Source organism: Stenotrophomonas sp. 28608_Sma (assembly GCF_056486185.1).
Genome location: NZ_CM151308.1, coordinates 1265342 through 2171049, shown reverse-complemented (window position 1 = coordinate 2171049; position 905708 = coordinate 1265342). Strand labels below are relative to the sequence as shown.

Here is a 905708-nt window from a genome sequence, read left to right as displayed (position 1 = left end):
AGCTCGATGATGTCGACATGGCTGCCGGCCTGCAGGATGCGCTCGTACACCGAATCGATACCGTCCGGCGGCCCCTCGATGTACTGCAGGAATCGCCCGCCGTCATGCAGCAGCACACCGGTCACGCCCGCCATCTTGTTGAAGCGGGCGGCGTCGTCGACCAGCGCCTGCAATCGTTCAGCGGAAAGATCCGGCAACGCCTGGCTGACATAGGCGATGGCACGCAGTGGCATGATGCTTCCTTGACAAGATGTACACCCACGGTAGCAGTTGCGGACGAGTCCGTCTCAGTGCCCGTGGATGTTTCCTGAAGAATTCAGTTTGCCGCTGCAGGCAGCCCTTCTGCGCGTCTCGGCAGCAGGGCTTCGAACACCACCTGCCCGGCCTCGTTGCGCGCTGCGATGCGCCCTCCGTGCGCGCGCACGAACTGATCGACGATATACAGGCCCAGCCCCAGGCCCTTGCTCTGGTGGAAGCTGGCCTTGAACGGTTCGAACAGCCGCGGCAGCAGCGCGTCGTCGATCCGGCCGGCATTGCTGACCCGCAGCAGCACGCTGCGCGGGTCGCGCCCGTCCACCTCCACCCTCGCCTCGCTGCCATGGGTGAGCGCGTTGCCGACCAGATTGGCGGCAACCTGGCCGAGACGGTCCAGATCGCCCTGCAGCCGCGTATCGCCGTGCATGTCCAGATGGATCCGGTCCGCGCCATGCGCGCTGCCGGCTTCGGCCACCACCGCGCGGGTCACGTCGGCCAGATCGCAGGCACTGGCCTGCAGGCGCAGGCCACCGCTGCGGATCCGCGAGAAGTCCAGCAGCTGTTCGACCATGCGTGCCATGCGCAGGGTGCTGGCCTCCAGGTACTGCAGGGTCTGCTGCGCACCCGCATTGTCCTGCGGGATCTCCATCGCCAGCTTGTCACTGCACAGCAGGATCGCCGACAGCGGCGTGCGCAGGTCGTGGGTCAGCACCGCCGCCATTGTTTCGTTGAGCTTGAGCGCGCGTTCCAGCGCCTCGTTGCGCGCCTTCAGCAGCTGCCGCTGCTGGTACAGCTCGATGAAGACGTTGACCTTGCTCAGGATCACCTGCGGCGCTACCGGCTTGTGCAGGAAATCGACCGCACCGCTCTCGTAGCCCTTGAACACGCGCAGGGGATCATCCGGGGAGGCGGTCAGGAAGATGATCGGCACGTCGCGGCTGCGATGCGAACCGCGCATCAGTTCGGCCAGGGTGAAGCCATCGATCTCCGGCATGTGCACGTCCAGCAGGGCCAGTGCCACCTCGTGCTCGAGCAGCAGCTCCAGCGCCTGCGCGCCGGAGCCGGCCAGCAGCAGATTCACGCCCTCGCGCTGCAGCAGCGCCTGCATGGCCACCAGGTTCTGCGGTACGTCATCGACGATCAGCAGGTTGACCGGGGACTGCGACTGCGCAGGGTCCGGTGGCAGCAGGTTCATGCAAACAACTCCTTCAGGCGACGACACATCAGTTCAAGGGGCAGCACGGCATCGGCGCCGGCGTACTGCAGGGCGGAGGCCGGCATCATCGACGCTTCGGCTTCCTCGGGGCATTGCAGCCAGGCACGGCCACCGGCACGGCGCACGGCGGCAACGCCCTCGCTTCCATCACTGCTGGCACCGGTCAGCAGCAGGGCCAATACCTGCGCTCCGAACACCGCAGCAGCGGAGTCGAACAGCGGATCGATGGCCGGACGGGAGAACAGCACCGGCGCATCCACCGACAACGCCACCGCCCCCTCGTCCTCCACCAGCAGGTGGTAATCCGGCGGCGCGAACGTCACCGTGCCCGGCCGCAGCGGTTGCTTGTCTTCGGCTTCGCGCAGCGGCAGCGCGCAGTACGGCGCCAGCACCTCGGCGATGCGGCTGGTGCGGTCACGCGGCAGGTGCAGCACGGCCAGTACCGGCACCTGCAGCGTCGCCGGCAGCGCACCGAGTACCGCCTGCAGGGCCGCAACGCCACCGGCAGACGCGCCGATCACCAGCACAGCAGGACGCGCCGGCAGCGCCATCAGGCCACCTTCCGGTACAGGCGGTGCTCGCGCGAACAGACCTCGAAGGCGTCATGGTGGCATCCGAACTGCAGCGATTCCTTGCTGCCAAGACCGAGGAAGCCCCGGTGCACCAGCGCTTCGCGGAACAGACCGACAGCGCGGTCCTGCAGGTCGCGGTTGAAATAGATCAGCACGTTGCGGCACGACACCAGGTGCACTTCGGAGAACACGGTGTCGGTGGCCAGGCTGTGGTCGGCGAACACCACGTTGCGACGCAGCTGACGGTCGAACACCGCGCCGTCGTAGGCCGTGGCGTAGTAGTCGGACAACGACGCCGTGCCACCGGCCGCCAGGTAGTTGCGGCTGAACTGGGCCATCCGGTCGATGCCATAGGCGCCCGCCTCGGCGGTGGCCAACGCGGCCGGATTGATGTCGGTGGCATAGACGATGCTGCGCTCGAGCAGGCCTTCCTCATGCAGGAGGATCGCCAGCGACCACACTTCCTCACCGGTGCTGCAACCGGCCACCCACAGCTTCACCGAGGGATAGGTGCGCAGTACCGGCACCACCTGCTCGCGCAGTTCACGGAAGTACGAGGGATCACGGAACATCTCCGAGACCTGCACGGTGAAGAACTGCATGGCCTGGGCGAACAGCTCCGGCTCGTGCAGCAGCCGGTACTGCAGGTCGACCAGCCGTTCGCACTCATAGCGCTGCATCGCCTGGCGCATGCGCCGGCGCAGCGACGACACCGCATAGCTGCGGAAATCGTAGTGGTAGCGCTGGTACAGCGCCTCCAGCAGGACCTTCAGCTCCAGGTCGAACAACGCCTGTTCGTTCATTGCCGCGAGCACCAGACCCGGCACAGCGAGACCAGCTTGTCGACGTCGATGGGCTTGGCGATGTAGTCGTTGGCACCGGCCTGCAGGCACCGCTCGCGGTCATCGGGCATGGCCTTGGCGGTCAGCGCGATGATCGGCAGGTCCTGCAGGTGACGTTGCGCGCGGATCTCGCGCATCGCGGCCAGGCCGTCCTTCTCCGGCATCATGATGTCCATCAGCACCAGGTCGACCTCGCGCTCAGCCAGGCGATCCACCGCTTCCTGGCCGTTACGCGCGATCTCCAGCGTCACGCCCAGCGGCTCAAGCACGCTGGACAGCGCGAAGATGTTGCGCACGTCATCCTCGGCCAGCAAAACAGTACGGCCATCGAGCACGGTGTCGCGACGGCGGGCCTCGCGCAGCAGGCGCTGCTGGTCGGTGGGCAGGCTGGCTTCCACGCTGTGCAGGAACAGGGTGACTTCATCCAGCAGGCGTTCGGGCGAACGCGCGCCCTTGATGATGATGCTCTTCGAATAGCGGCGCAGGCGCTGCTCTTCCTCGCGGCCGAGCGCGCGACCGGTATAGACGATCACCGGCGGGAAGCCGACATCATCGTTGCCGGCCATGTGCTCGAGCAGGTCGTAGCCGCTGCCGTCGGGCAGCGACAGGTCCATCACCATGCAGTCGAAGGTGACCGTGCTGAGCTGCTCCAGCGCGCCGGCCAGCGTTCCCACTGCAACGATCTGGAGCTGATCACGGCCCAGCAACAGTTCCAGGTTGTGGCGCAGCTCGCTGTCGTCCTCGACGATCAGCAGGCGCCGCACGTCGCGCTGGCTGGTCTGTTCCAGCTGTTCGATGGCCGTTACCAGCCGCTCGCGCGTGGTCGGCTTGATCGCGAAACCAATCGCACCCAGCTCGCGCGCCACCTGGCTGCGGTCCATCGCCGAAACCACGTGCACCGGGATATGCCGGGTATCGGGGTTGCGCTTCAGGCGCTCCAGCACGCTCAGGCCGGACACGTCCGGCAGGCCGATATCGAGCAGGATGCCGTTGGGGCGCAGTTCGCTGGCCAGGGTCAGCGCCTCTTCGGCGGTCCCGGCCACCACGCAGTCGAAGTCCAGTTCATGCGCCAGGGCCACCAGCGCTTCGGCGAAGGTGGCGTCGTCCTCGACGGCCAGGATCAAGCGGCCGGCGCGTTGGCGACGGCTGCGGTCATCGGCCACGCTGGCGGTGGCGGGCGCCACGGATGCAACGGTCGGTGCGACAGCGGTGCGCGCAGCGATCGGCGGCGCAGGCTGCGGCGCAGGCGCTATTGAGGCGGCGGCAGGCACTTCGCCCGGTTCCGAAACCGGCGCGCCCTGCAGCGGCAGTTCCAGGATGAAGCAGCTGCCGCGACCCGGTTCACTGTCGACCTGGATGCTGCCACCCATGCGCTCGGCCAGATCGCGCGAGATCGACAGGCCCAGGCCGGTGCCACCGTAGCGGCGGCGGGTGCTGCCATCGGCCTGGCGGAAGGCTTCGAAGATGACCTGCAGCTGCTCGCGGGCAATGCCGATACCGCTGTCGCAGACCTCGAAACGGATGCGTCCTTGACCGCCCGCACGCACGTGCAGGCTGACCTTGCCATGCTCGGTGAACTTCACCGCATTGGCCAGCAGGTTCTTCAGGATCTGCTGCAGGCGCTGGCTGTCGACCACCAGCTGGCTCGGCGCCAGCGCATCGGCCTCGATCTGTAGGGCCAGGCCCTTCTGCCGCGCCATCGGCTCGAAGGTCTCGCGCAGGCGCTGCAGCACGCTGTCGGTCACCACCACTTCATCGGCCAGCTCGACGTGGCCGGCCTCGATGCGCGACAGGTCCAGGATGTCGTTGATCAGCGCCAGCAGATCGTTGTTGGACGACAGGATCGCACGCGCATACTTCACCTGTTCCTCGGTGAGCGTGCCGTCCTTGTTGTCGGCCAGCAGCTTGGCCAGGATCAGCGAGCTGTTCAGCGGCGTGCGCAGCTCGTGCGACATGTTGGCCAGGAACTCGGACTTGTAGCGCGATGTCGCGGCCAGTTCGTTGCTGTTGCGCACCAGCTGGCTCTGCGCGACCAGCAGTGCCTGCTTCTGCGCCTCCAGCTCGTGGGTCCGCTCTTCCAGCTGGACGTTGCTCTGTTCCAGCTCGGCCTGCTGTTCTTCCAGATGGCTCTGCGACTGCAGCAGGCTGCGGCTCTGTTCTTCCAGTTCCTCATTGGCCACGCGCAGCTCTTCCTGCTGGGCCTGCAGCTCCTCACCCTGGCGCTGCGATTCCTCCAGCAGTACCACCAGTTGTGCGCGCAGCAGCGATGCACGCAGCGCCATGCCGATGGTCTCGGCACAGCGCTCCAGCAGCTCGACATCGAGTCGATCCTGTTCGCCGGCGCGGGTGCGTCCCAGTTCAATGATGCCCACCACCGCACCATCGCTGCTGATCGGCGCCAGGATGCGCTCGCGCACCGGCAACCGCCCCAGGCTGGTCTGCAGCTCAAGCACCGCATCATCCCCCCCATGCAGGTGGCGGATGCGTTCGTCCCGTGCCACCTGCCCGGCCACGCCCTCCTGCAATGCCAGCGACGCCGGCATGCCGGACGGCAACGCCAGACCGCCGGTCAGCTGCAGTCTTCCCCCTTCCAGACGGTAGACGGCGGCGACGTCGGCCTGCAGCTGAGCCCCCAGGCTGGTTGCCGCCGCCTCGGCGATCTGCTCCGGACCCAGATCACCGCGCAGGCTCATCGCCACCGCGTTCTCGGCCTCCTGCAGCCACAGCGCGCGCATCGCGTCGCGCCGCGCCTGGATGGCGCGGGAGACGATCAGCGCGATCATCAGGAACGCACACCCGCCAATGCTGCGGTTGACGAACGAGAACGCCGAGTTGGAGCTGGCCGGGGCAACCTTGTAGCCGATGATCAACAGGATGCAGGCGACGACGGCCACGATGAACGGCGCGCGTGCACTGCGCTGGAACAGCGTGACGCCGACAGCGAGGAAGTACGCCAGCCAGACGGCGTAGCCCAGCGGAACCACCAGTTCCAACGCGATGGTCGCTGCCAGCAGTACGGCGGAGGTCATCCAGATCCAGCGGTCACGCGTAGTCGCACCAGGACGCATGCAGGTCGGTTCCAGAACACAAAGGGTGGGTGATGGTACTCCGTGTCGTATTCAGCCGCACAGGACAAATGGCACGTGTCCCGCCTCCACGCCTCCTTCACACTTGAATGCCTAGCTTCACGTCCCTCACAGGGGTAACACTTATTTTTACGTGGACGCTGCCGCCTCTACGACGTCCGTACTGACGGACCCTTCCCGCCAACTGCGACTGCTGATCGACAGCGTGCGCGACCATGCGCTGTACCTGCTTGATCCTGATGGCATCGTCTGCAGCTGGAACCCGGGTGCGGAGCGCATCAAGGGCTACTCAGCCGATGAAGTGGTGGGTACCCACTTTGGTCGCTTCTACCTGGCCGCCGACCGCGAGGCAGGGGAACCGCAGCGCCTGCTCCGCCTCGCAGCGCAGCACGGTCACGTCGCCAGTGAAGGCTGGCGGGTGCGCCGCGATGGCTCGTCTTTCCGTGCCAGCGTGGTCATCGAGCCGGTCGTCGAAGCAGGCGAGCTGCTCGGCTTCGTCAAGATCACCCGCGACATCACCGAGCAGTGGCAGGCACAGCGGCTGCTGCGTGATGCCCAGCGTGCGCTGCGCAATACCCAACAGTTCGAGACCGTCGGCCGCCTCAGCCGCGGGCTGTCGCACGAGTTCAACAATCTGTTGACCACCATCGGCAACGCCCTGGACCTGCTGTCCCTGCGCGTGAACGGTGACGATGCACGCGCCGCCGAGCTGCTTGATGCGGCGCAGACTGCGACCGATCGTGGTGCGCTGCTGACCCGCCAGCTGCTGGCCTTCAGCACCGGCCAGACCCTGATCCGCGAACCACTGGATATCAATGCGCTGATACGGCAGTGGCTGCCGGACCTGCAACGCGCCTGCCCGCCCACGGTGGTGCTGGATGCCCAGCTGGCGCCCGGCCTGCCTGCGATCAACACCGATGCGCTGCAGCTGCAGACGGCGCTGGCCAATCTGGTCGCCAATGCCGCGGATGCTACCCTTGAAGGCGGCCGCATCCTGATCGGCACTGCGCTGGAACATCGCCTCGATCCGGATGCGGACTCCACGCTGCAACGTGGCTATGTCACCCTCAGCGTCTGCGATGAGGGCCACGGGATGGCGGCCGACATCGCCGAACGGGCGACCGAGCCGTTCTTCACCACCAAGGACATCGGCAAAGGCAGCGGCCTGGGCCTGAGCCAGGTGTTCGGATTCACTACCCAGAGCGGCGGCTTCGTCGACGTGTCCACCACGCCCGGTGTCGGCACCACGGTCAGCCTGCTGCTCCCCGCAATGGAGGACCCTGCCGATGACCGATGACCCGATCCGCGTATTGATGGTGGAAGACCAGACCGATCTGCGTGAAATGATCGGCCTGGCCCTGCGCGACCTCGGCATCGACGTGGCCACGACCGCCGATGCGCATGAGGCCGCCGCCCTGCTGAAGGGCGAAGCGCGTTTCGACGTGGTGTTCAGCGACGTCAGCATGCCCAACGGCATGTCCGGCATCGAACTGAGCGAGCATGTGGCGCGCGAACAGCCGCAGGCGCGGATGATCCTGTCGTCCGGTTATGCGCGCTCGCAGCTGCCGCCGCTGCCGGAGCAGGTTGAGTTCCTGCCCAAGCCCTATCGGCTGCGCCAGCTGGTGCAGCTGTTGAAGCAGGCGTAAGGCACGGTGCCCCGGCAGCAGGGCCCTGCGGTCAACCCTTCATCGCCCCCCGCTGGAACGAAGCCAGCAGCGTAGAGGCTGCCGCTGCCGGCGCCAGCCGACCGCGCGCCAGTGACCAGGTGATGCCGTAGAAGCAGGTCCAGTAGAAGTCCGCGAGCCACACTGCGGTGAAACCGACGTTGAACTCTCCGGCCGCCTGACCTCTCAGGAAAAAGGCCTCGAAGCGCTCACCGATCGGCGCCCAGCGCTCCGGCAGCAGATGCAGGTCACCCTGGCGCTGCTGTTCTTCCATCATCCGCGCGAACAGCAGCGTTACCAGTTCCCAGTCCGCCAGCAGCGTGGCGGTGACCTGCTCCAGCACGTGGTGTGCATCACCGCCCTCATCGAACCAGACCGCCGCCGCTTCCACGCGCTCGAAGCCGGCCGCGAACAGTGCCTCGTCGATCGCCTCCCGGGTGGGCGCAAACCGGTACAGGGTCGCGCGGCTGATACCGGCCCCGCGCGCGAGTTCGCTGAGGGTGCAGCGTGGATGGCTGACTAGGGTGGCCGCCAGCGCATGGGGCAGGTCGCGGCGGGTGCGTGCTGCGGCAGGTCGCATGAAAGCGCTGAGGTATGGGTTCGCCCTCACGCTAGCATGAATCACTAATTAATAAACTGAATCAAAGATGATTCATTCGGATCACCGATGCGCTAAAACAGGGATGCGTCCGGTGCACCCGGGTCGGTGCACGGCAGGGAACGCGTCACAGGCATCGAAGGAGACAACGCCATGCTGCATCCACTACGCGATATCGCTGTGTTGTTCGACGCCAGCGACACCGGGGACCGCGTTCTCAACATCGCCGCCCATCTGGCGCAGGCACAGCAGGCCCATCTGGTCGCGGTCTCCACCGCCCAGCATCCCACCGACATCGCCAACGGTTTCGCACGCGGTGCCGGCATTGCCGCCGCACTCGACCACGAGGCGCGCGCGGATGCCGCCTGCACCGCGCAGCTGATGCAGAACCTGCGTGCCGTGTCCGAGCCGCTGCAGATCAGCACCGAACTGCGCATCGTCTCGGACTATCTGGGCGGCGCCGACCTGGCCCTGCAGTCGCTGTACTGCGACCTGATCATCGCCGGCTATCCGCGTACTCCCGGCGCCCCTTCTGGCTGGCACCCGCTGGGAACGCTGCGCCAGACCGGCGTGCCGATGCTGCTGGTGCCACCGCATTGGCATGGCGACCAGGTCGGCCATCGCATCGTGGTGGCCTGGAATGCCAGCAAGCAGGCACGCCGTGCGGTAGCCGATGCGTTGCCGCTGCTCGCACGTGCGAAAGCGGTGCACCTGCTGATGGTCGACACGCCCAAGGCCGAGGCCACACCTGGCGCCGAGATGGCCCAGCACCTGGCGCGGCACGGCGTCGAAGTAGAGATCCAGGCGATCAGTTCAAGCCAGGGCGGCGTTGCCGCGACCATCCGCCAGCACGTGCTCGATGCCGACGCCGACCTGCTGGTGCTGGGCCCCTACAGCCGCAGCCGGGTGGTCGAGCGTGTGCTCGGCGGGGTCACCGAGGATCTGCTGGCCGAAGTACCGGCGCCCTTGTTCGTGTCGCACTAGTACCGCCCTGCCCTGCCCGGCGATAGCCGGTCAGCGACTGCCCCGTGTGCCGCCGGAAGTAGCGGCACAGGTAGGATGCATCCTCGAAGCACAGTCGCTCGGCGATACGACCGATCGGCAATTCGCTGTAGGTCAGCAGCGCCTTGATTTCCAGCACCACCTGGCGATCAATCAACGCCTTTGGCGTTTCGTCGAAGCACTCGCGGGTCAGCTGCGAGAGATAGAACGGGGTGATGCACAGCGCGTCGGCATAGGACTGCACGTCGCGCTGGCGCGTGCTGCGCTCACCGACCAGTTCCCAGAAATTCCAGGCCAAGCGCTCGCGTCGGCTGACCTGCGCCACGGCCACACTGCGCGCCGGCAACAGCGTTGCGAATTTGAGGAAGAACGTCTGCAGCAGGTTGCGCAGCATCACGTGACGATAGCGGCCGCCATTGTGCTGCGCATCCATCAACTGCTGCAGCCAGCCCTGCAGCAGCGGCACGTCCAGCGGCGACGGCACGCAGTGGGGCTGATCGTGCAGGAACTTGAACAGTGCATTGGGAAGCACATAGGCCACCTCCGATGCCAGCGCCTTGGGCATCAGGCAGACCACCGCCAGAAAGCCGCGTGAGCGCTGCCGCAGCAGCGCCAGCGTGTCCTCTGCCAGCACCAGCACATCGTGCCGCTGCACCGCTACCTCGCGGAAGTTCAGTGCAAAGCGCGCGCGCCCCGATACGCATACCAGCACCGCCAGATAAGCGTGGCCGAACGACAACGGGACGCCCTGCCCTTCGGCCAGCGTACTGACCTCCAGGCGCATGGATTCGTCCTGGTCCAGGAGCTGGGGTACGCGATCCATGGGCCGATCCGGCTGTATTCCGGGCCCCAGCATACCCGGGCTCGGCCACCCGTTGTGAAAAGTACCGAAACCATCAAGGTCCCGCTCTGGGCCGATCGCGCCTGGCGACCTAGCCTGTGCACTCTCTTTGTTCCCGTGGAATTGACATGCAGCTGCACACCGAACGCTTGATCCTTCGCCCCTGGCGCGACACCGACGCTGCCGATCTGTACGAGTACGCCCGCGACCCGCGCGTGGGCCCCATCGCCGGCTGGCCGGTGCACACCAGCGTTGAGGAAAGTACCGAAATCATCCGCACCGTCTTCAACCGGCCAGAGGTCTACGCGCTGCAGAGCCGCGAGGACGGCCACGCGATCGGCTGTGTCGGCATCCTGATCGGCACCGACAGCAACTTCGAGATCAGCGATCGAGAGGGTGAGATCGCCTACTGGATCGGCGTTCCGTACTGGGGCCGCGGACTGGTGCCCGAAGCGGTGCGCGAAGTGATGCGGCACGCCTTCATGCAGCTGGAACTGGACGCACTGTGGTGCGGCTACTTCGCTGACAACCTGCAATCGCTCAGCGCACAGAGCAAATGCGGTTTCCAGCATCACCATACCGAAGTGAACAGGTTCAACAGCTTCCTCGGCGACTACCGCACAGAGCACATCAGCCGCATCACCCGCGAGCAGTGGTTTGCCCTGCAGGCCACCTTGCCAGCATGAGCGGAGTTCAGGCCGACGTGCGCTGCATGAACAGAAGTTCCGGCGTCGAGGACGCATCAACCTGCTGGAAGCCGAGGTCGCGATACAGGGTCACGGCGGCGGTATTGTCACGATAGACGCGCAACGTGAGGCGCTGCACACCGGCTTCGCGCATGGCCTGTGCACTCAAGGCCTGCATGAGCAGCCGGCCAAGGCCGCGCCCGCGTGCCAGCGGGGAAACAATGATGCGGCCCAGGTGCGCGGTACCGGCGTCGGTCATCCAGTACTGGCCAAAGCCCAGGCACTGGCCCTGCTCGTCAAGCAGCGCCCAGCCCCGCCGCAGCCCGAGTTCGAGCACCTGCGCGAACCGTTCCTGCGGCAAGGGAAACGGCACGCCGGGGCCCGCCCAGCGCTGGGTGGCCTCGGCGGAATCAAGCCAATCGGCAATGGTGGCGTAGTGGGAAGGCTGGACGGCGCAAAGGCTTGGTTTCATGACCCGCATGGTGCGTCATTCGTGGCGGTTAGACACGCTGCATGGCGACACTTGAGTTTTGTCATAGGACAATAAACAATTCCAGGTGTCCAGCCCATTCCCCCTTCGGGAGATCCCATGTTCAAAGGCCTCAGCGCGTTTCCACTGACCCCGCTCTCTGAAGCCGGCATCGACTTTCGTGCGTTTGCCGGACTGGTCGAGCGCCTGGCGGATTCCGATGTTGATTCGATGGGCGTGCTTGGCTCCACTGGCAGCTACGCCTATCTGGAGAAGCACGAGCGCAAGCGCGTGCTGCGCGAAGCACTCGCGCACGCCGGGGGTGTTCCGGTGATCGCCGGCATCGGTGCATTGCGTACCCGCGATGTGCTGGAACTGGCCCTGGACGCCGAGGATGCAGGTGCTGCAGGCCTGCTGCTCGCCCCCGTGTCTTACCAGCCCCTGAAGGACCATGAGGTGCAAGTACTGTTCGAAACAGTATGCGCAGCGGTCCGCACGCCTATCTGCGTCTACGACAATCCGGGCACCACCCACTTTCGCTTCACCGATGCACTGCATGGCCGGATCGCCGCGCTGCCCAACATCGCTTCGATCAAGATTCCGCGCCTTGCTGATGATCCCGTCGAGGCTGACGCGCGCGTTGCTGCACTGCGTGCGTGCGTTCCCGCACATGTGACGTTGGGCGTCAGTGGTGACGCCTCGGCAGTGCGAGGGCTGCTGGCGGGGTGTGACGGCTGGTATTCGGTGACCGCCGGGCTTTTCCCCGAGGTAGCGCTGCAGATCATGCGGGCCGTGGGGAGTGGCGATGAAGAGGGTGCTATTGCCCTGTCTGCGCGGCTGGCGCCGCTGTGGTCCCTATATGAGCGGTTCGGCGGGATTCGCGTGATGGCCTGCGCGGCGGCACTGCTGGGACTGTGCGGCGAGGACTGCCTGCCGTTGCCGTTGCAGGGGCTGCGGGACGGTGAGCGCGAGGAGGTGGAGGCGGTGCTGGGTGGGCTGGGGTTGTTGTAGGACCCCGGCAACCGGCTGCGGCGGATGGTGACCCCGGCCCGATTCGAACGGGCGACCTTCCCCTTAGGAGGGGGACGCTCTATCCAGCTGAGCTACGGGGCCATTGGCAGCGGGAAAGGATACCTCGTCTGGCTGAATGGACCAAGCGCGGGGCGTTCTGCAGGGCCCTCGGAGTAGATATGCTGGCCCGCCGCGACCCGTTGTGAACTGGATGTCCGACGTCTGGCGAACCCTCTCCGCCCTCGGCGACAGCCGCTGGCTGCTGCCGACGGCCCTGGTGCTCCTGATCACCCTGCCCCGTGCAGACGCACGCCTGAAATGGCGATGGCTGCTGGCCATCGCCGTCACCGCCGGCGTTACGCTTGCCTCAAAGCTGGCCTTCATGGGCTGGGGGATTGGCATCAAGAGCGTGCACTTCACCGGTTTCTCCGGGCATGCCGCGATGTCCAGTGTCGTCTATCCAGTCGTTGGTGTACTGCTTGCCGGGCCCGGCAAGCGCGCAGGGGCGATCGGCCTGGTAATCGGCGTGCTGTTGGCCACCGCTATTGCCTGGTCACGAATCCCGCTGCATGCGCACAGCCTCTCGGAAGTCATTGCCGGGCTGGCACTTGGACTGAGCTGCAGCACATGGGCACTGCACGCCGCATCACCCGTCGGCCGTGCCCGTGCGATCGCTGTTGTCGCTGCCGTACTCGCGGGAATGGTCCTGCCCCTCGCCTTGCCGGACGTCCATACGCACCGACTCGTCATTGCACTAGCAAAGCTCATCTCCGGCAGGGCTGAGATCTTCCAACACTTCTGAGAATCGCCAGAGCCACTCCACATTTCCTTCACGTTCCTTGACAGGGCAAATGAATAGCAGCCAACATAGCGGTGGAAAAATTTCCCTCACGGAGTAGGAGACCCCGTAGATGAAGAAGATGATTGCCGCTCTGGCCCTGCTGGGCCTGTCCTCGCCGGTGTTCGCTCAGGAAGCTCCTGTCGCCGCCGAAACCAGCGCTGAAGTTGCTGGCGCTGAAGCTGCTGGCGCTGCCGCCACCGGCACCCTGACCACCGTCGCTACCGTGGGTCTGGGCGTTGCCGCTGCCGGCGTGCTGTACAGCGTTGCTGCGGACAGCAGCAAGGACGACGCGGGCAACAACGGCGGTACCGGCACCACCAACCCGCCGACCGGCACCACCGGTACGACCGGCACCACCGGCACTACCGGCACCAACTGATCGGTCCGCCGAAGCAGTAACCCCGCCCTCGCCGGGCGACGTTCGGCGAGGGCTTTTTCATGCCCGATCGGGCCAGGAACAGATTTCGATGGACTGCAAGCGTTTCGTAGCCACAATGACGGTGGCACTCACCCTGACCGGCTGCATGTGGGCGCCAGGCCAGCATCTTCGCTCGAGCACCTTCGCTCGCGATGATCAGCCCATTGGCAACGACCAGATCGAACTGATTCCGATCACGCCCAAGTTGATCGCCATGGAGCGCGCCACCCGCGATGTCGCGGCGCTGCCCGCCGCCCTGACCCAGTATCAGCCGGGCCCCTACCGCATCGGTGCGGGCGACATTCTCTACATCACCGTCTGGGATCACCCCGAACTGACCGTGCCGGCCGGCCCGCAGCAGCAGCTGAACGCCGCAGGCCGCCTTGTGCAGTCCGACGGAACGCTCTTCTATCCCTATATCGGCAAGATCACCGCCACGGGCAAGACGCCCGGCGAACTGCGCGAAGAGATCTCCACCAAGCTGGCCCGCTACATCGAAGCGCCGCAGGTGGACGTCTCCATGCTGACCTATGCCAGCCAGCGCGTCTGGGTTACCGGCGCCTCGCGTCAGGCCGCCACTGTTCCGCTGACAGTAACGCCACTGACGATGGGCGACGCCATCAGCCAGGCGGGCCTTGATCCGGCACAGGCCGACCTGTCCGGCATTCGCCTGACACGTGATGGCACCACCTACACCATCGACCTCGACCGACTGGGTCGCAGCGGCGGCGGCGACACCAATGTGTTCCTCAAGTCCGGCGATCACATCTACGTGCCCTATCTCGACCACAAGGAAGTATTCGTGGTCGGCGAAGTCAATCAGCCGGGTGCAATGAACTTCAAGACCGGCGAGATTTCCCTGAGCCAGGCACTTGGCCGTGCGCGCGGCCTGTTGCAGACCACCTCCAACGGCAACGCTGTCTACGTGATCCGCGGTTCGAATGACCTGCAGAGCACTCCGTCGCAGGTGTTCCACCTGGAAGCCAAGTCACCGACCGCATTTGCCGTGGCCAGCCAGTTCGACCTGCAGCCCGGCGATGTCGTGTTTGTCGGTGCCGCTGGCGTGACCCGCTGGAGCCGGTTCGTGAACCAGCTGCTGCCGTTCACCTCCATCATCAGCAACGCCGCCAGCGCGCGCAGCGACCTGGACAAGTAAGGTGGCCCGCACCATGAGCAGGATCGCTCAGGCTGCCACCCGACACGCGAATCGCCAGCGCCCCGTGGCGCTGGCCTTGCTTGTACTCATCGCCGCAACCAGTTGCGGCGTTGTGGGCAAGACCAGCGTCAAGTCGGTGCAGATGGCGCTGCAGGGCAAGCCCAACGTGGAACCCACGGCCACCGAGGTGGCCGCCAATCGATTCCCGCAGATCAAGGTCACCGGTCCAGCGGGGGGCGCCGTTCTGGTGCTTGGCAACATCGACTCCGGTCGACAGGCGTGGTACAGCTCCGAGCGAAGCATCGTCTTCCTCAGGGATGGCATCGTCGTCGGAACCCATGGCAGCAGCCCGGAACTTGAGGACATGACGCTCGAAGGGAGTTCCCCCTTCCACGCGCTGCACCGGATAGCGGATGGCACGACCGTGCAGCGCCGTTACGACGTCATGCCTGATTACCGGTATGGAATGAGCGTCACCGGCACCCTGACCACCCTGGGCAAGGAGAAGGTCCATATCCTGGAGAGCGAGCGCGAGCTGTTGCACGTGCGGGAGCGGCTTCAGGGCGGCGGCTGGAAGCGCGACAACCACTACTGGGTCGATCCTGCCAACGGGTTCATCTGGAAGAGCATCCAGGCCATCGCACCCGACACCAGCCTTGAAGTTGTCCAGCTCAAGCCCTACTCGCAGGACCTGCAGAACCGATGACACTGCGACCGATCATCCTTGGGCCGGCTCTGGCTCTGGCTCTGGCCTGCCATGCGCACGCCTCATCGCCGATCAACGTCGAAGCGGCCGGTCATGTTCGCAATCCCGGCATGCACACGCTTCCCGCCGAGGCCCGCCTCGGCGCAGCCGCACTTGCTGCAGCGCCGGAAGAGGAAGCCTATATGCTGGGCGCCGCCCTTCTTCGGCAACGTGCACTGACGCCACAGACCCGCCTCAAAGCGGGCCTGCTCTTCGATCTTGAAACACTCGCCTCCCAGCAGGATGCTCCGGAGCTTGCCGACGCGGCCGCACAGCTGGCGCGCGAGCTCGGCGACCTGCCAGTGACCGGGCGCGAACCGCAGCTCCTTGATCCGCGCCGCCTGGAAGCCAGTGCAGCGGAAAATCGACCCGCGCTGGCCGGCGACCGCGTCGTCTATCCCGGCCGACCCGAAACCGTGCAGGTTGTTGGCGCGGTCGTACAGCCGTGCAAGCTGCAGCATCAAGCCACACTTGACGCACGAAGCTACCGCAACGCGTGTGCCTTGCTGCCAGCAGCGAGCCGGGATGATCTCTACGTCATCCAGCCCGACGGCAAAGTGCAGCAACTCGGCGTGGCGCTGTGGAACCGGAGCGCTCCAGTGCGCTTGGCGCCAGGCGCCGTGATCTACGTACCATTGAGCGCTGCGAAGATCCGCACTATTGCCCCCGATGTCAACGAGGATGCCGTGCGCTTCCTTGCCACCCAGGTGCTGGATGCACCCGGAGTTTCATACTGATGCGCGATCGCTCCACCCCACTGGCACGCGCCAGTGTTGCCCTTCTCAGCCTGAGCGTCAGCGCTGTATTGCACGCACAAACAGCCCCTACGCCCACCGCCAGCGATTGGGGCGGCGTCGGCCTGTTGCAGACCCCCACCGCACGTATGGCCGACGACGGCGAAGTGAGCTTCACCGCAAGCCATACCTCGCCCTACAGTCGCTACAACGTGGTGATGCAGCCCCTGCCATGGGTTGAAGGTGCGTTCCGCTATGTTTCGGTCGCAAACCGACGCTACGGTCCGGAATGGCTGAGCGGCAAGCAGAACTACAAGGACAAGTCGATCGACCTCAAGGTCCGGCTGTGGCAGGAAAGCCGATGGGCCCCCGAGGTGTCCGCAGGCTTCCGCGATATCGGTGGTACCGGCCTGTTCTCCAGCGAGTACCTGGTTGCAAGCAAGCGGTTCGGGCCAGTTGATGCGAGCCTCGGCCTCGCCACCGGCTACATCGGTAATCGAGGCGATTTCTCGAACCCGCTTCGGGTGATCAGCGATCGCTTTGAAGAGCGCCCGCGCGCGCAGGGCACTGGCAACTTCAACAGCAAGGGCATGTTCCGCGGTCCCGTCGGCATCTTCGGCGGCATCGCCTACCAGACACCCTGGGAACCCCTGCAGCTGAAGCTTGAGTACGACGGCAACGACTACAAGCGCGAACCACAGAACAACAATCAAACGCAGAAGAGCCCAATCAATCTGGGCGCAAGCTATGCCGTGAATCCCAACGTGCAACTGCATCTTGGCTGGGAACGCGGCGACACAGCCATGTTCGGCATTACCCTGCGCGGCAACGTGGCACGAGCGAAATCCACGCCCAAGCTGCTGGATCCGCCTCCGGTTGCCCGAGCAACCGCGGCACCCTCGGCTCAGTCAATGGATGACATCGACTGGCCCGCCCTGAGCCGGACCCTGGAAGAGAACGCTGGCCTCCGTGTCACGGGCATCAGCCGGCGTGGATCGGAAGTCATCGTCAGTGGCGAACAGCGTCGATTCTACTACCCGGCGCAGGGAGTTGGCCGGGCGGCACGCATCCTGGATTCAGAACTGCCATCCGATACCAGTTGGTTCACGATCGAGAACACCCGCCTGGGCGTACCCATCGTGGAAAGCAGCATTGAGCGCAGCACTTTCAACAGCTACCTCGACAATCGCACCCCGCTGAGCGAGTTGGCAGGCCACATCGAGCAGGCAGCGCCTGCGCAGCAGCGTCGCGAGAGCCTCTATGTGGCCCCACTTCGACGCTATGACGGCGCGTTCAATATTGGATACCAGCAGCAGCTGGGTGGACCGGATGGCTTCTTCCTGTTCCAGGTCGCAGGCACCTACTCGGCCAACTTCCACTTCACGCGGAATACCTGGCTGAGTGGAACGGCCAGCTACAACGCGTACAACAACTACGACCGCTTCCGCTACGACGCGCCAAGCAACCTGCCCCGGGTCCGCACCAACATCCGTAAGTACCTGACCACGGAAGACCTGACCCTGACCAACCTGCAGTTCACCAGCAATCATCAGCTGGGCAAGGATCTGTATGGCTCGGCCTACGCCGGCCTGTTCGAGGCCATGTACGGCGGCGTGGGTGGCGAGATCCTCTACCGCCCCTTCAACGAGCGCTGGGCTGTGGGTGCCGAGCTGAACTGGGTGAAGCAGCGCGATTTCGATCAGCGCTTCAGCTTCCGTGACTACAGCACCACTACCGGCCACGCCAGCTTCTACTACCAGTGGGGCGATGAGCACAAGATCACCAGCATGATCAGCGCTGGCCGCTACCTGGCGAAGGACTGGGGCGCTACGATCTCCGTCGCGCGCGCCTTCGACAACGGCGTGAACATGGGCGCGTACGCCACCAAGACCGACGTTTCGTCCAAGGACTTTGGCGAAGGCAGCTTCGATAAAGGCATCTTCATTTCGATTCCCTTCGACTTCCTGCTGCCTCTCTCGACGCGCGCGCGCGCAACGTTTGCATGGAATCCGCTGTACAGGGACGGCGGCGCACGCCTGAGCCGAAGCTATGCGCTTTACCAGCTGACTTCAGAGCGGGATCCGGACTTCTTCTTCGACAATCTCGACAGAATTGACGACTGACGGTTAGCTGTGTAAACCCACTACGTTGTTCAGCGGCACTCTGGAGATAGGTGGCTGGCCGCCGATCGCCATATGGGGACGATGCCAGTTGTAGTGGTGCAGCCATTGGTTCAGAACGGAATTGCGCTGGTCCGAGGATGCGTACTCGCAGGCGTAGGCCCACTCGCGCAGGCTGGTCTGGATGAAGCGCTCGGCTTTGCCATTGGTCCGCGGCGTGTAGGGCTTGGTTCTGATGTGCTTGATTCCAAGGGATTTGAGCAGCTTGGCAAAGGCGGTGGAGCGATAGCAGGCACCGTTGTCGGTCAGGATCCGCTTGAAGGTGATTCCCAGGCTGGCGAAGTACTCCAGAGCGCCCAGCAACGCCTGGCAGGCGGTTTCGCCCTGTTCGTTGGGGTGGACGCTGCTGAAGGCCACTCGGGAGTGATCGTCGATGGCCACGTGGACGTAGCCCCAGCCACCGCCCGCGGCGTTTCCCCGGCGTTTGGCATCGGTTCTGTGCCCTGGCCGCTGGAAGTTGCCCAGCTTCTTGATGTCCAGGTGCAGCAGCCCTCCTGGCTGATCATATTCGTATCGGATGACCTCCTTGGGCGAATCAAGCTGACACAGCCGATTGAGGCCGTGGGCGCGCATCAGCCTTGAAATCGTACTGTGGCCGACCCCCAGTGCCTTGGAGATGGTCAGGTAGGTCTGCCGCTTACGGCGGCGTTCCTTGATCTGCTCGACCACCAGCTCCGGCGTGGCGTGCGGCGTCTGGTGAGGCTTTGAGCTGCGGTTCTCCAAGCCCGATGGCCCCAACTCCCGGAATCGGCCGAGCCATTTGTAAGCCGTACGCACGCTGACGCCACACGCCTGAGCTGCTTCTTCCGGGCGCAGGCCCTCGTGAAGGATGCGGTGAACAAGAAGTGCTCGACTATGGACGGTCAAACGGGCATTTTTATGGTGGTTCATCCGGGCTCTTTGGGGTCTGGAAAGGTGTGGTAACCGCCATTTTCCAAAGATGTCCCGGATGAACAACCTACAGAGAGATCACAGTTAGCCCTCACTCGAGCATCAGATTTCGATGGAACGCTAATATTAAACAGCCGTCGGCCATGTCCCCGCATTGTAGAAGCTTCAATACTCAAATAGTCAAGAAACCTTCTCAGTATTCTTGTACTCCCCTTTGCTAGCGCACCATCGCATTGACAAGCTTGCGCATCAAAACACATGAAGAGGGAGCCACTTTCGCTTTCACGCGGACCGTCCTGCGCTGCCTGCCCTGGCTCCATTCACTAATCTTCATGACCAGAACATCCATTCGATACATTGACGCGATATCCCGCACCTGACCATGCAGGTATGGCCCCCGTCGCGGAGCACGCACGTTTCAAACCCATGCGTCCGCTCTAGAGCACTTTTCACACAGGCCTCACTTACAGTGGCACATCTGCAGCGGCACGTAAGACGTAAAAATGACGCCCGCCGGTATGGACTTTCTTCTAACGCGCCACTCCCCCCCCCGCGTGGTCCAACGCAAAATCAAGCGCTGGTAACCTATTGACGTTCACACTGGAGCTGGTGTGCGGGGCTCGATCAATTAGCAATGATTGCTAGTGAACGATTCGGGCTCAAACGCCGACAATTCTTCGATGGAGCCTAAGAACAATCCCTTCCCGGAAAAAGTAGTTCATCAACGTAAGTGAGACAAGTTCGACAAGCAAAACTCCAATCGCACCTCCAAGCCCCCCAAAAAAATGAACGAGCGGATAATAGACAAGCAAAGAGAAACAAAGGACAGCCAAGGTTTTTACTAGAAGATATCGGTAACCAGACAATCTGACTACGTACCTACTTGAAATAGTCCCTAGAGCGGAAAACATAACGGACAGACACAAAACAACCCCCGGGGCGTATGCACCCGAAAAATCAGGCCCAAAGAGAAGAGAGATTGCAAATTCTCCAAATAAATAAAATAGCAATGTTACACAGATACAAATTATCGCAATGTAGCGACCGAGCCTAGCGGCCATATTGAGCGCGCGATTTTCATCTCGCTCGGCGAAAATTTGCGGGAAGAAAGAGTTTATTAGTGCGACATTCACAAACGCCCATGAAGTTGCTATGGTAAGTGCAGCCGAGTAGACGCCCATTACGCGATCCCCCTCGACCGCGAAAACTACGAACTGACCTATCTTTGTGTACAGAGCAACAGCAACTGCCGAGATCATAACAGCACCGCCAGCACCAAGAAGATGGCGCGAATATCGACGAACATGAAACGATGAAATCTTCGCCCCGGCCTCGCCCCTAAAAATCCAGTACCGAATTAAGAACGGGACAAATGCAGTCACAACGATTGGAAAAGCCAAAAAAACCGGATCGATCTTGAACGCACCAATGATGTAACGAGATCCAAGCCCGCACACCAAACCGATCAAGTTGGCTATCGCATTCACGCGCGACCAGAGTCTTGCGTTGTTGTAAATAGAATAAACGTCCCAAGCTGCGAAGAACCCAGCAACACAAGTTGCCACAAAGAAAACTGACTCAACGCGTCCCTGCCCGTCGAGAAAGAACGCAAGTACAGGAACAGAGATCGCCAGATACACCCCAAGGCGCAATCCCGTTGTGGCAGAGAGAAGGCGCGCACCAGATACAGCGTTCCTCGAAACACGTTTGAAAAGCACACTATCACTTCCAAGCTGAGCTGCAACCAGCACCACTTGGAACACTGCCGCTGCCATAGTTAACTGCCCCACCAGCGACGGTCCGATGTACCTAGCAACATACGCAGTGACCAACAGCACTCCAAACCCCGCAACGACCTTCTCAAGAATCGTCCAAGCAGCGTTCTGAAGTGAAGGATGCGCCTTCACCCTCATAAAAATTGCCAAAAGTTCATCCAGCTTTTGCATCTATGAAACCTGCACTCAGTAAAGGCGCGTACTGATCCGAAGTAGAACGCGAATAAACACCCGTCACCGACAGATCAATCGAACTACCCAAGTCCGCAACCGAAGACCTGAGCCATACGCTCGCCTATCAGCAGGCAATCACTTCTCGCCCCATTCCTGAGGGCAACACTCCTTCCAATCAAGCATCGCAGTTTCTAATGTGTACTTGAAGGTGTATCCTTTCGAAACAAGATAAGCTGGAAGAACATTATTGGATCTCACCAGCTTTCTGATACGGACGGGACTAAAAGGATGCGAAACACCCAACGGCCTCGCCAGCACATCCAGCACGAAAGCGACACCGAGCAAAAGAAAGTAGGGGAAATTCGGCGAGCGAGATCTGCATTCAGCAACGCTCGAAACAGCCTCCACATAGTCCTCAATAGACGGCCCAGGATTCATAGAAGCATTAAACAGGGTTACACCGCCCCCAGACTCCACTCGCAGCCGATAAACCCACCAAAGCGCATTGCATAGCTCTTTTACATAGATACCTGCCTTACGGGTTTCACGATTTGCCATGTAGGCGAAATAACCACCCTTAACAGCTTTTATCAACCTTGTAACATTGCCACCCTCACCCGGCCCAAAAACCACACCAGGTCGCACGATGACCAAGTGGCGCGCATTAGGGCTTGCAGCGTGCCAAGCAAGATGTATCTTCTCGGCAACTAGCTTGGACGCACCGTAAGGCGTAACAGGCACAGGAAGAGTCGTCTCGTCCTTGACCTCCTCCCCAATTCCATAAGGAGATATCGATGAAGTAAACAGTATCGAAGAGCAACCAATACGGGAAGCCCAATGGGTTACGTTCTCTGCGCCAACCACATTCGTTTCAAAATATTCAGCATCCTCATGACCAGGCTCACGATGAACCGCTGCAAAGTTCGCTATCAATGCAACCCGCTCGCGAGGAACCCATTCGATCACGCTCCGAACGTCGCCGCGAACACATTCCACCGCATCGCCATATTCATCCAGCAGCTTGGCGCGATAGGGGAATGGCTTGTCACTATAAGAGTTCAGATCGTAAAGATAGACCTTAGCGCAATGCCCACTCCTTAAGACAAACTCAGCAAAAAAACAGCCGATAAATCCGGAACCACCAAATATCACAATACAATCTTTCACAAAACCCCCTAGATCCAACCCGCGAGCGCACTTGCGAACAAAATCAACCTGTCACTGGATCGCCTTCGCCCCCTAACAAGCAGCATGTGAGACAATCGAACTCGACGAGATATTCCTGGCCTACTGAACCATACAGATTGAAAGTCCACGGGTAGCGCGGCGATCGGGAATGCCGCATTTAGACATCCGACGATGGAGTCGACCTGATTGCAATACCACCCGCTTCTCAGCAAGCCAAGTCGTTTAAGAATGCCCGAAAAACCTCGCCGGGCCCCCGTATCATTATTTCCGTGCTGCCGATACCGTACGCCAACCATATCGTCGAAGATCCACCCCCTCACCCACGCGCGCGCGAGAGAGTAGACAAGCCAATCATGATAATGAACGGATTTTAGCTGCATCCTATTTTCTTTCAAGAAATCACGGACCCTGAGCGCGAAATCCTGCCTCAAGGTAAAAGTGCAGCCTTGACCCGCGCCTTCGAAGATATAGTCCAAATCCGTTACTACTCGATTCTGAAGTAGCAACTGCTCCCGCCCGTCGGGCCAGAATGCGAGCACAGGCGCCGAGTAGCCATCGACCCCTGCCTTATCCATTTCCGTGATCGCACGCGCCAGCTTATGCTCCAACCAGATGTCATCCTGATCGCAGAACGCCACAAAATCAAAACCACTAAGATCAGAGTTCTCGAGCAGTCTAAGGAAATTTTGCCCTGCTCCACCTGACCTACCCTGGGATTTCAGTATCGATATTCGAGGATCGCACGCCATCTCTTTGACGATATGCATCGTATTGTCTTGAGAACAATCGTCACCGACGAGCACTGCAACTTCCACATCCTTCTGTGCCAGGACGCTCTCAATCTGCTCCCGGATCCACGCTTCGCCATTGTAGGAAGCAAGAAGCACCAGAACTCTACTCACAACAACTCCAGCCTCGGTTCAACTGCCTTCAGACTTGATTCAAGCATCGCTAAGGAACGCTCAGCTGAATAGTATCGAACCCTTTCATCACCAAGCTCTACCTTGCCTCGCACTAGGTCTGCACGACTCAGGCTCTCAATAGCTAGAATCCAGCTATCTGTGTTTCCAAGTTCGACATAGATTGCTGCATCGCCCAATACCTCGCGATGGACAGGGATATCAGACGCGATTACTGGACGTCCACAGGCCAAAACCTCTAGGGGAGGGATCCCGAAGCCTTCCCATCTGGAAGGATAGATCAGAGCCGAACAACGTCTATACAGCGACAGGAGCTCATCAGGATCCACGTAGTCGAGAAATTCAACACAAGCGGTTAGGTCGAGCGAAGCAATTAATGACTCCAACTCTTCTCGATACGGTCCTGAGCACGAAGTTACGATCAATCGATACCTAAAGGACCAAGCACTGTGGTTCAGTAGAACCTCGCTTACATTCTTATGACTGAATCGCGCACCAACCATAAGTAAGAACGGCTCAGGTGGAGTTCCCAATGGCGAAAAACGCGCTGGATCTATACTGTTCGGAACAACGTAGATCTTGCCCTCTGGAAATCCATAGGCCTGAACTATGTCTGCCTTCGACGTTTCAGACACTGTAAATACGGCGCGGCACTGCCTCAAAAGCCTAGGAACAAACCATTTGAAATAAGCGTACTGAAGAAAATGTTGCCGCGGGAATCGCAACGAGATTAGATCGTGGATGGTTATAATCTGGTTTGAATGCCCAGGCACTCCATGATGTGTAGGCGAATACACAAGAAATTCATCATCAAAACGGAGACGTCGAAGCCAGATGTTCCTCTTAATTGCCGCCAACTTCCCCCCGCCAATTCCGATTGAAATTGGCGAACTGATTCGCTCTTCAGCAGAAACCAATGGCCGGCTCGATATCACAACAGATCGAATTTTCTCGACGATTCGAGAACAAGCAACTGAATACACCCCAAGTCCCGTCGGCCTTACGCCGACCATCGACAGATTTATCAAAAGCTTCATGCTGCCCCCTCTCCCTTTTGAGATAGCTCAAACCTAGCAGCATCGACTTCGCGCCTAACTGCGGCGCGTTTCACAACGAACCCAATAACGACCGAAAATACCAGCAGGTAGGCAGCAAATGGCATTGAAAGGTAGTTAAACCTAGGATACTCAAGAATTGATATTAGAATAAGCGGCGCCAAAGCCAAGCAAACTAAACTTGAGAATCGCCTTTTCCAGATGTAAGACATAATCAAGAACTTCAATATTATTACAAAATACCCCAGGATACCAAAATCACTTACATCCTGAGCCAACCCGCCCGGATTATTCAATCCCGAATTAATCATGGAAGACGAAGATTCAAGCTGCTCAAGGAGACTTTTGTAATCCAAAGCGCGAGCCCCCTCCCAACCTAGTAGCGCCCCTACGGGAGCAAGTGCAAAGACCCCCGGATACTCGAAATCACCAGATGCGACCTGATAATACTTATTCATGGTGTCGGAGTAATAGGCCCACACGCTATCCAGAATCCCCGTTGCTGTGGAGTCGAAGCGTCCACCAGCCTGGCTCTGCTGATCTAGCCTTGCACTGAGGAGCATCGAGAAAAGGATCACGACCAGCGCCCCACCAATCGCCCCTTTTCTAATCGGAATTCCTTTTACGCCGCAGAGCGGCAAAACGATCCAAGCGACGCAAACCACCTCTACGATCGCCACGCGCTCGCTCATAAGAAATGCTCGTCCGACATGCATTATTGCCAGAAGACCGAGGAGCCTCAGAATAACCTTTCGATTCCGCAGAACTGCAGCCAGAAGTGGCAACGCTACAATGTCCATTCGGATAATCGTACCAACCCCTTCGAAAACAGCCGCCTGGCGCGCAACAAGATAACCGCCAGCCAGAAACCCGGTAAGCGCCACCGCAATCTGAATAAGCTGCGCAGCAAGTGAGAAAATCATAACCCCCCATAAAAGGAGCCTCACCCATGATGACGCATAATAACCTTGTACGCTTGCATTCTTGCGCCACGGCCTAGCCGCTGCGCCTCCCAAGAGAACTATCCCAACGGGCAAGAGTCCATATATCGCGTGCTCCTTCACCGAGAACTTCAGAGCTATATGGAAGAGGTCTGACGACTCAAACAGAAAATAAGGTACATATATTAGAAGGCAGCAGATGTAGAACGGCAGCATGTTCCAGAGCAATAACTGATTGCCGCTCCGAGAAATCCTCACATCAAATCCCCCCACTGGATGTTGCAAGATCGATGAGCTGAGATGCCTTCTTGGACCATGCTTGAGTTGCAGATGCCGCGCGCCCGATCTCTGGCGAATAGCGCCCTTTCTTCAGATTACAAATTGCCAGCCCAACCTGGCTCGCAAAATCGTCAGAATCTTCAGCAAGGAGAACGAAAGGCAAATTTCTGGCAGCCAGTTCAGGCGTGAAACTGGAGATAACCTGCAGTCCCGCCGCGCCGTACTCAAATATCTTCATGGGACTTCTACCAGCGTTCGAAGGATGAGAGGAGAGCGGCAGCAAGGCAATGTCGCACCGTTGCAGGAGAGCAGGCAGATGACGATAACTAACCGGCCCCTTGAAAATTATATTTGGCAAATCATTAGCCAGCTCCATGATTCCACTATGCCATGGCCCAAAGATCAGGAATGAAACGTCTGGCTCAGATTTGGCGGCTTTTACAACAGATTCAATTGAGAACCGTTCATCCAAGGCACCTACATAAACGGCTAGCAGCCCCGCTGGAAGTTCAATTTCCACAGGTAGTTCTGCTGGTGCAGAGAACAACGAATACTCTACGCCATTCTGCATTAGATGAATCGCTGGCGCCCCAACCGCCTCCATGTGTTTGGCGATCGGCCGTGACATGGCCACAACCTTATACCCCTGCCGAGCTATTTCACCCTCAAGCTGACCGATAGACGGATCCTCTCTCATCTCGGCATAAAGATCCGTAGGTCTATACACCCGATAGCGAGAACCGCAGCTTTCGGCTAGATCAAAAAGCCGCGGCTCGTCCAGAAAAACAATATCGAATTCATTCAGACGGCGCTTTCCCAGGACATGCCGCAGATAGATAAAAGGTGAATACAACTTTCGGCGCAGCCATCCACTTCTCCTAGCAATTGCCCAAGGAAGAATTGAGAACGGAACCACATCGCGAACACCGTCTATCACCTCCCCGCCAATGGCGCACCGGCGCATCTTCTCTCGATTGAACTTTGATCGAAGGAATCCAATATGCGCAATTGTTATTGGCGAACTCACATGAACTACATCGTGTCCTTGGCGCGCCATCTCTCTAGCGAGATGGTGAGAACCCACTACGAATGCCCCACCCATCGCGGTATGACTGATAAACAGAATTTTCATCAAACCATTCCTCGGCCCAGGCGAGCGTCACAGATTTATACAATTTCCGATCATTCTAGTTTCGATAACGCAAAATCTAATTTTCTGCCGCACGCTTATCCGGCAACATCCCTGGTGCGCCTCACTTAACTGACTTGTACTCGTAGTAGCCATAGCTGTAGTACCCTGCCGTTCGACGCTGGACCGCGTTAAATATTGCTCCCTTGATGCGAACGTTATTCTGCTCAAAACGACGTTTCGCCAATGCTAGCTCTTTGGCCTGATTCAATCCAAAGCGGGCGACCATAAGACACGTTCCGGCATGATGCGCAATTATCGCCGCATCAGTAACGGCCAAGATGGGCGGCGTATCAACGATGATGAGATCGTACTGTGGCGCGAGTGTTTCGAGCACCTTGGTAAAGTTTGAATGCATCAGCAACTCGGATGGATTCGGTGGAACATCTCCTCGCGCTATGAAGCTCAGATTATTCAACTCCGGCAGGGTGCGCACAACCGCCGAGCTATCAACCTTTCCGACCAGCAGATCTGACAGCCCTGGAACCTGCGGCACGCCCAGCGCTTTATGCAGCGTGCCCTTCCGCATGTCGGCATCAATGATCAGAACTCGTTGACCAGCCTGCGCAATAACCGCCGCTAAATTCGACGAAACGAAAGTCTTACCTGCATTCGGGCTCGCGCCGGAAATCAGCACGATGTTGTTCTTAGCTTCCAAACGCGCGAAGTGCAAGCTAGTGCGCAGACTTCTCACGGCCTCGATCGCCAGATCTGCGGGATCCTTTAGGGCCAAAAGATGCAGCTTCCCATCGGCCCGGAATTTTCCACGCACCGAATCACTCTGTTGCTGTGGGCTAACTGGTATTGAATCGCCCAGGGTTTTCTAGACAGTCGTCAGCCGTTTAGTGCGTACTGCTTCTCGAACTCTACCGGGGACAGCCCGTCGTTGGAACTGTGCCGCCGTTTTGGGTTGTAGAACATCTCGATGTACTGGAAGACGTCGGCCCGTGCCTCGTCGTGATTGCTGTAGATCCTCCGCTTAATACGCTCCCGCTTCAGTAGCTGGAAGAAGCTCTCCATCGCTGCGTTGTCATGGCAGTTTCCTCGTCGACTCATGCTGCACACGATGTCGTGCTCGCGCAGGAAGCTCTGCCAGTCTTCGCTGGTGAACTGGGTTCCCTGGTCGGAGTGAAGCAGAAGCCCGGGGCTTGGCTTGCGCCGCCACACTGCAGCCAATAGCGCCTGCAAAACCAGGTCCGTATGTTGAGTTGGTCGGGTTGCCCATCCAACGACCTGACGCGAAAACAGATCAAGCACTACCGCCAAGTACAGGAAGCCGTCGTACGTGCGGATGTAGGTGATGTCCGTGACCCACGCGCGATTTGGCTCACTGACTTTGAAGCCGCGAGCCAGAACGTTCTTGGCGACTGATCCAACAGGGCCGCTCAATGGGCGTGGTCGCCGACCGTAGCCGACCATTGCCCGCAGCCCCTCGCTCTTCATCAAGCGTGCCACGCGATGACGACTACACGTCTCGCCAAGCTCGCGCAGATCTGTGGTCACTTTGCGGTGGCCATACACAGAGCCGCTTTCCAGCCAGCTGTGCTTGATTAGGCCGAGCAACCGCTGATCGTCCTTGTCGCGAGCGCTTGCCGGCTCTTTTAGCCAGGCGTAGTAGCCACTGCGATGGACGCCAAGCATCCGACACATCGCCGCGAGGCCGAACTCATCTGCGTGTTGCTTCATGAAGGCGTACTTTGCTCTTACCCCTTTGCAAAGTACGCGGCGGCTTTTTTTAGGATGTCTCGCTCTTCAGTGACCCTGCGTAGCTCAGCCTTGAGGCGGCGCACTTCCGCGTTCTGGTCCTGCTCGACACGCCGGCCAACATCGCCTTTGCCTTGTTGCCGCTTCCAGCCGTAAAGACTATGGATCGACACGCCCAGTCGCTCGGCAACCTCCGCTACCGGACGGCCGTACTCAACGATCTGTCGGACCGCCTCGATCTTGAACTCATCGGTGTACCGCTTCGTGCTCATAACCACCTCCGCCTAAGCCATAGTTTATGGCTGCGAGGTGTCTACGGAACCCTGGGCGATTCATATCGATGCATATACAGGCAACCCAAGCTCTTCAATCTGAGAGGGATCCTCCACCCCTCTATTGAGTATCTGCTTTAGTAGCACGAGCCCTACAGAAAGAAGAACGCCAAACGCAGTACCAATTAGAATTACAAGCCCTCTACGCGGCTTAACTGGCGAAGTGGTGTCCACAGCCGCCACGTCCACGACTCGTACGTTACCCACGGTACCAGCACGAGCAACGTCCAATTGCTGGGCCTGGTTCAGCATTCCTGTATACATTTCATTGCCCACCTGCAGATCACGAGTGAGGCGCAAAAGCTCTTGCTGCGCCTCGGGCAACTGCTTCACTTGGCCCTGGAAGCTGCTCTTCCTTCCCTCCAACTCACCGATCTGGCGCATGAGCGCCTGATAGGCGGGATGATCACGGGTGAATTTACGATCCATTTCAGCTTGCTGAAGGCGCAACTGCTGAATACTTGTTTCAACCGCCACTTCCTGATCCAGAAGGCCCTTGGTCTGAAGGGTTAGATCAACTGAATTGGCACGGGTTTGATAGTCACTGAGAGCTTTCTGCGCGACATCGACTTGATTTCTTATATTAGGCAGTTGTTCCTTCACAAAACTAAGCTGTGCCGAAGCCTCCGCGGAACTGCGTTCTACGTTCTGGCGTACATATGCCTGAGCAACCTCATGCAGAACTCTCTCAGCAAGCTCCGGATCCGAGCTTTCATATGCAAGAGTAAGAATCCCAGAATCCTTACCCGTTTCGCGAACGGAGATCTCCTTCTGCAACTCATTGGTAACCGTCAAATGACGCTGGCGAGTCACCATAAAGCGCATATTTGGATGAGCGCGAATTCCAGCAATTTGAATTGTCACTCCCCCACCATTTGCCACTTTGCCAACCATTCCCGTCAGCAGAAGTTTTCCATCGTCAAACAGCTCGTAAGTCCCATTCTCCCCGACAATCAAGGTAAGTGGCTCAGCGATCAATCTGTGGGGAACGTCCAATTGAAAAACGTCCAACTTTTCTCCACCCCACCCGTAGCGACTCATGCCGAGGCGCACATCGCTAAGCTCATTCGGAGAGTTCTGTTCCGATTTACGGGCGAGGAATCCACCCAGCACCGGGAAGCGATTAGGTTCGACCTCAACATCAAGCGCCAAAGCCTTTACCGCACCGCCAACAACAGCACGTGAAGTAATGAGCGCAATCTCAGTCGTTGCTTCGGCTGATCCAGCCCCCATGCCTAGAGACTGACTAATATCGGAGAGACCCGGGAGCGTCGGCATCTTCGGCTCCACCTGCACGATCGCATCAGCGCGATAGATCGGCGTCGCCAACAGGGCATAGGCGGCTGCAGCAACGAAGAACGCCCCCGTAATACCGGCAATCCACCATTTGTGGTCAATCAGTGTGCCTAGCAACTGCCGCAGGTCGATTTCATCAGCATCATCCTGCGCCGGACTACGGGTATCAGTGGTCATCAGTAAGAACTCTTCAATTGGATGTAGGTGCAGTCAGAGATGAGAAGTCAGCGCTACAGGTGCCGCGCCCAGCTCTCCACACCCTCGGCCATCAACTTGTAAACATGCTCGAACGCCGGGCGCTGTTGGCGGTACGGATCGGGAATCTCCCGATCCTGCTGCCACTTGCCCAGCAGGAAGGTTTTTCCGGATGCCTGCGGCGCGATCTCGGCGATGCGACGCACGTGCTTGCGCTCCATGGTCAGCACCAGATCGGCGGCTCCCAGGATGGCGTCATCGATCTGGCGCGCGCGATGGGCCAGGCCATCCATGCCCTGCTCGACCAGCAGCTCCTGCGCTGTGGCATCAATGCCATGCCCAACCAGCGCACCGAGACCAGCGGAGGATACCTGGATGCCCCTGCCCTCGACCGCCTGGCGCAGCATCACTTCTGCGGACGGACTGCGGCATATGTTGCCGACACATACAAAAAGAACGTTCTTGAACACTGACCTGGATCCTGTGGCATTCCTTGCGGCGCACGCGACCAGGACATCCGGGGCCGGCGGCAGCCGCACAGCATACCTTACAAGTGCATTACAGGCGATGAAATCGCCAGCAGATTCATGGGATTACGTCGCAGTTCCAAAAATCGGCCACATCAGTACGCCGATTTTTGCCCCAGCACCTTCAACGCCGTCAGCACGATGATCCGCACATCCAGCGTCGGGCTCCAGCGTCGGATGTAGTCGATGTCGTACTGCACACGCTTCTTCATCGAGCGAAGCTCTGGCGTCTCGCCACGCAACCCATGCACCTGCGCCCAGCCCGTAATGCCCGGCTTGACGTAGTGACGGTGCATGTAGCGTTCGATCACCCGCTCATAGTGGTCGTTGTGCTGGATCGCATGCGGTCGCGGCCCCACCACTGACATGTTCCCGCCCAGTACATTGAAGAACTGCGGCAATTCATCCAGGCTGCTGCGGCGCAGGAAGGCGCCAAACCGGGTGACGCGCGGATCACCCCGCGTTGCCTGGGTGATCTGCCCCTCCCCCTCCGCGTGCACACGCATGGAGCGGAACTTGAGCATCCAGAACTCTTTACCGCCAAGGCCATGACGTTTCTGCCGGAAAAGCACCGGCCCCGGTGAGCTCAGCTTCACGCCGATGGCCAGCACGGCAAACAGCGGCGCCAGAAGGATCACCGCAATGCCCGCCACAACGATGTCCTCAACCCGCTTGAACAGGCGGAAGCGATGATCCACCAGACCCTGGCGCACGCCGATCATCGGCACGTCACCCACCTGGTGTACGCCGGGATTCAACGCACCCAGCCCCGTGGTATCCGGAATCAGGCGCACCGGCACCGGAAATCGCTCGATCTGCTTGAGCATGTCCTTGATCGCGGCCGCGTGCCCCATCGGCATCGACACCCAGACCTGATCGAATTCGCCGCGGTGCTGATCCATGTACTGCGGGACGTCTTCCAGTCGCCCCAGCCGGCACGGCGCGTCCCCACCGCGACGGGTGGCGATATCGCCCGCACTGGCGAAATAGCCGATGACGTCTTTGCCAAGCTCTGGTTTCCCACGCAGCAGACGGTGCAGCCTCAAGGCAGGCGCCCGCAGCCCGACCAGCAGGATCCGCTCATGATCCATCCCGCGTGAACGCAAGCGATGCAACTGCACTCTCAGCAATACGCGCAGTGCAGCCATGGAGCCCAGGCCAAAGGCATACCAGCCGATCAGCCAGGTAGAGGGGACCGCATCGGCAAGTCCGACCAGGACGACGTAGAGCGAGAACAACGCGAAGGTGGCAGACCACGCCAGCAGCAACAACCAGAGATCAGCGAGAAGTCCGCGCATCCGCCAGTTGCGATAAACCGGCGCCACCGAGAAGCAGATGACTGCGCTGAGGATCAATGCACCAAACACGATGCGCTGGGAGGAATCCGGGGCCCCTGCTCCAGACATCAGGATGTGGGAGAGCACTGCCATACCCGGCAGCAGCAACAGATCGCCCAGGCGCAACCCCAACTCAAGGGCCGCCCGGGCTTCGACGCGGCGGCGGCCTGCCCGGGCCCGCGCTGCGGGGAGGTCTTCTACTGATCCATGTAGCAAAGCACTTCTCCATTCACGACTCGACCGAACACTGAATTGTTCGTCTTCACGCGCATGGACTCCCCAGCCAGCACGTGATTGTCAAAGGTTTGTCAATCAGGCGTGACTGAATTGTGAATGATGTCTGGGCCAAAAGATAGGAATTTCGACAGGGCAGACACCTGACCGTACGACCTTGCCGAGGCGCAAGTCATTGCAACTATTACGAATTTCGAATGTGTCAATCTGCATCAAACTGGGTCATTTCACGTCAAGCCTGAACCTTCCCAACGGGCTCAACGTCGGCTCTTTGACGCCCCATTCCACCCCGCACCGCACCAAAGCCCAGCAACCTCCCTCTGCTACCATCGGCGGTTCTGTTCATCGCGTCCCCCACCTGCTCGCGATGGCGCCAAACAACGTAACGAAACACAGGAGTCTGCATGTCTTCCGAGCTGCTCAAGTCCCTTGGCCTGGACGCGATCAACGCTGGCACGTACCTGGGCAACGGGGAGTGGTCGAGCGCGACCAGCGGTGAGCTGATCACCCCGGTCAACCCGACCACCGGCGAGCCGATCGCGCAGGTCCGCGCGACCACCGAGGCCGAGTACGAGACCGTCGTCGCCCGCGCCCAGGAAGCTTTCAAGGTCTGGCGCACCACGCCGGCTCCGCGCCGCGGTGAAGCCGTGCGCCTTTGCGGCGAAGCACTGCGCAAGCACAAGGACGCCCTGGGCTCGCTGGTTGCGCTGGAAATGGGCAAGAGCAAGCCCGAAGGCGACGGCGAAGTGCAGGAGATGATCGACATCGCCGATTTCGCCGTGGGCCAGAGCCGCATGCTGTACGGCTACACCATGCATTCCGAGCGCCCCGGCCACCGCATGTATGAGCAGTACCACCCGCTGGGCCTGGTCGGCATCATCTCGGCCTTCAACTTCCCGGTCGCGGTGTGGAGCTGGAACTCGTTCCTGGCCGCCATCTGCGGCGACGTGTGCATCTGGAAGCCGTCCAACAAGACGCCGCTGACCGCCATCGCCTCGCTGAAGATCTGCAACGACGCCCTGCGCGAAGCCGGCTTCCCGGACATCTTCTTCCTGATCAACGATGCCGGCACCGCGCTGTCGGAGAAGATGGTCGATGACCGCCGCGTGCCGCTGATCAGCTTCACCGGCTCGACCCAGGTTGGCCGCACCGTCAATGAGAAGGTCGCGCGCCGCCTGGGCCGCTGCCTGCTGGAGCTGGGTGGCAACAACGCCATCATCCTGGACGAAACCGCCGACCTGAAGCTGGCCGTGCCGGGCATCGTGTTCGGCGCCGTCGGTACCGCCGGCCAGCGCTGCACCACCACCCGCCGCCTGATCGTGCACCGCTCGATCTATGCCGACGTGCTGGCCACGCTGGTCAAGGCCTATAAGCAGGTCGAAGGCAAGATCGGCGACCCGACCGACGCCGCCAACCTGATGGGCCCGCTGAACAGCGATGGCGCCGTGCAGCAGTTCCTCGATGCCATCGCCCAGGCCAAGGCGGCCGGCGGCACCATCGAAACCGGCGGCACCCGCATCGACCGCGCTGGCAACTTCGTGCTGCCGGCGATCGTCTCGGGCCTGAAGAACAGCGACGCCGTGGTCCAGCATGAGACCTTCGCGCCGATCCTGTACGTGATGCCGTACGACACCATCGACGAAGCCATCGACATGCAGAACGGCGTGCCGCAGGGCCTGTCGTCCTCGATCTTCACCCAGAACCTGAAGACCGCCGAGAAGTTCCTGTCGGCGGCCGGCAGCGACTGCGGCATCGCCAACATCAACATCGGCACGTCCGGTGCGGAGATCGGCGGTGCCTTCGGTGGCGAGAAGGACACCGGCGGTGGCCGCGAGTCCGGCTCGGATGCATGGAAGGTCTACATGCGCCGCCAGACCAACACCATCAACTACTCGGATTCGCTGCCGCTGGCGCAGGGCATCAAGTTCGACCTGTAACGCTTTCTGTAGTGCCGGGCCATGCTCGGCAGGACGGGCCATGAACACCGCAGGTAATGCAGCCGAGCATGGCTCGGCTCTTCAGGCTGGCAAGCCGGTGATTGATTTCACCGGCCGCCGCGTACTCATCGCCGGCGGCAGCAAGGGCATTGGCCGTGAAATGGCACTGGCGTTTGCCGGCGCTGGTGCGCAGGTCTCGGTCTGCGCGCGCGGCCAGGCCGGTCTGGATGCCCTGCGTGCCGATGCACGGGTGCAGGGCTACGAACTGCACACGTTCTCCGCCGATCTGGCCGCCCCCGGCCAGATCCAGGCCTGGCTGCAGGCCGCCGCCGATGCACTCGGTGGCATCGATGTGCTGGTCAACAACGCCACTGGCTACGGCATGGCCGACGACGAGGACGGCTGGGCCGCCAGCCTGCAGATCGACCTGATGGCGGCCGTGCGTGCATCGCGCCTGGCCCTGCCTTGGCTGCGCGCATCCAGCGACGCCTGCATTCTCAATCTATCTTCGATTGCCGCACAGCAGCCGCGTCCCGGTGGTGCGCCCTACGCCGCCGCCAAGGCCGCGCTGTCGCACTACACCACCTCGCAGGCCCTCGCGCTGGCCAAGGACCGGATCCGCGTCAACGCGATCGCACCGGGCTCGATCGAGTTCGATGACGGCCTCTGGGACCGCCGCCGCACCGAAGATCCCGCCCTGTACCACGGTACGCTGGCGAAGATTCCGTTCGGTCGCTTCGGCCACCCGCGTGAGATCGCCGATGCCGCCCTGTTCCTATGCTCGCCGCTGGCGCGCTGGATCACCGGCCATGTGCTCAACGTGGATGGTGGCCAGGTGTTGATGGGCTGACACCGGCACTCCGGTAGTTGCCAACCTTGGTTGGTATGCCTTTCGTCGACCAAGGTCGACGCCTACCACGGCTGGCATGCCCTTCGTCTGCCAAGGTCGACGCCTGCCATCGCATCCGCCGGGCATGGGATTGCCCGGGCAGAGGCACTATCATGTGCACACTGCCAAGGAGGACCCCGATGAGCGTGGCACCCCGACAGACAAGCGCCCTGGCCGTGGTCAGCCTGGTCATGGGCATCGCCAGCTGGACCGTCCTGCCCTTCGTGGCCAGCATCGTGGCCATCATCACCGGCCACATGGCCCGCGCCGAGATCCGCCGCCGCCCGCATGAACTGGAAGGCGATGGCCTGGCCGTCACCGGTCTGGTACTGGGCTGGGTGATGGTCGGCGCCGTGATCGCCGCCATCTTGGTCTTCATCCTGTTCTTCGGCGGCCTGGCCTGGCTCGCTGCGATGTCGAACTGACTGCCATGACCGCCTCCGACAGCACTGAACGCTTCAGCAGCCGCGTCGCCGATTACGTCCGCTACCGGCCCGATTACCCACCCGCGCTGCTGGAATGGCTGCACGGCCCGATGGGCGTCAGCCGCGAGGCGCTCGTCGCCGACATCGGCGCCGGTACCGGTATTTCCAGCCGCCAGTTCCTGGCCAGCGGCCATCCGCTGGTGGCGGTTGAGCCCAATGCCGCCATGCGGGGCGCGGCCGAGGAATGGCTGGCACCGCAGTACCCGCAGTTCCGCGCGGTCGATGGCCGCGCCGAGGCCACCGGCCTGGAAGACACCAGCATCGATCTGGTCAGTGTCGCGCAGGCTTTCCACTGGTTCGACACCGTGGCGGTGCGCGCCGAGTGGCAGCGCATCCTGCGCCCGGGTGGCCAGGCACTGATCTACTGGAATTCGCGCCTGCTCGATGCCAGTCCGTTCCTGGTCGGCTACGAACAGCTGCTGCTGGATTACGGCACCGACTACTCCGCCGTGGCCGAGCGCTACCAGGACGATGCCACCATGCAGGCCTGGTTCGGCCCCGGCCTGCGCGGCATGGTGGAGCTGCCGAACGTGCAGCACCTGGACTTCGATGCCCTGCGCGGGCGCCTGCTGTCCTCCTCCTATGCCCCGCAAGCCGGTCATCCGCGTCACGCGCCGATGATCGACGCTCTGCAGGACCTGTTCGCCGCCCACGCGGTCGACGGCCAGGTCGCTTTTGAATATCGAACCCGAGCCTTCCTCGGCACGCTGGACTGAACCGACGCATGTATTCGCTTGCCCGCCCCTTCCTGTTCTCGCTCGACGCCGAGCGCGCCCACGGCCTTGGCCTGTCCGCATTGGACCTGGCCTACCGCACCGGCACCACGCCGCTGCTGGCCGCACGCATCGCGCCGATGCCCAGCACGGTGTTCGGGTTGACCTTCCCCAATCCGGTCGGCCTGGCCGCCGGCCTGGACAAGAATGGCGAGCACATCGATGCGCTGTTCGCGCTGGGTTTCGGCTTCGTCGAAATCGGCACCATCACCCCGCGCCCGCAGGCCGGTAACCCGCAGCCGCGCCTGTTCCGCCTGCCTGCACACAACGCGATCATCAACCGCATGGGCTTCAACAATGCGGGCGTGGACGCGCTGGTGCGCAACGTCGAGCGCGCGCGCAACCGCCGCGGCCTGCTCGGCATCAACATCGGCAAGAACAAGGACACCCCGAACGAACAGGCCGTGGACGATTACATTGCCTGCCTGGACAAGGTGTACCCGCTGGCCGACTACATCACCGTCAACATCTCCTCGCCCAACACCGCCGGCCTGCGTGAACTGCAGGAAGAAACCGCGCTGCGCCAGCTGGTCAGCCAGTTGCGCGACCGCCAGGAAGATCTCGCGGCCCGCCACGGTCGCCGCGTGCCGATGCTGGTCAAGGTGGCGCCCGACCTCAGCGAGCGCGACATCGATGCCGCTGCCCGCGTGCTGGGCGAACTGCAGGTGGACGGCGTGATCGCCACCAACACCACCATCGACCACAGCAAGGTGGCCGGCGACCCGCTGGCCAACGAGGCCGGCGGCCTGTCCGGCGCGCCGGTGCTGGAGCAGTCCACGCTGGTACTGCGCCGCCTGCGTTCGCGGCTGCCCGAGTCGGTGCCGTTGATCGGGGTCGGCGGCATCCTGTCCGGTGCCGACGCCGTGGCCAAGATGGCTGCTGGTGCGGCCCTGGTGCAGTGCTACAGCGGCCTGATCTTCCGTGGCCCGGCCCTCGTCTCCGAATGCGTGGAGGCGATCCGTCGCCGCCGCGAAGCGCCGAGCCGCGGCGCGGTGGCCCCACTGTGAGCGCGCCCATGGATACCGTCGACGGCAACGCCCCGCTGCGCTGGACGCTCACCCGCAATGCGCCGCTGCAGGCCCTGAACACCTTCCATGTGCAGGCCAGCGCCGCTCAGCTGCTGGAACTGCACGATCCCACGCTGCTGCCGGAAGTGCTGGCATTGCCCGAAGTGGCCATCGGCCCGCTGCTGGTGCTGGGTGCCGGCAGCAATGTGCTGATCGCCGAGGACCTGCCGGGCACCGTGCTGGTGTTCGGCAACCGTGACATCAGCTTCCTCGAGCATCGCGCCGACCATGCCGTGATCCGCGCCGGTGCCGGTGTGCCGTGGCACGGCCTGGTGATGTGGTCGCTGCAGGAAGGCCTGTCCGGCCTGGAAAACCTCGCCCTGATTCCCGGCACCGCCGGTGCCGCGCCGATCCAGAACATCGGCGCCTACGGTGCGCAGGTCGGCGAGTTCATCCAGGCCGTCGAAGCCTGGGACTGCCAGGAACAGGCCTGGGTGCGGCTGGACAACGAACAGTGTGGCTTCGCCTACCGCGACAGCGTGTTCAAGCAGCAGATGGACCGCTACCTGATCACCGCCATCGAACTGAAGCTGCCACTGCTGCATGACCTGCGCATGGACTACGCCGGCATCCGCGAGGAACTGCAGGCGCAGGGTGTGGAATTGCCCAGTGCGGTGGACGTGGCCAATGCGGTGATCGCGATCCGCCGCCGCAAGCTGCCCGACCCGGATGTACTGGGCAACGCCGGCAGCTTCTTCAAGAACCCGGTGCTGCCGCTGGAACAGGTCGACGTGCTGCTGCAGCACTTCCCCGAGCTGCCGGTGTTCCCGTCCGACCAGGACGGCAAGCGCAAGGTCTCGGCGGCATGGATGATCGAGTCCTGCGGCTGGAAGGGCTTCCGCGAAGGCGATGCTGGCGTCGCGCCGAGCCACGCACTGGTGCTGGTCAACCACGGCAACGCCACCGGCGCTGAACTGCTGGCGCTGGCGCGACGCATCTCTGCTTCCGTGCTGGAGAAGTTCGGCGTGCCAATCGAACCGGAGCCCCGCCTGCTCGGCGCACAGTGGTGAACACCCCCGCCCTCTCCCCCAGCGCCACCCCGATGCGGGCGGCGCTGCTGATGCTCGGCAGCACGATGGCCTTCGGCCTGATGGCCGTGGCGATCCGCTATGCCACGCGCTACGTGCCCACCCAGGAAGTGGCGTTCTTCCGCAACGCCTTCGGCCTGCTGGCACTGCTGCCGATGCTGCTGCGGCCAGGCCACGCGCCACTGAAGACCCAACAGCTGCCGCGCTACTTCGTGCGCAGTGCGATCGGCCTGGGTTCGATGCTGTGCGCCTTCTGGGCACTGGGCCACCTGCCACTGGCGCAGGCGGTTTCGCTCTCGTACTCCACGCCGCTGTTCGTCACCATCGCCGCCGTGCTGTGGCTGGGCGAGACCGTGCGCGTGCGTCGCTGGGCGGCGGTGGTTGTCGGCTTCATCGGCGTGCTGGTGATCGTGCGCCCCGGTACCGCGGGCTTCACCGCTGGCAGCCTGGTGGCGGTGGGTGCGGCCGTGCTCAGTTCGCTGGTGGCGATCCAGATCAAGCAGCTGACCCGCATCGACAGCGCCGACACCGTGGTGCTCTACACCTACGTGTTCTGGGTGCCATTGTCGTTGGTGCCGGCCGTGTTCGTGTGGGTCTGGCCCACCGGCACCGCATGGCTGTGGCTGCTGGCCACCGGCGTGCTCGGCACCATCGGCCAACTGCTGTGGACACGTGCGCTGCGCCTGGGCGAAGTCTCGGCGCTGACGCCGATCAGCTTCCTGCAGTTGCCGCTGGTGACGCTGTTCGGCTGGCTGCTGTTCAACGAAAGCGTGGATCGCTGGACCATCATCGGTGCCGGCATCATCCTCGCCGCCAACGCCTACATCGCCCATCGCGAGGCCGTGCTGTCGCGCCGCGCCGCAAGCGCAGCGGCGTCGGCGGCAGCCAAGCCCGCCGAGTAGATCCGCGCCATGCGCGGATGATTCCTGTCCGCCCGATCAACGATGGCGGCACAAAGAGCTGCCGAGCGTAACTGTAGAGTCGAGCCATGCTCGACTCATCGCGCGAAGCGCGACGGTTCACCCATGGCAGGTGACGTGCATTTACAACGCCCGATACACCCGCTCCGCCGCATCGAACACATTGCCCGGTGCGAACTGCTCGCCCAGGTAATGCAGCGACTGCCGGCGCAGTTGCGGCGAGCGCTCCTCACCATCGCTGCCCAGCAGCACCTGCTGGAACTCGATCAGGTCCTGCAGGATGCGCCAGTGCCGGTACCAGGCGATCCAGCGCGGGTCGCCGCGGTCGCTGCCGTAGCCGTCCTCGAAGCCCAGCGGATTCTCGCGCCCCCAGCGCCCGCCAACCGCCGCACCGATGAACATCAGGTCGCGCTCGCGCGGTGCCAGCGACAGGCCATCCCAATCGATCAGGTGCAGCCCGCCGTCATTGCCCATCAGCAGGTTGCCGGCATGCAGATCGGTGTGGCACAGATGCAGGTCTACCGGCACGTCCTGCAAGGCCGCGAGCAGTTCCCGTGCCTGCGCATGCAGCGCCGCGATGCGAGCATGCTGCTGGTCCCATACCGAAACGAATGCGCGGCCCAGCCCGTCCTTCGCGGCCGCCAGGCCCTCGCCGGCCAACCACTGCCCGACGGTCTCCAGCGCCGCGGTTTCCAGCCGGACGATCGGCAGCGCCTGCTGCAGTTCCGCCGGCAGCTGCGCGCCGTGCAGGCGCCGCAGTACCTCACCCAGCCGTTTCCACTGGGTGCGGCTCAACGCTGCCTCGAACCCGGACTGGCCTTCCACGTAAGGGAACAGGGTGAACTGCAATCCCCAGCGCTGTACCGACGCACCACCGGTCAGTGCCGGCCACGGCGCGACGATCTCATCGATACCCAACGTGCCGCGCATCCAGTGCAGGCTGTCCCACACCGATGGGTCGACCTGGTAGGTGCGGCATTTCAACCACCACTGCCCGTGCCGCGCATCGACGCGATACACGCTGGCATTGGCGTCGGCGCCCACCGGGCGTGGCACCACGGCGGTGGGGGTGATGCCATAGGATTGTTGCAGGACTTCGCCGAGATGCTGCGCCGAAGCGAATGACATGGATGCAAGCGGAAAGTGTTACCTGCCGCCACTATCGCAGATGCGCTCGCCACGACACAGACATGTCCGTCACAACATCACCTCGGCACGACCAAAGAACTAGCCTGCAATACGGCGCATCACCGCCTCCAGCGGACCGCGCGCGAACTGCCATGACCACAGCGACGCCGCAGCGGTCGCCAGCATCAGGAACAGCAGCGCCCACAGCAGCACCGACGCAAGCGAGGCACTGCCATCAAGCAGGCCCAGGCTTTCCAGCGTGCCCATGCCCAGCAGGATGTGACCCACATACAGGGTCAGGGTCATGCGCCCGGCCGCGGTGAACGGCTCCAGCCAGTCGCCCGGTCGCACGCGCGTCAGCCACAGGCAGGCGGCGATGACACTGCAGGCCGCGCCCGCACCGGTAAGCACGTAGGCGGGTCCTGGCGGCATCGGCTGCGTACCCAGCCACGCCTGCCACGGCGTTCCCTGCGCAATATGCTGCACGCCTTGGCCGGCGCCGATCAGCAACAGCCCCAGCACCAGCAATGCATGCTGCACCCGCGGCTGCGACAACGGAAGGCGCGCCAGCAGCATGCCCAGCAGGAAGAAGCACAGCCACGGCATCAACGGGTGGAAGCCATTGAACAGCAGGTTGCGGGCCGCGCCCGGCCATTGCCACAGACCGGCGTATTCCAGCGTCTGCCAGTTCCATCCCTGGCTGTAATCCCAATGCAGCAACGCCCAGAACGAACAGGCCGCCAGGCCCACGATGCTGGCCAGCAACACCCGCGGCGAGGCACGCAGCCACAGCACTGCCAACGCGAAATACACCGCGTAGTAGTGCAGGATATCGGCCGGGAACAGGGTCAGGTTGAGCAGGCCCAGCACCATCAGGAACAGCGCGCGCCTCCAGGTCTGCACGCTGGCCGGCCACCACCCTTGCCGCTGCGTGGCCAGCACCAGGCCCAAGCCAGCCAGCGTAACGAACGTCGCCGAAGCCTTGCCTTCCAGCAGATGGAAGAACCCTGCCAGCCAACCCTCAGCCTCTGCGGGCACGGCCATCGCCAGACGGAAATTCACCAGCACCATGCCGGCCAGTGCCAGGTAACGGGCCAGGTCCAGACCGTGCAACCGCCGGTCAGCAGCATTCATGCGCGTGCCCCGAGCAGCAGCGCGAGCAGGCCAAGATCCAGCGATGCTTCATCGGTGCCCTCGGCTTCGCCCAGCCCCCGACGCAGCGCATCGCTTTCGATGGCATCCAGCAGCACCTGCGCCTGCAGTGCCGGCGCCAGTACGGGACGCCGACGTTCGCGCTGTGCCATCTGCTGCAGGGCTTCGGCCAGCGTCGCCTGCAATTGCCTGCGATTGGCCGCGAAGGCCTCGGCGACGGCCGGATTGCGTGCACTCTCGGCCAGCACCTCCACTGCAAGTGTTGCCCACTCCGGCTGCCGGCACAGCGCATGGAAGTCCTGCAGGAAGGCCATCACCTGTGTGCGCTCGCCATCGGACGCGGCCAGTCGCTGCAGCAACGGTGCCAGTTCTTCGCTCTCGGCCACCGCCACCGCAAGGATGATCGCCTCCTTGCCCGGGAAGTGGTTGTAGAGATTGCCCAGGCTGACGCCGGCCGCCTGCGCGATGTCACGCATGCTGGTCTGGTGGAATCCCTTCACGAGGAAGCACTGCAGGGCGGCCTGCAGGATCTGCGCGATGCGTTGCTCGTTGCGGTCGGCTCGGTTCATGGCGCAAATAGTGAACGAACGTTCGTCCAATTAGAAGCTGACGATCCGGCCAACGCCGGGCTCCGTTCAGCCAGCCTTGACCTCAACTGCGGTTGAGGCCCGATGCTGCGCGGCCTGTCCCACGCTCAACCCGGAGTTCCTGCATGCCACGGATGATCATCACCCTGCTCGACAGCCGCGTGCTGTGGTTCCTCGCGCGGCTGTTGCTGGCCGTGGTGTTCCTGTCCTCGGGCCTGGCCAAGCTGCTGGCGTGGGACAACAGCGTGGCCGAAATGCAGGCCGCCGGATTGCAACCACCTGTGCTGTTCAACATCGCCAGCGCCGTGGTGCTGCTGGGCGGCGCACTGTGCCTGCTGCTCGATCGCCTGCTCTGGCTGGGCAGCGGCGCGCTGGCGGTGTTCATGCTGCTGACCATCGTCATCGTGCATACCTTCTGGAACAAGCACGGCGCCGAACAGCAGCTGGCCCTGTTCTTCGCGCTGGAACACCTGAGCGTGGTCGGTGGCCTGATCTGCGCGGCCATCGCCAGCCATGCGCGGGCTCAGAAGAACTCGTCGAGCAACCGGTAGAACGCCAGCCGGCGCTCGTCGGCCACCGCGCCGTAGCGTTGGAACAACGGCGCGACCCAACGCGTGTCGCCGAAGTTGTGGACCAGGCTGCGCGCGGCCAGCGCCAGGTCCTGGTAGCGGTCGGCCACACCCAGCCGGCCACAGTCGATGAAACCACTGAAGCGGCCCTCGACCGCCATCAGGTTCGGCAGACAGGCGTCTCCGTGGCTGACTACCAGGTCTTCATGGTCGGGCTGGGTGCTGCACAGTTCGGCGAAGACCTGCTGCGGACTCTGGCCCAGGCGTTCGTCATCGAAATCATCGGCGTCCACCAGGCCCGCTTCAATGCGGGCCTGCGCGACCTGTACGCGCGAGGCCAGTCGCTGGTCGAACGGACAGGCTGCCACCGGCAACGCATGCAGCCCGCGTAGCGCGTCGGCCAGCAGTTCCACCAGCTGCTGCGGCGCGAGCTCCGGCGACGAGGCCAGGTCGCGGCCAGGCAGCGCGCTCATCAGCAACCAGCGCCGGCCCGCCTCTTCGGCAGTGGCAATCACCGTTGGCGCCGGTTGCCCCTGTGCCTGCAGCCAACGCAGGCGCGCGATCTCATCGCCCAGCTCACTGAAGGCGTCGATCACTTCCGACTTCAGGAAGGCATCGGCCTGGCCCGGCCGATGCACGCGGGCAACATCCGCACGCGACACACCGATCGATTGCCGCTCGATGCGTGCATCGGCCAATGCCTCCTGCCACGCCCACGGCAGCGGCATGTCATCAGTGATGGATTTGGGTGCTTCCATGCCGAGGTGTTCCTGTTGCCGGTGACCCCACGGATTCTCGCTCATCCTGCATGGACCGCAGCCAACAACAACGCGGAAAGGTACATGCCCAGGCCGAACACACTGTGCGCCACCAGGCTGCGCAGGCGCGCCTTGCCCGGCGCCGGGGTCTTTGAAGCGGCAATGCCCGCGCCCATGCCCGGCTGCAGGATGAGGAACGGTGCGGCGACGCTGAGGATGCCGAAGGCCAGCGCCGGCCACAGTGTCGGCGCCTGCACCCAACCGTTCCCCACCACGGCCAGCAGCAACGCGGCGAAGACCACCCCGATCACGTAATGCGCGGTCCAACCCAGCGCGCGCTCGCCACTGACCGCTGCCGAGCGGCCGATGCCATCGTGGCGGAAGCGCCCGCGCGGCAGATGCCCCAGCCAGCGGCCCACCATCGCGAAATCCAGCGAGGGAATGCCGAGCAGCCGCCGCTGCACCAGCGCCCACAGGTCCATCACTGCGGTCGCTCCCACGCCGACTACCACCGCATCCATCACGAATGTCGCCAGGCCAGCCATATCGCACACCTTCAATTATTTGCTTGAATGATAGAGCGATGCTAGCGTGCGCCGCATGAACGCTGCAACAGAGCCACCGCTCTCACCGCTGGAAGCCTTGGCCGAAATCGCCCGCACGCTCGGCCATGCCCATCGCCTGGCCCTGCTGGAGCACATCGCCCAAGGCGAGCGCGCAGTGGAGCGCCTGGCCGAACTGACCGGGCTGTCGGTGGCCAATACCTCCCAGCATCTGCAGCAGCTGCGCCGTGCCGGCCTGGTTCAGACCCGACGCGATGGCAAGCGCATCCTCTACCGCAGTGGTGAGGGTCCGCTGGGCAACCTGCTGGCCGCGCTGCGCGACTATGCCGACCACCAGCGCAGCGAGATGCACGGCGTGATCCACGACAGCCTGCAGCGCCGCGATGCTCTGGAAGGCCTGACTGTCGAGCAGTTGCTGGAACAACGCAGCAGCGTGGTGCTGCTGGATGTGCGGCCGCGTGAGGAATTCGATCTGGGACACCTGCCCGGCGCGCTGAACATTCCCGTTACGGAACTGCGTGCACGGATGGACGAACTGCCGCGTGCCGTCCACATTGTCGCGTACTGCCGCGGTCCCTACTGCGTGCTGTCCAACGATGCGGTGGAGATGCTGCGCGAGGCCGGACTGACCGCGCAGCGGCTCGCCGCCGGTTACCCCGAATGGAAGGCCGCCGGCCTGCAGGTGGACCTGCCCCGGCACTGAGCGAGACACCGGTCATGGATGATGTGTTTGCCCCGTTGATCGATGCGACCTGGCGCAGCGTGTTCTCCGGGCAGCGCATGCTGCAGGATGATCCGCTGCTCATGCTGCAGGATGATCCGCTGCTCATGCTGCAGGATGATCCGCTGCTGCAGTTGGCGTGCAGCGATGATTTCGATGAGGGCGAGGACGGCATGCTGCTGCAGCCGGTCGTGGGCCCCGCGCGCGCACTGCTGCGCCCGGCCCTGGCCGCTCGCCTGCAACTGCACGCGCAGCCGCACTGGACGCTCCCGCAGCTGCAACTGCGCCTGCAGCAGCTCGGCCAGCGCACGCATGGCGCGGATCGCGTCTTCTACTTCCCCGCCGCAGAACTTGCGGCCCTGGCCGAGCGCCCTGCACCGCCACATATCCGCCGTCTTGGCCCGGCCGACGCAGCCGCGTTCGACGGGTTCCAGGCCAGCGCGAGCGAGGAGGATCTGGATGCCGCCTGGGTCGAGCTGGACCACTGGCAGGTGTTCGGCGCCTTCGATGGCGAGCGGCTGGTTGCCGCGGGAAGCATGTACCCGTGGAGCCTGGATCCGGCCCTGGCCGACATGGGCGTGCTGACCCTGCCCGAGGCCCGCGGTCGCGGGCACGCGCGCCAGCTGGTACACGTCATGGCCGTGTCCGCACGGGCGGCCGGGCTGCAGCCGCAGTACCGTTGCCAGCTCGACAACACCGCCTCGATCATTACCGCCGAACGCAGCGGCCTGCGTGCGTTCGCCGATTGGGACACCGTTCTGGCGGTCGACTGAGGCCGCCGCAGTACAACAAGGAAGCAACATGAAATTGATGGTCATCGGCGCCAGCAGGGGCCTCGGTCGGGCGTTCGTGGAAGGCCTGTGCAGTGCAGGCGACACCGTCATCGGCGTTTCACGCAACCGACCGCGCGATATTGAATGCCCCGAGGGCGTCACCCTTCAGTGGATCGAAGCCGATCTGTCCCAGCCGACCGTGGCTGCCGACCACATCGCAGCACAGGCACCTGCCGATCTGGATGTGCTGATCCACAACCTGGGCATCTGGGAACAGACCGCCTTCAGCGACGAGTACGCCTTCCTCGACGAAACCGATGCCGCGCTCACCCAACTGGTCGACGTCAACATCACCGCCACCCTGGTGCTGCTGCAGCGCCTGCTGCCTCGGGTGCTGGGCGCGCCACGCCCGCAGCTGGTGCTGACCGGCTCGACCTCGGCACTGCCACGCAGCGGCCGCCCGGAAGTGGCCTTCGGCGCATCCAAGTTCGCGCTCAACGGCATCGCCGATGCACTGCGCGAGGGCTTCCGCGATCGCCGCCTGGCGGTGACCAGCCTGCAGCTGGGCTACCTCAACACCGACGATGCACTGTCGGTGCCGGTGGCAGAGGCCGCAGCGCGCGGCGACGGCGAGCTGGTGCCGGTGCACGACGTCGTTGCGGTGGTGCGCGCGTTGCTGCAGCTGTCACCGTCCGGCTTCGTGCGCGAACTGGTGCTGCCGGCCATCGCCGACCCGCGCTACTGACCGACTCTGCGCAGGCCAGGCTCGACCTCTTCGCGCAACAGGTACCCGAGCACGATGGCGGTCAGCACGGTCGCCATCGCCAGGACAAACAGCTGGCCACGGACGGACTCCATGTATGCCTGGGCCAGCGCCGTTCTCGAAACGCCGGGCAATGCCTCCACCGCTCCGCCAAGGTCGCCCATGGACAGCCTGTGCACGGAGGCACGGGCCACGACGCCGGCTTCCAGCGCTACGCTCCCGCCAATCCGGGCAGAAAGCATGATGCCGACAAGCGCGAGGGCAATGGAATCGCCTGCCAGTCGCATTGCGTTGAAGATGCCCGCGGCCATGCCTGCCTGCTCTTTGCCAACCACGCTGACCGCCAGGCCATCCATGATCCCCCAAGGTAGACCGATGCCGATCCCGATGACCAGCATCGGCATCCAGCGCACCGAAGGTAGCTGGAACACTTGGGCCAGCCATGCCAGCCCAAGCGCGCCGATCAACAGGCCCGCACAGCACAGCGTCCGCGCCGGAATCCAGCGCAGCAGGTAACCGGCAACCAGGGGAACAACCAGCAAGGGTGCAGACAGTGCTGCCATCGCCAGTCCAGCCTCGGTGGGCCGCAGTCCTTCAACACCGATGAACCCCGCCGGCAGCACCACCAGAAGGACGACGTACGAGAACGCAGGCGCAGCGGCGAGAATCTGCACGCCGACAAAGCGCCGGTTGCGGAACAGCCCGAGATCCAGCAGCGGTGTTCGATGGGAGCGCTCGACGGCAATGAACGCGGCCAGCAACACCATCGAGAGCGCCAGCAGTACCAGCGTCTGCGGATGCAACAGGCCGCGTTCCGGCAGCACGATCATGGCGTAGGTGAGTGACCCCAGCGCCAGCATGAAGGTGACGGCGCCCAGCCAATCCAGGCGTGGCGAACCGGTGCTCTTCGATTCGACGGATGACAGGGCGACCAACGGTACGGTCAGGGCGGCCAGCAACGCAGGCAGGAAGAACACCCATTCCCAGCCCAGCGCATCGATCAATCCGCCTGCCAGCAGCGGACCGCCTGCGGCTCCTGCACCAAAGGTGGTGCCGATCAGGCTGAACACCCTGGCCCGCGCCTGGCCGTCGAACACCTGCGCCAGCGACGCCATCGCACCGGCAAACGCAGCCGACGCCGCCATCCCCTGAAGCAGTCGCAGTGCATTGATCCACGCCACATCGGGCATCAAGGGGATCAGGCCGGTGACGAGCGCAGACGACGCGCCGCCCAGAAGCCAGATCCGGCGCCTGCCATGCAGATCGGCCAGCCCACCGGCCACCAGCGTGGTGCAGCCGTAGGTCAACAGATAAGCGTTGATGATCCAGGACAACGCCGCAGGCGAACCGCCCAGCGCGTCCCGGATGGCGGGAATGCCCACGGCGGGGCTGGCAATGCTCAAGGGAATGGTGAGCGCCGTCAGGCAGCCCGCCAGCACCACTCCAAAGCGTGATGATCCGGCCGTCTCAGCAGAGGCAACAGACATGTCGATGAAGCTCCAGCGTGGCCAGGCGCCACCGCATTGATGCTATCGACGACGCTATCGCCTAAGAATCCATCGTTGTGTCCGTGCTTTAATGACATGAACGTCATCAATGGCCATGTCATGGACAGCTTTGCCGGTCTCAGCCTCTTCGTTCTGGTCGCCGAGGCACGCAGCTTCGCGGCCGCAGCACGACAGCGTGGCATCACCCCTTCGGCGGCAAGCAAGACCATTGCCCGGCTGGAAGAGCGTCTGGGCGCCCGCCTGCTGAATCGCAATACCCGCAGCGTCAGCCTGACTGCCGAAGGCGAGCAGTTCCTTGAACGCTGCCGTCGCATCATGACCGAGGTCGCCGCAGCGGAGCGCGAGCTGACCGACGCCCAGGCCGCGCCCAGCGGTCGCCTGAAGGTCAGTCTTCCACTCGCCAGCGGACTGATGCTGCCGGTGCTATCGGCCTTTGCGCACCGCTTTCCCGCCATCGAACTCGACCTGCACTTCAGCGACCGTCTTGTCGATGTCATCGAGGAGGGCTTCGACGCCGTTGTCCGCACGGGCAACCCCGCCGACTCCAGGCTGCACGGCCGCAACCTCGGCAGTGCCCGCCTGCTCTGTGTGGGCGCCCCTGCGTACTTCGCCAAGCGCGGCACGCCACAGCACCCGGAGGATCTGAGCGGCCACGCGTGCCTTCTCCATCGCTTTCCCGGCACCGGCCTGATCGAACGTTGGCCGCTGCCCACGCATGAGGGAGGCACTGAGCCACGGCTGACTACCGCAATGACCGCCAATCATCTTGAGACGATCCTGCACATGGCCATTGATGGCCATGGCATTGCGTGCCTGCCCGACTTCGCCACGCGTGATGCGCTGGACCGCGGTGAACTCGTCAGCGTCCTGGACCCATGGAGCACCGAGCGCAGCACCTTCTGGGCCCTCTGGCCAAGCCATCGCCATCAGCAGCCGCGTGTACGCGCGTTTGTCGATTTCATGGCCGACCACCTCCTGCCCGAACCCAGCCAGTGCAATTGAACCTGCGCCCTGCTGCGACTACGCTGCTCGTCACTGGCCGTCGGTCACAGGCGGGAACCTGCTATGGATGCGCTTTCACGGGTCTCGGCCCAGGTCCTGGACAGCGCCCTGCCCAGCCTGCCGCTGTACCTGCTGCAGGCCACGGCGGTGATCGGCATGATCGGCGTGCTGCTGATCGCCACCCGCCGCGCCGGGCACGCCATTGAAGGCCGTCGCCTGTATGTCGGCGTGGCGCTGGGCCTGATCTACCTGTTCAATTCCTGGTTCGTGGCCCGTTACACCCAGGGTGTGGTCAAGCTGCACCTCGGCTTCGACATCCTGCTGGTCAGTGGCCTGCTGGGCGGTTGGCGCGGCGGCCTTACCTGCCTGGCCGCCAGCCTGCTGGCGCGCTACCAGTTTGCCGGCACCCAGTATTTCCTGCCGGCCGGCCTCGAGGCCACGCTGCAGATGCTGGCCGGCGTCTGGCTGCGCAGGCGCCTGCACCCGCGCATGCTCAATGAGCTCTCGCTGCGCGTGATCCTGCAGGCCTGGGGCGTGCGTATCGCCGTCACTGCGTTGGGCCTGGCACTGGGCGTCGCAATCATCGGCGCCAATCAGCTGCCCGTGGAGGAGTTGGCAATCCAGCGGCTGCTGGCACTGCCACTATCGCTGCTGATGCTCGGCGCGGTGTTCGCGCTGGTCTACAACGATGCGCAGATCGATGCACAGCGTCAGCGCGAACAGGCCTGGCTGCGCATCGATCCGATCAGTGGCCTGCCCAACATGCGTGCACTTGGCGAACGCCTGCAACATTACTGGCGCGACAACGACGGCATCGGCAAGGCCTGCCTGATCGTGGCCGAGATGGGCAACCTGCGCGATCTGCGCCTGCGCTATGGTCCGCTGCAGGACAACGGCCTGTGGCAGCGCGACAGCACCGACGAGGTGCATCGGCTGCTGCCCTCGCTGCCAGCCGGGCAGCTGGAGATCTACCAGTTCGGCGATGCCGCGCTGGCGATCCTGGTGCGCGACCTGACCTTGTTCGAACTGCGCACGCAGCCGCAGATCACCGAGCTGGCCAGCAACCTGGCCGATCGGGTCGGCCGCGATTGGCCCGGCTTCCGGCCGCTGTTCCGCTGTGCGGTGGTCGAACTGAAGCCCCCCGCCGATGCCGACGAAGGACATCTTCCGTTCCGCGCGATCACCGTGGCGCTGAGTGCGATCGAATCCGGCGTCGTGTTCTTCGACGACCCGATCCAGCGCGACAGCGGGATCGACGCCCTGATCGAAGTCGCCCTCGAACGCTGGCTGCAGCAGGGAGATGCCCCCCTGTGCTACCAGCCCAAGCATCGTCTGCAGGATCGCCAGCTGGTCGGCGCCGAAGCACTGCTGCGCATGCGCGACGGCGAGGGCCGGCTGATCGCGCCGATGCGGGTGATCTCGCTGCTGCGCCGGCAGGGGCGGTTGGCTGAACTGGAATGGGCCACGCTGCAGTCGGCCATCCACTTCCTGCAGCAGTGCCGACGCGATGGCTCGCAGTTGAAGATCGCCGTGAACGTTTCGGCCGAGTCACTGCGCCTGCCCGACTTCGGCCTGCGCCTGCAGGAATTGCTGGCACTGCACGATGTGCCCGGCGTGATGCTGCGCCTGGAGATCGTCGAATGGACCGAGATCGTCGAACGCGACGTGGTCGATGCCAACATCGCACAGCTGCTGGCGGCGGAGGTCACGCTGTCACTGGATGATTTCGGTGCCGGCTATTCAACCCTGATCCTGCTCTCACAGCTGGCCATCGCCGAGGTCAAGATCGAGCAGGCGTTGATTGCCACCCTGTCCGACGCCAAGTCGCAGTCGATCGTTCGCTTCATCGTCGAAGTCGCGCATCGCTGCGGTGCGATCGTGGTGGCCGAGGGTACCGAAACCCTCGCGCAGGAACAGCAACTGCGCGCACTGGGCGTGGATGTCGGCCAGGGTTATCTGTACTCGGCCGCGTTGCCGGCCGACGAGTTCCGCCGCTTCGCCGCCAGCTAGACCGCGTAGTAACCCAGGAACATCGCCACCGCCGATTCGGCCACGCGTGCGCGCTCCTGTTCGTTCAACGGCGCCTGCCCCATCGTCACCTGTGGCCAGAATGCAAAGCTCTTCACCAGCCCGTGCAGCTGGTGGCCGGCGAACTCCGGATCGACCTGGCGCAGCCGGCCATCGGCGATTGCCGCGCGGATCCATGCGCTCTCGCCACTTTCCTTCTCGCCCATGCGGCAGACGATGGCCTGCGCACGTTCCGGCGAATGGATGATCTCGGCCATCGCCACCCGCGCCAGGTCGATGAAGTTGGCATCACTGAGCAGCTCCAGCTTCTGCCCCAGCAGCTGCATCAGCTGCGCCTGCAGCGGCTGATCGGCGCGGTACGGCAGTGCGTCGCTGGCCACGCTGCGCTCCCACAGCTCCTCCAGGATCATCGAGAACAACGCTTCCTTGCTCGGGAAGTGGTTGTAGACGGTGCGCTTGGAGACCCCCGCCACCTCGGCGATGCGGTCCATGCTGGTCGCCTCGTAGCCCGATGCACGGAACTCCTCCACCGCCGCACGCACGATGGCTTCGCGTTTGCGGTCGGTCAGGCGTTGCGGGGCACGAGACATGGCGGAAACCGGATAGCTGAACGGACGCCACCATTTTACACCCGGCAGTGTACTTTTGAAAAACACGAAACTACACTGTGCAGTGTACCCAGCGGACGTCACCCATGAAGCGCCTGCTCCTTGTCCTTTTGCTTGGAATCCTCGCCGTGACCGCCTACACCTTCTGCAAGTCCTGGTCCCTCCCCGACTTCCCCGATTCGCCGCAGTACCGCGACGGCAAGTTCCGCAATGCCCTGCCGCGTCCGGCGATGGGCCTGCGCGATGGCGCGGAGATCTGGTGGACGTTTCTGTTCAACAAGCCCAAGGGCACGGTGCCCGCCCACCCCATTCCGGTGCTGCCGCTGGACCGTGCAACCCTGGACGCCGCGCCTGATCGCAGCCTGTTCCGGCTCGGGCATTCCACGATCCTGCTGAAGCTGCGTGGCCAATACTGGCTGACCGATCCGGTGTTCTCCGAGCGCGCTTCGCCGGTACAGTGGCTGGGCCCGGCGCGCTTCCACGCACCGCCGATCAGCATCGACCAGCTGCCGCCGATCGCCGGCGTGATCCTCTCGCACAACCACTACGACCACCTCGACCATGCCGCGGTGATGCAGCTGGCCGGCAAGACCGCGCGCTTCATCGCCCCGCTTGGCGTGGGCGACCAGTTGATTGCGTGGGGCGTGGACGCCAGCAAGGTGGAACAGCTGGACTGGTGGCAATCGACCGAGGCCGGTGGCCTGCGCCTGACCGCCACCCCGGGCCAGCATTTCTCCGGCCGCGGTCTGGGCGACAGCGATCGCAGCCTGTGGGCGTCATGGGTGATCCAGGACGGCGACTTCCGCATCTTCTTCAGCGGCGACACCGGCTACTTCGACGGCTTCAAGTCCATCGGTGAGAAGTACGGCCCGTTCGACCTGACCATGATCGAAACCGGTGCCTACGACCCGCGCTGGGCCTTCGTGCACATGCAGCCCGAGCAGACCCTGCAGGCGCACCTGGACCTGCGCGGCAAGTGGCTGCTGCCGATCCACAACGGCACCTTCGATCTGGCGCTGCACGCATGGCAACAGCCGTTCGAACGCATCACCGCACTGGCCGCCGCAAAGAACGTGCCGGTGGCCACGCCGATGATGGGCGAAGCACTGGACATGCAGGCGCCGCAGGCGGGTACGCGCTGGTGGGAGACGGTGGAGCTGTAATGGGGGATGCCGCTTGACCTGCCGGAAGCCATGTAGAGCCGAGCCATGCTCGGCTGCTTCTGAGAAGTGCGCCGTGGACGTCAAACAAGCTCAGCTTTGGAGTCACCGCAATTGGAGACGCCGCCAGCATTGCTGACATCGACATGCACGGTTATCAATTCGGCTTCCGGTACCGCATTCTGGACCTGCACGCATGCGGCACGCGCGACATCGTCTGCGGCTGTGCCTTCTCGCTGGAATCGCAACGCCAACACGCCCGGCGAACCACTGCCCAGCAGCGCATCGTCGCACCCCACCTCTGCAAGACCTCGCTCAAATGCACTGAGATCTTTTCCGGTATCAGGCACTCGGTACATCAGCGTGAAACTGAACTCCGTCATCAATCCATTTCAGATCGGTGGTCGTTGCCAATCAGCATAGGGGCAAGCCTGCAGCCGTCCAGAGCCACATCCGTCAGCGCTCCCGCGATGGCAGCGCCAGCGCCCGGCGGCGCTGCAGTGCGTCATGTAACCGATTACATCCCTTGCTAGCGTAGCGCTCGCCCGATTCCGGTCGAACCTGCGAGGCTGTCCGTAATGACGTTGCGCGCCGAACGCTCCAAGGTCTCCCGCCCACCTGCCCCATGGCGACCCGCCGCCACTCTGATGCTCGCCGTCCTGGCATCCTCCGCGCAGGCACAGACATTGCCACCACGCAGCCAATGGCAGGCCAGCGCCTCCTCGCAGCAGGTACCGGCGATGGCGATCAGCCACCTGATCGACGGCGACCCCAGGACCGTCACCGGCGGTGCCTTCAGTCCGGGCCACTGGTTCCAGATCGACCTCGGCGCGCCAGCAATGCTGGCCGGCGCACGCCTCACCTGGGACGTCTCCAACCCGGAAGGCTATTCGCTGCAGACCTCGCTGGACGGCATGCAGTGGCAGACCGCGTACACCATGGCCGATTCGCTGGGCGACGTGGAAACGCTGTACTTCGCGCCACGCCAGGCGCGCTACCTGCGGTTGGCCAGCCCACAGCGCACCTCCGATTGGGGCGTGTCGATCTTCGAGATGGAGCCGCTGGACAGCACGCTCGGCGCACGCATCAGCGGTGTCGATGCAGCGCAGGCGGCAGCGCTCTGGCAAGGCGGTGGCACCGTCGCGGTTCCAGCCGGAAAAGGTGGATCCCATACGCTCGAGATCATGCTGCCTCGCACCCAGTCCACGGCCGGTCTCGCGGTCGACTGGGCCGATGGCGGGCGCGGCGCCGCCCGCTTGCAGGCGCAGGACGCACAGGGCCGATGGCAGGACCTCGCACACGATGCACAGGCGGCCAGCCATCGGCAGAGTTGGCTGGCCGCTGACACGGCACAACCTCTACATGCATTCCGCCTGAGCGTGGACGGCGCTGCCCCGCAGATCGCGCGCCTGCGCCTGCTCGGCCCGAAAGCGGTGATGACGCCGATGAAGCGTTACCAGATTGCCGCCAGCGGTGCGCAACGTGCGTTGTTCCCCGCCTCGCTGCAGATGCAGCAGACCTACTGGACCGCCGTGGGTGTGCACGCGGGTCGGCAGAAATCCATCTTCGACGAATACGGCAACCTGGAAGCGTTCAAGGGTGCGCCGCTGGTGCAGCCGATCTGGCGCAATGCCGATGGCAGCGCAGCCGGTGCCGCCGGGCAGAAGGTGCAGCACGCACTGCGCGACGGCTGGAAGCCGATGCCCTCCGCCACCTGGTCACCGCAACCCGGACTGGAACTGCGCAGTGAGGTGTTCGCCATCGAGCGCGATGGCCAACCGGTGACCTTTCTCCGCCATCGCCTGCGCAACTCCGGCACCACGGCGATCGACGGCACGCTGACCCTGGCGGTACGACCGATGCAGATGAACCCGCCGTGGCAGAACGGCGGGCTGTCGCCGATCCGCGAGGTGCGCATCGACGGACAGGCGGTGCGCATCAATGGCCGCACGCTGCTGCAGTCGCTCACGCCGGTGGCTGCGTCCGGCGTGGCGCCGTTCGGAAAGGACGGCACAACGGAGATCACCGCGGACATCGCTGCCGGCGAACTGCCTTCCTCGCAGCAGGCACGTGACGAGCAAGGACTGGCCGCAGCCGCATTGAGCTACCGGATCCGCCTCGCGCCCGGTGCCAGCGATGCGGTGGTCGTGGCGTTCCCACTCGGTACCGCCGCTGCCGATGCCAATGGCGTGCTGCCCGAGGCGCCTGCGCTTGACTTGGCCACGCTGCCCCGTGATGCCGATGCAGCGTTCGAGACGCTGGCCACGCAGGCGTCCGCAGATTGGCAGGCGCGGCTGGGCCAGGTCGGCCTGCGCCTGCCCGATCCCTCGCTGGTCGACATGCTGCGCGCGCAGGCTGCCTACATGCTGATCAACCAGACCGGCCCGGCCATGCAACCGGGGCCACGCAACTACAACCGTTCCTTCATCCGCGACGGCATGGCCACCTCGGCGGTGCTGCTGCGCATGGGCGAAGCCAAGGTCGCGCGCGACTACCTGGCGTGGTACAGCCAGCACGGCGTGCACGGCAGCGGACTGGTCTCGCCGATCCTCAACGACGATGGCAGCGTCAACACCGGCTTTGGTTCGGACATCGAGTACGACAGCCAGGGCCAGTATGTGGCACTGGTCGCCGATGTCGCCCGCCTCGATGGCGGTGCGGAGTCGGTGCGCGCGTACCTGCCGAAAGTGAAGGCGGCGCTGCGCTTCCTGCAGCAGCTGCGCGAGCGCACGCTGGTAGCGGGTTACATGGCTGACCAGCCAGCGCCGGAGCGCTTCGCGGGCATTCTTGCGCCGTCGATCAGCCACGAGGGCTACCCTTCGCCCACCCACAGCTATTGGGATGACTACTGGGGACTGAAGGGCTGGCACGACGGCGCGTGGCTGGCAGAGGCACTTGGCGACCATGAAACCGCCCGTTGGGCGCGCGAACAGTACAAGCTGCTGTACGACGCACTGCATGCCTCGATCCGGGCGACGATGGCGTGGAAGGGCATCGACTTCATTCCGTCCTCGGCGGATCTGGGCGATGGTGATCCCACCGGCGTTTCGATTGCATTGGACCCCACCGGTGCGCAGAGCGTGCTGCCGGCAGATGCATTGCGGACCACCTTCGCCCGCTATCTGGAGGACGTTCGCAATCGCAGCCAGCCCGGGGCGCTGTATGCCTACACCCCGTACGAGATCCGCAACGTGCTGAGCTATGTGCACCTGGGCCAGCCGCAGGCGGCCGACGAGCTGCTACAGGGACTGCTGCATGATCGGCGCCCGCTTGAGTGGCAGGTGCTGGCCGAAGTGGTGCATTCGCGGTTGCGCTTCCCGCGCTACCTCGGCGACATGCCGCATACCTGGATCGGTGCCGAATACGGCCGCACGCTGTTCGGCATGTTGATGCGCGAGGACGATGACGCGTTGTCATTGCTGCCGGGCACGCCGCCGTCTTGGGTGGCCGGGGATGGGTTGGCGGTGGAACGCCTGCCGATCGCGTATGGCACGCTGCAGATGCAGGCGCGGCAGCGCGACGGGCTGCTGACGGTCACGCTGGGCAAGGGCTTGCGCAGCGGGACGGCGGTGAAGGTCTGGTGGCCGGCGCGCACGATGCCGAAGACGGTGCGTGTGGATGGACGCGAGGCTACCGCGTTCGATGCGGAAAGCGTGCGCGTGGCGAAGCCGTTCAAGACGCTGGAGGCGCGTTGGTAGAGTCGAGCTTGCTCGACTGCATTTCGCCGATCACCATGCGCCAGTCGAGCAAGCTCGACTCTACAGGGGCGCGCCGGCCATGCCCGGCGTCAGAGCGTCGGCAATCCCGGCGGGTTGGTCTGCGACTGCGGCACGGCCTCCTCGGCCACATTCCACCGCTTCAGCGCCTGCGCATAGGTGCCACTGCCGATCTGGGTGTTCAGCGCCTGCGTCACCGCATCAGCCAGGCCGCTGCCCTTGCGCGTGGTCACCGAGATCGCCGCGGCGTTCGGCCAGCCCCCCGGGAACAGGCCCACACGCCGCACCTTGCCATCGCGCGCCGAATAGGCGCCGGTGGCGTTGGGCTCGAACGAGACATCGGCGCGCCCGGTGATCACTGCCAGCCGCCCAACCACGGCGTCATCGAAGTACTGGTACTCCACCGGCTTCAAGCCAGCGGCGATGTTCTGCTGGTCCCACTGCCGCAGGATCTGGTCCTGGTTGGTGCTGGCACCGACCACCACCTTCAGCCCGGCAACGTCGGCCGGCTTTTCGATCTTCTGGATCGGCCCATCAGTGCGCGTGTAAATTCCCAGCAGATCGTAACGGTAGCTGGAGAAATCGAACTTCTTCTTGCGCTCTTCCGTCACCGTCACGTTCGACAGCACCGCATCGTACTTGCCTGATTCCAGACCCAGCGGCCAGTCGGCCCACGCCACCGGCACGATCACCAGCTTCAGGCCCAGCCCATCGGCAATCAGCCGCGCGATGTCCGGCTCGATGCCGACCACGTCCTTGCTGTCGGTACCATAGTCGGCCAGCGGCAGCTGCCCCGGATGGGTGGCCACGGTGAACGTACCAGGCGTGACAAAGCGATAGTCGGCCGGAATCAACGCCTGCGCCTTCGGATCGAGCGTGCCCTTCAGGATGGCGGTGTTCGCACCCGCCAGGCTGGTTGCGGCCACGGTGCCGGCATCCGGTGCCTGACGCACGCGCGAATAGACGATGCCGGCGATGCCGATGACCAGCACGCCCACGATCAACAGGGTGCTGCGTGAGGGGCGACGCGGTGCTGCAGGGCTCATGGTCTTCCTTCCGGGGTTACAGGGTCTTGGCCAGGAAATCGGCGGTGCGTTGCTGGCGTGGGCGCTCGAACAGCGCCTCGGGCGTGCCCTGCTCGATCACCCGCCCCTGGTCCATCATCACCACGTGGTCGGCCACGCGGCGGGCGAAGCTCAGTTCGTGGGTGACAATCACCAGCGTGGTGCCGGAGCTTGCCAGCTCCTCGATCACGCTAAGCACTTCGGCTACCAGCTCCGGGTCCAGTGCCGAGGTCGGTTCATCGAACAGCAGCACCTTCGGTTGCAGCGCCAGTGCGCGGGCAATCGCGATGCGCTGCTGCTGGCCGCCGGACAGCTGGCGCGGGAAGGCATCGGCCTTGTCGGCCAGGCCGACCCGTTCCAGCAGCGTGCGCGCCTGCTGCTCGGCCTGCGCACGCGGCACGCCGCGCACCGCGATCGGCGCCTCGATGATGTTCTCCAGCGCGGTCAGGTGCGGGAACAGGTTGAAGCCCTGGAACACCATGCCCACTTCCGCACGACGGCGGCGGATCTCACGTTCGGGCAGCTCGTACAGGGTGTCGCCATCGCGGCGGTAGCCGATCAGCTGGCCGCCGACGGTTACGTAACCGCTGTCGGCACGTTCCAGGTGGTTGATCAGCCGCAGCAACGTGGACTTGCCAGCGCCGGACGGGCCGATCAGCACGGTCACGCTGCCAGCGCGCAGCTCCAGGTTCACGTCTTCCAGCACCGGCTGGTCGCCGAACACCTTGCCTACGCCATGCAGCGACACCGATGCCCCCTCGCCCGCTTCAACCTGCGCGGCGATGCACGGGCGATTGACCACGCGCGGTGCAGCCTCACCTGTGGCGCGCCTCGGTGACGAGACACGCGATACCGAACGCTCGCGCTGCAGTTGGCCGCGCGCAAAGCGCTGCTCCACGCGCCGCTGCAGCAGCGACAGCACGGTCAGGATCACCAGGTACCAGACCGTGGCCACCATCAGCAGCGGCACCACTTCCAGGTTGCGCCGGTAGATCACCTGCACGGTGTAGAACAGCTCCGGCAGCGCCAGCACGTAGACCACCGAGGTGCTCTTGGCCAGGCCGATCACATCGTTGAACGCGGCCGGCAGGATCGAACGCATCGCCTGCGGCAGGATGATGCGGCGCACCTGGCGACCACGCGGCAGGCCAAGCGCGGCCGCAGCCTCGTACTGGCCGTGATCGACCGACAGAATGCCGCCACGGATCACCTCGGCCGAGAACGCGGCCTGGTTCAAGGTCAGGCCCAGCACTGCGGCGGTGAACACACCGATCAGCTGCGTGGTCGGGTACGAGAACAGGCTGATGCCGGTGAACGGCACGCCCAGCTCGATGGTGCTGTACAGGTAGCCCAGGTTGTTCAACAACAACAACAGCACCAGCAGCGGGATCGAACGGAACAGCCACACATAGCCCCACGACACCGCCGACAGCAGCGGCGAACCGGACACGCGGGCCAACGCCAGCAGGGTGCCCAGCGCGAAACCGAGGCCGGTACCGAGTGCGGTCAGCAGCAGCGTACGGCCCAGGCCTTCCAGCACCGGGCGTGCGAAGAACCACTCGGCGAAGGTGCCCCAGCCCCAGCGCGGATTGCCCAACACCGATTGCAGCCCGATCAGGATCAGCGCCAACGCGAGGAGGGTTCCGACCACCTGCAGCGGATGCCGGGCCGGCACGATCTTCAACGCCGGGGTGGGCGCCGGGCGTGTGGCAATGCCATCCAGCGCAGTCGAAGGCGTGCTCATGCGTGGGCTCCGTGCAGCTCGGTCTGTGATGGCACGGCGGCTGGCGCCGATACGCCCAGGTGCTTCTCGAACGGCAAGTGGGCGATGGATTCCGGATCGGCCTCCAGATCGAACAGCGCGGTGTAGCCGTGGCTGAGGTACAGGCCGACGGCTTCAGGCTGGCGGAAGCCGGTGGTCAGGAACACCCGTCGGTAACCCTGGCGCGCCGCCTGGTCCTCCAGTTCCTGCAGTACACGCCGCGCGATGCCCTGGCGGCGCAGGCCCGGCAGCGTCCAGATGCGCTTGAACTCGGCGGTGTCCGGATCGCGGTGCGGCATGAAGGCACCGCCGGAGATCGCCACACCATCGCGCAGCAGCAACACGAACGCGCCAACCGGGGCAGCAAAGGCCTGCGCCGGGTAGCGCTGCAGCTCCTCGCGGGCGCTGCCACCGATGCGGCGGCGCACGTCGGCATAGCGGCTGTCGTACTCCTGTTCCAGTCCATCGAACAGTGGACGGGCCAGTGGATCGTCCACCGAGGTGTAGAGGAAGCGTTCGTTGCTGCTCATGCCACGTCCTTCACCAGATAGTCTTCAGCCAGCCGCGCCCACAGGCTGGCAGCGGGCGCGATGGCGGCGTCGTTGAACACATAGCGCGGGCTGTGCAGCGGTGCGCTGTCGCCGTTGCCGACGAACACGAAACTGCCCGGCCGCGCCTGCAGCAGGAAGGCGAAATCCTCGCTGGCCGTGCGTGGCGCGAACTCCGGTACCAGCTGCTCGCTGCCGAAGCCCTGTACGGCCACCTCACGGATGTAGGCGGTCTGCTCAGGGTGGTTGATCACGCTCGGGAAGCCACGCGGGAACTCGATCTCCGCGCGCGCGCCGAACGCGGCGGCGGTCTGCTCGGCGATCTCGGTGACCCGGCGCCGCAACGTGTCGCGCACTTCCGGCAGGTAGGCGCGCACGGTCAGCTTCAGCTCGACCACGTCTGGAATCACATTGGCGGCCTGCCCGCCGTGAATCGAACCGACGGTGACCACGCCCATCTGCCGTGGATCCACATTGCGCGAGACAACGCTCTGCAGCGCGGTAACGATGTGCGCTGCTGCAAGGATCGGGTCGACGCTGCCCTGCGGCTCGGCGCCGTGACCGCCCTTGCCGATCACCTTCAGCCGCGCCCAGTCCACCGACGCCATCGCCGGACCGTCGACGAAGCCGAAGTGCCCCACCGGCACGCCCGGCCAGTTGTGCAGCCCATAGATCGCATCCACCGGGAAGCGTTCGAACAGGCCGTCGGCAATCATCTTCGAGGCCCCCGAACCGGTTTCCTCGGCCGGCTGGAACACCAGCTGCAGGGTGCCGTCGATGCGGCCGTGATGGGCCAGGTAGTGCGCCGCGGACAGCAGGATGGCGGTATGCCCATCGTGGCCGCAGGCATGCATCAGCCCCTCGTTCTGGCTGGCGTAGGCCAGGCCGGAATCCTCATGGATCGGCAGTGCATCGATGTCGGCACGCAGGCCGAGGCGTCGGCTGCCCTGCCCGCGCTGCAGCGTGCCGACCACGCCGGTGCCACCGAGACCGGTGGTGACCTCATAGCCCCATTGCTGCAGCAGCTCAGCCACGCGTGCGCTGGTGCGGTGCTCCTCGAAAGCCAGCTCCGGGTGCCGATGCAGGTCATGGCGGATCGCGATGGCCGCCTCGCCGCGTGCCGCGATTTCAGGCAGCACGCCAGTCGTTGGGGAATTCCGCCGGGCATGGCCCGGTGCTGCTGCCGATTCTCCGCTCATCGCCCTACCCCACCTTCCGCGCCGGTTCGGCATCGGTCGCATGGCGGCTGGCCTTGTACGGCAGGCCCAGATGCGCGCGCAGGGTCTGTCCTTCCAGCTCGCGCTGGTGGTAGCCGCGCGCTTGCAGGATTGGCAGCACCTGGGTCACGAAATCGTCCAGGCCTTCGCGCTGTGCGGCGAATCCAAGAATGAAACCGTCGCTGGCACCGGCATCGAACCAGCGGATCAGCTCATCGGCCACGTGCTCCGGCGTGCCGATGAAGTTCGGTCGTGGGCTCACGGCTTCCAGTGCCACCTGGCGCAGGCTCAGGCCCTTCTCACGCGCATCCTGCTTGATGCGGTCGGTGGTGGAACGGAACGAATTGCTGCCGATGTCACCCAGCTCCGGGAACGGCGCGTCTGGATCGTACTGGCTGAAATCGTGATGGTCGAAGAAGCGCCCCAGGTACGCCAGCGCATCCTCCAGCGTGGCCAGTGCGGCGATCGCCTGGTACTTGGCTTCAGCCTCCTCCGCGGTGCGGCCGACGATGGGGCCGATGCCCGGGAAGATCTTCACGTCATTGCCGCTGCGGCCGTGGGCGATCGCCGAGTTCTTCACCTTCTGGGTGAACGCGCGGGTCTCCTCCAGCGATGGCGAATGGGTGAACACCGCATCGGCGTACTTGCCGGCCAGCGCGATGCCATCGTCGGACGAACCTGCCTGGAAGATCACCGGCTGGCCCTGGGGCGAGCGCTGGATGTTGAGCGGCCCCTCCACCTGGAAGAAGCGTCCCTTGTGGTCGAGCCGACGGAACTTATCCGGTGCGAAGAACGTGCCGCTGTCGCGCTCACGCACGAAGGCATCGTCGTCCCAGGAATCCCACAGCCCTTGCACTATGTCCAGGTACTCGTCGGCGATCTGGTAGCGCAGCGCGTGCTCCGGATGCGGCCGGCCGTAGTTGCGGCCCGAGCCCTCCAGTGGCGAGGTCACTACGTTCCAACCGGCACGCCCGCCGCTGAGCAGGTCCAGCGAAGCGAACTGCCGGGCCACGGTGAACGGGTCGCTGTAGGAGGTCGACAGCGTGCCCGCCAGGCCGATCTTCTTCGTCGCCGTGGCCAGCGCCGACAGCAGCGAGATCGGCTCGAAGCGGTTGAGGAAATGCGGAATCGACTTCTCGTTGATGTATAGGCCGTCGGCTACGAAGCCGAAGGCGATGCCGTTGTCCTCGGCGGTGCGCGCGATGTCGATGTAGAACTGCAGGTTGACGCTGGCATCGGCCGGATTGGAGGGATGCTTCCAGGCATGCATGTGGCTGCCAGGGCCCTGCAGCATGATGCCGAACGGAATGTGGCGCGGGGTCGTGCTCATGGGAATCGCTCCTGAAGGTCAGGCCACCGCCGCGCGCGGCGCGGGCGACAGCAGTTCAAGGGATGTCAGGCGTGCGTCGAGGTCGGCCACCGGCGCATCGAGGATGAACTCGCCCACACCGAAGCGCCGGTGCAGTGCGTCCAGTTCGTCACGCACGTGCTGCGCATCACCGGACAACACGCTGGGGCGCGTTTCCTCGATGCGGAAGTCGGCTACGCCCACCTGGCGCGCATACTCGGCAGCTGCTTCGGGGCTGGGCAGGTTCACCGTCTGCCCGGGACCAAGATGCAGCTTGTAGACCCGCAACGCGCCGACGTGCCGGGCAGCGGCCTCGGCAGTTGGTGCGGCAAACGCCACCGTGGCCAGCAGCGGTGGCTGCGAGGAGACGCTGTGATAGGCGTCGAACGCAGCTTCGATGTGCTTCGGGTCACCATCGAAATGCGCGGCATAGACAAAGCGCCAGCCCAGCTCGGCCGCCTGCTGCGCGCTCTGGGGGCTGGCACCGAGCAGGAAGCGCTCCGGCGCCTGCTGCGGCACCGGTCGGGCCAGCGCCTCGGTGTCTGCCCCCGACAGATAGCCTTCCAGGTCGCGCAGCTGCTGGTCGAAGTCGGCGAACGCCGGACGCCCGGCCGCCAGCGCCGCGGTCGAGGCCGGCAGGCCACCGGGGGCCTTGCCCACACCCAGATCCACACGCCCGGGCGCCAGCGCCGACAGCAGGTTGAAGTTCTCCGCCACCTTGTACGGCGCGTAGTGGCGCAGCATCACCCCACCACTGCCGATGCGGATGCGCCGGGTCTGCGCCAGCACCCACGCAGCCAGCACTTCCGGTGCAGGGCTGGCCAGCGTCGGCGCAGCGTGGTGCTCGGCAAACCAGTAGCGGTGGTAGCCCAGCTGCTCGGCGCGCTGCGCCAGCTGCAGGCTGTTGCGCAGCGCCTGCTCCGGCGAGGCACCTTCGGCCACCGGGCTCTTGTCCAGCACGCTGATCTGATAGCTCATGGTCACGTCCTCGCTCAGGGGTGGGCCACGGGAATGCCGAGCAAGCCGTTCAACGCGGCCAGGATCGGCTCGGCGCCGGAGACGTACTGGCGATCCTGGTGCGCGCCACTGGCGAGCTCGCTGTGCACGCCCTGCGGCAGCACCAGCTTCGGCAGCGACTGGTCCTGCTCGCCGATCTCGGCAATCACCTCGCGGCGCGGCCGCGCGAAACCGATGCGGCGCACGTCCAGCTGCGCGTCAAGGCCATCGATGCTCGACAGCGCGCCCTCCAGCAACAGGCTGTGCCGGCAGAAAAAGCGCTGGCCGGGAATCTGGCCGTCCTCGAACTCACGGTCGAGCAGGAACAGGATGGGTTTGCTTGCTGCGTCGAAAGTCACAGGGGTCGTCCTCATCGGGGCCGGCAATGCGATGCCGCTTCGATATCGATGCTAGAGATGCCAGCAGCCGCAGCAGCGACGGCTGGCGACAATCGGCGGTCAGATCCGGCCACGCAGATGCGGCGTAGCCATAAGCAAAGCGCCGCCGGTTATGGCGTCAGGCAATACGTCGCAGCGGCGCCGCTACCGTCAGCGCCTGCGCCTGCGTGGCCAAGTGCCCGGCCGCACGCTCGGTCGCCAGTTCGATGCGCGCCTGCAGGGCCGCGCTGCTGATGTGCTCGCCTTCGAAGTCGGCGGACGTGGCATACACCCCGATCGGCAGCGTGTGCGCCTGCAGGAAACTGAACAACGGCCGCAGCTGGTGGTCGATCACCAGCGCATGTCGCTCGCTGCCGCCGGTGGCTGCCAGCAGTACCGGCGTATCCACCAGCGCCTCCAGCTCGATGAAGTCGACCAGGTGCTTGAACAACCCGGGATACGAGCCGCGATACACCGGCGCGGCCACCACCAGCAGCTCCGCCGCCTCGATGGTCTGCAGTGCCTGTTCCACCGCCGGCTCCACCTCACCGCGCGACAGCGACTGACCCAGCGCGCGCGCGATCGTCGCCAGCTCCACCAGTTCAACGCTGGCGTGCACCCGCTGCTGCAGCGAGTCCAGCAGATGCCGTACCAGCAACAACGTGCGCGACGTCGCCGAGCTGGTCGGTGACCCCACCAATGCAACCACCCTCAATGCAGAAGACATGAACTGCTCCCGTGTAGAGCCGAGCCATGCTCGGCTGCCCTTCGCTTTTGTAGAGTCGAGCCATGCTCGACTGCTTCCCACCTCAGAACCGGTAACTGACCCGGCCAAACCAATACGCCCCCACATTGCTCAGCACATCGCCGCTGTCCCACGTGGTCTCGATACTCGCCACATCGGTGGCACTGCGCGCATACTCCGGCACCTTGCGGGTGCGCTTGTCGAACACGTTGTTGATGCCCAGCGCCGCACTCCAGCCCGCACCCAGCTCCACGCCACCGGACAGGTTGGTCACCAGCACCGGCGGCTGCCTGTACTCCACGCCGTTGTTCAGGCGCTTGATCGGGCCGTAGTAGGTGAAGTCCAGATTCGAGCGCCAGCGCCCGTTCTGCCAGCCCAGCCCCGCCACCTGCGTGTAGCTGGGCGTGCGGAAGCGCAGCGCATACTCGCTGGATCTGGTCAGCAGGTTGATGTTCGGCAGGCCCTGCAGCGCCGCCGGAATGCCACTGACTTTCTGGATGGTGGTGCGGCCGACGTTGGCCGCGTAACTCCAGCGCAGCTTGCCCCACTCGGTTTCCTGGTTCGCCTCCAGGGTCAACTCCACACCGTGTGTACGGGTATTGCCCACGTTGGTGAAGTAGCTGGCGTAGAACGCATCACCCGGCAGGATGCTGATGCCGGCCGAACCCAGCAGCGCATCGATGGTGTTCTTCTGCGCCGCACTCAGCACCGTGCCGCTGTTGTCGGTGACGCGCGCCGGATCCTGCGCGTTGTAGCCGATCTGGCTGGACTGGCCGAGCTGGCCGCGGATGTCGATCTGATAGGCATCCACCGCCAGATGGAACGCCGGGCTCGGGTCCCAGGTCACGCCCAGGCTGTAGTTGGTGGCCTTTTCCGGCTTCAGCGGTGTGGCACCCAACGCAATCGCCGCGGGCGAAGACACCTGCGCCACCAGCGTGGTCCCGCACGGGCAACTGCCGGTGGCCTGGTAGAACTGCGCACCCAGACTGGGCGCGTGGAAGCCATTGCTGACCGTGGCACGCACACCCAGCGCGTCGGTGAAGTCGAAGCGCGTGGTCAGGCGGCCGGTAGAGACACTGCCGAAATCGGAATGGTCTTCCCAGCGCGCGGCCGCATCCAGGTACCAGCGTGAGGTGATATTGGTGGCCGCACCCACGTACACCGCCTTGCTGTTGCGGGTCGCCTTCACCGCGTCGGCAGTTGAATAGCCGACGAAGGCTGCAGCGCCGAAGCCGGTATACGACTCCCACTGCCCTGCTCCACGCTCGTACTGTTCGCGCTGATACTCGGCGCCCGCGCTCACCTCCAGCGGCGAAGCAAATGCCGCCACCTCGAAGCCGCGGCGCAGGTCCAGGTTGGCGATGCCCTGCTGGTAGTCCAGCTTGCCGTCATAGAAGTCGGTGGGTGAACCGGGATACGGCAGCGAGTAGTTCACCGAGTTACGCGTATAGGTGCGCACGGTGCTGCGGTTGCCGGTCAGGCTGGCGTCGTAGTCCCAACCCGCGATCTGGCCTTTTACCCCGGCCGTACCGGTGTACTGCTTTTCCTTGGTTTCCAGCACCGGCAGGAAGCCATCGGGAAACACGCTCAGAATGCCGGGAGCCCTGTAAGTGGTGAAGATGGTCGCCGGCAGACGGAAATTCTGGATCGCCTGTGCGGTGCGATCGCTGGCCGTGGCATTGGCGTAGAACTGCGCGCTCTCGCCCAGGCCATGGCCCACGTTCACCGCGAAGGCCTTCAGCGCATACGACGGCGAGCTGAGGATGGTGTTGGCCTCGGCATCGCGGTTGGCCTCGGCCGGGTTCGGCGCAGCACCCGCTGGCAAACGATTGTTCGGCCGCAGCGCCACCAGATTGCCGCTGCCATCCACGGCGGGGTAGCTCAGGTAGCCGTCGATGTAGCGACGGGTACGGATCGCATGATGCTGGCGGGTGGTCTCGCCGGACAGGTTGATGAAGCCATCCTGGCCCCAAGGCAGGCCGACGTTGGCGCGCACGCTGGTTCGCGAACCATCACCATCGGTGCTCTGCCCGCTCTCCACCGACACATCACCACCGTGCGCCTGCGACTTCAGGATCACGTTGACCACGCCGGTGATCGCGTCCGAGCCGTAGATGGCGGAGGCACCATCACGCAGCACTTCCACATGGTCGATGGCCGAGACCGGAATCAGCGCCAGGTCTGCCCACGCATGGCCGGGGAAGCCGCCCCCATTGGCACCGCTCACATAGGCACTGGCATTGCGGCGCTTGCCGTTGACCAGCACCAGCGTGTAGCCCGGCGACAGATTGCGCAGCTGGTAGCCGCGGATCAGGCTTTCCTGGTCGCTCTGGTAGCCGCCGATCTGGCTCAGCGACGGCAGGCTGCGCTGCAGCGCTTCCAGCAGGTTGCCCTGGCCGGTGGCGGCAAGGTCTTCGGCGGAAATCACATCGATGGGCGTGGAGCTGTTCTTCACCGTGCGCGTGCTGGTGCGTGAACCGGTCACCACCACCGCATCCAGCGTGGATGCAGCAACGTTGGCCGTCGCCGCGGTGGTGGCAGGATCCGCATCGGCTTCCGCGGCATGGCTGGGCGTAGCAGCGAGGGCGGCAGCGATCAGGACAGCGAGAGTACTCAGGGCTGGGGCGTAGGCGGCAGGCATGGGGGCTCGTGGGGGTGGGCCGAAAACACGCTTCCATTCAAGGGCCTGTTCACCCGCGACGACAGGCGGGATCGCGTCACCCAACCGTCATATCCGGCCACCCACATGACCGCTGGTAATGACGTTAGGCGGCCTGAACACACGGGGTCGGATCCCTTTCCAAAGGAAAGGGCTCTGACCCCAGGCACGCAGCCCTCCACGGGGTCAGAGCCCTTCCTGCGGAAGGGATCCGACCCCGGCCTCCATATGCCCGCCCGGCATCACCTCATGCCCTCGCACCACTCTGCGCCACGCACCACCACCCGTAGCATCAGGCCATGCACAGCCCTTCCGCCGATCCCGCCGCACCACTCGTCGCCATCGTCGCTTGCCACGGCCAGGGGCTGTTCGAGTTCGGCTGTGCGGTCGGCCTGTTCGCACCGATACGGCCTGAACTGGGCGTGGCCTGGTACCGCACCCAGCTGTGCGCGGGCGAACCCGGAGCGCTGCGCATGCTCGGCAGCACCCAGGTGCAGCTGCCCTACGATCTCAGCAGCGTCGATGACGCCGACATCATCGTCATCCCCGGTTGGCGCGAGCCCAGCGAACGTCCGCCGCAGGCCCTGCTCGATGCACTGATCCGCGCCCATGCACGCGGCACACGCATCGCGTCGATCTGCTCCGGCGCGTTCGTGCTGGCCTGGGCCGGGCTGCTCGACGGCCGCCAGGCCACCACTCACTGGCGCCTCACCGAAGCGCTGGCACGCGACTTCCCACGCATCGACGTGCGCGAGGATGTGCTGTACGTGGACACCGGCAGCATCATCACCTCGGCCGGCTCGGCCACGGGCATGGACATGATGCTGCACATGGTGCGCAAGGATTACGGCGCGCGCGTGGCTAATCTGGTGGCCGAGCGATTGGTGTTGGCACCTTGGCGTGATGCCGGGCGCAGCCAGCGCGTCAGCCGGGCCATCCCCAACGGCGAGCCCACGCGGTTGGCGAAGCTGATGGAGTGGATGCGCCGCAACCTGCGCGAGCCACACTCACTTGGCAGCCTCGCCGAGCAGGCCGCACTCAGCCAGCGCACCCTGCAACGGCAGTTCCTGGAAGCCACCGGCCTGTCGCCCATCGATTGGCTGATCCGCGAGCGTGTGGCCTTCGCGCGTGAGCTGCTGGAAACCACCGACCGGCCACTGCAGTGGATTGCCGAGCAGGCCGGCTTTGGTTCGCAGGAGTCGTTCCGTCGGCACTTCCGTGGCCAGGTCGATGCCAGCCCCACCGAGTACCGCAGCCAGCATCGCAACGGCATCGGTGCCGACCGCCTGGTTGGCTGCTGAGCGCCCTCGTTCCCAACTTTCCACGCCATCACCACCACTGCACTATAGGGGCATGCCCCGCACTGCCGACGGACCGGTGATGACCGACAGCCCCTACAGGACCTACCGCGTCGGAATCGGCGTATCGCTGCTGTTGGCGGCACTGATCGCCACGCTCTCGTTGATTGCCGTGGCCAGCCCCAACCTGGGTTGGGGCGTCGTGGCGCTGGCCACCATCGCGATCTGGGTCGGCGTCCCGTTGCTGCTGGTCCTGCTGCTGGTGTGGCTGCGCTACATGGTGCGGCAGCGCGGGCGCATGCCCGGCCGTGTACACGCGTTGATGTTCGCGCCGACCACCGCGGCCCTGCTCATCGTCCCCGTGTTGCTCTCCCTGCAACGCAGTTGGGACAGCGTTGCCGGTGGCTCGCGTGCGCCCATCGCGGAGATGCATATCAACCTCAGCGGGCACCCCCTGTGGCTGGATAACTCACCGTACGCGTCCACCGGCTCCGGCGCTGGTCCGGATCTACCCATGCAGGGCGAAACGCCCCAGCGCTTCCTGGCCTTCCACCGCTACCCCAACCCGCAGTCCGATGCAGACAGGGCCTTCCCGTATGAACAAGCGCGCCTGAAGCCCTCCGTCGACCACTACCGCTACGCCACACCGTCTGGAGATCGCGCCGTCACCGATGTGCCGCTGGTCCGTCGGACCTACCCTGACCTTGCGCCATTCAACGCGGCCTGGCGACGCGCGGGTACACCCGAGCTCGTGCATATCTACTACCACTACAGCGATCACGTAGAGGTCGCGCCCGCGCTCGCACGCCTCAGTGGCTTCTCCACCGATGATCTGGAGCGCAGCCGCTTCGAAGGCCTGACGCTGTTCAAGATCCACAACTACGGCAGTGCGCCCATCCTGCGGATGGAAATCAATGGCCTCACACTGGACATCGGCGACGGGGCCATCGCGAACATCCCGGAAGCGCCCCGGGATTGCACGGCCTACGGCTACCCGGTCAGCCCCGCGCTGTTGCCGCTCAACCTGCCCCTGCAGGTACGCTGGCAGACTGCAGACGCGCCGACGCGGTGGCACAGCGCGCGCGTGCAGGTGCCCGCGTTCCGGCAGCCGCAGCCACTGCAGGGACAATCCACATTGCAGCGCGTCCTGCTTTACATGCTGCCCGATGACGCGCTGGCCGCCGAACGCTACGCCGAAGTGTTTGACGGCGATTCGCGGCGCGGCATCAAGGCCACTGGCCTGCCAGCCAGCGCTGCCACCTACGCGGTGTGTGGCAGCGCCAGGGCAACCTATGGCGAAGGAGCGGGAACCGTGCTGGCCGACTGATCCGCGGCGTTGCCGGCGCGCTCCCCTCCACACTGACGCGCGCTCAGTCCTCCTGTACCAGCTTGAACTCGCGCAGCAGACCACCGATCTGGGTCTTGTCCAGCCTGTTCATCAGCAGGTTACGCAGGAACGCCGGGCCGGGAATATCCAGTTCCTTGCCATCGCGCAGCCGACCGGTCGCCGCCAGCAGCGAGCGCACGTCATAGGTGGAATTGAACACCTCGGGCACACCGCGTTCGATCCCCAGCAGGGTGTACACCGCTTCCATCGGTGTGCGCACCGAATACTCAGTGGTGAAGATGCAGTCGCGCTGCTTCGATTCGGCAAACTGTCCGATGAAGGCGAAGTTCACCGCACCCTCCGGCACCACGTCCGGGCGATCACCGGCCTGGCGCGGCATGAAGAACGCGGTGATGTACGGCATCATCACCGGCACCGTCTTCGCGCCGGTCGCGGCCAATTCGTCGATCTCCTCCACCGGCACGCCCAGGTGGTACAGCCACTCGCGGGTGATCTCTTCGCCGGTGCAGTCCTGCATCGGCTTCTTCACGTAGTCTCCAGGCGTATCCACGAACAGCGAATACACCCAGACCACGATCTGATCCTTGGGCTGGTTCTTGAAATGCGGCTGGCGGTTCACCGTCCAGCTCATCAACCAGCGCGAGTCACGCACACTGACGATGCCGCCGGTCACCACCTTGCCACTGAACGGGTCGCGCTTGGCGATCTTCTGGATGTAGGCCGGAATGCGTGCATCCAGCGTGGTCACCGTCGCCGACTCCCACTTGGTCTGCGGAATGTGCGCGCCGAATACATCCGGGCGGCCAAAGGCCTCATCCTTCGCGGCAATGCGGCGCCACAGGTCCCAGGCGGGCGCCGGCCCCTCGTTCAAACGCGCAGCCGTCTGATGATCGCCGTTGTCCGAATTCTCGGTCAACGAACCGATCGTCATGAACACAAGGTCATCCGCGCTCAGATCCACGCCACCCGCCACGCCCTCGCGCGTCCAGTGGATACGGGTGGCCTGCTTGCGGCCGGCCGCCAGATCGAAGGCAACGTCGGTCACCTCGGTGCCGTACTGGAACACCACGCCCTGGTCCTGCAGCCACTTCACCAGCGGCAGCACCAGCGATTCGTACTGGTTGTACTTGGTGAACTTCAGCGCCGAGAAATCCGGCAGGCCGCCGATATGGTGGATGAAGCGATGCAGGTACAGCTTCATCTCCAGCGCCGAATGCCATTCCTCGAAGGCGAACATGGTGCGCCAGTACAGCCAGAAATTGCTGTCCAGGAAGTCGCGGCCCAGAACCTCGTCGATGCGCTTGTTCTCCATCTCCTGCCGGGTGGCCAGGAACAGCGCGATGATGTCCTTCTGCGCCTGCTCGCTCAGCGTGAACAGGCCGTCGGTGTGCGCATCTTCGCCGCGATTGATCGTGGCACGCTGCAGCGAATAGTTCGGATCATCCTTGTTCAACCAGTAGAACTCGTCCAACACACTGGCATCCTCGATCTCCAGCGACGGAATCGAGCGGAACAGATCCCACAGGCACTCGAAGTGGTCTTCCATCTCGCGGCCGCCGCGGATCACGAAGCCCTTCTCCGGCACCTTCAGGCCATCCAGCGCGCCGCCGGGAATCTGCTGCTGCTCGAGAATGGTGATGCGCTCACCGGCCATGCGGCCGTCGCGCACCAGGAACGCGGCGCCGGCCAGCGAGGCCAGGCCCGAACCGACGAACCAAGCCCGCTTGCCATCGACACCGGCGGGCTTGCGCGGGCGCGCGAAGGCTTCGTAGTTGCCACTGCTGTAGTACATGCGTTGCTCCTTCCTGGAGGGGGTCATCAGGAACCCGCAGTGGAATGACACAGCCATTCCATGCAGGTCATGCCCCTACTCTAGCGCCGAACCGATGTACCGTTTCCTGCACACAGGCTGCGACCGAGTGACGCAGCCACGTCAGAGCTGTCGCCCCAGCAGCATGCCCGGCCAGCCATCCACAATGAACGGCGCGATGCGCGTGTAGCCGCAGGTCTCATAGAAGCGCACCAGATCACCGTTGCCACCGCCGTAGCAGTCCACACGCAGATGGTCGAGCCCGGCAGCGCGCGCCTGCTCATCGGCAAAGGCCATCAGGCGCCGGCCGATGCCACGCACGCGCGCATCACGCGATGCCACCAGTACCCGTACATACAGTTCCGGGCCGGTGGGCGCAGGCACATAGGGCATCGACTCGCCCAGCGCCAGGAACGCGCGCACGTCACCCTGCTCGTTCTGCGCCACCCATGCACCCGGCAGCGCGCACGCATCGGTCACCTGGGTGATCCGGCGCAGCATCGTGGACCACGGTTCGCTGCCCCACTGCTGCAGGTTGCCGATCGACACGAACCATTCGATGACTTCGTCGAAGAGCATCAGCACCGCAGGGGCATCGTCTACGTTGGCGCGGCGGATGTTCAAGATTTCCTTTCCAGCTTCAGTCATGCCTGCACTCCTTGACGTCCCGTAGATCCAGTAGTGCCAGGCCATGCCTGGCAGGTGCCCAGTGTATTGATCCAGCCCCCCGTCCACCGGATTTGACATGCAGGCATTTACCTGCCTATAGTCCACCCAAGGACGGCGCCTGTCCGCCCAAGTGAGGAACCTGCAATGGTCGATATCGCACACAGGGTCGGCATCAAGGCCCATGCAAGCCAAGTGTACGAGGCCTTGGCAACCCCCGAAGGCGTCGCCGCCTGGTGGGCTGAAGACACCCACGGCGACCGCGAAACCGGAGGCTCGGTCAACGTGCGCTTCACCGCCAATGGCCAGGAAATCGGTGCCATGGAAATGAAACTTGAGCAGCTTGTTCCAGGCGAGCTCGTGCTCTGGCAGTTCGTCGCCGGCCCTGCCGAATGGATCGGCACCCACGCGCGCTTCGTGCTGAAACAGGAAAGCGACTACTGCATCGTGCTGTTCACCCATGAAGGCTGGAAAGAGCGCGTCGAGTTCACCTCCCACTGCAGCACCAAGTGGGCGGTGTTCCTGCTCAGCCTCAAGGCGCTGGTGGAATCCGGCAAGGGCCAGCCCAACCCACACGACATCAGGATCGACAACTGGAACTGAAGACGCCCCGCATGAATGCAGACAAGGTGTTCAAGGCACTGGCCGACCCCACGCGCAGGACGCTGCTGGATCTGCTCTGCGAAGACAACGGGCAGACGCTCGGCCAGCTGTGCGAGCACCTGGACATGGCCCGGCAATCGGTCACCCAGCACCTGGGCCTGCTGGAAGACGCCAACCTGATCAGCACCGTGCGCCGTGGCCGCGAGAAGCTGCACTTCATCAACCCGGTGCCGCTGCACGAGGTGTACGAACGCTGGGTACGCAAGTTCGAGCAACAGCGCCTGAGCCTGCTGCATGACCTGAAACGAGAACTGGAAGGAGAATGACGATGTCCGCAGAGTCCACCCGCTTCATCCACGTGATCTACATCGCCTCCACGCCGCAGAAGGTGTTCGAGGCCATCACCCGCCCCGAGATCGCCAGCCGCTACTGGGGCCACGAAAACGTCTCGGACTGGAAACCCGGCTCGCGCTGGCAGCATGTGCGCGCCAACGAAACGCGCTCGGTCGAGCTGGTCGGCGAAGTGGTGGAAAGCACCCCACCCTCGCGGCTGGTCATCACCTGGGCCGCCGCCTCGCAGGCAGAGAACCCGGATGCCTACAGCCGCGTCACCTTCGACATCGTGCCCTACCAGGACATGGTGCGGCTGACGGTTACCCACGACGAGCTTGAACCCGGCAGTGGCATGGATACCGGCATCCGCCAGGGCTGGCCGATCGTGCTGTCGAGCCTGAAGTCGTTGTTGGAGACGGGCAAGGGGTTGGATGTGTTTGCGAAGCCGACAGGTTGAGCCTGCAGCGCTACGCTGCCACCGCCGCCCCCGTCTCCGCCCATTTCGGCATTCCTTCCCGCAGAGAACCATGTCTACCGGCATCTGCGGCGCTGCGACCGACGCAGTACAGGGCGTGGCGGAGAGCAGCTTCCAGACCAGATCGCTGCTGCTTATGCGTTTGCATCTGCTCAGCTGTTGGCCAAGCACACTCAACAGGGTCGCGGAGATGGCTTTGTCGTTGCCAGAGTTCAACCTCGCTGCGAGCAAGCCATCTAGCCTACACCCTGTGGCGCTTGATAAAACTCCCCACCCTTCAGGTAGGGCACGAAAAAATATTTGTAAACGGCCGAACTGTTGTATTCGTCCGGCTCAAAGCCAAACAGACGTGCAGATGACATATGCGGCTGCACCAGCGCCTCATCCTTGGCATACATCGAAGTGGCAAACAGAGACTTCCTCACCACATCCCTGGTCTTCACCGAGCTAATCAGAGCCGAAGGGGGCTTTACTTGCTGATGGGCCTTGAAGGAATGAAAGAACATCAAATCCTCACGCAAGGTTATTTGATAAATTGCAGCCACGCCGACGGATTCAATTATATCAACATCAATGGTATCGGTATTTTTTCTAGTGGGGATTTTTTTTCTCATTCTCAACCGCACCCAGGATTCCTCTGGAGTGCTCACCTCGCCGCCATTGACGGAAACCCCGTAACTACTCCTCATGGTGACACTCTGGCACTGGATTTCCCCGTCCCCAGAAGATGCTTCGCCGCGGAGATCAGAGAAGTCGAGGTCCCCAGAGCCAATTGTTGCGTCTACTGAAATGGGCAAAGTGCTGTCACCAAAGCAGAGTTCACTCAGCACACCGTACCAGGGCTGGCTATAGGGCAGCAGCATCGAATCATTGATGACGATTATGTAATGCGCGCCGTCTGGCACATGCCCGGCAGCCTTGTGACGCTCAAACTGGTCCAGCTTGCCCCTGATAGCCGATGTGACCGACAGCAATCGCTCACGGAAAACCGCATCACGATCTTCCGGCTCCAACCTTCTCTGCTCAATGAGATTTCTGACGTCGGATTGTGGCGTTGGAGTGACCACCTCGAAACAGAACGTCTCCCCATTGCTCATTGCAATAAAGTCAGGCCCGGCATCATCGCTCCTGATCTCATCGAAACCCATTCCGAGAAGCTGATAGTAGAACAGCATTTCGGCCATCCTCTGGGAATATATGCCGACATCATCGTGCATGACTTGCGCATTGAACTGAGTATCCTTCAACTCCGAAAATCTCAAGAAGATAGATTCCAGGCCTTGAAGTATGCAGTCAATGACCAACTCCATACGCTGACCACATTCCGGCGACTTCTGGAAGAAGTAGTCAAACCTCTTGGTCAGGATCTTCCGCCATTTGGCGCGAAGATGAGCCATGCACCTATCGTTGTCCCTGTTCTTTCTTGCAGACCCACGGTTGCCAGGAATTTTCACTTCATTGCTTGACATGACGATCGGGCTCGCGAATCCAGATTGTTGATATGGCATACAGGATTGGAAAAAAGCTACTGCTCTGTAGCATGCGAACACTGACCTCATGCCTGCAAGCACGGGGCAAGCGCACCGGCACGTCACCTGGGCACGTCAGAGTTTGGTGGACACTCACTCAGGAAACACGCAGTTGCCGCAGTTGAAATCTCAGCCCGCTAGCGCGCCGTCCAGCCCCCATCCACCGGCAGCGCCGTGCCAGTGATCTGCGCCGCAGCGTCCGAAGCCAGGAACACCACCATCTCCCCCAGCTGCTCGGGCGTCACGAACTGCAACGAAGGCTGCTTCTCGGTCAGCAGCGCGCGGGCGGCGGTCTCCTGATCTGTGCCCTCGCGCTCGGCCAACGCGGTGATCTGCTGCTCGACCAGCGCCGTTCGCACCCAGCCCGGGCAGATGGCATTGGCGGTGATGCCGGTGCCCGCATTCTCCAGCGCGGTCACCTTGGTGAACCCGACCACGCCATGCTTGGCCGCCACATAGGCCGACTTGTTCACCGAACCCACCAGCCCATGCACCGAGGCGATGTTGATGATGCGGCCGGCACCCTGCTGCTTCATGTGCGGCAAGGCCGCCGCCGTGGCATGGAATACGGCCGAGAGATTCAGCGCGAGGATCGCATCCCACTTCTCGACGGGGAATTCCTCGATCGACGCGGTGTGCTGGATGCCCGCGTTGTTCACCAGGATGTCGATGCGTCCCATCGTCGCAACGGCGCGATCGATCATGCCGCGCACTGCCTCGCCACGGGAAAGATCGGCCCCATCGTGCACCACCCGTACGCCGAACTCGGTTTCCAGTTCGGTACGGATGCGTTCGATCTCCGCCGCATCGCCAAAGCCGTTCAGCACGATATCGGCACCTTGCCGCGCCAACGCGGTGGCGATGCCAAGACCGATACCGCCGGTGGAGCCGGTGACCACCGCAACCTTTCCAGAGAACATGGGCGAGCTTCCATCGGGCGTAGGTGGTCAGTGTAGCTTCACCGGCGCCCCCTTTAAGCGACGCTACCTTGGTCAATCAACGGTTAGAACGCGTTCGGTACCCGCCGAGGGAAGTATCCAGCGTTCATTCAAAACGGACGGTACACCTCAGAGGGGGCGCAGCCGTGGCTTGCTGGCGATACTGTCCGACTCCCACAAGGGCAATGCATCCATGCTTTGCCCGGCGGATCGAACACGTCCGAAAATAGCTTCTGCGGCCGTTCTACTCCCCCCACCTCCAACCGGGCGGAGCGCCTTTCATCCAGCAGATAAGGACAAGGACCAACACTACGGCCCACGTGTAGAGCTGAAACGCGATGGGCTCGCGAAATGGAGAGAACAGAAACGGACCTGCCAGCAGCAGGCCGAATGCGACTGCGTACACAAGCCAGCCCTGCCACGCGCACGGCATCCCCCAACCCCATCCGTACTTTTTCCTGGTAAACCAGTACTTCCTGCTGATCATTGCAATCTTCCTCGATGGCCGCCGGTCTCACGTACCTGATCCAAGCATGCTTTGAGCTGTTCGTGAAGACGTCGGTCCAGAATCAAGTCAGTATCCCCTCTGGCTGTGACGAGAACAGAGCTACGGTCCCTGCGCAGCACGAAGACGTTGCGACCGCTGTGCATGCGGAACTTGCCAAGCTCAACGCCACCGGTGCTCGTTCCAAGTTGCCGGTGAGGCAGCGTGATCCTTGAAGCATCTATGCCGAGAGGAAGCGCGTAGGCGTGAATCAGGGGTACATCCAGCGTCGATCGGCACATCATCAGGAACTACTCCGCAGAGATTGACCGCATGCCACAAACGTAAATCGTCTCGACAATTGTCTCAAATGCGTCTTCGTCACAGGTGACAAGGCCCACGCTTCGCATCGCGCGCAGAAACGAGCGGACCTCGTTCCATGTTACGGGCTTTGCGTGTTCATCGCAGATCATACTTGCACTGCCCCGCATGAGAATGCTTCGGCATCAGATACCGCGCAACAAACGCCCATTTCTCATCGATCACATCGGTCGAACAGGGGCTGCGCGCTGTGATGCCATTGCAGTGACACTGTTCATACCGAACTTGAAACACGCTCTAGAAGAGGACGCTCGCTCGATCAACGGTCGCGAGCGGATTAGCCTTCCGCACCGCCTCCAGGAACAGCAGGAAGTCGCGGTTGAACAGCGTCAGGTTGTTGGTAAACGTCACGCACTTTCTGCCCGATGCTTTGCTGAAGCACACCTGCCAGACATAGCGCCCGTAGATCTTGTCGGACGTTCGTGTGACTGAGGTGATCTGCGAAAGCGGAACCGCCGTGGGCACCGGCCCACGCCGCAGGTAAAAGGACGCCGCATCAAAGAAATAGTGCTCGCGATCCTCTTTGCCATCCACCATCACCAAGGTCATGGATGTTCCGGAGATCCGGCGAGGAGGATCCAAACGCAGCCCCGATTTCACGGACGAGCGAGCAGTTGCCGACATTCGCCGAAGGGTAAACCAGAGGATCACCAACGGAAGCGCCGCAAGGACAATGAAACCTACGGTCTTCAAAGCAGTTTCCAGCGTGCTGGGCACACAGATCTCCAGGATGAACTTTCAGGGGATAGATCCACACCATGCGTGGATGACTCTCCCTCAACGCCTTTTCACTTCCAATGATCCGGCCCCAGGAACGGCAGGCTCAACACAAACACCGGAACCGCCACAGGAATCAACGCCGCGCCCAGCACCTTGCCGGCCGCCGCCCCAACACCCGGCTTGTCCTCCCGCTCCGGCAGGATCCGCTGCGCCCGCGCACTGATCGGCTGCGCCAGCTTCCCCTTCTCCGCCAACGCAGCAGCGTCCGGCAACTTCACCCGCTCGCCATCGCCCTCGAACAGCGCGCTGTAATAGCTGCCGCCCTTCTTTGAAAGATTGCAGGCCCGATCAAACGCCAGCGCATAACGGCTCCGATCCTGCGGCAGGTAGTAGCGCGCCCGCTCATCCACATACTTCGCCTCACGCGGGAGCACCTCAATCCGCTCCAGCTTGAACTGCGCGGCCTGTTCCGGCGTCACCTGCTCCGGCCGCAGCAGCAGCGCATAGCTGCCGTGCACCTTGGCCTTGTCGGCCGGGTCGCGCCAGTCCTCATGGAAGTACATCTGCGCGCAGGCCACCGCCTCGCGCAGCGGGCTGTCCATCAGCGCGCGGTACTCGCGGAACGGTGCAGCATTGAAGCGCATCGGTTCTTCAAAGCGCGGCAGCAGGTACAGCTGGCCGTCGTCGGCCACGAATGCGCCGGTGATTTCGCGGCTTGAGGCGTGCTCCTCCGGGCCACTGGCACAGCCGGACAGCAAGCCAAGGCACAGGGCGGGGAGAATGAAAAAAGACGTTCGCATGTCGTGTTGTAGGGCTTCCGTGGAAAACCGGCCCCCGCCCGGAAGGACGAGGCCAGTCCGCCATGGTGCCACGGCACCGCACGCGATGCAGGCCCCGCCCTACTTCAACCGCTCCACCAACCGCTGCCCCACCTCCAACGCCGAAGCCGGGTTCTGCCCGGTAATCAGCTCACGGTCCACCACCACATGCCCCGTCCACGGCGTGGCATTGCTGCTGAACTTCGCACCCGCCCGCTGTAACGCGGTCTGCGGGTAGAACTTCATCTCGCCACCACCCAACTGCGGTTTAGCCAGCGCCTCTTCCTGGTTGCTGATCACCGTCATCTGGTAGCCGCTGTAAATCCACTTCGGCGTAGCCGGCATCGCACCCACCTCCAGCTTCGCCACGAAACCATCCGCATCCGGCAGCGTGGACAGCAGCGCGATCGGCCCGTGGCAGACCAGCGCGGTGGTCTTGTTGCGTTGGTGGAAGTCGGCCAGCAGCCGGCCCAGCGCCGGGCTCTTTAGCAGGTCCTGCATCGGCGCGTGGCCACCCGGAATGTAGACCGCATCGAAACGCGCGTAGCCCTGCTGCTCGACGCGCGCCAGGCTGACCACCGGCGAGGCCGTCGGCGAGGTCAGCGCCAGCTTCTCCAGCAGTTCCTTGTGCAGCGTCAGCTGCGCGGCATCGTTGCCGAAGTACGCCGCCGTCACCGAGGATACGTCCACCGTCGGCGCCCGCCCCTGCGGCGTGGCGAAGGTCACCTCGTGGCCCGCGTCCAGCAGCAGCTTGACCGGCTGCATCAGCTCGTTGAGATAGAAGCCGGTGGACAGCACCTTGCCGTCCTTCAGGTCCAGGTGGTTTTCGTCAGACAGCACCACCAGCACGTTGGCGGCATGCACGCCGGTGGCGGCCAGGGTCAGGGCCAGCGCTGCGGCCAGCCGGGTCATCAGGTTCATGGGGAGCTCCTATCGGGGAATGACGCCACTTTATTCATCGCCCCAGCGGCGATAAATTGGCCTCATCGCAAAACATCTGTTCCCCGGAGAGCCAAATGAGCCGCAAGTTCGACTACCTGGGCGATGTGGAGGTGTTCCTGGCGGTGGTCGAGCACTGCTCGTTCACGGCCGGCGCGGCGGCGCTGTCCACCACGCCCTCGGTGCTGAGCCGCGCGGTCACCCGCCTGGAAGCGCGGCTGGGCCGGCAGCTGCTGCAGCGGACCACCCGCCGCGTGGGCCTGACCGACGCCGGGCGGCTCTACCTGGAACAGGTGCGCACCGCCTTCGGGCTGCTGGACGACGCCGAGCGCGACGTACTGGCCCAGGACGGTGCGCTGGCCGGCCGCGTGCGCCTGAGCGTGCCCACCACCTATGGCCACTACCGGCTGCCGCCCGTGCTGGCGCGCTTTGCGCAGCAGTACCCGCAGGTGCAGGTGGAACTGAACATCACCAACCGCAACGTGGACCTGGTGGCCGAAGGCTTCGACCTGGCCATCCGCCTGGGCCAGCTGCCGGACAGCGGGCTGGTGGGGCGAAAGCTGGAAGACGCGCCACTGCTGCTGGTGGCTTCGCCGGAGTACCTGCAGCGCCGCGGTACGCCGCAGACGCTGGACGATCTGCAGCAGCACCTGTGCCTGCCCTTCGTGATGCCGCGTACTGGGCGGTTGGCGCCATGGATCTTCCGCGACGGCGGGCGCGACGTGGACTGGCTGCCGCGTTCGTCCATCGAGACCTCCGACGATGTGCTGGGCCTGGTGTCGCTGGCCGAACAGGGCATCGGCATCTGCCAGAGCTATGCGTTCATCGTGCGCGAGCGGTTGCAGCGGGGGGAGCTGGTGGAGGTATTGCCGCAGCTGCGTGGGCGGTCGCGGCCGTTCTCGGTGATCTATGCGCCGCATCGGCGGCAGTCGGCTGCGGCGCGGGCGATGATTGAGTTGCTGGTGGGTAATGCGGGTGAGGATGGCGTTGGTTGAAGGTGGGAGGCTCGTTGGCGGTGTCGTGTTTGAACCGCTTTTCGCGGTGTGTGGCTGATCACGCGCCGTTGCTTGGCAAGGCTCACTAAGAACTGTTGCAAAGAAGGCCGTCGCGCTATTCGCTTGTGGCGTGGGCGATTGCGCCACTTGGATTCGCTATCGACAGAGCAGCTGCGCGAATGCGTCTACTGACGTCGCGGCCTGCACGAATGGTGCGTGCAACAATAGTTCTTCGCTCTCGGATTCAACGATTCCTTCGCGAATTTCTATTGGTATTCGAAGCGGCTGCGTAAACACCATGGCGCGCCACCGACAACGGGTGGCAGCGGGCGTCCAAACCCGAGACAGATAGTTGTTTACGCTTGCCCGTCGGCACCGTCCTTAACCGGTGCCGGCGGGCAATCCGTCGGCCTTTATGGCGGGCGGTGCGTGGGGGTCTTCGGACCCGCCGGTTATTGACAACTGTCTGTCCCGGTTTGGAACCCGCACCGTCCGCCACCTCTTCGCGGTGGCGCTGTTAAGCACAGCCACGGAAGCCGACGCCATGAACGAATCCGACACCTTCTCCTCGTACACCGTTGTTGAGCCCATCAACGACGACACTCCCCTGCCCGACCTGAACTCCCTGCTCGGCATCCTCAAGCGCATGCGCGGCTGCGAGGGGGCTGATGGGCACCCGTGGCCGGAAACCGATGTGTCGCCCGGCCGCCGCGTCAGTCTGGCCAGGAGCGAGCGCGCGATGGTGGGGGCGCTAACGGTGCTGGAGTTGTTGCACGCGGCGGACCGCTGCCGAGTAGCAGCGGACCCGGAGCGGCATCTGGATGAGGGGGTGGTGGATGGGCTGTTTCTGGCTTGCCGCGGGTTGGTTGAGTGGGCGTGCCACGAGGTGAGACCGGAGTGATCTGCCTCCTGGAGCATACTCGCGGCAGGCTTCGTCTGACCTCGCATATAACAACGTCCGCTTCCGGCCAGAAACGGACATCGAACGCCTGATATATGCCGCCGCGTGAGGCGAATTCGGCTTGAGCGAATATGTTAGGACTCTGTACGCTGGATCGCTCTCAGCTTAGTCATTTGGTTATCGCCATAGGGCGTTAGCGTCCAATATGTAGCCGTGTCTTTCACGCTACGATTCTTGCTACTCTTAGTAATCAGTCCTAGGGCCCGAAGTTGTATCTTTACGGTCTGAAAATCGTCCCCGCGCACAGTGAAATCAAAGAATCGGTGGCCTTTGAAACCCCTCTTTGAGGAGAGGTCCTCGTGTTCCTTCGTTCTCACAAGGCTGTTAAGAGCTATCCGCAAGCCAGCCTCATCAGACTCGTCGATCATGAGCGGTGCAAGCGCGGAGAAAATTTCGTCCCAGGCGAGCACTGAGACTCCTCTATAAGTCTCTCCATCGCTCCTGTAGCCAGTTGGAGACGCTATGAACGTATAGGCGAGAGAGGCCTGATCAGCGCCCTGCGCCAACGTGCTGGCGCCTTCCGGTGCTTCGGTTGCTACTGCCGAGAGCTTCCGCTCCAGTTCGTCCACTGTCCTGCGAAGGGACAAGATTTCAGTAGTAGCACTCTCCGAGGGAACCTGATCACCTCGCACCCAACCAATACTAGGATGTGTCTTGATCAGTTTAACGAGACTGCGACTGACTTGGCTTCCCAAGTCAGCGGGAGAGTCCCAGAAACGGCACATGCGCTTCTGAACAAACTCTCGGAACTCTCCAAGCTTCTCTCGCCCACTCTCCGACTGCTCCGATTTGCTCGTTGCGATCTGAGATGGGTCTTTGTGGACAAATCCAAGAATTGGCTTTCCCTTTTCCAGCGCGTATCGATACTCCATCTCTGTGTAGCTATGGCCATTAGGGCCAATACTTCCATAGCGCCCCCCTAGAATTACCATGTAATAGTCGCAGTCATCAATTACTTTTTTGATGAGCGTCCATTGATCTTCGTTGGCAGCTGGAAACAGTTCCATGCCAGATGGGATGCAATCAAGTTCAAGCAGTGCCTGCATCACTTCCTGCCGCTCTTGCTGTAGGTCGGCGAAAGTCGAGCTGACAAAAACTTGGTATCTTTTTTCCATATAACACTCCCTCCAGAGGCATAATGCCCGAACCAAGTCGATCAGCAAATCGGTTTCGGCTCGAATGAACTAGGCGGCATCCGCGCGAATAGCTGAAGGTGATAACCGCCATGTAGTTAATTGTAAGCGCAACCTGAGGATACATAACCAAGGTTGGCCAAAGTCCGATGCATTGAGCGAAGTGGCTAACACTCCGCCTAGCCGCGATAAATCAACCTAATCCCTGCCCCAGTGCCCGCTTCCGGGCAATGCCAGATATCACCCCATGGTCGCTCGAAATGACGTCTAACGCCGAGTTAAGCCGAGCCGCGAAGCGGCTTCGGCTTGAACGAATTGTTCGGCCCTACTGCGCCAGCCATTGAGCGAACGTCATCTGCGACCACCCCCCGAGAGGCTGAAGTGGTTGAAGAGGCTTAAGCGGCTGAAGCGGGCGGAGGGGACGCAAAGGCCTAAGGGGTTTGAGTGGATTGAGTGGCTTCAGCGGCTTGAGGGAGCCACTAGGCGCGGTATTCTGAAGCCAAGCTACAGGCCTCCCATTTGTGTCCAAGAAAGAACCGTTATGGAACGGCCCAAGCCACGTGTTGCGGGCCGCTGAAAACACATGGCCATTGGCCACGAAGGCGATCCACTCCTGATTAAGGTCGAAGAAGTGATGCCCGTCGAACCAAGCTACGAGATTGGTTCCAGAATCAAAAATAGGTGTCATTGAATCCTTCCTGTAGTGCCAAACCAACTAATAGACGGAACCTCGAATCCGGCTATACGGCTTATCCACAAAGCACCGTATGACGGGCTTTCCCTCTTGATACGGCCCGATCTTAGGACGGCTGGCTCCGGCGAACAAGCCAATGTATTACCGGACCCAGCAGAGGGACCATCGCAAAGTCGCTCCGGCGGAGGTTCTGATGTCGGCCATGGGTCGCATGACGCCCTGCCACGGGGAGCGGACATCAATGACCTGCCTCCTACCGGGCAGTGTCTTCATCAGCGCGGATTCGCCTCCGGGGCCACCTTCCTGGGTTACGGCCGAACTGAAAGCTGCAGATCGTCCCGCTAGGACCAAATGCCTTGCGGACGTGCAAGGGAGCGCCTCCATCCATCGACCGGTGCGCAGCCGATTCTTTGCGTTTGCGAGATCTTCTGGGCAGGACGTGTGGAAGCCCCGGGTCTCAGCTCTTTGGAAATCATCCGCGTCAAGGTAAGATCCTGAGTGGCGCACTCAGAGCGCTCGCGAGTACCGATATAACCATCAACGACTTTATCGAAAGTGAGTATGAGGGCGAACGCTTGAATTGAGCGGGGGCGAGCCGTCCGCCTCGAACGAGATGTGAACCCCCCACTCTACACAACACGATTCATATCCACGGAATAGCCAGCCGTACGGAGCTCTTTAGCAAGAGCAACGCGCCAAGCACCGTGGTGGTCCAGCGGCACGTAAACAACGCCGCTTATGTCGTTGGGAATCTCAACATCGCCTTTCACGAGAGCAGACACGTTGTGGCGGCCAAGCTTGCCGATCAGATACCCGTGCTCAAATACTACGTTTTGCCGTGCGCGCGACCGCTGATGCTCGTTTGCAAAGCCACCGATATCACAGGGGGTGTAAAGAACAACAGCGAAACCTACGTTCGTATGTGCTTCAATCTTTTCAATGATTGTCTGCCCGGAATTAGCTTGCTCGTGAAGAATTATGGCCTCAAAGCCGAGCCTCTCAACGAAACGGGCAACATCTGTTTTTGCCAAGTCATCACGGCCATGAACAATGAATACTTTGGATGGGTCGCGGATAGCGGAAGGCTTGGGTAGATCTTCAGGCGAAATAGTAGTTTTCGCCTCATCGAAGACTTGGGCGGTGATGTCCTTCGCATGTGTTTCATACGAAATAACACTGCTTGGCGAAACAAACATGATTATGCCAGCAGGCATATTGTCGTTTTCGTACTGCGAGAGCACTCGAGAGCTCTTCTCCGTCTGCTTTATGGCGATACGGCGGACCTCGCTGTGCTGAAGAAAATACCCGTCGAATTGAAATCCTTGCTTGCGAAGGTAGGGATAGACGACGCGCTCCAAGACATCCCTTAGATCCGCCTTGTCAAGTTCAAAATACTCTCTATTTACGCCCTGCTTGCCAACCTTCTCATTTGTTTCAACGATGACGTGATAGAACATAGTAATCCCAAGGGGGCTGGCCCATGAATTAAACCGGCGCTACGAAGCGGCGACCGGCTTGGATGAACTGTTAGGTCGCTACCTACCACTCGTAGTAGTGAACGCCATCTTTGATAGAGGCAGGCTGCTTAATGTAGCCATCGCCCTCGAGGCGAATAGTGCCATTGCCGGATTGTGCGCCAGCGAAGACACCACGAACTACGACCAGCCCATCGTTAACAAGCGTTCCCGCGAGCTTTCCGGAAGGCTCGATGGTCAAAGACGCGCCACGTTCCAGACTGGTGGTGCCTTGAATGGCGCCAAAGACAGTGACTGTAGCATGCGGAGCAACCGCAACGGTTCCCTGCTGCTGCCCATTGATACGTACTGTGCCTCCGGCCTGAATATCGAGTGTCCCCTGTAATGTCCCATCCAGACACAGGGTGCCGCCTGAAGTTACTCGGACAGTGCCGCGTTGCGTGCCGAGGATCGTATGCTCGGAAGTGATAACGATAATTTGAGAATGATCGTTCATGGTATGGCGTGCTTTCCCTTTGACTTACCTCGATCTTAGGGAGGCAGGGTCCGGCTAACAAGTGAGCGCAGAACCGGACCAAGCGGTAGCGGACACTACAAAAAAACAAGGGCGCCTCTCGGCGCCCTCGTTCTTTCAACTCATTCCCACTCTATTGTAAACAAGACATTTTTATCTTTTATATTCAATGGCTTATTTTCCTGCTAATTGGTAATACCATGAAAAATACCATGCTCAGAAAAGGCTTAACAATATTTTGAAAAATTGCCTACTGAGCGCTGCCGCACAGCTCCATAGGCCGCTTTCCTGGCTTTGCTTCCAGATGTATGCTCTTCTGCTCCTGCAGCTAATGGATCACCGCAAACAGGTTACTCGCCTGGGGATTCCCTTTCGACCCGAGCATCCGTATGAGACTCATGCTCGATTATTATTATTATAGAAGCCCCCATGAATAAATCGCTCATCATTTTCGGCATCGTCAACATAACCTCGGACAGTTTCTCCGATGGAGGCCGGTATCTGGCGCCAGACGCAGCCATTGCGCAGGCGCGTAAGCTGATGGCCGAGGGGGCAGATGTGATCGACCTCGGTCCGGCATCCAGCAATCCCGACGCCGCGCCTGTTTCGTCCGACACAGAAATCGCGCGTATCGCGCCGGTGCTGGACGCGCTCAAGGCAGATGGCATTCCCGTCTCGCTCGACAGTTATCAACCCGCGACGCAAGCCTATGCCTTGTCGCGTGGTGTGGCCTATCTCAATGATATTCGCGGTTTTCCAGACGCTGCGTTCTATCCGCAATTGGCGAAATCATCTGCCAAACTCGTCGTTATGCATTCGGTGCAAGACGGGCAGGCAGATCGGCGCGAGGCACCCGCTGGCGACATCATGGATCACATTGCGGCGTTCTTTGACGCGCGCATCGCGGCGCTGACGGGTGCCGGTATCAAACGCAACCGCCTTGTCCTTGATCCCGGCATGGGGTTTTTTCTGGGGGCTGCTCCCGAAACCTCGCTCTCGGTGCTGGCGCGGTTCGATGAATTGCGGCTGCGCTTCGATTTGCCGGTGCTTCTGTCTGTTTCGCGCAAATCCTTTCTGCGCGCGCTCACAGGCCGTGGTCCGGGGGATGTCGGGGCCGCGACACTCGCTGCAGAGCTTGCCGCCGCCGCAGGTGGAGCTGACTTCATCCGCACACACGAGCCGCGCCCCTTGCGCGACGGGCTGGCGGTATTGGCGGCGCTGAAAGAAACCGCAAGAATTCGTTAACTGCACATTCGGGATATTTCTCTATATTCGCGGTTCAGCAGGCATGTCCCCTTTGAGGGCGACCCGACGACAGGATAATCGACCTTATGGTGCGCAAATATTTCGGCACAGACGGTATTCGTGGCAAAGCCAACGAAGGCGCGATGACGGCGGAAACCGCCTTGCGCGTCGGCATGGCGGCTGGCCGTGTCTTTCGTCGCGGTGACCACCGCCATCGTGTCGTGATCGGCAAGGATACGCGCCTGTCGGGCTATATGCTTGAACCCGCGCTCACAGCCGGTTTCACCTCGATGGGCATGGACGTATTCCTTTTTGGCCCGCTGCCGACAACGTATAGGAAGAATAAACGCCCTTTTCACCCAAGTCCAACAGCTTTGGACCGCAGTTGACTCTTTCGACACCCCTGCGATGCAACCCAATCCGGCTGACGGGGAGCCAGCAACGCTGAAAATTTACCCTCCTCTTTCCCACTAGCGGCTCCTTTTCCGACAACCAGCACGGCGGATCCCTGCCGCGGCGCTGTGAACGCAGCATTTTGATTGGTATCGTTGGCCTTCAGGCTCGTCAGTCAAACAGACCCAGGAGCAGCTCAGCCGGTGGCGCCCGGCTTTCGGGTAACGCCCTGGTCCCGCTGGTTTCGGCTTTGTGCTTCAGGTGATCAAGGATCTGCTTGATCACTATAGGGTCTTCAATGCAGGCGATGACTTTCATGGCGCCGCCGCAGCCGCTGCAGGTCTCGATGTCGATATTGAAAACACGCTTGAGCCGTTGCGCCCATGTCATCGACGCTCGCCGTTGTGCTGGTGTTGCCGGTTCATCAGCCACCCTGACCTTGTTGCCCCTGCCCCGTTTTGCCGGCGTGACCAACGCCCGGTGCCGACTGTTGGGTGCGAACACCCCGTGGAAGCGGGTTAGGTTGACTCTGGGCTTCGGTACCAGGGCGGCCAGCCTTGCAATGAAATCCAATGGTTCGAAAATGACGTGCGTGGTGCCGTCCCGGTACGGCGTCTTGAGCTGGTAGCGCACGTTGCCGCCTCGTGTTAACGACAGCCGCTTCTCGGATACCGCCGGGCGGCTGATGTACCGGCACAGCCGTTCGAGCTTCTTGCGTTCATCGGCCCTGGCCGCCACGCCGGCGTGCAGGCTGGACCCGGCTACCTTGCCAATCCCGTCACCGAACGGATCACCACTGGTCGGCAGAGTTTGCAAAGTGAACACCTTTCGCCCCGCCTGTGAACCGACAGCGATACGGTAAGTGATCGAGTGCCCCAGCAGGGGTGTCATCGGGTCGTCATCCACCGCATCCGAGGCCAGATAGCTGTTTTCGACATCCCGTTCCAGCAGGCCTTGCCGTTCCAGATAGCGACCCACCCGGTGGGCGATGGTGTGCGTCAGCTGGGTGAGCTCTGGGCTGGTCGGCGCCTTGACCCAGCGGAAACGCGCTGAGCCGTGGGATTGCTCGACATACACACCGTCGAGAAACAGCATGTGGAAGTGAACATTCAGATTGAGCGCCGATCCAAAACGCTGGATCAGGGTGACCGCGCCCGTCTTGGCCACTTGGTGGGTATGGCCCGCTTTCTTGACCAGGTGCGTGGCAATGACGCGGTAAACGATGCCCAGCACCCACCCCATGATCTCGGGCCGGCTGGCAAACAGGAAACGCAGCTGAAACGGGAAGCTCAACACCCACTGACGCATGGGTTGTTCAGGCAGTACTTCATCAACCAGCAAGGCGGCACTTTCGGCCATCCGCCGCGCCCCACAGCTCGGGCAGAAACCGCGACGCTTACAGCTGAAAGCGACCAGGTGCTCGGCGTGGCAAGACTCGCAGCGAACCCGTAGAAAGCCATGCTCCAGCCGCCCGCATTGGAGAAATTCTTCAAATTCCCGTTGCACATAGCCCGGCAATTCCTTTCCCTGCTCTGCCATAAGCGCAGCGAATGCCGGGTAATACTCGTCAACGATCTGATAGAGAAGGGTTTGCTCGGGTCGGTGGCTCTGGTAACGACCAGTATCCCGATCCCGGCTGGCCGTCCTGGCCGCCACATGAGGCATGTTCCGCGTCCTTGCAATACTGTGTTTACATACAGTCTATCGCTTAGCGGAAAGTTCTTTTACCCTCAGCCGAAATGCCTGCCGTTGCTAGACATTGCCAGCCAGTGCCCGTCACTCCGCGGTCTTCACTGCGTGATCGAGTTGATCGACACCCGCCGTGACACGCTCCATGAAGTGCCTGCCTGCGTCTGTTAGCCGAACGCCCCGCGCATGGCGCTCAAATAGCAGGACACCAAGGTTATCCTCCAGCGCTTTCACACGCGCGCTGACGCTCGACTGGCTGATACCAAGTGCCTTGGCCGCATGCCGAAAATTCAGATGCTCGGCGACGGCGATGAACTGAACAAGGGAAATGAGCGGTATCCTGCCAGACAGGATACCGACATTCACGAGGTTTCGATGGTTAGTGCGCCGCATCGGAGCGGGCCTGCTACCAGTCGTCGGTTAGACGACTGGCGACTTCTCGGTGGCAGCCCCACGGAGCCGAAGGAGCACCAGCCCCAACGAAACCAGTACCGCCATCGCCGTGGCGTAACAGATCACGGGCCACGCTGTGTCACCGTTTAAAAGTGCCACCGCCAATGTCCCGACAATGCTGACTATCAGGCTTTGAACGCAGAAGTAGAACGCGACCGCTGATCCCGCGATGTCGTCGAACTCTGCCAAAGCGCCGTTCGCGGTAACGGACACCGTGAAGACAATACCGACCGCGACAACCCACATCGGTAGGATGAAGGTGAGGAATGACGGCGAGCCGTAAAGTTCGCCGATCCCCAACAGGACCGCTCCGCAAACAAGCAACGCCATCCCACGCGCCACGCATCCTGCGATGCCCCATCTGGCGACAAAGGACTTCGCGAAACGGGTTGTCACGATCATTACAAGCGCGACAGTGGCGAAGGCAAAGCTGAATCCGATCTCGGAATATTCCGCTTGGCCTATGAGCACACGGGGAGCCGTCGAGAAGAAGACGAAGAAGGTGCCCATACCGGCGCTAAAGCCGACAGTGTAAACCCAAAAAGCCGGACTCGCGAAGATCGGCAAGACAGATCGGCGCGTCTTGACTTGATCCAGAGGGCGGGTTTCGTGCCACCTGAAACCCGCATTTAGGAGTGCGAGCATCGCCAGTATAGCCAAAGTAATGAATATCGCCTGCCATCCCAAGAACTCGCCGATCAATGCTCCGGCGATAGGGCCGAGCGCAGGCACGAACGCCAGCATCGAACTGAAAAGGCCGTAGATGACGACACCCTCAGGACGGTTGGCATAAACGTCGCGAACCGTCGCGAACGTCGCCACCAGCATGGCCGACGCGCCCACTGCTTGAAGTAGACGGAAAGCGACAAAGGCCGGTGCAGTTGAAGACCAAGCTGCTCCCAGAGACGCAATGACGAAAGCCGTTGCGCCCGCAAGTAGAATTGGCCGTCGCCCGATTCTGTCTGAGAGCGGACCAAAAATCACCTGGCCCACGCCGAGCATCACCATATAGAGGCTCAACGTGAGTTGGATCATAGCGGGCGTCGTGTTCAGGATGCCGGGCATCGCTGGAACGACAGGGAGATAAATATCCATCGCCAGTGAAGCGAGGATGTCGAAAGGAGCCATCAGCAGCAGTGCTGCCGGCAGCGTATAGGCCCACGCGGGGCGTGTGGTGGTCATGACGAATCAACCCTCGATTAAGGAATACCGGGCGACGTCTGCTCGTCAGCAATCAGATGAGACTAGCCTTACAGAGCGCCGCAACAACAATACTGGTTGTTGCGGCTTACTTGTCTGCTGACTTGGAATTTCCCATCTGATTACTCCACGCTTACGAATATGAATTGCTACATTTTATCCGATTATCTTTTGCTTCGCAATGCGGCATGGGCGCACTCAGCGTTCCAGCCCCCTCTGCCGCCCTAACTGCCACGACACCGACCCGCCCTGCACGATGCCCATAACCTCGCGGCCGAGTTGGCGGTCGATGATCGGCCGCCACGGGACAAGGGTGAACTCATGGGATTTCTCGACCACGGCGAACTTGCCGCTCGATAGATGCACGGTTCCGGTAAACTTGCCGCTGACGCTCTCGCCGTCCGTGGCGGCGCGGAACGGCAGGCCCTTACTCAAAGCCATATCCGATCCGACGCCGGCTACCTCGCGCTCCCGCAGGATGGCGAGAAGGTTGCGCCGGTAGAAGACGCGGCTGTCCCGGCTGCGGGTGGCGTCGCCCTGTTCGATATGGTGCTCGCGGCGCTGGTCCATGGCTTCGCGGACTTGTTGCCCGAAGCCGGTTGGCGCAAGGTCGGCCGTCTCGCCGTGGATCAGCCGCCGGTCCAGCCAGGTCGCGCCGTCCGATCCGATCTGTTTGTTCAGATCGACCGGGGAAAGGACGCGAACGCTGGCCTGACTGTCTCGGCCGGCGTCATGGGCGGCGGCACGGCTGACCAGATCATCGGGGATGCGCCATTGGTCGGCGTCGATCCGCTCGACGATACCGGCCCGGCGTAGCGCCTCCAGCCGGCGCACATGGGCATCGACATAGCCCTCATAGTCGCCGCCTGGAACGCGGCACGTATAGGAAGAATAAACGCCCTTTTCACCCAAGTCCAACAGCTTTGGACCGCAGTTGACTCTTTCGACACCCCTGCGATGCAACCCAATCCGGCTGACGGGGAGCCAGCAACGCTGAAAATTTACCCTCCTCTTTCCCACTAGCGGCTCCTTTTCCGACAACCAGCACGGCGGATCCCTGCCGCGGCGCTGTGAACGCAGCATTTTGATTGGTATCGTTGGCCTTCAGGCTCGTCAGTCAAACAGACCCAGGAGCAGCTCAGCCGGTGGCGCCCGGCTTTCGGGTAACGCCCTGGTCCCGCTGGTTTCGGCTTTGTGCTTCAGGTGATCAAGGATCTGCTTGATCACTATAGGGTCTTCAATGCAGGCGATGACTTTCATGGCGCCGCCGCAGCCGCTGCAGGTCTCGATGTCGATATTGAAAACACGCTTGAGCCGTTGCGCCCATGTCATCGACGCTCGCCGTTGTGCTGGTGTTGCCGGTTCATCAGCCACCCTGACCTTGTTGCCCCTGCCCCGTTTTGCCGGCGTGACCAACGCCCGGTGCCGACTGTTGGGTGCGAACACCCCGTGGAAGCGGGTTAGGTTGACTCTGGGCTTCGGTACCAGGGCGGCCAGCCTTGCAATGAAATCCAATGGTTCGAAAATGACGTGCGTGGTGCCGTCCCGGTACGGCGTCTTGAGCTGGTAGCGCACGTTGCCGCCTCGTGTTAACGACAGCCGCTTCTCGGATACCGCCGGACGGCTGATGTACCGGCACAGCCGTTCGAGCTTCTTGCGTTCATCGGCCCTGGCCGCCACGCCGGCGTGCAGGCTGGACCCGGCTACCTTGCCAATCCCGTCACCGGGGTCGTTTGCGGGAGGGGGCGGAATCCTACGCTAAGGCTTTGGCCAGCGATATTCTCCGGTGAGATTGATGTGTTCCCATCCGAGCGGCGAAACATGGGCCAAGAGATCGGGCGATAGCAGCTTTCCATCGCGTTTCTGGTTTGCAACGACCTCGCCGAGCTTCATGGTGTTCCAGAAGATGATGATGGCGGCGAGCAGATTCATGCCGGCGATGCGGTAATGCTGGCCTTCGGCGGAACGGTCGCGGATTTCACCGCGGCGGTGGAAGCTGATTGCCCGCTTCAGCGCATGATGAGCTTCGCCTTTGTTGAGCCCGATCTGGGCACGCCGTTGGAGTTCGGCATCCAGAATCCAGTCGATCATGAACAGGGTGCGCTCGACGCGACCGACTTCCCGCAGGGCTGTCGCGAGCTCGTTCTGCCGCGGATAGGAGGCGAGTTTCCGCAGAATCTGGCTTGGCGCGACGGTCCCGGCAGCAATGGTGGCGGCGATGCGCAGGATGTCGGGCCAATTGCGCTCGATCATGGCTTGGTTGACCTTTCCGCCGATCAACGCTCGCAGGTGCGCCGGGGCGGCCGACGGATTGAACGCGTAGAGCCGTTTGGATGGCAGGTCGCGGATGCGCGGAGCGAACCGGTAGCCGAGAATGGCACATGCGGCAAAGACGTGATCGGTGAAGCCGCCCGTGTCGGTGAACTGCTCGCGGATATGGCGTCCAGCATCGTTCATCAGCAGGCCATCGAGGATGTAAGGCGCTTCGCTTGCCGTTGCAGGAATCACCTGGGTTGCGAACGGCGCATATTGGTCGGAGACGTGGCTATAGGCTTTCAGGCCCGGGGTATTGCCATATTTCGCGTTGACCAGGTTCATGGCCTCACCTTGCTCTGTAGCGACGAAGAACTGTCCGTCGCTCGAAGCCGACGTGCCCATGCCCCAGAACCGGGCCATGGGTAACGCTGCCTGTGCCTCGACCACCATGGCCAGCGCCCGGTCATAGGCTTCGCCCTCGACATGCCACCGTCCAATGCGGATCAATTCCCAGAAGGTGTGGGTGTTTGTCGCATCCGCCATTTTGCGCAAGCCGAGGTTGATCCCTTCCGCCAAGATAACGTTCATTAGCCCGATCCGGTCAGCGCAGGGTGCTCCTGTGCGCAGATGGGTGAACGCTTCGGTGAAGCCGGTCGCCGCATCCACCTCCAGCAGGAGATCGGTGATGCGCGTGGGCGGGATCTGCTTGTAGAGATCGAGCACCAGATCTTCGGCGCCTGTCGGCGCGGCGGCTTCGAGTTTCTCGATATGCAGAACGCCGTTTTCAATCGACCCGCCCGGGATCGTGCCTGCGCGAGCGGCACGGCCAAGCTCGCGCAACCGCATGTCGAGGCGAGCTTGCCGGTCTGCCAGCCATTCCTCCGGCCGCAATGGCACAGCGAGACGACCGCCTTCCGCGATGGATTGTGCCGGAACGAGTGCGTGTTTCAGATCGCCATAGCGCCGGGACCTAGTAAGCCAGACATCTCCGGAGCGGAACGCATCGCGCAGATGGAACAGCACCGCGATCTCCCATAGGCGAGCGTCGCCAGCCCTCTGGGCCCGAAGGTGGCGATGCCATTTCGAGCTGGGCCGCAAGAAGCTGGTCATCGCGGCATCGTTCAAACCGGTACGAAGGGCCGTCACCGCTTCCAGAAGCGGCAGTGCAACGGGCGCAGCTCGCAGATCGAGCAGGCGCAACATGCGTGGAGCGTATCGGCGGAAGCGGTGATAACCGTCGAGCACATGATTGAGCGGATCGTCGGCCATGGTGGCGGTCAGCCTGGTTGCCATTGCAACAAGGGTTTTTAAGCCGTCCCACCCTGACCCACTCGCGATGACATCGCCCAGCGGCTGGCCATCATCCTGTGCATCGACCAGGGCGCCCCCGATCTCGGCGAAGGATTTCAGGGTGTCACGCACCACCCCCGCTTCGTCTGCGACCTTTGCATGGCAAATACGCTCCGAAGCACGGTAGAGACGGCCGACGATCCGGTCGTGGGTTTCGACCACTGCGTCGGCCAACATCGCCTGCCATTCCGAGACGCAAACAGCCAAGATCGCAAGCCGCCTGTCCTCCGGGAGATCGCGCATGCCGTCGGCATAATACCGTTCACCCTGCCTGCGCAGACGAGTCACCCGATGGGCAGGAACGCCGGCAAGCAGATCCTCGGGGAGATCGATGCGTTGCAGATATTCGAGCCGGTCGAGCAGCCGGTTGGCCGACGAAGAGTTCGAGCCAGGCTCGAACTGGCGCAGCCACACAAAACGGGTCACCCGATCATCAGCCGTCTCCTCGAGCAATGCCAGCAACTGTTCTCGGATCGACATAGGCAGCCGACTGGCGATCCTCGTCTCGATGCGTCGCTCGGCATCGACGAGAGCCGCGGCACAAAGCCGCTCGATCGTGGATGTCGCGGGAAGGACAGTGCGGGTGCGTCGGCACTCGGCTACGAAGCGACGGGCGATATCCTCGTTCGACACCGCCATCTCGGCTTCTCGGAACAACCATTCCTTCAGCTCGCTCGCACCACGTCCGGAGAAGGTGCGGAAGCCGTAGAGCCCCCGTAACTCGGCAAGATGCTCGTGCCGTGTTTCCTCGCGGGCAGCATAGTCTACGAGATCGTCGGCACCCAGGCCAAGCTGCGCTCCGATAAATTCGATGACCTCTGCAGGGATCAGTTCGCCTGGAGCCAGCACCCGGCCGGGATAGCGCAGGACACACAATTGCAGGGCGAAGCCGAACCTGTTGTGAGCGCGCCGACGCAGCCTGATATGCCCAAGGTCTTCATCACTCAGCGTATAGTGCTTGAGCAAATCCGTCTGTGAAGTCGGCAAGCGCAACAGCGCGTCTTTCTGCCGATCGGTTAGAGTGACGCGACGCGGCATACATGTTCCTTTTTCAAAATCTGATAGCGTTCAAGACGCTTTGTTTATGAAGCTGGTTGAGATACATTTCCAGAGGTCAATGCAATCGTGGCCGAAGCGCCGCCTCAAACCAACGTTTGTGATACATGCTGATCGGATATGCCCGCGTCTCCAAAGCCGATGGCTCGCAGTCTCTCGACCTGCAGCACGACGCCTTGCGCGCCGCAGGTGTCGAACGGGACAATATCTATGATGATCTTGCTTCCGGCGGTCGTGATGATCGCCCTGGCTTGACTGCCTGCCTCAAGTCATTGCGTGACGGCGATGTGCTGGTGGTCTGGAAGCTCGATCGCCTCGGACGATCGCTTGCCCATCTGGTCAACACGGTGAAGGAGCTGTCAGACCGCAAGATCGGCCTGCGGGTTCTGACTGGAAAGGGCGCTCAGATCGACACCACGACTGCGTCCGGTCGCATGGTGTTCGGAATCTTCGCCACCTTGGCCGAGTTCGAGCGGGATCTGATCCGAGAGCGCACCATGGCGGGTCTCGCCTCCGCGAGAGCGCGCGGTCGCAAGGGCGGACGAAAATTCGCGCTCACCAAAGCTCAGGTGCGTCTCGCGCAAGCCGCCATGGCCCAGCGCGATACTTCAGTTTCCGATCTCTGCAAGGAACTCGGCATCGAGCGCGTCACTCTCTACCGATATGTCGGTCCCAAAGGCGAGCTCAGAGACCATGGAAAGCATGTTCTCGGACTTACGTAGCAACTCGTTTCTTTTCGCAGGTTGAGCCACCTCCGCGCTTCATCAGAAAACTGAAGGAACCTCCATTGAATCGAACTAATATTTTTTTTGGTGAATCGCATTCTGACTGGTTGCCTGTCAGAGGCGGAGAATCTGGTGATTTTGTTTTTCGACGTGGTGACGGGCATGCCTTCGCGAAAATCGCACCTGCTTCCCGCCGCGGTGAGCTCGCTGGAGAGCGTGACCGCCTCATTTGGCTCAAAGGTCGAGGTGTGGCTTGCCCCGAGGTGATCAACTGGCAGGAGGAACAGGAGGGTGCATGCTTGGTGATAACGGCAATTCCGGGAGTACCGGCGGCTGATCTGTCTGGAGCGGATTTGCTCAAAGCGTGGCCGTCAATGGGGCAGCAACTTGGCGCTGTTCACAGCCTATCGGTTGATCAATGTCCGTTTGAGCGCAGGCTGTCGCGAATGTTCGGACGCGCCGTTGATGTGGTGTCCCGCAATGCCGTCAATCCCGACTTCTTACCGGACGAGGACAAGAGTACGCCGCAGCTCGATCTTTTGGCTCGTGTCGAACGAGAGCTACCGGTGCGGCTCGACCAAGAGCGCACCGATATGGTTGTTTGCCATGGTGATCCCTGCATGCCGAACTTCATGGTGGACCCTAAAACTCTTCAATGCACGGGTCTGATCGACCTTGGGCGGCTCGGAACAGCAGATCGCTATGCCGATTTGGCACTCATGATTGCTAACGCCGAAGAGAACTGGGCAGCGCCAGATGAAGCAGAGCGCGCCTTCGCTGTCCTATTCAATGTATTGGGGATCGAAGCCCCCGACCGCGAACGCCTTGCCTTCTATCTGCGATTGGACCCTCTGACTTGGGGTTGATGTTCATGCCGCCTGTTTTTCCTGCTCATTGGCACGTTTCGCAACCTGTTCTCATTGCGGACACCTTTTCCAGCCTCGTTTGGAAAGTTTCATTGCCAGACGGGACTCCTGCAATCGTCAAGGGATTGAAACCTATAGAAGACATTGCTGATGAACTGCGCGGGGCCGACTATCTGGTATGGCGCAATGGGAGGGGAGCAGTCCGGTTGCTCGGTCGTGAGAACAATCTGATGTTGCTCGAATATGCCGGGGAGCGAATGCTCTCTCACATCGTTGCCGAGCACGGCGACTACCAGGCGACCGAAATTGCAGCGGAACTAATGGCGAAGCTGTATGCCGCATCTGAGGAACCCCTGCCTTCTGCCCTTCTCCCGATCCGGGATCGCTTTGCAGCTTTGTTTCAGCGGGCGCGCGATGATCAAAACGCAGGTTGTCAAACTGACTACGTCCACGCGGCGATTATAGCCGATCAAATGATGAGCAATGCCTCGGAACTGCGTGGGCTACATGGCGATCTGCATCATGAAAACATCATGTTCTCCAGTCGCGGCTGGCTGGTGATAGATCCCGTCGGTCTGGTCGGTGAAGTGGGCTTTGGCGCCGCCAATATGTTCTACGATCCGGCTGACAGAGACGACCTTTGTCTCGATCCTAGACGCATTGCACAGATGGCGGACGCATTCTCTCGTGCGCTGGACGTCGATCCGCGTCGCCTGCTCGACCAGGCGTACGCTTATGGGTGCCTTTCCGCAGCTTGGAACGCGGATGGAGAAGAGGAGCAACGCGATCTAGCTATCGCGGCCGCGATCAAGCAGGTGCGACAGACGTCATACTAGATATCAAGCGACTTCTCCTATCCCCTGGGAACACATCAATCTTACCGGAGAATATCGTTGGCCAAAGCCTTAGCGTAGGATTTCGCCCTCTCCCGCAAACGACCCCTCACCGAACGGATCACCACTGGTCGGCAGAGTTTGCAAAGTGAACACCTTTCGCCCCGCCTGTGAACCGACAGCGATACGGTAAGTGATCGAGTGCCCCAGCAGGGGTGTCATCGGGTCGTCATCCACCGCATCCGAGGCCAGATAGCTGTTTTCGACATCCCGTTCCAGCAGGCCTTGCCGTTCCAGATAGCGACCCACCCGGTGGGCGATGGTGTGCGTCAGCTGGGTGAGCTCTGGGCTGGTCGGCGCCTTGACCCAGCGGAAACGCGCTGAGCCGTGGGATTGCTCGACATACACACCGTCGAGAAACAGCATGTGGAAGTGAACATTCAGATTGAGCGCCGATCCAAAACGCTGGATCAGGGTGACCGCGCCCGTCTTGGCCACTTGGTGGGTATGGCCCGCTTTCTTGACCAGGTGCGTGGCAATGACGCGGTAAACGATGCCCAGCACCCACCCCATGATCTCGGGCCGGCTGGCAAACAGGAAACGCAGCTGAAACGGGAAGCTCAACACCCACTGACGCATGGGTTGTTCAGGCAGTACTTCATCAACCAGCAAGGCGGCACTTTCGGCCATCCGCCGCGCCCCACAGCTCGGGCAGAAACCGCGACGCTTACAGCTGAAAGCGACCAGGTGCTCGGCGTGGCAAGACTCGCAGCGAACCCGTAGAAAGCCATGCTCCAGCCGCCCGCATTGGAGAAATTCTTCAAATTCCCGTTGCACATAGCCCGGCAATTCCTTTCCCTGCTCTGCCATAAGCGCAGCGAATGCCGGGTAATACTCGTCAACGATCTGATAGAGAAGGGTTTGCTCGGGTCGGTGGCTCTGGTAACGACCAGTATCCCGATCCCGGCTGGCCGTCCTGGCCGCCACATGAGGCATGTTCCGCGTCCTTGCAATACTGTGTTTACATACAGTCTATCGCTTAGCGGAAAGTTCTTTTACCCTCAGCCGAAATGCCTGCCGTTGCTAGACATTGCCAGCCAGTGCCCGTCACTCCCACTCGATTGTTAATGACAGAAAAACAACCGGTACTTTCATGCACTTATGATTTCTGCCGCATTAAATGCCATGAATAATGCCATGTTCGTCATTCTGCCTTGAATGCGCTGCGCTGCCGGCGTTCGACCTCTCCCTTCGATAGCTCGCTGGGCCAGGTCGCCAGCTCCGCATCGGTAAGGCCGGCCAGTACTTCGGGCAAGCGCATGGTAGCGAAGTGGCTTGGCGGTTCAAACTGGTATCCGGCAGCGATCAGCTCAGCCTCTACTTCCACAGTGATGAAAAACGGCTCGGTCCGGTTTTCGTGGTGCAGCTTTGTCATGCTCTTTTTCTCCTGGCGTTCATCCTGGCTAGCAGCCAGTGCGTTGGCTTCGCGACGGCGTCCTCAACTAAGGTCTTCTCAGAACGGCAAAAATCGTACGCTAAGGGCTGAAGATGCCCTTCAGCAACAGTGCAAGGCTGCGATCAACGGGCAGGAAACATTGCCCTGGTGCGCGTTGCACTCGCTCACCAGCTTCGACAGCACCTCTTCCATCCGCGTGAGGTCCGCCATGCGTGCGCGCACATCGGCCAGCCGGTGGGCAGCCAGTTCGGCCGCCTCGCTGCAATGGGTGCCATCCTCCAGTTTCAGGAGCTGGCCGACCTCATCCAGGCTGAAACCCAGGCGCTGGGCGGACTTCACGAACTTCACCCGCGCCACGTCCGCCAGACCATAGCGGCGGATGCTCCCGTAGGGCCGCTCCGGCTGGGGCAGTAGGCCCTTGAGCTGATAGAAGCGGATCGTCTCCACGTTCACCCCGGCGGCCTTGGCGAAGGCCCCGATGGTCAGATTCTCTTGAGCGTTCTCCATGGTGCTTGACTCCGTAGTTGACTACGGAAGTAACGTTACAGCATCAAGCGAAGTCCCGGAAGGAGAACCTTATGTCGGAACCCAAGAACGGCCGCGGCGCACTGGCGACCGGCGGCATCGCGGCCGTCCTCGCCTCGGCCTGTTGCCTCGGCCCCCTCGTCCTGGTCGCGCTCGGCTTCTCGGGCGCGTGGATCGGCAACCTGACCGTGCTGGAGCCGTACCGGCCGATCTTCATCGGCGCGGCACTCGTCGCGCTGTTCTTCGCCTGGCGCAGCATCTTCCGACCGGCCCATGCCTGCAAGCCGGGCGACGTCTGCGCCGTGCCCCAAGTGCGGACGGCCTACAAGGTGATTTTCTGGGTCGTGGCCGCCCTGGTTCTGGTTGCCCTCGCTTTCCCCTACATCCTGCCGCTGTTCTATTGAAAGGAGAATTGCCATGAAGAAACTCGCCACCCTGATCGCCCTGGCCGCCGCCCTGAGCACGCCCGCCTGGGCCGCCACCAAGACCGTTACCCTGTCGGTGCCCGGCATGACCTGCGCCGCGTGCCCGATCACAGTAAAGAAGGCACTCACCAAGGTGGACGGCGTGCAAAAGGCCGAGGTCAGTTACGAGAAGCGGGAAGCCGTCGTCACCTTCGACGACGCGAAGACCAATGCCGACGCCTTGACCAAGGCCACCGCAAACGCGGGCTACCCCTCCAGCGTCAAGCAGTGAGGGCACTGTCATGGCCGAAGCGATCACCCTTCACATCGAAGGCATGACCTGCACGTCGTGCGCCGAGCACGTCCAGCAGGCCCTGAAAAACGTGCCCGGCGTGCGCTCGGCCTCGGTGTCCTATGCGCAGCGGCAGGCCGAAATCGAGGCGGACGCGGGCGTGAACTTGCCCCCTCTGGTAGCCGCAGTGGCCGCGCTCGGCTACCGCGCACGGCTCGCCGACACGCCGAACAAGCCTACCGGCCTGTTGGATAAGGCGCTGGGCTGGCTCGGTGGCGACACGAAGCATGAAGGCGGCGAGCCGGCGCTGCACGTGGCCGTGATCGGCAGCGGCGGCGCGGCGATGGCGGCGGCCTTGAAGGCCGTCGAGCAAGGCGCGAAAGTCACGCTGATCGAGCGCGGTACTATCGGCGGCACCTGCGTCAACATCGGCTGCGTACCGTCCAAGATCATGATCCGTGCCGCCCACATTGCGCATCTGCGCCGTGAAAGTCCGTTCGACGATGGCATCGCGGCTACTGTGCCGGCGATTAACCGCAGCAAACTACTGGCCCAGCAGCAGGCGCGCGTCGATGAGCTGCGCCACGCCAAGTATGAAGGCATCCTGGATGGCAACCCGGCCATCACCGTTCTGCATGGTGAAGCGCGTTTCAAGGATGACCAAAGCCTTACCGTCCGTTTGAACGATGGCGGCGAGCGCGTCGTGGTGTTCGATCGCTGCCTGGTCGCCACTGGTGCCAGTCCGGCCATTCCGCCCATCACTGGTTTGAAAGGCACGCCGTACTGGACATCTACCGAGGCCCTAGTGAGTGACACCATTCCCGAACGCCTAGCCGTGATCGGATCGTCGGTGGTGGCGCTGGAACTGGCGCAAGCCTTCGCCCGGCTGGGCAGCCAGGTCACGATCCTGGCGCGCAGCACACTGTTCTTCCGCGAAGACCCGGCCATCGGTGAGGCCGTCACAGCCGCCTTTCGTGCCGAAGGAATCAAGGTTCTGGAACACACGCAAGCCAGCCAGGTCGCCTATGCGGACGGCGAATTCGTGCTGACCACAGGGCACGGCGAAGTGCGCGCCGACAAGTTGCTGGTCGCTACCGGCCGCACGCCGAACACGCGCAGCTTGGCGCTGGAAGCGGCGGGTGTCGCCGTCAATGCGCAGGGAGCCATCGTCATTGACAAGGGCATGCGCACCAGTACGCCACACATTTATGCCGCAGGAGACTGCACTGACCAGCCGCAATTCGTCTATGTGGCAGCGGCCGCCGGCACCCGTGCGGCCATCAACATGACCGGCGGAGACGCTACGCTCAATCTGACCGCGATGCCGGCGGTGGTGTTCACCGATCCGCAGGTCGCCACTGTGGGCTACAGCGAGGCGGAAGCGCACCACGACGGGATCGAGACCGACAGCCGCCTGCTAACACTGGATAACGTGCCGCGTGCGCTCGCCAACTTCGACACACGCGGCTTTATCAAGCTGGTAATCGAGGAAGGTAGCGGACGACTCATTGGGGTACAGGCAGTGGCCCCGGAAGCGGGCGAGCTGATCCAGACGGCGGTGCTCGCGATCCGTAACCGCATGACCGTACAGGAACTGGCTGACCAGTTGTTCCCCTACCTGACGATGGTCGAGGGGCTGAAGCTCGCGGCGCAGACCTTCACCAAGGATGTCAAACAATTGTCCTGCTGCGCAGGATGAAAGGAGATGGAACCATGAAGCTCGCCCCATATATTTTAGAACGTCTCACTTCGGTCAATCGTACCAATGGTACTGCGGATCTCTTGGTCCCGCTACTGCGGGAACTCGCCAAGGGGCGTCCGGTTTCACGAACGACACTTGCCGGGATTCTCGACTGGCCCGCTGAGCGAGTGGCCGCCGTACTCGAACAGGCCACCAGTACCGAATATGACAAAGATGGGAACATCATCGGCTACGGCCTCACCTTGCGCGAGACTTCGTATGTCTTTGAAATTGACGACCGCCGTCTGTATGCCTGGTGCGCGCTGGACACCTTGATATTTCCGGCGCTGATCGGCCGTACAGCTCGCGTCTCATCGCATTGCGCTGCAACCGGAGCACCCGTTTCACTCACGGTTTCACCCAGCGAGATACAGGCTGTCGAACCTGCCGGCATGGCGGTGTCCTTGGTATTGCCGCAGGAAGCAGCCGACGTTCGTCAGTCCTTCTGTTGCCATGTACATTTCTTTGCATCTGTCCCGACGGCGGAAGACTGGGCCTCCAAGCATCAAGGATTGGAAGGATTGGCGATCGTCAGTGTCCACGAGGCTTTCGGCTTGGGCCAGGAGTTTAATCGACATCTGTTGCAGACCATGTCATCTAGGACACCGTGATCGGATATCGACCCAATGTTCTACGGCACCGGCATCGGATTCGCAGCGCGCGGATTGAACTCGGCGAAACGGTATATGCATTGCCGTGAACCGACCAAAAGGAGGTGTTCGATGAACGCCTACACGGTGTCCCGGCTGGCCCTTGATGCCGGGGTGAGCGTGCATATCGTGCGCGACTACCTGCTGCGCGGATTGCTGCGGCCAGTCGCCTGCACCACGGGTGGCTACGGCCTGTTCGATGACGCCGCCTTGCAGCGACTGTGCTTCGTGCGGGCCGCCTTCGAGGCGGGGGTCGGCCTGGACGTGCTGACCCGGCTGTGCCGGGCGCTCGATGCGCCGGATGCGGGTGAAGCGGCGGTGTGGCTCACCGAGCTGCGCCAACTCGTCGAACGGCGACAGCGGGCGCTTGCGGGCCTGGAGGTGCAGTTGAGCGCGCTGCGTGCCGAGGTCGCCCGGCAGGAAGGGGCGTTGCCATGAACGGCCCCGAGCGCAAGCCCATTACCGGCTACCTGTGGGGCGGACTGGCTGTGCTGACCTGCCCCTGCCACCTGCCCATCCTCGCCGTCGTGCTGGCCGGTACGACCGCCGGCGCGTTCCTCGGCGAGCATTGGGTCATCGCGGCGCTCGGTTTGACCGGCTTGTTCCTGCTGTCCCTGTCGCGGGCGCTGCGGGCGTTCAGGGAAAGATCATGAGCACTGCCAGATTGACGGATGATTTCCTTGAGATTGCTCAGAAAGCCACTGCTAGCAAACAATACAGCAATCCCCGCACAAAGGAGTCATCATGGGCAGGAAGGAACCCGACGAAGCGATTGCAGATAGCCGCACCGGCCTGCGCGTAGACCTGACAATAGGGGATAAGAATGACCGAACCGAAGAGCCTTGAAAACTGGCTGTATGAGAAGGCAGGCCCCGCCTATGACGCCTTGAAGGCCGACCCGGCCCGCGCCGCCACGCCTGACCAGGTGCGTTACACCCTGGCCGAGCTGCTGGCCGAGGCCGAAGCCGCCGGCGGATATCCACTGCCGCCGGAACAACGCGAATGGGTAGATGCGCCGGCCGTTGGTCGCGAGTGGCCGGCCTGTGATGCCTTGGAAGCTGACCAGGTGCGCGCACGCCTACATGACGACGCGATGGTCGAAACGTTCCGCAAAGACCCGGCCTATGCCGTGGAACTGCTGAACAGCATCCTTGAGGATGGCGACAAGGGCGAGCTACTGATTGCACTTCGCCAGATGACGAAGGCTGCTGGCCGTGAAATGCTGACACCGTTTGACCCGGCCAAATGGCTGACCAGCACCGAGACCGTGGCCGCGTTCCTGGCCGAAGCCGAGGCCACCGGCGACCAGGCCTATGTCGAGCACGCCCGCGCAGTTGCAGCGCGGGCCAAAGTCATGCACGGCATCGAGTAGGGAGCTGGCCAGCATCGCCATTCCTGACGGTGCTGCAGCACCATGTGCGCGACTTGGTGCGCGGGGATCTCATCGCCGGAAATGACGATGCGAGATCCACGCCAAGGGGAAAAGCCAGAGCGGCCGTCATGGTCCGATCTGGCGATGCTCGAGCACGCCGGCGCACATCGCCGGCTATGACGATGCAGGCCCGGAAACGACAAGGGCGGCCACTGGCCGCCCTTGCTGTTCCTGGTGCGCGTGCCTACGCGGCACGGAGTGACTGCCGCACCGCCTCCAGGGCCTCGCGGAAGTCAGCAGGCGTCGCCCGGCCCGTCTCGGCCTGGTAGAAGACGACCATGAAGGCATTGGCGACGGCCTCGGCGAGCGGCCCTAGCTGCCGCGCTGCGTCCTGGTCGAGCCAGTCGAGCGCGGCGAGCTGCACGGCTGCATGATGAACGGCCTGCGTTGCATTGGTAGGATTCAGGGTTGCCATGATTCACCTCTCTAACAGGTGGGTTGTGGAAGTGTCGGCCGGCCCCACGCCGGCCGGCGCGCTTATCGGCTGCCGGTGCCGTAGAAGCCGGCGGCCTCGGCCAGCGGCGTGCTTCTCGCGCTGCTGCCGTAGCTGCTGGCGTTGCCGCCCGACCTGGCCGCCGGCTTGGTGGCCTCAATGACGGGCGAGGCGGGTCGATCAACAAAGGCCGCAACTTCTGCCGCGGGGTCTGCATCAGTCGATTGATCGTCGACCGGCTCAACCTCAACCGCCTGTGCCTGGCGCTGCTCGGTAGCGGCAAGGTCCAGGCAATCGAAAAATCCTCTCGGCGTCATCGTCATACCTCCTTGTCGCGGTTGGCGAACGTGGCCACTTCATCATCAGGATCAGCAGCAGCCGAATCGGCCCCTGCCAGGCTGTTGCCGCCGAAGCTGGGCACATCCTCGGCCGCCTGGTCTGTCTGGCTGCTCGCCCGGATCGCGGCGGCGATCTTTCCGCCAGTGGTGTCGGCGATGCGTTCGGCAGCGGCGTCGCGGATGCTGGCCGCCTTGGCCTTCGCAACGTCGCCAATGCCATGCGCCAGGTTCGCAGCCGTCGCCGCGAGAAGGCTGCCCGCACCTTGGCCGGCCTTCGAGCTGCCGGCGTCGCTGCTGGCCTTCGAGCTGGAACCGCTGCCCGAGCTGTCGGCGTGGCTGGTCTGCTGTGCCACCTTGCTCTGGCCGCTGCTGCCCGAACTGCTGGAGCTTCCCGAGTTATAGAAGCCGGCCGCCTGGCCGAGCGGCGTACTTGTGCCGGCACTGGAACCGCCGCCACCAAAGCCCGCCGCCTGCGCGAACGATCCAGCATCGGAATCACCGCCAGCACCACCACCAAACATGGGCATTCCGCCCGATTCGCCACCGGCGCTGGCCCCTGCTTTCTCGAACGCTGCTTTAATCGCCGACATGCCGCCGGCGGCCGAGGCTGCACCGCCCATCACGGCCGCGCCAGCCACGCTTGCCGCTCCGGCGGCCATGCTCGCCGCGCCCATAGCCGCACCGATGGCGGCACCTGCACCGAAGTTGCCGATGCCACCAGCGCCACCGATACCCGAGCCGGTGATGATGCCGGCGACAAGCGGGGGCACGCGATTGACCAGCATGAGCAACGCCACGCAGAAAACGAGCATCACGCCCAGCTCTTCAAAGTTCAGGGTGCCGGTGTTCATCCTGGCGTAGAAGCTGGAAAGCAGGTCGTTCCCGATGCCGACCAGGAGCACCATCGTCATGATCTGCACGGCCACGCCCAGCACGGTCTTGTAGTAGTTGATCGCCATGTCTGACGTCCAACGCGAGCCGCCGAAGCCAAGGAAGAAGATACCGGCGTACATCAGCAGCCAGCCTGACACGAGAAGCAGCAACATATTCACGGCGACAACGGCCAGCAGGATCAGGATGCCGACGCTCAAGGCCACACCGATGAAGCTATCCACGGGCGACCAGATCGACGAGTTCCTGAATGCCTGCTTCAAGATCATGAAGCCAATATCCACGATGCCCGAGGGTGTCACCGACGCCACCCCAGACGCCTGCTCACCAAGCCGGGCCAGTGACTGGATGATCGAGTTGGCGAAGGTCGGGCCATAGCGCAACAGCCAGAGGAAGAAGCCGAAGAACAGGATGAACCTGATGAACTCGGCGAAGAACTCGCCAATGTCGGCCTTGCGCAGCGCCATGAAGCCGAACGTGAAAACCAGCGAGATCGTGCCCAGCGTCCAGAACAGGAACATCGCGGCATTCATCACCACCGTCTGCCAGGACGTGGCCCGCGTGGCGAACTCCGTCACCACCTGGTCAAGCATCCCTTGGTTGGTGAGCTGGGCCGACGCGGCGGTGGAGTAAAGCGCGAGGGCGACGCCGATCAGCGCCGCCTTGTGCAGTGCTTTCATGGCTTCGCCTCCTTCTGGTCTTTCGGGTCGGCCAGTTCGAGCCAGTTCATGGGCTTCTCGGTCGGCGCGATGCCGCCGGCGGCCGGCGACCGGCGCGAGCACAGCCCGGCGAATTTCTCGCGCGTGGCCCTATCCTCGATCTTCGTGATCGCCTCAATCTGGCAATTGGTGTCATTGACCTCGGGCATGGGCGGGATGGCTGGCTTGTTGTCGCAACCAGCCACCAGCACCACCACGAGGCCGGCAAGCAGCATCGTATTCTTCATGGTGCAGGGCCTCCGTCAGCGGGTCAGTTCGAGCCAGTTTCTTGGGTTGGCCGTGCGCTCGATCCTGGATTCCCTGGAAGTCGCGCCGGCGGCCTGCTGTTGCGCCTCTACGTCGGCCTGCGCCTGCATCCTGGCGGTCGCGGCGTTCTGCTGTGCGATCAGCAGGCCACGGATTTGCAGGAGCTGGTTTGCCTGGTTGGCGGCGAGCTGGTTGGCGTAGCCGATGGCCTGCATCTGCCCGGTCGCGCCCTGCGCGGCGGACTGGAGCCGTTCGAGCTGGCGAGCATCGGCGGAAAGGTTGCGCTGCTGTTGCTCCAGGCCCTTGAAAAGCGCGTCGTTCGCCTTCTTCTGACTCTCGCTCGCCAGGCTGCGGTTTTGCTCCATCGCGGCGCGCTCGGCATCCGAGCACCCGGCGGCCGAGAAGCACGGCGAACCACGGTAGTAGGCCACATCCTGGAACTTGCCCAGGTACGCATCGACGCTGCCGAGCTGATTCCGGTAGTAGTTCAGCGTGTCGGTGGCGGCCATCAATCCGTTGATGGTGGACTGCGCCTGATCCCAGATATACGCGGCCGGGGCCATTGTGTTTTGCAGCATGTTTTCGTACTGCTGCAACTGGGTCTGGTACTGCTCGATCTGCTTGAGCGTCTGCGCCACCGACTCGATGGCCGTCATGACGTTTTGCACCAGGTTGCCGCCGTCGATGACGGGGATGCCTGCCTGCGCCGGGGTGATGATGATGCTGCCGGCCAGAGCGGCGGCGAGCGCGGTTTTAGCCGCTAAAAAACGGACGTGCTTCATGGTCGCAATCTCCATTCGATGAAAGAAAGGCAATGCCTTGACCAAGCTCGCGCTTGCCCACGGCAAGGTTTCATCGAAGAGCTACGCCACTAGCTAATCGGTATCGCCCTTGGCACTGAGGCCCGGGCTTCGGTGATTCTGTTCTCGGCCCTTACGGGGTGTCCCTGGCCTTATGCGTTCTCCCAAGAGTTGATAACGCCCAGGCTGGCGGCCTGGAAGGGGCTTGTGTCGCGTGCAGCACACGGTAATTTAGCTGCTAAAACTCTCAAGGTTCGGCCCTCGGCTGCACCACCGACTTCATGAGCCGGCTCATTTCGTCCTGGGTGGCCTCGATCCGACCCAGCAGGGCAAGGATCGTGGCATCGCCGAACCGGGCTGTGCGCGGATCGTCGGTCAGCCATAGCTTGAGCAATCCGCCCAGCCGGCCAAGGTCGCCATTCACTCGCACCAACTCGCGCACATAGTGATAGTCCATGACACCCCTGACCTGGTAGCCCTGGCCTACGTCGCGCAGGTAGCGCGCCATGCTGATTCCCGCCATCTTGGCGTTCGCCTCAATCAGTTCGCGTTCTTCTGGAAGGCAGTACACCTTGATCGGTGGGCTGCCCTTCCTGGTGATTCGATTCTCGTCGCCCATTTGTCCTCCAACCGGCGGTAGCCGGCAGCCTCGCAGAGCAGGATGCCCGTTGAGCGCCCCGCGCGAATAAGGGACAGTGAAGAAGGACAACCGGCTTGCCGGTGGGCCTACTTCACACATCCTGCCCGCCTTACGGCGTTGTTTTTGTCTCGTATGACTCATCGAATTTCGCGCTGTAACCGCACCATTGCTTCGCAACAGCGCGCCAGCAGCGAGAAAACCAACGGAAATTGCCAACGTCCGTGTGCTTGCAGCGATCCAAGAGGCCGGTAACAGCGTTTCAGCCATGCGCTTGCAGCGATTGAGCATGGGACTTTGCTCACTTCGTGCCCTGACCCGTGGAGCCAGGCGGCGCATTGGTGATGTGCTGGCGAACGTATTTCAGGAACGTCTCATAGCGGAAAGGGATTCGCCCAATCTCGCGCATGTGCTCCCAGATGATCTTGAGCGCGTAGCCGGCCTCCATCGCTTCCTTCACGTCCGCGCGCGCCGCCATGAAAGCGGCCAGGTAGTCCCTGCGCTTTATCTGCGAGGTCTGCTGCTGATGAGCGAGCCGTGCGGCCAGCTCGTCTGGATAGCTGCTTTCTGTCGTCGCCATGTCCGTAAACCTCCGTTATCAACTGAACTACTCCGAAGGTTACGGAGTGCCCGCCTACACAACATTCCAATAATTGGCCGAAACGATTGACATGGAGCCGATGACACTGGCACGCGCATCGAAATAGGGATGGCAGCCCATTCGGCACGGAAGGTTGAACGCCAAGAGGGAGGCCGAGAGAATCCCCCGCCGCTCGGCCCCTCAAGTGTCAAAGAGTGGATCACATCGTCAGAGGCGGCGATGCGAGCTCGAGCGCCGGCGGCCGCCATCGTCGGAACTGACGATGGGGCCCTCGGTGCATCGTCGGATGTGGCGATGGTCGACCGTGGCCCGGACATGGCCAGCCTCGCCGGAAATGGCGATGCTGCAGCTCGACGTGTGCGCGAAAGAAGGGCCGGCCTCATGACGTGACCGGGAATGGATTTGAACTGTTGTATGTTGTAGCGCGCTACAACATACAACATACAACATACAACACCTGCCTATTGACACTTGAGGGGCGCAGCGTTTTAGCCGCTAAAAGAACCGCCCGGAGCTGCCCCCCCTTCTGGCGTACAACTCAACGGCCGAAGGCCGACCATCGGCAAGCGGCAAGGGCTTGGCGTCGCCCTAAAGGGCGGCGGCAAGCACCGCGCCTAGTGGATGATCTTGGAAGATCATGGATGGAATTTGCGAACTAGCCGCAAGCCCGCGCCGTTGCTGTGTTTTCCGGTTTGAGACGGGGAACGTTGCTACGGGTGAAGGGGAACATTGCTACGGAGTTTGGGGAACGTTACTACGGGCTTCGGCCTGCCAATTTCCCACTTCCCTGCCGCATACTCGCTGACCTTCCAGCCCACGGTGGCAAGCTCGGCCAGAGCCTTGCGGGCCTTCTGGCGGCGCTTCTTCATGGCCTCGGCGTTCGCCTCGTCCGGCCAGACGTAGCCAGAAAGGGTATCGAGTTCCACGCGCCCGGCTTTGCCGGGATCGATCCAGCCGCATAGCCGTTGGTGAATCAGGCGGGCCGGGTCGGTTTGTAGCGCCCGCACCTCGGCCATCTCGATGCGGGTATACGGGCGCCTCCCAAGAATCGCCTCCGCAATCTGGGGATTCAGCGCGACGAACAACCGCCCGTCCTCCTCATTGAAGGCGTAGCTCATCAGGTGAAAAGACCTTTGCCTGCTTCCCTTGCTGACTACCACCGTCACGTTTGCCATGCGCAGCAAGCTCGCCTTGATCGCCCTGATATTGTCGCCGCCATCGGTCAAGCCGATTTCGCCTAGCAGGCTGGTCATACTCTCTCTCACGACCAGCGCATCCTGCCCTACCGCGTCGAACTTCGGCTCAAGGAATAGACGGAGTTGCTTCGGCAAGTCCGCTGTTGGCTCTGGCGTCAGGATGATGCCCTTCGGTCCTCCAAGAGCCACAAGACCTTGCAGCAGCCGCATGTCATCAGCACCAAGAGGCTCGAAGCCGACGAACCGCGCTTGTTCATTTTCGGCGTAGTGATACGTCACATCGAGCTTGAGCCTCTTCCGTTCGCCGCGCTTGAGACTGCGGAACAAGCCGGGGACCAAGCAGTGCATTGGATCGTGCCTGGCATGGGTGAGGTCAAAAGCCATCGCCTCGCCTCCGACCATCACGTCTTTCCTCATTCCTGCTGGCCTCATACAGCTCCACCGGCACCAGCACGCCGCCGGCGTGCCGCATGTACCAGCGATCAAGCGGCGTGGCGTCGTAGTTCTGCTTGCTGACGCCGAAACGCACGAAGTAGCCGCGCCGCTCATCGCCGATGGGCTGCCGGTCATGGGCGCGGTCGCTGAGGCGCTTCGCCTCGTCCTCGGTCATGCGGGCGACGTAACCGCACCACCTGGCGTTGTCGATCAGCGCGGACGCGCCACGCGCGGCCTGCTGCTGGTCGGTCTGCCCTTCGCGGGCGCTGCCCTTGCTGACGTGGTGCAGGTAGAGCACGGATGCACCCGTGGTGGCAGCAACGTGCTCCAGTACGGCCACGAGGTGGGCCATGTTGCCGTTGCTGTTCTCATCGAGAGTGTGAATGCGGCTCAGGGTGTCCAGCACGATCAGCCGCGCCCCGGCACCGTCCTCAATAACGCGGCGCAAGTGGGCCTTTTTCATGATGTCCAGGCGCTTGCCCATGATCGGCTCAAGCGCGAGGTTCTCCGCGATGGCTTGACGAGCCGCGTGCCCGAGGTGCTGGCCGATGGCATGAATGCGCCGCACAAGCGCGGGCGGTGGGTCTTCCCCGGCCAGATAGACCACGCGCCCGGTGTGCGCGGGAGCAAGTCCCACGAGGTCGCCGCCGGCCACGCTGCATGCGATGCTCATGGCCGCTTCCAGCGCCCAGAAGCTCTTGCCAGTGGCCCCTGGGGCGACGAGCGCGCCGACGGTTCCCGCGAGGAAGCCCGGCCATATGAAGTCCAGCACCGGCGGTTCATGCTCGAACGCCGCCAGTACATCAATCGCCATGACTCAGTTCCCCGTTCCGTACAGGGACTCGTCGCTCAATGCCTCGGCGATCTGCGAGGTTCGGAAGTAGACCCGCCGGCCGATCTTCAACCGAGCCTTGTTGATCCGCTGCGTCCACTCGTTCGTCGCGCGCAGGCTGATCCGCAATCCATCAGGCGATCGATCCAGGACAGAGGCGAGCTGCGCCATGCTCAGCAGCGGGCCAAAGCGTTGCAGCAGCGTGTCTTCTATCGTCATTGCGTAAACCTCCGTTATCAACTGAATTGCAACGAAGGTTAGGCGCTATTGGGGGTTGCCTACATCTTATTAGTTGTCCAAAATGGTTGACATGAAGAACGATCCAACCATTGTCATCTGGGAAGGCTGCGATCCCACTGTCTCGGAAGCCATCGAGCAGTTTGAGGATCGCTGGCGGCCGTATTCCGCCTCCTCGCGGCGCTACCCCATCGTTGGGCTGATACAGGAACTCATTGACCCCGCCGTGGCTGCGTACACGGCGACGCTGCCACAACGCTACTTGGGCCATATCCCCGGAGCAGGGACAGGGGTGGGCCTCAGCGGGATCATTCGACTGGTTGGACTTGATGCGATGGTTCGCATGCAGCGGCAGTTGCTGCGCCAGTTCATCAAAACGGAGGATAGGCAGACGCCAAGAGATCGGCGGTTTGTTGCGACACTCGAATCGTTGATTGGGCTTGTATGGGACTGCGCCTGCAAACGGCCGGTGAAGTCGAAGGTGCGCGACACCCGACTGAATGGCGAACGCCTCCAGGGGTTCTGCCGGTTCTGCGGATCACTCGCCGAGCTGACCTCATTCGCCGGCGGGAGCGATGATCCGAAGGCGGACGATCCAGAGGAAAAGCTTCGACTAAGCAGCCTGTATTGCCTGGATCACCGGCCTAAATTGCCGAGCGGCGCATGGAACCCTGTCTACAGACAAGCAAGGCGATCCCTCGCGCAATTCGACCTCGAACTGGCGAGACTCAACCAGCAATGCGCGAAGCCGGCCACTGCCCAAGTGAAATCGGGCGATCAACTGGTTGACAGCTACTTCTTCCACTATGTCGCGGGCCAAACCTTACAGCCGGCGGACAAGGCAGAGCTGCGCAATCAAGCACGGCTGATGGTGGACTCGAAGCTATCGGATCGCAAAAAGCAGATGCTGATGCTCCAGTGGTCTGGACTCAATCAGTCGGAGATTGCGCGAAAGCTCGGCATCGAGCGCCAAGCGGTATCGAAGGCGCTGGCGGCGATCCCCGCAATGTTCCGCTTGAGTACAAAGCCGCGCTCACGGCGTCAACCTAATTGACCAACTAATAGGACGAAACAATCCGCATTGCCAGGCACCATCAGGCACATGTTCGCAAGTGACTGAAAGAGGCCAGGGGATGCAGGCAACGACAAGCAAGACGCTCATCAATCGGAAGAAGCTACTGGCGATGATCCCGCTGTCTGAGCGCACGATCTTCAACATGGAGCAGCGCGGGGAGTTTCCGCGCCGGATCGCACTCACCAGCCGAAACGTCGCCTGGGACTTGGCCGAGGTCGAGGAATGGATAGAGGCGCGGAAGTCGTCGGGCACTCAGGCCATGCGCCCTGGCTTCACTCCGTCTGCCGTGGCCGGCGGCTCTGCTGCCCCTTTTAGCGGCTAAAACGCTGCGCCCCTCAAGTGTCAATGAAACCCGAGGCCATGCCTCGATGCTCAGGCGGCGCTGCCTAACCTGCCTTCGTCTGGTTTACACCTTCGGCCGTCTCAGCGTCCATTCGTCGATCATGTCCGCCCAGTCCTGCAACATCGCCGTGCGCTGCTCGCGGTACTCGGCCTTGTTGTAGACGGCCCTGACGCCTCTCTGCTCGTGTGCCAGGCACTTCTCGATCCAGTCCGTGTTGTAGCCGGCTTCATGCAACAACGTGCTGGCCGTGCGCCGCAAGTCATGTGGCCCGAACTTGGCGAGCGACCGCCCCTCCTTCTGCGCCAGCCGATACGTCAGCGTCAGCACCTGGTTGAGCGTGGCGCTGCTCATGGGTAAATCCGAGTCATACCGCGACGGAAGCACGTAGTCCGATCCCCCTGCGAAGGTTTTCAGGGCAATGAAGATGTCCAGCGCCTGCCGGGACAGGAACACCAGGTGCGGATTGCGCCGCTTCATCCGCTCCTTCGGGATCGTCCAAAGCGCGTCGCTGAAATTGATCTCGCTCCATGTCGCGTTAGTCAGCTCGCTCTTGCGCACCATCGTCAACAGCAGCAGCTTGGCCGCCGCCCGAATGGATGGCGCTGTGCCGATGCGCTCCATGTACTGGTACATCAGGCCGATCTCGTCGGGCGTCAGCGCACGGTCGCGCGGCTCGAACTTGGCAATGGTCGTCGGGCGCACCAGCTCGGCCGGGTTCTCGACCTTCTGGCCGCGCTCGATGGCCCAGCGAAAGACCTGGAGCACCACCTCGCGGACATGCACGGCTGTCGCCGGCGCGCCGCGCTCGACGATGGCATCGGTCAGCGCGCGCAAGTCTTCGTGGGTGATCTCCACCAGCTTCTGATTGCCGAACTTCGGCTTCAGCTCGCGCTCGTAGACCGAGCGGCGCATGTCGCGGGTGGAGTCGGCCATCTGGTAGCCGCGCAGCCACTTTTCCGCCCAGGCCCCGAACGTCTCCGCGTCCTTGACGCGGGCCTTGTCCCGCGCCTTTTCCTTGGCCGGTGACTTCCCGGCCGCGACCATCTTCTTGGCCTCGCCCAACCGCTCGCGGGCTTCCGCCAAGGTGATGCCGCCGACACCGTAGCGGCCGAAGGTGATGGTCTCCTGCCTACCGTGGATCGAGTAGTTGTAGCGGAACGAGATCGCTCCGGCGGCCGTGACGGCTACATAGAGGCCGTCACGGTCATTCACCTTGTAGAGCTTGTCCTTCGGCTTGAGGTTGCGCAGCTTGGTATCGGTCAACATGGTTCTCGCCCTGATTCAGCTCAAATACCATGATCAGAAAACCGGCCCATCCTGGCGTAAAACAACAATTAAATCATCGTCTTACACAAATTCGATACCATGAACATCCGCAAGGTGGTTGCATGGTATTGGCGACTTCTCATGGCATAGAAGCATTCAATGCCATCCATCATGCCATGAAAAAACGGTGCTTGGCGATGCCAAATGTTGCCAGGCGGTGCTGAACGAAATCACAAAAAAGCCCGCAGTGACGCGGGCTTAGGTGTGTTTTAGTGCTACTAGATGCCAGCCAGTGCCAGACGCCGGATCACTCCCACTCAATAGTCGCCGGCGGCTTCCCCGAGATGTCATAGACAACCCGCGACACCCCCCGCAACTCATTGATGATCCGGTTGCTCACCGTCCCCAGGAACTCATACGGCAGATGCGCCCAGTGCGCCGTCATGAAGTCAATCGTCTCCACGGCCCGCAGTGCAATCACCCACTCATAAGCGCGCGCATCGCCTACCACGCCCACCGACTTCACCGGCAGGAACACGGCAAACGCCTGGCTGGTCTTGTCGTACAGGTCCGCCTTGCGCAGCTCATCAATGAAGATGGCATCAGCCTTCGCCAGCAGCTCGGCGTATTCGCGCTTCACTTCGCCCAGGATACGCACGCCCAGGCCCGGGCCCGGGAACGGATGGCGGTAGACCATGGTGCGCGGCAGGCCCAGTTCAACACCCAGGCGGCGCACTTCGTCCTTGAACAGCTCGCGCAGCGGCTCCACCAGGCCCAGCTTCATGTGCTCCGGCAGGCCGCCCACGTTGTGGTGGCTCTTGATCACATGCGCCTTGCCGGTCTTGCTGCCGGCCGACTCGATCACGTCCGGATAGATGGTGCCCTGCGCCAACCACTTGGCGTTCTTCAGCTTGTTCGACTCTTCATCGAAGATCTCAACGAACAGGTTGCCGATGATCTTGCGCTTGGCTTCCGGGTCGCTCACGCCTTCCAGCGCGGCGAAGTAACGGTCGGCGGCGTTCACGCGCACCACCTTTACGCCCATGTGCTCGGCGAACATCGCCATCACCTGGTCGCCTTCCTGCCAACGCAGCAGGCCGGTATCCACGAACACGCAGGTCAGCTTTTCGCCGATGGCCTTGTGCAGCAGCGCGGCCACCACGGACGAATCAACGCCGCCGGACAGGCCCAGGATCACTTCGTCATCGCCCACCTGTTCGCGCACGCGGGCGATCTGGTCGTCGATGATGTTGGCGGCGGTCCACAGGGTCTGGCAGCCGCACACGTCCACCACGAAGCGGCGCAGCAGCGCCTGGCCCTGCAGGGTGTGGGTCACTTCCGGATGGAACTGCACGCCGTACCAGCGCTTTTCTTCGTTGGCCATGGCGGCCACCGGAATGCGGTCGGTGGTGGCGGTGATGGTGAAGCCCGGCGGTGCAACGGAGACGTGGTCGCCGTGGCTCATCCAGACATTCAGCTTCGGCTCGCCGCCGTGGTCGCTCAGGCCCTTGAACAGCGCATCCGGGTTGATCACGTTCACTTCGGCGTGGCCGAATTCGCGCTGGTCAGCGGCTTCGGTGGCACCGCCCAGCTGCGCAGCCAGGGTCTGCATGCCGTAGCAGATGCCGAAGATCGGCAGGCCACTGTCGAACACTTCCTGCGGCGCGGCCGGGGCACCCGGCAGCGTGGTCGATTCCGGGCCACCGGACAGGATGATGCCCTTGGCGCCGAACGCGGCGATCTCGGCCGGGTTGTGGTCCCACGCCCAGATTTCGCAGTAGACGCCCAGCTCGCGGATGCGGCGGGCGATCAGCTGCGTGTACTGCGCGCCGAAATCGAGGATGAGGATCTTGTCGTTATGGATGTTGGTCATGGTGCCGTTCCAGTGGTGTTTTTCGCAGCGCCCGGCGCTTCAAGGCTCTGCGTCAGCGTGGCGATGAACGCCTCGCGTTGTTGAATATGTGAGGTGTCTTCCTCGTCCCAGCGCAGCATCAGCAGGCCATGCGGTGCGTTGGGGTTGGAGCGGTCGGCGCGCGGCAGCTCGGCGATTTCCTGCACGTCGGTGCCGGGCACGATGCGCCGTTGCAGCGCCGCCATCGAAGCGCCCGAATCCGCAGCGCCCCAGGACGCCCAGCGTACGCTCATCCGTGCGGGCTCCAGCGCGCCCAGTACTGGCGTCAGCACCGGATCATCCGGCCCGTGCAGCAGCTCGGTAATGCACTGCAGCGTGACCTGCAGCGGGCGCTCGCCGGTGCCCTTCAGCAGCCAGCGCTGCTCGCCAGCGGCCTGCACCTGCCAGCCCTTCGGCAGCGAGAACGCGTTCTGGCACGCCTGCACGTCCTGCAATTGCGAAACCGCCGCGCCCGGAGACCCGGAGCGCGGCGGCGGTTCGGACAACGAACAGCCTGCCATCAGCAGGCTGCCCGTAATCGCAAGAGCAGTTCGCAAGCGCATCAGGCGCGGTAGTTCGGCGGCTCTTTGGTGATGGTCACGTCGTGGACGTGGCTCTCACGCTGGCCGGCGCCGCTGATCTTCACGAACTTGGGCTTGCTGCGCATGTCTTCGATGGTGGCGCAGCCCACGTAGCCCATGGTGGCGCGCAGGCCGCCCATCAGCTGGTGGATGATGCCGCCCACCGGGCCGCGGTACGGCACGCGGCCTTCAATGCCTTCCGGCACCAGCTTGTCGGCGGTGGCGGCGTCCTGGAAGTAGCGGTCCTTCGACCCCTTCTCCATGGCAGCCAGCGAACCCATGCCGCGGTAGCTCTTGTACGAACGGCCCTGGTACAGCTCGGTCTCGCCCGGCGATTCTTCGGTACCGGCCAGCAGGCCACCGACCATGATGGTCGAGGCACCAGCGGCCAGCGCCTTGCCGATGTCGCCCGAGTAGCGGATGCCACCGTCGGCGATCAGCGGAATGCGGTCCTGCAGCGCTTCGGCCACCAGGTCAATGGCGGTGACCTGCGGCACGCCAACGCCGGCGACGACGCGGGTGGTGCAGATCGAACCCGGGCCGATGCCGACCTTGACTGCGTCCGCGCCGCTGTCCAGCAGCGCCAGTGCGGCTTCGCCGGTGCAGATGTTGCCACCGATGACCTGCACGTTCGGGAAGTTCTTCTTGACCCAGCTGACGCGGTCCAGCACACCCTGCGAGTGACCGTGCGCGGTATCGACCACGATCACGTCCACGCCGGCGGCGACCAGCGCTTCCACGCGGCGGTCGGTATCGCCACCCACGCCGACGGCAGCGCCGACCAGCAGGCGGGTCGACAGATCCTTGGCAGCGTTCGGGAAGTCGGTGTTCTTCTGGATATCCTTGACGGTGATCAGGCCACGCAGTTCGAACGAATCATTGACCACCAGCACCTTTTCGATGCGGTTGCGGTGCAGCAGCTGCAGCACTTCGTCGGACGCAGCGCCTTCCTTGACCGTGATCAGGCGATCCTTCTTGGTCATGATGTGGCGGACCGGATCGTCCAGCTCGGTCTCGAAGCGCATGTCGCGATGGGTCACGATGCCGGCCAGCAGGCCGTCGCTGCCCACCACCGGCACGCCGGAGATGTTGTGCGCCTGGGTCAGGGCCAGCACGTCGCGGATGGTGGTTTCCGGGCCGACGGTGATCGGGTCGCGGATGACACCGGCCTCGAACTTCTTGACCTTGGCCACTTCCGCGGCCTGCTGTTCCAGGCTGAGATTCTTGTGGATGATGCCCATGCCGCCGAGCTGGGCCATGGCGATGGCCAGGCGGGCTTCGGTGACGGTATCCATGGCTGCGGACAGGATCGGAAGCTTGAGCTTCAGGTCGCGAGTCAACCGCGTTTCGAGGTTGACGTCCTTGGGCAGGATGGTCGAGTGGGCGGGGACGAGCGAGACGTCGTCGTAAGTGAGTGCTTCAGCCTGGATGCGCAGCATCGGCATACCCGAGATGTGGGGAAGCGCGACATTTTACCCTGTTTTCGCGCCGTGTGGCAGGGGGTAGATGCGACGCAGTGTCGCGCGGGCGGTGATTGGTTCAGGGGGCCATCCGGGTGGGCGCATACCGCCTTTGGTAGGTGCCAACCTTGGTTGGCACGGCCCATCCGGCACCTGGACCCCAGATGGGCCGATGGCCCCGATGGATGTGTGCCAACCAAGGTTGGCACCTACCAGGAGCGGGTCACCGGCGTGCCCCAGCATTGTGCCGACCAACGGTCGGCACCCACCGAAGGCAGATCTCCCCAACAGCAGGTCAGCTCAGCGCTTCCGCGGCTTCCAGGGTGTTCTGCATCAGCGTGGCCACGGTCATCGGGCCCACGCCACCCGGCACCGGGGTGATCCAGCTCGCCCGCTGGGCAGCGGCCTCAAACCCGACATCACCCACCAGCCGGCCGTCATCCAACCGGTTGATACCGACATCGATCACCACCGCGCCCGGCTTCACCCACTCGCCCGGCACGATGCCGGGGCGGCCCACCGCCACCACCAGGATGTCGGCGTTGCGCACGGCCTGTTCCAGCACGTCCTTGGGGGTGAACTTGTGGCAGCTGGTCACGGTGCAGCCGGCAATCAGCAGCTCCAGGCCCATCGGGCGGCCAACGTGGTTGCTCACGCCCACGATGGTGGCGTTGCGGCCGCGCACCGGCTGGTCGGTGTGCCCCAGCAGCGTGGTGATGCCGCGCGGGGTGCACGGGCGCAGGCCGAACTCGCGCAGGGCCAAGTGGCCGACGTTTTCCGGGTGGAAGCCGTCCACGTCCTTGCGCGGGTCGATGCGCTGGATCAGGCGGCGCGCGTCGGGGATGCCCGGCAGGGGCAGCTGGATCAGGATGCCGTTGATCTTCGGATCGGCGTTGAGCTGGTCGATCAGGTCGAGCAGTTCGGCCTCGGTGGTACCGGCCGGCAGATCGTAGTCATGCGCTTCGATGCCGACCTTCTCGGCGGCACGGCGCTTGTTGCGCACGTAGACGGTCGAGGCCGGGTCGCCACCGACCAGCACCACGGCCAGGCCCGGGCGGCTGCCACCGGCGGCCACGCGGGCGTCGACGCGCACCTTCAGGCTGTCGAGCAGGTCCTCGGCGATGCGGCGGCCATCAAGGATGCGGGCAGGAAGCTGGGGGGCGGAATCGGTCATCGGGAGCAGGCGTGGGGCGGCGGGGACGCTATTGTCCCCGATTCAGGCCCCCTCGCCCACCGCGGAATGGATCCCGATGGGGTCGGATGCCTTTGCCGCAGGCAAAGGGCTCTGACCCCGGGGTTACGCAAATTGCCAACCTCCGGTAGTGCCGGCCGCTGGCCGGCAACCTCATGACGTCTGAACGTTTCCGCATCTGCCGGCCAGCGGCCGGCACTACCGACGGATGGTGCGCTGAGGTTGCCGGCCAGCGGCCGGCACTACCGGGGCTACTCTTCCTCTTCCGGCACATCCTGCGGATTCAGCGTCTTGCTCTCCCGCTTCGGCGCGGTGAACGGCGTCGGCGTCGGTACGCCCTGCGGGCTGTTGCCGTAGATCATCCGCGCGCCGGCATTCAAGCCACCGCCGGCAATCTCCAGCTCGAAGCGCTCGGCGTCGCGGCGGCGGATCTGCTCGGCAATCTCCACCGCATCGTCTTCGTCCGCACCCAGTTCCACCAGCGCGGCCTGGCCGAACAGGACTGCCGATTCAAACGTCTCGCGGATCTGGAAATCGACACCGGCATGTATCAACCGCAGCGAATGCTCGCGGTCGAACGAACGCACCATCAGCTTGGCCTGCGGGAACTCATGCGCCACCAGTTCCACGATGCGGTCGGCGGCATCGGCCTTGTCCACGCACACTGCAATCGCACGCGCAGTCGCTGCACCGGAGGCATGCAATACATCCAGACGCGTGCCGTCGCCGTAGTAGATCTTGAAACCGAAGCGCGCCGCGCTCTGGATCATCTCCACATCGTTGTCGATGATGGTCACGTCCACGTCGCGCGCCAGCAGCGACTGGCTGGCAACCTGGCCGAAGCGGCCGAAGCCGATCAGCAGCACGCTGCCGGACAGGCCATCGGCCTCGTCCACGCCGTCCATGTTCACCGTCGGCTTCGGTGCGATGCGCTTGTAGACCAGTACCACCAGCGGGGTCAGCGCCATCGACAGCACCACCACGGCGGTGAAGTTGGCATTGATCTCCAGGTCGATCACGCCGGCCGATGCGGCGGCGGAGAACAGCACGAAGGCGAACTCGCCGCCCTGCGCCATCAGCACGCCACGGTCCAGCGCCTGCGCGTGGTCGCTGCCCATGATGCGCGCCACCACGTAGATGCACAGTGCCTTGGCCGCCATCAGCGCCAACACCAGGCCGAGGATCAGCTGCCAGTGCGCGGCCACCACGCTCAGGTCCAGCGCCATGCCGACGCTGAGGAAGAACAGGCCGAGCAGGATGCCGCGGAACGGCTCGATGTCCGCTTCAATCTGGTGCCGGAAGGTCGACTCGCTCAGCAGCACACCGGCGAGGAACGCGCCCATCGCCATCGACAGGCCGGACAGCTGCATCAGCAGCGCCGCGCCCAGCACCACCAGCAGCGCGGCGGCGGTCATCACCTCGCGCGCCTTCGATTCGGCCAGCACGCGGAACAGCGGATTGAGCAGGAAGCGGCCAACCAGCACCAGGCCGACGATGGCACCAACACCAATCGCCACCGACAGCCAGCGCGAGCCTTCGCCATCAGCACTGCCCGCGCTCGGGCCCATCCAGGCCACCAGCGCCAGCAGCGGCACAATCAGCAGGTCTTCGAACAGCAGGATGGAGACGATCTTCTGCCCCGACGGCAGCGCGATGTCACCACGCTCGGCCAGCAGCTGCATCACCACCGCGGTGGAGGTCAGCACGAAGCCGGTGGCACCGATGAAGGCCACCTGCCATGGCAGGCCGAACAGCTTGGCGATACTGGTCAGCACCACCGCACAGGTGACGATCTGCAGCGTACCCAGCCCGAAGATCTCCTTGCGCAGGCTCCACAGGTGCGAGGGCCGCATCTCCAGGCCGATCACGAACAGGAACATCACCACGCCGAGCTCGGCGGTATGCAGGATGGCCTGCGGGTCGGAGAACCAGCCCAGCCCGAACGGTCCGATCGCCAGGCCGGCAGCGAAGTAGCCCAGCACCGAGCCCAGGCCGGCCCGGCGGAACAACGGCACCATCACCACCGCCGCGCCCAACAGGGCCACGACCTTGACCAGCTCGCTGGTCGCTGCTTCTACCGCCATGCGGTGTTTTCCCCAAGATCCAGAATCGGGTTCAACAATAGAGCAATGCCGATGACGGCAATAGCACGCATGTTGCGCCGGATTGTCTTGGAGGTGGAACGATGAAGGGAGCGCCCCCATCATCATCCCGAAACCATGCATGCGCGCCGATGGGTGCCAACCATGCATGCGCATCGGCGGGCGCCAACCATGCACCCGCTTCGGTAGGTGCCAACCTTGGTTGGCACGAAAACGCCGACCAAGGTCGGCATCTACCAACGCATTCCCCGGCCAGCCTCACCCACCCCGGCAAAACGCCGCGTAATCGATATACCCCGGGAACGACACGCCCGGCGCGCACACCGGGCAATGCGGGTCCGGCCGGATGCCGGATTCCGAAACCATGCATGCGTGCCGATGGGTGCCAACCATGCATGCGCATCGGCGGGCGCCAACCATACACCCGCTTCGGTAGGTGCCAACCTTGGTTGGCACAAGAGCGCCGACCAAGGTCGGCATCTACCAATCCACTCCCCGGCCAGCCTCACCCGCCCCGGCAAAACGCGGCGTAATCGATATACCCCGGGAACGGCACGCCTGGCGCGCACACCGGGCAATGCGGGTCCGGCCGGATGCCGGTCTCGCGGAAGCGCATGCCCAGCGCATCGAAGCGCAGCAGGCGCCCCACCAGCGGCTCGCCGATGCCCAGCAGCAGCTTCAGCACCTCGGTGGCCTGCAGCACACCGGCCAGGCCAGGCAGCACCCCCAGCACGCCGGCCTCGGAACAGTTCGGCGCGAACTCCGGCGGCGGCGGCTCCGGAAACAGACAGCGGTAGCACGGCGCCACGCCACGCTGGCGGCCGGCGTCAAACACGCTTACCTGGCCGTCAAAGCGCTCGATCGCGGCGTACACCAGCGGCTTGGCGTGCTTGATGCAGGCGTCGTTGAGCAGGTAGCGCAGCGGGAAGTTGTCAGACCCATCCAGCACCACATCCACGCCCTCCAGCAGCGCATCCACGTTCTCGGAGGTGACCCGCTCCGGCACCGCCTCGACCTCGATCGACGGGTTCAGCGCCAGCAGCCGCTCGCGCGCGGAATCGACCTTGAGCTGGCCGACGCTGGCCTCGGTATGCACGATCTGCCGGTGCAGGTTGCTGCGCTCCACGCGGTCATGGTCGGCGAAGCGCAGGTGCCCTACCCCGGCCGCAGCCAGATAGAAGCCGGCCGGGGCGCCCAGCCCACCTGCGCCCAGCACCAGCACGCGCGACTGCTGCAGCGTGCGCTGGCCGGCCTCACCCACCTGGGGCAGCAGCAGGTGGCGCGAATAGCGGTCGTAGAAATCGCGGTCGGCGGCGCTGGCCAGCGGCTGCACCAGCGGCAGCGACTGCTCACGCCAGGCCACGGTACCCCCCGTCACGGAAGCGACGTGGGTGTAGCCGGCCTGCAGCAGGAACTGCGCGGCATCGGCCGAGCGCTTGCCGCTCTGGCAGATCAGCAGGATCTCCTGGTCGTGCCGTGGCAGGTGTGCGGCCGGGTCGGCCTGCAGCTCGCCCTTGGCCACGCCGCGCGCGCCCTCGGCCATCCCGCCGGCCCGCTCGTGCGCCTCGCGCACATCGATCAGCACCGCGCCATGGGTCAGGCGCTCGCGTGCCTGCGCGGGGGAAAGCTCTTGGATGCTCATGGCCGCATTATCGCGCAGACACCCTCGACGCGCCTTGCCCCGAACATGGCACCATGCGGGCGTTGCTCCCTCCATCCCGGAACCGCTGCATGCGCTCTGCCACCGAATTCTGGCGTGACCCGCGCATGCCCTTCGTCGAAAGCCGACGGGCGTGCGACAGCCGCGCCTGCCATCGCCCGCACAGCCATGACACCTTCTCGATCGGCGCCGTGGACGCCGGCAGCAGCCTGTTCACCGGCGCCGCGAAAGGGCCGCGTCTGCTGCAGCCCGGCAATCTGGTCGGCGTACCCGCAGGCCGCGTGCATGCCTGCAACCCCCTGCCCGGCCAGGTCTGGAGCTACCAGATGTTGCACCTGGATGCGCGCTGGATGGCCGAAGTCCGCGCCGAGTATGACGGCCTGCCCGGACCCGACTGGCAGCAGGAACCCATCCGGATTTCCAACCATCACCTGCGCTACCAGCAGTACTGCCAGCTCAACGAGACGCTGTTCTCCGACGATCCGGTCAGCGTCAAGGAAGCGGCCCTGATCGCGTTCGTCGGCGATCTTGATGAACACGATGGTGTAGCCGTCGCCGGCCCGCCTGAAGACGCCGCACTACAGCAGCGGCTGCAACCGGTGATGGACGTTCTGCGCCAGCGGCTCGAACACACCCCGGCCCTGCAGGAGCTCGCATCGCTGGCAGGCATGAGCCGCTACCAGCTGATCCGCGCCTTCCGACGTGCCACGGGCCTGACCCCACACGCCTGGCAGATCGACCAACGCATCCAGGAGGCGCGTCGGCGGCTATGCGAAGGCGAAGCGCTGGCCGTGGTCGCGCATGCACTGGGCTTTGCCGACCAGAGTCATTTCCAGCGGGTCTTCAAGGCCCACGCCGGTGCGACCCCGGGCCAGTACCGGCGTTGAGCCCGCAATAACGTTCAATACCACCGCGCGGCACATCCCCAGACTGGCGCCCCAGCCAGCCGCCGCCGGACCCGATGGAACAGTTCCTGATCATCGCCACCGTTCATTTTCTCGCCCTGCTATCACCCGGTCTCGATTTCTTCCTCGTTGCACGCACCGCGATCACCTCTGGCTGGCGCACCGCCAGTGGCGCCTGCGCAGGCATCGCCGTTGGCAACGGCGTCTTCATCGTGGCGGCTTTCACTGGAATGGCCATGCTGCGCGCGGGCAGCGCAGGGTTCATTGCGGTGCAGTTGGCGGGCTGCGGGTTCCTGCTGTACCTCGGCACGCTGTTCCTGCGCCATGCGGGTTCGACGACGCTGCAGGCAACTGACGCTGCCGCCGGATCGCGAGCGGACGGTGCCCACGGATGGTGGAAGGCGGCAGGGCTGGGCGCCCTGTCTGCGCTGCTGAACCCGAAGAATGCGCTGTTCTACGCAACGTTGGCGGCAATGCTCAACGGCCCGCAGGCCAGCGCCGCAACAAAGTTCTTCTATGGCGCGTGGATGTTCGGCATCGTCCTGCTATGGGATCTGCTGGTAGCCGCGCTGGTCGGCCACCCGTGGGTGCTGGGCCGATTCGCACGCGCCCTGCCCTGGCTGGAGCGCGCCGCAGGGCTCCTGATGATTGCGCTGGCGCTATGGATCGTCGTGTCGCTGTGGGTGGGCTGATGCCGGCGATTCGCGCCTGTCGCAATAGCGTTCAATACCGCGCGTCCGCACCAGCCCACACTCGGCACTTTCTGTAGGTCGGTGGCAGGTTTACGTGCAGCAGTTCTTCATCGTCGCGGTGCTGTACGGCTTCGCCATGCTCCTGCCTGCTTCCAATCACGCGAAGATCCTGCGCACCGCAATGGGCGCGGGCGGGCACGCCGCCATGGCCGCGTCGTTCGGTATCGCCACCGGTACGGGCGTCATCTGCGCCACGGCTTTCGTTGCAGCGGCCATGGTGGGAAACCGCGGCCTGTGGACGCTGGCGATGCAGTGCACGGGCTGCCTCCTGCTGCTGCGCCTGGCGGGCATGTGCCTGCGCGATGCCGGGCTGACCACCCTCTCTCCGCTTTCCCTGCAGATGCCCTGGGGCCTGAGGGCCCGCTCCCGTTGGCCGCACGCCGAGGCTGGATGCCTGTTGGCGCTCGCCAGCACCAGCAACTGGATGCTGCAGTTCGCGTTGGCTGCCCTGCTTACCGGCCTCGTTGCCGACACTGGCACCAAGGCCGCTTACGTGGCCGGCCTGAGCGGCGTCGCGCTGTCGCTCGGCCTGCTGATGGCGTGGCTCGGCAGCCATCCGCGCAGGGCACAGGGGTGTTGCCGATTGCTTCCATGGCTGGAGCATGCCGCGGGCCTGCTGATCGGGGCGGTGTCGGTGGCGTACCTGGCAGGTGCACTGGGTACGACCCTGGTCTGGGCAAGCATCACGGGGCAGGTGCAGCTGCCGGAATCGATCCCCGCTACAAGCCAGGTGCAACCGGCTTCAACATCGCGGCGCGGCCGAGGCATCCCATGCGCGTTGCCGCATTGCCGCGCACGTCGCAGCAGTCCGCCATGATCGAGACATCGAGAACCAAACCCATGCCTGGCTGGCACGCCCAGCGCGCCCGCAACAGCAGCGTTCGGGTTTCATACTATTAGGCCGATGTTCGCACGGACAATCGCCACAACGCTTCGGAACCGACCACGAGATGAGCATGCACAGTAGTTACCCTGATGATCCGTCCGGCTCGATCGTCGAAAGGACCGACATAGCACCGCTTGGAGCCGGGCCTTTGGAGGGAACAACCTTCACGGTGAAGGACAATATCGATCTGGCGGGTCATAAGACCTCCTATGGCAGCCCCGCTTGGCGGGCCAGGCATCCTGCGCCGAAGCTCAATGCGCTTTGCGTCGATCAGGTATTGGCTGCGGGCGCGCGCTGCGTGGGTAAGGTCGTCGCGGACGAATTCACGTATAGCCTCGACGGCGAAAGCCAATTCTTCGGCACGCCGGTGAATGCCAGGGCTCCAGATCGCATTCCCGGCGGCTCTTCAAGTGGATCGGCAGCGTCGGTCGCCAATGGCGTGGCCGATTTCTCCATCGGCACCGATTCGGGCGGCTCAATCCGTGTTCCTGCGAGCCTGTGCGGTATTTGGGGCATGCGCCCATCCCTGCATCGGATTTCCGAAGCCGGCGTGCTGCCCTTCATGCCGAGCGTCAGCACGGTGGGCGTCGTTGCCGCATCATTGAACCTGCTTGATGCAGCGACACGGGTTTTGCTGCGCAGCAGCTCAAGCCAGCCGGCGCCGCTGCGACGTATCCTGGTCCTCGCCGATGCGCTGGACATTGCTGACGAAGCAGTGAGAAACCAGGCGGAGGCCGCCTTGCAGGCGATCGCCACCCGCACAGGCATCGAGCCGGAGACAGTCCGCTTCTCGCAGATCGTCGGCGCGGACGTTCCGCTAGTCGATTGCAATGTGAAGGCGCTTCGGAATCTGCAGACGGCCGAATTCCAGAGCACGGTTGGCAGCTGGATCGAAACACACAAGCCCGAGCTTGGCTTTGCCTTCTCCATGGCGTATGGAAATGTGCAATCGTTCGACCGGCTTACCGCACTCGACAGCATCACCCGCTGCGAATGGTTCTTCGAGAGGATCAATGCTTTCCTCATGCCCGAAACCGTCATCTGCTTCCCCACGACGCCTGTCATTGCCCCTCTCAAGGGATCGCTGACGACGCTGGAAGCCGTGCTGGACTTCTACGATAGGACAATGGCGATCACCGCCTTTTCCGGTGTCGCGCGGCTGCCCGAGATTTCCATGCCGTTGCTGACTGTCGACAATTGCCCGGTTGGACTCTCCGTTGCCGCTGGTCATTATCAGGATGAATTCGTGCTGGCCTCAGCCAGGCAGATGACAGAAGGAATTGCATAAGTCGAATCCAGTCCTGGCCCTAAAGAAGCGTCCATGCCCAAATCCCGTCGCTGAAAGGTCCCCTCGTCGAGTTCCACATCGAGGTAGGTCCCCCAGCGACCGCCCAGCGCACATCAATCAGCACAGCGCCTCAGGCCAGGCGCTCACGCGCCTGCGCGGGGGAATCTCTTCGATGCTCATGGCCGCATTGTCGGGCACGGGGCGCCGGACCGCGTCGACCGGTATCTGCGAACACGGGGGTTGTCGGCCAGCGGCCGGCACTACCACAAACGAAAAAGGCGGCCCTGCGGCCGCCTTTCTCTGCATCACTTGCCCTTGACGTGCTTCATCAAGCGCCGCTTGGCCTTGACCTGCCGCTCGGTGAGGACGTTCTTCTTGCCCTCATACGGGTTGGTACCCTCGCGGAAGATGAAGCTCACCGGGGTGCCGATCAGCTTGAAGCGCTTGCGGAAGAAGTTCTCCAGGTAGCGCTTGTACGATTCCTGCAGTTCCTTCAGGCGCGTGCCGTGCACGATGAAGGTCGGCGGGTTTGCCCCGGCCGGGTGCACGTAACGCAGCTTGGAGACGTGGCCGCGGATGGTCGGCGGCGGGTTGGTCTCGTACGCCACTTCCAGCGCCTTGTTCACTTCGCTGGTGGTGAAGGTCTTGTTCGCCGATTCGTGCGCGCGGTGCACCGCACGGAACAGCTCACGCAGGCCCGAGCCATGCTTGGCCGAGATGCGCACGGACTCGGCCCACGGCACGAAGCCCAGCTTCAGCGACAGCATGGTTTCCGCCTGCTCGCGCTGGTACTCGGTCAGGCCATCCCACTTGTTGATGGCGATCACCAGCGCGCGGCCGGCATCGAGCACGGCACCGAGCACGGTGGCGTCCTGGTCGGTCACGCCTTCGGTGGCGTCGAGCATCAGCACGGCCACCTGGCACTGCTCGATCGACTGCATGGTCTTGACCACCGAGAACTTCTCGACGACCTCGTCCACACGCGAACGACGGCGCAGGCCGGCGGTGTCGATCAGGCGGTACTCGCGGCCATCACGCTCCAGGTCCACTGCGATCGAGTCGCGGGTGGTGCCCGGCACGTCGGAGGCGATCATGCGCTCCTCGCCGAGGATGCGGTTGACCAGGGTGGACTTGCCCACGTTCGGGCGGCCGACGAAGGCGATGCGGATGCGGTTCGGATCGTTGTCCAGCTCTTCGCCGCTGCCTTCTTCCGGCAGGCGCTGGACCACTTCGTCCAGCAGGTCGTCCAGACCCTGGCGGTGCGCGGCCGACACGGTCAGCATCTCGCCGAAGCCGTAACGGGCGAACTCCGAACGCACGGTGTCCTCGTCGGTGCCGTCGATCTTGTTGATCAGCAGCAGCGTCGGGCGCGACAGCTTGCGCAGCCAGGCCAGGATCTCGTCGTCCATCGCCGAGGTACCCTCACGGGCATCGACCACGAACAGGATCAGGTCGGCTTCCGCCGCAGCGGCACGGGCCTGGCGGGTGGTAGCCCCTGCCAGACCCTCTTCCTCTTCCGCGATACCGCCGGTGTCGACGACGAGGAAATGATTGTCCTCGTCCAGACGGCAGACACCGTAGTTGCGGTCGCGGGTGACGCCGGGCTGGTCATGGACCAGCGCGTCACGGGTGCGCGTAAGCGCATTGAAAATAGTCGACTTGCCGACATTCGGCCGTCCAACCAGGGCGACCAAAGGCAGCATCGCGATTACTCCAATTTTTAATTTGCCAACCGGAAGGCGGTCAGCTTGCCATCAACGTTCTGCACCAGCAGCACCCCGTCTACGACGATTGGCTGGGCCAGCAGGGCGTCACCGCCGCTCTTTGCCCGTGCCGCCATCGCACCATCGGAGGTCTGCAGCCAGTGCACGTATCCCTTGTAGTCGCCGACCACGACGTAGTCGCCGTGCAGTGCCGGGCCGGTCAGCGAGCGACGGGCCAGTGCGGTCTGCGACCACATCGCCGCACCGCTGGCCTTGTCCAGGCCGAACACGCCGCCCTTGTTGTCGGTGACGAACACATTGCCAGACGAGACCGCCACGCCACCGGCACCGCCATGGTCGCGCGCCCACAGCGGGCGACCGGTCGGGCCTTCGATGGCCATCGTCTGGTTCTTGAAGCTGCTCACGAACAGGGTGTTGCCATCCAGCACCGGCGCACCGTCGACATCGGCCATGCGCTCCAGCTCGGTACGGCCTTCACCGTTGCCCACATTCTGTTCCCACAGGGTGCGGCCATCCTGCTGGGCCAGGGCGGCAACCGCGCCCTCGTCCTTGCCGATGAACAGCACGCCCGGGCCGGTCACCACCGGCGCGTTGCCACGCACGGTCAGCGCCGGCAGCTCGCTCGGGTTGAACCACTTCTGGGTGCCGTTGCCGGCATCGAATGCGGTGATGCGGCCGTCATTGCTGCGCACGTAGACCGCGCCCTGGGCGATGGCCGGCGCGGCGATGACTTCACCCGGAACACGGGCGCGCCACTTCTCGCTGCCGTCGTTGATGTCCAGGGCGATGACCTGGCCATCGAGCGTGCCGATCACGACCAGGTTCTCACCGACCCCCGGGCCGCCGGACAGGCGCAGCTTGGCCTTCTTCTTTTCTTTCTTCGGCTCCCAGGTCCAGACCTTCTTGCCGGTCTGCAGGTCGATGGCGTGCACGCCACCGGTGAGTGCCGCAGCGAACACGTGGCCGTTGGCCACGGCCGGGCCCTGGCGCACGCCGATGCGGCGCTCGCCCTTGCCGAGGTTGACCGACCAGGCCTTGTTGACCTTCACGGTCGGCTCGAACTTGACCAGCTCAGCCGGTTCCTGTGCCTTCTTCGCGGCCGCGTCCTTGCCGGCGAACCAGCCCTTCACGGTGCTGCAGCCGGTCAGGGCCATGCCCATCAAGAGCACGGTGGCGACGCGGGTGATCATGACCTTCTGACTCATCAAACCGACTCCGCAGGGGCGGCAACGGTGCCGCCGGCGTCCATAACCTTGGTTTCCAGCAGGCGCCGCTGCGGCGCTGCCACGTCCAGCGACTTCAGCGCTTTCTCGTACTGTGCACGGGCGTCGTCACGCTTGCCCTGCGCCATCAGCGCGTCGCCATGGATTTCCAGGCTGCTGCTGTCGGTGGCGCTGCCCAGCAGCTTGATCGCCTCGTCACTCTTGCCGGTGGCCACCAGCAGGCGGGCCACACGCTGGTCGACCACGCGCTGCAGGTCACCTTCGACCTTCACGCCGCGCAGGGTGGCCAGGGCTTCTTCGTTCTTGCCGGCGTCGACCTGGGCCTTGGCCAGCTGCAGCGCCGCGAGGTCGCCGTAGATGCTGGACGGGCCGGCTTCGAGCGCCTTGACCGCCTTGGAGGCGTCGTCGAGCTTGTTCTGCTGCAGGCCAACGAGCGCCTTCTGGTACTCGACATTGGCCGAGGCCAGCTTGCCGCCCTGATCCTTCTGGTACCACTGCCAGCCGGCAATGGCACCGATGGCGATGACTACGCCACCGAGGATGCTGGCGCCATTCTTCCGCAGCCAGCTGCGGACGCGTTCACTTTGTTCGTGCTCGTCGAGCAGATCGTCGATCGCCATGCGTACTCTCGCCCCGCCCATCGGGAGGGACCATTGGGATTAATCGAAGGTGGTGAAACCGCGCCTCAGTGCGAAACCGGGACTACGGAGCCTTCAGAGGATACCTGAAAGCGTGCCACGTTGGCTCGCTGGTAGGGGGTCAGATCGACGATAGCGCCGTTCTGCTGAACCTGGACCGCCGAGGCGTTGCCCAGGGTCACCCGGGTCACCTGGCCCGGCGTGAAGCTGCGGCTCTCGCCGGATTTGATCAGCGCCTTCTCGACGGTAGCGCCGTCCGGGCCGCCGATATCGACCCAGCTGTCGCCGCTGAACTGCATGTCCAGCGTGTTGGCGGCAGCCGCCGGTGCCGGGGCTGAACGCGGCACCGGGGCCAGCGAGGCTACGTACGGGGTGGCGGCCGGCTTGCTGGCCGGGGCGCTCGCCACGTCAGCCACGGCGGCCGGCTCGACGCCCGCGGCAGACGGGGTCACCGGCACAGCGGCCGGGATCGCGTCCAGCGAAGCGGTGTTCGGCGACGGCGTCGCACTGCCATCAAAATGACCACGGGTGGCGAACCACACCGGCACCGCCAGCACCGCGGTGATACCGACATACAGCACGCGACGGCCGAGATTCTCGGCAATGCGGCGCGCACGCGGGGTATGGGTATGGCTGACCAGGGTGGGCGGAACCACCGGGCCGACCTGGGCCTGCTCCAGCAGCTGGCTCACATCCACGTCCAGCAGGCGCGCGTAGCTGCGCAGCTGGCCGCGCACGAACACCGGCGCCCCCAGCTTCTGCCATTGCTCCTCTTCCAGCGACTTGACCACCTGGACCGGCATGCGCAGGCGCGAGCCGACATCTTCGAGGGTCAGTCCGGCCGCCTCGCGGGCCTGGCGCAGGCGGCTGCCGCAGCCGGCCGCAGTCTCGAGAGCGCTCACAGTCTGGTCATCAATCACAATGCATCAACCCTGGAGTTAGGAGCCCGCTTCCTGCGGAAATTCCTGTCGAATGCGCTGAAGATAGCGGTCAGATGCCGCCCGATCTCCCAGCCGCGCTTCGATTTGAGACGCAAGTTGTAACACGGAACGCGTTGCGGGTGCAGCCGCAATCCTACGTTCGGCGAAGGCCCGGGCCTCCATGAAGCGGCCCTGGCGGAAGCTGAGCTGGGCCATCGCCTCCAGCGCGACCGGGTTTCCCGGCAGCGTTGCCAGCGCCGCACGCAGGTCGCGCTCGGCACGTTCGAACTGGCCGGCATCCAGCGCACAGCCCCCGGCATTGGCCTGGGACTCGGCCGGCGTGGCGTAGCCCGGCGCCTGCAGCGCACGATCGAACCAGACCAGCGACTCGGCCGGCCGGCCCTGCTGGCACAGCCACGCGCCGTAATTATTGAGAATGTCCCCGCGCTGCGGTGCCTGCTCGGCAGCCCTGCGGAAGCTCTCGCCAGCCTGCTGGGTCCGGCCACGGCGCTCGTCGATGCCGGCCAGCAGCACCAGCGCATCGGGCGACTCGGGGGCCAGCTTCAGCGCCTCGCGCGCCTTGCGCTCGGCCGCATCGAGGTTGCCCACCTGCATGTCGCGGGCGGCCAGGGCCAGCAGGTCCTGCAGGCGCACCTGGCGCCGCACGCTGTCCGGATCACGGACCGAGTAGACCGGCGCCTCGCTGGGGCCCAGCCGGGCCTTGGGATGGGATTTGCAGCCGCCGACCGCAACGGCCAGCATGCCTGCGAACAGAACCAGCCAGAGGCGGTCAGGCCGCGGCATCGCTCCCCTTCCCCGCCTGCAGCGTCTTGTTGAACTCCGCCTGGCGGCGGGTGCGGTCCATCACCTGGCCCTTGAGCTGGCCACAGGCGGCGTCGATGTCGTCGCCACGGGTGCGGCGGACCATGGTCAGCACGTTGCTGTCGAGCAGGATCTTCTGGAAGGCACGGATGTGCGCTTCTTCCGAACGCTCGTAGCGGGTACCCGGGAACGGGTTGAAGGGAATCAGGTTGACCTTGCCCGAATCCTTGGCCTGCACCGCGTTGTCGAACTGCCGCATCAGGCGGGCCAGCTCGCGGGCATGCTCGGGCTTGTCGTTGATGCCCTTCATCAGGGTGTATTCGAAGGTGACCGATTCACGGCGCTTGTTGGCGCGCAGGTAACGTGCGCACGAGGCCATCAGCTCGGCGATCGGGTACTTCTTGTTGAGCGGCACCAGGGTCTCGCGCAGCGCATCGTTCGGCGCATGCAGCGACACCGCCAGCGACACGTCGCTTTCGGCAGACAGGCGGTCGATCTGCGGCACCAGGCCGGAGGTCGACAGGGTCACGCGCTTGTTGGCCAGGCCGTAGCCCAGGTCGTCGCGCATCACGCTCATGGCGCGCACGACGTTGTCGAAATTCATCAGCGGCTCGCCCATGCCCATCATCACCACGTTGGTGAGGCGGCGCATCTGGTGCGGCACGTTGCCCAGGTGGCGTGCGGCAACCCACACCTGGCCGATGATCTCGGCGGTGGTCAGGTTGCGGTTGAAGCCCTGGGTGGCGGTGGAGCAGAACGTGCAGTTCAGGCCGCAACCGACCTGCGAGGACACGCACAGCGTGCCGCGGGTCTTGTCCGGGATGTACACGGTCTCGATGGCGTTCTTGCCATCCACGCCCATCGCCAGCAGCCACTTGTGGGTGCCGTCGGCAGAGGGCTTGTCGAACACGATGTTGGGAACCAGCACCTCGGCATGGGCCTGCAGCTTGGCGCGCAGGACCTTGCCGAGGTCGGTCATTTCATCGAAGTCGGTGACGTAGCGATGGTGGATCCACTTCATCACCTGATGGGCACGGAACTTCTTCTCGCCGAGAACCTCGACGAAAAACTTCTCCAGGCCCGCGCGATCGAGGTCGAGCAGGTTCTGCTTGCCAGCCGTGGGTGCCGACTTCGGCAGCGGCTGGATGGCGGGGGACTGTACGACCTCGTTCACGGCATTACTCTCAGCGCGAAACGACTTCGGTGGCGGCGAAGAAGTAGGCGATTTCAATCGCGGCATTCTCGACCGAGTCCGAGCCGTGGGCGGCGTTGGCATCGATGGATTCGGCGAAGTCGGCGCGGATGGTGCCCGCAGCGGCTTCCTTCGGGTTGGTGGCGCCCAGCAGGTCGCGGTGGGCCAGGACGGCGTTCTCGCCTTCCAGGGCCTGGATCATCACCGGGCCGGAGATCATGAACTCGACCAGCGCGTTGAAGAACGGACGCTCGCGGTGCACGGCGTAGAAGCCTTCGGCTTCACGGCGCGACAGCTGCTTGTACTTGGCGGCCACGACCTTCAGGCCGGCCTTCTCGAAGCGGGCGTAGATTTCGCCGATGACGTTCTTGGCAACGGCGTCCGGCTTGATGATCGAAAGGGTGCGCTCCAGCGCCATGGGATGTCTCCAATGGAATCGGGCCGCTGATGGCCCGAAGGGTAACATGAAAAAAACCCGCGTCGGGACGCGGGCTTAGCCTGATAAACGTAGGCGAATTGTAAAAGATAAAGCGGCAGGGTGGTAGTGCCGGCCGCTGGCCGGCAGGCTGGCGCCCCACGGGCTGCCTGCGGTTGCCGGCCAGCGGCCGGCACTACCCTTTGCGCCCATTCACCCACCTGAGTGAAATCTGACCGGTCCGGGCATTTTTGCTGCACTGCAAAATGTCATACGCTACCGTCTGGTCCTAGTATCAAACAATCGTTTGATTAAGGTCCGCCCACCGATGGCCAAACCCGCCCACTTCTCGACCAAGGACCGGATCCTCGGCGCGGCCGAGGAGCTGTTCGCACAGCACGGCTTCGCCGGCACTTCGCTGCGCCAGGTGACCAGCCAGGCCGACGTCAACATCGCTGCGGTCAACTACCACTTCGGCTCCAAGGAAAACCTGGTCAACGAGGTGTTCCGCCGCCGCATGGACGAGATGACCGGCGCGCGCCTGGCGCAGCTCGAGCGCGCCCGCAGCGAACACCCCGGGCAGCTGCGCCCGGTGCTGGCCGCCTTCGTCGAGCCGGCACTGGCGCTGGCCCAGGACCGCCAGAACGGCGGCGCCTTCGTGCGCGTGATCGCCCGCGCCTACGCAGAGAAGAACGACAACCTGCGCAAGTTCCTGTCCGACCACTACGGTCACGTGCTGCGTGCGTTCGGCAAGGCGATTGCCGAATGCGCGCCTGACCTGAGCAAGGAAGAGCTGTACTGGCGCCTGGACTTCCTGGCCGGCTCGCTCACCTATGCCATGGCCGACTTCGGGCTGATCAAGCGTCCCGCCGGTGTCACCGAAGCGGCGCATCGTGCCCATGCCGCCCGCGAACTGATCCATTTCGCCGAAGCCGGGTTCCGCGCCGCCGCACGCGCCAGCGCCCTGCCCGCTTCCCTTTGATTCCACCCAGTAACTGCTGACCAACAAAGGCCCTACACCATGTCCAATTCCCTGCTAGTCCGCCGCGCCGCCGTGCTGGGTGCCGGCGTCATGGGTGCCCAGATCGCCGCCCACCTCACCAACGCTGGCGTCGACACCGTGCTGTTCGACCTGCCCGCCAAGGAAGGCCCGGCCGACGGCATCGTGCTGAAGGCGATCGCCAACCTGGGCAAGCTGAGCCCGGCGCCGCTGGCCAGCAAGTCGCTGGCCGAAGCCATCACCCCGGCCAACTACGAGTCCGGCCTGGAGCAGCTGAAGGACTGCGACCTGATCATCGAGGCCATCGCCGAGCGCATGGACTGGAAGCAGGACCTGTACAAGAAGATCGCGCCGTTCGTGGCCGACCACGCGGTGCTGGCCTCCAACACCTCGGGCCTGGGCATCAACAAGCTGGCCGACGTGCTGCCCGAGCAGCTGCGCCACCGCTTCTGCGGCGTGCATTTCTTCAACCCGCCGCGCTACATGCACCTGGCCGAGCTGATCCCGGCCACCACCACCGACGCCGCCGTGCTGGAAGGCCTGGAAGAATTCCTGGTCACCACCTTGGGCAAGGGCGTGGTGTACGCCAAGGACACCCCGAACTTCATCGGCAACCGCATCGGCGTGTTCTCGATCCTGTCCACCATCCACCACACCCAGCAGTTCGGCCTGGGCTTCGATGAAGTGGACGGCCTGACCGGCCCGCTGGTCGGCCGCCCGAAGTCGGCCACCTACCGCACCTCCGACGTGGTCGGCCTGGACACCATGGCCCACGTCATCAAGACCATGGGCGATACCCTGCCCAACGACCCGTGGCATGAATTCTTCAAGTCGCCGAAGTGGCTGGACGCGCTGATCGCCAAGGGCGCGCTGGGCCAGAAGACCGGCGCCGGCATCTTCCGCAAGGTCGGCAAGGACATCGTCGTCCTCGACCTGGAAAAGCAGGACTACCGCGCTGCTGATCGCACCGCCGCACCGGAAGTGGTCGAGATCCTGAAGATCAAGAACCCGGCGGAGAAGTTCGCCAAGCTGCGCGAGAGCCAGCACCCGCAGGCGCAGTTCCTGTGGGCGACCTTCCGCGACCTGTTCCACTACAGCGCCTACCACCTGGCCGACATCGCCGAGACCGCCCGCGACGTCGACCTCGCCATCCGCTGGGGCTACGGCTGGTCGCTGGGCCCGTTCGAAACCTGGCAGGCCGCCGGCTGGAAGCAGGTGGCACAGTGGATTGCTGATGACATCGTCGCCGGCAAGAGCATGAGCAACGCCCCGCTGCCGGATTGGGTGTTCGATGGCCGCGACGGCGTGCACGCCGCCGAGGGCAGCTACAGCCCGTCGCGCAACGCCAAGCTGCCGCGCTCGTCGCTGCCGGTGTATCAGCGCCAGCGCTTCCCCGATCCGCTGCTGGGCGAGAAGTTCGCGCCGGGCGAGACCGTGTTCGAGAACGACGGCCTGCGCATGTGGCACGACGGTGATGGCATCGCCGTGGTCAGCTTCAAGACCAAGATGAACACCGTGTCCGACCAGGTGCTCGACGGCCTGCAGGAATGCGTGTCACTTGCCGAAAAGAGCTTCCAGGGCCTGGTGATCTGGCAGCAGAAGGAACCCTTCTCCGCCGGCGCGGACCTGGCCGGTGCGCTCGGCCTGCTGCAGGCCGGCAAGGTCGACCAGTTCGAAGAGATGGTCGCCAACTTCCAGCGCACCAGCCAGCGCATCAAGTACTCGCTGGTGCCGGTGGTGGCTGCCGTGCGTGGCCTGGCGCTGGGTGGTGGCTGCGAGTTCCAGATGCACAGCGCCAAGACCGTGGCCTTCCTGGAAAGCTACATCGGCCTGGTCGAGGCCGGCGTCGGCCTGCTGCCGGCCGGTGGTGGCCTGAAGGAACTGGCCGTGCGCGCCTCGCAGGCCGCCGGCCCGGGCGGTGACGTGTTCGCCGAACTGAAGAAGACCTTCGAAACCGTGGCGATGGCCAAGGTCTCCAACTCGGCGGTCAACGCCAAGGAACTGGGCCTGCTGCGCAGCACCGACAAGGTGGTGTTCAACAGCTACGAGGCCCTGCACATCGCCAAGGCCGAAGCGCGCGCCCTGGCCGAAGCGGGCTACCGTCCGCCGCTGCCGGCACGCCGCATCCAGGTGGCCGGCGACGTGGGTATCGCCACCTTCAAGATGATGCTGGTCAACATGCTGGAAGGCCGTTTCATCAGCCCGTACGACTACGAGATCGCCGAGCGCATCGCCACCGTGCTGTGCGGTGGCAAGGTCGACCGCGGCACCCTGGTGGACGAAGAGTGGCTGCTGACCCTGGAGCGCAAGCACTTCGTCGAACTGGCCCAGCAGGAAAAGACCCAGGCCCGCATCGCGCACATGCTGAAGACCGGCAAGCCGCTGCGTAACTGATTGATGGCGGGTGCCGGCCCCTGGCCGGCATCCCTCTGCCTCTGGTAGGTGCCCACCTTGGTGGGCACACCGGCAAAACCTATTCGAGAGATCACTGCAATGACCAAGCAAATCCAGGACGCCTACATCGTCGCCGCCACCCGTACCCCGGTTGGCAAGGCGCCCAAGGGCATGTTCCGCAACACCCGCCCCGACGACATGCTTGCGCACGTGCTGCGCAGCGTCGTCGCCCAGGCCCCGGGCGTGGACGTCAACCGCATCGATGACGCGATCATCGGCTGCGCCATGCCGGAAGCCGAGCAGGGCATGAACGTGGCGCGCATCGGCGTGCTGCTGGCCGGCCTGCCCAACACCATCGCCGCGCAGACCGTGAACCGCTTCTGCTCCTCCGGCCTGCAGGCCGTGGCGCAGGCCGCCGACGCGATCCGCCTGGGCAACGCCGACCTGATGCTGGCCGGTGGCACCGAATCGATGTCGATGGTGCCGATGATGGGCAACAAGATCGCCATGGCGCCGAGCGTGTTCGACAACGACCACGTGGCCATCGCCTACGGCATGGGCATCACCGCCGAAAAGGTGGCTGAAGAGTGGAAGGTCTCGCGCGAAGACCAGGACGCCTTCGCCCTGGCCTCGCACCAGAAGGCCATGGCCGCGATCCAGAACGGCGAGTTCAAGGACGAGATCAGCCCGTACGAGATCGTCTCGCACCTGCCGGACCTGGCCGATGGCCAGCGCATCATCACCCGCAACAAGATCGCCGACACCGACGAAGGCCCGCGCCCGGATTCCTCGGCTGAAGGCCTGGCCAAGCTGCGCCCGGTGTTCCGCAACGGCCAGTTCGGCGGCACCGTCACTGCTGGCAACTCGTCGCAGATGAGCGACGGCGCCGGTGCCGTGCTGCTGGCCTCGGAACAGGCGATCAAGGATTACGGCCTGACCCCGCTGGCTCGTTTCGTCAGCTTCTCGGTAGCCGGCGTGCGCCCGGAAGTGATGGGCATCGGCCCGATCGCCGCGATCCCGAAGGCACTGAAGCAGGCCGGCCTGACCCAGGACCAGCTGGACTGGATTGAACTGAACGAAGCGTTCGCCGCGCAGTCGCTGGCGGTGATCCGCGATTGCGGCCTGGACCCGAACAAGGTCAACCCGCTGGGTGGCGCGATTGCCCTGGGCCACCCGCTGGGTGCGACCGGCGCGATCCGCACCGCAACCCTGCTGCACGGCCTGCGCCGTCGCCAGCAGAAGTACGGCATGGTGACGATGTGCATCGGCACCGGCATGGGCGCAGCGGGTATTTTCGAGGCGCTGTAAGGTTCAAAGCGTTGCCGGTCGGGATGTCGGCGTACTGCAGGGCCCGGGTGGGTGAGACTGCCCGGGACACGCCGTGAACCCGTCCCTGGGGGCTCGATGGCGCCATCCATGGCGCCAACGGTCCCGGTCAGCCTCACCCACCCGTGCCAGCCAGCATTCCACGCGGCGGAGGGGTGAGCAGAAGCAAAGTCTGGGGTCAGAGCCCTTTGCGCAGCAAAGGGCTCTGACCCCAACAAGCAAAAAAGGCAGCCACCGGCTGCCTTTTTGCTTTTGCTTTTGCTTTTGCCCTTGATTCCGCCCTTCCCGTCCGCGCCACACGGAAACTGTCGAGAGGGGGCGGATGGCCCTCTCCAAAACCGTTGGCGCCATGGATGGCGCCATCGAGCACCAAGGAAGGGCTTTGGCGTGTTTTGGAGAGGGCCATCCGCCCCCTCCCCCACGTATCAATCAAGGCGCAGCACGGAGCGCTTGATAAACCTTACTCCGCCAACATCGCCGTCAGTTTCTCCCGCGCCGGCCCTGCCAGCTTCGGGTTGTCCAGCGCGAAGCGGATCGTCGCCTCCACCAGCCCCAGGTGCGTGCCGCAGTCGAAGCGGGTGCCCTCGAAGCGGTAGGCATCGACCTCTTCGGTCTTCAGCAGCTGCGCGATCGCATCGGTCAGCTGGATCTCGCCACCGGCACCACTGCCGGTCTGTTCCAGCAACTCGAAAATCTTCGGGCTCAGCACATAACGGCCAACCACCGCCAGATCGCTCGGCGCGTCCTCCGGCTTGGGCTTCTCCACGATCTGCGAAATGCGCCCCTTGCGGCCGTCGAACGCGTCAGTGGCAACGATGCCGTAGCTGGCAGTCTTGTCGTGCGGCACGTCTTCAACGGCAATCACGCTGGCACCACTGGCCTCGTTGAGGTCTGCCATCTGCTTCAGTGCGCCGTCGCCGCGGTTCCAGATGAGGTCGTCCGGCAGCAGCACCGCGAACGGCTCGTCACCGATCACGGCCTTGGCGCACAGCACCGCATGGCCCAGGCCCAGTGCTTCGGCCTGGGTCACGAAGATCGCGCGCACGCCATTGGGCAGCACATGGCGGATCATCTCCAGCTGCTCCTGCTTGCCGGCTCGCTCGAGCTTCTGCTCCAGTTCGTAGGCCTTGTCGAAGTAGTCGGCCACGGCATGCTTGTAGCGGTTGGTGATGAACACCAGCGTGTCGCAACCGGCTTCAATCGCTTCATCCACGGCGTACTGGATCAGCGGACGATCAATGATCGGCAACATTTCCTTCGGAACCGTCTTGGTTGCCGGCAAAAAGCGCGTCCCGAGCCCTGCCACTGGAAAAACTGCCTTGCGAATTCGCTTGCTCATTGGTGCCTGTTGGCCTCACGTGCTGGAAAGGGCACGACTTTAGCGGATGAAATGTAAGCATCCTGTTCGATGGGAGAGAACTCCGGCATCGTCGCGAACAGGATCTCCTGGATGCTGGTCGTGTCATAACCAGCCACGGCATCGCGCAGGCGCGGGACATTGCCCAGCACCAGGTCACGCGAGAACGTACGTACACCGGCCTCGAGAATCTTCGGGTGCGCGGTGGAACGGTAGTCCTCGTCCGAATAGAACAGCGTCTCGTGCAGCTTCTCGCCCGGACGCAGCCCGGTGTAGATGATCGGAATGTCCTTGTACGGCTGCTTGCCGGCCAGGCGGATCATCTGCTCGGCCAGCACGCGGATCGGCACCGGCTCGCCCATGTCGAGCGTATAGATCGCACCATGCGATGCCGAAGCGGCCGCCTGCAGGATCAGCTGGCAGGCCTCCGGGATGGTCATGAAGTAGCGACTGACTTCCGGGTCGGTGACGGTCACCGGACCGCCACGCAGGATCTGTTCGCGGAACAGCGGCACGACGCTGCCGGCCGAGGCCAGCACGTTGCCGAAGCGCACCGTAACGAAACGGGTATGCGTGGACTTCTGGTCCAGGCTCTGGCAGATCATCTCCGCATAGCGCTTGCTGGCGCCCAGTGCATTGACCGGGTCGACCGCCTTGTCGGTGGAGATGAACACGAAATGCTCAACGCGCGCTTCCAGGCAGGCGCGGGCCACGTTCTCGGTGGCCAGTATGTTGTTGCGCACCGCTTCGCGCAGCTGCCGCTCCAGCACCGGCACGTGCTTGTAGGCAGCCGCATGGAAGGCGGTGTCGACCGGATGCAGCGACAGGGCGTGGCGGATCACCGCCGGGTCACCGCAGTCGCCCAGCACCGCTTCGATCTCGACATCGGGGAAGCTGCGCCGCAGCTCGCCTTCGATGGTCAGCAGCAGCAGTTCGCTGATCTCGAGCAGGATGATGCGGCCGGCACCATGCCGTGCGCACTGGCGGCAAAGCTCGGAGCCGATCGAACCGCCGGCACCAGTGACCATCACCGTACGCCCGCCCAGCCAGCCACGGATCAGGTTCCAGTCCGGCATGATCGGCTTGCGGCCCAGCAGATCCTCGATCGCCACTTCCTTCAGCTGCCCCGGCAGCGACTGGCCCTGCAGGATGTCGCTGAGCTTGGGCACGGTGCGGAACGGCACGCCGGTGCTCTCGCAGATGGCGACGATCCGCTGCATGCCCGCCGCGTCCAGCGACGGGATGGCGATCACCAGCAGCTTGGCTGCCGTCTCCCGGACCACTGTCGGCGCATCGTCCAGGGTGCCGAGGATCGGCAGGCCCTGCAGCTTGGCGCCGCGCAGGTGCGGCGCATCGTCCAGCAGGCCGACCGGCTCGAAATTACCGGAACGGCGCAGGTCACGGACCAGGGTCTCGGCGGCCTGGCCGGCACCCAGGATCAGCACGCGGCGCGCGGACGAGTCCGACTGCAGTGCCTGATAGTCCTTCCAGGCCCGGTACAGCAGGCGCGGCGCGCCCAGCAGCGCCGACAGCGCGAACGGATAGATCACCAGCACCGACATGGGCACGCCGTCGAAGCGCTTCCACATCAGCACCAGCACGATGGCGACCATGCCGATGAAGCTGGCCTTGAAGATGTTCAGCAGGTCGCTGACGCTGGCGAACCGCCACAGGCCCCGATAGAGGCCCACGCGCCAGAACACCATGCCCTGCAGCAGCAGCACCAGCGTGGTGTCAACGTTCCAGAGAGGGAGCTCGGGGGCGTTGGCCAGGATCGAATACCGCCCCGCGTGGAGCAGCTGCCAGCATGCCCAGACCATGAACAGGTCGTGGCAGACGATGGCCGAACGCGGCATCAGGCCGAGGATTCTGTCCCGCCAGGGTGAAGCCATAAGTCAGGTATTTCCTTTTGGGTGGCGCAATCCATTGCGCAGGAGGAGCCAGAGGACGCTCAGCGCAATGAACCACGCGAACGCCACGGCAGCCTCCCACCTCGGCTGCAAATTGGAGCAGACATTAAGCACTGTAATACTGAACAGGCCCAAAGCAAAGTACATCCCTGTTACCTGGGCGTGACTGGCTCCTGCCTGCACCGCGCGCTGGTAGACATGCTGGGTATGGGGTTCCATCCAGCGTTGTCCGGAAATGATGCGCGCCAGCAGTGTGAAGCCTGCGTCCACAAGGAACGGCGATGCCGACACCAGCAGCAGGATCCAGTGGATGTCGGTCTTGACGCTGGCCAGTGCCAGCACTGCCGCCACCGCGTAGCCCAGCGCGCCACTCCCGACATCGCCCATGAAGATCCGGGCCCGCGGGAAGTTGAACGGCAGGAAGCCCAGGCAGGCCAGGCCCAACGCGACCGCCACCAGCGAGTACGGCCAGGGCAGCAGCGGCGCCAGCCCCAGCGCGACCACGATGGCTTGGCTGGCCGCGATGCCGTTGATCCCATCCATGAAATTCCAGATGTTGATCAGCGAGGCGGTGAACAGCAGGACCAGCACGGCCAGCAGCCAGCTGCCACCGTGGACCTTGACCAGCGCGGCCAGCAGCGCGGCGGCGATGAAGTGCACCATCAGGCGGCGCATGGCCGGCAGCGGCCGGTGGTCGTCCCACCAGCCGATACCCGCCACCAGCGCCAGGCCAAGGCTGGCGACCAGCAGGCTCGGACGCGCTTCGGGCCAGGCCCACATGGCAACACCGGCGGTCACCAGCAGGCTGATGACAATGGCGATGCCGCCGCCGCGGGGGGTCGCCACGCTATGGCTGCGCCGCTCGCCCGGCTGGTCAAACAGTTGTCGGCGCAGCGCATAGCCCCGCGCCGCCCAGGTCAGTGCCGCACTCAGCAGGGCCAGGCCCAGCAGCGCGCCCATCACGAGCCACGGCATGGATCAGAGCACCGCGTAGTTCAGCAGCGGCTTGACCGTACCCCACTCCTTGCAGCTCGGGCACTGCCAGTGGTGGGTGCGCGCACCGAAACCACAACGGGTGCAGCGATAGGCCGGATTGCGCACCAGCAACTGGTCGGTGATGTGCTTGAGGTCGTGCAGGGTCGCCGTGGAATCGGCGCCTTCAGCCAGGGTCAGGTCGATCAGCGCGGACTCGCCACGCACCGACGGGCGATCCTTGAGCTGGCGGCCCAGGTAGGCACGGGCTGGCGCCACGCCCTCCTGCTCTTCCATCAGGCGGGTCAGCGCCAGCACCGGGGCGATGCCGCGGTAGTGCTCGGTCATCTCCGACAGGAACGCGCGTGCGCCTGCCAGATCGCCGACCTTGCGGTAGTTCTGCATCAACGCCGGCAACAGCTCCGGCAGGTACTCCGGATCATTGCGCGCAGCGCGCTCGAAGGCGCGTACGGCCGCTTCCGGATTGCCGGCATCGGTTTCCAGGCGTCCTTCAATGATGCCGGCACGTACCGACATCGCATCGGCCTGGTAGGCCCGGGCAATCGCTGCCCTCGCCTCTTCCAGCTTGCCAGCACCGCGGAAGCGTTCGGCCAGTTCGCACTCGAACTGCCCGATCAGCTTGCCCATCGGCTCGCCGGTGACGTCCTCGAAACGGGTCGCGTTGTCGATCGCCTTTTCCCAGTCGCGCTCGGCCTGGTAGATACCGATCAGGTGCTTGAGTGCCTGCGGCGCACGCTGGTCCAGCTGGGCCAGTTCGGTGAACACGGTCTCGGCGCGGTCCAGCAGGCCGGACTTCATGTAGTCCTCGCCCAGCGCCAGCAGCGCCTGCACGCGTTGCGCATCGCTGAGGTCGTGGCGGTTGACCAGGCCCTGGTGCAGGCGGATGGCGCGGTCGACTTCGCCGCGGCGGCGGAACAGGTGGCCCAGCGCGACCTGGGTCTCGAAGGTTTCCTTGTCCAGCTCGGCGATGTGCAGGAACAGCTCGATGGCCTTGTCCGGCTGCTCGTTGAGCAGGTAATTCAGGCCGCGGAAGTAGGTGCTGGACAGGCGGCTGACCTGGCTGTCACCGTGGCGTTGACCACCACGCCGTCCGATCACCCACCCGGCCAGTGCGGCCAGCGGAACGAACAGGAAGAACCAGAACCACTCGGTGACGAAATCCATCTTCGATCAGCGTCCATCAAAAGATTGGGGGGAAGCAACCGGTGCCGGCGTGGCGACAGCGGACTTGTTGGCGCGGCGCAACTGGCTGTAGAGCGGAATGACCACGCTCACCAGCACCAGGCCGGCACCGACGATGACACCCACCAGCAGCGCGGCGATCAGGGCCACGCCCACCGAGGTATGCAGTTGGGTAAACAGCAGGTTGATCGACATCGCGGTCATGTTGACCGCACCGATGATCAATCCAAGGATCAGAACCGCCAGCAGGACCAGCAGACGAAAAACCTTCATGCGACAGCTCCAGTGGCAGGAGTCCGTAGCTTATCCGACTCGCGGCTGGATTCGCACGCGGTGGCGCGACGGGAGGCTCAGGCCGGATCGGCGTCCAGCGGCAGCACACTGCTGACCCGCTCACGCAGTTCCTTGCCCGGCTTGAAATGAGGGACGTGCTTGCCCGGCAGGGCAACCGATTCGCCGGTCTTCGGGTTGCGACCCAGGCGCGGCGGACGATAGTGCAGCGAGAAGCTGCCAAAACCACGGATTTCGATGCGATCCCCGGCGGACAGCGATCCGCCCATCATTTCCAGCAACGACTTCACCGCCAGATCGACATCATCGGCCTTCAGGTGCGCCTGGCGGCGCGCAAGGATTTCGATCAGTTCGGATTTGGTCATTACCGGCTCACATCAGGGGTATCTCAGCCTGAAACGGCCCGGGCAATGCCCGGGCCGTCCAGGAAACAACGAACAGCGTAAGGCCGATTACTCGGACTTGTTGCCGTTCAGCTGTGCACGCAGCAGCGCGCCCAGCTGGGTGGTGCCGCTGGAAGCCGAAGAGGACTGGTATTCCTCCAGCACTTCGCGCATTTCAGCGTCGTCCTTGGCCTTGATCGACAGCTGCAGGGTACGGCCCTTGCGGTCCATGCCCACGAACTTGGCTTCGACCTTGTCGCCGACCTTCAGGTGCTGGGTGGCGTCGTCAACGCGCTCGTTGGCGATGTCGCGCGCCGAGACGTAACCTTCGATGCCGTCAGCCAGCTCGATGATCGCGCCCTTGGCGTCGACTTCCTTCACCACGCCTTCGACCTTGGAGCCCTTCGGATTGGCAGCCATGTACTGGCCGAACGGATCCTGCTCCAGCTGCTTCACGCCCAGGGAGATGCGCTCGCGCTCCGGATCGACAGCCAGGACGACGGCGTCCAGGGTATCGCCCTTCTTGAAGTTGCGAACGACGTCTTCGCCGGTGGTGTTCCAGCTGATGTCGGACAGGTGGACCAGGCCGTCGATGCCGCCGTCCAGGCCGATGAAGATGCCGAAGTCGGTGATCGACTTGATCTGGCCCGACACCTTGTCACCCTTCTTGTGGGTGGCAGCGAAGGTTTCCCACGGATTGGCGGCAACCTGCTTCATGCCCAGCGAGATACGGCGACGCTCTTCATCGACGTCCAGCACCATCACTTCGACTTCATCACCAACCTGGACAACCTTGGACGGGTTGACGTTCTTGTTGGTCCAATCCATCTCGGAGACGTGCACCAGGCCTTCGACGCCCGGCTCGATCTCAACGAACGCACCGTAATCGGTGACGTTGGAGACCTTGCCGAAGACGCGGCTGTTGGCCGGGTAACGACGGCCGATGTTGTCCCACGGATCCTCGCCCAGCTGCTTCAGGCCCAGCGAAACGCGGTTGCGCTCGCGGTCGAACTTCAGCACGCGGACGTCCAGCTCGTCGCCGACGTTCACGACTTCCGACGGGTGACGCACGCGCTTCCACGCCATGTCGGTGATGTGCAGCAGGCCGTCGATACCGCCCAGGTCCACGAACGCGCCGTAATCGGTCAGGTTCTTGACGACACCCTTCAGGATCGCGCCTTCCTGCAGCTTGTCCATCAGCTGCTCGCGCTCTTCCGAGTGCTCGCTTTCGACGACAGCGCGGCGCGAGACCACGACGTTGTTACGCTTGCGGTCCAGCTTGATGAGCTTGAACTCGAGTTCCTTGCCTTCCAGGTAGGCCGGATCGCGCACCGGGCGCACATCGACCAGGGAACCCGGCAGGAAGGCGCGGACATCCTTGATGTCCACGGTGAAACCACCCTTGACCTTGCCGCTGATGCGACCGGTGATGGTTTCGTTCTTTTCCAACGCTTCTTCCAGCTCGTCCCACACCATCGCGCGCTTGGCTTTCTCGCGCGACAGGACGGTTTCGCCGAAGCCGTTCTCGATCGAGTCGAGGGCGACCTTGACGATGTCGCCTTCGGCGACGTCGATTTCGCCAGCGTCGTTACGGAACTGTTCGATCGGCACGATGCCTTCGGACTTCAGGCCAGCGTTGATCACCACGACGTCGCCGCGGACTTCAACAACGGTACCGCTGACGATGGCGCCCGGCTTCAGCTTGGCCAGATTGGCCTGGCTGGCTTCAAACAGTTCGGCAAATGATTCGGTCATTAGATTTACTCTGTTGGACACATGGGTCGGTGGCGTCCCCTTCAGGGGAATGGCGACCGCCCGCCTGTTGGTCGACCCCGGAAACGCAGGTCGTGTGTAGTAGGAAAACCGCCACGCATCATTGCGCGACGGAGCTGGTACAGCACTGCTATGCGCGACCACCACCGATGCTGCTGGCAGCGCTCCCGCGCGAACGGATCAGGCAGCCGGAACCGGAAGCAGATCCATCACTCTGGCAACGACATCTGCGATGCCGATGCCTGTGGTGTCGATGAGGACAGCATCGTCTGCCGGCTTCAGGGGCGCCACGGTACGCTGAGCATCACGGGCGTCGCGGGCCATGATCTCGCGCAGGAGGTCATCAAAGTTAACAGAAACCCCCTTGTCTTTCAACTGCTTATGCCGGCGCTCGGCGCGCTCCTCGGCACTGGCGGTCAGGAAGACCTTGTAGGAGGCGTCCGGGAAGATCACCGTGCCCATGTCGCGGCCATCGGCGACCAGGCCGGGCAGCTCCCTGAATGCGCGCTGGCGCTCCTTCAGGGCAGCGCGGACCTCGGGAATGGCGGCAATGGCCGAGGCCAGCGCACCGGTGGTCTCCAGGCGCAGTTCGTCGGTGGCATCGGTGCCATTGACCATGACCCGCATCGACTCGCCCTGTTCAACAAACTGAACATGGGTGTCGAAGGTGCAGCGCACCAGCGCCGAGGCGTCAGAGGTGTCGATGTCTGCCCAGCTCGCGGCCACGCCCACTGCCCGGTACAGCGCGCCCGAATCCAGGTAATGCCAGCCCATCCGGCGCGCGATGATGCGGCTGATGGTACCCTTGCCAGCCCCTGAAGGGCCGTCGATGGTCAGGACGGGAGCGAGTGGATTCATGAGGTTCCCAGAGCGTGTGAAGGGGTCATTCTAGCCCCTGTCAGACGCCCCCAATGGGATCTTTTGTGCAACCACTTGAAACCACGAGGAAAAGCCCGGTAGAATGGCGGGCTTGAACGAGCGTCAACTGCCGATTGTCTTTCGCATATCGCGGCCACGCTCCACCCGAACAACTACTGTTTACGCCGAGGTATGCCATGAAAGTCCTGTCCTCCCTGAAGTCGGCGAAGGCCCGTCACCGTGACTGCAAGGTCGTGCGTCGTCGTGGCAAGATCTTCGTCATCTGCAAGTCGAACCCGCGTTTCAAGGCGCGTCAGCGCTAAGCCCAACAGCCTTCGCGGCTGCGGCTGGCCCTACGCGGGGCCGACCCGATGCAAAAAGCCGCCTTCGGGCGGTTTTTTGTTTATGCGGCTTTTTCCTGCCGTTTTTGCTGTAATCGCCTTTCTTGACCACTGGGGAGTAGATCGAGATGAAGCGTTACCTGTCCGCCCTGGCCGTGATGGCCACCCTGGCCGCCGCCACGCCGGCGCTGGCCGATACCCTGCTTGTCGACCGTGCCCGCGAGAAGCCGGCCGGTGCCCTGCCCGTGCGCGGCCAGAGCATGCAGCAGGTACAGGCGCAGTTCGGCGCGCCGAGCGAGCAGCTGCAGCCGCGTGGCGGGCAGAAGCGGCAATGGCCGACCATCAACCGCTGGGTGTACCCGCAGTTCACCGTCTACTTCGAGAAGCAGAAGGTGATCGACGTGGTGGCCAACCAGGCGGACCCGAACGAAATCGGCCCGAAACCGCCGATCCGTTGATCCCTTTACCCGCCCTGGGCGGGCCTGTGTAGCGAGACCATGAACCAGACCCTTCGTTTTCCTGCCGAGTGGGAAGCCCAGAGCGGCGTCCTGATTGCCTGGCCCACCGCCGACACCGACTGGGCCGACCGCCTGGGCCAGGTGGAAGAGACCTACATCGCGCTGGTCGCGGCCATCACCCGCTTCCAGCCGGTGCTGATCTGCGTGGCAGACGACGATGTGGAGACCTATGCCGAGATGCGGCTGCGCTCCAACCGCATCGACATGGACAAGGTCCACTTCACCACGGCGGCCTACGACGATACCTGGTTGCGCGACTCCGGCCCGATCACCCTGCGCCGTGCCGACGGCGGCTTCCAGCTGCTGGATTTCCGCTTCACCGGCTGGGGCGGCAAGTTCGACGCCACCCTGGATGACCAGCTGGTGGGCGTGCTCGACCAGGCCGGCGTGTTCAACGACGCACCGGTGCGCAGCATTCCGTTCGCGCTGGAAGGCGGCGGCATCGAGACCGACGGCGAAGGCACCCTGCTGACCACCTGGAAGTGCCTGCACGAGCGCCACCCGGACCGCGACCGCGCCAGCCTGAGCGCCGACCTGGCCGACTGGCTGCAGCAGGACCGCGTGCTGTGGCTGGACCACGGCTACCTGGAAGGCGACGACACCGACGCGCACATCGACACCCTCGCCCGCTTCGCCTCGGCTGACAGCATCGTCTACCAGGCCTGCGACGACGAGAGCGACTCGCACTACGCCGAACTGCAGGCGATGGGCAATGAGCTGGCCGCGCTGCGTACCAAGGATGGCCAGCCGTACCGCCTGTTCCCGCTGCCGTGGGCACAGCCGGTGATCGACGAAGGCCGCCGCCTGGCGGCGTCGTACGCCAACTACCTGATCGTCAATGGCGCGGTGCTGATGCCGGCCTACGGCGACCCGGCCGACGACCTGGCCCGCGATGTGCTGGCGCAGGCGCACCCGGGCCGCGAGATCGTACAGGTGCCCTGCCGCTCGCTGATCTGGCAGAACGGCAGCCTGCACTGCATCACCATGCAGCTGCCGGCCGGGTTGTTGAAGGCCTGAGGATGGGTAGTGCCGGCCACTGGCCGGCAACCATGCAATGCCTGATGGATTGACGGGGTTGCCGGCCAGCGGCCGGCACTACCAGCACCCATTCAGCGCGCGACACGCCGTCGCCGCCCATCCGCGCTAACATGCAGGTTTTCCCCCGCAGGAACGCCCCGCATGAACTCGCGCAGCCCCCTTACCGTCGCCCTGATCCAGGAGCGCAACCACGGTGATGCCGCCGCCAACCTGGCGGTGATCGAAGCACGCGTGGCCGAGGCGGCTGCGCAGGGTGCCAAGCTGGTGCTGCTGCAGGAACTCCATAACGGTCCGTACTTCTGCCAGCACGAATCGGTGGACGAGTTCGACCTGGCCGAGCCGATCCCGGGCCCGAGCACCGAGCGCCTGGGCGCGCTGGCGAAGAAGCATGGCGTGGTGCTGGTCGGCTCGCTGTTCGAGCGCCGTGCTGCCGGCCTGTACCACAACACCGCCGTGGTGTTCGAGAAGGACGGTACGCTGCTCGGCAAGTACCGCAAGATGCATATCCCGGACGACCCGGGCTTCTACGAGAAGTTCTACTTCACCCCGGGCGACATCGGTTTCAAGCCGATCGATACCTCGGTGGGCCGCCTCGGCGTGCTGGTGTGCTGGGACCAGTGGTACCCGGAAGCGGCACGCCTGATGGCGCTGGCCGGCGCCGAGCTGCTGCTGTACCCGACCGCGATCGGCTGGGACCCGGACGACGTGCAGGACGAGAAGGCCCGCCAGCGCGACGCCTGGGTGCTGAGTCACCGCGGCCACGCTGTGGCCAACGGCCTGCCGGTGCTGAGCTGCAACCGCGTCGGCCACGAGGCATCGCCACTGGGCGCGTCGGGCATCCAGTTCTGGGGCAACAGCCACGTGCTCGGCCCGCAGGGCGAATTCCTGGCCGAAGCCGGCACTGACGCCACCGTGCTGCTGTGCGATGTCGACCTGCAGCGCAGCGAGCACGTGCGCCGTATCTGGCCGTTCCTGCGCGATCGCCGCATCGACGCGTACGGTGACCTGCTCAAGCGCTACATCGACTGAGCCGGAGCCCGCGCATGGCCGTCCTCATCCGTGATGCCGGCCCGGCCGACATCGCCGCGATCACCGCGATCTACGCGGTGGAAGTGACCGACTTCGTCAACACCTACGAGTACGACATCCCCGACGCGACCGAGATGCTGCGCCGTATGCGCGACATCATCGATCGCGGCTTCCCCTACCTGGTCGCCGAGATCGACGGCCAGGTGGCCGGCTATGCCTACGCCAACACCTACCGCACCCGCGTTGCCTACCAGTGGACCGTGGAGAACTCGGTCTACGTCGATGCCGCGTTCCAGGGCCAGGGCGTGGGCACCGGCCTGCTCCAGGCCTTGATCGATGCCTGCGTGGCGCGTGGTTACCGGCAGATGGTGGCCGTGATCGGCGAACCGACCAACGCCGCGTCGATCAAGCTGCACGAACGCTTCGGCTTCGAGCTGGTGGGCGTGTTCCGTGGCCTTGGCCGCAAGCACGGCCGCTGGCTGGATACCGTGCAGATGCAGCGCGCGCTCGGCGATGGCGCCGACACCGCACCTTCCAATGAATGAACCCATGACCGAAACCCTTCCCGAAACCGCCGACGACCTGTTCGCCGGCCAGCCGGTGCGCGTCGTTGAACGCGACGGCGTGCGTTATACCCTGCTGGGCACTGCCCACGTCTCCCGCGCCAGCGTCGAGGCGGTGGAAAAAGCCATCGACAGCGGCCGCTTCGATGCCGTTGCCGTTGAACTGGACCCACAGCGCCTGCAGGCGCTGAGCGATCCGGACACACTGGCCAAGCTCGATCTGGTCGAAGTGATCCGCAAGGGCCGCGTGGCCCTGTTCGCCGCCAACCTGGCCCTGTCCGCGTACCAGCGCCGCCTGGCCGAACAGCTCGACATCGAGCCGGGCGCCGAACTGAAGCGCGCGGTGGAACTGGCGCGTGAGCGCAACCTGCCGGTACACCTGATCGACCGTGAAGTCGGCCTGACCTTCCGCCGTGCCTCGCAACGGCTGGGCTTCTTCGGCAAGCTGAAGCTGGTCGCCGGGCTTGGCGCAGGTCTGTTCTCATCCGAGGAAGTGGGCGAGAACGAGATCGAGAAGCTCAAGCAGGGCGACATGCTGGAGTCGAGCTTCGGCGAGTTCGCCAGCGAGAGCCCGGCGCTGTACGAGACCATCATCGGCGAGCGCGACCGCTACATGGCCACGCGCCTGCGCGAAGAACACGATCCGCAGCAGCGTGAGGTGCTGGCAGTGGTCGGTGCCGGTCACCTTGCCGGGCTGGCCCGCTACCTGGAAACCGACACCGAAGCACCGGCACCGCTGCGCGCCGGGCTGGAAGCGGTGCCGAAGAAGCGCAACATTCCGTGGTTCACGCTGGGCATCCTGGCGATCGTGGCGACCGGCATCGGCGTGGGCTTCTACCGCGGTGGTCTGGGCGTGGGCACCGAACTGCTGGCGACCTGGGCGATGTATACCGGCGGCCTGGCGGGCCTGGGCTGCCTGCTGGCAGGCGGTCACCCGCTGAGCATCCTCACCGCGATCGCGGTGGCCCCGTTCAAGCCGTTCCGCCTGAGCATCCCGACCGGCGCATTCTCGGCCCTGGTGGAAGCGCGCCTGCGCAAGCCGGCGTATGAGGACTTCCTGAAGCTGCGCGACGATGCGCAGAGCCTGAAGGGCTGGTATCGCAACCGCGTCACCCGCGTGGTGCTGACCTTCATGCTGACCAACATCGGCAGCATGCTGGGCCTGTGGCTGACCACGTTCAAGGTGTGGGGCAAGGTGGCGGGTTGATTGTTCCGTGTAGCGTCGAGCCAAGCTCGACTGCGCTCTGGTAGGTGCCAACCTTGGTTGGCACGCCATGCCCGGCAAAAAAAGGGGGAGGCCGCCCCACTACGACCGGCCTCCCCCACACCACAACACGTTGATGTGCATTACAGCCGGGCAGCGCCCGGCTCTACCATTTCCACTCCACGCGCGCGGCGGATCAGTCGCGTGACCGCACTGCGCAGGTCATCCAGCACTGCATAGATCGTCGGCAGGAACAGCAGGCTGACCACGGTCGAGAACGCCAGGCCGCCGGCAATCGCGCGCGCCATCGGCGCGTACTCCGGGCCGTTGCCGAACATCTGCGTACTGGTCAGCGAGATCGGCACCATCGCCAGGATCGCCGTGCCCATGGTCATCATGATTGGCCGCAATCGCTCGCGTGAGCCCTCCACCAGCGCCTGGGTGCGTCCCATGCCGCCGCGCCGCAGGTTGTTGATGTGCTCGATCATCACGATGCCGTTGTTCACCACCACACCCATCAGCACCAGGATGCCGATGAAGGACATGATCCCGAACGAGGTGCCGGTGATCCAGAACAGCCAGAACACGCCGAAGATCGAGAACAGCACGCCACTCATGATCGCCGCCGGGAACAGCAGCGACTCGAACACCGCCGCCATCACCACGTAGATCATCACCAGCGCGATCAGCAGGTTGAACACCATCTGCTGCATCGCTTCGTCGTCGTTGCCGTAATCGCCGCCATCGAAGGTGAAGCCATAGCCGGCCGGGAAGTTCATCGGCTTGAGCACCGACTCCATCGCCTTGCGGCCATCCGGCGCGGTGACCTTCTCGGCCAGGTTGGCCTTGATGGTCAGCGTGGTCTGGCGGTTGGTGCGTCCGATCTGGGTGGCTGACGAACCAACGTCGACGGTGACCAGGCTCAGCAGTGGCACGCTGCGGCCATCGCCGGTGCGCACGCTGAAACCGGCCAGGTCTTCCGGGCTGCTCTGCTCGGCACCGGCGAAGCGCACCCATACCGGCACTTCGTTGTCGCCGCGGCGGAACTCGCGCATCGGTGCACCGCGCAGGGCCAGGCCGACGAAGCTGGCTACCTGCTCGGCATTGAAGCCGAACGCCGCCGCACGCTCGCGGTCGACGCGCACCTTCAGTTCACCACCCTTTTCGCCGTTGTCGATGCGCACATCGCGCAGCTCGGCACGCTGGGCCAGCAGCGGCACCACTTCCTGGCCGATCTCCTGCAGCATCGAACTGGAGTCGCCGACCAGCTGCACCTGCACGCCCTGGTTGCCGCCACCGCCGCCATCACCGCCCTGGTTGCCAACGAAGTAGTCGGTGCGGGCCGACTTCGGCAGGCCTTTGCGCAGTTCTTCCTGCAGCGCCTTGATGTCCTTGGCGTACTTCTCGTCCAGGGTGACCACGGTGGAGCTGCCTTCCTGCTCGCTGTACCAGGAATACACCTGCTTGACGTGCAGGCGCTCGCGGTTGGCATCGATCCAGTTCTCCACACGCGCCACTTCCTCGGACATCTGCCGGTAGGTGTAGGCGCCCTTCCACATGTAGCCGATGAAGATGTCCTTGCCGCCGTCGCCACCGAACATGTCGACCTTGGTCAGCTTCATCGGCACCAGGCTGACCAGCACCACCAGCACGATGCCGAGCAGGCTCCAGCCGCGATGGCGCAGCGACCAGTCCAGCAGTGTCGCGTAGCGCCGCTGCAGGCGCGCGATCACGCCGGTCTGCGAGTGCACCAGCTTCGGCGTGGCCATGCGCGCGGACAGCATCGGGATCAGGCTGACCGCGACCAGCCACGAGGCCAGCAGCGAGACCGAGATGGTGATCGCGATCTGCGCCATGAAGATGCTGATGTTGTTGGTCTCGCCGAACAGGTTCGGCACGAACACGATGCAGTGGCACAGCGTACCGGCACTGAGCGCGATGGCCACGTTGCGGGTGCCGATGATCGAGGCCAGGCGCGGCTGCCCCGGCATGCGCTCGCGCTCCTGGTAGATGCTCTCCACCACCACCACGGCGTTGTCGACCAGCATGCCCACCGCCAGCAGCAGGCCCATCATGGTCAGGATGTTCAGCGTCACCCCGACGAAGTACATGAAGCCCAGGGTGATGGTGAAGCAGATCGGAATGGCCAGGGTCACCATCAGCGTGGACGGCCAATGGCGCAGGAAGAAGAACAGCACGGTCACCGACAGGATCAGGCCGACGCCGCCGGCCTCGGCCAGTTCCAGCAGCGAGGAGGTCACCGCCTTGCCCTGGTTGTCGATCACCTTGATCTGCACGTCGCGCATCGACGCTTCGGCACGGATCGATTCAACCTCGGCCAGTGCCGCGCGCGACACCTCCACCAGATTGGCACTGCGCTCCTTGAAGATATCCAGGCCAACCGCCGGGTTGCCGTCCAGGCGGCGGCCATAGTTCATCCGCGCCGGCTTCAGGCGCACATCGGCGATATCGCCCAGGCGCAGGCCCTTGGCGTTGATCACCAGATCGCGCATTTCCTGCAGGTCGGTGATCTCACCCACCGGCTGCACGCGCACGCGCTGGCCGTTGTCGTCGATCTGCCCGGCCGAGATCGAGAAATTCAGCGTACGCAGGCGCTCGCTCAGTTCATTGATGCTCAGGCCGTGCGCGTTGAGGCGGTTCGGATCGATGGCGATCTCCAGCTCGTTCGGCGGCGCACCGGTGATGTCGACACGGGCCACGCCGGGGATGCGCTCGATGCGCCGCTTGAACTCGCGGTCGAGCATGTCGTACGCGGTGGTCAGGTCGGTGGTGCTGGCCAGGCGCACCTTCAGCACCGGCTGGTCGCTGCTGGACCACTTGAACACGTTGTAGCGCTGCAGGTCGTCGGGCAGGTCGCTGCGGATCGCGTCGATGCGCTCGCGTGCATCGGAGGCGGCGATGGCGATGTCGCGGTCCCAGTCGCTGAACTCGATGAAGATCAGCGCCGCTTCGGAGGTGGCCGACGAGCGCATGCGCTTGATGCCGGTCATCGTCGCCAGCGACTCCTCGACCGGACGGATGATGGTCCGTTCCACTTCCTCCGGGGTGGAGCCGGTGTACGGAATCTGCACGAACAGGAACGGCGCGGAGATGTCCGGCAGCGCTTCCAACGGCAACCGGAACGAAGCGATCAGGCCGATCACCACCAGCGACACGAAACACATGATGGTGGTGACCGGGCGGCGGATGGAGAACTCGGCCACACTCATGCCGGTTCCTCCGTACCCGCCGCACTGCCCACTGCACCCGGCTCGATCTCACCGGCATGCTTGCGGCCACGTTCGCGGTAATACGCATCGCCACGACGGTCCATCAGGTCGTACACCACCGGGATCACCAGCAGGGTCAGCAGGGTCGACACCAGCAGGCCGCCGATCACGGTGATCGCCATTGGCGCGCGCACTTCAGCGCCCTCGCCCATCGCCACCGCCAACGGCAGGAAGCCGAACAGCGTGCACAGCGTGGTCATGATGATCGGCCGCAGGCGCGAGCGCGCACCTTCCACCAGCGCCTCGTGCTTGGCCACGCCAGCCTCGCGCAGCTGGTTGACCTTGTCGATCAGGATGATCGCGTTCTTGGTGACCAGGCCGACCAGCAGGATCAGGCCGATGAACACCACCACCGAGATGGGCTTGCCGGTCAGCATCAGCGCCAGGATCGCACCGACCAGCGCCAGCGGGATGGTGAACAGGATCACGAACGGGTGCAGCAGCGATTCGAACTGCGAGGCCATCACCAGGTAGACCAGGAAGATCGCCAGGCCGAAGGCGAAGATCAACGACTTCGCCGCCTGCGCCAGCTCCTCACCCTGGCCACCGATGTGCAGGCCGACACCCGCACCCAGCGGCTGCTCGGCGACCATCTGCTGCACTTCGCGCATGGCCGCGCCGAGGTCGATGTCGCGCAGGTTGGCCGACACCACCGCCACCCGGGTCTGGTCGGCACGGTGGATCTCACTGGGGCCGGTGGTGGCAACCACCTCGGCCACCGCGTCCAGCGTGACCGGACGGGTGCTGCCCGGGTTGACGATCAGCCGGCGGATGCTCTCCACGCTGGCGCGGTCGCCTTCCTGTGCACGCACCAGCACGTCGATCTTGCGGTCACGGAAGCTGTAGCGGGTGGCGACATCGCCGCGCACCTTCTTCACCACCACGTCGGCGATCTGGCGGGTGGTCAGGCCCAGCGCACCGGCACGCTCCTGGTCGAAGCGGATCTGGATCTCCGGAAAGCCCTCTTCCACCGTCGACTTCACATCGGCGTAGTGCGCGTTGCCGCGCAGCATCGCCGCCAGGCGCTGGCCGGCCACTTCCAGCGTGGCCATGTCCTGCCCGCGCAACTCGATTTCCAGCGGCGTGGAGAAGCTGAACAACGCCGGCCGCGCGAAGTCGACCTGTGCCCCCGGATGCTGGCCCATGGTGTCACGCAGGCGCTCGGTGATCTCGGCCTCGGTGCGTGCATTGCCACCGCCTTCCATCACCACGGTCAGCTTGCCGATGTTCTCGCCGCTCTCGGTGGGGCTGGCATCCAGGCGGGTGCCGCTGCCGCTGACACCGTACAGCGACGCCACGCCCTCGCCCTTGCCGTGTGCCAGCTGCAGCTCGCGTACCAGTGCATCAGTCTGCTTCAGCGGCGTGCCGGCCGGCAGCTTCACCGTCATTTCGAAACGATCCTGCGCCAGCTGCGGGATCAGATCGGCACCGAGCATCGGCACCAGCGCCATGGTCGCCACGAAGATGATCGAGGCAACACCCAGCACCTTGCCCGGGTGCGCCAGTGCGCTCGGCAGCAGGCGCAGGTAGCCACGCTCGGCGCCGGCGTAGGGCTTCATCGCCAGATCGCTGGCCTTGCGCATCACCGGGCCGACCACCGCCACCACGCCACGCCACGCCCGCACGACCAGCCAGGCCAGCGCGTAGAAGCTCCAGCGCGCGGTCGCCACGGCGCCACGACGGCCCAGCGCAACCGGCTTCTGCCAGCGGTTCTGCGGTTGCCACGGTTCGTTCGGCGCTTCTTCCGGGAACGCCAGCGGCGGCCGTCCCTTCAGCGAGCTCAGCATCGGGATCAGGGTCATCGACACCAGCAGCGAGATCGCGATGGCGATCGCCACGGTCAACGCTTGGTCGCGGAACAGCTGTCCGGCGATGCCATCGACGAACACCAGCGGCAGGAACACCGCGATGGTGGTCAGGGTGGAGGCGACCACCGCCATGCTCACTTCGCGGGTACCGGCGATCGCCGCCTGCAGGATGCCCAGGCCACGCTCGCGCGCCTTGGCGATGCTCTCCAGCACCACGATCGAGTCATCCACCACCAGACCGGTAGCCAATGCCAGACCGCCCAGCGACATCACGTTCAAGCTCAGGCCGAGCTGGCCCATGAAGAAGAACGTGGCGATGATCGAGACCGGCAGCGACAGGCTGATCACGAACGTGCTCCAGCCATCACGCAGGAACAGGAAGATGATCAGGATCGCCAGCAGGCCACCGATCACCGCATCCTTCTTGACGTCGGCGATGGCGTGCTCGATGAAGCGCGACTGGTCCTCGATGGTGGTCATCTCGACGTCGGACGGGAACGTGCCCTTGATCTGCTCCAGGCGCTTGCGCAGCGCTTCGGCGGTGGACACGGTGTTGGCGTCACCCTCTTTGTAGATCGCCAGTTCGACCGATTCCTTGCCGCCCAGGCGGATCACCGCTTCGCGCTCCTTGTAGCCCTGGCGCACGGTGGCCACGTCCTTCAGGCGCACCGGCACACCGTTGGCGACCACGCTGGAACCACCGCCGGACGATGCGCTCTGCGCCGCCGATGCCGCCGCGATGGCTGCCGCCGAACCGGTCGACGCGGCGATGTTGAACATCTGCTGCAACGCCGAGTCGGCCGCGCTGCCGTTCGACGCCTGGGTGGTGACCAGCAGGTTGCGGATCTCCTCCAGATCGGCGAACTGGTTGACGGTACGCACCAGGAAGCGCTGCGAACCCTCCTCCAGGCGGCCGCCGGAGATGTTGATGTTCTCGTCCTTCAGGCGCTTGATGACGGTGTCGATCGGCAGGTTCAGCTGGGCCAGCTTCTGCTGGTCGATGTCGACCTGGATCTCGTCCTCGAGGCCGCCACCGACCTTGACCGCCGCCACGCCGCTGACCGGCTCCAGCTTCTTCTTCAGGTCTTCATCGGCATAGCGGCGCAGACCGGTCAGCTCACGGACCGCATCGGCATCGCTGGTCGGCGCCACCTTGTTCGACAGCACCAGGCGCATGATCGGTTCGGTGGACGGATTGAAGCGCAGCAGCACCGAGGCCTTGGCCTCCAGTGGCAGGTTCAGCGCTTCCATCTTGTCGCGCACCTCCAGGCTGGCCTGGTCCATGTTGGTGCCCCAGGCGAACTCCAGCACTACATCGCTCTGGCCGGTGCGCGAGACCGACTTCAGCTTGCGCAGGTTCTTGACCACGCCGACCGCTTCTTCAACCGGCTGGGTGATCAGGGTTTCGATTTCGGTCGGCGCCGAACCGATGTACTCGGTGCGCACGGTCAGCGTCGGGTAGCTCAGGTCGGGCAGCAGGTTGACCTTGAGGTTGCCCAGCGCGATCAGGCCGAACAGCAGCAGCGTGACCGTGCACATGGCGATGGTCACGCGGCGGCGGGTGGCGAATTCCACCAGGCCGCCGCGCATGCTGGCGGCGGCGCCGTCGCTCGCCGGCGAGGCACCGTGGTCGTGGCCCGGGGCGGTCATTGCGTGCTCCCGGCCTTGTCTGCCGGCTTGGCGGCCGCTGCGACCGTCTTCGGCTTTGCCTTCGGATCAGCGATCACCTGCACTGCGGTGCCGTCGCGCAGGGCGACCTTGCCGGCGGTGACCACCTGATCACCGGCCGCCAGGCCATCACGGATCTCCACCCACGGGCCCTCGGCGTAACCCAGCTTGACCGGAACGCGTGCGACCTTGCCTTCGCGCACCCGGAACACCGCCGGCTCACCATCGTCGAGCAGCGCCAGGCGCGGCACCACCAGCGCATCGGCACGCTGGTCATAATCGATGCGGATGCGACCGAACATGCCGGGCTGCAACGCGTGCGCGGCGCCATCGAAGGCACTGACCACGCGAAACGTACCGCTGCCCGAATCCACCACCGGTGCGATGCGATCGACCGTGCCGGTGAAGCTCTGCCCCGGCAGCGCATCGGCAGCCAGCGTCACCGGCTGGCCGGCGCGCAGGGTGGCCAGCTCGCGCTCGGGCACGTTGAGGGTGGCTTCCAGCCGCGAGTTGTCGACGATGCGGAAAATCGGCGTGTTGATCTGCACGAAGTTGCCGGTCTTGATCGAGCGCGAGGCGATCACGCCGGAGATCGGCGCCACCACCGTGGTGTAGGACAGCTCCAGCGTGGCCAGGCGATACTGCGCGCGGACGTTTTCCAGGTCGTAGCGCAGCTGGTCGACGTCGGCGGCGCTGACCATCTGCTGGCCCACCAGTTTCTGCGCGCGCTGGTAGTTGTTTTCCAGCTTGCGCATCTGCGCTTCGCTCTGCGCCACAGCCAGCCGAGCACGGTCCGGGTCCAGACGTACCAGTGGCTGGCCGGCAGTGACCCGCTGGCCTTCTTCGACCAGCACCGCCAGCGCCACGCCGGAGGTCTTGGCGACCACCTGCGATTCGGCACGCGGCTCCAGCGCGGCGGTACCGGTGTAGCTGGCGGCGACCGCGCGATGGCTGGCCACGGCCACTTCGACCGGGACCGCGTCGACCTTCTTCTCCTCCTTGGTCTCGGCGGCCTTGGCTTCGGAATTGGGCCCTGCGGCGCAACCGCCCAGCAGCAGGGAGGTGGAGATCAGCAGTGCGGCAGCGCAGATTCCGCTGCGACGGCCGGACAGGAAGGTTGGGTGCGACATCGTCAGATCCCTGGAGGATGCGTGGACAGGTGTGGTAGCAAAGTAATGCACCACTTCACGGCAACACCATATCCCAAAGGTCATGGTGTCTTCGTGCCACTGGTCGGCCCGCCCCCCATTTCAGCTAGATGAAACCTGGGGCTATACTCGGGGCGTTCCGTACCCCACGCCGGAACGACCAGACCCGAATCCCCGGAAACGACACCATGCGCCCGCAGCCGCTCGCCGCTTGTCTCGCTCTGGCCGTCCTCCTGCCCCTTGGGGCCGCCGCACAGCCCGCTCCTGCTCCTGCCACACCTGCCCCGGCCACGGCTCCCGCCGCTGCCCCGGCGCCTGCCGCCCCCGCCGGCAACTTCGACAATGGCCGTGTCCTGGCCTACACCTGCCAGGGGTGCCATGGCATCACCGGCTACAAGAACGCCTACCCCAGTTACCGGGTGCCGAAGATCGGCGGCCAGACCCAGCAGTACCTGGCCCAGGCCCTGACCGAGTACCGCCAGGGCAAGCGCAGGCATCCGACGATGCAGGCGCAGTCGATGAGTTTCAGCGAACAGGAGATCGCCGATCTCTCTGTTTACCTGTCCACCGTCAAGTAAGGCCCGCCCATGTCGAAAGCCGCGCATCCGATGCGTCACGCCATCGCCCTGTCCGTTGCCCTGCTGCTGGCCGCCTGTTCACAGTCGCAGGTGGAAAACAGCGAGAAATCCGCCGCCGACCCGGGCCATGCCAGCGGCGAACACGGCTCTTCATCCTCCGCCGGCCTGCCGCCGGGCCGCGAGGCCGCCGGTGAAGCCCGCGCCAAGGTGAAGAGCAAGGCCACCAACCAGAGCTGCATCGACTGCCACGGCGCCGACGGCAACGCGCCGATCGATGCGACCTACCCGAAGCTGGGTGGGCAGTACGGTGACTACCTGGCGCATGCGCTGCAGGCCTACCGTGCCGGTGACCGCCAGCATGCGCTGATGACGCCGCAGGCGAAGGACCTGAGTGATCAGGACATCGCCGATCTGGCGGCGTATTTCGGCAGCCGGCCGAGCCAGCTGCGGGATCTGCACGGGGTCAAATGACCACGCTGCGCGGATCATGACTGCTGCAATCTGAGGCGTTCATGGGCGTTACTTTTCTTTGCGCGCAAAGAAAAGTAACCAAAAGAAACGCTCCGCCGTCCGCGAGCCGATGCTGCGCACCGGTACCCTGCGCTCCTCGGCCCACCGAGGGACGGCGCGGGAGCTCGCTGCGCTCAGACACCCGCGCCTCTTCGCCCTCGCCGGACCTGCGGTGCTCGGCTCGCTTCAAGGCGGAATCAGATCAAAAGCCACAGCCGACCGCCGGGCGAGACGGCCGTGGCAGGCGCTCAGCCTTCCAGCTCTTCCCAGCGCGCGTACGCGGCATCCAGCTCGGCCTGCACCTTGGCCAGCTGCTGGGTGTGCGCGGTTACTTCGGCACTGCTGCGGGTGTAGAACGACGGGTCGTTCATCGCCGAGGTCAGCCCTTCGACGTCGCCTTCCAGCTTCTCGATGGTCTTCGGCAGCTGCTCCAGTTCGCGCGCTTCCTTGTAGGCCAGCTTGCGCTTGGGCGCAACCGGAGCAGCGGCCGTGGCGGCCGGTGCAGCGACCGCCGGCTTGGCTGCCGGGGCCGCAGCAGGCGTCGCCACGCTGGCCGCATAGCGCTGCCAGTCGCTGTAGCCGCCGACGTACTCACCGATCACGCCGTCGCCTTCCATCACCAGCGTGGAGGTCACCACGTTGTCGATGAAGTCACGGTCGTGGCTGACCAGCAGCAGGGTGCCGGTGTACTCGCCCAGCAGCTCTTCCAGCAGCTCCAGGGTTTCCACGTCCAGGTCGTTGGTCGGTTCGTCCATCACCAGCAGGTTGGACGGCTGTGCGAACAGCTTGGCCAGCAACAGGCGGTTGCGCTCGCCGCCGGACAGGCGGGTGATCGGCGCACGCGCACGTTCCGGGGTAAACATGAAGTCCTGCAGATAGGCATGCACATGCTTGCGCTTACCGTTGAACTCGAGGAAATCGCGGCCTTCGGCCACGTTCTCGATCGCGCTCCAGTCTTCGCGCAGCACCGCGCGGTACTGGTCGAAATACGCGATCTGAAGGTTGGTGCCGGCGTTGACTTCGCCCTTGGCCGGTTGCAGTTCGCCCAGCAGCAGCTTCAGCAGCGTGGTCTTGCCGCTGCCGTTGGGACCGATCAGACCGATGCGGTCGCCGCGCATGATGGTGGTGGTGAAATCGCGGACCATGGTGCGCTCGCCGAAGGCGAACGAAATGTCCTTGACGTCGATGACCTTCTTGCCGGAACTGACGCCCTGGGCAGCTTCCATCTTGACGTTGCCGCTGAGGTCGCGGCGCTGCGAACGCTCCACGCGCATCGCCTTCAGGCGGCGCACGCGGCCTTCATCGCGGGTGCGACGGGCCTTGATGCCCTGCCGGATCCAGACTTCTTCCTGCGCCAGCAGCTTGTCGAAGCGGGCGTTCTCCTGCGCCTGCGCGTTGAGGCGTTCCTCGCGGCGGCGCTCGTAGTTGGCCCAGTCGCCCGGCCAGCTGGTGACCTGGCCGCGGTCGATCTCGACGATGCGGGTGGCCAGCGCACGCAGGAAGCGGCGGTCGTGGGTGACGAACACCACGCTGCCGCTCCAGCCCTTCAGGAACGCTTCGAGCCAGTCGATGGCCTCGATGTCCAGGTGGTTGGTCGGTTCGTCCAGCAGCAGCACGTCGGGGCTGGACACCAGCGCGCGGGCCAGCAGCACGCGGCGCTTCATGCCACCGGACAAGCGGCCGAACTCGGCCTCGCCGTCCAGGTCGAGCTTGGTCAGGGTTTCGCTGACGCGCTGGTCCAGGCCCCAGCCGTTGGCGGCGTCGATCTTGGCCTGCACGTTGCCGAGGGCTTCGCCATCGAACACTTCGGCATGGCTGAGGTGGTGGAATTCGGCCAGCCACTGGCCCAGTTCGCCGAGGCCGTCGGCCACAACATCGAACACCGAACCGGCGGCGCCGTGCGGCACTTCCTGCTCCAGGCGGGTGACACGCACGCCTTGCTGCACGCGGACTTCGCCGTCATCGGGCTTGTGGTCGCCGGACAGCAGCTTGAGCAGGGTGGATTTGCCGGCGCCGTTGCGGCCGATCAGGGCGATGCGTTCGCCCGGCTCGATCGACAGTTCGGCCTTTTCCAGCAACAACGGGCCGCCGACGCTGAAGTCGACGTTCTGTAGGGTAATCAGAGGCATCCGCCTATTGTACGGGTTGGGGGCGTCGGCCGGGCTGCACCCGGCACCCGCGGTAGTGCCGACCGCTGGCCGGCAACCTCAACGGCAACTTCAAAAGCGGATTTCCTGCGGGATGGCGGAGTGGATCCCGCGATCTGTCGGAACGGCATTCTGCTCTGGTGGGTGTCGACCTTGGTCGACACGGTAGATCCACGCCATGCGTGGATGAGCGCTGCAAGACCTGTCGATCTGTCGGGGTCGGATCCCGTTGCTGCGCAACGGGCTCTGACCCCTTCGTGGAATTCGCGCAGTGTAAGACCGATCCCTGCTACTGCACCTCCCCCAGCAACGCCTGCAGCCCCGGCAGCCACTGCTTGCCGGGATGCCGTACCAGCCACAGGGTGCGCTGCAGGGCGGGCAACGGGGTCTCAAGCACGCGCAGGCGGCCGAGGGCCAGTGGTTCTTCCAGCGCATGACGAGAAAGACAGGCCAGACCCAGTCCGGCGATGGCGGCCTGCTTGATCGCTTCGGTATTGCCCAGCTGCAGGGTCTGCGCGAAACCGCGCAGGTGCGGCAGCAAGGCCTGCTCCACCGCTTCGCGGGTACCCGAGCCCGGTTCGCGCAGCAGCCAGCGTGCGCGGCGCAGTTCGTCCAGCGACCAGCGCGCGGGGGCATCGGTGGCGGCGACGATCACCAGCGGGTCCTGCTGCCAGGCGGTGACCTGCAGGCCGCGCTCGTGGCACGGGCCTTCGATCAGGCCGGCGTCCACGTCCAGCCGCCGCACGGCGGCGACCACGCCGGCACTGTTGTCGATGCGCAGGTCGACTTCGGCCTGCGGCGCCTGCCGCAGCAGTTCGGCAATGCGCGGCGGTAGCAGGTAATTGCCGATGGTGGTGCTGGCGGCCAGCACCAGCCGCAGTGGCGCGCCCTGCGACGGGTCACCGCCGGCGGCGAGCTGGCGCTCGAGGTCGGCGGCGTTGACCAGCAGCGTGCGCGCGGGTTCCAACAGGGCGCGGCCGTGGCCGTTCAGCGCCAGGCGGCGGCCGATGCGGTCGAACAGGGGCGTGCCGAAGTGCGCTTCCAGCTCCTGCAGGGCGGCGCTGCTGGCCGACTGCGAAAGCGCAATGGCCTGGCCGGCAGCAGTGGTGCTGCCATGGTCGGCGATGGCGACGAAGACCTGCAGCTGGCGCAAGGTCAGGCGCATGCTATTTACCCATTTGATAGGTAGGTTTAACTAATATTATTCGTTTTACAGGTCAGAGACTCAGGCGCACGCTTGCCACGTCACCCCAGCCCTGCCCCTGTCATGAACGCCCCCGCTCTCTCCTCCTGGTCCCTGCCCGCCCTGCGCCAACGCTGGCAGCCGCGCCTGCCTGGCCTTCTGCTGGTGGGCCTGATCGCGGCGGCGTCGCTGTATCTGGCCGAGCTGCCCTGGCTGCAGGCGCACGGCCTGAGTGCGCTGACCGTGGCCATCGTCGCCGGCATCGTGGTCGGCAACACCCTCTACCCGCGGCTGGCGCCGAGCAGCGCAGCCGGTGTGGGCTTCTCCAAGCACTGGCTGCTGCGCGCCGGCATCGTGCTCTACGGCCTGCGCCTGACCTTCCAGGACATCGGCCATGTCGGCGTCACCGGCGTGCTGATGGACGTGCTGGTGGTCGCCAGCACCTTCGGACTGGCCTGCTGGCTGGGCAGGCGCGTGTTCAAGATGGAACGCGAGGCGGCGATGCTGATCGGTGCCGGCAGCGCGATCTGCGGCGCGGCGGCGGTGATGGCCGCCGAACCAGTGGTGCGCGGACGTGCTGCGCAGGTCACGGTAGCGGTGTCGACAGTGGTGGTGTTCGGCACGCTGGCGATGTTCCTGTATCCCGCCCTGTATGCGCTGGTGCAGTCGCACGGCTGGCTGGCGATGGACGCGCAGCAGTACGGCCTGTTCACCGGTGCGACGGTGCATGAAGTGGCACAGGTGGTGGCGGCCGGCCGCGCGGTCAACGAAGCGGCGGCCGATACCGCAGTGATCACCAAGATGGTGCGGGTGATGCTGCTGGCACCGTTCCTGGTGGCGCTGTCGCTGTGGCTGGCGCGTGGCGGCAAGGCCAGCGCCGATGGCAGCAAGGCGCGCATCGTGGTGCCGTGGTTCGCTTTTGGTTTCGTGGCGGTGGCCGGGTTCAACTCGCTGCATCTGCTGCCGGCCGGCCTTCAGGCGGGGCTGGTGCAGCTGGATACCGTGCTGCTGGCGATGGCGATGGCCGCGCTGGGCCTGACCACCCACGTTTCGGCGCTGCGCCAGGCCGGACTGAAGCCGCTGCTGCTGGCGCTGATCCTGTTCGCCTGGCTGCTGTTCGGTGGCCTGGCGATCCACCAGGGCGTGCTGGCGGTGCTTGGCTGAGCAGGAGCGTGCCGACCAAGGTCGGCACCCACATGGATGAAGGCCCCAGGACGGGGCCGGCCGCGCGGACGGGTACAATGCGCCATGACTGACTTCTCGACCCTGCCGCTGAGCCCGGCCCTGCAGCCCGGCCTGGACGCCCTCGGCTACACCACCCTCACCCCCGTGCAGGCGCAGAGCCTGCCGGCCATCCTGGATGGCCGCGATGTGATCGCACAGGCGCCGACCGGCAGCGGCAAGACCGCCGCCTTCGGCCTGGGCCTGCTGCAGGCCATCGACCCCAGCCTGATCCGTGTGCAGGCGCTGGTGCTGTGCCCGACCCGCGAACTGGCCGACCAGGTCGGCAAGCAGATCCGCAAGCTGGCCACCGGCATTCCCAACCTGAAGCTGCTGCTGCTGGTTGGCGGCGTGCCGCTGGGCCCGCAGCTGGCGTCGCTGGAAGGCCATGACCCGCACGTGGTGGTCGGTACGCCCGGCCGTGTGCAGGAGCTTGCACGCAAGCGCGCGCTGAACCTGGGCGCGGTGCGCACGCTGGTGCTGGACGAAGCCGACCGCATGCTCGACATGGGCTTCGAGGAGCCGATCCGCGAGATCGCCGGCCGCACCCACAAGGATCGCCAGAGCCTGCTGTTCTCCGCCACCTTCCCGGACAGCATCCGCGCAATGGCGCGTGACCTGCTGCGCGAGGCAGTGGAAGTGACCGTGGAAGGCGCCGACCAGGCACCGGCCATCCGCCACATGTTCTGCGAGGTGGAACCGGCACACCGGCAGAAGGCGCTGGCCGGCCTGCTGCTGAAGTACACGCCGGAATCAGCGGTGGTGTTCTGCAACACCCGCAAGGACGTGGACGAAGTGGCCAACTCGCTGCAGCAGTTCGGCTTCTCCGCGCTGGCCCTGCATGGCGACATGGAACAGCGCGACCGCGAGGAAGTGCTGTTGCTGCTGGCCAACCGCAGCTGCAACGTACTGGTGGCCAGCGATGTGGCCGCACGCGGCCTGGACGTGGAAGAGCTGGCGGCGGTGATCAACTACGAGCTGCCGACCGACGTGGAGAGCTATCAGCACCGCGTGGGCCGTACTGGCCGTGCCGGTGCCAGCGGCCTGGCGATCAGCCTGGTGGCCGGCCGCGAGAAGACCCGTGCCGAAGCCATCGAAGCGCAGATGGGTCAGGCGCTGGACTGGCAGAAGACGCCGTTGGCGACTTCGCGCCCGGCCGAGCTGCCGCAGGCCGCGATGCGCACGCTGCGGATCGACGGCGGCAAGACCGACAAGCTGCGCCCGGGCGATATCCTCGGTGCACTGACCGGCGACGCCGGCCTGTCGAGCAAGTTCATCGGCAAGATCGCGATCTTCCCGACCCGCTCCTACGTGGCGATCGCCCGTGAGCAGGCCAACAAGGCCGTGGCCAAGCTGGAAGCCGGCAAGATCAAGGGCCGTCGTTTCCGCGTGCGGATGATGTAACCGGGTGACCTGTAGAGTCGAGCCATGCTCGACTCTGTGGGAACAGCGAACGGCAACAGCGCTGCCAACCAAGGTTGGCAACTACCGGCTCCCGGCCATTCGCTCTGGTAGATGCCAACCTTGGTTGGCACCTACCCTCTAATCAGAACACCAGTTCGGTGTGCAGCGGCAGATCCGCTTCCCAGCGTGCGCGGCCGCCAAGGCCGTCGAGTTCGACCAATACGCCGGCACCGACCACGTCAACGCCCAGGCGGCGCACCAGCGACAGCGCAGCGACCAGCGTGCCGCCGGTGGCCAGCACGTCATCGATGATCGCCACGCGCGCCCCGGCCGGCAGCGCGTCGGCGTGCACTTCGATGCAGTCACTGCGGTATTCCAGCGTGTATTCCTCGCGCAGCACCTGGCCCGGCAGCTTGCCCGGCTTGCGCACCGGCACGAAGCCGACGCCCAGTTCCAGCGCCATCGCGGCACCGAGGATGAAGCCACGCGATTCGATGCCTACCACCGCGTCCAGCTTCTGGTCACGCCAGCGGTCGGCCATCGCGGTGATGGCACCGCGGAAGTCCTCGCCGTGGGCGAGCAGCGGCATGATGTCCTTGAAGAGGATGCCGGGCTTGGGGAAGTCGGCGATGTCGCGCAGGCGGGAGGCCCACTGCGGAGCGACGATGGCGTCGGTCATGTCACATTGGCTATCTGATGGCGGCATAGGGTACCTGTTCCGGGCGTCGCCTGCCTGTTGAGGGGTATCGGCCGGGCTGCGCCCGGCGCCTGCAGAGGCCAGATCAAACGCCAGAGCAAAAGCGGATTCCGTGGTTTGGCGGGGCGGTGTCGGAGTGCGGGGGCCGCCGCAAGTACGTCCCTGTAAGCTTGGCAGCCGCATCCATGCGGCTGACACCCCCGCACTCCGACGCCGCCCCACCTTCGACAGTTTCCTTCGATCTGTCGTAGATCCACGCCATGCGTGGATGGATCTCTATCGAAATCGAATATTTCGAGAATTGAACGAAGAGCATCCACGCATGGCGTGGATCTACCGTGTCGACCAAGGTCGACACCTACCAACAGCCGCCGGAATCTGTCAGAGGTGGGGCGGTGTCGGAGTGCGGGGTGTCAGCCGCATGGATGCGGCTGCCAAACCTACAGGGACGTACTTGCGGCGTCCCCGCACTCCGACACCCCCCCGCCAAACCACGGAAGCCAGCTCTTGCCTTGGCTTTTGATCTGGCCTCTGCAGGTGCAGGGCGCAGCCCTGCCGAAACCCACCCTCAGGAGCTGCAGGACAGCATCGAGCAGCCGGCGCGATTGTCGGCCCAGGCCGGGCGCTTGCCGGCGAAATGCTCCAGCCCGGCACGCTCGGTGTACGGATCACGCAGTACGTCCTGCAACGCATGAACACCGCCGAGGTCGCCCTGTTCGGCGCGGTCGATGGCTTCCTGCGCCAACCAGTTGCGCAGCACGTACAGCGGATTGGCCGCGGCCATCTTCGCCGTGCGCTCAGTGGCCGACAGCGGATCGGCCTGCAACCGTGCCGCGTAGTCCTGCAGCCACTGCTGCAACGGCGCCTGCACCGCCTGCTGGCGCGCCTCGTCGTAGTACACCGCGTCCAGCAGCGCCGCATCCGGTGCCGCCGGATCGAGGCGCATCAGCGCGCGCCAGGCCAGGGTCATGTCCATGGCACCGTCCTGCATCAGCTGCTGCCAGCGCTGGTAGAGCCCCAGGTCGTCATCGTCGGCGGCGGCCAGGCCCAGCTTGGCTGCGGCATCGCGTCGGGTGCAGGCCACGAAGGTGGACTGGTAGGCCGCCAGACCGGCCTGCAGCGGCGCCACATCGGCAAACAACGGCGACAGCGCCTGCGCCAACCGGCTCAGGTTCCAGTACGCCACCTGCGGCTGGGTACCGAAACGATAACGGCGGCCCTGCGCGTCGGTGGTGTTCGGCGTCCAGTCCGGGTCGAAGTCCTCGACCCAGCCGTAAGGACCGTAATCGAGCGTGAGGCCGAGCACGGACAGGTTGTCGGTGTTCATCACGCCATGCACGAAACCGACGCGCATCCAGTGCGCGATCATCTCGGCAGTGCGCACCGCGATCTGCGCGAACCAGTCGCCGTACAGCGCCTCACCCTGCCCTTCGAGCTCCGGAAAGTCGCGGGCGATGCACGCGTCGACCAGCTGCCGCAACAATGCAGTTTCGCCGCGTGACGCTGGCAGTTCGAATGAACCAAAGCGCAGGAACGAGGGCGATACCCGGCACACGATGGCGCCGGGCTCGGCACGCGGATGGCCGTCGTAGAACATGTCGCGTACCACGTCTTCGCCGGTGCCGACCAGCGACAGCGCGCGCGTGGTCGGTACGCCCAGGTGATGCATCGCTTCGCTGCACAGGAATTCACGGATGGATGAGCGCAGCACTGCGCGGCCATCAGCACCCCGCGAATACGGCGTGGGACCGGCACCCTTCAGCTGCAGTTCCCAATGACGGCCATCCGGTGCGACCAGTTCGCCCAGCGAGATCGCGCGGCCGTCGCCGAGCTGGCCCGCCCAGTGGCCGAACTGATGGCCACCGTAATTGGCCGCCCATGGCTGCATGCCGGCGTACAGTGCATTGCCGCCGAACACCTGCGCGAAGCCTTCGCTCTCGACCTCAGCGGCATCGAAGCCAAGCATTTCGGCCACGTCCGGCGCCCAGGCCAGCAGCGTGGGCGCCGTAACCGGGGTCGGCATCACCGGCGACCAGGCCGCGCCCAGCACTTCGCGCCGGCGCGGGCCGGATTCGGGGTCGCCCGGCAGTGTGTGCAGCAGGCGGTTGTCGAAACGGGGGCTGTCGGTATCCATGGTGCTGAAGATGGGGGCGACGGCCGCCCTCCTCAATTGCCGCTGAGCGCCTGCAGGCGGCCGCCGTGGGCCTCGGCACGCCGGTAGGCCGGGCGCTCACCGATACGCTTGAGGAAGCCACGCAGTGCCGGCTTGTCGTCGAGGCCACCACCGCGTGCTGCAGCGGCCTGGATCGGGAAGCTCATCTGGATGTCGGCCGCACTGAAGCGCTCGCCGGCAAACCACGGGCTTTCGGACAGGCGGCGCTCCATCCAGTCCAGGTGCAGGCGCCGCTGTGGGCCGATGAAGCCATGCTCGGCCTTTTCGGCGATGCTGCGCGCGATCGGGCGGGCGAAGAAGGGCATCGGCGCATTACGGATGCGGCCCATCACCAGGGTCAGCAGCAGCGGCGGCATCGCCGAGCCTTCGGCGTAGTGCAGCCAGTAGCGGTAGGCGATGCGTTCAGCCCCGTCGGCCGGCATCGGTGACGGCGACAGCTGGCGCTGGGTGTCGTAGCGGTCGGCAAGGTAGTCGAGGATCGCGCCGGACTCGGCCAGTACCAGTTCGCCATCCTGCAGTACCGGCGACTTGCCCAGTGGATGCACGTTGCGCAGTTCCGGCGGCGCCAGCAGCGTCTTCGTATCGCGCGGATAACGGCGCAGTTCGTAGTCCAGCCCCAGCTCCTCCAGCATCCACAGCACGCGCAGGGAACGGGAGTTTTCCAGGTGATGGACGATGCGCATGGACGGTTCCGCGATGGGAGGATGCATCTGATCTTAGCCCGCCCAGCTGCATGTCTTTTGTAGAGTCGAGCTTGCTCGACTGCTTTCCAGAGACAGTCGAGCAAGCTCGACTCTACAAAACAGCGGGCAATAAAAAACGCCGGAAGCTTTCGCTTCCGGCGTTCTGGCTACCAAACGGTAGCAGACGGATTAGACCGCCTGCACCTGGTCAGCCTGCATACCCTTCTGACCCTGGACGGCGATGAAGGTAACCTTCTGGCCTTCCTGCAGGGTCTTGAAGCCGGTGCCCTGGATGGCACGGAAGTGCACAAACAGGTCCGGGCCGCTTTCCGGGGTGATGAAGCCGAAGCCCTTGGCGTCGTTGAACCACTTGACGGTGCCGGTCTGACGATCAGACATTTGACTAACTCCTGAAACACATGTTGAAAAAATCGCAGCCACCGGGTATCGGGGCCGAGACTGAGTTGCAGGCGTTGGTAAAGCGGATCGATGAGCGGATCGTGAGATCAACTGCACCAGGCCACGATTCACGGTGACCCTAGCAAACACAGTGGGACGAACGATACGCGTGTTTTCTGCAAAAAGCGATAGCCCGGACGTTCATGGGCAGACCCCGCCCGCTAGACGTGACAAGGGCTGGCAGCCGATCGAGGCTAACTCCGAGTCCCCATTCAGGATTTTCCTACCCTACACTGGGTAAATGACTGAAGCTGAAACCCAAGCTGAACCCGCTCTCCCACGCATCTGGGTAGACGCGGACGCCTGCCCCACCGTCATTCGCGACATCCTGTTCCGGGCCGCTGAACGCGTTGGGATCGAGCTGACCCTGGTCGCCAACCAGTGGATCCGGACCCCGCCCTCACGCTGGCTGCGCTCGATCCAGGTCCCCCAGGGCCTGGACGTGGCCGACAGCGCCATCGTCGAACGGGTCGCCGCCGGTGACCTGGTGGTCACCCAGGACATCCCGCTGGCCGCGCTGGTGCTGGAGAAGAAGGCGGTGGCGCTGAATCCACGCGGCCAGCTGTACACGCCGAACAACATGGCCGAGCGGCTGTCGATGCGCAATTTCATGGAAGAGCTGCGCGGCGCCGGGGTGCAGACCGGGGGCCCACCGCCGCTGGGCCCGCGCGACCGGCAGCTGTTCGCCGCCGAACTGGACCGCTGGCTGGCGCGGCGCCCGGTTCGCTGAACGGCCCTACCCGCCCAGGCCGGGCAGGCACAGGCGGCGCTGGCTGCTGAACCGCCTGGGCTCGCCGCTCAATGGATCGTCGAAGGCCAGCCCCTGCGCCAGCAGCTGCAGGGGCGCCTCGACCGTTTCATCCGGGCGCGGCATCAGCTGTGGATACAGGTCATCGCCCTCGATGGGGGCGCCCAGCATCGCCATATGCACGCGCAGCTGGTGCTTGCGGCCGGTTTCCGGCCGCAACCGGTAGCGCCAGACCGGCCCCTCGGCCTCGATCAGCTCGATCCGGCTGCGGGCATTGGGCTCGCCCGGCACTTCGGCCATGCGGAAGAACGGCTCCCCCGGCACCAGACGACTGTCCCGCTGCAGCGGAAACTCCAGCCCCGGCAGCGCCGGTGCCAGCGCCTCGTAGGTCTTCCCGATGCGCCGCTCGCGGAACAGCCGCTGGTAGGCATCACGCGTGCCTGCCTGGGTGGAAAACAGCACCAGGCCGGCGGTCAGCCGGTCCAAGCGGTGCAGCGGCACCAGCTCGGTGTTGCCGGTGCGGGCGACCAGGCGCGACAGCAGGGTTTCCCGTACATACCCACCGGCCGGCGTCACCGGCAGGAAGTGCGGCTTGTCGGCCACCAGCAGGTGCGCATCCAGATGCAGGATGGTCTCGGCGAAGGGAATCACCGGCTCGTCGGCCACCTCGCGGAAGTACTGGATTTCCAGCCCCACCTGCCAAGGCATGTCCGGCGCCAGTGCCCTGCCCTGCGCATCCTGCACGCGGCCTCGGGCGAAGCGGTCCTGCCATTGCGCACGGTCGATGCGCGGGAAACGCGCGCACAGGCCATCGAGCAGGCTGGACCAGTGGCCGGGTGGCAGCTGCAGGCGGCTGGGCAAGGTCATGGCGTCCACTCCGGCCACGGGAAAGAGCGCAAGAGTGCCACCGTTGACGCTGCGCAGACAGTCCGGCAACGGACACCCCTGGAGCAAACCTCTATCATTGTCGTCTTTAGTCCACGGACCCCCCATGGCCCTCACCGCCACCATCCGCAAGGCCGAACTGCAGATCAGCGACATGGATCGCGGCTACTACGCGACCCACAACCTGACCCTGGCCCAGCACCCGTCCGAGACCGACGATCGCCTGATGGTGCGCCTGCTCGCCTTCGCGCTGAACGCCGGCGACCGCCTGGAATTCGGCCGCGGCCTGAGCACCGATGACGAGCCGGATCTGTGGGAACACGACTACACCGGCGACATCCTGCAGTGGATCGACCTGGGCCATCCGGACGAATCGCGCATCCGCAAGGCCAGCAATCGCAGCCGCCAGGTGCAGGTGATCAACTACGGCGGCAACGCCTCGGAGATCTGGTGGGGCAAGCAGAGCAAGGGCCTGGCACGCTTCGACAATCTCTCGGTGGTTGATCTGGACGGTGAATTCGTCGAGCGCTGGGGCCAGCAGATCCAGCGCGCCATGCGCTGGAGCGTGCTGATCCAGGACGGTGAAGTGCAGCTGCTCAACGACCAGATCCAGCTCGACGTGATCCCGAACTGGCGCAAGCGCGCCAAGGCATGAGCACGATCCGTTGCGACGTAGTGGTCATCGGCGCCGGTGCGGCCGGGCTGATGACCGCGATCACGGCTGGCCAGCGCGGCCGCCAGGTGCAGGTGATCGACCATGCCAACAAGGTTGGCAAGAAGATCCTGATGTCCGGCGGTGGCCGCTGCAACTTCACCAACACCGGCACCACCCCGGCCAACTTCCTGTCGGCCAACCCGCACTTCTGCAAGTCGGCACTGGCGCGCTACACGCCCTGGCACTTCATCGAGCTGGTCAGCAAGCACGGCATCGCGTATCACGAAAAAGAGCTGGGCCAGTTGTTCTGCGATGTCTCGTCCAAGCAGATCGTGAAGATGCTGGTGGACGAATGCCAGGCGGCAGGCGTGCAGGTGCGTACCGAGTGCAGCGTGCAGCGCATCGAGCATGGCAGCGATGGATTCCGCGTGCACACCACGCAGGGCCTGTTCCATTGCGCCTCGCTGGTGGTGGCCACCGGCGGCCTCTCCATTCCCAGCATGGGCGCCAGCGGCTTCGGCTATGAAGTGGCCCGACAGTTCGGCCACCAGGTGCTGCCGACCCGCGCCGGGCTGGTGCCGCTGACGCTCAGCGGCAAGCACCAGGAACGGCTGGCCGATCTCAGCGGCGTCGCTCTGCCCATCGAGGCGCGCTGCAACGGAAAGAGCTTCCAGAATTTCATGCTGCTGACCCATCGCGGCGTGAGTGGCCCGGCGATCCTGCAGATCTCCTCGTTCTGGCAACCCGGCGACGCGCTGGAGCTGGACCTGCTGCCCGGCCAGGATGCCGGCGAGTGGTTGCGCCAGATGAAGCGCGAGCGGCCTGCCGCCGAGCTGCGCACGGTGCTGGGCGAGGTACTGCCGAAGCGGCTGGCACAGCGGTTGTGCGAACACTGGCTGCCCGACCGGCCCGTGCGCCAGCTGGACGAGCCGGTGCTGCGCCAGGCCGCGCAGCTGCTGGGCGCGTTCCCGCTGGTGGCCAGTGGCACCGAGGGCTACCGCACCGCCGAGGTCACCCTGGGCGGCGTGGATACCGCCGAGGTCTCGTCCTCGACCATGGAATCCAAGCGCGTGCCCGGCCTGCATTTCGTCGGCGAGGTGCTGGATGTGACCGGCTGGCTGGGCGGCTACAACTTCCAGTGGGCCTGGGCCAGCGGCCACGCAGCCGGTGGCGTGGTGTGAACCACATCGCCGTTCAATGCGTGCAAGGGGTGCGCGCATGGACGGTTCGCCGCGCATCGTGTATCTAGATTTGCAGATTGGGGAGCAGTGCATGCAGAACGCGAACGACATCACCATCCGCCTGCTGATCGTCGATGACAGCGGCGAGAATGCCGAAGCCATCGTCAGCACCCTGCGCAACAGCGGCATCGCGGTACGCCCGTGGCGTCCGCAGGATGCAGCCGAGCTGGCCCAGGTGCTGGCCAGCCAGGCCATCGACCTGGTGCTGGCTTCGCCCTCCCAGGGCATCCCGCTGCCACTGGTGGCCCAGCATATTGCTGCCAGCGGCAAGGATATTCCGCTGGTGCTGCTGGCCGAGCGCATCGACGAAGACGAACTGGTGCAGGCCAGCAGCCACGGCATCCGCGCCCTCGCCCTGCGCCAACGTCCGGAGCATCTGCTCGCCGTGGTCCGCGACCAGTGGGTGGATCTGCAGGCGCGTCGCGGCCTGCGCCGCATCGAAGCACAGATGCGCGAAACCGAGCGCCGCTGCGATGCGTTGATCGCCTCCTCGCGCGACCCCATCGCCTACGTGCATGAAGGCATGCACATCCGCGCCAACGATGCCTATCTGGAGATGTTCGGTTACGAGCATTTCGACGACATCGAAGGCATCTCGCTGCTGGACATGGTCGCCGCCCAGCACGTGGAGGGCTTCAAGCAGCTGCTGAAGGGGCTGAGCCGTGGCGAGGCGCCGCCGCCGCAGTACCAGCTCGACGCGCGCCACGAGGATGGCAGCGCGTTCCCGGCGACGATGGAGTTTGCCGCTGCCACCTACGAAGGCGAATCCTGCCTGCAGGTGGTGCTCCGCCGCCGCATGGAATTCGACCCCGAGCTGGCACGTGAGGTCGAGGACCTGCGCCAGCGCGACCAGGTCACCGGCCTGCTCAATCGCCCGACCTTCATGCTGCAGCTGGAAAGCGCGGTGGCCCAGGCCGGGCGCAGCGAAGGCCAGTTCGGCCTGCTGCTGATCGAGCCGGACCACTACGCGCGCCTGCTGCCGGACATTGGCCTGGCCTCGGCCGACACCCTGATCGGCGCGCTCGCCGCGCTGCTGGCCGAAGTCGTTGGCGAAGACGCGCAGCTGGCCCGCTTCGGCGAACACAATTTCGCCGTGCTGCAGGCCGGGCCGTACGCGCAGACCGTGGCACTGGCCGAGCGCATCCGCGAAGCCTACGCCGCGCACGTCTTCAGCATCGGCGCACGCTCGGCCACGGTAACGGTCAGCATCGGTGGCGTGCAGGTGGGCGAGAAGATCGCCAGTATCGGCCAGGTGCTGGCACGCGCCAGCGAATGCACGCAGGCCGCCGCAGAACTGGGCAACACCTGCCGCATCTTCGACCCGGCCGCCGCCGACCGCGTGGAGGAAGAACGCGTGCTGCGCTGGGTCGCCCGTATCCGTGAAGCGCTGGCCGGTGACGGCTTCCAGCTGCACTACCAGCCGGTGCTGAACCTGCAGGGCGAGTCGCTGGAGCTGTATGAGGCCTACCTGCGCCTGGAGCACAACGGCGAACTGCTGAGCCCGACCGCGTTCCTCGGTATCGCGGAGGAGCACGGCCTGCTGGCCGACATCAACCGCTGGGTGGTGTCACGGGCCATCGCGGTGCTGGGCCAGCGTGCACGCGAAGGCCATGCCACGCAGATGCTGGTGAAAGTGACGCCGGAATCGTTCGACGACCCGCAGATGATCGCTACCCTGCGCCGCGAGCTGCAGGCTCAGGGTGTACCCGGCGAACGACTGTGGCTGCATGCGCCGGAAGCGAAGGTGTTCACTCACCTGCGCAGTGCACAGCAGTTCCTTGCCGAAGTAGCACCGCTGGGCTGCCGCATCGGCCTGGAGCAGTTCGGTTCGGGGCTGGATTCGTTCCAGCTGCTGGCCCACTTCCAGCCGCAGTTCCTCAAGCTGGACCGCGGCTTCACCAGTGACCTTGCGGCCACCCGCGAGAACATCGACCGTATCAGCCAGATCACCGCGCGCGCACAGGAAGCCGGCATCCGCACCATCGCCGAATTCGTCAGCGATGCCAATTCGATGACGTTGCTGTTCAGTGCCGGCGTGGACTACGTGCAGGGCGACTTCGTTGGCCCGGCGTTGCCGGAGATGGGTTTCGAGTTCGGATGACCGATGGTAGTGCCGGCCGCTGGCCGGCACCACCCAAAGAGAAGGCCGGCTTTCGCCGGCCTCTTCGTTGATCAGGTCATGTCGACCAGGTTTTCGATCTTCACGTCCGGATTGACGTCGGCCTCGTAGTCGACACCCTCCACGCCAAAACCGAACAGGCGCAGGAAATCGGCCTTGTAGCCGGCCAGATCGCTGATCTCGTACAGGTTCTCGTTGGTCACCTGCGGCCACAGCGCGACCACCTTGCCCTGCACGTCCGCGGCCATTTCCTTGTAATCGGCACGCAGGCGGCCTTCGTCATCGACCAGCGCGACGGTGTGGCCATCGCCATCGACCAGGTCGTGGCGCAGACGATCGACCGCCACGCCATCGGCCTTGCCGCCGTAGAGGATGTCGTACAGCACGTCGAGCTGTTCGATGCAGCCTTCGTGCGTGCCCTTTTCCTTCATCACCTTGAACAGCAGCGACAGGTACAGCGGCATGGTCGGAATGGCCGAGCTGGCCTGGGTGACCACGGCCTTCAGCACCGACACGCGCGCGTCGCCACCGATCCTGGCCAGCTTCTCGCGCAGGCCCAGCACCTTGGTGTCCAGGTCCTTCTTGGCCGCACCGATCGAGCCATTCCAGTAGATCGCCTGGGTGATCTCTTCGCCCACGTAGGTGAAGGCGGTGGTGGTGCAGCCATTGGCCAGCACGCCGGCGTCAGCCAGCGCATCGATCCACATCTGCCAGTCCTCGCCGCCCATCACCGCGACGGTGCCAGCGATTTCTTCCGGGGTGGCCGGCTGCAGATGGGTCTCGGTCAGCACTTCCTTGTCGGTATCCAGGCCACGCAGGGTGATCGGCTCGCCGATCGGCTTCAGCGTGGAGCTGATGATCTCTCCGGTTTTCGGGTGCTTGCGGCGCGGCGCGGCAAGGCTGTAGACGACCTGGTCGACCTGGCCGAGATCGGCCTTGATCATCTCGATGGTCCTGGCCTTCACTTCATCGGAGAAGGCATCGCCGTTGATGCTCTTGGCGTACAGGCCAGCTTCGTCGGCGTACTTGTGGAACGCGGCCGAGTTGTACCAGCCCGCGGTGCCCGGCTTGGTTTCACTACCCGGGCGTTCGAAGAAGATGCCCAGGGTGGCGGCGCCACTGCCGAAGGCGGCAGTGATGCGCGCAGCCAGGCCGTAGCCGGTGGAGGCGCCGATCACCAGCACGCGCTTGGGACCATTCTGGATCGGCGGACGTGCGCGGATGTAGTCGATCTGCTGCTTGACCGCGGCTTCGCAGCCGGTCGGGTGGGTGGTGACGCAGATGAAGCCGCGGACGCGCGGTTTGATGACCATGGATACCTCGGGTTGGCAGATGCGGCGCGCGGGGCGCTCAGCAGGAATACGGGCGCGCGCCTGCGCGCGCGAACCGCAGGATCGTAGTGCGCGGGGGAAGATTGCACAACCGACGGCGGCGTAGGGTGGGGTTTGTTCTGCAGGGTTGCACCCTGCACCCGCAGAGGCCGGAGCAACGACCGGAGCCGGAGCAACTTCAAAAGCTGGGTTCCTGTGGGTTGGCGGGGGCGGGTCCGGTTGCGGGGGACGCCGTAAATCCGTCCATGGAGGCTTGGCCGCGGCATCCATGCCGCGGACACCCCCGCAACCGGACCCACCCCGCCTTCGACAGATTTCCGCGATCGGTCGGAACGGCATCCTGCTCTGGTAGGTGTCGACCTTGGTCGACATGGATGAACTCATTCAATATCTGACAGATGTGTCGACCAAGGTCGACACCTACCAACAGCCGCGCGATCCAACAGCCGCAGGAATCTGTCAGAGGTGGGGCCATGTGGGTTGGCAGGACCGTTGGCGCCATGGATGGCGCCATCGAGCCCCCATGGATGGGTTTACGGCGTGTCCTGCCAATCCACATGGCCCCACCATTCCACGGAATGCCCGCTGTTGCTATTGCTGTTGCCGGCCAGCGGCCGGCACTACCGCGGGTGCAGGGCTGCAAGCCCTGCCACAAAAAACCCCGCTTGCGCGGGGTTCTCTGCGTGCTGCGTGCAGCGGGTGCTTACGGGCGACGGGCCAGGGCCTCGATGTCCTTCGCCTTCGGCAGCAGGTCCTGCTTGCTGACGCGCAGGAAACCGATCGTCAGCATCGGCACCGCCACCAGGATCGAGGACAGCACTACGATCACCGCACCGATCATGTGCGTCTCGGCCAGGCCTTCCATCGAGCTGCCGCCGTACATGTACAGGGCCAGCGCCGACAGGAAGAACATCACCGCGGTGATCACCGTACGCGACAGCGTCTGGTTGATCGAACGGTTCAGCACTTCCATCGAGTCCACGCGCAGGCTGCGGAAGTTCTCGCGGACGCGGTCGAAGACCACGATCAGATCGTTGATCGCAAAGCCCATCACCGACAGCAGGCCGGCCAGCACGGTCAGGTCGAACTCACGGCCCAGCAGGGACACGTAAGCGACCGTCACGATCAGATCGAACATCGCCACGATGCTGGCGGTGACCGCGAACTTCCATTCGAAGCGCACCGCGATGTAGATCAGGAAGCCGGCCAGCATGAAGATCGTGGCGTACAGGCCATTCATCGCCAGGTCCTTGCCGATCTGCGGGCCCACGAACTCGTTGCGGAGCACGGTGGCCTGGTTGTCGGCGGTGGACAGGGCCTTCACCACGGCGGCGGCGGTGGCCTTGTCCTCGTGCGCGGCGTCACCGGTACCGGCAGCGTGCTCACCGTGCGGGGCCAGGCGGATCAGCAGATCGGTGTTGCCACCGACGCTCTGCACCTGGGCACCGTCGAAGCCACTTTCCTCGAGCTTGGTACGGACCTGCTCGACGTCCACCGCCTTGTCGAAGCGGGCTTCGATCAGGGTGCCGCCGGTGAAGTCCAGGGCGTAGTTGAAGCCCTTGAAGCCGATGATGGCAACCGAGGCCAGGAACACGATGACCGTGACGACCATCGCGACATGGCGCCAGCGCATGAAGTCGATCTTGGTGTCGTTCGGGAGGATGTGCAGCGGAAACAGTTTCATGTGCGTGTCGTCCCGTCAGATGGCCACGTTCTGGAGCTTCTTGCGGCGGCCGTAGATCAGCGTCGCCAGCGCACGCGACACGGTGATCGCGGTGAACATGGAGGCGAAAATACCGATGATCATGGTCAGCGCGAAGCCCTTCAGCGGACCGGTACCGAATGCGAACAGCGCCACACCGACGATCAGGCCGGTCAGGTTGGCGTCGAGGATGGTGCCGGAAGCACGCTCGTAACCGGTCACGATCGCGGTCTTGCCCGGCACGCCGGCACGCAGCTCTTCACGGATACGCTCGTTGATCAGCACGTTGGCGTCCACCGACAGGCCGACCGACAACGCCAGGCCGGCGAAGCCCGGCAGGGTCATGGTCGCGCCGAACAGCGACATCACCGCCACCACGATCAGCAGGTTGAACAGCATCGCGATCGAGGTGATCACGCCGAACATGCGGTAGTAGACGCTGAAGAACACCAGGGTGAACAGGAATGCGAACACCACCGCGCGCATACCGTTCTTGACGTTCTCGGCACCCAGGCTCGGGCCCACCACACGCTCTTCGACGAAGTCCATCGGCGCGGCCAGCGAGCCGGACTTCAGCAGCTTGGCCAGGTCCTCGGCTTCCTTCTTCTGCAGGCCGGTGGTCTGGAAGTTCTTGCCGAACACGCCGTTGATGTTGGCCACCGAGATCACTTCCTCGTTGACCTTGAAGCCACGCACTTCCTGGCCGTCGACGACGGTCACGGTCGGCACGCGCTCGGTGTAGACCACCGCCATCGGCTTGTTCACGTTGGCGCTGGTGAAGTCGAACATGCGCTGGCCGCCGACATTGTTCAGCGTCACGCTGACCGCCGGAGAGCCGCTGTTCGAATCGGTCACCGCCTGCGCGCCGACCATCTGGTCACCAGTGACGATCACGCGCTTGTTCAGCAGGACCGGACCACCGCCATCACGACGCTGGTAGACCTTCGCTTCCGGCGGAATGCGACCGGAGTTGATGGCGTCCTGTGCATTACCGTCCACCACGGCCCGGTATTCCAGGGTAGCGGTGGCACCGATCATGCGCTTGGCTTCGGCGGTGTCCTGCACGCCCGGCAGCTGCACCACCACGCGGTCAGCACCCTGGCGCTGGATGATCGGCTCAGCCACGCCGAGCTGGTTCACGCGGTTGCGCAGGGTGTTGATGTTCTGCTCGATGGCGCCGTTGGCGATCTGGGTGATCTCGGTTTCCGGCACGGTCACCGTGATGCGATTGCCACTGACGTCGTAGCCGAGGGTCGGCTGCGCCTTCACCAGGGCAGTGCGGGCACGCTGCGCGGCGTCGTCACCGGCGGACGGGCTCAGGTTCGCCACGATGCTGTTGTCAGCGCGGCGTTCCACCGACTGGTACGGGATGCGGGCGTCGCGCAGCGTGCTGCGCACGTCTTCTGTGTAGGCGTCCAGGCGCTTGTCGAGGGCGGCCTTCTGGTCGACCTGAAGCACGAAGTGCACGCCACCCTGAAGGTCCAGGCCCAGCACCATCGGGCGACCGCCGAGGTTGGCCAGCCAGTCCGGCACGGTCGAGGCCAGGTTCAGGGCCACGGTGTACTTTTCGCCGACCGTGTCACGCAGGGCGTCGCTGGCAGCGGACTGCGCCTTCAGGTCCGGCAGGCGGACGATCAGGCTTTCCCCTTCCTTCTCGGCACCGACGGTGGCGACACCGGCCTTCTTCAGGTCGGCCAGCACACGGTCACGCAGCGCATCGTCGATCTGGCCGCCACGGTTGGCGGTGATCTGGAGGGCCGGGTCCTTCTGGTAGATGTTGGGCAGCGCGTACAGCGCGCTGAGCGCCAGTACGATCAGGATGACGACGTACTTCCAGCGTGGAAATTCGAGCATTGCTTGGGTCCCGCGCGGCGCCATCCCCGGCGCCGCGGTTGTGCATCGGAAAGGGAGTGGCTTACTGGGCCGACTTCAGGGTACCGGCCGGCAGCACGTTGCCGACAGCGCCCTTCTGCACGCGGATGCGCACGTTGTCCGCCACTTCAATGGTGATGAAGTTGTCGCCGATGTCGGTGACGATGCCGGCGATGCCGCCGTTGGTCAGCACTTCGTCGCCACGCTTGATCTTCTCCAACATGGCCTTGTGCTCCTTCTGCCGCTTCATCTGCGGGCGGATCATCAGGAAGTACATGATGGCGATCAGGATGACCGGGAACAGCAGCGTGGTCAGGCCCATGCCCTGCGGTTGGCCGCCGGCGGCCTGGGCGTGGGCGGCGGGAATCAGGAAGGCAAGCAGGTTCATCGTTGGTCCTTTGGTTGGGCGGCGCTCCGGCCCTTTCACGGGCACGGGGTGTCGACCGCGGATCTGGGTCAGCCTTGAAGTATGCCACGGCCCCGGGCGTTCGTCCTTGGGCCGTTTGGCAGGGGGTGTTCGGGTTACAGGGGCGGTGCTACCGCCCCGCGTGCCGCGTAGAAAGACTCACGGAAGGCCAGGAAGGTTCCCGCCTCGATGGCCGCACGGATGTCGGCCATGAGCTTTTCGTAATAGAACAAGTTGTGCAGGGTGCCCAGCATCGGCGCCAGCATCTCGTTGCAGCGGTCCAGGTGGCGCAGGTAGGAACGGGTATAGCCGCCGGTGCAGGCCACGCAGCCGCAGCCCGGCTCGATCGGGTCCATGTCGCGCGCGTACTGGGAATTGCGGATGCGGACGGTGCCGAACGAGGTGAAATAGTGGCCGTTGCGGGCGTTGCGGGTCGGCATCACGCAGTCGAACATGTCCACGCCACGTGCGACACCCTCGACCAGGTCCTCCGGCCGGCCCACGCCCATCAGGTAGCGCGGGCGGTCGCCCGGCAGTTCTGGGTCCAGGTGGTCGAGCATGGCGTTGCGCTCGTCTTCGGGCTCGCCCACGGCCAGGCCGCCGATGGCATAGCCGTCGAAACCGATCGCCTGCAGGGCATCGGCCGAGCGGCTGCGCAGGTCGGTGTGCACGCCGCCCTGGACGATGCCGAACAGGGCCGCGTCGTTGCCCAGCTCGTCATGCGCGTTGCGGCTGCGCTGGGCCCAGCGCAGGCTCAGCTCCATCGAGCGGCGCGCCACATCCTCGGTAGCCGGGTACGGGGTGCACTCGTCGAAGATCATCACCACGTCCGAATCGAGCACTTTCTGGATCTTCATGCTCTCTTCCGGGCCCAGGAACACACGGGCACCGTCGGTGGGCGAGGCAAAGGTCACGCCCTGCTCGGTGATCTTGCGGCGGTGGGCCAGCGAGAACACCTGGAAGCCGCCGGAGTCGGTCAGGATCGGGCCATCCCAGCGGCAGAAGCCGTGCAGGCCGCCGTGGTCGGCGATGATGTCCAGGCCCGGGCGCAGGTACAGGTGGAACGTGTTGCCGAGGATGATCTCGGCGCCCAGCGCACGCACCTGGTCCGGCAGGATGCCCTTGACCGAGCCATAGGTCCCCACCGGCATGAAGGCCGGCGTTTCCACCGTGCCACGCGGGAAGGTCAGGCGGCCACGGCGGGCACGGCCGTCGCGGGTCTTGAGCTGGAACTGCAATCGGGACATGGAGCGGTCATTCGGGCAAATAGTCGCCCATTGTCTCCCAAAACCGGGTCGACCGCCCATTCAGGCCTGAACGGAACCAATGACCTGAGCGACGCGGCTGCTGGACTGTCGCATCTGGCCTTGGCCCTGACTGGTCGCCCCTCCAAGATGGGCGGACTACGTATTTCGCCAGGAAATCAGGCCCAAGATGAATAGAAGTGACCGCGAGGTACTAGAAGCAATTCTTGGGGGAAAAATCGAGCAACGAGCCGATCGAATCGCCCCGGGCATAAATCCTGTAGCCGGAGTGGAGTTCATCTATTACGAGGATTTCCATACCAGCAGCGCTTCAAGTCAGTTCCGCAAATTGCTGGCCTCTGCTGGCGAGTTCACCGCGAGCAGCGGTGGCATCGTATCGGACAGCTGCCGGATAACCCTACCCAACGGCCAGCGCTTCCTCGCCCTTTCCTTCCACGGCGATCTGGATGGATGGCGGAAGGCTGTGGAAGCCGGGGCACGCAACCTCGGCCTTAGCCTGGCCCGCATTGAAGATGACCACCTGATCATCTCCGACGGCCAGTCCGTTCCGCTCAGCGAATGCAAGGTGGATTTGGGCTGAGCAGCCCGGCGGAACCCACTTGCGGAAGGAATGATCCACGCATGGCGTGGATTTACTACAGCGCCGAAGACAGTAGAGCCACGCCATGCGTGGCTTCCCTGGCCTTCAGTCATCTGCAAGTGCGCACCAACGGTGCGCACCCACCACAAGCAGGCAGAGGTCAGCGCCCTACCCCGCCTGCGGGAACAGCAGCATCGCGTCGCCGTAGCTGAAGAACCGGTAGCGCTGCTCGATCGCGTGCTGGTAGGCCTCGAACACGCGCTGCTTGCCGGCAAACGCGGAAATCATCATCAGCAACGTGCTTTCCGGCAGGTGAAAATTGGTCACCATCGCGTCGACGCTGCGGATGCGGTAGCCCGGGGTGATGAAGATCTGGGTCTCGCCGGCAAACGGCAGCAGCTCACCGTCACGCATCGCGCTTTCCAGCGCGCGCACCACGGTGGTGCCGACGCCGATCACGCGGCCGCCGGCGGCACGCGTGCGCCGTACCTGCTGCACCAGCTCGGCACCGACATTCAGCCACTCGCGGTGCATCACGTGGTCCTTCAGGTCATCGGCACGCACCGGCTGGAAGGTGCCCGCCCCCACGTGCAGGGTGACGTGGCCAAAGTCCACGCCCTTGTCCTTCAATGCGGCCAGCAGCGGTTCGTCGAAATGCAGGCCGGCGGTCGGCGCGGCCACCGCGCCCACTTCACGCGCGAACACGGTCTGGTAGCGCTCGCGGTCATCCACACCCGGCTCGCGCTGGATATAGGGCGGCAGCGGCAGGCGGCCGGCATGCAGCAGCCACTGTTCCAGCGATTCCGGCACATGGAACTGCAACACGTAGAACTCGCCATCGCGGCCCAGCACCTCGGCTTCGCCACCGGCATCCAGCGCGATGCGGCTGCCGGCCTTGGGCGACTTGCTGGCGCCCACCTGCGCGCGGGCCTGCTGGCCACCCAGCAGGCGCTCGATCAGAATCTCCACGCGGCCGCCACTGGCCTTCTGCCCGAACAGGCGCGCCGGGATCACCCGGGTGTCGTTGAACACCAGCAGGTCGCCCGGCTGCAGCAGCGACGGCAGGTCGCGCACCTGCAGGTCGGTGAAGGCATCGGGCGCCGGAGGCACCAGCAGCAGGCGGCTTGCGGAACGTTCGGCCAGGGGCGCCTGCGCGATCAGTTCAGCCGGCAGGTCGTAGTTGAAATCGGACTTCTTCAAGGCAGTGGGCGGCAACAGGTCGACAATGGCGCGCATTGTACGTCCAGCGTCTGCGAGCCGGCGTGCTTCGCGGCGAACGTCGCGCAAAATGCTGCTATGCAGCAGGTTTCTGCGGGGTTATCGCGCAAAAAAACAAGTGCTAGCATCGAGTCGGAAGTCCGCTGCACGAGCCTGCCCCAAGCGCGCGTGATGACGCGCGTTTTGCTTTTGAAGACCCGTGCGACCCATTGTTTCAGGAGATCTGCAATGAGCTTCATCGAACGCCTCGCCCCCCTGCGCAACCAGCCCGGCACCCGCCTCACCTCCGGCCTGGACGACGCCACCCTGACCGCCCTGTCCGTCAACCACCCGCAGCTGATCGCCGCGGTGGACGCCGCCGCCGAGGAATTCGCGCGCGTGCAGGCCGACCTGGGGCCGCTGCTGGCGCAGGACGAACAGGCGCAGATCGACGCGATGCAGGACGGTTTCGTCAATTTCTATGCCGATGACGCGGTGACCCCGTATGTGGCACTGGCTGCGCGCGGCCCGTGGGTGGTCACCCTGAAAGGCGCCGTGCTGTACGACGCCGGCGGCTACGGCATGCTCGGCTTCGGGCACACCCCGGACGCCGTGCTGGAGGCGATGGCCCGCCCGCAGGTGATGGCCAACATCATGACCCCCAGCCTGTCGCAGCAGCGCTTCATCACCGCCCTGCGCGCCGAGATCGGCCACCGCCGTGGCGGCTGCCCGTTCGCCCGTTTCATGTGCCTGAATTCCGGTTCCGAGGCGGTCGGCCTGGCCGCGCGCATCGCCGACGTCAACGCCAAGCTGCAGACCGACCCGGGCGCACGCCACGCCGGTGCTGCGATCAAGCGCGTGGTGGTCAAGGGCAGCTTCCATGGCCGCACCGACCGCCCTGCCCTCTATTCGGATTCCAGCCGCAAGAGCTACATGCAGCACCTGGCCAGCTACCGTGGCGAGGATTCGGTGATCACCGTGGCGCCTTACGACGAAGCCGGCCTGCGCAAGGTGTTCGAGGATGCCACGCGCAACCAGTGGTTCATCGAGGCAGTGTTCCTGGAGCCGGTGATGGGCGAAGGCGACCCGGGCCGCTCGGTGCCGCCGTCGTTCTATGCCGTTGCCCGCGAACTGACCCGTGCCCATGGCAGCCTGCTGCTGCTCGACTCGATCCAGGCCGGCCTGCGTGCGCATGGCGTGCTCTCGGTGGTCGATTACCCGGGCTTCGAAGGCCTGGACCCGCCGGACATGGAGACCTACTCCAAGGCACTCAACGCCGCGCAGTACCCGCTCTCGGTGCTGGCGGTGACCGAGCATGCCGCGCAGCTGTACCGCAAGGGCATCTATGGCAACACGATGACCAGCAACCCGCGTGCGCTGGACGTGGCCTGTGCCACCCTGGCCCAGCTGACCCCGCAGGTGCGCGCCAACATCGCCGAGCGTGGTGCCGAGGCCGTGCGCAAGCTTGAACAGCTGAAGAACGAGCTGGGCGGACTGATCACCAAGGTGCAGGGCACCGGCCTGCTGTTCTCCTGCGAACTGGCGCCGCAGTTCAAGTGCTACGGCGCCAACTCCACCGAGGAATGGCTGCGCCAGCACGGCATCAACGTGATTCACGGTGGCGAGAACTCGCTGCGCTTCACTCCGCACTTCGGCATGGACAGCGAAGAGCTGGACCTGCTGGTGGGGATGGTCGGCCGCGCGCTGCGTGAAGGCCCGCGCCGCGAGCAGGCAGCGGCGGCGTAAGTCTCGTTCTTTGTAGAGTCGAGCTTGCTCGACTCAGCCGTAGCCGCGATCTGAACGAAGAGCAGCCGAGCATGGCTCGGCTCTACAGGGGCCCACCGCGGTCTGAACGAAGGGCAGCCGAGCGTGGCTCGGCTCTACAGACGGCAACCGCGAAGGTCCATACTCCATAGACACCCCGTCCCTGACCGCCCTGCGGTCGGAGACGGGGCGTTTTCGTTTCCGGCCAAGAGACAGGAAGATCCATGAAATCGATCTGTGTGTACTGTGGTTCCAACGCTGGCAGCAAGCCGGCCTATACCGAACGCGCCCTGGCCCTGGGCGACCGCATCGCCCGCGACGGGATGCGCCTGGTGTACGGCGGCGGCAATGTCGGCCTGATGGGAACCGTGGCCAATGCCGTGCTCGCCGCCGGCGGCGAAGTGACCGGCGTGATCCCGCGCCAGCTGGCCGACTGGGAAGTGGCCCACCGCGGCCTGACCGAACTGGAAATTGTCGGTTCGATGCATGAGCGCAAGTCGCGCATGTTCGACCTCGCCGATGGCTTCGTCACGCTGCCGGGCGGCTTCGGCACCATGGAAGAGATCTTCGAGATGCTGACCTGGCGCCAGCTTGGCATCGGCAACAAGCCGTGCGCCTTCCTCGACGTGGAAGGTTTCTACGCCCCGCTGATCGGCATGATCGACCGCATGGTGGAAGAGCGCTTCCTGCACCCGGACCAGCGCCAGGACCTGTGGTACGGCTCGGATATCGAAGCGATGCTGGAGTGGATGAAGAACTACAAGCCAGCGCAGGCCTCGAAGTGGATCGACGAAAAGCGTCGCGCCGCCCTGCGCTGATGCTTTCCTGCGCGGCGGCTCAGACCGCCGCGCAGCTCCACGGTGCGGGCCGCCCCAGCAGATAGCCCTGGCCGTAGTCGCAACCCAGTTCGCGCAGGGTCTGCCGCTGCGCCTCGGTTTCGATGCCCTCACCGATGGTCTCGATGCCCAGCGTACGCGCCAACGACAGCACGCCCTCGACCAGCGCCCGCGTGCTCTGCACTTCCGGCCCATGCAGGCCGGCGATGAAGCTCTGGTCGATCTTCAGCGTACTGATCGGGAAACGGTGCAGGTAGGACAGCGCCGAGAAGCCGGTACCGAAATCGTCCAGCTGCACCTGGATGCCACGCTCGCGCAGGCCCTGCAGGATGCGCAGGGTGTGCGGACCATCATCCAGCAGCGCCACCTCGGTGATTTCCAGGCGCAGTCGCTGCGGATCCGCACCGTACTCGTCCAGCAGGCCGAACAGGCGGTCGCTGAACTCCGCGGAGCGGAAATGGCGCGGTGACACGTTCACCGATACATAGCTGTGCCCGCCTTCGACCAGGCCGGCGATGACCTGCTCGTAGATCAGCCAGTCAACCTGTTCGATCAGGCCGCTCTCCTCGCCCAGCTCCAGGAACGCGCCTGGCAACAGCAGCCCACGGCGCTCGTGCTGCCAACGCAGCAGCGCTTCGTGGCCCACCACCTCGCCATCGGACAGGCGCACGATCGGCTGGTAGAACGGGACGAAATCGCGGTTGTTGATCGCACGCCGCAGGTCGGCTTCCAGATCGAGGCTGCGCATGGCCTGCTCGCGCATGTCTTCGTCGAAGATCGCACAGCGGTCATGGCCCTGCGCCTTGGCCCGGTACATTGCCGCGTCGGCATCACGCAGCAGCTCTTCGCCGGTGCGGTAGCGGGGGTTCCACAGCGCGATGCCCAGGCTGCCGGACGGAAACAGCTCGCGCCCGGCGATCCACATCGACTCCTGCAGCGCCAGCAGCAGGCGCTGGCCAAAGTCCAAGGCCTGGGCCAGGCCCTGCGGGCATTGCAGCAGCACCGCGAATTCGTCACCGCCCAGCCGGGCCACCACGTCCTCGGCGCCAGCCATCGATACGATGCGCTTGGCCACTTCCACCAGCATGCGGTCACCGGCAGCGTGGCCGATACTGTCGTTGACCAGCTTGAAGCGGTCCAGGTCGAGGAACAGCACGGCGAACACCGGGCCGCCCTCTCGCTTGGCCAGCGCCAGCGCATCCTGCAGGCGGTCCAGCAGGTGCAGGCGGTTGGGCAGGCCGGTCAGCGCATCGTGCATGGCCTGGTGGGTCAGGCGTTGCTCGGCCCGCAGGCGTTCACCAATCTGCCCGAGCAACTTCTCGTTGACCTCGGCCAGCTCGCGGGTACGTTCTTCCACGCGCTTTTCCAGCTCGGCATGCGCCGAGCGCAGCCGTTGCTGGTCGCGCTGACGGGCCAGGCCGGTACCGATGTTCTGTGCGACGAAGGTCAGCAGGCGCTGGTCATGCACACTGAAAATGCTGTTCTCGCTGTAGCTCTGCACCACGATCGCGCCGACCACTTCGTCGTCGCGCAGCAGCGGTACGCCCAGCCAGCAGTGCGAACGCGCACCGGATTCACGCACTTCGCCACTGGCCAGCAGCGCATCGATCTGCGCGCGTGACGCCAACAATGGCCGCCGGTTGCGCACGACGTACTCGGTCAGGCCCCGGCTGAACGGTCGCGGCGCGCGGCTGGCATTGTGCTCGTCCACCGAATAGACGAAGTCCAGGCCGTTGCCGGCCGGGTTGACCAAAGCGATGTAGAAATTGCGTGCGTCGAGCAGGCGCCCGACCACCCCGTGCACCTGTCCGTAGAACTGCGCCAGGCTGTCGGCCGACATCGCCATCTCGGCGATGTTGTACAGGGCGGTCTGCAGCTGTTCGGCGCGTCGACGCTCGGCCACCTCGTCCTGCAGGCTGTGATTGGCGCGCTGCAGTTCCTGGGTGCGCCGCGCCACCTGCTGCTCCAGCCGCACCTGCGCCTGGCGCCGGTCCATCGCGGTCTGCACGTGCTGCGCAACGAAGCCCAGCAATGCGCGCTCGGCCTCGCCATAGCGGGCCGCCTGCTCATAGCTCTGAACCACGATGGCACCGCATACGCGGCCATCGCGCAGCATCGGCACGCCCAGCCAATCCAGACTTTCGGGCCCGCGTTGCGGGTCGTGCTCCTGCTCCATCACCTGCGCCAGCAGTTCGCGCGAGGGACCACTGAGCGGCTTGCCATGACGCAGCAACGCCACGGTCAGGCTGCGCGGCATCTCGCTGGCGTCATGGCTCTGCGTGGGATCGGCAACGAAATCATCGACCTGATCGGCGAAGTACAGGAAACGGATCTGGTCGCGCACATCGTCGTATTCCACGATGTAGCAGTTCTCGGCATACATCAGCGTGCCCAGCACACCATGCACGTGGCGCAGCATCTCGGGCATTTCCAGGTCGGCACCGGCCAGATCTGCAATCTGGAACAAGGCCTGCTGCAACCGCTCGGCCTCTTCCAGCGCCTTGATCTGGCCGGCCTGGCGGCCGCGCTGCAGCGCCAGCTCCATCGCCTGCCGGGCAACCCCCCACCATGCCGGCGAAGGCACCGCGCCTTCCACCGACAACAGCAGGCGCGCCCCATCATGTTCCCAGCCGTGCTGGCCGTCGCCCATGCCTGGCGCTGCCGCATCACCTCCGGCAGTCGCCCTCGGCCAGGCCCCCTGGCCACGGCCAAGCTGCGGGTCATCCCAGCCGACACGGACCACAGCCGTTTCCGGCAGAAGCGCATGCAACGCGCGCACCAGCGCCGTGCTCAGCACGGCCTCGTGTGGTGGCTCTTTCGCCGGTTCAGCATGCGTGGACAAATGACAATCTCTTGGCGCCGTCAGTGCGTCGCCTCCCCTGAGCCGCCGAGCATAGCGCGCCACCCGGGGGGCAATGGAAGCCCGTAAACCCCGAATCGTGCGCCCGTACGTTTTTCCTGCTGACCGTAGCCCCTTCCGAGCCATGACCCCCGCCCTGCCCGCCCTCGCCACCGGCTATGCGCCATCGCCTGCAGGCCTTACCCTGTACGCCGTGGAAGCCAGCGCACTGCCAACCGATGAAGCCTTGATGCTGGCCTGGGCCGGTGGCGACCTGCGCGCGTTTGAAAGCCTGTATGCGCGCCATCGCAAGCGCCTGTTCGGCTTCCTGCTGCGGCAACTGCGCGACAACGCGCTGGCCGAGGAGATCTTCCAGGACGTCTGGCAGCGGGTGATCAGCGCCCGTGCGGGGTGGCAACCGGACGCGGCGTTCAGCACCTGGCTGTTCCGCATCGCCCACAACCGCCTGAACGACCATTGGCGCGCCGCCCGCCACCGGCCGGCTGCCCCGGCCGATGCCGACCTGCGCCTGGCCGCGATCGAGGATGGACAGACCCCGGAAGGCGAGCTTTCCGAATTCGAACAACGTCGCCGCATCCAGCTGGCGATGGAACAACTGCCGCCGGAGCAGCGCGAAGTGCTGCAACTGCGGCTGGATCAGGAACTGAGCCTGGAGGAGATCGGCCAGATCACCGGCGTAGGCCGGGAAACCGTGAAATCGCGGCTGCGCTATGCGATGGACAAGCTGCGTGCGGGATTGAACGCATGAACCGAGACGAACCGCTGACGCCGGAAGAACGCGAGCTGGCCCGGCTGCTCGGCCGTCGCGCCGAACAGGCACCGCCCGCCGCACTGGACGCCGCCATCCTGGCCGCGGCCCGCGCTGCCGTGGACGCTCCGGCTGCCGATGCGGTCGCCTCTCCCGAAGCACCACGTACGCAGCGCACACGCCCGCGTTGGCCGGCGGTGTTCGGCATCGCCGCCTCGATGGTGTTCGCCATCGGCATCGCCTGGCAGCTGCGTCCGGAACCGCCACCGATTCCGGCGGGTGAGGCCGCTGTTGCGGCGGCACCGGCTGCGGCAGAAGACGTCGCGGCTGCCGATAAGGCCGCTGAGCGCAGTGCAGCCGACGGCGCGGTGGCGACTGCGGAACCGGCCGCTGCGCCCGCAGCACCCGAGGCAGCCCCGGTTGCCGCTGCCCCGGCACCGGCCATCGCGCGCGCAAGCAAGCCTGCGCCCGCCGAGACCGCTGAAGCGCCGGCCCAGGCTGCACGATCGATGGCTGCGGATGCGGCCGCCGATACCTCCTTTGCGGCCCTGCCGCCCGCTCCGGCCGCAGCGCCGGCAGCAGCCCCCCCTGCGCCTCCGGCTCCCACCGCCTACTCGGCACCCGCGCCGCTGATGGCGCCGGTTGTCGCCAGTGGTTCGCTGAAGGCGCGCTCGGCAGGCACGCCAGAGTCCAACAGCGTGCAGGCCGAACAGGCCCCGGCGTTGGACCGGGTAGAAATCACTTCGATGAAGCGCGAGGCTCCCAGCCGTTCCGCACCTGGCATCATGCGCCGTGGCAGCGATGCGGGCCTGAGCGCGGATGCCGTGCAGGCCGAGGTGGACGCTGACGCACGACTGCCGCGCCGGCAGTGGCTGCAGAAGATCCGTACACGACGCGACGACGGCCAGCGCGATCTGGCCCGTGCCAGCCTGGAGCGCTACATGCAGCAGTACCCGGAAGCACGCCTGCCGCGCGACCTGCGCCCGCTGCTGGACGACTGAAGCGGACGGGAATACCCGGCAACCCCGTAGAATGGCGGGAATGCTCGATACTCTCGCCCAGCCGGTCAGCCACACGCTGGAAGTCAAACACAGCCGTTTCATCGCCCATGCCGCGCCGATCGATGGCGCCGCAGCGGCCATGGCGTTCCTGCAGCAGGTTGCGGTGGCCGATGCCACCCACAACTGCTGGGCCTACCGGCATGGGCAGGACTATCGCTCCAGCGACGATGGCGAGCCGGCCGGCACGGCGGGACGTCCGATCCTGGCGGCGATCGACGGCCAGGGTTTCGACCGGGTGATGGTGGTAGTGACGCGCTGGTTCGGCGGTATCAAGCTCGGTGCCGGTGGCCTTGTGCGCGCCTACGGCGGCGCCGCCGCCGAGTGCCTGCGCACCGCCCCGCGCCTGCCGCTGGTGGCGATGGCCCGGCTGCAGCTGCTGGCCGGCTTCGAGGACCTGGGTACCCTGCATGCCACCCTGCCCGCCTTCGGTGCCGAAAAGCGCGATGAACAGTTCGATGCCAATGGCGTGTGCCTGCGGATCGAATTGCCTGCCGATCAGGTCGACGCATTGAAAATCCGCCTGCGCGACGCCACCCGTGACCGTATCCGCATAGAAGACGACGACCAGGATGACTGACAAGGACGACGCCCCCGCTTCGACCCCGCCGCTGCGGCGCCTCGGCAGCCTGCGCACGCTGTGGCCGTTCGTGCGCCGCCACAGCGGCCTGTTCACCGCCTGGCTGCTGGCCCTGGCGGTGTCTTCTGCAGCCACGCTGAGCCTGCCTCCGGCGGTGAAGCAGATGATCGATCACGGTTTCAGCAGCGGCGGCCAGATCAACCGTGCCTTCGCCCTGCTGATGCTGGTGGCGGTCGTCATGGCGTTGGGCACGGCCGCGCGCTTCTACTTCGTATCGTTGCTGGGTGAAAAGGTCGTGGCTGACCTGCGCAGCCAGCTGTATGCCCACCTGATCCAGCTGGGCGCCGGCTTCCACGACCGCAGCCGCAGCGGAGAGCTGGTCTCGCGCCTGACCGCGGACACCGAACTGCTGCGCAGCGTGGTCGGCTCGACCATGTCCGTGGCGCTGCGCAGCACGGTCACCGTCATCGGCAGCCTGGCAATGCTGTTCGTCACCAGCCCACGGCTGGCCGCATGGTCGCTGCTCGGCATTCCGCTGGCGGTGCTGCCGATCATCATCGGCGCGCGCAAGCTGCGCACGGTCGCACGCAACAGCCAGGACCGCATCGCCGATGCCAACAGCCTGGCCAGTGAAACCCTGGGTGCGGTACGCACGGTGCAGGCACATGCACGCGAGCCGTACGAGCGCGGGCGCTTCGACAAGGCACTCGGTGATGCCATCGGCGCCGCCCGTCGCCGCATCGGCGCACAGTCGCTGGTCACCGCCAGCGCCATCCTGCTGGTGTTCGGCGCCATCGTCGGTGTGTTGTGGCTGGGCGCGCACGACGTCATCGACGGCCGCCTCAGCGCCGGTACGCTGGGCCAGTTCGTGCTGTATGCATTGATCGGTGGCGGCTCGGTGGGCGCGCTGGCCGAAGTGTGGAACGAACTGCAGCGCGCGGCCGGCGGCATGGGCCGCATCGGCGAACTGCTGCAGGAAGACATCGAGATCCGCGCGCCGGCACAGCCGCACGCGCTGCCGCAGCCGCTGCGTGGCGAGATCCGGTTCGACGACGTGGTGTTCCACTACCCGCAGCGACCGGACCAGGCCGCACTGGACCACTTCAACCTGCACGTGCACCCCGGCGAGACCGTGGCGCTGGTGGGTCCGTCGGGGGCGGGCAAGAGCACGGTGCTTTCGATGCTGCTGCGCTTCCATGATCCTGCCAGCGGCCGCATCGACGTGGACGGCATCGACGTGCGCCAGGCCGACCCGGCCGAGCTGCGTGCGCAGCTGGCGCTGGTGCCGCAGCAGCCGACGCTGTTCGCTGCCAGTGCGCGCGACAACATCCGCTATGGCCGCCTGCAGGCCAGCGACGCCGAAGTCGAGGCTGCCGCGCGTGCCGCCGAGGCCGATGGCTTCCTGCGCGCGTTGCCGCAGGGCTATGACAGTGAGCTGGGCGAGCGCGGTGCCCGCCTGTCCGGTGGCCAGCAGCAGCGTGTGGCGATTGCCCGTGCGCTGCTGAAGGATGCGCCGATCCTGCTGCTGGACGAAGCGACCAGCGCGCTGGACGCGCAGAGCGAGCACAGCGTGCAGCAAGCGCTGGAGCGGCTGATGGCGGGCCGCACCACACTGGTCATTGCCCACCGCCTGGCCACCGTGCTCAAGGCCGACCGCATCGTGGTGATGGACCAGGGCCGCATCGTCGCCGAGGGCACGCACGCACAGCTGCTGGCAGAAGGTGGACTGTACGCTGAACTTGCGCGCCTGCAGTTCATCGATTGATGACGTCCGGCTAACATCGGCGCGGCCAAGCTGGCCGCGCAACAACCGCATCCGCTGAAGGAGGTGCACGATGTCGTTCCGTCAGTTCCCCGCTGTCGACAGCAACGGCGAAAGCCACATCATCATCGAGTTCAAGCCCGAGGCGAATGGCAGCGGGCATCACTCCGAAGCCACGCCACGCTACGAACTGGATGACGGGCGGCCGCTGGTGCGCGATGGCCGCGAGTTCACCACCAGTGGCGGCGAGCTGCGGCTGACGATCTGAGGTTCGCCGGGCATGGCCCCGGCGCTACCGGATTTCGTATCGCCCCGCTCTGGCGGGTGTCGACCTTGATCGACCCGCTTTCTTGACTCTGGTAGGTGTCGACCTTGGTCGACACGCTTTTGCCAAGGGCAATCGAGCGTGGCTCGACGCTACAAAAGGCGTGATCATTTTTTGGCCAGGCATCTTGACAGCCTTTGCTGCCAAGGCCTGAGCAAGGTTATCCACACGTTTGCTCAGGAACCATCCACACCGCCTGTGGATGAATTCAGCCCAGTACCCGCCCGATGCCGCTGGCGTCCACCTCAGCGGCCGCCCGGGTGATCGCCGCCGGATCACTGCCTGCGATGAACCCGATTCGGAAATGCACTTCGCCGCCGGGCGTGCGTGAGGAATGGATCGATGCCAGGCTGATGCGGTGCTGCTCGAACACGTTCAGCAGCTCACGCAATGAGCCCGGTCGGTCTTCCGGCAAATGCACCGACAGCGCGTTGCGCTCGGTCAGGTCCGCCAACAGGTAACCCACGCGTTCGAAGGTGTAGTTGCCGTCAGCCAGTGCCTGCTCGCCGAAGGCACTGCGGTTGGCCGAAAGCAGCTGCTCGCGGAATTCACCACGCGCACGGTCGTCGCCCTGCCCGACCTGCGCCTGCAGGGCCTGCAGCTGGCCGACCAGCCGTTCCAGCATCGGCGCCACGTACGGGTTACCGAACTGGATGTCTTCGTAGATCGCCGGGTTGAGCGACAGGATGCGCGAGATGATCGCCGTGTCCAGCTCGAACGATGCCGAACGGTACGGCATCATCGCGGCCAGATCGCCCAGCTGCGGCTGGTACTGGCGCAGCACGCCGGCCTGGGCCAAGTGGGTGGCATGCACCATCGCCTGCACCAGCGCCATCATCTGGTCGTGGTGCTGCGGCGTGGCCCGCACGCACTCGGCCTGCAGCGCAGCGCACAGCGTATCGACCCATGGCTGCCAGTGCTGCAGCCGCGCTTCGCAGACCACCATCACCCGGCCCTTCAGGGTCGGCGCCTTGGGTGGCGCGGTCATCGGGTGCAGGCCGACCACTTCGGCTTGAGAGGCCAGCATCGCCTGCACCGGCGCTTCCTTCACCGAGGTCACGTCCAGCCATAGCCGGTCCTGCTCACGGCCGGCCGACTGCCGCACGTACTCGGCAATCAGAGCCGGCGTATGCCGGATCGGTGCCGAGAACACCAGCACGTCGGCCTGCGCCAGCAGCTGTTCCGGCGTATGCGAGTCCGGATCGGCCGGATCGTGGCCGATCACCTGCAGCTGCATGTGCTGCTGGAAGAAGCGGCTCAGCCAGCGCCCATAGGCGCCGGCACTGCCGACGATGCCGACCGTGCGCGGCGTGCGTTCGAGCAGACCGCTCATGCCACGCGTTCGGCACGGAAGCGCGTGCCTTCGGCCAGTGCGGCAGGCGCCGCCGCGATCACGTCGAACTCTTCGAAGCCATTGTCCAGAGTCGCCTCCAGCGCCGCGTGGGTACCGGCAATCGCACGCGAAATCGCCTGCTGCATCGATTCACCTCGCAACAGGAACGACACCACCAGCGACATCAGCACGTCACCGGTGCCGGCCACGTCCACCGGCAGCAGCGGCGAAGTCCAGCGCCAGGTTTCCTCGCGACCGACCGCCAGGGTCACCAGCTCACCCGGGTTACCGCCCACGCTGTGCGCGATCACCCAGTGCGGGCCACGGTCAAGCAGCGTACGCGCGGCGGCGATGGCATCAGCCTCGGCCAGTGCCGGCATACCGGTCAGACGATTCAGTTCGAAGGCGTTCGGGGTCACCAGCCAGGCATGCGGCAGCAATCGCTCGGCGAAGATCGCTTCCAGGCCCGGTTCCACGTAGGGGCCGGTGTGGGTGTCACCAATCACCGGATCCAGGCAGTAACGCAGCTGCGGACAGGCCGGCAGGATGTTGTCCAGCCAGTCGGCGAAGGCGGCACCGTTGGCGGTGCTGCCGAAGTAGCCGGAAACCAGCATTTTCGCCCGCTGCGGCAGGCCGCGCTCGTGGGTGCCCAGCAGCAGGTCGGCGAACCAGTCGGCGGGCAGCACCCGACCGCGCGTGGTGTCGTAGAACGGCGCATTGCTCAGCAACACGGTCGGAATTTCCGCGACGCGCACACCGAGCGCACGCATCGGCGGTACGGCGGCGCTGTTGCCGGCGTGGCCGTAGACAAGTTGCGACTGGACCGAGATGACATCGATCGGCGACGGACCATCCGGCCGCTGGCGGCGGCCGTGGACCAGGTGGTTATCAAGGGATTCGCTCATGCCCGCATTCTACGCCCAAGGGAGTTTTCGGCAGGGCTTGCAGCCCTGCACCTGCTCAATGCAACGGCAACCGCAACGGCCGAAGCCAAAGCGGCATTCCGTGGGGTGGCGGGGCGGTGTCGGAGTGTGGGGATGCCGCAAGTACGTCCTTGTAGGCTTGGCAGCGGCATCCATGCCGCTGACACCCCGCACTCCGACACCGCCCCACCTTCGACAGGTTCACGCGGCTGTTGCTAACTGCGGCTGTTGTTCCGCGCGGCTGTTGGTAGGTGTCGACCTTGGTCGACACATCTGTCAGAGATCGAACGAATTCATCCGTGTCGACCAAGGTCGACACCTACCAGGGCCGGACGCTGTTCCGACAGATCGCGGAAAACTGTCGAAGGCGGGGTGGGTCCGGTTGAGGGGGCGTGAGCCGCATGGGCCCGAGGCATGCCTCGGGCGGGTTGGGCAGGACGCCCAACCCCGGTCTTGCCGTGTGCGCAGGACTGCGCACACGAGCAAGCGGCGACCGAGCTTACATGGGTGAGGGCGCTTTGCTTGCGAAGCATTGCTTCGCAAGCGCCCGAACGCACAGCCGCCAGCGGCTGGGCCGGGCCCCGGAGGGGGACTTGCAGCGTCCCCCTCAACCGGACCCACCCCGCCAACCACGGATAGCCCGCTTCTGCTGTTGATGTTGACGTTGCCTTGGCTTCAGCAGGTGCAGGGCTGCAAGCCCTGCAAACCCCACCCCCTCAGTGAGCAGCAGGCCGCGACGGTGGCAGCCACGCCGCCACGATACCCAACAGCGGCAGGAACGCGGTCAACTGGTAGACGTACTCGATGCTGGTCTTGTCCGCCAGCAGGCCGAGCACGGCAGCACCCAGCCCGCCCATGCCGAAGGCGAAGCCGAAGAACAGGCCGGACACCATGCCGATGCGGTGCGGCATCATCTCCTGCGCGTACACCACGATCGCCGAGAACGCCGACGACAGCACGAAGCCGATCAGCACCGCCAGCACGGTCGTCCACAGCAGATCGGCATGTGGCAGCATCAGTGCGAACGGCGCCACGCCCAGGATCGAGGTCCAGATGATCGGCTTGCGGCCGATGCGGTCACCCAGCGGGCCACCAAGGAAGCCGCCGGCGGCGGACGCCACCAGGAACGCGAACAGATGCAGCTGGGCCTGCGCCACCGGAATGCCGAAGTGATGGATCAGGTAGAAGGTGAAGTAGCTGCCGATGCTGGCCATGTAGAAGTACTTGCTGAAGATCAGCACCAGCAGGATCGCCAGCACCTTGGCCACGGTGCGAGACGGATGCCGCGGCGCCATCGCAGCCGTGCTGACCGGTCGAGGCGTACCCAGATGCAACGCGTACCAGCGGCCGACATAGGTCAGCAATGCGATGCCGATCAGGGCAGCACCGGCAAACCACGATGCGGCGTGCTGGCCATACGGCACGATCACTGCGGCGGCGATCAACGGGCCAAGCGCTGTTCCGAAATTGCCACCCACCTGGAACACCGACTGCGCGAAGCCGTGACGGCCGCCCGAGGCCAGTCGCGCGATGCGCGAGGCTTCCGGATGGAAGATGGCCGAGCCAATGCCGACCATCGCCGCAGCCATCAGCACCACCGCGTAGTTCGGTGCGAAGCCGAGCAGCAGCATGCCGCACAGGGTCGAGGCCATGCCGATCGGCAGCGAGTACGGTGCAGGGCGACGGTCGGTGGCCATGCCGATCAACGGCTGGAAGATCGAGGCGGTAAGCTGGTAGGTCAGCGTGATCAGACCGATCTGGGTGAAGCTGAGATTGAAGCCGCCCTTGATCACCGGATAGATGGCCAGGATCAGCGACTGCATCATGTCGTTGACGACATGCGAGGTGGAAATGGCTGCCAGCACGCCGGGGGCCACCGGGCGTGAGGTCGTTGCGGGAGAAGCCAGGGTCGACATGGACACAGTCAGGTTGGGGGCGAGCCACGCATGCTACGGTGGCCTCCCCCTCCCTTCTGCCGCGTTCGGGTCATGGCATATCGCAAAAAGGACACTCCCTGCCCGGTCCGCGAGACTGCACCGTGGAACGAGGTTCCGGTACACCGCCCGGTGACCTGCCGCGCCCGCCACTACAAACCCGGCACCCACATCGCGCCCCACCGGCATCGCCGTCACCAGCTGGTGTTCGCCATGTCCGGACTGATGGTGGTGCGTGCGGACGGCGGCCGCTGGGTGGTGCCCTCGACCCGCGCGATCTGGGTGCCGGCCGGCATGGCCCATGCGGTGGACTGCATCGCTGAGGTGCATATGCGCAGCCTGTACGTGGAACCGGATTTCGCGCCGCAGCTGCCGGACGAGGCGTTCGCGGTACAGGTAGCGCCGCTGCTGCGCGAGCTGCTGCTCGCCGCCAGCCTGATCGAGACCGCGCATGTGGATGACAGCCGCGACGGCCGCGTGGTGCGCCTGCTGCTGGACGAGCTGCACCGCATGGACGTGCTGCCGCTACACCTGCCCTCGCCCTCCGACCCGCGCCTGCAGCGGATCTGCCAGCACATCCAGAAACATCCCGGCGACGACGCCACCCTGCAGGACTGGGCGCAGGCGCTGCAGGTGGACGTGAAAACCATCCAGCGTCATTTCGCCAGTGAACTGGGCATGACCTTCGGGCAGTGGCGGCAGCAGGCGCGGCTGCTGGCCGCCCTGGAGCGACTGGCGGTCGGCGACAAGGTCATCGATGTCGCGCTGGCGATGGGTTACGACAGCCCCAGCGCGTTCACCAGCATGTTCAAGCGGCAGCTGGGGCAGACGCCGGCGGCCTTCTTCCGATGATCCTTTGAACGGCATCCACGCATGGCGTGGATCTACTACACCACAAACGACAACGCCGGGCATGGCCCGGCGCTACCGTTCTACGCTTCCATGGAAAAACTCAGGACGTCATCCGGTCCCAGAAGCCCTTCACGCCATCCATGAAGGTGGCCGACTTCGGCGAATGCTTGCGCGCTTCCTCGCCGACGAAGGTGGCTTCGAACTGTTCCAGCAGCTTGCGCTGCTCAGGGGTGAGGTTAACCGGAGTCTCCACCACCACGCGGCAGTACAGGTCGCCCTCGCTGCGGCTGCGCACCGAACGCACGCCCTTGCCGCGCAGGCGGAACAGCTTGCCGGTCTGGGTCTCGGCCGGAATGCGGATCTCCGCTTCGCCGCCCAGGGTGGCCACGCGCACGGTGTCACCCAGTGCCGCCTGCGAGATGCGGATCGGCACTTCGCAGTGCAGATCGTCGCCATCGCGCTGGAAGATCGCATGCTCGCGCACGCGCACTTCCACGTACAGGTCGCCCGGCGGCGTACCGGCCGGACCGGCCTCGCCTTCGCCCTGCAGGCGGATGCGGTCGCCGGTATCGACGCCCGCCGGCACCTTCACCGACAGCACCTTGTCTTCCTCGACACGGCCATTGCCGTGGCAGGTCTTGCAGGGCTTGGCGATAATCTGGCCGCGGCCGCCGCAGTTGTGGCAGGCCTGCTGCATGGCGAAGATGCCGCGCTGGATGCGCACCTGGCCGCGGCCATGACACACATTGCAGGTCTCGACCTTGCCGTCTTCGGAGCCGCTGCCATCGCAGTCGCCGCACTCGGCCAGGGTCGGGATCTCGATGCGGCGCTCGACGCCGCGCACGGCCTCTTCCAGGTCCAGCTCCATCACGTAGCCGATGTCGGCGCCACGACGGGCCTGGCGCGGACCACCGCCGCCACCGCCAAAGATGTTGCCGAAGATATCGCCGAAGATATCGTTCATGTCCGGGCCGCCCGGACCGCCACCGCCCATGCCGTGCTCGAACGCGGCGTGGCCATGGCTGTCGTACATGCGGCGCTTGTTGCCGTCGGACAGCACTTCGTAGGCTTCCTTGCACTCCTTGAAGGAGGCTTCGGCCGCCGCATCACCCGGGTTGCGGTCCGGGTGGAACTTCATCGCGCAGCGACGGTACGCCTTCTTCAGCTCGTCGTCGGTGGCGGTGCGGGCAACGCCCAGCACTTCGTAATAATCGCGCTTGCTCATATCGTGAATCGGGTTCCGGAAAGTCGGGATTCGTCAAAGCGGAAGAGCGGAACCAGGTCCGCTCTTGCGTCGGGCGCCCCGACACGCCGGTGGGCGGTCAGGACCCTGATGCGACAACGGGACGCTGATGGCCAGCGTCCCGTGTCGGTCCGGATCAGGACTTCTTGTCGTCCTTGACTTCGGTGAACTCGGCGTCGACCACGTCGTCCTGCGCCTTGCCGGCATTGCCGGCGTCGGCACCCGGGGCACCGCCCTGGTCGGCCGAAGCAGCGGCGAACAGCGACTGGCCAGCTTCTTCCAGTGCCTTCGACTTGGCTTCGATCTGTGCCTTGTCGTCGCCCTTCATCGCGGTTTCCAGGTCAGCCAGCGCCGCCTCGACCTTGCCGATGACATCGCCGCCGACCTTGCTGCCGTGCTCGGTGATGGCGCTGCGGGTGCCGTGGATCAGGGCGTCGGCCTGGTTGCGGGCCTGCACCAGTTCCTGGAACTTCTTGTCTTCTTCGCGGTTGGCTTCCGCGTCGGCGACCATGCGCGCGATCTCTTCCTCGGACAGGCCCGAACCGGCCTTGATCTCGACCTTCTGTTCCTTGTTGGTCTTCTTGTCCTTGGCCGACACGTGCAGGATGCCGTTGGCGTCGATGTCGAAGGACACTTCCACCTGCGGCAGGCCACGCGGGGCCGGCTCGATGCCGGACAGGTCGAACTTGGCCAGCGACTTGTTGAAGCGGGCCTGTTCGCGCTCACCCTGCAGCACGTGCACGGTCACGGCCGACTGGTTGTCCTCGGCGGTGGAGAACACCTGCGAGGCCTTGGTCGGGATGGTGGTGTTCTTCTCGATGATCTTGGTGAACACGCCGCCCATGGTCTCGATGCCCAGCGACAGCGGGGTCACGTCCAGCAGCAGCACGTCCTTGACGTCGCCGCCGAGCACGCCGCCTTGGATCGCCGCACCCAGTGCCACGGCTTCGTCCGGGTTGACGTCCTTGCGCGGTTCCTTGCCGAAGAACTCGGTCACCGCCTGCTGCACCTTCGGCATGCGGGTCTGACCACCGACCAGGATCACTTCGCTGATGTCGCTCGAACGCAGGCCGGCATCGTTCAGGGCGACGCGGCACGGCTCGATCGACTTCTTGATCAGGTCGTCCACCAGGGCTTCCAGCTTGGCGCGGGTCAGCTTGATGTTCAGGTGCTTCGGACCCGACGCGTCAGCGGTGACGTACGGCAGGTTCACTTCGGTCTGCTGGGCGCTGGACAGCTCGATCTTGGCGCGCTCGGCAGCATCCTTCAGGCGCTGCAGGGCCAGCGGATCCTTGCGCAGGTCGATGCCCTGGTCCTTGTTGAACTCTTCAACCAGGTACTCGATGACGCGGTTGTCGAAGTCTTCGCCACCCAGGAAGGTGTCGCCGTTGGTGGCCAGCACTTCGAACTGCTTTTCACCGTCGACGTTGGCGATCTCGATCACCGAGACGTCGAAGGTGCCGCCGCCCAAGTCGTACACCACGATCTTGCGATCCTTGTTGTCGCCCTTGTCCAGGCCATACGCCAGCGCGGCCGCCGTCGGCTCGTTGATGATGCGCTTGACGTCCAGCCCGGCGATGCGGCCGGCGTCCTTGGTTGCCTGGCGCTGGCTGTCGTTGAAGTAGGCCGGCACGGTGATGACCGCTTCGGTGACCTTCTCACCGAGGAAGTCCTCGGCGGTCTTCTTCATCTTTTCCAGCACCTTGGCCGAGATTTCCTGCGGAGCCATCTTCTTGCCGTCGCTGGTGGCCACCCAGGCGTCGCCATTGTCATGGGCCAGGATGCTGTACGGGACGTGCGCGATGTCCTTCTGCACTTCGGCGTCGGTGAACTTGCGGCCGATCAGGCGCTTCACCGCGTAGAAGGTGTTCTTCGGGTTGGTCACGGCCTGGCGCTTGGCCGAGGCACCGACCAGGACTTCGCCGTCCTTGGTGTAGGCGACGATCGACGGGGTGGTGCGATCGCCTTCCGAATTCTCGATGACGCGGGCCTTGCCGCCGTCCATGATCGCCACGCACGAGTTGGTGGTGCCGAGGTCGATACCAATGATCTTGCCCATGGGGGAGACTCCTGAGGATGCTTGTTGGTGTCAGTCCGGCCGTTCGACCGGTGGATGAATACGATGTGGGGGAGGCTCGTGGAACATTCAAGCCGTCTCCCGAACGCTGTGTTCAGCGCCTGGAAAACCTTGCCAGGCATGGCCTGGCACAACCGGGACCGGGCAAAGCCCGGCCCGGCCGATCAATCGGCGGCCACCACCACCAGCGCCGGCCGCAGCAGGCGCTCGTTGAGCAGGTAGCCCTTCTGGAACACGGTCACCACGCTGCCCGGGGCGGCGCCCGGCGTCGGCACCTGGCTGATAGCCTGGTGGTGTTCCGGGTTGAACGGCTGGCCGATCGGGTCCAGCAGGACCAGTCCGTTGTCGGCGGCCACCTTCAGCAGCTGCTTGTAGGTCAGCTCCAGGCCTTCGCGCAGCGGGTGCGGGTCGTCGCCGGCGGCCTTCAGGCCGGCATCCAGGCTGTCGAACACGGGGAGCAGATCGCCCAGCAGCTTCTCGTTGGCGAACTTGCGGGCCTGTTCGATGTCACGGGCAACGCGCTTGCGCTGGTTCTCCAGGTCGGCGCGCTCACGCAGGGCATCGGCCTTGACCTGTTCGATTTCGGCGCGCAGGCGCTCCACTTCGTCGTTGACGCCGGCGGCGGCGGCCGCATCGGCGGCAGTCTGCTGGGATTCGATATCTGGATGTTCGTGGTTCATGTCTGGGTCCCTGGCGGTCAATCTCCGCCTCCACCCACCCTAGTGTGGGCGGGATGCTGCGTTTCAAGCGTCGGATGTTCCGGGAGTGCGTCCGGCCGGTGAAAAGGCCGCGCCGAGCACATCGGCAGTGGCCTGGACCAGCGGAATCATGCGGTCGTAGGCCATCCGCTTGGGGCCGATCACGCCCAGCACGCCCAGTACCTGGCCATTGGCGGTGTACGGGGCGGTGACCAGCGAGACCCCCTGCAACGGCATCATCCCGGTCTCCTCGCCAATGAAGATGCGCACCCCCGGGGCCTGGATGGTCCGCTCCAGCAGCTGCAGGATCTCGCGTTTGCTGGAGAACAGCTCGAACAGTTCGCGCAGGCGCTCCAGGTCCGACAGGTCCTGCACCCCCATCAGCCGGGTCTGGCCGGCCACCAGCATGTCGTCGGCGGCCGGCTGCAGGGCCTGCTCGGCCAGTTCGATGCTGTGCGCCAGCAGCTGCTCCAGCTCGGAACGGGCATCGCGCAGCTCCAGCAGCAGGCGGGTGCGGATCTCGGCCATCGGCAGGCCGGCGAAATGGGCATTGAGGTAGTTGGCGACCTGCTCCAGCTGGCCCGGCGCGAACTCCTGGCGGGTCTCGATGACGCGGTTCTGCACCTCGTTGTCGGCAAACACCAGGATCGCCAGCACCCGGCGCCCGTCCAGCGCCACGAAATCGATCTGGCGGAAGGCGAACTGCTCGCGCCGCGGCGCACTGACCACGCCGACGAAGTGGCTCATCGCCGACAGCAGCTCCGAGGCGCTGCCGAGCAGGGCCTGGGTGCTGCCGCCGCTGGCCAGTTCCTGGCGCAACCGGGCCAGCTCGCCCTCGCCCGGCGGCTGCATCTGCAGCAGGCTGTCGACGAACACCCGATAGCCATGCGCGGTCGGGATGCGCCCGGCCGAGGTGTGTGGCGAGGCCAGCAGCCCCAGGTCTTCCAGGTCGCCAAGGATGTTGCGGATGGTGGCCGGGCTGACCTCCAGGCCAGCCACGCGCGCCAGCGTCTGCGAGCCGACCGGCTCACCGTCCTGGATGTAACGCGCGATCAGCGTGCGCAGCAGATGGCGCGCACGCGGGGCAAGCTGGTCGGGAGAACCGTGCATGGAATCAACCTGTGAGACACGGACACTAGATAATGGCGGCGCATCACCTTGGCAAGTCATTGGACCTCCCTCGCCCGCGTGCTAGCGTTGCGCGGCTGCTGATACCCCCTTACCCATGCTCAGACATCTTTCGATCAAGGATTTTGCCGTCGTCCGCGCCACCGAACTGGAGTTCGGGCCAGGCATGACCGTGGTTTCAGGCGAGACCGGCGCCGGCAAGTCGCTGATGGTCGACGCGCTGGGCTTCCTGTCCGGCCTGCGCGCCGACAGTGGCGTGGTCCGCCATGGCGCCGCGCGCGCCGAGCTTTCCGCCGAATTCGCGCTGGACCAGCTGCAGGCCGCGCGCCAGTGGCTGGCCGACAACGAGCTGGACGACGAGGAACAGTGCCAGCTGCGCCGCGTGATCCGCGCCGATGGCGGTTCGCGGGCGTGGATCAATGGCCGCCCGGTGACCCTGGCCCAGCTGGGCGACCTGGCCTCGCTGCTGGTGGAGATCCACGGCCAGCACGAACAGCAGGCCCTGCTGACGCGCCCGTCGCAGCTGGCCCTGCTGGATGCCTATGCCGGCAACGAGAACGAGCGCCGCCAGGTGCGCCGCGCCGCCGCGGCCTGGCAGGCTCTGGTCGATGAATCGCTGGCGCTGTCGCAACAGGGCGACGTCAGTGACCGGATCGGCTTCCTGGAGCACCAGCTGCGCGAACTGGACCGCGAAGATCTGGAACCGGAGTCGATCGTCGCACTCGGTGCCAGCCACCGCCGCCAGGCCCACGCCAGCGCCCTGCTGAGCGCCTGCCAGGCGGCCAGCAACCAGCTCAATGGCGACGACGGCAGTTCCGCGCTGGACCTGCTGCAGCAGGTGCGCCACGAGCTGTCGCGCCTGATCGAACACGACCCGCGCCTGGGCGAGGTGGACGGCCTGATCGAGAACGCCTCGATCCAGCTGCACGAAGCCCTGTCGCTGCTGGACCGCGTGCATGACGACCTCGACGCCGACCCGGAGCAGTTCGAGGAGAACGAGCGTCGTCTCGGCCGCCTGCACGACCTGGCCCGCAAGCACCGCGTGCCGATGGACGAGCTGGGCGCGCAGCGCGAGCGCATGCATGCCGAAGTGGAACAGCTGCGCGGCGCCGACGAACGCCTGCAGCGCCTGGCCGGCGAAATCGACAAGGCCGCTGCGGCCTGGCGCGTACAGGCCGAGGTGCTGACCGCCAGCCGTCGCAGCGCCGCTGCCGAACTGTCGGCCACCACCACCGGCATCATCGCCGAGCTCGGCATGGGCGGCGGCCAGTTCCTGATCGAGCTGGAGCCACAGGACGCCGGCAAGCCCGATCCGCAGGGTGCCGAACGCGTGGAATTCCTGGTCGCGGCCAACGCCGGCCAGCCGCCGCGCGCCCTGCGCAAGGTCGCCTCGGGCGGTGAACTGTCACGTATCTCGCTGGCCATTGAAGTGGCTGCGCTGGACCTGGATGCGGTGCCGACCATGGTGTTCGACGAGGTCGACTCCGGCATCGGCGGTGCAGTGGCTGACATTGTCGGCCAGAAGCTGCGCGCGCTCGGCGAGAAGCGCCAGGTGCTGTGCGTGACCCACCTGCCGCAGGTCGCCTCCAAGGGCCACGCGCATTACCGGGTCAGCAAGGCGCCGGTGGAAGGCATGACCCAGAGCGCGGTGGAAAAGCTGGACAGCAAGGCGCGCGAGGAAGAGCTGGCGCGCATGCTCGGCGGCGTGGAAGTGAGCAAGGAAGCGCGCGCCGCCGCCCGCAAGCTGCTGCAGGTCTGAGGCCTGTTCGCGGTTATCCACGCATGGCGTGGATCTACAACGCGCGAGGTAGTGCCGGCCGCTGGCCGGCAACCCAACACAGGTGAACGAAGATCATGAGGTTGCCGGCCAGCGGTCGGCACTACCCCCGTGGCCGCGCCAGATCCACCGTTTCCACCAGGAAATCGAGGAAGGCGCGCACCCGCAGCGGCAGGTAGCCACCCTGCCCCAGGAACACCGCATGGACCTCTTCCAGGTCACCGGGATTGGCCTCTTCCAGCACCGGCAGCAGGCGTCCGGCGGCGATGTCCTCCTGCACCTGGTAGGTCGCCAGCCGCGCCAGGCCCAACCCGCCCAGCACCAGCTGCCGCAGCGCGTTGCCATTGCTGGCGCGGGCATTGCCACTGGGCAGCACCATCCGCTCGCGTCCGTCCTGCAGCAGCGGCCAGCCCTGCATCGCACGCGCATGGCCGATGTCCAGACGGTTGTGCGACATCAACTCCTCAGCGTTGCGCGGCAGTCCATGCCGCTGCGCGTAGGCTGGCGCGGCCACGATCATCATCCGCGTCGCACCCAGCCGTCGCGCCACCAGGCTGGAACTCTTCAGCGGGCCGGCCCGCACCGCCACGTCGGTGCGCTGCTCAAGCAGGTCGATCACCTCGTCGTTCAAGGTCAGATCCACCCCCACCTGCGGATTGCGCTCCAGGAATGCCGGCAGCAGCGGCAACAGGAAATGCTGGCCGAACGGCACGTTGGAATTGACCCGCAGGCGTCCGCGCGGCTCGGCATGGGCGCTGGCGCAGCGCTCGGCCTCCTCCAGGTCGGCCAGCACGCGCAGGCCGCGCTCGTAGAACGCGCAGCCTTCCGGGGTCAGCTGCAGCTGGCGGGTGGAGCGCTGCAGCAGGCGCGTACCCAGCCGTTGCTCCAGCCGGGCCACCAGCTTGCTGACTGCCGACGGCGTCATGTCCAGGGTGCGGGCGGCGGCAGAGAAGCCACCGGTCTCGATCACCCGCACGAACACTTCCAGTTCGCCGGATCGGTTGATGTCGGGTCGCGCCATGGCGATGAATCCAGTTCACAGATGATTATCCATGCGCAGTCTAGTTCACAGATCGACGGAGAATCACCATGGCCCTCCCTCCTCCCGGGATTGCCCGATGAACCGCCTCAGCCAGCTCACCGCGACCGCCTTGATCACCCTCTCCAGCGCAGCCAGTGCCGCCCCGGCCCCGCACTGGGTCGCCAGCTGGCAGGCCAGTCCGCAACCGGTCTGGGGCGCCGATTTCCTGTTCCCGACCCTGGTTCCGGCCACGCTGCAGGACCAGACCTTCCGCCAGACCGCGCGCATCAGCCTGGGCGGGCCCCGGCTGCGGGTGCGGCTGAGCAATGCCTACGGCACCCAGCCGCTGCGGATCGGGGCGGCCAGCGTGGCTGCACACGCGGGTGTCACCCCGCAGCCGCTCAGTTTCGACGGCCAGCCCGGCGTATCGATCGAGCCCGGTCAGGAACGGCTGAGCGATCCACTAGCGGTGGCCACGGATGACCGCCAGGCGTTGCAGGTCAATGTCTTTGTGCCGGGGCCGACGCCACTGCAGACCTTCCACTGGGACGGGCGCCAGACCAGTTGGATTGCGCCCGGCGACCAGAGCCTGGCCCAGGCTCTGAGCGGGGCCAGCAGCACCACTGCCCGCCTGTTCCTGGCTGGCATCGAGGTCGAGGCGGCGGCCAGCGCACGCAGCGTGGTGGTGATCGGCGATTCGATCACCGACGGTGCCACCGCCAGCCTCGATCAGGACCAGCGCTGGACCGACCATCTGGCGGCGCGTCTGGCACCGCGGGGCGTTGCCGTGGTCAACGCCGGTATTTCCGGGGGGCGGCTGCTGCGCGATGGCATGGGCGAATCCGCCTTGGCCCGCTTCCGGCGTGACGTGCTGGATCAACCAGGCGTGGTCAGCGTAGTCGTGCTGATCGGCATCAATGACATCAGCTGGCCCGGCACCGCCTTCGCCCGGAACCAGGCCCGGCCCACGCTGGCCGAACTGCAGGCGGGGTATCGCACCCTGGCCGAGCAGGCCCATCGGCGGGGTCTACGCATCCTCGGCGCCACCCTGACACCGTTCGCCGGCGCCCTGCCCGGCACGCCGCTGGACGACTACTACCAGCCGGAGAAGGAAGCACTGCGCCAACAGCTCAATGCCTGGCTGCGCAGCGACAGCCCGTTCGATGCGGTGATCGACCTGGATGCGGCGCTGCGCGACCCGGCCGATCCGTCACGGATGGCCGCCGCCTACGACTCCGGCGACCACCTGCATCCGGGCGATGCGGGTAACCGGGCCATGGCCGAGGCGGTGGATCTGGAGGTGTTGATGGGGCCCCTCACACATGGCGTGGATCTGCCGTAAGCAACGAAAAACCCCGGGCAGGCCCGGGGTTTCGTCGCATCCAGCTGGCCCGAACGGCTTACTTGCGCTTCTTGCGCACGTAGAGCACCAGCGAGTGCTCTTCCAGCTCATAGCCGTGGTCTGCGGCGATCTTGCGCTGCAGCTCCTCGATCTCGTGGCTTTCGAACTCGATGATCTTGCCGCTGTCCACGTCGACCATATGGTCGTGGTGGCCGCCACGGTCCAGCTCGTAGACGGCCTGGCCGCCTTCGAAATTGTGCTTGAGCACGAGGCCGGCGGCCTCGAACTGGGTCAGCACCCGGTAGACCGTCGCCAGGCCGATCTCGTCGCCATGCTCGAGCAGCTGGCGGTAGATGTCTTCGGCGGTCATGTGGTGCTGGGCATTGCGCTGTTCAAGCAGCGCCAGGATCCGCATCCGTGGATGGGTCACCTTCAGGCCGACTTTTCGCAGGTCGTGGGTTTCCATAGGTCTCCGTTCATTGGCGATTTAGCGCCAGCTGCCTCGGATTGGGTCGCGGTGGCACGCCGGGAGTGTATCATCGGTTTGATTTCCCCAACCGCCAGTCCCGATGCGCAATCTCCTGTTGGTCGCCGCCGTCGCCCTGTCCACCACCGGGTGCGGCATCATCTACAAGCAACCCATCTATCAGGGCAACCTGATCCGGGAAGATGCCGTGGCCAAGCTGCAGGTCGGGCAGAGCAAGCAGCAGGTCACTGCGCTGCTGGGCACCCCGTCCATTCCGGACCCGTTCCACGCCCAGCGCTGGGACTACACCTCCAGCCAGCGCGTGAACCGCCTGGGCCGTACCGAGGTGAAGAACTTCACCGTGTTCTTCGACAATGACAACGTGACCCGCTGGGAAGGCGATTACTTCCCGGGTAACGACAAGGCCCTGGCCCAGCAGACCGTGCGCCAGTTCGGCCGCAATCTGCCGAAGGACAAGAAGAAGAAGGGTCGCTGACGCCCCCTGCCCGTCCTCGCGGACGGGCGACAGGAATCAACCGCCGAGCGCGCGACGCCGGCGGTTGTCCTTGGGGTCGGCCTGCAACGGGCGTAGCAGCTCGATGCGGTCGCCATCCAGCAGCACCTGCTGCGGGCGCGCCAGCAGCCCATGCACGGCCGCCGCCGGGCAGTCGGCACTGCCGTCCAGCGCAGCAGCGGCAATGGCCTCGGCCACCGTCGCGCCCTCGTCCAGCTGCAACCGGCGCGAAAGCACCCGCTGCGGCCAGGCCAGCACCACCTCGACCCCGATCATCGCTCAGGCCTCGTCGGCAACGCGGATGAAGTCGTTGACCATGCGGTCGGCCAGGCTCTGGAAGCCCAATGCCAGCGCCGGACCGAGCAGGCGCGAACTGGGCTCGAAGTCCAGGGTCAGGGTGACCTTGCAGGCATCTTCGGCCAGCGCATGGAACTCCCAGCGGCCGTGCAGCTGCTTGAACGGGCCATCGCGCAGCTGCATATCGATGCTGTGCGGGCGCTGCAGGGTGTTTTCAGTCTGGAACCAGGTGCTGAACGAGCCCAGGCCCAGGTCCAGGCGCGCTACCAGCCGGTCCTCGCCCTGCTCCAGGATCTGGGCAGCCGAACACCAGCGGAAACGGCGCGGATAGGCCTGGACATCATTGACCAGGTCGAACATGCGCGCGGCCGAATGTTCGACCAGGGCGCTGCGGCGGATAGTAGGCATGAATACAGGACGTTTCGGCAATCGACCGGGCGGGCCCGAATCGGAGACAATACGGAAATGAGCAAGAACAGCGGCAAGGATAAAGCAAAGAGCGCGACGGCCAACAAAACCATCGCGTTGAACAAGCGTGCCCGCCACGAGTACCACATCGAAGACCGCTTCGAAGCCGGCCTGGCCCTGCAGGGCTGGGAGGTGAAATCGATCCGTGCTGGCCGCGGCAACATCGTCGACGCCTACGCCTACGTGAAGGATGGTGAGATCTTCCTGATCGGCGCGCAGATCACTCCGTTGATCCAGGCCTCGACCCATGTCGTGGCCAACGACCGGCGCGATCGCAAGCTGCTGCTGCACCGGAGCGAGATCGACAAGCTGGTGGGCAAGGTCGAGCGCGATGGCTACACGATCGTGCCGACGGCGATGTACTGGAGCAAGAACAAGATCAAGCTGGAAGTGGCGCTGGCCAAGGGCAAGCAGACCCACGACAAGCGCGATGCCGCCAAGGACCGCGACTGGGCGATCGAGAAGCAGCGCGTGATGCGTCGCGGCAACCGCGACGCGTAAGGCCGTTGCACATGATCATGTAGAGCCGAGCCATGCTCGGCTGCCTTGGCTTTCTGTAGAGCCGAGCCATGCTCGGCTTCGGTAAGAAAAGCAGTCGAGCATGGCCCGACTCTACAAAAGGCGGGTCACCCCGCCAGCATGCCCTGCCTGCGCATCCGGGGCGACAGCGCCGCGTGCATCACCGCCAGGTGCATCACTACCGCCAGCTCCGGTGCGTAACGGTCATCGCCCAAGCGCCACTGTTGGGCCAGGTTCGCGGCATCAGCCGGCAGCAACGCCAGCAACTGGGCGTCGTCCAGTGCATCGGCCGCGCCCTGCAGCTGGCGCGCCATCTGTCGCGACTGCCACACATGCACGCCGATGCTGAGACTGGCCAGCGACATCAGCACCACAGCCAGCCCGTGCTCGAACCACTGCGACAGCACTTCCGGCCCCCACAACAGGGCGGCCAGCACTGCCAGGCCCGGCAGGCGCCACCCCAGCCAATGGATGCGGCCGCGCTGCGACCAGTGCACCACCACCGCGCTGGCGACCAGTGCCGCCGCAGCCGTGGCCGGCAACTCCGTCACCCAGGTGGCCGCCAGCAGCACCGCCAGCACCGCCCAGACCCAGCCCGGCGGCAACGCACGCCGCTGGTAGTCGGCACCGACCGGCCCGATCAGCTGCCGCAGGCTGCGTTGTTGGCTTGCATCGGTCACCCATGGTCTCCGTGTCTGTCCTGGCTCGGATGGTCATCGCCAGTGTGTCGCAAATTCGTGCCCACGAAGTTAGCAATCCGCTATGACAGACGCTCTACAACAAGTTGCGGATTGACAGGACGCGCGGCTCGCCCGCAGCGCTCACCCCACCGACAGATACTTGCTGAGGAACACCCTGCATGTGCCGGCCGGATCGCATGGCACCCGGCCGAACACGATCCATCCATGCTTCACATAGAAGTCGGGCGCCTGGAAGCTGAGGGTGTACAGCACGCCGGAACGGCAACCGCGACGCCGCGCTTCATCCTCTGCGGCCTTCAGCACACGCGACCCCAGCCCGTTGCCGCGATGGGCCGCTGGCAGATGAAACAGATCCACGAACCACAGGCCCAGTGAGGTTCGCCCGGTAAGGCCCCCTACCACCTTGCCGCTGGCCGGATCGGTAACCAGTACCGCCAGCGCGCGTCGATCGGCATACCCTGCAGCCTCCAGATTGAATTGGTCCAAGCCAGTGCCAATCACCTCCAGCGCTTCGTCGCTGGGTTCATCTGTTACTGCAACGTCTAGCGTCATGGCGTCCTTCCACTGGCTCAACTTCAGGAATCTGGATGCTATCAAGCCTGATCGCACCTACGCCGGCCCGCTTCAGCGTTTGGCGCTATTGCGGCCCGTCTTGAGCACAGACCGATGCCACTGCCTTCAACAACAGATCGGCCTGCAGCCCTGATGCAGGACCTGTTGCCGGAAACGCTGCCGCGAGGGCCTTCGCCGCCTGATCTGCGTGTGGCTGGATGTACCAGGACGATTCAGCCAACAGCATGCCACCGCGCACCTCTTGCCCGATCCGATACTGTCCCCAGTTGCCGGGGCTGACGGAAATGGCCATGAGCCCCCGTGGAGTGATGCCCGGAAATTCGAGCTCGGCGTCCCAAGGGATCGCAACGTGCCAAACAGCTGGGAACCGGACGCTCACCCGCGTGACTGTTCAGGAAGATTGCCGTAAGATCCGTCTCGTTGGGCAGGGTCAGTGTCAGCTTTTATGACGGCATTGGCCCCAAAGCCTTGCAATGCTTGAAGAAACCGGGGGTGCATTGGTTTCGACGGGGGTTGTGAAGTCGCCTGGCGCATGCCGAGGGGGTAGCTTTCCTCGTAAATCCAGCTGCAAAACTCTAGTTGCCAACGACGACAACTACGCTCCGGTCGCTCTCGCAGCCTAAAAACTGCGGTGCGTGACCTTCTGCCGACTTAGGCGGAGCCTCGAAACTGCTTGTGTCCATGCTCGCAGCGTAGAGTCATTATCATGGAATCGCGCTGGGCGGCTGCCTGTCAGTCCGGCACTAGAACACAACAGGCTGGTTCCCGGGTGCGCTTTGCACACCGTGCTGCTCGGGGATGAGATTCAACGGTGAGCTAAGCATGTAGTGCTGGGGATGGAGTGCCTTCGGACGGCGGTTCAATTCCGCCCACCTCCACCAACTGCTTGCAAAATCTATCACTAAGTGGCTGATTTTGCAAGGGTTTTGGCATCGGAGTGATACACGAACTGAGCCTGTCTGCAGGTATCAAAGTAGGTATCACTCCGTGCCAAAGCCATTTTTCCTACGCAGACCGAGCGGGCTATACGTCCGTTTTTTTGTGCCTACGGATCTGCAGCCCCTTATTGGCTCCCGCTATCTGGTGCGACGCCTGCCCCCTGCTTCAATCGATCTGATGCGGCTTACAGCCGCAAGCGCCGCTGTGGCACTCTCTCAGGCATTCGACCGCATCAGACGTAGCCCAATGACCGAGAAGGATCGGGACGCCCTGCTGAGGGCCTTGGCCGGAACCATTGACCGCTGGACCGGCAACATCGAGCTGCCCAACGGCACCAAACTAACTGACCTCCAAGTCAATGGTCAGGATGATGCCCAAGCACTGCTCCACGCCATCAATGGCTTGTCCTCCACCCAATTTGCAACTCGCGACGCCACACTGCCCTCGATCATCGAGCCGGTCCCAAACGACAGTCTCGCTACGCGAATTGACTTGTATCTGCAGGATTTGAGGAATGCGAAGACCTCAAGCGGCAACCTGCTGGACAGCGAAAATACGCTGACAATCTTCAAAGAAATTGCTGGCCCAGACGTTCCAATGTCGCAGGTGAGCCAGACGCATGTGCGTGCGTTTCTTGGCGGGCTTCACGACTGGCCCAGCAACGCAAGGAAAAAAGCAGCCTACAAGGACCTGTCAGCGCTTCAAATCATCGCCACGGTCAAGCGACAGCGCGCCAAAGGCGAGACGATTGCGGGACTGTCGGACAGAACACTGGGAAAGCACCGCGACCGACTGGCCAGCTTTCTCAATGCTCAAGTCACTAGCGGTCAGATCGCCCGCTCCCCTTTGGATGGGATCAAGCGCCAGAATGCCTCCAGATCTGTGGCCGTGCTGCCCAGGCGCCCCTTCCGAATTGAAGAGATCGATCAGATCTTTGATCTGAAGAATTTTCTGGCATGGACCCAAGAGCGTCCAGACCGCTACTGGGGAACGCTGCTTGGCGCAGGAACCGGCGCACGCGTAAACGAAATCGCCCAGCTCTATGTCCAAGACGTGGCAGAGGTCAGCGGCATATGGGGCTTACACATCCGCGCTATACGCAAAGATCAGAAGCTAAAAAACGCAAACTCCCAACGCTTCATCCCGCTCCACCCAGAACTGTTGAGAGCTGGCTTTCTGACCTACATCCAGGATGTCACCGCCGCAGGACATGATCGAGTGTTCCCTCAACTGCCATGGCATCAGAAGGCCGGTTACGGCGACGCCCTGGGCGACCAGTTCCGCGCCTACCTGACCAAACTGGATATGGCACAGCCAGGCTTCGGCTTTCACTCATTCAGACACACTGCTAGCACACGACTAGTGTATGCCGGTATACCAAATCCAATCGTCGCAGCCATCACCGGTCACCTTGCCCAGTTGCCAGGCGAACTCGGCACCTACGTCCAAGTTCCTACTCTTCATGCCCGAGCCGATGCTATCGCCCTTCTACCCGTTCCTGGCAACCTCCCCACTTACATGCATGGAGATGCTCTGAGTTCGCTTCAAAAGGCGCATATCACAGCAAGAAGGCGTAACGCTAATAGCGCAGCCCAAATGCGAAGGCGAGCCTTGGACCGAGCCCAGCGTTAGCAGATTCGTCTGCCTACCCTCTTCTCAACGGCCAATAGTGAAATTCATGAAACGTGGATCCTACAAATCACCTGCAAAACAGCCCGCGCCGATAGACCCATTGTTACTCGCTGCTGAGCTTCATCGCCGATCCTTCGAAAATCTCGCCCAAGCCACCAGTCTCGACGAAGAAGCATTGACGGCATGTTTCCTAGGTGGACTTACAACATCGTTCTCTATCGTCGCAGCGCTATGCCACATTGACCCCAACGCGAGCCCCCCCTTGTCCTGGACGCAATACAGAAAAAAAGCGGGCAATGAAACGCTATTGAACGAATCTGACGTTGGAGCTGACTTCGCCATGGTGTGTTGGAGACCCGGCGGAAAAATGCGCATTGCTCTGTTTCAAGCAAAGAATGGTCAATGCAAGGGCGACGAAGAGGACGCAAGCCGCGAAGAATGGAAGCTAGACGTTCACCGACGCCCGAAAATGCCTGAACCAGGCACCCCCTGGCGAGAAGCGCAAATGGTTCGACTCGTCAGAACTTCAGTCCTCTTCCAAGAAGTCCGCACTAGCAGCCCGAGTATTGATCTACCCCAAAGTATCCAAAGAGCCAAAGCCAAGGCAGGCAATGCGACTAGCGAGGAACTAACCTCCCAATGCAAAAACGTAAAATGGATAAAATACATCGGATACTTTAATGGAAAGGCCGTATGCATACCCATTTCCAACATAACCGACGCGCTCCCTAGAGAACTCGAAGATGAATCATTTACGCATAACTGGATCAAGCTTACCGACAAATCCTCCCCCACCGACTTTGCAAAAACGCTCATCCAGGGACTCGGCACAGATGACTCTTGGCTCGAACTGAATGAAGAGGCTGGAATTGCCCTGTTACCCAGCCTTGTTGACCTCATGCCAATATATGTTGGCCGCTCCGGGGGAGGAAAGGAGCTGGAGATAAAGAACGCGGCAGCTCTGTCCCTCACAATCAATCAAGAATTCCAGAAATCACTGAAGAATGAATTCGATAGATTGAGACAAGTATCGCCGAAACCTGCACCGACGCAGGGCTAACGTTCCTGCGGCGCCAGATCCAGCTGATCCCAGCCTTAAGCCCAGCCACCACTCATACCGCTCGAAATTATCGACCGCCTCACTGCCGCACCAGACAACTTCCGAAGGAAAGCGTCCTCCACAATCATAAAATGCGCATGAACCGATCCCAAGCGCGAGACGCCGGGTGACATCAATCGGTAACCATGTCAGCCGTAGCATCGAGATGTGACAAGGCAGCTGAGCATTTACTAACACATCTCTATGCACTGAAGGACTTAACTCATGACAGCATCGATAGCCCAAGGCGCCACCGAGGGTGGAGTGACAGATCATACCTTCATCAGCAACATGGACAAATCAAAGGATCCGAACTACAACAACCCTGGAAACATCAAGGCTGGCGCCTTTGCCACTCGACATGGAGCGAACGGCGAAAAGAATGGATTTGCTACGTTCCCCACATATGTAGATGGCCGAAAGGCACTGTATGCGCTTCTTGACCACAACTATGGCGCATACACGTTCAACAACATGTTCTCTGAAAAATATAATCCAAATGATGAACGACATCCGCATCAGGCAGAGACTGAGCGCGACGAAATCAAAGATTGGATTACGAAGAACGGCGGGAAGCTCGACTGGGACAAGCCGCTAAGCAAGCTCACGGACATGGAGTTCTACTACGTCACCCAGGGAATAATTCACCATGAGGGATCATCAATTCTAATGACTGACGAAGGCGGACTAGACGATCCGAATCGAGGCGGCCCGGATAGCGGAACTCCCGATCATGGTGGCTTCGGATTCCCCGGATTCATTCAGGGATGGGGCCCGCCTGGCTCTGTGATCATTGGCCCCATCCAACACCCGTAGCATTTCAAAATAGTTCTCAGCGCCAATGCCCGGACTGAATAGTCAGTCCGGGCAATATTGTATCGGAGCCAAAATGAAGATCGCAGTAAAAAGTGCTATCAAGAACTTTCTTGCCCTATCCCCCCTATTGTTTTCGGGAGTGGCGCACGCCACCCCAAAAGATAGTGCAGTCAGCGTCGTAGAGTATGATAAGTCAATCGAACTGAGGGGAAAAATAAAGGCGGGCCATGCAAATTATCTGTCCTCACCCAATCAATCAGAACCGGAGCAATATCTGTATATCCATCTTGACAGGGGAATCTCAGCATTTCCATCCGAGGACAAAGACGACGAAAACTCAATCGCCAGACATCAATACGACATCACTCTCAAGGCAAAAACGAACGAGCTAATTCCCAAATTACAAAGAAGCATTGAACGCCATGCGACCCTTACCGGAAAGCTATCAGCCGGCCTACCCCATAGCAGCGGCGCCACTGATCTAGTTTTTATCGTTGATTCAATAAAATGAACTCACCATTCAAAAGCGCCGCCCTGTAGCGCGATTGAAGCGAGAGGAATGCAACACTTAGGAAACCCAAGCCTTCAACCTTACGAACCACTCATCTCGCTCGGCTTCATTGGCCGCTGTGCTCCTAAGCCAGCGGTCCGAGTGGCGCACGAAAGGAACCAGCCAGAGCGGGTGAACAACGTCCCGCACCTGGACTTCCAGGCGATGGGTGACCACTCCTTTGTAGTTGTATTCCCCAGTGCGGATGGCGAGCACTTCAGACCGCCGCAGGTAGCGCTCGCCCTTCACGGGGTCCCGAACCCAGATAGTGTCCCTGCCCACGTCCAAGGCAATGTGATCATGGGATACCGTGGGCTCGAACTCTTCAGGCTTATGCTTCTTCAGTTTTGGAGTTCGGCGACGGAACAGCCACGGCAAGCCCCACAGCAGCGCAAGCGGCCAGAAGACCAGCTGCCCGAACAGCATCAGGCCGAAGACTACCCCATCAGCCGTCGTGCCCTCTTCGAACACCACACCGCACAGCCACCAAAGTGCAAGACCGGTGATGATCCAGCGGACTGCCTTGAACAAGGTCCACATACGAGCTTCCTAGCGATGGTTGGAGAGGACCGGGGTCAGCGACGGCCTACAACAGTCCAGTTGCCGCCAACTTTGTCGATGACGAAAGTGCCGACAAGCTGCTGTTGCTCAGTGCGAGTGCCCAGCCGATACCGCGCAGTTCCGGTGACACTGCACGCATAGCCGGGGCTGTCCCCACGCACGCACTCTCCTACCTTCAAGTGCTCAAACGTCATCGTCGTTCCCATCGCCTCCTTGAAATACACGGCCAAGGCTTTCTCAACATCGCCGCTCCCAGGACCACCCGAGCAAGCAACCAGCAGCGCAGTAGCGGAAAGCGTCCAAAGCTTCTTCATGTGTGTTCCTTCAGTCGATGAGTAGGCAGTGATTGCCCGGATTCGTTGCAGTGCCAGGTAGGACTTCGCTATCAATCAGTGACCCGGCCTTGTTGATGACGATCACGATCTGACTAGGCCGCGCAGAGGAGTCCTCCTCTCGCTCCCCTAGATAGACCAGAGCGACGGCATCCTTGAAGTCATAGACCTTGCCGAAGCCAATGACGCTATGCGCTTCGGGAGGCAGCAGAACCGGCTTTCCATCGAGCTTGATAGCGCGTTTGTAGTCCCGGCCTTCGACGGAGTCGATGCGGCCGATCCTGGTTCGGATGGGGCCAGTAGGCATTGCAGAGCCATGACCCGTGGCCCAAATGAAAGCGGATACCTTCGGCCGCCCTCCCCCATCCACCCTGAACTGGCCAGTCTGCAGTTGGCACGACAGGCTGGGCATAGCGTCAGCAGAAGCAGTGAACGCCAGAAGACCCACCAATGCCCAGCACCTCATATCCATAACCACCTCCTCGCCCAACGAATATTTGCGTTCAATGCAAATGACCAGCTAAGCTTAGGCGGGCACACTTCGGGTAGTCAATGCCCTTCTTGCTGCCCCGAATGCCCGCGCCGTTACCAACAACCACTGCTCTTGGCCAACGCCTCCGCGCCGCACGCGCAGCCAAGGGCTGGACTCAGGCCCAGCTAGGGGAACTATTGATGGGAGTGGATGACCCAAACACCACTGCGCCCCGCATCAGCAGGTATGAGAGGGGCCTTCATAAGCCTGATCTAGAGACCATTGAGAAGCTCGCGGAGCTTCTGGATCTCCCAGCCGCTTACTTCCTTGCTGCCTCTGACGTGGTTGCGGAGGCAATCTTGGTGCTGACACAGCTTGATGCCCGAAAACAGAAAGAAGCACTGGCGCTTCTAAAAAGCCTCGCCCCCGCTAGCAAGTGACGCGCACCGAACGGCCTAGCGACTTCCTACGCTATGCCTAGGTGCCAGCAAGGAAGACCCTAATGGCAAGCCTCGCCTACGACCTCCTGATGGCATTGATTCCCGGCACGGCCGCTGGATACTACTCGGGCTTGCTGATGGCCAAGCTCTCAAAGTTCAATGCGCTGAAATACGAGGCACTTCGAGCTATTCGATCAATCAACTACATGGGCGATGCCAGTAACACACAGATCATCAGTTCAGATAAGAGTGAAGAACTTCACCTGATAGCATCCGAGCTCTTCCTTCTCAAGCACAAGCGCGCCGGAGTTTCCTTGATGGAAGTTAACAATGAGCTTCTAAATTCAATAGCAGCATGCAAGCACTCTGCCTATCCCGTCGATACCTTCATTAAGCAGATCAGTGACTGGCAAGCTCGAATTCGCGGCCTGAAGGTAGGGCAACGCTTCTTCCTTCCTTGGGGTCAGATCTGATGTCTCTTTAGCCGAGCATTGAAAAATTCGTCGGCGCCCGAAAATTCTTGGCCCGCTCCGTTTTTCTGCTGAAGAACTGCAAGTGCTCTTTTACGGAAAAGGCCACCTCCGCCATCTGATTCAGAATACATCTTCCTGCTGACTCAGGGCACTATGGGCCCGCTGTTTTGCCTCGGTCTTTGCTTCTAACCGCCGACCGACCGAGGCAAAGTCTCCCCCAGCCCGCAATAAGCGAGTCTGGGGACCTTTGCCGGGTCGGTCTACTCCTGCCTGGGCAGAGGACCATCGTCGGCGCTGTGATCACTGTCAATACACAGCTGCGGCAGGTTCACGCCTGACATGGCGCCGGGGCTGGGGTCCTGCCACCAGCATTCACTGGCGTCTCTCCCATGGGCTTTGCCCCGTGATCAGGCTGTCGCCTGACGCTCTCCAATCTTGCCCTTCGCATACATGGCCGACCCGAGACGGGGCACACAATCCAAGACCAGCTAGGGAACCCATGCCTTGGAACCTCCGCGACGCAGAAGCCATGCTGCCGGATGTGGACGTATTCCTCCACGGTTTAAGGCCGCTATCCGTAGGTGTTGGATAGCCCCGGATTGTCACCGGGCGCGAACTAATCGGACCTCCGTGCGATAGCCATTGGTTCCAGCTGGGTTGCGAGGGGTTGCGCTCTTCCCGATGTCGGCTATGTTGTTGCTTGGGGCCGATGCCTGGGTGTGTAGAGCTGCTTTCTACCTACTCGCAGCCGTTGCTGTTAACAACGCGCTGCCGCTAAAAAACAGCATGAGGCCAACGCCAATTCTGTCAATGCCCCCGAAGAGTATTCGGGGGCATTGTTTTTCTAGCTTCAGACGCGAGGCCCGCGAGATCTTCTTTGGTCCCTTTGCTGCAACAGGCTATCGTTCAATTGCTCCGTAATCGTGCGCGTTGAGGTTGCTCCAGGGCGCTGCGATTTGTGCAACTGTGCTGTATCGGCAGTGATTGGACAGCGCTTCAGCATTGATGCTGCGAGCTTATCCAAAGCTTCTACACTCGCAGCTGCCTGCGCCGCATACTTCACCTGTGCTTCCGGACCTGTAGCTAGACGCGCAGCATCGCGCCGCATCCTGCGCCGCTCAATGCGCTCTTCACCACTCCGACGCCGCTGCGCCCAATCGCGCCTACTACCGCTCCAGAGCGACGGCTTGGGATTTTTCCTTTCCCATGTCTCCAATTTCATTTTGGCTTCCGTGAGTGAAATGTCTGCCTTAACTTCGGCCTGTAGCCTGCGCTCCCACCGAGTGGTGTCACGAGCCACCTGTTTCAATGAACTGTGAAGCTCGCGCATATCGTTTCGGTATGACGCCCTCTGGGGGTAGGCGCCCGCCCTGCTCGACATGTCAAAGAGCTTGGCGACCGTCGAAAGACTTTGCCGAACGGTGGCATCTATACCCTCCAGCCACAGCCGCCTCGCTTCCATCTCCAGCTGCTCTATTTCGGCTTCGTAACGAGCCATGGCCTCGTCTGCTTGCTTGTTTGCAATCTTGCTACGAAGGCGGCTAGCCGCCTTCATCAAGGCTGGCTTGAGACTTGACGGAAAGCGCGAGACGCCTGACCCCACTCGCCTAGCTCGCTGCGCTACTGATACTGGCCTTGTCCGCGCTCGTGGGGGCGCCACCGCGAACCGCCCGAGGTGTGGTTGCCGCACTTCTCTTCCAGCCGCTGCAACCCTCTCACGTTGAGCTGCTTCTTGCGTATGGGAGCGTGGCGTCGCCATCACCCTTCCCTCCTGTTCCAAGCGTTCCAGGTAGTCACCCAGTTCAACGCGATTGGCATTCTTAATCTGGTTGTTTATCGTGCCACGCTCGCTATCCTCCCCCCTCCTACGCATTGCGGTTGCTGCCTTACCCTCATGCTGGGTGGCTTCGCGAGCCAGCACGGCTGCGAACCCAATATGGCCATCGGCTTCGGCGGCATGCGCTTGCTTAGCCAGACTGCGATGATCGACACGTTCAGCGACCTGTGCTCGTTCCAGATGCGAATTGATACGGTCAGCCACCGCTTCACGAAGAATGCGGATAGCCTCCGGACCTGCGCCGCCACGCGCATCAAATTCAGCACATGCACGTGGACCCAGGCCATCAGGACCGATCTGACGCGGTGTCATCAGGAGATGCACATGGTGATTTCGCTCATCTCCCTTCTTATCGGGCTCATGGACTGCAACAAGCACCGCAACCTGATAGCGGTCAACCAACATCTGACCCAAGTCGCATGCGAGCGCACGACGCTGCGCTTCGTTCAGTTCTGCAGGCAGAGCAACTTCAAGCTCTCGCGCCGTCCTGGCGTTTAGCCGGGTCTCGGCCATTTCCGAGCGATTGAAACAGGCGACCGGATCTCGCGCCCATTCGGGGGCATTTTGCGGGGCCAACATATCAACTGAGGCAACGCCACTGCGCCTTGTGTAGTCGTGTTTGATACCGGTCAATTCGTCATTAATCACAATGCCCGCACGATACGCCGCAGCGGCAGTAGAGGAATGACCCTTACCGCGCGAAAAGGCTTTGACGGTGGCGTGATAAATGGCCATTTCTATTTTTGTCCTTGCTCCTATTCTTGTTTTTGGCGACGCCCCCCGAGGGGGCTAGCATCGGGGGCGGCCTGCGAAGCGGGCCGGGGTCTGGGGCGGAGCCCCGGCGCACGGTTTCCCGCAGGGAAACCATAAGTGCGCTCTTGCTTTGATCCTTGCCGCCACTATTCGTGACGGCTTCGGGCAAGAGACCGGGGCTCGCTTCGCTCGCGTTTCCCGCTGGGGCTGGCTCGCTCTCGCTCGCCTGTGCCCCTCTATTTCAGGATGACAGGGAATTGCAGTATGACAAGTCGATGACTTGCCAATAGCCGATTTTCTGCTTGCATGAGGTGTAGGACATTAGGAGAACTCAACAATGGCAACACGCTCTATACAAGAACAAATCACCGCCGCCACTGAGCGTCTCGCAAAATTGAAAGCACGGGAGATGCTGGCCGAGCAAAGATCAAAAGCAAAGACAAGAGCGAGCGAACGCAAAGCAGACGCGCACCGCAAGATTCTCCTGGGCGGCGCGGTCATCGCCGCTGGGGCTGATTCATTGGATGAGGCTGAGCTTGTTGGCCTACTACTTGGGTATCGAGAGCACATCTCAAAGCCGGCCTTCGTTCAACAACGAAATGAGATGCGCACGCGCGGGCGAATGCATCTAGCCGAGCGAGAAGCATCCCGCGCAAAGAAGCGCTAACCATGAAGCCATCAAGTCGCCCACATTCGCAACGTGGCATCTCATTGATCGAGGTGATGCTGGCAATAGGCGCTATGACACTACTTTCCGGTGCGGCTTTCGCTATCTATCAGTCATCGGCAAACAACGCAGATGTTCGCGCGGAACAAGCGAATATTCACACCATTGCTCGAAATGCAGACATGACTTATGGAGCGCTCGGCTCCTATGCGGGACTGACAACCGCTCAGGCTATTGCCGACCGCGTTCCACCCGTTTCAATGAACTCTGGCGTTGGCCTAACGAGCCGATGGGCGCAACCCGTTATTCTTGAGCCTGCCACTATTGATGGCCGCCCCAACGCAGGGTTGAAGATTGTTTACCATGCGGTTCCAACGCGTGCGTGCCTAAAGCTAGCTGCTGCAGCGAGTGGAGGCATGTATGACCTCGAAATAGACGACACATCGGTCTTCAATCGCGGCAATAATCATCGTCCGACCATATTGGACATCCAGGCCGCGACTCAACGATGCAGGAATGCAGCGCGGCTCGCGTTCACATACTACGGCGGCGCTACTGGCCTGTCAGCGCAAGTTCTCACGCCCGTTGCACTGCCACCGCCCCCTCCAACATCAGCTCCGCCACCACCGGCGCCGGTGGTGGCGCCACCGCCCGTAGCTGTTACTCCACCTGCTCCATCTCCTGGCTGCGCAGCGGCTCCCACGGCTCCAGCCACAGGAACGACACCTGCGGGTCAAACTTGTTCGTTTATTTGGAATTCGGTAGCTGCTCCTGCTTGCTGGTCTCCGCTGGCGTTATGCGTGCCAATCGCCGCTCAATCTCCAATTCCAACCGCACCACCGGCGCCACCCGCCGTCACTCCTCCTATTGTGCCTCCCGTCATCACACCCGTCTGCTCAGCGCCATTACCGTTGAGCGAAAGCGCGGCGCAAACGGGCTTTTGTCCCTCAGGCACTATCACCATCAGTGGCGCCACTTCTTTTCCGCAGACCCGCACCCGCACTACGACGTATTCATGCCCCGACCCGTTCGCAAGCCCAATCGCGCTGACGGGACCATGGTCAGCCTGGTTACCGGCAGCAGCGAGTATCTGTGCTCCCGCTTGCACGCCTGCGCCGCCAATCAGCGTTGCAATCACGCGCGCCGCGCCAGCAGAGAGCCAGAATGTGGGTTGCCCGGCTGGGCAGGCAGGTCAGCACTGGCAACAACGCAACCGCGTTGAAAACGGCACGCGCACCACGTCCTGGTCCTGCCCAGCCGCGACCGGGTCCCCGGTATCGAGCACCTCAGAGAGCTGGAGCGGCACCTACACGGCATCCAGTGGCTGGGTTACCACCTCCAACACCTGCACGCCCCCGGCACCTCCGGCAAGAACCTATCCGACCTACACCGGAAAATCGTGGATTTCCTGGGGCGACGGTGGGCTTTACGGATGGGGCGTGTTCTGCTCGGTGTCGCAGTTCCTCGCTGACCAATTTCACTGCACGCAGAGCGTTAATACCAACGATGACGCCACGTTTTCGGGCGGCCTCGCGAGGCCTCAAGAACAGGCATTGACCCCAGAGCGCCGGACCTGCGTCGCCGCACTTAAACAGAAGCTGACTCCAATGCCTGGATTTGGCTCCCCAAGCACCGGACCAGTCAATTGGCCAACAGAGTGCGCCTGTGATGTGGTCGGAGCTGGCTCGGCGTTCTACTGGCAGACCGTGGGCGCATCGGACTGGTCAGCCTTCGAGTTCCAATGCCAGTAAACGGCCATTGGTTCACTCCGTGGAGAGGGAGACCGGGCCAAGCCGCGCCAAGCCAAAAAAGCAAAGCCCCCGCGTTAGCGAGGGCTTTGGGTATCGGCGGGCAAAGCAATTTCTCTAATTTCTCTAAGCTGCCCATAGGGCAGTGAACTGCCGACGTTCCAAATCTAAGGCAGCTCAAGGCGTTGTCAAGCCATGGACCTGCATCACTCCGTGGAGACCGGGCCAAGGCGCTCGGTCGTTCCGTTGACCAGATGCAGCAACCGCCCGCCAGCAATCAGCCAACCGTCTCCGTTAGCGCGGTCGGCTCTGCTAAACCCTACTGCTCCGTCGTTGCGCAGGGTCGGGGCCCCGGCATTGCCGTCTTTGTAGAAATGGCTCCACGCCCTGGCGGCCGGTGTCATCGTCAGCACCTTCTGCCAAGGATGGCTGTGGATGGTTTCGCCGGTGAAAGCAGAACCTTCCATCACCTCGCTGGTCCGTATGGCACAGCCGTGTGGCACGCCATCTGTGTAGAGGCGCAGGGAAAAACGCTGGTCGTCGCTGGCAATCGCGCCACAGGCCTCGTTCCCGCTCTGGCGGGTGTAGTCATGAAGCACTCGCCCGGTGCGTCGGAGGAAGTCCGGTAATGTCTCGCCGGGTTCGCTGACATGGTCGCCCAGATGCTGGCGCTCCCAACCCTGTTTGGTTCCGGCTGGCGGAATTGAACCGGCCTGCGCCAGTGCCTCACCACACGCTCCAAGCCAAATGGTCAACACCACCATCACCGATGCAATACGCACAACTGCTCCTAAGCAGTTGTGCTTTGCACCTCGGCCCCATGCCGGGTATCATCAGAGGCATCAAAATTTGCACCTTCTGGAAGCCAAATATCGTTTGCTTTCAATAGGTTGCAAATGGGCGCAAATGGCTCCGCCCACCTCCACCAACGAACGGTTCGTCAAGGACCGGAGAAGCCCGGAAATTCCACCAGCGTGGGTTTCCGGGCTTTTTTATTGGCTGCTCTACGCCGCTGCGAAGTTCGACGCCCCGGCGCAATCGCGGTCCGATGCCGTCAAGCAATGTCGGCAACCGCCATCTTCTCTCGCTTTCGACATCACTAAACCACTTCAGAAATTTCCCCCCCTCTCCTTGGGGGGGATGTGTCCGCGAAGCCGTTCGTCCTTGGTCGCCATCAAAAGGAGACCACGGGACACCTGCACCCTTCACATCCAAGCCGAGCCCGAAGGGCACGGCCTGCTCGACACATCTTCCACAAAGGAACTGTATCCATGCGTACGTCGCTTCGGGTTTCCCTTGCCAGCGCCATCACCCTGGTCCTGGCCAGCGCCCCCGCCTTCGCCCAACCCACCGAACGGGTATGGACGCGAGGCATGGCCAGCAACGAGCAGTACAGCAGTTTCATCGTCAAGTACCGGGACGGCAGCAGCAAGCGCGTCTCCGCCACCACCGCGCAGGATGCGCTGAAGAAGCGCCTCGGCGTCCAGCAGCGCAGCAAGCGTTCGATCGGCAACGCACCGCCAGCAGCTGCGTCCGTAACCCATCAACGCCGCATGGGCGGCGGGGCCGACGTGGTCACCACGGACAAGCCACTGGACCTCCCGGAAGCGCAGATCCTGATGCAGCGCATCGCCGACGATCCGGACGTCGAGTATGTGCAGCCGAACTACATGATGAGCGCATTCGCCACACCGAACGACCCACGCTACGGCGAGCAGTGGCACTACAGCAATCCGACCAGTGGCGCGCGCCTGCCCGGCGCGTGGGATCGCTCCACTGGCCAGGGCGTGGTGGTGGCTGTGGTCGATTCGGGCTACCTCAACAACAACGACCTGCAGGCCAACCTGCTGCCGGGCTACGACATGATCTCGTCGACCCGTCCGTTCAGTGATTGGCAGTGCATCATCGGCGGAATGAATCCCGGCTGTGGCGGATCCGACGATGGCGATGGACGCGACGCCGATGCCTTCGATGCCTCGGGCATCGCACACGGCACCCACGTCGCCGGAACGGTCGCTGCGGTGACCAACAACCAGATCGGCGTGGCCGGCGTGGCCTACAACGCGAAGGTCGTGCCGGTACGCGTACTCGGCAACCAGGGCAATGGCGGTTCCGCCGACATCATCGATGGCATGCTCTGGAGTGCCGGTATCAACGTGCCCAACGTCCCGGCCAATGCGAACCCGGCCGAAGTCATCAATCTCAGCCTGGGCGGCCGCCGCGCCTGCTCGCCGGCCGAGCAGGATGCAATCGACGACATCACCGCGCAGGGCACGATCGTGGTGGTCGCCGCCGGCAACAGCAATCTGGATGTGTCCGAGTTTGCTCCGGCGAACTGCAAGGGCGTGATCGCGGTGGCTGCCAACGATCAGGGCGGGCGACGCGCGTTCTACTCCAACTATGGCGCAGGCATCCATATCACCGCACCCGGTGGTGAAACCTGGTCCTGCCGCGCGTCCGTCGGCGAGTTCCTGCCGCTGGCCACGCCGCCTAGCCAGGCCAACTGCGCCCCGACCCGTCAGCATCCGGCGCAGGGCATCCTGTCCACGGTGGGTAACAACGCCTTCGACTTCATGTCCGGCACTTCGATGGCGGCGCCTCACGTCGCTGGCATCGTCGCGCTGATGCAAGCGGTGGCGCCGGTGCCCAAGACCACCGACCAGGTCAAGGACATCCTGCGTCGCACTGCGCACCCGATCGCCGCAGCGAACTGCCCGGGTGGCTGCGGGCCAGGCATCATTGACGCGGCCGAAGCCGTGAAGGCAGCCAGCAACTGATGGCATGGCGCAGCGGCCCGGCAAGGTCGCTGCGCCCTCCTCCGTTCCTCAGTTCACGTCTGCCGGAAAGCGGCATCGCTTCACCAGCAGCATGCCCAGCATCGGCGCCAACGCGAAGGTGGCAAACAGCCACCGGGCCGCACGCGCGGTTCCCTCGGCCCCGCCCGGCTCGATCAGTCCCGCTGCATTGGCGACCATCCCGGCAAGCGCTGCCCCGGCCGCGGTGGCGAACAGCTGGATGGTGGTGATCGACGCACCGGCGCGCTCCTGTTCCTCCGGCGGTGCAGAGGTCAGAACACGTGTCAGCAGGTGAGGCCAAGCCAGACCCACGCCGATCCCGATGACGGCCAGCGCCACGCAGATCGGCACCATCTGCAACCACGTACCGCTGCCCGCAGCCGGCACCCGCAGCGCCAGCCCGATCATGCCCACCCACCCCAGCGCCGGGCCGATCATCAACGCCCGGTCAACGGCGCGCCCGCTGAAGCCGGAGCCGACCAACGACCCGAGCGTCCAACCGGCCGCCATCAGCGCCGCGAGGTAGCCCGCAGCAAGCGGTGATTGCTGATGCAGCACCTGCAGGAACAGTGGCACGAAGACCTCGCCGCTGGTGATCATCACCACCAGCAGCGACATCAGCCCATACAACGCGGCCAGCCGCGAGCGGAGCCGGAGAGCGCCGGAAGGAAGCAGCGTCTGCTTCGCGCGGGACTCGATCCTCACCAGCACCACTGCGAGGAACACGGCCATCACGATGCCAATGAAATTGTTGACTGCGCTCGAGGATGTACTGCCAAGGGAGACGCTGATGACGGCCAGGGTCAGCAGCAGGATCTGCAGCCACGGGACCGAGGACCTGGCCGCAGCTGACGACGATGCCTCCCTCTGCGGAAGGACGTTCGACGCCAGCAGCGCGAACAACACGGCAACCGCGGTGACCGACCAGAATGCGGCCCGCCATACGCCCCATTCGGCGAAGACGCCGCCCACCGCAGGCCCGATCAACGTCGCCACGCCCCACATCCCCGAAACCAGGGCCATCGCGCGGGGCCAGAGCGGTTCTTCGAACGCGAGCCGGATCATGGCGTAGGCCAGTGCGAACAGGAAGCCGCCGCCGACACCCTGCACCAGCCGCCCCACCAGCATCATCGGCATCGAGGTCGCGAGCGCGCAGATCACGGCACCGGCTGCGAAGATGAGCGTCGCCAGTGCATAGCTTCCACGAGGCCCGGCACGTTCAAGCAGCTTGATCGACAATGCCGACCCCAGGATGGACGCGACCACGAAGAGCGTGGTGTTCCATGCGTAGAGATCCAGGCCACCGATGTCCTCCACCACGGTTGGCAACATGGTGGTGGCGATGTAGACGTTCACCGCATGCAGTGCGACCCCGCCCGCCAGGGCAAGTGAGCGCACTGCATTGCGGCCGGACAGGAGATCGCCCCAGCGGGTGCCGGGGACGGCGATGTGTTGCTGTTCCATTTTCGTTCAAACCTATGATTCATGACCTGCAGCCCAGGGTTCACATGCAGGAAAAAGGGAACTGCCTTATAAAACCTCATGTATTGATGAGGTCAAGGAACCCCGGCCATGAAGATCGATGTCAGCGTTCCGCTTTCCGTGGGCGAAGTCGCGCGTCGCAGCGGGGTCAGCATTGCCACCGTCCACTTCTATGAAGCCAAGGGACTGATCCATGGCTGGCGCAACAACGGCAACCAGCGCCGCTACCGCCGCGACGTGCTGCGGCGCATTGCCGTGATCAAGGTCGCACAGCGGGCGGGCGTTCCTTTGGCCACGATCAAGATCGCGCTGGATGATCTTCCAGCCGAACGGGCGCCCAGTTCGAAGGACTGGGCAAGGCTGTCCAGCAACTGGCGCGACATGCTGAACGAGCGCATCCGCAGCCTGGTCCAGCTGCGCGACCAGCTCGACGGCTGCATCGGCTGTGGTTGCCTGTCACTGAAGGACTGTCCGTTGCGAAACCCTGGCGACCAGTTGTCACAACGCGGCGACGGCGCCGTCTTGCTTGAATCGGACGACGGCGACCGGGGCGTGCCATGATCCGTTGCTGCACGCGGCACTGACTGGAACATCGCACAATGAGGCGGCATCCTCCGTCCGCGTTGCTGCCCACTACCTACAGAAGGACCTGCGATGAGAACCGTGATCATCACCTCTGCCCTGCTCCTGGCTGCTTGTGCCGCGGCCCCGGCTGCGCACGCGGCTGCACCCGCCATCGCGCCGCCCGGCACCGCAACACTCGAAGCCCTGCTGGCCTGCAAGGCAGGCTCGACCTTCAGCGAAGCCGAGGCCATCGATGCCCTGCAGGCAGCCGGCCTGGCCAGAAAGCCGGGCGGCACGTTCGAGCCGGAAACCACGCCGGTCGCCCTGTTCGGCGGTACCGTCACCCATGCCGACGTGAATGTCGCCGAGGGCGAGAAGAGCATCTTCGTCTACTTGAACGGTGTCGACCCCAAGCGCCTGGCCAAGACCTGGTCGGTGACCACGGTCAACGAATACGCCAACACCGAAGCACCGTCCTACGTGAAGCGCATCGACAAGCACCACACCCTGCACGTGATTGCCGGTGATGATTACGAAGGCTATTCCGCTGCCGTGAAGTGCCAGATCACACCGTGACGGCCTGACCCGCGCTAGAGCCAGCGCCGTACGCGCTGGCGGAAGGCTGCGTATGCCTCCGGAAAGCGGGCCGACAGTGCCCGCTCTTCCGGCATGATCTGCCATCGGCTGATGTACAGCACGAACAGCGGCACGGCCAGTAGTGCGGTCAGATTCTGCAGGTACAGCATGGCACCTGCCAGGACAGTGGCCTGGCCCAGGTACATCGGGTTGCGCGTGTAGCGGTACACGCCGTGCGTGACCAGCACGCTCGACGTCGCTGGCCGCAGGGGGTTGACCGTGGTGCCCACGCGCCGGAAGGCCAGCTTCGGCAGCAGGTTCAATAACACGCCGAAGGCCATCACCAGACCCGCAAGCAACTCCGGCACGGGTAGCTGCAGCGCCCCGCCCGGCTGCCATCGGCTGCCCATGTAGCCGATGGCGGCGCACAACAGCATCACAAGAGGCGGAGGAACACGGGTCTCAAGCCATCGCATCGCAGCCCCGCATTCATCCTGTTCACCCCAGTGTCACACGGGAATGCCTGAATCGCCCGGTTGGCGGCATTTCCGCGCTCCAAACCGACCGCCCGGTATCTTCCGCTTTGACATGCCGACCGCTAGAGTGGCGCCACCGCGCAGGAGGATCGTATGGCAACCACGGGCTTGGGCTTCATCGGCCGCACGACCCTCATCATCACCGTGCTGCTCACCCTGGGCGGCTGCGCGACGTTGCGCCAGTTCGGGCCGTCGGTGCAGGTGGCCTCGGTCACCCCCGGCCAGTACATCGCCCTGAAACGCGGCGACATCCTGACCACCGGCAAGCTCAGTTCGGCCACCATGGAGACGCTGCGCGTCGCCGGCCTCGACGAAGGCGTCTGCGCCAAGCCAGGGCTGCCCTGCATCGAGGCCATGGAAGGCAGCATCGTGGTGCGCGAGGAGGACAAGCGCTCAAGCCTGGCCGAGCTGTGGCTGCAGTATGCGATGACCTTGCCCGCGCCCAAGCGCGAGTACTCCACGTCAGGCCGTGCCAAGAGCGCGATCACCGAACTGGATGCGGACTTCCAGCCGCGCCTGGACGCGTGGATGCAGGTCGCGCGGCAGGCCTACGCCTACCTGTTCTTCACCGAGCGCACGGCCAACCAGCGCGGTTTCGAAGACCGCCAGACCCAGGTGCGCGACTACTACAACCTGGCCGTGCAGGAAGCCTCGGTACAGTTGTACAACGCTTATGCCACCGGGCGCGTGCATGGTGAAGCCAGCCACTTCCAGCTGGGCCGCTGGACGTTCGTGCTGGCGCCGTCGGGCCAAGCAGCACCGCTGGATACGCGTACGCCCACCGAACTGGTACCGGCAGCCTCGCTGTCGTTCACCGGCACGCTGCGCAGCGTGCATCGCCGCGATGGCTTCGGTGCCGAACTGGTGGCGGTGATGAACGATCCGGCTGGCAGCACGGCCACCCCGCCTTCGGCAGCGACGCCCGCCGCGCAGGCAAGCACCTCGGCCGCGCAGAGCTGGAGCGAGATGCCGTCGCCATCGATGACGGTGCTGCTGCGCTTCTCCGGAAAGAACCTGTGGGAAGTACTGCACGACGACGAGCCGGAACTGGAGATCCACGATCCCTACCAGGTCACGGAAGTCACCCTGCATGGGCAGCAGGTGCCATTGGCCGCGAACTTCACCGCAGGCTACGCACTGTGGCTGGCGCGCTCCAATTTCAGCCACCAATCGCTGCGTTCGCTGTTCGGTGGCAAGGGCGGCATCGACACGCCGCATCTGTACATGATGCAGCCCTACGACCCGAACCGCCGCGTGCTGCTGATGATCCATGGCCTGGCCAGCAGCCCGGAAGCCTGGGTCAACGTCGCCAACGAGCTGATGCGCGACGACGAGATCCGCCAGGACTTCCAGATCTGGCAGTTCTACTACCCGACCAACATGCCCATCGCGATGAGCCACGATGCGATGCGCCATACGCTGGATGAGGTGTTCAAGCACTTCGACCCCACCGGCAAGGCGCAGGCCTCGCATGACATGGTGCTGGTCGGGCACAGCATGGGTGGGGTGATCTCACGGCTGATGGTGTCGTCTTCCGGCGACCACCTGGTAGAGACCCTGCTGGCGACCGCACAGATGACGCCTGCGCAGCAGGAGCTGCTGCGCACCAAGGGCGCGCCGGTACTGACCTTCCTGCCGGAACCGGAAGTCTCGCGCGTGGTGTTCATTGCCACGCCGCACCGCGGTACCGATGTGGCGAGCACCCGCCTCGGCCGCTGGATCGGCCGCCTGGTACGGCTGCCACTGACCGTCCTGGAGGACGTGGCCACCATCGCCAACGACGGCAAGATCGATCGCAACGACGGCAAGCACGGCTACCAGATGAACAGCATCCAGAACCTGGACAAGGACGATCCCTTCGTGCGCGCCGTGGCCGACCTGCCGATGGCACCGAAAGTGCGTTACCACTCGATCATCGCGCGCGCCAAGGCCGACGGCCCGCTGGAAAAGACCGACGACGGGCTGGTGCCCTACTGGAGCTCGCACCTTCCGCACGCGGATTCGGAGAAGGTGATCGTGTCCGGGCACAGCGTGCAGGAAGCCACGCCGGCCATCGTCGAACTGCGGCGGATCCTGCATGAAGACATGCAACAGCACGGTGCCGTGGTGAAATAGCAGGGGGCGAATGAGGGGAAAACCCTCATCGCCTGTACGCATCCGCCCTTCTATGCTGGCTCCACTACCCCACTGGAGGTCCGCATGAACACGCAAGAGCCCAGCCGCCACCCCAGCCCCGATCCGGCCGAGCGCGACGCCTTCTTCCCGTCGCCGTACTCGCTGTCACAGTTCACATCGGCGAAGAGCGACCTGTCCGCCGCCGACTATCCCGACGCGCGCCGCGATGGCCGCTGGAAGGTGCTGATGATCGCTGCGGACGAACGCTATCTGCCCACCGCCAACGGCCACCTGTTCTCCACCGGCAACCATCCGGTGGAAACCCTGCTGCCGATGTACCATCTGGACAAGGCCGGCTTCGACATCGATGTGGCCACGCTGTCCGGCAACGCCGCCAAGTTCGAGTGGTGGGCGTTCCCGCATGAGGACAAGGAGATCGGCGGACTGTACGACCGCTACGAAGCCCGCTTCCGCCAGCCACTGCCGTTGGAAGAGGTGGTGGCAGGCCTCGATGCCGCGTCGGACTATGCAGCCGTGTTCATTCCCGGTGGCCACGGCGCCCTCATCGGACTGCCGCAGAGTCGCGCGGTAAAGGCGGCCCTGCACTGGGCGATGGCCGAGCAACGTCACATCATCACCCTCTGCCACGGCCCGGCCGCATTGCTGGCCGCAGGCGTTGACGAGGCCGACGGTGGTTCGCTGTTCCGCGGCTACCGCATCTGTGCCTTCCCCGATGCGATGGACCGGCAGACGCCGGAGATCGGCTACATGCCCGGGCAGCTGCCGTGGTTCTTCGGTGAGCGCCTGGCGCAGCAGGGCGTGCAGATCGTCAACGACGGCATCGATGGCAGCGTGCTGCAGGACCGCCTGTTGCTGACCGGCGACAGCCCGCTGGCCGGCAATGCGCTGGGCAAGCTGGCCGCGCGCACGCTGCTCGACGCATTGGCCGGGCGCTGACTGGCGTGAGCGATCTGGTGCAGGCGTTGCTGGAACTGGAACGCGCCCGCTCACTGAGTGCGGTGGGCGCGGTACTACGCGGCATCTCTGCACCGCTGGGCTACGACCGCGTGCTGGTGTTCGCCACCGGCACGGGGTTGGAACGCGGTACCCAGCGCGTGTACTGGATCGAGGGCGACTGGTTCGGCGACGGCAGCACTACCGACCTCGCGCGCTACCTGCACGCCTGTCCGGTCAATCGCCACGTTCTGGACAGTGACGCGCCGTTCTTCTGGAGCAAGCGCCAGGGCGTTCGCGGCGAACGCTATCAGGTGGTAAAGCAGCCACGTGGTGAAGGCCTGCACGGTCTGCAGGTGCCGGTGTTCGGCACCACAGGGCTGGAAGGCGCGATCAGTTTTGCCGGGACAGCGATCGATGCATCGGCCAGCGCGCGACTGCTGCTGGATGCTGCTGCAGCTGCAGCATTCCGTGCCGCACGCCGGCTTTCCGAGACGCCCACCGAGCTTTCCGGAAGTGCGTTGAGCACGCGCGAACGCGAGGTGCTGCGCTGGGTCGCCGCCGGCCGTCGCCAAGCGGAAATCGCGGCCACGCTGGGACTTTCCGCCCGTACGGTGGAGAATCATCTGCGACGCGCGCGCCAGCGCCTGGGCGTGGCAACCACCGCGCAGGCGGTGCGTGCTGCCAGTCGGCGCGGCGAGATCGAGGACTGATCCGGGCAAGACACTTCCGGCGCTCTGGTTCGCGTGTTACACACGCCATGCGCATGTGCGCGATTGCAGAAAGCAAGGACGATGCTTATGAAACTGCAACTGGCCGCGATGGCCGCGTTGGTGATGGCAACGGCAACCCTGGCTCCGGTGGCGGACGCCAATGCCGGGGGACCGAAAGAAAATGTTTCGTGCGTGCCGGTGAAAGTGGACCACAACCGGGTCCACCAGCACTGCACGGAAACCTACACCGATGAATTCGGCAACGTGTACGAAGCCGAGTACTGGATCGACGAGTACGGCAACCCTTACCTGCGCGACTGAGCCGGCAGGGGACTGCGCCGGGCCGCCCGCCGGGCCGGCGCGCATGCAGCAGCTGCCACTCGGGCGCATGCTCTACCCGGGGGTAGTTGCACGACACCGCGCAGATGCGCGATTGCAGACACAAGGATGATGCCCATGAAACTGCACCTGGCCTCGATGGCCGCACTGGCCGTGGCCTTCGCTGGAATGATGTCGAGCGGCAACGCCAACGCCGGGGTAACCAGCCCACCCGGCAGCGTGACGCGCTGCGAACCGTTTGAAGTGGAGCGCTACCGCATCCACCAGCATTGCATCGTGACCATGCCCGATGCGGACGGCGAGATTTTCCTCACCGAGTACTGGATCGACGAATACGGCAACCCGTATCTGATGTAATCCTCATCGACAAGGAGTGTGGGAATGAGACTGCATAAAGGCGTATCGGCGTGTTCGCTTGCCACCGTGCTGGCCGTGCTGATGCTGGCCCCCGTCGCCACCACAACGGCTGCCGAGGTCATCGAGGTCCAGGAAGAGTGTGTGCCCTTCCGCATCGCTGGCAACGTGTTCCACCAGCGCTGCACGTCGTACGTGGTCTACGACGACGGCACCCGCGAAGTCACCAGTCATTACAACCGTGACGAGAACGGGATGATCTACGACCCCTGATCGCGCCCGCGCGATCCGCCGGGCGGGACCTTCACCGCCCGCCCGGCATCTTCCATCCGCCCATCCCGGCATATCGCCGACCCCACCGTCCATGGCATGCTTCATGAAACCGTTTTCATGGAATGGAGGGATTCCACGATGTTGTCGCGTTTCCGTCGCCCTGCGCTGTATGCGCTGCTGGCGCTTGCTCTGCCTGCCGTCGCCTGGGCTGCTGCGCCGGCGCCACTGAAAGTGATGTCGTTCAATGTCCGAACCCCGGCCGATACCGAACCGGGCAAGCGCTGGCCGGACCGTCGCGATGCCATGGTCAAGGTCATCCTCGATGCACACCCGACCGTGATCGGCACGCAGGAGCTGGTGAAGGAACAGGCCGACTTCCTGTCCGGGCATCTGCCCGGCTACCGCTGGTTCGGTGAAGGCCGCCGCGGTGGCAGCGGCGATGAACACATGGGCGTGTTCTACGACAGCAAGGTGCTGGCCATCGAGGAATCCGGCAACTTCTGGTTATCCGATACGCCCGAAGTACCCGGCAGCATCAGCTGGGGCAACCTGTACCCGCGCATGGTCACCTGGGCCCTGTTCCGGCGCCTGGACGATGGCCGCCGTTTCTACTTCATGAATACCCACCTGCCCTATCGCGACGAGGACGAACCGCGCAGGGTGAAGGGTGCCGAGCTGATCGGCAAGCGCCTGCAAGCCCTGCCTGCCGACCTACCGGTGGTCCTGACCGGTGACTTCAACAGCGAGCCCGGCGGTGACACCTACAAGGCATTCACCCGCCTGCTGCAGGACACACGCACGCAGGTGAATGCACCGCAGGGACCACGCCTGACCTTCCACGACTTCACCGGCAAGGCCACCGTGCAGCTGGACTGGGTGCTGGTGCGCGGCTTCCATGCCCGCAGTTTCCTCACCGATGACCGCCGCATCGACGGCGTGCTGCCGTCGGATCACTTCCCGCTGGTGGTCGAGCTGGACTGGCCGAAGCACTGAATCTCCGCGGCCGCCGTGGCTACCGCGGCTGCCGCGACAACAGCCGGTACAACGCCAGGTGCTGGTTGCGCGCCTGGCAGATGCGGGCGCCGACAGCAAGGAACACGGCAACGCCGATCAGGCCCAGCCCCAGCATCGGATCAGGCAGTCGCAGGAAACCGATCGCAGCGGCCATCGTCGCCAGCACCAGCAGCACAACGACCGCCACCGAAAGGCCCGCGCCGGGTGGCCCCGGGTCGCCAAACAGCATGCGCTGGGTATCCCGCCTGTCATCGCTCATCGTCTTTACTCCCTGGAATCTGCCCCCACTAGTTACACGGCGGACACGGCTTCCGGCAGAGTCAGAAACGTCACGACTGTGACAACGTCCACAGCACACACCGCGCTACCCTGCCCCCGTTCCCGAACTGTGGAGAAAGGCATGGCACACCAGAGCCGCCTGGCCGGTTTCATCATCGATTGCGAGGGCATTCCCGCCGACGAAGGTGCCCGCTTCTGGTCCGCCGCGCTCGGCCTGCAGGCGCAGCCCGCCTATGCCGAAGACGGCGCCGAGTACGCCGACCTGCAGGGCGCGCCCGCAGGCCTGAACGTGGAGGTGCAACGCGTCAATCACCCTTCACGGGTGCACCTGGACATCGAGAGTGACGACATCGACGCCGAGGCCGACCGCCTGGAGAAGCTCGGCGCGCGGCGGATAGGCTTCGTCAAGCGGTGGTGGGTGATGGAAGCACCGACCGGCCATCGCTTCTGCATCGTGCGCATGCGCGAGCGCGAGGTACCGGCCAATCGCTGGCCCTGAAAGAAGAAAGGGACGGAAGCCACTGCTTCCGTCCCCTGCGGTTACTGCACCTGCGCCACACTCGGCGGCTGCGGTGATTGACCCCAACCACCCAGCGCCTTGTACACGCCCACCACGCTGACGTTGACCTCGGACTCGGCCGCGGCCAACGCATCATCGGCTGCCAGCTGCGTACGCTGCGCATCCAGCAGGGTCAGAAAGTCCTCCGAGCCCTCGCGATAGCGGATCTGCGCCAGCGACTCGGCACGGCGTGCCGCCTGCGCCTGCTCGACCACGATCGCCAGCCGCGCCTGCTGCTTGGAATAGCGGGTCAGCGCGTTCTCGGTGTCTTCCAGTGCCAGCAGCACCGTCTGCTCATACTGTGCTGCCACGCCTTCGGCCTCGGCCTTGCTGGCACGCAGGCGTGCACGCACGGTGCCAAAATCGAAGGCCGCCCAGCTCAGCGACGGCGTCAGCGACCAGGCCTTGTTGTTGCCATTGACCAGGCCACTGGCATCGCCACCGAGGAAGCCGACGAAACCGGACAGCGACAGCCGCGGGAACAGATCCGCCGTGGCCACGCCCACCCGCGCGGTAGCGGCAGCAAGACGACGCTCGGCCACGCGCACGTCGGCGCGTTGGCGCAGCAGCTCGCGGGTATCGCCCAGCGGCAGCGCCTTGGCGAATGCCGGCACTTCGTGCGGCGCAAGCATGGCGGTCAGCGTTTCCGGACGCTGGCCCAGCAGAACGGCCAGACGGTTGCGCGACTGCGTTTCGGCCACTTCCAGCAGCGGAATGTCGGCCTCGATCGCCTTCAGCCGCGCACGACTGCTCTGCACGTCCAGCTCGCTGCCGGCGCCCAGCTCCCAGCGTGCCTCGGTCAGCTTCTGCGTCTCGCGCAGATTTACCAGGGTGTGCTGGGCCACGGCGATGCGCTTCTGTGTGCCGCGCAGCTCGAAGTAGTTGCGTGCCACTTCGGCGGCGATCAGTACCTGTGCGTCGGCCAGGTTGGCCTGCTCGGCGTCGAGGTCGGCACGCGCGGCTTCTGCAGCACGGCGCTTGCGGCCGAACAGATCCAGCTCCCAGCCCGCATCGAAGCCGAGCTGGTAGCTTTCACTGAACACCCGCTGCCCACCCAGCTGCGGATCGGGTTGCTTGCGGCGATCGTAGCTACCGCCCGCGGTAACGTGGGGCGCCTGGTCGAAGCGGCTTTCGACGAACACCGCGCGGGCCTGGCTGACGCGGGCCACGGCCACGCGCAGGTCCAGGTTGTCCGACAGTGCGCCGTGCACCAGCTCTTCCAGCACCGGATCATCGAACTGCGCCCACCAGCTGGCCACCGGCGAGGTGGTGCTGAACACCGGCTGCTGCGCACCCTGCAGCACCACCGGATCCTGCACCGGCGCCTTGTAGTTCGGGCCGACGCTGACACAGCCCGCCAGCACCAGGCTGGAGACGGCCATCGCCAACGTGCGGATCACCATGGCAGCACCTCGCCCAGGTAAGTGAAGCTGCCGTTCGGGCCTTCATGGCCGATCAGTGCCATCTGCACGCTGGAACGCGCGCCTTCGCTGATCTCAATCTCGCCGTGGCCGCCGTTCATATCGGTTTTCACGTAACCCGGATGCACGGTATTGACCTTGATCTGGGTGCTGCGCAGTTCATGCGCCAGCGCCAGCGTCCAGCTGTTCACCGCTGCCTTGGAGGCGTTGTACGCGGGGATCTTGAAATCGTAGATGCCCGAGGTCGGATCAGCGTGCAGGGTCTGCGAGCCGAGCATGCTCGAAACGTTGACGATGCGCCCGGACTTGGCCTGCCTGACCAGTGGCAGGAAGGCCTGGGTCACCGCAACCAGTGCGTACACGTTGGTGTCGAAAGTGCGCTTCCAGGTATCCAGCGACTGTTCGGACGGGGCTTGCGCCGGGTTCTCGATCATGATGCCGGCGTTGTTGACCAGGATGTCCAGGCGCCCATGGCGCTGGCGTACCTGCTCGACCGCTTCGGCGATGCTGGCGGCATCGGTCACGTCCAGCTGGATGGCTTCCACCGGCAGGCCCTCGGCCTGCAGCTTCAGCGCCTGCTCTACGGCGGTCTCGCGCTTGCGGCCGGCCAGCAACGTATGCACGCCGGCCTGGGCCAGCTGGCGCACGGTCTCGGCGCCGATGCCGCGGGTGGCGCCGGTGACCAGCGCGATCTTGTTCTGATGAGAGTTCATGGATTCTTGCCTCGTGAGGGGGAAGCCGCCGCCGGCCAGTGACCGGCGGCGACGGGGTTCCATGTCAGTGGTGGATGGTCGGCTCGCCGTGCTGCACCAGCTGGCCACCACCGTTGCGGGTGACGAACTTGCGCAGGGCCACGTAGAACACCGGGGTGAGGAACAGGCCGAACAGGGTCACGCCCAGCATGCCGGCGAACACGGTGATACCGGTCACCGAGCGCACCTCGGCACCTGCACCGTGCGACAGCACCAGCGGTACGGTGCCGGCGATGAACGCGATGGAGGTCATCACGATCGGGCGCAGGCGCAGGCGGCAGGCTTCCAGCGCAGCTTCAACGATACCCTTGCCGCCCATCTCCAGCTCTCTGGCAAATTCGACGATCAGGATCGCGTTCTTGCACGCCAGGCCCATCAGCACCACCAGGCCGACCTGCACGAACACGTTGTTGTCACCACCGGTCAGCCATACGCCGAACAGCGCGGACAGCAGGGTCATCGGCACGATCAGGATCACCGCCAGCGGCAGCGACCAGCTCTCGTACAGCGCGGCCAGCACCAGGAAGGCCAGCATGATCGCCACCGGGAACACGATGAAGGCGGCCTTGCCCTGGGTTGCCTGCTGGTAGCTCAGGTCGGTCCATTCGGTGGTCATGCCCACCGGCAGCACCTTGCCGGCGATCTCGGTCAGCTTGTTCATCGCCTCGGCCGAAGACAGCAGGCGCGGGTCGGCTTCACCGGCCAGATCCGCCGCCGGATAGCCATTGAAGCGCAGCACCGGGTCCGGGCCGAAGGTCTGCTTGATGGTGACCATCGAACCGATCGGCACCATCTCGCCGCGGTCATTGCGGGTACGCAGCTTGCCGATGTCCTCGACCGTTTCGCGGTACGGACCGTCCGCCTGCGCGATGACCTGCCAGGTACGGCCGAACTGGTTGAAGTCGTTGACGTAAGCCGAGCCGAGGTAGGTCTGCAGCGTGTCGAACAGTTCGGTGAGCTGCACGCCCTGTGCCTTGGCCTTGACGCGGTCGACCTCGGCATCCAGCTGCGGCACATTGGCCTGGTAGCTGGAAATCGGGAAGGCCATGCCCGGCGTCTGCGCAACGGTGCCCTGCATTGCCTGTACAGCATTCTGCAGCGCGCCGTAACCCAGGTTGCCACGGTCCTCGATGAACATCTGGTAGCCGTTGCCGTTGCCCAGGCCGAGGATCGGCGGCGGCATCATCGAGAAGGCGAAGCCTTCCTGCAGACCGGCGATCTTCTGGTTGATCTCGGCGTTGATCTGCGCGGCGGTACGGCCATGGCGCTCGGCGAACGGCTTGAGCGGAATGAACGCCACACCGGTGTTCGGCGTGTTGGTGAACTGCAGCGCGTTCAAACCCGGGAACGAGATGGTGTGGGCCACGCCATCGGTTTCCTGGGCGATCTTGGCGACCTTGCGCAGCATTTCATCGGTACGCGCGATCGACGAACCTTCCGGCAGCTTCACACCGGCAATCAGGTACAGCTTGTCCTGGGTCGGGATGAAGCCCGGCGGCACCAGCTTGAAGATCACACCGGTACCGACCAGCAGGATCGCGTAGACCACGAACACCGCACCACGACGGCCGAGGATGCGGGCCACGCCACGCTCGTACTTCTCCGAACTGGACTTGAAGAAGCGGTTGAACGGACGGAACACCCAGCCGAACAGGCGGTCGATCAAGCGGCTCGGGCCGTCCTTCGGCGCACCATGGGCCTTCAGCAGGCGCGCAGCCAGGGCCGGCGACAGGGTCAGCGAGTTGATCGCCGAGATCACCGTGGAGATGGCGATGGTGACCGCGAACTGCTTGTAGAACTGGCCAGTGACACCCGACAGGAAGGCCATCGGCACGAACACGGCACACAGCACCAGCGCGATCGCGATGATCGGGCCGGACACCTCACGCATGGCCTGGTGGGCCGCGGCGGTGGGCGACAGGCCTTCCTCGATGTTGCGCTCGACGTTCTCCACCACCACGATCGCGTCATCGACCACGATGCCGATCGCCAGCACCAGGCCGAACAGGCTCAGCGTGTTGATCGAGAAGCCCAGCAGGTACAGCGCGGCGAAAGTACCGACCACCGACACCGGCACCGCGATCAGCGGAATGATCGACGCACGCCAGGTCTGCAGGAACAGGATCACCACCAGCACCACCAGCGCGATGGCTTCCAGCAGCGTGGAGACCACGGCCTTGATCGAGTCGCGCACGAAGATGGTGGTGTCATACACGGCTTCGTACTTCACGTCGGCCGGCATGGTCTTCTGCATCTCGTCCATCGTCGAGATGACCTGGTCACGGATCTCCAGTGCATTGGCACCCGGCGACTGGAAGATACCGATACCCACCGCGTTCTTGCCGTCCAGCTGCGAACGCAGGGTGTAGTCACCGGCACCCAGTTCCAGGCGGGCCACATCGGCCAGGCGCACGATCTCGCCATCAACACCGCTCTTGAGCACGATGTCGCCGAATTCCTTTTCAGTCTTCAAGCGGCCCTGGGCATTGATCAGGGTCAGGAACTGGCTGTTCGGCAGCGGTTCGGCGCCGAGCTGGCCGGCCGAGACCTGCACGTTCTGCTCACGCATGGCGCGCACTACGTCACTGGCGGTCAGGCCGCGCGAGGCGACCTTGTCCGGGTCCAGCCAGGCGCGCATGGCGTAGTCACCACCACCGAAGATCTGCGCGTCACCCACGCCCGGAATACGCGCCAGCGCATCCTTGACGTGCAGACGGGCGTAGTTGCGCAGGTACAGGGTGTCGTACTTGCCGTTCGGCGAGGTCAGGTGCACCACCATCAGGAAGGTCGGTGACTGCTTCTGCGTGGTCACGCCCTGCCGGCGCACGTCCTCGGGCAGGCGCGCCTGCGCCTGCGCCACGCGGTTCTGCACCTTCACCGCCGCCGCATCCGGGTCGGTGCCCGGGCGGAAGGTGACGGTCATCTGCAGCACACCGTCCGAGCCGGCGACCGACTTCAGGTACATCATGCCTTCGACGCCGTTGATCGCCTCTTCAAGCGGCGTGGCGACAGTCTCGGCAATGACCTTGGGGTTGGCGCCCGGATACACCGTGCGCACGACCACCGACGGCGGCACCACTTCCGGGTACTCGCTGATCGGCAGGATTGGAATCGTGATCAGGCCTGCGGCGAAGATCACGATCGACAGCACCGCCGCGAAGATCGGCCTGTCGATGAAGAAACGGGAAAAGTCCATGGAGGAATTCCTGGGAAAGGCGTTCGGCGGGCAACAGCCTCCCCGCCCCTCGCCGAGATGACGAAGGCAGGGAAGGCTGCTGCTGGCGCCGGCAGCTAAGCGGGGACGCGGATCAGGAGACGGCGGATCAGTGGTTCAGCGCGGCGGTGGCATCGCGGCCCGGTGCCGGCGGCGCAGCCTGCGGCTGCATCGCCACGGCCTTGGCCTGCACCGGCATGCCCGGCATGAAGACCTTCTGCACGCCGTCGATGATCACCTTGTCGCCGGCGGCCAGGCCGTGCTCGACAATACGCAGGCCATCAGCGGTGCGACCGAGCTGGATGTCGCGGCGCTGGGCCTTGCCATCCTTGTCGACCACGTAGACATACTTGCGGTCCTGGTCGGTCAGAACGGCCTTCTCGTCGATCAGCAGGGCCTGGAACTGGCCGCTGCCGAGCAGCTGCACGCGGGCGAACAGGCCCGGCGTGAACTGGCGATCGGCGTTGTCCAGCAGCGCGCGGACGCGGATGGTACCGGTGCTGCGGGCGACCTGGTTGTCGAGGAAGTCGACCTTGCCCGAATGCGGGTAACCCTCTTCGCCGGACAGACCGACCTTCACCGGCAGATCGCTGTCACGCTCGCTCGGGCGTTCACCCTTGCGCGCCATCTGCGCATAGCGAAGGAAAGTGCTTTCATCGGCATCGAAGTAGACGAACACGGTGTCCAGCGAGACCAGCGTGGTCAGCACGCTGGCGCTGTCGCCGGCGGTGACCAGGTTGCCGGCGGTGACCATCGCGCGGCCGGCACGGCCGTCGATCGGCGCACGCACCTTGGTGAACTCCAGGTTGAGGCGGGCCGCATCCAGCGCAGCCTGGGCCGCCTGTACGGCGGCACCGGACTGGTCAGCCGCAGCGCGACGCTGCTCGGCCGTCTCGGTGGAAATGGCCTGCTGCTCGGACAAACGCTTGGCACGCTCGGATTCACTGCGGGCCAGCGTGGCCTGGGTGCGGGCGCGGGCCAGTTCGGCAGCGGCGCGATCGTACTCGGCCTGGTAACTGCGCGCGTCGATGGTGAAGAGCACTTCGCCCTTCTTCACTTCCTGGCCTTCGACGTAGTTGACCTTGTCGATGTAGCCGGACACGCGCGGGCGCAGTTCAACGCTCTGTACCGCTTCGACGCGGCCGCTGAACTCGTCCCACTGGCTGACCTGCTTGACCAGCACCGGTGCAGCACTGACCTGCGGCGGCGGCGGTGCACCGGCTTCTTCGGCGTGGCCGCCGCTGCAGGCCGCCAGCACGGCTGCGGCGAGGATCGACACGCCGACCATCGCGATGCGATGGCCGAAACGATGTGGGGTGGAATTGGGGGAAGTCATGGCATGCATCCGTACGGAGGGGTGGTACAGCTAGATGAGAACGTGTTGCAAAAACAGGCGGCGTATCCTGCGACCTCAACCATGGTCGAGGTCAAGCGACGCCTGCGGTATCGCGCCACAGGGGAGGAACGTCCAGGTGCAGCAGGCCGCGCGGCAGTTCGGCATCACTGCTGTCGCAGCGGACGATGGCGCGGTTGTCGCGGCAGCCGTCGAGCAGGGAGACCACGCGACGGCCGACCAGCAGTGAGCTGGGCCACTCGATGCAGGCATTGGCCGCGTTGGCCGGCGTACACACCGGGCTGCAGACTTCCAGCATCTGCGCGCGCACGCCCAATGCCTGGGCTTCCTGGTGCACCACCTGCGCGTACATGCGCAGCGCCGCAGTGGTGATCGAGGTTTCGCCGTAGCCCGCCCATGGCTTGGCATTGGCCGGGCTGCCGATCATCACGTAGCGGCGCGCATGCACGTTGTCCTGCAGCAGCGGCAGCAGATGACGCACTGCGTGCACGTGCGGCATCAGATCGGCCTGCATCGCGCCCAGCAGTTCATCGCCGTTGCGGTCAGTCACCCGGCCGCGACGGTAAGGGCCGCCCATTGCGGCGATCACTGCCGCCAGCGGACGCGGGCGATGCGCGATGCGCGATGCGTTCGGCCAGTGCGCGCGCCGAGCCGTCATCGCTGAGCGAACCCAGCAGCGTCTCCAGGCCCGGCTCATCGGCGAACTGCTCATGCAGTGCCGCCAGCCGGCCCGGGTCGCGACCGACCACCAGCACCGGGCTGCCGGCTTCCAGCAGTGCGCCAACCACGCCTTGGCCGACGGCACCGGTGCCGCCGAGGACCAGGACTTCGGGCGTCAGCATCCCATTCACGGGACATTTCCTCCCAAATCCGGGATAGTCCCGATTCGATGCAGCCGGTCGCCCTTGCGCGGGGCCAGGCGGATGGCACCGCCACGCTGCTGACGCATCGGCGCGGTAAACTCACGGAAGTCCTTGTGTACCAAGGAACTCGGGCGGACTTCAACGGTCATTGCCAGGTCCAGGGTGCTCTGGCCGGCGTTCCGGAGACGGGCAAGAATGTTGCGCAGGCTCATGGCGGACGGGCTCCAAATAACGAATGGCGCCACGATAGACCTCAAACCTTTACTTGATTAGTCCTGATTAAGGGGAATAATCATCCCGCTCCCGGTCCAATCGTTCTGTCACGATTGTCCCATCCCCGACGTCCAGGATCCCAGACCATGTCCCACGATCTCAACGAGACGCTGATCTTCGTCAAAGTGGTCGAGCAAGGCAGTTTCATTGCCGCTGCCAAATCGCTCGGCCTGCCCAAGACCACGGTCAGCCGCAAAGTGCAGGAGCTGGAAACGCGCCTGGGTGCGCGCCTGCTGCACCGGACCACCCGCCGCCTCGGCCTGACCGAAGCGGGTTCGATCTACCACGAACATTGCCAGCGCATCGCGCGCGAGCTGGAAGAAGCCGAGAGCGCGGTGAGCCAGCTGCAGTCCGGTCCGCGCGGCTGGCTGCGCTTCACCGTGCCCTACTCGATCGGCATCACCTGGATTGCGCCGCTGCTGGGCCAGTTCCATGCGCAGTATCCAGAGATCCGTCTGGACATGCATATGGGCAACGAGAAGCTGGACCTGATTGCAGGTGAGGCGGACCTGGCCCTGCGCGTGGGTGCCCTGCCCGATTCCAACCTGGTGGCACGCAAGCTGGGCAGCCTGCGCACGCAGGTGTTCGCCAGCCCGGCCTACATCGAACGCTATGGTGAGCCACTGCATCCGGAAGAGCTGCAGTTCCATCGCATCCTGGCGATGCGCAAGCCGTACCACACCGGCAACTCGCCGCGCTTCACCTGGCAGCTGGGCGAGAACGGCGGCGAGCTGCGTGACTTCCCGGTCACCCCGCTGATGACCGCCAACGACATGTCTGCGTTGAATGGTGCATTGGTGTGCGGCGAAGGCCTGCTGCTGACCGGCGACGTGATGGCCAAGCCGTTCGTCGAGTCGGGCATGGTACGCCGCGTGCTGGCCGGCTGGACTGGCCCGGAAGTGGACTTCAACGCCGTGTTCGCCGGTGGCCGCCTGGTCTCGCCGAAGGTGCGTGCATTCGTCGACTTCCTGGTCGAGAAGCTCAACTTCGACGCCAATTACATGCTGGCGCAGTGCCCGGGCGCGAAGCTGGCGCAGCAGCAGAAGGAAAAGGAAGACGCGGCGCTGGAAAGCAGCGGCAAGCGGATCCTGGAGAAGGTGGCCGCTTCGGCCGCATGACCGGAAGCATCCACGCATGGCGTGGATCTACCGGCATTCCGTAGAGTCGAGCTTGCTCGACTGCTCTTGCGCTTCAGTCGAGCAAGCTCGACTCTACGGGCGCTATCGGTGTGCCGAGCAACGCTCGGCACCCACAAAAATGCCGCCTGCAAGGGCGGCATTTTCGTTCCGGCTACGTGGCTTTCGGTAGATGCCGACCTTGGTCGGCGCCGTTCGGAAAAGCCGCGACCGGGAGCGCTATCGGTGTGCCGAGCAACGCTCGGCACCTACAGAAAATGCCGCCTGCAAGGGCGGCATTTTCGTTCCGGCGGCGTAGCTTTCGGTAGATGCCGACCTTGGTCGGCGCCGTTCGGAAAAGCCGCAACCGGGAGCGCTATCGGTGTGCCGAGCAACGCTCGGCACCTACAGAAAATGCCGCCTGCAAGGGCGGCATTTTCGTTCCGGCTACGTGGCTTTCGGTAGATGCCGACCTTGGTCGGCGCCGTTCGGAAAAGCCGCAACCGGGAGCGCTATCGGTGTGCCGAGCAACGCTCGGCACCTACAGAAAATGCCGCCTGCAAGGGCGGCATTTTCGTTCCGGCTACGTGGCTTTCGGTAGATGCCGACCTTGGTCGGCGCCGTTCGGAAAAGCCGCAACCGGGAGCGCTATCGGTGTGCCGAGCAACGCTCGGCACCTACAGAAAATGCCGCCTGCAAGGGCGGCATTTTCGTTCCGGCTGCGCCGGAACCGTAACGCTACGCGTTACTGCTTCAGGGGAATCACGCGGATTTCGACGCGGCGGTTCTTGGCGCGGCCGGCATCGGTGCTGTTGTCGGCAATCGGGTACGACTTGCCGGCGCCCAGGGTTTCGATGCGCACGCTCTGCACGCCCTGCCCGATCAGGTACTGCGCGACCGAGTCGGCACGTTCCTTCGACAGGCGGTTGTTGACCGCGTCACTGCCGATGCTGTCGGTGTGGCCGACCACTTCGATCATGGTCTGGTTGTAGTCACGCAGGGTGCCTGCCACGCCATTGAGCGAGCCGTAGAACTGCGGCTTCAGGGTCGACTTGCCGAAGTCGAAGGTGATGCCGTCCGGCAGGTTCAGCATGATGTTGTCGCCCTGGCGCTGCACATCAATGCCGGTGTTGGCAGTGCGCTCGCGCAGTGCGCGTTCCTGGCGATCCTGGTACTGGCCTACTGCGGCGCCGCTGAGCGCGCCGATACCGGCGCCGATCAGCGCATGCTGACGACGCTCCGTGGCGCTGTCACCGGTCAGCAGGCCGGCGGCTACGCCGATGGCGGTGCCGATCAGCGCGTTGCGGCCGGTGCGGTTCTGCTGCTCGGTCGGGTTGCCGTACTGGTCACTCTGTACGTAGGAGCCGCCGGTGGCGCAGGCCGACAGGACGGCCGCACTCATCAGGGCCAGTGCGACGTTGCGGGTGGTATTGCGGATCATGAGGTTCTCCTTGGTTTCCGGTCGGCCGGCGGCCTGCGGGCGCAAAGAGAATAAACAGCCCGATGCGATGCCGGAATGATGATCGGGCACGTCGACAGGGCCGCGTTCAGCTAACTGACCAGATCGATCAGCCCGCACTTTACCCCGCTCCCGACTGCCGGTAGGCAGCCAGCGCGGCATCGCGGCCAACCGCCAGATCCACCAGCGGCGTGCGCGGATAGTCCGGGGCATGTGCCGCCAGCAGCAACGGATGCTGCCACGGCGCGAAGCGCGCTTTCACCGGCAGCGCCCCCAGTTCGGGCACCCAGCGGCTGATGTAGCGGGCCTGGGGGTCGAACTTCTCGGCCTGGGTCACGGGGTTGAACACGCGGAAGTAAGGCGCGGCATCGGCACCGGTCCCGGCCACCCACTGCCAGCCCATCGTGTTGTTGGCCAGGTCGGCATCGACCAGGGTGTCCCAGAACCAGCGCGCGCCATGCAGCCAGTGCGCGCGCAGGTGCTTGCACAGATAGCTGGCCACGATCATCCGCACCCGGTTGTGCATGTAACCGGTGTGCCACAGCTCGCGCAGGCCTGCATCGACGATCGGCACGCCGGTGTTGCCTCGCTGCCAGTCGTGCAGCTGCGCGGCACTCGGTGTGGCCCACGGGAAACGGTCAAAGCGCGGGTTGAGGTTGTCGGTCGGCGTCTTCGGGAAGTGATGCAACAGGTGGTAGGCGAAGTCACGCCAGCCGAGCTGGCGCAGATAGCCGTCGATGTCGGCGTCGGTACCGGCACTGCGCAGGCCTTCCAGCGCATGGGCAATCCGCCAGGGTGCGATTTCGCCGAAATGCAGGTGCGGCGACATCCGCGAGGTGCCCACGCGATCTGGCAGGTCACGCTGCTCGCGGTAGCCGCGCAGCGCACCGTCCTCGAACACGGACAGCGCTTCCAGCGCACCGGCTTCACCCGGCTGCCAGTGCTCCCAGAAGCCGGTATCCCAGTCCAGCGTCGGTGCCAACTGGAGATCATCCAATGCCAGGCTGTCGACCGCGTGCGTCGCCAATGCTTCCGGTGCGGCCTGCAGCGCGGGCAGGCGCCAGTGGCTGAGTACGTTGCGCCAGTACGGCGTGAATACCTTGTAGGGTTGGCCCTGCTGGGTGGCGATATCCCACGGCTCGAACAGCAGGCTGCCATTGCAGCTCTGTGCGTCGATGCCTTGCTCGCGCAACGTGCGCTTGATGGTGGCGTCGCGTGGCTGGGTGGCCGGTTCGTACTTGCGGTTCCAGTACACCGCCCCGGCGCCGGTCTGCTCGATCAGCAACTGCAGGGCCGGCAGGCTGTCACCACTGCGCAGCACCAGCGACGAACCGCGCACGCGCAGGTCGGCGTCCAACGCGGCCAGTGAACGGTGGCGCCACGCATCGGAGGCGGCACCCGGCACCCACTCACCCTCTTCGTGGGGCGCATGGATGTAGATCGGCACCACGTCGTGACCGGCATCCAGCGCGGCCTGCAGGGCCGGATTGTCCTGCAGCCGCAGATCACGGCGGAACCATACCAACGCTACCGACACAGTCACCGCCTTCGTTGTTGAAGGCGGACATGATAGCCAGCGGCGGTGAAGGCGCTGCACGCAGACGCCGTCTGCTAGGCTGCTGGGCCGCTCCTCGTTGGACCCCGCCATGGATGATCTGTACGCCTCATTCGCCCGCTTCGGGCTGCTGCGGGCCCAGCACGAAGGTGACTGGCAGGGACCGTTCCCGTTACCACCGGTGCTGGCGCGCTTCTACGCGCAGGTGGGACCGCTGGGTCATGAGATCAATGCGAAGGTGGGCAACTCCGGCATCACCATTCCGGGCCTCGATGTCTGGATACCGCCGCTGCGACGCGTGTGGAGTCACCAGGCCGGCTATCGCTGGCATGGCATCAGCGGCGATCCGATCGACAACTGGCCATCGAACTGGCTGGTGATTGCCGATCGCGGCGCCGATCCGTTCATCCTCGACCTGGATGACGGCCGTGTGCTGTTCAGTCACCACGGTGCGGGCCTGCTGGATGCCGGCGAGATCACTACCGATGTGCCGACCTTGATGGCGGCTCTGGCTGCTGCAGGCACGGTGTACCTCGATGCAGGCGACGACCTCTACAACGATGATGACGATGGCGGTATCCGTCCTGAACACCAGGAGGCAGCCGTACAGGCGGTGGCCCGGGTACTGGGCGACCGCCTGCAGGCCGAGTCGTTCATCGAGACGTTGCTGGACTGAATCCACGCATGGCGTGGATCTACTTTTCGAAGCGCTTCATCGCTTCGCTGATCAGTACCCGCGCCTCGGCGGCGTTGCCCCAACCGTTGAGCTGCACCGGGTTGCGTCCCGCCGGCAGGTCCTTGTAGACCCGGAAGAACGCCTCGATGCGCTGACGCTCGACCTCCGGCAGATCCTTCAGGTCGCGGATGCTGGCGTAGGTCGGGTCGACCTTGTCGGTGGGCACGCCGATGATCTTCTCGTCGTGCTCGCCGCCATCGATCATCTTCAGGTAACCGATCGGCCGGAAGCGCACGATCACGCCCGGATGCAGCGGTTCACGGGTCAGCACCAGCGCGTCCAGCGGATCGTTGTCGCCGGCCAGAGTGCGCGGCATCGAGCCGTAGTTGGCCGGATAGGCGACCGGCATCGACTGGAAGCGGTCCACATGGACCAGGCCGTCTTCCTTGATCTCGTACTTGGTGAAGCTGCCGGCCGGAATCTCCACCGCCAGATTCACCTCCTGTGGGGCCTGCTTCGGCTGGGCCACCAGGAACGGATGCAGTACGGTATCGGCAGCGGTCACCGCACTGGCCAGCAACAGCAGGGCGGCACCGATGGCGGCGAGCGGAAGGATGCGCCGGGGCGTGGTCATATGCGTCTTCTCACTCCCAGCAGCGGTCGGCACGACCCTTGGCGGTCTGCGCGCGCGGGCAGTCGCGTGGCGTGATGCGACCTTCGGTCAGCTCCGTGCGCTGCTTGCCACCCTTGGCATCACGGCGCAGTTCGAAGGCATCGTAGAGACGGCCGGTCACCGTGCGTGCTTCATAGCGCAGGTGCTGCGGATCAATGTTCAACACCTGGAACAACTGGGTATCCTCGGCCACCGGATCCATCGTCCTGCGTGCTTCGTCGGAAAGGCGGTACTGCTTCGGCCCGGCCACGGTCACCACGTACTGCGGCGTGGCGGCCTGCCCTTCACCGCGACGGCCATAGGTGTGATCGTGGCCCTGCAGCACCAGGTCGACGTTGTGGCGGCGTACCACCGGCAGCAGCACGTCACGCAGCGCGGCGTTCTCGCGCCCTTCGCGCGGCGAGTAGAACGGCTGGTGCAGCAGCACAATGGTCCACGGCTGCCGGTTGCCGGCCAGCACCTTGTCCAGCCACTGCGCCTGTGCCTTGGCGGTGCCGAGGTCGAGTGCCGAGGTGCCATCGACCACCGCCACGCGTACACCCTGCGCATCGAACCAGTAGCTGGTCTGCTGCGCGGCGGTGGCGCCGTTGCCCGGCAGCGCGAAGGTGACCGGCCAATGCTTGCCCAGCACGCGCCGCTCCTGCGGGGTGTCCTCGAATTCCTCGAAATACTCGTGGTTGCCGATCGCCGGGGCCACCAGCGTTTCCTGCGCCAGCCAGCCGGTGGCAGCAAACCACTCGCCCCATTCGCTGTCATCCATGTTGTCGCCGCCGCTGACCAGGTCACCGGCGAACAGGCTCATGCGTGCCTGCGGCGCGGCCTTCTGCGCGGCACGCACTACCCGGCTGACATGGCTGACGTTCTTGTTCTGGGTATCACCGAAGTACAGCAGGGTCAGCGGCTGGTCGGCCGCAGCCAGCGTGCGCAGCTGGTTCCAGGCGCTCCAACTGCCGTTGCCCTGCACACGGTAGACGTACTGGGTATCCGGCTGCAGGCCGCTGATGTCCGCGCGATGATGATGCGACAGCCCATTCTCGGTCTGCAGCGCGCGGGTCATTGCGCGCACCTGGCGGATGCCCTCGATGGCCGGCGAATCCCCGGCGAGGGCAATCTCGAGCAGCGGTGCCTGCACGCTGCCGTCAGTACGCCAGGCCACGGCGAAACCGTGGCTGGGATCCACCGCCGGCGAGGCGACGATGCGATCCGGCACCGGCGTCGCTGCGTAGTGGCGGCTGCCTGCTGGCACCTGGGTGTTGGGTTCGGCCGCTGCGAACGACAGCGACGGCAATGCCAACAGCAGCCCCAACGCCAGCGTGCGCATCACGCAATGCCCACTCATGCGCCACACTCCAGCGGCAATGCCAACTGCTTGGCGATGCTCTCCCAGTCGAACGCCACCACGCCCTGGTCGTCATGCACTGCATACAGTGCACCGTGCGGGAAGCGCGCACTGGATTGCTGCATCATCCAGATGCCGTCGGTGTTGGCCACGGTATTGCCCTGGAACGCGCCGACAGGCTTCAGCGTGTGCCGGTCGAACAGATGGAACACGCTGCGCTGCTTGCCCTGTTCGGTGGTGATCCACCAGCCGTCCTTGCCGCAGGTACGCAAGGTCACACCTTCGGCCTGCGCCTTGAACACGTCGCGGCCGAACGTGGTGCCGGTGAAGCGTCCGGCCAGGGTGTAGACCTTGAACTCGCTGGCGTAGCTCTCATCCTCTTCGGCGATCAGCAGGCGATCATTCTCCGGGTCGCCCCAGATCGACTCGACCACGCGCAGCGCACCGGCTTCGCTGGTGTCACCGATGCTGGCCACCAGCTTCGCCTCGACCTTCGCACCGTCGCGGGTCACGTGGTACTGGCGCACGCGCTTGTCCAGCTCGGCCAGCGGCGGCAGGATGTCACGCCCCTGCGCATCCTCGCCGTTGTCCCAGGAGTCGGTAACGTAGACGCTGTAGCCATCGGCACGGCGGTCGACCCACAGCCCATACGGCTTGCGCAGGTCGTCCGCAGCGAACGTCGCCAGCGGCGCGAAGTCCGGCAGGCTCAGCACCTGCACACGGTGATTGTCGCGCTCCACGATCCACAGCAGATCGTCGGTCACCGCGATGCCGTTTGGGCGGTCGAACTGCCCCGGTGCGGAGCCGCTGCTGCCAACGTCACGCAGGTGCTGGCCGGTGCTGCCATCGTAGACCACCAGCTTGTCGGTGGCCTTGGCGGTGGCGATCAGCCACAGCGCGCCGTCCGGCGCGCGCCAGGCCGCCGGCGAGTCGATGTTGTCGGCCGGGGTCATCGGTGACAGGAAGGCTTCGGCGATGGTGGTCACCGTGCGCGCGCCCCCGGCTTTCGCTGCCGTGGGGGCCGCGGCCGGATCGTTGCCGGTCGCCGGCGTGCAGCCGGCGGCCAGGGTCGCCGCGAGCGCGACCGCCAGGACGGTGATGCCACGCCCCATCACAGTGCCACCTTCAGGCCCAGCGCATAGGTGCGGCCGTACTCTTCCATCTGCAGGGTGCGCGAACGCGTGCCCTGGTACAGCTCAAGCGGCTTGTCCAGCAGGTTCTGTGCTTCGAAATACATGCTCACCCGCGGGGTGAACTTGTAGTCCAGCGAGAAATCGAGCTGGGTGTTCGGCGCAACGTAGATGTCGAACGCCCGGCCCTTGCCGATGCTGTCCAGGTACTCGCTGCGGTATACCGCCGCCAGGCGTGTACTCACACCGTACTTTTCATAGCCGATGTGTGCGCTGTAGACATGCTTGGAGGCGCGCGGCAGTGTGAAATCCTCGCCTGCACGGTCCTTGATGCCGGCATCGAACTTGGTATCCAGCCAGGTGCCACTGGCACCGACCAGCAGGCCATCCAGGCCGTCCGGCAGGAAGGCCAGCTGCTGCTGCCAGTTGAATTCCGCGCCACGCACGGTGGCCTTGCGGCCATTGATCGGCTGGGTCACGTCAAAGCCGCCATAAGCGGGATCATTGGTCCGCACCGTTTGCACGATGTAGCCATCGATCGACTTGTGGAACAGGCCAAGTGAAACGATACCGGTGCTGCCGATGTACTTCTCCACCGACAGGTCGATGTTCTTCGACTCGTACGGATCCAGTTCCGGATTACCCAGGCGCACTTCCTCGTCGCCGCGGCTGTAGCCCACGCGCGGCGAGATGTCACCGAAGGACGGGCGCGATACGGTCTTGTTGGCCGAGGCGCGCAGCACCCAGTCATCGGCCGCGTCGTAGCGCAGGTGCAGGCCCGGCAGCACGTTCGTGTAGCTGCTGTTGGCCACCCTCGGGGTGACGGTGAAGCTGCGGCCGTTGGCGGCCACGTCCACCTGATTGCCGACCGCCTTGAACTGGGTGTTTTCCACGCGCACACCGCCGATGATGCGCAGCGCGCCCACGTCCCAGGTGCCCATCGCATAGCTGGCGAAGATGTCTTCGCTGGCCACGTAGTCCTCTTCCAGCGATGTCATCGCGTTGCCACCGGCATCCTGGGGACGGGCGCTGTACTGGCCGCCATTGGCCGCCCAGAAGGCACGCATCGCGGCCGAATCCATGCCGTCACCGAGGTTGCCGTGGCGGTGTTCCGGCGAGGAGGTTGTCCAGCTCGACAGCGCCACCTTCGGGCCGACACGCAGTTCGCGCTCGTCGACGTTCACGTCGCGGTCGCGCCAGCGGCCCAGCAGGCCGAACTTGATGCTGCTGCTGTCGCCGTCGAAGCGCACGTTGACCTGCGCACTGTGCTCCTTGTCGTTCACCTGCTTGGGCGAGAGCACGAAGCGGTCGAACGCGTAGTTGCTGTTGTCCAGCCACTGCGGGTTGTCGAAACTGTAGCTGGGCAGGCGGCTGCTTTGGTCCAGGGTGCCGTTGAAGGCCTTGCCGTTGAGCTTGAAGCGCGCCTCCATCTCGTCGTTCACGCGCTCTTCGGTACGGGTGTAGCCGATCCGGTAATCGACCACGGCGTTGGTCAGCTTGTTCTCGCCACCGAGACTGGCCGCGAAGGTGTTCTCCTTCTTGGTGCGGTAGCGCATGCGCTTGTCGATGGAATCTTTCGGCATTCCATCCAGGCGGTACTGGTCGGTGCCGGTCTTGACCATCTTCGCGTCGTCGAAGTTGAAGATCACGCGCTGGCGGGTCTCCGCATCGTCGAACTGGCTGTACAGCATGCGCAGGTAGTACTTGCTGTCTTCATTCGGGCGCCAGTCGAGGTTGAGGTTGGCACCGATGCGCTTGCGCTCGATCTCGTACTTGCGGTGCTGCAGGTTGATCGCGGTGACATCGCCGGGGACGGCATCGTCCTCGCCGTCATACTCCACTTCGGTGTTGTCCGACTCGAACCTGCGCTTCTGGTAGTTCACGCCCAGCGCCACACCGAAGGTGTCGTTGAACACTTCGCTGTAGTTGAAGGCGGCCTTGGGGCTGGTCTCGCCGGACAACTGCTGGTGGCTGCCTTCGATCTTGCCACGCAGGCTGCGACCGTCGCGGTCGAAGGCCGAGGCCGATTCCACCAGCACGGCGCCGCCGATGGCATCACCGGGCATGTCCGGGGTCGGCGACTTGACCACGCGCAGGCGCTCGGTGGAGTCGGACGGGATCACGTCCAGCGGGGCGGCGCGGCTGGAATCCTCCGGCGTACCGATGGCGATGCCATCCACGCTGACGCTGTTGAGGTTGGCGTCCAGACCGCGGATGACCACGAAGCGCCCCTCGCCCTGGTCGCGGGTCACGCTGATGCCCGGCAGGCGCTGCAGCGACTCGGCCACGTTCTTGTCCGGGTACTGACCCAGGGCATCGGAGGACACCGCATCCTCGATGGCGTCGCTGCTGCGCTTGAGGTCGACCGCGCGGATCTGCGATTCGAGCTGGGCGCGCACTTCGATGCGGTCCAGGTCGACCGCGTCGGACGCCACGGCGCCGGTGGCGGCTACCGCCTGCTGCCCGGCGGCCTGCAGGGGTGCTGCGGCCCCCATTGCCAGGGTCAGCGTGATGGCAACGGCCAACGGAGTCTTGATATGCACTGGGAATCCCCATTCCTGTTAAGAATGGGTCTGCACGGTATGTCCGCAAGGTTGCATGGCCGTGACATGCGCCTGCACATTTCGAGTAACGCCGCTCCGGGCCAGGTTTGGGTTCGGCCCGCCGATCCGGCAAAATGGCGCCCTCTCTCCTTTTCCCCTTCCCGACCATGAAGATCGTCGAAGTGCGCCACCCGCTGGTGCAGCACAAGATCGGCCTGATGCGCAACGCTGCGCTCAGCACCAAGGATTTCCGCGAACTGGCCAACGAGCTGGGTACGCTGCTGGCCTACGAGGCCACCGCCGACCTGGACACCGAGCCGCACACCCTGCCCGGCTGGGCCGGCCCGGTCACCGTGCAGCGCATTGCGGGCGCCAAGATCACCGTGGTGCCGATCCTGCGCGCCGGCCTGGGCATGCTCAGCGGCGTGCTGTCGCTGATCCCGGCGGCCCGTGTCAGCGTGGTCGGCCTGCAGCGCGATGAGGAAACCCTGCAGCCGGTGCCCTACTTCGAGCGCCTGACCGGGCGCCTGGAAGAGCGCGACGCGCTGATCCTGGACCCTATGCTGGCCACCGGCGGCACCCTGATCGCCACCATCGACATGCTCAAGCGTGCCGGCGCCCGCCGCATCAAGGGCATCTTCCTGGTCGCCGCGCCGGAAGGCATCGAGGCGGTCAAGGCCGTGCACCCGGACGTGGAGATCTACACCGCGGCCATCGATGCCCAGCTCAACGACAAGGGCTACATCCTGCCGGGCCTGGGCGATGCCGGTGACCGCATCTTCGGTACCCGCGTCGGCTGATCCGAAGAACCGGGGTCAGAGCCCTTTCGCCGCGAAAGGGGTCTGACCCCAACAGCGCAGGCCATCGCGGCCGCGTTGCGATTCTTCACGTGCTCTTGGCGCCGGGAAGCGAATGCTCCGCGCACCCGCCACCCTTGGAGCTCCCGATGAAAGCCTCTTTCCTGCTGGCCGCCGTCCTGCTGGTCGGCCTGCCCCTGGCTGCCAATGCCACCACTCCGCAGCAGCAGCGCATGGCCGAATGTTCGGCCAAGAACAAGGGGCTGAAGGGCGATGCCTACAAGACTGCACAGAGCTCCTGCCTCAGCGGCCACGCCGCCGACGCCAAGCCGGTCAATACGCAGCAGGAACGCATGCGCAAGTGCAACGCTGACGCGGGCGCCAAAAAGCTGGCCGGTGATGCGCGCAAGACCTTCATGAGCAGCTGCCTGAAGGCGTCGTAATGGTCGTGTCCGGATAAAACGCCATCCACGCATGGCGTGGATATACCGTCATCAGTAAATGGCCGGGCATTGCCCGGCCTTTTCATCAACCGAGGGCGCGTGCCTTCAGCTCACCCTGCTCGTGCAGGGTCACGAAACGCCCCTTGTCATCCCTGCCAAGCTGCGCCAATGCCACCTGCGGGTCGTGGGTGAAGAACAGCCGCACGTTGCGCGCCAGCTTGTCTTCCAGGAACTGCCGCTTCTCGTCGATCAGCAGCTCGGCATTGCGGTCATAGCCCATGGTGATCGGCACGTGTACCCATGAGCGGCCCGGGATCAGGTCGGCACAGAACACCACGCCACCATGCGCACTTTCGCCTGCATGCGCGTGACCGACGATCTCGGCCAGCATCAGCCCCGGTGTATGCCCGTCGCTGTAACTGAAGCGCACGCTGCGGCCGAGCGCCTTCGAGTACTCCCCGTCCACCACTTCCAGCCGGCCACTGGCCTGCAGCAGGCCCGGCAGTTCCGGAATGAAGCTGGCGCGATCGCGCGGGTGTGGCTGCACGGCGCGCTGCCAATGCTGTGCGCCGACCACGTAGGTTGCGTTGGGGAACAGCAACTCGGGCTCACGCCCTTCGCTCCAGGCCGCCAGCAGTCCGCCGGCATGATCGAAGTGCAGGTGGCTGAGCACCACCACGTCGATATCCTCATGCTCGAAACCCGCCTCGCGCAACGAATCGATCAGCACGTGCTGGCTTTCCTGCACGCCGTAGCGCTCGCGCATGCGCGGATCGAAGAACGCGCCGATACCGGTTTCAAACAGCACCGTCTTGCCTTCCAGCGGGCTGGCAAGCAGCGCACGGCAGGCCAGCTCGATGCGATTGAGCTCGTCCGGTGCCGCCCATTTTTCCCACAACGCGCGCGGCGCGTTGCCGAACATCGCGCCGCCATCAAGGCGCTGCGAGTTTCCACGAATAGACCAGAGTTTCATGTGTCGATTATCGGCGCCGGCTCGTTAAATAATCGCTAGAAGGGAAACAGAAAACCCCGCCGGCAAAGGCGGGGTTTCGATAATCAGCCGGATTGCCGGCCAGCAGCCGGCACCACCGGATCAGTGTGCCGGCACCACCTGGGCACTGCCCACCGGGTTGCGCGGGTCACTGCCACCGAACAGCTTGTTGGCCCTGCGGTCCCATTCCACGGTCTGCAGGTTGCCCCACACGTGGCTGGAACCGCGGCCACCCACGGCGACATTGCCCGGCAGGTCGATCTTGTGGCCCATCGCCTGCAGCTGCTTCACCGTCGCCGCGTCGAACGCATCGTCCTCGGCTTCGATCAGGTCCGGCAGCCACTGGTGGTGGTAGCGCGGCAGTGCGGCAACCTGCTGCGCATCCAGGCCGTCGTCGTAGCCGAGGATGCCCAGCAGCACCATGGTGATGATGCGGCTGCCACCCGGGGTGCCCAGCACCACCACCTTGTCGGCGTTCTCCATGAAGGTCGGCGTCATCGAGCTGAGCATGCGCTTGCCCGGCTTCGGCGCATTGGCTTCATAGCCCATCACGCCGAACGCATTGGGCGTGCCCGGCTTCAGCGCGAAGTCGTCCATCTCGTTGTTCAGCAGCACGCCGGTGCCCTTGGGAATCAGCCCCGAGCCGTACAGCAGGTTGACGGTCTGGGTGGCGCCGACGCGGTTGCCGTCGCGGTCGATGATCGAGAAGTGCGTGGTCTCGTCGTCTTCCAGCGGCGTCGGGTTGCCCGACAGCAGGTCGCTGGGCGTGGCCTTCTCCGGATGGATGGTCGCCCGCAGGCCCTGTGCATAGTCCTTGCTGGTCAGCACCTTCTGCGGGATCTGCACGAAGTCCGGATCGCCGAGGAAGAAGGTGCGGTCGCGGTAGGCGCGACGCATCGACTCCACCACCAGGTGGGTGCGGTGCGCCGGGTCCATCTTCTTGATATCCCAGCCTTCCAGGATCTGCAGCATGCTGGCCAGCGCGATGCCACCGGACGACGGCGGCGGCGCGGTGGTGATCTTCCAGCCGTTGTAGTTGAACACGATCGGCTCGCGCTGCTTCACGCGGTAACCGGCCAGCTCTTCAGCGGTCCACTTGCCGCCGGCCTGCTTCACGCCGGCCAGCAACAGCGTTCCGGTCTGGCCCTTGTAGAAGCCATCGAAGCCACCTGCGGCCAGGCGCTCCAGCGTCTGTGCCAGCTCCGGCTGCTTGAACAGGTCACCGCTGGCGATCGGCTTGCCGTTGCGCAGGTAGACCTCGCGCGTTCCGGGATAGCGCTCCATCACTTCACGGCGCGAGGCATAGCCCTTGGCCATGCGGTCGTACACCGGGAAGCCTTCGCGCGCGATGCGAATGGCCGGCTGCAGCGAGGTCGCCAATGGCAGCTTGCCGTGCTTGGCCGACAGCTCGACCAGCGCTGCGGGCAGACCAGGAATACCGGCCGACCAGGCACCGTTGACCGAACGATCACGGTCGAGGTTGCCCTGCTTGTCGAGGAAGGCCTGCGGCGTTGCCGCGGCCGGCGCGGTCTCGCGCGCATCCAGCATCACATCCTTGCCGGTGGCCGCATCGTGCAGCAGGAAGAAGCCACCACCGCCCAGGCCGGAACTGATCGGCTCGACCACCGCCAGCGTGGACGATACCGCCACCGCGGCATCGAAGGCGTTGCCGCCCTGCGCCAGGATGTCGATGCCCGCCTGGGTGGCCAGCGCATGGCCGCTGGCAATGGCCGCGCCATCGGGGCGCTCGGCACGGGCCGGGCTGTCGGCCCAGGCAATCGGGCTCAGCAGCAGGCCGAGCAGCAACAGGGGGCGGACGATCAGCGTCTTCATTCGGATGGGGGCTCCGCGTAGAGTTCGGGGTGATCGTGCTGCAGCTGGCGCAGCTTGGCCAGCAGCTGGTCTTCCGTTTCCACGATCTCCGGGTCCGGGTCGATGCACTCGACCGGGCAGACGACCACGCACTGTGGCTCGTCGAAATGACCCACGCATTCGGTGCAGCGCGCAGGGTCGATCACGTAGATGGTTTCACCCATCGCAATGGCCTGGTTCGGGCAGGCCGGCTCGCATACGTCGCAGTTGACGCAGAGCTCGTTGATTTTCAGCGACACGGCGATACTCCTCGCCCGCGCCCTGGGACAAAGGACCGGCCAGCGCGGGCGCGCGGGCCGGTCAGGTCATCAGCGGCGCCCTTGCAGGACGCCGCCCGGGCCATGCCGGAGCATGGCCGCCATGGCTCGGTCTTACTTGGCTTCGACGAAAATGTACTCGGCACCGGTCGGCTGGATCGCAGCCTGTACGCGGGCGTTGTCGGCCGACTGGCCGATGAAGACGACGCGCACGCCCTTCATCGAATCCGGCGACACGTCCTTGAACACGGCCTGGATCATGTCAGCCATCTTGCCCGAGGCCGACGAACCGAAGGCCAGCATGTTGCCCGGCTGCACGCCACGGGCCACGGCCTGGGTCGCGCTCTCGGTCTGGCGCTCGTACTTGGCCTGGAAGTCCGGGTCCGATTCCGGCGAGAGGTAGTACAGGAACGGGCTGTTGGTGATGTTGCCCATGTTCTGGATCGCCACTTCCTGCAGGTACTTCTTCCAGCCTGCATCGTCGTCCTTGGACGGAGCGACCAGGGCCTGCTTGGCCTCGTCGACCGGAGCGGCCTCTTCCTTCTTGCAGGCGGTGAAGGCCAGGGCCAACGAAGCGATCAGCATCGCGCGCATGGTGGTGTTCATGGGTTTCCTCCCGGAATGGTGCGTGGTGTTGTACGTAATGGGGTGCGGGTACAGCGGGGCTTACGACTGTGCCGCCTTCGCTTCGCGGACCTTGCGCAGGGCTTCGAGCACCGCGGCCGGCACGAAGCCGGACACGTCGCCGCCCAGGCGCGCGATCTCGCGGACCAGCGAGGACGAAATGAAGCTGTGCTGCTCGGCCGGGGTCAGGAACAGGGTCTCGACCTCGGGGATCAGGTGCCGGTTCATGCTGGCCATCTGGAACTCGTACTCGAAGTCGGACACCGCGCGCAGGCCGCGCAGCAGCACCCCGCCCTGGACCGAACGTACGAAATGCGCCAGCAGGGTATCGAAGCCGATGACCTCGACGTTGCTGTGGTGGGCCAGCGCGCCACGCGCCAGCTGCACGCGCTGCTCCAGCGGCAGCGCCGGGCCCTTGGACGGGCTCTGCGCCACGCCGACCACGACCTTTTCGAACAGCGGCGCGGCACGGCTCACCAGGTCGATGTGACCGTTGGTGATCGGATCGAACGTGCCGGGGTAGACGGCAATGCGGCGGTTGGCCACGGTCATGGGCGGATGCAGATGTTCAGATGAGGTCAAAGTGTAGCAGTGGCGCGGCGGTACAGGGCAAAGCGCACCTCGCGGGTGCCACCCTCGCGGTGCAGCAGCCAGTCCGGTGGCAGCACCGGCACGTGGCCGGCCGGCGATTCCAGGTACAGCCAGGCATCGGCGGCCAAGTGCCGCGGCAGCTGGGCCAGCACGTCCTGCCACAGGCCGTCGGCGAACGGCGGGTCGATGAAGACCAGATCGGCCTGCTGCGCCGGCGCGCCCTGCAGCCAGCGCAGGGCATCGGCCTGCACGACGCTGATCTGGTCGCTGGCCTGCAGCTTGGTCACGGCAGCGGTCAGATTGCGTCCCAGCTGCGCGTCGCGTTCGACCAGGGTGGCGTGGGCGGCACCGCGCGAGACCGCCTCCAGGCCCAGTGCGCCACTGCCGGCGAACAGGTCCAGCACGCGGGCCCCACCGAGCCTGGGCATCAGCCAGTTGAACAGGGTTTCGCGCACACGGTCGCTGCTGGGGCGGAGCCCCGGCAGGATCGGCACCGGCAGGCGGGTATTGCGCCAGCGCCCGCCGATGATGCGGACCTGGCCTTCATTGCCGCCACGGCCGCTCATCGGCGCCCCCGGCGGGAGGTATTCGAGAATTTCAGCATGAGCGGGATTGTAGTTCGGCCGGGCTTTGCCCGGCACCCGTCGAAGCCACGGCAACGGCCGGAGCAACGGCAAAAGCCGGCTATCCGTGGGCCGGCGGGGTGGGTCCGGTTGAGGGGGGCGCTGCAAGTACATCCATGTAAGCTCGGTCGCCGCATCCATGCGGCTCACGCCCCCTCAACCGGACCCACCCCGCCTTCGACAGTCTCCTGCGATCTGTCGAAAGGGCTTTCTGCTCTGGTGGGTGCCGACCGTTGGTCGGCACTGGGTTGGATATCGATGTCTTATGGAAAAATCGTGTCGACCAAGGTCGACACCTACCAACAGCCGCCGTTGCCAGTAGATCCACGCCATGCGTGGATGAATTCATTCGATATCTGACAGATGTGCCGACCAACGGTCGGCCCCCACCAACAGCCGCGTGAACCTGTCAGAGGCGGGGCACTGTGGGTTCGCGGGGTGTGAGCCGCATGGATGCGGCGACCAAGGCTACATGGACGTACTTGCGCCGCCCCCGCGAACCCACAGTGCCCCGCCATCCCACGGGATGCCGCTCTGGCCCTGGCTTTGGCAGTTGCAGTTGCACTGAGCGGGTGCCGGGCGCAGCCCGGCCGACCAACCCCTTGATTTCGGGACAATCAGCCATACCCCTTGGCGAGGCCGCACGCGCTGGCGCGGCATTGCACACGGAGCCTTATCGATGACCGAGACCACCCAGACCGAAACCCTTGGCTTCCAGACCGAAGTCAAGCAGCTGCTGCAACTGATGATCCACTCGCTGTACTCCAACAAGGAGATCTTCCTCCGCGAGCTGGTCTCCAACGCCGCCGACGCCGCCGACAAGCTGCGTTTCGAGGCCCTGACCCAGCCGGCCCTGCTGGAAGGCGACAGCGAGCTGCGCGTGCGCGTCAGCTTCGACCCCACCGCCCACACCATCACCATCGAAGACAACGGTATCGGCATGAGCCGCGCCGAAGCCATCGCCCACCTCGGCACGATCGCAAAGTCCGGCACCGGCGATTTCCTGCGCCAACTGTCCGGCGACCAGAAGAAGGATTCGCAGCTGATCGGCCAGTTCGGCGTCGGCTTCTACAGCGCCTTCATCGTCGCCGACGAAGTGGAAGTGACCTCGCGCCGCGCTGGCCTGGCTGCAGGGGAAGGCGTGCGCTGGACCTCGCGCGGCGAAGGCGATTTCGAAGTCGCCACGGTCGACAAGGCCGAGCGCGGCACCCGCATCGTGCTGCACCTGAAGGAAGGCGAGCACGACTTCGCCGATGGCTGGCGCCTGCGCAGCATCCTCAAGAAGTACTCGGACCACATCGGCCTGCCGATCCAGATGCCGAAGGAAGCCGAAGAGGGCGCCGCCGGTGAGTGGGAAACCGTCAACCGCGCCAGCGCGCTGTGGACCCGCCCGCGCACTGAGATCAGCGACGCCGAGTACACCGAGTTCTACAAGCACGTGGCACACGACCACAGCGATCCGCTGGCGTGGAGCCACAACAAGGTCGAGGGCAAGCTGGAGTACACCTCGCTGCTGTATGTGCCCGGCCGCGCACCGTTCGACCTGTATCACCGCGATGCACCCAAGGGCCTGAAGCTGTACGTGCAGCGCGTGTTCGTGATGGACCAGGCCGAGCAGTTCCTGCCGCTGTACCTGCGCTTCATCAAGGGTGTGGTCGACTCCAACGACCTGTCGCTGAACGTCTCGCGCGAGATCCTGCAGTCCGGCCCGGTCATCGATTCGATGAAGGCGGCGCTGACCAAGCGCTCGCTGGACATGCTGGAAAAGCTGGCCGCTGACAAGCCGGAGCAGTACACCACGTTCTGGAAGGAATTCGGCCAGGTGCTGAAGGAAGGCCCGGCCGAGGACTACAACAACCGCGAGAAGGTCGCTGGCCTGCTGCGCTTTGCCTCCACCCGTGGCGACGGCGATGCGCAGAGCGTGTCGCTGGCCGACTACCTCGGCCGCATGACCGAAGGCCAGGACAAGATCTATTACCTGACCGGCGAGAGCTACAGCCAGGTGCGCAACAGCCCGCACCTGGAAGTGTTCCGCAAGAAGGGCGTGGAAGTGCTGCTGCTGACCGACCGCATCGACGAGTGGCTGATGGGCTACCTGACCGATTTCGACGGCAAGGGCTTCGTCGACATCGCCCGTGGTGACCTCGACCTGGGCGCGCTGGAAACCGAAGCGGACAAGCAGGAACAGGAAGCGGCGGCCAAGGACAAGCAGGGCCTGGTCGAGCGCCTGAAGACGGTGCTGGGTGATGACGTGGCCGAAGTGCGCGTCTCGCACCGCCTGACCGATTCGCCGGCGGTGCTGGCCATCGGCGAACAGGACCTGGGTCTGCAGATGCGCCAGATCCTGGAGGCCAGCGGCCAGAAGGTACCGGACAGCAAGCCGGTGCTGGAGATCAACCCGGGCCACCCACTGATCGCCAAGCTCGATGCCGAAGCCGATGGCGCGCGCTTTGACGACCTCGGCCGGGTGCTGTTCGACCAGGCTGCGCTGGCCGCTGGTGACAGCCTGAAGGATCCGGGTGCCTATGTGGCGCGCCTGAACAAGCTGCTGCTGGAGCTGTCGGTCTGATCGAGGCGGTGGTCGCTGGGCATGGCCCGGCGCTACCGGGTGCTGGTGGATGCCAACCTTGGTTGGCATTCCTGCTCTGGTAGAGGCCAACCTTGGTTGGCACTGCTGCCCTGGTAGAGGCCAACCTTGGTTGGCGCCCCAAAAGCGTGCCAACCAAGGTTGGCACCTACCAGGGCGGGTCGAGCGTGCCAACCAAGGTTGGCACCTACCAGGGCGGGTCGAGCGTGCCGACCAAGGTTGGCACCTACCAGGCTGGGTCGAAGCGTGCCGATCAAGGTTGGCACCCACCAGGGGCGGCGGTTGGCACCTGCCAAAACGGTGTTGCTCAGGCGTCCCGATCCAGCAGTGAGCCCAGCATCTGGTCCTGGCGACGGATCACCGTGGCATTGGCGGCAAAGGCCACGACCTCGGCTTTCGCGGCCAGCAGATCACCCAGCGGCGCGCCGGCATCGGCGCCGATGGACGCCACCGAAGCCTGCACCCCACCCTGCTCGGTGGTAATGCGCTGCAACTGCAGGTGCTGGGCATCCGGGGTCGCCAGGTTGACCACGTTGTGCGCGGCCACCTGGACGCCCTGCTGGGCCGCCTGCATCCCACTGAGAGCAATTCCCATCACGTTGTTCATGGCGGTCTCCGGGCCGCCGTGCGCAGCCCTCCGGACCGGTTAACGGCCGGCAGGCCGCGATGTTGAGTCCACATCGGCCCGACAGGCCCGAGTGGTAGCATATCCCCCTGATTTCAGCGCCTTTTGCCAATGCTCAGTTTTTTCCGCCGCAAGAAGCCCCAGGATGCCCCCGCAGCGGAGGCACCCAAGACCCAGCACTACTCGGCTGAAGAGCTGGCGGCGGCATTCCCGTCGGCCGCGCCGGTCGAGGACAAGGAGCCGGCGCCGGTAGCAGTACCGGCCGAGCCTGTACCGGTCGAGCCGCCCCCAGCAACCGCCGTTCCGGTCGCTGTCGAGCCCACCCCGGTTATTCCGGCCCCAGCCGCACCGGTTCCGGCAGCTCCTGCGCCGACGGCTCAGATCGACGTCGCCCCTATCGCGACCCCGGCCATCGAACCGGCCCCCGCACCGCTGCCTGAGCCCACCCCGGCACCGGCACCGGTCACCGACGACCTGCCTGCGGCCGCCTCGATCGACGCCGTTCCGGCGCCGGCTGGCAAGCCCGGCTGGCGCGAACGCCTGCGCAACAGCGTCATCGCGCGCAGCTTCGGCGGCCTGTTCTCGCGCAACCCCAAGCTCGACGACGACCTGCTGGACGAGCTGGAAACCGCGCTGATCACCGCCGACGTCGGCGTGGGCGCCACCACCGATCTGGTCGAGGGCCTGCGCAAGCGCATGAAATCGCGCGAATTCGCCGACGCCAATGCGCTGCTGGCCGCGCTGCGCGCCGAGCTGATCGCAATCCTGCAGCCGGTGGCCAAGCCGCTGTTGATCGACCGCAACGCCAAGCCCTTCGTGGTGCTCACCGTCGGCGTCAACGGCGTCGGCAAGACCACCACCATCGGCAAGCTGGCCAAGCGCTTCAAGGACGATGGCCACAGCCTGATGCTGGCCGCCGGTGACACCTTCCGCGCCGCTGCCGTGGCCCAGCTGCAGGCCTGGGGCGAGCGCAACGGCGTGGCCGTGGTCGCGCAGGGTCAGAACGCTGATGCCGCTTCGGTGGCATTCGACGCGCTCCAGGCCGGCAAGGCCCGTGGCACTTCGGTGCTGATCGCCGACACCGCCGGCCGCCTGCATACCCAGTCCGGCCTGATGAACGAGCTGGGCAAGATCCGTCGCGTGCTCGGCAAGATCGACCCCACCGCCCCGCACGAAGTGCTGATGGTGATCGACGGCACCACTGGCCAGAACGCGCTGTCGCAGCTGCGCCAGTTCAATGCCGCAGTGAACGTGACCGGGCTGGTGGTAACCAAGCTGGACGGCACCGCCAAGGGCGGCGTGGTGTTCGCGCTGGCCCGCGAGTTCGGCATTCCGATCCGTTTCGCCGGCATCGGCGAGCGCCCGGAAGACCTGCGCGTGTTCGACCCGGAAGCCTTCGTCGACGCCCTGCTGCCCGAAGCGCTGGGCGTCTGATACACCGTGCAGCCACGCATGGCGTGGCTCTACTGCAATCCAGTAGAGCCACCCCACGGGTGGCTGCCTCTCTGGAACACCGATGCCCCGCCAGCCGCACGCCAGCGCCGGAACCACGCAGACTGACGACTTCGTCGCCCACCTGCTGCATTGGTTCGACGACCACGGCCGCCACGACCTGCCCTGGCAGCACCCACGCAGTCCCTACCGGGTCTGGCTGTCGGAAATCATGCTGCAGCAGACCCAGGTGAGTACGGTCATCCCGTATTTCCAGCGGTTCCTGCAGCACTTCCCGACCCTGCCCGACCTTGCCGCAGCCAGCAACGACGCGGTGATGGCGCAGTGGGCCGGGCTCGGCTACTACGCCCGCGCACGCAACCTGCATGCTGCTGCGAAGCGCTGCGTGGAACTGCACGACGGCGACCTGCCGCGTGATTTCGATGCATTGCATGCCCTGCCCGGCATCGGCCGCAGCACCGCCGGTGCGATCCTCAGCCAGGCCTGGAACGACCCGTTCGCGATCCTCGATGGCAACGTCAAGCGGGTGCTCAGCCGTTACCACGGCATCGATGGCTTCCCCGGGCTGCCGGCCATCGAGAAGCAGCTGTGGGCGATCGCCGAGGCGCATGTGGCGCAGGTGCCGGCCGGGCGCATGGCCGACTACACGCAGGCGCAGATGGACCTGGGCGCGACGGTGTGCAGCCGTGCCAAACCGGCCTGCGTGATCTGCCCGTTGCAGGATGACTGCGTGGCACGGCGCGAAGGCCGCACCGCTGAACTACCCACGCCCAAGCCCAGCAAGACCCTGCCCGAGCGCGAGGCCGTTGCGCTGCTGCTGCGCGACGCCCAGCAGCGTGTGCTGCTGCAGAAGCGGCCGGACACCGGCATCTGGGCGCAGTTGTGGACGCTGCCGCAGGCCGATGCCGGCAGCGTGCTGCAGGACTGGTTCGACGTGCACGTCGACGGCTCGCTGGAAGAGGCCGAAGAGCTGCCAGTGCTGCAGCACACCTTCAGCCACTACAAGCTGCATCTGCAGGTATTGTCGCGGCAGGTACACGGACTGCGCGTGGAAGAACCCACGCTGCGCTGGGTCGCCAGCGACGAACTGCACGCGCTGGGCCTGCCGGCACCGATCCGCAAACTGCTCGACGGCGCAACGATCAAGACGCCGAAACGAAATTCCAAGAAACCCCGCAACCACGAGTGAATGCCATGTCCCGAACCGTCTTCTGCCAGTACGAACAACGCGATGCCGAGGGCCTGGACTTCGTGCCCTACCCCGGCGAACTGGGTCAGCGCATCTTCAACAACATCGGCAAGCAGGCCTGGGCTGCGTGGCTGGCGCACCAGACCATGCTGATCAACGAGAACCGCCTGTCGCCGCGCACGCCGGAGCATCGCGCGTTCCTTGAAGGCGAACTGGTCAAGTTCCTGTTCGAGAAGGACGCGGAAAAGCCGGCCGGCTTCACCCCGGAAGCCTGACACACAGGTAGTGCCGGCCGCTGGCCGGCAACCTGGCATCTGCGCGATGCCGGCCAGCGGCCGGCACTACCACGCTATTTCGTGCTTTCCTCGCGCTCCTGCACCTGCGCCTGGCGCAGCTCCTGCTCGGAGGCGCGCAGCGCCTTCACGTCCAGCTTGCGGATGCTGTCGATGAAGCACGGCATGCGCGGCCCGCCGGTCGGGTCGCGCACCAGCACCTTGTCGAAGCGCGCCGAAACACGGTTCATCTGGCTGGTCAGGCCGATGGCGGTGGCATACGGCAGGTCCTGGCAGGGACCCCTCAATTCCAGCAGATAGGCCTCGCTGGGACGCGTCCACACCGCCAGCGCGCTGTCACCCAGTTCGGTCCAGCCGTTGAGGCTGCCGAAGAACTGCATGTCGTTCTGCGGCGCGCCGGCATGGGCACGGTACAGGTCAAGTTTCTCGGCAGAGCTGAGCCGGCCGGTGGTCGCGCAGGCGGCCAACGCCAAGCAGAGTCCGGCCATCAGGATCGGGGTCTTCATCGCGATCTCCTCGGGGAACTGTCGCCATCATGCGCCTGCGCAGACAACGCCGGCGCGAAAGCCAGTACCCCATTCAGCAGCCGGTCGGCGGTCGACCCAAGCAGGCCCAAGGCTCCGATTCCGGTAGTCGCCAACCTTGGTTGGCGCTTGCCCTGCAAGAGCAGCCGACCAAGATCGGCTTCCACCAAAGCGGGCCCGGCGCCTCAGACGTCGGCGTGGGCCAACGCGTGCAGGCGCCCCTCGCGCAGCTCCAGCACCCGGTCCAGGCGCCGTGCCAGGCTGCGGTCGTGGGTCACCAGCACCAGGCTGGTATGCCGCGCACGATTCAGTTCCAGCATCAGCTCGAACACCGTCGCCGCGGTGCGGTCATCGAGGTTGCCGGTCGGCTCGTCCCCGAGCACGCAGGCCGGATGATTGACCAGCGCACGCGCCACTGCGGCACGCTGACGTTCGCCACCGGACAGTTCGCCGGGCTTGTGGTCCAGGCGATGGCCAAGGCCGACCGCTTCCAGCAGCGTGGTGGCCCGGCTGCTCGCCTCGGCCACTGCAGTACCGGCCAGCAGTACCGGCATCATCACGTTTTCCAGCGCGGTGAACTCAGGCAGCAGGTGGTGGAACTGGTAGACGAAGCCCAGCGCCTGGTTGCGCAGCAGGCCGCGCGCGGTATCGGACAGCGCTGACATGCGCTGGCCGGTCACATAGACCTCGCCGGCGGTCGGAATGTCCAGGCCACCCAGCAGGTGCAGCAGCGTACTCTTGCCGGCACCGGAAGCACCGATGATCGCCACCGTTTCGCCGGCGGTCACGGTCAGGTCCAGGCCATCGAACACCGGGGTCTGCATGCGCCCTTCGGCGTAGGTCTTGCCCAGTGCTTCGGCGCGGATCACTTCATCGCCGCGGTTGAAGACCTTATTCATAACGCAGGGCCTCCGCCGGCTGGGTGCGTGCTGCCCGCCAGGCGGGATACAGGGTGGCCAGGAAGCTCATCAGCAGCGCGACCACGGTGATCGCCACCACGTCGCCGGTCTGCATGTCGGTCGGCAGGCCGGTGATGTAGTACACATCCTCCGGCATCAGCTTGACGTTGAACACACTCTCGATGGCACCCAGGATGCGCTCCAGGTTGAGTGTGAGGGTGATGCCACCGATCAGGCCGGCCAGCGTGCCGAAGATGCCGATCAGCGAACCCTGCACCATGAATACCTGCATCACCCCGCCCGGCGTCAGGCCGAGCGTGCGCAGGATGGCGATGTCGGCCTGCTTGTCAGTGACCAGCATCACCTGCGAGGACACCAGGTTGAACGCGCCCATGGCGATGATCAGCGACAGCAGGATGCCCATCACCACCTTCTCCATGCGCAGCGAGTGGTAGAGGTTGGCGTTCTGCTGGGTCCAGTCACTCACGCGGTACGCACCACCGAGGTTCTGCGCGAGGTCCACGCCCACTTCCAGCGAGCGGTCCATGTCGTGCAGCTTCAGCCGCACGCCGGTGGCGCCATCGGAACGCAGCACGCGCTCCAGGTCCTTCATGTTGGCGAAGCCGACGCCGCGGTCGACCTCGTTGTAGCCGGCCTCGAAGATGCCGCTGACGGTGAAGCGTTTCATCCGTGGCACCGCACCGGCAGGCGTGCCCTGCACTTCGGCGAAGGTCACCAGCACCTGGTCGCCGACATCAACGCCCAGCCAGATCGCCAGTTCCTTGCCCAGAAGCAGGTTGAAGCTGCCCGGCGTGAGGCTGCCATAGCTGCCCTTGGTGACCTTCTTGTCGATCACCGATACCTTCGGCTCCAGCGCCGGATCGATGCCCTGGATGATCGCGCCCTGCACGCGCGGGCCGCTGATCATCGACTGGATCTCGATGTACGGCGCAGCACCGGCCACGCGTGGGTCCTTGCTGGCCACGTCGACTACGCGCATCCAGTCCGGCATCGGCTCGCCGTCGCGGCTGATGGTGGTGTGCGCGGTCATCTGCAGCAGGCGGCTGCGGATCTCCTTCTGGAAACCGCTCATCACGGCCAAGGTGGTGATCAGCACCGTGACGCCGAGCGCGATGCCCAGGATCGATGCCATCGAGATGAAGGAGATGAAGCCGTTGCGGCGCTTGGCGCGCAGGTAGCGCAGGCCAATGGCCACGGGAATGGGTTTGAACATGCAGGCACGCCGGTCAGTTCAGCTTATGGTGCCATCGACCGGGGCCTACGGGAAACGCCACGTGCGGCCACGGCCAGTCGCAGTTCACGTCGCTGCCCGGAATCGAGCACATCCGGCCAGAACAGCAGGCGCCGGCGGCGCCGATCCTCACGCCAGAGCAACAACAGCCATGGGCCACGCACGACCAGCTGGGGTGCATCGGCGTCCTGCCCGGCCACCTGCAGCGGCTCAGGTGGTAGCGGCAGAAGCACCTGCACGCGCGGCCTGCGCTGTCGCCAGGCCAGTTCGGCCAACCCGATGACCCAGGCCAGCACCACCGCGGGCATCAGCAACCGTGAAGGCAGATCCGATGCGCGCAGCAGCCAGGGCGCAGCCAGCAGCACCGCCAACTGGGCGGCGGCCTGCAGCCGCGAGGGGCGCCACTCAAGGCTTGAGGGCGAGGATCTTCTGCATGAGGGGGATCGCGTGCGCATGCGGGCAGGCCTCGTAGCCCATGAACCAGCGCCACAACTTATCGTCCTCGCAGTCGAGCAGGAACAGGAAAACCTCGCGCTCTTCGGTCGGCGCAGTGCTCCATTCGTGGTCCAGGTAGCGACCGAACAGCTGGTCCAGCTCACGCATGCCGCGGCGGCAACGCCAGCGCAGCTTCTTCAGCAGAACGTCTTCTTCCATCATGTTTCTCCAGATACAGCAAAGCCACGCATGGCGTGGCTCTACTGGGGTGGCACAGCCACGCGTGGCGTGGCTCTACCGGGTACAGCCAGGCCTGATCAGGCGCGGCGTTCCATCATCAGCTTCTTGATCTCGGCGATCGCCAGCGCCGGGTTCAGGCCCTTCGGGCAGGTCCGGGCGCAGTTCATGATGGTGTGGCAGCGGTACAGCTTGAACGGATCTTCCAGATCGTCCAGGCGTGCACCGGTGTCCTCATCGCGCGAGTCGATGATCCAGCGGTAGGCCTGCAGCAGGATCGCCGGGCCCAGGTAACGCTCGCCGTTCCACCAGTAGCTCGGGCAGCTGGTCGAGCAGCAGGCGCACAGGATGCACTCGTACAGGCCGTCCAGCTTCTTGCGGTCTTCCGGCGACTGCAGGCGCTCACGATCCGGCGGTGCCGGAGTCTGGGTGCGGATCCACGGCTTGATCGAGGCGTACTGCGCGTAGAAGTGGGTCAGGTCCGGAACCAGATCCTTGACCACGTTCATGTGCGGCAGCGGGTAGATCGGCACTTCCTTCTTGCCGCAGTCCGAGATGGCTCGAGTGCAGGCCAGGGTGTTGGTGCCGTCGATGTTCATCGCGCACGAACCACAGATACCTTCGCGGCAGGAGCGGCGGAAGGTCAGGGTCGGGTCGATCTCGTTCTTGATCTTGATCAGGGCGTCCAGGACCATCGGGCCACAGGCGTCCAGATCGACTTCATAGGTATCGGTGCGCGGGTTGCTGTCGTCGTCCGGACTCCAGCGGTAGATCTTGAAGGTGCGCACGTTCTTGCCGCCGTTCTTGACGGGGAAGTGCTTGCCCTTCGTGATCTTGGAATTCTTGGGGAGTGAAAACTCGGCCATGGCTGCTCTCGTTGGCTCAGGCGGCCCGCGCCCGTGGGCGCGGATTGCATGGTAGGCGGGGTCGGATCAGTACACGCGCGGCTTCGGCGGCACTACGGACACGTCGTCGGTCAACGTGTACATGTGCACCGGACGGTAGTCGAAGCTGCACTTGCCCTTCTCGTCGACGCTGACCAGGGTGTGCTTCTGCCAGTTGACGTCGTCGCGGTCCGGATAGTCCTCGTGCGCATGCGCGCCGCGGCTTTCCTTGCGCTGTTCGGCCGAGTTGATCGTCGCCACCGCGTTGAGCAGCAGGTTGTTCAGCTCGTAGGTCTCGATCAGGTCCGAGTTCCAGACCAGCGAACGGTCGGAGACCTTCACGTCCTGGAACGAGTCGAAGATCTTGTCCATCTTCTCGCAGCCTTCCTTCAGCGTCTGGCTGGTGCGGAAGACCGCCGCGTCGGCCTGCATGGTGCGCTGCATGCGATCGCGGATGACCGAGGTCGGGGTATCGCCGTTGGCGTGGCGCAGCTTGTCCAGCAGGCCCAGCGCCTTGTCGCAGGCATCGGCCGCCAGCGGCTTGTGCGACGCGCCCGGCTTGATGGTCTCGGCGCAGCGGTTGGCCACTGCACGACCGAACACCACCAGGTCCAGCAGCGAGTTCGAGCCCAGGCGGTTGGCGCCGTGCACGGACACGCAGGCGGCTTCACCGATGGCGTACAGGCCCGGCACCACCGCATCCGGGTTGTCGCCGACCTTGCGCACGACTTCGCCGTGGTAGTTGGTCGGGATGCCACCCATGTTGTAGTGCACGGTCGGGATGACCGGGATCGGCTGCTTGTGCACGTCGACGCCGGCGAAGATGCGGGCGCTCTCGGCGATGCCCGGCAGCTTCTCGTCGATCACGCCCGGGCCGAGGTGGGTCAGGTCGAGCAGGATGTGGTCCTTGTGCTCGCCGACGCCGCGGCCTTCGCGGATCTCGATGGTCATCGAACGGCTGACCACGTCGCGCGAGGCCAGGTCCTTGTAGTGCGGTGCGTAGCGCTCCATGAAGCGCTCGCCGCTGCTGTTGCGCAGGATGCCGCCTTCACCGCGGACACCCTCGGTGATCAGGCAGCCGGCGCCGTAGATGCCGGTCGGGTGGAACTGCACGAACTCCATGTCCTGCATGGCGATGCCGGCACGCATGGCCAGGCCGCCACCGTCACCGGTGCAGGTGTGCGCCGAGGTGGCGCTGAAGTAGGCACGGCCGTAACCGCCGGTGGCCAGCACCACGCCCTGGGCGCGGAACAGGTGCAGGGTGCCGTCGGACATGTCCAGAGCCAGCACGCCGCGGCAGGCGCCTTCGTCGTCGAAGATCAGGTCGAGCGCGAAGTACTCGATCATGAAGCGCGCATCGTGCTTCAGCGACTGCTGGTACAGGGTGTGCAGCATCGCGTGGCCGGTACGGTCGGCCGCCGCGCAGGTACGCTGCGCCGCCGGGCCTTCGCCGTACTTGGTGGTCATGCCACCGAACGGACGCTGGTAGATCTTGCCTTCGGCGGTGCGCGAGAACGGCACGCCGTAGTGTTCGAGCTCGATGATGGCCGGGATGGCCTCACGGCACATGTATTCGATGGCGTCCTGGTCGCCCAGCCAGTCCGAACCCTTGATGGTGTCGAAGAAGTGGTAGCGCCAGTCGTCCTCGCCCATGTTGGCGAGTGCGGCCGAGATACCGCCCTGGGCGGCAACGGTGTGCGAACGGGTCGGGAAGACCTTGGTCAGGCACACGGTCTGCAGGCCCTTGGCGGCCAGGCCGAACGTGGCGCGCAGGCCGGCGCCGCCGGCGCCCACCACGACCATGTCGTACTTGTGTTCGGTGATCTTGTAAGCGGACATCTAATCTGGATTCCTGTGTTGGTGCCTGGGCTCAGGCAACGCCGAGGGCGATGCGGCCCACCGCAAACACACTGACGATCATGCCGAGCACGGCGACGAACTTCACCGCGGTCTGCAGCACCAGAGCCAGCAGCGATTCGTGGATGTAGTCTTCCAGCACGACCTGCATGCCGAGCTGCGCGTGCCAGAACATGGCGATCAGCAGGCCGATCAGCGGCACCGCATTCCACGGCTTGGCCACGGCAGCGGCGGCAGTCGCGTAATCCGAGCCCAGCAGGCCCAGCACGAAGACCAGGAACCAGATGCCCAGCACCACCAGGGCGGCGGCGGTCAGGCGCTGGTGCACGAAGTGCTCGGTGCCGGTCTTGGCCGAACCGAGGCCGCGCACGTTCTTCAACGGGGTACGGAACTTGCTCACGCGGCACCTCCGAACATCACATAGGCCCACACCAGCAGGGTGATCACCAGGCTGCCGATGACCGACAGCCAGCTGCTGCGGATGAAGGCGGGGATGCTGAAGCCGATGGCGAAGTCCTGCACCACGTGGCGGATGCCATTGCACAGGTGATAGGCGAACGACCATGTCCACGCGAACAGGAACACGCGGCCATACCAGGCCCCGGCGTGGCCGGTGAAGCAGTTCCAGGACTCGGGCCCCATCATCAGGGCCAGCAGGCCGGCGGCGATGATGAGGGCACCAACAGACAGAAAGACGCCAGTGGCTCGATGCAGGATCGAGGTGGCCATCTGAATCTGCCAGCGATACACCTGAAGGTGCGGGGAAAGTGGGCGTTGTCTGGTCGCCATTCGCTGGGCTCGTTGTCTCGGCTGGGCGGCACGTGGCCGCGTTGGCTCAATGCTGATCAGAAATCGATGCAGCGTCCGTTTTTCTCCCAATCGCCATACCGCACCGGATCGAGTCCGCCGCGGCCGCCGAATTCCTCTGCTTTTTCCTGTTCCACGGGCACGGGTGCCGCGGGGACCAGCGGGGCTTCAGATTCGTCGTCGGGAGTGGGGGTTGTTTGGCCTATCATGTTCGGTCTCGCAACGCACAAATTTTAGACCTCGTTCACGTGCCTGACAACCTGCCCCCTGCTTTCGTCGGATATCCGCGCCTGCCCGGCCACCAGCTGCTGAGCCTGCAGGGCCCGGATGCGGCCGTCTTCGCCCACGCCCAGTTCAGCAGCGATGTCACCGCCCTGCCCCTGCAGCACTGGCAGTGGAGCGCCTGGCTGAGCGCCAAGGGCCGCACCCTGGCGGTGTTCCAGCTGCTTCGGCTGGCCGACGATCACGTGATGCTGGTGCTGGCCGACAGCGATGCCGATGCGATTGCGTCGCAACTGCAGCGCTTCGTTTTCCGCCGCAAGGTGAAGGCGCAGGTGCGCAGCGATCTGGCCGTGGCCGGCGCGTTCACTGCGCCCGAAGCCGCCAGCGGCGCTGCGATTGCGCAGACCGCAGGTGACGGCTGGGAGCTGGACCTGGGCAGCGACGCCCTGCCGCGGACCCTGCGCATTGGCAGCGCCGATGCCTTCGCCGCCGGCAGTGAAGCCGATGAGGCCGCTTTCGCACTGGCCTGGCGCCAGGCAGACCTGCGCTACGGCCTGCCCCGGCTGCAAGAAAGCCAGCGCGAAGTGTGGACCCCGCAGCAGCTGGGCCTGGACCGCCTGAACGGTTACAGCGTGAAGAAGGGCTGCTATCCCGGCCAGGAAATCGTCGCCCGCACCCACTTCCTCGGCAAGGCCAAGCGTGCGGTGCAGCTGCTGCATACCGCGGCACCGGCGCAGGCCGGCGATGGCGTGCAGCAGGATGGCGCAGCGCTGGGCACGATTGCCTGCGTGGCCGGCGACCTGGCACTGGCGGTGCTGCCGCTGGAAGCCAGCGACGCTGATCTGCAGGTGGGTGATGCGATCGCGCAGCGCATGCCGTTGCTGGATGGATTGGCGCGCTGAACCCGGTGGATGCAAGGAATGGTAGTGCCGGCCGCTGGCCGGCAACCATGCCTGGTTGAGGTTGCCGGCCAGCGGCCGGCCCTACCCGTTACAGCCGCTCGCCGGATTCCGGGTTGAAGAAATGCAGGCCCTGCGGGTGGATCGCCACGCGGATCTGCTCGCCCACCGCCGGCAGCGCCTGCGGCGCCACGCGCATGGTCAGCGCGTGCTGGCCACTGCTCAGGTTGACGAAGATCTCGTTGCCGACCGGTTCGATGCCTTCAATGCGTGCGGCAAATGCATGCGCATCATCGGCACTGGCCGGCTGCAGGTGTTCCGGGCGCACGCCCACCGCGATCGGCTTCTGCAGCCACGCCGGGTCGATCGTGGCCTGGCCCAGCGGTGCCCGCCATTCGCCGTCGACCACGGTCACGCCACCGGCATCGCCCTGCAGCGTGCCACGCAGCACGTTCATCGCCGGGCTGCCGAGGAAACCGGCCACGAACAGATTGGCCGGGCGGTCGTACAGCGCCATCGGCGTATCGATCTGCTGGATGATGCCGTCCTTCAGCACCACGATGCGCTGGCCCAGGGTCATTGCTTCGACCTGGTCGTGCGTCACGTAGATCATGGTGGTGCCCAGCTTGCGATGCAGCTGCGCGATCTCGGTACGCACGCTGTGGCGCAGCTTGGCGTCGAGGTTGGACAGCGGCTCGTCCAGCAGGAACACCGCCGGCTCGCGCACCAGTGCACGGCCCAGCGCAACACGCTGGCGCTGGCCACCGGACATCGCCTTGGGCAGCTTGTCCATCATCTCGGTCAGGCCCAGGGTCTGCGCTGCTTCGGCGATGCGCTTGTCGATGGTCGCCTTGTCATGCCCGCGCAGCTTCAGGCCGAAGGCCAGGTTCTCGGCCACGGTCATGTGCGGGTACAGCGCGTAGCTCTGGAACACCATGGCGATGTCGCGGTCCTTCGGCGCCACGTCGTTGACCACGCGGTCACCGATGGTCAGCGTGCCGCCGCTGATCTCCTCCAGGCCAGCCACCATCCGCAGCAGGGTCGACTTGCCACAGCCGGACGGACCGACCAGCACCATCAGCTCGCCATCGGCGACCTCGAAGCTGGCGTCCTTCACCGCGACCTGGCCGTTGTCATAGACCTTGCGCACACCCTGCAACTGCACTTTTGCCATATCACCTATCCGGTCCGCCCGAAGCCGGGCTGTCTTTTGGGACTGCCTCGGCCCTCCCGATGGCAGTGATGATTGCGCGCCTGCCGCATGACGGCGAGCACTGCAATCGAATACAGTTGCCCATTCTGCCATGTAAACGTTTTCACGTGGCACTATCCGATGATCGGTGCGCACCGATCTGCGTCGGCGGTTGAACGAAGGTTCCGCCGAGGCAGTGGTTTCGAATGGAACGGTCTTCCGCTATCCCGGAGATCGCACCTGACGAACCTCGGACAGGCAGTTGCGCGGATGTCCCCCGAACCCAGCCATGAAGCGATTGACAACGATGTCACCCGGATCTGAAACTCGAGCGATGCACGACACCCTCTTCCTGTTCGGTGCCACAGGTGATCTGGCCCAGCGCTACCTGTTCCCTTCGCTGCTTCGCCTGCTTGGCGACGGCCTGCTGCCGGAGGACTTCCGCATCCGTGCGCTGGCCCTGTCCGGGCATGACACCGAAGCCTTCCATGACATCCTGCGGCCGCGCCTGCAGCAGGCAATGCCGATGGCCACGCAGGACGACATCAGCGCCCTGCTGCGCCGCATCGACTATCGTTCGGTGGACCTGCGCGACGTCGACTCGGTTGCCGCCGCGGTCTCCGACCTGGTGCACCGCAAGTGCGTCAGCTACCTGGCCATTCCGCCGGGCCTGTACATCTCCACCTGCGAAGGCCTGGCCAAGGGTGGCGCCCTCGCCGCACCGGCACGCCTGATGCTGGAGAAGCCGATCGGCAGCGACAGCGAGAGCGCCGAGGAAATCATCAGCACCATCGGCCAGTGGATCGACGAGGACCGCGTGTTCCGCCTCGACCACTACCTGGGCAAGGCCGCAGTGCAGAACCTGATCGCTCTGCGCTTCGGCAACACGCTGCTGGAAGCGGTGTGGAACCGCAACTACATCGAATCGGTGCACATCCTTGTGGCCGAGAGCGAAGGCGTGGATGGCCGCGACGCCTACTACGCCCGCTCCGGCGCGCTGCGCGACATGGTGCAGAGCCACATCCTGCAGCTGCTGTGCATGGTGGCGATGGAGCCGCCGGCCTCGCTGGAGGCCGACCGCATCCGCGACGAGAAGGTCAAGGTGCTGCGCGCCCTGCGCCCGCTCGATGCCAGGCACGCCGCGCGTGACAGCATCCGTGGCCGTTACACTGCCGGTACCATCAACGGCCAGCCGGCCCAGGCCTACCAGCCGCCGGAAGGCAGCGACGTGGAGACCTTCGCCGGGGTCACCGCGCATATCGACAACTGGCGCTGGAGCGGCGTGCCGTTCCACCTGGTCACCGGCAAGCGCCTGCCCGAACGCACCACCCGCGTGGTGGTCACGCTGAAGCCGGTCACCCACTGGCTGTTCGAGCGCCCGCAGCGCGCGCAGGCCGCACCGAACCGCCTGGTGTTCCAGCTGCAGCCGCAGGAAAACATCGAACTGGGCCTGATGAGCAGCCTGGCCGGCCCGGAATGGGGCGCGCTGGAACTGCATCCGCTGGAACTGGAACTGTCGGTGCCGACTGGCCTGCACCGCCGCATCGCCTACGAACGCCTGTTCCTGGATGCCTTCAACGGCAACCACACGCTGTTCGTGCGCGATGACGAAGTGCGCGCCGCCTGGGCGTGGATCGACAGCGTCGCCGACGCCTGGAAGGATGCCAAGCTGCCGCTGGAACCCTACCCCGCGGGCCAGTGGGGCCCGGCCAACGCGGGCGAGTTCCTGCCGCAGGGCGTGGACGCGCCGGACAGCGGAGCGTCGGCATGAGTGCCAGCTCGCAGCCGGTGCTGGTCGCCGACATCGGCGGTACCAACGCCCGCTTCGCCCTGGCCGACACCTCGCAGGACGCACCGCTGCAGAAGGACAGCATCCGCGAGTACGCGGTGGCGGAGTTCCCGTCGCTGGGTGATGCCGCGCGCCACCATCTGGAACAGATCGGCGCCACGGCCAGCCGCGGCGTGTTCGCGGTGGCCGGTCGCGTCGACGGTGACGAAGCGCGCATCACCAACCACCCGTGGGTGATCTCGCGCAGCCGCACCGCCGCCATGCTCGGCTTCAACGAACTGCACCTGATCAACGACTTCGCCGCACAGGCGATGGCGATTTCGCTGCTGCAGCCCGATGACGTGGTCCAGGTCGGCGGTGCCGCCTGGGTGCCGGGCAAACCCGGCCAGCCGCGCAACTACGCGGTGATCGGGCCGGGTACGGGCCTGGGTGTCGGTGGCCTGATCCTGCGCCACGGCCGCTGCTACCCGCTGGAAACCGAAGGCGGCCATGTCAGCTTCCCGCCGGGAACCCCGGAGGAGATCCGCATCCTGGAGATCCTGTCCGAACAGTTCGGCCGCGTCTCCAACGAGCGCCTGATCTGCGGCCCTGGCCTGGTCAACATCCATCGCGCGGTATGCGAGATGGCCGGCATCGATCCGGGCCAACTGCAGCCGGTGGACGTGACCGCCCGCGCCCTGCACGGTGACCCGCAGGCGATGCGCACCGTCGATGTGTTCTGCGCCGTGTTCGGCGCCATCGCAGGCGACCTGGTGCTGACCCAGGGCGCGTGGGACGGCGTGTTCCTGACCGGCGGGCTGACCCCGAAGATGCTCGATTCGCTGCAGCACTCCGGGTTCCGCCAGCGCTTCGAACACAAGGGCCGCTTCTCCTCGATCATGGCGCGGGTGCCCTCGCTGGCCGTGATGCACCCCCACGCCGGACTGCTGGGCGCCGCCGCCTATGCCGCCGACGCCGAACGTGACGCACCTGGAGTTGCCGCATGAGCCCCACCACCTTCCACGACGACCGCATCGAGTTCATCCAGCACGGCGATGCCGATGGCTGGATCGAGGCGGTGGCCGCCGAGATGGCGCAGACCCTCAACCACGACATCAACGAAGTGGGCCGCGCCCGCATCCTGTTGTCCGGCGGCACCACGCCGGCACCGGTGTACCAGGCGCTGGCCGAACTGGACGTGCACTGGGACCGCGTGGAAGTGAGCCTGGCCGATGAGCGCTGGCTGTCGCCGCAGGATCGCGACAGCAATGCCTGGCTGGTGCGCGAGAATCTGCTCAAGCGCGCCGAGGGTGCGCATTTCGATCCGCTGGTGCGCATCGGCAAGCCGCTTCCGGAATGCGTGTACACCGCCAACCTGCAGGCGCAGCACAGCCAACCGCCGAGCCTGGTGGCGCTGGGCATGGGCAACGACGGCCACACCGCCTCGCTGTTCCCCGGCTCGAAGGACCTGGCCCGCGCACTGGAAAGCACCCTGCCCTATGCGGCGCTGGATGCCACCGGCTGCCCGGGCGCGAACCAGTGGCCGCTGCGCATCACGCTGACCCCGCATGGCCTGCGCCAGTGCCGCCAGCGCCTGCTGCTGCTGCGCGGCAAGCAGAAGCTGCAGGTACTGCGCCAGGCGCTGGACAGCAATGACGCCCAGCAGTACCCCATCCTCAATGCGATCAACCTGGACGGCGCGCGCCTGCGCGTCCACTGGGCTGATTGATGTTGGCGGCGGCGCCGTGCCGCCGCTTGCCTCTCGCCACCACGAACGCCGGTAGCCAATGAGCCTCCATCCGCAACTGCAAGCCATCACTGAGCGTGTCATCCGCCGCAGCGCCGCCTCGCGCGCCGCCTACCTGGCCGCGATCGACGCCTCCCTGCGTGAAGGCCCGTTCCGCAGCCGCCTGAGCTGCGGCAACCTCGCCCACGGGTTCGCCGCCTGCGGCGGCACCGACAAGAGCCGCCTGCGCGGCGGCGTGACGCCGAACCTCGGCATCATCACCGCCTACAACGACATGCTGTCGGCGCACCAGCCGTTCGAGACCTATCCCGAGCAGATCCGCGAGATCGCCCGCGAGCTGGGCGCCACCGCACAGGTGGCCGGCGGCGTGCCGGCGATGTGCGACGGCGTCACCCAGGGCCGTGGCGGCATGGAACTGTCGTTGTTCTCGCGCGATGTGATCGCGCAGGCCACCGCGATCGGGCTCAGCCACGACATGTTCGACACCACTGTCTACCTCGGTGTGTGCGACAAGATCGTGCCGGGCCTGCTGATCGGTGCGCTGGCCTTCGGCCATCTGCCGGCGGTGTTCGTGCCGGCCGGCCCGATGACCCCGGGCATCCCGAACAAGCAGAAGGCCGAAGTGCGCGAGCGCTATGCCGCTGGCGAAGCCACCCGCGAAGAACTGCTGGAAGCGGAGTCCGCGTCGTACCACGGCGCCGGCACCTGCACCTTCTACGGCACCGCCAACTCCAACCAGGTGCTGCTGGAAGCGATGGGCGTGCAGCTGCCGGGCGCATCGTTCGTCAATCCAGGCACGCCGTTGCGCGACGCCCTCACCCGTGAAGCCACCGAGCGCGCGCTCGACATCACGGCACTCGGCGACGACTTCCGCCCGTTGGGCCGGATCATCGACGAGCGCGCGATCATCAACGCGGTCATCGCACTGATGGCCACCGGCGGTTCGACCAACCACACCATCCACTGGATCGCGGTGGCGCGTGCCGCCGGCATCGTGCTGACCTGGGACGACTTCGACGAGCTGTCACGGCTGATTCCGCTGCTGGCCCGCGTCTACCCGAACGGCGAAGCCGATGTAAACCGCTTCGCCGCAGCAGGCGGCCCGGCCTTCGTGTTCGGCGAACTGATCAAGGCCGGCCTGATGCACGGCGACCTGGTCAGCGTGGCGCGTGGCGGCATGACCGACTATGCGCGCGAGCCGCAGCTGCGCGACGGCCAGCTGGTCTACCTGCCGGGTCTGGAACGCAGCGCCGATGAAGAGGTGGTGCGTGGCGTCGACAATCCGTTCGAACACCAGGGTGGCCTGCGCCTGCTGCGCGGCAACCTCGGCAAGTCGCTGATCAAACTGTCGGCGGTGAAGCCGCAATACCGCACGATCGAAGCACCGGCGGTGGTGGTCGATGCGCCGCAGGTGTTGAACAAGCTGCATGCCGGCGGCCTGTTGCCCGAGCATTTCGTGGCGGTGGTGCGTTACCAGGGCCCGCGTGCGAACGGCATGCCGGAACTGCATTCGCTGGCGCCGCTGCTGGGCCTGCTGCAGAACCAGGGCCGGCGCGTGGCGCTGGTCACCGACGGCCGCCTGTCCGGTGCCTCGGGCAAGATTCCGGCGGCGATCCATGTGACGCCGGAAGCGGCGCGGGGTGGTCCGCTGGCCAAGGTTCGCGAGGGCGACATGATCCGCCTCGATGGCGAGGCCGGCACGCTGGAAGTGCTGGTGGACGCAGCCGAATGGGCTGCACGTCCGCTGGCGCCGAACACCGCGCCTGCCGCGCATGATCTGGGCCGCAACCTGTTCGCGATCAACCGTCGTGTGGTGGGTCCGGCCGACCAGGGTGCGATTTCGATTTCGTGCGGGCCGGCGGCGGCTGATGGTGGGCCGTGGGAGTACGACGCGGAGTATGAGTTGGGGCACGATGCCGCGGCGGCGGCGCCGCATGAGGCGAAAGACGCCTGAAGCGAAAAGCCGCGGCAGGCTTCCCGGCTTGGGCAGTAGAGCGCCCTGGCCGGGACACGCCGTAAACCCATCCATGGGGGCTCGATCGCGGCATCCATGCCGCTCACGGTCCCGGCCAGGGCGCTCTACTGCCCTTGGACAATTCCCGGCGCGTCATTTGCGCTGCGGCCACTGAATCAAGAAGAGCAAAGGCAAGGGCAAAAGCATGGGTATCGAACAACATCAGGTGAAGGCGGCGGAGCTGTTGCGTGCGGCGGGCATCCTGCCGGTGGTGACGATTCATACGCTGGACCAGGCGCGTGCGGTCAGCGCGGCGCTGCTGGAAGGTGGCTTGCCGGCCATCGAGCTGACCCTGCGTACGCCAGTGGCAATGGAAGCGCTGGCGATGCTCAAGCGTGAGCTGCCGGACGTGGTGGTGGGTGCGGGCACGGTGCTGACCGTGGAGCAGATGCAGCAGTCCATCGATGCGGGTGCGGATTTCCTGGTGACCCCGGGTACGCCGCCGGCGCTGGCTGATGCACTGGCCGCTGCGCCGCTGCCGGTGGTGCCGGGTGCGGCAACGCCGACCGAGCTGCTGTCGCTGTATGCGCGCGGCTTCCGCGTGTGCAAGCTGTTCCCGGCCACCGCCGTGGGCGGGCTGGCGATGATCAAGGGCCTGGCCGGCCCGGTTGCCGACCTCAAGCTGTGCCCGACCGGCGGCATCACCGAAAACACCGCCGCCGAGTACCTCGAGCAGAAGAACGTGGTCTGCATCGGTGGTTCGTGGATGGTGCCGGGCAACTGGATCGCCAACGGCGAATGGGACAAGGTGCGCGCCAGTGCCACCGACGCCGCCAAGATCATCCAGCGCGTGCGCGGCCACTGAGCCCGACAAAGGGGTAGAGCCGAGCCCACGCTCGGCTCCGGCATCATCAAGGGTCAGAGCCCTTTCCCACCGGGAAAGGGATCCGACCCCGGGCGACGAGCGCGCACAGCGCGCGACCCGCTCCTGCTCTTCCTTCTTCATTCCGCGGTGGACGCGCACGGAACCTGTCCGTGGCCCTGCGGAGGGATTGCGCAGGGGCGTAAGCGCCATGGATGGCGCGCCCGAGCCTCCAGGGATGGATTCACGGCGTCCCCTGCGCAATCCCTCCGCAGGGCCAACCCCACGAATCCTGCCGCACACCGCGAGGGGCTCAGCCGTTGGCCGAAACCCTTACAGCGGCCGTGCCGGATCCACCAGCCCGTACTGGCTGGCCATCCGCGCCAACGCGATGTTGTCGTGGATCCCCATCTTCTCGAACAACCGCGCCTTGTGCGTGTTCACCGTCTTCGCACTCAGGCTCAGCCGCCACGCGATGTCTTCCTGGCGCAGGCCCTGGGTCAGCAGCAACGCCACCTCCAGCTCGCGCGGGGACAGGCTGTCGAACGGCGAACCGTTGCCTTCCACCGTCGACAGCGCCAGGTTCTGCGCGATGCTGGTGCCCAGGTAGCGACGGCCGCCGGCCACGTCACGCACCGCGCGCAACAGCTCCTGCGCATCGCAGCCCTTGCCGATGTAACCGGCGGCGCCAGCCTCGAGCAGCCGCTTCGGCAGCGGGCCATCTTCCAGCACCGACACGATCACCACGCGGGTATTGCGGTGGCTGCGCACGATGCGCTCGGTCACTTCCATGCCGCTCACACCCGGCAGGTGCAGGTCACACAGCACCACATCGGGCAGCAGCTGGCGGACTTCACGCAGCGCGTCTTCGCCGGTCTCGGCTTCGCCCACCACCTCGATGTCGGTTTCCCCCGACAGAATCATCTTCATCCCGGTGCGGACCAGCGCGTGGTCATCCACCAGGTAGACTCGAATCGTCATTCACGTACCTCTTCGAATGCGGCCATTGCAGGTCAAGCTAGGCAGGGTGCCGATACCCCTGCAAGCGCGTTCGGAATGCGACCCCGGCAATCCGCCTTGCGCATCACACTACCGCGCGTTGTGCTTGCCCCCTGTCTTGCAGAACCTGCTGCAACGAAACAACTGATCTATCACGTAGACGTCCCTCAAGGGCCATCCACGTCAATCCCCCTGTGATGATGCTTCGCTGGCCTTCGCTGGCGGCGAGCCGTGACGTCGCCATGGGTGCCGGCGACTGAACATGACCAGATAGCACCCTACCACCCAAACCAGCGCGGCACACCATCCGGCCAGGATATCGGAGGGGTAATGCCCCCCCAGGTAGACCCGGGACACGCTGACCAGCAGGCTGAATGCCGGTGCCAGCAGCAGCACCGGCCAGCGCCAGCGGGTGTTCCAGGCCAGCAGTACCAGGGTCACTGCCAGGGTCATCGAGCCCATCGCATGGCCGCTGGGGAAGCTGAACGTCGATTCCGGCGCGATCGATTCCCACAGGCTGGGGCGCTGGCGCTGGAAGAAGTGCTTGCTGCCCATGTTCAGCAGCGCCGAGCCGACGAAGCTGACCGCCACGAAGGTCGCCTCGCGCCAACGCCGGTAGCCCAGCAGCACGCCGATGATCAGCACGTCGGCCGGGATCAGGAACCATTCGTAGCCCAGTCTGGAAATGAGCACGAAGAAGCGGTCCAGCAGCGGCGAATGCAGGCCATGCATCTGCCACAGCAGCGGCGCATCGAAATGGAACGATTCAAACTCGTGCACCTCGTCAGCCAGGGCGACGAAGCCGGCCAGCGGCAGCAGCACGCCACCGAACAGCAGGACCAGGCGCCAGGCATTGCGCGCCATCCAGTGGCGGAAGCCGGAGGCGGACTCCGGTGCAGCGAGGATCGCAGGCTTATCCGGCGCTTCGGACATACTTGTGTTCGACGTAGTCGTCGATCAGGGCGACGAATTCCTGGGCGATGTTGTCGCCACGCAGGGTCACCTTCTTTTCGCCATCGACGAACACCGGCGCTGCAGGCGTTTCACCCGTGCCGGGCAGCGAGATGCCGATATTGGCATGGCGCGACTCACCCGGTCCGTTGACGATGCAGCCCATCACCGCCAGGGTCATGTTCTCCGCACCCGGGTGGTGGATCTTCCACAGCGGCATCTTCTCGCGCACGTGGTTCTGTACCACCTTGGCCAGCTCCTGGAAGAACTCGGAGGTGGTGCGGCCGCAGCCCGGGCAGGCCGTGACCAGCGGCGTGAAGGCGCGCTGGCCGGTGGTCTGCAGCAGCTCCTGGGCGACGATCACTTCCTGCGTACGCGACTGGCCCGGTTCCGGGGTCAGCGAGATGCGGATGGTGTCACCGATGCCCTCCTGCAGCAGCACGCTCAGCGCCGCGGACGAGGCGACGATGCCCTTGCTGCCAATTCCGGCCTCGGTCAGGCCCAGGTGCAGGGCGAAATCCGAGCGCTGGGCCAGGTCGCGGTACACCGCGATCAGCTCCTGCACGCCACTGACCTTGGCCGACAGCACGATGCGGTCGCGCGGCAGGCCGAGCTCCACCGCCTGCTCTGCCGAATCCAGCGCCGAGCGGATCAGCGCCTCGCGCAGCACGCGGCCGGCGTCCCAGGGCTGCTCACGCAGGTTGTTCTCGTCCATCAGCTTTGCCGCCAGGGCCTGGTCCAGCGAGCCCCAGTTGGCACCGATGCGCACCGGCTTGTTGTAGCGGATCGCGAACTCGATCAGCTGGGCGAACTGCAGGTCCTTCTTCTTGCCGAAGCCGACATTGCCCGGGTTGATGCGGTACTTGGCCAGCGCTTCGGCACAGGCCGGTTCGGCGGTCAGCAGCTGATGGCCGTTGTAATGGAAGTCACCGATCAGCGGCACGTCGATGCCCATCATCGCCAGCTTGTCGACAATGCGCGGGATCGCCGCAGCGGCTTCCACGGTGTTGACGGTCAGCCGCACCATTTCCGATCCCGCACGCCACAACTCGGCCACCTGCTTCACGCTGGAGGCCACGTCGGAGGTATCGGTGTTGGTCATCGACTGCACCACGACCGGCTTGCCTCCGCCTACGGTGACCCCGCCGATCTGGACGGCATGGGTCTGGCGGCGGGGCCAGGCAGTGGCATCGGAAGGGGGCGTCGGGCGGGTAACGGCGTCGTGCATGGGCGCATTCTACCGCCCGCCTCCGCATTCCGGGTGACTCGCATTCAGCCGGCGGCACGGCTGCGGCCGATTGTCGCAGGCACGGTCACGCGTGAACGCATACGATGAGCGTGAATGACCGGTCCCGACGCCCCGTTTCTCCGAACCCTGTGCAGCCTGCGCTGGCTTGCCGTAGGTGGCCAGGCCGCCACCATCCTGGTTGCCACCTGGGTGCTGGGCCTGCCGTTGCCGCAACTGCCATTGTGGGCGGGCGTGGCCGTGCTGACCCTGTTCAACATCTACACCCAGCTGCGCCCGGAGGCGGCCGACACCGCGCCACTGACCGCGTTCGGCCACATTCTGGTGGACGTGATCATCCTGACCTGGATGGTGGGCTGGAGTGGCGGCATGGCCAATCCGTTCAGTTCGCTGTTCCTGATCCTGATCGCGCTCGCCGCGTTCGCCCTGCCCCTGCGCTGGGCACTGGCGGTGGCGCTGGCCTGCCTGCTCGGCTACGCCGCCAGCGGCATCTTCGGCCAGTCGCTGCCGGATGGCTATTTCCGCGCCCAGGACCTCAACCGCTGGGGCGTGGTCGCCAATTTCCTGATTTCCGCAGCGGTCGTGCTGACCTTTTCCACCCGCCTGGCACTGGCGCTGCGCCAGCGCGAACTGGAACTGTCGGCCCTGCGCGAACGCTTCGCCCGCAACGAGGGCATCGTCGCCCTGGCCACCCATGCCGCCTCGGTGGCGCATGAACTGAACACGCCGCTGGCGACCATGACCCTGCTCGCCGATGACGTCGCCGAGCGCAGCGAAGAGCCCGAAGTACGCGAAGACATGGAAACCCTGCGCGAGCTGCTGGTGCAGTGCCGCGAGCGCGTGCTGGCGCTGGCCGCACCGGCCTCGGCCGATGCACCGGGTCGCAGCCACTCCAGCGCCCAGCAGGTACTGGAACAGTGGCGCCTGGTGCGGCCGACCATCGACCTGCACCGCAATGACGATGCGCCGCTGCGGCTGCCACTCGACCCGGGCGTGGGCCATCTGCTGATGGTCCTGCTCAACAATGCCGCCGATGCCGGCGAGCAGGCCGGCCGGCCGCGCGTGGACCTGGACCTGCGCATCGAAGGCGACGACCTGATCGGCGAAGTCCGCGACTACGGCCACGGCTTCGACGCCCGTGCCGCGGTGCTGCCGGGCAAGCTGTTCGGCAGCAGCAAAAGCGAGGGCATGGGCGTCGGCCTGGCCCTGTCCCATGCCACCATCGAACGCCTCGACGGCGAGATGTGGATGCGCCCGGCCCAGGGGGCCGGCAGCCGCGTCGGCTTCCGCCTGCCGCTGACCCCACGTGAGGACACCCCATGAGCCTTCATCACTCCACCCTGGGCCTGCTGGTCGACGACGACGAGCTGTACCTGCGTACCCTGCAGCGCAGCCTGGCCCGCAAGGGGCTTGAAACGCAGACCGCACAGGATGCCGCCAGTGCGCTGGCGCTGGCCCGCCAGCATCCGCCGGCGTTCGCGCTGATCGACCTGAAGCTGGGCAGCGATTCCGGCCTGGCACTGATCCAGCCGCTGCGTGCCCTGCGCGCGGACATGCGCATCCTGCTGGTGACCGGCTACGCCAGCATCGCCACCGCCGTGGAGGCGATCAAGCTTGGTGCCGACGACTACCTGCCGAAGCCGGCCACGGTGCCGATGATCCTGCGCGCGCTCGGCGAGGAAGACGACGGCCCGGCCGACGATGGTGAAATGGAAGTGCCTGATGCGATGACGCCGATCAGCCGCCTGCAGTGGGAACACATCCAGCAGGCAATGCACGAGACCGGCGGCAACGTGTCTGCAGCCGCCCGCCTGCTCGGCATGCACCGGCGTTCGCTGCAGCGCAAGCTGGCCAAGCGGCCAAGCCCGGAGCGCGATCCCAGCCGTTGATCGCCGGACCCGTCCGGCTCAGACCTCGGCCAGCACCGCTCGGTCCTGCGCGGCGCTGGAGCGCGACGCCGACGCATCGACCCGCGCCGCTACCGTCTCCTGCAGCAGCGGCGACGGCAGCGTGCAGGCCGGATGCATGCGCAGGAAGCCATAGATCGTCCCTGCCAGACCGATCATCAGGCCCGGAGTAAAGGCCGCGCGGGTCAACCCGCCGACCATGCCCTGGTGCTCCTCGATCGAAGAAACGATCTCGATGGCGGCCTCGTCCTGCGGATAGGGACATCCCTCCGGATCCAGCGCAGCCGCCAGCACCAGCAACTCCCGGGTGGACACATCGCCATGGCACAGGGTGTGGCTGAACCCCCATTTGCCGCGCGCGTCGGCCACAGCCCGCCGCATGTCACGCAACTGCGCGGGATCGCCGGTGCGGGCGTACAGATCCGCCGCCGCCAGACCGATGCCAACACTGCCATGGCACCAGGTCGGGAAATTCTTCTGCCCGTCCTCCAGGTGGATATCGCGCCAGCGTCCGGTATGCGTCTCGAACAGCGCCGCCTGGAACGCAAATGCTCCTTCGGCCAGCTGCCGCCAGGCGGCCCGCTCAGGCACGCTGCCGGCATCCGAACGCGCCAGCCGTGCCAGCGCCCAGCCCATGCCCATCGCGCCGTGGCCAAAGCCACCGATCGGCTCGCGGAACTGTGGCGTCGGCCAGCGTGCGCCGTCGGCATCGACGATCGCTGCTTCCTGCATGCGGCGCCCGGCTGCAGCCGCCAACTCCAGCCAGCGCGATCTGCCGGTGGCCTCGGCCAGCGCCAGCAACGGCAGGATCATGCCGGACACGCCATCAATCAGTTCGAATTTCACCGGCCCCTGGAAACCACGACGTTCCACTCCTTCCGCACAGCGCTCGGCCAGCGCGAGCAGTGCGGGGCGCTGCAGCAGATCATGCAATGCCAGCAGGGTCCAGATCTGCGAGCCCGAGCCGACGAAACCACCATCGATCCCGGCGGGATGGCGCTCGCACATGGTCTGGAACACCGCAATGGCGCCTTCGATGGCCGGATCCAACCCAGCCACCGGATCGGCACGTCCCTGCTCCACTTCCCGGCGGTAGGCCGCCAGTGCGAACGCAATGCCTCCCAGCCCGAAATACAGGTCGGGCTGCACCGGCTGGACGGTCCATCCTGTGCGGGTCACCTCGGGCGTGATCCAGGTCATCGAACCGTCTTCACCGTGCACGGCAAGCCGCAGAAGATTCTCCACCGCGTGTGCCGCAAGCGTTCGTCGGCGCAGGTCCAGATCGTCCGCGCGAGGCTGCTGCGCGGCGTAGCTATAGCCGGACCGAGCCTCGGCGCGGGCCAGCGCGTGCTGGTTCAGGTCGGTGGCCACCAACGTGCTGCGGATGGTCACGTCTTCGAGGTCGATGCGCATCGCACGCCAGTTGTCGGCGATGGAGCGGATGCGGGTCGCGTCCAGCTGTGAAGTGAAGATCGGAATGTCACCGTGGCGCAGGTCGTCCACTTCTCCACGTACGGTTTCCAGGTCCGATGGCGCAGCCGGTGACACCGCTGCATTGCGCACCAGCAGATCGATCGCGCGTTCAACCGCCTGGGCCTCCTTGTGCAGCGATGCCGGATGCCAGAGCATCCGCCCGAGCTCGGCGTAGGCCATGGTCGGCCGCCGCACATCGCGCACCTGGCAGCCCTCGAAAGCCGCCAGGAGCGGCATCAGTTCACCCTTCGCATCGAGCGCGCGCAGGCGCCCACTGGCGTCGATGAAGCCCTCGCTGATGTGATCCCAGTACAACGACACATCAGGCTGCGCGCTGGGATGATTCTGCGCAACGGAGACCTCGGCCTCAACCATGCCCAAGCGGGCCGGTTCCGTCCCATCCTCGACAATCACCGGCACCTGTACCCGCGGCTGCTCGCCCGGCAGTGCGCCGGCTGCGGACAGATCCACGCCTTCCATGCCCAGGCCGGCAGTACGGAACGGCACGATTCCGGTACGCAGCACTGAATTACGCATCAGCTTGACGGCGGTGTCGTACGCATCGCCAAGCCCTGATGGCTCGATGTCGATTACCCGGGAGAACACGCTTTCGGCGTCGACCACGACAGGCACCGGCCCGACCGCGATCAGATTCTCCAGATGGATGTCGGTGCCACCGACCAGGCGCAGGATTGCCAACCAATGGCCAAGACCGCGGTAGTAGGCACGCAGTTCAAGGTCATCGGCACAGTAGCGGTGCGCGGCGAAGGCGGCCCAGCCGTGGCTGCCACGATCAATCACCTTCGGCACGCATACGCGGTCAGGGCCGTCACCGAAGACCGTGGACAACAGGCCATCAAGCGTCGCATCGATGCGCAATGAGCGTGGCTTGTACATCACCGTGCCGCCATCGAACTGCAGCCGTGCCACAGTCCGGCCGCCACCATGCAGGTCACCGCGTCCCAATGCAACGGCATGCAGCGTGCCCGCCGGCGCACCCAGCAACTCTGCCAGCGCCGCACGATCGCTGCCGATGCGAACAGCGAGCTCCACCACAGCCGCACATTGTCCTTCGAGCATGCGCGTCAGGCGCGGCAGCAGCACCGGATAGCGTCGCTGCAGATGCGTGCGGAAGCCCTCGCTGGTGGCCAGGGCAACGAATTCGTCCAGCACCCCAGCGCTGTCAAGCGGGCCGATGTCACCGCTGCGCGCAGCGGCGTGCAGTTCCAGCAGCAGCACGCGGTTGAGCTTGAGCTGGGCATGCTCACGCAGTGCCGCATCGCCCCGTGCATGCAGCAGATCGCGCTCGCCAGGCTGCAGAGCAATGGCGGGATCATGCAGGCCGGCAACCAGCGCAGCGCGCGCCTGGGCAAGGAAATGTTCGGTGATGCACGCAAACGCGGCCGCAGCCGGAGAAGCGGTCATTACGCCCCCTGCGAGATATCGAGAGTCTGTTCCAGTCGCCGGCACGCAGCTGCATGCCTCTGCGTGCCGGCTCGGGTTACATCAGCAACACAGGCAGTGGTTGATCACCGATACCGTGGTGGTGCACTCGTTGGTGCCCCCGGTGATCATGGTGTCCGAAGCTCCGGTGAGGGCCGCTTCGGTGGCTGCCGCACCGTAGATGAACAGCGAACCCGCAGGGTTGGCACACCCATCCACATCGTCCGAGCCATTGAGCCAGCCGGACACAACATCGTCGTTCAGATCCATTCGCAATCTCCTGTCATTCACAACATGAGGCGTTGAGGACATGGATCGATTCCACGTCCCTTCGGATACGGCCAGTCCCTGGCATCAACATCATGCTGCGAGCGATACTGGATGACAGGTACAGCCGCCCGTGCACACTGCATCCGCGTGTGAAGTGCGTCAAGCTGCGCTGCGGCAGGGCGCACGAATACGCTGCACGTGCGGTACGGAAGTGACGTGGAATGAGTGGCCGCACCGCCATTCCTGCGCGACCGGATCGAAGGCAACCGCAGAGGCATCGGATGGCCGGCGGGCGCCGGCACATCCGCAGCCCGGGTCAGCCCTTCAGCTGCGCCAGGATCTCGCGGGTCATCGGATCGGCAATCGCCACATCCTCACCCTGCAGCGCCGGCAACAGGCCACTGGCCAACTGCTTGCCAAGCTCGACACCGAACTGGTCGAAGGCATTGATGTTCCAGATCACCGACTGCACGTACACGGCGTGTTCGTACATGGCGATCAGCGCACCCAGCGCCTGCGGGGTCAGCGCGTCGAGCAGGATCAGCGTGCTCGGGCGGCCGCCCGGGTAATCACGGTGCGGGTCGTCGCTGCTCTGGCCATTGGCCAGTGCTTCGGTCTGCGCCAGCAGATTGGCCAGCAGGGCCTGATGATTGATCGTGTAGGGATCATCGTTGTGCACGCAGCCGATGAAATCTGCCGGAACGATGCTGGTGCCCTGATGCAGTGCCTGGAAGAAGCTGTGCTGCACATCGGTGCCCGCGCCGCCCCACCACACCGGCACGGTGTCGGTGGTGACCGGCTGGCCGTCACGCTGCACGCGCTTGCCCAGGCTTTCCATCACCAGCTGCTGCAGGTAGGCCGGCAGCAGCGCCAGGCGCTGGTCGTAAGTCATCACCGCGTGCGTGGCATGGCCCAGCAGGTTGCGGTTCCAGATGTCGGTCAGGCCGTGCAGCACCGGCAGGTTGCGCTCCAGCGGTGCATCCAGCGCGTGCGCATCCATCTGCGCGGCGCCGTCCAGCAGCTGCTCGAAGCGCTCGAAGCCGATCGCAAGCGCGATCGGGAAACCAACGGCCGACCACAGCGAATAACGGCCACCGACCCAGTCCCACATCGGCAGTACGCGATCGGCAGCGATCGCGAAGGCCTTGGCGGCACGTTCCGGATTGGCACTGACCGCGTACAGGCGCTCGCTGCCACCCAGCCAGTCGTGCAGGATCTGGCCGTTGAGCAGGGTTTCCTGCGTACCGAAGGTCTTGGAGATGAGGATGCCGGCGGTCTTCGCCGGATCCAGCGTGGCCAGCGTGCGCTGCATGGCGGCGCCGTCCACGTTCGATACGAAATGCACGCGCAGGCGCGCGCCGGTGACCGGGCGCAACGCATCGGCGACCAGGCGCGGACCGAGATCGGAACCACCGATGCCGACGCTGACCACGTCAGTGACGCCGCTGTCTTCCAGCGCACGCACCAGCACGCCCATGCGCTGGCGGATGTCGCGCGCGGTGGCATAGGCCTCGGCCGCCACCGGCGCATCGACCACGTCGCCGCGCAGCGCGGTATGCAGCGCGGCGCGACCTTCGGTCAGGTTGACCTGCTCGCCACGGAACAAGCGGGTGATGGCACCACCGACATCACGGTCGGCGGCCAACGTGAGCAGGGCCTGCAACGCCGCGGCATCGTATTTCTGCCGCGCGAAATTGACATACAACGGACCGACCCGCAGCGCCAAGTCCTGCACGCGGCCGGGTTCGGCGGCGAGCAGGCTGGGAATGCTTGCGCCCTTCAGGCGCTGGGCGTGGGAATGCAGCGAGTCGAATCCGTTGTTCGTTGTCATGCGGCCTGGGTCGGGATCGTGTCGTTGGTGTGGGAGATCTGGTTCTTGCCATCAACGTACACCAGCTTCGGCTTGAAGCTGTCAGCTTCCTGCTCGGTCATGCTGGCGAACGCGGCGATGATGATGATGTCACCGACCTGCACGTGGCGCGCAGCACCACCGTTGAGCGAGACAACGCCGCTGCCGGCTTCGGCGCGGATGGCGTAGGTCGAGAAGCGCGCACCGTTGGTCACGTCCCAGATGTGCACCTGCTCGAACTCGCGGATGCCGGTGGCAGCCAGCAGGTTGTCATCGATGGCGATCGAGCCTTCGTAGTTCAGCTCGGAATGGGTGACGGTGGCGCGGTGGATCTTGGTCTTGAGCAGGGACAGGTGCATGGGGGCGCTGCAACGGCAAAGGAAAGAGCGGATTCTAGCACCCGCTTGGCCATCGTCAGGGGGCCGCAGCAGGACGCTGAAGGCTGTTCAGGCCCCCTCCCCCGGCGGCGGCGGCGCGGCATGCCCGGAACTGCCCTCCAGAGACAGCCGGAACACCGTATGGAAGGCCAGCCCGGCGACCAGGCCGAAGCCACCTGCGGCCAGCACCTGCAAGGCATAGCTGATCACGTCGAAGGTGTCGACATAGCGCAGGCGCTGCAGCAGCGGACCATTGTCCGCGCCCGGCCAGGTGCAGGTGGCCATGGCCAGCGCGCCCAACCCGAAGCCGACCAGCACGAATCCAGTCCGGCGCAGCCGCTGTTGAGACTGCAGGATCAGCGCCATCGGCAGCAACACCGCGATCGCATTGCACACGGCCAACACGAACATCAGCCCACCGCCGGTGAGCGCAGGCATCGGCGTGCGCCGGAATTCAAGCGCGAACAACAGGCCGCCAAACAACTGGGCCGGCAGCATGCCGGCGGCCAGCACCGCCAGGATCGAGGCCTGGGCAAGACGGCCGGTATCGGTGCTGGGGGTCTTCATTTCCGGTCTCCCGTCCGTGGGAAGTCGAGAGGCGCCCGTTGCGGGCGCCCCGGAGCCGCATGCGGCTCAGAACTCCAGGTTGTCGATCAGGCGCGTGCTGCCCAGGCGTGCGGCGATCAGCGCCACGCGGCCACCGCCGTCGAAGGTCGGCTCGGCCAGTTCCGGCGTGCGCAACACGGCGTAGTCGACCTGGAAACCATCCGCCTGCAGCGCGGCCGTTGCGTCGGCCTCGATCTGCGCGCGCGACTGGCCAGCCACGTAACCCTCGCGCATGCCCAGCAGGGTGCGGTGGATGCTGGTCGCGACCGGGCGCTGTTCGGCGCTCAGGTACTGGTTGCGCGAGCTCTTGGCCAGGCCATCGTCGTCACGCACGATGTCCGCGCCGACGATCTGGATCGGGAACGACAGTTCGGCCACCATCTGCTTGATGACGGCCAGCTGCTGGTAGTCCTTGCGGCCAAACACGGCCACATCCGGCTGCACCTGCAGGAACAGGCGCGCCACCACCGTGCACACGCCATCGAAGTGCCCCGGACGGCTGGCGCCTTCCAGCACTTCACTCACGCCCGGCGCGTGCATGCGCGTGGTCTTGTCCACCCCCAGCGGGTACATCACCTCGACGCTGGGCAGCCACACCGCATCGCAGCCGGCCTGCTCCAGCCCGGCCACGTCGGCCTCGGGCGTGCGCGGGTAGCGGCTGAAATCCTCGTTCGGCCCGAACTGGGTCGGGTTGACGAAGATGCTCGCCACCACCTTGTCGGCGTACTGGCGGGCCAGGGTCACCAGCGAATGGTGGCCCCCATGCAGGTTGCCCATGGTCGGCACCAGCGCCACGCGCAGGCCCTCGCGCTTCCATTGGGCGATCTGCCCGCGCAGTGCGCCGAGCTCGTTGAAGGTCTGGATCATTGGGCGTAGGCGTGCTGTTCGTCGGGGAAGCTGCCGTCGCGCACCGCGTCGGCATAGGCGCGGGTGGCACCGGCCACCGAACCGCCTTCGGCAAGGAAATCCTTGACGAACTTGGGACGGCGATGACCACTGTCCAGGCCGAGGAAATCATGCAGCACCAGCACCTGGCCATCGCACTGCGGGCCTGCGCCAATGCCGATGGTCGGCACATCCACCGCAGCGGTCACTTCGGCGGCGACCGGAGTCGGCACGCATTCGAGCACCATGATGCTGGCACCGGCAGCGGCCACAGCCTTGGCATCTTCCACCAGCTGGCGCGCGGCATCGCCACGACCCTGGATCTTGAAGCCGCCCAGTCGCAGCACCGACTGCGGGGTCAGGCCCAGATGCGCGCAGACCGGAATCTCGCGCTCCACCAGGTAGCGGATGATGTCGACCTTGAAGCCGGCACCTTCGATCTTGACCATCTCGGCGCCGGCCTGCAGCAGCTGCAACGAGGCATCCAGCGCGCGCTCCGGGGTGGCATCGGCGCCGAACGGCAGGTCGGCCACCAGCAACGCACGCTGCAGCACGCGGGCCACGGCGCGGGTGTGGTAGACCATGTCGGCCACGGTCACCGGCAAGGTCGAATCATGGCCCTGCACGACCATGCCCAGCGAATCGCCGATCAGGATCAGGTCGACGCCGTTGGCATCGAAAGTGCGGGCGAAGCCGGCGTCGTAGGCGGTCAACATGACCAGCTTCTGGCCATTGCGCTTGGCCTCGGCCAGGGCGGGAACGGTCCAGGGCTTGCTGTCTGCGTGGGTGCTCATGTGCTGATAACCGGGGGAGATAACCCGGGCATTATCACCCTATCGGCGCAATCCCGCAGGCATCCACCCGCATCACTGCATCCCGCACGCGGCCATGGCCGGGAATGGCCAGATCCGGCGCGATTTCGGCCAGCGGCACCAACACGAAGGCACGCTCGTGCAGGTAAGGATGCGGCACCTGCAGACCAGGCTGGTCGAGCACCTGCGCGCCATACAGCAGCAGGTCCAGGTCCAGCGCGCGCGGGCCCCAGTGCACCGCCGGATCGCGTACGCGACCAAAACGCTGCTCCAGCGCCAGCATCGCCTGCAGCAGCGTATCGGCGGGCAGCGTGGTCTCGACCGCAGCCACCGCGTTGACGAACGGCGGCTGGTCTTCATTGCCCCAGGCCGGCGTGGCGTACAGCCTTGAGGCTCGGCGCAGGCGGGTATCGGGCAGGCCGTCGAGCGCGGCAATCGCCGCGCCGACGGTGACGGCCGCGTCGCCAAGGTTGGCGCCGAGGCCGATCCAGGCAAGGGTCATCGTTTACTCGCCAGCCGCACCGGCCGGGGCACCCGGACGACGGCGGCGACGGCGGCGCTTGCGCGGTGCCCCGCTCTCGTCATCCCCCTCTTCGCTGTGCATCACGTCCAGCGACGACTCCAGCTCACGACCGGACTGCGCCTGCGCCTCACGCCAGAACTCGACATCGGCGGCGTGCTCGGCCGAGGCCACCTGGCGCAGGCTGAGGAAGTCGAACGCAGCGCGGAAGCGCGGATGGGTCAGGGTACGGAACACGCGCTTGCGCTGGCGCGAGCTGAAGCGCGACTGCAGCAGCCAGATTTCCTGCATCGGCAGCGAGAAGCGGCGCGGCAGCGCGATGGTGCTCAGCTGCTGCACCGTGACGCGATCGGCGGCACGGCGCTGCGCCTCTTCCGGTGCCACGCCCTGCTTGAGCAGGGTTGCCTGGGCCCGGCAGAACGCCGGCCACAGCAGCAGCGCAAACAGGAACGCGGGCGAGACTGGTTCATCGTTGGCCACGCGGGCATCGGTGTTGGCCAGGCCCTCCACCAGCATGCGGCGCAGCGCGCCGGTGCGGTTGGACTTCAGCGCCTTGGCGCTTTCAGGGAACAGCACGTCCAGCAGGCCGTAGCGCTCAAGGCCTTCGAAGCTGGCCACGCCGTGCCCGGACAGGAACAGCTTGAGCACTTCCTCGAACAGGCGCGCCGGTGCGGCTTCGTTGAGCAGGCCCGCCAGGTGCGGGATCGGCGCGGCGGTGCCCTCTTCGATCTGGAAGCCGAGTTTGGCCGCCAGGCGCACCGCACGCAGCATGCGCACCGGATCTTCGCGATAACGCTGCTCGGGGTCGCCGATCAGCTTCATCAGGCGCGCCTGGACGTCTTCGAAGCCGCCGGTGTAATCGCGCACCGAGAAGTCCTCGATGGCGTAGTACAGGGCGTTGCAGGTGAAGTCGCGGCGGATGGCGTCGTCTTCGATGGTGCCGTACACGTTGTCGCGCACGAGCATGCCGTTTTCCATCTCGCGGTCGCCGCTGCCGTCATCGCTGTTGGCACGGAAGGTGGCGACTTCGATGATCTCGCGGCCGAACACGACGTGGGCGAGGCGGAACCGGCGACCGATCAGGCGGCAGTTGCGGAACAGCTGCTTGACCTGTTCGGGCGTGGCGTCGGTGGCCACGTCGAAATCCTTGGGTTGGCCATTGACCAGCAGATCGCGCACCGCGCCGCCGACAAGGTAGGCGCCGAAGCCGGCATCGCGCAGGCGATAAAGCACGCGCAGGGCGTTCGGGCTGATGTCCTTGCGGGAGATCGTGTGCTGGTCGCGCGGGATGACGCGCAGGCTGAACGGTGATGTAGCAGAGGAAATGATGTTGGCGCTTCCGGTTGAAGTTTCGGGATTGCCCAATGGCATCGAGGTGCATATACTAGCGCTCCTGCCTCGGCAGCGACACAGTTACGCTCCCTTCGTCTAGTGGTTAGGACGTGGCCCTCTCAAGGCTAAAACAGGGGTTCGAGTCCCCTAGGGAGCGCCAGTCGCCGCAGCAGGAACCGAAAAAGCCCGCCTTTGTGCGGGCTTTTCTGTTTTCCGGGGATTGCATTGGCATCGGTCGGCCTGGTCGCAGTAGCGCCTTCCTGTTCCTGCGTGGGAGGGGGCGGCCCCCCCCCTCCAGACGATTTCCCGCGACGGCGGCACGAACAGCCTCGCTCCTCCGCAGCCAATTCAATCCCGACGCGCAGACCTGCGTCCGCCACCCGCAATGTGTCGAGAGGCTGCAGGCCAGCCGATCCAGGACCGTTGGCGCCATGGGTTGGGCGCATGCGCCCGACGGGTTGGGCAAGGAGCCCAACCCTGGTCTTGCCGAGTGCGCAGGACAGCGCACGCGAGCAAGGCGCCATCGAGCCCCCATGGATGGGTTTACGGCGTGTCCTGGATCGGCTGGCCTGCAGCCTCCCCACGGAGAAAGGAGGCGCTGAAACACAGGCCGGCCGTCAGCCTTCCATCTGCTCCAGCTCCTTGCCCTTGGTCTCGCGCACGTAACGGACCACGAAGAAGATCGAGAGGATCGCAACGACAGCGTAGATGCCGTAGGCCCCGGCCAGGCCGATGCCGGCCAGCAGCATCGGGAAGGTCACGGTGATCGCGAAATTCGACGTCCACTGCGCCGCACCGGCAACGGCCAACGCCGGGCCGCGGATCTGGTTGGGGAACATCTCGCCCAGCATCACCCACATCACCGGACCCCAGGACATGTTGAAGAACACCACGTAGACATTGGCGGCGACCAGCGCCAGCCGGCCCATGCCATCGGACAGCTGCAGGCGTCCATCGACCAGGCTGCCGCTGGCAAACGCCACCACCATCAGCACCAGCGCCACCGACATGCCAACCGAGCCGATCCACAGCAGCGGCTTGCGCCCGATGCGGTCGATCAGCAGCACCGTCAGCAGGCAGGCGCCGATGCTCAGCGCGCCGGACAGCACATTGATCAGCAGCGCGTCGCTTTCCGAGAAGCCCACCGCCTGCCACAGCACCGCGCCGTAATAGAACACCACGTTGATGCCGACCAGCTGCTGGAACATGGCCAGGCCAATGCCTACCCAGAGGATCGGGCGCAGCTTGCCGGTGACCGTGTCGCGCAGGTCGCTGAAGCGCGGCTTGTGCTGATCCTGGGCCAGGCTGGCTTCGATCTCGGCCTGCTTGGTCGCCGCTGCCGCCTCGCCGTACAGCCGCGACAGTACCGCCCTCGCCTGCTGCTGACGCCCCTTCAGGACCAGGAAGCGCGGGCTTTCCGGAATCACCAGCAACAACAGTAGGAACAGCCCGGACGGCAGCGCCTGCATCCAGAACATCCAGCGCCAGGCCTCATGCCCCAGCCACAATGGCTCGGTGGAGGCCCCTGCCGCGCGGGCCAGCAGGTAATTGCTGAGGAAGGCGGCAAACAGGCCGCAGATGATCGCCATCTGCTGCACCGTGGCCAGGCGACCGCGATAGCGTGCCGAAGCCACTTCGGCGATGTAGGCCGGCGACATCACACTGGCAGCGCCCACCGCGAAGCCGCCGAGCACCCGTGCGGCGATGAACAGCCAGGAGGCGTGAGCGGCACCGGCGCCCAGCGCCGAGACCAGGAACATCAGTGCCGAGGCAATCAGCACGCCACGACGGCCCAGGCGATCCCCAAGCCAGCCGGCCAGGAAGGCACCGATCGCGCAGCCCAGCAGCATCGAGGCGACTTCGAAACCGAGCGCCGCCTCGCTGGAGTTGAAGGCCTGGCGCAGGCCGTCGACCGTGCCATTGATGACACCACTGTCGAAGCCGAACAGGAATCCACCCAGCGTGGCCACGCAGCTGATCAGGACGATGAATGCAGTGTTCTCACCGCCATGGGAGGCGATGTTGGGCTGGGCTGGGGACATGAACGATCCTGCTGGGAAGGGGTCCGGCCATCCAACGCAGCCGGCTGACCCGCAGCGTCGCACAGGCCTCACCCTGCCGCCAACGACCACCACGGCCGCGCCTGCCAGACGCCCGATTTCCGCCCCGCGCCGACACCGGGGGCCAACCTGTTCTAGAATTGGCGGGTTCAGGAATCGATCCACCCCCAGCCCATGCCCTTTGTCGTCACCGAAAACTGCATCAAGTGCAAACACACCGATTGCGTGGAAGTATGCCCCGTGGATTGCTTCCACGAAGGCCCGAACTTCCTGGTGATCGACCCGGATGAGTGCATCGACTGCACCCTCTGCGAACCGGAATGCCCGGTCAACGCGATCTTCCCGGAGGACGATGTTCCTGCCGGCCAGGAGAGCTTCGTCGCCCTCAACGCCGAGCTGGCGAAGGAGTGGCCGGTACTGACCGTGCGCAAGGACCCGCCCGCCGACGCCGGCGAATGGGACGGCAAGCCGGACAAGCTGAAGCTGCTGGAGCGCTGAGAAGCGCCTCTTGCCGCAACGAAAAGGGCGCCTATGGCGCCCTTTTTCGTTGCTCGGCAGATACCAACCGCGCGATCCGGTCGGTGCCAACCGCAAGATCCGGTAGCTGCCAACAGCAGGATCCGGTAGGTGCCAACCTTGGTTGGCACCGAAGCGCCGACCAAGGTCGCCCTCTACCCGGGCACGTGCGGACCTGGGCCCGCATCCACCCGACCGGCCCTTACTGGGCCAGCTTTGCCTTGAGCGCGGCGATCAGCTTCACCGGCGCTTCTGCAGTGGCCGGCAGGCCACGCGGGTCGACCGCGGAGATGTAGGCGCCGGCATCGACGGCGACCACGCGGACCAGGAAGTTGCTGCCTTCGTAGGCCACGTCATACGAGCCCAGCAGCTGCGCGCGGCTGGCGATGGTCACGCCTTCCACGCCTTCCAGCGCGGTGCCGACCTTGGCGAAAGCCTCGTCCTTGCCGCCGGCGATGGTGAAACCGGTGTTGCCCACGGCCGGGGCCGCAGCCACCGGGGCCGCCGGCTTGGTCGCCGAGGCAAGGGTCGGCACCTTGTTGTCACTGGTGGCGTTGGGCAGGTTCAGGTCCGGCGGCACTTCCAGCGGACGCATTTCCGGGGCCAGGGCGTAGTCGCCCTTGACGCCACGCTTGAAGCAGCCGGTGGTGCCGGCGGCAACGGCCACCGCAAGCAGGGCGTAGGACAGCACGCGGACGGTGGATACGGATTGACGCATGTGAATCTCCTGGGTCAGACCAAGACGGAAGGTCAGTGGCTGGAAAGGGCTTCGAGGGCGGCGACGTCGCCGGCAAGGTGATCGGCCGCCGGATGGTGCGCCACCGACAGCGGCAGCAGCGGCAGGCGCAGGTCGTGACCGATGCCGATACGGCGCAGCAACGCCTTGACCGGAATCGGGTTCGGCTCAACGCCGCAGAAATCATGGAACGGCTGCAGGCGCGCATCCCAGGACCCGGTGGCTTCGTGGTCGTGGGCGGCAGCCAGCTCGCACATCCGGCGGTAGGCTCCGGGCAGCACGTTGGAGCCGACCGAGATCAGGCCATCGATACCGGCCTGGATCGAGCGCGCGGCCGTACCGTCGTCGCCACTGAACACGGCAAACTGCGGGCTGCGCAGGGCGAGCAGCGCCTGCACCCGGCCGGTGTCACCCACCGCCTCCTTGATGCCGACGATGTTGGGATGGCTGGCCAGTTCGGCCACGGTCTCCGGCTGCATGTCGCACCCGGTACGGCCGGGCACGTTGTACAGCACGACCGGCAGCCCGCCCTGGTCGGCAACCGCGCGGTAGTGGGCGATCAGGCCAGCCTGGGTCGGCCGCACGTACGGCGGGGTGACCACCAGCGCGTGGCTGGCGCCAAGCGCGGCGGCACGGCGGGTCTGTTCGATGGTCTTGGCGGTGCCCGACAGGCCGGTACCGGCCATGACCGGGATGCGGCCGCCGATGCGCTCGACCGCGCTAGCCAGCAGCAGGTCGTACTCGGCATCGGTGAGGGTCGCTGCTTCACCGGTCGAGCCGGCTACGACAACGCCATGGACGCCACCTTCCAGTTGCAGGTGCAGCAGGCGCTGCCAACCGTCGGGATCGAGGGCGCCGTCGGCCCGGAACGGGGTCGCCAGCGCGGTGATGAGGCCGGAAAGGGACAAGGACGTGCTGCTCTTGGCTGGAAAGGGAAAACGCCCGCCACGAAAGGCCGGGGGCGACCTGAATGTTACTTGCGGCGCGAAAGCACGGGCAAGTATGCTGGACACCGGTGGATCCCCGCCTCTGGCGGGCATTCAGACTAACGCATGCATTACCCGGAATCGCCTTGACCGACACCACCCCGCGCCCCGCGCCGAGCGAAAACCACCTCCTGATCAACGCCTACACGACGCATCCGGAGTCCCCCCTGCTGTCCGTCACCCGCCGCATTGCCGACAGCGGCTGCAATCTGGTGGACGCACGCCTGGCCACGGTCGGCCGCGATGTCTCGGTCACCGCCCTGGCCACCGGCTCCTGGGACTCGGTGGCCAAGCTGGAAGCGATGCTGACCCGGCTGGAGCGCGAAGAGGGCCTGAAACTGGTCTGGTACCGCACCGCCGCCAAACAGGCGCAGTCCAACCTGCTGCCGTACATCGTCGAAGTGATCGCCGCCGACAAGCCGGGCATCCTGTTCCAGCTGGCCGATTTCTTCGACCGCCAGGGCATCACCATCGAGAACCTGCAGAGCACGCGCTACCGCGCCATGCAGACCGGTGCGGAGATGTTCAGCGCGCAGGTCACCATTGGCGTGCCGGCCAACATGCACATCGCCGCGCTGCGCGACGATTTCCTTGAATTCTGCGACCACCTGAACCTGGACGCGATCATGGACCCGATGAAATTCTGATTCTTCGCGCGCCTCTCACGGGCGCGTGGCGTTTCATGCAATTGTCGTAGAAAGAACCCAGGCTCGACAGAAGGACCTCATGAACAACGGCGATACCCTGGACAGCACCAACCTCTCCCTGCCGCTGGCGCTGTCCGGTGGCGAACAGGCCACTCTCGGCGACTACGCCGGCCACTGGCTGGTGCTGTACTTCTATCCCAAGGACAGCACCCCCGGCTGCACCACCGAAGGCATCGACTTCAACGCACTGCTGCCGAAATTCAAGAAGGCAGGCGCGGTGGTACTCGGTGTCTCGCGCGACTCGGTGAAGTCGCACGACAACTTCTGTGCCAGGCAGGGCTTCAACTTCCCGTTGGTCAGCGATGGCGACGAAGCGCTGTGCAGCGCCTTCGACGTGATCAAGATGAAGAACATGTACGGCAAGCAGGTACGTGGCATCGAACGCAGCACCTTCCTGATTTCCCCCGACAGCCGCATCGTGCAGTCCTGGCGCAAGGTCAAGGTTGCCGGCCATGCCGATGCCGTTCTCGCCGAACTGAAGGCCTCCCAGTCCAAGTGAGTCCCACTGCCTACTGTGTCTGCCATCACCCTGCCCCGCAGCAGGCCGTGGTGGTTTTTCCCTGTCCGTAACCAGGAATCGACGATGACCCGAGGCAAGCGCATCTACGTGCTGGATACCAACGTGCTGATGCACGATCCCACCGCGCTGTTCAAATTCGAGGAGCACGACGTCTACCTGCCCATGCAGGTGATCGAGGAGCTGGACAACGGCAAGAAGGGCACCTCCGAAGCGAGCCGCAACGCCCGCCAGGTGAGCCGCTTCCTCAACGAGCTGGTGCAGGAATCCGGCCTGGACAACCTGGCCGACGGCATTCCACTGCAGCGTCCCAATGGCCTGCAGCTGCGCGGCAAGCAGAGCGCCGGCAAGCTGCGCTTCCAGACCAGCCATTTCGACGCCGGCAAGAGCTTCGGCAAGGTCATCCCGGACAACGCCATCCTCGGCGCGATCCTGGCACTGAAGGAAGAAACCCCGGACCTGCCGGTGGTGTTCGTCTCCAAGGACATCAACCTGCGGATCAAGGCCGCGATCGCCGGCATCGTGTCCGAGGACTACGAGAACGACCGCGCGCTGGACGATTTCAGCCTGCTCTACACCGGCGCCACCGAGCTGCCGGAAGATTTCTGGAAGCGCCACGGCGATGACCTGCGCAGCTGGAGCGACAAGGGCCGCACGCATTACGAAATCCTGGCGCAGGATGGCGAGGAGTGGTACCCGAACCAGTACGTCTATCTGCCTGGCGAAGATGAAGTCGAGCTGCGCGTCAGCCGCGTGGTCGGCGACGGCAAGGTGGTGCTGTCACTGGTCGATGATTTCCGCCACGGCAGCCACGCCGTGTGGGGCATCAGCGCACGCAACCGCGAGCAGAACTTCGCGCTCAACGCACTGATGGATCCGGAGATCGACTTCGTGACGCTGCTGGGCACCGCCGGCACCGGCAAGACCCTGCTGGCGCTGGCCGCCGGCCTGGCGCAGACGATGGACCAGCAGCGCTACCGCGAGATCATCATGACCCGCGCCACGGTCAGCGTCGGCGAGGACATCGGCTTCCTGCCCGGCACCGAGGAAGAGAAGATGACGCCGTGGATGGGCGCACTGACCGACAACCTGGAGGTGCTCACGCACAACCAGGAAGGCGGCACGTGGGGGCGGCAGGCGACCAATGACCTGCTCGCCAGCCGCATCAAGATCCGCTCGATGAACTTCATGCGCGGCCGCACCTTCCTGTCGCGCTACCTGATCCTGGACGAGGCGCAGAACCTCACCCCCAAGCAGATGAAGACGCTGATCACCCGTGCCGGCCCCGGTACCAAGATCGTCTGCCTGGGCAACGTCGAGCAGATCGACACCCCGTACCTGACCGAAACCACCTCGGGCCTGACCTACGCGGTGGATCGCTTCAAGAACTGGCCGCATAGTGCGCACATCACCCTGCGCCGAGGCGAACGCTCGCGCCTGGCCGATTACGCTTCGGAGGTGTTGTGAACCGCTGCACCCGCCTGCTGCTGCCCACGGCTGCGATCGCCCTCGCAGCCGCCCTGGGGGCCTGCACCACCACGCGCGGCCCGGCCAGCGTGCCGACCGCCGAGCGTACCGGCCAATCCTGGGTGGTCACCCGCCCGATCATCGCCGCGCAGGTGCTCGACACCTGCTCGCGCGCCAGTCCCGGCCGCGAGGCCGGGCGGGTCAGCGGCTACTGGGCACCCAGCCGGCAGCAGATCGACCAACTGGAAGCGCAGCTGTCGTCGCTGGAATCACAGGTACCGAAGGTGCTGGACTTCGACCGCCAATACGTCGGCATCGAAAGCACCGGCAAGCGGCTGATCTACATCAACGCCTTCCATCTGCCCGACGACAGCGGCATCAACCCGGCACGGGAAGCGATCCGCGTCTGTGACGGCGGCACGCAGTTCTGGGGCGCGGTATTCGACCCGGCCAGCAACACCTTCAGCGAGCTGCAGTTCAACGGCGGCTTCGGCGGGCCCTGAGGGGCCCCGCCGATGGGAATACGCCTGCCCACCTGGGTCTGGATCGGCGCGGTCGCGCTCTCGTGCGTGGCCGGGATGGTCAACGTGGTCGGCTTCCTCGGTTTCGAGCACCAGGCGGTCAGCCACATGACCGGCAGCACCAGCCAGCTCGGCATGGCGCTGGCCCAGGGCGACTGGCGCGCAGTCAGCCATCTATGGGGACTGTTGATCGCGTTCTCGCTGGGCGCGATGCTCAGCGGCCTGCTGATCCAGGACAGCGCATTGCAGCTGGGCCGCCGCTACGGCGTCGCGCTGGCGCTGGAATCGGCACTGCTGCTGGTGGCCATTCCGCTGTTCGAACAGCATCAGATCTGGGGCGCACTGGCCGCCGCCATGGCCTGCGGCCTGCAGAACGCGATGGCCACCACCTTCAGTGGCGCGGTGGTGCGCACCACCCACCTCAGCGGCATGTTCACCGACCTCGGCATCGGCCTGGGCCACCTGCTGCGTGGACTGCCGCTGCAGGTTCGACGGCTGACCCTCAGCGGCCTGATCATCAGCGGCTTCCTCGGCGGCGGCATCCTCGGCGCCTGGTTGTTCATGCGCTGGCAATACGACGCCCTGCTCGCCCCCGCCCTGCTGACCGGCCTGACCGGGCTGGGGTATGTGGTGTACCAGCAGTGGGCGCGCTGGCGGCATTGAATCAAGGACATCCACGCATGGCGTGGATCTACCTTCCCCTGCGGGACCACGGCACAATCAACTGATGAGCCCGACCACTCCCGTTTCCGCCCTCACCATCGCCGGCTCCGACTCCGGCGGTGGCGCCGGTGTCCCTGCCGATCTCAAGGCCTTCGCCGCGCACCGCGTGCATGGCCTGGCCGTGTTCGCCGCGCTGACTGCACAGAACACCCGTGGCGTCACCGCCGTGCATGTGCCACCGATCGCATTCCTGCAGGCGCAGATCGAAGCCTGCTTCGATGACTTCGACATCCATGCCGTGAAACTCGGCATGCTGGCCAACGCCGAGGTGATCCATGCGGTCGCCGACGCACTGGAAAAGCATCGCCCGCCGCACGTGGTGCTGGACCCGGTGATGGTCGCCACCAGCGGCGCGCGCCTGCTGGAGGAAAGTGCGCTCAAGGCCATGCGCGAACGCCTGCTGCCGTTGGCGACGCTGGTTACACCCAATACCCCGGAAGCAGAACTCCTGATCGGCCGGAAGATCGGCAACGGCGATGACGCCGAACAGGCTGCCTCTGCCCTGCTCGATCTCGGTGCCGGTGCGGTGCTGCTGAAAGGCGGCCACCTGCAGGAAGGCAACCGCGTGATCGATCGCTACTTCGACGGCGTCAGCAGCGAAGAATTCATCCACGCCCGCCTGCCGCTGGACGCACATGGCACAGGCTGCACGCTCGCCTCGGCCATCGCCGCGCAGCTGTGCAACGGCCTGAGCCTGGCCAATGCCTGCGAAGCCGGCATCGACTACGTTGCGCGCGGCCTGCAGCAGGGCTACGCGCCTGGCCGCAGCGAGGTGCTGGTACTCGATCACTTCGGCGCGGCACCGCACGCATGAGTCTCGCACCGGACGTCGTTGCCGTGCAGTGCACTGATGGCCATCGCTACGAAGTGATCGCCTGCGTGCCCGCACAGCCCATCGCGCGCCTGCTGTGGCTGCCAGCGCTGGGCGTGGCCGCGCGTCACTACCTGCCACTGGCATTGGCGCTGGCGGCGAAGGGCGTGGCGGTCTACCTGCATGAGTGGCGCGGCAACGGCAGCAGCTCACTGCGCCCCTCGCGCACGCAGGACTGGGGCTATCGCGAAGTACTCGAACAGGATCTGCCGGCCAGCCAGGCCGTCCTGGCCGCAGCCGATGACGCCACCGACGCCCTGCCCTGGATCATCGGTGGACACAGTCTGGGCGGGCAGCTGGCCTGCGTGCATGCCGGCCGCAACCCGCAGCACTTCAACCGGCTGTGGCTGGCGGCCAGCGGCTCACCGTTCTGGCGTGGCTTCCCACCACCGCGCGGCTGGCTGCTGCCGCTGGTCTATCGTTTCCTGCCGTGGATCGCGCAACGCCAGGGCGTGCTGCATGGGCGGCGCCTCGGCTTTGGTGGCACCGAAGCGCGCGGGCTGATTGCCGACTGGGCACGCGTTGGCCTGAACAACCACTACGCCGCGGCCGGCATGAACGAAGACCTCGATGCGCAAATGGCGCGCGTGCATGGCAGCGCACAGGCCGTATTGATGGAGCACGACTGGTTGGCACCGACCGGATCGATGCAGACGCTGCTGGCGAAGCTGCCGAATGTGGACGCGCAGCTGCGCGTGCTGTCCGCGCAGGAATTGGGCACGCGCGCCGATCATTTCGCGTGGCTGAAGGCGCCGGAGGCCGTAGCTGACAGCTTTTTCATTCAGTTGGATGAAAATTTTCACAAAACTGTTGACGGTACGCGCCGACATCCGCATAATTCCGCTCCTGTCGCAGGGCGCCCGTAGCTCAGTTGGATAGAGTACCTGGCTACGAACCAGGCGGTCGGGAGTTCGAATCTCTCCGGGCGCACCACTCGACAGGTTTTCAGCATCCGCCGCTGGAAATGCAGTAAAATTTAGCAGTAAGTTGATTGTGTACCGCGCGCCCGTAGCTCAGTTGGATAGAGTACCTGGCTACGAACCAGGCGGTCGGGAGTTCGAATCTCTCCGGGCGCACCATACACAGTCAGCACAACAAGTTTATGTAATTGGCGCCCGTAGCTCAGTTGGATAGAGTACCTGGCTACGAACCAGGCGGTCGGGAGTTCGAATCTCTCCGGGCGCACCATTACACCGAAACAGCAGGCCCCGGCCTGCTGTTTTTTTATGTGTGTTTTTCGGCAGGGCTGCGCCCTGCACCCTGGTAGTACCGGCCGCTGGCCGGCAACCTCAACAGCAAAAGCAAAAGCAAAAGCTGGCATTCCGTGGGTTGGCGGGGCGGTGTCGGAGTGCGGGGACGCCGCAAGTACGTCCCTGTAGGCTTGGCAGCCGCATCCATGCGGCTGACACCCCGCACTCCGACACCGCCCCACCTTCGACAGGTTCACGCGGCTGTTGGTAGGTGTCGACCTTGGTCGACACATCTGTCAGATATCGAATGAATTCATCCACGCATGGCGTGGATCTACCGTGTCGACCAAGGTCGACACCTACCAGAGCAGTACGCCGTTCCGACAGATCGCGGAAAACTGTCGAAGGCGGGGTGGGTCCGGTTGCGGGGGCGTGAGCCGCATGGGCCCGAGGCATGCCTCGGGCGGGTTGGGCAGGAGGCCCAACCCGGGTCTTGCCGTGTACGCAGGACAGCGCACACGAGCAAGCGGCGACCGAGCTTACATGGGTGAGGGCGCTTTGCTTGCGAAGCATTGCTTCGCAAGCGCCCTAACGCACAGCCGCCAGCGGCTGGGCCGGGCCCCGGAGGGGGACTTGCAGCGCCCCCCCCCCCCGCAACCGGACCCACCCCGCCTCCCCACAGGAAACCAGCTTCTGCTGTTGCTGTTGCTGTTGCTGTTGCTCCAGCTCGCAGCGGGTGCAGGGCGCAGCCCTGCCAAACCCCTACCCTTTGGCCATTGACTGCCACCACTGCGACAGCAGCTCCGGCCTGCGCAGGCGCTCTCGCCACCAGCGCAGTGCGGCGCCATCCTCGCCGGTGCGCCAGGCCAGCCAGAAGGTCTCTTCCGGCTTGTGCTCCTCCACCTCGCGGATCACCAGCTGGCCACGCGCCACCGCCGCACGCGCGCAGGGCTCGGGCAGGAAACCGAAGCCCACGCCTTCGCACTGCAGCTTCAGCTTGCTGGCCATGTCCGGCACCGTCAGCATCTCCTGCCCCATCAACAGACCGACCGTGCGCGGCAGCAGCCGCCGCGCCGAATCGGAGACCGCGATCGCGCAGTGCTCGACCAGCTGTTCGCGTCCGAGCACGCCCGGCACTGCGGCCAACGGATGATCGGGGGCGACCGCGAACACGAACTCCACCGTACCCAGCGGCTCGACCACGTAACCGCCGCCGCTGGGACCCTCGCCCGGCGCACCAACCAGCAGGTCGGCACGGCGGTCCAGCAAGGCCTCCCAGGTACCGGACAGGGCCTCGCCGATCAATCGCAGCCGGGTCGGTGCCTCGGCCTCACGAAATGCGGCGATGTCCGGGCCGAGCAGCCAGGTCGGGAACACCGAATCCACCGCCAGCGTCAGTTCGGTCTCCCAGCCCGACGCCACCCGGCGCACCCGCAGTTCCAGCTCGCGGGCGGCGCGCAGCAGGTGCCGGCCTTCGTCCAGCAGCGCGCGGCCAGCCTCAGTCGGCTCGGCGCGCGGGCCGACCCGGTCGAACAGCTGTACGCCCAGGTCCTCCTCCAGCTTGGCCACGGTGTAGGAGATGGTCGAAGGCACTTTGTGCAGAGCCTTGCCGGCGCCGGCGAACGAGCCGCGGCGGTCGATGGCATCCAGGATCTGCAGGGCATCGAGGCTGAGCTTGAGCATTCGAATTTTTCGATGATGGCTGTCAAAACTATCCGTTTTTCAAACCCAGGGCGCAAGCGGATACTTCTCTCCAACGGGGAAACACAGCGGCTACCAGCCCACCCCGCCCCATCGAAACCATCGAACAAGGAGATTCCATCATGCTGCAGATCCGCAAGAGCGCTACCCGTGGCCTGGCCGAGCATGGCTGGCTGTCCTCGCGCCACACCTTCTCCTTCGCCAACTACTACGACCCGCGCTACGTCAGCTTCGGCCCGCTGCGGGTGATCAACGAAGACAAGGTGATCGGCGGGCAGGGCTTCGGCACCCACAGCCACAGCAACATGGAGATCGTTTCCTATGTGCTGGGCGGCGCGCTGGAGCACAGGGACTCGATGGGCACCGGTTCGGTGCTGCGTTACGGCGACGTGCAGCGCATGAGTGCCGGCAGCGGTGTCAGCCACAGCGAGTTCAATCACTCCGCCGACGAGACCGTGCACTTCCTGCAGATCTGGATCTTCCCGGACGCGGAGAACATAACTCCGTCGTACGAAGAGACCCACTTCGCACCGGAAACCAAGCGCGGCCAGCTGCGCCTGATCGCTTCGCCGGACGGTGCCGATGGTTCGCTGCGCATCCACCAGGATGCCCGCATCTTCGCCACCATCCTCGATGGCGGCCAGAAGCTGCACCACGCCCTCGGCAACGGCCGTGGCGCCTATGTGCAGGTGGCCCGAGGCCAGCTGCAGGTCAATGGCATCACCCTGGAAGCCGGTGATGCACTGCAGGTCAGCGACGAAGCGCAGCTGACCCTGGAGAACGGCAACGACGCCGAAGTGCTGGTGTTCGACCTGCCGCTGTAACGACAACGCCCGCGATGCCGAAAAGCATCGCGGGCGTATGTGTAGAGCCGCGTCAGAACCTGTAATTCAAGCTCAACCGCACGTTGCGCGGCTCACCCCAGGTATAGGTGCTGTACCAGCTGAAGATCGTGTAGTAACGCTTGTCCAGCAGGTTGTTGACGTTGAGCGTGGCCGACAGGCGATCGTTGAATTCATAGCGCGCCATCGCATCCAGCAGCCAATAGGGCTGGGTGCGATGCACCACCTTGGCCTGCGTGGCCGGGTTGGTGATCTCGCCGAAAGTGGAATCCTGCCAGCGCGCGCCACCGCCCAGCGTCAGCCCCTTCCAGTCGCCGCGCAGGCGGTAGCTGGTGTGCAGGCTGAACTGGTTTTCCGGCTCAAGTGTGGTCACCTTGGCACCGGCCTGGCGGGCGATCTTGTGCGAGAACCCACCCTGCACCTGCCAGCCTTCCGCCAGCTGGCCCGACATCTCAAGCTCGTAGCCCCTGGTACGCACGCCCATCAGGGCGCGATACGCATCCTGCCCGTCCGGCGTCTTGCCGCCGGTGGGCTGGGCAAAGTTGTTCTGGTCGAGCTGGAACAGCGCCGCACTGGCGTTGAAGCGCCCATCGAGGAACTCGGTCTTCAGGCCCATCTCGTAGCTGCGGCCTTCCAGCGGATCCAGTGCCTTGCCCTGCTCGTCGCGTTCGCTATGCGGTTTGAAGATGGTGCTGTAGCTGGCGTACACCGAATAGTGCTCACCAAGGTCGTAGACCACGCCGGCATACGGTACGAACACGCCGGTTTCGCGCGTCTGCGGCGAACGGTAGCTGGCCAGGCGGCTGCCGACGATCACCTTCAACGGATCGGCCACGTCGAAACGACCGACCACGTACAGGCCGTTCTCACGCGTCACTTCGTTGTTGCTGTAGCTGCGCTGCCACTCCGGCTCGGGAATGTCGCCATTCCAGGTTCTGTAGTCCGGCACGGTATCCGGGAACCCCGCCTGCGGGCCGTAGCCGGTATTGGTCCAGCGCTTGCGCGAGGCGCTGCCACCGACGACCAGCTCATGCTCGCGGCCGAACAGGCCGAAATGACCGCTCAGGTAGAAGTCGGCCGCATTGCTGACGGTCTTGCCAACGTACTTGCCGAGCCACAGGCTGACGCCCTCGCCGGTCAACGGATCGGGATTGCCGGCGGCGGCACCGGCCAGTGCCGCGTCATAGCCGTTGACCTGGTGGTTGAGCTGCAGCTTGGCCACCCAGTCGTTGGCGAAGGTATGCTCGAGCGTGGCGAAGCCGGTGCGCACATACTGGCGCCAGCCACTCCAGCGGGTGCCGTTGTTGAACGAACGCGGCATGTCATTGAAGTTGCCGGCACTGTCCAGAAGAGGGATGCCACCCCAGGTCGAGCCCTTCGGGTCGCTGTCCATCGTATCCCCACCCACGGTCAGCAGGGTGCGCTCGCCCAGATCGGCTTCCAGCACCGCGTAGCCCACCTTGCTGGTGCGCTGGTAGAAGTCGAGATTGGAATGCTTGTCCTGCCAGGCGCCCACCGCGCGACCGCGCACACGTCCATCGGCGGTCAACGGACCGCCAACATCGATCTCGGCACGATAGTCATCCCAGCGGCCCACACCCAGCGTGGCACTGCCGGCGAACTCCTTGCCCGGCTTCTTGCGCACCAGGTTGATGGTCGCGCCCGGATCGCCCATGCCGGTGAGCAGGCCGGTCGCGCCCTTGAGCACTTCGATGCGGTCATAGATCGCGGTATCACTGAGCGTGTTGCCCGCCGAATAGGCCGAGTCACGCGACATCGGGATGCCGTCGTACTGGAAGTTCTGCACGGCAAATCCACGTGCGTAGTACTCGGTGCGCTCGCTGTCGTAGGTGACGATGCTGATGCCCGGGGTCACCCGCATCACGTCATCGATGCCGTTCAGGCCAAAGTCGTCCATCTGAGCGCGGGTAATGACGCTGATGGTCTGCGGGGTCTGCCGCGGGGTCAGCACCAGGCGGGTGGCGGTGGCGATGGTGCCCGGCGTGTACGCGCCGCTGCCCTCGGTGATGGTGCCGAGCAGGTTGGCGGTGACCTGCACGGTCTGCAGGGTCTGCGACGCCGGGGCCTCGGCGGCCTTGTCTGGCCCGGCGGCGGACTGCGCGGCTGCGATGCCGCTGCTGGCCAGTGCGGTGATCAGCAGGCCCTGGACAAGCGCCTGCGGCAGCGGCAGGCGACGTGGAAACGGGAGCGGAAAACGGACAGGCACAGACGACACGACGGGACCTCCACGATCGGGTGGGATCCTCTGGCGGCGGCTGGAGGCGGGATGGGGATGAGGCCGGATGGCCGCAGGCGCAGGAGTGTACTCCCCTGCGCCCCGGCTGTCGTGCGGTGTGCTGTGGTGCGGCGCGCTGCCGCAGGCTCAGCCGCCGATGGCGGCGCAGGCCTCCAGGATCAGTGCGGTCACGTCCTTCGGCTGCGAGGCCAGCGAGGCATGGCTGGCATCCAGCTCCAGCAGTCGCTTGGACTGCATGCGCGTGGCCATTGCCCTCAGGTTCTCCGGCGCGATCATCCGATCATGGCGGGACAGCTGGTACCAGCTCGGCTTGTGCTTCCACGCCGGGTCGCTCACCGCATCACCGAAAGTGCTGGCCAGCGGCGCCTTCTGGGTCACCGCCTTCACCCGGCCCTCGTCTTCGCTCAGATCCTGGCAGAAGCTCTCATGGAACTTGTCCGCACGCAGCCACAGGTAGCCATCGCTGTCCGGCGCAAGGTTCGGCGCCGCCTCCGGCAGGTGCTGCTGGGTGATGCCACCGGGGCTCTCGCCGGCATCAGGCGCGAAAGCGGCGATGTAGACCAGGCCCTTCACGTTGTCCTCGTTGCCGGCCTGGCTGATCACCGCGCCGCCATAGGAGTGGCCGACCAGCAGCACCGGCCCGTCGATCTGCCGGATCATTTTCCGGGTGCGGCCGGCATCGTCGGCCAGCGAGGTGAGTGGCAGTTCCACCGCCTGCACGCGGTCATGGCCGTTGCGATGCAGCTCCAGGATCACTTTGGCCCAGTGTGCGGCCCCGCCCCAGAAACCATGGACGAGGAGGATGGTCGGTGTCGTGCTCATGTACGGATCTCCGGCAGCGGCCGGCGGAATGCCGACCGTGTCGCCACTGTCCGCGCAGGGCGTTAATCAGCGGTGACGCATTCGGGTCACTGCAATCGTATGCGTCGCTGGATGTCATGCATGGCACTTGCCGATCCCGCTTGAAAACGTTTTCATGGATGATCCTTGGAGCTTCGTATCGCGCATGACGCCTTCATCCCCACGTGCCCAGCAGCACGCCACCCGCGCTGCCTTCTTCATTCCCGGATTCGCCACCGCCGCATGGGCGCCGATGGTGCCCTACGCCAAGGCCAAGGCCGGGCTGTCCGACGCCAGCCTCGGCGCGGTGCTGCTATGCCTCGGGCTCGGCTCACTGCTGGCGATGCCACTGGCAGGTGCGCTGACCGGGCGGCTGGGATGCCGCCGGGTGATGGTGATCACCTGCGCGATGATGCTGTGCGCCCTGCCCTTGCTGGTGCTGGCGCCCTCTCCGGTAGCGCTGGGCGCGGCCCTGTTCGTGTTCGGCGCCGGCGTCGGTGCGCTGGATTGTGCGATGAACATGCAGGCGGTCGCGGTCGAGCGCGACGCCGGGCGCGCGATGATGTCCGGATTCCATGCCTTCTACAGCATCGGCGGCTTCGTCGGCGCCGGCTGCATGACCGGCATGCTGATCCTGGGTACGCCGCTGTGGCTGGCCGCGTTGGTTTCCGTGGCCGCTCTGCTGCTGGTGGCAGTGCTGTCGGCACCGCACTGGCGCCCACAACGGATCCTGCATGAAGGCCCCCTGCTGGCATTGCCGCATGGCGTGGTGCTGTTCATCGGCGTGCTGGCCTTCGTGGTGTTCCTCGCCGAGGGCTCGATGCTGGACTGGAGCGCGGTGTTCCTCGCCGAAGTGCGGCAGGTGCCACGTGACCAGGCCGGTGCCGGCTTTGCACTGTTCACCCTGGCGATGACCGCGATGCGCCTGTTCGGCGACGGCATCGTCGAGCGCCTCGGCCGGACCCGCACCCTGGTCTTCGGCGGCATCACCGCTGCTGCGGGTTTCACCCTGGCCACGCTGGTGCCATCGTTTCCGGTGGCGCTGGCCGGCTACGTACTGGTTGGGCTGGGCTGCGCCAACATCGTGCCGGCGCTGTTCTCGATGGCCGGCCAACAGCGGGTGATGCCGGAGAGCATCGCCATCACTGCGGTCACCACGCTGGGCTACGCCGGCATCCTCGCCGGTCCGGCAGCGATCGGCGCACTCGCACACGCTACCAGCCTCGGCTTCGCCTTCCTCTGCGTGGCCGCGCTGCTGCTGGGCGTCGCGGCGTCTGCGCGCTCGCTGGCAAGACGGGTGGCCTGACAGAAAAAGGGGGACGGAGGGGATTAAGTCGTTTCCGGCCCAGCTGTGCGGGAAACGACTTAATCCCCTCCGTCCCCTTTTCTCAGCTGCGTGTCAGCCACTCGGCCTGGGCCGGCAGCTGGGGCGCCGGGCAGGCACTCTGCGGATGGTGCTGGTCGCGCGCCATCCAGTCATCGACCACGCCCGCCAGCAGGTCCAGTCGCAGCGGCAGGGTGATGTGGTCCTCGCCGCGCATCTCGATGTAGTGCGCGCGCGGATTGGCCTGCGCCAGTTCGCGGCCCTGGCTGACCGGAATGTGCTGGTCGCCCTGGCCGTGCAGCAGCAGTACGCAGGCGCGGGTATCGGCCAGCGCGCGCGCTACATCCACGCGGTCCAGATCGACGTCGATGCGGCGGCTGGCGGCGGCGATCACCTGGTTGATGTCCTGGCCGCCGTAGCGCCAGCGCGCGTACGACGCCACCGCCTGCGCCTTCAGTCCTTCCGGCTGCAGTCCCATCAGGTGCGGAATCATCGTGCGGATCGCCACACCGGCATTGGCGAACGATTCCATCGCCACCACGCCTTCCACCTGGTCACCGAGCTTGTCGGCGGTGAATACCGCTGTGGCGGCGCCATAGGACACGCCGAACAGGTACAGCGGGCCGGTTACTTCACCACGTGCGCGCAGCTCACCGATTACATCGACCACATCGTCGGATTCATAGGTGCCGTATCCGGACGGACCTGCACCGGACTGTCCATGGTTGCGCAGGTCGAGCGTGATCACGCGGTAGCCGGATTCGGCCAGCTGCAACGACCACGGCAGCATCGAATCACCGTTCATCATCCAGCCGTGCAGCAGCACCACGGTGCCGCGCGGTGCCTGCGCACGGAACGGCTGCGGCACCGCCAGGCTCAGGCCGGTATCCAGCGGCAGGCCGTTCTCGTGGCGCTGCGGCAGGTAGTGATAATGCGCGCCGTAGTCGCCGGGATCGAACACACGCCAGAAGATCGGCACGCCATCGCGGCCCGGCGCGAAGCCATGGCGGTTGGGCAGTTCGGCGATGGCCGCGGCAATACGCGGGCGATCGAGCAGGGTCGATACGCCACCTGGCGCGATCAGCCTGTCGGCGAGCGAGGTGGACGAGGCATTGATCGAAGAGGAGCATGCAGCCAGCCACAGGCCGGCGCACGCCAGCAACAGCAGCAGCAGGCGCTTCATATCACGTCATTGGGGTGAATCAGACAGGCTGGGACGTTAACGCCCCGATAGACCGGTCATCTATCGCGCGCGGATGACGGCTTGATGACAACGCAGGAACGATTCAGCTTGGTGTACAAGCTGCATCCGTTCAGTCATTGATCCGGATCAATGAACGCGCGCGCGGGATTGCCCACAGTGCCGCCATGCGCACCTCGCTCAAGCTCGCCATTGCCCTGGCCGCCACGGTGGCCGCCGCCTACGGCATCGCCCGCACCACGCCCTACTGGTTCGCACCGCGACAGACGGCGCAGGTCGACATCCACGATCCGACGCTGATCGCGCAGGGACAGTACCTGTCGCGCGCCGCCGACTGCGCCGCCTGCCACACTGCGCCGGGCGGCAAGCCGTTCGCCGGTGGCCTCGGTATGCAGACGCCGATGGGCACGATCTACTCGACCAACATCACGCCCGATCCGGACACCGGCATTGGCGCCTACGACTACGCCGACTTCGAGCGCGCGGTCCGTCGCGGCATCCGTCACGATGGGCAGCCGTTGTATCCGGCAATGCCGTATGCCTCATACGTGATCGCCAGCGATGCCGAGATCAAGGCGCTGTACGCCTACTTCATGGGCTCGGTGCAGCCGGTGAAGCAGGGCAACGCCGACAGCACGATCCCTTGGCCGGCCAACATGCGCTGGCCACTGGCCTGGTGGCAGCTGCTGTTCGCACGCCCGCGTACGTTCAACCCGGATCCGTCGCTGGATGCCAGCCAGCAGCGCGGCGCCGAACTGGTGGAAGGCCTGGCCCACTGCGGTGCCTGCCACACGCCACGTGGCCTGGCGTTCCAGGAAAAGGCGATGGCCGATGATGGCAGCCGCCAGTTCCTGTCCGGCTCGGTGCTGGAAGGCTGGTATGCGAAGAACCTGCGCAATGAATCAACCGGTCTGGCCAGCTGGAACGAGGGCGAGATCGTCGACTTCCTGCGCACCGGACGCACCGATCGCTCCGCGGCCTTCGGCGGCATGGCCGACGTGGTCGAGCACAGCACGCAGTACCTGTCCGACGCCGACCTGCTGGCGATGGCCCGCTACCTGAAACAGCTGCCGGCACGCGAGGGCCGCAGTGCACAGTGGTCACCGGGTACCGACACCACCACCGCCGCACTGCGCAGCGGCGACTACCGTGTTGCCGGTTCGCTGGCCTATGCCGAGCACTGCCAGGCCTGCCACCGTGCCGACGGGCGCGGCATGCCCCGCGTCTACCCGGCCCTGGCAGGCAACTCGATCGTGTTCGCCGATGACCCCAGCTCGCTGGTACAGGTGACCCTGATCGGCGGCCGCACGCCGCATACCCCGCACGACCGCATGGCCTTCACCATGCCCGGTTTCGAGCAGCTGCCGAATGCACAGCTGGCACAGATCCTGACCTTCATCCGCAGCAGCTGGGGCAACCAGGCCAGCGCGGTGAGCGAGGTCGACGTGGCGCGCATGCGCCGGGTGGTGCGTGACAAGCCGGTGCACTACGTTCCGCAGGAGGCCGCACGATGAAACGTTCGCGCAAACGCTCCCGCCTGCTGGTCGGCAGCGTGGTCACCCTCGTGCTGCTGGCCGGCGCCGGCACCCTCGCCTATCGCCATCTGTACCCGGACCTGGATGCTGCCGTAGCCAGCACGATCGATATCCTCGATGCGCAGGGCAAGGTGGTCGGCCACTACCACGCACCCAGCGCCGAAGAGATCGCCGGGCTCGGCAATGCCGAATCGGTGATGCTTGGCCGCCGCCTCCTCAACGAGACCGCACGGCTGCTGCCGGACAACGTCGGCAACGATCTGAACTGCAATTCGTGCCACATGGCCGAGGGCAAGCGACCGTTCGGCAACCACTACTTCAATACGGGCGGCGGCGCCTATCCGCGTTACATGCCGCGCCCGGGCAAGGTGATCGGGCTGACCGAGCGCATCAATGGCTGCCTGCAGCGCTCAATGAACGGCAAGCCGCTGCCGAAAGACTCACCGCAGATGCGCGCCATGCTCGATTACATGGCGTGGCTGAGCAGTCCAGTGCCAGACGGTGCAAAGGTGGCCGCCCCCAGCGAGGGCCCCATCGACAGCACGCTGACCCCGGACCCGATCCGTGGCCAGGCGCTGTACGCCGTGCAGTGTGCCGCCTGCCATGGCGACAACGGCGAAGGCCGGCGCGACGCCAGCGGTGATATCGCCTTCCCGCCGCTGTGGGGCGACCACAGCTTCAACATCGGCGCCGGCATGGCGCGCCTGTACAAGGCGGCCGGTTTCGTCAAGCACAACATGCCGCCGGCGGTGACCCGCGAGCCGCCACTGGGGCAGCAGGTGATGCCCGACCAGGATGCGGTGGACATCGCCAGCTACTTCATCAACCAACCGCGGCCGGACTTCGCCAACAAGGCCAAGGACTGGCCGCGCGACCCGAAACCCAAGGACGCGCGGTACTGAGGAGGGCGTGGTTCAGCGCTTGACCAGCTCGACCCGGCGATTGCGCGCCTTGCCTTCCTCGCTGCCATTGTCGGCCACCGGCTTGTCGGCGCCGAAGCCGGCCGCCTGCAGGCGGTCGGCGTTGACCCCCTTGGCGGTCAGCGCCGCCACCACCGACCGCGCCCGATCCTCGGACAAGCTGCGGTTGTGCGCGGCCGCACCGCTGTTGTCGGTGTGACCTTCGATCGACAGTTTCAGCGACGGATCGGCACGCAGCAGGTCCAGCACCTGCGCCAGCTGTGGTTCGGACGTCGGCAGGATCTGCGCCTTGTCGGTGGCGAAGTTGACCTGGATCGCCACGCGGCCGTCGCTGTCCAGCTTCTTCTTCAACGCATCGGCCGGCAGCAGCGCCGCGGTCTGGGTGAAACCCTTGCGCTCGACCACGACCCAGCCTGCGCTGAGGTATTCGAGGCGAGCATGCACCCACACCTGGCGGCCATCAGCCAGATCGACGCGATAGACAACGGTGTCGTAGTTGTCCCAGCTGTAGCTGGCCGCGTTGCCGTAGGACGACTGCACCTGCTTCGACACGCCCTCGGCCGCCTCGTGCGGGATGCGCCCCTCGAACACCTTGGTGCCGTTGACCTGGGCCATCATCGCCTCAAGGTTGCGACGGACTTCATGCATCGAGTATTCGCGCTCGCCCTTGTCGAAATCGGCAGCGAAGGTGCGGCCCTCGACCGGTTCGAAGTGATCTCCGGTCCAGAACGGGAAGGCATCGAAATCACGCTGCTCGGGCGTGTTGCGCTCGCGATAGCCGGCCGGCAGGGACAGGTGCGGGAAACGGTCCGACCACTGCGCGGTGGCCTTGAACGGCACGTCATCCACGACCACCAGACCGGCGCCGTTGCTGTCCACTGCCAGCTGCACCCACACGGTGCGGTTGACCTGGCGCAGCACGTAGACGGTGGTGGGTGCGTCCTGTTCACCGTTCACCGCATCGATGAAGCCACCCCCGATCTCGCCTTCCAGTTGCGGGCCGTAGTAGATGTCGCGCAGCAGCTTGCCTTCAAAGACCTTGCGGCCGCCGGCGGCGGTGATCACGCCGTCGAAGTTGCGCTGCACTTCCAGCGCGGAGAACGCCTTGTCGGGGGCCGCCTCACTGTCGGTCACGATGCGTGCCGACCAGCTCGGACCTTCCGCCCAATGCACACCCTCGCCCATCCGGAACGGGAAGCGCGCCCAGGCGCGCGGGTGCGGGGCGTTCTGCGGCGCGTAGCCCTGCGGCAGGCTGAAGAACGGCAGCTCACCCAGCGTGGTGTCGCTCAGCGGCACGCTGCCGGTGTCGAAAGGCACCAGCGGCACCGGCTTGCCATCGCGGTCGGTGAGTGCGGTGCCGTCGGCGGCGGCCGTTGAACCTGCTGGGGCGGCGGCCGGTGCTGCGGCCTCGTCCGCCGTGGCTGGCGCAGGCGGTGCCACCTCTCCATCCGAGGGCGTCCGGTTGCACCCTGCCAGCAGCACCAGGGCTGCACCTCCCAGCCAGATCTTCGATCGCTTCTGCATCGCCACCACCTCAGGTCCATTGAAGCGCCGAGCATACCCGAAGGCCGTGACCGCCCCCACAGTGCCATCGTTCCTGCGCTGCCACGTCATCCCGATGTCATTGGCGCTGCCGACACTCCGGGGTTTTCCTCCCTCTGAAGGTCCGGTTTCGATGCGAACGATTGCGCGTTTTCCCCGTGTCTCGCTGCTGGCCCTGCTGATCGCCCCCGCCCTGGACGCCCTCGCAGAAGCACCGCAGGGCGATACGGGCGAAGCGCGCAGCAGCGATGCGCGTACCCTCGACCAGGTACAGGTGATTGGTCAGGCCACCAGTTACGCGAAGACTTCGGTGCGCGCGGAAACACTGAACCGGCAGACCGTGATGAGCAGCGTCAACGACACGCTCAACGAAGTGCCCGGCGTGGTGGTCAGCGAGGCCGATGCCACCGGTTCGTCGGTGTGGGGCACGCAGATCAGCATGCGCGGCTTCGTGACCAACCGTGACACCCAGCAGATCGGCACCACCATCGACGGCCTGCCCAATGGCGGCTCGGGCTACGGCGGCGGTTCGCTGGCCAACCGCTACATCGATACCCTGGACCTGGAAACAGTGGAAGTCAGCCAGGGCACTGCCGACATCTCCTCGCGCTCGAACGAGGCGCTGGGTGGCACGCTCAACTTCCTCACCAGCGACCCACTGCAGGACAGCCGCCTGCGCTTCGTGGTCGGTGCCGGTGACAACGAAGCGCGCAAGTACTACGTGCGCTACGACACCGGCCTGCTCGGCGGCCATACCCGCGCCTGGGTCAGCGCTTCTTCCGCACGTGTGCACGACTGGATCGATGGCAGCGGCAAGACCAGCAATGACCACATCGCCGGCAAGTTCATCACCGAGCTGGATCGCTGGACGCTGACCGGCTACCTGTCCTACAACGATGCCGACGAGCCGGAGTACACCAGCGTCTCGCCGAAGGGCTTCGCCACCAATCCGGACCGCGACAACCTGGTCGGCACCCTCACCGGCATTCCGTACCTGGACCAGAACTACCGTTCCGGCTCGCGTGCGCTGCGCGAGAACACCTTCGGCTACCTGCGCGCGACCTTCGACGGCGGCAACGGCTTCAAGGCCTCGGTGGCGGCTTACGGGCACCGCATGGAAGGTCGTGGCGACTGGCTGCCCCCCTACCTGGCGCAGGTCAGCGATGATGGTGCCGGTCGCCCGGAGTCGGAGTACATCGGTGGAAAGACCGTGTACGGCGGCAGTAACCGCGGCCAGATTTTCTTCGTCAATCCCGATGGCAGCGCCGCGCAGCGCCTGGCCAGCTGCACCCCGCGCCTGGGCTTCACCGCCGAGTACGATCCGAACTGCTACGCGGGCAACGTGCTGGGCGCGCAGTCCTACCGCCACACCCACTACGACAACGACCGCATGGGCGTGACCGCCGACGTCGAATGGCGGCAGACCTTCGGTGCGATCGACAACACCATCCGTGGCGGCCTGTGGGTGGAGAAGCTGGACCGTTCGGCACGCCGTGACTGGCACCGCCTGCTCAACGTCGGCCAGGACATCGCCTTCGACCATCAGCCGTACTGGGTGCAGTTCGAGGACAAGTACAAGGTTGACGAGCAGATGTACTACGTCGAGGACGTGGCCCGCTTCGGGCCGTTCAGTGCCCGCCTGGGCGTGAAGCAGTTCTTCGTCGACCAGTCGCGCCGCCGCGTGATCGGTGCCAGCGAGCACGTCAAATCCGATTCCAGGTCCGATCCGCTGCTGTCCACCGGCTTCACCTGGGCACCCGGTGTGGAAGGCATGGAGCTGTTCGCTGGCTTCTCGCAGAACTTCGCCGCCATTCCCTCCGGCGTGCTCGGCGAGACCGACCCGCAGCGCTTCCGCAACGTCGAGCCGGAGACCGCCGACAACATCGAAGTCGGCATGCGCATCAGCCGCTGGCCGCTGACCGCGTCGGTCACCCTGTACAACATCAAGTTCGACAATCGCATCGTCTACCTGCCGGCTGGCTTTGTCAGCGGCATCGACTACCTGGGCGAGACCGACGGTGTCTACGAGAACTTCGGTGGCGTGGAAAGCAACGGCCTGGAGGCGGCGTTCGGCTACGGCTGGGACAATGGCTGGCGCCTCAACGCCGCCTATACCTACAACCGCTCCAAGTACCTGGGCAGTGGCGATGCCGCACGTGATACCCAGCTGGGCATCGTCGACGGCGCCAAGGTGATCGGCCAGCCCGAGCAGACCCTGGTGCTGTCGGCCGACTGGCAGGGCGAAAACTGGAACTTCGGCCTGTCCGGTCGCTACCTGGGCACCCGCTACCTCGACGCCGCCAACGTCAACAAGCTGCCCTCGGCCACCGTGTTCAACGCCAATATCGGCTTCGACCTGCAGGGCCTGTCGCCGCGCCTGAAGGGCATGGGTGCCAACCTGGTGGTGAGCAACCTCACCGACAAGCGGTATCTTGCAGGGGTGGACGGCCGCGACAACGCCTTCATCGGCGCCCCGCGCACTGTCGGCATCTCCTTCCGTGTGGACCTGTGAGTGAGCCCGTGACTGATATCGGCCGACGCCGGTTGTTGCAGGCCGGCGTTGCCGCCGGCCTTTCCCCGCTGCTGCCCAGCATCGCCCGGGCCGCAGCGATCGCCCCCGCCGCGCAGACGCGTAGCCTCGAAGACCTGCAGCACATCGTGGTGTTCATGCAGGAGAACCGCTCGTTCGACCACTACTTCGGCACGTTGCCAGGCGTACGTGGCTTCGGCGACCGCTTCGTGGCCCCGGCCGCTGCGCTGCAGGCCGGCGGCCGCACGCGCAGCCTGTGGCTGCAACCCGATGCCAGCGGCACGCGCGCGATCGCACCGTTCCCGCTGGATACCGCTGCGCACTTCGGCTACATGCGGGTGGAGGGCACACCGCACACCTGGCCGGATGCACAACAGGCCTGGGACCATGGACGCATGGGGCAATGGCCGAAGGCCAAGCAGAACCATTCGATGGGCTATTTCCAGCGCAGCGACCTGCCCTTCCAGTTCGCGCTGGCCGATGCCTTCACCATCTGCGACGCCTACCACTGCGCGATGCAGGCCGGAACCAACCCGAACCGGGTGTTCCTGTGGACCGGCCACAACGATGCGGCCGCGCGCGCCGGTGGCCCGGTGATCGCCAACTCGCACGACAACTTCCCGGAACATGGCGGGCATCCGGCGTCGTACCGATGGATCAGCTATGTCGAACGCCTGCAGAAGGCGGGCGTCTCCTGGCAGATCTACCAGGACATGGCCGACAACTTCACCGACAACCCGCTGGCCGGCTTCGAGGCGTTCCGCCAGGCCTACCGCGCTGCGCCGGGGCATGACCCGCAGCTGCGAGCACGCGGGGTCAGCACGCGTGGCTTGGCGCAGCTGCGCCAGGACGTGGTCGATGAACGCCTGCCGCAGGTCAGCTTCATCATCGCCGACGCGGCCGGCAGCGAGCATCCCGGCCCCTCCAGCCCGGCCCAGGGCGCGGCCTATACCGCACGCGTGCTGGATGCACTGACCGCCGATCCGGAGGTGTGGAGCCGCACCGCCCTGCTGCTGATGTTCGACGAGAACGACGGCTTCTTCGACCACATGCCGCCACCGGCACCGCCTTCACCGATAAACGGTGGCTGGGCGGGTACGTCTTCGGTCAGTACCGAAGGCGAGTACCACCGCCATCCGGCACCGGGCGACGAGAAGTACGACGCCGCCGAGCTGCGCGGCCGCCCCTATGGGCTGGGTCCGCGCGTGCCGCTGTACGTGATTTCGCCATGGAGTCGCGGTGGCTGGGTCGATTCGCAGGTGTACGACCACACCTCGGTCATACGGCTGATCGAACGCCGCTTCGGCGTGGCCGCACCGGATATCTCACCCTGGCGCCGTGCGGTCTGCGGAGACCTGAGCAACGCCTTCGACTTCGCCCAGCGCGATACCCGTCCGTTCATACGCGGCCTGCCCGACGTGAGCGCGGCAGCCGCACGTGCCGCCGCCCTGCCAGGACGCACCGTGCCAGCGTTGCCGGAGGGGCTGGAACCGGCGCAACAGGAACGTGGCGTACGTCCGGCGCGTGCCCTGCCCTATCGGCCGCAGGCATCGATTGCCGCGATCGACACATCGGGCGTGGAACTGGTGTTGTCCTGCGAAGGTGCGGCAGCGGTCCTGCATGTCTACGATCGGATGCGGCTGGGTGCGGTGCCACGCCGCTATACACTGGTACCGGGCACGCCACTGCGCGAACGCTGGGCGCTGGATGCACAGGGGCGGTACGACCTGTGGCTGCTTGGCCCGAACGGCTTCCACCGTCACTTCCAGGGTGCTGCCAAAGGGCCCATCGTGCAGGCGTCGGTCGAGCGCGCCGACGGCCAGCTGCGGCTGCACCTGCGCAATCTCAGCGATACCGCACAGCAGCTGCGCGTGCATGCCGGTGCCTATGCCGGGCACATGCCCGAGCAGACGCTGGCACTGCCCGCGCATGCAGAGACTTCGTTGGCGTGGGATGCAACGCCTACCGCCGGCTGGTATGACCTGCAGGTCAGCGCCGGTGAGAGTGTGCTGCGCCTGGCGGGCCGTGCCGAGGATGGGCGTCCTGGCACCAGTGACCCGGCGATGGGCAGCGAACCATTGCGGTTCGAGCACGATTGAGCCGCTCCGCCCTTGTAGAGTCGAGCCATGCTCGACTGCTTTTTCCGGTCAATGATCGAAGAACGATCGAAAAGCAGTCGAGCATGGCTCGACTCTACAGTGGTGCTGGCTGATCAGGCCTCCTGCAACCCCGGCCGGCCGTGTTCCACCGCGTAGCGCTTCCAGCTCTGCACCGTTCCATTCGGCTGCATCACGGTATCCAGCGTCTTCATGTCGCCGATCCAGGCATCACGGGTGACATCGCACAGCACATAGCCACGCTTGTCGGTGGTCGCCCTCAGATAAGGGCTGTGCGCGAGCTGATTCCTGGCGTACGCATCCACGCCCTGGCCGTCGGCCCCCGAAGTGATCGAAGTGGCAAGGAACTCACTGGAGACCACGCCTGAATCACGATGGTCCTGCACCAGGTCGCTGGCGTAATGCCGGTGCGCGTCGCCACACGCCGTCACCACGTTGCCGAAGCCGACCTTCTGGATGTGGTCGAGCAGGCGCCGGCGGCTGTCCAGATAGCCCGACCATTGGTCGTCGGACGACTGCACCACGCCGTCCTTCTCGCGCATGTAGTTGCCCAGTGCCACCTGGTGGGCGATGGTGTGCCAGCGCGGCGCGGCATCGGCCAGGCCGTCGAACAGCCAGCGCTCCTGCGTCGCACCCACAATGCTGCGCTCCGGCGATTCCACCTCCCCGCGCACCGCCATGTTTACCTGCTTGCTGCGGTACTGGCGTGTGTCGAGCAGGTGCAGGTCCATCAGCGTGCCATAGCGTGCGCGCCGGTACATCTGCATGTGGCCATCGCGCGGGAATGCCGAACGGCGCAGCGGCATGTTCTCGTAGTAGGCCTGGAACGCCTGTGCGCGGCGCAGCAGGAACACTTCGCTGGGCGTATCGTCCTGGTCTTCGGCGCCGGCCCAGTTGTTGTCCACTTCATGGTCATCGAAGGTGACGAACCACGGCGCCGACGCATGCGCGGCCTGCAGGTCGGCATCGCTCTTGTACTGGGCGTAGCGGCGACGGTAGTCGTCCAGCGTGTAGGTCTGCGGCCCGACATGATTGCGCAGGTTGGTGAACGGCTGGCCGTTCATTTTCCGCAGGCCCGGCTGGCTTTCGCCTTCGTAGATGTAATCACCGTAGTGGAAAACGAAATCCAGCGGTTCCTCGGCAATGCGCCGCCACGCGGTGTAGTGGCCTTCCTCGTAGTGCTGGCAACCGGCCACCGCAAAACGCACGCGATCCACTGCGGCCGTGGCTGCGGGCAGCGTGCGGGTGCAACCGACCGCACTGGCGTGGCCGCCTACGGTGAAGCGGTACCAGTAAGGCCGTGCGGGCGCCAACCCACCCAGCTCCACGTGCACGGCGTGGCCGAGTTCGGGATGCGCCATCGCCGAACCCTGGCGTACCACCTTGCGCATGCCCTCGTCCGCGGCCAGCTGCCATTCGACCACCATCGGCCGGGTCGGCATGCCACCGCCGAACACCAGCGGCTCGGTCGCCAGCCGTGTCCACAGCACCATGCCATCGGCCGAAGGATCACCCGAGGCCACGCCCAGGGTGAACGGCGTGCTGGCGAACCGCGGCGACGCCAGCAGGTTGCGCGGGTTCAGCGCGGCGGCATCGGTCTGTGCGGACAGCGCGTGCGCCGTGCCCATCCAGGCGCCGGCAGCGGACAGGCCGGCCAGGGCCAGGAATCGCCTGCGATTGATCGTATCCACGGCTGCGCCCTCAGTTGTAGATGATGTGGAAATAGAAGAAGCGGCCGTAGTCGTCGATCTCGGTACGGAAGCGCCCGTTCGGACCAGTGCTGTAGGTCGGCTGCGTGTTGAACAGGTTCTTGGCCTCGTACTTCAGCGTCACGTGCTTGCTGACCTTGTGGCTGAAGCCCATGTTGAAGGTCATGTACGGGTCGTAGTACGAATCCAGCCACTGGGTATCGCCGAAGTCGACCAGCATCCGGCTGCGGTAGGTACCGGACAGGCGCAGCTGTGCGCTCTTCCACGGCATGCGCCAGATCACCGACCCATTGAGCGACCAGTCCGGCTGGTACAGCAGGCGGTCCAGGCGGCGTTCGGTGCCATCACTGATGCGGTAGTTGGTCTGGCCTTCCAGCCGCGTTGCGTTGAAGTACATGTCGAAGCGCTGGCGGCCCCACTGCAGGTTGCGGTTGGCCACCGCGAACTCGACACCGCGCAGCCTGGACTCATCGGTGTTCATCGGCTGGGTGACCCGGTAGCGCGTGTCACCCACGTTCTCGAAGGTGGTCAGGGTGTAGATGTCGTCCTTGATCACCTTGTCGAACAGTGCCACCGAGACCAGGCCGTTGTTGCCGTTGAAGTACAGGTCCCACCCCAGGTCGATGTTGGTGGAACGGCGCGGCTGCAGGTTGGCGTTGCCCTGCTTGATGGTGCAGAAGCCCCTGCCCTCCTCGTCATCACCACAGCTGGTGCTGGTGGCCTGGGCGATGTTGCTGGGTGTCGGCCGGCCCAGCGTTCGGCTGGCGGAGAAGCGCAGGCGCTGGTCCTCGCTCAGCTTGAACGTCGCATTCAATGACGGCAGCAGGTTGTTGTAGCCACCGCTCGTATTGCGGAAGGCAGAGGTATACGTAGTGCCGCCATCATCGCTGAATGGGCTGTAGGCATCGAAGCGGGTGTGGTCGTAGCGCAGGCCGCCGATCAGCAGCAGTCGGTCCCAGGCGTAGTGTGCGGACACGTAGGCATTGGTGATGTCCTCCACGTACTTGTAGTCGCTGGTGAAGTTGGCATTTGGATACGCCGCATTGTTGTTGCCCAGTTTAGGCAGCAGTTCCTCGTTCCACTTGCGGTTGTCGATCAGCGGGAAGCCCGGCACGCTGCCCAGCAGCGTCGAACCCGGATACAGGTAATCGTTGAGCGTGGCACTGCTCTTGAAGTAGTCGAAGTCGATGTCCTGCCAGATCTTCAGATGGCGATACTCGGCGCCGGCGGCCAGGCCGAAGCCACGCGCATCGGCGTCGATGTTGTAGCTGAAGTCGGCACGCAGGTTGTCGATGCTCTCCTTGGCGTCGCGCGGCGAGACATAGGCCTGTGCCGGGTTGAGTTTGAACGCCGAGCTGGTCAGCAGGCTGGAATCGGAAACCGCCACTGCGTTCGGGAAGCCGTGGCTGTCGTTCTCGTAGTCGACGAACAGATTGCTTGGGTAGGCGCGCACACCCCAGTAGACCTGATTGTTGTGGAAGGTCTCTTCGGTGTGGCCACCGCGCAGGGTCAGCCGCGAGCGATCACCGATATCCCAGTTGAAGCTGGCGATGGCGCCACGGTTGCTGCGGTCCCAGCGGTCGTGGCGGTTCTTGATGTAGATGCTGTTGATCTGGGTGGTGCCACTGTCTTCGGTCTGGTTGCGGATCGGAAACTTGGCGTTGCCGTACAGATCGGTCTTGTTCATCGTCGAGTTCTCGTAGAACCGGTACGAGTACAGCAGCAACGATGCGTAGAAAGGATCGTCCGATGGCTTCCATTCCAGCTTGGCCGAGCCACCGAAGTTGGTGATGAAGTTGGTGTAGGTGCCGGTGCTGAAGTTGCCCGGCGCACGCAGCCCGTTCCAGCCCTTGGCCTCGTCCGGCCCGGTGGTGCCGTCGGTGAGGTACTTGCCGGCGTCGTTGTAGTAGTAGTTCGACTCCACCCAGCGCTTGACGCTGTTGCGCGAACGCTGCTCATAGCGCGCTACCGCAACAAGGCCGAATTCCTGGTCGGCACCGAACTGGTTGGAGAACACCATCTTGGCGCTCTTGCCGAAATGCCCCAGGGTCTCGTGGTTGCCACCGGCACTGCGCTCGACATTGGTCTCGGCCGTGGAGTAGATACCAGCCACATCGGCGAACACGTACTTGCCGGACCGGTCGAAGGCACTGCGGCTGATGATGTCGATCACGCCGCCGATCGCATCCGGCGCCTGCTCTGCGCTGAAGCTCTTGTAGATGTCGGTGCGGGTGCCGATGTCGCTGGGAATCAGCTGCAGGTTGTTCATGCGCTCACCCGAGCCACTGCCACCCACGCTGGCAATCGCGATGCCGTCGATGGTGGTGTAGTTGAGGTTGGCCTGCACGCCACGCACCGTCACGTAACGGGGCTCACCGGCATCCTCCACGGCACTCAGGCCCGGCGCGGCCATCAGGCTCTCGGCCAGTGTCTCGTCGCCGTAGCTGTCCATCTCGTCGTAGACCACCGAATCCTTGATCACCGGCGAGGTCTTCTTCTGGTCGATCACCTCATGCGCAGCAATCACCTTCACCGTGCCCAGGGTCGGCGCCACCACCGCTTCGGCCTCGCGCGGCTTCGGCGCGGCCGGCTTCGGTTCGTTGTGTGCCGGCGCAGGATCAATGGCGATGACGTTGCCATCCACCACGGTGTAGCCCAGGCCGGTCCCTGCCAGCAGCGCGTCCAGCGCCTGCTTGACGGTGGCACCGCGCAGCACCGCCCCGGCCATGTGCGCTTCACCACTGCCCGAATACAGGAACTGCACGCCGGAACTGCGCGACAACTGCTCCAGCGCGCGCGCCAGCGGCTGCGCCGCGATCGGCGCCGAAACGCGGGCCTCGAGGCCATCGGCAGTGGCCGCAGCCGCCAGCGGCACGCTGCAGGGAGACAGGGCGAGGATGATCGACAGGTAGAGCGTGTTGCGCATCACGGGTCCTTGGAAGAGAGAAGGCAGCAGGTGCCGCTGCGTGACTCGGCAGCGGCTTCTCCCAAGTAAGAGCCCGCATCCACCGAAGTGGAGAACGCGGATTTGATGAATTTTTTCTGACAACGCACGGCCATGTCGACCTCAGCGACTGCCAACCCGCACGGTGTCGCCTTCTCGCCGCACCACGAAGCGCGGATCGCGCTCGAGGAAGGCCTGCAGCGCACCGATGCGATGCGCGTCCAGGCTGCCGGACAACCGCGCCGACGCCGCACCTTCATCCAGCACCCGCACCTGCACCTGGTTGTGGCGGTTGAAGGCGGCGGCCACCTCATCCAGCCGCTCGTCCAGGAAAGAGACCTTGCGCTGCTGCCAGTCCAGCAGCATCGACAACGGCACATCCAACGACTCGACCGCATGGCTGCGCGCGTCGACCTGCACCACCTGGCCTTTACCCAGTTGTGCAAGACGCCGCGCATCCGCACCGTGGCTCCACACTTCCACCTCGCCGGAAACCACACCGATGCGGGTGCCCTGCAGCCGTCGCGACACGTCGAACACCGTGCCGATATCGCGGATCTGCAATCCGTTCACCTGCACCTCGAACGGCCGTCGGTCCTGGGCGATGTCGAACGTGGCCTCGCCCTGCAGCAGCTCCACCCTGCGGCTGAACCCGCCCATGCGCACCCGCAGGCGGCTGTCCGCGTTGAGCCGCACCTGGGTCTGGTCGGGCAGCACCAGGTCGCGAATTTCTCCATGTCCGGCGCTGTAAAGCTGCTCGGTAGGCATCAGCTGCGGAACCAGGCCCACGCCGAGCAGGCCGATACAGGCCGCGGCAGCCGCCACCCACCAACGCGTGCGACGGCTGTGCGGCGCACTGCGCAGCGGGGCCTGTGCGTGTCCGAACAGCGGCACGACCTTGGCAGCGGCCTGCTGTGGCGGCACCGAGGCCTCTTCAGCCAATGCCGATTGCAGCGCCTCACCAACCTGCCGGTGCAGTGCGAGCGCGTGCATATAGGCGCGCACATGCTCCGGCGAGCGCTTCATCCAGTCCAGCAACGCAACCCGCTCGCCTTCGCCCAGCACGCCCTCGCGATTGCGCTGGAACCAGTCCATGGCCTCGCTGGCGATCACGTTGTCGGCCGCACCCGATGGATTCCGTTTCATGTGAGCTCCCTGGCGCCCAGCGCCTTCCTGCAGGCGTCCAGCCCCTTGCCGATATGCTTGCGCACCATGTGCACCGACACCTGCAGCTGCTGGCTGATTGCCGGGCAATCCAGCCCGTCGCGGTAATGCAGCTCCATCACCCGCCGCGTGGTCGCCGGCAGCCGTGCGATGGTGGTGCGGATATCGTTCCAGCGCTGCGCACGCTCGAATTCGCCTTCGATGTCTTCTTCGCTCTTCAGCACTTCGGCCAGGAGGTCGACGTCCTCCAGCGGCGGCAACGACGAACGCGCGCGCGCGTGCTCGCGCGCCAGGTTGGCCGCCACGGTGAACAGATAGGCTTCCGGGTTCTCGACCGCGTCGGCATGCTCACCGGTGCTGCGCAGCAGCCGCAGATAAACCTCCTGCGCCAGATCTTCGGCATCTTCGCTGGCAGAACCCCGGCGCAGGAAGAAGCCGCGCAGCAGCCGCCGCCGCAGCGCATAGCTCTTCTCCCAGATCCTCACGCTGTTCACGGCCGGCCAACCGCCCCAAGGCTGGAAAGCCCCGCAGGGTGACGGCCATCGATGACAGTGGCGTTTCAACTGCCGGCAGGCAGCCGCTAGAATGCCGCCTCTGCAGTTTCCGGCAGCCGGCACAAGGAGTGCCCCGCAATGAACGCCCGCACCGCCATCAACACCCTCAGCAGCCTGCTGTTCCTGCTGCTGGTCGCCCACACCACCGCCTACCAGCAGCAGATGTGGCCGCCCAGCCGTGTCGTCCACGTGCATCCGGTGGTCGTCGCCCTCGCCTACGCGCTGGGCCTGCTCACCCTGCTGCTGTGGATCGGAGGACGCCGCTTGCCGGAACGCTGCCAGCAGCTCTCAGGCTGGCTGCCGATCGTGGCCTGGTGCCTGCTGGGGGTTGGTGTGGCGGTCATCCCGATGTTCTTCCCGGGCCTGTCACCGGCCTGATCAGCGGCCGCACCCGGCGCGCCCGCCCATGATACGGCGCCACGTGCCAACCCTTGCTTGCCAGAGACCCAAGCCCTGCCCGCCTATCGAAGCCGGGGGGCCGGGCCTACGCTTGTCTTCTCGGCGGCCGCCACGGTCGCCCTTCGCGTCACGGCCCCGCCGTTGCGACCCCGCTCCAGTGCTGTGCGCCCTGCCGGTGTTGTCGCCCAGGCAGAAGTCCGACCGGCGCCCTCTGGAGACAGTCATGAACCAAGCGCTCATTCCCTTCGATACCGATCCGCTGGAAACCCGCGAGTGGCGTGAATCACTGGAAGCGGTGATGCAGACCGGTGGCCGGCCGCGCGCGCACTACCTGATCGACCAGCTCAGCGAGCTGGATGCACAGCAGCACGGCGACCTGCATACCCGTGCCTGGACCGCCTACGTCAACACCATCCCGCCCGAGCGCCAGCCGGCCTACCCGGGTGACCTGGCCATCGAGCGCCGCCTGAACGCGATGATCCGCTGGAACGCGATGGTGATGGTGCTGCGTGCCGGCAAGCATTCCAACGTCGGTGGCCACATCGCCACCTACCAGTCGGCGGCAGTACTGTACGACGTGGGCTTCGATCATTTCTTCCGTGGCCGTACCGACACCTTCGACGGCGACATGATCTACATCCAGGGCCACTCCGCGCCGGGCATCTATGGCCGCGCGTACGTGGAAGGCCGCATCGATCCGGCGCGCATGGACAACTTCCGCCGCGAAGCCGGTCGCGAAGGCCTGTCCTCGTATCCACACCCGCGATTGATGCCGGAGTTCTGGCAGTTCCCCACCGTGTCGATGGGGCTGGGCCCGCTGACCGCCGCCTACCAGGCGCGCTACATGCGTTACCTGGAATACCGCGGCCTGAAAGAACACCAGGGCCGCAAAGTCTGGGCCTTCCTCGGCGACGGCGAGATGGACCAGCCCGAATCGCTGGCGGCGATCTCGCTGGCCGGCCGCGAGCGGCTGGACAACATCGTGTTCGTGGTGAACTGCAACCTGCAGCGCCTGGACGGTCCGGTGCGTGGCAACGCCAAGGTCATCCAGGAACTGGAAGGCACCTTCCGCGCCGCTGGCTGGAACGTGATCAAACTGATCTGGGGCAGCGGCTGGGACGACCTGCTGGCCCGCGACCACAGCGGCCTGCTGCGCCAGCGCATGATGGAATGCGTGGACGGCGACTACCAGACCTTCAAGTCGCAGAACGGTGCCTACGTGCGCGAGCACTTCTTCGGTCGTTACCCCGAACTGCTGGAGCTGGTCGCGCACATGAGCGACGACGACATCTGGGCGCTGGCGCGTGGTGGCCATGATCCGCAGAAGGTGTACGCCGCCTACCAGCAGGCAGTGAACACCAGCGGCCGGCCCACCGTGATCCTGGCCAAGACGGTCAAGGGTTTCGGCATGGGTGAAGCCGGTGAAGGCCAGAACATCAACCACCAGCTGAAGAAGATGAGCGCCGACGCGGTGCGCGCCTTCCGTGACCGCTTCAACCTGCCGGTCAGCGACGACCAGCTGGAGGACATGCCGTACCTGCGCCCGGAACCGGGCAGCGCCGAGGCGGCCTACTTCGCCGAGCGCCGCCGCATCCAGGGCGGGCAACTACCCGCGCGCCTGGCCAAGGTCGATCCGCTGCCGCTGCCGCCGCTGTCGATCTTCAACACCCAGTTGCAGGGCAGCGGCGATCGCGGACAGTCCACCACCATGGGCTTCGTGCGCATTCTCACCAGCCTGCTGAAGGACCCGGAACTGGGCAAGCTGGTGATTCCGATCGTGCCCGATGAATCGCGCACCTTCGGCATGGAAGGCCTGTTCCGCCAGATCGGCATCCACTCCTACCTGGGCCAGCTGTATACCCCGCAGGATGCCGGCCAGCTGAGCTACTACAAGGAAGCCAAGGACGGCCAGATCCTGCAGGAAGGCATCAACGAATCCGGCGCGATCTGCTCGTGGATTGCCGCCGGCACCGCCTACAGCAACCACGGCCTGGCGACGATCCCGTTCTACATCTTCTACTCGATGTTCGGCCTGCAGCGCGTCGGTGACCTGGCCTGGGCCGCCGCCGATGCGCGCACCCGTGGATTCCTGCTGGGTGCCACCTCCGGCCGCACCACGCTGATGGGCGAAGGCCTGCAGCATGACGACGGCCACAGCCACGTGCTGTCGTCGGTCATCCCGAGCTGCGTATCCTACGACCCGACCTACAACTACGAGCTGGCGGTGATCATCCACGACGGCCTGCGCCGCATGTACGTCGAGCAGGAAGACATCTACTACTACATCACCGTACTCAACGAGAACTATCCGCAGCCGGCGCTGCCCGAGGGCGCCGAGGCCGGCATCCTGAAGGGCCTGTACCTGCTGCACCCGGCGGACGCCGACAGCGACTCGCAGCCACGCGTGCAGCTGATGGGCAGCGGCTCGATCCTGCGCGAAGTGGAAGCCCCGGCAGAACTGCTGCAGCAGGACTTCGGCATCGCCAGCGATGTGTGGAGCGCGACCAGCCTGACCGAACTGCGCCGCGATGGCCTGGCCGCCGAGCGCTGGAACCTGCTGCATCCGGCCGAGGAGCCCCGCGTGCCCTACCTGCAGCAGTGCCTGCAGGGCCATGAAGGCCCGGTGGTGGTGGCCACCGACTACATGAAGATCGTCGGCGACCAGATCCGTCCCTTCATCAACGACCGCCGCTTCACCGCGCTCGGTACCGATGGCTTCGGGCGCTCCGACACGCGTGAGTCGCTGCGCACGTTCTTCGAAGTGGATCGCCACTTCATCGTGCTGGCCGCCCTGAAGTCGCTGGCCGACGAAGGCCGCATCGAGCGCGCGCGGATGCAGGACGCCATCGACAAGTACGGCATCGACACCGGCAAGCGCGACCCTGCTGCGGTGTAAGGCTGCTGCATTCACCACGCCCGTTCTACGGGCGTGGTGCCGGCGGCAACGCTAGGGCATTCGCTTGAACAGATTGGTCTGCAGGATCGGCGTACCGTCGTGGCCGTAGAACGCCTTGGTCTCGGTCATCGTCGAGCGGTCGGCCGCGACGGTATAGATACGGGTGGAGGCCGGCGTGCCGTGGTCCACCAGCTGCATCACCAGGGTGTTCGGCGCTGGCAGTTTCAGGTTGGCCTTGTCTGCGCCATAGGTGCCGGACAAGGGCCCCGGCGTGCCGTCCAGCGCCAGCGTGCCGTCGGACTTCATGGTCTTGCCGTCGTGCAGGACGATGTCCACGTGTGAACTCCAACGCCCCGCACCGGCGTCCTTGAACTCAAGCACCACGTGCTTCGGGCGCTGCGCTTCGGGTAGCGCGGACGTGGCGATATCCAGCGACCAGCGCCCCAACAGCGGCGAAGGAGATGCCTCCATTGCCAGCGCCGGAACGGCGGGGAGTGAAAGCGCAGACAACAACACAGCGGACAACAGCTTCATACGTTGCTCCATTCAGCGAAGAAGGCTCTGCGTGAGGCGTTGTGGGGCGCAGCACGGTCAATGCTGCTCGCCGACGGCGTGTCCTGCAAGCCACTCGCTGAATGGCCGACCTCGCACCATGTCAGACCGCTGTCACACAGGGGTAGTAGAACGATCCCGGTTCTCCGGCCTCCTCCCCCAAAAACAGCGTTGAACGCGCAGCCATCGCTGCGGCAGCTCTATGCCGCCGGCCACTTCGCCCGCACTCTGGTCTGGTCGTTCGTGGACCTGGCACTCGGCTACTACCTGCACGCGCGGCTGGGGCTGTCGGCTGCCCACACCGGCCAACTGCTGGCGATCTCCCTGGCCTACAGCAGCGTGCTCGACCTGCTGCTGGCCGCCGTGTTCACCCGCCTGCACGACCAGCGTCGCCTCGCCTTGCGCCTGCAGTTGATCGGCGGGCTCGGCACCGCCGCCAGCGCCTGCCTGCTGTTCAGCCCCAGCACCGCGACCGAGCCCGCCTTCCTGCCGCTGCTGGCCGCCTCGCTCTTGTTCCGTACCTGCTACGCGGTTTACGACGTGGCCCAGAATGCATTGACTTCGCTGTTGCCCCGCGACGAGAACGAGGCCATGCGCTACGTTTCCGCTCGCGCGGTAGTGGTACCGATCTCCAAGCTGTGCATCGCTGCAGCACTGTTCGGCGTGGTCGGTGCACCTGAATCTGCAGGCAGTGGCAGCGCGCTGCTGATCTGCATGATCATCGGCATCCTGATCGCGGCCGCCGCGCTTCCCCTGGCCTGCATCGCCACGCCCGCACAGCCCGCCACAACCAGCAGGCCCGTTGCCGGCGCCCTGCCGCTGCCGGCACTGCTGCCGGTTCTGCTGGCCGCAGCGGTAGAGACGGCGCTGGTGGGCCTGGCCGGGCGTCTGTTTCCCTTTGCCGACCAGGGCGCAGCGCTGACCTTCGCCATGGTCGCGGGCATGGTGGTCGCGCCTTGGCTCCATCTGCGCCTGCGCCCCCCGCTGTGCAGCGAGACAGGCCTGATCGCGCTGATGTCGGTGCTGGTCATCGCTGCCGTCTGCGTTTACCAGGCCAAGCCCTCCCTGCCTGTCGCGATGGCGTGTGCCGCTGTCCATGGGGCGGCGGTAGCCAGTGTCGGCCTGGTGCTGTGGCGGCGCACCGCGCTGATCGCCCGTCGCCATGCCGCCCGCAGCGGGCGCGAGGATGACCTTAGCTGTTTTGCGCTGCTCACTGGAACCATGAAACTGTCCATTGCCGCCTCCTCATTGCTGCTGGGCCAGCTGCTGCCCGGCATACAGGCCGGTGATCCGGGCACCTCTGCCGTACTGGTCTCGCTGGTTGCCGTCGGCAGTCTGCTGTCGCTGGCCGCATTGGCCTGGCCGGTCGCGCTGCCGCATACCGAGGGCCTGCACCCATGAACCTGGCTCCTACATCGCGGCTGCGCCGCAAACCGCTGATCGCGCTGGATGCCGACCACAAGCGCATCATCTGGCTGTTGCGCACGATGGGCGCTGTTCCCCGCATCACCATTGCCCACCAGCTGGGCATGCACAACGGTGCATTGACCCGCCTGGCGCGTGAACTGTTGATGCTGGAGGTGATCGAGGAACAGGGACAACTGTCCGATGGCCAACGGGGGCGTCCATCGGTGCCACTGGCACTGTCCGGGCGGGGTGGCTATGCCGCCGGTGCCACGGTGCACCCCGGTTGGCTGGAGATCGCGCTGGTCGATTTTGCCGGCCAGGTCATCGCCCGCGATGCAACCGCATTCGACAGCGCAGATCCCTACGACTTCGTGCACGCGGTGGACCAGCGCCTGCGCAGCCTCACCAGCCGCACCGGGCTCATGCGCGCGCGCTTCCTGGGCCTCGGCGTGGCGGTTCCCGGGCCCGTGGTCGAAACCGGTCCGGCACGCCGGCACGCGGTGGACTGGCTGCATGGCTGGCGCGATATCGACAACGACCAGTTCTTCGAAGACTACTTCGGCTTCCCGGTCTGGGTGGAGAACGATGCAACCCTGGCGGCGCTGGCGGAATACTACGACAGCGGACTGATCCGCGACTGCGCGTCGGCGCTGTTGCTGTATGTCGGCCACGGCGTGGGCGGTGGCGTGATCCATCGACGTGATGTGATGCGCGGTGAGTTCGGCAATGCCGGGGATATCGGTCGCCTGTTCCGGATGGACGCACCGCGTCCTTCGGGCATCGACCTGCTGGCCACGCTGCGCGACGCCGGCGCCGGCATTCCTTCACTGTTCGAACTTGAGTCCTGCCTGGAAACCCATGCCGGCATCATCAATGCCTGGGCAGAACGTGCGGGCAACCAGCTGGGCGTGGCGGCCAATACCGGTGTGGCATGGCTCGATCCTGGCGCCGTGATCCTGTCCGGCTCACTGCCAAGGCAGGTACTGGAAGTGTTGGGGCAACACCTGCAGCAACCGGCACGCTGGAGCAGTGCGCTGGACAGTCTGCGCCTGCCACAGGTGCATGTGTCACGGTTGGGAGGATCCGCGGTATCAGTGGGCGCGGCCCTGCTGCCGATCCATCAGCTGGGCGCCGACGCCATCGCTTAATTGTTTATTTCCGCCGAAGTAAACAATTCCGTCATCACCCGGACCTACCGTGCAGCGGTCCCCCTTTCCTGCATGGCCGCCCTCCGATGAACATCAGCCCTCTGGTCCTGGGCATCTCCCTGGCCCTGATCACCCTGCACGGCAGTGCGTCTGCGCAGGACGCCCCTGTCCAGAACAAGGACAGTGCCGACGCTGCAACGCTGGATGCGGTGGTGGTCACCGGTGCGGCACGCACCCAGCGTCGCTTCGATGCGTCCTTCGCGGCCAATTCACTCAGCCGCGAAGACGTGCATAGACTCGCACCGAAAAGCTACGCCGACCTGCTCGGCTCGGTTCCCGGCATCCATGTCGAGGCCACCGGCGGCGAGGTGCAGAACATCACCCGGCTGCGCGGCATTCCAACCGATCGTGGCTTCATCGCCTTCCAGCAGGATGGCCTGCCGCTCTACCAGGAGCTGGATGGCCACTTCTTCAATTCCGGCGACGGCATGAACCGGTTCGATGTGATGAACCAGCGGGTAGAGATCGTACGTGGTGGCCCGGCGCCGATCTATGCCAGCAGCGGCGGCGCCATCGTCAACAACATCCTGGCCGAGGGCTCGGAAGAGACCCACGGCAAGGCGCAGCTGACCATCGGCGATACCGGCCTGTACCGCGGCGAGATGTACCAGTCCGGCGCGCTGGGCAAGGACACCTTCTACGCCGTCGGTGGCTTCCTGCGCCAGCACGACGGCTACCGCGACAACGGCTTCCCGAACGACAAGGGCGGCCAGATCCGCGGCAACATCAAGCACTACTTCGACGACACCAGCTGGTTCAAGGTCAGCGGTACCTTCGTTGACGACCACAATACGTTCTATCTGCCGATCCCGGTCGCCGACCCTCGCAATCCCAGCGTGTCGCTGGATCCGTACATCGACTACTTCGACGGCACCCTGAACTCGCCGTCACTGCGCAGCGTCAACCTGAAATACCTCGATGGCGGCGGTGTCCTGCAGGGCATGAACCGCGACCTGGCCGATGGCCGTCACATGCGCTTCGGCAACATCGGCTTCCAGTACGAGAACACCGCCAGCGATTGGACGATCTCGCTGAAAACCGGCTACACCAAGGGCCGCAATACCTTCGACGCGCTGTACTCGACCACCAATCCGGTCGACGCACGCAGCTTCGCCAACGGCTATCTGGGCGCGGCCCGTACCGCCTTCGGTGCCGGCGTCACGCGGATGGGCTACGCGCTGGCCGGCAGCAACGGCGCCACTGCCTACGATCCCTACGCCGACTCCGGCCTGGTGATCTCGGCCCAGTACCGTGCTGCTGATTCTGACTTCTACTCCGGTCAGGCCGATTTCAGTGCGACGCGGCTGTTTGAAACGGCCTGGGGCAACCACGATCTGAACATCGGCGCGTACACCGCCTTCTTCGGCACCACGTCCTTCAGCCTGTACCAGGACATGCTGATGGAGATGCGCGGCAAGCCACGCCTGCTTGATCTGGTGGCCTACGGTAACGATGGCGCCCCACTGGGCTATGTCACCGACAAGGGCACGCTGCGTTACACCACCACCCTCAATCGCGGCAAGGTCGATGCCCGCATGTTCGCGGTGTATGCCAATGACACCTGGGCACTGACGGACCGCTTGAAGCTTGATGCCGGCATCCGCCATGAGCGCTACCGCTACGAGGGCTATGCCGAGCAGACCGCCCAGGTCGACCTCGGCGACCGCAACACACTGGCCGACAACACCACGCGCCGGTTCACCGGCGTCGTCCAGAACCATCGCCTGAACCCGACCGCCACCAACTGGACGGTCGGTGCCAACTACGATTTCACTGCCACCGTAGGCGCCTATGCCCGCGTGTCGCACATGGAGATCGTTCCCAATTCGTCGGTGGCGCGCTCGATCGACCCCACCATCGTGCAGACCCAGCTGGACCAGTACGAGCTGGGCTTGAAGGCGGCTTTTGGCCGGTCCTACCTGTACCTGACCGCGTTCTATACGAAGTTCGATCCACTCAACGCGTCCTTCGTTGCCTTCAATCCGACGACCGGCCGCAATGACCAGTCGGTGCCGTTCATCGGTACCGCCGTCTCCAAGGGCATCGAACTGGATGGCCTGTTCCGACCGCTGGACTGGTTCAGCATCGCCGGTTCGATCACGGTCAGCGATCCGCAGTACGACAGCCTGCAGAACGATTCCGGTGCCGATCCGGCGGCGGTCAATGGCAAGCAGATCGTTCGCGAACCCAAGCTCTACGGCAACCTGCGACCGACTTTCAGTTTCCAGCACGGCCAGGCCCAGTTCGAGACCTGGCTGCGCTATGACGTAGTCGGCAAGTCCTACGTCGATCTGTTCAACCAGACCGCGTTGCCTGCCTACCAGACCCTGGGCCTGGGCGTTTCATGGAAGCGCGGCAACTGGGGCGCACAGCTGGTGGGCGACAACCTGACCAATAAAAGGGGGCTCACCGAGGGCAACACCCGTACCGATGCACTGGCTGGCCAGGGTTCGGCCGAGGCAATCTATGGACGGCCGCTGTTCGGCCGCAACGTCCGCCTGATGGTCAGCAGGAGCTGGTGATGCACCGACGATTGAGCTTGTCCCTCGCCCTGCTTGCCACGGCAGCGCTGCCGCTTGCGGCGGCAGCCGACGACCGCGACAGCACGGTACTGGCCGGGCGCTTGTTTCCAACCCTGGTGCAGCTGAAGCACGACGCACTGCCCGCCCCTGCACGCGCCCTCATGGTCGAACGCACCCAGCGCATGACTGGCTGCCGGACGGCGGCCTGCACACTCGAGGCAGCGCGCTGGACGCCGGCGCAGGCCGATCTGCTGGCCACCACGGTTCCGGCGCGCGCCGATGCCATCGAAAGAGAGCTGGCGGGACTCAACAACATTCTCTCCGTCTATGGCCAGGGCCAGCCGCCCCGCTACGACGCCATCGACGGCCCGGTCGGCGCGGCGGGCAGCACGCGACTGGCCGGCGATGTTGCCATTGCCATGCAGATGAGCGAAGTGGACGCCGGCGCGGCCTACACCGCATTCGATCGCAGCATCGCGGTGGCGGTGGGTCTGCTCGATGCCAATGATCGCCTCGACGCGATCCGCTTCGAGCCCATCAACGCGGGAATGAACGCCGCGCCATTCGCGCGCGCGCGGCAGCTCGATTGGACCGCACATCCATACACAGCGATCATCGTGCTGGGCCAGGGCCCAGACGAACTGACCACCCCGCTCAGTGCCGGCAGCAAGCTGCGCCTGAAGGCGGCTGCGCAGCGCTACGACGCAGGTGATGCGCCCTTCATCATCGTTTCCGGCGGCGCCGTGCATCCACGCGGCACCCGCAGCGTCGAAGCCGTGCAGATGCGCGAAGCGCTGATCGCGCGCTTCGGCATTCCCGCAGAGGCGATCATCATCGAGCCGTATGCCCGCCACACCACCACCAACCTGCGCAACGCAGCGCGATTGCTGGCGGCCCTGCCGGCACCGCCACGACAACCGGCATTGGTGGTCAGCAGCCCATCGCATATCGATTCGGTCGCCAGCAGCGGCTTCAGCGAGCGCAACCGCCGTGAGCTGGGCTACGTTCCAGGCAAGGTTGGTTCACGCATTTCGCCGTACGCGATCACCTTCGTGCCAGCGCCCGAATCGCTGCGCATCGATCCGATGGATCCATTGGATCCCTGAAGGGCGCGACATCATCCTCAGTAGCCGACCTTCAGCGTGAACATCACGTTTCGCGGTGCGCCGTACCAGCCCTGGTTGTAGAAGCCGATCTGCGAGTAGTAGTGGCGGTCGAACAGGTTGTTGATGTTGACCGCCGCAGAGACGTGGGAACTGAACTGGTAGCGCGCCATCAGGTTCACCAGTGCGTAGCTGGGCTGCTGCACCGGCACGCGACGATTTCCGGGCGCGGTGGCGGTCTGGTACATGCGGTTCTGCCAGTCAACGCCACCGCCGATCGTCAGCCGGTCCCAGGCACCCGGCAGGCGCCAGGTGGTGAACAGCTTGAACAGGCTGCGCGGCTTGGCGGTATTGATCGCCCGGCCCTGCGCGTCCTGCGCGATGAAGGTGGTGAAGCTGGTGCCCAGGCTCCAGCCCGGCAGCGGCTCGCCGGCCAGTTCCAGTTCCAGGCCGTCCACGGTTGCGCCCTTCACCGCGCGATAGGCCGCCTGCGTGCTGCCTTCGACCAGCCCGCCGGTGGCCTCCGCCAGGTTGTCCTGCTGGGTGCGGAACAACGCCGCTGACGCGTTCAAACGTTCCTGCAGCCAGCTGCCCTTGAGGCCCAGCTCATAGCTGCGGCCGCTGACCGGGTCGAGGATCTGTCCGGATTCATTGCGGTTGTTCTGCGGCTTGAAGATGCCGGTGTAGCTGGCGTACACGCTGCTGTAGCCGTTGAGGTCCCAGACCACGCCTGCATACGGTACGAACTCGTTGCGGTAGCGGTACTTGCGCTTGGCACCGAAGTAGACCTGGTCGGTTTCCCAGTTGCTCAGGCGGCCACCAACGATTACGTGCAGTGGATCGGCCAGAGACAAGCGCGCCACCGCATAGGCACCGCTCTGCTGGTTGTCCAGGTCATCGGCCTGGGTCTTGCTGCTGGCCCACATCGGCTCAGGCGTGCCCGGCCCATGCCAATCCAGATAGCTGGCCAACGGCGGCAGCGGCGCCAGTGCGCGGTACTGCCCCAGCGCTATTTCATCGCGTGAGCGCGACCAGCCGATGGACGCAGTGTGCTGGCGGCCGAACAGCTGGAACGGTCCGGACAGGCTGGCACTAATCGCTTCGCGGCGCACCGGACCGTCGTAGCGGGTGAAGCTGTTGCCATTGGGCATGGCACCAGTGACCGGGTCGGGATAGCCACCGCGATAGAGATGCTTCATCTCCATGTCGGTATGCGATCGGCTGTAGGACACGCGCGCCTGCCAGTCGTTGCTGAAACGATGGTTGAAGTCGAAGAAGCCATTGCGGGTGTCGGTGGTCATCCGTGCCCACGGCGCGGTGGCTGATACCGAGCGGTCGAAACGGGTGCGCGTGCCATCGGCGTTGAACAGCGCGAAGCCGCTGCCGAAGCCACGGTTGTCGTTGCCCTGGTAGGAGATGCCGGCGATCAACCCGGTGTCCTCGCCCAAGTCCATGCTGACCACGCCGTAGAGCGTCTTCACCGTACTGTCCAGGCCAGCGGTGTAGCTGTCGCCCTCTGCCTGCGCGGCCACCAGGCGACCACGCACACGCCCTTCCCGGCTCAGCGGGCTGGACACATCCACCCAGGCGCGCCGTGCGTCCCAGCTGCCGAGGCTGATGCCACCACTGGCAGCGAACTCGCGCAGCGGGCGCTTGCGCACGTAGTTCACTGCCGCCGAGGGATTGCCGGCGCCGGTCATCAGGCCGTTGGCTCCGCGCACGATCTCGATGCGGTCGTACACCACCATGTCCAGATTGTTCTCGCCGAAGTTCCATGGCGACAGCACCGGCATCACCACGCCATCGAACTGGTAGTTGTCGATGTCGAAGCCGCGTGCGGAGAACGAGTAGCGGTTGGCGTCGCTGCGCGTGACCGAGATGCCAGGTGCGGTCGCCAAGGCATCGGCGGTGCTGAGCAGGCCACGGTCCTCGATCTGCTGGCGGGTGACCACGCTGACGGATTGTGGGGTCTGCCGCGAGGTCAGCGACAGTCCGGTCGCCGTGCCCATCGAGTCGGTGGTGTAGGAACGCGACGTTTCGGTGCTGCCATCGAGGTCGGCCGTGACCTGCACGGTTGGAAGCTGGGAAGGCGTTACGGACGGAGTGCGTTCGGCGGCGTGGGCAGCGTTGAACAGCGCCAGGGTCGTGCCGATGGCGCTAGCCAGGGCACACGGGCGGAAACAGGCAGGCATGGGAGATCCAGCGGGAAGGAAAGGCTGGATGAGAATTATTGTCATTTGAGCGTGAGCGCACGTATGCGCGGACGCAGCAGGCGTATGCGCACTGCCGACGGTGGTCCGGACTCAGCGGAGCTCGCTGGGCGCGATGCCGTAGCGCGCGCGGAATGCGGTCGCGAAATTGGTGGCGTGCCGGTAGCCGACGAAATGTGCGGCCTGCTGCACGCTGCAGCCCTGCCGCAGCTGCTCGCAGGCCAACTGCAGGCGCCGCTCGCGCAGCCAGGCGAACACCGAACACCGGTGCACCTGCTGGAACTTCAGCCGCAGGCTGCTCGGGCTCATGCAGGCCAGGCGCGCCAGATCCTCCAGGCTGTGGTCAGCCGCAGGTGATGCCTGCAGGCAGTCGATCACCCGTTGCAGCATGCGGCGATCACGTGCTGAAACACGCTGGTCCGGCGATGCCTCCTGGGCAGGCGCACCCAACGCCATCGCCAGCATCTGCAGACCCACACCCTCGCACAGCAGCGCATGCATTGCGCCCTGCCAGGTCCCCGACAGCAACTGTTCGGCGGCATGTTCAAGATGCGCGGGTACCTGCCAGCTGTGCAGCCGCCGGCGACCATGGCGATGCGCCTGCAACAGCAGTTCGCTGATCACCGGATCATCCATCTCGGCCGGTGCATCCAGCGAGACATTCAGACTGCGCATCCGTTGACCGGCCGGATGAATCGCAGTCATCGGCGTGGCATCGGCCAACACCATCGCGCCGGCGCCGCGGTTCATGCCGATCACAGCCTGCCCTTCCAGGCGTGCTCCGGCACGACCTTCCAGCATCACGATCGCAGCGAACGGCGGGGGTGCCTCCGAAGTCGCCTCGAACGGCTGATGCGCGACCACGTCCGACAGCGCCAGGCTGATGCCAGGGCGCAAGCAGCGCTGTTCCACCCTGCCCTCGACCACGCACAGCGCCCCCGAATCCGCGGCGGACGCAAGTGCAGGCAGCCGATAGCGGAAGCCGCTGCTGCGGCCCAGGCGGTCCAGGTCGGCGAGGGTGAGGCTGTGCATGGTGCGCCCGTGAAGAATCACCCGCCATTCTCATATGAGAACCGTTCTCATATCCAGCCCTGGTGGCAAGGCCCAATCCGCCCTTGTCGATACAAAGAGTTACATTATAACATTTCACATCAACTTCACGGATCGTGTCATGCGCCGCCATCTCCTTGCTGCAGCCATTCTGTTCGCCGTCCACACCGCCCAGGCCGCGGACGAACCCACCCTCCCCACCCTCCAGGTCCAGGCCTCCCAGCCCTCGCGCATCGACAGCCGGGTCACCGTCGACAATCCGCAGGCGCAGAACCGCACCCTCGGCGGCCTGCTCGAACACGTCTCCGGTGTGCAGAGCAGCGCCTTCGGGCCAAACGCGGGCGCACCGGTCATCCGCAGCCTCAGCGGCAACCGTGTGCAGATCCTGCAGGACGGCCAATCGATTCTGGGCATGAACGCGATCAGCGGTGACATCAACATCCCGTTCGATCCGCTGTTCGTACGCAGCGTCACCGTCAACAAGTCCTCCGACACCGTGCGCTATGGGGGCAATGCGATCGGCGGCAGCGTGGAGATCGACTCGGGCCTGATCTCGCGCAGCATGGAAGACAAGGATCAGTCGATGGAACTGGTCCTGCGCAAGGGCTTCAACGCGGCCGACGCGCAGGGCTTCCGCATGAACTTCAACAACCAGCGCAACATCTCCACCAATCTGCAGGTGTCGCGGCAACGCATCTCGCACTACGACATCCCCGGCAACAGCAAGGCCAGCGTCTGCAACACCGGGTTGTTCCCGGCCGGCGGGGGCGTCAATTCGGCACTGGCCGACGCCTGCCAGAAAGAGGCGCGCGTCCAGCAGATCTACAACAAGGCCTCGCAGCCGTACATCGACCAGTTCATGACCGAGAACCCGGACTGGGCCGATGGTGATTTCTCCTTCTACACCAACAATCCGACGTCGGTCTGGCAGCGCCGCACCTACATCAATCCGGTCAACCCGGCCTACGTGCCCGGCACGCCGTCGTATGTGCAGAAGCAGATCAACAACGATGTGACGCCCGACTACCATCACCGGCTGGGCAACAGCTATGTGCGCAACAGTCAGGTGGCCTTCGGCTCGACCCTGTTCTTCGACCGTGGCTACGTGGGTGTCAGCATTGATGCCAAGGACAGCGAGTACGGCGTTCCAGGCTTCTCGATGCAGAACCTGTCGTTCGGTTCCAACTATGCCGATGGCCTGCCGGTGGGCGTGGTGATCAAGCAACAGCGCTACGCGCTGGAAGCCCTGCTGCGTGATCCACTACCGTGGTTCGAGCGCGCGGAACTCCGCGTTTCCAAGCTGGACAACACCTCAGGCGAGCGGCTGGGCGCCACCAAGGCCAACGACTACGATTTCGAGAGCACCCAGGCCGAGCTGCTGCTCAGCCATCAACGCATCGGCCCGCTCAGTGGCCTGCTCGGTTTCAGCCATCAGTCGCGTGATGTCACCGGCAGTGGTTCTCAGCGCTACCTGCCGGACGTGGACACCCGCAGCAATGCGGTGTTTCTGAAGGAAACGCTCGACTTCGGCTGGGCCAGTTTCGACGCTGGCGTGCGCCACGAGCGCGTTGACCATGACCTGCAACCAAGCCGCTTCAAGACCGCGCGCAATGCCGCCAACACCAAACTGCAGGACCGCGACTACCGGCTCAACAGCTACAGCCTGGGATCGTATGTCGAGCTCGGTCCGTTGTTCGCGGCCAAGGTGCGCTACTCGTCCTCGCAGCGCGCACCGGAGATCAACGAGCTGTATGCGAGCAATGCTCACTATTCGGTGATGACCCAGGAAGAAGGCAACCAGAACCTCGAACCGGAGCGCGCGAAAAACCTGGAACTGACCGGCCTGTTCCACCTCGGTGGTTTCGAGCTGTCCGCCACCGCGTACCGGATGAAGTACGAGAATTATCTCTACCTCGGCTACTCCGGCCTGCAGACCGCCAACCGCCTGCCACTGAAGTACTGGAAGCAGACCGACACCACGGTGAAGGGCTTCGAGATCGATGCTTCGCAGGCATTGGACCTGGGCCGCTTCGGCACGTTGAATGTGTCCGCCTTCGCCGACCTGGTGAAGAACAAGGCCGACCGCCCCGATTCGCTGCGTGCCCACAATGACGGCGAGTACCTGCCGAACATGCCGACCAACCGCTACGGTGCCAACCTGCAATGGCAGCGCGAGGGCTGGAAGGCGCAGCTGTCCAGCACCTACTACGACACGCAGAAGTACCTCGGCCGCAACGTCAGCGAGGAGGTGCCGCTGGATGCGTTCAACCTGGTCGACCTGCAGGTCAGCCGCGAACTGCCGGTACGCAACAGCTACATCGCCGGCGTGGAGGTGTTCGTCAACGGCAGCAACCTGCTCAATGAAGAAGCACGGCCGCACAACTCGCCGCTGAAATACATCGCGCCGTTGCCCGGGCGTGGTTTCCAGGTGGGTGTGACGGTGAAGCTCTGACAACCGGATGCATCGGTACACGCCTGCAGGCAGACGGCCTGCAGGCGTCGTCCATCGCCCCCCCTGCGTGGTTGCACCACGCTCCCCGGTTGATTCACCATCGGCAGAGAAGGAGAGCGTGATGAACTGGAAGCATGCGGTTTCACTGGCGCTGTTGTTGTCCGTTTCATCAGGCGCAAGTGCTGCGTCTGCGATCACCTACGACAAGGATGGCCGCTACGGCTATTCGATGAACCAATCTTCCCTCACCACTGCGATGCAGCAGTCGCTGCACTACTGCGCAGCGCGATCGCGCAATTGCGGTCAGTCCGCCAGCACCAGCAGCGAAGGCTATTCGGCCATAGCGACCGGCACGATTGCGTTGGGCTTTGCACTGGGTGAGAAGACCGCGGACGCCGCGCAGCGGAAGGCCGAAAGAATGTGCAGGGAACGTGCCAACGACTGCACGCTTGCCTTGCTGTGGCGGGAAACCCCACCTCGCTATCTCGAACCGCCACAGCTGCCCGGTGCGCCCGCTCCGGCACCAGCGGCGACGCCCGCGCCCATGCCAACGCCTGCCATCCGCACCGATCAGCCAGGATAGTCAGCTCCACGCCGGCTGTACTTTCGAGTGTCGGATAAAGAAAAACGCCTGCAGATCGAGGATCTGCAGGCGCTTCTTTGTATCTGGCGGAGTGAGAGGCCGATTCGGCTCTCTCAATAACTCTCAGGGTGTCCGGAAACCGAGGCGTATCAATGCCTGAGACTCCACACCCATACCATCGAGTCTCACGGAATCCGGACCCCAAGCATGGGGCAAACTGTGGGGCACTACTGATGGCAAGACCTACCAACCGACTGAGCGCGCGCGCCGCGCAGACCACTACCAAGGCAGGCTATCACGCAGACGGCGGGGGCCTGTATCTGCTCGTCGGCCCAACGGGAGCGAAGTCATGGGTGCTGCGCTACCAGCGCGGTGGCAGGCGCCGGGAAATGGGGTTGGGGCCAGCCTTGTTGGTCAGCCTGCAGGAGGCCCGAGCATCGGCCCTGCAGCATCGTCGACAGCTGTTGGCCGGCGAAGATCCGATCGAAGCCAGGCGGGCCAGCCGATCGGCCGGTACCACCTTCGGGGAGGCTGCCGACGCTTACATCGCCTCCCACCGCGCCGGCTGGAAGAACGACGCACAGGCCGATCAGTGGGAGCAGTCTCTGCGGACCTACGGCCCTGCGCGTGACACCCCGGTCGGGAGCGTCGACACCCACATGGTGATGGCGTGCCTGCGGCCTATCTGGACCGAAAAGACGGTGACGGCCACCCGCGTGCGTGGGCGCATTGAGCGCGTGCTGGACTGGGCCAAGGTACACGGGCACCGGGATGGCGAGAACCCTGCCCGATGGCGTGGCCACCTGGAGAACCTGCTACCCAAGCCCGGCAAGGTGAACAAGCCCAAGCACCACGACGCCATGCCGTATCGGGACGTACCCGCCTTCATGGCCACGCTGGCCGAGCGGGATGCCCGCACGCGCCGTGCGCTCCGCTTCGTCATCCTGACAGCGGCACGCACTGCGGAGGTGACTGGCGCCGAGTGGTCGGAATTCGATCTGGACCACAAGTTGTGGACCATTCCGGCGGGCCGCATGAAGGGTGGTCGGGACCACATCGTGCCGCTGACCGAAGCGGCGGTGGCGATCCTGAAGCCGCTGTCCCGGAAGGAGCCGCCATTCGCCCTGTCCGAGAACGCGATGCTCTACCTGGTGCAGAAGCCAGCGCCGAAGGGGCTGGGCCTGCCTTTCACCGTGCATGGGTTCCGGTCGAGCTTCCGCGATTGGGCGGCAGAGACGACCGGCCACGCCAATGAGGTGGTGGAAATGGCGCTGGCACATGCCATCAGGAACAAGGCGGAGGCGGCCTACCGCCGTGGGCAGCTTCTGGACAAGCGCCGCCCGCTGATGGAGGAATGGGCCGCGTACCTCGGCCTCAGTTCAGACCCCACGCCGTAGCTGCTGCAGCCCTGCCCTCACCCACGCCTTGCGGGCGTCCTTCGGTCGGGGCTTCGTCTCCGCCGGCGGCTTGGCCGGCTCCAACGCTTCCTTGACTCGCGCTGTGGCGAGCGCGGTCGCTTCGGCCAGGCGCCGGGCCTGATCCTGCTGCTCTCGGGTCGGCGGCAGGCCAGGCAGTGGCGGGGGCGGCTGGATCGGGGTGCTGTCGGTCAGCCGGGCAACTGCCTGGCGCAGGGGCAGGTCGGGGTACAGCCTGGCCGCGCACCAGCGCTCGGCGTAGCGCTTCGCCTGCCGGACATTGGCGGCGCGCACTTCCTTCACCTGCCACATCTTCTGGCCTTCCATCCACAGGCGCACGCCAGGACCGCCATCGGCGGTAACGCTGGCAGTCTCGCGGCCGTTGTACCAAAGCGCCCAGCGCTCTCCGGTCTGGACCCAGCCAGAGGGGATCGGGGCGGCGCGGAAGCCTTGGTAGCCGTGCGAGGGAAGCATGGCCGGAAGGATACGGCCGGCCGTCGCAGATCCTGCGAACGCGGCGGCGACCTGGCTGAATCGTTCGGGATGGGTGCCGGCGCGGCGCTGCTCAGGCGCCATGCCGGGCTGAGCGGCCTGTGGCCCCGGGTCCGGGTCCGGGTCCGGGTCCGGGTCCGGGTCCGGGTCCGGGTCCGGCAAGAACAGCATGCCCTCACAGCCCTGCCCGTGCTGCCGGGAATCACCTTCAGTTGCTCGGCGTTATCCCTACCCAGCCAGATTGTGCTCGTGGAACGGGGCAGTGCTACGTATCCACCGCACACGAGATCCGGCCGGCGCGCTGCTTAGGGCCCGCCGCATTGGACGCTCAAGCACGCCGCCGACACGACACTGCAAATCGTTACCCGGATTACGGTGTGCCGAAACCGTTCTCGGAGTTTTTCATCACCATGTACTTCAAGATCAGCGATACGGTCCAGCCAGAAACCATCTTGAAGTCCCACTCCGGGCCTTTCGTACCAAAGCTAATTTTCTCGCCGCCCAGTCCATGGAGCTGGATGTACGATTGGCGCACGTCGTAGGAAGCAGGATCAACGGCGGCTCGCGCCGCATCGTACTTCTCGACCAAATTGTCGATGTCAGCCTGCTTCAGGGCCCAGCCGGCCTTGTGAGCGAACTTGTTCCTAATTTGGTTGATCGCTGTGGCTGCGAAGCACAGCTCTTTCGGAAAACCTAGCGCGGCCGCCATCGCGACTTTCTGTGAGAAATTCTGAGGGAGAGAGCTTGCGACATCCCACATGCCGTCGGCAACATTCGCCACGAGGAATAGTTCAAGTTGTTGCTCAACTTGGAGCTGTGCCCTCAGAACCGCTCCGAGAACGTCTTCCGTCTCTAAGGCGGCCACCAAATGCTCCAGCCCCAGAGACTCCACCTCTATTCGCTTTGCCATCCATGTCTCCGAAAGATGTGCCGACAAGGCACGCAGGCGCAGCGTGACATGGCAATCCCCTGCTATGTCAAGTTCGCGGGGATCGCTGCAGCAATCGCCATCTTGCTCGTCGGTCACCATCAGGCAACCGTGCGACGCTGGGTGCGCATACCCCTACACGCGCCGGGCACGGGCGGCAGAGCTACCCTCCGGCCATGTGCGGCCGATTCGTCCAGCTCCCCGTTGTCGACTTCGGCCAGACGGGGCTGGCTGACCTTGCCCCCGGCCTGGCCGAGATCCACCCCAGCTACAACCTGGCGCCGACGCAGCGAGCGTCGGTGATCCTGGACCGGGGCGAAGGCCGGCAGGTCACGCGCCTGGCCTGGGGCCTGCTGCCTTTCTGGGCCAAGGCCAAGGGCCTGCAGGGATCGACCATCAACGCCCGGATCGAGACGGTGGCCACCAAGCCCGCCTTCCGAACCGCGTTCAAGAAGCGCCGCTGCGTGATACCGATGGCCGGCTACTACGAGTGGTCGATCAGCCCCGAGGACGGGAAGAAAGACCCGTGGTTCATCCACGCCACCGGGCCGCTGCTCGCCGCCGGCCTGTGGGAGGACACCAGCCCGCTGCTGCCCGACGGAAACCTGGGCACCTTCACCATCATCACCGGCGACAGCAGCGGCGTCTCGGCCGACATCCACGACCGCATGCCAGTCTGGCTCCAGGTTGACCAGATCGATGACTGGATGGCGGCCAGCCCCGACGACGCCATGGCGATGCTGCTGGCAAGCTCGCCTCCATCCATGGAGGCGTACAGGGTCAGCCGCGCAGTCAACACGCCACGAAACAATCGCGAAGACCTGCTCCAGCAGATTGCGTGATGCCTACAACAGGGTGGCCTGGCTGTCGTCCCAGCTTTTGATGATCAACTCCCCGAACTTCCGCCCTCTGCCCTGCCCGCCGCCGATGGTGTAGTCAAGCTGCAGCGGCACCAGGTCGAACCCAGCGAACACCTCCCGGATCTGCGGGTGGTCATTGATCGAGACCACGAAGCGCCCGACCGAGTTGCGCATCAGATCGGCCATCGCCTCGTACTCAGCGAATGGGAACTCGACGCCATAACCCTCCGTCTCCCAGTATGGCGGGTCGAGGTAGAACAGCGTCCCCGGTCGATCGTAGCGCCGCACGCACTCCTGCCATGGGAGGCACTCGATCACCGTATTCGACAACCGAAGATGCACCGCGCTCAGCTCCTCCTCGATGCGCAGGAGGTTCAGTCGCGGGCCTCCGGCAGTGACCACACCGAACGATTGGCCCTGCACCCTTCCCCCAAAGGCGAGTTTCTGGAGGTAGTAGAAGCGCGCAGCACGCTGGATGTCGGTCAAGGTCTCAGGCCGCTCCATCTGCGCCCACTCGAACATTTGCCGCGATACCAGGGACCAGCGGAACATGCGCACGAACTCGTCCAGGTGATGGCGCACGCAGCGGTACAGGGACACCAGCTCGCCGTTGATGTCGTTGAGCACTTCCATCTGGGCCGGGTATGGCCGCATCAGCAGCGACGCGGCGCCGCCGGCAAATACCTCGACGTAGCAGTCGTGGGTTGGGAAGTGCGGATAGAGGTGCTTCAGCAGGCGGCGCTTGCCGCCCGGCCAGGAAATGATGGGCTTGGGCATGGGTTCTCAGTATTTGCGATAGGAGGAGCCGACAATCCCGCCGCTCTCGCGAGGGCGGCAGGGCCACGGCCAATGCCAGGTGCTGAGATCACCTGTGTTGCGGCGCTGCCTGGATGCTTGCCGGCATCTGGGCAGCGCCCTGTTTCGTCAGACGGTCAATTCATAGAGCGGCAGGTTCGGAGCAGCCTCAACCAACCTGCCGCCACGCACCCAGACGTTGTACGGAACCGTCAGCTGCAGCTGCCCAAAGGCGCGCATCTGCACCCCGTCGTAGGTGGTCAAACTGCTGGTGCCATCAGAGTTGTGCGCGGTGACGGTAGCGATCAGCCTCGGGCTGCCACCTACCAGGTCTCCGAATTGATCCCACAGGTCAGTCCGCATCGGTGTAGTGCCTCTCCAGGGTTGCCGTCTGCTCAATCACCACCGCCCGGTCGTCGGCAGACACCTCGATCCGCAGCGACTCGCACTGGCCGTGCCACGTGCCATCAGCACCGACCACCTCCACCAGGTCCAGCGGCAGCAGCAGCCCAACCTCCCCAGCCTTTAGTGGCTTCGCGAACAATGGCACCGTCAGGTCGACGGCAGCCTGCTCTCCGCGATCGCACAGGATGTTCCTCCCCCGCTCCGCGCCGGCTGCCGGCACGGTGATCAAGGGGCTGCTGACCTGCTGGGCGTAAAGGCGCCCCTCCTCTCCCGACTTGCGCACCTTGCACGTGACTCCCTTCCCTGCCAGCTCCCCCGTCACCACCACCGCGTCGTACAACGGCGCGCTGCGCATCTGCAGGCTTTCAGTCAGCACAATGTCCTCCTGCAGTACGTGGTCCGGCTGCGTGGTGCGCCAATCCCACGGACTGACCGGATAGGCAGCCCGCACGCGCATGGAGGGCGCGGCGGGGTCCGACTGGACCACACCCCCACTCGCTTCGGCGAGCGCGCTGATGGCGTCCAGCGGCGTGCTGGCGTCGTAGAACCAAGCGCCTGCCGGCACGCTCCAGTCGACGGTGTCGTATGTGCTGGCGAAGCCGGTATCGGCCAGCTCCTCAGCCACCAGCTGCGCCATGCTGCGATCTTCCGTGGTGGCCTTGACCCGAGCCGGCGCGTACGGCGCTGCCAGGAGAGCGGTACGGGAACGGCCGCTCAAGCGAACGCCGCCGCCGTTGAATTCCCTTTGCTTCTGAAAGCTCTCGATGATCCCCGTCCAGACGTAGCCATTGAGATTGACCTCGAACTGCCTGGGCCCTGCGGCGGTGGGCTTCAGCAGCGCGAGTTGCTGCGGATCTGCCAGCTCGATATCGAACGTCCACCCCCACGTGCCGCGACTGGCACCAAGCGAGATCCGGGTCACCTCGATGGGGACGCGATCAGGGAGGCGGACAAGAGATACGGTGTTGATCACGACATAGGTCCTGCGTTGAGGGCGCACCACGTAGCAAGCGGAGACGCCGAGATTCAGGGGTACAAGGCCCAAAACGCCCACTACGGGGCAGCCGAGGTTCAGACCGACATGGTCTCCTCGCGGGAAAGGATTCTCCGGCTCAGGATCTAGACCATGCTTCGGGCGCACTCCCCAAGGAATTCCCCTGGCAGGCCCCCAAGGCAAGCGACTCGAACGGTAACCAAGCGCGGGATGCCGCCAGATGGGAGAAATCGCAGCGATTGCAGCCGGCGAGCTTCGATGCCACGCGAAGCGACTGGCCGCGGCAGCGCGAGCAAGGGTCCTCCAGGCAGTACTTGCACCCACTGAGGCCGCGCTGGTTGCCTGTCGCCATGCAAAGTACAACTGCCGCTTAGTCAGTCCTAAAGCTCCCCAGCCTTCAGCGCACGTGGCAGCTGCCGCCACCATAGATCCGCGCCAACGCATCTGGCTATGAGCATGCTGGCGCGGAGCGATATCCCACGCCAGCACCTTTGACTGCTGCAACGGCACGGCCTCGCGCCAAGACACGCCAACGCCCGATGTAAGCCGCCCCGCTTCCCCCCAGCCAATACTCACCAAACGCCCAAGTCGTCGTGCAGGTTCCCAACAGATTGAAGTCGACGAGACAATCCCACGGACAACGGGCTCGGGCTGCTCACCGCCACCGTCCGTAACACCAAGGTTGAGACCGACCCACTGCCCGCCCAGCCCCTCAAGAATGCCAAGGCTGAGGCCCACAAAACTACCATCCGTTTTGGTCACGGCTTACTCCATGGTCGCTGGCGTGACCCAGTCCTGGACAGCCGCATTGACGCCACCTCGATCATCTAGACCGACCACCAAGAACGTCATATCCAAGCTGAGCCGTTCAACGCGCCAAGTTCCGTCTGGCCGAGATCGAGTCAAAGCCACGACATCGAAAGAGCGACGATCGAGAACCATAATCCTGCCAACTGACGGCTGATTTAGAATACGCAATCGACCATCAGGCGCCCCTGGATCATTAGTAATCGGCGCCTTTCCCGCCAAATAGCCGCGCCCTGCCCACCTGCTTGCAATTGATACCTTGGCGCGATTGAGCGACTGACCATTCACTGCCACCAGTCACCCCCTTCGAGGAAGATTACCTGCCCCTCTTGCGTTGCGCTTGCCGAGGTCGAAATTCGACCAGTGAAATTGACTGCCAGCAGCGAAACAGCGTCACCCAAGCCATGCCCAGCCGGCTGCCTAACCAATTCAGGAAGAGGACGATTATGCAGGGGCGCAATGATACCAGGAAGCTGGCCTCGCGGTCTGATACCAGATTCAAAAATCTGGACATTACTGAACAATAGCCCTTGACTGACCGGATCAGGATACACCGAAGATAAATTTCCCGCCCCGCCCCAAGCTTGGTTTGATCCATCACGAAAGCCACCCACCAAGTAGGCCGTAACCGCCCGACTCGGACTTTCTACGGTGGATGGCAAATACAGTGAGGGACGACTTGCATCCACGTTTCCATATGAGTTCGAAGTCGTAAAAATGCGCTGATCAAATTCAGTGCTTTCCGAGAATGATGGGAGCTGATGCGTGCCAATGCACCAGTTATTCACATCCCCCGGCTTATAGGAAATAAAATCCCCAAAGAAATAGGGATGATAGTAGTTTCCAGACGGCCACGGATTGATAAAAATATAGACAATCCTGTCATCAGCTATGATCAACCACCTGCGCGCACCACCGTTTAGCTGAGACGATTTTGCCAAAACAAGCCCACTCTGCCCCACCGCCAAAACTGGAGCGGGATTCAAACCAACATCAAATGCCGTCATCGAACCAAACCCCCTAGCGAAGCAGTAGCCAGGAGTGCCAGCAGATGCTGAGTCGTCGATCTGAAGATAGAATCCTGTTCCACTAACCGGGTTATTACGGTATCCCCGCTTGTTGGTAGAAGTGAATTCTCTGGTCCAACCAGCCCCTTCTTTGCGATCGACTCCGGTGCCATAGCCGTCGACGAGGACAGCATCGAGCAAGGCGACCAGGCTTCCAGCTTGACCAGAAAGCTGAGGCGATCCCGAATCGGTACTCATGTAGATGTTCGCCATGTTACTTCTCCCCAGGCACGTTGCCGACGACCTGCAGTCGGGTCGAGTCCGTTTCCCCTTGCGGGATGCCGGGCAGCGTGGTTCGAATCAGCCAGACTGGGGCCAATCCGCCTACGGTATTGAAGCGCACGGCATTATTGGTAGACCAGCCGCCCCCCCACCCTTCTTTGCGCATCAGGAAGTACGGCTGATTGGTTCGCGGGTTCACCGGCGCAAGATCGGACGTGGTACTACCCGAAGCGATCACACCGACCGTCTCACCGATCAGCTCGAACTGCGTCGCGGATGTGAACCGCACAGCCCAACGCTCAGTGATTGCGTCCGCATTGGTCACCACCAGCGGATAGTCGGTGTCGTTGTAGGTGCCAGGGGCCACGCTGCCGGAGGGCGCATCGGCCCATACGTTTGACCAGGCGGCCTGATCAAACAGGTTAACCACCCGCGCCTGCAGATCCAGCGAGCCATTGGCCTCGCCCAGACGCAGGGCGGTACTGATCATCGCCTCGCCCACTGGATAGTCATGGGTCAGGCCGGTGTTGATCTCAATCTCGCCCGTGATCTGCGGCTGCACCACCAGCCGACGATCCTCAACGCGCTCGCTGATCGTGATGGGCAGCGTGTAGGCAGCCAGGTTCAGCGGATCACTGAACTTCAGCGTGCCCACGTCCAGATCAGCCATAAACCATGCCGCATCCACCGGTGCGCCCAGCGAGTCGCGAACCTCGATGGCCGCCACCCGCCCACGACCGAACGAAACGGTCTGGTTTGCCTGGGGCGAAGCCACCACATGCTTGGCGGTGTGGTGAACCAGCACCGTCTGCCCGGGCTTGAAGGCCGGGGCGCGCCCGTCGCTCGGGAGCCGCACCGACGACAGACCGATGACGACCTCCGACAGTGGGATCGAGCGATAGACGACTGCCCCCATGTAGATCGAGCCGGCCAGTACGAGCGCCGGGCGCCAGATCCGGTCGCCCTCCACCAGGTCTGGATCGAACCAGGGCTGGCCCTCATTGCCAGCCACCGGCACCAACTGGCCGAACTGCACCTTTGCTACGCCACTCTCCCAGTCCACGGTGCCCCGGATTTGCGCACCGGTGATCACGCCATTGATGTCAGCCGACGCAGTGAGCATCTCGCCGTCGAGGCGGCTGGCTCGCAGCGTGAACATGCCCGGTCGCAGCGGCGACCCGGGCGCACGGAAGAAGCTGTTGGCAACGCCAGGGTCACCGATGCGCGTCAGCAGAGACTGGATCTGCACGCCGTTGGCGCCGCCGGCCAGCCATTGGGTCAAGTTCACCACGCCAGCGGTGTAGTCGATGGTGCCGGCGTACACACCCGCCCCGGTCAGTGAGTCGACGGTGTGATACAGCCCGCCACTGCGGTCCACGTAGGTCCGTCCACGGAAGCTGAACCTGACGCTGCCTGGCACGATGCTGTCGCTGATGGTCGGTGTCAGCTGCAGGGACACCGGCGGCAGTGGCAACGACTCCTCGGCCGATTCCGTGCCAGCACCGGCCAGCGTCCAGCCAACCGAAACGAGCGTGCCTGCGGAGAACTGTGCCAGCACGTCCACGCGGCCATAGCCCACCACCTTCAACCGCCCCGAGCGCAGTTCGTACTGCGGGTACGACACCTGACGAACCATGAACTTTCCAGCCTGCAGGCTCACCGCGCCGGTGCTGTAATTGATGGCCCCCAGCGCGGTGGTGGCGGCAGTGTCGCCCACCGAGACAGCCACTAGGTTGCCGTTGCCGTCGTCCTTGGCAATGACGCGCATGGGCTGCGGCGCGGAGGACAGATCGTAGGCATCGCGCATCACTGTAATGACCCAGTCCAACATCACCGAGCCCGGCTTGACCGGCCCCCGCGGCAGCGTGAAAGACACCAGGCCGTTTCCATCCGGCACCGGCTGTGGCGCGGCATGAAGCGGCTCACCCCACTCGTAATTGACTGCCACCTGGCTACTGGCGTCGGGCAGCGTCTCCAGCTGCAACAGGCACTCTCCCGTTGCATAGACGATTGAGCCGCGAAGCTGACCAGCGATGAGCAGGCCACCGAGGCCATTGTCCACTACGTTCACATCCGCGCCACCCACCCGCACCGTCAGGCGCACGGTGCCGGGCGCGGCACCGGCATGGCCCAGCATGAACCGCAATGCAGGTGGCTTGATGTTGGTGTCGCCGGCACGGGCCTCGGCAATGATCGATGTACCCCAGGCGCTGATGATGCTGCTGTCCAGGTCGGGCAGTGCACCGGTGGTCAGCACCAGAGAGCCGGTCATGTAGTTGATGGTGCCGCTGCCCTGTCCTGGCTTGCCAACGAGCTGGCCACGACCGTTGTCGGTCAGGCGATACCAGCGCCCGAGCGCGCGGTAGTCCACCACGACAGTGCCCGGCGCCGGCAGCGGCTCCAACTGGGCCAGCCAGACCATACCCTGGTTGTTCTGCGTCACCGCGATCTCATCGGTGAAGCCTTGCATGGGGATGGTGCCGGCCGGTGTCGCGGTGATGCTGACGCTGGTGCCGCCCACACCGGTGGAATGAACCAGCGACACAGCGCCGGTCTGATAATCCACGATACCCGACCAGGGCGTGACCGCTGCAGACGCCAGGCCGCCGGTGCCGTCATCCGAAAGCTCGATGCTGCCTACCAGCACCTTCACGCTGCCGACAGCCATGCCCGTGCCCAGGAAGCGAGTGACGGAAACACCAGCCACGAATGAGCTGGTGAAGCTGAGGGCCAGGCTGTTGGCTGGCCCCGAGGGGACGTGGCTCAGCGTCCCCATGCCAGCAAGAACGTCGCTCACGGCGGTCTCAGCGGTGGACGTTGGCACGATCGGCACATAGGGCGAGTCGATCTGCACGGACAGGTCACCGGGTTTCCCGGCAGCCGTGAGCCGCTTCACGCTGTGGTAGCTGGTGGCATCGACAACGTTGGTCTCATACACACGGGTACCCGGCTTCGTAGCCGAGTAGCGGATGACCTCCTGCCCGTAGAAGTTGAGCAGTAGCGCGTTGACCAGCTCGATCACCAGCACATCGCGCTCGAAAGCGCCTTGGTCGTCGGTGAACGTGCGCGTGGTCCGAGAAAGCACGTTCTTCACCCGCACGTACTGCTCGCCGGGATCGCGCCCCGAGGCAGCCAGTGTCAGCAGGCTCAGGTTGTCGTTGATGTCCGGGCTCGGCGCATCCTTGGTGGTATAGACCTGGATGGTCATCTGCCCGATGAAGTGGTCGCCCAGCAGGATGAATCGCGATTCTGTGCCGCGGGTGATGTAGCTCTCCACCCGGTTCTTGGCGTCCAGGCGCACATCGCTGTAGGAGCCGGTGGCGAACATGGTCACGGTCACACGCGGGTCGGATGGCGGGTCGATCAGCACCGCGATCGCATCCTTCAGAACATCCGGGCCAGGGGTGTCCACATGCACGAACATCTTGCGGAGCGTGGAGCGTCCCGTGGTCCGCTCTTCATCACCGATGTCGGGGAACAGGTTGTTCATAGCGCCATCGACAATCTCGGCCTGGACCATACGGCCGCCGCCATCAGGGTTGTCGGTGAGGCGCTGCGACTGGCGCATCTTGATATCGGTTGCGAGGATCGTCATTGGTCAGACCGTCATAAGGCGAAGGGTGATGGAGAAGAGGTCCGCATCAAGCGCGGGGACAGCAAAGCGGGTGGGATCGACTTCGATGGCCGGCCCATCAGTACGGCGCCACCGCACCTGGAACGACCGCTCGCCGCTGTTGTGGGCAGGCATGATCAGATCCAGCGGCGCCAGGCGGGCCTCGCTCTCACTGGCCTGCAGCGCCCGCAGCACGGGGAGGCTGACGACACCGACGTAGGCAGTACCGTCCCGGGTTGTCTGAAGCGTGATTGGCCGCCCGGCCTGTCGCGCAGACTCTTGGACGATCAAGGCACCCGTCAGGCTTGTGCGCGCCTGCTGCCCAACCTTCCAGGCTGTGAACTCGTCGGTCCATTGAAGGTCGGCCGGCAGTTCGATTCCGGCAAGAACAATGCGGGTCATCAGCCACGCCCCCGCACAGAAACGGCCCTGCTTTGCTGAACCTGGCGCAGGACCAAGGGAGCGACGAGGCCCGCGAGGCGCTGCGCTTGCTGCACCTCGGCTGCGGTGGCACCGGCCACCACCTCCTTCGAAGGCAGCTTCCAGTCAATGACGATGACCTGTTCATTGCTGCCGTTGCTGCCAATACGGGCGGCGTCCGCCCTCGCCTGAGCCTCTGCCTCAGCTTCAGCCTGCTTGCGACGCTCGGCGAGCGCGGCGGCGGCTTCCTGATCTCGCTGCTGCCGCTGCCGCATGACCTGGGCCTCCAGTTGCGCCACCTCTGCGATTTCACCCTTGCCCACGTAGTCGAACTGCCCTGCCAGCCGTTCCTTCGCTGCTTTGGAGAGTTCGTCCTCAGCTTCGGCGGTCGCCTGGAGCTCTGCCTTGTACTCAGCCAGCTGCTTACGCTGGTCAGTAACCCGGTTCAGCGCGTTGGCAAATTGGACAAGCGGGTTGGGCCCGCTGAGCTTGCGCATTGCCTGCAATGCCGATTCGGAGACCTCGCCAATGCTGAACGCCATTCCTTGCGCAGCGGCCCCGGCCTGCCCCATCTGCTTGCCCATTCGTTCGGAGCTACTCCCTACCCGGTCAACCTGGTCCGCCGCACCTCCCGCGCTCTCGCGCACCTCCTCCAGCCGCTCGCGGCTGCGGCTGGCGCCGTCCTGCAGCTGCCGCATTGCCACGTCGCTCACGTCGCCCAGCCGCTGCATGCTGCGCTCGGTGTCGTAGATCGATTCCTGAACCGCGAGCTGGCTGTCGACGTTGTCCCGGCGCCACTGGTCACTGTCTGCAGCTGCAGCACGGGTTGCGTCGGCATATGCACGGAAGGCGCGACGAACGTCTTCCACAGAGGCCTTGCCGCGCGCCGCGCCGTCACGGATCGCTTCGAAGGCGCTCTTGGCGGCGTCGCGCGTTGCATTGAGCGACGCCTGGGACTGGATGCCAAGCCGGGCAAACTCGTCAGCCAGCGGGTCAATGGCAACCTGAATCTCGCGAATGCGAGCGTTCAGCGCGGCGGCCGACCGTGCGGCCGCATCGAAGCCGACCTTACCCTGCCGCCCTGCCGATTCCAGCAGCGCGCCCAGTGTGCGTGCTTCGTCCAGCGTCGCGACCTTGCCAAGCGCTGCCTTGAAGGCCGTCTCGATTTGGACGCCGGTGGCGATCGCGCTCTCAGCCACCGCACCGAAAGCGGCGATCGCATCCTTACCACCAGCGCTGAAGCTGACGCCCATGCGCGATGCGGAAACACCAAGCCGCTCCATTGCAGTAACAAGCGTGGTCTGCAGCACGGCGGCCGCATTGGTGGCGCCCTGCGGCATTGCCTCAAACGCCGACTGGGCCGATGCCTGGAAGCGGAGCAGCTCCTCCCCGGAGAGCTTCTTCAGCGTCTCCAGCAACCCATCGCGCACATTGCGCTCTGCGGCAGCGCCTTGGGAGGCGATGTAGCCCAACGCCGCTCCGACCGCCTCCAGGCTCGCCGTGTCTGCAAAGTTGAGCCCTTCGAACACCTTGCCGATCGATTCCTTCGCGAGCTTGGCGTTCCCGTCGATCCCCGCCAACTGCTGCACCACAAGCTGTGCTGCCGGGCCGATGCCGTTCGTGAGCGCGTCCGCAGCAGTCTGGACGCCACTCCGGAGCGCCGCAAAGCCCGTCGACACCTCCAGCAACTTCTGTGTGACCTGACCCAGCTGCTGCAGCTGCTCAGCCGTCGCGACGCCGGCCTTCTGCTGCATCAGCAGGAAGCCTTCCTGCGCCGTGAGGTACTGCTCCAGACCGGACAGGCGCTTCTCGTAAGCCTGCCGCTCCGCCTCGCCCAGCTTGGCGACTTCCTCGGCTGACTTGATAACCACATCACGGTATGCGACGAAGGACACTGCCTGTTCACGCAGTTGCAGCGCCGAATCGCGGACCTGGCTGATGTAAGCGCGCTGCGCTTCACCGGCACGCTTCAGCGCCGGGTCGTGCTGCTTCCAAATATCCTGCGCCACGGTCTTGAGGACATCCAGACCGCCCATCGCCGCCTCGAGCCCCAGGACGGCGACAGTAATGGGGACTGCCTTCGGCAAACCGCGCAGCAACGCACCGAACCGACCAATTCCCCGGCTGCCGCTTGCGACCGCTGCATTGTTGGCAATCTGCGCGTTCGTGGTTGCGATCAGCGCGGCGCGCCATGCGTTCAGCTGGATCAGGGCCCCCACGATCTTGAACTGCGCGTATGCGGCAGCCATCAGGCCGATCACGCGAGCGTGGTCCACAACCCACTGCGTCGTGCCCTTCACCGCCTCGGCCATGGTGATGATTGCCTGGGCGGTCTGCTTGGCCCAGCGCGACAGGCTGCCATCGGCGGCCAATCGATCCAGCGTGGTCAGCAGGGTGGTGAGCTGTTCCTTGAAGTAGGTCAGCACCCCCTGATCTGCGACCTCCTGCTTCCAATCCTTGAAGCGATCGGTGGCCGTCTTCCACAGGCCGGCGATGGTGCCCACCTTGGCCGCTGCAGCCGCACCACCATACGACTCGGCCAGCAGGTCGAGAATAATCGCCTGAGCCTTAGCCACCTGGCCGGTCGCTTCCAGACTCTTGATCAGCGACTTCTGGCTGTCATCCAGCGTGAAGCCTTGCTTACTCAGGCTCTCCATTGCCTTCGACGGCGTCTGCAGAGCCTTGCCTACGACCTCGGCAGACTGCTCCAGCGACATGCCCAGCCGCTGGGCCTGGTCGATGGTGATCTGCATCGCTGCCGGGAACTGCTCGCCCACGATGTTGGTGTAGGACAGCAAACGTACCTGGGCGGCGCTGATCTGCCCATCGTCAAACAGCCCACTCTGCAGCTGCTGGCGCATGGCGGCCAGGCTCTGCGCGGTGAACTCACTGGTGCGCCCCGTGGCGTGCAAGGCCGCTTCCAGCTGAGCCAGTTCCTGCTCAGCGTCGCTGCCCTCCTTCACGATGGCCTTGATGCCATCAACCACTCGGTTCAGGCCGACGAACGCGATCGCACCAGCGGCGACCGCCTTGAGCTTGCCGAACCAGCTGACCGTGCTCTCCGTGGCGTTTGCCAGGTCGCCGCTGCCGGCGGCGGCATCAGCGGCGCGCTCCCTGTACTCAGCCAACGACTTCGCGGCCGCCTTGCTGGTGTTAGCCTGCTTGCGGAAGGCAGCCTCGCCCTCCTCAATCTGCTGCTTGCGCCGCCGCCCCGCCTCGGCCTCTGCTGCAGCAGCCCGGGCCTGCTCAGTGAGCGCTGCCGCGCTGCGGGCCGCCTCGATACGCAGGCGCTGCTGGTGATCGGCCAGGTTCGCGGTGTTGACGCCGAGCGAAGAGAGCTCGTCGTCGGCTTTGCCTACGGCGTCCCATTGCTCGTTGAGCGCCTTTTTCAGGCGCTCGCCTTCCTTACGTAGATCGCGCTGGGCAGCCAGCACCTCGCGGGAGGGCTTCTCCATCTCCGCGATGCCGAGGCTGAGCGCCAGCGCGGCCTTCTGATTGTCATCAAACTGCTTTTCCAGCTCCGCGAGATCGGCCAGCATGCCGTCGAAGGCATCCGCTTTCGCCGCCGCCTCGTTCAGCCCAGTGAGCGAGTCGAGCAACTTCGTCGCCTTGCCAGCGGTCTCGACCGAGACATCCCCCAGATCGCCAAACGCCGCACGCAGTTCATCCACGCCCTCGCGGCCCTGCGTTTCGATGACGACCCGAATTGCTTCTTCCAGCCGATCAGCCATTGGAGCTTCCGTTGACGCGCCATTGGCGGCGCAGTTCAGTCAGGTAGGTGGTGTGGAAGCGTTCGATCAGCCGGCGACGCGCCTCAAGGGCGCGGCTGTTGCCATCAGCACCCGAGAGCATCTCGAACGGGCTGGGCCCTCGGAGAATGCGAACGGGGCCACGGCCGTGGCGCTTTTGCTGCGCCCGATCCCAGCTGCGCACCCGGATGGCCCTGCGGCCCTTGATCGTCGCAATGAAGGCACCGTCATAGGTCTTCGACTCGCCCACGCCAATGCCGGCCGTGGCACCTCGGGATTTGCGACCGGCCCAGCGACCACCGAACTCGATCAGCGAGATCTGCCGCGTGCTGGCCCAGATCGAAAGGAAGTCGTCCCTGCCACGCTTGCCGGTGCTGTAGCCACGCTCGCCCGTTTCCACGCGATACTTCCCGCGCAGCGCAGAGGCGCGGATGTTGTAAGAGGCGCGGACCTCCTGCGCAGTAGCCGGCCCAGCCCGGCGCTGCAGACCAACGAACGCCCGCTGCACCGACAGGTCGTACCGATTCAGCACCGCGCCGGCCAGGTCGGTCAGGCCATGGAAGCCTTGTGCCCGCCGGCCGCTGACGTAGTACTTGAGCAGGTTGTTATTGCGATTGGAGGCCACGAAGCCCTTCCTGATTCATACCGGGAGAGCGCCGCTCGGGCGCCCTCCCCTTACCGAGGTCACCAGACCGCCTAGCCCGCCGACTGCTCTGCGAGCTTGAACGTGTACAAGTCGCTCTCGCCAGCCTGGAAGATCATCGGTCCGGTGAGCGCCACCTGGACCGGCTCGTCGCTGAACCAGTCAACGTCGCCGTCCACAGTAAGATCGACATTGGGGATGGTGAGCAGGCCTTCATCGCCGCTGATGCGGTCCTGTACATCACCCAAGATCAGGAAGGACTTGCTCGGCGTGGTGCCGCCACTGATGGCGGTCTCCAGATAGGCGTCGTACTGATACGTTCCCAGAACCTTGTCGCCAGCCTGCAGCGCACCTCCAGCCTTCGGAATCAGCAGGCCGTACTTCGGATCGAGGTCGTAATCCGTTCCCTTCACCAGTTCGGTCGCGCCCTTCTTAAAGACCGGAGCGGTGTCAGCCAACAGGAAGTTGTGCGGCAGCTTGACCGGCACATCCGCGCTTTTCACATCAACAGAGACGTCTGTGGCCGTACCAGCGGACACATTGGTAACGACCAGAGTGCCGTACATCATGCGAGCAAGGATGGCCGGCGGCACTTCCAAGGCCGTGATGGACACGTTGGTCACACCGGGATTGGAATCAACGTGGATGATCTGCTGATAGCGTGCATCTCGGCGCTTGCTCTTGATCTCCACCTTGTCGCCAGCCTCGTAGCCGAACGTCAGCGAGGACTGTTCCAGCGGCTGGTTACCGAACTTGTCGGCTGGTTCTGGGATGACGGGAATCCGCGCGCCGTTCGCGCCGTGCTCCCAGAAGCGCAGGTCGCCTGCGAATTTGCGGACTTTGGGCTGTGCCATGGTGGTGTTGCTCCTACGGGTTGGGGACGGGCTCAAAGGTCTCGGTCAGACCAGCCCGCGCGGTGATCTGAGCGACGACGGCGGAATGCCCTGCGTCGTCTTCCAGGGTTTCCATCTGCGTTGCGAGAATCTCGAATGTGGTAACGCCCTTGGGCAGCAGCTTTGTGTTGAAGGTCAACGCGCGAATCAGGTCATGCCTGGCGCGATGTACCAGAAGCCGAGGGTTCTCCTGACCACTGCCGCGCGGCACTTCGAACTCGACGGTGATCGCGGTATCTGAGCTGACCTGAGCACTACCGCCGCCACTGCGTGAGAGTTGATGAACCGAGATGAGAGTGGCTGCATCGGAGTACTGCTCGCTCACCTCATCATCGTCAATGACGATTAACCCGTCGCCGATGTCGGTAAGGAAGCCGGCAGAGGTACGAATCAACCGCACACGATCGCGGAGGAACTCGACCAGCTGCCAGGACAGGGGTTCGGGCCGCTCAACCACGACGCACCAGCCACCGGCTGCGGGAGCCGTCGTCACTGAGCTTCTTCATGTTCACGAAGACTTCGCCAGCGACCTCGATGCGATCGCCCGGCTCAACCTCGACATCGGCTCGCAGGTATGCGACTTCCACGCGCCCGGAAACGAACTGGCGCAGCTCACCGATGGTCTCCACATCGCGGTCGACGTAGACCCGCACGCCATCGGTCACGGCTCCGCTCTTCTCCGACGTCACCCTCGCAGTCGAGACCATGCCGGCGAGGGAAAATGCGCCGTGGATGGTCGCATCCACTTCACGCAGGAAATCCAGCTCGCTCATCGAGAACCTCCCGAACACAGCAGCGCATAGGCCTGGAGCCCCCTCACTTGGGCGTCGCACTGGGCGGCGGCGCCAACAGCTCGGCCCGCACTCTCAATTCGGTCGTCGGCTCGACCATCAGACTGGCTGGCGGCAGCGGCGGCTGCGGACAGCTCGGCGGTGGCGACGGTCGCTTGCCAGCGCTGGTGCAGGCGCTGGTTGCCAGCGCGAAGATCAGCGATAAGGCGATCAGAGGCTTTCTGTGCATCGTCCTTTTCCTTTTCATATGTGGCAGCCAGATGATTGGCTGCTTGAGCGCTTGCGCGTTCCGCTGCAAGCACGTCATTCGCCTCGGCCAGTGCCGTCACGGCGGCATCACGCTCATCGCGAGCTCTGTCTCGGGCAGCGGAGGCGATGTCGGCAGCCCGGTGCGCTTGGGCAAGCGAACCCCTTTGCCAGATGGCCAGGACGCTCAAGCCAAGCAGCAGCGCCAAAAGCACCCGATTCATGCCACAGGCTCCTCGACGGGAGGGACAACCACTCCCAACTGCTTCAGCGCGGACTCCAGCGAGATGACGCGAAGCCTCAGCCGATGAGCATCCTCTTGCGCCTTCATGCGCAAGCGAACCTCTTCGTTGTACTGCTTGACCACCTCCGCCTGGGAGGTCTCCAACGACTTCACCCGCTCAACGAGCCCGTTGAGCAGATCTACGTTGGCGTCGGTTTCGGTGCGCTCTTTGCGGCGCGCAAGAACCGCACCCCACGTTTCCCGGAGCAGCCACAGCGCGACTGCGCTGGCAGCGAGCCACCAAGGAGCGCCAGCCCCTTCTACGCCCCCGATCACTTCAGCGCCTCAGCGATGCCGGCAGCAACCACATCCGCGCTCCAGTACATGCCGCCGTTCTCGTGCTTGGCAATCGCGGTCGCGAGTCGCCCCAAAGTCACGGAGTTGTCCAGCCTGATCACTTCTGACGGCGACACGCCCACGGCAGTTGCAACCTGCTGCACGTATGCGCCGGTGTTGTTCTCCACCGGTGGTGCCCAGCGCCCGATGATCTCCTTCACCGTGCGCAGGCCGTGCTTGCGCTGGTACGTGAGCAGGGTCTTTGCCAGAGCGCGGAACCCGGCCTGCGGGGTCAGAAACACGCAGAAGCGCTGCTCGCGCGCGATGGCTGCGGCGGACCGATCCTCACCCTGCCACGGCGTGCTGGTGCGGTCGATGTTGCCAGGATTGTTGTTGCGTACGCCGCGCGGCGTGCTGGTGGTGCCCATGCGATTCCCCGATGTCGCTGTGGAAGAACCGGCACCGCTCACGCCACCCGGGCATCTGTGAGCGGTGCCGGCCTGTCGATTACGCCTTGGTAGCGTTGCCGGGCGAAAGGCGGACTTCGGCGGTCGTCTGCCCGGTGGAACCGGCAGCCCAGGCAAACGCCGCACCGGTGATGTCGCCGGCCACGGCGGTCGCGGAACTACCGTCGACTGCCTTGGCGCTTGCGCTCCACACCAGTTTTTCACCCTGCTCGAAGACCGCCGTAGGCACCTTCGGCAGCGTGAACACGCCGCCCAGGGCTACGCTGCCCGTCGCGCCGGCGGCGATGTTGACCAGGGCAACCCCCAGCTGATGACCGACGACAACCGCCTGACCCGATGCAACCTGCTGTTCGGTGGTGTTGGTCCAGGGGATCACGTCCCCATCGGATACGAAGTTCTGTGCCATGTCTCAGTGCTCCAGTTGGGGATCAGCCGCAGCGCTGCACGCCGCGATAGTCGAGGGCGGCAATGCCGAAATCGAGGCGGGCCTTCCAGCGCACACCGTCGACGGTGAAGCCTTCCTCGTAGTCCAGGAAGGGTTCGGTGATCCCATCAAGGAATGCGACCTCGATGGCCGGACAGTCGTTCGGATCGGCGAACAGGTACCACTTGTCGTCCTTGATGCGCGCTGTGTCGACGATGTCGCGGAAGAGACCCTGCACCGCGTTCGGGCGCTGCAGCTTTCCTTCAGCGTCCGGGTCGTACTCGGCCTTGTTGGTGACACGCGCGGCACTGCCGTACTTGGTCGGACCGAGCCAGAGTGCCGGCGACAGATCCAGCACATCGTTCCCGCCCACGTCCTTCTGCTGGGCCAGCTGGACGCGCATCGCGTCGACCGAGGTGACGCTCGGCACTGCTGCCGCCAGGATGTTGCCGTGGTCGGCGTGGAAGAGCGTCTTGTTGGAATCCAGCTTCGGATTGCTGGCGAGGAACGCATACGCGTCGGCCTCAATGGTCCGCTTTGCGGCACGACCGAAGGCGGTTGCCAAGCCGAGGAACGCACCCAGGTCGTCGTTGATGATCGCCTGACGCGTCAGGTTGATGGTGTTGCCCTTGGTGCCAGCGGTGATGGTTGCCTTCTCGCCGTCCGGGATCTTCTTGTTCTTGAATTCGCCAGCCTCGGTCAGCTTGTCCAGGTTGCCAATGCTGCCCACGCGGTAGCGCGAATGCTCGCGGAAATCACTGACGGTGCCGGTGACGCACCAGCGGGACCAGGTGTCCGGCGCAACGGCGTAGGCCGCCTGCAGCGCCTTGTGCATCGTGCTTTCGAGCAGCACCGGGAAGTCACTGCCGCTCTGCGTGAACGCGCGGCCGACCAGCTCCAGCTTCGCCATGCCATCGGTGCGTACGCCGCAGCGCTCCAGGCTACGACGGGCCAGGTCCATCAGGGTCAGGCCGCGCACTGGATTGTCACCGGTGAGCGCGAAGATGCGCTTGGTTGCGGGATCGATCACCTGGGCTCGGTGCAGCAGCGCATGCGTCACAGCGGAGCGCTGCAGATCCTGCTCGTCCTCGGTGACGCTGATGCGGTTGATGTTGCCGCCAGCAGCGGCATCGCGCTGCTCCAGCGTGGTCAAGATCAGGCCACGCACGTGGTCGACCGAGTGACCAGCGCGAATCCAGCCAGCTGCATGCTCGGTCTGGCCGTGGCGGGCTGCCAGCTCCACGATGTCGGCTGCGCGCGTGTCACCTTCCGGAGCCTGAGCTGCGGCCGGCGCTGCCGGAGCCGGGGTGTTGTTGATGGGTTCCTGCTGGACCGCCGATTCGGCGGCGCGGGCGGCGGGCTGAGGCATGGTGTGCTCCTGCGACGATGCGCTACGGGTGAATACACAGGGGGTCCCCTGTGCGGGTTGATTGCTGCGGGTACCTGCTGCCGGGTCTGCCGGCACAGTGACGAAGCTGATCTCGCTCGGCGTCCACTCCACCGCGCGGTAGATCGGCAAATCGCCGGGGTTGACGGCGCGCTCGATCTCATAGCGCTGCACGGTGTAACCAACCGAGATATTGCGAATGATTCCGGCACCGATATCGGCGATTACGCCGGCCAGCTCCTCGCGACCGGAGAGACGGATAAGGGCGTGGCCTTCGCCATTGGAGAGCCAGGCGCGATCAACCACTCCCATCTGTGAGCCGATACCCCAGGTGTTATGGCTGTCCAAGACCGGTGCAGCGCCAGACGACAGACGCTCCATGTTGCAGGCAGCCTCATCAACTACCAGCTCTTCCCAGTAGTACGTGTCGTTCCACCAGTCGTAGCGGCGCACTCGGGTACCGGCGGTCCACTGGAGTTCGATCGTGCGTGCCTCGCTATCGAAGCTGGTCGGCTGCAGCTCGGCCTCACGCAACTGCGGGGGCATGAGGCGTGTCGTACCGTCCTGCGTCGGAGCCTGGATTGGCTGGGGCATGGTCATTCCTCGTTGGTTGGTGAGGCGTCGACCAGGCCGGTCCGGGCGCCACTGGATTGAAGGAAAGTCATCAGACCGAGGGCGCCGGTCTCTTTCATCCGCTTGAAGTCCTTGCCCATCTCGACGTAGACCGCATCCGGGTCGTAGCCACGCCGACGCAGCGCTTCACTGGGTGAGTTGAGGCCGGCGCCCATCGCTGCGATTTCCGATTCGATGTCCTGCTTGGGGTTGACGTAGTCCCAGCGCGGCGTGCTCCAGTCGGCAGTGCTTCCCGTGGAACGCACCCCACCGCCAAGCGCAGCTGCTTCGTCAAACCAGCGCCAGATCGGCTTACACATCTGCGGGACGAGCACCAGCCACTGCATCTGCTCGCAATCACGACGGAACTCCATCTGCCGGATGCGGGCACTGGAAAAGTTCACCTCACGCATATCACCGGTGGCCGACTCGTAGGGGACACCGATGCCAGCAGTGATGAGGTGCGCGTTAAACTTGCAGTATTCGACGTATCCCCCTGCCGGCTTTGGCTCGACAGTCTGGAAGGCGGTGGCACCAGTGATGTGGGTGACGCCACCGCTGGGCAGTGGCCCAAGGTCGGTGACCTGGTCGCGATCTGAGCCGAGCTGCGAAGGGCCGTCATCGTCCGCGTTGGACATCGAGTCGATGTCGCCACTGACGATAACGCCAAGCCGCGCTTCCAGGTTCTTCCGCGCCAGCTCGGCGTCTTCGTACAGCATCAGGTCGCGCACTCGCGCGATCACCGGGGCGAAGCGCGTAATGCCGCGTCCCTGCCCGGGGCGGACGGGGTTGTAGAGGTGGATGATGTCGGATGCCGGCACCAACGAACTGCTCAAGCGTACAGAGCCGCGCACAGCCTCACCGGGATGCGCTCCGAACAACCAGTAGCCGCGAATCCGACCGATCGCGTCGTACTCAATGCCGTTGATGATCTGACCACCGCCCGACGCAGACCCGTTCTTGTTCCCGTCCAGCCAGTCGATCTCCAGTACCTGAAGCTGCAGCGGAACCGCGAGACCGTCCGACTGACGCCTGGTGCGGCGGCGAATCATGCTTTCACCGTCCTGCTCCATCGCGCGATACGCAGTAGCCATGAGGCCGTAGATGTCCGACTTTCCATCCGCGTCCGCCACGTCGGCCCAGCGGCCCCATAGGGTGTCCAGCGCCGGAGCGTTCGGCCCTTCGGCCTTGGGAGTAATGCCAGTCCCGATCGTTGCGCTGACCAGCACCTGGAGGGACCGCGCGCAGTACGGAACGTTCTGCACCAGTGCCCGAGCGCGGTTGCGCAGCTCGCGGGCATCCGCCAGGTGATCGGTGTTCGCGCTGGCCCCCGCCCTACGAACACGCCAACCGTCAGTGCGCGAGGCGCCCTCGTAGGCACGTACCGCCTCCAGCGTCGCCCTGGCGCGGTGACGCTTCAGGGCTGCCTGCGGAGAAATGGCGCCGATGACCCTGTCCAGCAGCGAGGCCGCCATGTCAGAAGCCCCTCAGCGTCGTGAAGCGGTAACGGCGCGTGGCCGACTTCCGTCGTCCAGCCGTCGTGGCGGCAACCTCAGCTTCCATGCGGTCCAATGCGGTCAACATTGCTTCGACGGACTGATACGTGATCTGACGATCACCATGCCGAACGGACAACTGGCCGCTGGCGATGGCGGCCTTCAGCCTCTGCACATCGTCTTTAGTCCAGCTCATCAGTGAGGCATCCGCGAGATCATGGATGCCAGTTTCCTGATCAAGTGCGGGTGAGTCTCGGGGAACTCACCCGCACCCCCTACTCATTGGCGCAAGGCTCATCAAGCAAGCGGTACAGCGTCCGCCTGTCGATCCTGAACCTCCTACACAGCGACCGTACTGACTCCTGTTCCTGCATTCCTTTCCGGATCTCATCCACAGGGTAGGCACTGCTTTGCATGCTGGCGGGGATGTACAGATCCTGGGCTGGGTACTCCTCGACAAGATAGGCCACCACGGCCTCCACAACGCTGCGTATATCGTCGCTGTCACATCGCAGGCGCAGCGCGGCGCCGACCGCGAGTTCCTCCGTCAGCTCACTGATTCGCACCTTGTTTCGGACTGTGTTCCTGCTCACCACTGCCTCCCCATGCCGCGAGGCTGCGCAGGCCGTTGCCGGCGAGGCACACTCGATGTTTCACGGGAATCAGTGGGAGCGTCGGCCTCCGACGCAGCAGATGGAGTTTCGCGTGAAACGCTCTCGCTTGGCGGCGCAGCCAGCCGTTGTTCCAGAAGGTCCCAATCGGAACGCGTGAAGCGGTTGATACGGACCTCTGGGTGATGGGTCGCCGCGTAGGCATACACCCATGTGTCCAACGGCTCGTTTCGGGTCACCTTCTTCTCAAATCTATTCTTGACTGGGTTGTAGACCTCCGACACCAGGCCCGGGAAGAACTCCTCGGGCAGCTGGTCACTGAGGTGGACCATGCGATTCTCGGGCTTGCGCTCGGCGTCGGCCGACAGACGGCTGTAGAGGTAGTGCTTGGCTGCAACGGTCCCCACGTGGTTGATGGTGATGCCGCGCTTGTCAGTCTTGCCCTTCCAGGTGACGTCAGCCAGCTTGCCCTTGGACAGCACAGGAGCGTTGTTGGGTACAGCACCAAAGATGCACATTGGTCGGGTGATGCGTCGCTGACGGACGTAGTTCTTTACGGCCTCGGTGCGGTGGCCACCAGCGTCGATGGCGACCGCCATTGGTCGTAGCAAAGCACCGTCCACCCGTTCAATGGCGCGATTGAGAAGATCCGTCAGCGCAACCCACACTGCTTCCTCGGCCGGATCTCCCTGCAGCTCCACGTAGTCCAGCGTCCATGCGGTCATGCCACGCCCCCAGCCAACGGTGTGGACCGCCAGGCGGCCATCTTGGGTATCGACACCCACTGTGATCGCCAGCACCCCGAGCGGAGCCGAGCGCAGGGCATATGGCTCGGCGCGATCCTTGATCACGTTGTGCTTGACCGCGCGCATCGACGGGTCTTCCCACGTCTCGGCCAGCCGGTCATTCACGAAAGTCTTGAGGGAGGCAGGATCACCCTGCGCCTCCAGCCACTCCTTCACCAGGTCCAACCAGCGCGGCCCGAGGCCAAACTGGTAGTACAGGCAATTAATGGTGTAGCCGCGTATCGGCGAATCAGGGTTGGCCGCCACCCAGCGCCCGTTGGCGATCATGTCGGTCTTGAAGTGTTCCTCGATGGCGACACCGCACTCGCAGCACGCGTACCACGCGTGGCTCTTGTCGGGCGACCACACCAGGCCGCTCCACTGCAGCGCCTGGTAATGGCCGCAGTGGGGGCACGGCACGTGATACCGGCGCTGGTCGCTCTTGTCGTACAGCTTGGCGATGCGGCTGAGCCCAGCGATGCCCGGCGTGCTGATGTACTGGCGCTTGTAGGTGGTCGGGAAGGACGACGTGCGGCCGTCCAGCATCTTCACTGGGTCGTCGCCGGTGGAGAGCTGCTGCGGCGCCTCATCGATCTCATCCACCTGCAGGTACTTCACCGTCGAAGACTTCAGGCGTTGCGGGCTACCCATGTGCTCCACGAACAGCTGGCCGCCGGCGAAGTCCTTGAACGTGCGCTGGTTCGCGCTGTCCCGGCTGGCTGTGCTGGTCAGCGCCTTCTTGACCGCTGCGCACACCTCGATCATCGGGTTGAGCTTCTGAGCGATCCACTTGTTCATGGACACCTCACCCGGCAGCGCGTACATCATCGGGCCCGGTGCATAGTCCATCCAATAGGCCATGGCATTGGTCGCCAGCTGGCTCTTGCCGAACTGGATCGGGAACATGCAGACCTGGTCGTGCACCGGGCTGCGGGCAGACATATTGTCCATCGGCTCACGCAGTGGCGGGTTGCGGTCCGTGACCCAGCGCCCGGGCTTGCTGCCGCTCTTCGTGGAAAGACGCATGTGTTCGTCGCACCACTGCGACACGCTCATGGGCCGCCGCGGCTGTAGCGAGCGCGCCAACACCGACGCCAGGCAGCTCTGTGCCTCCATCATTCAGCAGCCTCCGCTGCCTTGGCCGCCAACGTGCGGAAGCCCTGGCTCAGTTCTTCCAGGGCGTGGCTCACCTCATCCCAGACCAGCCGGCGGCACCCGGCCTCATCCAACGTTGCCGCCAGCTGCGGCGCCAGCGTGTCGGCCAGGCGTTCCATCGCACCCCGGAACGTCGTTGCGTGCTCAGCGAGGAACGCCTCCACGTCTGCGCGGGGCAGCAACAGCCCCAGCTCCTTCTGCAGCGCGATGTGTGCCATGTGCGCGTCGGTCTCGGCCTTGTCAGCCAGCGCCTTGGCCTTGCGCGCGGAATCCAGGGTTTGCGGGCGGCCGAGGCGCGGCCTGCCGCCCTGGTCGTCATCGCCGTCGTCGTCATCGTCGACGTCGAAATCCCCCTCTGCCTGAGCCGCGGCATCCCCACCCCCCTCCTGCACCAGTGCAGAGCCGCGTGATTGGGCGTGGCGGTCAGCGACAGCACTGTAGGCCGGATCAACGGTACCGCTATACAGCGCCAGGGAGGCGGCCTTGAGGTAGCCTTTGCCGCCTTCGGCCACGACCACCCTGCCCTTCTTCTTCAGCTCCACCACGTAGGACGGCTTGCAGCCGATCAGGGAGGCCAGCTCTTTGCCAGTGATCGTCACGTCATCCTCAGCCATTGCTACCCCCTACTCCATTTCCTTCGAAGATTGTTAAAACGGAAAAATGCGCGCGCGCGAGCATGTGCGGGCTGTGCGGTGACCTGTGCGGCTTCGGGACGAGACTGAATCGCTGCGGCAGTAGGCGTGTGCGGCACGTGCGGGATGTGCGGGACCCCATATACACGCGAGTGCCTGCTAGGCGTTTGTGGCGGGAACGATCACGCTCACCCGCGCCCGCCCATGTAGGCCGAATCCCGCACATCCCGCACACGCCTACTGCTGCAAGAGATTCACGGCAATTCAATGCCCGCACATCGGCCCGCACATCCCGCACGCGCCGCACATTGATGGGTGTAGTGATCACGCACGCCCCTTGTAGTCGGAGAACATGCGACGGAAGGACACGACCTGGTCTCCCAGCCATGCTGCCTCTGTCTTCCCGTCAGGCACGGTGCAGTTACCGAGCATCAGGAAGCCGTGAGGTCCGTTCACGCTCTGCTCGATCTGGTAGCGCTTGCGCGCCCGATCGGGATGGGTGATCTGGCGCTTGCGCACCAGCGCGTTGATGAACTTTGGTGACGGCGCCGGGCGCGGCAGGCCCTCTCGCGCACACCAGGCCTTATAGACCTCGTACCACTCCTTCGAGAGCGCCGGCATGGGCTTGAGCCCGGGGATGTCGTCGCCGTAAAGCTCGTCCAAGAACCGTTGCGGGCTATCCTGGCTCAGGCCAATCAGCTCCTCTTTCGCCTGGGTCATCGGCGGGTTGGTGCCATTGGTGAAGCCAGTCAGATCCACCTGCAGCAAATAGTGGTGCAGTGCCGCCGTGGCGCCATTCCGGATATCGGCCAACACCGCGGTGTAGAACTCTTGGCTGAGCTTGTCCGGCGTCCAGATCACCGCGTGACGCCGGTCATCCTCCTCCAGCACGACAGGCATCGCCTCGTTGGAGAGGAACACCAGGTTCGCGTGGTTGTCCTCCTCGTAGGCCTGAATGTTCTTCGGGTTGATGCGGATGCGGTCGCCCGTGATCAACGCCTTGAGCTTGTTCTTCAGGTGGTACACCTCGGTGCGTGCGACCACTTCGTCGGCCAGCAGGAACAGCTTGCGGCTGGCCCAGTCATTGAACTTGTCTTCCAGCGCCGCCTGGTCCAACACGCGCCCATAGTCACCGTAGAGCTTCATGTACTCATCGAAGAACATGTTCTTGCCGGTGCCCTGCGGACCATGAATGACGATGGTCGATTTCATCTTGGCGCCAGGATGCTGCAGCGGGTAAGCAAGCCACTTGACCACCCAGTCGTACAGCGCCTTCTGGTTGGCCTCGTTGCCGCACATGTGCCAGAGCAGCTGCAGCAGCCGGTCGCAGTTGCCCTCTTGCGGTACGGTCGGCCAACCGGCAAAAAGGTTGCATGTCACCCCTGGCTTCTCGCACGAGGGGTCGAAGTCCACTTCGCGTACCCGCACGATGGACCGATCCGAATGCTCCATCCACGCCCGGTGCAATTCCTTGCGCACGCAGGCATCGCGCATGTCGCCCAGTGCGACCAGCATGTGTTCTTTGTGGTCGAACACCGTGCCGCCCTGCCCATAGACCAAGGCGAAGCGCTCAAGCAACTCGTTCAGCGAGTGGATCGGTGCCAGGCGATCATTCCCCTCGCCCCCGTTGCTGGTGATGGAAGGCGCGCGTTTTTCGGCAGGCACCCGCCATGACAGCTCCGTGAGGCGAGCTTCGACCTGCGACCGTACGACGTGCAGGCCCTCTTGGGCGTGCAGATCGTTGAAATCGCTGATCTTGCGGCCACTGTCGATGAAGCGCTCACGCCTGCCCGACTCATCGGCGAAGACCGGGTGCAGCACCGCTCCGCCCACGTCCAGCGCTGCAGCCTCGGCACCGAGTAGGCCGGCATTCGACGCGCCATGCGGCTGCGCGCACGATGGGCAGAACTGCGGATGGTCGGCCAGCACCAGGCGGCTCTTGCAGTGCCGGCACTTCTGCAGCACGTCGTCATCAGCACACAGCAGCATCTTGATGCCGCGATAGCGCTTCGCCAGGGCCGAGGCGACGGCCAGCATGTTGCCGGCGTCGAACGCCACTGCCACCGGGTAGCCCGTCGCCATGTGCAATGTGGCCGCCGTGGCATAGCCCTCGGCCACCAGCAGTATCCACTGAGGACTTCCTCCGATCAGATGGAAGTGACCCTTCTTGACCATGCCTGCCGGCCAATACTCCTTGGCTGGCTTGCGCCCTGCTGCGGCAAGCTTGGCGCTGCGCAGCACCTGCAGGCCATGCACCTGGCCGTTCACGTCCAGCAGCGGCACAAGTGCTGCGCCCGTGGTGCCATAGCGCAGGCCGAAGCCCTGCACGCCCTTGCTGACCAGGTAATCAGCCTCGCCAACTGCATTGGCCTTGGCCCAGGCGGACGACGCCCGCTCTGCAGCCCGCTTCGCTTGGGTCTGACGGGCAGATTCCGCACGGCGGCGGTCCTCGGCCAGCCGATTGCGCAGCGCTTCGCGCTGTTCATCGGAGAAGGTCTTGTCGCGCTTGCGCAGATCGACCTTCGTTGCGCCGTTCTCGTTGCCGTGCCAGACGCCGTATGTGCCGACGACCAGCACTTCGCCAGCCGAGGTGTTCAGTTCGTGGAGCGCGTACCAGCCGCGGCGCTCGCGTGAGCCCTCGACGCGACAACGGACCATGCGTCCGGTGGTGTCCAGTTCGGTGATCAGCAGGCCAGCGGACTGCAGCTGCTGCAGCACATCCCCATAGTTCTCAGACATTCAGTAGTTTCCCGAGCCGCTATCTACCCAGGAAATGCGCGTCTGAATACCCGCGTTCGTCAGGTCCAGGGAGGACCCATCGCTGGTATCAAGAATGCCTCTCAATGCCTGAGCGGATTCAGTAGCGCGGCCAGCACGTGGCCTTTCACAAGCCACCCGGGGGGATGGGGCCGAATCAATGCTTGCGTGGTACATCAGGGTTCCCCAAAGGCAGGCAGTGCTGCCGGTTGTCTTGCTGCTCTTGTCGCTGGCGGATGCGCTCGCGCTCTGCCAATGCCTCATCGCCTATCAGTCCCGGCACCGCGTCAGTTCGCGCGAGTGCTGCGAGTTCCATGGCATGCCGCGCAGATGCGCTGGCTTGACCACGCCGTCGATGCCTGGATCGATGGGCGTGGTGGTTTGGCACGTCAGTCCTCCAAACCCTGCCGCGCTGCCGCACGGAACGCGTTGCGCTCCAAGCGGTAGCAGAGCCTGCGCACCTCGCGCGAAAGATCCTGAAACCGATCCGCCTCAGGGACGGTCAGCCGCTGGTCGGCCAGAGCATCGATGCCCGCACCAGCCAATGCCCCTGTCAGCTTGTGCAGCTCCAGCAGCTTTGCCCGGATCGCGGCCAGCTCATCAGGCCAGCCCCCCTTGGGCGGCGGCGGCACGTAATCGACCATCAGGTCGTATTGGCCTGCGAGGGAGCACACCCAGTCAGTGGCAATCTCCTGCGTACCGACGAACAACTGCAGGTAGTCCGTCAGGATCTCTGCCATCTCCATAGAAACCGACTCACCATCGATGCCCCGAAGCTTCTTCCGAAGCGTCTCCGCCGATATCGACTTGCCACGGCGCTTGCTGATGTGCGCTGCCGCATCCTGCAGCCCGCCAGGGGCGCGTGCCACTGCGTTATGCAGGGCATCCCGCCAGTACAGGTCAGAGCGGAGGCAGGTCATGCTTCCCCCTGAAATACGCCATTGATCATCGTGGGAAGGCTGGTTGCAGGTGCTGCAACATTGGCGCCATGACAGAGATCATCAGCTTTCCGCAGCGCATGCGCTTCACCGCGATCCGCACGTACGCCGCCGCTTCGGGTTGCGGCGGCGTGGTCGCGGTGCTGTTCGCACCGGCGAGCCTGGCTCCTGCAGGCCGGCGACTTCATACCGTTTCAGCCGGCCAGATGTCAGGGCGGATTGCTGCCAGTGCCAGCGGCTCGCATCCCAACGAACTGCCGATCTCAACCGACGCCAGCTGAATCTTTCGCGCCAGGGTCGGACTGGGCTTCTTGTTCCTCCATCCAGTTGCGCACTGCCACAGGTAGCCCTCAGAACTGCCGGTCATGGCAGCGAGGCGCCGCTTACGTTCGGGATCCGAAATGAAGGTGAGTAGGTCCATAGGGGTTGTATTTAGCCCGCAGCTATATCGCGTTGTCAACCTACTGGCGAAACAACAGTGTTTAGCTACTAGCTACGCTTCCGGTATGGATGCCATTACCGCCAGACACATCAACCTTCAGGCCCTGGTCGCCACACTCAAACCCCAACTGGGGACGCAGAAGGCGATCGCCATCCATCTGGATATGGCTCCCTCCTACCTCAACCAGCTTCTGAGCGGGAAGAAATTAGGGGATGACGCCGCGCGCAAGATCGAGCGCGCAGCCGGGTTATCACATGGCTGGCTGGACCAACCAAGGTCCGACGACGCTGCTGCAGGTGCGGCTGCTGCCGGTTCTCAGGATCTGCGAATCGACCCTGAGATCATCGCCTCCGCGATCAGGCTCGTGAGGCTCACGTTCGCCAACCTCGGGATTGAGGACTTCAGCAATGAAGAAGACGGTACGCCACTGGCTTATGCCTACGAGTACCTCTATCACCGAGGTGAGGCGACGGTAACACCCGATAACCTGATCGACTTCAGCAAGGCTCTTGCGCAAAGGCTCAGGGAGAAGGATGGAGAACCAGAAGAAGGAACCCCCGGCCGCCGGGACACTCGAAGCATTGGCCCTGGTGATCGCCCAGCGCGTCGTAAGGCGTGATGGGCAAAAGCCGAAGCTGCGCTTGGTAGAAGCCCCTAGGCCATCAACCGTCGATAACGTAACGCGAGACTGCATACTCCGTCGTATCCGCTGGCTCCGCGATCACTACAACCTCGGCTGCTTGATCGATCAGGCAACGTTCAACACGCCAGGAATCGACTGCCTTGAAAACGATGCATTAGTGCGTCTGCATCGGGAAATGGAAGCCGCCAGGGAGTGCTGCATGGATGGCGTGCCATTGGATGAAGCTGGCTTCATCAGAGACGTTTCCATACAGGACACCTGGATCTGAACCAAGGCAAGTGGGCGCGCTAGGCGCCCACTCCTATGGCGTGCCGGTACCAGAGTACTTTTCCCGCGTGGCGCGCTCACGCTCACTACGAGCTTCGCCACACCGCCTCCTGGCTTCGGCCATCTGGCTGTCAGCCGAAATCCTTTCCGCTGTCTGGGCCTGCTGCAGGCTCGCAATCTGAGACCGTATCCCAGACGCGTACGTGGCGCCTGCAAGGTTATTCATTGCGGTGGCCAGTTCGCGGTTTAGAGCAGAAATCTGGCGTGACATATCCCGCCCCCGCGCGTTGACCGGGCCGTAGATCCTGCTTTGCTCCGAAGACAGGCAGTTGCGTTCGGCTATGCCGGCATCCGCAAGCTCTGTCGTTTGATACACCGCCGCGCGATTGGCAGCCTCGCCCGAACTTTCCGTGGAAGCTCGGTTAGAACGCAGCTTCATCGGCGCTGCGCCTGCTGAACAAGGGGCTTGCGAGTAGACCGTCTCCCCGTTTGCCCCCTTGCACTTGAACACCTCTGCCGAAACCCAAGGCGAAACTGCAAGCGCAACCCCTAGCACCACCAACCTGCTCAACATCGCAGCCTCCCTGGCCCCTGTATGCCTGGGAATTATCGGGCGTGCCCATCCCTTTTTCAGCACCAGACGGAAAATTTAGCCGCCAGCTATTGCAATGATGATTTAGCTGTGGGATAAATTGTCTCGCCGGCCAATGACCGGCGGGCGACCGGCGGGTCGCCACCTGCCGGTCCTTCCCCTGACCGGCAGTAGCCGCCCCCTCGGCCACTGGACCCGCCGGCGCCCTCCTTCGAACAGGAGCGCGCCATGTCTCATCGCTACGCCGATCCAAGCCCCTGCCTGCTGCCGTTGTTGGCCGTGAAGGCCCTGCGGGCCGTGGCAGCACGCGATCACAGCACCGCCCGAACCCTGTGGGTTCGCAGCAAGGGCGAGCACAGCCGCAACCAGCTGCGCCGCTCCCGGCGCATGGGCGTCGCCAGCCTCCGCCTAGAAGCCTTCTCGCGGGACCTGTCGGCCGAGGTGCGGGCATGACGCGCTGCGCATTTGTGGGCGAACGGGAACAGGTACACGAAGTACACATGACCGGCGCGTGCACCCTGACGATCACATATGACCAGGGCGAGCGTCAGTTCTCGCTGGCCCTCCGCCGCAATGCGACCGCCCGACAGAAAGCGCGCGGCATTGATGGCGCCACATTGACCCAGCTCACCCTTCTACCGGACCGCCTGATGGGCATTCGGAGGGACAGCCGCGGCCATCTATTGCTTAAAGCGGAGAGCACCATTTTCTGGGTGCCCGAGAAGGAAGCCGAGGGCCTCAACAAGTGGCTCAACCTGTTGAACCGCCTGCTCCTCGCATCTTCTCAGTCCAGCACCGACGGAGCGACGCAATGAGCCGCCGCCTCCGCATCGCCTGGCTAGCAGTTGCACTTCTGGCTGCCGTTGTCGTGCCGCTGCGCATCGCCGAGATCCACGGCGCCCACGCCGACCGCAATGCGGCCAAGGCCCGCTGGGCAACCAGCAGTTCGGTGAGGGGCTGACCATGCGCCAGACCTCCCGCCCGCTGCCTGCATCGGTTCCCTCCTGCGGCCACGGCCACCGCCCGCAGATCGTCACCACCAGCGGCGCCCCCACCGGCCATCGCCTGGGGACGGCTTGCCCCGACCTGGTCCACATCGAGTGCCACCGCTGCGGCATCGCGACCCGGCCGGTTCCCTGCGACCGTGCCGCGTTGGCCGAGCTGCGCTGGACCGACAGCACCTTGGCCCACTACCGCATTCCGATCTCCCACCTCGCCCGCCACCGCGGCGAAGTGCTGGCCGAACTCGCCTCAGCCGCCCCTTCCACCTCCATCGCAGCCTGACCAGGAGACACGCCATGACCGCCGCACTCAAGCCGAAAGAACGCGCCGCGCTGCTGGCAGCGCATGCCGCTTCGGACCACGCACTGCACCGCACCCGCGCCGGTTTCGCGCCCACGAACCGACCGGAGAGGGTCTTCACCCGCCGCGTCATGAACTGGCTGGATGAGCGCGTGCTGATCCGGTACGACGACCCGCAGCTGCCGCGCAAGGCGACCTTGACCGCCACCGGCATCGCCGCCGCCGAGGCAGAGATCGCCAAGGCACGCGACCTGGCGCTCACGGCATGAGCATGCAGCCCGTCCTGCCAGTGGAGCAGCAGTTCGCCACCGGTCACCAGGGCGAGTCGCTCGTGCTGATGGTGTGCCAAGGCTGGCTATGGGCCGGCCTCTACACCGCTGCGCCACGCGAGTCGCTCCTGAAGGTCGCCGCCAGCGCCAGCCGGAGCGTGGGGGTATCGCACCACTCGCTCACCCTCGGCGGCGTCACGTTTTCCCTCAACCGACTTGCCGCACAGGCCGCGCATCGCTGGCTCGACCGCCAGGGCGTGCGCGTTCGTTCGATCTCCCCCAACCACCGCGCTACGCGCCGCACGCGAGGAATCGCCGCATGAACCGTTCTGTTGTCATCTACGAGCCGCAACGCTGCGGCAAAACCACCAACGCGCAGGAGCTGCGCGAGCACTTCGGCATGAAGGACGTATTGGACGATTGGGATGGCCACACCGCGTATCCGCTCCACGACACGCTCGTCCTAACCAACAATGCAGATGCGATCGCGCACGTCACGTCGCGCGTTCTTCATCACGGATGCGCAATGCGCGAACTGCTGGCGGCGGCGCGCGCATGAGCGAATCGCACCCGGCAACCGTCACAGAACCCGGCAGGCCCGGCAGTACCTACTCCGATGGCCCGGCATGGCACGCCTTCGGCCTCAGTCGCGCGGCCTACCACGTGGTGCCGCGACGCACCCTGCAGTCGATGCCGGTCGAGTGGCAGGCTCGCTTCGTAGCGCTGATGCAGGAGGCGCGTCAGACGCTGCCTGATGAGGCGTTCCCCGAGTACCAGGTGATTCGGCTCAAGGACGGCAAGTACGCCAACGACCCCAACTGCCGGTACCGACGCACGCCGCCGTTTCCCTGTCGCCCTACCGACGAAGCGCATGCCGTCTGCAATGCACCGCTCGCCGGTGCCTTCGTCAACACCTTCACCCAATTCGATCAGGCCCGCCAATGACCGCAAACACCACGGCTTTGCCGACAAACTGCCCCGTCCTGCGCGACGCATTCAACACGATCAACGCGATCGCGGTCGAGGCCGTGTGGCTGCCTAACCAAGCGAAGGCCATCACTCTCGCCCAGGCCCAGAACGCGCTGCGTGATCTGCACCACCGCCTCCCGCGCTTGCAGGATCTGCGCGTGTTCGAAGCCCCCGTAGCCGCGTATGTCTCGACGCTGCGTTGCAGCCTGCAGGACGGCGACACGCCGCTCTGCGATACCACCCGTGCCCGACTGGCGCAGGCGACTGAGCTGCTGGAGCTGGTCAGGAATCAGACCCGCACCATGATCGATCCAGCCGACCCGTGGCGCGGCCTGTACCACCCGAGTCGCCTCCCAGCGCGCAATGCCGACGGCGAGATTCTGTGCCACCCCGACGTGCCCGTGTGGGCTGACGGTCGCGAGGTATCACTGCGGCCGCTGTTCCTTGCCCAGGGCTTCGACCTGGTCGTGATCGAGGGAGAGCCTTCCGAAGAAAGCATCGGATCTGGTGTCTACAACGCCGCACAGGAACTGCACGACTGGAACCCGGAGGCACCTGGCGAGGACTGGCGACTCGCGTGGCTGGGCGAGACCGAGGACGGCCTTGCGGCCTGGTTCGTGCGGCCCCTGGCAATCGAAGCGCTCAACAAGCGCGAACTATCCACCCCCAAGCAGGCACATCACACCAAGCACCACGCGGCCTGATAGCCGCACTTCAACGCGACATCCATCAAGGAAAACCCAATGAACGCCATCACCATCCGTACCACGGGTAACGCGGAGATCTCCATCTCCAACGAAACCATCCAGCCTAGCCGCCTGAGCGATCTCGCCGCCAGCGAATTCATCCAGCGCCAAGAGGCAACGGGACATACCAAGCTCTTTGCCAACGGTGATAGCGCCGACGGCAGCGACCCGCGCACCGACCACGTCGCGGTGATCGACCACGCCACCGGCCTCATGTGGGCGATCAAGTCCATCGGAGACAGCGACGGCGACCCGATGAGCCAGGCCGACTGCGAGAAGGCTTGCAGCGAGCTGCGACTGCTGGGCTACGACGACTGGGGAATGCCGACCCGCGCAGAACTTGCCGCCCTGGTCGATGACACCCGCCATGAGCCGGCCATCGATACCTCGCTGTTCCCCGGCGTGCTGCCCCGCTGGCACTGGACCAGCACCCCGGCCGCCTGGTCCTCGGCGTCCGCGTGGTTCGTCAATTTCGGCTACGGCAGCGTCTACGACTACCGCCGCGGCGGCTACGGGTTCGCGTTGGCCGTGCGTCGTGCCGGTCAGTGATTTGATTTTCTGCTGAGGCTTTCCCGATGACCTCTCGTTTCCAGCCCCCACCCATCATCAAGGCCGCCGAACGCATGGCGGTCGAGATCGATAACGCTGTGCGCCGGTTCGGCCGCTACCACCGCTACCAGATCGGTAGCGACCTGCGCGCGCGTGCCCAGCAGGTGTTCATCAACGCCAACAATGCTTGGCGCGAACGCGCCGACCAGGCACGATGGGTGGCGGTGCTGGTTCGGGATATCGATGCCCTCAAGCAGCTCCTGCAGATTGGCAAGGGGGTTGGCGCCTTCGCCAGCTTCCGCCAGTTTGAAATGCTTATCCGCCTGGCCGAAGAGCTGGGCATGCAGGCCGGCGGCTGGCGCCGCCGCCTGCGCGAAGTCTCCCATGCCCAGAATGCGCAAGCCGATGGCGTCGCGCAGCGCGGCAAGAAACTGAGTACCCGTACCGCCCTTGCGGGGGCCAACTCATGACGAAGCCGCACTATCCGCATCCGGGCTGCGCGGCCTGGTCGCAAGTGTATGGGGAGGCGGCCGCCTGGTCCTCGGCGTCCGCGTGGAACGTCAATTTCAACAACGGCAACGTCAACAACAACCACCGCAACAACAACGGGTTCGCGTTGGCCGTGCGTCGTGCCGGTGAGTTTCAGGGAGAGGTAGGCCTGCAGGAGTTGTACCAGGCATGGCGGCGTGCGCGCCGCCAGAAGGTTCCGAGCTTCAACCAGTTGCGCTTCGACCACCGCTGGGCCGATGGGCTGCTGCAGCTGCAGCGCGAGCTGCTGGCCGGCCGCTGGGAGCCACGGCCCTCGACGTGCTTCATGGCAACCCGCCCGAAAGCCCGCGAGATCCATGCGCCGGACTTCGCCGACCGCGTGGTGCACCACTGGCTGGTGCCGCAACTGGAAGCGCTATGGGAGCCGACGTTCATCCACGACAGCTACGCCAACCGCAAGGGCCGCGGCAGCCATGCGGCTGTGCGCAGGGCCCAGCAGTTCGTGCGCCAGGTGCACAGCGGTCAGGGCGGCGGCTGGTATCTGCAGCTGGACGTGGCCAACTTCTTCAACAGCATCCACCGGCCAACCCTGTGGAGGATGCTGCGCAGCCGGCTGCGGCGCCGTGGTGCACCGCTGATCGTCCAGCGGGCCACCCATGCTCTGCTGCGCCGGTCGCCGTTGCATGCCGGCGTCCAGTACCGCGCCACCGCCGCCGAGCAGGCACAGGTGCCGCCGCACAAGCGGCTGGCCAACGCCCCGGCCGGGCGCGGCCTGCCGATCGGCAACCTGTCCAGCCAGTTCTTCGCCAATGTCTATCTGGACGCGCTGGACCAGTTCGCCAAGCACGTCCTCAAGGCCAAGCGCTACCTGCGCTACGTGGACGACTTCGTGCTGTTCCACCACGACCGCGCGCAGCTGGCGACCTGGCGCGACCAGATCGAGGTCTTCCTGCGGGATCGGCTCGGGCTGAGCCTGAAAGCCGAGCAGAAGCTCTGCCGCCTCACGGACGGCCTGGACTTCCTCGGTTACGTGATCTACCCGACTCATGCCCTGGCTCGACGCCGAGTGGTTGGTCACCTGCACACCGCGCTGGCCGAGTGGGAAGGCATGCACGTTCAGGGCGACAAGCTTCGCGCCACGCCGGCCGACTTCCGCGATCTTTCCAACCGCATCGCCAGCTTTGCCGGCCATCTGCAGCACGCCAGCAGCCACCGACTGATGCGCCGTGTCCATACCCGATTCCCCTGGCTGCGCTCAGCAACCCGTCCGCGACGGTTCAGCCACAAGGCAGAGCGGCGCATCCATTCGATCAAGTGGCACCAGCACAAGGAGCAACAGGCATGAGTAACGACAACAAGACCCTGGCGGAAGTGCGGCCCGGTGGGAGGGTGAGGCTGGGGGATCAGGCCGAGCGGGCGCGGTTTGAGGCGTGGCCTCACGCACGTGAATTTGAGATCCAGAAAGACGGAAGCGGCGAATACCTGTCCGAGGTAACCCACGGCGCGTGGCTAACTTGGAAGCATCTCTCCGCCCAGCCCTCCCCGGGTGGTCAGGATGCGCGTACGCAGTTCGAGGAATATCGAGGCGGCGATTTTGAGCGTGACGCGCAGGGCTACTACGTGAACGCTCGCACCGCTCAAGATTGGGCGATGTGGCAGGCAGCACTCGCCGCCCGCCAGCCGTCCAAGCAACCGTATAGCGTTGCTCTGGGCGAAGCAACGGAATTCTGCACCCAGAAGGCCGCCCGACAGCCGGTGGGGGAGCCGGTGTGCAGCGGCGGGTTCGTGATCTCCAACGGCAGCGGCGAGAAGTACATGGCGTGGGGGCAGGTGGGCCCCGAATGGACCGCAGACAGGTCGGCAGCGCTGTGGCTGGTTCGTCGTGCGGATGCTGAGGCGCTGGCGGCAGAGAACGAAGACGCATGGTCCATCCTTCCGGTTGAGCGTTGCGCGCTGCCGCCGAACGGCTGGGCGTGCACGCTGGCAGATGGCCATGAGGGTCCGTGCCCGACCATCGCCGCCCCGCCCGCGCAGGCCGTGGACCTGGGTGGGAATGAAGGTTACGGGACCCGCTACGTGCCACCGGAGCAGGCATTTGACCCAGGACAGTTCCGGGAATCTGTTGAGCGACTGAAGGATGATGCCCTGCACGAACGTGACCCGGGACCGGCGGTAAACGCCTACAACCGTGTGCTGGCCCTGATCGACAGCCAGGCGGTGGGCAAATGATCCTGACCAATCTCACCATCAGGCTGGAAGAATACGGCCCGAACAAAGGCAAGCACAGTGGCAAGGCCACATTCTCCGGAGAGGCTGGAACCGTCATCCTCAACCTCAACGATCACCACATTGAGGAGATCTTTCGCACCTGTGCCGAGAGCATCGTCGAGACCTCAAAGGCTGCGGCGCGGCACCTCACGCACAAGGTCATTGAGCACCAGAAGGCCGTCCACGGCCCGGAGGTGCGCAATGCCTGAGCAGACGATCACCCATATTGTGGTGAAGAACGAGCAGGCTCGCGAGCATGGGACCTTCTTCGTTGTGGAAGGCTGCGAGCGACACAGCAACGGTGACATCCGCTATTGGGCCCAGCTGACCTGCAACACCGTCTTCGGCATCGTGGGTACGTTCTTCGGGTCCATGGGGTCGCCGGCCGCGCAATTCCTCAGCCACTGCAACAAGGACTACATCATCGGCCGGCTGTGGGGCCTGCAGTCGGACGTGTACGACGGCGGCGTGGCGAAGAAGAACCTGACCAAGTGGGTACTGCAGGAACGCAGGCGCATCGAGATTACCAACGAGGAAGCGCGCGAGCTGCTGATGGACATCGACCTCGCCGACTTCGAGACCGAGTTCGGCTTCCAGTCGCTGGTCTACGGCCACCGCCACTTCTATCAGGCCTTCTCCGAGGGCGGCGGCAGCGACTACAAGGTGCCCAACCCGCAGGCCGAGGGCTTTTGGGAGCATCTGTGGCCGGGCTTTCTGGCCGAGCTGGCGGAGCGCGCAGAGGCGGCTGCCCATGGCTGACCAGCTGCTCACCACCGCGCAGGAGGAGTCTGAGCGGGCAATTGGTGTCTTGGAGGAGATTGTTTCGGCTATCCAAGAATCGTGGACCGGGCCTCACCGTAAGGCGGTTCATGTCGCGATGAACATCGCGCTGGACAACTTCAAGAAGGAGCTTCGGAAATGCGCGTCCTGATTGCCTGCGAGTACAGCGGCGCCGTACGGGATCAGTTCCTTGGGGGGGGGCACGAGGCGATGAGCTGTGACCTCCTTCCGACCGATGTTCCAGGACCGCACTACCAAGGCGACGTGCGCGACGTGCTGGACTACCCGTGGGATCTGATGATCGCGCATCCGCCTTGCACCCACCTTTCGGTCAGCGGCGCGCGGCACTTCGAGGCCAAGCGCATGGACGGCAGGCAGCAGTCGGCAGTGTCGTTCTTCATGATGCTGGCGAAGGCCGACATCCCGATGATCGCCATCGAGAATCCGGTTTGCATCATGTCCTCGATATGGCGAAAGCCGGACCAAGTTGTCCAGCCATGGCAGTTCGGTCATGGCGAAACCAAGGCCACCGCGTTGTGGCTGAAAGGACTGCCCCGCCTGACGCCGACCAACATCGTGGAAGGCCGCGAGGATCGAATCCACCGTATGGCGCCCGGCCCTGACCGCTGGAAAGAACGCAGCAAGACCTACCCCGGCATTGCTGCAGCGATGGCCGCCCAGTGGGGATCAATTCTGCACCTGCGGAGGATGTCCGCATGAACACCGCCACCGAGCAGCTGCGCGCTGCGCTGGCCACGAACTGAAGGAGGACAACATGGCTACGAACAAGACGCGCGAGATCACTGTCGCGGAACTGCACGCCGACCTGCAACCGATCGAAGTCGTCGCAGTGCGCACCAGCTTGGGCCACTCGTCGATCTATCGCAGGGTGAAGGAAGGCACGTTCCCGAAGTCGTACAAGATCGGCGCGCGTGCGGTATGGTTGAAAGAGGACATCGACCGCTTCATCGCTTCGATCACGCATCCACAGAATGTGGGTCAAAGCATGGGACGCGCGGCCTAGAAACGAAAAAAGCCCCTGAAAACAGGGGCTTAGTTCTTAACTTGGCGGAGTGAGAGGGATTCGAACCCTCGATAGAGCTTTTGACCCTATACTCCCTTAGCAGGGGAGCCCCTTCGGCCACTCGGGCATCACTCCGGGGTTTTCTCCGCGTCTGGTGCGTTGCACCTCAGCGGGGCGTGAATCATAACGTTAATCGAGTGCGAAGGTAAAGCGTTATTCGGCAGAATTTTCGCTACCGGTGCCACCGGCTTCGTCACCGCGCTGGATGCGCTGATAGATCTCTTCGCGATGCACAGCGACGTCCTTCGGCGCGGTGATGCCGATACGCACCTGGTTACCCTTGACGCCAAGCACGGTGACGCTCACCGAGTCTCCGATCATCAGGGTTTCGCCGACGCGGCGAGTCAGGATCAACATTTTTGTAAGTCTCCATGGAACCGTGTGGAAGGGTATCCCCCACCGGCTTGACGCTCCGTCAAGAAGCGCTACCACGACAAAGGGAAAAGATTCGCAATGGTACCGTCAGCCGTCCCGCTCCTACAAGGAGGGGGACGGCCAGGTTCATCACAGGCGGGGGCTGACCCATTCGACGACTGCAGCCAGCGCAGTGGCAAGGGCGGGCCCGTCCTCGCCACCACCCTGGGCGAGGTCCGGGCGTCCGCCGCCCTTGCCCCCGATCTGACCGGCGATATGGGACAACAGTTCCCCGGCCTTGACCTTGCCCATTGCGCTGCCGTTCACACCCGCGACCAGGGCGGCCTTGCCGTCCTGGGCGCCGGCCAGCACGATCACCGCATCGCCCAGCTGCTGCTTCAGGCGGTCCATGGCGTCACGCAGGGCCTTGGCATCGAAGCCCTCCAGGCGGGCAGCCAGCACCTTCACGCCGGCAACCTCGACGGCCTGGCCGGACAGGTCGGCGGTGGCGCCAGCGGCAACCTTGGCCTTCACGGCTTCCAGCTCGCGCTCCAGCTGCTTCTGGCGCTGGCCGAGGGCACGGATCTTCTCGACCACGTCGGCAGCGCTGCCGCCGAGCAGATCGGCGGCTTCGGCCAGCCGAGCCTCTTCGGCGTCCACGTAGTCCAGGGCGCCCTGGCCGGTGACCGCTTCGATACGGCGCACGCCAGCGGAGACACCGCCTTCGGAGGTGATCTTGAACAGGCCGATGTCGCCGGTGCGGTTGACGTGGGTACCGCCGCACAGCTCGGTGGAGTAGTCACCCATCTTCAGCACGCGCACGTGTTCGCCGTACTTCTCGCCGAACAGGGCCATCGCGCCGAAGTCCAGCGCTTCCTGCATGGCCATGGTGTGCACTTCGGCAGCGTTGTTGGCACGCACCTGCTGGTTGACCTTGCGCTCGATCACGGCCAGCTCTTCCGCGCTGATCGGCTGGAAGTGCGAGAAGTCGAAGCGCAGGCGATCCGGCGCCACCAGCGAGCCCTTCTGCTGCACGTGGGTGCCGAGCACTTCGCGCAGGGCGGCGTGCAGCAGGTGGGTGGCGGAGTGGTTGAGGATGGTGGCGCCACGGCGCTCGCCATCGACCTGGCCGGACAGCACATCACCGACCTTCAGGCCGCCTTCGGACAGGGTGCCGACGTGGCCATGGAACTGGCCGGCGAACTTCTGGGTGTCTTCTACCGCCAGGCGCACGCCGTTGCCGGTGAGCACGCCGGTGTCGCCGACCTGGCCGCCGGACTCGGCGTAGAACGGGGTCTGGTTGGTGATCACGATGACCGCATCACCGGCATCGGCCGACTGCACCGGACGACCGTCCTTGAGCAGGGCCAGCACGGTCAGGCCGTCGGCCTGCAGGCGGTCATACCCCAGGAACACGGTCGGGCTGAGGGTCGCCACCAGCTCGGCTGGCAGCGTCACGCCGCCACCGAACTTGCCGGCCGCGCGCGCGGTCTCGCGCTGCTGCTCCATCGCGGCGTCGAAGCCGGCAATGTCGACGGTCAGGTCGCGCTCGCGGGCGATGTCCTGGGTCAGGTCGAGCGGGAAGCCATAGGTGTCGTACAGGCGGAACGCGTCAACACCCGGGATCACACCATTGCTGGCCTTACCGGCCACATCCTCGAAGATCTTCATGCCGGCATCGAGGGTTTCGGCGAAACGCTCTTCCTCGGCCTGCAGCGCACGGGTGACGGTGTCCACTGCCGCCGGCAGTTCCGGGTAGGCCTCGCCCATCTGCTCGACCAGGGTCGGCACCAGCTTGCTGAAGAACGGCTGGCGCACGCCCAGCATCCAGCCGTGGCGCAGGGCGCGGCGGATGATACGGCGCAGCACGTAGCCGCGGCCTTCGTTGGACGGCAGCACGCCGTCGACGATCAGGAACGAACAGGCACGGATGTGGTCCGCGATCACGCGCAGTGACTTGTTTTCCAGGTCGGCGGTGCCGGTCAGCTCGGACGCCTTGCGGATCAGCGCCTGGAACAGGTCGATCTCATAGTTGGTGTGCACGTGCTGCAGGATCGCCGCCAGGCGCTCCAGGCCCATGCCGGTATCCACGCACGGCGCCGGCAGCGGCACCAGGGTGCCATCCGGCTGGCGGTCGAACTGCATGAACACCAGGTTCCAGATTTCGATGAAGCGGTCGCCGTCCTCATCCGGGGAGCCCGGGGGGCCGCCAGCGATATGGTCACCGTGGTCGTAGAAGATCTCGGTGCACGGGCCGCACGGGCCGGTGTCGGCCATCTGCCAGAAGTTGTCCGAAGCGAACGGTGCGCCCTTGTTGTCGCCGATGCGCACGATGCGCTCTTCCGGCACGCCAACCATGTCGCGCCACAGCGCGTAGGCCTCGTCGTCGGTCTGGTAGACGGTGACCAGCAGGCGCTCGGCCGGCAGCTTCCAGACCTGGGTCAACAGCTCCCAGGCCCAGGCGATCGCGTCCTTCTTGAAGTAGTCGCCGAACGACCAGTTGCCCAGCATTTCGAAGAAGGTGTGGTGGCGTGCGGTGTAGCCGACCTGGTCAAGGTCGTTGTGCTTGCCGCCGGCGCGCAGGCAGCGCTGGACATCGGCCGCGCGCACGTAGCTGCGCTTCTCCGCGCCAAGGAACACGTCCTTGAACTGCACCATGCCGGAGTTGGTGAACAGCAGGGTCGGATCATTGCCCGGCACCAGCGGCGCCGACGGCACGATGGTGTGGCCTTTGCCCTTGAAGAATTCAAGGAAGTCGCTGCGGATCTGGGAAGTCGTGAATTTGGCGGATGCGTTCATTGGGGGCTGGCAGTCTGCGGGCCGGCGGACCCGGACCACCGGCCGCGTTGGCCAGGGTCGCGAGGGACCGCCGAAAACCTAAAGGGTATCAGGCCCGGCGCCGCCAGTCTCAGTCATCCGGGTCGTAGCGGGTTGCGCGGCGGATGCTGTCGCCGTCGAAGCCCCGTCGGGCCAGCAGATCGGCGGCCTTGCGCCGCTGCGTCAGGTCCTGCGGGCCGGCCTCGCCAAAGCGTCGGCGGACCAGATCACGGGCGTTTTCCTGCCAGTCGCCTTCGTAGCTGTCCATCGCTGCGGCAATCGCGGCACTGTCCAGGCCGTGGGTCCCCAGCTCGGCGCGGACATGGATCGGCCCATAACCGGTGTTGGCGCGCATCCTCACCAGGTTCTCGGCAAAACGGGTGTCGTCCTGCCAGCCGGCCTCGGTCAACTTGGCGACAGCGGCCTGCGCGGCTTCGTCTTCGATGCCACGGGCGGTCAGCTTGCGGGTGAGTTCCTTGCGCGAGTGCTCGCGGCGGACCAGCAGGCCCAGCGCCCGTTGCACGGGGGTCTGCTCACGCGGCCGGCGCTTGCGGCCGGTCGGAATGTCTTCGGCGTCGGACATGGGTACTCCAAGGGTGGCGCCATCCGTGGCGCCCAGCCCATCCCTGGGCGATTCGAACCTGCGGGACAGGGCGACGTCACTGACGGCGCCACCCTGCCCCACAGCAAGCCTTATTCGTCTTCGCCTTCGTCGTCGCCTTCCTCGCGGGCCGCTTCGGCCGGCTGGAATTTCTCGCGCAGCTCGGCCTCGAGCTTGGCGGCGACAGTCGGGTTGTCGCGCAGGTAGCCGCGGGCGTTGTCCTTGCCCTGGCCAATGCGTTCTTCACCGTAGCTGTACCAGGCGCCAGCCTTCTCGACCAGCTTGGCATCCACACCCATGTCGATCAGCTCGCCTTCACGGCTGATGCCTTCGCCATACAGGATCTCGGTGATGACCTGCTTGAACGGAGGTGCCAGCTTGTTCTTGACGACCTTGATCTTGGTCTGGTTTCCGATGATCTCGTCACCCTTCTTGATCGCGCCGATACGGCGGATGTCCAGGCGGACCGAGGCGTAGAACTTCAGCGCGTTGCCACCCGTGGTGGTTTCCGGGCTCTGGCCCGGCATCATCACGCCGATCTTCATGCGCAGCTGGTTGATGAAGATCACCAGGGTGTTGGAGCGCTTGATGTTGCCGGTCAGCTTGCGCAGCGCCTGGCTCATCAGGCGCGCCTGCAGGCCTGGCAGCTGGTCGCCCATCTCGCCTTCGATTTCGGCCTTCGGGGTCAGCGCGGCAACCGAGTCGATCACCAGGATGTCGACCGAACCCGAACGGACCAGCATGTCGGCGATTTCCAGCGCCTGCTCACCGGTATCCGGCTGCGACAGCAGCAGGTCGTCCACGTTCACGCCCAGCTTGGCGGCGTAGATCGGGTCCAGCGCGTGCTCGGCGTCGATGAAGGCCGCGGTACCGCCCATCTTCTGGCATTCGGCGATGGCCTGCAGGGTCAAGGTGGTCTTGCCCGAGGATTCCGGCCCGTAGATCTCAACGACACGGCCCTTCGGCAGACCACCAATGCCCAGCGCGATGTCGAGCATCAGCGAACCGGTCGGGATGGCTTCGACGGGTTCGACCACGCGGTCGCCCATGCGCATCACCGAGCCCTTGCCGAACTGCTTTTCGATCTGGCCCAGAGCTGCAGCGAGGGCGCGCTTCTTGTTCTCGTCCATCGGATTGGTCCTTGCAGAGGTCGTGTCGTTGGAGGTGCTGTCTTTGGGGGTCTTCTTTGCCATGGGTTCACTTTAAGTCGGACGTATCGCACAGGCTGAGATTCTGCCCGGCGCTCTGAAAAGAATTATCGGACATCCGTACCAACCTCAGTGGAACCAGAGAATCGCCACAAAAGACCGCGGGTAATGCGCCATGGAACGGGTCAACGGTTGGGCCGCAGCAGGCCGCAATAGAGGCCCTCGATAGCGAAGTCCTGATCCGGCAGTACCTCGATCGGCTTGTAATCGGGATTGCGCGGCAGCAGGCGGATGCGATCCTTGGCGATCTTCAGCAGCTTGACCGTGATCTCGTCATCGATGCGGGCCACCACGATCTGCCCGGAATGGGCGTCGCGGGTGCGATGCACGCCGATCAGGTCACCGTCGAAGATGCCCTCGTCGATCATCGAATCGCCCTGCACCTTCAACAGGTAATCCGGTGCCGGCGAGAAGAACACCCGGTCCAGCACCACGAAGTCGTCCGAGCCGATATCGGCACCGATCGGCAGGCCAGCTGCGACACGGCCCAATACCGGCAGGCGCAGGACGCTGTCGGGCAGGCCCGGCTCGGCCAGCTTCTCGACCGGTGGCGCCTGCACCAGACGGATGCCGCGGGCCTGGCCCGGGATGCGACGGATCGCACCGGCCTGCTCCAGGGCTTCCAGGTGGTACTGGGCCGCGCGCACGCCCTTGAAGCCGAACGCACGTGCGATTTCAGTCTGCGACGGCGGCGCGCCTTCGCTCTCGATACGCTCGGCGATCAACTGCAGGATCGCCTGCTGGGTGTCGGTCAGGTCCATGATTAGTAGTATTACTACTAATGATCGGGACTGCAAGTGCCGGGGGCGACACGGCGACAGCTGTAGTGCCGAGCCCTGCTGGGCGATCGTCGCTGGGCTTGGCCTGGCTGGCAGAGACAAAGGCAGAGCAAAAGCAGCCGACCAGCGGTCGGCTCTACAGGAATCGCGCAGCGATTCCGCGGTTCCCGCTGGGAACCGCTGCGGCAAGCACACTACGTGTGCTTGCCGCTTCTCCATATCGAAAACAGGATCCACACGCCGCAGAAGCCGGCGCCGATGAAACCGCACACGCCCAGCGCCAGCAGCCAGCGGCTGGAAACGCCACCAACGCTGTGCATCACGATCGACGAGCCGATGATCAATGCAGCGGTGACGATGCCCATCACCAGCCGGTTCGCGGCGCGGTTCACCTGCTCGCCGAAGCCCTGCAGCGCGCTGGTTTCCACCTTCAGCTGCAGGCGCCCACGGCGGGCTGCCTGGACCAGCTTGCGCAGGTCGCGTGGCAGTTCGCCGGCGAAGTCGACCAGGCCCAGCAGGCTGCGGCGGCCGCGCTTGAGCAGGGCCCTGGGCGCATAGCGCTGCAGTACCACCCGTTCCAGGAACGGGCGCGCGGCGCTGGCCATGTCGAAATCCGGGTCCAGCTGCCGCCCCATCCCTTCCAGTGTCAGGAACGCCTTGATCATCAGCGCCAGGTCGGCCGGCAGGGTCAGGCTGTAGCTGCGCAGCAGCTGGGTGATGTCGCCCAGCATCAGACCGATGCGCAGGTCCTTCAGCGGCACGCCACGGTACTGGTCGACGAACTGGCTGATGTCGTGCTGCAGCCGGTTCTCGTCCACTTCCACGCCACCCGCCCAGTCCAGCAGCACGTCGGCCACGCCCTGCGGATCCTGCTCGACCAGCCCGTGCAGCAGCTGCGCCACCTGGAAACGCCGCACTTCCGACAAGGCGCCGACCATGCCGAAATCAATCACGCCGATGCGGCCATCACGCAGGTAGATGATGTTGCCCGGGTGCGGATCAGCGTGGAAGCTGCCGTCCTCCAGCACCATCTTCAGCACGATGTCCGCACCGCGTCGCGCCAGTTCGCGCCGGTCCAGTCCTGCCGCATCAACGCCAGCCAGATCACGCCCTGGAATGCCGTCGACGAAGTTCTGCACGTTCAGGCTTTCGCAGGTCCACTGCCAGTGCACGCGGGGAATCAGGATATCGTCTCGGCCTTTGAAGTTGCGCGCGATGCGCTCGGCATTGCGGCATTCGGCGGCAAAATCCAGCTCGCGACGCAGCGACACGGTGAACTGCTGCACCACCTCGGCCGGGCGGTAACGACGCAGGTCCGGAAGCCGGGCTTCAACGATTTCGGCCAGGCGGGCCAGCAGCCGCAGGTCGGCCTCGACCACATCGCGGATGCCGGGGCGACGCACCTTCAGCACCACCTCGCGACCGTCATGCAGGCGCGCGCGGTGGGCCTGCGCCAGCGAAGCGGCGGCCATCGGGGTTTCATCGAGGAAGGCGAACACTTCTGAAGGCGATGCACCCAGGTCGGCCTCGAGCTGCTCGCGGATATCCGCGTACGGCAGCGCCGGCACCGCGTTCTGCAGTTCGGAGAGCTCGGCGATCCATTCCGGCGGCAGCAGGTCGACGCGCGTCGCCAGTACCTGGCCGAGCTTGACGAAGGTCGGGCCGAGATCCTGCATCGCGCTGCGCACGCGCACCGGCGCGGTCATCCGCAGCAGTTCCTGCCGCTCCTCGTTCCAGTGCAGCAGGCGCCCTGCCCGCTCCAGCGTGCTGGCCAGGCCGATGCGCCGCACCACATCGCCGAAGCCATAGCGGATCAGGACGACGGCGATTTCCTGCAGTCGGCCCAGGTCACGGACCGTGCCCAGCGTTTCCCACATCATGCGTGCTCCGGACGATTACCGGAGCAGCATGTCACAGCTGGGCGTCGATACCGCGCAATGCCGCCGCCACGGTTTGCCGGCGGATGGCTTCGCGGTCGCCATCGAACTGGAACAGCTCGGCACGGGCATAGCCGCCGCGGCGCTTCCAGCCAATCCAGACGCTGCCGACCGGTTTGTCCGGGCTGCCGCCACCAGGACCGGCGATGCCGGTCACCGCCACGGCGATACCGGCGCCGGAATTGACCAGCGCACCGGACACCATTTCCAGCACGGTTTCGCGGCTGACCGCGCCGAACTGCTCCAGGGTCTGCGCACGCACGCCCAGCAGGCGCTGCTTGGCCTCGTAGCTGTAGACCACCATGCCGCAGTCGAAGAACGCAGAGGAACCGGCGATATCGGTCATGCACTTGGCGATCCAGCCACCACTGCAGCTTTCAGCGGTCACCAGCTGCAGCGAAGCCTGCTGCAGGCGCTGCCCGAGCGCGGCGGACTGGGCATTGAGTTCAGCGTCGGTGGGAATGGACATCGGCATGACGGTGGGGTGAAGAACCTGCACGTTGTACCGCAGATGACAGCTGGATGTCGCGCCCCTCCGGCACGGTTACGCTGCCGGCCAGCGGCCGGCACTACCGGGCATGGGCCGCTACCTCACCACTCCGGCAGTTTCTCCGGCAGCAGCGCCCGGATCGGCGCGCCGTCGGCACTGGCAGCCAGTTTTTCGGCTTCGGCAATCGGCAGGTCGACCTGCAGCAGCCAGCCGTCTTCGTCGGCCTGCTCGCTGCGGATCACTTCCAGCTGGTGCAGGCGCGCACGCAGGCGACCGGCATCCGGCGGCAGGCGCAGTTCGCCGGTGACATGCTGCAGGCCCAGGCGCTTGCCCAGCACCGCCTGCAGCAGCTCCAGGCCCTGCCCGTCACGCGCGGAAATCCACACCCGCTCGCGACGCGATTCATCCGGGATACCGTCCTGGCCATCGTGGCGAACGTCGGCGCCCTCGATCCGGTCAATCTTGTTGAACACCAGCAGCTGCGGCAGGTCACCGGCACCGACCGCAGTCAGTACCTCGTCCACCTGGGCGATGCGCTCCTCGCGGTGCGGATCGGCAGCGTCGACCACATGCAGCAGGAAATCGGCCTCGCGCGCCTCGGACAGGGTCGAGCGGAACGCAGCGACCAGATCATGCGGCAGATCGCGGACGAAGCCGACGGTGTCGGCCAGCACCACGTTGCCGCCCGGCACCGCAATGCGGCGAACGGTCGGATCCAGCGTTGCGAACAGCTGGTCGGCGGCGTAGGCCTCAGCGCCGGTCATGGCGTTGAACAGGGTCGACTTGCCGGCGTTGGTGTAGCCCACCAGGGCGACACGCGGCAGCTCGCTGCGCACGCGCGCACGGCGCATCTGGGTCCGCTGCACCTCGACCTTTTCCAGCCGCTTCTGCAGCTGCTCGACCCGCTTCTGCAACAGGCGGCGGTCGGTTTCCAGCTGGGTTTCACCCGGGCCACGCAGGCCGATCGAACCACCGCGCTGGCGCTCCAGGTGGGTCCAGCCGCGCACCAGCCGCGTGGCCAGGTGACGCAGCTGTGCCAGCTCGACCTGCAGCTTGCCCTCGTGGCTGTGCGCACGCTGGGCGAAGATGTCCAGGATCAGGCCGGTACGGTCGATCACCCGGCGCTCCAGGAACCGTTCCAGGTTGCGCTCCTGGCCCGGGCTCAACGCATGGTTGACCAGGATCAGGTCGGCACCGCTGGCGTCTGCCGCAGCCTTGATCTCGTCCAGCTTGCCACTGCCGATCAGGGTCGACGGATTCGGGCGATCCAGGCGCGCAGTGATCGTCGCGGCGATGCTGGCCCCAGCCGAGCGGGCCAGATCACCGAATTCTTCCAGCACATCGTCTTCCAGCTTGCCGAAATGGGGCTGGATCAACAGGGCGTGTTCGCCCTTTTTCGAGCGGTCAAACATTCACCGCTCCGGTCTTACTCGTCTGCTTCATCACCTGCCTGACCACCTTCACCCGACTGCACGTAACCACCGCCCGGACCGACCTTCACGTTGCGTGCCGGAACGACCGTGGAAATGGCGTGCTTGTAGACCATCTGACTGACCGTGTTGCGTAGCAGGACCACGAACTGGTCGAACGACTCGATCGTGCCCTGCAGCTTGATGCCGTTGACCAGGTACACCGAAACCGGCACGCGCTCGCGCCGCAGTGCGTTCAAGAAAGGATCCTGCAGCGATTGCCCCTTGGACATTGCACACTCCTGATTATTGTTCTTATTGGGTTGCCGACGGTTGCCACGGCCCCCGAGCCGCCCGCCGACCGATGATGTTACACGGCTGGCGGGGGTTCAGCGTGCGACGAAGGTCGACACCGCGCCGGCTAGGCGCTCCCCATCGACATGGGGGTCGAACCAGCGCGCATCAAGCTCGCCGCGCAGCCAGGTCAGCTGGCGCTTGGCCAGCTGCCGGGTGGCGAAGATCGCCTTGTCACGGAAACGGGCGGCATCACCCTCCCCGTCCAGGTATTCCCAGGCCTGGCGATAGCCAACCGCGCGCACCGCCGGCAGGTCCAGCGGCGCCGTCACGGCGGCCATTTCCGGCATTGCACGCAGTGCCCGCACCTCGTCCAGGAAGCCCTGCGCCAGCATGGCGTCGAAGCGCGCCTCGATGCGCTGGTGCAGCACCGCGCGGTCACGCGGCGCCAGGATCAGCTTGAGGGTGCGCACCGGCAACGGCGCCACGCCCGGCCGGCGCTGCCATTCAGTGATGGGGGTGCCGGTCAGGCGATAGACCTCCAGCGCCCGCTGGATGCGCTGCGGGTCGGTGGCATGGATGCGTGCCGCTGCTGCTGGATCGACCTTGGCCAACTCTGCGTGCAGCGCCGCCCAGCCACGCTCGGCCGCCTCGGCGCTGAGCGCTTCGCGCGTCGCCGGATCGGCCTCGGGCATCGGCGACAGGCCCTGCAACAGGGCGCGGAAGTACAGGCCAGTGCCACCGGCCAGGATCGGCATCTTGCCGCGTGCCACGATGTCGGCCACGACCCGACCGGCATCGGCGGCGAATTCGGCTGCCGAGTAGGTCTGCCAGGGATCGCGCAGGTCCAGCAGATGGTGCGGCGCCTGCGCACGCTCTGCCGCATCGGGCTTGGCCGAACCGATATCCAGGTGGCGGTACACCAGCGCCGAATCGACGCTGACGATCTCGCCATCCAGCTGCTTCGCCAGGGCGATCGCGGTGGCGGTCTTGCCACTGGCGGTCGGCCCCATCACGGCGATCGCCAGTGGCCGCCGGTCGATGCCCATCAGTCTTCGTCCGGCCAGCGGATCGTCGGCGTGGCGTCGGCGCGCGGCGTCGGCACCGCCTCGACTGCTTGCCAGATCTTCAGCGCATCGACGGTGGCCGCCACGTCATGCACGCGCACGATGCGCGCACCACGCTGCACCGCAATCAGGTGCGCGGCCACCGAAGCCGCCACGCGTTCGGACGGCGTGTCGCGGCCGGTCAGTTCCCCCAGGCTGCGCTTGCGCGACAAGCCGGCCAGCATCGGCACGCCCAGTTCCAGGAAGCGCTCGGAGCGCGCCAGCAGGGTCATGTTGTGGGCGGTGGTCTTGCCGAAGCCGAAACCGAGATCGATCAGCAGGTTCTTCTTCGCGATGCCGGCCATTTCTGCAGCGAACAGGCGCTGCACCAGGAAACCGTGCACCTCGGCGACCACGTCATCGTAGTGTGGGTCAGCCTGCATGTGGCCCGGCTCGCCCTGCATGTGCATCAGCACCACCGGCACGCCGGTTGCAGCGGCGGCGTCCAGCGCCCCTTCCTGGCGCAGGCCGTAGATGTCATTGATCATGCCCGCGCCGACGGCCACGGCCGCACGCATCACCTCCGGCTTGAAGGTGTCGATGCTGATCGGAACCTGGGTTCGGGCGGCCAGCTGCTCGATCACCGGAATCACGCGGCGCAGCTCGTCCTCGATCGATACCGGCGCGGCGCCCGGGCGGGTCGATTCGCCGCCAATATCGAGCAGGTCCGCACCCTCCTCGACCAGCTTCAGGCCATGTGCGACCGCGGCCTCGGTAGTGTCGTGCGCGCCGCCATCGGAGAACGAATCCGGGGTGACGTTGACGATGCCCATGACCCGGGCACGGTCGAGGCGCAGGATGCGGCCGGCGCAATCGAGCTGGGGCGAGGTATCGAACATGGGCAATCCTGCAGGGACAACGGCGGGTAGTTTAGTTCGGCAGGGCGGCGCCCTGCACCCGCAGAGGCCAGAGCGACAACAACAGCCGGAGCAACAGCGGGTTTACTGAGGGATGGCGGGGTGGGTCCGGTTGCGGGGGACGCCGTAAACCCCGCTCCGCGGTCCGGCCCAGCCGCTGGCGGCTGTGCGTTCGGGCGCTTGCGAAGCAGTGCTTCGCAAGCAAAGCGTCCTCACCCATGGAGGCTCGGTCGCGCCATCCATGGCGCTCACGCCCCCGCGACCGGACCCACCCCGCCTTCGACAGTTTTCTGCGATCTGCAGTAGATCCACGCCATGCGTGGATGACTCATTCGATATCTGACAGATGTGTCGACCAAGGTCGACACCTACCAACAGCTGCCGGCATCTGTCAGAGGTGGGGCGGTGTCGGAGGGCGGGGTGTCAGCCGCATGAATGCGGCTGCCAAGCTTACAGGGACGTACTTGCAGCGTCCCCGCACTCCGACACCGCTCCGCCATCCTACGGAAAGCCCGCTGTTGCTGTTGCTGTTGCTGTTGCTGTTGCTGTTGAGGTTGCCGGCCAGCGGCCGGCACTACCACGGGTGCAGGGCGCAGCCCTGCCGACACCCCCTCAACGGCGGCGGCGCTTGCGGTCCACGTACAGGGTCTTGGCAATGCTCAGCACGATGCCGACTCCGATGCCCACCACGCAGCCCAGCAGCAGGTTGTCGGCCCCCAGGCCCACACCCACGCCGACCACGGTGGCGATCACCATTTCGGCAGTGTGGGAAATCGGTTCGGGCTTCGGGGCGGACATGCGGGCTCCAGCGTCAGATCGGATCTTCGGGATGGGCCAGTGGCCCGGAAACGACGAAGCCGGGTTGCCCCGGCCTCGCCTGGTGTCACCTGCAGCGGGCCGTCAGTGCGATTCGGCCGGGCCTGCGATCGGCGGCAGCGGACGGGCGTCGCCGCCCTTGTCGTTGCCGCCATCCTTGTTCGACTTGCTCCAGCCCGCCGGCGGCGGCGGATCGCGGCCTTCCATGATCGCGTCGATCTGCGGCGCGTCGATGGTCTCGTACTGCAGCAGCAGCTGCGACATCGCGTGCAGCTTGTCGATGTTCTCGGTCAGCAGCTGGGTCGTGCGGGCGTAGGCCTTGTCGAGGATGTTGCGCACTTCCTCGTCGATCCGGCGCGCCGTGTCGTTGGACACGCTCTTGTGCTGGGTCACCGAACGGCCCAGGAACACCTCGTCGTCCTCTTCGCCATAGGCGATCGGGCCGAGCTGCTCGGACAGGCCCCACTTGGTGACCATGTTGCGGGCCATCTTGGTGGCACGCTCGATGTCGTTGGAGGCGCCGGTGGTGACCTTGTCCTCGCCGAAGATCAGCTCTTCAGCGACGCGGCCGCCGTACAGCGAGCACAGCTGCGACTGGATCGCCACGCGGTTCATCGAGTACTTGTCGCCTTCCGGCAGGTACATGGTCACACCCAGCGCGCGGCCGCGCGGAATGATGGTCACCTTGTAGACCGGGTCGTGCTCGGGCACCAGGCGGCCGACGATGGCGTGGCCGGCCTCGTGGTACGCGGTCAGGGTCTTCTCGTCCTCGCTCATGGCCATCGAGCGGCGCTCGGCACCCATCAGGATCTTGTCGCGGGCACGGTCGAAGTGGTCCATGCGGACTTCCTTCTCGTTGCCACGCGCGGCGAACAGGGCCGCCTCGTTGCAGAGGTTGGCCAGGTCCGCACCGGAGAAGCCCGGGGTACCACGCGCGATCACCATCGGCTCGACGTCGTCAGCCAGCGGCAGCTTGCGCATGTGGACCTTGAGGATGTGCTCGCGGCCCTTCACGTCCGGCAGGCCGACCACGACCTGGCGGTCGAAACGGCCCGGGCGCAGCAGCGCCGGGTCCAGCACGTCCGGACGGTTGGTCGCAGCGATCACGATCACGCCTTCGCCACCTTCAAAACCGTCCATCTCGACCAGCAGCTGGTTCAGGGTCTGCTCGCGCTCGTCATGACCGCCGCCCAGGCCGGCGCCACGGTGGCGACCGACGGCGTCGATTTCGTCGATGAAGATGATGCAGGGGGCGTGCTTCTTGGCCTGCTCGAACATGTCGCGCACGCGGCTGGCGCCGACGCCGACGAACATTTCCACGAAGTCCGAACCGGAGATCGAGAAGAACGGCACCTTGGCTTCGCCAGCGATGGCCTTGGCCAGCAGCGTCTTGCCGGTACCCGGGGGGCCGACCATCAGCACGCCGCGCGGAATCTTGCCGCCCAGCTTGGTGAACTTGGACGGGTCGCGCAGGAAGTCGACCAGCTCGCCCACTTCTTCCTTGGCCTCGTCGCAGCCGGCGACGTCGGCGAAGGTGACCTTGATCTGGTCTTCGCCCTGCAGCTTGGCGCGCGACTTGCCGAAGGACATCGCGCCCTTGGCACCGCCGCCACCGCCCTGCATCTGGCGCATGATGAACAACCAGAAGCCGATGATCAGGATGACCGGCAGGAAATTCATCAGGATCGCGCCGAGGGAAATGCCGCTGGACGGCTCCTCCTGCACGATTTCCACGTTCTTGGTACGCAGCACGTTGATCAGGTCACGATCGAACGGCGCGGTGATGGTGGACGACTGCCCACCGCGGGTGGTGTAGGTCAGCTGGCTGGTGCCGCCGCGCATGTCGCCACCAAAGGCGACCTTCTGCACGTTGCCGCTGTCCACCTGGTCCAGGAACTGCGAGTACGACGCGCCCTGCGCGCCGGCCCCGGAGGACTTCGGCGAGAAGCTCTGGAAGACCACCATCAGCACGACGGCGACGACCACCCATAGCAGGAGGTTCTTGGTCAAGTCGTTCATCCTCATTGGCTCCGGTGTTCCTCTCAGTGCTGGCGTTGCGTTGGGGTCGAACTTGCGTACATTGCGAGCTTACTTCATGTGGGCGCGTTTTCCCTGACCCAAGGCATACACCTCGGGAGAGCGCTTGCGCGAGGCTTCCGGCTTGCGGATGGAGACCTTGTCGTACCGGCGGCGCATGTCGCGCACGTAGTCGTCAAAGCCCTCACCCTGGAACAGCTTGATCAGGAACGCCCCACCGGTCTTCAGGTGGTTGTCGGCAAAATCCAGGGCCAGCTCCGCCAGGTGCATCATCCGCGGCTGGTCGACCGCGCCTACACCACTCTTATTGGGGGCCATGTCCGACAGCACAAGGTCTACCGGCTGATCCCCGAGCATGGCTTCAAACTGCGATAGGACGGCTTCTTCCCTGAAGTCACCATGAAGGAACTCCACGCCGGCCAGCGGCGGCATGTCCAGGATATCCAGGGCCAGCACGCGGCCGGTGTCGCCGATCTGTCTCCGAACCTGCTGAGACCATCCACCCGGTGCCGCACCGAGGTCGACCACCACCATGTGCGGCTTCAGCAACCGGTCACGTTCAAGCAGCTCTTCGAGCTTGTAGGCCGCGCGCGAGCGCATGCCTTCGGCCTGGGCCTTCTTCACGAAGGGGTCGGAGAAGTGTTCCTTGAGCCAGCGCTGGCTGCTTTTGCTGCGGGTAGCCATTGAAAATAGGGGCTGATGGGGTCCTCATGATACCCTGATCGCCCCATTCAACCGTGTTTTCCTGCATGTCCATCGCCCTGACCGCTTCCCAGACCCGTTTCCTGCGCGGCCAAGCCCACGACCTGAAGGCCCTGCTGCAGACCGGCGGCAAGGGCGTGACCCCGGCCTTCATCGCTGAGCTGAACGAAGTGCTGGAGCGCCACGAGCTGGTCAAGGTGAAGGTCGCTGCCGAGGATCGCGACGCCCGTGACGTGATGATCGGCGAGATCGTCGAAGCCACCGAGAGCGCACTGGTGCAGCGCATCGGCCACGTCGCCGTGCTGTACCGCCCGAGCAAGGAACAGCGCCAGATCGTGCTGCCGCGCGGCTGATCGCCCTACCGCCATGCAGCTGAACCACGAACCGCCGGATTACGCCTATAGCCTCCGTGCCGCCGATGGCCGCTCGGCCAAGGTGAATGACCAGGCGCTGGGCAGCAGTTTCTTCCTGACCCCGGACCAGCTGGTCTCGCAATGGCCGGTGGTGAGCGCCACTGCGCTGCAGCTGGCTGACCTGGAGCCGATCCTGGCGCTGAACCCGGCGCTGATCGTGCTCGGCACGGGTGACCGCCAGGTATTCCCGCCGGCAGTGGTGATGGCTGCCTGCCTGTCACGCGGCATCGGCCTGGAAGTGATGAACAATCCGGCCGCCGCGCGCACCTTCAACATCCTGGCGAGCGAAGGCCGCAAGGTCGCGGCCGCTTTCATTCTGGAAGGCTGAGTCGAGGCGTCGGGCGCGCCCCGGCGCTAGCCGCCAGAAGCGGTGCAGCGGAAGGCCGAGAACTGCTTCAGCCGCCCGATCAGGTTGCCGCCCTGGCCCCAGCGGATGTCCATGACCTTCCAGTCCTGGCCCTGTCTTTGCAACAGGACACGGTCGGTCCAGCGATAGTCGCCTATCGCCATTTCGACGGACACCCAACTGCCGTCGCCGCTCGTCGCGGGCAGCCCCACCTTTACCGTTTCCGGCCGATCCGGCGCCATGAGATACGGGCTCTGGTCCAGCATGTGCGGCTTCTCGTCATGCGCGGCCAGCGCCGCACAGGTCCGCTCGTAAGCGCGCTGCGCATCGATGGCTGAGCGCAGCGCATCGCCCAGCAACGGCGGAATGGTCGCTTCGTCCGAAGCCGGCGCCTGGACGGCCGCGTAAAGACGGGTGACCACGTCGCGCGGATCGCTGGCTGCGGAGGCCAGCGGCGCGACGATGAGCAACGCGAGAGTGGAAGCAAGACGGAGCATGGGCACCGGATCGACTGGGACCGCTCAAGAATGCCGGGTATCCCGTCCGCCGTGAAGGTGAGCCTGCGACACACAAGATCGCAAATGACCACTCTGCAGTACCCGAGTCGAGCATGGCTTGCCTCTACAGCTCAGGAACGCCGGGCATGGCCCGGCGCTATCGCATCTGACGATCAGCGTGCCGGCAGGTACTGCTGCGGGTCGACCGGCTTGCCGTTGTAGCGAATCTCGAAGTGGACCATGTCGCGGTTCGCACCGGTACGGCCCATTTCGGCGATCTGCTCACCGGCCTTCACGCTCTGGCCTTCATTCACCAGGCGCTTGCGGTTGTGGCCATAGGCCGACAGCCACTGGTCGCTGTGCTTGATGATGATCAGCTCGCCGTAGCCGACCAGGCCGGCGCCGGAATACACCACCACGCCATTGGCGGTGGCCTTGACCGCCTGGCCGCTGGTGCCGGCGATGTCAACGCCCTGCTTGGTCGCATCACCAGCCACGTAGCGGCCAACGATGGCGCCATCAGCCGGCCAGCGCCAGGCGATGTTGCTCTTCACCGGACCGACCGGCGCCGGGGCCGGCGTGGTACTGCCGCCACTGCTGCCACCGGAACGCGGCGGGGTGACCACCGTGGTGGGCGCGCGACCGCCGCTGGCACCGGCCGGATACAGCCGGATCACCTGCCCCGGATAGATCGTCGAGGGGTTGTCCAGGCTGTTCCAGGCAATCAGGTCGCCCGGGGTGATGTCATGGATGCGGGCCAGCGCATAGATGGTGTCGCCCTTGCGCACCACCACGGTCTGCCCCGGCTTGGGTACCGAGGTCTTCGGCGTGGTCACACCGCCACCGGTGCTGCCACCACCAGGACGAACCACGGTGGCGGTGCCGCAGGCGGACAGGGTGGAAACCAGCAACGCCAGCGCGCCGATGCGCACTCCCTTGCTCAGACGATCAGGACTCATGCGAACTTCGACCTCCATACAAGCCAGGCGATCAGCACCACCACCAGCGCGGTGGCGATCCAGCCCAGCGGTTCAATCCAGCGACGCAGTGCCGCTTCAGCACGCGCACCACCGATACGGATGACCGCAGCCAGCACGAACACGCGCTTGCCACGACCGATCAGCATGCTCAACAGGTACTGCGGCATCGGTACACCGACGATACCCGATGCCCACGTGAAGACCTTCATCGGGATGGGCATGAATCCGCCCAGTACCAGGAAGGTGAACACTGCCCACGGCGACTCGGCCATCTTCGCCTGCACGGTGGTGATGCCCTGCTCGATGGCCGGCAGCATGCCCAACGCCTCGAACAGCGGCTTGATCGCCTCGAAGGCGTAATGACCCAGCGCGTAGCCAACCAGTGCGCCGACCATCGAGCCGGCCAGGCTCAGGGTGGCGAACCACCAACCGCGCTTGGGCTGGGCCACGCACATCGGCGCCAGCATCACCTCCGGCATCACCGGGAAGATGATCGCCTCGAAGAAGCTCAACACCGTCAGGTAGGTCGGCGCGCGTTCGTGCGCCGCCCACTTCATCGCCCGCTCGTACAGCGGCCCGAAAATCTTCATGCAACCCTGCTCCGTGGATTAGTCGAGCATGCCAGACAGCAGCGGCACGAACGTGACCGGCGCCAGCACGTGTTGTTCGATGCTGCCGTCGGCCTTGCGGTCCAGCTGTACCAGCGACTGCGCCCCGGGGCCACCGACCGGCGCCACCAGGCGGCCGCCCTCGGCCAGTTGCTCGATCAGGGCGTCGACCAGTGCCGGCGCCGCCGCAGTAACCACGATGGCATCGAACGGACCGTGCTCGGCCCAGCCGACGCGACCGTCGTCATGCTTGGTGCGGATGTTCATGCCCAGCGCACGGAAGCGCTTGCGGGCCTGCCGCAGCAGATCTCCGATGCGCTCCACGGTGTAGACCTCCAGGCCCAGCGCACCGAGGATGGCGGCCTGGTAACCGGAACCGGTGCCGACTTCCAGCACCCGTTTCGGTGCGACCTGGAGGACCGCCTCGGTCATCCGCGCGACCACCCAGGGCTGCGAGATGGTCTGGCCGTGGCCGATCGGCAGCGCGGTGTCTTCATACGCACGCGAGGCCAGTGCCTCGTCGATGAACAGATGGCGCGGCACCACCCGGATCGCATTCAAGGTCGGCTCGTCGACGATGCCGGCTTCGCGCAGGCGGTCGACCAGGCGGTCACGCACACGCTGCGAGGTCATGCCGATACCGACGGCTTCCGGTTGCAGGCGCAGGCGTGGACTCATGCCGGCTGGTCCAGCGCGGCACTGAGGCCGCCGACCCAGCTGGCCACTTTCTCCAGTGCCTGGTAGCGGGTCAGGTCCACCTGGATCGGGGTGATCGAGATATGCCCGGTGCGCACCGCATGGAAGTCGGTACCGGGGCCGGAGTCCTGCTCACGGCCGGCCGGGCCGATCCAGTACACCTCGTTGCCGCGCGGGTCTTTCTGCGCGATGCAGCCTTCGGCGCGGTGGCGGTTGCCGAGGCGGGTGACCTCGAAGCCCTTGACCTCGCTCCACGGCAGATCAGGCACGTTGACGTTGAGGATGGTGTCAGCCGGCAACGGATCGGCCTTGAGCCGGGCAACGATCTCCACCGCAGCGCGCGCGGCGGTCTCGAAGTGTTTCGGATCGTGGTTGCGGGTAACCAGCGAGACCGCCACCGCCGGCAGGCCGAGGAAGCGACCTTCCATCGCCGCCGAGACGGTGCCGGAGTAGATCACATCATCGCCGAGGTTGGCGGAATTGTTGATGCCGGACACGACAATGTCCGGTTCGAACTCGAGCAGCCCGGTCAGCGCCAGGTGCACGCAGTCGGTCGGAGTGCCGGCCACCGAGACGGTGTAGTGGTCGATGCGCTTGAGGCGGATCGGCAGGTCCAGGGTCAGCGAATTGCTGGCGCCGGAGCGATCACGGTCGGGCGCGACCACCGTGACTTCGTGTCCGGCCTCGCGCAGCACCGAAGCAAGCATCCGGATGCCTGCGGCGTCGACGCCATCGTCGTTACTGACCAGGATTCGCATCTTCGATTTAACCGCTTGATTTTCCAAGAATTCGATTCCGTCACCGTGCAGTGTGGGCGGGACCGCCGTACTCCCCTGCGGAAGCCGTCGACCCTGCAAGGGCATCGTCTATTGTGCCGCATGCGAGCCGCCGGTCCTACCCTGTCGGCGGTCATGACCGACATCGAACCGTCATAGGCAGAGCTGCGCCGGCGGTTTACCCTGTGCGCATGTCGCACCCTGAAGACGAAGATCCGGCCGCATTGTTCCGTGCGGCCATCGGCGAAGTGACGCCGCTGCGCAAGGATGCCGAGCCGGCGCCTGCCGCGCCCCGGCCGAAGCCGCGCGCGCGCATGGCCGAACGTGACGAGGCCGAAGCCGCCGGCGAATTCGCCCGGCTGCTGCGCGACAGCACGCCGCTGGAAGCCGGCGACGTGGCCAGCTATCGCCGCGACAACCTGCCACCACGCTTGTTCCAGCGCCTCAAGCGTGGCCAGTACTCGGTGCAGGACGAGCTGGACCTGCACGGCGCCACTGCGTCGCAGGCGGAGGCGCTGCTGCGCCAGTTCCTGCTGGAGGCGCATGCACACGACTATGGCTGCGTGCGCATCATCCACGGCAAGGGCCTGCAGTCCGATGGCGGTGCACCGGTGCTGAAGAATCTGGTCGATCGCCTGCTGCGGCTGCGCAACGACGTACTGGCGTTCCATTCGGCGCCGACCGGACAAGGCGGCACCGGCGCGGTGCTGGTGCTGCTGGCCCGTAGATGAAAAAGGGGACGGAGGGAATTAAGTCGTTTGTGGCACAAACGACTTAATTCCCTCCGTCCCCTTTTTCTGTCAGGCCTGCGAGGCGTCTTCGACGGGGCCGAGTTCGTGCAGTACGGCGGTGGCGTAGCAGCCTGGCGGCAGCGCGAATGACAGCTCCAGCACGTCGTCGGCCAGCCACTGGTGCTGCAGCAGCGCCGGGCGCAGGCGCAATGCGCGGCGCTCCTGCTTCAGCTGTGCGTCTTCCAGGCCGGCCCGCAGTGCCTTTGACTCCTCGTCGTCCAGCGCGGCCAGCTCCAGCTCACGTGCCGCGTCGGCGCTGCGCAGCTCGCCTTCGCCCCACAGCGGTGCGCTGGGATGGATGTCGAAACGCGCCAGTCGCTCGGCCAGCACCTCGGTGTACGGCTCGGGTCCGAACACGCTGCGGCTGCCATCGAGCATCCACACTTCGCCATCGAGCGGCTGATCCCAGTTGCCCTGCTCCACGCGCGCGGCCAGCACGCGGTTGAACAGCGCCGAACGGGCGGCTGACAACAGCAGTGAACGCTGGTCCTTGCGCATGCGGCGGCCACCGAACATCGCCAGTGCCGCCGGCACATTGCCGCCGTCGCGGCCAAAGCGCTGTTCGCCGAACCAGTTCGGCAGGCCGCGCTCGGCAATCTGCTGCAGGCGCTCGCTGATCGCCGTGGCATCACCCTGCACCTCGCGCAGTACCAGCTTGAAGCGGTTGCCGGCCAGTGCACCGCGCTGCAGCTTGCGGTTGTGCCAGGTGGCTTCGAGCACTTCGATCTCGTCACTGGCCAGCTCGGCCAGGTCCGGCGCGATGCGCTTGGGCAGGTGCACGCTGAAACGCTGGGTGGTGACCGCGTGGCGGTCTTTCATGCCAGCGTAACTCACCGCCATTTCCGGCAGGCCCGCCCACTTGGCCAGCAGCTTGGCCACATGCACGGTGTTGGCTCCACGCTTGCGGATATGCAGCAGCAGGTGCTCGCCTTCACCGGTCGCCTCGAAGGCCGGCAGTTCGTCAACCTGGAAATCGTCCGGTGTGGTGCGGATGCGCGCCGTCAGCAACGGTGCACCAAACGCCAACGGCAGCGGGATCATGCCGCCACCAGCAGTACCACCGCCTGTGCGGCGATGCCTTCGCCACGGCCGGTGAAGCCCAGCTTCTCAGACGTTGTGGCCTTGACGCTGACCGCATCCAGCGGCAACTGCAGCAACCCACCGATGCGCTCACGCATCGCCAGCGCATGCGGACCGACCTTCGGCCGCTCGCAGATCACGGTGATGTCGGTGTTGCCGACGCGCCAGCCACGCTCGCGCAGCAGGCTGTCGCAATGGCGAACGAAATCACTGCTGTCGGCGCCCTTCCAGCGGTCGTCACTCGGCGGGAAATGCTGGCCGATATCGCCCAGCGCCAACGCGCCGAGCATCGCATCGCACAGGGCGTGCAGGATCACGTCGCCATCGCTGTGTGCGAGCACGCCGCAGCTGTGCGGCACGTTCACGCCGCCAAGCATGATGTGGTCGCCTTCACCGAAGGCATGGACGTCGTAGCCCTGGCCGATGCGGACGGGCGGGAACGGTGCGGTGCTCATGGATGCAACCCTTGCAACAGGGCCGCGCGGACGGTCAGCCGGCGCGGCGGGAAAGTACGAATTCGAACCGGTCCAGATCGGCCGGAGTGGTGACCTTGAAGTTGTCCTCGCTGCCTTCCACCAGCAGCGGGCGCTGGCCCTGGCGCTCCATGGCCATGGCCTCGTCGGTGACGTCAACACCGGCGGCCGCAGCGTCAGACAGCGCGCGGCTGAGCTGGTGGCGGCGGAACAGCTGCGGCGTCAGTGCGCGCCACAGGCGCTCGCGTGGCTCGGTGCCATCGATGCCGCCGTCGTCGCCAGCGCGCTTGAGGGTGTCGCGCACCGGCGCAGCCAGGATCGCCCCGACCGGGTCGGCACGACCGACTTCAAGCAGACGACCGAGATCGGCCAACGACAGGTTCGGCCGTGCAGCATCGTGAACCAGCACGAATTCATCGGCACGCACGGTGTCCGGCAGCGCCTGCAACCCGGCCAGCACCGAGGCGGCACGGGTCGCGCCGCCGATGCAGGTCAGCACCGGCTTGCCCGACCACTCATTCCAGCCCGGCCAGTCGGCGTCGTCCTGGCCGATCACCACCATCGCTCCGGCCACGGCGGGGTGCGCCAGCAGCGCGTCCAGCGTGTGGGCGAGCAGGATCTGCCCGCCCGCCTGCAGGTACTGCTTGGGCAGCGGCGCACCGAAGCGGGTGCCACGGCCGGCGGCCGGAACCACGACCCAGATCGCCGCGCTCATGGCACGTCTGCCGGGTGTTCGCCCGCCTGGGCAGTGACGCCGGCAGCAGGCTGCGCCGGGTGGACCGGCGCATCCTCGACCACACGGTAGAACTTCTCGCCAGGCTTGATCATGCCCAGCTCGCTGCGCGCGCGTTCCTCGATGGCGGACTGGCCTTCCTTGAGGTCCTTCACTTCGGCAGCGAGCGCGTCGTTGCGCTGCTGCAGACCCTCATTGTCCCGCTCCTGGTTGGCGACCTGGGCTTCGAGCATCATCACTTCACCCGAGTTGCCCGGACCGAACCAGAAGCGGTACTGCAGCCAGCCCAGCAGCAGGGCCAGCACCAGCAGCATCCAGCGCCAGTCGCGCATCGGCTCAGCGCTTCAGCGAAACGAACGCGTCACGACCGGCGTAACGCGCGCCGGCGCCGAGGGCTTCCTCGATGCGCAGCAGCTGGTTGTACTTGGCCACGCGATCGCTGCGGCACAGCGAGCCGGTCTTGATCTGGGTGGCGGTGGTGGCCACCGAGATATCGGCAATGGTGGTGTCTTCGGTTTCGCCCGAACGGTGCGAGACGACGGCGGCATAGCCGGCGCGGTCGGCCATCGCGATCGCTTCCAGGGTTTCGCTGAGCGTGCCGATCTGGTTGACCTTGATCAGGATCGCGTTGGCGGTGCCCGAGTCGATGCCTTCCTGGAAGATCTTCGGGTTGGTCACGAACAGGTCGTCGCCAACCAGCTGCACCTTCTTGCCGATGCGGTCGGTCAGCAGCTTCCAGCCGGCCCAGTCGTTCTCGGCCAGGCCATCTTCAATCGTGATGATCGGGTACTGCGCGGCCCAGTCGGCGAGGAAGTCGACGAACTGCTCGGAGGTCAGGCGCTTGTTCTCGCCGACCAGGTTGTACTTGCCGTTTTCGAAGAATTCGCTGGAGGCCACGTCCAGGCCCAGCAGCACGTCTTCACCGGCGGTGTAGCCAGCCTTGCCGATCGCTTCGAGGATGGTGTCGAGTGCTTCGACGTTGCTGCGGAAGTCCGGTGCGAAGCCGCCTTCGTCGCCGACCGCCGTGCTCAGGCCGTGGCCCTTCAGCACCGACTTCAGCGAATGGAAGATTTCGGTGCCAGCGCGCAGCGCTTCGGAGAACGAGGTGAAGCCGACCGGCAGCACCATGAACTCCTGGAAGTCGACGTTGTTGTCGGCGTGCGCGCCGCCGTTGATGATGTTCATCATCGGCACCGGCAGCGACGGGGTCACGCCGGTCTTGGCGGCAAGGTACTGCCACAGCGCCTGCTTGTTCGATGCAGCGGCGGCGTGCGCGGCGGCCATCGAAACACCCAGCAGCGCGTTGGCGCCCAGGCGGCCTTTGTTCTCGGTGCCGTCGAGGTCGATCAGGCGACGGTCGAGGCCGGCCTGGTCGGTGGCTTCGAAGCCCTTCAGCGCATTGGCGATGGTGGTGTTGACATTGTCGACGGCCTTGCGCACACCCTTGCCCAGGTAACGGGTCTTGTCGCCATCACGCAGCTCGACCGCTTCCTTGGTGCCGGTCGAGGCGCCGGAGGGAACCGCGGCACGACCGAACGAACCGTCCTCCAGGATGACTTCGGCTTCCAGCGTGGGGTTGCCACGGCTGTCGAGGATTTCACGGGCGTGGATGCTGCGGATCGTACTCATGGTCGGGCCGGTTACCTGTATGGAGAGGGGGCGACAAAACGAATGCCGCGTGATTATCCCCGGCTGCCCGCCACTTGCCAAATGGCGTGGGCGGCTTCAGCCCCAGCTGGACCCGATCACGATCAGGACCATCGACACCAGCATCACCAGCAATGCACCGGCAATCGCTGCCAGGATGGGGCCACGCCGCCGTCGCCAGGCCAGCACCATCGCCACCGGGCAGCCCAGGAAGGACAGCACCATCGTGACCAGCGCGCCCAGCAGCCACCACTGCGTTTGCTGCACGCCGTTGTTTCCGTCCCCCGGCGGCCGGAAACCGGACGTGAAGGCCAGCACGCCCACCACCAGGGCGATCCAGGTCAACACGGCCAGCCCCAGCGCGATCAGGCCCCAGGGCCAGCCACGCGCCGATGTGGTCGTATTCATCAAAGCAATCCGTAGAACAGGGCACCCAGCCACAGCGAGAGCAGGATGATCGCCAGGCCAGCCGTCACCTTGCCGCGGTTCAGCCGCCAGGCCAGCACCGCGGCCGCGACGCAGCCCACCGCACCGAGCAGCTCCGCGACCAGCAGCGCAATGAAGTACGCGCGCAGATCGAGCGCGCTGCTGCCATCACCGGGTGGCCGCACCGACGCAGCGCCGATCAGTACCAGCCCGAACATGCCCACGGTGAACAGCACGGCCAGGCCCAGTGCGATCACGCCCCAGGGCCACTGTTTCCAGTGCCGGCGGTGACGCTGGGCTTCCAGCGCCAGCCACGGGTCACGACTCACGCGAAGCGCGAGAAGCCGTGCTTCTTGGTCACCGCATCGAGTTCCATCAGGGTCTCGAGCAGTGCTTCCATCTGGTCCAGCGGCCACGCATTGGGGCCATCGGACAGGGCCTTGGACGGGTCCGGATGGGTCTCGGCGAACAGGCCGGAGATGCCCACCGCCACGGCGGCACGGGCCAGCACCGGCACGTGCTCACGCTGGCCACCGGAACTGGTGCCCTGCCCACCCGGCAGCTGCACCGAATGGGTGGCGTCAAACACCACCGGGCAACCGGTATCGCGCATCACCGCCAGCGAACGCATGTCACTGACCAGGTTGTTGTAGCCGAAGCTGGCACCGCGTTCGCAGACCATGATCTGCTCGTTGCCAGTGGCCTTGGCCTTCTCCACGACCGGCTTCATGTCCCACGGCGCCAGGAACTGGCCCTTCTTGATGTTGACCGGCTTGCCGGCCGAGCACACCTTTCGGATGAAGTCGGTCTGGCGGACCAGGAACGCCGGGGTCTGCAGCACGTCCACCACCGAGGCCACTTCGTCCATCGGGGTGTATTCGTGGACGTCGGTCAGCACCGGCACGCCGATCTGCTTCTTGACCTCGGCCAGGACCTTCAGGCCCTCTTCCATGCCCGGGCCGCGGAATGCGGTGCCCGAAGTGCGGTTGGCCTTGTCGAAGCTGGACTTGAAGATGAAGTTGACGCCGAGCTTGTCGGTGACTTCCTTCAACTTGCCGGCGGTATCGAGCTGCAGCTGCATCGACTCGATCACGCAGGGGCCGGCGATCAGGAACAGGGGCTGGTCCAGCCCGACCTCGAATCCACACAGTTTCATGGCGTTTCCTTGTTGTCCGCGGCACCGGCCGGGCCGGTGCGCTGGGGGTTGAAGCGTGCAAGATGGGGGCCGGCGGCCCCCATCACAAGTCAGGCGCGGGCTTCCTGCAGCAGCTTGCCGCCGGCCTTGCGTTCGCGTGCGGCACGGATGAAACCGATGAACAGCGGGTGGCCGTCACGCGGCGTAGACAGGAATTCCGGGTGCGCCTGGCAGGCCAGGAACCACGGGTGCGCATCGCGCGGCAGCTCCACCACTTCCACCAGGGTGTCATCCATCGACTTGCCGGCGATCACCAGGCCCGCATCCTCCAGCTGGGTGCGGTAGCGGTTGTTGAACTCGTAGCGGTGACGGTGGCGCTCGGCAACCACGTCCTTGCCGTACAGCTCACGGGCCAGCGTGCCCGGCTTCAGGCGCTGTTCCTGCAGGCCCAGGCGCATGGTGCCACCGAGGTCGCTCTTGTCATCACGCTTTTCGACGTCGCCGGTTGCCGTACGCCATTCGGTGATCAGGCCGATCACCGGGTTCGGCGACTGGCGGTCGTTCTCGGTGCTGTTGGCACCTTCCAGGCCGACCACGTTGCGGGCGTAATCGACGACGGCCGCCTGCATGCCGTAGCAGATGCCGAAGTACGGCACGTGCTGCTCGCGGGCGAACTTCGAGGTCAGCACCTTGCCTTCGAAACCACGGTCACCGAAGCCGCCCGGCACCAGGATGCCGTCGACATCGGCCAGTGCGGCCATGTCGGTGCCTTCCAGGTCCTGTGCTTCCAGCCACTTCAGGTTGACCTTGGTGCGCTGGCGCAGGCCGCCGTGCTTGAGCGCTTCGCCGACCGACTTGTAGGCATCCTGGTGATCGACGTACTTGCCGACCACGGCGATGGTCACTTCGTCCAGCGGATGCAGGGTCGCATCGACCGCGTCTTCCCACATCGACAGATCGACCGGACCGACCTTGTCGGCCAGCTTCAGCTGGTTGACGACGATCTCGTCCAGGCCCTGCGCATGCAGGCCTGACGGAATGCGGTACAGGACGTCCACGTCCGGCACGCTGATCACCGCGCGCTCGGAAACGTTGGTGAACTGGGCGATCTTGCGGCGCTCCGAATCCGGCACGGCCTGTTCCGAACGGCACAGCAGCACGTCCGGCTGGATGCCGATCGAGCGCAGTTCCTTCACCGAGTGCTGGGTCGGCTTGGTCTTCAGCTCACCGGCGGCGCCGATGTACGGCACCAAGGTGAGGTGCATGAACAGTGCCTTCTCCGGGCCACGCTCGGTGCGCACCTGGCGGATCGCTTCCAGGAACGGCAGCGACTCGATGTCGCCGACAGTACCGCCGATCTCCACCAGCGCCACGTCGTAGCCTTCGGTGGCCTCGTCGATGCAGCGGCGGATTTCATCGGTGATGTGCGGAATGACCTGCACGGTCGCGCCCAGGTAATCGCCGCGGCGTTCCTTGCGGATCACGTTCTCGTAGATACGACCGGTGGTGACCGAGTTCTTGCGGCTCAGGCGGGTGCGCACGAAGCGCTCGTAGTGGCCCAGGTCGAGGTCGGTCTCGGCGCCGTCGTCGGTGACGTAGACCTCACCGTGCTGGAACGGGCTCATGGTGCCCGGGTCGACGTTGATGTACGGGTCGAGCTTCATCATCGTGACCTTCAGGCCACGGGCTTCGAGAATGGCGGCCAGCGACGCGGCGGCAATGCCTTTGCCGAGCGAGGACACCACGCCGCCGGTTACGAAAATCAAGGGAGTCATGGCTGCAAGCATCCTGTCTGGAAATGGAAAACGGCAGCACCACGCGCGCCCGGAGGGCAGGCATGGTGCTCAGAGGGGGTTTTCCGGTTCGCTGTGGCAGCGAGGGAGGTGCGGATCCGTGCGACGGCAGGCGCCGGACGGGGACCACCGTGCGAGGTCGGGGCGACCGTGCCGGTCAAATCGACCGTCACCTGCGACCCGCCATGCTGGAAGCCACGCTTGGCCGCTCCAGCCCATTCGCAAATGGTGGACACGCACTTACTCCCGGAAAGCCATAGTTTACAGATTGATGGCCGCCAACCCAAGAGGCAGATGGCGCGCCACTAAAAAGAAACGCCCCGCAAAGCGGGGCGTTCCGGAGCGCAACCCTTGTCGCAAGGGCGCCTGGCAGGGGGCGGGATCAGCGCTTCTTGCGCGCTTCCTCTTCCTCTTCCTGCTGCGGGGCCGGCTGGCCCTGCGCCTTCATTTCGGCATTGGCCTGGGCCCGACGCTTGGCCTTGGCATCGGCCTCGGCCTGCGCCTTGTCGGCCTGGTCACCCTGCTGCGGGGCCGGCTGGCCGGCGTTCTGCGCCACCACCAGCGGCACTGCAACGGCGGCAGCGGCCAGGATCGCAATGGTCAGCAACTTCTTCATGAGGTCCTCCTCGCGGTATGGCTTGGATGTTTCGACCCAACGGGGGTCGCCGGTGTTCAGATTCCAGCAGCTGCCATTTTACCCCCTCTGCGTCGCCGAGACTGAACCGCAGGCGTGCAAAATCCCGTGCCAGACCCCACACTTGCCCGTCGCTCCAAGCTTTCGAAGACAGATGAACGCCCGTTATAACGCCGCCGATATTGAAGTCCTGTCCGGCCTTGACCCGGTCAAGCGCCGTCCCGGCATGTATACCGACACCGCGCGCCCGAACCACCTGGCGCAGGAAGTGATCGACAACTCGGTGGACGAGGCCCTCGCTGGCCACGCCCGCTCGATCGAGATCACCCTGTACAAGGACGGCAGCGTGGAGGTCAGCGATGACGGCCGCGGCATGCCGGTGGACATCCACCCGGAAGAGAAGATCCCGGGCGTCGAGCTGATCCTCACCCGCCTGCATGCCGGCGGCAAGTTCAGCAACAACAACTACACCTTCTCCGGCGGCCTGCACGGCGTCGGCGTCAGCGTGGTCAATGCGCTGTCGACCCTGGTGGAAGTGCACATCAAGCGCGAAGGCGCCGAACACCGCATCACCTTCCGCAACGGCGACCGCGCCACCCCGCTGGAAGTGGTCGGCAGCGTCGGCAAGAAGAACACCGGTACCCGCGTGCGCTTCTGGCCGGACCCGAAGTACTTCGACACGCCCAAGTTCGCGGTGCGCGCGCTCAAGCACCTGCTGCGCGCCAAGGCCGTGCTGTGCCCCGGCCTGACCGTGAAGCTGACCGACGAAGCCACCGGCGAAGTTGATACCTGGTACTACGAAGACGGCCTGCGCGATTACCTGAAGCTGGAGCTGGGCGATCGCGAGATGCTGCCGGCCGAACTGTTCGTCGGCAACCTGAAGAAAGACACCGAGATCGTGGACTGGGCCGTGGCCTGGCTGCCGGAAGGCGAGCTGGTGCAGGAAAGCTACGTCAACCTGATCCCCACTGCCCAGCACGGCACCCACGTCAACGGCCTGCGCACCGGCCTGACCGAGGCGCTGCGCGAGTTCTGCGACTTCCGCAACCTGCTGCCGCGTGGCGTCAAGCTGGCCCCGGAAGACGTGTGGGACCGCGTGTCGTTCGTGCTGTCGCTGAAGATGACCGACCCGCAGTTCAGTGGCCAGACCAAGGAACGCCTGTCCTCGCGCCAGGCCGCCGGCTTCATCGAAGGCGCTGCCCACGATGCGTTCAGCCTGCTGCTGAACCAGAACGTGGAGCTGGGCGAGAAGATCGCGCAGATCGCCATCGAGCGCGCCAGCGCGCGCCTGAAGACCGAAAAGCTGGTCGTCCGCAAGAAAGTCACCCAGGGCCCGGCCCTGCCCGGCAAGCTGGCCGACTGCATCAGCCAGGACCTGTCGCGCACCGAGCTGTTCCTGGTGGAGGGTGACTCGGCAGGCGGCAGTGCCAAGCAGGCGCGTGACAAGGACTTCCAGGCGATCCTGCCGCTGCGCGGCAAGATCCTCAACACTTGGGAAGTATCCTCCAACAGCGTGCTGGCGTCGGAAGAAGTGCACAACCTGGCCGTGGCCATCGGCTGCGATCCCGGCAAGGACGACATTGCTGGCCTGCGCTACGGCAAGGTCATCATCCTGGCCGACGCGGACTCGGACGGCCTGCACATTGCCACTCTGCTCACCGCGCTGTTCCTCAAGCACTTCCCGGCGCTGGTCGATGCCGGCCACGTGTTCGTGGCGATGCCGCCGCTGTTCCGCATCGATGTGGGCAAGCAGGTGTTCTATGCCCTGGACGAAGAAGAGAAGCGCTCGATGCTGGACAAGATCGAACGCGAGAAGATCAAGGGTGCGATCAACGTCACCCGCTTCAAGGGCCTGGGCGAGATGAATCCGCCACAGCTGCGTGAATCCACCATCCACCCCGACACCCGTCGCCTGGTGCAGCTGACCGTGGACGACGGCGAGCAGACCCGTTCGCTGATGGACATGCTGCTGGCCAAGAAGCGCGCCTCCGACCGCAAGGGCTGGCTGGAGAGCAAGGGCGATCTGGCTTCGCTGGAAGTCTGACCCGACGCGGGGCCGGATCCGTTTCCCGCAGGGAAACGGCTCTGGCCCCATCGCCCGGTAATGCCGGTTCATGTGCCCTTGGCATTACGCCCCCATCGGCAAACCCGGCGGCGCCATAATGCGCGTCCATCTGTGTGGACCATCGTATTGGCCAGCCACTCGCTGCTGTTCCCGGGCCTGCCGCTGCACAGCGCGCGCCTGGTCCTGAGCCCGATCCGCCGCGACGATGCGGCCGCCCTGTTCGCGATCCAGTCTGATCCGGACGTGATGCGGTTCTGGAACCACCCGGCGTGGACACGACCGGCCGAAGCGCGCGCGCAGATCGACGATGACCTGGCGGCACAGGCCACCGGCACCCAGCTCAAGCTGGCCGTGCGCGAAACGCTGGACGGCCCGTTGCTGGGCATCTGCGTGGTGTTCGCCCTGGATCGCGATGCCGCTCGTGCCGAGATCGGCTACCTTCTGGCCCCCGACAGGCAAGGCCAGGGCTACATGCACGAAGCGCTGCAGCACCTGCTGGACTACCTGTTCCAGACCCTGCGCCTGCATCGCGTGGAAGCCGAAGTCGACCCGCGCAACCGGCCCTCGGCACACGTGCTTGAACGGCTGGGCTTCCACCTGGAGGGCGTGCTGCGGCAGCGCTGGCGCATCCAGGGCGAACTGTCCGATTCGGCGGTATACGGCCTGCTGGCCGACGACGAACTGCGCACCACCCTGCCCGCTTGACCCAATCTGGCCGCTGGCGGCCTCGACGCGCGGCCATGCCTTTGGACACATACGACATGCCCTCCACCGGCCTAGCATCGGAACCCCCTTCCGCTGCCGATCCGGTGCCATGAAGTCCCTGCTGCACACTGCCGCGCTCTGCGTCGGCCTGCTCATCGCCCCAGCCAGCGTGCTGGCCGCGCCCGACGCCGAGGCCAAGCCCGATCCGAAAGACGACAAGACCGAAGCGCCCGCGCTGCCCGCCGATGCGTCAGCCCGCCAGAGCATGCGCCTGGCCGGCCGCACCCTGGACTACACCGCCACCGTCGGCACCCTGCCGGTGCGCGATGCCAAGGGCAAGGTGATCGCCGATGTGGTGTTCACCGCCTATACGATGCCGGGCAAGGACCGGCCGGTGACCTTCGCGCTCAATGGTGGCCCGGGTGCATCGTCGGTCTACCTCAACATGGGCGCGATCGGGCCCAAGGTGGTCACCTTTGGTTCGGAGGGTGACAGCGCATCGGCGCCGGCCACCCTGCACGACAACCCCGGCACCTGGCTGGACTTCACCGACCTGGTGTTCATCGACCCGGTCGGCACTGGCTTCAGCCGTGCACGCATCGGCGATGACGAGGCGAAGAAGCAGCTGTACAACCCCAGCGCCGACATCGAATACCTGTCGCGCTCGATCTACGACTGGCTGCTGCGCAACCAGCGCATGGGTGCACGCAAGTACCTGACCGGCGAGAGCTACGGCGGCTACCGCGGCCCGCGCATCACCCACTTCCTGCAGACCCGCCTGGGCGTGGCGATGAACGGCCTGGTGCTGGTGTCGCCGTACCTGAGCCCGACCCTGGAAGACAACGCCGATGTCTCGCCGATGGCGTGGATGCAGACGCTGCCGTCGATCGCTGCAGCGCACCTGGAGCGCCAGGGCAAACTGACCGATGCGGCGATGCGCGACGTGGTGGAATACACCCGCGGCGACTACGCGACTGCGCTGATGAAGGGCCGCAGCGATCCGCAGGCGACCGAGGCGATGCTGCGCCGGGTGACCGAGCTGACCGGGCTGGATGCGCAGTTCGTGCGCCGCGCCGGTGGCCGACTGGAGACGCAGGCCTATCTGCGTGAGGTGTTCCGCGACAAGGGCACGCTGGGCAGCCGCTACGACTCCAACGTGACCGCGTTCGATCCGTTCCCGAATGATCCGGAACAGCGCGCCAACGATCCGCTGCTGGACAGCATCATTGCGCCGACCACCACCGCGATGGTCGACTTCGTGACGCGCGTGGTCGGCTGGAAGGTGGATGCACGCTACCAAGCGCTGAACTACGACGTGAACCGGCTGTGGGACCGCAACGGCGAGCTGCGCCAGGGCGCGGTGACCCAGCTGCGGCAGGCGGTGGCGATCGATCCGCATCTGCAGGTACTGATCGTGCATGGCTGGAATGATCTGTCGTGCCCGTTCATGGGATCGATCCTGACGGTGGACCAGATGCCGGCGATGGGCAGCAATCCGGACCGGGTGCAGGTGCGCAGTTATCCGGGCGGGCACATGTTCTACAGCCGGGCGGACAGCCAGGCGGCGTTCCGGAAGGATGTGCAGGCGTTGTTCCAGCGCAACTGAGGGTGGTGGTGGTGGCCGGGCCTGCGGCCCGGCACCCGCTGGGGATCAACTGCCACTGCAACAGCAAGAGCTGGCATTCCGTGGGTTGGCGGGGTGGGATGGGCAGGCGGGGGACGGCAAAAACTGCTCCTGCGTGCCTCGTAGAGCGCCATCCATGGCGCTCTGCGCCCCCGCCTGCCCATCCCACCCCGCCTTCGACAGTTTCCGAGCGCTGTTGGTGGGTGCCGACCGTTGGTCGGCACGAGGGCGGATCCCTGTTTCTGCTCTGGTAGGTGTCGACCTTGGTCGACACGATGTGTCCGGAAGAATTCTCTGCCCATGAAAAAAGCCCGCCGGTATCCGGCGGGCTTTTTCGTGTGCACCTTGGCGCGGCGATCAGGTCCAGCCGAACAGTTCGAACAGCTTCAGGATCAGGTACGCACAACCACCTGCGGCCGGGATGGTCAGGATCCAGGCCCAGACAATGCGTTCGATCACGCCGAACTTCAGCGAGCGCGGGTTCTTGGCGAAGCCGACGCCCATGATCGCGGTGGAGATGCTGTGCGTGGTCGAGACCGGCATGCCGAAGTGGGCGGCCAGGGTCAGGATGGTGGCCGAGCTGGTCTCCGCGGCGAAGCCGTGGATCGGGTGCAGCTTGACCATCTTGTGACCCAGGGTCTTGATGATCTTCCAGCCGCCCGAGGCGGTACCGGCGGCCATCACCACCGCACAGGTCAGCACGATCCACATCGCGATGCCGTCACCGGCGCTGGCGTCCGGGTGCATGAAGGCCAGCCACGACGGCAGGTCATCCAGCGCACCGGTGGCCTCGGCACCGATCAGTGTCATGGCGATGATGCCCATGGTCTTCTGCGCGTCGTTGTGGCCGTGGGCAAAGCCCATGTAGGCCGCCGAGGCGATCTGCGCTTTGCCGAAGAAAGCGTTGACGATGCGCGGGCGGGCCAGACGACCGATGGCACCACCGATCTTGGCCAGGCCGGCAATCAGGCCCCACAGCAGCACCATCACCACGATGCCGAGCAGGAAGCCGGCGATCGGCGAGGTTATCATCGGCACGAACACCTTCCACAGCAGGCCCTTGTTCTGCGCCCAGCTGCCCAGGCGCTCGGACCAGATCAGCGCGTCCCAGTTGTTGTGGGCAGCGGCCAGGCCGGCGCCGCAGAGGCCACCGATCAGGGCGTGCGAGGACGAGGACGGCAGGCCCTTCCACCAAGTGATCAGGTTCCAGATGATGCCGCCCAGCAGGGCGCACAGGATCACCTGCGGGGTGACGTCGACCACGTTGGTGTTGAGCAGGCCCGAAGCGATGGTCAGCGCCACCGCGGTACCGGTCAGTGCACCGATGAGGTTCATGAAGGCGGCCAGCATCACCGCCCAGCCGGGCGAGAGCACCTTGGTCGCCACCACGGTGGCAATGGAGTTGGCGGTGTCGTGGAAGCCGTTGATGAACTCGAAGACGAGCGCGGCCAGGATCACCACCAGGACAAGGGTCAACATGCGGCGGCGTCCGTCAGCTGTTCTTCAACACGATCTGGTACGCCACCACGCCGGCCTCGCGGCAGCGATCGATGGCCTTTTCCAGGATCTCGAAGAATTCCTTCAGCAGGAACATCTGCAGGTTGTCCAGGCGGCCCGAGTAGATGTCGCGGTACAGCTCGAGCATCAGGCGGTCGGCCTCGTTCTCCAGCGAACGCAGCTTCTCGTTGAGCGCGGTCATCCGGTCCAGGTTCATGTGGCGCAGGTCGGCCACCATCTCCACCACCACGCCGGCAGCCTGTTCCAGCATCGCCGCGCGCGGCGCGAAGTCGATGTGCTCCAGGTGGGTCGTGGCCAGCGAATAGCGATCGGCGAACTTCTCGATCTGCTTCGGAATCTTGTACAGCGCCGAGCCCAGCGCTTCGATGTCTTCGCGCTCGATCGGGGTCATGAAGCTGTCCACCAGCGCCTGGCTGATCTTGTCCGAGGCCGCGCGTTCGCGCAGGCGGGCCAGCTTGAACGCGTCCAGCGCGGGCTGGCGGTCGGCCTCGCGCAGCATGGAATGCAGCGCCTTGGCGGCGTCGGAAGCCGCGACGGCAGCCTCATCGAGCAGGGTGTAGAACTGTTTGCCGGAACCGAAAATGGTCTGCAGAGAGAACATTGAGAAACCTGTCAGCCGTCGCGGGAAGGACGGCACCAGACGGAATTATGACGGCTAGATGACCATCACGGGTATCCCTGCCCCCTTCCGGGGCTCTGGAAGCCCCAACCTGAACAGGCGGTTGCCACCCTGCCACGCCCCTTTGCTAAGATGCCAGCGCGCCTTCGGGCGCACCTTATGGACGACGACCCTTACCCCCCTGCGCCGCGCCGGACCCTGTTCCTGAGCGCCAGCCGCCATCGCAAGCACCCGCCCTCCCTGCCACCAACCGGGGACGACGCCCGTGTTTGAAATGATCCTGATTGTCTTCGCGCTTGTTCTGCTGAACGGCTTCTTCGCCATGTCCGAGATGTCGGTCATGACCTCGCGCAAGAGCCGCCTGAAGCAGATGGCCGCCACCTCCAAGCGTGCCGCCAAGGCGCTGGAGCTGTCGGAGAAGCCGGAGAGCTTCCTGTCCACCGTGCAGATCGGCATCACCGTGATCGGCGTGCTGACCGGCTATCTCGGCGGTGAAGCGCTGGGCGACGCCTTTGCCGGCTGGATCCAGGGCCTGATGCCCGGTTTCGCCTATGCCGGCAAGATCGGCACGGTACTGGCGGTCAGCCTGATCACCTTCATCACGCTCATCTTTGGCGAACTGGTGCCCAAGCGCCTGGCGCTGACCCGCTCGGAGGCGATCGCCGGACTGGTGGCCATGCCGATGAGCTGGCTGGCCAAGCTGGCCCTGCCGTTTGTCTGGCTGCTGTCCAGGACCACCCAGCTGGTACTGAAGATTCTCGGCCTGGGCAAGGACGAGGCCGCCCAGGTGACCGAAGAAGAAATCCGCATGCTGGTGGCCGAGAGCCACGAGGCCGGCGTGATCGATGCCCATGAGCGCGACATGATGAACCGCGTCATGCGCCTGGGCGACCGCACCGCCGACAGCCTGATGACCCCGCGCAACCGCATCGCGTGGCTGGATACCCAGGCCGGGCTGGAGCGCAACCTGGAAATCATGGCCGAACACGAGTTCTCCCGGTACCCGGTGTACCGCGACAACGACATGGACGTGGTCGGCGTGCTCGAACTGAAATCGCTGGCCACGCGCATGGCGCGCGGCGACAACGCGCTGTTCCAGACCCTGCGCGACCCCCTGTACGTCTCCGAATCGACCCACGCGATGAAGCTGCTGGAAATCTTCCGCGAGGAACAGCAGTCGATGGCACTGGTGGTGGACGAGTACGGCGAGATCCAGGGTCTGGTGACCATCAGCGACCTGATGGGCGCGGTGGTCGGCCGCCTGCAGGCGGTGGAGAACGCCGACGAGGACGCGCTGGTGGTGACCCGCGAAGACGGCTCGCTGCTGGTGGACGGCTCGCTGCCGATCGAAGACGTGCGCGAACTGATCGGCAGCAACGACCTGCCCGACGCCGAGGACGGCGACTACTACACGCTGGCCGGCATGTGCATCCATTACTTCGGCCGCATTCCGCACGCAGGCGAGTACTTCGACTGGGCGGGCTGGCGCTTCGAAGTGGTTGACCTGGATGGTGCGCGCGTGGACAAGCTGCTGCTGCGCACGTTGTCCGACGAGCAGGCCGATGAGCTCACCGCCTGAGGCCGGCAAGGGTCCGGGCGACGAGCGCCCGGCCTACCGCAACGAGGGCATCCGTACCCTGCTGGAGATGTTTGCCTCTGGCGATCCCGCCGAGCACATGCCGCTGGGCCAGATCCTCGGCAACCTGCAGCAGAGCGCGTTCGGCGTGTTCCTGTTCGTGGCGATCCTGCCGTCGTTCATCCCGATCCCGGGCATGGGCGGCGCGGTCAGCGGCCCACTGGTGGTCCTGATCGGCCTGCAGATGCTGTTCTGCCTGCGCCGGCCCTGGCTGCCCGGCTTCATCGCCCGCCGCGGGCCGAAGCGCGGCACCATGCATCGTTTCCTGGACCGCATCGACCGACCGCTGCGGCGCCTGGACAAGATGCTGAAACCCCGCCTGCCGCAGCTGCTGACACCGCTGCCCGCCCACGCCTTCAGTGGCCTGCTGCTGGTGTTGCTGGGCCTGCTGCTGTCGTTGCCGATTCCCTTCACCAATTTCCTGTTCGGCTTCCAGCTGCTGCTGTTCTCGCTGGCGCTGCTGGAACGCGATGGCGCGCTGATGCTGTTCAACTGGATCGCCGCCGTGGCAGCGATCGCGTTCTTCGGTTTCAGTTCGGGGCAGCTGGTGGGCTACACGGTGGAGCTGTTCCAGCGCTGGTTCTGAGCCGGAATCCGGTAGAGCCGGCCGCTGGCCGGCTGCCACGTTTCCAGGTTTGCCGGCCAGCGGCCGGCACTACCAATACCGGACATCGGCCATCATCGAAGGTCGATGAATCCGTTGTCGGCCAACGCCGCCGGTTCGTCCTGCACGGCTGACAGCACGAAACTCAGCGCTGTGCCCAGCAGCGTGCCCGGACCGTCCCAATACTCGGCACTGTCGGCGCGCACATGGATCAGGCGAAGGTTGGGGTCATCCTTGCCACCGGGGAAGAACAGCTTCATCGCCGGTGACCACAGCTCCTCGATCTTCGCGCGATCATCGACCACGCGTGCCCGCCCCGCCACGGACACATAGGTGTTCTTCGAGGGCGAGGCATACGCCACGTTGACCCGCGGGTCGAGCGCGATCTCGGCCACCTTGGGGCTGTCGCCGGTGATCACGAACCACAGGTCACCGTCGAAGGCGACCTGCTGGGTGGCCAACGGCCGGCTGTAGAGGCGGCCATCGACGCCGGTGGTGGTAAACATCGCCACCTCCACGTCCTTGATCAGTTCTGCCAGTTGGGCAATGTGTTCGGCGCGGGTGTCGGCCATGTGGGGGCTCCTTCGATATGAGCCCCCATCAGACGCGGTTCGGCCGCAATGGGCCGTGACGCAATTGTTCAGCCCGCGTGGCGGGCGTGCCAGGCCTGCATCGCCAGTTCGAACGAGCGCAGGCGCGCACGGTGGTCATACAGGTTGGCGGTGAGCATCAGCTCGTCCGGCTTGTGGCGCTCGACAAACGCGGCGATGCCTTCCGCCACCTGCTGCGGATCCCCCAGCACGGTGCAGGCCAGTGCCCGCTCCACGCCCACTTTTTCGTGCGGCTCCCAGAAGGACTCGATGTCGTCGATGGGTGCCGGAATCTTGCCCGGTCGGCCACGACGCAGGTTCACGAAACTCTGCTGCTGGCTGGTGAACAGGCGCCGCGATTCGGCTTCGCTGTCGCTGGCAACGACGTTCAGGGCCAGCATCGCGTGCGGCTGCTTCAGCGTGGCCGAGGGGCGGAACTCGCGTCGGTACACCGCCAGCGCTTCGTCCATCACGTCCGGTGCGAAGTGCGAGGCGAACGCGTATGGCAGGCCCATCGAGGCGGCCATGCGCGCACCGAACAGGCTGGAACCGAGGATCCAGGTCGGCACCCGCAGGCCACCACCCGGAACCGCCTGCACCGCCTGCCCGGGCTGTACCGGTTCGAAGTAATGCAGCAGCTCGCGCACGTCCTGCGGGAACTGGTCGGCGCTGTCGAAGTAGCGGCGCAGTGCACGCGCGGTCGGCTGATCGGTGCCCGGCGCACGGCCCAGGCCGAGGTCGATGCGGTCCGGATACAGCGAGGCGAGCGTGCCGAACTGCTCGGCCACCTGCAGCGGCACATGGTTGGGCAGCATGATGCCGCCGGCACCGACGCGGATGCGCTTTGTGCCACCCGCCACGTGACCGATCAGCACGGCGGTGGCCGCGCTGGCGATGCCGGGCATGTTGTGGTGTTCGGCCAGCCAGTAGCGGCGGTAGCCCAGCGCATCGGCGTGCTGGGCCAGTTCCAGCATGTTGGCGAAGGCAGCGGTGGTGTCACTGCCCTCGCAGACCGGGGCCAGGTCAAGGATCGACAACGGGATCATCAGCAGTTTTCCGTCACAGGATCCCCCATGAATGGGGTCGGTCGGGCGCGGCGGCCAGTGACGGTGGCGGGATGCTGATTCCCGTGGGACGGGTTCAGGGCCCGCCGGACCGATCCGGGGTGCCCTGATCCGCGCCAAGCGCGATTGGTAGTGCCGGCCGCTGGCCGGCATACAGGTAGATCGCTTCGCAGCCGACCAGCCGCCGGCTCTACCAAGGAAGCGTCAGAACGCGCTGGGGCGCGGCTCCGGCAGCGGCTGGTCGACCATTGGCTTCAGCTCGGCATCCAGCGCTACGCGCTCGTCGAACACGAAGCAGCGGCCTTCGTAACCTTCGCCGCCCACCTCCTCGAAGTAGCCGAGGATGCCGCCGTCGAGCTGCAGCACGTTGTCCATGCCGTCGTTGACCATCCACAGCGCGGCCTTCTCGCAGCGGATGCCGCCGGTGCAGAAACTGACCACGGTGCTGTCCTTCAGCGCTTCGCGGTGCGGCGCCAATGCCTCGGGCAGGTCGGTGAACTTGTGGATGGGCAGCACCAGCGCATCCTTGAAGGTGCCGTACTCCACTTCCTGCAGATTGCGCGTATCGAGCATGACCACCGGCTTGCCGGCGTCATCATGCCCCTGCCGCAACCAGCGCTGCACGGTAGCCGGATCGACCGCCGGTGCACGCGGATACTCCAGCGGCTGGCCGTCATCACGGCGGAAGCTGATGATCTCGTCCTTCACCTTGGCCTTCAGCCGCGCGAACGGCTGATGCTCGCTCAGGCTGGTCTTGACCCGCATATCGGCAAAGCGCGCATCGGCATGCAGCGCCGCATAGAAACTTTCGACCGCCTCCGGCGCACCGGCCAGGAACAGGTTCAACCCCTCGCCCGCCACCAGGATCGTGCCGCGCAGCTGCGCCGCCTCGGCACGCGCCAGCAGCTGGTCGCACAGGGCCTGGGGGGCGTCGATGACGGCGAAATGGTAGGCAGCGGTATTGGCGATCATCCCGCCATTTTAGCGCCAGACCACTCCAGGGTCAGATTTTCACGTTCATCCACGCATGGCGTGGATCTACAGAGTTCATGAACCTGTCAGAGGCGTGGCGGTGTGGGCAGGCGGGGGCGCAGAGCGCCATGGATGGCGCTCTACGAGGCACGCAGGAGCAGTTTTTGCCGTCCCCCGCCTGCCCACACCGCCACGCCATCCCACGGAATGCCAGCTGTTGCTGTTGCTGTTGCTGTTGCTCTTGCTGTTGCCGGCCAGCGGCCGGCACTACCGCGGGTGCCGGGTGCAACCCGGCCAGAAGCCCCATTACCCCCGCAACAGCACGAACGGCAGCAGCACCAGCGCCGCCGCACCGGCCATCGCCAGCAGCACCAGCACCACATACACCGGCCGGCGCCGGAACAGGCTGCCGAAGGTCTCCGCCGTCCCCTCGCGCAACGCCTGCTCGCGCTCGGCACGGATGCGCGGCCCGCGTTCGGCCTGGTACTCGGCCATCAGCGCCTTCGCACGCGGATGATCGGCGTCCTCGCGCAGCCACAGGCCGCCGTTGGAAATGCCCCAGGGGCTGGGTTCGGTGCGATACCAGGCGATGCCGTGCTGGTCGAGCAGCGTGCAGACATCGGCGTATTCGTCGTCGCCGACATTGCGCAGATTGAGCAGGAGTTTTGCCATGCCCCCCATGATACCCGGCGCCGATGCGCTACCCTTGCCGCCCTCGCCCTGCGCCCTTCCGGAGACGCCCGATGCGCCACCTGCTGCTTCCCCTGCTGCTGTCCCTCGCCGCCGTTGGCTGCTCGACCGAACCGTCCGGCCCACCGCCGGGTGGCACCCTGACCACCTTCGAGCGCATCGATACCGTCCCGGGCACCGGCACCGAAGCCGTTGCCGGCAACAAGGTCACCGTGCACTACACCGGCTGGATCTACGACAACCGCACCGAAACCAAGCACGGCAAGACCTTCGACAGCTCGGTCAGCCGTGGCGAACCGTTCACCTTTGCGCTCGGCGCCGGCCAGGTCATCCGCGGCTGGGATGAGGGCGTGGCCGGCATGAAGGTCGGCGGCAAGCGCACGCTGATGATCCCGCCGGACTACGGCTACGGCGACCGCCGGGTTGGCCCGATCCCGGCCGGCTCGTCGCTGGTCTTCGATGTCGAGCTGCTCGATGTCAAACCGTAATACCGCAACGTCTCTGCGGGTCGCCGTCATCGGCGGCGGCCCGGCCGGCCTGTTCGCCGCCGAGCGCCTGCGCGCCGCTGGGCTGGAGATCGACCTGTACGAGGCCAAGGGTTCGCCCGGCCGCAAGTTCCTGATCGCCGGCAAGGGCGGACTCAACCTCACCCATTCCGATCCGCGGCCGCTGTTCGACAGCCGCTACCGCGAGCAGGCCTCTGCCGTGGGACGCTGGCTGGACGGCTTCGACGCGCAGGCGCTGCGCGACTGGGCTGCCGGCTTTGGCGTGGAGACCTATGTGGGCAGCTCCGGCCGCGTGTTCCCGGTCGACCGCAAGGCGGCCCCGCTGCTGCGCGGCTGGGTGCGCCGCCTGAAAGAACAGGGTGTGCGCCTGCACGCCAACCACCGCTGGATCGGATGGAGCGACGACGGCGCCCTGCGATTTGAAACCGAAGACGGCGCCGTTGAAGTGCATGCCGATGCTACCGTGCTGGCCATGGGCGGCGGCAGCTGGCCGCAGCTGGGCAGCGACGGCGCCTGGGTCTCGCCACTGCAGGCACGTGGCGTGGACATCGCACCGCTGCAGTCGGCCAACTGCGGTTTCGACGTGGACTGGACGCCGTTCTTCGCCGAGCGCAATGCCGGCGCACCGTTGAAGCCGGTGGTCGCGCACTGGCTGGACCTGGCGGGACAACCGCAGTCGCTGCAGGGCGAGTGCGTGGCCAGCGAGTACGGCATCGAAGGCAGCCTGATCTACGCATTGGCCGCAGACCTGCGCGAGACCATCAACCGCAATGGCCACGCGATGCTGTGGCTGGACCTGGTGCCGGGCCGCGATGAAGCACGCCTGCTGGCCGACCTGTCACGCCCGCGCAAGGGTCGCAGCTTCGGCGAGCACCTGCGCCGCCAGGCCGGCCTGGATGCAGTGAAAGCCGCACTGGTGTTCGAGATGCTGGGAAAGGAAGCGGGCAACGACCTGCCTGCCGTGGCAGCTACGCTCAAGCGCCTGCCCCTGCGCCTGCTGCGCCCCCGGCCGATGGCCGAGGTGATCAGCACCGCCGGTGGCGTGCGCCTGGATGCGCTGGATGATGGCCTGATGCTGCGGGCAGTGCCCGGCGTGTTCTGTGCCGGCGAGATGCTGGACTGGGAGGCGCCGACAGGTGGCTACCTGCTGACCGCGTGCTACGCCAGTGGCCTGCGTGCTGCGGAAGGCGTGATCGGGTGGCTGGCGGCGCGTTGACACCTGCGTTGTAGAGTCGAGATCCTATGTTCGTGGTCAAGCCTGCTGGAAGCAGGCTTGACCCACCTTCAGCATGGCCGGATCGAAGTCCCGGCCGCTTTTGAAGACACCCCAGGCGATCCTGGCCAGCTTTCTGGCCAGGATGTTGAAGACGGCGGTGCTGGGGTGACCGCGTTTTGACAGCTCGTCGTAGAGCGGTTGCCCCTGGCGACACCGCTTGAGCCCCATTGCGGCCATGTAGAGCATCTGGCGCAGCACTGGCGCGCCCTGTTTGGACAGCCGACGCCGTCCCGTTCTGCCGCCAGACTCGTTAGGCCGGGGATCCAGGCCCGTGCAGGCGATCCACGCGTTGGCGTTGGCCAACGGCCAGCGCGTCATGTAGTAAATCAGGTGAGCGGCGACGGCAGGGCCGATACCAGGGATGGTCAACAGGCGCTTGTAGAGCGCGCCATGCTCTCCATCGCGACCCAAGCGCTGCAGTTCGCTTTCCAGCTCGGACAGCGTCCCAGCCAGAGCGCAGAACAGATCTGACAGCTCCCCGGGGGCACTTTTGCTTACCCCGAAGGATTGCTCCAGGCGCGCGCGTGTCTTTACCAGCGTCTGCCGCTTGCGCAGCAAATCGTGCATCTGCTGCTGCTCATCGGTACGCGGTACGTATTCACGCAGGCGATCGTTCTCCTTCTTCACGTACCGGGCGATCGCTTCGGCGTCCATGGCGTCCGTCTTGCCACGCGAGCCCGTCGCCCGGCCGTAGTGCTTGATCAGACGTGGATTGATCACATAGACAACGTGGCCTGCCTGGCCAGCCATCCGAGCCAACAACTCGTAGTACCGCCCCGTCGCCTCCATGCCAATCCGGCATCGCTGGGGCAAGGTGTTGAGCCACTGGGCTATGCCGGCCCGGGTGTTGGCGATCCTGTCGCCGGCCTTGCGGTCGGCCACTGCCGGTACGAACTCCTTGGAGTCCACGTCCACGCCAATATCGAGAGAATCAGACATTTGTACGGCTCCCAGCTATCTTTAAGGGGCTGGGGTGGTACCGCACCGACGTTAGCTTGCCTACATCGACGATCCCCTTTGGGGGCCGTACGATCCTTTATCGACGTTCGTGTGCGGGATGGGGATCGCTCGACTCGTCTGTCGGCTAGTATCCGCAGATGCATGCTTGACGGTCCCTCCACCCTGGCTCCTACATACCGCGTAGGAGCCGGGAGGAACATACAAGCCATGCTCGACTGCTTTTGATTCAGGCGATAGAGCAGTCGAGCATGGCTCGACTCTACAAAAACCATCGAGCAAGCTCGACGCTACATCACCATGGCCGGCGCATGCTCACCGAGGCCAGCGCCACGCCGCTGGGATGCGGGTAAGTCTCTTCGCGCACGCTGATGAACCCGTGCCGTTGATAGAACGGCACGGCGTTGAGCGAGGCCGACAGCACTACCTCACGATCACGATCGGCCATCGCCAGCAGGCGCTGCATCAGCGCCTGGCCGATGCCCTTGCCGCCGCGATCCGGATCGACGAACAACGCATCAACCTCGTTGGCATCGGTATCAAACACGCCGAACCCGAGCAGGACACCCTGCCCGTCCTCGGCCACCACGCAACCACCCTGCCCCAGCAGCCTCGCGTACTGCAGCGGCGGTGGCGAGGCCGACCACGGCGCGATGACCTCCGGCGGGTAGTGGCTGCAGCAGGTCTCGCGCACACAGCGCGTGCGCAGGGCCCACAGCCTGGCCACATCATCCATGGTGCCGGTCCTGAACTGCATGACGCCTCCTTGTAGAGCCGAGCCCATGCTCGACTGTTCTTCGTTCCAACAGCGCGATGCCTGATTGAAAGGCAGTCGAGCAAGACTCGACTCTACAGAATCGTTAATCTCGACGCCTGATCGAAAGGCAATCGAGCAGGGCTCGACGCTACAGCAACGGTTACCGCGACTTGCTGGCGCGCAGCGCCTGGATCTTCGGCGGCGGCTGGAACGAGTCGCTGCGTGCATCGGCCCAGAACGCATGGAACACCGCATGGTCGGGCACCTTGTGCAGCAGTTCGCCTGGTTCCAGGTAGCGGTACAGCGAGGCCAGCGAACGGATTTCCACCGGTGAGACGCGGCGCAGGATGTGCTCCGGCCCCAGCTCGGCCGGATCGTTCAGGCCCGCCGCACACAACAGCTCCTTCAGGGCGTGCAGCGTGTGCTCGTGGTAGCTGTACACACGGGTGGCCTTGTCCGGTGCATCCAGATGCTTCCAGCGTGCAGGGTCTTGGGTCGCGATGCCGGTCGGGCACTTGTCGGTATGGCAGCTCAGTGATTGGATGCAGCCCAGCGCGAACATGAAGCCTCGGCCGGCATTGCACCAGTCAGCCCCCAGCGCGATGGTCCGCGCGATGTCGAACGCGCTGGTGATCTTGCCGGCCGCACCGATGCGGATGCGATCGCGCAGATCCAGGCCGACCAGGGTGTTGTGCACCAACAGCAGCGCTTCGTGCATCGGCACGCCGACATGGTCGACGAACTCCGCCGGTGCCGCACCCGTGCCACCCTCGGCGCCGTCAACCACGATGAAGTCCGGCAGCAGCCCGGTTTCCTGCATCGCCTTGGCAATGCCGAACCACTCCCACGGGTGGCCGATGGCCAGCTTGAAACCGACCGGCTTGCCACCGGACAGTTCGCGCAGGCGTGCAACGAACTGCAGCAGCTCGACCGGCGTCGAGAACGCCGAGTGACGCGACGGTGACACGCAGTCCACACCCATCGGCACGCCACGCGTCACCGAGATCTCGGCGGTCACCTTCGGCGCCGGCAGCACGCCACCGTGGCCGGGCTTGGCGCCCTGCGACAGCTTGATCTCGATCATCTTGACCTGATCATGGGTGGCATTGGCAACGAAGCGTTCCTCGCTGAAACCGCCCTTCTCGTCACGGCAACCGAAGTAGCCCGAGCCGATCTCCCACACCAGGTCGCCGCCCATCTCGCGGTGGTAGGGCGAGATCGAACCTTCGCCGGTGTCGTGATAGAAGCCACCGCGGCGTGCGCCTTCGTTCAGCGCGCGGATGGCATTAGCCGACAGCGAACCGAAGCTCATCGCCGAGATGTTGAACACGCTGGCCGAATAAGGCTTGGCACAGTTCGGGCCGATCAACACACGGAAGTCATGCTTGGCGATGGCGGTCGGTGCCAGCGAATGGTTGATCCACTCGTAATCCACCGCATAGGTGCTGCGCAGGGTGCCGAACGGCACCGTGTCCATCTCGTTCTTGGCGCGCTGGTAGATCAGTGCACGCTGCTGGCGCGAGAACGGCACGTCTTCCAGGTCGCTCTGCACGAAGTACTGGCGGATCTCCGGGCCGATCGATTCCAGCCCGTAGCGGAAGTGCGCCATCACCGGATAGTTGCGGCGCAGCGTGCTGCGCTTCTGCAGCAGGTCCCAGGTCCCCAGCGCCACCATCGCGGCAGTCAGGCCGACGCCCCAATACCAGGCCGGCCAGATCGTGGCCAGCCACAGGCATATCGGGAACATCAGGATGGCGAGCAGGTAGACGATATACCGGTGCATGGCTTTCCTCGGTTGCAACTGCCCCCGAGTCTACCGCGCCGCCCGCTGCCAAGGCTTACAAGCGATCGTCAACCACGTTGCGCGGCCAGGCCGATTTCACGTCGTAGACCAGGCCTCCCGGCACCAGCAGCGCCCGGATTGCGGATTCATCCATCGCCTTGAAACGGGCGTGGGCCACCGCCAGCACCACCGCGTCATAACACCCCGCCCCGGGATCGGCCAGCCAATCCAGGCCCTCGCCGGTCAACGCCGCCGGGCCGACCCAGGGGTCGCTGACCTCCACCTGCGCACCGGCATCGCGCAGGCGTTGCGCCAGCTCCAGCGCGCGGCTGTTGCGCAGGTCCGGGCAATCCTCCTTGAAGGTCACGCCCAGTACCAGGATGCGTGCGTCCGCCGGCGCACGGCCACGCTCGGCCAGCATCGCCAGCACCCGCGCCGCCACGTGCTCGCCGACGCGGTTGTTGACCTGTCGTGCGGTGTGGATCAGGTCCGGGTGATAGCCCACGCTCTCGGACTTGTGCAGGAGATAGTACGGGTCCACGCCGATGCAATGGCCGCCGACCAGCCCCGGCCGGAACGGCAGGAAATTCCACTTGCTGCCGGCGGCGTCCAGTACATCCTGGGTATCGATGCCCAGCCTGTCGAAGATCAGGGCCAGCTCGTTGACCAGCGCAATGTTGACGTCGCGCTGGATGTTCTCGACCACCTTGGCCGCTTCGGCCACCCGCATCGACGGTGCCGGGAAGGTACCGGCAGCGATGATGCGCTGGTACAGACCATCAATCACCGCAGCGACTTCCGCTGTCGAGCCGGAAGTGATCTTGCGGATGTCGGCCAGGCGCCGCTGGCGGTCGCCGGGGCTGACCCGTTCCGGGCTGTAGCCGCAATAGAAGTCTTCGTTGAAGCGCAGGCCCGAACCCTGCTCCAGCAGCGGCACGCACACTTCCTCGGTGGTACCGGGGTAGACCGTGGACTCGTAGATCACCAGGTCGCCGGCGCGAAGATGACTGGCAATCAGCCGTGTCGCCGAACGCAGGGGCTCCAGGTCGGGCTGCTCGTAAGCATCGATCGGGGTCGGCACGGTGACGATGTAGACGTTGCAGGCATCGAGCAGTGCCGGATCGCTGCCGTACTGCAGCAGCTGCGCACTGGCCAGTTCGTCGGATTCCATTTCCAGCGTGTGGTCCTGGCCGTTGCGCAGCTCGGCGATGCGACCGGCATCGATATCGAAACCCAACGTCGGCCACTGCCGGCCAAACGCCACCGCCAACGGCAGTCCGACGTAGCCCAGGCCGATCACCGCAAACCGGGGTGCGCTGGCCGCCGCTACCGGCGCACTCATCGGCACATCCCGCGCAACGGATGCGATCGCACATACGCTGCCATGGCCTCGGCCAACACACTCATCTGCTGCACCACTCCGGAAAACCTGCGCCAGAAAGGCTACAGCCTACCGGCCCCGGCGCCCTGCCGCCAAGGCGGGCTCAGGACCCCAACGCCACCGCGGCCGGTTCCAGTTCGCCGTCGGCGCCGGTCCAGGCCTGCAGCAGGCGCTCGAATCCACCGCTGCCAAGCAGGAAGCCGGGCCACGCGGCGTCGACGATCTGTGCCAGCAGCTCCGGTTCGATCCGCCGCGTGCCCATCGACCAGCGCGGAAATGCGCGCTGCACCACGGGGGCACGGCACAACACTTTCAGCTGCCCGTGGCTGCGCGCATTGAGGATGCGCTGGAACACCGAATCGATGCCGTCCTCCGGGCCCTCGAGATACTGCAGGAAGCGCGCTCCGTCGAACATCAGCACACCGGTGACACCGGCTACACGATTGAATGCCGTGGCGTCGGCCAGCAGGCGGTCAAGATCGGTTGTCTGCAGATCGGCGCGGGCCTCACTGGCATAGGCAATCGCGTGCAGCGACATCAGGTGGCTCCCCCCCTGGGAACGATGGCAGGGACTATGACATGAATGCGATCGACAGTTAAGCACGCCGCCGCCATGATGCAATCCGGTTGCGGAACCGCAGGTGGGCTACAATCGGCGCCGCGCTGCAGGCCCGGATGGCGAAACTGGTAGACGCATCGGACTTAAAATCCGCCGACCGCAAGGTCATGCCGGTTCGATTCCGGCTCCGGGCACCACACGCACGCAGCACATCCCGCTTTCAGATCGCCCGCGAATAACGTGGTTGCTCGTGCGCGGCACGCAGATACGGGTCGAAGCACATCGCCAGCAACCGCAGCAGCGGTCGCCCGGGTTCGCTGGCACGCACCACGCCATCGCGGTATTCGGCCAGGCCGTCTTCCTGCAGCCGCTGTACCGAACGCAGGTCCTCGGCAAAGTACTGCTCGAAATCCACGCAGTGACGCTGCCCCAGCAGCACGCCATCCACCTCGCCCTGGCACATCAGCTGCTGGATCAGTTCCGCGCGCAGCTGGTCGTCGGCACTCAACGCCACGCCGCGCCAGACCGGCAACTGACCCTGGTCCACCGCATCCTCCCACGACGGCAGGTCGCGCGGATTCTGGCTGTAGGTGGCACCGATGTGGCTGATCGCACTCACGCCCAGGCCGAGCAGATCGGTATCGGCGTGGGTGGTATAGCCCATGAAGTTGCGATGCAGCTGGCCGGCGCGTTGTGCGCGCGACAGATCCTCTTCCGGCAACGCAAAGTGATCCATGCCGATGTACTGGTAGCCCGCCGCGGAGAGCTTCTCCACCGCCAGGCCCAGCAGCGCCAGCTTGTCTTCCGGTGACGGCAAGCGGCTTTCGTCGATCTGCTTCTGCGCGCGGAACAGATGCGGCAGATGCGCGTAGCCGTAGACCGCCAGGCGGTCCGGGCGCAGCGCCAGCACCAGCTCGAGGGTGCGACCGAAGCCTTCCAGGCTCTGTCCCGGCAACCCATAGATCAGATCGACGTTGACCGAACGCATGCCGCTGTCGCGGCAGGCGCGCAGGATGTCCAGCGTCTGCTGCACGCCCTGCACGCGGTTGATCGATTCCTGCACCTGCGGATCGAAATCCTGCACGCCCAGGCTGGCCCGGTTGAACCCCAGCCGCGCCAGCATGGCGACGTCGCGGGTGTCGATGAAGCGCGGATCGAGTTCGATCGAGAAATCGCGCTGCGGCGAATCACTGAAATCGAAGCGCCGGCGCAACCCTTCCACCAGCGTGGTCATCGCTTCGGCATCGAGGAAGTTCGGCGTACCACCACCCAGGTGCAGCTGGATCACCTCGCGGCCGTCATCGAACTGCGGCGCCAGCAGGTCGGCCTCGGCCAGCACGCGTGAGACGTAGCTGTGGCCACGACCGCGATCACGGGTGATCACCCGGTTGCAGCCGCAGTAGAAGCAGGGGCTGGAACAGAACGGCACATGCACGTACAGCGACAGCGCGCGGGCCAGCTGGTTGCTGTCGGCGATCGCTTGGCGCAGTGCCGGCGCGTCGAAGCCATCATGGAAATGCGGCGCGGTCGGGTACGAGGTGTAGCGCGGGCCCGGCCGGTCGTGCCGGCGCAGAAGATCGGGGTTGAAGGTCCAGGCCAGGCCACCAGCGGCGGGAGAGAACGTGTCCATGCCGCCAGCATCGCGCCGGGCGGCCTGCGCCGCCTTGACCCAGATCAATCCTTGGCAGGGATGCCCAGCACCGGCAGGCCGACCTGCGGCCAGCGCAGCATCTGGTAGCGCTTCCAGAAGGTGTCACCGATGCGCGCGGCCACGTCGTTGGCCAGCTCCTGCATCGGCGGGTTGTTGCATTCGGCGGTGGTGATCCGGAACAGCACCAGCCAGCGGTCGAACAGGTCCTTGTCCAGCTCGATGGCCATGTGCTTGGACATCGGCGAGCCCTTGAACCGGCGGGTGCCGCGCAGCATCGCCGACCAGAAGTCGACCAGTTGCGCCAGGTGCTCGGGCCAATCGTGGACGTGCGCGCCGAACACCGGCCCCAGCCGCTCTTCCTCGCGCACGCGGGCATAGAAGTCGTGAACCAGGCGGGTCACTTCCTGCTCGGTGCACAACTCGGGCGAGGCGACGGGGAGGACAGGCGGCGGTGTTGCGTTCATCGGGGTACCCAAAGCGTGCCGGCAGTGTGCCGCAGCCGGCCATCACCACCGTTGATCCAGATCAATGTCGGCGCAGTCCGCTGCACCTAGGCTGGCACGCTTGCAGGAAGCATGCCCTGCGGATGCGGCGCCGACCCTGGCGAAGTATACGCGCCGCCCACTTTTCGATCCGGGACAGCATGAACAGACCTTCTCCCAACCGCCGCCAGCGGCTGATCCAGCAGTGGGGCGCCATCCTCTGGCCCAGCTTCATCGCCGCCGGCGTGGCCAGCGTGGTGTTCTTCGCCTTCGTCGATCCATTGCGCCTGCAGGCCATCAGTTTCCCGGGCACCGCAATCAGCCGCGAACTGGGTTACACGGCGGGATTCTTCATGTTCTGGTCGGTGACGGCACTGTCCAGCGCGGTCACCTGGTACCTGCAGCGGCCCATGCCGAGCGATGACGACGACGAGCTGCCGCTGGGATGAGCACGTCATGTACCCGGACTCCCCGTCCCTGGCACTGGCGCGGCACGCTCAGCGCCGCCCTGCTGGCGCTGTTCTACGCACTGCCGTGGCTGCGCTGGGAGGGCCGCCAGGCGCTGCTTCTGGACATCAACGCGCGGCGATTCGACCTGTTCGGCTGGACCCTGTGGCCCGGCGACGTCGGCGTACTGATCGGCCTGCTGGCGGTACTGGCCGTCGGCCTGGCGCTGCTTACCCACCTCGCCGGACGCATCTGGTGCGGCCATGCCTGCCCGCAGACGCTGTGGCGGCGCGCCTTCGACTGGATCGCCCGCAGCGCGGCCCGCATGCTGCCGGCACCTGCTGTACGCCCGGTCACCCAGCTTGCCTGGGGACTGCTGTCAGTGTGGACCGGCATTACCTTCGTCGGCCTGTTCAGCCCGATCACCGGCTTGCTGGCCGCCGCGCCAAACGCTGGCTGGAGCGGCTGGGAAACGTTCTGGGTACTGTTCTATGCCGCTGCCACCTGGGGAAACGCCGGTTTCCTGCGCGAGCAGGTCTGCCGTTCGCTGTGCCCGTTCGCACGCATGCAACCACTGCTGACCGATCCGCATACGCCGCGCATGCTGTACGACGCCCGTCGCGGTGAGCCGCGCGGGCCACGTCCATCCGGGCTCGGCGGGGTGCTGGGCCGTGGCCGCGGCCTGCTCGACCCGACCACTGCGCAGGACTACGTATTCCGCGCCGCGCATCCGCTGCTGGCTGGACCGATGCCGACCTTCAGCGCCGACCGTCTGGGTGATTGCACCGATTGCGCGGCCTGCGTCATTGCCTGCCCGATGCAACTGGACATCCGACAGGGACCGCAAGCCGATTGCCTGGCCTGCGGTGCCTGCCTGGAGGCCTGCGCACAACAGCAGCACCGGGCCGGTTTCGGTCCGGCGCTGGTGCGCTACTGCAGTCCGCAGGCAATGGCCGGACAACCGAAGCGCCTGTGGCGACCCCGGACGTTGGCCCTGCTGTTCTTGTTGCTGGCGCTGCTTGCCTGCGGCGCCTGGCGCCTGCTCTGAATCAACGCGACCCGCTGGCGTGCGGCGGCACAAGCTGCGCACGCCGGACGATGCCCAGCTGTTCGATGATCAGCGCCATTTCATTGGTGACTTCGGTACGCTCGGTCCCCTGCGGGACCAGACGGTCCAGCACCTGCTGGTAGGTATCCCAGAACGCCGGACCGCATCCGTGTTTGTGGTAACTGGCTTCCAGTTCGCGGCGTACCCGTTCAGCCAAGCCATGCATGCCGTATTCCATACGACCTCCGTTGGACTTGTTCTGCATTGTTGACGGTCTACCGACTCACTTGCGTGCTACTGAAAGACTCCCAGGCTTCACGCCTGGTTGACTCCAATTAGTCATAGATTTCACGACAGGTCAATTACATGCAGCGACTTTCGTGATTGAAATTATTAATCGTTCACGAAACTACATACGGGACCCCGGGCCCCCCGGATGGGGTGAAGCCGACAGGCCGCGGGAACCATGGACCGATGACTCCAGTAGATGGCGCCGATTGTGACCCTCAGATCGATCGATCTTGCCTATTTTGCTAAGCATACTTAGCAAATTGCGCTTAGCGTGCTAAATGCGACAAAAGGCGGCGCAAGTCAGATGGATTCGCCCGCCGACGCTTCTGTCGTGGGGAACAGGTTCGGATAGCGCTGATGCAGGATGTACTGCCGCAGGGCCGGAATCGGGAAATCCTTCGGCCATTGCGACACTGCGGAACGGCTGATGCCAAAGAAGCGGGCCAGTTCGGCATCGGTCTGGAATCCCAGCCGGGTGCGCACCTGCCGCTTGCTCCAGAATTCGGTCACGGTCGGTCCTTCTGTTAACCAGGCTGATTCTTGCGACAAGGCTTCTTCGCAATCCACGCGTTAAGCTGGCTTGCATAGATGAATACTCTCGGCCAACGACTCGCGGCAGCCATGAAGAAAGCCGGGCACCCCCGCCCGGCCGATCTGGCACGCGCCGCCAAATCAACGACAGCAACCATCAGCAACTGGCTCAACGACCACGTGAGCGCCTCGCACGTGAAAGCCGAACAGCTGTTCCGCATCGCCGATGCGGCCAAGCTGGACGCACGCGAGCTGCTGTACGGGGTCAGCGGGCTCGGCGTCGGTGAGCCTGGCAGTGCCTACATTCCCAGCCAGGCCCATCTGGATGTCTGGCAGGACGCCTACGAGCTGGTCAGTCACCTGGTGGCCGAGAACGGGCTGGAGATCGACCATCGCCGCCATGCAGCGTTGGATCTGCTCGCGTTCGAACTGCTGATGGATGGCTTCAGCCGCAGCAAGGTCGCCCGCGTGCTGACGACCTCGATGACGTGAATGCACCGCCGCTGGTAGCATGGACCGCGATGGGGATGGGGCTCCCCCGATAACCGCCTGAGAAGGCTGATGGCTCCTGCCAGGACGAACCCGGTGTTCGTCGACGGCAGGTCGTGCCTGCCCTCGGCGTTCGCCATTGACCCTGCGAACCCGCATTCGAGGCACGCCATGCAAACACTGAACAATTATTTCCTGGTCTTCGTCGGAGGCGGCATCGGTGCCTGCCTGCGCCATGCCTGCAACCTGATCGGCGCGCGGGTGGCCGTCGGCAGTCCCTGGCCCTGGTCGACCTTCCTGATCAACGTCAGCGGCGCCCTGCTGATGGGCGTGGTGGTCGAGGTCTTCGCGATGCGCAATGGTGCCTCGCCGCAGCTGCGCCTGCTGCTGGCCACCGGCATCCTCGGCGGCTACACCACGTTTTCCACCTATGCGCTGGAGATCGGCCTGCTGCTGCAGCGTGGCCAGCATGGGCTGGCGGCACTGTATGCCGGCGGCTCGGTGGCACTGGGCCTGGCCGGCCTGTTCGGTGGGATGAAGCTGGCCCGGCTGGTGCTCGGCTGACGCTCAGGCCGCACTGGCACGGGCCTGTCCCCGCCATTCCCGCGGCGACTGCCCGGTGTGCGCCTTGAACGCGCGCGACAGCGCCGCTTCGCTGCCATAGCCCACATCATCGGCAATCCGCTTCAGCGGCCGCCCCTGGCGCAGTGCCTGCTGCGCCAACCCCACCCGCCAGCCCTGCAGGTACTGGCCCGGCGTGGTGCCCATCGCCTCGCGGAAGCTGGCGGCGAACACGCTGCGTGACATGCCGGCCACTTCGGCCAGGTCCTCCAGCGTCCACGCCTGCGCCGGCGCTTCATGCATCGCCACCAGCGCCAACCGCAGCCGCGGATGACCCAGCCCGGCGAACAGGCCGCCACGCATCTCGCCGCCTTCCATCAGCTGGCGCAGCACCTGGATCATCACCACCTCGAACAGCCGGTTGACCATCGCCACCCGCCCGCAACGCTGCTCGAACGCTTCTTCGAACAGCAGTTCCAGCGCCGCGTTGCCGCCATACAGATCGGCCAGCGGCAGGCAGATGAAATCAGGCAGCGCGGCGCTGATCGGATTGAGCCGACCGCCCTCGAAATGCAGGTTGGCGCAGGCCATGTCGGCGCCCTGCTGCGGGTCGGTGCTGAAGCGATGCGGCATCGGCCGCGGATACAGCAGCAGGCTCGGCACTTCGACCTGCACGGTCTGCTGCCCGTGGCTGACCTGCACCGGCCCGCGCCGCACCAGGTGCAGCTGACCCGCCTCGTCTTCGCCCTCCAGCGTGTTGATGCCGCACAGCGCACCGGCATGGAATACCGAGGCGGTCACCGCAAAACGTTCAAGCAGTATGGCGAGACGGTCGACCATGACGGGACTCCGGGTCAAGCGAGGCGAGCTCAATGCGACAGATCGTATCGGAATCGCCACCAAGATGGTCGACTGAACGCCGCCCTCTCTGCGCCCTCAAGCCTCCTGTGAATGACGGATCACCACGAAGCCCTCTTCCTGTGCAGGTGCCACGAAGTGACGGGTGATCTGCTCGAAGGCTTCGTCGCTGGGCTGGAACGGGTGCTCACCGCGCGCGTTGCGGGCATGCAGCCGCGCCTTGCAGATGGCGTCGGCAACATCGAGAAAATGCAGCTGGTGGGCAACACCGGCCGACTCGAACAGTTCGCGGCCCCATGCACGGGCGGCCCGCGTATTGAACGGAACGTCGAGCACGACCGAAACGCCGGCCTGCAGGATCGCGCATACATGCTGCGTCAGCGCTCCGCGCAGCGCGGCCGCGCGCTGCAGGTAATCGGCAACGGAGTGGATCTGGTCGGGATACAGCGCGGCCAGCCAAGCGTCCTCGCTGATCAGCACGTGACGTGGCTGCGCCGCCAGCTGCTGCGACAGGGTGGATTTGCCGGCACCGATCTTGCCGCACACCAGGTGCAGGATCGGCGCATTGTCGGTCGATGAAAGATGATGCATCTGCGTTCTCCTTGATGGATTCCAGTACCCGGGAGAGCGCCGCATGCAACCCGCCTTCCCGGGCGGGTTGCATGGCCGTGGCGACCGCGCGCTATCCCGCCTTCCCGTGGGGAATGCGGATAATCGACGCGATGCTGTGCAGGACCATGCCGCCAGCGTAGAGCGCAGCCTGGCCGGCGGGCAATCCCCTGCGGCAGTGCAGCGCGCGCAAGGTTTTGCGGGGATCTATGCTCGGCGCGATTCCCGCATGGAATGACCACGATGCGACCCTTGCTTCGATGCGCCCTCGCCCTCGGCCTTCTGCTGCCTGCGGCATCGCTGCTGGCTGCGCCCCCCACGGCACCACGCATGCTCAGCGGTGAGCTGCAGGGCGCACCCTGGCGCCTGGACGTGCCGGCGGACTGGAACGGCGACCTGGTGATGCTGGCGCACGGCTACGAGCCGGTGGGCGTGCCACGCACTACGCCGATGACCGCCAATGACAGCACCGCAACGCTGCTGTCCGCAGGCTACGCCGTCGCGCAGAGTGCCTACGCCAGCCAGGGCTGGGCAGTGGCCGATGCGATCACCGACATGGAGCGCCTGCGCCAGCACGCGCTGGGCGAACTCAAGCGCGTGGGCCACACCTGGCTGCTCGGATTCTCGATGGGCGGCGCGGTGACACTCGCCAGCCTCGAGCGCTACCCGCAGCACTACACGGGTGGCGTCTCGCTGTGCGGTGCCAATCTCAGTGGCGAACAGATCGCCGCAGATCTGCTGACCACGCTGGTCGCCTTCGATTACTTTTTCCCCAACGCTGCAGGCCTGCCGACCACCGGACTGGCTTCGCATGAAGCGGCCGTGCTGCCGCAGGGAGTGCTCTATCAGGGCATCGCCGACGCGCTGCAACGGAATCCCCAGCATGCCGACGTGCTCGCCAAGCGACTGCAGGTCGCTCCGGATGCACTGGCCGGGACAATCAGCCTGCACACGCTGGTCCTGCATGAACTGGCCACGCGCAGCGGCGGCATGCCGGCCGGCAACCTTGGTGTGGTGTACAGCGGATTCGGTGACGACGCCGCGTTCAATGCCGGCGTGCAGCGCATCGCTCCCGTGCCTGCGGCACAGGCCGATGTCCGCGCGAAGCTGGCACTGAGCGGCGCGTTGAAGCGACCGCTGGTGGTCCAGTTCAACAACAACGATCCCACCATCGTGCCGCACATGCAGGCGGTGTATCCGCAGATGGCCGCACAGGCCGGCGCGCGACCATTGCCGCGCGTGCTGCCGCCGGTGGGCGAAGGGCATTGTGGCTTCTCTGAAGCACAGGTTGTCGACGCCTTGAAGGCAGTCCAGCGTTGAGCTCAACGTGTCGCAGCGCATCAGGGGCGCGCCATAAGGACTGCTATGGTGGCCGGGCCCATTGACGGGCACACAAAGGACTGACGTGATGATCAAGACGACCTTGAAGACCGTGATGTTCCTTGGCATGGCCGTGACCGGGCTGGCCTTCGCCGCGGGCCCCTGTGAATTCTGCAGCCAGCAGTACGAATATTGTCTGCGCGCAACCTCAGGCCCACTGGCCAAGACACCCGCAGAATGCCTGGCCCAGTACAAGATGTGCCGCGAAATGGATTGCCAGTCCTCCTGACCGGCATCCGGCCGGCTCCTGCGGGAGCCGGCTCAGCCGGCCACGCTGCCAAACGCTTACGATGCAGGGACCCGCGCAGCATCTGCCGCCTCCCCTCCCTGCTGACACAACGCATACGATGGCCTTCTTCGAACGACTGAGCGACACCCGCTACCTGCCGACGGAACACACGGGCGGCGCCTGGAACATCCGCGAACAACACATCGCACCTGCGATCGGGCTGCTGGCGCACCACCTGGAACGTGACGCCGCAGCGCGTGGGCACGGTTTTCTGATCGCGCGCCTGTCCTACGACATCCTCGGCACCATTCCGATCGAAGCGATGGAGGCCCACGTACAGGTGCTGCGCGGTGGTCGCACCATCGAACTGGTCGAAGCCACGCTGCGCCATGACGATCGCCCGGCGCTGCGCGTGCGTGCATGGCTGATGCGCCCGAACGATACGCAGGCCATCGCCGGCACGCCGATCACCGGCATTGCTCCGCCGGAATCAATGCCCGCGTGGGACCCAGGTACGGTCTGGCCAGGTGGTTTCATCAAGAGCGTGGAGATCCGCCGACACGATCAGGGGCCCGGCCGTGCCACCTACTGGACGCGCGCGAAGCACGCGCTGCTGGACGGCGAGCCGGTCAGTCCGCTGGCCCGTGCCGCCACCCTGTTCGATCTGTCCAATGGCATGGCCGTGCGCGCCGATCCGAAGGAGGTCGCCTTCCCCAACCTCGATCTGACCGCGCACCTGTTCGGCATGCCCGAAGGCGAGTGGCTGGGCTTCGACACGTCGGTGTCGTTTGGCCACCAGGGTCTCGGCTTGACCAGCACCGTGCTGCACGATGCGCGCGGTCCGATCGGCATGCTCGGCCAGGCACTGACCGTACGCCCTTGACCCCAAAGGGCGGCGTCAGCCGCCCAGCGTACCCATGGTAAACGTGTAGCCGGAGCTCATCAGGAATTCGCGCATGCGCATCTCCGCGCGCCGCGGTGAGGCCAGGTTGGCCGGTGCATACAGCGCGTAGACCACGCCCGCGCCTTCGATGGCTTCACGCCGCACGCCACAGTGGCGGGTCTCCGAAGCAATCACCCATCCATCCTTCAGTCGATCCGGTCCGATCGACTGGCCGTTCATCAGCCGGAACGTCAGCCAACGTACTTCCACAGAAGATTTGCTCATTGCCGGCGTACCGCCAGCGTGCCGCGATCGTTCATGTCCTTGCTCGCCATTGCAGCTCCCTAAGACTTGGAACTCGACCATAGCGCCTTGCCATGTCGTGGGCGAATGAGACTGGAGGGGCCCTTATGTCGCCAGGCCGAACCGCGTCCACAGCGCTTCGCGCCCCGGCTGCGTCAGGCGCAGTTCGCGTCGACCCTCAACCCGCCGAAGCCAATCGTTCTTCACGAAGCTGTCCAGCATCGCCTCGCCGACCAGCCCGGCCAGATGCGGGCGCCGCTCGGTGCAGTCCAGGCATCCTCGGCAGTAGCGCGCAGGCTTGACCGTCACGGGAAGCCGCAGCAGCTCAGCCAGCGGCTGGCCGAGCTCCTGCAGGAACGCTGCGCCCTCCACACTCACCTGCCAATGCGCCTGGTGCGGGACCAGGTGCCCTGCCTGCAACAAGCGGTCGGTGATCGCCACCGCATGCACACCGGCCAGATGCCGGTAGCAGGAACGCGCCTGGCGCAACCCCGGCATGCTGCGTGATGCCTCAGCGGTGCAGGACGGCGTGCGGTCCGCAACGCGCAGGATGCCCTCCAGCATGTCGGCGACTTCGTGCGAGGCCAGCCGGTGATAGCGATGGCGCCCCTGCGCGACAGCGACCAGCAGGTCGCCCTCGACCAGCCTGCGCAGATGCGTGCTCGCCGTCTGCGGTGTCACCCCAGCCACGCGTGCCAGCTCCGTCGCGGTATACGCACGCCCATCCATCAACTGCAGCAGCATGGATGCGCGCGCCTGGTCGCCAACCAGGGCACCGACGCTGACAAGGGAACCGGAGGTGTGGACCATGCCCGCATTGTGGCACGCCGTTGCAGGCCGACAGTTCGATGCAGGCCGAAGCGTCGGCACCCGCTGCCACGGCACAGTGGCCACCCCGATAGTGCAAGGCCTGCCATGAATTCCGCTCCGATTCCCCGCCGCTGCATCACCCCTTCGGTCCTGTACCCGGGCACGCCTGTGCTGCTGATGACCACGCTGAACGACGACGGCAGCAGCAACATCAGTCCGTTGTCTTCGTTCTGGGCCCTGGGCAACCGGGTGGTGCTGGGCCTCGGCGTGCAGGGTCAGGGCTATCGCAACCTGCAGCTGCGCAACGAGTGCGTACTGAACTTCCCATCCTCCGCGCAGGCCGCACAGGTCGAGGCCATCGCGCGCGCGACAGGCTGCGATCCGGTGCCCACTGCCAAACAGGCGATGGGCTACGTGCACGTCCGCGACAAGTTCGCGCTGGGGGGCTTCAGTGCGGTCGCCTCGACGCACGTCGCACCAGAGGCGATTGCCGAGTGCCCGCTGCAGGTGGAAGTCAGCGTGATGGCGATGCACCCGCCCGGCGAGGATGACGGTCAGGGCTTCGTGATCGTCGAAGGACGGATCCGTTGCGTGCATGCGCACGAAGCGATCACCGTGGCTGGCACCCAGCACATCGATGTCGCCCACTGGAAACCGTTGATCTATCTGTTCCGCCACTACCTGAGCGTGGGTGAACCAGTCGGGTGCAACTTCCGCGCGCAGACGCCGGTCCACGATCCGGCGTAGAGCGGGTGATTCAAGGTGCCGGCGATGGTGGGTGGCTGGTCACTGAAATCCAGTACGACACCATGTCCACATAGCGGCCGTCGCGCTTCACCGCGCGCGGCTCGACGCCGGATTCGGTGAAACCCAGCGATTCATACAGCGCGCGCGCGGCGGCGTTGTCCGCCAGCACCGTGAGAGTGAGCGATTCGATGCCTTCCGCGCGCGCAGCCGCGAACGCGGCAAGGAACAGTTGACGGGCGATGCCGTGTCCACGATGGGCTGCGCCAACATGGACACTGTGGATCTCCGCCGTATGCCACCGCGCCAACCGCACCGGACGCACATAGCGCAGGAAACCCACCAGCATGCCGTCCACGAACGTGCCGAAGTAGCGCGTGCCGGGATCGGCAAGCTGGGCGCGCATCACGTCCGCCGAGTCATTCTGCGCCTCGGCCAGCGTGGACAGGAACGCCGCAGGCGACTCGCGAAGGGCCTGCAACCGTGCTTGCCAGAGAATATCGGCGTCGTCAGCGCCGAGTTGCCGGAGAAGCATGCGACACACCTGTGAGGTTGCTGATGCACAGGTGCCCAGCCTAGCGCGGGTTCTCCTGATACGGCGTGCATGCAAGAATGAAGACGGCTCCTTCTTCACTCTCCGCCATGACTGAACTTCAGATTCCCCGCGTTGGATGCGGCGCCGTCGTCCGTGATGCCGACGGCCGCATCCTGCTGATCCAGCGCGGACGCGATCCGGAGCGCGGGCACTGGGGCCTACCCGGCGGCAAAGTCGACTGGATGGAAACGGTGGAGGCTGCCGTGGTCCGCGAAACTCGCGAGGAGACGGCATTGGAAGTGACGCTGCAGCGCCTGCTGTGCCTGGCCGATCATTTCGAGCCGACACTTGCGCAGCACTGGGTCGCGCCGATCTTCGAGGCTCGGGCACCTGCCGGTGCCGAGGCCTCCATCCAGGAGCCGGGTGTGCAGACAGGGCTGGGCTGGTTCGCGCTGGATGCGCTGCCCCAGCCACTGACCCAGGCCACGGTGCAGGCGCTGGCCAGGCTGTAGCGGATATCGATCCGGACGCAGGTTAGCTGGCATCCAGGCAAACAAAAAAGCCCTGACCGGAGTCAGGGCTTTTCAATTGGAGGCCTCAAGCGGAATCGAACCGCTGTAAACGGATTTGCAATCCGGTGCATAGCCACTCTGCCATGAGGCCAACGTACTGCGCGCCAGGAACGGAGCCCTGACAAGACAAAACCCCATGATGGGGCCTGTCGGAACATGGAGCGGGAAACGAGACTCGAACTCGCGACCTCAACCTTGGCAAGGTTGCGCTCTACCAACTGAGCTATTCCCGCGTAAGCCGCCATGGTACCGGAAATCCGGAACACACACCAGCGATTTCACTTTTCTGACTGCGCGTAAAGCCTTGTGGCCCAACGTGCCCCGCCTTGCCGTGGCGGGAGAAAAACAAGGCCCCTACCGGGGCCCTGTAGAATCTGGAGCGGGAAACGAGACTCGAACTCGCGACCTCAACCTTGGCAAGGTTGCGCTCTACCAACTGAGCTATTCCCGCAGATTCCGTTCGACCTGCGTCGAAGGAGCGCTATTGTGTCCAAATTCCTTCACGCCGTCAACAGTCTTCACACGATGCGGTCATGGGCGTCCGCACTGGGGTACGCTGCCCCGCCCAGCCCCGTGCGCCCATGTTCCTTCGCGGCAAGCCCCTGTTGATCGCCCTGCTGCTGCATCTGCTGGTGGCCCTGCTGTACTGGGCACTGATTCCGCTGGGAATGAACTGGTATCGCGACCATTTCGGCTTCACCTCGCATCGCGACATCAGCCTGGGCATCGCGCAGTTCTACCTGTTCTGGATGTTCCTTGGCGCCCAGCCAATGATCGCGGTGCTGCGGCCGCTGTTCGCCAAACTGTTGGTGCTGGCGGTTCCGCTGACGTTCGCGACCTGGACGCTGATGCACAACCACCCGCTGCGCCTGCTGTACTTCACTGTCGGACCTGGCCTGCTGGCGCTGGCCGCGATCGCCACATCGGTGTGCTATGCATCACGCAGCCGCCTGCCCGCTACCATGGACACCGCCGATGCCTAGACGTTACATCCGCCTGTTCTGGTTGCTGGTCGCGCTGACCTGGCTGGCGCTGATCGCCGCACTGGTCAATGCCGGCTTCACCCCGGACTACTGGTTGCTGCACCGCCTGGAAGGCGCCGAGCTGCCCTACCCGACCAGCACTGTCATCGTGTTCGCGTTGCTGGGCACGGTAGAACTGGTCGTGGCCGCCTTGATCGTGCGGCCATGGAAACTGAAGCGACTGTGGCTGCGCCTGTTGATTGCCTTCGTTCTGCTGCTGGCGTGGTCGGTACCGTGGATGCTGTCGGCCATGCATCAGCCACCGGTGCACGGCATGCACCTGCTGTGGTTGCTGCTGCTGGACGTGGGACTGCTGCTGGCGCTGTGCGTGGTGTCGCTGGTCAGCGTCCTGGGACGCATTTCCGGCAGGAAGAAGACCCCGACTGCGGTTCCTTAAGGCGCTGGATCCGAGGGCTTCACCGCTTCATTTTCGGATCTCTTGCATGGATTGCGGCAGGCCGATGCAGGAAGGTTGAGGATCCGCCAGCGACGAACGCCTGCATCGTGCCCCTGCCCATCGCATTCCGTGCTCCCCCTTCCTTCTGGCTGCTGGCATCACTCATCTGGCTACTGCTGGTTGCCGCGCTCATCCATGCCGGCTTCAAGCCAGACTACTGGCAACTGCGTCACACCGAGTCCGGGACACTGCCCTATCCCATCGGCTCGGTGATCACGTTCGCGCTGATCGTCCTCGTGGAAATGACAGCGCTGGGCCTGGCTGTGCAGCCATGGCGGTTCCGCCGCCTGTGGCTGCGGATCCTGATCAGCCTCATTCCATGGCTGGGGTGGAACGTCCTATGGGGCTTGGCTGCCATGCATCAATCCCCCGTGAGCGACGTCCATTCGAACTGGCTGCTCGGCATGAGCGCCATCCTGCTGCCGGCACTGCTCGTGGTTGTGCCGGCCTCGCTCTGGCCTCGCCTGCGACGCTGGCTCGGGAACTGAGGCCAGCGCCTACTTCCGGAACTCCACCCGCACATGCTGGCCGAAGCGCGCCTTGGCCTCGCCGTCGAACTCCAGCACACACTCCACCACCTTGGCCACGCCACGCCCCGCGTCTTCGGGCAAGCGTGCCTGCGCGAACACCGGACTGATGCGCACCACGCGCGCGGGTGGCAGTGAGCCGGTGTTTTCAGCGCCATCGCTGTCCGGCACGACGGTGGCCTTCATGCCCACTTGCACGGCATCGGCATAGGCGGCGCTCAGTTCTGCACGCACCTGCAGCGGGCGTGCCGGCAGCAGCGAGATCGCCGGCTTGCCAGCCTGCACGAAGGCGCCGAGGCCCGGCACCTGGCCGACCACGGTGCCGGCTTCCGGCGCGCTCAGCGACATCTGCTGCAGTTTCAGTTTCGCGTGCTCCAACTTGTGCTGGGCCATGTCGACCTGCGCACCGGCCACGTCGACATCGGCGCGCACACCGGCCAGTTGCTGCTTGGCTGCATCGGCCTGCTGGTTGGACGACACGCCTTCGCTGGCGCCGGTGGACAGGCGAGTCGCATTGCGCTCCAGTTCGCGCAGCTGCGCCTGGCTGCCCTTCAGGCGGTCGTTGGCCAGGGCCAGATCGGCGGTGGCCATCGCCACTTCCTGCTGCAGCAGGGCGCCATCCAGCGACAGCAGCAGCTGTCCCTTCTTCACCGTGGCACCCTCCTTCACCGGCGCGGCGGTGATCGAGCCATCCACTGGCGGCGCCAGCGCGATCAGGCCACCCTCGACGTCGATGATGCCGCGCGCCACCGCGACCTTTCCGGCGGTGGCAGTGCCGGCTTTACCTGCAGGTGCTTGGGCAGGCGCGTCCTTGGAACAGGCGCCGAGCAGCGCCGCCGCGGACAGTACCAGGCTGAAGGGAAGCAGGTGCAACGTCTTGGTCATGGGGCGGACTCTACAGTTTCGTTCTGGCGGCGGTCATCACGGACCATGCCGTCTTCCATGGCGATCACCCGATCGGCATGCCGGATCAGGCGCGGATCGTGGCTCACGCACAACACGGTGGCGCCGTGCGCACGTGCGTAGCGATGCAGGATGTCGATCACGCGCTGGCCGTTCTCGGCGTCCAGCGCGCTGGTGGGTTCGTCGGCGAAGATCAGCGTCGGCGACTTGGCGAAGGCGCGCGCAACGGCCACGCGCTGCTTCTCACCACCGGACAGCTGCGCCGGTCGCATGTGGCTGCGGTGGCTGAGGCCCACCTCGTCCAATGCCTTGCGGGCCAGCGGTTCGCTTTCGCGATTGCTCATGCCGCGATAGCCCAGCGGCAGCTGCACCTGTTCCAGTGCGGTCAGTGCGGGGAACAGATTGAAGCCCTGGAACACGAAGCCGACATGGTGCAGGCGGAAGCGCTCCACTTCACTGCGCGTCATGTGGCCCACATCCTGCCCGAGTGCGTGCACGCGGCCGCCATCGGGCGCAGACAACCCAGACAGCAACGACAGCAGGGTGCTCTTGCCGCAGCCGGACGGGCCCGACACCAGCGTCAGCTCGCCGGGATAGATGTCCAGCGACAGGCCGCGCAGCACCGGCACCTGCACATCGCCGGACATGAAACCCTTTTCCAGTGCGTCGGCCTGCAGGGTCGGGGCGACGGCGCGTATGGAAGTCATCGGCCGGTCCTCAACGCAGCAGCAACGATGGATCGGAGCGGACGACACTGCGTACCGCCATGATGCTCGACAGCATGGCCATCACCGCGACCAGCGCCACGCAACCGATGATCACCATCGGCGTCAGCTGCACCGGCACGCGCTGGGTCTGTGCGATCAACAACACCACGGTGCTGAACGCCGCCGCCAGCAACATGCCCACGCCGCCGATCAGCAGCGCCTGCTCGAACACCACCCGCGCCAGCGCATAGCGACCGGCACCGAGTGCATTGAGCGTGGCGTATTCGCGAACCGAGCCGGCCACCACCGAAGCAAACGACTGGTTGGTGATCACCGCGCCGACGAAGCAGACGATGACGGCCATGAACAACACTGCGATGCCGGCACCGGTATCGAACAGCCAGTATTGCTGCGAGCGGCTGGCGAACTCCGGTGCCGTCCAGAACTCGACCGGCGTGGCCTGCCCCATCGACGCGGCCAGGCGGTCGCGCACACGGTCGGCCAGGTCCGGCGAACGCAGGCCCGCCACGAAATAGGTGCTGCCCTCATGCGGGTCGGTACCGGCGATGGCGCGCGCGGTATCCAGCGAGGCCAGCACGTTGACGCCACCGAGGCCACGCAGGCCCGGTTGTGCCGCGACCACGCGCACTGCCTTGCCATTGATCCACGCACGGTTGTTCTGCAGATCCACGCCCAGCGTATCCAGATCGGCGCTATCGACGATCACCGCACCGGGTTCGCGCAGCTGCGCGCGCAGGTCGGCGGGCAGGATGCGCGCGAACATCATCGCGTCGCCTTGGGTGGAGATGCCGGACAGATACACAGACACGTTACCGGTACCCTGCGCGCTGGAGCGCCATTCGCCATCGACCCACTCGTAGGGTTCGACGCGGGTGACATCCGGATCCATGCGCAGGTGGCTTTCCACATCCGCACTGATTGCATGGCCGTAGTTCACACTCTGGGTGCCGGGGAAACCGGCCCAGATATCAGCCGACGATGCCTTCACGTAGATCGCGGCGGTACCGAAGATACCCAGCACCAGCGCCGCCTGCACGATCAGCAGCACGCCAGCGAAGCACATCGCCAGCACTACCGGCAGAAACCGGCGCCACTCATAGGCCAGGGTCTTGCGGGCCAGCGCGATCATTGCTGTTCGCCCTCACCCTCAGCCGGCAGCGGTGCACCGCCAAGCGCGCGGTACAGCGAAGCAAACGCGAGCACGCGTGCGCCCTGCGCACCGATCAGATCAGCCTGCGAGGCGAGCGCGGCACGCTGCGTATCCAGTCCATCGAACTCGCTGGACAGGCCCAGCTGCACCTGCCGCGCTTGGCGCTTGACCTGCTGGCCGGCGGCATCATTGGCCGCACGCAGCGACTGGATGCTGCTGTCCTGGCGCGCCAGGCTGCCCAGCGCGCCCTCCACTTCGCTCACGCCTTCCAGTACCGCCTTGCGGTAACCGAGCAGTGCAGCATCCAGCTGCTTTTCATCGGCATTGAAGCGCGCACGACGCTGGCCCCAATCCCACAGCGGGATATCGACGTACGGGCCGATCGACGGACTGGAATCGGAGTTGGAGCGGGCGTTCTGGGTGAGGTTGTAGGCGTACAGGATCGAGCCACCAAGACTGACCCGCGGATACATCGCGGCACGTGCGGAGCCCTTGCTCGCCGCAGCCTGCATCACTTCAGATTCGGCCAGCAGAATCTGCGGGCGGTGGCGCAGCAGATCGGCCGGTACCTGCTGCAGGGAGAACGTGCCCAGCTCCGGCGGCGAGCGATAGGCGCGCCAAGCCGGATCCGGGCCATCACGGCCCAGCAACAATGCCAGCGCACGGGCGGCGTTGTCGGCGTTTTCCCGGGCTTGTGCGATGGCGGCGTGGGTGGCGGCCTGGCGTGCACGCAGGCGATCAAGTTCGCCGGGCTCATCCAGGCGCAGGCGCTGGCGGACCAGGGCCAGGTGCTCGCCGCGGTCATCCACCGATTGCTGGCGGGCCAGCAGGTCCTGCTGGGCCTGTGCAACGGTCAGGTCCAGATAGCTGCGCACCACGTCGGCAATCACCGCCACCTGCGCGGCATTGCGCAGCGCCTCGGCATTGCCGGCCGAAGCCTGCGCGCTCAGCTGCGCGCTCTCGGCGGCACCGAACAGGCCCAGGTCCCAGATCGCTTCGATGCCGGCATGGAAGTAGGTATCGACGGCGGCGGCGTCCTGCACCTGCTTGGCGCTGGCCGAGATTTCCGGCAGGAAACGCGAGTCGGAAGTGCCGGCGACGATCCGAACGGCCTGCAGGCGCAGCGTAGCCTGCTGCAGGTCCAGATTGCCGGCGATGGCCTGGTCGACCAGGCCATCCAGTGCCGGGTCGGACAGCACTTTCCACCACTGTCTGGCATCCACTGCCACGCCCTGGCCCTGCGGCACCTGGGTCCAGGTGCTGGGCGTGCGGTCAGGCAGGTCCGGAACAGGCACCGACATGCAACCGGCCAGGGCCAGGCTTGCCAACAACGCACCAGGGCGCAGCACTGCATGCAGGGAGAGTCCGTGCCCGGCCTTGGGCACCGCCACTGAAGTGATACGCCTGACCACCAGCCCGCCAACGTGTAGAAGGAGCATGAAGGCTACCGTGCGATTGTGGAGCGAACATGGAGAAATCGTCCGAAAAAGGTCACAGCACGCGTGCGGTTCAGGCAACGCCGACCCAGTCTTTCACTACGCTTTCAATGCGTTCCCGGCACGGAACACTGGACGACTTTCACAGCGTATTGCACATTGCGGCATTGTCTTGCTTCGATGCTGCCCGACCGTGAAACGTCCCCGCTGCTGGCTGCTGATTGGCTCGATCACGACAGCGACTGTCGGTGTGATCGTGCTCGTCCTGACCACCCCACTGGTCTCGAACGCCACGCTGCTACTGATGGAGCGCAGCAACTTCATTCCCGCCGAATCCTCGATCTTCACGTTCGAGCCGTATGCCATCAACCAGGGCTCGTCGAACTACTGGTTGTACGGGAAGGACCGGACCTACTACTACCACTTCACCTACGAAGATGACGCTCCCTACGTCTACATCCCGCAGGACAACCGCTGCCCCGGTTTCCACCGGCAGGATGCCCGGACCTGGTGCAGCGCCCTGCCCGGCAAGGCACGCTAGCGCGGCGGTGGTGCAACCGGTGTGACAAACGAAAAACGCCCCCTTGCGGGAGCGTTCTTCTTGAATCTGGAGCGGGAAACGAGACAGGCACTAGGGCGCTAAATCCTTGTTTCCCAATCACATTCTTCGCCGCCGTGAGCAGCGAAGGCCTGAATTATAGCCTTGTTCTTCGCCCTCGGCAACAAAACTCATCCAACAACTTCCATCAGCGTCCAAGGACTGCCATTTCATCCCCTGACAACCGACGCAGAATACACGGCTACCAGAGGCCCGCCCCTGCAACGCCGCTCGACACTCAGGTCTCCTTGCGTCAGGAATGGCATCAGCATCGAACGTTGAGACCGCGCTTGGTTTGATGCCGTGCGCACCACAGCCCAAGGCTGTTCGTGATGAAGGCCAAGCGGCGAGCAAGGAAAGATGGGGCGCATGTTCACATCACCTGGTCAGCTGGCGACCGTGTGGGAGCGGCGCGCAACAGCCTCAAACTGGCCACAGCCCAGGATCGCTGGATGCTATGTCGATATATCAGGATGCCAGAACAAGCATCACACGCGCGGTTTTCTCTGCGTCCCTCTGGACGTTGAGCAACGACTGCGCCCCAGCGCGACTTGTGAAACCGTAGGGATATCAGACCATAGCGAATCGGTCTTGATACGCCTGACGCACCCCATGACGCTGGCACCGTGAGCGCCATTGTCGAGCGTGCTTCTTCCTTGTTACTCGACGGGCCGGCAACTGGTCGATTCTTGCACATTGAGCAAGAGAGGGCCACCTGTGGCGGATGCCATGATCTCGTCCGCCCACGTTCCGGGGCATTCGTCCCTGGCATCCGCCACAGGCATAACGACACAACAGCCCTTGGCAGGGCGAGAAAGGAGCCGGTGATGTAGCGCTTCCGAAAGGAGACGAAAACATGCACAAGGAGCCACCATTATCAAAGGTGTTCTATCGTCCCATCGAAGCTGCCATACGGTGGGCTGGGTTGTTGCGGTACAAGGCGTCGATCCTCGCCTCGATCGCATCACCGCGGTGCCTGCCGCAGACATTGGACTGCCCGCGATGGAACGAGTGTCGGCTGTACTCGGAACGCATCTACGACGGCATCCTCAACTCGGAACTGCCCTTTGGCAAGAACGGGATCACGCTCAATGACCCAGAGTTGGTGAGTTCACCCGATCTGACCATCCGCCACGTCGATCTGAAACGCTGGATGCGCACTCACTATCCTGAGCATCGACCCGGATTCCTGTTCAGCCGCAGCGAGCGCATGGCGCATCCCTCCATCACCCTGGAAACAGGACAGGCAATCCTGCTGGAACGGCAGGCTCTGCAGGCCGCGCTGGACCATAGCCGGCGTGAGATGCGCAAACTTCAAGCGCAACACGAAGCCTTGCTCAAGCAGTCCGCGGTGCTGTTGGCATCCAAGCAGTGCGCGATCAGTGATCGAGCGGAGACCACGTACCTGAACATCATCGGTGGCATGCTGACGCTGATGCTGGGTCAATCCCCATCGGGTGTGCCGTACTCCAGCTTCAAGACGCAGGAGGCAATCGTCACCGCATTGCTCGCCCACTATGGCGGCACCATGGGCATCACGGAGCGAACCTTGAACGGCAAGTTCGCCAACGCCAGGAAGAATGTGCGTAGCGCAGCCGCGTGAATTCTTCCATCTTGTATGTGCAGTCTCGGAGATTGCATTTGCAATGTCTTTTTGCAGCCATGTCTATTGAATAGAGGTCACGCCAACAAACGCCACTGAGCGTTCAGGAGTGACCGCCATGTCGCAAGTACCTGTACTGCCACCGCACGAGCGCCGCATCCTGCGGCTCGATGAAGTTGAAGCGAAGTCCGGCTTCAAACGCGCCCACATCTACAACCTGATGAAGAAGCGCCAGTTTCCACAGGCGTTGCGCCTTGGCGTGCGCGCGGTGGGCTGGGATTCGGTCGAGATCGATCAGTGGATCGCCGAACGCCTTAACAACCGCACCTGACTCGCTCCCCCTCGGACTTCCCATCGCCAAACGGAGAGCGCCATGCAGGTCGTATCCATCATTTCAACGAAAGGTGGCGTCGGCAAGACGACCACGGCCGCCAACCTCGGCGGGCTCGCCGCGGACGCGGGGCTGCGCGTGCTGCTGCTCGATCTCGACGTGCAGCCCACCTTGTCCTCCTACTACGATCTGGCTCACCGCGCGCCCGGCGGCATCTATGAGCTGCTGGCGTTCAACGAGCGCGGTCTCGACCAGCTCGTGTCCCGCACCATCATCGCGGGCCTGGACCTGGTGCTCTCGAACGACCACCGGGGTGAACTGAACACCTTGCTGCTGCACGCGCCAGACGGGCGCCTGCGGTTGCGCCACCTGCTGCCGGCGCTGGCGCCGCTCTATGACCTGGTGCTAATCGACACCCAAGGCGCGCGCTCGGTGCTGTTGGAGATGGCGGTGCTCGCCTCCGGCCTGGCGCTGTCACCCGTGACCCCGGAAATCCTTGCGGCCCGCGAACTGCGGCGCGGCACCATGCAGTTGCTGGAGGACATCGCGCCGTATCGGCACCTTGGCATCGAACCGCCACCGCTGCACCTACTCATCAATCGTGTCCACCCCGTGTCCGCCAACGCACGCATGATCCAGCAGGCGCTGCACGACCTATTTCAGGATCACACGGGCATCCGCGTGCTGGGCACCGACGTGCCGGCCATCGAAGCCTATCCGCGCGCTGCAACCCGCGGCATGCCGGTGCATCGCGTCGAGTATCGACAGCCACCAGGCAGAGTTGCGCCCGCTGCGCTCGACACCATGCGCACGCTCGCCGGCGAACTGTTCCCGCAGTGGCAAGACAGATTCGCCCGCGTGTCCGGCCGTCCTCCACGTTCTATTGAAACCGGGAGGTCCCGTGGCGAGCGCACATGAACTGTCCCGTGGCCACAAGCGACTGCGCGCCCTGATCGAGTTTGCGGTGAGCGAAGGCTGGCACGTCAAACGTACTCGGGGTGGACACCTCAAATTCACCAAGACCGGCTGCGCCGCCATCTACACCAGCTCGACAGCGAGCGATTACCGGGCAGACCTCAATGCCCGTGCGCAGATCCGCCGAGCCGAGCGCGAGGCCCGCATGGCCCGGCCCGCCAACGCCGAGGGATGCGGCCATGGCTGAGATGACCTCCCAGGACATGGCCGGCAAGCTGCTTGCCGCCGGGTTCGAGCGCAGTGGGCCATCGGCCACGGCTTTGAGTGACCCCATCGCCGACACGCCGATGGTCGTGACGCTGGACCAGTTGCGGCCCTACGACCACGATCCCCGCAAAAAGCGCAACTCGGCCTACGATGAAATCAAGGCCTCCATCCGCGAGCGCGGCCTGGATGCGGCGCCAGCCATCACACGCCGTCCTGGCGAGGCGCACTACATCATCCGCAACGGCGGCAACACCAGGCTGGCGATCCTGCGCGAACTCTGGACAGAAACGAAGGACGAGCGCTTCTTCCGCATATCGTGCCTGTTCCGGCCGTGGCCTGCGCGCGGGGAGATCGTCGCGCTGACCGGGCACCTCGCCGAGAACGAACTGCGTGGCGGCTTGACGTTCATCGAGCGCGCCCTCGGCGTCGAGAAGGCGCGCGAGTTCTATGAAGCGGAAAGCAGCACGACCTTGAGCCAGTCCGAGCTGGCCCGTCGCTTGGGCGCCGACGGCTTCCCCGTGCAGCAGTCACACATCAGCCGCATGGCCGATGCGGTGCGCTACCTGCTGCCTGCGATCCCGACCGTGCTGTATGGTGGCCTCGGTCGCCACCAGGTCGAGCGGCTGTCGGTCATGCGCAAGGCCAGTGAGCGCACGTGGGAGCACTATGCCAAGGGCCGCTCCCTGCCGCTCGACTTCGACAGTTTCTTCCAAGAAGTGCTGTCGCAGTTCGATACCCAGGCCGACGAGTTCTCGCCGCAGCGTGTGCAGGACGAGTTGATCGGTCAGATGTCCGAGCTGCTGGGCATCGACTACGACGTGCTTGCCCTGGACCTGACCGAATCCGAGAGCCGCCACCGCGCCCTGGTCAGCGACCCAACCCCGCCATCGGCGCCGCCGGCATTGCCTGAGCCTGGGGCCATCGCACGGCCGCCGATTGAACCGGCACCGTCCCCCGCCACAGCAGCACATTCTGCAGGCCACTCTGCCGCCGCGCCGACAAGGCCCCAGGACGATGCGGCCCCGCGTGAGGCATCCGCAGCCACCCCTGCGGCAGCGGCTGGCGATCTACTTGACGAGCACATCGTCTCTCCGGCACCCACGACGCAGCGGCTCCAGTCCATCCAGCGCATGGTCGCCGACCAGTTGGGCGATGCGCTTCCGCCCGACTTCTCGGCCAACGTGCTGCAGTCGATTCCCGTGCAGGCCGGTGGCCTCTATCCCATCTCGGACATCTGGCATATCGACCCAGGTCTCGACGCACCCGGCCGCCTGCGCGTCCACATCGCGCAGTTCGCGCGCGAGATCGCGGGCGAGGTCGACCTGGACGCGTGTGTCGAGGATCGTTCAGATGGCATCGGGTTCGCGTGTCGTGCCCCGACCCAGGTTTCGTCGCCGCTCGCACGTGCCGTGCTCGCGCTGCTGGTTTCCCTGGCCGGTCAGCAGTCGGCCGACGTGGGCTTGGACGGCGGGCACTTCGTCACCGACCTGCCAGCGCTGTTGCACGGCCAAGGCCAACGTCATGCCGACGGGGCCCGGCGATTGAGCGACACCGCGCTGGTCAAGCTGTTTCGTCTGCTGCGGCTGGCCCGGCGCCTGCTGGATCTGGAAGCCGGCGCTCTCGGTCCTGGGACCTGAGCGAGGGAGGCCCGCATGTCCGCACCTAACCCACTCAACCAGGCCGTCATCGCGCAGGCGCTCTACGATCTGCGCAACGGGCAACTGCGCCGCTGCAAGGCGATGGGATTCGGTGAGGAAGAATTGGATGCGCTCAAGCATCCGGCGCTGATCAGCGTACTGGCCAATGCCAGCGTCTCGTGGTGCTCTGTCTCGGTGAACCGGGAAGTGCTCCGGCGATTGCTCAAACAGGCGCAGGACGTGGAGAAGGAGATCGCCACCGTCGATCGCATGTTGCGCCTGGGGGCCAGTACGGAAATGGCGAGCCGTTTTTATGGGCTGACGCACCAGGAAGTCGCGCTACGGCGTGAAGTTCTCGGCCTGCCCAAACGCAAGGGGCGCCATCCGGTTCTGGACGAGGAGCAGGACACCGAGCTGTGGCGACGCTGGAAGGCCGTGACCAGCAGCAGGAATGTCGAGCTGGAGGATGAGACCTCGGTTCTTGATGCGGCAATGGACCTCGCCGAAGGCATGGAACTGCCGCTGTCGGTGGTCTGGGCTGCGATCAAGAACTGGATCGATCAGGGATTGGGTTGAGTCATGGCCGTGGACGACGCTGCACCACGAGCACCACGCCAAGGCCCGGTCGCCCTCGCTGATCTGTTCGACAGCGCGCTGAAAGACCTTGCACCGAAACCTCGCCCGCCCGCGTCCGCGCCAGCTCCCGCATCCGCAACATCTCCTGTCTCCGCAACCGGCGACGGTTTTCTGTTCAGCGGCAATCGGCACGAGAGCGTGCCGCGACGGCTGTTCCTGGACCGACGCCTGACGCCGCTGGAACGCAATGCCTGGCAAGTCTTTCGGATGATGCTCAACGAGGATGGGGTCACGGCGTTTCCGACGTATGAGCAACTTCGCCCGTGGCTCGCGTCAATGCCCTGCGCCGGACAGGCCTCTCACGAGACCGTGGCACGGGCGCTGACGCTGTTGCGCCTGACTCGCTGGTTGAGTCTCGTGCGCCGCAGGCGTGACCCCAAGACCGGGCGCATCCTCGGCAACCTCTACGTCCTGCACGATGAGCCCCTGACGCCTTTCGAGGCGATGCAGCTCGACCCGGACTACTTGGAGCTCGTCAGCCAAGCCCTGGGCCATTCGGCCAAGGCCGTCCAGGTCGTGGGCTTGCACACCCTCAAGGAAATCGCCGAAGACCCGTTGTTGTCTGGCCGCACGTTGCCCTCGCGGCTGCAGGTCCTTGCCGAACGCCTCGCGAGCCAGGGCATTGGGTCGCAGGAGAGTTATCCACAGAAGGATAGGGTTCACGATTCCGAAGAAGGGGCGCCGAGCCTTCTTCGGAATTCTGATGACCCCTCTTCGGATTCCGAAGCAGGGCCGAAACCCGCGTCAGACGGCGCTCTTCGGAATCCGAAGCAGGACCGTACTGTACGTAGTAGTCGTATGAATGAAGTACGTACTACCGCGCGTGAGCGTGGGCAGGCGCGTGCGATGCCAGGAGTTCGCCTGCCTGATCGCTTTCTCGGCTTGAAGGAAGAGCAGCAGGCCGCCGCCATCGTGGCATTGCAGCAGGTCGATGCTCCGCTACGCCAGGCCGTGCTGGACGAATGGGCGGATCGCTGTCGCGGCAGCACCATCCGCAACCCGGCAGGCTACCTGTTCGGCATCATCCAGCGCGCCATCCGTGGCGAGTTCAACGCCTGGGCCAAGCAAGCCGGGTCAGCACCGCCACCTGCCCCTGCACGAGATGCACCGCCTGAACCACCGCGCAATGTGGTTCCACCCGAGGTGGCCCGGCAGCACATTGACCGGCTGCGCGACCTTCTGCGCAGTAGCTGAGCGCGACGAGCGACAAGGGCGTGAAGCAGACGTCGATGGCCGTCAGTAGAGCTATCCCCAGGGGATAGATGTACTACAAGCTGTAACGCCGACAGGCACGGCATGGCACTTCGGTCCAGGGGGGCCGTAATGGCGTCGGTTGCATGAGCGCACGCACCATTTGCGCGAGCAGCGCTCCATGGCTTTCGATGGAGCTATCCCCTGGGGATAGCTCGTATCACAGGCCACCGCTGCCACGACAACCGGGTCCCGGTTCATTTCGGTTTGTTGACTGACTGCCTTCCGTTGCGTGCCGATCCTGACCGCTCCTTTTCCCAAGCGAGCGGACGCCATGGCAACCAACGAACCTCTGCAACTCAATCTCGGCTCTTTGCGCAGCGCGATGTCGCTGACGCTTCACACCCACCACGCCTCGCGCATCTGGCATGGCCGCGCCGCCGCCGAGGGGCGACCCGGCATCGTCGGCCTGAACGGCTACATCGCCGTGATGAACAAGATGAAGCGCGGCTCGGAGCAGGACGACCCGTACAGCGACTGGTGGATGTTGCGCATCGAGGAAAAGCTCGACCAGACCAGGACCACGTTGCAATCGCTGCGCGAGCAGGTTGACCAGGCACTGGCCGGCGTGCCTGCGGCGTTGAGCCTGGGTGAGAACCTCAACGTGCAGCCGGTGAAGCTCCCCTTGTTCGTGAACGCGCAGCTCGGCTTTGCCGCCGTCTATCTGCTGGCCGACTACGACGACATCGCCCGCAAGCTGATCCTCGCCCACCACACCGCGCTGATCGATCGCTCGACGTTGGAGCGCTGGCTCAACGAAGGTGCCCACGCGCTGCGCAGCCTGTTCAGCCTGGCCCAGCAATACCGCTACTCGGGCTGCACCCGCGACGACTTCGCGGCCAAGAACGCCGCAGCTCGGGCAGCATTGGAGAAGTTCGGCGAACTGCCGCAGGACGTGCTCGAAGGCATGCGCCGCTCGAAGTTTGCGCCGCCCGTCGTGCGCCGTGGTCTGCAACAGCGTGGTGATAGCGCTGCCGCAGCCGCATCTCCCACCGACGAAGGCGCTGCCGCCGATTCGGCCGAGGCCAAGTCCACAGCCGCCGGCGAGGACGAACCGGCATGAGCGACCCGAACCGCGAACCGCGCTACTTCCGTCGTCTGGAACAGCCAGCCTTCATGCGGCTGGAACACGCGGCCTCTCTAAAAGGCCTTTTAAAGCCTTTTAAAGGTAAAGGGGACTTCGAGGCCTGGGCCAGCCAGTGCTTCGCCATGCGCGACGAGTTGATTGCCCTGGCGCAGCGACAGGTGCTGCCACAGGCGTGCGGGCATCCCTTCCACCTGCTTCCCGTCGAGCTGGCCCAGCAGACCACTGGCGCAGGCACGACCTTTCTTCGCTGGCGCAAGCACGATCGATCGGCCATGGGCGTGGCGTTGTGGCAGGAGCTGATGGCGAGCCCCAGCACGCCGGTCAACCTGCTGCACGACCTGCACGAGATCGAACTGCAGCGCGTCATGCTGAACATGCAGATCAGCCTGCTGCACACCCTGGGCAGGCAAGCACAGGAATGCGCCAGCAAGGCCGCGCAGGCGGACAACACCTACCTGCGCCGGCTCGCGTCCGTTCCTGCCGCAGTGCGCGATCGGTGATTGCGCCTGCCATCCGAGCACGCGCCCGAGCCCAACGAGGCACGGGTATTTCAACCACCACGGAGATTCCAACATGAGCACACAATTCATCGGCGAGGGCAACATCGGATCGCCTCCCGAGTACCGCGAATTCCCCAATGGCAACGACGATCCTCGCCGGTTGCTCCGGCTGAACGTGTACTTCGACAACCCCGTCCCCACCAAGGGCGGCGAGTTCGAGGACCGCGGCGGCTTCTGGGCGCCGGTGGAACTCTGGCACCACGACGCCGACCGCTGGCAGCAGCTCTACCAGAAGGGCATGCGGGTGCTGGTCGTCGGCCGCATGGAGCGCGACCCCTGGACGGACAACGAAGATCAGCCGCGTGAGACTTGGCAGGTCAACGCGCGCAGTGTCGGCATCCTGCCGTACCGCATCGAGTCTGTGGCCCTCAGCCCGAAGCCACAGGAGGCAGAGCCGAAGCCCCAGGCCACCCAGGAATCGACGGCGCCGAAAGAGACCAAGCGCAGGAAGTGATCGGGCATGGAGGGCGGCTGCCGCAGTGCTTCGCCGCCCTCCATGCGCTGCGAATTATCCCCAGGGGATAGCTCCACCAACGTCCACCGAGTTCCACGCGCGCTCCCGGAAATCGCGGCTCTCGGCCCGCACACTTCCGGCCACGCACCTTCCCCGCACTCGCCATTTCATCGGCGTGAAAGCGGTCGCTGCCGCATGCGGCTTGTTTGCTGCTGCCAGGGGCTGCGCTCGGCATCCTCGATCCCAGCAACTCCATGAACAACAGGAATCGGGATGGACGGATATGCGGCTGTTCTTGTGCGAGAAGCCCTCCCAGGGCAAAGACATTGGCCGGATTCTCGGCGCCACGCAGCGCGGTGAAGGCTGCCTCAACGGTTCCGGCGTCACGGTCACCTGGTGCATCGGCCATCTCGTGGAGGCGGCGCCGCCCGAGGCCTACGACGAGCAGCTCAAACGATGGTCCGTTGAGCAGTTGCCCATCATTCCCCAGCACTGGCGGGTCGAGGTCAAACCGAAGACCGCCACGCAATTCAAGGTCGTCAAGGCGCTCTTGGCGAAGGCGACTCACCTGGTTATCGCCACCGATGCCGACCGCGAGGGCGAATTGATCGCCCGCGAGATCGTGGAGCTTTGCGGCTACCGCGGCCCCATCGAACGCCTGTGGCTGTCGGCGCTCAACGATGCGTCCATTCGGGCGGCACTGGGCAAGCTGCGGCCTTCGGCCGAGACGCTTTCGATGTACCACTCGGCGCTGGCGCGCTCCCGTGCGGATTGGCTCGTGGGCATGAACCTGAGCCGGCTGTTCACGGTGCTGGGGCGACAGGCGGGTTACGACGGCGTGCTGTCGGTCGGCCGCGTACAGACCCCGACGCTCAAGCTCGTTGTGGACCGCGACCGCGAGATCGCGCGCTTCGTGTCCGTACCATACTGGGCCATCGCCGTGTCCCTGTTCGCAGGCGGTTCGACTTTCGCCGCGCAATGGGTTCCACCCGATGCGTGCACCGACGACGCAGGCCGCTGCCTGCGGCAGCCGGTCGCACAGCAGACCATGCAGCAGATCCGCGCTGCGGGCAGTGCCCACGTCGTGTCGGTGGAGACTGAGCGTGTCCGCGAAGGCCCGCCGCTGCCGTTCGACCTGGGCACCTTGCAGGAAGTGTGTTCCAAGCAGCTTGGGCTGGACGTGCAGGAAACCTTGGAGATTGCCCAAGCCCTGTACGAGACGCACAAGGCCACGACGTACCCCCGCTCGGACTCCGGCTACCTGCCCGAGAGCATGTTTGCCGAAGTGCCCACCGTTCTCGACAGCCTGCTCAAGACCGATCCCTCGCTGCGCTCGATCATGGGCCAGCTCGACCGCTCGCAGCGCTCGCGCGCCTGGAACGATGGCAAGGTCACGGCGCACCACGGCATCATCCCGACGCTCGAACCGGCGAAGCTCTCCGCCATGAGCGAGAAGGAACTGGCCGTGTACAGGCTCATCCGGTCGCATTACCTGGCGCAGTTCCTCCCTCACCACGAGTTCGACCGCACTGTGGCCAAGTTTTCGTGCGGGGGGCAGAACCTGGCGGCCACGGGCAAGCAGGTTGTCATCCCGGGTTGGCGCCAGGTGCTCGCCGAGCCGCAGGCCGAAGACGGTGATGGCGAGGGCGATACTGCGGTCCGCGCCCAGGTGCTGCCCGCGCTGCCGAAACTGTATGAGGGCCTGGCATGCCAGGTGGCCGACGTCGATCTCAAGGCACTCAAGACGCTGCCGCCCAAACCGTACACGCAAGGCGAGTTGGTCAAGTCCATGAAAGGCGTCGCCAAGCTGGTGTCCGATCCCCGCCTGAAGCAGAAGCTCAAGGATACGGTTGGCATCGGCACCGAAGCGACGCGGGCCAACATCATCGGCGGCCTGATCGCTCGCGGCTACCTCGTGAAGAAGGGGCGCGCCATCCGCGCCTCGGATGCGGCTTTCACTTTGATCGATGCCGTGCCTGCGGCGATTGCCGACCCTGGCACCACCGCCGTCTGGGAACAGGCGCTCGACATGATCGAGGCCGGACAGCTCACCCTGGACGTGTTCATCGGCAAGCAGGCCGCGTGGATTTCGCAGTTGATTGCGCAGTACGGCAGCGCCTCCCTGTCCATCAAGGTTCCCCAAGGGCCGGCATGCCCGCAGTGCGGCGCACCCACGCGCCAGCGCAGCGGCAAGAGCGGCCCGTTCTGGTCGTGCAGCCGCTACCCGGACTGCAAAGGCACGCTGCCAGTCGAATCCGGCAGCTCCAAGCGCGGCGCCTCGCGCCCGCGCCGTAGCGGCCGCAAAGGCTCCTGACCGCCCCCGTTCCCCGTGAGCCGTGCCCGCCTTCGGCGGCGTGGCCCCTGTCCCGCACTCCGCCGCATGCCCTGCGGGACGCCCAGCGCGCAACGCCTTCTTGATCCGTGTGCGCGTCCCGCCCAGCCGTCCCCGGCCGCGGGACCTGAAGGTAGCTTCTCTGCGAGCCGCACCACGCGCGTTCTGTTGATCTGCGTTTCTTCCGCCCTCTGCGAAGGGTCTCCCGGTGGCTTGCCAGGCTGCACGAGCCACCGGGAGACCCTTCGTGGTCAGCGGTAATCGGTGCCGGTGCCCGCCGGTGCAAAAACGGGCTCCCTTTGTGCGCGGATGTGCGCCAGACGATGCCGGCCCCAGCCACGACATGGGCCGGGTGTGATTGCTTGATGAGCAGACGGTTCTAGCGACGACCGGGCCTGCCAATCAGCCCACGGGTGGTTCCTCTTTTCTCCCGAGCCGAAGGCCGTTGGGCCTTCGGCGCCATTCTCCTGCCCATCAACGTCCCGGCCCGGCCATTGGCCTGGGCCACACGAACAGGAGAGACGACATGCACCCTCAACCTTGCGCACCGCTGCTGTACGGCAGACGGAGGTCGAGAACGGCATGCCCGCCTATCGCGCGGCCATCGCCAATGGTACGCTCGGCTGCAGCCGAGGCCGTAGCCCAAAGGCTGGACTACCTCTTTTGCAGAGGTAAACCTCGGGATGAACTGGGCGAAAACATGCCTTATGTGCCCGCCTTACGGCGAGCTGTTTCCGATGCTTCGCGCAGGATTTCCCGCCCCCCATTCGCTGCGATTGCGGCCACGATGACGCCCAGCACCAGATCCGGGATGTTCGACCCGAACCCCATCACCAGCACCCCGGACAGCACAATCGCACCATTGACGATGGAGTCGTTGCTGGTAAAGATCGCTGACGCCTTGAAGTTCACATCTTCCCCGCGATGGCGGCGCAGTAGTCTGAGGCACACTAGGTTCAAAGCCGCGTTCAGCGCGGCCATGGCCATCATGGCTGGGCCGACAGGCTCTTCCCCTCCAGCGAAGCGGCGTAGGACTTCCAACAGCAGCAGCGCGGCCAGGCCGATTAGCAAGAAACCCGACAAGCGGGCCGCGCCCACCTTGACCGTTGCCGCACGACCGACGGCATACAGGCTAACCGCATAGACCGACGCATCGGCGAGGTTGTCCAACCCGGCGCCCATCAGCGCCGTAGAGCCAGCCCAGATGCCAAGGGCAATGCCGGCGGCGGACTGCGTCAGGTTGATCAGCAACACAGTCAGAAGAATCTTTCGGTCCTTCGCATCGCTCGCATCTAGGCGGCCCAACTCGTCGTTTTCGTGATTTCTGTGGTTTTCAGCCATGCATTGTTCCTTCCAAATCGATGGATGCTGAAGCCTGTAGCGGCTGGAGAGTCAAGGCGCAGATGCAACGAACTTGCCACAGGGTCTTCCCGGACGCCCTTGACTCTACCGTAGCTAGAAGGTTTTCCAATCCAGTCAGAGCTTTAGGACAGAACAGATGAGCACCAATGCGCCCCCTTCATTGCGACTGTCATCCGGTATGGCTGCTATCCACTGATCCGTGGCGCCACTGCGGTTGTGCTCTTCGGCGAGCTCGCGACCGGCCGGCCGTCTTTTCCGACGGAGCTACTCACAGTGATCGTCGCGCTCGCTTGTGCCGCCTTGCTAGAGGGCGGGCGGCCTTTCCACTCCCCGTTGAGCCAGTAGCGGCGTTCCAAGCTGTGGTTGGCCGTCGGCGCATGGCTCGGCTTCTTGGTCGTGCATCTGGCCTTCCAGCACTCCAATCTGGGATACCGGGTCGGGCCGTTGGGATTGTTGATCGGGGTGGCTGAAGCCCATCGCTGGCATCACAAGCGTGAGCACGAAGACGCCCAAGTCAACTACGGCGATTTCTGGATGCCCGGGGGCCACTTGTTCAGCGCTTTCCGGTCGCAAAAGCACACGCTGGGCGCCAAAGAGTGACACTCAAGAAAGATGGACTTTCCAATGGACTACGGCCCGCAGCTTGTCTATCCCTTCCGGAGCCGGCCAGCAGCGGCAAACGCTTGCGCTGCTGGCTATACGATCTTGCCCACGTCGCATTCTTGCGCGAGTCGGGCCTTGCGGCTTCTTGCGAAGCGATCGCGAGTTGCGTGGCGTGCCCATGAGTCGGGCCGCGTCGTGGCGCACTGCTACCTTGGCCTGCACCTGCACCTGCGCAGCCACGCCGCGATGCTCGGTCTGGCCTGGAGAACCCGTAAGGTGGCGGAGATTGCGGCGCGCAGGTCGTCCGGCTCGCGCTGGCTCCTGTGGGCCACGCCCTCGGTCGCACGCCGTCTCAAAACGTCAGAATCGCGCGCTTTCGCATGATGGAGCGCGGCACGTGGCTCTCAGAACTGGACCCGATCACTTCCAGCACCGATGACACGCTCGAGCTTCAGGCGGGCTCGGCCAAGCTGTTGAGAATGCCGCACTCGCGCGAGGTTCGGGCGCTATCGCAGGAGCGTCGCAGATCCATTAACTCGCGCTCCAAGGCGCGCAATTCCTTCATCTTGGTCCGCACTTGCGCGATATGAGCGTCGACCAGCGCGTTCACCTCGCCGCAGCCCAACTCTGGCCGATCCCGTAAGTTCAGCAGTTGACGGATCTCATCCAGCGTCATGTCCTTCGCCCGGCAGCGGCGGATGAACAGCAAGCGCTGCAAATGGACTTCGTCATAGAGCCTGAAGTTGCCCTCGCTACGTGCAGGCTCGGGCAGCAAGCCTTCTGACTCGTAAAAGCGCACGGTCTGCACCAAGCAATCTGCCTTCTTGCCCAGTTCACCGATCCGCATCATGGTTGCTTCCTATAAAAAACTTGACTCTATATCTACTAGAGGTTTTCTAATGATGGCATCCGGGGAAAACCTTGTCAATGAAGAGCGATCTATGAACAAAGAACCTTCCAGCCCATGCGCCTGCTCCGGCGGCAATGGCCAACAGACGGCGTGCGCCAGTGAGCAGGCCAGCACTGAAACCACCGTTTTCCACGTGAGCAACATGGATTGCCGCAATGAGGAAGCACTGGTGCGGCGAACGCTGGAGGGCATGCCCGGTGTCGAGCGGCTCCTGTTCGATCTTCCGCAGCGTTTGTTGACCATTTCGCACCGCGAAGTCTCGGCCGATGCCTTGGAGCAAGCGCTGAATTCGGTGGGCATGAAGGCTCAGGCTGTCCGAGACGCCGCCGTGTCGACCACCTACCGCATCGAGAACATGGACTGCCCGAGCGAGGAGAAACTCATCCGCTCGCACCTCGGGGCAGTCGAGGGAATTCAGGACCTCGACTTCGACCTCGCTGAGCGCACCCTGTCGGTGAAACACCTCGCTCAGGCACGCGCGCAGATGGAGCAGGTCCTGGCCTCGATCGGCATGCGCGCCAAGGAGCAGACCTTCGGCCACACGGGGCCGATCGAAGCCGCGGCTGTGATCCCATCCTCGGCCCTGCAGCAGCAACCAACCGCTGCCGTTTCCGCGCCGCCGATCGGCGAGCGGGTGACGTACCGGATCGAGAACATGGATTGCCCGACGGAAGAAGCGCTGATCCGCGACCGGCTGGGCAAGCTGCCGGGTGTGACCGCGCTCGACTTCAATCTGATGCAGCGTGTGCTGGGAGTCCAGCACACGCTGGCGACCTCAGCGCCGATCGAGAAGGCGCTTGCTTCCATTGGAATGCAGGCTGCGCGGCAGGACATGCAGACAGCCACCACGGTACTTCGCATCGCGAAGATGGACTGTCCGACCGAGGAAAGTCTGATCCGCGGCAAGCTGCAAGGCATGCCGGGCGTGCAGGGAATGGATTTCAACCTGATGCAGCGCACGCTCACGGTTCGGCACACACCCGACGCGATCAAGCCGGCAGTCGAAGCCATCGAATCGCTGGGCATGGAAGCCGAGGTCCAGAGGACTGATGAGCCGCGCGATGCCCCGGTGGCCGCGCACAAGACCAATTGGTGGCCGATGGCGGTTTCGGGCGTTGCGGCGGTGGCCGCCGAAGGCGTGTACTGGGTCAACGACGGCAATCATTGGGCCGTGATCGTGCTGGCACTGGTTTCGATCTTCACCGGCGGCCTCAGCACCTACAAGAAGGGCTGGATCGCGCTGAAGAACCTCAACCTGAACATGAACGCCCTGATGGCCATCGCGGTCACCGGCGGCATGGCGATCGGCCACTGGCCGGAGGCCGCCATGGTCATGTTCCTGTTCGCGTTGGCGGAAGTGATCGAGGCGAAGTCGCTGGACCGCGCCCGCAACGCCATTCGGGGGCTGATGGACTTGGCGCCCGAGACCGCGACCGTGCGGCAGGCCGATGGCTCATGGACAGAGCTGCCGGCCAAGGAGGTCGCAAAGGGCGCGGTGGTCCGCGTGCGTCCTGGCGAGCGCATCGCACTGGACGGCCTGATCACCTCGGGTCGATCGGCCATCAACCAGGCGCCCATCACCGGCGAGAGCCTGCCCGTCGAGAAGGCCGAAGGTGACCAGGTCTTCGCCGGAACCATCAATGAGACCGGCTCTTTCGAATACAAGGTGACCGCAGGCGCCAGCGACTCGACGCTCGCGCGCATCATCCATGCCGTGGAGTCCGCGCAGGGCAGCCGTGCGCCCACGCAGCGCTTCGTCGACCAGTTCGCCCGCGTCTACACGCCGGCGGTGTTCGCGGTGTCCGTGCTGGTTGCCGTCGTGCCGCCGCTCGCCTTCGGCGGCGCATGGTTTGACTGGGTCTACAAGGCCCTGGTACTGCTGGTGATCGCCTGCCCCTGCGCTCTGGTCATCTCCACGCCGGTCACCATCGTCAGCGGCTTGGCCGCTGCCGCCCGACGCGGCATCCTGATCAAGGGTGGCGTCTACCTGGAGGGCGGGCGCAAGCTCAAGGCGTTGGCCCTGGACAAGACCGGCACACTCACACATGGCAAGCCCGAGCAGACCGACTTCGTGCCGCTGATCGGCGAGGCGCAGGAAGTTGCCGCCTGGGCCGCAAGCCTCGCGGCACGCTCGGACCATCCTGTGTCTCAGGCCATCGCCCGCAAGGCGAACCGTGACGGCATCGCGCTGCACGAGGTCGACGACTTCGCGGCGCTGCCTGGCCGCGGCGTGCGCGGCCGCGTCGCCGGGCGCATGTTGCACATGGGCAACCACAGGCTCGCCCAGGAGCTGGGCCTGAGCGAAGCGACGCTCCAGGCTCGGCTGGAGACCCTGGAGCGCCAAGGCAAGACAGCGATCCTGCTGATGGACGATGCGACCGTGCTCGGCATTTTTGCAGTGGCCGACACCGTGAAGGAAACCAGCCGTGAGGCGGTGGCCGACCTGCAGGCGCTGGGTGTGCGCACGCTGATGCTGACGGGGGACAACCAGCACACGGCCGCGGCCATCGCTGCCCAGGTCGGAATCTCTGAAGCCCGTGGTGACCAACTGCCCGAAGACAAGCTCAAGACCATCGAAAGCCTGGTCGGCGGCGAGGGCCAGGTGGGCATGGTGGGCGACGGCATCAACGATTCGCCCGCGCTCGCCCGTGCCGACATCGGCTTCGCCATGGGCGCGGCCGGCACCGACACCGCGATCGAAACAGCCGACGTCGCCCTGATGGACGACGACCTGCGCAAGATCCCCGCCTTCATCCGGCTGTCGCGTAGCACTGCGGCGATCCTCACGCAGAACATCGTTCTGGCCCTTGGCATCAAGGCGGTGTTCCTTGCGTTGACGTTCACAGGGCATGCCACCATGTGGATGGCTGTGTTCGCTGACATGGGGGCAAGTCTTTTGGTTGTCGTCAATGGGCTGCGCCTCCTGAAGTTCAAGGCGGCATGAACAATGGATGAACCATCTCTTCGCAAGACGCAGTGGTACTCACTCGCGATCGTTATATTCGCCGGCGATCAGGCAGCTAAGAGCTACATTGACGCGACAACTCCCTTGGGTTGGTCGCACGAGGTGGCGTCATTCTTCAACCTAGTTCACGCTCTCAATCCCGGCGCGGCGTTCAGCTTCCTTGCTGGCGCGGGCGGCTGGCAGCGGTGGTTTTTTCTGGCGATCGCGTTCGCAATATCGGCATGGCTCGCATGGCTGCTCTCCCGGCCGCTGCGCAAAACGGAAGGCCTTTCGTACAGCCTCATTCTGGGCGGCGCATTGGGCAACGCGTTCGACCGCGCCACGCGCGGGCACGTTATCGACTACATCGACTTTCACCTGCACGGCTGGCACTGGCCCGCCTTCAACATCGCTGACATGGCCATCGTGGGCGGGGCGATCGCGCTGGTGGCCCAGTCGTTCATGAGCGTGGAGAACCCGGCCGCCACAAAGGAGTCCCAGTGACATTGGGACGATCCGGAAATTCGCAATGCACACGGTGCAGGACACCAATCTGAAGAGAACGGCCCCCAGCATGAGCGGCCGCGGCTTGGCCCTCATGCTAGCGCCCACCGCCGCTTTTGCTGCAACGCCCTGTTGCGATGGCGGCGATTGCTGCAACGACGTCGCAATGCCTTGCTGTGAATAAACAGCACGCAAGCCAGTTGACCTGGCAATTATGAAAGTCCATCACGGCGATGCTGGCCTTTTTCGTTCCAATGAGCCGTCACGGAGAGGTGATGATGAAGCTATGCCGGGATCCTGCAAGCTTTAGGACGGTCTTCTTTACCGCATAGCGATATGCTGATGTCACCCGTTCGCCTCGCCTGGCAAGTACAAGTAGTTCGTCGCGGTTTTCTGGCCGTGTCCGCCCGCTTCGCTGGCCCTTTTGCCCCAAACAAGCGCAATCATGCCTGCGTTACCACCAAAGTTCGCCCCCGCCAGTTGCTGTTCCTAAAGGGCATCAAGCTCAACGCCATCGCCGACCGGCCAGCGTATTTCGCATCGCTGCGTGCCCGTCGGGGCCAGCCCATCGTCATCCTCGCAGAGCTGGGACCGGACGAGGCATTCGCCCTGTGGAAGCAGCATGTACTGGGCGACAGGCCTCGCTGACCCAGTTTCGCCTCATCCTCCTGACAGCCCCGCACTTATTGCGGGGCTTTCTTTTTTCCGCGTTCGCCAATCGGGGCTGTTGCAAATGCCGATTTCCGGCTGACGCGGCTCGCCTCGCGCATGAAGCTGCCCGCATGTGTCGCTGATTCGTCAGCACCATGCCAGCAGCCAGAGTTTCCAGGCTGCCGCGGATTCTTTCCGCGCTACCCGCCAGTCCGCCATCGCATCGAGTCTGCGGACGCGCGTCACCCGTGACGCCGATGCTTTTTTCTCAACCGCGTGCGGGAGCTGCCATCCCGTGAGGGACGAGGCCCCGCTTTTTCCAAGGAGCCCGTCCATGTCCCAGCAAGCCTCTTTCGGCCAGTTGGCCTTGATCCATTGCGGCAAGTTCCTGCCGCTCGAAATCCTGCATAGCGCCGCCGGCCACTACATCGGCACGCGCGATACAGAAGGTCCCGTTTCGCGGGAATCCTGCCAGTACTTCCGCAGCTATGCCGCGGCTCAACGTGCCCTCGAAAGAGGCGGCTGGTCCCAGCTCGCCACACCCTGATCCAACTGGAGGAACCACGTCATGAACCAGCTTTTGCCCCAGGAAGTCGTCGATCAGATCATGCGGGAAGAGCAGCATTTCGCCGCCGCGCCCCAAGCCTTCTTCGAGGTCTGGAAGCGCGGCGTCGAGATCGCAGGCCCGCAATGGTTTGGCGACGGCACGCGCGAAGGCCTGAACCGGGCAAAGAGCAAGTGGGATCTGCGTCCCGACATGCTGCGTGCCAACGACGCACTCGGCGTCCTGAGCAGCGGGGAACGCATGTTCCTGTCCGCCATGTTCAGCTTCTACAACGCGCGCGAGGGCGGTGCCATGCTCAAGCGCTGCCACTTCCAAGGACTGTCGGACTTCGATGGTCTCGATCTGCAACGTCGCCAGGTGATCGCCGACCTGCTGCTGAACTACAGCGGTTGGTGAGCCGGTCCCTGGCACACCTTCATCACTGCGTTCACGGGACCCCATGAGGGACATGCGCCTCGTTCGAGGCCATGTCCCTCGCGTTTTCTCCCCGCCCAGCGCCATCCGGCATCAGGCGGTTTCCCCTGCGGATGCCATCGTCCGCAAGGGCTGGCTCCGTTCATTCATCGAAAGGAGCCTTCATGGCCAACAACTACTACGAAGCCACCGGCGTTCTCGTGCTCGACCGTGTGACGCCCGTCATCCAGGCGCTGTTCGGCGCCTTCGCGCTGGACGAGAGCCACCCCGGCAACGGGCAGGCCTACATCGCCCAGATCGCCGAGACCACCAATCCGCAATGGCCGGACGTGCTCGATGGCCTGGAAGACCTGGCCACGCAACTCGGTATTCCGATGCCGGACGACGAAGGGCTGTCGATCCCGCCGCTGCTCGAACTGCTCGCCGTGCACTTCCGTGCCGATGAGGACGAAGAGCTGGGGAACTTGATCGACCGTCATTCGTTCGAGGACACCGCCGATCTCGACGCATTGTTTCTGATCGCCACCCGGTTCGATGACGGGCACCACCTGACCGCCATCCAGTTCGAGGGCTGCTGGTACTGCAGCAAGCCGCGGCTGTTCGAGTTCGGCGGCAACGGCTGCTACCTGAGCCGCGAGGTCCGCTTCATCAGCTCCTCCTCCCAGGCCCTCCAGCTCGGCGACCAATTGCGCAAGACCATTGTGGCCGCCGACATCGAAGAGGCTTCGGCCCTGATCGCGCTGGAGACCATCAATCTGCTGGCGGGCGTCAGCGACGAGCCATTCCGCATGAATTTGCGCCGGCGCGTCGCCGAGCGATTGGCCCAAACGCCAACGATCAGCGTCACCTGACGCTGTTTCCTTTCTTTCCACCCACCGGGGTCAATTCCCGGTGGCGGGGATTTGCTCCATCATTATTCTGTTGGAGAAATCCCATGTCCCAGAATCCCAATCCCTTTCTACGCGGCTACTGGAATCTGAAAATCGTCCGCACGCTGTCCATCAGCTACGAGGACGGAAGCCCGCATGTTTGGCGAAACATCCACCCGAGCCAGCAGCACCTCTGCGACGCGGCGCTGGTTTCTTCTCCTTGCATCATCACCAGCGACTTCGCGGTGGTCAGGACTGGCACCGAACCTGTCGGCGCCGCACTGATCGCCGAATGCGACGCGGCTGAAGGGGGCAGCGGCGAAGGCATGGTGGGTGCCGTGGTGTACGCGATCCACGGCGACGACTTCGACGGCCGCCCCGTCCACATTGGCGACACCTATTCGGCCGAGGCCGCACGGGAAGTCGTGCAGCGGTTGAGCTTCGAGACCGGCTACTACAGCCGGTGCTGGGAAATCAGCAGCGCGCACATCAGCCGCGAAACCGGCCAGTACCTGGCCAACCTGGCTGACCTCGCGACGCCGGAGGCCTTTTTGTTCATCGCGTTCCGGATTCCCTACAGCCCGGCGATCGGCGTCAAGCTGATCTCCACGCCCTGGACGGACCAGCACCTGCAGGACGTCGAGGGGATCGCCGCCGAGCAGCTTCGGCAGGAGCACCGCAGCAAGGGCATGCCGGACGAGCTGGCACAGATCCTTGAACTGGCCGGCCAGGCCGACGTGCGCATCCTCATCCTCGATGCCGACGCACCCGTGTTGCCGGGCCTATCGCTGGCCGGCGAATAGCTGCCACACACATCCCCGGCCTTCCTTGTCCTCACCGCATGCCGGCCCGGTCTCCCGCCAGAGAGCCGGGCCGGCGCACTTTCACAGGAGCGATCCCATGTTCCCCGACCTCATCACACCCGCATCCGACTTCGAGCACCAACTCGGAGCCTGCGTCAACGCCATGAGCCAGGAAGATGCCATCGGCCAGATCCTGGTATTCGAGCGCATGAGCGGCACGCTGCACATGCGCCATATCGCCAGCGCCGACCTGGTGGACACCGACGTGGACGACTACGAAATGGTCGTCTTCGACGGTGGCAACACAAGCGGCGACACGTGGAAACACGTGTTCTTTCCGCGTCAGCGCGAGCACTACTTCGTGTACCAAGCCTGATTCCTCCAGCCCCTTTCGAGGGGCTTTTTCTTGCCCGCAGCACAGGAAAACGGTTGTGGTGCGGTGCCGTTTCCTGCGGGCAGGCAGACCGCCCCAGGGCCATGCTTGCCCCATGTTCGTCGGCGTTGCCGGCACATGCCCAGGCAGTCGAGACCTTCGAGGCTGCAAGCGCGGGAAACCGTGCTGGTCGTTTCTTCCTACGGACCTACCGCGTCCATCCACGCCACCCACAAGGGACCTCTCCCTTGCGGGCGGGGAATCCCTTGTTTTTCCTCAAGGAGTTTCCCCATGGATCGTTCCCTCATCAAATCCATGATGCCTTCGCTGGTCGCAGGCCATGTGCCCCGCAACGTGCGGTCGTTCAAGTACCGCGTGTTCGATGATCAGCCGCTGTCCTCAACGCTGGGCTTCGCCATCGACCCCCAACCCTTCGACGGCAAGGTGGTCGCCGCGACCGACGATGCCATCGTCGTCAAGCTCAAGCCTTCCGAGTTCGCGGTGCTCGATCCCAGCCTGGTGACCACGGTTCCTGCCGAAGGCGCCAAGGTGCATGTCCAACCCTATGCCCGTCGTCGCTTCGACGGACTGCGCGCGGACACGCCGGAGGTCATCACCGAGGAGACTTCGGACGGCACGCCGTACACCATCACGAGGCACATCCTCGGCTCGGCGCCGGCCAAGCTGCCCATTCCCACGCCGCAGTGCATGGAGTTGGGCCAGCTCATCGAGCAGTTGGAGGAGATGCCGGCCCCCGATCGCTTCCGGCGCATCACCCACATGCTGGTGGATGCCGGTGCCCGCGACTTCACCTGGGTCGATCCCACGCCCTCCAAGATCATCGAGACCCCGCCGGCGATCAGCTTCACGGTCTCGACCGCGAAGTTCGAGGGCCGGGTGACGATCCTCTACGACCGCGGCGGAGACACCTACGTGGTGGAACTGCACCGTCAGAACGGTGAATCGGTCGAACTGGTCGATCGGCACGACGAGGTGTATTTCGACATGCTCGGCGAAGTGCTGGAGAGGCTCATCGACGACGGGCGCTGGCGCCAGATCGACGTGAGCATCCTCGACGCGAAAGCGGCCCGCAAGCGCCAGGCCGTCCCGGCATGACGCCCCGCAGCGAAACCGGGCGGTCCTGCGGCTGACCCGAGGCATCCGCCACGGCGTTCCAGCCGTTCCGGCCGCGTGCACTACAGGCCCTTCATCCCATCGGATGGAGGCCTTTCTCATTCTTCCACACAGGAGATTTCATCCATGTCACTGCGATTCAAAGGCGCTGACCTGCGCCCCGTGCTGACCGAAGCCATCGCCAATCAGGGGTCGTCTCAGAAAACGGAAAAAAATCGTACGCTAAGAGCCGAAGTGGGCCCTTTAGCAGCAATGCAAAGCTGCGATCAACGGGCAGGAAACATTGCCATGGTGCGCGTTGCACTCTCTCACTAGCGTCGACAGGGCCTCTTCCATCCGCGTGAGGTCCGCCATGCGTGCGCGCACATCGGCCAGCCGGTGAGCAGCCAGTTCGGCCGCCTCGCTGCAATGGGTGCCGTCCTCCAGTTTCAGGAGCTGGCCGACTTCATCCAGGCTGAATCCCAGGCGCTGGGCTGACTTCACGAACTTCACCCGCGCCACGTCCGCCTGCCCGTAGCGGCGGATGCGACCGTAGGGCCGCTCCGGCTGGGGTAGCAAGCCCTTGAGCTGATAGAAGCGGATCGTCTCCACGTTGACCCGGGCTGCCTTGGCGAAGGCCCCGATGGTCAGATTCTCTTGAGCGTTCTCCATGGCGCTTGACTCCGTAGTTGACTACGGAAGTAACGTTACAGCATCAAGCGAAGTCCCGGAAGGAGAACCTTATGTCGGAACCCAAGAACGGCTGCGGCGCACTGGCGACCGGCGGCGTCGCGGCCGTCCTCGCCTCGGCCTGCTGCCTCGGCCCCCTTGTCCTGGTCGCGCTCGGCTTCTCTGGCGCGTGGATCGGCAACCTGACCGTGCTGGAGCCGTATCGGCCGATCTTCATCGGCGCAGCGCTCATCGCGCTGTTCTTCGCCTGGCGCAGCATCTTCCGACCAGCCCATGCCTGCAAGCCCGGCGACGTTTGCGCCGTGCCCCAAGTGCGGACTGCCTACAAGGTGATCTTCTGGATCGTGGCCGCCCTGGTTCTGGTTGCCCTCGCGTTTCCCTACGTCCTGCCGCTGTTCTACTGAAAGGAGATCACCATGAAGAAACTCACCACCCTCACCACCCTCATCGCCCTGGCCGCCGCTCTAAGCGCGCCCGCCTGGGCTGCCACCAAGACCGTCACCCTGTCGGTGCCCGGCATGACCTGCGCCGCGTGCCCGATCACGGTCAAGACGGCTCTGTCCAAGGTCGCCGGCGTCGAGAAGGCCGAAGTCAGCTTCGAGAAGCGGGAGGCCGTCGTCACCTTCGACGAGGCCAAGACCAATGCCGACGCCTTGACCAAGGCCACCGCAAACGCGGGTTACCCGTCCAGCGTCAAGCAGTGAGGGCGTAATCATGGCCGAGGCGATCACCCTCCACATCGAAGGCATGACCTGCACGTCGTGCGCCGAGCACGTCCAGCAGGCTTTGACGAACGTGCCCGGCGTGCGCGCGGCCTCGGTGTCCTATCCGCAGCGGCAGGCCGAAATCGAGGCGGATGCAGGCGTGAGCGTGGCCCCGCTGGTTGCCGCAGTGGCCACGCTCGGCTATCGCGCACGGCTTACCGACACGCCGAACAAGCCTGCCGGCCTGCTAGACAAGGCGCTGGGCTGGCTCGGTGGCGAAACGAAGCATGTTGGCGGTGAACAAGCGCTGCACGTGGCTGTGATAGGCAGCGGCGGCGCGGCGATGGCGGCTGCCTTGAAGGCCGTGGAGCAAGGCGCCCGCGTCACGCTGATCGAGCGCGGCACCATCGGCGGCACCTGCGTCAATGTCGGCTGCGTGCCGTCCAAGATCATGATCCGCGCCGCGCACATCGTCCACCTGCGCCGCGAAAGCCCGTTCGATGCTGGCCTGCCGGCCGCAGCGCCCGCTGTACTGCGCGAGCGGCTGCTGGCCCAGCAACAAGGCCGCGTCGAGGAGCTGCGCCATGCCAAGTACGAAGGCATCCTGGCAAGCACTCCGGCCATCACCGTGCTGCGCGGCGAGGCCCGGTTCAGGGACACGCGCACGCTGACCGTGGCGACCGCTGACGGCGGCACGCACGAGGTGAACTTCGACCGCTGCCTGATTGCCACCGGCGCGAGCCCGGCGCTTCCGCCAATCCCGGGCCTTGCGGACACACCCCACTGGACCTCCACCGAGGCGCTGGAAAGCAGCTCGCTCCCCGAGCGGCTGGCCGTGATTGGTTCCTCCGTGGTGGCGGTCGAGTTGGCGCAAGCCTTCGCCCGGCTGGGCAGCCAGGTCACGATCCTGGCGCGCAGCACGCTGTTCTTCCGAGAAGACCCGGCCATCGGGGAAGCCGTAACAGACGCCTTCCGCGCCGAGGGCATCGAGGTGCTGGACCACACCCAGGCGAGCCACGTTGCCTATGCGGGCGGGGAATTCGTGCTCACCACCGGGCAGGGGGAAGTGCGCGCCGACAAGCTGCTGGTCGCCACCGGTCGCGCGCCGAACACGCGCAGCCTGAACCTTGAAGCGGCAGGCGTCGAAGTCAATGCGCAGGGAGCCATCGTCATCGACCGCGCCATGCGCACGAGCGCACCGCACATCTTTGCTGCCGGCGACTGCACCGACCAGCCGCAGTTCGTCTATGTGGCGGCGGCGGCCGGCACGCGCGCCGCGATCAACATGACCGGCGGCGACGCGGCGCTGGACCTGACGGCGATGCCGGCGGTGGTGTTCACCGATCCGCAGGTGGCGACCGTGGGCTACAGCGAGGCGGAAGCGCACCACGACGGCATCGAGACCGACAGCCGGCTGCTGACGCTCGACAACGTGCCGAGGGCGCTCGCCAACTTCGACACGCGCGGCTTCATCAAGCTGGTGGCGGAAGCTGGCTCAGGGCGGCTGATCGGCGTACAGGCGGTCGCGCCGGAAGCGGGCGAACTGATCCAGACGGCCGCGCTGGCGATCCGCCACCGGATGACCGTGCAGGAGCTGGCCGACCAGTTGTTCCCCTACCTGACCATGGTCGAGGGACTGAAGCTCGCGGCGCAGACCTTCAACAAGGACGTGAAGCAACTGTCCTGTTGCGCCGGATGAGGAAAAGGGAGGTGTTCGATGAACGCCTACAGCCGCGCCAACCGCCGCATCTACGCGGCCTTGTCCGATCCCCTGTCGGCCACCCACCGGCACCGCCTCGACGATCTGCTCAAGCGCCACGACAACGGCAAGACGACCTGGCTGGCCTGGCTGCGCCAGTCGCCCGTCAAGCCGAACTCGCGCCACATACTCGAACACATCGAGCGCCTCAAAGCCTGGCAGGCGCTCGACCTGCCTTCCGGCATCGAGCGGTCGGTGCACCAGAACCGCCTGCTCAAGATCGCCCGCGAAGGCGGCCAGATGACGCCCGCCGATCTGGCCAAGTTCGAGGCACAGCGCCGCTACGCGACCCTGGTGCGCTCGCCATCGAGGGCATGGCCACCGTCACCGACGAAATCATCGACCTGCACGACCGCATCCTGGGCAAGCTGTTCAACGCTGCCAAGCACAAGCATCAGCAGCAGTTCCAGGCGTCCGGCAAGGCGATCAACGCCAAGGTGCGGCTGGCCACCTCGATCAAGCAGGGCACGGTGACGGCCTCGCTGATGCTCAGGAAACTCGGCAGCTACCCGCGCCAGAACGGCCTGGCCGTGGCGCTGCGCGAGCTGGGCCGCATCGAGCGAACGCTGTTCATCCTGGACTGGCTGCAAAGCGTCGAGCTGCGCCGCCGCGTGCATGCCGGACTGAACAAGGGCGAAGCCCGCAACGCGCTAGCCCGCGCCGTGTTCTTCAACCGGCTGGGCGAAATCCGCGACCGCAGTTTCGAGCAGCAGCGCTACCGGGCCAGCGGCCTCAACCTGGTGACGGCGGCCATAGTGTTGTGGAACACGGTCTATCTGGAACGGGCCTCAAACGCCTTACGCGGTCACGGCCAGACTGTCGATGACGCCCTGTTGCAGTACCTGTCGCCGCTGGGCTGGGAGCACATCAACCTGACCGGCGATTACCTCTGGCGCAGCAGCGCCAAGATCGGCGCGGGCAAGTTCAGGCCGCTACGACCGCTGCAACCGGCTTAGCGTACGATTTTTTCCGTTTTCTGAGACGTCCCCAATCAGTGCCGCATTGTCCTGGTCAAGGATCAGGGCGTGTACTTCCTCGCCGAGCGTGGGGAGCGTCGCCCGGATGGGCGCCAGGCACTGCTCGCCTACGCCGTCGGATGCAACCCGGACACCGACCCGTTCGATGACTGGTGGCACCTCGCCGGCCGCGAGCTGGGCGGCGATGACTTCGCGGAGTATTTCGACCCGAAGGACGGCCTGTTCACGCGCCTCCAGCACTCGGCGGACGATCTCGTGCTTTCCGCCACCGCCACGCACCTGTCCTTAGCAGTGGTGCCTCCCGCCTGACGCGGCAACCGCCTCGCAGCCCCCGCATCGGGGGCCTTCTTTTGTTCGCACCGCCGCCATCGCCGCGCGTGCGCGTTTGTCTCCAGCCGCCGAGGCACGCCCCGCCGGCCACAACGCCGGCATGCCACCGGAGACAACCGCATGAACACGCCATCGACCTCGCCGAGGCTGCACCTCCTACCGGTGTCGCTGCGCACGGCCAATGCATTCGTTCTGTCGCACCATCGCCACCACCGCCCGGTCCAGGGCGCGAAGTTCGCCCTGGCCGTCACGCTGAGCGACAGCGACCTGATCCACGGCGTGGCCATTGTCGGCCGCCCGGTCGCGCGGCACCTGGACGCTGGAAGTCACGCGGCTGTGCACCGACGGCACACCCAGCGCCTGCAGCAAGCTCTACGGCGCGGCCTGGCAGGCGGCAAGGGCGCTGGGCTACATACGCCTGCTCACCTACACCATGCCCGACGAAGGTGGCGCCAGCCTGCGCGCCGCCGGCTGGCGGCTGATCGGCGCGCGCGGTGGCGGCGCCTGGAGCCGTCCCGGCCGTCCGCGCGCCGATACCCCCGAGCACCTGCGCGGCGCCAAGTGCCTGTGACAGGCGCCGGGTGGCGCGGACAAAGGGAAGCGCCCGGGTGCCGATTGATTGCTGCCGCGCGCGCGAGGCCCCGCCATGCTGGCCCCATGCCTGCTGACGTCGTCAGCGACATGCCAGGCAACCATCGGTCTTCGAGGTTGCGGCGCAGTTCCCACTGCGTGACCGAGCCAGCTCGCACCGCATCCTTCCGCGAGCGGCCACCAGCCTCTGGTGGCGGATGCTTTCGCCTTATCAACCCACCGCGGGGTCACGCACCTTCCCCGCATGCGTGGGCCGGTGTGTCTCCGCTTCATCCCAATGGAGATTCACCATGAACACCACGTCCAACGAGAAATCGTATTTCGACCTCCACACCTCGGGCATCGGCTACATCCAGCGTGTCCGTGAAGTGCCCGTCCGGGGCGGCCGCCGTGCGCAGCCTTTCCTGGCATGCACCATCGCCGCGCTGGTCGGCCCCGCCCGGGACCCCAGCTACCGCTACTTCGACGTCAAGGTCTCGGGTGCCGAGGCCAAGAAGCTCGTTCAGCGCTACATCGGCGTTGACGATCCCAAGCAGCGCCCGCTGGTGCGCTTTCGCCTCGGTGACCTGTGGGGCGATGTGTACATCCGCGACAAGGGTGAGCAGAAGGGTCAGGCCGCCGCGTCCCTCAAGGCGCGACTGCTCAAGGCCGAACTGATCGACCGGGCCGAACTGGCTTCGATCGAGCAGCACGAGTTGATCACCCGCGGCATCGGCTATCTCAATCGTGTGAAGGACGTCACCCCAAAAGCTGGCGACTCGTTCCTCTCTTGCACCGTCGCGGCACTGGCCGGGCCTGTCGATGAACCGGAGTATCGGTACTTCGACACCATCGTCGCCACCCCGGAAGCCGAGCACCTGGTTCGCCGGTGCGTTCAGGCCGTCGAGGGTGACCGCAAGGTGCTGATCGCCTTCCGTCTGAACGACATGAAGATCGATCCGTACATCCGCACCAAGGGTGAGCACGCCGGGGAACCGGCCGCCAGCCTGGAATCGACGCTGGTCCACATCGGTCTCATCAAGATCGACGGCACCCAGGTCTATCCGACGAGCCAGGCGCAAGCCGAGGCGCCGCCGGCCGAAGACGCATCCGCGTCCGAAGCCGACGATGCCATCGACACGGCCACCGAGCCCGCCGAGCGCGAGCCCGAGGCGCAAGTCCAGGAGCAGGAGCCGGCATTGGCTGCTTCGTTCTGATCCGGCACGGCCTCTCACGGGGCCTTGTCGCTTTTCCTCCCCACGTACGCCGCGTCCCCAGGACGCGTGCTTGCGCATTTCATCCCCCGAGTTCCGCGTGGTCTCACGGCCACGCGGTTGTCGAATTTCTCAAAGGAGATCAGCCATGTCTCTGGTATCCCGCTTTGCTCCGCAATCCCCGATCCTGCGCTCTGATCGCCCACTCTCGGACGACCGCATTCGTGCCGTCGTTCCGTCGATCTTCGCCGACGCTCCACATGGGAGCCGGTCCGATCGGTATGCCTACATACCGACCTCGACCGTGCTGACCAAGCTGCGCCAGGAGGGCTTCGAGCCCTTCATGGTGTGTCAGACGCGCGTGCGCAACGAAGACCGGCGCGAGTACACGAAGCACCTCATCCGACTTCGCCATGCAAGCCAGATCAACGGCGACGAGGCGAACGAGATCATCCTGCTCAACAGCCATGACGGCACGAGCAGCTATCAGATGCTCGCCGGCATGTTCCGGTTCGTCTGCCACAACGGCCTGGTTTGCGGTGACACCACCGCAGACATCCGCGTTCCCCACAAGGGCGACGTGGCCAGCCAGGTGATCGAAGGTGCCTACGGAGTCCTCGAAGGTTTCGAGCGCGTGCAGAACGCGCGCGATGCGATGCGCACCATCACCCTCGATGAGGGCGAAGCGGAGGTCTTTGCGAACTCTGCGCTCGCACTCAAGTACGACGATCCGGCCAAGTCCACGCCTGTCACCGAGAGCCAACTGCTGGCCCCTCGGCGATGGGACGACCGCAAGAACGACCTGTGGGCCGTCTTCAACCGCGTCCAGGAGAACCTAGTCAAAGGGGGCCTGAACGGACGCACGGCCAACGGCCGCAATCAGCGCACCCGTCCGGTGCAAGGCATCGACCAGAACCTGCGCCTGAACCGGGCGTTGTGGCTGCTGGCCGAAGGCATGCGCCAGCTCAAGGCGTGATGCCACGCGGACCTCGCCCACCTCGGGCGAGGCCATTTCCTCTCATCCACCGGGTGCCGTCGGCGGCCCGTCATTCATCATCAGGAGAACCATCATGGCAACCCCATCGGCTTCCGAGAAATCTGTTGCGCCCATCGTCGTCCCCGGCCAGCTCACGCTGCGTACCATCCGCGGCAAGAACGGCCCGTTCACGGTTGGCCGCCTCGCGACGCACCTCGGTACTTTCGAGGTCAAAGACCCGGAGCTGGAGCAGTACCCCGAAGGCAAGTACGACGGGGAATTCATCATCAGGTACATCTTCCCGAAGTCCTATCCGGTCGGCGGCGGCATGCGGTTCGAGATCCGTGCCAGCCTCGACGGCATGACGCTCAACGGCATCGACAAACTCAGCCGCGACGAAGCCCGCAGCTTCGCCACCCAGGACGTCGATCCGCTCGATGAAGAGCAAGGGGCGCAGCCTGCGGCAACGCCGGCCAAGCCCACCAAAGCGTCCAGGCCCGCCAAGCCCGCACCCGTGCAGGCGTCCGCGGACCCGCTGGTCGATACCACGCCCTTCGGCGTGGATGCGCCACCGCCTGCTACGGCCGCTGCCCCCGGCAGCACCGAAGACGGTGACGCCGCGCTCTTCGGCCTGCTGTGGCCGCTGGGCGAGTCCGTGAAACTGGATTCGACCATCGACCGCCGCACCCTGCGCGCGCAGATCGCCCGCCTGGGCGAGCTGGGCTACGCGCTGGACTTCAAGACGCAGGAGTGGAGCCGCCAGGCCGAACCAAAACCTGCGTGATCGCAGACGCCGCATGCGCGGTGTTCTTCATCCACCCGCCGGGGTTCCTTTCCCATGCGGGGGAGGCCCTGGCCATTTTCTGGAGGTCTCCATCATGTCCACCATCGCTTGCGATACCCCGCGTTCAACGCTGGATGAACCCGCGTGGCGGGACCTTTGCAAAGCGGCCGCCGCACACGCCCAGCGCGGTTGCGGCTTGTCCTACGACCACTACGTGACGCTCTTCAGTTCGGCGATCGACGCACAGGCCAATCGTTTGCCGGATGAGCAACGTGCTCAGGCTCTCGAAATCGCGGCCCAGGAATGGGACTACGCAACACCTGCCGAACGGCAGGAAACCCAGGACTGGAATGCGGAGCATGGCTATTGCTCGCACGGGATCGAGTTCGGCTACTGCCCGGCCGGTTGTGATCGAGACGATGACGACTGGGATTGAGGGCGACGCATAGGTTCCTTCGCCGCAGATGCGGCATTCCATCACCCGCTGGGGGTTCTTCCCCACGGGGAGGCCTTCAGCTCAACTTTTCGAGGAGGCCTCTCATGGGCTGGTATTTCTCAAACCAATCGCGGTCCGAACTGATCGCGGAACTGATCGCACCGCAAGAGACCGAGCGCGCCAGCGTCAAGGTCATCGCTCACACCCTGCGCGGCAACGTGCTGTGGTCCGTCGCCGAAGTGACCGCCAAGGTCGAAGGCGTGCATCGTGATCTCGCACCGGGCCAGTCCCTGCGCTACATCCGCTGCGATCTGCTTGAACGAAGCGGCGGCCAGTGGGGCTACAAGTCCTTGGACGAGTCCATGCACCCGTACTACTACACGTGCCCGCTGTCCTATCTGGACCTCGCACCGGAGCAGTCCGCCGACTGGCGTGCAGGCGTTCGCGCCTACCACGCCCGGCGGCGCACACCCACGGCATCCGCGGCATCCGCCGCGGCGTCGATGGCCTGAGCCAGGAGGAACCGACATGGACCCGATCCTGGCAACGCTTCCGCCCTCGTTGCTGGCACTCGTTGAAGGGAGTTTGTCCAACGACGAAGTGTCCTCCGACGAGGAAATGCTGGCGTACTTCATCGACAACGGCCTCACCGAGGACCAGGCACGGCAGGCACTGACCTACCGCGACCAGTACCTCAACAACATCTACCTGGAAGGCTTCACGCCGATCACTTCGGCGGACGAGCCGCTTCACTTCAACCCGCACACCCGGCAGTTCGAGCCGGACTGAGCGGTTTTCTTCCACCCCCTGGGGCAGTACTTGCCCCAGCGGGCGGTGCTGTTCCCGTTCATCCGAGGACACCACCATGCCCGCAAACACTTCTTCCACGCTGTACCGCATCGACGAATGCCCGGACGTGATGGCCGACGCCTGCGTCGGCGATGACCAGGGCAACCTGATCTTCCTGTCCATCTGGGCGCGGGACACCGCCGTCCAGCAGTTCCTCGCTCGCCTGACCCTCGGGCGCGACGAGCAGGGACTGGACCAGTTCCACGTCATCACCGACCAGGGCGGCAGCGTCCCGGTATTCATCGGCAACGTCGATCGCCTGGAAAAGCGCATCACGCGCGCGTACCGGCGGACGCTGTTCGGCTCGCTGTCCAACGTGTGGCTGTTCGACCGGCGCTGCGTCAAGCCCGACAAGGCCAACGCCAGCGCATTGGCACTGCTGCCACGCGACAGCGCCCACAGGCTTGACCGCCTGTGGATGCTGGTGCGGGACACCTGCCCGTTGCCGCTGCTCGATCACTGGCGCGAGACCGTGCTGGAACTGCTGCAAACCCGCGAGATGCTGGCCCGCCTTCCGTTCGCCCTCGGGCCGCTGGAAGGCCATCGGCTCGCCATCGACGTGCCGGCGCTGACCCTGGCGCTCGGCTCCCTGATCCGCAGCGACGCGCTCACCGCCTATCCGTATCCGGCCAAGATTTGGACGCCGGAAGCGGTAGCGGCTTGACCCACCCTCGGAGGCACGCCTTGGCGTACTTCCGTGTTTCATCCCCGCCAACCAGGAGACTTCCATGGCCCTCATGTTCCCGCGGCTCGCCCGCAATTTCGTCAAGAACGGATATTTCCCGACCGACGAACCCACGCTCGAAAGAGCGCTCAACGCACTGATGCCCAGCGACGGGCCGATGTGCATCCTCGATCCCTGCGCCGGCGAAGGCGTGGCGATCGCCGAAGCCGCCCATGCCCTCGGGCGCGAGCAGGCAAAGGCGTTCGCCGTCGAGTTCGACGCGGAGCGGGCGCGCCATGCCCGCGGCCTGGTCGATCACTGCCTGCACGCGGACCTGATGGACACGATGGTCTCCAAGCAGTCCTTCGGGCTGCTCTGGCTCAACCCGCCGTATGGGGACCTGTCCAAGGACGTCAACGGCAACATCGGCTATCAGGGCCAGGGCCGTGCCCGCCTTGAAAAGCTGTTCTACCAGCGCACGCTCTCGCTGCTGCAATACGGCGGCGTGCTGGTTTTCATCGTCCCCGGCTACGTGCTCGACGCGGAGTTGGTCGGCTGGCTGACGCGCCACTACACGGACCTGCGCATCTACCGAGCGGTGGAGACGCAGTTCAAGCAGGTGGTGATCTTCGGACGCCGGGTGCGCCAGCGCGAGCAGGTGCCCGATGGCGTCAAGGCCGTGCGCAATCTGCTGTTGCAGGTAGGGCAAGGCGAAGTCGAAGCCGAGGAACTGCCGAGCGAGTGGCCGTTCCTGCCGTACATCGTCCCCGCCAGCCCGGCCGAGCCAGAGCATTTCTTCCGCGTGACGATGGAGCCCGAGCAGTTCGCCGATGAGGTTGGCAGGCTGCAAGGCTTGTGGCCATCGCAGGACACGCACCTGGGGGCTGCGCAGCAATCGCTGCGTCCACCGGCGCGGGCCTTGTCCCGCTGGCATCTCGCCCTGGCTCTGGCCGCGGGTGCGATCTCGGGGGTTGTGCGCTCCAAGACCGGGCGCGTGCTCGTCGTCAAAGGTGACACCCACAAGGACAAGACGCTCCAGCGGGAGTTCACCGAACGCGAAGACGGCTCCATCGCCGAGACCCGCATCCTCACCGACAAGTTCGTTCCCGTCATCCGCGCGTGGGACATGACACCTGGCTCCGCGACACGGGGCGAGGTGTTGACCATTCGCTGATCCACCGGACGCGCTGCCGTCCTGCTGTACCAACTCGAAGGAGAAACACCATGATCCCCAATCCGTTCAAGCGGCCTGCGCCGCACAAGCAACCGTTGTTCGCACCGAGTACGTTGAAGTTGAGCGAGAAGGTGCATTGGCTGGCCCGGCGAGGCCTGATCGACCCCTTGGCCTATGTCCAGCGCCATGTGCGCGGGGACTGGGGCGAGATCGATGAGGCCACACGCCAAGCCAACGACGTGGCGATCCAACAGGACAACCTAATGATCTCGCAGTTCAGGATCACGCCGGACCTGGCGCTGATCGTCAAGACCAGCGAGGACCACCAGACCACGGTGGTCCAGCTTCCCGAAGAGCGGGACCTGATCTGAGGCCCCACATCGTCATCCTCATCCACCTGACGGAGCCACTTCACTCCGGCAGGGGTGTCGTGGCTCAATGACTCATCAAGGAGGAGCCCATGGCATCGCATCGCATCGAAACCTACTGCCAGCGGCTGGCGTTCCCCATCGGGGCGCTCATCTTCAGCAGAGGTGTAGACCGCCTGGTCCGCGCGGGTCGCCTGGACCCGATCCCGTACTTCAGGCGCCACACCCGTGGCGACTGGGGCGACGTCAACATCCAGCAATGGCAGACGAACAGCAGCGCGCTTCAATCGGGCGCGTCGCTGGAATCGCACTACGTGATCCATCCGGGGCTCGCCATTCGCATCGTCACCGATTCGCAGCGCTGCGCAACCGTCATCGTGCTTCCGTCCGAAGACTGAGCACGGTTCACCTGCGGGCCGCCCAGGCCAGCACCTTCAACCACCCTCAGCCACGCGTCGATTCTCTTCCCACCACGGGGCATGCCATTGCCCCGCTGGGGGTGGTGCATGCCCCATTTTTCTTTGGAGCATCACCATGTCCCTCGATCTCGAAACCACTGCCGCTGAATCCGCGCCCGTACAGGGCGAACTGCTCGACGCGGAATCTTCCCCTCTGACCCTGAGCCTTCAGGATTTTGTCGGCGAGTTCGGCGACGAACTACTCGACGCCCTCAACAGCGCTAATCCGCCGGTCTATACCGGCCAACCGCAGGCGCACCGGCAACTGGTGGTCGCCAGCCTCAAGCGCAAGCTGTTCCCAGCCCAGGCCGAAGTCGTCCACGCCGCCGCCGAGCTGCTGATCGACCGTGGCGAACGTGCTGCGATCGTCAATGGCGAGATGGGCTGCGGCAAGACGACCGTCGGCATTGCCACGGCCGCCGTGCTCAACGCCGAAGGCTATCGCCGCACTCTGGTGCTGTCGCCGCCCCACCTGGTTTACAAGTGGCGGCGCGAGATCCAGGAGACGGTGGCCGGTGCCAAGGTGTGGGTACTCAACGGGCCGGATACGCTCGTCAAGCTCATCAAGCTGCGCGAGCAGTTGGGCGTGCAGCCCACGGGCCAGGAGTTCTTCGTCCTGGGGCGCGTCAGGATGCGGATGGGCTTTCACTGGAAGCCTGTCTTCACCACGCGGCGCACCCGCCACGGCGACGTGGCGGCCTGCCCGGACTGCGGCACGGTCATCACCGACCTCGACGGCGAGCCGGTCAACCCGATCGCGCTCCAAGCCGAGGAGTGCCGCAGGAAGTGCGGCCACTGCGCCGCGCCCCTGTGGACACTGATCCGCCCGCGCAGTCTGTCCGGCAGCGACCAGTCCTCGGCCGTGCTCAAAGCCTTAAAGCGCATACCGACCATCGGAGAGGTCACCGCGCAGAAGCTGATGCAAAAGTTCGGTGACGGGTTCCTGGCGTCGATGCTCGGCGACAACATCCATGAGTTCATCAACCTCATGGATGGCAACGGCGAGCTGGTGTTTTCCGACCGTCAGGCCACGCGCATGGAACGTGCGATGGCCAACATGGAGTTCGGCTTTGGCGAGGGCGGCTATCAGCCGTCCGAGTTCATCAAACGCTACCTGCCGCAAGGCACGTTCGACCTGCTCATCGCCGATGAGGCACATGAGTACAAGAACGGGGGCAGTGCCCAGGGCCAGGCCATGGGCGTGCTGGCGGCGAAGGCTCGCAAGACCTTGCTGCTGACCGGCACGTTGATGGGCGGCTACGGGGACGACCTGTTCCACCTGCTGTTCCGAGCCCTTCCGGGGCGGATGATCGAAGACGGCTACCGCCCGACCACGAGCGGCAGCATGACCTCGGCTGCGATGGCGTTCATGCGCGATCACGGGGTGTTGAAGGACATCTACTCCGAGAGCACCGGCACGGCGCACAAGACGGCCAAGGGCACCAAGGTATCGGTGCGCACGGTCAAGGCCCCGGGGTTTGGCCCCAAGGGCGTGCTGCGCTGCATCCTGCCGTTCACGATCTTTCTCAAGCTCAAGGACATCGGTGGCAACGTCCTGCCGCCGTATGACGAGGAGTTCCGTGAAGTCGCGATGGACACGGCGCAAGCCGCGGCCTACCGCGATCTGGCGGGTCGGCTGACCGCGGAGCTGAAACAGGCTCTGGCGCGACGCGATACGACCTTGCTGGGTGTGGTCCTCAACGTGCTGCTGGCCTGGCCGGATTGCTGCTTCCGGTCGGAGACCGTGGTGCATCCGCGCACGCGCAACACCTTGGCGTTTGTCCCGGCTCAGTTCAACGAGTTCGAGATCAGCCCCAAGGAGCGTGAGCTGATCGACATCTGCAAAGCGGAGAAGGCGCAGGGCCGCAAGGTTCTGGCCTACACGGTCTATACCGGCACGCGGGACACCACGTCGCGCCTGAAGGTGCTGCTGGAGCAAGAAGGCTTCAAGGTGGCGGTGCTGCGCGCAAGCGTGGATGCCAGCCGCCGCGAAGACTGGATCGCTGAGCAACTGGATCGTGGCATCGACGTGCTCATCACCAATCCCGAGCTGGTCAAGACGGGATTGGACTTGCTGGAGTTTCCGACGATCGTGTTCATGCAGTCGGGCTACAACGTGTACTCGCTCCAGCAGGCGGCACGCCGCTCCTGGCGCATCGGGCAGAAGTTGCCGGTGCGCGTGATCTACCTCGGCTACGCCGGTTCTTCGCAGATGACCTGCCTGGAACTGATGGCCAAGAAGATCATGGTCTCGCAGTCCACCTCGGGCGACGTGCCCGAATCGGGGCTGGATGTCCTGAACCAGGATGGTGATTCCGTCGAGGTCGCACTGGCCCGGCAACTGGTCGCCGCCTGAACTTCACGCAATGCCGACGACCGAGAGGTCGTCGGCTCTTTTTTCAGCGCCTCGCAGCGTCAAATTGCACCTTGCCGTACACGCCTGGACAGTGATTCAGCGCTTTCCTTGCGCTCGCTGTAACGATCCACCAGATACGGCGCCACGTCGCGCGTGAGCAGCGTGAACTTCATCAGTTCTTCCATCACGTCCACCACGCGGTCGTAGTAGGCCGAGGGCTTCATGCGTCCGGCCTCGTCGAACTCCTGGTACGCCTTGGCGACCGAGGACTGGTTCGGGATGGTCAGCATCCGCATCCAGCGGCCCAGCACGCGCATCTGGTTGACGGCGTTGAACGACTGCGAGCCGCCCGATACCTGCATCACCGCCAGCGTCTTGCCCTGGGTCGGGCGCACCGCGCCGACCGACAGCGGAATCCAGTCGATTTGGGTCTTCATCAGGCCGGTCATCGCGCCGTGGCGCTCCGGCGAACTCCACACCATGCCCTCGGCCCATTGCACCAGTTCGTGCAGTTCCTTGACCTTCGGGTGATCGGCCGGCGCATCGTCCACCAGAGGCAGCCCGGACGGATTGAACAATCGGGTCTCGCCGCCCAGCGCCCGCAAGATGCGTGCGGCTTCTTCGGCTGCGAGGCGGCTGAACGAGCGTTCGCGCAGCGAACCATAGAGCAGCAGGAAGCGCGGCGCGTGCGTGGCCCGTGCCGGCGCGAACAGATGTTCGGTGTCCGGTTGCTGGAACAGCGCCGTGTCGATGTTCGGCAGGTCGAGACGAGATTCAGACACGGCGGCCGTCCTGATCGACCACCGGCTCGCCGTCTTCCTTGTTGAACGCGCCGCGCTGCGGCTGCGGCAGCAGGTCGAGCACGGCTTCCGAAGGCCGGCACAGGCGCGTGCCTAGCGGCGTGACCACGATAGGCCGGTTGATGAGGATGGGATGCTGGAGCATGAAGCCGATCAGGTCGTCGTCGCTCCACTTCGGGTTGCCCAGGTCGAGGTCGGCATAGGGCGTGCCTTTCTCGCGCAGCACGTCTCGCACCGGCACGCCCATCGCCGCGATCAGCGCCTGGAGCGTGTCGCGGTCGGGCGGCGTTTTCAGGTACTCGATGATGGTCGGTTCCTCGCCGCTGTTGCGGATCAGGCCCAGCACGTTGCGCGAGGTGCCGCAGGCTGGGTTGTGGTAGATCGTGATGGTGCTCATGGATGCCTCTTGGAGGTTACGAAGTGGTCGCGCGGCGTTCGTACCAGCCGCGTGAGCGATTGACCACGCGCACCACCAGCAGCATGACCGGCACCTCGATGAGCACGCCGACCACTGTTGCGAGTGCTGCGCCGGAATGGAAGCCGAACAGGCTGATGGCGGCGGCCACGGCCAGCTCGAAGAAGTTGCTGGCACCAATCAACGCGGATGGCCCAGCGACGCAGTGCTTTTCGCCCACCTGGCGGTTGAGCCAGTACGCCAGACCGGAATTGAAGAACACCTGGATCAGGATCGGCACCGCCAGCATGGCGATCACCAGCGGCTGCCGGATGATGGCCTCGCCCTGGAAGGCGAACAGCAGCACCAGCGTCAGCAACAGCGCGGCGATGGACAATGGGCCGATGCGTTCCAGTGCCCTGTCGAACACGGCCTGCCCCTTGCGCAGCAGCGCCCGGCGCCAGAGCTGGGCCAGGATGACCGGAATGACGATGTACAAACCCACCGACACCAGCAAGGTGTCCCACGGCACCGTGATCGACGACAGGCCCAGCAGCAGGCCGACGATGGGTGCGAAGGCGAACACCATGATGGTGTCGTTCAAGGCCACTTGCGACAGCGTAAATACCGGATCACCGCCAGTCAGCCGACTCCAAACGAAAACCATTGCGGTACACGGTGCAGCAGCCAGCAGGATCAGGCCGGCGATATAGCTGTCGAGCTGATCGGCGGGCAGCCAGTCGGCAAAGACGTGGCGGATGAAGATCCACGCCAGCAACGCCATTGAGAACGGCTTGACGGCCCAATTGATGAACAGCGTGACCCCCATGCCCCGCCAATGCTGGCGCACCTGGCCAAGCGCGGCGAAGTCCACCTTCAGCAGCATGGGGATGATCATTACCCAGATCAGCAGGCCGACCGGCAGGTTGACCTTGGCAATCTCCATGCGGCCGATGGCCTGGAATGCGGCGGGCGCGAACTGGCCCAGAGCGATCCCCGCGATGATGCACACCGCCACCCATAGCGTCAGGTAACGCTCAAAGCCGCTCATGGCGGAGTTTGCTGGCGCGGGGCCGGCAGTATCGGTTGCGCTCATCGGGCGGGCCTCACTGGCGGCCGATGTCGCGCAGTTCACGCTGCAACGACATGGCATCGAGACTCTTGATCGGAAGCGACAGGAACAACTCGATACGTCGGCGCAGCGTCATGGCGGTATCGAAGAACGCCTTGCTTTGTCGTTCCAGGGTGCCTTCCACGGCTGCCGGGTCAGGCACGCCCCAATGCGCCGACACCGGCTTGCCCGGCCACAGCGGACACGCCTCGCCGGCTGCGTTGTCGCAGACGGTGAAGATGAAATCGAACACCGGCGCATCGGGCTTCACGAACTCGTCCCAGCTCTTGCTGCGGTAGCCCGTTGTCGGAAGGTGCAGCCGCTCCAGCGTGGCGAGTGCCAGCGGGTGAACTTCGCCTTTCGGATGGCTACCTGCCGACCAGGCGTGAAACCGCCCTTGGCCCATGTCGTTGAGGATGCCTTCGGCGAGGATGGAGCGGGCCGAATTGCCCGTACAGATGAACAAGGCGTTGTAAGTGGTATCGGTCATGGTCAGCAGCAGGTCTTGGATGGAGAAACCTCGCATACGCCACCTTGGCAGCAATGCTCGGTCAGGTAACCGATCAGACCGTCCATGCGGCCGTACTCGGCGCGATAAATCAGGTTGCGGCCCTGCTGCTCGATGCTGACGAGGCCAGCATGGGCCAGTTCCTTCAAGTGGAAGGACAAGGTGTTGCGGGCCACGTCGAGCTGGTCAGCTAGCGTGCTCGGCGTCAGTCCGCCCGGGCCAGCAACGACCAAGGCGCGGAACACGCGCAGGCGCTGGGTGTGAGCCAGGGCGTTTAAGGCGGAAATGGCTTGATCCTCTTTCATGATTCGATAATACAACATTTATAGAATTAATGTGCAAACCACAGTTGGATTTGCGGGTTGCGCTATGTGTTGGACTGCAAAAGCGGGCACCCCCCAGTTCGCATTTCTGACTGACCGCGCAGCCGCGCGCAGCCAAGGTATCGGCATCGCAACAGAAGAGCCGATGCCATGCCTGCAATCCATGTATCCCGGTGTCTGGTCGGTACCAGCCTCCTGGCCGCAGCCTTGGCCAGCGGCTGCGCGACCACGCCACCGCCGCTGGCCGCCAGCACCGTCGAGGACGTCCCACCCGCGCCCGAGGCTGCACCGCCCGAGTTCATTCCCGTCGTGCGCTATGGCCGCTACACCCTGGTGGAGCTGGCGCCGATGGCGGCGCAGCGCGATCTGCTGGTGCAGACCATCGACGTGTCCATGCCCAAGGAGGTCCGCGCCACGGTCGGCGACGGGCTGCGGCATGTGCTCAAACGCAGCGGCTACCAGCTTTGCGAGACCCCGCATGCGGTGATCGAGCTGTACGCGCTGCCGCTGCCGGCGGCGCACTTGCATCTCGGCCCCATGACCTTGCGCGATGCACTGCTCACCCTGGCCGGTCCGGCTTGGGAACTGCACGCCGATGACCGGACGCGGCAGGTCTGCTTCGAGCGGCCTGGTCGCGACACCGGTGCCGAGCCGGTGTCCGAGCCGCCTGCTGCCGAGGCCGTGCAGACGTTCCCCTTTGCGGGAGGCCAGCCATGAACGCGGCACAGCCGCTCCGGCGCCCGACCGCCGCCGTGGTGTTGCAAAGCCTGCTCTGGCTTTGGCTGCTGGGTCTCAGTGTCTTCGCGATCCTGGGCCACCAGACGATGACCGATCAGGCCGACCAGCAGCAGCTCGATGTCCGGTTGCAGCGCCTCGAAGCCCAGGTGACCGGGCTGGCCGAGACCACGCGGGCCTTGCAGCAGCAGCCCGCAGCCGCCACCGCCGCAGGCCTGCAAGACGCTCGGCAGGCAATGGAGGCGCGCATCGTTCAAGCCGAACAGGCGCTGGGTGGCTATGCCACCGCCGAGGACGTTCAGGCGCTGCGTACCGAAGTCGAGCAGATCAAGGTGCGCCAAGCGACTGCGCGTGCAGCGGCGCCTACCCAGCGGCGCACCCCGAGCCAACCGGCCACCGCCAAGTCCGAACCGCCGCCGCTGCCATTTCGTGTCGTCGGCGCTGAGCTGCGCGCGGGTCAGCGCAGCGTGTCCGTCGCCCCGAGTGCCGGAGATTTCACGCCCGATCAGCTCCAGGTGCTGCTGCCGGGTGATGCGCTGGGTCCGTGGCGCCTGCAGGCGATCGAGGGCAATGCCGCGGTGTTCCAGGCCGGCGACCAGACCCGTCGCGTGGCGATTCCTTGACCGGAGCCCACCACATGAAGCCGTCGATCATCCTGTACGCGTTCCTGCTGGGCTCCATGCAGTTGCCCGCCTGGGCGCAGCAGCCCGCCACGACCCCCGCCCGCAATGCGCAGAGCCAGGAGCGCCCGCTGGCCGCCCGCATCCTGGACGACCGGGTGGCAGGCGAATGGGGCCTGCAACCGCAGGAATGGGCGCGCTATCGCGACTTGATGGATGGGCCGCTGGGCATCTACTCGCCAAATCTGGACCCGCTGTCCGCCCTGGGCATCGAGGCGCGCACCGACGAAGAACGGCGGCGCTACGCAGAGCTGCAGGTGCAAGTCGAAGCGCGCCGCGTGGAGAAGCTGCTCGCGTACCAGCGCGCCTACGACGAGGCCTGGCAGCGCCTGAACCCCGGCATGCAGCGGGTGAACCTGTCTGACGAGAGGCCAGGCGCCGCCGCTGCGCGGGGCAGCGGTCGCACGGCAGTGTTCATCAAGGACGGCTGCGCGGCTTGCGGGCAACTCGTCCAACGCCTGCAATCCTCGGGTGCCGAGTTCGACCTTTACATGGTCGGCAGCCGCCAGGACGATGCGCGCATCCGCGACTGGGCCAAGCGCGCCCAGATCGACCCGGCCCGGGTGCGCAGCGGCGGCATCACGCTCAACCACGACGGCGGCCGCTGGCTGTCGCTGAGCCTGCCCGGCGATTTGCCTGCGGTTGTGCGCGAAGTGAACGGCCAATGGCAACGCCAGCCGTAACGGCGCTGCTGCGCGCACTGGCGCTCACTGCGGGCCTGTTCGCCTGCGCCGCCCATGCCCAGGAGGTTCCGCCACCGGCCTACCAGCTTGCCGCACAGCGCGCGGGCATTCCCTCGACGGTGCTCTACGCCGTGGCCTTGCAGGAGAGCGGCATGCGACGCAATGGACGCATCGTCCCATGGCCGTGGACCCTGAATGTCGCCGGCCAGTCGCGGCGCTTCGCCACCCGTGCCGATGCCTGCGCCGGTTTGCAGCAGGCGATGCGATCTACGCCACCCACGCGCATCGACGCGGGCCTGGGCCAGATCAACCTGGGCTACCACCCGCACCGCTACACCCATGCCTGCGACTTGTTGGACCCGTACCGCAATCTCGCCAGCGCCGCCGAGATCCTCAAGGAGCAGTACACCCCCGGTGAAGACTGGCTGCTGGCCATGGGCCGCTACCACCGGCCCGCGGGCGGTGAGCCTGCCGCCCGCTATCGACGCAGCGTATCCCGACACCTCGCCCGCGTGCAGGGCACGCACTCAATCGCCACGGCGCGAGCCGTGCGTCAGGAGTCGACCCCATGACGAAACCGCTCTGGACCCTGCGGGGCCTGCTCGCGCTGCTGGCGGCGCTGCCGTTGGTCGCGCATGCCGCCGAACCGCTGATCGTGGTCGAGGACCGCGGCGGCGCGTCGGCGCTGCCGTACTACGAAGCGCTTAACCTGCAGCCACGCGCCAACAGCGCGTTGCGGCCTCCCATTCCGACGCCGCAGATTCCCGCCACCCCCGCTGACGAGGCAGCGATGCTGCCGGTACGCAGCGCGAAGCTGATGCCCGGCTTCGTCGCGCGGCGCGTGATCGAGGCACCGGGCCTGCGGCCTTTCGTGGTCATCGGCGACGATGAGACCTCGCAAGCCTGGCTGCGCCGTCACGCGGCGTCGCTGCACGACCGCGGCGCGGTCGGCCTGGTGGTCAATGTCGAGACCGCGCAGGCTTTGGCGCGGTTGCGCGCACTGGCGCCTGGCGTGCCGATGGCCCCCGTGGCCGGCGATGATCTGGCCGAACGCCTGGGCCTGCGGCACTACCCGGCGCTGATCACGGCGACCGGCATCGAGCAATGAGGCCATGTCGGGGAAACAGCCCGTCGAAGTCCTGTTGCGCCCAGCGGTGGAGCTATACACCGTCGCGGCATGTGCGGGCGCCGCGTTTCTGTCCCTGGTGGCCCCGTGGTCGCTCGCGCTGAGCCCAGCCATGGGCGTCGGTGCCGCACTGGCGTTCGGCGCCTATGGCGCGATCCGCTACCGCGATGCGCGGGTGATCCTGCGCTACCGCCGCAACATCCGGCGCCTGCCGCGCTACGTGATGACGAGCAGGGACGTGCCGGTCAGCCAGCAGCGCCTGTTCGTGGGGCGCGGTTTCCTGTGGGAACAGAAGCACACCCACAGGCTGATGCAGACGTACCGGCCGGAATTTCGCCGCTACGTCGAGCCAACACCGGCATACCGGCTGGCGCGACGCCTGGAGGAGCGGCTGGAGTTCGCACCGTTTCCACTGTCTCGCCTCGTACGGCTCACGGGCTGGGATGTGTCATTCAACCCCGTGCGGCCACTGCCACCGGTAGGCGGCCTGCCGCGATTGCACGGCATCGAACCCGACGAGGTCGACGTCAGCCTGCCACTGGGTGAGCGCGTCGGCCATTCGCTGGTGCTGGGCACCACGCGCGTGGGGAAGACGCGGCTGGCCGAGTTGTTCGTCACCCAGGACATCCGTCGCACGAATGCAGACGGTGAGCATGAGGTCGTGATCGTCATCGACCCCAAGGGCGACGCGGATCTCTTGAAACGCATGTACGTCGAAGCCAAGCGAGCGGGTCGCGAGGGCGAGTTCTACGTCTTTCACCTCGGCTGGCCCGAGTTCTCTGCACGCTACAACGCGGTGGGGCGCTTCGGACGCATCAGTGAAGTCGCCACGCGCATTGCCGGGCAACTCTCCGGCGAGGGCAACAGTGCAGCGTTCCGCGAGTTCGCATGGCGCTTCGTCAACATCATTGCGCGCGCATTGGTGGAACTGGGGCAGCGCCCGGACTACATGCTGATCCAGCGGCACGTAATCAACATCGACGCGCTGTTCATGGAGTACGCCCAACACTACTTCGCCAAGACCGAGCCCAAGACCTGGGAGGTGATCGTCCAGATCGAGGCCAAGCTCAACGAGAAGAACATCCCAAGGAACATGATCGGGCGCGAGAAGCGTGTGGTGGCGCTGGAGCAATACCTCTCCCAGGCGCGCAACTACGACCCTGTGCTCGATGGCCTGCGCTCGGCGGTGCGCTACGACAAGACCTACTTCGACAAGATCGTTGCATCGCTGCTGCCGCTGCTGGAAAAGCTCACCAGCGGCAAGATCGCCCAACTCCTGGCGCCGAATTACTCCGACCTGTCTGACGCGCGCCCGATCTTCGACTGGATGCAAGTCATCAGGAAGCGCGCCGTGGTCTATGTCGGCCTGGATGCGCTGTCGGATGCTGAAGTCGCCGCGGCGGTCGGCAACTCCATGTTCTCCGACCTGGTGTCGGTAGCCGGGCACATCTACAAGCACGGGATCGACGACGGCCTGCCGGGTGCCTCGGCTGGCACGCGCATTCCCATCAACGTCCATGCCGACGAGTTCAACGAACTGATGGGCGACGAGTTCATCCCCCTTATCAACAAGGGCGGCGGTGCCGGGCTGCAGGTGACCGCGTATACGCAGACGCTCTCGGACATCGAGGCCCGCATCGGCAACCGCGCGAAGGCCGGCCAGGTGATCGGCAACTTCAACAACCTGTTCATGCTGCGGGTTCGGGAAACCGCCACCGCGGAATTGTTGACCCGTCAATTGCCCAAGGTGGAGGTCTATACCACCACCATCGTCTCCGGCGCGACCGATGCCTCGGACATCCGCGGGACGACGGACTTCACCAGCAACACGCAAGACCGCATCAGCATGTCGAGCGTGCCGATGATCGAGCCATCCCACGTCGTCGGCCTGCCCAAAGGCCAATGCTTCGCGCTGCTGCAGGGTGGTCAGCTCTGGAAGGTCCGGATGCCACTGCCAGCGCCTGACCCCGATGAAGTGATGCCGGCGGACTTGCAGCAACTGGCTGGGTACATGCGTCAGAGCTACAGCGAGGCCACGCAATGGTGGGAGTTCACCAGTTCCCCAGCCTTGCAGGAGGCTGCCTTGCCCGACGACCTGCTGGATGACGCCGCTCCGGCCGAGCCTGACGCGGTGGCCACCGGCGCCGACGACAGCACCGGCGAGGCCGCACCATGAAGGATGCCGCCTCGACCGCGCAGCGGGAGCAGAACCAGCGCCAGGGGCTGATCGTCGGCACCATCACCTTGCCGTTCAGGCTGCTCGGGGTGCTGATCGGTTCGCTGCTGTTCTCGATCGTGGTGGAGTGCGTCGGCATGCACCTGTTCTGGAAGGACCAGGGCTGGCGCCACTCCCAGCAGATGCTGCAGTACGAACTCGGGCACCTGTCGAACCACTTCACGCGCAGCGTGGTGGTGCAGGAGCCCGGGCGCACGGCGCACGAGCTGGTGGATACCGGGTACGGGTGGGTGTTCGTGCGCTCGGGGTTGCTGGAGCGCATGAGCCAGACCGCCGAGCGCGCCCGTGCGCCCAGCCGCGAGCCGACGCGCAACTTCCGCTATTACATCAGCCAGGCCTATGTCTGGGCCGAGAGCTACCTGATCGCCGCGGCCTTCACGACGCTCACGTTCCTCGTGCGCCTGCTGGTCCTGGTGCTCACGCTGCCGCTGATCCTCACTGCGGCATTCGTCGGCCTGATCGACGGCCTGGTGCGGCGGGACGTGCGGCGGTTCGGCGCGGGCCGGGAATCCGGCTTCATCTACCACCGCGCGAAAGCGAGCCTGATGCCGCTGGCCGTGCTGCCCTGGATCACCTACCTCGCGCTGCCGATCTCGGTGCATCCGCTGCTGATCCTGCTGCCCAGCGCAGCCTTGCTGGGACTGGCCGTGAGCCTGACCGCGGGCAGCTTCAAAAAGTACCTCTAGGCCATCAATCCGGTCGCTTCCGGGTTCCTATTGTTTGCGGCCTGAAACAGCCCTGATCTCCACGATCAACCCATTGCTGATCACACAGGAATGGCGCGATGTTGGCTTCGATCTGGCTGCGCGCCGCGCATCGCGGCGTGCCCACTTTTCTCGTGACGGCCCTCGTGCTGGGCCGGTCCCCGATGGCCTTGGCCGAGTCCCCGGCGCAGCGCCAGGAGTTGGTCGCCGCGCTGCGCCAGCTCGACGCGCTGGAACGCACCGTCGCGGACAGCGCCGCGCATACCCCCATCACACCGGGCGAGCGCTACCACTTCGATTACCCGCGGCTCCAGGCTGACTTGGCGCGCGTGCGCGCCGGCATCCAATTTCACCTGACGCCATCGCGCGCTCAACCGCGCGCCCCCTCCGAACTGGCCGGCGAATACCGCACCGAACGGGCGACCGAGCCGCTGCCGGCGACGACTGCGGAGGGCAAGCAATGAACGGCGCCCAGGTCTCGGCATTTCAAGCCAACAGCGGTATCGCGCCTTCCGCGATGGCGACCGTTCTGGTCGGCGTCGTGTTCGCGGTCCTGCTCGTGTGGGGCGTCTGGGCCATCCGAACGGCCTACGTGGGGTGGTCCGAGAGCCGCCTCAACCAGCGCCAGTTCCTCGGCGTCTGCATCCGCTTCGTCGCGATGTACCTCGTCCTGAGTTTCTTCCTTCTGTCCTGACCTGAAAGGCCCGACCATGCACAACCGCAACCTCACTTCCCGTTTTGCCCAGCGCGCCGCCGTGGCCCTGGGCGCCGCCGCGCTGCCGGCGCTGTCGTTCGCGCAAGGTCTGCCGCAATTGGAGAACCCCACGCGCGGCACCGGCAACGGCATCATGGAGACGATCCGCAACTACGGCTACGACATCATCATGCTCGTGGCCCTGCTGGTGGTGGCGTCGATGTTCATCGGCGTCTGCTACCACGCCTACGGGACCTACGCGGAGATCCACACCGGCCGCAAGACGTGGGGCCAGTTCGGCCTCACGGTCGCTATCGGCGCCGTGCTGCTTGTGATCGGCATCTGGCTGCTCACCGAAGCCACCGGCATCCTGTAAGCGAGGCCGGTATGTCCGAGCAGCAGCACGTCCGTGCGGACGGAACGGTCACCTTCCTTCCGCACCGGCTCAACCGCCATCCCGTTGTGGTGCGCGGCCTCACCGCTGACGAACTCTGGATTTGCTGCGGCCTGTCCGGTGCCGCCGGCCTGCTGGTCGGCGCGCCGCTGTCCTGGGTGTTCCGCACGATCGCGCTGGCGCCGACCTTCGTCGTCCTGGGCGTGGCGCTCGGCGTCTTCATCGGCGGCGGCATCCTGCGCCGCCTCAAGCGTGGGCGTCCCGACACCTGGCTGTATCGGCAACTGCAATGGCGCATCGCCACGCGCCATCCGCTGATGGCCGGCTGGGTGGGTGGCCATGTGCTGATCTCGCGCTCGGGCTTCTGGTCCACCCGCAGGAGCATGCGATGAGCCGCTTCAAAAACGAGATCACCCACCTGCAGGCGCACATCAAGACCTTGCGGCTGGCCGCGGGCGCGCTGGTCGTCGTCGCCCTGGTCATGGGCGGCGGCTGGTGGAGCGCGCCGCGCGACCTGACCATCCACGTCCCGCCCGACCTGCGCTCTGGCAGTACCCGCAAGTGGTGGGAAGTGCCGCCCGAATCGGTCTATGCGTTCACGTTCTACGTGTTCCAGACGCTGAACCGCTGGCCAACCAATGGCGAGGAAGACTACTCGCGCAACCTCCACACGCTCTCGCCGTACCTCACCCCGTCCTGCCAGGCCTTCCTGCGGGCGGACTATGACTACCGCCGCTCCACGGGCGAGCTGCGTCAGCGCGTGCGCGGCATCTACGAGATTCCCGGCCGCGGCTATGGCGACGACCCCACGGCGCGCGTGCGCACCGTGTCCGATCGCGACTGGGTGGTGACGCTGGACATCACGGCGGACGAGTACTACGGCGCCGAGCAGGTCAAGCGCGCCCTGGTGCGCTATCCGATCAAGGTCACGCGGGTGGACGTCGATCCCGCCCGTAACCCGTTCGGCCTGGCGCTGGACTGCTACGACGGCGCGCCCCAGCGCATCAGTGCACCGGAGCCGACGCGCCCGGCGCCGAGTGGCCTGTCTCCGCAAGCGCCTCAAGGAGGAAACACCCCATGAAGCACCCTGTACTCGCGCTGCTGGGGCTACTGGCCGTGGCCGCGGCACCCGTCGCCCATGCAGTGGAAATCCTGCGCTGGGAACGCATGCCACTGGCAGTGCCGCTGAAGGTCGGTCAGGAACGCATCGTGTTCATCGACCGCAACGTGCGCGTGGGCGTGCCCGCGGGCGTGGGCGAACGCCTGCGCGTGCAGAGTGCGGGGGGCGCGGTGTACCTGCGCGCCAGCGAGCCGATCGAGCCCACGCGGTTGCAACTGCAGGACGCCGACACGGGCGCGCTGATCCTGCTGGACATCGCAGCCGAACCACCCAAGGACGGGGAAGCCGAGCTGGAGCCGGTGCGCATCGTCGAGGGTGACAGCGCACCGGGACGCTATGGCGAGCAGGCCGACAGTGCCGAGGCCCCGGCACGCGCCCAGGGCCAAGCAGGTGCGCGGACCGCGCGGCGCGAAACTCCGGTCCCTGTCGTGCTGACGCGCTTCGCCGCGCAGAACCTCTACGCACCGCTGCGCACCGTCGAGCCGCTTCCGGGCGTCATGCGGGTCAACCTGCCCCGCGACCTCGACCTGGACACACTGATGCCAACGCTGCCCGTGCGCGCGGTCGCACTCGCGTCGTGGCGCCTGGAGGACCAGTGGGTCACTGCCGTGCGCCTAACCAACGGCAGCGGCGGCTGGATCACGCTCGACCCGCGCGTGCTGCAAGGCGATTTCCTCACCGCCACCTTCCAGCACGAGGCGCTGGGCCCGCGCGGCACGCCCGAGGACACGACCGTCCTGTACCTGGTCACGCGCGGCCGCGGTCTCGCGCAGTCGCTGCTGCCGGCGATTCACCGCTTCGACCCGGCCGTGCATCTGCCGCAGCCGGACGGCGACGAGAACACCAAGGAGGCCCGCCATGCGCAGTAACGGCCTGCTCAAGTGGCTGATGATCCCTGTTGCCATCCTGGTGCTGTTCGTCGGTATCCGGCTGTTCTCGGGTGGAGGCAGCACGGCGCCACCCGCGGCGGACAACGGCGCCCAGCTCACGCCCGATGAAATGAAGGCGCTGGGCATCGAAGGCGACACCCCGCGCGACACCGTGGCGACGCTCGTTGCCCAAGTGAAGCAGTTGCGCACCGAGCTTCAGACCGCGCTCTCGGACAACAAGTCGCAGCGTGAAGAGAACCAGCGACTGCGCCAGCGCGAGAACTCCATCGACCAGCGCATCAACTCGGCGCTCGAATCCGAGCGGTCCAACCTGCGCCGCGACCAAGAGCAGGCGGCCAGCGCGCGCCAGCAGACCGAAGGGCTGCTCGCCGACCTGCAGCGGCGTCTGGACAGCATCGGCGGGCGCGGCGGCGGCCATGCGGACCTGCCCGTGGGCCTGGGGCTGCAGGGCGGCGACGAGGCAGGCATGGAGGGCGGCGTGCGGTGGGTCGAGCCGGACGACGCAAAGCCCGCCGAGGGGCGCAACGGGGGGCGTGGCGCGAGCGGCGGCATGAGCTTCCCCACGAGCTTCGGCCCGGCGCAGAGCACGCTCGAAACCACTGCGGAAACCGTGGCCAACGCGGGCGCCCGCGCCGCCGGGGTCAAGAGTGCCAAGCCGGTCTACACCGTGCCGACCAACTCCACGCTCATGGGTTCGGTCGCCATGACAGCGCTGATCGGCCGCGTGCCGATCGACGGCACGGTCAACGATCCCTATCCGTTCAAAGTTCTGGTCGGGCCGGACAACCTGACCGCCAATGGCATCGACATTCCCGACGTGGCCGGCGCCGTGTTCAGCGGCACCGCTTCGGGCGACTGGACGCTCTCGTGCGTGCGCGGCCAGGTGCGCAGCATCACGTTCGTCTTCCACGACGGCACGATTCGCACGATCCCCGAAGACCGCGAGGGCAACCAGCAGAACAACCAACAGCGCGATGGCTTGGGCTGGATCAGCGATCCCCACGGCATTCCTTGCGTCAGCGGCGAGCGGCGCAGCAACGCCCAGCAATACCTCGGCTCGCAGGCCCTGATCACCGCGGCCGGCGCCGGTGTGGCCTCACTCATCGAGAGCGACAGCGGCCGCATGTCCTATGTCGGCTCGGACGGCTCCATCGGCACCGTGGGCATCACCGGCCAGGAAGCGGTCGGCCAGATTCTGGCGGGCGGCGTGCGGGACATGTCGGCCTGGGTCAACAAGTTGTACGGCCAGGCGTTCGCCGCCGTCTATGTCCAGCCCGGCGCCAAGGTTGCCGTCCACCTCGAAAAGCCGCTCGCCATCGACTTCGATCCCGAAGGCCGCAAGGTCGATCACCGCGCAGGAGAAAGCCATGCACTCGAACTTGACTAACCTGGCCCGTGGCCTGGCACTGGCCCTCGCCGTCGCGGTGCTTGGCGGCTGCGCCACCAGCAAGGAAAAGCTGCTGACCCACGGTGACCGCACGATGATGGACATCTGGCAGCAGGAGGCCGGCGACGGCGGTGGCGCAGCCGGACGGAACGCCGGCCGCCAGCTGCTCGATGCGCGCCAGAGCCTGCGTCGGCCCCTGACCGACGCCGACGTGCAGGTCGCACCCGTCGAGCAGATGCGCTACACGCGCACCGCGCGCAATGAGGTCCACCGCCAGTTCCAGCGTCTGCCCAATCCCGATCTCGTCATGTACGTGTATCCGCACCTGGCGGGCACGGACCCCGTGCCGGTGCCGGGCTACACGACGGTCTTCCCGCTCAACCAGCGCATCCAGTACGCCATGCCAGGCGAGCGCGTGGAGGCCTACTGATGCGGTGGAAACTTCCCTGGCCTAAGCCGGCCGCGCCGAAGCTGGCCGCATCCGGCGCTGGTGATGATGAGCAGCCGGACGGCTGGCAGCGCCACGTCGAGGCCTTGCGGCAGGTCGGCATCCCCGAACCCGGCTCGGCAGTCCGGGGCCGCAAGCCGGCGACGGAGGCCGACGAGCAGGCGCTGTACGACGTCGCACCGTCCTTCGTGGAACTGCTGCCCTGGGTGGAGTTCTTGCCCGAGTCGAAATCGATGCTCCTGGAGGACGGCCAATCGGTGGCCGCCTTCTTCGAGCTGGTGCCGCTGGGGACCGAGGGCCGGGAACCCGGCTGGCTCGCGCACGCCCGCGACGCCTTAGAAAACGCGCTCCAGGACAGCTTCGATGAACTGGACGAGAACCCCTGGGTGTTGCAGCTCTACGCCCAGGACGAACCGAGCTTCGACCAGTACATGCAGACGTTGCGCGACTACGTGCAGCCGCGCGCCCGTGGCACGGTGTTCACGGAGTTCTACCTGCGGTTCTTTGCCCACCATCTGCGCGCGGTGGCCAAGCCCGGTGGCTTGTTCCAGGACACGGTGGTCACACGCTTGCGCTGGCGCGGCCAGACGAGGCGTGTGCGCATGGTCGTCTATCGCCGCGTGACCGGACAAGGACAGGGCCAGGCAAACCGCCGGGGCCAGACACCCGAGCAGATGCTGAACATCGTCTGCGACCGCCTGTGCGGCGGGCTGGCGAACGCCGGCATCCAGGCTCGCCGCCTGGGTGCGGCAGACGTCCATGACTGGCTGCTGCGCTGGTTCAACCCGCGTCCGACGCTGCTCGGGCCTGGGGTCGAGGACCGGGAGCGCTTCTATGCGTTCGCGCGCTACCCCGCCGACACCGAGGCTGGCGAGATCGAACTGGCGAGCGGGCGGGATTTTAGCCAGCGGCTTTTCTTCAGCCAGCCACGCTCGGACGTGGAGCATGGCACCTGGCACTTCGACGGCATACCGCACCGTGTGTTGGTCACTGACCGGCTGCGCATGCCGCCCGGAACGGGACACCTGACTGGCGAAACCCGCAAGGGCGATGCGATCAACACGCTGTTCGATCAGATGCCCGAGGACACGACGATGTGTCTGACCATGGTGGCGACGCCCCAGGACATTCTCGAATCGCACCTGAACCACCTGGCGAAGAAGGCAGTCGGCGAAACACTGGCATCGGAGCAGACGCTCAAGGACGTGCAGGAGGCGCGCTCGCTCATCGGCAGCGCGCACAAACTCTACCGCGGCACGCTGGCCTTCTATCTGCGCGGACGCGACGAAGCCGAGCTTGACCGGCGCGGTCTGGACCTCGCCAACGTGATGCTCAACGCGGGGTTGCAGCCCGTTCGCGAGGACGATGAAGTCGCGCCGCTCAACAGCTATCTGCGCTGGCTACCGTGCTGCTACAACCCCGCGCAGGATCGGCGAAACTGGTTCACCCAACTGATGTTCGCCCAGCATGTGGCGAATCTCTCGCCGGCGTGGGGTCGCAGCCAGGGTACGGGCCATCCGGGCAACACGTTCTTCAACCGCGGTGGCGGGCCGATCACGTTTGATCCGCTGAACCGCTTAGACAGGCAGATGAATGCCCATCTATTCCTGTTCGGCCCCACCGGCTCGGGCAAGAGCGCCACGCTCAACAACCTGCTGAACCAGGTCACGGCCATCTACCGGCCGCGCCTCTTCATCGTGGAAGCCGGCAACAGCTTCGGGCTGTTCAGCGACTTCGCCAGGCGCCTGGGCCTGACGGTGAACCGGGTCAAGCTGGCCCCCGGATCGGGCATCAGCCTGGCACCGTTCGCGGATGCCCGCCGGCTGATCGAAACACCCAGCGACGTGCAGACGCTCGATGCCGATGCGTTGGACGAAGACCTGCCACCGGATGCCTCGGTCATGGAGGCAGACGAACAGCGTGACGTGTTGGGCGAGTTGGAGATCACGGCACGGCTGATGATCACCGGCGGCGAGGACAAGGAGGAAGCCCGGATGACGCGGGCCGACCGTTCGCTGATCCGCCAGTGCATCCTCGACGCCGCCGAACACTGCGTGGCTGAGAAGCGCACGGTGCTCACTCGCGACGTGCGCAACGCGCTGCGCGCCCGCGGTCAGGACTCGACGCTTCCCGAGATGCGGCGCATGCGGCTGCTGGAGATGGCGGACGCGATGGACATGTTCTGCCAAGGCACCGATGGCGAGATGTTCGACCGCGATGGCACGCCGTGGCCCGAGGCCGACATCACGCTGGTGGATCTGGCGACCTATGCCCGCGAGGGCTACAACGCGCAGCTCTCCATCGCCTACATCAGCCTGATCAGCACGGTGAACAACATCGCCGAGCGCGACCAGTACCTGGGTCGTCCGATCATCAATGTGACCGACGAAGGCCACATCATCACGAAGAACCCGTTGCTCGCGCCCTACGTCGTGAAAATTACCAAGATGTGGCGCAAATTGGGCGCCTGGTTCTGGCTGGCGACCCAGAACATCGACGACCTGCCGCGTGCCGCAGAGCCCATGCTCAACATGATTGAGTGGTGGATCTGCCTGTCGATGCCGCCCGATGAGGTCGAGAAGATTGCACGCTTCCGTGAACTCTCACCAGCGCAGAAAGCGCTGATGCTTTCTGCGCGCAAGGAGGGGGGGAAATTCACCGAGGGCGTGATCCTGTCGAAGTCGATGGAAGTGTTGTTCCGCGCGGTGCCGCCGAGCCTTTACCTCGCGCTTGCGCAGACCGAACCCGAGGAGAAGGCCGAGCGCTACCAGCTCATGCAGCAATACGGCTGCACCGAGCTGGAAGCCGCCTTCAAGGTGGCCGAGAAGATCGACCAGGCACGCGGCATCGAGTCGCCCGCCTTGGAACTGTCGTAAGCCGGAGAACGCCATGGAACACAAACATCCTTCCATCCCGATGCAGGTGCAGGCGTTCCGCCGTCGGCGCTGGGGGACCCGCTGGCCGTGGGCGTTGGCTGCAGTGCTGGTTGCACTGCTGCTGATCTGGCTCGTGTCCCGTTCGCCAGGCGGGTCCACACCTCAGACTTCGGCGCCAGTCAGCGAGACACAGGTGGCAGGGCCTCCGTGGCAGATGGGCAATCCGGAAGGTCGTTTCACACTGACGCTGTACGCGGACCTCGAATGCCCGTTCTGCCGGTCCTATTTCCCTGTGCTCAAACGTTGGGTGGCCGGCAATGCCGACGTGGCCTTGCAATGGCACCACCTGCCGTTGGCCGCACATGAACCGGCCGCTTCTGCCGAAGCGCGTCTGGCGGAATGCGCCGGCGAAGCCGGCGGGCATGCCACCTTCTGGCAAGCCGTCGAGTGGGTATATGCCCACACGCGCAGCGACGGCCAGGGCTTGCCCGAGGACCTGCGCTACCCCGACCTGACGCCAGCCATCGAGCAGTGCATCGCGAGCGAGCGGCCCGACGCGGCGATTCGTACCCAAACTGCGGAAGCCACGAACAGCGGCGTGACCGCCACGCCGTCGCTGCGGCTGCACGATCGCGAAAGCGGCAAGGCGATCCTGCTGCAGGGTCCGATCGAGGGCGATGCCTTGCTGTCAGCCATGGACATGCTCGCCGCCGGCGATCCCGCCACCACACCCACATCGGAAATGCCTGCCGACGTCGTCGGCGACATGCCCAGGTAGCCCCGGTCTTCAAGGCTACGGCGCAGTCCGCTGCGCTGACCGCAACCCGTTCGCCTCGCGTCCTGGCCGCGAACGATCACCGCTACCGCGGTGATGGATGCACCTTGTTCGTTCCCCAGGAGGGCTTGCCCTCCCAGGGCGCGCGCCCTCCGATCTCACCGTCTGGAGGTTCGCCATGTCTTTCGTCGTCAATGACTCCTACCTGGAGTCGCTTTCCGCCATCGCTACCCAACACGAGGACTGGATCATCCAGCAAGCCATCGTGCTGCTGGAGAGACGGATCTTCAAAGCTGGACCGTGCCTCAGCCGACCGGCCGCTGTGCGGGACTACCTGCGTCTGAAACTGGTCGCTGAGCCCAATGAGATATTCGCCGCTGTGTTCCTGGACAGCATGCACCAGGTGCTGGCCTACGAGCCGTTGTTCAGGGGCACGATCAACTCGACATCGGTCTATCCGCGTGTCGTCGCGCAGCGTGTGCTGGAGTTGAATGCCGCCGCGGTGGTCTTCAGCCACCAGCACCCCTCGGGCATCTCCGAACCGTCGAGCGCGGATCGCATGCTGACCCAGCAACTGCAGGTCGCGCTGGCGCTCATCGATGTGCGGGTACTGGACCACATCATCGTCGGCCAGGGTGCCCCGTTCTCCTTTGCGGAGTCCGGCCTGCTGTAAAGGTTGCACTGCTTCGTTGATCAGCGCGGAGGCTTCGGCCTCCGCTTTTTCTTCGCAGCGACGCAAGCAGGTATGCGGGGTGGCCGCGATGCGCATTGTTTGTTGGGGCCGCGTGGGGTTCGGCGTTTGACTATGGCCCTGATCAACTTCCGGGGCGCATGACATGCCAGCAGCTTTTACCCGGTTCGCACCAGGCTGGCGAACCCTTGGCCTGGCCGTGGCGCTGCCGGCATCTCTGGCCGTGTTCAGCCCGGCCACCTTCGCCGCCGACGTGGTGGTCGTCACCGACAGCCGCCACCCGGTCAAGACCGCCGGCGGCGAGCGGCTGATCGAGTTGGACGAAGCGCCCCGGATCGAGGCCGAGCTTTCCGCGGATCTGCCGGCCGACCCCGAGCGGGCAGCAGCCATCGTCCGGCAACGACTGAACCAAGGCGGCACCGATCTTCAGCGCCGCATCGGCACCGCCTACCAGGGCGTCGCCGATGCATGGAGCCTGGGCGTCGCCGCCATCCCGGCCGTCGTGGTAGATCAACGCTATGTGGTCTATGGCGAGCCGGACGTGGCCCGGGCGGTGTCCCGCATCGAGCAGTACCGGAGGACGCAGCCGTGACCCATCGCCCATTCGACTTGCTGCGCCGCCTGCGCGTCGCCGTGGCCTCGCTGCTGTTGGTCAGCGCCACCGGCAGCTACGCCCTGAACACCGCCACCATCGTGTCCTCCGTCATGTCGCCGGACTGCCTGGAATACCGGGTGGTGGGCATCTGCTACTGGCTCTACTGCACCTGGACGGGCTGCACGGTGCGCACGTCCACCAAGGTCCGGCACTACGTGCCCGATGCGGTCGTCTCCAGCTACAGCAACACCGGGGAGAACCCCTGGGTCGAAGTGCAGGCGATGAGCACGCCCAACCCATCCGCACAGGCAGGTGGGGATGGGACCACGAACGAAGACCACGAAAACAACCTCGCCAAATTCAAGAACAGCGATGTCATCGGCCATCCTGGCGGCGAGGTATTCAACCAGTTCGCATCGTCGTCGGGCTATTTCTGCCAAGGCGCGGGCACGGCCTTCATGCCGTATCTACTCAGCACGCTGGACACGCTGGCTTGGCGCTACAACGTGCCTGAAATGGCCTACCCGGAGGCGTTGATTCCGGGCATGCGCGAGGTCGGTGCGCGCACCACGATGAATCTCTGGGGCAACGTCTATCCGCGCGGCGGCTTCCTGCACCAGACCGACGACCAAAAATCCGGGGCTGTGGTGGCCCAGCGCGCGGGCGATGTCGTCACGCGCCGCGGGCAGATCCACGTGTACCAGCCGCTGCTTGCCAACGCCCGCGACGGCTACTGGCCGGCCGGCGAGCTGATGGAGGGTGATGCCTCTACGGGCAAGTGGCAGGAGCTGACGCCGCGCCTGTCCAACACCTGCGTGGTGTTCCCGCACAGCGGCACGCTGACCCAGGCCCAGCAAGGCGACTACGCCTGGGCGCTGTGGCGTCCCTATGCGTGCTGCGAACGCCGCGGTCAGGTGTTCCTGGGCAGCGTCGATTTCCTCTGAGGTGCCACGATGAAGCGTCCTGAACCGATGAACCTTTCCGCCAAGGCGTGCCGCCTGCTGCGCCCGACGGCGCTGGCCGGCACGCTCGCTCTGGTCTGCGGCATGGCGTGGGCGCAGGTCGGATACCAGAACAGCGGCCCCGTCCTCGGCGATGACGTCATGTACTCGATCGGCGGTGGCAGTGCGGTGTCCATGGGCCGCGCGGCCGGCATGCGTTCCATCGGGGTCGGCGTGGGGTGGAACAGCAACCTGATCTGCGGCGACATGAGCATCCAGACCACGCTGCGCAATCAGCTTAACGGCATCACGAACGGCTTTCAGCAGATCATGAGCAACGTGATCCAGAGCGCGACCAGCGCGGTTGCATCGCTGCCGGCGCTGATCATTCAGCGCGCCGATCCGGGCCTGTACAACCTGCTGACTAACGGCGTGCTGCAGGCGCGGCTGGACTTCGACCGCTCCAAGCTGACGTGCCGCGCCATGGCGGAGAAGATGGCCGAGACGGCGGGTGGCCAGCTTGGCTGGAGCCAGATGGCCGAAGGCATGGCCCTGCGTGACGCGGTTGGCAGCAACGATGCCGTATCGGCCGTCGAGCAGGCCGAGACGCGCCGCGGCAACGACGGCGTGCCCTGGGTGGGCGGCAGCAATGCCGGTGGCGCGGGCCAGTCCGCCATCCGGGTGGTCGGCGACGTCACCCGCGCGGGCTACAACCTGGTCAACGGTCGCGGCGTGACGGACACCTCCTCCATCGCGTCCACCAGTTGCGCGAGCCTGTCCTGCCAGACCTGGACGTCGCCGCAGCAGGCGACCGAATGGGCCACGCGCGCCCTCGGAGAGCAGGTGCAGCGCACGTGCGACTCCTGCACTAAGACCGAGACGGTGCCCGGCGTCGGGCTGACGCCGCTGATCCAGGAGGAGTACGAAGCCAAGCTGGAGGTCTTGCAGGAGCTGGTTTCCGGCACGCGTAATACCACCTTCGAGAACTTGCGCGAGGCCGGCAGCACGTCGCTGCCGATCACCCGCGGCGTGATCGAGGCGCTGCGCGACGAGCCGGACCAGGACCTGCTGGCGCGGCGCCTCGCGTCCGAAGTGGCGCTGTCATCGGTGCTGGAGAAGGCGCTCCTGCTCCAACGCACGCTGCTCACGGGCAAGAAGGAGCCCAACGTCGCAGCCAACGAACTTGCGGTGCAGGCCGTGAACCATGAGAGCGACACGCTCGACCGGGAGATCCGCAACCTGAAGACGGAATTGGAGCTGCGGCGCGAACTGGCGAACAACTCGCCGATGGCCATCATCCAGCGCCACGGCACGCGGGCGGCCGGCTCGCGCGGCATCTACGAGGGCGATCCGGTACCCGACCGCCTTGACCAGTTGCAGAAGGGCAATCCCGGAGCCAGGCCATGAACGCGGAGCGCATGGCCTGGCGCCCCTTGCGCTGGCTCTTCAGCCGGCGCGCGGCGACGGCGCTGCTGTGGGCGGTGGTGCTCGTCGCCGCTGCGGTGGGTGCCAACATCGCCGGCATCTACCTGGTCGGCAGCGTGGCCGGATGGGAGCGGTGGCTCGCGGCCGCATCGGGCTACTTCTTCGTGTGGCGGCTGTGTCTGTACGGGGCCACGGTTTACGGGTGGCTCTGGATGCGCCGCCGGCTGCTGGCGCGCGAAGACCAGGACGGGGCAGATGGGCAGGCACGGCGCCGCCTGATGCGCAGCGAGATCGCGGGCGTCGTCGCCATCGTCGTGCTGGAAGCCAGCTTGTTGATGCAGGCCGCTTGAGGGGATCGAGGCCATGACGCTTTTCACGACCGACTACCTGGAGTACTACCTCACACTCGTTTCCTGGATCGTCAACAACGGCATCTGGGCGGCCCTCGTATCCAGCGGGGTATTCGCGCTGCCTTTCGTCGCCATCGTCGTGCAGGAGTGGTTGAAAGCTCGTGCTGAAGGCGCCGACGAGGGCAATAAAGGCGTGCTGAGCGCCGCCCGCATCGAGAACCGGGTCTTCGTCGCCATCGTGGTGGTGATGTTCGCCGGCATTCCGTTCATCGACGTGGACCTAAACACCATCCAGTACGACAGCTCGCGCTCGGCCCAGTGCCAGGTCAGCGTGGCGCAGCCCGCGGATACCGGCTGGTCGCAGTCCTTCAGCACCATCAACAACCAGTCGGCGAAGGTGCCGGTGTGGTGGGCGTTCATGCACGCGCTCTCGCGCGCCGTCACGGGCGCTTCGGTGGCGGCAATCCCGTGCGGCACGGACCTGCGGCAGATGCGCATGGAGATCGACGCCACGCGCATCGATGATCCGGTGCTGGCTCAGGAAGTAGCGGATTTCTCTCGGGATTGCTATGGGCCTGCACGGGCCAAATTGTTCATGCAGCGCCCTCAACTTGATGAGCAGCAGATGCACGACGTGACCTGGATCGGATCGCGGTTCTTCACCGACACGAACGGGTACTACGACACGTATCGCTCCAGCACGCCGCGCGATGACTGGCCCTATGACAGCAACCGCGACGCTGGGCTGGCCCAGGTATCCAGTGGCGGTGGCTACCCGACCTGCAGGCAATGGTGGGCTGATGGCAGCAATGGCCTGCGGGCACGGCTGCTGGGACAGGTGGACCCGAGCCTGCTCAATCGCCTGGCGGGCTGGGCTGGCTTCCTGAGCCGGGCCGAGGTGGACAATTCGGTGATCCGCGCGATCGCGTCACCGCGGCAGCAGAAGCTGAACCAAGGCAGCGTCTATACCGACTACGGCGGCCAGATCGACAAGACCTTGCCAAACATCGTGACGCGGGCTACGGGAGACGTTGGAATGGCAGTTGGCGCGATTGCCTCGTTTCCCGCGATGGACGTCGTGCGGCAGGCGCTGCCGATGGTGCTCGCCTTGCTCAAGATGGCATTGGTAATCTGCATCCCGCTCGTGCTGGTCGTGGGCACCTATGACTTGAAGACGGTCGTCACGGTCAGCGTCGTGCAGTTCGCGCTGTTCTTCACGGATTTCTGGTTTCAGCTTGCGCGCTGGATCGATTCGACGATCCTGGACGCACTTTATGGCTGGGGGTTCGGCTGGAACCGGCCGCACACCAACTTCGACCCGCTGGTGGGGCTGAACAACGCCTTCGGCGACATGCTCCTGATGTTCGTCACAGGCACGATGTTTCTGGTCCTGCCGACGTTTTGGGTCGCTGCTTTGGGGTGGGTCGGAGTTAAGGCTGGGGTGATTGCTCAGAACCTTGCTGTCGGCTCCAAGGAAACGCGTGATAGCGCCGGGTCAGGTGTAAACAAGGTAGCCGGCAAGGTTCTGTGACAAACAGGCCAAACCTCAGTCATCGAACGGATCGTTCGGGTCGTGAGGGTCGAGCCGCTGGCCATTGGAAGAATACAGGCCAAAGCCCGCCTCGCCATTGCGCAATTCATCCTGTTGCGTCCAGCGGTCTTCATCTCTAGCCGAATTGCCAGCCATCCATACCGCCGCAACGCCCAGCAGTAGCAACACCGCCAGCCAGAAGGTGGTGTACAGCAGCACCCCGAGCGCAACCAGCTTGACCACCCACACGAGCGCGGTGGCACCGGCCGCCGCCCCCCCCTTTGACACCAACCAGCTCGATGCCCGGCGTTCGCCGCGCACGTAGGCACGCCATCCGCGACCCAAGGTGCGGCCGAGTCGTTCTGCGGTACGGATGCGTGTCGTGGTGTTCATGGTCGTCTCCTGCTATTGAGCGATGCCTATTCCAGTTTGCTCCAATCCTGCTTGCTTGCCTGTATCAGCGCATGCCAGTCGTCTGGTGGGTTCCCGCGCCCGAGCATCTTCTCGAACACGACATACGGGTCCGATTTGCTACCCGAAGACCGCAGGGTCTGTTCATCGTTGACCCAGGCGTACACGATGACCTTCGCCTTCGAGTCATACCGGAAGAACAGCCGGAACCGCCGTCCGATCTTGGCCCTTCGCCAGTGGCGGTGGGCAGGTCCCAAGGTGTTGCCCTGGCGGTACTCGTCGCGTGCCGGATCGCCTGGCACCACATCCAAGATCAACTGGCTCAAGGCCCGGAAGAGCTTGACGTTGGCATTGGACTCGAAGCCCGTCGGGTCGTTCTCCTGCGCGCGCCTCGCGGTCGCATGCAGTTTCTGCAACTGCTCGATCACGCAGTCGTGGAAGAGCAGCGTCCAGCCATGCCGTTGCATCAGAGTTCCACTTTCCCGTCGATCTCCTCGTCCAGGTCCAGACCGTGGCCAGCATGCTCCAGCATGGCGCGGGCCAGATCCTCGGGCAGGCCCTGGACGTTCCGGCCAGCTTCGATGTCGCGGGCCAGCAGGCTCAGGAATGCGCCGATGGCGGGGTCCTCATGCTCGGCATCGACGCGGGTGACGACGACTTCGCTGCCCCGCAGATCGAACGCGAGCTTGCCACCGGCATCGACGCCGAGCGCCTGCCGGATGGGCTTGGGCAGCGTGATCTGGCCTTTGGAGGTCAGCGTGGCAACTTCGTGGATGGCAGGCATGGCGGCTCTCCTGATTGCGATACCCGCATGGTAAGGAAATTTCCTTACTTTGTCAACGTGAAGCCTCACGGCGTTCTCCGAGTCCAAGAATCGGCCCATCGTAGGGCGTGAACAGCCAGCCTTCCTGCATCAATCCGGCCCTGCTGCAACCCGCATTGGCGGTGGACGGTCAGCACCCGTCGCCCTATACCCAAAGGCTGTAAAGGGTCGAAATGGCAAGGGAATGGGGTGCAAGGGGAAAGGCTCTATCCCGAAAAGGCAAAAAGGCCTCCCCGCTCGGCCCGCGACAGGACACCCGCATGCTCTCTCTGTTCCAGCGAAAACGGCCCGCGGTTGCTGCTGCTCCGACGCCACCATCGGTCACCGACCTCCCGAAAGGGTTGATGCGGCCCGAGTCGGCCGCATCGCTGCTGGCCACCCCGCGCCGGCAGAAGCTGCTGGAGCACATCTGGCAGCGCACGTCGCTCTCACGTAAGCAGTTCGCCACCTTGTACCGGGCGCCACTGGAACGCTACGCCGAGCTGGTCCAGGCTTTCCCGGCTTCCGAGGCGCATCATCACGCTTACCCCGGCGGCATGCTGGACCATGGCCTGGAAATCGTCGCCTACAGTCTGAAGCTGCGGCAGTCCCATCTGCTTCCCATCGGCGCAAGCCCCGAGGACCAGGCTGCGCAGGCTGAGGCCTGGACTGCTGCAGTCGCCTATGCCGCGTTGTTGCACGACATCGGCAAGATCGCCGTCGATCTGCACGTCGAACTGGCCGATGGCTCGCTGTGGCACCCGTGGTACGGTCCGCTGCACCAGCCGTACCGCTTCCGCTACCGCGACGATCGCGAATACCACCTGCACAGCGCGGCGACGGGCTTGCTCTACCGCCAACTGTTGGATACCCAACTCCTGGACTGGCTCAGTGGCTATCCCGACCTGTGGGGACCGCTGCTCTACGTCCTGGCCGGCCAGTACGAGCACGCCGGTGTGCTGGGCGAACTGGTCGTGCAGGCCGACCGCGCTTCCGTGGCCCAGGAACTGGGCGGCGATCCGGCGCGCGCCATGGCCGCTCCCAAGCACGCGCTGCAACGCAAGCTGCTCGACGGGCTGCGCTACCTGCTCAAGGAACAGTTGAAGCTGAACCAGCCGGAAGCCTCCGATGGCTGGCTCACCGAGGACGCGCTGTGGCTGGTGAGCAAGACGGTATCGGACAAACTGCGTGCGCACCTGCTGTCCCAAGGCGTTGACGGCATTCCTGCGAACAACACCGCGGTGTTCAACGTCCTCCAGGATCACGGCATGTTGCAGCCGACGCCCGACGGCAAGGCGATCTGGCGCGCGACCGTGACCAGTTCCACCGGCTGGTGTCACTCGTTCACGCTGTTGCGCCTCGGGCCCGCGCTGATCTGGGAGCCAAGCGAGAGGCCGGCGCTGTTCGCCGGCACAGTGGCGATCGACGCGGCGGCCACGGACAAAGGGCCCGATGTGTCAGCCACTACTCCGCCGGCCGGAGCGCAGTCAGCCTCGGAGGGCCAAGAGGTTCCGCCATGGGAGGGAGGTAACCCCTCTCGTCCAGCGAAAGGTGAACCGCTGCCCGACGCCATGGAAGACATGCTTTCGATGGTGGGCATGGTGAATTCACCCGCAACCCGGCAGGACGCTGAAGCACCTTCGGAGCCGGTGTCTGCCGCGCGTACTGAAGCGACGACCTTGACCGCACCTCAGCGTTCGTCCCCAGCGCCCAAGCCCACGACAGCGCCATCCGGAGAGCACTTCATGGCGTGGCTGAAACAAGGCATCGCTTCCCGCCGGCTCATCATCAACGACGCGAAAGCGCTCGTGCATACCGCGAGCGGCACCGCCTACCTGGTCAGCCCCGGCGTATTCCAGCGCTATGCGCAGGAGCATCCGCAAGTCAGCGCGCTGGCCAAGCAGGAGAGCCAGCAAGACTGGCAGTGGATACAAAAGCGCTTCGAGAGGCTGCAGCTGCATCGCAAGCAACCGAACGGCCTGAACATCTGGACCTGTGAAGTAACCGGGCCTAGAAAATCCCGCCGTCTGCATGGATACCTTCTGGAAGATCCGAGCCTGCTTTTCTCGGAAACGCCTCCGAGCAATCCCTATCTATCCCTGTTGGGTGAGACCAGACACTGCGAACAGACTTCAGGAAAGCAAGGGGCGTCAACATGACCTCCTCAATTTCGCCGGGGCAGTCTATTGCCGCCAAAGCGCACCTTTATTCAGACAGAGCCAAAGGCCCGATGAGCGCAGCGATGATGGAACAAGGCAGCGCCTCTCCCGTCTCTGGGCTGCACTACGCCGGCAAGAAGCATAAGGTCATCGCTCCCGACCGGGAGATTGTCTTCGAGTTCTCGCAGGACTGTCTGGACTCGGGCCGATTCGCTCCTTGACACCACAAATACAGCTAACAGGAAAGAGCATTCATGAAGTCGATCAACGTTGAAGTCGGAGGGCTTGTATCGAGCCTGAGCGGTGAGGGAGTGCGCCGCAAGCTGCTGTATCTTCACGGCGTCCATAATGCGGATGCCAACTATGTTGCGGGAAGCGCAACGATTCATCTCGACGAGCGATGCCTCAGGGTCAAGGATCTGCGCCATTGCATCTCCGAATGCGGCTATCCGGCACCGAAGCTCACCCGGACTACTGCCGCAGATGGGGCAGTGCCAAGTCAAATCTTGTGACAAGCTCGCTGGAGGTCACGGCAACAGAACCACCATGCGCCTCCGCAATCGATTTCACGATGGCAAGGCCAAGACCGGCGCCCGCCGTATTTCGTTGCCGTGCCGGATCAACTCGGTAGAATCGATTGAAGAGCTTTGGTAGATCGGGCTCAGGAATTTTCTCACCGGGATTGACCACACTGATCGTTGTCCACTGCTCATCCTGCGAGAGCAAGACCGTGATGCTCTTCCCGCGAGGAGTGTGTCGAATTGCGTTCGAGAGAAGATTGTTCAGCGCCCGGGTGAGCATTTCCCGATCCGCCGCTATGCTGCCGATCGCCCCTTTAACGCCAAGCGTAATGCCGCTATCTTCTGCCAGCGCCTCGAAATAGTCGAACAGACTCCGCACCAATTCGGACAGATCAATTGTAGACAAGCGCAAGTTGCGGGGATCATTTTCCGTTTGGGCAAGAAACAGCATGTCTCCAATCATGCGTCCCATCCGATCAAACTCTTCCAAATTTGAATAGAGGATTTCTCTGTATTCCTCGTTGCTGCGCGGCTGGCCAAGCGCTACGTGAGTCTGCGTGACCAGGTTGGTGACGGGCGTGCGCAACTCGTGCGCTATGTCTGCGGAAAAGTGTGATAGCCGGGTGAAGCCTTCCTCGATTCTCGCCAACATATCGTTGAAGGCAAATACCAGTTCCGCCAGTTCGATCGGCACATCCCGAGGATCCAACCTCACATCCAGCTTTGAAGAGCGAATCGCCCGAATCTCTTCATTGACCTTGCGAATCGGCAGATGGCCCCACTGCACCGCCAGCCAAGCCACACCGAGCGCCAGACACATGACCAAGCCGGTTGCCCACCAAAGCATGCGCTTGAACTCCGCCAGGAAGTCGAGATGAAAGCCGATGTCCATGGCGGCGACGATGCGGTAGCCGGACGCCGCTGAATCGTCAGCAGGCAGTTGTACCACCACACCTCGATATGACCTCTGATCCTCGTGCCACACGATCAAATCGTCAGCGGTGATGCGGTTCACCAACTTTTTGTTACTGTCAAGTTTCGACAGGTCAGGACCGGGCGTGGCATAGATGCTATTGCCAGACCCATCGTAGACGCCGTACGTCATCCCATGATGTCCTGCGACTGCGTTGGCCAAGTGTTGCTTCAGTTCGTCGCTTGCGATGTCACTTGCAAGCTGGTGCAAGGGCTGAGCCAAAGCGGCTGTCACTGCCTCCAGTTCGTGGGCATCCTGTTGAGCAAAGTGGTGCTCCAACGACCGGAGAATGACCCAGTTGAACACAAGAAACACCAAGGTCGTGGCGATACCAACCAGGGCCGTGACCCTCAATGCAAGCGACGCTGGACGGCTTTGCCGCGGCTTATGGCGCAGGGGCATCATCGGGCGCATCGAGCGTGTATCCCATTCCACGCACGGTGTGGATGAGCTTCGGATTGAACGCATCGTCTATCTTCGCGCGTAGGCGGCGGATGGCTACATCGATGACGTTGCTGTCGCTGTCGAAATTCATGTCCCATACCTGCGACGCGATCAGAGAACGTGGAAGGACTTCCCCCTGGCGACGGGCCAGGAGCTCAAGCAACGCGAACTCCTTGCTGGTGAGATTGATGCGTTGGCCAGCGCGCGTTGCACGTCGGCGCGCCAAGTCCAGTACCAAATCGGCAACCTGGATGCGATCAGGCTGGCTCGGAGCGCTTCCGCGTCGCAGCAGCGTCCGCACCCGCGCCAGCAACTCAGAGAAGGCGAATGGCTTGACGAGGTAGTCGTCCGCTCCCAGTTCCAATCCCTTGACACGGTCGTCCACACCGCCACGCGCCGTCAGAAAGAGTACAGGGACCTGTTTACCGGCATCTCGAAGGGCACGCACGATGCGCCAGCCATCGACATCCGGCAGCATGACATCCAAGACCACCAGATCGTATGTCTCGCCCATGGCCAGGTGGTGTCCGTCCAATCCGTTGCGCGCCAGATCCACTACGAATCCCGCCTCCATGAGACCTTGGCGGACGTAATCCGCCGTCTTGTTCTCGTCTTCAACGACCAGCAGTTTCATCGCATGTCCCATGAAATCGCTGCGGCGCAGAAAAATAGCCGCTCACGATGTACGCATTCATCCACTTCAATCAGCAATTTACTGGTTGCCAGCTTCCACGAACATGACACGAACATTACATGAATGTAATTCAAGGGTCATTCGGTGGAAAGTGCCCAACCCATAGCATGACCTGCATTGCGTCGAACTGTGCCGCTCAGGATGGGGTGGCGTTTAGAACGACTTCCGAGTCATCTATGGAGGATTTCAGGCCATGCCGCCTCGTTCACCCTTTTTTATCGTGCCCCCACAGGGCCTTTCTCGTCGGCGTTTCGTCCAAGGGTTAGCCGCCGGCGGCGTTCTCGCTGGGCTGTCCACGCCGGCGTTCAAGGCATTTGCCCAGCAAGGCTCCGCGACGCGCGGTGCCGCCCCTGTGCTAAAAGGCACCGAGTTCGACTTGGTGATCGCCGAATCGCCCGTGAACTTCACGGGCAAGCCAGGCGTGGCTACGACCATCAACGGCTCGCTGCCGGCACCGACATTGCGTTGGCGCGAGGGTGACACCGTCACAATCCGTGTGACCAACAAGCTGCGTGAAGCCACATCCATCCACTGGCACGGGATCATCCTGCCGTATCAGATGGATGGCGTGCCGGGCATTAGCTTCAAAGGCATCGCTCCCGGCGAGACCTTCACGTACCGCTTCAAGGTTCAGCAAAGCGGCTCCTACTGGTACCACTCGCACTCCGGCTTCCAGGAACTCACGGGCATGTACGGGGCGATCATCATCGACCCCGCTGGCGCCGAGACCATCCGCGCCGACCGTGACCACGTGCTGCTGTTCTCGGATTGGACCGACGAAGACCCGATGCGGGTGTTCACCAAGCTCAAGTCCCAAAGCGACTACTACAACTACAACCAACCTACCGTCTTCGACTTCTTCCGGGACGCCTCGCGCGACGGCATGGCCGCTGCGATCGACAAGCGCAAGATGTGGAACGAGATGCGGATGAATCCGACGGATCTCGCCGATCTGTCCGCCGCCACGCTGACCTATCTGGCCAACGGCGTCACCCCCGCCGGCAATTGGACGGCGTTGTTCCGACCGGGGGAGCGCGTGCGGCTGCGCATGGTCAACGGTGCGGGCAACACCTTCTACGACGTACGCATTCCCGGACTGAAACTCACGGTGGTGCACGTCGATGGTGTTGACGTGGAGCCGGTGACGGTCGATGAGTTCCGATTCGGTCCGGGCGAAACCGTCGATGTGATCGTCCAGCCACGGGATGACGCTTACACGATCTTCGCCCAGGCGATGGACCGGACAGGCTACGCGCGTGCCACGCTGGCCGTGCGTGAAGGTCTTCAAGCTCCCGTGCCTGCCCTCGATCCGGTCGAATGGCTGACCATGAACGACATGATGGGCGGCATGATGGGGGGCATGGACCATGGCGGGTCCGGCCAGGCCATGGAGATGACCGGGATGACGGGCATGACGGGCATGACGGGCATGACGGGCATGACCGGGATGACCGGGATGACCGGGATGACCGGGATGGGCTCGGGTTCGATGTCCGGGATGGATCATGGGGCGATGGCTGGCATGAACCACGGTGGCATGGCGATGGATCACAGCCAACACGCCGCGGCTGCGGGGGGACTGGCCGTGCCCAGCACTACTGCCCGCCACGCTCGCACCGAGTATGGTGCCAGCACGGACATGCGCGTTGACATGGCGCGCACCAACCTCGATGACCCCGGCATTGGACTGCGCAACAACGGTCGGCGCGTGTTGACCCTCGCGGATCTGCATACCCCGTCGGGGCCGCTGGACAAGAGAGGCCCTGGCCGGGAGGTCGAATTGCACCTCACGGGCAACATGGAACGCTACGCATGGTCCCTGGACGGGCTGGAGTTCGGAAAGTCCACGCCGGTGCACTTCAAACACGGCGAGCGGCTGCGGGTCATTCTGCACAACGACACCATGATGACCCATCCCATGCACCTGCACGGCATGTGGAGCGAGCTGGAAAGCCCCGACGGTCGCTTCCTTGCGCGCCGCCACACCCTGCCGGTGCAGCCGGCACAACGCATCAGCTTCCTGGTGACAGCCGACGCGCTCGGCCGCTGGGCGTGGCACTGCCACCTGATGTTCCACATGGATGCCGGCATGTTCCGCGAAGTCGTGGTGTCTTGAACCCAGCGCACAAGGAAGACCAAGAATGTCCAAAGCACTCCCCACTCGCGCACTGGCCACGACGCTACTGGCCCTGGTAAGCGTCGCCGCACAGGCACAAGCACAGAACGACCATGCTGCGCACGGCCAGGCCGACTCTCAAACGGCCGCGCTATCCACTCAGACCGTGGCTCCTGCCGCCGACCCGCACGCGGGTCACGCGGCGTCGGCGAGCGGCTCGACCGCGGCCCCGGCCATGGATCACGGCAACATGCAGATGCAGGGCGGGTCGGCGCCTCCTGACGCCCGCGATCCGCATGGCTACTCCAATGGCCTGACATTGGGATCGGGCGACTACGCCGTACCCGGTGTGCCGCGGCTGATGCTGGCCGACGAACACAGGTTCTTCTCGTTGCGCGGCGAAACCCTGGAACGCCGCTTCACGCGCAAAGGGGACGATTCCACGGCCTACGACCTCCAGGCGTGGTATGGGACGACCTACAACAAGGCCGTCGTGAAGGCCGAAGGCGATATCGCCAAAGGAAAGCTCGAAGAATCGCGTACCGAGCTTCTCTGGGGGCACGCCGTCGCACCGTACTGGGACACCCAGCTCGGCATTCGGGTGGATAACGGCGAAGGCCCGAGCCGTCAATGGTTGGCTTTCGGCATCCAGGGCCTCGCCCCCTACTGGTTCGAGCTGGAGGCGACGGGCTACGTGGGAAGTGGCGGACGTACGGCGCTGCGTGTCGAAGGCAGCTACGAGCTGCTGCTGACCCAGCGACTGATTCTGGAGCCTCGCGCCGAGTTGCAGTTCTATGGCAAGGACGACCCGGAACGCGGTATCGGCAAGGGCTTGGCCGAAGCGTCTGCTGGCTTGCGCCTGCGCTATGAATTCAGTCGCCAGTTCGCCCCCTATATCGGCGTGGAACGGGCGGGCAGCTTCGGACGCACCGCGGACTATGTGCGTGCCGAAGGCGGCCGCGCGCAGCAGACGCGCTGGGTGGCTGGCGTGCGATTCTGGTTCTAGAACCTAGCGGGTTTGATCATCTGATGAGAGGCAATCTATGAACATGCACTACGACAGAAGCCAGGGCAAAGTGCCGAGACGCCAGGCATTGATCGCTGGCTTGTTGGTGATGGCACTCGCAGGACCGAGCCTGGCGCAGAGCCGACCGATTGCCAAGGTCTGGAAGGACCCGAGCTGCGGATGCTGCAAGGACTGGGTCTCACACCTGCAAGGCGCAGGCTTCGATGTGCAGGTTCTCGACACCGGGAACACGGCAGCGCGCACGCGGCTGGGCATCCCGCAGAAGTACGGTTCGTGCCACACGGCGCAGATCGGCAGCTATGCCATCGAGGGTCATGTGCCTGCCTCGGACATTCAACGCTTGCTGCGCGAAGCCCCGCAGGCCATCGGCCTTGCGGCGCCCGGCATGCCGGTCGGTTCGCCCGGCATGGATGGTCCGGCCTATGGTGGACGCAAGGACGCCTACGACGTGCTGCTGATCGGGAAAAACGGTAGCAGCACGGTCTATCAGTCGCATCGCTGACCATCCATCAACCCTTCTCCGTGGAGATATGCCATGCAGCATCAGCACACACATACCCCCAGCGATCGTCCCCGGTTCTGGCGATCGCGCTACGGCGTGGCGTTCCTCATCATCGCCGCTGTCGCCGCGTATTTCCTGCTCAAGGAGCACACGGCACATGTTGCCGGCTATCTCCCCTTCCTGCTGCTGGCGGCTTGTCCGCTGATGCACCTGTTCATGCACTGTGGTCACGGCCACGGCGGACACGATCATGCCGCGCGTCAGGGTGAGGAAGGTGCCGCAGCCTCCAAGGAGCAGAAGCAATGAGTCGAGGCACTCGCACCGTGCGAGCACGCGACGCCGCGCTTGTCTCCTTGCGCGCGTGCGGCCTGCTGCGATCACCAGACACCAACGGTTAACGGCGGAGGGCACTTGTCACTATGAATTCACCCAGCAAGTCTTCAGGACATGAGCACGCAGGCATGGCGGCGGGTGCCACAACGTCCGGCACGCATACCCACCACCATCACGCCAGCCATGCTGGAAGTGACGATGCGGGCGGGCCCTCAAGCCACTCGCAGCCCGATGCCTCGACACGAGATCCGGTGTGTGGGATGGCGGTCACGGCGGCGTCGGAGCACCGCTCCACGCACTTGGGGAACACGTACCTGTTTTGCAGCACCGGATGCAAGGCCAAATTCGACGCCGATCCGGCGCGATATGCCAGCGGTGGCGCGGGCATAGGCACAGGCAGCGGCCATGCACCGCATCACCATGCCAGCACCGCGATTTCACCGGCCCCGGCGGCATCGCCAACCGCACCCGGAACAATCTACACCTGCCCGATGCACCCGGAGATCCGCCAGGATCATCCGGGAATCTGCCCCAAGTGCGGGATGACGCTGGAGCCTCTGCTGCCCGACCTCGACGACGACAACCCGGAGTTGCGTGACTTCTCGCGTCGCTTCTGGTGGACCTTGCCGTTGACGCTCGTGGTCCTGGCGCTGGCGATGCTGGGCGAGCGGCTACACCTGATGGACATGGCTACACAGAGCTGGGTCGAGTTGGTGCTGTCGTTGCCGATCGTGCTGTGGGCCGGCTGGCCCTTCTTCTCCCGCGGCTGGCTGTCCGTGGTCAACCGCAGCCCGAACATGTGGACACTGATCGGCCTGGGAACGGGTGCGGCATTCATCTACAGCGTCGTGGCAACCGTTGCGCCGGAAGTGTTTCCAGCTTCCTTCATGTCCATGGGACGGGTCGGCGTGTATTTCGAGGCCGCCGCCGTCATCATCTCGCTGACACTGCTCGGCCAGGTGCTGGAACTCAAGGCGCGCTCCCAGACTTCGGCGGCCATCAAGTCGCTGCTGGGGCTGGCGCCCAAGACCGCGCGGCGCATCAATGCGGACGGCAGCGAGGAAGACGTGCCGCTCAGCCATGTGCACGTCGGCGATCTGCTGCGCATCCGACCCGGCGAGAAGGTGCCGGTGGATGGCATCGTGCACGAGGGCAGCAGCTCGATTGACGAATCCATGCTGACCGGCGAACCGCTGCCCGTAAGCAAGCGCGCGGGCGACAAGGTCATCGGGGCCACACTCAACACCAGCGGCGCGCTGGTCATGCGTTCGGAGCGGATCGGCTCGGACACCGTTCTGTCGCAGATCGTCCAGATGGTCGCCCAGGCGCAGCGTTCCAAGGCGCCGATGCAACGCATGGCCGATGTCGTTGCCGGCTACTTCGTGATGGCCGTCGTTGCCATTGCGGTCACGACGCTCTTTGTATGGGGATTCTTCGGGCCGCAGCCCACCTGGGTCTATGGACTCATCAATGCGGTGGCCGTTCTGATCATCGCCTGCCCGTGCGCGCTGGGTCTGGCCACGCCGATGTCGATCATGGTCGCAACGGGCCGTGGCGCCACGCAGGGCGTGCTATTCCGCGATGCCGCGGCGATCGAGAATCTTCGCAAGGTCGATACCCTCGTCATCGACAAGACAGGAACCCTGACCGAAGGCCGACCTGCTTTCGATCAGGTCGTCGCAGCACCCGGCTTTACGAACGATGAGGTGCTGCGTCTTGCGGCCAGCCTGGACCAGGGCAGTGAACACCCCCTGGCCGACGCCATCGTGCAGGCCGCGCGTGCCCAGGGCCTCCAACTCGTGAAGCCTCAGAGCTTTGAATCGGGAACCGGCATCGGCGTGCGCGGAAAGGTTGAGCACCGGCAACTCGCGTTGGGCAACACAGTGCTGATGGAACAGTCTGGCGTATCGGTGGAACCGCTCGTACCCCAGGCCGAAGCTCTGCGCGGCGAAGGGGCAAGCGTCATGTACTTGGCTGTGGACGGGCAGCTCGCGGGCTTGCTCGCCGTATCCGATCCGGTCAAGGGCAGCACCCCCGAGGCCCTGGCCGCGTTGAAGGCTGCGGGCCTGCGGGTCATCATGGCCACCGGGGACGGGCAGACCACCGCCAAAGCCGTCGGTGCACGCCTAGGCATCGACGAGGTGCATGGTGAGGTCAAGCCGGCGGACAAGCTCATGTTGATCGAGCGGCTGCAGAAAGAAGGACGCATCGTCGCCATGGCCGGAGACGGCATCAACGACGCGCCGGCCTTGGCGAAGGCAGACGTGGGCATCGCCATGGGAACGGGGACCGACGTGGCGATGAACAGCGCCCAGGTCACGCTGGTCAAGGGCGACCTGCGTGGCATCGCTGTCGCTCGCACGCTCTCGGTGAGTACCGTGCGCAACATGAAGCAGAACCTCATGTTCGCCTTCCTCTACAACGCGCTGGGCATCCCCATCGCCGCCGGGGTTCTCTATCCCCTCACGGGCTGGCTGCTGTCGCCGCTGATCGCAGCATTGGCGATGAGCCTGAGTTCGGCGTCGGTCGTTGGCAACGCCTTGCGCCTGAGAGCGAGCCGACTGTGACCGGATTTTCTTTCTGAACCTACAGGAGCCTGCTATCGCCCAGCGAACCGTTTCTTTCGTTCCACGCCGTTGCGAAGGTGCAAGCCTTATCTCGGCACTTCGTTCTTAAACCACTCCTCACACATCAAGGTAGAAATCTCTATGACCCGTTCACATTTCATCGCCAAGCTCGTCGCGCCGATCGCTGCTGGTCTGTTCGCCACCGCCGCATTCGCGCATCCTTCGCTGGTGTCTTCAACGCCAGCCGACAAGTCGCAGGTTTCCGCGCCAGCCACCATCGAGCTGAAGTTCTCCGAAACGCTGGTGCCGCAGTTCTCCGCCGCGAGCCTTGTCATGACTGGCATGCCGGGAATGGCGAGCCATGGCCCGATGAAGATCAACGCCAGCGTCGCGGGTGCCGGCGACGGCAAGACCATGGTCATCACGCCAGCACAGGCGCTCCAGCCCGGCGACTATCGCGTCGAATGGCGTGCCGTCTCCTCGGACACGCATCCGATCACGGGTAACGTCACCTTCAAGGTGAAGTAAGCCCATGGCCGGGGATTGGTTGACCATCGTCCTGCGCCTGGCGCTTTATCTGGACCTGGCGGCGGCGTTTGGCGTCGCCATGTTCGGACTCTATGCTTTGGGCAACGACGAGCGATCCTCGACGATCTCGCGCCGCTATCGCGTCCTCATTGGCGCATCCGCTGCCATCGGCATTGCCCTGTCGATGTGGGGCATGACGGTCATGGCCAAGGCCATGTCCGGCGCCCAAAGCTACGCGGAGCTGTCAACGCACGTTTTCGACATGCTCATTACGGGCACGCACATGGGCATCGCCTGGTGCATTCGCATCCTCGCGCTGTTGGTGTGTGTGCTCGTCGCAATGTTGAAATTGAACGCTACCTTGCGATTTGCAGTGATGGCGCTCTCCACCGGCGTGGCGCTGGCGACCCTTGCGTGGGCAGGCCACGGCGCCATGGACGACGGCGTTCGCGGCTACATCCATCTTGCGTCGGATATCACCCACCTCTGGGCAGCGGGCGCTTGGGTGGGCGCATTGTTGGCGTTCTTGATGCTGGCATCCCACAAGCGGGATGTCGCGCAAGACCCGGTAGCGGTCCTCAGTCGGACGTCGAATGGCTTTGCTCGCATAGGTACAGCGATCGTGGCTGCACTCGTCGTGAGTGGAACTCTCAATTACCTGTTGATCGCCGGACCATCGTTTGATCCGCTCATCTCGACGCTGTATGGCCGGCTGCTGATGGTAAAGCTCCTGCTTTTCGCAGGCATGCTGGCGTTGGCTGCTGCCAATCGGTATCGGTTGAGCCCGAGCCTGGAGGCAGCTTTGAAGGCAGGCAATCGCGCACAGGCAGTCATCAAGCTTAGGCAGAGTCTGTTCACGGAGGCAACCTTGGCCGTTTTGGTTCTGGCGAGCGTTGCATGGCTTGGCATCTTGTCTCCCACTGGAACCTAATCCTTCATGGGCGGCAGATGACAGCGCATGAATTGAATGTAATGCACGGGTAAGCCCTCTGTAGACCGCCTGCTTCTACATTTAACGACGCGGCGCAAGTTGTCGTCGTTTTTACAAAGGAGTCGATCATGAAATCGCAAATTGTCATTGCCGCCCTGTTGAGCGCTCTCTCCGTGCCAGCCTTCGCCGGTCATGCAGCAGCCCAAGCAGCCAAGGAGATGGTTCCCTTGGCTGACGGGGGAACGCTGTACATCTTCAAGGACGGAAAGATGGCACAGGAAAGCCGCTTCGGGCGCGCCGTCTATCTCAATGTCGGGGCTTCGGTGTCGACGAAGGATGGGCGCAACATCGCGATCACCAGCAATGAAGTCGCTCGCCTCGGCTCGCTGCTACAAAAAGAGCACGGCGGATGACGCCGCGGGTGTGCGGTGCTTTTCAAAGCTTCTGCACAGTGTGACAGAGACGCGCGCCCCGATTGGGCGCGCGCGATTGGGACGCGTCACGAGCAACCACGAGCGCTCAAGATGCCAGTTTTTGCGATGTCAAGCGCATCAACTTCCCTGGAATGGATCCAGCCTCCACATCCACCGTGATTCGTCCACGGGACATCTTGCGCGAATGAGAACCTGCGAGGAGCCCGATTTATGGAGTTGCGTCATCTACGATGCTTTGTCGTCTTGGCAGAGGAGTTGCATTTCACGCGGGCGGCCGAGAGGCTGCATATAGAGCAACCCCCCTTGTCTCGCGCGATCAAGGAATTGGAAGATGAGCTTGGGGTCACGCTGTTTGACCGCGACCGCAGGGGTACACGGCTGACCGTGGCGGGGGCGGCATTCTTGCAGGACACCCGCCGACTCTTCACTGTCCTGGAGCAAGCGCGTGAGAATGCCAGAGCCATTGCCGCGGGCCTGAGGGGCAGCCTGCGCATTGCAATTTCCGATGGTGCGATGGACCCACGACTATCGGCGTTCCTAGCTCGTTGCCGCGCGGAAGAGCCCGAGGTCGAGATACGTCTCTCCGAGGTACCGCTGACCGAGCAGATACGGGGCCTACGGTCTGGCGACTTCACGATCGGATTTGCACACGCGGCGGATGTTGGCGAAGGCATCGTGGCTGAACCGATCTGGCGAGACCCGATTGTGATCGCCGTGCCAGCGCGGCACTCGCTTCTTGCGCACAAGCAAGTTCCGCTCAACGAACTTCAGGGTCACCCACTGGTTCTGTGCGACAAACTGGCCTGCGAAGGCTACTGCCGAGAACTAAATCGGCTGCTACAGGTTCTGGAACACAGGCTCAACGTTGTCGAAGAAGTGTCGTCGCTGGACATGATGCTAACGCTGGTCGGCGCAGGCTATGGGATTGGTTTCATGACAGCGACCAAGATTCCCATCAGCCAGAGGCCGGACGTGGTGATTCGCCCTCTGGCGCAGGACACGGCGGTAATCACAACCTATCTGCTTCGGCCAGAAAGCAGCAACTCATCGGTTTCGCTGGATCGCTTCATGGAACGTCTGCGAGGACCTCCGGATGACTAAAGCGTCAATGCCCATCTGAATCGTGCGCCGCAGCACGAAGATTGCGTTCGGCTGCGCTGACGAGTTCCGCAGCACTAAGCTTGAGTCCGGCGGCGATTCTTAAGATCAGAGCGAGAGTGGGCATGTGCTCCCCACGCTCTATTTTGCCCATGTGCGATCGCTCGATCCCTGCTTTCGCAGCCAGTTCTTCCTGAGCAATACCTTGCGTCAGGCGGGCGACACGAACGGCCGCTCCGAATGCCAACGCTGGCTCGGCGTCGAAAGTGGTAGTGCCTGGGGGACGGCCTCGTCGGACAGTTCGCTTCTCCATCCTTGGAAGCGTCGAACAGTCCCGACAATTTAACCACGTTAAGTTTAACTCAAACTAGCTATCATGAAGACTTTCCATCCTTGTCTTATCGCTTCTTGGGGCCTCTCATGCACGACGCCACCAGCCCACGCCCACAGCTCAGGCTCGCCATAGCGCCTGGTGTGGCCTCTTCGAACCTAGCTGCATTGCTTGCCCTGCAGCGCGCGGAGGAGCCCGAAGTTTTTATGGAATTTAATGAGGTTACGACGAGCGATCTCATTACAGGCCTCTACAAACGGCGCTTCGACGTCGGCCTTTCTCTGAAGCAGGTGAGCGATTCTTCGCTGAAGAGTCTTTCTCTTTGGTTTGAGGCGACAGCTCTTGCCACGCCGCTGGGATACCCACTGCTCCGGCAGCAGTCAATCAGAATAGACGAACTTAAGGAGCACTCCGTGTTTCGATGGAAGGCCGAATATTCTCCTTCGCTGGACCAGTACCTGTCCTCCATGTCATCAACGGAAAGGCCGAATGTCCAGCATGTCAGTTCTTTTGAGATGTTGTTGCTCTGGGTCGCAGCTGGATATGGCGTAGGGATTTCTTCGCGATCACGCATCGAAACCGCTAGCCAGTGCGGAATCTGCACGCGTCCAATAGCCGATGGCCCCTACGAGGTCATTACGCACCTGCAGCGACTCTCGGGACAGACGAATCTTGTAGCTGATCGATTTGAGCTTAGAGCCTTGCGAGTTGCCGAGGCGCGTAAAGCATGACAGCCACGTGCGGTGCCCGCCCTTGCCGGTGGATTTGCAGTGGATGCCGGTTCGGGCCAAGGCGCCGTCCAGACGCATCAATTCATCCTGGAAACTGACCTTGATCAATTCAACTCCCCACAACTTCCAATAGTATGTCCACATGATCGGCTTAAGGCGCCTTCTCGCAAGATGGAGCCGCTGGATTACCAGCGGCCTAGTCGTAACCTTGCTTTTCTCGCAGGTTGCGATGGCGATGTACGTCTGTCCCAAGCCAGACCCGAGGGCATCTGTGGAAACCACGCAAATGCGTGCCACGATCTCGATGCAGCAGGCTGACAAGTTGCCAATGTCGGATTGCACCGGCATGCCTGATTCCATGGACAGCGAAGCGCCACAGTTGTGCCACGCTCATTGCAGTGGCGATCGGGAGTCGGCGCTTTCATGGCAGGGGCTGGACATTCAGTTTCTCGCGGCGCACGTGATGTGGCTCGCCAACTCGCTGCCCGGGTTGGTTCTCGACCGGGTAGCCCTCAGGCGGCACGTTACCTACATTCCTCCCAATCCCCGCGCGGGCTTTCCGCCGATCTACCTCACGTTCCAAGTCCTGCGGAATTGATTTATGTGTCCGTGCTCGCCGCGCACCGATGCGGCAGACCACGTGATTTCGTGAACACCAATTCCGAGGACAACCATGTTTACTCCCTTTTTTGGCGCCCCCGAGGGATGCTCTGAACAATTCCTCGGCGACAATAGCGCAAGGTTCGACGGATGACGACGATGCAGCTGAGCTTCGGGGACGCGGAACACACGGGCAAGCGGAAGAAGACGCGACGCGAGATCTTCCTGGCGGAGATGGAGCAGGTTGTGCCGTGGAACGCATTGCTGGCGCTGATCGCACCGCACTACCCGAAGATGGGCCAGCGTGGCCGGCAGCCGTACGCGCTGGCGACGATGCTGCGCATCCACTTCCTGCAGCAGTGGTACGCGCTCAGTGACCCGGCCATGGAAGAGGCGCTGTACGACACGGCGGTGATGCGCCGCTTCGCCCGCCTCAGCGGGCTGGACAACATTCCGGACGAGACCACGATCTTCAGCTTCCGCCGGCTGCTGGAGACGCATGATCTGGCGCCGCAGCTCCTGGAGCGCGTGAACGCGCACCTGGCGCGCAAGGGCCAGAGCTTGAAGGCCGGCACGATCGTGGACGCCACGATCATCGCGGCGCCGAGTTCGACCAAGAACAGGGACGGCAAGCGCGATCCGGAGATGCACCAGACGAAGAAGGGCAACCAGTGGCACTTCGGGATGAAGGCGCACATTGGCGTGGACGAGGAGTCGGGCCTGGTGCACCACGTGGAGTGCACGGCGGCGAACGTCAACGACGTGACGCAGGTGCACAAGCTGCTGCACGGCAAGGAAGACACAATCTGCGGCGACAGCGGCTACACGGGCGCGGACAAGCGCGAGGAGCTGCAAGGCGTGGAGGCTGCGTTCTGGATCGCGGAGAAGCCGTCGAAGCTTCGTGCGATGAAGAACAAGCGTGATCGCAAATACGCCGAACGCTGGGAGCACTTCAAGGCCAGCCTGCGGGCGAAGGTGGAGCATCCGTTCCGAGTGGTGAAGCGGCAGTTCGGTTACACCAAGGTGCGCTATCGCGGGTTGGCGAAGAACACGGCGCAGGTGTTGACGCTGTTCGCGCTGTCGAATCTGTGGATGGCGCGGCGACGTCTGTTGCTGCCGACGGGGTAAATCCGTCTGTTGGACGGGGAAAGCCGTCGAAAAGCGTCAGAAACGGCGCAAAATCCATCATATCGAGGTCGACTTGGCGCCTTGACGCTGAAATCCAAGCATCAGAGCGCTTTGATCAGACCTTCCCGAGGGGCGCCCGTCAGCGTACGGCCGAGGCACAACGCCGGCCTCGATGCGATTGCATCGTCTGAAAGCTATCAGCATCGCGTTGGCAGGCAGTGCGCTTGTTTCGCCTGTGGCCTACGCCCTCGATTTTGCTGAGGCACGCCTTATCGCGGAGCAGCAGAGCCCGCGCATAAGCGCGCAGCAGTTGCAGGTCAACGTCGCCGAATCCGTGCAGAAGGCAGCAGGCTCGCTGCCCGACCCCAAGCTCTCGCTCGGCATCGAAAACTATCCCATCAGCGGCATGGATCGCTGGAGCATGACGCGCGAATCCATGACGATGCAGCGCCTGGCGCTCATGCAGGAAGTGCCCAACAGGGCCAAGCGCGACGCCCAGGTCGCCAGTGCGCAGGCGCGTGTGGATCGAGAGCGCGCGGCGCTGGTTTTGCAGCGATTGCAGATCCGCCAGGAACTCAGCCTGGCGTGGATCGCCGCGCAGGCGGTGGAGCAACGGGAGATACTGCTGACGGAACTGCTCGCGGAGAACCAGCGCCTGCAAGACAGTCTCCCCGCTCGCGTCGCCGGCGGCACGGCCCAGACTGGCGACCTGTTGGTCGCGCAACAGGAGGCGCTGACACTCACGGACCGCCGTGACGATCTACAGCGGGACCGGGCCAAGGCCAGGGCCGCATTGCGGCGCTGGGTGGGCTCCAGGGCCGACGAAGCACTGCAAGGCGATCCAGGCCCGCTCACTCACCCCGTCGCGCAACTGCGCACAGAACTGGCGAATCACGCGGAGCTTGAACTCTATCCGGCGATGCAAAGCATGGCCCGGGCCGAGTCCCGCGAAGCCCAATCAGAGACCCGCGGCGATTGGGCCTGGGAGATTGCCTATAGCCGGCGGGATCGCCGATGGGGCGACATGGTGTCATTCCAGGTGACATTCGATCTGCCATGGCAGAAGGATCGACGCCAAGTGCCCATGATCGAGGCAAAACGGCACGAGTTGGAGCGTCTGGACGCCGAACGCGAAGACGTGGCGCGGCGTCATTTGCAGGAGCTGGACGACAGCGCCGCCGAACTCCAAGCGTTGAACAGCCAGATCGACCGCCTGCAGACCGCAGGCTTGCAGCTGGTACGGAACCGAGCGGCGCTTGCGTTGAGCAACTACCGATCCGCCAAGGGGGACCTGAGCGCTGTGCTCAGTGCACGCGCCCAGGTACTGGAGACGCGCATGCGTCTGATCGACCTCGGAGCGCAGCGCGACAGCCTCGTCGCCCGACTGAACAGCCTGATCGCGGACTGAGTGGAGACCCTCGCCATGAACACCTCTTCGAGAAACATCCTTGCCGGCTTGACGCTGATTGCTGCCGGTATTGCCGTTGGATGGAGCGTCGCCCAATGGCGCGCCGGCCACCTCAGCGGCTCCCCCGCTGCCACCATTGCAAGTGCTCCGACCGAGCGCAAGGTGCTGTATTGGTACGACCCGATGGTGCCGGCCCAGAAGTTCGACAAGCCCGGCAAATCGCCCTACATGGACATGGCGTTGATGCCGAAGTACGCAGATGAAGACACTCAGGACAGCACGGGCCTGAGCGTGTCGGCGCAAGCGGTGCAAGCCCTGGGCCTGCGTACAACCGAAGTCGTGCAAGGCAAGATCGGCGCAGATGTGAACGTCGTGGGCACCGTGCTGCTCAACGACCGCGACGTCAGCATCGTGCAGGCGCGGACCGCTGGCTTCGTCGAGCGTGTCTACGCACGGGCTGCGGGCGACGTGATCGCAGCAGGGGCACCGCTGCCTGACCTATTGCTGCCGGAGTGGATCGCCGCACAGCGCGAGTTTCTCTCGGTTCGCGCGATGGGCGACGCACCGTTGACCGCAGCTGCCCGCCAACGGCTGCTGCTGCTCGGCATGCCGCAAGCCCTGATCGCCCAGGTGGAGCGCACAGGCGAGCCCAAGGGGCTGTACACGGTCACAACACCTCAAGGCGGCTTGGTGGCCGAACTGATGGTGCGTCAGGGCATGACGGTTTCCGCCGGGGAAAGCCTGGCCCGGGTGAATGGCTTGGCCACGGTGTGGATCGAAGCGGCTGTCCCCGAAGCACAAAGCGGGCCATTGCAGGTCGGCCAAACGGCGCAGGTCCGGCTGGCGGCGTTTCCCGGTGAAGTGCTCCAGGCGCGCATCGTGAGCATCCTGCCCGAAGCCAACCGCGACACCCGTACGGTGCGAGTGCGGCTTGAAATGGCCAATCCCGGCCAGCGCCTGAAGGCCGGCATGTGCGGCCAGATCGCGCTCAAAGGCAACGAACAGCCCGCGCTGCTTGTTCCCAGCGAGGCGGTCATCCGCACCGGCAAGCGCGCACTGGCCTATGTGGTCGATGGACCCGGCAAGTTCCATCCCGTGGAGGTCCAGGTGGGCGCGGAGGTAGGCGATCAACTGGTGGTCAACGGCGGGCTCGCGGCGGGACAGCAGGTGGTGGCCTCGGCGCAGTTCCTGATCGATTCGGAAGCCAGCCTGCGGGGCGTGCTGCCTGCAGGTGCCGCGGCGTCCGCGCCTGCATCGCCGCACAACGGGCACGGCACCTCGTCGCCACCGGCCGCGGCCACCAACGCTTTCGTGGTGCGCGGCGTGATCGAGGAGATGTCGCCCACCGAGCTGACGCTGGCGCACGAGGCCGTGCCAGCCCTCCAATGGCCGGCCATGACCATGGGCTTCAAGCTGAGCAGCCCGCAGCTCGCCGCGGGTCTTTCGGTTCGGCAGCAGGTGCGATTCACCTTCTCCAAGCAAGGTGAGGACTACGTGATCACCGCCATCGAAAAGGTGCAGCCATGATCGCCAAACTGATTCGATGGTCGGTGGCCAATCGCTTCCTGGTGCTGCTGGCCACCGCCATGCTCACGGCATGGGGCGTGTGGGGCGTTCGCAGCACGCCCGTGGATGCGCTGCCGGACTTGTCAGACGTGCAGGTCATCATTCGCACCAACTACCCAGGACAGGCGCCGCAGATCGTCGAGAACCAGGTCACCTACCCGTTGGCCACCACCATGCTGTCGGTGCCAGGGGCCAAGACCGTGCGCGGCTTCTCGTTCTTTGGCGACTCGTTCGTCTATGTCTTGTTCGAGGACGGAACCGACCTGTACTGGGCCCGCTCACGGGTACTGGAATACCTGAACCAGGTCCAGGGCCGATTGCCCGCCACGGCGAAGCCGGCCCTGGGTCCGGACGCCACAGGCGTCGGCTGGATCTTCCAGTACGCGCTCGTGGATCGCACGGGCAAGAACGATCTGGCGCAACTGCGTGCGTTGCAGGACTGGTTCCTGAAGTTCGAACTCAAGAGCCTGCCCAACGTGGCCGAAGTGGCATCGGTGGGGGGCATGGTCAAGCAGTACCAGGTCGTGCTCGACCCGATCAAGTTGGCGTCCTATGGCCTCAGTCAGGCTCAAGTCCGCGATGCCCTGATGGGGGCCAACCAGGAGACCGGCGGCTCCGTCCTGGAATTGTCAGGCGCGGAGTACATGGTCCGCGCGAGCGGATACCTCAAGACCCTGGACGAGTTCCGGGAGATCCCCTTGACGGCACGCGGCGGTGTGCCGGTGCGGCTGGGGGATGTGGCGACGCTCCAGATAGGCCCGGAGATGCGGCGTGGCATTGCCGAACTCGACGGAGAAGGCGAGGTCGCCGGCGGCGTGGTGGTGCTGCGCTCCGGCAAGAATGCCCAGGAGACGATCGCTGCCGTCAAGGCCAAGCTCGCGGAGCTGCAGGGCAGCCTGCCGCCGGGCGTCGAGATCGTCACCAGCTACGACCGCAGCGCGCTGATCGAGCGGGCCATTCGCAATCTCACGACCAAGCTGGGCGAAGAGTTTCTGGTGGTGGCGCTGGTCTGCGCACTGTTCCTTTGGCATCTTCGTTCTGCGCTGGTGGCCATCATCTCGCTACCTCTGGGCGTGATGACGGCGTTCCTGGTCATGCGCTACCAGGGCATCAACGCCAACATCATGTCGCTGGGGGGGATTGCCATCGCCGTGGGGGCGATGGTGGATGCAGCGGTGGTGATGATCGAGAACGCCCACAAGAAGCTGGAGGCTTGGCAGCACGCGCACCCGGATCAACGACTGCAGGGCAAGGAACGGTGGGACGTGATCACACAGGCCGCAGAGGAAGTCGGTCCTGCGCTCTTCTTCTCGCTGCTCATCATCACGCTCTCGTTCATCCCGGTCTTCACCCTAGAAGCGCAGGAAGGCCGGCTGTTCGGCCCGCTGGCGTTCACCAAGACCTACGCGATGGCCGCGGCCGCAGGGCTGTCAGTGACGCTGATTCCCGTACTCATGGGCTACTGGATTCGCGGGCGTATCCCGGATGAGCAGAAGAACCCCATCACCCGCATCCTGATTGCAGCCTACCGGCCAGCACTGGAGTGGGTACTGCGCCGGCCTAAGGCGACGCTGCTGATCGCCGTGCTGGCCTTGGCGACCACGGCCTGGCCCTTGGCGCGGCTCGGCGGTGAGTTTCTGCCGAGGTTGGACGAAGGGGACCTGCTCTACATGCCCTCGGCCCTGCCGGGACTCTCGGCGCAGCGCGCCACGGAGTTGCTGCAGCTGAGCAACCGCATGATCAAGACCGTACCTGAAGTGGACAAGGTGTTCGGCAAGGCAGGACGGGCCGAAACTGCGACCGATCCGGCGCCCCTTGAGATGTTCGAGACCACGGTGAAGCTCAAGCCCAGGGAACAATGGCGTCCAGGCATGACGCCCGAGAAGCTCGTGGAAGAGCTGGATCGTGCCGTGAAGATCCCGGGCCTGTCCAATATCTGGATTCCCCCTATCCGCAATCGCATCGACATGCTGGCTACCGGCATCAAGAGCCCGATCGGGGTGAAGGTGACCGGCAACGACCTGGGCGTGATCGATCGCATCGCTGCAGAGGTCGAGCAGGTCGCCAAGGGCATTCCCGGCGTGACGTCATCCCTCGCGGAGCGCTTGACGGGCGGGCGCTACGTGGATGTTCAGATCGACCGCGTAGCCGCCGGTCGCTACGGCCTGAACATCGCCGATGTCCAGGCCGTCATCGCCGGCGCGGTGGGTGGCGAAAACGTCTCGGAAACGGTCGAGGGGCTTGCCCGCTTTCCGATCAATCTGCGCTACGCGCGAGAATGGCGTGATTCACCACAACGGCTGGCAGAACTACCCATCTTCACGCCGATGGGTCAGCAGATCACGTTGGGGACCGTGGCACGCATCGCGATCACCGATGGGCCGCCCATGCTCAAGAGCGAGAACGCACGGCCCTCCGGTTGGGTCTATGTCGATGTGCGCGGCCGTGATCTAGCCTCGGTGGCCAACGAACTGCGCGATGCCATCGGGCAGCAGGTCAAGCTGGAGCCGGGTGTGAGCATCACCTACTCCGGGCAGTTCGAATACATGGAGCGGGCCAATGCACGCCTGAAGGTTGTGGTGCCTGCCACCCTGTTGATCATCTTCGTTCTGTTGTACCTGACCTTCGCGCGTGTGGACGAAGCGGGCTTGATCATGGCGACCTTGCCCTTCGCGCTCACGGGGGGCATCTGGTTCCTGTACCTGCTGAACTACAACCTGTCCATCGCCACCGGCGTGGGATTCATCGCGCTGGCAGGTGTGGCGGCGGAGTTCGGCGTGGTGATGCTCATCTATCTGAAGCAGGCCTTGGCGGAACGTTGCCCCGATGGACGCGACCCGACGCGAGAAGAACTGCTCGATGCGATCCGGGAGGGTGCCGTGCTGCGCGTGCGGCCCAAGGCGATGACCGTCGCCGTCATCCTGGCGGGCCTGGTACCCATTGTCTGGAGCAGCGGTACGGGCTCGGAGGTCATGAGCCGCATCGCAGCCCCGATGCTTGGAGGGATGGTGACCGCTCCGTTGCTGTCGCTCTTCGTGATTCCGGCTGCCTACATGCTGATGCGTAAGCCGCGCTAACGTTGCAACGCGGCAGGGTCTCATAACCAAGGCCCTGCCGTTTCCGGTGCGGCCTATCGGCACCCGAGCGAATAACCATTCGACACATGCGCTTTAGCCGGCGTAAGAACTGGCCGAAGGCGCGGAGGCACGACTAACCGCTTGGCAGTGACGAGCCATATCAGGGAACAAAACCTGACCCCGGCCGTTCAGACAGAATCGTCAGCATTTCTATGACAGCCCGAACCTTGGGCTGCAGGTAACGCGATTGCGGCCACACTGCATGGATAGGCATCTCACCACCTGCCCAGTCCGGCAGCAAGGGGATCAAGCGCCCCTGCCGTATATCTTCGGCCACCAGCCATGTCGGCATCTGCATGATGCCGCAGCCGGCCAGACCCGCCGCCAACATTGCTTCACCATCACTGAATTCATGGCGCGGATAGATTTCCTGCCGACGTACGCGCTGGTCCGATACGCGGAGCAACCAAGTGGGTCTCTGCCGTCCCCGAGGACCAGTGATGCAGTCCCGATGCCTTACCCCATTACTTCTCGGTAATTACTGCGGCGCGCTCACTAATACGACCACTACATTCTGGGACGACGTAGGGGCTGACTCAGTCCGGTTGTAGGCGCTCAGAAGGCTATGGCCTTCAGGATGGCCGCACGCCTCATCGCGCCGCGCCGTATGCGCTGCGGACTGCAAAGGCCCGCATCCTGTAGCTCACTTCCGACGGCCAAAGCATCCATCTTTGGCCGTCGGCCAGCGTCAGGCACTTTCGAGCATTGCCGCATCATTTAGCAACCGTTGAATGCGCTGGCGAATCTCCTCTGGAATACCTTGCGCAGACGAATCAGGTCCGGGCCTGTTTGGCTGCTGCTGGGTGCCCGCGATGACCCGCACGACCATGCCCAAATTTCCGGGTGTCACGATGTCGATGGCCGCGCGATCACCCAGATCCGGGTGTACGCGGGTCAGCATCCGGTACAAGTCCCACGAATCCGCGTGCGGACACTGGTTCATGAGCACCTGGGCCAGTTTGTGCTTGAGCGGCACCAGTTGCCAGTCGGGCACACGTTGCCCGCGATTGCCCAAGCTGATGGACAGCAGTTTGCCCGCCTTCAGCTCGCGGTTTATCTGGTCCTTGGACTTTCCGGCCAGCTTACCGAACAGCGGAACCGGCAAACTGCTCGGCGATTCGTAGATGGCGAGCATTTCCTCGCGCTCGCGCTGGATGGCGGATACTTCCGGCGCCGGCGCCGGCGCACGCGTCGGGGGCGGTGGCACCTGCGACAGCCGCTGGAAGGTGATTCCCGCGTCGTTTGGCGTCACGACAATGGGGGTGACCACCACGGGCGGAGCCGAAGCCGCAGAAGTGCCTGCAACGATGGCGTCGGGGTTGTCCTCCCCTGCGATGGCTGGCACGCCCTCGATATGGATGGTGAGGTGGGCGCTGGCCGCTTCGACCTGGCCCTGTTCGAGTAAGTCGAGGCGATCCGCCCAGTCCTGCATCATCCGACGGCGCGGCTCAACATACTTGGCGTGGTTGTAGGCCGAACTCACCTTGTTCGGGTCCGAGTGCGAAAGCTGCGCGTCCACCCAAATCTTGGGATAGCCGATCTCGTTGAGCGCCGTCGAGATGGTTCCGCGGATGCCGTGCCCGGTCAGTTGATCCTCGTAGCCCATTCGTTTCAAGGCCGCGTTGAGGGTGTTCTCGCTGATGCGCTTCTTGAGTTCGCTGCGGTGCGTGAGCAGATGGACCTGGGCCGGCTTCATCACACCCAACAGGTAGCGCACGATCTCGATGGCCTGCACGGACAACGGCACGATGTAGGGCGGAACGTCCTGCGGGCGCTTGCCGGCCTTGCGCATCTCGTCCTGGAGTTGTTTGACAATCTGCGGCGGGATGATCCACAGGCCACGGTCGAGATCGAACTGGTCCGGGGTCGCCAGCCGCAGCTCGCCGGTACGCACGCCGGTCAGGAACAGCAGCCGGATGCCGAGTTGGGTCTGCCAACCACGAGGGTTGTAGAGCCTGAGCTTGTGCAGGAACTCGGGAAGCTCCCGAAGATGCAGGTAGGGGTTGTGGTTCACCGGGGGCTTGGGCTCGGCCACCACGTCCAGGTCGGAGGCCGGATTGGCTTCCAGCCCCTCCACGATGACGAGGGCATAGCGGAACAACTGCCCCAGCCAGGTGCGGACCTTCTCGGCAGTGGTGAACGCCTTGCGCTCCTCGATCCTCGCCAGGACGCCCAGGAGTTGGGGCCGGCGAATGTCGTAGATCGACATCTGCTTGAGGCTGGGCAGCACGTCCTTGTTGAAGATCCGCAGGATCTGCGACAGCGTGCTGTTCCTGCCCTCCTTGATTTCCTTGCGGCGATGCTCGACCCACGCATCGAAGACGGCCTTGAAGGTGTAGTCGGCCGCAAGCTTGACCGCGTGTCGCTTCTGTTTGCGATCGGTATGGGGGTTGATGCCCTTTGCCAGAAGCGCCCGGGCTTCGTCGCGCAAGGTGCGCGCTTCGCGCAAACCGATCTCGGGGTAGTTCCCCAGGGAGATGCGCTTTTGCTTGCCGAGCCAGTAATAGCGCAAATGCCACGACTTGCCGCCGGTGGGGGCGACCACCAGGCCGAGGCCATCGGTGTCGGGGATGCTGTACGTTTTCTCGGCGGCCTTGGCTTGCCGCACGGTCAGATCAGAGAGTGTCATCATCAAGCTCCTAAGTCTTGGACTTAGGCCCGATGCTGCTTGTCATCCCGATCCAACCCCAGCAACAACCCGGAACCGGCACCACCCGCATTCTTTGGCCTTGTTTTTGGCCTCAAAAACGCTGGCTGTCAGTGGATTTCCGTGGCTTTCGCTGGAATGAAAAAAGGAGCCGAAGCTCCTCTTTTCAACGACTTACAGACGTCAGTGGAAGTCCGTAGATCATAACTTGGAGCGGGAAACGAGACTCGAACTCGCGACCTCAACCTTGGCAAGGTTGCGCTCTACCAACTGAGCTATTCCCGCAGATTCCGTTCGACCTGCGTCGAAGGAGCGCTATTGTGTCGATATTGCTGCACGGCGTCAACAGGAATTTTCAGGTGAAGTGAAGGGGGGCGTTCAGGCCCCTGCGCCCGGGCCTCAGGTCCGCAGGCCAGGCCGGACTTGCCGCAGCAGAGCCACGTTCTCGTTGATACGCCCTTGGATCATGCTCAAGGTGTCTTGAGCAATAACGCTTGAATACATGCCGTTGGCGATTTCGGTGAATTGGCTGGCCACCTCGCAGATGCTGTCAATCGCCAGACTGGCGTCACCCTGCTGCACTTCTGCTTCCTCGGCAAGCCGAAGCATGTCAGCACGGGAAATCGCCAGTGCCTCCCCCATGACGTCCATCTGGTGATATCCGTTGGGTCCCTCGCAGAAGGTCACGTCGTAGGCCGGGGCCAGGCGCCATTGCCCATCCGGCGACATGATGTAGGCAAAATTCTTCGGATGATCGTCCCGGTTGTTGAAGGCGACGTTGAAGACCGCACGCTCGAAGGCCACGGCCATTTGCCGCACGTCATTGGTACACAGCTGGGTCGCGCGCAGGAAGTTGACATAGTCCAAGGACCCCGCCGTCTGGTAGTTGGCGCCCGTGAATGCGGCAAGACTCTGCATGGGTACACGCAACCCATCGTGGCGATCAAAGCGCTTGCTGGCGAACGCGGCCAGCCCATTGGGCAGGCTGAAGTACTGCGTGTCCGGGGTCTCGATGCCGCACCTGCGCAAGCACTCGGCGTAGACCATTTCGATGGCGCACGCCTCGGCATGCTCTTCTCTGGCCGGGAACTTGACCAGCCAGGCTTCGAACCCTGGCTCGGCGGCCGTGGTGAACCCACCGAACTGCGGATCGCGATAGACAAGTGCCTTGGGCCTTGCACCTTGGGGTGAGCCGCCCACCAGCAGCAAGGTCTGCAGAAATTCGCCACCTTCTCCCCGGAGCACCTCCTGCACTTCAGCGGCAAGCTGCTCCAGCGGGATGTGGACCTGCGGCGCCTCACCCTCGGGCGCCACAGGTTCAAACGTCATGGCCCCCATCGCGTTGCCACCGATGCAGGCCAAACGCTGGAGCGGGCCGATGCGTGCTGTACTGATCCTTCGGCGTCTGAACATGCGGTCCATCAGCAGCATGCCCCAGCCGTCTGGCAAGGCGTCATACACGGGCCCGGGCAGTTGCAGTTGATGGTCCGGAAAATCCCGCCGCAACGGAGGGCCGGCCAGCGGCAGCTTGTACGAAGACAGCTCCAGCCCCCTTTGCCTGGCCTCGTTGCTGTACTCGAAGGCGATCAGCGGGCGGCCGGTCAGGGCGGTGGTGGAGACCAGCGTTCCCCAGAGCCATCGCTCTCCCCACCCCTCGTAGAAGACATTCACTTGCTCAGGCATTGCGGGGCTTCCTCTTCGTCCGCAGGCGATTCGCGGCCTCTTCGTAGCGCCGAATGTCTTCGATGCTGTCCAGCTTTGGCTGGAACAGGGCTTCGAGTTCGTTGATCCGACCAAGGACCATCGCCACGCGGACCACCGCCTCGAAGCCAACATTGCGCCCGGCCTCCAGATTGGACACGGTGTTGGTCCCAATGCCGGCACGCCCGGCCAGATCCGACTGTGTCATGCCCAACGCCATGCGCTCTGTGCGCAAGCGCTCGCAGAGTCGCTTGACGACCTCGCCGGGCTTGCTGAAGCCCAAATCCAACATAGCGCTCACCACCCTCTTCCCATGCCAGTTGGCACCCAAATTATAGAATCGACACCACTCCTGTTCAATGAATTTAATTCCCTAATTTTGTTGCTTATATGTGTATTTACGTAAATAAATACAGAATCATGGAATTAGATGGCCATCGAATTGCGCATCACGTGCGTAGGCCACGGCGGTGGAAGTAGACCTGCTCAGCGATGCGCCGCGTGGCCGCCGTATGCAGCAGTGCGTTGAGCGGCCAGTCGGCCTGCAGATGATCCATCGCCCAGCGCAGCAGGCGCTTGCCATGGAATGCCGGCGCCACCTGCCGCGCCACCCGTTCCGCTTCCCGCCCTTGCCCACGCAGATGGCGGGCAATCGCCTCGCCGACTGCCCAGCCATGCCGCCACGAGGAATGGATGCCTCCGGCGGACAGTGGTGAGACGATGCCCGCCGCGTCGCCGGTCAGGATCACGCGTTGGCCGGTGAACGGCCCATCCGGCCGGCCGCAGGGCACCAGCCCTGCGCGGGTGGCCGAGGGACGCGCCGAAGGCGGAATGCCGACCACATCGCGCACGTGCTCAAGAAAGCCATCGATATCAGGCGGCCGCACCTGGTTCGGGTCATGGCGCAGCGCCAAGCCGACCTGCAGCCCGGTCGGGTTCTGTGCGACCCACCCGATGTAACCCGGTGCAAAGCGCTTGCTGACGAAGCAATGGAGTGCGTCGCCCTGCGGCAACTGGAGGCCGGCGAACTCACGTTCCACGCCGTAGAGGTTGTCAGGCACCTTGCCGAGCCCGGTGCGCTGGGCAACGCGTGAGCGTGCACCATCGGCACCGACCAGGTAGGCGCACCGCCCTGCCCCTTCCACCTGCCAGCCGTCACCACTGCGATGGGCGCCGGTGAAGGACTGCTGCAGGCGAAGGTCGACACCATTCGCGCGCAGCTCGCTGGCCAGCCAGCGCATCAGGTTCGGCGTATCGGTGGTGAGGAAGTAATAGCCCGGCGCGGCCAACAACACGCTGCGCAGGTTCGGCGCATACAGCCGCACATTGGCAACGCGTTGCACCAGGCATTCGGGCATGCGCCCCAGCCAGGTCTGCTCCATCGCTTCCTTCACCACGATGCCGGTGGTGTGCAGGCGTTCGCCGGGGTCGGCCTTGCGTTCAAGCACGCAGACGCGCAGGCCGTACTGCGCTGCAGCCAACGCGCAGGCCGCACCGGCGAAGCTTGCGCCAACGATGACCAGATCGTGGTCGTAGGCAGAGGATTGATGAGGCATCGCGGCGTCACCCTTGGAACGAAGGATGCAGCATCCAGCATTCATGTGGTGGGGCGATGGAGCGACGGTGAAGTGACAATGAAGCGCGTTGGGCGCAAACGAAAAACGCCCCCTTGAGGGAGCGTTTTTCTTGAATCTGGAGCAGGAAACGAGACTCGAACTCGCGACCTCAACCTTGCAAGGTTGCGCTCTACCAACTGGTCTATTCCCTCCGGCATCGACCGATCTGCGTCGGAGGACTGGCACTGTTCCAAAGGCTGGCAGGCCCCTCCTCGTCGCCCGGAAATGTCCTGGTCACATTAGATTCGAACATGGGCATTTGCTGCGTCTTTTCGGACTATTTGTATGGCCCCTTTCCGCCCAGCATAGCAACGTACGACAAGCCATTCGGAATGAGCGCACTGCCAAGAGGCCGAGCAGATGCTTATTCAAAATTTCGAGACAGACGGATTCATCGATCAGCAGAACGATTGGTTTACAGGAATTGATTTCGGGCCGCTGCAGGAAGAATGACATGACTACGCTTGATGACATTGCCAGGGACCTTGGCGATACATTCCCTCATCACAAGGTATGCCTTTCACTCAAGGATGTACCTCAAGATGTCGCATTGCCCAGAAGCTGGGAGAACTTCGGACTCAGGCCCGACGTCGCCCCGGTCTTTCCTGCTGGCTGGAACTCATTCTCCAATGAGTTCCCATCGACCATTGCGCTGTTCAACGGCTGCCTGCTGGGCACAGCACTACTACTAGGTGATGAAATTGAATTGGCGTACATCTTTCACGATGGAAACAGCCTCTACTACTACGTAGGGGGAAGGCCCGTCGAAGGTGGAGCCGCAGAGACCTTCGAGTTCAAGCATCTGCCCAGGAGACTGCAGGACTTCTATCGCGAAGTGCACGACGGATATACCTTCTTTCCTGCACGCTCCATGGGCCCGCAACGCCTTGGCGACCAGTCACGGATCTCCGAACTGGTCGACGAGTCAGACGACTCCTTTGCAGCAGGTTGGATCACCGTATTCTCAAACGGCGGCGGAGACTATGTCGCAGTAAACGCCGACAACCATGGTGATTCGGATGGCCTGATTTGGTGGCATGAGAATCCTGAAATTCCAGAATTCGACATTGATGTCTTCAGCGTCATGGATGCATGGATGAAAATTTTTCTGGAGGACACCAAGCCTCGCGAGCCAAGGACCAAGTCTGGTGCGCGATGATGATCGACCGGCCTGACAGGCCGGATGTTGGGGACACCACATCGAGCAACCCTCATACCCCGGCCGAAATCACCTCAGGGCACTTTGATGGCCCATAACGAAAAACGCCCCCTTACGGGAGCGTTTTTCTTGAATCTGGAGCGGGAAACGAGACTCGAACTCGCGACCTCAACCTTGGCAAGGTTGCGCTCTACCAACTGAGCTATTCCCGCTTGGGAGGCGAAATTCTACCTGTTCTGGAAGTGGCGTCAAGTGCTTTTTCCGGGGCCTCACGAAGTCACTGAAATGTCGATTCCACGCATGGCATGGATCTACCAAGGAGATGAACATCAACACCGAAATCCATGGCATCTGGGTCTTCCACGGCGCAGGCGCGCGCTTCGCCGGAGGTGTCTTCGTCAGCCGGGAGTCGGGACTGACTTGGGCCGCCAAGCACTCCCTGACAGGCGTACTGACCCGCTATCCATTGAATGAAGGCGCGTACGACCAAGCACTGCGTTTGGGCACCTTCACGCCCAAGCGCCCAGAGCAACGCGAAGCCCTCTTCATCGGAGGGTTCACATGTGCATCAATGGAGCATGTACATGTCGAAGACGGCATACCCCAGTAGATTCACGCCATGCGTGGATAGACGCATCGATGGGGTCAGAGCCCTTTCCTGCGGAAAGGGATCCGACCCCGGGGCTCAGTTGCCCAGCTTCTTCTGCCGCGCACGCTCGCGCGCCGCGCGCTCGTCATCACGCAGGCTCGGCCAGGCGGCGTGCAGGTACTGCAGGCCCGACCACAAGGTCAGCACCGCGGCGATCGCCAGGGTCCAGTCGCCGATGTGGAACACCGGCCAGCCCATCCAGATGTCTTCCACCGGCACGTTCGGTGCCACCGAATACAGCAGGCAGAGCAGCGCGACCATCTGCGCGGTGGTCTTGACCTTGCCGATCATCGCCACGCGCACTTTGGCGCGCTGGCCGAGTTCGGCCATCCATTCGCGCAGCGCCGATACCGCAATTTCACGACCAACGATCACCGCCGCCCAGAACGCCATCCACGGCGTCGGGTGACCCTGCACGATCAGGAACAGTGCCACGGCCACCATCAGCTTGTCCGCGACCGGGTCGAGGAAGGCACCGAAGGCCGATTCCAGCTGGTAACGGCGTGCGATCCAGCCGTCGAGCCAATCGGTGATCGCGGCCAGGCCGAAGATCGCCGCCGAAGCGAAGTTGGTCCAGGTGTAGGGCAGGTAGAACACCAGCACCAGCACCGGGATCATCACGATCCGCAACAACGTCAGCCAGGTGGGCAGGGTCAACTTCATGCTTGCGTGCTTCTCTCTCTACTCGGCCGCATCAGGCGTGGCCAACCCGTGCAGGTTAGCGTAGATACGTGCCGCGAGGGCGTCATTGATGCCTTCCACCTTGGCGATTTCCGCTTCACCAGCGGCTTTCAGGCCCACCAGGCCGCCGAAATGCTTGAGCAGGCTGGCGCGGCGGCGCGGCCCGATACCGGGAATGTCCTCCAGCTTGCTGGTCATCCGCGCCTTCTGGCGGCGGCCGCGATGGCCGGTGATGGCGAAGCGGTGCGCCTCGTCGCGCACCTGCTGGATGAACTGCAGCGCCGGATTGGCCGCGCCCGGGCGCAGCTCGCGGCCATCGGGCATCACCAGCGCTTCGTGGCCGGCGCGGCGTTCCACGCCCTTGGCCACGCCCACCAGCAACACGCCTTCCACGCCCAGGTCGGCCAGCGCGGCCTGGGCCTGGGCCAACTGGCCGGCGCCGCCGTCGATCAGCAGCACGTCCGGCAGCACGCCCTGCTCTTCCACTGCACGGCGGAAACGGCGGTCGATGGCCTGGCGCATGGCGGCGTAGTCGTCGCCCGGCTCGATGCCGCTGATGTTGAAGCGGCGGTACTGTGCGCGCACCGGACCGGCGGCGTCGAACACCACGCATGAGGCCACGGTGGCCTCACCCATGGTGTGGCTGATATCGAAACATTCAACACGCTTGACCGGCTCGGCCAGGCCCAGCATGTCGCGCAGTGCATCGCTGCGCGCGTGCTGCGCGTTGCGGCTGTTGAGTTCGGTCGCCAGGGTCAGCTGCGCGTTGCGGCTGGCCAGTTCCACATAGCCGGCGCGTTCGCCACGCACGTTCCACTTCAGCTGCACCTTGCGCTCGGCCGAGGCCGACAGCGCGGCGACCAGCAGGTCGGCGTCGGGAATCTCGCGGTCCAGCAGGATCTCGCGCGGCGGCTCGAATTCGATGTAGTACTGCGAGACGAACGCGGCCAGCACTTCCTCCGGGCTCTCCTCGCCATTGGTACGTGGGAAGAACGGGCGGGTACCGAGGTTGCGGCCATCGCGGAAGGCCAGCAGCAGCACGCAGGCCTGCGAACCCTGCATGGCCACCGCCAGCACGTCCAGATCCGCGGCACGGCCATCCACGTACTGGCGGGTCTGCATGCTGCGCAGCGAGGAGATCAGGTCGCGCAGGCGCGCGGCCTGCTCGAACTCCAGTGCCTCGCTGGCGGCCTGCATCTGCTCGCCCAGTTCGCGGGTCAGCTCGTCGCTCTTGCCTTCCAGGAACAGTGCGGCGCGACGCACCGATTCGGCGTAGTCCGGCGCCGGCACCAGCTCCACGCAGGGCGCGCTGCAGCGGCCGATCTGGTACTGCAGGCACGGCCGCGAGCGGTTGCGGAACACGCTGTCCTCGCAGCTGCGCAGCTTGAACAGCTTGTGCATCAGGTTCAGCGTTTCGCGCACTGCGGTGACGCCTGGATACGGCCCGAAGTAGCGGCCGGGAATGGCGCGCGGGCCGCGATGCAGCGCGATGCGCGGCCAATCCTCGCGGGTCAGCAGCACATGGGGGTAGGTCTTGTCGTCGCGCAGCGAGACGTTGTAGCGCGGCGACAGTGATTTGATCAGCTGGTTTTCCAGCAGCAACGCCTCGGCTTCCGAGCGCGTCACGGTCACGTCCATGCGCGTGATCTGCGAGATCATCGACATGATTCGCGCGTTCTTCGGGCTGCCGTTGAAATAGCTGCCGACACGGTTGCGCAGCGCGCGCGCCTTGCCCACGTACAGCAACGTGTCGTCGGCGGCGTACATGCGGTACACGCCAGGGGCGGTACTGAGCTGGGCCGCGAAGGCCTTGCCGTCGAAGGCCGGGGCGGGAACGTCTGTCATTCGCTGATCGGGACTTCGCTGAGCACGCCGCTGTCCGGGTCGAATCGCAGCACGGCATGGGCGTCGGTCTCGGCGATCCACACCGCACCGGCGCCTACCGCCAACCCCGCCGGGCCATGCAGGCGTCGTGGCAACGGCTGGGTGGTCAGTTCGCCACCGCCCAGGCGCAGCGTGCGCAGGCGGCCGTTGCCGGTATCGGCAATCCACAACAGCGGCGCATCCGGGCTCAGCGCGATGGCCTGTGGGAACTGCAGGCTGGCGTCCGAACGCGGACCGTCTTCGCTGCCGAAGCGCCAGGGCCCCTGCCCGACCAGGGTCTGCACCAGGTCGCCACGCAGCTGCAGTGCACGCACTGAAGATCCCAAGGCATCAGCCACGTACAGCACCTGCTGCACCACGGCCAGCGCAGTGGGTTGGGCGAAGGCGGCCAGATGCCCGCTGCCATCACGCTCGTCGATGGAACCACTGCCCGCGCGCCATTGCAGGCTGCGCTGGCCCAGGTGGTAGCTCCAGATGCGGTTGTCGCCGGCCATCGCGATGTGCAGCTGGTTGTCGGCGATGGCCAGGCCGACCGGATGGTCCAGCGCAACCTGCCGCGCCTGCGCGACCGGGCCTTCCACCGGCGCACCGGGACGGCCGTTGCCACACAGGGTATCGACGATCCCGGTCAACAGGTTGATGCGGCGCACCGCGTGGTTGCCGGTGTCGGCGACGTACAGCGAATCGCGCTCCAGCACCAGCGCCTGCGGGCGGTGGAACGCGGCTTCGGCGAGGTTGCCGTCCATGAAATCGGCGGTGCCCAGCCCGAACTGGCGCAGGATGCGGCCACCGTGGCTGCATTCGAGGATGCGGTGATGGCCGCTGTCGGCGATGTACAGGCGTTCGGTACTGACTGCCAGGCCCAGCGGGAAGCGCAGCGCCTGGCGCGGTTCCGGATGCAGTTCGCTGCCGCCGCGCGGCGGCGCCGACGGTGCGCCCTCGCACAGCGCGTTCAAGGCACGCTCAAGCTCACCGGGTGCACCCTGCCCGACCAGCCGTTGCTGTTCGCGGCCCTGCGCATCCAGCAGCACCAGGGTCGGCCAGGCGGTGATGCCGAAGCGGCGCCAGCCATCCCAGTCGGCATCAAGCAGCACCGGCATCGTCAGGCCCTGGCGACGCAGCAGCTTCAATGCGGCGCCGGCCTCGCGTTCGAAATCGAAGCGCGGCACCTGCAGCACCAGCGGCTGCAGCTTGCCGGGGTGGCGCGACAGCCATTGGCCGAACTCGGCCAGGCGTTGCGCGCTCCAGGCGGAAGCCGCGTTGACGAACAACAGCGCCACCGGCCGACCGCGCAGTTCGGTCAGGGTGCAGGGGGTGGCATTGAGCCAGGTGGCGAACTCGGGCAGGTCCGGGACGGGCTGGACGTTCATGGCCCGATTATGCCGGAGTCGGCGTCATGCAACAGTCGTGCCACGGCACGTTTTGCAGCATCGTCGACCAATGTCCAGACCTGTTCGAAATGCTCACTGCCGCCGGTGTACGGGTCCGGGATCGCACCCCTGCCCTGCCCGCCGGACCACGGCAGGTACAGCGCCAGGCGTTCGCGCTGGGCGGGTGTGGCCAAGCGACCGGCATCGCGCAGATTGGCCTCATCGGCACACAGGATCCAGTCAAAACGGTCGAAATCCGCGACCTGCAGCTGGCGCGCGCGCAGGCCGCCGATGTCCACGTCATGCCCGGCCGCGCAGGCGATCGCTCGCCGGTCCGGTGGCTCGCCCACATGCCAGTCGCCGGTGCCGGCCGAATCGACCTGCACCCGACCAGCCAGCGGCGAGGCGTCCAGGCGCGCGCGCAGCGCACCTTCGGCCATCGGCGAACGGCAGATGTTGCCGAGGCAGACGACCAGCAGCTTCATCGGGCAGCCAGCGTCTGCAGCAATGCTTCGGCGCGTTCCAGGTCCTCGGGCGTGTCGATGCCCGGCGGGAACGGTTCGGGCGAGATCGCCACGCTGATCGGGAAACCCGCTTCCAGCACGCGCAGCTGTTCCAGCGATTCGATCTGCTCCAGCTGGCCCGGCGGCATCGCCGCAAACTGCTGCAGGAAACCGGCGCGATAGCCGTAGATGCCGATGTGGCGCAGCCAGTTGTGACCGGCCGGCAGCGTGTCACGGCTGCGTGCAAAGCCATCGCGGTGCCAGGCGATCGGGGCGCGGCTGAAGTACATCGCCTCGTTGCGCACGTTGCGCACCAGCTTCACCACGTTCGGGTCGAACAGGGTATGCGCGTCTTCGACGGTCGTGGCGAGGGTCGACATCGGCGCATTGCCTTCAACCAGTGCCTGGGCCACCGCGCGGATACCCGCCGCCGGTGCGAACGGCTCGTCGCCCTGCAGGTTGACCACGACGGTGTCATCGGCCCAGCCGGCGATGCGCGCGCACTCGGCCAGGCGGTCGGTGCCGGACGCATGCGAGGTCGCAGTCATCGCCACCCTTACTTCGGCCAGCCCGGACAGTGCGTCGGCAATGCGTTGATCGTCGGTGGCGACCCAGACCTCGCCGGCACCGGCCTGCAGCGCGCGACGCGCCACGTGCAGCACCAGCGGCTCACCGCCCAGCGGGCGCAGCGGCTTGCCCGGCAGCCGCGAGGCGGCATAGCGGGCCGGGATGGCGACGACGAATTCGGTCATGGGGCGGTACTCGGCAGGCTCGTTACAACGGGAATGCGGCCGGCGGCGCATGAATGCAAGCGCCGCCGCGCCACTCAGTTCGGTCGCAGCTTGTCCAGGCGGTCGGTCAGCGCCACCCAGAATGCGGCAGGCAGCTCGGCGCGCAGCGGGACCGCGTAGTACCAGTCATTGCCGAACGCGCGGCATTTCACCGCGTCCTTTTCAGTCATCAGCACCGGCAGCTGGCTGCCAAAGGACAGGTCCTGCGGCTGATAGGCCTGATGGTCAGCGAAGGCATGCGGCACGACACCGATGCCACGCGCGCGCAGCATGTCGAAGAAGCGCTGCGGGTGGGCGATGCCGGCCACGGCGTGCACACGCTGGCCCTTGAAATACGACAGCGGACGGGCACGGCCACCGGCCAGCGGTTGTGCGCTGTCGATGTGCAGGGCCATCGGCCACTGGCCGAAGCCGCAGGCCTGTGCTGCAGTCTCCTCATCGGCCTGGCCGAGGTTGACCACGCGGAAATCGCACTCGCTGGCGCGGCTGACCGGCTCACGCAGTGGCCCGGCCGGAATCATCCGGCCATTGCCGTAGCGGCGCTGCGCATCGACCACCTCGATCTCGATGTCGCGTGCCAGCCGGTAGTGCTGCAGGCCGTCGTCGCAGACGATCACGTCGCAGCCGGCCTCGATCAGCGCCTTGCCGGCTGCAACACGATCACTGTCCACGCGCACCGGCACGCCGGTCTTCCAGGCAATCAGCACCGGCTCGTCGCCACCCTTGGCGGTCGGCGTATCGGCCTTTACCCACAGCGGCTTGTCGGCATCTTCGCGGCCGTAGCCACGACTGGCCACGCCCGGCTTCCAACCGGCGGCACGCAGGCGCTCCACCAGCGCGATGGTCAGCGGCGTCTTGCCAGTTCCACCGGCGGTGATGTTGCCAACCACGATGACCGGCACCGGCAGCGTGTAGCGCTTGCGCCAGCCACGCCGATAGGCGCGCCGGCGCAGCGCGGTGACGCCGGCATACAGCGGCGCCAGCAGGCGCATCGCCCACGGAACCGGGGTGCCGTCGTACCAGTACGGCGGGGTCTGGGTACCCTTGCCGGCCATCAGTCCTGCCTTTCGCGGAACTGCATGCTGTGCAGATGCTGGTACAGGCCACCCATGGTGAGCAGCTCCTTGTGGGTACCGCGCTCGACGATGCGACCGTGGTCCATCACCAGCACCTGGTCTGCATGCTCGATGGTCGACAGGCGATGCGCGATGACCAGCGTGGTGCGCTCGGGCATCAATCGCTGCAGCGCGTCCTGCACCAGGCGCTCCGATTCGTTGTCCAGCGCTGCGGTGGCTTCATCGAGGATCAGGATCGGCGCGTCGCGCAGGATCGCACGGGCGATCGCCAGGCGCTGGCGCTGGCCACCAGACAGCAGCGCGCCGTTCTCGCCCACCGGGGTCTGCAGCTGCTGCGGCATGCGTGCGATGAACTCCCAGGCATTCGCGGCTTCAGCTGCCGCTCGGATCTGTTCATCGGTCGCGTCCATGCCATAGGCGATGTTGGCGCCGATGGTGTCGTCGAACAACATGACCTTCTGCCCGACCATCGCCACCTGGCGACGCAGGTCGGCCAGCGGATAGTCGTCCAGTGCCACCCCGTCGAGGGTGATGCGCCCGCCACTGGGTTCGTAGAAGCGCGGCACCAGCCGGATCAGGCTGGTCTTGCCGCTGCCGGATCGACCAACGATGGCGGTGACCGTACCCGGCTTGGCCACGAAGCTGATGTCGTCCAGGGCGATGCCACTGTCTTCGCGGTAACGCAGCATGACGTGCTCGAAGGCCAGTTCGCCACGCACGCGCTGCACCGTGTTGCGGCCTTCGTCGCGCTCGACCGGCATGTCGAGGATGTCAAACAGGCGCTCGGCGGCGGACACACCGCGGGAGATCGAGGACTGCACGCTGGTCAGGCGGCGCAGCGACGGGATGATCGCCGTCATCGAGATCATCAGGCCCATGAACTGGCCGGCATTGAGGCGCCCTGCCAGTGCTTCACGGGTCGAAACCCAGACGATCACCGCCAGCGCCAGCGCGGCCAGGAACTGGACCACGCTGGAGGCACCGGCACGGGTGATTTCCACCTTCATGTTCAGCGCCAGCATGCGGTTGGCCAGGCGCGAGTAGCGCGACATCTCATGCTGCTGGGTGCCGTGCACCTTCACTTCCTGCTGGGCCGCCAGTGACTGCTCGGCGGTCTGCGCCATCGTGCCCATGCCGTCCTGGATACCGCGGCTGATGCGCCGGTAGCGCTTGCCCACGTAAGACACGATCACGCCGATCATCGGCACCACCACCAGCATGGCCACGGTCACCTTGACACTCATCTGCAGCATCACCGCCAGCATGGCGATGATGGTCAGGGTGTCGGCAACCACGGTCTTGAGCGCATCGGCGCTGGCCTGGGTGACCTGCTCGGTATCGAAGTTGAGGCGGCTGACCATCACCGGCGTCGATTCGGTATCGAAATGCGAGGACGGCAGGTGCAGGTACTTGGCCAGCACCTGTTCACGCAGGTCGCGCACCACGCTGCGACCGGTCTTGGCCAGCGCGTAGTCGCTCACCCAGGTGGCGGCGCTGCGCATCAGGAACAGGCCAAGGATGGTCAGCGGCAGGATCACCGCCATTTTCGGTTCGGGATTGACGAAGCCACGGTTGACCAGCGGCTCCATCAGCTTGGTGAAGTGGTAGCCGGCTACCGACTCCACCGCCATGGCGATGACGGCGGCGACCATCATGCCCCAGTAGGCACGGGTGTATCCCAGCAGACGTTTGTAGATCGGCCACACCGGCGCGTGTTTGGAACTCATGGACGCACCTCGGGTGCTGTTGCAATGGCAATACGGCGGAAGCCGAGCTGACCCAGCGCATCCTGCGCGGTCACCACGGCCTGATAGGGCGTGCGGGCATCGGCACGCAACAGCACCGGCTGGGTACGGTCGCTGCCGGCAACGGCCGCGATGGTCTGCTTGACCGACTCGACGTCGCTGCGCAGCACTTCCTGGTCATTGATGAAGTAGCGTCCTTCGGCGTTGATCAGCACGCTCAACGAGCGCGGCGGCTCATTGCTGGGCTGCTGGCTGGCCGTAGGCAGCTCCACCTGGAGTGTCGAGCGCGCATCGAAGGTGGTGGTGACCACGAAGAAGATGATCAGCACCAGGATGACGTCGATCAGTGGCACCAGGTCGATATGCGGCTCATCCTGGGATCGGTCGTTGCCGATACGCATCGATCAGGCCTTCGCCGTGGCCGCGCCGGCCGGGCGCGTGGCAGCAGCAGGGTTCATCACGCCGGGGCGGCCATCCAGCGTATCCAGCAGCGCGCTGGCTTCCTGCTCCATCTCTACCACATAACCGTGGATGCGGCCCTTGAAGTAGCGGTGGAACATCAGTGCTGGAATGGCAACGATCATGCCGGTGGCGGTGCACACCAGCGCCTTGCCGATACCACCGGCCAGCTGGTTCACATCACCCACACCATGGTCGAGGATGCCCAGGAACATCTGGATCATACCGATCACCGTGCCCAGCAGGCCCAGCAGCGGCCCGGCCGATGCGATGGTGCCCAGCGCGTTGAGGAAACGCTCCATGCGGTGCACCAGGTGGCGGCCGGTGTCTTCGATGCGCTCGCGGATCTGGTCGCGCGGGCGGTTGCGTGCTTCCAGCGCGGCGGCCAGCAGCGCGCCCAGCGGCGAGTTCGCACGCAGGGTCTGCAGGTGGGCGGGGTCGAGCTTGCCGCGTGCCGCCCAGTTGCGCACTTCCTGGCCGAGGCCGGGCGGCAGCACTTCAGTACGTCGCAGGGACCAGAAACGCTCCAGGATGATCGCCAAAGCCAGTACGCCCAACAGCAGCAGCGGCACCATCGGCCAGCCACCGGCCTTGACCAGTTCCCACACGTTTCAACCCTCCGGCCCAACGGCCGCTTGTTCGATCGGCGATAGGATAGCAGCCGACCGCGCCCGCCCAGCGGCATCCCACCACCGGGATGCGTGGATGCGCTGTTCACGCAGCTGCAGCCCTTGTGCGCCAAGCCATATGCGGATCGCCCCGGAATCGGCCGTGGCCAGTACCTCGGCCCCTTGCGCCTGCCAGCGCTGGACCACGTCCTGGCGCGGGTGCCCGAAGCGGTTGCGGTGCCCGGCCGAGACCACCGCCAGCCGTGGCGCCACGGCGGCCACCCACGGCGCGCTGGAGCTGCCGCCACTGCCATGGTGCGGCACAAGCACCACATCCGCCTTCAGCGCTGCCGGGTATGCCTTCAGCAGCGCCTGCTCGGCCGGGCGGCCGATATCGCCAGGCAGCAGGACCACGCCGTGACGGCTGGCGACGCGCAGCACGCAGCTGTCCTCGTTCTCGGCCTGGCGGCTGCCCGGTGCCGGGTGCAGGACCTGGAAATCAACTCCGTCCCACTGCCACTGCATCCCTTGCTGGCAGGGCGCAGCGCCGGCGATGGTGCTGCCCGGTGGCGCCAGCAGCTGCAGCCCGGGCAGCTGCCTTCGCAGGCTCGGCAGGCTGCCGGTGTGATCAAGATGGTCATGGCTGAGCATCGCCTGCTGGGGCGGCCCCTGTCCGAGCGCGCGCAGGGCCGGGACCAGAATGCGTTCGTTGCCGTCGCCGCCGGTCGGCGGCCCCACGTCGTACCAGAGCGCGTGCCGCGCCGTACGCACCAGCACCGCGGTGCCCTGCCCTACGTCGTGCACCAGCAGCTCCAGTTCGCCTTCAGCCGGTGCATGCCGGGCGGGCCACAGAAGCGGCAGGCACAGCAGCAGGCCTGCCAGGCCACCGCCAGCGCCGCGTGGCAGCAGCCACCAGAACACCCCCGCCACTGCCGCCGGCACCGCCCAGCGCGGTGCCTCGGCCAGCCACCACATCGCCTGCGGGTGCAGCGCCAGTGGCTGCAGGGCCTGCCAGCTGAGCTCGAACAGCCAGGCGGCGGCGCGCCATGCCCAGCGCCCGGCGCCATCCTGCAACGCGTGCAGGCCGGTACCCAGCAGCGACAACGGCACCACCAGCAGGGTCCACCACGGAATGATCGGCAGATTGACCAGCGGCCCCAAGCGCGCGGTGCCGCCGAACAGGGCTACGCACAGCGGCAACAGGCCGAGGCTGGCCACGCCCTGGGCGGCCAGAAAGCCGCGCAGGCCCCCACCGACGCCGTCCGGCCCGGTTCGTGGCAGGCACCACAGCAGCCACAGCACGCCCCCAAAGCTGAGCCAGAAGCCGGCCGACAGCACCGACAGCGGCGCCGGCAGCAGCATCACCATCGCGGCCAGGGCCAGTCCCTGCCCCGCACCCACCGGGCGACGCCCGGCACGGGCCAGTGCCACCAGCCCGATCATCAGCGCCGCACGCACTGTTGGAAGCGCGCCGCCGGCGGCCACGGCATAGACGGCTGCGGCCAGCGCCGCGCCCCATGCCGCCGCCTGCGGCCGAGGCCAGAACCGTCCCAGCACCGGGCATAGCCACCACGACACGCGGCACAGCAGTACACCGAAGCCAGCCACCACGCCCACGTGGAAACCGGAGATGGCGACCAGATGGGTCAGGCCCAGCGCGCGCAGGTGTTCCCAGTCGATATCGGACAAGCCGCGGGTATCGCCCAGTGCCAGCGCCTGTACGAAGCGAGCGGCAGGATGGGCCACCTGGGTGGCGATGGCGTCACTGCTGCGCTCGCGCCAGGCCGGCAGGCCCTGCGCAGGCGCGCGCTCACGCGCAGCGCCGGGGTCGCGCACCGTGCCATTGCCGGAAATGCCGCGCAGCAATGCATGGCGTTCGCCGTCGAAGCCGCCAGGATTGATCCGCGAGCGTGGTGCCCGCACCCGCAGCGACAGCTCCCAGTACGCGCCAGCTTGAACCGCATGACGCCCACCATCGGTGCCGCTCGCAGGCGGTCCACGCCATGGATCGTTCCAGGTGATCTGCAGGCGCTTGCCACGCAACGAGGGCAGCGCATCGGCCTCGTCGACCTTCAACACGAAACGGGTATAGCCGGGGCCACTGTGTGGAAGATCAACCACTCGGCCAAGGACCTGCACGTCCTGCGCGGGCCCTCCGGGTGGAAGCTGGCCCCGCAGGACCCAGTGTCCGTGCAATGCCGCCCACGACAGGCCGAACAGCGCAGCCGTCCAGGCGCGGCCGCGCCAAGGCACGATCCAGCCTGTGGCGCTGGCAATGGCCAACGGCATGCACAGCCACAGCGGCGGCAGCACCGGCAGCTGCACGCAGGCCAGCGCACCCAGCACTAGACCGGCGGCACAACCACTGCCAAACAGCGGTGGAGCGGATCGTTCGGCGACCATCACCCCAGCCTGCCGCCGGGGCAGCAGCGTGCCTATCGGGCTTTAGCCCGTATTGGCGTCAGCGGCGGACGCTACCGCGATGGAAGTTGACCCGGAAGCTGGCACCACCGCCAGCCGCCTCACCGACACTGACCGAACCGCCGTGATGCTGCACGATTTCCTTCACCAGATGCAGGCCCAGGCCACTGCCGCTACCCGCTGCGCGCAGACGATGGAACGGCTCGAAGATCGCTTCACGGTCGCCCACCGGAATACCGGCGCCCTGGTCGCTGACCTCCAGCAGGCCACGTGCATCCAGGCGCACGCAGATGGTGCCGCGTCCGCCGCCGTGGACGATGGCGTTGTGCACCAGGTTGGCGATCACCCGCCCCAGCGCCAGGCTGTCGCCATGGATCCACACTGGCATCTCGGGTGCATCCACTTCGAAGCCGTAACCGGCACCCACCACCAGCGGCGCCAGATCGGCGGCCGCTTCGCGCACCAGCAACGCAAGATCCAGCCGCTGCAGTGCGCCGACATTACGATCAAGTCGCTGCAGGTCAAGCAGGTGCTCGGCAACGTTACCGAGCCGCGCCACGTCGGTCAGCAGCTGCGACTTCAGCTCGCCCTGCGGCAACTGCGACAGGCGCGCCTGCACCACTGCAATCGGCACCCGCAGTTCGTGCGCGGCATCGGCGAGGAACTTGTCACGCGCGGCATACCCCTGCTGCACCTTGTCGATCGCGTCGTTGAAGGCTTCCACCAGCGGTGCGACCTCGGTCGACACCAGCTGCGCATCCAGACGCGCCCCCGGCTGGCCGATATCCAGCTCCTTGGCCTGTTGTGCGGAGCGGCGCACGCCGCGCATCGCGCGGTGGATCACGGTCGGCATGACCAGCAGCGTGATCACGATCAGCGGCAGGAAAAACCACAGCCCGATCAGGCGCAGCACCATCAGCGCACCGTCCAGCAACCCGCCCTTCGGCGCCCCACCCACCATCACCGTGATGCGCCGCCCGTCCTCCTTGCGGATCATCACCCGCGCCACGTCCAGGTACGGCGGCACCAGCGAGCCGAGTTCGGTGGCACCCAACGTCGGCAGGCGCGCGAGCAGCGGGGCGTGGATCGCCGGAATCGTGCCGCGTTCCAGCCAGACACCCTTGTCGTCGACCGCCGCGAACCAGAGGTTGCCCCCGGCCTCGGCGTCGAGCTTGTTCCAGCGCGCCTGGTCCAGCACCAACCGCCCGCCTTCACTGTGCACGGCCTTGGCCACGGCTTCGGCCATGAACATGTCCATGCCCCAGGTGTCCTTGTCGCCCCAGGTCAGGATCAGCGCAACAACGGCGAACAGCACGGTGAAGGCCTGCGCCAGGAACAACCGCCAGGCCAACCCCAGCGTGATGGAACGGATCGGACGTGTCGGACGCGCCATCTCAGGCCTCCGCCAGCAGGTAGCCGACGCCCCTGATCACATGGATTTCAACGCCCGCCCCGGCCTGCTGCAGCGCCTTGCGCAGCTTGGAAATGTGCGCATCGAGCGCATTGGACTGGATCTCATCGTCGAAGCCGTACACCGCGGCCTCCAGTGCCGTGCGGGTGACCGTGCGCCCCTGGCGCATCGCCAGTGCCTGCAGCACCAGCACCTGGCGCCGCGGCAGCGCCAGCGGTTGGCCCTCCACCTGTGCCTGCAGCGATTCGAAGTCGAATTCCAGCCGGCCCAGATGCAGGCTCGGTGTCACCATGGCAGAGGGCCGCCGCGAGACAGCACGGATCCGCGCCATCAGCTCCTCGATCGCCACCGGCTTCACCAGGTAGTCGTCGGCACCGACATCCAGGCCCTCGACCTTGTCCGACAACCTGCCCTTGGCCGTCAGCATGATCACCGCCAGGTTCGGGCGCAGCGCGCGTGCGGTGGCGACGAAAGCCACGCCATCGCCATCGGGCAGCTGACGGTCCAGCAGCATCAGCTGATGCACCGGCTCGCGCAGCGCAACCGCAGCTTCGGCCAGGCTGCCGACCACGTCGGCGACCACGCCCTGCCGCTCCAGGCCCGACTGCAGGGCTCGGGACAGATCGGGATCGTCTTCGACCAGGAGAATGCGCATCAGGGGCTCGGCTACCGGAAACGGTGCCGATCATAGTGCCTGGCGCCAGGTTTGGGCGTCTTCGTGTGCCAGTTGCGAAGGCGCAATGTTCTGACAATGTTGTACCCGCACCATGCACAGCCATCCCCCGCAAAGTGGTTGATCGATGCCGTCGCTGTCCCCGACCCTGCTGCGCCCGTTGCTGTTCTCCGCTGCCATCGGCCTGCCGTTGATCACCCACGCCGCCGACCGGAACCCGGGCGTGCAGGCCGGTATCAGTGCCGGCGCGACCTCGGGGGCGTACGCCCACTACGACGTCAAGCCGCTGGTCGTACCGTCCATTGCCTGGCAGGGCGAGCGCTTCTTCGCCAGCCCGAGCTCGCTGGGCATGTACCTGTACAAGCGCGAGGGCCTGCGCCTGTCGGCGGCAGTCACGCCCTACACGCTGCGCTTCAAGACCGACGACGTGAACGATCCTCAACTACGTCGCCTGCACAGCCGGCAGATGTCGGCCATGGCCGGCATCAACGGTGAGTACAGCGCCGACTGGGGCATCGTCGAGGCCAGCGTGATGCGCGAGGTCACCGGGCACGGAGGTGGCATGGAGTCGCGCCTGCACTACAGCTATCCGATCCAGGCCGGTCGCTTCACCTGGGTGCCCAAGGTCGGCGTGGTGCACTCCAGTGCGCGCCTGCTCGACTACTACTACGGCATCACCGACGAAGAAGCGCTGCGCTCGGGACTTGCCGCCTACAACCCGGGCAGCGCGACATCACCGAGCCTGCAGATCGCAGTCAGCACGCCCTTGGGCACGAAGTGGCGCGCGACCGGCGTCGTCGCCAACCAGTGGTTCGGCGATGCAGTAAAGGACAGCCCGATGGCCCGTCGCGGTACGCAGACGTCGGCCTTCGTTTCCCTGATGCGCTCGTTCTGATCGAGCGCCCGCAACGGACAAGGACCCCCCATGGCCTCCGTCTCCCCTGCTGCTGAAGCGCACGCGATCCTGCGTGCCCCCGACCTGGACAGCGCCGAGCGCGTCTACCTGGGGCTGCTGCCCGACCTGGAACACGTGAACGCGCTGACGCGCCGCGCACTGGGCCTTTCGCGTGCTGCCGATGCGGCACGCGGCTACGCGTTGTCGATGACGCTGGTGGGATTGCGCCTGCAGGAACTGGAGATGGGCGAAGCGACCGCAAAGGAACATCGCCAGGCCACGCTGCGCAGCCTGCGCCAGGCCTTCAGCGCCTGAGCGCAGGCCAGCGACGCCGCCGGTGCCGCAGGGCAGCGGGAAGACTCAGCGGAACGTGGTCCACGCCAGCACTGCCGCCAGCAGGGCCACCCAGATCACCGCCTTGAAGGTACCCTCCAGCATGTTGCCGCCGAACAGCAGTTCGATGATGGGATTGGGCCGGGAAACCGGAACGTGATCACTCATGCGGCAGCTCCTTGCAGTGACGGCGCGATTGCGCGGTAGACCGGAGTCTACGCCTGCACGGCCCGGATTCATCGCCCCCCGGCCGTCTTTGGCGGTTCAATTCCGGCCTTCGTCGCAGGCCGGCTGCAGCACCCCACATGTCATGCCAGCCTGCGTGCACTTTCCCGCTGGAGCACCGTGCCATGCCGATGCTTGCCCTGATGCTGCTGCTCTCCAGCCTGTTCGGCGCTGGCAACGGGCCCACTGAAGAGGCCCTTCGCAGCCAGATCCTGCGTGCCGAAACCCAGCAGCCGGACGTCGTACGACAGGATTGCGGTTCGCCCTCCCTGCTGCTTTACCGGCTGCGCCAGGACCGGGTCCTGAGGCTGGCCAACCAGCCCCTGCAACACGAACCCGGCGTTGCCCAGCCCACGCGTGCGACGGTTCGCGTCGCCCAGCTCTGGGAGCGCGTGGACGGTCACTGGAAGCTGCAGCGGATGATCAGCGTCGAAGACCTGGTCGTGCAACGCTGACCATGTGGAACCGTGATCGATGCCTGAAACAAGAAAAGCCGGCACAAGGCCGGCTTCCGTCGTCATCCACCGCTGCACCGGCAACGCCGGGAGCCAGATGGTGGGCGGTACAGGGTTCGAACCTGTGACCCCTACCATGTCAAGGTAGTGCTCTACCGCTGAGCTAACCGCCCATCTTGTTCTTGCCGCCCGAAAGCTGGCCTTGCTACGTAAAAACCCGGCGCCAGGGCCGGGCTTTGCAGTTCACGACAGCCCCTTTCCAGGGACTTCGTGGTGGGCGGTACAGGGTTCGAACCTGTGACCCCTACCATGTCAAGGTAGTGCTCTACCGCTGAGCTAACCGCCCGATTTTGCTTCTGAACGTCCGCGATTGCGTCGGTGCAGGCCGCGTATATTACGGATGCCGGCCGTGAAGCGCAACACTTTTGTGAAGAAGATGCTGCACTGCCGCGTTCAGCCCAGACTCGCTTCCTTCAGCTGCCGGATCTGGTCACGCACGCGGGCGGCATCCTCGAATTCCAGGTCCTTGGCGTGCTGGTACATCTGCTGCTCCAGCGCCTTGAGACGGGACGCCAGCTGTGCCGGGCTGAGCGATCGATAGTCACTCCCCTCCTCGGCAACGCCGGGCCTGCCCTTGCCCTTGCCCTTCTTTGCTTCCTTCTCGGCCGCATCGGAGCGCGCACCTTCCAGCACGTCGGTGATCGGACGCGCCACCGAGCGCGGCACGATGCCGTGCTGCTCGTTGTACTCGACCTGCTTGGCGCGACGACGGTCGGTCTCGTCGATCGCCGCCTGCATCGAACGGGTGATCTTGTCCGCATACAGGATCGCCTTGCCACGCACGTTGCGGGCGGCACGGCCAATGGTCTGGATCAGCGAGCCGGTCGAGCGCAGGAAGCCCTCCTTGTCGGCATCCAGGATCGCCACCAGAGACACCTCGGGCATGTCCAGGCCCTCGCGCAGCAGGTTGATGCCCACCAGCACATCGAACTTGCCCAGGCGCAGGTCGCGGATGATCTCCACGCGCTCGACCGTGTCCACGTCCGAGTGCAGGTAGCGCACGCGGATGCCGTGCTCGGTCAGGTATTCGGTGAGGTTTTCGGCCATGCGCTTGGTCAGCGTCGTGACCAGCACACGGTCACCGGCCTTGATGCGCGCGTTGGCCTCGCTCATCAGGTCGTCAACCTGGGTGCCCACCGGGCGGATCTCCACCACCGGGTCGATCAGGCCGGTGGGGCGTACGACCAGTTCAGTGATCTCGTCACCGGCCTCGCGGTACTCATAGGGGCCTGGCGTGGCCGACACATAGATGCTGCGCGGGCAGCGCTCTTCCCACTCCTCGAAGCGCAGCGGCCGGTTGTCCAGCGCCGAGGGCAGCCGGAACCCGAACTCGACCAGCGTCTCCTTGCGCGAACGGTCGCCCTTGAACATGGCACCGATCTGCGGAATGGTCACGTGCGATTCGTCGATCACCAGCAGCGCGTCGGCTGGCAGGTAGTCGAACAACGTCGGCGGCGGTTCGCCGGCGTTCTTGCCGGTCAGGTGCCGGGAGTAGTTCTCGATGCCGTTGCAGTAGCCGACCTCGGCCATCATTTCCAGATCGAACTGGGTACGCTGCGCCAGGCGCTGCGCCTCCACCAGCTTGTTCTGCGCGTACAGCTGCTCCAGGCGCTCCTTCAGCTCGACCTTGATCGTCTCGATCGCCGCCAGCACACGCTCGCGCGTGGTGGCGTAATGGGTCTTCGGGTAGACCGTGAAGCGCTGCATGTTGCGCAGCGTCTCGCCGGTGAGCGGATCGAACAACGTGATCTTCTCGACCTCGCCATCAAACAGCTCCAGGCGCAGCGCCTCGCTGTCCGACTCGGCCGGGAACACGTCGATGACTTCACCACGCACGCGGAAGGTACCGCGCTGCAGCTCGTATTCGTTGCGCGTGTACTGCAGCTGGGTGAGGTGGTTGATCAGGTCGCGCTGGTCGATGCGCTCGCCCTTGGACAGGATCAGGCGCAGCGACAGGTAGTCTTCCGGCGCGCCCAGGCCATAGATCGCGGACACCGTCGCCACCACGATCGCGTCCGGGCGCGACAGCAGGGTCTTGGTCGCCGCCAGCCGCATCTGCTCGATGTGCTCGTTGATCGAACTGTCCTTCTCGATGAAGGTGTCCGACGATGGCACGTAGGCTTCCGGTTGGTAGTAGTCGTAGTAGCTGACGAAGTACTCCACCGCGTTGTGCGGGAAGAACGCCTTGAACTCGCCATACAGCTGCGCCGCCAGCGTCTTGTTCGGCGCCATGATCAGCGTCGGCTTCTGCACGTTCTGGATGACGTTGGCGATGGTGTAGGTCTTGCCCGAGCCGGTCACGCCCAGCAGCGTCTGCTTGGCGATGCCCGCTTCGAAGTTGCTGGTCAGCTTCGCGATGGCATCAGGCTGGTCGCCCGCCGGCGAGTACGGCGAGACGAGTTCAAAACGGTCGCTCATGGTGGTGCCAGTTCCCGGGAGTAGTGAGTATACGGGGCATGGAGTGACGGCCCGCTGAGGGGTTTCCGGGCAGGTGAGCGCGGCGGTGCCTGATGGTGAATGCCCCGGCGTACGTCGAGGCTGGAGGCATGCCTCATCGTCTTCGCCCTGCCCGGCTCCACCGCGGGCTCCATCTGATCGAGCTGCTGGTCGCCGTCATGGTGCTGTCGGTCCTGCTGGCGTTGGCCTGGGGCCCTTGGCAACGCACGCTGCGGCACTTCCAGGCGGAAGCGCTGCGCGCCGAACTGGTCGCCAGCCTGTCGATGGCGCGCAGTGCCGCCATCACCGAACGCCGCCGCGTGACGGTCTGCGGATCGTCGGACGGCATGATGTGTGACCAGGCATGGAGCCAAGGCTGGCGGGTGCAGGTCGAACCGGCCAACAGCGCGACCGCCGCCGCAAGGGAACTGCGCGTGCACGGGACACGCCAGCGTCATGTCGACCTGCACACCAGCGATCATCGACCCGACGTGCGGTTCCGGCCCGACGGCCGCAATGCCGGTACCAACCAGTCCATCGTGTTGTGCGTGGATGGACAGGAGCACAGCCGCGTCATCATCAGCGTCCCCGGACGGGTCAGGAGCCAGCGCCCGCCAAGGCCCACCGCCTGCTGAAGTCCGCAGCGCCATCGCAAAAAACGAAAAAAGCCGCGATTTCTCGCGGCTTTCTCGAATCTGGCGCCCGAAGTTGGACTCGAACCAACGACCCCCTGATTAACAGTCAAGTGCTCTAACCGGCTGAGCTATTCGGGCGGGGTGCGCATTTTAGCCAGCGCTTGCAGGGGAGTGCAAGCCTTTTCTGCAATGCCGCCCAAAGGCCTGCCCTTTACCAGCATCCAGGCCCCTTGCTGGCATTGGGCGTCTTCCGTCCGGCCTGGTCCAGGCTCAGTGTGCCGCAGTCGTCCTTCTTCTGGATCTCGGTCGGTGCCGCCTGCAGGGTAAAGGAGGTGCCGTTCGGCGTTCCCACATAGGAAAGCGTGTATCTGGCGGTACCGTCGCGTGGCGATTGCGAGAACGGCAGCGTCATGCCCGCGTAGGTGTTCTCCACGGTATGCCGCCGTTCCAGCATCTGCGCCAGCTCGACCAGATCGGCCTTGGCCTGGGCACGATTGGCCTTGCGCACATAGGCCTGGTACGAAGGCAACGCGATGGCAGCAAGAATGGCAACCACGGCCACGGTGATCATCAGCTCGATCAGGGTGAAGCCGGTGGCGGTTCGACGCCTGCTGTACACATGCATGGGCAACCTCGATATCGGATTCATCAACGGATCTGCCGCCACGACTGTCGTCCACAGGGCCGAGGCATGTAAAGCGGATCGGCGCCGGCCGCACGCAGCACAAACGTACACTGGCTGGCCTGCAGCATCTTGTCGACCGTGCATCCCGTATCGCCTGGTTTGCACGGCGTAAGCTTGGGCACAAAGATGTTGGTGTCCTTCACTGGCGGCCCCTGGCTGAGGTCACCCTTCTTGGTCAGGGCGACACCACCGCAGTTGCCGGTGCACAGCGCTTCTCCGCCGATGGTTGGGCTCAGGCCGGACATCTGGCCGCCACCGGTCAGCAGGTTGAGACCGTACAGCCAGTTCACGCCACCGCCGCTGCCGCAGATCGCGGTACCCGGCACATAGGACGTGAAGAACACGATGCCGTTCTGCACACGCGGGTTGCCGACGAAGCGCTCGCCTTCGACTGCCGATCCGGCCTGCAGGTCCACATACCAGCCGCGGGCCGAACCGTAGTTCACCGCATTGCGGGTGACATCACGCAATTGATAGCCGCTGGCCGATGTACCGGTAGTGATCACCTGCTGTACCAGGTTGTCGCGCGTGCCAACCGCACTGGCGAGGTTGTCCCAGATGCCATACAGCGACTGCACTGGCGAAGTGCTGCTGACCGCATTGTCATCGGCGGCGAAGTACTGGCCGGTACCGAAGAACAGACTGATGCCACCGCCTGGGCCCGTGCTGATCTCGATTCCGCTCATGATCGGCTGCGGGCTGTTGTTGCGCGTAGCGGTGAACAGCGGCGTTCCAGACAGGGCGATGTTCCAATCGGTCGGATCGGTGCTGGAAAGATCAAACTTCCAGATATTGCCCTGCATGTCACCGCCATACACAGTGTCGGTGATGCCGTCATTGTTCTTCAACGCCACCGTGGCGATGTTGATCAGGCCGTTGCGTGCCGCGTACTTGGCACCTACCGGCGAAAGCCGCTTGAGCACCTTGCCGGTCTGGATATCGACCACGAACAGCGCTGCCTTGCCGCTGGTGGAGTTGACGCCATTGCCGAAGATCGCGACGAAACGCGGCGCAGCATTGGCATCGGCGCCCTTCACCGCTACCACAGCCGGCTTGCCCAGCACGAACCCAAGATCCGACTCCGTCTTGCCCGAGACTTCCCACAACACACTCGATGCACCGAACGCGGTCGGATCGCTGACATTCAGCGCGAACACAGAGCCATTGCCTACGCTCGCCGCATTGGGCGCCTTGCTGGAGCCACCACCACCCGTAGTGCCCACCAGCACCGTGTTCCAGGCATCCCCATAGTAGACGTCGGACGACGTCAGTGGGCCATCCACGTAATAGCGATGCCCATACTTGGGATTGGCCAGCTCAGCGATGTGCTGCATCGCAGCTGAGGGGATGAAAGCCAGCTCTTCCGTGCCGCCGGACGCCCCATTCGAACCGTTGAAACCATGCACCATGCCGTCATTGGCGCCAACATAGATCATCGTCGGCGGCCCTGATGTCGCACGCTTCGCTTTCAGGAAGGTGTCATAAGACGTGCCCAGCGTCGCCTTCCACTTGACTGTCGACTGCCTCGCCCAGCCTGCATAGCCGAAGTCATCCGTTTTGGACACGATCTCGGTGGTGGAATTGACGATGTCACCCAACGGCGATGTGCGCGAACGCAGGCCACTCACCGCGGCACCCCGCAGATAGTTGACCAGATTGGTCGAGGTCATCTTGCCGAACCAAGCAGGAATCGAGTCACTGAATCCCAACGCAGACAACTTCGCCCGCTCATTGCTGCCCGGCAGATTGGTGGCCAGGAACTCGGTCGCATTGACCGGGGTCACCGTGCCATCGGACGCGGTCTTGGTCGGGGACGTCGCCATGTAGATGCGGCGCGTGGCACTGCCGATGTTGCTGGACGCCCTCCAGAGCACGGCACCATCCGCACCTTGGCCGTCAACCTGGGTGGCAATGACATCACCGGTCCAGTCCACGGTGCCAGAGGGCACGCTGTAATGGGACGATACGGTGAACGAATTGGTCGAAATACGCGCGCCACTGCCGCTACCACCGACCGGCGCATCACCTTCCGCTGCACTGTTGAAGATCGCCTCCAGCGCCTCCTTCAGTTTGGTCGGATTGCGTGCCAGGAAGTAGTTGTCCGGCACGCCTGGTTTCTTGCTGTCCCACTTCTTACCGGCCGGGACACCGTACTTGGCGGCATACCACAGCGGGCTTTCAAGCTGGCCAGCGGCAGTGGTAGAGGCCTTGTACTTGATGACTACCGGCTTTTGCCAATCGTCGCGGAAGTTGTTTGAGCTGGTCAGCACAGAGCCATTGCTGTTGCCCGGGCGCAGCGCCAGACGCTGCACGGTGCTGGAGGCATTCGAGCCTGTGATCGTGTAGCCGGTCAACATTGCGTTGCCCGCGTAGGCCGATAGGTTCTCAATGCGGACGAGTACCTCATCCTCTTCAACCTTGCCAGCCAGGGTCGTACCGATCCAGCTCTCCACTCTATTCTTTACCACGGCTGTGTAGTTGCACAGTCGTGTATTGCCCGCAGCACTGTTGCTCACTTTCGCATCAGCACGCCAGCAGATGTCGTTGAAATCCCCGGTGTCGTTGCAGGCCGCACCCACGCAGTAGCTCAGCATGGCAACGACGTCGTTGTCATGGTCATTGCCCCACAGGGAGTCTTCCCACACCAGCGAGAAGCTGCCGGACTTCGCATCTGTACGGTAAGGACGGCCATAGACCAGCTTTCCGCCGGTGTCGTTGGCCTGCTTGGTGCCAATGCCGACCGAGCCCAGGAAGCAGCTGCGCCAGCCAGCGCTCGCTGCCGTTGCGCCGCCGGTGTTGTTGGCCTGGCAGAGCGGAGCCAATCCGATCTTGCTGTTGCCCACCGCGATCTCGAACTGCGGGAGATTCTCGGCCATGGCAACGGCGTAGGTGGTGGCAGTGACCTTATACGTGCCTGGCTTGTTCTGCATGTTGGGGCGCAGATCGGTCTCCGCGGCCGCCTTGGCCAGCCCCGCCATCAGGAAGCTGCCTTCCATGGAGGGAATGTCCGGGCAGATACCGCGCGCCTTACTGAGGCTGCCGATTGTCTGCCCCTGGCAGATATCACTGTGGGTATCAAGCGAAGCACCGCGCGGTGTATCACCCACGCGACCGATCATGTAGCTCTTGCCGGCGATTCCTTCGGCCGTGCCGACTGCATCGGTCGCGGACTCCGCAGACGCGAGGCCGGTCACGGAACCGACGTTATCACTGTCGAAGGACGGCAGACCCGAAGACAGCACCAGGATGTTGCAGGTCGCACAATAGGAGTTGCCTCCATCTGCGGGCAGGCGATAGGGATCCTTCCAGCCGATATTCGTAGGCAGGCCGCTGAGATCTCCGCTGTCGCTGTAGACCTTGGCTCCCGCCGTGATGTAGCGCAGCGCTTCCGCATACATTTCCGCCAACGGATTGCCCCAGGCGCTGCACTTCTGGCCACCGGTTCCCGGGTCGGCCAGGTTGCCATTTCCCTTCTGGTCCTGACGGTTGAGGATGCCGTAGGTGTTGCAGTCATTCCAGTTGTTGGACCAGTTCCAGTTGTCCAGACGGAAGCTGGAAATCGCGTTGATCACCCCCTCGTCGTCGGCCTTGGCACTTCCCGTCAGGTTCAGGTAGCAGAACTGCCCCGTAGACAGGTCGATTTCATCACCCGTGCCGCAGAATCTCGTACCGTTGCCCGCGATCTTACCGATGTTCCGCCGCAGGACACCACCATCCCGCGGATTGGCGTAGGTTCCCGTCACGAGTCCAAAGCGCAGTCGCCCGCTCTCACCGTAGGTCTGCAGCAGCCCAGCCGGCTTGAAGCGGTCGGTGATGCCATCGTTGTATTTGCGGCAGAAACTCTCGCGCACTGTGGAGTTGGCATCACACACCTCGACACGTACCGTGTAGTCTGGGACCGAGGTCGAGCGGGGAATGTCAGCGTAGCCATCGGCGGTGCTGGCTCGTCCGGTATCGCACTGATTGCTGGCAGTCGAAGCCCATTCGGTAAATGAACCTTCTGCCACACGCATCAAAGGCGCACCCTTGTCCGAACGCGTTACGCTGCAGAAGCTGAAAGCTGTCCCGCTTCCAGGAAGGTTGGCGAACTCGCGAAGATTCGACCCACTGTAGACCTTGACCCACGCATGCAGATCGCTGGGGATCGGTGCCCGCTCCAACACCGTCTTTTCCTTCGTATCGGTGAAGCGTTGACCGCCGTACAGAACGTAGCGCATCACATCCAGACGACTCATCGTCACCCAGTTGAGGAAGTTGCCCGACCACGCGCCGCTGCAACTGTGCTTGTTGGCGCCCTTTGCCTCTGCATTGGCCTTGAAGACACCACTGTTGTACGAGTAACAGAGGTTGTAGTCGAAGTAGCCTGAGTAATCGAACTTGTCTTGGTAGGTGGTATCCAGCACCCCGTCCCCATCCAGGTCGCTGTAGTCGCTGTAGGCCTTGTTGAACAGCTGCTCGTCGCGCGACATCACCATCATCATCAATGGCGGCTGGCTCTGCTTGCTGTACAGCGGCTCCTGCGCGATGTCGTAGTCACCAAGCGCGGCCTGCAGTGGAATGATCAACGCGGCAAGGCCCGCAAGCGCAGCAACACCCACACCGGCCCGCAGCCAGGTGGAGGAACGAAGTCGAAGGAAACGGCGCTCGCTGTTCATGGGATGAAGATCGTGTCGATGACCGCACTGGCGGACGCATTGGAGGGATCGTCACTGGCAAGCGCCGTGACCTGGTAGATGTTCCCGGTTTCTTCGTTCTGTCGGCCGCCGGTGCGCCGGCTGGACGCCGCAAAGCACTTGTCGATGCGACGCGTGTAGGTGGACTTGGTTTCACTGAGACCATCGGCCCACGTCTGCGGATCGTAGGATGGACTGCATTCCTCCTGGTTGGCCTTGAAGATGCCCCCGTCAGCCAGTGCCTTCTCGATGGATTTCTCGGTCTGCCGGGCGTCGGCCTCAGCGTTCTGGAAGGCAACGTTGCTGCGCAGATAGTTGGCGGCCATGCGCTCCTGCATGCTCGTGACCTGCATGCCGGCGATGCCCAGCAGGGCCATCAGTACCAGCATGATCAGCACGACATACAGCACCGCGCCGCGCTGGGAACGCGGTGAATGCAGAGAATGGCGGCGGGCGGGATGGGTACGCATGGTGGCCTCAGTTGCCATACAGGCGATTGCGCAGAGCGATCGTGCTCTGGTAGGCGGCGCGCATGCGGCCGTCAGAGGGCGCGGTATAGGTCACGCCGAGCGCGCTCAGCGGCGCACTCGAACTGGCCTGGACAGATGCAGCTGGGTCCGGACTGGATACCACCAGCCCCAACTGCACCGTACCCACACGTTGCCAGCCACGCGAGGCCGGCACGATGGAGGCCTGGACATCGGTCGCGGTACCCTGTCGATCGATGTAGCCGGTCGGCGACACCGTGCTCAGACCGTGATCCTGGCCATACAGGAGCTGCATGTTCTCCACGCCTTCGACCAGCGCCTCTGCCGGTCCCGCCACCAGGGCAGCACCGGGCTTGGCGGTGAATCGAAGGCGATACAGCGAGGATTGCTTGGTCGCAGCGTCGTAGCCCACGTACAGGATCGACGTCTCGGCGCGATACAGCACCGCCTGGCCGGGCTGGTAGTTGCGGGCGATGGCCACGTCGTTGTTGGGTGCAGTGCCCACCGTCACGGTGCCGGCCTTTGCGTCGATCGCACGCGCCTGGAAGACCGAGGCGGAAATGCAGTCGGCCACACCGAACAGCCCCGGGTCGGTAACTCCGCTATCAAGCACCGCAAGACGTTTGGGATCAAAACTGAAAACCGGCTGGGCAACCGTTCCGGCTACCGCCGTGACCGGCACACCGGTCGGCACCAGATAGCGCAGAGCGACAATATCGCTGCCGTCGACCCGGTTCTTGATGGCCGCGGCGAACTCACTCGGCAACGCCGGCGAGTACTTGTTGCCCCCCGTTGACGGCGTTGCCGCCAACGTCACCGTGTCGCCCGGTTTGGTATTCGTTGCTTCGTAGCCCTGGATCGACCGCGCGAAGTCCAGCGCGGGGTGGCCTCCCGCAGCGAAGGTGGTTGCCAAGGTGCCCTGCGGATCATGCGCCTGGTCGTTCACGCAGCCGAAGTGCCCCGCCATGCGCAGTTCGCGTTGCAGAGTGTCCATCGCGAAACGGCTGTTCTCCTGGACCCGCGCGAGCCCTTCGGACAGCTGGTAGGCCGTGCGTGAAGCGGCGAACACCTGGACCACGCCCAGCATGATGATCAGACCGATGGTCAGGGCGATCATCAACTCGATCAATGACAGGCCACTCATCGTTTGGCGGGAGCGCATTCTGGTCATCACAGCAGGCTCTCGGCAGCAAAGGTGGTATCAGCCTTCGAATCGGGATTCCAACGCTCATCGCCCCAACTGACCGACACCCGTACCCGGCCGTCATTGACGGTTACCGTTCCGGATGCCGAGTCACCCAGTGCGCGGCCCAGGCGACAGCGCCAGTCGCGGGTGAAGTCATCCTTGCCGATATCCTTGCCCATGGACGGCGCGCAGTCCCCCTTGCCGGTGGTAGCAGCATAGGTACCGGCATAGCTGAGCGCGTTGATCCGGTTGGCCCGGATCTGATCAAGCAGCTCGTACCCCAGGTTGGTGGCCTGGGTGCGGTAGTTCGCGCTCTGCACGAACCGTACATTCATCGTCTGCAGCAGCGCGAAGCCCAGAAGGCCGATACCCATCACCAGGATCGCGATCATGACCTCGATCAGGGTGAAACCGCCCTGCGCCGTACGGTGCGCCTGGAGGCCGATCTTTCTCATGAGCAACTCTCCTTCAACAGCCGGACCTGTCCCGTAGGCGATATGCGTAGCGTCCGCTGCAGGGGCTGGTCGCCACACTTCTCAGGGCGAAGTGTCACATCCACTTCCGCGTTGGCGCGATTGCGGCCACGTCCATCGAAGCCGATGGCCAACGTTTCGGTTGCGGATTTCATGGTCGGGCGACCTTCGCTGTAGCGCAGCACGTTCTCACCGGAATCAAGCGACCCGTTACCGTTGCGATCCTCCCAGACCATCCAGCCGTCCGCCCAGCTGCTGCCATCACAATCTTTGCCCGCTTTGGAAGCGCATACAGCTCCACCACGCGTGTTCTTTATTGCCTCGGAACGGGCAAGTGCCAGCGACGCAATCAGTTCGTTGGTCGTCGTGGCCACACGATTTGAGCGGATCGTACTTTGGAAGCTGGGATACGCAATGGTGCTCAGGATCGCCAGTACGGCAACCGTGACCATCAACTCAACCAGCGTAAAGCCGTTTTTCCGGCGCAAAGACATTGGACGCTCCCCAGCGTGTTGATGGCCACGATGGGCCATCGCCCTGCCACCGGCAAGCGGCGGCAGGATGAACGGTCATTCCGGGGCGACGGGCGTCAACGCCTTGACGGCCCGCCCTCCCCTGCCTGTCCCGGCGCGATCCCCATCGCGCCGGCGCAGGCTCAGGCCAGCACCTGGTAGCAGGGCTGGTATTCGCCGGAGATCTTCATCCGGCGCTGTTCGACGAAGGCGCGCAGCAGCGCGTCCAGGGCCTGCATCATGTCCGGGTCGCCATGGATCTGGAACGGCCCGAACTGCTCGATGCGGCGCATGCCGTCTTCCTTCACGTTGCCGGCAACGATGCCCGAGAACGCCCGGCGCAGGTCGGCCGCCAGCGCGTGCGGGGCACGCCCGTGGTGCAGGTCCAGCGCAGCCATCGCCTCGTGGGTCGGCACGAACGGCTGCTGGTACTCCCACGGAATCTCGATCGACCAGTTGAAGAAGAACGAGTCCTTCTGCGCCAGGCGGTGTTCGCGCACACGCTTGATGCCGTTGGCCATCTTCTTGGCCACCGCCACCGGGTCGCCAATGACGATCTCGTAGCGCTCGGCGGCCGCATCGCCCAGGGTCAGGCGGATGAAGCGGTCGATCTGCTCGAAGTACGGCGCTGCCACCGTCGGGCCGGTCAGGATCAGCGGGAACGGCAGGTCCTTGTTTTCCTCGCGCAGCAGGATGCCGAGCAGGTACAGGATTTCCTCCGCGGTGCCGACGCCACCGGCGAACACGATGATGCCGTGGCCGATGCGGACGAAGGCCTCCAGGCGCTTCTCGATGTCCGGCATGATCACCAGGTGGTTGACGATCGGGTTCGGCGACTCGGCGGCGATGATGCCCGGCTCGGTCAGGCCGATGTAGCGCGTCACGGTGCGGCGCTGCTTGGCGTGGGCAATGGTGGCGCCCTTCATCGGGCCCTTCATCGCGCCTGGACCGCAGCCGGTGCAGATGTCCAGGCCGCGCAGGCCCAGCTCATAACCCACCTGCTTGGTGTACAGGTACTCGTCGCGCGAGATCGAATGGCCACCCCAGCACACGACCAGGTTCGGGTCGCCCGGGTTGAGGATGCGCGCATTGCGCAGCAGGCCGAACACCGCGTTGGTGATGCCCTCGGACGACTCCAGCTCGGCCGCGTAGGCCGGGCCCATCTCGATGGCCATGTAGGCCAGGTCACGCACCACGGCGAACAGCAGTTCGGCGACGCCGCGGATGATCTCGCCATCGACGAAGGCCATCGCCGGTGCATTGACCAGGTCGATGCGCACGCCGCGATCCTGCTGCGCCACCTGGATGTCGAAATCGGGATACAGATCGCGCGCCGCGCGCGGATCGTCAGAGGCACTGCCGCTGGTCAGCACGGCCAGCGCGCAGCGGCGCAGCAGCTCGTGCATACCGCCGGCAGACGCATCGCGCAGGCGGGCCACTTCGGCCCGCGACAGCACATCCAGCCCACCGCGCGGGTAGATCCGCGCGTCCTGCACCGGCAGTGCACGGGCTGATTTTTCGTTCGTGGTCATGTCCAATTTTTCGCTTCCTTCAAGGTTTCCGACTGTACTGCCGCCCCCTTAAAAAGCAAAACGGCCGGGAAGCCCGACCGTTGGATGTGTGCTTCCCGCGTTCGCCTTTCCGGGACCGCATCGGCGGCGTTGGCACCGCGCACATTTCCGGATGCTACGCCGATGCCAGGTGACCTGCAAGGACTTTCGCATGAACGGAAAACGGCCGGGTTTCCCCGGCCGTTTTCACTTACTGCTTCAGGCTCTGATGGATCAGAACTTGTACTTCACGGTCAGCTGCATCGACCAGCGCGACACGGCAGTGTTGCCCTTGTCGTTGTTGTTTTCCTGGATCGACGAGTTGTCGGTACGGCCGGTGAAGTTGTACAGGTACTTGCCGGTAGCCGGGTCGATACCCGAGTAGTTGGCAACGCGACGGGTGGCGTAGAAGCCGTAATCGTCGATCAGACCCCACTTCTTGTTGAGCAGATTGCCGACATTCATGATGTCCAGCGCGATCTCGCCCTTGTGGGTCTTCGCAAAGCCCGGGAACTCCTGGCTGATGCGGACATCGAAGCTGTTGACCCACTTGGCGCGGTGCGCGTTGGCCGGGACCACGCTGCCACGGTAGGCATCAAGCTCCGGATTCTGCGCCAGCCATTCGAAGAACTTCTTCTCCATGTCGGCGCCGCCGGTGAAGATCACGTCACCCGGGCCCTTCGGCACGTAGAACAGATCGTTGGTGCCTGCGCCGTCGCCGTTCACGTCGTTATAGAACACGTAGCTGTACGGACGACCCGAACGGCCTTCATAGAACAGGCCGACGCGGGTGGCATTGTCACCGAAGAAGTTGTGCTTCCACTCCAGGGTACCGGTGATGCGGTCCTTGATCGCATAGCGCGAGTTGTACGCAACGTTGTCGTTGGCGTTCAGGCTCAGCGTGTTGTTCCAATTCGAGGTGTTCTGCGAGCTGGACAGCGGGCTCACTTCCTTCGCCTGAGTGTAGGTATAACCCAGCGACCAGCCCCAGTTCTCGGTCAACGGCTTGGCCAGCGAGAACGTAGCCTGGGAACCACGGCCCTTGTCGGTGTTGCGCAGCAGGATCACGTCGCCGATATCGCTCGGACGGTTGACACGGTCACTCGGGCAGGTCTGATCGGTGGCCGAGCAGGCACGACCGTTCTTCTGGCCAGCCTGCATGCCGTTCGAGCCAGCATTGGCACCGTTCATGCCGTAGTCGTTCCAGTACAGCGCACGACCGTCCTGACCAACCGAGCGGTTGGCGTTCGGGGTCATGACGTCCAGACGATCAAAGTACAGACCATCCTTGACCTTGGTGACCAGCAGCTCGGCCGACGCCACGATGCCGTACCACGGCAGTTCGTGATCGAAGGCCAGATTGGCCTTCCAGACCGACGGCAGGCGGGTACCGGGAGCGATCAGGTCGACGTTCTGACGTGCCGAAGCAAGCGACGGGTCCGGGATGAACGGATTGTCAGCATCGAAGCTGAAACCACCCGGATTGCGGGTCAGGTTGTACTCGGCGTAGTTCAGGCCGGTGTTCTGGTAGGCACCCGCCAGCCACACGTTCGGGGCAGCACCGCCGAACAGGCCCACGCCACCGCGCAGCTGGGTCGGACGGTCGCTATCGAAGGTGTAGTTGAAGCCGACGCGCGGCTGGAACAGCTTCTTGTCGACCAGCTTGGTGTTGTTGAAGCCGTACAGCTGCTCGATGCGCGGGTTGTACAGGCGCTGGGTGCTGAAGTCCGGCATGTCAACGCGGACACCGAACATCAGGCTCAGGTTGTAGTTGATCGCCCAGGTATCCTGGATGAACAGACCCGTGTTCTTCAGGTGGAACTTCGCCGGAATGTCATCCAGGCTGCCACCAGCACGCGGCACGCGCACCTGGTACGCGGACGGGGTGCCGGCTTCAAACGCAGCCAGGTTGGCGAACTCATACGCGCCGTACAGGTTGCGACCGTAGAAGTTCATCAGGTCGTTGTCGGTGTAGTCAAAGCCGAACTTGACGGTGTGGTCACCGACATACCAGGTACCGGCACCGAAGGCGCTCAGTTCCTTCGACTCCACCAGGTTGGTGTGGGTGTTCTGCTCGGTACCCAGGTACAGCGAATTATTGTTGTCGAAGCGGACGCGGATCTGCGGCAGGTGCGAAGCGGCAACGCGGTTGGACGAGTAGTCCTTGTGCGAGACCTTGAACTCGGTCGAGAAGTTCTCGGACCAGTCACTGAACAGTTCACCCATCCAGGTCTCATACTCGGTCGGCTGGGTGTACCAGAAGTCACTCAGCGAAATTTCGCTGTTGCTGACCTTCGGGAAACGCACCACGTCCTGCTTCATCTTGTTGTAGCGCAGGGCCGCACGGTGGTTCTCGTTGATGTTCCAGTCCAGCTTGACCGCGTACTCTTCGATCTCGGTCTTGTTGTTCAGCGCACCGACGCCGCCGACCTGATAGCCAAGATCGGACATGCGCTTCTGGACGCGGGCGATATCAGCATCGCTGATGCCGCCAGCCTTGTTGTAGGGGCTTTCGCCAAGGCTGACGCCGCCACCGCTACGCTCGTACTTTTCGTAGTTGGTGAAGAAGAACAGCTTGTCCTTGACGATCGGGCCGCCGAAGGTCATGCCGTAGGTCTTCTCGTCCTTGAAGCCGTTGAAGTCCGTACGATCACCTTCCAGACGCGAACGGACCATGTCCTTGTCGCGGTACGAACCGTACACGGTGCCGTGGAATTCATTGGTACCCGACTTGGTCACGGCGTTGATCACCGCACCGGTACCACCAGCGATGGTGGTGTCGTAGTTGGCCAGGTCGATGTTGATTTCCTGGATGGCGTCCATCGACACCGGCTGACGCTCGGTCGGCAGGTTGTTGGAGCCCAGGCCGAACGGATCGGAGGCGCTGATGCCGTCGATGCGGATGGCGTTGTAACGGGTGTTCTGGCCACCGGCCGAGATCGCGCCGTCAGCCTTGCTGACCTGCGAGATGCGCGGATCCAGGCGGATATAGTCCTGGATGTTGCGGTTGGCCGACGGCAGCGCGTCCATCGTTTCGCGCGTCACGTTGGTGCCGCTGCCCATCTTGGTGGCGCTGAACAGGTCCAGGCCGCCGGCGGTGGCGACAACGTTCACGGCGTCCAGGTTGGTCGCGGCCAGATCACCGCCCAGATTGGCGTTGACCGTGTTGACCTGGTTCAGGTTCAGGAAGACACCCTCTTCGGTCTTGGTGCCTTCACCGGACTTGGTGATGGTGATGGTGTACGGGCCACCCACGCGCAGGCCGCGCGCGTTGTAGCGACCCGACGCATCGGTGGTGGCACGCGAAACGGTGCCCGACTCGGTGTGGGTGATGGTGACTTCAGCGCCGACCACAGGCTGGCCTGCGGCGGACATCACCTGGCCGCCGACACCGGCAGAGGTGCTCTGGGCGAAGGCGGGAGCGGCGGCGAGCGCAGCCACGAGACCAAGGGTGAGCTTGGACATCCGGAGTGGGTGGGTCATTTTTCGGTAGCCTCGATGCGAGTTGGCGATGGCGGAAAAAAAGCGCATCCAAACAGCCCTGCGGGTGGCTGGTCGGACATTTATCTGGGGTTCCCTACCGCTTGGCTGAAGGAAGCCACAACGGTTAACACTAGATTAACACGCTACGCCATCAATGTGACGGTTGTGCGACAAACGGCACCGGATCGCAACGCAATCGTGACGGGTTCTTCACTCCGCCTTTCCCCGGCGCTCACTCGGCCGGGGACGCCCCGCTGGCATCGAGAATCCGGCCGCGCCAGGTGGCGCCAGCACCGGACAACAGGGTCACGGCCGCAGCGGCGGCGGCCTCCGGGCCTTGGGCGGCCGGGTCCTGGTCGACGGAATACGCCCGGGCCCGCAGGGCTGTGCGCAGCGGGCCGGGGTACAGGCCACTGACCCGTACCGGGCTGCGGCCGAGTTCGTCATGCAGGCTGGCGATCAGGCCACGCAGGCCATGCTGGGCCACACCGTAACCGCCCCAGTAAGCCTGCCCGACCCGGTCGGGGGCATCGACCGCAAACACCAGCGCCGCATCTTCGCGCTGCCGCAGCAGTGGCAGGCAGGCCTGGGCCAGCCAGGCCGGCGCGGTCAAGGTAACGTGCACCGCGCGGGCGAAACTGGCTGGGTCGGCCAGCTCGAACGGGGTCAGGCCCGGGAAGTGGGCGGCACAGACCAGCAGGCCGTCCAGCCGCCCCAGCTCGCGCTGCAGGGCCTGGGCCAGCTCGGCATAGTCGTCGGGGCCTGCGCCTTCCAGGTCCAACGGGTACAGCAGAGGTTCCGGGCCGACCGCCTGCACCTGGGCGTAGACACGGTCCAGGCGCCGCGGCTTGCGGCCCAGCAGGACCACGGTGGCCCCAGCGGCTGCAGCAGCCACTGCCGCAGCACTGCCCAGCCCACCACCGGCACCGGCGACCAGTACCACGCGATCCTGCAACGGGCGGCCATCGAGCGCCCCGTCGGTCGGTGACGTCGATGGCCAGGCACTCATCCCTGGGTCGCCTCTTCGACGATGCGCTTGAGCTCGCCGGCTTCGAACAGCTCCAGCACGATGTCACAGCCGCCGATCAATTCACCGTTGATGAACAGCTGCGGGAAGGTCGGCAGGTTGGAAAAGCGCGGCAGGTTGGCGCGGATCTCGGGCTCTTCCAGCACGTTGACGGTGCGCAGGGTGACCGCGCCGGCCGCCATCAATGCCTGTACGGCGCGGCTGGAGAAGCCGCACATCGGGTATTGCGGGGTGCCCTTCATGAACAGCACGAGCGGGTAACGATCGACCTCGGCCTGGATTTGCTGCATTACCGCCACAACCACACTCCTTGCTTCGCCGGACAAACCGACCGTGATGGTCGGCTAGACTGCCCACGGTAGCCGCCATTGTAAGCGGATGGAACCGGCTGCCGCCGCCCCCTGGCCACGAACCTGTCCATGCCTGTCGAATTGCCTGCCCTGCCCTACCTCTCCGGCTCCCTGCAGCCGCACCTGTCCGCACAGACCGTGGAACTGCATCACGGCCGCCACCATCGCGCCTACGTGGATGCCGTCAACGCCGGCATCCTCGGCACCGAGTGGGAGGAAGCGTCACTGGAAGAGATCGTCCGCCACGCCCAGGGCACGCTGTTCGATGCCGCCGCACAGGCCTGGAACCATGGCTTCTACTGGCAGTGCCTGCGCCCGCGCGGCGGCGGTGAGCCGCAGGGGCGGCTGGGCGAGCTGGTCAAGCGCCAGTTCGGCGACGTGCAGCGCCTGCGCGAGGAATTCAACCGCACCGCACTGGGCCTGTTCGGCTCGGGCTGGGTGTGGCTGGTGCAGCATCCGGGCGGGCAGCTGGGCCTGCAGGCCACCCGCAACGCCGGCACGCCATTGACCGGCGAAAGCACCCCGCTCCTGTGCTGCGACGTCTGGGAGCACGCTTACTACACCGACTACCAGAATGATCGCGCGCGCTATCTGGACGCGTTCTGGCAGATGGTCAACTGGGAATTCGCCGAAAGCCAGCTGCGCTGAGGCAGCGGCTCCGCCACGGGGTAGTGCCGGCCGCTGGCCGGCATCCCCATACGCGCACGAACATACCCGATCTGCCGGCCAGCGGCCGACACTACCGGGAAACAGTACGGAGCTTCACGCGCTCTCGTGCGCGGCCACCGCATCCATCACCCGCGCCGAGTACACCAGCGCCGCACCGGCGTTGAGCGACACCGCCACGCCCAGCGCCTCGGCGATTTCCTCGCGGCTGGCACCATGCTTGAGCGCTGCATCCACGTGCACGGTGATGCAGCCGTCGCAGCGGGTGGTCACTGCCACGGCCAGCGCGATCAGCTCGCGGGTCTTGGCATCCAGGTGGTTGGTCTGCGCGCCGGCATTGGCCAGGGTGGCATAGCCCTTGACCGTATCCGGCGAGAGCTTGCCGATCTCGCCGATGCGGCCCTTCAGTTCCTTGCGGTAGGCATTCCAGTCGAGCATGGTCGTGACTCCTGTGAAAGGAGCTCCACGCTACCACCGGGAATGTTGCGCCGATGCCTGCACCGGCGCGCCACATCGTTGCATTGCCGGCCAGCGGCCGGCGCTACCGGGTTCAGCGGTTGCGCAGCGCGTGTACCGCCGGCGCCACCTGGGCCTGGCGACCCAGCTCCAGACCCACCTGGTCCAGTGCATCGGCCAGTGCATCAGCAGCATCATCGCGCAGCGTGGCATGACCGACCTTGCGGCCCTCACGCGGCTCCTTGCCGTAGTCGTGCCAGTGGCCGCTGGCCTGGGCCAGCACCGGCGCCGGGTCCGGCATCGCGCCCAGCCAGTTCAGCATGCAGGCATGGCCGAGCATGCGGGTGCTGCCCAGCGGCAGGCCCAGCACAGCGCGCAGGTGATTCTCGAACTGCGAGGTCTCGCTGCCTTCGATGGTCCAGTGGCCGGAGTTGTGCACGCGCGGCGCCATCTCGTTGGCCAACAGCTCGCCATCGCGGCAGAACAGCTCCAGCGCGAACACGCCGACATACTGCAGGTGCTCGGCGACGCGACGGGCATAGCCGATCGCGGCCTCGTGCTCGGCGGCCGACAACACGGCCGGCGCCACGCTGGCCGACAGCACGCCGTCGACGTGCCAGTTGCCGGTGACCGGCCAGGCCTCGAAGCTGCCATCGCGGCCACGCACGGCAACCACGCTGACCTCCCGCTGGAAGGCCACGAAGCCTTCCAGGATCAGACCAGTACGCTCGACCTGCGCACCCAGCGCATCCCATGCAGCATCGATGTCGGCCTCGCTGCGCAGGCGGAACTGACCCTTGCCGTCGTAACCGAGGCGGCGGGTCTTGAGGATGCACGGCAGACCGAACTCGGCAGCCTTCGCGGCCAACTCGTCACGGCTGCGGATGTCAGCGAAGGCCGGCAGCGGAATGCCCAGCTGCTGGAACAGGGTCTTCTCGCTCAACCGGTCCTGGGCCACGGCCAGTGCGGCCGGCGGCGGGTAGACCGGCACGCGGTCGGCCAGGAACTGCGCGCTGTCGGCCGGCACGTTCTCGAAATCGAACGTGACCACGTCGACCTTGGCCGCGAAATCCGCCAGCGCCTGGCGGTCATCGAAGGCACCGACGGTGAGCGGCGCCAGCGGGCCGCTGCAGGCGTCGGCTGCGGGGTCGTACAGTTCGAAGCGCAATCCCAGCGGCGCACCGGCCAGTACCATCATGCGGGCGAGCTGGCCGCCACCCAGGATGCCTACGGTCAGGCTCATTGGCGCGGATCGTCGTGGGCCATCACGTCTTCGGTCTGGCGTGCGCGGAACGCGTCGAGCGCCTGGCCGATCGCCGGCTGGTCACTGGCCAGCATTGCGGCGGCGAACAGCGCGGCGTTGGAGGCGCCGGCATTGCCGATGGCGAAGGTGGCGACCGGGATGCCGGCTGGCATCTGCACGATCGACAGCAGCGAATCCATGCCGTTGAGGGCCTTGGACTGCACCGGCACGCCCAGCACCGGAACGGCGGTCTTGGCGGCGATCATGCCCGGCAGGTGCGCGGCCCCGCCGGCACCGGCGATGATCGCGCGCAGGCCACGCGGGCCCGCCTGCTCGGCGTAACTGAACAACACATCCGGCGTCCGATGCGCGGACACTACCTTCACTTCGAACGGAACACCCAGGGCTTCAAGCTTCTGGGCGGCGTGCTGCATGGTTTCCCAGTCGGAACGGGAACCCATGACGATGCCGACAAGCGGCGCGATCGGGTTGGGGGTCATTGGCCGTCACCTGCCTTAAAGACGTATTCTAGCCATCTTCCACGCAAGACGAAGAACCATGGATCGCAAGCTGCTCGACCTGCTGGTGTCACCGGACACCCGCCAGCCCCTGTCCCTGCTGGATGGCAAGGGCCTGGAAGCCCTCAACAAGGCCATTTCCGCCGGCGCGGTGAACAAGGCCGATGGCAACCCGCTGGCGCAGCCGCTGCGCGAAGCGCTGGTCACCCGCGACCGCAAGCAGGTGTTCCGCGTTGACGACGGCATCCCGGTGCTGCTGGCCGAGGAAGCCATCCCGACCGCCCAGATCGCCGACTTCCCGGCCGCATGAGCGCGCTGCCGACGCCGGATGCGGCCGTTGTCGCCGCCGATGTCGCGCGTGCGCTGGCCGAGGACCTGGGCAGCGGCGACGTCACCGCCGCCCTGCTGCCCGACCAGGCCGACAGCGCCTACCTGCTGTGCAAGCAGGACGGGGTGATCGCCGGCCGCCCCTGGTTCGACGCCACCCACCGCGCACTCGATCCGGACGTGCGCATCGAATGGCATGTCTCCGAGGGCGACACGGTCACCGCCGGCACCGTACTGGCGCTGCTGCACGGGCGCAGCCGCAGCCTGGTGAGCGCCGAGCGCACTTCGCTGAACTTCCTGCAGACGCTGTCCGGCACCGCCACGACCACCGCGCGCTACGTGGCGGCCGTGGCCGGCACCGGCACGCGCATCCTCGACACCCGCAAGACCCTGCCCGGCCTGCGCCTGGCACAGAAGTACGCGGTGCGCTGCGGCGGTGGAGAGAACCATCGTTTCGGCCTGTACGACACGGTGATGCTGAAGGAAAACCACATCCGCGCTGCCGGTTCACTGGCCGCAGCCGTGGCTGCCGCACGCCGGCAATGGCCTGGGTTGCCGCTGGTGGTCGAGGTCGAGGATCTTGCGCAGCTGCGCCAGGCGCTGGAGGCTGGTTGCGAACGCATCCTGCTGGATGACTTCAGCCCCGACCTGCGCCGCGAGGCGGTGCGCATCACGGCGGGCCGCATTCCGCTGGAAGTGTCCGGCAGCGTGGGCCTGGGTGGCCTGCGTTCGATCGCCGAGGACGGCGTGGACTGCATCTCCATTGGCGGCCTGACAAAGCACGTGCAGGCGATTGATCTGTCGCTGAAGCTGGGCCCGCCGCCGGGCTGAGGCCTGACCCGGTTCTCACACCCGGCGTTCACGACAGCGCTGCGACGCTGCGGTCATCCCCCACAGGAGCCGCGCATGCGCCGGATGCTCTTGCCTGCCTGCCTGCTGCTGGCCGCAGCCCCCTTGTCCGCCGCGGCCGCCGAAGCCTGCGATGTGCCGCCCCGCTTCGGCCTGAGCCCGTTGGCGGTGGCCATCCGCAATACCGCCTGCAACGAGCACCGGCTGTGGTTCCGGCCCTTCATTGATCGCGATGGCCGCGCCGCCAGCCTCAGTGTCACCGAGGCCGAAAGCGATCACCTGGCCGACAACGGCCTGATCGCCTGGCAGCGCGTGGCCGGCTACTGGCGCAACAGCGGCACGCTCAACGCAATGGGCAGCATCGCCGGCGCCAGCAGCTGCCTGGCACCGCTGGGCACGCGCTACACCGACAGCGACTGCCGCGCCTTCCTGGTCGACAACCCTTGGTCGGCCGCGTTCATTTCCTGGGTGATGGTGCAGTCCGGCGTTCCCGGCTTCAACACCTCGCCACGCCACATCGACTACATCCGTGCCGCGTACCAGGCCGGCCCCTCGGGCGTGCCGTACCGGTTGGTCGATCCCGCGACCGCAAAGCCCGCACCGGGCGACCTGCTGTGCTTCCTGCGCGACCGCAGCACTACGCTCAGCTACAGCGGGCTGGTGCAGGCACTGGGCAATGGCTCGGTGGGCCACTGGAAATCACATTGCGAAGTGGTGGTAGCGGCCAATCTTGGCGGCGACCAGACCCTGTACCTGGTCGGCGGCAACGTGATGAACACCGTGGCGATGCGGTTGCTGCCTCTGGACCGCACCGGACTGATCAAGCTGCCGCCCGCGCGCGAACGCAACAGCACCGGCATCGACCCCAGCTGCACGCCGGGCCGCGAGGACGAATGCAGCTTCAACCGGCAGGACTGGGCGGCGCTGCTGCAGTTGACCGCCACATCACCGCTGGTGATGCCCTCGCCCACTGCGACGCCGATGCAGCCCGCCCCGACACCGCAACCGGTCATCGTGCCCGCGCAACCGGTATCCAGCGAACCGCAGCCGCGGCGGTGAATCCAGCGCTTGATCCAGCGCACGTTCGCCGCCATCTTTGCGGAATCGACCTCTGACGGCTGACGCCATGCCCACCCTGCTGCTGTTGCTGATTGCCGGCGGAATCATCTACTTCTTCTGGAACGCTGCGCGTTCGGCCGCCGAGCGCGCGGTCGAGCTGGGACGCAATGCCTGCCGCGCAGCCGACGTGCAATGGCTGGACCAGGCGGTGCATGCCACCGGCCTGCGCCTGTCGCGCGGCGAGGATGGCCGGCTCGGTTTCGAGCGCACGTTCAAGTTCGAGTATTCCTACGATGGCATCGATCGCCACGTGGGCCGCATGGTGCTGCGCGGCGACCAGTTGATCTCGTTCACTGGCCCGGGCGCGGCGCGGATCAGCCAGATCCGGCCGGATGCGGAGGATGCCGAGGATGTCTAAGGGCTTTGAGTGCCGACCAACGGTCGGCACCCACCGGTAAATCCTGTAAAGGAAAACGCCGCCCATCGGGGCGGCGTCAGAGGGATTACTTGACCACGCGCAGGTTCGGGCGACCCTTGGGCGGCGGACTCGCCGGCGGGGTATCGTCCGGCGGCGTGCCTTCCTCATGCAGCAGTTCGTCGCTGGTCGGCGCAGTTTCGCTGCCCGGAATGTCATCCGGCAGTGCCATGCCCTGCCCGGTCTCGCGGGCGTAGACGGCCAGCACGGCGCTGATCGGCACCTGCACCGGGTAGCTGGTGCCGGAGAAGCGCGCCGAGAAGCTCACCATCTCGTTGTCGATCATCAACCGTACGACAGCACGTTCGGCGATGTTGAGCACAACCCGGCCATCCTTGACCGCCGAAGGCGGGACCTGCACGCCGGGAACGCCGGCGTCGACCAGGATGTGCGGGGTCAGCTGGTTGTCGTTGATCCATTCCACCAGCGCCCGCAGCAGGTACGGGCGGTGGCTGGTCATGTGGAAGAAGTCTTCGGTCATGCGTGAAGTGTACGCGCCCGGCGCCCCGCCGGGGCGGATCGCCTGCACGCCGGTCGGCGTGCAGACGGGTAATGCGGGGCCGGATCAGACCGGCAGATCGCGCAGTTTCTTTTCCTGATCGGTCAGGCTGCGGACGAAACCGGGATGGCGGAAGATGCGGTTGCCGTAGTCCTCGATCGCCTTGCCGTCCTTCGGCAGCGGCACATCCAGCGACTGCAGGCGCCAGATGATCGGCGCCATCGCGCAGTCGGCCAGGCTCATTTCCGGGTTGAGGAAGAACTTGCTGGCCTTGAACAGTGGCAACGAGGCCGTCAGCAGTTCTTTCAGGCGCTTGCGACCGGCCTCGGCCTGGGTCTTGTTGCCCAGCTGGATGGCCTGCACCTGCGGCACCCAGTCGTGCTCGATGCGCAGCATGGCCAACCGGATGCGGGCACGCGACAGCGGATCAACCGGCATCAGTGGCGGATGCGGATAGCGCTCGTCCAAGTATTCGCTGACCACCGACGCCGCGTACAGCACCAGCTCGCGCTCGACCAGGGTCGGCACCGAGTGGTACGGATTGAGATCGATCAGGTCTTCAGGCGGGTTCTGCGGATCGACCGGAACGAAGTCGAACGTGACCCCTTTCGCCGCCAGCACCAGGCGTACACGGTGGCACAGTACATCGTCGTTCGAGGAAAACAGCGTCAGTGTATTGCGCATGCGTACGCTCGCCGCCATCAAAGGCTCTCCCACGACAGGAGACCGCCTGCCGCATCGGCGCCGCCGGCACCGTGCCGGCGATCGACTCCTCCCCGAGTGTGCAACCGACCATCACAAAAGCCAATAGGCCCGTGCAATGGCCGGCGGCAGATTCAGTGAACGTCCTTCCAGTATTCCTTCTTCAGCAGGTACAGCAGGAAGGTCAACAGGGCCAGGAACAGGATCACCCACACGCCCAACTGCTGGCGCTTGAGCGCGGCCGGTTCACCGGCGTATTCGAGGAAGTTGGTGATGTCCCGCACGGCCTGGTCGTACTGGCCGGCATCCACCGAACCGGGCGTTTCGATGCGCAGGCCGGTCACCGGCGGGTCCATGCCGGGGGCCTCGGGCTTGCCATGCACGGCATGCTGCAGGCCCTGCATTTCCCACAGCGGGTTGGGCATGGAGGCGTTCGCGAACAACGCGTTGTTCCAGCCCAGCGGCCGGCTGGTATCAAGGTAGAACGACTTGAGATAGGTGTAGACCCAGTCACTGCCACGCACGCGCGAAATCAGGCTGAGGTCCGGCGGCATCTTGCCGAACCACTTCTCGGCGTTCTCCTTGGGCATCGCCACCGGGATCGGGTCGCCGATCGCCGAGCCGGTGAAGTTGAGGTTGTTCATCACCTCTTCTTCGGTCAGCCCCAGGTCCTGCGCCATCCGCGAATAGCGCAGGTACTTCAGCGCATGGCAGCCGGAGCAGTAGTTCATGTACAGCTGTGCGCCGCGCTGCAGCGAGGCGCGGTCACCGAGGTCGTTGCCGGCCTGCAGCAGCTTGGCGCCGCCCTCGGCGGCGGAGGCCAGGAAACTGCCCAGCATCAAGGTGGCCGCCAGGGCCAGTCGGACCATCCAGCGCTCAGTCATGCGTGGTCACCCTCTCCGGTACCGGCTTGGTCCTGTCCAACCTTGTCCATAGCGGCATGGTGATGAAGAACGCGAAGTACAGGAAGGTCAGCACCCGCCCGATGTAGGTCTCGTGCACGTCGGTACCCGGGCCGGAGCCGATCACGCCCAGCCAGACGAAGCACACCGCCAGTACACCCAGCATCACCTTCGAGATCCAGCCGCGGTAACGCACCGACTTCACCCGCGCCTTGTCCAGCCATGGCACCAGGAACAGGATCGCGATGGCCGAGAACATCACCAGCACGCCGCCCAGCTTGTTCGGTACCACGCGCAACATCGCGTAGTACGGCGTGTAGTACCAGACCGGCTTGATGTGCTCCGGGGTCACCAGGCGGTTGGCCTCGGTGAAGTTGTCGTGCTCCAGGAACAGGCCGCCGAAACCGGGCGCGAAGAAGATGATGAAGGCGGCGATGATCAGCAGGAAGCCGGCGCCGACGCCATCCTTGAGCGTGTAGTACGGGTGGAACGGAATGCCGTCGGCCGGCGCGTTCGGCGACCAGCGGTTGCCCTTCGGCCCCTTCTTGATCTCCACGCCGTCCGGGTTGTTAGACCCCACTTCGTGCAGCGCGCCCAGGTGCAGCACCACCAGCAGCAACAGCACCAGCGGCAAAGCGATGACATGCAGCGCGAAGAAGCGGTTGAGCGTGGCGTCACTGGGCAGGTAGTCGCCCATGATCCACTCGGTCAGGCCGTTGCCGATCACCGGTATCGCGCCGAACAGCGAGATGATGACCTTGGCGCCCCAGAACGACATCTGGCCCCATGGCAGCACGTAGCCCATGAAGGCTTCGGCCATCAGCACCAGGTAGATCAGCATGCCGAGGATCCACACCAGCTCGCGCGGCTTCTGGTAACTGCCGTACAGCAGGCCGCGGAACATGTGCAGGTAGACCACGATGAAGAACAGCGAGGCGCCCGTCGAATGCATGTAGCGGATCAGCCAGCCCCACTCCACATCACGCATGATGTATTCGATGGAGCCGAACGCCTCGGCGGCGTTGGTCTTGTAGTGCATCGTCAGGAAGATGCCGGTGACGATCTGGTTGACCAGCACCAGCAGCGCCAGCGAACCGAAGTAGTACCAGATGTTGAAGTTCTTCGGCGCGTAATACTCGGTGACGTGCTTGCGGTAGACCGGCATCAGGCCCGGCGCGCGGGCATTGACCCAGTCGGCGACGCCGCTGGCGGTACGGCTGAGGATATTGGCCATCAGGCAGCCCCCTGCGGATCAACACCGATGATGATGGTGTTGTCGTCCTGGTAGTGGTGCGCGGGCACCTTCAGGTTGATCGGCGCCGGCACGTCCTTGAAGACGCGGCCGGACATGTCGAAACGCGACTTGTGGCACGGGCAGAAGTAACCGCCCTTCCACTGCGGATCGTAGGGCTCGGGCCGGATCTCGGCGACCATTTCCGGCGAGCAGCCCAGGTGCGTGCACAGCCCGACCAGCACGGAGATCTCCGGCTTGATCGAGCGCAGCTCGGGGTTCTGCTTCAGCACGTACTCCGGCTGCTGGTCCTTCTCGCCGGACTCGGGGTCCTTGAGACGGCCGTCCAGCCCGTGCAGCGCATCGAGGATCGCCTTGGACCGTTTGACGATCCAGATCGGCTGGCCACGCCATTCCACGATCAGGCGTTGGCCTTCCTGCAGGGCGCTGATGTCGGCCACCACCGGTGCGCCGGCAAGCTTGGCGCGGGCACTGGGATTCCAGGATTTGATGAAAGGAACTGCGGTGAATCCGACGCCGACGGCGCCCACCACGGCTGTGGTGGCAGAAAGAAAACGCCGACGTCCGGTGTTGACTGGATCGTGTACCCCATCGTTGGCCATCCGGCACTCCGATATTGATTAGGTAGCTTTAAGGCTGCCAGCGGATCCGGTGGGGGCCAGAGCCGCATTGAATCACGGTCGAGTGTAGCTGAACCGTCGCGCGCCACACAACGCATTGCAACAACATTGATTGCGGGGTTGCCGGCCAGCGGCCGGTCGGTACCGGCCATTGCCCAGCGGTTGCCGGCCAGCGGCCGACACTACTGGTGCGTCAATGCGGTGCGGTAACGCTCCGCCAGCTGCCCGACCCGGCGCACGTAGTACTGGGTTTCGCTGTAGGGCGGCACGCCGCCGTGGCGATCGACCGCACCTTCGCCGGCGTTGTAGCCCGCCGCCGCCAGGGTCAGGTCGCCATTGAAGCGTTTCAGCAGCCATGCAAGATACTGCACGCCGCCACGGATGTTCTGCCCGGCGTCGTAGGAGTCACTGACCCCGAAGCGGGCAGCGGTTGGCGGCATCAGCTGCATCAGGCCCTGCGCACCCGCGCGGCTGAGCGCGGTTGGGTTGTAGGCCGACTCGGCATGGATGATCGCGCGCACCACGGCCTCTTCCACGCCGAACTCGCGCGCGGCCGAGCTGATCTCGCCCTGGAAAGCCGTGGTGTTCAGGCGCACGGTGCCGAAGTCAACGCGTGGATTGACCCCGCAGGCGTAGCAGCGCTCCATGAAGCTGTAGCGGATGGTCCGCACCGGGCCGAGGTTGGCGACCTGGGTCGGGCGCGCACTGGTGTAGTGGCGCACGCCGTCCTTCATGAAGGAATAGACCTGGCCGCTGACCATGCGTCCGGCGCGCGAGGCGACCGGCTGTGCCGGAGCAGCTGCGGGCGCGGATGCAGGCGCAGGCGCAGGCGCAACCGTTGCCGGCGCGGCGGCGCTGGCGGCAACAGCAACCGGGTTGCGTTCGATGCTGGCCACCGTGGTCGGCGCCGGCCTGGGCGCGGCCACTACCGGGCGCGGCGCCGGACGGGTGTCACGGCTGTAGCTGATGGTGCTGCAGCGCGCACCGGCCACCCGCTTGCTCACATAACTGGTGACGCCGTCAGGGCCCTGGCACTTGTACAGGGTTCCGGCGCTGGCCGGCGCAGCGGCCAGCGCAGCGATGATGATCGCCGTTGTCCCCAGTATCCCCTTCATGGCGGCGAGTGTCCCAGCTTCGCCGGAACTTGCCAAGCGATGCGGCTCAGGCTGTGACCGGCGGCACAGCCAGCAGCTGGCCCAACCCTGCCAGGCGTTGGGCCAGTTCGTCACGCAGGCCGGGCGGCGTGGTCCACAGCGCCACCGGCAGCCGGTCCAGGCTCAGGATCTGCGCCAGCATCATGCCGCGGCTTTCGGCCCCCATCCGCAGCAGGCAATGGTCCGCGCCATCGGTTTCCAGCACGCCGCACCAGGGCGGGATGCGTCCTTCCAGCTCCGCGTAGCTGCCGGCCAGGCGGAGGATCGCCTGTAGCGCGAACGGGGCCTGGCTGACCGCCTGCCGCACCATCACGTCCGGTGGCGCCGGGGTGCGCCGGTGCATGCCCGGCTCGGCACATTCCCGCACCGTTCCCATCCGGTCCACGCGCAGGGTACGCCAGTCCTGGCGGCCCAGATCCCAGGCCAGCAGGTACCAGCGCCGGCCGTAGTTGACCAGGTGCTGGGCCTCGACCTCGCGCTGGGTGACCGCATCCTGCGCGCTGCGGTACTCGAAAGCCAAGCGCGAAGCCTGCCGGCAATGCTGGGCCAGCCGTCCGAGCAGGCGCGCATCGGTGGCCGGCAGCTCGGACAGGGTGGCGGTAGCGGCGTGCACCTCGCCGGCCTGCTGGCGGCGACGGGTCGGCACCAGCGGGTCGAGCTTGGACAGCAGGCCCCGCGCCGTGTCGTCGATGCCGGCGACGGTCGCCGAGGCGGCGCGCAGGGCGATGGCCAGGGTGGTCGCCTCCTCCTCGTCAAGCAGCATCGGCAGCACCGGTGCGCCGGCGCCGAGCTGGTAGCCACCGCCGACCCCGGCCGAGGCCTGCACGGGGTAACCCAGCTCACGCAGCCGCTCGATGTCACGGCGGATGCTGCGCCGGTCCACGCCCATGCGCTCGGCCAACTCGGCCCCGGACCACTGGCGACGGGCCTGCAGCAGGGCGATCAGGCGCAACAGTCGATGGGCGGTATGGCGCATGAAGGATCGAGGACAGAAGTCGTCCGCAATAGTGCCCCAGGATGAGCTCCAGTTCACCACCCACCGCAAGGAGCAATGCCATGACATCCCGCCAGATCACCCTGTACCACGCCGCCCGTTCACGCTCGAGCGGCGCCGTGGCCCTGCTCGAAGCGCTGGGTGCCGACTACCGCATGCAGGTGCTGGACCTGAAGGCCGGCGCCAATCTGGCTCCGGCCTACCTGGCCATCAACCCGATGGGCAAGGTGCCGGCCATCGTCCACAACGGCGCACTGGTGACCGAACAGGTGGCGATCTACCTGTACCTGGCCGACCTGTACCCGGAAGCCGGGCTGGCCCCGCCGATCGGCGACGCCCTGCGCGGCCCCTACCTGCGCTGGATGGCCTTCTACGGCGCCTGTTTCGAGCCGGCGATGATCGACAAGGCGATGCATCGCGAGCCGCCGCCGCGCCTGATGTCGCCCTACAACGACGCGGAGACGGTGCTGCAGGTGATCGAAGCCCAGCTGGCACAGGGGCCGTACCTGCTCGGCGAGACGATGAGCGCCGCCGACGTGCTGTGGGGCAATGCGCTGGCCTGGACCACCGCCTTCGGCCTGGTGCAGCCGGCGCCGGCCACGGCTGATTACATTGCACGGATGAGTGCGATGACCGCTTTCGACCGTTCGCGGCAGATCGATGCGGAGCTGGCAGCGGCCTGAGGCGTGCCGACGGGCGCGGCCGGGCGCTACCGGGGGGGGCGGACCCGGAATTCCAGTAGATCCACGCCATGCGTGGATGACCCGCCCGCCGTGCCTGCGGGACGGAAAGCAGCCAGGCATGGCCTGGCTCTACTGGGCCGGCGCGCGCGCTGGGATGCGGGTAGAATTGCCCGCTTTCCCGCCACCCGAATGGATTAAGCGCCATGACCGGGACGCCAGACGTCTTTCCGCCCGCCACGCCGGGCGGTACCCCGCTCGTTGCCCTGCCCGCCGGTCCGTGCAAGCCCGACCAGGTGAAAGGCAAGCTGTACATCAAGACCCACGGTTGCCAGATGAACGAGTACGACTCGGCCAAGATGGCCGACGTGCTTGCCGCCAGCGATGGGCTGGAACTGACCGACAGCCCGGACGACGCCGACGTCATCCTGGTCAATACCTGCTCCATCCGCGAGAAGGCGCAGGAGAAGGTGTTCAGCCAGCTGGGCGTGTGGAAGGGCCTGAAGAACAAGGGCCGCGAGGTCATCATCGGCGTCGGCGGCTGCGTCGCTTCGCAGGAAGGCGAGGCAATCATCAAGCGCGCGCCGTTCGTCGACCTGGTGTTCGGCCCGCAGACCCTGCACCGCCTGCCGGAACTGATCCGTGCACGGCGCGAGCAGAAGCGCCCGCAGGTGGACATCAGCTTCCCCGAGATCGAGAAGTTCGACCGCCTGCCGGAACCGCGCGCCGAAGGCGCTTCGGCCTTCGTCTCGATCATGGAAGGCTGTTCCAAGTACTGCTCGTTCTGCGTGGTGCCCTACACCCGCGGTACCGAAGTCAGCCGCCCGTTCGAGGACGTGGTGGTGGAGGTGGCGCAGCTGGCTGCACAGGGCGTGCGTGAGATCAACCTGCTCGGCCAGAACGTCAACGCCTATCGTGGCCCGTATGGCGACGGCGAGTTCGCCGACCTCGGCCTGCTGATCCGCACCATCGCCGAGATCGACGGCGTCGGCCGCATCCGCTTCACCACCTCGCACCCGCTGGAGTTCAGCGATTCGCTGATCGATGCGTTCCGCGACGTCCCGCAGCTGGCCAACTTCCTGCACCTGCCGGTGCAGGCCGGCAGCGACCGCGTGCTGTCGGCGATGAAGCGTGGCTACACCGCACTGGAGTTCAAGTCGAAGATCCGCAAGCTGCGCGCGGTGCGCCCGGACATCTCGATCAGCTCGGACTTCATCGTTGGCTTCCCCGGCGAGACCGATGCCGATTTCGAGAAGACCATGAAGCTGATCGAGGACATCGGCTTCGACCACAGCTTCTCCTTCATCTATTCGCGTCGCCCGGGTACGCCGGCTGCGGACCTGGAGGACACGATCAGCGATGCCGAGAAGCACGCGCGCCTGTCGCGCCTGCAGGAGCGCATCAATGCACACGCCGCCGGCATCTCCGAGAAGATGGTCGGTACCGTGCAGACGGTGCTGGTGGAAGGTCCTTCGCGGAAGAACCCGAACGAACTGACCGGCAAGACCGAAAACATGCGTTCGGTGAACTTCCCGGCGCCGGCACGATTGATCGGCCAGTTCGTGGACGTAGTGATCACCGAAGCGCTGACCAATTCGCTGCGCGCGCGGGTGGTGGCGGAATAAGGTTAGGGTGTGCCGACCAACGGTCGGCACCCACCGGAGTTGATGCCGGCCAGCGGCCGGCACTACCGAATGGCATGCCCTAATCCAACCGCTTGCGGAAACGCAGGATGGCCAGCGTCATCATCACCACGATGAAGGCCAGCAGCGCCAGCGCATCCGGCCACAGCTCCCACAGCGAGGCGCCACGCAGCATGATGCCGCGCACCAGTCGCAGGAAGTGGGTCAGCGGCAACACCTCGGCCAGCCACTGCACCGGCCGCGGCATGCCGGCGAACGGGAACATGAAGCCCGACAGCAGGATCGACGGCAGGAACAGGAACAACGTCATCTGCATCGCCTGGAACTGCGAGCGCGCGCGCGTTGAGATCAGCAGGCCCAGCGCCAGGTTGGCCAGCACCAGAAGCACCGCGGCCAGATAGATATCGAGCAGGCTGCCGCGGATCGGCACCTGGAACAGCCAGGTGCCCAGCACCAGTACCAGCGTGGTCTGCAGCAGACCGATGGCTGCATAGGGCAGCACCTTGCCCACCATCAGTTCGCTGCGCGACACCGGCGTAGCGATCAGCAGTTCCATGTTGCCGCGCTCGCGTTCGCGCACCACCGCCACCGCCGTGAACATCACCAGGGTCATGGTCAGGATCACCCCGATCAGGCCCGGCACGATGTTCACCGCCGAGCGCCGCTGCGGGTTGTAGAAGCTGGTCACGCTGACCTGGCCACTGGCGATGCTGCCTTCGCGCAGCGGCCGCGTGTTGCTGGTCGGGCGCGTATCCAGCGGCACCTGTGCCAGCTGGATCGCTGCGCTCTGTACCACGGTGTCGCTGCCGTCGACCAGCACCTGTACCGCCTCGCGTCCATCGAAGCGACGACGCTCGAAGTCGGCCGGCACCACGATGCCGACACTGATTTCGCCACGGCGCAGCGCCTGCATCAGTTGATCGGGCGTGTACGCCTCGCTGCGCGGCGTGATCACGCCGGTGGCGACCATGTCCTGCACCAGCGCGCGTGACGCCGCGCTGTTGGCCTGGTCGGCGACACCGGCGTTGAGATGGCGCAGGTTGAGATTGATCGCGTAGCCGAACAGCAGCAGCTGCATCACCGGAATGCCGACGATCATCGCCAGCGTGATGCGGTCGCGGCGCAGCTGCCGCAGCTCCTTGAGCATGATCGCCCACAGGCGGCGCAGGTTCATGCCGCCGGCTCCCGGCCACGGCCGCGGGTGGCCGCCACGAACACGTCTTCCAGGTTCGGTGCCACCGCCTCGATGCGGGCCTGCGGATCGGCGCTGGCCAGCGCGCGCCGCAATGCGGCGGCGTCCGCGACATCCTCGCTGCACAATACCCGCAGCTGGGTGCCGATCTGCGCCACGCTCAGCACGCCGGGCAGCTCAGACAGTGCGCGGCTGGCCTGGCGCGGCTGCGTCGAGGTGACCTGCAGCGTGCGGCCGTCCAGCCGTGCACACAGTTCGGCCGGCGTGCCATCGGCCACCAGTGCGCCACGATCAAGGATTGCCAGGCGATGGCAGCGCTCGGCCTCGTCCATGTAGTGGGTCGACACCAGCACCGTGGTACCGGCATCGGCCAGCTCGAACAGGGCTTCCCAGAAATCGCGGCGCGATTCCGGATCGACCGCACTGGTCGGCTCGTCCAGGAACAGCAGTTCAGGCGAATGCACCACGGCACCGGCCAGGGCCAGGCGCTGCTTCTGGCCACCACTGAGAGTGCCAGCCAGTTGTGGCTGGCGGTCCTGCAGCCGGTATTGCTGCAGCAGTTCGTCGACACGCTGCCGGGCCTGTGCGCGCGGCAGGTCCTGGATGGCGGCGAGGAACTCCAGGTTCTCGCGCACCGACAGATCTTCGTACAACGAGAAGCGCTGGGTCATGTAGCCGATGCGTCGGCGCAGCGCTTCGGCCTGCTCGGGAACCGCCAACCCCAGCACCTCGATCTGCCCTGCGCTGGGTTCCAGCAGGCCGCACAGCATGCGGATGGTGGTCGACTTGCCAGACCCGTTCGGGCCCAGAAAACCGTATACCTGTCCGCGCGGTACGGTCAGGTCGACGTTGTCCACGGCCAGCAGCTCGCCGAAGCGGCGGGTCAGGCCCTGCGCATGCACCGCGATGTCCGCACCGGTGTTCAGAAGCGCACCTGTACCGGAAGACCCGCTGGCAGTTTCTGCATGTCGCTGTTCCCGTCCACTTCAATCTCGGCCAGATAGCTCAACCGTTCGACGTCATCGCCGGTCAGTGCGTAGTACGGCGTGAACGATGGTTCGCTACGGATCGCACGTACATGCCCCTTCAGCACGGTGTTGCCGCCTTCCAGCTGTATCTGCGCGGCCTGGCCGACCTTCACCTGCAGACGCAGCGGTTGCGGCAGGTAGACGCGCGCATAGGGGCGCTCGCCGACCAGCATCACTGCCAGCGGCGCACCGATCGGTGCCTGGTCACCCTGCCGGTAGGGCAATGCATCGACTACCCCGTCGCGCGGTGCACGCAACTGCAGCTTCTGCAGGTTCACGCTCTGTACCACCTGCTGTGCCCGTGCGGCATCGGCGGCCGCCTGGCCCTGGGCGATATCCTGCACACGGCTGCCGTGCACCCGCTCCAGCCAGGCCTGCTCGGCAGCACGCACGCTGGCTTCGGCATTGCCGGCGGCGGCGCGTGCTCGATCCAGTTCAGCGGCGGCAATCAAGCGCTGCTGTGCCAAGGGCTGGACCCGTCGGTAATAGGCACTTGCTTCGGCAGCCTGTGCGCGCAACGCGGCCAGTTGTGCCTGAGCCTGAGCGATCTGCTCCTGGCGTGGGCCGATCTGCAGTTCTTCCAGCTGCGCCTGCGCACGCGCCGTATCAGCCTGCGCTGCGGCGAACTGCGCGTCTCCCCGCGCCGGGTCCAGCTGCATCAGCACGGTCCCGGCCTTGACCTGCTGGCCCTCGCGCACCTCCACCGTGGCGATCACTTCGGCCGCCGGTGCCGGCACCGTGATCCGGTCCCATTCCAGCGTGCCCAGCGCAGTCGGCGTTGACTGCCCACACCCCACCAGCAGGCCCATGCCCGCCAGTCCGATTCCACGCATCCCGTTGCCGATGCCCATGCCATCCCCTCCTGCGACGGCGACACGGTGCCATGTGCCCCGTGCACCCTCAATGATTCCAATCAGCCCTGACGGTTTTTTCACCACGCGTGGGCAAGCCTTTTGCTGCAAGGCTCCGCACCACCTATCCACAGGTTGATTCGGCATCATTCCACAACTGTTGTGGAAATCCGGCAGGACCCGGTTTCGTTGCTCGCCCGGCAACGAAACCTGCACTGCCATCACGATGAAGGCCCCCCGCGCAGGCCACCCGTGGCAGTGCTGCCGTAGCGACCGGCGACCATGACGCTTTTTTCACCAGGACCTCATGGGCCTTGTGGCACAAGCAGTGCGAAGGTCTATCCACAGGTTTCCGCGTGCCCCGTCCACACCGGGTGTGGAAAACGCTGTATCGACCGTCTGCTGGCCGTGTGCCCCGCACGCGCGCTACCCTTGTCCTCCCTGAATACACTGCGGTGGAAGGCGTCCGCCCCACCCCAAGCAATGAAAAGCATCGATCATCGAGACTTCACCCTGTCGCCGGAAGACAACGAGCGACTGGCCAACCTGTGCGGCCCCTTCGACGGGCACCTGCGCCAGATCGAGCTGAAGCTCGGCGTGGAGATCGCAAATCGTGGCTTCGTGTTCCGCATCAGCGGCCCCAACGAAGCCATCGTCGAGGCGCAGAAGCTGGTTGAAGCGCTGTACGCCGAAGCCGGCGAAACGACCTTCGACAACCACGCCATCCACCTGCGCCTGGCGCAGGCCAATGTCGAGCAGATCGCCGAGCGTTCCTACGAAGCGCAGGAGGTTGCGATCAAGGTCAAGCGCGGCACGGTGCGCGGCCGCGGCGCCAACCAGGGACGTTACCTGCACCAGATCGCCACCCACGACATCAACTTCGGCATCGGCCCGGCCGGCACCGGCAAGACTTTCCTGGCCGTGGCCAGCGCGGTCGAGGCCCTGAATGAATCGCGGGTGCAGCGCCTGATCCTGGTGCGCCCGGCGGTGGAGGCCGGCGAGAAGCTGGGCTTCCTGCCCGGCGACCTGAGCCAGAAGGTCGATCCCTACCTGCGACCGCTGTACGACGCCCTGTACGAGATGATGGGCGTGGAAAAGGTGGTCAAGCTGCTGGAGAAGAACGTCATCGAGATCGCGCCGCTGGCCTACATGCGCGGCCGCACGCTCAACGATGCGTTCGTGATCCTGGACGAAGCACAGAACACCACCATCGAGCAGATGAAGATGTTCCTGACCCGCCTGGGCTACGGTTCCACTGCGGTGGTCACCGGTGACCTGACCCAGACCGACCTGCCCAAGCACGTGAAGTCCGGCCTGCGCGACGCCATCGACGTGCTGCGTGAGGTCGAGGGCGTCAGCTTCACCTTCTTCGAATCCCGTGACGTGGTCCGCCACCCGCTGGTCGCGCGCATCGTGAGCGCGTACGACCGCCGCGACCTGCATCAGATCCAACCTGGAGCAACTCCATGACCCGTGGTCCCGTGCGATTGGACGTCGCCGTCAGCTATGCCCTGCCACGCGCCGGCCTGCCGGCGGCAGTGAGCTTCCGCAAGTGGGTGGCCGCCGCGTTGAAGGGCCGCATCCGCGAGGCCGATCTGGCCATCCGCGTGGTCGATGCCAAGGAAGGACAGTCGCTGAACCGCCATTACCGCGGCAAGGACTACGCCACCAACGTGCTCAGCTTCCCGGCCGAAGTGCCCGAAGGCCTGCCCAAGGGCGTCAAATTCCCGCTGCTGGGTGACCTGGTGATCTGTGCTCCGGTCGTGGCACGGGAGGCCGACGAACAGAGCAAGGCGCTCAATGCCCATTACGCGCATCTGACCGTGCACGGCGTGCTGCACCTGCTCGGCTGGGACCACGAGGACGAGAAGGAAGCCGAGGCGATGGAGCAGCTGGAGCGGGAAATCCTGGCCGAGCTGGGCATCGACGATCCATACGCGGGCGAGCGCTGAGCGGGCCACCGCCCGTCGCCAGGAACACGAGAGGAACAAGGATGACCTCGGGAAACGGCTCAATGATGTTTGTGATCGGCGCCACCTTGTTCGCCATGCTGCTGGTGCTGGGCGCGTATGCCGTGCGCCGCATCAGCGCCCACGAACCCAGCGGCAGGCACTGGCTGCTGCGCAGCCTGGCCCTGCTCTCGCCCGTGTGCCTGCTGGCCGGGCTGGCGATCGGCATGATCGGCCCGCACCTCAGCGGACGGTTGGAACCGGCCCATCTCCCCGGTCTGCTTGAAACGTCGATGGTGCTGACGCTGGTGGGTGCACTGACCCTTCCGCTCCTGTGGCGGATGATCGTGCACCGCCGCCTGGGCCGCCCCGTGAACTCACTCCCGTTCTTCCACGCCAGCCGCACCTCGCTGCTGGTGCTGTTCGTGCTGGCTGTGATCTACATGAAAGTGGGCAGGAGCGCCGCAGCGGAACTGATGCCTTGGCTGACCAGCCCGGGCCTGTGGCCGGCGGTGGCGCGCATCGCGGGGCAATCGATGCAGGTCGCCATGCTTGCGGTCGTGCTGACCCTCTCACTGATGGTCGTGCGGCGGGCGATGACCGGTTTCCTGCGCCTTCTCACCGGGCTGTTCCGGCGCTCGCCGGGGCTATGATGGCGGCCCTTCGCCTGCGGAAACCGACCGTGTCACTGCGCTGCTGCCTGCCCCTGCTCTGTGCCCTCGCCGCTCCCGCCGCCTTCGCCACCCGCCTGGACCTGCCGGCCCTGATCGAATGCCGCCAGGGCGTGGCCGAGCAGGCCGCGCTGGCGCCGCTGCTGGCCGATCCGCTGAAGGCCGTGGCCCAGGGCCTGCAACCGCTGCCGCAGGGCAACCAGTTCATGAGCGAGTTCCGGCTGGCCAGCCCGATCACCGTCTTCGGCCAACAGACCGAGCGGGTGGCGGTGGCCGGCGCCAGCATCATGGCGGTGCTCGACCAGGCCGACCCACGCCCGCTGGCCAAACGGCTGGAATTGGAGACCGGCTACGACCAGGACGGCAAGTTCATGGCCGGCCGCGAACTGGTCAGCCGCGACGTGACCGACCCGAAGACCGGCGAGGCCCAGATCGAGTCGATCATCCTCAGCGTCTCCACCGTGGCCTCCCACCCCGGCAAGACCCTGGCAGGCTGCACCTACAGCCTGGACCTGCCCGAGGAGGAGCCGGCCCCGGCCGCCCCAACCCCGGCCACCGGCAGTCACTGACAGGCCGTCACATCCTGCTAGACTTGGGTCAACGCCCGGCCTGCCGGGTGCCTTTTTTCCAGAGATGTCAGAAGACGACAGTAGTAGCTCCCCTGCGGAGCACAGTGAAAAGAAGCGCGGCTGGCTTGAACGCCTGACCTCCGCCTTCTCCGGCGAACCCCATACCCGCGACGAGCTGGTCGCTGTCCTGCACACCGCGCAGGAAGAAGGTCTGATCGCCGCCGATACCCTGAAGATGATGGAAGGCGCCATTTCGGTGGCCGAGCTGACCGTGGGCGACGTGATGATTTCGCGCTCGCAGATGGTCTCGCTGCCGGTTGAAGCGCCCTTCCTGGAACTGATGAAGCAGGTGGTCGAATCCGGCCATTCGCGCTTCCCGGTACACGGCGAGAACAAGGACGACATCCTTGGCATCCTGTTGGCAAAGGACCTGCTGCGCGGCGTGGTTGCCGACAACGGCCCGGCCAACGTGCGCGAGCTGCTGCGCCCGGCGGTGCTGATCCCGGAAGCGAAGAAGCTCAACGTGCTGCTGAAGGAATTCCGCCTGTCGCGCAACCACATGGCCATCGTGGTGGACGAGTACGGCGGTGTCGCCGGCCTGGTCACCATCGAGGACGTGCTGGAACAGATCGTCGGCGAGATCGACGATGAGCATGACGAGGCTGAAGATCCCTCGGCGCAGATCGCCATCCAGTCCGACGGCCAGTACGTGGTCGACGCGCTGACCCCGATCGGCGACTTCAACGAGCGCTTCGGCGCGACGTTCTCCGACGAGGACTACGACACCATCGGCGGCCTGGTCACCGAGGCCGTGGGCCATCTGCCGGAAGTCGGTGACGAGCTGGCGCTGGATCGCTTCATGTTCCGCGTGGCCCGCGCCGATGCGCGCCGGGTACAGGCCTTCCACGTGACCGTGCTGCCGCCGGACGCGCAGGACGACGCTTGAAGCGCCGCGGCCTGATCCTCATGGTGTGGCTGGCACTGTGCGTGCTGGCCATGGCCCTGCCGCTGGCCGCCTTCGCGCAGCCGGTGGCAGCCACACCTGCCGTACCCGCGGCCAACGCTGAAGCCCCTGCCCCGCGCATCGGCGTGGTGACCATGCAGCCGGGCACCGTGTTCTTCGAACGCTTCGGCCACGACGCCATCGTCGTGGTCGATCCGGTCAGCGGCGAGGCAACCTCGTACAACTTCGGCTACTTCGATCCGTCCGAGGACGATTTCATCAGCCGCTTCGCACGCGGCGACATGATGTATTACCTGGTGGCGCTGCCGTTGCAGCAGGACCTGTCGTACTACGACGAGACCGGCCGTGGCGCCAGCGTGCAGTGGCTGGACCTGCGCCCGGACCAGGCGCGTGCGCTGGCCGCCGACCTGGCCGAGCGGGCCAAGCCGGAAAACGCGCGCTACCACTACGATTACTACACCGCCAACTGCGCCACGATGGTGCGCGACACGGTGGACAAGGCACTGGGCGGCGGCCTGCAGTCGCAGCTGTCGGGGCGCTCGCGCGGCAACACCTACCGCAGTGAATCGGTGCGCCTGGCGTCGCCGGCACCGTGGATGTGGCTGGGCTTCGATGTCGGCCTTGGGCCGTTCGCCGACCAGCCGCTGTCGCGCTGGCAGGAAGCCTTCGTGCCGATGCGCCTGGCCGATGCGCTGCGCCAGGCACGCAACAGCGATGGCCGTCCGCTGGTGCAGTCCGAACAGGAACTGCTGCCGCATCGTATCGATCCGGAGCCGAAGGAATTCGCGCGCCGCTGGTGGCCGTGGCTGCTGCTCGGGCTGATCGTGGCCGGCGGCGTGCTGGCGCTGCGCAACCGCCCGCGCCTGCTGGCCGGGCTGGCCCTGCCGTTCTGGCTGCTGTGCGCCCTGTTTGGTGGCGTGCTGGTGTTCCTGTGGGGCTTCAGCATCCACTACGCCGCGTGGGCCAATCGCAACCTGCTGTTGCTTTCGCCGCTGGCCGTGCTGCTGTTGCCGGGTGCAATCGCCCTGCTGCGTCGTCGCGTGCCGGGCCGCATGTTCAGGGTCGTGCTGTGGCTGCTGGCGGTACAGGCGGTGGCCGCGCTGGTACTGCACTGGCTGAGCCTGCAGGCACAGTACAACGTGCAGTGGATCGTGCTGCTGCTGCCCGTCCACGTCGCGCTGGCATGGGTGCTGGGGCGTACTCCTCACTTGTCCAAAACACAGCCCTGACGCACGATGGCGGGCATGTCATTGCCCGCCTCTGCTGCCGCGCCCGCCTCGGCCAACCCCGCCTGCGTCATCAACTGCGTCCACTACGATGACGAGGGCAAACGCCACGACATCACCCTGGACGCCATCAGCGATGTCATTGCCAGTGGCAACGGCTTCGTCTGGGTCGGCCTGTACGACCCCAATGAAGATGTGCTGTTGAAACTGCAGGAAGAGTTCTGCCTGCACGATCTGGCCATCGAGGATGCGCGCAACGCGCACCAGCGGCCCAAGGTCGAGACCTACGGCAATTCGATGTTCGTGGTGGTGACCACCGCGCAGATGGTCGACGAGCGCATCCAGTACGGCGAAACCCATGCCTTCCTCGGCCCGCGCTTCCTGGTGACGGTACGCCATGGCGCGTCGCTGTCCTATGCCCCGGTGCGTGCGCGGGTGGAACGCGAGCCGCAGCTGCTGAAGATGGGCCCGTCGTACTGCCTGTACGCGGTGACCGACTTCGTGGTCGACAACTACCTGCCTATCGTGCACCGCTTCCGCGACACCCTGGAGCTGCTGGAGAAGGACATCTTCGCCGACACCTACAAGCGCAGCACGGTGGTGCGGCTGTACGAGCTCAAGCGCGAGCTGAACAAGATGCGGATGGCGGTGGCACCGCTGCAGGACGTGCTGGCGCAGCTGCGCCGCTACCAGGGCGAGCTGATCCCCGACGAAGTGAAGCTGTACATCCGCGACGTGCACGACCACGCGGTACGCATCAGCGATGTGATCGACACGCTGCGCGAGATGCTGGGCACCGCGCTGAGCGTGAACCTGTCGCTGGTGACGCTGGCGCAGGGCGAGACGGTCAAGCGCCTGGGCGCATGGGCCGCGCTGCTGGCGGCGCCGACGCTGATCACCAGCTGGTACGGCATGAACTTCAGCCACATGCCGGAGCTGAGCGAGCCGTGGTCGTACCCGCTGATGATCGTGGGCGTGGGCGGTGTTTGCGTGGGGCTGTACCGGTTGTTCAAGCGCGCGAAGTGGTTGTAGGGCGTATCGACCAACGGTCGATACCCACCGGACAGGTAGGCCACGACCGTTGGTCGTGGCGCATGACCCGCTTCTGGTAGTGCCGGCCGCTGGCCGGCAACCAGGCAATGCCGGCCAGCGGCCGGCACTACCGTTCGGCATCAAGCCACGTAGACGGTCTTGATGTTCATGAACTCATGGATGCCGTGGTCGGCCAGCTCCCGGCCGAAACCGGACTGTTTGCTGCCGCCGAACGGCAATCGCGCGTCGCTCTTGACGATGGCGTTGACGAACGCGGCACCGCACTCCATGCGCTGGGCGAAACGTTCGCCGCGCACTGGATCGCGCGTCCACACGCTGCCGCCCAGGCCGAAGCGGGTGTCGTTGGCCACGCGCAGTGCCTCGGCCTCGTCAGCGACACGGATCACCGCTGCCACCGGACCGAACAGCTCCTCGTCGTAGGCCGGCATGCCCGGGCCGACCTGATCGAGCACGGTGGCCGGATAGCCGGCATGTGTACCCGCAATCGGCTCACCACCCAGCAGTACCCGCGCACCCTTGGCCACGCTGGCCTGCACCTGCTTGTGCAGTTCGTCACGCAGATCGGCACGGGCCATCGGCGCCAGCGTGGTACCGCGCTCGTCCGGATCACCGTACTGGCGCTCGCCCGCGGCTTCCACGAAGCGCCGGGTGAACTCATCGGCCACCGCCTCGACCACGATGAAGCGCTTGGCCGCGATGCAGGTCTGCCCGCTGTTATCGAAGCGCGACTTCACCGCCGCCGCCACGGTCTTGTCGAGGTCGGCATCGTCGAGCACCACGAAGGCATCGCTGCCACCCAGCTCCATCACCGACTTCTTCAGCTGGCTGCCCGCGTTGGACGCGATCGAGCGCCCTGCCCGCTCGCTGCCGGTCAGTGTCACCGCCTTCACCCGTGCGTCGCGCAGCACCTCAGCCGCCTGGTCGTTGTCGATGTGCAGTACATCGAACACGCCGTCAGGCAGGCCACCGTCACGGCATACCGCCAGGATCAGGTCGGCGCACTGCGGCACGTTGCTGGCGTGTTTGAGCAGGGCCACGTTGCCTGCCATGAACGCCGGGGCGAGGAAACGGAACACCTGCCAGATCGGGAAATTCCACGGCATCACCGCGAACACGCAGCCGATCGGCTCGTAGCGCACATAGCTGCGCTGGGCTTCGGTGTCGATCAGCTGCGGCTTCAGGTAGTCGGCAGCATGATCGGCGTAGAACTCGCAGGCCGCCGCGCACTTGTCGACCTCGGCCAACGCCTCTGCCTTGAGCTTGCCCATCTCGTGGGTCATCGCCTGCTGCAGATCATCGCGGCGCGCACGCAGTTGGCCAGCGATCTGCTTGAGGATCGCCCCCCGCCCCTGCAGCGAGCGCTCGGCCCAGCCGGGGAAGGCATCGGCGGCGGCCTGCAGGCGCTGCTCGACGTCGGCAGCACCCATCAGTTCATGGCGGTAGGTCACCTGGCCGGTGGCCGGGTCGACAATCTCGACGGTCATGGGGGATCTCCATCTGGAAGACCCCCATTGTGCGCCGCCGGCCGTGAGCCGGGTGTTGCCGACGCTGTCGACAAACCGTGTGCTCAGCCGTTGTCCTGACGTGCCAACTGCAGGTCGCGCTGGCGCCGCTTCTCGGCGCGGGCATTGATGTACCAGCCGATCACCGCGGCGATCGACACCGCCGACACCAGCAGCGTGGCCAGTGCGTTGATCTTCGGGCTGATACCCATGCGTACCGAGGCAAACACCTTCATCGGCAGCGTGGTCGAGCCCGGCGTGGCGACGAAGCTGGCCACCACCACGTCATCCAGCGACAGGGTGAACGCCAGCAACCAGCCCGCAACCAGCGCCGGCGCGATGATCGGCAGGGTGATGCGGCCGAACACGGTCAACCGGCTCGCGCCCTGGTCCATCGCGGCCTCTTCCAGCGACAGGTCCATTTCCTGCAGGCGCGAGGACACCACCACGGTGACGAAGCACAGGGTGAAGGTGACGTGGGCGATCCAGATGGTGGTCAAGCCACGTGCCGGGAAGCCGGGAATCGCACCCATCGAGGCCAGCAGCGCCATCAGTGAGAAGCCCAGGATCACATCCGGCATCACCAGCGGCGCGGTCACCAGTGCGCCGAACAGCGGCTTGCCACGGAAACGCTTGAAGCGCGTCATCACCATCGCCGCCAGCGTGCCCAGCACGGTGGCGGTGCAAGCGGTCCAGAACGCCACCACCAGGCTGGTCCACATCGCATCCATCAGCGCGCGGTCGGCGAACAGGTCACTGTAGGCACGGGTGGAGAACCCGGCCCAGACCATCGCCAGCCGCGAGCTGTTGAACGAATAGAACATCAACAGCAGGATCGGCAGGTACAGGAAGGCGAAGCCGAGCAGCAGCACGCCCAGCCCCAGGCCCTTTGCGCTACGCGGGCTCATGCCTGCTTCCCTTCCAGCAGGCGCTGCTGGGAACGGTTGAACAGCAGGATCGGCACCAGCAGCAACAGGATCATCGCCACCGCCATCGCCGAGGCGCCCGGCCAGTTGCGGTTGTTGAAGAACTCGTTCCACAGCTGGCGGCCCACCATCAGCGTCTCCGAGCCACCCAGCATTTCCGGGATCACGAATTCACCAATGGCCGGAATCATCACCAGCATGCAGCCGGCGATGATGCCCGCCTTGGACAACGGCAGGGTGATGCGCAGGAACGCCTGCCACGGCTTGGCACCGAGGTCGTAGGCCGCTTCCAGCAGGCGGTGGTCATGCTTGACCAGATTGGCGTACAGCGGCAGCACCATGAACGGCAGATAGCAGTAGACGATGCCGATATAGGCGGCGGTCGGGGTGTCGATCAGCTGCAGTTTCGGCAGGCCCATCGACGTCATCAGCGTCTGCAGGCCGGTGAACTGCAGGAACTGGTCGAGCAGGCCGTTGCGGTCCAGGATCGCCTTCCATGCATACACGCGGATCAGGAACGAGGTCCACGACGGCAGCACCACCAGCATCATCGCCACGTTGCGCGCGGCCGGCGACAGGCGGGCGATGGCGTAGGCCATCGGGTAGCCGATCAGCAGGGTCAGGAAGGTCGAGATCGCCGCGATCTTGATCGAGCTCAGGAACGCCTGCGCATAGATCGAATCGCGGAACAGCGCCAGGTAGTTTTCCAGGTTCAGCTTCAGCGAGAAACCGCCGTCGGCGTACTGCAGCAGCCAGGTGTACGGCGGCGAGCCGACCCGGCTGAGCGAGAAGCTGATCATCAGCACGATCAGGAACGGCACTGCGAAGAACAGCAGCAGCCACAGGTACGGAATGCCGATCACCGTGGCACGCAGCCCCGGCAGCCAGCGCTTCAGGCCGGCGACGCTCATGAGGTCAGCACCACGCCGTCGTTGTCGCGCCAGTGCACCCACACGCTGTCACCCCAGGTGAGGCCATCACTGGCCCAGCGCTGCGAGTTGGCGAAGTTGGCCAGTACCTTGGCACCGCTGGGCAAGCGCACGTGGTACACCGAGTGGCTGCCGAAGTAGGCAATGTCCTCGATCACGCCCTGCGCCTTGTTGGTGTGCCCTTCCGGCTCGTCCTTGCCGATCATCACCTTCTCCGGGCGCAGCGCGAACGCGACCGGCTGCCCTTCATAGCCGGTGATGCCATGGGCGATGTAGATCGGCGCCGGGAACAGCGGCGAGCGCACGGTCACGTACTCGGGAAGGTCCTCGTCGATCACCCCGTCGAACAGGTTGACCGAACCGATGAACTCGGCGACGAAGCGGTTGGCCGGCTGCTCGTAGACCTCGTCCGGCTTGCCGACCTGCTGGATCCAGCCGGCATCCATCACCGCGATGCGGGTGGCCATGGTCATCGCTTCTTCCTGATCGTGGGTGACCATCACGCAGGTCACACCCGACGATTCGATGATGCTGACCAGTTCCAGCTGCATCTGCGAGCGCAGTTTCTTGTCCAGCGCGCCCATCGGCTCGTCCAGCAACAGCAGCTTCGGCCCTTTGGCCAGCGACCGCGCCAGCGCCACGCGCTGCTGCTGGCCGCCGGACAGCTGATGCGGCTTGCGCTTGCCCAGGTGGCCCATCTGCACCAGGTCGAGCATCTCGCCAACGCGCTTGCTGATCGCGTCCTTTGCCATCCCGTCCTGCTTGAGGCCGAAGGCGATGTTCTGCTCGACCGTCATGTGCGGGAACAGGGCGTAGGACTGGAACATCATGTTGACCGGCCGCTGATACGGCGGCAGCGCGTCCAGGCGCTGGCCGTCGAGGGTGATGCTGCCCTTGGTGGGCGTCTCGAAGCCGCCCAGGCAGCGCAGCAGGGTCGATTTGCCACTGCCGGAGCCACCGAGCAGGGCAAAGATCTCGCCCTTGCGCACGTCCAGGTTGACGTCGTCAACGGCGACGAAACCGTCGAATTCCTTGCGCAGGTCACGAATGGAGAGATAGCCGGGCGCACCGGTCGTGTCGACGACGGTGGCTACCGGCTGGGCTTCAACGGGCATGGGGGCTCCGGGAGCGGGCGGTGGACAGCGGCCGCCATTCTAACGGCCGGGGGGCCCAGGGGATATGACGGCGGCAGGCGGAAGCGGCCGCTGGCCGGCTCCGGGGGCCCTGGGAGTGTCGGTTTTCCCCCGCCATGGTGGCCTGCCCGCGCAAAGGCCCGGGCTCCCCTGGACGACCCTGCGGCCGTCCCGGCCAGACACCACAGGCGACGCCTCGATCTGCAACGTTTTTCAGAACCGGATCTGTTGAAGGCCCGGGGCATTCCCCGCGCAATGGCCCGGATCAAGCCCTTGCATGGACCCACCCTGGTGACTTCCCCGGACAGCCCCTCCCCTTTCCCGCCCCGCCTGCCGGGCTCCCTGCCTGCAACGCTGCCGCTGGTCATCATCGGCGCCGGCCAGGCCGGGCTGTCCCTCAGCGCGCTCCTGCAGGAAGCCGGCGTCGAGCATCGCGTGCTGGAGGCCGAAACCGTGGGCGCCAGCTGGCAGCGGCGCTGGGATTCGTTCCAGACCAACACCGCCAACGCGACGATGGCCCTGCACGGCCATGCCTATGCGGGCGACGACCCGGAAGGCTTCATGGGGGCCCCGGAGGTGATCCGGCGGCTGCGCGACTATGCCGACGAACGTTCGTTGCCGATCAGCGAAGGTTGTGCGGTTCAGCGGGTCACGCCCGAATTGGGCGGCTATGCCATCGAAACCAGCCACGGATTGATCCGGGCTGGGGCGGTTGTGGTCGCCACCGGCGAGTACCGCCGCGCGCGGATGCCGCGGGTCCCCTTCGCGCCCGCACCGGGTCTGACGGTGCTGCACTCCGGCGACTACCGCAGCCCCCGCCAGCTGCCCGACGGCGGCGTGCTGGTCATCGGTGGCGGCCAGTCCGGCGCGCAGATCGCCCAGGACCTGCGCGACAGCGGTCGCAGCGTGCACTGGTCACTGGCCCAGCGGCATTCGCATACTCGCCGGCTGCGCGGCAAGGACTCGATGACCTGGTGGGACATGGCCGGGCGCATCCACCAGCACGTGAGTGAAGCGGCCGCCGTCCTGGCCGGAGAACCGGATGCGCTGCGCAAGGCCCGCACCGCCGAATTCCCGCTGATTTCCGGCAAGGGACGTGCCGGCCTGGGCAGCTCGATCAGCCTGCTGGCGATGCACCGCGCAGGCATCAGGCTGCTGGGCCGGTTGCAGGGCTTCGATGGAAATGTCGCCCGCTTCGCCGATGTACGCCCGCAGCTGCGCACCGCGATCGAAGCGACACGGACCGAATATGCCTATCTCGATTCGCTGGCCAGCGCGTACTACGCCACGCGGCCCGAACCGCGCACCGACGATGCCCGCTACATTCCCGAAGAGGTCTATCTGCACTGGGAGCCGGACGCCGCCCCGCGTGAACTGGATCTGCAGGCCGCAGGCATCCGCTCGGTGGTGCTGACCACCGGCTTCGTCGCCGAATGGCCCTGGCTCGACGTTCAGGGCGTGCTGGACGCACATGGCTACCCCCTCGGCGAGTTCGGTGTTTCTCCGCGGCCGGGGCTGTTCTTCATCGGCATGCACAACCTGCAGCGGATGAGTTCGTCGTTCCTGTGCAACGGCGGTCGCGATGCACGTGACCTGTTGCCGGCGATCCTGCGGCACCTTGACCAGGGCGGCGGTACCGCGCCCGGCCAAGGATGAAGCAATCCGCCGGGCATGGCCCGGCGGCGCCAGACCGGCTTAACGGCCGGTCTTCACCTCGGTCCACAGCCGGGTGTAGAGCTTGTCGGTTTCCGGCGTGTTGATCGAATAGGTGAACATCTTGTCGGCCACGTCGGCCGGCGGGTAGATGGTCGGGTCGGTACGGATCGCCTCATCCACCAGCGGGGTCGCGGTCGGCACCGGGTTGGCGTAGTGGATGAAGTTGGTGTTGGCCGCGGCAACCTTCGGCTGCAGCAGGTAGTTGATGAACGCGTACGCGGCCTCCGGATGCTTGGCGTCCTTCGGGATCGCCAGCATGTCGAACCACTGCGGGGCGCCTTCCTTCGGGATCGAATAGGCCACGTGCACGCCATTGCTGGCTTCCTCGGCGCGGTCGCGGGCCTGGATGATGTCACCCGACCAGCCCACCACCAGGCAGGTGCCGCCATTGGCCAGCGAACCCACGTACTGCGAGGAGTGGAAATTCTGCACGTACGGTCGGATCGACTTCAGCAGGTCGGCCGCCTTCTGCAGCTCGGCCGGGTCACCGCTGTGCGGGTCCAGGCCCAGGTAATGCAGCGCGATCGGGATCATGTCCGCCGGCGTGTCCAGGATGGTCACGCCGCAGTCCTTCATCTTGCTGATGTTCTCCGGCTTGAACACCAGGTCCCAGCTGTTGGCGATGTCGGTGCTGCCACCGAAACGCTGCTTCAGCATCTCCACGTTGTAGCCGATGCCGGTGGTGCCGATCATGTACGGCACGCCGTACTGGTTGCCCGGGTCCTGGGTGGCGATGCGCTTCATCACCGCCGGATCGAGGTTGGCCAGGTTCGGGATCTTGCTCTTGTCCAGCGGCAGGAACACACCGGCCTGGATCTGGCGACCGAAGAAGTTCAGGGTCGGCACCACCACGTCGTAGCCGCTGTTGCCGGCCAGCAGCTTGGTCTCGACCATCTCGTCGCTGTCGAACACATCGTAGGTCACCTTGATGCCGCTCTCCTTCTCGAAGGTCGGGATGGTGTCCTCGGCGATGTAATCGCTGTAGTTGTAGACGTTCAGGACCTGGCTATCCTGCGCGCCGCCGTTGCCACCGCTGCAGGCGGCGAGCATGGCGGAGGCCAGGCCGAGCGTGAGGATACGCAGCTTCATCGGGTGCTCCAGAATGCGGAAAGGGGGGCCGGCGGGGCCGGCAACGGGTGCCAGCCTACCCCCCGGCGGCGGATTTTTCTATTCCAGATGCTCAGACGTTCAGCAGCAGGAACTCGCGCTCCCACGAGCTGATGACGCGGAAGAAGGTCTCGTATTCCTTGCGCTTGACCGAAATGTAGGCGCGGCAGAAGCGCTCGCCCAGCAGCGCCTGCAGCTCGCTGCAGTGCTCCAGCCCGTCCAGCGCTTCGCCCAGCGAGCGCGGCAGGTTGTAGCCCAGTTCCTTGGCGCTGCCGGTCACCGGCGCATCCGGTGCCAGCCGCTCGCGGATGCCCAGCAGGCCGCAGGCCAGGGTCGCCGCCATCGCCAGGTACGGGTTGGCATCGGAACCGGCGAAGCGGCTTTCCACGCGCATGTTCTCCGGCGTGTCCAGCGGCACGCGCAGCCCGCAGGTGCGGTTGTCATAGCCCCAGTGCACGTTGCTCGGCGAGACCTCGCCGAACACCAGCCGGCGATAGGAATTCACGTTCGGCGCAAAGAAGGCCATCGCCTGCGGCACGTATTTCTGCAGGCCGCCCAGGTAGTGGCCGAACACCGGGCTGAACTCGCCCTCGGCATGGGTCTCGCCGGCGAACACGTTGCTGCCATCGCTCACCCGCACCAGGCTCTGGTGGATGTGCATGGCGCTGCCCGGCTCGTTTTCCATCGGCTTGGCCAGGAACGTGGCATACACCCCGTGGCGCATCGCCGCTTCGCGCATGGTGCGCTTGAACAGGAATACCTGGTCGGCCAGGTCCATCGCATCGGCATGGGTGAAATTGACCTCCAGCTGTGCCGCGCCGGATTCATGGATCAGGGTGTCCACGTCCAGCTTCATCGCATCGGCGTAGTCGTACATCAGGTCGAGGATCGGGTCGAATTCGTTGACCGCATCGATCGAGTACGACTGCCGCGCGGTTTCCGGACGCCCGGAGCGGCCGGCCGGTGGCAGCAGCGGGAAGTCCGGGTCGGTGTTCTTCTGCACCAGGAAGAACTCCAGCTCCGGCGCCACCACCGGGCGCAGGCCCAACTCGGCGTAGGCCGCCAGCACGCGGCGCAGCACGTTGCGCGGTGCCAGCTCGTGCGGCTCACCGCTCTTGGTGTAGCAATCGTGGATGACCTGCGCGGTGGCATCGGCCGCCCACGGCACCATGCGTACGGTGTCCGGATCGGGGCGCAGCATCATGTCCGAGTCCGACGGCGAGGTCAGGTCGTAGTAATCGTCAGGGAATTCGCCGGTGACGGTGGTGGCGAAGATGCCCTCGGGCAGCCGCGTGCCGTAGTCGTGCGAGAACTTGTCAGCCGGAATGATCTTGCCGCGCGCGTTGCCGGTGATGTCCGGCACCAGGCACTCGACCTCGGTGATGCGCCGCTCCTTCAGCCAACGCAGCAGACTGCTTTCCTGCGGTGCGGGGGGCGTAGCCGTCTTGCGCGGGCGCGTTCGGGAACTCATCGGGAATCCAGTCGGTTCTGTTGGTGCTGCCGGCAAGCTTGGCCGAACGCACGGAAAATAGCGTGATAGAACGGCGAATCCATGACACGCCACTCCGGGTGCCACTGTACGCCGAGCACGAAATCATGGTGCAGGCTGCGTGCCGCCTCGACCAGGCCATCATCGGCCACGGCTTCGACCTGCAGCCCCTGCGCCAGACGAGCGATACCCTGCCCGTGTACCGAATTGACCTGCGTCCGGCCACTGCCGCTCCACCGCGCCAACCAGCCATCAGCGGCCAGGGTGACCGTGTGGGCCGGCCCGTACTGCACCTCCACCGGCGCCTGCGGGTCTTCTCGGTGGTCGGCCAGGCCAGGCACCGCATGCACCTGCGGATGCAGGCTGCCACCCAGCGCGACGTTCAGTTCCTGGAAGCCGCGACAGATCGCCAGCACCGGCAGGTCCAGCGCCAGCGCCTCGCGCAGCAGCGCGAACGCATTGGCATCACGGGCCGGGTCATGCGGATTGCCCGGCCAGCTGCGGCCGCCCTCGTAGTGCTGCGGTTCGATGTTGCTGACCGCGCCGGTCAACAGCAGGCCATCGAGCCCCTGCAGCCAGTCACCAGCCGGCAGCGGCGGCTGCAGGCTCGGCAGTACCACCGGTGTGACCTCGGCTGCATCGGCCAGCGCGCGCACATACTTCTCGCCGGCCACTGCGAAACGATGATGGCCGAGCACGGTGCTGTCGGTGGGCAGGCCCACCCAGGGCAGGCGGCGCATGGGAAAACTCCTTGGCGTGCCGACACGTTACCCGTCGGCCCGCGAATGCGGCAAGTCGTCGCCGTCACACCATGGCCGTCACGCATCGGCGAAACTAGTCGCGTGAACACTGATCGTCCTCCCCCGCTCCGTCCTTCCGTACTGCGCCTGCGAGGCCGGCGGTGAGCGCCGCCTTCCCGCCAAGCTGGTATGCCGCCAGCCTGCCCGAACCACCCGCACTGCCCCCACTGCAGGGCGATGTGCAGGCCGATGTCGCGGTACTTGGCGCCGGCTACACCGGCCTGACCGCCGCGCTGGAGCTGGCCGCGCGTGGACAGCGCGTAGTGGTGCTGGAAGCGCAGCGGATCGGTTGGGGCGCGTCCGGTCGCAACGGTGGCCAGGCGCTGGTGGGCTATGGCTGCGAGGTGGACGAGCTGGAGCGCCAGCTCGGCCGCGACGATGCGCGCCACCTGTTCGACTGGTCGCGTGACGCGGTGCAGGCGATGCGCACCCGCATCGATCGCCACGGCATCGACTGCCATTGGGTGGAAGGCCATGCCAGCGTCGCCATCCGCGAACGCCATGAGCGTGAACTTCTGGCCAACTGCGAGCACCTGCAGCGCCACTACGACTACCCGATGCAATGGTGGGACCGTGATGCCCTGCGCGCGCAGCTGGACAGCCCGCGCTACCGCGCCGCGATGTTCGATCCGCTCAGCGCGCACCTGCAACCGCTGGCGTATGCACGCGGCCTGGCCGATGCGGCGCGCGCGGCCGGCGTGGTGATCCACGAGAACTCCGCGGTGACCCGCGTGCAGCGGGGACCACAGCCTTCCCTGCATACCGCTCAGGGCAGCGTGCGCGCTGCGCATCTGGTGGTGGCCGGCAACGCCTGGCTGCAGGGCCTGCTGCCCGAGCTGGAACGGCGGATCATGCCGGTGGGCACCTATATCGGCGCCAGCCAGCCGCTGGGTGCTGAACGCGCCCGGGCCCTGATCGGCAACAACATGGCCGTGGCCGACACCGCATGGGCACTGGACTACTTCCGCCTCAGCCACGACCAGCGGCTGCTGTTCGGCGGCCGCGCCAGTTATTCGGCGCTGCCACCGCCGGGCCTGCGTGGGGTTATGCAGCGGCGCATGCACCAGGTGTTCCCGCAGCTGGCCGACGTGGCACTGGACCAGGTCTGGGGTGGTTATGTGGACATCACCCGCAACCGCGCCCCGCATTGGGGCCGGCTGGACGGCAACCTGTACTTCGCGCAGGGCTTCTCCGGCCATGGGGTGGCCGCCGCCGGGCTGGCCGGCGAGGTGATCGCCGCCGCCATTGCCGGCCAGAGCGAACGCCTGGACGTGTTCCAGCGCCTGCGGCATGCACCCTTCCCCGGTGGCCGGCTGCTGCGCACGCCGCTGCTGGTGGCGGCGATGTCGTGGTACAAGCTGCGGGATGCGTTGTGGTGAACATCCGGCATTTACGCGTGTATGGAACGTTTTGAAGAACACATCGAAGCGCTCATCGTGCAGCACGCGTCACAGATTTTCACGCAACATCTGTGATGGACGGTTCCTCAGTTTCCTAAATGCGTAGCTGCGCAATTGCATAATCGTTCGCAGACCGATACCGTCCTGAAAACCGGGCCCCGCGGCGAATGGATGCTGACAGGGGACACGTAGGAGAAGGGGACGCGCGATTGGACTGGTGGAAAGAAGGATTGTTGCTGAAGGTGCGCATTCGTCCGGCTGGCCTGATGCTGGCCTTGATCTATGCAGTTGCTTATTGGGCAACCCGACAGTTGTCGCTTGATCAATTCTATTTACCAGCCGGCATCCGGGTGGCAGCCGTGCTGCTGTGCCCGCCGCGACTTTGGCCCTATCTGCTGTTGGGCGAATATGCGTACTTTGCACAATCCCGTGTGCCGATGATCGAGAAGTACGGCCTGACGTGGGTCATCGTTGCCTCCGCGTTCCTCATGCCAGCGGTGATGTTGATTGTGAAGCTGCAACGGCGGCTGATGGCAGAGTCGCAGACGATCGGCCTTTTGCTGGTTGCCGCCGCTTCCAGTGTCGTTATCACTCTGCTCAACCTGAGCTTTTCCCATCTGCTTTGGCCAACGCCCCCATCCACGCCCTTCCTGACCAATGCGGCTCGCTACAGTGTGGGTGACTTCATCGGCATTCTGACGGTGGTCCCCATCGCCATGCTGTGGGCGCGACAGGACGTGGAGCAGCAGTGGAGCGGGCTAAGAAAAGTCCCGATGCTGGCATCACTTTCATTGATGCTGCTGATCGGGATAGCTGCGACTCAACTGCCCACAGAGTGGATTGCATTGAAGGCAACGTTCCTGCTGCTGTTGGCACTCCCAGCGACCACGCTTACCTGCCTGTACGGCTGGAAGGGCGCTGCCCTTGCAGTTCCGGCAATCAACATGGTTATCGGTCTGACCACGCCCAACACCCATCCAACCGCATTCGATCCAGCGGCCTTCATCACTCAGCAGATCATGGCGATCAGCGGCATCGCATTGCTACTGCTCGGGTCACGCATTACCCACTTCTACCACCGCTACAGACTGCGCGAGATGGGAGAAAGGGACGCTATCCATCTTGCCAGGAGCTCGCAATTAGCCAGCGAGATGGAGCTGCGTGAACGCGCCCTGCATCTTCGCAAGCTCGGCGACGGCATCGATACTTCGCTGGTTGAACTGGCCAACTGGCTCATGGCCCAGGGACATCACGCAGTGGCCAGCAGCCTTTTGCATACCTCAAATGTCCATTCGCGGCTGTTTCGCGAACAGACAAGCATGGTCTATCCCTCGGGCTTGGAGCACCTTGGGCTGTACGTGGCCTTGCAGGCTGGTGGCATCCGTGAGTCATGGAAGCTGACGGAGCGCGTTCTTCGCCCGGATCTGAAAGGTGACCCCTGTAACCTGAGCGTGGAACTGCAGTTGGCTGCCTACCGGACACTCATTGATGCGGTCTCCATTCTTCTCAAGCATGAAGGTGGTCAAATTCGCATTCGTGCCAGATGCGGCAGAATGGGCTCAAGGCGCGGAATCCTCATGGTCGTGTCACTACTGGATCCGCATGGGCGCCTTTCCCAGCAGACAACCATGACCGCGTTCGAGCGACTGACCGGGCGAACCCTCGCCTATGACGGGACCGTTGACTGCTATCGCAACCGGGTCAGGATTCTGTTCCTCGACCGCGAAACCAATCTTGAGGCCACGCCCAGCAATCCACCGCCGTACAACTGTCCCTCACCTTCTGCGCTGCAGTAGTGCATTTCACAGTCAAGCGACCGGATCGAGCCAAAACAGTGAAATGGCATCAGGATGTCTCACACCACCCTGTTCCAGGATGTCACGGGCACCCGGCGAGCACCGGGCGCCCATGCAATCCGATGCTGAGGCTCGCCGATATCCCGGCAACAAGCCCTATCAAGGTGCCTCTACCGCCCACAACGTATCAGCTCCGCTCGCATATCTGACGAGCGTGAATGCAGCAGCCCGATAGATAACCGTTCTGGTGCCCTTACTGGGAACAGGCAGGCGCTGTTCCGGCAACGATACCTTTGCGGATGGATCACCTGCAGGCAGTACCCAGAACGTTCCGGCAGCATTGCCGATCACAATGTGCACGCGCCCCGCGAGATCATTCACCTGGAAATAGTCCATGCCATCGCGCTCGAACCCGTAGACCAGCCAACCGGGATCCACGCTCAGGTTTTCCGCCAGCGGAATCGACTGGCCGAGTCCTCGGGCAGCCATCTTGACTCCATGGTCATCACCCGGGGCTAAAGCAAAAACGGACAACGGCACCAACATCAACGCACCAGCAAATGCATGAATTCGTGAATTTCTCACACTGACCTCCAGGTTGGATGCAATTTGCATCATGAAGGATGCTACCCAATTCCATCAGCATATACCGGGGCGCACTCCGTAGTGTCTGTCGGAGATAATCAGCTGGGACCATGCAAACCCATGCCCCAGTTGCGTCCGAAGCCGCCGATACCTGTCCCAAAACATTTGCAATCGAGCTAGCGCCCCAAGCCTGCCGTGCTGTAGGTCGCTATCGATGGCGACCACGGTGCCCCCCGTGTCGGTGAACATCCGGGTGCGTTCGCAGGCATGCTGCTCGCGGCGATAGCACGCCGAACAACATCAACCGCCAAGTATGGTTGGTCCAGCGGCTGAAACGCGATCAGAGCGTCGCCACACTGGTTGTGGATGATTCACCGTCCGCACGTGGCCAAGCCGCCACGCTACTGCGCGTTTAAGGTCACGATTTATGAGAAGCGGCCGATGGCAGCTCAGAGGGGGGCCAGACACCTCGATTGCACCTATCTCCAACTGCCGATAGTGTCTGCGGAAGTAGCCAGCCATTATTGGCTGGGAGACGAGAGGTTCGGACTTGGACCGATTCAATAAGGCAATTGAACTGAGCTTCCGGATCCGTCCGGTCGGTCTTGTGCTGGCCGCCGTCTATGCTGCCAGCTGCCTCATATCGCGTCAGTTCTCGCTCGATCAGTTCTTCCTGCCCGCAGGCATCCGGGCAGCAGCACTGCTGATCGTCCCGCCCCGCTTGTGGCCCTACCTGTTGCTGGGCGAATACATCTACTTCGCGACGCTGCGCATCCCCATGATTGATGCCTACGGCTTGGCGTGGGTCATCCTGGCGTCAACACTGTTGATGCCGATGGCGATGCTGGTGGTCCACCTTCACCTCAGGAGAATACCGTCCGAGGCCGCCACCGGTCTCTGGCTGCTGTCGTTGTCGATCTGCACGGCACTGTTCGTCCCGGGTCTCAACCTGGGCATTTCATATGTCCTCTGGTCGAACCCTCCGCCGAGCAACCTGCTGGACGCAGTCGACCGAACGCTCTTTGGTCACTTCGCGGCCATCATTACCCTGCTCCCGCTGGCCTTCCTTTGGGCGCAGCGGCACGCGGATCCCAGGTGGAGCACCCGCTTTGTTGCGCCTACAGCTGCGGCGATGCTGGCGATGCTGATACTGGGGCTGGGCATGCAGCTGACAGACAGTAGCGCACATACCACCCGCACACACCTTGTCCTGCTGGCGGCTCTACCTGCCATCGCCCTGACCTTCATGCATGGCTGGCGCGGCGCTGCCATCGCGATTCCGCTGTTGAATCTCCCACTTCACGGCGCTACGCCCAGTACCGGCCTGCCCTCCTCTTTCGACCTCGGTACGTTCGCCACCCAGCAGAACATGGCGGTGATGAGTGTCGCGCTGCTCGCGCTCGGGTCCAGCATCAGCTACCACCATCAGCGCGCCCGGTCCCGCGGCCTGGCCGAAGAAACGACGCTGCGCCTGGCACGCAGTTCCCACCAGACCAGCGAGCGGGAGCTGCGTGAACGGGCCGTCCACCTGAAGCATCTGAGCGACGGCATGGACAGCTCGCTCGTTGAAATGGTCAGCTGGCTGAAGGCTCAGGGCCATCATGCAGTGGCGAACAGCCTGCAACACGCTTCATCCGTGCACTCACGGCTGTTCCGTGAACAGGCCAGCCTGGTCTATCCCACCGGACTGGAGCAGGTGGGGCTGTACATCGCCCTGCAAGCCGGTGGTGCATGCGAAATCTGGAACAACACGCACCGCGTCATTCCGCCCAGGCTGGCGGGCAACCCCTGCCTGCTGACCGTGGATCTGCAACTGGCCATTTACCGCTCCCTGATCGAGGCGGTGTCGCTGCTGCTGGAGCTGGAGTCCGGGCAGGTCTGCGTGCGCGCCCGAAGTGGCCGCGCGGGCGGACGTCGCGGCATCGTTGCCGTAGTGAGCCTGCTCGACCGTGACTGCACGCTGTCGACACGCACCACACAACAGGCCATCGAGCGCCTTGCCGGTCGAATGCTTGCCTACGGCGGTACGGTTCACTGCCGGGGCAATCGGCTGCGACTGGTCCTCCATGAATCGATCACCCACGCGGCGACAGCGGCGGCCTGACACGGAATCTGGCTCGGCGCGCAACGTTCGCCGCTAAAGTTACGTCCGAAACCGCCGCTATCCGTGCCGAGCCCTCCTTCGTGAGCCACCGCATCATGCCCGTCCTGCCGCAGGCCGCCGTCGATGGCGACCTGGCCGATCCGCTGCCACAGCGGATCCTGCTGGTCGAAAACTCCCGTGCGTTCACCGGCATGCTGCGCGAGGCCATCGAGCAGCGCCTGGAACTGCCGGTGGTGATCGCCTCCACCCTGGCCGAGGCCGATCGCCTGCTGAGCGAGGGTGGCGGCTGGTTCCTGGTGCTGACCGGGTTGGTGCTGGCCGACGGCGACCGCGATGCGGTGGTCGAGTTCTTCCTCAAGCGCGACCTGCCGACCGTGGTGGTCAGCGGCGTGTACGACGAGGACCTGCGCAAGCGCGTGCTGCAGCAGCAGATCATCGACTACGTACTGAAGAATACCCCCGGCAGCATCGACTACCTGGTGTGGCTGGTACAGCGGCTGGAACGCAACCGTCGCATCGCGGCGCTGGTGGTGGACGATTCGCCGTCCGCGCGCGGCTATGCCGCCGCCCTGCTGCGCATGTATGGCCATGAGGTGCACGAAGCGGCCGATGGTAACGAGGGCCTGGCCGCGATCGAGGCGCATCCGGCAATCCGCCTGGCGGTGGTCGACCAGGAAATGCCCGGCATGCAGGGCGTGGAATTCACCCGCCGCCTGCGCACCCTGCGCTCGCGCGACAAGGTGGCGGTGATCGGCATCTCCGGCAACACCGACGCCTCGCTGATCCCGCGCTTCCTGAAGAACGGTGCCAATGACTTCCTGCGCAAGCCATTCTCGCGCGAGGAATTCTTCTGCCGGGTCTCGCAGAACGTGGACCAGCTGGAACTGATCGGCACGCTGCAGGACCTGGCCACCCGCGACTTCCTCACCGGCCTGCCCAACCGCCGCTGCTTCCTGGAACAGAGCCAGCGCCAGTTGCCGCAGCTGCAGCTGCATGGCCAGTGCGTGGCGGTGGCGATGATCGACATCGATCACTTCAAGCACATCAACGACACTCACGGCCACGAGGCCGGCGATGATGCGCTGCGCGCGGTGGCCGGTGCGGTGGCCGCGCATGCACGCAGCCAGGACCTGATCGCACGCTTCGGTGGCGAGGAGTTCTGCCTGCTGGTGCCGGACATGGAACAGGACGAAGCACTGCAGTACTTCGAGGAGCTGCGCCAGCGCATCGCCGCACTGGAAGTGGACATTGGCACCGCGACGCTTCGCATGACGGTCAGCATTGGCCTGTGCTGCCTGCGCCCGCAGCGTGATGCGCTGCACCGGCTGATCTCCGAGGCCGACCGCCAGCTGTATCTGGCCAAGGCCGGTGGCCGCAACCGGGTCAGCTGCACCACGGTGGCCAGCCCGCTGCGCCCGCGCGAGCCGGCCCTGCCCTGACCGGCCCGCTTTGATCCAGATCAACGCCGCACCCGCGCGGCGGCTCTACAGTCGGCCCCGACATACGCATGAAGGGGAGCCGGGGATGGCACTACTGGTCTGGCAGGACGATCTGAACATCGGCATCGATGTGATCGATCAGCAACATCGCCGCATCATCGAGATGCTCAACCACCTGCACGTGGCCCAGGCCAGCATGCAGCGTGCGGCGGTGGGTGAAGTGATCGACGAGGTGGTGGACTACACCATGTCGCACTTCGCGTTCGAAGAAGAGTTGATGGAAGAAGCGGGCTACCCGTTCTGCGCCGCGCACAAGCGCGTGCATGAGGTCTTCATCAAGCGGGTATCGGAATACCGCATGCGCTTCCAGGCCGGCGAGGACATCAGCGACGAACTGCGCACCATGCTCTCACGCTGGCTGTTCAATCACATACGCGGTGATGACCAGGCCTATGCCGAACAGGTCAAGGCGCACCTGAACCAGTTCGCCCGCGAGCACCAAGGGGGCGGTTGGCTGGGGCGTACGCTCAAGCGCTTCTTTGGTTGAGCCTCAGGGTGCGCCGGTGCAGTGCCACCAGCGCGCACAGGGTCGCCACCGCAGTCAGGCACAGGTAGTAACCCACCGCGACCAGGCCGAAGCGCTCGGCCAGCCAGGTGGCCAGGTACGGCGCCGGTGCCGCGCCAAGGATGCCGGCCAGGTTGAATGACAGCGACGCGCCGGTATAGCGCACCTCCACCGGGTAGATCTCGGCCAGGAAGGTGCCGCAGGGGCCGTAGGTCAGGCCCATCAGGAACAGGCCCAGGCACAGGAAGCCAGTGACCAGCCACGGGCTGTGCGGCTGGAACAGCGGCGCGAACAGCACACCGAAACCGACGATCAGTACGCTGGCGACGATCATCGTGCGTCGTGTGCCCCAACGGTCGCCATAGCGCGCCGACAGCGGGATACCCAGCGCGAAGAACAGCATGCCGGCCATCTGCATCAGCAGGAACTGCTCGCGGCTGTAGCCCAGCACCGCGGTGCCATGGCCGAGACTGAACACCGTCATCAGGTAGAACAGCACAAAGGTGGCGAACGCGCCCAGGGTACCCAGCAGCATCGGTACCGGATGGTCACGCAGCACCGTCCACATCGGCAGCCGCACCGGCGCCTTGCGCTCCAGCGCCTTCTTGAAATCGGGCGTCTCGTGGATGTTCAGGCGCACCCACAGGCCAAGGCCGACCAGCAGTGCGCTGGCCACAAACGGGATACGCCAGCCCCACTGCAGGAAGTCGTCCTGGCTCAGGCAGCGGCCGAGCACCAGGAAAATGCCGGCCGACAGCAGGAAGCCGAGCGGCGCACCCAGCTGCGGGAACATGCCGTACCAGGCGCGCTTGCCCGGCGGTGCGTTCTCGGTGGCCAGCAGCACTGCCCCACCCCACTCGCCGCCCAACCCCAGGCCCTGGCCGAAGCGGCACAGCGCCAACAGCGCGGGGGCCCACAGGCCAATCTGCGCGTGGGTTGGCAGCAAACCGATCAGCACCGTGGACAGGCCCATGGTCAGCAGCGCGGCCACCAGCGTGGCCTTGCGGCCGATACGGTCACCGAAGTGGCCGAACACTGCCGAGCCCACCGGACGCGCGATGAACGCGACCGCGAAAGTCGCCAGTGACTGCAACAGGGCCGCCTGTTCGCTGCTGTCCGGGAAGAACAGGTGTGGGAACACCAGCACCGCGGCCGTGGCGTAGATGTAGAAATCGAAGAATTCGATGGTGGTGCCGATCAGGCTGGCCAGCAGGACACGGCGGGGGGAATTCACGGGCGGCGCGGCAGCGGTGATCGTCGACATCGGCAACACGGGTAACGGCGGATCGCCCGATTCTGCCACGGGCTGGTGGCCGCACGGGGCGATGGTTTCAGCCGACACCGATGCCAACGGAATTTTTCGGGCGTCCGGCTAGGCTGCGCCACCGGTCCCTGCATGGATGCTTTGCCGATGGATGCAGTCACGCTGTCGTGGTCCGATTCGCCGAAGCTGCCGCGCATGGCGGCGTGGCTGGTGGTACTGCTGGTGCATGGATTGATGGCGCTGTGGCTGCTGGGCAGCGGCAGGATCATGCTGCGCAGTGACGACGACGCAAGGATCTCGCTGCGCTGGCTGCCACCGGAACCGCCGACGCTGACGCCTCTACAGCCTACCCTTCGCTCCGCACCGGTGACGCGTCCGTCTGCGTCGGCGATGCCACGTCCTGCCCCGGCTGCCCAGACAGATTCCACCCTACCAGCCGCAGAGGAAACGGCCGTTGCGGCGCCGCTGATCCTGGGCCTCCCGGCGGGCAGCATCGACGGTGGCGACGGCATCAGCGCTGCGGGTGTCGCTCCGCGCCTTATTGGTCGCCGCGAGATACACCCGGCATTCGCGCCGCGCCGCAATTACTTCCGGATCCGCCGGCAGATGACGCCGGAGCAGATCGTGCATGGCGTAGCGCAGCTGCTGGGACTTTGGCCGCCGGGCTACATCGTCGACCCGTGCGAACTGGGCCGGCAGGACATGGATTACTTCCAGAATGCCGTCGAAGAAGCCGACCGCGACATGTTGCGTGCGGCAGTGCTGCAGGTGAGTGCCCGCTGCCGGTAGCTCGACAGCTGTCTGCCTTCTGTAGAGTCGAGCCAAGCTCGACTGCTCTTCGCGAAAAGCAGCCGAGAATGGCTCGGCTCTACCGAAGAACGAAAAGCAGTCGAGCAAGGCTCGACTCTACAAAGAGCGAACAGCGGTCAAGCAGCCGCGTCGTTACAACTGGATCCAGGTGGCCTTGATTTCGCTGTACTTGTCGAAGGCGTGCAGCGATTTGTCCCGGCCGTTGCCGGACTGCTTGTAACCACCAAACGGTGCGGTCATGTCGCCGCCATCCCAGCCGTTCACCCATACGCTGCCGGCGCGCAGCTGGCGCGCAACCCGATGCGCGCGGCCCAGATCGCGTGTCCAAAGACCGGCGGCCAGTCCGTATCGGCTGTCGTTGGCCAGGCGCACCGCTTCGGCCTCGTCGTCGAAGCCAAGCACGGCCAGCACCGGCCCGAACACCTCCTCGCGTGCCAGTGCGTGGTCGGGCCGCACCTGATCGAACACGGTGGGCTGCACGTAGCAACCACCCGCCTCGACCTCGGCACGGTGGCCTCCCAGCAACAGCCGGGCACCCTCGCCTTCTGCCCGCGCAATGTCGGCCAGCACCTTGTCCAGATGCGCGGCGTCCACCAGCGCGCCCATCGGCGCGTCGGCGTCCAGCGGATGCTGCGGCTGCATGTGCTGGCCATAAGCAACCACCTGGTGCACGAAATCCTCACGGATCGAGCGCTGCACCAGCAAGCGCGACCCGGCGGTACAGACTTCGCCCTGGTTGAAGAAGATGCCCTGCGCCACGGCCTTGGCCGCCGCGTCCAGATCGGGAGCGTCGGCGAACACCACGTGCGGGCTCTTGCCGCCGCATTCCAGCCAGACCCGCTTGAGGTTGGATCGCCCGGAATACTCCAGCAGCTTCGCGCCGGTGGCAGTGGAACCGGTGAACGCCAACCCATCCACGTCCATGTGCAGGGCCAGCGGTTCGCCAACGCGCGCGCCATGGCCCGGCAGCACGTTCAGCACGCCCTCCGGCAGGCCCGCCTCGGCGGCCAGCGCCGCCAGCCGCAGCGCACTCAGCGGCGACCGCTCCGAAGGCTTGAGCACCACCGAGTTGCCCATCGCCAGCGCCGGCGCGATCTTCCAACAGGCCATCAGCAACGGGAAATTCCACGGCACGATGGCCGCCACCACGCCAGCGGCTTCGCGGGTGACCAGTCCGAGTTCGTGCGGGCCAGTCGGCGCGATCTCGCCATACAGTTTGTCCACCGCTTCGGCGGTCCAGGTCAGGCACCGCACCACACCGGGCAGGTCGATACGGCGTGCGTCACACACCGGCTTGCCCATGTCCAGGGTTTCCAGCAGCGCCAGTTCATCGACGTGCGCTTCCACCAGCGCGGCCAGCGCCAGCAACACGCGCTTGCGATGCGCCGGGCTCGCCTGCGACCAGTGGCCCGCCTCGAAGCTGCGCCGCGCGGCCAGTACCGCGCGTTCGACATCCTGCGCGTCGCAGTCGGCAACCGCGCCCAGCACGCGACCATCGATCGGGCTGATGCAGTCGAAGCGGGCGCCGCTGGCGGCATCGACATAACGGCCATCGATGAAGGCCTGGCCCGGCATCGAGAGCTGAATGGACAGCGCCTGCCAGTGGCTGCGGTCGGGGAAATCGGCCATGGGAAGCTCCAGCGGTCAACAAGCTTTGGTTATACCGGGACCGCCGCGACTCCACCGTGACGCGGCTGCGCTACATTCGTCGCATCGGACCCGATGGAGCTGGCATGAAGCGTCCCGAAAGCGAGCTGCACGACCTGGCCACCCAGCGCCCCGAGTCACTGGACGCGTACTGGATGCCGTTCACCGCCAACCGCCAGTACAAGGCCGCGCCGCGCATGCTGGTACGCGCCGAAGGCATGCACTACGAGGACGTCGACGGCCGCCAGATCCTCGACGGCACCGCCGGCCTGTGGTGCTGCAACGCCGGCCACGCCCGCCCGCGCATCGTCGAGGCCATCGTCGAGCAGGCACGCACGCTCGACTATTCGCCGGCCTTCCAGATGGGCTCGCCGCCGGCCTTCGCACTGGCGCAGCGGCTGGCCGCACTGGCGCCTGCCCCGCTCAACCATGTGTTCTTCACCAGCTCCGGCTCCGAGGCGGTGGATACCGCGATGAAGATCGCGCTGGCCTATCACCGCCAGCGTGGCGAGGGCCAGCGCACCCGCTTCATCAGCCGCGAGAAGGCTTACCACGGGGTCGGTTTCGGCGGCATGGCGCTGGGTGGGCTGCCCAACAACCGCAGGGCGTTCGGCCTGCAGCTGGGCGGCGTGGACTACCTGCGGCATACCCTGGACCTGCCGCGCAATGCGTTCAGCAAGGGCCTGCCACGCCAGGGCGCCGAGCTGGCCGACGACCTGGAACGGCTGATCGCCCTGCACGACGCCTCGACCATCGCGGCAGTGTTCGTCGAGCCCATTGCCGGTTCGGCCGGGGTGATCCTGCCCGCGCCGGGCTATCTGCAGCGCCTGCGCGAGCTGTGCGACCACCACGGCATCCTGCTGGTGTTCGACGAGGTCATCACCGGTTTCGGCCGGGTCGGCATGCCCTTCGCCGCGCAGCGCTTCGGGGTCACCCCGGACCTGCTGACCTTCGCCAAGGCGGTCAGCAACGGCGCGGTACCGCTGGGTGGCGTGCTGGCCAGCGACGCCGTGCATGCAACCCTGATGCAGGCACCGCCGCAGGCCATCGAGCTGTTCCATGGCTATACCCATTCCGGCCATCCGCTGGCCTGCGCCGCAGCGCTGGCCACGCTGGAGGTCTATGCCGAGGAGCGCCTGTTCGAGCGTGCCATCGAGCTGGGCGAATACTGGCAGGAACGGCTGCATGCGCTGCAGGGCCTGCCCAACGTGATCGACATCCGCAACTTCGGGCTGGTCGGCGCGGTCGAGCTGGCGCCGCGCCGCGATGCCCCCGGCAGCCGTGGCTACGAGGTGTTCCGGCGCTGCTTCCAGGACGGCCGGCTGCTGGTGCGCTGTACCGGCGACATCATCGCGCTGTCGCCACCACTGATCGTGGACAAGGCGCAGATCGACCAGATCACCAGCATCCTGGGCGAGATGATCCGGGCCACCGCCTGAGCCCGGGCCGGCGGTGGCGAGCGGGTACAATGGGCGGTTCCGCTCCTGCTCGCTGCCGTGCCCATGGATATCGTCGTCAAAGAAGAACTCAAGGCCTACATCGACCCGCTGACCGCGGACGAACATGACGCGCTGGAGCGCAGCATCCTGGCCGAAGGCTGCCGCGATGCGCTGGTGCTGTGGGGTGATGTGCTGGTCGATGGCCACAACCGTTTCGGCATCTGTCAGAAGCATGGCCTGCCCTTCAATACCGTGCAGAACACCCGCTTCCAGAGCATGGAAGACGTGCACCTGTGGATGATCGAGCAGCACCTGGGCCGCCGCAGCGTGTCCGACTTCCAGCGCGGCGTACTGGCGCTGCGCAAGCGCGACATCCTGGCCGCCCGCAAGCAGATCGAGCAGGCGCAGCTGCAACGCGAGAGCGACGGCACCGCCGAAGCCATCGAGGACGCGGGTGAGGACAGCCCGCCGTGGGAACCGGCACCGAAGATCAGCCGCGCCGAGCTGGCCCGCGAGGCAAAGCTGAGCACCAGCCAGGTCGGCATGATCGAACGCATCCACGCCCAGGCCGCGGCCGAGGTGGTGGAAGCGGTGAAGGCCGGCGTGATCTCGATCAGCGCTGCTGCTGCCGTGGCCGACCTGCCGGAAGACGAGCAGCGCGCCGCTGCCGCCGGTGGCAAGGATGAGCTGAAGCAGGCCGCCAAGCGCGTGCGCGAGTCCAAGCGCAAGCCGCGCGCACCGAAGCCGGAAGCAGCCGAGATGGACTTCGAGGAAGCGGACGAAGAGCAGATCGCCAGCCGCGACGCCGAGGTGCTGTCGGCACTGGAGCAGCTGGGCGAGGATGCCCCGGCGCTGCGCCGCCGCGTGGTCGCGCTGACCCGCGAGAACGACACCCTGCGCGCGCAGCTGGCGGCGTTGCGCAAGCAGCTCGAAGCGCTCTGAACCAACGGGTAGTGCCGGCCGCTGGCCGGCAACCCCATGGACGTTCCGGGTGCGTTGCGGATGCCGGCCAGCGGCCGGCACTACCAGATGCTCATGCCGTGCCGGTTAGACTTCCGGCATGACGTCTGCCAACGATCCGCGCCGCGCACAGCTGCGGCGCCTGAAAGCCCTCGCGCTGGGACTGCTGCTGTTGATGCTCGCCGGTTTCGCGGTCAGCCACTGGCAGGGCGAGCGCGGCATCTGGGCCTGGGTCTCGGCCTTCTGCGAAGCAGCGGCCGTAGGCGCACTGGCCGACTGGTTCGCGGTCGTCGCGCTGTTCCGGCGGCCGATGGGCCTGCCGATCCCGCATACGGCAATCATCCCACGCAGCAAGGAACGCATCGGCGACAGCCTGGCCCTGTTCGTGCGCGACCAGTTCCTTGAACCACAGGTCCTCTTGGCAAAGCTGCAGGTATTCGACCCGGCCAGCCGTCTCGGCAGTTGGCTGGCCGACCCTGCACGTTCGCGGATGCTGGCCGACATGGCCCGCGGCTGGGCCCTGCAGGCACTGGACTTCTTCGACGAAACCGCGGTGCGTCGGCAGCTGCACGCCTTCGTGGTGCAGCAGCTGCGGCAGTGGAATGCCGCCGCCACCGCCGGTGAGCTGCTGGCCCTGCTGACCGCCGATGGGCGCCACCAGCGCGTGCTGGACGAGGGCCTGCAGCGCTTGGGGCGCTGGCTGGAGCAGCCGGAAGTGAAGGAGCGCGCCTCGCAGCTGATCGTGCGTTACATCCAGCGCGAGTGGCCGACGCTGTCGAGCACGGTGAACTGGGTCAAGCCGATCGACGAGATCGGCGATAGCCTGGCCGAGCGACTGGCGCGGGCGGTGCTGGAAGAACTGCAGCAGGTGCTGGCCGAGCCGCAGCATCCGCTGCGCCAGGACTACGAGAGCTGGCTGCAGAACTACGTGCAGCGCCTGCGCGAGGACCCGGCCCTGGCCGAGCGCATCGAACAGCTCAAACAGGAAATGATCGACCACCCTGCCCTGCAGGAGTACGTGCAGGGGCTGTGGGCGCGCATCCATGCCAGCCTGCGTGCCGACCTGCAGCGTGAGGATTCGGCGCTGGTCGGCCACCTGCATCGCAGCCTCGCGTCACTGGGCAGCAGCCTGCAGGCCGACCCGGCCCTGCGCGACGCGCTGAACCAGCGTCTGCTGGAGGGCGCCCAGCGCCTCACCGGCCGCCTGCGCGAAGGCGTGACCGCGCACATCGCGCAGACCGTGAAGAGCTGGGACGAACGGCATCTGGTCGAACAGCTGGAACTGAGCGTGGGCCGCGACCTGCAGTTCATCCGCTTCAACGGCACCCTGGTGGGCGGCCTGATCGGCCTGCTGCTGCACGCCGCGACGGTGGTGTTCAGGTTCTAGGACCCCATCCGGCAGTCGATCCACGCTCTGCGTGGAGACGGAATTCGTCACGCTTGATTAACGAAATGCGAATGCCTATCATTTGCCGATCGGTTGTACGCTTAGCCAAGCGGGGCACGGAAGCACGCACCTACCCGCCCCTTCGCCCGTGTACATCCCCCGACTACCGGGTCGCCCGCACCAAGCGGGTGGCGCACCGTCGATGGGACTCGCTGGGCGACGTGCGCGAAGCGCATGGCTGCTGTGTCTGCGCATTCCATCGCCTGTTTCGTCCTGCATGGAATCGCACCGATGGCAATGCCGCTGAACCACCCTCGTCCCACTCTGCTGGCCCTGGCCGTGACCGCACTGATGATCGCCCCGCTGGCCCACGCCGACGGCACTGCCGATCCTTCCGCGCGCACGCTGGATACGGTCCAGGTCACCGCTGACGGCGATATCGTCGACAGCTATACGGTCAAGCGTGCCAGCACGGCCACCAAGCTCGGCCTGTCGCTGCGCCAGACGCCGCAGTCGATGACCGTGGTCACCCGCCAGCGCCTGGACGACATGGGCCTGTTCTCGCTGTCCGATGTGATGGGCCAGGTCACCGGCGTGGCGGTATCGGTTACCGACAGTGAGCGCATCAACTACGTCTCGCGCGGCTACAACATCACCAATTTCCAGGTCGATGGGATGCTCAACACCTTCGGTGGGTACATCAAGACCAACACCGACAGCGTGATCTATGACCGCATCGAAGTGGTGCGCGGCGCAACCGGCCTGACCACCGGTGCCGGCGATCCCTCGGGCACCATCAACTTCGTGCGCAAGCGTCCTACCGACAGCTTCCAGATGAGCGCCAACCTGACCCTCGGGCGTTGGGGCAACCAGCGCCTGGAGGCCGACCTCGGTGGCCCGGTTGCGCTCGACGGCCGCATCCGCGCGCGCGTGGTGGCGGCCAAACAACAGAGTGACTCGTTCCGCGATGTCTACAAACTGGACAAGGACGTGTTCTACGGCATCGTCCAGGCCGACATCACCGACACGACCCTGCTCGAGGCCGGCTACGAATACCAGTCGCCGCGCACCACGGGCGTGACCTGGGGCGTGGTGCCGTACTGGGGGTCCGATGGCCAGCCCGCCAACCTGCCGCGCTCGACCAACCTGTCCGCCCGCTGGAGCAGTTGGCCGATCATCGAAAAGAGCGCATTCGCACGCCTTGAGCAGCAGTTGGGCAACGGCTGGACCGCCAAGGCCGCCTATACCCGCTCCAAGCGCGAAACCGACGGTGCGGTGTGGTACGGGGCCTCCGGCTACCCGAATGCCGATGGCAGCGGCATCAGCGCCTTCGTCGGCAGCTTCGGCGAGAACGGCGATATGCAGGTGTTCGACTTCAACGTTGGCGGTCCGTTCCGGCTGTTCGGCCGGGAACACGAGCTGGTGCTCGGTTTCGGCCAATCGGTGCGCAAGGGTGAAGTGCCTGCCACCGACACTGCTGCCTACCCGGACAGCTACACCCGTGTACCGGATTGGCATCGCTGGAACGGCGACGTCGCGCCGCTGCAGGTCACCCGCCTGGGCTATCTGGCTTCTGAAGACGAACTGCGCCAGCGCGCGGCCTATCTGGCGACGCGCCTGCAGCTGGCCGATCCGTTGACCGCGGTGCTCGGCGCGCGCTACGGCAGCTGGGAAACGCGCACCTGGAACTACACCCACGACGCCGCCGGTCGCCTGACCGATACGCGTCGTGGCGGCTACAAGCCGGACGACTCGCTCACTCCGTATGCCGGCTTCATCTACGACTTCAACCGCTACTTCAGCGGCTACGTCAGCTACACCGACATCTTCCAGCCGCAGAACTACCGTGACCGGGACAACAACTACCTCGAACCGGTGGTCGGTGACATGTGGGAGGCCGGCGTCAAGGCCGAGTTCTTCGACGGTCTGCTGAATGCTTCCGCGGCCGTGTTCAAGGGCCAGAAGGACAACGTTGCCGAGCTCGACGACTCGGTGCCGGAAAACTCGCTGCCGGGTGGGGTCAGTGCCTACCGCTCCACCGGCAAGGGCAACAAGGTCAAGGGCTGGGAGATCGAAGCACAAGGCAGCCTTGGTGAGAACTGGAACCTGGCGGCCGGCTTCACCCACACCGTCAGCCGCAATGCGCAGGGCGTGCGCCAGAACACCGTCATCCCGGTCGATCTGTTCCGCCTCAACGCCAGCTGGCGACCGGGCGGTGCTGAAGGCCGCTTCTGGCTGGGCGGTGGCGCCACCTGGCAGAGCGGAATCTGGAGCCTGAGCAACAAGCCGCGTGCGGATTTCCTGACCAGCGGCAAGCGCGACCGCGTGGCAATCGAACAGGGCGACATCTACCTGCTCAACCTGTCGGCGGGCTATCGCTTCAACGAGAACTTCACCGCGCAGGTAAACGTGAACAACCTGCTGGACAAGAAGTACTACAACCGCGTCGGTTTCTATGACGGCGTGTTCTGGGGCGAACCGCGCAATGTGACGATGACACTGCGCTGGAAGCTCTGACCCTCGATGGATGGCACCGGTTCTGCGACCGGTGCCCGGCCACGGATGGCCAACCCCGGCGCGCTGCGGTGCGCCGGTTCCTTTTCACTGAAACCTGCAGGAACGCCGTGGACCGCTCGCCCGCAACCGCCAGCCCCCGCACCTTCTTCTCCAACCCGCGCTGGGGCGTGCTGTCACGCTCGCTGGCGGCGATCTTCGGCGGCTACGCGCTGGCTTCCGTGACCAGCGTGTTCTGCGCGGTGGCGCTGCCCGGCGCTCGAGGCCAGACCGTGCTGACCGGCATGCTGCTGGCCATTCTGGTGGCCGCCTGCGCGGCGCTGTGGGCGTTCGCCACGCGCAGTGCGCTGCGTGCGTGGGTCGGCATCCTCGCCCCCACCCTGCTGATGGCAGTCATCGCGCGCATGCTGGGGGCCTGGGCATGAAGAACGGATTCCGCCAGTCGATGGCCTGGCTGCACACCTGGACCGGCCTGCTGGTCGGCTGGCTGCTGTTGCTGATTTTCATGGCCGGCACGGCCAGCTACTACCGCGAGGAAATCAGCCGCTGGATGCGCCCGGAACTGCCCTCCAGCAACGTCAGCATCGATGTGGCCGCGCAGCGTGCCGTGGACTACCTGCAGGCCAATGCCGCGCAGGCCGAGAACTGGTTCGTAACGTTGCCGCAGCCGCGCAATCCTGCCATGCAGATGTTCTGGCGGCTGCCGCCGGAGCTGGCCGACCCCAGCCGTGGCCGTCGAGGGGGCTTCGGCGACGCCACACTGGACCCGAACACCGGCCAGGCACTGAAAGCGCGCGAGACCCGCGGCGGTGATTTCTTCTACCGCCTGCACTTCGACCTGCACTACATCCCGGTGCTGTGGGCCCGCTATCTGGTCGGCTTCTGCGCGATGTTCATGCTGGTGGCGATCATCACCGGCGTCATCACCCACAAGAAAATCTTCAAGGACTTCTTCACCTTCCGCAAGGACAAGGGCCTGCGTTCCTGGCTGGATTTCCACAACGTCAGCGCGGTGATGGCCCTGCCCTACCACGCGATGATCACCTACACCGGCATCGTCACGCTGATGATCATGTACCTGCCGTGGGGCGTGAAGGTGGCCTACCCGCAGGACGAGGATGCCTTCTACAGCGAGGCCTTCGGTGGCATGCCGGAGGTGACTGCACCTGCCGAAGGCCGCGCCACGCCGCTGCCGATCGCGCAGCTGCTGGACAGCGCGCGAGCGCATTGGCACGGCGTGGAAGTGGCCGGCTTCACCGTGTCCAACCCGGGCGCGGCCAATGCAGTGATCGACATCCGCCAGCGTGACGGCAAGCGCCTGTCCACCGACACCCCGGCCGTGCGCTACGACATGGTCAACGGCACGCTGCTGGAAGAAACACCGCCTTCCGGTGGCGCCACCGCCACCCGCGGCGTGCTGTACGGCCTGCACCTGGCGCGCTTCGCCGACTGGGGCCTGCGCGCACTGTTCTTCCTGTCCGGCCTGGTCGGCTGCCTGATGGTGGCCAGCGGCGTGGTGCTGTGGGCGGTGAAGGAACGGCCCAAGCACGCCAAGAGTGGCCGCACAGGCTTCGGCCTGCGCCTGGTCGATGCGTTGAACATCGGTACCGTGGCCGGCCTGCCGATCGCCTTTGCAGCGTACTTCTGGGGCAACCGCCTGCTGCCGCTGGACATCGCCGAACGCTCCAGCGCCGAGGCCAACGTGTTCTTCTACGCCTGGGGTGCGGCACTGCTGGCCGCCTTCATCTGGCCGAAGCGGATGATGTGGGCCTGGCAGCTGTACCTGGGCGCAGCCGCGTTCGCGCTGGTGCCGGTGGTCAATGCGCTGACCACGCATGCGCACCTGGGCAACACCCTGCGCAACGGGGACTGGGTGCTGGCTGGCTTTGATCTGTCGATGATCGCGTTCGGCGCGATGCTGGCGCTGTGCGGCTGGCGCATGCAGCGCTGGACACCACCGCTGAGCGCGGCCGAGAAGAAGAAGCGTGCAGCGGCGGCGGCGGCGCCCAAGGCCCCGGTGGACGCTGCAGAAACCGCCGAAGCGGAGGCCAGCGCATGATGCTGCTGGCATTGACCCTGTCGTTCTCTGCGTTCACCGCGCTGTCGCTGGCGATGGAGAAGCACCAGCACGACCTGCACGGCAAGGCTGCAGCCACCCCGGCACGGCGCACGCAGTGGCGGGTGCTGGGTTGGGTGCTGCTGACGGTAGCGTTCGCATTGTGCGTGGTCGACCACGGCTGGGCGATGGGCCCGGTGCTGTGGCTGGGCGTGATGACCGTGGGCGGCGTGGTGCTGTCGTTCGGGTTGTACCCGTACCGGCCGAAATGGATCGCGCCGCTGGCGATCGCGCTGCCCGTGGCCGGGCTGCTGGTGGCGTTGCTGTAACCGCCATCCACGCATGGCGTGGATCTACTGAACAGCCATCCACGCATGGCGTGGATCTACTGAACAGCCATCCACGCATGGCGTGGATCTACTGAACAGCCATCCACGCACGGCGTGGATCTACTGAACAGCCATCCACGCATGGCGTGGATGTACCGGCCAGATATGGGGAGTGCCGGCCGCTGGCCGGCATCCCATGAACCCTCTGCGGATCTGACAACGTTGCCGGCCAGCGGCCGGCATTACCGGACTTACCCCAACCGCTTCAGTTCCCACGCGCGGTGGATGCGCGCGTTGCGCTCGAAATCCGGGCCGATGGTGCGTGCGGTGATCTCGCGGCACTGGGCAAATTCGGCGATGGCGTTCTCTTCCAGCTTGAAGCGGCGGAAGTTGTTGGAGAAGTACAGCACGCCACCTGGCGCCAGCCGCGCCACCGCCGCGCGCAGCAGCTTCAGCTGCTCGCGCTGCACGTCGAAGTCGTCGGCACGTGCGGAGTTGGAGAACGTCGGCGGATCGCAGAAGATCACGTCGTACTGGCCACGGTCGCCTTCCAACCACGCCATCGCATCGGCCTGCACCAGCAGGTGCTGGTTGCCGCCCTGCCCGTTCAACGCCAGGTTGTCGTAGCACCACTGCAGGTAAGTCGCCGAAAGATCGACGCTGGTGGTGCTGGCCGCACCGGCCACGGCGGCCTGCACGCTGGCCACGCCGGTGTAGCAGAACAGGTTGAGGAAACGCTTGCCACGCGCCTGTTCGGCCATCATCCGGCGCAGCGGGCGATGGTCGAGGAACAGGCCGGTGTCCAGGTAGTCGAACAGATTCACCTGCAGCAGCGCGTTGTTCTCGCGCACCACGATGAACTCGTCACGCTGCTCGAAACGGCCGTACTTGCTGCCGCCCTTGCCGCGCTCGCGCGACTTCATCGACACCTGTTCCGGCGGAACGCCGAATACTTCGCGCGCGGCCGCCAGCAGCTCGTTGCGGCGGCGGCGCACGTCGTTCTCCGGAATCGCCGCCGGTGCGGCGTACTCCTGCACATGCAGGAAGGTGCGGCGCTTGCCACCGTCTTCCTCGTAGACATCGATGGCCGCCGCGTACTCCGGCAGATCGGCATCGTAGGCACGGAAGCAGGTGATGTCCTCGCGGGCACGCCAGCTCTTGAACTTCTTCAGGTTCTTGCGCAGGCGGTTGGCCACCATCTGCGCACCTTCGCTCAGCTCGCGCGGCTGCGCCGGGTCACGGCCCGGCACGGCGATCGGGTCGCAGATGATCAGCGCGCATTCCAGCGCACCGTTGAACATCTGGTACTTCTTGCCCGCACGCAGGCCGGTGGCAAAAGCCAGTTCGTCGTTGCCGCACAGCAGGCTGGCGCGCCACTGCGGCACCGCCTTCTGCAGGGCATTGCCGAGTGCGCGGTACAGCGCCGGGTCGGCGGCCAGGCGTTCGTCATACGGCGGGTTGCAGACCACCGCACCGATCTCCTGCTCCGGCGCGGCCAGGTCGGCCACATCGGCGCGGGTGAAGCGGATCGCGTGGGCGACACCGGCCACCTCGGCATTCTCGCGTGCCGCCTGGATCGCGGTCGGGTCGATGTCGCTGCCGTGGATGACCGGCTTCAGCGCGGCCAGGCCAGCCGATTCGCGGTCACGCGCCTCGCTCTGGATGCTCTTCCAGGCGGCCTTGTCGAAGCCCAGCCAGCGGCTCGGCGGCAGGCTGCCGTGGCGCATCAGGCCGGGCGCGACGTCGGCGGCCATCAGCGCGCCCTCGATCAGCAGCGTGCCGCTGCCGCACATCGGGTCCAGCAGGCCGCCACCGGCGGCGTGCAGCCGCGGCCACTGCGCGCGCAGCAGCAGCGCGGCGGCCAGATTTTCCTTCAGCGGTGCCTCGTGAGCGGCGCCGCGCCAGCCACGGCGATGCAACGGGCCGCCGCCGAGGTCGATCGACAGCGAGGCACGGCCTTTGCGCAGTGACAGGTTGACGCGCACATCCGGCAGGTCGGTGTTGACCGACGGGCGCTCCAGGCCTTCATCACGCATGCGGTCGACGATGGCGTCCTTGATCCGCTGCGCGGCAAAGCGGGCATGGGTGATCTTGTCGCCCGACACGTGCGCGTCCACCGCCAGGGTCATCTCCGGCTTGAGGTGCTCGTGCCACGGCAGCGCACGCACGCCGTCATACAGGGCCTGCTCGTCCGGGCACTCGAACTCGTCGATCGGCCACAGCACGCGGCTGGCCAGGCGCGACCACATCACGATCCGCAGCGCCTGCTCCAGTTCGCCCTCGGCGTTGACGCCGGCAATGGTGGCAGTGGCCTTGCCAAGGCCCAGGGCCGACAGTTCATCGGCAAGCAGGTATTCCAGGCCCTTGGCGCAGGAGACGAAGAATTTCACAGGATCGGTTCGCAGGTGGTCGGGCGCGGCACAGGGACCGGGCCAGTCGGAAAGGAGGGCCGTAGGCACGGCCGGCAGGCCCGCGCCGGGGGCGGCGGGGCTGCCATTGTAGTCAATGCGGGCGGGCGCGCCGTGCGCCCGGGCTTCACAGTTGCCGCAGCAGGCGCTCGAAGGCCTGCGCGGAGGCCTCCACGTGGTGCTCCAGGCGGTGGCCGTCGTCGACCAGCAGCAGCTGCGCCGAACGCGCCTGCGCCCAGGCAATCACCCCGGCGGCCGGGACCACGTCGTCATGCCAGGCCTGGACCACGGTGGTCGGCACGGCGGCGGCGTCCAGCGCCGGCATCGGGCCCATGGTGGTCGGCGGCACCATCAGGAACAGGCCGGCCACCGGCACCTGCAGCGAGGCGATGGCAGAGATGTAGGCACCCAGGCTGGAGCCGGCCAGCACCACCGGGCCCTGCTGGGCAGCGATGGCGGTGCGTTCGACCAGGCGGCGCAGGCGGGTCGGCACATCGCCCACCCGGCTGACCTCGCTCATCGCGTCCAGGTCGGTGTAGTCCGGGCGCTCATGGGTCCAGCCCAGTCGCTGCGCCACGTCGGCCAGCGCGGTGACCTTGGTCGCTTCCGGGCCACTCTCGAAACCGTGGGACAGGATGCAGTGGCCGCGGCTCATGCGCGCGCTCCATGGGAGCGGGCCGATGAGGAAAGGGAAGGCAGGTTCATGCCGCAATGCTAGCATCGCCGGATGCCCAACCCGCTCCTGCCCGGCCTGCAGCTGCAGCCGCTGCCCTACCAAGACCGTCTGCCACTGCGCGACCCGGCCACGCTGGAGATGGTGGTGATCCACTGCACCGAGCTGCCCGACCTGGCGATGGCCCGTGAGTACGGCGAGCGCGTGCTGTACGACAGTGGTGCCGGCAACAGCGGCCACTTCTACATCGACCGCGACGGCAGCGTGGTGCAGTACGTGGCGCCGGAGCGCGTGGCGCATCACGTGCGCGGCATGAACGCGCATACGCTGGGCATCGAGCTGGTCAACACCGGCCGCTACCCGCACTGGTTCGACAGCCGCCAGCAGGCGATGGACGAGCCGTACACCGAGGCACAGCTGCAGGCGCTGGAGCAGCTGCTGCAGGCGCTGGTGGTGCGCTATCCGTCGCTGCGGCGGATTGCCGGGCACGACCAGCTCGATCTGGAGCAGGTGCCGGCCAGCGATGACCCGGCGCTGATGGTGGCACGAAAGCGTGATCCGGGGCCGTTGTTCCCGTGGGCGCGGATCCTGGCGAAGGTGCCGTTGCAGCCGGTTGGGTAAGCGGCAGGGCTGCGCCCTGCACCCGCAGAAGCAACATCAACGTCAAGAGCTGGCATTCCGCAGGATGGCGGGGTGGGTCCGGTTGCGAGGGACGCCGTAAACCCGTCCATGGGGCCTGGCCGCGGCATCCATGCCGCGGACACCCTCGCAACCGGACCCACCCCGCCTTCGACAGATCTCTGCTGCTGTTGGTGGGTGTCGACCTTGGCCGACACGGGGTCGGATCCCGTTGCTACGCAACGGGCTCTGACCCGGATTTTCAGTTGATGGGGTCAGAGCCGTTTTCCGTTGGAAAACGGATCCGACCCCGCGCGCCTCAGGCGCCGGTCGCCACCGGGCGGCTGCTGTCGCTGACCCAGCCGCTCCAGGAATCGGCGTAGATGCGTGCGCCGGACAGACCGGCCGCTTCCATCGCCAGCAACAGGTGGCAGGCGGTGACGCCGGAGCCGCACATCAGCACCACCTGCTGCGGCTCACGGTTGCCGATCACGCCCTGCAGTTCGGCGCGCAGTTCCTGTGCATCACGCAGGCGGCCGTCGGCGACGTTCAACGCAAACGGACGGTTGACCGCGCCGGGCACGTGGCCGGCGACCGGGTCCAGCGGCTCCACTTCGCCGCGGAAGCGCTCACCCGCGCGTGCATCGACCAGCCAACCGGGTGCATGCTTCAAGCGTGCAGTGATTTCATCGGCATTGGCGATCTGGGTGGTGTCGAAACGGCCCGGGTAAACCGGCAGCGCGGTCACCTCATCCTGCCCCGTCGCCAAGGGATGCCCTGCGCCCTGCCATGCGGCGATGCCACCATCAAGCACGGCCACCTTGCTGTGCCCGATCAGGCGCAGCAGCCACCACAGGCGCGAGGCGGCCATGCTGCCATCGCTGCCGTCGTAGACCACCACCTGGGTTTCGGGACCGATGCCCCACTGGCCGAGCTTCGCGGCGAAGGCATCGCTGTCCGGCAGCGGGTGACGGCCGTGGCCGCTGCGGGTCAGATCCGACAGGTCCCGATTGAGGTCGGCATACACCGCGCCCGGAACATGCCCCGCCAGATACTGGCCGTTACCCGCCTGCGGATCGGACAGCGAGGAACGTGCATCGACCACGCGTACGGCGGTACTGGCAGTAGCACGTGCGTCGACCACGCGAACGCCCTCGCCCAATGCAGCGGCCAGGGTGGCGACATCGACCAGGGTGGTCCACGGCGGATCGATCGGCTTCATTGCACTTGCTCCAGGCGGCGACGCAGGTTGTAGAGGATGGCGGCGGTGGCGCCCCAGATGCGCTGGCCGGGCCAGCCATATTCGAGGACGTGGCGGACGCGGCCGCGATGATTGATTTCGACCTGGTGCAGGTTGTCGGCTGCCATCAGGTAATCGAGCGGCACTTCAAACACTTCGGCCACTTCACTGGGCTGTGGCACCGGCACGAAATCCGGATCGACCACGGCCACCACCGGCGTGACCCGGTAGCCGGTGATCGTCACGAAGGGATCGAGATAGCCCAGCGCCTGCACTTGGCCGGGCGCCAATGCGATTTCCTCCTGGCTCTCGCGCAGTGCAGCGGCCAACGCATCGCGGTCATCGGGTTCGGTGCGGCCACCGGGGAAACCGACCTGGCCACCATGGGTACGCAGGGTTTCGGTGCGACGGGTGAGAATGACCTGTGCGCCGTTGGCGCGCGGCACGATGCCGGCCAGTACGGCGGCTTCCACCGGGGGCCCGGGCGGCAGCAGATCGATCAGTTCACTGCGGTTCCAGCCGTCGCCGGCCGGCGGCTCGGCCAGTGGATGCAGCGCGCGCATCAGGCGCTCGTGATCAGCCAGCGAGCCGCGCAGTGATTGCTGCAGCTGTTCACGCAGAGGTTGCACGCGATGCAGGATGCGGCTGCGTTCCTCGTTGCTCATCGACGACCACCGCGCGATCTCATCGATATGCCGCCCGCAGCCGGTGCATTGCCGGTGCGGATCCAGCGTGCACACTCCGATGCAGGGACTTGCGACAACACGTGCCGTTTTTTCCATTGTTTGCACCCGGCAACAGTAGCGCGATCGGGCTGAATTTGCGCGGGGTCAATATGCAGTGCACGGCAGCGTCGCGATCCGCGCAAACAAAAACGCGCCGGTGGGATCACCGGCGCGTTTCGTTTACCGCTTCGATTTACTTGACGCTGACCAGCTTGATCTCGAACTGCACAGCCACGTTCGGCGGGAACGGGGTGCGCGGGTCGGCACCGTAGGCCTGGTCCGGCGGCAGGGTGACTTCCCACTTCGAGCCAGCCGGCATCTGCAGCAGGGTCTCGCGCATGGCCTTCATTTCGACTTCGCTGACCTTGATCGACGGAATCTGCTGGGCCGGGCGGGCTTCGGTCGGGCGCTGGCCGTACGGGAACGGACCGGCCACTTCCAGCTGCACGGTGCTGGCCTGGGTCGGCTTGGCGCCCTTGCCGGCTTCAATCACGCGGTACTGGACGCCGCTCGGCAGGGACTGCACGCCGGCCTTGGCCTTGTTCGCCGCGATGAACTGATCGCTCTTGGTCTTGTTTTCGGCAGCAGCCTTTTCGTACTCGGCCTTGGCAGCCTGGGCACGGCCCTGCTCGCGCTTCTGGAACGCTTCAACGGCCGGCTTCAGCTGGTCGGCGGTGATCGCCGGCTGCTTCTTGGCGTAGGCGTCCTGCAGACCCTTCACCACCGAGTTGATGTCCAGCTGCTCACCACGACCGGTCAGCTCCGCCAGGTTGTTGCCGTAGTCGTAACCGAAGTAGTAGCTCAGCTTGCCCTTTTCGGACGAGACGTCCTGGGCGAAGGCATTGCCCGTCAGGGCCAGGGCCGCGACGGCGACCGCGATAGAACGCAACTTCATCAAACAGTTCTCCAGGGGTGGTAACTCAGGGACGTTCTGCGCCGCCCTGAGGCGACGGGTTAGGATAACGGGCACAACGTGTAACCGCTACTCACGATGCAGGCTAAGACCCGTCTGCGTTCGCGGAGTTCAATCTCACTTTTTTTTAACGTTTCAGGAGTTTTCCCCGTGGCCGATGCCCTGATCGCCGTCGCCGACGACGGCGCCATCCGCACCGTGACCGTCCAGCGCCCGGACAAGCTCAACGCCTTGAATGCCGCGACCCTGCAGGCGCTGGCCGAGGCGTTCAGCGCCGCCGCCGCCGACCCGGAGGTGCGTGTGGTGGTGCTGACCGGTGCCGGCCCGAAGGCCTTCGTGGCCGGTGCCGACATCGCCGAGATGAACACTCTCAGCGCGGTTCAGGGACGTGATTTCTCGCTTCTGGGCCAGGCCCTGATGCGCCAGATCGAACGCATGCCCAAGCCGGTGATCGCGCGCGTGAACGGCTTCGCCCTGGGCGGCGGGCTGGAGCTGGCGATGGCCTGCCATCTGCGCATCGCTGCCGATACGGCCAAGGTCGGGCAGCCGGAGATCAACCTCGGCCTGATTCCCGGCTTCGGTGGCAGCCAGCGCCTGCTGCGCCTGTGCGGCCGCGCCGCCACCCTGGAGCTGTGCCTGCTGGGTGCACCGATCAACGCCGCGCGTGCGCTGGAACTGGGCATCGTCAACGAGGTGGTGCCGGCCGACGCGCTGGACAACCGCGTGCAGGACATCGCCCGCCAGCTGGCACGCTCGGCCCCGCTGGCCCTGCGTGGCCTGCTCGACGCGGTACACGTGGGTGGCGAATGCAGCCTGGAGGCTGGGCTGGAGTACGAAAGCGCGCAGTTCGGCCTGCTGTTCGCCACCGAAGACATGCGCGAAGGCACCAGCGCCTTCCTGCAGCGCCGCCCGCCGGCCTTCCAGAACCGCTGACGCCATGGCATCCCGACCCAACCCCGCGCAGCTGTTCGCCCGGGTCCAGGCAGACGATCTCGATGGCGCCCTGCAGGCCGGTCTCATGGACTACGTTGCCCGTGACGGCGACGAACAGCTGCTGCCCGGCCACCCGGACCTTCCACGACGCCTGCAGCAGGCCCAGCAGCAGCTGCACGCGGCCTGGGCCGCACGCGAACGCTACCGTGCCCGTGCCGTGCGCCTGGCGCGCCGCGAGGCCGAACGCGATGCCCGACGCACGCCAGCCCCGGCACCGGACGTGAAGCCCGCCCTGCCCCCGGCGGCCGCCGCGATTCTCGCCCGGGCCAAGGCCCGCGCCACCGGCAAGGAGCAGTAATGGCTACTGCGAAGAAGACCCCGCGCGCGCCGGCGCGACGCGGTGGCAGCATGCCGCGCGCCGACGTGGTGGAGATGTTCACCCGCCTGCGCGAACTCAATCCGCACCCGAAGACCGAACTGGAGTACAGCTCGCCGTTCGAACTGCTGGTGGCGGTCGCGCTGTCGGCGCAGGCCACCGACGTGGGCGTCAACAAGGCCACGCGCCGCCTGTTCCCGGTGGCCAATACCCCGGCAAAGATCCTCGCGCTTGGCGAGGACGGGCTGAAGCAGTACATCGCCACCATCGGTCTGTTCAACGCCAAGGCGAAGAACGTGATCGCCACCTGCGCGATCCTGCTGGAGAAGCACGGCGGTGAAGTGCCGCGCGATCGCGATGAACTGGAAGCGCTGCCGGGCGTGGGCCGCAAGACCGCCAACGTGGTGCTCAACACTGCGTTCGGTGAGCCGGTGATGGCGGTGGACACGCATATCTTCCGCGTCTCCAACCGTACCGGCCTGGCCCCGGGCAAGAACGTGCGCGAAGTGGAAGACAAACTGGTGAAGGTGATTCCGGCCGAGTTCCTGCTCGACGCGCATCACTGGCTGATCCTGCACGGACGTTATGTGTGCAAGGCGCGCAAGCCGGATTGCCCGGGCTGCGTGATCGCCGACCTGTGCCGGTTCAAGGAAAAGACCACGGCCGAGGCGTGAACGCGTTCGTGGTGTGACAAAACAAGGACGGCGGGCACAGGGCCCGCCGTCCTTGCTTGTAGACAAGAGTGCTTCAGGACATCAGAACGACAGGTCGCCCCAGACGCCGAACTCCTTGGTCTTGTCGTTCTTCTTGTCGCTGGCGTTGGCCAGGTGCGTGTACTTGTACACGGTCGACAGCTTGAGGTTCTTCATGACCGGGAACTCGACGCCGACGTTCCAGTACTTGTCGCTCAGGGTCGGGTCCAGCGTCTTGCTGACGTCGGTGTCATCGTAACGACCGAACACGTTGATGCCGCCGTCGGTGACGCGCACGCTGCCCCACACCGACCAGCCGCTGGTCTTGTCGGTGGCAACGGTCATCACGTTGTTGAGGTTCTTGGCCTGGAAGTACTCGCCACCGACGCGGAAGTCGCTGCTGGCGTAGGCCACCATCGCGTTGGCGCGGGTGTAGGTGTTCTCGGCGCTCTGGATGTCGGTTTCCTTGCCCAGCTTGCCACTGTAGCCACCGACGGCAACCACGAAGTTCTCGTTCGGGGTATAGGCCGCGCGGCCTTCCACGTCCATGCCCTTGCTGCGGGTCGGGTTCTTGTAACCGGCGCCGGACACGACCGAGACCGCGTAGTTGAAGTTGTTGCCCAGGTTGCCGAAGCCATGCAGACCCCAGTCGGACGAGTTGCCGTACTTCAGGCGATCGGTCAGGGTGTTCTCGACATAACGCATGCCGTAGAACTTCTCGACGTACGGAATCCACGGCATGTCGGCGGCACCGACGCGCAGATTGAAGGCCGGGTCGAAGCTGCCCTGCACGTAGGCCTTCTTGACGAACAGTTCGGTGTTGCCGATGGCCGAGCTGTACTGGAAGTCGGTGGTCAGGTTGGCCGACCAGATGTCGTTGAACTTGTGGTCGACGGTCAGGTAGAAGCGCTTGACGTCCAGACCGGTGCCGCTGGCGGCGGTGTCCTTGCCGTTGCTGGTCTTGTCGATGTTGGTCAGGTCGAAGAACATGCGACCGCCGATCTTGTTGTCATTGACCAGCTTGGCCAGCTTGTCGACGCTGGTCTGGGTCTTCTGTGCACCTTCCAGGGCCTGGGCCTGGGTGATGTTCACTTCGGACTGCGCATCGGACTGTGCCTGCAGCGCCTGCGAATCGTTCTGCAACTGCTGGACCTGGGCCTGCAGGGCAGCGATCTGCGCCTGCAGCTGCTGCAGCTGTGCCTGGGATACGCCCGTGCTGGCGGGAGCTGCGAAGGCGTCGGCGGAAACCAGACCGAGGCTTGCAACGACCGCGGCGGCGAGCAAATGGGAACGCATTTTGGATTTCTCCAGAGGGTTGGAATGGCTTGGGCAGAACGCCACGCCGGCAGGCCGGTCAAGCGTTTTGCGAACATTCCGTTAAAACCATGACAGCCGAATGACAACCTGAGCACCAACCACAGATTTCTTCGTGCGGTCATGCGTACGACTCATTTGCCGCCACATGCTTGTCGATCCCTTGCGGCATATGGCGTCACGTATCAGCGTCCCGGCCCGGGCCGACCGCCGCGCAGCGCTCAACTGCATTGATGGTTTCGTGTGGATGACGCGGCATCACTGCGGAATGCCAGGCCGGGATGGCATTGACGACCACACCGGGCAGTCCATCAGCGACATATAGAACGTGATCGCAACCGGGCCACGTCCGTCTCCGGCGCATGGTCATCACGTTGCCCGCAGCACTCAGAATCTTCACGCCCCTGGCTGTGCGGACGCCGGGCAGCGCTGTAACGGTTGCGTCATACAACGGTCCCTGCGCTGTCATCGAACCGTTATGGAATGTGCGCCGGGCGGGTAACCCCGCATCCCAATCAACCCAGGAGCCACCCCGTGATCCACGCCTTCAAGTCGCGCGTTGCCGTTGCCGTCTTCGCAGCGTCGTCCGTGTTCGCCGCCAACGCCGCTGAAATCACCGGCGCGGGCGCCTCGTTCATCTACCCGGTGATGTCGAAGTGGTCGGCCGACTACAACGCCGCCACCAGCAACAAGGTCAACTACCAGTCGATCGGCTCCGGCGGTGGTATCGCCCAGATCAAGGCCAAGACCGTTGATTTCGGCTCCTCCGACGCCCCGCTGAAGCCGGAAGAACTGGCTGCTGCGGGCCTGGCCCAGTTCCCGTCGGTGATCGGCGGCGTGGTGCCGGTGGTCAACGTTGCCGGCATCGCCCCGGGCACGCTGAAGCTGGACGGCACCGTGCTGGCCAACATCTTCCTGGGCAAGATCAAGACCTGGAACGACCCGGCCATCGCCGCACTGAACCCGGGCGTGACCCTGCCGAGCGCCAAGATCACCGTCGTGCACCGTTCGGATGGCTCGGGCACCACCTTCAACTTCGTCAACTACCTGTCCAAGGTCAGCCCGGAGTGGAAGAGCTCGGTCGGTGAAGGCACCTCGGTCCAGTGGCCGGCCGGCATCGGTGGCAAGGGCAACGAAGGCGTTGCCGCTTACGTGAAGCAGATCAAGGGCGGCATCGGCTACGTCGAACTGTCCTACGCGCTGCAGAACAAGCTGTCGTACACCGCGATGAAGAATGCCGCCGGCCGCTTCGTGCAGCCGAGCGACGCCTCGTTCGCCGCCGCTGCTGCCAGCGCCGACTGGGCCAGCGCCAAGGACTTCTACCTGGTGATGACCAATGCCCCGGGCGCCGAGTCCTGGCCGATCACCGCCACCAACTTCATCCTGGTGCACAAGAAGCCGAAGAACCCTGCCAACGGCAAGGCCACCCAGGAGTTCTTCCGCTGGGTCTACAAGAGCGGCGATGCCCAGGCCCGCCAGCTGGACTACGTGCCGCTGCCGGACAGCCTGGTCCGCCAGATCGAGACCTACTGGTCGCAGAACCTGAAGTAAGCAAGCGCGTTCCCCCGCAGGAACGGGATCGGCGGGTCCTCTCTCCCCCGCCGATCCCACCCCGGGCGCGAGATCCTCGAGATCTCGCGCTCTTCTTGTTTTTGGGGGTTGGTCGTGAAGAGCGTTTGCGCCTTCGCTGATCCGTGGGTGAGTCGGGGGGCCAGGGCGTGCAGGACACGCCGTAAACCCTTCCTTGGGGGCTCGGCCACGGCATCCATGCCGTGGACGGTCCTGCACGCCCTGGCCCACCGCCTCTCGACAGTTCATCGGGGGCGCGGTGGGGTCATGAAAGGCAGGAGCAAAGGCAAGAGCGTTTGTAGAGCCCCGGCCGTCATATCGGTGCGCAGATCCGGGGTCTCCGGGGGTCTCCCGGACCGTGGCCAACCCCGTGAAACCCTTGTCAGAACGTGATCCAGGACACCTCTGTCATGGTCGTAATACGGCTGTAACAAAAACATCATTTCATAGCCGCATCCGCCGACGCCGTCGGCTCTTCCCCGCTATGGAGTGACCATGAAACTGCACTCGGCCGGCCTTGCCGCCCTTTCCCTGGCCATCGCCCTGGGCCTGTCGGCCTGCGGTGGCGACAAGCAGGCCGCGCAGCAGCCGGCTGCCGACGGTGCCGCCGCCCCGGCCGCTGCCGGTGCCAAGGTGACCGCCGAAGTGTCCGGCGCGGGCGCGTCCTTCATCTTCCCGCTGGTCTCCAAGTGGTCGGCTGACTACAACACCAGCACCGGCGCCAAGATCAACTACCAGTCGATCGGCTCCGGTGGCGGCATCGCCCAGATCAAGGCCGGCACCGTCGACTTTGGCTCCTCCGACAAGCCGCTGAGCAGCGAAGAGCTGGCCCAGGCCGGCCTGGCCCAGTTCCCGTCCGCCATCGGCGGCGTGGTGCCGGTGGTCAACATCGAAGGCCTGGAAACCGGCAAGCTGCGCCTCAGCGGCGCCCTGCTGGCCGACATCTTCCTGGGCAAGGTCAAGACCTGGAACGACCCGGCCATCGTCGCCGCCAACCCGGGCGTGAAGCTGCCGGACGGCAAGATCACCCTGGTCCACCGTTCGGACGGTTCGGGCACCACCTTCAACTTCTCCAACTACCTGTCCAAGGTCAGCCCGGAGTGGAAGAGCAAGGTCGGCGAAGGCACCTCGGTGCAGTGGCCGGACGGCGTCGGTGGCAAGGGCAATGAAGGCGTCGCTTCCTACGTGAAGCAGATCAAGGGCTCGATCGGCTACGTCGAACTGGCTTACGCGCTGCAGAACGGCATGCCGTACACCGCCATGCAGAACGCGGCCGGGAACTGGGTCGAGCCGAGCGCGGAAACCTTCGCCGCCGCGGCCGCCAGCGCCGACTGGGCCAGCGCCAAGGACTTCAACCTGGTCATCACCAACGCTCCGGGCGAGCAGGCGTGGCCGATCACCGCCACCAACTTCATGCTGATGCAGAAGAAGCCGAAGGATGCCAAGCGCAACCAGGACACCCTGGCCTTCTTCAAGTGGGCCTTCGAAAACGGCCAGGCGCAGGCCAACGAGCTGCACTACGTGCCGCTGCCGGCCGAACTGGTCAAGCAGATCGAGGCCTACTGGGCGACCGACCTGAAGTGATGGACACGACGGTGCCCGCCCCACGCGGGCACCGCTTCTTCCACGCCGTGCCGCCCCGCCCCTTCCTGGCCCTGCCGTCCCCATGAATGCCATCGCCCAGCCTGTAGCCGCCCCGTCCACGCGTGATGCGCGTGATGCCCGCAACGACAAACTGTTCCGATGGGTGCTGGTCGGCACCGTCATCTTCGTCCTGATCGCCCTGGCCTGCGCCGCGCTGTCGATGCTGTGGGGCGGCCGCCATGCCCTGCAGATGCAGGGCCTGAGCTTCTTCTTCTCCGCCGACTGGAATCCGGTCGAAAACAAGTTCGGTGCGCTCGCCCCGATCTACGGCACCCTGGTCACCGCCGTCATCGCGATGGTCATCGCCGTGCCGGTCAGCTTCGGTATCGCCTTCTTCCTCACCGAAGTCGCGCCGCGCTGGCTGCGTGGCCCGGTCGGTACCGCCATCGAACTGCTGGCCGGCATTCCCTCGATCATCTACGGCATGTGGGGCCTGTTCGTGCTGGTGCCGGTGATGACCGAGTACGTCACCCCGTTCCTCAACGAGACCCTGGGCGAATGGCCGATCATCGGCCCGATGTTCCAGGGCCCGCCGCTGGGCATCGGCATGCTCACCGCCGGTTTCGTGCTGGCCATCATGGTCATTCCGTTCATTTCCTCGGTGATGCGCGAAGTGTTCCTGACCGTACCCACCCGCCTGAAGGAGTCGGCGTACGCGCTGGGCTCCACCAAGTGGGAAGTGAGCTGGGACATCGTGCTGCCCTACACCCGCTCGGCAGTGATCGGCGGCATCTTCCTCGGCCTCGGCCGCGCCCTTGGCGAGACGATGGCGGTGGCCTTCGTGATCGGCAACAGCGTGCGCCTGTCGCCGTCGCTGCTGGAACCGGGCACCACCATCGCCGCGCTGATCGCCAACGATTTCGGCGAAGCCACTGAAACCTATCGCTCGGCCCTGCTGCTGCTCGGCTTCGTCCTCTTCATCGTCACCTTCGTGGTGCTGGCCATCGCCCGCCTGATGCTGATGCGCCTGTCCCGCAAGGAGGGCAACTGATGTCCACCACCGCTGATTCGCTGTACCTGCGCCGTCGCATCGGCAATGTCGTTGCGATCACCGCCTCCTGCGCCACCGCCCTGTTCGGCCTGTTCTTCCTGGGCTGGATCCTGTTCACCCTGGCCTCCAAGGGCCTGGCCGGCATCAACTGGGATCTGTTCACCAAGATGACGCCGCCGCCGATGCAGGAAGGCGGTCTCGCCAACGCCTTCTTCGGCAGTGCGGTGATGTGTGCGCTGGCGATCGGCATCGGCACCCCGCTGGGCGTGCTGGCCGGCACCTGGCTGGCCGAGTACGGCAACGCCCGCAAGGCCGGCACCGTGGTCCGCTTCGTCAACGACATCCTGCTGTCGGCCCCATCCATCGTGCTTGGCCTGTTCGTCTACACGCTGTACGTGATGCAGACCGGCGGCAACTTCTCGGCGTTCGCCGGTGCACTGTCGCTGGCCTTCATCGTGCTGCCGGTGGTGGTGCGCACCACCGACGAGATGCTGCGCCTGGTGCCCTCGCAGATGCGTGAGGCAGCCCTGTCGCTGGGTATCCCGCAGTGGAAGGTGATCGTGCAGGTGCTGTACCGCAGTGCCTCGGCCGGCATCATCACCGGCATCCTGCTGGCGCTGGCCCGCATCTCCGGCGAGACCGCACCGCTGCTGTTCACTGCCTTCGGCAACCAGTACTGGAACAACAACATCTTCCAGCCGATGGCCTCGGTGCCGGTGGTGATGAACCAGTTCGCCGGCAGCCCGTATGAATCCTGGCAGGTGCTGGCCTGGGCCGGTGCCCTGGTGCTGACTGTCTTCGTGTTGCTGGTCAGCCTTGCCGCCCGCGGCATCCTGCTGCGCAACCGTATCTCCCATGACTGACCTTTCCGTGGATAACGCCATGAACGACCTTTCCAACGCCGTGCCGATGCAGCGCATCGCCGTGCCGTCCTCGCACGAGAGCCTGCACACGCCGTCGCCGGTGAAGCTGGCTGCGCGTGGACTGGACTTCTACTACGACAAGTTCCATGCCCTGAAGGGCATCAACCTGGAGATCCCGGAAAAGCGCGTGACCGCGCTGATCGGTCCCTCCGGCTGCGGCAAGTCGACCCTGCTGCGCATCTTCAACCGCATCTACGCGCTGTACCCGAAGCTGGAGGCGCGTGGTGAAGTGCTGCTGGACGGCGAGAACATCCTGTCGCCGAAGTACCCGATGAACCGCCTGCGCAGCAAGGTCGGCATGGTGTTCCAGAAGCCGGTGCCGTTCCCGATGACCATCTTCGAGAACGTGGCCTACGGCATCCGCCACCACGAGAAGCTGAGCAAGGCCGACATGGCCGACCGCGTCGAGCAGGCGCTGCGCCAGGGCGCACTGTGGGACGAAGTGAAGGACAAGCTGGGGCAGAGCGCACTGGGCCTGTCCGGTGGCCAGCAGCAGCGCCTGTGCATCGCCCGTGCCGTGGCCCTGCGCCCGTCGGTGCTGCTGCTGGACGAGCCGACCTCGGCGCTGGATCCGATCTCGACCAGCCGCATCGAGCAGCTGGTGGAAGAGCTCAAGCACGAGTACACCATCGTCATCGTCACCCACAACATGCAGCAGGCCGCGCGCGTGTCCGACTACACCGCCTTCATGTACCTGGGCGACCTGATCGAGCACGACCGCACCGAAGTGATCTTCTCGCAGCCGTCGCAGCGGCAGACCGAGGATTACATCACCGGTCGCTTCGGCTGAAACGTCAGTCGAGTTACAGCTAACGTCAGTCGAGCGTGGCTCGACTCTACGGATAACGTCAGTCGAGCATGGCTCGACTCTACAGAGTGGAATGAACATGAATCTTCCCAACGACCACATCGTCAAGAGCTACGACGAAGAACAGCAGCGGCTGGTGGCCGAAATCGTGCGCATGGGCGAGATGGCCGTCGCTCAGCTCGAAGCGGCGATGGACGTGATCGAGAAGCGCGACGAGAACGCCGCCCATCGCATCATCGCCAACGACGAAGCGATCGATGCGCTGGAGCAGCAGATCAGCCATGACGTGATGCGCCTGGCGCTGCGTGGGCCGATGGCGCGCGACCTGCGCGAGATCCTGGCCGGCCTGCGCATCCCGGCCGACATCGAGCGCATCGGCGACTATGCGGCCAACGTTGCCAAGCGTTCGATCGCGCTGGGCAAAGTGCCGCCGCTGCCACAGATCCAGGGCCTGCGGGCGCTGGGTCGCCTGGCCGCGCAGCAGGTGCGCCGCGCCATTGCCGCCTACCGCGACAACGATGCCGACGCTGCGCTGGCGCTGCGCGAGGACGACGCCCGCCTGGACGCGCAGTACACCGCGCTGTTCCGCGAGCTGCTGACCTACATGATGGAAGACCCGCGCAACATCACCCCGTGCACCCATCTGTTGTTCATGGCCAAGAACCTGGAGCGCGTGGGCGACCACGCCACCAACATCGCCGAGAACGTGTGGTTCCTGGTGCACGGTGAGCAGCCGCTGCCGCCGCGTGAAAAACGCGACGAGACCTCCAGCACCGACCAGATCTGATACCGCACTGCAACACCGGAGTTGACTCCAAGGTGGCCGCTGTCCTGCTGACAGCGGCCTTTTTGTTATGGGCGTTCTGGCCGCCGGTCTCCCCCTCTGTAACAAATCTCACGAAAATTTGAGTTCTTGGCGAGGATTCGTTGAGTAGGATCGCTGCACCATCGATTCACCCCGGGCACCTGCCCTCCACCTAGGAGTAAGACCGATGAGCAGTTCCAACAAGACCCTGTCCCTGCTGACCGCTACGGCCCTGGCCGCCGGCCTGGGCATGACCGCCAGTGCCTCGGCCCTGAGCATGAGCGACCTGGCCCAGGGCTACCTGGTGGCTGGCCAGGCGGCAAAGGCTGCCGATACCAAGCACGCCGAAGGCAAGTGCGGCGCCGACGGCAAGACCGCTGAAGGCAAGTGCGGCGGTGACAAGGGCAAGGCTGCCGAAGGCAAGTGTGGCGAAGGCAAGTGCGGTGCCGACAAGGGCAAGGCTGCTGGTGCAGCCGCTGCCAAGACAGGCGACAAGAAGTCGGCTGAAGGCAAGTGCGGCGAAGGCAAGTGCGGTGGCAAGCACTGACGTCCGCGCCAGCCTCGTCCACCCGCGGTCGCCGCTTCGTGCGGCGGCCGCCGGGTTGGGCCTGCGCCGGGCGCTGCTACAGGACCTGCGTGACGCCCCGGCAGGCGACTTCGATTTCCTCGAATGCGCGCCGGAGAACTGGATCCATGTCGGTGGTCCCGCCGGGGATGCACTGGCCGAACTGGCGCAGCGCCATCCGTTGAGTTGCCACGGCCTGTCGTTGTCGCTGGGCGGCAGCGCGCCGCTGGATACGCAGCTGCTGGAACAGGTCGGCCAGTTCCTGGAAAAGCACCGCGTGCCGCTGTACAGCGAGCACCTGAGCTACTGCAGCGATGACGGTCACCTGTACGACCTGCTGCCGATTCCGTTCACCGACGAAGCCGTGCGCCACACTGCGGCACGCATCGCTCACGTGCAGGATCTGCTGGGCCGCCGCATTGCAGTGGAGAACGTGTCCTATTACCTGGCACCGGAACCGGCGATGGACGAACTGGCCTTCACCAATGCGGTGCTTGCCGAAGCCGACTGCGATCTGCTGCTGGACGTCAACAACGTCTACGTCAACGCCTGCAACCACGGCTACGATGCCGACACCTTCATCGCCGGGCTGCCCGCAGAGCGCGTCGTCTGCCTGCACGTGGCCGGGCACCTGGACGAGGCGCCGGACCTGAAGATCGATACCCATGGCAGCGCGGTGATCGACCCGGTCTGGGAGCTGCTGGCGCGTACCTACGCGCGCATCGGCCCACGCCCCACCCTGCTCGAGCGCGATTTCAACTTCCCCCCATACGCCGAGCTGCAGGGCGAACTGCAGACCATCCGCCGCCTGCAGGCGACGCACGGGGGGACTGCACATGACTGACGCTCGCGGCACCCTGCGCGCGCAGCAGCATGCGTTCACTGCCCATCTGCGCGATCCGCAGGGCGTGCCACCGCCGGCTGGGCTGGAGGCACGCCGGGTCACGGTGTACCAACGGCTGCTGTTCAACAATCTGCTCGGCCTGTTGAGCAACGGCTTCCCGGTCTGCGTGCGCCTGCTCGGCGAGCCCGCCTGGAGCGACCTGGTGCGCCACTACTTCGCCACCCATCGCTGCCAGACACCGCTGTTCACCGAACTGGCCGCCGAATTCGTGCAGTGGCTGCGGGCACAGCCGCAGCTGCCGCACCCGGCGTTGGCCGAACTCGCTCATTACGAGTGGGTGGAGACCGCGCTGTACCAGTTGCAGGCCGAGCCGCTGCCGGCACCCGGCGACATCGATCCGCTGCAGGTACCGCTGCAGCGCTCACCCCTGGCGTGGCCGCTGCTGTACCAGTGGCCGGTGCATCGACTCGGTGCCGAGGATGCGCCAATGCAGCCGCCGGCGGAACCGACCGGCCTGCTGGTCCGCCGCGAGGCCGATGGCGAAGTGCGCTTCGCCGTGCTCAGCCCGCTGGCGGTATACCTGCTGTCCAGCGTCGGCGAACGACCCGGCCTCGATGGACATGCCTATCTGCGGCAATTGGCCGCTGCGAACGGCCTGGCTGAGGAAGCGCTGGCCGGGCCCGGTGCCGCGCTGCTGCAGCAGTTCCTGCAGGCCGGCGTGATCGGCCCGCTCACAGTCCCTGGCTGACGCCCCTTCCCCCACGGAGAACCACCGATGAACCTTCCGACCCTGGCCGCCACGCGTGGCCAGCTGGACCGTCTCGCCCCCTGGTTGGCCCCGCTCGGCCTGCGCCTGCTGCTGGCCTGGGAATACTTCGAATCCGGCCGCGAGAAACTGCGCGGCCAGAACTGGTTCGCCGACCTGCAGGACGCTTTCCCGTTCCCGTTCGACCAGCTGCCGGCCACCCTGAACTGGCAGCTTGCCACCTGGTTCGAGCTGATTGGCGCGGCCTGCCTACTGGTTGGCTTCGGCACCCGGTTTGCCGCCGCCAGCCTGCTGGTGCTGACCGTAGTGGCCACCTATGCGGTGCATTGGCCGATGGAGTGGAACTCGCTGGCCGACCTGGCCATGGGCTACGCGATCACTGACCAGGGCTTCGGCAACTTCAAGCTGCCAGTACTGTTCATGGCGATGCTGCTGCCGCTGATCTTCACCGGCGCCGGCAGGCTGAGCGTGGATGCGTGGTTGGCGCGGTGGTCTCCCTCGGCCACGCCTGCACGGCCAGCAGTCCGGTAATCGCCAAACCTGGTCGGCGCACCGTGTGCCAACCAAGGTTGGCACCTACCGGAATCCTGAGCGCGCGGTGCCCCGGTAGGTGTCGACCTTGGTCGACACACGCCCGCGCAGGGAACGCATGCACCGAAGGCTGGCCGGGCGCTCAGGGTCGCTCTGCTAGAATTCACGCATGACTGACCCCACCCCCGCACCTGCCGCCGCTCCCGATTCCGCAGTCCCCCAGGCGCAGCGCGCGATGTCACAACGCTTCCGCGGCTTCCTGCCGGTGGTGGTGGACGTGGAAACCGGCGGCTTCGACAGCCAGCGCAACGCACTGCTGGAAATCGCCGCCGTGCCGATCGAGATGGACGAGAACGGCCTGCTCTACCCCGGCCAGACCGCCAGCGCCCACGTGGTGCCGGCCGAGGGCCTGGAGATCGACCCGAAATCACTGGAAGTGACCGGCATCATCCTCGACCATCCGTTCCGGCTGGCCAAGGAAGAGAAGGCCGCGCTGGACCACATCTTCACCCCGGTGCGTGCGGCGATGAAGAAATACGGCTGCCAGCGCGCGATCCTGGTCGGCCACAACGCCCATTTCGACTTGGGCTTCGTCAACGCAGCGGTGGCGCGGACCGGCCACAAGCGCAACCCGTTCCATCCGTTCAGCGTGTTCGACACGGTCACCCTGGCCGGCATCGCCTACGGGCAGACCGTGCTGGCGCGTGCGGCCACCGCCGCCGGGCTGGGCTGGGATGCCAACGAGGCACACAGCGCGGTGTACGACACCGAGCAGACCGCGCGGTTGTTCTGCACCATCGCCAACGCCTGGCCACGGTAAGGCAGCCAACGGCGCAACCGCATCCACGCAGTGCGGACCAACGGTCCGCACCCACCACTCACCGGACGGTAGATCCATGCCATGCGTGGATGCAATCAACCGATGCTCGTTCGATCCCGGCCATCGCTCTTGGCGCGGTACAACGCGCGGTCGGCACGCTGGTACAGCAGTGCCGGGGTGCGGTCGTCGGCATCCAGCTCCACCAGCCCTGCGCTGAAGGTCACGCGCAGGCCGTCCACGCCGGCCCAGTCGGGGTGGTCATGGAACAGACCGCGCAGGCGCGCGCACAGCTGTGCGGCTTCCTCCAGGCGGGTGTCGTTGAGCAGCAGCGCAAACTCTTCGCCACCGGTCCGCGCCGGCAGGTCCGAATCGCGGCTGGCGGCGGCGATCAACCGCGCCACCTGCACCAGCACCTCATCACCGATGCTGTGGCTGTGGCGATCGTTGACGTCCTTGAAGTGGTCGATATCCAGCACCACCAGGCACAGCGGATGACCGCTGCGCTGCGAACGCGCGAAGTCACGCGCCAGCGTTTCATCGAATGCACGGCGGTTGGCCAGGCCAGTCAGTGCATCCTCGCGGGCCTGCCGTTCGAATGCCTCGGCCTGGCGTGCGAGGCGCTCGGCCAGTTCGGTCTTTTCCTGGTTCAGCGCCTGCAGGTGCACGGTCTTGGCCTGCAGGTCGAAAGTGGCCTCGTCCACACGCCGCGCCAGGCGCAGGTTGCTGGCCTTCAGCTGCTGCAACAGCAACCGGTACAGCGCCACCAGCGCGGCCAGCAGCAACAGTCCACCCAGCACCTGCACGCTGCGTCGCTGCCACCAGAACGGCTCCACGGTGAAGCTCCATACCGCTTCCTGCTGGCCCCAGCTGCCACTCGGATGGGCAGCGGCCACGTGCAGGGTGTAGTCGCCCGGCGGCAGGCCAACGAACTCCACGCTGCGCTGCGGGCCGCGTTCGACCCACCCCGTATCCAGGCCGTCCAACCGCGTGCGGTAGCGGATCCGGTCAGACATCAGGTAGCTCAGGCCGACATAACTCACCGCCAAGCGGCGGCCGCCGGGAATGTAGTTGCGGTCTGGGCCTTCCCAATGCACCGGTGCGCCATCCACCTGCACGCTTTCAATCGCTGCCGGCGGTGAAAGACGCTCGCGGAAACGCTGCAGGCGTTGCGGATCGACGGTGCTCAGGCCTCCGGCGGTGACCACCCAGAACGTGCCGTCCTGGCGCAGGATCGCCGATGGCCCGGAGCTGCCGTTGGCCTGCGCGTTGGCCATGCCGTCAATCTCGTTGTAGCGCTCCACCACCACCCGGGGTGCGCGGCCATCGGCCACGGCGTTGAGGGTGGCCATGTCGGTGCGCAGCACGCCGCGGTTGCTGCTGATCCACACGTTGCCAAGGCGATCCGGCACCAGTTGGAACACCGCATCCACCGGCATGCCCTGCTCCAGCCCCACCCGTGCCAGCGTGCCGTTGCGCCAGCGGTACAGGCCACGGTCGCTGCTGATCCACATCGCGTCACCCAGCTGATGGAAGCCGAACACGCTGCGGCCACCGCCCATCGGCGCGAGGTCGATCGACTGCACGTGATCGCCGCGCAGTACGCGGATGCCCTCGATGGTGCCGATCCACAGGTTGCCCTGGTGATCGTGCTCAAGCGCGGTGATCAGGCCGCTGGGCATGCCCGCAACGCTTGATACCTGCACGCGGTCGCCGTCGATGCGGACCACGCCCTTCTGGGTGCCGGCCCAGACCACACCCTGCGGGTCCACGCTGATCGCGCGGATGTTGCCGCCCGGCATGCCATCGGCGGCGGCATAGTTGTGCCGCAGCCGGCCATCGGGGCCAAGACGGTAGACGCCATCACCGAACGTTCCGACCCACAGGTCACCGTCCGGGCCCTGCGCCAGGCTGAGCACCGAAGGTGCCTTGCCGCCGCGGTTGTGCAGCGGCATCGCGCGGAAGCGGCCATCAGCAGCCTGCAGGTCGAGGCCGCTGGCACTGCCGACCCACAGCTGGCGATCGCGGTCCTCGAACACGGTGCGCACATAGTCGCCACTGAGGCCATCGCGCTCGGTGTAGCTGCTGAACAGTGTTTCGCGCAGGCGGTACAGGCCACCGTTGGCACCCACCCAGATGCTGCCCTCGGCATCCTCGCGCAGGCTGACCACGCGCCCACCCGGCAGGTTCAGGCCCGCCGGCAGGCGCTCCAGGCCATGCGCTGAGATCCGCAGCAGGCCCTGGTTCTCGGTGCCCAGCCACAGGTCACCATGGCGATCCTGCAGCATCGAGGTCAGGTGCAGCTGCCCCGGCAGGCGGTGCATCAGCACCAGCTGATCATCCTCCACCCGGTACAGGCGCTCGCCAGCGACGATCCACAGCGCGCCATCCGGAGCGCGGTACGGCCACGACAGGCCACTGCCGGCGCCCAGCCCCCACGCCGCGGGCGCCCGCTTGAGCACGCCATCGTTGTCGCGCAGCACCAGTCCATCCAACGTGCCGGCCCAGACCCGGTCCTGCGCATCGACCACCAGCTTGGTGAAGCTCATCGCCATCGGCAGGTCGGCGGCCGGAGCCTGGTAGACAATGCCGGTGTCCGGCGTCAGATAGCCGATGCCCTTGCCTTCATACAGCAGCCACAGGCGGCCCTGGCTGTCCATCTGCATGGACTGGATCAGGACCTGCGGGGTATCGGCCTGGTGCTCCCAGACACGCCACTGGCCATCGTTGCCGCGATGGCTGACATTGCCCCGCGAATCACTGATCCACAGCCCACCCTGGCGGTCGACGAACAACGCGCCGATGCCGTTGTCGCGCAGTCCCGGCCGGGTACTGCGGTCGAACACGGTGAAATCCAGGCCGTTGTAACGCACCAGGCCTTCCCAGGTGGCGAACCAGAGGTGGCCTTCGGGGGTCTGCGCGATGTCGCGCAGCGAGTTGTGCGGCAGGCCGTTGCGCGACGTCCATACATCAATGGCGTAGTCGCGCAGTGGCGGAGCCCCCTCCTGCGCTGCCACCGGCAGTGCAAGGGCCAGCAGCAGCCACAGCAGGCCCTGTCGCAGCCATCGACCGATATCTGATCCGCAGCGCTCCACCCAGCGCCCGATGTCCCCCTGTCCGGCCATCAGTGCAGCGGCGGCGGCCAGGCAGGGCTGCCGGGCCTGGCAGCATGCGGGAACTGCCGGGCAGCGCGGGACGGCATGCCGGCGGGAACGGGCTGGCTCATCGGGGGGGAACTGGGAAGATGCGCAGATGATAGGCCAAACCCGGCCCACGGCGTCACCATCGCCAGCCGCGAAGGCTCAGCCCGCGCGGCCCGGCGGCGTCACCTGTGCACTGGCCGGCCACTGCACTACCGCCTCCAGCCCGCCTTCGACGCGGTTGCGCAGCCACAGCCGCGCCCCGTCTTTCTCAGCCAGGGCGCGGGCGATGGTCAGGCCCAGACCCGCGCCGCCGGTTTCGCGCGAACGCGAGGTTTCCACCCGCACGAACGGGTCGAACACGGCTTCCAGCTGATCCTCGGCCAGGCCCGGGCCGTCATCGGCCACCACCACGGTGATCGCGCCACCACTACGCTCGACCCGTACCCGCACCCGGTAGGCATACATCACCGCGTTGTCCACCAGGTTGGAAAACAGGCGATGCATGGCCAGCGGACGCAACATCAACACCGCTCCGCTGCCACCTTCGAAGACGACATCACCGCCGCCCTCGGCCGTGTCCTCAACGATGCTCTCCAGCAGCGAATCCAGGTCCAGTGCGGCGCGCTGCTCGGCGCTCTCCGCGCTGCGCGCCAGCTCCAGGCCTTCGCGCACCAGCGCCTGCATCGCGGCCAGATCGCCGATCAGGCGCTCGCGCAGCACCTCGTCGCTGACATTCTCCAGGCGCAGGCGCAGCCGGGTCAGCGGGGTCTGCAGGTCATGGGTGATCGCCGCCAGCATCTGCGTGCGCTCGGCCAGGTGCCGCTGCAGGCGATGCTGCATGGCGTTGAAGGCTTCGGCGGCGCGCTGCACTTCGCGCGGGCCGCGCAGCGGCAGTGGATCGCGCTGCAGGTCGTCGCCCAGGTCTTCGGCGGCTGCGGCCAGTTCCTGCAGCGGCGCGCTGGCCATGCGCGCGACGATATAGGCCAGCACCGCGATCGCCAGCACCAGCAGGGTCAGGAACCACGGGTCCACGGCGAGGATGCCGTTGTGTGCCACCGCCGGCGAATCCAGCGCCAGCTTCAGCAGCGTGCCGTCGTTGAGGGTCACGTCGACCGCACGGCACTTGGGCGGGATGAACGCCGGATCACGTTCGCGCGGATGCTTGCGATGCCCCGGTGGCGGCGGGGGCAGCAGGTCCTGCAGCTTGGGAATGCAGGAGCGGAACGAAGCGAAGTGCACATGCGCGCGTGCGACCGGGCCGGGCCGGTCATCGAGTACTTCCATCAACGCGGTATCGGCCCGCCCCAGGCGTGCGCCGGGTTGCAGCGCACGTACGCTCGGCCCACCGATTTCGAGCAGGCGCTCGCGCAGTTCGGGGTTGCCGTCGAGCAGGTTGACGTAGCCCTGGAGGCGGTCGGCGATGCGGTTCAGGTTCTGCCGCTCGAACTCCTGCTGGCGCTTGGAGGTGGCCAGCATGGTCGCGCCGATCGCGGCCACGCTCATGCCCAGCAGCAGGATCACGAACAACCGCCCGACCATCGAGGACAGGAAATGGCGCAGGCGCTTCATCGCGGCTTATTCCAGGTTCACCGAGGAGGCCAGTACATAGCCTTCGTTGCGAACGGTCTTGATCAGTCCGTCCGGGCCACCGTCGTCGCCCAGCTTGTTGCGCAGCCGGCTGACCTGCAGATCAATGGCGCGGTCCTGTGCCTCGTAGTTGCGGCCGCTGCTGAGCGCGACCAGCTGCTCGCGCGACAGCACCTTGTTGGCGTGGGCGATGAACACCCGCAGCAGGCGGAACTCGGCGCCGGACAGCACCACCACGCGATCGTCCGGGTCCACCAGGTGGCGATGCTCCAGATCGAACACCCAGCGCGAGAAGCGCGCACGGCGCACCGCCAGCGGCTCCAGGTTCGCCGGCAGCGCCTCGGTCCGGCGCAGCACGTTGCGGATGCGTGCCAGCAGCTCGCGCGGTTCGAACGGCTTGGCCAGGTAGTCGTCGGCGCCCATTTCCAGGCCCAGCACGCGGTCGATCGGCTCGGCACGCGCGGTCAGCATGATCACCGGTGTGTTCGAGCGCGCGCGCAGGTCGCGGCACAGGGTCAGGCCATCCTCGCGCGGCAGGTTGAGGTCGAGCACGATCAGGTCCACGTGTTCGCGGTCCAGCAGCTGGCGCATGGCGGTGCCGTCTGCGGCCGTGCTCACCTGGTAGCCGGCCCGGCCGAGCTGTTCGGCCAGCAGGGTGCGGATGTCGTTGTCGTCGTCGACGATCAGCAGTCGATGCATCGTGTTTTCAGTCTCCATGTCGCGATCATCCCGTGTCGGCAGCTGAACCGCATCCGGGGCAATGCGTACCAGTGTATCCACCCATGGGCGGGATACCTGTGGTTACGCGTATTCACCGACAGTGTTACATAGAGACATACCCCGAGGATTGAGCCGCCCATCGCCCGGTCTTCACAATGCCCACCAACGCCGCCACCGCGGCCCCGAGAGTGAAGCCACGACGTGACGTTCCGCCTGCTGCCCGCGACCCGCCGGGGTCGCCTGATACTGATCGCCCTGCTCGCCCTTGCCGTTGCCGCAGCCGCCTGGTGGCTGCTGCGCAAGCCCGCCGCCCCGGCGGTGGCGACCACGCCGGTCAGCCGTGGTGACATCGAGCAGACGGTGGAGGCCACCGGTGTGATCGACGCCTACAAGCTGGTCAGCGTCGGTGCCCAGGCCTCTGGCCAGATCAAATCGCTGAAGGTGCAGCTGGGCGATACCGTGAAGGAAGGCGACCTGATTGCCGAAATCGACGCCACCACCCAGCAGAACCAGGTGCTCAATGCGCAGGCCTCGCTGGACCAGGTCACCGCCCAGCGCGCCGTGCAGCAGGCCACCCTGCGCCAGGCCGAACTGGAATTCGCGCGCCAGCAGCAGATGCTGGCCGCCGAGGCCACCTCGCGCCAGGAGTACGATGCCGCCGAGGCGCAGCTGAAGACCGCCCGTGCCCAGCTGCAGTCCTACGAGGCGCAGATCAAGGGCCGCGAAACCGAGCTGGGCACCGCCCGCGCCAACCTGGCCTACACCCGCATCACCGCGCCGATGGACGGCACCGTGGTGGCGGTGGTGGCCGAGGAAGGTCGCACCGTGAACGCCAACCAGACCGCACCGACCATCGTCATGCTGGCACGGCTGGACGTGGTCACCGTCAATGCCGAGATCTCCGAGGCCGACGTGGTCAAGATCAAGGCAGGCATGCCGGTGTACTTCACAACGCTGGGCGATCCGGACCGCAAGTACCACGCCACGCTGCGCCAGATCAATCCGGCGCCGGCCTCGATCGCCAACGAGAGTTCGTCCAGTTCCAGCAGTTCGTCCAGTTCCAGTTCCAGCAGCGCGGTCTACTACAACGCGTTGTTCGACGTGGAGAATCCGGATGGCACCCTGCGCATCGACATGACCGCGCAGGTCTCGGTACTGCTGAAGCAGGCCAAGGGCGTGCTGATGGTGCCGGCGGTGGCACTGGGGCCGAAGCGCCGTGGCGACGAGCGCATGGTGCGGGTGCTGGACGACAAGGGCCAGCCGCAGCCGCGCAAGGTTACCGTGGGCATCAACAACGGCGCCTCGGCCGAGATCCTGTCGGGACTGAAGGAAGGCGAGCGCGTAGTGGTCGGCGAAGCCGGTGCGGCCGGTGCCAGCGCCGGCGGCGGCAACCGCGGCGGCATGCAGATGCGGGTCGGCGGCCCGGGCATGGGGCGCCGATGAGCACGACGGCGCCGCTGCTGCGCCTGCGCGACCTGCGACGCGAATTCCCGGCCGGCGACGATGTGATCGCCGTGCTGCGTGACGTCAACCTCGACATCCACGCCGGTGAGATGGTGGCCATCGTCGGCCAGTCCGGCTCAGGCAAGTCGACGCTGATGAACATCCTCGGCTGCCTCGATCGTCCCACCCGTGGCAGCTACCAGGTGGCCGGCCGCGAAACCGGGAAGATGGAGCCGGACGAGCTGGCCGAACTGCGCCGCGAGCATTTCGGCTTCATCTTCCAGCGCTACCACCTGTTGGGCGACCTCGATGCGCGCGGCAACGTGGAAGTGCCGGCGGTGTACGCCGGCAGCCCCGGCCCGGTGCGCAACGCGCGTGCCGAACAGCTGCTGCAGCGGCTGGGCCTGAGCGACCGCATGCACCACAAGCCGGGCCAGCTGTCCGGCGGCCAGCAGCAGCGCGTGTCGATCGCCCGTGCCCTGATGAACGGCGGCGAGGTGATCCTGGCCGACGAACCGACCGGCGCGCTCGACACGAAATCCGGCGAGGAAGTGATGGCGATCCTCGGCGAGCTGCACGCCGAAGGCCACACCATCATCATCGTCACCCACGACATGAGCGTGGCCGAACACGCGCAGCGGATCATCGAGATCCGCGACGGCGAGATCATCGCCGACCGCGCCAACCCGAATGCACCGACCTACCGCGCGCAGCGCGAGGCCAGCACCGGCGTCGCCCGCGGCAACAGCTGGCGGGCCGCGCGCGACCGCTTCACCGAAGCGTTCCGCATGGCGTTGCTGGCGATGAATGCACATCGGCTGCGCACCTTCCTGACCATGCTCGGCATCATCATCGGCATCGCCTCGGTGGTCTCGGTGGTGGCGCTGGGCAACGGCTCGCAGCAGCAGATCCTGCAGAACATCAGTGCGCTGGGTACCAATACCATCGACGTCTACCCCGGCCGCGGGTTCGGCGACATGCGCTCGGCCCGCGTGCAGACGCTCAAGGCCAGTGATGCCGATGCGCTGGCCCGGCAGAGCTACGTCGACAGCTCCACGCCCAGCGTATCGACCTCGGTCACCGCCCGTTACCGCAACCAGTCCTCTACCACCCAGGTCAGCGGCGTTGGCGAGCAGTTCTTCCGGGTCAAGGGCGTGACCCTGCTCAGCGGCAGCTTCTTCGACAGTGACGCGGTGAAGGGCCTCGGCCAGGTCGCGGTGATCGACGAGAACACCCAGACCCAGTTCTTCCCCGATACCGACCCGATCGGCCAGGTGATCCTGCTCGGCAACGTGCCGGCGCGCGTGGTCGGCGTGGCCAAGCGCCAGAGCTTCGGGTTCGGCGGCAGCACCAGCCTGAGCGTGTGGCTGCCGTACACCACGGTGATGTCGCGCATGCTCGGCCAGAGCCACGTGTCCAGCATCACCGTGCGCGTGGACGACGCCACGCCGATGGATGCGGCACAGGAAGCGATCACCCGACTGTTGACCATGCGCCATGGCACCGAGGACTTCTTCCTCAGCAACAGCGCCGAGATCCGCCAGACCATCGAGCAGACCACGCGCACGATGACCCTGCTGATCGGCGCCATCGCCGCCATCGCACTGCTGGTCGGTGGTATCGGTGTGATGAACATCATGCTGGTTTCGGTGACCGAGCGTACCCGCGAGATCGGCGTGCGCATGGCCGTCGGTGCACGGCAGAGTGATATCCGCCAGCAGTTCCTGATCGAAGCAGTGCTGGTGTGCCTGCTCGGCGGCGTGCTCGGCATCGGCCTGGCCCTGCTGCTGGGCTCGATGATCGGCCGCTTCGCCAGCGACTTCCAGGTGCTGTTCTCCACCGCCTCGATCGTCGCCGCCTTTGCCTGCTCGACCCTGATCGGCGTGGCGTTCGGTTTCCTGCCCGCGCGTAACGCCGCGCAGCTCGACCCGGTGGAGGCCCTGGCCCGCGAATGAAGATGATGACCCGACTGCCCTTCCCTGCCCCCTCGCGCCTGTTGCTGGCGGGCGCTGTACTGCTCGCCCTGTCCGGCTGCGCATCGATGGGCCGCTATCCGGTGCAGGCCCCCGACGTGGCGGCGACTTACGGTCGTGGCGACGCCACCCTCAATGCGCCCGCCGACGATCCGCGCAGCAGCCTGGATACTCCGGGCCGCGACATCCGCCAGGACACCTGGTGGACCGGTTTCGGCGATGAACGTCTCGACCGTCTGGTGGCGCAGGCGCTGGCCGCCAACAGCGATCTTGCCGCCGCTGGCCTGGCCGTGCAGCGTTCGCGCCTGCAGGCCGGCCTGGCCAGCAACGCGTTGTGGCCGCAGCCTTCGTCTTCAGGTGTGAGTGGTAGCGCCAGCCGCGCCACCGACCAGGCCGACGACTGGCGCCGCAGCTATTCCACCGGCGTCTCGCTGGGCTGGGAAGTGGACCTGTGGGGCCGCCTGCGCACCCAGCGCGACATCGCCCGCTGGGAAGCCGAGGCCAGCGAGGAAGACCGGCAGAACACCGCGCTGCTGGTGATCAGCGACACCATCAACCAATACTGGAACCTGGCCTATCTCAACCAGTCCATCGCCACCGGCCAGGCCAACCTGGAGCGGCTGGAACGTACCCGCGAACTGGTCCAGGCCCGCTTCGACGCCGGTGCAGTATCGCGCCTGGAAGTACGCCAGGCACTGCAGAACCTGCAGTCGCAGCGTTCCTCGCAGAGTGCGCTGGAACAGCAGCGGGTGGAGGCCCGCAATGCACTGACCGTGCTGCTGGACGGCACGCCCTGGCCGCAGCAGGACGAACCGCAGGACCTGCTCGGCGCACGCAGCCCCAGCATCGCGGAGGGCCTGCCGACCGACCTGCTCGGTCGCCGTCCCGACCTGCGCGCGGCCGAACTGCGCCTGCGCAACAGCCTGAAGACCATCAAGGTGACCGCTACCCAGTACTACCCGGCGCTGAGCCTGACCGGCAGCCTCGGCTCCAGTGCAACGTCGCTGGGTGACGTGCTGCGCAACCCGGTGGCCACGCTGGGCGCCGGCCTGTCGCTTCCGTTCCTCAACCTGCAGCGCGCGCAGCTGGATACCGATATCGCCGGCACCGCCTACCAGATCGCCGCGACCAATTTCCGCAAGACGCTGTACACCGCGCTCTCGGAAGTGGACAACGCGCTGTCGGCACGCGAGCAGCTGGCGCGCCAGGTAGCGGCCTCGCAGGCTTCGTACGACGAAGCGGTGGAAGTGGAACGGGCGCAGGAAGTGCGCTACCGCGTGGGTGCCACCGACCTGCGCACCTGGCTGGAAGCGCAGCAGACCCGGCGCGATGCCGAGCTGTCGCTGGCGCGCGTGCGCCAGGGCCAGCTGAACAACGACGTCACCTTGTTCAAGGCACTGGGCGGCAGCGCGGGGTGAGGCGGCAAGAGCGCCAACCAAGGTTGGCGACTACCTGGTGGGTGTCGACCTTGGTCGACACAGCCGCTGCTGCCGATCAACCGCGCTGGCGCACGGCCTCGAACAGGCTGACACCGGCCGCGACGGAGACGTTCAGGCTCTCGATCTCGCCCGGCATCGGGATCTTGACCAGGCCATCGCAGTTCTCGCGGGTCAGGCGGCGCAGGCCATCGGCTTCACCGCCCAGCACCAGGGCGATGTTGCCCTTCAGGTCCAGCTGGTACAGCGAGGCGGTGGCTTCGCCGGCCAGGCCGTAGATCCACACGCCCTGCTTCTGCAGGTCCTTCAGGCAGCGCGACAGGTTGGTCACCGCCACCACCGGGATCAGATCGGCGGCACCCGCCGAGGTCTTGCGCACGGTGGCATTGACCGTGGCCGACTTGTCCTTGGGGATGATCACGGCAGTGGCGCCGGCCGCGGCAGCCGAGCGCAGGCAGGCGCCCAGGTTGTGCGGATCCTGCACCTCGTCCAGCACCAGCAGCAGGGCCTTGCCCTCGGCTGCACTGACCAGGCCTTCCAGCTCGTTCTCGCTGTAGGTGCGGGCCGCTGCATAGCGCGCGGCCACGCCCTGGTGGCGTACCGAACCGCCGACACCGTCCAGCGCCTGGCTGTTCACCTTGCGCACGTCGATGCCCTTGCGGCGGGCGTTTTCCTCGATCTCGGTCAGGCGCGGGTTCTTCGCACCGGCCTCGACCAGCACTTCGCGGACGTTCTCGGCGTCGTTCTCGATGGAGGAGGCGACGGCGTTGACGCCGACAATCCACTGGCTGTTCTTGCTCATGCGGGCGGGGACCGGAAAGGGGGTGGCTATGGTAGAGCATCGGCGGGCCGGGCGCTGCGGCCGGCCCTCTGTAGCGCCGAGCCCATGCTCGGCGGGCGGCGGCCGATAAAGCCTGAACCCAGAGCAGCCGAGCGTGGGCTCGGCGCTACAGGTGGCTTATCGGCTGCGCGGCGGCCAGTGCGGGGTGTCGTGGTCGGGGTGCTGGTGGGACACGATGGTGGCCAGGAAATCCAGCGCCGCGATGTCCTCCTCGGTGCGCCGCGCCGGCAGGCTGGCCAGGCTGTCGACGAAGGGCAGCTTGCGTTCGACTCCGTACTGGATGGTCGGTGGCAGGCGTTCGGGTTGGTCAAAGGCACCAGCGGCCACGGCCACGCCGTCGGGGGCTTCATAGGTCAACGGGGTACCGCAGTCGGCGCAGAAGCCACGCCGCACCACGTTGGACGACTGGAAATAGCGCGGCTGGCCGCGGGTCCAGCTGAACTGCACGCCGCGCACCGACACCAGCGGCGCATAGTAGGCACCGAAGGCCTTCTGGCACATCCGGCAATGGCAGATCGAGCTGTCGGTCAGCTCGCCTCGCGCCTGGAAGCGGATCGCGCCGCACTGGCAGCCGCCGCTGTATTCGGGTTGGCCCTGCATGCGATGTCTCCTGGTGGTGCCGGCCGCTGGCCCGCAACCCGTCGGTGCCGAGGGTGCCATGGATGCCGGCCAGCGGCCGGCACTACCACGGTCATCAGTATTTCTCTTTCTTCCGCTTGGCCGGCTTGCCACGCTCGGGCAGCGGCGGCAGGCCATCGCCTTCATCCTCACCCTTGTGCTCGACCAGGCGGAAGTCGATCTTGCGCTCTTCCATGCTGGCCTTCAGCACCAGGATGCGCACGCGGTCGCCCAGCCGGTAGCTGCTGCCACGGCGCTCGCCGGTCAGCGTCTTGCGGGTCGCGTCGAACTTGTAATAGTCCTGCGGCAGCTGGGTCACATGGACCAGGCCCTGCACCTTCGACTCGTCCAGCTCCACGAACAGGCCGAAGCTGGTCACGCCACTGATCACACCGTCGAACTGCCCGCCTACGTGCTTTTCCATCCACGCGGCGCGGTAGCGCTCGTCGACCTCGCGCTCGGCCTCATCGGCACGGCGCTCACGCTCGGAGCACTGCAGCGCCAGCGCAGCCATCTCGCGTGCGTTGTAGGTGAACTTGTCCAGCGGCTTGCCGGACAACGCGTGCTTGATCGCGCGGTGCACCAGCAGGTCAGGGTAGCGACGGATCGGCGAGGTGAAGTGCGCGTACGCCTCCAGCGCCAGGCCGAAGTGACCGTGATTCTCCGGGCTGTAGATCGCCAGACTCTGGCTGCGCAGCAGCACCGATTCCAGCAACGTGGCATCGGGGCGATCCCGGATCTTCTTCAGCAGCTTGGTGTAATCACCCGGACGCACCTTGGACCACGGCGGCAGGCTCAGCTTGAACTCCTTGAGGAATTCCAGCAGGTCGGCGTACTTGGTTTCCGGCGGCTTCTCGTGGATGCGGTACGGGGCCGGCACATGGCGCGACAGCAGGTACCTGGCCGCCTCGACGTTGGCCGCGATCATGCATTCCTCGATCAGCTTGTGTGCGTCGTTGCGCACCAGCATGCCGGCCTGGGTGACTTCACCGCGGTTGTCCAGCACGAAGCGCACTTCGCTGCTTTCGAACTCGATGGCGCCGCGCTTGGCACGTGCCTTGGACAGCACCTTGTACAGCTGGTGCAGGCGCTGCACCTGCGGCAGCAGGTCGCCCATCCAGGCCTTGGTATCGGCATCGTCCTCGCCCACCGCCTTCCACACCTGGGTGTAGGTCAGGCGCGCGTGCGAGTTCATCACCGCCTCGTAGAAGCGCGAACGCGTGACCAGGCCGTCGCGGTCGATCTGCATGTCGCAGACAAAGCACATGCGGTCGACCTTCGGCATCAGCGAACAGATGCCGTTGGACAGCGTCTCCGGCAGCATCGGCACCACGAAGCCCGGGAAGTATACCGAGGTGGCGCGCTTCTGCGCCTCCTCATCCAGCGGCGTGCCGGGGCGCACGTAGTTCGAGACATCGGCAATCGCCACCACCAGGCGGAAACCCTCGGCATTCGGTTCGCAGTACACCGCGTCGTCGAAGTCCTTGGCATCCTCGCCATCGATGGTGACCAACGGCGTGCTGCGCAGATCAACGCGGTCGCCGATCATCGCCGGTTCGACCACCAGCGGTACCGAGGCGGCTTCGTCCAGCACTTCCTGCGGGAACTCGAACGGTAGCTCATGACCGTGGATGGCGGTTTCCACCACCAGCGAGGCGGTCAGCTTGTCGCCGAGCACGGCGATGATGCGGCCGATCGGCGGGCGGCGGCTGTCCGGCGCCTGGGTCAGTTCACAGACCACCAGCTGGCCATCGCGCGCACCACCGGTCTGGTCCGGCGGCACCTGCACGTTGCGCTGCACGCGCTTGTCGTCGGGCACCACGTAGTTGATGCCCATCTCGATGCTGAAGCGGCCGATCAGGCGGGTCATGCCGCGCTCGAGCACGCGGGCGATGCTGCCTTCGCGACGGCCACGATGGTCGATGCCGGTCACACGGGCCAGCACCTTGTCGCCGTGCATGACCTTGCGCATTTCATACGGCGGCAGGAACAGGTCGTCACCGCCCTCGACCGCGCGCAGGAAACCGAACCCTTCCGGGTTGGCGATCACCACGCCGGTGACCAGGTTCAGGGTCTGGATCGGGGCGAAACCGCCGCGACGGTTCTGCACCAGCTGGCCGTCGCGGACCATGGCACCGAGCCGGCGCGACAGCGCCTCGGCCCGGTCCGGCGCGGTCAGGCCCAGGCGCGCGCCCAGTTCCTCGGCGGTCTGCGGCCCTTCGCAGCGCTCCAGCAGGGCCAGGATGGCCTCGCGGCTGGCGATGGGCTGTTCGTACTTCTCGGCTTCGCGGGCGGCATAGGGATCGTCGATCACCTTGCCGGTCGGCGGCAGCTTGCGGCCCGGGGCCGGGCCCGGAGCGGCGGCATCGGCGCTGCGGACCTTGCGACCACGCGGTGGTGCGCCGCCTTCATTCAATTCGGGGAACCAGCCCGGCAACGGCTTGCCCGGCTTGGTGGTGCGGGCCGTGCCCGCCTTGGCGCCCTTCTTCGGGGCCTGGCTGCGGGAGGTGCTCCCGCCCTTGCTTGGTTTTTTGGTAGTCATCGCCCTACATGGTAGCCGCTGACGGCGTGCAGAACGGGTCAGCGGCTGTCTTGAAGGCCTTGCATGAAAAATATTCAGGAAGTCGTTGACAGCCTGCGGATTCATCTTCACAATTGCGCCTCTGGAACGCCCAGGTGGCGGAATTGGTAGACGCACTAGTTTCAGGTACTAGCGGGTAAAACCGTGGAGGTTCGAGTCCTCTCCTGGGCACCAACGAAAAAACTCCTCGCTTCGGCGGGGATTTTTTTTGCCTGTAATCCGGTCCTGAGGCTCGACTCTTTCTCCTCCAGGAAGGAACTCCGACCCGGTATCGGCAATGATCTTCACAAGGGTGTTGACACCCCCGTAACAACACCCCATAATCTCGCTCCTCGACGCCCAGGTGGCGGAATTGGTAGACGCACTAGTTTCAGGTACTAGCGGGTAAAACCGTGGAGGTTCGAGTCCTCTCCTGGGCACCACGTCGAGAATGAGAAAAACCCGCGAAAGCGGGTTTTTTCATGCCCGTGATTCGGCATCGCCGCGACCGGCGGCCGGCATCACAACAGCGGCCGCAGCACCAGCTCCAGCCCGAGCAGCAGCAGGAAACCCAGGAAACAGGCGCGGAACACCCGCGCACTGATGCGCTGCCGGATCACCTGGCCCAGCCACATGCCCAGCAGCGCCGGCAGCACCGCGAGCGCACTCAGCCCCAGCTGCTGGATGCCGAATGCGCCGTGCAGCACCAGGCCAGTGGTCAGCGATATCGTCGACACAGTGAACGCCAGTCCCAGCGCCTGCACCAGCTCCTCGCGCTGCAACCCCAGCGACTGCAGGTACGGCACCGCCGGCATCACGAACACGCCGGTGGCCCCGGTCACCACGCCCGACAGCGCACCCACCAGCGGCCCCAGCCAACGCTCGCGACGCTGCGGCACGCGGAACACCGGCGCGAGCAGCGCATACGCCGCGTAGACCACCAGCGCCACGCCCAAAGCCACGCGCGACCAGGTGCGATCGACCCGCACCAGCAGCGCTGCCGAGCCCAGCGTCACCACTACCACTGCCAGCATCATCGGCCACAGGCGCCGCACGATATGGCCCAGTGAGGGGCCGGACAACAACTGCCATGCATTGGTGACGAAGGTCGGGATGAACAGCATCGACGCCGCCGCCACCGGCGACAGCGTGCTGCCCAGCAGGCCCATCGCCACCGTCGGCAACCCCATGCCGGTCACGCCCTTGACCACACCGGCCAGCACGAACACCACCACCAGCAGCACGTAGAAGTACATCGATTCATTCATGCCTTCATTGGATCGGCCGGCCGCTCGGCGCACAATGCGGTCTTCCCGGCCTCGCCTTCGGCTGATCCGAAGGCGCAGGCGTTGCGATGAGGGCATCACATGCGGATGGATATCGCCGACCTGCGCCTGTTCCTGGCCATTGCCGAAGCGGGCAGCATCACGGCCGGTGCCGCGCAGGCAAACCTGGCACTGGCTTCCGCCAGCGAACGCCTGCGCACGATCGAAGCCGATGCCGGCACCGTACTGCTGAACCGCCATCCGCGCGGCGTCAGCCTGACCGAAGCCGGTGCCGCGCTCGCCCACCATGCACGTTTGATCCTGCAGCAGCAGGCGCAGCTGCGCGGTGAACTGCAGGCGTTCGCGCACGGTGCGCGCGGCACCCTGCATCTGTATGCCAACACCGCAGCGCTGACCAACTACCTGCCTTCGCGGCTCGCACCATGGCTGGCCGAACGCCCGCGCCTGCACGTGGAACTGCTGGAGCGCACCAGCCCTGAAGTCGTGCGTGCGATCAGTGCTGGCCAGGCCGAGGCCGGCATCATCAGCGATGCCGTCGACGCTGCCGGCCTGCAGCAGCATGTGGTCGCCGAAGATCCGCTGGTGATGCTGCTGCCCGCAGACCACCGCTTCGCATCGCGGCGCAGCGTGGCCTTCACCGATGTTGCCGGCGAGACCTTAGTCGCACTGGCCGATGGCAATGCACTGCAGACCTACATCGAGGACCAGGCGCGCGACATCGGGCGGCGCCTGGATGTACGCATCCGCATGAAGACCTTCGAAGGCGTATGCATCATGGTCGGCCACGGCATTGGTGTCGGCATCGTGCCGCGGACCATCGCCCGCCAGCATCGGCGCAGCACGCATACCGTCGCCGTACCGCTCGCCGATGCATGGGCACAGCGCCGCCTGTGCGCCTGTTTTGCCGAGTGGGCGCAGTTGTCATCGGCGATGCGCAGCCTGCTGCTTCACCTGGGCGTACAGCCGCAGAAAAAGGTGTGAAATGTTGTTGACACATCTTCTGTCGCTCCCCATAATTCATCTCCTGAGTCGCCCAGGTGGCGGAATTGGTAGACGCACTAGTTTCAGGTACTAGCGGGTAAAACCGTGGAGGTTCGAGTCCTCTCCTGGGCACCATGACTCAAGATGATCAAACCCGCGAAAGCGGGTTTTTTCGTTTCCGGGGTTTGCAGCGTCAACGCGATGTCGACGCCCATCCACGCATGGATGCACTCCGTCGACGCCTGAGTGCACAAACAAAAACCCCGCCTTGCGGCGGGGTCAAAATACAGCACGTGTTTCCAGGGAGTTTCAGTGTCCGCCACCGGCGGCCGCACCTGCGCCTGCGCCAAACGGCGGTTTGGCCAGCCACAGGAACGCGATGATCGCCAGGAAGATCCAGCCCAGCAGGAAGAAGATGTCGTTGAAGCCCATCTGCGATGCCTGGTGGTTGATCATGTTGTTCAGTACCGCTGCGCCATGTTGCAGGTCGCCCTGCCCCATCGCTGTCACCTGGTCCTGCATGCCCGGCTGATAGACCGAGATGTGCTCGGTCAGGTCGGCGTGGTGCACCTGGGTGCGCCGCGCCCACAGCCACGTCGTCAGCGACGCCGCGAAGCTCCCGCCCAGCGTACGCAGGAAGGTGGCCAGGCCTGAGCCCGCCGCGATCTCGCGCCCATCCAGGTCCGACAGCAGGATCTGCAGCACCGGCATGAAGAACAGCGCGACGCCGATGCCCATGATCAGCTGCACGCCCGCCACATGGTTGTAGTCCACCTGCAGGTTGAAGTTCGAACGCAGGAAGCTGGTCATCGACAACACAATGAACGCAATCGTAGCCAGCATGCGCATGTCGAAGCGCGATGCATACTTGCCCACGAACGGGGTCATGATCACCGGCAGGATGCCGATCGGCGCTGTCGCCAGGCCCGCCCAGATCGCGGTGTAGCCCATGTCACGCTGCAACCACTGTGGAATCAACAACGCCACGCTGAAGAACGCCGCGTAGGCCACCACCATCGCCAGCGTACCGGCGCGGAAGTTCCGATGCCGGAACAACTTCAGGTCGACGATCGGATCCTTGTCGGTCAGTTCCCAGATCAGGAACACCGTCAGCGTGACCACGGCCACGCACGCCAGCACCACGATCTTCATCGACGAGAACCAGTCCTCGTCGTTGCCCAGGTCGAGCACCAGCTGCAGCGCACCGACACCGATCACCAGGGTGACCAGGCCGACGTAGTCCATCTTCGGCTTCTCGATGTGCTCCGGGCGCCCCTTCAGCTGGTTGCCCACCACCAGCGCGGCGAAGATGCCCAGCGGCACGTTGATCAGGAAGATCCATTCCCAGCTGTAGTTGTCGGTGATCCAGCCACCGAGAATGGGGCCGCAGATCGGCGCCACCACCGTGATCATCGCCAGCAGCGCCAGTGCCTGCCCGCGCTTCTCCCGTGGATAGATCGAGACCAGCAACGACTGCGTGATCGGGTACATCGGGCCGGCCACGAAACCCTGCAGCGCACGCGACAGCACCAGCATGCCCATGCTCTGCGCCAGGCCGCACAGCAGCGAGGTGATGACGAAGGCCAGCGTGGCCCAGACGAACAGCTTGCGTTCGCCGAAGCGGCGGCTGAGCCAGCCGGTCAGCGGCAGCGCGATGGCCGTGCTGACCGCGAACGAGGTGATGACCCAGGTCGCCTGCTGCGAACTGGCGCCGAGGTTACCGGCGATGGTCGGCAGCGAGACGTTGGCGATGGTGGTGTCGAGCACCTGCATGAACGACGCCATCGCCAGGCCCACGGTGCACAGGGCGACGCTGGGCGGCAGGAACCCGGAGGCCGCACCCGGCGCCGCCGGGGCGCCCGGAGCACCGGGCGCGGCTGGAGCTTGTGCGGACATGGCGACCTCAGCCCACCTTCGCCTGCTGCGGCAGGTTGCCCTGGATGATCGTGTGGATCACCTCGTCGGCATCATGCAGCTGCTTGGCATACACGTCGGTGTCGAACACCGTGCCCTTGGCCGGGGTGCTCGGCAGCACTTCGCCCTTCTGGTCGCGCAGGCTCACTTCGGCCTTCATCGACAGGCCGATGCGCAGCGGGTGTTCGGCCAGCTGCTTGGCATCGATGGCGATACGTACCGGCACGCGCTGAACGATCTTGATCCAGTTGCCGCTGGCATTCTGCGCCGGCAGCAGCGAGAACGCCGAGCCGGTGCCCAGGCCCAGGCTCTGGACGTGGCCCTTGTACTTCACGTCACCGGCGTACAGGTCCGACTTCAGCTCCACTTCCTGGCCCAGGCGCATGTGGCGCAGCTGGGTTTCCTTGAAGTTGGCCTCGACCCACATCTGCTCGGTCGGCACCACCGCCATCAGGGCATTGCCCGGCTGCACGCGCTGGCCAACCTGCACCGAACGACGGGCGACGTAACCGGTGACCGGCGCGACGATGCCGGCGCGGGCATTGTTGAGGAAGGCCTGGCGCAGCTGCGCGGCGGCCGCCTGCACGTCCGGCTGGGTGGCGATCACGGTGTCGTCGACCAGCGCGCGGTTGCGCTCGACGGTCTCGCGCGAACCGGCCACGGCGGCTTCGGCAGCGGCCAGCTCGTCACGGGCATGGGCCAGTTCTTCATTGGAAATGGCGCCGGTGGCGGCCAGATCCTTGCGGCGGGCGAAATCGTCGCGCACGCGCTTCAGGGTCACCTGGCGGGCGTTCAAATCTGCCTGTGCGCCTTCCACGCTGCGGTACAGGCCACGGGTCTGGCGCACGGTCTTGGCCAGGTTGGCTTCGGCCTGCTGCAGCGCCACCGACGTGTCGGACGGGTCCAGCTGCACCAGCAGCTGGCCGCGCTCCACGCGCATGCCGTCATCGGCGTTGATGGCGACCACGGTACCGGCCACCAGCGGGGTGATCTGCACCTGGTTGCCCTGCACGTAGGCGTCGTCGGTCTCTTCGAACCAACGGCCGAACATGAAGTACCACAACGCCAGTGCGGCAAGCAGCAGCACGACGATCACGAACAGGCCGCGCAGCAGGTTGCCGCGGCGGTTGGGGGCGGCCGGGGCCGCAGTGTCTTGGGTCTGGCTCATGGCGGAAGTCTTCAGGAATGCGAGGAATCGGAATGGGAGGCGATCGGTGCGCGGTCGGCGTCAGAGGGCTGGAAACCACCGCCCAGCGCCTTGCTCAGGCGCACCGAGGTCTGCACCTGCTGCGACTGCAGGCCGGCCAGCTGCTGCTGCGACTGCAGCAGGGTGGACTGCGCGGTCAGCACGTCCAGGTAGCTGCCGATGCCGGCGCGGTAGCGCTGCTGGGCCAGGTCGAAGGCCGAACGTGCGGTAGCCACCGCCTGCTGCTGCGAATGCGCCTGCTGTGCCAGCGAACGCACCGCGTTGACCTGGTCGGCCACGTCGCGCAGTGCATCGAGCACGGTCTGGTTGTAGTTGGCCACCGCCAGGTCGTACTGCGCATCGGTGTTGGCCAGGTTGGCGCGCAGCTTGCCGCCTTCGAAGATCGGCAGGCTCAGCGCCGGTCCGATGTAGGCGAAGGTCGAACTGCTTTTCAGCAGATCGCCCACGTTCGGTGCGACGACGCCAGCCAGTGCGGTCAGGTTGAAGCTCGGGTAGAACTTGGTCCTGGCGACCTTGATCTGCTTGTCGGCCGCTTCCACGCGCCAGCGCGCGGCAACGATGTCCGGGCGACGACCCAACAGTTCGCTGGGCAGCACGCCCGGCAGCTGCAGCGCCATCGGATTCAACCCCTGCGGGCGCTGGATCGACAGGCCACGGTCCGGACCCTTGCCGACCAGCGCGGCCAGCGCGGTGCGGGCCGCATCGATGCGCTGCTGCGCGGCCTGCACCTGCTGCTGCGCGGCGGGCACGCGGGCCTCGGCCTGGCGCACCTGCAGATCACTGTCGATGCCGGCGCTACGGCGTTGGCGGGTCAGTTCCAGCGACTTCTGCGAGCGGCCCAGCTCTTCTTCGGCCACGTCATTGAGCTGCCATGCATACGCCAGGTCGGCATAGGCCTGGGTGATGCCGGTGGACAGGTTCAGGCGTGCAGCCTGGGCTTCGACAGTGGCGGCATGGGCGCCGTCCACGGCCGCTTCCCAGGCAGCGCGCTTGCCGCCCCACAGGTCCACGCCATAGCTGAAATCAAACGCGACCTGGCTGCTGCCAGCGTAATGGCCACCCATCTCGCTGCCGGCCATCGACTCGGGCAGGCGCAGACCGGTATAGCCACCGGACACCGACAGGCTCGGCAGGCGATCGGCACGCGCGGTACCGACCTGCGACTGCGCCTGGCGCAGGCGCGCATCGGCAGCGTCCAGGCTCGGGTGGCCAGCCAGGCCCTCGGCGACCAGCGCGTCCAGCTGCGCATCGCCCAGCGCCTTCCACCAGTCCTGCGCCGGGAAGCCGGTGGCGCTCAGGTCGGTGTCGGCCAGGGTGCGTTCGCTGTGCAGGCTGTCCACGTCGAGCACGTGGCCCTGCGGGTTGAGGCCACGACTGCTGGCGCAGGCGGCCAGGGCCAGGGCCAGCGCTGATACCAGCAGCGCGCGCCCGGACCGGCGGAGAGTGGATTGCGGGATCGGGTTCATGGGGTCGTCAGGGAATCGCGGATTCGGGTAAGGAGGGACAGCAGCTGCGTGCGCTCGTCGGCGGAAAGATCACGCAGGGCGTAATCCATCACCGCGTCGCCACGCAGCTTCAGCCGCGCCCACAGTGCGCGGCCTTCATCGGTCAGCACGATCTGCAGCGCACGCCGGTCCTGGGCATGCGGTTCGCGGCGGACGCAGCCCAGCGACTCCAGCTTGTCCAGCAGGCGGGTCACCGCACTGGGCACCTGGTCGATGGCCTGGGCCAGCTCGTTGGCCGTGCACGGAGCCATGTTGGAAAGCACCTTCAACCCGATGTAATGGGTGAAGCCGATACCCAGGTCTTCTTCAGCCATGGATGCGTCGAGTTGACGGACCAGGCCGTCGCGCACCTGGCGCAGCAGCAGGCCGAAGCTGGGGGGAGTGGTTGCAGGACAGATCATGGGGGAGCATTCTCTTCCAAAAAAAATATTTCTCAATGGAAATATTCGATCTGGCATCGAATGCTGTGTTGCAGCAGCGGGCTGGATCAACGAAGGCGCCTACCTTAATGATCTGGTCAGGTGGCCCGGTAGTACAATTCAGCCAATGGATGACACATTTCAGCCAGCGGATATGATGAACAAGGCAGAAATCCCCCCTCCCAAGCGGTTGCTGCGCGACGACGCCCTGGATTGGTTCGAGCGCAATGACGGGCCACCGGTTGTCGCCTTCCGCTTCGACAGCCCCTTGGGCCTGGTCCGTGAAGTGGACTGGCACCACCATCAGCGCGCGCAGCTGATCTGCGTCGAACGCGGCCTGTTGACCACCCGCACCTCGCACGGAACCTGGTCACTGGCGCCGGGCTCGGCCGGCTGGATGCCGCCGCTGGAGCCGCATACGGTCACCCTCGACGGCCCGCTGCGTGGCTGGGGCATGGCGCTGGCCGCACCGGCCTGCGCCACCCTGCCCGCCGATCCCTGCGTACTGGGCCTGTCCAAGCTGGCGCAGGCGCTGGCCGACCGCATCTGCGAATGGCCGCTGGGCTACGACACCACGCCCGAGCGCCAGCACATCATCGAGGTGCTGCTGGACGAGATCCGTACCGCGCCGCGCCAGCGCATGCATCTGCCGATGCCGCATGACCGGCGCCTGCTGAAGATCGCCTCGCAGCTGCTGGCCGACCCGTCCGACGAGCGCAGCCTGGCCGAATGGGCGCACTGGGCCGGGCTGTCGCCGCGCAGCCTGACCCGCCACTTCCGCGACGAGACCACGCTCAGCTTCGCCCAGTGGCGGCAGCAGGCCCGGCTGTCCGAAGCCCTGCGCCAGCTGACCGACGGCCGCAGCGTGGCCGATATCGCCCACGCGCTGGGCTTCAGCAGCGCCAGCGCCTTCGTCACCGTGTTCCGCCGCCACTTCGGGCTGCCACCGGGGCGCTACCTGGCACGGGCCGGACACGGCCTGGAAACCGGGTTGGACCCTGCGCGCGGCTTGGCATCCCCCGCCGCATCCGGATAATCACAGGATTGCGAGCGGCGACCGCCGTCGCCGCCTCCCGACAACAGGTAACAACGCCGCATGACCGAACTTGCCCGCCCCGTGTTCCACGGATTCGAACAACTGCCGCTGCGCGAGTACGCTGAACGCGCCTACCTCGACTACTCGATGTACGTGGTCCTGGACCGCGCCCTGCCGTTCATCGGCGACGGCCTGAAGCCGGTGCAGCGCCGCATCATCTATTCGATGAGCGAGCTGGGCCTGAATGCCGCGTCCAAGCCGAAGAAGTCCGCGCGCACCGTCGGTGACGTCATCGGTAAGTACCACCCGCATGGCGACAGCGCGTGCTACGAGGCGCTGGTGCTGATGGCACAGCCGTTCTCGTACCGCTACCCGCTGATCGAGGGCCAGGGCAACTTCGGCTCCAGCGACGACCCGAAGTCGTTCGCGGCGATGCGTTACACCGAATCCAAGCTGACCCCGATCGCCGAAGTGCTGCTGGGCGAACTGGGCCAGGGCACCACCGACTGGGCACCGAACTTCGACGGCACCCTGCAGGAACCGACCTGGATGCCGGCACGGCTGCCGCACCTGCTGCTGAACGGCACCACCGGCATCGCCGTGGGCATGGCCACCGACGTGCCGCCGCACAATCTCAACGAGATCGTCAGCGCACTGCTGCACCTTCTGGACACCCCCGATGCGACCGTGCGCGACCTGTGCGAGCACGTGCAGGGCCCGGACTACCCGTCCAGCGCCGAGATCATCACCGCCGCCAACGATCTGCGGAACATCTACGAGACCGGCAACGGCAGCGTGCGTGCGCGTGCGACCTTCAACAAGGAAGCCAACAACATCGTGGTGACGGCGCTGCCGTTCCAGGTGTCGCCGTCGAAGGTGATCGAGCAGATCGCCGCGCAGATGCGCGCCAAGAAGCTGCCGTGGCTGGAAGACATCCGCGACGAATCCGACCACGCCAACCCGGTGCGCGTGGTGCTGGTGCCACGTTCCAACCGCGTCGACGCCGACCAGCTGATGGGCCACCTGTTCGCGACAACGGACCTGGAGCGCAGCTACCGCGTCAACCTCAACGTGATCGGGCTGGACGGCCGTCCGCAGGTGAAGAACCTGAAGATGCTGCTCAGCGAATGGCTGACCTTCCGCAGCAACACCGTCACCCGCCGCCTGCAGCACCGCCTGCAGAAGGTCGAGCGCCGCCTGCACCTGCTGGAAGGCCTGCTGGTCGCCTTCCTCAACCTGGACGAGGTGATCCACATCATCCGTACCGAGGACGAACCGAAGGCGGCGCTGATCGCGCGCTTCGGCCTGTCCGAGGAACAGGCCGAGTACATCCTGGAAACCAAGCTGAAGCAGCTGGCCCGCCTGGAAGAGATGAAGATCCGCGGCGAGCAGGACGAGCTGGCCAAGGAACGCGAGAAGATCCTCGGCATCCTCGACAGCAAGGCCAAGCTGAAGAAGCTGATCCGCGACGAACTGACGGCCGACGCCAAGAAGTTCGGCGACGCGCGCCGTTCGCCGCTGGTGCAGCGCCAGGCCGCGCAGGCCATCGACGAGGCCGAGCTGGTGCCGAGCGAGCCGATGACCGTGGTGCTGTCGGAAAAGGGCTGGATCCGTGCCGCCAAGGGCCACGACGTCGATGCGTCCGCCCTCTCCTACCGCGACGGTGATGCGCTGCAGGGCGCGGTGCGTGCGCGCAGCACCCAGCAGGTCGCGTTCCTCGACAGCGAGGGCCGCGCCTACTCGACGCCGGTGCACACCCTGCCCTCCGCGCGTGGCAACGGTGAGCCGCTGACCGGCCGCTTCTCGCCGGCAGCGGGCACCAGCTTCGTGACCCTGGCCAGTGCCGAGCCGGATGCCCGCTTCGTGCTGGCCTCCAGCCATGGCTACGGCTTCGTCACCCGCTTCGAGAACCTGATCGGTCGCAACAAGGCCGGCAAGGCGATGCTGAACCTGTCGTCCGGCTCGTCGGTGCTCACCCCGTCGATGGTCGCCAACGTGGCCACCGACCGCATCGTGGCGGTGACCAGTTCCGGCAACCTGCTGGCAATCGCCGCCAACGACCTGCCGGAACTGGACAAGGGCAAGGGCAACAAGATCATCGAGATCCCGAAGGCCAAGCTCGCCACTGAACGCGTGGTCGCCATCGTGGCGATCAGCCCGGGGCAGATCCTGCAGGTGCGCAGCGGTCAGCGCACGATGGGGCTGAAGTTCAACGAGCTCGACGCCTACCTCGGCGCCCGCGCCACCCGCGGCCACCTGCTGCCGCGCGGCTGGCAGAAGGTGGAAGGGCTGTCGGTGGAATAAAGGCTGGGGCATTGCTCCTGGTGGGTGTCAACCTTGGTTGACACGCCTTGCCGGAGACCAGACACGAAAAAGCCGGGGCATTCCCCGGCTTTTTCGTTGTCGGCTGGCGGGCGGTGGAGCGGCTGGCTGGCGAAAGCTGGCTGGCGATGCTCCGGTGCTGGCGGGCGACAGAACGCTGTGCTTCTTCTGGTAGAGCCGACCGCTGGTCGGCTGCTTTTTGCCTCTGGTAGAGCCGACTGTTAGTCGGCTGCCGTTTGGAGAGCGGCCGACTAACAGTCGGCCCTACCGGATCGCGGTGCCGGCTCAGTGCGCCGGAGCGCCGTTGCCGTCGATCTTGCTCAGCTGGTACAGCTCCAGGCCGATGCGCTTGATCAGGCCCAGCTGCTGCTCCAGCCACCAGGCGTGGTCTTCCTCGGTGTCCTTCAGTTGCGCCAGCAGCATGTCGCGGCTCACGTAGTCACCCTTCTCTTCGCACAGCTTCATGCCGGCGGCGAGATTGTTCCGAACCGCGTATTCAGTGTCGAGATCCTTCTGCAGCATCTCTTCCACGGTCTTGCCCGGCTCGGTGGCATGCGGGCGCATGTCCGGGTCGCCGCCGAGGAACAGGATGCGGCGCAGCAGCGCGTCGGCGTGCTGGGTTTCCTCTTCCATCTCGTGGTTCAGGCGTTCGTACAGCGCGAACAGGCCCTGGTCCTCGTAGCGGCGGGAATGGATGAAGTACTGGTCGCGGGCAGCAAGCTCGCCGCGCAGCAGTTCCTTCAGGCAGGCGATGACGTCCGGGTTGCCTTTCATGGGGGGCTCCTGTGAATCGATGTGGCATAGGGTGCCGCATTTCAAAATACGGTGATCTAATCGGAATCAGTCGCAGTTGCGCCTGCGGCTACAATCGGCCCACGAGTTCGGAAAGGACGTGCGATGCGACGTACATGGCGTTGGGTGCTGGGTGTGTTGGTCGCCATCGTGCTGGTCACCGCACTGGCCCTGTGGCTGCTGCTGCGCGGCAGCCTGGCCGACCTGGACGGCGAGCATGCGCTGCCGGGCCTGGCCAAGCCGGTCACCATCGAGCGCGATGCGCTGGGGGTGGTCACCATCACTGCCGGCAGTCAGGCCGACGCGATGCGCGCACTCGGCCATGTGCATGCGCAGGAACGCTATTTCGAGATGGACCTGATGCGCCGCAGTGCCGCCGGCGAGCTGTCGGCATTGTTCGGGCCGAAGGCCATTGAAGCTGACAAGCGCATGCGCGTGCACCGCCTGCGCGCCCGCACCGAGGCGCATCTGGATACCGCGCTGGGCGACAACGGCGCGGTCGTGCACGCCTATGTGGATGGCGTCAACGAAGGCCTTACCGATCTCTCCGTGCGGCCATGGGCCTACCTGCTGCTGCGGCAGTCACCGCAACCGTGGCAGGCCAGCGACAGCGTGCTGGCCGGGCTGGCCATGTACGCCGACCTGCAGGACCCGAACAACCAGACCGAGCTTGCCCTCAGCCGCATCCGTGCGGTGGTGCCGCCGGCGCTGTACGCGCTGATTGCCCACGACGGCACCGAATGGGATGCACCGCTGTTTGGCGAAGCCACCGGCAATGCGATTCTGCCCGATGCCAGCCAGCTCGATCTGCGCACATTGAAGGGAAAGCCGGGCACCGAGCAGGAGGAGGCGGACGTCATCGGCAGCAACAACTTCGCGGTGGCCGGCGCACTCACCGCGGACGGCCGCGCGATCGTTGCCGACGACATGCACCTGGGCCTGCGTGCGCCGGGGCTGTGGTTCCGGGTGCGCCTGCGCTATCCGGACCCGCAGGCCGCCGGCGGCCTAGTCGACGTCACTGGCTTCTCGCTCCCTGGCCTGCCGGCGGTGATCGTCGGCAGCAACGGCCACGTCGCCTGGGGCTTCACCAACAGCTACATCGACACGGCGGACTACCGCACGGAACCGGCCAACGCCACGGTGACCGTGCACGAAGAACGCATTGCGGTGGCCGGCCAGGCCGACGTGCTGTTCCCGGTACGCGAAACCGCCTGGGGGCCGATCCTGCACACCCATGCCGATGGCAGTGGCGATGCCCTGCGCTGGGTCGCACACCTGCCCGGCGCCGTACGCCTGGATTTCGCTGATCTGGCCCGCGCCGGTGACCTGGACGGTGCACTGCACTTCGCCGACCGTGCCGGCATTCCCGCGCAGAACCTGGTGGTCGGCGACCGCAGCGGACGCATCGCCTGGCGCCTGATCGGCGCCCGCCCCGACCGAGGCCCCGGCTGTGCGCCGGCCAGCTTCACGGCCGCCAGCAACCAGGACTGCGCACCGTGGCCGATCCGCAGCGATGCCTCGCCTGCATTGATCGATCCCCCCAACCATCGCCTGTGGACCGCCAACGGACGCGTCCTCGACGGCGAGGCGCTGGCCAGCGTCGGCAACGGTGGCTATGACCTCGGCGCGCGTGCGCAGCAGATCCGCGACCTGCTCGCCATCCAGGACCGCTTCGACGAACACGACCTGCTGGCGATCCAGCTCGACGACCGCGCCGTGTTCCTGCAGCGCTGGTGGGCGTTGCTGCATGACGTCATCGAACGCAGTGACGACCCTGCTCTGAAGCGCTTGAAGGCGGTCAGCCATCAATGGGGCGGCCGGGCCTCGGCCGGCTCGGTCAGCTACCGGGTGGTGCGCGCGTTCCGCACGCAGGTGATGGATACCCTGTCCGAAGCACTGCTGGCACCGGCCAACGCGCAGCTGGGCGATGACTATCTGGACCCGCGCCTGGCACAACTGGAAGGCGTGGCCTGGCCGATGCTGCAGCAACGCCCCGCCAACCTGTTGCCACCGGCCTACGACAGCTGGGACGCGCTGCTGCTTGATGCCGCACGCCGCACCGAAAGCGAGCTGGCCAAGCAGGGCCCACTGGCCCAGCGCACCTGGGGAGAGCGCAACACCGCGGCGCTCTGCCATCCCATCGCGCGTGCATTGCCGGATATCGCCAAGCGCTGGCTGTGCATGCCCGCCGATCCCCTGCCCGGTGACCGTGACATGCCGCGTGTGCAGACGCCGAACTTCGGCGCCTCCGAACGCATGGTGGTCTCGCCCGGCCACGAGGCCGACGGCATCGTGCACATGCCCGGCGGCCAGAGCGGCCATCCGCTGTCGCCGTACTGGGGCGCCGGCCACGAGGACTGGGTGCATGGGCGGCCGACACCGTTCCTGCCCGGCAAGGCGCAGCACACGATGACGCTGGTACCGGCGCGGTAGCGGTAGTGCCGGCCCTCAGCCCCGGCGCCGCTCGATCAGGTTCAGCAGCGGCCCGGTCATCGCCGTGGTCACCAACGCCATGATCACCAGCACCGCGAACAGCCGATCGCCGAGCAGGCCCAGCTCGTAGCCCAGGTTGAGCACGATCAGCTCCATCAGGCCACGGGTGTTCATCAGCGCCCCCAACCGCCACGCTTCGCGCGTGGGCATGCCCGCACTGCGCGCGGCACTGAAGGTGCCCAGCAGCTTGCCGGCCGTGGCCACCGCGATCACCACCACGCACAACACGATATCGCTGGCCTGCAGCGCATCGGCGCGCATGCGCAGGCCGGTCATGGCGAAGAACAACGGCAGCAGCAGGGTCACCGCGAACGGTTCGACGCGGGCCATCAACAGGTCGCGCAGCTGCGCGTTGGACGATACCGCGACGCCCGCAGCGAATGCACCGAACAACGCGTGGATGCCCAGCATCTCGGTGACCAGCGCACTCGCCAGTGACAGCAGCAGGATACCCAGCAACCAACGTCCCTCACGGCCCGGCGCGATCTGCTGGCGGGCAAACCACGGCTTCACCAGCCCCAGCATCAGCGCTACGAACGCGACCACGCACAGCAGGTTGAGGCTGGCCGGCAACCAGCCGCTGGCCTGGGCGGCGGCGACGATCAAGGCCAGCAGGCACCAGGCGGTGGCATCGCCCAATGCCGCGCAGGCGATCGCGGTCTGGCCCAATGGCGTCTGTGTGATCCCACGATCGGCAAGGATGCGCAGCAACACGGGGAACGCGGTGATGCTCATGGAGATGCCGACGAACAATGCGAATGCAGTAAAGCCCACACCCTGCAGACCGTGCTGCGGATACAGCCAGATCGCCAGCGCCACGCCGAGCACGAACGGCACTGCAATACCGGCATGGCTGACCGTGAAGGCGAAGCGCCGGCGGCCACGCAGCGCCGCCAGGTCCAGCTCGGCACCGGCTACCAGCAGGAACATCAGCACGCCCAGCTGGCTGAGCATGCCCAGCGGACCCAGCGAGCTGGCCGGGAACAACGCACCATGCAGCTGCGGCAGCAGGCTGCCGAGCACCAGCGGCCCCATCATCAGGCCAGCGGCCATCTCGCCGATCACCGCCGGTTGTCCAAAGCGCTTGAGCAGCGCGCCCGCGCCCTTGGCCACCAGCAGCAGCACCAGCAGCTGCAGCAGGAACAGGCCCAGTGGGGACGCCAGATGCTGAGCCCAGCCGCCTTCATCGGCGGCGGTGGCGCGGGCAACCGCCTCGGGCGCCGCCGGCCCGGCATACCGCGCCAGCAGTACGCCAGCCAGCAACGGCACCCCGGCCCAGGCCAGATAACGCCATCCCCATTTCCTGGGCGGCACGTCGCCGCCTGCCTGTACGTCCATGAACATTCCCCAATGCGCAGGGGGCGATCATACAAAAAGGGGACGGAGGGGATTAAGTCGTTAGTGGCACAAACGACTTAATCCCCTCCGTCCCCTTTTTGAGGGCTTAGGCCAGTGCTTGTTCGTGCACCCCGGCGATCGCGCGGCCCGACGGATCTGCCGCCGCGGCGAAGCTGGCGTCCCAGGCAATGGCGGCCGGCGACGAACAGGCGATCGACTTGCCGCCCGGGACGGTTTCGGCGGCCGCACGGCTCGGGAAGAACTGCTCGAACAGGTGGCGGTAGTAGTACGCCTCCTTGGTCTGTGGCGGGTTGTGCGGGAAGCGCTTGTCGGCCGCCGCCAGTACACGGTCGCTCACCTGTGCTTCGGCATGCGCCTTCAGCCCGTCGATCCAGCCGTAGCCAACGCCATCGCTGAACTGTTCCTTCTGCCGCCACAGGATGCTGTCCGGCAGGTAGCCGTCGAATGCTTCGCGCAGCACCGCCTTCTCGATGCGGCGCCCACCGAAGCCGGCACCGACCATCTTGTGCGCGGCATCGAAGCGCATCGCCACATCAAGGAACTCACGATCGAGGAACGGCACGCGCGGCTCCACGCCCCAGGCCATCATCGACTTGTTGGCGCGCAGGCAGTCGTAGTTGTGCAGCGCGTCCAGCTTGCGCACCAGCTCGCCGTGGAATTCACGTGCATCCGGCGCCTTGTGGAAGTACAGGTAGCCACCAAAGATCTCATCGCTGCCCTCGCCGGACAGCACCATTTTCACGCCCATCGCCTTGATCCGCCGTGCCAGCAGGAACATCGGCGTCGAGGCGCGGATGGTGGTGACGTCGTAGGTCTCGATGTGACGGATCACTTCCGGCAGCGCGTCGAGGCCTTCCTCGAAGGTGTATTCGAAGCCGTGATGCACGGTGCCGAGTGCCTCGGCAGCGATCGCCGCGGCCGCCAGATCGGGCGAGCCCTTCAAGCCGATCGCGAACGAATGCAGGCGCGGCCACCAGGCTTCGGTCTGCCCGCCATCCTCGATGCGGCGACGCGCATAGCGCGCGGCAACGGCCGCCACCAGCGACGAGTCCAGGCCACCGGACAGCAGCACCCCATACGGCACGTCGCTCATCAGCTGGCGCTCCACTGCATGCTCGAAGGCCTGGCGCAGTTCGGCCAGGTCGGCCTGGCGGCCCTGCACGTCGGCGTAGTCGCGCCACGGCTGCTGGTAATAGCGCACCAGCTCACCGCTGGCACTGTCGAAGTAGTGACCCGGCGGGAACTGTGCGACGTCGGCACAGGTATCGACCAGCGCCTTCATTTCCGAGGCCACCCGCAGGCGCCCCTGGGCATCGTGGCCCCAGTACAGCGGCACCACGCCCACCGGGTCACGCGCCACCAGCACGCGCCCGCTGTCGCGGTCCCACAGCGCGAAGGCGAAGATGCCGTTGAGCTGTTCCAGCCACTGCGCCGGCGAACTGCCCTGGCGATACAGCGCGTTGATCACCTCGCAGTCCGAGCCGGTCTGGAAGTCGTAGGCGGTGGTCAGCGCCGCCTTCAATGCCTGGTGGTTGTAGATCTCGCCGTTCACCGCGAGTGCCAGCTGGCCATCGGCCGACAGCAGCGGCTGCGAACCACCGGCCGGGTCGACGATGGCCAGCCGCTCATGGACCAGCAGCGCACCTTCGTCGAGGTACACGCCGCTCCAGTCGGGGCCACGGTGGCGCTGGCGCTGCGACAGTTCCAGCGCATGGCGGCGCAGGGAAGGAAGATCGTCACCGGCCTGCAGGCCGAAGATTCCGAAGATCGAACACATGGCAGAGCTCCTGTTGTGGGGATTTCACGGGGAAGGTGTTCGACCGGCAACCAGGCCCGGGTGGGGCTGCGCCCGGGCACAAAAAAACCCGCATCGGCTGATGCGGGTTTTCTGGTGTCCGGGCGTGTGTTGCTGTCTATCTACCCAGGGCGCAGTCCCGCATCGGCCGCGCACGATTATTCGCGCGCAGATTATTGCGGTTGTTGTTATTGACGGCGGTGGCCAGGCGGATCGACATGGCATCGACCCTACCCCGGTTTCCGGCACGGCGCAACCGTTGCGTTGGTAACCACTCCCCGGCGCGCATAATGGCCCGCCGTAAAACGTGTAATGGAAATGCAACACCGCACTGGACGCAACGCGGCGCTGGCCGCCCTGCTCTGCCTGAGCCTGGCCGCCTGCCAGACCCTGCCTCCGCCCTCCACGTTGCCGCTGGCGCAGCAGCAGGCACTGGAGCAACGAGGCACCGACGGCAGCTTCGAGGGTGCCTTTGATACCGCGCAGACCTTCGAGCGCTTCAACGATCCGCGCGCCATCGCCTACTACGAGCGTGCCGCAGCGGTCACGCCCTGGACCTTCCACAACACCAAAGCGGAAGAAGCACTGGGCCGGATCTGGATCTCCGGCAGGCTGCAGCATGCCGACAGCCCCCGCATCAACCCTGCACCTGTCCTGCGCGCGTCCTGGCGACGTGGCGAACGCGCGTATCTGGCGGCTGCCAACCACGGCAATCCCTATGCGTTCTACGGGCTCGCCAAGGCCTACCGCCAGCGAGGCGACGCGCAGCAGGCGCTGCGCTGGGACCTGCGCGGAATGATCTACAAGCGCTACCCGAGTTCATCGTCGCGACTGCCGGATGCGGTGGCCGCACAGGGTGACACCGTGCATCCGCTGATAGCGCAGATCCAGCGTCGTGCCGAGCACGGCGACGCCGAAGCGCAGGTCGACCTGGGCGCGCTGCTGGAAAAGGGCGTGGGACTGCCGCGCGATCCGGTGCGTGCGCTGCAGCTGTACCAGCGCGCCGGTGAGAAGGGCAATGTGTTCGGCCAGTACTTCGCCGGTCTGCTGCTGGGCCGCAGTGCGCCGGGTGTGGAGAAAGACACCGACGCGGCGGCGCGCTGGTTCGCCAGAGCCGAGGCGCAACACTTCTACATGGCCGCGCCAAGTTACTGGAAGAAAGCGGTCGAGCCGCCGTTCTTCATTTTTTCAGAGTAGAGAAGCGGCCCCGGCGGGAGGCGTGCCGACCAACGGTCGGCACCCACCCTCGCGGGATTCATTCCGTCATGGGGTTCCCACCAGCAGCCGTTCCACCAGGCGCTGGTACAGCCCCGGCAACGCTTCCAGATCGTCCACGCGTACGTTCTCATCCACCTGGTGGATGCTGGCGTTGACCGGCCCCACTTCGATGCACTGTGCACCCAGTGGTGCGATGAAGCGTGCATCTGACGTGCCGCCGCCGGTGCTTTCTTCCGGCGCACGGCCGATGTGCTCGGCCAGCACCGCACGCGCGGTGGCGCGCAGCGTGCCTTCCGGGGTGTAGAACGGCTCGCCGCTGCGGTGCCACTTCAGCGTGTACTGCAGGCCATGCCGGTCCAGCACTGCAGTGATCTCCGCTTCCAGCTTCGGTGCATCCCAGTGCGGGTTGTAGCGGATGTTGAAATCCACCTCCAGCTCGCCGGGAATCACGTTGTTGGCGCCGGTACCGGCGTGGATGTTGGAGATCTGCAGGCTGGTCGGCGGGAAGCTCTCATAACCTTCATCCCAGCGCCTTGCGCTCAGGTCGGACAGTGCCGGTGCCGCCTGATGGATCGGATTGCGCGCCTTTTCCGGGTACGCCACATGCCCCTGCACGCCCTGCACGCGCAGCTTGGCCGACAGGCTGCCACGACGGCCTACGCGCAGCAGGTCACCCAGCGTCGAGGTCGACGATGGCTCTCCGGTAATGCACCAGTCGATGCGTTGGCCGCGCTCGGCGAACAGCCGTGCAACGTGACGCACACCATCGATGGCATCGCCTTCCTCGTCGCTGGTCAGCAGTACCGCCAGCGTGCCAGGGTGATCGGGATGTGCGGCGACGAACTGCTCGGCGGCGACCACGAACGCCGCCACGCTGCCCTTCATGTCGGCGGCGCCACGGCCGTACAGCACGCCGTCACGGATCTGCGGCGTGAACGGGTCGCTGGCCCAGGCCTCGCGCGGGCCCGTCGGCACCACGTCGGTATGGCCCAGCAGCACCAGCACCGGCGCGCCCTGGCCATGGGTCGCCCACAGGTTGTCGACCTCACCCAGGCGCAGGTGGTCGCACTGGAATCCGGCCTGCTTCAGGCGCGCCGCCAGCAATGCCTGGCAGCCGGCATCATCCGGCGTCACCGAGGGTCGTGCGATCAGCTCACAGGTCAGGTCGAGGACCGCACTCATGCGTCGCCCACGCCGAAGCGTGCCTTGAAACCGTTGTCGCTGAAGCCCTGGCTGACCGTGCCATCGGCCGTGACCACCAGCGGGCGCTTGATCAGCTGCGGGTATTCACGCAGCAGCAGCTTCCATTCGGCCTCGGAGTCGGCGGCCTTGCGGTTGTCCGGCAACTGCCGCCAGGTGGTGGACGACTTGTTCACCATCGCGGCCAGGCCCCCCAGCTGCCCAGCCCACGCCAGTAGTGTTTCCGGGCTCGGCTTGTTCTCGCGGTAATCGACGAAGGTGTAAGGCACGCCGAAGCGGTCCAGCCACTTGGTCGCCTTCTTGCAGGTATCGCAGTTCTTCAAACCGTAGACAGTGGTGCTCATGGCCATCTGTGATGCTGGAAAACAGAGGGCCAGAATCTCACAACAGGCGCTCGGACACGACCCGGAACGGCACCCGTGGCAGCCGGAAGGCCAGCCCTTCCTGCAGCGCCAAGTCCATCGCCTGCAGCCGCGGACACTGCTGCTCACCGATCAGGCGCAGGGGCTGCAGGCTGTCGATCTCCACCGGCAGCGCGATGCGGGTGCTGGCCCAGCGGCCGTCGCAGGTACGGGCGATGGCCTCGTCCTGGCAGGTGAGGAAACGCAGCAGGGCCTGGTGGCCGTCCAAGGCCGCCGACCACGCCGCCGCATCCTCCCAGCCTGCAGCGGCCTGCCACTGCAGGTGCAACCTCGGCGCACTGCCCTCCCCGCCTTCGATCAGGGTGTGCCCATCGCCATCGGTGCGCACCACATGCTCGAAGCGTGTGGACAGATGCGGCTGCATGGCATCGCTGAAAACGCGCGCGCCGGCGACGAAGGCCAGCTGGTCCATCACGTTGCGGTCGAACAGCACCACCGGCGTCCCGTCCGGATCGTCGTCACGACGCAGGTACCAGCGCCAGTTGCTCTGCCGTGGTGACGGCATCATGGAACGCAGCGGCCCAGCCAGCGCGGGCCCGAAGTGGCCGTGACGGTAGCTGAGGATGGTGTAAGGCGTGCGTCCGGCATGGACCACGTAGTGATGGCCCGGCGGTGGCATTGGTGCGTGACGCACGTCGACCCACCAGCTCACGTAGACCACATCGCGCACGTCACTGACCAGCGCCGGCATCGGCCAGCGCCGCGACAGTGCACGGCGCAGCCGGTTCCAGCGCGGGGCGTGCAGCAGGCGCGGCAGCATCCGCCCGACCAGGGTGTCGAACGGATGCCGGTAGATCGCGGACTGCGCCAGATCCTCCGGCGCAGTCACCTTCAGTCGGCCAGGCCGCGCAACAGGTCGTTGACGCTGGTCTTGCTGCGGGTCTTGGCATCAACCTGCTTGACGATCACCGCGCAGTACAGCGAATGGGTACCGTCCTTGCTCGGCAGCGAGCCGGACACCACCACGCTGTACGGCGGGATGTAACCGTAGGTGATTTCGCCGGTGGCACGGTTGTAGATGCGGGTGCTCTGGCTGAGGAACACGCCCATGCCGATCACGCTGTGGTGGCCGACCACCACGCCTTCCACCACTTCCGAACGCGCACCGATGAAGCAGTGGTCCTCGATGATGGTCGGGCTGGCCTGCAGCGGCTCCAGCACGCCGCCGATGCCGGCGCCGCCGGACAGGTGGCAGTGCTGGCCGATCTGCGCGCAGGAACCGACGGTGGCCCAGGTGTCGACCATGGTGCCTTCGCCGACGTAGGCGCCGATGTTGGTGAAGCTCGGCATCAGCACCACGTCCTTGCCGAAGTAGGTGCCGCGGCGGGCGATCGCGCCCGGCACCACGCGCACGCCGCCACGGCGGAACTTCGCCTCGTCATAGCCGGCGAAGCGCGATTCGACCTTGTCCCAGAACGGCGCCGGACGGGCATCGACCACCGCCATGTCGTTGACGCGGAAGTACAACAGCACGGCCTTCTTCAGCCACTCGTTGACCTTCCAGCCACCCTGGCCGTCCGGCTCGGCAACACGGAACTCACCGCTCTCCAGGCCGTCAATCACGCGGTTGACCAGCGGCTTGGTCGAGCCTTCCAGCTCGTGCAGGGTCAAGGTAGCGCGGCGCTCGAAGGCACTCTCGATGCCGAACTTCAGCTCTTCCACGCCCGGGGCTGAAGGCTTGCGCAGCGACTTGCGGGCGATGGTTTCGGCGCGGACCGCTTCGGCACTCTTGGCCGGCGCCGGCTTCTTCACAGCACGCTTCACCGCAGCCGCTTTCTTCGCCGGGGCCGTCACCGCAGCGGCCTTCTTCGGCGCTGGGGTCTTCTTCGCGGCCGGTGCGGCAGCAGCAGGTTTCCGGGCCGCTGCGCTCTTGGGGGTCGCGGCGGTCTTCTTGGCGGGCTTGGTGGCCATCAGGCGGGGTCTCCGGCGTTTCGATCAGGGTCCAGGCAGGCCAGCATCGCGTCATGCAACTGCTGCCGGGCAGGTTCAGTCAGGGGGAGGTCGTGTTCGTCACTGATCACGAAGGTGTCTTCGGCGCGTTCGCCGAACGTGGCAATGCGCGCATCATGCACGCGCAGGCCCTGATTGCGCAGCACGAACGCCACATCGGCCAGCAGGCCGGGGCGGTCGGGGGCGACCAGGGCGAAACGGGTTGCGCCCGGCTCATCGCGGAATTCGATGCGCGGGGCGAAGCGGAAGTGCCGCAGCTGCCGTGGCACCACCCGGCGTGACGGCCGCAGGCGCGACAGGTCACCGCCGAGTGCCTCGCGCAGCGCCGCTTCCAGGTTGGCACTGCTGCCATCGGCGAAGGTATCGGCCGGGTTCACTTCGAAGGTATCGAAGATGGTATCGGCCGGACCGTCCAGCACGCGTGCGCGGTGGATGCCGTAGCCCTTGCGGTCCAGCGTCATCACGATCGCGGCGAACAGGCCGTCGCGGTCCGGCGAATGCACGAAGACTTCCAGCGCGGGATCGTCGACACTGATCCGGCGTACCTTTACCAGCGCTTGGCCCTGCTTCACCGGCACCAGCGCGGCAGCCTGCCAGGCCAGCTGCTCCGGGCGCAGGCGGATGAAGCCTTCGTCGGGCATCACCGCGAACTGGCGATCGATGGTGGCATCGTCGTAACCCCGCTCGCGCACCAGCGCGCGCACGCTGTCACGCGCTTCGGCCACGCGCTCGGCCGCCGGCACCGGGTGTTCCAGCCCCTCGCGCAGCGCGCGCCGGGTGGCGAAGTACAGGTCGGCCAGCAGGCGGTCCTTCCATGCATTCCACAGCTTGGGGCTGGTGCCGGCGATGTCGGCGCAGGTCAGCAGGTACAGGTAGTCCAGGCGGTCGCGGCTGCCGACCAGGGTGGCAAAGCGATGGATCACCTCCGGATCGGCGATGTCCTGCTTCTGCGCGGTCACCGACATGCGCAGGTGCTGTTCGACCAGCCACGCCACCAGTTCGGTGTCGGACGTGCTCAGCGCATGCGCCTGGCAGAACGCGCGCGCGTCCACCGCGCCCAGCTCCGAATGGTCGCCGCCACGGCCCTTGGCGATGTCATGGAACAGGCCGGCCAGCAGCAGCAGCTCCGGCTTGCGCAGGCGCGGCCACACTTCGTGCGCGATCGAGAAGCGCTCGTCGGCACGACTGCTGGCGAACAGGCCGATGTTGCGCAGGACCATCAGCGTGTGCTGATCGACGGTGTAGACATGGAACAGGTCGAACTGCATGCGCCCGCTGACCTGGGCGAACGCGGGAATCCACTGGCCAAGCACGCCCAGCCGCGCCATGCGCGAGAGCGTATCGACCGGGCGCTGGCCGCGCAGCAGCGCCAGGAACTGCTCGCGTGCATCGGCATCAGCCTGGTCGTAGGCCGGCAGCAGCGGCAGCGCTTCGGCCAGCGCACGCGCGGTCAGCGAATGCAGGCCGCGCACCTGCGGATTGTTGGCCCAGCTGGCGAACAGCGCGAACACCTGGCCGATGTCGCCGCGCGGCCAGTCGGCTTCGTTGGCCGCCAGGTAACCACGGCGCAGGGAAAAACCCACGGTCAACGGCTCCGGCTGCGCCTCGCCGTCGAACTGCTCCTCGAAGCGCTGCAACAGGCGGTCGCTGATCCGGCGCACCACCAGTGCAGCACGGTAGAACCCCTGCATCATCTTCTCGACACCGAGATTCTCGGCATCGTCTTCAAAGCCCAGGCGTGCCGCCAGGGTCTTCTGGTAATCAAAACGCAGGCGCTCTTCCGGGCGACGCGCGACCAGATGCAGGCCAAAGCGCAGCCGCGCCAGCACCGCACGTTCGCGCTTCAGTGCTGCCGCTTCGTCTGCGCCCAGATGGCCGAGCCCGACCAGCGCCTCCAGGTCACGCACGCCGAACGCACGCAGTGCCATCCAGCCAAGCGTGTTGAGATCGCGCAGGCCACCGGGGCCATCCTTCAGATCCGGCTCCAGGTTGTCGGCGGTGTCGCCGAAGCGCTGGTGTCGGTTGCGCAGCTCTTCCAGCTTGGCCAGGAAGAAGGTGCGCGCCGGCCACAGTTCACGATCGTCGACGGCCTCGCGCAGCGCGCGGCGCGCCACATCATCGGCCAGGATCGGGCGCGCCTCGATCAGCGCGGTCAGCACGGTCTGGTCCGCTGCCGCCTCGCGGCACTGCGATGCAGAACGCACCGCATGGCTGACGGCCAACCCACAGTCCCACAGCAGTGCGAACAGGCGCGCCAGCGCCGCCTCATGGGCCAGCTGTGCCGGCGGATCGCCGAACACCAGCAGGTCGATGTCCGAACGCGGAAACAGTTCACCGCGGCCATAGCCGCCGACCGCGAACAGCGACAGCCCGCTGTCGGCCGGCAGGCAGCGCTGCCAGGCCAGGCGGATCAGATGGTCGGCAGCGCGCGCGCGCAGTGCCAGCAGGCGCTCGATGTTGTCGCCCTGGTCGAAGCGGCGGTACAGGCGCGCGTCGGCCTGCTGCAGCGCCTGGCGCGCGGCAGCAGCCCAGTCCAGGTCGTTGAGCGACGCGGCCGGCGTGTCCAGCAGCGAACTCGCCGGCAGCATCGTCAGGAGACCTGCGACTCGCCCGGCGACAGGGTCAGCACGTCCACGCCGGTCTCGGTGACCGCGATCATGTGCTCCCACTGTGCCGACAGCTTGCGATCCTTGGTCACCACGGTCCAGCCATCCGGCAGCACCTTGTTGTAGCGGGTGCCCTCGTTGATCATCGGCTCGATGGTGAAGGTCATGCCCGGCTGCAGCACCAGGCCCTGGCCCGGGCGGCCGTAATGCACCACCTGCGGTTCATCATGGTAGACCTTGCCGATGCCGTGGCCGCAGTACTCGCGCACCACGCTGAAACGCTCGCCTTCGGCATAGCTCTGGATGGCATGGCCAATGTCGCCCAGGGTCGCGCCCGGACGCACCGCGCGGATGCCGCGCCACATGGCTTCGTAGGTGGTTTCCACCAGGCGGCGGGCCATCACCGACGGGGTGCCGACGAAGTACATGCGGCTGGTGTCGCCGTGCCAGCCATCCTTGATGACGGTGACGTCGATGTTGATGATGTCGCCATCCTTGAGCACCTTCCCTTCGCTGGGGATGCCATGGCAGATGACGTTGTTGACCGAGGTACACACGGTCTTCGGGAAGCCGCGGTAGCCGACGTTGGCCGGAACGGCGCCCTGCACGTTCACGATGTGGTCGTGGCAGATGCGGTCCAGTTCCTCGGTGGTGGCACCGGGCTTGACGTGGGGGGTGACGATGTCGAGCACTTCGCTGGCCATGCGGCCGGCGATTCGCATCATCTCGATTTCCTTCGGGGTTTTCAGATTCACGCTCATGGCCCCCATTATCGCCGATCCGGCCGCAATCTGAACGAACGCCACCCAACTGGCGATCCGGGCCATGCACGGTTCCGGCAAGGAAAGTGAAAGCGTGATCGTCGCCCCCCTTTCGCCTCCCTGTTTATCACGGAATACAGACACTTACGCCACCTAAGCTGGGGTCACCGTCGCCGAAGCGGTGCCGAACGTGCCGCCTTCGCCTTGTTCAACGGACCTTCGGGTCAGGGAGGTTGTCCATGCGATCCGCGCTTCGTTCCCCGCTTGCCTGGGCCCTGGCCGGGGTCCTCCTGTCCGGCCCGGCCCTGGCCGCAGACACCACCACCTTCAATGTCACCCTGGTGGTGACCAAGGCCTGCACGATCACGGCTGCTGCCGCCACCAACGTTGACTTCGGCACGGCGGCCTCGACCACCGCGACCCCCACCCTGGGCCAGGGCACGGTGACCGCCCAGTGCTCGGCACTGACCCCGTACACGATTTCACTGAATGCGGGTGCCAATGCCAGCACCGCGAATGACGTCACCACTCGCCGGATGAAGAACACCAACGCCGCGGTGACCGCCAACAACTACGTCGGCTACCAGCTCTACCAGGACGCCGCGCACACCCTGGTCTGGGGTGCCACCTCCGGCACCAACACCCAGGCTGGCATCGGCACCGGCCTGGCCGTGCCCTACATCGTCTACGGCCAGATCCTGAACCTGAGCACCAACAACCCGGCGACCGGCAACTACCTGGATACGGTTACCGCCACGATCACCTATTGATGGAGCACGCCCGCATGGCCGGACCCCGCCCGTGGCGCGCCACCGGCGTGGCGCTGCTCGTCCTGAGCCTGGTATTCGCCGCCCCGGTCGAAGCCACCAGCCTGCAGGTCGCCCCGACCAGCCTGCAGCTGGAAGCGCGCCAGCGTGCCGGCGAGCTTTGGCTGACCAACAGTGGCACCTCGCCGGTGAAGCTGCAGGTTCGGGTGTTCCGCTGGGTGCAGCAGGACGGCCAGGAGCAACTGTTGCCCACCGATGAACTGGTGGTCACCCCGCCGATGCAGGAACTGGCTGCCGGGCAGCAGCAGCTGGTCCGGGTGATGCGTCCGGACAGGACGCCACCGCCGGCACAGCAGTACTACAGGCTGATTGTCGACGAGGTGCCCGACCTGGCCACCCGCGCCGACGGCATGCAGTTCGTGCTGCGCTATTCGATACCGGTGTTCGTGCAGCCCGCCGCCGGCAAGCTTGCGCCGCAGCTGCAGGCCCGCCTGGTGCAGTTGCCCGATGGCCGCAACGGCGTCGAGGTGGCCAACGCCGGCAACAGCTATGCGCAGATCGCCGATCTTGCGCTGGGCAGCCCCACGCGCCCACGCATCGTGCATCCCGGACTGCTGGGTTACGTGCTGCCCGGGCAGGTGATGCGCTGGCCGATCGAGCGCACGGCGATCGACCGCGACAACGACCAGATCACGGCCAAGCTCAATGGCGAGTCGGAACAGACGCCGCTGTCGCCCCCATCGGCTCGCTGAGGCGTTGATGGGCGCGCTGCTTGCTGCCCTGGCTCCTGCGGCGACCCAAGCCGCCGATGTGTCCGGTGCAGCGGCTACCGCCACCGCCGATGTATCAGGCATCTCCGCCGATGCGATGCTGCCACCGCCCACACCGTTGACCGCCAACCAGACGCTGTACCTGGACGTTTCGCTCAACAGCACCCCACGCGGACTGCTGCCTTTCATCGAGAACCGTGGCCGCCTGCAGGCCAGCCCCGACGTACTGCGCCAGCTCGGCTTCAACGCCCACGGCGATGCACCGGTGTACCTGGACCAGATCAGCGGCGCGGTGGTGCGCTATGACGCACGCCTGCAGACCCTGGCGCTGGACGTGCCACTGGACCAGCTGACCCTGCCAACCACCGTGCTCAGCCGCCCGCAGACACGCGCGCCCGCAGGCAGTGCCTCACCCGGACTGCTGCTCAACTACGACGTGTATGGCAGCCGGGTGGATACGCTGGGCAACCTCAGCCTGAGCTCCGAACTGCGCCTGTTCGGCGTCGGCAACGGCACCTTCGAAAACACCGCGGTCAGCAGGCGCTACCAGCAGCCTGGCGACCGTCGCTGGCGTGGTGAGAGCGTGCGCCTGGATACGCGCTGGAGCCTGGATTTCCCCGACCAGGCGATGACGCTGGAGGTCGGCGATTTCTACAGCGGCTTCGTCGACTGGACCCGTCCGGTGCGCCTGGGTGGCCTGCAGATCGGTCGCAACTACGGCCTGCAGCCCTATCGCGTGCTGACCCCCACGCCCAGTTTCCTCGGCCAGGCGGTGGTGCCGTCCACGGTCGAGCTGTACGTCGATGGCCTGCGCCAGTACAGCGGCCAGGTCCCGGTCGGCCCGTTCCAGCTGGCCGCACAGCCGGGGATCAGCGGCACCGGCAGCGCACAGGTGGTGGTCACCGACGCATTCGGCCGCATGCAGACACTGGATTTCAGTTTCTATGGCACCCAGCAACTGCTGGCCAAGGGCCTGTCGGACTGGTCGGTCGGTGTTGGCCAACTGCGCGAGGACTTCGGCCAGCGCTCCTTCGCCTACGACGACCGCACCGTGGCCAGTGCCAGCTGGCGCGGTGGCATCAGTGACACGTTCACCGGCGAGGCTCATGCCGAAGGCGGAGGTGGCCTGGCCCAGGCCGGCATCGGCGGCTGGTGGCTGCTGGGTGGCGCGGGCGTGTTCAACGCCGCCTATGCGCACAGCAACTACCAGGGCCTGCAGGGTGGCCAGTGGGCGCTGGGTTACAGCTGGAACAACCGCCGACTCAACGTCAATCTGCGCACCGTGCGCAGCCATGGTGATTACCGCGACCTGGGCGCACTGCAGGGCAACCTGCCACCCAGCATCAGCGAACAGGCCACGGTCGGCGCGGATCTGCTGCGGCTGGGCACGCTCAGCGCCAGCTACCTGCGCCTGCGCTACCCCGATGGCGAAGACAACCGCTACGCCAGCCTGTTCTGGTCGCGGACCTGGAGCCAGCGCTGGTCAGCCTACCTCTCGGTGAACCAGAACCTGGACCAGAGTGATGACCGCAGCATCTATCTGTCGGTAACCGCCAGCCTGGGCAACAACCGCCAGGCCAGCCTGTCCAGCCAGCGCAATGGCGACAGCCAGACCTGGGTGGCCGACGTCACCCAGCCGGTGCCCGGCGATGGCAGTGCAGGCGGCATCGGTTGGCGCGCGCAGGTGCGCCACGGCGAGGACGGCAGTGGCGGCCTGGCCGAAGTCGGCATCCTCAATGACGTCGGCCGCTACTCCTTCGGGGCCTCGCGCCAGGGCGGGCTCAACTATGCCTACGGCAGCGCCAGTGGCAGCCTGGTCTGGATGGGCGGGCACGCGTTTGCCACCCGCGAGGTCTCCGATGCATTCGCGGTGATCAGCACCAATGGTGTCGGTGGCGTGCCGGTGCGGCTGGAGAACCGCCTGATCGGCGTCACCGATGATCGTGGCCTGTTGCTGGTCAGCCCGCTGCTGTCCTGGCAGCGCAACCGGGTCTCGATCGACACCCTGGACCTGCCCGAGGACATGCGTGCCGACCGCATCGAGGACTGGGTGACGCCGCGCCAGCGCGCTGGGACCCACGTGACATTCCAGTTGCGCTCGCGGCCCTCTCTGAGCCTGACGCTTCAGAGCATGGACGGGCAGCCGCTGGAAGTGGGCAGCGAAGTGCAGTTGCCCGGCGGACGCCAGGCCACGGTGGGCTATGACGGCCTGCTGTATCTGGAAGACGTCGCTGCCGGCAGCGTGCTGTACATCACCACCAGCCGCGGCCAGTGCCGGGTGAAGGTACCCGAGCAGCCCAAGGTAGTGGCGTCCGGCGCCCGGCCGAAGCCGGCACCGCTGCCGTGCATCCCGGAGGTGGCGCCATGAGAGTGCTGCTGCTCGGCATGCTGCTGTTCGCCGGCCTGCTCGCGGCACTACCGGCCCAGGCGACAGCGGTCTGCACGGCAACCGCGAACCCGACCCTGCCGTTCGGCAACATCAACAGCAACGCTCCCGGCCCTACGGCGGCGACGCTGAACATCACGGTGACCTGCACCACCGCCGCACTGAGCCTGCTGGCCACCACCGGCGTCCGCGTCTGCGTGGGTGTCGGCGCAGGCAGTGGCGGCGGCAGCAGCTCCACCTTCCGCACGATGTCCACTTCCACCAGCGACACCATGAATTTCCAGCTCTACAACAACGCCAGCTACGGCCAGGTCACCGGCCTGGTGCCACGCGGCACGCCGCCGGCGCAGGAACTGACCATGAGCTACAACGTGCCGCTGCTGACCGGCGGCAGCGGTGCGCAGTCCGTGCAGCTGTTCGCGCAGATCCCCGCCAACCAGATCCTCGCTTCGGGTGCTTACAGCAGCACCTTCAGTGGCGCCAACGTGGTGCTCACCTGGGCCTGGAACGAAGTCCTGCTCGGCAACGCCACCGTGCCGGCCGCCTGCAACGGCGGCGCAACCGGCACCAACAGCGCCAGTGCGGCCTTCAGCTTCACTGCCACTGCCAACGTGCTGCCGCAATGCGGCAGCTACGTCACCACCAACATGGACTTCGGCAACGTCACCGGCAGCATTTCCGCCAACATCGACCGGACCGCCACGCTCACGCTGACCTGCCTGAAGAACACCGCCTACCAGATCAGCCTCAACAACGGCCAGAACAACCCCGCCGCCTCCACCACCCGGCGCATGGCCACCACCATTGGCAGCGGCACCTACTACCTCCCCTATGAGCTGTACCGCGACGCCGCGCGCAGCCTGCGCTGGGGCAATACCCTCAATGTAGATACCGTTGGCGGCACCGGAAGTGGCAGCGCGCAGCAGCTGACCATCCATGGCCGGGTGCCGCCGGTCACCGGCCAGCCCCCGGCCGGTACCTACAACGATCTGGTGCAGGTGACGATCACTTACTGACCTGTGTGCCGACCAACGGTCGGCATCCACCGGGATGGATTGGAATGGTCGGCATCCACCGGGGTGGGTTCCGGTAGATCCACGCCGTGCGTGGATGCGCGCATCACTCCTGCGCCAGGACCAGTCGACTGGCAGTCGACCCTACAGATTCGGCCGATCCGGCCGATACCGCGCAACGGGTCCTACAGTACGGTGGATGGCAGGTGGTTCGCGCACTTCTGATCGGGGCGATGCTGGTCGCCAGTATGCCCGCGTGGGCCGATCCCGGCAGCACCTCCCTGCAGATCCGGCTGACTGTGGTCGAGGGCTGCAGCAGTGATGCCGGCAACACCCGATGCGCGGCACCGCACCGGCGCAGCGACGCGCCCGAGCTTCCGCAACAGATCCGCGACCTCGCGCCGCCGGCCGACAGCGACGACGCGGCGCCTGCCGTGACCCTCATCTACTGATGCGCATCCTGCTGAGCCTGCTGGCACTGCTGCTGGCACTGCCCGCTGCGGCGCTGGACCTGGTGCCCACCACCCTGCAGCTGCCCGCCGAAGGGGGGCACGGCGAGCTGTGGCTGTACAACCCCGGGCCCGGCCGCTGGCAGGGCGAGGTTCGGATCCTGGCCTGGGAACAGCAGGTCGATGCGGAAAAGCTGCGGCCCAGCGACCAGATCCTGGCCAGCCCCGCCCGGCTCGACCTCCCGCCCGGCACCCGTCAACGCATCTGGCTGCTGCCTCGGGAGACGTCGCCCGTTGCCGTCGAGCAGGCCTACCGGGTGATCCTGAGCCCCAGCGGACCGGACCTGCCACGCTACTCGCTCCCCTTGTTCCGGGGGCATGCGGCGCCCCTGGCGCGGCCGGACCTGCATGCCGGGATCGAGCCCGGCACGTCGCAGCCTCTTCTGCGACTGCGCAACGCAGGTTCAGTTCACGCCCGCCTGCACGATCTTGCGTTCGTCGCCGGCGATGGACGCCGCACCCTGCTGCTGCCGGGACTGGCCGGCTACCTGCTGGCGGGCCGGGAACGCCGCTGGGCCCTCCCCGTCCATGCCGACGGCTATGCCGGTGGCCATTTCCAGGCCCGGCTGCAGGACGGCCGCGTGGTCGATCTCACCGCGCCGGACCCGGCAATTGCAGCGAGCGCTCCCAGCGGGCTATAATCGACCGGATTCCTGCCGCCTGCGTGCGCGGGAGACCGTCCACACCGGACGTCACCGGTGAATCCACACCTGCTGCCCCCATCCGTGCCGGGGTGCTCCGCAAGGAGTTCGGCCACGGAGGCAACAGGGAAGCCCAACCCCGGAACCATCCGCGCTTCCACGCGTCCCGCATACCTATCCCGCGGGCGGAAACGCCGGTTCCATATCAGGAGTATTGCAATGCCCCAGGTCACCATGCGTCAGATGCTGGAAGCCGGCGTCCACTTCGGCCACCAGACCCGCTACTGGAACCCGAAGATGGCTCCGTACATCTTCGGCGCCCGCGGCAAGATCCACATCATCAACCTGGAAAAGACCGTCCCGCTGTTCAACGATGCGATGAACTTCATCTCGTCGGTTGCCCAGAAGCGCGGCACCGTCCTGTTCCTGGGCACCAAGCGCAGCGCCCGCGAAACCATCAAGGAAGAAGCCGAGCGTTGCGGCATGCCGTTCATGAACCAGCGTTGGCTGGGCGGCACCCTGACCAACTTCCGTACCGTCAAGCAGTCGGTTGCCCGCCTGAAGGAACTGGAAGCCGGTGAAACCGACGGCACCTTCGAGAAGCTGGTCAAGCACGAAGTGCTGGGCCTGCGTCGCGAGCGCGACAAGCTGGAAGCCTCGCTGGGCGGCATCAAGGACATGAACCGTCTGCCGGACGCCATCTTCGTGATCGACATCGGCCACGAAGACATCGCGATCAAGGAAGCCAAGAAGCTGGGCATCCCGGTCATCGCCGTGGTCGACACCAACTACAACCCGGAACTGGTGGACTACGCCATCCCGGGCAACGACGACGCCATCCGCGCTGTGCAGCTGTACGCCCGCGCCGCTGCCGACGCCGTGCTGGAAGGCAAGGCTGCTGCGCCGCACGCTGCTTCGGTGCGTGAGGAAGAGTTCGCCGAAGCTGCTGCCGAAGGCGAAGAGAAGCCGGCCCGCCGCGCTCCGGCCAAGAAGGCTGCCAAGAAGGGCGACGACGCCCAGGCCTGATCCAGGCCCCGGGGTGGACGCCCGGCGTCCACCCTCCCTGCGCGCAGCCTTTGGCGCGTGACAGGACCGTGTCACACGGGCCGGCCACCATGCCGGCCCAACCCCTTTCTTTCGTGAGGTAATCCCGTGGAAATCACTGCTTCCCTGGTCAAGGAACTGCGCGAGCGCACCGGCGCCGGCATGATGGAATGCAAGAAGGCTCTCACCGAAGCCAACGGCGACATCAACGCTGCTGCTGAAGCCATGCGCAAGTCCGGCGCTGCCAAGGCCGACAAGAAGGCTGACCGCGTGGCCGCCGAAGGCCGTCTGGGCTTGGCCCAGGATGGCGGCAAGGCCGTGCTGGTCGAAGTCAACTCGGAAACCGACTTCGTCGCCAACGATGACAACTTCAAGTCCTTCGTCAATGCCGTCGCCGCTGCCGCCCTGGCATCGGGCGCCAACGACGTCGAAGCCGTGAAGGCTGCCAAGCTGGCCGATGGCCGCACCGTTGAAGAAGCCCGCGCCACCGCCGTGCAGACCCTGGGTGAAAACATCCAGATCCGTCGCATGGTGAAGGTTGATGGCAACAACACCATCGGCGCCTACGTCCACACCAACGGCAAGGTTGGCGTGCTGGTCGACCTGGTCGGCGGCGACGTCGAGCTGGCCCGTGGCCTGGCCATGCACGTGGCAGCCCTGAAGCCGCCGCACAACAAGGCTGCGGACGTCCCGGCCGAGTTCGTCGAGAAGGAAAAGGAAATCGAGCTGGCCAAGATGTCCGAAAAGGACAAGGCCAAGCCGGCCGAGATCCTGGAAAAGATCATCAGCGGCAAGATCAACAAGATCGTCAGCGACGTGACCCTGTACGGCCAGACCTACGTGCTGGGCGACACCACCGTCGAGCAGGTGGTCAAGGCCGCTGGCGCCGACGTGGCGGGCTTCAAGCTGCTGATCGTCGGCGAAGGCATCGAGAAGGTGGTGGAAGACTACGCCGCTGAAGTTGCCAAGGCGATGCAGGTCTGATTCCAGCCTTCCGGCTGTGAAGCGACCAGAAGGAGCCGCGGGAAACCGCGGCTCCTTTTTTACGTATGGGCCAAGGGATGAACCCATGCCCCATCGGTGGGTGCGCACCGATGGTGCGCACAACCGGCACCTTTGCGTTGCGCGCGAATCAAGCCGATACTCGGCGCAGGGAATCCACAGTCACATAGCAGGAACGAAAATCGCGGACTGTGATGCATTCCTAGGTATTCTTGTCCCAATGGAATTGAACGACCCGACATGCCTCCCGAGCTGACAGCTGCCCTGGCGCTCTGCCGCAACCTGCCCTCGCCACCCGGTATTGCCCTGCGCATCATCGAGCTGGCCCAGGACCCGGAAGCGGACATCGCCACCGCCGCCGACATCATCGCCATCGACATGGCGCTGAGCGCTCGCATGCTGCGCATCGCCAATTCGCCGCTGTACGCCAGCCGCCGCCGCATCGAGAACCTCGGCCAGGCGCTGACCATGCTCGGCCTGAATGCCACGATCAGCCTCGCCCTCGGCTTCACCGTCACCCAGGGCCTGACCGGTGGCGGCGGTGCCGACCACGACCTGCGCCAGCGCGCGTGGAAGCGCAGCATTCTCAGCGCCCTGGCCGCCAGCCAGCTGGGCCAGGCGCGCGGCCTGCGCCGGCTGGAGGAACTGATGCTGGCCGGGCTGCTGCAGGACCTGGGCGTGCTGTGCCTGGCCCAGGCCGAATCGGAGCGCTACCTGCCACTGCTGCGCGAAGCCCGTGACAATACCGATCTGGTCGCACGCGAGCGCGAGGAACTGGGCTGCAGCCACGCCGATGTCGGCGCTTGGGTGGCCGAACAGTGGGGCCTGCCGCGCTACCTGGTGGAGAGCATCAGCCACAGCGAGGACGACGACGCTGCCGATTCGCCGTTCCAGGCCTGCGTACAGCTGTCCGGCGCTGTCGCCGACATCTGGCTGGACGAAGACGCCGATGCCGCCCGCGAACGCGCCCTGCACCAGGTGCATGACCGGCTGGAGCTCGACAGCGCCCGTTTCGATCAGGTGCTGACCCGTATCAGCGATGCCCTTCCGGATATCGCCAGCCTGTTCGAGGCCGGCCTGAACTCGCCCTCGCGGGTCCGGGAGCTGATCGACCACGCGCAGGAACTGGCCACCCTGCGCAACCTGCGCGAGCTGCAGGATGCCGATCAGGCACGCCGCCGCGCCGACGAATTCGAGGCGCGGGCCAAGCGCCTGGCCGACCAGGCCCACCGCGACGCCCTGACCGGCGTGCTCAACCGCCGCCAGCTGGAGGCGGTGCTGGAACAGGAGTTCCTGCGCGCCGGGCGCCAGGGCTGGCCGCTGTCGGTGGCCTTCATCGACCTGGACGACTTCAAGAAAATCAATGATGCCCACGGCCACCTGACCGGCGACGAGGTGCTGCGCGCCTTTGCCGGCAAGCTGCAGGGCCAGCTGCGCAACAGCGACACCGTGGCCCGCTTCGGTGGCGAGGAATTCGTCGCGCTGCTGCCCAACACCAGTGAATCGGTGGCGCTGGACGTGATCCGGCGTGTGCTGGCCAACATCGTCGCCACGCCGATGGCCGAGCTGGAGGGAGGCCCGCTGTTCGTCACCTTCTCCGCCGGCGTGGCCACCCAGGGCGGCTACGAACGCTTTGCCGACGTGCAGGACCTGCTGCGCGCAGCCGACGATGTGCTGTACCGCTCGAAGAACCTGGGCCGCAACCGGGTGATCGCCCGCTCCCCCGGCGCCCTCGGCCACGACGAGCTTTCAGCCACCGCCGGCGCCGAGCTGGGCTGAACGGGACGCCCCGCGTGAGCGGGGCGGACGGCAGGATTTCGCGCCGCAGTGCACAAAACACTTTGGCCCAACGCCGCATGCGCGTAGAATCGCCCGCGATTTCCACGCACCCGAGGTCCCTATGTCCAAGCTCGCCTATCGCCGCATCCTTCTGAAACTGTCCGGGGAGGCGCTGATGGGAGATGAGGACTACGGCATCGACCCGAAGATCATCAATCGCCTGGCCCGTGAGGTCATCGAAGCCCAGCAGGCCGGTGCCGAAGTGGCGCTGGTGATCGGCGGCGGCAACATCTTCCGCGGCGCCGGCCTGGCCGCCGGCGGCATGGACCGGGTCACCGGCGACCAGATGGGCATGCTGGCCACGGTCATCAACGCCCTGGCCATGCAGGACGCCCTGGAAAAGCTGGGCGCCAAGGCCCGCGTGATGAGCGCGATCAAGATCAACGACGTGTGCGAGGACTACATCCGCCGCCGCGCCATCCGCCACCTGGAAAAGGGCCGCCTGGTGATTTTCGCCGCCGGCGTCGGCAGCCCGTTCTTCACCACCGACTCCGGCGCCGCGCTGCGTGCGATCGAGATCGGTGCCGACCTGCTGCTGAAGGCCACCAAGGTCGATGGCGTGTACGACAAGGACCCGAACAAGTACAGCGACGCGGTCCGCTTCGACAGCCTGAGCTACGACGAAGTGATCCGCCGCGGCCTGGAAGTGATGGATACCGCCGCCTTCGCGCTGGCCCGCGACAGCGACCTGCCGATGCGCGTATTCGACATGGGCCAGCCCGGTGAGCTGCTGAAGATCCTCAACGGCGAGAACATCGGCACCCTGGTCCAGGGCCGCGATCCGGCCTGAGCCTGAGCGCCAGGCGAGCTGCGGGCCGATTCAGGCCCGGCAGCGTCCCGTATTCGCCTATAATCGCCCGATTCCAGTTACACCCAGGACCGGGCGATGCTCAACGACATCAAGAACAACGCGCAGACGCGCATGGCCAAGAGCATCGACGCTCTGAAGCACACCCTCACCTCGATCCGCACCGGCCGCGCCACCCCGGCCCTGCTGGACCGCGTCACGGTCAGCGCCTATGGCAACGCCAGCACCCCGCTGAACCAGGTCGCATCGATCTCCAACGCCGACGCCCACTCGCTGCTGGTCACGCCGTTCGACAAGAGCATGATCAAGGAGATCGAAAAGGGTCTCTACAACGCCGAGTTCACCCCGAACACCCTGGGCACCGCGATCCGCATCAACATGCCGCCGCCGACCGAAGAGCGCCGCAAGGAGCTGGCCAAGCAGGTGCAGAAGGAAGGCGAAGGCGCCAAGATCGCGATCCGCAACATCCGTCAGGACGCGAACAAGGAAATCGCCAAGCTGGTCAAGGACAAGGCGATCAGCGAAGACGAGAAGAAGCGCGGTGAGGACGACATCCAGAAGTTGACCGACACCAACATCAAGGACGTCGACAAGGTCGTTGCCGACAAGGAAAAAGAACTGCTGTCGGTCTGAAGTCGATGCCTTCAGTCCCGCCTCCGTTGCCGGCCGCCCTGCCCCGCCACATTGCCATCATCATGGATGGCAATGGGCGCTGGGCACAGCAGCGCCGTCGTCCGCGCGTGATCGGCCACCGGGCCGGCGCGCGTGCGGTCAACCGCACCATCGAGCGCTGCCTTGAGCTGGGCATTCCGGCGCTGACCCTGTTCGCGTTTTCCAGCGAGAACTGGGGCCGGCCGCAGGAAGAAGTCGATGCGTTGATGAAGCTGTTCCTCGGCGCGCTCGACCGCGAAGTGGACGAGCTGCATCGGCGTGGCGTGCGCGTGCGCTTCATCGGCGAGCGCGAACGCTTCGGTGCCGGGCTGGTCAGCCGCATGCAGCTGGCCGAGCAGCGCACCGCAGACAACACCACCCTGACCCTGTCGATCGCCGCCAGCTACGGTGGCCGCCAGGACATCGCCCGTGCCGCGCGCGCGCTGGCCGCTGAAGTCGCCGCCGGCCGCCTGCTGCCCGAACAGATCGACGAATCGCTGCTGGGCAGCCAGGTCGCCCTGGCCGACCTGCCGCCACCGGACCTGTTCATCCGCACCGGTGGCGACACCCGCATCAGCAACTTCCTGCTGTGGCAGCTGGCGTACACCGAGCTGTGGTTCACCGAGGCGCTGTGGCCAGACTTCGATCCCGCCCTGCTGCAGCAGGCGCTGGACGCCTACGGCAGCCGTGAGCGTCGTTTCGGCCTGACCAGCGCCCAGATCGCCGCACTGGCCACCGAGACTTCCAGCCCATGACCAAGACCCGAGTCCTTGCCGCGCTGATCATGGCGCCGGTCGCCATTGCCGCGATCCTGCTGCTGCCGACCCAATGGCTGGCAGCGGCGGCCGCTGCGGTTCTGCTGATCGGCCTGTGGGAGTGGCTGAAGCTGGCCGGCATCGAAGACACCCTGGCGCGCACCGTGCTGCTGGTACTGAACCTGCTGCTGATGGTGCTGCTGGTGTGGGCCGATGGCAGCACGCTGGTGCTGTTCCAGATCACCACATTGGCCGGTGTTGCCTGGTGGCTGGCGGCGCTGGTCTGGCTGCGCTTCTTCAATTTCGGCGCGCAACCGTCGGCGCCCTCGCGCATCGTGAAGATGCTGGCCGGTACGCTGGCCATCGTTCCGGCCTGGGCCGCGCTCGTGCTGATCCATGCCGGCGGCGATCCGCCGGGCAAGCAGGGCCACCTGTGGCTGCTGGCTGCGCTGGCACTGGTCTGGGCGGCCGATTCGGGCGCCTATTTCGCCGGCCGTCACTTCGGCAAGCACAAGCTGGCCCCGCGCATCAGCCCCAACAAGACCTGGGAAGGCCTGTTCGGCGGCCTGCTGGCCGGTGTCGCCGTGGCCGTCGGCCTGGGCTGGCTGGCCGGCATCGATACCGCACACCTGCCGGGCCTGCTGATCACTTCGGTGGTGGCCGTATTCGCCTCGGTGCTGGGTGATCTGTTCGAAAGCCTGATCAAGCGCCACGCGGGCGCCAAGGACTCGGGCCACCTGATTCCGGGCCATGGTGGCGTACTCGACCGTGTCGACGGCGTCCTGGCTGCAGTGCCGGTGTTCGCACTCGGCAAGGAAATCTTCGGGTTCTGACCATGAATGCTGTCGCAGACCTGCGCCGGGTCGCCGTATTCGGCGCCACCGGCTCGATCGGTGCCTCCACGCTGGACGTGATCGCCCGCCACCCGCAGCGCTACCAGGCCACCGTGCTGGCCGCCGGTCGTCAGGTGCAGGCGTTGCTGGCACTGTGCCGCCAGCACCGGCCCGCGCACGCGGTGATCGCCGACGAATCGCTGTTCGTTGAGCTGCGCGATGGCCTGCGCGATGCCGGACTGGCCACCGAGGCGCATGCCGGCCATGCCGCGCTGGACCAGCTGGCCGCCAGCGATGCCTGCGACACCGTGGTCGCCGCCATCGTCGGTGCGGCCGGGCTGTCTTCCACCCTGGCCGCCGCCGCCGCGGGCAAGCGCATCCTGCTGGCCAACAAGGAATCGCTGGTGCTGGCCGGTGAGCTGCTGACCCGCACCGCTGAACGCGCCGGCGCCGAGATCATCCCGATCGACAGCGAACACAGCGCGATCTTCCAGTGCCTGCGCTCGCGCGATGCCAGCGTCGATGGTGCCGGCGTACGCCGCATCCTGCTGACCGCCTCCGGCGGCCCGTTCCGTGGCCGCAGCCGCGCCGAACTGGCCCAGGTCACCCCGGCCCAGGCCGTTGCCCACCCGAAGTGGTCGATGGGGCCGAAGATCTCGGTCGATTCGGCGACGTTGATGAACAAGGGCCTGGAAGTGATCGAGGCCCACCACCTGTTCGGCATCCCCGGTGAGCGCATCGAAGTGCTGGTGCACCCACAGAGCCTGGTCCACTCGCTGGTCGAGTTCGTGGACGGCTCAACCCTGGCGCAGATGGGCCTGCCGGACATGCGCACCACACTGGCCGTTGGCCTGGGCTGGCCACAACGCATTGAATCGGGCGTATCCGGACTGGATCTGCTGGCCCAGGGCCGGCTCGATTTCGAGGCCCCGGACACCGACGCCTTCCCCTGCCTGGCCCTGGCCTGGCAGGCGATGCAGGCCGGCGGCACCGCCCCGGCGGTGCTGAACGCTGCCAATGAAGAGGCGGTTTCAGCGTTTCTTCAGGGCCGGATCGGTTTCCTGACCATCCCGGAGCTGGTTGCTAACGCTCTTTCAACACTGCCGACCCAGCCAGCCGATACACTGGGCGTCCTGTTGTCCGCCGACCAGCGGGCACGCCAGCTGACCCTGAACGCCATCGACGCCGCCTGAACGACCGCCTCGCCCAGCATGACGACGCCGCCACTGCCCGCCACTGTGAGCCTGCATGACTGACTTCATCGGATCGGTCTGGTGGATGATTGTCAGCCTCGGGCTGCTGGTCACGTTCCACGAGTTCGGGCATTACTGGGTCGGGCGCCTGTGCGGGGTCAAGATCCTGCGCTTCTCGGTCGGCTTCGGCCGGCCGCTGTGGTCGCGCCGGGACAGGCACGGCACCGAGTTCGCCATCGCCGCCATCCCGCTGGGCGGTTATGTGAAGTTCCTGGACGAGCGCGAGGTCGAAGTGCACCCGCACGAGCGCGGCCAGGCCTTCAACCACAAGACCGTCTGGCAGCGCATCGCCATCGTCGCCGCCGGACCGATCGCCAACCTGCTGCTGTGCATCCTGCTGCTGTGGGCGATGTTCGTGATCGGCAAGCAGGATTATTCGCCGACCATCGGCCGTGTCAGCGGCATCGCCGCCAGCGCCGGCCTGACCAGCGGCGACCGCGTGCTGCGCGTGGACGAGCGCCCGGTGGTCACCCTCGGCGAGGCCAGCATGGCGCTGACCGCCGCCGCGATGGACCGCCGCGACGTGAAGCTGGAAGTGCTGGACCCGGCCGACCAGGTGCGCGTGCGCAGCCTGCCGCTGTCGCAGCTGCCCCCCGGCTTCGATGAACGGCGCGTGCCGATCCTGGCTGGCCTGTACTGGCAGTCGTGGCTGCAACCGGCGCTGGTCGAGTCGCTCACCGCGGACTCCGTGGTGGCCGGGCAGCTGCAGCCGGGCGATCTGATCGTAGCGATCGACGGCCAGCGCATCGACGGCGCCGACCAGGTCATCGGCGAGATCCAGACGCTGGGCCGCGCCGGCGGCCCGGGCATGATCGAGGTCCTGCGGGGCGGCGAGCGCCTGGCGCTGGAAGTCACCCCGCGCCAGGGCAAGGATTCAAAGGGCGAGCCGATCTGGCAGATCGGCGTGCAGTTCCCGACCTCGTTCAGCCCTCCCTACGACACCCTGCTGCGCTATGGCCCGCTCGACGCGGTCACCGTGGCCGTGCGCGAAACCGGCCGCCTGGCGGCCGATTCGCTGGGCATGATGGGCCGCATCGTCACCGGCAAAGCCTCGCTGCAGAACGTTTCCGGGCCCGTCACCATCGCCCGGGTAGCCAACATCTCGGCCAAACGCGGCCTGGACTGGTTCCTGCAGTTCCTTGCCCTGCTGTCACTCAGCCTGTGCATCATCAACCTGTTGCCGATCCCGATCTTGGACGGCGGCCACCTGCTGTATTACCTTATCGAGTTGGTCAAGGGCAGCCCGCTGAGCGAGCGTGCCATCGCCGCCGGCCAGTACATCGGCCTGGCGTTGCTGGCCGGGCTGATGGGGTTGGCGTTCTACAACGACATCCTCGGCCTGGTCCCGCGATGAACTTTTCCACGTTGTTGCCGTCTACAGCGTCGGCATCCCGCACCAATGAAATCGACCTTCCTACCGGACGTGACATGACGCGACTCCCCAATCGCCGCCTGCTGGCCCTCGCCCTCGCCGCCGTCACCGGCGCTCCCGCCCTGGCCCAGGCAGCCGAGCCCTTCACTGTCAGCGACATCCGCGTGGATGGCCTGCAGCGCATCAGCTCGGGCACGGTATTCACCTACCTGCCGGTGGAGCGTGGCGAGACGGTCACCGACAACAAGGTCGGCGAGACCATCCGCGCCCTGTACAAGACCGGCTTCTTCGAAGACGTGCAGCTGGACCGCCAGGGCAGCATCCTGGTGGTGACCGTCAAGGAACGCCCGGCGATCAACAAGCTGACCGTGACCGGCAACAAGGACATCAAGTCCGAGCAGCTGCTCAAGGGCCTGTCCGACATCGGCCTGACCGAGGGCGGCACCTTCGATCGCCTGAGCCTGGACCGCGTGACCCAGGAACTGCGCCGCCAGTACAACGACCGCGGCAAGTACAACGTCGAGATCACCCCGACGGTGAGCCCGCTGGACCGCAACCGCGTGGACATCGCGATCGCCATCAAGGAAGGCAAGGCGGCCAAGATCCGTCACGTCAACCTGGTCGGCACCGAGAAGTTCGAGAGCAAGGACATCCTGGAGACCTGGGAGTCCAAGGAGCACAACTGGGCATCGTGGTACCGCCGTGACGACCAGTACTCCAAGGAAAAGCTGTCCGGCGACCTGGAAAAGCTCAATTCCTGGTACCTCGACCGCGGCTATGTCGACTTCAGCATTGATTCGACCCAGGTGTCGATCAGCCCCGACAAGCGCGACATGTTCCTCACCGCCGGCGTGACCGAAGGTGCGCAGTACAAGATCTCCGAGATCAAGGTCAGCGGCGACACGATCCTTCCGCAGGAGGACGTCGAGCGCATGGTGATCCAGAAGTCCGGCGACACGTTCTCGCGTGCGCTGCTGGAATTCAGCTCGGACACCATCACCAACTCGCTGTCCAACATCGGCTACGCGTTCGCCAAGGTGAACCCGATCCCGACCACCAACCGCCCCGAGCAGACCGTGGCGATCAACATGCAGGTCGTGCCCGGCCCGCGCGTATCGGTGCGTCGCATCCTGTTCCGTGGCAACACGCGTACGTCCGACGAAGTGATGCGTCGCGAAATGCGCCAGTTCGAGAACAGCTGGTACTCGCAGGCCGCGATCGACCGCTCCAAGATCCGCCTGCAGCGCCTGGGCTACTTCGAGTCGGTGGACGTTGAAACCCCGGCTGTGAGCGGCAGCAACGACCAGGTCGACGTCGTCTACAACGTCAAGGAAACCACGTCCGGCAGCTTCGTGTTCGGCCTGGGCTACTCGCAGTCCTACGGCATGACCACCTCGGTGCAGCTGTCGCAGAACAACTTCCTCGGCGGCGGCAACCGCGTGTCGGTCGAAGCCTCGCGCAGCAGCTACCTGCAGCGCTACGGCTTCAGCTACACCAACCCGTACTTCACCGATGACGGTGTGTCGCTGGGCTACAACCTGTCCTGGCGCGAACTGGATTACTCCGACTTCAACACCGCGCAGTACAACAGCACCAATGGTTCGGCGCAGGTGGTGTTCGGCGTGCCGATCACCGAGACCGATACCGTCTCGCTGATGTTCGGCATCGACAGCAACCAGATCACCACCTACCCAGGCTCGACGCCGCAGTCGATCATCGACTACATCAACGTACTGGGCAGCAAGACCTTCCATGCATGGCGCACGGAGCTGGGCTGGGCACGCGACTCGCGCAACGACTACTTCATGCCGACCCGTGGTACCTATCAGCGCGTTGGCCTGGAAACGACGCTGCCGGGCTCGACCATCGAGTACTACAAGCTGAACTACCAGATCAGCAAGTACTGGCCGATCATGCCGTCGCTGGTCATCAACACCCGCGCCGAAGTGGGTTACGGCGACAGCTATGGCAGCGACAAGACCGCGATGGTGCCTGACGAGGCCGGCAACCTGCGTTCGGTCACAGCCAAGGGCCTGCCGTTCTACGAGAACTTCTACGCCGGTGGCACCAACTCGGTGCGCGGCTTCGAGGACAACACCCTCGGCCCGCGCGAAGTGACCCGCGGTTATCCGGAAGGCCAGCCGCTGGGTGGTTCGCTGAAGACCGTCGGTTCGGTCGAAGCCTACTTCCCGCGCCTGTTCGACAGCCCGTCGGCACGCGTGTCGGCCTTCGTCGACTTCGGCAACGTCTACACCGGCGTGGACAACTTCAAGGCCAACGAACTGCGCGTGTCCACCGGTGTGGCCCTGCTGTGGCGCGCCCCGGTCGGCCCGATCTCGATCAGCTACGCCTTCCCGCTGAAGAAGGAAGACGATGACAAGATCGAACGTCTGCAATTCACGTTCGGTGGCCAGTTCTGAGGAACGTCGTTCCTCAGAACTGATCCACCTCCGGTGAATTGCCCGCGCATTTCACCTATCCCCCGCGCCGCTGGCGCGCCCCCCTTAACAGAAGGGGGGCTCTCCACCAGACGGGATGCGAAGCGCCGGGCTCTGCCCGGCGTTTTCGTTTTACTTGCTCGCCGCCGCCGTTACTTCCCGCGCTCGCGTGAAATCATCTGGTGATGGCGCAGGGGGCTGACCAGGACCGTTGGCGCCATGGATGGCGCCATCGAGCCCCCAGGGATGGGTTTACGGCGTGTCCTGGGCAGCCCCCTGCGCCATCACCCCGGGACATCAGGCAGGCGCCGCTTTTGACCCCGCATGACCGCAATGCCGTCACACGTTAAACTCCCGCCGTGAATACTCCCACCTACACCGCCCAGCAACTCGCCGAGCAGTTCGGCCTGCAGGTCCATGGCGACCCCGCCACCGCCATCCATGGCGTGGCCACCCTCGCCCATGCCGGTCCTGGCCAGCTGACCTTCCTCGCCAACCCGCGCTACCGCGCCCAACTGGCCGACAGCCAGGCCTCGCTGGTAGTCCTGCGTGCCGACGACGCCGAGGCCGCCCCCGGCGCCGCGCTCGTGGCCAAGGACCCGTACACCACCTTCGCCAAGATCGCCGCGCTGTTCGACATCGCGCCGACGCGCCCGCCGGGCATCCACCCCAGCGCCGTCATCGATCCCAGCGCGCAGGTCGCCGCCAGCGCGCATATCGGCCCGTTCGTCTCCGTCGGCGCACGCAGCGTGGTCGGCGAAAACTGCATCATCGGCACTGGCAGCGTGATCGGCGAAGACTGCAGCCTGGACAACGGCTGCGAACTGATCGCGCGGGTCACCCTGGTCACGCGGGTCAAGCTCGGCAAGCGGGTTCGTGTGCATCCCGGTGCCGTGCTCGGCGCCGATGGCTTCGGCCTGGCCATGGACGCCGGCAAGTGGATCAAGGTGCCGCAGCTCGGCGGTGTGCGCATCGGCGATGACTGCGAGATCGGCGCCAACACCTGCGTCGACCGTGGTGCGCTGGAAGACACCGTGCTGGACGAAGACGTGCGCCTGGACAACCTGGTGCAGATCGCGCACAACGTGCAGATCGGTGCGCACTCGGCCATCGCCGGCTGCACCGGCATCGCCGGCAGCGCCAAGATCGGCCGCTACTGCCTGCTCGGCGGCCACGTTGGCGTGGTCGGCCACCTCGAGATCTGCGACAAGGTCGTGATCACCGGCAAGTCGGTGGTTCGCAATTCCATCCATGAGCCGGGCGAGTACTCGTCCGGCACCCCGTTGACCGACAACCGCACGTGGCGCAAGAACGCCGCGCGCTTCAAGCAGCTGGACGCATTGGCTCGCCGCGTCCTGGCTGCTGGCAAGGAGAAAGAATGAACGACACGCTGCAGCTTCCGATCGACGTCTGCCAGATCCAGGAACTGCTCCCGCACCGCTACCCGTTCCTGCTGGTGGACCGGGTGCTTGAGCTCGACATCGACGCCAAGCGCATCCTTGCGCAGAAGAACGTCAGCATCAACGAGCCGTTCTTCCAGGGCCACTTCCCAGGCCGCCCGATCATGCCCGGCGTGCTGATCATCGAAGCGCTGGCGCAGGCCGGTGGCGTGATGACCCAGCTGACGCTCGGCCGCGATGCGCAGTCCAAGCTGTTCTACATGGTCAAGGTGGAAAATGCCCGCTTCAACAAGCAGGTCGTTCCCGGCGACGTGCTGATGCTGGATGTGCAGATGAAGCGCCTGATCCGCAACATGGGCTGGTACTACGGCGAAGCCAAGGTCAACGGTGAAGTCGTTGCCTCGGCCGAAGTCATGTGCGCCGGCGCCAAGGGCTGATCCACTGGAGGCAGGAATGACTGACAACGCACCGCGGATCCACCCGACCGCCGTCATCGATCCGGCCGCGCGCCTGGCCGATGACGTCCAGGTGGGCGCGTTCACCCTGATCGGGGCCGATGTGGAAATCGGTGCCGGCACGGTGATCGGCCCCCACTGCAGCATCCACGGCCCGACGAAGATCGGCCGCGACAACCGCTTCATCGGCCACGCAGCCGTCGGTGGCGAACCGCAGGACAAGAAGTATGCAGGGGAGCGCACCGAGCTGGTGATCGGCGACCGCAATGTGTTCCGCGAGTTCGTCACGCTGAACCGTGGCACCGGCGGCGGCGGCGGCATCACCACCATCGGCGACGACAACTGGATGCTGGCCTACACGCACGTGGCGCATGACTGCCATGTCGGCAACTTCTGCGTGTTCTCCAACAACACCACCCTGGCCGGCCACGTGACCGTGGGTGACTACGTGATCATCAGCGGCTTCGCCGGGGCCCACCAGTTCTGCCGGATCGGCGCGCATGCCTTCCTCGGCATGGGCGCGCTGACCAATGGCGATGTTCCGCCGTTCACCATGGTCGGCACCGATTCGTTGGGCCGCCCGCGCGGCATCAACAGCGAAGGCCTGAAACGCCGCGGCTTCGACACCGAGCGCATTTCCGCCATCAAGCGTGCCTACCGCACGCTGTACGTGGCGGGCCTGCCACTGGCCGAAGCCAAGGTGCAGCTGACCGAACAGGCACGCGACAGCGATGACGTGAAGGCCATGCTGGACTTCATCGAGCACGCCGAGAGGCCCTTGCTGCGATGAGCAGCACGACCGGCCAGGCGCCGGCCGGCGCCGCCGTGATTCCGCTGGCCTCGATGGCCGGCAGCGTCCCCGCGCAGCGGGTGCTCAGCGAGCGCCCATTGCGGATCGCACTGGTGGCCGGTGAGGCCTCCGGTGATCTGCTGGGTGCGGGCCTGGTGCGCGAGCTGAAGGCACGCTTTCCGAATGCCGAATTCGCCGGCATCGGTGGCGATGCCATGCGCAGCGCCGGCTGCCTGACCTGGCACGATGCCAGCGAGCTGGCGGTGATGGGCCTGACCGAAGTACTGCGCCACCTGCCACGCCTGCTCAAGCTGCGTTCCGCGTTCCGCCAGCGTGCGCTGGAATGGCAACCGGACGTGTTCATCGGCATCGACGCGCCCGACTTCAACCTGGGCATCGAACGCTGGCTGAAGCAGCGCGGCGTGCGCACCGTGCATTACGTGAGCCCCTCGGTCTGGGCCTGGCGCGAGAAGCGCGCCGAGAAGATCGGCAGCAGCGCTGACCTGGTGCTGTGCCTGTTCCCGATGGAACCCCCGATCTATGCCAAGCACGGCATCGACGCACGCTTCGTTGGCCATCCGATGGCCGATGACATCCCCCTGCAGGGCAACCGCGAGGAAGCGCGCGCCGCGCTTGGCCTGCCGACGTCGGCCAAGGTGCTGGCAGTGTTGCCAGGCAGCCGCCTGGGCGAAATCTCGCGCCTCGGTGAACCCTTCTTCGAAGCCGCCTGGCAGGTCTCCGAGCGCATCCCCGGCCTGCACGTGGTGGTGCCTGCCGCCAACCCCGCATGCAAGCGGCTGATCGAAGAGCAGCTGTCGCGCTCGGCGCTGCCGGTCGCATACTCGCATGTGCTCGACGGCCAGGCGCGCAACGCCATGATCGCGGCTGACGTGGTGGTGCTGGCGTCCGGTACCGCGACCCTGGAGGCGATGCTGGTGAAGCGGCCGATGGTGGTCGGCTACCGTGTCAACGAGCTGACCTACCGTCTGGTCAAGGCATTCGGCCTGATCAAGGTCGACCGCTTCGCCCTGCCCAACATCCTGGCCGGCCAGGACCTGGCACCGGAGCTGATGCAGCATGACTGCACGCCGGACAAGCTGGCTGCGGCCATCCAGCAATGGTTCGACCACCCGCAGCGGGTGACCGACCTGCAGGACACCTATGCCCGCCTGCATGAGCGCCTGCGCCGCAATGCGTCGGCACGTGCCGCCGACGCCGTCGGCGAACTGCTGATGCGCGACCAGGCCCAGGCATGAGCCGCCGCCACGCCGCAGCGGCCAGCCTGACCCTGTTCGATGGCGCGGCGGTGGTCGAGCCGGAGCGCCTGGTCGCCGGCGTCGACGAAGCCGGTCGTGGCCCGCTGGCCGGGCCGGTCGCGGTGGCGGCCGTGGTGTTCGACCCGGCACGGCCGCGCATCAACGGCCTGGACGATTCCAAGCAGCTGACCGCGGCGCGCCGCGAGCAGCTGCATGACCGCATCATCGAGCGCGCCCTGGCCTGGCATGTGGTGCTGGTGGACGTGGACACCATCGACCGTCTGAACATCTACCAGGCCACCCTGCAGGGCATGCGCGACGTGGTCGCAGCGGTCGCCCACGTGGCCGGCTTCGCGCGCATCGATGGCAACGTGGTGCCCAAGGGTCTGGTACTGCCGGCGCAGGCGCTGGTCGGCGGCGATGGCATCGACCGCGCGATCATGGCCGCCTCGATCCTGGCCAAGGTCTCGCGCGACCGCTACATGCAGGAGGTGCATGCCCGCCATCCGCAGTACGGCTTCGAGCAGCACAAGGGCTACGGCACCCCGGCCCACCTGGCCGCCCTGCGCGAGCACGGCCCCTGCGTGGAGCACCGGCGCAGCTTCGCCCCGGTGCGCGAGTGCCTGGAAACGGCGCCAGCCCCCGCGATCACAGCCATCGCTTGAACAACGGCTGCCGGGTATCGTCCGGCGCTTTCACGGCAATGTGAACGCCTCCGCTGGCGCCGGGCCATGCCCGGCGACATTCGCGCAATCGGCGCACCGTCAAGTCCTTGTCGCTTCCCCCTGCCCTCGCTACCCTGACCGGGCACTCCAGCGCATCCCGACCCCGGCGACGATCTTCCGTCAGCACCCGGGGCCCGCGCGCTCCAACCTGGTCCGGCATGTCCAACTCCCGCTTCGTACATCTCCACGTCCACACCGAGTTCTCGCTGGCGGACTCGACCATCCGCGTGCCGGCCAAGCCCGACCAGGCGGACCCGAAGAAGGCCAAGCAGGCCAACCTGCTGTCGCGCTCGGTCGAGCTCGGCCTGCCCGCGCTGGCGGTGACCGACCTCAACAACCTGTTCGCCCTGGTCAAGTTCTACAAGGCCGCCGAAGGCGTGGGCATCAAGCCGATCGCCGGCGCCGATGTACTGATCGCCGAGGAAGGCCAGGACCCGTGGCGGATGACCCTGCTGTGCCGCGACCGTGAGGGCTACCTGAGCCTGTCGCGGCTGCTGACCCGCGCCTGGATGGAAGGTCATCGTCCGGAAGGCGGCGTGGCCGTGCACCCGGACTGGTTGAAGGCCGGCAATGCCAACCTGTTCGCGCTGGCCGGCCGGCAGAGCCTGGCCGGGCGCCTGGCGTTGGACGGCAAGCATGAACTGGCCGAGCAGCAGCTGGCCGACTGGCAACGCGTGTTCGGCGACGGCCTGCACCTGGAGCTGACCCGCACCGGCCGCGAGGGCGAAGAAACCTTCAACCAGTTCGCGCTGATGGCCGCCGGCCAGCGTGGCCTGCCGGTGGTGGCCAGCAACGACGTACGCTTCCTGTCGCCGACGGATTTCAGCGCGCACGAAGCGCGCGTGTGCATTTCCACCGGCCGCGTGCTGGACGACCCCAAGCGCCCGCGCGAATACAGCGACCAGCAGTACCTGAAGTCGGCCGAGGAGATGTGCGCGCTGTTCGCCGACATCCCCGATGCGATCGACAACACGCTGGCGCTGGCCGAGCGCTGCAACATCGAGATGCGGCTGGGCACCTACTTCCTGCCCAACTACCCGGTGCCGGACGACGAGACCCTGGACACCTGGATCCAGAAGATGTCGCGCGATGGCCTGGAAGAGCGCCTGGAGAAGAATCCACTGGCGCCGGGCAAGACCCGCGAAGAGTATTTCGAGCGCCTGGAGTTCGAGCTCAACACCATCATCAAGATGGGCTTCCCGGGCTACTTCCTGATCGTGGCCGACTTCATCCAGTGGGGCAAGAACCAGGGCATTCCGATCGGCCCCGGCCGTGGTTCGGGTGCCGGTTCGCTGGTGGCCTGGGCGCTGAAGATCACCGATCTGGACCCGCTGCCGTACAACCTGCTGTTCGAGCGCTTCCTCAATCCGGAACGCGTGTCGATGCCCGACTTCGACATCGACTTCTGCATGGACCGCCGCGACGAGGTGATCGACTACGTCGCGCGCAAGTACGGGCGCGAGCGCGTCAGCCAGATCATCACCTACGGCACCATGGCCGCCAAGGCGGTGGTGCGCGACTCCGGCCGCGTGCTCGGTTTCCCGTACGGCCTGGTCGACGGCGTCTCCAAGCTGATCCCGAACATCCTCGGCATCCACCTGAAGGATGCGCTGGGCAAGGGCAAGGAAGGCCCGAGCTCGGAAATGGCGTCGGCCGAACTGATCCAGCGCTACGAGACCGAGGACGATGTCCGCGACCTGATCGATCTGGCGCTGCAGCTGGAAGACCTGACCCGCAACGCCGGCAAGCACGCCGGTGGCGTGGTGATCGGGCCCGAACCGCTGAGCGAGTTCTGCCCGCTGTACGCCGAACACGACGAGAACGGCCTCGGCAAGAACCCGGTCACCCAGTTCGACAAGAACGACGTGGAAGAAGTGGGCCTGGTGAAGTTCGACTTCCTCGGCCTGCGCACGCTGACCATCATCGACTGGGCGGTGAAGGCGATCAACAAGCGCCATGAGCGCGCCGGCATTCCGCCGGTGGACATCGCCGCGATCCCGCTGGACGACACGCCCACCTACAAGGACATCTTCGCCAACGGCAATACCGGCGCGGTGTTTCAGTTCGAATCCTCGGGCATGCGCCGCCTGCTGAAGGACGCGCGCCCCGACCGTTTCGAAGACCTGATCGCGCTGGTGTCGCTGTACCGCCCCGGCCCGATGGACCTGATTCCGTCCTTCAACGCGCGTAAGCACGGCCAGGAAGAAATCATCTATCCCGATCCGCGCACCGAAGCGATCCTGAAGGACACCTACGGCATCATGGTGTATCAGGAGCAGGTGATGCAGATGGCGCAGATCGTCGGCGGCTACTCGCTGGGCGGCGCCGACCTGCTGCGCCGCGCGATGGGCAAGAAGGTGCCGGCCGAAATGGCCAAGCACCGCGAGATCTTCCGCGAAGGTGCGGCCAAGGACGGTGTGGACGAAGCCAAGGCCGATGCGATCTTCGACCTGATGGAGAAGTTCGCCGGTTACGGCTTCAACAAGTCGCACGCCGCTGCCTATGCACTGGTCAGCTACCAGACCGCGTGGCTGAAGCGCCACTACCCGGCCGAGTTCATGGCGGCCACGCTGTCCTCGGACCTGGACAATACCGAGAAGGTGGTCGGCTTCCTGGACGAAGTGCGCAACCTCGGCCTGACCGTGCTGCCGCCGAAGGTGAACCACTCCGCCTTCATGTTCGAAGCCGTCACCCCGGACACCATCCAGTACGGTCTGGGCGCGATCAAGGGCGTCGGCCAGGGTGCCTGCGAAGCGGTGGTGGACGAGCGCCTGAAGGGTGGCGACTACAAGGACCTGCTCGACTTCTGCACCCGCGTCGGATCGGCCAAGCTCAACCGGCGCACGCTGGAAGCGATGATCAACTGCGGCGCACTGGATGAGCTCGGGCATAACCGCGCCTCGCTGATGCTGCAGCTGCCGGAAGTGATCAAGGCCACCGACCAGATGGCGCGCGAACGTGCGTCCGGGCAGAACTCGCTGTTCGGCGGCCCCGACCCGAGCGCGACCACGATCCAGCTGGATCTGCCTGAAGCCGAGGAATGGCCGCTGCTGCAGCGCCTGAACGGCGAGCGCGACACGCTGGGCTTCTACCTCAGCGGCCACCCGTTCGATCCCTGGCGCGACGATGTGCGCGACCTGGTCGGCAACGACCTGGGCTCGGTGGAGAAGATCTGGAGCGCCAACAGTGGCGGCGGCGGCGGCGGCGGCGAGAAGCGCTGGCGCCCGGAAGTACAGACCGTGCTGGCCGGCCAGGTGGTCGGCGTGCGCCGCAAGGGCGAGAGCCAGATCTTCATCCAGCTCGAGGATGGCCGCGGCCGCGTCGAGTGCAGCGCATTCTCCGACGCGATGGCCGAGTTCGGCCACCTGATGACCAAGGACCGCATCCTGGTGGTCAAAGGTGGCCTGCGCGAGGACGAGTTCAACGGCGGCTTCGCGCTGCGCATCCGCCAGTGCTGGGACTTCGACGAAGTCTGCGCCAACTACGCCACCCGGCTCTCGCTGCGCCTGGACCTGCGCCAGCAGCGCCCGGTCTGGGAGCGCATCGACGCCCTGCTCGACCGCCATCGCCCCGGCCGCACGCCGCTGCGCCTGGACCTGCTGCTGAAGGGGCCGCACGGCGGCGTCGCCGGCATGCTCGATGTGTCCGGGCAGAGCGCGGTACGCATCGATTCCAAGCTGATGGAGGCGCTGCGCGCCGACCCGGCCGTGCGCACCCTGAAGGTGCGCTACAGCCCGCCGTGGGCCAGCTGAAGCTGGCTCCCTGGTTTTGCTGACCCCCCTGCTTTCCCGTTCCATGTATCAAGGACGATTGCCGATGAAGACCCTGCTGTTCCCGTTCGCCGCCGCGCTGGCCCTGGCCGCCTGTTCGCCCTCGAAGGTCGAGTTCCAGATCGACAACCCGACCGACACGCCGCTGGCACTGAGCATCGATGGCAAGGACCTGCCGGTGGCCGCACAGGGCTCGCGCCCGATTTCGCTGGCCGTCGGCGAACATCGCCTGCACACCGAAAAGCTCGGCGACGTGCGCTTCATCGTCTACGTCGACGGTCGTGGTGGCCTGATCAACCCGACCCTGAGCGAGTACGTGATCGCCCGCGAGATCTACGTCACCGACGAGAGCAAGCTGAAGAACTTCGGCACCGGCAAGGCCGGCATCGAGCTGGGCGGCGTCGACTTCGAAGGCCCGTTCGAGAAGCGCCACGACCTGTTCATCGACAAGACCTGGACCTACGGCGTGCGCGAGCCCTTCCCGAAGGAAAAGGTGGTGGCCCACGTCGACGCCAGTGGTGGCCAGATCGTGGCCAAGGTGTTCACCGCGCCGGACTTCATCGCTTACGTGGAAGAAGGCATGGGAGAGCCCGGTGCGTTCAAGCGCGAGCAGCCGGCCGGCTACGTGGCCCCGGCGTTCAGCCTGGAACCGGCCCCGGCCAGCCTGCCGGCGCTGGTGCCGGCCTTCGAGGCGCATGCCGCGCCGCTGCGTGAGGTCTATGCGCGCTGGCTGAAGGCCACCACCGCCGATGAACAGAAGGCCCTGCGCAAGCAGGACTTCGCCGCGCAGATGGCCTTCACCTCGGCCACCGCCACCCTGGGCAGCGGGCTGGGCCGGGAGGCCAACGAGGCCTACAACGACTTCGTTTCCCAGCGCAGCCAGCTGATGGGCCGCAGCGCCCTGGTGGTGCCCTGAGCTGACTGGCGCCCCCTGCCCGGCTGCGCTACCGTCGCCTTCCAGACGAAGGCGTACGGGTGGTTTGCACGCATTCGGCTAGAATTCCCCTCTTCTTTACACGACGGCTTCCGATGAATCCGAACTACCTCGACTTCGAGCAACCCATCGCCGACCTGGAAGCCAAGATCCAGGAACTGCGCAACGCCAGTGCCGGGCCGGCGGTCAATGTCGAGGCGGAAGTGCACGCGCTGCAGGACAAGCTGCGCCTGCGCACCGCGCAGATCTTCCGCAACCTGACCTCGTGGCAGGTGCTGCAGCTGGCCCGTCATCCGTCGCGTCCGTACACCGCAGACTACCTCCGCGTCATGTTCGATGAGTTCCAGGAGCTGGCCGGCGACCGTGCCTTCGCCGACGACAAGGCGATCATGGGCGGCCTGGCACGCATCAACGGCCGTGCGGTGATGGTGATCGGCCACCAGAAGGGCCGTGACACCAAGGAAAAGATCAAGCGCAACTTCGGCATGCCCAAGCCGGAGGGCTACCGCAAGGCCCTGCGCCTGATGAAGATGGCCGAGCGCTTCGGCCTGCCGGTGCTGACCCTGATCGACACCGCCGGCGCCTGGCCGGGCATCGATGCCGAATCGCGTGGCCAGTCCGAAGCGATCGCACGCAACCTGATCGAGATGGCCGAACTGAAGGTGCCGATCATCTGCACCGTGATCGGCGAAGGTGGCTCCGGCGGCGCGCTGGCGCTGGGCGTGGGCGACCGCACCGTGATGCTGGAGTACTCGGTGTACTCGACCATCACCCCGGAAGGCTGCGCCTCGATCCTGTGGAAGGACGCCGGCAAGGCCAAGGATGCCGCCGAACAGCTGGGCCTGACCGCCCCGCGCCTGAAGAGCCTGGGCCTGGTCGACAAGGTCGTGCGCGAGCCGACCGGTGGCGCCCACCGCAACCCGACGCAGATGGCCAAGCGCCTGAAGGCGGTGCTGCTGAACGAACTGGACGCGCTGGACAAGCTGTCCACCGAGCAGCTGCTGGAACAGCGCTACGCCCGCCTGCGCAGCTACGGAACGTACGAAGCGGCCTGATTCATCGGCTTGTTACTTTCTTGCTCGTGCAAGAAAGTAACCAAAGAACACGCCGCCGAACGCGAGCCGGTGCCTTGCACCGGTTCCCTGCGCTTCTCGGTGAATCAGGGGACGGCGCGCAGAAGTCAGCCGACTAGCAGTCGGCACTACAGGACATCAGCGCCTCTTCGCCCCTGTTTCACCTGCGATGCTCGGCTCGCTCATGGCGGACCTGAACATCAAAAGCCACAGCTGCACCAGTAGATCCACGCCACGCGTGGATGCCTCTGCTTTGGCGAAGAATCACGCGAACCCGTAGAGCCAAGCATGGCTCTACGGATAGCGGGATCTCAGAATGGCTTGGCCAGCACCAGCCACACGATCGGGATGAAGGCCAGCAGCGGGATCTCATTGATCCAGCGCAGCGCGCGCGACGACGGCAGCGCCCTGCCCTTGGCCACGCCCTTGAGCAGGCGCCCGATCCAGCTGAAGTACACCAGCAGCAGCACCACCAGCCCCAGCTTGGCATGCAGCCAACCGGCGCCGCCCGAGGCAACCATCGTCGGGAAATCCGGAATGACCTTGTAGCCCAGCCACAGCACCAGGCCCAGCAGGAACGCCAGGCCGAACATCGAGTGGCCGAAACGGTACAGGCGCAGGCCCATCAGCTGCAGGCGCTCGGTCACCGCCGGCTGGCCAGCGGTCTCGGCCAGGTTCACCAGGATGCGCGGCAGATAGAACACCGTGGCCATCCACGCCACCACGAACACGATGTGGAAGGTCTTGACCCAGTAATAGCTCTGCATGCGCTCGCTCCGGTGGCTGGCGTAGGTTGGCGGCCATTCTCGCATGCCGTGACAAGGCCGCCGCAGGCACGCACGCCGCGACACATCGACGCATGGCACGCCGCAACACCGTACGATAGGCGCCGTTTTCCCCGATCGTGCACCGCCCCATGGACAAGACCTACGACGCCGCCTACTTCCAACGCTGGTACCGACGTGCCGACATCGGTGGCAGCGCCCGCCTGGCACGCAAGGTGGCATTGGCTGTGGCCAGCGCCGAGTACTACCTGGAGCGACCGATCCGCAGCGTACTGGATATCGGCTGCGGCGAAGGCGCCTGGCGTGCGCCCCTGCTGAAGCTGCGTCCGAAGGTCGAATACCTCGGCTTCGACAGCAGCGAGTACGCTGTGCGCCGCTACGGCCGCACCCGCAACCTGCACCTGGCCCGCTTCGGTGATTTCGCCTGGCTGCGGCCCTGCGCCCCGGTCGACCTGCTGATCTGCTCGGACGTGATGCACTACGTGCCCGACCGTGAGCTGCGTGCCGGACTGGCCGGCGTGGCGGAGCTGACCGGCGGCGTGGCCTTCCTGGAGACCTTCGCCGCCGAGGACGCGTTCGAGGGCGACCACGAGGGTTTCCAGGCCCGCCCGGCGCGCTGGTACCGGCGGACGCTGGCCCGGCACGGTCTGCAGCCGGTAGGGTCGCATTGCTGGCTCGGTCCCGCCCTGGCAGGCGATGCGGCCGCGCTGGAACGGATATGAATCCGGATTCATTATTTTCAGCCAACTTAACCTGCGGGACACCCGGATGGGATATGCTGCGCGGCAACATATGACCATACATATTCGGTCGTCATGCTCTATCAACTGCACGAACTGACCCGCAACCTGCTCGCCCCCTGGGTGCACCAGGCCCAGGCCAACGCCAGGTTCTTCGCCAACCAGGGCCACTGGTGGTCGCAGATGCCCGGCGCTGATCGCCTGGCGGCGGTCAATGAACTCTTCCATCGCATCGGCAAGGATTACGAGAAGCCCGAGTGGGGCATCAACGAAATCGACGTCGATGGCGAGCGCGTGCCGATCGTCGTGCACGAGGAAGTGAGCAAGCCGTTCTGCAAGCTGCTGCGCTTCAAGCGCCACAGCAATGAAGCCGACCAGCTGCACACCATGCTCAACCAGCCGTTCGTGCTGGTGGTGGCGCCGCTGTCCGGCCACCACGCCACGCTGCTGCGCGACACCGTGCGCACGCTGCTGCGCGACCACCGCGTGTATGTGACCGACTGGGTCGACGCGCGCATGGTGCCGGCCAGCGAAGGCGAGTTCGGCCTGGACGACTACATCGCCTACATCCAGGAGTTCATCCGCCACCTCGGCGTGGAGCGCCTGCACGTGGTGAGTGTGTGCCAGCCGACCGTACCGGTGCTGGCTGCGGTTTCGCTGATGGCCAGCCGTGGCGAGCCGACGCCGCGCACGCTGGTGATGATGGGTGGCCCGATCGATGCACGCTGCAGCCCGACCGCAGTGAACAACCTGGCCACGCAGAACCCGCTGTCGTGGTTCGAGAACAACGTCATCCACACCGTGCCGGCCAGCTATCCCGGCGCCGGCCGCCGCGTGTACCCGGGCTTCCTGCAGCACGCCGGTTTCCTGTCGATGAACCCGAGCCGCCACTTCAGCTCGCACTGGGACTTCTACACCGACCTGGTCAAGGGCGACCTGGAAGACGCCGACGCGCACCGTCGTTTCTACGACGAGTACAACGCGGTGCTGGACATGCCGGCCAAGTACTACCTCGATACCATCCGCGTGGTGTTCCAGGACTTCCTGCTGCCGCGTGGCGAGTGGGTGGTCAACGGCGAGAAGGTCGATCCGTCGGCGATCCGCGATACCGCGCTGCTGAGCATCGAAGGCGAGCTGGACGACATCGCCGGCCTCGGCCAGACCGAAGCGGCGCAGGCGCTGTGCACCGGCATCGACGCTGACCGCCGTGAGCATTTCATTGTCGAAGGTGCCGGCCACTACGGCATCTTCAGCGGCCGTCGCTGGCGCGAAGTGGTGTACCCGAAGGTGCGCGATTTCTTCGCCGCGCATGCCGAAGCACCGGCGGCGAAGGTCACGAAGAAGAAGAGCAACGTCACCCCGTTGCGGCGAAAGGCGGGGTAACTCGCCCAGGGTGGGTGCCGACCTTGGTCGGTATGCCCTGGTAGATGCCAACCTTGGTTGGCGCTCTACCCTGAATCCCGGTATCTGATGGATTGTGCCAACCAAGGTTGGCACCTACCGAAGCGAATTCCGCCAAGCGCCCCTGCACTGATGGATCGTGCCAACCAAGGTTGGCACCTACCAGAGCGAAGCCTACCGAAGCGTGGATTCCCGCTTACAGCCGCACGAGCAGGTTCTTGGCGATCAGCCCGTGCAGTTTGCCGATGCCGCGTGCCAGATGCATCGTCAGCAGCAGCAGCAACGCGCCCACGGCGGCAACCACGATCGCCACCAGCGGCGAGGCCGCCATCGGCAGCACGTTCACGCCGTCGACGTACACGCCCGGAATGTCACCACTGAAGATCGCTGCGACCGGCGCCCAGATCAGGCTCAGCGACAGCGACAGCAACGTCACCGCGATGGTGAAGTAGATGACGCCCAACGGCAGCATCAGCACGAAATACAGCAGGGTCAGCCAGGTGCGGCCATCGGTGAACATGTCGCCGATGCGCTGCAGCCACGTGCGGCTGCGGTCGGTGTAACGCGGGCGGCGCGGCATGCGCTCGCCCAGCAGCGCTTCCACCAGCCGCCCTTCCAGCAGCGCCAGCCCGCGCACCGAGCCGAAGAACAGCACGGTCAGCGGAATGCCGATGATCAGGATCAACAGGCCCAGCGACAAAGACAGGCCGGTCACCACCCAGGTGAAGAAGAAGATGCCGGTGGCCAGCGACAGCAGCATGTAGAACAGCGCACCGTAGGTGTGCGGGTCGGTCACCACGCCAAAGAAGCGCGCCAGCAGGGAGCGCTGCACCGGCGCCGGCGGCGGCGCGGCCGGCTCGACGCCACTGGCTTCCGCCGCAGCACGCAGCACCGGCGTGGTATCCGCACGTGGCGTGCGCAGCGCGCGATTCACCGTCACTTCGGTCTCGCGGTAGATCTCGGCCACTTCTTCCGGCGCACCGTAGCTGCCGGCAACGTCGGCGATCACCTCGGCCTCGCTGCGGCCGGGCTGCGCCGCCAGCTCCGAGCGCAGGTATTCCTCGGCGTCGTACAGCGCGTCCTGCACCATCGCCGGGTCGGCGCCTTCCAGCGCCGCGCGCAGCTGCGCCAGGTACTGCGGAATGGTGGTCGGCAGGGCACTGCCTGCCAGGCTCGGGTCGTTCATTGTGGTACCCCCTCCAACACGGAATCGACGGAATCGCGGGTGGCCTGCCAGGCCTGGCGCCATTGCGCCAACACCTCGCGGCCACGTTCATTGATGCGGTAGTAGCGCCGCGGCGGCCCGCTGCTGGACGGCTCCACATGGCTTTCCAGCAGGCCGGCGCCCTCCAGATTGCGCAGCACCGGGTACAGCGCGCTCTGCTTGCCGCTCAGCACGCCCTCGCCCACCCGCTCCAGCTCCTTGGCAATGAGGTAGCCGTACAGCGGCTCCCCAGCCCGGGCCAGCACCGCCAGCAGGGCCAGCGACACCGTTCCAGCGCTGAGTTCCTTCTGGAACTTCTTCAGGTGGACATCGTCCTCGGACATGACCGGCCCTCCACTACGTTGAAGTCCACAGTAGTGCGAAGTTCGGTATAGCGAATGTGTCGTTAGTCACTCTGCCGGTTGGCGTGGCCGGGCCGCTCACGCAGAATCGAAGCCTCGTTCATGTTCCGGGGATCCCATGCCGCACCGTCGTCGCCTTGCCCTGACCGCCCTCGCCCTGTCCTGCCTGCTGCCCGTCATGGCCAGCGCGGCCACGCCCTACCGCAGTCCGCAGCAGATTCTTGATGCTTCGGCGGCCAGCGACTGGCGCACCCCGGACCCGGCCAACCTGCTGTACATGGACCTGCCGGCCGGGCGGGTGATCATCGAGCTGGCGCCGCAGTTCGCCCCGCGCCATGTCGCCAACATCCAGACCTTCGCCCGCGAGCACTTCTGGGACGGCACCAGCATCTACCGCTCGCAGGACAACTTCGTGGTGCAGTTCGGCGATGCCGATGCCGATGACGCGGCCAAGGCCAAGCCGTTCGGCAGCGCCGCGCGCAAGCTGCCGGCCGAATTCGAACGCGCCAGCGCCGGCCTGAAGGTCAGCGTGCTGCCGGATCGCGATGGCTGGGCGGCGCAGACTGGATTCGTCGACGGCTTCCCGGTCGGCCAGGACCCGCAGGCCGGCAAGGCCTGGCTGGCGCATTGCTACGGCATGCTCGGCGCGGGCCGCAGCAACGAGGAAGACAGCAGCATCGGCGCCGAACTCTATGTGGTAACCGGCCAGTCGCCGCGCCAGCTGGACCGCAACATCACCCTGGTCGGTCGCGTATTGAAGGGCATGGAACTGCTCAGCGCGATCCCGCGCGGCCCGGCGCCGATGGGCTTCTACACCGACCCGAAGCTGCGCACGCCGATCGTGTCGATCCGCCGCGCCAGCGATGTGCCGGCGGCCGAGCGCACGCCGATCCAGGTGCTGCGCACCGATTCGAAGACGTTCGCCGATACGGTGGAGGCGCGTCGCAATCGCGTGGATGATTTCTACAAGCGCCCGGCGGGGCATATCGATCTCTGCAATGTTCCGGTGCCGGTGAAGTAACGCCGTCGCGGGTTCTGCGTGTGGCGCGTGCTGAAGGTGCTTCATCGTTCATGGGCGTTACTTTTCTTTGTACGCGCGCCGCGCTGCAGGAGCAGCGCGGAACGGCGCAGCCGGCCCGGAGGGTGGCGCACAGGGAGGTGCGCCATCAAGAAAAGTAACCAAAAGAAACGCGCCGCCAGGTCGCGAGCCGCCGTGCTTCGCACGCCGGTCCCCTGCGCTTCTCGGTGAATCAGGGGACGGCGCGAGGAAGTCAGCCGACTAGCAGTCGGCTCTACAGGACATCGGCGCCTCTTCGCCCCTGATTCCCCTGCGATGCTCGGCTCGCTCAAGGCGGACTGGAAGGTCAAGATCAACCGCAAAAGCATCCACGCATCGCGTGGATCTACTGGGTGCAGCTGTGGCCTTTGATCTGGGTCCGCCTTGAGCGAGCCGAGCACCGCAGGTCCGGCGAGGGCGAAGAGGCGCGGGTGTCTGAGCGCAGCGAGTTCCCGCGCCGTCCCTCGACGGGCCGAGGAGCGCAGGGCACCGATGCGCAGCATCGGCTCGTGACCGGCGGAACGTTTCTTTTGGTTACTTTTCTTTGCGTACAAAGAAAAGTAACGCCCATGAACGATGAAGCACCTTCAGCACGCGCCACGCGCAAAACGCCAACGCATCAGCCCTTCTGACTCACCGCCACGCTCCCCAGGATCAACGCACCCGCAATCAGCATCTGCACCGTCACCGCTTCCCCGAGGAACAACCACGCAAACGCCGCGCCGAACAGCGGAATCAGGTAGGTCACCGTCGACGCACGCGACGGGCCGATACGGCCGATCAAACGATAGAACATCAGGAACGCCAGGCCGGTACAGGCCACGCCCAGGGCAATCGCCGCGCCCCACGCCTTGGCCGGAATCGCCGCCTGCGGCCAGTGGCTGACCGCCATCGGCAGCATCCACAGCGAAGCACAGGACAGCGTTGCCGCCGCAGCAGCCGCCGACGGCAGCCCGGTCATGTGCCGCTTCACCAGGTTCACGCCCAGACCGTACAGCAGCGAGGCCGCCGCACCGGCCAGCACCGCGGTGCCGATACTCAGGCCAGAGACCTTGGCCGTGGCCAGTACCACCACGCCGGCGAATCCGACCAGCAACGCGCCCGCACGGCGCATGCCGATCTTCTCACCGAAGAACAGGAAGGCGATCAGCGCGGCGAACAGCACCGTCATCGCATTGCAGATCGCACCGATCGCGGCCGGTGCCTGTTCGGCGGCATAGGCGAACAGCACGAACGGCAGCGCCGAGTTGATCAAGCCGATCGGTGCCAGCCACAGCCAGCGCCGCGGCGGAAACTGCGCACGCGCCCGCCACAGGAACGGCAGCAGCACCAGCGCACCCAGCACCAGCCGCACCTCGACCAGCGCGAACGGGCCGAATGACGGCACCGCCACCCGCATGAACAGGAACGAGCAGCCCCAGATGGCGCCCAGCAGGGTCAATTCCAGCGGCGTGCGCCAGTCGCGCTCGGCCACCTGTGGGACCGCATTCATGCCCTGCCTCCGTCCATCGTCTGTTCCTCGCCAAGGCAGACAGGATCGGGCGCAGACGCCCGCCGCACAAGCGCGTAGTATCGCTGCCAGCCACAAATATGGTTTGAGGCTCGACATGCAGCTACGCCCTTCCCTGCTCCCCGCACTGGCCGTGTTCGCGGTCGCCGCGCGCCACCAGAACTTCGCCCAGGCCGCGCAGGAACTGCACCTGACCGCCAGCGCGGTCAGCCACCATGTGCGCCGGCTGGAGGAGGTGCTGGAGACCCGGCTGTTCCTGCGCCACGCCCGTGGCGTGCGCCTGACTGCCGAGGGCCGGCAGCTGGCCGACGCCGCCAGCGCCGCCTTCTCCGATGTCGCGGCCGTCGCCCATCACCTGCAACCGGATGCCGACAGCGTGCCGTTGCGGATCACCACGCTGCGCTCGCTGTCCTACTGCTGGCTGCTGCCACGGCTGCCACGCTTCACCCAGGCCTATCCGCACATCCGCATCGAACTGCACACGGGCAGCGGTCTGGACCGCTACGACGACAACGGCCCGGAAGTCGGTATCCGCTATGGCCTGGGCCAATGGCCGGGCCTGCGTGCGCAGCACCTGATGGACGACTACCTGTTCCCGGTGGCCTCACCGGCACTGGCCGGAGTCGAAGCGCTGGTCGATCCGGCGCGCATCGCCGACCTGCCGCTGCTGACCGATCTGTCGCCGCAGGGCTGGCGTGACTGGTTCCGCCATGCCGGCGTGCGCCCGCCGTCGCCACTGCCGCCGATGCACACCTTCGCCGACAGTACCGATGCGATGCGTGCTGCGGTGTACGGCATGGGCGCGGTGCTGGCACGCACCCACATCGCGCAGCCCTACCTGCAGCGCTACGAAGTGGTACGCCTGCCCGGCCCGGCACTGAAAGCGCGCTATGCGTATCACGTAGTGCACGCCGAAGGGCAACCGCCGAGCCACGCCGCGCGCCTGTTCATCGACTGGTTGCTGGAGCAGGCGCAGGACGAACGCACGCCGATTCCCGCGTTGCCGGAAAGCCTGCTCGGGCGCCCGGCCACACGCGCCTGACTGCGCCCTCACCCGTTCTTTGCTTCACGCTGGCTAGGCTGCAGGCAACCCCACACCGTATCGACGCCATGGCCATGCTGCGACTGCGCATCACCGGAACCGAAGACGACGCCCGTGCCATCAGCGACCTGCTGCTCGGCCTGGACGGCATCGAACATGTCGAGGAAACCGACGACCTGATGCCGCACATGGACGACGACGATTCCAGTTCGGCCGGGCTGTCCGATGACATCGGCCCGGGCATCCACGAACTGGAAGTGGAAGTCGGCAATGAAAGCACCGCGCAGAAGGTGCGCGATGCCGTGCAGGAACTGGCACTGGAGCTGGACGTGTTCGTCGAGTACGAGACCGACGAGGGCTGATGCCGGCGGGTTGCCGGCATCAACCTTCACCTCAGAGGCTGGGCGGCAGCCTGCGGCGGCGGCGACGCCACCACGCCCGCACACCCCAGGCCACGACCAGGGCCAGCACGCCCACCGGCAGCAACGCTGCGACCGCGCGGATCAGGAACGCAACGCTGGTGCTGAGGATGCTGCCCGACTCGCTCAGCGCCTCACCGATCTCGCTGCGGCTGCGCTGGCCGGAGGTGGTATCGAAGTGGATCGTCACCAGCTGGGTATCGATGCGCCGGCGCTGCTGCGCGGCATCCTTGTTGGCCTGCTCGACACCCGCCTCGATCTCCGACAGCCGCGTGGTGATCGCCATCAGGTCCTCGATCTTCAGGTCCTTGCGGTCCTGGTAGGCCAGCAGCCGCGCGTGTTCCTTCTCCAGCCGCGCCTTGGTCAGCGCGGTGTCGGCCACGGCCTGCGCGAGGTCCTCGGCACGCGTGTTGCGCGACTGCAGCGTGCCGCCCTCACCGGCCAACGCGATCAACGGCTCCGTGCCCTTCGGCGCGATGCGTACCTTGACCTCGCCGCTGGGCTGCTCGCCACTGCGCTGATCGACCTGCAGCACCGCGCAGTCACCGAACTTCGCGCTCTGGCAGGCCTGCGCCACCTGCTGGATGCGCGGTGCGATCTGCGCCGCTTCCAGCTGCACCTGCACATCGTGTTCGTAGGCGAGGAATGCGCCTTCCGGTGAAGCAACGGCTGCTTCGGCGGCAGTGGCGCCTGCATCGGCCGCCGCATCGCCGTGTTTGGCACAGGCTGCCAATGCAACCAGCAGCAATGGCATCGCCACCACGCGCGTCCACGCGTGCAGCGGCCTCACAGTGCCGCTCCGTCGTAGGACATGACGGCCAATGTGGCCAGATCGACCTGCGGCACGCAGCGCACGTTCACCGCCACCATCGGCGTACCGGTGCGCGGGTCCACCGCTTCGCTGTACGGCGCGACGCCACACTCACGGCAATGGTGATGATCGATATGCGCCTTGTTGAAATGATAGGTGGCCACCTCCGCCGGATCGGTGGTCAGCTGGAACGCCTCACGCGGCGCGAACCACAGCAGGCTGCCGCGGCGGCGGCACATCGAGCAGTTGCAGTCGATGACATCGCTGATCGGCGTCTCGGCCTGTACGGTGAATGCGATCCTGCCGCAATGGCAGCTTCCCTGGTATTCCATGTCCTGCGCTCCGCTGGAGAGTCCCTGTCTGCGCCCATGGTAATCCTATGGCACGGGGACAAAGCAGCCCCGGGGGCCTATGCTCGGGGTTTGACCCTGTACAGGAACGCCGATGCGCCCGCATCTTCTTGCCCTCGCCCTGGTCGCCGCCCTGGCCGGTTGCCAGCCGGCCGACGCCCCGACCAACGGTTCCACCCCGGCCGCCAACCAGCAGGCCGGTGACGCGGCTGTTGATGCCGCCTTCGCCGACCTGTCCAAGCGCGCCCTGGACACCTGGATGCAGCTCTCGCCGGTCAGCGCCACCCAGATCGGTGACCACCGCTACGACAGCGAGATCGACGACCTGAGCGCCGCCGGCCAGCAGAAGACCCTGGCCGCCTACAAGGCGCTGCTGGGCGAGCTGGACAAGATCGAGGTGGCCAAGCTGGGCCGCGAGAACCAGGTGGACGCGGCGATCCTGCGCAACCAGCTGCAGTCGGAAATCTGGAACGCCGAAGTGCTGCAGTCCGGCAAGTGGGACCCGCAGCTGTACAACGGCATCGCCGGCAGCGCGATTTACGGCCTGATGGCGCGCGAGTTCGCGCCGCTGCCGGAGCGCCTGAAGTCGGCCACCGCGCGTATGGAAAAGCTGCCGGCGATCTTCGCCCAGGCGCGCGAGAACCTGGATCCGGCCCGCGTGCCGAAGATCCACGCCGAGACGGTGGCCAAGCAGAACAAGGGCATCCTCAGCATCGTCGATACCTTCATCACCCCGCACATCGGCGAACTGCCGCAGGCCGACCAGCAGCGCCTGCAGGCCGCCATCGATGGCCTGAAGAAGGCCGTGGACGAACAGCAGACCTGGCTGGACAAGACCCTGGTGCCGAACGCCAAGGGCGACTTCCGCATCGGTGCGGAAAAGTACGACCAGAAGCTGAAATTCGCGCTGAACTCGTCGCTGTCGCGCCAGGAGATCGGTGAGCGAGCACGCGCCGAACTCAAGCGCGTGCGCGAAGACATGTACGGCATCGCGCAGACCGTGCTGAAGGACAAGCCGGGCGCACCGGAGATGCCGGCACAGCCGACCGACGAGCAGCAGCAGAAGGCGATCGAGGCCGCGCTGGAGCTGGCCTACGCCGACAAGCCGGCACGCGACAAGGTCGTCGACGATGCCAAGGCCGCACTGGAGCAGTCCACCGCATTCGTGCGCGAGCACGATCTGATGACCCTGCCCGACGCGCCGGTGGACATCATCCTGATGCCGGAATTCCAGCGTGGCGTGGCCGTGGCCTACTGCGATTCGCCGGGCCCGCTGGACAAGAACCTGAAGACCTTCTACGCCGTGTCGCCGATTCCGGACGACTGGAACGACAAGCAGGTCGACTCGTTCCTGCGTGAGTACAACTCGCGCATGATCCACCTGCTGAGCATCCACGAAGGCACCCCGGGCCACTACCTGGAAGGCTGGCATTCGGCCAAGTTCCCCTCCACCCTGCGTGCGGTGCTGCGTTCGGGCCTGTTCGCCGAAGGCTGGGCGGTCTACACCGAGCGCATGATGCAGGAGCAGGGTTACCTCAACAACGACCCGCTGTTCCACCTGGTGCAGCTGAAGTTCTACCTGCGCACGATCTCCAACGCGATCCTCGACCAGGGCGTGCACGTGGACAACTGGGATCGCGAAAAGGCGATGCACCTGATGACCCATGACGCCTTCCAGCAGGAAAGCGAAGCCTCGGGCAAGTGGGTGCGCGCGCAGCTGACCTCGGCACAGCTGCCGACCTACTTCGTCGGTGCGCAGGAACACTTCGACACCCGCAAGGCGATGCAGGACAAGCTGGGTGACAAGTTCAACCTCAAGGCCTATCACGACCAGATGCTGTCCTACGGCGCCCCGCCGGTGCGTTTCGCACGCCAGCTGATGCTGGACCAGCCGATCGAGTGATCGCGCAAGTGTGAGTTGGAAACGGAACGGCCCGGGGAAACCCGGGCCGTTTTCTGTTCGGCGTCCCGGGATGGACCCATCCACGCATGGCGTGGATCTACTACCCGCCTGCCAGTAGATCCACGCCATGCGTGGATGGCATTCAATTCACCGCGCGATGCAGCACGCGCTCGAACTGCACGTCACTGCATCCATTCTGCCCACACCCGGGAAGCGCGAGCTCCACCCGACCGGGTGGCTGTACATCGCTCAACGGCAGCGCATCTCGCAGTTGCGCGGTGGTCGGGTAGACGTAGGCCAGGCGGAAGCGCTCGCCACCGCTTTGGCGGTCGCGCCAGCGCTCGAACTGCAGCAGGCCGCCGATCGGTGTCTTCTCATACTGGCCCGGCAACGTGTAGTCCGTGATTCCCAGCGCCGCCAGCACGGAACCGATGTTGGAATCGTGGCCGACCAGCAGGCTCACCTTCGGTGACGCCGGATCTTCGAACAGCCCGTTTATTCTTGCCAAAAGCGGCGCGGCCACGTCCCGCGCCACCTCGGGTGTTCCGAACAGGATGTCCTGGTAGTGGTTGCGGACCTGCGCCAGCGCCTGCCATTGGTCCTCCGTGTTCAATCGGCCCCAGCCTTCGCCGGGAATGCCACTTCCCTGGTAGTGCTCCATCAACAAGGCATCGACCAACCCGCTTGCCAGGGCCAGCGAACCGGAAGTACGCGGTTCTTTGCCCGGCTCTGCGCTGAAAATGGAATCGGCCGGCGTCAGGTGGCATTCGCTGCGGCCTGCGCACGCAGCCGACTGCGGGTAGCGGGTGATCGCCTCCACCGCCGCCAGCGCCGGTGCCAGATCCGATGCGGCCTGCGCCTGTTGCATCGCCGACAACGCGCGTTCGCGGAAGGCCGCATCACCGTTGTGGATCACCGGATTGAACAACGGATCCATCGTGCCCAGCGGCATGCGCTGTTCCACCGTCACGTGGCAGCCCGGGAACGCACCGGCAACGAAAAACTGCGCGGTGGCCTGGGTGCGCTGCAGGCTGTTGGCGTGCGCGTGGAAGTCGCTCGGCTGCGGGCAGCCCGTTGCCGGCAGCAACTTTGCCTGCCGCAGCCACTGGCCGATGTAACGGCCCATGTAGACCTCCAGCACGCCGCCCTTGTTGGTCAGCTCGCCGGCGCCTACGTCCCAGCTCGGCCAGCGCTCCGGAGTCGCATTGGCCAACGCGCCCGATGCCACCACCGGTGCGCGCAGGTTGTGGCGGCTGAGAAGGATGACCTGCTCGAGGGCTTCGCCTTCCACTGATGGCGATGCAGCGGCTGCGGCTGTGGCGACCAGCACCAGCGCCAGCAGCAGGGGGCGTAGAGAACGAATCATGCGGGCCTCCGACCCCAAGGAATGCATCCACGCATGGCGTGGGTCTACTGGTCTGCAGCCACAAAACCACCGGTCTGCCGCGCCCACAACCGCGCATACAGGCCACCGGCCGCAATCAGCTCGGCGTGGGTGCCGGTCTCGACGATGCGGCCCTGGTCCATCACCACCAGCCGGTCCATGCGTGCGATGGTCGACAGCCGGTGCGCGATCGCGATCACCGTCTTGCCGCCCATCAGCTGGTCCAGGCTGTCCTGGATCGCCGCTTCCACTTCCGAGTCCAGTGCCGAGGTCGCCTCATCCAGCACCAGGATCGGTGCGTCCTTCAGCAGCACGCGGGCGATGGCGATGCGCTGGCGCTGACCACCGGACAGCTTCACGCCGCGCTCGCCCACGTGCGCGTCGTAGCCACGCCGGCCCTGCCCGTCCACCAGCGTATCGATGAAGGCTGCGGCGCGCGCCTTGGCCACGGCGGCATGCAGCTGCTCGTCAGTGGCATCGGGGCGGCCATACAGCAGGTTGTCGCGGATCGAGCGATGCAGCAGCGAGGTGTCCTGGGTGACCACGCCGATCTGCTGGCGCAGGCTCTCCTGGGTGACATGGGCGATGTCCTGATCGTCGATCAGGATGCGGCCGCTTTCCAGGTCGTAGAGCCGCAGCAGCACGTTGACCAGGGTCGACTTGCCGGCACCGGAAGGACCGACCAGGCCGATCTTCTCGCCCGGCTTCACCACCAGGTCCAGTCCGGCAATCACACCGCCCTTCTTGCCGTAGTGGAAGTGGATGTCCTGGAAGTGCACGCCACCACGGGTCACCTGCAACGGCACCGCATCCTCGCGGTCCTGCACGGTCAGCGGCTGGGCGATGGTAGTGATGCCATCCTGCACCGTACCGATGTCCTCGAAGATGCCGTTGATGGTCCACATGATCCAGCCGGACATGTTGTGGATGCGGATCACCAGGCCGGTCGCCAGCGTGATCGCGCCAACAGTGATGTGGCCACCGTTCCACAGCCACAGCGCGAGCCCACAGGTACCGGCAATCAGGAAACCGTTGACGATGGCGATGGTCAGGTCCATGCCGGTGGTGATGCGGGTCTGCGCACGGTGCTTGACCGCCAGTTCCTGGATCGACTCGGCCACATAGGCCTGCTCGCGTCCGCCATGGGCGAACAGCTTCAACGTGGGGATGTTGGTGTAGCCATCAACGATGCGGCCCATCGCCTTGGAACGCGCTTCGGAGGCGATCCATGCGCGTTCCTTCGCGCGCGGAACGAAGTAGGCCAGGATCACTGCATAGGCCAGCAGCCACAGGATCAACGGCACCATCAGCCGCCAGTCGGCCTGCGCGAACAGGTACAGCGCGGTGCCGGTGTAGACCACGATGTACCAGAGCGAGTCGACCATCTGCACCGCCGACTCGCGCAGCGAGGTACCGGTCTGCATCACCCGGTTGGCCACGCTGCCGGCGAAGTCGTTCTGGAAGAAGTTCAGGCTCTGCCGCACCACGTAGTTGTGCATCAGCCAGCGCGAGCGGTTGCTCAGGCCAGGCACGATGGCCTGGTTGACCAGCAGGTTGTGCAGGCCGACCAGGATCGGCCGCGCGATGACCGTGATGAACAGCATCCAGCCCAGCTCATTGGCATGGCGCTTGAAGAAATCGGCCCCCGGCTGCTCGGCGACCATGTCGACGATGCGGCCCAGGTAATCGAACATCGCCACTTCCACCAGCGCCAGCAGCAGGCCGGCGATCAGGGTGGCCAGCAGCACCGGCCACACCGGGCGCAGGTAGTGCAGGTAGAACGGCAGCACCTTGCGCGGCGGCATGCGCCCGTCCACGGGCGGGAACACCGGAATCAGGGATTCAAACCAACGGAACATCGCATTCCCTCGCCATCAATAGCCGGCGGAGTATCCCACGCCGCGTGTGTACGCCAGCCGATGATCGCCGCGGTTCCGGTAGTGCCGGCCGCTGGCCGGCCCCCTCGCGACGCTTCCGGGGATCATCAGGTTGCCGGCCAGCGGCCGGCACTACCGATGGGATTCGTCAAACGGCAGCGCCGGGCCACGCCCGGCGGCGTCATTTCACCGGGGTGAACAGCAGGTCCTGGAAATCGAAGCTGAAATCGGTCAGGTCGGAGATCGACTGCATGCGCACCTCGCGCACCTTGCCGTCCGGATCCAGGCTGAAGTTCACGAACGCGTCGGCGTTGAGCGAACGGTCGTCCCAGCGCACGATGAAGGTGTCATGCTGCCAATGCTCCAGGCGCCCGCTCAGCTGCGCGGTCTTCATGAAGCGCAGGCGCAGGCCCTTGCCCTCGGCACTGACCTGCATGTCGCCATACCAGCGGTCGCGGAACGTGCCGGTGTAGCCGGCCAGTGCCAGCGATGGCTTGCTGCCCTTGTCACGCGCGCTCTGGTGCTTGGCCCAGGCCTCGTCGGCCTTGTCCTGGCCCTTGGCCACGGCCTTGGCATAGGCGTCCACCCAGTCGTGCTTCTCACCGCCCAGGTAAGCATCAAGCACGCTCAGGGTGATCGCGTTGAACGCCGCGCCTACTTCCTGGTTGGTCAGCACCACCACGCCCAGCTTCTCGCCCGGCACCAGGGTCAAACGCGAGACCATGCCCGGCCAGCCACCGGTATGCCAGACCAGTTTCCGGCCGCGGTAGTCGCTCAGGCTCCAGCCTTCGCCGTAGCCGGCAAAGTTGGCGCGCGCCGGTGCCAGCTCGGGCACGCTCGGCGCCGGAATCGACTGCGGCGTGATCATCCGCCACATCTGCTGCTGGCTCTTGTCGCTGAACAGCGCGGTGCCATCGGCCAGCTTGCCTTCGTCCAGCTGCACCTGCATCCAGCGCGCCATGTCGTGCGCACTGGAATAGATGCCACCGGCGCCGGCATTGTTCGACCAGGTCAGCGGTGCAACGGTACGCAGGTCCTTGAAATCGTACTTGGCGTGGCCGACCGCGGCCTTGTCGCCCGGCTTCAGGTGATCGGCGTTGTAGCGTGTGCCGGCCATGCCCACCTTGTCGAAGATGCGGGTCTGCAGGAACTGCCGGTAGCTCATGCCGGAGACATGCTCGATCACCTGCTGGGCAACCGCGTACAGGATGTTGTCGTACGCATAGCTCTCGCGGAAACCGCCCTTCAGCGGCACCTTGCCCAGCCGCTCCACCACTTCGGCATTGCTGTAGGAGGTGGTCGGCCAGAACAGCAGGTCACCTGCGCCCAGGCTCAGCCCGCTGCGATGCGACAGCAGGTCGCGGATCGTCATCTGCCCGGTCACGAACGGATCGGACATGCGGAACGACGGCAGGTGGTCGATCACCTTGTCGTCCATCTTCAGCTTGCCGTCCTCGGCCAGCAGGTTCAGCGAGGTGGCGGTGAACGCCTTGGTGTTGGAAGCAATGGCGAACAGCGTATCGGCCTGCACCGGTTCCGGCTTGCCCTGCTCGCGCACGCCCCAGCCGCGTTCCAGCACCACCTCGCCATCCTTGACCACTGCCACGGCAATGCCGGGCACGTCGAACTGCGCGCGCACGCGCTCGACGGTCGCATCCAGGTCCTGCAGCTGCGCCGGGGTGGCAGCACTCGCCATGGTCGTGCACGCCAGCAGCACGGCTCCTCCAATCCAGGGTTTCATCCAGCACGATCTCCGAACAGGGGTGGCGGCCATGTGCAGGCCGTCACCGGGGTTTCGCGCGATGGTAACGGTCTGCAGCGCACCCTGCCCTGTGCCATAGGAGGGGTGTCATGGGCGGGAACGGCCAACCGAGCAACGGCTCCACCATCATTCCATGCCTGCGCTATCGCGACGCGCAGGCCGCCATCGACTGGCTGCAGCGCGCCTTCGGCTTCCATGCCCAGGCCGTCTACGCCGATGGCGATACGGTGTTCCATGCACAGCTGACCTTCGGCACCGGCATGATCATGCTCGGCTCGGCCGACAAGGAAAGCGAGTGGAACCAGCATGCGGCGATGCCTGATGAGGTCGGCGGCCGCCAGACCCAGAACGCCTGCGTGATCGTCACCGATGCCGATGCGCACTATGCACGGGCCAAGGCCGCCGGTGCCCGCATTGTCATCGACATCGCCGACCAGGACTATGGCGGACGCGGCTACGCCTGCGCCGACCCGGAAGGCTATCTGTGGTGGTTCGGCAGCTACGACCCGTGGCGCGCGGACCACGGCCAGTGACCGCGACCGCCCGGCAGGCGGAGATCCGCTGCGGCATTGGTGGCTGGGTGTTTCCCGAATGGCGCGGCGGCGTTTTCTACCCGGTTGGCCTGCCGCAGCGTGAAGAACTGGCCCATGCCAGCCGTGCCCTGCGTTGCATCGAAATCAACGGCACCTTCTACCGCACGCCCACCGCGGCGCAGTGCGCGCAGTGGGCCGCACAGACGCCGGAAGGCTTCCAGTTTTCGATGAAGGCGCCACGGTACCTGGTACAGCGCCGCGACCTGTCCAGCACGGTGGAAGCGGCCGCGCCCTTCCTGCAGGCGGCGATTGCACTCGGTGACCGGCTCGGGCCGTTGCTGTGGCAGTTCGATCCGCGCCATCCGGCCGATACTGATGCATTGGGTGCCCTGATGGCGCAGCTGCCGAAGCAACTGGAAGGGGTGACGCTGCAGCATGCGCTGGAGGTCCGCAACGCCGAGGCACATGGCCCGGCACTGGTTGCTGCGCCCGTCGACACGGCGTGGCGCTGGTGATCGAGGACAGCGACGAGGCGCCATTACACGGCGATGTCAGTGCCAGCCTCGTCTACGCGCGGATCAAGCGCAGCCAAGCCCGCTTGAACGAGGGTCTGCCGGCACCCCTGCAGCAGCGCTGGGCCGAACGCGCGCTCCACTGGTCACGCGGCGAGCCGGTGGACGACCTGCCCTGCCAGGCCGCGCCGGCACCGTCAGAACCGCGCGAGGTCTACCTGCTGTGCATTGGTGCGGGCAAGGCACGCAACCCGGCGGCGGCGATGGCCCTGCAGTGGCGGGTAGATGGGGCCAGCAATTCCTCACGCGGATAGCGCTGCGGTCATCGCCTTGCCTCACAATAGGCGGATGAGCACACCCGACACCCGCAAAGCGCTGTGGCAGATCCACTTCTGTGTCCTGCTGTGGGGCGTCACCGCCATCCTCGGCAAGTTGATCACCCTGCCGGCGCTGCCGCTGGTGTGGTGGCGCATGCTGCTGGTGACAGCGATGCTGGCGCTGCTGCCGCGGGTCTGGCGCGGATTGCGCACCCTGCCACTGCGCCTGGTGGCGGGCTACGCCGGCATCGGCGCGCTGGTCGCCCTGCACTGGCTGACGTTCTACGGTGCGGTAAAGCTGGCCAACGCCTCGGTGGCCGCCACCTGCATCGCGCTGGCGCCGGTATTCACCTCGATCATCGAACCGTGGGTAGCCAAGCGACCGTTCCAGCTGCGTGAACTCGCCTTCGGCCTGGCGGTGCTGCCGGGTGTTGCACTGGTGGTCGGTGGCGTGCCCGATGGCATGCGCCTGGGTGTACTGATCGGCGCGATATCGGCGCTGCTGGTGGCGGTGTTCGGCTCGCTCAACAAGCGCATGGTCAGCCACGCCGATCCGCTTACGGTCACCGCACTGGAGCTGGGCGCCGGCACCCTCACCCTGACCCTGCTGGCACCGCTGATGCCCTACCTGCTGCCGGCGCTGGCCAGCCCACTATGGGTGGTTCCGGACCTGCACGACGGCATCCTGCTACTGGTACTGGCCGGGTTCTGCACGCTGCTGCCGTTCGCCCTGGCCTTGGTCGCGCTACGCCACCTGAGCGCCTACACCGTGCAGCTGGTGACCAACCTGGAACCGGTCTACGCGGTGGTGCTGGCGGTGGTGCTGCTGCGCGAGCAGCACGAAGTCACGCCGTGGTTCTACCTGGGCGTGGCGATCATCGTCGGCGCGGTGTTCCTGCATCCGTTGTTGAACCGCCGCAAGCCGGTGCAGCACCCGGAGATTCTCGGTACGTCGGAAGCACGCAACATCGCCGATTGAGCGTATCCGCGCAGGGTGCGAATCGCCTTGTCAGCGCTGCGGCCAGTGCCATGCCGGGGCATCCAGCAGGCCCTGCCCGCTCAACAGCGTGCGCCCCTGTTCCTTGTGCAGATGCAGCGAATGACAGCCGGGCGCCTGCTCCAGTGCTGCGATCAGTCGGCTGGCGTGTGAGACCACCCACACCTGGCTGCGCGCACTGGCCGCGATGATCAGCCGCGCCAGCGCCGGCAGCAGGTCAGGATGCAGGCTGGTCTCCGGTTCGTTGAGCACCAGCAGCGGCGGCGGGCGCGGCGTGTGCAGTGCCGCGGCCAGCAGCAGGAAGCGCAGCGTGCCGTCGGACAGCTCGGCCATCGACAACGGCCGCAGCAGCCCCGGCTGGTGGAAGCGCAGGGCGAGTCGACCGTCCAGTTCCTCGAACCCCACCGTGGCGCCCGGGAACGCATCGTCCACGCTGCGCGCCAGTGCGCCCGGATCACCGATCTCGAGGATGGTCACCCAGGCCGCCGCCAGATCGCGACCGTCGTGATGCAGCACCGGCGTGCGCGTGGCCATCGCCGGTTGCCGTGCCGGGGCATCGGCGTCGCTGCGGAAATGGTCGTAGAAGCGCCAGCGACGGATGTACTCGCGCAGGGCGATGGTTTCCGGCATGCGCTGCGGATCGCCAACCTGGGTGAACAGACTGTCGAACAGCGACAACCGGTCATCGACCAGATCCCAACCGCGCGCATGGCGTTGCCGCACCATTGCCCCACGTCGGTCGACCAGCAGGTTGGCGCTGCGCAGGAACGGCCCGGCCCAGATCGCCTCGGCCTTGATCTGAGGGTCCAGTGCGAAGGCCGAACGGCTGGGCGGTGGGTAGCCCAGGTCGATGGCATAGCCGAACTCGTCGGTGGTGAAGCCCAGCTTCAATCCCACCGATTCCTGACGTGGGCCGCCCTGCAAGGGGATTTCGCCGGCAGCAACCCGACGGTCCATTTTTTCCGGCCCCGCCCACAGCGCCGAACCGAGCCCACCTTCGCGGGCCAGAACCGCCGCGACGCCGCCCTGCGCGGTCTCCGCAAGCAGGCGCAGCGCGCGGTACAGGCTGGATTTGCCACTGCCATTGTCGCCGGTCACCACATTCAACTGCTGCAGCGGCAGTACCAGCCCGTGCAGCGAGCGATAGTGGGCGATGGCCAGGGTCTGCAGCATGGTTGGCATCCGGGGAAACAGAGAGGTCATGCTGCCCGGTTCTGATCGCAGGAACTGCGACGCGATGTGAATCGGAAACTGCATCCACGCATGGCGTGGATCTACCTGGGGGTGCTTCAGCCCGCCCGTTCCACCCGGTTGCGACCATTGCCCTTGGCCCGGTACAGCGCCTTGTCGGCGCGCGCCAGCATGTCATCCACGCTTTCACCTGGCTGGTGCTGGGCAACACCGATGCTGACCGTGACCGGGAATCCAAGCGGCAGGTCAGCCACGGCCAGGCGCAGGAACTCGCATTGCAGTTCGGCCGTATGCAGGTCGGTGCCCGGCATTACCGCCACGAACTCCTCACCGCCGTAGCGCGCCGCCATGCCGCGGCCGGCGAAGTGCGAGCGCAGCAGCACGCCCAGCTCGGCCAGCACCCGGTCGCCTGTAGCGTGGCCCTGGAAATCATTGATGTGCTTGAAATGATCGATGTCGAGCAACGCAACGCAGGCGACGCCCGGTTGCCCATCGATCTTCACCACCGCCTCTTCCAGTGCCGCCGCCATTGCGCGGCGGTTGGGCAGGCCGGTCAGCGCATCGGTGCGGCTCTGCTCGGCCAGGTCGGCATTCTGCGCCAGCAGCACGTCCTGGTACTCCGACAGCAGGCGCTCGTAGTCATCGCGTTCCAGCATGTGCTTCTGGATGTCGAGCGCGAAACGGCGCAGCTCCATCACCAGCATCACCTGCCGTGACAGCGCGGCCAGTGCCTCGGCCTTGTCGCTGGGCAGGTGCTGCGGATGTGCATCGAACACGCACAGCGTGCCCAGAGGCAGGCCATCGGAACTGATCAGTGGCGCACCGGCGTAGAAGCGGATGTGCGGGTCGCCGGTCACTACCGGATTATCGTGGAAGCGGATGTCCTGCAACGCGTCCTCGACCACCATGATTTCCTGCGGCTGCAGGATGGCGTGGCCACACATCGATTCGCTGCGCAGGTTTTCCGCCGCGTCGATGCCCTGGATCGACTTGAACCACTGCCGTTCGACGTCGATCAGGGTCACCGCCGCCATCGAGGTACCGCAGACTGCCTTGGCGATCGCGACCAGGTCGTCGAAGGATTTCTCACGCTGCGAATCCAGGATCCGGTAGCGGTACAGCGCCTCGAGCCGCAGGGCTTCGTTGGCAGGCTTGTCGGGCTTGATCATGCAGCGTCACGTTCCGGCAGGTCACTGCGGAGTCTAGCTGATGCCGGTGCGCAATCCGCACAACGGGGAGTGCCGGCCGCTGGCCGGCATCCCGCGCTCATTCGATGCCTGGTGCAGCCGGCCAGCGGCCGGCGCTACCGCGCGTTACCAGTCCAGCTGCTTCGGCAGCAGGCCCTGCAGCTCCTGCTCGGTCAGGTTGCGCCACTGGCCCGGCTTCAGCGCACCGATCTTGATGTTGTCGATGCGCACGCGGCGCAGCTGGGTCACGCGATAGCCGAATTCGGCGGCCATCAGGCGGATCTGCCGGTTCAGTCCCTGCTGCAGGGTGATGCGGAATCCGAACTTGGCGATGCGCGAGGTCTTGCACGGCAGCGTCATCTGGTCGTGGATGCGCACGCCGCGCGCCATGCCACGCAGGAACTCGTCGGTGACCGGCTTGTTCACCGCCACCAGGTACTCCTTCTGGTGGCCGTTCTCGGCACGCAGGATCTGGTTGACGATGTCGCCGTTGCTGGTCATCAGGATCAGTCCCTCGGACTCCTTGTCCAGGCGCCCGATCGGGAAGATGCGCTGTTCGTGGCCGACGAAGTCGACGATGTTGCCCTTGACCGAGGTTTCGGTGGTGCAGGTCACGCCCACCGGCTTGTTCAGCGCGATGTAGACGTGGCGGCGGGCGCCGGGCTTGCGTGCCACGCGCGCGCGCAGCGGCTGGCCGTCGACCAGCACCTGGTCTTCCTCGCCCACCACCGCACCGGTGCCGGCCGCGTGGCCGTTGACGGTGACGCGGCGGGCGGCGATCAGGCGATCGGCCTCGCGGCGGGAGCAGAAGCCGGTGTCGGCGATATGTTTGTTGAGTCGGGTGGTCATCTCCCTATTATCCGGCATCGCCGCCCGCTACGCTTCATGCCGGGGCCGGCGGATCGAGCTCTTCGCCGTCGAACACCCGGTTGCGACCCGCCCGCTTGGCCACGTACATGGCATGGTCGGCCCGCCGCAGCAGCCCGGCCAGGTCATCCTCACCCGGCCGCCACTGCGCCAGTCCGATGCTGGCGGTCACTTCCAGGCCCGGCACCTGCAGGGCCTGGCCGGCTTCGGTGATGCGCTGGCGCAGGCGGTCCAAGCGCGCCGACGCCGCCTCGCGCGGCATGCCCGGCATCAGCAGCAGGAACTCCTCGCCGCCCATCCTCACCACTTCGTCCTGGCTGCGGACTGCCGTGCGCAGGGCTCGCGCTACCGCCACCAGCACCTGGTCGCCCACCGCGTGGCCATGGCGGTCGTTGATGTCCTTGAACAGGTCGATGTCGAGAAAGCCGATCACCAGCGGGCCGCGCTCACGGTCGACCTGTGCCAGGTGACGGGCCAGCTGCTGCAGGCCGGCCCGGCGGTTGGGCAGCCCGGTCAGGCCGTCGGTTTCGGCCAGCTGGCGCAGTTCATCGCGCTGCTGGCGCAGCCGGCCCAACCGCTGGTTCATGGCATAGGCGGCCATCATCAGCAGCCAGGTCACCGACAGCTGCAGTGCTTCCACCCGGTACTCCAGCAGCCACCCCGCACTGCTGGCATCGGCTGCGATCATCACCAGCAGTGGCACCAGCGCCGCCAGGCCCGCCAACGCCCAGCAGTCACCGCGCAACCAGGCACGCATGCCAGCGGCCAGTGACAACAGGCAACCGAGGATGAAGGTCAGCTGCAGGCTCTGCGCGACCAGCGCCAGGGTGTCCCAGCGCAGCCACGGCACCAGCGCGGCCAGTCCCATCAGGCCCCACAGCACAGCCTGCTGTGCCGGCCGCGAGCGTGGCAGCAAGCGGTCCCCGCCGTTGAGGCGCCACAGAGCGGGCAGTACCAGCGCCTGGGTCGCGGCGGTCAGCGCCAGCAGCCACCATGCGCCGCGCTCGCCCACCGGCAGCCACGGTTCGGGATAACCGCTCAAGCCGCCAAGAACCGCCTGCCACACCACCACCACGATCGTCGCGCCGATGTAGACCAGGAAGCTGCGGTCACGGGTGGTCAGGTAGGCCATCAATGCCGACAGCGCCAGCGCGATCGCCACCGCGATGCAGGCCGCGCGCACCAGCAGGCGGGCGGTATCGTTCTGCTGGACCGGACTGGGCGCCCCCAGCCGCAAGGTTGGCACCCAGCGCGCTTTCAGCGGCGCCTGCCACGACACCAGGAACGGCTCATGGCTGCCTGCCGCTGGCACCGCCACCAGGCCGATGCCGGCGCGGAAGCGCGAATCACGGGTGCGCGCATCGTGCATGTTGCCGCAGATCTCGCGGTCACCATGCTGTACGCGGACTTCGCCAGCGAACACGTTGAACACATCCAGCGCCTGGGGTTGCCCCGACCAGCCCCCGGGCGGCGCCGGTACCTCTACCTGCTCGCGCGGCCCGGCCAGCATCGTGGGCGTACAGCTACGATGGGGTGTCGGTTCGTCCGTCGGTGCGCCAACCAGCAGGAAATCCCGGCCGGCCTCGGCCAGGCGCGCGTGCACCAGACCGGGAAGCAACACTCCCATCAGCAGGACGACCAGCAGCGCCCCTGTTTCGTACCGCCACTGCCTGACGCCCACGCCACATCCTGTTCCTGCTTACGTCCGCGCCCACTGCGCGTCGCCCCTGGCGCGCATTATCGCAGCCGGGCACGCCACGCATGTGTAGACCAAAGTCGCCGTGCGCCGTTCAGCCAGCGGCCGGAGGCCCCTTCACCGCCACCAGGCGGACCGGCCTCAGGTCACTCAGGGTCATCCGTTCCAGCGGCTGCGGCCGCTCGATCGCGTAGCCCTGCAGGCCCTGCACGCCGAGCCGGGTCAGTGCGCCAGCCACCTCGGCGGTTTCCACCCATTCGGCCACCACCTCCATCTGCAGTTCCCGCCCGAGCTCGCTGATCGCCCGCACCGTGGCGTGGCTGACCGGGTCGGTGTCCATGTCACGCACGAAGGTGCCGTCGATCTTCAGGATGTCCGCAGGCAGCTGGCGCAGATAGCCGAACGAGGACAGGCCGGAGCCGAAGTCATCCAGTGCCATCCGGCAGCCACGCGCTTTGACCGCATCGATGAAAGCGCGTGCCTGGCTGAGGTTGCTGATCGCCGCGGTCTCGGTGATCTCGAAACACAGTTTCGAGGCCAGCGCGCGGTTGCGCTCGAGCAGGTCGCAGACGAAGGCGAGGAATCCCGGCTCGGCGATCGACTGCGCCGAAACGTTGACGTTGCACAGGCCCAGCTGGCGCACGTGTGCCGGGCAGACCTGCAGGTGGCGGAACAGCAGCCCGAGCACGTGCCGGTCCAGCGCCACCGCCATGCCATAGCGCTCCACCGCCGGCATGAACTGACCGGGCAGATGCAGGCTGCCATCGGTACCACGCATGCGCACCAGCACCTCGTAATGCAGGTAGGACGGATCGCCCACGCGGGCGATGCGCTGCGCGTACAGCAGCATGCGATTCTCCGCCATGGCCAGGCTGACACCCTGCAGACGCTCGGCCTCCTGCCGCCGCTCCTCCAGCGCCATGCGGTTCTCGTTGAAGCAGTGCACACGGTTGCGACCGGCCTGCTTGGCCGCATAGCAGGCGCTGTCGGCGGCGCTCATCAACCAGTTCGCGTCCGGCGCCTCGGCACTGACCTCGACCACGCCGATGCTGCAGCTCAACTGCGGGCTGCCCTCGCTGATCGGGAACGTGGCCTGGCCCAGGTTGCGGATCACCCGCTGCAGTACCCGCTTGGCTTCATCCTGGCCGGCGTGGGCGAGAAACACCGCGAACTCATCGGCCCCCAGGCGGCCGACCCAGTCGCCATCACGCACCGCCGCCACCAGATAGTCGGCGAAACCGCGCAGCATCTGGTCGCCGGCGGCATGACCGAAGCTGTCGTTGACCAGCTTGAAGTGGTCCAGGTTGATGTAGCACAGCGCATGCGTACCACCGTCGGTCCGGACCTGCAGCAACGCGCGTTCCAGCAGGCGTTCGATCTCGCGGCGGTTGATCAGGCCGGTCAGCGGATCGTGGCTGGCGTGATGCTCGATCTCGCGCGCCAGTGCATGGTTCTGGCTGACATCCTCGATGATCGCGAACACCGACAATCCTCCGCCCGAGCTGCGAACCGCGGTACCGCTCCAGCGTCCCCAGACGAGGCTGCCATCGCTCCGGCGGAAACGCAGCTCGCTCGGCCGCAGCTGCCGGTCCCAGTCGATGCGGCCGACACCATCGAGGACCAGTTCCCCCTCCATCAGCAGGTCACCCAGCAGCATCTGCAGCAGCACATCGCGCCGATAGTCGAGGATATCCGCCATCGCCTGGTTGGCCTCGACCACGCGGCCATCGGTGTCGAGCTTCAGCATGCCGACATTGGCCTGGTAGAACGCCGCGCGGAAGCGGCTCTCGTGCTCGGTCAGGTCCTTGCCGACACGACGCGCCAGCGCCACTGCCATCAGGCTGATCACCAGCACCGACAGGCCGCCAACCATCAGCGTGGCGATCCGGACCATGGTGGCCATCCTCAGCAGCGCCTGCGAGAACGCCTGGGCCTGCACCTGCAGGCGGCGGTCGAGATCCCGCAGCTGCTGCAGGTAGCGATTGCGGTCGGCCACGGGCAGTTCACCTGCCGCATGCCTCCGTTGCAGCTCGGCGACCAGGGCCTGCACAGCCTCCAGATCACCATCGGTCTGCCGCCACAGTGCAGTGGCTTCGCGGAATGCTCCCAGGTCACGGGCGTAGCGGAACGAGAACACCAGGCGCGGAATATCGGCGCGCGCGTTGCCGCCCTGCAGGAAACCCTGCCGGGCCTTCTCCTCGTCCGGTACCGCCTGTTCCAGCGCCAGCCGGGCCTGCAGATCCCCCAACGGAATCCGCAGGGCCTGGCGCGCGTCCTCCAGGTCCTGCGCATCGCCACGCGCCAGGTAGCGGCTCAGCGCAGCGGTCGCATCCTGCTGCCCCCGCGACCAGTAGCCCTGGCCGGCAATCCAGGCCGTCGAGGCCGCCTGCAGTTCCTGGATCAACGCGGACAGCGCGACCAACCCGATCGCCATGCCCGTCAACAACGCAAAGCGCAATCCCAGGCCACGGGTCATCGGCACCCGCCGGCTCTGCTGGTCCGTGCCACTTCTACCCATCCCGGATCCCCCCGAATGTGCTGCGGTGACAACCTCCCTTGGAACCGGCCCAGCCTATGACCGGCAATGTGTTTGCCATGCGAAAAGGGGACGGAGGGGATTAAGTCGTTTTCGGCATAAGCGCACTGCCGGGCATAAACGACTTAATCCCCTCCGTCCCCTTTTCCAGGCCCATAACGGACAACGCCAGCCCGGAGGCTGGCGTTGTTCAGGACCGCAGGTGCGGCTTAGAAGCTGCGCGGGCCGCGCGGCTTGAAGCCGTCACGACGCGGCGGGCGGCTGTCGCGGTCACCGCCGCGGTCGCCACCGTGGCCACCCGGACCGCCCGGGCCACCGCGACGCGGGCCACCCGGGCCGCCCGGACCACGCTTGTCGAAGCGAGGCTTGAACGGACGCGGGGCCGGGTTGGTGTCTTCACCCGGGGCCAGCGCACGCATCTGCAGCTGCTGGCCGGACACCCACACCTTCTGCAGGTGCGACAGCACGTCCGGCGGCATCTGTGCCGGCAGGTCCAGCAGCGAGAAGTCGTCGTGGATGTCGATGCGGCCGATGAAGCGGCTTTCCAGACCGGCTTCGTTGGCAATGGCGCCAACGATGTTGGCCGGCTTCACGCCGTGCTGGTGGCCGACCGAAATGCGGTAGGTCTCCATGCCCTGCTCCGGCGCACCACGTGGCGGAACCTCGCGGCGCGGGCGCTGCTCGAAACCACCTTCGGCGTCGTCACGGCGCGGGCCACGCTCGAAGCGCGGACCACGCTCGTTGCGGTCGAAGCGATCACCGCGTTCCGGGCGGTCACCACGGTCGAAGCGTTCGCGCGGTGCGCGCTCTTCACGCGGGGCACGCACCGGCGGCTGCAGCAGGAACGGGGTGTCACCCTGCAGCATCTTGGCCAGCGCGGCAGCCACTTCGATGGCCGGCACGTTCTGCTCGTTCTCGAAACGCTCCAGCAGCTGGCGGTAGAAGTCCAGGCCACCGGCGCCGAGGGTTTCGCTGATGCGCGAGGTGAACTTGTTGATGCGGGTGTCGTTGACCGCTTCCACACTCGGCAGCTGCATCTCTTCGATCGGCTGGCGGGTGGCGCGCTCGATCTGGCGCAGCATGCCCTTCTCGCGCGGGGTGGCGAACAGGATCGCCTCGCCGCTGCGGCCGGCACGACCGGTACGGCCGATGCGGTGCACGTAGCTTTCGGTGTCGTACGGGATGTCGTAGTTCAGCACGTGGCTGATGCGCTCCACGTCCAGGCCGCGGGCAGCCACGTCGGTGGCGACCAGGATGTCCAGCTTGCCTTCCTTCAGCATGGCGATGGTGCGCTCACGCTGGGCCTGCTGCATGTCACCGTTGATGGCGGCAGCGGCCAGGCCACGGGCCTGCAGCTTGCTGGCCAGTTCTTCGGTGCCGGCCTTGGTGCGCGCGAAGATGATCATCGCGTCGAACGGCTCGACTTCCAGGATGCGGGTCAGCGCGTCCAGCTTGTGCATGCCGCTCACCCACCAGTAACGCTGGCGGATGTTGGCCGAGGTGGTGGTCTTGGCCGCGATGGTCACTTCCACCGGGTCCTGCAGGTAGGTCTGCGCGATGCGGCGGATCTGCGGCGGCATGGTGGCCGAGAACAGGGCCACCTGGCGCTGCTCCGGCAGCTTCTTCAGCACGGCTTCGACGTCGTCGATGAAGCCCATGCGCAGCATTTCATCGGCTTCGTCCAGCACCAGCGTCTTCAGCTCGGACAGGTCCAGGGTGCTGCGGTCCAGGTGGTCGATCACGCGGCCGGGGGTACCGACCACGATGTGCACGCCGCGGCGCAGGGCCGACAGCTGCTGGCCGTACGGCTGGCCGCCGTACACCGGCAGCACGCGGAAGCCCGGGATCTTCGACGAATAGGACTGGAACGCCTCGGCAACCTGGATGGCCAGTTCGCGGGTCGGCGCCAGGATCAGGGCCTGCGGCTTGATCTGCTGCAGATCGATGTTGGACAGTACCGGCAGCGCGAACGCTGCGGTCTTGCCGGTGCCGGTCTGGGCCTGGCCCAGCACGTCGCGGCCTTCCAGCATCGCCGGGATGGTAGCGGCCTGGATCGGCGACGGGGTTTCGTAGCCGATGGCGGTGACCGCCTGCATCACGGGCTCGGACAGGCCGAGCTGCGCGAACTGCAGCGGCGCTTGGGAATCTTGGGACATGGGGAACTCCGAAGACACTGCCGTCTTCCTGGCAGTGCGATAAAAAAGGTGATGGTCCGCGCTTTGGGCGCCCTTCTTATCGCGTGCCCTGGCGCTGCTCGGTTGGAGGAGATTTCACTCGCTCAGAGCGGAATCATACCGCATTGATCCTGAACAAGGCGTACAGCTTGCCGTGCGCGTACCGTCATGCCCCAAGCTGGCGCACAATACGCGCCCTCTTCACCGGCCCGGCCGCTGGCTGCGCCCTTCCCCAGGAACCCCGCTCCATGCAGATTCTCGAATTCGACCTCGACGGTGACTACGTCGAACTCAAGCAGCTGCTCAAGCTGGCCGACCTGGTCACCAGTGGCGGCGAGGCCAAGATGGTCATCGGTGACGGCCAGGTGCGGGTCGACGGCGAGGTCGAACTGCGCAAGGCCTGCAAGATCCGCGCAGGCCAGGTGGTTGAATTCGCCGACAGCCAGATCCGGGTGCTGGCCGCCGGCTGATCTGAACGGGCTGATCTGAACCGGTTCAGGCCACGCGCTGGGTCAGGTGCGAGGCGATCAGCTGCCTGAACGGTGCCACGCCTTGTGCCAGACGCAGGCCCGCCGCGCGCAGCAGCCGCGCCGGGCGGCGATCGTCGGTATACAGGCTGGCGATGGCATTGGTGGCCTCGTACAGCGGCCGCGACGCCAGCCGGTGACCACGCTGGTAGCTGGCCAGCATGCCGGCAGCGGCAATGTCGGCACCACGGCGCTGCTGCGCGACGATGCCCTGCGCCAGCCGCTGCGCGCTGGCCAGGCCCAGATTGAAGCCATGTGCGGTGACCGGATGCATGCCCACCGCGGCATCGCCGATCAACGCCGAACGCTCGCCGACGAAACGGTGCGCGTACACACCCACCAGCGGATACGCCTGCGGCGTGGCCACTGGCTGCATCCGGCCCAGGCGGTGTTCGAAGCAGGCACCGATGGCCTCACCGAAGGCCACCTCGTCCATCGCCAGCAGTTCTTCAATCTGCCGCGGTGGCAGCGTGATCACTGCTGATGCCTGGCCTTCGTTGAGCGGCAGCAACGCCATCGTGCGGCCGTAGCCGAACCACTCCCAGGCAGTGTGGTGATGATCACGCTCAACCTGCATGCGGCACACCAGCATCGACTTGCCGAAGTCGCGCATCTGCGCGCCGATGCCGAGCATGCGGCGCGTTGCGGAGAAGCGGCTGTCAGCGGCGACCAGCAGGCGCGCATGAAGTTGGCTGCCGTCATCGAGTTTGACCACGTGGCCCTGCGCATCGGCCTGCACGCCCAGCACCTTGCGCCCGTCGAACAGCTCCAGGCCGTCCTGCCCCTGCACGGCATCCCATGCAGCGCGGCGGATCAGATGGTTGGGCACCAGCCAACCCAGCGGCTGACCGTCCACCTGGCTGCTGGCGAAGGTCAGCGCGAACGGCGAGCCGCCGTTCATCACCTTGGCATCGCGCAGTTCAGCGACTTCGGCCTGCGGCAGGCGCTGCCACAGCCCCAGCTGCTCCATGCTCTGCCGCGAGGCATGGGTCAGCGCGATCTCACGGCCATCGAAGGCGGCCTCGGCAAGGGCCTGGCGCGGTTGAACTTCGACCAGCCCGACCTGCAGGCCGCTACCGGCCAGCGCACGCGCGAAACACAGCCCCGCCGGTCCGGCGCCGACCACCACCACGTCCATCCTGCGCATGCGCGCCTCCTGCCGTTGATTCAGTCCGCGCCAGCATAGCGCCGCGCACCTGACCGGCCTTGATCTGGATCAGGCCGGGATCACAACAACGCGAACACCAGCGCCAGGATCGACAGCAGCGACACTGCCCAGACCAGGCTGCGCACGTAGGGCACGCCCGCGGCATACAGCGGCAGGTAGACCACGCGCGCCCAGAAGTAGGCCTGCGCGGCCAGTGCCGTGGTGTCGTTGCCGCGCCCGGCCACGACCACTGCGATGGCGGCGGCAGCGAAGAACGGGAACGTCTCCAGAAAGTTGGCCTGCGCACGCTGCAGGCGCCCGGCCAGCGGGCTGAGTGGCCTGGCTTCGCCATCACGCGCCGAGGCATTCCACTTCATCCCGCGCTCGCGGGTGACCACGGTGGAGGTAGCGAAGATGTAGACAAAGCCCAGCAGCACCGACAAGGCCAGCATCGTCAGTTCAGTTGCCATCGATCATCTCCTCAGGGTGCCGACGCACGCAGGCTGTAACCGGCCAGGCGCCACACCTGGTCCTCGTCGAAACGGAACGAGACCAGCTCGCGCACCGGCTGCGCGCTGTTGGCGAAACGGGTCGGGAAGCTGACGTTGATGTACAGCCCCTCCGGCACCGCGGCACCGGCGCTGTACTTGACCCGGGTGACGGTCGGCTGGCCACGCCCGGCCAGCGCGCCCAGGCGCGTGCGCTCGGCAGTCAACTGACTGACGAAGGCGGCCTTCGGTACTGCACGGCGCGCGACGGCCGAAGCGCCATCCCACAACTCGCCTGCGCGGTTGGCATCGACCAGCTGCGCCGCCTTCACTGCGGCCGCGCCCATTTCCGCATCCTGCTTCTGCACCTGCGCCTGCTGCGCGGCAGTCAACGCCGGAGCGCCGGCCGTGGCCGGTTTCGCAGCCGCCGGCGATGCCGGTGCGGGGCGCGCGGGTGCCGGTGCAGGCGTGGCCGGCGCGGGTGCCTGCGCCAATGCGGTCAGGGGCAGCAGGGACAGCAGCAGGAGCACGCGCTTCATGGACACCGCCGGTTCTCGGGAAAGAACCGCAGTCTACGCCAGCGCGGTGAGCTGTTCGTCAGCGTGCGTGGGCGCTGCCTTCCACCGCTGCGGCATCGGCCTGCGCGGCAGGCGTGCCGGTGTCTGCTGGCGCATGTTCGGCCACCGGCGGCGGCTCCGACGGTGCCGGCGGCAACGTTGCCACATCGATTTCCGACAGCGGGCTTTCTTCCGGGCACACCGCATCGGGGAAGCCGAAGCGCTGCTTCAACGCCTGGCCGCAGCTGTTGATCGATTCCATGTCGGCGCCTTCGTGCTTGCACTGCTGGTCGAAGGCGATCAGGAACGCGTCCTTGCGCTGCACGAAGTCGTCACCACAGGCACGCATCTGCTTGATCCGCTCCAGGTCGTCCTGCACCGCGTTGGTGCCGTCCAGGCCGTACTGGCGCAGTTCGTCCGGCGTCAGCAGGCGCAGGCTGCGGTTGGGCACCGTCATCATCAGATCGGCCACGCCCACCGCCACGCCGTTGCGCTGCAGGTAGTCCTTTACGTTGTCGTAGACCTCGTGCAGCTCGCGGTTGAGCTCGGCGCGCGAAGTGGCCTTGGAACTGATGCGCATCATGCGGTGGATGCCGACCTTTCCCGACAGCAGCCGGTTGTCACCAGCGGCCAGCACGAACACGCAGGCGCTGTGGCAGATCGAGCCTTCGCGCACCCAGATGGTCCAGCCCGATTCACCGATGCTGTCACCGGCGACGATCGCCGATTCCACCTGACCGCCGCTGGAGTCCAGATCGAGGATGCGCTTGTGGATCTTCTGTTCATCGGCGACCACGGCAAGTCGCCACATCATTTCGGCGAAGCCCGGATTGATCTTGCCGGCGTAACGCACACGCATCAGGCCACGCTCGGCACACGGCGCCAGGGCCTGGGAAATCTGCTCGCGCTGCAGGCCTTCCAGTTCGACACCGTCGCCGGCATCACCGGCATATTCCGTGCTGCAGCTGACCCAGGCACGACCATTTTCCAACTGCGCCTGCGGCCACGGCCGATCCGCCCGGCTGCGCGGCGGCGCCGGCGGTGGCGGCGCGTCAGCCGCATTGATCGACACCATGTTCTCGCCATCACTGGCCGGCGCACGCGCCGCCTTGTCGGCAGCGGTCACATTGCCCGGATTCTCCAACTGACTGCAGCCCGCCAGGGCCAGGCACAACAGGGGCAACCAGCGGAATTTGGCGGACATCGGGCAACCGGGATTGATGGGAGCAAGAGCCACAGTCTACCCGTCCAGGCCGCGCATTCAGCGCGTGGCACTGAACCCCCTCTGACCCTTGGGAAAAAGCGTGTCGACCAAGGTCGACACCTACCAACAGCAAAAGCGTGCCGACCAACGGTCGGCACCCACCAACTGCAGCTACCAACTGTCAGAGGTGGGGCGGTGTGGGCTGACAGGACCGTTGGCGCCATGGATGGCGCCATAGAGCCCCCATGGACGGGTTTACGGCGTGTCCTGACAGCCCACACCGCCCCGCCATCCCACGGACTGCCAGCTTTTGATTGAGACGTTGACGTTGACGTTGCGGGTGCAGGGCTGCAAGCCCTGCCAGAACCCCCTCCAGCATCCATGTCCGAATCCGGCGAGTATCCCCGCCCGCACACGCCTAGACTGGCGCCATGGACACCGCCCTCGCCCTCGACACCGCCGCCTGCGACCGCGCCCGCCTGGCCCGCGACGCACGCTTCGACGGCGTGTTCTTCACCGCCGTGCGCAGCACCGGCATCTATTGCCGCCCCGTGTGCCCGGCACCGCCGCCGAAGCCGCGCAACATCACTTACTACCCGACCGCGGCCGCGGCTGCGGCAGCCGGTTACCGCCCGTGCCTGCGCTGCCGCCCCGAGCTGGCACCGCAGGCGCAGCAGGCACTGGCCGGGCAGACCGTGCAGCGCGCACTGGCCCTGATCCATGGTGGCTTCCTGCAGGAACAGCCGGTAGCCGACCTCGCAGAGAAGATCGGACTCAGCGCGCGCCAGCTGCAGCGCCTGTTCGTCGAACATCTGGGCGCAACGCCAGGGCAGATCCACGCCACCCATCGGCTGCTGCTGGCCAAGCAGCTGCTGACCGAGACCACGCTGCCGGTGACCGACGTCGCGCTGGCCGCCGGCTACAACAGCCTGCGCCGTTTCAATACGGCCTTCCTGCAGGGCTGCGGCATGGCACCGACAGCACTGCGTCGCCAGCACCAGCCGCTGGCCGCCGATGACGGCTGCCTGGTACTGCGCCTGGCGTACCGCCCGCCGTTGGATTTCCCACGCATGCTGGCCTTCCTGCGCAAGCGCAGCCTGCCCGGCATCGAGCTGATCGGCGAAGACAGCTACCAGCGCGTGCTCGGCACGCCGGAGCGCCCCACCCTGCTGCGCGTCACCGCCGACCCGAAGCGCCCGGAACTGCGCCTGCAGCTGGGCGCGGTCGATCCGCGCCTGATTCCGGACATCGTGCGCCGCGTGCGTCGCGTGTTCGATCTGGATGCCGACCTGCAGCAGGTCCACGCCGCGCTCGGCGAAGAGCCGCTGCTGGCGCGCGGCATTGCCGAACGTCCCGGACTGCGCGTCCCGGGCGGCTGGGATGGCTTCGAAGTGGGCGTGCGCGCGGTGCTCGGCCAACAGGTCAGCGTCGCTGCGGCCACGACCTTCGCGCGGCGGCTGGTGGATGCCTATGGCGCACACCTGCCGGGCATGCCATCGGAATTCGATCGCCAGTTCCCGGCCCCCGAGCTGCTGGCCGAAGCGCCGCTGGAATCAATCGGCCTGCCGCGCAGCCGCGCCGCCACCGTGCGTGCGCTTGCCGCCGCCTGTGCCAGTGGCGCGCTCGACTTCGGCCCGGGCCAGGCGCTGGAAGAGTTCGTTTCCCGCTGCGTGGCACTACCCGGCATCGGTCCGTGGACCGCGCAGTACATCGCCTTGCGCGGGCTCGGCCAGCCCGATGCCTTCCCGGCCGGTGACCTGGTACTGCAGCAGGTGCTCGGCCATGCGCAGGGCCAACGCCTGAGCGAACGCGCGACCGAAGCGCGCTCGCAACCGTGGCGCCCCTGGCGTGCCTATGCCGTGCTGCACCTGTGGCACCTGTCCGGCACTTTCGTTGGAGAACCGACATGACCTTGTTGTTCGACCGTTTCGACAGCCCGATCGGCGTGCTGACCATCGCCGGTGACGAACGTGGTCTGTCCCACGTGCTGTTCCCGGAAAACCGCCACCCGGCACGCGGCCGCGACGACTGGCACTACGCGCCGGATGCGCTGCCGGAAGCACGCGAGCAGCTGCTGCAGTTCCTGCACGGCGAACGCAGCAGCTTTGACCTGGAGCTTTCGCCACGCGGCACGCCGTTCCAGCTGCGCGTGTGGCAGGCGCTGGCGCTGATCCCGTTCGGCCAGACCTGGAGCTACCTGCAGCTGGCGCAGCATCTGGGCCAGCCCAGTGCGACCCGCGCCGTCGGCGCTGCCAATGGGCGCAATCCGCTGCCGATCATCCTGCCCTGCCATCGCGTGATCGGCAGCAACGGCGCACTGACCGGCTTTGGTGGCGGCCTGGAAACCAAGGCCGCGCTGCTGCGACTGGAACAACGCCAGGCCCCGCTGTTCGCCTGAGAGGGTTGGCCGGGCTGCGCCCGGCACCCGCCGTAACCTGGTAGGTGTCGACCTTGGTCGACACGGTAGATCCACGCCATGCGTGGATGGAAGCATCGGGAACATGTCTGGAGAAAAGCCCCCTTCTTGTTGAAGGGGGCGCGCCGACAGGCGCGGGGATAAGGAAAAATGCGCGGACACGCTGCGCCCTTCGGCGCAGCGTGTCTTGGGCGCGTCATTGCACCGGCTTATCATGGGCGGATGACTTCCGTACGCCTGACCTGCGCGCTGGCGCTGCTGCTGCCATTGGCCGCCTGCACCACCGCGCCCGCCCCTTCCGCCTCCGCTCCCACCGCTGTCGCTGCGGCTGCGCCGCCGAAGCTGCTGCTGATCTCGATCGACGGACTGCGCGCCGATGCGCTGGACCGCGGCCTGACCCCGAACCTGCAGCGCCTGATCGACGGCGGCGTGCGTGCACGCTGGATGACCCCGTCCTATCCGTCGCTGACCTTCCCCAACCACTACACCATCGTCACCGGCCTGCGCCCGGACCACCACGGCATCGTCAACAACAGCATGGACGATGAAGCCCTAGGGCGGTTCGAGCTGAGCAACCGTGAGGCGGTCACCACCAGCGGCTGGTGGGGCGGCGAACCGATCTGGGTCGGCGCCGAGAACGCCGGGGTGCGTTCGGCCACCACCTCGTGGCCGGGCAGTGAATCGAAAATTCGCGGTGTGCGCCCAAGCCAATGGCGCGTGTACGACGGCAAGGAACCGCTGGAACAACGCGCGGGCACCGTGCTGCACTGGCTTGCACAGACCGATGCCGACGCCCCCCGCCTGACCACGCTGTACATGGAGCACGTGGACAAGGCCGGCCACAACTACGGCCCCGAATCGAAGCAGTACGCCGACGCCATCGTGCGCGCCGACCAGATCATCGGCCAGGTGCTCGATGGACTGCAGCAGCGCGGCCTGGCCGCGACCACCAACGTGATCGTGGTCTCCGACCATGGCATGGCCAGCGTCCCGGTCGGCCAGGTGATCTCCACCGAATCAATGGCCGCCCCGGCCATCGCTCGCAACGTCAGCCAGGGCCAGTCGGTGGGTTTTGCGCCGTTGGCCGGTCACGAAGCCGCAGCCGAGCGCGCCCTGCTCGGTCGTCACGCGCACTACGAGTGCTGGAAGAAAGAGAACCTGCCGCCGCGCCTGCACTACGGCACCCACCCGCGCATTCCCGCCATTGTCTGCATGATGGATGAAGGCTGGGATGCCCTGCACCAGGAGAAGATCGCCAAGCGAGACCATCAGGATCGTGGCTCGCATGGCTACGACAATGCCCTGCCCTCCATGCGCGCGGTATTCGTGGCCAGCGGCCCGTCGTTCCGCCAGGGCCTGGTGATCGATGGCTTCGACAATGTCGACGTCTACCCGCTGCTGGCGCACCTGCTGCAGGTGCCGGCCGCACCGAACGACGGCAATCCGGAAACGCTGAAGAAAACCCTGCGCTGATCGTACGTCTTCCGCCGGGCATGGCCCGGCGAACGCAGCAAGCGGAACGACGAGCACAAAAAAACGCGGCGCCAGGCGCCGCGTTTTTCGTTGAACCGGTCCAGGCCGGATCAGGCCTTGGCGACGGCCTTCTTCGCCACAGCCTTCTTCGCCGGAGCCTTGGCCACGGTCTTCTTGGCAACCGGAGCAGCGGCGCCTACGGCGACCTTGCTCGCGGTGTGCGAACGGGCGTTGCCGTAGCTGGCGTTGTAGCGCTTGCCCTTGGCGGTCTTGCGGTCACCCTTACCCATGTCTTCAACTCCTCAAATGTGAAATCTGGTTACCCCGTACTGACACGGGTTCGGCGGGGCCGCCTTGCTGGGCGCCCCCGCGCACGATCGAAAATCCTATCACGGAGCGCCTAGTGCGCGCAGCTGGCGTCGTGCACGTGACCGTGGTTGAGGCGCAGGTTGACCAGATGGGCGACCCCCACCAGCAGGCCGCCGATGGTCATCACCACCGCGTGTGGCACCGCATTGTGGTGCAGCGGGTCGTACAGCACGCCGGCCCACAACGCGACCAGGCCGGGAATCAGGAAGCCCAGCGCACGCAGCGCACCGTGCCGGCGGTAGCCCCAGACCAGGCTGAACAATCCGAGCAGGGTGACGAACACCACCAGCGCCTGTTCCACCCCATCGCTCAGCCAGAACGACAGGCCCAGCGACGGCGCCGCGGCCAGCAGCACGGGGATCACCGCGCAGTGCACCGCGCACAGCATCGAACCAGTGGCGCCGAAACGGTCGAGCAGGTGGCGCAGGCGTGAGGACAGGGACATGACTTCCAGCAGGGTCGGCGAATCGTTATGGAATAATATAACATCCCTCCCCGACCCGCACGGTTTCCCTCCCCCTGTCCCGCTGACGGGATTCGTGCGCCCAGCGATTGATACAGTGTAACAAAGGACCCACCGATGCCCGCCCGTACCCCGCGGTTGAAGCCGCATTCCCTCGCCCTGGCCCTGACCGCCCTGCTTCCGACCGCTGCCTTCGCCGCCAGCGAAGACGATTCCCATCGTGACCGCCACCTGACTGAACTGTCGTCGGTGCAGGTCACCGCGTCGCCGCTGCAGGGCGATGCCGAATCGCTGGCGCGCCCGGTGGACGTGCTGGCCGGTGAGCGCCTGGACGAGCAGAAGGCCGGCACCCTCGGCGATACCGTGGCCAAACTGCCCGGCGTGCAGAGCACCTTCTTCGGCCCTGGCGTCGGCCGCCCGATCATCCGCGGCCAGGAAGGCCCGCGCGTGGCCGTGCTGTCCAATGGCATGAGCAACATGGATGCCTCCACCGTCAGTGCCGACCATGCCACCAGCATCGAGCCGTTCCTGGCCGACCAGATCGAAGTACTGAAGGGCCCGGCCACGCTGCTGTTCGGCAGCGGCGCCATCGGTGGCGCGGTCAATGTGGTCGATGGCCGCATCGCGCGCGAGCTGCCGGAGCGCCCGCTGAGCGGCCGCGCCGAGCTGCGCGGCAATTCGGTGAACAACGAACGTAGCGGCATGTTCCGCCTCGATGGCGTCAGCGGCAATGTCGTGCTGCACGTGGATGGCCTGGTCCGCAATGGCGATAACTACCGCATCCCCGGCTATGCCGTGATCGACAGCCTTGAAGATCATCACGATCACGACCATGACCACGCGGGCGAGGAAGGCGAAGAGCCGCGCCGCGGCCGCCTGGACAACAGCTCGATCCGCACCCGCGCCGGCGGCGTCGGCGCGACCTGGCTGGGCGACGGCGGCTACTTCGGCGTATCGGCCAGCACCTATCGCACCAACTACGGCATTCCCAATGGCGCGCACGTGCATGCCGATGGCGATGATCATGGCCATGACCACGGCCACGACCATGGCGATGAAGAGGAAGGCGGCGACGAGCATGACGTGCGCATCGACATGGTGCAGAACCGCTTCGAGACCAAGGCCGGCATCTACAACCCGGTCTCGTTCCTGAAGAACATCAATGCACGCGTGGCCTACACCGACTACGAACACGTGGAGCTGGAAGCCGGCACGCCGTCCACCCGCTTTACCAACCGTGGCATCGAGGCGCGCCTGGAAGCGGTGCAGCAGCAGATCGGCGGCTGGGACGGCGCGTTCGGCCTGCAGTTCGGCAACAGTGATTTCGGTGCCAAGGGCGAAGAGGCGTTCGTTCCGGATACCGGCACGAAGAACATCGGCCTGTTCGTACTGCAGGAAAAGCAGTTCGGCCCGTTCAAGCTGGAACTGGGCGGCCGCCACGACCAGGTCAAGCTGGACCCGACCGGTGACTACCACCGCCGCACCTTCGGCGCCACCAACCTGTCTGCGGCCGGCATCTGGAAGCTCAACGATGCCGTTGACCTGCGCATCGGCGTGGACAGCTCCGAGCGTGCACCGACCAACGAAGAGCTGTATGCCGCCGGCGCACACATCGCCACCCGCTCGCTGGAAATCGGTGACGCCAACCTGAAGACCGAGCGCGGCCAGCGCGTGGAACTGGGCATCCACACCCACAGCGAACGCCTGGACTTCTCGGCGTCGGTCTACCAGACCAAATTCAAGGACTTCATCTACCTGGCCGACACCGGCGTTACCGAGGGTCTGCCGGTCCGCGCCTGGACGCAGCAGGATGCGGTGTTCCGCGGTGCCGAAGCCGAAGCGCTGGTGCACCTGTTCGAAGGCGGCGCCGGTGACTGGGACCTGCGCGTGTTCGGCGACTACGTGAAGGCCAAGCTGGATGGCAACGGCAGCCGCAACCTCGACATCGCCGTGCCGCATGGCGACCACAACCACAACTACAGCGTGGAGCTGGCCAACACCGGCTACCTGCCGCGCATCGCCCCGGCCCGCGTCGGCGCCGACCTGCGCTGGTCGAAGGACGGCTGGCGCGCCTCGGTCGGTGCGGTCCGCTACAGCCGCCAGAAGGATGTCGCCCAGAACGAAGCGCCGAGCGACGGCTACACCCTGGTCGACGCGCATCTGGCCTACCGCTGGGATCGCAACGCGAGCAACAGCTACGAAGTGTTCCTGGATGGCAGCAACCTGACCAACCGTGAAGTGCGCCCGCACACCTCGCTGCTGCGCGACTACTCGCCGCTGCCGGGCCGTGGTGTCGCATTCGGCATCCGCGCGTTCTTCTGATCGCGTAGTGGAGTCGGATCCCATTCCAGAGGAATGGGTTCTGACCCCAGCCTCAGCCCACGCATGGCGTGGATCCAATGCAAGCAGATCCGATGGGGGCCTTCTGGCCCCCATCTCTTTGTGCAGCATCCATCACGCATTCGTCACAAAGATGTGCGTACCACAACAAGCGGACAATCCCGTCACTCAAAGTCTCGCCAATCGGACATTTTTGTCCGAAAATAATTCCATGACTGCCCAACGTGCCGATGCTGCTGCCCGCCGTGCCCTCATCCTCGACGCCGCCGATCATGTGTTCGGCCAACACGGTGTCACCGCCCCGCTGGACCTGGTGGTCGAACGCGCCCAGGTGGGCCGCGCCACCCTGTACCGCAACTTCCCCGACCGCACCGCGCTGATCCAGGCCCTGCTGCAACGTACGGTCGACCGTATCCGGCGCCAGGTCGAGCAGCTCGGCGACCGCGACGATGCCCTTTTCGAAGTGTTCGAGGGTATGGCCCAGCGCATCATCGATTCGCCGGCACTGGCCGATTACTGGCGTGCAGTCGATTCGGACGTGCCGGCCATGCGCACCGCGCGCGAGACCGTGCGCGATCTGCTGGAAGCACCGATCGCCCGTGCCAAGGCCGCCGGCCTGTGCCGGGCCGACCTGGAGAAGACGGATATTTCACTGATCTCGGGCATGCTGGGCGCAGCCCTGCGCGGCAAGACCCGCGACGAGCGCGCCCACCTGGCCGGGCGTGCCCTGCAGCTGCTGCGCGGGGGTCTCCAGGGAGCAACCAGCGAGGCCCGCTGATGGTCCAGCCGTATCTGAAGCCGGTTCCGGATTGGGAGGAGCACGAGAAGCCGACCATGCCCGGTTCGGCGTCGATGCCCTGGCACCCACCGTATCGACGCGTGGCCTATGCACTGGTGTCGCTGCTGGTGGCGATCACCGGTGGCCTTGGCAATGCACTGGTCACCGCCAACCTGCCCTTCCTGCAGGGCCAGCTGGCACTGACGCCGACCCAGGGCAGCTGGCTGGTGGCGGCCTATGCAATGGTCAACGTCACGGCCAACCTGCTGGCCTTCAAGTTCCGCCAGCAGTACGGCATCCGCCTGTTCGCCGAGATCGGCCTGGGCCTGTACGCAGCACTGGCGGTGCTGCACCTGTTCGTTGGCAGCTTCGAGACCACGATGCTGACCCGTGCCGCCAGCGGCTTCGCTGGCGCCGCCTGTTCGACACTGGGCACGCTGTACATGCTGCAGGCGCTGCCACGACGGTTCACCGGCAATCTGCTGGTGGTTGGCGTGGGCCTCTCGCAGCTGGCGGTGCCGATCGCCTGGATCGTCTCGCCGGGCCTGGTCGATACCGGCCAGTGGCACCAGCTCTACTCGTTTGAAGCCGGGCTGGCCCTGTGCGCGTTCGCGGCAGTGGTGGTGCTGAAGCTGCCGCCCGGCATCCAGGTGAAAGCCTTCGAGCCGCTGGACTTCCTCACCTTCGCCCTGCTTGCGCCGGCTGTCGCGCTGCTGGTGATCGTGCTGGCGCAGGGCTACACCCGCTGGTGGCTCAACACGCCATGGCTGGGCTGGGCGCTGGTCGCCTCGATCGTGCTCTCCACCACTGCCTTCATCATCGAACACTACCGGCGCAATCCGCTGCTGCAGATCCGCTGGCTGTCGAAGCTGCCGGTGCTGCACTTCATCGTCGGCGCGTTCCTGATCCGCTTCCTGACCACCGAGCAGTCCTATGGCGTGGTCAACCTGATGCGCACGCTGGGCATGGGCCCGGACCAGATGCGCCCGCTGTTCGTAGTGATCCTCGCGGGCGTGGTCACCGGCATCGCCGGTGCCTCGCTGACCTTCGGCCCGAAGCGGCTGATCGCGCAGCTGCTGATGGCGATCCTGCTGCTCGGCGCTGCCGCCTTCTTCGATCAGCACCGCACCAGCATGGATCGACCGCACGATTTCTATGTCAGCCAGTTCCTGGCCTCGGTCGGTGCCGGCATGTTCATGGGCCCGTTGATCATGCTCGGCATTTCCGCGGCGCTGAAGCAGGGTGTGGACCACATGATCACCTTCCTGGTAACGCTGTCGATCACACAGACGCTCGGTGGCCTGGCCGGTTCGGCGGTGCTGGGCACCTTCCAGCTGCACCGCGAGCAGCTGTACTCCAGCGCGTTGACCAGCCAGCTCGACCCGGCCGACCCGGTGGTGGCGCAGCGCCTGCGCCTCCAGCAGCAGCTGTACAGCGCACAGATCACCGACCCGGTGCTGCGCAGCGCGCAGGGCAGCGCGCAGCTGGCGCAGACCACGCGCCGCGAAGCCAACGTGCGTGGCTTCAATGATGTGTTCACGCTGAGCGGTTGGCTGGCGATCGGCTTCCTGGGCTGGTTGCTGCTGCTGTCGCTGCGCACCGCCGTGCTCAAGCAATGGCGCAAGCGCCACCCCACTTCCCCCGCTGCGGTCACGCCGGCCGCGCCCCGCTGAGTCCTCCTCCATGCCTCCCGTCCCGCCCCGCCCCGACGACATCGACGCCGACAACGTCACTCCACCGCCGCCGACCGATGCGGCGCCTGCGCCCACGCCCGCGGCACCGGCTGCCGCGCCGAAGTACCTCAAGCCCAGCGCGCGCAGCGTGGTGGTGATGGTGGTGGTGGCCTTGCTGGGCATTGCGCTGATCCTGCGCGCCTGGCACCTGTGGCCGTTCATCAGCAGCGTGATGGTGACCGACAACGCCTATGTGCGCGGGCAGATCACGGTGATGGCGCCACAGGTGAACGGCTACGTGACCGAGGTGCTGGTGAAGGACTTCCAGCACGTGAGGGAGGGCGAGCCGCTGCTGCGCATCGATGACCGCATCTACACGCAGCGTGTCGCTCAGGCGCAGGCAACCCTGGACAGCGCACGTGCGGCACTGGCCAACTCGGACCAGTCGCAGGCACAGAACCGTGCGCAGATCGCTTCGGCGCACGCCACGCTGTCGGCCGGCCAGGCCGAGCTGCAGCGTTCGCGCAATGAATTGAAACGCTACGAGGAACTGGCTGCGCAGCAACTGGTGTCGGTCAACGACCGCGACAAGTTCCGCACCACCCAGGCCTCGGCACAGGCCAGCGTGCAGCAGTCGCAGGCGCAGATCCGCATCGCCGAGGAAACGCTGGTGTCGACCCAGGTGGCGCGCAAGAGCCTGGAGGCCCAGGTGGAAAGCGCACAGGCACAACTGGAACTGGCGCGCATCGACCTGGCCAACACGGTGATCCACGCACCGCGCGACGGCCAGATCAGCGAAGCCAGCGTGCGCGTGGGCCAGTACGTCGCCGCCGGTTCGCAGCTGCTGTTCCTGGTGCCTGACACGCTATGGGTGGTGGCCAACTACAAGGAAGGCCAGACCTGGGGCATGGCGATCGGTCAGCCGGCCACGTTCTCGGTGGACGCGTTCCAGGGCCAGGTGCTGCGCGGCCGCGTGCAGGAGATCGCGCCCGCCACCGGGTCGGAATTCAGCGTGCTGCGCCCGGACAATGCCAGCGGCAACTTCACCAAGGTGGTGCAGCGGCTGCCGGTGCGGATATCGATCAATGAAGGCCAGACGCTGGCCGCACAGCTGCGGCCAGGCATGTCGGTGATCGTGCGGGTGGATACCCGGTCCAAGCCGATGGACTAGGGTGCAGGCTGCTGACTGCCTTCACCCCATTGATCCGCTACCGTTACGGATCTGGATCAGGATCACTGGAAGACGATGAAATTCACGACACTGGCCAGGCGGGCGGCCAAGGACACGCTGGAAGCGGAAGATCTGATCGCCTTCGTGCAGGAGCACGGCGCCGAAGGTGGCGAGGAGATTGAGCGGCTGCGGATACTGCACGGTTGGCCGGATGATGGCCTGCTGGGCGATGGTAGCCGGGTTGTACCGTTCGGCGGCTGGGCCAAGGCCTGCACCGCCTGGGGACGCCAGGGCGTGGAAGGCCTGCGCGATATGCTGGGTGACCCCCAGCTGGCAGTGTTCGCGCTCGGCACACTGGCCGATGTGAGTGGCCCCGCCGCCATTGCCATCCTGCTGGACTTTGCCGAACGCGCTGACTGGTCGCGTGCGGGCACACCGCGTGATCTGCCCTGCCAGGCGCTTTACTGCCTCAATACTGCGCTTTCGGGGAAGACCGGCGTTGCGCTTACACCCGGCATGCAGGCGTCGATGCTGCGTATCGCCAAGCTCATCTGGGACGCCAGGGTGCCCAATGTGCATTTCCTGGCGCAGGCACTGTATTTAGTGCGCCGTGCCGACCCGGTACCAGCGCTCGCCTGGGTCGAGCAGTTGCGGGTGGACGACCCTGTACTGGTCGACGCACAGCGCAGCGTCCTGAAGCGTCTGAAAGAGCACGCCGCCCGGGACTGAGCGTACGGCTCAGTCCGGGTACGCGCCGCGACTCAGCCCGCGCAGCGCGCGCAGAGGCCGTGCACTTCCAGGGTCTGTGCCTGCGGCTGGAAGCCCAGCTCCTTGGCACGCTTTTCCAGCTGGGTGACGATCTCGCGGTCTTCCAGTTCCACCGCGCTGTGGCAGCTGTTGCAGATCAGGAACGGCACCGAGTGCGCCGCGCTGCTGGGGTGGTGGCAGGCCACGAAGGCATTCACCGACTCCAGCTTGTGCACGAAGCCATTGGCCATCAGAAAGTCGAGCGCGCGGTAAACGGTGGGCGGGGCATCAGCGCCCACGCCCTTGCCGTTGCGCACCCATTCCAGCAGCTCGTAGGCCTTGACCGGCTTGCCGGCCTCGGCGATCAGCTTCAGCACGTTGGCGCGGATCGGGGTCAGGCGCAGCCCGCGTTCGCGCGAGACACGCTCGACCACCGCCACGAAATCCGACGCGTCGTGGACGTGGTGGTGCGAGGCGGTACAGGCAGTGGCGGTCTTGGCGGGCATGCGTGTTCTCCGGTTCGGGCCTGGCAAGGATGCCTCAGGCCGTTGCTACCTTGGTGATGGCCACATCAATGCGTTTCAAGGCCTGCTCGCGGCCGGCCAGGTACACGGTATGGGAAATGTCAGGACTGACCTGGGTGCCGGTGATGGCCACGCGCAGCGGCTGGGCCACCTTGCCCATGCCGATTTCCAACGCCGCGGCCGCGTCGTGCAGGGCGACGCCCACCGATTCGGCTGTCCACTCCGGCAGCGCCGCCAGCAGTTCGCGGGCCTTGCCCAGCGCCACTTCGGCACCGGCCTTGAAGTGCTTGGCCACCGCCGCTTCGTCGTACTCGGTCAGCGGCTGGTACCAGACCACGGCCTTCTCGGCCATTTCCTTCAGGGTCTGCACGCGTTCACGCAGGGCGATCACCACGTCCTCCGGGGCGGGGCCGGCGGCCACGTCCAGGCCCAGCTTCTGCAGCTGGTAGACCAGGTGCGGCACGATCGCGGCCACGTCCTCGGTCTTCAGGAAGTGCTGGTTGACCCAGCCCAGCTTGGCCATGTCCAGGCGCGAGGCCTTGGAGTTGCAGTCCTTCACGTCGAACAGGTCGATCAGCTCCTGGCGGCTGAACAGCTCCTGGTCACCGTGCGACCAGCCCAGGCGGGCCAGGTAGCTCAGCAGCGCGTCCGGCAGGTAGCCGGCGTCCTTGTACTGCATCACGTCGGCCGCGCCGGTGCGCTTGGACAGCTTGGCGCCCTGCTCGTCGAGGATCATCGGCATGTGGCCGAACTTCGGCACCGGCGCGCCGATGCCTTCGTACAGGTTGATCTGGCGCGGGGTGTTGTTGATGTGGTCGTCGCCGCGGATGACCTCGGTGATGCCCATGTCCCAGTCGTCCACCACCACCGCGAAGTTGTAGGTGGGGTAGCCGTCCGGGCGGAAGATGACCATGTCATCCAGCTCGCTGTTGGCGATCTCGATGCGGCCCTTGATCAGGTCGTCGAACACCACCGTGCCTTCCAGCGGGTTCTTGAAGCGGATGACGCGGTTCGGGTCGTCCTTGCGCGGCAGGCCCAGTTCGCGTGCAGCGCCGTTGTAGCGCGGCTTTTCCTGCCTGGCCATGGCGGCCTCGCGCATCGCGTCCAGCTCTTCGCGGGTCTCATAGGCGTAGTACGCCTTGCCGTCGGCCACCAGCTGCTCGGCCACTTCCATGTAACGGGCGACGCGGTCGGTCTGGTAGATCGGGCCCTCGTCGTAATCCAGGCCCAGCCACTCCATCGCCTCCAGGATCGCGTCGATCGCGCCCTGGGTGCTGCGTTCACGGTCGGTGTCCTCGATGCGCAGCACGAACTCGCCGCCACGGTGGCGGGCCTCCAGCCAGCAGTACAGCGCGGTGCGGGCACCGCCGATGTGCAGGTAACCGGTGGGGCTGGGGGCGAAGCGGGTGCGGCAGGTCATGGACGGCTCGAGGAACGGGAATCCCCCGATTTTACCAGCCCACCGCCCCCTACGGAAAAAGGGGACGGAGGGGATTAAGTCGCGATTGCCCAGCCGCTGGGCCTGCAACCGGGAAACGGAGGGGAGAAACGACTTAATCCCCTCCGTCCCCTTTTACGGTTCTACCTTGCGGGGGAAGGACTGCTCGCGCATCGCGGCGTTGTAGGCGAACGAGGCGACGATGGCCGCGGCCTGCTTCAGGTCTTCCGGTTCGGCGTGGTCCCAGGTGTCCAGGTGGCTGTGGTGGACATTGGTGAAGTAGTCCAGCCGGTCCTGGATGAACTGGAAGCCCGGCAGGCCGATGCGGTCGAAGCTGATGTGGTCGGTGCTGCCGGTGTTGCGGGTGGCCACGGTGGTGGCACCGACGTCATGGAACGGGGCCAGCCAGGCTTCGAAGATCGGCATCGCCGCCAGGTTTTCCTGTGCATAGATGCCACGGAAGCGGCCCGAGCCGTTGTCCATGTTGAAGTAGACCTGGAACTTGCCGTAGTCGCGGGTCTTCTGCAGCGCGCCGGTCGGCTCGCGCAGCGAGGCCGGCAGCGCCTTCTGCGCCGGATCGGTGGGTTCCGGGAAACGGCCGAAGTGCTTGGCCACATAGGCCTGCGAGCCGATCAGGCCCTGCTCCTCGCCGCTCCACAGCGCCACGCGGATGGTGCGCCTGGGCTTGGCGCCGGTGGCCTTGAGGATGCGCATCGCTTCCATCATCACCGCCACGCCGGCCGCGTTGTCGGCCGCACCGGTACCGCTGTGCCAGGAATCCAGGTGCGCGCCGATCATCACCACTTCATCGGGCCTGCTGCTGCCACGGATCTCGGCCAGCGTGTTGTAACCAGGCTGGTCGGCCTCGTCGGTGAAGCGCGCAGCCACATCCACGCGCAGGCGCACGGTCTGCTTGGCCTCCAGCGCGCGCACCAGCGGATTGAAGTGCTCGCTGATCATCGCCAGCTCGGGAATGCCCACCGACTCACCGGCCTTGCGCGAGCCGCCGCCGGCAACGCGGATGATGCCGTTGTCCCAGCTGCTGATGCTGATCGAGGCCAGCGCGCCTTCTTCCACGAAGAACGCATTGACCCTGGTCGCCAGCTGCTGGCGTTCCTGATATTCCTTGACCCGCTTCGCACGCTCGGCGGTGGCGTCCTTGTCCTTGGGCAGGGTGAACTCCTGCAGGCCCTCCAGCGAGGTAGCGTCGTGGCGGTGCGAATCCGCCTCGGTGCCGCGCTTGTACTCGCGCGCCTCGCCCAGCAGCAGGATCTTGCCGCGCAGCTTGCCGCGGTACTTCTCGATGTCCTCGGGCTTCTTGATCTCGACCTGCACCAGTTCGCCTTCAACCGGTCCCTTGGTGCCCGGCGTCCACGCCTTCGGCAGTGCATGCAGCGGCTGTACACGGTCCCCCAGCATCTCCACGCTGGCCGAGGTGAACTCCCAGCCGCGCCCGAAGTCGTCGAAGGCTTCGTCGTGGACGTTGTCCAGCTTCCATTCGTTGAACTTGCCGCGGGTCCAGGCATTGGCGCGGCCCATCGCCGGCGAGTTGGTCAGTCGCGGGCCGATGCGTTCGGTGAGGTAGCTGAAGGTGTCCATCACCTGCGAACGGTGGAAGGCCTCCTGGCGGATGCGGCTGACCATGTCCAGGTCCACCGGCTCGCGCTGCTGCGCGCCTGCATTGCCACCCATCGCCAGCGCTGCGGCCAGCATGCCCCACTTCAACACATCGCACCCCTGCCCTTCGGCTCGATCATCAACCCATCGAGTCTAGCCAGCAGGGGCGCGCCGATACCGTCCCATCGGTCATGGACAGCGACAGTAGATCCACGCCATGCGTGGATGAACAACCGAATCATCCACTCCATCCCAGCCACAACTGCGCCCGTTCCGGCAGCAGCAGCAACCAGTGCCGCCGGTCGATGCTGCTGCAGCCGTACACCGCCGCGTGTGCCGGCCAGCCATCCGGAAGGCCGCCGATACCGATCTCGGCCAGCGCCTCCGCCCCGGCCTTCCATGGCCGGTAGCGCGGCACCCGGCCTGCCACCGCGCCGCGTCCCTGCCGCGCGTCCTGCAGCCAGCCCAGCCCCTTGCCGTGCAGTCCCTCGCAGGTCGCCGCCGCCAGCTGGAAGCGGACCAGGCCGGGGGCGATCCGTGCCCCCGGCAGGGCCGCCAGCACGCCATGTGCCTGCAGCAGCGCATCCACTTCCAACAGGGCCGGAATGCCCTGCCGTGCCCGTTGCCGCAATCCCTGGCGCCAGCTCATGACGTGCTCCTTACTTCAGTTCCGCGCCCAGCGCGTACCAGTCCACCCGGCGGGTCACCCACATCGCCAGCGCCAGGATCACGAACAGCAGCAGTGAACCCATCAGCAGCGCGTTGTTCTCCGACACCAGCAGGCCATACAGCGCGCCATACAACACGGTCAGCAGCGCAGCGAAGCCGAGGCCGCGCTTCCAGTGGCCCAGCACGTTGGCCAGGTACACCGCCTGCAGGCCGATACAGGCCACCGCCGAGACCAGATAGGCCTTCCAGAACGCGATGTGCTCGGACAGACTGATCAGCAGCAGGAAGAAGATCGCCAGCGCCAGGCCCACCATGAGGTACTGCAGCGGGTGGATGCGCAGCGACCTGATCAGCTCGAACAGGATGAAGCCGACGAAGGTGAGCAGCACGAACAGCACGCCGTATTTCGAGGCACGGTCGGCCTGGGTGTAGGCATCGACCGGATCAACCAGCGACACCGTCACCGCCTGCGACTCGACCGCACCATCATTGCGCAGCTGTCGCTGTGCATCGGAGGCCAGCGAAGACACCGCCCAGCGCGCATCGAAGCCCTGTGCGTCGACGCGACGCTCGTTGGGCAGGAACGCACCGCTGAATGACGGATGCGGCCAGCTCGAACGCAGTGCGATCTTGGTGTCATCGCCCACCGGCACCACCGACAGCATGCGGCTGCCATCCAGGCGCAGCTCGAGTTCGACGGTGCTGGCAGCCAGCGTGCCGCCATGGTCTTCGGCGAATCCGGCCACCGGTGCATGCAGACCGCGGCCCACCTCGCTGGCCGCACCAACCCCCGGCAGCAGGCGCAGCTGCTTGCCATCCACGCGCAGGTTCGGCGTACCGACCAGGCCACGCACATCGGAAATGCCCACCGCCACATACGGCTGGCCGTAGCTGCGGCCGGCCTTCACCGGATAGTCGTCTGCGGCGAACGTCGCCTTCATCTGGCCGTTCCAGCTGTATACCGGCACCTTGAACAGGCCGACCTCACGCTGGCTCGGCAGCATCTCGCCGCCCACCTCCAGCGACGCTGGCATCTGCAGCCAGTGCCCCTCGGTGACCTGCACCTCGGTCTTCTTGACGCCCAGCGGGTCGACCAGTTCAACCTGCTTGCGTTCCACCCACGGCACCACCCGCACCGGGCCCACCAGCTGCTGTGCACCGGCGCGGCTGTCGGCCACCCGCGAGAAGGCCTCGTCGCGGTACGCGCTGCGTTCGTTGATGACCCCGCGGATCATGGTCAGCGGCACCAGCAGCAGCAGGATCAGCCCGCCGACAATGGCGAACCGCAGCAGCATCTTCAGGGATTTCATGGTCCATCCTCGTTGGAGAGGGCTGCAGGATGGACCGCCGCGGTGAGCAGGGTTTGTGGCGAATTTGAAGCGAGTGTGAAGTCAGCGGCGCGGGCGCTGGCCTGGCACACCCAAAGGCAGCCACAGGCTGGCCACGGTGCCGCCGCCCTCGCGGATATCCACGCTGGCGCGCCCATCATGCAGGCGCGCGACCTCCTGCACGAACGGCAGGCCCAGGCCGGAGCTGCGCCGCCCGCTGCCGGGGCGGGCCAGCGAATAGAAGCGCTCGAACACCCGCTCACGCGCGTAGTCGGGAATGCCGGCGCCACGGTCGGCCACCTGCAGGCGCACGCCCTGCCCGTCCACCTCGGCCTGCAGCGCGATCTCCGCGTCGGCTGGCGAGAAGGCAATCGCGTTGTCGATCAGGTTGTGCAGTGCCTGCCGCAGCAGGTAGCCGTCGCCCTGCACCCGCAGGTCGGGCACGTTGCCGATGCGGACCTGCACGCCGGCCGCCTGCGCACGCACCTGCGCGGCGGCCGCCGCATCGGCCAGCAATGCCGGCAGCGCGATCGGGTCACGCGTCTGCAGCCAGCCGTGCTGTTCCACTTCGGCCAGCGCCAGCAGCTTGTCGATGGTCTCGGTCAGCCGCTCCTGCTGGTCGACGATGCTGCGCGCGAAATGCACGCGATCGGCTTCAGGCAGCGGCTCCTGCAGCAGTTCGGCGGCACCGCGGATCGCCGCCAGCGGGCTCTTCATCTCGTGCGTCAGCGACTGCACGTACTGCTCGACGTAGGCCTTGCCCTCCAGCTTGCGGCGCATCGTTTCCAGCGCCTGGCCGAGATCGCCGATCTCGTCGCGACGGCGCCGTGGTGGTGGCACCGGTTCGCCCGCGCTGACCGCGCGTGCATAGCGGCTGAGCTGACCGAGGCCCGTGGTCAGCCACATCGTCACCAGCACGCCGACCAGCGCCGACAGCCCGATCAGCCACGCACCCCGCTCGATGATGGCGCGCTGGCTGGCGGCGATGAACGGATCGATGCTGCGGTTGGGCTGGGCCAGGCTGAGCACGCCGATCAGCGTGCGGCCGTCGGCCGGGTCGTACACCGGCGCCGCCACATGCATCACCGTATCGCCCTCTTCGCCGGCAATCTCGGGGCTGGAACGTGCGCCGTACTCACCGCGCAGGGTGCGGTAGACATCATTCCAGCGCGAGTTGTCGCGGCCGAGATCACGGCCCAGCGAATCGTAGATGACGATGCCCTTGGCGTCGGTGATGGTCACCCGGTAATCCAGCGAGCGCTTGGGGAAACGCCAGACCATCGCCTTCAGGTCGCGCTGCCGCGCCTTGGCCAGGTTGCGGGTGAAGCTGCCGCTGCGGATGGTGCCGTCCTTGACGTCGGCGGCGGCCATCTCGGCCAGCACGTTGGCCGCATCGACCAGGGTCGATTCCATCGCCTGGCGCACACCGGGCTTCACCTCGTTGACGAACACGCGCATCACGAAGAACGCGGCGATGCCGGTGATCAGGAAGAAGCCGAGGAACAGCTTCAGTACCAGGCGCATCGGCTAGACCTCCAGCGCGTAGCCGAGGCCACGGTGGGTGCGGATCGGGTCGTCGCTGGCACCGGCCGCGCGCAGCTTGGCGCGCAACGTCTTTACATGGGTGTCGACGGTGCGGTCGGCACTGTCGGCACTGCTGTCCCAGCCCCGGTCCATCAGCTGGGCACGGCTGAGGATGGCACCCGGGCGCTGCAGCAATGCTTCCAGCAGTGCGTACTCGTAGCGGGTCAGGTCCAGCGACTGTCCGCGGAAGCGGATGCGCCGGCCCTCGCGGTCGATGGCGAACGCGCCATGCTCCTGCCAGCCCGCATCGGCGCCGGGCGCTGCGACGACCGGCGCCGCACGGCGCAGGCGTGCACGCACCCGCGCCACCAGCTCGCGCGGCGAGAACGGCTTGGTCATGTAGTCGTCGGCGCCCAGCTCCAGGCCGAGCACGCGGTCCACTTCGTCGTTGCGCGCGGTCAGGAAGATCACCGGCAGCTGCGCCGCCGGCCCGGCCTGCGCACGCAGCCGCCGGCAGACCTCGAAACCGCCCAGGTCCGGCAGGCCCACGTCCAGCACCACCACGTCGATATCGCCGTCCTGCAGCCGCTGCAGGGCCTCACCGCCCAACAGGCAGTGACTGGCGGCATAGCCCTCGCTGCGCAGCGCATAGAGCACGGTTTCGGCGATGGCGGCTTCGTCCTCGACCACCAGGACATGGGCAACGGGAGCTGTCATGGCGCGCAGCATAGCCGCTGCGGCCGCCGCCCCGTACACTGCCGCCCATGAACTATCGCCACGCCTTCCATGCCGGCAACCACGCCGATGTGCTCAAGCACATCGTGCAGCTGGCCCTGATCGACAGCTTCAAGCGCAAGGACAGCCCGTTCTTCGTGCTCGACACCCACGGCGGCGCCGGCCGCTACCTGCTGGCCAGCGAAGAGAGCCGCAAGACCCTCGAGGCTGAATCCGGGATCATGCGGCTGATGGCCCAGCCCAAGCTGCCCGAGGTGGTCGAGCGCTATCTGAAGGCGGTGCAGGCCGATAATCCGGTGGGCGCCCTGACCAACTACCCGGGATCGCCGCTGCTGAGCGCGCAGGCGATGCGCGCGCAGGACCGCATGGCGGTCTGTGAGCTGCAGGAAGCCGAAACGGCCACGCTGAAGGCCCTGTTCGCCCATGACAGCCGCGTCGACGTGCGGGCGGGCGATGGCTATGCGCTGCTGCGTTCGCTGCTGCCGCCGAAGTTCAACGGCAGCAAGATCGGCCGTGGCCTGGTGCTGATCGACCCGCCCTACGAGGCCCAGGACGCCGAATACCAGGCCGTTCTGGCCGCCCTGGCCGAAACCCTGGCGCGCTGGCCGCAGGCCACGTGTGCCGTCTGGTTCCCGATCAAGCAGCGCCGCACCATCCTGCACTTCCTGCGCAAGGCCACCGCCCTGCCGGTGAAATCGGCGATGACGATCGAGTTCCTGGTGCGCCCGGACGACTCACCGCTGCGCCTCAACGGCAGCGGCATGCTGCTGCTCAACCCGCCCTGGCAGTTCGACCGGGTGGTCGGCCCGGCCCTGCCGGCGCTGCGCCAGCACCTGGGTGAACCCGGGGCCAGCACCCGCCTGGATTGGCTCAAAGCACCCGAATAACGGCCTTCACGAGGCTGTACCGCCGTGAGCCTTTCGTTCACGGAATGCAGCCCCGGTGATGCCACAATCGATGGACCACCAAGGAATCACCCGGTATGGCCACTCGCAACCGTATGCCGCCCTGGCATGAGATCTTCAAGGCTCCCAGCGGCCACGAGCTGCTGATCCGCCCCATCCGCCCGGAGGATGGCGCACCGCTGCAAGCGGCGTTCAGCCTGTTCGGGCCGGAAGAAATCCGTGATCGTTTCCTGCAGGCGGTGACCGAGCTGTCGCCGGAAACCACCCAGCGCCTGACCCACCCGAATCCCAAGACCGAGATCACCCTGGTCGCTGCCGAATCCCTGCCCGCTGGCGAAGCGGTGGTCGGCGCGGTCGCCCGGGCCTCGATCATCCCCGGTACCCGTGAAGCCGAGTACGCGATCCTGATCAGCCGCTTCCTCATTGGCCAGGGCCTCGGCCGGCAGCTGATGCGCAAGCTGGTGAAGTGGGGCCGCGGCAAGTACCTGGACCGTCTGTACGGCGACGTTGCCGCCGAGAACGAGCCGATGAAGCAGCTGGCCGCCTCGCTGGGCTTCAAGCCGGTGCCGCACCCGACCGGTGCCGAAGGCCTGGTGCGGATGGTGCTGGAGCTGGACAACTGACGGATGCGCCGGGCTCTGCCCGGCGACGCCTCCCGGTAGTGCCGGCCGCTGGCCGGCATTCCGATACCCCAACGACACATGAGGCGGCCGGCCAACGGCCGGCATGACCCACCGGGCTTCGATCGGGCTTCTGCTAAAATCCGGGGTCCATGTCGCGTACCTCATACCCCGCCCCGCCGCTGCCGCGCGCCGGCCAGCTCCGCGCCTGGTGGCGCGCCCCCGCATCGCCGACCGCCCTGGCCTGGTACCTGGCCCAGGCCGCGCGTGCGCACGACGCCCCGCTGCTGGTGATCGCCCGTGACAACCACGGTGCCAACCAGCTCGAAGCCGACCTGCAGACCCTGCTCGGCGGTGACCCGGCCCTGCCGGTGGTCGCCTTCCCGGACTGGGAAACCCTGCCCTACGACCGCTTCAGCCCGCATCCGGACATCATTTCTCAGCGACTGTCCGCCCTGCACCGCCTGCCCACGCTGAAGCGCGGCCTGGTGATCGTGCCGGTGCAGACCCTGCTGCAGCAGCTGGCCCCGCGCAGCTACGTGATCGGTGGCAGCTTCGACCTGAAGGTCGGCCAGCGCCTGGATCTGGAAGCCGAGAAGCGTCGCCTGGAAAGTGCTGGTTACCGCAACGTCCCGCAGGTGATGGACCCGGGTGACTTCGCTGTGCGCGGCGGCCTGCTCGATGTGTTCCCGATGGGCGCCGACGAGCCGCTGCGGGTGGAGCTGCTGGACGAGGACATCGACTCGATCCGTGCCTTCGACCCGGAAAGCCAGCGCTCGCTGGACAAGGTCGAGGCGGTGCACATGCTGCCGGGCCGCGAAGTACCGATGGACGAAGCCAGCATCGCCCGCGTGCTGGCCACGCTGCGCGAACGCTTCGATGTCGATACCCGGCGCAGCGCGCTGTACCAGGATCTGAAGTCCGGGCTGGCCCCGGCCGGCGTCGAGTACTACCTGCCGCTGTTCTTCGAACGCACCGCGACCCTGTTCGACTACCTGCCCGACGGCAGCCTGCCGGTGGTCTGCGCCGGTGCCGGCGAAGCCGCCGAGGCGTTCTGGGCGCAGACCGGCGAGCGTTACGAGCAGCGCCGCCACGATGTGGAACGGCCGCTGCTGCCGCCGTCGGCGCTGTATCTGTCGCCGGAACTACTGCGCGAGCGTCTGAACGATGCCCCGCGCATCGAAGTGTGGTCGGCTGACCACGCGCGCATCGCCGATGCCCATGCGTTGGGCGACCAGCCGCTGCCGCCGCTGCCGGTGGCCGCGCGCGAGGCCCCCGCTGGCGACGCGCTGAAATCCTTCCTCGGCCATTATCCGGGCCGGGTGCTGATTGCCGCCGATTCGCCCGGGCGTCGCGAGGCGCTGCTGGAAGTGTTGCAGGCCGCCGAGCTGAAGCCGCCGGTGGTGGCCGACCTGCCCAGCTTCCTCGCCGACGATGCGCGCTTCGCGATCGCGGTGGCACCGCTGGAGGATGGCTTCGCACTGGACGATCCGCGCATCGCGGTGCTGACCGAGCGCCAGCTGTTCCCCGAGCGCGCCGGCAGCACCCGCCGCACGCGCCGTGCCGGCCGCGAGCCGGAAGCGATCATCCGCGACCTCGGCGAACTGACCGAAGGTGCGCCGATCGTCCACGAGGACCATGGCGTCGGCCGCTACCGCGGCCTGATTGCGATGGACGTTGGCGGCATGCCCGGCGAGTTCCTGGAAATCGAATATGCCAAGGGTGACCGCCTGTATGTGCCGGTCGCCCAGCTGCACCTGATCAGCCGCTACTCCGGTGCTTCGGCGGAAACCGCGCCGCTGCATTCGCTGGGCGGCGAACAGTGGAGCAAGGCCAAGCGCAAGGCCGCCGAGAAGGTGCGCGACGTGGCTGCAGAGCTGCTGGAGATCCAGGCCCGCCGCCAGGCCCGTGCTGGTCTGGCGCTGCAGGTAGACCGCGCGATGTACGAACCGTTCGCGGCCGGTTTCCCGTTCGAGGAAACGCCGGACCAGCTGGCCGCGATCGACGCCACCCTGCGCGACCTGGCCAGCAGCCAGCCAATGGACCGCGTGGTCTGCGGCGACGTCGGCTTCGGCAAGACAGAGGTGGCGGTGCGCGCCGCGTTCGCCGCCGCCAGTGCCGGCAAGCAGGTGGCCGTGCTGGTGCCGACCACGCTGCTGGCCGAACAGCATTACCGCAACTTCCGCGATCGCTTCGCCGATTACCCGCTGAAGGTCGAGGTGCTGTCGCGCTTCAAGACCACCAAGGAAATCAAGGCCGAGCTGGAAAAGGTCGCCGCCGGCACCATCGACGTCATCGTCGGTACCCATCGCCTGCTGCAGCCGGACGTGAAGTTCAAGGACCTGGGCATGGTCATCGTCGACGAGGAGCAGCGTTTCGGCGTACGCCAGAAGGAAGCGCTGAAGGCGCTTCGCGCCAACGTGCACCTGCTGACCCTGACCGCCACGCCGATTCCGCGCACGCTCAACATGGCCATGGCCGGCCTGCGCGACCTGTCGATCATCGCAACGCCGCCGCCGAACCGGCTGGCGGTGCAGACCTTCATCACCCAGTGGGACAACGCGCTGCTGCGCGAAGCCTTCCAGCGCGAGCTGGCGCGTGGTGGCCAGCTGTACTTCCTGCACAACGACGTGGAAAGCATCGGCCGCATGCAGCGCGAGCTGTCCGAGCTGGTGCCGGAGGCGCGCATCGGCATCGCCCACGGCCAGATGCCCGAGCGCGAGCTGGAAAAGGTGATGCTGGATTTCCAGAAGCAGCGCTTCAACGTGCTGCTGTCGACCACGATCATCGAGTCGGGCATCGACATCCCCAACGCCAATACCATCATCATCAACCGCGCCGATCGCTTCGGCCTGGCCCAGCTGCACCAGCTTCGTGGCCGCGTCGGTCGTTCGCACCACCGCGCCTACGCCTACCTGGTGGCACCTGATCGTCGTTCGATCACCCCGGATGCGGAAAAGCGCCTGGAAGCGATCGCGTCGATGGACGAGCTCGGTGCCGGCTTCACCCTGGCCACGCACGATCTGGAAATCCGCGGTGCCGGTGAACTGCTGGGCGAGGACCAGAGCGGGCAGATGGCCGAGGTCGGCTTCAGCCTCTACACCGAGCTGCTGGAGCGCGCGGTGCGCAGCATCAAGCAGGGCAAGCTGCCCGACCTGGATGCCGGCGAGGAAGTGCGCGGTGCCGAGGTCGAGCTGCATGTGCCGGCGCTGATTCCGGAAGACTACCTGCCGGACGTGCACACCCGCCTGACCCTGTACAAGCGCATTTCCAGCGCGCGCGACAGTGATGCGCTGCGCGAACTGCAGGTGGAGATGATCGACCGCTTCGGCCTGCTGCCGGATGCGGCCAAGCACCTGTTCGCCATCGCCGAGCTGAAGCTGAAGGCCAACACCCTCGGCATCCGCAAGCTGGACCTGGGCGAGAACGGTGGCCGCATCGTGTTCGAGTCCAAGCCGAACATCGACCCGATGGCGGTGATCCAGCTGATCCAGAAACAACCCAATCTCTACGCCATGGAAGGGCCTGACAAGCTGCGCATCAAGCACCCGCTGCCGTTGCCGGAAGACCGCTTCAATGCGGCCCGCGCCCTTCTGACCACCCTCGCCCCGGGTTGATCGCCCCCCCGAACACCCCGCACCGGTCCCCACCCGGTGCGGGCGGATGACCATGTTTCCTGACGCCGTACCCGCCCCCGACCTGCTGCACGCACAGGCCTGCCTGATCGATGCCCTCTCGATGTCGCTGCAGATGCGCGACGCCTACACCCGCCACCATTGCGACCGCGTTGGCCTGCTCGCGCAGCGCCTGGCCACGCACTGCGATCTCGATGACGATGCCTGCTCGCAGATCGCCCTGGCCGCGCGCTTCCATGACATCGGCAAGATCGGCATTCCCGACGATGTACTGCTGACACCGCGCCGGCACACCGACGAGGAACGCGCGATCATGCGCGAGCATCCGGTGCGCGGCGAACACATCTTCCTGGCCACCGGCCGCAGCGATGCGGCACCGGTCGCGCGGCTGATTCGCGCCCACCATGAAGCGTTCGATGGCAGCGGCTATCCCGACGGCCTGCGTGGCGAGAGCATTCCGCTGGGCTCACGCATCGTCACCGTTGCGGATGCCTACGATGCCATGACCAGCGTGCGCCCCTACCGCGCAGCGATGGAACGCGAGACTGCGTTGCGCATCATCGACGAGCAGTCCGGCGGCCTGATCGATCCCTATGTGCTGCAGCGCTTCCATCGCATGCTGGCGCAGGAACCAGCGCTGGCCTGAGATCCGCCGGGCATGGCCCGGCGCTACCGATCAGACAAACAGAAGGCCCGGCATTCGCCGGGCCTTCTGCATCACGCATCACGTGCGATCGATTACCAGATCACCACGCGCTTGTCGTCGGCACGCACCATCGCGTCGCCGGCCTTGCACTGGAACGCAGCGGCATACGACGGCATGTTCGACGGCGCGCCGTTGGCACGGAAGTTGGCCGGCGCGTGCGGGTCGGTGTTCAGGCGGACGCGCAGCTCACCGTCGGTGAAGTTGCGGCGCCACACGGTGGCCCAGTTCATGAAGAAGCGCTGGTCCTGGCTGTGACCATCGACTTCGACATTCGCTTTCGGATCTTCCTTCAGCGCCATCTGCAACGCGTCGTAGGCCACGGTCAAGCCGCCCAGGTCGCCGATGTTCTCACCCAGGGTCAGCTTGCCCTTCACGAACACGCCCGGCACCGATTCATAGCCGTCGAACTGCGCGACCAGCTGGTCGGTACGCTCGGTGAAGGCCTTGCGGTCGGCATCGGTCCACCAGTTGTCGAAGTTGCCGTTGGCGGCGAACTGGCTGCCCGAGTCATCGTAGCCGTGCATCATCTCGTGGCCGATGACCGCACCGATGCCGCCGTAGTTCAGCGCCGGATCGGCCTTGGCGTCGAAGAACGGGGCCTGCAGGATCGCCGCCGGGAACACGATCTCGTTCTTGGTGGCGTTGTAGTACGCGTTGACGGTCTGCGGGGTCATGCCCCACTCGGTCTTGTCCACCGGCTTGCCGATCTTGTCCAGCATGTAGCGGTAGTTGAACGCACGTGCCGCCTGCATGTTGCCCAGGTAGCTGTCGCCGTTGGTCTGCAGGCCCGCCCACTCGCGCCACTTGTCCGGGTAACCGATCTTCGGGGTGAAGCTGGCCCACTTTTCCAGGGCCTTCTTCTTGGTTTCTTCGCCCATCCACGGCAGCTGCTCCAGGCGCGCCTTCAGCGCCTGCGACAGGTTTTCCACCAGGTGCTGCATGGCAACCTTCGACTCAGCCGGGAACACGGCGTCGACGTACAGCTGGCCCAGGGCTTCGCCCATGCCACCGTTGACCGACTCCAGCACGCGCTTCCAGCGCGGCTGCATTTCCTTCTGGCCACGCAGGGTGGTGCCATAGAAATCGAAGTTGGCCTTCTCGAACTGGCTGCTCAGGTACGGCGAGGCGTCGTCGATGGTGTGGAAGCGCAGGTAGGCCTGCCAGGTGCTGGCCGGCACGTCGGCCAGCATCTTGTCCATTTCACCGAAGAAGCCCGGCTGCGCCAGCGAGAACTTCTGCGCGGCCGGCACCTTCAGGGTGTCGAACAGCGCGGTCCAGCTGAAGTTCGGGGTCAGCTTGTCGGCGTCAGCCGCGCTGAGCGGGTTGTAGCGCTTGGCCGGGTCGCGCATTTCGATGCGCGACATCGAGGCCTTGGCCAGGCGGGTTTCGAAGGCCATCACGGCCTTGGCCTGCTCGGCGGCCTGCGCCGCGTCCGCGCCGGACAGGGTCAGCACCTGCGCGATGTAGGCCACGTAGGCATCGCGGATCTTGGCCTGCGCGTCATCGAAGTAGTAGCCCTTCTCCGGCAGGCCCAGGCCGCCCTGGCCGACATAGGCGATGACGTTGGCCGAATCCTTGTAGTCGGCATTGGCGAACAGCGAGAACAGCACGCCCTTGCCCTCGGCCTGGCTGTCGCGCAGGTACTGGGTGATGGCGGCGGTATCGTTCAGCGCGGTGATCTTGTCCAGCTGCGGCTGCAGCGGCGCCAGGCCGGCGGCTTCGATTTTGGCTTCATCGTTGCCGGTCTTCCAGATGTCGCCGATCTTGGCTTCCACCGAGCCGGCCTTGGCCTGGCTGGCCGCGGCCTGCTGCACCAGTGCGTGCTGCACTTCCAGCGAGCGCTCGCGCAGGATCTCGAAGCTGCCCCAGGTGGTCTGGTCGCCCGGCACCGGGTTGGCCTTCAGCCACTTGCTGTTGACGAAGCCGTTGAGGTCGGTACAGGCCGAGATGGACGGATCCAGGTCGGCGCTGTTGAGCGAGATCAGCGGCGTCTTGATCTGCGACAGGTCGAAGGCCGGCTTGGCGTCGGCGCTGGCCGCCGGCGCGGTTTCATTCTTGCCACAGGCCGCCAGCGAGGCAGCGATGGCGATGGTCAGGCCCAGCGGGACCAGGTTGCGGACGTTCATGAGGCTCTCCTGCGGGTAATTTCACAGGGTAGCCGGGGAGGCCTGCGGTGGGACCGGCCAAAGGTCACAGGACGCGCTTATGTAGAGTCGAGATCCTATGTTCGTGGTCAAGCCTGCTGGAAGCAGGCTTGACCCACCTTCAGCATGGCCGGATCGAAGTCCCGGCCGCTTTTGAAGACACCCCAGGCGATCCTGGCCAGCTTTCTGGCCAGGATGTTGAAGACGGCGGTGCTGGGGTGACCGCGTTTTGACAGCTCGTCGTAGAGCGGTTGCCCCCGACGACACCGCTTGAGCCCCATGGCGGCCATGTAGAGCATCTGGCGCAGCACTGGCGCGCCCTGTTTGGACAGCCGACGCCGTCCCGTTCTGCCGCCAGACTCGTTAGGCCGGGGATCCAGGCCGGTGCAGGCGATCCACGCGTTGGCGTTGGCCAACGGCCAGCGCGTCATGTAGTAGATCAGGTGAGCGGCGACGGCAGGGCCGACACCAGGGATGGTCAACAGGCGCTTGTAGAGCGTGCCATGCTCTCCATCGCGACCCAAGCGCTGCAGTTCGCTTTCCAGCTCGGACAGCGTCCCAGCCAGAGCGCAGAACAGATCTGACAGCTCCCCGGGGGCACTTTTGCTTACCCCGAAGGATTGCTCCAGGCGCGCGCGTGTCTTTACCAGCGTCTGCCGCTTGCGCAGCAAATCGTGCATCTGCTGCTGCTCGTCGGTACGCGGTACGTATTCACGCAGGCGATCGTTCTCCTTCTTCACGTACCGGGCGATCGCTTCGGCGTCCATGGCGTCCGTCTTGCCACGCGAGCCCGTCGCCCGGCCGTAGTGCTTGATCAGACGTGGATTGATCACATAGACAACGTGGCCTGCCTGGCCAGCCATCCGAGCCAACAACTCGTAGTACCGCCCCGTCGCCTCCATGCCAATCCGGCATCGCTGGGGCAAGGTGTTGAGCCACTGGGCTATGCCGGCCCGGGTGTTGGCGATCCTGTCGCCGGCCTTGCGGTCGGCCACTGCCGGTACGAACTCCTTGGAGTCCACGTCCACGCCAATATCGAGAGAATCAGACATTTGTACGGCTCCCAGCTATCTTTAAGGGGCTGGGGTGGTACCGCACCGACGTTAGCTTGCCTACATCGACGATCCCCTTTGGGGGCCGTACGATCCTTTATCGACGTTCGTGTGCGGGATGGGGATCGCTCGACTCGTCTGTCGGCTAGTATCCGCAGATGCATGCTTGACGGTCCCTCCACCCTGGCTCCTACATACCGCGTAGGAGCCGGGAGGAACATACAAGCCATGCTCGACTGCTCTCCGTTCCGGGTTTATTGTCCTTGCGGCAAGAGGCCAACAGCATTCGAGCATGGCTCGACTCTACAAAAAGCGAAGGCCGGCTTGCGCCGGCCTTCTGTTTTATTTCGCCTTGCCCTGGTTGGCCACGGCTTCAGCGGCCTTGCGCGCTGCTTCCGGGTCGCCCAGGTAGCGGAACGACTTCACCGTCAGGTCGTCGTTCAGTTCGAACAGCAGCGGGATGCCGGTCGGGATGTTCAGCTCGAGGATTTCCTCGCGCGAGACGTTGTTGAGGTACTTGTACAGCGCGCGCAGCGAATTGCCGTGGGCGGTGACCAGCACGGTCTTGCCGTCCTTCAATTGCGGCGCGATGGCGTCGTGCCAGTACGGCAGCACGCGGTCCAGCGTGGTGGCCAGTGATTCGGTACCCGGCAGCGCGTTGCGGTCCAGGCCAGCGTAGCGACGGTCATGGATCGGGTGGCCCGGATCCTCCAGGTCCATGGCCGGCGGCGGGATGTCATACGAACGACGCCACACCTTGACCTGGTCCTCGCCGTGCTTGGCGGCGGTCTCGGCCTTGTCCAGGCCCTGCAGGCCGCCGTAATGGCGTTCGTTGAGGCGCCATGACTTGTTCACCGGCAGCCAGTCCTGCTCCAGCTCGGCCAGCGCACCCTGCAGGGTGTGGATGGCACGCTTCAGCACGGAGGTGTGGGCGACGTCGAACTGCAGGCCTTCCTCGCGCATCAGGCGACCCGCGGCGGCCGCTTCCCGGCGCCCCTGCTCGGTCAGGTCGACATCGACCCAGCCGGTGAAGCGATTGTCCAGGTTCCACTGGCTCTGGCCATGGCGCAACAGTACGAGTTTACGGGTCACTGCAGGGTCTCCAACGCGAGGAAAGGCAGGCCGCCATTGTAGCCCCGGGCGCCGCTCACCGGGCCGTGGCACCGCGCATGCGATGCTGTGACCAATGAATACGGTGATCGACCCCGGGCGCTGGGAAGGCAGCGTCGCTGCGGCACGCAAGCAGCAGATCCAGCTGGCTGGCCGCGTGGAGCGCCAGGACCGGCTGCCACGCAACGTGCGCTGGCTGGCCGGGCTGGATGTCGGCTTCGAGGACGATGGCGCCATCACCCGCGCCGCGGCGGTACAGCTGGATGCGAAGACGCTGCAGCTGATAGCGCAGGAAGTCGCGCGGATTCCCACGGTGATGCCCTATATCCCCGGCCTGCTCAGCTTCCGCGAGCTGCCGGCATTGCTGGCCGCACTCGCGCTGCTGCCACGCACGCCGGACCTGGTGTTCGTCGATGGCCATGGCATCAGCCACCCGCGCCGGCTGGGGGTGGCCGCTCACCTCGGTGTGGTCACCGACCTGCCAAGCATCGGCGTCGCCAAGTCGAAACTGGTGGGCCGGTTCGTCGAACCGGGCGCCGAGGCCGGTGCGCATACGCCGCTGCTGGATGGCGATGAGCAACTGGGCTGGGTGCTGCGCAGCAAGCTGCGCTGCAAACCGCTGTTCGTGGCCGGTGGCCATCGGGTCAGTGCGGATACCGCGCTGGACTGGGTGCAGCGCACGCTGCGCGGTTACCGGCTGCCGGAGCCGACGCGGCTGGCAGACCGGCTGGCCTCGCGACGGGACGAATGACCGCACCGGGCATCACCCGGCGCGGTCGCCATCCTCGATCAGCGATGCACGTGGCCGCGATGGCCCTGCGCGTCCTCGCCGTGGTCATGGCCTTCATGGCCCTCGTGCTCGCCGCCCTTGGCCGGCGCCGGCTCACCACAGGCTTCGCCGCAGTGGTCCGCTTCGATCTGCAGTGTCACGTGCTCGATGCCGAAGTCATCGTGCAGGCGCCCGCCCAGATCACGACGCAGCGCATCGGCATCGGTGCCGTCGCGCATCACGATGTGCGCGGTCAGCGCCGGGGTGCTGGAGGCCAGCGCCCACACATGCAGGTCATGCACGTCCAGTACCGCAGCGTGGCCGGACAGGCTGTCGCGCACCTTGGCCACGTCCATGCCCTTGGGCACGCCTTCCAGCAGCACGTTGATCGCTTCGCGCATCAGCACATAGGTGCGCGGCAGTACCCACAGGCCGATCAGCACCGCCAGGATCGGGTCGATCGGCTTCCAGCCGGTCCACTTGATCAACAGCGCGCCAGCAATCACGGCCACCGAGCCGAGCATGTCTGCCCACACTTCCAGGTAGGCACCCTTCACGTTGAGGCTCTCGCCGCTGCCGGCCTGCAGCAGGCGCATCGAGATCAGGTTGATGACCAGGCCCGCCGCGGCAATCACCAGCATGCCCGACGAGGCAATCTCCTGCGGCTCGCGGAAACGTCCAATGGCCTCCCACAGGATATAGCCGGCGACCACGAACAGCATCGCGCCATTGATCATCGCGCCCAGCGCTTCCAGGCGTGCATAGCCGTAGGTGCGGCGCGCGTCCGGCGGGCGCCGGCTCAGCCGCACCGCGACCAGCGCGATCATCAGCGCTAAAGCGTCGGTAGCCATGTGCGCCGCGTCGGACAGCAGCGCCAGGCTGTTGGTCCAGAACGCGCCCACCACCTCGACGACGAGGAAGGTGGAGGTCAGGCCGAGCGCCCACCACAAGGGTTTCTCGTGGCGGATCTCGGATGGCAGGTGATCGTGGTCGTGGCCCATGGCAACAGCTCCTTTGCGATGGGAGGCAGGCTACGCCGGAGGGCGTTGGGAAACTATCACGGTGTTTATAACATTGCAGGCCACGCGGTCCCTCACCGGGCATGGCCCGGCGCTACCGGAGCGCGGCCGGCAACGCCAGGCCACGCCTGGCGGACGCAGCGGACCGACGTCCGCCTGCGGTCAGAACCCGAAGCGCAGGCTGGCCCAGTACGCGCGGCCCGGCTCGTTGTAGGTCGCCGCGCCGGCATCGCTGCTGTTGGCCTCGCGGAACAGGCGCTTGTCGGCCAGGTTGTTCACGCCGAAACCGAAGCTGACCGTCTCGGTCACCTTGTAGCGCGCGCTCACGCCCCAGATGTTGTACGCACCACGGTCCTGCAGCGCGATCGACGGATCGCAGGTGCCGGTGCAGCGCGGATCATTGTTGATGTTGGTGGTGGCCGGCTTCTGCTTGCCGTAGAAGGTGCCGGTCAGCAGCACCGACAGCTTGTCGGTGGCCTGCCAGTCCAGCATCGTGTTGACGGTGTACTTCGGAATTACCGACAGCGGCTGGCCGGTGCTCTTGTTCTCGTTCTCCACCATGTAGGTGAAGTTGTTGCTCCACTTCAGGCGGTTGCCCTGCTCGCCCAGCAGCGGGACCACCAGGTTGCCTTCCAGACCCTGCACGATCGCCTTGGGTGCGTTCTCCCAGCGGAAGATGCGGCCCTTGGTGTCGGCGGTCAGCCCGATCTGGTTGTACCCGGCTTGGATCTTGTCCTTGTAGTCGTTGTGGAAGTAGGTCAACGACGCTTGCCAGCCGCTCTGCGGTGCCCACTCGATACCCAGTTCCTTGTTCAGGCTGGTTTCCGCCTTCAGGTCCGAGTTGCCGCGCATGTAGCAGCCGGCGCCCAGGCTCGGCAGTGCATTCGGGCAGCCATTGCCCCGGGTGTAATACAGATAGTCCGGATTCGACTGGTACAGGTTCGGCGCCTTGAATGCACGGGCGATACCGCCCTTCACCACCCAGTCGCTGTTGATGCGGAACTGCGCGTTGAGGCTGGGGCTGGTGTTGTTGCCGAACTGGCTGTGGTGGTCGAAGCGCAGGCCCGGGGTGACGATCCAGCGCTCGCCCAGGTAGATGTTGTCTTCCACGAACACGGCGGTGGTCTGCGCGTCGGACTTGCCGCGTGCGCGATCGGCCGACAGCCCCGGGATGCCGCCGCCGCTGCTGCTGGACTGGCTCATTGAGTACGGGTCGGTCAGGCGACTGTCCAGGTATTCAAAGCCCAGCGTCCAGATGTTCTCGGCACCACCCAGCGTGGTCGGGAAACTGACTTCGCCGTCCAGCTGGTAGTTGCGCAGGCGCGAGGTCGACCAGTCGGTGCCGTTGAAGCTGCCCTCCGGGCCACCGGCCAGGCCTTCGTTGATGCGCGAGTTGTTCACCGCCTCCACTGCAGCCGTTACCCGCGAGGTCACATCACCCCAGCGGCCGCGATGGGTGATCGCTCCGGTGTTGCGATACATGCGGTTGGTCTCGGCCTGCTGCTCGGCCAACGCCCCCAGATCGATCGGTGTCGAGGTACCGGTGGTGCTGACCGCGCGGTCGCCAGCATAGATGTTGCCCTGGCGACTGGTGCCGGCTTCGAATTCGACCACCTGGTTGGCGGTCACGTCCCAGCGCAGCAGCGCGTTGACATCGCGGTTCTTGACGCCCTCGCGACCGGCCGGCGGCACCGCGTTCGGATTCGTCGCGAAGTCACGATTGAGTTCCAGCGAATCGGCGTCGGTCTTGTTGAGATTGCCGTACAGGCGGAACGACAGGGTGTCGGTCATCGGCCCGCTCAGCTGCAGGCCGACGCGCTCGCTGCCGCCTTCGGCGCTGTGCTCGGGCACCAGGCCATACAGGTCGACCGCGCCGGTCAGGTCGCCGGTCGGGCGCTTGGTGATGATGTTGACCACGCCACCGGAAGCACCCGAGCCATAACGTGCCGCTGCAGGGCCACGCAGCACTTCGATGCGCTCGATCATTTCCGCCGGCACCCAGTTGGTATCGCCGCGGGTATTGCGCTCACCGCTGCGGCCCATGCGCACGGCATCACGCGCACCGATGCGCTTGCCGTCGACCAGGATCAGGGTGTTTTCCGGGCCCATGCCACGCAGATCGATCTGGCGGTTGTTGCCGTACTGGCCCGAGGCACTGTTGCCGGTCAGGTTGACGCCGGGCATGGTGCGCAGCAGCTCGGCGATGTCGTTGGCCGGCGGGCGCCTGGCGATGTCCTCTGCGGTGATGGTGGAGGTACCCAGGGCCTGGCGCGCGATCTGCGAGGCGGTGACGTGCACCGTGTCGATATCGGTGGCGTCGGTTTCGGCGTGGGCGGTCAGAGCGCTGCCGGCCAGCAGGGCGGCAACGGCAAGCGCCAGCGGGCGCGGCGAAAGGACAACGGCAGGGGACATGATCAGGACCTTCTGGCAGGGCTACGGGGCCTCTGGCAAAGGGCTTGAGGCAACGACGAGGGGGAGGCGGAGCAGTCCTGCAGCAGGCACCTGCAGCCCGTTCCGTGCGCGCATTCTCCCATCAATGCGATTGATTCTCAAATGCGTTCACTCATTGCCGCAGCGGCGCCGATGTGGTTTGCGCACCGTGCAACCCTGCACCGCGCGTAAACTGGCCGGCTAACCCGCCATCAACCGTATGCCGCCGCGGCCGATACCCGTGGTTTGCCGTACGCAGTCAGAGATCGACGTGGAACCACCCCAATTGGACGATGCCAGCCAGCCGCTGGCCGAGGCCTGGCAGCAGTGTCTGCTGCAGGCCGGCCCTGCCGCCACCGCGCTGCTCAAGGCCGCTGCTACCGATGCCCCACCCGCGCTGGCCCAGCGCTTTTACGAAGTACTGCTGCAGGACACCCGTGCGCGCCGTTTCCTGTCCCACGACCAGGTCAAGCAGCGCCTGCAGCCGGCCATGCAGCGCTGGCTGGCGCAGCTGCTGACCACTGATGCCAGCGGCATCGCCAACACCGTGGCCTCGCAGCGGATCATCGGCGACGTGCACGCCCGCGTCGGCATTCCGGTCGACCTGGTTACCCGCGGTGCGCGCGTGCTCAAGCACGAACTGTTCGTGCGCCTGCGCGACGATGCACCGGACAGCGACACCGCCTTTGCCGCCATCGACTGCCTCAGCGCGATCATGGATATCGCCATGGAAGGCATGACCCTGGCCTACACCCACGCGCGCGAGCGCTCCACCCGTGCCGACGCCGCCTACCGGCTGTTCTCGCTGGTACAGAACGTTGGTACCGAACGCGAGCGCCAGCGCGCACTGCTGCTGGACTGGGAAAACGCCCTGCTCTACGCGTTGGCCGGTCACGTGCAGGCCAGCGACAACGCCAGCCTGGCCACCTCGGAGTTCGGCCTGTGGTTCACTCACAAGGGCATCCCCAGCTTCGGCGAAAGCAGCGAAACGCAGCAGGTGGGCCAGTTGATGGCCCGCATTGATGGCCACCTGCAGCGCGCGAGCGGCGATGCTCCGGCGCAGCGACTGGCGGTGCTGCCGGCCATCCGCGAGGACCTGGCCGCCATCCGCACCCTGATGACACTGCTGTTCGAGCGCATCGGCGAACTGGATGCCGGCAGCGACGCGCTGACCAACCTGCTCAACCGTCGCTTCCTGCCCACCGTGCTGCGCCGGGAAATCGAGCTGGCCACACGCAACCGCGCACCATTCTCGCTGCTGCTGCTCGACCTGGATCACTTCAAGGCGATCAACGATGGCCACGGCCACGATGCCGGCGACCGCGCGTTGCAGCACGTCGCCGGCCTGCTCGGCCAGCTCACGCGCGGCAGCGACTACCTGTTCCGCTATGGCGGCGAAGAATTCGTGGTGGTACTGGTGGCTGCCAGCGAATCGCAGGCGACCGTGATCGCCGAGAGCCTGCGGCGGCAGATCGCACAGTCGCCGGTGGCACTGGCCAACGGCCAGGTGCTGGCACTGACCGCCAGCATCGGCGTGGCCGGCCACGACGGCCATCCGGACTACGAGCGGCTGATGGCCCGTGCCGACGCGGCAATGTACGAGGCCAAGCGCAGCGGCCGCAACCGCGTGGTGGTGGCCAGTGCGGACCTGCAGGAAGCCCCGGGACGGCGCGCACTGCAGCGATGACGGCAGGACAGGTAGAGTCGACCGCGGGTCGACTATCGCGCGCAGCGCGGGATTTTTCGCACGTTGGGTAAAGAGCAGTCGACTGACAGTCGACTCTACCGACAACCGGCACTACCGATGCGAGCGCCAGCCGCTGCCTTCACCGCCGCCACCCGCCACGCGGCCCACCACAGCAGCGCCAGCAACGCGATGCCTGCCCCCAGCAGGCACACGGCAGGCCAGCCATGGCGCGCCTGCATCCAGGGTCCGGCCGCTGCACCGGCACCACTGCCCACCGCATAGAACAGCATGTACAAAGCCACCAGGCGCCCATGCTGTTCTGCCGGTGCACGCAGCAGCAGCGCCTGGTTCGATACGTGCAGTGCCTGCCCACCGAGGTCGAGCACGATCACGCCCAACAGCAGCAACGACAGCGACTGCGGCAGGCCCAGCAAGGGCCACCACGCAACCAGCATCAACAACAGCGTACCGACGCTGACCGGATGCGCGAAACCACGGTCCATCCAGTGCCCTACCCGCGCCGCCAGCAGCGCACCGATCACCCCGGCCAGGCCCAGTGCTCCGATGGCGGCGGTCGACCAATGCAGCGGTGGCGCCGAGAGCGGCAAGGGTGCCGCCGCCCAGAACACATTGAGGCCGGCAAACAGCAGCAGTGCCAGCGGCCCACGTTCGCGCAGCGTTCGATCGCGGCGCAGCATGCCCAGCATCGAGCCCAGCAGCTCGCGCCAGCGTGGGGGAACCGACGGCACCGGTACTGGGGGCAGGCGCCGCCACAGCAGCGCCGCCAACCCCGCCATCACCATCGCTGACAACAGGTAGACCATCTGCCAGCCAAAGGCCGCCGCCACCGTACCGGACACCACGCGCGCCAGCAGCAGGCCGATGAACACGCCGCCCTGCACCACACCGACCACGCGACCGCGCTGCTCGGGCGGTGCCAGCATGGCGGTATAGGCGATCAGGCCCTGGGTCAGCGCCGTGCCCAGCAAGCCGGCCAGCAGCATGCCCGACAACAGCCAGCCCGCCGTGCGTGACGCTGCCAGCCACAGCAGCGCCAGCACCAATGCGATCAACTGCAGCCGCAGCAGGCGTCGCCGGTCACCACGGTCCGCCAGCGGCAGCAGGCCAAGCAACGCCAGCACGCTACCGGCCTGGGTAGCAGCCAGCACCGCGCCGGCCACGGCCCGGTCCAGCGCAAAGGCGCGTGCAAGCTGATCCAGCAGCGGCTGTGCGTAGTAGACGTTGGCGACGCTGGCGCCGGCGGCAACCGCAAGCAGGACCAGCAGTGGGCGGGGAAGCGATGTGGCACTCATGACGTGGTTGCAATTTGAAACTTGATGCAGGCTACTGCCATTGGTTTTAAACTGCAACCACATCAGAGAGGTCCACCATGCACGCCGACAGCCCCTGCCCCGTCGCCCGCAGCGCCGATCTGCTCGGTGATCGTTGGGCGCTGCTGGTCATCCGTGATGCCTTCGATGGCGTCACCCGTTTCGGTGATTTCCAGCGCAGCCTCGGCGCGGCCCGCAACATCCTCAGCGACCGCCTGCGCCGGCTGGTAGAGGCCGGCGTCCTGCAGCTGCAGCCGGCCTCCGATGGATCGGCCTACCAGGAATACGTGCTCACCGCCGCTGGCCAGGAACTGTTCCCGCTGCTGGTCGCGCTGCGCCAATGGGGTGAACGCCATCGCTTCGAGGCCGGTGAAGCCCATTCACAGCTGATCGAATCGGCGACGCGGCGGCCGCTGCCCTACATGCAGCCGCGCGGGCGCGACGGCCAGCCACTTCAGCCCGCCGCCACCCGCGTGCGCAAGCTCAGGGACGGCGGGCGCGACACCTGATCCGCCCATTCGCGCACACCGACGAACACCCGCGCCGGTTAGCATCGGGTCTTTCCGCCACTGGATGCCGCCGATGTCGCGCGATCGCCCTTCCCTGCTGACCGCCCTGCTGTTGCCGCTGCTGGCCTGCGCCACAGCAACCACGCAGGCCCGCGAGGTTGCCGCGCCCGCCGACCACGTGCAGGCCGATGGCCCCTATGTGTTCCGCCAGGGCGACCAGCTGCAGGCCAAGTGGATCTGCGACGACAAGGTCGAGTCGCACACGCTTGCCACGCAGGCCGCAGGTACCGACATCGCCCCGCGCTGCGGCTACGAGCACACGGTGCACGTGGCTGCCCCGAATGCGCCTTCGGTTTCCGTGCTGCCGGCCGTGCCGCGCATCATTGCGCTGTCCGACATCCATGGCCAGTACGGGTTGCTGGTGCGCCTGCTGCGCGCCCACCAGGTCATCGATGCCCAGGATCGCTGGGCGCTGGGCAAGGACACGCTGGTCATCGCCGGCGATGTGTTCGACCGCGGCCCGCAGGTGACCGAGGCCTTCTGGCTGCTGTATGGCCTGCAGCAGCAGGCGGCCGCCGCCGGCGGCGCGGTGCACTTCGTGCTCGGCAACCACGAAACCATGGTGCTGTACGACGACCTGCGCTACGTCAACCCGAAGTACCTGCGCAGCGCGCAGCTGCTCGGCCGCAGCTACCCGCAGCTGTACGGTGCCGATTCGGTGATCGGGCAGTGGCTGCGCACCCGCCCGGTGCTGCTGAAGATCGGCGACACCCTGTTCCTGCACGGCGGCATTTCGCCCGAGGCAGTGCAGCTGGCGCTGGACCCGGCGCGCACCAATGCGGCCTACCAGGCGTCACTGGGCCTGCCAAAGGCCGAAGTAAAGGCCGACCCGGCCACCGCACCGCTGTATGACGGCAAGACCAGCCCGATCTGGTACCGCGGCTACTTCGATGGCCACCTCGACACCGCGGGGGTGCAGACCGTACTCGACCGCCTGCAGCTCAAACGCATCGTGGTCGGCCACACCTCGATGCCACACGTCAGCAGCTTCCATGGCGACCGCGTGATCGCCATCGACAGCAGCATCAAGAACGGCGAGAACGGCGAACTGCTGTTCATCGAAAATGGCAGGCTCAGCCGTGGCCTGCTGGATGGCTCGCGGGTGCCGTTGGCGCCGGGTGAGCCGGGCCTGCAGGACTGAATGAAGGGACAGCGCGACGGCACCGGGCGGCGGCGGCGCGCTCCACCTTCACCCGGTTTGCGGCTACCCTCGGCAGCCGAGAGAGGCCCACCCCATCCATCCGGTGGGCCTGACCGTTACAGGAGCCCCCGCGCATGCGCGTTCTGATTGCTGAAGACGACCCGGACATCGCCTCCGGCCTGTGCGCCTCGCTGCGCCGGCAGGGGCACGTGGTTGACCACGTCGACAACGGCGCGCACGCCGACGCGGCACTGGGCTCGACCCAGTACGCATTGCTGGTGCTGGACCTGGGCCTGCCGCAGCTGGATGGCCGCGACGTGCTGCAGCGCCTGCGTCAGCGCGGCGATGGCCTGGCGGTGCTGGTGGTGACCGCCCGCGACGGCCTGGCCGAACGCGTGCGCGTGCTCGACCTTGGCGCCGACGACTACCTGGTCAAGCCGTTCGCACTGGACGAATTCGAAGCACGCGTGCGTGCGCAGCTGCGGCGGGTCACCAGCAATGGCAACCCGGACCTGCGCATCGGCCGCCTGCGTATCGATCTGGCCGGGCACCGGGTGTGGATCGACGATCAGTCGCTGGAACTGACTGCGCGCGAGTTCGGCCTGCTGTCGGCACTGGCGGTACGCGCCGAGCGCATCGTGTCGCGCGCGCAACTGGTGGAAGCGCTGTGCGACTGGGGCCAGGACCTCACCGACAACGGCCTGGACATCGCCCTGCACCGCCTGCGCCGCAAGCTGCAGCCCGGCGGCATGGGCATCCGCACCGTGCGCGGGCTGGGCTACATGCTGGAAGACGCGCAGGACGAAAGCACGCCGTGATCAGTGGCCCGCCCAGCCTGCGCCGGCGCCTGCTCGCCTTCCTGGCGTTGCCGATGCTGGGCCTGCTCACCTTCAACACGATCCTGGCCTACTACGTTGCGCTGGACTATTCCAACCGCATCCACGACCGCAACCTGATCGACGACACGCATTCGTTCGCGCAGATGCTGAGCACCATGCCGGTGACCAGCGACCTGTCTCCGCAGGCGCGCTTCCTGATCGAGTACGACCCCGACGGCCATCGCTACTTCAACGTCGACAGCAGCCGCATGGGTACGCTCAGCGGCAATGCAGACTTCAGCCCGTACGCCCCTTCGCAGGACTGCACCGGTGTGCATCCGGCGCTGTACGACGGCAACCTCAATGGCCAGCAGGTGCGCATGGCCACCGTCTGCACGCAGGCGATGAACGATCCGCAGGACCAGCTGGCGGTGACCGTGGCCGAGAGCATGGCTGACCGCCGGCAGCGTGCGCGCGAGATCCTGATGATCATCATCCCGCTGATGACCATGCTGGCGCTGGGTACCGCAGCGCTGGTCTGGTTCGGCGTGACCTATGGCCTGCGCATCCTGACCCCGCTGAGGACCCGCCTGGCCCAGCGCCGCGGCGAACTGGCGCCGATCTCCGATGCCGACGTGCCCGAGGAGATCCAGCCACTGATCAGCACCATCGATGATCTGTTTGCCCGCCAGGCGGAAATGATCACCCTGCAGAACCGTTTCATCGCCGATGCCGCGCACCAGCTGCGTTCGCCGCTGGCGGGCATGGCCCTGCACGTGGACCAGGCGCTGGCACATGGCGACCCCGATACAGTGCGCGAGGCGCTGCAGCACATCCGCCGGCTCAACCAGCGCACCGCCCGGGTCAGCACCCAGCTGCTGGCACTGAGCCGGGCGCAGACCGTGCCCGATACCGTGGAGGCACTGGACCTGTGCGAGCTGGTACCGCAGTGGGTCGGCATGCGCGTACCGGAGGCGATCCGCGATGGCATCGATCTGGGCTACCGCGGCAGTCCCCATCCGCTGCGTGTACTGGGCAACGGCGCCATGCTGCAGGAAGCGCTGGACAACCTGATCGACAACGCCCTGCGTTATGCCGGCCGCAATGCAACCGTCACGGTGGGCGTGCACGCGCTGGACGACAATGATGTCGAACTGTATGTGGAAGACAACGGCCCTGGTGTGCCCGACGACGTGATGCCACGGCTGGGCGAGCGCTTCTTCCGGGCGCCGGGCACCGCTGCCAGCGGCACCGGCCTCGGCCTGGCCATCGCGCACGAGGCGGTGGAGCACTTCGGCGGCCGCCTGAGCTTCCTGAACCGCCCAGGTGGCGGACTGAAGGTCGCCATCACGCTGCCGCTGCTGAAGGCGCCCTGACCCGGCCCGGGGCGCTGAAAGGCTGGCGAAAATCGCGCTTGCGATCCTGCCATCCCCACTGCCGTCCCGGAGCCGCCAGGTGACCGAATCGCACGACTTCTTCCTCCCCGGTGGCCCACAGGGCGTGCTGCTGGTCCATGGCCTGACCGGCACCCCGGCGGAAATGCGCATGCTGGGCAAAGGGCTGAACAACGCCGGTTTCACCGTGCACGGCGTGCAGCTGCCCGGCCATTGCGGCAGCGTGGATGACCTGCTGGCGACCACCTGGGAACAGTGGTACCAGGGCGTGGAAGATGCGGCGGCAACCCTGCGCGGCAAGGTCGACCAGCTGTTCGTCGGCGGCCTGTCGATGGGCGCGGTGCTGGCACTGGCACTGGCTGCACGTCGCCCCGAGTGGGTGTCAGGGGTTGGCGTATACGGCGCCACCTTCCGCTATGACGGCTGGAACATCCCCGCCGTGGCCCGCTTCTCGTTCCTGCTGCCGTGGTTCAAGCGCTTCAACATCGGCCGCGACCGCATGTTCATGGAAGAACCGCCGTACGGCCTGCGTGACGAGCGCCTGCGTGCACAGGTCAGTGCCGCCATGCTGTCCGGCGACAGCGCCGCCGCCGGCCTGCCGGGCAACCCCTGGCACGCCCTGGCCGAAATGCGCGCCCTGAGCAACTGGACCCGCCGCCACCTGCACCAGGTCACCGCGCCATGCCTGGTGATGCACGCCCGCGAGGACGACGTGGCCAGCATGGGCAACGCCGAGCTGGTGATGTCGCGGGTCAGCGGCCCGAAGGAACTGGTGGTGCTGGAAGACAGTTACCACATGATCACCATCGACCGCGAACGCCGCGATGTGATCCGCCGCAGCGCGCGCTTCTTCACCGAAATCGGTGAACGCACTGGCGTGCTCAAGGCGGTGGCCTGACATGGGGGCACTTGCCACGCTGCTGTGGCTGGCCAATGTCGTGCTCGATACCGGTGGCCAGCTCGCCTTCAAGGCCGCCGCCAGCGATCCGCAGGAGGGTGAAGGACTGCAGCGCTGGAAACACATGCTCAGCCGTCCCTGGCTGTGGATCGGCATCGCCTGCTACGTGCTTGAGTTCGTCGCCTGGATCGCGTTCCTGTCGCTGGTGCCGCTGTCCAAGGGCGTGCTGCTGGGCTCGATCAACATCGTCGCGCTGATGATCGCCGGCCGTTTCCTGTTCCGCGAGAAACTCACGCCGCTGCGGGTGACCGGCATGCTGCTGGTCACCGCCGGGGTAGCCGTGGTGGGGGCCGGCTCATGAGGCGCCTGTATGTGATCGGCTTCCCGCTGCTGATGGCGTTCGACACGCTGGCCCAGCTGTGCTTCAAGTACGCCGGTGACGCCGCGTTGCCGGTCGAGGCCAACACCGCCTGGCTGCTGCGCGTGCTGTCGCAGCCGTGGGTTTACGGCGCCATCCTCGGCTACGTGGGTGCATTCTTCACCTGGATGAGCCTGCTGCGCCATGCGCCGATCGGTCCCGCCTTTGCTGCCTCGCACCTGGAAGTGATCAGCGTGCTGCTGCTGTCGGCGTGGCTGTTGAACGAGCCGCTGACCCTGCACCATCTGCTCGGTGCGGTACTGATCGTGGCCGGCATCGTCTGCCTCGGCCACGCCGAGGCGGACGACCCGCACAGCCCTGCCGAAAGCACCCCATGAGCGCGCTGCGATGAGCCTGTTCGCGCGCGAACTGCCACCAACCGCCGGCCTGCCGATGCAGGCCAGCGATTTCCTTCCCGGTGGCGGCGACCTGCGTGACATCCTGGCCAGCCAGCTCGGCACACCGCCGCTGCAGCTGACCTGTTCCGGCACGCACGCGCTGCTGATCGCCCTGCGCACGCTGCGCAAGCGTGCGCCAAAGCGCGACACCGTGATCATGCCGGCCTATACCTGCCCGCTGGTGCCGATCGCGGTGCACAGCCTGGGCCTGCGCGTGCAGTTGTGCGATACCCGGCGCGGTCATTTCGACTTCGACCCCGGCCAGCTCAAGCGGCTGGCCGATGCGCGCACGCTGGCGATCCTGCCCACCCACCTGGGCGGGCGCATTGCCGATGTCGAGCTGGCCTGCGAAGTCGCCCGCAACGCCGGCACCTGGGTGATCGAAGATGCCGCGCAGGCACTCGGCGCACGGGTCGGCAACAGCAGTGTCGGCATGCGCGGCGATATCGGATTCTTCAGCCTGGCCGCCGGCAAGGGCCTGAGCCTGCATGAAGGCGGCCTGCTGGTCAGCCGCGATGACGAACTGCGTGCTGCGCTGGCCGAACATGCCGTCCAGCACGTTCGCTCCAGCCTGCGCTGGGAGCTGCTGCGGAGCGTGCAGTTGCTGGGCCTTGCTGCCTGCTATCGCCCTTCGCTGCTGTCACTGGTGTATGGCAATCCACTGCGCAATGCGCTTCAGCGTGACGATCTGGAAGATGCGGTCGGTGACATTTTCCCGCTGGATATCCCGCAGCACCGGGTCAGCCAGTGGCGGCAGAACATCGGCGCGCATGCCGCGCGGCGCTTGCCGGCATTCCTTCAGACCGGTCGGCTGCGTGCGTTGCAGCTGCGGGTGCAGCTGGCACAGCTGCCCGCCGTTGAGGTGGTCGATGGGCTGGCCGGTAGCGGTGGCACCTGGCCACTGTTGATGCTGCTGCTGCCCAGCCAACGCGCCCGCGATGCGGTACTGAAGGACTTGTGGCCACGCGGGCTTGGCGCCAGCCGCATGTTCATCCATGCCCTGCCCGGCTATGCCTACCTGCGCGGCATCGTGCCGCAGGACGACATGCCCAACGCACGCGACTTCGCCGCACGCATGCTGACCCTCGGCAACAGCGCCTGGCAGACCCGTGAAGAGACCGCCGAAATACTGCGGGCACTGGCCCGCGCGTGACGCCAGGACGCACGGATGGAGTGCGCCCCGCGCATTCATCCATGCACCTTCCTGAACGCTTTCCGCGCCCTGCAATGCAGGCTTTCAACAGGAAAGGAACGAGAAAGGCTGCCTGCCTACATTGAGCCTGGCCCGGCATCGCGCCGGACGTTCCTTTCATCGACGGACCTGCCCATGCACTGGAGCATCCTGTGTGACTTCGACGGCACCATCAGCCTCGAAGATGTCATCGACTCGCTGCTGGAGAAATACGGCCAGCCGGGCTGGCAGGAACTGGAAGACCAGTGGAAAGCGGGAAAGATCGGCTCGCGCGAATGCATGCAGGGCCAGGTCAGGCTGTTGAAGCTGGACCCGGCCACGCTCGACGCCCACCTGGACCAGGTGCAGATCGATCCGGGCTTTGCCGCCTTTGTCAGCCGTGCCGAACAGCTGGGCGTGCCGCTGCGCATCGTCAGCGACGGCCTGGACCATGCGATCCACCGCATCCTCGCCAACCACGGCCTGTCGCGACTGCCGGTGGTGGCCAACCACCTGCGCTGGTGCGATGACCACTGGGAACTGGAATCGCCCTACCAGGCCGAAGGCTGCCGCAGCGGCACCTGCAAGTGCACCTGCGCTGCGCAGGCGCGCGCCAACGAAGCACCGCGTGTGCTGATGATCGGCGATGGCAGTTCGGATTTCTGCGTCTCCGAAGATGCCGACTTCGTGTTCGCCAAGCGTCGCCTGATCACCCATTGCACCCATGCCGGCATCGAGCATGCCGCCATCGATACCTTCCACGATGCAATCGCACTGCTGCCGCGCCTGCTCGATGGCAGCCTGCTGCAGCCACGTCGTATCGACGCCAGCCCGCAGCCCGCCGTACTGCCCCTGCTGCTGGCCACCGCCTGAGCACTCCCTTCCAAGCACGCCCCCGCTACCTCTTTCGAACGTCCTTCACGGAACCGAACTGCATGAACATTTTTGACAAGAACGCCGACGCCGCTGCCTCCGACGCGCAGCTGCTGGCCGACGAAGCCCGTTACAGCTCCTTCGGCGATACCGTCCACTACGTCGACCCGCCGAAGATCTTCCAGCGCGGCGAAGGCAGCTACATGTTCGACGGTGCGGGCGTGCCCTACCTCGACCTGCAGATGTGGTACTCGGCCTGCAACTTCGGCTACAGCAACAAGCGTCTGAACGATGCGCTGAAGGACCAGATCGACACCCTGCCGCAGGTCGCCAGCCAGTACCTGCACCCGACCCGCGTGCAGCTGGCCAAGACCATTGCTGTGGACATGCACGAGAAGTTCGGCCTCGACGGCCGCGTGCATTTCAACGTCGGCGGCGCGCAGGCCATTGAAGACTCGCTGAAGATCGTGCGCAACGCGCGTGGCGGCAAGAGCCTGATGTTCGCCTTCGAGGGTGGTTACCACGGCCGTACCCTGGGTGCGTCGTCGATCACCTCCAGCTACCGCTACCGCCGCCGCTACGGCCACTTCGGCGAGCGCGCGATGTTCATTCCGTTCCCGTACCCCTTCCGTCGCCCGAAGGGCATGACCCCGGAAGAGTATTCCGACCATTGCGTGTGGCAGTTCGAGCGCCTGTTCGAAAGCGAATACAACGGCGTGTGGGATCCCAAGGTCGGCCAGGCGGAGTACGCCGCATTCTATGTCGAACCGATCCAGGGCACCGGCGGCTACGTCATCCCGCCGCGCAACTTCTTCACCGGCCTCAAGCGCGTGCTGGACAAGTACGGCATCCTGATGGTCGTCGATGAAATCCAGATGGGCTTCTGGCGCACCGGCAAGCTGTGGGCCATCGAGCACTTCGGCGTGACCCCGGACGTGCTGGTGTTCGGCAAGGCGCTGACCAACGGCCTGAACCCGCTGTCGGGCCTGTGGGCGCGCGAAGAGCTGATCAACCCGACCGTGTTCCCGCCGGGCTCCACCCACTCCACCTTCAACTCCAACCCGCTGGGCACCCGCCTGGGCCTGGAAGTGCTGAAGCTGGGCAAGGAAATGGATTACGAGCGCACCGTGCCGGAAAAGGGCGCGTACTTCCTCGATGGCCTGCGTGGCCTGCAGAAGCGCCACCCGGAAATCGGCGACGTCGACGGCCTGGGCCTGGCCCTGCGCGCGGAAATCTGCCAGACCGACGGCTACACCCCGAACAAGGAACTGCTGGACCGCATGGTCGACATCGGTCTGGCCGGTGACCTGCTGCACGACGGCAAGCGCATGGGCCTCGTGCTCGACGTGGGTGGCTGGTACAAGAACGTGATCACCTTCGCGCCGTCGCTGGACATCAGCTACGCAGAAATCGACCTGGCGATCACCCTGCTCGACCAGGCGCTGACCAAGGCCAAGGGCTGAGGTCGATGCGCTGCCGGTTCCCGTGCCGATGGAAATGACGTCACGCGCATCCAGCACCGCGCTGGAACCGGCCGCGCTGCTGGAGGGCTTCCTGGCCCACCCGCCACTCGGATTCGAGGCAGGCCGCCTTCCCAGCGGCCTGCCGACCTTCCGTGCGCCGCTGGACCTGACCACCACGATGGATGACGACCTGCGCGGCAAGCTGCTTGGCCTGCCACTGTCGCGCCTGTGGCGGCCATGGATCACCTGGAAGACCCGCTTCGTCGGCGCCACCAGCACCGAGTACACCCCGCTGCCCGCGCACGTCGCACCAGAGGCATTGGCCGAGGACGTGACGCGTCACGCGATCGGCGATACCCGCCTTCTGGTGGTCAAGGACCTGGCGATCGATTCGCCGCTGCTGGACGACGCGGCCAACGCACACAGCGGTGCCTTCCTGCAGGCATTGCTGGCACGCGGCTTCGTCGAACTGGAAGGCATGCCGCTGGCCTGGGTGGCGATCGATTTCGATTCGATCGATGGCTATCTCGGCCGCCTGTCGTCTTCGCGCCGCAAGAACATCCGGCGCAAGCTGCGCTCGCGCGACGACCTGCAGATCGACTGCATCGCCACCGGCGATCCGGCCCTGGCCGACCCGCAGCTGCAGGCCGAACTGTATGCCTTGTACCTGGGCGTGTACGCGCAGAGCGCGGTGCATTTCGACCAGCTCGACCTGCCCTACTTCCAGCATCTTCTGGCCGACAGCCAGGGCCAGGGACGGATGTTCCTGTACCGCCACCAGGGCCAGCTGATCGGCTGGAACCTGTGTTACGTGCATGCGGGCAAGCTGGTGGACAAGTACATCGGCCTGGCCTATCCGCAGTCCCGCGAGCACAACCTGTACGCGGTGAGCTGGATGCACAACCTCGAATACGCGCTGCAGCACAGCCTGAGCCACTACGTGGCCGGCTGGACCGATTCGCGGATCAAGGCCGAACTGGGTGCCCGCTTCACCTCCACCCGGCATGCGATCCACGCCCGTTCCCCGCTGCTGCGCGCCGCCCTGCGCAGGCTGGCCCCGTACCTGCAGGGCGAACCTGATGGAGGCGGTTGAACGATGCCGTTGCGTTCCCCGTTGATCCTGGACCTGGACGGTGGCGTGCTGCCGCTGCCAGAGGCGCATACCCTGGCCCTGCCGCAATGGCACGATCCACTGCGCTTCGCCTGCCGCAATGCCACCCTGAACCGTTTCGCCACTGAAGTGCTGGCACCGTTGCCGGCCCCGCTCGGCACGGTCATGCTCGGCAGTGGCGACTTCCATCACCTCAGCCTGCCGCTGCTGCAGCGCATGCGCACGCAGGCGCCGTTCCAGCTGGTGGTGCTGGACAACCATCCGGACAACATGCGCTTCCCGTTCGGCATGCACTGCGGGTCGTGGGTGAACGCCGCCAGCAAGCTGCCGCAGATCTCGCACATCCACGTGCTCGGCATCACCTCCAGCGACATCGGCCTCGGCCATGCCTGGGAGAACCACTGGCGCCCGCTGATCGGCGGTCGCCTGACCTACTGGTGCATGGACGTGGACGTGGGCTGGGGGCATCGCCTCGGCTTGGGCCACGCCTTCCGCCGTTTCGAGCATCCCGAAGCGCTGGTGGCCGCGTTCGCTGCCGAGCAGGCCAAGTCGCCGCAGCCGACCTACCTGTCGATCGACAAGGATGTGTTTGCCGAGGACGTGGCCCGCAGCAACTGGGATCAGGGCCGCTTCCAGCTGGAACACGCGCTGGTGGTGATCGAAGCGCTGCGCGCCGGCGGCCTGGTCGGCAGTGACATCACCGGTGAGGTGTCGCTGGCCAACTACCAGAGCCGCTTCAAACGCTGGCTGTCGTCGCTGGATGGCCAGCCTGACGTCAGCGCCGGGGATCTACCGCTGTGGCAGGCGCGGCACCAGCAGGTGAACCGCGAGCTGCTGGCGGCGATGGCCGCCGTGCCGACCGCCTGCTGACCGCTTCCGTTAGTGCCGGCTGCTGGCCAGCGTGGCTTCGTCGGTAGTGCCGGCCGCTGGCCGGCAATGCCAACCAAGGTTGGCAACTACCAGACCCAGGCAGCGGCGGTCGTGCCGGCCGCTGGCCGGCAACCTCATTGTTCCCGGGCTCACGGGGATGCCGGCCAGCGGCCGGCACTACACTGGACGCCTGCCCCAGGAGCCCTCGCCATGCCCCAGACCGTCATCCCCCAGCTGCGCATGCGCCACGCCGATACCACCCTGCCGTTCTACGTGCAGGGGCTGGGCTTCGTGGTCGACTGGGAACACCGCTTCGAACCCGGCTTCCCGCTGTTCGCCCAGCTCACCCGCGACGGCCAGACGATCTTCCTCACCGAACACAGCGGCGACTGCGAGGTCGGCGGCGCGGTGTACTTCATCGTCGAGGACGTCGACGCCCTGCACCGCGCCTTCAGCGCCGCAGGCGTCCCCATCGAACAGCCGCCGCATGACACCGAATGGGGCAGCCGCGAGATGCTGCTGGTCGACCCCGACGGCAACCGTCTGCGCTTCGCCACCCATCCTCGCGATGACGACTGACGCATGCGCCAGACTGCGGGCAATAGGCGGTCTACTCATGGATCGCCTGCCCGAGGGGCGCGTCGCGATTGCCTTGGATCTGCTGGATCGAAACGAGATCCCGATGGCGCTGGATCAGCTCTGTTCAGATATCGATGAATGCGGCATGGCACTCAGCCGCGCGGAGTATCTGCAACTGTGCGATCTCAACACGGCGCTGGGGCAACCTGTAGCGCCGGCAACGATGCGCCGCCTGCGGAAACTGGATGGAGGGTCGGCTTGAACGGAAATATATGAATCATATATGATCCATATATCCCTTTTCTGGTGTATCCCATGGGCATCGTCAACATCGATGACACCCTGCACGACCAGCTGCGCCGTGCCTGTACCGTCTCCAGCCGCTCGATCAACGCCCAGGCCAACTTCTGGATCCGGGTCGGCATGCTGTGCGAGCTGAACCCCACGCTGAGCTTCCAGGACATCGTCGCCAGCGAGCTGCGCGCGGCCGGCGTGCAGCCCCCGTTGCTGCCGCCGGGCCAGGTCTGAGCCGATGGGCATCATCAAGCGCCCCGACGAGATCGCGCTGATGGCCGAATCCGGCCGCCTGCTGGCGGAGGTGTTCGCCGCACTCGACCAGCTGCCGCTGCAGGGCCGTAGCACCATGGAGATCAACGATTTCGTCGAACGCATGATCGTTGATGAGCTGCAGGCGAGGCCGGCCAGCAAGGGCCAGTACGGCTTCCCGTACGTGCTCAACACCTCGATCGACAACGTTGTCTGCCACGGCGTACCCAGCACCACCGACGTGCTGCGCAACGGCCAGATCGTCAACCTCGACATCACCCTGGAGAAGAACGGCTACATCGCCGACTCCAGCACCACCTATCTGGTCGGTGATGTCGACTATGCCGCGCGCAGGCTGGTGCAGACCACCTACCAGGCGATGTGGAAAGGCATTGCCGCCGTGCGTCCTGGTGCGCGGCTGGGCGACATCGGCCACGCCATCGCCCGCCACGCGCGCAGCCACGGCTACAGCGTGGTGAAGGAATACTGCGGCCACGGCATCGGCCAGGAGATGCACGAGGAACCGCAGATCCTGCACTACGGCCATCCCAACACCGGCATGGTGCTGGAAGAAGGCATGGTGTTCACCATCGAACCGATGCTCAACCAGGGCAAGCCGGCCATCCGCCAGCAGCCGGACGAATGGCCGGTGTACACCCGCGACGGCAAGCTGTCGGCGCAGTTCGAGCACACTGTGGCGGTCACTCGCAATGGCGTGCGCGTGCTGACCCTGCGCCCCGGCGAGACGCCGTTGTGCGCGGTGGATGCCGCCTAGAGTGGCCGTTGCTGCATCCCGGTACCCTCGTGCACGGCGCGCTTCCGTGCCGTCAGCGGTTCGCGTACCCGCTGTGCCACATAGCCGACGCTGGCTGCGAGAATGAAGGTGTAACCAAGGAGTTCGGTGGTCTCCTCGATGGTGTTCTTGAACACGCGGATGTACTGGTCACCCAGCAGTCCGGTCCACAACGACGTCATGCCGATCAGACGCGAATAGAACAGCAGCAGAACCAGGCCGATCGTCATCACGGTACCCGGCCGGGATACGAGAAAACGCACCAGCGCCGGCATGGCCCGGCGCCAGTCGCGACTGGCCCAGGCCAGTGAGCCGATGATCAGCACGGCCACCGGGTACTTCCAGAAGCCGTGTGCGATCAGGTCCAGCGCCTCATCCATTTCACGCAGGAGCATGCAGGCGAACAGCGCGGCCGCCAGAACGGCAAAGGCCCGATCATCGGCACGTCGCAATGCAAGCCGGACGAAGGCAGCCACGCTGGCGACCAGGAAGCCTTCCTGGGTCAGTTCGACCAGCGACCACTCGCCGACTGCATTGCCCAGCCAATGGATGTCGAGCCAGGCCAACGCAGGCGGAAGCGCCATCATCAGGCCGAACAGGAAGGTGCGCCCCAGGTGGGACAGGAGCAGCTGTAGATTGTCTTTCATGCAACACCGATGCCGCGCCGTGGCGGTCGTACAACGAGAACACAGGCGACCGGGGGGCTGCCGAACGACGGCATGCGCGGCGGGGTCGCGACCAGGCGCGCATTATCCGCGCTGTATCCGGCCACGTGAACCGTACCGGTGGAACACATACGCAACACCGGCGTACGTCACGCACTCATGGCGATAAAGGACGCAGCAGCAACAACGTCGCCAGGCAGAACATGAAGATCGCCACGCCTGCATCCAGCACACGCCAGGCGCCCGGCCTGCGGAACACCGGCTGCAACAGGCGCGCGCCATAGCCAAGCGTGCAGAACCAGGCCACGCTGGCGGCGCAGGCACCGGCGGCGAAGGCCCAGCGCAGATCGCCCGGGTAGCGCGTGGACAGGCTGCCCAGCAGCACCACGGTATCCAGATAGACATGCGGGTTGAGCAGGGTGAAGGCCAGGCAGGTCAGCAGTACCTGCCGTCCGCTGCCGCCCTGCGCCTCGGCGGCGGCCAGCGCACTGCCACCGCGCCATGTGCGCAGCCCCGCCTGCAGGCCATACCAGAGCAGGAAGCCCGCACCACCGAAGCGCAGCACCTGCAGCAGCAGCGGCCACTGCAGCACCAGCGCGCCCATGCCGCCGACGCCAGCCAGGATCAGCACGATGTCCGCGCCGGCACAGGCCAGCACCACCCTGCCCACATGGCGCTGCTGCAGGCCCTGGCGCAGCACGAAGGCGTTCTGCGCACCGATGGCGATGATCAGGCCGGCACCTGCGAACAGGCCGGCGGCGGTAGCGGCGATCCACATCAGGACAGGCCAGGCAGCGAGAGGACGCGCAGGGTGCGGCCGCTGACCCTGTTTAGACAATCTGATTTTTCTTTATCCTGTGCAGGAAAACTGAAGAGGCACCGGCATGGATCTGGTACATCCGCAACTGGCCGCGTTTGCTGCGGTGCTGGAAGAAGGCAGCTTCGAGGCTGCGGCGCGCCGCCTGTCGATCAGTCCGTCGGCCCTGTCGCAGCGGATCAAGGCACTGGAGGATCGGCTCGGCCAGGTGCTGGTTGTGCGCCAGGCACCGAGCCGGCCCACCGCCGCAGGCGAAGCGCTGCTGCGCCGGGTCCGGCCGATGCAGGCGCTGGAGGCCGAGGCATTGGCCGAACTGCTGCCCGAACGCGGCAGCGATGCCGCGCGCACGCCGATCCCGTTGGCGGTCAACGATGACTCGCTCGATACCTGGTTCGTGCCAGCCATCGCCGAACTGCACCAGCGCCATGGCTACCTGTTCGACCTGCGCATGGATGACCAGGACCATACCCTGCAGCTGCTGCGCGATGGCAGCGTGCTCGGCGCGGTCACTGCCGAAAGCCAGCCGGTGAAGGGCTGCAACGTGCATCCGCTCGGCGCCATGCGTTACCACGCCATCGCCTCGCCCGGCTTCGCCCGCCAGTACTTCCGCGACGGCATGCAGGCCACGGCCCTGGCGTGCGCACCGATGCTGGTGTTCAACCGCAAGGATGAACTGCAGTGGCGCTTCGTGCGGCGGCTGACCCGCGCGCGACTGCAGCCGCCGCTACACTACCTGCCCTCCTCCACCGGTTTCGTCGAAGCCGCCGCGTGCGGACTCGGCTGGGGCATGGCCCCGGAAACCCTGGTCGCGCCCGCCGTGCGCGCCGGCCGCGTGGTGGTACTGGAACCCCGCCGCTGGCTCGATGTGCCGCTGTACTGGCAGCATGCCGCCGTGCGTTCAAGCACGCTGCAGCACATCACCCAGGCGCTGCGCACTGCAGCCAGCGGCACCCTTCGTTGAGGACAAACCGATGATCGCAGACCCGGGCTTCACGCCGCGCGCACTACCGTTTGCGCACTTCTTCACCACTGGGACGGCATGGGCGTGATCGGCCGACGTACAAGGATGCACGGCGCGAGGGCCGCGCTGGCGCTGGCAGCCTGCCTGCCACTGGCTGCAGTGGCGCAGACTCTCACCGATGCACCCGCATTGGACTGGGAACAGGCGCGGCAGCGCCTGGAGCAGGTCTCCGATGCACTGGCCGCCGCCGATGCAGCGGTGCGCAACAAGCAGGACCTGCAGGACGCCACGCGCCTGCTGCGCCTGCCGGAGATCACCGGCGAAGTGCGCCGGCTGCAGTTCCAGAAGACCCTCACCCTGCCGCTGGGCTCACTGGCCCCGGTGGCCGAGGCCTATGGCATCGACTCGCCGCTGTCGTTCACCGAACGCGACTGGCGTACCCGGCCCGTGGTTACCGCGGTGCTGCCGTTGTACACCGGCGGCGTGATTCCGGCCGCGCAACGTGCCGCCAGCGCCGCCCACGAGCAGGCCAGCGCCGAGCGCGAGGCTCAGCGCCAATCGCTGACCGTGCAACTGGCCCAGGCCTATTTCGGCCAGCGCCTGGCCGAGCAGGCAGTGGATGTGCGGCGCGACGTACGCGATGGCCTGAACCGCCACCTGTCCGACGCAGAGAAGCTGGAACGCGAGGGCTTCGCCACCCGCGCCCAGCGCCTGCAGGCCACCGTGGCCCGCGACAAGGCCGAGCGCGAATACCAGAAAACGGTGAACGACCTGGCCACGCTGAAGGCGGCGCTGGCCACGCTGCTGCGCAGTGGTGGCGAGGTACAGCCGGTGTCGCCGTTGTTCGTGCAGCGCGTGCCGCTGGAACCGGTGGCCAGCTTTGAGCGTACTGCGCAGGCACGCCAGCCGCAGATCGCACGCCTGCGGGCGATGGTGGCACAGGCCGAACAGGGCGTGCGCGTGCAGCAGGCCAAGCTGAAGCCACAGATCTTCGCCTTCGGCCAGTACGACTTTCGCCGCCGTGACGAGATGTTGACCGATCCGGACTGGGCATTCGGCATCGGCCTGAAGTACACCTTCCTGTCGCCGAACTCGCGGCCGGCGCAGATCAGCGCCGCGCGTGCGCAGCAGGACCAGGCCGAAGCGGGCCTGCGCGAGGCCGAGAACCAGGTCGCACTGGGCGTGCGCAAGGCCTGGAACGAACTGGAAACCGCGCGCCAGCAGTACGTGCTGCTCGACAGCAGCATCGCCCAGGCACAGGAAAACCTGCGCCTGCAGGAGCTGGCGTTCCGCGAAGGCCAGGCCACCTCGCTGGATGTGATCGACGCGCGGCTCGGCCTCGGCGGCGCCCGTGTCGAGCGCGCACAGGCCGCCTACCAATACGATATTGCGCTGGCACAGTTGCTGGAGGTCAGTGGACAGATGGACCGTTTCGAAGAGTTCCGGCGGCGTGCGGACGAGGTGATCGACCATGAGTGATGTGCTGCACGACGATGCAACGACGCCCCCGGCCAAGCGCCGCCTGGGCCCGATCCTGATAGTGGTGCTGCTGGTCGTGGTGGTGCTCGGCCTGTGGCTGGCCTGGCGCAGCCCGGCCGACCAGATCCAGGGCATGGCCGATGCCGACACCATCAACGTGGCCGCCAAGATCACCGCGCGCGTGGCCGAACTGAAGGTGCGCGAGGGCGACCGCGTGCAGCCCGGGCAGGTGCTGTTCCTGCTCGACAGCCCCGAAGTGGCCGCCAAGGAACAGCAGGCGCACGGCGCATTGGCCGCCGCACAGGCGGTGGCCGACAAGGCCGACGAAGGTGCGCGCAGCGAGGACATCCGCGCCGCCGAAGCGAACTGGAAGCGGGCTGAAGCCGGTGCGACGCTGGCTGAAGCGACCTACCAGCGCGTGCAGAACCTGTTCAACGAAGGGGTGATGACCCGGCAGAAGCGCGATGAAGCGCATGCCCAGGCCACCAGCTCGCGCGAACTGGCGCGTGCCGCCCGCGCGCAGTACGACATGGCCTTGGCCGGCGCACGCGAGCAGGACAAGCGTGCCGCGCAGGGCCAGGTGCAACAGGCACAGGGCGCGGTGGCCGAAGTCAACGCCGCGCGCGTCGAAGTGGAAGGGCGCGCGCCGGTGGCCGGCGAGATCAACAAGCGTATGGCCGACCCGGGCGAACTGGTGCCAGCGAGCTATCCGGTGTTCACCCTGGTCGACATCGACCGCATGTGGGTGGCGATGAACCTGCGCGAATCGCAGATGCAGGGCCTGAAGGTCGGCAGCAAGCTGCAGGGCAGCGTGCCGGCGCTTGGCCAGGACGGCGAGTTCGAGGTTTATTTCATCAATCCGGCCGGTGACTATGCGACCTGGCGGACCACCCGCCAGTCGTCCGGCTACGACGTCCGCAGCTTCGAGGTGCGGGTGCGCCCGGTACGCCGCATCGAGGGCTTCCGCCCCGGCATGAGCGTGCTGTTCGCATGGCCCCAGCACTGAGCCCCGACAGCAGCAGCTTCGCCGCCAGCTGGCGGCGCGAGCTGCGGTCGCTGCGCGGCAACCGCGCCGACCTGCTGCTGGTCACCCTGCTGCCGCTGCTGATGCTGGCCGTGATGGCGTGGATGTTCACGCCCTCGGTGATGCGCGACATCCCGATCGCCGTGGTCGACCTCGACCACAGCAGCGACAGCCGCCTGCTGCTGCGCATGCTCGATGCCAGCCCCGGCGTGCGCATCGCCAGCCAGCCGGTGGACCTGGAAGACGCACGCTCGCAGCTGCGCAGCCTGGACGTGTTCGCCATCGTGCTGGTGCCGCGCGACGTCACCCGGCAGGCGTTGCGTGGTCGCCAGGGCACGGTGTTCGCCTATTACAACGCCACCTACATGACCACCGGCCAGTCCGCGGCGCGCGATATCGGCGACGCGGTCTCGGCCTGGAACGCACGCCTGCTGCGCGAGCGCATCGGCCTGCAGGTCGGCCCGGGCAAGCTGCGTGCGGCACCGATCGCGGTGCAGTCGGACATCCTGTACAACCCGGCGCGCAGCTACGAGCTGTTCCTGCTGCCGCTGATCTTCCCGGCGGTGCTGTCACTGGTACTGGCGCTTGCCGTGGCCGGCAGTCTCGGCCGCGAGATCCGCGACGGCAGCCTGCCCGCCTGGCTCGGCCGCACACCGTGGCCGGCGATTGCCGGCAAGATCGCGCCGTACGTCCTGCTGTTCTCGCTGTATGGCGCGCTCGGCATCGGTTACCTGGCCTGGCTGCGCGGCGACGGTGTGGCCGGCAGCGTGCTCCTGCTGCTGCTCGCACAACCTCTGTTCTACCTGGCTACTGCCGCCTACGCGTTGTTCTTCGTCGGCGTCACCCGCGACATGGGTACCGCGCTGTCCGCGGTCGGCCTCAGCATCGGTACTGCACTGGCATTTTCCAGCGCCACCTTCCCGGTGCTGGACGGGCCGTTATTCACCCGCATCTGGCATCAGCTGCTGCCGCTCAGCGCCTATATCAAGCTGCAGACCCAGCAACAGTTCATCGGCTCGCCGCTGCAGGTTTCGGTATGGCCGCTGGCCACGTTGCTGCTGATGTCAGTGGTGGCTGGCGGCATCGGTGGGCTGCGCCTGATCGCCTTCACGCGTACGCCCGAAGCCGCGCAACCGGCGGGGGCCGACGCATGAGCGCACTGTGGCGCAGCCTGCGGCAGACCCTGATGGCGGTACTGTGCGACCGCTATGCGATCGTAGTGATGGTCGGCGCGGTAATCCTGTACTCGTTCTTCTACCCGGCCGCGTATCGCCACCAGGTGGCCGGCAACCTGCCGGTACTGGTGGTGGATGAAGACCACAGCGCGACCAGCCGCGAGCTGCTGCGAAAGCTCGACGCGTTGCGGGTCGCACGCGTGGTCGGGCAGCCTGCGGACATCGACAGCGCGCGCCAGCAGCTGGAAGCCGGTCATGCCGAAGGCATCGTGCTGATCCCGGCCAACCTGGAGCGCGACGTCCTGCGCGGCCATCCTGCCAAGCTGGTGCTGCTCGGCAACGGCGCCTACCTGGGCCGTGCCAGTTGGGTGCTGGGCAGCGTGGCCGATGCACTGGGCGCGTTCGGACGTGAGGCGGTGGTCGGCCAGGCGGCCTTCATGGGCGCGCCACAGGCACCACCGGTCACGCTGGTGCAGCGCCCGCTGTACAACACCCAGGAAGGCTATGGCAGCGCCATCGTGCCCGGCGTGGCCGAGCTGATCGTGCACCAGACGCTGCTGATGGGCATCGGCGTCCTGCTCGGCGGCCGTCGTCTCGCGCTCGGCCGGCGCCTGCGCTTCGACCTGCCGACGCTGGCCGGCATGGCACTGGGCTTCGGCCTGATCGGCCTGTTCGGCCTGTTCTACTACGCCGGCTTCACCGCCTGGGTGCAGGACTATCCGCGCGGCGGCAACCCATTGGGCCAGCTGCTCGGCGGCACCTTGTTCATCGCCGCCACAGTGGCCTTCGGCCTGTTCGTCGGCAGTTTCTTCCGAACCCGCGAACGCGCCTTCCAGTACATCATCGCCACCTCGATCCCGCTGTTCTTCCTCGCCAACCTGTCGTGGCCGGCGGTGATGACGCCACAACCGCTGGTCTGGCTGGCGCAGCTTCTGCCGACCACCTCGGGCATCAACCTGATGGTGCGCCTGAACCAGATGGACGCCCGCCTGGCCGAAGTCAGCCACGAACTGGTCACCCTCACCGTCCTGCTGCTGCTCTACGGCAGCCTCGCCAGCTGGCGCCTCCTCGCAAAAAAGGGGACGGAGGGGATTAAGTCGTAAACGGCCGGTTTGGGCGATTGCGACTTAATCCCCTCCGTCCCCTTTTTCCGTAACGTTCGAGTACTGCGGTGTGGAACGGGAAGCGGGGTCTGGCTGCGATCGATCAGCGGTAGACGCGTTCGCAGCGGCGTTCCACCACGCGGTCGCCGTTCTTCTGCTGGCTGTTGCCCTGGATCTGGCGACCGGCTGCACCACCTGCAACGGCGCCTGCCACGGTGGCCAGCTTCTTGCCGTTGCCGCCGCCTACCTGGTTGCCGAGCAGGCCACCGATCACGGCGCCGGTGGCGGTACCCGTGATGCGGTTCGGATCGCGCGAGTTGCGCTGCACTTCCACGTTCTTGCAGACCACGCGGCTGCCGTCGTTGAACTTGCGTCCCTCATCGCGCGGGCCATAGGTCTGCGCGCCGGCCACCGACGAAGCCGCCAGCAGGGTGCCCAGCACAAGCAATCGGGTCGAGGTCTTCATGGCCATCTCCTGAGTTCCGGTATGGCGCCAGTGTCCTCCCGCAGTTGGCAACCGGAAGTGAAATGCGCGTGTCCGCCACTTCATCGGCCATCGCACGTTCAGGAAGAAAATCCGCGCCCATCGCGACCAGCCGTCGCGATGGGCGCCGTCTCCCTGCCGGCCTTGCCCTCTTCTAGAACTCTTCCCAACCACCCGCATTGGCGGCCAGCGTCGGCTCGATCCGCGGCGACAGCACCGCGGGCCGGCGCACCGGCGCAACCGATGCCGCCACGGCTGCCAGCGCCGGGCGCACCGCGGCGGCAGCGGTCACCACCCCCGTGCGGAACACCGAAACCGCCTCGGCCAGCAGGTTGGCCTGCTCCTCCATCGAGCGTGCCGCTGCACTGGCCTCTTCTACAAGCGCCGCATTCTGCTGCGTGGTCTCATCCATCTGCACCACCGCCTGGTTGACCTGTTCGATGCCCGAGCTCTGCTCCTGGGAGGCAGCAGAGATATCGGCCATGATGTCGGTCACGCGCTGCACCGAGGCCACGATCTCGCCCATCGTGGTGCCCGCCTGGCGGACCAGCGCCGAGCCGTCGGCGACCTTGCCGACCGAATCCTCGATCAGCCCCTTGATCTCCTTGGCCGCACCCGCCGAGCGCTGCGCCAGCGTACGCACTTCGCTGGCCACCACTGCAAAGCCCCTGCCCTGCTCGCCGGCGCGCGCAGCTTCGACCGCCGCGTTCAGCGCGAGGATATTGGTCTGGAAGGCGATGCCATCGATGACGCTGATGATCTCGGCGATCTTCTTCGACGATGCCTCGATGGCCGACATCGTGGTGACCACCTGGCCCACCACTTCACCGCCCTGGGAAGCAACACCATGCGCGCCGATGGCCAATTGGTTGGCCTGCCGTGCATGCTCGGCATTCTGCTTCACGGTGGAGGTCAGTTCCTCCATCGATGCTGCCGTTTCTTCCAGGTTCGCCGCCTGCTGTTCGGTACGCCGCGACAGGTCGGTGTTGCCCGAAGCGATTTCACCTGCGGCCAGATTGATGCTGGAGGCGCTGGACTGGATGCGGCCGACGATCTGCTTGAGCTGGTCGACGGTGGCATTGCAGTCATCACGCATGCGCGCGAACACGCCATGGAAATCACCCTGCATGCGCACAGTCAGGTCGCCGCGCGAGATGGCCTGCAGCAGGGTCGAGACCTGCACCAGGTTCTCGTCGGTGGTCTGCATCAGGCGGTTGAGCCCGGCCACCATGTCGCGGAAATCATAGGCGAAGCGATCTTCGTCGCCGCGCAGGCTGAAGTCGCCTGCCGCAGCCGCTGTCGCCAACCGGCGGATCTCGCTGTTGATCGCCGACAGGCTGGACTTGGTTTCGTCCATCGCCTGGGTGATCGCCGCCTTCTCGCCCGGCAGCGGTTCCATGTCCACCGACAGATCGCCGCGTGCGTAGTGTTTCATCACCTCGATCAGCCGGTTCTGTACCTGCACGTGCGATCCAACCAGCGCATTGGTCTCATGCACCATGCGCCCGTAGTCACCGGGGAACGCGCTCTCGTCCATGCGGTAGCTGAGGCTGCCGGCATCGTGCTGGCGGGCCAGCTCTCCCTGTGCCGCCATCACCGACTGCAGCTGTGCCTGCATGCGCTGCATCGACTTCAGCAGCTGGGTCACCTCGTCGTTGCCGGTGGCGTCGATGCTGCTGTCCAGGCGGCCACTGGCGATGCCGTCGGCCAGCTTCACCGCTCCTTCCAGCGGGCGGGTCAGGCTGCGGGTGATCGCCCAGGCCGCCAACGTCCCCAGCAACAGGCTCAGTGCCCCGAACGCGATCGACAGGGTGCCGGTCCACGATTCGGTTGCGCGGTACTCTTCGCGGCTGCGTTCGGTCAGTGTTTCCTGGTGGCGCAGCAGGGCCGAAATGGATTCATTCCAGGCCGTTGCCAATCCGTGCTCGGCCAGCAGCTCCTTCGCTGCACCATCGAAATCCCCCGCCTTCATGCGCTCATGCAATTGCTGGGTTGATGCATCGGTGGCCTTGCGAGCCGCCTCGATGCGCGCGACCAGGGTATCGCCGGTAGCGTCACGCGGAATCTTGATGTACTTGGCCCAGATACCGTCATAGGTCCGCGACAACTCCTGGGCACGCTGGTAATCCTTGTCGAACTCGTCACCCCGCTTGATCACCATCAGGCGACGATGCATCAGCACCGCGTTGTTGGTATCAAGCATGTCATTCAACAGGCGCATCTTCACCATGTTGACGTCCACCACTTTCTCGAACTGGGCGGATTTCAGCTGATTCCCATACAGCACCAGGCCGACGATGGCCATGATGAACAGCAGCAGCAGACCGAAGCCGGCGCCAAGCCGGGATCCCACACGGAGATTACGTAAGGCAAGCATCTCAATTCCCTTGATCGTGGCCGTACGTTCGATGGCGGCGCAGCGGAGGGAAACTTTACGGGACTTTATATATGGACCGATCCAAATATATGGAACTGTGCAGGCAGTCAGAAAATGCGGCGACCGATAATGGCGCCATATCCTTATCGAATAGCGCTGACACGCCAGCGCCCGATGAAAATCACGCAGGATTAACACCATAATAACGCCACCCCATCCAGGGCGGCCCGGATTATCTGCGCCGGACACAACCGTCGCCCCGGAGGGCTACAGTCTGCAGATGACACGGATCCTGCACATCGAAGGCGCGTCCATCAACGACATCGCCAGCCTCTACGTGGAAATCAATCGTGTATTCATGGCCGACGAAGACTGGCCGCTGGGCGCAAGCCTGGACGCGCTTGATGACCTGCTGCACGGGGGCTACGGCGCGCTCGCCGGTCATGCCACCGCCACGGTGGTGTGGCGCGACATCGCCCACAGCCGCGAGGCACTGGGCCGCGAGACCACGCGCGCCTGGCTGCAGTCGAAACTCGATCAGGGCGGCAGGTTCAACGGTCCGGCCATCCACGCTCAGTTGACGGCACTGTCGCTTGGCCAGGGACAGACCTACTTCGAGATCGTCATGGAGATCTTCGGCAGCCATCCGCAGATCACCCTGGTGCCAGGCTGAGCACTCTGCAGCAACCAGCCTCATCAGCTCAAAGCTTGGCCAGGGCCTCGCCCAGACGGCGTGGGAACGCCACTTCGCTGGCCAGGTGCCATGCGCGTGCATTGGCGCCCAGCCGGGTCCACTCGGCCTCGTCCATCGCCAGCGCACGCTCGACGGCGTGTTCCAGCGCCTTCTCATCCACATGCCAGGTCCTGGACAGATGGCAGGGCTCGCCCTCGTGCGCGGCAACCAGGATGCCGCGGCTGTCGTCGATCATCTGATTCATCGGCGCGCCATCGCAGGTGATCACCACCGCCCCGCAGCTCATCGCTTCCACCAGGTAATGGCCCCAGCCTTCGGTCTGCGACAGGCACAGGTGGAACGCATGTTCGTTCTGCAGGCGCTGCACCTCCTGGTCGGGCAGCCGCTCGCGGACGATCCGCAGGTTCGCGGCCCCGCCCTCATCTTCGTCCGAAGGGCCGCCGCGCAGGATGGTCAGCAAGGGCCACTCCGGATGGCGCTTCCAGACCTCGACCAGCGTTGCCGTGCCCTTCATGCGGCTGGTACCGGCCGCATGCAGGAAAGTGCGCGGCCTGCGCGGCACCGCCGGGTCGTAGCGGTCACGGCTGCAGAAACCGACTTCCAGCGCGCGCATGCCCAGCGCATTGAAGATGCGCGTAGCGTCTTCGGTCTTGGTCAACAACGCATCGAACCGCGGCAGGATCCGCAGGCTGCGTGCGGACACCCATTCCGGATTCGGAATCAACAGATTGACCTCGGCCAGTCCGAAGCTTGCCGGCCGGACATGCTCCAGCGAGATGTTGATGTCGAACCGGGCCGGCGTGCGCCCCAGGCTCAGCCACGAGGCCAGCAGCCTGCGCAGGCACATCCCGCGGAGCTTCCAGGCCCCCCCATTGCGCACCGCGTCCAGACGGCTGACCGTCACCGTGTGCCCGAGCTGCTGCAACGAGCGCTCGATCACCTGGATGTCATGGGACAGGCCACGCTGGTTGTCGGCGGCCAGCAGGTGGATATGCGCCATCAGGAGGGACTCCCTGGCCGGCGCAGGTCGCGCGCAGGCAAGGCGGTCGCCAGCATGAAGCCCAGCACCAGGTAGAAATAGAACGAATGCGGCATCGCCCGGTAGAACACGTTGTCCGTGAACGCCGACAGCGCATAGACGATGACCACGGCAAGTCCGGCGGTGGCGATCATCGCGGTGATGTCGTCGGCGTGGCCGAGGCGCCGCACGAAATGGATGCCCGGCAGGATGAAGACCAGCAGCATGATCAGCAGCAACGGCACGCCACCGGTCACCGCCGCTTCCAGGTACTCGTTGTGCGGATGGTTGTAGCGGAAGATCGACTCGGACACCTCGCCGCGGGCGATGCCCTCACGTGCATAGGTACCGAACTGGTTCAGGCCCACCCCTGCCACGGGATGCTCGGCGAAGGCGTCGACCGCCACGCCCCACATAGCGATGCGCTCACGGACCGAGCCGACCTCGTTTTCCTGGTTGAAACCGGAGATCTCGCCACTAACCTCACCGAAGCGCTGGATCACCTCATGGTTCAGCACCGAGGTGGCACCGACCACGCCAATGACCAGGGCACCGACGAAGGCCAGTGCCCCCCGCCAGCGCCGGGTGCGCCGGACGTGCACCGCAATCACCATCAGCATGGCGGGAATGAACGCCAGGATCGGTCCGCGGCTCTGCGCCAGGATCGAACCGTAGACGCCGACCGCGATGGCCACGCCGTGCAGCCAGCGTTCGGCCGGATGCACATTGGGCTGGATCAACCGGATGACCGAGAACAACGCCATGCACAGCGTCACCATGGTGAACTCGATGGCCGTCCATTCGCCGCCACTGAAACCGTGCGCGCGTTCAAGGCCCATCACGTGGTGCTGCACGATGCACGACCCGCCGAAGACCAGGGTGGACACGGCGAAGATCTTCCAGATCAGGCGCCAGTCCAGCGCAGTGGCGAACACGGCAGCGGTGCCCAGGTAGAGCAGTGTCTGCGCCGGCAGATCCAGCTCGTTCCAGCGCAGCCCGTGCCAGAGGATGCTGTAGAAGGCATAGGCCAGGCGCAGGAAGCAGACGATCACGATGAACCGGGCGATGCGGTAGCGCAGGCGGACATCGGGCTGGCGGCGGATCAGAACCACGCCGGTGACCAGCAGGGCCAGCAGCAGCACCGCCTTCAGCAAGGTGTAGGGTGCGGAGCCGGCAAGCGGAACGATGGCGACCAGGATGCTCAGCAGGACGGTACGCCAGGTGTAACGAGGTTCGGCGGCCATGCAGGCTGCAGTCATGCTTGTTCTTTCCATCAACGCCCGCCCGGGGGATAAGTCGCCCCGGTTTCCATGGAGGCCGCTTGGCGGAAATCGCCGGGGCTGACACTACCGTGGGCCCCTGGGGAAATCAACCAAAGTGCCGGCGCAGGGGCGCAGGCGTTGGCACACGGACAGCCCCCGGGCCCAGCGCGGGTGCCGCGGATCATCGACCGCCCCAGGTCGCTACACTAATGTCCTCTCCGGCCATGCCTGCGCGTGGCCACGCCCCGACGCCCTGCCAAGACGCGAAACGCCCCAAGTGACTGATACAAAAGACAACACCAGCAACGCCAAGGCGTCCAAGGAACACACCCCGCTGATGAAGCAGTTCTTCGCAGCCAAGTCCGACTATCCGGACCTGCTGCTGTTCTTCCGCATGGGCGACTTCTACGAGCTGTTCTACGACGATGCGCGCAAGGCCGCGCGCCTGCTCGACATAACCCTGACCCAGCGCGGCAGCTCCGGCGGCGCACCGATCCCGATGGCCGGCGTGCCGGTACATGCCTATGAAGGCTACCTGGCACGGCTGGTGGCGCTGGGCGAGTCGGTGGCGATCTGCGAGCAGATCGGCGACCCGGCGCTGGCCAAGGGCCTGGTCGAGCGCAAGGTGGTGCGCATCGTCACCCCCGGCACGGTCACCGACGAGGCGCTGCTGGATGAACGCCGCGACACCCTGCTGATGGCCCTGTCGCGCAGCAAGCAGGGCTACGGCCTGGCCTGGGCCGACCTGGCCGGCGGCCGCTTCCTGGTCAACGAGGTGGAAACCGACGACGCGCTGGAAGCCGAACTGGCACGGCTGGAACCGGCCGAGCTGCTGGTGCCCGATGAAGAGAACTGGCCGGAGTTCCTGCGCCAGCGCACCGGCGTACGTCGCCGCGCGCCGTGGCTGTTCGCTGCCGACAGCGGCCGCCGCCAGCTGCTGAATTTCTTCAAGCTGCATGACCTGAGCGGCTTCGGCATCGACGACAAGCCGCGCGCCACCGCTGCGGCCGGTGCCCTGCTTGGCTATGTCGAGGAAACCCAGAAGCAGCGCCTGCCGCACCTGACCTCGATCGCGATGGAAACCGCCGGCGAGGCGATCGCGATGAACGCCGCTACCCGCCGCCATCTGGAACTGGATACGCGTGTTGATGGCGACACCCGCAATACGCTGCTGGGTGTGCTCGACAGCACGGTGACGCCGATGGGCGGGCGCCTGCTGCGGCGCTGGCTGCACCGCCCGCTGCGCCTGCGCGAGGTGCTCGTACAGCGCCACCATGCGGTGGAAACCCTGATCGATCGCGGCAGCGATGCGGACATCCGCGAGCAGTTCCGCCGCCTCGGTGACCTGGAACGCATCCTCACCCGTGTCGCGCTGCGTTCGGCGCGGCCGCGCGATTTCTCCACCCTGCGCGATGGTCTGGGCCTGCTGCCGGCGGTGCGCGACGTGCTGGCGCCGCTGGATTCGCCGCGCCTGCAGGCCCTGCATGCCGCGCTGGGCGAACACGATGAGTGCGCGCAGCTGCTGGCCAGCGCCATCGCCGAAATGCCGCCGCTGAAGCTGAGCGACGGCGGCGTGCTCGCCGATGGCTTCGATGAAGAGCTGGACGAGCTGCGCCGCCTGTCCACCCATGCCGACCAGTTCCTGGTCGACCTGGAACTGCGCGAGCGCGAGAGCAGCGGCATTCCCACCCTGAAGGTGGGCTACAACCGCGTGCACGGCTACTACATCGAAATCAGCAAGGGCCAGTCCGACCGTGCGCCGGTGCACTACACCCGCCGCCAGACGCTGACCAATGCCGAGCGCTACATCACCGAAGAACTGAAGGCGTTCGAGGACAAGGTGCTGTCCGCGCGTGACCGCTCGCTGTCGCGCGAGAAATACCTGTACGAGCAGCTGCTGGATACCCTTGGCACGCAGCTGGAACCGCTGAAGCAGTGCGCCGCTGCGCTGAGCGAACTGGATGTGCTGGCCGCCTTCGCCGAACGCGCGCAGGCGCTGGACTGGGCGCGCCCGGAGCTGCAGGCCGAGCCGTGCCTGAAGATCGAGCGCGGCCGCCACCCGGTGGTCGAGGCGGTACGCGAGCAGCCGTTCGAACCCAATGATCTGGACCTGCATCCGGACCGCCGCATGCTGGTCATCACCGGCCCGAACATGGGCGGCAAATCGACCTATATGCGGCAGAACGCGCTGATCGTGCTGCTGGCCCACATTGGCAGCTTCGTGCCGGCCAGCCGTGCGCTGATCGGCCCGATCGACCGCATCCTCACCCGCATCGGCGCCGGCGATGACCTCGCGCGCGGGCAGTCGACCTTCATGGTCGAAATGGCCGAGACCAGCTACATCCTGCACCACGCCACCGCGCATTCGCTGGTGCTGATGGATGAGATCGGCCGTGGCACCTCCACCTACGACGGCCTGGCACTGGCCGATGCAGTGGCCCGCCACCTGGCCTACCAGAACCGCTGCTACACGCTGTTTGCCACCCACTACTTCGAGCTGACCGCGCTGGCCGACGAACAGCACGAGGGCGGCCGCAGCGGCATCGCCAACGTGCATCTGGATGCCGTCGAGCACGGCGAAGCGCTGGTGTTCATGCACGCAGTGAAGGACGGCCCCGCCAACCGCAGCTTCGGCCTGCAGGTGGCCGCACTGGCCGGCCTGCCGCGCGCCACCGTGGCGCAGGCGCGTCGTCGCCTGGCCGAGCTGGAGCAACGTGGCGGTGAAAGCCATGCCGCCGAACTGGCGCCGCAGGCGCTGGATGCGCCACAGCAGTTCGGGCTGTTCGCAGCACCGTCGAACAAGGCCCAGGAAGCGCTGGCCGCCATCGACCCGGACGAGCTGACCCCGAAGCAGGCGCTGGAAGCCCTGTACCGGTTGAAGGCGCTGCTGTAACCGCAGCGCACGCCCAAGGCCTCCCCGCCTACCTTGCGGGAGGCCCATCGAAAGGTTCTGCAAATCCGATTCTGAGTTTCAATTGACAGAATCTATCAACCTGAATGGATCATTCGATTATTCATTTCATCTGGCCCTAGCTAAAGTCGAGTGAAGATGTTCCATCCCGTCTTCACCCGCAGGAGCCAGCCATGAGCCAGTCCGATAACAACAGCCCCAAGTGCCCGTATCACACCGCGCCGTCGCCTGCGGAAGGCGCCCAGCAGCAGCGTGAACTGAGCACCACGCCCAAGCAGAAGCATGGCGATGATCCGGTCACGCCGATGACCACGGCCTTCGGCGCACCGGTGGTGGACAACCAGAACAGCAAGACCGCCGGCCCGCGTGGCCCGCTGCTGATGGAAGACGTGTGGCTGCTGGAAAAGCTGGCCAACCTCAACCGCGAGATCATTCCCGAGCGCCGCATGCATGCCAAGGGCTCGGGCGCGTTCGGCACCTTCACCGTCACCCACGACATCAGCAAGTACACCCGCGCCAAGCTGTTCGAGAAGGTCGGCAAGCAGACCGAGATGTTCGCCCGCTTCACCACGGTGGCCGGCGAGCGTGGCGCCGCCGACGCCGAGCGTGACATCCGCGGCTTCGCGCTGAAGTTCTACACCGAAGAAGGCAACTGGGACCTGGTCGGCAACAACACCCCGGTGTTCTTCCTGCGCGACCCGCGCAAGTTCGCCGACCTCAACAAGGCCGTGAAGCGCGACCCGCATACCAACCTGCGCAGCGCGCGCAACAACTGGGATTTCTGGACCCTGCTGCCCGAAGCCCTGCTGCAGGTGACCGTGGTGATGAGCGACCGCGGCATTCCGCGCAGCTTCCGCCACATGCACGGCTTCGGCTCGCATACCTACAGCTTCACCAATGCCGACAGCGAACGCTTCTGGGTCAAGTTCCACTTCGTCAGCCAGCAGGGCATCGAATCGCTGACCGACGCGCAGGCGCAGATCCTGGTCGGCCATGACCGCGAAAGCCACGGCCGCGACCTGTTCGCCGCGATCGAGAAGGGCGACTTCCCGAAGTGGAAGCTGTTCATCCAGGTCATGCCGGAGCTGGACGCGGAAACCTACCGCGTGCATCCGTTCGACCTGACCAAGGTGTGGCCGAAGAGCGACTACCCGCTGATCGAAGTGGGCCAGTTCGAACTGAACCGCAACCCGGTCAACTGGTACCAGGACGTGGAGCAGTCGGCGTTCGCACCGAGCAACCTGGTGCCGGGCATCGGCCCGTCGCCAGACAAGATGCTGCAGGCACGCCTGTTCGCCTATTCCGATGCGCAGCGCTACCGCCTGGGCGTGAACCACCACCAGATTCCGGTGAACGCAGCGCGCTGCCCGGTGCACAGCAACCACCGCGATGGTGCGATGCGCGTGGACGGCAACTACGGCGGCCTGCCGCACTACGAGCCGAACAGCTACGGCCAGTGGCAGGAGCAGCCGCAGTACCGCGAGCCGCCGATGAAGATCCGGGGCGACGCCGACTTCTGGAATTTCCGCGAGGACGACGCCGACTATTTCAGCCAGCCCGGTGCGCTGTTCCGCAGCTATAACCAGGCACAGAAGGACCGCCTGTTCGCCAACACCGCCCGCGCCCTGGGCGATGCGCCGGACTTCATCAAGCAGCGCCACATCGACAACTGCAGCAAGGCCGACCCGGCCTACGGTGCCGGAGTTGCCGCGGCGCTGAAGGCGCTGGCCAGCCAGCCGTCGGATCCGTTCAAGCCGGCGCAGCCGGAAGCGGACTTCCCCACCGCCACCCCGGGCGCCGAAGACATCGAGCTCTGATCGCCCTGCCCCGTGTACGGCACGCCGCCTCCCAGTGAGGCGGCGTCGCCGTTTTAACGGTCCGCGTCGTACCTTCTGCACGCCCAACCCCAATCAAGGATTCCGCAGATGAGCCTGACCGATGAACTTCTCGCCAAATTGCAGGGCGCCCCGCTGCAGCAGGTGTCGCAGCAGCTCGGCATCAGCGATACCCAGGCTTCCGGCGCGATCAGTGCCGCGCTGCCGGTGCTGATGGGCGCGCTGGGCAACAACGCCTCGCAGCCGCAGGGCGCGCAGGCCCTGCTCGGCGCCTTGCAGAACAACCACAGCGGCCTGGACCTGGGCGGCGTGCTCGGTTCGGTGCTGGGCGGCGGTGGCGCCAGCGGTGGCGCTGCCAGCGATGGCGCCGGCATCCTCGGCCACATCTTCGGCGGCAGCCAGCAGAAGGTGGAGACCGGCCTGGCCCAGGCCACCCAACTCGACAGCGGCCGCACCAGCCAGCTGCTGCAGATCCTCGCGCCGATCGTGATGGCCTTCCTCGCCCAGCGCCTGGGTGGCGGCCAGGCCGATGCCAGCTCGCTCAGCCAGGCCCTCGGCCAGGAAAAGCAGCAGGTGCAGCAGCAGGGCGGTCTTGCCGGTGGCCTGCTCGGCAGCCTGCTGGACCAGGATGGTGATGGTCAGCTGGGCGTGGGCGATCTGCTCAAGCTGGGCGGCAATCTGCTCGGCGGCAAGCGCTGAGGGAAAGCCTGGCCGGACATGGGCCGGCGCTACCGGCATCTCCATGGGTAGCGCCGGGCCAGGCCCGGCGGCTTACCGGTTGCCCGCCTTCAAACGCTGCAGGATCGGTGCGAACAAGGGCGCCTGCATCGAGCGCGGCGGCTCGACATGGCCGCCCTTTTCCTGCGCCTGCCAGTACGACCACGGCAGCGGCTTGTCGCCCAGTTCGTAGTCCATGCCGTCCCAGCCATCCTCGCGGAAGGCGTAGAAGGCCCAGTGCACCTTGTCCTGCTCCAGCACCTGCAGCACATCCTGCAGGTAGCGGCTGCAGTCCGGCCACCGCCGCATGCAGCCGAATTCGGCCACCACCATGCGGTTGGCACCGACGTCATGCGAGGCGGCCCACGTCATCGGCTGCTGCAGGTAACGGCGTACACGCGCCGCATCCCAATGCTCGCTGCCTGCACCGAACGGCACCTGCGCCGGATAGCGCCAGGGTTTGGCACGCGTCTGGTTCGGTGCACTGGTTGCTGCATACGGCTCGTACATGTGCACGCTGTACAGCAGCTTCGAATCCGCCAGCGGTGCCGGCCAGTAGTTGAAACCGTCGGCGGCGGCATACCAGCCCGCATCCAGCATCAGCGGCATCGCGGTGTCGACCTCGCGGATGCTGGCGATCAGCTCCGAGTAGAAGCGGCGCAGATCGCGTGGGCCGTCCTGCACACCGGCATACCACCGCTGCATCGCCTCGGTGGACGCATGCTCGGCCAGGCCTGCACCGTACTCGGGCACCGGCTCATTGATGAGGTTGTAGGCGGCCAAGGCAGGATGACCCCTCAGCGCCGTGGCCAGGTCATGCCAGAAGCGACGGGCCGGCACATGGTTGTCGAAGGACTGCCACAGGCGCTGGTCGACCACATCGCCGTTGTGCTGCTTCCAGCGCAGCAACGGCAGCGACAGCGGCGTCAGCACCACTTTCAGCCCGGCCGCATCGGCGTCATCCAGCACCCGCCGCAGCGTGGCCAGGTCGGCCGGAACCAGTCCGCGATAGTCATCGGCGTTGCCGATCAGGAAGTCACGACCGCCCTGCCCCTTCCACTTGTCCGGCACCAGCCGCACCCAGGTCGCACCGGTCGCACGCAGCGCCTCGAAGTATTTCCGGTCCGGAGGCGACATGTTCATGCTGTTGCCACCGCGTTGCGGAACGTCCCAGAAGGTGATGTCGGCAGCGTGCAGTGGCGCAGCAGCAAGCAGGGACAGGCATAACAGCAGACGACGCATGGGCAGGCCTTCGATAGGTGAAAAACCAGCCTGCCCAGCGCAATCCGAACGTACCGTGACCGGCGCCTTGTTTCGCACCGCGATAGGAACAATCCGTTGGAATCAGGATTTCGCTAGAGCGCGTCGATGTCACCCAAGGCCCGGATCAAACGCCGCGCGCGCTTGTCCGGCTTGTGTTCCGGCGGCTGGAAACCATCGCGTGCCGCGATGCGCAGTGCACGCTGTTCGGCACGGCGCGCCTTCGAAGCCTCGCTCTCGGCATACAGCTGCTGTGCCGTTGGCGCCGGCCCGCGCTGGTCGCTCAGGCCCAGCACCTGGATCTCGAAATGCTCCTCGCCGCGGTCGACCTGCAGCTGCTCACCCACGCGCACCGCGCGCGAGGACTTCGGGCGCTGCCCGGCCACGCTGACCTTGCCGGTCTCGATGGCCTGCTTGGCCAGGCTGCGGGTCTTGAAGAAACGGGCCGCCCACAACCAGATGTCCAGGCGGACACTGGGCGACAACGGGGAAAGCTCAGGCATCGGTGCGGACTACTCCGGTGGCTTGTTCATAGGACGCGGATGGTCGGGGTCGGTGCGGCAGCCGCTGCCCCCGATCAACGTGGGTACACCAGCGGACAGGTCCTGGCGCTGGCTGCCGACCAGGCACTCGGGACGGTCGGTCGGCCGCACCTGGGTATCGCCCAGCCGGTCACCTGTCGAACATGCGGCCAGTGCGGTGCCGATCAAGGCCAGCGCCAGGCTCCATTTCACCTGCAGTCGTTGATGCATTGCCACATCCTGCAAACCGGCTTGGTGCTAGTGTGCGCCTCCCGGGAATCGATCACCACTCCATGGCCAAAGCGCCGCTTGACCTGACCTCCGGCCCGATCGGCCGCAACCTACTGCTGTTCTCCCTGCCGATCCTGGCGGGCAACATCGCGCAGTCGCTGAACGGTTCGGTGAATGCGGTCTGGGTGGGGCGCTTCCTCGGCGAGGCGGCATTGACCGCCACCGCGAACGCCAACAACATCATGTTCTTCCTGATCGGCTCGGTGTTCGGCTTCGGCATGGCCTCGACCATCCTGATCGGCCAGGCGATCGGTGCGCGCGACATCGCGCAGGCACGGCGCGTGGTCGGTACCAGCGCCACCTTCTTCATCGGCCTGTCGGTGATCATCGCCATCGCCGGCTGGTTCATGGCCCATCCGCTGCTGGCGGCGATGGGCACGCCGGCCGCCTCGCTGCCGTTGGCCGAAGCCTATCTGCAGATCATCTTCCTGGCGATGCCGACGCTGTACGCGTTCGCCTTCCTCACCGCTGCACTGCGCGGTGCCGGTGACTCGCGCACGCCGTTCCGTTTCCTGATGGTGTCGGTGGCACTGGACATCGTGCTGAACCCGGTACTGATCTTCGGCATGGGGCCGTTCCCGGCGCTGGGCATTGCCGGTTCGGCCTGGGCCACGCTGGTCGCGCAGACGCTGTCGCTGGCCGGCCTGCTGCTGTACATGCGGCACAAGCGCCACACCCTGTGGCTGGGCCGCGCCGACATGCGCCTGTTCAAGCTCGACCTGACCATCCTCAAGGCGCTGGTCATCAAGGGCGTGCCGATGGGCCTGCAGATGGTGCTGATCTCGCTGTCGGTGATCCTGCTGATGACCATGGTCAACCAATACGGCACCGACACCGGCGCCGGTTACGGCGCTGCCCTGCAGCTGTGGAACTACCTGCAGATGCCGGCGATGGCGATCGGTGCGGCGTGTTCTTCGATGGCGGCACAGAACGTCGGTGCGCAGCGCTGGGATCGCGTGCGCGGTACCGCGCGCCAGGGCGTGCTGTTCAACTTCCTGTTGACCGGCGCGCTGATCCTGCCGCTGGTGGTGTTCGATCGCCAGCTGCTGGCACTGTTCCTGCCACCGGCCAGCCAGGCGCTGGACATCGCCCGCCACCTCAACCACGTGGTGATCGGCTCGTTCCTGTTCTTCGGCGTCAGCTTCGTGATCTCCGGCGTGGTTCGCTCCACCGGCGCAGTGATTCCGCCGCTGCTGATCCTGGCCGGTTCGCTGTGGGGCGTGCGCGTGCCATTCGCCGAACTGCTGCAGCCGTATTGGGGCGCCGATGCGATCTGGTGGAGCTTCCCGGTCAGCTCGCTGGTCTCGATGCTGCTGTCACTGGCCTATTACCGCTGGGGTGGCTGGCGCAAGGCGAAGATGATGGGCAAGCCCTCGCACGCCGAAGAACTGGCCACGCCGTCGGAGATTCCGGCCTGCCCGCCGTCTCCGGTGGCCGACCCGGATGCCGCGCCACTGCGGTAGTGCCGGCCGCTGGCCGGCAACCTCAAGCCCCTCCGGAAGCATCGCGCAACAGCCGGCCAGCGGCCGGCTCTACCGCTTCTTCTTCGCCGCCGGTCATTACCACGGTAGTGCCGGCCGCTGGCCGGCAACCTCAAGCCCCTCCGGGGGCATCGCGCAACAGCCGGCCAGCGGCCGGCTCTACCGCTTCTTCTTCGCCGCCGGTCATTACCACGGTAGTGCCGGCCGCTGGCCGGCAACCTCAAACCCCTCCGGAAGCATCGCGCAACAGCCGGCCAGCGGCCGGCTCTACCGCTTCTTCTTCTCCGCCGGTGATTACCACGGTAGTGCCGGCCGCTGGCCGGCAACCTCAAACCCCTCCGGAAGCATCGTGCAACAGCCGGCCAGCGGCCGGCTCTACCGCTTCTTCTTCGCCGCCGGTCATTACCACGGTAGTGCCGGCCGCTGGCCGGCAACCTCAAACCCCTCCGGAAGCATCGCGCAACAGCCGGCCAGCGGCCGGCTCTACCGCTTCTTCTTCGCCGCGTTGAACGTGGCCGCCTCGCGCAGCAGTGCCTTCAACGCCGCGGCATCCGGCATCGCGCCTTCATGGATGTCGATCGCACGTCGCGTGTTGCCGTCCAGGCTGGCGTTGAACAGGCCCTTCGGATCGGCCAACGCCGCACCGTTGGCAAAGGTCAGCTTCACCGCCTGTTTGTAGGTTTCGCCGGTGCACAGGATGCCGTTGTGCTCCCACACCGGCGTGCCGCGCCACTTCCAGGTTTCCTGCACGTCCGGCAGCGCCTCATGGATCAAGGCACGCACGCGTGCCAGCGCCTCGCCACGCCAGTCGCCCAGCTCGGCGATGCGTGCATCGATCAGTTCAGCGGCCGGGGTTCCGGCATCGGCAGGGTTCGGTGCATGCGTGGCCATCAGCGGTTCTCGTCGGCAGGGAGATCGGAACGATCCACTTACATGCGCTCGCCGGGCAATGCCGCGGCCTGGCGCACCCAGTCGAGGAACTGCGCCTCATCCAACGCACCCTCCTGCTGGATGTGCAGGTAGCGCGTATCGGCACTCTTCGACGGCTCCGGCGGCACCGGCTTCAGCGCAGCGCCGCGGAAGAATGCCACCTTGATGTAGCGGGTGAAGCAGTGGAAGCTGAGAAACCAGCCTTCGCCCGGCGCAACCGCATACATCGGCGAATTCCACTTCACTGCCTTGTGCACACCGGGTACAGCCTGTTCGATCAGCGCATCCAGCTGTGCTCCGATCGGCCGCTTCCAGTCCGGCATCGCCGCGATATAGGCCTGCACCGGCGCATCGCCCTCGCCCTTGGCGATCTGCGGGTTGCCGCCGGACAACAGCGCGGGCGCGGTGGAAGGTGCGGTTCGCTTGGCAGGCATCGCACAGCACGTCCATCGGGATGAAACCGCAGCCTAGCGCGGTCTGTCCCCAACGGTCACGGCGCAGTGCGCCATCGGCTCAGTCCGCTTGCCGCGCCCGGAACTGCTGCCAGTCCGGCAGCTTGCGGTGGCGGCGCAGCGAGCGCATCAAGGCCGCCATCACCACGCCGAACAGCGCCCCGGCCACCAGGCCGGCCGCCAGCAGCAGGGCCAGCGGGCGTTCACTGCCCTGCCACAGCATCAGCCACATCAGCGCGGTCCAGAACAGCCCGAACAGCAGGCCCTGCACCAGCGCATTGGTGCCGAAGCCGGCCAGGATCGGCGGTGGCAGTGCGATGCCCATGCGCCACAGAAGGCGATGCAGCAGCGGTGCCGACTGCACGCGCGCCAGCCCCTTGCCGTCGAGGAAGCGCAGCGCCGACTGGATCACGGCGGGATAGCGCGGGTTGATGTCGTTCATCCCCTGATCGTGGCCGAAGCGATGCCGGAAACGCAAACGGCCACCCGAAGGTGGCCGTCGCGGCAACAACCGAAGTTGTTTATCAGGCCTTTTCGGCCAGACGGGCAGCCTTGGCGGCAGCAGCGGCAGCCAGGTCTTCCTTGATGCGGGCAGCCTTGCCTTCCAGGCCACGCAGGTAGTACAGCTTGCCGGCGCGGACCTTACCACGACGCTTCACTTCGACCGAGTCGATGATGGCGCTGTGGGTCTGGAAAACGCGCTCGACGCCGTAGCCGTGCGAGATCTTGCGGACGGTGAACGAGGAGTTCAGGCCGGCGTTCTTGGTGGCGATGACAACGCCTTCGTAGGCCTGCACGCGCTCACGGCTGCCTTCCTTCACCTTCACGTTGACGACAACGGTGTCGCCCTGGCTGAACTTCGGCAGTTCACGGGTGATCTGGGCGGATTCGAATTCCGCGACGATGGACTTGTTCAGCTTGCTCATGGGTTACACCGATTCTTGTTCGGGTGGGCGTGTCGTATCGACAACGTAGGCTCATGCAGTCACCGGACTGTGCTGCACGTTTGTTTTGGGTACTGCGAGCGCCGGCCGGAGCCGACGGGAATTGGCCATGATAGCCGATAACGCCAGCCCTGCGCTAGGGGCTGGCCTTGTGTTTCTGGGCCTGACGGCCCTGCTCCAGCAGCTTGCGGTCGGACTTGCCCAGCGCCTGTTCATCCAGCAGGTCCGGGCGCCGCTGGGCGGTACGGACCAGCGACTGCTGGCGGCGCCAGGCCGCGATGGCCGCGTGGTTGCCCGAGCGCAGCACGTCCGGCACGTCACCCAGCGGGTGCTGGGCCGGCTGGCTGTAATGCGGGCAGTCGAGCAGGCCGAGGTCGCCCTCGAAGCTGTCCTGCGCCGCCGATTCCGCGTCATTCAGGGCACCGTCCTGCAGGCGGGCCACGGCGTCGATGATCACCGCCGCGCCCAGCTCGCCACCGGACAGCACGTAGTCGCCGAGGGAAATCTCCTCGTCGACGTTGGCCTCCAGGAAACGCTCGTCGATGCCCTCGTAGCGGCCACAGAGCAGGACCATGCGCGGCAGTGCCGCCAGTTCCCGCACCTTGGCCTGGGTCAACGGCGCCCCCTGCGGGCTGAGATGGATCACCCGCGCCGGGGTCGGATCAGCATCACGGATCGCCTGCAGGCAGGCCTGCAGCGGCTCGATCAGCATCACCATGCCCGGGCCACCACCGAACGGGCGGTCGTCCACCCGGCGGTAGTTGCCTTCGGCGTAATCACGGGGATTCCAGCCATGCAGGCTGAACAGGCCCTTCTCCTGCGCGCGCCCGACCACGCCCAGTCCAGCGGACTGGGCGAGGAACTCGGGGAACAGGGTGATGACGTCGAAACGCATGCTCACACTCAGAACTCGGGATCCCAGTCGACCACGACCAGGTTGGCCTCGAAGTCGACCGACTTGACGAAGTCCGGCTGCACGAACGGAATCATCCGTTCGCGGTCACCACGGACCACCACCACGTCGTTGGCGCCGGTGCTGAACAGGTGCGAGACCTGGCCCAGGGCAACGCCCTCGGTGGTCTTCACGTCCAGGCCTTCCAGGTCCACCCAGTAATACTCGTCGGGCTTCGGCGGCGGCAATGCACTGCGGGCCACGTAGATCTCGGTGCCGTGCATCGCTTCAACGGTATCGCGGTCCTCGATGCCGGGGAAACGGGCGACCAGGTGCTTGCCGCTGTCGCGGCCGCGTACACCTTCAATCGTGGTTTCCACGCCAGACGGGCTGCGCACGATCCACGGCTGGTAACGGAAAATGGCGGAACGTGGCTCGGTCCAGGACTCGAGCTTGATCTCGCCGCGCACACCAAAAGCGCCGACAACCCTGCCCAGCAGGATGCGGCGCTCGATATCTTTCATCTGCTTCAACCAAGAGGGCCACGCCGAAGCGTGGCCCGTCAGGATCAGGCCGCAGCGGCCTGGGACTTGGTCGCTTCCTTGATCAGGTTGCGGACCTTGTCGGTCGGCTGGGCGCCGTTCTTGACCCAATGGTCAACGCGGGCCAGGTCCAGCTCGATGCGCTTCTCGGCGCCCTGGGCGACCGGGTTGTAGAAGCCAACGCGCTCGATGTTGCGGCCGTCGCGCGCGCTGCGCACGTCGGTGACGATGATGTGGTAGAACGGACGCTTCTTGGCGCCGCCGCGGGTCAGTCGAATCTTGACCATGGTGTTTTTCCTATTGCCCAGTCGCCAGGATGGCGAGGTAAGCGGGCGATTATAGCGGCAGAGCCCGGCCGAGCCAACCCCAGGGGTGAATCCGCCTTCACGGCAGCGCCGGGCCATGCCCTGCGGGGGTTTTCACCCCAATCTGTCCCAAGCCACCGCCGCCAGCACTGCCCTGCCCTGTTCAGCCAGTGCCTGCGAACCCGGCAGGACATGCCCGTCGATGGCGTCCAGCGCCCATAGGCCGCTGGCGTTGCAGGCAAAAGCGGCCTTCACGCTATCCAGTTCAGCCAGTGCCAACGGCCGCGTCAGCTGTGCCCCCGGCCAATGCTGCTTCAACAACGTCTCGGCAGTACCGCGCAGGGCCGGCGCCTGTGGCCAGAGCAGGCGCTCACCATCGTGCACGGCCAGGTTCCAGGTGCTGCCTTCACTCATCTCGCCATCAGCGGTCACGAACAGCACATCGTCGAACCCTTCCGCCATCGCCGCACGGCGCTCGGCAAACAGGCCGAAGGTGCCGACGTGCTTGATCTGCGGCAGTTCGCGCTGCCACACCACGCTGCGCACCCGCTTCGGTGCGGTCAGCGCCACCGGCGCGGACACCGCCACCAGCACGTCCACCGGTACGGCCGCCAGCGGATTGCGGAAATCGAAGCGGCGCGAGTACACCGTCACCCGCAGCGAGGCATCGGCCAGGCCGGCCTGCTGCAGCGCCTGCGCCATCCAGCCCCGCACCTGCGCCGCGTCCAGTTCGCTGCCGAACAGTTCGCGCGTGGCCTGCGACAGCCGCGCCAGATGCAGGTCCAGTCCCTGCACGGCGTGACCGCGCACCTGCAGCGAGGTGAAGTGGCCATAGTTGACCAGCGCAGGCAGCAGATCCTCCACCTGCACCGGTTGGCCGTTGCAGGTCACGGTCATCGCAGCAGCGCCTGCGCCTGTTCCCACATGCCGCGCAATACGTCGGCGGCCGGCTGTGCCGGGGCCATCCACGCCGACTGCCCGGCCCAGGCCTGCATCGCCGCCAGACGATTTTCCTGCACGGCCTGCCTGCGCATCGGCGCGGTCAGGCCGCGCTGCACCGGGTACGGGCGTGGCGCCGGTGCGCCTTCCGCAGCGGCGGCGCGCACATAGGGGGTCGCCAGGCCACGGCCCAGGCGACCGCTGAAGGCGCGGGTCGGCCAGGTATCTTCGGGTTCGCTGGCCGCCAATCCATCGGCCCACGCTGAAGCGATCGCCGCTTCGGGCGTGCGCAGGAACGCAGTGCCGATCTGCACGGCACTGGCCCCCAGGGTGAGTGCGGCAGCAATGCCACGGCCATCGGCGATGCCACCGGCGGCGATCACCGGAATCTGCAGGTGATCGGCCAGGCGCGGCAACAACGCAAACAGGCCGACCAACTGACGCTCGGCCATCGCCGGATCGAACGCGCCGCGATGGCCACCGGCTTCCACGCCCTGTGCCACCACCGCGTCGGCACCGGCGTCCTGTGCCGCACGCGCTTCGGACAAGGTGGTCGCACAGGCGATCCAGGCAATGCCGGCATCCTTCAACTGCTGTACGTGGCGCGGCAGCAGCACGCCCATGATGGTCGAGGCCACCGCCGGGCGCGCCGCCAGCAACGCAGCGAACTGTTCTTCGAAGTCGGCGGGCGTGGCATCGGCGGCGCTGGCCGGCACGTCCGGACCCCACTGCGCGAGGAAGGCGCGGCTGGCGCCTTCAGCGGCGACATCACGGGTCGGTGCCGGGTCCGGCACCCACAGGTTCACCTGTGCGGGGCCCGTCGAGGCAGCGCGGAAGTCATCCATCCAGTGGCCGATATCGGCCGATGACGACAGCACTGCGCCCATCGCCCCCATGCTGCCGGCATTGGCCAGCGAAGCCGACAACGGCACCGGGCAGGCGCCGGCCATCGGTGCCAGCAGGATCGGAAGCTGCAATGAAAAACGCCGACAGAAGGTGTCGGCGCGTTCAAGAATCGGCGATGCGTTCACGCGACATACCTGTTGGAGAAGTCGCCGCCCAGCATACGTCAGTCATTGTGACCCGGGGCCGGATCGCGATGCGCGCCGGCCCCGTCGCTGCATCAACGGAACGGCATGCCGCGGCCGCCCATGGCGCCCATCATGCCCTTCATGCTGCGCAACATGCCCTTCATGCCGCCGCCGGCCATCTTGCTCATCATCTTTTCCATCTGCATGTACTGCTTCATCAGCTTGTTGACGTCAGCGGGGGTCACGCCCGAGCCCTTGGCGATGCGCGCGCGGCGCGAGCCGTTGAGCAGGTTCGGGTTGCGCCGTTCCTTCTTGGTCATCGAGCTGATGATGGCGATCATGCGCGGCACTTCCTTGCCCTGGCTGACCTGCTGCTTCAGATGGTCGGGGATGTTGCCCAGGCCCGGCAGCTTGTCCATCAGGCCGCCGATGCCGCCCATGTTCTGCATCTGCTCCAGCTGGTCACGCATGTCGTTCAGGTCGAACTTCTTGCCCTTGGCGACCTTCTCGGCCAGCTTGGCCGCCTTGTCCTTGTCGACCTGCTGCTCGACCTGCTCGACCAGCGACAGCACGTCGCCCATGTCGAGGATGCGGCTGGCGATACGGTCCGGGTGGAACACGTCCAGGCCTTCCGGCTTTTCGCTGACGCCGACGAACTTGATCGGCTTGCCGGTGATGTAGCGCACGCTCAGTGCGGCACCGCCACGGGCGTCACCGTCGGTCTTGGTCAGCACCACGCCGGTCAGCGGCAGGGCGTCGCCGAAGGCCTTGGCGGTGTTGGCCGCGTCCTGGCCGGTCATCGCGTCGACCACGAACAGGGTTTCGGCCGGATTCACCGCCGCGTGCAGGGCCTTGATCTCGGCCATCATTGCTTCGTCGATGGCCAGGCGGCCGGCGGTATCGACCAGCAGCACGTCGACGAACGACTTGCGCGCATCGTCGATGGCGGCGCGGACGATGGCTTCCGGCTTCTGGTCGGCGCTGGACGGGAAGAACAGCACGCCGACCTGCTCGGCCAGGGTCTTCAGCTGCTCGATCGCGGCCGGACGGTAGACGTCGGCCGAGACCACCATCACCTTCTTCTTGCGCTTTTCCTTCAGGTGCTTGGCCAGCTTGCCCACCGTGGTGGTCTTGCCGGCGCCCTGCAGGCCCGCCATCAGGATGATGGCCGGAGCGGGCACATTGAGGTTCAGGTCGCTGGCTTCGGCGCCCATCACCGCGGTCAGCTCGTCGCGAACAACCTTGATCAGGGCCTGGCCCGGGGTCAGCGACTTCAGCACTTCCTGGCCGACCGCGCGCACCTTGATGCGCTCGATCAGGGCCTGCACCACCGGCAGCGCAACGTCGGCTTCGAGCAGCGCGATGCGGACCTCACGGGTGGCCTCGCGGATGTTCTCCTCGGTCAGGCGGCCGCGGCCACGCAGGCGCTCGATGGTGCCGGAAAGGCGCTGGGTCAGTGACTCGAACATGCGGCGCAACCTGTCTGAAAACGGGGGACAATAAGGCAGACAGTATAACGGGTCCGCTCCCCTACCCGGACTGCGACCACAGGGCCGTCGCCACCACCGCAGGGGTATGCGAAACTGCAACGATGTTAATCGTTCTCATCGCCGCCCTGCTCTACCTGGCCGCCAGCGCCCTGCTGGTGCGTGCGCTTGGCCGCGATGAAAGCACCGGCTCCCCGGCCTGGCTGTGGCCCGCCCTGCCGGCGATGCTGCTGCACGGCGGCTACCACGTGATGGTGGCGATGCGCACCAACGGCGGGCCGGACATGCACTTCTTCGCCGCGCTGTCGCTGGTCGGCCTGGGCATGGCCTGGCTGACCTCGCTGGTCGGCGCACGCGGGCGCATGTCGGCACTGGGCGTGGTGGTGTTCCCGCTGGCCGCGGTACTGCTGCTGGCCTACCACGGCTACGGCCACGAACCGAGCAAGGTGCTGGGCTGGCGCCTGGCCAGCCACGCCTGGCTGGCGCTGCTGGCCTACGCCACGCTGAGCATCGCCGCGCTGCTGGCGATCATGCTGTGGCTGCAGGAACGCGCCCTGCGCCGCCGCGAGTTCCGGCCGTGGCTGCGCGCCCTGCCGCCGCTGGCGGATCTGGAATCGCTGCTGTTCCGGGTGATCACCGTCGGCTTCGCGCTGCTGACCCTGACCCTGGTCACCGGCGTGCTGTTCGTCGACGACCTGCTGGCGCAGAAGCTGGTGCACAAGACCGTGCTGAGCGTGCTGTCGTGGATCGTGTTCGGCGTGCTGCTGATCGGCCGTCGCCGCTACGGCTGGCGCGGCATGAAGGCGGTGCACTGGACGCTGGCGGCAATGCTGTTGCTGCTGCTGGCCTTCTTCGGCAGCCAGTTCGCGATCGAACTGGTGTTCGGGCATTCGCGATAGCGGTGTGCCGGCCAACGGTCGGCACCCACCCCGGTAGTGCCGGCCGCTGGCCGGCAACAGGACCGCACCCTGCGTGTATGCCGCAGACGGTCAAGGCAGCGGCTGGGCCAGGATCTTCCGTACCGAGCGACCGCTGTTGGTGATGATGTCATCCACCTGCCAGCAGCCTTGGCCCTGGCGCATCATCGGCAGACGGGTCACGTAGGCCTTCTTCCATACCGAATAGCGCATCTCGACCTGGCCGGCGGTGGCCGACGCCTCTTTCCAGCTGTAACGCACCGGGGTTTCGATGTCGCCATCCTGCGCATCCAGCCACGGATCGGAATCGATGGTGCAGATGCCTTCCTCGCGCGTCTGGCAGGCGCGCTCGCCACGCAGGGCCTTGCCGAAGGCCGGGCTGACCAGCGCCGGCGGCGGTTCCAGCAGATCGCCATTGCCGGTGGTTGCCTCGTAGAAGGCACGGGCGACAGCCACTGGTTCCTGGCAGGCCGATGCGGCCTGCACGGCGGGGGCCAGCAGCAGCCCGGCGATCATGAACATCCCTGTCTTTCGCATGTATTTCTCCTTGAGGTAGTGCCGGCCGCTGGCCGGCAACACAGGATATCCCGGCGCTGCCGGCCAGCGGCCGGCACTACCCGATACCAGGCTTACAAGCCGTAACGCTCGATCACGTCCAGGTGCGGCTGGCGATCCTGGTCGCAGGCTTCGGCCAGCCGCAGCCAGCAATGCGGATGCGGCCACTTCGCGGTTTCCTGCTGCAGGAAGCGGTGCAGCGCCAGCGGTGCATGGTCCTGCGGCTGGGCGACGGTGAACAGCAGGCCCGGCAGCGTGCCCTCCTCCTCGTCCGGATCGGTCACGGTGTAGTCCGGGCGGCTGTGCGACCACACCTGCCAGCCCTGCGCCTCGGCCGCTGCGACAAAGGCATTCCACGCGTCTTCGCCCGGGTGCGCGCCGTCGATCAGCCAGCTGCGGGCGAAGCCGCCGCGCTCCAGGACATGCACCTGCGCATAGGTCGGGATGAAATGCTCGCGCGCTTCCTCCTCCTCCGGCGCCGGGTGCACCAGCGCAGCATCGAACACCACCCAGTCGCCCACCTGCTGGGCACGGTTGGCCGGTGCGTTCTCGACGATACGTGCGGTGACCGGGCCACTGCGGCGCGCGTAGTACTCCATCGGCTCGCCGTTCTCTTCGCTGCGGATGATCACCCAGCCCCACGGCTCCTCGACCACGCCGTCCTGGCTGGACAGCTCCATGCCGATCGCCGCCGCCGAGCGGCGCACCGCATCCCAGTCGCGTGCCGCGCTGGCCGCGCTCATGTGGTCCCAGTGTGCGGCGTTGGGTTCTTCCAGCAGCTCCACCAGCTGCGCATAGCAGGCCTGCGCCTCGCTGAAGCGACCGGTTTCCATGTACATCCGCGCCAGCGTACCGCGTGCGCCATGCGAGCCCGGCGAGGCCGCCAGCAGCGCCTGCGCGGCCTGCTCCAGTGCCGGCCAGTCGGACACGCGACGGGCGCGCTGCACCTCGCACCAGTGCGCGAACACCGGCACGCTGCCGCGATAGGCATCAGCCAGCTGGCGCAGGCCTTCGTCGTCGCCCTGCTCGGTCAGCCAGCGCATCAGCGTGTAGGCGGCCGGGCCATCATCCTGCGTGTGTGCGCGCACGAAGCGCCACAGCAATGCGCGCGCTTCCGTCTGCGCCCCACAGGCGCTCAGCGCGGAGGCAGCCATCTCGGCCAGCGCCTCGTCATCTGGCAGCTGCGCCTGTGCCTGCAGCAACCACTGCGCCTCACGTTCGGGATCGCGCGACTGGTTCTGCTCTCCCTGCTCGTTCAGCCAAACCAGTAGTTCAGCGGCCGGCACCGGCAACGGCGCCACATCCGGCAATGCATCGATGCGTGCCGCCAGGCCGGCCACCAGCGCAGCCGCCCCACGGTCCTGGCGCAGCTGTGCCAGATGGGTACGCGCCAGTTCCAGCTGGCGCAGCGCCACCCAGCGTGCGCCACGCTGCAGGGCCAGCTCCAGGCTCAGCGCAGCGACTTCGATCAGCAGGCGGTGCGAGCCAACCTCGGCAAAGTGCTCGATGATGGTGTTGAAGCGCGTACCCAGGTCCCAGGTATTGCGTGCGGGATCACGCCGGCACAGCGCTGCGGCGGTGTTCGCCCACAGCCGCCAGTAGGTAGGCGTCAGCTCGCTCCACGGCACCAGCTGCTGCAAGGCCTCTTCGTCGCGGTCCAGCTGCGCAAGCGCCCACGCCTTGGACAGGCGGCGCGGCACCGTGCAGTTGGCCGGCTCGTACTCGCCGGACGCGGCCACTTCGGCCTCGCGCTTCTCGATCAGCAGCAGCGCTTCTTCGGCGCGGCCCATGCCCAGCAGGATCTTGATCTGCATCTCCGGGAAGCTGTCGAACACTTCCTTGCCGCAGGCCTCGATCGCGTCGGACTGCACCTGCAGGTAATCCAGTGCCTCCTGGCCGCGGCCATCATCAAGCAGTGCATCGGCCTTCTCGCAGCTCAGGCACTGGAAGCAGGCCCAGCTCGGGTCGATGCGGCCCAGTGTTTCATCGCACACCTCGATGCGCTCCGGCACCCAGCCGGGGCCATCGATGTTGCCGTAGCAGGCGGCAAGATCCTGGGTCACGCAGATCGACTGCGGGCATTCCAGGGTGTCCTCGCGATGCGCACGCTCGAACAGCGCCACGGCTTCGCCCAGCGCGCTCTCGCCTTCGACGCGGTTGCCGACGCGGTTGCGCAGCGCCCAGTGGCCGACGTAGACGTCGACCCACGGGTTGTCCAGCGCCTTGCCCAGGGCTCGCGCTTCGGGCAGCAGCGCGTCGACGCGGTCGACACGCAGTTCGCTCACCTCGTCGGCGAGGCGGTTCAGCAGGTGCGCATTCTGCGCCTGGCCGGCCTGGCGCAGGTCACCCTGCAGTTTTTCGACCCAGTTCCAGATGTCCATGGGGTAAGTACTCCTGTCTAGCGAAGGCTGGATGAGAGGATGCGGTGCTCAGCGCAGCATCTGCTGCAGGGCACCGGCGATATCGGTGAAGGCGCCGTTGAGATCCGGGCCGGGCGTGGCGGTCGCGCGGGCCAGTGGACGGCCCTGCGCGGCGACGATGATCTTCAGTGAGCGCAGCAGGCGCGCTGCGGCTTCGGCCTGCGGGTGGCCGTCGCGCTGGGCGCGCAGCAGCGCCTGCACCGCCGGGTTGTCGAGGTTGAGGTACAGCCGCGATGGCGCACGCGATTCGATGCGCGCAGTGAACTGACGCGCCAGGCGCAGCGCCGCCATTGAAACGCGCTTGTCGTTCTCATCGTCTTCCAGGCGCTGCTTCAGCTCGGCTTCGCGGTCGGGCACCACCACCACCGGCAGCGACTCGGGACTGAAGCGTGCCGGCAGCAATTGTTCGCCGTCACCCAGCTGCTCGCGCAGCCATGCCAGCTGCGCCTCGTCGAGGCTGTCATCGCTGCGGAACAGCGCACGGTTGCCCTGTTCGGTGCCCAGTTCAACCAGGCGCAGGCCCTTGGCCTGGGCCCAGCGCCGCAGGAACGGCACTACTGCATAGCGATGACCATGCGCGACCGGCACGCCCATCGCACGGAACAGCATTTCCTCGAAGCCGCCACCGTTGTCGAGGATCACATGCACGGCACCGCGTGCGGGCAGCGCACTGGCAGGCAGATCGCCCTGCGAGGTCGGCACGCGCACGTGCTCCAGCAACAGGTCGAACAGGCGGTCATCGCACAGCGCCGCGCCCAGCAGCGCCTCGTTGTGGCGGCTCAATACACGTCGCCACGCTTCCGGCTGCTGCCGCGCGACGTCGGCCAGGCCATCAATCAGCGCCTCCAGCAACGCATGCTGCACGGCGCGGTACTGGTCGTCGCGCTGCAGGTCTTCGCGGCTGGCGGTAGGCGTGAGCCGCGAGGATTCGATCACCCCGCCGATGAAGCCCGCCCACGGCGGCAGCAGGTCACGCGCATCGTCGTCCAGCAGCATGCCGCGCACGAACACCGACAGGTTGCGGTTATCGCTGGTGCCGTAGGTGGCACCGTCCTGCACCCACAGCAGGCCGGTGGCATCGCTATTGCCATCGGCACGCAGCGGCACGGTGACGATCGGCTCGAAATCATGTTCGAAACGCGCCGCGAACTGCAGCGCCTGGCGACGCGCCTGCACCGGATGCAGGGCCACATCGCCCTGGCCGCGCCACGGCGGCGGCTCGGGGTTGAGCGCCTCGCCTGCAGCACCGATGAAGATCGGCTCGGACAGCAGCGCGCAGTAGCGACCCAGCACTTCGTGCAGGCGCGCCTCGTTGGCCAGCGGCAGGAAGTCCGGATGCAGCTCCAGTTCCACCTCGGTGCCGACCGCGCGTGCCGGCACTTCGCTGACGGTGTACTGCTCGGCGTTGCTGGACACGTACAGATGGCCCAGTTCCGGCGTCTGGTACGAGGTGGTGCGCACGCTGACCCGGCGCGCCAGCACGAAGGCCGACAGGAAGCCGAGGCCGAACATGCCGATCAGGCCCTCATCGTCCTCGCCGCCCTGGCGCAGGCCGCGGGTGTAGCCGACGCCGACGGTCGCCAGGTAGTCATGGATCTCCTGGCGGGTCAGGCCGGCGCCGGTATCGATGATGCGCAGCACGCCGGCAGCGGCATCGACCTGCACCGAAATGCGCGAAGGCACCTCGACGCCGGGCTGCTCGATGCGGCGGCGGATGATCGAGTCGTGCGCGTTCTGCACCAGCTCACGCAGTGCCACCACCGGGGTGGAATACAGGTGCTTGCCCAGCACCGTCATCAGTCCATTGAGATCGACCCCGGCGCGACGGATTTCGGCGTTGGGGGCGGTGAGCGCGGTGTCCTGCATGTAATCGTTTACTCCTGGGCACGGAAAGACGCCAGTGGGCGTCTTCGTCGAGCGGGAAAAACTAGCACAGGGAGGCTGACCGTTACCGTGTCGGCCGCCGTATTCCACGTGCGCTGTGGTGACGCCGGGCCATGCCCGACGCGATCACGCCGCGTCGATAGCCTCGGACAGGCGCTCCACCGCGATCACTTCCATGCCCTTCACCGAGCCGCCCTTGGGAGCATTGGCCTTGGGCACGATGGCGCGCTTGAAACCATGGGTGGCGGCCTCGCGCAGGCGGTCTTCGCCATTGGGTACCGGTCGGATCTCGCCGGACAGGCCAACCTCGCCAAACGCAATCGTCTTTTCCGCCAGCGGCCGGTCCTGCAGCGAGGACAGCACCGCCAGCAGCACCGGCAGGTCGGCAGCGGTCTCCTGCACGCGGATGCCACCGACCACGTTGACGAACACGTCCTGGTCGCCGACCAGCACGCCGCCGTGGCGATGCAGCACCGCCAGCAGCATGGCCAGCCGGTTCTGCTCCAGGCCGACCGCGACACGACGCGGGTTCGACAGCGGCGACGCATCGACCAGTGCCTGCACTTCCACCAGCAGCGGCCGGGTACCCTCGCGCGTGACCATCACGCAGCTGCCCGGCTGATGGGTGCTGCCACCGGACAGGAAGATCGCCGACGGATTGGAGACTTCCTTCAGGCCCTTGTCGCCCATCGCGAACACGCCCAGCTCGTTGACCGCACCGAAGCGGTTCTTGAACGCGCGCAGCAGGCGGAAGCGGCTGCCACTCTCGCCTTCGAAGTACAGCACCGCATCGACCATGTGTTCGAGCACGCGCGGGCCGGCGATACCGCCCTCCTTGGTCACGTGGCCGACCAGGAACACGGCGGTGCCGGTCTCCTTGGCGAAACGCACCAGCCGCGCCGCGCTCTCGCGCACCTGGCTGACCGAGCCGGGCGCGGCGGTCAGGCTCTCGGTCCACAGAGTCTGCACGGAGTCGGCCACGATCAGCCGTGGGCCGGCCTTGGACGCATGCTGCAGGATCGACTCGACGCCGGTCTCGGCCAGCGCGTTGACACCATCCAGCGGCAATTCCAGCCGGTGTGCGCGGCCGGCCACCTGGGCCAGCGACTCCTCGCCCGTGACGTACAGCACCGGCAGCTCGGCCGCCATCTTCGCCACCGCCTGCAGCAGCAGGGTCGACTTGCCGATGCCCGGGTCGCCACCAACCAGTACCACCGCGCCCTCGACCAGCCCCCCGCCCAGCACGCGATCGAACTCGCCGATGCCAGTCGAGACACGGCGATGCTCGGTCTGCTCTACGTCCTTCAGGGCGGTGATCTTCGGCGGGTCGATCTTGCCGGCCCAGCCGGCCCGGCGCGACGCGGGCGCCTTGGCCGCCGCCGCGCTCTCCAGCACGATTTCCGACAGCGAGTTCCAGGCGTTGCACTCGGTGCACTGGCCCTGCCACTTGCTGAATTCGGCGCCGCATTCATTGCAGACGTAGGCGGTGCGGGCTTTTGCCATCGGATGATTTCCAGCAACGGGAACAGGCGTGGCAGGATAGCCGAGCCGGGTCGCAGGTGCTGCGACCGCTCAAGTCCCGCCCACCCGCGCCGATAGCTGTCGCGGGCGTGCGCCTTGCGGGCCCCCTCCCTCCCCCTCTGGATTCAACATGACTGGCAGTTACAGTCAGAGCCTGGTCGCCATCTCCCTGCTGGTGGCCATTCTTGCTTCGTACACGGCGCTGGACATGGCCGGCCGCCTGGCCACGGCCGAGGGCCGCGTGGCCCGCTGGTGGCTGGCCGGCGGCGCGGCGGCGATGGGCCTGGGTATCTGGTCGATGCATTTCATCGGCATGCTGGCCTTCGACCTGCCGATCCCGGTCGGCTACGACCTCGGCATCACTCTGTATTCGCTTGCGGTGTCGATCGGCGCTTCGGCCTATGCGCTGTGGCTGGTGTCACGACCCAGCCTGCCCTGGCGACGACTGCTGGCCGGCGCCGTGCTGATGGGCCTGGGCATTGCCACCATGCACTACCTCGGCATGGCCGCGATGCGCATGCAGCCGGGTATCGACTATCACCCGGGCTGGTTCGCCGCCTCCATTGCAGTAGCCATCGGTGCCGCCGGCGCGGCGCTGTGGATCGCCTTCCGCCTGCGTTCCGAGCAGCGCCACACCATGCGCCTGCGCGCACTGGCCTCGCTGGTGATGGGCCTGGCCATCGTCGGCATGCATTACACCGGCATGGCCGCCGCACGCTTCCCCGAAGGCAGCATCTGCGGCGCGGTCGGCAGCGGCGGCATCGACACGCGCTGGCTGGCAGTGCTGGTGATCGTCACCACTGTAGCCACGCTGGGTATCGCCCTGGTCGCCTCGCTGTTCGATCGGCAGATGCGCGTGCGTACCGGGTTGCTGGCCGATTCACTGGCACACGCCAACGACAAGCTGATCCAGGCCGCCCTGCATGACCCGCTGACCCAGCTGCCCAACCGCATGCTGCTGCAGGACCGCATCGAGCAGGCCATCGAGAAGGCGCGCCGCCGCAACCAGGCGGTGGCGGTGATGTTCTGCGACCTGGATGGCTTCAAGGCGATCAATGATGCGTACGGACACCAGCTGGGAGATCGCCTGCTGGTGGCGGTGGCGCAGCGTATCGGCGGCCTGCTGCGGCCACAGGACACCTTCGCCCGCCTCGGCGGCGACGAGTTCGTGATCGTGCTGGCCATCGACACCCCGGACGATGCGGTGGTGGTGGCCGAACGCATCATCGCCGCCGCCGGCGAACCATTCACCCTGGATGCCGCCGAACTGCAGGTCAGCGCCAGTCTCGGCATCGCCCTGTACCCGGATGACGCCAGCAACGAGCGCGAACTGATGGCGCACGCCGATGCGGCGATGTACCACACCAAGGAAACCGGCCGGAACGGCTATACCTTCTTCACCCCGTCGATGCAGCTCAGCGCCAACCGCCAGCTGCGCCTGCTGCAGGATCTGCGCAAGGCGATCGCGCGTGACGAGCTGCTGCTGCACTACCAGCCGAAGTTCCCGGCCGCTGGCGCACCAGCTACCGGCGCCGAGGCCCTGCTGCGCTGGCAGCACCCGGAACTGGGCCTGCTGGCGCCGGATGTGTTCATTCCCATCGCCGAGCGCAGTGGCTTGATCCTGCCGATCGGCGACTGGGTACTGGACCGTGCCTGTGCACAGCTGCGTGCATGGCACGAGGCCGGGCATACCGGATGGTCGATGGCGGTGAACCTGTCGCCGCTGCAGTTCTCCTCGCCGGCCCTGCTGGACAGCGTGCGCGAGGTGCTGCAGCGGCACCGGATCGAGCCGGCGCGGTTGACCCTGGAGATCACCGAGACCACGGCGATGAAGGATGTCGACGCCAGCCTGGCGATTCTCAACGATCTGACCGCGATGGGCGTGCATATCGCCATCGACGATTTCGGCACCGGCTACTCCAGCCTGCTGTACCTGAAGCGGATGCCGGCCACCGAACTGAAGATCGACCGTGCGTTCGTGCACGACCTGGAGCGCAACGACGAGGACGCCGCCATCGTCTCGTCGATCATCGCGCTGGGCCGCACCCTGCAGCTGCAGGTGGTGGCCGAGGGCGTGGAGACCCAGGCGCAGCGCGAGCACCTGAGCGAGCTGGGGTGTGATCAATTGCAGGGTTACCACCTGGGCCGACCGATGGACGCCGAGGAATTCCTGCGCCGGGTGGGGTGAGACCCCATCCGCGCATGGCGTGGATCTCCTGGTAGCGCCGGCCGCTGGCCGGCTTCCCGCAACTGCCGGCCAGCGGCCGGCACTACCCCCCTTTGTGCCGGCCATGCCAGGTGGGATGAGGCCGATGGCTTTGGGGTCGGATCCCTTGCTGCAGGCAAGGACTCTGACCCCATCCACGCATGGCGTGGATCCTGGTAGAGCCGGCCGCTGGCCGGCTTCCCGTAATTGCCGGCCAGCGGCCGGCACTACCACGCTGTGCCGGCCATGCCGGGTGGGATGAGGCCGATGGCTTTGGGGTCGGATCCCTTGCTGCAGGCAAGGGCTCTGACCCCATCCCCGTACAGCGTGGATCTCCTGGTAGAGCCGGCCGCTGGCCGGCTTCCCGCAATTGCCGGCCAGCGGCCGGCACTACCACCGCGCGTGCCATTCCCGGTGGGCGCGACAAACAAAAAGGCCGCCCGAGGGCGGCCTTTCTGCGTGGCAACGTCGCGCGGACGTCAGTGCATCATGTGCACGTTCATGTTGTGCATGACCCACAGGGTACCGACCACGATGATGCCGATCACCACCACGGTGAAGGCCGCAGCGTTGACGTTCCAGCGGCTTTCCGAAGAACGGTCCAGGTGCAGGAAGAACACCAGGTGGACCAGCATCTGCAGCACTGCCGTGATCGCGATCACCACACCGTTGACGGTGCGCGAGAAATCACCCGACATCACCATCCAGAACGGGATGACGGTCAGCACCACCGCCAGCACGAAGCCGATCAGGTACGACTTCACGGTGCCATGGCTTTCGCCGCCGGTGCCGTGGTCGTGTGCATGGTTGTCATGTGCCATTACAGCGCTCCATTGAGGTAGACGACGGAGAACACGCCGATCCAGATCAGGTCCAGGAAGTGCCAGAACAGGCTCAGGCACGCCATGCGGGTCTTGTTGGTCGGGGTCAGGCCGTACTTCTTCAGCTGCACGAACATCACCAGCAGCCACAGCAGGCCGGCGCTGACGTGCAGGCCGTGGGTACCGACCAGGGCGAAGAACGCCGACAGGAAGGCACTGCGGTCCGGACCGTAGCCCTGATGGATCAGGTGCTGGAACTCCCACACTTCCATGCACATGAAGCCGAAGCCCAGCAGCCAGGTGATGCCCAGCCACAGGTACATCTGGCCCATCTGCTTGCGGTGCATGGCAATCATGCCCAGGCCGAAGGTCAGCGAGGAGGTCAGCAGCAGCGCGGTTTCCCATGCCACGAACGGCAGTTCGAACAGGTCCTTCGCGGTCGGGCCACCATCGGTACCGCCGGCCAGCACCACGTAGGTGGCGAACAGCGAGGCGAAGATGAGGCAGTCGCTCATCAGGTACACCCAGAAACCGAAGACGGTGTTGCCGCCGGTGTCGTGGTGCTCGTGGTCGTCATGGCCATGGGCCGCCGCGTGCGCGGCGTGCCCGTGGCTCAGGGTCGAGGTATTGGTGCTCATGCCTTCAGCTCCGACTTCACCAGGCCCTGGGCTTCCAGGTGCTTGCGGTGTTCGTTCTCGATGCGTTCCACCTCGGCGGCCGGGACCCAGTAGTCCACGTCCTGGTCGAAGGTGCGGTAGATGAACGTGGCGATCATGCCGACGAAGCCGACGATGGCCAGCCACCAGATGTGCCAGATCATCGCGAAGCCGAACACCAGGCTGAAGGCACCGATGACAACGCCCGTGCCGGTGTTGCGCGGCATGTGGATGTCGGTGTACTTGGCCGGCTTCGGCCAGGCTTCACCCCGCTGCTTGCGCTCCCAGAAATCGTCCAGCTCGGTGACTTCCGGCAGCGTGCCGAAGTTGTAGAAGGCCGGCGGCGAAGAGGTTTCCCACTCCAGCGTACGGGCATCCCACGGGTCGCCGGTCAGGTCGACGGTCTTCTTGCGGTCACGGATCGACACGGCCACCTGGATGATCTGGCACAGGATGCCGGCGCCGACGATGAAGGCACCTGCAGCTGCGATCAGCAGCAGCGGCTCATAGGCCGGGTTGACCGTGCTCTGCAGGCGACGGGTCATGCCCATGAAGCCCAGCACGTACATCGGCATGAAGGTCACGTAGAAGCCGATGAACCAGCACCAGAACGCGCACTTGCCCCAGAACTCGTTGAGGCGGAAGCCGAACATCTTCGGCCACCAGTAGGTGATGCCGGCGAACATGCCGAACACCACGCCGCCGATGATGACGTTGTGGAAGTGGGCGATCAGGAACAGGCTGTTGTGCAGCACGAAGTCGATGGCCGGGATCGCCAGCATCACGCCGGTCATGCCGCCGATGACGAAGGTGACCATGAAGCCGATCGTCCACAGCACCGGGGTGGTGAAGTGCACGCGACCGCGGAACATGGTGAACAACCAGTTGAAGATCTTCACGCCGGTCGGGATCGAGATGATCATCGTCGTGATGCCGAAGAAGGCATTGACGTTGGCACCCGAGCCCATGGTGAAGAAGTGGTGCAGCCACACGATGAACGACAGCACGCCGATGCAGGCGGTGGCATAGACCATGCCCTTGTAGCCGAACAGCGCCTTGCGCGAGAAGGTCGCGATGACTTCGGAGAACACACCGAACGCCGGCAGGACCAGGATGTACACCTCCGGGTGACCCCAGATCCAGATCAGGTTGATGTACAGCATGGCGTTGCCGCCACCGTCATTGGTGAAGAAGTGCGTACCCAGGTAACGGTCCAGGGTCAGCAGCACCAGGGTGATGGTCAGCACCGGGAAGGCAGCGACGATCAGCACGTTGGTCACCAGGGCGGTCCAGGTGAACACCGGCATCTGCATCAGCTTCATGCTGGGGGTACGCATCTTCAGGATGGTGATGAAGAAGTTGATACCGCTCAGCGTGGTACCCAGGCCTGCGACCTGTAGACCCCAGATGTAGTAGTCCATGCCGACGCTTGGACTGTATTCGATGCCCGACAACGGCGGGAACGCCAGCCAGCCGGTGGCAGCGAACTCACCGATCCACAGCGACAGCATGATCAGCACCGCGCCGGACACGAACAGCCAGAAGCTGAGCGAGTTGACGAACGGGAACGCGACGTCGCGCGCACCGATCTGCAGCGGCACGGCCAGGTTCATCAGGCCGGTGATCAGCGGCATCGCCACGAAGAAGATCATGATCACGCCGTGGGCGGTGAAGATCTGGTCGTAGTGGTGCGGCGGCAGGTAACCCTCGGACCCGCCGACGGCGAGCGCCTGCTGGGTACGCATCATGATGGCGTCGGAGAAACCGCGCAGCAGCATGACGAAGGCGACGATGAGGTACATCACGCCGATCTTCTTGTGATCCACCGAAGTGAACCACTCCTTCCACAGATAGCCCCACAGCTTGAACTTGGTGATCAGGGCCATGACGCCCAGGCCACCCAGCACCGCGCCGACCAGGGTGGTCAGCACGATCGGATCGTGGGGGATCGACTCAATTGAGAGTTTACCCAACATGTTCATTCTCCCGAGCCCGCATGGCCGGCGTGGCCTGCGTGTTCGTGTTCGTTGGCATCCAGGCTTTCACCCGATTCCTTGGAATCATGCGCGTCACTGGGGGCATGGCCCTCGTGCGCTTCATGGCTGGCGGCATCGGCAGCGGCGGCACCGGCGTGTTCGTGCTTCATGCCGTAATGCTTGTTGTCGCCCATGTGCTTGGCGATGACCCAGTCGAACAGGCCTTCTTCGGTCTTGCCGAAGTAGGTGACCGGATACCACTCGGCGTTGCGTGCTTCACCCAGCGCCTTGAACGAGGCCTTGTCCAGGGTCTGCTCGCCGGCGCGGACCTGGTCCAGCCACTGGTGGTATTCGGCATCGGTGACCGAGTAGGCGGTGAAGTGCATCTTGGCGAAGCCCGCGCCGCTGTAGTGCGAGGACATGCCCGGGAATTCACCGGTCTCGTTGGCGATCAGATGGAGCTTGGTCTCCATCGCAGCCATCGAGTAGATCATGCTGCCCAGGTGCGGGATGAAGAACGCATTCATCACCGAATCGGACGTGATCTTGAAGTTCAGCGGCGTGTTGACCGGGAACTTGATTTCGTTGACGACCGCCACCTTCTCTTCCGGATAGATGAACAGCCACTTCCAGTCCAGCGAGATCGCCTCGATGGTGACCGGCTTGACGTCCGATTCCAACGGCTTGTACGGGTCCAGCGCGTGCGACGAACGCCAGGTCAGGACCGCCAGCACCAGCACGATCATGCAGGGAATGGACCACACCACCACCTCGATCGCCGTCGAGTGGGACCACTTTGGCTCGTAGCGGGCCTTGGTGTTGGAGGCGCGATACTTCCACGCGAAGGTCAGGGTCATGATGATGACCGGGATGACGACCAGCAGCATGAGCACGGTAGCCGTGATCAGCAGGGTCTTCTCATCCTGGCCGATCTGGCCCTTCGGACTGAGGATGGCCACCGCATCGCAGCCGGTGAGCATCACCAGCAACGACAGCAGCAGGCCCGGGCGCAACCAGCGCCCAAGGGTTTTCAACGGAATCATCGGTCGATCCAATTGCGAGGGAATGCCGTTCCCCGTCCTGCCTGTTCCGGCCAAAGCCGGTCCCACCGGTCCGGAAGACAGGCAGGGAGGTGGGGTCGAGTCAGCCTTTCAATTTTAGGCCGTCACGCACCATTTAAGAAAGGCATTGACAATGATCGAGCGCAGGAAAGGCCTGATTCTGACTGCGACACGTTGTCGCACTGCGCGGCATGGCGGGCAGAACGCCCGGGCGCTGCATCCTGGCATCGGGCGATGGCGGGGGCTCCGTCCGTGTTCGGCAAAGTCATCTGAACCTGTTCAGGTGTGCTGGCGGGTGCCCGGCGTGGGATGCTCGGCGCAGGAGGAAGGCCCGTGGACAAAATCGACTTCAAGAAGCGCGATCGCGCGTTGTACCTGCCCCCGGCGGGCCGGTTCGTGACGGTAGACGTACCGCCCCTGCCCTACCTGATGGTCGACGGCCACGGTGATCCGAATACCGCCCCCGCGTATGTGCAGGCGGTGCAGTGGCTGTACTCGGTGAGCTATGCACTGAAGTTCGCGCTGAAGGCCGGGGGCCAGGACTACGTGGTGCCACCGCTGGAAGCGCTTTGGACTGCCGAGGATCCGTCGAGCTTTGTGGCACGCCGCAAGAGTGAGTGGGCCTGGACAGTGATGATCCGGACGCCGGACGGGATCAGTCCAGCGCAGTTGGAGGCTGCCATCGCCAAGTCGGCGAAGAAACTGGGCGAGGTCCCGGCCAGCCTTCGCCATGAAATTCTTGAAGAAGGCCTCTGCCTGCAGACCCTGCATGTAGGCGCCTACGATGACGAGGGTCCGGCCCTCGCCCATCTGCACAACGAACTGATGCCTTCGCTGGGCTACGCCTTCGCCGGCCCCCATCACGAGATCTACCTGAGCGATCCGCGCAAGACCGACGCGGCGCGGTTGAAGACCGTGCTGCGGCAGCCGGTGCGCGCGCTTGAGCCTGATAAGGGTTCGCGCTCATGACACAAGGCCAGTGATTGCTTCAAATGCCAAAACAAAAAGCCCCAACCAAGGCCGGGGCTTTTCATTACAACTGGTGCCGGAAACAGGAGTCGAACCTGCGACCTACGCATTACGAATGCGCCGCTCTACCAACTGAGCTATTCCGGCGGAGCCCGCGATTTTACGGGCTGGGCGCCCCGGCGGTCAATCCATCCGGCTCAGCCCACCTCCACCCGGTTGGCACACACCCGCCCGGCCGCGAAATCCTGCAGATTCCCCAGCGTGATCGCCGAGATCTCCTGCAGCGCCTCCACGGTGAAGAAGCCCTGGTGGCCGGTCACCAGCACATTCGGGAAGGTCATCAGGCGCTGGAAGGCCTCGTCGTCGATGATCTCGCCAGACAGGTCCTGGAAGAACAGCGCGCTTTCCTGCTCGTACACGTCGATGGCCAGATGACCCAGCCGGCGCGACTTCAGCGCGCGGATCACCGCATGGGTATCGACCAGTGCGCCGCGCGACGTATTGACCAGCATCGCGCCCGGCTTCGTCCGCGCCAGCGACGCATCATTGATCAGGTGGTGGGTCTCAGGCGTCAGTGGGCAATGCAGCGACACGATGTCGGCACGCGCCAGCAGTTCATCCAGCCCGACCATTTCGCCGATACCACCGAACGCGGGTGACGGATAAGGATCGTGCCCCAGCACGGTGCAGCCCATGCCGTTGAAGATGCGCGCGGTGGCCAGCCCGATCTTGCCGGTACCCACAATGCCAACCGTGCGTCCATGCAAGGTGCGTCCGAGCAGGCCATCCAGCATGAAGTTGCCCTCGCGCACGCGGTTGTAGGCGCGATGGGTCTGCCGGTTGAGGGTCATCACCAGCGCCAACGCATGCTCGGCCACCGCCTCCGGGGAATAGGCCGGTACGCGTGCGACGAACAGATCCAGCGCTTTCGCGGCTGCCAGGTCCACATTGTTGAAGCCGGCACAGCGCAGCAGTACGGCCCTCACGCCCATCGCATGCAGGGCGTGCAGCACCGGCGCATCCAGGCGGTCGTTGACGAACACGCATACGGCTGCGCAATCCTGCGCCAGCGCGGCCGTGTGCACGTCCAGCGCCACATCGAAGTACACGAACGCAAAGCCGTCCCCAGCCGCATCGCGCTGGTTGGCTTCCTCAAGGAAACGGCGATCGTAAGGGCGGGCGTTGAAGACGGCGATCTGCATGGAAGGGCCTGGGTGGAATGCCACGCCGACCATACCGCAGCAACGCGCGTTCTGGGGATGGCACCGGCGATGCCTTCATCGCCGGTGCCGTGCACCACTTAGAACTTGTAGCCCAGCCCCAGCATTACGCCATTCTGGATCTGCCCGTCGCGGCGCTCACCCACGTAATCGGCCATGATGGACAGCCGCTCGCTGGCACGGCTGGTCACGCCCAGGTTCCAGGCCAGCACCTGCTCGCCCACCGCCTGGCTGCTGGCGCCGAACACCAGATCCGGTGCCGCGGCGAAGCCGGTGCTGTAGCGGGCCTGCGAATCGCCCAGTTCCTTCTGCCAGACCACCCGGGCGCGCGGGGTGATGCGCTCGCCGTTGTTGCCTTCGAAGGTCTTGAACAGCTGCAGGCCCGCACCCACGCGGATGCTCTCCAGGCTGCCGCTGCGGCCAACCAGCGCACCGCCCCCCTGCCCTTCGTTGAAGCGGGTGGCCGAGGTACGCGCGTAGTCCACTACCGGCAGCAACGGCTGGATCACCAGGCCCTTGCCGGTCGTGAAGGAGAACGCATGTTCCACCCGTGCGGAGATCGCATCGTTGCTGTACTTGGCGCGCAGCGGCTGCTGCAGGCCATCGATGCCGTTGATGCTGCGACGGGTATCGTGGCGCAGATCGGTGTAGCGCACGGCCGCCGACAGATAGCCGCGCGCGTACCTCGCATCGAGGTAGCCACCCACGTCAAGCGCACGCACGTCACCAGTGAAACCAGAGCCATCGCTGGCCTTGGTCGACATGTCCGCCGCGGCAACGCTGACGCCCAGGGTCACGCGGTCATCGGCCACACGGGTATCCGCACCGACCACGATACCACCGATGGTGTGGCTCAGGCCGGCCACGCCACCGTCGGCATCGATGCGACCATGGCTGGCGAAACCACGCGCCCAGATGCCATGGCTGCGTCCAGCATCACCGCTGGCCGCGGCGCTGCCCGACGCGGGCTCGACCAGGTGCATCGCCAGCTGGTTGAACAGGCTGCCATGGCGCATGCCCGGCTGGGAGGAGACCGACTGCGCCACCTGAGAGGCCAGGCCATCGGCATCACCGCCGCTGCGCATGGCCGACTGGTGCTGCTGCACGACGTTGCCGATGCTGCCCACCAGCGCAGTGTCGGCCAGTCGCAGGCTGGCGTGCGCATCACCGCGCAGAGCACCGGCCTGTTGTGCGATCACATCGCGGTCGGCGAACTGCAGTGCGCCCAGCAGCGATCTCAGTCCCTTGTCCTGGCGATCGGAGGCGGTCGCCAGCGCGCGGCCCAGGCCGTCGCCGGACGTGCCATTGGCGAACAGGCCCAGCTGGTCAAAGCCCGGGTTGGCGGTCAGCCACAGGCCATCGGCCGTCTGCTTCACGTTGAAGCTGAGCAGTGAATTGTGGCGCGGGCGGAACACTTCACCGGCAGTGATGCTGGCACTGTATCCGGCGTCCCCCAGCCGCACGACATCCTGGAAGCCCCCCTGGTAGATCGGCCCTTCCACCAGATCGCGGCGGTAGGCACTGGCATAGAAGCCCTGGGCCACATTCAACGCAAGGTGTGCGCCCTGCGCGATCACCAGCGCGCCCTCCTCGGTGCCGCCATCGTAGAAGCTGCCGACGCGCAGGCGGCCATTGCCGGTACCACCGGTTTCGGTAACATCGAACAACACCTGGCCGCCGGGCATGATGTTGACGTAGCCGTGGGTCACCAGGTCCCCACCGCGCGGCATCAGCGTGCCGAACACGCGCAGGCGGTTGAAGCCATCTTCGCGGTAGGACGGGCCGGTGCCATCCAGCAGCGCATCGCTGTCGGTGCCGACCGATGCGATATCACCGTGGCCGACCACGATGCTGCCCGGCATCACCCGCAGCTCGGGGGTGCGCAGCGCACCACCCTCCAGTGCGATGGTGCCGTTGTCCACCAGAATGAAATCGGCGCCGGTGGTTTCAGCGGTGCGCCAGGTGGCGCCATTGCTGACACGGATCACGCCGGCGGAGTTGGCCAGGGTCGAGGCATCCAGATCGGCCAGCCGCAGCTGGCCGCGCAGTTCATCCTGGAGGTCGGGGTCGGCGAGCAGCTGCTGCAACGACTGCGCGCCGATACCGTTCGCCCCCCGCGTGGAGAAGTTGTACAGGCTCACCGCATAGTTGATGTAGGTGCTGGCCCAGTCGGTGTTCCAGCGCGCGAAATCGTCGTCGACAAAGGCCTGCAGCTGGCGCGCGGTACGAAGGTAGCCCGGGTTGATGTCGCCGCTGACGTTGCTGGTGACACGAAGGGTGTCGCCCGGATCGCGATAGCCCGCCGTGTTGATGATGCTGTTGCTGCGGATGTCCTGGCCCGGGAATGACTCCAGCTTGCTCCCACTGCCATCCGGATCGAAGGTAACCGACGTACCCGTGGTACGCGCCGGGTCGCGGAATACCAGCAGGCCATTGGGCTGCACCACTTCATACATGGCCTTGTGCAACAGGCCCGCATCCATGCCGCCGCCGTAGTTGTCTGTGTAGATCTGGGTCATGCGCGCCGACGGCGCATAGGTGATCCTGCCACCACTGCTGGCGGCATGGATCTGCACCGAGTCGACCAGCGGCAGATCGCCGCCGAGGTAACGGTTGACGCCACCGGACTGCATGATCGAGCAGGACGAAATGCAGTGGCCGGACACGATGGTGTCCAGGCCCTGGGTACGGATCACCGCCTGCAGCCACTCGCCGGCAATCAGCGCGCCACCGTTGGACGTTCGCAGCACGACTTCGCGGATCGGACGGCCTTCAGCCTGCGCCTTGGCCAGCAGTGCGGGCAGCGCCACCACATCGGCGACGGTGACGCCGCCGCTGAGGAAGACGCGATCGTCCTGCACGTGATAACTCATTGCCATGACGTCATCAGCTGCCGCGATGGCGCCAACGCCCATCAGCCCGGCCAGGGCCAGGCTCAACTTCGAATACTTCATGCGTTCTCTCTCTCCACCCGCAACACGCGGGTAGAACGATCAACGCCGCAGCGGGGCGATCTCCCCCAGTGGAACGGATCCTGAAAAATGAATACATTCACAATAAGAATCCGATCGATGCACACTCTTCCCCATCCGGTCATCGTCGCGTAAAACTCGATGACGCATTCGCCACCGACAGTCGAGGCCAGCCCTGTCCACCCCGTCTCCCCTGATCCATCGCGCGCCGGAGCCGCCCGCACCTGCGGATGCCTTCATCGCGTTCGTACGCGAAGAGCGCGCACCGCTGTGCGCGTTCCTGCGCACGCGGGGGGTCGGGCCTGAGGATGCGGAGGATATCGCGCAGGACTGCATGGAGCGGCTGATCCGCTATCGCGCACAGGGCCCGGACGAACTGCGCCTGCTGCTGTATCGTATCGCCCGCAACCGCCTGGCAGACCGCGGACGCTCGCCGCAGTCGCGGCCGCATCTGCCGCTGGCCGAACACGATGGCAGCGACGAACCGCCCAGTTCCTCGCCCGATCCATTGCGCCAGGCCGAGTCAGGGCAGATGCTGTCCCTGCTGCGGCAGGCCCTGTTCAAGCTGCCCGAACGCGCACGCGAGGTCTATCTGCTCAACCGCATCACCGGCATGAGCTACACGCAGATCGCGCGGCATTGTGGAATTACTGCCAAGACCGTGGAAAAACATATCGCCCGGGCCCTGCAGGGCCTGCGTCAGGAGTTGGGATCGGATCCGCTGCACAACGACAGGGACGGCCAATGAGTGGCACCCCGCACAGGAATGATGCACAGCTGTTTGAACGCGCCAGCGCCTGGGTAGCCCGCCTGGAAGCCCCGGACTGCACATCGGCCGAACGCGAAACGTTCGAGGACTGGCTGGCCGAAGATCCGGCCCACGTCAAAGCCTGGGTGCAGGCCGAAACCCTGTTCCAGCAGGGTGCGGAGCTTGCGGCTGACCCCTGGCTGCGCACCGCCGCGGCACGGGCGGCGCGTCCGCCGCGCCGGCGCTGGTTGCCGGGTGTGGCCGCTGCCGCCGGTGTCTGCATGGCGATCGGCATCGGCTGGATGGTTGCCGTCGACGGCAACCCGACGCCACAGGTCTACGCCAATGATTCGCACCAGGCACAGCAGCAGACGCTGGCCGATGGCAGCGTCGCCATGCTGGATGCCGGCACCACCCTCCGCGCCCGCTTCGGCTGGCGTCATCGTGATCTGGTGCTGGAGCGGGGTCGGCTGCAACTGCAGGTCGCTCCGTCGAACAAGGCGCTGCAGCTGCACGCCGGCGGCAGTACGATCCGCGACATCGGCACGACCTTCCAGGTGGAACGCCTGCGCGACGGCCTGGTCGAGGTCGCACTGCTGGAAGGTGCCGTGGAAGTCAGCAACGGCGCAGCGCAGCACACGCTGGCACCCGGCCAACAGCTGCAGGTATTGCCATCCGGCCGTATCCAGCCGGGCCCTGCCCTCTCGTCCAACGCAGCCGCTGAAGGCTGGCTGCGTGGGCAACTGGTGTTCGATGCCACGCCACTGTCGATCGTGGTCGAGCGCATGAACCGTTATGGCCGCACGCCACTGGTGATCGTCGATCCGGAGATCACCGACCTGGCTGTAAGCGGCACCTTCCGCGCCGGTGATGCACAGGAGCTGCTGTCGGCGCTGGAACTGGGTTGGTCCGTGGCTGGCCAGACGCGTCCGGATGGCGCGCTGGAACTGCGCCGCACCTACTGAGGAGACCGGCAGTGAAGGCAGGTCCGGGTGCGCTGCAGTGGGGGCTGCTCCGCGCCCTGCTATGCCTTGCACTGGGTGTTGCCGCACTACCGATGGCCGATGCCGGCGAGCCCGCCGGCACGCTGGAGATCGACGTGGGCGCCGGCCCACTGGTGCCGGCACTGCAGCAATGGGCCCGGCAGAGTGGCACCGCCCTGCTGTTCGACGCACGTGAACTGGATGATCTGCGCACCGGCGGCAGCCGTGACCAACGCGATACCGGGGCCTCCCTGAAGCAGCTGGTCGCCGGCCTGCCGGTCAACATCCTGCGCACTTCATCCGGTGCCTTTGTCGTGCGGCGCGTCCATCCCGAGCCCCCTGCCACGCCGCCGAAAGCGGTCGCAGCCCCGCGCCTGCCGCGCCCGGCTCCCAAGTCCGCCGACACGCCACACCAGGTGGAACTGGCGCCCATCCATGTCACCGGCAGCCGGCTGCCGCGCTCTTCGGTGCAGACCACACTGCCGGTCACCACCATCGATCGCGACGATATCCTGCGCAGCGGCTACGGCAATCTGTTCGACCTGCTGCGGCACCTGCCCGGCATGAACGGCCATCCGGCCATGAGCACCTCGCGCGGCGGCGATTCGCAGTACCTGCCGGTGGGCGCAGCGGCCACCACCAGTCTCGACGGCATGGGCCCGCGGGCGACGCTGTTCCTGGTCAACGGCCGGCGCCTGCCGCGCTATCCGATGGTGTCGCTGGAACAGGGTGGGCTCACCGACCTCGGCGGCATTCCGCTGAGCTTCGTCGACCGCATCGAACTGGTACGCGGTGGTGCCTCGGCCATCTATGGGGCCGACGCCATGTCCGGCGTGGTCAACATCATCCTGCGCGACCAGGCCGATGGGCCCGAAGCCATGCTGCAGACCGGGCTCAGCAGCCGCGGCGATGCGGGCCAGTACCGCCTGCAGGCCGCCACGGGCGGCGCGCGTGGCAACGGGGACCGCTGGTTTGCCGGACTCGATCTGCACCGTGTCGAACATGTCGCCGGTGACCAGCGTGACTGGCACGCGGAAACCTCGCTGTATCCGATCGGCGCGATCTTCGGCAACTGGTACGTGCCCGCCCGGCGCTGCGAGCCGCCCCTGAAGCGGCGCGAGGATGGCTGCTGGTTTGACAGCGCGCGGCCGCGGTCGCTGCAGCCCGCCTCGGATACCGCGTCGGCCTTCCTGCACTACCGGCATGAACGTGGTGAGGGACGCTATGCCTATGTCGAGGCGCGGGCCAGTCACAACCGCCAGCGCTTCGATCTGGGCCCGACCGCCGTTGCGGTGGTCTCGCGCGGAATCACCTTCAACAGTGTGCTGCGTGAGGCCGGCAACGTGCGCCCCAGCGTCCGCGCTACCGATGCCGACCTTACCTTCGGCATCGGCCGCGACCAGGGCCGGCGCAGCTGGGAGGCGGGCATCAGCGCGCAGCGCAGCGACGTCACCCTGTCCACTGCAGGCACCGTGCGCACGACACGCCTGCTTGAAGCAACGCAGGCGCGCAGGTTCACTCCCGGTTTCGACGCGCCGCCGGCGGCCGAGGCGGACACGCTGTTTCCGTCCATCCGCAACCGCGGCAGCACCGCACAATGGCAGGGCTGGTGGGGCGTGCAGCGTGAGCTGATGGCAATGCCCGGCGGCAATGCGCAGCTGGCCACCGGCATCGACCTGCGCCATGAACGCTGGACCTCGCGCCCGGACGCACTGCTGAGTCAGGGCGACCTTGCGCTGGGCCTGCCACAGCAGCGACGCCGCCTGTCGCGACAAAGCAGTGGCGTCTACGCCGAGCTGGGCCTGCCGCTGGCCCCCACGTTGCGCGCGGACCTGGCTGCACGCTGGGACCGCGACGGCGGCTTCATGGCGTTCTCGCCTCGTGCCGGGCTGCGCTGGAGCCCGACGCCGCACTGGTCGTTCCTGCTGGCCAGCGGGCGCGGCTATCGTGCACCGAGCCTGTTCGAGCAACGGCGGCCTCCCGGCTACTTCGGCTCGATCACGCTTCCGGTGTCCAGTGCCCTTCCGGAATGTGCGATCGCCACGCGTGGTGGCGGCTGCAGCGTCACGGCCAACGTGGTTGAGAACGATGCACTGAAGGCCGAGCGATCACGCAGCCATTCGCTGGCAGCCACGTGGACGCCCAACGACACATTCTCGCTGTCGCTGACCCACAACATCGTGGAACTGCGCAACGAGATCCTCGCCCTGCAGCCGAGCGATGCGGTGTGGAACCGCAGCACGTGGGAACTGGATGAAGACGGCCACCTGGGCAGCCTGCGCCTGTCGTTCGACAACATCGGCCGCACCACCTCCCGCAACTGGGTGCTGCGTGGCGAGTACCACATCGACAGCGGCAGCAACGGCCAATGGTTGTTTTCGCTCGATGCGCTGAAGCAGCAGGAACTGCTTCGCCGCCGTGACCATGAGGCCGCCGTGGACCTGCGTGGTCATGTGACACCCGAGCTGGCTGCGGTGTTGAACGTGCAATGGCAGAACAGCAACTGGGACATCGCGCTGCGCGGCAACCAGATCGGGCGCACGCGTGCCTGGCTGCCGGGGGCGGAGTGCCCGCAGAAGCAGGTCGACCGGAACCACTGCATGAACCCACGGCAGCTGCGCTGGAACCTGCACCTCGCACGCCGGCTGGGGCCGCGCATCGTTGCAGCGCTGGACGTGCACAACGTGCTGGACACGCAACCGGTGAACTATCTGGTCGGCAATGGCGGGCAGATGCCCGGGCTGGACGATCCGCTCGGCCGCTACTACCTGCTTACCCTGCAGTTCCGCTGAAGCGTAGTAATCTACGCGCCCTGTTCCACCGCGGTCCCCTTCCCCCATGAAAGCCTATCTCTGGTTCTGGGGCGCGTTCCTGCTGTTCTTCGCGTTGCCTTTTCCCTGCATTCTCTATTTCGGCACTTCGTGGCCGGTAGCGCTGGTCGACCGCAGCGCACCGTGGCTGGCACTGTTGCTGCTCGCACTGTCGATGGTGCTGTGGCTGATGCTGCTGTTCGCCTTCCTGCACTACCTGTTGCTGGGGCCGCCACGCGCACTGCACCGGGTGCAGTCGATCCTGGCCGACGGTGAACCGCGCAGTGCGCTGATCGAGCAGGCCGAACAGACCGGCGTGCAGGTACGTGGGTTCGCGCAATGGAAACTGCAGTTGTCCTTCAAGAACCTGTCCGGTACGCCGGTCCGCGAACAGATGCTGGTGGTCGACAGCAAACCCCAGCTGCATCGCTTCGAGGTGGGCAGGCACATCGATGCGCGCCTGGGCCGGACACCCGGAGCATTCCCCAACATCGTGCTGGACGGTGCCCAGCCCGAACTGAATGTCGCCAGCCTGTGGCGGCGCGGCATCGGTGCAGCACTCGGCATCGCCATCGTTGCCGCTGCCTATGTGTGGGCCTACCAGCTGCAGAGCGAGGGGCTGGGCTGGACCTTCCTGTCGTTCGGTCACCCGCTGCTGGTGTGCCCGCTGGTGCTGTGTGGCTATGCGCTGGGCCTCCGCCTGCTCGGCCGCCTGCTGCACGCCGATGCCCGCGGCGATGCGCTGAAGTATCGCGGCATCGGCGTGGAGGCCAGGGTGTTGAAGGTGCGTCAGACCGGCACCTACCTCAACGAACAGCCGCAGGTGGAGTTCCAGCTGGAATACATCGACCGCGAAGGCAACGTGCAGCAGGCTCGCGTGCGCCGCTTCATCCCGCTGATTGAACTGGCCAACATCCCGCGCGAGCATGTGACGCTGCTGTACGACCCGGATGACCGCAGCAACGTGCGCCTGGAGGGAGTATGAAACAGCCGCCCTCAACCCGCACCGTGTTCCTGGTACTGCTGCTGGTTCTGGCGGGCGTGGCCGTTGCCGGAGGCGCCCTGCAGACCATCAGCGAAACGCTGGGGCATTCGGTACAGCCGGACCGGTTGCCCGCGTCCGTCTCGTCCCAGTCGCCGCGCGAACAATCCGCATCGCTTGTGCCGTCCCCGGCGCCCTTCCCCGCCGCGAGCACCGCTGGAGCGCCCGAGCGCAACAACCGCCTGTTCGATGCGGACTACCTGCTGGCTGCCCGTCAGGCACTGGAGCAGATGCCAGCGCTGGCCGGCCAGCGGCTGACGGTCTTCCACAGCATCCACTTCTACGACGATGGCCGCATCAACCTCGATCTGGTCGATCCGCAACAGCCGGGCCACGTCGACAGCTATCACTTTGAACGTGGCCAATGGCGCAAGGGCAATCCGGTGAACCCGCAGCAGTTCGCGCCGACCATCAGCCTGCAGCGCAGCAGCACATCCCTGGCCAGCATCGATTTCGAGGCTGTTCCGCGCGTGGCGCAGGCGCTGCAGGAACAGCGCAATGCACTGCAGAACCCCGCATCTGAAGTCGGCCACGTCTACGTGATCGTGCGCAAAGCCGGCAAGCTGGTATGGCTGCCGGACGAAGTCGCCGGTGACCGCGAATCCGTGCGCCTGCAGTTCGATGCGCAGGGCGCCCTGCGCGGCGTGAGCCGCCGGTAGGCCACACAAAAAAGGGGACGGAGGGGATTAAGTCGTATGTGCCTTGGTGCGGTTTGCGACTTAATCCCCTCCGTCCCCTTTTTCTATTTCACCGAGCGCGCGATGGCGTACTGCGCGGCGTAGTACGTGGACAGCACCAGCAGGCTGGCCAGCGGCAGGCCACCGGCGAAGCGGTCCCAGGCCAACAGGGAATCGCTGGCGACGAACAGCACGGCACCGGCAGCGGCCCAACGGGCACTGGCGGCCTCCATGGCGTCAGGCTGCGGGCGGCGCCACTGCCGTGCCAGGGCCAGCACCGCCATCGATGCCAGCACCACCACGTACGCCAGCACCGGAATACGCATCGGTGCGGGCAGGTGTGGCCACAGGCCCAGCACGTTGAGCACGGCAAACGCACCGAGCAGGACGCTGGCGCCGACCAGCCCACGCCCGGCACGCAGGCCTCCGCGGAAGGCGATGATGTAGCAGACATGCGCCAGCAGGAATGCGACCAGCCCTGGTACGAACGCATCCATCGGCAGCATCAGTGCGATATCGCCCACGCACGAGAGCAGCATGCCGGCCAGCACCGCACGCCGATAGAACGGCTGCACCGGATCATGCACGCCCCAGACGATGGCAGCGATCAGCAGCGTGGTGGCCGGCTTGGCCAGCCAATGCAGCCAGCGCCCATCGCCATGCAGGAACGCGCCGATGATGGCGAAGACCGCCATCAGCAGGATCACGCCATCGCGGGCACGCGGTTTCATCGCGCCTTCCACAGGTCCGCCAGGCGGTCAGGCTTGCCGGCGATGCGCTCCAGCACCGGGTACTGCAGGCCACCGTGGTAGGCGATGCTCATCGTTTCGATGCGATCGAACTGCTTCACCAGCAACACGATCGGCGCCTTGTCCTTTGCTGCGGCGGTGACTGCATCCTTCAAGCGCTGGCTGCTGTATTCACGGCCGCCAACCGCGATCACCTTCATGCCCGGTGCAAGACCGGCGTTGAACGCCGGACTGTCCCAGATCACGTCACCGACCGTGCCGTTGTCGAGCACGGTCGCACCCAGTGAGTACGCCAGCAACGCCGCCTTGGCGCGCTTTTCCTGCGCCTTGTAGGCGTCGTTCGGGGTATCGCGGTAAACCAGCTTCCAGCCCGCCAGTTCCAGGCCGCCGGTCAACGAACCGTGGCCATCCAGGCGCCCGCGCAGGAACGTCGCCCAGTCGTACGGCGCGATACCGTTCAAGGTCGCGACCACATCATCGAAGGTGTACGGATTGACGTCCCAACTGCCATTGCCGACGCCGAAGAACGCACGTGCGAAGTCGTCCAGGCTGCGGCGATTGCCGCTCTGTTCGCGCAGCTTGCCCTCCACTTCCAGCCACAGCATCTGGCCGCCGGAGTAGTAGTCCTCGCTCATCTGGTAGTTGCGGTACGGCAGGGTGCGGCGCTGGGCGATGGTCGGGTCGTTGGTGGTGTCCTGCAGTGGGCGCCAGGCCAGCCCCGGGCGGCCACGGTCATAGGTCGCGGCCACGTTGGCCAGCATGTCGCGCGCCTGCGCCGTCGACCACAGGCCTGAGCGCGCGGCCAGCACCTGGCCCCAGAACTGGGTCTGGCCCTCGTACACCCACAGCAGGCTGTCGCCCATCGGCACGTTGAAATTGGCGGTGGCCAGATCGGCGCCGCGACGGTACTTCCCGTTCCACGAATGGGTGTACTCATGCGGCAGCAGGTCGCGCATCCACGCGTTGCTGTCCCACTCTGTGAAGTAGCCTGGATCGGCACTGTTCTCGCTGGAACGGTGGTGTTCCAGACCAATGCCACCGAGGCGGTCGGTCAACGCCAGCAGGAACTCATAGTGGTTGTAATGGCGCGCCCCATAGAGCTTGTCGGCCTGCTGCACCAGCGCGCGGTGCAGCTTGATCTGTTCGTCGGTCGGCTTCAGCGACTTGGCGTCGTCGGCGAACACATTGAGGTGCACCGGCACCTTCGCACCCGGGTCGAGATCGATGCGCTGGTAGTGCTCGCCGGCGAACAACGGCGAATCGACCAGATGGTCATACGAGATCGGCTTGAACACCACGGTGTCACCGTCGCGTCGCGCGGTTTCCAGCGCAGTGGCGAACGACCAGCCCTTGGGCAGGGTCACGCTGGCCTGCGCCTGCAGGTTGCGCGCATCGACGCCGGCCGGATACAGCGAATTGGCGTTCCACTGCAGGTTGAGCATTTCCGGGGTCATCACCACCCGGCCCTGGCTGCCGCCCTGCGAGGACAGGAAATCGAAGTGGGCGACGATCTCGCTCACGCCCTCGGGCACGTTCACCTTGAACGCATAGACGTTGAACTGGTCGCGCTGCCAGGCCAGCGGCTTGCCGTTGGCCGTTACGCGCAGTCCGGCCAGCTTGTCGATCGGACCGGTGGGCGAATGGTTGCCGGGAATCCACTGCGGGTACAGCAGGGTGACCGGGCCGGGCTTGACCGGCACGGTGGCGGTCACCTTGAAGATGCGACGGGCCAGATCGCGCGCGTCGACATCGATGCGCAGCAGGCCGGGAGCCGCCGCGTTCGCCGGTGGCGAGGTCTGCGCAAGTGCAGGCGTGGCCGCCAGCGCGAACAGCAACGACATCGCCAAGGCTCGGGTCTTCATCGGGCAACTTCCAACAACGGAGAATCTTCCGATGCTAGGCCCGTAAAGTGCCCTGCCCCATGGCCAAAGGTCATGGGCGAGCGCCCATTCGTGCATGTACAGAAGCGTGCGAACCAAGGTTCGCACCCACCTTGTGCTGGTTCGCACCCACCAGAGCAGTTTCAGTAGATCCACGCCATGCGTGGATGAGGCGCTTCCCGGTCAGTCGACCAGGCGCAGGCGCAGTTCCTTTGGCAGCGCGAACACCATCGATTCCGGTTCGCCGTCCAGCTCGCCCACGCCGCTGGCGCCCAGCTCGGCCAGACGCGCCAGCACGCCATCAACCAGCACCTGCGGCGCCGAGGCACCTGCGGTCACACCGATGTGCTGCTTGCCAACCACCCACTGCGGGTCGATCTCGTGCGCGCCGTCGATCAGGTACGACTCCACGCCCTCACGACGGGCCAGCTCGCTCAAGCGGTTGGAGTTGGAACTGTTCGGCGAGCCGACCACCAGCACCAGGTCGCAGCGCTTGGCCAGATCGCGCACGGCGTCCTGGCGGTTCTGCGTGGCGTAGCAGATGTCGTCGTTCTTCGGGCCCTGCATTGCCGGGAAACGCTCGCGCAATGCATCGATGATGCCGCGCGTATCATCCACCGACAGCGTGGTCTGGGTGGTATAGGCGAAGTTTTCCGGCTGGTTGATGTGCAGCGTGGCAACCTGCTCGACATCCTCGACCAGATAGATCTGGCCGGTGCCGGCTTCGCGGTTCCACTGGCCCATGGTGCCCTCCACTTCCGGGTGACCGGCGTGGCCGATCAGCACCACGTCACGGCCGGCACGGCAGTGGCGGGCGACTTCGAAGTGGACCTTGGTCACCAGCGGGCAGGTGGCGTCGAACACCTTCAGGCCACGACGCTCGGCCTCCTGGCGCACGGCCTGGGACACGCCATGCGCGCTGAAAATGACCGTGTTGTTGTCCGGCACTTCATCGAGTTCCTCGACGAAGATCGCACCGCGCTGCTTCAGGTCGTCGACCACGAAGCGGTTGTGCACCACTTCATGGCGGACGTAGATGGGCGCGCCCAGCGTTTCGATCGCGCGCTTGACGATCTCGATCGCACGATCGACGCCGGCACAGAATCCACGCGGGTTGGCGAGCAGCACATCCATCAGTTCAGTCTCCCGGCAGCGGCCGGCTTACGGTTTCGGATTGGCATTATCCGCCTTTTTGGCGGACTTGCCGTCGAACAGGCCAAACAGGGCGATGCCGATGGCACCCACCACGATGGCCGAATCGGCGATGTTGAACGAGGGCCAGGTGTAGCTGCCCACGTACCACTGGATGAAGTCGACCACGTGGCCGTGCACCTGGCGGTCGATCACGTTGCCGATGGCGCCACCGATGATCAGCGCGTACGGCACCGCGGCCTTCCAGTTGCCGCGGGCAGTGCTACGCAGCCACCAGGCCATCAGGCCGCTGATGACGATCGCCAACACGGTGAAGAAGTGTTTCTGCCAGCCACCGGCGTCGCTCAGGAAACTGAACGCGGCACCGGTGTTGTAGGTGCGGTACCAGTTCCAGAAGCCGTCGATGACCACCACTGGCTGGAACTCCGGCAGGCTCGACAACACCCAGGCCTTGGACCACTGGTCCAGGCCGATGATGGCGGCCGACAGCAGCAGCCAGACCAGGGCGTTCGGATGCGGACGGGGCGCGGCCATCAGAACCAGCTCCGCACTTCACCGGCGCCGGTGATGTTGCTCACGCAGCGGCCGCACAGTTCCGGGTGGTCGGCGTTGCTGCCGACGTCGGCGCGGTGGTGCCAGCAGCGCACGCACTTGGCCTTGGTGGTCGGCTGGGCGCTGACGAACACCTCGTCGGTGGTCGCTGGGCGCACCTGCACGTCGCCACTGATGAACAGGAAACGCAGTTCATCGGCCAGCGGCTGCCACTTCGCGGCCTGCTCTTCGCTGGCGGCGATGGTGATTTCCGCTTCCAGCGCGGCACCGATCGCGCCGTTGGCACGCATCGGCTCGAGCACCTTGGCCACCTGCTCGCGCACGGCCAGCAGCTGGTCGAAGTCGGCGGCGTTGAGCTGGGCATCGGCCGGCAGCGGCGCCAGGCCGTCGTACCAGGTGGTGAACAGCACATGGCCGGCATGCTCGCCCGGCAGATAGCCCCACAGCTCGTCGGCGGTGAAGGTCAGGATCGGCGCCACCCAGCGGGTGAACGCTTCGGCGATGTGGTACATCGCGCTCTGTGCCGAACGGCGACCGTGCGAATCGGTCGGCATCGTGTACAGGCGGTCCTTGGTCACGTCCAGGTACAGCGAGCCCAGGTCCACGCTGCAGAAGTTCAGCAGCAGCTGCACGATCTCGGCCATGTTGTAGCCGTCGTAGGCCGCCTTGATCTTCTCCTGCAGCTCCCACGCGCGATGCACGATCCAGCGGTCCAGCGCGACCATCTGGTCGAGCGGCTGCAGGTGCTGGGCCGGATCGAAACCGTCCAGGTTGCCGAGCAGGAAGCGTGCGGTGTTGCGCAGGCGACGGTAGGCGTCGGCGTTGCGCTTGAGGATCTCCTGCGACAGCGACATCTCGTTGCTGTAGTCGGCCGAGGCGATCCACAGGCGCAGGATGTCCGCGCCCAGCTTGTTCATGATGTCCTGCGGCTCGATGCCGTTGCCCAGCGACTTGGACATCTTGCGGCCGTGCTCGTCCACGGTGAAGCCGTGGGTCAGGCACTGCTTGTACGGCGCGCGCTTGTCGATCGCCACGCCGGTCAGCAGCGAGGACTGGAACCAGCCGCGGTGCTGGTCGGAACCTTCCAGGTACAGGTCGGCCGGCTTGCCGAAGCCACGCGCCGCAAGCACGCCTTCATGGGTCACGCCCGAGTCGAACCAGACGTCGAGGATGTCGGTGACCTTCTCGTAGTCGGCCGCTTCGGCGCCCAGCAGTTCAGCAGCATCCAGCGAATACCACACGTCGATGCCCTCAGCCTCGACGCGGTCGGCGACCTGCTGCATCAGCTCCACCGAACGCGGGTGGATCTCGCCGGTCTGGCGATGGGTGAACAGTGCGATCGGCACGCCCCAGGTGCGCTGGCGCGAGATGGTCCAGTCCGGACGACCGTCGACCATGCTCTGGATGCGCGCCTTGCCCCAGGTCGGGAACCAGCCGACGGTATCGATGGCGGCCAGCGCATCGTTGCGCAGGTTGGCCTTGTCCATCGAGATGAACCACTGCGGGGTGGCGCGGAACACCACCGGCGTCTTGTGGCGCCAGCAGTGCGGGTAGCTGTGGCGGATCGGGTGGAAGGCCAGCAGCGAACCGTTGTCGCGCAGCACGCTGACGATGGCCTCCTGCGCCTTCCACAGGTGCTGGCCGGCCAGCACCACGTCACCGGCCGGCGGGGTCGATTCCAGGTACACGCCACGGCCGTCGATCGGGGTCACCTGGCCGGCGTTGTACTTGTCCAGCAGGCCGTACTTCTGGCTGACCACGAAGTCTTCCTGGCCGTGGCCGGGGGCGGTGTGCACCGCACCGGTACCGTCCTCGTCGGAGACGTGCTCGCCGTTGAGCACCAGGATCTCGCGCTCCGGGTAGAACGGGTGCGCCAGCAGCTGGTTCTCCAGCGCGGCACCGGTGGTTTCACCGTGCAGCACCACGTTTTCGACGCCATAGCGCTGCAGCGCGCGCTCGGCCAGGGCCGCGGCCAGCACCAGCCAACGGCGCTTGCCGTTGTGCGCCGGGCCTTCGGCCAGCACGTAGTTGATCTCCGCGCCCAGCGACACCGCCAGCGAAGCCGGCAACGTCCACGGGGTGGTGGTCCAGATCGGCACGGCCACTTCCACGTCAGCCGGCACGCTCACGCCGAACGCCTGGCCGATGGCCTGCGCATCGCGCGCGGCGTAGGCCACGTCGATCGCCGGCGATTCCTTTTCCTGGTACTCGATCTCGGCCTCGGCCAGCGCCGAGCCACAGTCGAAGCACCAGTACACCGGCTTGGCGCCACGCACCAGGTGGCCATTGGCCACGACCTTGGCCAGCGCACGGATCTCGTTGGCTTCGAAGTCGAAGCTCAAGGTCTTGTACGGGTTGTCCCAGTCGCCGGTGACGCCCAGGCGCTTGAAGTCCACGCGCTGGATGTTGATCTGCTCTTCGGCGAACTCGCGGCACTTCTGCCGGAATTCAACCGCGTCGAGCTTGGTGCCGACCTTGCCCCACTTCTTCTCGACCGCGATCTCGATCGGCAGGCCGTGGCAGTCCCAGCCCGGCACGTAGGGCGCATCGAAGCCGGCCAGGTAGCGCGACTTGACGATGATGTCCTTCAGGATCTTGTTGACCGCGTGGCCCAGGTGGATGCGGCCGTTGGCGTACGGCGGGCCGTCATGCAGCACGAACAGCGGGCGGCCGGCGGCGTTGTCGCGCAGCTGCTGGTAGAGCCCCTGCTCTTCCCACCGCGCCAGAATGCCCGGCTCGCGCTTGGGCAGGTCGCCGCGCATCGGGAATTCGGTGGCTGGCAGGTTCAGGGTGGTCTTGTAGTCCTGGCTCACGCAGTGGCTCGCAATCTATGTTCGGAAAGGATGGCGCGCGCCTGTTCGGCATCGCGGTGCATCTGGTCGGTCAGCGCCGCCAGATCATTGAATTTCTCTTCGTCGCGCAGCTTGGCGACGAACTCTACGTCGATGTGGCGCCCGTACAGGTCGCCCTGGAAATCAAACAGGTGCGCTTCCAGCAGCGGCTCCACGCCGTCCACCGTCGGCCGCGTGCCGAAGCTGGACACCGACGGCCACGGCTGGTCGAACACGCCGTGCACCCAGGTCGCGTAGATGCCCGACAGCGCCGGGGTCTTCGGGAACCGCAGGTTGGCGGTGGGGAAGCCCAGCGTGCGGCCGAGCTGGCGCCCACGCACCACCCGCCCGCTGATCGCGTAGGGACGGCCGAGCAGATCGCCGGCACGGGCGAAATCGCCGTCCTGCAGCAGCTGGCGGATGCGGGTGCTGGAGATGCGCTCGCCGTGCAGATCGACCGCTTCGATCTCGCCGGCGCTGAAGCCGAGCTCGGCGCCGAGCTGCTGCAGCAGGGCCAGGTCGCCGCGGCGGCGGTTGCCGAAGCAGAACTCCGGCCCGATCCAGACCTCACGCGCACTCAGGCGATTGACCAGCAACTGGCGCACGAAGGTCTCGGCCGGCATCGCCGCCATCGCCGCGTCGAAACGCAACAGGCCGATCGCATCGACGCCGAGCTCGCGCAGGATCTCGACCTTGCTGCGCGCCAGGGTCAGCCGCGGCGGCGGCGTGCCCTGGGCGAAGAATTCACGCGGCAGCGGCTCGAACGCCACGGCCACCGCGGCCACGCCCAAGGCGCGCGCGCGGGCAACCGCGTGGCGGACCAGCGCACGATGGCCCAGGTGGAGGCCGTCGAATGCACCGATACAGACCACGCTTCCGTTGGGGAACAGCTCCCCGCCCTCGACGCTTCTGAACAGCCTGCTCATCAACTCTCGTTCCGGCCCGACCGGGGCCGCTGCTTCAATGGTGTAACCCTGAAGTATAGCCGCCACGGGCCGCGATCAATGCCCACGCAGGTCGCGCGGGCGGAAGCCCATCGCCAGCATGGCCACCGCATAGGTCGCGCCACCGCCGCCGACCAGCAGAATCAGGCCACCGATACGGTGCCATTTGTCCATGACGGTGAAGTCGGGAACCCAGTGCAGCAGGGCCAACAGCACGCCGACCATGGCCGCACAGGCCAGCAGCAGCCGCACCAGGTAGCCGCCCCAGCCCGGCCGGCGCTGGTAGACATCGGTCTTGCCCAGCCAGTACCAGAGCAGGCCCAGGTTCAGGTAACTGGACAGTGCGCTGGCGATGCCCAGCGCCAGGTGCAGGCCCGGCTGCTTGCCGATGGCCGCCATCACGCCCTGCGCCTTCAGCTCGTCCGGCACCATGACCTGGTAGAGCACGGCCAGCAGGGCGAAGTTGAACACCATGTTGGCCACCAGCGCGGCCACACCGGCACGGACCGGGGTCTTGGTGTCCTGTCGGGCATAGAACGCCGGCAGCACCACCTTCAGCAGGGCGAACGCCGGCAGGCCGAAACTCAGGCCGTACACCGACAGCGCGGTCATGCGGGTATCGAAGGCGGTGAACTGGCGGTACTGGAACAGAGTGGCGATCAGCGGCTCGGCCAGCAGCAGCAGGCCCAGCATGGCCGGCACCGAGATCAGCAGGGTCATCCGCAGGCCCCAGTCCAGCGAGCGCGAGAAACCCTCGCGGTCGGTGCTGACGTGATGGCGGGCCAGCGCCGGCAGGATCACCGTGCCCAGCGCCACGCCGAACACACCCAGCGGCAGCTCCAGGAAGCGATCGGCCAGCGACAGCCACGACTGCGAGCCGTCGGTCAGCTTGGCCGCGATGAGGGTATCCAGCAGCAGGTTGATCTGCGCCACCGACGAACCGAACAGGGTCGGCACCATCAGCGTCAGCACCTTGCGCACGCCCGGATGGCGCCAGCCCCAGCGCGGCAGGGTCAGCAGGTTGATGCCCTTCAGCGAGGGCAGCTGGAACAGCAGCTGCAGGATGCCGGCGGCGAGTACCGCCCAGCCCAGCGCCAGGATCTGTTTTTCCGGGGTGCCGCCCAGCCGCGGCGCCAGCCATAGCGCACCGGCGATCATGCACAGGTTGAGGATGACCGGGGTCAGCGCTGGCATCGCGAAACGCTGGAAGCTGTTCAGCGCGCCACCGGCCAGCGCGGTCAACGAGACGAACAACAGGAACGGGAAGGTCAGGCGGAACAGGTCGACCAGCAGGGTCTGCTTGACCGGGTCGGTATCAGCACCACTCGAGAATGCGACCGCCAGCTGCGGCGCGAAGATCAGCGCCAGCGCGGTAACCAGCATCAGCACCCCACCCAGGGTGCCGGCGGTGCGGGCCATCAGTTCACGCAGCTCGGCATGGCTGCGGGTTTCCTTCACTTCCGTGAACACCGGCACGAAAGCGGTGGCGAAGGAGCCTTCGGCGAACAACCGGCGCAGGAAATTGGGTACCCTGAAGGCAACCCAGAACGCATCGGTGACCGCATTGGTGCCGAACGTGGTGGTGATCACCTGGTCACGGACAAGTCCGAGCACCCGCGAGACCATGGTCATGCTGCTGAACGACAGCAGGCCTCGCAACATCTTCGGTGAACTCACTCAGCGTCCCTCTTGACAATCGACTTGACGTGCATTTCTCGGGCCATCATACTAGCTAGCTTGCTGTTCCCATAACACCGATTTTTTCAGGAAACCACCACCGTGGCCAATATCAAGTCCGCCAAGAAGCGCGCCAAGCAGACCGTCGTGCGCAACGCGCGCAACGTGGCTCAGCGCTCGATGCTGCGCACCGCTGTCAAGAAAGTGATCAAGGCGCTGGACGCCAACGATGCCGCCGGCGCCGAAGCCGCCTTCGCCGTTGCCCAGCCGATCCTGGATCGCTTCAGCGCGCGTGGCCTGATCCACAAGAACAAGGCTGCTCGCCACAAGAGCCGCCTGAACGACCGCATCAAGGCCCTCAAGGCCGCCTGATCCGGCGTTGCCGCCCTGCCCCTTCGGGGGTCGGGCAGCAGAAAAGAACCCGGCCCCGGCCGGGTTTTTTGTTGCCTGCGATCCACGCGATCCGGTAGTGCCGGCCGCTGGCCGGCAACCCCGAGGAATGCCGGCCAGCGGCCGGCACTAATGGAAAATGAAAAACCCGGCCGAAGCCGGGTTTTTCGCATGGAACCACAACAGCATTACTGCGCGTTGCGGGCTTCCAGCTCGTCTTCCTTCTGGCGATCGAAGAAGGCCATGATCCGGCTCATGATCGGGAAGGTACCTTCGCGGCCCAGCGCGGAAACCAGGAACCACGGCTCCTTCCAGCCCAGCTCGGCGACGATCTGTTCGGCCGCAGCCTTCGCTTCGTCTTCAAACATCAGGTCGGCCTTGTTCAGCACCAGCCAGCGCGGCTTCTGCAGCAGCTCCGGATCATGCTTTTCCAGTTCGCGCTCGATCGCGCGCACCTGCTCGACCGGGGAAATGCCTTCCACACCGCCTTCCATCGGCGAGATGTCCACCAGGTGCAGCAGCAGGCGGGTGCGCTGCAGGTGGCGCAGGAACTGCGCACCCAGGCCGGCACCGTCGGCAGCGCCTTCGATCAGGCCGGGAATGTCGGCAATCACGAAGCTGCGGTAGTTCTCCACCTTCACCACACCCAGGTTCGGGTACAGCGTGGTGAACGGGTAATCGGCCACCTTCGGCGTCGCCGCCGAAACGGCACGGATCAGGGTGCTCTTGCCAGCGTTGGGGAAGCCCAGCAGGCCGACGTCGGCCAGCAGCTTCAGCTCCAGCTTCAGCGTGCGCTCTTCGCCCGGCTCGCCCGGCAGCGCCTGGCGCGGCGAGCGGTTGGTCGAGCTCTTGAAGTGCATGTTGCCCAGACCACCACGACCGCCCTGCGCCACCAGCAGGCGATCACCATGCTGGGTCAGGTCGCCGATGATTTCATCGGTGGCGACGTTGATCACCACGGTGCCGACCGGCACGGTGATGGTCAGGTCTTCGCCGCCCTTGCCATAGGCCTGGCGGCCCATGCCGTTCTCGCCACGCTGCGCCTTGAAGATGCGGTCATGGCGGAAGTCGACCAGGGTGTTCAGGTTTTCGTCGGCGCGGATGTACACGCTGCCGCCCGCACCGCCGTCGCCGCCGTCCGGGCCGCCGAGCGGAATGAACTTCTCGCGACGGAAGCCAATGCAGCCGTTGCCGCCGTTGCCGGCGAACACTTCGATTTCTGCTTCGTCTACCAGTTTCATTGTTTCGATGCCTGCGATGGGCGCGGCCTGCCTGCCGTCGCCTTGAATGTTATGCCAGCCACTGGCCGGCACCCCGGCCTGGCCGGTCTTGCTTTCACTCTAACGAAAAGCCCCGCCGAAGCGGGGCTCTTCATGCAGCACCCCCATGCCGAGGCACGGGTGCCGGCGATGCCTGGATCAGGCGTCGGCCGAGACGATGCTGACGGTGCGACGCTTCTTGGCGCCCTTGACCGAGAACTCCACCTTGCCGTCCACGAGGGCGAACAGGGTGTGGTCACGGCCCAGGCCAACGCCCGAACCCGGGTGGAACTGGGTGCCGCGCTGACGCACGATGATGTTGCCGGCTTCGATGGCCTGGCCGCCGAAGATCTTGACGCCCAGGTACTTCGGGTTGGAGTCGCGACCGTTGCGCGAGGAGCCTACGCCCTTTTTATGTGCCATGACTGCTTCTCCTGATGCTTAGCCGGCGATGCCGGTGATCTCGATTTCGGTGTAGTACTGACGGTGACCCTGACGCTTCATGTGGTGCTTGCGGCGACGGAACTTGATGATCCGGACCTTGTCAGCACGACCCTGGGACAGGACCTTGGCGGTGACGGCAGCGCCCTTCAGCGCATCGCCCAGCTTCACGCCGTCGCTGTCACCCAGCATCAGGATGTTGTCAAACTTGATCTCGCTGCCGACTTCGACTTCGAGCTTTTCAATGCGGAGCTTTTCGCCCTGCGCCACGCGGTATTGCTTACCGCCGGTGACCAGTACTGCGTACATGACCAGGCCTTCCTCTGTAGTTATTGTGGTCTGAGCTGCCGCCATCGAGGGCGGACAGGAGCGGAATTGTACGCAGATCAGCGGGCGCGGGTCAAGTCAACCCCTGAACGGCCCGGGGGCCCGGCCAGAACGGGGTCAGATCCCTTTTCACGTTGTGAAAAGGGATCTGACCCCTGCCTGTCGGCCTGTCTCATCAGGTGAGACATCGGGCTGGCATTGTCGCCCATTGCCCCCATCTGGTCACCTCGGTAGGCTGACCGATTGCCGTTCCCTGCTGGCCCGGCACCCAGCCAACGCCCCCACAACCGGATCCCCCATGGCGATGGATTTCATCCGCATCCGCGGCGCGCGGACGCACAATCTGAAGAACCTCGACCTCGACCTGCCCCGCGACAAGCTGATCGTGATCACCGGCCTGTCCGGTTCGGGCAAGTCCTCGCTGGCGTTCGACACCATCTATGCAGAAGGCCAGCGCCGCTACGTCGAGTCGCTGTCGGCCTATGCGCGCCAGTTCCTGAGCGTGATGGAAAAGCCGGACCTGGACCACATCGAAGGCCTGTCCCCGGCCATCTCGATCGAGCAGAAGTCGACCTCGCACAACCCGCGTTCGACGGTCGGCACCATCACCGAGATCTACGACTACCTGCGCCTGCTGTACGCCCGCGTCGGCACCCCGCGCTGCCCGGACCACGGCTATCCGCTGGAAGCGCAGACGGTCAGCCAGATGGTCGACCAGGTACTGACGCTGGACCCGGAACAGCGCTACATGCTGCTGGCGCCGGTCATCCGCGACCGCAAGGGCGAGCACGCACAGGTGTTCGACCAGCTGCGCGCGCAGGGTTTCGTGCGCGTGCGCGTGGACGGCGAGCTGTATGAAATCGATGCGGTGCCGCCGCTGGCGCTGCGCCAGAAGCACACCATCGAGGCGGTGATCGACCGCTTCCGCCCGCGCGAGGACATCAAGCAGCGCCTGGCCGAGAGCTTCGAGACCGCACTGAAGCTGGGCGATGGCATGGCCTCGGTGCAGAGCCTGGACACCGCCGACGCCACGCCGGCGCTGTTCTCCTCCAAGTACTCCTGCCCGGTGTGCGACTACTCGCTGCCGGAACTGGAGCCGCGCCTGTTCTCGTTCAACGCACCGATGGGCGCCTGCCCCGGCTGCGATGGCCTGGGTATCGCCGAGTTCTTCGATCCCTCGCGCGTGGTGGTGCATCCGGAGCTGTCGCTGGCCGCCGGTGCGGTGCGCGGCTGGGACCGCCGCAACGCCTACTATTTCCAGCTGATCGCCTCGCTGGCCAAGCACTACAAGTTCGACGTGGACGCAGCCTGGAACTCGCTGCCGGCCAAGGTGCAGCAGGCCGTGCTGTACGGCAGCGGCGACGAAACGATCACCTTCACCTACTTCACCGAAGCCGGCGGCCGCACCCAGCGCAAGCATCGCTTCGAGGGCATCATTCCCAACCTCGAACGCCGCTACAAGGAAACCGAGTCGCCGGCGGTGCGCGAGGAGCTGTCCAAGTACATCAGCGAACAGCCGTGCCCGGAATGCAATGGTGCGCGCCTGAACAAGGCGGCGCGCAACGTGTTCGTGGCCGATCGCCCGCTGCCGGAGCTGGTGGTGCTGCCGATCGACGAGGCACTGAAGTTCTTCAGTGAACTGAGCCTGCCGGGCTGGCGTGGCGAGATCGCCGCGAAGATCGTCAAGGAGATCGGCGAACGCCTCGGCTTCCTGGTCGATGTCGGCCTGGATTACCTGACCCTGGAGCGCAAGGCCGACACCCTGTCTGGTGGCGAGGCACAGCGCATCCGCCTGGCCAGCCAGATCGGCGCCGGCCTGGTCGGTGTGATGTACGTGCTCGACGAGCCGTCGATCGGCCTGCACCAGCGCGACAACGAACGCCTGCTCGGCACCCTCACCCGCCTGCGTGACCTGGGCAATACGGTGATCGTGGTCGAACATGACGAGGATGCGATCCGCCTGGCCGACTACGTGCTGGACATCGGCCCGGGCGCGGGCGTGCACGGCGGCGAGATCGTCGGCCAGGGCACCCTGCAGGACATCCTGGAGGCACCGCGTTCGCTGACCGGCCAGTACCTGTCGGGCAAGCGCGCGATCGAGATTCCGGCGCGCCGGCACACGCCGAACCCGAAGATGACCCTGCACCTGCGCGGGGCGACCGGCAACAACCTGAAGGGCGTGGACCTGGCGATTCCGTCGGGCCTGCTGACCTGCGTGACCGGCGTATCCGGCTCGGGCAAGTCGACCCTGATCAACGACACCCTGTTCTCGCTGGCCGCCAACGAGATCAACGGCGCCTCGCACCCGATCGCTCCGTACAAGGAGATCGATGGCCTGGACCTGTTCGACAAGGTGGTGGACATCGACCAGTCGCCGATCGGCCGCACCCCGCGTTCGAACCCGGCTACCTACACCGGCCTGTTCACGCCGCTGCGCGAACTGTTCGCACAGGTGCCCGAAGCGCGTGCACGCGGCTATTCGCCGGGCCGCTTCAGCTTCAACGTGCGCGGCGGCCGCTGCGAAGCCTGCCAGGGTGACGGCCTGATCAAGGTCGAGATGCACTTCCTGCCGGACGTGTACGTGCCCTGCGACGTCTGCCACGGCAAGCGCTACAACCGCGAAACGCTGGAGATCCTGTACAAGGGCTTCAACATCAACGACGTGCTGGAAATGACCGTCGAAGATGCGCTGAAGCTGTTCGAGCCGGTGCCGTCAATCGCGCGCAAGCTGGAAACGCTGGTCGACGTCGGCCTGAGCTACATCAAGCTGGGCCAGAGCGCGACCACGCTGTCTGGTGGTGAAGCGCAGCGCGTGAAGCTGTCCAAGGAACTGTCGCGCCGCGATACCGGCCGCACCCTGTACATCCTCGACGAACCGACCACCGGCCTGCACTTCCACGACATCGAAGCGCTGCTGGGCGTGCTGCACAAGCTGCGCGACGAGGGCAACACGGTGGTGGTGATCGAGCACAACCTGGACGTGATCAAGACCGCCGACTGGATTGTCGATCTGGGCCCGGAAGGCGGGCATCGCGGTGGCACCATCCTGGTCACCGGCACGCCGGAAGACGTGGCGGCCTGCCCGCAGTCGTACACCGGCCAGTTCCTGGCCCGCATGCTGCCGTCCACCAGCGCGCGCCCGGAACAGCCGGCCGCCGTGGCCAACAAGCCCGATGCCCGCCCGCCGCGCAAGGTGAAGCCTGAGAAGCCGGCCAAGGTGGCGAAGAAGGCGGTGGCTGCCAAGAGCACCGGCAAGACCAGCAAGACCGCCACTGCCAGCAAGAAGAAAAAGGACGCCTGATGAGCAGCGAACACAAGATCCTGGCCCGCATCCCGATCAGCGTGCGCTGGCGTGACATGGACAGCATGGGCCATGTGAACAATGCCAAGTACATCTCCTACCTGGAAGAAGCGCGCGTGCGCTGGATGCTGGGTGTGGACGGTGTGTCGATGACCGACCGCATCGCACCGGTGGTGGCCGCGACCAACGTCAACTACCGGCTGCCCATCGTGTGGCCCAACGACATCCTGGTCGAGCTGTTCGTCGAGCGCCTGGGCAACAGCAGCGTGACCATCGGCCACCGCATCGTCGACCAGCAGGACGAATCGAAGCTCTATTCGGACGGCAACGTGGTGGTGGTGTGGATGGACACCCAGACCGGCAAGAGCGCGCCGCTGCCGGAAGCGATCCGCAGCGCGTCGACCTGACGCGCCTGTGGTAGTGCCGGCCGCTGGCCGGCAACCTCCAGATGTATCGCGGATGCCGGCCAGCGGCCGGCACTACCGATCCAATTCAAAGGACTGACATGATCCACCAGACTGAACTGAGCGACCTGCTGCCCGGCATGGTCGCCTTCCCCACCGATGTCTTCCCCGCCGACCAGGCCTGGCTCGGCCAGCACCTGCTGCCGCTGCTGAAGATCGACCTCGGCGTGCTGCGCCCGGAACTGGCCGGCCAGGTGGCAACGATGCTGTGCCCGATCGAGCCCTACGACGGCTGCATCGGCGAGACCACCGAAGAACACCACAACGATTTCACCGGCACCAACTGGATCGCCTTCGAACTGACCGCCTGCAACGAGATGCGCTTTCTCGGCAACGAGGGCTATTTCATCGGCGACGCGGTGCAGGACAAGGACGCGCAGGAACACATCGCGCAGATGCGCGACAGCTACGCCAAGGCACGCGACTACCACGCCACGCATGGCCGCCTCGCCTGCTACTCGCGCTATGGCAAGGGTGAGGCCAGCGAGCGCGATTATCTGGATACGCTGGGCGGACAGATTTCCTGCGGCAACTGGATCGAGACGGCTGACATCCCGAACGCCTTCACCCTGGAATTCACCGACGCCGCCAACGACCGGCATGCACCGGACGATGCGGAACTGGCAATCATCCGCCGCGATGGCAACGCGTTCTTCGCGGTGGCCGAAGTGGCCGGCTACAACTGGTGCGCCACCGGTGCCGATGCGATCGTGATGCTGTACGAGCCGGAAAGCCGCACGGTGCTGTTCTCGTACGACTGGTCGTAAGCCCCTGGTAGTGCCGGCCGCTGGCCGGCTTTTCACCACGCTGCCGGCCAGCGGCCGGCACTACCGGATATTGCGGTCGCGCCGAGCGTCCTCGACGCTACGGCAGCCATCCAATCGTCGCTTCATCCGTAGAGTCGAGCTTGCTCGACTGCTGCTGGCCGGCTTTCACCACGCTGCCGGCCAGCGGCCGGCACTACCGGATATTCCGGTCGCGCCGAGCGTCCTCGACGCTACGACGGCCATCCCAACTCCTTGCTTCAGCAGCAGCGTGCCGTTTCCCCGCGCGCTTACGGCGCGGCCTTGCGCACCACCAACGTCGCGCTCACTTCGCCACCGCCTTCCAGCTGCAGCCGCAGCGGCAGCGCCTGCCCTTCCTTCAACGCGCCCTTGCCCTGCATCAGCATCAGGTGCAGGCCACCGGGCTTGAGCTCGGCGCGCGCGCCCGGCGCCAGCGGCAGACGCTCGATCGCGCGCATCCGGCTGACCCCATCGACAATCGTGGTCTCGTGCAGCGACACATCAGCGAAACCGCTGCTGGTCGCCCCGGTGATCGCCACCGCCTTGCCGCAGCCGTTGTGGATCACGCCGTAGCCGGCGGTCATCGGCATCGCCGGATTCGGTGGCAGCCGCGCCCAGCCCTGCTCCACCGTGACGCAGGCCGGTTCCGCCGCCGAGACCGATGCTGCGGCCGCACACAGAACCAACAGTACGCCAACGAATGGTTTGGTTATCATCGCCCAGGTTCCTTCTTCGCAACGAGACCGCAGCATGACGACGCTCATCGAGGTGATCAACCATGGCCCCATCCGCGAACTGCGCCTGGCGCGGCCGCCGGTCAACGCGCTGGACACCGAACTGTGCCGGCAGTTGATCCACGCCATTGAACTGGCCATGGCCGAAGACGCGCACGGCATCGTGCTGTCGGGCAGCGAGCGTGTCTTCACCGGCGGCATGGACGTGCCGCATCTGCTCTCGCATGGCGATGACAAGCACAAGTTGTTGGACACCTGGAACGCCTTCTTTGGCGCCGTGCGCACGCTGGCCGAGAGCCGCATCCCGGTGGTCGCGGCGATCACCGGCCACGCACCGGCGGGCGGCTGCGTGCTGGCCCTGTGCTGCGACTACCGGGTGATGGCGCGCAGCGCCGATCCGTCGCGGCCGTATGCCATCGGCCTGAACGAAGTGCAGGTGGGCCTGATCGCGCCGGAGGGCATCCAGCGCCTGCTGCGCCGTGCAGTGGGCGTGCACCGCGCGGGCGTCCTGCTGACCACCGGTTCGCTGGTACCGGCCGAACAGGCGCTGCAGATCGGCCTGGTGGATGAGCTGGCCGATGGCGATCTGGTGGTGGCGCGTGCCGTGGCCTGGCTGCAGAACCTGCTCAGGCAGCCACGCCAGCCGATGCTGCTGACCCGCGCCATTGCCCGTGCGGACCTGCACGAAGCCCTGCACCCGGACCTGATCCAGCTCGACCGCTTCGTCGAGGCCTGGTTCGCCCCGGATGCGCAGAATGCCCTGCAGGCGCTGGTCGCCCGGCTGGGCAAGTAACCGGTAGTGCCGGCCGCTGGCCGGCAACCGCAGGTGCCCCAGGAGGATCATGAGATTGCCGGCCAGCGGCCGGCACTACCAATGATGGACTGGCCTGCAACGGTATAATCGGGGCCTCTTCATTGCTGTGGCCGCCCCCTTGAACGACACGCCCGAACCCGTCGTCTCCGAGCTGATCGACCTGCTCACCCTGGAGCGGCTGGAGGACAACCTGTTCCGCGGGCAGAGCCGCGACATCGGCACCAAGTACGTGTTCGGCGGCCAGGTGCTGGGCCAAGCGCTGGCTGCGGCGCAGGCCACGGTCGACAACGGGCGCCACGTGCACTCGCTGCACGCCTACTTCCTGCGCGCCGGCAACATCGACCACCCCATCGTCTACGACGTGGACCGTACCCGCGACGGCGGCAGTTTCTCGGTGCGCCGGGTTACCGCAATCCAGCACGGCAAGGTGATCTTCTTCTGTGCTGCCTCGTTCCAGCAGGCCGAAACCGGCGCCGAGCACCAGCACAAGATGCCCGAAGTGCCGCAGCCGGAAGACATCGAACCGAACCGCCCGCTGCCGGCCGAAGTGCTGGAGCGGCTGCCGATCAAGGTGCAGCGCTGGCTGTCGCGCGGTGGCCCGTTCGAGTTCCGCCACGTCTACCCGCGCGATGAACTCAATCCGCCCAAGCGCCCCCCGTACCACCAGGTGTGGCTGCGCCTGAGCGAGCCGGTCGGCGATGCCCCGGAGCTGCACCAGGCGCTGCTGGCCTACGCCTCCGACTTCCACCTGCTGGGCACGGCGACGTTCCCGCATGGCATCAGCTACTACCACCCGCACGTGCAGATGGCCTCGCTCGACCACGCGATCTGGTTCCACCGCCCGTTCCGTGCCGACGACTGGCTGCTGTACTCGCTGGACAGCCCCAGCGCGCAGGATTCGCGCGGCCTGGCCCGCGGTCAGTTCTTCACCCGCAATGGCGTGCTGGTGGCCAGCACCGCGCAGGAAGGCCTGATCCGCGTCGTTCCCGACCAGGCAGCAGCGGCCGCCGTGCCGGCCAAGGATTGATCCGATGCGCCAGATCTTCAGCAGCCAGCGCGTGGAAACCGTCGAAGGCGTCGCCGAGCTCCTGCGCGAGCATGGCATCGACGTCAAGGTGACCAATGGGCGCTCGTACAAGACCCGTCGCCGCGGCCAGTTCAGCTATACCGACCTGGGCAACGCCAACGCCTACCCAGCGGTGTGGATCGTGCGCGCCGACGACCAGCCGCGCGCGCGTGAAATCCTGCGCGAGGCGCGGCTGCTCGACACCACCCGTCGCGACCACCCGACCGCCGAGTTCGCCTTCCGCGACGCGCCGGAACCGGGCAGCGGCGGCCGCAGCTGGGCCTGGCGCATCCGCATCGCCCTGCTGGTGGTGATCGCCGGCGTGGCGTTGGTGATCGGCCTGCGCCATCGTGGTGCCCCGGCACCGGTCGCACCGGCCCCTGCCCCGCAGGCCCAGCCGCAGCGGGCACAGCCGGCACTGCAGGCCGCGCCGGAAGAGGAAGAAGAAGTCCGGGTCCGCATCCAGCCCTCAAAATGACGCACGGGTAGTGCCGGCCGCTGGCCGGCAGCCGCAAAAAAGGGGACGGAGGGGATTAAGTCGTTTGTGGCACAAACGACTTAATCCCCTCCGTCCCCTTTTTTTGTCATGAGGTTGCCGGCCAGCGGCCGGCACTACCGTGCAGAAGGCCGGTCACATTCGGCGCGCGGCTCCGTCTTGGGACACAATCCCAGCAGGAGAGCCGCCGCCATGACGACGTTCGCCGCATCGATCGACCAGACCCTGGAACGCGAACTGCCTGCCGCTGCCAGCGGTTGCCAGCACGCCTATGGCCGCATCGTGCTGGCCTGCCAGAACACGGTTACCGCCATCGCGCTGGCCATCACCCGCGATCGTCAGGCCAGCGAGGACATCGCCCAGGAGGCCTTCGTGAAGGGCTGGCAGCAGCTGCACCAGCTGCGCAGTTCGACCAGCTTCCTGCCCTGGCTGCGGCAGATCACCCGCAACCTGGCCCGCGACTGGCTGCGCACTCAGCGCGGCCGGCCGCTGACCGGCGAGGCCGCCGAGGTGGCGATGGGCATGGCGGCCGACCCGGCCCCGGGCGCGGCCGACCGGCTGCAACGGGTGGAAGAAGAGATCGCCGCCGAGGACATCATTTCCGCGTTGCCGGCCGACAGCCGCGAAGTGCTGCTGCTGTACTACCGCGAAGGCCAGCGTTCGCAGCAGGTGGCTGACCTGCTCGGGCTCAGTGACGCCGCCGTGCGCAAGCGCCTGTCGCGTGCCCGCGCCCTGGTGCGCGACGGCCTGCTGCAGCGCTTCGGTGAATTCGCGCGCAGCAGCGCACCCAGTGCCGCGTTCGCTACGGCGGTGGTTTCGATGGTACTGGTGGCCGCGCCCGGCACTGCCAGCGCAGCGATCCTGCTCGGCACCGGTGTCGGCATCGGCGGCAGCAAGCTTGGCCTCGGCGGTGCCAGCGCTGCGGGCGGCACCGCGATGGGCTCGCTGACTGCCACGCTGGGCCAGCTGCACGTGCTGCCGGCCGAAAGCTGGGGGGCGGTGATCGGCGGTGTGGTCGGTGGAGCGATCGGCAGCTATCTGGGCGGACGCTTCCTGATGTCGTACACCGAAACGGCATCCGAGCGCCGCGACGTGCGCCGCTTCCTCTACCTCAACATCATCACCGGCATGTTCTGGTGCCTGGCGATCCTGCTGGCTGTGATGCTGCAGGCCCCGGTCTGGGCGCAGCTGACGGTGCTGGCGGTAGGCCTGGGCGTGGTCAACTACCAGTGCCTGGTGCCGCTGCAGCGGGTGATGGCACCGATGATCGCGCGCGATTCGGCCCGCCGCGGACGCACCGGCATCAACTGGAAGTTCGAATCGATGTACGGCCGCACCGGCATCATCGCAATGAACCTGATGGTCATCGCGCTTGTGGTGTACTCACTGATGCGCAGCGGCCGCCTGTAACGGACAACGCCGGCAGTGCGCCGGCGTTGTCGTCATTCACTGCGTTGAACCTCAGCGCTGCGGCTTCGGCGCCGCGCCATCGCGCGGACCGCCGTGGCGCGGGCCACCGTGCATCGGGCCCTTGGCGGCATCGAACTCGGCCTTGCTCAGCTGGCCATCCTTGTTGGTGTCGGCGGCAGCGAACCAGGCATCACGACGCTGCTTCATGCGCAGTTCGCGGTCGGCCTTGTCCAGGTAACCGTCCTTGTTGAGGTCGAGCTCGTCGAAGCGCGCGGCCAGGCGCGGATCGGCCTTGGCTTCCTCGCGGCTGATGCGGCCGTCCTTGTTGACGTCCAGCTTGGCCCAGCGCTCACCGCCGTGGCCACCACGGCGACCGTGCTGCCAGCGTGGCAGCTCATCGCGCGAGAGCTTGCCGTCCTTGTTCTTGTCCAGCTCGTCGAACTTCGCGGCCAGGCGCGGGTTGGCAGCGGCCTCGCTGCGGTCGATCACGCCGTCGCCGTTGGTGTCCAGCTTGGCCGGGCGCTGCGCCGGCGTGGTCGGGGTGTCGGCGGCCAGCGCGATACCGGAAGCGGAAGTGCCGAGCAGCAGGGCCAGCAGCAGGGGGGTACGGATCATGAGGTCACTCCTGGGGATGGGAACAGCGTCGGGGTGATCACTTCACCCTCGGGGAACAACAACGCCCGGGCGCGACATCGGTTGACGCCACTGCCGGTTCCATTCATCCGGCGGACAGTCGCCGCCACTGCGACAGGCTGGGGCTATGCTGTGCCCATGGCGATACATGGCGACAGAGACGACGAACTGCGACTTTTCCAGACCGGCGAGCACCCCTGCGGGTACTGGTCGGACCGGGTGGCGCGCGACCTGGTGCTGGACCCGCACGATCGCCGCCTTGGCGGCCTGTACCCGCTGGCACTGAGCTGGGGCTTCCGCCGCAGCGGCGACCTGGTCTACCGGCCACATTGCGCGCACTGCCAGGCCTGTGTGGCGGTGCGCATCCCGGTGGCGCGCTTCGCCCCGGACCGCAGCCAGCGCCGTTGCGCGGCCCGCAATGAAGACCTGGAGGTGCGGATCACCGCCGCCACCGCCCGTGACGACCTGTTCGCGCTGTATCACCGCTATCTGGTGCATCGCCACGCCAACGGTGGCATGGACGACCATGGCCCGCACGAATTCGAGCAGTTCCTGATCGGCAGCTGGTCGCACACCCGCTTCATGGAGATGCGCCTGCCCGGCCACGACGGCCAGCCCAGCCAGCTGCTGGGTGTGGCGGTGACCGACGTCACCGAGCACGGCCTGTCGGCGGTCTACACCTTCTTCGACCCGGACCATGCCGCGCGTGGGCTGGGCACCTTCGCGATCCTGCAGCAGATCGAATGGGCCCGCCGCGAGGGCCTGCCGCACGTATACCTGGGCTACTGGATCCGCGGGCATCAGAAGATGGACTACAAACGGCGCTATCGAGCGCTGGAAGCCTATGACGGCCGCCGCTGGCACGATTTCGACGACGAACTGGACGGACGCTGACAAACCATTGACACCGGGCCGGGTGCACAATACGGCGCATGAACCTCCGACCCCAGATCCTCGCCCTGGCCCTGCTCTGCGGCGCCACCGCCCCCGCCTTCGCCACGTCCCCTGCGATGACCGAAAAGCCGTCCGCTGCGCTGCGCCTGGCCACCTACAACACCTCGCTGTACTCCGATGAGACCGGTGGCCTGATCAAGGAGCTGGAAGGTGACAGCGAGCACGCGCGCAAGATCGCCGCGGTGCTGCAGCAGGCACGCCCGGACCTGGTGCTGCTGAACGAATTCGATTTCGACGACGCCCACCGCGCCGCCGACCTGTTCCAGAAACGCTACCTGGAAGTGGCACAGCCCGGCGGCGGCAAGCCGCTGCACTTCGCCTACCGCTACCTGGCCCCGGTCAACACCGGCGTGCCCAGCGGCCTGGACCTGGACAACAACGGCGTGGTCGGCGGCGAAGGCCGCAGCCGCGGCAACGATGCCTGGGGCTACGGCCTGCACCCGGGCCAGTACGGCATGCTGGTGCTGTCGCGCTACCCGATCGATGAAGCCAAGGTGCGCAGCTTCCAGCTGCTGAAGTGGAGCGCGATGCCGGGCGCGATCCGTCCGGTCGACCCGCGCACCGGCAAGAGCTTCTACAACGACCATGTGTGGTCGCAGCTGCGGCTGTCGTCGAAGTCACATTGGGACGTGCCGGTGAAGACCCCGGCCGGCGTGGTCCACGCGCTGGTCTCGCACCCGACGCCGCCAGTGTTCGATGGCCCGGAAAAGCGCAACGCCGCGCGCAACCACGACGAACTGCGCCTGTGGCAGGAATACCTGTCCAAGGGTGACAAGCCGTGGCTGTGCGACGACAAGGGCCAGTGCGGTGGCCTGGCACAGGACGCGCGCTTCGTGATCCTGGGCGACCTCAACAACGACCCGGTCGATGGTGATGGCCGCCATGAGGCGATCGTCGAACTGATCGAGAACGCCCGCGTGTTGCGCTACCCCACCCCGCGCAGCGTTGGTGGCGAGCAGACCAGCCTGGCCTATGCGGCCAAGGGCATCGAGCGCAAGGGCGCACCGTTCCACGCCACCGGCGATTTCGGCCCGAAGTCCGGCACCATGCGCCTGGACTACGTGCTGCCCTCGACCGGTTTCGAGTACATCGGCAGCGGCGTGTTCTGGCCGGCCAATGAAAGCCCGGAAGCGAAGATCGCCGACGGCAGCGACCACCACCTGGTGTGGGTGGACGTGCGGTAGAGCAGCGTACCGACCAACGGTCGGTACCCACCGGGTTTCGGTAGGCGACGACCGTTGGTCGTCGCTCCTTTTTCAGGGGCGCAGTTCGACGCCGATGGCTTCGGCGGCATCACGCGCGATGGCGCGCGCTTCGTCGATGGTTTCCGCGCGCGCCAGGGTCACGCCCACGCGGCGATGGCCGTGCACGCTCGGCTTGCCGAACAGGCGCACGGCGGTGTCCGGCACCTGCAGGGCGGCGGCGACGTTGTTGAAATACGGCACGCCCTCGCCATGCGCCAGCAGCGCGCACGAGGCCGACGGGCCGCTCTGGCGGATCACCGGGATCGGCAGGCCAAGGATGGCGCGCGCGTGCAGCGCGAACTCGCTCAGTTCCTGCGAAACAAGCGTCACCAGGCCGGTGTCGTGCGGGCGCGGCGACACTTCGCTGAACCACACCTCGTCGCCCTTCACGAACAGCTCGACACCGAACAGGCCCCAGCCACCGAGGTCATCGGTGATCGCGCGCGAAATCTCTTCGGCACGCGCCAGTGCCGCGCTCGACATCGGCTGCGGCTGCCAGCTTTCGCGGTAATCACCGTCCTTTTGCAGATGGCCGATCGGCGCGCAGAACGAGGTGCCGCCGGCATGGCGCACGGTCAGCAGGGTGATCTCGTAGTCGAAATCGATGAAACCCTCGACGATGCAGCGGCCGGCACCGGCGCGGCCACCGGTCTGCGCATAGTCCCAGGCGGGTGCGATGTCCGCCTCGCTGCGCAGGGTGCTTTGGCCCTTGCCCGAGGACGACATCACCGGCTTGACCACGCACGGCAACCCAATGGCAGCCACGGCAGCACGGTATTCGGCCTCGCTATCAACGAAGCGGTACGGCGAGGTCGGCAGGCCCAGGGTCTCGGCGGCCAGGCGGCGGATGCCCTCGCGGTCCATGGTCAGGCGGGCGGCGCGCGCGGTCGGGATCACCCGCAGGCCCTGCTCCTGCTCCAGCTGGACCAGGGTCTCGGTATGGATGGCCTCGATCTCCGGCACCACCAGGTGCGGCTGCTCCCGGGCGATCAGGGCACGCAGCGCCATCGCATCGAGCATGTCTATCACGTGCGAGCGGTGCGCGACCTGCATGGCCGGGGCATCGGCATAGCGGTCGGCGGCGATCACTTCCACGCCCAGCCGCTGCAGCTCGATGGCCACCTCCTTGCCGAGTTCGCCCGAGCCGAGCAGCAGCACGCGGGTGGCGGAGGGGGACAACGGAGTTCCAAGCTTGGCCATGGCGGTTCCAGCAGCGATGTGAAGGCGGGTGGGCATTCTAGCTGGCCGGGCACCCCGGCCATGGCATCCGACGAACGGCAGTCGACAAGTGATATCACTTTGATATCTTCATTCCGAACCCTCAAGGACGTACCGCCATGAAAGAGAAGTCGCTGTCTTCGCTCAACGGCCTCGGCACGCTGGCCGGCGCCCTGCTTGTCGCCCTCGCCGGCGGCGCCCTGTTCGTACTGGGCGCAGCAGCCAAGGCCAGCACCGGTTCCCCCAACCTGCTGCTGATGCTGGCAGGCATCCTGATGGCGGCACTGGCGGTCTTCGCCCTGGCCGGCCTGTACACGGTCCAGCCCAACCAGGCGGCGGTGCTGAGCCTGTTCGGCAAATACGTGGGCACCGTGAAGGACAACGGCCTGCGCTGGAACAACCCCTTCTATGCCAAGCGCCGGGTCAGCCAGCGCGTGCGCAACTTCGAGAGCGGCAAGCTGAAGGTCAACGAGCTGGACGGCAGCCCGATCGAGATCGCGGCGGTCATCGTCTGGCAGGTGGTCGATGCCTCCGAGGCGGTCTACAACGTGGACGACTACGAGAGCTTCGTGCACATCCAGTCCGAATCGGCGCTGCGCGCGATGGCCACCAGCTACCCCTACGACCAGCATGAGGATGGCCAGCTGGCCCTGCGCAGTCATGCCAGCGAGATTTCCCAGCACCTGAAGAACGAACTGGCCGAGCGCCTGGCCGACGCCGGCGTGCAGGTGATCGATGCGCGCATCAGCCACCTCGCCTACGCCGCTGAAATCGCCCAGGCGATGCTGCAGCGGCAGCAGGCCAACGCGGTGATCGCCGCACGCACGCGCATCGTTGCCGGTGCGGTCGGCATGGTCGAGATGGCCCTGGCCGAACTGCAGAAGAACGGCGTGGTGCAGCTGGACGAGGAACGCAAGGCGCACATGGTCAGCAACCTGCTGACCGTGCTGTGCTCGGACCGCGGCACCCAGCCGATCGTCAATGCAGGCTCGCTGTACTGAGCCACACTCGCAACGGGGCGCCCCACCGCCCCGCCAGGAGCCCCCATGAGTGAGAAGAAAGCCTACCCGCTGCGCATCAACGCCGACGTCCTGGCTGCGGCGCAGCGCTGGGCTGATGACGAACTGCGCAGCCTCAACGCGCAGATCGAGTACGTGCTGCGCGACGCCCTGCGCAAGGCAGGACGCCTGCCGAAACCAACGCCATCGTCGGAGGAAAAGGAATGAGCAAGCGCTGGAGCTACCAGACGATCGAGGTCAAGACCTCCATGATGGGCGTACTCAAGGCCGAGGATGTCCAGGCTGAGCTGAGCCGGCAGGGCCAGCTGGGCTGGGAGCTGGTCAACATCATCATCCCGGCGCCGATGCGCCCGGCGATGCTGGTGTTCAAGAAGGAGGCCTGAACCATGGGCGGCAGTGACCCGAAACCCTTTGACGTGGCCGAGAGTTCGCCGCTGCGCGTGCTGTGGATCGTGCTGCCGCTGCTGGCTGCCTTCGTGGCCTGCCTGTATGCGCAGCTGTACAAGGCACCGGCGAACGCACCCTGGATCGAAGTTACGCTGTCGCCGCCCTGGTTCCGGATGGGCGGCAGTGCGGCATGGAGCCTGATCGTCATCGCTGTACTCGCTGTCGGGCTGGGGGCCGCATTCTTCCGCCGCCGGGTGGAACTGGCCGGCGATGTGCTGGACGTGCGCTCGACGATGTACCGGCGGCGCGTGCCGGTGGCGCAGCTGCGGCTGGACCAGGCCGAGGTGGTCGACCTGCAGCGTGACCGCCGCTATGGCATCCGTGTCAAAACCAATGGCTATTCAATGCCGGGCTTCTACTCGGGCCACTTCCGCCTGCAGGGTGGCGGCAAGGGCTTCGCGCTGGTCACCGACCGTGCGCGTGTCCTCGCCCTGCCGGTCAGTGATGGCAGCACGCTGCTGCTCAGCGTGGACCGGCCGCAGGCGCTGCTCGATGCGCTGCGCAAGGTGGCCGCGTCGGCACCACGGCAGTAAGCTGAGGCGATGCAACGACGCCCGCCCCTGCTGATCAACACCGAGGCCATCGAGCTGTGGCCCGCCCACCTGTTGCGCGCACGCAGCAACCTGGATGCACGCCTGCTGTCGCAGGCGCAGTGGGTGCTGCGGCGCAAGCGTGATGGCCGCTATCTGGCGGCGGTACTGCCGCACGGCGTGCATTCGATGGTGCCGCGCCTGCCGCGCGAGCCCGGGGTCGAGGATGCACTGGCGCTGCTGGACACCGCGGCTGCACGGCCCTTCGGCGCCGGACTGGAAGATCAGTGGCTGCCGCTGGCGGGGCTACAGCAGCGCCTTCAGCAGCTGGGACTGGATCCACAGCGCTATGCCGACCACAGCGGCCTGCCGCTGGAACCCGAACCCTGCCTGCTGCACTTCGCCGGCCGTGATCGTTTCGCCCGCCCGCTGTGGCTGCGCCAAGGCGCCGCACAGGGCTGGCGGCGGATGCGACTGCACGCAGCACAGGATGGCATTGCGCTGGACGCCATCTCCGGCTTCCGCAGCCATGCCTACCAGTTGGGCATCTTCGAACGGAAGCTGGCGCGCGGCTTGAGCGTGGCGGAGATCCTGAAGGTCAATGCCGCCCCGGGTTTCAGTGAACACCACAGCGGCCACGCGCTGGACATCGGTACACCGGGCGACGCCCCGGCTGAAGAATCGTTCGAAGCCACCGACGCGTTTGCGTGGCTGCAGGCGAATGCCGGTGGGCATGGCTTCCAGCTGAGCTACCCGCGCGACAACCCGCATGGGATCGTCTACGAACCTTGGCACTGGTGCTGGAGACCGGCCAACGGCTGAGCCCCTCGTGGCGGCCGCAGGGCGAAATTCATGGAGCTGTCCGGGCGGGTAGGCTGGGCAGGGTACGCCGTGAATCCATCCCTGGAGGCTTAGCCGCGCCATCCATGGCGCGGATACCCCAGCCCAGCCCACCCGCCCGGCCTCTGACAGTTTCCGTGTGCGTCCGCCACGGAATGGAACAAGAGAGCAAAGACAAAAGTGGGTCGCTTCGCTCGAAGCCTCTATAACGGATCAGCGCGCGGCTGTTGGGTCCGCCTTCAAGCGAGCCGAGCACCGCAGGTCCGGCGAGGGCGAAGAGGTGCGGGTGTCTGAGCGCAGCGAGTTCCCGCACCGCCCCTCGACGGGCCGAGGAGCGCAGGGGACCGGTGCGCAGCACCGGCTCGCGGCCGGCGGCGCGTTTCTTTTGGTTACTTTTCTTTTCGCGCGAAAAGAAAAGTAACGCCCATGGACGGTGCAGATCGCATCAGCATGGATCGAAGAAACAACCTCGACTCAGTCACCGCCTCAACGCATTGATCGCCAGCAACACCCATCCAGCCATCATGCTGGTGCCCCCGATCGGCGCCATCCGCGTCGGCCACTGCCACAAGGCACCGCCCACCAGGCTGCCGGAAAACAGCAACACGCCCAGCAGCAGCACGTACAGCGCCAGGCGCGCGGTCGCCCCCTGCGCACGCGGGCCAAGCGCCACCAGCACCGCGCCATGCGCGAACGCATACAGTGCCGCCATGTTCAGGTGCTGCTGTGAAAGCGGGTCAGCCACACCGTGCGATGCGTAGGCGGACAGGCCGATCGAGGCCGCCGCCAGCAGCGCACCAAGGCAGGCCAGCAGGGAAGGCTTACGTGCGCGACGTTCCAGGTTGAACATGGGGGCTCCTTGCACAGCGCCCTTTCCGGGCGCCAGATGAAAAAAAACGCGCCGCAATGAGCGGCGCGTTTTCGTGTCCAACACTACATGGGTCAGCCGAGGCTTACTTGACGGCCCAGTAAATGTCGTAGGTACCTTCCGGGGTGAACGACTTGTCGATGCCATCCTTCCAGGTTTCGTACGGACGGTCGATCACTTCGTTGCCGGAGGTCACAGCCCAGGCACGCAGGCCGTTGCGGGCCACGTCTAGACCCGCCATGTGGCCGGTGTAGGCGGCATGCGCCGAACGGTGCGGGGCCACGTGCACGTACTTGACCGGAGCGCCGCCGTCGATCTTGACGGTCAGCTCTTCAGCAGTGGCACCTTCAGCACCCTTCTTCTTCACCGGCTGGGCGATGTCGAAGGCGTACTTCTCCTGACCGAAATCGGTGGTGATGATGCGGAACGGACCGGCGGCTTCAAGGCCGTTGGCCTCCATCACGCGCTTGATCCACTCCTGGTTGTCCTTGATGGACTTGGTGATCGTGTCCTGACCGCGGTCCACGTTACCGGCGTTGACGACCAGCAGGTCTTCAGCCGGCACATTGACGATGGCCAGATCGGTCAGCGGGGCTTCCGGGGTGCGGTAGTCCACGTTCGGGACGCTGGCCAGCATGTTGGCCATACGCGACAGACCCATCTTGATGTCGTCGCCGATCTGGCGGCTGACATACAGGCCGGCATAACGGCCGAACAGGTCGAAGCCGTACTTCACCGAGTAGTCCTGGGTGATCTTGACGTTGCGGCCACCCTTGCCGGTCGGCTCCAGCGTGAAGGTGGTGATCTTGTCGTGACCCTTGGTGGCGTCATCGATGGCGATCGCAACACGCTTGTTCTCTTCGGCTTCGGTGATCTTCCAGGAACCGGTGCCCAGGTCCTTGGAGGTGAAGTCGAGAGTGGCACCGACGCCGGAGGCCGGGCCGGACAGCTTCAGTTCAACGGCGGGATCGCGCAGTACCAGCGGGTTCCAGTCCTTGAAGCGGCGCAGGCTGCTGACCGTGTCGTACACGATCGTCATCTTGCGGTTGGTCTCGATGCTTTCGGTGATGTGACGCTCGCCCGGCAGACATACGCCAATGATGACGAACAGGCCAGCCACGATCCCCAAGGCGATCAGGAACTCGATAATACGGGTCATTCAGAGAGTCTCCGGGGCCGATCCCACGGCCGGGTTGATTGAAGCGAAGCGCCAATCCTAGCAGGCTTCGCGGGCATTGTTTATCGGGATTGGCGCACCGGTTTCCCTGCCGGCTGCGTATTTGTATGGACAAAGAATTCGAAGGGTACCGCATACCGATACCCGTGAAGTAGAGGGCAACCCCACCCGAGGGCCATGACTGGACCTCAAGTCATTGTCCTGAAAAGGTTTTCCTCAGACCAGCTGGAGTTCGAACGCCTTCAGTACGGCGCGCGTACGGTCGCGCACGCCCAGCTTGGACAGGATGTTGGACACGTGGTTCTTGATGGTGCCTTCGGCCACACCCAGCGAGTTGGCGATCTCCTTGTTGGAGAAGCCACTGGCCATCAGGCGCAGGATCTCGGTCTCGCGGTCGGTCAACGGGTCCGGGCGGTCCAGGCTGACGAACTCGTTGCGCATGTGCTCCAGGCCGGACAGCAGGCGCTGGGTCACGGCCGGCTGCACCAGCGAACCGCCGTCGGCCACGGTGCGGATGGCACCGACCAGCTGCGCCAGGGTCACGTCCTTGAGCAGGTAGCCCTTGGCTCCGGCCTTGAGCCCGGCCAGCACCAGCTGGTCGTCATCGAAGGTGGTGAGGATGATGGTCGGTGGCAGCTGCTCCTGGCGCGACAGCACCTGCAGCGCCTCCAGCCCGGACATCACCGGCATGCGCATGTCCATCAGCACCACGTCGGGGCGCACCTGCGGGATCAGTTCGACCGCCTGCCGGCCATCGCCGGCCTCGGCCACCACCTCGATACCGTCGTCGAGCGCCAGCAGGGAGCGGATTCCCTGCCGCACCAGGGTTTGGTCGTCGACCAGGCAGACGCGAATCATCAACGCACTCCTTCAGGAACCTTGGTAAGGGCGGCCACCAGCACCGTTGCCGGCACCGTCGCCCGCAGCCGGAAGCCTTCGCCGGGACGGGTCTCGACCTGCAGCTGGCCACCACATTGTTGCAGGCGCTCGCGCATGCCGCGCAAGCCATTGCCCACATTGACCATTTCCGCGCCGACGCCGTCGTCGCGGGCCTCCACCACCACCCGGTCAGGTGCTTCACGGTACACCTTGATCCACAGGTGGCGGGCACCGGCGTGGCGCACGGCATTGGTGATGATCTCCTGGGTGCAGCGCAGCAGCACGTGGGCCCGCTGCGGGTCCTCCACATTCAGGGGATCCTCGATCTCCAGCTGGATGTCCAGCGAGGGCACGTTCTCGGTCAGCGGGCGCAGCGCCGCAGCCAGGTCGATGGCACCGGTCTCGCGCAGCTGGCTGACCACCTCGCGCACGTTGCCCAGCAGCAGCTTGGCCAATGCGTGGGAACGCTTCACATGCTCCAGCGCCTGGCCCTCGGCCAGGTGACCGGCCACTTCGAGGTTCAGGGTCAGTGCGGTCAGCTGATGCCCCAGAAGATCGTGCAGCTCACGCGAAATGCGGGTTCGCTCGTTGACGCGAGCGCTTTCGGCCAGCAGGGCACGAGTGGCACGCAGCTCCGAATTGAGCCTGCGCTGCTCGTCGCGGGCCTGGGTCTGCTGTCTCGCGACAAGGCTGGTCACGAAGATGAACATGGAAAAGCCGCCATACAGCAGCGATTGCATCACGGCTTCGAACAGCGGGAAGTTCAGCAGTATGTAATAGACCGGGGCCACCGCCAGCTGGCTGACCAGCAGCCACAGCACGCACAGACGCGCCGACAGCATCCACGGAATGACGCCGGCAGCCACCATCATCAGGATGCTGCCCAGGCCCGAACCACTGAGGAAACTGACGCCCAGCGCCGAAACCGTCAGCAGCAGCAGCAGGCCGCGGTCCAGCCAGGTGGTGTGACTATCGCTGTCACTGCGCAGGAGGCGGGTCAGCCAGTAGTACGCGGCGCCGAAGGACAGGTAGGCGACGAACAACAGGATCGCCCAGCTGCCCATATCGCTGCGGCTGTGCAGGTTCTCGAATTGCGAGTACGCCAGTGGCAGGCCGACCATGACCCAGGTAAACAGGCCGGCCAGACGGAGGACGCGGGTATGGCTGAGGACTCCCAACATGCCAGCACTCTACGGGCCCGGCCCGCGTCGCGCACTCCCACGGAAGTCATGCATCCGAGGTCCCCTGTTCATGCCGCAGCCCACCCCGGGCATGCAATAATCGTGCGCAGGGTCCCTTGATGGACCAACCGCGTTACCCCACGGAGTCACAATGTCGATTGTCATCCGCGACGTGCGCGAGCACGAGCTCGATTCCGTCCTGGCTTTGAACAACAACGCTGGCCTGGCCATCCTTCCCCTGGATGCGGCCCGCCTGCGCCTGTTCTACGAAACCGCTGAATATTTCCGCGTCGCCGAGCGCGACGGCAACCTGGCCGGCTTCCTGATCGGCTTCGGCAGCGACAGCCAGCACGACAGCAGCAACTTCGCCTGGTTCAAGCAGCAGCTGGACACCCCGTTCTTCTATATCGACCGCATCGTGGTCGCCAGCCGCCGTCGTGGCGGTGGCGTCGGCCGTGCGTTCTATGCCGACGCGCAGAGCTTTGCCGAGCTGCGCTACCCGCAGATGACCTGCGAAGTCTTCCTCGACCACGGCGCCGATGCCGCCCTGCTCTTCCACGGCAGCTTCGGCTTCCGCGAGCTGGGCCAGAACACCATGGCCCAGGTCGATGTGCGTGCCAGCATGCTGGCCAAGGAACTGTGCAGCTACCCGTGGGTCCAGGAGACCTACGGCGGCAAGCTGCCGGATGTGGCATGGACACGCGCCCGGCAGCTGCCGGCGCAGGCACAGCGGCCGACGGGGACCTGAGCGTGGCGGTGAATTTCGATTACGAACAGGCCGGTGAACTGAAGATCGGCCAGGTGGGCATCGCCAACCTTCGCATCCGTACCCTTGATGTCGAACGCCTCGTGCAGGAAATGCGCGAGCGCGTGACCCGTGCGCCGAAGCTGTTCGGCCGCGCGGCGGTGATCCTCGATTTCGGCGGCCTGAGCCAGGTTCCGGACGTGGCCACCGCACAGGCGCTGGTCGATGGCCTGCGCAGTGCCGGCGTGCTGCCGGTGGCGCTGGCCTATGGCACCAGCGCGGTCGACCTGCTCTCGCAGCAGCTCGGGCTGCCACTGCTGGCCAAGTTCCGCGCCCAGTACGAGCGTGCCGAGGCCGAGCCGGCCCCGCCGCCCGCGCCGGAACCGCGTCGCGCAGCCCGTGCCGAACCGAAGCCGGCACCGGCCACGCCGGTGGCCAAGGTTGCCGACGCCGCCGCACCGCAGCCGGGCCGCATGCAGCTGGGCAACGTGCGTTCGGGCCAGCAGCTGTACGCTGAAAACTGCGACCTGACCGTGATGGCCACCGTCGGCGCCGGCGCCGAGGTCATCGCCGATGGCAGCATCCACATCTACGGCACCCTGCGCGGCCGCGCGCTGGCAGGGGCACAGGGCAACACCGCGGCACGCATCTTCTGCCGTGATTTCCATGCGGAACTGGTCGCCATTGCAGGCCACTACAAGGTACTGGACGATGTCCCGGACTCCCTGCGCGGCAAGGCCGTGCAGGTGTGGCTGGAACAGGACCAGATCAAGATCGCTGCGCTGGACTGACGCAGCACCCAAACAGAATCATCAGGAGAAGTCCTTTGGCTGAAATCATCGTAGTCACCTCCGGCAAGGGCGGCGTCGGCAAGACCACTTCCAGCGCGAGCCTGGCCTGCGGCCTGGCACGGCGCGGCAAGAAGGTGGCGGTGATCGACTTCGACGTCGGCCTGCGCAACCTCGACCTGATCATGGGCTGCGAACGCCGCGTGGTGTACGACTTCGTCAACGTCGTGCACGGCGAAGCGACCCTCAAGCAGGCCCTGATCAAGGACAAGCGCTTCGAGAACCTGTACGTGCTGGCCGCCTCGCAGACCCGCGACAAGGACGCACTGACCCAGGAAGGCGTGGGCAAGGTCCTGAAGGACCTGGCCGCCGACGGCTTCGATTACATCATCTGCGACTCCCCGGCCGGCATCGAGAAGGGCGCCTTCCTGGCGATGTACTTCGCCGACCGTGCGGTGGTGGTGGTGAACCCGGAAGTGTCGTCGGTGCGCGACTCGGACCGCATCATCGGCCTGCTCGACTCGAAGACCCACAAGGCCGAGTCCGGCCAGGACGTGCCGGCCTTCCTGCTGCTGACCCGCTACACCCCGCTGCGCGTGGAAAGCGGCGAGATGCTCAGCATCGCCGACGTCGAGGAAGTGCTCGGCCTGAAGGCGATCGGCGTGATCCCCGAGTCGGGTGACGTGCTCAACGCCTCCAACAAGGGCGAGCCGGTCATCCTGGATGTCGAGTCCGCAGCCGGCCAGGCCTACGACGACGCCGTCGCGCGCATCCTCGGCGAAGAACGCCCGATGCGCTTCACCAACGTCGAGAAGAAGGGCTTCTTCAGCAAGCTGTTCGGAGGGTAAGCATGGGCCTGTTTGATTTCCTCAAAGCGAAGAAGACCACCGCCGAAACCGCCAAGAACCGCCTGCAGATCATCATCGCGCAGGAGCGCAGCAACCGCGGCGGCCCCGATTACCTGCCGCTGCTGCAGCGCGAGCTGCTGGAAGTGATCAAGAAGTACGTGAACATCGACGTCGATGCAGTGAAGGTCGACCTGGTGAAGGATGGCCAGCACGATGTGCTGGACATCTCCGTGGCGCTGCCTGAAGGCCCGGACAAACCCTGAAGCTCGGCCCCGCCCGTGCCTGCACGGGCGGGGCTGCCTGACCCGCATGACCGATACGACAACCGCCGTGGACATCACCTGCGTGGGCGACATCGCCTTCGCTGATGCGCAGTGCCTGCTCGCCGCGCATGGCCTGCAGCTGCACCACGTCGCGGCCGGTGAACCGATTCCCGGCAGCTACTGGGGCGAGCCCGAGGCCGGCATCATCGCCAGCAACGTGTACGTGCGCGATGACACGCCCGTGCACTCGATGCTGCACGAAGCTTGCCATCTGATCGTGCTGCCGCCGGAGCGGCGTGCGCAGGTGCATACCGACGCCACCGACTCGGTGGCCGAGGAAGATGCCACCTGCTACCTGCAGATCGTGCTGGCCGGGCAGCTGCCTGGCGTTGGCAGTGCGCGGTTGATGGCCGACATGGATGCCTGGGGGTATACGTATCGGCTGGGGTCTACGAAAGCGTGGTTTGAAGAGGACGCCGAAGACGCGAAAGCGTGGTTGATCGAACGCGGATTGCCGGTGGCGTAAAGCCGCGGGCGCGGTTGGCCACGGGCGCGTGGCGACGCGCCGGACCTTGCGGCGCCCCTCTTTTCACTCGGCGCGGTTCGAGCAGGACGCCGAAGACGCGAAGGCGTGGTTGATCGAACGCGGATTGCCGGTGGCGTAACGCATCGGTAATGCCGGCCGTTGGCCGGCAACCTCATGAACCCGTGCAGCATTACCTGGTTGCCGGCCAGCGGCCGGCACTACCCCATCAGCCCTGCCCTGCCAGCGCGCGCAGGGTAATGCCGACGATGTAGGCCAGGTAGGTGCCGGTGGCGTAGCCCATCGTGCCCAGCAACACGCCCACCGGCGCCAGGGCCGGATGGAACGCTGCAGCCACCACCGGCGCCGAAGCCGGGCCACCGATGTTCGACTGCGAACCGATCGCGAAATAGAAGAACGGCACCTTCAGCAGCTTGCCCAGGCACCACAGCAGCGCGATGTGCACGGCAATCCAGATCAGGCCGAGCAGGAACAGCCACGGGCGGTCCAGCAGCGCCAGCAGATCCATCTGCATGCCGATGCAGGCAATCAGGAAGTACAGCAGCAACGAACCCAGCCGCGAGGCGCCCGCACCTTCCAGCGTGCGTGCACGGGTGAAGCTCAGGCTCAGGCCCAGCGTGGTCGACAGCACCACCACCCACACGAACGGCGCATCCAGGCTGAACTGCGGGGCCCAGCTGACATTGGCCTTGAACCATGCTGCCAGCGGCGCACCGATCGCGTGTGACAGACCCACGCCGCCGAAGGCCACCGCCACGATCAGCATCAGGTCGGTGAGGCTGGGAATGCGCTCGTGTTCGGCCTGGAAGCGCGCGATGCGCTCCTTCAGTTCATCGATGGCCGAGGTATCGGCGCCACTGCGCGCGTCGATCTTCGCTGCCCGCCCCGCCAGGAAGATCAGTGCCGCCATCCACACGTAGCCGACACCGACATCGACCACCGCGAACTGGCCGAACGTGGTCGCATTGACGTCGAATACTTCGCGCATCGCCAGCATGTTGGCACCGCCGCCAATCCAGCTGCCTGCCAATGCGGCCATGCCGGCCCAGGTGTCACCGGCCACGGTTTCCGGATGCAGCGCGCGCATCGCCAGGAACGCCACCACCGCACCGAGCATGATGCTGGCCGAGGCGCCCAGGTACATCAGCACCAGCTTCGGGCCCAGCCGCAGGATGCCCTTGATGTCCACCGCCAGGGTCAGCAGGATCAGCGCTGCCGGCAGCAGGATGTCGCGGGCGATCGGATTGTAGAGCTTGGTGTTCTGCCCATCGATCAGGCCGACGGTGTTGTAGATGCCGGGAATCAGGTAGCACAGCAGCAGCGCCGGCACGAACGTGTAGAAGCGCTTCCACAGGCCCTGCTCGCGCGAGGCGGTCCAGAACACGGCGCCGAGGGTGGCGGCGATCAAACCGAAGACGACGATGTCGTTCTGGATCATCCAGGTGCTCTGGGTAGAGCCGGCCGCTGGCCGGCTGCTGTTGGCGGCGGATCATGAAGGTGTGCCGACCAACGGTCGGCCCCCACCGGTAAAGCAGATGGCGAAACAAAAGCGCCGCCCCGAAGGGCGGCGCTGCAGTCATCAGTTGCCGATGTGCTGCTTCAGCCAGGCATTGACGGTGTCGTGCCACAGGATGCTGTTGTTCGGCTTCAGCACCCAGTGGTTTTCATCCGGGAAGTACAGGAACTTCGATTCGATGCCCTGGCGCTGGGCAGCGGTGAACGCGGCCAGGCCCTGCTCGACCGGAATGCGGAAGTCCTGCTGGCCGTGGATGACCAGGATCGGCTTCTTCCAGTCCGCCACGTGGTTGACCGGGTTGAACTTTTCGTAGTTCGCCGCCTTCTGGTACGGCGTACCGCCCTGCTCCCACTCGGTGAACCACAGTTCTTCGGTGGCGTAGCCCATCATGCGCTGGTCGAACACGCCGTCATGGTTGACCAAGCACTTGAACGGGCCGTTCCAGTTGCCGGCGATCCAGTTGACCATGAAGCCGCCGTAGCTGGCTCCCAGCGCACAGGCCTTGTCACCGTTGAGGAAGGAATACTTCTTCAGCGCCGCATCCCAGCCCTTCTGCAGGTCTTCCAGCGGGCGGTCGCCCCAGTGCTGGCTGATCGCATCGGTGAAGGCCTGGCCATAGCCGGTGGAGCCGTGGAAGTCGATCATCACCACGGCGTAGCCCTGGCCCGCATAGGTCTGCGGATTCCAGCGGTAGCTCCAGCCATTGCCGAAGCTGCCCTGCGGGCCACCGTGGATCAGGAACGCGACCGGGTACGACTTGCCTTCCTGGTAGTTGTGCGGCTTGACCACATAGCCGTGCACGGTGTCGTTGTTCCAGCCCTTGAACTCGAACTGTTCGTAGTCACCGAAGCTGACGTCCTTGAGCACGTCGCCAGCGGCCGGGGTCAGCGCGCGCAGCTCGCCGATGGCTTCGCCGGCGGCCGGCAGCAGGCCGACCAGCACCTGGTCGTTGCTCTTCAGGCTGTTGCGGGTGATCGCCACGCTGGTGCCGGCGACGTCCACCGAGGTAACGCTGCCGTCGCCGATCAGCTTGGTGGCCTTGCCGCTGGCCACGTCGATCTGGAACAGCGGGTGCTCGCCGAGGTCATCGGCGGTGGTGTAGATGCTGGAGCCGTCGGCGGACAGGGTGATGCCGCCCGCCGAGCGATCCCACTGCGGCGCGATCTCACGGCTCTTGCCGCTGGCCAGGTCCATCGCCATCAGGCCGAAGCGGTCGGCCTCGAAGCCCGGGCGCTTCATCGCACGGTAGAACAGGGTCTTGCCGTCGGCACTGAACACCGGGCCGGCATCCCAGGCCGGATTGGAGGCGGTCAGGTTGACTGGCGCCTGCTTGCCCGCAGCGTCGAAGCGGTACAGGTCGAAGTTGGTCGACCACGGCTCCTGCTTGCCGGCCACGCGGATGCTGGCCACCACGCTGGCGCCATCCGGCGACCACGCGAAATCGTCATTGCCACCGAACGGCTTGGACGGTGCATCGCCGTCGATGGTCGCGCTCAGCGCCGAGGCGCCCTTGACCGCCCCGGCCTTGGCTGCCGGCAGCGGTGCCACGAACAGGGTGTTGCGGCGGCCGTCGTTCCAGGTATCCCAGTGGCGCACGAACAGCGAATCCCACACCTGGCCGCTGGCCTTGGCGTCCTTCTTTTCCTTCAGCTTCTTCTCGGTGCATGCCAGATCCGAGGCACAGGCCTGGAACACGCCGGCACTGAACAGCACGCGGTCGTCCTGCGGTGACACGTGGTAGCTGTCAACGTCCACCGGGAAGTCGGTCAGCTGACGCGGGGTGCCGCCGTTGATCGGCTGCGCGTACAGCTGCTGGCTGCCGTTCTTGGCACTGAGGAAATAAACGGTCTGGCCATCGGCCGACAGCGACGCGGAATTGACGCTCCAGCCAGCCGGGGTGATCTGCTTCGGCGGAGCGGCGTCACGCGTGCGCAGGTTGCGCGCGAACAGCGCGGTGGAGGCCTTCAGGTTGGCGTCCACGCTGCGCTTGGCGAACACCACAGTGCCACCGTCCGTGGTCAGTACCGGCGCGGAGACGCGGTCCATGGCCACCATGTCGCGGACTTCCAGGCCACGGGCAGCGGCAACGCTGGGCAGGGCAGCCAGCAGGCTCAGTGGCAGCAGGGCATGACGCAGTTTCATCGGGGTCTCCGCAGGACGGCAAAAAACCGATGGTAGGCCCGTGCGGCCGGGGCTGCCAAGGCCATCGGTCATGGCTGCCCGCGGGGTTGGCCCCGCCGCCAGAAAAAGCAAACCGCGCCGTAGCGCGGTTTGCGGTAGTGCCGGCCGCTGGCCGGCAACCAGGGGTATCACGGGATTCCGGGATTGCCGGCCAGCGGCCGGCACTACCCGTCCCTTACGCCTTGGTGTACTTGCCGGTGCGGTAAATCAGCCAGCCCACCAGGAACAGCACGGCCAGGCCGATCCACTGCGCGCCCGGCAGGTGGAACGGCACGGCCAGCACGTCGGCGCGGCTGCTGACCACGATCGGAATCGCGATGGCGATGCCCATCAGTGCCTCACCGGTGATCAGGCCCGCAGCGAACAGCACGCCCGGCTTGTGCACGCGGTCGCGGCCTTCTTCGTCATCGGCGCGCACCTTGTGGAAGCGCTCGACCAGGTGGGCGATCAGGCCGCCGAGGAAGATCGGCACCATCAGCTCCAGCGGCAGGTAGATGCCGATGGCGGCGGCCAGCACCGGCACGCGGAAGCGTGCGTTGCGCGACTTCAGCCAGCTGTCGAAGGCAATGATGGCGGCACCGACCACGGCACCGATGCCGATGAAGGTCCACGGCAGTTCGCCGCCGAACAGGCCCTTGGCCACCGAGGCCATCAGGTTTGCCTGCGGCGCAGCCAGCGCGTTCGGGTGCAGCTCGGACTTCACGCCGATGCCGTAGGCGGTGGCCAGCAGGTTCAGCACTGGGGCCATGATCAGCGCACACGAGAAGGCACCGATGCCCAGCATCAGCTGCTGCTTCCACGGGGTGGCACCTACGATATAGCCGGCCTTGAGGTCCTGCAGGTTGTCACCGCCGACCGCTGCGGCGCAGCACACCACCGCGCCGATCATGATCGCCGCCACCGCGCCCAGCGGCGCACCGCCGGCACCGACCGGCTTGAGGCCATCGGCGCCCAGCAGCACCACCAGCACGGCCGAGGCGAACAGGATGGTGGAGATGGTGATGCCCGACACCGGGTTGTTGGACGAACCGATCAAGCCGGCCAGGTAGGCCGAGACCGACACGAACAGGAAGCCGGCAACGATCATGATGATGGTCATCGGGATCGACACGTGCCACTGGCCCACGATGGCCTGGTACAGGGCCAGCAGCGGCAGCACGAAGACCACCAGGGCCACCAGCATCCACTTCATCGGCAGGTCGCGCTCGGTGTGCGCCAGCACCGGGCCACCGCTCTTGCGGGCGGCGGCAAAGCCGCTCTTGACGCCATTGAGCAGCGACTTGCGCAGCGAGATCAGGGTCCAGATGCCGCCGATCAGCATTGCGCCGACACCCAGGTAACGCATCTTCGCGCCCCAGATGGCGAACGCCGCCTCGGTGGAGGATGCGGTAGCGACCGAGGCGGCCAGGCCCGGATCGGTGTTCATGAAGAACGCCTGGTAGATCGGAATGGCGATGTGCCAGGTCAGGATCGAGCCAGACACGACCACGATGCCGACGTTGAGGCCGACGATGTAGCCCACGCCAAGCAGTGCCGGCGACAGGTTGGTACCGATGAAGGCGGTGACCTTGGAGCTGCCGACGTAGGCCGAGATGGCCCAGGCGTCGGGAATCAGGCGCATGCCGCTTTCCGCGGCCAGCTTGACGAAGGCACCGATGACTGCCGACAGGCCGAGGATCTTCAGGCCCGGGCCCGGGTTCTCACCGGCCTTGAGCACTTCGGCCGCGGCCTTGCCTTCCGGGAACGGAAGCGGGTCTTCAACGATCATCGAACGGCGCAGCGGCACCGAGAACAGCACGCCCAGCAGGCCACCGAGGCCGGCGATGCCCAGCACCCACCAGTACTTGAAGTCCGGCCAGTAGCCCATGATCACCAGCGCCGGGATGGTGAAGATCACACCGGCGGCGATCGACGAACCGGCCGAGGCGCCGGTCTGCACGATGTTGTTTTCAAGGATGGAGCCACCGCCCAGCAGGCGCAGCACGCCCATGGAAATCACCGCAGCGGGAATGGCGGTGGCGATGGTCAGGCCTGCGAACAGACCGAGGTAGGCGTTTGCGGCCGACAGCACCACCGCCAGCACGATGGCCAGGGCCACTGCGCGGAAGGTGAGCTGCTTGGGCGCAGCGTCGTGGTTCATGGAAGCCCCTGCTGGCAAAAAATCCCTGCCACGCTAGCGTTCAGGGCAGATCAAGTCCAGCGTGCCAAAGGATGGGGCGTGTGCTGCAGCGCAATGGGCCAGTACGTGGACCGGCAATCGACCGACCCGGCAAAGTCCGGCTGGGCGCAGAGCAAATGATATGTTATATCTTAATGCTACCTTGCTGTTACTGCATCGCATGCCCCCTTCCCCCTCCCCTCGCCTGGCCTCCATCGACCAGCTGCGCGGCACCGTGATGCTGTTGATGTTGCTGGACCACGTGCGCGAGACCTTCTTCCTGCAGCATCAGGTAAGCGACCCGATGGACGCATCGACGGTCTCTCCCGGCCTGTTCGCCTGCCGTCTGCTGGCGCATCTGTGCGCCCCGGTATTCGTGCTGCTCACTGGTCTGTCGGCCTGGCTGTACGGCCAGCGCCAGGCGGATCCGCGCCGGGCCACGGCCGCCTTCCTGCTCAAGCGCGGGCTGTTCCTGGTCGTGCTGGAACTGACCCTGGTGAATTTCGCCTGGACCTTCCAGCTGCCGCCGGAAACGCTGTACCTGCAGGTGATCTGGGCCATCGGGCTGAGCATGATCGCGCTGGCCGGCCTTCTGTGGCTGCCGCGCCTGGCCCTGCTGGTGCTGGCAGTCGCGGTGGTGGCCGGGCACAACCTGTTGGACGGCGTGCGAGTGGAAGGCCACGGCCTGCTGGCGATGCTGTGGAAAGTACTGCACCAGCGCGACTGGATCGAGGCCGGCGCGCTGCGCCTGCGCACTTCCTACCCGGTGCTGCCGTGGATCGGAGTGATCGCGCTGGGCTACCTGATGGGGCCGTGGTTCGCCCGCGACCGCGACCCGGCGCAACGCCAGCGCTGGCTGCTGTGCGCAGGCGTCGGCGCGCTGGCCCTGTTCGCCCTGCTGCGGTTCGCCAACCAGTACGGGGATGCACCGTGGCAGTACCAGACCAGCACGCTGCGCACCTGGATGAGCGTGTTCAACATCACCAAGTACCCGCCGTCACTGCAGTTCCTGCTGTTGACGCTGGGCGTGGGACTGTTGCTGCTGCGCCTGTACGAATGGCCGCCACTGGCGCGCGCGCTGCGCCCGCTGGCCGATGTCGGCGCCGCGCCGATGTTCTTCTACCTGCTGCACCTGTATGTGCTGAAGGGGCTGTACCTGGCCGCGCTGGCGATCTGGGGGCCGACACACGGTGATCTGTACGCACTGGATTCGGTGGCCGGCCTGCTGCTGGTGGCCTGTGCGCTGGCGGTGGTGCTGTACCCGCCGACGCGGGCGTTCGCGCGGTTCAAGGCGCGACGGCGCGATCTGGCGTGGTTGCGGTACCTGTGATCGCCCAGGCCAGTCCGGCAATCCACGCATGGCGTGGATCTACTGAAAGCGGATCGGGCCACAGGCCTATAATTCCGCGATGAATTCCACCGCTATCGCTTCCGACGATTTCCTGGGCCATCCCAAGGGCGTCTACGTCTGCTTCTTCACCGAAATGTGGGAGCGCTTCTCCTTCTATGGCATGAAGGCGCTGCTGCTGCTGTACCTGACCAAGTACCACCTGTTTGGCGACAAGGCCGGCCTGGACCTGCTCGGTGCCTATGGCGGCCTGGTGTACTGCATCCCGGTGTTCGGCGGCATGCTGGCCGACCGCTGGCTGGGCATGCGCCGGGCGGTGCTGTTCGGCGGCATCCTGCTGGTGCTCGGCCACCTCGGCATGGCCTTCGAAGGCCACGCCGCGTATCGGGTGAACGGCGAAGTGGTGCGCGACACCTCGGCACTGGCGGTGACCTACCTGTCGCTGGCGCTGATCATCATGGGCGTCGGCTTCCTCAAGCCGAACATCTCCACCATCGTCGGCAAGCTGTACGCCAAGGACGACCCGCGCCGCGATTCGGGCTTCTCGCTGTTCTACGCCGGCATCAACCTCGGCGCGCTGTTCTCTTCGCTGGTGTGCGGCTTCCTCGGCGAGGCCTATGGCTGGAAGTACGGTTTCGGTGCGGCCGGCATCGGCATGCTGGCCGGCCTGGCGATGTTCCTGTGGGGCCAGAAGTACCTGCAGGGCCATGCCGAACCGCCGCAGCCGGCCGCGCTGAAGCAGAAGGTGCTGGGCCTGCCGCGCGAATGGCTCATCTATCTGTGCGCGATGCTCGGTGTATTGCCGGTGGCGTGGCTGATGTGGGCGGCCGGCAACGGCGCGTTCGCGCTGGGCGGTGAAATCAGCCTGGCACTGATGCTGATGCTGGTAGTGCTGGGCGGCGTGCTGGTCTGGTTCGCCTGGTTCACCGGCAGCAAGTGCACGCCGGTGCAGCGCCAGCAGATGGTCGCGCTGATGGTGTTGATCTTCATGGCACTGGTGTTCTTCACGATGTACGAGCAGTCGTATGGCTCCTGGGTGACCTTCACCGACCGCCTGCTGACCAAGGACATCGTGCCCTCGCTGGTGATCACCGGCGGTACCCCGCTGCCCTGGTCGATCATCTCGCTGCTGCTGGCACCGCTGGGCTTCGTGGTCAGCGCGCGGCTGTCCGAGCGCCGTCCGGGCTCATCTGCGCCGCGAACGTTCTTCGCCGCCATCGTCGTGCTGATGCTGGTGCTGCTGGTGCGCGACTGCCTGGTGATTCCGCAGACCGCCGGCTCGCTGACCTACCTCGGCGGCCTGTTCCTGGTGCTGCTGGCGCCGGCCTTCGCCGCGCTGTGGACGTGGATGGACCGCCGCGGCTGGGAACCGGGCAAGCCGGTCAAATCGGCGTGGGGCCTGGTGATCGGCGCGCTGTCGTTCGTGCCGCTGGCATTGGCCGCACAGCAGGTCGGCGCCACCGGCGAGATGGCCAGCGTGTGGTGGCTGGTGCTGGCCTACTTCCTGCTGGCCAGCGGTGAGATGTGCCTGTCGCCGGTCGGCCTGTCGGCGGTGACCCAGCTGGCCGTGCCGCGGGTGATGAGCCTGATGATGGGCACCTGGTTCCTGGCCACCGCGTTCTCGGAAACGCTGGCGGCGCTGTTCGGCAAGCTGGCCGCGATCGAAGTGCCCGAAGGCGAATCGCTGGACATGGTGGCCGCGGCCGGTGCCTATGCGCACCTGTTCTGGCTGCTGATGTGGATCGGCCTGGGCTGTGCGCTGGCCGCCTTCATCGCCGCGCCGCTGCTGAAGAAGATGATGCACGGGGTCAAGTAAGCCCGATGCAGGCGAACTCCGGGGGCGGCGGATCGATCATCCGCCGCCCCCGGCTTGTTCAGGGCGCGCTGCTCTTCTCCGCAGGCGTGGCCTGCCCGGCCACCTGGCCGCCCAGGCTGCGCGAGAGGAAGGCCAGCAACCTGCTGTAGTACGCACGTTGGTTGGCAGGGGAATAGAAACCATGCCCTTCATTCTTGACGTACAGGGTTTCCACCGGCGTGCCGGCCTTCTTCAACGCAGCTTCCATGCGTTCGCTGTGCACGATCGGCGCACGTTGATCCTGGCCACCCGCGGCCAGGAATACCGGCACCCGCACCTGCGCGGCCAGATTCACCGGGGAACGCTCTGCCAGATCCTTGGGCGATCCCAGCCAGTTCCGCAGGTAGGCCAGGCCTGACTCATCGCTCTGGATGTCTCCGCGGGCGTACATCAACGGCAGGTCGTAGATGCCGACGTAGCCGGCCGCGCACTGGTACAGGCCCGGTTCGCGCACCGCCCCCATCATCGCCGCATAGGCACCGTAACTGGCGCCATAGATGCAGATGCGGTTCTTGTCGGCCACGCCCTGTTCGATCGCCCAGCGCGTGGCATCGGTGACGTCATCCTGCATCGACAGCCCCCATTGCTTTCGCGCGGCCTGCATGTGGGCCCGGCCATAGCCGGAAGAGCCGCGGAAATTCACCTGCAGTACCGCGTAACCTGCCGCCGCCAGCATCTGTGTCTCGGTGTCATAGGCGCCCTGGTCGGCAACACCGATCGGACCTCCGTGCGGCACCACCACCATCGGCAGCGCACGGGCCTCGCGGCCATGCGGGACGGTAAGGAAGCCATGCAGCGGACGCCCATCACGCGCCGTCAGGCTGATCGGACGCACCTCCGCCGCCAGCGCGGGGTCGATCCAGTCGCTGCGGCTGATCAGGTGCCGTGCACTCTTGCCAACCGTGTCATAGAGATAGAAATCGCCCGGATTGCTGCCTGACCAGGTTTCCACCAGCACCGTCTTGCCATCGCGCGTGCTGGAGGTGATGTAGACCGCTCCGCCCAGGCCGGCTTCGAGGCTGCGGTACAGGCGAGCGTCGTCCGAGGCGTCATCGAAGAATGCCGTTCGCGGCGCACTGCCAAGGAACAGGGCCCCGACCGGCACGCGGCTGCCGGGGCGCCGGATGATGCGCGCCGGGTCGGCACTCCCATCGCGCAGCACGGTGCGTCGTTCATTGCTCTGGGGGTCCCAGCTGACAATGGCATCAGGTCCATCTGCCTGCTCGACCTGCAGGTACGCCAGGCGACCATCGGCCGAGAAGCCGAGCGGCGCCTCGATGCGCTTGCTCAGGGATTCATCATTGAGCAGGACCCAGTCGCTGTTG

General features: G+C 65.6%; 859 protein-coding genes, 19 tRNA genes, 1 other RNA gene, 8 pseudogenes and 1 riboswitch (2 of these 888 running past the window's edge). Of the genes and pseudogenes, 435 read left to right on the top strand and 452 right to left on the bottom strand.

The genetic code is table 11. The features are described 5' to 3' along the window. The 5 genes from ACZLHH_RS10220 to ACZLHH_RS10200 all read right to left on the bottom strand — a co-directional run. On the bottom strand, positions 1 to 233 hold the 5' portion of the coding sequence (locus tag ACZLHH_RS10220) for a BLUF domain-containing protein (RefSeq protein ID WP_032127425.1). 196 nt of this gene lie to the left of the window's left edge; only the first 233 of its 429 coding nucleotides appear in the window; the start codon lies at positions 231 to 233; its stop codon lies off the left edge, out of view. Between the two features lie 83 nt (positions 234 to 316). Further along, positions 317 to 1450, bottom strand: a complete 1134-nt coding sequence (locus ACZLHH_RS10215; protein WP_032127426.1) for a hybrid sensor histidine kinase/response regulator — start codon at positions 1448 to 1450, stop codon at positions 317 to 319. Next, a complete protein-coding gene (locus ACZLHH_RS10210) occupies positions 1447 to 2022 on the bottom strand; it encodes a chemotaxis protein CheB (RefSeq protein ID WP_107431770.1) in 576 nt (191 codons plus the stop codon). Before ACZLHH_RS10210 ends, ACZLHH_RS10215 begins: the two co-directional genes overlap by 4 nt. Then, positions 2022 to 2846, bottom strand: a complete 825-nt coding sequence (locus ACZLHH_RS10205) for a CheR family methyltransferase (protein ID WP_180844079.1) — start codon at positions 2844 to 2846, stop codon at positions 2022 to 2024. Before ACZLHH_RS10205 ends, ACZLHH_RS10210 begins: the two co-directional genes overlap by 1 nt. Further along, positions 2843 to 5953 carry a response regulator gene (locus tag ACZLHH_RS10200; protein WP_180844080.1) on the bottom strand — a complete coding sequence of 1037 codons (3111 nt, stop codon included), beginning with the start codon at positions 5951 to 5953 and terminating at the stop codon, positions 2843 to 2845. The genes ACZLHH_RS10205 and ACZLHH_RS10200 overlap by 4 nt, the downstream gene beginning before the upstream one ends. A 151-nt stretch (positions 5954 to 6104) precedes the next feature. Between ACZLHH_RS10200 and ACZLHH_RS10195 the strand changes: the two genes are divergently transcribed. Further along, positions 6105 to 7268, top strand: coding sequence for a two-component system sensor histidine kinase NtrB (locus ACZLHH_RS10195; RefSeq protein ID WP_049421339.1), 1164 nt, complete (start codon positions 6105 to 6107; stop codon positions 7266 to 7268). Then, a complete protein-coding gene (locus ACZLHH_RS10190) occupies positions 7258 to 7617 on the top strand; it encodes a response regulator (RefSeq protein WP_010482617.1) in 360 nt (119 codons plus the stop codon). The genes ACZLHH_RS10195 and ACZLHH_RS10190 overlap by 11 nt, the downstream gene beginning before the upstream one ends. A gap of 31 nt (positions 7618 to 7648) precedes the next feature. On the opposite strand, the gene ACZLHH_RS10185 is transcribed toward ACZLHH_RS10190, so the two are convergent. Beyond that, positions 7649 to 8215 (bottom strand): TetR/AcrR family transcriptional regulator, encoded by a 567-nt coding sequence (locus ACZLHH_RS10185; RefSeq protein ID WP_049398528.1) that lies wholly within the window; start codon positions 8213 to 8215, stop codon positions 7649 to 7651. A gap of 171 nt (positions 8216 to 8386) precedes the next feature. On the opposite strand from ACZLHH_RS10185, the gene ACZLHH_RS10180 reads away from it, so the two are divergent. Beyond that, positions 8387 to 9217, top strand: a complete 831-nt coding sequence (locus ACZLHH_RS10180; protein ID WP_032127431.1) for a universal stress protein — start codon at positions 8387 to 8389, stop codon at positions 9215 to 9217. Here ACZLHH_RS10180 and ACZLHH_RS10175 read toward each other — a convergent pair. Further along, positions 9165 to 10058, bottom strand: a complete 894-nt coding sequence (locus ACZLHH_RS10175; protein ID WP_049421337.1) for a helix-turn-helix domain-containing protein — start codon at positions 10056 to 10058, stop codon at positions 9165 to 9167. The two genes, ACZLHH_RS10180 and ACZLHH_RS10175, sit on opposite strands and share 53 nt — an antisense overlap. Positions 10059 to 10204: 146 nt before the next feature. Between ACZLHH_RS10175 and ACZLHH_RS10170 the strand changes: the two genes are divergently transcribed. Next, entirely contained in the window at positions 10205 to 10762 is a 558-nt protein-coding gene (locus ACZLHH_RS10170) for a GNAT family N-acetyltransferase (RefSeq protein WP_107431765.1), read from the top strand. 7 nt (positions 10763 to 10769) lie between these two features. Here ACZLHH_RS10170 and ACZLHH_RS10165 read toward each other — a convergent pair whose 3' ends face one another. Continuing rightward, positions 10770 to 11243: a GNAT family N-acetyltransferase gene (locus ACZLHH_RS10165; protein ID WP_258014013.1), complete on the bottom strand. Its 474-nt coding sequence runs from the start codon at positions 11241 to 11243 to the stop codon at positions 10770 to 10772. Between the two features lie 108 nt (positions 11244 to 11351). Between ACZLHH_RS10165 and ACZLHH_RS10160 the strand changes: the two genes are divergently transcribed. Further along, on the top strand, positions 11352 to 12242 hold the full coding sequence (locus tag ACZLHH_RS10160) for a dihydrodipicolinate synthase family protein (protein ID WP_180844081.1): 891 nt from the start codon (positions 11352 to 11354) through the stop codon (positions 12240 to 12242). 25 nt (positions 12243 to 12267) lie between these two features. On the opposite strand, the gene ACZLHH_RS10155 is transcribed toward ACZLHH_RS10160, so the two are convergent. Continuing rightward, a tRNA-Arg gene (locus ACZLHH_RS10155) sits at positions 12268 to 12344 on the bottom strand. A 109-nt stretch (positions 12345 to 12453) separates the two neighbouring features. Here ACZLHH_RS10155 and ACZLHH_RS10150 point away from each other — a divergent pair. From ACZLHH_RS10150 to ACZLHH_RS10125, 6 genes are all read left to right on the top strand, one after another. Continuing rightward, positions 12454 to 13044: a phosphatase PAP2 family protein gene (locus ACZLHH_RS10150; RefSeq protein ID WP_180844082.1), complete on the top strand. Its 591-nt coding sequence runs from the start codon at positions 12454 to 12456 to the stop codon at positions 13042 to 13044. Positions 13045 to 13153: 109 nt separating this feature from the next. Next, positions 13154 to 13462, top strand: a complete 309-nt coding sequence (locus tag ACZLHH_RS10145; RefSeq protein ID WP_049421333.1) for a hypothetical protein — start codon at positions 13154 to 13156, stop codon at positions 13460 to 13462. Between the two features lie 88 nt (positions 13463 to 13550). After that, positions 13551 to 14657, top strand: coding sequence for a polysaccharide biosynthesis/export family protein (locus ACZLHH_RS10140; RefSeq protein WP_010484747.1), 1107 nt, complete (start codon positions 13551 to 13553; stop codon positions 14655 to 14657). A 13-nt stretch (positions 14658 to 14670) separates the two neighbouring features. Then, positions 14671 to 15363, top strand: coding sequence for a YjbF family lipoprotein (locus ACZLHH_RS10135; RefSeq protein WP_049421353.1), 693 nt, complete (start codon positions 14671 to 14673; stop codon positions 15361 to 15363). After that, on the top strand, positions 15360 to 16139 hold the full coding sequence (locus tag ACZLHH_RS10130; protein WP_180844083.1) for a capsule biosynthesis GfcC family protein: 780 nt from the start codon (positions 15360 to 15362) through the stop codon (positions 16137 to 16139). Before ACZLHH_RS10135 ends, ACZLHH_RS10130 begins: the two co-directional genes overlap by 4 nt. Beyond that, a complete protein-coding gene (locus ACZLHH_RS10125) occupies positions 16139 to 18259 on the top strand; it encodes a YjbH domain-containing protein (RefSeq protein WP_180844084.1) in 2121 nt (706 codons plus the stop codon). Before ACZLHH_RS10130 ends, ACZLHH_RS10125 begins: the two co-directional genes overlap by 1 nt. 3 nt (positions 18260 to 18262) lie before the next feature. Here the strand turns inward: ACZLHH_RS10125 and ACZLHH_RS10120 are convergent, their stop codons facing one another. The 12 genes and pseudogenes from ACZLHH_RS10120 to ACZLHH_RS10065 form a co-directional block, all read right to left on the bottom strand. After that, the gene (locus ACZLHH_RS10120) at positions 18263 to 19207 is read right to left on the bottom strand and encodes an IS481 family transposase (RefSeq protein ID WP_180844085.1); all 945 of its coding nucleotides are present in this window, start codon (positions 19205 to 19207) and stop codon (positions 18263 to 18265) included. Between the two features lie 659 nt (positions 19208 to 19866). Continuing rightward, the gene (locus ACZLHH_RS10115) at positions 19867 to 21153 is read right to left on the bottom strand and encodes an oligosaccharide flippase family protein (RefSeq protein ID WP_180844086.1); all 1287 of its coding nucleotides are present in this window, start codon (positions 21151 to 21153) and stop codon (positions 19867 to 19869) included. 138 nt (positions 21154 to 21291) lie between these two features. Then, complete coding sequence (locus ACZLHH_RS10110) at positions 21292 to 22323, bottom strand: NAD-dependent epimerase/dehydratase family protein (RefSeq protein WP_180844087.1); 1032 nt, start codon at positions 22321 to 22323, stop codon at positions 21292 to 21294. Positions 22324 to 22331: 8 nt separating this feature from the next. Next, positions 22332 to 23246, bottom strand: coding sequence for a glycosyltransferase (locus tag ACZLHH_RS10105; protein WP_180844088.1), 915 nt, complete (start codon positions 23244 to 23246; stop codon positions 22332 to 22334). Then, positions 23243 to 24301, bottom strand: coding sequence for a glycosyltransferase family 4 protein (locus tag ACZLHH_RS10100; RefSeq protein ID WP_180844089.1), 1059 nt, complete (start codon positions 24299 to 24301; stop codon positions 23243 to 23245). Before ACZLHH_RS10100 ends, ACZLHH_RS10105 begins: the two co-directional genes overlap by 4 nt. Further along, complete coding sequence (locus tag ACZLHH_RS10095) at positions 24298 to 25476, bottom strand: hypothetical protein (RefSeq protein WP_180844090.1); 1179 nt, start codon at positions 25474 to 25476, stop codon at positions 24298 to 24300. Before ACZLHH_RS10095 ends, ACZLHH_RS10100 begins: the two co-directional genes overlap by 4 nt. A 43-nt stretch (positions 25477 to 25519) precedes the next feature. Beyond that, entirely contained in the window at positions 25520 to 26671 is a 1152-nt protein-coding gene (locus tag ACZLHH_RS10090) for a glycosyltransferase (protein WP_180844091.1), read from the bottom strand. Between the two features lie 121 nt (positions 26672 to 26792). Further along, positions 26793 to 27536, bottom strand: a pseudogene (locus ACZLHH_RS10085) (polysaccharide biosynthesis tyrosine autokinase); the annotation flags it as partial. Positions 27537 to 27562: 26 nt separating this feature from the next. Continuing rightward, a protein-coding gene (locus tag ACZLHH_RS10080; RefSeq protein ID WP_087944428.1) for an IS3-like element ISStma9 family transposase occupies positions 27563 to 28704 on the bottom strand; the annotation gives its coding sequence in 2 pieces (ribosomal slippage) (positions 27563 to 28467 and positions 28467 to 28704; 1143 coding nt in all). Positions 28705 to 28764: 60 nt separating this feature from the next. After that, the gene (locus ACZLHH_RS10075) at positions 28765 to 30237 is read right to left on the bottom strand and encodes a GNVR domain-containing protein (protein WP_478478781.1); all 1473 of its coding nucleotides are present in this window, start codon (positions 30235 to 30237) and stop codon (positions 28765 to 28767) included. Between the two features lie 53 nt (positions 30238 to 30290). Further along, positions 30291 to 30662, bottom strand: a complete 372-nt coding sequence (locus ACZLHH_RS10070; RefSeq protein WP_019661368.1) for an arsenate reductase/protein-tyrosine-phosphatase family protein — start codon at positions 30660 to 30662, stop codon at positions 30291 to 30293. Positions 30663 to 30877: 215 nt separating this feature from the next. Next, complete coding sequence (locus tag ACZLHH_RS10065; protein WP_429000431.1) at positions 30878 to 32245, bottom strand: undecaprenyl-phosphate glucose phosphotransferase; 1368 nt, start codon at positions 32243 to 32245, stop codon at positions 30878 to 30880. A gap of 512 nt (positions 32246 to 32757) precedes the next feature. Between ACZLHH_RS10065 and amaB the strand changes: the two genes are divergently transcribed. The 7 genes from amaB (at position 32758) to ACZLHH_RS10030 (ending at position 39434) form a co-directional block, all read left to right on the top strand. Beyond that, positions 32758 to 34290 carry an L-piperidine-6-carboxylate dehydrogenase gene (gene amaB / locus ACZLHH_RS10060; protein WP_164079693.1) on the top strand — a complete coding sequence of 511 codons (1533 nt, stop codon included), beginning with the start codon at positions 32758 to 32760 and terminating at the stop codon, positions 34288 to 34290. Between the two features lie 40 nt (positions 34291 to 34330). Beyond that, on the top strand, positions 34331 to 35140 hold the full coding sequence (locus tag ACZLHH_RS10055; protein ID WP_180844094.1) for an SDR family NAD(P)-dependent oxidoreductase: 810 nt from the start codon (positions 34331 to 34333) through the stop codon (positions 35138 to 35140). Between the two features lie 179 nt (positions 35141 to 35319). Continuing rightward, the gene (locus ACZLHH_RS10050) at positions 35320 to 35604 is read left to right on the top strand and encodes a DUF4190 domain-containing protein (protein ID WP_010484694.1); all 285 of its coding nucleotides are present in this window, start codon (positions 35320 to 35322) and stop codon (positions 35602 to 35604) included. 5 nt (positions 35605 to 35609) lie between these two features. Beyond that, positions 35610 to 36380, top strand: a complete 771-nt coding sequence (locus ACZLHH_RS10045) for a class I SAM-dependent methyltransferase (RefSeq protein ID WP_180844095.1) — start codon at positions 35610 to 35612, stop codon at positions 36378 to 36380. 8 nt (positions 36381 to 36388) lie between these two features. Then, positions 36389 to 37444, top strand: coding sequence for a quinone-dependent dihydroorotate dehydrogenase (locus tag ACZLHH_RS10040; RefSeq protein ID WP_043397144.1), 1056 nt, complete (start codon positions 36389 to 36391; stop codon positions 37442 to 37444). Between the two features lie 8 nt (positions 37445 to 37452). Beyond that, the gene (murB, locus tag ACZLHH_RS10035) at positions 37453 to 38514 is read left to right on the top strand and encodes a UDP-N-acetylmuramate dehydrogenase (RefSeq protein ID WP_071228988.1); all 1062 of its coding nucleotides are present in this window, start codon (positions 37453 to 37455) and stop codon (positions 38512 to 38514) included. Between the two features lie 32 nt (positions 38515 to 38546). Further along, positions 38547 to 39434 carry a DMT family transporter gene (locus ACZLHH_RS10030; protein ID WP_180844127.1) on the top strand — a complete coding sequence of 296 codons (888 nt, stop codon included), beginning with the start codon at positions 38547 to 38549 and terminating at the stop codon, positions 39432 to 39434. Between the two features lie 141 nt (positions 39435 to 39575). Here ACZLHH_RS10030 and ACZLHH_RS10025 read toward each other — a convergent pair whose 3' ends face one another. From ACZLHH_RS10025 to ACZLHH_RS10015, 3 genes are all read right to left on the bottom strand, one after another. Beyond that, positions 39576 to 40580 (bottom strand): aminoglycoside phosphotransferase family protein, encoded by a 1005-nt coding sequence (locus tag ACZLHH_RS10025; RefSeq protein WP_180836934.1) that lies wholly within the window; start codon positions 40578 to 40580, stop codon positions 39576 to 39578. A gap of 99 nt (positions 40581 to 40679) precedes the next feature. Then, a complete protein-coding gene (locus ACZLHH_RS10020) occupies positions 40680 to 41714 on the bottom strand; it encodes a DUF418 domain-containing protein (protein ID WP_180844096.1) in 1035 nt (344 codons plus the stop codon). Further along, positions 41711 to 42301 (bottom strand): TetR/AcrR family transcriptional regulator, encoded by a 591-nt coding sequence (locus ACZLHH_RS10015; RefSeq protein ID WP_071228922.1) that lies wholly within the window; start codon positions 42299 to 42301, stop codon positions 41711 to 41713. Before ACZLHH_RS10015 ends, ACZLHH_RS10020 begins: the two co-directional genes overlap by 4 nt. 143 nt (positions 42302 to 42444) lie before the next feature. Here ACZLHH_RS10015 and ACZLHH_RS10010 point away from each other — a divergent pair, with 143 nt between their 5' ends. Beyond that, positions 42445 to 42870, top strand: coding sequence for a DoxX family protein (locus tag ACZLHH_RS10010; RefSeq protein WP_049421317.1), 426 nt, complete (start codon positions 42445 to 42447; stop codon positions 42868 to 42870). Here ACZLHH_RS10010 and ACZLHH_RS10005 read toward each other — a convergent pair. Together ACZLHH_RS10005 and ACZLHH_RS10000 are read right to left on the bottom strand one after the other, a co-directional pair. Continuing rightward, the gene (locus ACZLHH_RS10005; protein WP_180844097.1) at positions 42843 to 43646 is read right to left on the bottom strand and encodes an APH(3')-II family aminoglycoside O-phosphotransferase; all 804 of its coding nucleotides are present in this window, start codon (positions 43644 to 43646) and stop codon (positions 42843 to 42845) included. The two genes, ACZLHH_RS10010 and ACZLHH_RS10005, sit on opposite strands and share 28 nt — an antisense overlap. A gap of 41 nt (positions 43647 to 43687) precedes the next feature. After that, positions 43688 to 44191, bottom strand: a complete 504-nt coding sequence (locus tag ACZLHH_RS10000; RefSeq protein ID WP_180844098.1) for a DUF2938 domain-containing protein — start codon at positions 44189 to 44191, stop codon at positions 43688 to 43690. Between the two features lie 55 nt (positions 44192 to 44246). Between ACZLHH_RS10000 and ACZLHH_RS09995 the strand changes: the two genes are divergently transcribed. Genes ACZLHH_RS09995 through ACZLHH_RS09985 form a run of 3 tightly spaced genes read left to right on the top strand, consistent with a single transcriptional unit; the run spans position 44247 to position 46448 of the window. Then, positions 44247 to 44912 (top strand): ArsR/SmtB family transcription factor, encoded by a 666-nt coding sequence (locus tag ACZLHH_RS09995; protein WP_049421314.1) that lies wholly within the window; start codon positions 44247 to 44249, stop codon positions 44910 to 44912. 14 nt (positions 44913 to 44926) lie between these two features. Further along, the gene (locus tag ACZLHH_RS09990; RefSeq protein WP_180844099.1) at positions 44927 to 45703 is read left to right on the top strand and encodes a GNAT family N-acetyltransferase; all 777 of its coding nucleotides are present in this window, start codon (positions 44927 to 44929) and stop codon (positions 45701 to 45703) included. Between the two features lie 28 nt (positions 45704 to 45731). Continuing rightward, positions 45732 to 46448, top strand: a complete 717-nt coding sequence (locus tag ACZLHH_RS09985) for an SDR family NAD(P)-dependent oxidoreductase (RefSeq protein WP_049398553.1) — start codon at positions 45732 to 45734, stop codon at positions 46446 to 46448. Here ACZLHH_RS09985 and ACZLHH_RS09980 read toward each other — a convergent pair. Beyond that, positions 46442 to 47953, bottom strand: coding sequence for an MFS transporter (locus ACZLHH_RS09980; RefSeq protein WP_180844100.1), 1512 nt, complete (start codon positions 47951 to 47953; stop codon positions 46442 to 46444). The two genes, ACZLHH_RS09985 and ACZLHH_RS09980, sit on opposite strands and share 7 nt — an antisense overlap. A 96-nt stretch (positions 47954 to 48049) precedes the next feature. Between ACZLHH_RS09980 and ACZLHH_RS09975 the strand changes: the two genes are divergently transcribed. Next, a complete protein-coding gene (locus ACZLHH_RS09975; protein WP_429000432.1) occupies positions 48050 to 48976 on the top strand; it encodes a LysR substrate-binding domain-containing protein in 927 nt (308 codons plus the stop codon). Positions 48977 to 49039: 63 nt separating this feature from the next. Further along, a complete protein-coding gene (locus ACZLHH_RS09970) occupies positions 49040 to 50986 on the top strand; it encodes an EAL domain-containing protein (protein WP_180844101.1) in 1947 nt (648 codons plus the stop codon). Here the strand turns inward: ACZLHH_RS09970 and ACZLHH_RS09965 are convergent. After that, positions 50983 to 51594, bottom strand: a complete 612-nt coding sequence (locus tag ACZLHH_RS09965) for a TetR/AcrR family transcriptional regulator (protein ID WP_049398557.1) — start codon at positions 51592 to 51594, stop codon at positions 50983 to 50985. The two genes, ACZLHH_RS09970 and ACZLHH_RS09965, sit on opposite strands and share 4 nt — an antisense overlap. Positions 51595 to 51698: 104 nt before the next feature. On the opposite strand from ACZLHH_RS09965, the gene ACZLHH_RS09960 reads away from it, so the two are divergent. Beyond that, positions 51699 to 52775 (top strand): MBL fold metallo-hydrolase, encoded by a 1077-nt coding sequence (locus ACZLHH_RS09960; protein WP_180844102.1) that lies wholly within the window; start codon positions 51699 to 51701, stop codon positions 52773 to 52775. An 80-nt stretch (positions 52776 to 52855) separates the two neighbouring features. Here ACZLHH_RS09960 and ACZLHH_RS09955 read toward each other — a convergent pair whose 3' ends face one another. Continuing rightward, a complete protein-coding gene (locus ACZLHH_RS09955; protein ID WP_180844103.1) occupies positions 52856 to 53155 on the bottom strand; it encodes a hypothetical protein in 300 nt (99 codons plus the stop codon). Positions 53156 to 53350: 195 nt separating this feature from the next. On the opposite strand from ACZLHH_RS09955, the gene ACZLHH_RS09950 reads away from it, so the two are divergent. Then, positions 53351 to 56470, top strand: coding sequence for a galactose-binding domain-containing protein (locus tag ACZLHH_RS09950; protein WP_180844104.1), 3120 nt, complete (start codon positions 53351 to 53353; stop codon positions 56468 to 56470). 89 nt (positions 56471 to 56559) lie between these two features. Here the strand turns inward: ACZLHH_RS09950 and ACZLHH_RS09945 are convergent, their stop codons facing one another. From ACZLHH_RS09945 to ACZLHH_RS09905, 9 genes are all read right to left on the bottom strand, one after another. Next, entirely contained in the window at positions 56560 to 57534 is a 975-nt protein-coding gene (locus ACZLHH_RS09945) for an ABC transporter substrate-binding protein (RefSeq protein WP_049399084.1), read from the bottom strand. Between the two features lie 16 nt (positions 57535 to 57550). After that, a complete protein-coding gene (locus ACZLHH_RS09940) occupies positions 57551 to 59296 on the bottom strand; it encodes an amino acid ABC transporter permease/ATP-binding protein (RefSeq protein ID WP_180844105.1) in 1746 nt (581 codons plus the stop codon). After that, positions 59293 to 59844, bottom strand: a complete 552-nt coding sequence (locus ACZLHH_RS09935) for a GNAT family N-acetyltransferase (RefSeq protein WP_071228934.1) — start codon at positions 59842 to 59844, stop codon at positions 59293 to 59295. Before ACZLHH_RS09935 ends, ACZLHH_RS09940 begins: the two co-directional genes overlap by 4 nt. Further along, a complete protein-coding gene (locus ACZLHH_RS09930; RefSeq protein WP_180844106.1) occupies positions 59841 to 61061 on the bottom strand; it encodes a M20 aminoacylase family protein in 1221 nt (406 codons plus the stop codon). The genes ACZLHH_RS09935 and ACZLHH_RS09930 overlap by 4 nt, the downstream gene beginning before the upstream one ends. Positions 61062 to 61065: 4 nt before the next feature. Next, positions 61066 to 62409: an LLM class flavin-dependent oxidoreductase gene (locus ACZLHH_RS09925; RefSeq protein WP_180844107.1), complete on the bottom strand. Its 1344-nt coding sequence runs from the start codon at positions 62407 to 62409 to the stop codon at positions 61066 to 61068. A gap of 18 nt (positions 62410 to 62427) precedes the next feature. Beyond that, a complete protein-coding gene (locus ACZLHH_RS09920) occupies positions 62428 to 63405 on the bottom strand; it encodes an MsnO8 family LLM class oxidoreductase (protein ID WP_180844108.1) in 978 nt (325 codons plus the stop codon). 14 nt (positions 63406 to 63419) lie between these two features. Further along, on the bottom strand, positions 63420 to 63797 hold the full coding sequence (locus ACZLHH_RS09915; RefSeq protein ID WP_219634855.1) for a DUF3088 family protein: 378 nt from the start codon (positions 63795 to 63797) through the stop codon (positions 63420 to 63422). 142 nt (positions 63798 to 63939) lie between these two features. Next, positions 63940 to 64527, bottom strand: coding sequence for an FMN reductase (gene msuE / locus ACZLHH_RS09910; protein ID WP_180844110.1), 588 nt, complete (start codon positions 64525 to 64527; stop codon positions 63940 to 63942). Positions 64528 to 64609: 82 nt separating this feature from the next. Continuing rightward, the gene (locus tag ACZLHH_RS09905; protein ID WP_180844111.1) at positions 64610 to 67186 is read right to left on the bottom strand and encodes a TonB-dependent receptor plug domain-containing protein; all 2577 of its coding nucleotides are present in this window, start codon (positions 67184 to 67186) and stop codon (positions 64610 to 64612) included. A 317-nt stretch (positions 67187 to 67503) separates the two neighbouring features. Between ACZLHH_RS09905 and ftrA the strand changes: the two genes are divergently transcribed. Both ftrA and ACZLHH_RS09895 read left to right on the top strand, forming a co-directional pair. Further along, positions 67504 to 68505 (top strand): transcriptional regulator FtrA, encoded by a 1002-nt coding sequence (ftrA, locus tag ACZLHH_RS09900; protein WP_180844112.1) that lies wholly within the window; start codon positions 67504 to 67506, stop codon positions 68503 to 68505. 52 nt (positions 68506 to 68557) lie between these two features. Then, the gene (locus ACZLHH_RS09895) at positions 68558 to 69829 is read left to right on the top strand and encodes a hypothetical protein (RefSeq protein WP_478478780.1); all 1272 of its coding nucleotides are present in this window, start codon (positions 68558 to 68560) and stop codon (positions 69827 to 69829) included. A gap of 43 nt (positions 69830 to 69872) precedes the next feature. Here the strand turns inward: ACZLHH_RS09895 and ACZLHH_RS09890 are convergent, their stop codons facing one another. After that, positions 69873 to 71642: an oleate hydratase gene (locus tag ACZLHH_RS09890; protein ID WP_180844114.1), complete on the bottom strand. Its 1770-nt coding sequence runs from the start codon at positions 71640 to 71642 to the stop codon at positions 69873 to 69875. Between the two features lie 141 nt (positions 71643 to 71783). Then, positions 71784 to 72308 carry a GNAT family N-acetyltransferase gene (locus ACZLHH_RS09885; RefSeq protein ID WP_180844115.1) on the bottom strand — a complete coding sequence of 175 codons (525 nt, stop codon included), beginning with the start codon at positions 72306 to 72308 and terminating at the stop codon, positions 71784 to 71786. Positions 72309 to 72473: 165 nt separating this feature from the next. On the opposite strand from ACZLHH_RS09885, the gene ACZLHH_RS09880 reads away from it, so the two are divergent. Genes ACZLHH_RS09880 through ACZLHH_RS09870 form a run of 3 tightly spaced genes read left to right on the top strand, consistent with a single transcriptional unit; the run spans position 72474 to position 73719 of the window. Then, positions 72474 to 72929 carry an SRPBCC family protein gene (locus ACZLHH_RS09880; RefSeq protein WP_180844116.1) on the top strand — a complete coding sequence of 152 codons (456 nt, stop codon included), beginning with the start codon at positions 72474 to 72476 and terminating at the stop codon, positions 72927 to 72929. A gap of 11 nt (positions 72930 to 72940) precedes the next feature. Next, the gene (locus ACZLHH_RS09875) at positions 72941 to 73255 is read left to right on the top strand and encodes an ArsR/SmtB family transcription factor (RefSeq protein WP_005416268.1); all 315 of its coding nucleotides are present in this window, start codon (positions 72941 to 72943) and stop codon (positions 73253 to 73255) included. Between the two features lie 2 nt (positions 73256 to 73257). Beyond that, positions 73258 to 73719, top strand: coding sequence for an SRPBCC family protein (locus tag ACZLHH_RS09870; protein WP_180844117.1), 462 nt, complete (start codon positions 73258 to 73260; stop codon positions 73717 to 73719). Positions 73720 to 73973: 254 nt separating this feature from the next. Here the strand turns inward: ACZLHH_RS09870 and ACZLHH_RS09865 are convergent, their stop codons facing one another. The 5 genes from ACZLHH_RS09865 to ACZLHH_RS09845 all read right to left on the bottom strand — a co-directional run bounded on the left by ACZLHH_RS09865 (position 73974) and on the right by ACZLHH_RS09845 (position 79528). Further along, positions 73974 to 75134, bottom strand: a complete 1161-nt coding sequence (locus ACZLHH_RS09865) for a hypothetical protein (RefSeq protein WP_197610056.1) — start codon at positions 75132 to 75134, stop codon at positions 73974 to 73976. A 269-nt stretch (positions 75135 to 75403) separates the two neighbouring features. After that, positions 75404 to 76186 (bottom strand): 3-hydroxybutyrate dehydrogenase, encoded by a 783-nt coding sequence (locus ACZLHH_RS09860; RefSeq protein ID WP_180844119.1) that lies wholly within the window; start codon positions 76184 to 76186, stop codon positions 75404 to 75406. Between the two features lie 1120 nt (positions 76187 to 77306). Next, entirely contained in the window at positions 77307 to 77786 is a 480-nt protein-coding gene (locus tag ACZLHH_RS09855; RefSeq protein ID WP_288418026.1) for a hypothetical protein, read from the bottom strand. Positions 77787 to 77857: 71 nt separating this feature from the next. After that, a complete protein-coding gene (locus tag ACZLHH_RS09850) occupies positions 77858 to 78589 on the bottom strand; it encodes a hypothetical protein (RefSeq protein ID WP_180844120.1) in 732 nt (243 codons plus the stop codon). 99 nt (positions 78590 to 78688) lie between these two features. Next, complete coding sequence (locus ACZLHH_RS09845) at positions 78689 to 79528, bottom strand: type 1 glutamine amidotransferase domain-containing protein (protein WP_180844121.1); 840 nt, start codon at positions 79526 to 79528, stop codon at positions 78689 to 78691. 95 nt (positions 79529 to 79623) lie between these two features. On the opposite strand from ACZLHH_RS09845, the gene ACZLHH_RS09840 reads away from it, so the two are divergent. Together ACZLHH_RS09840 and ACZLHH_RS09835 are read left to right on the top strand one after the other, a co-directional pair. Beyond that, positions 79624 to 80541, top strand: a complete 918-nt coding sequence (locus ACZLHH_RS09840) for a LysR family transcriptional regulator (protein WP_180844122.1) — start codon at positions 79624 to 79626, stop codon at positions 80539 to 80541. A gap of 544 nt (positions 80542 to 81085) precedes the next feature. Then, positions 81086 to 81442: a hypothetical protein gene (locus ACZLHH_RS09835; protein ID WP_164227459.1), complete on the top strand. Its 357-nt coding sequence runs from the start codon at positions 81086 to 81088 to the stop codon at positions 81440 to 81442. Positions 81443 to 81576: 134 nt separating this feature from the next. On the opposite strand, the gene ACZLHH_RS09830 is transcribed toward ACZLHH_RS09835, so the two are convergent. The 4 genes from ACZLHH_RS09830 to ACZLHH_RS09815 all read right to left on the bottom strand — a co-directional run bounded on the left by ACZLHH_RS09830 (position 81577) and on the right by ACZLHH_RS09815 (position 85300). Then, a complete protein-coding gene (locus tag ACZLHH_RS09830) occupies positions 81577 to 82617 on the bottom strand; it encodes a DUF4062 domain-containing protein (protein WP_180844123.1) in 1041 nt (346 codons plus the stop codon). 343 nt (positions 82618 to 82960) lie between these two features. Continuing rightward, a complete protein-coding gene (locus tag ACZLHH_RS09825; protein WP_111103147.1) occupies positions 82961 to 83323 on the bottom strand; it encodes a 4-fold beta flower protein in 363 nt (120 codons plus the stop codon). A 635-nt stretch (positions 83324 to 83958) separates the two neighbouring features. Beyond that, positions 83959 to 84786, bottom strand: a complete 828-nt coding sequence (locus tag ACZLHH_RS09820; RefSeq protein ID WP_111103154.1) for a TIR domain-containing protein — start codon at positions 84784 to 84786, stop codon at positions 83959 to 83961. An 82-nt stretch (positions 84787 to 84868) separates the two neighbouring features. Then, entirely contained in the window at positions 84869 to 85300 is a 432-nt protein-coding gene (locus ACZLHH_RS09815) for a bactofilin family protein (RefSeq protein ID WP_146268428.1), read from the bottom strand. Positions 85301 to 85747: 447 nt separating this feature from the next. Between ACZLHH_RS09815 and sul2 the strand changes: the two genes are divergently transcribed. Continuing rightward, positions 85748 to 86563, top strand: coding sequence for a sulfonamide-resistant dihydropteroate synthase Sul2 (gene sul2, locus ACZLHH_RS09810; protein ID WP_001043260.1), 816 nt, complete (start codon positions 85748 to 85750; stop codon positions 86561 to 86563). An 86-nt stretch (positions 86564 to 86649) separates the two neighbouring features. Continuing rightward, positions 86650 to 86952 carry a phosphoglucosamine mutase gene (locus ACZLHH_RS09805; protein ID WP_000251875.1) on the top strand — a complete coding sequence of 101 codons (303 nt, stop codon included), beginning with the start codon at positions 86650 to 86652 and terminating at the stop codon, positions 86950 to 86952. A gap of 175 nt (positions 86953 to 87127) precedes the next feature. Here ACZLHH_RS09805 and ACZLHH_RS09800 read toward each other — a convergent pair whose 3' ends face one another. From ACZLHH_RS09800 to ACZLHH_RS09775, 6 genes and pseudogenes are all read right to left on the bottom strand, one after another. After that, positions 87128 to 88621, bottom strand: a complete 1494-nt coding sequence (locus tag ACZLHH_RS09800) for an IS91-like element ISCR2 family transposase (RefSeq protein WP_001120888.1) — start codon at positions 88619 to 88621, stop codon at positions 87128 to 87130. 111 nt (positions 88622 to 88732) lie between these two features. Then, positions 88733 to 89011, bottom strand: coding sequence for a LysR family transcriptional regulator (locus ACZLHH_RS09795; RefSeq protein ID WP_001100557.1), 279 nt, complete (start codon positions 89009 to 89011; stop codon positions 88733 to 88735). 54 nt (positions 89012 to 89065) lie between these two features. After that, complete coding sequence (floR, locus tag ACZLHH_RS09790) at positions 89066 to 90280, bottom strand: chloramphenicol/florfenicol efflux MFS transporter FloR (protein WP_000214119.1); 1215 nt, start codon at positions 90278 to 90280, stop codon at positions 89066 to 89068. 216 nt (positions 90281 to 90496) lie between these two features. After that, positions 90497 to 91381 (bottom strand): DUF3363 domain-containing protein, encoded by an 885-nt coding sequence (locus ACZLHH_RS09785; RefSeq protein ID WP_001447541.1) that lies wholly within the window; start codon positions 91379 to 91381, stop codon positions 90497 to 90499. A 30-nt stretch (positions 91382 to 91411) separates the two neighbouring features. Continuing rightward, positions 91412 to 92026: pseudogene (locus ACZLHH_RS09780) on the bottom strand (IS91-like element ISCR2 family transposase); the annotation flags it as partial. 30 nt (positions 92027 to 92056) lie between these two features. Next, a complete protein-coding gene (locus tag ACZLHH_RS09775; RefSeq protein ID WP_001138082.1) occupies positions 92057 to 94942 on the bottom strand; it encodes a Tn3 family transposase in 2886 nt (961 codons plus the stop codon). A 125-nt stretch (positions 94943 to 95067) separates the two neighbouring features. Between ACZLHH_RS09775 and ACZLHH_RS09770 the strand changes: the two genes are divergently transcribed. The 3 genes from ACZLHH_RS09770 to ACZLHH_RS09760 all read left to right on the top strand — a co-directional run bounded on the left by ACZLHH_RS09770 (position 95068) and on the right by ACZLHH_RS09760 (position 97387). Then, positions 95068 to 95682, top strand: a complete 615-nt coding sequence (locus ACZLHH_RS09770) for a recombinase family protein (RefSeq protein ID WP_000904906.1) — start codon at positions 95068 to 95070, stop codon at positions 95680 to 95682. A gap of 65 nt (positions 95683 to 95747) precedes the next feature. Next, a complete protein-coding gene (gene aph(3'')-Ib, locus ACZLHH_RS09765) occupies positions 95748 to 96551 on the top strand; it encodes an aminoglycoside O-phosphotransferase APH(3'')-Ib (protein WP_001082319.1) in 804 nt (267 codons plus the stop codon). Further along, a complete protein-coding gene (locus ACZLHH_RS09760; protein WP_000480968.1) occupies positions 96551 to 97387 on the top strand; it encodes an aminoglycoside O-phosphotransferase APH(6)-Id in 837 nt (278 codons plus the stop codon). Before aph(3'')-Ib ends, ACZLHH_RS09760 begins: the two co-directional genes overlap by 1 nt. An 87-nt stretch (positions 97388 to 97474) precedes the next feature. Here ACZLHH_RS09760 and ACZLHH_RS09755 read toward each other — a convergent pair. The 3 genes and pseudogenes from ACZLHH_RS09755 to merR (ACZLHH_RS09745) form a co-directional block, all read right to left on the bottom strand. After that, positions 97475 to 98380, bottom strand: a pseudogene (locus ACZLHH_RS09755) (IS91-like element ISCR2 family transposase); the annotation flags it as partial. Between the two features lie 208 nt (positions 98381 to 98588). Beyond that, positions 98589 to 98819 (bottom strand): hypothetical protein, encoded by a 231-nt coding sequence (locus ACZLHH_RS09750; protein WP_022579738.1) that lies wholly within the window; start codon positions 98817 to 98819, stop codon positions 98589 to 98591. 120 nt (positions 98820 to 98939) lie between these two features. Further along, positions 98940 to 99347 carry an Hg(II)-responsive transcriptional regulator gene (gene merR / locus ACZLHH_RS09745; protein ID WP_022579739.1) on the bottom strand — a complete coding sequence of 136 codons (408 nt, stop codon included), beginning with the start codon at positions 99345 to 99347 and terminating at the stop codon, positions 98940 to 98942. A gap of 71 nt (positions 99348 to 99418) precedes the next feature. Between merR (ACZLHH_RS09745) and merT (ACZLHH_RS09740) the strand changes: the two genes are divergently transcribed. The 7 genes from merT (ACZLHH_RS09740) (at position 99419) to ACZLHH_RS09710 (ending at position 103824) form a co-directional block, all read left to right on the top strand. Next, positions 99419 to 99769, top strand: a complete 351-nt coding sequence (gene merT, locus ACZLHH_RS09740) for a mercuric ion transporter MerT (protein WP_022579740.1) — start codon at positions 99419 to 99421, stop codon at positions 99767 to 99769. 13 nt (positions 99770 to 99782) lie between these two features. Further along, the gene (merP, locus tag ACZLHH_RS09735) at positions 99783 to 100061 is read left to right on the top strand and encodes a mercury resistance system periplasmic binding protein MerP (protein WP_022579741.1); all 279 of its coding nucleotides are present in this window, start codon (positions 99783 to 99785) and stop codon (positions 100059 to 100061) included. A gap of 10 nt (positions 100062 to 100071) precedes the next feature. Beyond that, a complete protein-coding gene (merA, locus tag ACZLHH_RS09730; protein ID WP_031294484.1) occupies positions 100072 to 101760 on the top strand; it encodes a mercury(II) reductase in 1689 nt (562 codons plus the stop codon). Between the two features lie 14 nt (positions 101761 to 101774). Next, positions 101775 to 102413, top strand: coding sequence for an organomercurial lyase MerB (merB, locus tag ACZLHH_RS09725; RefSeq protein ID WP_000761850.1), 639 nt, complete (start codon positions 101775 to 101777; stop codon positions 102411 to 102413). 111 nt (positions 102414 to 102524) lie between these two features. Continuing rightward, positions 102525 to 102890: a mercury resistance co-regulator MerD gene (merD, locus tag ACZLHH_RS09720; RefSeq protein WP_022579743.1), complete on the top strand. Its 366-nt coding sequence runs from the start codon at positions 102525 to 102527 to the stop codon at positions 102888 to 102890. Beyond that, complete coding sequence (merE, locus tag ACZLHH_RS09715) at positions 102887 to 103105, top strand: broad-spectrum mercury transporter MerE (RefSeq protein ID WP_022579744.1); 219 nt, start codon at positions 102887 to 102889, stop codon at positions 103103 to 103105. The genes merD and merE overlap by 4 nt, the downstream gene beginning before the upstream one ends. A gap of 413 nt (positions 103106 to 103518) precedes the next feature. Beyond that, positions 103519 to 103824 (top strand): transcriptional regulator, encoded by a 306-nt coding sequence (locus ACZLHH_RS09710; RefSeq protein ID WP_223276974.1) that lies wholly within the window; start codon positions 103519 to 103521, stop codon positions 103822 to 103824. 244 nt (positions 103825 to 104068) lie between these two features. Here the strand turns inward: ACZLHH_RS09710 and ACZLHH_RS09705 are convergent, their stop codons facing one another. From ACZLHH_RS09705 to ACZLHH_RS09660, 10 genes are all read right to left on the bottom strand, one after another. Next, a complete protein-coding gene (locus ACZLHH_RS09705) occupies positions 104069 to 104299 on the bottom strand; it encodes a type I toxin-antitoxin system ptaRNA1 family toxin (RefSeq protein WP_000212713.1) in 231 nt (76 codons plus the stop codon). Positions 104300 to 104361: 62 nt separating this feature from the next. Beyond that, the gene (locus tag ACZLHH_RS09700) at positions 104362 to 104634 is read right to left on the bottom strand and encodes a hypothetical protein (protein ID WP_022579746.1); all 273 of its coding nucleotides are present in this window, start codon (positions 104632 to 104634) and stop codon (positions 104362 to 104364) included. Between the two features lie 2 nt (positions 104635 to 104636). Continuing rightward, entirely contained in the window at positions 104637 to 106226 is a 1590-nt protein-coding gene (gene trbL / locus ACZLHH_RS09695) for a P-type conjugative transfer protein TrbL (RefSeq protein ID WP_022579747.1), read from the bottom strand. Then, a complete protein-coding gene (trbK, locus tag ACZLHH_RS09690) occupies positions 106223 to 106492 on the bottom strand; it encodes an entry exclusion lipoprotein TrbK (RefSeq protein ID WP_022579748.1) in 270 nt (89 codons plus the stop codon). The genes trbL and trbK overlap by 4 nt, the downstream gene beginning before the upstream one ends. A 15-nt stretch (positions 106493 to 106507) precedes the next feature. Further along, positions 106508 to 107308, bottom strand: a complete 801-nt coding sequence (trbJ, locus tag ACZLHH_RS09685; protein WP_428999623.1) for a P-type conjugative transfer protein TrbJ — start codon at positions 107306 to 107308, stop codon at positions 106508 to 106510. A gap of 250 nt (positions 107309 to 107558) precedes the next feature. Continuing rightward, complete coding sequence (gene traJ, locus ACZLHH_RS09680; protein WP_022579750.1) at positions 107559 to 107930, bottom strand: conjugal transfer transcriptional regulator TraJ; 372 nt, start codon at positions 107928 to 107930, stop codon at positions 107559 to 107561. 319 nt (positions 107931 to 108249) lie between these two features. Then, positions 108250 to 108528 carry a TraK family protein gene (locus ACZLHH_RS09675; RefSeq protein ID WP_022579751.1) on the bottom strand — a complete coding sequence of 93 codons (279 nt, stop codon included), beginning with the start codon at positions 108526 to 108528 and terminating at the stop codon, positions 108250 to 108252. A gap of 731 nt (positions 108529 to 109259) precedes the next feature. Continuing rightward, entirely contained in the window at positions 109260 to 110129 is an 870-nt protein-coding gene (gene repC, locus ACZLHH_RS09670) for a replication protein C, IncQ-type (protein WP_031754834.1), read from the bottom strand. Continuing rightward, positions 110119 to 110994: a helicase RepA family protein gene (locus ACZLHH_RS09665; RefSeq protein ID WP_022579753.1), complete on the bottom strand. Its 876-nt coding sequence runs from the start codon at positions 110992 to 110994 to the stop codon at positions 110119 to 110121. The genes repC and ACZLHH_RS09665 overlap by 11 nt, the downstream gene beginning before the upstream one ends. Before the next feature lie 3 nt (positions 110995 to 110997). Continuing rightward, on the bottom strand, positions 110998 to 111231 hold the full coding sequence (locus tag ACZLHH_RS09660; RefSeq protein WP_022579754.1) for a hypothetical protein: 234 nt from the start codon (positions 111229 to 111231) through the stop codon (positions 110998 to 111000). Between the two features lie 82 nt (positions 111232 to 111313). Here ACZLHH_RS09660 and ACZLHH_RS09655 point away from each other — a divergent pair, with 82 nt between their 5' ends. Next, on the top strand, positions 111314 to 112303 hold the full coding sequence (locus ACZLHH_RS09655; RefSeq protein ID WP_024008120.1) for a hypothetical protein: 990 nt from the start codon (positions 111314 to 111316) through the stop codon (positions 112301 to 112303). 79 nt (positions 112304 to 112382) lie between these two features. After that, a complete protein-coding gene (locus ACZLHH_RS09650; RefSeq protein WP_022579756.1) occupies positions 112383 to 112646 on the top strand; it encodes a helix-turn-helix transcriptional regulator in 264 nt (87 codons plus the stop codon). Between the two features lie 84 nt (positions 112647 to 112730). Here the strand turns inward: ACZLHH_RS09650 and ACZLHH_RS09645 are convergent, their stop codons facing one another. From ACZLHH_RS09645 to moeB, 7 genes are all read right to left on the bottom strand, one after another. Further along, on the bottom strand, positions 112731 to 113933 hold the full coding sequence (locus ACZLHH_RS09645; RefSeq protein WP_022579757.1) for a tyrosine-type recombinase/integrase: 1203 nt from the start codon (positions 113931 to 113933) through the stop codon (positions 112731 to 112733). Between the two features lie 307 nt (positions 113934 to 114240). After that, positions 114241 to 115806 carry a glutamine-hydrolyzing GMP synthase gene (guaA, locus tag ACZLHH_RS09640; RefSeq protein ID WP_005413109.1) on the bottom strand — a complete coding sequence of 522 codons (1566 nt, stop codon included), beginning with the start codon at positions 115804 to 115806 and terminating at the stop codon, positions 114241 to 114243. Then, positions 115803 to 116279 carry a hypothetical protein gene (locus ACZLHH_RS09635; protein ID WP_180844129.1) on the bottom strand — a complete coding sequence of 159 codons (477 nt, stop codon included), beginning with the start codon at positions 116277 to 116279 and terminating at the stop codon, positions 115803 to 115805. Before ACZLHH_RS09635 ends, guaA begins: the two co-directional genes overlap by 4 nt. Positions 116280 to 116386: 107 nt before the next feature. Then, positions 116387 to 117844, bottom strand: coding sequence for an IMP dehydrogenase (gene guaB / locus ACZLHH_RS09630; RefSeq protein WP_005409308.1), 1458 nt, complete (start codon positions 117842 to 117844; stop codon positions 116387 to 116389). A 316-nt stretch (positions 117845 to 118160) separates the two neighbouring features. Beyond that, on the bottom strand, positions 118161 to 119039 hold the full coding sequence (gene folD / locus ACZLHH_RS09625) for a bifunctional methylenetetrahydrofolate dehydrogenase/methenyltetrahydrofolate cyclohydrolase FolD (RefSeq protein WP_014036908.1): 879 nt from the start codon (positions 119037 to 119039) through the stop codon (positions 118161 to 118163). Between the two features lie 269 nt (positions 119040 to 119308). After that, a complete protein-coding gene (locus ACZLHH_RS09620) occupies positions 119309 to 121141 on the bottom strand; it encodes a monovalent cation:proton antiporter-2 (CPA2) family protein (protein ID WP_180845185.1) in 1833 nt (610 codons plus the stop codon). A 523-nt stretch (positions 121142 to 121664) separates the two neighbouring features. Continuing rightward, a complete protein-coding gene (moeB, locus tag ACZLHH_RS09615) occupies positions 121665 to 122801 on the bottom strand; it encodes a molybdopterin-synthase adenylyltransferase MoeB (protein WP_180845186.1) in 1137 nt (378 codons plus the stop codon). Between the two features lie 89 nt (positions 122802 to 122890). Between moeB and ACZLHH_RS09610 the strand changes: the two genes are divergently transcribed. From ACZLHH_RS09610 to ACZLHH_RS09595, 4 genes are all read left to right on the top strand, one after another. Beyond that, on the top strand, positions 122891 to 123706 hold the full coding sequence (locus tag ACZLHH_RS09610; RefSeq protein WP_180845187.1) for a helix-turn-helix domain-containing protein: 816 nt from the start codon (positions 122891 to 122893) through the stop codon (positions 123704 to 123706). Between the two features lie 74 nt (positions 123707 to 123780). Next, positions 123781 to 124416 carry a LysE family translocator gene (locus ACZLHH_RS09605; protein WP_180845188.1) on the top strand — a complete coding sequence of 212 codons (636 nt, stop codon included), beginning with the start codon at positions 123781 to 123783 and terminating at the stop codon, positions 124414 to 124416. 94 nt (positions 124417 to 124510) lie between these two features. Continuing rightward, positions 124511 to 125293, top strand: a complete 783-nt coding sequence (locus tag ACZLHH_RS09600; RefSeq protein WP_180845189.1) for a lysine transporter LysE — start codon at positions 124511 to 124513, stop codon at positions 125291 to 125293. Positions 125294 to 125432: 139 nt separating this feature from the next. Continuing rightward, on the top strand, positions 125433 to 126650 hold the full coding sequence (locus tag ACZLHH_RS09595) for an amidase family protein (RefSeq protein WP_180845190.1): 1218 nt from the start codon (positions 125433 to 125435) through the stop codon (positions 126648 to 126650). A 305-nt stretch (positions 126651 to 126955) separates the two neighbouring features. Here the strand turns inward: ACZLHH_RS09595 and der are convergent, their stop codons facing one another. The 7 genes from der to ndk form a co-directional block, all read right to left on the bottom strand. Next, a complete protein-coding gene (der, locus tag ACZLHH_RS09590) occupies positions 126956 to 128353 on the bottom strand; it encodes a ribosome biogenesis GTPase Der (protein ID WP_049453247.1) in 1398 nt (465 codons plus the stop codon). Positions 128354 to 128370: 17 nt separating this feature from the next. Then, positions 128371 to 129579 carry an outer membrane protein assembly factor BamB gene (gene bamB / locus ACZLHH_RS09585; RefSeq protein ID WP_032130494.1) on the bottom strand — a complete coding sequence of 403 codons (1209 nt, stop codon included), beginning with the start codon at positions 129577 to 129579 and terminating at the stop codon, positions 128371 to 128373. Continuing rightward, on the bottom strand, positions 129579 to 130217 hold the full coding sequence (locus ACZLHH_RS09580) for a YfgM family protein (RefSeq protein WP_049399466.1): 639 nt from the start codon (positions 130215 to 130217) through the stop codon (positions 129579 to 129581). The genes bamB and ACZLHH_RS09580 overlap by 1 nt, the downstream gene beginning before the upstream one ends. A gap of 65 nt (positions 130218 to 130282) precedes the next feature. Beyond that, the gene (locus ACZLHH_RS09575) at positions 130283 to 131155 is read right to left on the bottom strand and encodes a RodZ domain-containing protein (RefSeq protein ID WP_032130492.1); all 873 of its coding nucleotides are present in this window, start codon (positions 131153 to 131155) and stop codon (positions 130283 to 130285) included. A gap of 18 nt (positions 131156 to 131173) precedes the next feature. Then, the gene (gene pilW / locus ACZLHH_RS09570; RefSeq protein ID WP_180845191.1) at positions 131174 to 131959 is read right to left on the bottom strand and encodes a type IV pilus biogenesis/stability protein PilW; all 786 of its coding nucleotides are present in this window, start codon (positions 131957 to 131959) and stop codon (positions 131174 to 131176) included. After that, on the bottom strand, positions 131946 to 133151 hold the full coding sequence (gene rlmN / locus ACZLHH_RS09565) for a dual-specificity RNA methyltransferase RlmN (RefSeq protein WP_005409296.1): 1206 nt from the start codon (positions 133149 to 133151) through the stop codon (positions 131946 to 131948). Before rlmN ends, pilW begins: the two co-directional genes overlap by 14 nt. 10 nt (positions 133152 to 133161) lie before the next feature. Beyond that, the gene (gene ndk / locus ACZLHH_RS09560) at positions 133162 to 133587 is read right to left on the bottom strand and encodes a nucleoside-diphosphate kinase (RefSeq protein ID WP_008265389.1); all 426 of its coding nucleotides are present in this window, start codon (positions 133585 to 133587) and stop codon (positions 133162 to 133164) included. A gap of 325 nt (positions 133588 to 133912) precedes the next feature. Here ndk and ACZLHH_RS09555 point away from each other — a divergent pair, with 325 nt between their 5' ends. From ACZLHH_RS09555 to ACZLHH_RS09545, 3 genes are all read left to right on the top strand, one after another. Further along, the gene (locus tag ACZLHH_RS09555) at positions 133913 to 134566 is read left to right on the top strand and encodes a TetR/AcrR family transcriptional regulator (protein ID WP_180845192.1); all 654 of its coding nucleotides are present in this window, start codon (positions 133913 to 133915) and stop codon (positions 134564 to 134566) included. A gap of 39 nt (positions 134567 to 134605) precedes the next feature. After that, entirely contained in the window at positions 134606 to 136978 is a 2373-nt protein-coding gene (locus ACZLHH_RS09550) for a 3-hydroxyacyl-CoA dehydrogenase/enoyl-CoA hydratase family protein (protein ID WP_149909098.1), read from the top strand. A 99-nt stretch (positions 136979 to 137077) separates the two neighbouring features. Continuing rightward, positions 137078 to 138286 carry an acetyl-CoA C-acyltransferase gene (locus ACZLHH_RS09545; protein WP_049399460.1) on the top strand — a complete coding sequence of 403 codons (1209 nt, stop codon included), beginning with the start codon at positions 137078 to 137080 and terminating at the stop codon, positions 138284 to 138286. A gap of 478 nt (positions 138287 to 138764) precedes the next feature. Here the strand turns inward: ACZLHH_RS09545 and galU are convergent, their stop codons facing one another. From galU to cmk, 8 genes are all read right to left on the bottom strand, one after another. Further along, entirely contained in the window at positions 138765 to 139643 is an 879-nt protein-coding gene (gene galU / locus ACZLHH_RS09540; protein ID WP_019336276.1) for a UTP--glucose-1-phosphate uridylyltransferase GalU, read from the bottom strand. After that, complete coding sequence (locus tag ACZLHH_RS09535; RefSeq protein ID WP_032130079.1) at positions 139640 to 141553, bottom strand: polysaccharide biosynthesis protein; 1914 nt, start codon at positions 141551 to 141553, stop codon at positions 139640 to 139642. Before ACZLHH_RS09535 ends, galU begins: the two co-directional genes overlap by 4 nt. Before the next feature lie 3 nt (positions 141554 to 141556). Next, positions 141557 to 142546: an MraY family glycosyltransferase gene (locus tag ACZLHH_RS09530; protein ID WP_180845193.1), complete on the bottom strand. Its 990-nt coding sequence runs from the start codon at positions 142544 to 142546 to the stop codon at positions 141557 to 141559. A 3-nt stretch (positions 142547 to 142549) separates the two neighbouring features. Further along, a complete protein-coding gene (gene lapB, locus ACZLHH_RS09525) occupies positions 142550 to 143728 on the bottom strand; it encodes a lipopolysaccharide assembly protein LapB (protein WP_005416232.1) in 1179 nt (392 codons plus the stop codon). Positions 143729 to 143734: 6 nt separating this feature from the next. Further along, positions 143735 to 144019, bottom strand: coding sequence for a LapA family protein (locus tag ACZLHH_RS09520; protein ID WP_010484569.1), 285 nt, complete (start codon positions 144017 to 144019; stop codon positions 143735 to 143737). Positions 144020 to 144096: 77 nt separating this feature from the next. Then, a complete protein-coding gene (locus tag ACZLHH_RS09515; RefSeq protein ID WP_005409286.1) occupies positions 144097 to 144402 on the bottom strand; it encodes an integration host factor subunit beta in 306 nt (101 codons plus the stop codon). Between the two features lie 87 nt (positions 144403 to 144489). Then, positions 144490 to 146175: a 30S ribosomal protein S1 gene (gene rpsA, locus ACZLHH_RS09510; protein ID WP_005416230.1), complete on the bottom strand. Its 1686-nt coding sequence runs from the start codon at positions 146173 to 146175 to the stop codon at positions 144490 to 144492. A gap of 198 nt (positions 146176 to 146373) precedes the next feature. After that, positions 146374 to 147051, bottom strand: a complete 678-nt coding sequence (gene cmk, locus ACZLHH_RS09505; RefSeq protein WP_008265652.1) for a (d)CMP kinase — start codon at positions 147049 to 147051, stop codon at positions 146374 to 146376. 197 nt (positions 147052 to 147248) lie between these two features. On the opposite strand from cmk, the gene ykgO reads away from it, so the two are divergent. The 6 genes from ykgO to ACZLHH_RS09475 all read left to right on the top strand — a co-directional run bounded on the left by ykgO (position 147249) and on the right by ACZLHH_RS09475 (position 151747). Continuing rightward, positions 147249 to 147374: a type B 50S ribosomal protein L36 gene (gene ykgO, locus ACZLHH_RS09500; RefSeq protein WP_005409283.1), complete on the top strand. Its 126-nt coding sequence runs from the start codon at positions 147249 to 147251 to the stop codon at positions 147372 to 147374. Positions 147375 to 147550: 176 nt separating this feature from the next. Beyond that, positions 147551 to 147850 (top strand): hypothetical protein, encoded by a 300-nt coding sequence (locus ACZLHH_RS09495; RefSeq protein ID WP_227837998.1) that lies wholly within the window; start codon positions 147551 to 147553, stop codon positions 147848 to 147850. A gap of 39 nt (positions 147851 to 147889) precedes the next feature. Next, positions 147890 to 148927, top strand: a complete 1038-nt coding sequence (locus ACZLHH_RS09490; RefSeq protein WP_032130076.1) for an agmatine deiminase family protein — start codon at positions 147890 to 147892, stop codon at positions 148925 to 148927. A gap of 162 nt (positions 148928 to 149089) precedes the next feature. Next, complete coding sequence (locus tag ACZLHH_RS09485; protein ID WP_180845194.1) at positions 149090 to 149977, top strand: carbon-nitrogen hydrolase; 888 nt, start codon at positions 149090 to 149092, stop codon at positions 149975 to 149977. A 14-nt stretch (positions 149978 to 149991) separates the two neighbouring features. After that, a complete protein-coding gene (locus ACZLHH_RS09480; RefSeq protein WP_107432020.1) occupies positions 149992 to 150522 on the top strand; it encodes a GNAT family N-acetyltransferase in 531 nt (176 codons plus the stop codon). A 4-nt stretch (positions 150523 to 150526) separates the two neighbouring features. Beyond that, positions 150527 to 151747, top strand: coding sequence for a TraB/GumN family protein (locus ACZLHH_RS09475; protein ID WP_429000448.1), 1221 nt, complete (start codon positions 150527 to 150529; stop codon positions 151745 to 151747). Positions 151748 to 151887: 140 nt separating this feature from the next. Here the strand turns inward: ACZLHH_RS09475 and ACZLHH_RS09470 are convergent, their stop codons facing one another. The 3 genes from ACZLHH_RS09470 to ACZLHH_RS09460 are packed head-to-tail and all read right to left on the bottom strand — an operon-like array spanning position 151888 to position 159640. Continuing rightward, a complete protein-coding gene (locus tag ACZLHH_RS09470; protein WP_180845196.1) occupies positions 151888 to 154974 on the bottom strand; it encodes an efflux RND transporter permease subunit in 3087 nt (1028 codons plus the stop codon). After that, the gene (locus tag ACZLHH_RS09465) at positions 154971 to 158492 is read right to left on the bottom strand and encodes an efflux RND transporter permease subunit (RefSeq protein WP_180845197.1); all 3522 of its coding nucleotides are present in this window, start codon (positions 158490 to 158492) and stop codon (positions 154971 to 154973) included. Before ACZLHH_RS09465 ends, ACZLHH_RS09470 begins: the two co-directional genes overlap by 4 nt. Beyond that, the gene (locus tag ACZLHH_RS09460) at positions 158489 to 159640 is read right to left on the bottom strand and encodes an efflux RND transporter periplasmic adaptor subunit (RefSeq protein ID WP_149909093.1); all 1152 of its coding nucleotides are present in this window, start codon (positions 159638 to 159640) and stop codon (positions 158489 to 158491) included. The genes ACZLHH_RS09465 and ACZLHH_RS09460 overlap by 4 nt, the downstream gene beginning before the upstream one ends. Positions 159641 to 159846: 206 nt before the next feature. Here ACZLHH_RS09460 and ACZLHH_RS09455 point away from each other — a divergent pair, with 206 nt between their 5' ends. Beyond that, positions 159847 to 160236 carry a c-type cytochrome gene (locus ACZLHH_RS09455; RefSeq protein WP_180845198.1) on the top strand — a complete coding sequence of 130 codons (390 nt, stop codon included), beginning with the start codon at positions 159847 to 159849 and terminating at the stop codon, positions 160234 to 160236. Between the two features lie 9 nt (positions 160237 to 160245). Further along, entirely contained in the window at positions 160246 to 160707 is a 462-nt protein-coding gene (locus tag ACZLHH_RS09450; RefSeq protein ID WP_006361215.1) for a c-type cytochrome, read from the top strand. Positions 160708 to 160994: 287 nt separating this feature from the next. Here ACZLHH_RS09450 and ACZLHH_RS09445 read toward each other — a convergent pair whose 3' ends face one another. Continuing rightward, positions 160995 to 162875 (bottom strand): ATP-binding cassette domain-containing protein, encoded by a 1881-nt coding sequence (locus tag ACZLHH_RS09445; protein WP_107432025.1) that lies wholly within the window; start codon positions 162873 to 162875, stop codon positions 160995 to 160997. A 307-nt stretch (positions 162876 to 163182) separates the two neighbouring features. After that, positions 163183 to 164058, bottom strand: coding sequence for a LysR family transcriptional regulator (locus ACZLHH_RS09440; RefSeq protein ID WP_180845199.1), 876 nt, complete (start codon positions 164056 to 164058; stop codon positions 163183 to 163185). Between the two features lie 102 nt (positions 164059 to 164160). Between ACZLHH_RS09440 and ACZLHH_RS09435 the strand changes: the two genes are divergently transcribed. After that, a complete protein-coding gene (locus ACZLHH_RS09435) occupies positions 164161 to 165240 on the top strand; it encodes a YeiH family protein (protein WP_180845200.1) in 1080 nt (359 codons plus the stop codon). A gap of 84 nt (positions 165241 to 165324) precedes the next feature. After that, positions 165325 to 166701: an ATP-dependent RNA helicase DbpA gene (dbpA, locus tag ACZLHH_RS09430; protein WP_107432029.1), complete on the top strand. Its 1377-nt coding sequence runs from the start codon at positions 165325 to 165327 to the stop codon at positions 166699 to 166701. Between the two features lie 142 nt (positions 166702 to 166843). Here dbpA and ACZLHH_RS09425 read toward each other — a convergent pair whose 3' ends face one another. From ACZLHH_RS09425 to ACZLHH_RS09410, 4 genes are all read right to left on the bottom strand, one after another. Then, the gene (locus ACZLHH_RS09425) at positions 166844 to 167380 is read right to left on the bottom strand and encodes an adenine phosphoribosyltransferase (RefSeq protein WP_032969786.1); all 537 of its coding nucleotides are present in this window, start codon (positions 167378 to 167380) and stop codon (positions 166844 to 166846) included. A 586-nt stretch (positions 167381 to 167966) separates the two neighbouring features. Then, on the bottom strand, positions 167967 to 169532 hold the full coding sequence (locus tag ACZLHH_RS09420) for a protein adenylyltransferase SelO (RefSeq protein ID WP_180845372.1): 1566 nt from the start codon (positions 169530 to 169532) through the stop codon (positions 167967 to 167969). 32 nt (positions 169533 to 169564) lie between these two features. Continuing rightward, complete coding sequence (locus ACZLHH_RS09415) at positions 169565 to 170254, bottom strand: glutathione S-transferase (RefSeq protein WP_180845371.1); 690 nt, start codon at positions 170252 to 170254, stop codon at positions 169565 to 169567. Positions 170255 to 170443: 189 nt separating this feature from the next. After that, on the bottom strand, positions 170444 to 170653 hold the full coding sequence (locus tag ACZLHH_RS09410) for a cold-shock protein (RefSeq protein ID WP_004153307.1): 210 nt from the start codon (positions 170651 to 170653) through the stop codon (positions 170444 to 170446). Positions 170654 to 170954: 301 nt separating this feature from the next. Between ACZLHH_RS09410 and ACZLHH_RS09405 the strand changes: the two genes are divergently transcribed. Next, entirely contained in the window at positions 170955 to 171443 is a 489-nt protein-coding gene (locus tag ACZLHH_RS09405; protein ID WP_010484520.1) for a YaiI/YqxD family protein, read from the top strand. 6 nt (positions 171444 to 171449) lie between these two features. Here the strand turns inward: ACZLHH_RS09405 and ACZLHH_RS09400 are convergent, their stop codons facing one another. Next, positions 171450 to 172328, bottom strand: a complete 879-nt coding sequence (locus tag ACZLHH_RS09400; protein ID WP_180845370.1) for a pseudouridine synthase — start codon at positions 172326 to 172328, stop codon at positions 171450 to 171452. 124 nt (positions 172329 to 172452) lie between these two features. On the opposite strand from ACZLHH_RS09400, the gene ACZLHH_RS09395 reads away from it, so the two are divergent. The 3 genes from ACZLHH_RS09395 to ACZLHH_RS09385 all read left to right on the top strand — a co-directional run bounded on the left by ACZLHH_RS09395 (position 172453) and on the right by ACZLHH_RS09385 (position 176343). Then, the gene (locus ACZLHH_RS09395) at positions 172453 to 173001 is read left to right on the top strand and encodes a YaeQ family protein (RefSeq protein WP_049400101.1); all 549 of its coding nucleotides are present in this window, start codon (positions 172453 to 172455) and stop codon (positions 172999 to 173001) included. Beyond that, a complete protein-coding gene (locus ACZLHH_RS09390) occupies positions 172998 to 174182 on the top strand; it encodes a BaiN/RdsA family NAD(P)/FAD-dependent oxidoreductase (protein WP_180845369.1) in 1185 nt (394 codons plus the stop codon). Before ACZLHH_RS09395 ends, ACZLHH_RS09390 begins: the two co-directional genes overlap by 4 nt. Positions 174183 to 174273: 91 nt before the next feature. Next, a complete protein-coding gene (locus ACZLHH_RS09385; RefSeq protein ID WP_121503054.1) occupies positions 174274 to 176343 on the top strand; it encodes a GGDEF/EAL domain-containing response regulator in 2070 nt (689 codons plus the stop codon). Positions 176344 to 176414: 71 nt separating this feature from the next. Here the strand turns inward: ACZLHH_RS09385 and fabV are convergent, their stop codons facing one another. From fabV to tgt, 5 genes are all read right to left on the bottom strand, one after another. Further along, on the bottom strand, positions 176415 to 177674 hold the full coding sequence (fabV, locus tag ACZLHH_RS09380) for an enoyl-ACP reductase FabV (protein ID WP_180845368.1): 1260 nt from the start codon (positions 177672 to 177674) through the stop codon (positions 176415 to 176417). Positions 177675 to 178395: 721 nt separating this feature from the next. Continuing rightward, positions 178396 to 179376 (bottom strand): protein translocase subunit SecF, encoded by a 981-nt coding sequence (gene secF / locus ACZLHH_RS09375; RefSeq protein ID WP_071228983.1) that lies wholly within the window; start codon positions 179374 to 179376, stop codon positions 178396 to 178398. Positions 179377 to 179391: 15 nt separating this feature from the next. After that, positions 179392 to 181248 (bottom strand): protein translocase subunit SecD, encoded by a 1857-nt coding sequence (gene secD, locus ACZLHH_RS09370; RefSeq protein ID WP_049400105.1) that lies wholly within the window; start codon positions 181246 to 181248, stop codon positions 179392 to 179394. Between the two features lie 61 nt (positions 181249 to 181309). Beyond that, a complete protein-coding gene (gene yajC / locus ACZLHH_RS09365; protein ID WP_005409257.1) occupies positions 181310 to 181654 on the bottom strand; it encodes a preprotein translocase subunit YajC in 345 nt (114 codons plus the stop codon). Positions 181655 to 181788: 134 nt separating this feature from the next. Then, positions 181789 to 182919, bottom strand: a complete 1131-nt coding sequence (gene tgt, locus ACZLHH_RS09360; protein ID WP_180845367.1) for a tRNA guanosine(34) transglycosylase Tgt — start codon at positions 182917 to 182919, stop codon at positions 181789 to 181791. 187 nt (positions 182920 to 183106) lie between these two features. On the opposite strand from tgt, the gene ACZLHH_RS09355 reads away from it, so the two are divergent. Further along, positions 183107 to 183517, top strand: coding sequence for a hypothetical protein (locus tag ACZLHH_RS09355; RefSeq protein ID WP_032128304.1), 411 nt, complete (start codon positions 183107 to 183109; stop codon positions 183515 to 183517). Positions 183518 to 183685: 168 nt separating this feature from the next. On the opposite strand, the gene queA is transcribed toward ACZLHH_RS09355, so the two are convergent. Beyond that, positions 183686 to 184753, bottom strand: coding sequence for a tRNA preQ1(34) S-adenosylmethionine ribosyltransferase-isomerase QueA (gene queA, locus ACZLHH_RS09350; RefSeq protein WP_032128303.1), 1068 nt, complete (start codon positions 184751 to 184753; stop codon positions 183686 to 183688). A 210-nt stretch (positions 184754 to 184963) separates the two neighbouring features. Between queA and ACZLHH_RS09345 the strand changes: the two genes are divergently transcribed. Together ACZLHH_RS09345 and ACZLHH_RS09340 are read left to right on the top strand one after the other, a co-directional pair. Further along, positions 184964 to 186460: an aminotransferase class III-fold pyridoxal phosphate-dependent enzyme gene (locus tag ACZLHH_RS09345; RefSeq protein ID WP_180845366.1), complete on the top strand. Its 1497-nt coding sequence runs from the start codon at positions 184964 to 184966 to the stop codon at positions 186458 to 186460. 242 nt (positions 186461 to 186702) lie between these two features. After that, positions 186703 to 187296, top strand: coding sequence for an LOG family protein (locus ACZLHH_RS09340; RefSeq protein WP_125895582.1), 594 nt, complete (start codon positions 186703 to 186705; stop codon positions 187294 to 187296). Positions 187297 to 187315: 19 nt separating this feature from the next. On the opposite strand, the gene ACZLHH_RS09335 is transcribed toward ACZLHH_RS09340, so the two are convergent. Beyond that, complete coding sequence (locus ACZLHH_RS09335; RefSeq protein ID WP_180845365.1) at positions 187316 to 190156, bottom strand: bifunctional diguanylate cyclase/phosphodiesterase; 2841 nt, start codon at positions 190154 to 190156, stop codon at positions 187316 to 187318. Positions 190157 to 190403: 247 nt separating this feature from the next. Here ACZLHH_RS09335 and ACZLHH_RS09330 point away from each other — a divergent pair, with 247 nt between their 5' ends. From ACZLHH_RS09330 to ACZLHH_RS09310, 5 genes are all read left to right on the top strand, one after another. Continuing rightward, complete coding sequence (locus ACZLHH_RS09330; RefSeq protein ID WP_229301232.1) at positions 190404 to 190922, top strand: RNA polymerase sigma factor; 519 nt, start codon at positions 190404 to 190406, stop codon at positions 190920 to 190922. Continuing rightward, positions 190919 to 191923, top strand: a complete 1005-nt coding sequence (locus tag ACZLHH_RS09325) for a hypothetical protein (RefSeq protein WP_149909078.1) — start codon at positions 190919 to 190921, stop codon at positions 191921 to 191923. The genes ACZLHH_RS09330 and ACZLHH_RS09325 overlap by 4 nt, the downstream gene beginning before the upstream one ends. Positions 191924 to 191963: 40 nt before the next feature. Then, positions 191964 to 192560, top strand: a complete 597-nt coding sequence (locus tag ACZLHH_RS09320; RefSeq protein ID WP_049400110.1) for an IMPACT family protein — start codon at positions 191964 to 191966, stop codon at positions 192558 to 192560. Then, entirely contained in the window at positions 192553 to 194325 is a 1773-nt protein-coding gene (locus ACZLHH_RS09315) for an ABC transporter transmembrane domain-containing protein (RefSeq protein WP_049400111.1), read from the top strand. Before ACZLHH_RS09320 ends, ACZLHH_RS09315 begins: the two co-directional genes overlap by 8 nt. A gap of 70 nt (positions 194326 to 194395) precedes the next feature. Continuing rightward, the gene (locus ACZLHH_RS09310; RefSeq protein ID WP_005409247.1) at positions 194396 to 194590 is read left to right on the top strand and encodes a hypothetical protein; all 195 of its coding nucleotides are present in this window, start codon (positions 194396 to 194398) and stop codon (positions 194588 to 194590) included. Between the two features lie 265 nt (positions 194591 to 194855). On the opposite strand, the gene ACZLHH_RS09305 is transcribed toward ACZLHH_RS09310, so the two are convergent. From ACZLHH_RS09305 to ACZLHH_RS09295, 3 genes are all read right to left on the bottom strand, one after another. Beyond that, positions 194856 to 195980 (bottom strand): prephenate dehydrogenase, encoded by a 1125-nt coding sequence (locus ACZLHH_RS09305; protein ID WP_180845364.1) that lies wholly within the window; start codon positions 195978 to 195980, stop codon positions 194856 to 194858. After that, entirely contained in the window at positions 195977 to 196885 is a 909-nt protein-coding gene (gene pdxY, locus ACZLHH_RS09300) for a pyridoxal kinase (RefSeq protein WP_043035460.1), read from the bottom strand. Before pdxY ends, ACZLHH_RS09305 begins: the two co-directional genes overlap by 4 nt. A 734-nt stretch (positions 196886 to 197619) precedes the next feature. After that, the gene (locus ACZLHH_RS09295) at positions 197620 to 198819 is read right to left on the bottom strand and encodes an MFS transporter (protein ID WP_071229475.1); all 1200 of its coding nucleotides are present in this window, start codon (positions 198817 to 198819) and stop codon (positions 197620 to 197622) included. A gap of 72 nt (positions 198820 to 198891) precedes the next feature. On the opposite strand from ACZLHH_RS09295, the gene ACZLHH_RS09290 reads away from it, so the two are divergent. Further along, positions 198892 to 199689: an AraC family transcriptional regulator gene (locus tag ACZLHH_RS09290; RefSeq protein WP_049463047.1), complete on the top strand. Its 798-nt coding sequence runs from the start codon at positions 198892 to 198894 to the stop codon at positions 199687 to 199689. Positions 199690 to 199789: 100 nt separating this feature from the next. Here the strand turns inward: ACZLHH_RS09290 and dnaJ are convergent, their stop codons facing one another. The 4 genes from dnaJ to hrcA form a co-directional block, all read right to left on the bottom strand. Next, positions 199790 to 200914, bottom strand: coding sequence for a molecular chaperone DnaJ (gene dnaJ, locus ACZLHH_RS09285; protein ID WP_005409242.1), 1125 nt, complete (start codon positions 200912 to 200914; stop codon positions 199790 to 199792). A 154-nt stretch (positions 200915 to 201068) separates the two neighbouring features. Beyond that, positions 201069 to 202991 (bottom strand): molecular chaperone DnaK, encoded by a 1923-nt coding sequence (gene dnaK, locus ACZLHH_RS09280; RefSeq protein WP_005409241.1) that lies wholly within the window; start codon positions 202989 to 202991, stop codon positions 201069 to 201071. Between the two features lie 182 nt (positions 202992 to 203173). Beyond that, positions 203174 to 203689: a nucleotide exchange factor GrpE gene (gene grpE / locus ACZLHH_RS09275; protein WP_107432374.1), complete on the bottom strand. Its 516-nt coding sequence runs from the start codon at positions 203687 to 203689 to the stop codon at positions 203174 to 203176. 63 nt (positions 203690 to 203752) lie between these two features. Next, the gene (gene hrcA / locus ACZLHH_RS09270) at positions 203753 to 204817 is read right to left on the bottom strand and encodes a heat-inducible transcriptional repressor HrcA (RefSeq protein ID WP_107432375.1); all 1065 of its coding nucleotides are present in this window, start codon (positions 204815 to 204817) and stop codon (positions 203753 to 203755) included. 115 nt (positions 204818 to 204932) lie between these two features. Between hrcA and recN the strand changes: the two genes are divergently transcribed. Beyond that, positions 204933 to 206594, top strand: coding sequence for a DNA repair protein RecN (recN, locus tag ACZLHH_RS09265; RefSeq protein ID WP_032128288.1), 1662 nt, complete (start codon positions 204933 to 204935; stop codon positions 206592 to 206594). A gap of 121 nt (positions 206595 to 206715) precedes the next feature. On the opposite strand, the gene ACZLHH_RS09260 is transcribed toward recN, so the two are convergent. Then, positions 206716 to 207633, bottom strand: coding sequence for a LysR family transcriptional regulator (locus tag ACZLHH_RS09260; RefSeq protein ID WP_071229472.1), 918 nt, complete (start codon positions 207631 to 207633; stop codon positions 206716 to 206718). A 97-nt stretch (positions 207634 to 207730) separates the two neighbouring features. Here ACZLHH_RS09260 and ACZLHH_RS09255 point away from each other — a divergent pair, with 97 nt between their 5' ends. Then, positions 207731 to 208975 carry an SGNH/GDSL hydrolase family protein gene (locus ACZLHH_RS09255; protein ID WP_107432376.1) on the top strand — a complete coding sequence of 415 codons (1245 nt, stop codon included), beginning with the start codon at positions 207731 to 207733 and terminating at the stop codon, positions 208973 to 208975. Between the two features lie 58 nt (positions 208976 to 209033). On the opposite strand, the gene fur is transcribed toward ACZLHH_RS09255, so the two are convergent. Continuing rightward, the gene (gene fur / locus ACZLHH_RS09250; RefSeq protein WP_005409235.1) at positions 209034 to 209441 is read right to left on the bottom strand and encodes a ferric iron uptake transcriptional regulator; all 408 of its coding nucleotides are present in this window, start codon (positions 209439 to 209441) and stop codon (positions 209034 to 209036) included. A 103-nt stretch (positions 209442 to 209544) separates the two neighbouring features. Between fur and ACZLHH_RS09245 the strand changes: the two genes are divergently transcribed. After that, positions 209545 to 209937, top strand: a complete 393-nt coding sequence (locus ACZLHH_RS09245) for an outer membrane protein assembly factor BamE (RefSeq protein WP_010484453.1) — start codon at positions 209545 to 209547, stop codon at positions 209935 to 209937. 36 nt (positions 209938 to 209973) lie between these two features. Here the strand turns inward: ACZLHH_RS09245 and ACZLHH_RS09240 are convergent, their stop codons facing one another. After that, positions 209974 to 210231 (bottom strand): RnfH family protein, encoded by a 258-nt coding sequence (locus ACZLHH_RS09240; RefSeq protein ID WP_107432377.1) that lies wholly within the window; start codon positions 210229 to 210231, stop codon positions 209974 to 209976. 3 nt (positions 210232 to 210234) lie between these two features. Further along, positions 210235 to 210660: a type II toxin-antitoxin system RatA family toxin gene (locus tag ACZLHH_RS09235; RefSeq protein WP_010484449.1), complete on the bottom strand. Its 426-nt coding sequence runs from the start codon at positions 210658 to 210660 to the stop codon at positions 210235 to 210237. A gap of 57 nt (positions 210661 to 210717) precedes the next feature. On the opposite strand from ACZLHH_RS09235, the gene smpB reads away from it, so the two are divergent. Beyond that, positions 210718 to 211221 carry an SsrA-binding protein SmpB gene (gene smpB, locus ACZLHH_RS09230; protein WP_010484447.1) on the top strand — a complete coding sequence of 168 codons (504 nt, stop codon included), beginning with the start codon at positions 210718 to 210720 and terminating at the stop codon, positions 211219 to 211221. Between the two features lie 125 nt (positions 211222 to 211346). On the opposite strand, the gene ACZLHH_RS09225 is transcribed toward smpB, so the two are convergent. The 3 genes from ACZLHH_RS09225 to ACZLHH_RS09215 form a co-directional block, all read right to left on the bottom strand. Then, on the bottom strand, positions 211347 to 211919 hold the full coding sequence (locus tag ACZLHH_RS09225) for a hypothetical protein (protein ID WP_032128284.1): 573 nt from the start codon (positions 211917 to 211919) through the stop codon (positions 211347 to 211349). A 141-nt stretch (positions 211920 to 212060) separates the two neighbouring features. Next, entirely contained in the window at positions 212061 to 212513 is a 453-nt protein-coding gene (locus tag ACZLHH_RS09220) for a GNAT family N-acetyltransferase (RefSeq protein WP_258014099.1), read from the bottom strand. A 64-nt stretch (positions 212514 to 212577) separates the two neighbouring features. Continuing rightward, positions 212578 to 212805: a hypothetical protein gene (locus ACZLHH_RS09215; RefSeq protein ID WP_258014098.1), complete on the bottom strand. Its 228-nt coding sequence runs from the start codon at positions 212803 to 212805 to the stop codon at positions 212578 to 212580. A 196-nt stretch (positions 212806 to 213001) separates the two neighbouring features. Here ACZLHH_RS09215 and ssrA point away from each other — a divergent pair. The 5 genes from ssrA to ACZLHH_RS09190 all read left to right on the top strand — a co-directional run bounded on the left by ssrA (position 213002) and on the right by ACZLHH_RS09190 (position 217510). Further along, positions 213002 to 213394, top strand: a transfer-messenger RNA (tmRNA) gene (gene ssrA, locus ACZLHH_RS09210). A 304-nt stretch (positions 213395 to 213698) separates the two neighbouring features. Next, on the top strand, positions 213699 to 215084 hold the full coding sequence (locus ACZLHH_RS09205; RefSeq protein ID WP_478478779.1) for a site-specific integrase: 1386 nt from the start codon (positions 213699 to 213701) through the stop codon (positions 215082 to 215084). A gap of 46 nt (positions 215085 to 215130) precedes the next feature. Continuing rightward, positions 215131 to 216144, top strand: a complete 1014-nt coding sequence (locus ACZLHH_RS09200; protein WP_478478778.1) for a hypothetical protein — start codon at positions 215131 to 215133, stop codon at positions 216142 to 216144. Between the two features lie 264 nt (positions 216145 to 216408). Next, the gene (locus ACZLHH_RS09195) at positions 216409 to 216999 is read left to right on the top strand and encodes a hypothetical protein (RefSeq protein WP_478478777.1); all 591 of its coding nucleotides are present in this window, start codon (positions 216409 to 216411) and stop codon (positions 216997 to 216999) included. Positions 217000 to 217072: 73 nt separating this feature from the next. Next, on the top strand, positions 217073 to 217510 hold the full coding sequence (locus ACZLHH_RS09190) for a hypothetical protein (protein WP_478478776.1): 438 nt from the start codon (positions 217073 to 217075) through the stop codon (positions 217508 to 217510). 57 nt (positions 217511 to 217567) lie between these two features. Here the strand turns inward: ACZLHH_RS09190 and ACZLHH_RS09185 are convergent, their stop codons facing one another. The 3 genes from ACZLHH_RS09185 to ACZLHH_RS09175 are packed head-to-tail and all read right to left on the bottom strand — an operon-like array spanning position 217568 to position 218749. Beyond that, on the bottom strand, positions 217568 to 218089 hold the full coding sequence (locus tag ACZLHH_RS09185) for a hypothetical protein (protein ID WP_478478775.1): 522 nt from the start codon (positions 218087 to 218089) through the stop codon (positions 217568 to 217570). Positions 218090 to 218124: 35 nt separating this feature from the next. Next, on the bottom strand, positions 218125 to 218424 hold the full coding sequence (locus ACZLHH_RS09180) for a hypothetical protein (protein WP_478478774.1): 300 nt from the start codon (positions 218422 to 218424) through the stop codon (positions 218125 to 218127). Positions 218425 to 218434: 10 nt separating this feature from the next. Beyond that, the gene (locus ACZLHH_RS09175) at positions 218435 to 218749 is read right to left on the bottom strand and encodes a hypothetical protein (RefSeq protein WP_478478773.1); all 315 of its coding nucleotides are present in this window, start codon (positions 218747 to 218749) and stop codon (positions 218435 to 218437) included. A 245-nt stretch (positions 218750 to 218994) separates the two neighbouring features. On the opposite strand from ACZLHH_RS09175, the gene ACZLHH_RS09170 reads away from it, so the two are divergent. Together ACZLHH_RS09170 and ACZLHH_RS09165 are read left to right on the top strand one after the other, a co-directional pair. After that, complete coding sequence (locus ACZLHH_RS09170; protein ID WP_313770477.1) at positions 218995 to 219354, top strand: helix-turn-helix domain-containing protein; 360 nt, start codon at positions 218995 to 218997, stop codon at positions 219352 to 219354. Positions 219355 to 219416: 62 nt separating this feature from the next. After that, positions 219417 to 219827 (top strand): hypothetical protein, encoded by a 411-nt coding sequence (locus tag ACZLHH_RS09165; protein WP_478478772.1) that lies wholly within the window; start codon positions 219417 to 219419, stop codon positions 219825 to 219827. 850 nt (positions 219828 to 220677) lie between these two features. Here the strand turns inward: ACZLHH_RS09165 and ACZLHH_RS09160 are convergent. After that, the gene (locus tag ACZLHH_RS09160; protein ID WP_478478771.1) at positions 220678 to 222399 is read right to left on the bottom strand and encodes a MobA/MobL family protein; all 1722 of its coding nucleotides are present in this window, start codon (positions 222397 to 222399) and stop codon (positions 220678 to 220680) included. A gap of 355 nt (positions 222400 to 222754) precedes the next feature. On the opposite strand from ACZLHH_RS09160, the gene ACZLHH_RS09155 reads away from it, so the two are divergent. Next, positions 222755 to 223084, top strand: a complete 330-nt coding sequence (locus ACZLHH_RS09155) for a conjugal transfer protein TraD (RefSeq protein ID WP_080355294.1) — start codon at positions 222755 to 222757, stop codon at positions 223082 to 223084. A gap of 2 nt (positions 223085 to 223086) precedes the next feature. Beyond that, on the top strand, positions 223087 to 224835 hold the full coding sequence (locus ACZLHH_RS09150; protein ID WP_478478770.1) for a type 4 pilus major pilin: 1749 nt from the start codon (positions 223087 to 223089) through the stop codon (positions 224833 to 224835). A gap of 203 nt (positions 224836 to 225038) precedes the next feature. Here the strand turns inward: ACZLHH_RS09150 and ACZLHH_RS09145 are convergent, their stop codons facing one another. Continuing rightward, a complete protein-coding gene (locus ACZLHH_RS09145) occupies positions 225039 to 225614 on the bottom strand; it encodes a hypothetical protein (RefSeq protein WP_478478769.1) in 576 nt (191 codons plus the stop codon). 489 nt (positions 225615 to 226103) lie between these two features. Between ACZLHH_RS09145 and ACZLHH_RS09140 the strand changes: the two genes are divergently transcribed. After that, a complete protein-coding gene (locus ACZLHH_RS09140; protein WP_223224726.1) occupies positions 226104 to 227609 on the top strand; it encodes a S8 family serine peptidase in 1506 nt (501 codons plus the stop codon). A 48-nt stretch (positions 227610 to 227657) separates the two neighbouring features. Here ACZLHH_RS09140 and ACZLHH_RS09135 read toward each other — a convergent pair whose 3' ends face one another. Beyond that, a complete protein-coding gene (locus ACZLHH_RS09135) occupies positions 227658 to 229091 on the bottom strand; it encodes an MFS transporter (RefSeq protein ID WP_107432379.1) in 1434 nt (477 codons plus the stop codon). Positions 229092 to 229199: 108 nt separating this feature from the next. Here ACZLHH_RS09135 and soxR point away from each other — a divergent pair, with 108 nt between their 5' ends. Beyond that, a complete protein-coding gene (gene soxR, locus ACZLHH_RS09130; protein ID WP_049423593.1) occupies positions 229200 to 229670 on the top strand; it encodes a redox-sensitive transcriptional activator SoxR in 471 nt (156 codons plus the stop codon). A 93-nt stretch (positions 229671 to 229763) separates the two neighbouring features. Further along, complete coding sequence (locus tag ACZLHH_RS09125) at positions 229764 to 230249, top strand: hypothetical protein (protein ID WP_107432380.1); 486 nt, start codon at positions 229764 to 229766, stop codon at positions 230247 to 230249. A gap of 14 nt (positions 230250 to 230263) precedes the next feature. On the opposite strand, the gene ACZLHH_RS09120 is transcribed toward ACZLHH_RS09125, so the two are convergent. Then, positions 230264 to 230725, bottom strand: coding sequence for a methyltransferase family protein (locus ACZLHH_RS09120; RefSeq protein WP_107432381.1), 462 nt, complete (start codon positions 230723 to 230725; stop codon positions 230264 to 230266). Positions 230726 to 230878: 153 nt separating this feature from the next. Between ACZLHH_RS09120 and ACZLHH_RS09115 the strand changes: the two genes are divergently transcribed. From ACZLHH_RS09115 to ACZLHH_RS09085, 7 genes are all read left to right on the top strand, one after another. After that, positions 230879 to 232900, top strand: coding sequence for an esterase/lipase family protein (locus ACZLHH_RS09115; RefSeq protein WP_180844924.1), 2022 nt, complete (start codon positions 230879 to 230881; stop codon positions 232898 to 232900). 84 nt (positions 232901 to 232984) lie between these two features. Next, the gene (gene hchA / locus ACZLHH_RS09110) at positions 232985 to 233857 is read left to right on the top strand and encodes a glyoxalase III HchA (RefSeq protein WP_180844923.1); all 873 of its coding nucleotides are present in this window, start codon (positions 232985 to 232987) and stop codon (positions 233855 to 233857) included. Between the two features lie 5 nt (positions 233858 to 233862). After that, the gene (locus ACZLHH_RS09105; RefSeq protein ID WP_049423583.1) at positions 233863 to 234567 is read left to right on the top strand and encodes a PA1136 family autoinducer-binding transcriptional regulator; all 705 of its coding nucleotides are present in this window, start codon (positions 233863 to 233865) and stop codon (positions 234565 to 234567) included. Positions 234568 to 234654: 87 nt separating this feature from the next. Further along, positions 234655 to 234888, top strand: a complete 234-nt coding sequence (locus ACZLHH_RS09100) for a hypothetical protein (RefSeq protein ID WP_032128272.1) — start codon at positions 234655 to 234657, stop codon at positions 234886 to 234888. A gap of 135 nt (positions 234889 to 235023) precedes the next feature. Next, positions 235024 to 235263 carry a hypothetical protein gene (locus tag ACZLHH_RS09095; RefSeq protein WP_317217777.1) on the top strand — a complete coding sequence of 80 codons (240 nt, stop codon included), beginning with the start codon at positions 235024 to 235026 and terminating at the stop codon, positions 235261 to 235263. 24 nt (positions 235264 to 235287) lie between these two features. Continuing rightward, positions 235288 to 235533 carry a hypothetical protein gene (locus ACZLHH_RS09090; RefSeq protein ID WP_180844922.1) on the top strand — a complete coding sequence of 82 codons (246 nt, stop codon included), beginning with the start codon at positions 235288 to 235290 and terminating at the stop codon, positions 235531 to 235533. A gap of 138 nt (positions 235534 to 235671) precedes the next feature. Further along, entirely contained in the window at positions 235672 to 236526 is an 855-nt protein-coding gene (locus ACZLHH_RS09085; RefSeq protein ID WP_180844921.1) for an endonuclease/exonuclease/phosphatase family protein, read from the top strand. 19 nt (positions 236527 to 236545) lie between these two features. Here ACZLHH_RS09085 and ACZLHH_RS09080 read toward each other — a convergent pair whose 3' ends face one another. After that, a complete protein-coding gene (locus tag ACZLHH_RS09080; protein WP_180844920.1) occupies positions 236546 to 236806 on the bottom strand; it encodes a hypothetical protein in 261 nt (86 codons plus the stop codon). Between the two features lie 141 nt (positions 236807 to 236947). Between ACZLHH_RS09080 and ACZLHH_RS09075 the strand changes: the two genes are divergently transcribed. Further along, positions 236948 to 237325, top strand: a complete 378-nt coding sequence (locus ACZLHH_RS09075; protein WP_154263208.1) for a VOC family protein — start codon at positions 236948 to 236950, stop codon at positions 237323 to 237325. A gap of 41 nt (positions 237326 to 237366) precedes the next feature. Here the strand turns inward: ACZLHH_RS09075 and ACZLHH_RS09070 are convergent, their stop codons facing one another. From ACZLHH_RS09070 to ACZLHH_RS09045, 6 genes and pseudogenes are all read right to left on the bottom strand, one after another. Then, complete coding sequence (locus tag ACZLHH_RS09070; RefSeq protein WP_180844919.1) at positions 237367 to 238788, bottom strand: efflux transporter outer membrane subunit; 1422 nt, start codon at positions 238786 to 238788, stop codon at positions 237367 to 237369. Continuing rightward, a complete protein-coding gene (locus ACZLHH_RS09065) occupies positions 238782 to 239519 on the bottom strand; it encodes an SDR family oxidoreductase (protein WP_012510730.1) in 738 nt (245 codons plus the stop codon). The genes ACZLHH_RS09070 and ACZLHH_RS09065 overlap by 7 nt, the downstream gene beginning before the upstream one ends. A 64-nt stretch (positions 239520 to 239583) precedes the next feature. After that, on the bottom strand, positions 239584 to 242754 hold the full coding sequence (locus ACZLHH_RS09060) for an efflux RND transporter permease subunit (protein ID WP_032128264.1): 3171 nt from the start codon (positions 242752 to 242754) through the stop codon (positions 239584 to 239586). Positions 242755 to 242881: 127 nt separating this feature from the next. Further along, positions 242882 to 244108 (bottom strand): efflux RND transporter periplasmic adaptor subunit, encoded by a 1227-nt coding sequence (locus ACZLHH_RS09055; protein ID WP_032128263.1) that lies wholly within the window; start codon positions 244106 to 244108, stop codon positions 242882 to 242884. Between the two features lie 91 nt (positions 244109 to 244199). Continuing rightward, positions 244200 to 244977, bottom strand: a pseudogene (locus ACZLHH_RS09050) (SDR family NAD(P)-dependent oxidoreductase). Beyond that, positions 244974 to 245201: a hypothetical protein gene (locus ACZLHH_RS09045; RefSeq protein ID WP_180844918.1), complete on the bottom strand. Its 228-nt coding sequence runs from the start codon at positions 245199 to 245201 to the stop codon at positions 244974 to 244976. Before ACZLHH_RS09045 ends, ACZLHH_RS09050 begins: the two are co-directional and overlap by 4 nt. Positions 245202 to 245348: 147 nt before the next feature. Here ACZLHH_RS09045 and ACZLHH_RS09040 point away from each other — a divergent pair, with 147 nt between their 5' ends. After that, a complete protein-coding gene (locus ACZLHH_RS09040) occupies positions 245349 to 246380 on the top strand; it encodes a LysR family transcriptional regulator (protein WP_005409107.1) in 1032 nt (343 codons plus the stop codon). A gap of 742 nt (positions 246381 to 247122) precedes the next feature. On the opposite strand, the gene ACZLHH_RS09035 is transcribed toward ACZLHH_RS09040, so the two are convergent. Beyond that, positions 247123 to 247818 (bottom strand): YiaD family glycine zipper/OmpA-like lipoprotein, encoded by a 696-nt coding sequence (locus ACZLHH_RS09035; protein ID WP_010484399.1) that lies wholly within the window; start codon positions 247816 to 247818, stop codon positions 247123 to 247125. A gap of 139 nt (positions 247819 to 247957) precedes the next feature. Continuing rightward, positions 247958 to 249373, bottom strand: coding sequence for a cryptochrome/photolyase family protein (locus tag ACZLHH_RS09030; RefSeq protein WP_180844925.1), 1416 nt, complete (start codon positions 249371 to 249373; stop codon positions 247958 to 247960). Positions 249374 to 249482: 109 nt separating this feature from the next. Here ACZLHH_RS09030 and ACZLHH_RS09025 point away from each other — a divergent pair, with 109 nt between their 5' ends. Beyond that, positions 249483 to 250067 (top strand): hypothetical protein, encoded by a 585-nt coding sequence (locus tag ACZLHH_RS09025; protein ID WP_180844917.1) that lies wholly within the window; start codon positions 249483 to 249485, stop codon positions 250065 to 250067. A gap of 19 nt (positions 250068 to 250086) precedes the next feature. On the opposite strand, the gene ACZLHH_RS09020 is transcribed toward ACZLHH_RS09025, so the two are convergent. The 4 genes from ACZLHH_RS09020 to ACZLHH_RS09005 are packed head-to-tail and all read right to left on the bottom strand — an operon-like array spanning position 250087 to position 255704. Continuing rightward, positions 250087 to 250701 carry an inorganic diphosphatase gene (locus ACZLHH_RS09020; RefSeq protein ID WP_134951207.1) on the bottom strand — a complete coding sequence of 205 codons (615 nt, stop codon included), beginning with the start codon at positions 250699 to 250701 and terminating at the stop codon, positions 250087 to 250089. A gap of 10 nt (positions 250702 to 250711) precedes the next feature. Continuing rightward, positions 250712 to 252061, bottom strand: coding sequence for a purple acid phosphatase family protein (locus ACZLHH_RS09015; RefSeq protein ID WP_258014100.1), 1350 nt, complete (start codon positions 252059 to 252061; stop codon positions 250712 to 250714). A 14-nt stretch (positions 252062 to 252075) separates the two neighbouring features. Next, the gene (locus ACZLHH_RS09010) at positions 252076 to 253191 is read right to left on the bottom strand and encodes a phytase (protein ID WP_180844915.1); all 1116 of its coding nucleotides are present in this window, start codon (positions 253189 to 253191) and stop codon (positions 252076 to 252078) included. Further along, complete coding sequence (locus ACZLHH_RS09005; protein ID WP_219635008.1) at positions 253191 to 255704, bottom strand: TonB-dependent receptor; 2514 nt, start codon at positions 255702 to 255704, stop codon at positions 253191 to 253193. Before ACZLHH_RS09005 ends, ACZLHH_RS09010 begins: the two co-directional genes overlap by 1 nt. Before the next feature lie 215 nt (positions 255705 to 255919). Between ACZLHH_RS09005 and upp the strand changes: the two genes are divergently transcribed. Both upp and ACZLHH_RS08995 read left to right on the top strand, forming a co-directional pair. Beyond that, positions 255920 to 256552: a uracil phosphoribosyltransferase gene (gene upp, locus ACZLHH_RS09000; protein WP_005409099.1), complete on the top strand. Its 633-nt coding sequence runs from the start codon at positions 255920 to 255922 to the stop codon at positions 256550 to 256552. Positions 256553 to 256698: 146 nt separating this feature from the next. Beyond that, on the top strand, positions 256699 to 256992 hold the full coding sequence (locus ACZLHH_RS08995) for a PsiF family protein (protein WP_032130275.1): 294 nt from the start codon (positions 256699 to 256701) through the stop codon (positions 256990 to 256992). Positions 256993 to 257077: 85 nt separating this feature from the next. Here the strand turns inward: ACZLHH_RS08995 and ACZLHH_RS08990 are convergent, their stop codons facing one another. From ACZLHH_RS08990 to rsmD, 6 genes are all read right to left on the bottom strand, one after another. Next, the gene (locus ACZLHH_RS08990; RefSeq protein ID WP_019338337.1) at positions 257078 to 257965 is read right to left on the bottom strand and encodes an MBL fold metallo-hydrolase; all 888 of its coding nucleotides are present in this window, start codon (positions 257963 to 257965) and stop codon (positions 257078 to 257080) included. Positions 257966 to 258085: 120 nt separating this feature from the next. After that, the gene (gene ggt / locus ACZLHH_RS08985) at positions 258086 to 259816 is read right to left on the bottom strand and encodes a gamma-glutamyltransferase (protein ID WP_180844914.1); all 1731 of its coding nucleotides are present in this window, start codon (positions 259814 to 259816) and stop codon (positions 258086 to 258088) included. Then, a complete protein-coding gene (locus ACZLHH_RS08980) occupies positions 259813 to 260094 on the bottom strand; it encodes a YfhL family 4Fe-4S dicluster ferredoxin (protein WP_004153175.1) in 282 nt (93 codons plus the stop codon). The genes ggt and ACZLHH_RS08980 overlap by 4 nt, the downstream gene beginning before the upstream one ends. A 132-nt stretch (positions 260095 to 260226) precedes the next feature. Then, the gene (locus ACZLHH_RS08975; RefSeq protein ID WP_004153167.1) at positions 260227 to 260718 is read right to left on the bottom strand and encodes a hypothetical protein; all 492 of its coding nucleotides are present in this window, start codon (positions 260716 to 260718) and stop codon (positions 260227 to 260229) included. Between the two features lie 60 nt (positions 260719 to 260778). Beyond that, the gene (coaD, locus tag ACZLHH_RS08970) at positions 260779 to 261288 is read right to left on the bottom strand and encodes a pantetheine-phosphate adenylyltransferase (protein WP_049463242.1); all 510 of its coding nucleotides are present in this window, start codon (positions 261286 to 261288) and stop codon (positions 260779 to 260781) included. Between the two features lie 26 nt (positions 261289 to 261314). Further along, on the bottom strand, positions 261315 to 261893 hold the full coding sequence (rsmD, locus tag ACZLHH_RS08965; protein WP_125895130.1) for a 16S rRNA (guanine(966)-N(2))-methyltransferase RsmD: 579 nt from the start codon (positions 261891 to 261893) through the stop codon (positions 261315 to 261317). Between the two features lie 736 nt (positions 261894 to 262629). On the opposite strand from rsmD, the gene htpG reads away from it, so the two are divergent. After that, positions 262630 to 264519: a molecular chaperone HtpG gene (gene htpG, locus ACZLHH_RS08960; RefSeq protein WP_180844913.1), complete on the top strand. Its 1890-nt coding sequence runs from the start codon at positions 262630 to 262632 to the stop codon at positions 264517 to 264519. 325 nt (positions 264520 to 264844) lie between these two features. Here the strand turns inward: htpG and ACZLHH_RS08955 are convergent, their stop codons facing one another. Continuing rightward, positions 264845 to 265144, bottom strand: a complete 300-nt coding sequence (locus ACZLHH_RS08955) for a hypothetical protein (RefSeq protein WP_180844912.1) — start codon at positions 265142 to 265144, stop codon at positions 264845 to 264847. A gap of 129 nt (positions 265145 to 265273) precedes the next feature. Between ACZLHH_RS08955 and ftsY the strand changes: the two genes are divergently transcribed. From ftsY to ACZLHH_RS08940, 3 genes are all read left to right on the top strand, one after another. After that, on the top strand, positions 265274 to 266596 hold the full coding sequence (gene ftsY / locus ACZLHH_RS08950) for a signal recognition particle-docking protein FtsY (protein WP_180844911.1): 1323 nt from the start codon (positions 265274 to 265276) through the stop codon (positions 266594 to 266596). Between the two features lie 82 nt (positions 266597 to 266678). After that, positions 266679 to 267803, top strand: a complete 1125-nt coding sequence (gene mutY / locus ACZLHH_RS08945; RefSeq protein WP_134951039.1) for an A/G-specific adenine glycosylase — start codon at positions 266679 to 266681, stop codon at positions 267801 to 267803. A 5-nt stretch (positions 267804 to 267808) separates the two neighbouring features. Continuing rightward, positions 267809 to 268078 (top strand): oxidative damage protection protein, encoded by a 270-nt coding sequence (locus tag ACZLHH_RS08940; RefSeq protein ID WP_004153160.1) that lies wholly within the window; start codon positions 267809 to 267811, stop codon positions 268076 to 268078. A gap of 74 nt (positions 268079 to 268152) precedes the next feature. Here the strand turns inward: ACZLHH_RS08940 and ACZLHH_RS08935 are convergent, their stop codons facing one another. The 10 genes from ACZLHH_RS08935 to ACZLHH_RS08890 form a co-directional block, all read right to left on the bottom strand. After that, positions 268153 to 268602 carry a DUF6491 family protein gene (locus ACZLHH_RS08935; RefSeq protein WP_032128869.1) on the bottom strand — a complete coding sequence of 150 codons (450 nt, stop codon included), beginning with the start codon at positions 268600 to 268602 and terminating at the stop codon, positions 268153 to 268155. 203 nt (positions 268603 to 268805) lie between these two features. Beyond that, a complete protein-coding gene (gene lolD / locus ACZLHH_RS08930) occupies positions 268806 to 269519 on the bottom strand; it encodes a lipoprotein-releasing ABC transporter ATP-binding protein LolD (RefSeq protein WP_005409083.1) in 714 nt (237 codons plus the stop codon). Continuing rightward, positions 269512 to 270753: a lipoprotein-releasing ABC transporter permease subunit gene (locus ACZLHH_RS08925; protein ID WP_132809818.1), complete on the bottom strand. Its 1242-nt coding sequence runs from the start codon at positions 270751 to 270753 to the stop codon at positions 269512 to 269514. The genes lolD and ACZLHH_RS08925 overlap by 8 nt, the downstream gene beginning before the upstream one ends. Positions 270754 to 270776: 23 nt before the next feature. Beyond that, positions 270777 to 271226, bottom strand: coding sequence for a hypothetical protein (locus ACZLHH_RS08920; protein ID WP_125895115.1), 450 nt, complete (start codon positions 271224 to 271226; stop codon positions 270777 to 270779). Continuing rightward, entirely contained in the window at positions 271177 to 271425 is a 249-nt protein-coding gene (locus ACZLHH_RS08915) for an FAD assembly factor SdhE (protein ID WP_005409080.1), read from the bottom strand. The genes ACZLHH_RS08920 and ACZLHH_RS08915 overlap by 50 nt, the downstream gene beginning before the upstream one ends. Before the next feature lie 98 nt (positions 271426 to 271523). Further along, positions 271524 to 272309 (bottom strand): succinate dehydrogenase iron-sulfur subunit, encoded by a 786-nt coding sequence (locus ACZLHH_RS08910; protein ID WP_005409079.1) that lies wholly within the window; start codon positions 272307 to 272309, stop codon positions 271524 to 271526. A gap of 66 nt (positions 272310 to 272375) precedes the next feature. Further along, entirely contained in the window at positions 272376 to 274166 is a 1791-nt protein-coding gene (gene sdhA, locus ACZLHH_RS08905) for a succinate dehydrogenase flavoprotein subunit (protein ID WP_049423536.1), read from the bottom strand. Positions 274167 to 274197: 31 nt separating this feature from the next. Next, positions 274198 to 274584, bottom strand: coding sequence for a succinate dehydrogenase, hydrophobic membrane anchor protein (gene sdhD, locus ACZLHH_RS08900; protein WP_005409077.1), 387 nt, complete (start codon positions 274582 to 274584; stop codon positions 274198 to 274200). Then, positions 274581 to 274973 (bottom strand): succinate dehydrogenase, cytochrome b556 subunit, encoded by a 393-nt coding sequence (sdhC, locus tag ACZLHH_RS08895; protein ID WP_024958620.1) that lies wholly within the window; start codon positions 274971 to 274973, stop codon positions 274581 to 274583. The genes sdhD and sdhC overlap by 4 nt, the downstream gene beginning before the upstream one ends. 56 nt (positions 274974 to 275029) lie before the next feature. Beyond that, positions 275030 to 275200 (bottom strand): DUF1674 domain-containing protein, encoded by a 171-nt coding sequence (locus tag ACZLHH_RS08890; RefSeq protein ID WP_005409075.1) that lies wholly within the window; start codon positions 275198 to 275200, stop codon positions 275030 to 275032. 39 nt (positions 275201 to 275239) lie between these two features. Here ACZLHH_RS08890 and ygfZ point away from each other — a divergent pair, with 39 nt between their 5' ends. Further along, entirely contained in the window at positions 275240 to 276115 is an 876-nt protein-coding gene (gene ygfZ, locus ACZLHH_RS08885; RefSeq protein WP_180844910.1) for a CAF17-like 4Fe-4S cluster assembly/insertion protein YgfZ, read from the top strand. An 88-nt stretch (positions 276116 to 276203) separates the two neighbouring features. Here ygfZ and ACZLHH_RS08880 read toward each other — a convergent pair whose 3' ends face one another. Continuing rightward, positions 276204 to 277286 (bottom strand): ABC transporter ATP-binding protein, encoded by a 1083-nt coding sequence (locus ACZLHH_RS08880; protein WP_180844909.1) that lies wholly within the window; start codon positions 277284 to 277286, stop codon positions 276204 to 276206. A gap of 352 nt (positions 277287 to 277638) precedes the next feature. On the opposite strand from ACZLHH_RS08880, the gene zwf reads away from it, so the two are divergent. From zwf to eda, 5 genes are all read left to right on the top strand, one after another. Further along, the gene (gene zwf, locus ACZLHH_RS08875; RefSeq protein ID WP_132809814.1) at positions 277639 to 279075 is read left to right on the top strand and encodes a glucose-6-phosphate dehydrogenase; all 1437 of its coding nucleotides are present in this window, start codon (positions 277639 to 277641) and stop codon (positions 279073 to 279075) included. Beyond that, positions 279072 to 280079, top strand: a complete 1008-nt coding sequence (glk, locus tag ACZLHH_RS08870) for a glucokinase (protein ID WP_049400948.1) — start codon at positions 279072 to 279074, stop codon at positions 280077 to 280079. The genes zwf and glk overlap by 4 nt, the downstream gene beginning before the upstream one ends. After that, entirely contained in the window at positions 280076 to 280801 is a 726-nt protein-coding gene (gene pgl, locus ACZLHH_RS08865) for a 6-phosphogluconolactonase (RefSeq protein ID WP_049423528.1), read from the top strand. The genes glk and pgl overlap by 4 nt, the downstream gene beginning before the upstream one ends. Before the next feature lie 58 nt (positions 280802 to 280859). After that, complete coding sequence (gene edd / locus ACZLHH_RS08860; protein WP_180844908.1) at positions 280860 to 282773, top strand: phosphogluconate dehydratase; 1914 nt, start codon at positions 280860 to 280862, stop codon at positions 282771 to 282773. Positions 282774 to 282978: 205 nt separating this feature from the next. Continuing rightward, positions 282979 to 283638: a bifunctional 4-hydroxy-2-oxoglutarate aldolase/2-dehydro-3-deoxy-phosphogluconate aldolase gene (gene eda / locus ACZLHH_RS08855; RefSeq protein WP_049423523.1), complete on the top strand. Its 660-nt coding sequence runs from the start codon at positions 282979 to 282981 to the stop codon at positions 283636 to 283638. A gap of 330 nt (positions 283639 to 283968) precedes the next feature. On the opposite strand, the gene ACZLHH_RS08850 is transcribed toward eda, so the two are convergent. From ACZLHH_RS08850 to ispG, 3 genes are all read right to left on the bottom strand, one after another. After that, positions 283969 to 284616, bottom strand: a complete 648-nt coding sequence (locus ACZLHH_RS08850) for a response regulator (RefSeq protein ID WP_180844907.1) — start codon at positions 284614 to 284616, stop codon at positions 283969 to 283971. A 201-nt stretch (positions 284617 to 284817) separates the two neighbouring features. After that, a complete protein-coding gene (locus ACZLHH_RS08845) occupies positions 284818 to 285567 on the bottom strand; it encodes a phosphatase PAP2 family protein (protein WP_180844906.1) in 750 nt (249 codons plus the stop codon). Further along, positions 285548 to 286813, bottom strand: coding sequence for a flavodoxin-dependent (E)-4-hydroxy-3-methylbut-2-enyl-diphosphate synthase (ispG, locus tag ACZLHH_RS08840; RefSeq protein WP_106467705.1), 1266 nt, complete (start codon positions 286811 to 286813; stop codon positions 285548 to 285550). The genes ACZLHH_RS08845 and ispG overlap by 20 nt, the downstream gene beginning before the upstream one ends. Before the next feature lie 114 nt (positions 286814 to 286927). On the opposite strand from ispG, the gene ACZLHH_RS08835 reads away from it, so the two are divergent. After that, positions 286928 to 288154 carry an ATP-binding protein gene (locus tag ACZLHH_RS08835; protein ID WP_032128856.1) on the top strand — a complete coding sequence of 409 codons (1227 nt, stop codon included), beginning with the start codon at positions 286928 to 286930 and terminating at the stop codon, positions 288152 to 288154. After that, positions 288151 to 288720, top strand: coding sequence for a response regulator transcription factor (locus ACZLHH_RS08830; protein WP_012510702.1), 570 nt, complete (start codon positions 288151 to 288153; stop codon positions 288718 to 288720). The genes ACZLHH_RS08835 and ACZLHH_RS08830 overlap by 4 nt, the downstream gene beginning before the upstream one ends. Before the next feature lie 18 nt (positions 288721 to 288738). Here ACZLHH_RS08830 and ACZLHH_RS08825 read toward each other — a convergent pair whose 3' ends face one another. The 9 genes from ACZLHH_RS08825 to pcnB form a co-directional block, all read right to left on the bottom strand. Next, a complete protein-coding gene (locus ACZLHH_RS08825; protein WP_180844905.1) occupies positions 288739 to 291636 on the bottom strand; it encodes a type 2 lanthipeptide synthetase LanM family protein in 2898 nt (965 codons plus the stop codon). 81 nt (positions 291637 to 291717) lie between these two features. After that, positions 291718 to 291924, bottom strand: coding sequence for a DUF6229 family protein (locus tag ACZLHH_RS08820; RefSeq protein WP_010484314.1), 207 nt, complete (start codon positions 291922 to 291924; stop codon positions 291718 to 291720). A gap of 316 nt (positions 291925 to 292240) precedes the next feature. Beyond that, positions 292241 to 293755, bottom strand: coding sequence for a glucose-6-phosphate isomerase (pgi, locus tag ACZLHH_RS08815; protein ID WP_180844904.1), 1515 nt, complete (start codon positions 293753 to 293755; stop codon positions 292241 to 292243). Further along, positions 293752 to 294132, bottom strand: coding sequence for an aspartate 1-decarboxylase (gene panD, locus ACZLHH_RS08810; protein WP_032128853.1), 381 nt, complete (start codon positions 294130 to 294132; stop codon positions 293752 to 293754). Before panD ends, pgi begins: the two co-directional genes overlap by 4 nt. Positions 294133 to 294219: 87 nt before the next feature. Further along, a complete protein-coding gene (locus ACZLHH_RS08805) occupies positions 294220 to 294717 on the bottom strand; it encodes a hypothetical protein (RefSeq protein ID WP_149909427.1) in 498 nt (165 codons plus the stop codon). Between the two features lie 66 nt (positions 294718 to 294783). After that, entirely contained in the window at positions 294784 to 295623 is an 840-nt protein-coding gene (gene panC, locus ACZLHH_RS08800; RefSeq protein WP_180844903.1) for a pantoate--beta-alanine ligase, read from the bottom strand. Beyond that, the gene (gene panB, locus ACZLHH_RS08795) at positions 295620 to 296435 is read right to left on the bottom strand and encodes a 3-methyl-2-oxobutanoate hydroxymethyltransferase (protein WP_005416119.1); all 816 of its coding nucleotides are present in this window, start codon (positions 296433 to 296435) and stop codon (positions 295620 to 295622) included. Before panB ends, panC begins: the two co-directional genes overlap by 4 nt. Positions 296436 to 296469: 34 nt before the next feature. Next, a complete protein-coding gene (gene folK, locus ACZLHH_RS08790; protein WP_149909429.1) occupies positions 296470 to 296955 on the bottom strand; it encodes a 2-amino-4-hydroxy-6-hydroxymethyldihydropteridine diphosphokinase in 486 nt (161 codons plus the stop codon). A gap of 3 nt (positions 296956 to 296958) precedes the next feature. Then, positions 296959 to 298338 (bottom strand): polynucleotide adenylyltransferase PcnB, encoded by a 1380-nt coding sequence (gene pcnB / locus ACZLHH_RS08785; protein WP_032128849.1) that lies wholly within the window; start codon positions 298336 to 298338, stop codon positions 296959 to 296961. Between the two features lie 52 nt (positions 298339 to 298390). Between pcnB and ACZLHH_RS08780 the strand changes: the two genes are divergently transcribed. Beyond that, positions 298391 to 298465: transfer RNA gene (locus ACZLHH_RS08780), tRNA-Glu, on the top strand. A 457-nt stretch (positions 298466 to 298922) separates the two neighbouring features. Here ACZLHH_RS08780 and ACZLHH_RS08775 read toward each other — a convergent pair. Beyond that, positions 298923 to 300347: a sugar porter family MFS transporter gene (locus ACZLHH_RS08775; RefSeq protein ID WP_149909430.1), complete on the bottom strand. Its 1425-nt coding sequence runs from the start codon at positions 300345 to 300347 to the stop codon at positions 298923 to 298925. A gap of 192 nt (positions 300348 to 300539) precedes the next feature. Between ACZLHH_RS08775 and fdxA the strand changes: the two genes are divergently transcribed. After that, entirely contained in the window at positions 300540 to 300863 is a 324-nt protein-coding gene (gene fdxA, locus ACZLHH_RS08770) for a ferredoxin FdxA (RefSeq protein ID WP_004153066.1), read from the top strand. A 220-nt stretch (positions 300864 to 301083) separates the two neighbouring features. On the opposite strand, the gene ACZLHH_RS08765 is transcribed toward fdxA, so the two are convergent. Together ACZLHH_RS08765 and dapA are read right to left on the bottom strand one after the other, a co-directional pair. Next, a complete protein-coding gene (locus tag ACZLHH_RS08765) occupies positions 301084 to 301599 on the bottom strand; it encodes a hypothetical protein (RefSeq protein WP_006432432.1) in 516 nt (171 codons plus the stop codon). 32 nt (positions 301600 to 301631) lie between these two features. Continuing rightward, positions 301632 to 302525, bottom strand: a complete 894-nt coding sequence (gene dapA, locus ACZLHH_RS08760; RefSeq protein ID WP_180844901.1) for a 4-hydroxy-tetrahydrodipicolinate synthase — start codon at positions 302523 to 302525, stop codon at positions 301632 to 301634. Between the two features lie 164 nt (positions 302526 to 302689). Here dapA and ACZLHH_RS08755 point away from each other — a divergent pair, with 164 nt between their 5' ends. From ACZLHH_RS08755 to ACZLHH_RS08710, 10 genes are all read left to right on the top strand, one after another. Then, on the top strand, positions 302690 to 303250 hold the full coding sequence (locus ACZLHH_RS08755; RefSeq protein WP_005409051.1) for a glycine cleavage system transcriptional repressor: 561 nt from the start codon (positions 302690 to 302692) through the stop codon (positions 303248 to 303250). A 79-nt stretch (positions 303251 to 303329) separates the two neighbouring features. Beyond that, a complete protein-coding gene (locus tag ACZLHH_RS08750; RefSeq protein WP_180844900.1) occupies positions 303330 to 303809 on the top strand; it encodes a peroxiredoxin in 480 nt (159 codons plus the stop codon). A gap of 84 nt (positions 303810 to 303893) precedes the next feature. Further along, complete coding sequence (locus tag ACZLHH_RS08745; RefSeq protein WP_010484287.1) at positions 303894 to 305294, top strand: PhoH family protein; 1401 nt, start codon at positions 303894 to 303896, stop codon at positions 305292 to 305294. Next, a complete protein-coding gene (locus tag ACZLHH_RS08740) occupies positions 305291 to 305797 on the top strand; it encodes a hypothetical protein (protein ID WP_149909432.1) in 507 nt (168 codons plus the stop codon). Before ACZLHH_RS08745 ends, ACZLHH_RS08740 begins: the two co-directional genes overlap by 4 nt. Before the next feature lie 12 nt (positions 305798 to 305809). Beyond that, complete coding sequence (locus ACZLHH_RS08735; RefSeq protein ID WP_049400933.1) at positions 305810 to 306478, top strand: YoaK family protein; 669 nt, start codon at positions 305810 to 305812, stop codon at positions 306476 to 306478. Positions 306479 to 306542: 64 nt separating this feature from the next. Further along, entirely contained in the window at positions 306543 to 307352 is an 810-nt protein-coding gene (gene thiD / locus ACZLHH_RS08730; protein ID WP_049423499.1) for a bifunctional hydroxymethylpyrimidine kinase/phosphomethylpyrimidine kinase, read from the top strand. Beyond that, complete coding sequence (locus ACZLHH_RS08725; RefSeq protein WP_049421725.1) at positions 307349 to 308275, top strand: alpha/beta hydrolase family protein; 927 nt, start codon at positions 307349 to 307351, stop codon at positions 308273 to 308275. Before thiD ends, ACZLHH_RS08725 begins: the two co-directional genes overlap by 4 nt. Beyond that, positions 308266 to 308342, top strand: a tRNA-Arg gene (locus tag ACZLHH_RS08720). The genes ACZLHH_RS08725 and ACZLHH_RS08720 overlap by 10 nt, the downstream gene beginning before the upstream one ends. A 69-nt stretch (positions 308343 to 308411) precedes the next feature. Continuing rightward, positions 308412 to 308488 (top strand) — tRNA-Arg (locus tag ACZLHH_RS08715). A 32-nt stretch (positions 308489 to 308520) separates the two neighbouring features. Then, positions 308521 to 308597, top strand: a tRNA-Arg gene (locus ACZLHH_RS08710). 764 nt (positions 308598 to 309361) lie between these two features. Here the strand turns inward: ACZLHH_RS08710 and ACZLHH_RS08705 are convergent. Continuing rightward, positions 309362 to 310282, bottom strand: a complete 921-nt coding sequence (locus ACZLHH_RS08705) for a LysR family transcriptional regulator (RefSeq protein ID WP_180844130.1) — start codon at positions 310280 to 310282, stop codon at positions 309362 to 309364. Between the two features lie 140 nt (positions 310283 to 310422). Here ACZLHH_RS08705 and ACZLHH_RS08700 point away from each other — a divergent pair, with 140 nt between their 5' ends. Continuing rightward, positions 310423 to 311124: a pirin family protein gene (locus ACZLHH_RS08700; protein WP_180844131.1), complete on the top strand. Its 702-nt coding sequence runs from the start codon at positions 310423 to 310425 to the stop codon at positions 311122 to 311124. A 52-nt stretch (positions 311125 to 311176) separates the two neighbouring features. On the opposite strand, the gene ACZLHH_RS08695 is transcribed toward ACZLHH_RS08700, so the two are convergent. Further along, positions 311177 to 313378, bottom strand: a complete 2202-nt coding sequence (locus ACZLHH_RS08695) for a TonB-dependent siderophore receptor (RefSeq protein ID WP_180844132.1) — start codon at positions 313376 to 313378, stop codon at positions 311177 to 311179. A 147-nt stretch (positions 313379 to 313525) separates the two neighbouring features. Next, on the bottom strand, positions 313526 to 314221 hold the full coding sequence (locus ACZLHH_RS08690; protein WP_180844133.1) for an alpha/beta hydrolase: 696 nt from the start codon (positions 314219 to 314221) through the stop codon (positions 313526 to 313528). A 184-nt stretch (positions 314222 to 314405) separates the two neighbouring features. Here ACZLHH_RS08690 and ACZLHH_RS08685 point away from each other — a divergent pair, with 184 nt between their 5' ends. Next, positions 314406 to 315545, top strand: a complete 1140-nt coding sequence (locus ACZLHH_RS08685; RefSeq protein ID WP_049461323.1) for an MFS transporter — start codon at positions 314406 to 314408, stop codon at positions 315543 to 315545. An 82-nt stretch (positions 315546 to 315627) separates the two neighbouring features. Here the strand turns inward: ACZLHH_RS08685 and ACZLHH_RS08680 are convergent, their stop codons facing one another. Continuing rightward, positions 315628 to 316746: an alpha/beta fold hydrolase gene (locus ACZLHH_RS08680; protein ID WP_134951069.1), complete on the bottom strand. Its 1119-nt coding sequence runs from the start codon at positions 316744 to 316746 to the stop codon at positions 315628 to 315630. 185 nt (positions 316747 to 316931) lie between these two features. Between ACZLHH_RS08680 and ACZLHH_RS08675 the strand changes: the two genes are divergently transcribed. Both ACZLHH_RS08675 and ACZLHH_RS08670 read left to right on the top strand, forming a co-directional pair. Continuing rightward, on the top strand, positions 316932 to 318278 hold the full coding sequence (locus ACZLHH_RS08675) for a c-type cytochrome (RefSeq protein ID WP_107432337.1): 1347 nt from the start codon (positions 316932 to 316934) through the stop codon (positions 318276 to 318278). Then, positions 318275 to 319201 carry a c-type cytochrome gene (locus ACZLHH_RS08670; protein ID WP_032128430.1) on the top strand — a complete coding sequence of 309 codons (927 nt, stop codon included), beginning with the start codon at positions 318275 to 318277 and terminating at the stop codon, positions 319199 to 319201. Before ACZLHH_RS08675 ends, ACZLHH_RS08670 begins: the two co-directional genes overlap by 4 nt. 12 nt (positions 319202 to 319213) lie before the next feature. Here ACZLHH_RS08670 and ACZLHH_RS08665 read toward each other — a convergent pair whose 3' ends face one another. Next, entirely contained in the window at positions 319214 to 320743 is a 1530-nt protein-coding gene (locus ACZLHH_RS08665; RefSeq protein WP_107432347.1) for an OmpA family protein, read from the bottom strand. A gap of 151 nt (positions 320744 to 320894) precedes the next feature. Here ACZLHH_RS08665 and ACZLHH_RS08660 point away from each other — a divergent pair, with 151 nt between their 5' ends. Both ACZLHH_RS08660 and ACZLHH_RS08655 read left to right on the top strand, forming a co-directional pair. Then, positions 320895 to 323273, top strand: a complete 2379-nt coding sequence (locus tag ACZLHH_RS08660) for a TonB-dependent receptor domain-containing protein (RefSeq protein ID WP_071229257.1) — start codon at positions 320895 to 320897, stop codon at positions 323271 to 323273. Positions 323274 to 323281: 8 nt separating this feature from the next. Next, positions 323282 to 325390 carry a phosphocholine-specific phospholipase C gene (locus tag ACZLHH_RS08655; RefSeq protein WP_180844134.1) on the top strand — a complete coding sequence of 703 codons (2109 nt, stop codon included), beginning with the start codon at positions 323282 to 323284 and terminating at the stop codon, positions 325388 to 325390. A 113-nt stretch (positions 325391 to 325503) separates the two neighbouring features. Here ACZLHH_RS08655 and ACZLHH_RS08650 read toward each other — a convergent pair whose 3' ends face one another. The 4 genes from ACZLHH_RS08650 to ACZLHH_RS08635 form a co-directional block, all read right to left on the bottom strand. Further along, positions 325504 to 327099 (bottom strand): alkaline phosphatase D family protein, encoded by a 1596-nt coding sequence (locus ACZLHH_RS08650; RefSeq protein WP_149908639.1) that lies wholly within the window; start codon positions 327097 to 327099, stop codon positions 325504 to 325506. Between the two features lie 10 nt (positions 327100 to 327109). Then, positions 327110 to 330043 carry a TonB-dependent receptor gene (locus ACZLHH_RS08645; RefSeq protein ID WP_180844135.1) on the bottom strand — a complete coding sequence of 978 codons (2934 nt, stop codon included), beginning with the start codon at positions 330041 to 330043 and terminating at the stop codon, positions 327110 to 327112. Positions 330044 to 330184: 141 nt separating this feature from the next. Next, positions 330185 to 331207: a FecR family protein gene (locus ACZLHH_RS08640; protein WP_478478768.1), complete on the bottom strand. Its 1023-nt coding sequence runs from the start codon at positions 331205 to 331207 to the stop codon at positions 330185 to 330187. Continuing rightward, positions 331204 to 331719 (bottom strand): RNA polymerase sigma factor, encoded by a 516-nt coding sequence (locus ACZLHH_RS08635; RefSeq protein WP_049400446.1) that lies wholly within the window; start codon positions 331717 to 331719, stop codon positions 331204 to 331206. The genes ACZLHH_RS08640 and ACZLHH_RS08635 overlap by 4 nt, the downstream gene beginning before the upstream one ends. A 138-nt stretch (positions 331720 to 331857) precedes the next feature. On the opposite strand from ACZLHH_RS08635, the gene ACZLHH_RS08630 reads away from it, so the two are divergent. Together ACZLHH_RS08630 and aceE are read left to right on the top strand one after the other, a co-directional pair. Beyond that, positions 331858 to 332157, top strand: a complete 300-nt coding sequence (locus ACZLHH_RS08630) for a hypothetical protein (RefSeq protein ID WP_032128423.1) — start codon at positions 331858 to 331860, stop codon at positions 332155 to 332157. Positions 332158 to 332401: 244 nt separating this feature from the next. Continuing rightward, positions 332402 to 335074 carry a pyruvate dehydrogenase (acetyl-transferring), homodimeric type gene (aceE, locus tag ACZLHH_RS08625; protein ID WP_180844136.1) on the top strand — a complete coding sequence of 891 codons (2673 nt, stop codon included), beginning with the start codon at positions 332402 to 332404 and terminating at the stop codon, positions 335072 to 335074. A 51-nt stretch (positions 335075 to 335125) separates the two neighbouring features. Here the strand turns inward: aceE and ACZLHH_RS08620 are convergent, their stop codons facing one another. Continuing rightward, on the bottom strand, positions 335126 to 335608 hold the full coding sequence (locus ACZLHH_RS08620; RefSeq protein ID WP_049422682.1) for a hypothetical protein: 483 nt from the start codon (positions 335606 to 335608) through the stop codon (positions 335126 to 335128). Between the two features lie 60 nt (positions 335609 to 335668). On the opposite strand from ACZLHH_RS08620, the gene ACZLHH_RS08615 reads away from it, so the two are divergent. The 4 genes from ACZLHH_RS08615 to ACZLHH_RS08600 all read left to right on the top strand — a co-directional run bounded on the left by ACZLHH_RS08615 (position 335669) and on the right by ACZLHH_RS08600 (position 341869). Further along, positions 335669 to 337027, top strand: coding sequence for an MFS transporter (locus ACZLHH_RS08615; protein WP_440977496.1), 1359 nt, complete (start codon positions 335669 to 335671; stop codon positions 337025 to 337027). Continuing rightward, a complete protein-coding gene (locus tag ACZLHH_RS08610) occupies positions 337024 to 338181 on the top strand; it encodes an ROK family protein (RefSeq protein ID WP_125895295.1) in 1158 nt (385 codons plus the stop codon). The genes ACZLHH_RS08615 and ACZLHH_RS08610 overlap by 4 nt, the downstream gene beginning before the upstream one ends. A gap of 86 nt (positions 338182 to 338267) precedes the next feature. Next, the gene (locus ACZLHH_RS08605) at positions 338268 to 340763 is read left to right on the top strand and encodes a TonB-dependent receptor (protein WP_180844138.1); all 2496 of its coding nucleotides are present in this window, start codon (positions 338268 to 338270) and stop codon (positions 340761 to 340763) included. After that, on the top strand, positions 340763 to 341869 hold the full coding sequence (locus ACZLHH_RS08600; RefSeq protein WP_180844139.1) for a YdcF family protein: 1107 nt from the start codon (positions 340763 to 340765) through the stop codon (positions 341867 to 341869). The genes ACZLHH_RS08605 and ACZLHH_RS08600 overlap by 1 nt, the downstream gene beginning before the upstream one ends. A gap of 17 nt (positions 341870 to 341886) precedes the next feature. Here the strand turns inward: ACZLHH_RS08600 and fauA are convergent, their stop codons facing one another. Further along, complete coding sequence (gene fauA, locus ACZLHH_RS08595; RefSeq protein WP_180844140.1) at positions 341887 to 344058, bottom strand: TonB-dependent alcaligin siderophore receptor FauA; 2172 nt, start codon at positions 344056 to 344058, stop codon at positions 341887 to 341889. A 111-nt stretch (positions 344059 to 344169) separates the two neighbouring features. Further along, the gene (locus ACZLHH_RS08590) at positions 344170 to 345108 is read right to left on the bottom strand and encodes a helix-turn-helix transcriptional regulator (protein WP_049422688.1); all 939 of its coding nucleotides are present in this window, start codon (positions 345106 to 345108) and stop codon (positions 344170 to 344172) included. A 139-nt stretch (positions 345109 to 345247) separates the two neighbouring features. Between ACZLHH_RS08590 and ACZLHH_RS08585 the strand changes: the two genes are divergently transcribed. The 3 genes from ACZLHH_RS08585 (at position 345248) to ACZLHH_RS08575 (ending at position 349558) form a co-directional block, all read left to right on the top strand. Continuing rightward, a complete protein-coding gene (locus ACZLHH_RS08585; RefSeq protein ID WP_180844141.1) occupies positions 345248 to 347578 on the top strand; it encodes a TonB-dependent receptor in 2331 nt (776 codons plus the stop codon). 121 nt (positions 347579 to 347699) lie between these two features. Further along, positions 347700 to 348161, top strand: a complete 462-nt coding sequence (locus tag ACZLHH_RS08580) for a DUF4189 domain-containing protein (protein ID WP_180844142.1) — start codon at positions 347700 to 347702, stop codon at positions 348159 to 348161. Between the two features lie 233 nt (positions 348162 to 348394). Beyond that, positions 348395 to 349558 (top strand): tyrosine-type recombinase/integrase, encoded by a 1164-nt coding sequence (locus ACZLHH_RS08575; RefSeq protein ID WP_459056904.1) that lies wholly within the window; start codon positions 348395 to 348397, stop codon positions 349556 to 349558. Here the strand turns inward: ACZLHH_RS08575 and ACZLHH_RS08570 are convergent. Next, positions 349541 to 350050 carry a hypothetical protein gene (locus tag ACZLHH_RS08570; protein WP_197610045.1) on the bottom strand — a complete coding sequence of 170 codons (510 nt, stop codon included), beginning with the start codon at positions 350048 to 350050 and terminating at the stop codon, positions 349541 to 349543. The genes ACZLHH_RS08575 and ACZLHH_RS08570 overlap by 18 nt on opposite strands. A gap of 388 nt (positions 350051 to 350438) precedes the next feature. Continuing rightward, entirely contained in the window at positions 350439 to 351098 is a 660-nt protein-coding gene (locus ACZLHH_RS08565; protein ID WP_197610034.1) for a hypothetical protein, read from the bottom strand. Positions 351099 to 351172: 74 nt separating this feature from the next. Here ACZLHH_RS08565 and ACZLHH_RS08560 point away from each other — a divergent pair, with 74 nt between their 5' ends. Then, entirely contained in the window at positions 351173 to 351838 is a 666-nt protein-coding gene (locus tag ACZLHH_RS08560) for an SOS response-associated peptidase (RefSeq protein WP_197610033.1), read from the top strand. Positions 351839 to 351841: 3 nt separating this feature from the next. On the opposite strand, the gene ACZLHH_RS08555 is transcribed toward ACZLHH_RS08560, so the two are convergent. From ACZLHH_RS08555 to ACZLHH_RS08445, 23 genes are all read right to left on the bottom strand, one after another. Next, positions 351842 to 352633 carry a DNA adenine methylase gene (locus ACZLHH_RS08555; protein ID WP_197610032.1) on the bottom strand — a complete coding sequence of 264 codons (792 nt, stop codon included), beginning with the start codon at positions 352631 to 352633 and terminating at the stop codon, positions 351842 to 351844. A 147-nt stretch (positions 352634 to 352780) separates the two neighbouring features. Further along, positions 352781 to 353014 carry a hypothetical protein gene (locus ACZLHH_RS08550; RefSeq protein ID WP_004152742.1) on the bottom strand — a complete coding sequence of 78 codons (234 nt, stop codon included), beginning with the start codon at positions 353012 to 353014 and terminating at the stop codon, positions 352781 to 352783. Next, positions 353004 to 354029, bottom strand: coding sequence for a hypothetical protein (locus ACZLHH_RS08545; protein ID WP_459056903.1), 1026 nt, complete (start codon positions 354027 to 354029; stop codon positions 353004 to 353006). The genes ACZLHH_RS08550 and ACZLHH_RS08545 overlap by 11 nt, the downstream gene beginning before the upstream one ends. Positions 354030 to 355141: 1112 nt before the next feature. Then, the gene (locus ACZLHH_RS08540; RefSeq protein ID WP_180844964.1) at positions 355142 to 356137 is read right to left on the bottom strand and encodes a hypothetical protein; all 996 of its coding nucleotides are present in this window, start codon (positions 356135 to 356137) and stop codon (positions 355142 to 355144) included. 1 nt (position 356138) lies between these two features. Beyond that, on the bottom strand, positions 356139 to 359741 hold the full coding sequence (locus ACZLHH_RS08535) for a hypothetical protein (protein ID WP_197610031.1): 3603 nt from the start codon (positions 359739 to 359741) through the stop codon (positions 356139 to 356141). Between the two features lie 3 nt (positions 359742 to 359744). Then, positions 359745 to 360161 carry a hypothetical protein gene (locus tag ACZLHH_RS08530; RefSeq protein WP_107380159.1) on the bottom strand — a complete coding sequence of 139 codons (417 nt, stop codon included), beginning with the start codon at positions 360159 to 360161 and terminating at the stop codon, positions 359745 to 359747. Continuing rightward, complete coding sequence (locus ACZLHH_RS08525; RefSeq protein WP_459056901.1) at positions 360161 to 363910, bottom strand: Laminin subunit alpha-2; 3750 nt, start codon at positions 363908 to 363910, stop codon at positions 360161 to 360163. The genes ACZLHH_RS08530 and ACZLHH_RS08525 overlap by 1 nt, the downstream gene beginning before the upstream one ends. After that, positions 363903 to 364553 carry a hypothetical protein gene (locus tag ACZLHH_RS08520; RefSeq protein WP_459056900.1) on the bottom strand — a complete coding sequence of 217 codons (651 nt, stop codon included), beginning with the start codon at positions 364551 to 364553 and terminating at the stop codon, positions 363903 to 363905. Before ACZLHH_RS08520 ends, ACZLHH_RS08525 begins: the two co-directional genes overlap by 8 nt. 71 nt (positions 364554 to 364624) lie before the next feature. Beyond that, positions 364625 to 365425 carry a phage tail tube protein gene (locus ACZLHH_RS08515; RefSeq protein WP_049442279.1) on the bottom strand — a complete coding sequence of 267 codons (801 nt, stop codon included), beginning with the start codon at positions 365423 to 365425 and terminating at the stop codon, positions 364625 to 364627. Between the two features lie 13 nt (positions 365426 to 365438). Continuing rightward, positions 365439 to 365957 carry a hypothetical protein gene (locus ACZLHH_RS08510; RefSeq protein ID WP_459056899.1) on the bottom strand — a complete coding sequence of 173 codons (519 nt, stop codon included), beginning with the start codon at positions 365955 to 365957 and terminating at the stop codon, positions 365439 to 365441. Beyond that, on the bottom strand, positions 365914 to 366237 hold the full coding sequence (locus ACZLHH_RS08505; RefSeq protein ID WP_197610028.1) for a head-tail joining protein: 324 nt from the start codon (positions 366235 to 366237) through the stop codon (positions 365914 to 365916). The genes ACZLHH_RS08510 and ACZLHH_RS08505 overlap by 44 nt, the downstream gene beginning before the upstream one ends. Further along, on the bottom strand, positions 366234 to 366725 hold the full coding sequence (locus ACZLHH_RS08500) for a lysis system spanin subunit (RefSeq protein ID WP_197610027.1): 492 nt from the start codon (positions 366723 to 366725) through the stop codon (positions 366234 to 366236). The genes ACZLHH_RS08505 and ACZLHH_RS08500 overlap by 4 nt, the downstream gene beginning before the upstream one ends. Then, positions 366722 to 367060: a hypothetical protein gene (locus ACZLHH_RS08495; protein ID WP_049442276.1), complete on the bottom strand. Its 339-nt coding sequence runs from the start codon at positions 367058 to 367060 to the stop codon at positions 366722 to 366724. The genes ACZLHH_RS08500 and ACZLHH_RS08495 overlap by 4 nt, the downstream gene beginning before the upstream one ends. After that, entirely contained in the window at positions 367057 to 367488 is a 432-nt protein-coding gene (locus ACZLHH_RS08490) for a structural protein P5 (protein ID WP_197610026.1), read from the bottom strand. The genes ACZLHH_RS08495 and ACZLHH_RS08490 overlap by 4 nt, the downstream gene beginning before the upstream one ends. A 79-nt stretch (positions 367489 to 367567) precedes the next feature. After that, the gene (locus ACZLHH_RS08485) at positions 367568 to 367933 is read right to left on the bottom strand and encodes a DUF2190 family protein (RefSeq protein ID WP_049442274.1); all 366 of its coding nucleotides are present in this window, start codon (positions 367931 to 367933) and stop codon (positions 367568 to 367570) included. Positions 367934 to 367955: 22 nt separating this feature from the next. Then, complete coding sequence (locus ACZLHH_RS08480) at positions 367956 to 369884, bottom strand: prohead protease/major capsid protein fusion protein (protein ID WP_197578045.1); 1929 nt, start codon at positions 369882 to 369884, stop codon at positions 367956 to 367958. A 50-nt stretch (positions 369885 to 369934) separates the two neighbouring features. Further along, positions 369935 to 371425, bottom strand: a complete 1491-nt coding sequence (locus tag ACZLHH_RS08475; RefSeq protein WP_197610025.1) for a phage portal protein — start codon at positions 371423 to 371425, stop codon at positions 369935 to 369937. Between the two features lies 1 nt (position 371426). Further along, entirely contained in the window at positions 371427 to 371642 is a 216-nt protein-coding gene (locus tag ACZLHH_RS08470) for a phage head-tail joining protein (protein ID WP_015994693.1), read from the bottom strand. 79 nt (positions 371643 to 371721) lie between these two features. After that, a complete protein-coding gene (locus tag ACZLHH_RS08465; protein WP_197578046.1) occupies positions 371722 to 372039 on the bottom strand; it encodes a helix-turn-helix domain-containing protein in 318 nt (105 codons plus the stop codon). Next, entirely contained in the window at positions 372036 to 373931 is a 1896-nt protein-coding gene (locus ACZLHH_RS08460; protein WP_478478767.1) for a phage terminase large subunit family protein, read from the bottom strand. Before ACZLHH_RS08460 ends, ACZLHH_RS08465 begins: the two co-directional genes overlap by 4 nt. 26 nt (positions 373932 to 373957) lie before the next feature. Continuing rightward, entirely contained in the window at positions 373958 to 374611 is a 654-nt protein-coding gene (locus tag ACZLHH_RS08455) for a hypothetical protein (protein WP_478478766.1), read from the bottom strand. A 342-nt stretch (positions 374612 to 374953) separates the two neighbouring features. Next, positions 374954 to 377206, bottom strand: a complete 2253-nt coding sequence (locus tag ACZLHH_RS08450; protein ID WP_478478765.1) for a DUF5906 domain-containing protein — start codon at positions 377204 to 377206, stop codon at positions 374954 to 374956. A 569-nt stretch (positions 377207 to 377775) separates the two neighbouring features. After that, entirely contained in the window at positions 377776 to 378306 is a 531-nt protein-coding gene (locus tag ACZLHH_RS08445; protein ID WP_134950898.1) for a hypothetical protein, read from the bottom strand. Positions 378307 to 378374: 68 nt separating this feature from the next. On the opposite strand from ACZLHH_RS08445, the gene ACZLHH_RS08440 reads away from it, so the two are divergent. The 3 genes from ACZLHH_RS08440 (at position 378375) to ACZLHH_RS08430 (ending at position 379677) form a co-directional block, all read left to right on the top strand. Further along, entirely contained in the window at positions 378375 to 378605 is a 231-nt protein-coding gene (locus ACZLHH_RS08440; protein WP_154354674.1) for a hypothetical protein, read from the top strand. 225 nt (positions 378606 to 378830) lie between these two features. After that, positions 378831 to 379385, top strand: a complete 555-nt coding sequence (locus tag ACZLHH_RS08435; RefSeq protein WP_229298189.1) for a hypothetical protein — start codon at positions 378831 to 378833, stop codon at positions 379383 to 379385. Next, complete coding sequence (locus ACZLHH_RS08430) at positions 379357 to 379677, top strand: hypothetical protein (protein ID WP_459056897.1); 321 nt, start codon at positions 379357 to 379359, stop codon at positions 379675 to 379677. The genes ACZLHH_RS08435 and ACZLHH_RS08430 overlap by 29 nt, the downstream gene beginning before the upstream one ends. A 33-nt stretch (positions 379678 to 379710) precedes the next feature. Here the strand turns inward: ACZLHH_RS08430 and ACZLHH_RS08425 are convergent, their stop codons facing one another. Both ACZLHH_RS08425 and ACZLHH_RS08420 read right to left on the bottom strand, forming a co-directional pair. Then, entirely contained in the window at positions 379711 to 380115 is a 405-nt protein-coding gene (locus tag ACZLHH_RS08425; protein WP_229298237.1) for a DUF4124 domain-containing protein, read from the bottom strand. Positions 380116 to 380121: 6 nt separating this feature from the next. Next, positions 380122 to 380250 (bottom strand): annotated as a pseudogene (locus tag ACZLHH_RS08420) (DUF4124 domain-containing protein); the annotation flags it as partial. 246 nt (positions 380251 to 380496) lie between these two features. Here ACZLHH_RS08420 and ACZLHH_RS08415 point away from each other — a divergent pair. The 18 genes from ACZLHH_RS08415 to ACZLHH_RS08330 all read left to right on the top strand — a co-directional run bounded on the left by ACZLHH_RS08415 (position 380497) and on the right by ACZLHH_RS08330 (position 388664). Further along, the gene (locus ACZLHH_RS08415) at positions 380497 to 380721 is read left to right on the top strand and encodes a hypothetical protein (protein WP_032969469.1); all 225 of its coding nucleotides are present in this window, start codon (positions 380497 to 380499) and stop codon (positions 380719 to 380721) included. Then, entirely contained in the window at positions 380718 to 381083 is a 366-nt protein-coding gene (locus ACZLHH_RS08410; RefSeq protein WP_197610020.1) for a hypothetical protein, read from the top strand. The genes ACZLHH_RS08415 and ACZLHH_RS08410 overlap by 4 nt, the downstream gene beginning before the upstream one ends. After that, entirely contained in the window at positions 381080 to 381229 is a 150-nt protein-coding gene (locus tag ACZLHH_RS08405; RefSeq protein WP_176698904.1) for a hypothetical protein, read from the top strand. The genes ACZLHH_RS08410 and ACZLHH_RS08405 overlap by 4 nt, the downstream gene beginning before the upstream one ends. A gap of 2 nt (positions 381230 to 381231) precedes the next feature. Beyond that, positions 381232 to 381552 (top strand): hypothetical protein, encoded by a 321-nt coding sequence (locus ACZLHH_RS08400; protein WP_004152669.1) that lies wholly within the window; start codon positions 381232 to 381234, stop codon positions 381550 to 381552. A gap of 14 nt (positions 381553 to 381566) precedes the next feature. After that, on the top strand, positions 381567 to 381839 hold the full coding sequence (locus tag ACZLHH_RS08395; protein WP_180844958.1) for a hypothetical protein: 273 nt from the start codon (positions 381567 to 381569) through the stop codon (positions 381837 to 381839). Beyond that, complete coding sequence (locus ACZLHH_RS08390; RefSeq protein WP_197610018.1) at positions 381836 to 382162, top strand: hypothetical protein; 327 nt, start codon at positions 381836 to 381838, stop codon at positions 382160 to 382162. Before ACZLHH_RS08395 ends, ACZLHH_RS08390 begins: the two co-directional genes overlap by 4 nt. Next, a complete protein-coding gene (locus ACZLHH_RS08385; RefSeq protein WP_197610017.1) occupies positions 382159 to 382398 on the top strand; it encodes a hypothetical protein in 240 nt (79 codons plus the stop codon). The genes ACZLHH_RS08390 and ACZLHH_RS08385 overlap by 4 nt, the downstream gene beginning before the upstream one ends. Continuing rightward, a complete protein-coding gene (locus ACZLHH_RS08380; RefSeq protein ID WP_197610016.1) occupies positions 382395 to 382784 on the top strand; it encodes a hypothetical protein in 390 nt (129 codons plus the stop codon). Before ACZLHH_RS08385 ends, ACZLHH_RS08380 begins: the two co-directional genes overlap by 4 nt. Next, on the top strand, positions 382781 to 383512 hold the full coding sequence (locus tag ACZLHH_RS08375) for a hypothetical protein (protein ID WP_197610015.1): 732 nt from the start codon (positions 382781 to 382783) through the stop codon (positions 383510 to 383512). Before ACZLHH_RS08380 ends, ACZLHH_RS08375 begins: the two co-directional genes overlap by 4 nt. A gap of 39 nt (positions 383513 to 383551) precedes the next feature. Continuing rightward, positions 383552 to 384103: an Lcl C-terminal domain-containing protein gene (locus tag ACZLHH_RS08370; protein ID WP_478478764.1), complete on the top strand. Its 552-nt coding sequence runs from the start codon at positions 383552 to 383554 to the stop codon at positions 384101 to 384103. Between the two features lie 74 nt (positions 384104 to 384177). Next, on the top strand, positions 384178 to 384573 hold the full coding sequence (locus ACZLHH_RS08365; protein ID WP_197610013.1) for a four helix bundle protein: 396 nt from the start codon (positions 384178 to 384180) through the stop codon (positions 384571 to 384573). Next, positions 384570 to 385937 carry an RNA-directed DNA polymerase gene (locus ACZLHH_RS08360; RefSeq protein WP_459056896.1) on the top strand — a complete coding sequence of 456 codons (1368 nt, stop codon included), beginning with the start codon at positions 384570 to 384572 and terminating at the stop codon, positions 385935 to 385937. The genes ACZLHH_RS08365 and ACZLHH_RS08360 overlap by 4 nt, the downstream gene beginning before the upstream one ends. Then, a complete protein-coding gene (locus ACZLHH_RS08355; RefSeq protein WP_197610011.1) occupies positions 385934 to 386821 on the top strand; it encodes a phiTE_015 family protein in 888 nt (295 codons plus the stop codon). The genes ACZLHH_RS08360 and ACZLHH_RS08355 overlap by 4 nt, the downstream gene beginning before the upstream one ends. Then, positions 386818 to 387069, top strand: coding sequence for a hypothetical protein (locus ACZLHH_RS08350; protein ID WP_197610010.1), 252 nt, complete (start codon positions 386818 to 386820; stop codon positions 387067 to 387069). The genes ACZLHH_RS08355 and ACZLHH_RS08350 overlap by 4 nt, the downstream gene beginning before the upstream one ends. Then, positions 387062 to 387619: a phiTE_072 family protein gene (locus ACZLHH_RS08345; protein ID WP_197610009.1), complete on the top strand. Its 558-nt coding sequence runs from the start codon at positions 387062 to 387064 to the stop codon at positions 387617 to 387619. The genes ACZLHH_RS08350 and ACZLHH_RS08345 overlap by 8 nt, the downstream gene beginning before the upstream one ends. Next, positions 387612 to 387791, top strand: a complete 180-nt coding sequence (locus ACZLHH_RS08340; RefSeq protein ID WP_478478763.1) for a hypothetical protein — start codon at positions 387612 to 387614, stop codon at positions 387789 to 387791. The genes ACZLHH_RS08345 and ACZLHH_RS08340 overlap by 8 nt, the downstream gene beginning before the upstream one ends. Beyond that, on the top strand, positions 387779 to 388360 hold the full coding sequence (locus ACZLHH_RS08335) for a hypothetical protein (protein ID WP_478478762.1): 582 nt from the start codon (positions 387779 to 387781) through the stop codon (positions 388358 to 388360). The genes ACZLHH_RS08340 and ACZLHH_RS08335 overlap by 13 nt, the downstream gene beginning before the upstream one ends. 55 nt (positions 388361 to 388415) lie before the next feature. Then, a complete protein-coding gene (locus ACZLHH_RS08330) occupies positions 388416 to 388664 on the top strand; it encodes a helix-turn-helix transcriptional regulator (protein WP_180859975.1) in 249 nt (82 codons plus the stop codon). Positions 388665 to 388706: 42 nt separating this feature from the next. Here the strand turns inward: ACZLHH_RS08330 and ACZLHH_RS08325 are convergent. The 15 genes from ACZLHH_RS08325 to rlmE form a co-directional block, all read right to left on the bottom strand. After that, a tRNA-Ser gene (locus ACZLHH_RS08325) sits at positions 388707 to 388799 on the bottom strand. A gap of 78 nt (positions 388800 to 388877) precedes the next feature. Continuing rightward, entirely contained in the window at positions 388878 to 389081 is a 204-nt protein-coding gene (csrA, locus tag ACZLHH_RS08320) for a carbon storage regulator CsrA (protein WP_004152909.1), read from the bottom strand. A gap of 147 nt (positions 389082 to 389228) precedes the next feature. Then, the gene (gene alaS / locus ACZLHH_RS08315) at positions 389229 to 391877 is read right to left on the bottom strand and encodes an alanine--tRNA ligase (RefSeq protein WP_180844143.1); all 2649 of its coding nucleotides are present in this window, start codon (positions 391875 to 391877) and stop codon (positions 389229 to 389231) included. 109 nt (positions 391878 to 391986) lie between these two features. After that, on the bottom strand, positions 391987 to 392478 hold the full coding sequence (gene recX / locus ACZLHH_RS08310; RefSeq protein ID WP_005409024.1) for a recombination regulator RecX: 492 nt from the start codon (positions 392476 to 392478) through the stop codon (positions 391987 to 391989). A 110-nt stretch (positions 392479 to 392588) separates the two neighbouring features. Next, positions 392589 to 393626 (bottom strand): recombinase RecA, encoded by a 1038-nt coding sequence (gene recA / locus ACZLHH_RS08305; RefSeq protein ID WP_005412937.1) that lies wholly within the window; start codon positions 393624 to 393626, stop codon positions 392589 to 392591. A gap of 203 nt (positions 393627 to 393829) precedes the next feature. Further along, positions 393830 to 394465 carry a transcriptional repressor LexA gene (gene lexA / locus ACZLHH_RS08300; RefSeq protein WP_005412936.1) on the bottom strand — a complete coding sequence of 212 codons (636 nt, stop codon included), beginning with the start codon at positions 394463 to 394465 and terminating at the stop codon, positions 393830 to 393832. Positions 394466 to 394677: 212 nt separating this feature from the next. After that, a complete protein-coding gene (gene ubiB, locus ACZLHH_RS08295) occupies positions 394678 to 396360 on the bottom strand; it encodes a 2-polyprenylphenol 6-hydroxylase (protein WP_180844179.1) in 1683 nt (560 codons plus the stop codon). Between the two features lie 34 nt (positions 396361 to 396394). After that, positions 396395 to 396889, bottom strand: coding sequence for a CinA family protein (locus tag ACZLHH_RS08290; protein ID WP_010484249.1), 495 nt, complete (start codon positions 396887 to 396889; stop codon positions 396395 to 396397). Positions 396890 to 397011: 122 nt separating this feature from the next. Continuing rightward, on the bottom strand, positions 397012 to 398322 hold the full coding sequence (gene hflX / locus ACZLHH_RS08285) for a ribosome rescue GTPase HflX (RefSeq protein ID WP_032128411.1): 1311 nt from the start codon (positions 398320 to 398322) through the stop codon (positions 397012 to 397014). A 14-nt stretch (positions 398323 to 398336) separates the two neighbouring features. Next, positions 398337 to 398612: an RNA chaperone Hfq gene (gene hfq, locus ACZLHH_RS08280; protein WP_004152891.1), complete on the bottom strand. Its 276-nt coding sequence runs from the start codon at positions 398610 to 398612 to the stop codon at positions 398337 to 398339. A 96-nt stretch (positions 398613 to 398708) separates the two neighbouring features. Beyond that, a complete protein-coding gene (gene miaA, locus ACZLHH_RS08275) occupies positions 398709 to 399662 on the bottom strand; it encodes a tRNA (adenosine(37)-N6)-dimethylallyltransferase MiaA (protein WP_132809786.1) in 954 nt (317 codons plus the stop codon). Continuing rightward, the gene (gene folP, locus ACZLHH_RS08270; RefSeq protein ID WP_071229244.1) at positions 399662 to 400558 is read right to left on the bottom strand and encodes a dihydropteroate synthase; all 897 of its coding nucleotides are present in this window, start codon (positions 400556 to 400558) and stop codon (positions 399662 to 399664) included. The genes miaA and folP overlap by 1 nt, the downstream gene beginning before the upstream one ends. Before the next feature lie 630 nt (positions 400559 to 401188). Further along, positions 401189 to 401374: a hypothetical protein gene (locus tag ACZLHH_RS08265; RefSeq protein WP_005409016.1), complete on the bottom strand. Its 186-nt coding sequence runs from the start codon at positions 401372 to 401374 to the stop codon at positions 401189 to 401191. 102 nt (positions 401375 to 401476) lie between these two features. Then, complete coding sequence (gene ftsH, locus ACZLHH_RS08260) at positions 401477 to 403411, bottom strand: ATP-dependent zinc metalloprotease FtsH (protein WP_005409015.1); 1935 nt, start codon at positions 403409 to 403411, stop codon at positions 401477 to 401479. 69 nt (positions 403412 to 403480) lie between these two features. Continuing rightward, positions 403481 to 404113 (bottom strand): 23S rRNA (uridine(2552)-2'-O)-methyltransferase RlmE, encoded by a 633-nt coding sequence (rlmE, locus tag ACZLHH_RS08255; protein ID WP_005409014.1) that lies wholly within the window; start codon positions 404111 to 404113, stop codon positions 403481 to 403483. Between the two features lie 65 nt (positions 404114 to 404178). Here rlmE and yhbY point away from each other — a divergent pair, with 65 nt between their 5' ends. After that, positions 404179 to 404484 (top strand): ribosome assembly RNA-binding protein YhbY, encoded by a 306-nt coding sequence (yhbY, locus tag ACZLHH_RS08250; RefSeq protein WP_004152868.1) that lies wholly within the window; start codon positions 404179 to 404181, stop codon positions 404482 to 404484. Between the two features lie 13 nt (positions 404485 to 404497). Next, on the top strand, positions 404498 to 404872 hold the full coding sequence (locus ACZLHH_RS08245) for an Mth938-like domain-containing protein (RefSeq protein ID WP_180844451.1): 375 nt from the start codon (positions 404498 to 404500) through the stop codon (positions 404870 to 404872). A 26-nt stretch (positions 404873 to 404898) separates the two neighbouring features. On the opposite strand, the gene ACZLHH_RS08240 is transcribed toward ACZLHH_RS08245, so the two are convergent. The 5 genes from ACZLHH_RS08240 to surE form a co-directional block, all read right to left on the bottom strand. Continuing rightward, a complete protein-coding gene (locus ACZLHH_RS08240; RefSeq protein ID WP_180844452.1) occupies positions 404899 to 405387 on the bottom strand; it encodes a YqhG/Tai3 family protein in 489 nt (162 codons plus the stop codon). Between the two features lie 173 nt (positions 405388 to 405560). After that, the gene (locus ACZLHH_RS08235; protein WP_180844453.1) at positions 405561 to 406346 is read right to left on the bottom strand and encodes a peptidoglycan DD-metalloendopeptidase family protein; all 786 of its coding nucleotides are present in this window, start codon (positions 406344 to 406346) and stop codon (positions 405561 to 405563) included. After that, positions 406343 to 406957: a YqaA family protein gene (locus ACZLHH_RS08230; RefSeq protein ID WP_014036746.1), complete on the bottom strand. Its 615-nt coding sequence runs from the start codon at positions 406955 to 406957 to the stop codon at positions 406343 to 406345. The genes ACZLHH_RS08235 and ACZLHH_RS08230 overlap by 4 nt, the downstream gene beginning before the upstream one ends. A gap of 18 nt (positions 406958 to 406975) precedes the next feature. Then, positions 406976 to 407653 carry a protein-L-isoaspartate(D-aspartate) O-methyltransferase gene (locus ACZLHH_RS08225; protein WP_010485977.1) on the bottom strand — a complete coding sequence of 226 codons (678 nt, stop codon included), beginning with the start codon at positions 407651 to 407653 and terminating at the stop codon, positions 406976 to 406978. After that, positions 407650 to 408429, bottom strand: coding sequence for a 5'/3'-nucleotidase SurE (surE, locus tag ACZLHH_RS08220; protein ID WP_180844454.1), 780 nt, complete (start codon positions 408427 to 408429; stop codon positions 407650 to 407652). Before surE ends, ACZLHH_RS08225 begins: the two co-directional genes overlap by 4 nt. A 209-nt stretch (positions 408430 to 408638) precedes the next feature. Between surE and ACZLHH_RS08215 the strand changes: the two genes are divergently transcribed. Then, entirely contained in the window at positions 408639 to 409178 is a 540-nt protein-coding gene (locus ACZLHH_RS08215) for a Smr/MutS family protein (protein WP_032130120.1), read from the top strand. Between the two features lie 69 nt (positions 409179 to 409247). Here the strand turns inward: ACZLHH_RS08215 and truD are convergent, their stop codons facing one another. The 10 genes from truD to ACZLHH_RS08165 all read right to left on the bottom strand — a co-directional run bounded on the left by truD (position 409248) and on the right by ACZLHH_RS08165 (position 417141). Beyond that, positions 409248 to 410279, bottom strand: a complete 1032-nt coding sequence (gene truD / locus ACZLHH_RS08210; RefSeq protein WP_180844455.1) for a tRNA pseudouridine(13) synthase TruD — start codon at positions 410277 to 410279, stop codon at positions 409248 to 409250. Continuing rightward, positions 410276 to 410773 carry a 2-C-methyl-D-erythritol 2,4-cyclodiphosphate synthase gene (ispF, locus tag ACZLHH_RS08205; protein WP_005409005.1) on the bottom strand — a complete coding sequence of 166 codons (498 nt, stop codon included), beginning with the start codon at positions 410771 to 410773 and terminating at the stop codon, positions 410276 to 410278. The genes truD and ispF overlap by 4 nt, the downstream gene beginning before the upstream one ends. Positions 410774 to 410807: 34 nt before the next feature. Then, positions 410808 to 411506 carry a 2-C-methyl-D-erythritol 4-phosphate cytidylyltransferase gene (gene ispD, locus ACZLHH_RS08200; protein ID WP_049400377.1) on the bottom strand — a complete coding sequence of 233 codons (699 nt, stop codon included), beginning with the start codon at positions 411504 to 411506 and terminating at the stop codon, positions 410808 to 410810. Next, positions 411503 to 411856: a cell division protein FtsB gene (gene ftsB, locus ACZLHH_RS08195; protein ID WP_032130117.1), complete on the bottom strand. Its 354-nt coding sequence runs from the start codon at positions 411854 to 411856 to the stop codon at positions 411503 to 411505. Before ftsB ends, ispD begins: the two co-directional genes overlap by 4 nt. Positions 411857 to 411860: 4 nt before the next feature. Beyond that, positions 411861 to 413153, bottom strand: a complete 1293-nt coding sequence (eno, locus tag ACZLHH_RS08190) for a phosphopyruvate hydratase (protein WP_032130116.1) — start codon at positions 413151 to 413153, stop codon at positions 411861 to 411863. 96 nt (positions 413154 to 413249) lie between these two features. Beyond that, positions 413250 to 413579 (bottom strand): hypothetical protein, encoded by a 330-nt coding sequence (locus ACZLHH_RS08185; RefSeq protein WP_180844456.1) that lies wholly within the window; start codon positions 413577 to 413579, stop codon positions 413250 to 413252. Continuing rightward, positions 413579 to 413926, bottom strand: a complete 348-nt coding sequence (locus ACZLHH_RS08180; protein WP_180844457.1) for a hypothetical protein — start codon at positions 413924 to 413926, stop codon at positions 413579 to 413581. The genes ACZLHH_RS08185 and ACZLHH_RS08180 overlap by 1 nt, the downstream gene beginning before the upstream one ends. Then, entirely contained in the window at positions 413923 to 414753 is an 831-nt protein-coding gene (gene kdsA, locus ACZLHH_RS08175; protein ID WP_014036736.1) for a 3-deoxy-8-phosphooctulonate synthase, read from the bottom strand. The genes ACZLHH_RS08180 and kdsA overlap by 4 nt, the downstream gene beginning before the upstream one ends. Before the next feature lie 89 nt (positions 414754 to 414842). Next, positions 414843 to 416507 carry a CTP synthase gene (locus tag ACZLHH_RS08170; RefSeq protein WP_032130113.1) on the bottom strand — a complete coding sequence of 555 codons (1665 nt, stop codon included), beginning with the start codon at positions 416505 to 416507 and terminating at the stop codon, positions 414843 to 414845. Between the two features lie 400 nt (positions 416508 to 416907). Then, the gene (locus tag ACZLHH_RS08165) at positions 416908 to 417141 is read right to left on the bottom strand and encodes a hypothetical protein (RefSeq protein WP_005416022.1); all 234 of its coding nucleotides are present in this window, start codon (positions 417139 to 417141) and stop codon (positions 416908 to 416910) included. A 172-nt stretch (positions 417142 to 417313) separates the two neighbouring features. Between ACZLHH_RS08165 and parE the strand changes: the two genes are divergently transcribed. The 3 genes from parE (at position 417314) to ACZLHH_RS08150 (ending at position 421535) form a co-directional block, all read left to right on the top strand. Beyond that, on the top strand, positions 417314 to 419203 hold the full coding sequence (parE, locus tag ACZLHH_RS08160) for a DNA topoisomerase IV subunit B (RefSeq protein ID WP_019338185.1): 1890 nt from the start codon (positions 417314 to 417316) through the stop codon (positions 419201 to 419203). A 147-nt stretch (positions 419204 to 419350) separates the two neighbouring features. Beyond that, positions 419351 to 419929 carry a GNAT family N-acetyltransferase gene (locus tag ACZLHH_RS08155; RefSeq protein ID WP_107432345.1) on the top strand — a complete coding sequence of 193 codons (579 nt, stop codon included), beginning with the start codon at positions 419351 to 419353 and terminating at the stop codon, positions 419927 to 419929. 109 nt (positions 419930 to 420038) lie between these two features. After that, positions 420039 to 421535, top strand: a complete 1497-nt coding sequence (locus ACZLHH_RS08150; protein WP_149908629.1) for a S10 family peptidase — start codon at positions 420039 to 420041, stop codon at positions 421533 to 421535. Between the two features lie 375 nt (positions 421536 to 421910). Here the strand turns inward: ACZLHH_RS08150 and ACZLHH_RS08145 are convergent, their stop codons facing one another. Both ACZLHH_RS08145 and ACZLHH_RS08140 read right to left on the bottom strand, forming a co-directional pair. Beyond that, the gene (locus ACZLHH_RS08145) at positions 421911 to 423032 is read right to left on the bottom strand and encodes an inorganic phosphate transporter (protein ID WP_032128946.1); all 1122 of its coding nucleotides are present in this window, start codon (positions 423030 to 423032) and stop codon (positions 421911 to 421913) included. Between the two features lie 13 nt (positions 423033 to 423045). Next, positions 423046 to 423672: a DUF47 domain-containing protein gene (locus ACZLHH_RS08140; RefSeq protein WP_004152833.1), complete on the bottom strand. Its 627-nt coding sequence runs from the start codon at positions 423670 to 423672 to the stop codon at positions 423046 to 423048. Between the two features lie 292 nt (positions 423673 to 423964). On the opposite strand from ACZLHH_RS08140, the gene ACZLHH_RS08135 reads away from it, so the two are divergent. Next, on the top strand, positions 423965 to 425269 hold the full coding sequence (locus tag ACZLHH_RS08135; RefSeq protein WP_149908628.1) for a hemolysin family protein: 1305 nt from the start codon (positions 423965 to 423967) through the stop codon (positions 425267 to 425269). Continuing rightward, entirely contained in the window at positions 425253 to 425912 is a 660-nt protein-coding gene (locus ACZLHH_RS08130) for an exopolysaccharide biosynthesis protein (RefSeq protein WP_005412917.1), read from the top strand. The genes ACZLHH_RS08135 and ACZLHH_RS08130 overlap by 17 nt, the downstream gene beginning before the upstream one ends. A 92-nt stretch (positions 425913 to 426004) precedes the next feature. On the opposite strand, the gene ACZLHH_RS08125 is transcribed toward ACZLHH_RS08130, so the two are convergent. The 4 genes from ACZLHH_RS08125 to ACZLHH_RS08110 all read right to left on the bottom strand — a co-directional run bounded on the left by ACZLHH_RS08125 (position 426005) and on the right by ACZLHH_RS08110 (position 429228). Continuing rightward, entirely contained in the window at positions 426005 to 426502 is a 498-nt protein-coding gene (locus tag ACZLHH_RS08125; RefSeq protein ID WP_149908627.1) for a pyridoxamine 5'-phosphate oxidase family protein, read from the bottom strand. Positions 426503 to 426570: 68 nt separating this feature from the next. Further along, positions 426571 to 427566 carry an LLM class flavin-dependent oxidoreductase gene (locus ACZLHH_RS08120; protein WP_149908626.1) on the bottom strand — a complete coding sequence of 332 codons (996 nt, stop codon included), beginning with the start codon at positions 427564 to 427566 and terminating at the stop codon, positions 426571 to 426573. Positions 427567 to 427788: 222 nt separating this feature from the next. Further along, entirely contained in the window at positions 427789 to 428556 is a 768-nt protein-coding gene (locus ACZLHH_RS08115; protein WP_049421507.1) for a sulfurtransferase, read from the bottom strand. A 306-nt stretch (positions 428557 to 428862) separates the two neighbouring features. Beyond that, positions 428863 to 429228: a DUF6164 family protein gene (locus ACZLHH_RS08110; RefSeq protein ID WP_032128940.1), complete on the bottom strand. Its 366-nt coding sequence runs from the start codon at positions 429226 to 429228 to the stop codon at positions 428863 to 428865. Positions 429229 to 429299: 71 nt separating this feature from the next. On the opposite strand from ACZLHH_RS08110, the gene ACZLHH_RS08105 reads away from it, so the two are divergent. Next, a complete protein-coding gene (locus ACZLHH_RS08105; protein WP_149908625.1) occupies positions 429300 to 429734 on the top strand; it encodes an FKBP-type peptidyl-prolyl cis-trans isomerase in 435 nt (144 codons plus the stop codon). Beyond that, the gene (locus tag ACZLHH_RS08100) at positions 429721 to 430968 is read left to right on the top strand and encodes a TIGR03862 family flavoprotein (RefSeq protein WP_149908624.1); all 1248 of its coding nucleotides are present in this window, start codon (positions 429721 to 429723) and stop codon (positions 430966 to 430968) included. The genes ACZLHH_RS08105 and ACZLHH_RS08100 overlap by 14 nt, the downstream gene beginning before the upstream one ends. 36 nt (positions 430969 to 431004) lie before the next feature. Here the strand turns inward: ACZLHH_RS08100 and ACZLHH_RS08095 are convergent, their stop codons facing one another. The 5 genes from ACZLHH_RS08095 to ACZLHH_RS08075 all read right to left on the bottom strand — a co-directional run bounded on the left by ACZLHH_RS08095 (position 431005) and on the right by ACZLHH_RS08075 (position 436444). Beyond that, complete coding sequence (locus ACZLHH_RS08095; protein WP_228355044.1) at positions 431005 to 431967, bottom strand: IS110 family transposase; 963 nt, start codon at positions 431965 to 431967, stop codon at positions 431005 to 431007. A 313-nt stretch (positions 431968 to 432280) separates the two neighbouring features. Then, on the bottom strand, positions 432281 to 432742 hold the full coding sequence (locus ACZLHH_RS08090) for a GNAT family N-acetyltransferase (RefSeq protein ID WP_149908623.1): 462 nt from the start codon (positions 432740 to 432742) through the stop codon (positions 432281 to 432283). A gap of 160 nt (positions 432743 to 432902) precedes the next feature. Next, a complete protein-coding gene (locus ACZLHH_RS08085; RefSeq protein WP_049420983.1) occupies positions 432903 to 434525 on the bottom strand; it encodes an FMN-binding glutamate synthase family protein in 1623 nt (540 codons plus the stop codon). A gap of 55 nt (positions 434526 to 434580) precedes the next feature. Further along, positions 434581 to 435867 (bottom strand): nucleotide sugar dehydrogenase, encoded by a 1287-nt coding sequence (locus ACZLHH_RS08080; protein WP_180844458.1) that lies wholly within the window; start codon positions 435865 to 435867, stop codon positions 434581 to 434583. 142 nt (positions 435868 to 436009) lie between these two features. Beyond that, entirely contained in the window at positions 436010 to 436444 is a 435-nt protein-coding gene (locus ACZLHH_RS08075; RefSeq protein WP_032128935.1) for a BLUF domain-containing protein, read from the bottom strand. Between the two features lie 131 nt (positions 436445 to 436575). Between ACZLHH_RS08075 and ACZLHH_RS08070 the strand changes: the two genes are divergently transcribed. Further along, positions 436576 to 436662, top strand: a tRNA-Leu gene (locus tag ACZLHH_RS08070). Between the two features lie 23 nt (positions 436663 to 436685). Here the strand turns inward: ACZLHH_RS08070 and hemN are convergent. Then, the gene (gene hemN, locus ACZLHH_RS08065) at positions 436686 to 438095 is read right to left on the bottom strand and encodes an oxygen-independent coproporphyrinogen III oxidase (RefSeq protein WP_180844459.1); all 1410 of its coding nucleotides are present in this window, start codon (positions 438093 to 438095) and stop codon (positions 436686 to 436688) included. A gap of 44 nt (positions 438096 to 438139) precedes the next feature. After that, positions 438140 to 438580: a group III truncated hemoglobin gene (locus ACZLHH_RS08060; protein WP_032128934.1), complete on the bottom strand. Its 441-nt coding sequence runs from the start codon at positions 438578 to 438580 to the stop codon at positions 438140 to 438142. 179 nt (positions 438581 to 438759) lie between these two features. On the opposite strand from ACZLHH_RS08060, the gene ACZLHH_RS08055 reads away from it, so the two are divergent. Together ACZLHH_RS08055 and ACZLHH_RS08050 are read left to right on the top strand one after the other, a co-directional pair. Continuing rightward, positions 438760 to 439047, top strand: coding sequence for a hypothetical protein (locus ACZLHH_RS08055; RefSeq protein ID WP_010486039.1), 288 nt, complete (start codon positions 438760 to 438762; stop codon positions 439045 to 439047). After that, the gene (locus ACZLHH_RS08050; protein ID WP_071228359.1) at positions 439044 to 440093 is read left to right on the top strand and encodes a 4Fe-4S dicluster domain-containing protein; all 1050 of its coding nucleotides are present in this window, start codon (positions 439044 to 439046) and stop codon (positions 440091 to 440093) included. Before ACZLHH_RS08055 ends, ACZLHH_RS08050 begins: the two co-directional genes overlap by 4 nt. A gap of 1 nt (position 440094) precedes the next feature. Here the strand turns inward: ACZLHH_RS08050 and ACZLHH_RS08045 are convergent, their stop codons facing one another. Both ACZLHH_RS08045 and ACZLHH_RS08040 read right to left on the bottom strand, forming a co-directional pair. Continuing rightward, on the bottom strand, positions 440095 to 440331 hold the full coding sequence (locus ACZLHH_RS08045; RefSeq protein WP_032128931.1) for a hypothetical protein: 237 nt from the start codon (positions 440329 to 440331) through the stop codon (positions 440095 to 440097). Between the two features lie 353 nt (positions 440332 to 440684). Next, a complete protein-coding gene (locus ACZLHH_RS08040; protein ID WP_032128930.1) occupies positions 440685 to 440894 on the bottom strand; it encodes a helix-turn-helix domain-containing protein in 210 nt (69 codons plus the stop codon). Positions 440895 to 441005: 111 nt separating this feature from the next. Here ACZLHH_RS08040 and ACZLHH_RS08035 point away from each other — a divergent pair, with 111 nt between their 5' ends. Both ACZLHH_RS08035 and crcB read left to right on the top strand, forming a co-directional pair. Then, the gene (locus tag ACZLHH_RS08035) at positions 441006 to 441407 is read left to right on the top strand and encodes a transcriptional regulator (protein ID WP_010486043.1); all 402 of its coding nucleotides are present in this window, start codon (positions 441006 to 441008) and stop codon (positions 441405 to 441407) included. 22 nt (positions 441408 to 441429) lie between these two features. Next, positions 441430 to 441493: riboswitch (Fluoride riboswitch) on the top strand. Between the two features lie 82 nt (positions 441494 to 441575). Beyond that, a complete protein-coding gene (crcB, locus tag ACZLHH_RS08030; RefSeq protein WP_032128929.1) occupies positions 441576 to 441968 on the top strand; it encodes a fluoride efflux transporter CrcB in 393 nt (130 codons plus the stop codon). Between the two features lie 3 nt (positions 441969 to 441971). On the opposite strand, the gene ACZLHH_RS08025 is transcribed toward crcB, so the two are convergent. Beyond that, the gene (locus tag ACZLHH_RS08025; RefSeq protein ID WP_180844460.1) at positions 441972 to 442805 is read right to left on the bottom strand and encodes an AraC family transcriptional regulator; all 834 of its coding nucleotides are present in this window, start codon (positions 442803 to 442805) and stop codon (positions 441972 to 441974) included. A 96-nt stretch (positions 442806 to 442901) separates the two neighbouring features. Further along, positions 442902 to 443414, bottom strand: coding sequence for a P-loop nucleotide/nucleoside kinase family protein (locus ACZLHH_RS08020; protein WP_180844461.1), 513 nt, complete (start codon positions 443412 to 443414; stop codon positions 442902 to 442904). 261 nt (positions 443415 to 443675) lie between these two features. On the opposite strand from ACZLHH_RS08020, the gene ACZLHH_RS08015 reads away from it, so the two are divergent. The 3 genes from ACZLHH_RS08015 (at position 443676) to ACZLHH_RS08005 (ending at position 445924) form a co-directional block, all read left to right on the top strand. Next, positions 443676 to 444752, top strand: a complete 1077-nt coding sequence (locus tag ACZLHH_RS08015) for an alpha/beta hydrolase family protein (protein ID WP_197573002.1) — start codon at positions 443676 to 443678, stop codon at positions 444750 to 444752. Between the two features lie 88 nt (positions 444753 to 444840). Then, positions 444841 to 445041: a hypothetical protein gene (locus ACZLHH_RS08010; protein WP_032128925.1), complete on the top strand. Its 201-nt coding sequence runs from the start codon at positions 444841 to 444843 to the stop codon at positions 445039 to 445041. Positions 445042 to 445159: 118 nt separating this feature from the next. Further along, a complete protein-coding gene (locus ACZLHH_RS08005) occupies positions 445160 to 445924 on the top strand; it encodes a thioesterase family protein (protein ID WP_180844463.1) in 765 nt (254 codons plus the stop codon). A 15-nt stretch (positions 445925 to 445939) separates the two neighbouring features. On the opposite strand, the gene ACZLHH_RS08000 is transcribed toward ACZLHH_RS08005, so the two are convergent. Together ACZLHH_RS08000 and ACZLHH_RS07995 are read right to left on the bottom strand one after the other, a co-directional pair. Then, on the bottom strand, positions 445940 to 446209 hold the full coding sequence (locus tag ACZLHH_RS08000; protein WP_032128923.1) for a hypothetical protein: 270 nt from the start codon (positions 446207 to 446209) through the stop codon (positions 445940 to 445942). Between the two features lie 123 nt (positions 446210 to 446332). Beyond that, positions 446333 to 447037, bottom strand: a complete 705-nt coding sequence (locus ACZLHH_RS07995) for an ArsR/SmtB family transcription factor (protein WP_049461946.1) — start codon at positions 447035 to 447037, stop codon at positions 446333 to 446335. Between the two features lie 105 nt (positions 447038 to 447142). Here ACZLHH_RS07995 and ACZLHH_RS07990 point away from each other — a divergent pair, with 105 nt between their 5' ends. Further along, positions 447143 to 447784 carry a flavin reductase family protein gene (locus ACZLHH_RS07990; RefSeq protein ID WP_180844464.1) on the top strand — a complete coding sequence of 214 codons (642 nt, stop codon included), beginning with the start codon at positions 447143 to 447145 and terminating at the stop codon, positions 447782 to 447784. A gap of 10 nt (positions 447785 to 447794) precedes the next feature. On the opposite strand, the gene ACZLHH_RS07985 is transcribed toward ACZLHH_RS07990, so the two are convergent. Beyond that, positions 447795 to 448316: a GNAT family N-acetyltransferase gene (locus ACZLHH_RS07985; protein WP_180844465.1), complete on the bottom strand. Its 522-nt coding sequence runs from the start codon at positions 448314 to 448316 to the stop codon at positions 447795 to 447797. A 107-nt stretch (positions 448317 to 448423) separates the two neighbouring features. On the opposite strand from ACZLHH_RS07985, the gene ACZLHH_RS07980 reads away from it, so the two are divergent. Next, complete coding sequence (locus ACZLHH_RS07980; protein WP_180844466.1) at positions 448424 to 448828, top strand: NUDIX hydrolase; 405 nt, start codon at positions 448424 to 448426, stop codon at positions 448826 to 448828. Between the two features lie 77 nt (positions 448829 to 448905). Here ACZLHH_RS07980 and ACZLHH_RS07975 read toward each other — a convergent pair. From ACZLHH_RS07975 to ACZLHH_RS07965, 3 genes are all read right to left on the bottom strand, one after another. After that, a tRNA-Cys gene (locus ACZLHH_RS07975) sits at positions 448906 to 448979 on the bottom strand. A 66-nt stretch (positions 448980 to 449045) separates the two neighbouring features. Then, a tRNA-Gly gene (locus tag ACZLHH_RS07970) sits at positions 449046 to 449121 on the bottom strand. A 142-nt stretch (positions 449122 to 449263) separates the two neighbouring features. Next, positions 449264 to 449339 (bottom strand) — tRNA-Gly (locus ACZLHH_RS07965). A gap of 130 nt (positions 449340 to 449469) precedes the next feature. Here ACZLHH_RS07965 and ACZLHH_RS07960 point away from each other — a divergent pair. The 3 genes from ACZLHH_RS07960 to ACZLHH_RS07950 all read left to right on the top strand — a co-directional run bounded on the left by ACZLHH_RS07960 (position 449470) and on the right by ACZLHH_RS07950 (position 450855). Continuing rightward, on the top strand, positions 449470 to 449871 hold the full coding sequence (locus ACZLHH_RS07960; protein ID WP_049399945.1) for a hypothetical protein: 402 nt from the start codon (positions 449470 to 449472) through the stop codon (positions 449869 to 449871). Then, on the top strand, positions 449864 to 450307 hold the full coding sequence (locus ACZLHH_RS07955; RefSeq protein WP_049423211.1) for a hypothetical protein: 444 nt from the start codon (positions 449864 to 449866) through the stop codon (positions 450305 to 450307). The genes ACZLHH_RS07960 and ACZLHH_RS07955 overlap by 8 nt, the downstream gene beginning before the upstream one ends. Positions 450308 to 450414: 107 nt before the next feature. After that, positions 450415 to 450855: a hypothetical protein gene (locus tag ACZLHH_RS07950; RefSeq protein ID WP_343205599.1), complete on the top strand. Its 441-nt coding sequence runs from the start codon at positions 450415 to 450417 to the stop codon at positions 450853 to 450855. 9 nt (positions 450856 to 450864) lie between these two features. On the opposite strand, the gene ACZLHH_RS07945 is transcribed toward ACZLHH_RS07950, so the two are convergent. From ACZLHH_RS07945 to ACZLHH_RS07930, 4 genes are read right to left on the bottom strand one after another with little or no spacing between them, the layout of a single operon-like run. Then, positions 450865 to 451779 (bottom strand): HlyD family secretion protein, encoded by a 915-nt coding sequence (locus ACZLHH_RS07945; RefSeq protein ID WP_071228369.1) that lies wholly within the window; start codon positions 451777 to 451779, stop codon positions 450865 to 450867. Further along, positions 451776 to 452504, bottom strand: coding sequence for an ABC transporter ATP-binding protein (locus tag ACZLHH_RS07940; protein WP_032128913.1), 729 nt, complete (start codon positions 452502 to 452504; stop codon positions 451776 to 451778). The genes ACZLHH_RS07945 and ACZLHH_RS07940 overlap by 4 nt, the downstream gene beginning before the upstream one ends. Positions 452505 to 452514: 10 nt before the next feature. Further along, positions 452515 to 453654 (bottom strand): ABC transporter permease, encoded by a 1140-nt coding sequence (locus ACZLHH_RS07935; RefSeq protein WP_121503782.1) that lies wholly within the window; start codon positions 453652 to 453654, stop codon positions 452515 to 452517. Next, the gene (locus tag ACZLHH_RS07930; protein WP_180844467.1) at positions 453651 to 455114 is read right to left on the bottom strand and encodes an efflux transporter outer membrane subunit; all 1464 of its coding nucleotides are present in this window, start codon (positions 455112 to 455114) and stop codon (positions 453651 to 453653) included. Before ACZLHH_RS07930 ends, ACZLHH_RS07935 begins: the two co-directional genes overlap by 4 nt. Before the next feature lie 190 nt (positions 455115 to 455304). Here ACZLHH_RS07930 and ACZLHH_RS07925 point away from each other — a divergent pair, with 190 nt between their 5' ends. The 12 genes from ACZLHH_RS07925 (at position 455305) to ACZLHH_RS07870 (ending at position 466764) form a co-directional block, all read left to right on the top strand. Continuing rightward, complete coding sequence (locus tag ACZLHH_RS07925; RefSeq protein WP_071228372.1) at positions 455305 to 455652, top strand: hypothetical protein; 348 nt, start codon at positions 455305 to 455307, stop codon at positions 455650 to 455652. 913 nt (positions 455653 to 456565) lie between these two features. After that, the gene (locus tag ACZLHH_RS07920; protein ID WP_012112309.1) at positions 456566 to 457312 is read left to right on the top strand and encodes a hypothetical protein; all 747 of its coding nucleotides are present in this window, start codon (positions 456566 to 456568) and stop codon (positions 457310 to 457312) included. A 118-nt stretch (positions 457313 to 457430) separates the two neighbouring features. Beyond that, on the top strand, positions 457431 to 457643 hold the full coding sequence (locus tag ACZLHH_RS07915) for an AlpA family transcriptional regulator (RefSeq protein ID WP_012112310.1): 213 nt from the start codon (positions 457431 to 457433) through the stop codon (positions 457641 to 457643). A gap of 42 nt (positions 457644 to 457685) precedes the next feature. Beyond that, positions 457686 to 458561 (top strand): ParA family protein, encoded by an 876-nt coding sequence (locus tag ACZLHH_RS07910; protein ID WP_012112311.1) that lies wholly within the window; start codon positions 457686 to 457688, stop codon positions 458559 to 458561. Beyond that, positions 458545 to 458805: a hypothetical protein gene (locus ACZLHH_RS07905; protein ID WP_012112312.1), complete on the top strand. Its 261-nt coding sequence runs from the start codon at positions 458545 to 458547 to the stop codon at positions 458803 to 458805. The genes ACZLHH_RS07910 and ACZLHH_RS07905 overlap by 17 nt, the downstream gene beginning before the upstream one ends. Next, on the top strand, positions 458798 to 460462 hold the full coding sequence (locus ACZLHH_RS07900; RefSeq protein ID WP_012112313.1) for a ParB family protein: 1665 nt from the start codon (positions 458798 to 458800) through the stop codon (positions 460460 to 460462). The genes ACZLHH_RS07905 and ACZLHH_RS07900 overlap by 8 nt, the downstream gene beginning before the upstream one ends. A 15-nt stretch (positions 460463 to 460477) precedes the next feature. Further along, the gene (locus ACZLHH_RS07895; RefSeq protein ID WP_012112314.1) at positions 460478 to 461038 is read left to right on the top strand and encodes a DUF2857 domain-containing protein; all 561 of its coding nucleotides are present in this window, start codon (positions 460478 to 460480) and stop codon (positions 461036 to 461038) included. 3 nt (positions 461039 to 461041) lie between these two features. Beyond that, complete coding sequence (locus ACZLHH_RS07890) at positions 461042 to 462292, top strand: STY4528 family pathogenicity island replication protein (RefSeq protein WP_012112315.1); 1251 nt, start codon at positions 461042 to 461044, stop codon at positions 462290 to 462292. A 331-nt stretch (positions 462293 to 462623) separates the two neighbouring features. Further along, positions 462624 to 463412, top strand: a complete 789-nt coding sequence (locus ACZLHH_RS07885; RefSeq protein ID WP_012112316.1) for a PFL_4669 family integrating conjugative element protein — start codon at positions 462624 to 462626, stop codon at positions 463410 to 463412. After that, positions 463409 to 463936, top strand: coding sequence for a DUF3158 family protein (locus ACZLHH_RS07880; protein WP_003098978.1), 528 nt, complete (start codon positions 463409 to 463411; stop codon positions 463934 to 463936). The genes ACZLHH_RS07885 and ACZLHH_RS07880 overlap by 4 nt, the downstream gene beginning before the upstream one ends. Before the next feature lie 73 nt (positions 463937 to 464009). Further along, a complete protein-coding gene (locus ACZLHH_RS07875; protein ID WP_003098976.1) occupies positions 464010 to 464450 on the top strand; it encodes a single-stranded DNA-binding protein in 441 nt (146 codons plus the stop codon). A 283-nt stretch (positions 464451 to 464733) separates the two neighbouring features. Next, positions 464734 to 466764: a DNA topoisomerase III gene (locus tag ACZLHH_RS07870; protein WP_003116834.1), complete on the top strand. Its 2031-nt coding sequence runs from the start codon at positions 464734 to 464736 to the stop codon at positions 466762 to 466764. Between the two features lie 723 nt (positions 466765 to 467487). Here the strand turns inward: ACZLHH_RS07870 and ACZLHH_RS07865 are convergent. Further along, positions 467488 to 468123: a cation efflux transmembrane domain-containing protein gene (locus ACZLHH_RS07865; protein WP_003098972.1), complete on the bottom strand. Its 636-nt coding sequence runs from the start codon at positions 468121 to 468123 to the stop codon at positions 467488 to 467490. Positions 468124 to 468534: 411 nt separating this feature from the next. Between ACZLHH_RS07865 and ACZLHH_RS07860 the strand changes: the two genes are divergently transcribed. Next, positions 468535 to 468744, top strand: coding sequence for a sterol desaturase family protein (locus ACZLHH_RS07860; RefSeq protein ID WP_014747696.1), 210 nt, complete (start codon positions 468535 to 468537; stop codon positions 468742 to 468744). A gap of 12 nt (positions 468745 to 468756) precedes the next feature. Then, entirely contained in the window at positions 468757 to 469131 is a 375-nt protein-coding gene (locus tag ACZLHH_RS07855) for a DUF3703 domain-containing protein (protein ID WP_011516992.1), read from the top strand. A gap of 67 nt (positions 469132 to 469198) precedes the next feature. Here the strand turns inward: ACZLHH_RS07855 and cadR are convergent, their stop codons facing one another. Next, positions 469199 to 469597, bottom strand: coding sequence for a Cd(II)/Pb(II)-responsive transcriptional regulator (gene cadR, locus ACZLHH_RS07850; protein WP_003098965.1), 399 nt, complete (start codon positions 469595 to 469597; stop codon positions 469199 to 469201). Between the two features lie 91 nt (positions 469598 to 469688). Between cadR and ACZLHH_RS07845 the strand changes: the two genes are divergently transcribed. The 9 genes from ACZLHH_RS07845 to ACZLHH_RS07805 all read left to right on the top strand — a co-directional run bounded on the left by ACZLHH_RS07845 (position 469689) and on the right by ACZLHH_RS07805 (position 477896). Beyond that, on the top strand, positions 469689 to 472601 hold the full coding sequence (locus ACZLHH_RS07845) for a heavy metal translocating P-type ATPase (protein WP_003098961.1): 2913 nt from the start codon (positions 469689 to 469691) through the stop codon (positions 472599 to 472601). A 3-nt stretch (positions 472602 to 472604) separates the two neighbouring features. Then, on the top strand, positions 472605 to 473105 hold the full coding sequence (gene lspA, locus ACZLHH_RS07840; RefSeq protein WP_003098955.1) for a signal peptidase II: 501 nt from the start codon (positions 472605 to 472607) through the stop codon (positions 473103 to 473105). A gap of 336 nt (positions 473106 to 473441) precedes the next feature. Continuing rightward, positions 473442 to 473753 (top strand): hypothetical protein, encoded by a 312-nt coding sequence (locus tag ACZLHH_RS07835; protein ID WP_003108988.1) that lies wholly within the window; start codon positions 473442 to 473444, stop codon positions 473751 to 473753. Between the two features lie 337 nt (positions 473754 to 474090). Next, positions 474091 to 474303 (top strand): hypothetical protein, encoded by a 213-nt coding sequence (locus tag ACZLHH_RS07830; RefSeq protein WP_003116833.1) that lies wholly within the window; start codon positions 474091 to 474093, stop codon positions 474301 to 474303. A 21-nt stretch (positions 474304 to 474324) separates the two neighbouring features. Beyond that, positions 474325 to 474717 (top strand): hypothetical protein, encoded by a 393-nt coding sequence (locus tag ACZLHH_RS07825; protein WP_043517044.1) that lies wholly within the window; start codon positions 474325 to 474327, stop codon positions 474715 to 474717. Between the two features lie 182 nt (positions 474718 to 474899). After that, on the top strand, positions 474900 to 475586 hold the full coding sequence (locus ACZLHH_RS07820) for a hypothetical protein (protein WP_003116830.1): 687 nt from the start codon (positions 474900 to 474902) through the stop codon (positions 475584 to 475586). 83 nt (positions 475587 to 475669) lie between these two features. After that, positions 475670 to 476407, top strand: a complete 738-nt coding sequence (locus tag ACZLHH_RS07815; RefSeq protein WP_003116829.1) for a DUF5983 family protein — start codon at positions 475670 to 475672, stop codon at positions 476405 to 476407. Positions 476408 to 476504: 97 nt separating this feature from the next. Further along, the gene (locus ACZLHH_RS07810; protein ID WP_003116828.1) at positions 476505 to 476783 is read left to right on the top strand and encodes a hypothetical protein; all 279 of its coding nucleotides are present in this window, start codon (positions 476505 to 476507) and stop codon (positions 476781 to 476783) included. A gap of 288 nt (positions 476784 to 477071) precedes the next feature. Next, positions 477072 to 477896 (top strand): hypothetical protein, encoded by an 825-nt coding sequence (locus ACZLHH_RS07805; RefSeq protein ID WP_003098941.1) that lies wholly within the window; start codon positions 477072 to 477074, stop codon positions 477894 to 477896. A gap of 261 nt (positions 477897 to 478157) precedes the next feature. On the opposite strand, the gene merR (ACZLHH_RS07800) is transcribed toward ACZLHH_RS07805, so the two are convergent. After that, positions 478158 to 478565: an Hg(II)-responsive transcriptional regulator gene (gene merR, locus ACZLHH_RS07800; RefSeq protein WP_003098939.1), complete on the bottom strand. Its 408-nt coding sequence runs from the start codon at positions 478563 to 478565 to the stop codon at positions 478158 to 478160. 71 nt (positions 478566 to 478636) lie between these two features. Here merR (ACZLHH_RS07800) and merT (ACZLHH_RS07795) point away from each other — a divergent pair, with 71 nt between their 5' ends. From merT (ACZLHH_RS07795) to ACZLHH_RS07710, 18 genes and pseudogenes are all read left to right on the top strand, one after another. Further along, complete coding sequence (gene merT, locus ACZLHH_RS07795) at positions 478637 to 478987, top strand: mercuric ion transporter MerT (RefSeq protein ID WP_003116827.1); 351 nt, start codon at positions 478637 to 478639, stop codon at positions 478985 to 478987. A gap of 12 nt (positions 478988 to 478999) precedes the next feature. After that, positions 479000 to 479287, top strand: coding sequence for a mercury resistance system periplasmic binding protein MerP (gene merP / locus ACZLHH_RS07790; RefSeq protein WP_003116826.1), 288 nt, complete (start codon positions 479000 to 479002; stop codon positions 479285 to 479287). A gap of 10 nt (positions 479288 to 479297) precedes the next feature. Continuing rightward, complete coding sequence (gene merA / locus ACZLHH_RS07785) at positions 479298 to 480986, top strand: mercury(II) reductase (RefSeq protein WP_003098932.1); 1689 nt, start codon at positions 479298 to 479300, stop codon at positions 480984 to 480986. 18 nt (positions 480987 to 481004) lie between these two features. Further along, positions 481005 to 481520 (top strand): Tn3 family transposase, encoded by a 516-nt coding sequence (locus tag ACZLHH_RS07780; RefSeq protein WP_003098931.1) that lies wholly within the window; start codon positions 481005 to 481007, stop codon positions 481518 to 481520. Then, positions 481484 to 482002, top strand: a pseudogene (locus tag ACZLHH_RS07775) (Tn3 family transposase); the annotation flags it as partial. The gene ACZLHH_RS07780 and the pseudogene ACZLHH_RS07775, both read left to right, overlap by 37 nt. A 45-nt stretch (positions 482003 to 482047) precedes the next feature. After that, entirely contained in the window at positions 482048 to 482332 is a 285-nt protein-coding gene (locus ACZLHH_RS07770; protein WP_031629745.1) for a DUF3085 domain-containing protein, read from the top strand. A gap of 141 nt (positions 482333 to 482473) precedes the next feature. Beyond that, positions 482474 to 482924: pseudogene (locus ACZLHH_RS07765) on the top strand (XF1762 family protein). A gap of 310 nt (positions 482925 to 483234) precedes the next feature. After that, complete coding sequence (locus tag ACZLHH_RS07760; RefSeq protein ID WP_003116825.1) at positions 483235 to 484140, top strand: DUF3577 domain-containing protein; 906 nt, start codon at positions 483235 to 483237, stop codon at positions 484138 to 484140. 145 nt (positions 484141 to 484285) lie between these two features. Next, entirely contained in the window at positions 484286 to 485113 is an 828-nt protein-coding gene (locus tag ACZLHH_RS07755; protein WP_013391792.1) for a DUF932 domain-containing protein, read from the top strand. Positions 485114 to 485207: 94 nt separating this feature from the next. Further along, a complete protein-coding gene (locus tag ACZLHH_RS07750; RefSeq protein WP_003116823.1) occupies positions 485208 to 485897 on the top strand; it encodes a DUF3275 family protein in 690 nt (229 codons plus the stop codon). Positions 485898 to 485991: 94 nt separating this feature from the next. Beyond that, complete coding sequence (locus ACZLHH_RS07745; protein WP_003116822.1) at positions 485992 to 486333, top strand: hypothetical protein; 342 nt, start codon at positions 485992 to 485994, stop codon at positions 486331 to 486333. A 104-nt stretch (positions 486334 to 486437) separates the two neighbouring features. Then, the gene (locus tag ACZLHH_RS07740; RefSeq protein ID WP_003116821.1) at positions 486438 to 486845 is read left to right on the top strand and encodes a hypothetical protein; all 408 of its coding nucleotides are present in this window, start codon (positions 486438 to 486440) and stop codon (positions 486843 to 486845) included. 16 nt (positions 486846 to 486861) lie between these two features. After that, positions 486862 to 487122, top strand: a complete 261-nt coding sequence (locus ACZLHH_RS07735; RefSeq protein WP_003090124.1) for a hypothetical protein — start codon at positions 486862 to 486864, stop codon at positions 487120 to 487122. Between the two features lie 76 nt (positions 487123 to 487198). After that, positions 487199 to 487846 carry a hypothetical protein gene (locus ACZLHH_RS07730; protein ID WP_003116820.1) on the top strand — a complete coding sequence of 216 codons (648 nt, stop codon included), beginning with the start codon at positions 487199 to 487201 and terminating at the stop codon, positions 487844 to 487846. 64 nt (positions 487847 to 487910) lie between these two features. Further along, complete coding sequence (locus ACZLHH_RS07725; protein ID WP_003116819.1) at positions 487911 to 489020, top strand: DUF6094 domain-containing protein; 1110 nt, start codon at positions 487911 to 487913, stop codon at positions 489018 to 489020. A 50-nt stretch (positions 489021 to 489070) separates the two neighbouring features. Then, entirely contained in the window at positions 489071 to 489391 is a 321-nt protein-coding gene (locus tag ACZLHH_RS07720) for a hypothetical protein (RefSeq protein ID WP_003116818.1), read from the top strand. Positions 489392 to 489480: 89 nt separating this feature from the next. After that, a complete protein-coding gene (locus ACZLHH_RS07715) occupies positions 489481 to 489786 on the top strand; it encodes a hypothetical protein (RefSeq protein ID WP_003116817.1) in 306 nt (101 codons plus the stop codon). Positions 489787 to 489922: 136 nt separating this feature from the next. After that, positions 489923 to 492202 (top strand): helicase-related protein, encoded by a 2280-nt coding sequence (locus tag ACZLHH_RS07710; protein ID WP_013391793.1) that lies wholly within the window; start codon positions 489923 to 489925, stop codon positions 492200 to 492202. Between the two features lie 59 nt (positions 492203 to 492261). Here the strand turns inward: ACZLHH_RS07710 and arsH are convergent, their stop codons facing one another. From arsH to ACZLHH_RS07685, 5 genes are read right to left on the bottom strand one after another with little or no spacing between them, the layout of a single operon-like run. After that, positions 492262 to 492984, bottom strand: a complete 723-nt coding sequence (arsH, locus tag ACZLHH_RS07705; protein ID WP_013391794.1) for an arsenical resistance protein ArsH — start codon at positions 492982 to 492984, stop codon at positions 492262 to 492264. Next, a complete protein-coding gene (arsC, locus tag ACZLHH_RS07700) occupies positions 492977 to 493399 on the bottom strand; it encodes an arsenate reductase (glutaredoxin) (protein WP_013391795.1) in 423 nt (140 codons plus the stop codon). Before arsC ends, arsH begins: the two co-directional genes overlap by 8 nt. Before the next feature lie 16 nt (positions 493400 to 493415). Continuing rightward, complete coding sequence (gene arsB, locus ACZLHH_RS07695) at positions 493416 to 494447, bottom strand: ACR3 family arsenite efflux transporter (RefSeq protein ID WP_425483440.1); 1032 nt, start codon at positions 494445 to 494447, stop codon at positions 493416 to 493418. A gap of 55 nt (positions 494448 to 494502) precedes the next feature. Then, complete coding sequence (locus ACZLHH_RS07690) at positions 494503 to 494997, bottom strand: arsenate reductase ArsC (protein WP_013391797.1); 495 nt, start codon at positions 494995 to 494997, stop codon at positions 494503 to 494505. 2 nt (positions 494998 to 494999) lie between these two features. Continuing rightward, positions 495000 to 495320, bottom strand: a complete 321-nt coding sequence (locus ACZLHH_RS07685; RefSeq protein ID WP_016445103.1) for an ArsR/SmtB family transcription factor — start codon at positions 495318 to 495320, stop codon at positions 495000 to 495002. 168 nt (positions 495321 to 495488) lie between these two features. Here ACZLHH_RS07685 and pilL2 point away from each other — a divergent pair, with 168 nt between their 5' ends. The 23 genes from pilL2 (at position 495489) to ACZLHH_RS07570 (ending at position 515619) form a co-directional block, all read left to right on the top strand. Then, positions 495489 to 496055: a PFGI-1 class ICE element type IV pilus protein PilL2 gene (gene pilL2 / locus ACZLHH_RS07680; RefSeq protein WP_016445102.1), complete on the top strand. Its 567-nt coding sequence runs from the start codon at positions 495489 to 495491 to the stop codon at positions 496053 to 496055. Next, positions 496052 to 496696 carry a hypothetical protein gene (locus ACZLHH_RS07675; RefSeq protein WP_013391800.1) on the top strand — a complete coding sequence of 215 codons (645 nt, stop codon included), beginning with the start codon at positions 496052 to 496054 and terminating at the stop codon, positions 496694 to 496696. Before pilL2 ends, ACZLHH_RS07675 begins: the two co-directional genes overlap by 4 nt. 14 nt (positions 496697 to 496710) lie before the next feature. Beyond that, on the top strand, positions 496711 to 497436 hold the full coding sequence (locus tag ACZLHH_RS07670) for a TIGR03759 family integrating conjugative element protein (protein ID WP_013391801.1): 726 nt from the start codon (positions 496711 to 496713) through the stop codon (positions 497434 to 497436). After that, positions 497418 to 498008, top strand: a complete 591-nt coding sequence (locus ACZLHH_RS07665; protein ID WP_013391802.1) for a transglycosylase SLT domain-containing protein — start codon at positions 497418 to 497420, stop codon at positions 498006 to 498008. Before ACZLHH_RS07670 ends, ACZLHH_RS07665 begins: the two co-directional genes overlap by 19 nt. Next, positions 498005 to 498544, top strand: a complete 540-nt coding sequence (locus ACZLHH_RS07660) for an integrating conjugative element protein (RefSeq protein ID WP_013391803.1) — start codon at positions 498005 to 498007, stop codon at positions 498542 to 498544. The genes ACZLHH_RS07665 and ACZLHH_RS07660 overlap by 4 nt, the downstream gene beginning before the upstream one ends. Before the next feature lie 4 nt (positions 498545 to 498548). Continuing rightward, on the top strand, positions 498549 to 500738 hold the full coding sequence (traD, locus tag ACZLHH_RS07655; protein ID WP_013391804.1) for a type IV conjugative transfer system coupling protein TraD: 2190 nt from the start codon (positions 498549 to 498551) through the stop codon (positions 500736 to 500738). Further along, positions 500735 to 501484, top strand: a complete 750-nt coding sequence (locus ACZLHH_RS07650; protein WP_013391805.1) for a TIGR03747 family integrating conjugative element membrane protein — start codon at positions 500735 to 500737, stop codon at positions 501482 to 501484. Before traD ends, ACZLHH_RS07650 begins: the two co-directional genes overlap by 4 nt. 98 nt (positions 501485 to 501582) lie before the next feature. Continuing rightward, positions 501583 to 501966, top strand: a complete 384-nt coding sequence (locus ACZLHH_RS07645) for an integrative conjugative element protein, RAQPRD family (protein WP_013391806.1) — start codon at positions 501583 to 501585, stop codon at positions 501964 to 501966. Continuing rightward, on the top strand, positions 501963 to 502196 hold the full coding sequence (locus ACZLHH_RS07640; RefSeq protein ID WP_003050225.1) for a TIGR03758 family integrating conjugative element protein: 234 nt from the start codon (positions 501963 to 501965) through the stop codon (positions 502194 to 502196). Before ACZLHH_RS07645 ends, ACZLHH_RS07640 begins: the two co-directional genes overlap by 4 nt. A 16-nt stretch (positions 502197 to 502212) precedes the next feature. Continuing rightward, a complete protein-coding gene (locus ACZLHH_RS07635; RefSeq protein ID WP_003090173.1) occupies positions 502213 to 502572 on the top strand; it encodes a TIGR03745 family integrating conjugative element membrane protein in 360 nt (119 codons plus the stop codon). 11 nt (positions 502573 to 502583) lie between these two features. After that, positions 502584 to 502982, top strand: coding sequence for a TIGR03750 family conjugal transfer protein (locus tag ACZLHH_RS07630; protein WP_003050133.1), 399 nt, complete (start codon positions 502584 to 502586; stop codon positions 502980 to 502982). Further along, positions 502979 to 503671 (top strand): PFL_4703 family integrating conjugative element protein, encoded by a 693-nt coding sequence (locus tag ACZLHH_RS07625; protein WP_003116810.1) that lies wholly within the window; start codon positions 502979 to 502981, stop codon positions 503669 to 503671. The genes ACZLHH_RS07630 and ACZLHH_RS07625 overlap by 4 nt, the downstream gene beginning before the upstream one ends. Next, positions 503668 to 504579 (top strand): TIGR03749 family integrating conjugative element protein, encoded by a 912-nt coding sequence (locus ACZLHH_RS07620; protein ID WP_003116809.1) that lies wholly within the window; start codon positions 503668 to 503670, stop codon positions 504577 to 504579. Before ACZLHH_RS07625 ends, ACZLHH_RS07620 begins: the two co-directional genes overlap by 4 nt. Beyond that, positions 504569 to 505987: a TIGR03752 family integrating conjugative element protein gene (locus tag ACZLHH_RS07615; RefSeq protein WP_003116808.1), complete on the top strand. Its 1419-nt coding sequence runs from the start codon at positions 504569 to 504571 to the stop codon at positions 505985 to 505987. Before ACZLHH_RS07620 ends, ACZLHH_RS07615 begins: the two co-directional genes overlap by 11 nt. Then, the gene (locus ACZLHH_RS07610) at positions 505968 to 506417 is read left to right on the top strand and encodes a TIGR03751 family conjugal transfer lipoprotein (protein ID WP_003116807.1); all 450 of its coding nucleotides are present in this window, start codon (positions 505968 to 505970) and stop codon (positions 506415 to 506417) included. Before ACZLHH_RS07615 ends, ACZLHH_RS07610 begins: the two co-directional genes overlap by 20 nt. Continuing rightward, positions 506417 to 509311, top strand: a complete 2895-nt coding sequence (locus ACZLHH_RS07605) for a conjugative transfer ATPase (RefSeq protein WP_013391807.1) — start codon at positions 506417 to 506419, stop codon at positions 509309 to 509311. The genes ACZLHH_RS07610 and ACZLHH_RS07605 overlap by 1 nt, the downstream gene beginning before the upstream one ends. A gap of 13 nt (positions 509312 to 509324) precedes the next feature. Further along, entirely contained in the window at positions 509325 to 510089 is a 765-nt protein-coding gene (locus tag ACZLHH_RS07600; protein ID WP_003116805.1) for a DsbA family protein, read from the top strand. Positions 510090 to 510264: 175 nt separating this feature from the next. Then, the gene (locus ACZLHH_RS07595; RefSeq protein ID WP_003116804.1) at positions 510265 to 510759 is read left to right on the top strand and encodes a JAB domain-containing protein; all 495 of its coding nucleotides are present in this window, start codon (positions 510265 to 510267) and stop codon (positions 510757 to 510759) included. 163 nt (positions 510760 to 510922) lie between these two features. Then, on the top strand, positions 510923 to 511369 hold the full coding sequence (locus ACZLHH_RS07590) for a TIGR03757 family integrating conjugative element protein (RefSeq protein WP_003116803.1): 447 nt from the start codon (positions 510923 to 510925) through the stop codon (positions 511367 to 511369). A 17-nt stretch (positions 511370 to 511386) separates the two neighbouring features. Next, complete coding sequence (locus tag ACZLHH_RS07585) at positions 511387 to 512316, top strand: TIGR03756 family integrating conjugative element protein (RefSeq protein ID WP_176605585.1); 930 nt, start codon at positions 511387 to 511389, stop codon at positions 512314 to 512316. A 9-nt stretch (positions 512317 to 512325) separates the two neighbouring features. Further along, positions 512326 to 513720 carry an integrating conjugative element protein gene (locus ACZLHH_RS07580; RefSeq protein WP_013391809.1) on the top strand — a complete coding sequence of 465 codons (1395 nt, stop codon included), beginning with the start codon at positions 512326 to 512328 and terminating at the stop codon, positions 513718 to 513720. Continuing rightward, complete coding sequence (locus ACZLHH_RS07575) at positions 513717 to 514088, top strand: hypothetical protein (protein WP_013391810.1); 372 nt, start codon at positions 513717 to 513719, stop codon at positions 514086 to 514088. The genes ACZLHH_RS07580 and ACZLHH_RS07575 overlap by 4 nt, the downstream gene beginning before the upstream one ends. Before the next feature lie 13 nt (positions 514089 to 514101). Beyond that, the gene (locus ACZLHH_RS07570; RefSeq protein WP_016445101.1) at positions 514102 to 515619 is read left to right on the top strand and encodes a conjugal transfer protein TraG N-terminal domain-containing protein; all 1518 of its coding nucleotides are present in this window, start codon (positions 514102 to 514104) and stop codon (positions 515617 to 515619) included. A 15-nt stretch (positions 515620 to 515634) separates the two neighbouring features. Here the strand turns inward: ACZLHH_RS07570 and ACZLHH_RS07565 are convergent, their stop codons facing one another. From ACZLHH_RS07565 to ACZLHH_RS07555, 3 genes are read right to left on the bottom strand one after another with little or no spacing between them, the layout of a single operon-like run. After that, a complete protein-coding gene (locus tag ACZLHH_RS07565) occupies positions 515635 to 516012 on the bottom strand; it encodes a DUF3742 family protein (protein ID WP_013391812.1) in 378 nt (125 codons plus the stop codon). 26 nt (positions 516013 to 516038) lie between these two features. Next, a complete protein-coding gene (locus tag ACZLHH_RS07560) occupies positions 516039 to 516497 on the bottom strand; it encodes a type II toxin-antitoxin system YhaV family toxin (RefSeq protein ID WP_013391813.1) in 459 nt (152 codons plus the stop codon). Continuing rightward, positions 516497 to 516814: a type II toxin-antitoxin system PrlF family antitoxin gene (locus tag ACZLHH_RS07555; protein ID WP_013391814.1), complete on the bottom strand. Its 318-nt coding sequence runs from the start codon at positions 516812 to 516814 to the stop codon at positions 516497 to 516499. The genes ACZLHH_RS07560 and ACZLHH_RS07555 overlap by 1 nt, the downstream gene beginning before the upstream one ends. 299 nt (positions 516815 to 517113) lie before the next feature. Here ACZLHH_RS07555 and mobH point away from each other — a divergent pair, with 299 nt between their 5' ends. From mobH to ACZLHH_RS07540, 3 genes are read left to right on the top strand one after another with little or no spacing between them, the layout of a single operon-like run. After that, a complete protein-coding gene (mobH, locus tag ACZLHH_RS07550) occupies positions 517114 to 518991 on the top strand; it encodes a MobH family relaxase (protein ID WP_016445100.1) in 1878 nt (625 codons plus the stop codon). Further along, positions 518988 to 519212: a hypothetical protein gene (locus tag ACZLHH_RS07545; RefSeq protein ID WP_034012201.1), complete on the top strand. Its 225-nt coding sequence runs from the start codon at positions 518988 to 518990 to the stop codon at positions 519210 to 519212. Before mobH ends, ACZLHH_RS07545 begins: the two co-directional genes overlap by 4 nt. A 33-nt stretch (positions 519213 to 519245) precedes the next feature. Beyond that, positions 519246 to 519503, top strand: a complete 258-nt coding sequence (locus ACZLHH_RS07540; RefSeq protein WP_013391817.1) for a heavy-metal-associated domain-containing protein — start codon at positions 519246 to 519248, stop codon at positions 519501 to 519503. Here ACZLHH_RS07540 and ACZLHH_RS07535 read toward each other — a convergent pair. Next, the gene (locus tag ACZLHH_RS07535; RefSeq protein ID WP_425483442.1) at positions 519463 to 520890 is read right to left on the bottom strand and encodes a heavy metal sensor histidine kinase; all 1428 of its coding nucleotides are present in this window, start codon (positions 520888 to 520890) and stop codon (positions 519463 to 519465) included. The two genes, ACZLHH_RS07540 and ACZLHH_RS07535, sit on opposite strands and share 41 nt — an antisense overlap. After that, positions 520871 to 521563, bottom strand: a complete 693-nt coding sequence (locus ACZLHH_RS07530; RefSeq protein ID WP_003097513.1) for a heavy metal response regulator transcription factor — start codon at positions 521561 to 521563, stop codon at positions 520871 to 520873. Before ACZLHH_RS07530 ends, ACZLHH_RS07535 begins: the two co-directional genes overlap by 20 nt. 253 nt (positions 521564 to 521816) lie before the next feature. On the opposite strand from ACZLHH_RS07530, the gene ACZLHH_RS07525 reads away from it, so the two are divergent. The 9 genes from ACZLHH_RS07525 (at position 521817) to ACZLHH_RS07485 (ending at position 531162) form a co-directional block, all read left to right on the top strand. Further along, positions 521817 to 523739, top strand: a complete 1923-nt coding sequence (locus ACZLHH_RS07525; protein WP_016445098.1) for a copper resistance system multicopper oxidase — start codon at positions 521817 to 521819, stop codon at positions 523737 to 523739. Between the two features lie 25 nt (positions 523740 to 523764). Beyond that, a complete protein-coding gene (locus ACZLHH_RS07520) occupies positions 523765 to 524745 on the top strand; it encodes a copper resistance protein B (protein ID WP_016445097.1) in 981 nt (326 codons plus the stop codon). A gap of 37 nt (positions 524746 to 524782) precedes the next feature. Next, positions 524783 to 525268, top strand: a complete 486-nt coding sequence (locus tag ACZLHH_RS07515) for a DUF411 domain-containing protein (RefSeq protein WP_013391822.1) — start codon at positions 524783 to 524785, stop codon at positions 525266 to 525268. A 33-nt stretch (positions 525269 to 525301) separates the two neighbouring features. After that, positions 525302 to 525574, top strand: a complete 273-nt coding sequence (locus ACZLHH_RS07510) for a DUF2933 domain-containing protein (protein WP_016445096.1) — start codon at positions 525302 to 525304, stop codon at positions 525572 to 525574. A 287-nt stretch (positions 525575 to 525861) separates the two neighbouring features. Beyond that, positions 525862 to 528168 carry a heavy metal translocating P-type ATPase gene (locus tag ACZLHH_RS07505; protein WP_013391824.1) on the top strand — a complete coding sequence of 769 codons (2307 nt, stop codon included), beginning with the start codon at positions 525862 to 525864 and terminating at the stop codon, positions 528166 to 528168. Between the two features lie 141 nt (positions 528169 to 528309). Next, on the top strand, positions 528310 to 528696 hold the full coding sequence (gene copC, locus ACZLHH_RS07500) for a copper homeostasis periplasmic binding protein CopC (protein ID WP_008063308.1): 387 nt from the start codon (positions 528310 to 528312) through the stop codon (positions 528694 to 528696). 19 nt (positions 528697 to 528715) lie between these two features. Next, entirely contained in the window at positions 528716 to 529627 is a 912-nt protein-coding gene (copD, locus tag ACZLHH_RS07495; RefSeq protein WP_425483444.1) for a copper homeostasis membrane protein CopD, read from the top strand. A gap of 128 nt (positions 529628 to 529755) precedes the next feature. After that, a complete protein-coding gene (locus ACZLHH_RS07490; protein ID WP_003090336.1) occupies positions 529756 to 530040 on the top strand; it encodes a CopK family periplasmic copper-binding protein in 285 nt (94 codons plus the stop codon). Positions 530041 to 530271: 231 nt separating this feature from the next. Then, the gene (locus ACZLHH_RS07485) at positions 530272 to 531162 is read left to right on the top strand and encodes a LysR family transcriptional regulator (protein ID WP_013391826.1); all 891 of its coding nucleotides are present in this window, start codon (positions 530272 to 530274) and stop codon (positions 531160 to 531162) included. A 4-nt stretch (positions 531163 to 531166) separates the two neighbouring features. Here the strand turns inward: ACZLHH_RS07485 and ACZLHH_RS07480 are convergent, their stop codons facing one another. Next, on the bottom strand, positions 531167 to 531472 hold the full coding sequence (locus ACZLHH_RS07480; protein ID WP_013391827.1) for a helix-turn-helix domain-containing protein: 306 nt from the start codon (positions 531470 to 531472) through the stop codon (positions 531167 to 531169). Positions 531473 to 531579: 107 nt separating this feature from the next. Here ACZLHH_RS07480 and ACZLHH_RS07475 point away from each other — a divergent pair, with 107 nt between their 5' ends. The 6 genes from ACZLHH_RS07475 to ACZLHH_RS07450 all read left to right on the top strand — a co-directional run bounded on the left by ACZLHH_RS07475 (position 531580) and on the right by ACZLHH_RS07450 (position 540000). Continuing rightward, positions 531580 to 532221, top strand: a complete 642-nt coding sequence (locus ACZLHH_RS07475; protein ID WP_013391828.1) for a LysR substrate-binding domain-containing protein — start codon at positions 531580 to 531582, stop codon at positions 532219 to 532221. Between the two features lie 286 nt (positions 532222 to 532507). Further along, positions 532508 to 532819: a hypothetical protein gene (locus ACZLHH_RS07470; protein WP_006226245.1), complete on the top strand. Its 312-nt coding sequence runs from the start codon at positions 532508 to 532510 to the stop codon at positions 532817 to 532819. Between the two features lie 161 nt (positions 532820 to 532980). Next, positions 532981 to 533949, top strand: coding sequence for an IS5 family transposase (locus ACZLHH_RS07465; RefSeq protein ID WP_016445093.1), 969 nt, complete (start codon positions 532981 to 532983; stop codon positions 533947 to 533949). A gap of 172 nt (positions 533950 to 534121) precedes the next feature. Then, a complete protein-coding gene (locus tag ACZLHH_RS07460) occupies positions 534122 to 535357 on the top strand; it encodes a TolC family protein (protein WP_013391831.1) in 1236 nt (411 codons plus the stop codon). Between the two features lie 15 nt (positions 535358 to 535372). Continuing rightward, positions 535373 to 536884 (top strand): efflux RND transporter periplasmic adaptor subunit, encoded by a 1512-nt coding sequence (locus ACZLHH_RS07455; protein ID WP_016445092.1) that lies wholly within the window; start codon positions 535373 to 535375, stop codon positions 536882 to 536884. Beyond that, positions 536881 to 540000: an efflux RND transporter permease subunit gene (locus ACZLHH_RS07450; protein ID WP_016445091.1), complete on the top strand. Its 3120-nt coding sequence runs from the start codon at positions 536881 to 536883 to the stop codon at positions 539998 to 540000. Before ACZLHH_RS07455 ends, ACZLHH_RS07450 begins: the two co-directional genes overlap by 4 nt. Before the next feature lie 160 nt (positions 540001 to 540160). Here ACZLHH_RS07450 and ACZLHH_RS07445 read toward each other — a convergent pair whose 3' ends face one another. The 6 genes from ACZLHH_RS07445 to ACZLHH_RS07420 form a co-directional block, all read right to left on the bottom strand. Then, the gene (locus ACZLHH_RS07445; protein WP_071537155.1) at positions 540161 to 540466 is read right to left on the bottom strand and encodes a LysR substrate-binding domain-containing protein; all 306 of its coding nucleotides are present in this window, start codon (positions 540464 to 540466) and stop codon (positions 540161 to 540163) included. Positions 540467 to 540748: 282 nt separating this feature from the next. Continuing rightward, positions 540749 to 542692, bottom strand: coding sequence for a tyrosine-type recombinase/integrase (locus ACZLHH_RS07440; RefSeq protein WP_034012210.1), 1944 nt, complete (start codon positions 542690 to 542692; stop codon positions 540749 to 540751). A gap of 224 nt (positions 542693 to 542916) precedes the next feature. Continuing rightward, positions 542917 to 542992 (bottom strand) — tRNA-Gly (locus ACZLHH_RS07435). A 114-nt stretch (positions 542993 to 543106) separates the two neighbouring features. Then, positions 543107 to 544390 (bottom strand): type II toxin-antitoxin system HipA family toxin, encoded by a 1284-nt coding sequence (locus ACZLHH_RS07430; RefSeq protein ID WP_107433533.1) that lies wholly within the window; start codon positions 544388 to 544390, stop codon positions 543107 to 543109. Continuing rightward, complete coding sequence (locus ACZLHH_RS07425; protein WP_180844468.1) at positions 544383 to 544700, bottom strand: helix-turn-helix domain-containing protein; 318 nt, start codon at positions 544698 to 544700, stop codon at positions 544383 to 544385. The genes ACZLHH_RS07430 and ACZLHH_RS07425 overlap by 8 nt, the downstream gene beginning before the upstream one ends. A gap of 157 nt (positions 544701 to 544857) precedes the next feature. Next, positions 544858 to 545964 carry an NAD(P)/FAD-dependent oxidoreductase gene (locus tag ACZLHH_RS07420; protein ID WP_107433532.1) on the bottom strand — a complete coding sequence of 369 codons (1107 nt, stop codon included), beginning with the start codon at positions 545962 to 545964 and terminating at the stop codon, positions 544858 to 544860. A 514-nt stretch (positions 545965 to 546478) separates the two neighbouring features. Here ACZLHH_RS07420 and ACZLHH_RS07415 point away from each other — a divergent pair. After that, complete coding sequence (locus ACZLHH_RS07415) at positions 546479 to 547183, top strand: SMI1/KNR4 family protein (RefSeq protein ID WP_071228376.1); 705 nt, start codon at positions 546479 to 546481, stop codon at positions 547181 to 547183. Positions 547184 to 547319: 136 nt separating this feature from the next. On the opposite strand, the gene ACZLHH_RS07410 is transcribed toward ACZLHH_RS07415, so the two are convergent. Then, positions 547320 to 547395, bottom strand: a tRNA-Gly gene (locus ACZLHH_RS07410). 110 nt (positions 547396 to 547505) lie between these two features. On the opposite strand from ACZLHH_RS07410, the gene ACZLHH_RS07405 reads away from it, so the two are divergent. After that, a complete protein-coding gene (locus ACZLHH_RS07405) occupies positions 547506 to 547793 on the top strand; it encodes a DUF7710 domain-containing protein (protein WP_180844469.1) in 288 nt (95 codons plus the stop codon). Between the two features lie 75 nt (positions 547794 to 547868). Here the strand turns inward: ACZLHH_RS07405 and pgsA are convergent, their stop codons facing one another. The 12 genes from pgsA to ACZLHH_RS07345 form a co-directional block, all read right to left on the bottom strand. After that, entirely contained in the window at positions 547869 to 548495 is a 627-nt protein-coding gene (pgsA, locus tag ACZLHH_RS07400; RefSeq protein WP_012510614.1) for a CDP-diacylglycerol--glycerol-3-phosphate 3-phosphatidyltransferase, read from the bottom strand. A gap of 18 nt (positions 548496 to 548513) precedes the next feature. Continuing rightward, complete coding sequence (gene uvrC / locus ACZLHH_RS07395; protein ID WP_132809760.1) at positions 548514 to 550358, bottom strand: excinuclease ABC subunit UvrC; 1845 nt, start codon at positions 550356 to 550358, stop codon at positions 548514 to 548516. Then, entirely contained in the window at positions 550355 to 551767 is a 1413-nt protein-coding gene (locus ACZLHH_RS07390; RefSeq protein ID WP_180844470.1) for a hypothetical protein, read from the bottom strand. Before ACZLHH_RS07390 ends, uvrC begins: the two co-directional genes overlap by 4 nt. Continuing rightward, positions 551764 to 552252: a low molecular weight protein-tyrosine-phosphatase gene (locus ACZLHH_RS07385; protein WP_180844471.1), complete on the bottom strand. Its 489-nt coding sequence runs from the start codon at positions 552250 to 552252 to the stop codon at positions 551764 to 551766. Before ACZLHH_RS07385 ends, ACZLHH_RS07390 begins: the two co-directional genes overlap by 4 nt. Continuing rightward, the gene (gene kdsB / locus ACZLHH_RS07380) at positions 552249 to 553022 is read right to left on the bottom strand and encodes a 3-deoxy-manno-octulosonate cytidylyltransferase (RefSeq protein ID WP_071228380.1); all 774 of its coding nucleotides are present in this window, start codon (positions 553020 to 553022) and stop codon (positions 552249 to 552251) included. The genes ACZLHH_RS07385 and kdsB overlap by 4 nt, the downstream gene beginning before the upstream one ends. A 74-nt stretch (positions 553023 to 553096) precedes the next feature. Continuing rightward, positions 553097 to 554116, bottom strand: a complete 1020-nt coding sequence (gene lpxK, locus ACZLHH_RS07375; protein WP_049462675.1) for a tetraacyldisaccharide 4'-kinase — start codon at positions 554114 to 554116, stop codon at positions 553097 to 553099. Further along, positions 554116 to 555864 carry a lipid A export permease/ATP-binding protein MsbA gene (msbA, locus tag ACZLHH_RS07370; protein WP_032128904.1) on the bottom strand — a complete coding sequence of 583 codons (1749 nt, stop codon included), beginning with the start codon at positions 555862 to 555864 and terminating at the stop codon, positions 554116 to 554118. The genes lpxK and msbA overlap by 1 nt, the downstream gene beginning before the upstream one ends. Continuing rightward, positions 555861 to 556283: an ExbD/TolR family protein gene (locus ACZLHH_RS07365; RefSeq protein ID WP_032128903.1), complete on the bottom strand. Its 423-nt coding sequence runs from the start codon at positions 556281 to 556283 to the stop codon at positions 555861 to 555863. The genes msbA and ACZLHH_RS07365 overlap by 4 nt, the downstream gene beginning before the upstream one ends. Before the next feature lie 3 nt (positions 556284 to 556286). Beyond that, positions 556287 to 556949, bottom strand: coding sequence for a MotA/TolQ/ExbB proton channel family protein (locus tag ACZLHH_RS07360; RefSeq protein ID WP_019337175.1), 663 nt, complete (start codon positions 556947 to 556949; stop codon positions 556287 to 556289). Positions 556950 to 556952: 3 nt separating this feature from the next. Beyond that, positions 556953 to 559352, bottom strand: a complete 2400-nt coding sequence (locus ACZLHH_RS07355) for a DNA internalization-related competence protein ComEC/Rec2 (protein ID WP_180844472.1) — start codon at positions 559350 to 559352, stop codon at positions 556953 to 556955. Positions 559353 to 559410: 58 nt separating this feature from the next. Beyond that, complete coding sequence (locus tag ACZLHH_RS07350; RefSeq protein WP_049462677.1) at positions 559411 to 560763, bottom strand: sensor histidine kinase; 1353 nt, start codon at positions 560761 to 560763, stop codon at positions 559411 to 559413. A gap of 1 nt (position 560764) precedes the next feature. Further along, a complete protein-coding gene (locus ACZLHH_RS07345; protein WP_032128900.1) occupies positions 560765 to 561436 on the bottom strand; it encodes a response regulator transcription factor in 672 nt (223 codons plus the stop codon). Between the two features lie 145 nt (positions 561437 to 561581). Between ACZLHH_RS07345 and ACZLHH_RS07340 the strand changes: the two genes are divergently transcribed. Both ACZLHH_RS07340 and ACZLHH_RS07335 read left to right on the top strand, forming a co-directional pair. After that, entirely contained in the window at positions 561582 to 562349 is a 768-nt protein-coding gene (locus ACZLHH_RS07340) for a MipA/OmpV family protein (RefSeq protein WP_180844473.1), read from the top strand. A 30-nt stretch (positions 562350 to 562379) separates the two neighbouring features. Continuing rightward, complete coding sequence (locus tag ACZLHH_RS07335) at positions 562380 to 562664, top strand: hypothetical protein (RefSeq protein ID WP_032128898.1); 285 nt, start codon at positions 562380 to 562382, stop codon at positions 562662 to 562664. A gap of 45 nt (positions 562665 to 562709) precedes the next feature. On the opposite strand, the gene ACZLHH_RS07330 is transcribed toward ACZLHH_RS07335, so the two are convergent. Then, a complete protein-coding gene (locus tag ACZLHH_RS07330; RefSeq protein ID WP_165929929.1) occupies positions 562710 to 562850 on the bottom strand; it encodes a hypothetical protein in 141 nt (46 codons plus the stop codon). Between the two features lie 182 nt (positions 562851 to 563032). Here ACZLHH_RS07330 and ACZLHH_RS07325 point away from each other — a divergent pair, with 182 nt between their 5' ends. Beyond that, complete coding sequence (locus ACZLHH_RS07325; RefSeq protein WP_180844474.1) at positions 563033 to 563362, top strand: hypothetical protein; 330 nt, start codon at positions 563033 to 563035, stop codon at positions 563360 to 563362. 98 nt (positions 563363 to 563460) lie between these two features. On the opposite strand, the gene ACZLHH_RS07320 is transcribed toward ACZLHH_RS07325, so the two are convergent. The 3 genes from ACZLHH_RS07320 to uvrB all read right to left on the bottom strand — a co-directional run bounded on the left by ACZLHH_RS07320 (position 563461) and on the right by uvrB (position 565840). Further along, positions 563461 to 563535, bottom strand: a tRNA-Val gene (locus ACZLHH_RS07320). 98 nt (positions 563536 to 563633) lie between these two features. After that, positions 563634 to 563708 (bottom strand) — tRNA-Val (locus ACZLHH_RS07315). A 107-nt stretch (positions 563709 to 563815) separates the two neighbouring features. Continuing rightward, positions 563816 to 565840 carry an excinuclease ABC subunit UvrB gene (gene uvrB / locus ACZLHH_RS07310; RefSeq protein ID WP_032128896.1) on the bottom strand — a complete coding sequence of 675 codons (2025 nt, stop codon included), beginning with the start codon at positions 565838 to 565840 and terminating at the stop codon, positions 563816 to 563818. Positions 565841 to 565932: 92 nt separating this feature from the next. Between uvrB and ACZLHH_RS07305 the strand changes: the two genes are divergently transcribed. Continuing rightward, positions 565933 to 566493, top strand: a complete 561-nt coding sequence (locus tag ACZLHH_RS07305) for a GspH/FimT family pseudopilin (protein WP_258014065.1) — start codon at positions 565933 to 565935, stop codon at positions 566491 to 566493. Positions 566494 to 566554: 61 nt separating this feature from the next. On the opposite strand, the gene ACZLHH_RS07300 is transcribed toward ACZLHH_RS07305, so the two are convergent. The 11 genes from ACZLHH_RS07300 to grxD all read right to left on the bottom strand — a co-directional run bounded on the left by ACZLHH_RS07300 (position 566555) and on the right by grxD (position 580869). Next, a tRNA-Asn gene (locus tag ACZLHH_RS07300) sits at positions 566555 to 566631 on the bottom strand. A 73-nt stretch (positions 566632 to 566704) separates the two neighbouring features. After that, positions 566705 to 567118 carry a type IV pilin protein gene (locus tag ACZLHH_RS07295; RefSeq protein ID WP_049399924.1) on the bottom strand — a complete coding sequence of 138 codons (414 nt, stop codon included), beginning with the start codon at positions 567116 to 567118 and terminating at the stop codon, positions 566705 to 566707. Between the two features lie 23 nt (positions 567119 to 567141). Further along, on the bottom strand, positions 567142 to 571833 hold the full coding sequence (locus ACZLHH_RS07290) for a pilus assembly protein (RefSeq protein WP_180844475.1): 4692 nt from the start codon (positions 571831 to 571833) through the stop codon (positions 567142 to 567144). Beyond that, positions 571830 to 572321 carry a pilus assembly PilX family protein gene (locus tag ACZLHH_RS07285; protein ID WP_099559616.1) on the bottom strand — a complete coding sequence of 164 codons (492 nt, stop codon included), beginning with the start codon at positions 572319 to 572321 and terminating at the stop codon, positions 571830 to 571832. Before ACZLHH_RS07285 ends, ACZLHH_RS07290 begins: the two co-directional genes overlap by 4 nt. 7 nt (positions 572322 to 572328) lie before the next feature. Continuing rightward, the gene (locus ACZLHH_RS07280; RefSeq protein ID WP_343205600.1) at positions 572329 to 573501 is read right to left on the bottom strand and encodes a PilW family protein; all 1173 of its coding nucleotides are present in this window, start codon (positions 573499 to 573501) and stop codon (positions 572329 to 572331) included. A gap of 8 nt (positions 573502 to 573509) precedes the next feature. Beyond that, on the bottom strand, positions 573510 to 573980 hold the full coding sequence (gene pilV / locus ACZLHH_RS07275; RefSeq protein ID WP_180844477.1) for a type IV pilus modification protein PilV: 471 nt from the start codon (positions 573978 to 573980) through the stop codon (positions 573510 to 573512). Further along, positions 573977 to 574492: a GspH/FimT family pseudopilin gene (locus tag ACZLHH_RS07270; RefSeq protein WP_180844478.1), complete on the bottom strand. Its 516-nt coding sequence runs from the start codon at positions 574490 to 574492 to the stop codon at positions 573977 to 573979. The genes pilV and ACZLHH_RS07270 overlap by 4 nt, the downstream gene beginning before the upstream one ends. 161 nt (positions 574493 to 574653) lie before the next feature. Beyond that, positions 574654 to 576042: a nucleotide 5'-monophosphate nucleosidase PpnN gene (ppnN, locus tag ACZLHH_RS07265; protein ID WP_010486098.1), complete on the bottom strand. Its 1389-nt coding sequence runs from the start codon at positions 576040 to 576042 to the stop codon at positions 574654 to 574656. A gap of 252 nt (positions 576043 to 576294) precedes the next feature. Further along, on the bottom strand, positions 576295 to 579543 hold the full coding sequence (locus tag ACZLHH_RS07260) for a TonB-dependent receptor (protein ID WP_180844479.1): 3249 nt from the start codon (positions 579541 to 579543) through the stop codon (positions 576295 to 576297). 232 nt (positions 579544 to 579775) lie between these two features. Next, on the bottom strand, positions 579776 to 580552 hold the full coding sequence (locus ACZLHH_RS07255) for an SDR family NAD(P)-dependent oxidoreductase (RefSeq protein ID WP_049399918.1): 777 nt from the start codon (positions 580550 to 580552) through the stop codon (positions 579776 to 579778). After that, positions 580549 to 580869 carry a Grx4 family monothiol glutaredoxin gene (gene grxD, locus ACZLHH_RS07250; protein WP_005408852.1) on the bottom strand — a complete coding sequence of 107 codons (321 nt, stop codon included), beginning with the start codon at positions 580867 to 580869 and terminating at the stop codon, positions 580549 to 580551. Before grxD ends, ACZLHH_RS07255 begins: the two co-directional genes overlap by 4 nt. 120 nt (positions 580870 to 580989) lie before the next feature. Here grxD and ACZLHH_RS07245 point away from each other — a divergent pair, with 120 nt between their 5' ends. Then, entirely contained in the window at positions 580990 to 581568 is a 579-nt protein-coding gene (locus ACZLHH_RS07245) for a superoxide dismutase (RefSeq protein WP_032128886.1), read from the top strand. Between the two features lie 114 nt (positions 581569 to 581682). On the opposite strand, the gene ACZLHH_RS07240 is transcribed toward ACZLHH_RS07245, so the two are convergent. The 3 genes from ACZLHH_RS07240 to purE all read right to left on the bottom strand — a co-directional run bounded on the left by ACZLHH_RS07240 (position 581683) and on the right by purE (position 583785). Next, entirely contained in the window at positions 581683 to 582024 is a 342-nt protein-coding gene (locus ACZLHH_RS07240; protein WP_004152082.1) for a carboxymuconolactone decarboxylase family protein, read from the bottom strand. A 112-nt stretch (positions 582025 to 582136) separates the two neighbouring features. Continuing rightward, positions 582137 to 583285, bottom strand: a complete 1149-nt coding sequence (locus ACZLHH_RS07235; protein ID WP_032128885.1) for a 5-(carboxyamino)imidazole ribonucleotide synthase — start codon at positions 583283 to 583285, stop codon at positions 582137 to 582139. Next, complete coding sequence (gene purE, locus ACZLHH_RS07230) at positions 583282 to 583785, bottom strand: 5-(carboxyamino)imidazole ribonucleotide mutase (protein WP_005412808.1); 504 nt, start codon at positions 583783 to 583785, stop codon at positions 583282 to 583284. Before purE ends, ACZLHH_RS07235 begins: the two co-directional genes overlap by 4 nt. 58 nt (positions 583786 to 583843) lie before the next feature. Here purE and ACZLHH_RS07225 point away from each other — a divergent pair, with 58 nt between their 5' ends. The 4 genes from ACZLHH_RS07225 to ACZLHH_RS07210 all read left to right on the top strand — a co-directional run bounded on the left by ACZLHH_RS07225 (position 583844) and on the right by ACZLHH_RS07210 (position 586456). After that, positions 583844 to 584113 carry a Trm112 family protein gene (locus ACZLHH_RS07225; protein WP_005408847.1) on the top strand — a complete coding sequence of 90 codons (270 nt, stop codon included), beginning with the start codon at positions 583844 to 583846 and terminating at the stop codon, positions 584111 to 584113. Next, positions 584110 to 584961, top strand: coding sequence for a carboxylating nicotinate-nucleotide diphosphorylase (gene nadC / locus ACZLHH_RS07220; RefSeq protein ID WP_049463565.1), 852 nt, complete (start codon positions 584110 to 584112; stop codon positions 584959 to 584961). Before ACZLHH_RS07225 ends, nadC begins: the two co-directional genes overlap by 4 nt. 75 nt (positions 584962 to 585036) lie before the next feature. After that, positions 585037 to 586038, top strand: a complete 1002-nt coding sequence (locus ACZLHH_RS07215; protein WP_180844480.1) for a DUF2272 domain-containing protein — start codon at positions 585037 to 585039, stop codon at positions 586036 to 586038. A 67-nt stretch (positions 586039 to 586105) separates the two neighbouring features. Then, positions 586106 to 586456: a DUF3301 domain-containing protein gene (locus ACZLHH_RS07210; protein WP_049423257.1), complete on the top strand. Its 351-nt coding sequence runs from the start codon at positions 586106 to 586108 to the stop codon at positions 586454 to 586456. Between the two features lie 85 nt (positions 586457 to 586541). Here the strand turns inward: ACZLHH_RS07210 and ACZLHH_RS07205 are convergent, their stop codons facing one another. The 7 genes from ACZLHH_RS07205 to ACZLHH_RS07175 all read right to left on the bottom strand — a co-directional run bounded on the left by ACZLHH_RS07205 (position 586542) and on the right by ACZLHH_RS07175 (position 592618). Beyond that, positions 586542 to 586994 carry a ClpXP protease specificity-enhancing factor gene (locus ACZLHH_RS07205; protein WP_019659028.1) on the bottom strand — a complete coding sequence of 151 codons (453 nt, stop codon included), beginning with the start codon at positions 586992 to 586994 and terminating at the stop codon, positions 586542 to 586544. Between the two features lie 84 nt (positions 586995 to 587078). After that, positions 587079 to 587714 (bottom strand): glutathione S-transferase N-terminal domain-containing protein, encoded by a 636-nt coding sequence (locus tag ACZLHH_RS07200; RefSeq protein ID WP_005408842.1) that lies wholly within the window; start codon positions 587712 to 587714, stop codon positions 587079 to 587081. Positions 587715 to 587848: 134 nt separating this feature from the next. Further along, the gene (locus ACZLHH_RS07195; protein WP_049423258.1) at positions 587849 to 588598 is read right to left on the bottom strand and encodes a cytochrome c1; all 750 of its coding nucleotides are present in this window, start codon (positions 588596 to 588598) and stop codon (positions 587849 to 587851) included. Continuing rightward, positions 588591 to 589850, bottom strand: a complete 1260-nt coding sequence (locus ACZLHH_RS07190) for a cytochrome b (protein WP_049423260.1) — start codon at positions 589848 to 589850, stop codon at positions 588591 to 588593. Before ACZLHH_RS07190 ends, ACZLHH_RS07195 begins: the two co-directional genes overlap by 8 nt. Next, positions 589850 to 590470: a ubiquinol-cytochrome c reductase iron-sulfur subunit gene (petA, locus tag ACZLHH_RS07185; protein ID WP_049423262.1), complete on the bottom strand. Its 621-nt coding sequence runs from the start codon at positions 590468 to 590470 to the stop codon at positions 589850 to 589852. The genes ACZLHH_RS07190 and petA overlap by 1 nt, the downstream gene beginning before the upstream one ends. A gap of 200 nt (positions 590471 to 590670) precedes the next feature. Next, a complete protein-coding gene (locus ACZLHH_RS07180) occupies positions 590671 to 591603 on the bottom strand; it encodes a lytic transglycosylase domain-containing protein (protein ID WP_197573000.1) in 933 nt (310 codons plus the stop codon). A 46-nt stretch (positions 591604 to 591649) separates the two neighbouring features. Then, positions 591650 to 592618 (bottom strand): helix-turn-helix transcriptional regulator, encoded by a 969-nt coding sequence (locus tag ACZLHH_RS07175; protein ID WP_071228398.1) that lies wholly within the window; start codon positions 592616 to 592618, stop codon positions 591650 to 591652. 80 nt (positions 592619 to 592698) lie between these two features. Here ACZLHH_RS07175 and ACZLHH_RS07170 point away from each other — a divergent pair, with 80 nt between their 5' ends. Both ACZLHH_RS07170 and miaB read left to right on the top strand, forming a co-directional pair. Further along, a complete protein-coding gene (locus ACZLHH_RS07170) occupies positions 592699 to 593319 on the top strand; it encodes a glutathione S-transferase family protein (protein ID WP_012510589.1) in 621 nt (206 codons plus the stop codon). A 203-nt stretch (positions 593320 to 593522) separates the two neighbouring features. After that, on the top strand, positions 593523 to 594941 hold the full coding sequence (gene miaB, locus ACZLHH_RS07165; protein ID WP_180844483.1) for a tRNA (N6-isopentenyl adenosine(37)-C2)-methylthiotransferase MiaB: 1419 nt from the start codon (positions 593523 to 593525) through the stop codon (positions 594939 to 594941). A gap of 79 nt (positions 594942 to 595020) precedes the next feature. On the opposite strand, the gene ACZLHH_RS07160 is transcribed toward miaB, so the two are convergent. The 3 genes from ACZLHH_RS07160 to ACZLHH_RS07150 are packed head-to-tail and all read right to left on the bottom strand — an operon-like array spanning position 595021 to position 598030. Further along, positions 595021 to 596133, bottom strand: coding sequence for an ABC transporter permease (locus ACZLHH_RS07160; protein ID WP_180844484.1), 1113 nt, complete (start codon positions 596131 to 596133; stop codon positions 595021 to 595023). After that, positions 596130 to 597053, bottom strand: coding sequence for an ABC transporter ATP-binding protein (locus ACZLHH_RS07155; RefSeq protein WP_049399907.1), 924 nt, complete (start codon positions 597051 to 597053; stop codon positions 596130 to 596132). Before ACZLHH_RS07155 ends, ACZLHH_RS07160 begins: the two co-directional genes overlap by 4 nt. 20 nt (positions 597054 to 597073) lie before the next feature. Next, positions 597074 to 598030, bottom strand: a complete 957-nt coding sequence (locus ACZLHH_RS07150; RefSeq protein ID WP_180844485.1) for an HlyD family secretion protein — start codon at positions 598028 to 598030, stop codon at positions 597074 to 597076. 483 nt (positions 598031 to 598513) lie between these two features. Here ACZLHH_RS07150 and ACZLHH_RS07145 point away from each other — a divergent pair, with 483 nt between their 5' ends. From ACZLHH_RS07145 to ACZLHH_RS07115, 7 genes are all read left to right on the top strand, one after another. Beyond that, the gene (locus tag ACZLHH_RS07145) at positions 598514 to 599500 is read left to right on the top strand and encodes a PhoH family protein (protein WP_019337148.1); all 987 of its coding nucleotides are present in this window, start codon (positions 598514 to 598516) and stop codon (positions 599498 to 599500) included. Continuing rightward, positions 599497 to 599982 carry an rRNA maturation RNase YbeY gene (ybeY, locus tag ACZLHH_RS07140; RefSeq protein WP_180844486.1) on the top strand — a complete coding sequence of 162 codons (486 nt, stop codon included), beginning with the start codon at positions 599497 to 599499 and terminating at the stop codon, positions 599980 to 599982. The genes ACZLHH_RS07145 and ybeY overlap by 4 nt, the downstream gene beginning before the upstream one ends. 62 nt (positions 599983 to 600044) lie before the next feature. Beyond that, positions 600045 to 600632 (top strand): hypothetical protein, encoded by a 588-nt coding sequence (locus ACZLHH_RS07135; protein WP_258014067.1) that lies wholly within the window; start codon positions 600045 to 600047, stop codon positions 600630 to 600632. Further along, positions 600632 to 601219 (top strand): hypothetical protein, encoded by a 588-nt coding sequence (locus ACZLHH_RS07130; protein WP_180844488.1) that lies wholly within the window; start codon positions 600632 to 600634, stop codon positions 601217 to 601219. The genes ACZLHH_RS07135 and ACZLHH_RS07130 overlap by 1 nt, the downstream gene beginning before the upstream one ends. A 64-nt stretch (positions 601220 to 601283) precedes the next feature. Then, on the top strand, positions 601284 to 602165 hold the full coding sequence (locus ACZLHH_RS07125; protein WP_005408827.1) for an HlyC/CorC family transporter: 882 nt from the start codon (positions 601284 to 601286) through the stop codon (positions 602163 to 602165). After that, positions 602162 to 603412 carry a lipoprotein N-acyltransferase Lnb domain-containing protein gene (locus ACZLHH_RS07120; RefSeq protein WP_180844489.1) on the top strand — a complete coding sequence of 417 codons (1251 nt, stop codon included), beginning with the start codon at positions 602162 to 602164 and terminating at the stop codon, positions 603410 to 603412. Before ACZLHH_RS07125 ends, ACZLHH_RS07120 begins: the two co-directional genes overlap by 4 nt. A 6-nt stretch (positions 603413 to 603418) precedes the next feature. After that, positions 603419 to 604441: a magnesium and cobalt transport protein CorA gene (locus ACZLHH_RS07115; RefSeq protein ID WP_180844490.1), complete on the top strand. Its 1023-nt coding sequence runs from the start codon at positions 603419 to 603421 to the stop codon at positions 604439 to 604441. Between the two features lie 140 nt (positions 604442 to 604581). On the opposite strand, the gene ACZLHH_RS07110 is transcribed toward ACZLHH_RS07115, so the two are convergent. The 4 genes from ACZLHH_RS07110 to ACZLHH_RS07095 all read right to left on the bottom strand — a co-directional run bounded on the left by ACZLHH_RS07110 (position 604582) and on the right by ACZLHH_RS07095 (position 608934). Further along, the gene (locus ACZLHH_RS07110) at positions 604582 to 605946 is read right to left on the bottom strand and encodes an NAD-dependent succinate-semialdehyde dehydrogenase (RefSeq protein ID WP_180845025.1); all 1365 of its coding nucleotides are present in this window, start codon (positions 605944 to 605946) and stop codon (positions 604582 to 604584) included. An 83-nt stretch (positions 605947 to 606029) separates the two neighbouring features. Then, entirely contained in the window at positions 606030 to 606872 is an 843-nt protein-coding gene (locus ACZLHH_RS07105) for an ABC transporter permease subunit (protein ID WP_478478761.1), read from the bottom strand. Further along, positions 606869 to 607801: an ABC transporter permease subunit gene (locus ACZLHH_RS07100; protein ID WP_049399899.1), complete on the bottom strand. Its 933-nt coding sequence runs from the start codon at positions 607799 to 607801 to the stop codon at positions 606869 to 606871. Before ACZLHH_RS07100 ends, ACZLHH_RS07105 begins: the two co-directional genes overlap by 4 nt. Then, entirely contained in the window at positions 607798 to 608934 is a 1137-nt protein-coding gene (locus ACZLHH_RS07095) for an ABC transporter ATP-binding protein (protein ID WP_071228404.1), read from the bottom strand. Before ACZLHH_RS07095 ends, ACZLHH_RS07100 begins: the two co-directional genes overlap by 4 nt. 273 nt (positions 608935 to 609207) lie before the next feature. On the opposite strand from ACZLHH_RS07095, the gene ACZLHH_RS07090 reads away from it, so the two are divergent. Further along, entirely contained in the window at positions 609208 to 610608 is a 1401-nt protein-coding gene (locus tag ACZLHH_RS07090) for a flavin-containing monooxygenase (protein ID WP_180845026.1), read from the top strand. 39 nt (positions 610609 to 610647) lie between these two features. Here ACZLHH_RS07090 and ACZLHH_RS07085 read toward each other — a convergent pair whose 3' ends face one another. From ACZLHH_RS07085 to ACZLHH_RS07075, 3 genes are all read right to left on the bottom strand, one after another. Beyond that, positions 610648 to 611757 carry a polyamine ABC transporter substrate-binding protein gene (locus ACZLHH_RS07085; RefSeq protein ID WP_032127877.1) on the bottom strand — a complete coding sequence of 370 codons (1110 nt, stop codon included), beginning with the start codon at positions 611755 to 611757 and terminating at the stop codon, positions 610648 to 610650. A gap of 91 nt (positions 611758 to 611848) precedes the next feature. Next, the gene (locus ACZLHH_RS07080) at positions 611849 to 613246 is read right to left on the bottom strand and encodes a glutamine synthetase family protein (protein ID WP_180845027.1); all 1398 of its coding nucleotides are present in this window, start codon (positions 613244 to 613246) and stop codon (positions 611849 to 611851) included. Beyond that, positions 613243 to 614004, bottom strand: a complete 762-nt coding sequence (locus ACZLHH_RS07075; protein ID WP_180845028.1) for a gamma-glutamyl-gamma-aminobutyrate hydrolase family protein — start codon at positions 614002 to 614004, stop codon at positions 613243 to 613245. Before ACZLHH_RS07075 ends, ACZLHH_RS07080 begins: the two co-directional genes overlap by 4 nt. 161 nt (positions 614005 to 614165) lie before the next feature. On the opposite strand from ACZLHH_RS07075, the gene ACZLHH_RS07070 reads away from it, so the two are divergent. Then, complete coding sequence (locus ACZLHH_RS07070) at positions 614166 to 615443, top strand: NAD(P)/FAD-dependent oxidoreductase (RefSeq protein WP_197573191.1); 1278 nt, start codon at positions 614166 to 614168, stop codon at positions 615441 to 615443. Between the two features lie 188 nt (positions 615444 to 615631). Next, positions 615632 to 617260, top strand: coding sequence for an MASE1 domain-containing protein (locus ACZLHH_RS07065; protein WP_180845030.1), 1629 nt, complete (start codon positions 615632 to 615634; stop codon positions 617258 to 617260). Between the two features lie 159 nt (positions 617261 to 617419). Here ACZLHH_RS07065 and ACZLHH_RS07060 read toward each other — a convergent pair whose 3' ends face one another. Beyond that, positions 617420 to 617878 carry a hypothetical protein gene (locus ACZLHH_RS07060; protein WP_262220668.1) on the bottom strand — a complete coding sequence of 153 codons (459 nt, stop codon included), beginning with the start codon at positions 617876 to 617878 and terminating at the stop codon, positions 617420 to 617422. Between the two features lie 517 nt (positions 617879 to 618395). Between ACZLHH_RS07060 and ACZLHH_RS07055 the strand changes: the two genes are divergently transcribed. The 3 genes from ACZLHH_RS07055 (at position 618396) to ACZLHH_RS07045 (ending at position 621935) form a co-directional block, all read left to right on the top strand. Next, complete coding sequence (locus ACZLHH_RS07055) at positions 618396 to 619949, top strand: MASE1 domain-containing protein (RefSeq protein ID WP_180845031.1); 1554 nt, start codon at positions 618396 to 618398, stop codon at positions 619947 to 619949. Positions 619950 to 620044: 95 nt separating this feature from the next. Next, a complete protein-coding gene (locus ACZLHH_RS07050; protein ID WP_032127881.1) occupies positions 620045 to 621388 on the top strand; it encodes a diguanylate cyclase in 1344 nt (447 codons plus the stop codon). Between the two features lie 85 nt (positions 621389 to 621473). Then, on the top strand, positions 621474 to 621935 hold the full coding sequence (locus ACZLHH_RS07045) for a bacteriohemerythrin (protein WP_004151683.1): 462 nt from the start codon (positions 621474 to 621476) through the stop codon (positions 621933 to 621935). Here ACZLHH_RS07045 and ACZLHH_RS07040 read toward each other — a convergent pair. Further along, complete coding sequence (locus ACZLHH_RS07040) at positions 621916 to 623217, bottom strand: MFS transporter (RefSeq protein WP_180845032.1); 1302 nt, start codon at positions 623215 to 623217, stop codon at positions 621916 to 621918. The two genes, ACZLHH_RS07045 and ACZLHH_RS07040, sit on opposite strands and share 20 nt — an antisense overlap. 147 nt (positions 623218 to 623364) lie before the next feature. Between ACZLHH_RS07040 and ACZLHH_RS07035 the strand changes: the two genes are divergently transcribed. After that, positions 623365 to 624006 (top strand): hypothetical protein, encoded by a 642-nt coding sequence (locus ACZLHH_RS07035; protein WP_180845033.1) that lies wholly within the window; start codon positions 623365 to 623367, stop codon positions 624004 to 624006. Positions 624007 to 624159: 153 nt separating this feature from the next. On the opposite strand, the gene ACZLHH_RS07030 is transcribed toward ACZLHH_RS07035, so the two are convergent. After that, the gene (locus ACZLHH_RS07030; protein WP_180845034.1) at positions 624160 to 625656 is read right to left on the bottom strand and encodes an aldehyde dehydrogenase; all 1497 of its coding nucleotides are present in this window, start codon (positions 625654 to 625656) and stop codon (positions 624160 to 624162) included. 104 nt (positions 625657 to 625760) lie between these two features. On the opposite strand from ACZLHH_RS07030, the gene aptA reads away from it, so the two are divergent. The 7 genes from aptA to ACZLHH_RS06995 all read left to right on the top strand — a co-directional run bounded on the left by aptA (position 625761) and on the right by ACZLHH_RS06995 (position 634359). Next, the gene (aptA, locus tag ACZLHH_RS07025) at positions 625761 to 627113 is read left to right on the top strand and encodes an omega-aminotransferase AptA (RefSeq protein ID WP_071228414.1); all 1353 of its coding nucleotides are present in this window, start codon (positions 625761 to 625763) and stop codon (positions 627111 to 627113) included. Positions 627114 to 627176: 63 nt separating this feature from the next. Then, positions 627177 to 628055 carry a plasmid replication/partition related protein gene (locus ACZLHH_RS07020; protein WP_032127886.1) on the top strand — a complete coding sequence of 293 codons (879 nt, stop codon included), beginning with the start codon at positions 627177 to 627179 and terminating at the stop codon, positions 628053 to 628055. Between the two features lie 118 nt (positions 628056 to 628173). Then, a complete protein-coding gene (locus ACZLHH_RS07015; RefSeq protein WP_180845035.1) occupies positions 628174 to 629460 on the top strand; it encodes a DUF445 domain-containing protein in 1287 nt (428 codons plus the stop codon). Between the two features lie 291 nt (positions 629461 to 629751). After that, the gene (locus tag ACZLHH_RS07010; RefSeq protein WP_107432505.1) at positions 629752 to 631977 is read left to right on the top strand and encodes a TonB-dependent siderophore receptor; all 2226 of its coding nucleotides are present in this window, start codon (positions 629752 to 629754) and stop codon (positions 631975 to 631977) included. A 107-nt stretch (positions 631978 to 632084) separates the two neighbouring features. Next, positions 632085 to 632399: a DUF3649 domain-containing protein gene (locus ACZLHH_RS07005; protein ID WP_032127889.1), complete on the top strand. Its 315-nt coding sequence runs from the start codon at positions 632085 to 632087 to the stop codon at positions 632397 to 632399. Beyond that, positions 632396 to 634033: a PepSY-associated TM helix domain-containing protein gene (locus tag ACZLHH_RS07000; protein WP_071228416.1), complete on the top strand. Its 1638-nt coding sequence runs from the start codon at positions 632396 to 632398 to the stop codon at positions 634031 to 634033. The genes ACZLHH_RS07005 and ACZLHH_RS07000 overlap by 4 nt, the downstream gene beginning before the upstream one ends. After that, positions 634030 to 634359, top strand: coding sequence for a DUF3325 domain-containing protein (locus tag ACZLHH_RS06995; RefSeq protein ID WP_049399886.1), 330 nt, complete (start codon positions 634030 to 634032; stop codon positions 634357 to 634359). The genes ACZLHH_RS07000 and ACZLHH_RS06995 overlap by 4 nt, the downstream gene beginning before the upstream one ends. Positions 634360 to 634610: 251 nt before the next feature. Here the strand turns inward: ACZLHH_RS06995 and rlmKL are convergent, their stop codons facing one another. Together rlmKL and ACZLHH_RS06985 are read right to left on the bottom strand one after the other, a co-directional pair. Continuing rightward, complete coding sequence (gene rlmKL / locus ACZLHH_RS06990) at positions 634611 to 636749, bottom strand: bifunctional 23S rRNA (guanine(2069)-N(7))-methyltransferase RlmK/23S rRNA (guanine(2445)-N(2))-methyltransferase RlmL (RefSeq protein WP_107432506.1); 2139 nt, start codon at positions 636747 to 636749, stop codon at positions 634611 to 634613. A 145-nt stretch (positions 636750 to 636894) separates the two neighbouring features. Beyond that, complete coding sequence (locus ACZLHH_RS06985) at positions 636895 to 637422, bottom strand: alpha/beta hydrolase (protein WP_049399884.1); 528 nt, start codon at positions 637420 to 637422, stop codon at positions 636895 to 636897. Positions 637423 to 637494: 72 nt separating this feature from the next. Between ACZLHH_RS06985 and ACZLHH_RS06980 the strand changes: the two genes are divergently transcribed. After that, positions 637495 to 638061 (top strand): N-acetylmuramoyl-L-alanine amidase, encoded by a 567-nt coding sequence (locus ACZLHH_RS06980; protein ID WP_107432507.1) that lies wholly within the window; start codon positions 637495 to 637497, stop codon positions 638059 to 638061. Positions 638062 to 638377: 316 nt separating this feature from the next. On the opposite strand, the gene ACZLHH_RS06975 is transcribed toward ACZLHH_RS06980, so the two are convergent. From ACZLHH_RS06975 to ACZLHH_RS06965, 3 genes are all read right to left on the bottom strand, one after another. Then, a complete protein-coding gene (locus tag ACZLHH_RS06975) occupies positions 638378 to 639280 on the bottom strand; it encodes a sulfurtransferase (protein ID WP_107432508.1) in 903 nt (300 codons plus the stop codon). Next, complete coding sequence (locus ACZLHH_RS06970; protein WP_032127895.1) at positions 639277 to 640080, bottom strand: CoA pyrophosphatase; 804 nt, start codon at positions 640078 to 640080, stop codon at positions 639277 to 639279. The genes ACZLHH_RS06975 and ACZLHH_RS06970 overlap by 4 nt, the downstream gene beginning before the upstream one ends. A gap of 136 nt (positions 640081 to 640216) precedes the next feature. After that, on the bottom strand, positions 640217 to 640918 hold the full coding sequence (locus tag ACZLHH_RS06965; protein WP_032127896.1) for an FKBP-type peptidyl-prolyl cis-trans isomerase N-terminal domain-containing protein: 702 nt from the start codon (positions 640916 to 640918) through the stop codon (positions 640217 to 640219). A 168-nt stretch (positions 640919 to 641086) separates the two neighbouring features. Here ACZLHH_RS06965 and ACZLHH_RS06960 point away from each other — a divergent pair, with 168 nt between their 5' ends. The 3 genes from ACZLHH_RS06960 to nth are packed head-to-tail and all read left to right on the top strand — an operon-like array spanning position 641087 to position 642919. Then, complete coding sequence (locus ACZLHH_RS06960) at positions 641087 to 641869, top strand: enoyl-CoA hydratase/isomerase family protein (protein WP_107432509.1); 783 nt, start codon at positions 641087 to 641089, stop codon at positions 641867 to 641869. A 4-nt stretch (positions 641870 to 641873) separates the two neighbouring features. Next, positions 641874 to 642227 (top strand): hypothetical protein, encoded by a 354-nt coding sequence (locus ACZLHH_RS06955; RefSeq protein WP_107432510.1) that lies wholly within the window; start codon positions 641874 to 641876, stop codon positions 642225 to 642227. After that, a complete protein-coding gene (nth, locus tag ACZLHH_RS06950) occupies positions 642227 to 642919 on the top strand; it encodes an endonuclease III (protein WP_032127899.1) in 693 nt (230 codons plus the stop codon). Before ACZLHH_RS06955 ends, nth begins: the two co-directional genes overlap by 1 nt. A gap of 81 nt (positions 642920 to 643000) precedes the next feature. Here nth and ACZLHH_RS06945 read toward each other — a convergent pair whose 3' ends face one another. After that, positions 643001 to 644233, bottom strand: a complete 1233-nt coding sequence (locus ACZLHH_RS06945) for a porin (RefSeq protein WP_032127900.1) — start codon at positions 644231 to 644233, stop codon at positions 643001 to 643003. Positions 644234 to 644785: 552 nt separating this feature from the next. Between ACZLHH_RS06945 and pstS (ACZLHH_RS06940) the strand changes: the two genes are divergently transcribed. The 11 genes from pstS (ACZLHH_RS06940) (at position 644786) to rnt (ending at position 654517) form a co-directional block, all read left to right on the top strand. Then, on the top strand, positions 644786 to 645802 hold the full coding sequence (gene pstS, locus ACZLHH_RS06940) for a phosphate ABC transporter substrate-binding protein PstS (protein ID WP_107432511.1): 1017 nt from the start codon (positions 644786 to 644788) through the stop codon (positions 645800 to 645802). A gap of 513 nt (positions 645803 to 646315) precedes the next feature. After that, positions 646316 to 647404 carry a phosphate ABC transporter substrate-binding protein PstS gene (gene pstS / locus ACZLHH_RS06935; protein ID WP_107432512.1) on the top strand — a complete coding sequence of 363 codons (1089 nt, stop codon included), beginning with the start codon at positions 646316 to 646318 and terminating at the stop codon, positions 647402 to 647404. 82 nt (positions 647405 to 647486) lie between these two features. Next, positions 647487 to 648455, top strand: coding sequence for a phosphate ABC transporter permease subunit PstC (pstC, locus tag ACZLHH_RS06930; protein ID WP_005412771.1), 969 nt, complete (start codon positions 647487 to 647489; stop codon positions 648453 to 648455). Beyond that, the gene (gene pstA, locus ACZLHH_RS06925; protein WP_032127902.1) at positions 648455 to 649318 is read left to right on the top strand and encodes a phosphate ABC transporter permease PstA; all 864 of its coding nucleotides are present in this window, start codon (positions 648455 to 648457) and stop codon (positions 649316 to 649318) included. Before pstC ends, pstA begins: the two co-directional genes overlap by 1 nt. A gap of 19 nt (positions 649319 to 649337) precedes the next feature. After that, a complete protein-coding gene (gene pstB / locus ACZLHH_RS06920; RefSeq protein ID WP_005408788.1) occupies positions 649338 to 650168 on the top strand; it encodes a phosphate ABC transporter ATP-binding protein PstB in 831 nt (276 codons plus the stop codon). A 91-nt stretch (positions 650169 to 650259) separates the two neighbouring features. Further along, positions 650260 to 650973 carry a phosphate signaling complex protein PhoU gene (gene phoU / locus ACZLHH_RS06915; RefSeq protein ID WP_087943698.1) on the top strand — a complete coding sequence of 238 codons (714 nt, stop codon included), beginning with the start codon at positions 650260 to 650262 and terminating at the stop codon, positions 650971 to 650973. Between the two features lie 205 nt (positions 650974 to 651178). Continuing rightward, complete coding sequence (locus ACZLHH_RS06910; RefSeq protein ID WP_049421602.1) at positions 651179 to 651538, top strand: HvfA family oxazolone/thioamide-modified RiPP metallophore; 360 nt, start codon at positions 651179 to 651181, stop codon at positions 651536 to 651538. Then, a complete protein-coding gene (locus tag ACZLHH_RS06905; protein WP_049421603.1) occupies positions 651525 to 652400 on the top strand; it encodes an HvfB family MNIO-type RiPP peptide maturase in 876 nt (291 codons plus the stop codon). Before ACZLHH_RS06910 ends, ACZLHH_RS06905 begins: the two co-directional genes overlap by 14 nt. Then, complete coding sequence (locus tag ACZLHH_RS06900; RefSeq protein WP_049421604.1) at positions 652393 to 653148, top strand: HvfC family RiPP maturation protein; 756 nt, start codon at positions 652393 to 652395, stop codon at positions 653146 to 653148. The genes ACZLHH_RS06905 and ACZLHH_RS06900 overlap by 8 nt, the downstream gene beginning before the upstream one ends. A 27-nt stretch (positions 653149 to 653175) precedes the next feature. After that, on the top strand, positions 653176 to 653697 hold the full coding sequence (locus ACZLHH_RS06895) for an HvfX family Cu-binding RiPP maturation protein (RefSeq protein WP_180845036.1): 522 nt from the start codon (positions 653176 to 653178) through the stop codon (positions 653695 to 653697). A gap of 169 nt (positions 653698 to 653866) precedes the next feature. Beyond that, positions 653867 to 654517 (top strand): ribonuclease T, encoded by a 651-nt coding sequence (rnt, locus tag ACZLHH_RS06890; protein WP_014036542.1) that lies wholly within the window; start codon positions 653867 to 653869, stop codon positions 654515 to 654517. 95 nt (positions 654518 to 654612) lie between these two features. Here rnt and ACZLHH_RS06885 read toward each other — a convergent pair whose 3' ends face one another. The 3 genes from ACZLHH_RS06885 to ACZLHH_RS06875 all read right to left on the bottom strand — a co-directional run bounded on the left by ACZLHH_RS06885 (position 654613) and on the right by ACZLHH_RS06875 (position 659961). Beyond that, the gene (locus ACZLHH_RS06885; protein WP_180845037.1) at positions 654613 to 657639 is read right to left on the bottom strand and encodes a two-component regulator propeller domain-containing protein; all 3027 of its coding nucleotides are present in this window, start codon (positions 657637 to 657639) and stop codon (positions 654613 to 654615) included. Between the two features lie 177 nt (positions 657640 to 657816). Continuing rightward, positions 657817 to 659226: an ATP-binding protein gene (locus tag ACZLHH_RS06880; protein ID WP_032127908.1), complete on the bottom strand. Its 1410-nt coding sequence runs from the start codon at positions 659224 to 659226 to the stop codon at positions 657817 to 657819. A gap of 6 nt (positions 659227 to 659232) precedes the next feature. Then, positions 659233 to 659961: a response regulator gene (locus ACZLHH_RS06875; RefSeq protein ID WP_005408779.1), complete on the bottom strand. Its 729-nt coding sequence runs from the start codon at positions 659959 to 659961 to the stop codon at positions 659233 to 659235. A 204-nt stretch (positions 659962 to 660165) separates the two neighbouring features. Between ACZLHH_RS06875 and ACZLHH_RS06870 the strand changes: the two genes are divergently transcribed. The 3 genes from ACZLHH_RS06870 to ACZLHH_RS06860 are packed head-to-tail and all read left to right on the top strand — an operon-like array spanning position 660166 to position 664798. Continuing rightward, positions 660166 to 661407, top strand: coding sequence for an efflux RND transporter periplasmic adaptor subunit (locus ACZLHH_RS06870; protein WP_032127909.1), 1242 nt, complete (start codon positions 660166 to 660168; stop codon positions 661405 to 661407). Continuing rightward, positions 661404 to 663362, top strand: a complete 1959-nt coding sequence (locus ACZLHH_RS06865; protein WP_180845038.1) for a MacB family efflux pump subunit — start codon at positions 661404 to 661406, stop codon at positions 663360 to 663362. The genes ACZLHH_RS06870 and ACZLHH_RS06865 overlap by 4 nt, the downstream gene beginning before the upstream one ends. Beyond that, positions 663359 to 664798: an efflux transporter outer membrane subunit gene (locus ACZLHH_RS06860; RefSeq protein ID WP_049463608.1), complete on the top strand. Its 1440-nt coding sequence runs from the start codon at positions 663359 to 663361 to the stop codon at positions 664796 to 664798. The genes ACZLHH_RS06865 and ACZLHH_RS06860 overlap by 4 nt, the downstream gene beginning before the upstream one ends. 76 nt (positions 664799 to 664874) lie before the next feature. On the opposite strand, the gene rlmB is transcribed toward ACZLHH_RS06860, so the two are convergent. From rlmB to rnr, 3 genes are all read right to left on the bottom strand, one after another. Further along, positions 664875 to 665618: a 23S rRNA (guanosine(2251)-2'-O)-methyltransferase RlmB gene (rlmB, locus tag ACZLHH_RS06855; RefSeq protein ID WP_164260955.1), complete on the bottom strand. Its 744-nt coding sequence runs from the start codon at positions 665616 to 665618 to the stop codon at positions 664875 to 664877. A 156-nt stretch (positions 665619 to 665774) separates the two neighbouring features. After that, positions 665775 to 666257 (bottom strand): GFA family protein, encoded by a 483-nt coding sequence (locus ACZLHH_RS06850; protein WP_071228428.1) that lies wholly within the window; start codon positions 666255 to 666257, stop codon positions 665775 to 665777. Positions 666258 to 666351: 94 nt separating this feature from the next. Then, a complete protein-coding gene (gene rnr, locus ACZLHH_RS06845) occupies positions 666352 to 668817 on the bottom strand; it encodes a ribonuclease R (RefSeq protein WP_180845039.1) in 2466 nt (821 codons plus the stop codon). Positions 668818 to 668945: 128 nt separating this feature from the next. Here rnr and ACZLHH_RS06840 point away from each other — a divergent pair. Both ACZLHH_RS06840 and ACZLHH_RS06835 read left to right on the top strand, forming a co-directional pair. Further along, positions 668946 to 669030: transfer RNA gene (locus tag ACZLHH_RS06840), tRNA-Leu, on the top strand. Positions 669031 to 669193: 163 nt separating this feature from the next. Further along, positions 669194 to 669278: transfer RNA gene (locus ACZLHH_RS06835), tRNA-Leu, on the top strand. 78 nt (positions 669279 to 669356) lie between these two features. Here ACZLHH_RS06835 and ACZLHH_RS06830 read toward each other — a convergent pair. Then, complete coding sequence (locus tag ACZLHH_RS06830; RefSeq protein ID WP_180845442.1) at positions 669357 to 670103, bottom strand: sulfite exporter TauE/SafE family protein; 747 nt, start codon at positions 670101 to 670103, stop codon at positions 669357 to 669359. A 99-nt stretch (positions 670104 to 670202) separates the two neighbouring features. On the opposite strand from ACZLHH_RS06830, the gene ACZLHH_RS06825 reads away from it, so the two are divergent. Next, entirely contained in the window at positions 670203 to 671102 is a 900-nt protein-coding gene (locus ACZLHH_RS06825; RefSeq protein WP_180845441.1) for a LysR family transcriptional regulator, read from the top strand. 50 nt (positions 671103 to 671152) lie between these two features. Further along, positions 671153 to 671237 (top strand) — tRNA-Leu (locus tag ACZLHH_RS06820). Between the two features lie 174 nt (positions 671238 to 671411). Here the strand turns inward: ACZLHH_RS06820 and emrB are convergent. From emrB to emrR, 4 genes are read right to left on the bottom strand one after another with little or no spacing between them, the layout of a single operon-like run. Next, complete coding sequence (gene emrB, locus ACZLHH_RS06815; RefSeq protein ID WP_032127920.1) at positions 671412 to 672998, bottom strand: multidrug efflux MFS transporter permease subunit EmrB; 1587 nt, start codon at positions 672996 to 672998, stop codon at positions 671412 to 671414. 7 nt (positions 672999 to 673005) lie between these two features. Next, positions 673006 to 674184: a multidrug efflux MFS transporter periplasmic adaptor subunit EmrA gene (emrA, locus tag ACZLHH_RS06810; protein ID WP_180844870.1), complete on the bottom strand. Its 1179-nt coding sequence runs from the start codon at positions 674182 to 674184 to the stop codon at positions 673006 to 673008. An 11-nt stretch (positions 674185 to 674195) separates the two neighbouring features. After that, on the bottom strand, positions 674196 to 675689 hold the full coding sequence (emrC, locus tag ACZLHH_RS06805) for a multidrug efflux transporter outer membrane subunit EmrC (RefSeq protein WP_180844869.1): 1494 nt from the start codon (positions 675687 to 675689) through the stop codon (positions 674196 to 674198). Then, entirely contained in the window at positions 675686 to 676129 is a 444-nt protein-coding gene (gene emrR, locus ACZLHH_RS06800) for a multidrug efflux system transcriptional regulator EmrR (RefSeq protein WP_032127923.1), read from the bottom strand. Before emrR ends, emrC begins: the two co-directional genes overlap by 4 nt. Before the next feature lie 172 nt (positions 676130 to 676301). Here emrR and ACZLHH_RS06795 point away from each other — a divergent pair, with 172 nt between their 5' ends. Further along, entirely contained in the window at positions 676302 to 677183 is an 882-nt protein-coding gene (locus ACZLHH_RS06795) for a helix-turn-helix domain-containing protein (protein ID WP_049399506.1), read from the top strand. A 60-nt stretch (positions 677184 to 677243) separates the two neighbouring features. Beyond that, the gene (parC, locus tag ACZLHH_RS06790) at positions 677244 to 679487 is read left to right on the top strand and encodes a DNA topoisomerase IV subunit A (protein ID WP_180844868.1); all 2244 of its coding nucleotides are present in this window, start codon (positions 677244 to 677246) and stop codon (positions 679485 to 679487) included. A gap of 303 nt (positions 679488 to 679790) precedes the next feature. On the opposite strand, the gene bfr is transcribed toward parC, so the two are convergent. After that, a complete protein-coding gene (gene bfr / locus ACZLHH_RS06785; RefSeq protein ID WP_004151115.1) occupies positions 679791 to 680279 on the bottom strand; it encodes a bacterioferritin in 489 nt (162 codons plus the stop codon). Positions 680280 to 680402: 123 nt separating this feature from the next. Here bfr and ACZLHH_RS06780 point away from each other — a divergent pair, with 123 nt between their 5' ends. After that, positions 680403 to 682730, top strand: coding sequence for a penicillin acylase family protein (locus tag ACZLHH_RS06780; protein WP_180844867.1), 2328 nt, complete (start codon positions 680403 to 680405; stop codon positions 682728 to 682730). Positions 682731 to 682745: 15 nt separating this feature from the next. On the opposite strand, the gene ACZLHH_RS06775 is transcribed toward ACZLHH_RS06780, so the two are convergent. Beyond that, positions 682746 to 684134: a cation:proton antiporter domain-containing protein gene (locus ACZLHH_RS06775; RefSeq protein WP_180844866.1), complete on the bottom strand. Its 1389-nt coding sequence runs from the start codon at positions 684132 to 684134 to the stop codon at positions 682746 to 682748. Between the two features lie 100 nt (positions 684135 to 684234). Continuing rightward, entirely contained in the window at positions 684235 to 685926 is a 1692-nt protein-coding gene (gene asnB, locus ACZLHH_RS06770; protein ID WP_180844865.1) for an asparagine synthase B, read from the bottom strand. 336 nt (positions 685927 to 686262) lie between these two features. On the opposite strand from asnB, the gene ACZLHH_RS06765 reads away from it, so the two are divergent. After that, on the top strand, positions 686263 to 687141 hold the full coding sequence (locus tag ACZLHH_RS06765) for a tetratricopeptide repeat protein (protein WP_180844864.1): 879 nt from the start codon (positions 686263 to 686265) through the stop codon (positions 687139 to 687141). Between the two features lie 66 nt (positions 687142 to 687207). Here ACZLHH_RS06765 and dapE read toward each other — a convergent pair whose 3' ends face one another. Genes dapE through map (ACZLHH_RS06735) form a run of 6 tightly spaced genes read right to left on the bottom strand, consistent with a single transcriptional unit; the run spans position 687208 to position 694167 of the window. Next, positions 687208 to 688344, bottom strand: a complete 1137-nt coding sequence (dapE, locus tag ACZLHH_RS06760; RefSeq protein ID WP_180844863.1) for a succinyl-diaminopimelate desuccinylase — start codon at positions 688342 to 688344, stop codon at positions 687208 to 687210. Next, complete coding sequence (locus tag ACZLHH_RS06755; protein ID WP_180838119.1) at positions 688341 to 688712, bottom strand: arsenate reductase; 372 nt, start codon at positions 688710 to 688712, stop codon at positions 688341 to 688343. Before ACZLHH_RS06755 ends, dapE begins: the two co-directional genes overlap by 4 nt. A gap of 31 nt (positions 688713 to 688743) precedes the next feature. Next, complete coding sequence (locus ACZLHH_RS06750) at positions 688744 to 689613, bottom strand: hypothetical protein (protein WP_180844862.1); 870 nt, start codon at positions 689611 to 689613, stop codon at positions 688744 to 688746. Between the two features lie 2 nt (positions 689614 to 689615). After that, positions 689616 to 690695, bottom strand: coding sequence for a 2,3,4,5-tetrahydropyridine-2,6-dicarboxylate N-succinyltransferase (gene dapD, locus ACZLHH_RS06745; protein ID WP_032127931.1), 1080 nt, complete (start codon positions 690693 to 690695; stop codon positions 689616 to 689618). Continuing rightward, positions 690695 to 693304 (bottom strand): [protein-PII] uridylyltransferase, encoded by a 2610-nt coding sequence (locus tag ACZLHH_RS06740; RefSeq protein ID WP_459056905.1) that lies wholly within the window; start codon positions 693302 to 693304, stop codon positions 690695 to 690697. The genes dapD and ACZLHH_RS06740 overlap by 1 nt, the downstream gene beginning before the upstream one ends. A 20-nt stretch (positions 693305 to 693324) precedes the next feature. Further along, positions 693325 to 694167: a type I methionyl aminopeptidase gene (map, locus tag ACZLHH_RS06735; protein ID WP_180844860.1), complete on the bottom strand. Its 843-nt coding sequence runs from the start codon at positions 694165 to 694167 to the stop codon at positions 693325 to 693327. A gap of 173 nt (positions 694168 to 694340) precedes the next feature. On the opposite strand from map (ACZLHH_RS06735), the gene ACZLHH_RS06730 reads away from it, so the two are divergent. From ACZLHH_RS06730 to ACZLHH_RS06615, 24 genes are all read left to right on the top strand, one after another. After that, positions 694341 to 694871, top strand: coding sequence for a Csu type fimbrial protein (locus ACZLHH_RS06730; protein ID WP_032127934.1), 531 nt, complete (start codon positions 694341 to 694343; stop codon positions 694869 to 694871). Next, entirely contained in the window at positions 694871 to 695620 is a 750-nt protein-coding gene (locus tag ACZLHH_RS06725; RefSeq protein ID WP_049399527.1) for a fimbrial biogenesis chaperone, read from the top strand. Before ACZLHH_RS06730 ends, ACZLHH_RS06725 begins: the two co-directional genes overlap by 1 nt. Positions 695621 to 695627: 7 nt before the next feature. Beyond that, complete coding sequence (locus ACZLHH_RS06720) at positions 695628 to 698006, top strand: fimbria/pilus outer membrane usher protein (protein ID WP_180844859.1); 2379 nt, start codon at positions 695628 to 695630, stop codon at positions 698004 to 698006. Next, the gene (locus ACZLHH_RS06715; RefSeq protein ID WP_049421639.1) at positions 698003 to 699040 is read left to right on the top strand and encodes a Csu type fimbrial protein; all 1038 of its coding nucleotides are present in this window, start codon (positions 698003 to 698005) and stop codon (positions 699038 to 699040) included. Before ACZLHH_RS06720 ends, ACZLHH_RS06715 begins: the two co-directional genes overlap by 4 nt. A 230-nt stretch (positions 699041 to 699270) precedes the next feature. Continuing rightward, positions 699271 to 699489, top strand: coding sequence for a hypothetical protein (locus ACZLHH_RS06710; protein ID WP_071228441.1), 219 nt, complete (start codon positions 699271 to 699273; stop codon positions 699487 to 699489). Beyond that, positions 699489 to 700187: a fimbrial biogenesis chaperone gene (locus ACZLHH_RS06705; RefSeq protein ID WP_180844858.1), complete on the top strand. Its 699-nt coding sequence runs from the start codon at positions 699489 to 699491 to the stop codon at positions 700185 to 700187. Before ACZLHH_RS06710 ends, ACZLHH_RS06705 begins: the two co-directional genes overlap by 1 nt. Positions 700188 to 700406: 219 nt before the next feature. Continuing rightward, positions 700407 to 701213 carry a 30S ribosomal protein S2 gene (rpsB, locus tag ACZLHH_RS06700; RefSeq protein ID WP_005408748.1) on the top strand — a complete coding sequence of 269 codons (807 nt, stop codon included), beginning with the start codon at positions 700407 to 700409 and terminating at the stop codon, positions 701211 to 701213. Between the two features lie 126 nt (positions 701214 to 701339). After that, complete coding sequence (gene tsf / locus ACZLHH_RS06695) at positions 701340 to 702215, top strand: translation elongation factor Ts (protein WP_032127939.1); 876 nt, start codon at positions 701340 to 701342, stop codon at positions 702213 to 702215. 258 nt (positions 702216 to 702473) lie between these two features. After that, a complete protein-coding gene (locus ACZLHH_RS06690; protein ID WP_049399536.1) occupies positions 702474 to 704012 on the top strand; it encodes a GGDEF domain-containing protein in 1539 nt (512 codons plus the stop codon). A gap of 121 nt (positions 704013 to 704133) precedes the next feature. Next, on the top strand, positions 704134 to 704862 hold the full coding sequence (pyrH, locus tag ACZLHH_RS06685) for a UMP kinase (RefSeq protein ID WP_012510513.1): 729 nt from the start codon (positions 704134 to 704136) through the stop codon (positions 704860 to 704862). 96 nt (positions 704863 to 704958) lie between these two features. Continuing rightward, positions 704959 to 705513, top strand: a complete 555-nt coding sequence (frr, locus tag ACZLHH_RS06680) for a ribosome recycling factor (protein WP_032127942.1) — start codon at positions 704959 to 704961, stop codon at positions 705511 to 705513. Between the two features lie 5 nt (positions 705514 to 705518). Continuing rightward, complete coding sequence (uppS, locus tag ACZLHH_RS06675; RefSeq protein ID WP_032127943.1) at positions 705519 to 706286, top strand: polyprenyl diphosphate synthase; 768 nt, start codon at positions 705519 to 705521, stop codon at positions 706284 to 706286. Continuing rightward, positions 706283 to 707119, top strand: coding sequence for a phosphatidate cytidylyltransferase (locus ACZLHH_RS06670; protein ID WP_010486331.1), 837 nt, complete (start codon positions 706283 to 706285; stop codon positions 707117 to 707119). The genes uppS and ACZLHH_RS06670 overlap by 4 nt, the downstream gene beginning before the upstream one ends. Before the next feature lie 2 nt (positions 707120 to 707121). Beyond that, positions 707122 to 708312, top strand: a complete 1191-nt coding sequence (locus tag ACZLHH_RS06665; RefSeq protein WP_180844857.1) for a 1-deoxy-D-xylulose-5-phosphate reductoisomerase — start codon at positions 707122 to 707124, stop codon at positions 708310 to 708312. Positions 708313 to 708367: 55 nt separating this feature from the next. Next, positions 708368 to 709726, top strand: coding sequence for an RIP metalloprotease RseP (rseP, locus tag ACZLHH_RS06660; RefSeq protein ID WP_032127946.1), 1359 nt, complete (start codon positions 708368 to 708370; stop codon positions 709724 to 709726). Positions 709727 to 709800: 74 nt separating this feature from the next. Next, entirely contained in the window at positions 709801 to 712164 is a 2364-nt protein-coding gene (gene bamA / locus ACZLHH_RS06655; protein WP_180844856.1) for an outer membrane protein assembly factor BamA, read from the top strand. Positions 712165 to 712541: 377 nt separating this feature from the next. Continuing rightward, the gene (lpxD, locus tag ACZLHH_RS06650) at positions 712542 to 713564 is read left to right on the top strand and encodes a UDP-3-O-(3-hydroxymyristoyl)glucosamine N-acyltransferase (protein ID WP_010486339.1); all 1023 of its coding nucleotides are present in this window, start codon (positions 712542 to 712544) and stop codon (positions 713562 to 713564) included. Then, complete coding sequence (fabZ, locus tag ACZLHH_RS06645; RefSeq protein ID WP_005408737.1) at positions 713561 to 714019, top strand: 3-hydroxyacyl-ACP dehydratase FabZ; 459 nt, start codon at positions 713561 to 713563, stop codon at positions 714017 to 714019. The genes lpxD and fabZ overlap by 4 nt, the downstream gene beginning before the upstream one ends. A gap of 16 nt (positions 714020 to 714035) precedes the next feature. Continuing rightward, the gene (gene lpxA / locus ACZLHH_RS06640) at positions 714036 to 714827 is read left to right on the top strand and encodes an acyl-ACP--UDP-N-acetylglucosamine O-acyltransferase (RefSeq protein ID WP_071228447.1); all 792 of its coding nucleotides are present in this window, start codon (positions 714036 to 714038) and stop codon (positions 714825 to 714827) included. Between the two features lie 53 nt (positions 714828 to 714880). Continuing rightward, the gene (gene lpxB / locus ACZLHH_RS06635; RefSeq protein WP_100437555.1) at positions 714881 to 716083 is read left to right on the top strand and encodes a lipid-A-disaccharide synthase; all 1203 of its coding nucleotides are present in this window, start codon (positions 714881 to 714883) and stop codon (positions 716081 to 716083) included. Continuing rightward, positions 716080 to 716748, top strand: a complete 669-nt coding sequence (locus tag ACZLHH_RS06630) for a ribonuclease HII (protein ID WP_049461544.1) — start codon at positions 716080 to 716082, stop codon at positions 716746 to 716748. Before lpxB ends, ACZLHH_RS06630 begins: the two co-directional genes overlap by 4 nt. 218 nt (positions 716749 to 716966) lie before the next feature. Then, complete coding sequence (dnaE, locus tag ACZLHH_RS06625; RefSeq protein WP_107433366.1) at positions 716967 to 720560, top strand: DNA polymerase III subunit alpha; 3594 nt, start codon at positions 716967 to 716969, stop codon at positions 720558 to 720560. 64 nt (positions 720561 to 720624) lie between these two features. Then, complete coding sequence (locus tag ACZLHH_RS06620) at positions 720625 to 721494, top strand: hypothetical protein (protein ID WP_154262897.1); 870 nt, start codon at positions 720625 to 720627, stop codon at positions 721492 to 721494. A 113-nt stretch (positions 721495 to 721607) separates the two neighbouring features. Beyond that, positions 721608 to 722567, top strand: coding sequence for an acetyl-CoA carboxylase carboxyltransferase subunit alpha (locus ACZLHH_RS06615; protein WP_180844854.1), 960 nt, complete (start codon positions 721608 to 721610; stop codon positions 722565 to 722567). 329 nt (positions 722568 to 722896) lie between these two features. Here the strand turns inward: ACZLHH_RS06615 and ACZLHH_RS06610 are convergent, their stop codons facing one another. Continuing rightward, entirely contained in the window at positions 722897 to 723352 is a 456-nt protein-coding gene (locus ACZLHH_RS06610; protein ID WP_032128333.1) for a CopD family protein, read from the bottom strand. 149 nt (positions 723353 to 723501) lie between these two features. Here ACZLHH_RS06610 and ACZLHH_RS06605 point away from each other — a divergent pair, with 149 nt between their 5' ends. After that, positions 723502 to 724092 (top strand): class I SAM-dependent DNA methyltransferase, encoded by a 591-nt coding sequence (locus ACZLHH_RS06605; RefSeq protein WP_180844853.1) that lies wholly within the window; start codon positions 723502 to 723504, stop codon positions 724090 to 724092. Between the two features lie 93 nt (positions 724093 to 724185). Beyond that, the gene (locus ACZLHH_RS06600; RefSeq protein ID WP_049421663.1) at positions 724186 to 725493 is read left to right on the top strand and encodes a polyhydroxyalkanoate depolymerase; all 1308 of its coding nucleotides are present in this window, start codon (positions 724186 to 724188) and stop codon (positions 725491 to 725493) included. 214 nt (positions 725494 to 725707) lie between these two features. Here ACZLHH_RS06600 and ACZLHH_RS06595 read toward each other — a convergent pair whose 3' ends face one another. Further along, the gene (locus ACZLHH_RS06595; protein ID WP_180844852.1) at positions 725708 to 726697 is read right to left on the bottom strand and encodes a sensor domain-containing protein; all 990 of its coding nucleotides are present in this window, start codon (positions 726695 to 726697) and stop codon (positions 725708 to 725710) included. Beyond that, positions 726694 to 727059 (bottom strand): PadR family transcriptional regulator, encoded by a 366-nt coding sequence (locus tag ACZLHH_RS06590; protein WP_004150914.1) that lies wholly within the window; start codon positions 727057 to 727059, stop codon positions 726694 to 726696. The genes ACZLHH_RS06595 and ACZLHH_RS06590 overlap by 4 nt, the downstream gene beginning before the upstream one ends. 136 nt (positions 727060 to 727195) lie before the next feature. Here ACZLHH_RS06590 and ACZLHH_RS06585 point away from each other — a divergent pair, with 136 nt between their 5' ends. Next, the gene (locus ACZLHH_RS06585; RefSeq protein ID WP_180844851.1) at positions 727196 to 728098 is read left to right on the top strand and encodes a peptidylprolyl isomerase; all 903 of its coding nucleotides are present in this window, start codon (positions 727196 to 727198) and stop codon (positions 728096 to 728098) included. Between the two features lie 655 nt (positions 728099 to 728753). Here the strand turns inward: ACZLHH_RS06585 and ACZLHH_RS06580 are convergent. Then, on the bottom strand, positions 728754 to 729626 hold the full coding sequence (locus ACZLHH_RS06580; protein WP_049461770.1) for a DMT family transporter: 873 nt from the start codon (positions 729624 to 729626) through the stop codon (positions 728754 to 728756). Between the two features lie 115 nt (positions 729627 to 729741). Between ACZLHH_RS06580 and ACZLHH_RS06575 the strand changes: the two genes are divergently transcribed. Then, positions 729742 to 730686 (top strand): LysR substrate-binding domain-containing protein, encoded by a 945-nt coding sequence (locus ACZLHH_RS06575; RefSeq protein WP_180844850.1) that lies wholly within the window; start codon positions 729742 to 729744, stop codon positions 730684 to 730686. A 68-nt stretch (positions 730687 to 730754) separates the two neighbouring features. Further along, positions 730755 to 731048 carry a hypothetical protein gene (locus ACZLHH_RS06570; RefSeq protein ID WP_005415831.1) on the top strand — a complete coding sequence of 98 codons (294 nt, stop codon included), beginning with the start codon at positions 730755 to 730757 and terminating at the stop codon, positions 731046 to 731048. 31 nt (positions 731049 to 731079) lie between these two features. On the opposite strand, the gene ACZLHH_RS06565 is transcribed toward ACZLHH_RS06570, so the two are convergent. Then, entirely contained in the window at positions 731080 to 731859 is a 780-nt protein-coding gene (locus ACZLHH_RS06565; protein WP_180844871.1) for a DUF4349 domain-containing protein, read from the bottom strand. Positions 731860 to 731891: 32 nt separating this feature from the next. Further along, positions 731892 to 732248, bottom strand: coding sequence for a GFA family protein (locus ACZLHH_RS06560; RefSeq protein ID WP_180844849.1), 357 nt, complete (start codon positions 732246 to 732248; stop codon positions 731892 to 731894). Positions 732249 to 732360: 112 nt separating this feature from the next. Between ACZLHH_RS06560 and ACZLHH_RS06555 the strand changes: the two genes are divergently transcribed. After that, positions 732361 to 734169: a DUF885 domain-containing protein gene (locus ACZLHH_RS06555; protein WP_180844848.1), complete on the top strand. Its 1809-nt coding sequence runs from the start codon at positions 732361 to 732363 to the stop codon at positions 734167 to 734169. A gap of 142 nt (positions 734170 to 734311) precedes the next feature. Here ACZLHH_RS06555 and agp read toward each other — a convergent pair whose 3' ends face one another. From agp to ACZLHH_RS06540, 3 genes are all read right to left on the bottom strand, one after another. Then, a complete protein-coding gene (gene agp / locus ACZLHH_RS06550) occupies positions 734312 to 735535 on the bottom strand; it encodes a bifunctional glucose-1-phosphatase/inositol phosphatase (protein ID WP_180844847.1) in 1224 nt (407 codons plus the stop codon). A 44-nt stretch (positions 735536 to 735579) separates the two neighbouring features. Next, positions 735580 to 737412, bottom strand: coding sequence for a multidrug efflux ABC transporter SmrA (smrA, locus tag ACZLHH_RS06545; protein WP_180844846.1), 1833 nt, complete (start codon positions 737410 to 737412; stop codon positions 735580 to 735582). 199 nt (positions 737413 to 737611) lie between these two features. Continuing rightward, positions 737612 to 739171, bottom strand: a complete 1560-nt coding sequence (locus ACZLHH_RS06540) for a serine hydrolase (RefSeq protein WP_180844845.1) — start codon at positions 739169 to 739171, stop codon at positions 737612 to 737614. Between the two features lie 110 nt (positions 739172 to 739281). Between ACZLHH_RS06540 and ACZLHH_RS06535 the strand changes: the two genes are divergently transcribed. The 3 genes and pseudogenes from ACZLHH_RS06535 to ACZLHH_RS06525 all read left to right on the top strand — a co-directional run bounded on the left by ACZLHH_RS06535 (position 739282) and on the right by ACZLHH_RS06525 (position 741533). Continuing rightward, positions 739282 to 739725 (top strand): VOC family protein, encoded by a 444-nt coding sequence (locus ACZLHH_RS06535; RefSeq protein WP_032128347.1) that lies wholly within the window; start codon positions 739282 to 739284, stop codon positions 739723 to 739725. Next, positions 739722 to 740551 (top strand): annotated as a pseudogene (locus ACZLHH_RS06530) (DUF72 domain-containing protein). Before ACZLHH_RS06535 ends, ACZLHH_RS06530 begins: the two are co-directional and overlap by 4 nt. Positions 740552 to 740585: 34 nt before the next feature. Beyond that, the gene (locus tag ACZLHH_RS06525) at positions 740586 to 741533 is read left to right on the top strand and encodes a DMT family transporter (RefSeq protein ID WP_049461762.1); all 948 of its coding nucleotides are present in this window, start codon (positions 740586 to 740588) and stop codon (positions 741531 to 741533) included. A 30-nt stretch (positions 741534 to 741563) separates the two neighbouring features. On the opposite strand, the gene ACZLHH_RS06520 is transcribed toward ACZLHH_RS06525, so the two are convergent. From ACZLHH_RS06520 to ACZLHH_RS06495, 6 genes are all read right to left on the bottom strand, one after another. After that, positions 741564 to 742724: an AAA family ATPase gene (locus ACZLHH_RS06520; RefSeq protein ID WP_180844844.1), complete on the bottom strand. Its 1161-nt coding sequence runs from the start codon at positions 742722 to 742724 to the stop codon at positions 741564 to 741566. A gap of 116 nt (positions 742725 to 742840) precedes the next feature. Next, positions 742841 to 743911 (bottom strand): sensor domain-containing diguanylate cyclase, encoded by a 1071-nt coding sequence (locus ACZLHH_RS06515; protein ID WP_180844843.1) that lies wholly within the window; start codon positions 743909 to 743911, stop codon positions 742841 to 742843. 144 nt (positions 743912 to 744055) lie between these two features. Continuing rightward, positions 744056 to 744778: a pseudouridine synthase gene (locus tag ACZLHH_RS06510; protein WP_049424580.1), complete on the bottom strand. Its 723-nt coding sequence runs from the start codon at positions 744776 to 744778 to the stop codon at positions 744056 to 744058. A 34-nt stretch (positions 744779 to 744812) separates the two neighbouring features. Next, positions 744813 to 746477, bottom strand: coding sequence for a sensor domain-containing diguanylate cyclase (locus ACZLHH_RS06505; RefSeq protein ID WP_180844842.1), 1665 nt, complete (start codon positions 746475 to 746477; stop codon positions 744813 to 744815). A 109-nt stretch (positions 746478 to 746586) separates the two neighbouring features. Then, complete coding sequence (locus tag ACZLHH_RS06500) at positions 746587 to 749010, bottom strand: putative bifunctional diguanylate cyclase/phosphodiesterase (protein ID WP_478478760.1); 2424 nt, start codon at positions 749008 to 749010, stop codon at positions 746587 to 746589. A gap of 227 nt (positions 749011 to 749237) precedes the next feature. Beyond that, the gene (locus ACZLHH_RS06495; protein WP_032128355.1) at positions 749238 to 751184 is read right to left on the bottom strand and encodes a DEAD/DEAH box helicase; all 1947 of its coding nucleotides are present in this window, start codon (positions 751182 to 751184) and stop codon (positions 749238 to 749240) included. Positions 751185 to 751450: 266 nt separating this feature from the next. Between ACZLHH_RS06495 and ACZLHH_RS06490 the strand changes: the two genes are divergently transcribed. Then, positions 751451 to 751672, top strand: a complete 222-nt coding sequence (locus ACZLHH_RS06490; RefSeq protein WP_010486399.1) for an RNA-binding S4 domain-containing protein — start codon at positions 751451 to 751453, stop codon at positions 751670 to 751672. 25 nt (positions 751673 to 751697) lie between these two features. Here ACZLHH_RS06490 and ubiM read toward each other — a convergent pair whose 3' ends face one another. The 4 genes from ubiM to ACZLHH_RS06470 form a co-directional block, all read right to left on the bottom strand. Further along, positions 751698 to 752876, bottom strand: a complete 1179-nt coding sequence (ubiM, locus tag ACZLHH_RS06485) for a 5-demethoxyubiquinol-8 5-hydroxylase UbiM (RefSeq protein WP_121503863.1) — start codon at positions 752874 to 752876, stop codon at positions 751698 to 751700. Positions 752877 to 752956: 80 nt separating this feature from the next. Continuing rightward, positions 752957 to 753346, bottom strand: a complete 390-nt coding sequence (locus tag ACZLHH_RS06480; RefSeq protein ID WP_180844840.1) for an MAPEG family protein — start codon at positions 753344 to 753346, stop codon at positions 752957 to 752959. 11 nt (positions 753347 to 753357) lie between these two features. Continuing rightward, positions 753358 to 753903, bottom strand: a complete 546-nt coding sequence (locus ACZLHH_RS06475) for a DUF4019 domain-containing protein (protein WP_180844839.1) — start codon at positions 753901 to 753903, stop codon at positions 753358 to 753360. Between the two features lie 58 nt (positions 753904 to 753961). Then, positions 753962 to 755125 carry a COG3904 family protein gene (locus ACZLHH_RS06470; protein WP_180844838.1) on the bottom strand — a complete coding sequence of 388 codons (1164 nt, stop codon included), beginning with the start codon at positions 755123 to 755125 and terminating at the stop codon, positions 753962 to 753964. A 431-nt stretch (positions 755126 to 755556) separates the two neighbouring features. On the opposite strand from ACZLHH_RS06470, the gene ACZLHH_RS06465 reads away from it, so the two are divergent. The 3 genes from ACZLHH_RS06465 to ACZLHH_RS06455 all read left to right on the top strand — a co-directional run bounded on the left by ACZLHH_RS06465 (position 755557) and on the right by ACZLHH_RS06455 (position 759014). Then, positions 755557 to 757035: an AlkA N-terminal domain-containing protein gene (locus tag ACZLHH_RS06465; RefSeq protein WP_180844837.1), complete on the top strand. Its 1479-nt coding sequence runs from the start codon at positions 755557 to 755559 to the stop codon at positions 757033 to 757035. Further along, the gene (locus ACZLHH_RS06460; protein WP_132809661.1) at positions 757032 to 757523 is read left to right on the top strand and encodes a methylated-DNA--[protein]-cysteine S-methyltransferase; all 492 of its coding nucleotides are present in this window, start codon (positions 757032 to 757034) and stop codon (positions 757521 to 757523) included. Before ACZLHH_RS06465 ends, ACZLHH_RS06460 begins: the two co-directional genes overlap by 4 nt. Before the next feature lie 240 nt (positions 757524 to 757763). Then, the gene (locus ACZLHH_RS06455) at positions 757764 to 759014 is read left to right on the top strand and encodes an alkaline phosphatase family protein (protein ID WP_180844836.1); all 1251 of its coding nucleotides are present in this window, start codon (positions 757764 to 757766) and stop codon (positions 759012 to 759014) included. A 110-nt stretch (positions 759015 to 759124) separates the two neighbouring features. Here ACZLHH_RS06455 and ACZLHH_RS06450 read toward each other — a convergent pair whose 3' ends face one another. Together ACZLHH_RS06450 and ACZLHH_RS06445 are read right to left on the bottom strand one after the other, a co-directional pair. Next, positions 759125 to 759304, bottom strand: coding sequence for a 30S ribosomal protein THX (locus ACZLHH_RS06450; protein WP_004150462.1), 180 nt, complete (start codon positions 759302 to 759304; stop codon positions 759125 to 759127). 110 nt (positions 759305 to 759414) lie between these two features. After that, the gene (locus ACZLHH_RS06445; RefSeq protein ID WP_008264835.1) at positions 759415 to 759828 is read right to left on the bottom strand and encodes a MerC domain-containing protein; all 414 of its coding nucleotides are present in this window, start codon (positions 759826 to 759828) and stop codon (positions 759415 to 759417) included. A gap of 135 nt (positions 759829 to 759963) precedes the next feature. Between ACZLHH_RS06445 and ACZLHH_RS06440 the strand changes: the two genes are divergently transcribed. The 5 genes from ACZLHH_RS06440 to ACZLHH_RS06420 all read left to right on the top strand — a co-directional run bounded on the left by ACZLHH_RS06440 (position 759964) and on the right by ACZLHH_RS06420 (position 766537). Beyond that, on the top strand, positions 759964 to 762168 hold the full coding sequence (locus ACZLHH_RS06440) for a TonB-dependent receptor (protein WP_180844835.1): 2205 nt from the start codon (positions 759964 to 759966) through the stop codon (positions 762166 to 762168). Positions 762169 to 762397: 229 nt separating this feature from the next. Continuing rightward, entirely contained in the window at positions 762398 to 762964 is a 567-nt protein-coding gene (locus ACZLHH_RS06435) for a TetR/AcrR family transcriptional regulator (RefSeq protein ID WP_010483118.1), read from the top strand. Beyond that, on the top strand, positions 762964 to 764637 hold the full coding sequence (locus ACZLHH_RS06430; protein ID WP_164079473.1) for an MFS transporter: 1674 nt from the start codon (positions 762964 to 762966) through the stop codon (positions 764635 to 764637). Before ACZLHH_RS06435 ends, ACZLHH_RS06430 begins: the two co-directional genes overlap by 1 nt. Positions 764638 to 764647: 10 nt before the next feature. Further along, the gene (locus ACZLHH_RS06425; RefSeq protein WP_180844834.1) at positions 764648 to 765808 is read left to right on the top strand and encodes an HlyD family secretion protein; all 1161 of its coding nucleotides are present in this window, start codon (positions 764648 to 764650) and stop codon (positions 765806 to 765808) included. A 75-nt stretch (positions 765809 to 765883) separates the two neighbouring features. Beyond that, entirely contained in the window at positions 765884 to 766537 is a 654-nt protein-coding gene (locus tag ACZLHH_RS06420) for a hypothetical protein (RefSeq protein ID WP_180844833.1), read from the top strand. Between the two features lie 32 nt (positions 766538 to 766569). Here the strand turns inward: ACZLHH_RS06420 and ACZLHH_RS06415 are convergent, their stop codons facing one another. The 7 genes from ACZLHH_RS06415 to creB form a co-directional block, all read right to left on the bottom strand. Further along, positions 766570 to 767061, bottom strand: coding sequence for a transcriptional repressor (locus ACZLHH_RS06415; protein ID WP_478478759.1), 492 nt, complete (start codon positions 767059 to 767061; stop codon positions 766570 to 766572). Between the two features lie 34 nt (positions 767062 to 767095). Continuing rightward, complete coding sequence (gltX, locus tag ACZLHH_RS06410) at positions 767096 to 768499, bottom strand: glutamate--tRNA ligase (protein WP_107433381.1); 1404 nt, start codon at positions 768497 to 768499, stop codon at positions 767096 to 767098. A gap of 153 nt (positions 768500 to 768652) precedes the next feature. Continuing rightward, positions 768653 to 770230: a M20/M25/M40 family metallo-hydrolase gene (locus tag ACZLHH_RS06405; protein ID WP_049424552.1), complete on the bottom strand. Its 1578-nt coding sequence runs from the start codon at positions 770228 to 770230 to the stop codon at positions 768653 to 768655. Positions 770231 to 770372: 142 nt separating this feature from the next. Further along, complete coding sequence (locus tag ACZLHH_RS06400) at positions 770373 to 770783, bottom strand: hypothetical protein (RefSeq protein ID WP_180844832.1); 411 nt, start codon at positions 770781 to 770783, stop codon at positions 770373 to 770375. A 10-nt stretch (positions 770784 to 770793) separates the two neighbouring features. Further along, positions 770794 to 772113, bottom strand: a complete 1320-nt coding sequence (creD, locus tag ACZLHH_RS06395) for a cell envelope integrity protein CreD (protein ID WP_110711667.1) — start codon at positions 772111 to 772113, stop codon at positions 770794 to 770796. 81 nt (positions 772114 to 772194) lie between these two features. Next, on the bottom strand, positions 772195 to 773655 hold the full coding sequence (creC, locus tag ACZLHH_RS06390) for a two-component system sensor histidine kinase CreC (protein ID WP_180844831.1): 1461 nt from the start codon (positions 773653 to 773655) through the stop codon (positions 772195 to 772197). Between the two features lie 3 nt (positions 773656 to 773658). Further along, positions 773659 to 774384 (bottom strand): two-component system response regulator CreB, encoded by a 726-nt coding sequence (gene creB, locus ACZLHH_RS06385; protein ID WP_180844830.1) that lies wholly within the window; start codon positions 774382 to 774384, stop codon positions 773659 to 773661. 35 nt (positions 774385 to 774419) lie between these two features. Between creB and ACZLHH_RS06380 the strand changes: the two genes are divergently transcribed. The 4 genes from ACZLHH_RS06380 to ACZLHH_RS06365 all read left to right on the top strand — a co-directional run bounded on the left by ACZLHH_RS06380 (position 774420) and on the right by ACZLHH_RS06365 (position 780196). Continuing rightward, a complete protein-coding gene (locus tag ACZLHH_RS06380; protein ID WP_024958156.1) occupies positions 774420 to 775277 on the top strand; it encodes a 23S rRNA (adenine(2030)-N(6))-methyltransferase RlmJ in 858 nt (285 codons plus the stop codon). Positions 775278 to 775372: 95 nt separating this feature from the next. Continuing rightward, a complete protein-coding gene (locus ACZLHH_RS06375) occupies positions 775373 to 775918 on the top strand; it encodes a GNAT family N-acetyltransferase (RefSeq protein ID WP_004150340.1) in 546 nt (181 codons plus the stop codon). A 149-nt stretch (positions 775919 to 776067) separates the two neighbouring features. Continuing rightward, the gene (gene mfd, locus ACZLHH_RS06370; RefSeq protein ID WP_110711665.1) at positions 776068 to 779532 is read left to right on the top strand and encodes a transcription-repair coupling factor; all 3465 of its coding nucleotides are present in this window, start codon (positions 776068 to 776070) and stop codon (positions 779530 to 779532) included. A 46-nt stretch (positions 779533 to 779578) separates the two neighbouring features. Then, positions 779579 to 780196, top strand: a complete 618-nt coding sequence (locus tag ACZLHH_RS06365) for an HD-GYP domain-containing protein (RefSeq protein ID WP_132809641.1) — start codon at positions 779579 to 779581, stop codon at positions 780194 to 780196. Positions 780197 to 780288: 92 nt separating this feature from the next. Here ACZLHH_RS06365 and ACZLHH_RS06360 read toward each other — a convergent pair whose 3' ends face one another. From ACZLHH_RS06360 to gpmA, 3 genes are all read right to left on the bottom strand, one after another. Next, positions 780289 to 782382 (bottom strand): M13 family metallopeptidase, encoded by a 2094-nt coding sequence (locus ACZLHH_RS06360; RefSeq protein WP_180844829.1) that lies wholly within the window; start codon positions 782380 to 782382, stop codon positions 780289 to 780291. A 107-nt stretch (positions 782383 to 782489) separates the two neighbouring features. Further along, positions 782490 to 783452, bottom strand: coding sequence for an IS110 family transposase (locus tag ACZLHH_RS06355; RefSeq protein WP_182266802.1), 963 nt, complete (start codon positions 783450 to 783452; stop codon positions 782490 to 782492). A gap of 342 nt (positions 783453 to 783794) precedes the next feature. Then, complete coding sequence (gene gpmA / locus ACZLHH_RS06350; RefSeq protein WP_004150217.1) at positions 783795 to 784544, bottom strand: 2,3-diphosphoglycerate-dependent phosphoglycerate mutase; 750 nt, start codon at positions 784542 to 784544, stop codon at positions 783795 to 783797. 94 nt (positions 784545 to 784638) lie between these two features. Here gpmA and nfi point away from each other — a divergent pair, with 94 nt between their 5' ends. Continuing rightward, complete coding sequence (gene nfi, locus ACZLHH_RS06345) at positions 784639 to 785313, top strand: deoxyribonuclease V (protein ID WP_180845150.1); 675 nt, start codon at positions 784639 to 784641, stop codon at positions 785311 to 785313. Positions 785314 to 785351: 38 nt separating this feature from the next. Here the strand turns inward: nfi and ACZLHH_RS06340 are convergent, their stop codons facing one another. Together ACZLHH_RS06340 and ACZLHH_RS06335 are read right to left on the bottom strand one after the other, a co-directional pair. Further along, positions 785352 to 786332 carry a cation diffusion facilitator family transporter gene (locus ACZLHH_RS06340; RefSeq protein ID WP_032127521.1) on the bottom strand — a complete coding sequence of 327 codons (981 nt, stop codon included), beginning with the start codon at positions 786330 to 786332 and terminating at the stop codon, positions 785352 to 785354. A gap of 180 nt (positions 786333 to 786512) precedes the next feature. Then, entirely contained in the window at positions 786513 to 788762 is a 2250-nt protein-coding gene (locus ACZLHH_RS06335; protein ID WP_049462383.1) for a TonB-dependent siderophore receptor, read from the bottom strand. A gap of 289 nt (positions 788763 to 789051) precedes the next feature. Between ACZLHH_RS06335 and ACZLHH_RS06330 the strand changes: the two genes are divergently transcribed. Next, entirely contained in the window at positions 789052 to 790467 is a 1416-nt protein-coding gene (locus tag ACZLHH_RS06330; protein ID WP_180845149.1) for a GGDEF domain-containing protein, read from the top strand. A gap of 95 nt (positions 790468 to 790562) precedes the next feature. Here ACZLHH_RS06330 and ACZLHH_RS06325 read toward each other — a convergent pair whose 3' ends face one another. Next, positions 790563 to 791780: an MFS transporter gene (locus tag ACZLHH_RS06325; RefSeq protein ID WP_180845148.1), complete on the bottom strand. Its 1218-nt coding sequence runs from the start codon at positions 791778 to 791780 to the stop codon at positions 790563 to 790565. A gap of 77 nt (positions 791781 to 791857) precedes the next feature. Here ACZLHH_RS06325 and ACZLHH_RS06320 point away from each other — a divergent pair, with 77 nt between their 5' ends. The 16 genes from ACZLHH_RS06320 to map (ACZLHH_RS06245) all read left to right on the top strand — a co-directional run bounded on the left by ACZLHH_RS06320 (position 791858) and on the right by map (ACZLHH_RS06245) (position 804822). Beyond that, on the top strand, positions 791858 to 792307 hold the full coding sequence (locus ACZLHH_RS06320) for a winged helix-turn-helix transcriptional regulator (protein WP_180845147.1): 450 nt from the start codon (positions 791858 to 791860) through the stop codon (positions 792305 to 792307). Between the two features lie 73 nt (positions 792308 to 792380). Beyond that, positions 792381 to 793508 (top strand): metallophosphoesterase, encoded by a 1128-nt coding sequence (locus tag ACZLHH_RS06315; RefSeq protein WP_180845146.1) that lies wholly within the window; start codon positions 792381 to 792383, stop codon positions 793506 to 793508. 134 nt (positions 793509 to 793642) lie between these two features. Next, the gene (locus tag ACZLHH_RS06310; protein ID WP_121503880.1) at positions 793643 to 794326 is read left to right on the top strand and encodes a response regulator; all 684 of its coding nucleotides are present in this window, start codon (positions 793643 to 793645) and stop codon (positions 794324 to 794326) included. Next, a complete protein-coding gene (locus tag ACZLHH_RS06305) occupies positions 794323 to 795702 on the top strand; it encodes a sensor histidine kinase (RefSeq protein ID WP_005412674.1) in 1380 nt (459 codons plus the stop codon). Before ACZLHH_RS06310 ends, ACZLHH_RS06305 begins: the two co-directional genes overlap by 4 nt. Positions 795703 to 795781: 79 nt before the next feature. After that, positions 795782 to 796618 carry an alpha/beta hydrolase gene (locus ACZLHH_RS06300; RefSeq protein WP_107432641.1) on the top strand — a complete coding sequence of 279 codons (837 nt, stop codon included), beginning with the start codon at positions 795782 to 795784 and terminating at the stop codon, positions 796616 to 796618. A 1-nt stretch (position 796619) separates the two neighbouring features. Further along, positions 796620 to 796979: an EamA family transporter gene (locus tag ACZLHH_RS06295; protein ID WP_012479558.1), complete on the top strand. Its 360-nt coding sequence runs from the start codon at positions 796620 to 796622 to the stop codon at positions 796977 to 796979. Then, positions 796976 to 797374: a DMT family transporter gene (locus tag ACZLHH_RS06290; RefSeq protein WP_180845145.1), complete on the top strand. Its 399-nt coding sequence runs from the start codon at positions 796976 to 796978 to the stop codon at positions 797372 to 797374. The genes ACZLHH_RS06295 and ACZLHH_RS06290 overlap by 4 nt, the downstream gene beginning before the upstream one ends. A gap of 10 nt (positions 797375 to 797384) precedes the next feature. Further along, positions 797385 to 798587, top strand: a complete 1203-nt coding sequence (locus tag ACZLHH_RS06285) for a DegT/DnrJ/EryC1/StrS family aminotransferase (RefSeq protein ID WP_180845144.1) — start codon at positions 797385 to 797387, stop codon at positions 798585 to 798587. Positions 798588 to 798761: 174 nt separating this feature from the next. Continuing rightward, the gene (locus ACZLHH_RS06280) at positions 798762 to 799478 is read left to right on the top strand and encodes an MtnX-like HAD-IB family phosphatase (RefSeq protein WP_032127528.1); all 717 of its coding nucleotides are present in this window, start codon (positions 798762 to 798764) and stop codon (positions 799476 to 799478) included. Positions 799479 to 799540: 62 nt separating this feature from the next. Next, positions 799541 to 800941, top strand: coding sequence for an aspartate aminotransferase family protein (locus ACZLHH_RS06275; RefSeq protein ID WP_071228485.1), 1401 nt, complete (start codon positions 799541 to 799543; stop codon positions 800939 to 800941). Positions 800942 to 800969: 28 nt separating this feature from the next. After that, positions 800970 to 802034, top strand: a complete 1065-nt coding sequence (locus tag ACZLHH_RS06270) for a GNAT family N-acetyltransferase (RefSeq protein ID WP_032127530.1) — start codon at positions 800970 to 800972, stop codon at positions 802032 to 802034. A gap of 3 nt (positions 802035 to 802037) precedes the next feature. Continuing rightward, complete coding sequence (locus ACZLHH_RS06265; protein ID WP_180845143.1) at positions 802038 to 802922, top strand: hypothetical protein; 885 nt, start codon at positions 802038 to 802040, stop codon at positions 802920 to 802922. Positions 802923 to 803132: 210 nt separating this feature from the next. After that, positions 803133 to 803501, top strand: coding sequence for a bleomycin resistance protein (locus tag ACZLHH_RS06260; protein ID WP_180845142.1), 369 nt, complete (start codon positions 803133 to 803135; stop codon positions 803499 to 803501). Between the two features lie 37 nt (positions 803502 to 803538). After that, positions 803539 to 803763 carry a MafI family immunity protein gene (locus ACZLHH_RS06255; protein ID WP_049399619.1) on the top strand — a complete coding sequence of 75 codons (225 nt, stop codon included), beginning with the start codon at positions 803539 to 803541 and terminating at the stop codon, positions 803761 to 803763. Between the two features lie 53 nt (positions 803764 to 803816). Then, the gene (locus tag ACZLHH_RS06250) at positions 803817 to 804029 is read left to right on the top strand and encodes a ParD-like family protein (protein ID WP_005412680.1); all 213 of its coding nucleotides are present in this window, start codon (positions 803817 to 803819) and stop codon (positions 804027 to 804029) included. 10 nt (positions 804030 to 804039) lie between these two features. Continuing rightward, positions 804040 to 804822 (top strand): type I methionyl aminopeptidase, encoded by a 783-nt coding sequence (map, locus tag ACZLHH_RS06245; protein WP_180845151.1) that lies wholly within the window; start codon positions 804040 to 804042, stop codon positions 804820 to 804822. Here map (ACZLHH_RS06245) and ACZLHH_RS06240 read toward each other — a convergent pair. Together ACZLHH_RS06240 and ACZLHH_RS06235 are read right to left on the bottom strand one after the other, a co-directional pair. Beyond that, a complete protein-coding gene (locus ACZLHH_RS06240) occupies positions 804819 to 805487 on the bottom strand; it encodes a hypothetical protein (protein ID WP_180845141.1) in 669 nt (222 codons plus the stop codon). The genes map (ACZLHH_RS06245) and ACZLHH_RS06240 overlap by 4 nt on opposite strands. A gap of 175 nt (positions 805488 to 805662) precedes the next feature. Next, on the bottom strand, positions 805663 to 806283 hold the full coding sequence (locus tag ACZLHH_RS06235) for a LysE/ArgO family amino acid transporter (protein WP_180845140.1): 621 nt from the start codon (positions 806281 to 806283) through the stop codon (positions 805663 to 805665). A gap of 106 nt (positions 806284 to 806389) precedes the next feature. On the opposite strand from ACZLHH_RS06235, the gene ACZLHH_RS06230 reads away from it, so the two are divergent. The 5 genes from ACZLHH_RS06230 (at position 806390) to ACZLHH_RS06210 (ending at position 812064) form a co-directional block, all read left to right on the top strand. Further along, positions 806390 to 807283 (top strand): LysR family transcriptional regulator ArgP, encoded by an 894-nt coding sequence (locus tag ACZLHH_RS06230; protein WP_180845139.1) that lies wholly within the window; start codon positions 806390 to 806392, stop codon positions 807281 to 807283. A gap of 78 nt (positions 807284 to 807361) precedes the next feature. Continuing rightward, positions 807362 to 808762 (top strand): TolC family protein, encoded by a 1401-nt coding sequence (locus ACZLHH_RS06225; RefSeq protein ID WP_180845138.1) that lies wholly within the window; start codon positions 807362 to 807364, stop codon positions 808760 to 808762. Then, the gene (locus tag ACZLHH_RS06220) at positions 808755 to 809768 is read left to right on the top strand and encodes an HlyD family secretion protein (RefSeq protein ID WP_180845137.1); all 1014 of its coding nucleotides are present in this window, start codon (positions 808755 to 808757) and stop codon (positions 809766 to 809768) included. The genes ACZLHH_RS06225 and ACZLHH_RS06220 overlap by 8 nt, the downstream gene beginning before the upstream one ends. Further along, positions 809753 to 810940: an ABC transporter permease gene (locus ACZLHH_RS06215; protein ID WP_180845136.1), complete on the top strand. Its 1188-nt coding sequence runs from the start codon at positions 809753 to 809755 to the stop codon at positions 810938 to 810940. Before ACZLHH_RS06220 ends, ACZLHH_RS06215 begins: the two co-directional genes overlap by 16 nt. Next, positions 810937 to 812064 (top strand): ABC transporter permease, encoded by a 1128-nt coding sequence (locus ACZLHH_RS06210; protein WP_180845135.1) that lies wholly within the window; start codon positions 810937 to 810939, stop codon positions 812062 to 812064. The genes ACZLHH_RS06215 and ACZLHH_RS06210 overlap by 4 nt, the downstream gene beginning before the upstream one ends. A 103-nt stretch (positions 812065 to 812167) precedes the next feature. On the opposite strand, the gene ACZLHH_RS06205 is transcribed toward ACZLHH_RS06210, so the two are convergent. Next, complete coding sequence (locus ACZLHH_RS06205) at positions 812168 to 812536, bottom strand: glycine zipper 2TM domain-containing protein (RefSeq protein ID WP_032127541.1); 369 nt, start codon at positions 812534 to 812536, stop codon at positions 812168 to 812170. Between the two features lie 166 nt (positions 812537 to 812702). Then, positions 812703 to 814925 carry a methyl-accepting chemotaxis protein gene (locus ACZLHH_RS06200; protein WP_180845134.1) on the bottom strand — a complete coding sequence of 741 codons (2223 nt, stop codon included), beginning with the start codon at positions 814923 to 814925 and terminating at the stop codon, positions 812703 to 812705. Positions 814926 to 815205: 280 nt separating this feature from the next. Between ACZLHH_RS06200 and ACZLHH_RS06195 the strand changes: the two genes are divergently transcribed. Then, entirely contained in the window at positions 815206 to 815598 is a 393-nt protein-coding gene (locus tag ACZLHH_RS06195; RefSeq protein WP_180845133.1) for a barstar family protein, read from the top strand. 28 nt (positions 815599 to 815626) lie between these two features. On the opposite strand, the gene ACZLHH_RS06190 is transcribed toward ACZLHH_RS06195, so the two are convergent. Together ACZLHH_RS06190 and ACZLHH_RS06185 are read right to left on the bottom strand one after the other, a co-directional pair. Beyond that, on the bottom strand, positions 815627 to 816619 hold the full coding sequence (locus ACZLHH_RS06190; protein WP_180845132.1) for a glycosyltransferase: 993 nt from the start codon (positions 816617 to 816619) through the stop codon (positions 815627 to 815629). Continuing rightward, complete coding sequence (locus ACZLHH_RS06185; RefSeq protein ID WP_032127545.1) at positions 816619 to 817896, bottom strand: O-antigen ligase family protein; 1278 nt, start codon at positions 817894 to 817896, stop codon at positions 816619 to 816621. The genes ACZLHH_RS06190 and ACZLHH_RS06185 overlap by 1 nt, the downstream gene beginning before the upstream one ends. Before the next feature lie 340 nt (positions 817897 to 818236). Here ACZLHH_RS06185 and mutS point away from each other — a divergent pair, with 340 nt between their 5' ends. The 3 genes from mutS (at position 818237) to ACZLHH_RS06170 (ending at position 823344) form a co-directional block, all read left to right on the top strand. Next, positions 818237 to 820792, top strand: coding sequence for a DNA mismatch repair protein MutS (gene mutS / locus ACZLHH_RS06180; RefSeq protein WP_219635086.1), 2556 nt, complete (start codon positions 818237 to 818239; stop codon positions 820790 to 820792). Positions 820793 to 820983: 191 nt separating this feature from the next. Beyond that, positions 820984 to 822627 carry a catalase gene (locus ACZLHH_RS06175; protein WP_049424487.1) on the top strand — a complete coding sequence of 548 codons (1644 nt, stop codon included), beginning with the start codon at positions 820984 to 820986 and terminating at the stop codon, positions 822625 to 822627. Positions 822628 to 822735: 108 nt separating this feature from the next. Further along, a complete protein-coding gene (locus tag ACZLHH_RS06170) occupies positions 822736 to 823344 on the top strand; it encodes a DUF937 domain-containing protein (protein WP_032127548.1) in 609 nt (202 codons plus the stop codon). Positions 823345 to 823416: 72 nt separating this feature from the next. Here ACZLHH_RS06170 and ACZLHH_RS06165 read toward each other — a convergent pair whose 3' ends face one another. The 3 genes from ACZLHH_RS06165 to ACZLHH_RS06155 all read right to left on the bottom strand — a co-directional run bounded on the left by ACZLHH_RS06165 (position 823417) and on the right by ACZLHH_RS06155 (position 825374). Continuing rightward, positions 823417 to 824604 carry a glycoside hydrolase family 5 protein gene (locus ACZLHH_RS06165; protein ID WP_180845130.1) on the bottom strand — a complete coding sequence of 396 codons (1188 nt, stop codon included), beginning with the start codon at positions 824602 to 824604 and terminating at the stop codon, positions 823417 to 823419. A gap of 113 nt (positions 824605 to 824717) precedes the next feature. Continuing rightward, complete coding sequence (locus ACZLHH_RS06160; protein WP_004149153.1) at positions 824718 to 825125, bottom strand: RNA-binding S4 domain-containing protein; 408 nt, start codon at positions 825123 to 825125, stop codon at positions 824718 to 824720. Between the two features lie 9 nt (positions 825126 to 825134). Further along, on the bottom strand, positions 825135 to 825374 hold the full coding sequence (locus tag ACZLHH_RS06155) for a hypothetical protein (protein ID WP_107432625.1): 240 nt from the start codon (positions 825372 to 825374) through the stop codon (positions 825135 to 825137). Between the two features lie 62 nt (positions 825375 to 825436). On the opposite strand from ACZLHH_RS06155, the gene ACZLHH_RS06150 reads away from it, so the two are divergent. After that, positions 825437 to 826897, top strand: coding sequence for an MATE family efflux transporter (locus tag ACZLHH_RS06150; protein ID WP_049399635.1), 1461 nt, complete (start codon positions 825437 to 825439; stop codon positions 826895 to 826897). Between the two features lie 501 nt (positions 826898 to 827398). Here ACZLHH_RS06150 and ACZLHH_RS06145 read toward each other — a convergent pair. The 10 genes from ACZLHH_RS06145 to ffh all read right to left on the bottom strand — a co-directional run bounded on the left by ACZLHH_RS06145 (position 827399) and on the right by ffh (position 834419). Next, the gene (locus ACZLHH_RS06145) at positions 827399 to 827806 is read right to left on the bottom strand and encodes a DUF1801 domain-containing protein (RefSeq protein WP_180845129.1); all 408 of its coding nucleotides are present in this window, start codon (positions 827804 to 827806) and stop codon (positions 827399 to 827401) included. A 38-nt stretch (positions 827807 to 827844) separates the two neighbouring features. Further along, positions 827845 to 828279 carry a DUF1801 domain-containing protein gene (locus tag ACZLHH_RS06140; protein ID WP_032127553.1) on the bottom strand — a complete coding sequence of 145 codons (435 nt, stop codon included), beginning with the start codon at positions 828277 to 828279 and terminating at the stop codon, positions 827845 to 827847. Positions 828280 to 828358: 79 nt separating this feature from the next. Further along, positions 828359 to 828739 carry a DUF6404 family protein gene (locus tag ACZLHH_RS06135; protein WP_032127554.1) on the bottom strand — a complete coding sequence of 127 codons (381 nt, stop codon included), beginning with the start codon at positions 828737 to 828739 and terminating at the stop codon, positions 828359 to 828361. Between the two features lie 82 nt (positions 828740 to 828821). Beyond that, positions 828822 to 829223: a 50S ribosomal protein L19 gene (gene rplS, locus ACZLHH_RS06130; protein ID WP_005408597.1), complete on the bottom strand. Its 402-nt coding sequence runs from the start codon at positions 829221 to 829223 to the stop codon at positions 828822 to 828824. Between the two features lie 154 nt (positions 829224 to 829377). Beyond that, the gene (gene trmD, locus ACZLHH_RS06125) at positions 829378 to 830136 is read right to left on the bottom strand and encodes a tRNA (guanosine(37)-N1)-methyltransferase TrmD (RefSeq protein WP_180845127.1); all 759 of its coding nucleotides are present in this window, start codon (positions 830134 to 830136) and stop codon (positions 829378 to 829380) included. A gap of 8 nt (positions 830137 to 830144) precedes the next feature. Next, positions 830145 to 830657 (bottom strand): ribosome maturation factor RimM, encoded by a 513-nt coding sequence (gene rimM / locus ACZLHH_RS06120; protein WP_071227727.1) that lies wholly within the window; start codon positions 830655 to 830657, stop codon positions 830145 to 830147. A gap of 44 nt (positions 830658 to 830701) precedes the next feature. Next, positions 830702 to 830962, bottom strand: coding sequence for a 30S ribosomal protein S16 (gene rpsP, locus ACZLHH_RS06115; RefSeq protein ID WP_005415733.1), 261 nt, complete (start codon positions 830960 to 830962; stop codon positions 830702 to 830704). A gap of 132 nt (positions 830963 to 831094) precedes the next feature. Next, positions 831095 to 831877 (bottom strand): aminotransferase class IV family protein, encoded by a 783-nt coding sequence (locus ACZLHH_RS06110; protein WP_180845126.1) that lies wholly within the window; start codon positions 831875 to 831877, stop codon positions 831095 to 831097. Next, complete coding sequence (locus ACZLHH_RS06105; RefSeq protein ID WP_180845125.1) at positions 831874 to 832950, bottom strand: NAD(P)H-dependent flavin oxidoreductase; 1077 nt, start codon at positions 832948 to 832950, stop codon at positions 831874 to 831876. The genes ACZLHH_RS06110 and ACZLHH_RS06105 overlap by 4 nt, the downstream gene beginning before the upstream one ends. Positions 832951 to 833042: 92 nt before the next feature. After that, a complete protein-coding gene (ffh, locus tag ACZLHH_RS06100) occupies positions 833043 to 834419 on the bottom strand; it encodes a signal recognition particle protein (RefSeq protein WP_005408591.1) in 1377 nt (458 codons plus the stop codon). 122 nt (positions 834420 to 834541) lie between these two features. On the opposite strand from ffh, the gene ACZLHH_RS06095 reads away from it, so the two are divergent. Then, positions 834542 to 835336, top strand: a complete 795-nt coding sequence (locus tag ACZLHH_RS06095) for a cytochrome C assembly family protein (protein ID WP_012510433.1) — start codon at positions 834542 to 834544, stop codon at positions 835334 to 835336. A gap of 90 nt (positions 835337 to 835426) precedes the next feature. Here the strand turns inward: ACZLHH_RS06095 and ACZLHH_RS06090 are convergent, their stop codons facing one another. From ACZLHH_RS06090 to radA, 4 genes are all read right to left on the bottom strand, one after another. Next, positions 835427 to 835891 (bottom strand): YqhG/Tai3 family protein, encoded by a 465-nt coding sequence (locus tag ACZLHH_RS06090; protein ID WP_149909391.1) that lies wholly within the window; start codon positions 835889 to 835891, stop codon positions 835427 to 835429. A 92-nt stretch (positions 835892 to 835983) separates the two neighbouring features. Further along, on the bottom strand, positions 835984 to 838290 hold the full coding sequence (locus ACZLHH_RS06085) for a tetratricopeptide repeat protein (protein WP_149909390.1): 2307 nt from the start codon (positions 838288 to 838290) through the stop codon (positions 835984 to 835986). A gap of 48 nt (positions 838291 to 838338) precedes the next feature. Continuing rightward, complete coding sequence (locus ACZLHH_RS06080) at positions 838339 to 840195, bottom strand: ATP-binding protein (protein WP_180845331.1); 1857 nt, start codon at positions 840193 to 840195, stop codon at positions 838339 to 838341. A 144-nt stretch (positions 840196 to 840339) separates the two neighbouring features. Beyond that, the gene (radA, locus tag ACZLHH_RS06075) at positions 840340 to 841716 is read right to left on the bottom strand and encodes a DNA repair protein RadA (protein ID WP_014646395.1); all 1377 of its coding nucleotides are present in this window, start codon (positions 841714 to 841716) and stop codon (positions 840340 to 840342) included. Positions 841717 to 841864: 148 nt separating this feature from the next. Between radA and ACZLHH_RS06070 the strand changes: the two genes are divergently transcribed. Continuing rightward, positions 841865 to 843922: a putative bifunctional diguanylate cyclase/phosphodiesterase gene (locus ACZLHH_RS06070; RefSeq protein WP_180845330.1), complete on the top strand. Its 2058-nt coding sequence runs from the start codon at positions 841865 to 841867 to the stop codon at positions 843920 to 843922. 497 nt (positions 843923 to 844419) lie between these two features. Here the strand turns inward: ACZLHH_RS06070 and cyoD are convergent, their stop codons facing one another. From cyoD to cyoA, 4 genes are read right to left on the bottom strand one after another with little or no spacing between them, the layout of a single operon-like run. Continuing rightward, on the bottom strand, positions 844420 to 844761 hold the full coding sequence (gene cyoD / locus ACZLHH_RS06065) for a cytochrome o ubiquinol oxidase subunit IV (RefSeq protein WP_005408584.1): 342 nt from the start codon (positions 844759 to 844761) through the stop codon (positions 844420 to 844422). Beyond that, positions 844761 to 845399 (bottom strand): cytochrome o ubiquinol oxidase subunit III, encoded by a 639-nt coding sequence (cyoC, locus tag ACZLHH_RS06060; protein ID WP_005408583.1) that lies wholly within the window; start codon positions 845397 to 845399, stop codon positions 844761 to 844763. Before cyoC ends, cyoD begins: the two co-directional genes overlap by 1 nt. Beyond that, positions 845396 to 847393, bottom strand: a complete 1998-nt coding sequence (cyoB, locus tag ACZLHH_RS06055; RefSeq protein ID WP_049424462.1) for a cytochrome o ubiquinol oxidase subunit I — start codon at positions 847391 to 847393, stop codon at positions 845396 to 845398. Before cyoB ends, cyoC begins: the two co-directional genes overlap by 4 nt. Before the next feature lie 2 nt (positions 847394 to 847395). Next, positions 847396 to 848436, bottom strand: coding sequence for a ubiquinol oxidase subunit II (cyoA, locus tag ACZLHH_RS06050; RefSeq protein ID WP_180845329.1), 1041 nt, complete (start codon positions 848434 to 848436; stop codon positions 847396 to 847398). Positions 848437 to 848787: 351 nt separating this feature from the next. Between cyoA and ACZLHH_RS06045 the strand changes: the two genes are divergently transcribed. Further along, the gene (locus ACZLHH_RS06045) at positions 848788 to 849423 is read left to right on the top strand and encodes a GyrI-like domain-containing protein (RefSeq protein ID WP_180845328.1); all 636 of its coding nucleotides are present in this window, start codon (positions 848788 to 848790) and stop codon (positions 849421 to 849423) included. 71 nt (positions 849424 to 849494) lie between these two features. Here the strand turns inward: ACZLHH_RS06045 and ACZLHH_RS06040 are convergent. The 3 genes from ACZLHH_RS06040 to ACZLHH_RS06030 form a co-directional block, all read right to left on the bottom strand. Beyond that, a tRNA-Thr gene (locus ACZLHH_RS06040) sits at positions 849495 to 849570 on the bottom strand. Between the two features lie 50 nt (positions 849571 to 849620). After that, a complete protein-coding gene (locus ACZLHH_RS06035) occupies positions 849621 to 850625 on the bottom strand; it encodes a 2-hydroxyacid dehydrogenase (RefSeq protein ID WP_180845327.1) in 1005 nt (334 codons plus the stop codon). A gap of 98 nt (positions 850626 to 850723) precedes the next feature. Next, complete coding sequence (locus ACZLHH_RS06030) at positions 850724 to 853597, bottom strand: autotransporter domain-containing protein (protein WP_180845326.1); 2874 nt, start codon at positions 853595 to 853597, stop codon at positions 850724 to 850726. Between the two features lie 286 nt (positions 853598 to 853883). On the opposite strand from ACZLHH_RS06030, the gene ACZLHH_RS06025 reads away from it, so the two are divergent. From ACZLHH_RS06025 to ACZLHH_RS06005, 5 genes are read left to right on the top strand one after another with little or no spacing between them, the layout of a single operon-like run. Beyond that, complete coding sequence (locus tag ACZLHH_RS06025) at positions 853884 to 854363, top strand: RNA polymerase sigma factor (RefSeq protein ID WP_235202849.1); 480 nt, start codon at positions 853884 to 853886, stop codon at positions 854361 to 854363. Further along, positions 854360 to 855328, top strand: coding sequence for a FecR family protein (locus ACZLHH_RS06020; RefSeq protein ID WP_049424370.1), 969 nt, complete (start codon positions 854360 to 854362; stop codon positions 855326 to 855328). Before ACZLHH_RS06025 ends, ACZLHH_RS06020 begins: the two co-directional genes overlap by 4 nt. 11 nt (positions 855329 to 855339) lie before the next feature. Continuing rightward, positions 855340 to 858138 carry a TonB-dependent receptor plug domain-containing protein gene (locus ACZLHH_RS06015; protein ID WP_180845325.1) on the top strand — a complete coding sequence of 933 codons (2799 nt, stop codon included), beginning with the start codon at positions 855340 to 855342 and terminating at the stop codon, positions 858136 to 858138. A gap of 46 nt (positions 858139 to 858184) precedes the next feature. Then, on the top strand, positions 858185 to 859141 hold the full coding sequence (locus ACZLHH_RS06010) for a hypothetical protein (protein ID WP_032127575.1): 957 nt from the start codon (positions 858185 to 858187) through the stop codon (positions 859139 to 859141). Further along, positions 859138 to 859857: a hypothetical protein gene (locus ACZLHH_RS06005; RefSeq protein WP_032127576.1), complete on the top strand. Its 720-nt coding sequence runs from the start codon at positions 859138 to 859140 to the stop codon at positions 859855 to 859857. The genes ACZLHH_RS06010 and ACZLHH_RS06005 overlap by 4 nt, the downstream gene beginning before the upstream one ends. An 83-nt stretch (positions 859858 to 859940) precedes the next feature. Here ACZLHH_RS06005 and ACZLHH_RS06000 read toward each other — a convergent pair whose 3' ends face one another. The 7 genes from ACZLHH_RS06000 to murJ all read right to left on the bottom strand — a co-directional run bounded on the left by ACZLHH_RS06000 (position 859941) and on the right by murJ (position 869645). After that, the gene (locus tag ACZLHH_RS06000) at positions 859941 to 860606 is read right to left on the bottom strand and encodes a lysoplasmalogenase (protein WP_180845324.1); all 666 of its coding nucleotides are present in this window, start codon (positions 860604 to 860606) and stop codon (positions 859941 to 859943) included. Beyond that, positions 860603 to 862486, bottom strand: coding sequence for a M61 family metallopeptidase (locus ACZLHH_RS05995; RefSeq protein WP_180845323.1), 1884 nt, complete (start codon positions 862484 to 862486; stop codon positions 860603 to 860605). Before ACZLHH_RS05995 ends, ACZLHH_RS06000 begins: the two co-directional genes overlap by 4 nt. 201 nt (positions 862487 to 862687) lie before the next feature. After that, entirely contained in the window at positions 862688 to 863638 is a 951-nt protein-coding gene (gene ispH / locus ACZLHH_RS05990; protein WP_049424359.1) for a 4-hydroxy-3-methylbut-2-enyl diphosphate reductase, read from the bottom strand. 27 nt (positions 863639 to 863665) lie between these two features. After that, positions 863666 to 864190, bottom strand: a complete 525-nt coding sequence (lspA, locus tag ACZLHH_RS05985; protein WP_049424357.1) for a signal peptidase II — start codon at positions 864188 to 864190, stop codon at positions 863666 to 863668. After that, the gene (ileS, locus tag ACZLHH_RS05980; RefSeq protein ID WP_107433601.1) at positions 864190 to 867021 is read right to left on the bottom strand and encodes an isoleucine--tRNA ligase; all 2832 of its coding nucleotides are present in this window, start codon (positions 867019 to 867021) and stop codon (positions 864190 to 864192) included. Before ileS ends, lspA (ACZLHH_RS05985) begins: the two co-directional genes overlap by 1 nt. Beyond that, positions 867018 to 867965 (bottom strand): bifunctional riboflavin kinase/FAD synthetase, encoded by a 948-nt coding sequence (locus ACZLHH_RS05975; RefSeq protein ID WP_032127582.1) that lies wholly within the window; start codon positions 867963 to 867965, stop codon positions 867018 to 867020. Before ACZLHH_RS05975 ends, ileS begins: the two co-directional genes overlap by 4 nt. 75 nt (positions 867966 to 868040) lie before the next feature. Beyond that, positions 868041 to 869645 carry a murein biosynthesis integral membrane protein MurJ gene (gene murJ / locus ACZLHH_RS05970; RefSeq protein WP_180845322.1) on the bottom strand — a complete coding sequence of 535 codons (1605 nt, stop codon included), beginning with the start codon at positions 869643 to 869645 and terminating at the stop codon, positions 868041 to 868043. Positions 869646 to 869762: 117 nt separating this feature from the next. Here murJ and rpsT point away from each other — a divergent pair, with 117 nt between their 5' ends. Further along, positions 869763 to 870032, top strand: a complete 270-nt coding sequence (gene rpsT / locus ACZLHH_RS05965) for a 30S ribosomal protein S20 (RefSeq protein WP_005408560.1) — start codon at positions 869763 to 869765, stop codon at positions 870030 to 870032. Positions 870033 to 870238: 206 nt separating this feature from the next. Here rpsT and cgtA read toward each other — a convergent pair whose 3' ends face one another. The 3 genes from cgtA to rplU form a co-directional block, all read right to left on the bottom strand. Next, entirely contained in the window at positions 870239 to 871291 is a 1053-nt protein-coding gene (cgtA, locus tag ACZLHH_RS05960) for an Obg family GTPase CgtA (RefSeq protein WP_032127584.1), read from the bottom strand. A gap of 177 nt (positions 871292 to 871468) precedes the next feature. Continuing rightward, a complete protein-coding gene (rpmA, locus tag ACZLHH_RS05955; protein WP_005415704.1) occupies positions 871469 to 871732 on the bottom strand; it encodes a 50S ribosomal protein L27 in 264 nt (87 codons plus the stop codon). 18 nt (positions 871733 to 871750) lie between these two features. After that, positions 871751 to 872059: a 50S ribosomal protein L21 gene (gene rplU / locus ACZLHH_RS05950; RefSeq protein ID WP_005408557.1), complete on the bottom strand. Its 309-nt coding sequence runs from the start codon at positions 872057 to 872059 to the stop codon at positions 871751 to 871753. A 316-nt stretch (positions 872060 to 872375) separates the two neighbouring features. Between rplU and uvrA the strand changes: the two genes are divergently transcribed. The 3 genes from uvrA to ACZLHH_RS05935 all read left to right on the top strand — a co-directional run bounded on the left by uvrA (position 872376) and on the right by ACZLHH_RS05935 (position 876609). Then, on the top strand, positions 872376 to 875378 hold the full coding sequence (uvrA, locus tag ACZLHH_RS05945) for an excinuclease ABC subunit UvrA (RefSeq protein ID WP_049424351.1): 3003 nt from the start codon (positions 872376 to 872378) through the stop codon (positions 875376 to 875378). Next, positions 875378 to 875785 (top strand): acyl-CoA thioesterase, encoded by a 408-nt coding sequence (locus ACZLHH_RS05940; protein WP_006424673.1) that lies wholly within the window; start codon positions 875378 to 875380, stop codon positions 875783 to 875785. The genes uvrA and ACZLHH_RS05940 overlap by 1 nt, the downstream gene beginning before the upstream one ends. A gap of 98 nt (positions 875786 to 875883) precedes the next feature. Continuing rightward, positions 875884 to 876609, top strand: coding sequence for an enolase (locus tag ACZLHH_RS05935; RefSeq protein WP_180845437.1), 726 nt, complete (start codon positions 875884 to 875886; stop codon positions 876607 to 876609). Between the two features lie 287 nt (positions 876610 to 876896). On the opposite strand, the gene ACZLHH_RS05930 is transcribed toward ACZLHH_RS05935, so the two are convergent. Next, positions 876897 to 877343, bottom strand: coding sequence for a copper chaperone PCu(A)C (locus ACZLHH_RS05930; RefSeq protein ID WP_180844989.1), 447 nt, complete (start codon positions 877341 to 877343; stop codon positions 876897 to 876899). A gap of 34 nt (positions 877344 to 877377) precedes the next feature. On the opposite strand from ACZLHH_RS05930, the gene ACZLHH_RS05925 reads away from it, so the two are divergent. From ACZLHH_RS05925 to ACZLHH_RS05910, 4 genes are all read left to right on the top strand, one after another. Further along, positions 877378 to 878154: an enoyl-CoA hydratase/isomerase family protein gene (locus tag ACZLHH_RS05925; protein WP_180844988.1), complete on the top strand. Its 777-nt coding sequence runs from the start codon at positions 877378 to 877380 to the stop codon at positions 878152 to 878154. 127 nt (positions 878155 to 878281) lie between these two features. Continuing rightward, complete coding sequence (gene tesB, locus ACZLHH_RS05920; RefSeq protein WP_004148214.1) at positions 878282 to 879202, top strand: acyl-CoA thioesterase II; 921 nt, start codon at positions 878282 to 878284, stop codon at positions 879200 to 879202. A 4-nt stretch (positions 879203 to 879206) separates the two neighbouring features. Then, positions 879207 to 879719 (top strand): pathogenicity-like protein, encoded by a 513-nt coding sequence (locus tag ACZLHH_RS05915; protein ID WP_180844987.1) that lies wholly within the window; start codon positions 879207 to 879209, stop codon positions 879717 to 879719. Between the two features lie 210 nt (positions 879720 to 879929). Beyond that, positions 879930 to 881147, top strand: coding sequence for an RNA polymerase sigma factor (locus ACZLHH_RS05910; protein ID WP_180844986.1), 1218 nt, complete (start codon positions 879930 to 879932; stop codon positions 881145 to 881147). Between the two features lie 51 nt (positions 881148 to 881198). Here the strand turns inward: ACZLHH_RS05910 and ACZLHH_RS05905 are convergent, their stop codons facing one another. After that, entirely contained in the window at positions 881199 to 881762 is a 564-nt protein-coding gene (locus ACZLHH_RS05905) for an EF-hand domain-containing protein (RefSeq protein WP_071227749.1), read from the bottom strand. A 156-nt stretch (positions 881763 to 881918) separates the two neighbouring features. Here ACZLHH_RS05905 and ACZLHH_RS05900 point away from each other — a divergent pair, with 156 nt between their 5' ends. Next, a complete protein-coding gene (locus ACZLHH_RS05900) occupies positions 881919 to 882674 on the top strand; it encodes an arginyltransferase (RefSeq protein WP_107433606.1) in 756 nt (251 codons plus the stop codon). A gap of 38 nt (positions 882675 to 882712) precedes the next feature. Next, positions 882713 to 883918 carry an endonuclease/exonuclease/phosphatase family protein gene (locus ACZLHH_RS05895; protein WP_107433607.1) on the top strand — a complete coding sequence of 402 codons (1206 nt, stop codon included), beginning with the start codon at positions 882713 to 882715 and terminating at the stop codon, positions 883916 to 883918. A 72-nt stretch (positions 883919 to 883990) separates the two neighbouring features. Here the strand turns inward: ACZLHH_RS05895 and purT are convergent, their stop codons facing one another. Next, complete coding sequence (gene purT, locus ACZLHH_RS05890) at positions 883991 to 885178, bottom strand: formate-dependent phosphoribosylglycinamide formyltransferase (protein WP_107433608.1); 1188 nt, start codon at positions 885176 to 885178, stop codon at positions 883991 to 883993. A 137-nt stretch (positions 885179 to 885315) separates the two neighbouring features. Here purT and ACZLHH_RS05885 point away from each other — a divergent pair, with 137 nt between their 5' ends. The 5 genes from ACZLHH_RS05885 to ACZLHH_RS05865 are packed head-to-tail and all read left to right on the top strand — an operon-like array spanning position 885316 to position 888014. Next, positions 885316 to 886197 (top strand): SPFH domain-containing protein, encoded by an 882-nt coding sequence (locus ACZLHH_RS05885; RefSeq protein WP_049461499.1) that lies wholly within the window; start codon positions 885316 to 885318, stop codon positions 886195 to 886197. Positions 886198 to 886242: 45 nt separating this feature from the next. Next, complete coding sequence (locus ACZLHH_RS05880; RefSeq protein WP_049461502.1) at positions 886243 to 886422, top strand: type II toxin-antitoxin system antitoxin; 180 nt, start codon at positions 886243 to 886245, stop codon at positions 886420 to 886422. Then, on the top strand, positions 886419 to 886598 hold the full coding sequence (locus ACZLHH_RS05875) for a DUF4177 domain-containing protein (protein ID WP_032127598.1): 180 nt from the start codon (positions 886419 to 886421) through the stop codon (positions 886596 to 886598). Before ACZLHH_RS05880 ends, ACZLHH_RS05875 begins: the two co-directional genes overlap by 4 nt. Positions 886599 to 886601: 3 nt before the next feature. Beyond that, positions 886602 to 887195, top strand: coding sequence for a PH domain-containing protein (locus ACZLHH_RS05870; RefSeq protein ID WP_107433610.1), 594 nt, complete (start codon positions 886602 to 886604; stop codon positions 887193 to 887195). 9 nt (positions 887196 to 887204) lie between these two features. Beyond that, positions 887205 to 888014, top strand: coding sequence for a M15 family metallopeptidase (locus ACZLHH_RS05865; protein WP_180844985.1), 810 nt, complete (start codon positions 887205 to 887207; stop codon positions 888012 to 888014). 496 nt (positions 888015 to 888510) lie between these two features. On the opposite strand, the gene ACZLHH_RS05860 is transcribed toward ACZLHH_RS05865, so the two are convergent. The 4 genes from ACZLHH_RS05860 to ACZLHH_RS05845 all read right to left on the bottom strand — a co-directional run bounded on the left by ACZLHH_RS05860 (position 888511) and on the right by ACZLHH_RS05845 (position 892137). Then, the gene (locus ACZLHH_RS05860; protein ID WP_071227757.1) at positions 888511 to 888882 is read right to left on the bottom strand and encodes a DUF423 domain-containing protein; all 372 of its coding nucleotides are present in this window, start codon (positions 888880 to 888882) and stop codon (positions 888511 to 888513) included. A 103-nt stretch (positions 888883 to 888985) separates the two neighbouring features. Continuing rightward, a complete protein-coding gene (locus ACZLHH_RS05855; RefSeq protein WP_071227758.1) occupies positions 888986 to 890059 on the bottom strand; it encodes a polyketide cyclase in 1074 nt (357 codons plus the stop codon). 234 nt (positions 890060 to 890293) lie between these two features. After that, a complete protein-coding gene (locus ACZLHH_RS05850; protein ID WP_006424175.1) occupies positions 890294 to 890935 on the bottom strand; it encodes a response regulator in 642 nt (213 codons plus the stop codon). Then, positions 890935 to 892137: a sensor histidine kinase gene (locus ACZLHH_RS05845; RefSeq protein WP_180844984.1), complete on the bottom strand. Its 1203-nt coding sequence runs from the start codon at positions 892135 to 892137 to the stop codon at positions 890935 to 890937. The genes ACZLHH_RS05850 and ACZLHH_RS05845 overlap by 1 nt, the downstream gene beginning before the upstream one ends. A gap of 151 nt (positions 892138 to 892288) precedes the next feature. On the opposite strand from ACZLHH_RS05845, the gene ACZLHH_RS05840 reads away from it, so the two are divergent. From ACZLHH_RS05840 to ACZLHH_RS05820, 5 genes are read left to right on the top strand one after another with little or no spacing between them, the layout of a single operon-like run. After that, on the top strand, positions 892289 to 892885 hold the full coding sequence (locus ACZLHH_RS05840; protein WP_005408535.1) for a GNAT family N-acetyltransferase: 597 nt from the start codon (positions 892289 to 892291) through the stop codon (positions 892883 to 892885). After that, positions 892831 to 893673 (top strand): septum site-determining protein MinC, encoded by an 843-nt coding sequence (gene minC / locus ACZLHH_RS05835; RefSeq protein ID WP_180844983.1) that lies wholly within the window; start codon positions 892831 to 892833, stop codon positions 893671 to 893673. The genes ACZLHH_RS05840 and minC overlap by 55 nt, the downstream gene beginning before the upstream one ends. A gap of 35 nt (positions 893674 to 893708) precedes the next feature. After that, positions 893709 to 894518: a septum site-determining protein MinD gene (minD, locus tag ACZLHH_RS05830; protein ID WP_010483375.1), complete on the top strand. Its 810-nt coding sequence runs from the start codon at positions 893709 to 893711 to the stop codon at positions 894516 to 894518. Between the two features lie 2 nt (positions 894519 to 894520). Next, positions 894521 to 894781 (top strand): cell division topological specificity factor MinE, encoded by a 261-nt coding sequence (gene minE, locus ACZLHH_RS05825; RefSeq protein WP_004148073.1) that lies wholly within the window; start codon positions 894521 to 894523, stop codon positions 894779 to 894781. A gap of 46 nt (positions 894782 to 894827) precedes the next feature. Continuing rightward, entirely contained in the window at positions 894828 to 895307 is a 480-nt protein-coding gene (locus ACZLHH_RS05820; RefSeq protein WP_107433613.1) for a hypothetical protein, read from the top strand. Positions 895308 to 895533: 226 nt separating this feature from the next. Here the strand turns inward: ACZLHH_RS05820 and ACZLHH_RS05815 are convergent, their stop codons facing one another. From ACZLHH_RS05815 to ACZLHH_RS05805, 3 genes are all read right to left on the bottom strand, one after another. Continuing rightward, positions 895534 to 896763 carry a DUF819 family protein gene (locus tag ACZLHH_RS05815; protein ID WP_180844982.1) on the bottom strand — a complete coding sequence of 410 codons (1230 nt, stop codon included), beginning with the start codon at positions 896761 to 896763 and terminating at the stop codon, positions 895534 to 895536. Positions 896764 to 896904: 141 nt separating this feature from the next. After that, positions 896905 to 898983, bottom strand: coding sequence for a prolyl oligopeptidase family serine peptidase (locus ACZLHH_RS05810; RefSeq protein ID WP_107433615.1), 2079 nt, complete (start codon positions 898981 to 898983; stop codon positions 896905 to 896907). A gap of 214 nt (positions 898984 to 899197) precedes the next feature. Beyond that, complete coding sequence (locus ACZLHH_RS05805; protein WP_180844981.1) at positions 899198 to 901162, bottom strand: OPT family oligopeptide transporter; 1965 nt, start codon at positions 901160 to 901162, stop codon at positions 899198 to 899200. A 199-nt stretch (positions 901163 to 901361) separates the two neighbouring features. Here ACZLHH_RS05805 and ACZLHH_RS05800 point away from each other — a divergent pair, with 199 nt between their 5' ends. Then, positions 901362 to 902510, top strand: coding sequence for an acetyltransferase domain-containing protein (locus ACZLHH_RS05800; protein WP_180844980.1), 1149 nt, complete (start codon positions 901362 to 901364; stop codon positions 902508 to 902510). Positions 902511 to 902589: 79 nt separating this feature from the next. Beyond that, positions 902590 to 904344, top strand: coding sequence for a peptide MFS transporter (locus ACZLHH_RS05795; RefSeq protein ID WP_032127610.1), 1755 nt, complete (start codon positions 902590 to 902592; stop codon positions 904342 to 904344). Between the two features lie 58 nt (positions 904345 to 904402). Here ACZLHH_RS05795 and ACZLHH_RS05790 read toward each other — a convergent pair whose 3' ends face one another. Next, on the bottom strand, positions 904403 to 905708 hold the 3' portion of the coding sequence (locus ACZLHH_RS05790; protein WP_180844979.1) for an alpha/beta hydrolase family protein. Its footprint extends 677 nt past the window's final position; the window shows 1306 of its 1983 coding nt (coding positions 678-1983); the start codon falls outside the window, past its right edge; its stop codon occupies positions 904403 to 904405.

Coding starts and splice junctions, on each gene's coding strand:
- ACZLHH_RS10215 (WP_032127426.1), bottom strand. CDS start 1,450: ATGAACCTGCTGCCACCGGACCCTGCGCAGTCGCAGTCCCCGGTCAAC.
- ACZLHH_RS10210 (WP_107431770.1), bottom strand. CDS start 2,022: ATGGCGCTGCCGGCGCGTCCTGCTGTGCTGGTGATCGGCGCGTCTGCC.
- ACZLHH_RS10205 (WP_180844079.1), bottom strand. CDS start 2,846: ATGAACGAACAGGCGTTGTTCGACCTGGAGCTGAAGGTCCTGCTGGAG.
- ACZLHH_RS10200 (WP_180844080.1), bottom strand. CDS start 5,953: ATGCGTCCTGGTGCGACTACGCGTGACCGCTGGATCTGGATGACCTCC.
- ACZLHH_RS10190 (WP_010482617.1), top strand. CDS start 7,258: ATGACCGATGACCCGATCCGCGTATTGATGGTGGAAGACCAGACCGAT.
- ACZLHH_RS10185 (WP_049398528.1), bottom strand. CDS start 8,215: ATGCGACCTGCCGCAGCACGCACCCGCCGCGACCTGCCCCATGCGCTG.
- ACZLHH_RS10180 (WP_032127431.1), top strand. CDS start 8,387: ATGCTGCATCCACTACGCGATATCGCTGTGTTGTTCGACGCCAGCGAC.
- ACZLHH_RS10175 (WP_049421337.1), bottom strand. CDS start 10,058: ATGGATCGCGTACCCCAGCTCCTGGACCAGGACGAATCCATGCGCCTG.
- ACZLHH_RS10170 (WP_107431765.1), top strand. CDS start 10,205: ATGCAGCTGCACACCGAACGCTTGATCCTTCGCCCCTGGCGCGACACC.
- ACZLHH_RS10165 (WP_258014013.1), bottom strand. CDS start 11,243: ATGCGGGTCATGAAACCAAGCCTTTGCGCCGTCCAGCCTTCCCACTAC.
- ACZLHH_RS10160 (WP_180844081.1), top strand. CDS start 11,352: ATGTTCAAAGGCCTCAGCGCGTTTCCACTGACCCCGCTCTCTGAAGCC.
- ACZLHH_RS10150 (WP_180844082.1), top strand. CDS start 12,454: ATGTCCGACGTCTGGCGAACCCTCTCCGCCCTCGGCGACAGCCGCTGG.
- ACZLHH_RS10145 (WP_049421333.1), top strand. CDS start 13,154: ATGAAGAAGATGATTGCCGCTCTGGCCCTGCTGGGCCTGTCCTCGCCG.
- ACZLHH_RS10140 (WP_010484747.1), top strand. CDS start 13,551: ATGGACTGCAAGCGTTTCGTAGCCACAATGACGGTGGCACTCACCCTG.
- ACZLHH_RS10135 (WP_049421353.1), top strand. CDS start 14,671: ATGAGCAGGATCGCTCAGGCTGCCACCCGACACGCGAATCGCCAGCGC.
- ACZLHH_RS10130 (WP_180844083.1), top strand. CDS start 15,360: ATGACACTGCGACCGATCATCCTTGGGCCGGCTCTGGCTCTGGCTCTG.
- ACZLHH_RS10125 (WP_180844084.1), top strand. CDS start 16,139: ATGCGCGATCGCTCCACCCCACTGGCACGCGCCAGTGTTGCCCTTCTC.
- ACZLHH_RS10120 (WP_180844085.1), bottom strand. CDS start 19,207: ATGAACCACCATAAAAATGCCCGTTTGACCGTCCATAGTCGAGCACTT.
- ACZLHH_RS10115 (WP_180844086.1), bottom strand. CDS start 21,153: ATGCAAAAGCTGGATGAACTTTTGGCAATTTTTATGAGGGTGAAGGCG.
- ACZLHH_RS10100 (WP_180844089.1), bottom strand. CDS start 24,301: ATGAAGCTTTTGATAAATCTGTCGATGGTCGGCGTAAGGCCGACGGGA.
- ACZLHH_RS10095 (WP_180844090.1), bottom strand. CDS start 25,476: ATGCTGCCGTTCTACATCTGCTGCCTTCTAATATATGTACCTTATTTT.
- ACZLHH_RS10090 (WP_180844091.1), bottom strand. CDS start 26,671: ATGAAAATTCTGTTTATCAGTCATACCGCGATGGGTGGGGCATTCGTA.
- ACZLHH_RS10075 (WP_478478781.1), bottom strand. CDS start 30,237: ATGACCACTGATACCCGTAGTCCGGCGCAGGATGATGCTGATGAAATC.
- ACZLHH_RS10070 (WP_019661368.1), bottom strand. CDS start 30,662: ATGCTGCGCCAGGCGGTCGAGGGCAGGGGCATCCAGGTATCCTCCGCT.
- amaB (WP_164079693.1), top strand. CDS start 32,758: ATGTCTTCCGAGCTGCTCAAGTCCCTTGGCCTGGACGCGATCAACGCT.
- ACZLHH_RS10055 (WP_180844094.1), top strand. CDS start 34,331: ATGAACACCGCAGGTAATGCAGCCGAGCATGGCTCGGCTCTTCAGGCT.
- ACZLHH_RS10050 (WP_010484694.1), top strand. CDS start 35,320: ATGAGCGTGGCACCCCGACAGACAAGCGCCCTGGCCGTGGTCAGCCTG.
- ACZLHH_RS10045 (WP_180844095.1), top strand. CDS start 35,610: ATGACCGCCTCCGACAGCACTGAACGCTTCAGCAGCCGCGTCGCCGAT.
- ACZLHH_RS10040 (WP_043397144.1), top strand. CDS start 36,389: ATGTATTCGCTTGCCCGCCCCTTCCTGTTCTCGCTCGACGCCGAGCGC.
- murB (WP_071228988.1), top strand. CDS start 37,453: ATGGATACCGTCGACGGCAACGCCCCGCTGCGCTGGACGCTCACCCGC.
- ACZLHH_RS10030 (WP_180844127.1), top strand. CDS start 38,547: ATGCGGGCGGCGCTGCTGATGCTCGGCAGCACGATGGCCTTCGGCCTG.
- ACZLHH_RS10025 (WP_180836934.1), bottom strand. CDS start 40,580: ATGTCATTCGCTTCGGCGCAGCATCTCGGCGAAGTCCTGCAACAATCC.
- ACZLHH_RS10020 (WP_180844096.1), bottom strand. CDS start 41,714: ATGAATGCTGCTGACCGGCGGTTGCACGGTCTGGACCTGGCCCGTTAC.
- ACZLHH_RS10015 (WP_071228922.1), bottom strand. CDS start 42,301: ATGAACCGAGCCGACCGCAACGAGCAACGCATCGCGCAGATCCTGCAG.
- ACZLHH_RS10010 (WP_049421317.1), top strand. CDS start 42,445: ATGCCACGGATGATCATCACCCTGCTCGACAGCCGCGTGCTGTGGTTC.
- ACZLHH_RS10005 (WP_180844097.1), bottom strand. CDS start 43,646: ATGGAAGCACCCAAATCCATCACTGATGACATGCCGCTGCCGTGGGCG.
- ACZLHH_RS10000 (WP_180844098.1), bottom strand. CDS start 44,191: ATGGCTGGCCTGGCGACATTCGTGATGGATGCGGTGGTAGTCGGCGTG.
- ACZLHH_RS09995 (WP_049421314.1), top strand. CDS start 44,247: ATGAACGCTGCAACAGAGCCACCGCTCTCACCGCTGGAAGCCTTGGCC.
- ACZLHH_RS09990 (WP_180844099.1), top strand. CDS start 44,927: ATGGATGATGTGTTTGCCCCGTTGATCGATGCGACCTGGCGCAGCGTG.
- ACZLHH_RS09985 (WP_049398553.1), top strand. CDS start 45,732: ATGAAATTGATGGTCATCGGCGCCAGCAGGGGCCTCGGTCGGGCGTTC.
- ACZLHH_RS09980 (WP_180844100.1), bottom strand. CDS start 47,953: ATGTCTGTTGCCTCTGCTGAGACGGCCGGATCATCACGCTTTGGAGTG.
- ACZLHH_RS09975 (WP_429000432.1), top strand. CDS start 48,050: ATGAACGTCATCAATGGCCATGTCATGGACAGCTTTGCCGGTCTCAGC.
- ACZLHH_RS09970 (WP_180844101.1), top strand. CDS start 49,040: ATGGATGCGCTTTCACGGGTCTCGGCCCAGGTCCTGGACAGCGCCCTG.
- ACZLHH_RS09965 (WP_049398557.1), bottom strand. CDS start 51,594: ATGTCTCGTGCCCCGCAACGCCTGACCGACCGCAAACGCGAAGCCATC.
- ACZLHH_RS09960 (WP_180844102.1), top strand. CDS start 51,699: ATGAAGCGCCTGCTCCTTGTCCTTTTGCTTGGAATCCTCGCCGTGACC.
- ACZLHH_RS09955 (WP_180844103.1), bottom strand. CDS start 53,155: ATGACGGAGTTCAGTTTCACGCTGATGTACCGAGTGCCTGATACCGGA.
- ACZLHH_RS09950 (WP_180844104.1), top strand. CDS start 53,351: ATGACGTTGCGCGCCGAACGCTCCAAGGTCTCCCGCCCACCTGCCCCA.
- ACZLHH_RS09945 (WP_049399084.1), bottom strand. CDS start 57,534: ATGAGCCCTGCAGCACCGCGTCGCCCCTCACGCAGCACCCTGTTGATC.
- ACZLHH_RS09940 (WP_180844105.1), bottom strand. CDS start 59,296: ATGAGCACGCCTTCGACTGCGCTGGATGGCATTGCCACACGCCCGGCG.
- ACZLHH_RS09935 (WP_071228934.1), bottom strand. CDS start 59,844: ATGAGCAGCAACGAACGCTTCCTCTACACCTCGGTGGACGATCCACTG.
- ACZLHH_RS09930 (WP_180844106.1), bottom strand. CDS start 61,061: ATGAGCGGAGAATCGGCAGCAGCACCGGGCCATGCCCGGCGGAATTCC.
- ACZLHH_RS09925 (WP_180844107.1), bottom strand. CDS start 62,409: ATGAGCACGACCCCGCGCCACATTCCGTTCGGCATCATGCTGCAGGGC.
- ACZLHH_RS09920 (WP_180844108.1), bottom strand. CDS start 63,405: ATGAGCTATCAGATCAGCGTGCTGGACAAGAGCCCGGTGGCCGAAGGT.
- ACZLHH_RS09915 (WP_219634855.1), bottom strand. CDS start 63,797: ATGAGGACGACCCCTGTGACTTTCGACGCAGCAAGCAAACCCATCCTG.
- msuE (WP_180844110.1), bottom strand. CDS start 64,527: ATGTCTTCTGCATTGAGGGTGGTTGCATTGGTGGGGTCACCGACCAGC.
- ACZLHH_RS09905 (WP_180844111.1), bottom strand. CDS start 67,186: ATGCCTGCCGCCTACGCCCCAGCCCTGAGTACTCTCGCTGTCCTGATC.
- ftrA (WP_180844112.1), top strand. CDS start 67,504: ATGCACAGCCCTTCCGCCGATCCCGCCGCACCACTCGTCGCCATCGTC.
- ACZLHH_RS09895 (WP_478478780.1), top strand. CDS start 68,558: ATGCCCCGCACTGCCGACGGACCGGTGATGACCGACAGCCCCTACAGG.
- ACZLHH_RS09890 (WP_180844114.1), bottom strand. CDS start 71,642: ATGTACTACAGCAGTGGCAACTACGAAGCCTTCGCGCGCCCGCGCAAG.
- ACZLHH_RS09885 (WP_180844115.1), bottom strand. CDS start 72,308: ATGACTGAAGCTGGAAAGGAAATCTTGAACATCCGCCGCGCCAACGTA.
- ACZLHH_RS09880 (WP_180844116.1), top strand. CDS start 72,474: ATGGTCGATATCGCACACAGGGTCGGCATCAAGGCCCATGCAAGCCAA.
- ACZLHH_RS09875 (WP_005416268.1), top strand. CDS start 72,941: ATGAATGCAGACAAGGTGTTCAAGGCACTGGCCGACCCCACGCGCAGG.
- ACZLHH_RS09870 (WP_180844117.1), top strand. CDS start 73,258: ATGTCCGCAGAGTCCACCCGCTTCATCCACGTGATCTACATCGCCTCC.
- ACZLHH_RS09865 (WP_197610056.1), bottom strand. CDS start 75,134: ATGGCTCATCTTCGCGCCAAATGGCGGAAGATCCTGACCAAGAGGTTT.
- ACZLHH_RS09860 (WP_180844119.1), bottom strand. CDS start 76,186: ATGTTCTCTGGAAAGGTTGCGGTGGTCACCGGCTCCACCGGCGGTATC.
- ACZLHH_RS09850 (WP_180844120.1), bottom strand. CDS start 78,589: ATGCGAACGTCTTTTTTCATTCTCCCCGCCCTGTGCCTTGGCTTGCTG.
- ACZLHH_RS09845 (WP_180844121.1), bottom strand. CDS start 79,528: ATGAACCTGATGACCCGGCTGGCCGCAGCGCTGGCCCTGACCCTGGCC.
- ACZLHH_RS09840 (WP_180844122.1), top strand. CDS start 79,624: ATGAGCCGCAAGTTCGACTACCTGGGCGATGTGGAGGTGTTCCTGGCG.
- ACZLHH_RS09835 (WP_164227459.1), top strand. CDS start 81,086: ATGAACGAATCCGACACCTTCTCCTCGTACACCGTTGTTGAGCCCATC.
- ACZLHH_RS09830 (WP_180844123.1), bottom strand. CDS start 82,617: ATGGAAAAAAGATACCAAGTTTTTGTCAGCTCGACTTTCGCCGACCTA.
- ACZLHH_RS09825 (WP_111103147.1), bottom strand. CDS start 83,323: ATGACACCTATTTTTGATTCTGGAACCAATCTCGTAGCTTGGTTCGAC.
- ACZLHH_RS09820 (WP_111103154.1), bottom strand. CDS start 84,786: ATGTTCTATCACGTCATCGTTGAAACAAATGAGAAGGTTGGCAAGCAG.
- ACZLHH_RS09815 (WP_146268428.1), bottom strand. CDS start 85,300: ATGAACGATCATTCTCAAATTATCGTTATCACTTCCGAGCATACGATC.
- sul2 (WP_001043260.1), top strand. CDS start 85,748: ATGAATAAATCGCTCATCATTTTCGGCATCGTCAACATAACCTCGGAC.
- ACZLHH_RS09805 (WP_000251875.1), top strand. CDS start 86,650: ATGGTGCGCAAATATTTCGGCACAGACGGTATTCGTGGCAAAGCCAAC.
- ACZLHH_RS09800 (WP_001120888.1), bottom strand. CDS start 88,621: ATGCCTCATGTGGCGGCCAGGACGGCCAGCCGGGATCGGGATACTGGT.
- floR (WP_000214119.1), bottom strand. CDS start 90,280: ATGACCACCACACGCCCCGCGTGGGCCTATACGCTGCCGGCAGCACTG.
- ACZLHH_RS09785 (WP_001447541.1), bottom strand. CDS start 91,381: ATGCTGCGTTCACAGCGCCGCGGCAGGGATCCGCCGTGCTGGTTGTCG.
- ACZLHH_RS09775 (WP_001138082.1), bottom strand. CDS start 94,942: ATGCCGCGTCGCGTCACTCTAACCGATCGGCAGAAAGACGCGCTGTTG.
- ACZLHH_RS09770 (WP_000904906.1), top strand. CDS start 95,068: ATGCTGATCGGATATGCCCGCGTCTCCAAAGCCGATGGCTCGCAGTCT.
- ACZLHH_RS09760 (WP_000480968.1), top strand. CDS start 96,551: ATGTTCATGCCGCCTGTTTTTCCTGCTCATTGGCACGTTTCGCAACCT.
- ACZLHH_RS09750 (WP_022579738.1), bottom strand. CDS start 98,819: ATGACAAAGCTGCACCACGAAAACCGGACCGAGCCGTTTTTCATCACT.
- merR (WP_022579739.1), bottom strand. CDS start 99,347: ATGGAGAACGCTCAAGAGAATCTGACCATCGGGGCCTTCGCCAAGGCC.
- merT (WP_022579740.1), top strand. CDS start 99,419: ATGTCGGAACCCAAGAACGGCCGCGGCGCACTGGCGACCGGCGGCATC.
- merP (WP_022579741.1), top strand. CDS start 99,783: ATGAAGAAACTCGCCACCCTGATCGCCCTGGCCGCCGCCCTGAGCACG.
- merA (WP_031294484.1), top strand. CDS start 100,072: ATGGCCGAAGCGATCACCCTTCACATCGAAGGCATGACCTGCACGTCG.
- merB (WP_000761850.1), top strand. CDS start 101,775: ATGAAGCTCGCCCCATATATTTTAGAACGTCTCACTTCGGTCAATCGT.
- merD (WP_022579743.1), top strand. CDS start 102,525: ATGAACGCCTACACGGTGTCCCGGCTGGCCCTTGATGCCGGGGTGAGC.
- merE (WP_022579744.1), top strand. CDS start 102,887: ATGAACGGCCCCGAGCGCAAGCCCATTACCGGCTACCTGTGGGGCGGA.
- ACZLHH_RS09705 (WP_000212713.1), bottom strand. CDS start 104,299: ATGGCAACCCTGAATCCTACCAATGCAACGCAGGCCGTTCATCATGCA.
- ACZLHH_RS09700 (WP_022579746.1), bottom strand. CDS start 104,634: ATGACGCCGAGAGGATTTTTCGATTGCCTGGACCTTGCCGCTACCGAG.
- trbL (WP_022579747.1), bottom strand. CDS start 106,226: ATGAAAGCACTGCACAAGGCGGCGCTGATCGGCGTCGCCCTCGCGCTT.
- trbK (WP_022579748.1), bottom strand. CDS start 106,492: ATGAAGAATACGATGCTGCTTGCCGGCCTCGTGGTGGTGCTGGTGGCT.
- trbJ (WP_428999623.1), bottom strand. CDS start 107,308: ATGGAGATTGCGACCATGAAGCACGTCCGTTTTTTAGCGGCTAAAACC.
- traJ (WP_022579750.1), bottom strand. CDS start 107,930: ATGGGCGACGAGAATCGAATCACCAGGAAGGGCAGCCCACCGATCAAG.
- ACZLHH_RS09675 (WP_022579751.1), bottom strand. CDS start 108,528: ATGGCGACGACAGAAAGCAGCTATCCAGACGAGCTGGCCGCACGGCTC.
- repC (WP_031754834.1), bottom strand. CDS start 110,129: ATGGCTTTTGACCTCACCCATGCCAGGCACGATCCAATGCACTGCTTG.
- ACZLHH_RS09665 (WP_022579753.1), bottom strand. CDS start 110,994: ATGGCGATTGATGTACTGGCGGCGTTCGAGCATGAACCGCCGGTGCTG.
- ACZLHH_RS09660 (WP_022579754.1), bottom strand. CDS start 111,231: ATGACGATAGAAGACACGCTGCTGCAACGCTTTGGCCCGCTGCTGAGC.
- ACZLHH_RS09655 (WP_024008120.1), top strand. CDS start 111,314: ATGGTTGACATGAAGAACGATCCAACCATTGTCATCTGGGAAGGCTGC.
- ACZLHH_RS09650 (WP_022579756.1), top strand. CDS start 112,383: ATGCAGGCAACGACAAGCAAGACGCTCATCAATCGGAAGAAGCTACTG.
- ACZLHH_RS09645 (WP_022579757.1), bottom strand. CDS start 113,933: ATGTTGACCGATACCAAGCTGCGCAACCTCAAGCCGAAGGACAAGCTC.
- guaA (WP_005413109.1), bottom strand. CDS start 115,806: ATGACCAACATCCATAACGACAAGATCCTCATCCTCGATTTCGGCGCG.
- guaB (WP_005409308.1), bottom strand. CDS start 117,844: ATGCTGCGCATCCAGGCTGAAGCACTCACTTACGACGACGTCTCGCTC.
- folD (WP_014036908.1), bottom strand. CDS start 119,039: ATGACCGATTCCGCCCCCCAGCTTCCTGCCCGCATCCTTGATGGCCGC.
- ACZLHH_RS09620 (WP_180845185.1), bottom strand. CDS start 121,141: ATGGCGGTAGAAGCAGCGACCAGCGAGCTGGTCAAGGTCGTGGCCCTG.
- moeB (WP_180845186.1), bottom strand. CDS start 122,801: ATGAGCATCCAAGAGCTTTCCCCCGCGCAGGCACGCGAGCGCCTGACC.
- ACZLHH_RS09610 (WP_180845187.1), top strand. CDS start 122,891: ATGCGCTCTGCCACCGAATTCTGGCGTGACCCGCGCATGCCCTTCGTC.
- ACZLHH_RS09605 (WP_180845188.1), top strand. CDS start 123,781: ATGGAACAGTTCCTGATCATCGCCACCGTTCATTTTCTCGCCCTGCTA.
- ACZLHH_RS09595 (WP_180845190.1), top strand. CDS start 125,433: ATGCACAGTAGTTACCCTGATGATCCGTCCGGCTCGATCGTCGAAAGG.
- der (WP_049453247.1), bottom strand. CDS start 128,353: ATGCTGCCTTTGGTCGCCCTGGTTGGACGGCCGAATGTCGGCAAGTCG.
- bamB (WP_032130494.1), bottom strand. CDS start 129,579: ATGAGTCAGAAGGTCATGATCACCCGCGTCGCCACCGTGCTCTTGATG.
- ACZLHH_RS09580 (WP_049399466.1), bottom strand. CDS start 130,217: ATGGCGATCGACGATCTGCTCGACGAGCACGAACAAAGTGAACGCGTC.
- pilW (WP_180845191.1), bottom strand. CDS start 131,959: ATGCCGCGGCCTGACCGCCTCTGGCTGGTTCTGTTCGCAGGCATGCTG.
- ndk (WP_008265389.1), bottom strand. CDS start 133,587: ATGGCGCTGGAGCGCACCCTTTCGATCATCAAGCCGGACGCCGTTGCC.
- ACZLHH_RS09555 (WP_180845192.1), top strand. CDS start 133,913: ATGGCCAAACCCGCCCACTTCTCGACCAAGGACCGGATCCTCGGCGCG.
- ACZLHH_RS09550 (WP_149909098.1), top strand. CDS start 134,606: ATGTCCAATTCCCTGCTAGTCCGCCGCGCCGCCGTGCTGGGTGCCGGC.
- ACZLHH_RS09545 (WP_049399460.1), top strand. CDS start 137,078: ATGACCAAGCAAATCCAGGACGCCTACATCGTCGCCGCCACCCGTACC.
- galU (WP_019336276.1), bottom strand. CDS start 139,643: ATGAGCAAGCGAATTCGCAAGGCAGTTTTTCCAGTGGCAGGGCTCGGG.
- ACZLHH_RS09535 (WP_032130079.1), bottom strand. CDS start 141,553: ATGGCTTCACCCTGGCGGGACAGAATCCTCGGCCTGATGCCGCGTTCG.
- ACZLHH_RS09530 (WP_180845193.1), bottom strand. CDS start 142,546: ATGCCGTGGCTCGTGATGGGCGCGCTGCTGGGCCTGGCCCTGCTGAGT.
- lapB (WP_005416232.1), bottom strand. CDS start 143,728: ATGGATTTCGTCACCGAGTGGTTCTGGTTCTTCCTGTTCGTTCCGCTG.
- ACZLHH_RS09520 (WP_010484569.1), bottom strand. CDS start 144,019: ATGAAGGTTTTTCGTCTGCTGGTCCTGCTGGCGGTTCTGATCCTTGGA.
- ACZLHH_RS09515 (WP_005409286.1), bottom strand. CDS start 144,402: ATGACCAAATCCGAACTGATCGAAATCCTTGCGCGCCGCCAGGCGCAC.
- rpsA (WP_005416230.1), bottom strand. CDS start 146,175: ATGACCGAATCATTTGCCGAACTGTTTGAAGCCAGCCAGGCCAATCTG.
- cmk (WP_008265652.1), bottom strand. CDS start 147,051: ATGAATCCACTCGCTCCCGTCCTGACCATCGACGGCCCTTCAGGGGCT.
- ykgO (WP_005409283.1), top strand. CDS start 147,249: ATGAAAGTCCTGTCCTCCCTGAAGTCGGCGAAGGCCCGTCACCGTGAC.
- ACZLHH_RS09495 (WP_227837998.1), top strand. CDS start 147,551: ATGGCCACCCTGGCCGCCGCCACGCCGGCGCTGGCCGATACCCTGCTT.
- ACZLHH_RS09490 (WP_032130076.1), top strand. CDS start 147,890: ATGAACCAGACCCTTCGTTTTCCTGCCGAGTGGGAAGCCCAGAGCGGC.
- ACZLHH_RS09485 (WP_180845194.1), top strand. CDS start 149,090: ATGAACTCGCGCAGCCCCCTTACCGTCGCCCTGATCCAGGAGCGCAAC.
- ACZLHH_RS09480 (WP_107432020.1), top strand. CDS start 149,992: ATGGCCGTCCTCATCCGTGATGCCGGCCCGGCCGACATCGCCGCGATC.
- ACZLHH_RS09475 (WP_429000448.1), top strand. CDS start 150,527: ATGACCGAAACCCTTCCCGAAACCGCCGACGACCTGTTCGCCGGCCAG.
- ACZLHH_RS09470 (WP_180845196.1), bottom strand. CDS start 154,974: ATGAGTGTGGCCGAGTTCTCCATCCGCCGCCCGGTCACCACCATCATG.
- ACZLHH_RS09465 (WP_180845197.1), bottom strand. CDS start 158,492: ATGACCGCCCCGGGCCACGACCACGGTGCCTCGCCGGCGAGCGACGGC.
- ACZLHH_RS09460 (WP_149909093.1), bottom strand. CDS start 159,640: ATGTCGCACCCAACCTTCCTGTCCGGCCGTCGCAGCGGAATCTGCGCT.
- ACZLHH_RS09455 (WP_180845198.1), top strand. CDS start 159,847: ATGCGCCCGCAGCCGCTCGCCGCTTGTCTCGCTCTGGCCGTCCTCCTG.
- ACZLHH_RS09450 (WP_006361215.1), top strand. CDS start 160,246: ATGTCGAAAGCCGCGCATCCGATGCGTCACGCCATCGCCCTGTCCGTT.
- ACZLHH_RS09445 (WP_107432025.1), bottom strand. CDS start 162,875: ATGCCTCTGATTACCCTACAGAACGTCGACTTCAGCGTCGGCGGCCCG.
- ACZLHH_RS09440 (WP_180845199.1), bottom strand. CDS start 164,058: ATGCGCCTGACCTTGCGCCAGCTGCAGGTCTTCGTCGCCATCGCCGAC.
- ACZLHH_RS09435 (WP_180845200.1), top strand. CDS start 164,161: ATGAACGCCCCCGCTCTCTCCTCCTGGTCCCTGCCCGCCCTGCGCCAA.
- dbpA (WP_107432029.1), top strand. CDS start 165,325: ATGACTGACTTCTCGACCCTGCCGCTGAGCCCGGCCCTGCAGCCCGGC.
- ACZLHH_RS09425 (WP_032969786.1), bottom strand. CDS start 167,380: ATGACCGACGCCATCGTCGCTCCGCAGTGGGCCTCCCGCCTGCGCGAC.
- ACZLHH_RS09420 (WP_180845372.1), bottom strand. CDS start 169,532: ATGGATACCGACAGCCCCCGTTTCGACAACCGCCTGCTGCACACACTG.
- ACZLHH_RS09415 (WP_180845371.1), bottom strand. CDS start 170,254: ATGCGCATCGTCCATCACCTGGAAAACTCCCGTTCCCTGCGCGTGCTG.
- ACZLHH_RS09410 (WP_004153307.1), bottom strand. CDS start 170,653: ATGTCTGATCGTCAGACCGGCACCGTCAAGTGGTTCAACGACGCCAAG.
- ACZLHH_RS09405 (WP_010484520.1), top strand. CDS start 170,955: ATGACTGAAGCTGAAACCCAAGCTGAACCCGCTCTCCCACGCATCTGG.
- ACZLHH_RS09400 (WP_180845370.1), bottom strand. CDS start 172,328: ATGACCTTGCCCAGCCGCCTGCAGCTGCCACCCGGCCACTGGTCCAGC.
- ACZLHH_RS09395 (WP_049400101.1), top strand. CDS start 172,453: ATGGCCCTCACCGCCACCATCCGCAAGGCCGAACTGCAGATCAGCGAC.
- ACZLHH_RS09390 (WP_180845369.1), top strand. CDS start 172,998: ATGAGCACGATCCGTTGCGACGTAGTGGTCATCGGCGCCGGTGCGGCC.
- ACZLHH_RS09385 (WP_121503054.1), top strand. CDS start 174,274: ATGCAGAACGCGAACGACATCACCATCCGCCTGCTGATCGTCGATGAC.
- fabV (WP_180845368.1), bottom strand. CDS start 177,674: ATGGTCATCAAACCGCGCGTCCGCGGCTTCATCTGCGTCACCACCCAC.
- secF (WP_071228983.1), bottom strand. CDS start 179,376: ATGAAACTGTTTCCGCTGCACATCCTCCCGAACGACACCAAGATCGAC.
- secD (WP_049400105.1), bottom strand. CDS start 181,248: ATGCTCGAATTTCCACGCTGGAAGTACGTCGTCATCCTGATCGTACTG.
- yajC (WP_005409257.1), bottom strand. CDS start 181,654: ATGAACCTGCTTGCCTTCCTGATTCCCGCCGCCCACGCCCAGGCCGCC.
- tgt (WP_180845367.1), bottom strand. CDS start 182,919: ATGTCCCGATTGCAGTTCCAGCTCAAGACCCGCGACGGCCGTGCCCGC.
- ACZLHH_RS09355 (WP_032128304.1), top strand. CDS start 183,107: ATGAATAGAAGTGACCGCGAGGTACTAGAAGCAATTCTTGGGGGAAAA.
- queA (WP_032128303.1), bottom strand. CDS start 184,753: ATGCGCGCCATTGTCGACCTGTTGCCGCCCACTGCCTTGAAGAAGTCC.
- ACZLHH_RS09345 (WP_180845366.1), top strand. CDS start 184,964: ATGAGCTTCATCGAACGCCTCGCCCCCCTGCGCAACCAGCCCGGCACC.
- ACZLHH_RS09340 (WP_125895582.1), top strand. CDS start 186,703: ATGAAATCGATCTGTGTGTACTGTGGTTCCAACGCTGGCAGCAAGCCG.
- ACZLHH_RS09330 (WP_229301232.1), top strand. CDS start 190,404: ATGCTGGCCTGGGCCGGTGGCGACCTGCGCGCGTTTGAAAGCCTGTAT.
- ACZLHH_RS09325 (WP_149909078.1), top strand. CDS start 190,919: ATGAACCGAGACGAACCGCTGACGCCGGAAGAACGCGAGCTGGCCCGG.
- ACZLHH_RS09320 (WP_049400110.1), top strand. CDS start 191,964: ATGCTCGATACTCTCGCCCAGCCGGTCAGCCACACGCTGGAAGTCAAA.
- ACZLHH_RS09315 (WP_049400111.1), top strand. CDS start 192,553: ATGACTGACAAGGACGACGCCCCCGCTTCGACCCCGCCGCTGCGGCGC.
- ACZLHH_RS09310 (WP_005409247.1), top strand. CDS start 194,396: ATGTCGTTCCGTCAGTTCCCCGCTGTCGACAGCAACGGCGAAAGCCAC.
- ACZLHH_RS09305 (WP_180845364.1), bottom strand. CDS start 195,980: ATGAGCGGTCTGCTCGAACGCACGCCGCGCACGGTCGGCATCGTCGGC.
- pdxY (WP_043035460.1), bottom strand. CDS start 196,885: ATGAGCGAATCCCTTGATAACCACCTGGTCCACGGCCGCCGCCAGCGG.
- ACZLHH_RS09295 (WP_071229475.1), bottom strand. CDS start 198,819: ATGTCGACCCTGGCTTCTCCCGCAACGACCTCACGCCCGGTGGCCCCC.
- ACZLHH_RS09290 (WP_049463047.1), top strand. CDS start 198,892: ATGGCATATCGCAAAAAGGACACTCCCTGCCCGGTCCGCGAGACTGCA.
- dnaJ (WP_005409242.1), bottom strand. CDS start 200,914: ATGAGCAAGCGCGATTATTACGAAGTGCTGGGCGTTGCCCGCACCGCC.
- dnaK (WP_005409241.1), bottom strand. CDS start 202,991: ATGGGCAAGATCATTGGTATCGACCTCGGCACCACCAACTCGTGCGTG.
- grpE (WP_107432374.1), bottom strand. CDS start 203,689: ATGAACCACGAACATCCAGATATCGAATCCCAGCAGACTGCCGCCGAT.
- hrcA (WP_107432375.1), bottom strand. CDS start 204,817: ATGCACGGTTCTCCCGACCAGCTTGCCCCGCGTGCGCGCCATCTGCTG.
- recN (WP_032128288.1), top strand. CDS start 204,933: ATGCTCAGACATCTTTCGATCAAGGATTTTGCCGTCGTCCGCGCCACC.
- ACZLHH_RS09260 (WP_071229472.1), bottom strand. CDS start 207,633: ATGGCGCGACCCGACATCAACCGATCCGGCGAACTGGAAGTGTTCGTG.
- ACZLHH_RS09255 (WP_107432376.1), top strand. CDS start 207,731: ATGAACCGCCTCAGCCAGCTCACCGCGACCGCCTTGATCACCCTCTCC.
- fur (WP_005409235.1), bottom strand. CDS start 209,441: ATGGAAACCCACGACCTGCGAAAAGTCGGCCTGAAGGTGACCCATCCA.
- ACZLHH_RS09245 (WP_010484453.1), top strand. CDS start 209,545: ATGCGCAATCTCCTGTTGGTCGCCGCCGTCGCCCTGTCCACCACCGGG.
- ACZLHH_RS09240 (WP_107432377.1), bottom strand. CDS start 210,231: ATGATCGGGGTCGAGGTGGTGCTGGCCTGGCCGCAGCGGGTGCTTTCG.
- ACZLHH_RS09235 (WP_010484449.1), bottom strand. CDS start 210,660: ATGCCTACTATCCGCCGCAGCGCCCTGGTCGAACATTCGGCCGCGCGC.
- smpB (WP_010484447.1), top strand. CDS start 210,718: ATGAGCAAGAACAGCGGCAAGGATAAAGCAAAGAGCGCGACGGCCAAC.
- ACZLHH_RS09215 (WP_258014098.1), bottom strand. CDS start 212,805: ATGGCCATTTCCGTCAGCCCCGGCAACTGGGGACAGTATCGGATCGGG.
- ACZLHH_RS09205 (WP_478478779.1), top strand. CDS start 213,699: ATGACCGAGAAGGATCGGGACGCCCTGCTGAGGGCCTTGGCCGGAACC.
- ACZLHH_RS09200 (WP_478478778.1), top strand. CDS start 215,131: ATGAAACGTGGATCCTACAAATCACCTGCAAAACAGCCCGCGCCGATA.
- ACZLHH_RS09195 (WP_478478777.1), top strand. CDS start 216,409: ATGACAGCATCGATAGCCCAAGGCGCCACCGAGGGTGGAGTGACAGAT.
- ACZLHH_RS09190 (WP_478478776.1), top strand. CDS start 217,073: ATGAAGATCGCAGTAAAAAGTGCTATCAAGAACTTTCTTGCCCTATCC.
- ACZLHH_RS09185 (WP_478478775.1), bottom strand. CDS start 218,089: ATGTGGACCTTGTTCAAGGCAGTCCGCTGGATCATCACCGGTCTTGCA.
- ACZLHH_RS09180 (WP_478478774.1), bottom strand. CDS start 218,424: ATGAAGAAGCTTTGGACGCTTTCCGCTACTGCGCTGCTGGTTGCTTGC.
- ACZLHH_RS09175 (WP_478478773.1), bottom strand. CDS start 218,749: ATGCCTACTGGCCCCATCCGAACCAGGATCGGCCGCATCGACTCCGTC.
- ACZLHH_RS09170 (WP_313770477.1), top strand. CDS start 218,995: ATGCCCTTCTTGCTGCCCCGAATGCCCGCGCCGTTACCAACAACCACT.
- ACZLHH_RS09165 (WP_478478772.1), top strand. CDS start 219,417: ATGGCAAGCCTCGCCTACGACCTCCTGATGGCATTGATTCCCGGCACG.
- ACZLHH_RS09160 (WP_478478771.1), bottom strand. CDS start 222,399: ATGGCCATTTATCACGCCACCGTCAAAGCCTTTTCGCGCGGTAAGGGT.
- ACZLHH_RS09155 (WP_080355294.1), top strand. CDS start 222,755: ATGGCAACACGCTCTATACAAGAACAAATCACCGCCGCCACTGAGCGT.
- ACZLHH_RS09150 (WP_478478770.1), top strand. CDS start 223,087: ATGAAGCCATCAAGTCGCCCACATTCGCAACGTGGCATCTCATTGATC.
- ACZLHH_RS09140 (WP_223224726.1), top strand. CDS start 226,104: ATGCGTACGTCGCTTCGGGTTTCCCTTGCCAGCGCCATCACCCTGGTC.
- ACZLHH_RS09135 (WP_107432379.1), bottom strand. CDS start 229,091: ATGGAACAGCAACACATCGCCGTCCCCGGCACCCGCTGGGGCGATCTC.
- soxR (WP_049423593.1), top strand. CDS start 229,200: ATGAAGATCGATGTCAGCGTTCCGCTTTCCGTGGGCGAAGTCGCGCGT.
- ACZLHH_RS09125 (WP_107432380.1), top strand. CDS start 229,764: ATGAGAACCGTGATCATCACCTCTGCCCTGCTCCTGGCTGCTTGTGCC.
- ACZLHH_RS09120 (WP_107432381.1), bottom strand. CDS start 230,725: ATGCGATGGCTTGAGACCCGTGTTCCTCCGCCTCTTGTGATGCTGTTG.
- ACZLHH_RS09115 (WP_180844924.1), top strand. CDS start 230,879: ATGGCAACCACGGGCTTGGGCTTCATCGGCCGCACGACCCTCATCATC.
- hchA (WP_180844923.1), top strand. CDS start 232,985: ATGAACACGCAAGAGCCCAGCCGCCACCCCAGCCCCGATCCGGCCGAG.
- ACZLHH_RS09100 (WP_032128272.1), top strand. CDS start 234,655: ATGAAACTGCAACTGGCCGCGATGGCCGCGTTGGTGATGGCAACGGCA.
- ACZLHH_RS09095 (WP_317217777.1), top strand. CDS start 235,024: ATGAAACTGCACCTGGCCTCGATGGCCGCACTGGCCGTGGCCTTCGCT.
- ACZLHH_RS09090 (WP_180844922.1), top strand. CDS start 235,288: ATGAGACTGCATAAAGGCGTATCGGCGTGTTCGCTTGCCACCGTGCTG.
- ACZLHH_RS09085 (WP_180844921.1), top strand. CDS start 235,672: ATGTTGTCGCGTTTCCGTCGCCCTGCGCTGTATGCGCTGCTGGCGCTT.
- ACZLHH_RS09080 (WP_180844920.1), bottom strand. CDS start 236,806: ATGAGCGATGACAGGCGGGATACCCAGCGCATGCTGTTTGGCGACCCG.
- ACZLHH_RS09075 (WP_154263208.1), top strand. CDS start 236,948: ATGGCACACCAGAGCCGCCTGGCCGGTTTCATCATCGATTGCGAGGGC.
- ACZLHH_RS09070 (WP_180844919.1), bottom strand. CDS start 238,788: ATGGTGATCCGCACGTTGGCGATGGCCGTCTCCAGCCTGGTGCTGGCG.
- ACZLHH_RS09065 (WP_012510730.1), bottom strand. CDS start 239,519: ATGAACTCTCATCAGAACAAGATCGCGCTGGTCACCGGCGCCACCCGC.
- ACZLHH_RS09060 (WP_032128264.1), bottom strand. CDS start 242,754: ATGGACTTTTCCCGTTTCTTCATCGACAGGCCGATCTTCGCGGCGGTG.
- ACZLHH_RS09055 (WP_032128263.1), bottom strand. CDS start 244,108: ATGACTTCCCCCAATTCCACCCCACATCGTTTCGGCCATCGCATCGCG.
- ACZLHH_RS09045 (WP_180844918.1), bottom strand. CDS start 245,201: ATGAGCCTGCGCAACATTCTTGCCCGTCTCCGGAACGCCGGCCAGAGC.
- ACZLHH_RS09040 (WP_005409107.1), top strand. CDS start 245,349: ATGTCCCACGATCTCAACGAGACGCTGATCTTCGTCAAAGTGGTCGAG.
- ACZLHH_RS09035 (WP_010484399.1), bottom strand. CDS start 247,818: ATGATCCGCAATACCACCCGCAACGTCGCACTGGCCCTGATGAGTGCG.
- ACZLHH_RS09025 (WP_180844917.1), top strand. CDS start 249,483: ATGGATGATCTGTACGCCTCATTCGCCCGCTTCGGGCTGCTGCGGGCC.
- ACZLHH_RS09020 (WP_134951207.1), bottom strand. CDS start 250,701: ATGACCACGCCCCGGCGCATCCTTCCGCTCGCCGCCATCGGTGCCGCC.
- ACZLHH_RS09015 (WP_258014100.1), bottom strand. CDS start 252,061: ATGCGCACGCTGGCGTTGGGGCTGCTGTTGGCATTGCCGTCGCTGTCG.
- ACZLHH_RS09010 (WP_180844915.1), bottom strand. CDS start 253,191: ATGGGGCGTGGCATCACCGTCCTGGCGGTCGCGCTCGCGGCGACCCTG.
- ACZLHH_RS09005 (WP_219635008.1), bottom strand. CDS start 255,704: ATGGGGGCCGCAGCACCCCTGCAGGCCGCCGGGCAGCAGGCGGTAGCC.
- upp (WP_005409099.1), top strand. CDS start 255,920: ATGAAGATCGTCGAAGTGCGCCACCCGCTGGTGCAGCACAAGATCGGC.
- ACZLHH_RS08995 (WP_032130275.1), top strand. CDS start 256,699: ATGAAAGCCTCTTTCCTGCTGGCCGCCGTCCTGCTGGTCGGCCTGCCC.
- ACZLHH_RS08990 (WP_019338337.1), bottom strand. CDS start 257,965: ATGAAACTCTGGTCTATTCGTGGAAACTCGCAGCGCCTTGATGGCGGC.
- ggt (WP_180844914.1), bottom strand. CDS start 259,816: ATGAAGACGCTGATCGTCCGCCCCCTGTTGCTGCTCGGCCTGCTGCTG.
- ACZLHH_RS08975 (WP_004153167.1), bottom strand. CDS start 260,718: ATGAACACCACCATGCGCGCGATGCTGATCGCTTCGTTGGCCCTGGCC.
- coaD (WP_049463242.1), bottom strand. CDS start 261,288: ATGACCGTGGCCAACCGCCGCATTGCCGTCTACCCCGGCACGTTCGAT.
- rsmD (WP_125895130.1), bottom strand. CDS start 261,893: ATGAGCGGCCGTGGCGGCAATGAAGGCCAGGTCCGCATCATCGGCGGG.
- htpG (WP_180844913.1), top strand. CDS start 262,630: ATGACCGAGACCACCCAGACCGAAACCCTTGGCTTCCAGACCGAAGTC.
- ACZLHH_RS08955 (WP_180844912.1), bottom strand. CDS start 265,144: ATGAACAACGTGATGGGAATTGCTCTCAGTGGGATGCAGGCGGCCCAG.
- ftsY (WP_180844911.1), top strand. CDS start 265,274: ATGCTCAGTTTTTTCCGCCGCAAGAAGCCCCAGGATGCCCCCGCAGCG.
- mutY (WP_134951039.1), top strand. CDS start 266,679: ATGCCCCGCCAGCCGCACGCCAGCGCCGGAACCACGCAGACTGACGAC.
- ACZLHH_RS08940 (WP_004153160.1), top strand. CDS start 267,809: ATGTCCCGAACCGTCTTCTGCCAGTACGAACAACGCGATGCCGAGGGC.
- ACZLHH_RS08935 (WP_032128869.1), bottom strand. CDS start 268,602: ATGAAGACCCCGATCCTGATGGCCGGACTCTGCTTGGCGTTGGCCGCC.
- lolD (WP_005409083.1), bottom strand. CDS start 269,519: ATGAATAAGGTCTTCAACCGCGGCGATGAAGTGATCCGCGCCGAAGCA.
- ACZLHH_RS08925 (WP_132809818.1), bottom strand. CDS start 270,753: ATGTTCAAACCCATTCCCGTGGCCATTGGCCTGCGCTACCTGCGCGCC.
- ACZLHH_RS08920 (WP_125895115.1), bottom strand. CDS start 271,226: ATGCGCACGCGATCCCCCTCATGCAGAAGATCCTCGCCCTCAAGCCTT.
- ACZLHH_RS08915 (WP_005409080.1), bottom strand. CDS start 271,425: ATGGAAGAAGACGTTCTGCTGAAGAAGCTGCGCTGGCGTTGCCGCCGC.
- ACZLHH_RS08910 (WP_005409079.1), bottom strand. CDS start 272,309: ATGGCCGAGTTTTCACTCCCCAAGAATTCCAAGATCACGAAGGGCAAG.
- sdhA (WP_049423536.1), bottom strand. CDS start 274,166: ATGTCCGCTTACAAGATCACCGAACACAAGTACGACATGGTCGTGGTG.
- sdhC (WP_024958620.1), bottom strand. CDS start 274,973: ATGGCGACCAGACAACGCCCACTTTCCCCGCACCTTCAGGTGTATCGC.
- ACZLHH_RS08890 (WP_005409075.1), bottom strand. CDS start 275,200: ATGATAGGCCAAACAACCCCCACTCCCGACGACGAATCTGAAGCCCCG.
- ACZLHH_RS08880 (WP_180844909.1), bottom strand. CDS start 277,286: ATGGCAAAAGTGCAGTTGCAGGGTGTGCGCAAGGTCTATGACAACGGC.
- zwf (WP_132809814.1), top strand. CDS start 277,639: ATGCACGACACCCTCTTCCTGTTCGGTGCCACAGGTGATCTGGCCCAG.
- glk (WP_049400948.1), top strand. CDS start 279,072: ATGAGTGCCAGCTCGCAGCCGGTGCTGGTCGCCGACATCGGCGGTACC.
- pgl (WP_049423528.1), top strand. CDS start 280,076: ATGAGCCCCACCACCTTCCACGACGACCGCATCGAGTTCATCCAGCAC.
- edd (WP_180844908.1), top strand. CDS start 280,860: ATGAGCCTCCATCCGCAACTGCAAGCCATCACTGAGCGTGTCATCCGC.
- eda (WP_049423523.1), top strand. CDS start 282,979: ATGGGTATCGAACAACATCAGGTGAAGGCGGCGGAGCTGTTGCGTGCG.
- ACZLHH_RS08850 (WP_180844907.1), bottom strand. CDS start 284,616: ATGACGATTCGAGTCTACCTGGTGGATGACCACGCGCTGGTCCGCACC.
- ACZLHH_RS08845 (WP_180844906.1), bottom strand. CDS start 285,567: ATGTCCGAAGCGCCGGATAAGCCTGCGATCCTCGCTGCACCGGAGTCC.
- ispG (WP_106467705.1), bottom strand. CDS start 286,813: ATGCACGACGCCGTTACCCGCCCGACGCCCCCTTCCGATGCCACTGCC.
- ACZLHH_RS08835 (WP_032128856.1), top strand. CDS start 286,928: ATGACCGGTCCCGACGCCCCGTTTCTCCGAACCCTGTGCAGCCTGCGC.
- ACZLHH_RS08830 (WP_012510702.1), top strand. CDS start 288,151: ATGAGCCTTCATCACTCCACCCTGGGCCTGCTGGTCGACGACGACGAG.
- ACZLHH_RS08825 (WP_180844905.1), bottom strand. CDS start 291,636: ATGACCGCTTCTCCGGCTGCGGCCGCGTTTGCGTGCATCACCGAACAT.
- ACZLHH_RS08820 (WP_010484314.1), bottom strand. CDS start 291,924: ATGGATCTGAACGACGATGTTGTGTCCGGCTGGCTCAATGGCTCGGAC.
- pgi (WP_180844904.1), bottom strand. CDS start 293,755: ATGACAACGAACAACGGATTCGACTCGCTGCATTCCCACGCCCAGCGC.
- panD (WP_032128853.1), bottom strand. CDS start 294,132: ATGCACCTGTCCCTGCTCAAGACCAAGATCCACCGCGCCACCGTCACC.
- ACZLHH_RS08805 (WP_149909427.1), bottom strand. CDS start 294,717: ATGAAGACCCCCAGCACCGATACCGGCCGTCTTGCCCAGGCCTCGATC.
- panC (WP_180844903.1), bottom strand. CDS start 295,623: ATGATCCAGACCTTCAACGAGCTCGGCGCACTGCGCGGGCAGATCGCC.
- panB (WP_005416119.1), bottom strand. CDS start 296,435: ATGAGCACCCACGCAGACAGCAAGCCCTGGACCGTTCCCGCCCTGGCC.
- folK (WP_149909429.1), bottom strand. CDS start 296,955: ATGACCCTTGCCTGGATCGGCCTCGGCGCCAACCTTGGCGACGCGGCC.
- ACZLHH_RS08775 (WP_149909430.1), bottom strand. CDS start 300,347: ATGTCCCCAGCCCAGCCCAACATCGCCTCCCATGGCGGTGAGAACACT.
- fdxA (WP_004153066.1), top strand. CDS start 300,540: ATGCCCTTTGTCGTCACCGAAAACTGCATCAAGTGCAAACACACCGAT.
- ACZLHH_RS08765 (WP_006432432.1), bottom strand. CDS start 301,599: ATGCGTCAATCCGTATCCACCGTCCGCGTGCTGTCCTACGCCCTGCTT.
- ACZLHH_RS08750 (WP_180844900.1), top strand. CDS start 303,330: ATGAACAACGGCGATACCCTGGACAGCACCAACCTCTCCCTGCCGCTG.
- ACZLHH_RS08745 (WP_010484287.1), top strand. CDS start 303,894: ATGACCCGAGGCAAGCGCATCTACGTGCTGGATACCAACGTGCTGATG.
- ACZLHH_RS08735 (WP_049400933.1), top strand. CDS start 305,810: ATGGGAATACGCCTGCCCACCTGGGTCTGGATCGGCGCGGTCGCGCTC.
- thiD (WP_049423499.1), top strand. CDS start 306,543: ATGAGCCCGACCACTCCCGTTTCCGCCCTCACCATCGCCGGCTCCGAC.
- ACZLHH_RS08725 (WP_049421725.1), top strand. CDS start 307,349: ATGAGTCTCGCACCGGACGTCGTTGCCGTGCAGTGCACTGATGGCCAT.
- ACZLHH_RS08705 (WP_180844130.1), bottom strand. CDS start 310,282: ATGCTCAAGCTCAGCCTCGATGCCCTGCAGATCCTGGATGCCATCGAC.
- ACZLHH_RS08700 (WP_180844131.1), top strand. CDS start 310,423: ATGCTGCAGATCCGCAAGAGCGCTACCCGTGGCCTGGCCGAGCATGGC.
- ACZLHH_RS08690 (WP_180844133.1), bottom strand. CDS start 314,221: ATGAGCACGACACCGACCATCCTCCTCGTCCATGGTTTCTGGGGCGGG.
- ACZLHH_RS08685 (WP_049461323.1), top strand. CDS start 314,406: ATGACGCCTTCATCCCCACGTGCCCAGCAGCACGCCACCCGCGCTGCC.
- ACZLHH_RS08680 (WP_134951069.1), bottom strand. CDS start 316,746: ATGAAGCGCCTGCTGCTGCTGTTGCTGGCGTGCGCCGGCCTGTGGCTG.
- ACZLHH_RS08675 (WP_107432337.1), top strand. CDS start 316,932: ATGCGCACCTCGCTCAAGCTCGCCATTGCCCTGGCCGCCACGGTGGCC.
- ACZLHH_RS08670 (WP_032128430.1), top strand. CDS start 318,275: ATGAAACGTTCGCGCAAACGCTCCCGCCTGCTGGTCGGCAGCGTGGTC.
- ACZLHH_RS08665 (WP_107432347.1), bottom strand. CDS start 320,743: ATGCAGAAGCGATCGAAGATCTGGCTGGGAGGTGCAGCCCTGGTGCTG.
- ACZLHH_RS08660 (WP_071229257.1), top strand. CDS start 320,895: ATGCGAACGATTGCGCGTTTTCCCCGTGTCTCGCTGCTGGCCCTGCTG.
- ACZLHH_RS08645 (WP_180844135.1), bottom strand. CDS start 330,043: ATGCGCAACACGCTCTACCTGTCGATCATCCTCGCCCTGTCTCCCTGC.
- ACZLHH_RS08640 (WP_478478768.1), bottom strand. CDS start 331,207: ATGAAACGGAATCCATCGGGTGCGGCCGACAACGTGATCGCCAGCGAG.
- ACZLHH_RS08630 (WP_032128423.1), top strand. CDS start 331,858: ATGAACGCCCGCACCGCCATCAACACCCTCAGCAGCCTGCTGTTCCTG.
- aceE (WP_180844136.1), top strand. CDS start 332,402: ATGAACCAAGCGCTCATTCCCTTCGATACCGATCCGCTGGAAACCCGC.
- ACZLHH_RS08620 (WP_049422682.1), bottom strand. CDS start 335,608: ATGAAGCTGTTGTCCGCTGTGTTGTTGTCTGCGCTTTCACTCCCCGCC.
- ACZLHH_RS08615 (WP_440977496.1), top strand. CDS start 335,669: ATGCTGCTCGCCGACGGCGTGTCCTGCAAGCCACTCGCTGAATGGCCG.
- ACZLHH_RS08610 (WP_125895295.1), top strand. CDS start 337,024: ATGAACCTGGCTCCTACATCGCGGCTGCGCCGCAAACCGCTGATCGCG.
- ACZLHH_RS08605 (WP_180844138.1), top strand. CDS start 338,268: ATGAACATCAGCCCTCTGGTCCTGGGCATCTCCCTGGCCCTGATCACC.
- ACZLHH_RS08600 (WP_180844139.1), top strand. CDS start 340,763: ATGCACCGACGATTGAGCTTGTCCCTCGCCCTGCTTGCCACGGCAGCG.
- fauA (WP_180844140.1), bottom strand. CDS start 344,058: ATGCCTGCCTGTTTCCGCCCGTGTGCCCTGGCTAGCGCCATCGGCACG.
- ACZLHH_RS08590 (WP_049422688.1), bottom strand. CDS start 345,108: ATGCACAGCCTCACCCTCGCCGACCTGGACCGCCTGGGCCGCAGCAGC.
- ACZLHH_RS08585 (WP_180844141.1), top strand. CDS start 345,248: ATGCGCCGCCATCTCCTTGCTGCAGCCATTCTGTTCGCCGTCCACACC.
- ACZLHH_RS08580 (WP_180844142.1), top strand. CDS start 347,700: ATGAACTGGAAGCATGCGGTTTCACTGGCGCTGTTGTTGTCCGTTTCA.
- ACZLHH_RS08575 (WP_459056904.1), top strand. CDS start 348,395: ATGGCAAGACCTACCAACCGACTGAGCGCGCGCGCCGCGCAGACCACT.
- ACZLHH_RS08570 (WP_197610045.1), bottom strand. CDS start 350,050: ATGCTTCCCTCGCACGGCTACCAAGGCTTCCGCGCCGCCCCGATCCCC.
- ACZLHH_RS08565 (WP_197610034.1), bottom strand. CDS start 351,098: ATGGTGACCGACGAGCAAGATGGCGATTGCTGCAGCGATCCCCGCGAA.
- ACZLHH_RS08560 (WP_197610033.1), top strand. CDS start 351,173: ATGTGCGGCCGATTCGTCCAGCTCCCCGTTGTCGACTTCGGCCAGACG.
- ACZLHH_RS08555 (WP_197610032.1), bottom strand. CDS start 352,633: ATGCCCAAGCCCATCATTTCCTGGCCGGGCGGCAAGCGCCGCCTGCTG.
- ACZLHH_RS08550 (WP_004152742.1), bottom strand. CDS start 353,014: ATGCGGACTGACCTGTGGGATCAATTCGGAGACCTGGTAGGTGGCAGC.
- ACZLHH_RS08540 (WP_180844964.1), bottom strand. CDS start 356,137: ATGGCGAACATCTACATGAGTACCGATTCGGGATCGCCTCAGCTTTCT.
- ACZLHH_RS08535 (WP_197610031.1), bottom strand. CDS start 359,741: ATGACGATCCTCGCAACCGATATCAAGATGCGCCAGTCGCAGCGCCTC.
- ACZLHH_RS08530 (WP_107380159.1), bottom strand. CDS start 360,161: ATGACCCGCATTGTTCTTGCCGGAATCGAACTGCCGGCCGACCTTCAA.
- ACZLHH_RS08525 (WP_459056901.1), bottom strand. CDS start 363,910: ATGGCTGATCGGCTGGAAGAAGCAATTCGGGTCGTCATCGAAACGCAG.
- ACZLHH_RS08515 (WP_049442279.1), bottom strand. CDS start 365,425: ATGGCACAGCCCAAAGTCCGCAAATTCGCAGGCGACCTGCGCTTCTGG.
- ACZLHH_RS08505 (WP_197610028.1), bottom strand. CDS start 366,237: ATGAGCGAGCTGGATTTCCTGCGTGAAGTGGATGCGACCATCCACGGC.
- ACZLHH_RS08500 (WP_197610027.1), bottom strand. CDS start 366,725: ATGAATCGGGTGCTTTTGGCGCTGCTGCTTGGCTTGAGCGTCCTGGCC.
- ACZLHH_RS08490 (WP_197610026.1), bottom strand. CDS start 367,488: ATGGGCACCACCAGCACGCCGCGCGGCGTACGCAACAACAATCCTGGC.
- ACZLHH_RS08485 (WP_049442274.1), bottom strand. CDS start 367,933: ATGGCACAGAACTTCGTATCCGATGGGGACGTGATCCCCTGGACCAAC.
- ACZLHH_RS08480 (WP_197578045.1), bottom strand. CDS start 369,884: ATGCCCCCGCAGTTGCGTGAGGCCGAGCTGCAGCCGACCAGCTTCGAT.
- ACZLHH_RS08475 (WP_197610025.1), bottom strand. CDS start 371,425: ATGGCGGCCTCGCTGCTGGACAGGGTCATCGGCGCCATTTCTCCGCAG.
- ACZLHH_RS08470 (WP_015994693.1), bottom strand. CDS start 371,642: ATGAGCTGGACTAAAGACGATGTGCAGAGGCTGAAGGCCGCCATCGCC.
- ACZLHH_RS08455 (WP_478478766.1), bottom strand. CDS start 374,611: ATGGCTGAGGATGACGTGACGATCACTGGCAAAGAGCTGGCCTCCCTG.
- ACZLHH_RS08445 (WP_134950898.1), bottom strand. CDS start 378,306: ATGACCTGCCTCCGCTCTGACCTGTACTGGCGGGATGCCCTGCATAAC.
- ACZLHH_RS08440 (WP_154354674.1), top strand. CDS start 378,375: ATGACAGAGATCATCAGCTTTCCGCAGCGCATGCGCTTCACCGCGATC.
- ACZLHH_RS08435 (WP_229298189.1), top strand. CDS start 378,831: ATGGATGCCATTACCGCCAGACACATCAACCTTCAGGCCCTGGTCGCC.
- ACZLHH_RS08425 (WP_229298237.1), bottom strand. CDS start 380,115: ATGAAGCTGCGTTCTAACCGAGCTTCCACGGAAAGTTCGGGCGAGGCT.
- ACZLHH_RS08415 (WP_032969469.1), top strand. CDS start 380,497: ATGTCTCATCGCTACGCCGATCCAAGCCCCTGCCTGCTGCCGTTGTTG.
- ACZLHH_RS08410 (WP_197610020.1), top strand. CDS start 380,718: ATGACGCGCTGCGCATTTGTGGGCGAACGGGAACAGGTACACGAAGTA.
- ACZLHH_RS08405 (WP_176698904.1), top strand. CDS start 381,080: ATGAGCCGCCGCCTCCGCATCGCCTGGCTAGCAGTTGCACTTCTGGCT.
- ACZLHH_RS08400 (WP_004152669.1), top strand. CDS start 381,232: ATGCGCCAGACCTCCCGCCCGCTGCCTGCATCGGTTCCCTCCTGCGGC.
- ACZLHH_RS08395 (WP_180844958.1), top strand. CDS start 381,567: ATGACCGCCGCACTCAAGCCGAAAGAACGCGCCGCGCTGCTGGCAGCG.
- ACZLHH_RS08390 (WP_197610018.1), top strand. CDS start 381,836: ATGAGCATGCAGCCCGTCCTGCCAGTGGAGCAGCAGTTCGCCACCGGT.
- ACZLHH_RS08385 (WP_197610017.1), top strand. CDS start 382,159: ATGAACCGTTCTGTTGTCATCTACGAGCCGCAACGCTGCGGCAAAACC.
- ACZLHH_RS08380 (WP_197610016.1), top strand. CDS start 382,395: ATGAGCGAATCGCACCCGGCAACCGTCACAGAACCCGGCAGGCCCGGC.
- ACZLHH_RS08375 (WP_197610015.1), top strand. CDS start 382,781: ATGACCGCAAACACCACGGCTTTGCCGACAAACTGCCCCGTCCTGCGC.
- ACZLHH_RS08370 (WP_478478764.1), top strand. CDS start 383,552: ATGAACGCCATCACCATCCGTACCACGGGTAACGCGGAGATCTCCATC.
- ACZLHH_RS08365 (WP_197610013.1), top strand. CDS start 384,178: ATGGCGGTCGAGATCGATAACGCTGTGCGCCGGTTCGGCCGCTACCAC.
- ACZLHH_RS08360 (WP_459056896.1), top strand. CDS start 384,570: ATGACGAAGCCGCACTATCCGCATCCGGGCTGCGCGGCCTGGTCGCAA.
- ACZLHH_RS08355 (WP_197610011.1), top strand. CDS start 385,934: ATGAGTAACGACAACAAGACCCTGGCGGAAGTGCGGCCCGGTGGGAGG.
- ACZLHH_RS08350 (WP_197610010.1), top strand. CDS start 386,818: ATGATCCTGACCAATCTCACCATCAGGCTGGAAGAATACGGCCCGAAC.
- ACZLHH_RS08345 (WP_197610009.1), top strand. CDS start 387,062: ATGCCTGAGCAGACGATCACCCATATTGTGGTGAAGAACGAGCAGGCT.
- ACZLHH_RS08340 (WP_478478763.1), top strand. CDS start 387,612: ATGGCTGACCAGCTGCTCACCACCGCGCAGGAGGAGTCTGAGCGGGCA.
- ACZLHH_RS08335 (WP_478478762.1), top strand. CDS start 387,779: ATGCGCGTCCTGATTGCCTGCGAGTACAGCGGCGCCGTACGGGATCAG.
- ACZLHH_RS08330 (WP_180859975.1), top strand. CDS start 388,416: ATGGCTACGAACAAGACGCGCGAGATCACTGTCGCGGAACTGCACGCC.
- csrA (WP_004152909.1), bottom strand. CDS start 389,081: ATGTTGATCCTGACTCGCCGCGTCGGCGAAACCCTGATGATCGGAGAC.
- alaS (WP_180844143.1), bottom strand. CDS start 391,877: ATGAACGCATCCGCCAAATTCACGACTTCCCAGATCCGCAGCGACTTC.
- recX (WP_005409024.1), bottom strand. CDS start 392,478: ATGTCCGACGCCGAAGACATTCCGACCGGCCGCAAGCGCCGGCCGCGT.
- recA (WP_005412937.1), bottom strand. CDS start 393,626: ATGGACGAGAACAAGAAGCGCGCCCTCGCTGCAGCTCTGGGCCAGATC.
- lexA (WP_005412936.1), bottom strand. CDS start 394,465: ATGGACCTGACCGACACCCAGCAGGCGATCCTGCAGTTGATCGCCGAG.
- ubiB (WP_180844179.1), bottom strand. CDS start 396,360: ATGTGGGAAACGCTGGGCACGGTCCGTGACCTGGGCCGACTGCAGGAA.
- ACZLHH_RS08290 (WP_010484249.1), bottom strand. CDS start 396,889: ATGTCCATTCCCACCGACGCTGAACTCAATGCCCAGTCCGCCGCGCTC.
- hflX (WP_032128411.1), bottom strand. CDS start 398,322: ATGTTTGACCGCTCGAAAAAGGGCGAACACGCCCTGTTGATCCAGCCC.
- hfq (WP_004152891.1), bottom strand. CDS start 398,612: ATGTCCAAGGGGCAATCGCTGCAGGATCCTTTCTTGAACGCACTGCGG.
- miaA (WP_132809786.1), bottom strand. CDS start 399,662: ATGGGCATCGACCGGCGGCCACTGGCGATCGCCGTGATGGGGCCGACC.
- folP (WP_071229244.1), bottom strand. CDS start 400,558: ATGTTCGATACCTCGCCCCAGCTCGATTGCGCCGGCCGCATCCTGCGC.
- ACZLHH_RS08265 (WP_005409016.1), bottom strand. CDS start 401,374: ATGTCCGCCCCGAAGCCCGAACCGATTTCCCACACTGCCGAAATGGTG.
- ftsH (WP_005409015.1), bottom strand. CDS start 403,411: ATGAACGACTTGACCAAGAACCTCCTGCTATGGGTGGTCGTCGCCGTC.
- rlmE (WP_005409014.1), bottom strand. CDS start 404,113: ATGGCTACCCGCAGCAAAAGCAGCCAGCGCTGGCTCAAGGAACACTTC.
- yhbY (WP_004152868.1), top strand. CDS start 404,179: ATGTCCATCGCCCTGACCGCTTCCCAGACCCGTTTCCTGCGCGGCCAA.
- ACZLHH_RS08245 (WP_180844451.1), top strand. CDS start 404,498: ATGCAGCTGAACCACGAACCGCCGGATTACGCCTATAGCCTCCGTGCC.
- ACZLHH_RS08240 (WP_180844452.1), bottom strand. CDS start 405,387: ATGCTCCGTCTTGCTTCCACTCTCGCGTTGCTCATCGTCGCGCCGCTG.
- ACZLHH_RS08235 (WP_180844453.1), bottom strand. CDS start 406,346: ATGAGTCCTGATCGTCTGAGCAAGGGAGTGCGCATCGGCGCGCTGGCG.
- ACZLHH_RS08230 (WP_014036746.1), bottom strand. CDS start 406,957: ATGAAGATTTTCGGGCCGCTGTACGAGCGGGCGATGAAGTGGGCGGCG.
- ACZLHH_RS08225 (WP_010485977.1), bottom strand. CDS start 407,653: ATGAGTCCACGCCTGCGCCTGCAACCGGAAGCCGTCGGTATCGGCATG.
- surE (WP_180844454.1), bottom strand. CDS start 408,429: ATGCGAATCCTGGTCAGTAACGACGATGGCGTCGACGCCGCAGGCATC.
- ACZLHH_RS08215 (WP_032130120.1), top strand. CDS start 408,639: ATGTCGCACCCTGAAGACGAAGATCCGGCCGCATTGTTCCGTGCGGCC.
- truD (WP_180844455.1), bottom strand. CDS start 410,279: ATGATCCCGCTGCCGTTGGCGTTTGGTGCACCGTTGCTGACGGCGCGC.
- ispF (WP_005409005.1), bottom strand. CDS start 410,773: ATGAGCACCGCACCGTTCCCGCCCGTCCGCATCGGCCAGGGCTACGAC.
- ispD (WP_049400377.1), bottom strand. CDS start 411,506: ATGAGCGCGGCGATCTGGGTCGTGGTTCCGGCCGCCGGCCGTGGCACC.
- ftsB (WP_032130117.1), bottom strand. CDS start 411,856: ATGCGCGACTGGCGCTGGATGCTGCTGGTGCTGGCCCTGCTGCTGGGC.
- eno (WP_032130116.1), bottom strand. CDS start 413,153: ATGAGTACGATCCGCAGCATCCACGCCCGTGAAATCCTCGACAGCCGT.
- ACZLHH_RS08185 (WP_180844456.1), bottom strand. CDS start 413,579: ATGAATACGACCACATCGGCGCGTGGCTGGCCCTGGGGCCTGATCGCG.
- kdsA (WP_014036736.1), bottom strand. CDS start 414,753: ATGAAACTGTGTGGATTCGAGGTCGGGCTGGACCAGCCCCTGTTCCTG.
- ACZLHH_RS08170 (WP_032130113.1), bottom strand. CDS start 416,507: ATGACTCCCTTGATTTTCGTAACCGGCGGCGTGGTGTCCTCGCTCGGC.
- ACZLHH_RS08165 (WP_005416022.1), bottom strand. CDS start 417,141: ATGAAGAAGTTGCTGACCATTGCGATCCTGGCCGCTGCCGCCGTTGCA.
- parE (WP_019338185.1), top strand. CDS start 417,314: ATGAACGCCCGTTATAACGCCGCCGATATTGAAGTCCTGTCCGGCCTT.
- ACZLHH_RS08150 (WP_149908629.1), top strand. CDS start 420,039: ATGAAGTCCCTGCTGCACACTGCCGCGCTCTGCGTCGGCCTGCTCATC.
- ACZLHH_RS08145 (WP_032128946.1), bottom strand. CDS start 423,032: ATGTTGACCCTTGTCCTGGTGGTGATCCTGGCCGCGCTCGTCTTCGAG.
- ACZLHH_RS08140 (WP_004152833.1), bottom strand. CDS start 423,672: ATGTTCTCTCTGCAGACCATTTTCGGTTCCGGCAAACAGTTCTACACC.
- ACZLHH_RS08135 (WP_149908628.1), top strand. CDS start 423,965: ATGATCCTGATTGTCTTCGCGCTTGTTCTGCTGAACGGCTTCTTCGCC.
- ACZLHH_RS08130 (WP_005412917.1), top strand. CDS start 425,253: ATGAGCTCACCGCCTGAGGCCGGCAAGGGTCCGGGCGACGAGCGCCCG.
- ACZLHH_RS08125 (WP_149908627.1), bottom strand. CDS start 426,502: ATGGCCGACACCCGCGCCGAACACATTGCCCAACTGGCAGAACTGATC.
- ACZLHH_RS08120 (WP_149908626.1), bottom strand. CDS start 427,566: ATGATCCCGTTGTCGATCCTTGACCTGGCCCCGGTCTGCGAGGGCAGT.
- ACZLHH_RS08115 (WP_049421507.1), bottom strand. CDS start 428,556: ATGATCGCCAATACCGCTGCCTACCATTTCGCCGTCATCGACGCCCCC.
- ACZLHH_RS08110 (WP_032128940.1), bottom strand. CDS start 429,228: ATGGCAAAACTCCTGCTCAATCTGCGCAATGTCGGCGACGACGAATAC.
- ACZLHH_RS08105 (WP_149908625.1), top strand. CDS start 429,300: ATGCGCCACCTGCTGCTTCCCCTGCTGCTGTCCCTCGCCGCCGTTGGC.
- ACZLHH_RS08100 (WP_149908624.1), top strand. CDS start 429,721: ATGTCAAACCGTAATACCGCAACGTCTCTGCGGGTCGCCGTCATCGGC.
- ACZLHH_RS08095 (WP_228355044.1), bottom strand. CDS start 431,967: ATGTCTGATTCTCTCGATATTGGCGTGGACGTGGACTCCAAGGAGTTC.
- ACZLHH_RS08090 (WP_149908623.1), bottom strand. CDS start 432,742: ATGCAGTTCAGGACCGGCACCATGGATGATGTGGCCAGGCTGTGGGCC.
- ACZLHH_RS08085 (WP_049420983.1), bottom strand. CDS start 434,525: ATGCACCGGTATATCGTCTACCTGCTCGCCATCCTGATGTTCCCGATA.
- ACZLHH_RS08080 (WP_180844458.1), bottom strand. CDS start 435,867: ATGAGTGCGCCGGTAGCGGCGGCCAGCGCACCCCGGTTTGCGGTGATC.
- ACZLHH_RS08075 (WP_032128935.1), bottom strand. CDS start 436,444: ATGTCGCTGCACGCGATTGCCTATGCCAGTGAGGCCCGCGCCGATCTG.
- hemN (WP_180844459.1), bottom strand. CDS start 438,095: ATGGACACGTTCTCTCCCGCCGCTGGTGGCCTGGCCTGGACCTTCAAC.
- ACZLHH_RS08060 (WP_032128934.1), bottom strand. CDS start 438,580: ATGAACGCAACACCGCCGCCTGTCCTCCCCGTCGCCTCGCCCGAGTTG.
- ACZLHH_RS08055 (WP_010486039.1), top strand. CDS start 438,760: ATGAACAGACCTTCTCCCAACCGCCGCCAGCGGCTGATCCAGCAGTGG.
- ACZLHH_RS08050 (WP_071228359.1), top strand. CDS start 439,044: ATGAGCACGTCATGTACCCGGACTCCCCGTCCCTGGCACTGGCGCGGC.
- ACZLHH_RS08045 (WP_032128931.1), bottom strand. CDS start 440,331: ATGGAATACGGCATGCATGGCTTGGCTGAACGGGTACGCCGCGAACTG.
- ACZLHH_RS08035 (WP_010486043.1), top strand. CDS start 441,006: ATGAAGAAAGCCGGGCACCCCCGCCCGGCCGATCTGGCACGCGCCGCC.
- crcB (WP_032128929.1), top strand. CDS start 441,576: ATGCAAACACTGAACAATTATTTCCTGGTCTTCGTCGGAGGCGGCATC.
- ACZLHH_RS08025 (WP_180844460.1), bottom strand. CDS start 442,805: ATGGTCGACCGTCTCGCCATACTGCTTGAACGTTTTGCGGTGACCGCC.
- ACZLHH_RS08020 (WP_180844461.1), bottom strand. CDS start 443,414: ATGCATCATCTTTCATCGACCGACAATGCGCCGATCCTGCACCTGGTG.
- ACZLHH_RS08015 (WP_197573002.1), top strand. CDS start 443,676: ATGCGACCCTTGCTTCGATGCGCCCTCGCCCTCGGCCTTCTGCTGCCT.
- ACZLHH_RS08010 (WP_032128925.1), top strand. CDS start 444,841: ATGATCAAGACGACCTTGAAGACCGTGATGTTCCTTGGCATGGCCGTG.
- ACZLHH_RS08005 (WP_180844463.1), top strand. CDS start 445,160: ATGGCCTTCTTCGAACGACTGAGCGACACCCGCTACCTGCCGACGGAA.
- ACZLHH_RS08000 (WP_032128923.1), bottom strand. CDS start 446,209: ATGAGCAAATCTTCTGTGGAAGTACGTTGGCTGACGTTCCGGCTGATG.
- ACZLHH_RS07995 (WP_049461946.1), bottom strand. CDS start 447,037: ATGGTCCACACCTCCGGTTCCCTTGTCAGCGTCGGTGCCCTGGTTGGC.
- ACZLHH_RS07990 (WP_180844464.1), top strand. CDS start 447,143: ATGAATTCCGCTCCGATTCCCCGCCGCTGCATCACCCCTTCGGTCCTG.
- ACZLHH_RS07985 (WP_180844465.1), bottom strand. CDS start 448,316: ATGCTTCTCCGGCAACTCGGCGCTGACGACGCCGATATTCTCTGGCAA.
- ACZLHH_RS07980 (WP_180844466.1), top strand. CDS start 448,424: ATGACTGAACTTCAGATTCCCCGCGTTGGATGCGGCGCCGTCGTCCGT.
- ACZLHH_RS07960 (WP_049399945.1), top strand. CDS start 449,470: ATGTTCCTTCGCGGCAAGCCCCTGTTGATCGCCCTGCTGCTGCATCTG.
- ACZLHH_RS07955 (WP_049423211.1), top strand. CDS start 449,864: ATGCCTAGACGTTACATCCGCCTGTTCTGGTTGCTGGTCGCGCTGACC.
- ACZLHH_RS07945 (WP_071228369.1), bottom strand. CDS start 451,779: ATGACCAAGACGTTGCACCTGCTTCCCTTCAGCCTGGTACTGTCCGCG.
- ACZLHH_RS07940 (WP_032128913.1), bottom strand. CDS start 452,504: ATGACTTCCATACGCGCCGTCGCCCCGACCCTGCAGGCCGACGCACTG.
- ACZLHH_RS07935 (WP_121503782.1), bottom strand. CDS start 453,654: ATGATCGCGCTGGCCCGCAAGACCCTGGCCTATGAGTGGCGCCGGTTT.
- ACZLHH_RS07930 (WP_180844467.1), bottom strand. CDS start 455,114: ATGCTCCTTCTACACGTTGGCGGGCTGGTGGTCAGGCGTATCACTTCA.
- ACZLHH_RS07920 (WP_012112309.1), top strand. CDS start 456,566: ATGCACAAGGAGCCACCATTATCAAAGGTGTTCTATCGTCCCATCGAA.
- ACZLHH_RS07915 (WP_012112310.1), top strand. CDS start 457,431: ATGTCGCAAGTACCTGTACTGCCACCGCACGAGCGCCGCATCCTGCGG.
- ACZLHH_RS07910 (WP_012112311.1), top strand. CDS start 457,686: ATGCAGGTCGTATCCATCATTTCAACGAAAGGTGGCGTCGGCAAGACG.
- ACZLHH_RS07900 (WP_012112313.1), top strand. CDS start 458,798: ATGGCTGAGATGACCTCCCAGGACATGGCCGGCAAGCTGCTTGCCGCC.
- ACZLHH_RS07895 (WP_012112314.1), top strand. CDS start 460,478: ATGTCCGCACCTAACCCACTCAACCAGGCCGTCATCGCGCAGGCGCTC.
- ACZLHH_RS07890 (WP_012112315.1), top strand. CDS start 461,042: ATGGCCGTGGACGACGCTGCACCACGAGCACCACGCCAAGGCCCGGTC.
- ACZLHH_RS07885 (WP_012112316.1), top strand. CDS start 462,624: ATGGCAACCAACGAACCTCTGCAACTCAATCTCGGCTCTTTGCGCAGC.
- ACZLHH_RS07880 (WP_003098978.1), top strand. CDS start 463,409: ATGAGCGACCCGAACCGCGAACCGCGCTACTTCCGTCGTCTGGAACAG.
- ACZLHH_RS07875 (WP_003098976.1), top strand. CDS start 464,010: ATGAGCACACAATTCATCGGCGAGGGCAACATCGGATCGCCTCCCGAG.
- ACZLHH_RS07870 (WP_003116834.1), top strand. CDS start 464,734: ATGCGGCTGTTCTTGTGCGAGAAGCCCTCCCAGGGCAAAGACATTGGC.
- ACZLHH_RS07865 (WP_003098972.1), bottom strand. CDS start 468,123: ATGGCTGAAAACCACAGAAATCACGAAAACGACGAGTTGGGCCGCCTA.
- ACZLHH_RS07855 (WP_011516992.1), top strand. CDS start 468,757: ATGGACTTTCCAATGGACTACGGCCCGCAGCTTGTCTATCCCTTCCGG.
- cadR (WP_003098965.1), bottom strand. CDS start 469,597: ATGATGCGGATCGGTGAACTGGGCAAGAAGGCAGATTGCTTGGTGCAG.
- ACZLHH_RS07845 (WP_003098961.1), top strand. CDS start 469,689: ATGAACAAAGAACCTTCCAGCCCATGCGCCTGCTCCGGCGGCAATGGC.
- lspA (WP_003098955.1), top strand. CDS start 472,605: ATGGATGAACCATCTCTTCGCAAGACGCAGTGGTACTCACTCGCGATC.
- ACZLHH_RS07835 (WP_003108988.1), top strand. CDS start 473,442: ATGCTGATGTCACCCGTTCGCCTCGCCTGGCAAGTACAAGTAGTTCGT.
- ACZLHH_RS07830 (WP_003116833.1), top strand. CDS start 474,091: ATGTCCCAGCAAGCCTCTTTCGGCCAGTTGGCCTTGATCCATTGCGGC.
- ACZLHH_RS07825 (WP_043517044.1), top strand. CDS start 474,325: ATGAACCAGCTTTTGCCCCAGGAAGTCGTCGATCAGATCATGCGGGAA.
- ACZLHH_RS07820 (WP_003116830.1), top strand. CDS start 474,900: ATGGCCAACAACTACTACGAAGCCACCGGCGTTCTCGTGCTCGACCGT.
- ACZLHH_RS07815 (WP_003116829.1), top strand. CDS start 475,670: ATGTCCCAGAATCCCAATCCCTTTCTACGCGGCTACTGGAATCTGAAA.
- ACZLHH_RS07810 (WP_003116828.1), top strand. CDS start 476,505: ATGTTCCCCGACCTCATCACACCCGCATCCGACTTCGAGCACCAACTC.
- ACZLHH_RS07805 (WP_003098941.1), top strand. CDS start 477,072: ATGGATCGTTCCCTCATCAAATCCATGATGCCTTCGCTGGTCGCAGGC.
- merR (WP_003098939.1), bottom strand. CDS start 478,565: ATGGAGAACGCTCAAGAGAATCTGACCATCGGGGCCTTCGCCAAGGCA.
- merT (WP_003116827.1), top strand. CDS start 478,637: ATGTCGGAACCCAAGAACGGCTGCGGCGCACTGGCGACCGGCGGCGTC.
- merP (WP_003116826.1), top strand. CDS start 479,000: ATGAAGAAACTCACCACCCTCACCACCCTCATCGCCCTGGCCGCCGCT.
- merA (WP_003098932.1), top strand. CDS start 479,298: ATGGCCGAGGCGATCACCCTCCACATCGAAGGCATGACCTGCACGTCG.
- ACZLHH_RS07780 (WP_003098931.1), top strand. CDS start 481,005: ATGAACGCCTACAGCCGCGCCAACCGCCGCATCTACGCGGCCTTGTCC.
- ACZLHH_RS07760 (WP_003116825.1), top strand. CDS start 483,235: ATGAACACCACGTCCAACGAGAAATCGTATTTCGACCTCCACACCTCG.
- ACZLHH_RS07755 (WP_013391792.1), top strand. CDS start 484,286: ATGTCTCTGGTATCCCGCTTTGCTCCGCAATCCCCGATCCTGCGCTCT.
- ACZLHH_RS07750 (WP_003116823.1), top strand. CDS start 485,208: ATGGCAACCCCATCGGCTTCCGAGAAATCTGTTGCGCCCATCGTCGTC.
- ACZLHH_RS07745 (WP_003116822.1), top strand. CDS start 485,992: ATGTCCACCATCGCTTGCGATACCCCGCGTTCAACGCTGGATGAACCC.
- ACZLHH_RS07740 (WP_003116821.1), top strand. CDS start 486,438: ATGGGCTGGTATTTCTCAAACCAATCGCGGTCCGAACTGATCGCGGAA.
- ACZLHH_RS07735 (WP_003090124.1), top strand. CDS start 486,862: ATGGACCCGATCCTGGCAACGCTTCCGCCCTCGTTGCTGGCACTCGTT.
- ACZLHH_RS07730 (WP_003116820.1), top strand. CDS start 487,199: ATGCCCGCAAACACTTCTTCCACGCTGTACCGCATCGACGAATGCCCG.
- ACZLHH_RS07725 (WP_003116819.1), top strand. CDS start 487,911: ATGGCCCTCATGTTCCCGCGGCTCGCCCGCAATTTCGTCAAGAACGGA.
- ACZLHH_RS07720 (WP_003116818.1), top strand. CDS start 489,071: ATGATCCCCAATCCGTTCAAGCGGCCTGCGCCGCACAAGCAACCGTTG.
- ACZLHH_RS07715 (WP_003116817.1), top strand. CDS start 489,481: ATGGCATCGCATCGCATCGAAACCTACTGCCAGCGGCTGGCGTTCCCC.
- ACZLHH_RS07710 (WP_013391793.1), top strand. CDS start 489,923: ATGTCCCTCGATCTCGAAACCACTGCCGCTGAATCCGCGCCCGTACAG.
- arsC (WP_013391795.1), bottom strand. CDS start 493,399: ATGAGCACCATCACGATCTACCACAACCCAGCCTGCGGCACCTCGCGC.
- arsB (WP_425483440.1), bottom strand. CDS start 494,447: ATGAGCGGCTTTGAGCGTTACCTGACGCTATGGGTGGCGGTGTGCATC.
- ACZLHH_RS07690 (WP_013391797.1), bottom strand. CDS start 494,997: ATGACCGATACCACTTACAACGCCTTGTTCATCTGTACGGGCAATTCG.
- ACZLHH_RS07685 (WP_016445103.1), bottom strand. CDS start 495,320: ATGAAAGAGGATCAAGCCATTTCCGCCTTAAACGCCCTGGCTCACACC.
- pilL2 (WP_016445102.1), top strand. CDS start 495,489: ATGCCTGCAATCCATGTATCCCGGTGTCTGGTCGGTACCAGCCTCCTG.
- ACZLHH_RS07675 (WP_013391800.1), top strand. CDS start 496,052: ATGAACGCGGCACAGCCGCTCCGGCGCCCGACCGCCGCCGTGGTGTTG.
- ACZLHH_RS07670 (WP_013391801.1), top strand. CDS start 496,711: ATGAAGCCGTCGATCATCCTGTACGCGTTCCTGCTGGGCTCCATGCAG.
- ACZLHH_RS07665 (WP_013391802.1), top strand. CDS start 497,418: ATGGCAACGCCAGCCGTAACGGCGCTGCTGCGCGCACTGGCGCTCACT.
- ACZLHH_RS07660 (WP_013391803.1), top strand. CDS start 498,005: ATGACGAAACCGCTCTGGACCCTGCGGGGCCTGCTCGCGCTGCTGGCG.
- traD (WP_013391804.1), top strand. CDS start 498,549: ATGTCGGGGAAACAGCCCGTCGAAGTCCTGTTGCGCCCAGCGGTGGAG.
- ACZLHH_RS07650 (WP_013391805.1), top strand. CDS start 500,735: ATGAAGGATGCCGCCTCGACCGCGCAGCGGGAGCAGAACCAGCGCCAG.
- ACZLHH_RS07645 (WP_013391806.1), top strand. CDS start 501,583: ATGTTGGCTTCGATCTGGCTGCGCGCCGCGCATCGCGGCGTGCCCACT.
- ACZLHH_RS07640 (WP_003050225.1), top strand. CDS start 501,963: ATGAACGGCGCCCAGGTCTCGGCATTTCAAGCCAACAGCGGTATCGCG.
- ACZLHH_RS07635 (WP_003090173.1), top strand. CDS start 502,213: ATGCACAACCGCAACCTCACTTCCCGTTTTGCCCAGCGCGCCGCCGTG.
- ACZLHH_RS07630 (WP_003050133.1), top strand. CDS start 502,584: ATGTCCGAGCAGCAGCACGTCCGTGCGGACGGAACGGTCACCTTCCTT.
- ACZLHH_RS07625 (WP_003116810.1), top strand. CDS start 502,979: ATGAGCCGCTTCAAAAACGAGATCACCCACCTGCAGGCGCACATCAAG.
- ACZLHH_RS07620 (WP_003116809.1), top strand. CDS start 503,668: ATGAAGCACCCTGTACTCGCGCTGCTGGGGCTACTGGCCGTGGCCGCG.
- ACZLHH_RS07615 (WP_003116808.1), top strand. CDS start 504,569: ATGCGCAGTAACGGCCTGCTCAAGTGGCTGATGATCCCTGTTGCCATC.
- ACZLHH_RS07610 (WP_003116807.1), top strand. CDS start 505,968: ATGCACTCGAACTTGACTAACCTGGCCCGTGGCCTGGCACTGGCCCTC.
- ACZLHH_RS07605 (WP_013391807.1), top strand. CDS start 506,417: ATGCGGTGGAAACTTCCCTGGCCTAAGCCGGCCGCGCCGAAGCTGGCC.
- ACZLHH_RS07600 (WP_003116805.1), top strand. CDS start 509,325: ATGGAACACAAACATCCTTCCATCCCGATGCAGGTGCAGGCGTTCCGC.
- ACZLHH_RS07595 (WP_003116804.1), top strand. CDS start 510,265: ATGTCTTTCGTCGTCAATGACTCCTACCTGGAGTCGCTTTCCGCCATC.
- ACZLHH_RS07590 (WP_003116803.1), top strand. CDS start 510,923: ATGCCAGCAGCTTTTACCCGGTTCGCACCAGGCTGGCGAACCCTTGGC.
- ACZLHH_RS07580 (WP_013391809.1), top strand. CDS start 512,326: ATGAAGCGTCCTGAACCGATGAACCTTTCCGCCAAGGCGTGCCGCCTG.
- ACZLHH_RS07575 (WP_013391810.1), top strand. CDS start 513,717: ATGAACGCGGAGCGCATGGCCTGGCGCCCCTTGCGCTGGCTCTTCAGC.
- ACZLHH_RS07570 (WP_016445101.1), top strand. CDS start 514,102: ATGACGCTTTTCACGACCGACTACCTGGAGTACTACCTCACACTCGTT.
- ACZLHH_RS07565 (WP_013391812.1), bottom strand. CDS start 516,012: ATGAACACCACGACACGCATCCGTACCGCAGAACGACTCGGCCGCACC.
- ACZLHH_RS07560 (WP_013391813.1), bottom strand. CDS start 516,497: ATGCAACGGCATGGCTGGACGCTGCTCTTCCACGACTGCGTGATCGAG.
- ACZLHH_RS07555 (WP_013391814.1), bottom strand. CDS start 516,814: ATGCCTGCCATCCACGAAGTTGCCACGCTGACCTCCAAAGGCCAGATC.
- mobH (WP_016445100.1), top strand. CDS start 517,114: ATGCTCTCTCTGTTCCAGCGAAAACGGCCCGCGGTTGCTGCTGCTCCG.
- ACZLHH_RS07545 (WP_034012201.1), top strand. CDS start 518,988: ATGACCTCCTCAATTTCGCCGGGGCAGTCTATTGCCGCCAAAGCGCAC.
- ACZLHH_RS07540 (WP_013391817.1), top strand. CDS start 519,246: ATGAAGTCGATCAACGTTGAAGTCGGAGGGCTTGTATCGAGCCTGAGC.
- ACZLHH_RS07535 (WP_425483442.1), bottom strand. CDS start 520,890: ATGATGCCCCTGCGCCATAAGCCGCGGCAAAGCCGTCCAGCGTCGCTT.
- ACZLHH_RS07530 (WP_003097513.1), bottom strand. CDS start 521,563: ATGAAACTGCTGGTCGTTGAAGACGAGAACAAGACGGCGGATTACGTC.
- ACZLHH_RS07525 (WP_016445098.1), top strand. CDS start 521,817: ATGCCGCCTCGTTCACCCTTTTTTATCGTGCCCCCACAGGGCCTTTCT.
- ACZLHH_RS07520 (WP_016445097.1), top strand. CDS start 523,765: ATGTCCAAAGCACTCCCCACTCGCGCACTGGCCACGACGCTACTGGCC.
- ACZLHH_RS07515 (WP_013391822.1), top strand. CDS start 524,783: ATGAACATGCACTACGACAGAAGCCAGGGCAAAGTGCCGAGACGCCAG.
- ACZLHH_RS07510 (WP_016445096.1), top strand. CDS start 525,302: ATGCAGCATCAGCACACACATACCCCCAGCGATCGTCCCCGGTTCTGG.
- ACZLHH_RS07505 (WP_013391824.1), top strand. CDS start 525,862: ATGGCGGTCACGGCGGCGTCGGAGCACCGCTCCACGCACTTGGGGAAC.
- copC (WP_008063308.1), top strand. CDS start 528,310: ATGACCCGTTCACATTTCATCGCCAAGCTCGTCGCGCCGATCGCTGCT.
- ACZLHH_RS07490 (WP_003090336.1), top strand. CDS start 529,756: ATGAAATCGCAAATTGTCATTGCCGCCCTGTTGAGCGCTCTCTCCGTG.
- ACZLHH_RS07485 (WP_013391826.1), top strand. CDS start 530,272: ATGGAGTTGCGTCATCTACGATGCTTTGTCGTCTTGGCAGAGGAGTTG.
- ACZLHH_RS07480 (WP_013391827.1), bottom strand. CDS start 531,472: ATGGAGAAGCGAACTGTCCGACGAGGCCGTCCCCCAGGCACTACCACT.
- ACZLHH_RS07475 (WP_013391828.1), top strand. CDS start 531,580: ATGCACGACGCCACCAGCCCACGCCCACAGCTCAGGCTCGCCATAGCG.
- ACZLHH_RS07470 (WP_006226245.1), top strand. CDS start 532,508: ATGCGTGCCACGATCTCGATGCAGCAGGCTGACAAGTTGCCAATGTCG.
- ACZLHH_RS07465 (WP_016445093.1), top strand. CDS start 532,981: ATGCAGCTGAGCTTCGGGGACGCGGAACACACGGGCAAGCGGAAGAAG.
- ACZLHH_RS07460 (WP_013391831.1), top strand. CDS start 534,122: ATGCGATTGCATCGTCTGAAAGCTATCAGCATCGCGTTGGCAGGCAGT.
- ACZLHH_RS07455 (WP_016445092.1), top strand. CDS start 535,373: ATGAACACCTCTTCGAGAAACATCCTTGCCGGCTTGACGCTGATTGCT.
- ACZLHH_RS07450 (WP_016445091.1), top strand. CDS start 536,881: ATGATCGCCAAACTGATTCGATGGTCGGTGGCCAATCGCTTCCTGGTG.
- ACZLHH_RS07440 (WP_034012210.1), bottom strand. CDS start 542,692: ATGATGACACTCTCTGATCTGACCGTGCGGCAAGCCAAGGCCGCCGAG.
- ACZLHH_RS07430 (WP_107433533.1), bottom strand. CDS start 544,390: ATGCCTGAGCAAGTGAATGTCTTCTACGAGGGGTGGGGAGAGCGATGG.
- ACZLHH_RS07425 (WP_180844468.1), bottom strand. CDS start 544,700: ATGTTGGATTTGGGCTTCAGCAAGCCCGGCGAGGTCGTCAAGCGACTC.
- ACZLHH_RS07420 (WP_107433532.1), bottom strand. CDS start 545,964: ATGCCTCATCAATCCTCTGCCTACGACCACGATCTGGTCATCGTTGGC.
- ACZLHH_RS07415 (WP_071228376.1), top strand. CDS start 546,479: ATGACTACGCTTGATGACATTGCCAGGGACCTTGGCGATACATTCCCT.
- ACZLHH_RS07405 (WP_180844469.1), top strand. CDS start 547,506: ATGAACATCAACACCGAAATCCATGGCATCTGGGTCTTCCACGGCGCA.
- pgsA (WP_012510614.1), bottom strand. CDS start 548,495: ATGAAGTTGACCCTGCCCACCTGGCTGACGTTGTTGCGGATCGTGATG.
- uvrC (WP_132809760.1), bottom strand. CDS start 550,358: ATGACAGACGTTCCCGCCCCGGCCTTCGACGGCAAGGCCTTCGCGGCC.
- ACZLHH_RS07390 (WP_180844470.1), bottom strand. CDS start 551,767: ATGAACGTCCAGCCCGTCCCGGACCTGCCCGAGTTCGCCACCTGGCTC.
- ACZLHH_RS07385 (WP_180844471.1), bottom strand. CDS start 552,252: ATGAAGCTGCTGGTCGTCTGCCTCGGCAACATCTGCCGTTCGCCGATG.
- kdsB (WP_071228380.1), bottom strand. CDS start 553,022: ATGACCGAATTCGTCGTCGCCATCCCGGCCCGCTATGCCGCCTCGCGG.
- lpxK (WP_049462675.1), bottom strand. CDS start 554,116: ATGGCCGGCAAGGGTACCCAGACCCCGCCGTACTGGTACGACGGCACC.
- msbA (WP_032128904.1), bottom strand. CDS start 555,864: ATGAGTTCCAAACACGCGCCGGTGTGGCCGATCTACAAACGTCTGCTG.
- ACZLHH_RS07365 (WP_032128903.1), bottom strand. CDS start 556,283: ATGCGTATCGGCAACGACCGATCCCAGGATGAGCCGCATATCGACCTG.
- ACZLHH_RS07355 (WP_180844472.1), bottom strand. CDS start 559,352: ATGGTCGCCGAACGATCCGCTCCACCGCTGTTTGGCAGTGGTTGTGCC.
- ACZLHH_RS07350 (WP_049462677.1), bottom strand. CDS start 560,763: ATGGCGCGTCCGACACGTCCGATCCGTTCCATCACGCTGGGGTTGGCC.
- ACZLHH_RS07345 (WP_032128900.1), bottom strand. CDS start 561,436: ATGCGCATTCTCCTGGTCGAAGACGATCCCGATCTGTCCCGAGCCCTG.
- ACZLHH_RS07340 (WP_180844473.1), top strand. CDS start 561,582: ATGCCGTCGCTGTCCCCGACCCTGCTGCGCCCGTTGCTGTTCTCCGCT.
- ACZLHH_RS07335 (WP_032128898.1), top strand. CDS start 562,380: ATGGCCTCCGTCTCCCCTGCTGCTGAAGCGCACGCGATCCTGCGTGCC.
- ACZLHH_RS07330 (WP_165929929.1), bottom strand. CDS start 562,850: ATGAGTGATCACGTTCCGGTTTCCCGGCCCAATCCCATCATCGAACTG.
- ACZLHH_RS07325 (WP_180844474.1), top strand. CDS start 563,033: ATGCCGATGCTTGCCCTGATGCTGCTGCTCTCCAGCCTGTTCGGCGCT.
- uvrB (WP_032128896.1), bottom strand. CDS start 565,840: ATGAGCGACCGTTTTGAACTCGTCTCGCCGTACTCGCCGGCGGGCGAC.
- ACZLHH_RS07305 (WP_258014065.1), top strand. CDS start 565,933: ATGGTGAATGCCCCGGCGTACGTCGAGGCTGGAGGCATGCCTCATCGT.
- ACZLHH_RS07295 (WP_049399924.1), bottom strand. CDS start 567,118: ATGCATGTGTACAGCAGGCGTCGAACCGCCACCGGCTTCACCCTGATC.
- ACZLHH_RS07290 (WP_180844475.1), bottom strand. CDS start 571,833: ATGAACAGCGAGCGCCGTTTCCTTCGACTTCGTTCCTCCACCTGGCTG.
- ACZLHH_RS07285 (WP_099559616.1), bottom strand. CDS start 572,321: ATGCGTACCCATCCCGCCCGCCGCCATTCTCTGCATTCACCGCGTTCC.
- ACZLHH_RS07280 (WP_343205600.1), bottom strand. CDS start 573,501: ATGCGCTCCCGCCAAACGATGAGTGGCCTGTCATTGATCGAGTTGATG.
- pilV (WP_180844477.1), bottom strand. CDS start 573,980: ATGAGAAAGATCGGCCTCCAGGCGCACCGTACGGCGCAGGGCGGTTTC.
- ACZLHH_RS07270 (WP_180844478.1), bottom strand. CDS start 574,492: ATGTCTTTGCGCCGGAAAAACGGCTTTACGCTGGTTGAGTTGATGGTC.
- ppnN (WP_010486098.1), bottom strand. CDS start 576,042: ATGACCACGAACGAAAAATCAGCCCGTGCACTGCCGGTGCAGGACGCG.
- ACZLHH_RS07260 (WP_180844479.1), bottom strand. CDS start 579,543: ATGACCCACCCACTCCGGATGTCCAAGCTCACCCTTGGTCTCGTGGCT.
- ACZLHH_RS07255 (WP_049399918.1), bottom strand. CDS start 580,552: ATGAGTGCCTGGCCATCGACGTCACCGACCGACGGGGCGCTCGATGGC.
- ACZLHH_RS07245 (WP_032128886.1), top strand. CDS start 580,990: ATGCCTGTCGAATTGCCTGCCCTGCCCTACCTCTCCGGCTCCCTGCAG.
- ACZLHH_RS07240 (WP_004152082.1), bottom strand. CDS start 582,024: ATGCTCGACTGGAATGCCTACCGCAAGGAACTGAAGGGCCGCATCGGC.
- ACZLHH_RS07235 (WP_032128885.1), bottom strand. CDS start 583,285: ATGAGCCTGACCGTAGGCATCCTGGGTGGCGGCCAGCTCGCCCGCATG.
- purE (WP_005412808.1), bottom strand. CDS start 583,785: ATGACCCCCAACCCGATCGCGCCGCTTGTCGGCATCGTCATGGGTTCC.
- ACZLHH_RS07225 (WP_005408847.1), top strand. CDS start 583,844: ATGGATCGCAAGCTGCTCGACCTGCTGGTGTCACCGGACACCCGCCAG.
- nadC (WP_049463565.1), top strand. CDS start 584,110: ATGAGCGCGCTGCCGACGCCGGATGCGGCCGTTGTCGCCGCCGATGTC.
- ACZLHH_RS07215 (WP_180844480.1), top strand. CDS start 585,037: ATGCGCCGGATGCTCTTGCCTGCCTGCCTGCTGCTGGCCGCAGCCCCC.
- ACZLHH_RS07210 (WP_049423257.1), top strand. CDS start 586,106: ATGCCCACCCTGCTGCTGTTGCTGATTGCCGGCGGAATCATCTACTTC.
- ACZLHH_RS07205 (WP_019659028.1), bottom strand. CDS start 586,994: ATGACCGAAGACTTCTTCCACATGACCAGCCACCGCCCGTACCTGCTG.
- ACZLHH_RS07200 (WP_005408842.1), bottom strand. CDS start 587,714: ATGGCGGCGAGCGTACGCATGCGCAATACACTGACGCTGTTTTCCTCG.
- ACZLHH_RS07195 (WP_049423258.1), bottom strand. CDS start 588,598: ATGACTGAGCGCTGGATGGTCCGACTGGCCCTGGCGGCCACCTTGATG.
- ACZLHH_RS07190 (WP_049423260.1), bottom strand. CDS start 589,850: ATGGCCAATATCCTCAGCCGTACCGCCAGCGGCGTCGCCGACTGGGTC.
- petA (WP_049423262.1), bottom strand. CDS start 590,470: ATGGCCAACGATGGGGTACACGATCCAGTCAACACCGGACGTCGGCGT.
- ACZLHH_RS07180 (WP_197573000.1), bottom strand. CDS start 591,603: ATGAAGGGGATACTGGGGACAACGGCGATCATCATCGCTGCGCTGGCC.
- ACZLHH_RS07175 (WP_071228398.1), bottom strand. CDS start 592,618: ATGCGCCATACCGCCCATCGACTGTTGCGCCTGATCGCCCTGCTGCAG.
- ACZLHH_RS07170 (WP_012510589.1), top strand. CDS start 592,699: ATGACATCCCGCCAGATCACCCTGTACCACGCCGCCCGTTCACGCTCG.
- miaB (WP_180844483.1), top strand. CDS start 593,523: ATGACCGGGACGCCAGACGTCTTTCCGCCCGCCACGCCGGGCGGTACC.
- ACZLHH_RS07160 (WP_180844484.1), bottom strand. CDS start 596,133: ATGAACCTGCGCCGCCTGTGGGCGATCATGCTCAAGGAGCTGCGGCAG.
- ACZLHH_RS07150 (WP_180844485.1), bottom strand. CDS start 598,030: ATGGGCATCGGCAACGGGATGCGTGGAATCGGACTGGCGGGCATGGGC.
- ACZLHH_RS07145 (WP_019337148.1), top strand. CDS start 598,514: ATGAAAAGCATCGATCATCGAGACTTCACCCTGTCGCCGGAAGACAAC.
- ybeY (WP_180844486.1), top strand. CDS start 599,497: ATGACCCGTGGTCCCGTGCGATTGGACGTCGCCGTCAGCTATGCCCTG.
- ACZLHH_RS07135 (WP_258014067.1), top strand. CDS start 600,045: ATGATGTTTGTGATCGGCGCCACCTTGTTCGCCATGCTGCTGGTGCTG.
- ACZLHH_RS07130 (WP_180844488.1), top strand. CDS start 600,632: ATGGCGGCCCTTCGCCTGCGGAAACCGACCGTGTCACTGCGCTGCTGC.
- ACZLHH_RS07125 (WP_005408827.1), top strand. CDS start 601,284: ATGTCAGAAGACGACAGTAGTAGCTCCCCTGCGGAGCACAGTGAAAAG.
- ACZLHH_RS07115 (WP_180844490.1), top strand. CDS start 603,419: ATGGCGGGCATGTCATTGCCCGCCTCTGCTGCCGCGCCCGCCTCGGCC.
- ACZLHH_RS07110 (WP_180845025.1), bottom strand. CDS start 605,946: ATGACCGTCGAGATTGTCGACCCGGCCACCGGCCAGGTGACCTACCGC.
- ACZLHH_RS07105 (WP_478478761.1), bottom strand. CDS start 606,872: ATGAGCCCGCGTAGCGCAAAGGGCCTGGGGCTGGGCGTGCTGCTGCTC.
- ACZLHH_RS07100 (WP_049399899.1), bottom strand. CDS start 607,801: ATGAGCGTCGCCGGCCTGAAGCGCTGGCTGCCGGGGCTGCGTGCCACG.
- ACZLHH_RS07095 (WP_071228404.1), bottom strand. CDS start 608,934: ATGCCCGTTGAAGCCCAGCCGGTAGCCACCGTCGTCGACACGACCGGT.
- ACZLHH_RS07090 (WP_180845026.1), top strand. CDS start 609,208: ATGGCCCGGATCAAGCCCTTGCATGGACCCACCCTGGTGACTTCCCCG.
- ACZLHH_RS07085 (WP_032127877.1), bottom strand. CDS start 611,757: ATGAAGCTGCGTATCCTCACGCTCGGCCTGGCCTCCGCCATGCTCGCC.
- ACZLHH_RS07080 (WP_180845027.1), bottom strand. CDS start 613,246: ATGAGTTCCCGAACGCGCCCGCGCAAGACGGCTACGCCCCCCGCACCG.
- ACZLHH_RS07075 (WP_180845028.1), bottom strand. CDS start 614,004: ATGCGCCGCCTGCCCTGGGTGGGCCTGCCCACCGACAGCACCGTGCTC.
- ACZLHH_RS07065 (WP_180845030.1), top strand. CDS start 615,632: ATGGATGCTGACAGGGGACACGTAGGAGAAGGGGACGCGCGATTGGAC.
- ACZLHH_RS07060 (WP_262220668.1), bottom strand. CDS start 617,878: ATGATGCAAATTGCATCCAACCTGGAGGTCAGTGTGAGAAATTCACGA.
- ACZLHH_RS07050 (WP_032127881.1), top strand. CDS start 620,045: ATGCCCGTCCTGCCGCAGGCCGCCGTCGATGGCGACCTGGCCGATCCG.
- ACZLHH_RS07045 (WP_004151683.1), top strand. CDS start 621,474: ATGGCACTACTGGTCTGGCAGGACGATCTGAACATCGGCATCGATGTG.
- ACZLHH_RS07040 (WP_180845032.1), bottom strand. CDS start 623,217: ATGTCGACGATCACCGCTGCCGCGCCGCCCGTGAATTCCCCCCGCCGT.
- ACZLHH_RS07035 (WP_180845033.1), top strand. CDS start 623,365: ATGGATGCAGTCACGCTGTCGTGGTCCGATTCGCCGAAGCTGCCGCGC.
- ACZLHH_RS07030 (WP_180845034.1), bottom strand. CDS start 625,656: ATGGCCGATTTCCCCGACCGCAGCCACTGGCAGGCGCTGTCCATTCAG.
- aptA (WP_071228414.1), top strand. CDS start 625,761: ATGAAGCGTCCCGAAAGCGAGCTGCACGACCTGGCCACCCAGCGCCCC.
- ACZLHH_RS07020 (WP_032127886.1), top strand. CDS start 627,177: ATGGATATCGTCGTCAAAGAAGAACTCAAGGCCTACATCGACCCGCTG.
- ACZLHH_RS07015 (WP_180845035.1), top strand. CDS start 628,174: ATGACGTCTGCCAACGATCCGCGCCGCGCACAGCTGCGGCGCCTGAAA.
- ACZLHH_RS07010 (WP_107432505.1), top strand. CDS start 629,752: ATGGCAATGCCGCTGAACCACCCTCGTCCCACTCTGCTGGCCCTGGCC.
- ACZLHH_RS07000 (WP_071228416.1), top strand. CDS start 632,396: ATGAAGAACGGATTCCGCCAGTCGATGGCCTGGCTGCACACCTGGACC.
- ACZLHH_RS06995 (WP_049399886.1), top strand. CDS start 634,030: ATGATGCTGCTGGCATTGACCCTGTCGTTCTCTGCGTTCACCGCGCTG.
- ACZLHH_RS06985 (WP_049399884.1), bottom strand. CDS start 637,422: ATGAGCCGCGGCCACTGCATCCTGTCCCACGGTTTCGAGAGTGGCCCG.
- ACZLHH_RS06980 (WP_107432507.1), top strand. CDS start 637,495: ATGCCCAACCCGCTCCTGCCCGGCCTGCAGCTGCAGCCGCTGCCCTAC.
- ACZLHH_RS06975 (WP_107432508.1), bottom strand. CDS start 639,280: ATGAAGCCGATCGATCCGCCGTGGACCACCCTGGTCGATGTCGCCACC.
- ACZLHH_RS06970 (WP_032127895.1), bottom strand. CDS start 640,080: ATGGAAAAAACGGCACGTGTTGTCGCAAGTCCCTGCATCGGAGTGTGC.
- ACZLHH_RS06965 (WP_032127896.1), bottom strand. CDS start 640,918: ATGAAGTTGCGTTCTATCGCGGTCGCCGTCGCGGCCCTGGCCCTGACG.
- ACZLHH_RS06955 (WP_107432510.1), top strand. CDS start 641,874: ATGGCATCCCGACCCAACCCCGCGCAGCTGTTCGCCCGGGTCCAGGCA.
- nth (WP_032127899.1), top strand. CDS start 642,227: ATGGCTACTGCGAAGAAGACCCCGCGCGCGCCGGCGCGACGCGGTGGC.
- ACZLHH_RS06945 (WP_032127900.1), bottom strand. CDS start 644,233: ATGCGTTCCCATTTGCTCGCCGCCGCGGTCGTTGCAAGCCTCGGTCTG.
- pstS (WP_107432512.1), top strand. CDS start 646,316: ATGAAACTGCACTCGGCCGGCCTTGCCGCCCTTTCCCTGGCCATCGCC.
- pstC (WP_005412771.1), top strand. CDS start 647,487: ATGAATGCCATCGCCCAGCCTGTAGCCGCCCCGTCCACGCGTGATGCG.
- pstA (WP_032127902.1), top strand. CDS start 648,455: ATGTCCACCACCGCTGATTCGCTGTACCTGCGCCGTCGCATCGGCAAT.
- pstB (WP_005408788.1), top strand. CDS start 649,338: ATGAACGACCTTTCCAACGCCGTGCCGATGCAGCGCATCGCCGTGCCG.
- phoU (WP_087943698.1), top strand. CDS start 650,260: ATGAACATGAATCTTCCCAACGACCACATCGTCAAGAGCTACGACGAA.
- ACZLHH_RS06910 (WP_049421602.1), top strand. CDS start 651,179: ATGAGCAGTTCCAACAAGACCCTGTCCCTGCTGACCGCTACGGCCCTG.
- ACZLHH_RS06900 (WP_049421604.1), top strand. CDS start 652,393: ATGACTGACGCTCGCGGCACCCTGCGCGCGCAGCAGCATGCGTTCACT.
- ACZLHH_RS06895 (WP_180845036.1), top strand. CDS start 653,176: ATGAACCTTCCGACCCTGGCCGCCACGCGTGGCCAGCTGGACCGTCTC.
- rnt (WP_014036542.1), top strand. CDS start 653,867: ATGACTGACCCCACCCCCGCACCTGCCGCCGCTCCCGATTCCGCAGTC.
- ACZLHH_RS06885 (WP_180845037.1), bottom strand. CDS start 657,639: ATGGCCGGACAGGGGGACATCGGGCGCTGGGTGGAGCGCTGCGGATCA.
- ACZLHH_RS06880 (WP_032127908.1), bottom strand. CDS start 659,226: ATGAAGCGCCTGCGCCATTTCCTGTCCTCGATGGTCGGGCGGTTGTTC.
- ACZLHH_RS06875 (WP_005408779.1), bottom strand. CDS start 659,961: ATGGAGACTGAAAACACGATGCATCGACTGCTGATCGTCGACGACGAC.
- ACZLHH_RS06865 (WP_180845038.1), top strand. CDS start 661,404: ATGAGCACGACGGCGCCGCTGCTGCGCCTGCGCGACCTGCGACGCGAA.
- ACZLHH_RS06860 (WP_049463608.1), top strand. CDS start 663,359: ATGAAGATGATGACCCGACTGCCCTTCCCTGCCCCCTCGCGCCTGTTG.
- rlmB (WP_164260955.1), bottom strand. CDS start 665,618: ATGAGCAAGAACAGCCAGTGGATTGTCGGCGTCAACGCCGTCGCCTCC.
- ACZLHH_RS06850 (WP_071228428.1), bottom strand. CDS start 666,257: ATGCAGGGCCAACCCGAATACAGCGGCGGCTGCCAGTGCGGCGCGATC.
- rnr (WP_180845039.1), bottom strand. CDS start 668,817: ATGACTACCAAAAAACCAAGCAAGGGCGGGAGCACCTCCCGCAGCCAG.
- ACZLHH_RS06830 (WP_180845442.1), bottom strand. CDS start 670,103: ATGAATGAATCGATGTACTTCTACGTGCTGCTGGTGGTGGTGTTCGTG.
- ACZLHH_RS06825 (WP_180845441.1), top strand. CDS start 670,203: ATGCGGATGGATATCGCCGACCTGCGCCTGTTCCTGGCCATTGCCGAA.
- emrB (WP_032127920.1), bottom strand. CDS start 672,998: ATGTCCGCACAAGCTCCAGCCGCGCCCGGTGCTCCGGGCGCCCCGGCG.
- emrA (WP_180844870.1), bottom strand. CDS start 674,184: ATGAGCCAGACCCAAGACACTGCGGCCCCGGCCGCCCCCAACCGCCGC.
- emrC (WP_180844869.1), bottom strand. CDS start 675,689: ATGAACCCGATCCCGCAATCCACTCTCCGCCGGTCCGGGCGCGCGCTG.
- emrR (WP_032127923.1), bottom strand. CDS start 676,129: ATGATCTGTCCTGCAACCACTCCCCCCAGCTTCGGCCTGCTGCTGCGC.
- ACZLHH_RS06795 (WP_049399506.1), top strand. CDS start 676,302: ATGATGAACAAGGCAGAAATCCCCCCTCCCAAGCGGTTGCTGCGCGAC.
- parC (WP_180844868.1), top strand. CDS start 677,244: ATGACCGAACTTGCCCGCCCCGTGTTCCACGGATTCGAACAACTGCCG.
- bfr (WP_004151115.1), bottom strand. CDS start 680,279: ATGAAAGGCAACCCGGACGTCATCGCCTGCCTGAAGGAACTGCTGCGC.
- ACZLHH_RS06780 (WP_180844867.1), top strand. CDS start 680,403: ATGCGACGTACATGGCGTTGGGTGCTGGGTGTGTTGGTCGCCATCGTG.
- ACZLHH_RS06775 (WP_180844866.1), bottom strand. CDS start 684,134: ATGTTCATGGACGTACAGGCAGGCGGCGACGTGCCGCCCAGGAAATGG.
- asnB (WP_180844865.1), bottom strand. CDS start 685,926: ATGTGTTCGATCTTCGGAATCTTCGGCCTGCAGGCCGGTGACGATCTT.
- ACZLHH_RS06765 (WP_180844864.1), top strand. CDS start 686,263: ATGCAACACCGCACTGGACGCAACGCGGCGCTGGCCGCCCTGCTCTGC.
- dapE (WP_180844863.1), bottom strand. CDS start 688,344: ATGAGTGCGGTCCTCGACCTGACCTGTGAGCTGATCGCACGACCCTCG.
- ACZLHH_RS06755 (WP_180838119.1), bottom strand. CDS start 688,712: ATGGCCATGAGCACCACTGTCTACGGTTTGAAGAACTGCGATACCTGC.
- dapD (WP_032127931.1), bottom strand. CDS start 690,695: ATGGCCACCAAGCCCGCCAAGAAGACCGCCGCGACCCCCAAGAGCGCA.
- map (WP_180844860.1), bottom strand. CDS start 694,167: ATGGCCCGGATCGCCAGTTGGGTGGCGTTCGTTCAGATTGCGGCCGGA.
- ACZLHH_RS06730 (WP_032127934.1), top strand. CDS start 694,341: ATGCGATCCGCGCTTCGTTCCCCGCTTGCCTGGGCCCTGGCCGGGGTC.
- ACZLHH_RS06725 (WP_049399527.1), top strand. CDS start 694,871: ATGGAGCACGCCCGCATGGCCGGACCCCGCCCGTGGCGCGCCACCGGC.
- ACZLHH_RS06720 (WP_180844859.1), top strand. CDS start 695,628: ATGGGCGCGCTGCTTGCTGCCCTGGCTCCTGCGGCGACCCAAGCCGCC.
- ACZLHH_RS06715 (WP_049421639.1), top strand. CDS start 698,003: ATGAGAGTGCTGCTGCTCGGCATGCTGCTGTTCGCCGGCCTGCTCGCG.
- ACZLHH_RS06710 (WP_071228441.1), top strand. CDS start 699,271: ATGCTGGTCGCCAGTATGCCCGCGTGGGCCGATCCCGGCAGCACCTCC.
- ACZLHH_RS06705 (WP_180844858.1), top strand. CDS start 699,489: ATGCGCATCCTGCTGAGCCTGCTGGCACTGCTGCTGGCACTGCCCGCT.
- rpsB (WP_005408748.1), top strand. CDS start 700,407: ATGCCCCAGGTCACCATGCGTCAGATGCTGGAAGCCGGCGTCCACTTC.
- ACZLHH_RS06690 (WP_049399536.1), top strand. CDS start 702,474: ATGCCTCCCGAGCTGACAGCTGCCCTGGCGCTCTGCCGCAACCTGCCC.
- pyrH (WP_012510513.1), top strand. CDS start 704,134: ATGTCCAAGCTCGCCTATCGCCGCATCCTTCTGAAACTGTCCGGGGAG.
- frr (WP_032127942.1), top strand. CDS start 704,959: ATGCTCAACGACATCAAGAACAACGCGCAGACGCGCATGGCCAAGAGC.
- uppS (WP_032127943.1), top strand. CDS start 705,519: ATGCCTTCAGTCCCGCCTCCGTTGCCGGCCGCCCTGCCCCGCCACATT.
- ACZLHH_RS06670 (WP_010486331.1), top strand. CDS start 706,283: ATGACCAAGACCCGAGTCCTTGCCGCGCTGATCATGGCGCCGGTCGCC.
- ACZLHH_RS06665 (WP_180844857.1), top strand. CDS start 707,122: ATGAATGCTGTCGCAGACCTGCGCCGGGTCGCCGTATTCGGCGCCACC.
- rseP (WP_032127946.1), top strand. CDS start 708,368: ATGACTGACTTCATCGGATCGGTCTGGTGGATGATTGTCAGCCTCGGG.
- bamA (WP_180844856.1), top strand. CDS start 709,801: ATGACGCGACTCCCCAATCGCCGCCTGCTGGCCCTCGCCCTCGCCGCC.
- fabZ (WP_005408737.1), top strand. CDS start 713,561: ATGAACGACACGCTGCAGCTTCCGATCGACGTCTGCCAGATCCAGGAA.
- lpxA (WP_071228447.1), top strand. CDS start 714,036: ATGACTGACAACGCACCGCGGATCCACCCGACCGCCGTCATCGATCCG.
- lpxB (WP_100437555.1), top strand. CDS start 714,881: ATGGCCGGCAGCGTCCCCGCGCAGCGGGTGCTCAGCGAGCGCCCATTG.
- ACZLHH_RS06630 (WP_049461544.1), top strand. CDS start 716,080: ATGAGCCGCCGCCACGCCGCAGCGGCCAGCCTGACCCTGTTCGATGGC.
- dnaE (WP_107433366.1), top strand. CDS start 716,967: ATGTCCAACTCCCGCTTCGTACATCTCCACGTCCACACCGAGTTCTCG.
- ACZLHH_RS06620 (WP_154262897.1), top strand. CDS start 720,625: ATGAAGACCCTGCTGTTCCCGTTCGCCGCCGCGCTGGCCCTGGCCGCC.
- ACZLHH_RS06615 (WP_180844854.1), top strand. CDS start 721,608: ATGAATCCGAACTACCTCGACTTCGAGCAACCCATCGCCGACCTGGAA.
- ACZLHH_RS06610 (WP_032128333.1), bottom strand. CDS start 723,352: ATGCAGAGCTATTACTGGGTCAAGACCTTCCACATCGTGTTCGTGGTG.
- ACZLHH_RS06605 (WP_180844853.1), top strand. CDS start 723,502: ATGGACAAGACCTACGACGCCGCCTACTTCCAACGCTGGTACCGACGT.
- ACZLHH_RS06600 (WP_049421663.1), top strand. CDS start 724,186: ATGCTCTATCAACTGCACGAACTGACCCGCAACCTGCTCGCCCCCTGG.
- ACZLHH_RS06595 (WP_180844852.1), bottom strand. CDS start 726,697: ATGAACGACCCGAGCCTGGCAGGCAGTGCCCTGCCGACCACCATTCCG.
- ACZLHH_RS06590 (WP_004150914.1), bottom strand. CDS start 727,059: ATGTCCGAGGACGATGTCCACCTGAAGAAGTTCCAGAAGGAACTCAGC.
- ACZLHH_RS06585 (WP_180844851.1), top strand. CDS start 727,196: ATGCCGCACCGTCGTCGCCTTGCCCTGACCGCCCTCGCCCTGTCCTGC.
- ACZLHH_RS06580 (WP_049461770.1), bottom strand. CDS start 729,626: ATGAATGCGGTCCCACAGGTGGCCGAGCGCGACTGGCGCACGCCGCTG.
- ACZLHH_RS06575 (WP_180844850.1), top strand. CDS start 729,742: ATGCAGCTACGCCCTTCCCTGCTCCCCGCACTGGCCGTGTTCGCGGTC.
- ACZLHH_RS06570 (WP_005415831.1), top strand. CDS start 730,755: ATGGCCATGCTGCGACTGCGCATCACCGGAACCGAAGACGACGCCCGT.
- ACZLHH_RS06565 (WP_180844871.1), bottom strand. CDS start 731,859: ATGCCATTGCTGCTGGTTGCATTGGCAGCCTGTGCCAAACACGGCGAT.
- ACZLHH_RS06560 (WP_180844849.1), bottom strand. CDS start 732,248: ATGGAATACCAGGGAAGCTGCCATTGCGGCAGGATCGCATTCACCGTA.
- ACZLHH_RS06555 (WP_180844848.1), top strand. CDS start 732,361: ATGCGCCCGCATCTTCTTGCCCTCGCCCTGGTCGCCGCCCTGGCCGGT.
- agp (WP_180844847.1), bottom strand. CDS start 735,535: ATGATTCGTTCTCTACGCCCCCTGCTGCTGGCGCTGGTGCTGGTCGCC.
- smrA (WP_180844846.1), bottom strand. CDS start 737,412: ATGTTCCGTTGGTTTGAATCCCTGATTCCGGTGTTCCCGCCCGTGGAC.
- ACZLHH_RS06540 (WP_180844845.1), bottom strand. CDS start 739,171: ATGAAACCCTGGATTGGAGGAGCCGTGCTGCTGGCGTGCACGACCATG.
- ACZLHH_RS06535 (WP_032128347.1), top strand. CDS start 739,282: ATGGGCGGGAACGGCCAACCGAGCAACGGCTCCACCATCATTCCATGC.
- ACZLHH_RS06525 (WP_049461762.1), top strand. CDS start 740,586: ATGAGCACACCCGACACCCGCAAAGCGCTGTGGCAGATCCACTTCTGT.
- ACZLHH_RS06520 (WP_180844844.1), bottom strand. CDS start 742,724: ATGCTGCAGACCCTGGCCATCGCCCACTATCGCTCGCTGCACGGGCTG.
- ACZLHH_RS06515 (WP_180844843.1), bottom strand. CDS start 743,911: ATGATCAAGCCCGACAAGCCTGCCAACGAAGCCCTGCGGCTCGAGGCG.
- ACZLHH_RS06510 (WP_049424580.1), bottom strand. CDS start 744,778: ATGACCACCCGACTCAACAAACATATCGCCGACACCGGCTTCTGCTCC.
- ACZLHH_RS06500 (WP_478478760.1), bottom strand. CDS start 749,010: ATGGGTAGAAGTGGCACGGACCAGCAGAGCCGGCGGGTGCCGATGACC.
- ACZLHH_RS06495 (WP_032128355.1), bottom strand. CDS start 751,184: ATGTCCCAAGATTCCCAAGCGCCGCTGCAGTTCGCGCAGCTCGGCCTG.
- ACZLHH_RS06490 (WP_010486399.1), top strand. CDS start 751,451: ATGCAGATTCTCGAATTCGACCTCGACGGTGACTACGTCGAACTCAAG.
- ubiM (WP_121503863.1), bottom strand. CDS start 752,876: ATGCGCAGGATGGACGTGGTGGTGGTCGGCGCCGGACCGGCGGGGCTG.
- ACZLHH_RS06480 (WP_180844840.1), bottom strand. CDS start 753,346: ATGGCAACTGAACTGACGATGCTGGCCTTGTCGGTGCTGCTGGGCTTT.
- ACZLHH_RS06475 (WP_180844839.1), bottom strand. CDS start 753,903: ATGAAGCGCGTGCTCCTGCTGCTGTCCCTGCTGCCCCTGACCGCATTG.
- ACZLHH_RS06470 (WP_180844838.1), bottom strand. CDS start 755,125: ATGTCCGCCAAATTCCGCTGGTTGCCCCTGTTGTGCCTGGCCCTGGCG.
- ACZLHH_RS06465 (WP_180844837.1), top strand. CDS start 755,557: ATGGACACCGCCCTCGCCCTCGACACCGCCGCCTGCGACCGCGCCCGC.
- ACZLHH_RS06460 (WP_132809661.1), top strand. CDS start 757,032: ATGACCTTGTTGTTCGACCGTTTCGACAGCCCGATCGGCGTGCTGACC.
- ACZLHH_RS06455 (WP_180844836.1), top strand. CDS start 757,764: ATGACTTCCGTACGCCTGACCTGCGCGCTGGCGCTGCTGCTGCCATTG.
- ACZLHH_RS06450 (WP_004150462.1), bottom strand. CDS start 759,304: ATGGGTAAGGGTGACCGCAAGACCGCCAAGGGCAAGCGCTACAACGCC.
- ACZLHH_RS06445 (WP_008264835.1), bottom strand. CDS start 759,828: ATGTCCCTGTCCTCACGCCTGCGCCACCTGCTCGACCGTTTCGGCGCC.
- ACZLHH_RS06440 (WP_180844835.1), top strand. CDS start 759,964: ATGCCCGCCCGTACCCCGCGGTTGAAGCCGCATTCCCTCGCCCTGGCC.
- ACZLHH_RS06435 (WP_010483118.1), top strand. CDS start 762,398: ATGACTGCCCAACGTGCCGATGCTGCTGCCCGCCGTGCCCTCATCCTC.
- ACZLHH_RS06430 (WP_164079473.1), top strand. CDS start 762,964: ATGGTCCAGCCGTATCTGAAGCCGGTTCCGGATTGGGAGGAGCACGAG.
- ACZLHH_RS06425 (WP_180844834.1), top strand. CDS start 764,648: ATGCCTCCCGTCCCGCCCCGCCCCGACGACATCGACGCCGACAACGTC.
- ACZLHH_RS06420 (WP_180844833.1), top strand. CDS start 765,884: ATGAAATTCACGACACTGGCCAGGCGGGCGGCCAAGGACACGCTGGAA.
- ACZLHH_RS06415 (WP_478478759.1), bottom strand. CDS start 767,061: ATGCCCGCCAAGACCGCCACTGCCTGTACCGCCTCGCACCACCACGTC.
- gltX (WP_107433381.1), bottom strand. CDS start 768,499: ATGACCTGCCGCACCCGCTTCGCCCCCAGCCCCACCGGTTACCTGCAC.
- ACZLHH_RS06405 (WP_049424552.1), bottom strand. CDS start 770,230: ATGCTGGCCGCAGCGCTGGCGATGGGTGGCAATGCAGGCGCGCAGCAG.
- ACZLHH_RS06400 (WP_180844832.1), bottom strand. CDS start 770,783: ATGAGCTGGCGCCAGGGATTGCGGCAACGGGCACGGCAGGGCATTCCG.
- creD (WP_110711667.1), bottom strand. CDS start 772,113: ATGAAATCCCTGAAGATGCTGCTGCGGTTCGCCATTGTCGGCGGGCTG.
- creC (WP_180844831.1), bottom strand. CDS start 773,655: ATGCGCCTGGTACTGAAGCTGTTCCTCGGCTTCTTCCTGATCACCGGC.
- creB (WP_180844830.1), bottom strand. CDS start 774,384: ATGCTGCGCGCCATGACAGCTCCCGTTGCCCATGTCCTGGTGGTCGAG.
- ACZLHH_RS06380 (WP_024958156.1), top strand. CDS start 774,420: ATGAACTATCGCCACGCCTTCCATGCCGGCAACCACGCCGATGTGCTC.
- ACZLHH_RS06375 (WP_004150340.1), top strand. CDS start 775,373: ATGGCCACTCGCAACCGTATGCCGCCCTGGCATGAGATCTTCAAGGCT.
- mfd (WP_110711665.1), top strand. CDS start 776,068: ATGTCGCGTACCTCATACCCCGCCCCGCCGCTGCCGCGCGCCGGCCAG.
- ACZLHH_RS06365 (WP_132809641.1), top strand. CDS start 779,579: ATGACCATGTTTCCTGACGCCGTACCCGCCCCCGACCTGCTGCACGCA.
- ACZLHH_RS06360 (WP_180844829.1), bottom strand. CDS start 782,382: ATGAACGTCCGCAACCTGGTCCCGCTGGGCCTGACCATCGCCATCGCT.
- ACZLHH_RS06355 (WP_182266802.1), bottom strand. CDS start 783,452: ATGTCTGATTCTCTCGATATTGGCGTGGACGTGGACTCCAAGGAGTTC.
- nfi (WP_180845150.1), top strand. CDS start 784,639: ATGAATACGGTGATCGACCCCGGGCGCTGGGAAGGCAGCGTCGCTGCG.
- ACZLHH_RS06340 (WP_032127521.1), bottom strand. CDS start 786,332: ATGGGCCACGACCACGATCACCTGCCATCCGAGATCCGCCACGAGAAA.
- ACZLHH_RS06335 (WP_049462383.1), bottom strand. CDS start 788,762: ATGTCCCCTGCCGTTGTCCTTTCGCCGCGCCCGCTGGCGCTTGCCGTT.
- ACZLHH_RS06325 (WP_180845148.1), bottom strand. CDS start 791,780: ATGAGTGCCACATCGCTTCCCCGCCCACTGCTGGTCCTGCTTGCGGTT.
- ACZLHH_RS06320 (WP_180845147.1), top strand. CDS start 791,858: ATGCACGCCGACAGCCCCTGCCCCGTCGCCCGCAGCGCCGATCTGCTC.
- ACZLHH_RS06315 (WP_180845146.1), top strand. CDS start 792,381: ATGTCGCGCGATCGCCCTTCCCTGCTGACCGCCCTGCTGTTGCCGCTG.
- ACZLHH_RS06310 (WP_121503880.1), top strand. CDS start 793,643: ATGCGCGTTCTGATTGCTGAAGACGACCCGGACATCGCCTCCGGCCTG.
- ACZLHH_RS06295 (WP_012479558.1), top strand. CDS start 796,620: ATGGGGGCACTTGCCACGCTGCTGTGGCTGGCCAATGTCGTGCTCGAT.
- ACZLHH_RS06290 (WP_180845145.1), top strand. CDS start 796,976: ATGAGGCGCCTGTATGTGATCGGCTTCCCGCTGCTGATGGCGTTCGAC.
- ACZLHH_RS06285 (WP_180845144.1), top strand. CDS start 797,385: ATGAGCCTGTTCGCGCGCGAACTGCCACCAACCGCCGGCCTGCCGATG.
- ACZLHH_RS06280 (WP_032127528.1), top strand. CDS start 798,762: ATGCACTGGAGCATCCTGTGTGACTTCGACGGCACCATCAGCCTCGAA.
- ACZLHH_RS06275 (WP_071228485.1), top strand. CDS start 799,541: ATGAACATTTTTGACAAGAACGCCGACGCCGCTGCCTCCGACGCGCAG.
- ACZLHH_RS06270 (WP_032127530.1), top strand. CDS start 800,970: ATGGAAATGACGTCACGCGCATCCAGCACCGCGCTGGAACCGGCCGCG.
- ACZLHH_RS06265 (WP_180845143.1), top strand. CDS start 802,038: ATGCCGTTGCGTTCCCCGTTGATCCTGGACCTGGACGGTGGCGTGCTG.
- ACZLHH_RS06260 (WP_180845142.1), top strand. CDS start 803,133: ATGCCCCAGACCGTCATCCCCCAGCTGCGCATGCGCCACGCCGATACC.
- ACZLHH_RS06255 (WP_049399619.1), top strand. CDS start 803,539: ATGGATCGCCTGCCCGAGGGGCGCGTCGCGATTGCCTTGGATCTGCTG.
- ACZLHH_RS06250 (WP_005412680.1), top strand. CDS start 803,817: ATGGGCATCGTCAACATCGATGACACCCTGCACGACCAGCTGCGCCGT.
- ACZLHH_RS06240 (WP_180845141.1), bottom strand. CDS start 805,487: ATGAAAGACAATCTACAGCTGCTCCTGTCCCACCTGGGGCGCACCTTC.
- ACZLHH_RS06235 (WP_180845140.1), bottom strand. CDS start 806,283: ATGTGGATCGCCGCTACCGCCGCCGGCCTGTTCGCAGGTGCCGGCCTG.
- ACZLHH_RS06230 (WP_180845139.1), top strand. CDS start 806,390: ATGGATCTGGTACATCCGCAACTGGCCGCGTTTGCTGCGGTGCTGGAA.
- ACZLHH_RS06225 (WP_180845138.1), top strand. CDS start 807,362: ATGGGCGTGATCGGCCGACGTACAAGGATGCACGGCGCGAGGGCCGCG.
- ACZLHH_RS06220 (WP_180845137.1), top strand. CDS start 808,755: ATGAGTGATGTGCTGCACGACGATGCAACGACGCCCCCGGCCAAGCGC.
- ACZLHH_RS06215 (WP_180845136.1), top strand. CDS start 809,753: ATGGCCCCAGCACTGAGCCCCGACAGCAGCAGCTTCGCCGCCAGCTGG.
- ACZLHH_RS06210 (WP_180845135.1), top strand. CDS start 810,937: ATGAGCGCACTGTGGCGCAGCCTGCGGCAGACCCTGATGGCGGTACTG.
- ACZLHH_RS06205 (WP_032127541.1), bottom strand. CDS start 812,536: ATGGCCATGAAGACCTCGACCCGATTGCTTGTGCTGGGCACCCTGCTG.
- ACZLHH_RS06200 (WP_180845134.1), bottom strand. CDS start 814,925: ATGCTTGCCTTACGTAATCTCCGTGTGGGATCCCGGCTTGGCGCCGGC.
- ACZLHH_RS06195 (WP_180845133.1), top strand. CDS start 815,206: ATGACACGGATCCTGCACATCGAAGGCGCGTCCATCAACGACATCGCC.
- ACZLHH_RS06190 (WP_180845132.1), bottom strand. CDS start 816,619: ATGGCGCATATCCACCTGCTGGCCGCCGACAACCAGCGTGGCCTGTCC.
- ACZLHH_RS06185 (WP_032127545.1), bottom strand. CDS start 817,896: ATGACTGCAGCCTGCATGGCCGCCGAACCTCGTTACACCTGGCGTACC.
- mutS (WP_219635086.1), top strand. CDS start 818,237: ATGAAGCAGTTCTTCGCAGCCAAGTCCGACTATCCGGACCTGCTGCTG.
- ACZLHH_RS06175 (WP_049424487.1), top strand. CDS start 820,984: ATGAGCCAGTCCGATAACAACAGCCCCAAGTGCCCGTATCACACCGCG.
- ACZLHH_RS06170 (WP_032127548.1), top strand. CDS start 822,736: ATGAGCCTGACCGATGAACTTCTCGCCAAATTGCAGGGCGCCCCGCTG.
- ACZLHH_RS06165 (WP_180845130.1), bottom strand. CDS start 824,604: ATGCGTCGTCTGCTGTTATGCCTGTCCCTGCTTGCTGCTGCGCCACTG.
- ACZLHH_RS06160 (WP_004149153.1), bottom strand. CDS start 825,125: ATGCCTGAGCTTTCCCCGTTGTCGCCCAGTGTCCGCCTGGACATCTGG.
- ACZLHH_RS06155 (WP_107432625.1), bottom strand. CDS start 825,374: ATGCATCAACGACTGCAGGTGAAATGGAGCCTGGCGCTGGCCTTGATC.
- ACZLHH_RS06150 (WP_049399635.1), top strand. CDS start 825,437: ATGGCCAAAGCGCCGCTTGACCTGACCTCCGGCCCGATCGGCCGCAAC.
- ACZLHH_RS06145 (WP_180845129.1), bottom strand. CDS start 827,806: ATGGCCACGCATGCACCGAACCCTGCCGATGCCGGAACCCCGGCCGCT.
- ACZLHH_RS06140 (WP_032127553.1), bottom strand. CDS start 828,279: ATGCCTGCCAAGCGAACCGCACCTTCCACCGCGCCCGCGCTGTTGTCC.
- ACZLHH_RS06135 (WP_032127554.1), bottom strand. CDS start 828,739: ATGAACGACATCAACCCGCGCTATCCCGCCGTGATCCAGTCGGCGCTG.
- rplS (WP_005408597.1), bottom strand. CDS start 829,223: ATGAGCAAGCTGAACAAGTCCATCGTCGCGGAATTCGAATCCGCCCAG.
- trmD (WP_180845127.1), bottom strand. CDS start 830,136: ATGCGTTTCGACGTCATCACCCTGTTCCCCGAGTTCCTCGCCCAGTCC.
- rimM (WP_071227727.1), bottom strand. CDS start 830,657: ATGAAAGATATCGAGCGCCGCATCCTGCTGGGCAGGGTTGTCGGCGCT.
- rpsP (WP_005415733.1), bottom strand. CDS start 830,962: ATGGTCAAGATTCGACTGACCCGCGGCGGCGCCAAGAAGCGTCCGTTC.
- ACZLHH_RS06110 (WP_180845126.1), bottom strand. CDS start 831,877: ATGACCGTGACCTGCAACGGCCAACCGGTGCAGGTGGAGGATCTGCTG.
- ffh (WP_005408591.1), bottom strand. CDS start 834,419: ATGTTCGAGTCACTGACCCAGCGCCTTTCCGGCACCATCGAGCGCCTG.
- ACZLHH_RS06095 (WP_012510433.1), top strand. CDS start 834,542: ATGTTAATCGTTCTCATCGCCGCCCTGCTCTACCTGGCCGCCAGCGCC.
- ACZLHH_RS06090 (WP_149909391.1), bottom strand. CDS start 835,891: ATGCGAAAGACAGGGATGTTCATGATCGCCGGGCTGCTGCTGGCCCCC.
- ACZLHH_RS06085 (WP_149909390.1), bottom strand. CDS start 838,290: ATGGACATCTGGAACTGGGTCGAAAAACTGCAGGGTGACCTGCGCCAG.
- ACZLHH_RS06080 (WP_180845331.1), bottom strand. CDS start 840,195: ATGCAGGACACCGCGCTCACCGCCCCCAACGCCGAAATCCGTCGCGCC.
- radA (WP_014646395.1), bottom strand. CDS start 841,716: ATGGCAAAAGCCCGCACCGCCTACGTCTGCAATGAATGCGGCGCCGAA.
- ACZLHH_RS06070 (WP_180845330.1), top strand. CDS start 841,865: ATGACTGGCAGTTACAGTCAGAGCCTGGTCGCCATCTCCCTGCTGGTG.
- cyoD (WP_005408584.1), bottom strand. CDS start 844,761: ATGGCACATGACAACCATGCACACGACCACGGCACCGGCGGCGAAAGC.
- cyoC (WP_005408583.1), bottom strand. CDS start 845,399: ATGAGCACCAATACCTCGACCCTGAGCCACGGGCACGCCGCGCACGCG.
- cyoB (WP_049424462.1), bottom strand. CDS start 847,393: ATGTTGGGTAAACTCTCAATTGAGTCGATCCCCCACGATCCGATCGTG.
- cyoA (WP_180845329.1), bottom strand. CDS start 848,436: ATGATTCCGTTGAAAACCCTTGGGCGCTGGTTGCGCCCGGGCCTGCTG.
- ACZLHH_RS06035 (WP_180845327.1), bottom strand. CDS start 850,625: ATGCAGATCGCCGTCTTCAACGCCCGCCCTTACGATCGCCGTTTCCTT.
- ACZLHH_RS06030 (WP_180845326.1), bottom strand. CDS start 853,597: ATGAAGTATTCGAAGTTGAGCCTGGCCCTGGCCGGGCTGATGGGCGTT.
- ACZLHH_RS06020 (WP_049424370.1), top strand. CDS start 854,360: ATGAGTGGCACCCCGCACAGGAATGATGCACAGCTGTTTGAACGCGCC.
- ACZLHH_RS06010 (WP_032127575.1), top strand. CDS start 858,185: ATGAAAGCCTATCTCTGGTTCTGGGGCGCGTTCCTGCTGTTCTTCGCG.
- ACZLHH_RS06005 (WP_032127576.1), top strand. CDS start 859,138: ATGAAACAGCCGCCCTCAACCCGCACCGTGTTCCTGGTACTGCTGCTG.
- ACZLHH_RS06000 (WP_180845324.1), bottom strand. CDS start 860,606: ATGAAACCGCGTGCCCGCGATGGCGTGATCCTGCTGATGGCGGTCTTC.
- ACZLHH_RS05995 (WP_180845323.1), bottom strand. CDS start 862,486: ATGAAGACCCGAGCCTTGGCGATGTCGTTGCTGTTCGCGCTGGCGGCC.
- ispH (WP_049424359.1), bottom strand. CDS start 863,638: ATGGATGTGCTGCTCGCCAACCCGCGTGGATTCTGTGCCGGCGTCGAT.
- lspA (WP_049424357.1), bottom strand. CDS start 864,190: ATGGCCGCGCCCCGTCCGCATCCGAACGCCCTGGTCTGGCTGCTGCTG.
- ACZLHH_RS05975 (WP_032127582.1), bottom strand. CDS start 867,965: ATGAGCAGGCTGTTCAGAAGCGTCGAGGGCGGGGAGCTGTTCCCCAAC.
- murJ (WP_180845322.1), bottom strand. CDS start 869,645: ATGTTGCGAGGCCTGCTGTCGTTCAGCAGCATGACCATGGTCTCGCGG.
- cgtA (WP_032127584.1), bottom strand. CDS start 871,291: ATGAAACTGGTAGACGAAGCAGAAATCGAAGTGTTCGCCGGCAACGGC.
- rpmA (WP_005415704.1), bottom strand. CDS start 871,732: ATGGCACATAAAAAGGGCGTAGGCTCCTCGCGCAACGGTCGCGACTCC.
- rplU (WP_005408557.1), bottom strand. CDS start 872,059: ATGTACGCAGTACTGGTCACCGGCGGTAAGCAATACCGCGTGGCGCAG.
- uvrA (WP_049424351.1), top strand. CDS start 872,376: ATGGCGATGGATTTCATCCGCATCCGCGGCGCGCGGACGCACAATCTG.
- ACZLHH_RS05940 (WP_006424673.1), top strand. CDS start 875,378: ATGAGCAGCGAACACAAGATCCTGGCCCGCATCCCGATCAGCGTGCGC.
- ACZLHH_RS05935 (WP_180845437.1), top strand. CDS start 875,884: ATGATCCACCAGACTGAACTGAGCGACCTGCTGCCCGGCATGGTCGCC.
- ACZLHH_RS05930 (WP_180844989.1), bottom strand. CDS start 877,343: ATGATAACCAAACCATTCGTTGGCGTACTGTTGGTTCTGTGTGCGGCC.
- ACZLHH_RS05925 (WP_180844988.1), top strand. CDS start 877,378: ATGACGACGCTCATCGAGGTGATCAACCATGGCCCCATCCGCGAACTG.
- ACZLHH_RS05915 (WP_180844987.1), top strand. CDS start 879,207: ATGCGCCAGATCTTCAGCAGCCAGCGCGTGGAAACCGTCGAAGGCGTC.
- ACZLHH_RS05910 (WP_180844986.1), top strand. CDS start 879,930: ATGACGACGTTCGCCGCATCGATCGACCAGACCCTGGAACGCGAACTG.
- ACZLHH_RS05905 (WP_071227749.1), bottom strand. CDS start 881,762: ATGATCCGTACCCCCCTGCTGCTGGCCCTGCTGCTCGGCACTTCCGCT.
- ACZLHH_RS05900 (WP_107433606.1), top strand. CDS start 881,919: ATGGCGATACATGGCGACAGAGACGACGAACTGCGACTTTTCCAGACC.
- ACZLHH_RS05895 (WP_107433607.1), top strand. CDS start 882,713: ATGAACCTCCGACCCCAGATCCTCGCCCTGGCCCTGCTCTGCGGCGCC.
- purT (WP_107433608.1), bottom strand. CDS start 885,178: ATGGCCAAGCTTGGAACTCCGTTGTCCCCCTCCGCCACCCGCGTGCTG.
- ACZLHH_RS05885 (WP_049461499.1), top strand. CDS start 885,316: ATGAAAGAGAAGTCGCTGTCTTCGCTCAACGGCCTCGGCACGCTGGCC.
- ACZLHH_RS05880 (WP_049461502.1), top strand. CDS start 886,243: ATGAGTGAGAAGAAAGCCTACCCGCTGCGCATCAACGCCGACGTCCTG.
- ACZLHH_RS05875 (WP_032127598.1), top strand. CDS start 886,419: ATGAGCAAGCGCTGGAGCTACCAGACGATCGAGGTCAAGACCTCCATG.
- ACZLHH_RS05870 (WP_107433610.1), top strand. CDS start 886,602: ATGGGCGGCAGTGACCCGAAACCCTTTGACGTGGCCGAGAGTTCGCCG.
- ACZLHH_RS05865 (WP_180844985.1), top strand. CDS start 887,205: ATGCAACGACGCCCGCCCCTGCTGATCAACACCGAGGCCATCGAGCTG.
- ACZLHH_RS05860 (WP_071227757.1), bottom strand. CDS start 888,882: ATGTTCAACCTGGAACGTCGCGCACGTAAGCCTTCCCTGCTGGCCTGC.
- ACZLHH_RS05855 (WP_071227758.1), bottom strand. CDS start 890,059: ATGACCCGTATTATCGAGTTCCTGATCGCCTTGGGGATCGTGGCTGGC.
- ACZLHH_RS05850 (WP_006424175.1), bottom strand. CDS start 890,935: ATGATTCGCGTCTGCCTGGTCGACGACCAAACCCTGGTGCGGCAGGGA.
- ACZLHH_RS05845 (WP_180844984.1), bottom strand. CDS start 892,137: ATGTTGGGAGTCCTCAGCCATACCCGCGTCCTCCGTCTGGCCGGCCTG.
- ACZLHH_RS05840 (WP_005408535.1), top strand. CDS start 892,289: ATGTCGATTGTCATCCGCGACGTGCGCGAGCACGAGCTCGATTCCGTC.
- minC (WP_180844983.1), top strand. CDS start 892,831: ATGGACACGCGCCCGGCAGCTGCCGGCGCAGGCACAGCGGCCGACGGG.
- minE (WP_004148073.1), top strand. CDS start 894,521: ATGGGCCTGTTTGATTTCCTCAAAGCGAAGAAGACCACCGCCGAAACC.
- ACZLHH_RS05820 (WP_107433613.1), top strand. CDS start 894,828: ATGACCGATACGACAACCGCCGTGGACATCACCTGCGTGGGCGACATC.
- ACZLHH_RS05815 (WP_180844982.1), bottom strand. CDS start 896,763: ATGATCCAGAACGACATCGTCGTCTTCGGTTTGATCGCCGCCACCCTC.
- ACZLHH_RS05810 (WP_107433615.1), bottom strand. CDS start 898,983: ATGAAACTGCGTCATGCCCTGCTGCCACTGAGCCTGCTGGCTGCCCTG.
- ACZLHH_RS05805 (WP_180844981.1), bottom strand. CDS start 901,162: ATGAACCACGACGCTGCGCCCAAGCAGCTCACCTTCCGCGCAGTGGCC.
- ACZLHH_RS05800 (WP_180844980.1), top strand. CDS start 901,362: ATGCCCCCTTCCCCCTCCCCTCGCCTGGCCTCCATCGACCAGCTGCGC.
- ACZLHH_RS05795 (WP_032127610.1), top strand. CDS start 902,590: ATGAATTCCACCGCTATCGCTTCCGACGATTTCCTGGGCCATCCCAAG.